This window comes from Solibacillus sp. FSL W8-0474 (assembly GCF_038004065.1).
GTDB lineage: Bacteria > Bacillota > Bacilli > Bacillales_A > Planococcaceae > Solibacillus > Solibacillus faecavium.
Genome location: NZ_JBBOQJ010000001.1, coordinates 1,150,242 through 2,072,987, shown reverse-complemented (window position 1 = coordinate 2,072,987; position 922,746 = coordinate 1,150,242). Strand labels below are relative to the sequence as shown.

The following is a 922,746-nucleotide window of genomic DNA, read 5'->3' as shown; positions in this document are numbered from 1 at the left end:
ATAATGGATTTGTCCAATTGTTTGGAAAAAAACTGGTACGGTTTCTCTCTTTCATCGGATTGTTCTTTATTCTACTTAAACTTTCCGTCATAACCTTAGGATTCAGCGAAATTGTTCAAACATTTATGCTTCCATCAACAGATACAAATTTTCTTGTCTTTTTTATTTTGTTGTTCTGTTTTTATGTCGCAGCTAAGGGCATTGAACATACCATTCGTTTTGTGTTAATTTCTTTTTTTAGTACATTTTGGATGATTACATTTTTCATTTTTTTCTTCTTTCCTCCAATAGCTCAACTCAGTGATTTGTATCCACTTATTCCAATGGAGTGGAAAGTAGAAAATTGGAAGGCTTTTTTTTTAATTTTGTCTTCCTATTCTGGTCCGGAATTTCTGGTATTTTTGGGACCTTGGCTTAAAACAAACAATAAAACCTTTCGCTATTTGTCATACGGCAACGCTCTCACCGTTGTAGAGTATGTATTCCTATTTATGGCATCCCTACTTTATTTCGGTTCCAATTATTTAAGTAAAAGTCAATATCCAATTATTAATATGGCCCGTTATTTTCAAAACCCAGTGTTTGAACGAATTGATATGATCATGCTTTCCTTTGAATTATTTAACTTAGTTTTTGCGGTTTCTCTATTCATACTATTGTTTTATGGAGCATCTAAAATAGCTTTAGGTAAAATGAACAAACCGTCCAGTGGAAAAGGTTTATTATTCAGTGTATTCATTATTTTTATCGGAATGGTTCTTTTGAATGAATTATTTTGGAAACCCTGGGAGAAGCAGAACTTTTTACTTAATCTTCAAATTATAGCTGGAAGCATAAGCTATTTTCTTGTTCCACTTGTTATTGTTTTAGTAATGAAGAAAAAACAGGGGGTTAAATAATATGTGTCTTTATAAAAAGATATTTAAAAGATTGATACTCCTTTGTATGACATTATGGTTAGCTGGCTGTGCCCCTTTTACCGAAAATAACCTTATTGAAGAGATTTCTCCCATTACTTTTTTGGCAATTAGTAAGGGGGATAATGGGAAATTAAAAGTCAGTACAATTTTGCCTTCTCTAAGTAAAAAAAATAAGAATATTATGTCGCAAGAAGTCAGCTTATTAAAGGAGGGAGTGCAGAAGTACAACTTAAACTTCTACCAGGAAGTTAAATCCGGACAAATGCGGATGCTGTTAATTAGTGATGAACTTGCAAAAGAGGGGATTATGTCCATTATAAATGTAATATTGACTGATCCCGATATTCCTTTGAGAATTTATTTAGTTATCGTAAAAGGAAATTTTGAAAAATACTTAGAAAGTCAATTGGACAAAGATGAAAACTTTGATTACTCGTTTTATCGAATGCTGAAGCATTATGAGGAAAAAAGCCAAGGAGAATTAACTGTCATTAATCTTCATCAATTTAAGCATTTGCTCTATTCTCCTTATTCAGATCCTTTCTTGCCTGTATTCAAAATACAAGAGGATGGGGTCAACTATGAAGGTACAGCCTTGTTTCAAGATGACAAGCTAGTTGAAACGATTTCATCTTTTGATGATCGTATCTTCCAGTTGATAAACAACCATCACTACTTAGACATTTTACCGATTTCAGAACTTGAAGTTGTACTGGGTCATGTTAGATCTAAAATAATAGTAGATATCGATAGTAGCTACGCTACAATGACCTATACCTTGAATATAGATACTAGGATTGAGGAATACCGGGGAGAGAAGCAATTATTTGACCCAAAGGAGTTAGAAAATATGAAAGAAGATATCGAAACCCATCTTGAAAAACAAACACATGAACTATTTAAAAACATGCAAGAATTGAGAGTGGATCCATTACAGCTTGGCGTAAAAACAAAAAGACCTTTCTCAAAACCAATGGAAGAAAAAAAATGGATTGAATTGTTTGAGGAGATGGACATTAAAGTAAAATACAATATAAATATTGATCCTTTGACGGATGCAAATTCATAAAGGTAAGACCTTTAATTTTTCCTATTGAATAACTTATAACTTAAACAAAATGCCCTAGAATCTAACGATTTTAGGGCATTTTATTCACAATCTATCACTTTTTGTAATTTGGAAGAAACCCATTAGATATTGAATTGAAAAAGTTATCTAAAGAAAGAGAAGAATTGAAGAAGAAAGTTGAAATGAACGATCCCGAATCATTAGAAAGTGTATTTAATATTATTCAGTAAAACCTTAATCAAACAACGGAATACTATACAATTAATAAGAGTCAAGCTAGAAAGAGTTTTGGTATGAGCCTGACAGCTATAATAGGAGGGTTCATAACAATTCTATTAGGAATCGCTTGTTTATTTTGATGATAATTTATCCATTTCGGTTATCTCTATAGCTTCTGGTATATTGCTTGAATTTATTGGTGCAATGTATTTTGTTGTATATAATAAAAGTTTAAAACAACTTAATTTTTTCTATAGTAAATTAGAAAAAGTACAAGATACGATGATTGCTATTGAATTAACAAACTCTATTAATGACGAACCTAAAAAAGTAGAATTTCAAGAAAAAATCGTTATAAATTTAATAGAAAGAAGTAGTAGAGAGTAAAAAAGTATTGGCAGACTTTTGGCAGTAAGTTGGCACACTTTTTCAAAATGAACATGTTATTAGGGTAATATGCAATATTCATCAAACAACATAACGACAGACGATGTGGCTCAAGCTGCGTCATCTTTTTTGTTGCAATTATTATTCTATAAAAATAAAAGTGGGTCCTTCTGGAGAGATTTGAAAAGCCTGCGGGTCTCGCGATGCCCAGAAACGGTCTAGATATATGCCGGAAAATAACGTTCCTTCCACCGGGCTACCGAAATCAAAGTTATGTGAGAAATGAGGTGTAAGGTGCAGAAGGAGAAATTAAAATTAAAGTTCATCGATATTCCATTTAGGGTGTAATTTTCCTAATATAAAATTTAATACTCCTAAATTTCACTATGAACGAAACGAGGTAAGCATATGATTTAGAACTTTCTCTACTTCATCTGCTTTCTATGTAATGGTACTTCCATTTGCTAAAAATCTTTTAATTTTCTTGTAAACTTTTTAATGGAAAGAGACTCTTTATAAGTGAGGGCTTTAGAAAGGAGTGCCTATGGATTCGCATCTTTTGTTGGAAATATACAAGAAGCAAGCAAAGATGATTTATTTCTTTTTAAAAAAGAACGGGTGTAGTCATGAAGATGCAGAAGATATTGTTCAAGAGAGCTATACGAAATTCATTGCTTATAGCAGTGGTGTTCCTTCCGATAAAGCACTTTCCTATATTTTTACGATTTCCATGAATGAATTTAAAAAACTGTTAAGGAAGCAGGGCAAGGAACAATCCATTTCAATAAACAATGATCATTTCTGGAACAATTTTGCTGATGAGCAAGATACGGAATTGGTTGTATTAACGATAGAAATGAATCATCAAATCAAACTTGTTTTAAAACATATTCAAGAAATCTTTAAGCAGCTTTTACTATTAAAATATGAGCTGGAACTTAGTTATAAAGAGATTGCTTTGCTACTCGGCATGAAGGAAGAAACGGTCAGAACTTATTTATTTCGAGCAAGAAAAGAATTTCAAAAGAAGTGGAGGGAGCTATATGAATGATTTTTCAAATGATCTTTTTGATGAAGAGAAAATCAAGAAAGCAGTAAGAAGAGGGAAATTGAAGACAACCATAACGGTCATTATTATTTCTATCGTGGTATTCGTCGTTTTAAACATAGCCAATTCTATAATTTCGGCAAACTATAGTGAAAAGGCATTTAAGCAGTGGGATGCTTATGTCCGTCTCAGTACGCCAAACGGTTACATAAGTGGAACCGTAGACTCCAAAGGTTTTTTTGGTGGAGTAAGCAACTATGAAATTTCGAAAGACTTTAAAATCAAATCGGTTGTAATCGAACGAAAACAATACTCATTTGGTCTTTTTCCATCTATTTTAACATCAAGATACTCGGGTGGCAAAATAGGGATTACAGGTGAAGATTGGCAATTTGGCTATAAAAAAAATGGTTGGCGAGAAGTGATGTTTTTTCATCCGAATGTATCTTATAAAAAATATAAAGATGATGAAGAACAGATAGAGCTTATGCAAGGCGATATAATTTATGAAGTGGCACTTTCCTTTGAACGGCCATACAAACCAAGAGAAATTTTCGTACAGCTCCCCGAAATGACATGGTTTTGGGTAGATACTTATAGTAGTGAGCAATTAAACGAGTTTCAACAAGAAGCAAAAGAAGACGATTGGTCTTCAACATTTATTAGGGAGTATGAGGCTCTAGGTTTCTCGATAAACAGGCCTTATATTTCAATCCATGATTTAGAAGGTGACTATCAAGAATTTTTAGAATTACTGCAAATGAGTATTTCCTCTGATCATCTAAATGCTTTTAACAAGATGAAAGATGTCAAGTTAGAGGATATAGAAATATTAGGGGTGGTCGTTTATGGGACGAAAGAAGAAATAGTAGAAATTTTAAAAGAGCCGTTTATAAGAGCTTCATCAATAGGTGGAGTCATTGAGAATTATTAGTTGAGTGAATTTCTCAAAATAAGTTTATTCATTATAGGACCAATTAATTTAACAATATTTTTATGAAATAGCGTCAGAAAAGATGCAGATATATAGAAACATGATCTACCATGTTTTTTATGCAAACTTTTGATTCAACTGTTTGTCTTCCTGGATATAAAATTGTATAAATAAAGATACACTAAAAAATCGACAAACGCTGTTACTTCAACGTTTGTCGATTATTCAGACCCTTCGTTTGTTTGGGAACGTTATTTTTAATTAAGATGTTGTAAAAAAAATGTGGATTTGGACGGGAAAGGGAATAAATTCTCATTTATTATTGATTAAGTATTAATGAAATAGAATCCGATTCTTGATTTACAACAATATCCTGTTGTTCAGAAGTGCCGTCTGTATAAGTTACAGTTACGCTAATTAATACGTCCTCTTCTATCGAAATGTTAGGAGGAATTGCGAGTGAGTATTTAGATTGCTGCTGCTCGCTATATTTAACGGTAAAGGTATTACCAATGTCTTTTATAGCTTGGAATATTTCTGAATTAGGTTCATTCGTTATATAATTAATTTTTTCTAGTACTAGCTGATCTTTGTTGGCTACTTCTTCCTTAGACAAGATGACATCCTCTATAAAAGTTCCATTATTAATTTCATATATAATAACATCGATATTATCTCCAGAAACTTGAAGTGAGACATCAGTAAAAATTAAATTATCTCCGTCCCCACTTATACTAGTTATACCATTTAACCGATCTAACACGCCTAAATCGAATGTCGTTTTTTCTTTTAAAAGTTGATGATCTGTGCTGTCCGCCGCATAAGCTGTAATCGTAAAATTGACTAATTGAGAGTTTCCGTAATGATTAGTAAACGGCAAGTTGAACAGAAGTAGTAAAAGAATGCCAAACACACTTGCGACAGAACCCCACTTTTTAAAATTGATGTGACGCGATTTTTCTCGCTTTTGGTCATAGCATTCCTTTTTCAAGCGATTTTCTATTACCTTAGACATTTCAATTGAGTTAACAGCATCTTTTATTTTACGTTCATCCATCATTGTTCCTCCTCACAATAATTTTGGCGAATAAGCTCTCTACCTCGTTGTAATCGCTTTTTAACTGCTGCTACTGTAATGGTAAGTATTTTCGCTATCTCCTCAACCTTATAGCCTTCTACATAGTGGAGTAATAATACGACCTTTTGCTTGTGAGGCAGTTTCATAAGAGCTTCAAGTAAACCGTAATTTTCTTCATTTTTACAATAAAGCTGCAAGTTATTAATATCGAGGTGTCTACGAATAATATTGTATCTTCGCATATTTTTGCAGCGATTCGTTGCTACCGTAATGAACCAAGCTTTTTCGTGTTCGGAATCGTTAAAAGTAGGCGCCTTCGATAAATATTTTATAAATGTATCTTGCACAGCATCTTCCGCATCGGATTCGTTGCATAAAATAACTAGGCATATCCGAAATAACATATTTCCGTATGTATCTACAATTCGGTCTATATCTATCTCTATTTCAGTCGTAGAAATAACCTGTTGCAAAGCGAATCAGCTCCTTTCTTCACTTACTACACACTTGAAAATATCGTTTGGTGACTTTTTTTGTAATTATTTTTACAAATATTACTATGACTTATTCATTTTACTGTATAAGTTAGTTTTATATAAAGCGAAGAGGCACTAAGTGAATAAGATTCGCTCAGTGCCTCGCAAAGTTTCATTTGGAAACGGTATTTAAATTTATATTGCATACAATTAAATTTTTATTAACTATAATTGTAAATGTAAATTAAAGCTATAATAGTAATTATCGGGTAGAAAATAAGGGTGATTAAAGCTTTCGTTTTCATATTCCTAGAATTGCATCTTAGTTTCAAAATTAAATCACTTATTATATTACAGTCTTTTCGTAAAATAATAAAAATGCACTGCACCCAAAGCGTCCTTTTGATATGTTACCTCAATTCAGTTCGACTGAATTGAGCAGTCCTTTTTAAAATGATTTCTCGCAACGTCTCTGAGTATTGATTAACAAAGTTATACACCAAAGTGAATCATCCATTTATCTCCTTTTATTGCCTCGGTTATTTTTTTCATCAATTCTTCTAGTTCTTTTGATTTGTATTCGTCATTTGCTTCACTAACAATATGTAAAAACTGTTTATGAGAACTCGGTGGTATCAATGTTATACCAAAATAGGCAAGGTTTTTATAGGGTCTATTTGTGTTATGTGCGAATGTATTTAACTGATGCATTTTTTCACCAAAATCCTTAGACATTAGTTCATCAAGGAGATCACCATCCACAATTATGCAATCATATTTTTTGGGTTCATAATGACTATATTCTTTATCTTTTTCTATACAAGCAACTATCCCAAACTCGTGAACGTAAGGCATATTACACCCCCCTCGTTTTACCTTAATATATACCTCTACTATCCTATATTTCAATGAATATTTATATAAAATGTCCAAAGAGGTTCCCAAAGTGATGTTTGATATGTGCGTATAAAATCATTTAAATTGGTTGGGAGTATTGAAATCGTAAATTGAATGAATAAAAAATGGAATTATATTGTAAATTAATTCCTTCTATTTCAAACCTTACGCCAACTGTAAGAGTAATTTTGCTGTTTTTTGTAGTAAGGTAATGCTAAGGAAACAAACAGGAGGCTGTAATGATGAATGCGTCGAATAAATTACTTGAAGTGAAAGAAGTACATAAAGTTTTTGGGGAAGGACAAAGTGAAACAAAGGCATTAAATGGTGTCACTTTTGATGTTTTACCAGGGGAGTTTCTTGGCATCATGGGAGCGAGTGGTTCAGGAAAGACAACGCTATTAAATGTAATCGCTACAATGTTGAAGCCAACATCAGGTCAAATATTACTAGAGGGGCAAAATATTTCATCGTTCAAAGGGGGGCAGCTTGCTGCATATCGAGGCAATCACATTGGCTACTTATTCCAGCAATTTGAACTGATTGATAATTTAACAGTGAAAGAAAATATCGTGTTGCCGTTAGCCATTCATGGGATCCCTGTAAGTGCACAGGAGCAACAGTTGTCGGAATTAGCGAACAGATTTGATATTGAAGACCTGTTACATAAATTTCCGTCACAGTTGTCGGGCGGTCAAAAGCAGCGGGTTGCAGCTGCAAGGGCATTAATTTCCAATCCTAGTATTGTCCTAGCAGATGAGCCTACAGGGGCGCTAGATACGAAAAACGCAAAAGTTTTAATGGAGAAGCTATCTGAACACAATCAACTGCAAGGCTCTACGATTTTAATGGTGACGCATGATGCGAATGCAGCTAGCTATTGTTCTAGAATTTTGTTTATCCAAGATGGGGTCATTTTCCATGAACTACGCAGAAATGTACTGGATGAATCGCAAGAGGCATTTTATGAGCGCATCGTGATGGTGATGGCGCAGCTTGCTGGAGGTAGTAGTAATGTTCTTTGATTTTGTGAAACGTAATAGCCGACAAACGCGAAAGGAAAACGGGGTGTATTTTGCATCGTTGATTGTATCGATCGTGGCGTTTTATGTGATTTTGTCACTAGGTGAACAAGATGTGATGCGGTATTTGAAGACAATTGAAAGTAATGCAGTAGATCGCTTACTATTATTAATTCCCGTACTTTATGGGTTTTCACTAGTATTCGTGTTCTTCCTTGTGTATTTTGCCAATCGCTATCAGATGCAGCAGCGTAGTCATGAGTTCGGTATGTATTTAATGATGGGGATGAAGCAAAGTAAGTTATTTCTCATGATGATGGGGGAAGCGATATGGAATAGTATCATGTCGCTTTGTATAGGCTTACCGATTGCTTTGTTTATAACGGAGCTTATTAATTTAACGACGTCTCGTTTAGTTGGCTTGGGCATTGTAGGACATGCATTTCGAATTTCATGGATTGGTATCCTATTAACGATTTGTGGTTTCTTTCTTGTGCAATTATTGGCAATGTTGATTTTGAGCTTTAAGTTGAGCCGAAAAGAGCCGCTTGAATTACTTCATGAGGATAAAGAAAAGTCGCAAAGTACAATGACACCTAAATGGGGTGTAGTCAGTCTACTATCCGGTGCTACTTTACTGCTTGGGACAATCTTTTTATGTATCGCATACGGTATGGCGATTTTATATTTACGAAATTTTGATTACAGTGTATTTGCAATAATTTTACTAATCGGTATAATGGGGACGTTTATAATGTTCCGCGGTTTAGGCAGCTTGATTGGTGTTTATGTGAAGAAAAAAGGTAAATCCACAACAGGTCTATCGATGTTTACAGCGAGACAGCTACAGGAAAACGTACTGCATCAATGGAGCTCACTGGCAATTTCATCATTACTTATTTTAATGGCGATGGTGTGCTTTGCGTTCGGGACGTCTACTGCTTTAACGAATGATGCAGCAGCTACGCGAACAGTGGACTACACGTTTAATGATGAAAAGGCAGAAATTCAAGCGGTTGTGCAATCAGCGGGATTAGCACCATATGTCGAGCAATTTTACGGCATGGCGTTGCACAATTTTTACGCAAGCGAAGATGAGTCAACATTAAACTTTCATTTTGCGTGGACGGGATTAATGGAGGAAATATCGAATGCACCTGATTCAGAGGCTAAAAATATTTTAATCAATAACTTTTCACAGAAAGGTAATCCTTATTTTATTTCATTATCAAGCTATAATGATATGCTACAAGCAGCAGGTAAGGAACAAATTGTACTAGCAGACAATGAAGTGGCGATGTATTCAAGTGATGTTACAGGTTCTTCTTATGATGTATTAAAGGATTTATTACAAAAGGAACCGACAATTGAAATTGCGGAGAAAAAGTATACATTAGCATCAAATCTATACTCAGATAATATTGTAGCGGACCGTGCGATTACGTTAATGTATGCACTTATCGTACCGGATACATTGTTCACTCAATATTTTGATGAAGCTGATACGTGGCTGTGGAATATGACGTTAAAAAGTGATTTCGTAAAAGAAAAAGGGCTTATGCAGGCAATGCTTGAAGTCGATCAAGTACTCAACACAATGGGTGTGCAATTTGAAAGCTACCTTGCAAGTATGGGCAGACAGCTATTTTATACGGTAGCAGCTACCTATACTACGTTTTACTTAGGCGTGATGTTTTTACTAATCGCCAATACGGTGCTAGGCTTGAACTTTTTAATGCAACAAAGAAGCACGCGTAGTCGCTACGAAACACTTGCGATGCTCGGTGCAAATGTACAATCCATCTGTCAGTCTGCACGCAAGCAAATTTGGTTATATTTTATTTTAGCGATTACAGTGGCACTTATTAGTGGTATTTTTGGGATTTGGTCTTTATTAACCGCCATGCCAGCAGCTGAGTATAATGTTCGTAATATCAGTGTGATTGGACTTGTTGTGCTACTATTTATAATAATCGAAGTGTTATATATTCGGATGATACAACGAAAAAGCGACGCAGAAATACAAAAGCTAAACGATATTGACTAGAGGTGTTTGTATGGCGAACATTGTCATAGTAGAAGATGACCATTTTCTACGTGAAGAATTACAACATATTTTACAAAAGGAGGGGTACTCAGTTGTGAGTATCTCTACTTTTGATGCCCCTGTTGAAGCGATTATAAAAGCCAATCCGTCCCTTGTATTATTGGATTTAAATCTGCCGAATATGTCCGGCTTTCAAATTTGTCGTACGTTAAATGCGAAGGGCGTTGGTCCAATATTAGTGTTAACCGCACGTAATCAGTTACGAGATGAACTGCATGCATTAGAGCTCGGGGCGGATGATTTTTTAAATAAACCGTGTCATCCGAAGCGACTCATTGCCCGAATCGAAAAGCTACAACAACTGTACGCTACAATGCCTACACTATTAAAATGGGCTCAATTCACACTAGATGAAAGAGGAAATATTTTATATGCTGCTCAGCAGTCTGTCGCCTTATCAGAAAATGAAGCCATTATGATGAAATTATTTATAAACAATGCACCAGCAATAGTGACAAAGGAGCAACTTTTTACAGAGCTATGGGGAAGTAATGAATTTGTAGACGAGAACATTTTACAAGTTAATATGACGAGACTTCGAAAAACGTTAGATAAAGTGGGAATGTCACAGTCAATTAAAACAGTCAGAGGTGTAGGCTATCAATTAATAGGGGGCGAAACCTCATGAAAAAAGTCAATTGGCTACATCTATTTCAGCACTCGCATCACTGGATTTTACTCCTTTTTGTGAATAGTGCTTTATTTATATTTTTAGCGTGGGTAGCTTATCCAAAAGAATTTAAAATATTAGTACCGACGATGCTCATTATCACATTGGTTACGATGTTGTATGGGGTAATTATTACATTGAAAAAACAGCAAGAAAGACAAACTACTTTTTATCAGTTTTTAAAAGAGCCCTCTCTTGAGAAGGAAGCACAATTATTACAAATTTTAGGGAACTCCTATAAAGAAGTCGTCCACGATTTAGCCAATGAATTACGTCGCCTGCAAGATGAAGCACTAGAGGCAAAGTACCAATCATTAGAATATCAAACGTTTATCGAAAGCTGGGTGCATGAAATTAAAACACCACTTTCATTACTTCATTTTGTGTTACAAAATCGGAAAGAGGAAATGTCTTCTTTAGTTTATCAACGGCTAGATCATGCAAATATAACGATTCATGATTACATAGAACGTATATTATTTTTTGCCAAGGTTCAAGCGGTACATGTGGATTATAGCTTGAAAAAGGTCTCGATTTTGGAATGCTTTGAAGATGTCTTACTAGAGCTACAATCATTATTGGAGGAGCAGAAGGTAAGTGTTCATACGGATATCAAGGACATTCCTGTTGTATCTGATGAAAGAGCACTTCATTTTATCTTAATCCAGTTACTTGTAAATGCAATTAAATATCGAAACGTAAATAGTGAGAGTTTTATTAGGATAGAAACCGGCTTTGAACATGAAAAAGACAGCTATTATGTGAAAGTAGCTGACAATGGACTGGGTGTCTTGCCATCAGACTTACCATTTATATTTGATAAAGGATTTACTGGAGATACTCACAATCAAAAGCAATCTACAGGAATGGGCTTGTTTTTAGTGAAAAAATTATGTGATGATTTGCAAATTGAAATGAAGGCCGAAGCAGAATATAAGCGTGGTTTTACAATGAAGTTATTGTTTCCGAAGGTTTAACCGTATGAAATTGAATAAAAATACTAACGAAGCTACTCGTCCATGAAACGGTTAGACACTATTAACGTTTGAGGCTGAATCTTTGTCGAGCAAACGAAAATATAATAAGCGGAGATTTTCCCTTTATACGCTGTTAACCTTTAGTTTAAGTTGAAAATAAAGGGAATTTTTCCGTCTATTCATAGAAAAACGCACTCACTCACTTGTTTTTTAGGATGATAAGCGGAATTTCTCCGTCTATTTTGACCACTTTTAAAGAAATTAACTAAATAAGCGGAATTCCTCCCTCTATTTAAGCCCATTTTCATTTTCCTGGAAACCTTCATAAAGTTAATTCGTTTTATTGAGAAACATTGGAAAATAAGGAGGATACTATGAAGAAAATCAATTCCGTTCTTTTAAGTTTAGGCATTATCGCTATGGGCATAATCGTATTGTTTTTATGTGTATATCTTTTACCTATCCTTGCCCAGGAAGCAGCTGCTGTTCATCCGGAAGTCGCCTACTTGCAATATCCTATTTTACTTGGATTATACGCAACAGCAATCCCATTTTTTTACGCGCTTTATGAGTCATTGAATATGATATATGTGATTGAACGGAAATCATTATTTTCAAGCAGCATTATAAAAGGGTTAAATTATATTAAATATTGTGCATTCATTATCATCGCTTTATACGTAGCAGGATTTATTATACTTGATACGGCAAATGCTTTTCCGCCGATCATGGCATTAGCAGGGTTAGTAATTATTATCGTTTCCTTAATGGTAGCAACCGGATCAGTATTTATTAAAAATGTATTAATGAAAATTTCATTATCAAACTAACGACAAATTCGTTAGTAGTATAAAGAATAAAAAGAAAGCTGAAATTAGTTGCGGGTACGGTTTTGATAGGGAGAAACATATTAAATAACAAAACAATTGGGGACTAATTCGTAGTATGAATTATGTCCCTATTTGTATTGTTAGATCGGTATTTAAGCTATTTCACAGACCGAAATGGTACCTCAGCAGAATAGTTGAGTAAAGTATTGGGATTTTATAGTATAGTTGGTTTTGTAAAGGGGGAAAGGTCATGTCAAAGTATAATAGTATTTTTTTCTTCACTTTAATGATTAGTGTATTTTTCTTTTTTTTATTTAGTTATTTGTTTGACGGCGGTGATCATATAGAAACAGCGGTCTATACATTCGGTACAATAATTGTTATACTTCTATCATTTTTGGTTTCACTCATGTATTACTTAATAGATTTATTGAAAAAACAAAGATATATAAAGCATACAAAATAAAATTTAATAATGGTCAATTTAAGGAGGTGTCAAATGTTAAGTAAAAGTTCTTTTGAAAAAATTGAAAAAAATAAAAAGCGTTTCTTGCTATTTAATATAATCGTTATTTTATTTAATACAGGTATTTCATTTACGTTTGTAATTCCAAATTTAAAAGGGTTTGACTTAGCCACTTTATTTATAGCACTTGTATTTTATATTTTAGTTGGAAATATTTTTGCAGGAATTTTTATAAATAAGGTTGGACTAGTTTTCATCATTTCCTTAGTTTTATGTTCACTTGGAATGGGCTGGCGATTATGGCTCGAATGGGGTGAATTTAGTTTAGTTGAACATACAAATGTTGTCGTAATTATTGGATACCCTTGTATCATATCGTTTATTATCACTTTGATTTATATTAGTACCCAAAAATTCAAAACTAAAAAAATAATATTTGTAAATAGAGATTAGAATATAGAGTAATAGCTGAATTATATAGTAAACACACCACATCTAAATAACGTTACCAAATAAAAGCTGGAGTACAGTTTAAAAGGACAAAAATTGATTTAACAGGGTTTGTGCTTTTTCTTGACCATTAATTAGAATAATTCACTAATAATTTGCAATTATATGTTAAATTAATTTCACAAGGGGGTGAAAAATGTGGATGGAAAGAAAAGAAATCTTTTGTTCTATTTTGTAATCGGTATTACTGCAACCATTTTAGGAGTGCCATTACTGTATGCGATGGGGGTTCCTACGTTTGATGTCGTATTAACTGCATTGTTCGGAGAAGGAAGTATATGGGCTTTAGTCTTTTCTGTAATGTTAATCATGTTAGTCATTTTAGGTGCTAATAAGGTTATGAAAAGAAGTACTTAATTCTTTTTAAACTAATTGATGTATTAATTTAACAGTAAAAATGCTCAGAGAGTATATCTGAGCTTTTTTACATGGAATTCAATGGGCTGTCTTGAAAGTATGCTATTTAATGAACTCAATTAACTTTTCCGTCATTTCTTTCCCAACTGTATAAGCTGTATGGGTATCTTCGGTGTTCATCAAAGTGCTTGTTTCATCTTTTTCACTTATCCATAAATGAAAGTTTTGTCTATCTCCATTTTTGTAAATAACATCTATATAATATTCTGGATTAGTCATATCCGCTATGCCATTTACTTTCACACCACTCATAATTATAGTTTTTAACGTCTCGATAGAACTACTGTCTTCAAGAACGATTTTGTTACTTCCTTTCGTTTTTGAAATACTAACTTCTTTAATTTTTCCATCGATTTGTAATGTTGGAACCTCTTCTACCTCTGACTGCTGTTTAGGTTTATTTTCACCATTGTTTATTGCATTGCTTTCATTTGTTTGGCAACCTAAAAGAATTGTTGATGTAATAGTCAGTGATAAAACAAGTAACATAACTTTTTTCATATAATAATCCCTCCATAATTATTAGACGGAGTTAACTTCCTGAAAGTTACAAGTGAAAATAGAGTTTACAAATATTTCCGCATACTTTACTATTATGTTATACAATATATCGCGACACATAATAAAAAGGAGTGATGGACATGTCCTATAATGGTGGACCGATGACAGAGGCAATGTATTACGTCTTATTAGCGTTAATACGTCCAAACCACGGGTACCAATTAATGCAATCAATTACAGAGGTATCGCGCGGAAGATTAAAAATGGGTCCAGGCACATTATACGGAGTTCTTTCACGTATGCAAAAGGACGGTTTAATTGTTCTGGCAAAGGATGATGGACGAAGAAAAACGTATGAAATTACGAAAGAGGGCGAGCAGGCATTACGTGTGGAGTACGAGAGACTGAAATCTTTAATTAATGACAGCCGCATTTTAGAGGAGGCAAACGATGAGTAAAATTGTACGTAAAATTCGACCATCTGAATATTGGCGCATCGGTGAGCATGAAAGTTATTTTTCCGATATGTCTTTAAAAGGGCTGCATCTTCATAAAATAGGGACTTATTTTATTCATTTTAAAAAAGGTGAGCCGAAGCGGATTGAATATCGCATGGAAGTAACGAAGAAAAAATCCATAACTTATGAACAAATAGATTTGTATGAAGAGAATGGGTGGGAACATGTAACAAGCTATCAATATTTTCATGTCTTCTCATCCCCGGAAGAGAGCAATGCACCGGAAATTCATACAGACCCGGCTGAACAGGCTTATACGTTACAGCGCCTAAGTAAGATCCTTCTTGTTAATTTAATCGCAATGTCGTTAGCGGTAGCTTTAATGATTGGTTTACTGAGCGCTACATGGTTTTTGGACGGAACACCGGTTTTACGTCTAGTAGAAGGGTATATTATTCAGCAAAGTATCATGAGTATTCTCTTTCTTTATTATGTGTATTACTCAATCCAGGCAACAAAGGCAATCCGGTCATTAAAAAGAGATTTAAATGAAGGAAAAGCAATAAATCATCATGCCCCATGGCAAAGTAGTTTGCATAAAAATGCTATTTTCCCGTTTTTCTATGCTGGAATCGCGCTTGTAAGTGCTATATTGCCAGTGATGCAATTAATAAAAATGGATACTTATACTCTGCCTCAAGAGGATGGAGGCTTACCTATTGTCCGTTTGGCAGATATTGAACAGAATCCTTTACTTCAACGAGATGAATATTATATAGATGAAGTGGATTGGGCAAACCGCTACTCGACAAACTGGAGTATTTTTGCACCTGTGCAGTATGAAACAGATGAAGGTGGTATCGTCGAGGGTAGGATGTGGTTAGACGAAAGCGGCACTTATTCACCTAGTATCTCATCGGAAATTTATGAACTAACTTTTCAAGCTTTCGCGGCGCCATTAGTAAAAGATTTAATTAAATGGAATTCGTATAAAGAGGAAATTGATTCTTACGTAGAAATAGATCATGCCACACTTGATGAATTATTCGTTCATGAAGAGGAAGAAACGAAACAAATAGTTGCTGTTAAAGGTAAAGTAGTCATGTATGTCCGCTATTACGGTTATGCGGAGGTTGATCATCTAATAGAAAATGTCGCACAAAAAATAGAAATGCTTGCTAAAAAAGAGAATACCTAATACAGATTGTCGACAAAAGGTTTCGAGAGACCTTTTGTCTTTTTATTAGGCTATTTTCTAAAAGATTGTTGTTTTAAAAAAAGATTGATTTACTATTAAATGATTGTATAATAATGTAAAACTAATACAGGGGGATTTATCATGTCGTTATTATTTAGAAAATCAAAAATAGAAGATATAGAGATATTACTTCCTATTCAAAAAGCTTCATTTCAAGAAGACTTAGAAAAATACGAGGACTTCGAAACTAATCCAGCTTGCGAAACAAGTGAAAAGTTAGCGGAAAATATAAAAAAATATCAGCATTTTACAATTTTAGACGAAGATACAGTTATCGGCGCAATTGATGTTAGAGGTAGTGATGAACGTATGCATATAGATAAAGTATTCGTTTCTCCAACTAGTCAAGATAAAGGAGTTGGTACTGCCGCTATTCAGTTTCTAGAAGAGCAGTTTCCCAATGTGAAATTATGGACTTTGTATACCCCGCACTTAAGTTTTCGTAATCACTATTTTTATGAAAAATTTGGATACAAAAAGACCAAAGAAGTTCAGTTAACAACCAATTTAATTTTGTTTAAATATGAAAAATTATCAAAAACGTTAAGACCTCTTGATTGAGGTTTTTATTATGCGCTTCTTAGCATTTTTACTGTTATTTTATTGGATTTTTGACACAATATATACGAAAACAGCCTTTTATTATAAATTTCAACAATGCTAAGCAGGAACAGTTGTTCACGTTCATTGATTTTATTACTAGTCATCGTAGATATCGTATCTCACTTTATTTAAAGTGATTAATAAGTTGATTGGAATGGAGGGACCGTGACTCCACCGGGAAAAGCACGCGCGGAAGATCCACTGAATTGTGCCTGCCGTTATAGGCACAATTCAGTTAGCTGGAGCCGTGCCCGGGGAAAGCATCGGTCCTGGAATGGAAATCAACGGTTTAATGTTAATTTAATTTAATAAACACTTTTTATTGATCTAGGGTCTTAATATAATTTTGAAACGAATTTGGGACTTGAGCCGTATAAATAGTAAGAACTTTTAGGAGGGATTTTTATGTCGGTTCAAGATCCACTTTTGTTTGGTACATATTTTATCAATAATGAATTTAAAAAGATCTATAATGCTGCTACTGCAGATTTCCATACTTTAATATCTGTTAAAGATTTTATTGGAGTTGGGAAGGAATATAATAAAGGTGTAAAACATTATGAAATTGTGCATCAATTTCAATACGATGAAATTACTCAATTTGTCTGGTTGGATGATCAGAAGAAAAAAGCAATTGTCGTTGCATTTAATGTGGAAAATGTCATTCAAAGTCTTTATTTAAAGCCATATGTTACTTTTCCAGAATCGGATCAGAAATTTACGAAAAACAAATATCGTATGCCTGTTGAACAGGACTGGTTTGTATTTTGGGGCGGTACGAATGAATTCGTCAATTACCACTATCCATACGAACAGCAGCGCTATGCCTATGATCTAATTATCATGAAAGATGGCAGAAGCTATATGGATTTACCGACATTGAATGCTAATTACTATGCCTTTAATGCAGATGTTGTAGCTCCATATGCGGGGGAAGTCATAACAGTTGTCTCAGACATAAAAGATAATGTCCCTGGGGAAATGGATGAAGAGAATGCTGCAGGCAATTATGTTGTTATTGCCCACCCTAGTAAGGAATACAGTATGATTGCTCATTTTAAGAAAGATTCGATCGTTGTAAAGCCGGGGGATACAGTAAAAGAAGGGCAACTGCTTGGTCAATGCGGGAATTCAGGCAATTCATCGGAAGCGCACATTCATTTTCAAGTAATGGATAAAGCCGATATGAACGAAGCAATATCGATTCGAATTCAGTTTCAGGATGATTTTGAACCAATACAGGGCGATACAGTTAAACCACTGCCTTTTAAAGATCATTCTGAAGAAAAATTTGATAAAGTCGAGAACTCATTTTCAATTGTTGAAGTGATACAGATGATACCTAAAGTAATCGGTCAATTATTTAAGTAGAACACATCCAGAAGAAGGAGGTTGAAAGAATGACGAAAACTGTACGCAAGTTAAGACCTGCTGATTTTTGGAAAGTCGGAGAACATGAGAGCTGGTTTTCGGATATGTCCGAACAAGGCCTCCATATATATGATATAGGTACCCATTTTGCTAAGTTTAAAAAAGGTGAACGAAAGCAGATGGAATACCGTTTGGAACTGGCGAAGGACAAATATATTTCAAATGACAAAATTGATTTATATAAGGAAAATGGCTGGGATTATATAGCAAGTGACCGCTACTTTCATATTTTTGCAGCCCCGACTGAAAGAAAGACGAAAGAGATAGAAGTCAATTCGGTAGAATATATAGCTGTATTAAAATCGCTTCAGAGAAAAATGCTGCTGAATCTACTTGTAACAGTAGGAGGGGTAGCATTAATACTTTTCGTACTATACAGATTTTGGTTCCTTGATAATACTAAAATATTGCTTTTAATTGACGGGGGCTTAGAAGTTACATTATTTTTAGCTGTAATTAATTCCTTATATATAATATCTGCTATTAAAAGCTGGTGGGGAATTACGCGGGTACGTAAAAAGTTTATAGAAGGTGAATTGATCGATCATCATAAACCTTGGGAACTCTCTTTCTTATATAATAAGATTACCTATATATTTAATATAGCGATTACAATATTTGCTCTGATTATCCCGATTTACCAAATAACTAAAATAGATCATTTGACGTTACCGAATGAGGATACTTCATTACCGATAGTCAGACTGGAGTCGATTGAAAATAATCCGCATTTAGTAAGAAAGGAATGGGGTAACTATGTTAGCGTTAATTGGAGTGCTTTTGCCCCAATCATATATGAGACTTTAGAGAATGGTGAAGAAAAAACGGGGGAATGGACTGATCCGAATAACACTTACACACCAATAATATACTCAAATATTTATCAGCTACGTTTTCAATTCCTTGTAGATCCTTTAGTTAAAGATTTAGTAAAAGAAAGTAATAATGAAAGCAATGGTAAAAAAATTTTTACAGATACAACACATGAAAAATTTGACCAACTGCTAATTCATGAAGGCGATAAAGTTAATGAATTTATTTTCGTAAAAGATAAGGCCGTAATGTATGTTTCCTACAATGGAAAGGTAAAAGCAGATGTCATAATAGATCAGGCTGCTGAAAAAATTAGCTTACTAACAAATAAATAAATTGCTTAATGAGAAAAATAGAGGAATGAATTTCCGTTATTTTTAAAATAACATAAAAAATAACGGAAATAAGGGAAAGAAATTCCGTTATTGACCTAAAAAACATGAAATTTCAGGTTTTTATTTAAAATAACGGTAAAACGTTCCCTTTTTTATCCTAAAAATAATCTACATCATTCAAATAACGGTAAAATCTTCCGTTATTTTATACGGAGACTGACTTTCGCCGTTTGCCCATTCGAAGTTGATCGGACACTATAGCGCTGTCTTGCCGTAGCCCACCACAAAATCACATGTTATAGTGAGGAGCCAGCAAAATACAAATCATTTTAAAATGTATGTAGCTTCCTTCGTCTTAATTATGTTAAAATAACTAAAAATTTAGAAAACGAAGGTGAGGAAATGGAGAATATCGTATTCTTTATTATTGCATGTGTGCTGTTGATTATTTTGCCGGGTCCTGATACAGCCATTGTAACGAAAAATACAATTGTTAATGGACAAAAGGGCGGCTTTCAGACGATGCTCGGATCATGTGTAGGCTTAACCGTTCATACGATTGCTGCGGTTGCCGGATTATCAGCCCTTATCGTTAAATCTGCCGTAGCATTTACAGTGTTAAAGTATGTGGGTGCGGCTTATCTATGCTATTTGGGGATAAAAACATTGCTTGCTATGCGTGTGAAAAAAACAGAGGTCGATGAAGTTCCAACCATCGAAGCAAAGGGGAATTCCTATTTTAGGCAGGGGTTGGTAACGAATATTACAAATCCTAAGGTGGCGGTATTTTTCCTAACATTTTTACCGCAATTTTTATCAGCTGGCAGTGAGCCATTTTGGCCTTTCTTAACAATGGGTATTATTTATATTGTACTCACGTTTGTATGGTTTGCTGTTTATGTATTCTTATTAAACAAAATACGTAATTTTATGAAAAAACCAGCTACACAATCAGCTATTGAAGGTTTAACTGGTGCTGTGTTGATCGGATTTGGCATGAAACTTGCATTAGAAAAACAGTAAATCCTAAAAATCGATTAATTGCTACTTAGGCATTTAATCGATTTTTTATATTTTAAATGGGGTTTATTTATAAAGCCTGGCATGGTCGCATATTTTTTTAACAGGTAGGGTATGGATACCTAATCTTATAGAAAAAGGGTGAGACTTTATGGGGTTATATATTGTCATGTGGATTGCCTTGATTGCCGTAATTGTCGTCAATGCATTATCCAATACACTACCATTAAACGGGGTGACAGCAGCTGAAATTTCGAATAGGCTGGATGTACTCTTTACACCAGCAGGCTATGTATTTTCGATTTGGTCGCTTATTTATCTATTATTAGTAATTTGGTTAATTGCCATTTACAAAAAAGTGAAAGAAAACCGTTTCAAATCAAAAGTCGGATTTTTATTTATTTTAAGTTGTGTATTTAATATTACTTGGTTATTTAGCTGGCATTATGAGCAATTTATTTTATCTATTATCATCATGTTTTTATTACTGTTCACGCTCATCACGATATATTTGCAGTACAAAAATACAGAAAAAGGCTTATCAGAACGTTTTCCTTTCTCATTTTATTTAGCGTGGATTTCAGTGGCAACTATTGCCAATATGAGCTACGTATTAAAATATTACAATGTGGACCTTGGTATTTCGGAAGTAGCCGGTTCTCTTGTACTTGTAGCAGTAGCAGTCATCCTCGGCTATTTGGCAGTCGCGCTTTCCCAAGATATTTTCTTCGTATTAGTAATTGTTTGGGCATTAATTGGTATCGCTGTCAAAACAGACGACACTACAATGCAATACGGAACAATCGCGTTAACGACAATATTAATTATCGCATCGCTCATTCGCTATATGCGAAATAAGAAGTTTGCTTAAGAATAGTGAACTAGATAAAATAGGGACATTTCTTTTGTTAGAATTTAGTAGTGAGATACTTAAATTTCTATAAAGAATGTCCTTTTTTCATGCTTGAAATGTGCATAGATTTATTTTTATAGAAGAAATGAAGTTGTTCGTAGTGAAGGCGGCGACTCCCAGGGGACAAGCGCGTGGGAGAGACTACAGGCTCGAGTCGTGCCCCCAGGAAAGCGTCCGCCGTAACGGAGAACAACGGCTACGAAGTCGAAAAAAATAAGCTGTTCAAACTTTAATTATTACAAATTTGAACAGCCACTTTTTTTAATTTTACCTAACTCTTTCAGTTACAAATCATTTAAAAAACACAATCGACATAAAGCCCATATAAAAACATAAAGCAACAGCGAAAGTCATAGCTGCTGAAATAATAATAGGAAGCTGTTTTATGTAGCTTACAATGACCAGCCCAATAAAGAGGACGGTAAGTAAGAAAAAGCCTAAGCCGATTCCAGTCATTTGCAAATATGCCCGCATGCCTGTCTCAATCGAGCTGCTATAAAATAGCTCAAAAAAAGGTGAAATTTCCTGTACAGTAAAGCTTGGTGGCTGTTGTTCACTGAATAGCGCAGTAATAAACAAAATAATGATCAATAAAGTAGTCTCCATTATGACCCACGTACGAGGCTCAAATAACGGCTTTTTTATTTTCAGTTTAATTAATAGCGCATTGGCCAAAATGATTACGGTAAGGGGGACGAGCAATACATGTTTAATAAATAAAAATTGCCCGTAATTGCTTGACCAGCTTGTTACGTAGCCAGGGACAATCGATTCGGTCATCATCACACCGCTTAATGCAATCGTTGTAAGGGAGACAAGTGCAACAGGTGAGAACCACTTTAAATAAGCTTCCCAATTCGCGGCGTCTTTTGAGAAAAAGCTAATCATGATTAATATACCGAGCCAAACACTTACAGCAAGCAAATGAACAAAGTCGAAAATGGAACCGACAATGCCTGACATCGATCCTGCGTGACTAATATAGCCAATTGCAGCCATAATCGCGATAAGGACTAAAATTCCCATTACAGCACTAAGCTTCGACTCTTGTTTTACATACATCCGAACGATTAATAGTAAAATAATCGTGAAACCTAAAATTGCAAGCCATGAATGTCCAACTTTAAATTTTGATAGGAGCATCCATATTGAGTCGAAAAAGCCGAATTGCGGCGTTAATATCGTAAGCAATTGTATATTAGGAACAAACGATACAATAGGTAAAGCAATCGTACTGATCATTAACCATTTTTTTGAAATATAAACTTGCGGACGTAACGAAGTGGGGATACAGTTTAGAATAAATGTCCCCATTAAAATCGATAAACCTATATAGAGCAGAAATTGGCTAAAAATCGTTATAGCTATCATTTAGTCTTTTTCCGTGCGAAAAGTATGATTATACTAATGAAAATAATAGCAAGTAACATTCCGCCAACGACCAGCAACGGCATATTATTTTTATCATCCTCTACACTTACGGGTTCGGATTCAGATACATCAACTTGTGACGAATCTTCTACTTCAGCCTGCTCAACGTTCTCTTCTGTAACAGCTTCCTCTGTTTCAGGTGCATTGACAGTAAAAGAAAACTCTCCTGATAATGGATGTCCGTCTTCACTTATACTGTTCCACTGAACTGTATACTCACCATTCGGTAAAGGGTTATCAAAACTACCAGTTAATACACCATCTACTAAAGTCATATTGCTAGTTTCCATTTGCTCGCCATTAGCTGTAAGGACTTTAAATGTGCTACCTTGTTCAATTTTACCGGCATATGTGAGCGAAATAGATTGCAGCGGTTCTACAACAACTTCGCCATCTTCCGGTTTTGTCGTATCCAAATAAGTATGTGCTGCAGCATTTGGAACGAATAAAACTAGTGCAGCTAGAATCGATAATAATATTGTTTTCATATTATAATGATTCTCCTTTCAAGTTTTTTTCACTCACCCATCATTGTAGCGGAAACATGAAACATTTTCATCATTTCGTTGTTGAAAACCTATTAATCCAAATAAGGTAAGCAATAGAAGGGTGCTATGCTATAATAATTTGGACTATTCATAAAGGAGATTACGATGCAGTTGGTTGAAAATATCTTTTTACGGGGCAACGAAAAAGCGGTTTTACTTTTACATAGTTATACAAGTAATGCGAAGGAAATGCAGTATTTAGCAAAAGAGCTTCATCAGGAAGGTTATACTTGCTATGCACCAAACCTGGTAGGACACGGTGCTACACCTGAGCATCTATTTGCAAGTTCCATTGAAAAAGTAGCAGCCGGCAGTAGAGAGGCAGTTAATTATCTAATTCAGCAAAAATATGAAACGATCTATTTGATTGGTCAGTCTTTAGGTGGTGTGTTAAGTATTCGTTTGGCCAATGAATTTCCGCAAATTAAAGCCGTTTGCATTATTTCATCGCCTATATTGGAACGTCCAGCGGTAGAGCTAGAAAAAAGGGCAGCACATTTTTCAAGGCGGTATTTAAAAAATAATGGGAGATCGGAACAGGAAATTCAGGAGTTTATGAGTGAACACTTTCCAAGACCTATCGAAAAATTTATCGCCTTTCAGCAATTTATTGTCCAGTCTGGAAAGGAAGTTCACGCGATGAAGCAGCCGTTGTTTTTGGCAAAGGGCGGGTTGGATGAAGCGGTATTTCATAAGAGCATTGATTTAATTGAACAGAAGGTTAACGGAAATATTGTCTGCATAAAGCTATATAAAAATAGTGGACATCTTATTTCATTAGGAAAAGAACGTGATTTGTTAGCTGAGGATATTTTAGATTTTTTAAAGAAAATTGAAAAAAGAACTGTTTAAAGTTACCTTTAGACAGTTCTTGATACGATGCTTATTCTTCTTCTTTATTAAACCATAATGGATCATTATCATCGATATCACCATTATAATTAATAAAAATTTCTTCACCGGCTTTAATATCTTTGTAGGCAAAAAAATCGAATGTTTCATTTTCAAAATTTATTTCATACGTAGCATTAGGTTCATAAGAATGATTAAATAACATCCCGTAGCCTAATAATATCGCAGATCGGCCTACACCGAACTCAAATGCATAATCTGCAAGACTTGTTTTTTCAATATGTTTATGTTGCTCATTCGGGTAACTTAGGACAGGAGCCTGGTGGAATAAAGTTCCTGCTGGAATTGCTTCTTGCGCAAAAACACCGCGAGTATATTCGCCCTCACTAATTGGGGAATTTTTTATTTCAATCATTTTTTCGCCTTCTATCTTTTAAGATTCTACTCTACTGTAACACGGATGTTGTAAGAAAGGTTGTTTTCTAGCTTATTTACTGAAAAAACGGGAAGGAGAGGTTATTATCGTACAAAAACTACAATTTGAAGCGGCATGGGACAAAACGATTGCAAAACAAGACCGCCTCATCATCGAACAGCTATTTCATCAAACTAAAGATGAGGACACGGAGGAGATATCGTGCTGCTTCGTACGAAAAGCATTAAATCATCGGCAGCAGCTGCTCCTGACCGTACTTATTCATAATCGAAGTGGAGATGTGCTAAATTTTCAAAATAGAGAAGTAACCTGCACAACTACTAAGGGTGTTTTTGCAAAAACATTCACCATTCCAAATTTAAATATTCCTCCACATACTTCAATGCCATGGACCTTTATTTTTGATGATGAAGAAGAATTTCTATTCACTGAAGTTTTGCATGTGGATATTCAATAATTCATTTGGAAACTAGGGGGACGTCACACTGTTTGACAACCCCCACCGTTATTTTAAACTTTCCACAAAGGCTAATAGGTCACGAGCATCTATAATAGTAAATGGTTCAAGCCTCCCATTATTTTCAATAAGAATGACTTCCTTTATTGAATCAATATATAGAAAAAATGAGCGATCGACCCCTGCGAGATATAGGTTAAAAACAATGTCTTTATTAGTATTCGGCAAGTTAGGAATTAATTTTTTTCGATAATTTTCTTCGTCAAGTAACTCCAGTAGCTGCTTTTTTTGTTCTTGGTTTAAATTAATTGTTTCTCTTTCAAAGAGTGCAGCATCTTCAAATTCTTCACCGGCAATAGCCGCAGGTAGCGATTCGATAATGGAAGTCGGCTGTTTAAAGTAAAATAAAAAAACTGCAAAGCCTATAACGAACACGACCCCTATGCTTAATCCATATTTCTTCAAATAATCCCCCCCATTAATTATCCTTAAATTAACATTTCTTTATATGTATATAATACCGTTAACTCGCCTTAAAATAGATAAAAATTATTCTCGCAAGCCAAAGATAATTTTACTTAAAGGAGAGGTTTTCATGAATTTCATAAATGTAACGATTGCAGGTAGTGGTGTTTTAGGGAGTCAAATTGCATTCCAATCAGCTTTTTTTTGCTTCAATGTAAGTGTTTATGATATTAATACGGACGCTATTGAGGCAGCAAAAGGGCGTATGACCACTTTAAAAAAGACGTATGGCGAGTATTTTAACGATACTGACCGTGCTGAAAAGGCATTTGACAGTCTGAAATTTTTCACGGATTTAGCAGAGGCAACGAAAGACGCAGATATCGTAGTGGAAGCAGTACCGGAGCGCATTGAAATTAAACAGAGCTTCTATGAAAACCTTGGAAAAGTCGCGCCTGAGAAAACAGTATTTGCTTCAAACTCTTCCACGTTGTTGCCAAGCCAATTTGCTGCGTATACAGGTCGTCCTGAAAAATTCCTCGCTTTGCACTTTGCCAACTCAATTTGGCAAAACAATACAGCAGAAATAATGGGACACCCAGGAACAGATGCAAAATACGTGGAGCAGGTGGCAGAATTCGCCCGTGCAATCGGCATGATTCCGTTTGTACTGAAAAAAGAGCAGCCTGGCTACATCCTAAACACATTACTAGTTCCATTTTTATCTGCGGCAATGGAGCTTTGGGTAAAGGATATTGCTGATCCGCAGACTATCGATAAAAACTGGATGATTTCAACGGGCTCCCCTCGTGGGCCATTTGCCATTTATGATATCGTCGGAATGGAAACACCATATAACCTGAATTTAATGCGTGCAGAGCATGACCCGGCTGCAAAATTTGTTGCCGACAAAATTAAACGTGAAATGATTGATCAAGGCAAAATGGGCATTTCAACAGGTGAAGGCTTCTACAAATACCCAAATCCAGCCTATATGGATCCGAATTTTTTGAAATCGAATTAGTATTATTTTGGCGTGCACATTATAAAAGTGTGCGCTTTTTTAATTTGTAAACATATTTAGTACTACTTACAGTATACTGGAAAACGAGGTGATTTTATGGAAATGGTAAATCAATTTAATTCGGCAATCTGGATGTCCTTTGTAACGCCGATTTTCTTAATAAGCTGTCTGTATTTTTCGCTTTCATTTTTGCAGCATATGAAAAGCGGTAACGAGCAGCTTTTAAATTATAATAAGTGGGGCGCTGTATTATCGCTCGCTTTTGCTCTGCTTGTCCCAGCATTTTATAATATTTATTTTTATTATCAAGTAATGCAGTAACAGGGATTACATAAGAGGAACAGGAAAGTCACGAAACGTTGGTGAAACAGCATTTCGTGACTTTTTAAAATGTGCTTAAACTTCGAATCGAAAAGTTTGAGTTAATATCCGAATTAATATTGAGTTTCTAGACGTTTTTTAATTTTTTCTACCATTTCATGTTTTTCATCATGCATAGCTCCATAATCAGGTAGCCTAACGTCTTGAAAATCTCTCGTAATAAATTGAGTTGCCTGTAAAGCCTGTTCTAAATCAGCAACATCCTCCTCCGAAAGGGAAGAGTCCAACATATAACGATTGATATGAGATTGAATATCATACATTCGCTGTTCCCATTCAAAATGTACATCATTGCCATTAAAAATTAAACTTGTTATAGTCATCATCTCAAAATAAAGCCCTTGTATATACTCTCTATCTCCATTAGTTAAAGGTTGACTAAAATTCCATTCGAGGAGTTCTTCAACCGTACTTCTTAGTAATAAGATTGCAGAATCGTATTGATAACTAATATCTTTTTCTAATTCTCTTACTTGTTCTCTTGCAGGGTGGACTATCCAAATAACTGCACATAAAGCAAGAGCAATTAAAAATCTTATAAAGTACTTCAATTAAAACACCCCCCTCATTCCACAAATATTCTTCAAAAGAATACGCCAAAGTAAAAATGGATATTTATGTTAATATATAAAGTATAAAGTAACGGATCTAGTTAGTGCAATAACAAGGAGATAGTATGTAAGAGAAAGGGAGAATGAATGTTAATATTTCACTCTTATGGGCGACAACAGTTTCTAATTTTTTTCAATTTTTAATCACGATTATACCTATTACTTATCCTCGGTGGATGCGAGGATATAGTGGATATCCGTCTGATGGTTTACAGTTGCTGCGACTGTTAATGAATTAGTTAATCTTTTTACTTTAGAAGAACCAGCGACCGAAAATAGAAGGAGAAATTCCGCTTATTAAGTAAAAAAATTAAAAAAACACGAAAATAAACGGAGGAATTCCGTCTATTGATTAAAATAAACATGAAATTTACAGGTTTTAGTGTACATAAGCGGAATTTCTACCCTTATTTTCATTGAAACGAGTACATTTTTTCAAATAAGGGGAAATCGTCCGCTTATTTTCAAATTTAAATAACTGTTGGCTGTTAATGAATTTGGCGGGAAGCGTAAACTTCGTACCAATAGCGAAGAAAAAACAAAACTAACAATTAAGATCGAGAAATACTGACACATTTTATAGCTGTATGGAAGGCGAAGGGAGAGTATATTATAGTGATGAATAACGGGAATATGCCAATTGTTTCTTTGGCACTTGCCTTTCTGTATATTACAATATTTGTTTTAGATAGGCTCGTATTTAAAGGACTTCTTTTTCAACATGGAAGCGGCAAAAGCTTTGATATGATGCAACAAAATGAGTGGTATCGAATTGTAACAGTATCTTTTTTTCATAAAAATATGTTGCATTTATTAGCAAATGTTTTGGGTATTTACTACGTTGGATTAATTTTAGAAGATAAAATTGGCCATTTGAGTTTTTTACTTATTTATGTGATTAGTAATATCGGTACTTACATAATTTATTCGATGCTTATATCTTATACAGACGGTAACGGTGCATCACCAGGAATTTATGCATTGATTATTTGTATTATTATTTTACATTTCAAGGATTCAACTTTCTTAAATCTAAATTTCAAATCCTATCCAGTTCAATTTACGATCGGCTATTTTATTATCGGGAATTTTTATAATTTAGGTGCATTTACGGTTCATTTAATTGGCGCAGTTATCGGGGTAATACTTACTTTCATCTTTTTAGTTGTTGGTATCTTTTAAAATTATCTTCTAAATATGAAAATATAAGGTACGATGTTCACGTTCGTTGATTTAATTAATCGTAGATATCGTATCTCACTTTATTTAAAGAGATGAATAAGTTGATTGGAATGGAGGGACCGTGACTCCACCGGGAACAGCAAAATTTATTTTGCGACGAGTAACCGCAGGAGCACCACGCGGAAGATCCACTAAATTGTGCCTGCCGTTGTAGGCACAATTTAGTTAGCTGAAGCCGTGCCCGGGGAAAGCATCGGTCCCGGAATGGAAATCAACGGTTCAATGTTAAGAATATCTTTTACTTAATTTCAAAGTACCATTAAAATTAAAACACTGTTAAAAATTACATAGTAAAGCGTTTTAATACGCTGATTCGCTAAAAACATATTATTCCTGTATGAATTGTTTAAATTCACTATTGACTTTGGGTAAATGCCTCTGTAAACTTACGAATTAAGATTACTGAATTGCAAGAAAATTCTATTACTTATTTAAAGGAGCAGGTATGATGACAGCAGTTGCACACTTTGAAGAAATAGCCCTTCAACTCGCCGCTCAGTTTGAGAAAACTGCAGTGAAACGGGATAAGGATGGGGGTAATGCAAAGCACGAGCGTGACTTAATACGAGAAAGTGGGCTTTTAAAGCTTATAATTCCGACTGAATACGGTGGTTTAGGTGGTAATTGGCATGACGTATTTAATGTTATAAGAACTTTCGCACGTGTAGATAGCTCGCTTGCCCATGTGTATGGTTACCATTTTATTAATCTAGTTACACCGCATTTATGTGGAACTACGCAGCAGAAGGATCATTTTTACAGAGAGACAGCTAAGCATAATTACTTTTGGGGAAATGCTTTCAATCCAGTAGATATTAAGTTAAAAGCAGATAAAACTCCGACTGGTTATGTATTAAACGGGCTAAAAACATTTTGTTCAGGCAGTGTCGATTCGGACGTTTTATTAGTATCGGCTTTACTGGATGGTCAGGATGAACCTTTGTTGGCTGTTATTCCGAGTAATCGGATAGGTGTAGAAATAAATGGAGACTGGGATAATATGGGGCAACGGCAAACTGATAGTGGGTCCATACAATTTCAGCAGGTGGAAGTGCTTCCTTCAGAAGTATTGCAACGCGGTTTTTATGCAAGCGAGTTTTCGCAGCTCCGCCTAAATATTGCAACATTTGTATTAAACCATGTGTATCTTGGTATTGCAGAAGGTGCATTGAAATCAGCGCTTTCTTATACAAGAGAACAAACAAGACCGCGTACAATGACACAGACTTCTGCAATTGAAGATCCAATCATTCAACATCACTACGGACAGTTTTATGTACAGATTGAAGCAGCGAATTTGGTTGTAAAAAAAGCGGATCAATTACTGCAGCAGCTATGGGATCATCCTGAAACGATAACAGCAAACGACCGAAGTGAGCTGGATAATGCCCTACAGACAGCGAAAATATTTACTACGCAGGTTGGGTTAGATATTACTTCCAAAATATTTGAAGTGATGGGAAGCCGGTCTACAGCGAGTCATTATGGATTTGATCGCTATTGGCGCAACCTTCGAACGATGACATTGCATGTTCCAGTTGATACATCGCTTCAAGCATTAGGTAAAAAATTTTTACTGGGAGAGTGATTTAATGGTTCAACTATTAGAGCGCACAGTTCAAGAACCGGAATTACCAATTTTGGAACAGACTCAGAAGAAAACAAAAATTAAAGTGCATAATATTGATTTTAGCTATGATGATAAGACAAAAATTCTCAATAATATTCAGCTCGAAGTAAAAGAAGGTGAATTCCTTGTATTTATGGGACCTTCCGGATGCGGGAAGAGCACATTACTTCGGATGATTGCTGGCCTGGAGCCGTTTTCCGACGGTGACATTGTAATTGATGAAAAATCAGTGAGGCAAACGCACCCAGATTGTGGTGTAGTATTTCAGGATTACTCGTTATTCCCTTGGTTGACTGCACAATCCAATGTCATGCTTGCCTTAAAACAGCGCAATAAGAAAATGCCGAAAAAAGAGCTCGCGCATATTGCAGAACAATATTTAACACTCGTTAATTTAGGGCATGCCATTAAAAAGTATCCTGGTCAAATGTCAGGCGGCATGAAGCAGCGTGCTGCTATTGCAAGAGCTTTAAGCTTCGGATCGGATTTGCTGTTAATGGATGAACCATTCGGGGCACTGGATCCGGTAACCCGTATAAAGCTTCAAGATTTAATCGTCCAAATTAGCGCCGAGCAAAAGCGCACAGTTGTCTTTGTGACACATGATGTGGATGAAGCAATTTACTTAGCGGACAGAATTATTATTTTTGCTCCTGGAAAAAACGGTGCAGTTACAAAAAGTATCGAAGTACCGGTACAGAAAAAAGGAACAAACCGTCAAAAACTGTTTGAGGATCCGCAATTCCGGACATTCCGGGAATCATTATTAAACGAAATGAATGAGCAAATCGTAAACAGCTTGAAAACGGAAATAACAGATGGAGCAGGAATTTAGGAGGATGGATAATGCAAAAAAGTAAACTGAAATGGCTGGCATCTTTAGCAATAACGGTAGGGATACTTGGTGCCTGCGGGGATGAAAAGCAAATTTCACAAGGCAAGGCTTCGAATGATTACGAAATTACTGTTGGATTAAGCCAATCTGCGGGTGGAGTGTTAGTCGATATTGCCCACCAGGAAGGCTATTTTGAAGAAGAAAACATTGAGGTGAATCGGGTTGGCTTTGCGAATTCAGCAGATGGGCTAAATGCACTGCAGGCTGGAAAAATTGATGTCGGCTTAACATTTGGTACGGCAGGTCCCTTAACATTTATCGCAAATGGTTCTGATTTTTCGATTATCGGAGGACATTTGGAAGGCGGTCATCCGATTTTAACGAAAAAAGAAAATGCCGGACAGTATACATCTCTTGAAAGCTATAAAGGAAAAAAAGTCGGTACAATCCGTATTTTCACTTCGGATATCGTGTTCCGATCAGCGCTTGAAGATGCAGGTATTGACTGGAAAACAGACTTGGAGATTATCGAATTTAAAACAGGTAGTATGTTACTTGAAGCTGTAGCATCCGGGAAAGTGGATGTTGCCGTATCTGCCAACTCATTTTATGCACAGGGTGTTGAGATGGGGCTAGAAGCAGTTGCTTGGAGCAATGACTTACAGGAAGGTCATGTTTGCTGCCGTGTTGTAACTCGTTCAGAATTATTGGCTGAAGACGATGGCGAAGCGTATAAGCGATTTTTAAAAGCAATAATCCGTGCAGAGCGTAAAAAAATCGAAGATCCGGAAGCTGCCATTACCGCTGCTAAAGAATATATGAATGTTGATGAAGAGGTAATTAATAAAATTGTTAACGAATCACATTCCCATTATTCTTCAGATCCAAGTAAAGAAAAGGTCGTTCAAATGTGGGAACAAATGAAGGAAATTGGCTATGTAGAAAATGTTGACGACATTGATGTCAATGACTATGTCAATATCGATCTTTATGAAAAAGCATTAAGCGAATTAATCGAACAGTATCCGGACGATTCGTATTACAAAGAACAATTAGTTCGTTTCAATGAACAGAACATTTAAGTAGGGAGTGAGAATGAATGCTCACATTTTTTAAACGCTATAATCTTACTATTTTGATAGGGATTATATTCATTGCAGTTTGGGCACTCGTAACAAAGTATGCAACGTGGATTAATCCTGTTATATTCCCGCAGCCAATAACGGTTATCCAGTCATTTGGTGTAAAAATCGGCGAGCTTTTAAACGGTGTGGCGAGTTCGATGAAGCTGCTCATTCCAGGCTTTTTCGGAGCATTAATCATAGGAGTTGTAGGGGGGCTGTTCTTCGGATTAAACAGAAGATCGCGTGAAGTGTTAATGCCTTATTTCCATGCATTAAGTCCGATTCCACCGACGTTGTTTATTCCATATGTCATCGCGATTTTACCAACGTTTCAAACAGCATCCATGTCACTTATTTTTATCGGAGCATTTTGGCCCGTTTTCTTAGGAACGATTCATGGAGTTCTTTTAATAGAAAAGCATTATTTGGATAATGCAAAATCACTTGGTTTAAAAGGTTCAACGTTTTTACTGAAAGTCGTTTTACCTGCGAGTGCACCTCATATTTTAAGTGGTGCCAGTACATCACTGGCAATGAGCTTTTTAATTTTAACGATTGCTGAAATGTTCGGTGCTTCATCAGGAATGGGCTTTTTCATTCAATATTACAGCGATTTTTCACAATATCACTATGTGTTAGCCGGCATTATTTTTAACAGTATTATTATCGTCACGGTCATGATTGCCTTTGAAAAGATTAAAAAACGTCTGTTGTTTTGGACGAATTTAAAGGCGGATAGTAAGTGAAAAAATTACTTTATTTACTTGTGTTAGTGCTTGCCGGCTGTAGCGCGCCGTCTGCTGAAACACTTGAAGTGACGATAAAGGCATCAAAACATGAAGTGGAAGCCTTTGAGCCAGTGAAAATCACTTCACATGTAACAGTCAATAACGAACCGATTAGCAGCGGGGCAGAACTTGAGTTTGAATTGATCAATCCGGATGGTACTTCGATTGGAGCTGTAACGCCGACAAATGAAGGCAATGGCGTGTATTCAATTGAAACGAGCTTTGATGGCCAAGGTACTTACAAAATCATTTCGCATGTCAGCTACGGAGAATTACATGAAATGCCGGAAGTGGAGGTCACGCTGAAATGAAAAAAGGTACACAGCTAACCCTTGTCATTGTATTAATCATCGCACTCAGTTACGCCATTATATCAAACGTAACAAGCAGTCATGCTGAAGCAAAAATCGATCATATTGAACTTCTAACGCCTACTGGTCAACAAGTTACCATTCCTTCAGAAGGAAGTTACATTCTCAATTTCTGGGCAACGTATTGTCCTCCGTGTGAACGGGAAATGCCAGCGTTTGAAGCAGCTTACACAACACTGCAAGCTCAAAATATCGAGCTGTATGCGGTGAATGTGGAGGAACCAACGAAACTCGTTAACCGGTATTTAGCACAATTTAATCTGTCGTTTCCTATTTTGTTGGATCGTAACGGTGAGCTAAAACAGGCTTATGACATTTTAACATTACCTACAACGTTATTTGTGAAAGACGGAAAAGTCGTACACACCGTCAAAGGTGAACTGACTGAACAACAATTGCTTACATTTACTAAAAATTTTCTTTACTAAAGGAGAGCACCTATCATGACATTTTTTAATCAAGAAACAATTGCCTTACATACGGGGCAAACAGTTGATCCAATAACACGATCACGTGCCGTTCCACTATATCAGACGACTTCTTATGTATTTGATGATACCGAGCATGCAGCGAGTCTTTTTAAACTTCAAGGCAGCGGCTATTTATATTCCCGTAATGCAAATCCAACAAATGCCGTTTTTGAAGAGCGTTTAGCTGCACTTGAAGGGGGAGTTGGAGGGTTTGCCGTTTCTTCAGGTCAGGCGGCCATTTTAATTGCCGTATTAACTTTGGCGCAGGCGGGTGAGGAAATTGTTGCAACAAATGCGCTGTATGGTGGTACTTATACGTTATTTTCTAAAACATTACCCCGTTTTGGTGTGACAGTACGCTTCGTCGAAGGATCTGATTTACAGCAAGTTGAAGCTGCGATCAATGAAAAGACACGTGCCGTATTTACAGAAACAATCGGTAATCCAAGCTTAGAAATTGCTGACATAGAGGGATTGGCACAAGTTGCACATCGCCATGACGTGCCACTGATTGTTGATAATACGTTTGCTACACCTTATTTATCAAAACCTATCGAATTTGGCGCTGATATCGTTGTTCATTCAACGACAAAATTTATCGGCGGACACGGAACTTCTCTAGGTGGAGCGATTATTGATTCAGGTAAATTTGAATGGAAAGAGACGCGCTTCCCAACGTTTGTACGACCAAATGAATTAATTGATAACCGTTCATTTGTTGAAGCAGCCGGTGAAAAAGCGTTTATCGCGAAAGCCCGTTTTGAATTAGGTCATGATTTAGGGGCAACATTGTCACCGTTTAATGCATGGCTATTTATTCAAGGTCTTGAATCTTTGGCTGTTCGCGTACGCCAGCATGTAGTGAATGCACAGGCAGTAGCCGAGTATTTAGCACAGCATGAATTAGTGGAATGGGTAAATTATCCGACATTACAAGGAAATGACCCGCAAAACTTAGTAGCAAAATATTTACCAAAAGGTGCAGGTTCAATTTTCAGCTTCGGCATTAAAGGCGGGTTAGAGGCGGCGAATACATTTATCAACAATGTACAGCTCCTTTCACATGTGGCAAATGTAGGTGATTCAAAATCACTTGTCATTCATCCGGCAAGTACATCACATTCCCGATTAACGGCTGAGCAGCAGCTTGCAAGTGGTGTAACACCTGGGTTAATCCGTTTATCCATCGGTTTAGAGGACATTGAAGATATTAAAGCAGACTTGGCACAAAGTCTTCAAAAGGCTGCCGAAGTCGCGCAAATTACAAAATAATAGGAGGAATTGAAAATGACAATTGCAGTAGTAGTGAATGATGAAGGTATTGTAACACCAATCGTGGAAGGAACGATTTTACGAATTATTCAAAAAGACCATTCTATAGAAGATTTTCGCAACCCGGCACTCGATTTAACAGAAGGTCGACGCGGTGCCACATTACGTAAAGCCATTGAGCAAGGGGCAACAACATTTATCGCACCGCCTGAAACGTTTTGTGAACTTTCTTATAAAAAAGCGCAGGAAGAACAGATTTCGTTTATTAATATTGCAGCAAACCAATCATTTGCACAGGTTATAGAACAGGTAACTTCAGGTGAAATTCAAATTTCAAAGGAACTGCCGGCTGATGAAGTAGTACCAAGCGCACCGGCTGTACAATAAGGAGGAAAAAACATGACAAAAGTAGAGTTCATTACAATGGCACCAACTTCTGGAGACAGTGAGTATATAGGGAATCAAGTTTCGAATAAAGGCCAGCAAACATGGTCTGGTGTTGGCGTAGATTCTGATCGTGAACCTTCTGTTGAGTATATTACACAGATCGCTCAAGCTGCTGAAAAAGCCGGCTTCTCAACATTACTGTTACCGATTGGCGGAAATTGCGTCGATTCTTTAGTCGCAGCATCTCATTTAACTGCACATACTAATACACTAAATTTCCTGTTTGCTGTACGTCCCGGTTCTACAGCTCCAACACAATTAGCAAAGCAGTTCGCATCAGTTAATTACTGGACGAATAATCGAGTATTCGTAAACGTAGTCACAGGTGGGGCGCCAAAGGAACTGGAAAATGACGGCGACTTTTTATCACATACGGACCGCTACAAGCGTACGCGTGAATATATCGAAATTTTAAAACGTTTATTCAATGGAGAGACATTTGATTATAATGGGGAGTTTTACACATTAAAAGGTGCGAACTTGCCATTACCGGTAAAAGAAGCACCACCAATTTTCTTTGGGGGTTCCTCACCAATTGCAAAAGAAGTCGCTACAGATGTTGCGGATGTCTACATGCTGTGGGGTGAAACATTGGAAACAACAAAAGAAGAGCTAGAATCAGTTGTCAAACTCGCAAAAGAGAAAAAACGCAATTTATCATACAGTGTGTCATTCCAGGTTGTTCTAGGTGAAACGGAAGAAGAAGCATTTAAAAATGCCAATAAAATTATTAGCCAAATTGCACCAGAAGTGTTAGCCGCAAAACATGAAAACACATTAAAAAACGGGGCAGTTGGCGTGAATCGTCTGCATCAGCTAATGCTGGAGGCAAAGGATAATAACTTTGTCATTGCACCAAATATTTGGGCCGGCTTAACACAAGTATTATCAGGCAATTCGATTTCCTTAGTTGGAACGCCAAAGCAAGTTGCAGAACGAATCGTGGAGTTTGTAGATTTAGGGTTTGATAAAGTATTACTTCGTGGATTCCCTCATTTAGAGGTCATTACCGACATTGGTGAAAAAGTCATACCGCTAGTTCACGAAATTTTGGCTGAACGCGAAAAGCAAGTAGTATAGGGGGATCATCATGACGAAAAAGCAAATAAAACTAGGTGTATTTCTAATGGGAACGGGTCATCATATCGCTTCTTGGCGTCATCCGGATGCCCAGGCAGATGCTAGTGAAAATGTAGAGTTTTTTAAAGAAGTAGCCATAAAAGCGGAGCAAGGAAAACTTGATATGCTGTTTTTGAGTGACGGCCTATCCTTTAATGAACTGTCACATCCGGCTGAACAAGTGCGCTTTGAGCCACTGACATTATTAAGTGTTCTATCAACGGTAACAAAAAATATAGGCTTAACAGGTACGGCATCGACTACGTATAATGAGCCTTTCCATATCGCCCGGAAATTTTCTTCACTGGATCATTTAAGTAGAGGGCGAGCGGCATGGAATATTGTCACGAGCTATTATGAAGCAGAGGCAAGCAACTTCAATCAAGATAAGCATTTGGACCATTCATTACGATATGAGCGGGCAGATGAATTTGTTGAAGTGGTAAAAGGCTTATGGGATTCCTATGAGGATGATGCACTAGCACGTAATAAAGAAACAGGTGAATATATTAAAAAAGGGAAGCTGCACACTTTGAATCATAAAGGCGAATACTATTCAGTGCGCGGTCCATTAAATTCATCTCGACCACCGCAGGGAAGACCCGTACTAGTGCAGGCAGGCTCTTCAGAAGCAGGGACAACATTAGCCGCAAAACAGGCCGATGTTATTTTTACAGCCCAGCAAACATTAGCAGATGCACAAAGCTTTTATAAAAAACTAAAAGATAAGGCAGTAGCTGCTGGACGTGACCGTGATGATATAAAAATCATGCCGGGTGTTTCGGTTTATGTAGCTGAAACAGAGGAAAAGGCACGAGCAAAATACGAGGAGCTGCAGCAATTAATTACACCGGAAATTGGCCTGGACTTTTTGGAAGATTATCTAGGTATTGATCTATCAGGCTATGATTTGGATGGTCCACTTCCAAAAGATATTCCGCCAACTAACGGCAACCGCAGTCGTCAGCAACTTATTATCGAGCTTGCTGAGCGTGAGAACCTTTCAATCCGTGAACTGTATTTGAAAATTGCCGGTTCCCGTGGACACCGAATTATTTTCGGTTCGCCTAGTCAAATTGCTGATCAGTTAATAGAATGGGTGGATAACGATGCGGCGGATGGCTTTAATTTAATGCCGCCATACTTCCCAGGAGGATTTACGGATTTTATTGACCTGGTCATTCCGGAACTTCAAAAGCGCGGCGTCTTCCGTACAGAATATGAGGGCAATACATTACGAGAAAATTTAGGCTTACAGCAAGTGCCATCAAGATATGCATTACAACAAGTTTAGGAGGAGTGAAAGATGACAAAAGCAATCTTAATTAATGGCGGTAATAGTATTTCGTCACGATTAACGGGAATACAGCAATATATTGAATCAGTACTAGATAAAGACGGTATCTCATATGAGACGATTCAAGTACACGAACTGCCTGCAAAGGATTTAATAACAGCCAATTTTGCAAGTAAGGAAATCGCAAAGGAAATCGTCAAAGTAGGGGAGGCGGATATCGTATTTTTCTTAACCCCAATTTATAAAGGCTCATTTACAGGGATATTAAAAACTTTCATCGACTTATTACCGCAAAAGGGGCTCGAAAATAAGACGGTGATTCCGGTAGCTATAGGCGGATCAATTGCGCATTTATTGGCATTGGAGTACTCACTGAAACCTGTACTTTCAATACTAGGGGCTACAACGGTTTCAAGTCCGATTTATATTGTTGATTCTCAAGTGACAAAAACAGAAAACGGCTTTACATTGGATCAGGCAGCAGTAGAACGCATAGAAAAGGTGTGGGAAACCGTTGCGCCACAAGTGAAACAAACCGTATAAAAGATCATCCTCGCGAAGAGTAATTTACCTCGCGGGGATTTTTTAATGTAAATTTAAATTATGGTATAATTTTGCAGGTTATGGGGGTTTTAGTACAGGGGCAACCAGGAGAAGTAACCAAAATAGGCGGACCAATTCCGCTTATTAAAAAAAATAAAATAAAAACCACCAAAATAAACGGAGATATTCCGTCTATTGAGTAAAAAAACATAGAATTTAAAGATTTTCACGTATATAAGCGGAAATTCTCCCTTTATTTTCATGGAAACGAGCACAATTCTTCAAATAAGGGTAAATCCTCCGCTTATTTAACTCTCGTGGGGCTCACTTGGATTTATTAATTTAAGTGCTACACAGGTTTTAATTGTTTTAACTTGTATTATGGGTACATCAATCCCATTAACAATGGTTATTTATTCGAAACTAATTTAATAGTTAACTACAAATCAATACAAAATAACGTTCCTAAATGTGTCACTTAAACACCTTATTCATTCAATTGAATAAGGTGTTAAATTTTAGCTGCTTATGTCCCGAAACGACGCTTTGGGAATTTTCCATACATATTAGATTATAATTCATTAAATTAATTTAGCATTAATTGTAACGAATCTTTGTTTCATTCTATATATAAGTGAACTCAATTTAAGGATGTTGGAGGGAGGTATTCAGTGGAGGATTTAAGTGAAATCTATAAATCCTATGCAAATGAAGTAAAACTTTTTCTTCTTTGTTTAACATCAAGTGAGGATTTAGCAGAAGAATTAACACAGGAAACGTTTTATCAAGCGGTTAAATCGATTCATCGTTACAATGGCGAATGCAAAATTTCAGTTTGGTTATGTCAAATTGCTAAGCACAGCTATTTTGATTATTTAAAGAAGGCAAAGCATCGAAATCATACGAGTATTGATTACTTAATTAAAGCAGGTGTAGATATCCGTTCAAAAGAAGATTTGCCTGATATCGCAATGATTAAAGAAAGTACACTACGTGAAATCCATCAAGAAATTCGGCAATTACAACAACCGTATTCTGAAATTTTTTTACTTCGAATAACTATGAATTTAAGTTTTAAAGAAATAGGTGACATCTATGAGAAAAGTGAAAACTGGGCAAGGGTTACATATTATCGTGCAAAATGCAAATTAGCAGAAAGGGTGGATTTGGATGAATTGTAATATTATAAAGGATTTGATGCCGTCCTATATAGATAGAATTTGTAGTAAAGAAACAGGTGCAGCAGTGGAAGAACATATTGAGCATTGCCAAGATTGTAAAAAAACTATGCAACTGATGCAGCAACCCACCATACAAATAGTCGAAACAAATGTAGAGGTTGCGAAAAAACCGTTTAACCTCATTAACAAAAAGCGCCGATTTCAAGTTATTACAGCTATTTTGATGACCTTTATGATTACTACAATAAGTGCTCTAGTAATACAAGATGTAGGGGTTGTTAATCAATTCTTTTTCCCAAAGGTTACAGCAATTGCACATATAACGAATGACAGGGAAGAATGGCAAAGTATTAGATTCTCTGCCGATGGGATTAATACTCAAGATTATGTGATATATGATAGCGTTTTTTGGAAGAAGGAGATTATTAATGATGCTAATAGTGATAGTAATGTGTATCTAAGAGTAAAAGATGAAAAGGGCGATGTAATTATTGATGAATTTCCAATATCCTCTGGAAAAGGGGTTAAATTAGAAGGTTTGAAGAGGAAAGAAAAATACTTTTTTGAAATAAAAGCTTCACCAGGGCGCTTCTTTATTAATGCAGTATAGATGTATCTAGTATCAAGTTGATTTTATAATTCAAAATAACGTTCGTAAATAAAAGTTTGTGGAACATTGTATATACTTGATTTTTTGCAAGGTTCCTCATTTCAAAAGGAAGGATAGAAGAGGTGAGGGAAACCGTTGCACCACACGAGAAAGAAACTGTTTAAATAATTATCCTCGCGAAGAGTTGCTCACTTTGCGGGGATTTTTTATATAAAAAAGCTCACTATATCCAAAATATGGTATAATTTACCGGGGAGGGGTGAAATTATGAGCAAACGCTTTATTTTGATGCTTGCTGTAACGTTCATTATTTTTACAACAAGCAGTGTGATTTTACTTCAAAAGGAAATCGAAGAGCCTATTATTCTTCCAATTGGTACACAGGCACTGCATATGGAGGAAGAGAGCTTTATTAATATGAGCTATGTTACAAATCGTAATGAGGAGATAGAACTCGAATCTATTCAAGTGGGCGAAATGAAGCTAGTACCGTATAAAAAACCGCATCACTTTTCTATAAATCCAGAAACTGACGAAAGAGATTCCATTATACAAAGCTATCCGTATTATGATCTGCATTCGGTCGAATTTAAAGTAAACGAAAATGAATACAGTACATTAACTGCTGCCTCCAACAAAAATGCAATTGCATTTTTTTCTAATGGTGTAAAACAGGAATTCCCTTTAAAAGTGGAAGTGCTTACTAAGAATAAAGAATACTTGTTTGTCGGAGTACAAAGTAGTGATACAGCAGATGGTGAATCAGAAACAATATTTACTATTACAGAGGCTGGAACTATAGAAGAAATAGAAACGGTATTTCCGTTGGCGAATATTAAGTTATATAAAGAAGATAAGCAGCTGACTCTTCCATACAATACAGAAAAAGGCGAAAAGCTATCGATTCACATCTCGCCAAACTACCGTATTTGGGATTCTAGATATAAGAATATTATTGTTCACGGCACATTTGCGACTGGAGAACCATTTACCGAGGGAATTGCACAATACATATATGAACTCCCTCCTAAAAAATGGATAAACGATTTTGTAATGGAAGCGAGGAACAGATAAATGAGTCGATTTTTTTCACTGGTACTTATTGGGTATGCTTTTATCATTATTGACCTTAACTTTGGAATTGATATTATACCGGATATTATCGGTTATATTATCATTGCAAGAGCAATTCAAAAATATGCCGAGTCGAAGTACAATAAAACCGCAGTTCTGCTTTCGTATATTACAGGATTCATTTCACTAATTGAAATGCCTATAGCTTATCGTTTAGTAGAGAGTTCACCAGCCGAAGTGAATCTTCTTTATGGTTTTATATCCAGTATTATTCAACTTCTTTACTTCTACTATCTGTTTGGTGTCTTCAATAGCTTTGCACAGAATACACCCTATATCAAATATACGAAAAGGGTGAAGCATTTAGTTGTAGGGAGCTTATGGATTGTCATTACATCGATGTATCTTATTGAATTTACTCAAAATATTATTGTAGGATTTGCGGTAGTGATAGCAGGAATTGTATTAATTATTGGATTTATTATGTTTATCATATACTGTTATAAGATGATGAGATACGGGAAATTATTAGAATTACGCGAAAAGGAAGAACAGGTGGAAACAGAAACAACGTAGACTATTGAGCAGTGCATTGCTATTTTATTGGGTAGCGTTAAGACTGTTACTAAGTAACCAAAATAGACGGAGCAACTCCGCTTATTAAGCAAAGAAAGAAAAAAACCACTAAAATAAACGGAGAAATTCCGTCTATTTCATAAAAATCCATAAAATATAGAGGTGTTAGTGTACCATAAGCGGAATTTCTACCCTTATTTTCATAGAAATGAGCGCAATTTTTCAAATAAGGGTAAATCCTCCGCTTATTTAACTCTAGGACCTGTGTATATTTTATGGTTAAATTCATTTTATTTAGCTGAGTAGTTTCCATTTTAGTCATATGGTTTATCATAATCCTGAACTTTAAGCTCTTTTAGAAATTCAATAAAATTTATTCTATATCTATATTTTTCTCTATAATATGACTTTTTACCGAGAAAATCTTTATGCACAATCTCAATAATATATTGTTTCATCCGATTTTCCTCCGCATTATCATAACTTTCGATAAGCTCTATTAAAAAGGAAACAAGATAATTAAATACTACAGGGAAATCTTTTTCAATTTCTTCCTGGTATTCAACTAAAGCTTTAATATACTTATATAACTCACTTTGTTTAGTAAAACGGAAACTGCAACCTGAATTCCAATACCCAAGCCAAATAGTAAATATACCAACAGAATACCGTCTCAATTCTTTATCAGAATCCCCGAAATATAAATAATATGGGTAATGTGGAAACGCCATTCCACCATCAAAACCTAATATTCGGAAGCCACTGTTCAATACTTTATTAACTTCTGTAATAATCATATTTTTTTCTTCATTTGTAAGTTTCTTACCTTCTGACTTCATAATACCCCCTCAATTTTTTTACTTTTATTATATCAAAATATGGGTAAGTTATTGAATTCTTGCTTGTAAATAAAGAAAATATATATTGAGGTGATTAAATGAAATGTACTTGTCCTTGTTGTGGTTATAAAACCTTAGATGAAGAACCTCCAGGAACATTTGAAATATGTAGTATCTGTTTTTGGGAAGATGATGGAGTTCAATATGATGATCCAGATTATGAGGGAGGCGCAAATCTACCATCTTTAAGAAAGGCACAGAAAAATTATGTCTTATTTGGGGCTTGTGAAGAAAGTTGTATTGGGGCTGTAAGAAAACCAAACGAAAATGATGTAAGAGATCTTGATTGGAAACCATTATAAGTTAATAGAAGATTAATGCATTATTTTAACTAGAAAGTAGGTAAATCAATGATTCCATTAGTTTATGACCAAGTAAATGGTTGGGGAAAAGACGATGAATTTTTTCTAACATTCGAATGATTTAAGTGAAAAATTGGATAAGCTAATTGAACAAAACGAACAGCTGCTTTTATTACTAAAAGAACAAAAATAGATTTACAAGATACAGAGGAAATTTAAGTACTTAAGCTTTAATATTTTTAATATACAAATACAATAGGGGAGAAAAATAGGCGTGATTTTAGATCAAGAACTACATATTCGACATATGGACAAGGCTGATTTTAATTTAATGGTAAAGTGGCTAAATAATCAGCAGGTACTAGAGTTTTATGAAGAACCACCTTCAAATTTAGAACGAGTGATAAATAAATACGGACCAAGAATAGACGGAAAACACTATGTTACTCCCTGTATTGTAGAATACAATAATGAATCAATTGGTTATATTCAATATTATGAGATTCAAGAAACAGAATTGAAAAAGTACGGCTATCCAGAAAACCAAAATATTTATGGAATAGATCAATTTATTGGTGAACCTAAATTATGGGGGCAAGGAATAGGGACAAAAATGATACAAATGATGTTAAATTTCCTTTGTAATAAAGGTGCCTCCAAAGTTCTATTAGAGGTGAAAAGTAATAACGTTAGAGCAATATCAAGCTATAAAAAATGCGGTTTTAAGAGAATTAAAGATCTTAACAACGATCTGGTTTTAATGGAATGGATAGCTTGAATTAATTAAAAATAAAAGAAGAACCCATTTTAATCAAATGGATTCTCCTTATATTTATAAACTACTTACGTTTTCATCAATTCCACCACGGCTGTCACTACTTTTATTTTGCTGTATATTTTTTTATAGCCGGAATAATTTCATTGCCGATCAGCTCGATGTTTTTCATTACTTTATCAAACGGAACGCCGCCGAAATCAATTTGAGCCATGAAGCGTTGCATTCCAAACAGTTCATATTGGTACAGCATTTTTTCAATAATTTGATTCGGGCTACCGACCATTAAGGCATCCTCTACTCGAGGGGCCTGTTCTACTTGCCAGCGCGGGTAGCCTTGTCCACGAATTGCCTGGAAACCGCCGCTTAGAAATGGATGCATCCCGTCAACTGCCTCTTGCTCTGTTTCTGCGACATAAAATAAACTTGTCGTTGCGATCGGTAATGTACTCGCATCAAAGCCACTGCGATCCGCCGCTTCACGATAAGCATCAACAGAAGCCTTGAAGTTAATCGATGGACCGCCTAATGTTGTTAGCATCATCGGAATACCCATATAACCAGCTTTTATGGCACTTCCCGGAGGTCCACCGACTGCACGCCATATTGGAATGGAGCCGTTTAATGGCTGTGGTAAAATATGGGCATTATTTAAAGCAGGACGAAATTTACCACTGTAATTGACTACCGTATTGTCATTTAACTGTTTTAGTAAAGCTAACTTTTCCTCAAATATTTCTTCGTAATCACGTAAGCTCACACCGAACAATTCATGTGCGCCAACACGTGATCCACGACCCGCAACAATTTCTGCACGGCCGTTTGAAATTAAATCAATTGTTGCAAAGTCTTCATATACACGAACCGGATCAGCTACACTCAATACGGTTGCAGAGCTGGAAAGTTTGATGCTCTTCGTAGCATTAGCTATCGCACCTAACACAACGGAATGTGCCTGTGTTGTAAAATATTGCTGATGACTTTCACCGACAGCAAACACATCAATCCCAGCTTGCTCGGCTAATTGGCTTGCCTCGATAATCTCGTTTAGACGCTGTTGTGCAGAAATACGAGAGCCTGTTAATGGATTTGGCATATGGTCTCCTAATGTATAAAGTCCAAATTCCATCCCTTTTGTTTCATCAATTCGATATTGTTCCATCATTCATTTCTCCTTAAAAAATCGGTTTTAGTTTTGCGGTAATTTCTTCGCGGTTCTCTTCCAAAAAGTCCGGCAAATCCAGCTGTTCCCCGAGTGTTTCGATATCGCCATCACGTAAAAAGCCTGGACCATCAGTTGCTATTTCAAATAAAATTCCGTTCGATTCACGGAAATATAAGCTTTTAAAATAATATCGGTCTACAATGCCTGATGAGATGAATCCACGTTTTTTTACTTGTTCATCCCAATAGGCGAGTTCCTCGTCATTTTTCACACGGATCGCCAAATGGTGAATACTGCCTCGACCTGGTTTTTCGGAAGCACCATCCTGTTCGTTGATGAAAATCTCACCAAATATTTCACCTTTAACGGATTGGAGAAGGGCAGTAGTTTCTGTCTGATCCTTTACTTCATAACCAAATATTTCTGTTAATGTACGAATGAGTTTCCCCATATTTTTTACGGTCATTTCTACAGGACCCATACCTTGTATTTGATGTTCAGATGGTACTACTGACTTTTCATATGTTTCCCAATGAGGAACTTTTGCATTGGGTGCGGCAATCAGTGCCATACGTAAACCTTCCTCATCCTCAAAGAGCACAGCAGGACGGTTCGTAAATGTAGAGAGCCCCTCATGCTTTACACCAAACTCATCAAATCGCTTTACCCAATAGTTCAGGCTTTCTTCAGAAGGGACGATTAAACCGATTTTCGTAATCGCATTCGTACCACGGTAAGTGCGTCCGACTAGTGGAATTTCAAAAAATGATAACTCGGTACCAGGGCTGCCTGTTTTATCTCCGTAGAATAAATGATACATGGAAGTTTCATCTTGATTAACTGTTACTTTTACACGGCGCAACCCTAGAACATCTCGGTAAAATGTATTATTTTGCTGTGCATGTTTTGTGATCATGGAAATGTGATGATGTCCTGGAATTGTATACATATATGTTTCCTCCAATTTTTACTTACTCCGATGTTCACTATTTTTTTGAGCACGGGAAATCAGTTTATATAATATTTTCTGTTCTTCTTTTGTTAATGTTTCGTCAAAAAAAGAAGATTGAAAGGCGAGCTGGGCTTCAAAAGCATTGTTTAACTTTTCGTTGCCTTTTGGTGTTAATGAGATAAATTTCGTTTTCCAGTCCTGATGTCTTGTAATAAGCTGTTCCTGTTCAAGACGTGTAAGCATTCGGGAAATACCACCTTGTGTCACCGTTACTTTCTCTGCAAGCTCGGATTGTGTAATCGGCTCGAATATGGAGATTTGCAAAAGTACATCGAATTGCGCAGTCGTTAAGTCAAACTGTTTTAAATACTCATTTGAAAGATTGTTACTTTCATGAGTAAAACGCATCATACGAAGCCATATAAGAGATCCTAAAGTATTTTTCTTCATCGTACACGTCCTTTCTTAATTATCACTTTACTACTCAAATGATATTAATGCAACGAAAATATCTCGAATTCGAAATAAAATAAATTGTAACTTTTTTACTTTTCCTTCGACCAATATAGAAAGGGGGATGACGAATGCGAAAATGGTTGATTGTATGCATTTTTGTTTTATTAGGTGGCTGTCATTCACCACAGCAATCCGGTTTTATTAAAGCGCTGGAGGAACTGCAAGTGCCTATAAGAGTAATGGAGGAAAAAGAAAAATCGATTTTCACGCAGGATTTAAATGGGGAAAAGCCGAAAACGTATTTACTGAATGATAAATTACTCTCGGTATATACATTTAATCGGAGCAAAGATCGTTCAAAAGCGAGGCAGCAATTTTACGGAAAAACTGCCTCACAAAATGTCGTCTCTTATGAACTGTATGAGCAAAATACAATGCTCATTTTTTATGTCCATGAACAAAATTTAAATGTTACCGCTCCATATGATGAGCAGATCCGTAAAGCTCTAACACAACTAGGGGAGGACGAGGAATGAAAAGAATACTTGTATTTGCGGTGTTGCTGCTGTTAGTAGGATGTACAGTTGAACAGAACGATTCAAGTTTAATTCAGCGCGCGGTAATTGAACGGGTAGTTAGCGATAAAAATATTGGGACAGAAGAGATCATGGTTTTTGATAAAGAGGAGCTTGATGACATCCAGGATTATTTGTCCGAGACAAAATGGGAGCCAAACGTTGAAGCCGAAATGGCAAGGAAGGAAGATATAGTATTAAGATTATTTATTGAATTGGAGAGAAACTTGCCTGAACGTATTTATGAGTACCGAATCTGGTATGAGCAAGATCAGTCCATGACGATTCTAAGTAATGTTGAAACAGAAGGGTATGGACGGCTGAATGCTGAATTTGGCAAACCATTTAAAGAACTGCTTCGAACAAAAACAAGTGATAAAAAGCAGGTCATTGATAGACACGGGCAGATCGAAAATGAAGAACTGTTTGAACAGTTTTTAAAAGATATCGAAGCAAATAACGAAACATTACTTGAATTAATCCGTTACACAATCGAAGGGGACCCGATTTACTGGACAATTGAATATGACGGACAGCATTTTGCGATTGAAATTGATAACCGGGAAGATGCATTTGGAAGTAAAACGGTTGAAAACTATCAATGCACAAAATTGGATGAGGTTGTGACAGGTTCTTTAATCGATTATAACTTTACAGGGTGTGATGGAGATTTTGATATTAATTTGCTGTCAGTTGAAAAAACTACAGAAGCATCTACTAAGCTTGAAATTCCAAATATAAACTTAGTAATTGGTGATCAAACAATTAAAACTTATAAAGGGGCATATTCCTGGAGCTCATTTGATGCATCAACCGGAGAAACGACTACAACTATGACAGACCACGCATCGCCGAATCAAATGATGGAGGCAGTTCAGGGAATAGATGTGAATCTAAATGAAACGGTTGAGATTACTTTTGATAGTGAACCGACAAAGGTGGAATTCAATATTTGGAATGAATCGGGCATCACCTCAACGTATCATTCATTGGAAGAAATAAAGGAAACAGGGCCCATCATTCTGGAAATTGTAGGCTATTGGAATGAGAGTCGCGCTACGTATGTAACGGCGTTAAACATAGAATAACGGCAAAATAAAAGGTCAATAAAATCGGGTACATAGATTTTATTGACCTTTATATTATTTTATTTCTCCAGCAATTTGTAACGCCTGCGTGAAATCTTCAATTAAATCATCTTCATTTTCCAAACCGACTGAAAAACGCAGCAAGCCATCTGTTATACCACGCTTCGCACGCTCTTCCGGCTCCATTGCCGCATGACTCATTTTAGCAGGGTACGATAAAATCGATTCAACACCACCAAGACTGACAGCAAAAACGGGAATCTTCATTGCATCAACAAACGCTTTGGCAATCTCATAGTTCGGTAAACTAAACGATAATACTGCTCCGGCAGAAGTTGCCTGTGCTGTATGAATCTCATAACCAGGGTGAGAGGGAAGACCAGGGTAATACACTTTTTCCACTAACGGATGGTCATGTAAAAACTGTGCAATACGCATCGCAACACGTGATTCTTCATTGAATCGGACAGCCGTTGTTTTCATGTTCTGAATTAACGTGTAGCAATCCTGTACACCTAATACAGACCCAAAAGAATTTTGGACGAAATAAATTTGATTGCCGAGCTCTTCATCCTTTGTTACGACTAAACCGGCCACAATATCCGAATGTCCTGATAAAAACTTCGTCGCAGAATGAATGACTACGTCAACACCCATATCAAGCGGTTTTTGATGCAAAGGTGTCATAAATGTATTGTCCAAAAATGTCATCGCACCATGTTGTTTCGCAATCTCGACAACAGCACGAATATCCGTAATGCCTAATGTTGGATTTGATGGTGTTTCCATATAAATTAATTTCGTGTCAGGACGGACTGCTGCTTTAACAGCCTCAATATCCGTAAAGTCTACAAATGTATGGGTAATTCCATAGCGAGGCAATACTTTTGTGACAAAACGGTACGTCCCTCCGTAGACATCCTCTGTAATAACGATATGATCACCGGCAGATAAAGTCATAAAGCATGCAGATACCGCAGCCATGCCTGTTGCAAAGGCGAAACCTCGATTTCCGCCTTCCAGTTCAGCGATAGCCTTTTCCAATGCGGCACGTGTCGGGTTACCGGAACGGGCATAATCATATTCGCCAAATTCATCGATTGATTCTTGATGGAAAGTGGAAGAAAGGTACATCGGTACATTTACTGCACCTTTTTTATCGGCATAGCCTTCACGAATTGCCCCGTGAATAAGTGCTGTTTCAATGCGACTTGTCATGCAAATTCACCTCGTAACGTATCGAAAACTTGCTGAAGGTCGGCAATTAAATCATCCGCTTCTTCAATCCCTACAGAAAAACGCAGCAATCGGTCACATACTCCACGTGCTACACGCTCCTCATACGGCATATCGGCATGAGTCTGTGTGGCAGGGTATGTAATAAAGCTTTCCACGCCGCCTAAGCTTTCTGCAAATGTAATAAGTTTCATTGCTTTTAAAAACGGATTGACCATCAATGCTTCCTTCACTCGGAATGAAAGCATCCCGCCTTTTCCTGTATACAGCACATCCGTAACAAGTGGTTCAGTCTTTAAATAATCTGCAATTTTTTTCGCATTTGCATCATGCTGCTTCAGACGAAGATGCAAAGTCTTCAATCCGCGAATAAGCAGCCACGAATCCAACGGTGCTAACACCATTCCGATTCCGTTATGATAATAGGCTAGTTTCTCACACAACTCTGTACCTTTTGCAACGACAAGTCCTGCCAATACATCATTGTGTCCGCCAATATATTTCGTCGCACTATGTAAAACAATATCCGCACCTAATTCAATCGGACGTTGGAAATAAGGTGTATAAAATGTGTTATCCACAATTAAAAGTAATTGATGCTTTTTAGCCAATGCTGCATATTGAACTAAATCAATTTCCTGCATTAAAGGATTCGTAGGTGTCTCGATAAACAACGCCTTCGTATTTTCATTGATTGCACTTTCTACATCATTTACATTCGTAAACGCATTATAGACAGGTTTAATGTTGTAATTTTCTGAAAATGTTTTAAACAGTCGGTACGTCCCACCATATAAATCCTCTGGTACGATTAGTTCATCATTCGGTTTAAATAATGACATGACAAGCTGAATGGCTGCCATTCCTGAACTGCAGGCAAACCCAGCATCTCCACCTTCAAGTTCTGCAATTCCTTCTTCCAAAATAGAACGTGTCGGATTTTTTGTACGTGTATAATCATAGCCCGTAGATTCACCGATTCCTGTATGCTGGTAGGCTGTTGACATATAAATCGGAGGATTGATTGCTCCTGTTTTTGCATCACTTAAATTTCCAAGCTGTACTAATTTAGTTTCTATAGAGCGCTGTGACATGAAAACACTTCCTTACACTTAATTTACGAAACATTTCAAATGGATCGATTATTAAATCAATTTAACATGAACAACTGAAAGGGACAATAGCGGAAAGTAGGAATTAACGAAATGGAGAGTAAAACGTGTAAAAAAGAACAATAACGCAAGTCTGCAACTTTTATTCTGTAATAATTTTGCTGCTGTAAGCCAATGGGCATTTATAAATAATTGCTAAAACAGTTGCATATACTTCCAAAAACGTTCGACGCCAATCGACATTTCTGTTTGACAATAAACGATGATCTTTAATATTAGACCGTTTCGCAATTAATCCCCCAAATTTTTCCCCCCTTTTTCTTTACCGTAAAGTAATTCCACATTTTATGATTGATACATAGTGAAAATAACACGTGAAACAAGAAAATCTAGCAATATACTTATAAAGGATAAGGAATTTTGGCAGCATGCCTTCTAAATAAACAGGTGGATTTCGAAATCAACGAAGAGGAGAAGGTAATATAATGATACATGTATTTCTAATAGCAGCATTGGGTTTCATTGGAACAGCCTTTGTTATAATGCCATACCATATAGCTGTTGCGTTATGTTTACTAGTGTATTGGATGATGAGCCACATTACATTTCCACATCTAAAAAAGCACATGATTGAACGGGAACTGCCAAATGGAAGTCCTTAATCAGCTTGTGTCGCAATATGGGTACTTGGCTATTTTTGTAATTCTTTCATTAGGGCTTTTTGGACTCCCAATCCCTGATGAATTACTCGTTTTATGGATAGGGTATTTTACTAAAATCGGCACGCTGAATTACACCTATTCTCTTGTCGTCTGCATTATCGGCACGTTTCTCGGGATGATGTTCAGCTATTATGTTGGGAAAAAAGCGGGTCGTCCTTTAATTGAGCGAATTGGAAGGTGGATTGGATTAACAGATAAAAGAATAGGAAAGACCGAAAAATGGATTCATAAGTACGGCCCGTCTTCTATTGTCATCAGTTTCTTTATACCGGGTATACGGCATGTTACAGGCTATTTTTTTGGTGTTTCTCAGATGAGATTAAAAACCTATGCGATTTATGTAGGCATCAGTGCAATTATTTGGTGTTGTGTACTTTTAACTTTAGGAAGAATGGTAGGTCACTTTGATTAATAACACGGGGGAGAGTTAAAAGAGCAATGGTTAAAATTCATTATGAAAGCCACGAAATGTTGAATCAATAACATTTCATGGCTTTTTTAGTTTTTCTACTTAAGATTTGATTATTTGGCTTGTTCGTTCTTTAATAAATCACGAATTTCTTTTAAAAGTTCTTCCTTCGTATCAAGTTCCGGTTTTGGCTCTTCTACAATTTCCGATTCCTTTTTCCGATTTAATTTTGTTAATAGGCGTAGAGCCATGAAAATGGCAAACGCAATAATAAGAAAATCAATGATCGATTGGACAAATACTCCAAGTGCTATTTGTGCCTCACCTGAACCAAATTTCCACTCATCCTTTAAATCAATTCCACCTGTAAGCATCCCTACAAGGGGCATAATAATATTTTCTACTAAAGATGTTACGATTTTTCCGAATGCAGATCCAATTACAACTGCAACCGCTAAGTCGATGACATTACCTTTCATCGCAAATTCCTTAAAGTCTTTCCACATCTTCAACAACTCCTATAATCAATAATTAATGCAGTTTTCTATTGTAACGATTGTCTATCTGATTATCAACTATGAAATAGAGTTGAAATTTAGTAAAATGAATAGAATAGTAGGGTTTTAATCAGTTAAAGATTGGTGGCGGCTATGGCAAAAAGCAAAAAGAAACAACCTTTATTATCACCTAAAGTAAAAATTTACTTAATCGTACTACTCATTCCGATATCATTAACAATATACATATTTGCTTTTTTTAGTTGGCAGCAAATTCGTGGATTGCCTTTTATCGAACGATTTACCGAAAAGTCGGTCTACCAACAAATTCAGGATCAATTTGATTTAGAAATCCCGATCGAGTACATACCTGTCTACGTAGCGGCGGAACAAAAGTATAATGTACCATGGACACTTCTTGCTGCACATCATCGAGTAGAAACACGTTTTTCTACAATGAGAACGCTTATTTCCCCTGTGGGAGCAGAAGGGCATATGCAATTTATGCCTTGTACATTTGTCGGTTGGAAGCACCCGTCATGTAAAGACTTAGGTTTAGGGGAGATTCCGGAAAAGGATAAAACGAATCCAGCAGTAATTAAAAAATATGGTGGATATGGGGTAGATGCCAATGGAGATGGTATTGCAGATCCGTTTGACATAGAAGACGCGATTTTTAGTGCGGCAAAGTTTTTATCGATTGCCGGAGTAAGAAATGGGGAACTGAAAAAAGCCGTTTTTCAATATAATCACAGCGATGCCTATGTAGAAGATGTTTTATATTACTACAAACAATACCGAGATTATGGTGAGCAATTGAAGCAAATTGCAATGGGTGATACAAAATAAAAAAAGTGTGACGTGAAGTCACACTTTTTAAAAACTTAGATGCACAGATTATTTGAAAATTTGGTGGATATTATGTTGCTTTTCGCATAGAACGTAAAATGAAGCTTACGATGAAAATCAATACAATAGCACCAATTAATGCTGGGAATACATAGAAGTCAGAAACTCTCCATCCCCAATTTCCTAATAACATACTACCGATCCAAGAACCGACAATACCTGCAATGATGTTACCGATAATGCCTCCTGGAACGTCTTTACCTAGAATTACTCCTGCTAACCAACCTAAAATACCTCCGATAATTAAAAACCAAATGAAACTCATCATATAAATGTCCAACTCCTTCTGAGATTAATGAATGATAATTGCATCTAGTTAGTTATTTCCTTTCTTCTGAAGGGTTAAACATTTTTATTGTTATGCTAAGGTTGTTAAAGAATGGTAGCGCCTAAACAACCTTTAAAATGTTGCAGCGCCCAAGCATGTCCTGCTTCATTGAAACTAGCTACTGCCTTTTCTGGAATTGTGATCTTATAGCCAAGGTTGTAGCTGTCAACGGCTGTATGCAACACACATATATCTGTACAAACTCCGACAAGAACTACTTCTTCAACATTTCGCTCACGCAGAAGGATATCCAAGTTTGTGCCGGCAAAAGCACTATAGCGGGTTTTATCGAAAGAAATGACCTGTTCTTTGTATTTCTCATACATGTCCTTTACTGATCCATATAGGTCACGGCCTTCTGTTCCTCTAATATTGTGGGGCGGGAACAATTTCGATTCAGGGTGGTAAGGATCATTTTCTTCATGTAAATCATTTGCAAAAACGACTACTTCATTTTTTTCTACAAATTGTTTAATTAACGAGCTTATATCCTGTTCAATGGCTTGCCCAGCAGCTCCACAAGTTAATTTCCCATCAGATGCGACGAAATCATACGTATAATCGATTACAATCAATGCTCTTTTTACCATAATTAACCTCCTTGAGATGTTATAAAGCTATTATGCCATGATGAAAGAAATAATGATAAAATAAAATGTTGACTAAATATTCAAAATATTTTGATTTATGTTGTTAGGTAATGTATATTAAGAATATCAAAAATTAAACGGGGTGGATAAGATGGATCAGGCATTAATGAGGAAATTAAACCGTCAGGCACTTATTTTTGTAGGAATCCACAGCTTTATAATCATGAACTTTGCAATTGAATTACTACTACTCTAATAAAATGGGATACTCCTAACCTAGCATCAGTTTGCTAGGTTATTGTTTTTTTTGTTAATCATTTCATCCGGTTAACGACAATGCTAACAAGAGATGTAAGCTTTAAGGTCAAGTACTATAATAAGCTTCAATACCATTTTCAAATAAAAATAAATTAAATTTTTTAAAAATTCAAATTTGTAAAAATCGAACTGAAAGAGAATAAAAGGCACAGCAATCACTATGAAAACGGTTCCAAAAAAATCAAACATTTAGAATTGTATAAAAAATTCAAAAAATAGTGTTGACGGTAGCACTCATTCCGTACTATGATAACAACAATTTAGTACACCACATCATTCAAGCACACAAACATGTTAAATGAATGATGTGACAAAATCGGTTCCCTTTACAATAAAAAGTTAGAAAATTCTTACTTTTAATTGTTGGGAAGCGAAATATATAACAACAAGAGTGAAAGCTTTGCGTTGAGGGGCGTTTAATATGAGAAGTGATATGATCAAACTTGGAGTTGACCGAGCTCCACACCGTAGCCTTTTATATGCTACAGGTAAAGTAAAGGCGAAGGATTTAGAGAAGCCGTTTATCGGTGTTTGTAACTCATATATTGATATTATTCCAGGTCATGTGCATTTACGTCAGTTTGCAGACGTTGTAAAGGATGCCATTATAGAAGCTGGCGGTATTCCATTTGAATTCAATACAATCGGTGTTGATGACGGAATAGCAATGGGTCATATCGGCATGCGTTATTCATTGCCATCTCGGGAAATTATTGCAGATTCAGCCGAAACAGTTATTAATGCACACTGGTTCGATGGCGTGTTTTACATTCCGAACTGCGACAAAATTACACCGGGTATGCTAATGGCAGCTGTGCGAACGAACGTACCATCAGTATTTGTTTCTGGCGGTCCGATGGAAGCTGGTACATCTTCAACTGGTAAGCAATTATCATTGACGAGTGTATTTGAAGGAGTCGGCGCACATAAGGCAGGAACGATGTCAGCAGAGGAACTTCTTGATATTGAAAACAATGCATGTCCAACATGCGGATCATGTTCAGGAATGTTCACAGCCAACTCAATGAACTGTCTAATGGAAATGCTAGGTTTAGCTTTACCAGGTAACGGTACAATTGTTGCAACGAGTGATAAGCGAAAAGAGTTAATTTATGAAGCAGCCAAACACTTGGTACGCATGATTAAAGAAGACGTAAAACCACGCGATATCGTAACAAAAGAGGCTATTGATGATGCATTTGCATTGGATATGGCAATGGGCGGTTCAACAAATACAGTACTTCACACATTGGCAATCGCGAATGAAGCAGAAATCGAATATAACATTGAAGATATTAATAAAGTCGCAGAACGCGTGCCTTATATTGCGAAAATTATGCCGGCATCGGATATATCGATGGATGACATTGCAAAAGCAGGTGGCGTACAGGCAATTATAAATGAATTAACGAAAATTCCAGGTGCGATCCATCCAGATCGTCCAACAATCGCAGGCGTAACGATGCGAGAACTTGTAAAAGATTACAAGATTACGAATGATAAGGTTATTCGAACAAAAGATAATCCATATAGTGCTGTAGGTGGGCTTTCCGTTCTATTCGGAAATATCGCACCTGAAGGATCTGTTATTAAGGTAGGTGCTGTTGACCCTTCTATTAAAACATTTACAGGTGAGGCAATCGTATTTGAATCACAGGAAGAAGCACAAAAAGCAATTGATGAAGGCATTGTACGTGAAGGTCACGTAGTAGTCATTCGCTATGAAGGGCCAAAAGGTGGTCCGGGTATGCCGGAAATGCTTGCTCCTACATCAGCGATCCAAGGACGCGGATTGGGAACAAAAGTAGCTTTAATTACAGATGGTCGTTTCTCAGGCGCATCACGCGGAATTTCCATCGGTCATATTTCTCCAGAGGCAGCTGAAGGCGGTCCAATCGCTTTAGTAAACAATGGAGATATTATCGAAATCGATTTACCAGGTCGAACAATTAATTTACAAGTTTCTGATGAAGTTCTTGCAGAGCGTCGTCAAAACTTACAACCATTTGAACCAAAAATTAAGCGCGGTTGGCTTGCACGTTACTCAGCTTTAGTAACGAATGCTTCCCAAGGCGGCGTAATGAAAATATAAAAAGAATAATATAAATCGTTGATGAGGTTAAAGAATATAGAGTCTTGTATTTACCAGAGAGCCGGTGCTGGTGGAAGCCGGTGATACAACTATATTCGACATCCCCTCGGAGTGAGCTATTAAACGCATTCGCCATTAGATAGCTCCGGGCATAATCGAAATGCTCGTTATTAATGAATCGTTCTCTTTATTAGTTGCACAAATTTCTTATGGAATTTGGTAATAGAGAGGTCAAAGCGGTTCACGAGGTAGCAAGGTGGACATCGGTCTTTTAAAGGCCTTTGTTGTATTTGCTATAAATAAGGGTGGTACCATGAAAAGTCTTTTTCATCCCTACGTAAGAGGTTTTCTTTTGCGTGCGGATATAAGAGGCTTTTTCTTTTTATCTAAAAAACGTCCATGAGTTAACATATAAAGTTTTTTAAAAGGAAGGAGTATTAAAAAATGAGTACAAATGTTTCAATCAGTAAAGAAATTGAAATGCCTGAGGAACAGCCACAAGTAATTAAATCTAGAGATGGTGCCGATATTTTAGTGCAGGCATTACATGACCAGGAAGTAGAAATTATTTTTGGTTATCCAGGTGGGGCTGTATTACAGATTTACGATGCACTTTACCGTAACCCGATTCGCCATATTTTAACACGACATGAACAAGGTGCTATCCACGCAGCAGAAGGGTATGCACGTGTCATGAATAAGCCGGGTGTAGTCATTGCAACATCTGGACCAGGGGCAACAAACCTTGTAACAGGGATTGCGGATGCGATGATTGATTCCATTCCACTAGTAATTTTTACAGGTCAGGTAGCCACATCAGTCATCGGTACGGACGCTTTCCAGGAAGCAGATATTATGGGGATTACTACACCAATTACAAAGCACAACTATCAGGTACAGGATGTAGCGGATATTCCACGAATCGTTAAAGAAGCATTCCATATTGCGAATACAGGACGAAAAGGGCCGGTAGTTATTGATTTCCCTAAAAATATTTCACAATCTGTTTTCCTTGAGGATATAAAAACACCGGAAGATATTTATTTACCAGGATATCAACCAACGACAAAACCGAACTATTTACAAATTCAAAAAGCGATCCAGGCCATTACTTTAGCTAAAAAACCTTTAGTACTTGCAGGTGCAGGTGTATTATTCGCAGATGCTTGTGAACAATTGACTGAATTTATTGAAAAATATAATTTACCGGTTGTAAACACATTGCTTGGTTTAGGAAGTATACATGGACAACATAAACAGTTCTTTGGTATGGCGGGAATGCATGGTTATGCAACCGCTAATGATGCCATCACAAAATGCGATTTATTAATCAATATCGGGGCACGATTTGACGATCGCCTGACAGGAAAATTAGCTACTTTTGCGCCGAATGCGACGATTATCCATATTGATATCGACCCAGCAGAAATCGGGAAAAATGTTCCGACAGACATTCCGATTGTAGCGGATGCAAAAGAAGCACTTTATGCATTATTGAAAAAAGATTTCCAAGGACCGGATACGACGGATTGGATGGATTACTTAAATGATAGTCGCGACAGATATCCACTTTGGTATGAAGATGCGGGTGAGGAAATTTTACCGCAGCAAGCAATGGAAATCATCCATAGATTAACGGATGGCGACGCAATTGTCACAACTGACGTTGGTCAACATCAAATGTGGGCAGCCCAATATTATCATTTAAACAATCCACATGGCTGGGTTACATCAGGCGGATTAGGAACAATGGGCTTCGGATTCCCTGCAGCAATCGGAGCACAATTTGCGAAACCTGATAAGAAGGTTATTTCCATCGTAGGTGATGCAGGATTCCAAATGACAAACCAAGAGCTGATTCTATTAAAAGAATTCAATTTACCTGTAAAAGTTGTCATTTTGAATAACAGCTGCTTAGGAATGGTACGTCAATGGCAGGAAACTTTCTATGAAGAGCGCTACTCTCAAAGTCTTATGCCGATTCAGCCGGATTTCGTAAAGCTTGCTGAGGCATATGGAGTAAAGGGCTATCGAATTGATAATTTATCGGAGGCAGAAGCAATTTTTGCCGAAGCAATTAATTCAGATGAACCAGTCGTAATTGACTGTCGAGTGAAACAGCTCGTGAGCGTCTTCCCAATGGTCGCACCAGGAAAAGGATTACATGAAATGATTGGAGTGGAAAAGCCATGAAACGTGTGCTCACAGTAACAGTAATTAATCAAAGCGGAGTATTAAATCGAGTGACAGGTTTGTTAATGAAACGCCAATTCAATATTGAATCAATTACAGTTGGCCACTCAGAACAGCCGAACTTCTCGAAAATGACGTTCATCGTTCATGTGGAAGATGAAAATAAAATCGAACAGTTAATTAAACAGCTATCGAAGCAAATTGACGTATTAAAAGTAAATGATATTACAGAAAAATCAATCGTTCTTCGTGAGCTGGCACTCATTAAAGTAGTATCACCACCGAATATGCGAATGGAAATGAATGCAATTGTTGAGCCGTTCCGACCACAAGTTGTCGATACGTCAAAAAATGTTGTCACATATGAAGTTGTAGGTCATCCGGAAAAAATCGATGCATTTATCGAACTGATTAGACCATATGGCATTAAAGAATTAACACGTACTGGCGCAACAGCGTCGATACGTGAAGCACAAAAAATCGAAGGTCCACAACTTTCAATTTTAAAATAACCGGCATTCCATACGGGGCGGAGGATGTCATCTGAAGCCCGTATATCAAAAAATATATAATTTAACTTAATTGGAGGAAATGAAAATGTCTAAAATGTATTATGAAAATGAAATCAACGAGCAAGTATTACAAGGGAAAAAAATCGCGATTATCGGTTATGGTTCACAAGGCCATGCCCATGCGCTTAACTTAAAAGAATCAGGTTTTGATGTAGTAGTAGGTATCCGTCCAGGTAAATCTTATGATGCAGCAAAAGAAGACGGCGTAGAAGTGAAAACAGTTGCTGAGGCAGCAGCAGAAGCAGATGTAATCCAAATCCTACTTCCAGATGAGCGTCAAAAAGCAGTTTACGAAGCAGAAATCGCACCGTACTTAACACCTGGTAAAGCGTTAATGTTCGCACATGGTTTCAACGTACACTTCGGTCAAATTACACCACCTGCAGATGTTGACGTGTTCCTAGTAGCTCCAAAAGGTCCTGGTCACTTAGTACGTCGCCAATTTGTTGAAGGTGCAGGCGTACCTGGTTTATTTGCAATCTATCAAGATGCAACTGGTCAAGCACGTGATTTAGCCCTTGCATACGGAAAAGGAATCGGTTCAGCACGTGGTGGATTACTTGAAACGACATTCGCTGAAGAAACAGTAACGGATCTATTCGGTGAGCAAGCCGTACTTTGCGGTGGTACAACTGAACTTGTAAAAGCAGGTTTCGAAACATTAGTAGAAGCGGGCTACCAACCAGAATTAGCTTACTTTGAAACTTTACACGAATTAAAGCTAATCGTTGACCTAATGTTCGAAGGCGGTATGGCGACAATGCGCTATTCAATCTCAGATACAGCTGAGTGGGGAGACTATGTATCAGGTCCACGTATTATCGACGCATCTGTAAAAGCACGTATGAAAGAAGTGTTAACAGATATCCAAGATGGTACTTTCGCGAAACGCTGGATCGAAGAAAATGAAACGGGTCGTCCAGAATATACGAAGTTTAAAGAAGCTGGCGCTAACCACCAAATTGAAGAAGTAGGCGAAAAATTACGCGCAATGATGCCATTCATCAACAAAGGAAAACAAAAGGTTACAGTGAAATAATATGAGAAAAATTGACATTTTTGATACAACATTGCGCGATGGTGAACAGTCTGCTGGTATCAATTTAAATACAGCAGAAAAAGTGGAAATCGCAAAACAACTAGAGCGTTTAGGTGTCACAATTATTGAGGCGGGATTTCCTGCCTCATCTCCAGGTGACTTGGAAGCTGTTTCGTTAATTGCAAAAACAGTGAAAAATTCAATTGTAACAGGCTTAGCGCGTGCCGTGAAAAGTGACATCGACGCAGTTTGGGAAGCAATTCGCCATGCAGAACAACCACATGTTCATACATTTATCGCAACAAGCCCGATTCATATGGAATACAAATTAAAGAAAAATCCGGATGAAGTAGTCGAGCAGGCAGTAGCCGCTGTGAAATACGCAAAGGAAAAGTTCTCGCTTGTAGAATTTTCCGCAGAAGATGGCTTCCGTTCCGATAAAGAATTTTTAGTACGCATTTGCCAGGAAGTAATTAAAGCAGGTGCCACAACAATTAATATTCCGGATACAGTTGGTTACGCATCGCCGGAAGAATATGGCGCATTATTCCGCTATTTACGTGAAAACGTAATCGGTGCAGAAAAAATTAAGTTTTCTGCCCATTGCCACGATGATTTAGGAATGGCAGTAGCAAACTCATTGGCAGCCGTTCAAAATGGTGCCGATCAAGTAGAATGTACGATTAACGGTATTGGTGAACGCGCCGGAAATGCAGCATTAGAGGAAATCGGTGTTGCGCTTCACATTCGTAAAGATTTTTACGGTGTTGAAACAGGGCTTAACTTAAAAGAAATTAAACGTACTTCTCAAATGGTAAGCCGCCTGACGAATGTTGTTATTCAGCCTAACAAAGCTGTTGTAGGGAAAAACGCATTTGCTCATGAATCGGGTATTCACCAGGACGGTGTATTGAAAAATCCAGAAACTTACGAAATTATTTCTCCGGCACTTGTAGGAGAAGACGATATTCCATTAGTTTTAGGGAAGCATTCCGGACGCGCAGCATTCCGCGACCGTGCAGAAACAATGGGCTTCGAGCTATCGGATGAAAAACTGAACAAAGCATTTGCTGAGTTCAAAAAATTGGCCGACCGCAAAAAAGAAGTTACGGAAGACGATTTAACAACGATTTTAACAGAGCAACAAGTTTCAATAGAAGATGTTCCGTTATTTGAACTAAAATCAGTTCAAGTTCAGTACGGTACCGAAAATATCCCAACTGCTACTGCATCAGTACTTACTCCTGACGGTGAGTTGAAAACACTCGCTTCAACAGGTTCAGGTTCAGTCGAAGCAATCTTCAATACGTTGGAATTACTTGTTGGAGGAAAGGTAAACATACTAGATTACCGAGTACAATCAGTCGGCAAAGGACGTGATGCCCTTGGAGAAGCGGTCGTTAATTTAAAATACAATGGCTATACCTCCACAGGACGCGATTCAGCACAAGATGTATTAGAAGCAAGTGCAAAAGCATACTTAAATGCAGTCAATCGCCAACTGATTCAACAGCAAGTACGCGCTGAAAATGCAATTACGGTGTAATAGATTATACAAACTAAATTGTTGTTTGGAGTGAAGGTGGCGAGTGCAACTGCATTCAAAGCTTCCTGGGGGATAAGCATGACGCCTGAGAATAGGAACAAAAGCTAAGAACGCCACGTCCTGTGGCAACGCTTTTGTGACCGACATCGTGTCGGCCTTGTGCCCCCGGAAAGCGTCCACCGTAACGGAAAACAACTAGCATTCTCTTTATATTGACAATAGCGTCATCCTTTTTGATGGCGCTTCTACATCAAGTAACTTCACGTAGAAAGAAAGGTGTTTTACAAATGGAAAAGAAAATTACAGTACTACCAGGTGACGGCATTGGTCCAGAAGTTGTTGCAAGTGCAGTAAAAGTATTACAAGTAATCGGGAAACGTTTTAATCATACATTTCATTTAAACTACGCGGCAATCGGCGGAGCAGCAATTGATCAATACAACAATCCATTACCGGATGAAACAATTGCGATGTGTGAAGCAAGTGATGCTATTTTATTAGGCGCTGTCGGTGGACCGAAATGGGATAATAACGCACCAAGCCTACGACCGGAAAAAGGTTTATTAAAAATTCGTAAGCACTTTGATTTATTTGCGAATTTACGTCCTGTGAAAGCATTCCCTAGTTTACTTGCATCTTCTCCATTAAAGCGTGAAGTTGCGGAAAATGTAGACTTAATGATCGTCCGCGAATTAACAGGAGGGCTTTACTTCGGAGAGCCACGTAAAAAAACAAATGCAGGTGCTATTGATACATGTGTGTATTCACGTGAAGAAATTGAGCGTATTGTCGAAAATGCTTTCGAATTAGCTCGTTTACGTCGTGGAAAACTTTGCTCAGTAGATAAAGCAAACGTACTCGATACATCACGTTTATGGCGTGAAATTGTAGAAGAGAAGAAAAAGCAGTACCCAGATGTAGAAACAGAACATAACTTAGTTGACTCAGTGGCGATGAAGCTGATTACAAATCCTGGTCAATATGATGTCATCGTTACTGAAAATTTATTCGGTGATATTTTAAGTGACGAAGCTTCTGTTATTACAGGTTCACTAGGTGTATTGCCTTCAGCATCAATTCGCGGTGATAACTTCGGTCTTTACGAGCCAGTACATGGTTCAGCACCTGAAATTGCAGGGCAAGGTGTTGCCAACCCGGCAGCAACAATTCTTTCAGTAGCAATGATGCTACAATACTCATTCGGTTTAAAAGAAGAAGCAGCCGAAATTGAACGTGCGGTTACAGCAGTGTTTAATGATGGGTATTTCACAGCAGATTTAGCACAGGAACATACACGCTCACTATCTACTGAAGAATGGACTGAACAAGTACTAAACGAAATCGATGCAAGCTTCGTTTCGGACAGCATTATGATTTCATATAATTAATCATTTTTTAAGTAAGCAGATTGATGATTGTAAAAAAGGGGAGCATGGTGCGAATTAAAAATGTCACGCTTGTTATGACGTATTTTTAGCCAACATCATGTCTGCCCCAAGAATGAACATCAACTCTATATATGGGTAAGGAACGGTGAAAACTATGGGGAAAAATATTATTGAAAAAGTGTGGGAACAGCATGTCGTACATCGTGAAGAAGGTAAGCCAGATTTACTATATATCGACTTACATTTAATTCACGAGGTTACTAGTCCACAGGCGTTTGAGGGTTTACGCTTAGCAGGGCGAAAAGTACGTCGAACAGATTTATGTTTTGCTACAATGGATCATAACGTACCGACGAAAAATTTACCGACGATCAACGATCCGATAGCGAAAAAGCAAATTATGACACTAGCTGAAAATGCGAAGGAATTCGGCATTGAATTAGCAGATATCGGACACCCTGATCAAGGGATTGTTCACGTAATCGGGCCAGAACTAGGGTTAACACAGCCTGGTAAGACGATTGTTTGCGGAGACTCACATACAGCTACACACGGTGCTTTCGGTGCCATTGCATTCGGTATCGGAACATCGGAAGTAGAACATGTTCTATCAACTCAAACATTATGGCAATTAAAGCCACCTACAATGGAAATTCGTGTTAACGGTGAACTTGGTCTTGGCGTAACAGCAAAAGACATCATTTTAGCGATTATCGCTAAGTGGGGAATCGGTGTAGGAACTGGCCATATCGTTGAGTATACAGGAGAAGCAATTCGCAAACTTTCTATGGAAGAACGAATGACAATTTGTAATATGTCAATTGAAGCCGGAGCAAAAGCTGGTCTTATTTCTCCAGATGAAATTACAGTCGAATTCCTTCGCGGACGCCGCCATGTACCACAGGGCGAACAGTTTGAAGAAGCGGCAAAGTACTGGTTAAGCTTAGCGTCTGATGCAGATGCTACTTATGATGTAGTACTTGAAATCGATGCAGACGAAATCGAACCAATCGTAACGTGGGGTACGAATCCGGCAATGGGTGTAGGTGTTTCGAAAACTGTACCAACTGCTGCAGACTACAATAACGAGACTGATAGAGCAGCATTAAATAAAGCGTTACAATATATGGATTTACAAGAAGGACAAAATATTACTGATATCGAGATTCAGCACGTATTTATCGGTTCTTGTACGAACTCACGTATTAATGACTTACGTGCAGCAGCAGATATCGTTAAAGGTGAAAAGATAGCTCCAGGTGTTAAAGGTATTGTTGTTCCAGGCTCATGGTCAACAAAACGTCAGGCAGAAGAAGAAGGCCTTCACCAAATTTTTCTTGATGCAGGCTTTGAATGGCGTGAATCGGGATGCTCGGCTTGCCTAGGCATGAACGAAGATGTTATTCCATCCGGTGAACGTTGTGCATCGACGTCAAACCGTAACTTTGAAGGACGTCAAGGCGCGGGTGCACGTACGCATCTTGTGTCACCAGCTATGGCGGCTGCCGCTGCAATTCACGGGCGCTTTGTTGATGTCCGTAAGCTACAAAAGCAGGAAGCATAAGGAGAGATTAGTATGGAACCGATTAATATCGTCAACAGTATATATGCACCACTAGACCGTAAAAATGTCGATACTGACCAAATTATTTCAAAAGAGTTTTTAAAGCGTATTGAGCGTACAGGGTTTGGACAATACGTATTTTATCACTGGCGTTTTGACAAAGACGGCAAGCCAAATGAGGATTTCGTATTAAACAAGCCTGAATATAAAGGTGCTGAAATTTTAGTCGCACAGGATAACTTCGGCTGCGGCTCTTCACGCGAACATGCACCATGGGCCATTCTTGATTATGGATTCCGAGTAGTTATTGCACCAAGCTTTGCAGATATCTTCCATAATAACTGCTTTAAAAACGGTATTTTACCGATTAAATTAACAGAAGCTGAATGTGATGAACTACTGGAAAAAGGCTTAGAAAAAGCACAGGCAATTGAAGTAAACCTGGAGCAACAAACTGTTACTACAGGATATGGCAAAACGTATTCATTTACAATTGACCCATATTATAAGCAAATGCTGCTAAACGGCTGGGATGAAATTTCATTGACATTCCAATACGAAGAACAAATCGCGGCATATGAGAAAAACCGTATAGCGTATTAAAAAACAAGCCTGTTATGAAGGGTCAACACCTTCCGTAACAGGCTTTGTCTTATTTTACCGGTTGTTGCAGAAATTTGCCGATGCTATAATTCCGGTAGAATGTTTAATTATTAGGAGTGTAGTAGCTGGTGAAGAAATTTTGGAGTTGGTTCGGAATAATTTTTGTAATATTACTTTTAATGAGTAATTGGATAGTTTTCGTAGGGGCCGGTGTTCTTTATTTTGGCTTCAAGAAGTTTAAAAAATATAAAAAAGAAAAGCAACTGCAAAATGCATTGGAAGCTCAATTAAAGCTAAAAAAAGAAAGTCAATCCACGATCGAATATAAAATGGAAAGACTGTTAACAATAACGAAAAACCTCGACCCTAATCGTTCTAAGCGTCAGGAATATAAAACTAAGCAACAATTGGATTTGCGAGATTACTGGTATAAATATTTGGATTTACGCGCCAAGTTAATTTTAAATGACACGTCTACATACCGTGAAGAGGAAGTACTACATATCATGTGTGATGAATTGCTTAATCGTATGGACAAACTGGAAATCGAAGTGACTGATGCGGTGAAAAAAGAATTCATTGAGGAAAACTTGATGCCATTATTACGAGATGTAGTTGAAATAATGGAAGGTATTAGTCCTGTAAAATCTATTAATATTAATGCTTACCGTTTACTAAAGCAAATCAATAATGATTAATAGCGTAAAACCATTCTCATCGGTTGAGAATGGTTTTTTTATTGACCTAAATTAACCTTACATGATTAATATTCCTAGAATTGGACATACTGAAATGAAGATATTTAAGAATAGGAGAATTAAGATGTCTTCTGAAGAAAATATTAAGTCAATTGAAGAACAATTCAAGGATACAAACGAACTCACAAAGAAGACGCTAGAAGATGAGGGGAAAAAAGCAGAAATACATTATATTAAGTCCCTTATTGATTTGGAATTACTTCAAAAAATTATTATTAAACCTTTTTTTGAAATGACCTCCGAAACTAAGTTTATTCGGTATATTCAGGCTTTGCCCCAATTTCAAGAAAGTAAATCATTAGATCAGCTTAAACAGGATGTAATGAGCGGTAATGTAATAATCGTAATTCAAAATGAAATTCTATTACTCGATTTAAAGTTTTCTACGAATGATCAAATAAATACAACCTCAGTTGAAATGACTATACATGGATCACAAATAGCGTTAAGTGAAAATCTGACAATGAGTATAAATATGATTCGATCGAATTATCATCAGCCTTCATTATTCGTTGATTATGTTGTAATGGGGGAAGTGAACCAACAAAAATTGGCGATCATTTATGATAAAGAACATGTAAATAAAAGTGCTTTGAAGCTAATTGAAGAAAGGCTTCAAACTGTTGACAACAAGATTATTACTTCGACAACTCAGTTAAATAATTATATAAACAATCGGAAATTTTCCTTATTTCCTCAAATGATTATGACTGAAAGACCAGACCGTATCGCATACAATCTTTCGGGTGGAAAAGTTGTATTACTACTTGACGGAAATCCTCAGGCGCTTATTGCACCCGTTTTCTTTTTTGATTTCATGACAACAATGGAAGATAATTACCACACATTTTTAATATCATTTTTTTTGAAATTCCTCCGCTATACAGGTTTGTTTATAAGTATTCTCCTGCCGAGTTTATATATTGGTATTACCTCATATGCACCGGAAGTATTCCGTACAGAGTTAGCATTAACAATTGCCGGTAGTAGAATTGGTGTCCCTTTTTCATCCTTTATAGAAGTATTATTTATGCTATTTTTTATGGAAATGCTTTTAGAAGCAAGTATACGTCTCCCAAAAGCTGTAAGTGCAACTGCTACTACAGTAGGTGGATTAATATTAGGAACTGCTGTAACAGAGGCTTCCCTAGCATCAAATGTAATGGTTATTATCGTATCTGCTGTTGCCATTTCCACTTTTGTTATTCCGATAAATGAAATGGCCTTTTCTATTCGTGTGGTACGTCTATTTTTCATATTAGTGACAACAATATTTGGCTTAGCTGGTTTAACACTGGGGCTATACGCTTTAGTTATGTACTTAGTAAGCATTAATAGCTTTGGAGAACCTTATTTAAAATTGAGTATGGATAAAAAGAATAAAATGAAATCAGGGGAGGAATCATGAACCGATTTTATTATTATTTAATTTTAATTAATATGGTTGCAAATATTATCGCTTCAGTCCCTGCCATTCTTTTACATTACCATAAAGAAGGAACCGTTTCTGCTATGATAATGGGAGTAATAGCAGGTGTGATTCTTGTTACAATTTATACTCGCTTTTTTAATTCCTATCCGGGTATGACTTTACCTGAGCTTTTACAGAAAACGACACCTAAATGGTTTTATTTCCCGTTTGTATTTTCACTCGCGATTTTATGGTTTGTTGCGGGACTGATCACCTTAATCACCTTTACGTTTTTGTTAATTCGTTACTTAAGTCCAGAAATGCCTATTATGCAAATTGGCTTAACGTTAATCCTTTCCGTTATTTTTGGATGTTTAATGAAAACACAACGTGTATTATTTACAACGGAAATTATATTGTTAATTACAAGCCCATTAATCCTGTTCATTTTTTATAAAGCGTATACTAGTCCTAATTTGGAATGGGATTTTGTAAGAGAAGCTGCTTTATATATTAACAAATTTCCAAACTGGCATTCATTTTCTTCATGTTTTTTTCTATTTTTAGGCGTTGCAAATTTGTTTATTTTTAATCGATACTTTACTGAAAAACAAACATTTGGTTGGAAACAGATTAGTCTCATCACACTAATAGCAGGCGCAACTTTATTTACGACATATTTTATACCAATTGGATTTAATGGCTTTGAAAATATTAATCAGCTTGTTTACCCGTGGATTTCTACTACAGACTCATTAAAAATGGACTTTTTTGTAATAGAGAGAGTATTATTCATTTTCTTGTTATTTTACTTAGGGATTGCATTTATAAGTATTCTCATTCATTGGCATGCTTCGATGGAATTTTTAAGATTTATTTTTAAGTTTGAAAATATAAAATTCAAAGGAAATAGCATCGGAAAATTTATACCAATTCCTTTTTTCATAGCCATTACACTGTATTTAGTAACTGAACTAAATGAGTACCAACTATTTCGTTATACAAGTTTTTTTTATAGCATTTTAGTGTTTATATTTCCTTTAATGGTTCTAGTGTTTGTTTTTATAAAAAGGAGAATGAAATATGCAAAATCTTAATATTAAAATGAAGGCTCTCATTTTGTTATTAATTTGCAGCATTTTCATAGCAGGTTGCGAATTTAAAGATATCGATAAAACAGTTTTTATTGCAATGATAGCGATTGATAAAACAGATGAAGAGGACAAACCTTATAAAATAACGTTAAAGCTATATGAACCAACAAGCTCATTTAAAGAAGCGACTGCTCCGGAGTACTCTTATTTAACACAGACGGGTGAAACATTGTCAGAAGCCATTCGTATATTGGAATCGTATTCCGATAAGGAGCTTGAATTTGGGCATTCCAAACTAATTGTTATTGGTGAAGATTTATTAAAAGAGGATAAAAATGAGGAAATTATTGATTTTTTATTAAGAAGACCGGACATTCAAATGATTTCATGGATCAGTATAGGGCGACCAACTGCTGAAGAAATTATAAAACTGATTCCACAAGGGGAAACCGCTGCCTATCCGGAGCTATTTAACTATTTTGATGAAAATGGAACGACTAGTCCATTTATCGTGACGACATATTTATTTGAATTTAGACGAAATATGAAGGAAACTGGAATAGATACAGTTATACCAATTATCGAGATAGTTAAAGAAGATGAGCATTTTAAAATTAATAAGTCATTCTTATTAGCAAATAACAAAGAGCCATATGAACTTGAGACGCTAAATACCTCCATCTATAATTTACTCACAAAAAAATCAAAAAATGCTGAATTAAAAATAGAAGAAGATGGCGATTCATTTATAGCTAATATTGATACAATCCGATCCAATTACAAAGTCATTATAAAAGATGACTCAACTATAGAGCTTGAAATAAAAGCTAGCTTAAAAGGCTCAATTTCAGAATCAAAGAAGCCATTAAAAAATAAAGATTTGCCAAAGTATAATAAACAGCTTAAACGTGAAACAGAGGAAAAAATCACAGCGTTTATTAAAGAGATGATGGAACTTGGCTATGATCCGCTTGGCTTTGGAATTGACTATAAAGGCAAAGTCCTTCATAACAGACGTATGAGCGAAACGGAATGGATGGAGGCCTATAAAAATGCAAAAGTAAATGTAACTGTAACTCCTGGTCTGAAAAGTACCGGATCCATTCAATAAAAATAAAAAAGATTAATTTTTCATATGAGAAAAATTGGTCTTTTTAGTTTAAAATATCACCTGCATATCACCGCGCATACTTTTTAACTTATTTCTTTTCTTGGCATTTTGACCGCATTTAATAGAAGCTTTGTATTGGTGAAAATGCTTCTGTTATTTGTACACAACTTCGGCTTCCTTCACGTCTGACCAACCTCGAGTAGGCAAAATGTTTTTCAGTGGATTCCTAAAATAAGGGAATATTTTTCTGTTATTTGGCATGATGTAGCTCATTTTAGGCAAAATAAGGGAACGTTTTACCGTTATTTTAAATAAAACCATGAAATTTCATGTTTTTAAGGTCAATAGAGGAAATTCCTTCCCTTATTTTCACCATTTTTTAAGCTATTTTTAAAATAATGGAAGTTCATTCCTCTATTTATCTCACTACACAATTCAAATCCCTCCTCACACTTGCTTCAAAGTATTTCCCCCGTAACACAGTAGAACAGAATGGTGAGCCATTTATTTGGGAAATTTAACAACCGCTTACTAATTCATGCTACAATTTACATGCAAGTTTAACTAAGAAAGGTTGATTTTCATGACTATTAAAAAATCAGCAGCACTATTGGCCATGCTTACCATTCCTGCTGCAATCGTAATTAACGATGCACCTACTTCTGCCAATAGCAGTAACTCCTATGATTGGCAAGTTTATAACGTAGAGAGCTTAATCGATCAAATTAATGCAGCAAGCAGTACATATGATTACTACTTAAGGGAAGCACGAAACGCCTATAATGCATTAACTTATTACCAGCAGACACAAGTTAGGAATGCGGCGACTTTATTTTATTATTTAGATACATATGAAAATCATCAGGAAATTTTGAATACATTTGCTGCAAAGATGTCAGCAATTTCGGCGAGAAATAGCACATTTATTCGAGATATTGAAGAAGCAAATCGTTATTACAATTCATTAACGTACTCACAGAAAAATGCAATACCAAGCCATTCATACATACAGCTTCAAAATTATATGGAAAACGTACGAAAAATGGAAGCTGTCCAACTCAGCTTCGAACAATTAAATACGAAAGATTGGAACTATGTATCCAACTACCAATCCGCGATGCAAGCGTACAATTCATTGCCGTACGATTTCCGAACTTTACTATCGACAATGGCAAATGAAAAAATGCGTGAATATGAGCTACATCAGTCACCTGCCTACAATCGCTCCATCGCACAGCAAGTCATGACTGCCATATCGAAATTGACGACTTCTTCAACGCAGCAGCAAGTAGACGCGGTTCGAAAGGAATATAATGCACTAAACGCATTGCAGCAACGATTAGTGACGAATTTACAAGATTTATTATATATAGAAGAGGCTCAGCGCAATATACCATTTGGTTGGGATCCGTATTATTATGAAGAGGACGAGGAAAAGGAAAGCCCCACGTCGATTGAAGTTTCAAAGAAAGGTGATTCGTATTCTATACTAATCCCAGTATCGGATATGAACCGTCATATACCAACAAAAATCACGGTTTCCGACAGTATTTCACTATCTATCCCACGAGCTGCAATTCCTGCTTCAAATAATAATGCAGTCATTGCTTTGACAATTGATGAAGTAAAAGGGCAGTCTATTTTGTTTTCAGCAAGTATGCATAATGAAAATTTACAGTTCTCATCTTATATTGATATCGAAGTAAAAGGTTTCCCGGCTTCTGCTTCAATACTGCGTCTAGGTAATGATGGTGAATATGAAGCAACGCCATATACAAGAGTGTTGAATAAACATGTATTGAAGACAAAAAACTCCGCAGAATATATTGTTTCCGAGCATAATGCGAAGTTCTTTGATATTCAGGCAGATGGACACCGCTATCAAATTGAGCAGCTCGCGAAACGTAAAATTGTGTCAGGAGTTGAAAATAATTATTTTAAACCGAGTGCACACGTTACGTTAGCACAATATGCAGCAATGATTTCCCGCTCAATGGGCTTAACGGCCAATGAACATTCTACTTATCAGGATATACAGGGGAAATGGTATGAAGCATCTGTTCAAGCGCTACTGGAGGCAGGGATATTGGATGATAAAAAATCAAATTACTTTCATGCCGAACAAGTCGTTACTAGAAAAGAAGCAGCCCTAATATCCATACGTATGCTGCAGCATGCAGGAGTGGCAATGGCTGATCCTAATTTAAGTAAAATGCCATTCACGGATATTAAACAGCTTTCTTCTTCGGAGCGTTACTATATTGCATTGGCGTATGAATATGGCATCTTTGGAGGAAAAGAAAATGGCCGTTTCGATCCAAATGGAAAATTAACACGATCTCAAATGGCGAAAGTACTGCATCGCACACTTCAAATTGCGAAGATGATTTAGAATAATCCATTGAAAAAGAGAGATCGCATGATGCAATCTCTCTTTTAGCATGAACCGGCATTATTATCCGCAAGTTCTTATTGGTTTGTACGACGGTATTCTTTCACTGTACCGTCAGCAAACTTAATTTCAATTTCAACTTCTAAGAAGCTGTCAGGCTGATTGAACTTTTCTAAAACTTCATCAATGACTGCATCAGAATCTGTATTCGCATCAAATGTAAAGCTCTCAAAAATCGGTACTAAAGTATTTGTAGCTTCATTACCTTCGATTTTAGAATTATTTACTTCATCATCGATGGTTGCCTCTGCACGAGATGCTTCATTTTCATAATCCACTTCATAGCTCTTATTATCAGCATACTTAATATCTAAATCAAAGTGTGTAAAGTTATACGGAGCATTCGTCGTATCAGTATTAGTATCTTTACTTGTCTGATCCATTGTATTTTGCTCTGTAGGTGCATTATCCGGTAAATTAGTTGCTTCCTCTTTATCTCCGCAAGCTACTAAAAATGCACTGGTTCCTATTGCTAAAAATAAAGCGAGTTTTTTCATCCTTTTTACCACCTTTCGATTATCTACAGTTAAATTACCCTGAATAAAAAAAAATAATCATGAAAATATTATTTTAAAAAGATGATTATTCCATATAAAATTTTATTGGTATTAAATTAAATTGTATAAATCAACCTAATTTAATATGTCTCAGACAGAAATAAAAAATACTTAGTAGTCAGTAATATGAACGGATTTCATCCATCATCAACCAAATATAGCAATATAAATAATTTGCATAAAAATTACCATTAAATGAAAATATTTATAAAAAATTATGATACAATTATTGGGTGAAATATAATTTTAGAATGTATTCAAGTAGAGTTATAGAGCGACTACAAACTAATAAAGCTATTTCATATATTCTATTTTGAAAAAGCGATTTCATAATCGTTTTTTAGGAGGATGTTAACAATGAAAAAGTTTACGAAAACGGCTATTGCAACAACATTAGGAACGACTTTAATGTTTACGACAATTATGCCAGCCGTTAAAGCAGAACAGGTTACTCCCGATATTAGTAATTGGGCAATCCAAACATTAAATGATGGCGAAAAGTTCGGCATTTTCCCGATTGAATGGTATTATGATGGCTTTCGATCCACTATTTCTACTGAACGTTTAAATTCATTAATGATATTAACAGAAAAGAAAATTGCAGAATTAAATTTACCTAAAAATGAGGCTTTTACACCTTTAAAAGTTACTGGCGATAAAACACGCGGTGATATCATTAACCAACTATATAATATTGTCGCACAATACGATTTGAATGTATCAGAAGATGCGGTTAAATATATGCAGGAGCGCAAAGTATTGCAAGGGTCTGAAAGTGGATTAATGCTGGATGCAAAAGCAACAACACAGCATGCCGTAATTTTTGCAGTCCGTTTAATTCAAGATACTTTCGAACAGGCCAATGCAGGTGCAAAAGGGGTTGCCTGGGTAGTAGAAGACGAAGATACAAAAGTATACTTATTAGGCTCTATTCATGTAGGTACACCGGATTTACATCCAATGCACAAAAAGCTTACCAATGCCTTTAAAGACTCAGATGGTCTATTTGTTGAGGTAAACTCATTGGACCCATCCGGTTTAGATTACTATATGGAAAAAGCGATGTTTACGGATGGTCGCACAATTAAAGATGTCGTAAGTGAAGAAACGTATGCAAAACTGGAAAAAGTTGCAGACCAATTGGGAATGCCTATGGAAGAGTTAGCTTTACAAAAACCATGGTTTATTTCAAGTAATTTTTCATCTATGTCATTGGATGGCGTTTTTGGCTTAACACCAGAGGAAATGGCGATGCATGGGGTAGATATCCAATTTTTACTTAGTGCTTATTTACAGCAAAAACCTATTTATGAGCTGGAAGGTATGAATGCTCAGGTGGATATGTTTGATGGCTTGTCTCAGGAATCACAGGAACAATCGTTAGTGGAGGCACTTGATAGCATTTTAGAACCAGCTGAGCAAACAGATGAAGATGTTAAAATCATGGCCGACTGGTTTACGAACTGGGTCAATGGCGACATTGAAAAATTTGCGGAAAGCTTAAAAGAAATGAATGAAGATACTTCAGAATTTAACGAAATGCTATTCGGCAAACGTGATGAACAAATGGCTGCCAAACTTGTAGAAGTACTGGAAAAACAACAAGGTACTTTCTTTGTCGTAGTTGGGGCAGGTCACTTTTTAGTAGACAAAAATATCCGCTATCATTTAGAGCAAAGCGGATATAAAGTAAAACCGTTTTATCAATAATATGATCAGCACGGAGTTTGTTTACGAAAGTAAATGCTCCGTGTTTTTTTATATTTTCAACCTAGCCATATTTACATTCGTTATTATAGTAGAAAGGAGTGAAATGAGTGGATGAGCAACAACTAAATTTATTGATGCAACAACATACAGCAAAGCTTTTTCGCATTGCCTATTATTATTCTAAAAACTTACATACAGCCGAAGATATTGTTCAAGATGTTTTTATTAAATTTTATGAAAGGAAAATGGACCTCGATCCCACTTCAGTGGAACGCTATTTGATTACGATGACAACAAATAAATCAAAAGATTATTTAAAAAGTTGGCATTACCGAAAAATCATTTTGCAGGAAAAATGGCTTCATACATCTTCTCATAAACATACTGATGAATTAGTTGTACAGGATGAGGAGCAGCTCATAAGTGAGGCTGTACTAAGCTTACCGTTAAAGCAGCGCGAAGTAGTAGCCTATTATTATTTGGAAGGTTATTCAGTGAAAGAGCTGGCAGAAATTTTAAATTTAAATGAAAACACGGCAAAATCGAGACTTGTCAAAGGCAGGGAGTTATTAAAGGATAAGTTACAGTCAATGGAGTGGGAGGTGTTAAAAAATGACACGTTATAAACTGAAAGAGTTGAAAAATACGTCACTACATGAAAAGAATATTCAACAAGCCGTACAAATGAAAATTCAGCAAAGAAAACCGAAACGATTTTTTCATATTACGTTAATTACAGCTCTAATTAGCACAGCCATTATAATTTTTGTGATGAATCAATTGAATCCAGAGCAAAACCGGCTTCAAGCGACTGAAACACCAACTCTTTTAAATATATTCCATGAAATCGAGGGCACAGGTGTTGCTTATAGTCAAAACTTCAAGGAGCAGGATATGCAGCATATCCGGTCATTACGCTATTACAGGGAAATTTCATTAACTGATTTTTTGAAATTGAGTGGCGTCACTTTTCCGAATTTACCGCAGCCATATGATCGGGAAAACGGAACGGTCATTGCAGTGAATGACGGATTCTTTACAGAGCTGCAGTTTCATTTTAAGTCGGATGATCATTTTTTAAATATTTCAATTGCTCCATCGTGGATTAACCCTGTAAATGTTGAAGAGCTTCAACAAAACTTAGTCGATGCAGCTGGCAATCCAATGGAGATAGAACAGATTAACGAGTCTACAGCAATTGTGAAACAGAAAAGAAATAATGGTTCAGGACTCGTCTATAATTACTATTTTTATAATGAAAATGATGATGCTATTTATACGAGTGCTGGTTCAGCAAACGAATACTACAGCTATCACAATGGGTTAATTTATCATATTGGCTACAGTGAAACGGCACCTGTAGATGAACAGCAGATGGATGAATTTGTAAAGGACTTTATCGTCAATAACGAAATTCGTACGTTAAATTTAGAGGAAGCAACGATTGAGGACAATTGGTTGAATCGTGGCGGAAAGACAATGCTCATTTGTCTGCTTATTTCGATTGTGAGCTTTAGTATTTTACATGTTCTGTTGAAAAATGCCTCGAAAAAAATTACGAAAATTATATGGTCCATTGTTTGGGTAGTGCTCCATACACCAATATTAACGTGGCTTGTTTCATTCAGTACAGGGGTTATATCTGGAGACGGCTTTGTGGGGGCAGGCATGCTTGTGATAAGCTTCCCATTACTATTAATTATCGGATTGTGTATTATTTTACCGAATAACAGAACATTTAGAGGACAGTTAATGCTATTGAATATACTCATTTATTTATTCACCTTTAGTTGCTCTCTATATGATGAAGTAAATCGACCATCCTCCACGGAACAAATAGAAAAATCTTTGAAATAAAAAAGACTATAAACAAACACTTATTAAGAGTGTATCTATAGTCGATGCTGCATAGGGAAAACTATGCAGCTTTTTTTATTATGCTTGGATAAATGCTAAAACCGGCTTGCCAATCAACATAAAAATAACATAGATTGAAAGCGCACTAAGAACAGCTTGGCCGGGTTTCCAGTAACTCGAAAAATAAAACACGAGCGCGGTAAACAAAACCATTCCTACAGCTCCAAAAATAGCGTTTTGCTGCACAATGTGAAAGGTTTCATCCGTCATATTTTTCATCTGCAGCCGCATATTCAGTAACGTTAAAATCGGCAAAAGCGTAATGACTCCAGATAAAAAATGCAAGTTTGAACGACTTAGCCATGTAGCTAGCAGCATGACAGTACCGCCAATAATAAACTGGATTAAATAAAACACGATCCCCATACCTCTATTCCATTAAAATATAATAAATATAAATCATTATTTCTAAAGTATCAATATCAATTTTTGAAAATAGAATCAATTAGGAAAAGTGAGATTTAAGATGATAGAAAGGAGCTTTTTACAAACATATTTTTCTGTATCAGTCGATAATTTCACCCTTTTTTCTAAAATAGGTTGTACTGTCACAGCATAGTAGTGTACCCTTGTTGAAAATGATTATCATTTGCATATGCAATTTTAGAAAAAGAAGGATGTGATGACAATTCAGACAAACGACTTAATAAAATACTTTGCTAATACAACAATACAATATGAAGATTTATTCGTTACAAGCTTAGGTGTGAATGCACATGATCACAGTCGAAACACGGCACCACTTTTAAATGGACTCGTGATAACACTATCAGGAAGTGCGAATTTTTCATTGAATGGGCAAGTGTATGCTTTACATAAAGGGGTTATTTTACACGCGGGACCGAATATGGAAATTGATATTTTAGTTACAAGTCAGGAACCGTGGCATTATACGGTTATTCATTACAAATCAATGAACAGCACTCAATCAATTAAAATAGGTCATTTTGAAATCATTACAGGTCAACACCATAAAATGGATTATCTTGTCCAACAACTGATTCACTTTGAAAAAATACCCGGTGATTTGAATAAGTTGAAGTGCAAATCCTTATTTTTGCAGCTTATAGAGTTCATCGTCATATGTGCAAAAATGCAAACATCAAACAATGTCGTTGATCAGGCCATTACATTTATGACTGAACATTATACAGCATCTATTTCCATTGCAGATATTGCAGAAGAGGTAGGGTGTGATCGTCGACGTTTAGCTTACTTATTCGACAAGCAAATCGGGATGTCACCAATTCAGTTTTTAACAGAATTTCGTTTAAAGCAAGCGAAAGAATTATTGCGAACAACATCTATACCGATTAAGGACATTGCTGATTTAGTAGGTTATCAAGATGCATTTTATTTTTGTCGTGTATTTAAAAAACAATATGAGCAAACGCCGACTAATTTCCGAAAACAATTTTATAGCGATTAAGCAAAAGTCCATTTCTATTGTAAAAAACTCCATTTACGTACATACAGCCGTTTGATAACATCAGATTTGTAAATAAAATGATAATGATAATCGTTATCAACAAATCAGGAGGAACTAATTGTGAAAAAATACCGTACGTTAGTAAGTGCCGCGGCATTGGCCTTAATGCTAGCTGCTTGTAATGCAGAAGAAAAGGTGGAATCATCTGAAGCTAATACAGAGCAAGTTTCTAAAGATGATCAATCTGCAGCTGATGAGGCAACAGCACAAAAAGTATCTTATTTAGGAAACGACTACGATGTGCCAGCGAAAGTGGATACGATTATTGCTGCAAGTTTAGAGGCGATGGAAGATGCGGCTGTACTTGGGGTTAAACCTGCAGGCGTTATTTCAAATGATGGTACGACAATTCCTAAATACTTGGAAGCTGATTTAGCCGGAGCAACGGTTGTCGGGTCGAAAAAAGAGCCGAATACAGAGGCGATGCTTTCTTTAAGTCCGGATGTGATTTTAGGGACAAGCAAATGGGATGAAGCGCAAATGACAAACTACAACAAAATCGCAACAACATTCCCGTATTCGCATATTTCTACAAAATGGAAAGAAAATCTTCTGTTATTCGGACAATTGGCAGGTAAGGAAGCAGAAGCGCAAAAAGCACTGGAAGACTATGAAACAACTCTAGCCAAAACGAAAGAAGCTATTGCCAGCAGTGACTTAAAAGATAAAAAAGTCTTGATTATCCGAGTACGTGGCGGCTTGGCGGTATATCCAGCAGGTGTCTATTTAAATCCTTCCATCTATGAAGATTTTGGTTTTAGTGTCCCAGAGGAATTAAATGCAATCGAAGCACAAACGGTTATTACATATGAAACATTAGCTGAGTGGAACCCGGACATGATTTTCCTGCAATATGCAGATGATGAAAATAAAGAAACGCCAGAATTATTAAAAGAGATTTTGGATAACCCGATTTTCAGCAGTACAACTGCCGCAAAAACGAATAATGTGCATGTCAATCTGATTGATGCAATGGCACAAGGTGGAACAGCCTGGTCAAAAATCAATTTCCTAAAAGCGTTTAATGAAAACGTCTTAAAATAAGCTGGATTCACTTAAAGCGTTTAGCTTGGATGGTAGACAGAACAGACGCTTCAAAAGTGAGTGCAGGGAGCTGTCCGAAATAATTTCCGGGCAGCTTCTTTCTTTTATTCGTTCAAAGGAGGCCATTATTTTTGAAAAATTCCTATAGGCATTTCATTTTATTTTCAATAATAATGCCAATTTTAATCGTAATTGTAACGATTCTATCAATATCAATGGGTACGAAATCGATTCCAGTTGAAACGATTATAGAAGCAATTATCCATTATGATGAAGACAATATAGATCACCATATTATTTGGTCAGGACGGGTTCCACGAGCGCTTGCTGTCTTATTTGTCGGTGCATTTTTAGCAGCAGCTGGTGCCCTTATGCAGGGGGTTACTCGAAATTTTCTTGCTTCGCCATCAATAATGGGTGTAACAGATGGTTCTGCCTTTTTCATAACGATGGCCTTTGTATTTTTGCCAGGGCTATCAAGTTTTAATTTAGTATTGCTTTCAATGCTTGGCTCACTATTTGGTGGCGCACTCGTTTTTGGGTTTGCTTCCATTATTAAAAACGGGTTATCACCTGTAAGGTTAGCCATTATCGGTACAGTGATTGGTACCTTTATTAGCAGTATTGGAACGGCAATCGCCATGTACTATCAAATCTCACAAACGGTCACAATGTGGTACAACTCGAAAGTACATATGGTTGAAATGGAGTTAGTGTATTTATGTGTACCTATTGGATTAATTGGGCTTATTTTAACGATAATATTAGCCCGTGCTGTTACAATAACCGCACTTGGTGAAGATGTGGCGGTGGGCTTAGGACAAAATACGCGTACTGTAAAAATACTAAGCATGCTAGCTGTTGCCATTTTAACGGGTACCGCCGTTGCTCTTGTCGGAAAAATTGCATTTGTAGGGTTAGTCGTTCCGCATATTGTACGAATGTTAATGGGGGTAGATTATCGCGTAATCATTCCTTGTTCTGCCGTGATGGGCGCATTCTTTTTAGCCGCATGTGATTTAATTAGTCGATACATAAATTTCCCATACGAAACACCAATTGGCGTCATAACTGCAATCATTGGCGTGCCATTCTTCTTATATTTGATTCGTCGAAAAGGCGGTGAAAAATATGCAGCATAAAAAATGGTTGTTTATGATTGGTACATTAACGATTCTTCTTCTATTAGCTATGTATATTCATTTAACGAGCGGTGTATTTGCAATGACAACTACGGAAGTTTTTAAAACATTGCTGCGTATTGAGTCAACAGATCAATTTGATTTAGTGATATTTGATTTTCGTTTGCCTCGAATTCTAACAGCAGCATTAGTTGGTATGGGTCTTGCTATGGCTGGTGTCGTGCTCCAGGGAATTACTAAAAATGCACTTGCTGATCCCGGCATTATTGGGATCAATGCAGGCGCGGGTTGTGCCATTGTAATCTTTATGTTCTTTTTCCAGGTGGAATTAGTAAATGTCGAAATAAATAGTGTGTTGAAAATATTAATTGTCCCGTTATTTGGTTTCGTAGGAGGCGCCATTGCAGCTGCTATTATCCTAGCCATTTCGTATAAACAAGGACGTATGGATATGCAAAAGCTTATATTAACAGGTATTGCGATTAATACAGGTTTTAATGCAATCACTCTTTTTTGGTCATTAAAAATGGATGAAGGAGATTATCAAGCTGCAGCGATTTGGATGAATGGCTCGATCTATAATTCCAATTGGTATTTTGTAAGTGCGATGCTTCCATGGCTTATCATATTGGGCATCTATATTTACAGAAAAGCCTATTTGCTCGATTATTTTCAATTGGAAGAAGAGACAGTTTTGAGTCTAGGTATTTCTCTTGAAAAAGAAAAAGTGAAGTTATTACTTGCGAGTGTAGGCCTAGTAAGTGCGTGTGTATCGGTTTCAGGTAGTATTGGATTTATTGGATTAATGGCACCGCATATAGCGCGCCAGCTTGTCGGAATTCATCACAAGTATATGATGCCGGTAAGTCTTTTTATAGGGGCTATTTTACTTGTGTTTTCAGATTATATTGCCAAAACGGTATTTTCGCCTGTGGAACTTTCTGTTGGCATTGTCGTGTCCCTCGTTGGCATTCCGTATTTCTTATATTTACTAGTAAAATCGAAAGGGTGAGGCGTTATGTATGCATTTCAAGTCGAAAGATTAACTACAGGGTATGAAAATACGCGAATTATCGAGAATTTAAATGTATCAATCCAAACAGGGAAGATTACGACGATTATCGGACCGAATGGCTGCGGAAAATCTACTTTCCTGAAAACGATTGGGCGCATTTTAAAAAAGGAATGCGGTGATATTTTCCTTCAAGAGGAGAATATGAATACGATGTCGACAAAGGAAATAGCAAAAAAACTGGCCTTATTAGCACAATCACCTGCTGCGCCAGGGCAGTTAAAAGTACATGAACTAATTGCTTACGGTCGCTATCCACATCGAAAAAATGTTGGGCGTCTTACGAAAGAAGACATTAAAAAAATTAATTGGGCGATGGAAGTGACACATACAGAGGAGTTTCGGGACCGAGAACTAGCGGCATTATCCGGAGGGCAACGGCAACGTGTTTGGCTGGCGATGGCATTGGCACAAGAGACGGATATTTTACTGTTGGACGAGCCGACAACGTATTTAGATATGGCGCATCAGCTTGAAGTGTTGGAAATTGTGCAGCAGCTCAATAAAAACTTTGGCTGTACTATCATTATGGTGCTGCATGATTTAAACCATGCGGCACGGTTTTCAGATGAACTTATTGTTATGAGAAAAGGTAAAGTGCTTCATACCGGCACACCAGTGCAAATAATGACTACAGAAGTTTTAAAAGAAGTTTTCCAGATTGAAGCTAAAATTATAGTCGACACGGAGCATCAAGTGCCAGTCTGCTTTTCTTATAATTTAATGAAATAGGTGAATACAATGCAATCAAACTATAATAACTATCCTTATATATTGGATATTTGTGTACCGGACGAGGCACCCCCAGCAGATGGATTTCCTGTGATTATTGTGTTGGATGGAACACGCTATAGTAAGCTATTCCATGAAACAGTAACAAACCAGATCCGTAATCGTGTGAAGACGAACATAGAGCCTGCAGTCATTGTAGGCATTGGGCATCAGGAACAAGATATTCCAAAACAACGCTTTTATGATTTCACCGCACCAGCAGCAGAGTATCATTTTCCTGTGCGCAGAGGTAGAGCAATGAAAGAAGTACCGGCTGGCGGCGCGGAGTATTTCATGAATTATCTTATACATCAAGTCATCCCAATGCTGCTTGAGAAATACACGATAAACAAAAATAAAATCTCCATTTATGGCCATTCATTAGGTGGACTGTTCGTGCTGTGGAGCTATTTAACTTATCCTAATGTATTTTTTAAATATGTTGCAATAAGTCCATCGATTTGGTGGAATAACCATGAGGTAGTAACAAGATTGCAACACGTAGAACATAGTTATACTGCACCTTTATATATATCTGTAGGGGGCAATGAAGGCGATATGGTAGTCGATGCCGAAAGTTTCTATACAAAAGCAATTCAAAAAGGAATTAACAGTGAGTTTTTTATAGCAGAAGATGAAAATCATGCATCGGTCATTCCAACGACATTAAGCCGTGTATTACGCTTTTTAAAATCAACTGATTGAACGAAAGGCCTTTCTTAAGGGTAAGTTAGATTGTCAGAAAAAATGTCTCTAGAGAACAAGTTATTAAATCATACCTATTTAAAGTGATGAAAAGTTGATTGGAGTGGAGGGACCGTGACTCCACCGGGAACCGCACGCGCGGAAGATCCACTAAATTGTGCCTGCCGCCCTTGGCACAATTTAGTTAGCTGGAGCCGTGCCCGGGGAAAGCATCGGTCCCGGAATGGAAATCAATGGTTCAAGGTTAATTTACGTTACAAATAACCCACTTTAAGAGTCTGTCAACAGTCTGCGCCTTTCTTTTAGAAGGCTTTTTTTATTTCTTTTTAATTACATTAACTTTTAATATGAAGAGGTACATCTGTTAAATGTTTTTATGTAGTTTTTTAAGGGAATAGATACGTACCATATTCTTACCATATGTTTAATGAATTTTGAAATCAGTAGGAGGAATGCATGATGGGAAACAAAGAATTTGAAACGAATAAAGAATCATACAACCGATTACCGGATGAACGTGACGATCGAAAAGTGAAAAAGTTTGATGAAACAAAGCATGTAAATGTTCAAAATGAATCAATTAAAGATGACCTATTATTAAAGTCAAATAAAGAGTCCTATAATCGCTTACCAGATGAGCGTGATGATGAAGAAATGGAAAGCTACGATGAACGAAGTCATGTAGATGGGAATGAGGAAAAAAAAAAGTAGAAACCGTTAAGGAGTCGTATAACCGATTACCAGATGAACGGAATGATGAAGAAATGAAAAATTATAACGAACGAAGTCATGTAGAAGCACCAGAGCAAGATAAAAGTATTGTAACCGTTAAGGAATCGTACAATCGATTACCGGATGAACGGAATGATGAAGAAATGAAAAATTATAACGAACGAAGCCATGTAGAAGAAGTTCAGCAGGATATAGAAGTGAAAACAGAAAAAGAATCGTATAACCGCCTGCCGGATGAACCCGTTCAGGAAACTTCCGTTCATGAAAAATATAAAAGCGGTAAAGCATAATTGAAAAATACGAAAGGCATCGGATGAAAAAATTCGATGCCTTTCGTATTATTATTTGTTTTTCCACTGGTACCAACTAAATATCATAGCAAGGAAGCTAACACTAAATAAAATCCCACCAATGACTAGGGAAGCGTTAGCATAACTCGTCTTCATAAATAAATATTCCCCGGTATCCATCATCCCTCCATTTGATTGAAGATAGACAGACCCAAAACCATTTGCGAAGTGACCATTAAATACAATGAATACTAGACCGATAATTGCAAAAATCAAACTTAATTTAAGTAAATCATTGTTTTTATCCATACCTACACCTCACTTCCATTTTTAATCCGTTCTATTTATAATATCAAAAATATGTATAAACTGATCCACTATAAAATGAGCATTTTTCAATTCATCAAGTTGTGCAAAATCAAAGTTTACTGCTATAGATGTTAAATTGTTATCGATTGCTGCATGGATATCGGAAGCACGGTCGCCAACTACATAGCCATTGTTAATATGATGTTCTTTCATAATGTGCTGAACTAAATGAGATTTGTTATTCGTATCAACACAATCTATGCTGTAAACCGCTTTTATCCAGCGGTCTAAACGGTAATGTGCTGCAATGGCCTGTAAATATGCCGTTTGTCCGTTACTTGCGATATACAAAGGATAATGATCACTCAACTTTTGTAAAGTCGGGAGTACATCCGGATATAATGCTCCATTTCCTTGTTGGATTTGATTAATAAGCATTAACTGGAAATGTTCATTACTCTGCTCTCGGATTTCATCGGTAAGATCCGGACATAATATCTCCCATACGACATTTAAAGGTACACCCATTATTTGACGGTACTGTTCGATAGGGGTAGCACCTGACCAATGTCCATTTTGACGTAAAAAATCAAAAGTTTGCTCAAGTGCGGGCTCTAAAATAAGATTCGTTTGAAATAATGTTCCATCCATATCAAAAATAATTGCTGTTTGCATCGTTATTTTCCTCTCTTCGGCACTGTATAACCGAAAGTGTCGCCACTTTTTAAATTTAGTTTATGACCATTAATAATCACAATCTCATCTGTAACCCACTGAACATTGGCTTCTTCTCCATGCCGTTCATAATAAATTTGCTTTTTAAAGCCTAAAGGACCATCAAGTTCAGCACGAATGCCGAATGTTCCCATCGCCCCTGCATCAAATGCGTAAAAATCAAGCGTGTAATGTCTGTTTGGTGAATTGGAAGTGAATAAATGTTCCGCACCACCGACTGAAAAAATGAGGATTTTTAAACTAAAATACACTAGAATGAGTCCTGTAAAAATAAAGGATATTGTATTAATGATGATAGCAAAAAATTTATTTAGTCGTGTGAGCTGTTTGAATTCTTTTATTAGAATGTAAATAACTGATACAAAGAGAGTACTTAGTACAATTAGGGTCATACTGGAAAATGTCCATAATGTATTCATGACCAAATAATAGCAAAAAAACAGAAATGCAATGCTTGAACAAAATAATGCAATCGCCGAATAATAGTTTCGCAAAAAAGCACCTCTCATATGGAAAATAATGTTTTAAATGAGGACGTGGATAGGGAAAGGAAGGTTGCTTAAAAAAGGGTTGGGGTCAGAAGTTAAAGGCAGGTGACTTGTCTTTATCGTTGCATTTATTCTCGTTTACTAGAACCATCAATCCGAAAATTTTGATTTTGAAGCGTCCTACTAAATTCGAGTGGGGAAAATGCCTTAGAAGATAGAAAGTGCCTTATTTTAAATTTTCAGTGGCCGCTTAAAATAAGGGAAGATTTTACCGTTATTTGAAGGATGTAGCTCATTTCGGGTTAAATAAGGGAACGTTTTTCCGTTATTTCAAATAAAATCATGAAATTTCATGTTTTTTAAGTCAATAACGGAATTTTCTTCCCTTATTTTTACTATTTTTTATTTCATTTTCGAAATAACGGAAATTCCTTCCGCTATTTATCTCATAACCAATACAATCTACAAAAGCTTTGTAGCCACGCTGTTCGGAAAGCCTGTCTATGTAGTACAACGGCTGCTTAGGTGGTAATAATAAAGCATTCCAAATTTTACTTATCGTAAATTTGGAATGCTTTTGATTTTGTGGGCCTCACATGTAATTTATTGTGCTGGGTTTAACTCAAGTTCTAATTTAATTTTAATATCTTTACCTACTAATACGCCACCAGTTTCAAGAGCAGCATTCCATGTTAAGCCGAATTCTTCACGATCAATTTTTGCTTTTCCTTCAAAACCGTATACTTCTACGCCCCATGGATTTTTCCCTTTACCGCCATATTCTACATCAAGTACAACCGGTTTTGTTACATCTTTAATTGTCAAATCGCCTGACACTTTATAATCGTCCCCATCTTTTGAAATGCTTGTCGATTTAAATGTAATGTTAGGGAACTGCTCAATGTTAAAGAATTCTGCTGATTTTAAATGATTGTCTCGATCATCACTGTTCGTTGTAATACTTGTTGCATCAATTGAAATATCAATGTTTGCTGATGTTAAGTCAGCTAAATCATCTGCTTCAATATCTGCTGTATAGTTAGTAAACTGTCCTTTAACTTTCGAAACCATCATGTGCTTTACTTCAAAACCTATTGATGAGTGTGCCTGATCGATTTGCCATTTTGCCATGTTAAATTCCTCCCAACTATTATGAAAATTCAAGTCTATTTATATCTTGAATTCGAGATAAGTTTACCATATTAGGATAAAAGTGTAAAATTATTAACCCCGTTGCCTGTAAAATTTTTAAGGATTTAATTTTCCATCATCAATTTAGCTATCTCCGCATCAAATCCATTATTTCTCTTTAATAATTCTTCAATAACAAGTCCTTGTCGCTCCTTTGAATGACCTTGGCTTAATTTTGCGACAGCTTCAATAGAAGTAATGTGAAGTTTAAAAGGCACAATGCCCTTTAATAAGCTGTTCATATATTTCGAATCAACAGCATTGACGTCATATGTACTATTTGGAGTTTCGTACTTATCAATTAAATGATGCAAAGATAAGCGGATTTCTTCTTCATCTTTTAAAAATTCAATCGATCCATTCACATGAACCGCTACATAATTCCAAGTAGGTACCGAATCTTTCGTTTCATACCAGGAAGAGGAGATATAGCTATGCGGACCGTTGAAAATTGCAAGCAACTGTTGACCTTCAATGTCTTTCCATTGCGGGTTTGCACGTGCAAAATGTCCGTATAAGTATTGATGATCTGAACTTAAATAAAGCGGTAAATGCGTTGCAGCAGGCACGCCATCATGCATCGAAACAAACGATGCAAAACTATACTCTTTAATAAACTGACGAATTTTTTGGTCATCTTTTAATAGGTACTGCTTTGGAATATACATTTTTTCGCCTCACAATTGTTTTGTCATAATAAAATCGATTTGCTCTTCTTCACCCATAAAAAATGAATGAGAGCCCGTTTTTTGAAAGCCAACTTTTTCGTAAAACGCAATAGCATTCGAATTTTGTTCCCAGACACCAAGCCAAACTTTAGTTTTCTGCATGTGTCGCGCAATTTTCATTGCCTCTTCCATTAAGACTTTTCCTAAACCTAATTTATGAAAACGGCTTAAAATATAAATCCGTTCAACTTCTAAATAGTCGGACCCCAATTTTTCTGATTGAGCTTCATCGGTATTCACTTTTAAATAGCCTGCAAGTTCCTCATTTACATAAAGCAGCTTAAATAGCGAGTGTGGATTTTGGAGCTCGGCTGTTAGTTTTTCAGTTGAAAAAGCTCCTTCTAAATAAGCAGTCATATTTTCCGTATTATTTTGATCATGAAATGTTTCATAAAACGTATCACGGCCGATCGATTGCAAGTCTGTTAAATTGTTTGTAGTACATTGTACTAGTTGAATGTTCATGTAGAATACCTCGATTTAAATATTTTTTCCTTAAAGAGAAAGCTTTCTAGCAGTCAATACTGTTAAAAAAAGAACGATAAAAATTAATAGAATAGAAAAGAAGAAATTGATTATTGTTGAAGAAAACGAAACCAATGTATTAATGATAGTAAATAACACGATAAAATACACAATAAAAATTATGGTTGAAAAAACCCATTTCCTCATCGATCAAACATTCCTTCCGATTTTGTTCTATTTGAATTGTTTCATAAATATCTAAAACATTCAATTTTTTCAAACCAAATTACCGCTAGTTTTGTTATATATATGAAGGGGGTTGAGAGGCGTGACACACGAGGAAATAGAGCAACTGATGGACGACTACAGCCTATATTTGCTTAAGCTGGCATATGTCTATGTGAAAAATAGACAAAGTGCCGAAGATATTGTTCAGGAAGTATTTGTACAACTGTATGAGCAAAGGAACTACAAAGAGCAAGGGAAAATAAAAAGCTATTTATCCACTTTAGTAGTGAATCGCAGTAAAAATTATTTAAGTTCCTGGTCTTACCGTATGATGCATTTAAAGGAAACTTACATAGAGCGATCTATCAATGAAAAAGATGAACTGATTACAAACGAAGAAAGGAAACTGATTGGGGAAGCAATTTTTAAATTGCCTTTAAAATATCGGGAAGTTCTTTTTTTTCATTATTATGAGGATCTTAAAACAGCACAAATGGCCGAAATAATGAATGTTCCCGAAAGTACGGTCAAAACAAGACTAGTAAAAGCAAGGAAATTATTAAAGGATAAGCTTCCACAAAACGATTGGGAGGTACTATCACATGAGTAAATTGAAGCAAGCATTTGATGAGCAATTTGGAGATTTATCCACATCAAGAAATACCATTAAAAATAATGTACTTTACAAACAATTTAAAAGGAAACGTAAAATACATTGGCAATATTCTATTATTGCAACGATCGTTTTATTCGTCGCTGTAGGGTTTCTGTGGGCACAAATGCCGATGAATAAAGAGCAGCAAAGACTTGGTACGTTGAGCAAACAATATTTTGAAGTTACTTATTTTGATACTTTCTATTTATCACAAATGTTTAACAGAAAAGCTGAAAATTATGAAGAAGTATTTTTTCATGTTGTTCAAGAAGCGGCTATTATTGATTATGCGAAAAGCCAGGGTATTGTCGTAACGGATGCAGAAGTTGAATCCTTGATTAGAAACTTTTTAGTGTCATTTAAAGAAGGAAAACAAAACAGTCAGATGACAGCATTTCGGTATGAAATACTCTTTAAGGAATTTAAATTAACCGATGAAAAGTACGCTCGCTTACTTTCTGAGCAGCAACTTGTATCTGCCTTATATTCTCAGCGCTTATTTGAAAAATTAAAGATAGATCAAAATCCTAATGACCAAGCTTATATGGAAGTAGTGAACGATGCACTTACCGCCTATTATGGAAAATACTCGACTCAAGTTGAAGATATGCTTGCTGATTTTCAGCCGATACCAAGTGGTAGTTTATCCGGACCGGTGGAAACCCTCCGTACTTCATATGGAGAATTTAAAGTTGTTGAATTAGAAGGCAACCTACGATTTGCACAAAAATCGAATGCGGTGGATCAGCTACTTATAAATGGAATGGAAGATATAAATGCTATTATGGAAGAGGAGAACCTTGGTTATCTTTGCTATTACACACTTGATGATTATATAAAGTCATCCAACGAAAGAATGGACTCTTCAGAAAGTGCAGAAGATTTATTCAAATTGTTAACTATTTTAAAAGATACCGTAGAATTATATTGACATAAATTACTATAATTTGTTATAGTTGTATTAATTATTGAAGGAAGATGGTGATGACAATGACAAAATTACATGTGATTGAAACGATGCAATTGAGCTTGTCATATAACATTCGCCACCTTTGTGCCTTCTAATATAGAAGTGTCACGCTTCTTCACTGTGCGTATGAAACCTTATGACGGGCAAAATTGCTGGTCATAAGGTTTTTTGTTTGCCTAAAAACAATACAATACTATACGCCATTAGGAGGCAATTTCATTGAATTTACAACAACTTGGCTTTACACAATATTTTGAAACACAATTACAAACTTTAACATTTTACCGGGCAACAAGATTAGTTGGACGGATTATTTTAGAACATAAGCATTCATACCGGGTTTTAACAGAACAAGGTGAATTTTTGGCATCAGTATCCGGAAACTTTGCATACCATGCCTTTTCAAGGAAGGATTATCCGGCAGTAGGGGATTTCGTTATTATTGAACAAATGCCGGGGGAAGAGCGCGCCATTATTCATCATTTATTTGACCGTAAATCAAAATTCACAAGGAAAATGGCAGGCTTAGAAGTTGATGAACAAATTGTTGCTACAAATGTGGATTATATTTTACTCGTCATGAGTATGAACGCAGATTTTAACGTCCGCCGCTTAGAGCGCTATTTAGTGCCAGCATGGGATTCGGGTGCAACACCGCTCATTGTTTTAACAAAAGCAGACCTTTGTGAAGATAAAAACGCACTTATAGAAGAAGTGCAGTCGGTCGCATTCGGTGTAGACGTCTTAACAGTAAGTGCGGTTACAGGTGAAGGAATTGAAGCATTAAAGGAATTTTTGACAGAAGGTAAAACAGCCGCTTTACTTGGTTCATCCGGAGCAGGAAAATCAACTCTTACAAACGCATTATTGAATACTGACCAAATGAAAGTATCCGATATCCGAGAAGATGATGCGAAGGGGCGTCATACGACAACTCATCGTGAGCTCGTAGTTTTACCGTCCGGGGCATGCCTAATCGACACACCAGGTATGCGTGAGTTGCAACTTTGGGATCAAGGGGACAGTTTATCAGCTAGCTTTTCCGATATTGACCAATTGGCGAACAATTGCCGTTTCCGAGACTGCAAACATAAAAATGAACCGGGTTGTGCGGTTATACAAGCAGTAGATGATGGTGGACTTGATTCATCGAGACTAACAAGCTTTTTTAAACTGCAACGCGAGCTCGCATATATTGAGAAAAAGGCAAATACCGATGCCCAGCTTGCAGAAAAACGCAAATGGAAGCAGGTCTCAAAAAGTATAAAGAAAATGAAATAAGACAACGGGCAGATGTACGTAGAAAGTGTGCATCTGCTTTTTGAACGTGCCCCTAGCAAATCGTCCATTCGTAACGGAGAACAACGGCTAAGAAGTAGACACAATAATAGAGCCGATCAAACTTTACTCATCGTAAAATGTGATCGGCTCTTGATTTAGAGGGGGGGGTTGTCCCAGCCTCGTGTAAACATTTTATTTTTCAACCAATTCCTTTACCGGGTAACCATATATAGAACCATCTTTGATTTTGATTTTATCCTCCCAAGGTAGTTTATAGTTACCTTCTGCTAAATCTTTTACAAATGTATATGGATTTTCTTTCACTCCACCTGGTGTTGAGACGTAACCTCGGGCTCCAAGGTTATAAATGTTATTTTCAAGCCCCCAACTGATTCGAGCTTGATCTGCTAATTCCGGATAGACTTCAGCTGTAACAATTTCATATGGATTTCTATGTCCTTGGACTAAAGTCGTTCCATCAAAGTTACACACTTGACCTTCTCCAAAGTAATAAAATACGCCGTCGTAACCAGCTAAATTAACGGAAAGGGTATACATTAAATTTTGCCATGCATTGGATCTATTCGTTAAAATCCACTGATCATTTACTTGTGTACTATATCCGGAAATTCGAATTAGAACATTAGCACCTTTATAAGCTGCTTCTCGAGCGACTTCAGGGAACATACCATCATGACAGATACAGACAGCTAATTTACTACCACCTGGTCCATCACAAACAGGAAGTCCTAAATCTCCAGCTTTCCATGGTTCTACAGGAACCCAAGGATTTAGTTTTCTATATTTTAAAATGATTTCTCCGTTTGGATCGATAATAATAGCAGTATTATACGGATCTCCACCATCTGGATTTCTTTCCATTAAAGAAAAGACACCATATACTTCAGCTTCTTTACAAGCTGCAGCAAACATTTCTGTTTCAACTCCTGGTACGTCACATAGGAACTCTTCTGTAGTCCATTTTTTAGTATTTAAACCTTGTGTACTGTATTCAGGGAAAACAATTAATTCAACTCCAGGATAACCAGCTTTTGTTGAATGAAGAGTTTTAATGATTTGCTGAATTTGTGCATCGATATCGGCTCTAGAATTTACTACTGGTACCGGATATTGAATTAATGCCGTTAAAAATCCATTCATTGGTTTAACCATGCTTCCTATACTACCCATTGTAATTCCTCCTAAAATATAATATTTTAAATATTGAAAATATTTTCATTAAACTAATTTGATGTTGAAACTTGTTGAGCGCTAAATCTTAATTCAACACTTTCTTTTCTAACATTAAGTACATCTTTTATAACAACATAATAAATGGCTGTTGCAGTTGCAAAGATCCAAGCTATGATAAATGAATACCGAATAAAAAATAGCTATAACTATTAATTAAGGAAACTTCAAAGCAACATTTACTTAAATTGATTAACCTCCTTTCTTCGCTTTATGTTAGATATTATGACATATAAATTATGTTAAAAGTAACATTTTACACATTTAACAATGAAAGCGGTATAAAATATAATGAAAACGGTTTATTTTATAGGGTCTATATATAAAAAAGCGTACTTTTGTTGCAGGTCTTTTCTTGATAACCTAAAATTTAGTTATTTTACGTTACTTTTTCTAACATTAAGTACATAGAAGGTATGCATTTGCTTTTTGATTCATAGATTGAATAACAATATTATTACGCTATAATAAACGGAGTAAATAAAAGAGGTGAAAAAATGATAAATTGGGTTTATGTAGTAATATTAGGCTTAGCAGTAGGTTTTTTAAGTGCCATGTTTGATTGGCCATTTGTAGTATCGATCTCCATCATTCTAGTTTTTGCCCTTTGTTCAATTGGCTATATGTTTTACATTGCATACGCTTCTACAGATTTAGCGAAAATCAGGAAATATATTGTAAAGCATAAAAAAGATCCAGTAATGAATTACATACACACGTTGGAAGTCGGCACAAAAGAACAGGAAATCGAAGCAATGGAAAAAATCATTGCTCACTATAAACAACCGGTTATTAAAAATACATATGAAATGAACCGTGCAATTCGTCTCGACGATTTCGAACGTGCTCAATACTACGCAGATCAATTAATGGATAATCAGAATGGTCCTTATGGTAAAGCATTAATTGCTGCAGTGGCGGGGAATCGGGAAGAAGCTAATAGTTATTCTTTGAAGTCCGATTGGATGAAGTATGGGATTGAAGCACAATTAGCATTAGTAGAACAGAATTTGGGAGCATTTGACCGTTTTGCACAACAGTCAGTTGAAGCGGCAAAAGGACTTCAACGATACTCATTGTACTATAGCTTTAAAAAAGCAAAGTTAGAGTATGACATGGAAAGTAAATAGTATTAAGGGTACCGCTTACTCATACAGTAAGCGGTATTTTAGTGTTAGGACGAATAAAAATATTTTGGCTTATATGTCTTGATTTCGAAATTTGAGGGAATAGTTAATCACTTGAAAAAACTGCAAACATTTTACAAGTAAAAAAAAGAAATGAGGTGATTTTAATGACACTTTTAGGTTTTTTGATGGTTACTGTTTACCTTTTGAATATTTTATTTGCACTCATGCTAATATTTATCAGTCGTAAAAGTGCTTCATCAACATGGGCATGGCTTTTTGTTCTATTTTTCTTACCGGTTATTGGGTTCATTTTCTATTTATTATTGGGACGAAATTTACAAAAGAAGCATTTCGTTCGCTGGCATGCTGTTCAACAGGAAGAATCTATAGAGGCTTTCCAGGATCAGCATTCCGCCCTTGCAGAAGGAACGTATGAATTTCCAAACGAGATTACAAAAAAGCATCAAGGGTTAATAAAAATGAATGTCGATTACAATCACGCTTTATTAAGTTCTAAAAATGATGTTGCGATTTTAGCTGAAGGGAAAGAAAAATTCCGCTCTGTCATTGAAGATATTGAAAATGCGAAGCAAACGATTCATATTCAATATTACATTTATAAAATGGATGAAGTCGGAAAAAGTATTTTTAATGCGCTTGTTAAAAAAGCAAAAGAGGGCATTGAAGTAAAAATGATTTACGACGATTTAGGTTCCCGTACTTTACGAAAAAAAGACTTAAAGAAATTGATGGATGCCGGTGGACAAGTAGAAGCTTTCTTTTCCTCGTATTTGAAATTATTCAATCCTCGAATTAATTTCCGGAATCATCGAAAACTCATTATTATAGACGGTCGAATTGGATATATTGGCGGTTTTAATGTCGGTAAGGAGTATGCCTGTCTTGATGACGAAATTGGTTATTGGCGAGATACGCATTTACGTATAGAAGGCAATTCCGTATACAATATGCAGGCACATTTTTTATTTGATTGGCATCAGGCGAGGAATGAAGAACTTAGAGAAGTCGAGCAACGATACTTCCCCTCATTTACAGTCGATGCGGACACTCCCGTCCAAATTGTATCGAGTGGTCCGGATACAGATTTTGAATCCATTAAAAACAGTTATATTCGCATGATTTTAAGCGCTAAAAAATATGTTTATATTCAAACCCCTTATTATGTACCTGATGAGGCATTTTTGCATGCAATACAAATTGCTGCCTCTTCAGGTGTTGATGTGCGCATTATGACGCCTGAAAAAACAGACCATCCCTTCGTATATGGCGCCAATTCAGCATACGGTGGAGACCTGCTTGAATCTGGTGGTCGAGTATATCGTTATAAAAAAGGATTCCTTCACGCAAAAATGCTCGTAATCGATGATGAATTAGCAACAATCGGTACTGCAAATATTGATGTGCGTAGCTTTAGTCTAAATTTCGAAATCAATGCGATTTTATATGATGAACGGTTGGCAATTAAGTGTAGAGAGCTATTCGAAGCAGATATAAAAGAGAGTTTCGAATTAACAAAAGAGCTTTTTGAAAAACGAAAAACATGGACTAGAGTCCGTGAATCAGTGTCACGTCTGTTATCTCCAATATTATAAATTTAACTAGATGCTTAGCAGAAACAATTTATTTAAAGCTATTAATAAGTTGATTGGAATGGAGGGACCGTGACTCCACCGGGAACAGCAAAATTTATTTTGCGACGAGTAACCGCAGGAGCACCGAGCGGAAGATCCACTAAATTGTGCCTGCCGCCCTTGGCACAATTTAGTTAACTGGAGCCGTGCCCGGGGAAAGCTTCGGTCCCGGAATGGAAATCAACGGTTCAGAGTTAATTAATTTTTAACAAACCCTTTTTAAGCTAGTCTATGAGGCTAGCTTTTTTTATTTCATAAACCGAAATATTTTCGAGCAATTTTATTCATTTTTTAGTAAAATAAGAATTGAACTACAATTCAGAAAGCGGGGCTATACTATGCAAAACGTAAAATATCCTGAAGTTTGGGACTTAGATGTATTTTTCGAAGGTGGGAGTGCATCACCACAACTAAAAGAACATATTGAAAATTTAAACCCTAAAATGGATGTATTAAAAGAAATGGTTGAAAAATTCGATGTTCCTACAAATACAGATTCAGCATTATCAATTCAATCTATTTTAGAAAATATTAAAGAAGTAATGATGCATGTATCACAGGCGGGTGCTATGCTATCTTGTTTAACGGCTCAAGATACGACAGATCGTGAAGCGCTTTTATTACAAGGCCAGCTTTCAGGTATTTCAGCCAACTTCTCTCCAATTATGGAAAGCTTTAATCAAAAGCTCGGTAAAATCGACGAATCGACTTTCGGCGAATTACTACAAACAAATGAATTAGCACAATTTGAATTCATTTTAACGGAATGGCGTGAAAAGTCGAAGGAATCTTTATCTGAGGAAGAAGAAGCGCTAATTTCTGCTTTAGGTGTAGATGGTTATAGCTCATGGGGTCAGCTTTATAACATGCTGATCGGTGATATTAAAGTGGAAGTCGAAGTAGATGGCGAAAAGAAATTATTGTCAGTAGGACAAGCAAATAACTTAAGCTCTCATAAAGACCGTACAGTTCGTAAAGCTGCATTTGATGCATTAGAAGAAGTATTTACAGACCGCGAAGAGTTTTTCGCTAAAACTTTAAACCATTTAGCTGGCTTCCGCTTAGCAGTATACAAAAAGCGCGGTTGGGACTCAGTTACGAAAGAGCCTTTACAAATTAACCGTATGAAGCAGGAAACAATCGATGCGATGTGGGGCGCTATTACGTCACGTAAAGCAAAATTTGCGGATTATTTAACACATAAAGCAACATTATTAGGCAGTGAAAAATTAGATTGGTTTGATTTCGATGCTCCGGTAACGGATTCAACAGCTACAATGTCATACCAAGAGGGCGCGGAATTTATTTTAAAGCATTTCGGTCGTTTCGGTTCAGAAATGGAAAGCTTTGCACGTACTGCTTTTGAAGATGGTTGGATTGAAGCGGAAGACCGTGATAATAAACGTCCAGGTGGCTTCTGTACAGGAATGCCATTATCTGAACAATCACGTATTTTCATGACATATTCAGGTTCAATGTCAAACGTTTCAACATTAGCACATGAGCTTGGTCACGCATTCCATTCATATGCACTTCGCCCGGTTCATCCATTAAACCGTCGTTATGCAATGAATGTTGCCGAAACTGCTTCAACATTTGCAGAAATGATCGTAGCAGATGCAGCGGTAGAAGAAGCTTCAAATGAGCAAGAAAAGATTGCACTATTAGAAGATAAAATCCAACGTTCGGTAGCGTTCTTCATGAACATTCATGCTCGTTATTTATTTGAAACACGCTTCTATGAAGAGCGCAAAAAAGGGATCGTATCTTCTAAGCGTTTAAATGAATTAATGGAAGAAGCACAAATCGAAGCTCATGGCGGTGCATTAGGTGAAGCACATCCACACTTCTGGGCATCAAAAATGCACTTCTATATTACAGGCGTGCCATTCTATAACTTCCCGTACACATTCGGCTATTTATTCTCTTTAAGCATTTACGCAAAAGCAAAAGAAGAGGGCAAAGGGTTCGAGGAAAAATATATGGCATTACTTCGTGATACAGCGATCATGACAGTAGAAGATTTAGCGATGAAGCATTTAGGTGCAGACATCACGACTGAAGATTTCTGGTTAAAAGGAATCGCGCTTTGTGAGAAAGATGTAGAAGAATTTATTGCATTAACATCGAAGTAATAGAAAAAGTCCTTTCTACAATTTTGTAGAAGGGACTTTTTCATGTTATAACGGTTTTTTATGCAAAGTAAAATCAATCTTATCTGCTTCCCGAATTGTTATTGTATAAGTACCATTCACCTGATCATGATGCACTTCAATATTCTCAAGACGCTTATCATAACGGAATAACACTTCACCTTCACCGGATTTATACACGACATGTAAATCATCACGCTTCACTTCAAAAGTAGGGGTGAAGTCAGGATTACGGTCTGTAAACTCATCAATAAATAATTTTGCACCTTGTTCAACAAAATCATTACGATTCTCAGGAGGAGCAATGGCTTCATAAATATTATGTACAGATGCATCTAGCTCAATATATTTACCATTTTCAAATTCCTCATCAATCACTTTTTGAAGGTGGGGCGTTTGTTCTTCATTGATCGATTCCGCAATTTTCTCATATAGCTCTTTCATTAGCATCTTCGTTTTCTTCTTATCTGATGCAATCGGTGTAGCCTGTAAAAATGTCTCCATGAAAAACTTCGCCGGTTCTCCATCTGATTGTCTATCAAGCACATAAACGTTTTCTTCCAGCGGATTATAATTCATGCGAATGAGCGCACATTTTTGCACACGGCTAGAAGCGTCAGGTAAAATATTTTCAATTGTATTTAAATTTAACGTTTCCAAATCAATTTGCACGGCTTCTTTCGGATCGAGCTTTAAAAATAAAATATAGGGCTCATCAATAATTTCAATATGTGCCACAAAAACAGAGCCATTACTGTTTGATACGTTTTGCATAATTTGATACAGCTTATTCGATAAGTCGTTCGCTAAAGATAAAAAATGTGTGTCATCCGGATATTCTACATAGCGATTGATCTTTGTAATTATATCATTATCGCGGTCTAAAAATTTACCTGCAACTGACTTAGGACTGTTCAAAGTCGCATCTATATAAGATTCAAAAAAGTTGCTGTAAACTTCTGATTGTATTGCAGATAAATCCATCGTTTGACTGGCAGAGACGAAACGACTTTGTTCCATATCAAGCAATGTTACAGCGATACGTTTCATTTGAATTGCCAATGTTGTTTCTACTTCATTCATCATTCACTAACTCCTTTTAATTCCGATTTTTCAAGTATAACGGACATTCGTTTGTTTTGCACGAACGAAAGAGATTTTACAAATGAGAACATATGTGTTATTATAGTTAGGTGCTATTGTAGATAGCGCTTATAAATGAATTGGCATTTCTGCTAGTGTTTTTGAAGATACTTATTCACACTGGCGCAAGCTTAAGGGCTGCAAGGACATAGTAGCAGGATGGGACTATGTTGCTTAAGTTAGAGAAGATTAGTAGAATTTTACCGCGGTTAAAACTGGAGCTATGCTACTCCGAATAAAATAAAATTCCCCGGATGATCGGGTTGAGACTTTCATTTATTTATATTGCTATCTATTAAATACTAAAGGGGTTCCCAAGCTTTATTGGGAGCCCCTTGTCCAATTTATCGGGATGTTCATGAAGATGGAGTGCGAAATAAACGGAGAAATTCCGTTTATTTGCCGATAATTTAAAAAAACAGCCAAAATAGACGGAGAAATTCCGCTTATTTACTAAAAAAACTAAAATTTAAGTTCTTTTTTCTTGAATAAGCGGAAATCATACCTTTATTTATCGATATTTCCGAGCGATTTTGTAAATAGCCGGAGATCTTCCGCTTATATTAGAGTGCTTGTTTACAAGTATTAAAAAACCACCCAAGAAATTGGATGGTGCGAAAAAAATAGTATTAGTCCGTGAAGCATAAAGAAGTCATATAACCAAGCATTAATAATAATCCAACACCCATAACAATGTCCATTTTTTAAAAACCTCCCTTAAATAACCTACAATATCTTCCTTTTTATTGTACAATGATTAATAGAAAGATGAAACCTTTTCGTATTTTATTCGTATAGATTTAATAACAGTGTTAAAAATTATACATAATTTAAGAAGGTGATAAACTTGAAGAAATGGATTTACAAATCTCTCGTTGTTTCCGTCGCTTTATTATCGTTTGGTTTAATTACACCCAATCATGAAATCTGGGCAAATTTCGAAGAGTCACGTCATAATCAATCGACATTAGACCGACCTAGTGACAATCATATTGCATCTGCCTATCAGCTTGATGATATTTTAGTTGATGAAAAACCATTACCAACAACCGACTATTTTGTTTCCGCAGCAAAAGAGCAATCTTACATAAAATTCGGCACAAGAGTCGGTCCTGTCATTGAACAGGAGTTTGAAACAAAGATTTTCCCGAAAATTGAAGAAGCAATTGCAACGACTATTGAACGAGTGGGTGAAGAAAAGCTTCGCAACTTAACAATTACTGAAAAGCCAAGTGGCGACTATGCAGAAAAAATCTTCCACTTAGTAGATGCGAATTCTCAAAAAGACATCATCCGTTTCCATGTAAGAACAGAGAACCGTCCTTTTGAAGGCTATTATTATAATTTCCATTACCACACATATGAAGATAATTACTCAAAGCATTATAACCTTGGCGATATTTATTGGTCGAAAAACACACCGCCGAAATGGTTATCCTAACAATATTGCACACCTGTACTTGCTGCAGGTGTTTTTTTTATGTCTAAAATCTATGATCATCAGAGATTTATTTAATAAATTTTTTCAAATTTAATATGTGCTGAAAATGTATTCCCTCATGGAAAATCGTTCTTATTAATACATGTTCAATCGTATTCATTCCCATGTCAGTTGGCGAATGCACAATTTCTAATTTATCGGCAAATTTGTCTTTAATATCTTCAATTTGATTTTCTAATAGTGTTTTTAATTCTTTATAAGAAGGTGTTTCAGAACTGAAATCAGCAGGAGATGTACCATATCCAAACCAACTATTAAATTCCGATGGTGCATTTGTTTTTTCTTTTGTTAGTGTTTCTATCCATAAATATTGATCGAGATAAATATGTCCCATGTTCCAACGAATACTATTGTTAAACCGTTTTGGAATGATTTCAGCTTCTTCTGCACTAACATCTTCCAATAAGCTAAGGGTATCATTACGGTAACTTTTTAACTGGTGGAATAATATTTCATGTCTTTCCTTCATTAATAAAACTCCTCTCTATATAGCTAGTAAAATAATTTCGTCAATAGTTAAGGGATTTCCTTTTCAAATACGCTTTTACTGACTCTATGATAGGAAATTTCATCCGGATGTCGTAGAGCATTTTCCTTCCTTGCTCTTTAAAATGAAAGTAGGGGGGATGATCATGAAGGAATGGACAGAAACATTGCATATTGCACAATTTCGTATCGCACGACCAACGGATAAACTAGCACAGGTAGAACGTTTTTATTGTGAAGGTCTTGGCCTTAAAAAACTTGGTGGATTTAAGGGACATCGAGGTTACACTGGCATTATGATTGGTTTGCCGGATGCATCGTATCATTTGGAATTTACTGAGCATATTGATGGAAGTCCATGTCCTGCACCGACAGAGGATAATTTGCTCGTTTTTTATATGCCAGATCCTATACAAATTCAAGCTGTACAGTCACGACTTGCTAAAATGGGCTATCCTCAAGTTCCACCGGAAAATCCATATTGGAAAGAAAAAGGCGTGACGATTGCAGACCCAGATGGCTGGCGCATTGTACTGATGAATTCAGAGGGGATTTAATAGAATTAAAAACAAAGCTCTGCACAATTATTTTGTGTAGTGCTTTTTCTATTTATCCAACTATTTACTGTAAACTATAAAAATTACCGGTTCTAAAATAAGAACACTTGTTCTATAATATAATAAAAAAGGACGGAGTGTATTTATGAAAGAGCAAATAATGAAAGCAATGCAGTACAATCAAACTCTAGACATTATGTACTTATCCAAAACTCATGCGATATCAAAACGTCGTATCAAATTAATTAAAATTGCAGGGAATACCGTGCAGGCTTACTGTTTTACACGTCATGCAAAGCGTACATTTATTATCGACAACATTTTAGCAGCATCCCCTGCTATTCAAAGGGTGAGTGTCGTTCATGCATAAAGAAATTATGAATTTTAGCGATGATATCCACCGTTTTATTATTTTAGAGATGTTTTTAAAAACGCTTGACCGCGACAAACTGTACGTTTCTCAATTGAAAATGGGCAAAATTTTAGAAGAATGGTATGATCAAAAATCCCATGAGACATTTCAGGATTTGAAAAAGTTGAGGGATTATTTATATAAACAAGGATGTAAGATTGAAAAACAACGCTCAGATGAATTTGTAACGGAGTATTTTGTTTTATTTAGAGGAGTAACAGAAACAAGAACTTACACAAACATCGCCATCCGTAACTGGGTATCCCACGAAATGAGACGAGTCCTAGGAATGGAATACTTAACACCTCAAGATAGAAAGTGAACAAAAGGGCATAGTAGAAAAAAGCCTTCCACCTTATATGAGCGGAAGGCCATACATTATTCGTCTCTATCTACACCTAAAGCCATTTCCAGTGTCGTTAAAGCTAGGATGGCTTTCATCATTTCATTATCTGCATATGAAACATCTGTTTTCACCTTATCGAATTTTGAAGGACTATAATTTCCTTCATCAAACATTTTACGCGCTTTTTCGGCTGCTTCAGCTCGCCACATAGCGGCATTTTTCATGCTTGTTTTAAATTCATTGAATTTCTCTTCATTTTCTTTAGATAAACCACTGCCGTCGATTGATCCAATAGTTTTGTAGAGACTATTATAGCGCTGCTCAAGCTGTTTCATATTCCCATAAGCTGTATACACATCCACAGTTGTTCCTAGACCTTCAAAAGTGGGTTTCCAAAGCTCATTCCATGCTTTATCATACAAGCTCATCATAGTATCCACTTTTGGTTTTACGTCAGTTAAGTAAGATTTTTTTTCAGCTGCTAATTTATCAGCATCTTTTTTGGCATCAGCATCAGCATCAGCTTTCGCTTTTTTATCAGCTTCAACCTTCTCAGCTGATTCAGGTGTTGCTTTCTCTGAATCATCTTTTGTTTTTTCCTTACTTGCAGTAGCTTCCGCTTTTTCAGGTTCATTAGCTACTTCCGTTCCATCGCTTGTCACACCAACACCTATAAATGATATGATTAAGACTAAAAATGCTATTCCACTATACTTAAACATCTTAACCGACTTTGATCGATTTCTTTTCACAATGTTAACAAATGCGCTAAGAATGCACACCAACATTACTAGTAAAGCTATAATTAATATGATTATAAATATTGTATCCAGTTTAAACACTCCTTTTCAATTTATTATATTACTATAAAGTAATTATCGGTGCACTATAAATATGTAAAGTTTAAAAAGTCGAATAATTTCAATAAAAAACCCTTCCGCAAATTAAATGAGCGAAGGGGGGGTAGGAGATGTACCACAGAAAAGTATTTTACATCATTTTCTTTATTTGTCTTAATTCATTTATTAAATAATCGAGCTGTTTCTGCATATCCTTTGACTGAGTCGGTGGGGGGCCAGAATCCCCGTTCTTAGATTTCTCCAAAGCATCCAGTGCAAGACCGGCAGCAAGTGTAGAAATTAAGTCTCCTAATGTAACGACAGAAGCTCCTATAAAAGCAAGTCTCGCTATTTGAATATCCTGAGAATCTGAGGATTGTTCTGAATTTTTCTTATTGTTATTCATTTATTTCCTCCTCACCACTAAATATTGATTGTCATTACATCATATGTAGACGGCAGAGAGGGCACAACCAATAAGCCCATTAAATACAAAAGACCAGGACTCATAAGTGAGCCTGGTCATAATAGTTATGATTTTTTATTCTGATCGCTGTTACTGCTGTAATGCTTGGCTTTTGTATCATCACTTGTTTTCTTATATTCCGAAAAATCTTCTTCTTTACCAGCTTCCATATTATAATTCGGTCTTGTATTCGCACGATTAGATGTATTGTAGGAATTTTCTTCTACATCGTCTAACGGTTTCATAAGAATCGGAATCGATATAAGTCCTGCAATCCCTACAAGAGCATAAACAATTCTTGATAATACAGATGTTTGTCCACCAAATAATGAAGCCACTAAATCAAACTGGAAGAATCCAATAAGTCCCCAGTTGATTGCACCAATAATGACTAGAACTAATGCTGTTCTATATAATATTCCCATTTTGTAACATCTCCTTTATTTTTTTGACTCGAATATCCTGACGTTTAAAAACAAACAGGACTTCGTTTCTTAATCTTCATATATTTTCTCCGGAAACCGCGGATTTATACTATTTATATTCGATTAGGATTGATCATTAAAATTCCAACTAACATAAAATTTTTGACTTATTAAAGGACAATTGCACAAACAAAAACCTTTCATAACGCATATTAAATAATGAGGCGTACTACACTATATAGAGGTTACTGCTGCTTCCTGTTAGTAAAAGACGCGATTTTTAATAATTTTATTAAAAATTTAGTTTTTTAAGGTGAATTTTTATGTAACTCAAGGTATAATATTTGTATACTATAAGAAAAAGGAGGACTGCCGATGATAACCGGTCAGTTAGGGCGAGCATTCCAATTAGCGGAAAAACATAAGCTCGACGTAAGTACAGTTTTAGAATTAACGAAAGTGATTGCAAAAGAAGTAAATGGCTCCCAAAAAGTTGAGGAGAAGATTTTGCAACAGATGATTCAAATTTTAGAGAACAACAAAACGATTCTTAGGGAGGCAACATAAAAATTGATGCAAACTATTGAGCTCTACGATGATTTAGACACATTTGACTAAAGGCGCTACTCAGCAAATGAAATACGAGTAGCGCCTTTTATGTTGTCTTTTTTTATACATTTCAATACATAATTTTTAAAAGCTCCCCAATAGAAATTCTTTTGTTAAACAGCCACTATTTTTTAAATAAAAGTTTTGAAATGGTTTTTGTGAAATCTTCATAAGAAAAAGAATTTTCTCCTCGCTGGTTATACCACTTTTGAATTGTAGCTACTAGCCAAAACGGCACAGAATTTCCTTCGATTAAATGATAATACTGGTCATATCCTCTTTTTAAATGTTCCCAACGAAAATCATTGCCTGATTGTGTATATTCAGACACATCGATTATTTTTGCTTTGCCATGTTGAAGCAAAATGTTTTTCAAATGGATATCACGTGGGTTCAGCCCTTTATTCCGTACGTATTCTCTGGCTTCCTCCACTTCATTCACAACGTGCTGCGGGATAGGGATACCTTGCAGAACGCAGTCGAAAAGCGTTTTTCCTTCTTCGTAACTTAAAACGAGGTATTCGTCAGATGACGCATAACACGTTGGAAAGAAAGGCGAATCTCCTAATTGTTCATAAACTTTAGCTTCCATTTTTACTTTTTCTACTTTATCCTTTGCATATAATTTATACGCATAAGCGGGGGCAGAAAGAGACTGAAAAACGGCTGCATCTGTACCGACACCAATACACTTCAAATTATCCCCATCACCAATTATAGTTACCGGCTGGTTATTTGGATTTGAATAAACTTTAATTTTTGAAAGAGAACTTATATCTTTTTCCCATTCTTTCGTCATATAATCTCTCCGTTCATTTTCTGAATTAACGGGCCCACTTTTGTTTTATTTTTCTTCCGAGTAAGAATAAAGCGATTAAGTATAGGGCAATGATCAATACTACATCCCAGTTGCCAGAAGCAATTTGATGTCCTGCTAGTGAAAAGGCTAAAATAGTGGGTAACTTCCCAAGAATGGTTGCTGCAATAAAGGCAATCACGTGGACATTAGAAATACCTGCAATTAAATTTACACCTGCGGAAGGTAGGATAGGAATAAGGCGCCCGAGGAGTACTGCTAAAAAGCCGTTTGTTTGAATGAGCTCTACATATTTCATCAAGTATTGATGTTTTGTTAAGTATTTTAGTGCAACGGTTCGTAATAAATTCTTACTTAATAAAAATAATATAATGGATCCCGTAGTCGTCCCGAGCAGGTTAATCATTAAACCTGGCATAAAATCATGATGACTGGAAATATACGCAGCCAGCACGGGGATAGGCGCAAATGGGATCATAGAAACCAGCACCATTATTAAAAACTGATAAAGCCATGCATATGGTTTTTCATTCTGTACGAGGTCTAAAATTAGTTGTTCCATATTATATCCTCTTAATAGTTCTGTTAATATATTATCCGTTCTTTAATAAGACGAACGTGTAGAGAAAAAGGTGCGTTTAAAATAAATTAGCCTATATGTTTGTTACATAAATTATTTTTTATAGCTATAATAGATATGAAATGAATTTGGAGGGTGTTTATCTTGTCGAATGAATTAGAAAAAACATATTTAGATTTTATGAAATACATTTTAGATAACGGGGTAAAAAAAGAAGACCGTACTGGGACTGGTACAATTAGCGTTTTTGGTTATCAAATGCGTTTCGACTTATCAAAAGGTTTCCCATTATTCACAACTAAAAGAACATCATTTAAACTAATTGCTAGCGAATTATTATGGTTTATTAAAGGCGATACAAATATTCGTTATCTTTTGCAACATAAAAACAACATCTGGAACGAATGGGCATTTAAGAAATGGGTAGAATCTGATGAATACAATGGTCCAGATATGACAGATTTTGGCCGACGTTGTTTAGAAGACGAGGAATTTAATCTATTGTACAAAAAAGAATTGAAAGTTTTCTGTGATCGAGTATTAACAGATGATGAATTTGCAAAAAAATACGGCGATTTAGGAAATGTCTATGGTAAGCAATGGAGACGTTGGACAGACTCTGAAGGAAATGAAATTGATCAATTAAAGGATGTCATTGACCAAATCAAAACGAATCCTGATTCCCGTCGATTAATTGTAAATGCATGGAACCCAGAAGACGTAATAAATGCCGGAGCAAAAGGAAGTAAAGCTGCATTACCACCGTGTCATGTCATGTTCCAATTTTATGTTGCTAACAACAAATTGAGCTGTCAATTATACCAACGTAGCGGAGACACTTTTTTAGGAATTAATTACAATATTACTTCTTATGCATTGCTTCTTTATTTAATGGCTAAAGAGTGTAATCTGGAAGTTGGAGAATTCGTTCATACAATTGGCGATGCACATATTTATCTAAATCATGTTGAGCAAGTGCAAGAACAATTGTCACGTGAGCTAAGAGACTTACCAACATTAACAATTAATGCAGATAAGCAATCGATTTTTGATATTGAATTGGAGGATTTAATGATTGAAGGGTATAATCCACATCCATCGATTAAAGCACCGATTGCGGTATAAAGGGGAATAGAGATGATTTCACTAATTGTTGCACATGATGAAAATCGGGTTATTGGTTATAAAAATGAACTTCCATGGCACTTGCCTGGTGACTTGAAATATTTTAAAGAAATGACAATGGGCAAGCCAATTGTTATGGGACGAAAAACTTTCGAATCGATTGGACGCCCATTACCAGGTCGCCGTAATATAGTGATCACAAGAAATACAGATTATAAAGCAGAAGGAATAGAAGTTGTAGGAAGCCTTGAGGAAGCCTTGGCACTCGTACAGGACACTGAGGAAATCATGATTATTGGCGGCGCTCAAATTTTTGAACAAGTAATGCCGATAGCCGATAAACTGTATATTACTTTAATCAACCATACATTTAAGGGCGATACTTACTTCCCAACCTATGAAGATTGGAACAAAACTTCCTGTCTTGAGCCAGTAAAGTCGGACGAAGGCTTTACATTCCAATACTGTATTTACGAAAAATAAAAAGGAATGCCATTATTCTCCTTGAGAGCAATGGCATTTTTTTCTGGCATAAAATTGATTTCCATTCCGGTACGCTTTCCACGGGCACGGCCTTACACGAACGTTGAAAGGGAAAACTTTTATGTATATTGTTCATTTTCTGATAGGAAAACGTAATAATAGCTAATTAAAAATAATACTTCCAGTAACAATAAAGTACCCATTATAGTAGTGGCAAACGTATTAAAGTAAGCACTTATACCTGCTAGAATGAATAGCAACATCATGATGTTTATTAGATTGTATAATAGATCTTTATTCTTTTTACTATTTAAATCGTCCAACAGTTCGGAGATAATAGCAAATATTATAAACATACCTGCAACAATAAGCAGAAGCCCACCATAAGCTACAATTACCGCGAGTGAAGTTGACAAAGGCATCGTTAACGGCGAAGTACCTGTTATATTTAAGAAGAAAAAGATAAAACTGTGAACGATCATTATCATTACATAAGGTTTAACCTTTAACAGTTTTTGATGGGTTCTTCCCAATTCGATTATCCCGAAAAGTATCGATATGTAACCAATTAGATTGGTCATATAATAAGTCGCTCCGCTATCCAAAAAACTTAAATTTGTTTTGAAGAAAACAAAAATGAATCCAACGAAAATATTTATCATAAATAACATCCCCCTAGAATCTGCAAATTTTCGTACATAAACCTGCCCCGTTCGTTAAAGAACAGTATCTTATATTCTTCTATATTTTAATATAGATCCCTTATATTCCTTCTAAATTATTCATTCCAATATCTAATTACCAAATGCACATAAATTTATGGGCTCTTATTAATCTTTCTGCTAATTGCGGCCCCCGTTCTTAATATAACAACAAAAAAGGGGACACCAATTCATATGGAATTGTATCCCCAAAAGCTGTGTTATTTATTGTTTTCTCCCCATCAACCGAACCCGTTAAGGTTAAATTAAGTATAAATACACGCAGGCTACCATGCAGCCACAACCTGCAATTACGAATAAATGCCAAATTGCATGGTTATAAGGTAAACGAGTCCAAGCAAAGAAAATGGCACCGAAAGTGAAAAATAATCCGCCAAATAAAAGAAGCATAAATCCGTCAAACGTTAAAAAACTGTAGAGCGGACGAATGGCGATAATAATCAGCCAGCCCATTGATATATATAATACTAAAGATAATTTTTCAAACCGGTGGATAAACAAACATTTAAATAAAACCCCTAATATCGCAATGGACCATATAATACATAGCATGACAATGCCAAATGTTCCTCCGATTGCTATTAGTAAAAATGGGGTATAGGTACCTGCAATTAATATATAGATGGATGAGTGGTCTAAAATCGCAAATGTACGTTTATATTTTTCCGGAACACTATGTAATAGCGTAGACATTAAAAATAGCAATATTAACGAAGCTCCGAAAATGGCGTATGAAGTAATATGTATGGCAGATCCATTTATTGTTGAATAAATAATAAGCAATATACAGACAGGAATACTAATTGCCAGACCGATACCATGTGTAATTGCATTCCACAACTCTTCCTTCCAATTTTTATAATCTAATGTATCTATTTTTTGCATCGTACAACTCACTCCTCTTTATATTAGTATAGTACAAATGGTAAATAATAGTGATAGTTGAATGTCATGATGTTATACTGCTATATGTCATAGTAGAATGATGATAAAGTGGTGCTCTTTACAATGACAAATGTCATATTGGTAAACAAAAATGATTTCTTTATAATAGTAAGGAAGATGGAAAAAGGATGTGTTTTCTTTGAGTCAAATTCATATTGTAACGGACTCTACATGTGATTTAACAGATGCAGAAATTCAACAGCATGGAATCCATGTGGTACCACTAACAGTGCAAATTGATGATAAAACGTATACAGATCGCGTAAACCTGCAACCGGATACATTTATCGAATTATTAAAAACAGCAAAAGAGTTACCTAAAAGCTCTCAGCCTTCTCCGGGCGTATTTAAAGAATTGTATGATGAGTTAGGGAAGGATGGGGCGCAAATTGTCTCCATTCACATGACAGGTGGTATGAGTGGAACATACCAATCTGCTAACCAGGCAGGAGAAATGAGCAGCGCGGATGTTACAGTAATTGATTCACGCTATATCGCATTCGGACTTGCCTTCCAACTTCGTGAAGCAATTCGATTACGTGACGCTGGAGCATCTGTAGAAGAAATTGTGGCAGGAGTTAACAAAGTCCGTGAAAACACACGTCTTTTCGTTGCACTGGATACATTGGAAAACATGGTGAAGGGCGGACGAATCGGAAAAGGTAAAGCGGTTGTCAGCTCATTGCTGAATATTAAACCGATTGGCCACTTGGATATTGGTGAAGTTACCATTTGTGCCAAACCACGAAGCTATAAGCAAATCATAAAATTTTTAATGAGTGAATTTGAAAAAGATACAAAAGGCAAAAAAGTAATGTCTGTAGGAATCTCTCATGCGAATTCAATGGATACATTAGTTAATCCGTTAATAGAGCAAGTGAAAGCAACAGGCTTTACAGGAGAAATAGAAGTAGCATTTACATCGCCGGTAATCACTACACATACTGGTGAAGGTGCAATCGGCTTTATGTATTATACCGAATAAAAATAGGGTAATTCTAAAGGTCAGTACCTCTAGAATTACCCTTTTTATTTATGATTGAGATTCTTTATGCAATTACTTACATAATATAAAATAATGATAATTTCCCATAGATCCAGATGTTTATAGGCAAATCATTCCTCATGGTGCAGAAAATATTTTATAATAAAATAATATAATATAAAGGGGGAAATTGTATGTGGCGGTTCTTACTCGCAACGTTGGCTGTTATTGTTTTGTCCGCATGCTCCATTACAGTTGACCCGAATCTAGTGGAAGAGCAATTAACCGACAATTCGATTACTGAAAATAATGAGCTATCCATTCCGGAAGATGAATCTGAACAAAAAACTACGGGCTTTTTCGATATAATAAATGATGTATTTCAACTAGATTGGTCCAATCGTAAAGAAGATAATGCTCAACCTATACAGTATTTAGCTTTAGGAGATTCATTGACACGTGGTGTTGGCGATGAAACCATGGAATACGGCTATACGATACGATTACAGGAAGAGCTTGAAAAATGGCCGATGATTGAATCGGTAGAACTTGATAACCGTGGGAAAAATGGTCGACGCAGCGATCAGCTTTTAGATTTATTACAGCGTGGCCATTATGATGAGGAGCTGGCAGAAGCAGACCTTATCTCTATATCACTTGGTGGTAACGATGTCATGAAAATAGTGAAAAATAATTTATTTACAATGACTAAAACAATGTTTGACAAAGAATTACCTCGTTTTAATGAACGCTATGAACAGGTAATTACAGAAATACGTGAAATTAATACCGATGCACCAATAATTCTAGTCGGTTTTTATAACCCTTTTTCGATAGTAGTAGATGAAGTAACACCTTTTGATCCGATTATTGCTGAATGGAATTACTCCATTGAACAATTGGCAGTAAAGGACGGAAAAGCATGTTTTGTAACTGTAGAGGATTTATTTGTGTCAAATGAGGATATGGTATATCATGTAGACTTCTTTCATCCGAACAGCACAGGTTACGACCGCATGGCAGAACGCATTATCGAAACAATGCAAGCATGTAATATAGAAGAGATGTCAGACGGTTTAATAGGATTTGGGGAGTGAGTATATGAACAAATGGAAAGTAGCATTTTTATTACTAGCGGGCACAGTGTTATTAACACTAGCTTCGGTTCTGTATCTTTTAACTGCAGATGGAAAACAAGTCACAGAACAACCTCCACTCCCGATAGAGGGCAATATACTAAAAGTTGAAACGACAGCAAAGGAATTTGAAGCGATTGCGAAACAATATTTAACAGCAGCGATGAAACAATCCCCAGTTCCTGTAGAAATCGTTATTGATGAGAAAATTTATTTATACAGTACATTAACCATTTTTAATTTCGATTTGCCGATTCAGATGGATTTTATCCCCGTTGTGAAGGACGGAAATATTGTATTGAATCAAGAAGCAGTCCATGTCGGGAAAGCAAATATACCACCTGAATTTGTATTGAAAATGATTGATGACGCGGTTGATTTCCCAAATTGGATTACGGTGAAGCCAAACGACGAGGAAATTTATGTAGATTTATCTCGTATAAATATTGCAAGCGGTTCAAGAGTCCGAGCTAAGGAAATTGACCTTCCTAATGATAAAATAGAATTAGAAGTAGTTATTCCAAACGAATAGAACTAGGAGGCAGATTTATGGCATATGAAAAAGCGACATTTGCAGGGGGATGCTTCTGGTGTATGGTAAAGCCATTTGATACACAACCCGGTATTATAGAGGTTGTGTCAGGCTATACAGGGGGACATGTTGAAAATCCAACATACGAACAAGTTTGCAGTGAGACAACTGGCCATTTAGAAGCTGTGCAAATTACATTTGATCCAGCTATTTACCCTTATGAAAAATTAGTTGAGCTTTATTGGACATTAATTGATCCTACTGATGCGGGTGGCCAATTTTATGACCGCGGGGAATCCTATTCAACGGCGATTTTTTATCATGACACTGTTCAAAAAGAAATCGCAGAACAATCAAAAGCGAAACTGGATGCAAGCGGAAAATTCAAAGCACCAATTGCAGTAAAAATTTTAGAAGCGAAGCCGTTCTATGTGGCTGAAGAATATCACCAACATTACTATAAAAAGAATCCTGCTCATTACGAGCGCTATTCCATTGGTTCGGGACGGGCTGGATTTATTGAAAAACATTGGGGGTCGAAGTAAATGAATAAAGAAGAACGCTTAAAACAATTAACAGAGATGCAGTATCATGTCACGCAAAATCAAGGAACTGAACCACCATTTAGAAACGAATACAATGATGTTTTTGAAGAGGGAATCTATGTTGATATTGTATCCGGCAAACCATTATTCAGCTCAAAAGATAAATATGATGCAGGCTGTGGTTGGCCATCATTTTCAAAACCAATCGAACAAGTGGAAGTGACGGAGCATTTTGACACTTCACACGGAATGCGTCGTGTAGAAGTTCGAAGCAAAACTGCCGATTCGCATTTAGGACATGTGTTTCCAGATGGACCACAGGAATTAGGTGGATTACGTTACTGCATCAACTCTGCGGCATTACGCTTTATTCCAGTTTCAGATTTGGAAAAGGAAGGCTATCCTCAATATTTATCAATGTTCAAATAAAAACAACTCGCTTGTGGAATCCCATAAGCGAGTTGTTTTTTAGTGTTAAATTTTAAATTCACTCACAACACTTCGTAAATTATCTGCTTGCGCGGCCAATTCGGCAGCCGATGCATTAATTTCCTCCATCGAAGCCGAGCCTTGGGAAGCTGCAGCTGCACTGCGTTCCGTATTAGCAGCTGTATTATCTGCAACGGCAGCAACATGAACGAAGGAAGAATTCACATCGTGACTATTGTGCAATGTTTGCTCAATTTGACCAACCATATGTGTCAAAATATCCGATGTTTTTTCTGTCTGTAACAAAATATTCTGCAAAGAATCCGTTGTTTCATTTGTTACTTCGACACCGCGAATTACTTTTTGTACACCTGTTTGGTTTTGAGCAATAATTGATTTCACTTCAGATTGAATAGATCCAACAATTATAGCTACTTCACTTGCAGCCTGCTGTGACTGCTCTGCAAGCTTTCGTACTTCATCAGCAACAACAGCAAATCCACGTCCATGCTCTCCGGCACGTGCGGCTTCAATAGCAGCGTTTAAAGCTAATAAGTTTGTTTGTTCAGCAATTGCTGTAATAGTACTAATAATGGATGTAATATTTTCAGATTTACGGCCTAAATTTTCAACTGTTGCCGATGTAGTTGCCATCGTTTCTTCAATCTCCAGCATCACGTTTGAAGATTGTGTAACCGAATTACTGCCGATATGTGCAGCATCCTTCATGTTTAGAGCGGCCTGCTGAACTTCCAATGCCTTTTCATTTAACTCATGCATTGATTGCTCAAGCTTTTGCATTTCGTTTGCTGCATTTCCGATACTAGTTAAAATCTCAGTGCTATCATTCGCAATATCCATCGTAGAGTTTGCAATGAAATCAATCGTACGTGCATTCTCATCTGCTAAAGCCATTAATTCCTGAGAACTACCTGACACATTATCTGCGAGGTTAGAAACACGCTTTATTAATACGGATATAGACTCGATTAGGATATTTGTTGAGTTGGCAATTTCAGAGAATTCGTCTTTAGTTTTAACATTTACACGACGTGTTAGATCGCCGCCAGCTTGTGCAATGTCCAAAATGGACTCATTAATTGCTTTTGTATTTCTTCGGATTGATTTAAATAGCATATAGCCTAACGTCATAGTCAATATAATCGCGATAAAAGCTAATACAAAAAAAGAAATTTTAGAGGCTAATGCAAATTGCTCTAAATCCGTTATGGATTCCTCGTTCCGTTGTTCTAAAATTTGAATCAGTTTAGATGTATTCTCATCAATATATGATTTGAAGCTTTGGCTTCCGCTATTTTGGAAGAGTTTTGCCGCATTTTCATAACCGTATTTTTGACGTACATCAATTGTAGATTTAGAATAGGATAAATAATTCGTATAAAATTGCTGAATTTGTCCAACAATCTTCAACTCTTCATCCTGATTTTCAAAGGATTTCTGAACAGATGTCAGATTGTTTTGTATTAGTTCTTTCGTATCCTCATATAATTGCAGATACTTTTCGTCACCTGTAATTAAATATGTCTGTTCATGGCTTGACAGTTTTGCGATATCAGAAGCCAGGTTGTTAATTTGAAATTGCTGTTTTAAATTTTCATCTGCAAAACTACGCAAGCTATTTTGTAAGTTTGTTATATTAATATACGATAAAATTTGCATAGCGAGGATAATTGCCATTAAAATTGTAAACGCAATTAAAATTTTACCTCGAATGAGATGGAAGAAACGTAGTGGTTTTTTTGCAGTTTTCATTTTTTTATTATTTTTTTCTAGTTTCGTACTTGATTTTTTTTTCTTTCGCATAAATTCACCATCTTTTCTGAAAAATCAATATTTTATTATTTTACTACACTAATGGGGATTTTTCACTATAATAATGTAAAAATATATAAGTAGGAGGGAATATATTGAAAAAGTCATTTTATCACTATGTATTAACATATAGAGGGGGAGAATGGTCTGATGAAAAAGTCCGTTTTGCTGAAAGTATGTTCATAGATCATTCATTTCCAAAGCAATCCGATAATTTCGAGGAACTTTCGACCTATATTGAATTACAGTCAGATGAATATTTAACAACTGAGGCATTTGATGCACTTTGGGATTTATATGAGGCTAAATTCAATTGATATTTTGCATACCGAAGCGTTTTTAGGTATAGTTTAACTATAATTCGAAGATGTGAAATTGCTGACATTTGACAAAATATTGTATGTTTAACCAATATTTTTAAAAAGCAAGACGTCTAACAATTGAATATTTATACGAAAACGTTTACAATTTAGAAGAATTATGATGAAAAGAGGTTTTATAAATGAGCGTTCATATTAATGCCAAAAAAGGCGACATTGCAGAAATCGTATTATTACCAGGAGATCCATTGCGTGCAAAATATATTGCTGAAACATTTTTAGAAGATGTAGTTCAGTATAATGAAGTGCGTAATATTTTAGGCTATACAGGTACGTATAAAGGTAAACGTATTTCTGTACAAGGTACAGGCATGGGTGTACCTTCAATATCAATTTATGCGACCGAATTAATGCAAGAGTATGGTGTACAAAAATTAATCCGTGTAGGTACTTGCGGAGCGATCCAAAAAGATGTAAAAGTGCGCGATGTAATCATTGCTCAATCTTCATCTACGGATTCTAGTTTAAACCGTGTTATATTCGGTGGTACAATTGATTTTGCTCCAACTGCTGACTTCGATTTATTATTAAAAGCATACAATGCTGCAAAAGAAGCAGACTTAAACGTGCGTGTAGGGAACATTTTCACTGCTGATATGTTCTATTCAGATGAAGCACAAAACGAAAAATTAGCACAATACGGTGTGTTAGCTGTAGAAATGGAAACATCTGCACTTTACACATTAGCTGCTAAATTCGGTCGTCAAGCTCTTACAGTATTAACTGTATCTGACCACATCTTAACTGGTGAAGTAACAACTTCAGAAGAACGTCAAACAACGTTCAATGATATGATGGTTATTGCGTTAGAAGCTGCGATTCAAGACTAAGCGTACCAAGGTTTGTGATTTAGTATAATTAGCATCCATAACGTAATTTCGAAAGTGCCTAACAGGTGAAAACTTGTTAGGTGCTTTTTTAGTTGAATGAATTAAATAGTGTTGTTGTGTTTTTGTAAAATGAGAATACCTGTTAAGTATTTCGCGTATATTGGTATGTTCTAGTTTGGAACTGTACATTGCGCAAAAGGAAAAGTAACTAAATAAACCATATTTTATTTCTTTTAGGGTGAACGGTATCTAAAAAGCTTTTGCCAGATCGAGAATGTCAAACATTTTAAAAGTAATTATATACACACCTCATATTCTTCAGATTTTTACCTAGTGTTTAATCATCTTCATCTTTCCCAACCTGTCTTTGGTTGGGTGTTAAGTCTTCATTTTCAGATTAAACTGGTTTAAATTCGCGAACATAAATAATCACATTATTAACATTTCATCACAAAGAAGAAAAAAATGGTTAAGCCTCTATACAAAATTGCTGAGTAATCAGTCATAGAAGGGGATATTTTTAGTCATGAACAAGATTTAAATTATATATTTTTTACTTTTATTATCCTTAATATGGTAATATATTACTTAAAATTAACTATAAGGCGGGTAAACCTTGAAAAATAATAAAATATTAAAGATTTTTACAGCTTCAGCAGTCTTAGCTTCGGTAGTTGCACCGGTTACAAGTGCAGCATCATTTACAGATGTTAAAGAAACGAACTCTCATTACGATGCAATCCAATCACTAGTAAAGAGAGATATTATTAACGGTTATGAGGACAAAACATACCGCCCTAACGCCACATTAACACGTGGACAAACGGCAAAAATTTTAGCTAATTTGTTAAATCTTGATACATCATCTAAACTTAGTAAATTTACAGACATACCGACTTCTTCTGAATATATCGGTGCGATCAATGCATTAGCAGAACGAGGCATTATTAATGGGTATGAAGATGGAACTTTTAAACCAAGTGCGCCCATAACTCGCGGCCAAATGGCGAAAATAATAGTGAATACTTTTGAGTTAGATATTGCGACTGATATTAATCTGCCGTTCACAGATGTTACGGAGAAAAACGGTTATCGAAGTTACATCCAAACTTTATTAAACCATAAAATTACACAAGGTTCTTCACTATCTATTTATGCACCGAATCAAGCTGTAAAACGCGGTCAAATGGCATCGTTTGTGGTACGTGCAGAACAAGTATCAACTCAACTTAAAGAAAATAAACCGGTTGAAGGAACAATCTCTAGTATAGGAGATACACAAATTGTAATTGGTGAGCAAGCTTTTACAATTCCTGATGAACTGAAAACGATTTTATCACCTTCTAATGAGTTAGCATTAATGGGAGCAAAAGTAAAGGCCACTGTTTCAGCAGATACGCTCATTTCGGTTCAAGCATTAACAATTACTGCAGAAAGTTCAGCGGATAACCCAATTGTGTTAAACGGTTCGTTAGCAAAACTTCCAACTGCAAATTTAACACCTCCACCGAAATCAAATGTTGCAAAATTTGATGGTGTATTAACAGTTGAATCTGAGTATGTAAGGTTGGAAAATGTTGAATTTACAAATGAAATTGTTATTAAAAAAGGAGTAAAACATATTACGTTAAACAATCAAATTGAGAAGCTAACTATTTTTGAAGATGTAGAAGCAACGATTGCTGGTACTGCTATAATTAATCGTTTGGTTGTTACATCTAATAAAGCTCTTAACTTGGAGTTAACAGGTTCAATTAAGAATTTCGAAGTAAAAACAGCAAAAGCTAACATTCGTTTAAATAAAGGTTTATCTATTATCAAATATATATTGCAAGACGGTGTAAAAGTTGAAGATATAATCTCAAATTATACTTCTAACACTTCACATCTAGATGGATCAATAAGTTTTGATAGTGGGGATGTTTTACTTCCAGATGGCAGTAACGATCATCAATTACCGGGGACTGTTACCGCAGTTAAAGGTTATATATCAGAAGTGACAGGAAATACAGTAAAAATCGATGGTAAAAATTATACTCTAGCTGATTCGGTAAAAGCGTTATTTACTTCAAATAATAAAAGTTCTTTAATTGGTTCACATCTAACAGCTAATATTGAAAATGGTAAAGTAACTTTAATTACACATTTAGCATTAAATAATGCCGGAACATTTGATGGTTCTGGTTTGACAATTAAAGGCGATCTATTAGTGAATGCAGACAATCAATCAGTTAGAAATTTAGTTGTAGCTGGAAATGTAACAATTTCAAGTAGTATAAAGGAAAGTGTAGATTTTAAAGCTGTTGATGTACGAGGAAAAGTTTCTATTGTGGAATCAGCTGAAATAGCCCGATTACAAAGAACGGCTTCCTTAGCAATGCCAGTAGCGGAAACAGTCATTACACGTGTAAAAATTATATTTGCTGATTCTACTGTTGCTTTTATGGAAATTAAAAGAACTGATATTGAGTTAGGTTTATATGGTACTACACATGTAACAACCATTTCTACTGAAGCAAATACGTCAATCATAGCAAACTCACAAGTTATATTACCTAAATTAACAATTTCAAAGGGAGTAACCCATGTTGAATTAAATGCATCTATAGCGTTAATTGAAGTTGATTCAAACAACGATATTTATATTTCTGGTAAAGGTAATTTCAATTTGGTAGTTATAAAAACAGATAAAACAGTTACATTAAACACGACAGGTACAATTCATCAACTGGCAAGTGATCGAACAAATATTACACTTGGTCAAGCAGTAAGGGTAAATAAAACAACATCTACTACAGGTGAAGTAAGAAATGCAAAAGAACTTATTCGAAACTATGTAGAAGTGAAAGATAATATTAATGTAGATATCAAAGATGGAGAGTTAGAGCAACATTTCGCAGCCAAAGTAGTACCTGTTGAAGGGAAATATGGATTTGTTACTTTGTCTGTATTTAACGCAGGAGATGCGAAAATTAAATATCGTCTAGTATCAAGAGTTGAAGGAGAAGATACGCCTTCAAAAGTTGGTCAAATTGCACCATCTAATTTAATTACCTATAAACTGGGTGACGAATTTATCGCATGGTATAATAGTAATATTGAAGTATATAAAGTGAACAATAATATTATTACGGATGTGTACGTAGTTAGCCAAGATAATCAATGGTTTCGACATGACTTTATTAATGCATATATTTTAAATAATAAGGTAACTATAGAAACCCTTATTAATCCTGATTATCTTAAAGGGAATAATAATAAAAATACATTGAATGAATTACTTTTAATAAACGGCAAACAGCAATATTATTTTGATGGATTCATCGCGAAAAACTGGACATTAAATAGTATAGGTATTCCAGCAATAACTGTAAATTTGCCTGATGATTTTACATTTGATTTAGAAGGCTACTCTATTTTGTATTTTGAAACTGAGTATTCAAGTGGAGGAGTTCTTCTTAGTTTGACTCACACGAATGAAAAATATATTGAAGCACATATAGAGGGAATAAGAAGTCTAATACAAATTGTTAACCCAAGCAAAATTCAAAAGTTATTGTTGGATAATTATTTAAGCGAATTCAGTAATGAAAATATTCCCTTGCTGGACGAGAATAATAATATAATTGAGTATAAACATATTTATCATTATAATCATTTATCAAATCTTCATGACGAGTATAAAACAGAGTTAAAGAAGTCTAATTTCACAAAACCAGAGGAAGTTTTAGCTATTATAAAGGCAATCAATGAACAAAATAATGATTTGATTGTATCATCTAATCAGTTAGTTAAGGAAATCAATGCGTTGTTTGTGAATGATTTCCACAAGTATCCATTCATAGAACAGTTAGTTCCAACAGTTAATATAATGGAAATTAATAAGTTAAGGGCAGACTTGTCATTAATTCCTTATACAATTGATTATAAGAAATATTTAGAGGGTTTATTGGATCTTGCTTCACAAATTTACAACTTTAGAAATTTAAATAGAGAAGCGTTAATTTTAGCAATAGAAAATGCGAAGGATAAGGATATATCGAAACTCTCAAGTATGCTTCAGAAAACAGTAAGTAACAGGATTACTATGGCTGAGGGCATTCTAAATTCGAGTAATATAACACAGAGGCAAATAGATGAAACAACAATTGAACTAAATGAGTTTATGGCAAACTTATTAGTAGAAATGTCTTCAGTTACTTTGCAAGATAAAGAATTGAAAATAATAGCAAAGGAATTGAAAAATACTATTCAGTTATCAGGAATTTATTATGATGGGGAAGTACAGGAAGGTTCTGTAATAACAATTAATGGAGTAAATTACTCATACCAAGAACCGTTTAATTTATTAAATCAATTACATCAACTAGGCTATGAGTGTTATCAAGAAAAAGATGAAATGGGTGACTCTTTACGTTCATTTATTGTTTCTAAAAAGAATAGTGATGTTACGACAGAAGATATTGCATCTGTTACGCATGGCCTTATCGATTATACATCGATTAATTCTGAGAGTGGTTATAAACAAGTACGTATTAATTTAAATGCTTTTATTCCATCTTGGGTCCCTACAGAGATTCAGATTGGGAGAGGTGCAGCAAGAACTTTTCACAATTCCAATCATTTACTAGAGGAGTTAAAAAAATCATTTCCAGCTGCAGAAGTTAGTCAACATCTATATGGACGTTTATTTGAAATTAGTGGTTTAGATATTAATGAAGATGACATTACAGTTTTAACTAACTTTTCGAGTAAGAACTTCTTGGTAACACCCCAGCAAATAGAATTAAAGTTAACGTTCTCTGAAGCTGTTCAAGTTACGAACGGGAAAGTCTATATAAATTCACAGAGTCTATCCTATGGATACGACACATCATTTAATCACACTGGAATAAATGAACTTGTTGTCAGCATCCGTATATGGGATGATGCAGCGTTTGATATATCTGAATTTTTGATAACAATAAGTGGTGTTAGTGATATAAATAATAAAGAAGTCGTTGTTGAAAATGTTGAAATAAAAATGTAAGCCATCATATGTACGTTACAGCAAAGAGGATAAAAAGTATGGGGTTTTTATAAGGGTATATTTTTACTAGATCCAAGATGGCTAATTCAAAACCCATAAATTGAAATAGTACAAGAATCGATACCATAATTATAAAAAAGGGTCTCTCAAAAAGGATGAGAGATCAAAATTCGAGTAATTTAGCTAGAAGAATTGCTATCCGAAGTTTATTTTATTTGAAAGTTTAATTCTTAAAGTAACTCACAAACCCAGTCATATCAAGCTCTTACAGTATTAACCGTATCTGACCACATCTTAACTGGCGAAGTAACAACTTCAGAAGAACGTCAAACAACGTTCAATGACATGATGGTTATTGCATTAGAAGCTGCGATTCAAGAGTAAGTTTACCAAGGGATTGTGATTTAGTATAATTTGCATCCATAACGTAATTTTGAAAGTGCCTAACAGATGAAAGTCTGTTGGGTACTTTTTTATTGCAATGAGTCAAATAGGGACGTTACAATTTGTTTCTGTTCCGATGTTACATGTGAATACGTGTTAATTGTCTCACGTATTTTGGCATGTTCGAGATATCCAGAGCAGATGCAAGTGAGTGGTCAAGTAGCGCATCTTAAGCATGAGGTCATGGCTATGATTGATAAGCTTGATACAAGAGGTAAAGCAATTGGAGTGGTCATAGTGGTAACTTTTTTGGAAACAAAACGTTTATTTTTTATGCTAAATGGAATAAAAACGAATAGTGCTAGTGGTGGTAGGAGAGATTGAGAAATTATAACAAAAGGACTTGCATCTATGAAAATCATTCATATACAAAAGTCCTATCTTATTAAACAAAAGCATCTGTTAGTCTTCATAATATATTGGCTTAATTATCTCTCCATTTTGGAGCTTCGCCCATTGTTCAATCTTGTTTTCTTTATTCAAGTAAAGCAAGTATTCTATATTATTTTCCTCATCATCTTCTAATGGTTTTACAAGATAAGTTCTCGTTGCTGGCCACCATTCCCCGTGTGATTGTCTATCTACCACAGTAATATCAAAACCCAATTTTGATTCTATTTGTTGAATTTCCTTGTTTCCGTCAACAAACTCCAATGTGATAAATCCGCCAATCACTAGAAGTGCCATTCCTATGCCAATATACTTAATCCACTTTGAAGTACCTCTCTTCATCTTTGTCACTTCACTCCTCCTATTTTCTAAACTTAATTCAACGGTTAAAAACTGAATAATCAGATGTTTAGTTCAAGTGTAACATATTTACATATTTAGGGGTGGAGTGCCTAACAGATGAAAACTTGTTAGGTGCTTTTTTAGTTAAATGAAACATTGCATGTAAAAAGAGGTATTCAGCATGTTTAAAAAGCAATTACAACTGCCTGCTTTCACTAGTTTACTCGACTTTCATATGGAATGAAATTGTGGGTAATTAGGTAATAAAAACACTATATGGTAAATTAAAAAAATAATAGCAACTTTAGCAAATTCTTAGTCGTCTCACTTGTGAAGGGAAAATGATTCAGGGAGATTAAAAAATGTCGAAAATGAATCCTTTAGTTCTGATTGAAGAAATATACAATGAGCATTATGCGTATTTAAGAAACTTTTTAATAGGTCTAACTAAAAGTGATGTAATCGCTGATGATATTATTCAAGATTTTTTTACAAAAATTTTAGTTTCACCTTCAGTCGTTACAGAAGTTAAGTATATGAGGAGTTGGTTAATAACAGGGGTTAAGAACACTTTACTTGATTACTATAAAAAGAAGAAGCCTGAGTTGCTTCAAGATGAGCATATTATTGAAACGTTGTTGGTTGATAATTATACACCAGAAGTAAGTGCAACTATTAACAACGAATTGGAAATGGTTTTAAGCAAGCTATCGACTTCGGAAAAAGCAATTATTATAGCAAAAGAATATTATGGTTATGACTATAATGAAATTAGTGATCTTTTAAATATACCCGTATCGACAATAAAATCGATCGTGTTCAGAATGAGAAAAAGAATGATTAAAGTGAGGTAATTCTATGGATTCTTTCAAAAAAATACATCTTTTATCTCTGGAATTGATTCCCATAATCAATGACCTGGATAATGAGCCAAGACAGGTTGTTTTAGAACATATCACTTACTGTGAAGAGTGCAAAAAATTATATGATAGTACAGAGGACTTTAATTCAAATATGCCAAAGCAAGAATACTCAGAGGATGTGGAGTTAAAGCCTTTAAAAAAATTAGTGCAGTTTAATAATGGATTAAAGTTATTACTTATTACTGTAAGAGCGTTAATTTTATTCTATATTGTTTACTCAAGCGTTAAATATTATGGTGTGGAGTCTGTTACATCAATGCTAGAGTATTTCAGATCTGGGATATTCCTATTTTACATACCAGCTGCCATATTTCTACTTGTATTTACGTTTACTTTCTTCAATAAAAAATGGGTCTGGATATCCTTGGTGATTGATTTAGTAATTATTTTATTTTTAGAAAAATTGTTGCAGTTATTTTTATAAATGGAGGTGTTAAATTGATGTATTTAGTCATGTTGTTTGGATTGTTTTTAGGTATTATATTTTTTGCATTTGTTTTTATTGCTTCAAAAAAGAGCGGCAAATATTATTTAGCACCGGTCATTACCTTTTTGTTTTCGGGAATGATTGTGGCATACAGCCTATTTCTCGTTGGAGGATTCGAAGGAATGGGGTATTTATTTTTAGCAGTAGGATTTCTTGTAGTTAGTATTGTAGGGACATTGCTGTTACCGTTATTAATCCCGAAGGTTAAATCAAAATCGTTTAATAGAAAAGATAAAATCAGTTTGTTCCTTTTACCTATCTTATTTTTTGCAACAATCGGGATATCCATAATTTCTGAAGATGGCTACTGGATTATTGAACAGGCAAGCGCTACTCCTGTAAAAACAGAAGGTTACCGAATTTCCACTATCTCTGAAGGCAGCAAAGCAGTCACTTTACAACTAGGGGAAAAATACCTAGGAAAAGAGATTGAAGTGAAAAAGGTAAGTAAACGAGGGGCTACAGAAATAATTTTGAAATTTGTAGATGGAGGGGAAGATGATAAAGTTCCTTATATAAAGATAGGTCTATATGAAATAAACGAACCATTGAAAGTACAAACAACGGATGGCGATATTTTTGAATCATTAGGGGGCTCATGGAATTAAAGTTATCTAATATTAAATAGAAATTATAGTAAGTTAAAGGGTAAGCCAGTCCAAATAATGGCGCATAATGTACGCCAGGCTGATAGCTTATGTGATGATAGAGGAAAAGGACGTGTATGTATCTTTACGTATAAGTACTTTTCCTCTTTTTAGTATTCATAATACTAGTGAAAGCTATACTATATGTTTTGCTGAATAGTATCAAATTTTGAAAGGAAGCATTCAGTATATCAAACAACAAAAATCGCTGAATTTTCACACTATCTAGAATAGGGTATTTATGGTAACATGTAACTGAATCTTTCAACGTTAGAAAATAAAAGGAAGTGTAATAATCACATATGAAAAAGATATTGAAACCATTGATCAGTGTTGTTGCCATTGGTGCACTCTCTCTATCTATCAATATAAATCAAAATGTATTTGCGGATACATGTGAGTATGATACATCATCAAAGGTAAACCCAGACTATTCCACAATGAACTGTTTGTTAACCGAAACAGCATTGAGATATAATGTGCCTCCTGAAATAGTGAAGGCGATAGCAGAAGGTGAAAGTGGAAATTGGCGACATTTTGATCAGAATGGCAAAGCGATTGTGACGGCTGATAATGGAATTGGTCTTATGCAAATTACTAATCAAGCACGCTACGATCAAGAGAAGCTAAAAAGTGATCTTGTCTATAATATTCAGGCTGGCGTAGAGACGCTGGATAAAATGTTTAATCGCAAGGATTTACCTGGCATTAACAGCGGGGAAAGAGAAGTATTGGAACATTGGTATTTCGCGATTATGGCTTATAACGGGACTAAACCCGTAAATAGTCCAATTGTCCAAGCAACGGGTGAAAGAAATGTGAATGCCTATCAAGAAAAAATTCTCGAAATTGTTAGAAAATCTGAATTAATAAACTTAAAGGAACTGCCATTTAAAAGTGAACATTTCCTATATGATTCTAACAGCAAGGACAATATTAAATTCTCAGCACTGAATTATAAATTTGATTTACCATTAACAGAATCAAAGTATTTTTTCAAAACGAATCAAAAAGTAAGTGCAACAGCTAATCCTAAATTTAGGTCAACACCTACTACGAATAATGAAAATATTAAAGGTACTTTAAATAAAGGCGAAACGGTTACCATTACTGGTCCATTTGTATACGATGAAGTTTCAACGAAGAAAAACCATTTTGTTTGGTATCCAGTAAAAAGAAGTGATGGGTCAGAGGGGTATGTAGCTTCAAGTTATTTAGAGTACCCGGAAATGACAACGTTACCGATACCGTCTCCAGCAGAGGTAACACCAACGGACTACGCGGCTTATACTAAAAAGTATGCTGATTTCAACCCTACAGCCTGGTGGAAAGATGATATGATTTGGGCAATCGATCGAGGCTTAATTAAAGGGTACAATGACGAATGGAACGCAAAAACAAAGAAATACGAAACCCAGCTACAACCGAACAGACATTTAACGGAAGCTCACTTCTTAACAATCTTCTTCCGTTATGCTCAAAATGATGAATTAGCAAATGTAAAAGGCACGTCGTCTTGGAGCAGAAGTGGTATATACAACATGGCAGAAAAGTATAAAATGCCTGTACTGGCAAATGAAAAATCAAAAGCATCTAGAGCTTTAGCTGAAAGTGGCATTAAACGTGGTAAATTAGCGCAATTGATGGTCTCTTACCACTTAAGAAAACAAGTAAGTGAAAACGAAGCAATTCAATTTTTCATGGATAACGGGATTACTACAGCTAAATCAATCGTTGAATATGAACCTGACCGAATTTTAACTCGTGCTCATATATCTGCGTTTATTCAAAGATATGAATCATTCGAATCAAAGCAAAAATAATTAAACATAGAAAACGGTTGCATTCTTGCAATCGTTTTTCTAATTTTACAGCGGTGGAAATCATTAAAAAGGGAAGGGAAGGTTGCATGGAACCTAAATGGCTTTACAGATTAGAGAGTACCAATCCAAATCAAGGGCTTTGGTATAACGAGAATGGAGAATTCGTTTTAACCCTCGCCGAAATTGAAAACTGTAAAACGAAAGATCTGCCAATGGGGTTTGATGAAAGATATAAACAAGATGGTAAAGACTGGTTTAGTAGTTGTTCCAACATTGAAGATTTAACACATTGGTATTCAATCGAAAATGCGAAAGATTTAATAGAGAAAGGCTTTAGGTTTTCGAAGTATTTTGCAACTGATTACGTTGAATACGACAAAGAAACCGTATTTTTAAAAGAGACTTGTTTGGAGAGAGTTACGCTAAATATTGGAGAGATTTTTAAATAAGAAAATTTGGAATCGGGGTTGTGAAAAAATGGATATGGTTAATACTCAATACATTGAGCAATGTATTATAAAATATGAAAAGATTAAAAATAACACAAACGTAGCAACTGCAGAAAACAACGAAGTATTAGCAAAGCTTATTAAATCAATGTCACATGGATTCATCAAAACCAACTACGACAATTGGCTGGAACAGTGCTTATTACAGGAAGACTGGCAAAAATTGAATAATTTAATTTTTCAGCAAATGCGTTATCGGTTACTTCCGGGATCCAGTGGAGGGTACGACCATTGCCGTAATATTTTACCTGTTTTAGAGGCATTTGCTTGCGGTGATAATAATGTATTGGAGCGCATTCTCCCACATGAACTAGGTCTAACAAAGAATGGATACCCATTCTATATAGTGATAAGCAATCTCTTGATGGCCCTGTGGTATAAAGATGATACCCTATTAAAATTAGCGATTCCTGCTGCCGAAAAATTTATTGGCACAAAAAAACCGCAATGGGAGCGATCAGGAGTTGCCTTTTTACTTTCTTTACATAAGAAAGATGTGGAAGCAGTGGGGGAACATTTACAAGATTTCTGTACAGGATACATGCGTGCAGATTTTACTAAAGCAATGAAACAGCTATGTGTGCCAGCGCATGGTCTTTATAGTTTGGCAGAAAAACTAATACCAACAGAGCTATTTCAACAGATCAAAATGCCAGAACACAAGAACTTCTCTAAAGGATTTGCAAAATGGAGAAATGAGAATCCACACCCAAAATTATATTTATACTTTGAATACCCACCATCTTTGGGAATTCTTAATCAAATTTTCATGGCACCTGTCGCTAAAAGCATAATTTCACAACCTTATCTTCAGAAAGATAATCCGCATCATTCTCCACAATTAAAGAATGTATGGTTTCTTGATGAGGAGGCTATGCTAAAAGGTTTTGTTGAAAATATTTAAACTACTTAGAATAGCAAATTCAAGCATTGCATGTAGCTAAATACGCTATTTAATATTTTCATTCCCCTTACTCTATTAAAATTATATGACTATAAAAATAATTTTGGGGTAGAAGTAAAGAAAATATTTTATTATGAAAGAGGCGTTAACATGCAAGAAATACTTCTAATTTTGGCAATACAACTAGTTTATGTACCTTTAATGACATTGCGAACGATTTTCTTAGTAAAAAATATGAGACTTCTCGCTTCGATTTTTGGCGTTTTAGAAGTACTTATTAATGTATTTGCGTTATCTATCATTTTCAGTGGCGATCAAAACTTCATAGCGATGCTCGTATATGCACTCGGTTTTGGATTAGGAATCCCATTAGGAACAATGATTGAAAGTAAACTAGCTGTTGGTTATGTTTCTGTTACGATCAACACGCAGGAAAAAAATCAGGAATTAATTGATATGTTAAGAGATAATGGATTTGCCATCACGACGTATATTAGCCAAGGACGTGACAGCGACCGATTTAAATACGAAATTTTGGCGAAACGAAATCGTGAAAAGGAATTGTTCAAACTTGTAGAATCAATTGAACCTAAGGCCTTTATCATTTCATATGAGCCTAAATCATTCAAAGGCGGTTTCCTGGTCGATCGAATGCGTAATAAAAAGTTTAAACTTAAAAAGAAGTCATAAAATAGTTAATAATTAAGAATTAAATAATCAGTATTAACATGAATAAATAATTGAAAATGACCCACACTATTATTGATGGTCGGTTAGCCATCGAATGATTTCGGCGCAGAAGGCTTCGTCCTTCGCGCCTTTTTTATGCTTATAGACTGTATATTTTTTTAAAAATGATGTTATGGAAATCCTCTTTTCTTCAAATAATGAATAAAAAGAGGTGAAAAGATGAGTAAAGAAGTTGGGAAGATATTTGTACAAAGGATAATGAATAATAGTGATCCATTATCAAACATCGTAACAGTGCACCTTTTTTGTGAAAATGCGATTAATAGCTTAATTAAAGCTAAGGCTTTTGGCGTTGAGGATTTCTCCAAAAAGAATAAAGGGGAGACATATATCCCTATACTCGATTCCAATTATTCAACAAAATTATATTTTGTATATTCGATGGGTTTAATCGAACAAAAATTGTATGAAAACTTAAGGTTGCTTAACCATTGGAGAAATAAAGCTGCCCACAATATCCATGAAGATATAAAGAAATTGCCTATCGATTTTCATATTTATAATGAAAACCATTCGATTACAGCAGGGGCCGATGAAAATGAAATCGTCTTAGGTGTAGCCTTTGCAACTTATGTGGAATTACATAAGTTCATCGAAGAACAATATCAAATCAATATTTGAAAAGAATCAACATAAGAGGGTTGGGAATGCATCAAAGTTCCTGACTCTTTATTTTTGATAGCTTATTGATATTTGCTGCATTTTGGTTAGTTCGTATATCATAAAACACATTTTAATGATGGGCATATATAACGAATATCTATTATTTCTGCTAAAATTATCTAAATAAGGGTAAAGGATATAAGTAGTTTATTTTTACTAAGGGGATGGACAATTTGAAAAAAAGATATTATTTAGCTATGAGCGCGCTGTCAATTGCAGTTGTAGCAGGTTGCGGAGATACAGCTGAACCAGTAGATGGTACTAAAGATGAAGCAAACTTAACATTGCAGCAAGTTTTTGAAAAAGCAATGGAACGTCAACAAAATTTAAAAAGCGTCCATGCAGAAACAAATATGGATCAAGTGACGAATTTAATGATGGACGGCGAAACAATGCAAATGACGAGTACCTCTAATTTAGCAATGGACATCACACAAAATCCATTGGCAATGTATACAAACGGTAATATTGAAATGGATATGAGTGGCGAGAAATTCGATATGCCAATGGAAATGTATATGACCGAAGAAGATGGGTTTTATATGTTGAACGGCGAAACAAACGAATGGATCAAACTGCCGGACGAGCAATATGAACAAATTATGGCACAAGCTGGCGCACAGGCAAATGCAACAGACCAATTGGAACAATTACAGCAATTCATTGATGAGTTTTCATTTGAACAAGACGATGAAAATTACTTATTAACCTTAAATATTCAAGGTGATGAGTTTAAACAATTTATTCTTTCCCAAATGGGTGCAAGCTTAGGTGAATCCATGGAAATGTCCAACGATATATTAGAGAATATGTCGTTTGAAGATTCCCAGTATAATATAGTAGTTGCAAAAGATACATTTGATACGAAAGAAATCGATTTGGACTTAAAGATAATCACTAACATCGAAGGTCAGGAAACAACGATCGAAAATGATGTTAATGTTGTGTACTCGAAGTTCGATGAGGTAGATACAATTAAAATTCCGGATGAAGTGTTAAAAGAAGCAACAGTAGCTGAATAAATGACAAGCAGTGGATGCGCATTTTTACGTTATCCACTGCTTTTTTTATTGTACATAGGAAACAAAATAAAAAAATTATCGTCTGTCCTTTTCTAGTCGCCACTAAACTGATATTATTGATATAGTGTGACATCAGTCAGTGTAAAAATGAGAGTGGTGAAATTAAAATGGATGAACAAAAAAGAGATGAAGGACAAACAGAACAAAGTGAGCAGCAAGTTAAAATTGAAAAGCCTGCTGGTAAGTATTTACGGATGAAACCATTCGCATTCATTATGCTCATTTTCCTAACAATTATATGTACAGCTGGTTTAACTATCTTTGCATTAACGTTTGGTGAGCAAAAGGTCGTTGAAGTAAAGGTACCTATTGAACGACCAGAATTTAAAAAGCTATATGATGCATATGATACACTTCAGCAAAAATATTTCGAAGATGTAAATGAAGAAGAAGTGGTATATGGTGCAATCAACGGAATGTTTGATGCATTGGGAGACCCTTATTCAGACTATATGAACAAAGAAGAGGCCAGTTCGTTTAACGAAAACCTTTCTTCAAGTTTCCAAGGCATTGGTGCAGAAATTCAAGAGAGAAACGGCTACATTATGATTGTCTCTCCAATTAAAAATACACCTGCTGAAAAAGCTGGTTTACAGCCAAGAGACATGGTGCTGGCAGTTGACGGCAAAAGTGTAAAAGGGATGAGTTCCACTGAAGCTGTACTCCTTATTCGTGGAGAAAAAGGTACAGAGGTGACATTAACAATTCAACGCGGAGATGCGGAAAGCTTTGACTTGACGCTAGTACGTGATGACATCCCTGTGGAAACAGTATATGGTGATTTAGATGAATCAGGTATAGCTCATCTTCAAATTACATCATTTAGTGAAAATACAGCAGTAGAACTTGAAAAAATTCTAATCGAATTTGAAAAAGAAGGATTGAAGGGGATTGTTATAGATGTTCGCCAAAATCCTGGTGGGTATTTAAAAGCGGCCATCGACATTTCAAACCTATTCGTTGAACAAGGTAAAACAATCGTACAAATTCAAGAGCGTAATTTAGATCCTCAAATTGTTGCGGCGGATAATCGTTCAAAATATAAGCTGCCTATAACGGTATTAATCGATGAAGGAAGCGCCTCTGCCTCTGAAATCTTGGCAGGAGCTTTAAAAGAATCGGCAAATGCACAAATTATTGGCTTAAAATCATTCGGTAAAGGCACAATGCAAGAAGTAATTTACATGGAAGATGGCGCTAACTTAAAGTTTACAACGGGTAAATGGCTAACACCTGATGGAAACTGGGTAAATGAAAAAGGAATCACGCCTGACGTGAAAGTGAATTATCCAGATTACGCCTCACTGCCATATATTGACCCAACTCAAACTTATGAATTAGGTACCGAACATGTAGCTATTGAAACAGCAAAACGTATTCTCGAGGTACTGGGCTATGATCCGGGCGAAGTGAATACTAAGTTTGATGAAGCAACTGAATCGGCATTAAAAGCGTATCAAGAAGAAAATGAGCTAGAAATTACGGGGATCTTAACAGGAGATACAACATATGCATTAATGGATGCCATTAGTGAAAAGCTAAAAACTGAAGATCCGCAAATTTTAAAAGCTAAAGAACTATTAGGTGTAACGCCTGAAGAAAAAACAGCAGACTAATACAAAAGATGGGCTAGTATAAAGTGGAAATCACTTTATTGCTAGCCCATTATTATAGGAAGTGAAAATATGAAAGATGTTTATTTATTTAGTGGCTTTTTAGGAAGTGGCAAAACTTCCATGTTAACGGATGTAATTCGTCAATTGAAGGAAGCAGGTTTAAAACCAGCCGTCATTATGAATGAGTTAGGCAAGCTCCCTTTTGACTCACAATCCGTAGAGGCTGATGTACCTTTAAAGGAAATGCTCGAAGGTTGCATTTGCTGCAGTGGTGCAGAAAAGACAGAAGCGCAAATTCAATCGCTTTTGCATGATCAGGAATTTGATGTATTAATTATTGAAACAACAGGTGCAGCCCATCCTGTAGAGGCACTGGATGCCGTGTATTCACCATTATTTGCAGAACAGTTGAATATAAAAGGTATTGTTACGGTAGCAGATAGTCGATTATGGTTAGATCGCACCACTTTAACACCACAAGTTCGTTCGCTGTTTATGGAACAAATTCGTCATGCACATTTAATATTAGCGAATAAAACGGATTTGCTGACAGATTCTGAACAAGCTCAAGTTGTATATGAGCTGCAAGGGTTTAATTCAAAAGCGTTCATCTTACAAACAACGAATGGTCGTGTTCCACTTCACTTATTGCAAAATATGCAATCGACAGCCCGTGTTTCAAAGGATGACATCGTATCGGCGCGCATCGGTGAAAGCTTTAACTTAGGCTCTAGATTAGTACATTTTGATACTAGTTTCACTCAAGAACAGTTTGAGGGGTGGATACGGGAACTTCCGGAAACGGTTTACCGCATGAAGGGATATGTGCCGATTGAAGGGATTAAAAACCCGATGCTGTTTCAATATGCTTACGGTATGGTGCAATGGCTACCGGAATACGTGAAGATGACACCAAGCCTCGTAATAATCGGAGAGAATATAAAAGACGTGGAAATTATTGGACAATAACTCGTCAATACCTTTTCAAATGCAATGTTTGAGGAAATTGGATAAATTTATGGGAAAAATGAAGTGAGATTTAAGATTATAAGGCTTATAAATTGGTAGATGGACAAATTACCAATTTATAGGCCATTTTTTTATGGATTTTTCATTTACGATGTGATTACGAAAGGAGGCGTACAAAATGAAAAAATTAATATTACCATTTTGTGCAGTAATACTTTTTGCAACACAAGCACCCGTTGCGAATGCGAACGCAAACGAAGGGGGCAAAACAACTACAGGAATCAACTACTATCAATCAGCTGCAGAATATAAGATGAAGCTGAATCAAAAATATAACTCTCAAAAAAATACACATCAAAAACAAGAGGTATCATCAAATACAAGTAAAAATACATCTGTTAAAGAAGTTACTAAAAAGCAAACAACAACTAGTCCTTCTACAAATGCAACAACTCCAAAAACTGAAACAGTATCGACAGCAAACAATACGAATGCAGTAACGAATACTGCTACTGATCAAGTAGCGGCATTTGAAGAGAAAGTAGTAGAACTAACAAATGTAGAGCGTACTAAAAACGGTTTAAAGGCATTACAAATAGACCGTCCTTTAATGGCAGCAGCTCGAGAGAAATCACAGGATATGAAAGACAATAACTATTTCTCTCATACTTCACCGACATTTGGTAGCCCATTTGATCGTATGAAAGCATTGAAGATTTCGTATAAAGCTGCAGGTGAAAATATCGCAAAAGGTCAAAAATCACCAGAGCAGGTTGTAGAAGCTTGGATGAACTCAGCAGGACATCGCGCTAATATTCTAGATAAAAATTTCACGCATATTGGTGTAGGTTATGTTAAAAACGGCCATATTTGGACACAGCAATTTATTAAAAAGTAAAGATTATTGAGGCTGGGACATAAGTAGAAATTTCTTTGTAAAAGAGAAATACTCTTATGAAGAAATTGCTATTATTTGAATTGATTGGAGTGAAGGGGCGACTCCTGGGGGAACAGCAAAATTTATTTTGCGACGAGTAACCGCAGGAGCACCGACGCCTGAGACTACAGGCTCAGGCCGTGCCCCCGGAAAGCGTCCCCGTAACGGAAATCAATTCTGGCAGAAACAGAAAATTTTGTCCCAGCCCCAAGATTGACGAAAAAAGGTCTCGAGAGACGAACTCTCGGGACCTTTTTATCTTTTTAATTATTGCTAGTTAACGTACGCGCGCGGAGGATTTACTAAATGTTAAGCCGTGTTATTTATATTTTATTGGAATAATAATTATTTTATAATATCTAAATTGAATTTGGTCGACATCCGTTTATCTTTAACACAAGCATTTTATATTGGCTTCAATTATGCTACAATTAACGGTATACTTAAATTTGCTTTAAAATAAACCGATTTAAAATTGTTATGTGAATTGTGGTGAATTACCCATAAATACTTTTTAAAAATAATAATTACTAAAGGCATACATGAATAAATGTAGAAAATAGGCCTAAAAAAACTATTTCAATAAAAAATTAACTTAAATTAAATGGCAGACTAAATAATATGATATTTATCGAAGCATGTTGAAATGTCTTGATGCATAAAATATAAAAAATGACATTTGCTTTGTTAGGAGAAAATTATGAACGAAAAATCAATTATTTTAACAGGTGGAGGAACAGCCGGTCATGTATCTTTAAATGAGGCAATTATTCCATCCTTATTAGAAGCAGGATATAAAGTACATTATATTGGTTCGCATGATGGCATAGAAAAAGAACTGATAGGGAACGCCTTTCCGACATTACCTTATCACAGTATTTCAAGCGGGAAGCTACGTCGCTACTTTTCAATGCAGAACTTTACGGATCCGTTCAAAGTGTTAGCAGGGGTTACACAAGCTTTTACTATTATTAAGCGAGTGAAACCGACTGTCATCTTCTCAAAAGGTGGTTTTGTGTCGGTACCGGTAGTAATAGCAGCCAAACTGGCAAATATTCCAGTCGTTGTGCATGAATCGGATGTAACACCAGGTTTGGCAAATAAAATTTCATTGCCATTCGCTTCGCATATTTTTACCGTATTTAAAGAGACGATGAAGCATTTGCCGAGCGATAAAGCCACATGTACTGGCTCGATCATCCGGCAGCAACTTTTTGAAGGGAACCGTGAACGTGGTTTAGCACTATGCAATTTTACTTCGGACAAAAAAGTACTACTTGTTATGGGCGGCAGTTTAGGTTCGGTGGTAATTAACGATGCACTTCGCAATAACTTGTCGGCATTGCTCGAAAAATACCAAATCATTCATCTTTGCGGCAAGGGGAATAAAGATGCGTCATTAAATAATCTGGAAGGCTATTGCCAATTTGAATATGTGACGAATGAATTGCCGGACTTGTTATATGCAACAGATTATGTCGTATCAAGAGCGGGTTCAAATTCAATCTTTGAATTTTTGACATTGCATAAGCCAATGCTTTTAATTCCACTATCTGCGTCAAAAAGTCGTGGGGATCAAATATTGAATGCAAATCTATTTAAAAAGCAGGGGTTTGCACAAGTATTGGATGAAGAAAAATTGACAAAAGAATCATTTTTACAAGCCGTCAATCACCTTACTGCAAAAGCAGATGAAATGATTGACCATATGGCTGAAGTTGAACATCCAAAAACACCGAAGGAAATGGTCGGTTTAATTACTCAATACGAAAAATAAAAAGCGAGAGGCGTCCCAACAATGTGGAGAATGCCTTTCGCTTTAATTTATAAGTTATTGATAATGTAAGCCTGATTTATAAAACATTCATTTTACATCGCTTGTTCTTCTGCTTCTTCTTGCGTGTTGGCAGTTGTTAAGTAGAACAGATCTTTTGGTATTTTGAATAAACGAAATTTTGTAGCGCCTTGATTGATTTCTTCAAAAAGCAGTGGATTTGTAAGCTCAGCATCGATTACATACGGCAATTTTAATGCAGCTGCCTGTGATCGACCATTTTCTTCCCGTACGCGTAAAAATACTGTATGGAAATCATAATCAAAAAACAACTCATTTAAAAACGCCAGCTTTGCTTTTTGATTGTAGCCTACTCCTTGAAATGGCTTCCCAATCCAAGTACCTAAAAAACCGGCACCATCCTGAATATCAAAGATACTAATTGTGCCGATTGGAGCGCCCCATTCATCAACGATCGTACGTGAGATTGTTTGGCCAATTTGCTCTTCTTCGATTAATTGTTTTGTCATAAATAAGTACTCTTCAGCAGAAGTTGCTTTTTGACGTACATAAGGAAACACAGACGGATGACGTAATAATTCGTATAATTCTGCAGTTTCATGAAGTTCTCTTTGTTTTAACATGTGAAACGCCTCCTTTTAAGAAGAAAATGGTAGAGCCTGTAGTAAAGAAATAGTGCAAATAATCTTCAAATGCTAAAAGGTTCTTTATCATAAGGCAGTAGTCATTTCGAACTTGATCTTACCTAAAAGAATTTGACGTTAAACTATGGAACATAATTTGCCGGTCTCGCTCTATCCTAGACAAATAAAACAATATCGAAATAAGAATTGTATCTACATTTTATTATAATATATTCTCTTGGCGCAACTTTCAAGCTCGAAAAAAACATTTTTTTCTACTATTAGTCTATATATTCTGAATTGTCTAATTAATAATAATATTGATGACAATTTGATTTTTAACAAAGTATAATATAGTAATTATGAGAAGGTGAGGCGAAAGAATGAAAGTACAATTAGTTAAAGTTCACGGTTCAGGAAATACATTTTATTTATACGAAGCATTATATGACGATAAGCTTGATTATGTGAACATGGCTAAGCAATTATGTAATCCTTCTATAAATGGAGGAGCAGATGGACTGTTGCTCGTTTTGCCCTCCGATATTGCCGATGCCAAAATGCGCGTCATAAACGCGGATGGTTCGGAAGCTTCTATGTGCGGCAATGGCTTACGCTGTGTTGCTCGACATGTATGCGAAAAATTGGAAGTCGATGAAGCGATTATTGAAACGATGCATGCTTGTTTAACAGTTAGAAAAGAAGCGCCTATTTTTGAGCAGCTTCCAACATATTCAGTAGAGATTTCCCCTATTTCATTTGAATTATCATCTTTGCCGATGTTCTTGGAGGAAAAGCAGGAATTGCACCATGAGCGAATTGAGGCATTTTCTGAAGATATTCCCTTTACAGCAGTTTCTGTCCCTAACCCACATTTAATTGGGATAGTGGAGAAAAAATATATAGAAAATACATCTCATCAACAGCAGTTAGCTGCCTTTTTAAATTCAGATAATGAATATTGCCCCAACGGTGTAAATGTCAGCTATGTGCTGCCTATATCAAACGATGAAATTTTCGTTCGCACATATGAGCGTGGTGTAGGTTTTACAAATGCATGTGGTACTGCAATGACCGCTTCAGCATTGATTTCTACAATGGAGAATATTGTTTCGGGTAATTTAATAACGGTATATAATCCTGGTGGCTTCGTACAGTGTTCGGTTGAACAGTATAATGATAAATGGAAACTGTCACTTATTGGAAACGCAACTATTGTAGGGTATTATGAAATAGAATATAGTCATAATAAAATAGAGTTTACTGATTGTGTTATAACTGAAGAGCAAGTACAATATGATAAATGTAATATTTATACAGAAAACAGGTTAAGAAGTTTTACACAGTGAATAGTGCAATAGGGGGAGCAAGTAATGAACACCATTTTTTCCATAAATCAATTGGATTTGTTATTCAAGAATAGTAGTGATGCTGTTTTCTTTATGGAAAGAGTAGATGATCAGTACCGCTATATTTATGTTAATGAAGCGGCTATAGAATTAATAAACGTTAATCCTACCGGTAAGTTATTAGAACAAGTCGTACCTTCCCATTTAGCAAAACCGATTATTCAAAATTATAATTTGACTATACAAAATCAAAAACAAATGGAATACGAAGATTATACGTATGATAAAATGGAAGTTCGAAAACAGCGTACGACATCGATACCAATTATTATAAATGAAAAAACTTATGTTTTGGCAATTACAAAAGAAGTTTCCCTCGGTCGTGACCTGGAAGACAAATATCTTTTCATGCGCTCATTACATTCCAGTTCATTTATATCTACACTTTTAGTATCTAATGATATGCATTTGCTCGAAGCAAATCCTACTTTTATTCATGAATTTAATATTTGTATGGAAGATGCTCTTACTCAAAAGTTGTTTGAAATGCCTTTTATGGACGGTAAGAGTGTAAAGCATCTTAAAAAATATATAAAATGCGTTCAAAATGGGGAAAGTATTCAATCGCAGATGCTATATTTTATTGATAAAAATAATGAGCGACGATGTTTTACTGCTTCCTTCTCCTCACTGACTAGTAACGATGAGACGATTGCTGTATTTATTATGCTGCATGAGATTACAGAGTTTATTAAACAACAGCAAGCTTTGCGTACAGCATCACATGGCTTAGAAATGTTTAAAAATGCAATTAGTTCAGTAGCGGATGTTATTTTTACCGATGTTCATGGAGTTATAACGGATATTAATGACCGTATTATAAAAAATACCGGCTACAGTCGTGAAGAAATCATCGGAAATACACATCATATTTTCAATTCAGGTACCCATAACAAAGAGTTTTTCCAAAATTTGTGGAGCACAGTCAAAGATGGGAATGTTTGGCGGGATGAAGTTTGTAATCGCAAGAAGAATGGGGAAATCTATTGGGTCGACTCCACAATTGTTCCGTTAAAAAATGAATTTGGGGAAATTGAACAATATTTTACTGTACAATATAACATATCCTCGGAAAAGCAACTGCTGTCTGAGTTATATAAAATCGAGCGGATTTTCCGTGCGATTACAGATAATACGAATGACTTTATCGTTGTGACTGATCGTTATGGGAAAATTAAATATGCTTCACCTTCATACATTAGAAAGCTCGGCTATGAAGAGGATGAACTAATTGGTGCTCCTTACGAAGATTTGCTCATGCCTGAAAGTATTAAAGTATGGAAAGAAGCGCTAAAGCCTAAAGAAATCGATTTAGTAGAGGAATTGAAAATCGAACTGCTGCTGCATAAAAAAGATAACAGCCCGATATGGACGGAGGGCAATTATACGATGTCCTTAGATTTATCGCACCATGAAATTTCTGAAATTGTGATGGTATCCAGAGAAATAACCGAACGCAAAGAACTGGAAGATCAATTAACTTATTTGGCTTATCATGATAGTTTAACGCAACTTGGCAACCGCAGAAAACTATACAAAGATTTCCCTCTGATTCAAAGTGAAGCGAAGCATGCTGATACGAGTCTTGCCATCTTCTATTTAGACGGTGACAACTTTAAACAGGTGAATGATTTACATGGGCATGATGTAGGGGATGAGTTTTTAATACAGTTTGGCAATTCACTCGTTAAAAGTGTGCGACAAGAAGATTTAGTCGTAAGATTAGGCGGAGATGAATTTTTAATTGTATTTACTGGGCTATCAAATTCCGAAATAGAGCGTACGGTTCAAATTGAACAAATAATGAATCGCATTCAAGAAAACTTGGAAATTGGATGGAGAATAAGAGGGGTGCATTTCTCTCCTACTGTATCTATAGGGATTTCCATTTACCCGCAGCATAGCGAATCCCTGGATGAGCTCATTGATTTGGCAGACCAGGCATTATATCAAGCAAAACAGTCCCCGCAATATCAATATTGTATTAGTAACGTATAACGGAATAGTTAATGGGAGGTACGGAAAATTTATTCCGTATCTTTTTTTATTTAAAATACAAATGGTAAACTAGATGGTAAGAATACATATTATTTGATTGAGAGAGGGAAAGGCATGAGTCAAAAAATATTAATCATTGAAGACGAAAAGAGTATCGCTCGTTTTTTAGAGTTGGAACTTCAACACGAACACTTTGAAACAATGGTCGCTTATGATGGGAGAACTGGTCTTGAATTAGCGCAAAGTGAAAAGTTTAATTGTATTTTATTAGACGTGATGTTGCCTCAGTTAAATGGGATCGAAGTATGCCGCAGAATCAGAAAGACAAATGATGTACCGATTCTTTTAATTACTGCACGTGATGAAGTGATGGACCGTGTGGCGGGACTGGATGCAGGGGCGGATGATTATATTGTGAAACCATTTGCTATTGAGGAGTTGCTCGCAAGGATTCGTTCTATATTAAGAAGGGTAAAGCATACTCATACTTCCAAACAATTGGTCGTACGTGATTTAGAAATAGATGTCGATGCTTATGAAGTGCTGTTTGAAAATAATAAAATTGAGCTTACCCGGAAGGAATTTGATTTATTAAAGTTGCTTGTGGAAAATAAAAATCATGTATGTACTCGTGAGCTTATTCTAGAAACTGTTTGGGGGTTTGATACTGAAGTAGAAACGAATGTGGTCGATGTATATATACGGCATCTACGAACGAAACTTCAAACAAACAATGACCCGTATATCGAAACAGTTCGTGGGGTAGGATATGTGATGCGCGGATGAAAAAAGGATATATAAAACAAATGCATTTATCCTTAAAATCAAAGTGGATGCTTGCTGTAGGTGTAACAATTTTTATAAGTTATGCTCTCATTTCAATTGTACTGTATGTAGCATTACAAACTTGGCTTATTAATAATGAAGAAAAAAATGCACTACGTACAATAGATGATATGTCCACTTTTTTTGAAGCACAGGAGAACACTGTTACAATACAGAAACTGCAAAATAATTCAGCTTTAATGAAAGCAATTTTGACCCAGGAGCAAACCGTTCGTATTTTTAATTTGGATGGTATTGAAATTATGCGGATAAATGATGTAACATCTGCTGCGGATTTTCCTGCCGGAGAAATGAATTATTTTTCAACTATTATAGAGAAACAATCAATTGATGGTACAGAAGGTTATGTCATCCACAGAGCGGTACGAATTGGACAATTTCAAGGAATTATGCAGCTCATTCATCCGTTGACGACATTCCATTCGATGATGAATTATATACTGACTACCATACTCATTGTCGGATTTGGTGCAATACTCTTCTCTGTTTCAATCAGCTATTATTTAGCAAATGTATTAGTTAGACCAATTGTCCAATTGAGGGATGCAATGCATTTAGTGAGAAATAATGGGTTTAAAGCACAGCCACAATTCGATTACTCAGCACATGATGAATTAGGGGAATTACTTCAGATGTATCGTACGTTAATGAATGAGCTTGAAATTTCGTTTACAAAGCAACAACAATTCGTTGCTGATGCCTCCCATGAACTGCGGACACCGATCCAGGTTATCGAAGGTCATTTATCATTAATTAAACGCTGGGGAAAAAATGACCCGGAGATTTTGATGGAGTCATTAACTACATCCTTATCGGAAATTACGCGGATGAAAAAGATGATTGAGGAATTATTGCAACTGGCTCGCCGGGAGGAAGCTGACGTATCTGCGGCAGCAAATATAGAAGAAGTTTATGAACAGGTGAAAGAAGAATTGCTACAGTTATACCCAGAGACACAATTTAATTTATCTGTTGTAGGACAGAGGGCAGATGCTGCAGTAACCGAACATGCGCTAGCGCAAATCTTTAGAAATATTATGAGTAATAGTATACGATATAATAGCAATGTGCCAAATCTTCAAATAAACATTCTTTATAACGATACGGACACAACAATATTAGTAACAATAGAAGATAATGGGCTCGGCATTTCAAAGGAGCATTTACCGTATATTTTTGATCGTTTTTATCGGGTTGATGAATCACGTACTAATCATGTGGCTGGTACGGGACTCGGCTTAAGTATCACAAAAATGCTTGTCGATAAATACCGAATCTTGATGAAAGTGGATAGTACTTTACAAAAAGGCACTATTTTTTCCCTGAAATTCCACAAAAAATAGAATAATTTTAGTCAATCTATTTATTATTTCAATAGTTCAAGAAAAAATATGCTAATTTTTATAAAAAGAGTTGTATTTTTTGTGAAGAGTAGTAAGATTGAGATGGAAAAAACGTTCTTCCCCCTTTTATAATGTGCTTTTAGTCTATGTGGAAGAGTGGTAAAATATTATTTGATTTATTTTGGTAGATAAAAAAGTAATACTTTATTATCAACAGCAGAAGGATAATAATTTTTATATTGTGGTATATAAAATTATTTCTTTCTAAGTAAATTATTGGAACAGCCATAAGGCAAAATTTGGAGGTTATTTTCATGTCGAACAATGTATTACCTGCAGGTTCTCCATGGTCAGCATTCTCTGGTCCTAACTTAGGTTATGTATTAGAGCAATACGACTTATTCCTGCAATCTCCTGAAGAAGTTGAACCGGAATTAGTACAGTTATTCCAAGCTTACGGTGGTCCTGTATTTGCAGATGGTCAACAACCAGTTGCAACAGCAGCTGTAGCAGGTACTGGAGACTACAAAAAAGTATTAGCAGCAGTTAAATTGGCAGAATCTATTCGTGAATATGGTCATTTAGCAGCAGATTTGTACCCATTAAAAAATCGTCAATTAGACACTTCACGCATTGAAGAAAGCGTATTCAATTTAACGGCAGCAGATCTTCAGGCCATTCCTGCATCAGTATTTTTTGCAAATGTCCCTGCAGGCGTTACTAACGGTAAAGAAGCAATTGATTACTTGAAGTCTGTTTATACAGATAAAGTAGGGGTAGAAGTTGCACATTTACAAAACGCGGAAGAGCGTGCTTGGATCGAAGCACAAATTGAAGGAGGAGCATTTAAAGCCTCTTTAACTCCAGAAGAAAAGAAAGCCGTGTTGGAACGTTTAACACGTATTGAAAACTTTGAAAAATTCATCCATAAAACATTCGTTGGTCAAAAACGCTTCTCTGGAGAAGGTTTAGACACACAAATCATTTTATTAGATGAAATCATTAAGGCTTCTGAATCAAATGGTGTTAAAAATGTACGCATCGGTATGGCTCACCGTGGTCGTTTAAACGTACTGACTCACGTTCTGAAAAAACCATACGATATGATGTTCTCAGATTTCGCACACGTTTCAAATGAACTTTTCTTACCGGAAGATGGCCGCTTACAAATTACTAAAGGCTGGACTGGTGACGTTAAGTATCACATGGGTGCATCTTACACACATGATTCTGGCTTGAATGTGAAATTAGCATACAATCCTTCTCACTTAGAAGTAGGTAACCCGCTTGTAATCGGTTCTGTGCGCGCTGCACAAGATGATACTTCTAAACCGGGCGTTGCTAAGCATGATCCATCTTCTGCAATGGGTATTATTCTTCACGGTGATGCAGCATTTGCAGGTCAAGGGATTGTAACTGAAGGCTTTAACTTCTCTCAAACAGCTGGCTTTAAAACTGGTGGTACTGTACAGATTATCGCGAACAACATGATCGGTTTCACAACTGAATTACATGATTCTCGTTCATCAAACTACTCATCAGATCCAGCAAAAGGCTATGATATTCCTGTAATCCATGTGAATGCAGATAGCCCTGAAACAGTAGCAGCTGTAGGTCGTTTTGTAGCGGCATACCGTGCTAAGTTTAAAAAAGATATCGTAATCGACTTGATTGGTTACCGTCGCTACGGTCATAATGAAACAGATGATCCGACAGTAACAAACCCTGAAACATATAAATTAGTAGCAAAACATGAGCCAATCCGAGCATTATATGGTGCACAGCTAGCTGAAGCAGGTATTTTATCTGCAGATGAAGTTAAGGCATTGGATACAAGCATTTATGCAGAAATGCAAGCTGCCTATGACCATGTTAAGGCAATGGCAGAAAAAGACGAACATACATCTATTGAAATGCCTGAAGAGTTAAAAGTTGAATTCCCTGAAATTGACACGAAAGTCGATGCAGAGCGTTTAGCTAAAGTGAATGAAGACCTACTTGTATTTGGTGACGGTTTCGAACCACAAAACAAATTAGGTAAAATTTTAGCAAAACGTCGTGATGCATTTACTGAAGGTAAAATTGACTGGGGTCATGCTGAGACATTAGCATATGCAACAATTACACAAGACGGCACACCGGTTCGTTTTACTGGTCAAGATGCACAACGTGGTACTTTCTCTCAACGTCACTTAGTATTACATGACAAAAACAATGGTGCTGAATTTACACCATTACACCATGTTGAAGGTGCAAATGCTTCATTCACAGTTTACAACTCACCACTTACAGAAGCGGGTGTTGTAGGGTTTGAATATGGTTATAATTTAGAAAACGAAAACGTACTATCTGTATGGGAAGCACAATTCGGTGACTTTGCAAACATGGCACAAGTAATGTTTGATAACTTCATCTCAAGTGCTCGTTCTAAATGGGGTCAAAAATCTGGTTTCGTACTTTTATTACCACATGGTTATGAAGGTCAAGGTCCAGAGCACTCATCTAGCCGTATGGAACGTTTCCTACAATTATCAGCTGAAAATAACTGGTTCGTAGCAAACTGCTCTAACGCAGGTAACTACTACCACTTATTACGTCGTCAAGCTGCATTATTAGGTACTGAAGGTGTACGTCCATTAGTAGTGGTTTCTCCAAAATCATTATTACGTCACCCATTAGCTGCAGCGACTGCTGAACAACTTGCAACTGGTCGTTTCCAGGAAGTAATTGAACAGCCAGGTTTAGGTAAAAATGCTGAAGCTGTAGAAAAAGTAGTACTTGGTACAGGTAAAGTAATGATTGATTTAGCAGAGCGTGTAAAAGATGGTGAAGGTTTTGACCACTTACACATCGTTCGTGTTGAACAAGTTTACCCATTCCCAGCACAACAAGTGAAAGATATTATCGCTCGTTTCCCAAATGTGAAAGAAATTGTTTGGGTACAGGAAGAACCAAAAAACCAAGGTACATGGACTTATGTTCTTGAAACTTTATATGAAATTGCTGAAGGCAAAAAAGTTCGCTATGTAGGTCGTCCTGCAATGAGCTCAACTTCTGAAGGTGATGGCGATTCACATAAAGCAGCTCAAGCGAAATTAGTTAACGAAGCACTTGAAAAATAATATAATCGATTGATTGATACCGAGCTACTTCTATACAAGGTAGGGGTAGCTTGCTATACAATAACTGTATAGCGTAATAAAAGGAGGATATGAACGTGGCTGAAATTAAAGTCCCTGAATTAGCAGAATCAATTACTGAAGGCACAATTGCCCAGTGGGTTAAAAAAGTTGGAGATCGCGTAGAAAAAGGCGAATTCATCGTAGAATTAGAAACAGATAAAGTAAACGCTGAAATCATCTCTGAAGAAGCAGGCGTATTAACTCAAATTTTAGCTGAAGAAGGCGATACTGTATTAGTAGGACAAGTAATCGCAGTAGTTGAAGCTGGCGAAGGCGCAGCTCCAGCACCTGCAGCAAAAGAGGAAGCACCAGCTCCTGCTGCACCTGCAAAAGAAGAAGCTCCTAAAGCAGCAGCAGCTCCAGCTCCAGTAGCAGTTGAAGAAACTTCAGGTGAGCGAGTAATTGCTTCACCAGCAGCTCGTAAATTAGCTCGTGAAAAAGGCATTGACTTAGCAGCGATCTCTCCAGTAGATCCTCAAGGTCGTGTACGTGTTCAAGATGTAGCAGCTCATGGCACAGCGCCTGCAGCACCTGCACAAGCAACTGCAGCTCCAGTTGGAAATGGTCCAATGATCTTCACTCCAGCAGGTGACACTGATCGTGTAACTGTTGAAAAAATGAGCCGTCGTCGTCAAACAATTGCAAAACGTTTATTAGAAGTTAAACAATCAACTGCAATGTTAACTACGTTCAACGAAATCGACATGACTAACATCATGGCTTTACGTAAACGCAAACAAGAACAATTCGTGAAAGCAAATGACATTAAATTAGGTTTCATGTCATTCTTCACAAAAGCAGTAGTTGCAGCACTTAAAAAATATCCATACGTTAATGCTCAAATTAACGGTGACGAAATTCACTTAAACAACTTCTTCGATATCGGTATCGCTGTATCAACTGAAGAAGGTTTAGTAGTACCAGTAGTTCGTGATGCTAACGCTAAGAACTTTGCTGAAATCGAGAAAAACATCGCTGAATTAGCTGGTAAAGCACGCGACAAAAAATTAGGCTTAAACGACATGGCTGGTGGATCATTCACTATCACTAACGGTGGTGTATTCGGTTCATTAATGTCTACACCAATCATGAATGGTACTCAAGCTGGTATTTTAGGTATGCACTCTATCGTTAACCGTCCAGTAGCTGTTAACGGTGAAGTTCAAATTCGCCCAATGATGTATGTAGCATTATCTTACGACCACCGTATTATCGATGGTAAAGATTCTGTTGGCTTCTTAAAAACAGTTAAAGAAATGATCGAAAACCCAGAAGATTTATTATTAAATTCATAATTAAAACATTGAAAGCTAATTCGTAATGTATATTGCGAATTAGCTTTTTTCCTTTAAATTTCAGAAAAATGAGTGTTGACGGAAAAGTTAGAATAATGTTAAACTTAAACTATTAATTTAATAACAAAACCTCACAGCTTAGTGAGGTAGAGGTGCGGTATTTAATAGTTTTGTATGGAGTCATTGAGCTGACAGTGAAGTATAAAAGAAGGAAATATCGCCGAAGTGTTGTTATAGCTCGATTTAACAGCGCTGGGTCTGTAATAAATAATTGCAGGACTGTCTCAATCTTCTTCCCGGATGATTGAGGTGTGCTATCTCATATTGGGAACTGTAGAGGATTTGGGCTAATCGTGAATGTAAACGACCTAAGGATATCCTTTTTGGTCGTTTTTTTTCATTTCTAAAAGCCTGAAATACATTTATTAAGGGGAGAGTTAACTTGAAAAAGAAATTATTAATGGTCATTACCGCAATGATGACAATATTTGTACTTGCAGCATGTGGTACAGATGATGAAAAATCAACTGGTTCTGACAAGAAAGTATTAAAGGTTGGTATGGAAGCTGGTTATGCACCGTTTAACTGGTCGCAAAAAGGCGATTCAAACGGTGGCGTACCGATTGATGGTTCGAAAGAATATGCAGCAGGCTATGATGTAGAAATCGCAAAAAAGATTGCTGAAGGCTTGGATATGGAATTGAAAATTGTAAAAACGGACTGGGATGGTTTAATTCCTTCTCTACAATCTGGAGCAATTGATTTAGTAATTGCAGGTATGTCGCCAATGCCTGATCGTATGGAAGCAATAGATTTCACAGAAAACTATTATACAAGTGATTATGTAATCGTAGTAAAAGAAGATGGTCCATATGCGAATGCAACAGCATTAGCTGATTTTTCAGGTGCAAAAATTACAGGTCAGCAATCGACGACACACTATGACGTAATCGATCAAATCGAAGGTGTAAATAAGCAGGTTGCAGCAACTGACTTTGGTGCAATGCGTGTCCAATTACAATCAGGTGCAATCGATGGCTACGTTTCTGAACGTCCGGAAGGGATTTCTGCTGAGATGGCATTAAACAACATAAAGTATATCGTTCCAGAACCAAACTTCGAAGCAGATGAAGCGTCAACAGCTGTAGCAGTAGGGTTGAAAAAGGGATCTGATTTACGTGAACAAATTAACAAAGTATTGGCTGAAATTTCGGAAGAAGAGCGTCAACAATTAATGGAAGACGCAATTGCAAATCAACCAGCAGCACAATAATCGTGTTGCAATTATTTTTTATGAAGGTTGTCTTGCCGGCAAACGGGAGACAACCTTTTTCTATTATCATTACCCAATACATATAGAGTATTAATAAGAAAGAATTGGAGGACAAGACTATGGCATTTTTGGAATCATCATGGAACTTGTTTACGAATAACTGGGATTTATTCGTACGTGGAGCTTGGACTGCACTTCTATTAGCGATTATCGGAACAATTTGTGGAACACTTATCGGATTTTTTATCGGTATTATGCATACGATTCCACAACGTAAAAGAAATATAAAAACGATTATTTTGAAAGTATTTAACTTTATTTTAACTTCATATGTTGAGATTTTCAGAGGGACCCCAATGATGGTACAGGCGATGGTTGTGTTTTATGGTCTCGTTTACTTAGGGATTGATATTGACCGTTTTTTAGCAGCTTCTGTTGTTATAACTTTAAACACAGGGGCATATATGGCTGAATATGTACGAGGTGGTATTGTATCAATCGATAAAGGGCAATTTGAGGCAGCTCAGGCGATTGGCATGAATCATCTTCAAACGATGTTACATATTGTCATTCCACAAGTAGCGCGCAATATATTACCTGCTACAGGCAACCAGTTCGTTATGAATATAAAAGATTCTTCCGTATTAAGTGTTATTTCCGTCGTGGAACTATTTTTCACTGCGAACTCAATAGCCGGAAGCAACTATAAATATATCGAAGCATTCTTTATTGCAACGGTATTGTACTTCATTATGACATTTACCGTAACAAGGTTCTTATTACTGTTTGAGAAGAAGATGGATGGACCTGCTTCCTATAAAGTGGAGCTCATTACAGGCAATAAGCTAGAAAAGGATGGTAAATAAAATATGACAGTTGTAATTGACATTAACCATTTAAATAAAAAATTCGGTGACCATGAAGTATTAAAAGATGTTAACTTCCAGGTGAATAAAGGGGAAGTTGTCACATTAATCGGATCTTCTGGTTCTGGGAAATCGACATTGTTACGATGCATTAACTTGCTCGAAACGCCTACAGCCGGAGAAATCATATATAACGGAGAAAATATATTAAATGATGGACACCATATAGAAAAGTACCGTACACATTTAGGAATGGTCTTTCAACAGTTTAATTTATTCAATAACTTAGACGTACTTAATAACTGCGTAGTCGGACAAATAAAAGTGTTGAAGCGTTCAAAAGAAGAGGCACAGCAAAATGCGATGAAGTACCTGGAGCTTGTTGGTATGAGTGCCTATAAAAACGCAAAGCCAAAGCATTTATCTGGTGGCCAAAAACAACGTGTTGCTATAGCACGTGCTTTAGCGATGGATCCGGATGTAATGTTATTTGATGAACCGACTTCTGCACTCGATCCGGAGATGGTAGGGGAAGTATTGAAAGTAATGCGTCATCTCGCTGATCAGGGAAATACAATGCTGATTGTAACGCATGAAATGGAATTTGCAAAAGAAGTATCAGACCGCATCGTCTTTATGGATAAAGGGGTCATTGTAGAAGAAGGGTCACCGGAAGCAATACTTGTAAATCCAAGTCATGAACGGACGAAGGAATTTTTAAAGCGTACGTTGCGTTAAAAATAGTAATTCATCTATAAAAATAGTTTATTAGCAAAAAACAAGGAGGTTTCCGGATAACTTAATCCGGAACACACCCTTGTTTTTCTTTTGCCTAGCTTTACTTTCTTGAATTCCATTCACTAATAAGTATAAAGACAACGGCAAATGCAATTGCTATTGCAAAAAACCACATTGGAACACTACCAAATGCCATAAATTCCACCTCTGAATGTGAGTTTAACATGTACTATTGTTTCTATCAATTATTGGCGCTTACCGTTTTTTATACGATCGAGGCTTTCCTATAGCGGTAAAATCATATAAAATAGAAGAGTATAGATATTTGTTAAAAGTGAGGGAACAGCATGCTACATTTAAAATGGAAAGATGCACCTACGATTCGTACAGTAAAATGTGTACATACGGATGCATCAAAGTATTTAGTATCAAATGTATTAACAGTAGGCAAGGAATATGAAGTGAAGAATGAGACGGAAGAATTCATCTTTGTTATTGATAACACAGGTGAAGTTGGCGGATTCTACAAAGAGTATTTTGCTTAAAAATAATGGGTACGTAAAAGGCTATAATGTCTTTTACGTACCCGTTTTTTATTTTTGCTCTAAAATAATATGTTCGATCTCATGGCGCTTTTCATCTGTTTTCACGTGCATACGCAACGTGTCTTCGATATCATGCAATAGTTGAAGCTGAGTTTGTTTAAAGCGGTCAACATCGTTATGTGATAGTGCAGGACGTTTTGCTGCTTTACTGGAAGCTTCGAGCATCTTACCGTTTTTGCGCATTAATTGCTCTGATGCATTCATCAGACGTTCCTGTGATTGCATAGCGCGACGCTGGTTGTTCATATTCAATAACATGGCTATTTGGGACTGCCATAGAGGAATAGTCGTCATAATAGAGCTTTGAATCTTTTCGATTAACAGTTGATTTGTTTGTTGGATCATACGGATTTGGGGAGCATATTGGATGGAAACTTCCCGCGAAAGCTCTAAATCATACATACGGCGGTCAATCCATTCAATTTGCATTTCCAAATCTTTCAGTTCATGCTGTTTAAAAGGGTTTTGACCTTCTACTACCTCTTGTTGAAGGGCAGGCAATACAACATCCCTCATATGCTGTTTTTTTACTTCAAGAGTCGCAATATAAATATTGATTTCTTGAAAGTATTCCTCATTCATTGCATATAATTTATTTAAAAACTGGTAATCGTTCAGTAGGGCACTTTGATTATATTCTAATTGAATACTTAATCGGTCTATTCTTTTACTTAATTTATTATAATGAGTCATAATTTCCTGAATAGACTGCTTGGAACGGTTAAATAACTTTGCAAAAAAACCTTTTTCCTGCTCGATCAAAGCATCCGGATCTATCATTTCTAAATGCTGCATTAAATCCGATAATACTTCACCCACTTTTCGGACATCTTTTCGCTGGATGTATTGCAACATTTGGGAAGTAAATTTCTTTAATGCTTCCTGTGCGGGCAGACCAAATGCAAGAACATCTTCATATTGTTTTGGTTCCAAATTTTGCGCTAGTTGTAATACCCTTTGCTTCATTTGATTTGATAATGATGCGAAAAGCGGTGAGGCTGCATTGTTCGCAACGTTCACCGCAAATTGTTCTTTACTTACTTGTAAGTCTGTATTCTCACTTGTTGTAAAGGCATCAAATGGATTATTCGTCATATTCATTTGTTACTCACCGCCGATTTTTAATCGATCTTTACGTTTTTCATTCGACATTTTAGCAAAGTCAAGTTCGATTTTTAAGTTTTCGATATCTGAAGATAAAGCACTCTTCAAATCGGATTCCATCGTTATTTGAAGCTCCTTTAATGTTTTTCGCGTATCTTCCAGAGCTAAATGTACATCCGTACCAGGAACCTGCTCCTTTGTTAATAATGTATATTTATCCGACAGCTCAACAGCTGAAGGTAAATGTGCATAAAAGAAATCTTCTACTGCATAAAACTTTTGGGGATTAGTCTGAACAATATTGATTATGCGTTTTGATAATTTAGACATTTCATTTATTTGTTTAAATGAGCGTACAGAACGTACACGGATATACTGCTGATTCAATGCCTGAATATGTGCACGGGCCTGTTTAATTTGTGCTTCAATTAAATTGTATTCGGATTTTGACAGCCCCAGCTTTTTACTTTGAGTAGTTTTCTGAATGCCCAATGTCACCTTATTGCTAATGAGATAGGCACCTACTCCAAGAGGTAGTGCAAGCATCGTCGCTATACCCGATAAATTTACAAAAGTAAGCGTTAGAGCAGTTGAGAAGACTAAAAAGTTTATTAAGTGTCTTGTAAGAAAATTTATAGGACCAAGCATTTTCGTACCTCCTTTACTCGATACTATTGATACGTTTGAAACGATAAAAAGTTTCAGACTTTAATTCTTTCACAAATAAAAAAAAGAAAGTCTTTTTCTAATCGTATCAAGTTTTTGTTCAAATAACAAAGTAAAATGTTTGAAAACGATAAAAGCTGCTAAGGAATATTGTGTGAGGTTCTTTAAAAATTCAATCATCCCATTTTAATAAATTTATACTATTACTTGTCGTATCAATTGCAGTATCATATGAAAATATCGATTATTAGACATATTCATGTTCTCTGTATAGAATGGTCTTATAAAGAAAGGAAAATGTTTATGTATCAAATTATATATATGAAAGCAGATTATGAGCCTTGGTGGCAATTTGACGGGTGGGAAGAACATATTGTATCTGTTGAAAAATTTGAGACAGAACAACAATTCCTAATAGCATTTAATCAGTTACTTGCACAATTCCGCGAAAAATATGAGTTTGAAGCATACAAAAATGACCGCTTTTATGCATTTTGGTCTGAAGAAGAATGTGAGTTCTGTGAAGCATGTGATGAAGATAATCAAATTTATCACGGTATTATAATATTAACTCCTGAGGTAATTTCTACTTAAATCAAAATTTTTATAATTTAAATAATTCTAATTGACAGGAAATAACGCCGAATATATACTGTATTTAACAATTGAAATGTTTGACCGAATACAATGGATTCACATATTACAAACAGTAATCGAGTTAGTTGATCGGTGCTCTTGTAATGTGTGTTTTTTTATTTTTTGGGACATTTAAATTGTTAACTTTTATTTTCGGAGGTATACAATATGAAACAAGGTACAGTAAAATGGTTTAATTCAGAAAAAGGTTTTGGCTTTATTGAAGTAGAAGGGGAAAATGATGTATTCGTACATTTCTCTGCTATTCAAGGTGACGGTTTCAAAACATTAGACGAAGGTCAACAAGTGGAATTCGACGTTGTAGATGGCAACCGCGGACCACAAGCAGAGAACGTTACAAAACTATAATCTTGAAAATCCTAAGCTGCGTATCAATTGATACGCAGCTTTTTTATGTGTTTAGCATATTTTTACATATAATGTTATAATTTGGTTTATCGCTATAATTAGGGGTAACAAAATTGAAAAAATAATATTTTCTAATTTAGCCCGTACTGCTGCGATAAAGGTGTGTTAGGCGGCTTCAAGGATATTGAATTGCATAATGAGGTAAATAGAGGAAGGTATTTCCGTTATTTTGAAAATAATATAAAAATCAGTAAGAATAAGGGAAGAAATTTCCGTTATTGACCTAAAAAACATGAAATTTTGAGCTTTTATTTAAAATAACGGTAAAACGTTCCCTTATTTATTCCAAAATGAACAACATCATTTAAATAACGGTAAAATATTCCGTTATTGAAAACTAATGCTTTGATAGCAAATTAGTTTTTTCAGTAAAAATAAGGTGCTTTCTATCTGATAAAGCGTTGGTCGGACGCTTCAGCACTTTTGTTCTAATATTTTAAACGAGGGCAATGTGCCTCGGAAACTGCGATAAATGCAGTGCTAAAAACACATATTACGTAGTTTTAGCACTGTTTTGCCGTAGTCTATTATCTTCCTCCTGTTATGGTGATGAATTTATAATTTGGAAAAACGAAAATGAAGGGATGAGTTATCAATACGAAATTTTAATGAAGTCAATATAAAAAATACCTCATTAATAAAGTGGATAGCGATTGTTATATTTATCATTGCCGGTGTGTTCGGAATGTCTTATTGGCAAAAACAAACTAAAGAAACAAACGAGCAAAAGAACACCCTTGCGGACAGTGGGGATAATTTTAGACCGATAAGCGAGATCTACTTAAAAATTCACCAGTATGAGCTATTTTACCGAGATCATCGAATGCAATCGAAAGAAGCTGTAACATTTTATGCGTTAAATGATGCAATAAATAAATATGCTCTGATCGATTATTTGCAGCAACAAAATATCACCTTAAGTGATGAAAAGCGTCAATTACAACGAGAACTTTTAGAAGAACAACTTACGAAGGATTTGCAGGACCCTTTATTAAAACCTTATCTCGAAACCATGTTCCAAGTGCTTAATATAAGCAATCAGGACTATATCGAGCAATACTTATTAATTAATACAGAACATGATCTTTTAAAAGAAGACATGTTTTCCAGTAATAAGGGTCTCGTTCAGGATGAAAGTGGCTTGTTTAGCTATCCGAGTAGTGATCAGCAATCGCTCTATCAGAAAAAAATGGGGATTTCCTTTGATTACTTGGAATATTTGGCGGAAAGCAAGCTTATCCATATAGAGCCTGATCATCCGAAATTCGATTTGCCGTTCGCAATCGACAGTAATTTTTTTAATTTCACTAAAAATCTAGCTGGTGAACCAATTTTTGCTTCAAAAGAATTTAGTGAATCTGATCTAACAATGGAACAGCGGGATTTTCTTTACGTTATAAAAAAACAATATAATTTACATGAATTGGGGCGGTATAATTTTAATCTATACAAAGATGCATTACAGCAAGAAGCAGCACCAGATTCTGAAAATAAAGCAATTGCGAACGAGTTGATGGAAATATTTGAAATCGCGGAGCGGACAATTGATTGGGATATTGGTGAAGTGACAAATTATGAGTTTAATGAAATTCCTATGTTTGACGTTAATCAATTACGAAAGCATAAAGATATTACATTACAGCTGTATGAGCATGAATATTATTACCGTGAGGAAGAAATTCCCAAAAAATTCTATGCTTTTCGAATTGCCCATGAAGAAATTGTTGCGATGTACGCTTTATTTAATTATTTGAAACAGGATTTTGGAATTGAATTAGATGAAACAATCCGTTCAAGTACGCGTGCAAAACTTGAAAAATCTTTAAACGAACAATTACAAAATCCTTCTTTTAAAAAGTATATAGATGATTTATTACAGACATTTGAAATTCCTTTGTCTGCCTATATCAATGATTATTTATTAGTGAAAGAAGAATATGAACTGCTTTTACAATTAATGAAAGATCAGAATATTGGTATTGATCCTGATGGTCGTTATAATAAGGGCTGGATTGAAGCGCGCTACAGAACAGCGGCAGATTTATTATGGGAAGACCAATTTCAAAAAATGTGGGATATGCAGCTAACTGAGGTTGTCGAACCACTTGAACCACAGCCTGAATTTTCGTTTTCTTTATCGGAATATGCGCCTCCTATTGGTTTAAACGATGAGGGGCAGTATATTTTCGTAAATATTTACGCACTTCATAGTTGGTTAACAGAAGAACAGCAAACACTTTTTGATTTACTTGTAAAAACGTATGACTTACCGGTACTTTCCCGGTATTCAATGACAGAATACAAAGAAAAACTTGACCAGCTTAAAGCGGATGAAAATAAGAAGAAGCAATTACTTGAAATTCTCGATATTTTTGAACGGTCAATTAGAGAGTAAGTCGATAAAAATACAAAAAAGAAGGGTACAGCTACGCTGCACACCTTCTTTTTTATTTTCTATCTTAAGATAAGCCTTGAGCATCTTTCCACTCTAAGTATTCATCGTATGTTAATGGCTTATCTAAAATTGAACCGTCTTCACGGATTTCAATTACGCGATTAGCAATTGTTTGAATGAACTGGTGGTCATGTGATGTAAAGATCATCGCGCCTTTAAAGCGGATTAAACCTTCATTCAGTGCTTGAATGGATTCTAAGTCTAAGTGGTTCGTTGGTTCATCCAATAATAATACGTTCGAATTTGAAAGCATCATTTTTGAAAGCATACAGCGAACTTTCTCTCCACCTGAAAGTACAGCAGGGGATTTCTTCACTTCTTCACCAGAGAATAGCATACGGCCTAAGAAACCACGTAAGAACGATTCAGTTTCATCTTCCGGAGAATAAGGGCGTAACCATTCAACTAATGACTTTTCATTGCCTCCGAAATATTGGTCATGATCCATTTCGAAGTAGCTTTGAGATGTTGTGACACCCCATTTATACGTACCGGCATCTGCTTGTTTACGATCCATTAAAATATCCATAAATGCAGATTTTGCATTTGGTGAACCTAAAAGGATAATTTTATCTTCTTTGTTCATTGAGAAGCGAATGTCTTTGAATAATATTTCGCCATCTTGTGAAGCAGTTAAGCCATCAACTGTTAATACGTCATTCCCGATTTCACGACCAGCTTGGAAGTTGATGAACGGGTACTTACGGCTTGAAGGACGGATATCATCCAGCTCAATTTTATCAAGCATTTTTTTACGAGACGTTGCTTGAGAAGATTTTGATGCGTTTGCAGAGAAACGTGCAACGAATTCTTTTAATTCTTTAATTTTTTCTTCTTTTTTCTTGTTTTGGTCAGCCATCATTTTTTGCGCTAATTGACTTGACTCATACCAGAAATCGTAGTTCCCAACATAAAGCTGAATTTTACCAAAGTCTAAGTCAGCAATATGTGTACATACTTTATTTAGGAAGTGACGGTCATGGGATACAACGATTACAGTGTTTTCGAAGTTAATTAAAAACTCTTCCAACCATTTAATCGCTTTTAAGTCCAAGTGGTTTGTCGGCTCATCCAGAAGTAAAACATCCGGTTTACCGAATAGAGCCTGTGCAAGTAAAACCTTTACTTTGTCAGAACCTTCTAAGTCAGCCATTAACATATAGTGCAGGTCGTCGCCGATACCTAAACCGTTTAAAAGAGTGGCAGCATCAGATTCTGCTTCCCAACCGTTCATGTCAGCGAATTCGCCTTCAAGTTCAGCTGCACGCATACCGTCTTCGTCTGTCATTTCAGGTTTCATATAGATTGCGTCTTTTTCGGCTTTTACTTCCCAAAGACGTTTATTACCCATAACAACCGTATCTAATACGTTGAATTCATCGTACTCGAAGTGGTTTTGCTTTAATACTGAAAGACGTGCATCTTTAGCCATTGATACGTGGCCTTCTTGTGCCTCAATATCACCAGATAAAATTTTTAAAAAAGTTGATTTACCAGCACCGTTTGCACCGATTAGGCCATAACAGTTACCTGGGTTGAATTTAATATTTACATCGTCAAATAATTTACGGTCACCGTAACGTAGACCTACACCTGATACTTGAATCATGCAGGTACCTCCTTGAATTGTTTCGTTGTATTTTGGATTGCTAAAAAAAGAGAATTCTCTTTTGCACACAATGTTTCTATTATAGCATGACTTAAAGCTAAATTAAATAACGGCGCTTATGAAAATCTACAATTCCATCGATTGAAAAAAAATTTAAGTTGGCAGACTTTTTATTTTATGGTTTACTAGCTACGAATGTATAGAGAAACGGGGAAGTTACATGAAACAAAGATCAAAGTGGAGTACCGGTCTTATGATTTTGGCTATTTTTCTTGTTTCAATAAATTTACGACCTGCTGTCACTTCAGTTGGACCAATTTTATCTACTATTAGGGAATCGTTACAAGTTTCAAGCACACAAATGAGCTTATTAACGTCAATTCCCGTATTTTGTATGGGATTATTTGCACCTTTAGCAGTACCTATACAAAAAAAGTATGGGTACCGGCTGTCGATAACACTATTAACTGCTTTAATAGGACTTGCTACTGTTACACGTATTTTCTTTTCAAGCTATAGTGCGCTTCTTACTACAAGCTTTTTAGCTGGTTTTGCGATTTCTATTATTAGTCCGATTATTAATGCTTATATAAAACAAAAATTCCCGACTAGAATGGAACCGGTCATTGGGGTCTATTCATTTGCAACGGGATTTGGTGCAGCAATTAGCGCGGGATTTACAGGTGTTTTTTACAAAAGCTTTGATGGTAATTGGGCTTTATCACTTGGTATATGGGGATTGTTAGCAATTGTCGCAATGATTTGCTGGTTCGCGTTTGTAAAGGATGCACCAATGCAGAAGTCTGGTACAGAACAGAAGAATCTAGCAAGAAATCCGTGGAGAAATAAATTAGCTTGGACGATTTTGATCTATTTTGGGCTCCAGACTTCTTTGTTTTTTAGTTTAACAACTTGGTTAACTTCTATGGCGTTAGAACAGGGGATGGTTTTATTAACAGCAGGGTCTGTTTTAACACTAATGACAGTAGTCCAATTAGTCGGTAATATTTTAATCCCATCTTTAATCAATCGTTATCCGGATCGTATAATTTGGTTGCACAGTTTAATTGTTATTGGAATTATCGGCTCAGCAATCTTCTTTATCGATTCAACATGGGCAATATGGACAAGCGCGGTTATTTTAGGATTTGTTCTAAGCGGATTGTTCCCGATAGGACTTATGTTACCGCTAGATGAAGCAAAAAATAATCGAGAAGCGAATGAGTGGAGTTCAATGGTATTATCGGGTGGGTTCATGATGAGTGCGTTTGCGCCACTGATTATCGGCTTTGTATACGATTGGACAACTTCGCATTATTTTACAAAATGGATTATCGTTATTTTGTTTATTCTTATGTCAATATCCGTTTTTATAATGCAAAAACAGAAGAAATCAGTATAATGGTAGAAGTGCCTGAATAAATCAGACGCTTCTTTTTTTATAAATGGATATTTAGTTTACATAATATAATTATTTGTTAGGAGAATGTATGCAAAAGCTATTTTTACTAATGGTGTTGTTTTTAGCAGGCTGTGCAGATAAAGCCGAGGAAAGTAAGTGGGTGGGAGAAGCACTGCCCAATGAGCCGATAGAAGAAATAAAGACCCTGGAAAGCCAAGTCCCAATATATACGCCTACTTCTAATACAATAGGGTACGTCATTAAGCAAGAAAAGCGCGATAAATGGCTGTTGGTAAATGCAGAGCAGGTATCCAGTCATCCTTATTCACTTGTACATAATGATCTTTTAAATTTAGGCGAGACGTATGCCATTGATGTAGAACATAATATCGCAATTATCCACATTAGAAATAGCTATGATTATTTAGTAGAACCTATTTCTACTTTTGAAACTCAGCGAAACGAAAAAGAAGTCATTGCAGAAAAACAACATATTGTTACGTTATTAAATGAGGCTGTCAATCAGAAAATACACTGGCAGGAGCGCCTACAAAAAAATAATAAGCTGCTTAAAGATTCACAACAGCAGCCAATCGAAAATTTCACAAGTTACTATAATAAAAATATTTTCACCTATAATGAAGACAATTTGAAAGCAGCAGCCGTCAATTTAATCAAACATCTTAATCAATTTGTGAACGATCGGGATGAAGCTGCATTGACCAAACTCATTCAGTCAGATGATTTGTTACAAGAAGTTCAATATTTAGCGAAATCAATTAATGAATTCGAAATAAAGGAAGCCCGTAAAGATGGCTTTTACTATTTCGTAAATGGAATTGATGATAAGAAAAATGATATTAGACTAACATTTATTAAAGTGGGGCAGCAATTTAAATTAATAGGTGCAAATTTTTTAACAGTCGAATTTTTGGGCGATGAAAAAATTCCACATATGCAAATTGATGAGGAAACAGCTTACTCAACATTACCTGGCCTACAAATGTTTTTAAGCAAAAATCTTGCCGCTATAAGATTATCTGTAAACAAACTTACATGGACTTTAAAACATGAAGATAAAAAAGTAGCTGTATCAAATGGTACTGCAAATTTTAGCTGCGAAACAGTAGTTGTCGTAGATAACAATTTGATTTTAAAAGGCTGTATAAACACAAAAAATGAAAATTATATCATTGCGTCGTTTAAAAAATAGGGATTACTACGGTAGTTCCTATTTTATTTTACTACATATTATCCGACACTAATTAGTTGAAAATTTAATTGATAAAGTTTGTAAGAAATAACAGGTGAAAAAGAAATTTTCAACAAAAAACTCCCTATTTCATATAAAATAGTATTTATTATATAGTAGGGTAGAAGAAAAAAATAAATTTTATAATTTTATTATGTAAACTAGGGGTTCGTATTTTTATGAATCTATATATTATAAATAACTAATTTAAACTAGGAGGCGCTATGTTACAGGAAGCAATTAAACATTTAAATACGTATTTCGGTTATAGTTCTTTTCGAACAGGGCAGTCACAAATTATTGAAAATGTACTACAGAAGCAAGATACATTAGTTATTATGCCTACTGGTGGGGGGAAATCGGTCTGTTATCAAATACCTGCCCTATGTTTAGAAGGTACAACAGTCGTAATCTCACCTTTGATTTCACTAATGAAAGATCAAGTTGATATGCTCGTTTCTAGCGGGATAAAAGCAGCTTATATAAATAGTTCACTTAGCTATGATGAAGTGCAGGATGTGATGTATGCAGTGCGTAACGGGGAGATCAAACTTCTTTACATTGCTCCTGAACGGTTAGAAAATGAGCGTTTCTGTTCAGAGCTTGCACAAATAAAAGTGCCCCTTTTAGCAATCGATGAAGCGCATTGTATTTCCCAATGGGGGCATGATTTCCGTCCAAGTTATCGGTCTATCCAACAGCTGCTGCACTTATGGAATGTCAAACCAACCGTTATTGCTTTGACAGCCACAGCAACGGAGGAAGTAAGTGCTGATATTCAAAAGCTATTATCGATTGAAAAGAGCAATACTTTCGTTACAGGCTTTGCACGGGAAAATTTAGCATTTTCAGTCCTTCTTGGTGAAAATAAAGAAGCTTATATTAAAAAATATGTAAAGGCAAATGAAGCAGAAGCTGGCATCATTTATGCTGCTACCCGTAAAGCTGTTGAATCTGTATATGACATGCTGCATAAAGCTGGGTTTGCAGTAGCAAAATACCATGGGGGAATGTTTGAAGAAGACCGGACTTATGAGCAAAATCGATTTTTAAATGATGAAGTTCAAATAATGGTGGCCACAAACGCATTTGGCATGGGTATTAATAAAACGAACGTTCGCTACGTCCTCCATTACAATATGCCAAGGAATATGGAAAGCTATTATCAGGAGGCGGGTCGTGCAGGTCGTGATGGACTTGATAGTGAATGTATTTTACTTTATAGCTCATCGGATGAACAAACACAACGCTTTTTAATTGATCAGGCTCAAGATCGTTCGCGCATTCCTTTTGAACTTGAAAAGCTCCATGCAATGATTGATTACTGTCATACAGAACGCTGTTTACAAAGTTATATTATAGATTACTTTGGAGACGAGGCAGAACAGGATTGCGGAAGATGTGCTAACTGTACAGATGATCGCCCTCAACAAAATGTGACGACAGATGCTCAAAAAGTTTTATCGTGCATAGTCCGTATGGGGCAAAAATTCGGAAAGCAAATGACTGCATCCGTATTAGCTGGTTCCAGAAGCAAAAAAGTATTGGAATTTAATTTTCATAAATTACCTACTTACGGTATATTACGTGGGATGAATGCAAAGGAAATTTCGAGTTTTATTGAATTTCTTATTTCAGAGAAACTAATAATTGTCCATAATGGTCAGTTTCCGACGATTTCAATATCGGACTTAGGAAAAGAAGTGTTGTTGGGTAAAGAGCAAGTATTTAGAAAAGAAGCGCGTATTGTTCAAACAACGGTAGAAGCGAACGATCCTTTATTTGAAACTTTAAGGAAAGTTCGAAAAGAGATTGCTGATCGTGAAAAGGTACCACCATTTGTTGTGTTTTCGGATAAAACTTTAAAGGAGATGTGTGTTCGACGCCCTAAAAACAGTACTCAGTTTTTAGAGGTAAGTGGAGTAGGGGAAAGTAAACTCGAAAAGTATGGCAAAACTTTCATTGATGCAATTGTTTCACATTCTTAATAATAGTTTATTATGCTTTATTAAACAAAATTATTTAATTTTAAATTATTATTTATTATATTAATTGTAACTAAAATACAATATATCCTTTAAATTGTAATGAAAATGCTATTTTAATTTAAAGAAAAGAATGCTATGATCTCGCTTAGCATTCTTTTTTTGTTATTTTGAAGTTTAAATCATTAAACTTTTAGTTAAGATATTGTAAAAAATCAGTATTCATAGTTTAATTAGAATATTCAGTCGAATATTTAGGTAAGAAGTGTGGGTGAAAAAGTGAATATTTTAGGAGAGCGTATAAAAAAGTTAAGAAAAGAGAAAAAATTAACACAAACAGAAGTCGTGGGAGAGCGTTTAACAAAAGGAATGCTTAGTTTAATTGAAAATGGTAAAGCACAGCCGTCAATGGAGAGTCTTTGCTTTATCGCAAAGCAGCTTAATGTAGACGTAAGCTACTTACTCGATGATGGGACAATGACTACTCTTCGAAATTTATATACGGACATTGAAGAAGATGTAGAGCGAAGAAAGCTAATCCGTGATCCAGATGAACTGCAATCATTAACAATTAAAATGATTGAAAAAATAGAGCCCTTTTTAACGGAAATTCAAGGAACAAACTATGAACAAATTAGATTAAGAGAAGTCTATTTTTTAATGAATCGTACTATCAATAAGGCTAAATCACTGGATGAGTACTGGAAGTTCATTGATCAATACGAGGAGATACATGCTTACAGCCGTATGTTGCGTTGTTATTTCTATCTTTGTTTATCATCAATCGAACAGCGTAATTATAATGAAGCTTTGAGTATTTTAAAACAAGGTGAAGAAAAGATTGCACCATATGAGCTCATGATTGATCCGATGGTAAGAATCGACCTCTACTATAATTTAACTATTTCATATTCGGCGGTCGATAATGTCCGAATGTCCGAACATTATTTACAAAAAGCTTTGGAAATGGCTAAAAAACTTCAAATATTTTATCGTATGGACCGCTTTTATCATTTGTTATTTATTCAATCGATTGCCGGTGAAGATTATGACAGAAGTAGGGAATACATAGAAAAATTGAGACTTTTATCAGAATTTGCAGAAGACCCTACAATATCCATCCTCTATTTATATAGTAAATTACACTACTTAAATAATGTTGAGAAAAATTACAGGCAAATTACCCCTGAAATTCAACATTACAAAGTGAAACTTCATAATTATTTATTCCTATTTAAAAATCCAATATTCATCGGGGAAGAAATGTATGCAGAGTTTAAGTTGAAAAACTATACAAATGTTATTCAAATAGGCGAGTCTTTAAAAATACCGAGCTATCTTCATCATCCAATCGATTTAGCTAAATATTATCGATTCTTTGCGGTACGTGCTTTAGCTTATTATTATGAAAATGACGAAGTGGCTGCCAAACGTGATATTATATTTGCTAAAAATGGGGTAGAGGATTTCCCTTCAACAATCTATAAAAAATTCATTTATGAAGCCTTTAATGAAATCTTCATGTAATAAGTAATCCGAGGTAAAATGCCTAATTAAAAAGCCGTTCAAATTTTACGATGCGTAAGGTTTGAACGGCTGTATATGTCTTTATTTTTATTAAGTAAGGTTAGTTAATTTTTATCCCAATGGTTAGTTAAAAACTCGTCACGCCCTGATTTTGCACGGTCTTCCTTATAATGAGCTTCTTCTTTTTTATAATAATCCTGGTGATGGTCTTCTGCTGGCCAGAATGCAGTAGCTTCTCTGATTTCAGTCACGATAGGCTTTTTAAATCGGCCACTTTCAGCTAATTTTTGCTTTGACAGTAAAGCTGCTTCGTGTTGATTGCTATTATGTGTAAAAATTATAGTTTTGTACGACTCACCGCGATCATGGAACTGGCCTCCCGCATCTGTTGGGTCTATTTGCATCCAGTAAATTTCTAACAGTTTCTCATAGCTGAATATTTCCGGATTAAAAAGGATTTCGACTGCTTCAACATGTCCGGAGTCACCCTTTTTTACATCTTCGTATGTTGGATTTTCTACATGGCCGCCTGTATAGCCACTTGTCACTTTTTCGATGCCATCCCAACTGTCGAATGGTTTAACCATACACCAAAAACATCCACCTGCAAATGTTGCCTTTTCCATTATGTAACACTCCTTTTGCTGACGACTATTTATATATCGTGCAGAATGAATATAGAACTAATATCATAAGTAGTTAATTGTTGTATTCTATCATGTATATGTATGTCATTCAATGATTACAATTGATATTAATAAGTAAGCTTTCGGCTATAAATGGTATAATCATGATAATTTGAAACTAAATATAATTATAAATCGTCTAAACTTCACGTAATTAGAAAGGAAGTTGTATTAATGGAAGATCAGGCGCGTCAAACCCGTTATAAAAAGAAAAAAATCCGAAAAGGCAGGGTCATATTTTTAATTCTCTTTTTAGTCATTATTGGCTCTGTTGGTTATAGTTATGTTCAATTTCAAAGTGGCCGTGATTTAGCATCGGACAACAAAATTCCAGTCGAGGGCTTTGAACCAGATGATAACCACCCGACTATTGAAAATTACCTAGTATTAGGGGTCGATACCCGCGGGGAAGAAAAGTCACGTACCGATACAATGATGTTACTCTCCTGGAACCGTGATACTAATGATATGAAACTCGTTTCCTTCATGCGTGATATTTATGCAGACATTCCAGGCTATCAATCATATAAACTGAATACTGCCTATTACTTAGATGGCGTTTCATTATTGCAAAAAACATTAAACAATATGTTCGATATTCCTATTCATCATTATGCAATGATTGATTTTAGAAGCTTTGAAACATTAATTGATATTTTGGCGCCGAATGGAATCGAAATGGATGTTGAAAAGGACATGGGCGGATTAATCTATGTAGAACTGAAAAAAGGGGTCCACAATCTAAACGGAAAAGAATTACTTGGCTATGCTCGTTTCCGCGCTGATGCAGAAGGTGATTTTGGACGAGTTGCACGACAGCAAAAAGTAATTGAAGCATTAAAAGATGAATTATTATCACCTAAAAATGTAGCAAACATGCCTAAATTCGTCGGTGCGATGCAAGGCTATATAACAACTGATTTAACTAGTAAGGATCAATTAGCTACCGTTTTAAAAGCGGTTGCAGGCGGAAAGGTAAATATTGAAAAATTAACGATTCCTGCTGAAGGAACATACAAATTTGCTAAGTACCGTCACGCGGGTGAAGTAATTGAAATCGATAAGGAAAAAAATAAACAAATACTGCATGATTTTTTAAATTTAAGCGAGTAAGCATTAGATGTAATTTTCTAATTCATGCTAAAATGGACATATAGGAAATTTTGTCGATATATTGGGGTGGTCTTTTGGAGAAAAAAGTAGAAGAAAAAAGTAATAATCAATTACCGCAAGAAAAATCTAATTTTTTCTCATCGATCTTTATTCGTTTTCTAGGCGGAAAAAATTTATTGTTCTTATTAGTGGTCATCTTATTAATCGGTTGTACAGTATTCATCTACGATAAAATTGCGTTTGTTTTTGAACCATTGCATGTACTATTCGAAGTGATCATTTTACCGGGTGTGTTAGGGGTAATTTTATTTTACCTATTACGTCCTCCGTTAAAGCTGTTAGTGAGATGGAAAGTACCACGCGGGTTGGCAATTTTGATTTTGTACATTGTAGCAATTGCATTAATCACTTTGCTTGTTGTTCTTGTATTCCCGTTTTTGCGGGACCAGTTTACAAACTTAGTACAAGAATTCCCTGTCGTGCTTATGTCGCTTGCCAATGATTTATTAGCCTTTTTAAATAACTCCCAGTTCAATGAGTATTTTGAGAAAATCAATTTTGATTACAATCAAATATTAACTGATTTTACCGGCAGTTTTATTGAAACAGTGAAAGATACATTGACAAGTGTTGCGTCAGGCGTAGCGTCGGGAATTACAGGACTTGTATCTACAATAACAGGAATCGTTTTATCACTCGTCATCGTTCCTTTTATTACGTTTTATCTATTATATGAAGGGGAAAAGATGCCTCGTTTTATTTTACGTCTTTTTCCACCTCGTATGCGCCTACGTATGGGAGAAGTCCTACATGATATGGACAAACAAATCAGCTCCTATATTCAAGGGCAAATTTTAGTGTCATTTTGTATTGGCGTCATGATGACAATCGGGTTTTTAATCATTAAGATGCCTTATGCATTACTATTAGGTTTCTTAGCCATGATAACAAGTGTAGTCCCATACTTAGGCCCAGCAATTGCCGCAACACCAGCAGCGATTATTGCCATTGTAAATTCACCATGGTTGTTATTGAAGTTAATTATCGTATGGACAATTGTACAATTAATCGAAGGGAAGTTTATATCTCCTCAAATAATGGGTAAATCATTAAGTATTCATCCGATTACGATTATTTTTGTATTATTAACATCCGGTTCTCTATTTGGTGTAGCTGGTGTCGTGTTAGGTCTTCCTGGCTATGCGCTAATCAAAGTTCTTATTACACATACGTATCGAATATTTAAAGAGCGCTATAATCGCTTTCAAACAGACGAAACGAATTTGTATGAAGATTTAAAATAAAGAACTTGGGAGTGGCCTGAAATATTCAGGGCACTTCCTTTTCAAATCAGTCGGTTGATTTCTTATTTTATGGGGGAATTCACATGTTAAGTAAATGGTTAACAACAGTAGAAGAAAATGGGGTAAGAGTAGAAACAGTTATTGAAAAAACAGATCTTGTAGAAGGTGACATTCTGAATGGTTCTGTTTACATTACTCCTCTTACAGAAGATGAAGAGGATAAAATTGACTACATTTCATTAAAAGTTCTATGTGAGCAGGCAAACGGAGAATTAACCGTTATTGGTAAACATTCCTTTGAAGTGGTCGGCACTATTCGATCAAAAGATGCGGAAATTATGCCTTTTGAAATCATGCCAGATGAGCGATGGGTATGCGGAAAAGATGAACGACTTATTTTCCAAACGATTGTTATATTTTTAGATGGAACAGAAGTCGAAGAAGCTGGTTATATTTCTTATGATACTGAGTAAGTATATAGAGGCCGGTACAAAACCCACCTCAAAATAAAACAGCCGTTCAAATTTTACGATAAGTAAAGTTTGAACGGCTTTATATTTGTGTCTACTTCGTAGCCGTTGTTCTTCGTTACGGCGGACGCTTTCCTGGGCACGAGGCCAACACGATGTTGGTCACAAAAGCGTTGCCACAGGACGTGGCGTTTTTAGCTTTTGTTCCTTTCACTCTCCCACGTGCTCCTGCGATTACTCGTCGCAAAATAAATTTTGCTTGTCCCCTGGGAGTCGCCGCCTTCACTACGAACAACTAAGTTTCCTTCTATATCATTTAAATCTCTACATAATTTTTGTCCCAGCTATACGCGAATCGTTTTTAACTTTTTAACAGCTTTTTCAAGTAATTCAACTGGTTGTACTAATGCTAAACGCATATAACCTTCACCCGCTGAACCGAACACCGTGCCTGGAACCATAACGACACCTGTTTGCTCAATTGCTTTAAAGGCAAAATCTATACACTTGATATCGTAAGGGTATTTTGCCCAAACGAACATCCCACCATTACTAGGTGCTACTTCCCAGCCAATTGATGTTAAACCTTCCATCAATGTTTTATGGCGCTCTGAAAAGGTCTTTCTTAATTTGTCCGTAATTTCCTCAGAGTTGTCTAATGCTAATGCCGCTACTTGTTGAATTGGTTCAAAAATTCCGAAATCTAAATTGGATTTTAATTGCTTCATTATTCCAACTAATTGAGCATTCCCTACAATGTAGGCAACACGTGTACCAGCAAGACTAAAGCTTTTAGATAATGAATTGATTTCCAGCCCAACTTCTTTTGCACCCGGTGTTGCAAGGAAGCTAATCGGTGCATCACCTTTGAAGTAAAACTCTGAATAGGCCGCATCATGTAATACAATGATATTATATTGCTTCGCGAATTCGACCACTTCTTTAAAATATTCCAGAGATGGCATTGCAGGTACTGGATTACCTGGTAAATTCAATATGAGTAATTTTGCTTTTTGCAGTACTTCTTCAGGAACAGCTTTTAAATCGGGTAAGTAATCGTTCTCCTTTGTTAAAGGCATGTAGTAGGGCGTTGCACCCGCTAAATGGATTCCGGCATCGTAGGCAACATATGCTGGATTTGTTGTTAATACGACGTCTCCTGGATCACAAAAAGCAACTGGCAAGTGTACTAAGCCTTCTTGAGAACCGATTGTTTGGACTACTTCAGTTTCTGCATTTAATTCAACACCGTTTACTCGTTTATAGTAGTTACATACTGCTTCATTAAATGTTTGAATACCCGTTAATGTATAACCATATGAAGAAGAAAGTGCCGAAAGTTCAGACATCTTTTGTCGTAGATTTTCAGCTGGAGGAATATCTGGACTGCCTAAGCTCAGATCAATTAATTCCACCCCATTTTGCTGCTGAATTTTTGCATGTTTTTTTAGATCCCCAAAAATTGCCGGTGCAAATAAAGACATTTTTTTTGACGGTTGGATATTCAATATGTAACACTCCTTAAAACTTTCAAATGTAAGCACCATTTTATCATAACCATCACGTATAATGGGAAGGAAATCAGAAAATAGAGTTATCTTCAAACACAAAAGCATTAAATTGAAATAGAGTAGCGATTTTTTACTGTATAGATAGTAGAAAGGAAGAAAATGATGATCACTTATTCTTTAAGCGGGCCTAGTGGTACTGGTAAAAGTACCAGTGCTTTACAGTTTGCTCACGAACAAAATATTCAGGCCATTATTGATGATGGGCTATTTATTGTAAATGGAGAAAAGGTAGCCGGAACGTCAGCAAAGTTTGAGAAAAATACATTAAAGGCTGTACGCCGCGCAATTTTTGATGATGATGTACATAAAGAGGAGATTTTAAAAGCTATTCAAGACTATGAAGTAAAATCTATCTTAATAATTGGCACATCGGATAAAATGACTAAAAAAATAGCTGCACGTTTAGAGCTTGGCGAAATTAATCATTTTTATTATGTACAGGACATTCGAACAGAAAAGGAAATCCGTATCGCTAAATACGTAAGGGAAGTACAAGGAAAGCATGTTATGCCAGTACCTTACAGACAAGTAGAGCAGAATTTCTTTAAACGTCTAGTTCAGCGAGGGAAAGAGATTTTCTCTTCTACTCAAGTGAAGCTAGGGGAAACGACGATTGTTCAGCCTGACTTCCATCAAAATAGCGTATATATAGCACGTTCCGTATATTTAGATGTTTTAGAACATGTTCTCGAGCAACAGAGTCAAATCATAAAATTTGAAGTACTGAGTCTACAAATTGAAGGGATTCCGCAGATGAATATTAATATTTATTTAAAATCACCTGTCCAATATCATGTTCCCACCTATCTATACGAGGTTCAAAAAGATATTGCTGATGTATTCTCCCATCAATTCGGCATAGAACCCGAGAAAATTAATTTACAGTTAAGAGGCATTAAATAACCGTTAAAAAAGGGCTGACATTAATACGTCAGCTCTTTTTTTCAAAATATAAACATATAAATCTCAAAAATTAATTGTATTTTCAGATAAATAAATATATTCTAAATATTAAGAAGTATTGGTTGGACCAAAAGACTGTTGGTATAACCAAAAATTATAAAGGGGATGCACTATGAATTATATTGAACACTTACAAAATTTATTATCACACGAGCAAGTAACGACAAATGATGTTTTACGTGAACAACATGGACGAGATGAATCTTACCATGAACCTCACTTACCGGATGTAGTCGTATTTCCAAAATCAGCAGAAGAGGTGAGTGCAGTTTTAGCCTTTGCAAATGAGCAGCTTATACCAGTTGTACCATTTGGTTTAGGTACGAGTCTGGAAGGACATGTCATTCCAACAAAAGGCGGGATCTCACTTGATTTGTCACTTATGAATGCGGTGTTGGAAGTACGGTCAGAAGATTTTCTCGTAAAGGTCCAACCGGGTGTTACTCGCAGTCAATTAAATAAGGAACTGAAAAAATACGGCATGTTTTTTTCTGTAGATCCAGGGGCAGATGCAACATTAGGTGGTATGGCTGCGACAAATGCGAGCGGAACAACTTCAGTACGCTATGGCATTATGCGTGATCAAGTCCGTGATTTAGAAGTCGTTTTAGCTAACGGCGATATTATCCATACAGGCGGGTTAGCTGCCAAGTCATCATCAGGCTATCATCTAAACGGACTTATGATTGGTTCAGAAGGTACACTTGGTGTCATTACGGAGTTAACATTACGTGTTTACGGTATTCCGGAAAAAATAGTGGCAGGACGTGCGACATTTAATACTGTCCAAGAAGCGGTCAATTCCGTTGTTGCATTAAAGCAGGCAGGTATTCCGATGGCACGCATTGAGCTCGTTGATAAAACGAGTATTGAACAGGTGAATCATGCATCAGGTGCTAGCTTTATAGAAATGCCTACGCTATTTTTAGAATTCCACGGAAATGAATCTGGTTTGCAATCTGACGTTGTCTTTGCAACAGAGCTACTCAATGATAATGGCTGTACAGGTCTGTCTTTTGAACAGGATGAACGGGCACGTAATCAGTTATGGGAGTTGCGTCATAATTTGGCCTATACATACATCCATTCAGCGCCAGGAAAACGCTTAATGTCTACCGATGTAGTAGTTCCGATCAATTCATTGCCGGAAGCAATAGAAAATTCACGTAAAAAGATTGAGAGCATGAATATTAACGCCGGAATTGTCGGACATGTCGGTGACGGAAACTACCATATTTTGCTTATGGTAGATATGAATGACCCTCACGATATTTTAAAGGCAAAAGAGCTTAATGAGCATGTAGTGGAATTTGCCTTATCACTAGGTGGTACTTGTACAGGTGAACATGGTGTAGGTAGCGGCAAAGCAAAATACCAGCGACTTGAACATGGGCTGGCATACGACTGGATGAAACAGATTAAACAAGTGTTTGATCCAAACAACATTATGAATCCAGGGAAAATATTCATTGATTAGGGGAATTGAAAGATGAAAAAATTCGTTTGCATAGTGGGGCTTGTATTGAGTTTTGCACTTTTATCGGCTTGCACAAGTTCAAATGAAAGAGAGCAGTACGTATTATACGCAGGACATTCACTCGCAGCAGATCATCCGTTTGAGTTGGCGATGCAAGAATTGAAGCAGCGGGTTGAAGAGCGTACAGATGGTAGAGTCATTATTGAAACGTTCCCTTTAAGTCAGCTCGGCGCAGAGCGTGAGCTGATTGAAGGAGCTATGCTCGGTTCAGTAGACATGGTTGTCTCCACATCAGGACCGATTATGAATTTCGTTTCAGACTTTGCTGTACTTGACCTGCCGTTTTTATTTAACGACAGGGAATCAGCCGTGAACATTTTGGAAGGTGAAATCGGACAAGAGTTGTTTGATCAATTACGTGACATTGGGATTGTCGGGTTATCTTGGGGAGAAAATGGGTTCAGGCATGTCACTAACAGTATGAAACCAGTTGAAACACCTGATGATTTAAAAGGGTTGTCGATGCGTGTACAGGAAAATAAAGTATTTATCTCTGCATTTAACAAGCTTGGTGTTACGCCTTCCCCAATGGCTTGGACAGAAGCGTTGACCGCGCTGCAGTCGGGAGTAGTGGATGGGCAGGAAAACCCAATTTTAGTTATTGATAGCTACAAATTATACGATGCCAATCAAAAATATATGACACTAACAGGACATGCCTATTCTTCGGCAGTGTTTATGATGAGTGAACATGCCTATAACCGTTTACCGGAAGATCTACGCCAAATTGTAATGGAAGAAGGTCAGAAAATCGGGGCATATGAGCGGCAACTCGTAATTGATATGGAACAAAAGGCACTTGCCAGACTTCAAGAACAAGGAATGGAAGTTGTAGATACAATTGAAGTAGATGCATTCCGCGAGAAAATCATGTCTGTATATGACAGTGCTAAAAACCAGCAGCTTTTACAGCGTATATTAAATGAGCAGTAGGATAGGAGAAAGACAATGGTGAAATTAGTAGAAGGGGTAAATAAAGTAGTACATGGTATTTTAATTGCCTTAATGGTTGTACTTGTTATTTCGGTATTTTGTCAAATTACGTTCCGCTTTTTTGATTATTCCATTGCTTGGACCGAAGAACTATCACGGTATTCCATGATTTGGATGACCTTTTTAGGGGCGGCCTATGCAGTAGCAGCCCGTGCGCATATTGGCATGGAATTATTAGTTGACCGTATGGAAGGCCTTATAAAGAAATTTTTTATCGTACTAAGCGCAGCGGTTTGTCTTGTGTTTTTTATTCTCATGGTCGTTAAAGGCTTTGACTTGTCCATGCGTGTGATGGATCAGCCGTCAGCTGTATTGCAAATACCGATGGGAATTGTCTATTCAGTCATTCCTATTAGCGGGCTCATTCTAGTGATGAATTTGTTCTATATCACGACAAAACAACTGAAAGGAGAGCTATCTTAATGGCAGATATTATTCTTTTCATTGTATTGCTCGTATTAATTTTCATCAATGTTCCAATAGCCATTGCGTTAGCGATGGCAGCAACAACGTTTTTCGTTATTCAAAGTGAAATGCCCATTGTAGCAATTTTCCAACGTATGTTTAACTCGATAGACTCCTTTCCATTACTTGCAGTTCCTTTTTTCCTACTTGCTGGAAAGTTAATGGAGTCTGGCGGGATTTCCCGTAGATTAATTCATTTAGCAGAAGTAATGCTCGGCCGAGTACGCGGTGGATTGGCATTAGTATCAATTATTTCATGTGCCTTTTTCGCAGCATTATCAGGATCAGCTGCTGCGACAACAGCGGCGGTTGGTGCCATTATGATTCCTGCTATGGTCAAAAAAGGCTATGATAAAAACTTCTCGACTGCTATTCAGGCGGCAGGAGGTACAATCGGAGTGATTATCCCTCCAAGTGTACCGCTCGTATTATTCGGGGTCACAGCAAGTGTTTCAATAAGCGATCTATTTTTAGCAGGAATAATACCCGGTATATTTGTAACGTTTTCCTTACTTTTACTTGTTTATATCGTGTCTATACTTCAAGGGTATGGTGGCGGAGAGAAATATGATTTCAAAGAATTTTTCATTGCTTTAAAGGATTCTATTTTAGCTCTAATGATGCCTGTTATTATTTTAGGTGGTATTTATAGCGGATTTTTTACCGCTACAGAAGCGGCTTTAGTTGCCGTAGTATATGGGTTAATCGTTGGCGTATTTATTTACCGCGAAATTACTTTAAAAGATTTGTATCACATATTTTCATCAGCAACTGTCATGAGTGCATCCATTTTATTCATTATTGCCGGCGCATCTGTTTTTGCCTATTACTTAACGCGCGAACGCATTCCGATGCAAATTACAGAAGCTTTATTAAGTGTGACGGACAACTGGATTTTTGCATTGCTTATCATTAATTTCATCTTACTGATAGTCGGAACATTTATGGAAACAGCGGCCGCTATTTTAATTTTAACACCAATATTAGCGCCTGTTGCAACTGCACTTGGGATTGACCTTGTTCATTTTGGAATTATAATGATTGTTAATTTAGCGATTGGATACATAACACCACCAGTTGGGTTAAACTTATTCGTAGCCAATAAAATAGCCGGAACGAAACTTGAAGGTGTAATGCGTGCGATTATACCCTTTATACTAGTCATGATAATTTGTGTATTAATTATCTCATTCGTTCCAGCACTTAGTTTATTTTTAGTGAAATAGTGAAGGTGTGAATCCGGTGACTTCAACAAACAAACAAAAGGTTTATGAAATCATATTCCAAAAAATACAACAAGAAATTGCTGCCGGTCATTTAAAGGTTGGCGATAAATTGCCTCCTGAACGGGAACTTGCCGCGCTCTATAGCGTAAGTCGCACGTCGATACGAGAGGCACTACGATTATTAGAAGTCAGTGATGTAGTGGAAATCCGTCAAGGTGATGGGACATTTATTAAAAATACTTCTCTTCATCAAGTACAGGACCAGTTATCAAATGTATTATTAAAAACAGATAAAGTCGTCTTATATGAGATGCTTGAATTAAGGCTGATTCTAGAATCTCAATGTGCGGCACTTGCGGCATTACGAGCTGATGGTCATGATCTTGAAAAAATTGCACAATCAGTTGAAGCGATGAAGACAGCAGATGATAATGAAGAGACTGGACTGCAGGCAGACTTGAACTTCCATATGGCAATCGCAAAATCGACTCATAATAGCGTACTTGAACAACTAATTGCGTCATTAGAACCGCACATGCAAAATACGATTGAAGCAACGCGCAAACATCGATTATCATCAAAAGCAAATATTACGCGTACATTTGATGAGCATAAAGCAATCTATTTGGCTATTAGCCGAGGTGAAAGTGAAAAAGCGAAATCACTTATGGAAGACCATATTCGGACAATTCGGGAAGAAATTTCGGAATTACCGTTTTAAAAACTCATCACTAAATGAAGAACGCCGCAAATTTTGAAATCTAATTTGCGGCGTTTTGCTATTTTATTTACGTTGTTGTCTAGTAAAAACAGGTTGACGTTTTTCAACAAAGGCGCGTACACCTTCAGGGAAATCGGTTTGAGAAACGAACGGTGAAGATCCTTCCCATAGAGCTGGTGATGAATCGACACACTCTTTCACAGAACGCTTTACAGCAAGTAGTGAATCGGGTGACATTCCAGCCACTAATTTACCCATGCGTATGGCAAAGCGGTTCAAATCCTTTTCGGCCACTAAGTAATTCAGCATGCCTGCTTTATATGCTTCGTCCGCTTTATACATACGACCAGTAAATACAAAATCCTTCGTTGCAGAAGGTCCGACTAAATCAACTAAACGCTTAGCAAATTTATTGTTTAATGTGATACCAAGCTTTCCAACAGGAATCCCCATTTTTGCTTTATCCGAACCAATGCGGATGTCACATGCAAGTGCAAGCTCTAACCCAGCACCCATTGCCGGTCCATTAATGACACCGATAACAGGTAATGGTAAATTTTCAATTGTAGAAATTGTTTTTTCCATATGTACAAAAGCTTCTTCGGCTTTTTCCAAGGAAATTGAATTGAATTCTTTAATATCAGAACCCGCGGTAAAATTCTCTCCAGAACCGCGTAATAGCAACACTTTATTTTTAGGATTTTCCAAAGTCTTTAGTGCAATGTTAGCTAATTGATCCCACATATTAGCCGTTAACGCATTTTTGAGCTGTGGTCGATGAATTGTAATAATGGCCATTCCAGCTGTCTCCTGATAAATAATTTTTGCTTCTTCTGCTTCAAGCCTTGTCGTACGCACTTGCATAAATATCCCCCTTAAATCTTTTATACCAATTATTATAGACGATTATTAAATCATTAACATTTAATTAAGAATTTTCAAGAAAAACAATGATATGTTAAGCAAATCTATACTCTTATCATGTTAAAACTAATTAATAGAATGGTACAATATGGTTGAAGGGAGCGATGTTTATGTATGACACATATGTGAAAGCTTTCGAAACTTATTTAATGTCACTTAACAAGTCGTTTTATACGAAGAAACAATATACGTTAGATGCGAAGCAGTTTGCTGATATGACTCAGCATACCGAGCACATAAATGAAGCATTGAAACTTTATTCAAAGGAAATTCAGGAAACCTATCAAAAGGTGAATACAATAAACCGGAAATTCGCGGCAATTCGTCAATTTTCAACCTTTTTACAATTAAGAGGTGTTATAACCGCGTATAATGAAGAATTGATCCAACCTTTAGCAAAGCTAGATACAGAGCTTGACGTTTTAAAAGAAAAGCAGTTTAAACGGACACTATCCTATTGGCCCTATCAATATGACATCGCACAAAACGCTGAACATGAATGGCTGGCATTAAGAAATGCGGCAATTGTTTTCACGGTAGCGGAGCTTGGCATCAAACCAGCAGAGTTAGTCCGTATGGAATGGAAGCATATTCATAAACAAACGAAAGAGGTCATTGTCCTTGCTTCCAAAAGTTTTAGGTCATTGCCTATTTCTTCAAGAATGCTGGAATTACTGGATGACTATAAACAATTGACCGAACAATTTATGCCCCTCACTGAACATTCGCCATATGTCTGGCTTGGAGTAGGGAACAAGATGGGGGAGCCATTGACAGTAAAAACGATTGAAAGAATTTTTAAATCGATGTCTCAGCAGATGGAATTTAAAGTAACAGCTACAAATTTAAGATATTACGCCATCCAAAAGGAATTAGACCAGCAACACGATACAGAATCGTTATTTGGGCAATTTGGTTATGCGAGAAAAGGGGTTTTAGTCGAACGTGAACAACGTTTCCCCAAAAAGAAATGAAAATTATGCTACAATAGCAAATAGATAAAAAGAGAGTAAATGATATTTATAGGGGGAAAGGCATTGGCTATTTCGATGATGGAAGCTTATACAATTGAACTATTAAAAGCACATCCATACACATATGAACAAGTGAAACAGTATCTTGAAAATAATCAGGCACACATTTTAACAAACGATTACAACATGGACTTTGAACCAATCGTGACGTTGCTAAAAGAAGACTCGAATGTTCTGGAACAGGCATTTGAAGGGAATTATCAAGTGAAGTTTATGACGATTAATGGATTGAAAAATTTGCTGCGTATGCGTTTTGAAGTTACAGAGGATCAGTATGAGCTGTTAGAAGCAGGGAATGGCTTGGCGCAATTAAATGTTTCAGCAGAGACGGAACAGAAAATTCGCGAAATGTTATCATCAAACTGGAAAGTAGAGCGTAACGGTGAAACGATTACGCTGTTCGTATAAATAAATGGATTGGTTTACTATTATTTTATTTATCGGGGCGTTCTTGCTTTTTATCAAACTATTTAAAGGTGTACTGAAACTAGCCTTGTTTTTAATCATAGCTATTTTCTTGTATCGTTTTTTTATGATGTAACAATAAAAAAGATGGGTTAGAGTAAAGTCTTGGTGACTTTTACTTTATCCCATCTTTTAATTTACCGCTGTCGTTTTCTTTGTACTTTTCCGTAGATGCTCGTTGTAAAGTTGAACAGCTGATTGATGATTAAAGCTGCCATTGTGAATAACCCCAGCATAGCTAGTATTAATGCTATCCATTCAAATAAAGTGAAGTCCACTATTTCGGACAGTTCGATAGGCTCTCCTAACATTTCAATGACTAAGTTCATGCCATATATACCGGAAATCATACTGAAGATTGTTAAAATAAAAATTAGCTTGTTTAATCTATCAGCTGATCGATCTTCCTGAACACGATAAAGTTCCTCAAGCGTTTCTTTTGTTTCATGATACAGCCCGTCTATACGAAACACTTTCCGGAAATAATTCGATATTTCCTTTCCTTCCGTACGTACCGAGACTTCGGTAAAATAATACCGGGAAGCAAACTTTGTTATTTGTTCAATTAATTCCTCGACTATATCTTTATCCTTTGAAAATTTCAATTCACTATGTTCAAATATTAACTTCAATAACATCAGCTTATAAAAATAATGAATAAGTAAAGTATAATAGGAAATCGAATGGAAACTACCAAGATATTTCTTCATACTTTCATCATCGACATTTGTTAATTGGATGTGGCCTTGAAGAGTTGTAATGGTATAAAACCGTGGTGCCCATCGCTGATACGTATGTTCATCAATAAAACGTTTTATATATTCCTCATTCGTACTAGATATATAAGGATCTCCATTACTATCACGCCCATTCAGCTGACCGGCGCGATATAGCAGAAATTCATCGATTTTTGTATTTTCTTCAAAATGAAAAAAAGCACTTACGTACATGCGCTCATCTTCAAAGAAAGGTATTTTGCTTATATTTTTATGAATAGCAGAATAATCAACAAAAAACTTTTCTAAAAAAGGCGCAATCTTTTTGAATATTAATTCCTCCGTATTTTCAAACGTAAAATCCTCATATTGAATAGTGGCTCCCAGCTCTTCATCAATTTTCGGCTGCAGCACGCGAAAGTAGTGTCCAAATGATATCGCTGCATTAATATCTATTTCTTCTTCCAATTCTATTCTTAACGCTGCAATCCCAATGCCGAACGGACAGAGGTTAATGTCTGCACTCAACAAAGTAAAAGGAATTTCATCAAATTTTGTGACCATCACGCCTTGCTCCTGGATCTTTTTCGAGTAGCGGTTAAAGTGGAGATGAGAAACGTCATCATTTAATAATTTTTCTTCTACGAACGGGTAATAAAATTGCTTTAATAATTGGTGAGAAATTTCGACATCTGTTCCATAAAGATCATTTTCATAATCCATTTTAAAATGATAAAAATGATGTTGCTTCAATAATTGCTCAAATTTTTCAAAATGATATTGACGATAATTAAATGGATAATAAAAGACGTAATGGGTTTTTTGCGAATTCATCGTTTCACCTCCTAGATTCTATATTCCCGAGAACCTAAATTCCTAACCTTAAAGCCCATTTTCAAAAACGCTCTCAGACGATTTGAGTTGGACAACTATCCGCATCGATATATTTCACTTCGTCTGAGAGAGAAATTACAATTATAGAACATTTGTTCTGATTTTAACGATAAATCATGTCAAATAAGCGGTTTTATCCAATAATGTTCCCAAATACATATTTGGGAACATTTTTATGCTATAATTATAGAGAAGAGAGGATGAAAACGGGAAATGGCACTACCTAAATTTTTGCGAGATTTTTTAATTTACTTAACAACAATTACGGGCAAGTCCCCAAGAACTCGTAAAGAATATGAATATGAACTAGTTTTATTTATGCGCTTTTTAAAAGCGATTGAACACGATATACAATTGGAATTAATACATACGATCGATATTTCAGATGTAACAATAGAAATGATGAAGGAAGTTTCTTTGGAAGATTTATATTTATTTATGGAGTATTGTGAAGTTCAGCGTGGAAATTCTTCTGCAGCCCGCGCTCGTAAAGTTGCGACATTAAAAACCTTTTTCAAATATTTAAAAGGAAAACGGCGACTTATTGATGAAAATCCGGCCGAACAGCTAGAAACACCGAAAATAGGTAAAAGATCACCGGTTTATTTAAATTATAATGAAGCAAAGGATTTTATCGGAGCGGTTCAAGCGCAGTCGTATAGTGCACGCGACGAATGTATGATGGTATTTTTCCTAAATCTGGGGTTACGGGTTTCGGAGTTATGTTCTCTAAATTTAGATTCGATTCATGACCGTAAGCTAACCGTGATCGGAAAAGGGAACAAAGAGCGACATGTATACTTAAATGATGCCTGCATGAAAGCACTCGAAAAATATCTACTAGAACGCAATACATATAAAGGTGATGGGAAAGAGCCGTTATTCGTGTCACAAAAAGGAACTCGGTTTGCCAGACAATCCATTGCCCGGATCGTTAAAGTCATTAATGCAAACAGCGATTCACCAAAAGACCGCTTAACACCGCATAAGCTGCGGCATACTTCTGCCACAATGATGTATAAAGCAGGTGCAGATATACGAAGCCTTCAGCACATATTGGGACACTCCAGTGTTGCAACAACTCAAATTTATACCCATATAGAAGATGAGCAAATACAAGAAGTACTAAAAAACAATCCTTTCAATAATTTATAAATAATTATATTATGTCAACTAAACTACAAAATCATTTTTGTAGTTTTTTATTTGCTTAAATTCAGAAAATTCATTGACATTCACAACATAACTGTTATATAGTTAATTCATATAATAAAAACTGTTATAGTACAAAGGGGGATATTTTATGATTTATTATGAACAAGGTTATTCCGTATATGTAGAAAAGTGTGAACAATTTGGACTAGAACCAGTAAACTTCCGTTATTTTGTGAATCAGCTTTCACCACAGCAATTACTTGCGTATAACAACTACGCAATTCAACAGGAGATGAAATAATATCATACAAGCAGCGTTGAACCAACTTTACCTTCCATTTGTAAATCACTCGCTCATCACCACAGATGACAAAATCAACATACAACAATTTAATAGCTCCCAATAAATCAGTCTATCCTTATATATAGATTGGTTTATTTTTTTATTATTATTTCAATATAAATATATTTATCTATTAAAAGAAATAAATTTTCATTACTATAGTAGCAACAAAAATCTTTTAATGAGATTGTTTTTAGACTATGTAATTATGATAAAATTGTGAATTATGCGTAATTAACTATTTTTAAAATGTCTACGTTTACATAAAAAGTTAGCTAAATAGAGTATTTAGATTTATAATTTTATCAATAGAAAATATAGTTATTCTAACGAACAGAATGGAGAGGTTTCTATGCATGGAGCATCGGACTCTAAAGCACTAACTTCGATTGATTTTACATATGAACAACTTGTTGATTTAAAAGCTGCATTGGATAAGACAGCTATTGTAGCAGTAACGGATCAGCGGGGTATTATACAGAAGGTTAACGATCAGTTTTGCGAGATTTCCAAATATTCTCGAGAGGAATTAATTGGAGAAGACCATCGTATTTTAAATTCGGGTTTCCATGCAAAATCTTTTTTCAAAGAAATGTGGCGAACAATAGGAAATGGCGGTACTTGGCAAGGCGAGGTATGTAATCGTGCAAAAGATGGATCATTATATTGGGTAAAAACTACGATTGTTCCTTTTTTGGGGGAGAACGGGAAACCTGAACGATATATTTCCATTCGTACAGACATTACCGCTCAAAAAAACATTAAAAAGATTGCCCATATTGCCTATCATGATGATTTAACAGGATTACCTAATCGTCGCAGTCTATCGAAACGAATCGAACATGAAATTTCAACTAGTCTGCGTCATAATAAAGAATTTGCCGTATGTTTTTTTGATGTTAATCGTTTTAAAAACATAAATGATAGTTTAGGACACAAAATTGGGGATATGTTTTTAAAAGAATTAGCAAGACGTTTAACGGAAATTGATATTCAGTCCAATTCATTTTATCGAATGAACGGCGATGAGTTTGTCTATATATTAGAAGACGTTACATTAGTGCATGAAATGGCGGCTAAAATATTGGATGTATTTAAAGACAGTTTCGTCTTAGAAGATTACGAATTTTTTGCAAGCGTTAGTTTAGGTATTAGCATTTATCCTGAACATGGAGAAAGTGCTGCAAAATTACTGAAAACTGCAGACATTGCGATGTATGCAGCAAAAGCTAAAAAGGGAAACAGTTATATCGTCTATAAAAAAGAAATGCCTAATACGAATGATCAGTTTTTAGTATTGGAAACAAAATTGCATAAAGCATTGCGTGAAAATAAATTTGCTCTGCAGTATGATCCCATCTACCATTTACATAAAAATAGAATTAGCGGAGCCGAAGTGATTGTTCAATGGATTGATGAAGAAATTGGTGTGATGAATCAGGAAGAAATCTTACCTTTTGCTTCACAATGTGGATTAATCACACAAATCGATCATTGGGTATTACGTAATGCATTAATGCAGCTTGCTGAATTTAAGCCCTTTGTAGATGAAAACTTTAAAATCGCCATCAATCTATCAATCGAGACAATAAAAGAATCGAATTTTATTACTGATTTAACAACGATGCTGGAACAATTAAGTCTTGCACCGCATCATTTAGAAATTGAAATATCAGAGCTCGGAATGCTCGATAAAGATATCCAGCTCATCGATAAAATTAACCAACTGCATGATAGAGGGATTACCATTTCAATAGATGATTTCGGTACAGGGTATTCGTCTTTAAACTATTTAAGAGAAATTCCAATCAGTACATTAAAAATCGATCACTCATTCACTCACGAATTAAATTTAGTACCGGCAAATGCGAAAATGGTAGCTGCCATTATTTCTTTAGCAAATGCCCTGGAATTAGAAGTAGTAGCTAATAATATTGAAAATGGGGAAGATTTGGCGATTTTAAAGGAGCTCAACTGTCAATATGGGCAGGGGCTTTATTTTAATCATCCATTAACCCTTATTGACTTCACGAAACAAATTCAAAATGTATAACATCAAAACGGGGTTGGATAAAGTTATTACACTTTATCCAACCCCTAATTATATGTTTCACACCAAATACGCTAATCTAATAGTCAATTAAATAATTTTCAATCCGCATAAATTCCTCTTCATCGATACAATCCATATATTTGTACAATAAATCAATATCAACTTTAATATCATCTTTATGCGTTAAATAAAACTGCTCGGTTAAATGACAAATAATTAAAGGTACCGCTTTTTGATGGTTAAAACGGTGTAAATACGTAGATAAGAATTCGACATTAACTGCGATATCTGTATTAAGCCCGAGCGCGTCAAAATCAACATATTGTATATGGGCAGTTAAAAACTGCTCATTTAAATGTACATTATATTGGCAAATATACGACCAATCCAGCTCATTTTTGTATTTGTTTAACCAATGGAGTTCGGCAATAGCCATAAATAATTGCTTTTGCTGTGGATTATAGGCCATTAACTTTTTATCCATTTCCGCATTTGTTAAACGTTTATCCCCGTAGGAATTATACTGCTGGCTCACAAGCGAAGGAATACCTTTTACTAAGTGTTCACTGCCAGGCCACTTATTCGGTCCGCGTTCATATTCGAAATACTGTAAATCCATATCCGGAATCTCATCAGCCTCCGGAAGATAAATGACATCATAGGAACTGTAAAAAGCATTGCTTTCAATAAAATCATCTAATTGATCGACAAAATCAGGATGAATGCGCTTTTTATTTTCCATTAAAGTTGTAATTAAATAACGTTTAAATGACATCGTAAGCCTTGCAAGTACTGGCTTATTATATTGAAGTGCTTCCAAATCCACTTCAGGTAAATGATCAATTAAAAATTGCTCGGATAACAACGCATTACTATAGCAAACATAAGAAAACGGTAAGTATTGCAAGTAGGCTGTCAGTTTAGAAGGATGCTTTTGCACCGCTAATCGGCACCATTCTAAATAGGATTCCAGAAACGCCCGGTCATAAGGTAGCTCTTCATAAAGTGTTTCATCATGCGATTCAATTTTTTTAATTACTGCAATATTGTTAAAATCCGCGACCGAAAAATCAGATGGAAAATTAATAGACTCGAAAGCAGCTTTTACATGTAAAAGCTTTTTAGGCTTTGTGGATACAAAGCTGTAGGTTCCGATTGCTCCACGCTCTTCTAATAGTAAATAAGCAAGCTCCTGACGCTCGTCGCGAGTTAAATTACAGTCTTTCGGAAATTTTACTGCTGCAAAATATTGAGCTTTTGCTAAATCATAAAAAAACTTATAGTCGCCTTCTTTTGTATATAGTTCTTCGGATTGATTTTGCTGCCAGTACAGGAGGGCACCATTAATTGGATTTCGGTTTGTAAATGTAATATTAGCAATAGAAAATATATTTTGTGCCAATGCATCATCATAAAGTACTTTCATAAATTCTATTTTCTTAATTTTAATCATTATAAGACACCCCCGTTTCTATATTATATACTTGAAACATAAAAAAATTGAAAGAAAAAGTGTTACAAAGAGGTTTAATTATTTTTGGCGGTGGTATATTACTAGTAAGTAAAGTTGCGATCATTAAGAAGAGTAAATAATTAACCACTAGTTTAGAGTTAGATAATTATGATTTCTATTAACTTCGTTGTATGCGTTTTTTAGTAATATTTAAAGAAGTGTTACAGGCAATTAATGGACCAAATGCTTTAACGAAGATTCTCGAAAGATGCCAACCAAATTTAGGCGAGCGAAATGCATACACGAATTGAGATATACCATTGAAAATTTCAGCTCACACGTAGTATTTAATGTTAAACTATCGTAAGAAACCTTCACAACTTAATATGCATTACCGATCGCAACTTTACGTTTTACACTCCTTATCCCATAAGGAGTGTTTTATTTTGTTGGACATCGGATATAATGATAATATCTATATTTTGATAGGAGAATGACAATGTGGAAGCTACATAACGGTAAGCTCATTCAAACAACAGATGAAACAAGAGTACGCTACAAAACACGTATAAGCGCGGAAATTTTAAATAACTTAAAGCAATTGGCCGAAAAATACGATACCCACATTGGATATTTACTCGAAAATGGCTATAGCAATTTAATAGAAACTGGAACTGTTGTATTCAATAAACAGAACCGCCCGAAAGACCGGACTGAATTTCGAACAACATGTGACAAAGAATTGCTTGAGAGCCTAAAAAACTTTGCCAAAGCTCATGAACTCAACTTAAATGATGTCATTGAGGCAAGCGTTGCTTATATCAACTTCGAGGACGTAAAACATTCACATTGGAGATACCGCGTGGAAATTTAATTCTGTAATCCAAGAACAAAACCAGTGTCAATCTTATTTGGCACTGGTTTTTGGTGTTTCTAAATAGGAAGAGAACAGACATCTATATTTATGATTCATCACCATAAGTTGGGATGACAAAATTAAAAAAACCCTTCGCTCCACGACACTCTGCTTTGGCATAAAGTGAATTTCTGCAAAAATAAAACTTATAAAACATAGCATTTCCGCTCTCTGCCGCCTCGCGATAGCGCAAGCGACTGGATTAGGTGTTATTTACTTCACTTTATAACGAGGGTAAAATTTTGGAGTTGGTGGGCCTCGCAAACGGCAATAAAAGCAGTGATAAAGTCACGTATCACGTGGCTTTAGCGCTGTCTTGCCGCAGCCCACCAATAAAGTGGAATTTTATTAGAAAAGTAACCCCATGTTATGAAAACGAGCCATATTTATTGAAAATATTGAAAAATTTTACAATTTATTTTATAATTATTCCATACCATTGTTATGATTGCGTCACTTCTCGCTTTCATTTTTATAGACTATGGGAAAAGAAGTAAATTTTATAGGGGGAAGACCATGTTAAAAAAATATTCACCTAGATTAATTTTTGCATTGGTGGCGATTACTTGTATAATTATTTCACCGCTTTTTGCTATCTTTGTACCGATGACAGTTCCAGACTTATTTTTAACAGATCGCTCAAACTTTTATATTTATTCATTTAAAACGAATGTAATTGTTATTTTGACTGGTTTTGCGATTTTAGCTGCTGGATTTGCACTACTGAGCTGGAAGCGTCAAACAATCACATACATTGTAAGTTTTGGAGTTTTAATTCTTGGATTTGTTACTTTATATAGTTCAACAGAAACATATACAGCTATTAATGAAAATGTTGTGTATAAAAAACAATTAATCGGTTCGCAGAAAATGGAATGGGATGTAATCGATAAAGTTGCACTAGAATATGTACCAGGAGCAATTGGCAACTATAAGTTTACCGATAAATCGGGGAACGAAATGATCGTTAGAGAAGATAAGGAAATGGCTTCGATTTTCATTTATCAAATGGCCAACAAGAAAAATGTCCCTTATGATGAGTATGAGAAGAAATAGAAGGACATTAGCTTTTGGAGTAGTTCGGAAAGCTAGCATAAAATTACAAATTAAATAAGCACAAAAAGTTTAGCCTTTGTTTGATGCTAAACTTTTTTTACTTTAAATGGTTACCTATAGGCAACAACCAGTTTGGTTATTGAGGAGAATCATTACTTACACTACTAATTATAAGGGAGGATGGCGTATTTGAATAAATTAATATTGCAACTGGAGGGATTAGCTGTTTTTGCTTTAAGCGTTTATTTTTACTTCCATCTGCAATTTAGTTGGGGCATTTTCCTAGTGTTATTGTTAGCTCCAGACATTTCTGCACTTGGTTACATAAAAAACGTTAAGGTTGGTTCCATACTGTATAATTTATTTCATACATACTCGATCCCATTAATATTAATGATCTGCGGATTGTTACTACATAACGATCGTATTATAATGCTTTGCCTAATTTGGATAGCCCATATCGGAATGGATAGAATGTTAGGTCTTGGATTAAAATATCCAACTAAATTTCAAGATACTCATCTTAATCGTATTTGAGGAGGTTTTTAAATGAAGACAGTTTATGTTAATTGGGGTGGAAATAAAGTGAAACTTACATGGATTCCTGGAATGAAAATAAATCAATCTATTAAAGTAACAAGTGTACATTCCATTTGTATAAAGGATGGCAATATCTTATTAGTAGATATTAAACACAGAGGTTTTAATTTTCCAGGGGGACACTTGGAAGCGGGAGAAAAACTAGAAGAAGCTATTTTGCGAGAAACTTATGAAGAAGGGTATGTGAACGGAGAAATTCAATACATAGGATCAATTGAAGTGAGTCATGAAGAAAATCCATCATTTAATCCACATGGGAAATATCCTATGATCGGTTATCAAGCTTTTTATAGAATGGACGTAAATGAATGTTTCCCTTTTCTCCGTGAACACGAATCAAATACGCGTATATGGGTTGAACCAACTGAGGTGCCTTTTGTAATTAATGACCATGAACTTACAAAACTCATTTTAGATGACGCTATAAAATTACTTTGATACATAATTAATGATGGGAAAACAAGTAAAAAGGAGGGATTTCACCTATGCAACATTGTGAAAGTCATAAATTAAAAAAACTAAGAGTGCAGGCAGATATTAGCGCTGATCCATTATGGTGTGACCGATGTCTTACAAATTTAGATATAGAGGATTTTACATTATCAAAAGGATTGAAGCAGGATCTGCAGGAATGGATCTATGACTATGGGAAATGGATTGACTGGAAAAACGACAGCATTGTGCCAAATGGCGTTTTGCTGGAGCAACAGCATAATGATCGTGGTACTGAACTAACGAAAAAAGTGAAGCAGGCGCTAGAAGGACAATATGAAGTAGTGTTTTTTCCATCTACATTTGCGAAAACATTAGTAGGAGAACTTTAAGTGTTAAAAAAGAGTGAATGGCTTTTTGAACATAAAAGGGGGATACATTTGAAAAAATTCAGAGGAAAACGCCGCTACTTTCGTAATATGTGGTCGAAAATAGATAGGTATGATTTAGACCTTGAAGAAGACATGTGGTTCGCCTATACGCATCACCATTTAGATTTTTATGGGTATGGGAAAGATAGTGGGAAACAAAGAAGGGAGCATATTAAAGGGCATTTAGCGCTGTTGGACCGTGTGCTTGAACAGTTGGAATCGTTTCAGAAACCTTATCAAGCATGGATTACGTTAAACGATACATACCCAGAATATGACGCTGTATATATACATTCACCAAATCCCTATGATCCCTTTCCATATCAACCTGAACATCTGCACTTAACAACCGACCTTCCCAATGCTTATCGAGATTTAATTGACCTAACGAAATATAATGTGGCTTTTAGTAAAATGAACGAGCAAGTATGTTATGTACTCCAAGTAAAAGAGAAAGGTCTAGCTGTTATGTTAAACAAGAACGAGCGTACATAGCAGCCATAATTGGGAGGAGGGTATGAAAAAAATAATTTTATTGAATGTCCTATTTTGCATATTAGTTATTTTTATTAGTAACTATTATTTTAATTCAAAATCCAAAGAAGCAGTCGCATACTTCTATGCAGAAAATAATATTGAAACTAATTACGATATAAATAAAGAAAATTTGGAACCAAAAGAAATCAACTATCGCTTTGGAATGGGGCTTTTTGAAATAGAAATTATTGATGTAGCAACCGAAACGCTATATTTCTTTGAAGTAGATATAACGGACGATTTCACTTTATATTATATAAAAGACCTTACTGATCTTTACAATAGAAATTTGAACGATTAGGAGAAATTATAGAATGAATACGGAAATATATCTTGTAAGACACGCCCATTCAGTTTTTGATATAGAAAACGAAGAATTTAGAGGCTTATCTGATAAAGGTAGAAAAGATGCTGAAAAAGTAAAAGAAATATTAAGTTCGGAATCCATTGATCATATCGTATCCAGCTCATATGTAAGAGCAATTCAAACTGTAGAAAGTTTATCGAAATTGATTAATAAAGAAATTGAAAAGGATTACCGTTTTAGAGAAGGTTGTTTAGCTGCTGCCGACTACATATTTGAGGATCCAGTCGAAGCGTTTAAATATTCAATGGAAAATCCAGATTTCTCTTATCCGGGCGGGGAATCATGCAATGAGGTGAAGGAGCGCGGACTTGCAGCTCTAAATGAACTATTACATAAATATAAAGGGAAAAAGATTGTCATAGGAATTCATGGAAATATAATGTCGAATATTATGCATCACTTCGATCGTACTTATGATTTTAATTTTTGGAAGTCTACAACAAAGCCTGACATATATAAACTAACTATTAGTGAAAGCAATCAATTACTAAATAATGTTAGGTTATGGGAAGAAATCTAGATATCATGAATCCTGATAAGCTAATTATTGTATTGAAAAAATTAAACTGCCCTTACACTTGTTTAAATCTAACAAATGTAAGGGCAGTTTTTTTGTGAGCTCTATACTTCTCCATTGCCTATTTTATGAGCATAAATCGTTTATTTTTTGCAATGAGCAGAGTAATAATAAGTACAATAGCAGCTGATATCGCTAATAATTGAATGCCTAAAAGGTAATCTAAGGATTCACTTGCTAAGAAAAAGTTATATTGTTTTGAAACGATCCTTCCAACTTGAATATAAGAGGTTGGAACTTTTTCAATATCCCAAAAATAACCGACATTACGACTTAAATAAAATCTTTCACCAAAAATTAAAAGAGTACCGACAGCTAAATTCACCATTTCATGACGGAATAACACGCTGCACAGTATTACAACCGCAATAACAACGAGGAACCACATCAAAATAAGTGCAAGTGATTGAGCTAAAAATGTACCGAGTGTCATCATGTCAAAACTGCCTACTTGTTGCCATTCCGATATGTTTGTAAAGACGGGAGAAGGTAGCTGAAAATGACCAAAGCCTGATTGCATACCGATTACTACAAAGCCTACAAGTAACGGGACAAACAATGCCAGACTGCCAATATAAGCAACGAACATTTTCGAAAGCAGCTTTTTCCAGTCGGTTAAAGGAAAGCCCTTTAAAACGGAAGGATGAAGGCGGTCTTTCAACACAACATCGATTGCCAATAATAAGGCACAAGTAATTAATATAATTGGCAATGGGCCGTTTAGTAAGCGCTCAACGGTTTGTAATGCTGTGCGTTGTTCAAACTGGTTAATGGATAAATTATAATTTGCTTTGGCATAAGCCCCGTACCGTGCATATTGCTCTAGCGAATTATAAAAGCCTCGATCAAATGCCAATTCTCGTTGTTTCATATAGTAGCGTGAATTGTACGAGAGATGCTCGTTGTAATAAGTCATATAATTTGTCTTAAAATACCATTCGCTTGTTAACTGAGCATATTTTTTCAAATCAACTGTATCAAGTGCGTCTAATCTGGCTTTGTCCAATGGATTGACTTCACTGAACATATGGTAGGCCTGTATTGTCACAGGGTGAATATCTTCATTATCTCGTTTCTCTATGCTTTCAATAAACTCTTGTCGTGTTAAATAACGCGCTTCGATTTCTTCACGATCTACCTTTTCTATCGGATCATAGGCAGGAGCTACTTTATACGCATAAAAAAACGCAGCAAACGTTAAAAGAATGTAGATGAATATGTTTTTCTTATTCATAAAAAAGTGCTTAAATTCTATTTTTAAATATTCCCGCATAATGTTCCCCCTAAGATGCTAAACCAACTAAACGCTATGTAGTAGGTAAGGCATAGTCTCTTCCTGTTGAAATACACACTCATCTCACTTTCTATTTATTTTTTATAATATTGTTATAATTAATAGAATAATCAAAGTTTCAAAATTTTACAAATATATGGTATATAAGTATTGTATTAAAGAAAATAGAACATCATTTTTAAAAGCCTATCTTTATAATGGGGTGTCATCATTCCTTAATAAGGCCACAACCAGCGCGGTATCGGTATTAATTTACTTCTGCTTATATTAATCTTCCAAATTATAACATATAATTACATATTAAAGTTCCGAAATGTCGCCGAAGGATATAAAGCAGTATGCGAAAGGAGCATTATCTGTTTGAAAAAAAGTAAAATATTATGGGGTATGTCAATTGTACAGTTTTTGGCGATGCAAATATGGTTCAATTTCTCAGCCGTTATGCCTGTAATTGAAGAAGAATGGGGGCTAACCTCTTCACAATCGGGGATTATTATTGCCTTTTTTCATATCGGTTATGTCGGGGCTATTATATTTTATAGTTTATTAATAGACAAATATAATCCTAAGTACTTTATTGTAATAGGAGCATTAATAGCTGGCATTTCAGGAATTGCTTTTGCCATTTTGGCAGAGGGGTTTTGGCTGACATTGTTGTTAAGAATGATTTCAGGGATTGGTATAGCAGGGATCTATGTGCCGGGAATGAGAATTTTGACAGATTTATTCCCTGTACATAAAAGAGGCGAGGCAGTAGGAATATATGTAGGCTCATTAGTGGTAGGTTCCGGATTTTCATTGCTCGTTTCGGGATTTTTAATCGAATACATTGGTTGGCAAGGTGTCATATTCATTACATCTTGTTTAAGTATTATCGGTTCAATGATAATGGTTTATATAAAGATTCCTGATCTAAAAAGTGGGGAGAATGCACTTAAATTTCAATGGAATGTAATGAAAAAAGTGTTGAAAAAGAAAAATCTTCTCGTCAACGCAGGCTATGCAGGGCATTCATGGGAATTATATGCAATGTGGGCATGGATCGGTCCATTTCTAGTTTATTATTTTGGCGTTCAAGGATTAGCACAAACGGAAGCGATTCGGTATGGAAATATTACTGGTGCGCTCGTCATAATGGTCGGAGGAATTGCAACATATGTGGGGGGAAAGCTATCTGATCAGTTCGGTCATATTAAAGTGGCAAACTTCTTTTTAATTATTAGTATTTCGTGTTCACTAATGATTGGCTGGTTAGATTTTGTTCCTATGATCCTTATGTTCATATTGCTATTGATTTATGGTTTTTCGATTGTAGCAGATTCACCCATTTATAATGTAGCGATAACAAACGTCTCTGATCCGGAAGTCATTGGATTAGCTTTAGGTGTCCAGTCAGTTATTGGATTTACAGTAACCATTTTTTCTCCCATGATATTTGGCTTCTTATTACAATCATTTAGTTGGGGAATAGCTTTTACGGTCATTGGCCTCGGTACAATTATTTCGCCTATATGTATGCTGGCCTTGAAAAGGCAGTAGTGTTTAAACCCAAATAGTAAGGTGAAAAAATGAATGAGAATTTTATTCGACTTATACTTTAAGTTCTTTTTAATAAATTCAATCATAAAACTATACAAATTATAACGCTAGAAATTTCCTATCATCGTTAACGGGAGTGGCATGGAACACTCTCAAATACAGGTAATATTCCATTCAGTACTGTCTAAACAATAAAAGGACATAACATATTATTCAGATAAAATATGTTATGTCCTTTTATTTTGCCAGATAATATGCAAAGAGCATTTAAAAAATGTATTTTGATATGAATCATTAACAATCGACCAGGAGGTGCTTGTTCAAATTTCTATAAAGACAAGAAAGTTTTGTCCATGTACATTATTTGTCTTTATAACTTTCGTTAAAATGAATAGAATACCAAGGTTTATTTTTTTTGCAAATATATGGTATATTATGTGTAAATTCAGTTAAGTTAAAATAATTCATCTATGATTAAACCAGTTTCCAGAACGGAGTGGGTGGCCAATATACTGAAAAATTAGTAAAGGATAGGGGGAATCAACTTCGTGTGGAACTATTTTAAAATTGAGTTGAAACATTTTTTTTTAAACATAAAAAACTTGGCTGTGTATTTTCTGCTTACTTTCACGACACTATTTTATGTAATTCAAATTGTCCCTAATTACGATCCAATAGAAAGTGTAAACAAGAATGAAATTGAGGCACGTTATTTAACGCGTCAGGAGTTTCTGGATGGAATCGAAGGGCAGGATTTAAAAGGCGCACATCCTTCTTTACTGTATGCGATCGATGTCTTTAAAGCCATTAATCCTATTGATAAAGGAAGACTAGATGCTTTAGAAGAAGGAGATTTAACAAAATATGCTGAATTGACGCGTGATTGGTATTATATTACGAACGCTACTACATATAGAAATGAATTATTTTCATATAACCCTAAGTACTATATTAACAATGACGGATATGCTGATGAAGATGCCTTTTATGCTTATTTAGAACAAGTGGCTCGCTATGATGCTTATTCGAAAGCAGATTATGATTTAACTATTGATGCATTTGAACAAAGGACAGCATTTCAAACATTGGAACGTCTTTTAAAAGATATTCTACCAATCATCCTATTTGTTTGTGTCTTGCTTTTGGCTGTAGATATCGTAACTAAAGATCGACGTCATCCATCCATTATTAAAGGAATTCCTATAACTGACTGGAGAAAGCTGCTTGTCAAAATGATTGTCGTGTTTATAGGTTCCTGTGCTTTACTTGTTCCATTAGGATTAGGTTTCCTTGTTATAGGCTTCCAAAATAGCTTTGGACATTTCCATTTACCATCGCCAGAGTATGCAGCTCATTTAGACTACTTAAAAGATGGCAAATTTGAAATGATGACATTAGCTCAATTTTTATCGAAATCGGCCATTTTACTTTTTGTATGGATTATTGTCATTATAAGTGGCGCGGTTTTATTAAGTCTTATATTTCGTCAAGAAATGGTTAACTTATTTGCTGGCTTACTACTTATTTTTGGAGAAAATATTTATTTCAGTCGTAAGGTGGGGAATTTCTGGGATGTACAAAACTTTCCGACGTCATATATTCAAGTGGGACAAATCGTATCTAAACAGCGAAATTTCTATTACTTGAACAATTATTTAGATTGGGGATTAGCCTTACAATTATTGGCCCCAATAGTAATCATATTAATTATTTCCATGTTCTTTATTACAAAAAATAAACGATACATGCTTATAAAATAATGTAAACAACTCGATGAATCGTCATAAGATGAATATTTAATGATAATGAGGGTTAGATTTAAAAAAGAAATGAAAGCTATATTTAATTACAATATTTGAAAGACAAGACTTGTTGATTATCTAAAAAAAAAGCAACAAGTCTTGTTGTAAATGGATAAGAAGTTGTTTATATCAAGCTCAAAAATCTATATTCGATTTAGATATTAAAATTGAAGAGGAATTCGTAAGGGAATGAGAAGGACATATATAGTACAATACATTTTAGGGACACGGTCATAATATATATTATAGGAAGTTGTATCTCGTTTCAAAAGTATACTTATAACAGTGAGACAAAATGCAAAATTAAGCCTTGAGTTAGTTGAATTTATTTTTGTCTAAATCCAGCTAACTCAAGGCGTTTTTTAATTAAATAAATATTTAATTGTATATGCTTATTAATAATTAAATCTAACTTGCAATTTATACGCAGCAATACTTTAGAATCTAGTTAACTTAATTTAAACTTCGAGCTGCTGGAACAAACTTTCTTGATCATTTTCATCAAGTGGCTTGCTGATCTTTAATAACTAACATATTTGATTCGTCGAATTCCCAATCTTCACCGTAAGCAACTTCCCAATAGTAGCCGTCAAGATCTGTGAAATATCCACCGTAACCGCCCCAATCAGTATTTTTAGGCTCTTTTTGAATGATTGCACCAGCAGATTTGGCTTTATTGATTATTTCATCAACTTCTTCAATTGATTTAGCATTATAAGCGAGTGTAATTCCTGTAAAACCATTTGAAATAGCTGGTGGGTTCTCTTTATTAATATCTTTTGCAAGCTCTTCCAATGGATACAGTGCAATTCTAGTACCTTCATTTTTGAAGAAAATAATTGCAGGGTTTGATTCTGTTCCTCTAATCGATGTATGAAATCCTAGACTTTTAAAAAAATTATGAGACTTTACAATATCTTTTGTTCCGAGTGTTAAAAGATTTAATCTATTCATAGTTATCCCCCGTTTTTGATACATTTAATATTGTATTTCAACATTTTTTCTAAAAATCCTTTCTTCATTCGACAATAGCTATTTATTTTTGATTTGTATCAGCAAGCTACGGGAAACATCAATACTAATACTTTTGTCAAAAACAGTTATTTGCTTATCCCATTGTTTTTCGATAGCTGGGATATATGGCTCTATATAAAATAATGGCAGGACTAATTTTGCAGACTCCTTAAATTGAACCGGTTTGCGATTCGTAGTCATTTGTAGCTGGATACCTTTATTTAACTCCAACGAGACTGTTAGCTGCCTAATTGGCTCGTTGATGTACAATTCGACTCCATCCGCGCTCTTGAATGCAATTAGATCCTCCGTATTACTATTAAACGTTGCAAGATAACTATCACCAAGAGACATCATGGAAATGTTCGTATACCGCGCATCGTCAAATTCAGCTATTTGAAGACTTTCAGTTACATCCACAGCCGTTTCGATTGCAATCATTTCCTGATCGCCATTCGCATACGTCACAACAAGTTCATTGGTTGTTTTATGTATCGCATGTATCGGGTCCGTACTACATTTCGTTAATTCAGCCGTTTTAGCATCATATGTATAAAGTGTAGCCCCGTCAGAATGATTCACCAAATACACAAGCTCGTTCACATATGTACAATATTGAACACGGATATCAGTAAGCTTTCTCGTTTGCAATGTTTGCGGATCCATCGCTGTTAAATTAGCCGTCTTAGGATGCGGATAAATAAGCAGATCATCAGCAATGCACACATCATACAAATGATGCATTGCATTAAACCGTTCACTCGTACACGGTGGATAAAGATCCAGGTCCCATTGATGATTTTTGCCAATTTGTTCATCAGTCAATAGAAAATAACGATAACGAATTTCATGATGTTCTAACACATGACCAATATCATCCCACGTTACATCTATGTGATACCAATGCCCGTCAATCTCCACCATATTCCACGCATGACCGGCATATCCTTCCCCATCAGCCTTCCCTATTACATAATGACAAGGAATATGATGTACTTCCATCATCTTTTCAAATAGCAGCGCATATGCCATACACACTCCGCGCTTTTCTGCCATAAACGTAGCTACCGAAAATGGAGAACCTTTTGTATGAAGTTCATAGCTATACGTTCTAACAATATAATCATGTACAGCAATCACCTTTTGAAGTGTTGACATGTTAGGTGTTGTCATATGCTGAAGCACCGATTCAATTTCTTCAAGCATCTGTTTTTCATCTTTTCGATTCATACGATAACTTAGTGTAAAATCTACTTTTATACGATTTTTAGACAAACTGCGATAACGATAACTACGATTAGCACAATGCTGTGTATAAAATGCCTTATACAAATGACTTTGTTCAAATGCATCATCCAGTATTTCATGCAATGGCTTTGGTAGATGACCATTTATAATAAGTGAAAACTGTTTATCTAACCGTTCCATATGCATCGTTAGCACTGCAAGCAGCTCTTCATACGTAATTGTCGTTGTTTTAATGGATCCTCCTTTTTGTTTAAATGCTTCATAACTTATAAAATAACTTTTCAATTTTGATTCCTCATTCAATTTCATTTTCAATTACATAAATTTCAACAGACTTACCTTCCATCGTAATCACCTTTTCTAGCTTCATTCCATTTTTAAGGGCAATTTGCTTTGAGCCTGTATTCCCTACCTGAATTGCCGATACATACCGTTCCAGATACATTTCTTCATCTGCATACTGCTTTAATGCCCGTGCCGCTTCAAAACCATACCCTTGCTGCCAATAGTCTGGTGCTATCCAGTAACCAAGCTCCATCTCGAAAGCATCATCAATAATCTGTGCAACCATTCCGGCATGCCCTATGAAATCCCCTGTTTCTTTATGGATCAATTTATGTAAACCATAATCACCAAAGTTTCTGTATTGTTCGAGCATACGTTCAATTAAATGCTTGGCATAAGCTTGATCTTTTACGTGACCATCTCCGATAAACTGCATGACCCGCGCATCCGTTACAAGCACTGTTACAATTTCTACATCTTCCAAAGTATATTGTTCAAAACGTAATCGTTCAGTTTGAAGATTTAACATACTTTACCACCCTTATGATATTTATTTGCTCGATGTTTAAAAAAATACGGGATATTATAAAGTTAATATCAAATATTTATCATTTTAACCCTTCTCAATGTTCAATTAGAGCTTTATTTTTTAAAACTACTGCTCTTATCATAACATCACTATGAAAAGAAATTTTTTTATTTTTATCAATATCAAAATTTTATCATTTCGCTGTTGTTATAGTACATAATATACCCTCACGCTTTTATTAAACGTCATCTATTATATTAGAGTAATGAAATGTAATATTATGCTTTATGTATATATTTTTCTTTTTAATATTTGTTTTTTGTTAATTATGAATTTAAAATAATAATTCACCTATATATATTTAAATAAAACGACTTGAATATTCTTCAAATAACGTATTAATTCTACTTCATACACGGTCATAAATTTTTAATTATTCTGAAAAATTGTTATTGCATTATAAAGAATTCCCTCTTACAATGATTACTATTAACGGTTTCAGAAAGTAATATTCCGTTTAAAACAGAATAATAATTCATAAGGGGGAATTCCGTTGGGCGATTCAGGGGAGAAATACTCAGCGAAACACGATGCAATCAACTATGATGCAATCGATCGTATGGAAACATTTAATCAATTTGTAAAGAAGAAAAACACATTTTTATTCGGTATAACTATAACATTTTTGACATTTTATATTCTTTTACCGGTTTTAGCGTTTACACCTGTGTTACAACAGAAAGCGATTGGTAGTATCACATGGGTTTGGGTTTACTCACTTGCCTTATTTATTATGACAATCGTGCTTTGTACACTTTACGTAAAAATGGCAGCAAAGTTTGATAAAACTGCAGCTGCTGTTTTACAGGAATATAAAAAGGCAGGTGCGCAACAATGAATTTAGTGTCAGCAAGTTTCTTTCTAGGGATTGTCGGTTTAACATTAATAGTTACCTATATTGCAGCAAAAAGAACTTCATCTGCAAGTGACTTCTACACAGCCGGTGGTGGGTTAAAAGGTTGGCAAAACGGATTTGCTATTGCTGGGGATTATTTATCGGCAGCTGCGTTTTTAGGGGTATCCGGTGCCATTGCATTAACGGGCTTTGATGGCTTCTTCTTCTCTGTCGGATATGTAGTAGCAAATTTAGTTCTTCTATATATAATTGCAGAACCGATGCGTAATTTAGGTCGCTACACTTTAGCGGATATGCTGACAGCACGTTTCAATGAAAAGCGAATTCGTGGGGTTGCTGCGACAGGAACTATTATTATCGTCATTTTATATATGATTGCACAATTAGTAGGTGCAGGTGCTTTAATTAAACTGTTATTCGGTATTGAGTATTGGTTAGCCGTTCTTATTGTTGGAGTTATGATGACTACATACGTATTATTCGGTGGGATGACAGCGACTAGCTGGGTTCAGATTATTAAAGCAGGTCTATTATTATTCGGTACAACATTGTTAGCATTTTTAGTATTTGCCAAGTTTGATTTTAATTTAGTGAAAATGTTCGATACAGTAAGTACAAATTACGGGGATCAGTATTTAGTGCCAGGCGTTAAATATACTTCGACAATTGATTCAGTATCGATGATGCTTGCATTAGTGTTAGGTACATCCGGTTTACCACATATTTTAATGCGATTTTTCACGGTTAAGGATGCTAAAACGGCACGTCAATCAATCTCTTGGACTACTTGGATAACAGCTATTTTCTTCTCGTTAACGATTTTCCTAGGCTTTGGTGCGATGCATTTCGTAGGATTTGATGCCATTATTGCGGAAAACTCTGCAGGTAATACAGCTGCACCACTATTAGCTGAGTTTTTAGGCGGCAATATTTTATTATCCTTTATTTGTGCCGTTGCCTTTGCAACAATTTTAGCAGTCGTATCTGGACTAGTATTAACAGGTGCTTCTGCCATTTCACATGATATTTATGGTGAAATCTTAAATGATGGTAAATTAACAGAGAAACAGCAAGTACTAGCTGCCCGAATCGGTTCTATTTCAATTGCAGTAATTTCTATTCTATTAGCATTATTTGCACAAAGCTTAAACGTATCGTTCTTAGTGTCATTTGCTTTCTGTATTGGTGCTTCTGCAAACTTACCGGTTATTCTTTACACAATCTACTGGAAAAAGTTCAATGCCAATGGTGCGGTTGCTGCAATGGTGACAGGTCTGGTTTCATGTTTAGTATTAGGTGCACTTGGACCAAACATATGGAGCCCAACAGGTAATGCTATTTTTGTAGGAGAACCACTTGTAAACTTGGCTGTACCAGCAATTATCACTATCCCACTTAGCTTCTTTGCAGGTTATTTAGGCTCTATATTAACGGCAAATAAAGTTGAACAGGCAGAAGCAGAACGAATTTATAAAGAAATTCGCGTAAAAGCACATACAGGCGTTTCTGTGCAGGATGTTTCACATTAACTTTTATTAAGTTACAAATAAATATAAAAAACTGTCCCGAAATTTTTACGTTTCTAGGACAGTTTTTTTACTTTTTATACCATTTAACTTATGAATATAACTTTCTGAATAAACAGAAAATCGTTTTTTGAAAAGTAAATTGTTTTTCGAATATTACTATTTCTTATAAAAACATATAATATTTTCTTATCATAAATTTCAATGAAATAGCAAAACCCCCTTTTCAATATTCTTCGCAAAACGTTGATTTATCTAGCTTTCTATACATTAAACGAATTTCAAATAACAAGAAAATTATTTGTTATGTATCTTTTTTTCTCTATTAAACTTATTTTTTTAAAAAGTTTTTTTACATAATTTCTTTAAAAAGTATTGCAATTTTGTTACAGCTAAAATAGAATGAAAATGTAAATTCCTAATAGAGAATTTTACGTACACGAAGCAGTAATATTAATCACAAACGGGGGTATGTTTATGGGGAATAATCAAAAGCCAATAATTGATTATGAAAGAATCGCATCACAGCAATCATTTAAGCAGCTTGCGAAGAAAAAGAATTTATTTCTATGGACAATGACGGCAATCTTCTTAGCACTTTATATGTTATTACCAATCTTGACGTCATTCACTGAAATTCTACATCAAAAAGCAATCGGCAACATTACATGGGTTTGGATTTATTCAGCTGGTCTATTCATCATGACATGGAGCTTCGCACACTTCTATGTAGCACGTGCAAACAAGTTTGATAAAGAAGCAAAATCAATCATTGCAGAATATGAAGGAGGTCGCTAATTATGAATGGAATGAGTTTTACAGCGGTCTTCTTCTTCGTAGCAATCGTAGGTTTAACTTTAGTTATTACATGGTGGGCATCAAAACGTACTTCAAGTGCATCAGACTTCTATACAGCTGGTGGCGGTTTAACTGGTTGGCAAAATGGACTCGCAATCGCGGGTGACTATTTATCGGCTGCATCATTCCTAGGTATCGCCGGTTCGATCGCTTTATTCGGTTTCGATGGATTCTTCTTCTCTATCGGATACTTAGTAGCTTACTTAGTAGTTTTATATATCGTAGCTGAGCCATTACGTAACTTAGGTCGATTCACTTTAGCAGATATGATTACTGCACGTTTCGACAAAGCAAAAGTTCGTGGAACAGCAGCTTTATCTACTATTACAATCGTATTATTCTACATGATCGCACAGCTTGTTGGTGCTGGTGCCCTTATTCAATTACTATTAGGTATTGAATACTGGATGGCTGTACTTTTAGTTGGTGTCATGATGACGACATACGTATTATTCGGTGGTATGACTGCCACTTCTTGGGTACAAATTATTAAAGCCGTACTATTAATGTTAGGTACTATTATTATCTCATTCCTAGTATTAGCAAAATTCGACTTCTCTATTGCAAAAATGTTCACTGAAATGACAACTGTAACAGAGCATGGTGAAGCATACTTAAATCCAGGTTTACGTTACACAAATGGTATTGATACAATTTCAATGCTAATCGCGTTAGTACTTGGTACAGCGGGTCTTCCACATATCTTAATGCGTTTCTTCACTGTAAAAGATGCGCAAACAGCTCGTTCTTCTGTAATTTGGGCTACTTGGATCGTTGGTTTATTCTATGTATTAACTATTTTCTTAGGTTTCGGTGCTGCTGCATTCGTAGGTAAAGAGACAATTGTAGCTGCCAACCCGGCAGGTAACATGGCTGCCCCACTATTAGCACAAGCTCTTGGTGGCGACATCCTCTTCTCATTCGTATGTGCCGTGGCATTCGCAACAATTTTAGCGGTAGTAGCAGGTCTGGTACTTTCCGGAGCATCTGCCCTATCTCATGACATCTATGGTCAAATCGTTAAAAAGGGTAAAATCTCTGAAAAAGAAGCTGTTAAGGCAGCGCGTATCGGTTCAATCATAATCTCTGTAGTATCAATCCTTTTAGCGCTTGGTGCTCAAACATTAAACGTAGCATTCTTAGTATCGTTAGCATTCTGTATCGCGGCATCGGCAAACTTACCGGTAATCATTTACACAATTTACTGGAAACGCTTTAATACAACAGGTGCTGTTTCAGCGATGCTAACAGGTCTAATTTCAGCATTAGTTTTAGTAGCGGTATCTCCAAACGTTTGGAATCCAGAAGTAGGTAAAGCAATCTTCGTAGGTGATCCGTTAATTATGTTAACGAACCCAGCGATCATTTCCGTACCTCTTGGCTTCTTAGGCGGATTTATTGGTACATTAATGTCGAAAGAAGTAGACGCTGTGAAATACCGTGAAGTTGAAGTTAAAGCACAAACGGGTATTTCTGTACAAGATATTTCTCACTAAAAAGATCCTTCCTACTTTGTTGAGTTGAGGGAAAACGATCAGCCCCTAACTTTGTTAGGGGCTGATTTTTTATATACATTTCTATTGTGAGCTCTCCCCTATTTTATAATGAGGAGTGAAGACGATGACGATTGGACAACATATCCGGGTACTGTTTTGTGTCGTTATTATGGGCTGTATAGTAGGGTTTGTGCTTAATGGCGAAGAAACAGCTACTTCATCCCCTTATATTGATTTTGTAAAAGCACAGCAATGGCCTTTTAACGAAGAATTGTTGATTGCTGATGTATTTGATGGGCATTATGAAATAACGTATTGGGAGTACTTTACTGCACGCACAGGGCAGCACGTTGTACAGTTGACAGGAACGAATGAAGAACAACAAGATATTTATCAGTTTGTTGTGGAAGAAGATTATTCGGACTTTACAATTGGTGCTGTAAAGCAAAATAATATTTTGTTAACACCTGAAAAGAAATGGACTTATATAAAAACATTCGTAACTAAAAAAGCGTCAAATACCGGAGAAATTCTTGCCGGTTTTTGACGCTTTTTCTATTATTTTATCAATTAAATACCAGAAAATTCTTTGGTCCATGTTACAATAGAAAAGCAGCATCCAGCTGACTCCTTTTGTAAAGGAGGTGTACTACTGTGTCTTATCCATCACGCAAAGAAAAGGCTAAGGCTGCTTCGGAAAAGAAGCGTAATGAAAAACTCGCCATTTTTCGTTACGTGACAGACTTATTTCGTCTTGTCGATACTATTTATCGTTTTTTCCGAATGATGCTGTAAAAAGTATTTTCACCACTTAGACTAGCCACCTAAGTGGTGTTTTTTATTTATGGAAATGAAAAAAGCGATTGGGGGCCACCCAATCGCCTTGTACTACTGTAGATCCATCACGCATGAATCTTACTAACTTCATTGTATGAAAGTCTGGCTTACATGTCAATGAATTACTTTTATCATATGTTAAAGATTCCTGAATTATACGCTACTGTTATGCCATTTTATTGACAAAAGCTCGGGAAATAGCCCCGTCTCCATCCGTATCTATACGAAGCGAACCATTTGAATAACGGTCAGCTCTCGTTAAGTTTGTTACTTGGATTGTTTCCACTATACCTTTTTCTGTTTCAATTGTAAAAGTATCTTTAAAGCCTACAACTAAAATAGTATAAATACGGTGTGGGTTTGCTTTTAGCTCTTTAAGAATCACAACTCCGCGCTTTGCACGGTTGCCAAGCTCGAGCTCATTTAAGAGCATTCGTTTCACGGCACCGCGTTGCGTCACGATAATTAACTCCTGGTCTTGCTTCGGATTTAAAACAGCGACAGCAGCTAAATATTCGCCATCTTTTACAACAATCCCTTTTACACCCGCAGTTTTTACACCTGTTACAGGCAAGTCTTCCATTGGGAAACGAATAGTATAGCTAGTATTTGTTGATAATAGAACTTCTTCCTCCTCAGTAACAAGACGCGCAAAGATCATTTCGTCGTCACCTTTAAGGTTCATCGTTTTAATCGGTCTTGAATAACGTGTTACAACATAATCCGTAAGGGCTGAACGTTTAATTTGCCCGTCTTTCGTAGCTGTAAACACATAAACATTCGGCTGTTCGAATGTTTCTATTCCAATTACCTCGATAATTTCCTCATTGGAGTCAATTGGTACAATACTTGAAATATGCTGACCTAAGTCTTTCCAACGAATATCAGGCAACTCATGAACCGGTTGGTATATATAGTGCCCTTTGCTAGTAAACAGCAATAAATGATGCTGTGTATTTAAATTCGCTTCGTATATTAAGTAATCGGAATCCTTCATCGCGAAGTCCTTCCCATTAGAAGCACTATGCGAACGAAGGCTTGTCCGTTTAACATAACCATCTTTAGTAACGGTTACGACAACTTCCTCACTTGGCACCAATACATCGCGAGTCACTTTAATCTCTTCGATTTCTGCTTCGATCGTTGATAGGCGCGGTGATGGGAAGCGCTTTTTAATATCGTTTAACTCCGTCTTAATGACCCGAATTAATTTTTTCTCATCACCCAAAATTGCTGATAATTTGACGATGAGCGCACTTAATTCTTCTTGCTCGCTTTGTAATTGTGTAATATCCGTATTTGTTAAACGGTATAGTTGAAGACTTACAATGGCTTCTGCCTGTTCTTCTGAAAAGCCAAATTTATCGATAATATTATTTTTTGCATCACGCTTATCTTTTGACGCACGGATTGTTTCTATCACTTCGTCTAAAATCGATAATGCTTTCATAAGCCCTTCGACAATATGTAATCGATCTTCTGCACGCGTTAGATCATATTGTGATCGGCGACGTACAATTTCCTTTTGGTGATCGATATAGGCATCCAGCATAAGGGGCAACGTCATCATCATCGGACGGCGATTATGAATAGCAATCATATTAAAATTATAAGACACTTGTAAATCCGTTGATTTTAATAAAAAGTTTAAAATACCTTGTGCCTGTACATCTTTTTTTAATTCCACGACGATGCGCATTCCATCACGGTCAGACTCATCACGAATTTCCGAAATACCATCTAAACGACGGTCATTTACACGCAATTCATCCATTTTACGAATCATGTTTGCTTTATTCACTTCGTATGGGATTTCCGAAATAATAATCTGCTCTTTATTCCCTTTTAACTGCTCGATTTCTGTACGGGAACGAACAATAATTTTCCCTTTCCCTGTTTCATAAGCCTTTTTGATACCATCGACACCTTGTATAATGCCACCTGTCGGGAAATCAGGTCCTTTAATAACTGTCATCAGCTCATCGACTGTACAGTTTTGATTGTCTAAACGCATTAAAACAGCATCAAGGGCTTCTTGTAAGTTATGTGGAGGGATGTCTGTCGCATAACCGGCAGATATCCCGGTAGCACCATTTACTAACAAATTCGGAAAGCGTGATGGTAAAACAGTTGGTTCCATATCCTGATCATCAAAGTTTGGAACGAATTCAACCGTATTCTTATTGATATCACGCAATAGCTCTGCAGCAATAGCCGATAGACGTGCTTCTGTATAACGCATCGCAGCCGGCGGATCTCCGTCGACCGAACCGTTGTTACCATGCATTTCAATTAACATATGACGGCTTTTCCAATCTTGACTCATTCGGACCATTGCATCATACACAGAAGTATCCCCGTGCGGATGGTAGTTACCGATTACATTCCCGACTGTTTTTGCCGATTTACGGAATGGTTTGTCAAAAGTATTACCTTCATGGAACATCGCATATAATATACGGCGTTGTACTGGTTTTAAACCATCGCGTGTGTCCGGCAATGCACGGTCTTGAATAATATATTTTGAATAGCGACCAAAACGGTCACCCATTACTTCTTCTAATGGTAAGTCCTGAAATTTTTCAACAAAACTCATTTGTCTTTTGCCTCCTCATGCTGGATGAATTCATTTTCTAAAATGCTTGCATCCTCTTCCATGCCGAAGTTGACGTTTGATTCAATCCATTTACGACGGGGTTCTACTTTATCACCCATTAATGTTGTAATACGACGTTCCGCACGTGCACCATCTTCAATTTTTACACGAATTAATGTACGCGTTTCCGGATTCATCGTTGTATCCCAAAGCTGGTCAGCATTCATCTCACCTAAACCTTTATAGCGTTGGATGACGTAGCCTTTGCCAATTTTCTTTGTAGCAGCACTAAGCTCCTGCTCTGTCCAGGCATAGACAAGTTCCTGCTTCTTCCCGGAACCTTTCGACACTTTATACAATGGTGGCAATGCTATGTAGACTTTACCAGCTTCGATTAATGGACGCATATAGCGATAGAAAAATGTGAGTAAAAGTACTTGGATATGTGCGCCATCTGTATCGGCATCCGTCATAATGACCACTTTATCGTAGCAGGCATCTTCCACATTGAAATCCGCGCCGACACCCGCACCAATAGTATGAATAATCGTAGCGATTTCTTCGTTTTTCATAATATCCTGCAGCTTAGCCTTTTCGGTATTGATTACTTTACCACGTAAAGGCAAAATCGCTTGGAATGTACGATCACGACCTTGTTTCGCAGAACCGCCGGCAGAATCACCCTCTACTAAATACAGTTCATTTCTCGCTGCATTTTTAGATTGTGCAGGCGTTAACTTACCTGACAGCAATGTACTCGACTTTTTCTTTTTCCCGTTTCTTGCGTCATCACGTGCTTTACGGGCAGCTTCACGAACTTGGTGTGCACGAATCGCCTTTCGAACTAAAGATGCCGAAAGCTCTGCATTTTCCTCCAATACATACAGTAACTTTTCAGAAACGACTGTATCGACGACATAACGCGCCTCGGATGTACCGAGTTTGCCTTTCGTCTGACCTTCAAACTGAAGCAAATTTTCTGGAATACGTACTGAAACAATCGCAGTTAAACCTTCGCGAATGTCAACGCCCTCTAAGTTTTTATCTTTTTCTTTTAATAGACCAATTTTTCTTGCATATTCATTAAACACCCGTGTTAAAGCAGACTTCGCACCTGTTTCATGTGTTCCGCCATCACGTGTACGTACATTGTTTACGAATGAAAGAATCGTTTCGGAATAGCCGTCATTAAATTGCAGGGCAAATTCCACTTCAATTTCCTGAAGTATTCCTTCCACATATTTAACAGGATGCAGGACATCTTTTTCTTCATTTAAGTAAGCAACAAATGCTTCAATCCCATTTTCATAGTAGAAAATTTCATGCTGTCCTTCAACACGCTCATCGATCAATTCTATTTTTAAACCTTTTAATAAAAAAGCTGATTCTCGCAAGCGTTCTGCCAGCGTATCGTAATTATACTTTGTAGCTGAGAAAATCGATGAATCAGGCAGGAAATGCACCAATGTACCTGTTTCCTTTGTATTTCCAATCATATCAAGCGATGTTGCCGGTTTACCGCCCTGTTCAAAACGCTGACGATAGATTTGTCCGTCACGGTAAATTGTTACTTCTAAAAATGTGGACAACGCATTTACAACTGATGAACCTACACCATGTAAACCACCACTCGTTTTATAACCGCCCTGTCCAAATTTACCACCTGCATGGAGTACTGTAAAAATAATTTCCGGAGTTGGTTTACCCATTTTATGCATACCTGTTGGCATACCACGACCATGGTCTCGTACGCTAATACTATTATCTTCATGAATCTTCACGATGATATGATTACCAAATCCAGCAAGCGCTTCATCCACTGCGTTATCTACAATTTCATACACTAAGTGGTGAAGACCTCGACTATCTGTAGAACCAATATACATCCCTGGTCTTTTACGTACGGCTTCTAAACCTTCTAATACTTGAATGGCATCTTCATTATAAGACATGCCTGATTGATTTTTAACCAAATGCAATCCCCTCCAAAAAATACAAACAAACGTTCTATTTACTACCTAATCGTACTTTCAAATATGCATGATGTCAATGTTTGAGCGTACTTTTTTAGGCTTTGCAAAGACTAATTGTATCATCAAAAACCAACGTTTAAAAGCCTATCATTTAATAGTTGATGTACAAATGTAACTATTTTCCTGTTTCCTTCATGATATTACGAAAAAATAATACCTCTTTCCTTCTATTAAAAAACATTGTAGAATATTCATAACATACTATTAGTACCAACTAATAATTCTGACATTTGAAAGGAGCACAACTTCTTGATCAACGCTTTAATAATTATTTGTGCTTATTTAATCGGTTCCATCCCATCTGCATTATGGATAGGGAAAATTTTTTATAAAACAGATATCCGAAAGCAAGGCAGCGGAAATTTAGGCACTACGAATACATTTAGAGTTCTAGGAAAGAAACCTGGAATTGCTGTACTGCTAATTGATATTTTGAAAGGAACAGCAGCCGTTTTATTGCCGCTGTTAGCTATTTTCAGTGATAGTACTGTTCATCCACTTATTCTTGGTATCGTTGCAGCAGCGGGTCATATGTTCCCGGTATTTGCGAGCTTCCGTGGCGGTAAAGCCGTAGCTACTAGTGCAGGTATCATTTTAGGTTATAATTTGCCATTATTCTTTGTTTTACTAACTGTATTTATCATTTCATTAAAAATGACAAAAATGGTGAGCTTAACGTCAATGATTGCATCAACAGTGGCGATCATCTATGTAACGATTAATTGGATTGTTACAGGTGAATATGCGCTCTTTATTTTAGTAGCCATTTTAGCTTCCTTTATCTTTTATCGTCACCGAGAGAATATTATACGCATTAAAAACGGAACTGAACCAAAAATTAAAGGTTTTTAACATCCAGGCTGAAGGGTTATCCTTTCAGCCTTTTTGTTTTATTTAAGCAGGCGCGGGTTTTGTAAGTTCATTTCATTTCCTGCATAATGACAATAGAGGTGAATTGTATGGAAATTAAATTAACAGAAAAAGCAGTCGAATGGTTTAAAGAAGAAATGGAAATAGAACATGGGGACTATATTCGTTTTTATGCACGCTATGGCGGCTCATCTCCCTTCCATGAAGGCTTTTCGTTAGGAATGACACGTGAGGAGCCGCATGAAATAGGGATTGAAACTGTTATAGAGAATGTACACTTCTTTATTGAGAAGTCAGATGAATGGTTTTTTAATCACCACAATCTAATTGTAGACGTCGACGAGTCAATGGACGAGTTACGCTATTCCTATGAAAAATAGCCTTAAAAAGTAATAATATTTTAAATATATTGTAAATCCGTTTTTCATCCTTGTAATCGCTATAATGTGTAAAGATGATATTGACTACAAGAAGAGGGATTACAATTGAACGTGAAACAAGGATTTTATTGGCGCTGCCTATTTTTTATCGCAGGTATTATTGTTTTGTCATTAGGGATTGCCTTAACGATTAAAGGACAAACAATTGGAGTAGGTTCATGGGACGTGCTTCATATAGGACTTTATAAAAATCTCGGTTTAACAATCGGGTCTTGGTCCATCATGATCGGGTTACTTATTTTAGCGATTGACTCGATGTTATCAAAAAGATTACCGAAAATAGGTACCTATTTAGATATGTTTTTAACAGGTTTTTTTATTGATATCTTTTTGTATGTGCTGCCTCATGCACACAATCTTTTGGAACAAACTTTATCGTTTATCCTGGGAATTGTATTACTAGGTATCGGTTGTGGGATGTATATGGTGGCTAACCTCGGTGTCGGACCACGCGATACATTAATGCTATTATTAGTCCGTCGTTTAGGCTGGAGCGTGAACCGTGCACGTACGACAATGGAAGTATCAGTTGCTGTTATTGGCTTCCTATTAGGCGGTCCTGTTGGCGTAGGAACAGTCATTATGGCATTCGGCTTAGGACCAGTTGTTCAGTGGGCTTTAAAATGGAATGAAAAGCTATTTTACCGCGCAGCAGGTGTTGAAAGCGCCGTAATTTAAATTGTAATGAAAGCGAACTTATTAGGTTTGCTTTCTTTTTTTATAAACAATTGTGACAATATTCAAAAAACACTTTCAGAATTTGAATAAATCAAGCATAGTAGTAATTGGAGGTGTTTTTTATGATAAAAATCGAAAATGTCCATCTTTACCGCAATGAAAAAGTAATTTTGAATAATTTAGACTGGCATGTACAAAAAGGACAGCATTGGGCCATTTTAGGCTTGAACGGTTCAGGAAAAACAACCTTGCTAAAAGTAATCAACGGCTATATTTGGCCGAACAATGGTAAAGTGCAAGTACTGGGTGAAACTTTCGGCAATACATATATCCCTACTCTCCGAACACGCATCGGCTGGGTAAGCACCGCAATGATCGACAGCTTCAACTGGCAGGATAATGCAATTGAAATTGTGCTTAGCGGAAAGTTTGGTGCGCTCCGTCTATTTAATGACGTGTCCGATGCGGAAATTGAGCAGGCACTATCCTTTATGAGACAGTTTCATTGCGATCATTTGGCGAATAAATCTTTTGAGCATTTATCGCAAGGTGAACGACAACGTGTACAAATTGCACGTGCTTTAATGGCAGAACCAGAAATATTAATATTGGATGAACCATGTGGCGGACTCGATCTTATAGAGCGGGAAAACTTACTGCAAAAGATTGAGCAAATAGCACAAGGCAATCACTCCCCTACACTTATTTATGTAACGCATCATGTAGAAGAAATTTTACCTTGTTTTAGCCATGTACTGTTAATGAAAGATGGAGAAAGCGTAGCTGCAGATACCCGCGAAGTCATATTGAATGAACAATTGCTAAGTGACTTTTTTGGCCGTGAAGTGAGTTTACAAATACAACAAGAGCGTGCATGGATTGCAGTGAAATAAAAATGAGCCAGCAAGATATTCCTTGCTGGCTTCAGGTTTTCGACAAAAGGTTACTAGAGCTCTTCTAGATGAGTTAACAGGAACAAGTCGTTCAAAACCCTATTTCTTGTTCATTAATTTGATTGCTAGTCATATTAGATCTTACCTTACTTAATTTAAAGGAATTAATAAGTTGATTGGAGTGGAGGGACCGTGACTCCACCGGGAACCGCACGTGCGGAAGATCCACTAACTTGGGCCTGCTGTCGTAGGCCCAAGTTAGTTAGCTGAAGCCGTGCCCGGGGAAAGCATCGGTCCCGGAACGGAAATCAACAATTTCTAGATTCAATTAATTTTAAAATAAAAAACTGTAGACAAACACTATTTAAGAGTTTGTCTCCAGTCTGGAGCCAGCAAGATATTCCTTGTTGGCTTTTCTTAAATATGATATTCGATATTTTCCTCAACAAAGTGCCATTCATAAGGTGTTTCTTGGTATACGTAATAGTTTAACCAGTTGTAGAACAATAGATGTGAATGGGCACGCCATACATTTTTTGGAGCATTTTGTGGGTCATTATTCGGGAAGTAATTAATCGGAAGTTCCGTATTTTCCGGATCCTTTTCAATATCACGGAAATATTCATCCGATAGTGTAGTCGCATCATACTCTAAATGGCCTGTAATCATGATGTGTTTATTGTTTTTTGATTGAACGATAAATACCCCCGCATCGTCCGAATAGCTGAGCAGACGCAAATCTGGGTGCGCACGGACTTCGTCAATCGAGACAGACGTATGACGCGAATGAGGCGCAACATATTCATCACTGAAGCCTCGTACTAAATCGACCGTTAAATCGGTAATCACATGTGAATAGACGCCAGAACATTTTTTAGGCAGTTCAAATTTCCCGATGCCGAAATGATGATACAGCGCAGCTTGTGCTCCCCAACATATATACATAATGGATGTAACATTTTGATCGGCCCAGTCCATTATATCGGTAATTTCTTTCCAGTAACCAACATCTTCAAATTGCATTTTCTCTACCGGTGCACCTGTGATGATTAGACCATCATATCGGCGGTGTTTAATTTCATCGAATGTTTGATAGAACGTATCTAAATGTGATTTGGAAACGTTTTTTGATTCGTATGTAGCAGTATTTAAAAATGTCACATCTACCTGTAGTGGTGTATTCCCGAGTAAACGCAATAATTGAAGCTCGGTTTTTTCCTTTTCCGGCATTAAATTGAACACTAAAATATTCAAAGGTCGAATTTGCTGAGTCTTCGCACGATCTTCCTCCATAACGAAAATTTTCTCTTTTCTCAGCAGCTCACCAGCCGGTAAATGTTTCGGAATATTAATTGGCATTGCACTGTCCCCCTCTAATCTTTCTAAATAATCTTGGTTTCATAATGTAAAGCTATTTCAAGCTTCTTTCGTTTCAAGTAAATCATAATAGCCGTGGGGGTTTGATTGTTGGAGCAAGTATCCTAATACTTGCTGAAAAAACACAAAAAACCCCTCATTCCAGCACAACAGAAATGAGAGGTTAATATACCCGTTCTTATCTGCCAAGGACATTGCCTTGCTGGAAGTAGCACCTTTCTAGTTGTACTAGAGGTTGCTGAAGCATCTACGGGCCAAGTTCCCTCCGCTTCTCTTGATAAGACTATTAAATTGACACTAGTGTAACACGGTAGCATGAGTTTTGCAATAATTCTAAAAATATATGAAGCAAATACTGTCATGACTACACTTATACATCCACAATTCAATTATATTTAATTAGGAGTAATTTTATTTATAATTTATTTAAATTCTTATGAAATCTATGTAATTTCCTTTATAAATCATACTTCTGGAAAAAAGAAGCGTATTGTATTTTGACGATAAAAAAACAACCCTCATTTGAAGGTTCTCAACTTTCAATAATGTAATATGCAGTTGTGTGGGTTCAATTAATAAATATAGTTATAAGCATCTCCACCAACAAAAGTGGGCTTATCTTCAAGGGGATAAGGAACAGCATACAAGCACAACACTTTACTCTTAAGATTTATATTGGGCAGGTCTCCTGACTTTGCTTGATCATACTAGTTCTACAACTTTCTTCAGCATTCTTTCTGTCAGTTTCCCCCATATATAAAATAAGGTGAATCAATCTTTAATTGTTCACTGATAAATCTCTTATAGTTCTCTTCAAGAACTTTTTCAAAACTGTTCACTATGCGACTAATGTCTTCAAGTTTGCCTGTTTCTTCGAATATCTTTTTCACTTTATAATCCAATCTTCTTGAATAGTTGGTTAGATACTCTTTGGCTACAGCCATCAACTGTTCTTCTAAATCCCATCCCTCGTTAAAGTCATTTATAAGTCCTTCATGAAGAACTCTTTCAAGTCCTACTATGAATTCTTTATAACTACCAACCTTGCCTATGCTTTCTAGAATTTCTTTTTCATCGTAGTTTCGTATAGGGTCTCCCCAATGCATAATTTCTAAGTCAAATTCTAAGTTACGTACAATATGCGACAATAACACTCTCATCTTTTCAACTAGTTTTTTATCCCAAGAGTACTTAATACCTATGATTTTAAAAGCCTGGTTATAAGAAACCTCCATCAATTGACATCTTGTAGCGCACCAGTTAGAACTAAAGCCCTCATACAACTCTCTTAATACCTTTTCTCTTAGTTCATAGTTATCCATTGTTATTATCTCCCCCAAAAATCCCTACTAGTATATCAAAAACTCTACTCAACTTTAACCCTCCTTATTATTGAGTCAGAAAAATCTACCAAACGATAATAGCATACCTCAAACATACAAAAAAACAATAAAAAGTGTGCTACTTCATTAAATAAACGTTGCTGTAATAAATTTAGATAATAATTAATGAGTCAATAAATCAATTCTCGATTGCTCTCAAGTGCATACAGATATCACAACTGCGCTATTTCATGAAAAGCTGATGCAAATAAAATTTTTATCCGCTTTAAAAGTTTCAAATGCGAATTTTAACAACAAAAAAACACTTCTCATTATCTAAATTCATAGGTAATAAGAAGTGTATTATTATAAAAAATAAATTGTAAAATACTCCGCATCTTATAAAGTGGCGCAAACCCTTGATATTACTAGGTTTTCAATTTATATATTTACTCAGACTTTAAATGCTCTTTCTCATAATTGAATAAAACCGTTTCAAGCTTTTCATCCCAAGCACCTGTTAATGTATTATATACACGCATAAATTGGCGGTTTTCCTTTTTATCCATTAGTGAGAAACATAGAACCGGAATATCATTAATTTGAATCGATTCGGTCGATATAACTTTTGTAATAAAAGTCGGGGCTTCCTGTTCGGCCAATGGTTGATCGCTTAACTGCTGCTGAATAAATTCAATTAGCATCGATTCTTCAATTGCTTCAATTTCCTCGTTTTCAATCGTCGGAAACGGTTCAGGAAACTCTTCTAAATCAGCGAACTCCTCAAGGTCCCCTTCCAGAAGCTGCTCATGAATCGGACTGTATTGCACAAAATGACTCGTTTGCTCAAGCTCTTCTTCAAAAATACCCGATTCAAGCTGCGCCATTCCTTTTGCCGTAAGTGTGAACACTTCATTTTCTTTTTCAATCATGCCCATTCGTAACATTTTATTCGTTAAATCATGGATAAATAACGGTTCAACTAATAAAATTTCCGCTAAAAGCTCGACATTTTTCAGCTCCGCCTTCTGGAATGAAATGAGCATCATCTTCATTAAAATATCCATCGCATTCCGCATAACAGGATGATAATGCACTTCCAACGTGTGAATTGGAATGGCGTATTGCATCTGCTTTTGAATTTCGATGTTCGGATTTTCGTTAAGTTCTTTTTGTAATTGTCCGGTTATGCTGTTTAAATCCACTGTATACACCTTTCCTTACATTGCAAAATAGCCGCTTTGCTCTTTTACTGTATTTAATACATGGGAATACATATCGCGTGTTTTCGCATGTTTTGGACGTTTTGTAAACATATCGGTGCTGCCGATCATAATAAGCAGTTCACGTGCGCGGGATAATGCAACATTTAGACGGCGATAATCTTTGGCAAACCCAATTTCTCCGCGCTCATGATCATGGTTACGCACCATACTGACGATAATAACGTCCATCTCCATGCCCTGGAACTTATCGACCGAGCCTGTACGGATGTGCAGATGCGGTAAGCTAAGTTCCTGTTCGATAAGACGGTTTATGCGTCTTACTTGCTCCGCGTAAAACGAAATGACTCCAACAGATTTTAGAGCATCTTGCGGGATTAACCCTTCCGCTTTTGCTTTTGCAGTCGCTTCATTCATTTCCATTAATTGTTGTTTAATCTGATCAAGCTCTGCTACATTGAATAAGCTTGAACCTTCTTTTACACGCTGTTCAAAATACGGCTTTTCATTCGGAATATCCAGCCACATTAAATGGTTGTCGCGCGTAATTTTAGAAGTTTGCAGGAAGTGATCGCGTACAGCATCCGAATCTTCCAAACCACATTGCAGACTTTCCTGTTCATTTTCATAAAACGGCGTGATAGTTGACATAATATTTTTATGCATACGATATTGCAGCGCAAGCATCGTTTTATTTTGGTTAGGTAAGTTATTGTAAAGGCGTTCGAATAACGATTCTTCCAGTAGTTTTTCTAGTTCTCGTTTTTCCTCAAACGTCGTACTTTCTTTTACTACTTGCTCCAACGTTTCTTCAAATGTTGCATCTCCTACAAGTGGTGGCAATTGGTGGTGATCTCCTACTAAAATGATTTTTGCACCTTTTAACATCGGTAATAGTAGTTCGGGTGGTGTCGCCTTTGATACTTCGTCAATTATGACAACATCAAATGTTGGATAGTTGTCCATAAACTCTTTATTTGCCGACGCTACACATGTTGTACCAATGACATTTGCATGCTTCACATATAATTTTCTGATTTCATCTAAATCGTGCGCATTCGCATTTTCCAGTAACCCGTACCACTCGTTTTGAAGCTCGGCTGTCACGGGTAGTAAATCGATTTTCACTTGTAATGTTGCAATTTGCGCTGTGAAATGCTCAATTTTTTCGTTTACTGCTACAATAGCTTGTTCTGGATTTAGCTTCGTTAATTGTTCAAGCTCTGTACGGCGTTTTTCGAGTTGCACGCCTTCACTGTTGATTTCTTTAAAGCGTGCCGTCATGTCTTCAACAGTCGTAGTGCCAAGTGCAATCTGTTCATCCAGTACCGCAAGTTCTTCTGCTTTTTTACTGTGCTGAAGCTCTAATCTTTCTCGATTTTGGCGCTGTGTTTCAAACTTCATTTGCTCCAGCTCGTTTGTAGCCAGCAATTCTTCCAGTTCATCCGTTGTATGTCTGACGACGATTGAAGGGTCCACATTTCCTTTTATTGAATCGATTTGAGTTTGGATCGCAGCAGCTTCACCCTGCAATTTTTGAAGAACCTGTGCCTTCTCGTCATTTTGCTCCTTGAACTGAAGTGTGATTTCTTCTTTTAGCTTTTCAAAAATAAGCACAGTTTCACGAATCGAATCCATATACTTATTGTTCATCTGATCAATATATTGCATGCGCAAATGGATGCCCTGAATTGAGCGTGTCCCGTTTTGTGCATTAACTTTTCGGTCACGGAATGCCATGCTTAGTTTCGTTAAAAATTCCTGTACCTCTTCAAGTGAATAATGATGATTCATTTCCAGGGGATCTGGTGTCACATGAATGCCAAGTGCTGTTTCACTGTAAATCAGCGCTTTTTCAAGTCGTTCCTTTACATCCTTTATAGGCTTGTATTGCTCCATTTGGGGCTGGATACGCTCTAGAGCCGTAAGTAATCGATCCATTGCATAGTTGCGGCGAATATTATATTCAGTCATGAATGCTTCAATTTCATACACTTTTTTCAAAGAAGCAATTTTGTCGACGATCTTTCCATATTCCGAAGTTTCATTCGCACGTTGGATTTTTAATTGAATGGCTTCATACTGCTGCTCATAACGATGAAGAACTGACTTGTATTTACTTTGTGCAATTTGCTTTTCATAGTCAATTTTCGCTTCACTCAGCTTTTCCTGCTGTTCTGTAAGCTGTTCAACAGTCATTCCATCTGCTAATTGCTGTTCGAAGTTTGCGACTGTTTCAGCTGTTGTACTTTGCACGGTTTGTAGTTTTTCGAGTTTACGTTCATTTTCTTCAAGTTCTTTCTTGCATAACGTCAACTCTTTTTTTAAAGCACTGATTTTTTCCGCCAATACATGCAGCTCTGCTTTCGCCGCTTCTTTTTGCTCGATTTGCTTTTCAAGTTCTAGCTTTTGTTCATTTAGTGCCTGAATTTCCTTTTGTGCGTGGTCAATTTCCTCGTTTAAAAGCTGTTCTTTTTTTGTATGCAATGAAATTTCATGGCCGATCGCATTAAACGTTTGCTCCTGCCAATACGCCGCTACATTTTCTTCAATAAACTTTTTGCCTTCTTCTTCAATACTTTCTGTACGGCCATAACGCAAAATTCGGATATCCTTATTCGACAATAGCCGACTTAATGCATTGTCCACAGCTAAGTTTGATTGGGATGCAACGAGCGTTTTTAAACCGGCTTTGGCGTTTTGGTAGCAAATTTCTGAAATTACCGTCGTTTTACCGGTACCGGGTGGACCTTGAATAACGTATAAATCTTCTGCACTCATTGCCCCTTCAACTGCTTGCTGCTGGTACGTATTTAACTGATTATGAAAATCGATTGATAACGGCTGTTTCCGCTCTGCAATCGTTGGTTTGTCTTCAAATAAAATTGTTTCCAAATTGGCATTGGCCGCTAATCCTTCTTTTAACCGCTCAAATCCTTTTAATAACCGCTTTAGCTGTGATTTTGTCGCAGCATTGGAAAATTCAACGTCCTCTGATTGAAAATGTAGTTCATTTCTGCGAGCCAAGTTACTGTAATAAGGCTTTAATGCAATTTCAACTGTATTTTCATTTCGACGAATTTTTGCGACGTCTCCAATTTCCTGGACATAACCACGTAGTCGGGCACTTAAGCCTTCCAGCTGTTTCCATTGTTTATTATCCAGATTGGAAATGCGCAATGTCATATGGGTAAAATCCGCATCATATGTAACGGCTGAAAAACGGGCATGTATATCTTCAATATCTGCATTTTTATTTAAAACTTTCAAATAGCCTTCCCAGCTACTAATTCTTTTATTAACGTAGTCAAAGCGTTCTTGTGCTATTGGCAGTTCGGCAATTGCCTGTAAAAATGGCGCTTGGTATGTATGCCCACTAATTCGTGAAGCGACAAAATGAATTTTCATTGTTGCGCGGCGATTTGTTACGACCGGTGTACCTTTACCACGTGAACGGAAGCTTTTTGCAACGAGGCCATTTTTCGGATCGAAAACACAATCCATAATGACAACACGATCATCAAATTTACTTTTCAGCTTTAAATTTTTCTCATTATCGAAATAAATCGTAATATGTGTTTGTTCATCTTCCACAGAAACTTTTTCAATAGCGACGTAAAAATATTGTTGTAAATTAAAAAAGGCGTGTTCATCAGGAACATGCTCCTTCATTGCTTCACGCGCAGTATTTGTAAGTAAAATATGGCAGCGGGTTTGCACATTCGTGATTGTTTTTGATGCCATGAACACACCTCCCTTATCTTTTAATCATAACCTTTATTATATCAATATTTTACGGACACGTGCAAAAATATTATATAGCTGTATTTCGCCTTTAAAGCATTTTTTTAGTAAAAGCTTATTGTATAAAGGATGTCATGTGACCATTTGCTTAACTATTCTCACCAGTTATATTTTTATTTTAAATTTCATATTTATTAAAGGTTTAACCATATACTTAACGAATTTTATGAAGGAAGAAAGTTAACTAAGCCAAGAGGGGGTGAATCACGATGTACGAATACAAATTTATTCAAATTGAGTTAAAGAAAGGTTTATTGAAGGCAACTGCAAAAGAAGATTATCGTGAAATTATAAAAGAAGAGGCAAAAAATGGCTGGAGACTCGTTCAAATTTTTGCACCGAGTGTTGTCGGTTATGGATCTGCAGAGAACTTTGAGTTGATTTTTGAAAAAGAAATTAAATAAAAACTGTTTGTAACGTCAACTAAATCAAAAAATGTATACCCCTGTTCTAAATTTAATGCCTAGCCGGTACTTTATTTCTAGAACAGGGGTTTCTCTATTTTAACTTTTCCTCCACTAAATTTGTCAGTCTTTCTTCCGCATAGTAAAATCCGAATTGTGATTTACCTTGTTCGATTTGTTTGCGGTGTTCTACTAGCTTTTTCGATGCCAAAGTTTCATTTCCGGAAAGTTTCGCAATCATCCACTCACTACGCTTATAGCTAATCGGCTCAATTGGCGCAATCATCTTATGTAACTCACTCATTTCCTCTAATGCTGCTGTATGTCCCAGCATTACTAAATCCAGTTGCTTTATATGTGTTATGAATTGCATTGTCATTTTATTTTTCTTTGTCACTGGGATTGATTTATATTCAGTTATGGCTTTTGAAGCGGTTTCGTAATCATACTTCAATAAATCATAGTAAAACAGCAAATAGCTAGTGCTAATATTTTCTTCACTTGGTTGTACTGTTCTTGCTTGCTCCACTAAATTACTTGACCATGATGTCGGGTGAACCGGTGTCATCATTTCTTTCATCAGTATAAGCGAGCTAACGAACTGATTCTGATCTTTATCCGATAATAGTTCAAGTATTACACGTCCATCTGATTTCATTCCTCCGTTAAACGGAATAGCTGTTACTAGAAAAATAACAACATTCAACACCCCGAAAAATAATATAATTTGCAGATTAAAAATATAACCTAAAATAAGAGAACCGCTACCTACTATTAGCGAAATAATAGGTCCCCCTGCTGCAAACCAAAGATGTTGACGACGTATAATTTGTAAGTCATCTGTTTTTGGCAAACAACTTGCGACGCCACCGAAAAATGCCCAGCTTTTATTAGCGCTAATCTTATTACGTTCAATCGTAATAGGTCCGGCCGTTAAAAAGTTAAACTGATACCCTGCCGCCACCGCAAACAAGGCATGCCCTAGTTCATGGATAAAAAATGTCGCTATAGCGAGCACACTAAATAACCAAATCGTTTGAAATGTATCCGCAAAAGCTGTTAATTGAAAACCGAGCGCCACGAGCGAAAATAAAATGGTCACTCCTAATGGACTTTTAATAAATTGCATATCTACTACCCCCAAAGTCTGTAATTAGCCTGTCGTTTCTTACCCATAATTATATCCAAATATAGTAAAATAGTATATCATCCTTATAAAATGAGGTTGCTTTTCTAATAAAATTTCACTTGATTTTTTATATTTTATTTTTGCATAAAATTCAATTTATGCTAAAGCAGAGTGGCGCGGGGCGAAGAAACGCCAAAAACTTTTTTCAACGAAAAGAGTTGTGCGATGTGTAGGGACGGACTCCTTGGCAAATAGTATAATATATACTTTTATTTCCTGAAATTGAAAATTAAAAGAGCTTAGCTGTTTGTACAGCTAAGCTCCTTTTGATCATATAAAATTAATTATTAGCCCTTAATTCTTGCCACTTCTGCATATTTTGCATCCCAAGCTGGGTCTACTTTTTTTAATGCTACCGGGCGGAAATTTTCCTTTTTCACTAAAATATGCTGAGACTTCGCCGTTACTGCAACAGTCCCGTCTTCATGTAAAATTTCATAGCCATATGTAGTGCGCAGCTTCGTATGCTCCTCAATCCAAGTCCGTACTGTCGCAGTTTGACCATAGCGCATCGCTGCCTTGTACTGAATCGAAAAATCCATCACTGGCGATAAGTAGCCATCTTCTTCAAGCTTTGCATAATTAAAACCTAAATCCTTTAAAATTTGCGTACGCCCTATTTCGCACCATACAAGGTAATTCGCATGATACACGACACCCATCTGATCGGTTTCAGCATAGCGTACTTCTACTGTTGTTTCTGAAATAAACATTCAATTCACCTCTAGAAGGTATTATAGCGTTAATAATGGTGATGTGTAACGAAAAATAATTTAAATTCTAATTCATTTATGTTCGAATGCCCCGAATCAGTTCCCCATCGTTGAATAGGATAACGGAGAAGGAGGTGATTTTTCATGGGATACCAAGGTGGATACCAAGGTAATACTAACAACTACGGAAACTACGGTGGTGGTTACGGTGGTGGCAACGGAGGCGGCTACGGCGGCGGTACTGGTTCAACATTCGCTTTAATCGTTGTTTTATTCATTCTTTTAATTATTGTCGGCGCTACTTTCATCTACTAAAATCTTTGTGCCTAAAATCATCTGTTGCTAACGGTTAAAAGGGTCACCTCCCCCGAGTGACCCTTTTAGTATTTGTTATCCGTACAAAATTACTTCCAACGCTCCAAAATATTTATCCTAAACCATTAATTTGATCAAGCGCTGATTTGAACGCTTGCTTTTCACCGATTTCTCTAAATTCTCTAAATGGATTACCGAGTGTACGCATCCGTTCCATTACATGGATAGTCGTAAACTTTTTTGGCTTTAACTGTTCGTTAACCTCATCCCAATATAAGGGCGCGGCTACCAATCCATTGGCATTACCACGCGTAGAATAGGGCGCTACGATTGTCTTACCTTCCCTGTGCTGGACATAATCCAAATATAATCTATTTCCCCTATTTTTTTTAAGCCGCTCAATTGTAAACCATTCGGGATATTGCTGCTCTAAAAATTTACATATAAATTCGGTAAAAACCCCGGTTTCTTCATATGAAAAAGTATTAAACGGCAAGGGAATATAAACTTGCATGCCCTTTCCACCTGAAGTTTTGATAAATGATTGTAGATTAAAATGATCCAGTATAACTTTAAGCTTTAATGCTGCATTCACTGCCAAATGAAATTCTTCGACGGATGGCGGGTCCAAGTCAAAGACAATCTCGGTCGGTTTATCCGTATGAATTGTCTGAAATGGAATATGGAATTCTATAGCTAACTGGTTTCCTAGCCATAAAAGCGTTTCGATATTATTACAAATCACATAATTTGTCTCATCCGCAATATGCGTTGTTACATAGTCCGGTATATTTTCCAAGTAGTTCTTTTGATAAAAACTTTCCCCCGGTAAGCCATGTGGATAACGAATAACAGTTAACAGACGGTCCTTTAAAAAAGGCATCATAAAAGGTGCTGTCTCTTGAAGGTAGAGTAAAAAATCATCTTTAATAATTGCATTCACAGGGAATACTGGTTTTTCCGGATGTGTTACAGTTACGTTTTCAGGTATTGGATTTAACTGACGTTGCATACTTTTCCAATGGCATTCTTCCGGATTTATATGATGCTGGAACGCATGAAATCTTGGTTCCCTTAATTTAGTGCCATCAAAATCAATACACGCAATCGAAACACATATCGAAGCAGGGATTTCCGATATTTCATTTCCTAGTAATGTGCCATTTGTCTTAAAAAAAGTTGTAAGTGTTTTGTATTCCTCTTCTTTTAAACCGTGTTTAAATGAGACAATTTCCTGTAATGTACCATCTTTAAAAATTGCTCCGGCAAAAAAACCATTAGATTTATCGAACTTCGTTAAAATAACATCTACATATTTCCAGTTTTTTATTTTTATCCAGCTAGCAGTTCTTGTTCCTTCCATCCATTTACTTGTTTTTTTCTTGGCAATAACCCCTTCCCCGTTATGTGTTTTCACATTCTGCCAAACAAAAGTACTATCTTCAAAAGTAACTATAGCCTGCAGTCGCATAGCATTCATGTAATTTATAGTAGTAGGGAGATTGATCGTATTGAAAAACTTATTCAGCATTTGCTTTCTAGTAGTCAACTGGCTATTAATTTTTGACTTTCCCTCATAGATCAGTAAATCAAAAGCAATATAATGACAAGGAAAAGTATCCGCATGGGATTCAATCGTTTCGGCATTATTCATTCTTCCCCGCTTTTGTACTACTGAAAATTCACTATGGAAATTATTTGTTAAATAAACTAATTCCCCGTCGAAAATTACAGGTAAATATGGAGCTATCTCGTCATAAATACGCTCACAGTACTTTATAATTTCCGGGAATTTATCATTAAGTATATTGCCGTTTCTAGATTTTAAAATAGGAAAATGCATTCCTTTATCCCAGGAAAGAATGCAGCGGTATCCATCATACTTTGGTTCATATAACCAATCACCAACTGGTATTTCATTTGAATCAGTTAATAACATTGGTTTCAAATTTCCAACCAACTTTCGTTTTTCTACTATCTTTCGTTTTTTTTACTAAGACAATACATAAAAATTAAACTTTAGTTCCATAGTAAGGAAAAATGAGGTGAAAAATGCATGCATACTGTCTGGAAAGGAAGTATTAGCTTTGGATTAGTCAATATTCCAGTGAAACTTCATGCGGCTACTGAAAATAAGGATATTAAACTAAGGCAACTTCATAAAGAATGCCATACACCGATCAGCTATAAAAAAGTATGTGAAGGCTGTGAGAAAGAAGTAACTGAGGAAGATATCGTAAAGGCTTACGAGTATTCGAAAAATAAATATGTCGTACTGGATGCTGAAGAACTAGAAAATTTACGTAAAGAAAATGAGGATAAATCAGTCGAGATTATTGATTTTGTGAAGTTAGAAGAAATCGATCCCATTTATTTTGAAAAAACGTATTTCCTGTCACCAGATGCAACAGGATCAAAAGCTTACGCATTACTTAGAAGGACTTTAGAAGAATCAGGTAAGATCGGTGTTGCAAAAATTATCATACGCTCCAAAGAACAATTAGCGGTAGTCAGGGTTTACAAGGATGCTTTAGTTATGGAGACAATCCATTTCCCTGATGAGGTAAGAAGTGTCGGTGATGTACCAAATATTCCGGATATGGATACCGTTGTTCAAAAGGAGCTTGATACAGCGCTCATGTTAGTTGAACAATTGACAACCGAGTTTGATCCTTCAAAATATACAGATGAATACCGTACAGCATTAATGCAATTAATTGAAGATAAAAAGGCTGGAAGTACCGTATCAGTAAACGAAAAGCGACCACTTCCTGATAATGTTACGGATTTAATGTCGGCCCTTCAAGCATCACTTGATAAAACGAAGAAACCAGCACCAAGAAAGCGTACAACCCGAACGAAGAAAAATGCCTAAAACTAAAAGAGCAAACACGCATTAATTTCGTGTTTGCTCTTTCTCGTACGATATGAAAAGCTAACCGATTACAATAAATTTTCAATAGCCTTTTCAATATCTAAAAATGAACTATCTGGCTCAAAGCGTTGAATGACACGACCATTTCGGTCTACAAGAAACTTCGTGAAATTCCATCGAATATTGCGGCCGATTAAATAGTCAGGATAATTTGTCTGAATCATATCATACAAGTGTTTTTGCTGCATCGTATCACGGACAAACTTCGGGCAATCGACCTCATGCTTTAAGTAATTAAATAAAGGATGTGTCTCCTTACCATTGACATTTATTTTATCGAATACTTGGTAAGTAACACCGAACTGCGTTTTACATTGCAATGCAGATGTTACACCATCTTCAGGGTTCTGCTCACCGAATTGGTTGCATGGAAATGAAAGAACATTAAAACCTTTATTGCCGAACCGTTCATATAATTTTTGTAAATCTTCATATTGATATGTAAAACCGCAATTACTAGCTGAATTGACAATTAGCATCACTTGATTCCGATATGTTTCCATTGATAAAATTTCACCGTTCGTTTTTCTTACCAAATAATTATAAATACTCATTTAGATCCCCCTAATTTTAAATTTCGGTAAATATTTTATACTACTTTTATATAGTACAAAACATCTATTGAAAAGTAAAAAATTAAGAGAGATTATCAGAAATATATTTTTTTCTAAAGAACTTAAGAAATCAACTCTTAAATTTTGATATTATATTATTATATTTCCAATTAGGAGGATACTATGATTAAATTAGCTACGATTGAACATGCAACTGTGACAGCACAACTTGCGTTACAACTTTGGCCAGATAATGATTTAGAGGAATTCATTCAAAACATGGAAGTAACGATTAAACATCCTCACAGTGCTATCTTTTTGGCATTTAGTGAGGAGGAAGCAATCGGATTTGCTCATTGTCAGCTTCGACATGACTACGTAGAAGGAACAGATTCAAGTCCAGTTGGGTATTTAGAAGGTTATATGTCGTTGAGCATTACCGTGAGCGTGGCTTAGCAAAAGGTCTGGTTCAAGCATGTGAACAATGGGCAAAGGCTAAAGGATGCACGGAATTTGCGAGCGATTGTGAACTATCTAATACAGCCAGCCTACACGTACATCTTAAATTAGGCTTTACTGAAGCAAACCGCATCATATGCTTTACGAAAAGCTTTAAATAAATATGTTTAATTATTTAAGGAGATTTATTATGAAGAAAATTTTATTATGTATAAGCTTCTTATGCATTATGTTTACAGTAGTAGGTTGTAGTGAACAGGAAGAAGCGGTAACAGGTGAATTTCTTTTAGGGAATTTTGGATTCGAGCTTCTATCAAATGAAACTTATCATCTCGTTGTTCCATTTGAATGGACAGGTGACTCACCAGTAACGATAGATTCGATTGAGTTAATAAAAAAGGATAATAATCCTATTACTTACGAGGAAGATGGGATAAAGTATGAATTTTTCGGTGCTGATCCATTAAAAAAATCAGGGATTTATGGAAATAGAGATATTGGAGATAAAAAAAGGATTAATAACTTTGAAATTGATGGTAAAGGAAAAATAATACTAAAAATAATAGCGGACAACGTAAAGGAAGATAGTGACCGTAAAGTAAAAATAAAATTTAAAAGTAATGGAGAAGAAAGTGAGAAAATTGTAGAGTGGAAGACTCTTGAACAATTTTCTACAGACAATAATTAAAGGTACTCCCTTTGTTTACTAACTGGTAGCGTTATAATGTTCCGCTGCAACTACTCCCGTTATTCATACATATCATATTAGCCTTTGAATAAACTCGATTAAAATCGGGTTTATTTTTTCGGCATTACGCATCGGGAAATCATGACCTGCTTTTGAAATAGTCGCTACATTACAATGCTCATTTCCCCCTAGCAATTTAAGTGAATCTCTTATGTCTTTGCTTTCACGATCACCACATATCGCTAGCATTGGTACTAAAACTGTATAAAAGTGAGGTAGATTGATTATATTTAACGTTTCAATGAAAAACGCCTTGTAATTCTCTTCGGTAATTTTTTGGGCATACGCTACCATATCATTCGCCTGCTCCTTCGAATAATTCCAATACTTCCCCTGCATTTTTACAATCCAATTAGAACGCAGCAACCTTACAGTTATAGGGGCAAATTTACAATACATTTGTATCGTCTTTTCATTCGGGCATATATTCGAACTAAAGAATACAGCAAATGAAAATAGCTCCGGATTGTCACTTACTAATTTTACTGCAAGCTGTGCGCCTATAGAATGACCAATAATACCAACTTTCTTCTTATTAAGTGACCGGATCAATTCCAGTATTTCCTGCGATAATTTTTCAGGTTCGTAAAGTATTTCAACTGACTTTCCAGCACCATATAAATGAGGTAAAACGATATGATAGTCTTTCAATAAGCTATATTGCTGCATAAATGTATGTACTGCCATTGCCCCATGTAAAAGTATGATTGTCGGACGATTAGGATCCCCATATTGTTCGTAGTAAATCAAATTTACACCCCCTAGTTTATTTTTATAATACCAAAAATTGGCTTATCAAGTTTAGATAAGCCAATTTTGTAAAGAGCTATTATTTTGATAATGCGATTTTAATATGAGCTAAATGGTGCTCTTCATGCCACGCCAGTTTCGCTACCTTAGTCGCTACAGAAATTTCGCCATTTGTTTCGTGCGTGAATACACGTCCTAATTGCACTTCTGTTAAATGATGCGCTAAAGCAACAATACGCTCATTAATTCCTTCTAACATTTTAATCGAGCTTTCAACAGGAAGCTCCGTATCCGGCTGAATTGCCCACTTTTCTTCATCAAATGCTGGAACTGTAGGATTATCATCTGTTAACGCAAGTTTTAAACGCTGATACATATTTAGCTGTGAATCTGCAATATGATGCACAAGCTGGCGGACTGTCCAGGCGCCTTCACGGTATGTTTTATTTAATTGTTCGGTACTTAATCCATCAACCGTTTCATTTAGACGAGTTGAATACGTTTCGATTTGTTTTGCCCACTCCTGAATATGATCTAATGTCACCTTTTCAGGAACTTCTAATTTCCCAATTGGAAATTGTACATCCATCTTTGAAACACCGCCTTTTTCCCGTACAATTATTACTAGTTATTGATTTTTATATCATCAACTAACATTGTTCCATGCTCTTTTAAATTCGTATGGAAAGAAAATGCCTTTTCTAGAATATGTGGTGTTTGACCGCCGACTTTTTCTTTCGCTTCTTCAAAGTAGGCACGTAATTGCGCGCGATATTTAGGATGCGCAATTTCAATTAATTTTTCGGCTCTCTTTACTGGTGGGAGTCCGCGAAGATCCGCATATCCTTGCTCCGTAACAATAACATCCACATCATGCTCTGTATGGTCAATATGCGATACGAATGGAACGATTGTTGAAATGGCACCATTTTTTGCTAAAGAAGAAGTTACAAAAATTGTAATTCGAGCATTACGTGCAAAGTCACCAGAACCACCAATACCGTTCATAATTTTTGTACCGTTTACGTGTGTTGAATTAACATTTCCATAAATGTCTACCTCAAGGGCAGTATTGAATGATATAACACCTAAACGTCGAATAACTTCAGGATTGTTTGAGATTTCCTGTGGTCTAAACATAATCTTATCTTTATACTTTTCTAAATCCTCTGCAAGTTGATCCACACGTTTTTTCGATAGTGAGAATGCAGTACCCGCTGCGAATTTCACGATTCCCGCATCGATTAGATCGAATACGCCATCTTGCAGAACTTCAGAAAACACTTCAATATCCTTAAATTGTGATTTTTGCATGCCATTTAAAACCGCATTTGCAACTGATCCTACTCCCGATTGTAATGGAGCTAATGACTCTGGTAATTTGCCCGCTTCCACTTCACTTGCAAAGAAATCCAATAAGTGATCTGCAATTTGCTGTGTTTCTTCATTTGGCTCAAATAACGGTGAAGGTACATCAGGCTGTTCAGATAACACGATCCCTTTTACCTTGGCTGGATCAACTTTAATTCCGATCTCACCAATACGGTCTGCCACACCGTATACAGGAATTTCTTTACGTTCACCTTGTGCTTTCTGAACATAAATATCATGAAGGCCTTCATAAGCTTTTGGTGCCGTCGTATTAATTTCGATGATAACGTTTTCAGCTTTTTCAACAAAAATAGGCGAATTCCCTACCGAACCAGTAGGAATAATTAGCCCGTCTTCTGTAATAGCAGCAGCTTCGATAATAGCATAATCGATTTTCCCTAACGACCCTTTTCTCACTTCTTCTGCTGTATGAGATAAATGCTGATCAATATAGAATATTTCTCCTGCATTGATTTTCCCGCGCATAACAGCATTCCCCTGATAAGGAACACGTAAATTAATAATATCCGCCTCAGCCATCGATTGATCTGCAGTTGGACCTAAAGATGCGCCAGTATATAAATTAACTTTGAAATTTTCTTTCTCACCACGTTTAGATAGTGCAAGTGGAAATTCTTTTGGCTCCCCGAAAAGTGTAAAACCACTCATTCCAAGGTTCATACCGTCCTCAATCCAAGAAGCGGCTTCTTCTGCCGAAACAACTTTACTTAAAAACGCTTCATTTCTGATGAATTGACTTAAATCTTTTTCCATTAACAATCACCCCAAAATAGTTTTTTAATTCGTTGTTACGATGAATTTTACGAAATTCATATTGCCAATTAAAAAATCCAAGACACTATATTTTTTAATTGCCTTATCTATATTGTAATGAGAGCATTCCCGTTCGTCTATTACATCATACCTATCATAATGATAGAAATAATCTATTATCTTAGTAAAGGGTTTAATATAAAAAAACGGATTAAGGAATTGTTAAATCCCTTTAATCCGATAGTTTAACACTATAAAAACTCCTTAAATTACTCTTGCACATTATATCAAAATTATAATATATATTTATGAATAATTTATCATGTGCTATTTTTTATATTCAGTGCTTACAAAGGCAAAAATTATGCGATTTCAAGCTACGAAATGAACTCGGACTTTAATGCTTTGCATGATCAATTGCCTGATGAAGTAGATTAATTATATGATCATCGTCGCTTGAATAATACAATGTTGTTCCTTCTCGGCGAAACTTTACTAAGCGCAGATTTTTCAAAAAACGCAATTGATGGGAAACAGCGGATTGATTTAAATCCAACTTTTCCGCGATTTCATTTACCGAATGTTCCTCACAGCATAACATGTTTAAAATACGAATCCGCGTAGGGTCACTTAATGCTTTAAATGTTTGCGATACGACAAATAATGTTTCGTCATCCAGTTCGTGTTGTGTTCTCTTTTCTATCGACATATTATTAACACTCATTTCTTATTAAATTAAAGGTATTAATGATGATGGTGGTGGTGTGCATTCGTATCCTGCTTGACTGTGCAATAAATGGAACTGTCATGTTTATGTGTATTAGTTTCAACTTGTATTGTCACATGGTGAATATTTTGATGAAGTAAGTCGTGTTCTATTTTATCGAGTAGCTGCTCACTTTCTTTTATCGTTAAGTTTTCATTCACTACCACATGGCACGACATCGCATTTAACCCACTAGTAATTGTCCATATATGCAAATCATGAATCGCTTTAATTTCATTATGCTGTTCAATCGTATGAATGATGTCCTCCACATTTATATCTGAAGGTGTTCCTTCCATTAAAATATGCAAAGATGCTTTCGTTAAATGATAACCACTTCGAATAACAAGTGCCGCTACAAATATGCTGGCTAAAGGATCTGCCCAACCCCATCCAAAAAACAAAATAAGTAAAGCTGCCACAATGGCACCAATTGATCCAAACATGTCGCTTATCACATGTAAATAAGCGCCCCGCATATTTAAATTTTCTTTCGTATCCGCACCACGTAGCATAATCCAAGCGACTAAAATATTAACCGCTAACCCGATACTACTAATAATAAGCATACCTATTGATGCGACTTCCGGTGGATTCAAAAATCTTTGGATTGCTTCATAGAAAATAAACAATGCAATAACGATTAAAGTTAATCCATTTAAAGTAGCAGCCAATATTTCAATACGTTTATAGCCGAATGTTTTACTACCATTAGCGACCCTTTCAGCCAAAATGATGGCCAACAATGCGATACCAAGCGATACGGCGTCACTTAACATATGACCTGCATCTGAAAGAAGCGCAAGACTATTTGTCAAGAAACCTCCAATCGCTTCGACAATCATAAAGCTTGTAATGATTAAAAAGGAAATGAACAATACTTTCTTGTTAGTGCTATGAGAATGATGATGATGGTGATCGTGACCCCCCATTTAAAACCCCTCCACAATTAAATTTATATATATGAACATATACTCATATATAACTTATTATTTATTGGCAGAATTGTCAATTACATTTGCCTAAGATTTCATTATCTTTGAAAATAAAGCACTCTAATCGATAATTACATAGTGGAAGGGACAGCCGCCTCCAAAACAGGCGCTGTCCTATAAAAATACCGTGGTAGCGATTACATTCTACCACGGTCCATTGTTATTGCGCTGTATACCCTCCATCGAGCACAACAGCCTGTCCTGTCAATCCTTTTGCAGCATCACCCGCTAAATACATTGCCAGTGACGTAATTTCCTCTATTGCTAATAAACGTTTCTGTGGTACTAAAGGATACAACACTTCCTCTAGTATATGCTCTACAGGAATTTTTCGTGTTAAAGCTAAATCCTCAAATTGCCCACGTACTAACTCCGTGTCAACATAACCCGGACAAATCGCATTGACGGTAATACCCTCACTTGCTGTCTCAAGTGCTGCTACTTTTGTCAAACCAATGACTCCATGCTTGGCTGAATTATATGCGGACTTTCCAGCAAAACCAATAATACCGTTTATCGATGCAATATTTAAAATACGACCAAACTTTTGCTTTTTCATATGAGGTAATGCATATTTCGTTGTAATAAATGGTGCCACTAACATAATATTAATCATTTGTTGAAATTTTTGGGTCGGGAAATCTTCAATCATCGCAACATGTTGAAGCCCCGCATTATTAATTAAAATATCCAGCTGCCCATACGTATCGATCGTATATTGAATGGCCTGCTCAATATGTACTTCATTCGTTACATCACAGACGACATACGATGCTTCTCCTTGAATTTGCGTTTGTGCAACTTCTAATTGTCGTTCATCGATATCTGAAATCACAACCTTAGCACCTACCTCTGCGAATGCTTTAGCGATATCTAATCCAATTCCTCTAGCTGCTCCCGTAATGAATAATACCTTGCCTTCCATCCCTAATACCCCCCGCATCATCTTAGCGTCTTTTCTAAATCTTGTTTTAAATGCTTGATCAACGTTTGTTCGCGCTCTTTATTTACTGTTGTCGACAGTGCATCTGTCCACTCATAGTACCCTTGCCCTGTTTTGTAGCCTAAATGGTTTTGTTCCGTCAATTTTGCAACAGTTGGCCCGACTTGCTTGGTAGCACTTAAATCTTCAAATAAATAGCCTGTAATATCTTGTACGACATCAAGCCCAGTCATATCTGCCGAGAGTAAAGGTCCTGTAACGGACAAGCGGCGACCGATACTATAGACGACTGCTGCATCGATATCTTCTTTCGAAGCGATACCAAGCTCATATAAATGTTGCGCTTCACGAAATAACGCAAATTGTAAGCGGTTACCTACAAAACCTGCAATTTCCTTTTCAATTTTGATGGGTTTTTTATGGAATTGATGCATTAAGGCCATCGTACGATCTACCGTTGTATCATCCGTCTTGTCGCCTTTTACGATTTCAACAAGTGGTACAAGATGCGCAGGATTCCAGAAGTGTGTAATAACTAATCGATTCGGATAAAGCATCTTTTCAGCAAGTAATGAGGGCATTATACCCGACGTGTTGCTGGCAATGACCGTTGTCTCCGAAATAATCTCTTCTAGCTGTGAGAAGGTTTGTTGTTTTAACGCTAAGTTTTCAGGTATTGCCTCAATAATGAATGTTTTATCTTGCACGACTTCCTGTAAACTTGTTGAAAATTTAATATTAGAATGAATAAGCCCAGCTGTTTGTTGTGTAATAGCCTCTTCCTCAAGTAATGTCGCCAATTTAACATGTAAGCCTGTTTTCGCATTTTCTATGTCCTGTTCATTCAGTCCAAACACAATTACCTCATAATTCGCCCATGCAGCACTTAAAGCAATCGAATGCCCCATCGTCCCACAACCTAATATCGCTACCTTCTCCATTTGCTCGCTCCCTCTTTACTGTAAGATAGGTACTATAAGCCAAAACCGTCAACGACTAACGTGAATATCTGCGATTGCTTCTACAACTGAGGTCCATACTTTCCCATTTACTATATCGAAACACCAAATTTTCTCTACTCAAATCAACAAAAATTTCCTTCGGGAGAACATTTCAGTAAAGGTGTAATAAGGAAATCACTTATTCTAAATTCGAATAAGTGATTGTGCGTGTTAATCTTGTACAATTGTATTTTGTAAAAACTTTTTGTCCCTTTTTTGAGCATATGCATCACTTTTACGCCACAGTTAATCTGTTTTTTGCATCAAAGCCGGATAGCTCTTGTGAATTAAAATTTATAATCATAAACAATTTTATACAATACCTTTAAATCATCCAAACTTGGTACTTTCGGATTGTTTGCTGGGCTCCCACTTGCAATAGCATCAGTTGCCATTTTATCGATTGCTTGGAAGAAGGCATCTTCGTCAATCCCGTATTGGCGCAAGTTACCGATATTCATTTGTTTACAAAGATTCTTTACCGAGTCAATAGCTAAATCAGCTAACTGTTCATCTGTATATATTGCATCTGTTTGCCCAACAAAGAAGGCTCCGATTTTTGCAAGACGCGGAATACAAGCATCTTTTGAGTATTCTAAGACAGCTGGTAACAACATGGCATTTGAAATACCATGTGGTACATGGAATAACGCACCAATAGGGCGTGACATGCCGTGCACTAGTGCTACAGAGGCATTAGAGAATGCAGCGCCTGCTTGCATTGAACCTAAAGCCATCGCTTCACGCGCGGTTAAATTTGTGCCATCTTCATATGATGGCAGTAAATTATTGATGATTAGTTCCATTGCGGATAATGCTAGTAAATCAGAATATGGATGTGCTAAACGGGATAAATATCCTTCAATCGCATGGCTTAATGCATCAATGCCTGTTGCTGCTGTAATCGATTTTGGTGAAGTTAAGCATAATAATGGATCTACAATAGCTGCATTGGGCATAAAAGCAGGTTGTTTAATCATCATCTTAATATCATTTTTGATATCAGTAATGACTGTAGCATCCGTTGCTTCAGAGCCAGTTCCTGCAGTTGTTGGAATTGCAATATGTGGTATAGGTCGTATAGCGGCAATTTTTTGCATCTTCATGTAGTCGCCAACATAGCCCCCATTTGTTGCAACAACGGCGATAGCTTTTGCTGTATCAATACAGCTACCTCCGCCAATTGAAACGATGACATCACACTGTGTATCCTGTAGTAGTTTTAAGCCTTCATCAACATACGTATCTACAGGTTCAGATACAACGCCTACATACACATGTGTTTGTAAACCTTGTGCATGTAGATGCTGTAAGCAATTATCTACAACACCTAAACTCTTCATGACAGGATCACTTACGACAAGTACTGTTGATCCAAATCCCTGTGCGAGGTGACCAACTTCTTCAAGTGCACCAACCCCGTATTTCATCGTAGGTAGTGAGTGAAATGTATAAACTGATTTTGTTTGAATCATAATGTTCACGTCCCTTTCTTACATTCCTAGAGAGAATAGTGCAATAGCAAGTACAGTTCCGATTATTGGTATAATGACGGTCAAGGCCCCAAATGGTAAGTAGGCGTCTTTATGTTTTTCTCCACAAACAGAACTGATTGTTGTTACTACGTAGCCGCCATGAGGTAATGAATCAAGTGAACCTGAGGCAATGGCAATTGTACGGTGAAGCGCTTCTGTATCTACACCCATATCAATGTAATGAGGTGCTAATAATGGCATGGCAATGGTTTGCCCACCAGAAGCAGAACCTGTTAAACCAGCGATTACGGCAATCGAAACAGCACCACCGATTAAAGGACTACCTGGAATACTTGTAATAACATCTACAGTAGCAAGGAAGGAAGGTGTTGCTTTTACAACACCACCAAATCCTACTACCGCTGCAGTATTGGCAATGGCAACAACTGCACCCATTGCACCGGCTGCTAACGTCGCGCCTACTGCTTTTGCAAATTTAAAATTCACAGCATAACCGGCAAGACATCCACCCGTTAATGCAACGATTAATGCTGAAGTACCTAATGAATCATGGAAAATAAATGAAATTACTAAAACAACTAATAACGGAATCATACTTAAAAGTGGATTTGGTAAAGCCTTCAATTCATCTATGACAGGGTCCGTAGAACGAGTAATAAATTCTTCACCTTTACCTACTGCACGTTTAACCATCCAGTTTAACCATAGGCAGCCGATTGTTGCCATGATTAGAGCGACGATAGCGCTTACTTCCCAACCTGCATATGGCGTAGTGCCCAAGTAAGGAATTGGAATCCAGTTTTGAATTTCAGGCGAACCTGCTGAAGTCATTGTAAATGTAACAGAACCTAATCCCAGTGCTGCTGGAATAAAGCGGCGCGGGAAGTTTGCTTGCTTGAATAAACTAATAGCCATTGGATAAACTGAGAACGCTACGATAAATACGGACACCCCTCCGTATGTTAAAACAGCGGCAGCCAGAACGACTGCGAATACAGCATATTTCACTCCGATTTTATCTACAATCCATTTTGATACACTGTCCGCAGCGCCCGTATCTTCCATAACTTTACCGAAGATCGCACCTGCCATGAACATTAAATACCAAGATCCAACGAATCCTGTAAAGCCGTTCATATAGCTTGTTAAAAAGTTAGCTTGTTCATCCAAGGCCGTTTGTGGGAAAAAGGCTAATCCGTTTGTTAAACCTGCAAGTAATGCTGTTAATGGCGCTGAAATTAATAAGTTAACACCCTTCATAGTTAAGTAAATTAATAACGCCAAACTGCCAAACAATCCAATATAACCTAGCATAATTCTTCCATCCCCCTTAAAAAGTTACACAGACCATTTTGGGAGCCATACAGCTTAATCAGATAAAAATCAATTATTCATTATTGCTAGGAAAAGCAAATGTAGAAGTAGACACCGTTGTTGCAGTTGGCCAACGTTCTGATACTGTTTTTGTTTTTGTATAGAAACGTGCTTGGTCAGGCCCAAACATATGCCCTTCGCCAAAACGTGAGCCTTTGAAACCGGCAAAATTATGGTAACCAACAGGAATTGGAATTGGTACATTTACCCCAACCATCCCAACATCGATTTCTGTTGTGAATTTACGCGCAGCAGCTCCATCGTTTGTATAAATAGTCACACCATTTGCTAATTCATGTTGATTGATTAAATCAATTGCTTCTTCTAATGACCTAACACGTACCACATTACGCGCTGGACCAAAGACTTCTTGTTCATAAATATCCATCCCCGGTTTTACTTTATCTAAAAGTGTTGGACCAACGAAGAATCCTTTAGATTGTTTCACGATGTCAAATTCACGACCGTCACAAACTACTTCAACGCCTTCATCCAACCCACGTGCAATCGCATTTAATACGGCATCTTTTGATTGTTGAGAAATTACTGGACCGAAATCTGTATCGGTTTCTGTATAAGAACCAACTTTTAGCGCATTAATTTTTTCTTTTAGAATGGCCACTAATTTATCTGCTGTTTCTTCTCCGACAGGTATGATTGTTGAAATAGCCATACAGCGTTGAGAAGCAGCCCCATAAGCAGCTCCAATAAATGCATCCGCCACTTGTGTTAAGTCTGCATCAGGCATAACGACCATGTTATTTTTACCACCACCAAATGCATTAACACGTTTGCCATATTTTGAACCTGTTTCGTAAATGTATTGTGCAACAGGTGTAGAACCAACAAATGAGATTGCTTGAACTTTTGGGTTTTCCAATAGTTCATTTACAGCATCTTTATCACCATTTATAACTGTCCAAATACCATCTGGTAAACCGGCTTTTTTCCATAATTCACTGATGAAAAGAGCAGTCATTGGTACTTTTTCAGATGCTTTTAAAATAACCGCGTTTCCTACAGCAACAGCCATACTTGTTTGTGCTAAAGGGACCATAATTGGGAAGTTGAATGGCGAAATAGCTGCCACAACACCTAATGGATACTTTGCAGAGTAAGAATTAATTTGTCCCCCAACATTGACCGAGTATTCACCTTTTACCAGATGTGGTGCGCCAATTGCTAGATCCACTGATTCTAAAGCACGAGTAATCTCACCCTTTGCATCGTCTATTGTTTTACCGCTTTCCTCACAAATAATTTGCGTAAGTTGTTCTTGGTTCTCAGTGAGTAGATTACGGAATTTCATAACAACATCTGCACGTTTCCCTACAGATAAATCACGCCATTTTGGAAAGGCCATTTGCGCTGTCTCAATTGCTTGGGATGTTTCTTCTGCCGTAGCTAAAGGGACTTTTGCAATTACTTCACCTGTACTTGGGTTATAAACATCACCGAAACGATTACTTTTGCCTTCTACCATTTCGCCACCAATAAAGTGTGTTAATACTTTCACTGCTTGTGTTGTTTCCATTTTTGTTGCCTCCTTATAGTTGCTCTATTTTTGTTTTATTTTTAAGACTTAAATACGAAGCTGCCATATCGTTATCACCGAAACCTTCATCTGAAATTCTGCTATATAAATCTACGAGCTGATCCCCAATAGGTAGTGGCACTCCGACTTGTTGAGCCATTTCTTTTGCTAACTTTAAGTCTTTTAAAAGTAGATTCGTTGTAAATCCTGGATTGTAGTCGTCATTTTTCATGTACTCTAAATAGTTACGTTCGAATATACGGCTCTGTCCGTAACTATTGCTCAAGACTTCATATAAAACATCTGCTTCAATACCCATTTGTTCACCGAGGACAATTGTTTCGGCAACGGCTTCAGTATAGAAACCAATCATCAAATTATTAAGTAATTTAATGCGTGTACCGATACTTGGTGAAGTCCCGAGATGATATATATTTTTACCTAGTGAATTAAAAATGGCAGTCATTTGTTGATGAATTTCCGATTCGCCACCGACCATGATTGTTAAAGTAGCGTTAATCGCTCCGATCACTCCTCCACTTACAGGAGCACCTAAGTAATGCAGTTGAGCTTGTTGTGCTTCCGCAAATAACTCGTCATTAAGTTGGGGATTGACCGTACTGAAATCTACTAAAATTGTTCCCTTATTAGCTGTATGGATAATTCCTTGGGGACCGCGATAAACAGCAGAAACGACTTGTGGTGTTGGTAGACTCGTTAAAACGACCGTACTTTCTGCAACGAGTTGTGCAACGTCGGCAACAGCTGTCCCTCCATTTGCCACAAACTTTTCATTGCTGGCTTCATTTGTGTCAAAGCCGAGTACTGTATAGCCTGCATTGACAAGATTAGTTGCCATAGGTAAACCCATATTACCTAATCCGATAAACCCAATTGTGTGTGCCATGTACATTCCTCCCTTTTATGAGAACCCTTACATTTCTTTATTGAATAAGTTGCAATATTCAATTAGAGTGAATAAAAGATGTGTTAAAAAAATATTGACCGTAGTCAGTGACTGTGGTTAGTTAAATGATATACATTACTTTTTTCTACGTCAATACACTTTTTAATTAGAAAAGTTAACTTTCTTGTTTTTAAAATATTAAAATAATGTTTGGAGGGGTTTGGAATTAATCATCAATTAACAGAACGTCAAAAAAAAGCTCTATTAACAAAAGAAAAACTTTATATAACTGCATTGGATTTATTCACTAAACATGGCTTTGAACATGTTTCTGTAGAGCAGATAACAAAGGCTTGTAATGTATCTAAGGGGACTTTTTATACACACTTCCCATCCAAATATGATGTTATTTTGGAAAAATTTGAGGAAATGGATAACTATTATATAGAAATAGAAAAAAACATTCCCGATCACTTTAATGCAGTCGAAAAAATATTATTTATTTTTAGGGAACAGATGATTTATTTGCAAAATCATGTCGGAAAAGATATGTTGCGGACCGTTTATACGGCAGCTATGACAAAAGAAGTGGAGAAAAATCATTTTTTAATCAACCCACAACGTAAAATTTTTCAAATGCTACGTCAATTCGTAATAGAAGGGATAAATCAGCATGAATTTAAGCCGGATGTGACACTTGAGGTTGCGACAAAATATGTAGAGCGTTGTATGCGTGCGAACGTATATGATTGGTTAATTCACGATGAAAGCTTTGATTTAGTAGAGGAGATGGTAGGCTTTACGGGTTCTATGCTTGACGGGCTCATTGTAAAGTGAGCAGAAATTTAATATCAAAAAGGACTTAGTGTAATGAGAGGTTTTGAAGTAATCTTTATTGTAACAAGAAGACATAAAACACCTCCAAAGTAAGTATGTATAGAAATTAAAACAATCCCCAATAGGTAGACAGATTAAAAAATATAATCTGCTTATTAATTGGGGAGTTTTTGTATGGGAAAGTATAGCTTTTTAAAAGCGCTTCTTTAGTCACAATGTTTATTTTTTATGTTCATTTGCCGAAACATAAAGCTTGCGATAATCAATTCGTCCATGGTTATCAAACACCACATGATCAAAGTTAGAATTTTCCCGAACATAATAGTAATGCTTACGGTGTTTTAGGAATTTCAGATGATAAGACGTTTGCAGAAATTGCTCAAGTTCCTCAAATTCAAGCAATGGATTATGTGACGTTTTCGCTTCTTCAAATAGATTGAATGCCCTTTTACAATCCTGTTCATTCATTGTAGAAATTAAGTCTTTCCCGTATGTAGTGTAATAATTATAAAAGGATAGATTTAAATTCCTTAAAATAGCCATACCTCCAATAAATAGGTCCACCTTTTTAAATCGTTCAGCTGTTGGCTCTTGAAAATTAATACATCGAAGTTCCGCTACAATATTATGCTCTGCTAAAATCTCCTGAAGCTTTTCTGCTTGTGGAAGGTGATTCACTCCTTCACGGATTTGCTGATACCCAATAATAATCGGCTCTTTCAAGTCGGGTTTTATTAGCTGTGGGGCTTCTACTTGTACTTTATGTGATGAAGTCAGCCAGCCGTACGCAGGTTGCTCGTAATACGGATTTAATACAAATTGCTCAGGTAGGATGTTATGCCATATATAGGCTCTTGCCTCTTCACTTGAGAAGGCTTCACGGCTACTGTTAAAAAATAAATATGTTGCCCCTTCCTCCTGCTGTTCAATGACACGATAAGGTTCGTCCTCGATTGGCATATGTGAAATTGGACTGGCGACTTCGCTTTCCGTAATAAACAGCTCCACTCGGTCAATCCAAGGTCGTTCTTTAAAATAAGATTGAAATGCCTCCAGAATGATTTTGTCATTTGAAAGCTGCTTAAGCTGAAAAGGTCCACAGCCGATTTCTGGATTGAGGGATTTAGTTAGCATGACTAATCTCGGACTAGCAAAAAAGGTTGGCAGTAAGGAAAATGGTTTTTTCAGCTGTATAATGAGTTCGTATTTACTAAGGACATTCATTTGTGCAATTTCATAAATTTCTTTGTAACGCTCACTAATATAGGCAATTGAAGCTACGACTTCCTCTGCCGTCAGTATTGTACCATCGTGAAACTTGACGCCTTTCTTTAAGATGAAAGACCACGTACGATAATCCTGTGTATCATAGGCAAATACTAAATTATTAAAAATATTGCCCTTTTCATCAATCCCAAAAAGTGTTTCATGAATTTGCTCCATCATATGGGAATCATGTCTTGAAATTGATTTTAAAGGATCTAGAAAAAGTTCAACTTCATACATTTGCTGAACAAATATATGCTCATCTTCAATAGACTGCAGACCTAATTTTGAATTTAACCACGCTTGAATATTTGAATTTTGGGTCATATCATAGCGTTTTATAATTTCCAATGCGACTTCATAATTCCCGATTTCCCAAAGCTCAGATATCCATTCTAGTAAAATAGTATCAGAATTTCTCAGCATCGTAATAAACGGCTTCTTCCCCCGACCACGCGCAGTCTCCCATCGGATTTTCTGGTTTTCCTCAAGTTGATGTACGATCGTTTTCGCGTAGCGTGTAGAACAATTTAAAAGCTTGGCTATTTCCGCAATAGACGTTTCCGTACGTTGATCTTTCATAAAAAATTTGCTTAACGTAAACTCGTATTCCATAATTCCTCCTTAAAAGGTGAACAAGTCTATTTTTTCAATCACTTTTTGTTCCTGTTATTTTATTCTAAACTTCTTTAAGTGGAGGTGCTATATGAACTTAATTAAAAACTCAAATTTTCAGAAGCTATATGTAATTTCATTATTAGTGAATATTTCAATGACGACGTTTTCCTTTATATTACCGCTTATTTTGTATGAATATACAAAATCAGCCATTGCTATGAGTACAATGCGCTTAATGGATTTCCTACCCAATGTGCTATTAGGAATGTTTATTGGTGTACTCGTAGACCGAATGAATCGTCGCCTAACAATGCTTTGGGGAAATGTCATCCGTACGCTATTTGCATTCACTTTAACTGTAGTGCTAACGACAACCGAGTTTTCACTTTGGTCTGTGTATGTACTCGGTTTCGTTATTTCATCGCTCGGCTATATGATCGGCAGCGCAACAAATGCGATTATGCCGCAGTTGTTTGAGCGTTCGCAAATGACAGAGATTCAAACAAGATTGTCGTTACAAAGTACCTTAATTTCAATTATCGGACCTGGACTATTAGGTATGCTTCTGCTTTGGAATTCGAATGCTGTATTTTTATGGCTATTTGTAGGTTGTAATCTGCTCATTGTTTTCGTAACAGCGCTTTTACAGAAGGTGCCGAATCCAGAGCGGTCTTCTCAATCACTTTGGCAGGATTTAAAAGAGGGTTATGATGAGCTGATCAGAAATAAGTCACTGTTTATACAAACATGGACAATTTTCTTTTCAAATTTCGCCTCAAGCCTCATTATCGGTGTGCTGACGTTTTATGCGCTCGATACACTACAGTTTACTAAAGAGGAACTTGGCTTCATGCTAACATTATCAGCTTTTGGTGGCATATTGGGAGCAAAAATAATTAGACCACTTCGTAATAAATATCGAAGAGGACAAATTTATACATATTCAATGGCAGTGGAAGTTCTTATTTTAATTACTTTTATGTTTGCACAAACTTGGTGGCTATTAGGGATTTTATTAGCCTTGCGTACAGCCATTTCAACGATGACAAATATTGTCTATCTTGCACTACGTCAAGAAACAACGCCCAATCATCTATTAGGTCGTGTTGCTGGTACGACCTCGATGATTATGAAACTCGCTCTACCTTTTGGTTTACTTGTTGGGGGGTATTGGGCAGATCACTTTGCCATTCCACCGATATTTCTTATAAGCGCAATTATTATTTCTATTAATGTTTTTATTCTATTTAAAACGAAATTTACTATGACGGTATAAGCAACTCTTTGGACCTATAAATGAACACAAAAAAGAGGCATCCTAATAAAAGGATACCTCTTTTGTATGGTTACATCATTAAAATTAAAGTTTTACGATGTTTGTAGCTTGTGGGCCACGTTGACCTTCTTCGATACCGAACTCAACTTTTTGACCTTCGTCTAAAGATTTGAATCCGTCGCCTTGGATTGCTGAGAAGTGAGCGAATACGTCGTTTCCGCCTTCAACTTCGATAAATCCAAAACCTTTTTCTGCGTTAAACCATTTTACTGTACCTTGTGTCATTTAAATGACCTCCATTATTCGTATTAATAAGATGACAATTTCCTTAAAAAGAAAAAAATTCACATATTACAAAAAGTACCAAACAAAATCCAAATACTTTTTGTAATAGGTGAATTTATTGTTGTCTTGTATAACTCTTATTAAACATAGTATATACCATAAAAATGAATTTGTCTAGTGCATAGCCTACTTCCCCTCTTTATTGCGCTATTTAATTAAACCTTCCCTATCCGGTCCATTTAGTAAGGAACGTATTACTCTGAATCATGCAGCAGAAAATACATCACCTTTTATTAAATACTAACTAATGATCGAAGGTGACGTATTATTCTACTTCTAATTTAGTACGTCCATGATTTTTCTTCAATATCCCCTGTCTTCATATCCCTCAATTCATACTTCCCTTTAGCTAGTTCATCTTCCCCCAGCACAATAACTTTCGCTACATTTTCACGATTGGCCTTTTCCATTGCCTTACGCACCTTTTTGCCACCAAGTTCCACTTCCACTCGATTACCTTCTTTGCGTAAGCTTGTTGCAAGTTGAAGTGCCTGTTTTTCTGTACCAATCGGAATAATATAAATATCGATCTCTTTAGGATTTTCTTCAATCTTACCAGCTAATTCAAACGTTGTATAAATAACATCAAGGCCGAATGAAATACCAACCGTTGCAAATTCCTCATCTGTGCCTATTAGTCCACCAATGGCATTATCATAGCGTCCACCACTACCAATACTTGATTTAATTACACCGTCTGCTAAGAAAATTTCATAAATAGTTCCTGTATAGATTTCCAGACCTCGTGCTAAAAACGGATTGAAAATACAAGTTTCGGTAATATTAAGCGCGTTTAAATAATCCATCAATTCACGTACTTCAGCTACACCTTGTTTTATGAAGTTATTTTCTTCTTGAAATGTTTCAAAATACGAAAGCGTTGGTGCTGCGTCTAAAAAAGCTTCTATATTTTTTAACGCCTTTTGACTTACTCCCAACTCCGATAATTCCTTCGCTAATGTTAAACGGTCGATTTTTTCCATCTTGTCTAAAACTAAAATAACCCGATTCATTTTTTGTTCTTCCACTTCAAGCACTTGCAGTAAACCGTACAAAAGCTTGCGGTTATTATATTGAATTAAGATGTTTACATCTAACTTTTCAAAAGCATCGACTGCCATCATCATTAGTTCAGCTTCTGCAGCTTGTGATTTTACACCAACGATATCAACATCACATTGCGTAAACTCACGGAATCGTCCAGCTTTAATCGGACCATCACGAAACACCTTCCCGATTTCATAACGTTTAAATGGCATCGCAAGCCCTGGATTCATCGCGACTACTTTTGCGAATGGAATGGTTAAATCATAACGAAGTGCCAAATCACGTTCGCCACGATCAGTTAAGGTGTACATTTCCTGCAAAATTTCTGCCCCACCCGCATATTTGGAAGCCATTAAATCGGTATAATTAATCATCGGTGTTTCTAATGGTTTACAGCCGTATAAAATAAATGTATCCTCCAACGTTCGGCGAATTTTACGTCGTACAACCTCTTGCTCCGGTAAAAAATCCTGTGTACCCCTTACATTTTGATAATCCATTTTCTTCATTGCTGTGTTCCCCCTTTATTTTTGGCAATAAAAAAAATCGTCTATATAAAGCTCCTATAACGGCTTTATGTATACGATTCCACGAAAAATAGTCTTCCTATTCGATATTAATAAATTAATAAAGATAGCAAGACTACTTTGTATGATGATGTGTTGTAGAAAATATGGATGCCTTTAATTTCAGCATAAACATTCCTCCTTAATAAGTTGCTCATTACTATACAGGAACAAATTTCAATTATCAACAACTAATATCTTTTATGGAAATATTACGGTTAATAACTATTAGTGTGGGAGAAGAAATTGAAAATAAGATTTTCTAATGAAGTCCGTTCTGCTGCGCTCCGGGAAAAGACGATGAAGCAAGTGTTATTGAGGTTCCCGTCCGTTGTAATCCGTTCCGAGGCAGGCTTTCCAGGCTTGCCTCCCAAGCTTTTTTAAATTGAATTGCGTAACGAGATAAATAGAGGAATGAATTTCCGTTATTTTTAAAATAACATGAAAAATAGTAAAAATAAGGGAACATATTGCCGTTATTGACCTAAAAAACAAGAAATTTAATGATTTTATTGAAAATAGCGGTAAAACGTTCCCTTATTTATCCTAAAATAACCGACATCATTCAAATAACGGTAAAATCTTCCTTTATTTTAGGAGGGCAATTAATCAGACCAAATAGGTTAAGGGTACGAATTTATGTTTCGTACTCTCTTGTTCACCACATTTCATTTGAAATATTTACACTTGCACTCTTTGATTGCTTCCGCCTATTTGTATAAATCGATTATAAACAACTCTTGCTAACATAGGGTCTGCTACACCATGGATAATGGCGCGACCATCCTCAAAGAAAACGATGCGGTATGTCTCAAACTGACACGATAGTAAATATGGATTTACTATTAGCTTTGTCACTTGCTTACTTATGTTTTCTGCAATTTGTTCTAGCGAATACTTATACGATTGGCCAGGTCTTAGCTGAACCGCATCCCGCCCGCAAAGCACCCCTACCTTCATTTGTTGCTCTAATTGGAGAAAAGGGTAAATTGGTTGTTCACCGCAAGTAAGGCAATGCGGATTTTTAAGCTTTGATACATGAACCTTTGCGTGCTCTTCCTTCCACAGGTCGACTGATTGAACAATTGGTTGCAATGGGATTGCTGAAAGCCATTTCATTACGGATGTCACTTGATACGCAGCCGTAACTTGAACAATTGGGCTAATGACACCCACTGTATCACAGGTCATCGTGTCCATCGGTAAATGCTGTAGTAAACAATGTAAGCACGGGGTTTCTCCTGGGACAATAGGAAATGTAAGACCATAGCTCCCGACACAGGCACCAAATATATACGGAATTCCTTTCTTATTTGCCGCATCATTAATGATTAAGCTTGTTTCAAAATTATCCGTTGCATCGACAACAATCATATGCCCTTGCATTAACGTTTCTATATTTAGTCCGTGCACATCTTCCACAATACCTTCAATAATAATTTCACTGTTTATTTGTTCCAGTCTTTGTTTAGCTGCGATAGCCTTTGGTAATTTGCGATGGACATCTGTCTCGACGTAGAGCTGCTGGCGCTGCAAATTGCTCCATTCAACATAGTCTCTATCAACAATCGTCAAATGCCCAATTCCTGCTCTCGCCAGCATTTCAGAACTCGCTGAGCCAAGTGCACCTGCCCCAATAATTAAGACTTTTGCTTGCTGGATACGTTGTTGCGTATTTTCTCCTAAAAATAAGGATTGTCTTGCATAACGATTGTTCAAAGCGTCACCATTCCTGCTGTCGGGCTGCTTGGAGTTGCATACTCTTTTTCTTCTATTCTGCCTGCCTCAAATCCTAATCTGCCAGCATCTATCGCGAGCTTCATTGCCTCAGCCATTTTTACAGGATCCTTTGCACCAGCTACAGCTGTATTCAGTAATACCGCATCTGCCCCTAACTCCATCGCATAGGCAGCATCTTTAGGCGAGCCAATCCCTGCATCTACAATAACCGGTATAGTTGATTGCTCTATAATAAACTTTAAATTTATTGGATTAATAATCCCTTTGCCTGAGCCGATTGGTGAGGCGCCTGGCATAATCGCATGAACACCCAATCTTTCAAGTCGTTTTGCTAGAACGACGTCATCCGATGTATACGGTAAAACGATAAATCCATCTTCTAAAAGCATTTCTGACGCCTTTAAAGTTTCAAGGGGATCCGGTAGCAATGTATGCCAGTCTCCAATGACCTCGACTTTAATCATGTCACACAATCCGGATGCCCTAGCAAGTTTAGCAATACGTACTGCTTCCTCTGCAGTTTTTGCCCCTGCTGTATTCGGCAATAGCGTATATTTCGTCAAATCGAGCTGCTCCAAAAAGTTAGGCTGCTCTTCTGAAAAAATATTCATTCTTCTTACGGCAAACGTTAAAATTTCTGCCTGGGATATTTCTACTGCTTTTTTCTGCACCTCAAACGACGGATATTTCCCTGTCCCTAACAGCAGTCTGGATTGAAACGTGCGATCTGCGATTTTTAACATATTTCATCCTCCTCCAACAAAATGAACAATCTCTACCACATCACCTTTTGATAAGCGCGTCGTTTCATAGCTTTCTTTCATGACAATTTCCTGATTCACTTCTACGACAACAATTCGATTTTCTAAGCCATAATATTTCAGTAATTGCTGAACATTTTCAAAAAGCTCGAGTTGCTTTCTACCATTCACTGTAATAGACACCGCTTACTCATCTCCTGTTAGGTCGATTGATCTGAAAAGCCTCGACCCATTCTTTTTTCACAGTCCTATTTAATATAAAGCTCGCAATCATCTCACCAGTTGCTGGTGCTAATAAAACCCCGTTTCTATAATGTCCTGTTGCAAATAATATCGATTCATCATGTGGATGAAAGCCTATAAATGGTTTTTGATCGAATGTTTGTGGACGCAATCCCGACCATGCAGCATTCATCTTCATCTGACCAATTCCAGGAAAGAGTTCCTTCGCTTTTTGAATCAATGTTTCCATGCCATCTAGACTTACGTGTTCTGACCAATCATTTTCCTCCATAGTAGCTCCAATAACTAGCTCCCCATTATTTCTAGGAACGATATAGTATTTATCATGAAAAATAGTGTGTTTTAAAAAAGTGCTTCTTCCTTCCACAGCAATACATTCCCCTTTGACCGGTGTTATTTGCTGCTCTACACCTAGCTGCTGAAAAAATGGATTACTCCAAACACCCGCAGCAATAACAACCCGTTTTGCTTTGAACATTCCTAGTGTTGTATCTATTTGAAAAGTATCCAGCTGCTTTTGAACCTTTAACACCTTTGTATGCTCAAAAATGGATGCACCGTAAACTTGTGCCCCTTTAAGAAAAGCCTGGCATACACGATACGGCATTACACTAATATCCTCTTCAATATAGGCAGCCCCTATTATATACGGGGAAACATCGGGTTCTAGATTTCTTACTTCATTTGCCTCAAGCCATTTCACAGTGGGCAGTGTGAGTATTGCCCTTAATGCTTTCTTGTCACGTTCAGAAAAGGCCAGCTTTAAAATCCCTCCCTTTTTGCAGCCAATGTCAATGCCACTTAGACCGTATAGTTCATCCTTTAACTCCGTATAGAGCGCCTGACTGTATCTCGCAAAAGTGAAGAAGTCCTTTCCATCGCCCTCATATTCCGAATGTGCTCCAAGCATACCCGCCGCTGCACTTGTCGCTTTTAGTCCAATTCGACTTTCCTCAAGCACGGCCACCTCAACTTGATTCTTTGCTAAATAATAAGCAATTGCACTTCCAATAATTCCTCCGCCAATTACGACTACGTCATAGCTTGTTTGCATCTTTAATGGCCTCCCTGTATTGGTTCGCTGCTGCAAACGGATGCGTTGCCGAAAAAATCCCGGACATAACCGCAATCCCATCTGCATTTACATCATGGAGTGCCAGGACTCGATCTACATGAATTCCCCCAATCGTGAAGACGGGAATTTTTAAGTTCTTTTTCATTTCATTGATAGGTGAAAGACCGTTTGGAACCTTTCCTTTTTTGCTGTTTGTTTCAAAGCAATGTCCATAAAGAACATAATCAGCCCCTTGCCGCTCTGCCTCCATTGCGCCTGTATAATCATGAACCGATTTCCCTATATTGAGATGCTGAAATTTCTCTTTCACCTGTTGTACAGAAAACCCTATTTCGGGTAAATGTACTGTGGGAATATCGCTATACAAGGCCATATCCACAAGACTATTTATGATTATTTTCTCTTTTGGAACCTCTCCTGCATCCAAATATTCAAGTAGAGTTATCACTTCTTTTATTGTTTTTGTCTTTTCACGTATTTGTATATAATCCACACTTTGCTGTATCTGAATAATTTTTTGCGCTAATGCTAAAATCGGCTGACAATCATCTGTTACTGCCATTAACTTCATACAACTATGCCCTTATAAAATCGTAGCATGCTCATTCATATACACTTCCTGTTGCCAATCCTGACAAGTCCAGGACATTTCCCAAAACTGCCATTCATAATAGCAACTGCGCTTGAAATGGGCTGTCAATTCACGTTCATCATTTCCTGGCATCTGTGCAAAACGATTCATCATCGCCTTTTGCTTTTCAATGGTCTCTTCCATCTCAGCTGAAGCATATAAATCAATCCACTGTTGATACAACTTAACACCCGGTGTTGCTTTTCTTAATGCGGCCCCGATTTCCTGATATAACCACGGACAAGGTAGTATCGCAGCGTATGCGTCGGCAATCGACCCTGTATAAAATGCTTGATACATATGACTAACATAATTGTACGCTGCAGGTGCTGGTTGGAAATTTCTGATTTCTTCAGGTGTAACGTGCAACTCTTTGAAAGTCGAACGGTGTAGTTCTAACTCTGCTTCCCGTATAAAGTTCGCGGTTTCCAGGAAATAAGCTACATCTTCATCTTCATTAACTTTTGCCGCCAGCATTGCAAGTAGTTTCATATAATGCTTTAAATAATAGGCGTCCTGCAGCATATAAAATTTAAACTTTTCCAGCTCCAATGTTCCATCAGCAATACCTTGTACAAATGGATGCTTCAAACTGGCCTCCCAATAATATTCCGTTTGCTTTCTTACTTCTTTACAAAAATCCATCCTATTTCCTCCTTGGAGGCGTAAGCAAAAAAGGCACCTCTACAAAAAGTAGAGATGCCTAAAAAAGTGCATATGTACGCACTTATTGCTCCCTACGCCAGTATTAACTGTCAGGTTCTAAGGGTCAGGTTTTAACCTTCTCAACACAATTGTGTCCCCCCGCAATTAAAAAATTTGCAAAAGAAAAGCTCTCCAAAAAGATGGAGAGCGCCACGTACGATTATTAGCTTGTACATTTTGCTCCCTACGCCCGTGTTAACGGAACAGGTTCTAAGGGTCAGGTTTTACCTTCTCAACACTTACGTGTCCCCCTGCAAATTCATTTAATTACTACTAGTCTACTGATAATTCTGAATAAATGCAACGGTAATTTAAATTTTTTCCTACTGCCTACCATTTTCTCGCTTCATTCGCTACGTAAAGTCCGACAGTTTTATTTTGCTTCCAAACATTGTTCCAGCGTTTTAGTGGCACCGAGGCTTCACCGGCATATGGTGCAATTTCAACCGTCATCGCAGGTCGGTCTTTAACTTTTGTGAAGTAGTCCTCAGAAGCTGCGATTGGTTCGTTTTTTGTTGTTACGGGCATCATTTTATAGCCTGTAATTGAGGAAACTCCCTTTACTAGCTTTTTAGTACGAGCAAATTCGGTCTTCGCTCGACTCCAATATATAATTTGACCGGAAGAATGATAGGATACATAGGCTAAATGATTGCCGCGATCAATCAGTCTTTTCATTGCAAGTGCTTCAGGCTCTGTATTCGGCGCCTTACCTTTATATTCTTTAAACGAAGGCTTTGTCATTTTTATTAATTGCCAGTTCACATTGAATTGACGATTTAAATCGACACCATTTATATTTGCTTTCCAACGATTAAAATTGGAGCTCCCATTCATCGCTCTTAACTTGGCCATAGGTGTTTTCACTTTTCCACCTTGTGAAAGTGTTACACCATCTGGGTTAACCATTGGTACAAACACAATACTTACCTCACTTAATATCGTTTTTACATCATATTTTTCTATCTTCGTACCATTCAAGTAAGCCTTTAAATATGTATCAATCATTTCCATCAGCACATTGGTCGTCATATGTTCCCGACCATGGAAAGCTGCATCGAATAAAACTTCCTTTTTACCAGTTCCGAGCTTTATGGAATAGAGAGAACGCCCTTCAACTGATTGTCCGATTTCCTGTAAATTCGTAATTGAAGGATACATTTGTGATATTAGCTTTAACTTTGAGGCTACCTCATCAAATGTTAAAACTTTCGAACCGTCGACTAATTGGTCATAGTGGACATCGGTTAAAGTAAGAAAAGTGGTTTTAGACGAATTTTTTACGATACCTTGCTTACCATGTATCCCGGTTAATAAAAGCTTCTCACCTTTTGCTACTTTTTTTATAACAGCCCCATTTTTATCTTTCAATTCTATATTCTTTTTTGCAATCACTTGTACCGGATATTTTCCAAGGTCAACCTTTTCTGTAGCAGCATTTGTAGTCATTGGATTAATAATGGCTGCTGCAAAAAATATTAAACTAAAAAGCAATATTTTTCCCATGAAATTCCTCCCACTTAGGTGTATAAAACTTAACTTCTATACCCTTAACTGTACAATAAAAAACGGCCTGTAAGAATATTATTCCTACAGGCCGCCCATATTAATTGTCTTTTACATCTTTACGATTTTTCTTCAGCATTCTTGATAATACTTCATATACAATCGGAACGATGATTAAAGTTAGTACTGTTGATGATAATAAACCACCAATTACTGTTACGGCTAAGTCCTGAGATATTAGTCCGCCACCAGCACCACCGAATGCCATTGGTAACATCGCACCAATTGTTGCAATCGCGGTCATTAAAATTGGTCGTAAACGTGTTGCCCCGGCTTCCAATATTGCTTCACGCATATTCATACCTTCATGTTCCATACGGATAATACGGTCTACAAGTACGATTGCGTTCGTGACAACGATACCGATTAACATCAGTAGTCCCATCATAACTGATACAGAAATCGTTTGACCTGTCGCGAATAATCCAATCCAAGAACCGATTACAGTAAATGGTAATGAGAATAAAATCGCAAATGGTGCCAAACCTTCACCAAATGTAACAACTAAGATGAAGTATACAATTGCAATCGCTGCAATCATCGCTACACCTAACTGAGTGAATGTTTCAGTCATATCAGCTGCAACACCACCTACACCAGTCGTAACACCTTTAGGTAGCTCTAAATCAGCAATTTTTTCATCCGCTGCAGATGTTGCTTTTGAAATATCTTTGTCAGTAATTGTTGCAGATACTGTCGCAAAGTATTCACCTTTTTGACGAGATAAAGAATTTAAAGTCGTACCTTCTTCAAGCTCTACAATGTCTCCGATAGTCATCGATTGACCTGTTGCAGTTTGAATTGGTGTTTCCAATAATTCATCAATGTCAGCAGCTGCAGATCTAGCTTCACGCTGTACAACAACATTAATGTCACTGCCATCACTTTCAACAGTTGTTAACACTTCTTTTGCTGTATTTGTTTGTAAAGCCATTAAAATTTGTCCAGTAGTTAAACCGTATTGTAATACGTTTTGCTGATCTACTTTTATGACATTTTCTACATAAGGCTCAGAAGCATTTGATTCAACTTCATCCAGACCGTCGATATTCACTAATACTTCTTCCACTTGAGCTACAGCTTCGTTTAACTTATCTAAGTCTTCACTGTATAATGTATAGCTCACTTCATTCGATGACATACCCATCGCGAAGTTTTGAGTTTTCCATTCACCTGATTGGCCAACGTTGAAGATATAGTCTTCTACTTCTTTTTTCGCTCCAGGGAAATCATCCATATCCGGATCGAAAATCGCGTAGATTAAACCACCGCCAGCACCGCCGCCAGTCAGCATTGAAGCTGCATCTGTTGAAGGTTCAGTATTCACCGATAATTGTAAAATATCGATATCTTCTCGTTTCATTAATTCCTGTTCAACTTCTTCAATGTTCGCTAATGTATCTTCCATTAACTCACCTGTTTTAGGTGTGTATGTTAAATACATTACCTTCTCTTCTTGAGAACCCATGAAGCTGAATCCGATTAAAGGCGTTAATGCTAATGAACCTACTAACATTACAATCGCAATGATAGAAGTAATCCATTTGTGATTTAAACATTTTTCTAAGAAGCCACGATAAGTTAATGCTAATTTACCAACCTCTTTATGTTGACTTTCAGATTTTTCACCGTAAATTTTCTTACGGAATAATGTGTGAGAAAGTGCCGGTACAATTGTAACCGCAACGATTAATGAAGCGATTAATGCAAATGACATTGTAAGAGCGAATGGTACGAATAATTCTCCAACCATACCACCTACAAATACTAATGGCGCGAATACCGCAATTGTTACTAATGTTGAAGACATAATTGGCTTAAACATTTCAATCGTTGCTTCACGAATTAATGCACGGCCTTGTAATTTTTCTTCTTTTAAGTGCATACGACGGTATATGTTTTCCACTACAACAATCGAGTCATCAATTACACGACCGATTGCAACGGTAATGGCACCTAACGTCATAATATTTAATGTAATATCCATCCAGTGCAATAGCATTAATGCCATAAATACTGAAACTGGAATCGAAATAATCGAAATGATTGTTGATTTAAAGTCACGTAGGAATAATAGGATAATTAAAATCGCAATTAATCCCCCGAATACTGCCTTTTCAACCATTGTGAAAACAGAGTCTTCAATTGGCTTACCTTGGTCTAAAGAAATATCGATTTGAAGACCGGAAATTAACTCCTGCTCTTCTTCAATTAAATCTTTTACTGCATTTACAACTGTTACTGTATTTGCATCCTGACCTTTAATAACTTGAATGGCAATAGCATTTGAACCATTTGTACGAGAAACCGATTGAACTTTACCAACCTTTTCAATCTCAGCAATATCGCCTAGCTTCACAAACGGTACTGGATTTGTTTCAGATGGTGTAACAGGGATTAACATTTCTTTTAAATCTTCCACTGTTTTGAACTTACCATCAACTGCAACAGCCTGCTCGCCTTCTTCAAATTTATATAAACCTAAAGAAACAGCTAAGTCGCTTGCTTGAACCATTTGCTTAACAGAATCTTCTGTTAGGCCTAATTCATTCATTTTTGCTTCATCATATGTGAAGGCTACCTCTTCCAAATGTTGACCAGTAACCGTAGCTGATGCTACACCGTCAATTTTGTTTAACTTTGGAAGGATAATTTGTTCTACCGTAGAAGTTAATTCGACAATATCCTCTTCTGAACTACTTAATGATAACGCAATAACCGGCATCATATTCATACTGATTGCCATAATAGAAGGCTCTTGAGCACCTTCTGGAAGTGCAATATCATCTAAAGCAGCCTCTAATTGACGTTTCTTTTCATCCATATCTACGCCATATTCATATTCCACTTGAACTTGTGAAACATTTGAACTCGATGTAGAGTATACAGCCTTAACATCCTCTAAACTTTCAACTGCCTTTTCATAAGGAATTGAAAGATCATCCATTACTTGCTCTGGTGTTGCACCAGGATAAACACCCATAACGATTAAGAACGGGATCGATATGTCTGGAATCGATTCCATTTTCATACGTGTAGATGAATAAATACCTGAGAACACGATTATGATTGTTAGTAACCATACGGCAAGCTTATTTTTCAATACGAAATTTACTAAGCCTTTCACGGTTCCACCTTACCTTTCTTGACTATATGTAACCACCATTCTATAATAATGACTAGCCGGTCACGTGTCAATTGAAAGGGGCTCAAAATTATTATGACAAGAAAACAATTAATAATGGATTCTGCCCTACAGCTTTTTGCAGAAAAAGGGATAGAAGCTACATCAGTTCAACAAATCACTGATCATTGCGGCATTTCTAAAGGTGCCTTCTATCTTTCATTTAAATCTAAAGATGAACTTATTTATGCAATAATTGAACATTTTATGAACAATATAATAAGAGAAGTTGACCGAGCAGTCAAAGAAGGCTCCACACCATCAGAAAAGCTCCACATTTATTTTGTTCATACATTTAAAGTCATGTCACAATATACTGGCTTTGCGGAAATATTGATGAAGGAAAAGGTTTCTGCGATTAATGAGGCATTGATTGAACGAATTCAATATTATGTTGATTTGGCCAAGAAAAGTTTGGAGAAGTTATTATTCGAAGTATTTGGAGATCAGATTGAAGGAAAACAATACGATTTAGTGCTTGTTGTTAATGGAATGGTACAGGCGTATTTACAAAATTTCTTCGAATCGTGCAAACCGTTCGATGTTATAAAACTTGCTGATTCACTCGTAGAAAAAACAACACTTTTGGCTACGAAAAGTGAAATCGTTTTTTTAAAGGATTCATCTCAGCTGTACAGTCGAATGAAGGTCTATTCAACAGAGCATATTATTGAGGAACTAGATCAATTACAGCAACAAACAAATGATAATCTGGAACAGGAATCCATCCAATTGCTGAAAGAAGAGCTAACTATGGAAAATCCCCGTCCTGCTATCGTCATTGGTCTTGTTTCTAATTTAGAAAAAAATGAGAATTTTAATTGGGTTACATTATATTTAAAAAATCATTTCATTTAGAAGAGGAAACGAAATACCCGCCTCAAAATTAAAAAAGACTGGGACATAACCCAAAAATGCCATTAAATCTCCTTGAGAGAAATGGTATTTTCTTGCTGGCATAAAAAATTGATTTCCATTCCGGGACGCTTTCCGCGGGCACAGCCTGAGCCTGTAGTCTCAGGCGTCGTGCTTTTCCCGCAGGAAGCTTTGCTTGTAGCGAAAGGCGCTAGCCGTCAGCTACACTCGCCCTCCATTCCAATCAATTTTAAAGTCTACGTTTATTATTAAGGGTCTTTTCCTTCTCCAAAGAATATTCTACTTTTTCTCAGCCCCTTTATTTTGTTTCTACCACATAGCCGTTGTTCTCCTTAACGGTAAACGTTTTTGTGGAGGCAAGTTGATTAAATTACTGTACGGACTGCAAATACGCTTCATATTCCTTCGTATCATAACCGTATTGAAGTGCGTAATTCAGCCCCTTATTCATTAACATTTCATTGAATGAAGGGTCCCCTTTAAACATAATTGCCAAATCCGCAAACTCAGCTGGATTATTGATAAACGGCTCGTACATATCAAATGTTATTTTTGCTTTTTCTAACTCTCCTATACCCGCGTATGCTTCAATTAACGCAAGCGACGTAAATGGCGTGTAAACATTTAAGCGACCATGTTCTTCTTTCACTGAGTCTACATAGGCAATCACTTTCAAATGATCCCCTTGCAGGCTCTCCAATTTGCGAATAGAGCCTTGTTGAATCTCAAAGTTATCATGAAACGTTTCATACGGCTCTTCTATTAGTTTTGCCCACGCAACGTGGAAGGACGAATTTACTGTCCCTTCTATTAATTGGCGAATGATTGAATCCCCATACTTCTCCAGCAAAAACATGATGCCATAAAACCCTTGCAAGTAAATCGTATGAGAATTGACATCTCTGATTTCTTCAAGTTGCTTAAAAGGAATTGCGTTAAACATCGGTCCATACTTTACCAAAACATTATTCATCAGTTCATATTCAAACGTTAACGCTAAGCCCTCTTCTAACCATTCCGGAATTTGCTCAGAAGTTACCTTCAGCGTATCTATGTATTCATAAAATAAATGGTGACTATATTCGTGAATAATCGTGGATGACAAATCTCCAGTATATTGACCATCAACGGCCACCGTCTTAATCGGTGGATGATAAATACCTAAGTTCCCCTTACCCAAATACATATCGTAAATTCGGTCCCCTGGTAGTGCTACAAAAATATCTACCTTATCTTCGTTTGCGACATCGAAAAGCTTAGCCGCACGTTCCTTCGTTTGTTCCATTCCCCTGACAACTTTATCTTCTTCAATTACAATGTCTGAATTTATGAGTACATCTACCCCATTTAATTGTGTCTTTTGATAATCCTCGTTAAATGAAAAAATTAATTTCGCTGGTACATGGGGATTATATAGCAAATAAATTCCGACAGCAGAAATCGTACACAGCACTACAAAAACGATTTTCTGCGCTTTTGTTATGCGCAAAGCTACCACCCCTTTTATAAAAAATTAATTATTAACAACTATAACATAATGGTATTTTATGTAAAACAATTCCCGGAAGGTTAATCTAAAATTAAGCGCTAACAAGCTGAATTAGCACTGATTTATAATTATATTGCAAAAGAAAACAGCCATAAGAATCATTTATGGCTGCAAATAAAGTACCTTAAAATAGTAAAGTATAACTTACCAAGAATATAAACTGCTGTTTCAACTGTTTGTACCAAGGAGTGCTATACCGAAGAACAACAACTTTTACTTCTATATAAAATATAAGACTTTGTCTGACTTCAAACATATTAAGGCCATTCTATCTGTATTAATTTTCTTCATTCAAGAAATTTAATATTTCCCGGGCTACAGTTTTGGAATCTTCCAGCATACCGAGATGCCCTGTATTTGTTTTTACTTTTTTAACATGAGGGTTTGATGTCACAATTGGTGTAACAGCTTTGTCCTGTTCACCTTCAATGACTAATATTGGAGTAGAGGTTGTATCCATTAAATCCTTTTGACTTGGACGTGATTTCATTGCGCCAAGTGCAGCAACGAGCCCTTGTGCTTTTGCTTCATGTGCCACTTCCTTTGCAAAAAGCACATCTTCTGCATCTGCATCCGGAGCTAAGAAGTTATGGATAATGCCATCTACAAACGGTCCAACTCCATGTAATAATATTTCTTCCTGTTGTTTCGCTCGTTTTTCAATTGCTTCTGGGGTATCCGGTGCATCAGATGAATACAATAAAACAGCCTTTTCGATATTCGTATATTGCTTTTCAATGGCTGCTAGCGTAATGTATCCGCCCATTGAATGGCCAATCCAATAGGACTTTTCAACTTTTTCTAGTGTTAAGATATCGATAATATCTTCTGCATACTGGTATACGGTGTAATCCCCTTCAGGAGCCTCACTCTTTCCATGTCCGGGTAAATCAATTGCAATGACATCAAAGCACTTTGTTAAAGGTACAATAATTTTATCAAAAATTGCTGTACCACCTAAAAAGCCGTGAACTAGCACGACCACTTCTCCTGATCCTTTTCGAGTATAATTTAACATTAATATCAGTCCTCCCCTTATTTCTTCTCTTATCTTTTTCCGTATTTACGTAAACATAAACAAAGAGCTGTATTAAAGTTTCAATGACTTTAAATACAGCTCTCTACTTATTTATATAAAGGACTTTTTCCGTCTAAATGTAGGTTTTACTTCGGCAAAGAGAATGGCGATAAAAATAAGCACACATCCTACAAGCATACGCCCCGTTAAAATTTCATGTAAAATCAGTACAGAGAACATCGTACCGAACAATGATTCGGTTGATAAAATGATCGCTGATTTTGTAGGATTCGCATATTGCATCCCTATATTTTGGCAGACATACGCAACACCTGTACAAAAAACGGCTAAATAAATAATGATTCCAAGACCTTCAGAACTATAGCTAGTCGGTACTTCACCTAATATTAATACAGCAATTACACTTAACACGGCCGCAGTATAAAACTGAACGATTGTTAAAGCTAATGCATCCTCTGTCTTTACAAAAACATTCGTATAAAAAATATCAAATGCAAACCCTACCGCACAAAGTATCGATAAGAAATCTCCAACATTAATAGTCAATGAATCCTGCAGCGATAAAAATCCAATCCCGACAACTGCAATTCCGGCAGCAATAAATTCAAAACGATCGATGCGTCTTTTGTAGATGACATAGGCGATAATAGGCACGATAATAACATTAATCGCCGTTAAAAAAGCATTTTTGGATGGAGTCGTATATTCCAATCCCATAGTCTGTAACGCAAAAGCAGTAAATAAAATAGCTCCCAACACTGCGCCCTTCCACAAGACGGCTTTCGTTATTAACCGAATTTTTTTATAGAAAATCATACTTAATAAAATAGAAGCTAACAAAAAACGTCCCGCCATTAATTGAAATACGGTCCAATGCTCCAAACCTTTCGCCATTCCAACGAATCCGCTTCCCCACATCACTGCGGTAATCAGCATTAACAGTTCGCCTTTATACTTTTGCATAATTATTCCTTCTCTCTCTTTATACACAATTAGATATACAATAATCAATATTGCATAAAAAAGAAAGTGAAAATTCCAAAATATATAGAAATATTGAATAAATTTCATGTTTATTGCTTGACTAGAGCATTAGTAATTGGTTTTTTATTAACAAAAAAGAGAAAAGATCATGTATTATAAATATTTTGTTCGAAGTGATATTATAATATCGTTACAATTTAGTGTCGGATAATATGTAATGCAATGTTTATATTTATATGATTTATACATTAAAAAATGGGTATTATCTATATAGATAGCTATTTATGTGAATTTCATGTAAAATAAGCCTTTATAATACTTTAGGGACGTGAACAAATTGATTAAAATTGAAATGCCAAAACCTGATTTAGTAATTCGTCAGCGTGAGCAAGTTTTAAAACAAGGAGACGTAGAAATTGCACCTTACTTCGGCTTTATTGATTTCCACAAAATTACGCGTGATAAAGGCGGAATTTTCTTCTTCTATAATGAGAAAAATGAACTTTTATTCGTTGGGAAAGCACGTAAAATTCGTCAACGCATTAAAAAGCACTTTGAAGACAACGTATCACCAATGAAAAACCATCGTGATGAAATTCATAAAATTGAAGTATATGAAATTGAAGATCCAATGGAACGTGAAATTTACGAAACATACGCGATCAACCAATTCCAAGCTAAATACAATATCGATAAAGTATTCTTCGAGCGTCAATAATCTCAAAAAAAACCTTGCCATTTCTATAATGGCAAGGTTTTTTTATCGTGGTATTTTATAATCCAACATTTCATTGATTTTCGATAGATCTTCCATAATGCCTTTTTTCTGATTGGCAATGCCTTCATACCATTTGTTTAAAATGTCCTGCATACCTTGCTCAATCTCTTTTCCATCAGACACTAATTGAACCATCACATCGATAACCTTTGTTCGCTCTTCATAAAATTTAACTCGAGCCGGGAAATCTTTTCCGATATTTTGCTTGAAAATATAGCCTAGTTTAATAATCCCATTATTCATCAATTGTTCCGAATAAAGTGTAGAACCAACAACCGCTAGACGTTCATTAAAATCCGGGTTTTCCTTTATATAATTTTGCATCATTAAGCTCACTTCATCTGCAAAGGACTTCAACTTATTTCGTTGACCATCCAATAAACTTTTCGCTTCTTCAAAGACGTTTAACATAGCCTCTGTATGATCGAGCATATTCTTCACTTTATTTAAAGGCTCTTCACTCGCACCATTTAATCGAACTTGAATGGTACGGTATACATACTGGCGCTGCAAATAGGCCGATAGCAAAATAATCCCATTATAATTTATGCTTGCTTCGTAATGTTGTTCAGTAATCATAGTTTTATTTATCCCCCAACCCTTAACGATATACTCATACAATACCATAGATTTTACGAGTTGAAAGTAAAAAATTCAAACTATTTCACTTTTTCAGTACAAGGATAGCATTATGCTAGACTCTCTTCCATACAGTTACGATGTTGCGTTTTGAATTAATCCGTTAAATTCGCTCCAATTTAATAGACGAGTACATTCCATTTCTTGATTATATGACTGATTTTTAACAATAACTTTCGTATTTGTTCCTGTTAGCGTATTCAGAACAGCCGGCTTATCATCAACATAAACATCAAGCTGTAATTTTTTTATAATATCAATTTTCTCATGATCTTTCATACCACAAAAAAAGCGCTCATCTACAACAGGAAATCCTTGTGCCTTTACCCACTCACGCGTTTGTTCACAATAGCCTTTCGGACGTGATGTAATATAGTAAATTTCATGCCCTTCTTCTGCTAAGGCTTGTAAAACCTCTTTCGCCCCTTCATAGCTTGGACAATCTGTAAAATAAATATCTTCCATCGAATCATTCCACATTTTACTGCCTTCTTCACTCGTCATTCCAAATGCTTCATGAATTTCAACTGTCAAAATCTTATCGAACAGGTCCTCACCAATCGATTTCTTTAACTTCTTATTATATAAATGAAACGCATGTCGACGTAAATCAATTAGTGTATCATCAATATCAAAACCAAATTTCATTTTTCTCACCTAACTTAATATGACAAAAGCATCTTGAAACTTTTGTTCTTTTTCGATTTGTAATGCTTGAATTGCTGCAATTTGCTTCTGACGTTCAGTGGCACAGCTATAATCAAATGGATTCTTTTGAAGAACCCATTGCGCTAATATATGAGCATCCATTAGTGAACTATTTAAACCAAACGCTCCAGTTGGGGTCATTGTATGGACTGCATCCCCGATTAATATCACACCGTTTTTTTCCCATTGTTCTGATGTTGTACTAAACACATCAAGTAGTACAAAGTCACGCCAAGACTGGATATGCTCATTGACCGTATCAGTTAACTGTGGAAATGCTTTTATCAACTTTTCAATAAAAGGGGTAAATGGCTGTTTCCTTAATGATGGATAGCTTCCCTTTTCTATATTCCACCCGATCTGCACAAAGCCGTTTGTTTGGGTAAAAAGCGATATTTGCATGCCATCTACGAGCGCCATCTTAATTGACGGGGTCCAGTCTTCCGGTGCCGGTATTCTTGCCCATAGTAAATCATAGCCATGATTATGAATCGTCGCGTCTAAATTTGCCAATTTGCGAATCGTGGAATGGCGTCCATCTGCCCCAATAATAAGCTGTGCGTCTATTTGAATGATTTGATCGTCCTGAAGCGCCTTAACACCTATATAATGACCATGTTCATCCTGTATAAGCTCTTTAACCGTCGTATTTAATAGATAGTCAAAACTAGTATATTTTTGAGCTTGTTCGACAATCGCCTGTAAAAGGTGTGCTTGCGGTACATGAATGCCTAAATGTCCAATCACTGGATCAGGGTAAACTGTATTGAATTTTTGCCCACCCAACCAATATTCCAATGTTTCCATTCGAAGTAACCCAAGCTCTTCAATCCGTTCGAATAATCCATATTGCTTTAAAACTTGCTCGCCTTCTTCATTTAAGTGCTCTCCTCGAAACGCTTTTGCAAAGCCATTTGTGCGTTCCAGTAAGAGTACTGAAAGATTATGCTTAGCTAAAATGTTTGCAAGTAACGTACCACCTGGACCACCGCCTACAATGCAAACATCCACTTTTCTATTCATTGGACTTCACCCTTTTAGGATAAGCGATAATGCGTAAATCTTCCCCAATTCGGGTCACTTCATCAAACTCAACGAGTGAAGCAAAATCAATTGTCTCAACATCGTCTCCTGTAAATGGTGTTATCGAATGTTTGCCTCCTAACACTTTCGGGGCGATATAGACAATAAACTGATCGATGAAATTATTCCGTAAAAACGAAGCGTTTACCGTGCCCCCACCTTCAACTAATAAGTGGGTAATCCCCTGTTTATATAATGCTTGCAGCGTTTCATCCAGATTAAGACCTGATGCATTTACTGCTACTCGGATTATTTCTACACCTAGCTTTTCATATTCTTTAATGGCATTTTCGTTTGCATCGTGTGACGTCACGATAATCGTACGTGCTTCGGTCGTATTGACTATATGAGCATTCAAAGGTGTTCTCAATGTACGGTCCAACACGACACGTATCGGGTTACGACCTGGGCGATCGGCAAGCCGTGTTGTCAGTTTCGGGTTATCATTGATCACAGTTTGGACGCCTACGAGTATCCCATCCACTTCATGTCTCAGTTCATGAACATCAGCACGTGCCTCTTCATTTGTAATCCACTGGGAATGTCCATTATATGTAGCAATTTTGCCGTCCAACGTCATTGCAAACTTTGCAACAACAAACGGCCGATCTGTCAGCATATTATGGATAAAGCGTTTATTTAGTTTTTGTGCTTCCTCTTGCAAAATACCTACTTCTACTTCAATTCCTGCGTCACGTAAAAGTTGAATTCCGCGCCCTGCTACTTCAGGATTCGGATCTTCTGTAGCAACAACGACACGGGCAACTCCACTTTCTTTTACTAAATTCGCGCAAGGTGGTGTTTTACCATAGTGGGAACAAGGCTCTAACGTCACATATATAGTAGCTCCCTTTGCATGATCACCTGCCATTTTCACTGCATGAACTTCAGCATGTGGCTCTCCTGCTTTCCGATGAAGCCCTGTGCCTACAATGACACCATCTTTCACAATGACAGCTCCGACTAGCGGATTCGGATTCGTATTCCCCTTTGCACTTGCCGCTAATTGGAGTGCCAGTTGCATATAGTCCTGATCTGTTTTCATATCATTCATTCCCCTTAAACTGTTAGCTTTTCAACTAAACCCATGTGTCCAGACTTTTGTACTTTCGTTTGCAAATACTGTTCATTCGTTTCGGTTAGACCGCCCCATAAAGGTATATGACCCGACACTAGAAGCCCGCTTTTTTTCAAGGCTTCCAGCTTTTTCGGGTTATTCGTAATCAGTGTCACTGGTTTTGCACGGAGTACTTGCAATACACGGATGGCATCGTCATATGAACGAGTGTCATCTTCAAAGCCTAGTGCATGGTTTGCTTCTACTGTATCAAAAGCTTCCTCTTGCAATAAATAAGCAAGTGATTTTGAAAATAAACCAATGCCGCGCCCTTCATGATCTGCCAAATATAATATTGCTCCGCAGCCATGATCGACTATCATTTTCATAGATTCATGCAACTGGTAGCCGCAATCACAGCGTTGTGACCCAAAAATATCACCTGTATGACAAATGCTGTGCATGCGAATTAAAGCATTCTCATCATGTGTAAAATCGCCATATACTAATACCGATGATTGCTGCCCGAAAGCTAAATTCATCGATGGTATCGACTGTACTACCTGCTCTTTCATTAAATCCTTTCCGACAGTAGTCCACGAATACCATTGGAAAGTCGCTTCAAAATCACCTTGTTTTATTGGTAGCTTTACCGGTCCAACAAGTGCAATATTTTGCAGATCGTCTCGACGGATAAGCTGAATTTTATCTTTTAAAATTGCCATTATATTTTCCATATATGATCACCTTGTTTTCTTTAAGTTACTTTACGTAACCTAGTTTATAATAATAAGTTAATAACGTCAAATAAACCGAAGCAATCTATCATATGATTGCTTCGGCTTTTTTGAAAGGGCTCTTAAAAATGATAATCCTCTATTTTCTTTACTTTATTTGCAATTAAACTTACAACTACAAATGTAAATAAAGATGCAAAAATAGGAATTGTCACCGAATGCATGCCGTATATATTTTCTGCAAAGCTATAAATAACAATATACAGCACTATACCAACAATCATCGAACTAATTGCTCCATATTTGTTCGCCTTTTTCCAATAGAGTCCAAACACAACGCTCCATAGGAATGCTGATTCCAATCCGCCAAACGCAAATAAGTTCAGCATAATTAATAGTTCAGGCGGTTTTACGGCAAAAATAACGACAGTAATTCCAATAATTGTCGTTACCCAGAAACTGCGGTTTTTAATTTGTGTATCACTAGCTTTTGGGTTGATATAATTTAAATAAATATCTTTTACAACGGTAGAGCTTACTAATATTAACAATGCATTAACCGTCGACATAATCGCCGCCATCGGAGCAGCGAGTACAATACCTGCTAAGACAGGCGGCAGTACTTCAAGCGTTAATAAAGGCATCACCTTATCGCCAACATCAATACCTGGCATTACAGGACGCGCAAATACACCAATTAAATGCATGCCGAACATGATTGTACCAATTCCGATCGTACCGATTAAAATAGCACGGTGTAAGCTTTTTGAATCTTTATAGCTCATTGCACGAACAGCAATTTGAGGTAAACCGATTACACCTAACCCGATTAATATCCAAAACGTTGAAACATATAAAGGTGTTAAATTACCAGTTGCACCAAATGGTGAAACTAAATTCGGATTTTCCGCAACTAGCCCTTGCATAATATTTTCTACTCCGCCACCGGCAATTACCGTAGCAATTAATAAAATAACTGTCCCGATAATCATAATCGACCCCTGCAAAGCATCGGTTAATGCTACGGCACGGAAACCTCCGATAACTACATATGCCAATACAGCCACCGCAAAAATCAGTAGTGCGTTCGTATAGGATAGTCCAGTCAACGATTCAATTAATCGTGCCCCACCGACCCATTGCGCTGTCATTGAAGCAAATAGGAAAATAATAATGCTAACGGCCGATAAAATAACAATCGTATGGCTGTCATAGCGTTTCTTTAAAAAGTCGATTAATGTAATCGCCTCAATACGACGCGATACGATCGCAAATTTCTTACCAAGAACCATCAGTACAAAATAGCCGGCAGGAAGCTGTGCCATTGCAAGTAATACCCAGCCGAGACCCGTATTATAAGCAACACCTGGGCCCCCGATAAAGCTTGATGCACTTCCGTATGTAGCCATCATAGTCATTGCTAGAAGGAATCCACCCATTTCACGACCGCCTAAAAAATATTCCTGCATAAAAGAGGTCGACGTTCGAACTTGTTTATTTGCCCAAATTCCAATTCCGAATATAACGATTAGAAATATGAAAAGTGGTACAATCACTTGCCAATGAATCATTGATGCTTGTCCTCCTCTTCAAGTGAAATATCTTTGAAGAAAAGCTTCATCGCAAGCCAAATACAAATAATCATAAAAACTGTTCCAGCAATACAGCTATAGAAAAACCAGGCCGGGAACCCTAAAATATATTTATATTGAAGCGGATCGCCTGAACCGAGTCCATAAGCAAAACCATACCAAATCGCAAAGTTAATAATGACAAGTATAACTCCGATTAATGCTTCTTTATGTGCGATTTTAAAACGCTTATCCTGCACAGTAAACATCCTTTCTTCAAATATCAATTTACGTTGGCAACTTTTTAAGATGCCTACATCATTCTTTTTGCTAAAAGAAGTTGAATAATCCTCTCTATCATACGTGGCAAAGCGTTAGAAGAAAAGACTTTCTAAATAGAAAAGCCCAAATTCCACGAAATTCGCAAACAATATTATTAATTTAATCAAAAAAACGGCGTCTAACTATAATATAGACGTCGTTTTTTCTTCCAATTAAAGTAATTCTTTTCGTAATTCTGTTGGAGATTTAGGTGATAGTAAGCCAAAAGGAATATCGAATACCGTTTTAGCTCCTTTATCTCCTTTAGCATGAAGTTTGTAGGCTGCACGTGCATATGCAACTAAAACACTCGATGTAAACATAGGATTCGATTCCAAATTTAATGAGAACTCTAAAATTTGTTTATCACCCTCGCCTGATTGACCAGAACGGATTACGAAACCTCCATGTGGCATACCTTGATGATTTTCATCAAATTCAGTTTCCGTAATGAAATTTACAGATGTATCATAATCTGCAAAATAATTCGGCATTTCTTTAATTTCTGTTTCAATGACGTTTGCATCTGCGCCATCTTCCAATACAACATAGCATTCACGAGCATGCTTTTCTCTCGTTGTCAGTTCCGGATTTTCACCATTACGGACACGATTCACCGCGTCTTTAATAGGTAAAGTATATTGGACTGCTTTTTTCACGCCATTAATACGGCGTACAGCATCAGAGTGACCTTGACTTAGCCCATTACCCCAAAATGTATATGTATGACCTGCCGGTAGCACTGCTTCACCTAGCAAACGATTTAATGAAAATAAACCTGGATCCCATCCAACGGAAATAATCGAAACAGTGTTATTCTGTTGTGCGACTGCATCCGCTGCATCAAAAAATGCCGGTATATTGGCATGTGTATCATAGCTGTCAATTGTATTAAACCATTGGGCAAAGTGAGGGACTTGCTCTGGTAAATCTGTCGCAGAACCTCCACATAAAATCATGACATCAATTTGCTCTTTATATTTCGGTGCATCTTCCACTAAATATACTGGTACATTAGCTGATTTTATTGAAACGGTACTAGGGTCTCGGCGCGTGAACACAGCTACCAATTCCATGTCAGCATTCTGACTGATTGCTGCTTCTACCCCACGTCCTAAATTTCCGTAACCTACAATACCAATACGAATGTTACTCATCTTTCTTCCTCCTAAACTATTTGGCGCTTTTTTAACTTACATAGTTATGTAAATTCAGAATATTCTATTCATCATACAATTTCATTTTTACGAATACAATATCTTTCGATTATTTTACAAGCAAATGTTATCTTTCGAGTAAAGCATGCTCTATTTACATAAAAGAGTTTTCATTTTCTATTTCATTCTTTTTTTGATATACTACTAAAGTAAATAAAAAGAAAATATGGGGGAAAGACATGAAAAAATTATCAGCTATACTGTTAGCGTTTGCACTAGTATTCTCAAGTGTAGGTTCTACAATTTTATTCGCTAACGATACACAGACTGTTGAAGCAAAATCCTATAAATCAGGAAAAAAAGGCTTTAGCAATAACAACAATAACAATTCAAATATTCAAAAGAATAATAATGATGCTACAAACCCTGCTGCAAAACAAAACAACGGTACAACAACTAAAAAAGATAATACAAACACAGCTTCAAACAAAGGCGGCCTAATGAAAGGCTTAATGCTTGGTGGTTTAGCTGGTTTATTATTCGGTAGTTTATTTGCCGGTATGGGTATGTTAGGCAACATTTTAGGCTTACTTATAAACGTTGCAGCAATTGCGGCAATCGTATTCTTCCTAGTTAAAATTTATCAAATTATTAAACGTAAAAAAGATAACGAGGTAACAGATACTTGGAAAAGCTAACATTACTTGAACAAGATTTAATTAATGCCGTATGTTTATTCCATGCAAAGTTCAAAAATGTAACACCAGATGAAGTTGAAGTGGAGCTTATGTACGATGATGTAGCAGGCTATTCAGCAGAAGCATTCTATAACGGTCAGTTGGATGTATACAACTCAGTAAATTTCATTATGGCACTTCGTCTCTACATCGACGATCAACTAGGCCGTGACTCAATGTCTGCACGTATTTCACTAGACATTGATGATGAAGAAGGCATGATTGCACATGTTGAATTTTAATTAAGTAAACTTATTGAGGCTGAGACAAAATAAAAATACAATTATTCTCTATAGAGAATAATTGTATTTTTTTGATACACAGAAAATTGGTTTCCGTTACGGGTACGCTTTCCGCGGGCACGGCCTGAGCCTGTAGTCTCAGGCGTCGTGCTGTTCCCGCTGGAGTCGACCCTTCACTCCAACCAATTTTAATAAAGTTTATTTATATATATAAATTCCGTTCATTTAAAAAGTTTTCTACTTATGTCCCCTCTTTTTTATTGGTTTTTTCCAAATAAACAGAAAACCCCGAAACTTGTTCGCGACAAATTTAGGGGCTTTCATATTTACTTGATGGCTGTTTTAAACAGTCGGTTGCACTTCTACTTCTGGTGTATACTTTGTCGTAAGAGTTTTGTAGCTTACGATAAATGCGATGAATGCCAACACCGATGCCCCTACTAAATAGATGGCAAGTATTGCGGCATTAGAAGATAATAATGAAACATCTCCTAATGAAATAACCGATTTAAAGCCTGAAATCGAATACGTAAATGGTAAGAATGAACTTACTGCCTGTAAGTTTTCCGGCAGCATCGGAATTGGTAAATTCGAACCTGTAATCGATAATTGTGCTACGACTAACACAAGTGCGATAAAGCGTCCGATATGACCTGCAACCGATACTAGGAAGAAGATAATTGACATAAATACAATACTTACAAAAATAGCGAATAAAATAAATAGCATGACATTAGCTACTGATAATTGTAATACCACTAGCGTAAATAGTGTTACAAGCACCGCCTGGATTGTAGCGAACATCGCTAATTGCATCCATTTACTAACGTACCAGCTTACCGCTGATTTTGGTAGTACTGCTGGCTTTTTGAAATCAACGAACAGTGATAATACAAGCATACCTACAAATAATGCTAACGATAAAATATACGGTGCTGTTGAATCACGGTAATATTCATATGGATTCACCTTTTCGCCAGCTAGTGCAACTGGTGAAGAGAACATCGCGATATTTTCATCAGTAATTCGTAAAGATGCTACTTGATCACGTCCACCTTCTAAACCAGTAGCTAAATCATTAGATCCTGCTTGAAGGCGGTTAACCCCATCATTTAATGAAGTAACACCTTCAGTCATTGTTTGCCAACCTAATGCTACTGTTTCATTACCAGTACTGATTTGAGTTAAGCCGTTTTTCAGGTTGGATACACCTGCGCCTAACTGATTCCAAGAGCTAGTTAACGTTTGGTTACCATTGGCTACTTGTGAAGCACCACTAGCTAATTGAGTGGCACCTGATACTACTGCCTTTTGTCCATTTACTAACTGGCCTACTCCTGCAACAGTTTGACCTTGACCTGTTACAAGCGCATCAATACCGCCTACAATTGTTTTTTGACCAACAATTGCATTTTCCAATCCTGTTGTTAAACTTGGCATCGATTGTGCAATTTGTTGAGCACCATTATTTAAAGCGCTTGCACTTTGAACAGCAACCGGATAAATTGTTGCTAATTCTGTTAAACCTTCACTTAAAGCTAACAAATTCGCACGATATGTTTCCATGCCAGGTGCTTGTGCCAATCCTTGCAGAAGTTGTGCGCCTTGACCTAATTGCTCAATATCTGCTTGTTTGGACTGTAATACTGTAGCTAATTGAGCTAAGCCATTAGCTAACCCTGGATTAGCTGCAGTTCCATCACCTAATGCAATTCCTGCATATAACTGATTTGCACCCGTTGAAAGCTGTTGTAATCCATTTAATAACTCTTCAGAACCTGGCTGCAATTGTTGCAAGCCATTATATACCTGATTCGTTGCTCCTTGGATTGAATTTAATCCAGCTAAAACTTGTTCGGAACCATTCTTTAATTGGCCAGCCCCGCTTGCTACTTCTTTCGCGCCACTAGCTAAACGGTTAATGTTACTTGTCCCGCCAGTAATCGCTGATAAAAGTTGACCTGCTCCATCGTCCGCTGTTTTTGCACCAGCAGCTAGTTGATTAATATCGGCTGATTTATCAGTTAATGATGATAGCAATGTGTTTGTGCCCTCAGCTAGCTGTTCCGTACCAGTTAAAATTTGCTTCGACCCGTCTGCACCAGTTGCAAACCCTGTCTCAATATCTGTAAATCTAGCAAATACTGTTCTGGCATATGTTGCAGTAATTTTGTCCCCTAATTGTTCGCGAAGCCTTTCCACCGCACTATTCGTTACTTGGGCACCCATGAAGTTTAACCCTTCATTTTGGATGTATCGCAGCTCTGGTACTTGCGGATTTGCATCAAGGACTGTTGTTACCTTTTGTGAAAAGTCCTCAGGCACTTCCACTACTAAATAAAATTCCTGCTTTTTGAGCCCATCCATTGCCTCTTTTTCAGAAACGAAATGCCACCCCAATGACTTACTTTCCTTCAATGTTTCCATTAAGTCATTGCCGACATTGATCGGTTGACCACTTGATACACCGCCAACATCTTTATTGACGAAGGCGACCGGCAAATTTTCCAAATTGTCATACGGTCCCCATGTAGCAGAAAGTAATACAGCTACGTAGACAATTGGAATTAACATAATGCCAATCAATGTAAAAAGTAATCCTTTACGATTTTTGAGCGAACTTAGCTCTTTTCCGAATAACTGAAATGACCCCATAAAATCCCCCCCTTTTTGAACTATTACTTATATACGAATGAATTACTACTCACTCCGTATATACATAAATATATTCTAAGTTTTTACATATTTCTACTATAAAATGTAAATATTTTCTCTGTAGTACGTGAATTTTGTTCATATTAATATTCAAAAAATAGGACAAAGTAATTGCTATATAATAATCTACCATAGTTCATTCGTCTGTTTTTCAGAATTTTCTATTTTATAAATTATTTAACTATAAAATTAATAGCCCATTTTTCATAATAATATTGCTGAAAATAAAATAAAAAAAATCACTAAATTGGTCGCCCAAATTAGTGATTTTTTCAATTTCAATATTATTTTGCTTCTACTGTCGCAACGTCTACAATACGACCTTCTGTTGTATATTTGATTTCTTTCATTGATAAAAGTTGTTCTTTTAAGTTTTCCCAATCCGATAATCCTAAATCAGTTACACGGCCATCTTCATATGCCTTCTTGAACATATCAAATCCGTCGCCGCCTTTAGCAGTAAAGGCATTTGTTGCAACTGTGTAAGTTTCGGTATCCGCTACATCAACATACGTTTTTGTCGCTTCGTCATAATATTTGACTGAAACTACGCGAGAGCCAGCTTCTTTAGAAGAATCGTACTCTAGCTTAGCACCTGAAATGTGTAGGAACCCGCCACTTTCTTTTGGAGCATCTTTAACAGCATGTTCAAATGCAGCTTTTATCTCAGCACCTGTAACATCCATCAATGCTAGCGTATTACCAAATGGTAACACTGTAATAACTTGGCCAGTTGTAATATTACCTGCTGGAATTGCAGCACGAATACCACCACCGTTTTGCATTGCCATTACAACTTTTTTATCCGTATATTGTTTCGCTTTTGTAAGCATACCGTCTGTAATAATGTTTCCTAAAACTGTTTCGCTATTACGTACACCTACTTTAATAGTTTCAGAAGTACGTGGACTTACTAACTCTTCCGTTAATGTAACCCCAATTTCAGCTGAAGAAATAGCATCCACTTTTTCTTTATATGGCGCAAGTAATTTCAAGCCTGCCTCATCATTTGCATAGTCCGCGACTTTAATTAATTGTCCTTCATGCTTTACAACTACACCTTGCTCATCGAATTCAAGATCCAATGTACCTAAGAAGCCAGCATATTCTTTCGCCTGCACAATTAATGTAGTATCCTTCTTCTCGCCAACAGTATTTGTATCAACAATAACTGGCTCTTTTAATTCTGTATGTGTGTGACCACCTACGATAATATCAATTCCAGGTACTGATTTTGCTAGAATTTGATCATTATCATATGCTGCATTGTCATCGAAGCCGATATGTGTAAGCGCGATAATTTTATTTACACCTTTGTCTTCAAATGCTTTTACTGCTTTTGTTGCTTCATCAATGTAATTTTCGAATGCGATACTGCCTGGAGATGAAATATCTTTTGTTTCAGCTGTTGTTAAGCCAAAAATACCGACTTTTTCACCATTCACTTCTTTAATCATACCGCTATAAATTTTACCGTTTTCCGGCTCGCTTGAAATTAAATCTGAGAACATTCCCGTAAATAAGGCTTCCTTTGAAAAATCAACATTTGCTGTTAATACCGGGAACTGTGCAGCTTTAATAAAGTCAACTAGCGCTTTATGTCCTTCAGGTGAAGATCCTAAATCAAACTCATGATTTCCTAATGTAATGGCATCAAATTTCAATGCATTAATAAATGGTAGATCAGCTTGTCCTACAAATTCATTGGAGTATAATGTCCCACTAAGAATATCTCCTGCATGTAAAAGCAATGCATCTGGATTTTTAGCACGTTGCTCATTGACTGCTGTCATTAATTTAGGGAATTCTTCAACACGTCCATGTGTATCGTTAACATGCATAATTGATAATTTATAATTATTTGTTTCTGGTTCTGGAGTTGGCTCTGGTGTAGGTTCTGGCTCTGGAGCTGGTGTTGCACCTGCTAACATCGTAGCTAATACACTAGAAAGTTCTCCACGCGTAAGTTGTTTTGTTGGATTGAACACTACTTTTGCTTCTGTTAATAATGCTGTTGCATCAACCGGATAAACGGCAGAAACATTCCTTAAAATTTTTGCAAATTGATTATGTGTAATTTTATCTGCTGTACGGAATGTACCGTCTTGATAACCATTTACAAAGCCTGTTGCTACTAATGCAGCAATTTGGTTGTAATATTGATTTGAAGTTTCGATATCTTTGAAATTAGGATTCTTTACATTTGTTGTATCAAGTTTTAATGCACCTGCAATCATCTTAGCTGCTTGTCCACGTGTAACAGTTGTATCCGGCTTAAATGTACCATCGCCAAATCCTTTTACAACGCCTGCAGCTGTTAATGCATTAATTCCATCCGCATATGGATGATTCGCACTTACATCTGTAAAAATTGTCTCTTCTGCTAAAACACCTGTTGCGCCAACAGCTACTGCAGTATATGCTGCTAATGCTGTTGCTGAATACATTCTCTTTTTCTTCATAAAAAAACCCCCAATAATATTTTTACCTACCTTTTTGATAGTAGCTGAATATTATAGAAATTTCCACATTTTCTGAAAAATTAATGTAAAATTAACAAAATATTGCGTTCTTTATGTATTTTGAGGTTTGTGTTTATACGAACAATTCTGGATTATTCTTTTCATTTATACGTTTCTACTAATTCCAAAAAATTTTATTTAACGATAGTATTTTGATATTAGACTTTAAATTCTATTTATTAATCGCGAGAGAATTTATTCGACACTATTTTTATTATTCGACACCTCATTTCCAGGCAATTTCAAACATAAAAAAAGTAGCACAAACCAAATACATGGTTTGTGCTACTTATGTTAAACAGTATTATTGTTGTGCAGCTTTAGCACGTAATACCATTTGTAGGATACCACCGTGACGGTAGTAGTCTACTTCTACTTCTGAGTCGAAACGAGCTAATGCTTTGAACTCAGTTACTTTACCTTCTGGAGAAGTTGCAGTAACAGTTAGGATATCACGTGGTTTAACATCATCTGTTAAGTTAACGTCGATGATTTCGTCACCTTTTAATCCTAATGAATCAGCAGAATCGCCATCCATAAATTGTAGTGGTAATACGCCCATCATTACTAGGTTAGAACGGTGAATACGCTCATAAGATTGTGCGATTACAGTTTTAACGCCTAATAAGAATGTACCTTTAGCAGCCCAGTCACGAGATGAACCCATACCGTAGTCGTTACCAGCTAATACTACTAAGCCAGTACCTTGCTCTTGGTACTTCATGCAAGCATCGTAAATGTACTCAACTTCGCCTGTTGGCCAGTAAGTAGTGAAACCGCCTTCTGTACCTGGAGCGATTTGGTTACGGATACGGATGTTCGCGAATGTACCGCGCATCATAACTTCGTGGTTACCACGACGAGATCCGTAAGAGTTGAAGTCACGGATTGCAACACCGTTTTCGATTAAATACTTACCAGCTGGTGTATCTTTACCGATCGCACCTGCAGGAGAGATATGGTCAGTAGTGATAGAGTCACCGAACTTAGCCATTACACGCATTCCAGCTAATGTTTGGATAGCATCTGGCTCTTTAGAAAGACCAGTGAAGAATGGTGGGTTTTGGATGTAAGTTGATTTTTCATCGAAAGTATATAAGTTTTCAGTTGAAGTTTCGATTGCATTCCAAGCTTCGTTAGCAGTGAATACTGTTTCGTATTCTTTTTGGAATAATTCACGAGTAACAACTTTATTTAATACTTCATTAACTTCTTCAGTTGATGGCCAGATGTCAGCGAAGAATACATCTTTACCGTCTGGAGTTTGTGCGATAGCGTCTTTTTGTAAGTCGATATCTACAGTACCAGCTAAAGCGTAAGCAACAACTAATGGTGGTGAAGCTAAGAAGTTAGCTTTTACTAATGGGTGTACACGGCCTTCGAAGTTACGGTTACCTGATAATACAGAAGTTACGAATAAATCGTTTGATTTGATTGCTTCTTCTAATTCTGGTAATAACGGACCTGAGTTACCGATACATGTTGTACAACCGTAACCTACAGTGTTGAAACCGATTTGGTCGAAGTAGTCTTGTAAACCAGACTCTTCTAGGTAACCAGTTACAACTTTAGAACCTGGTGCTAAAGAAGTTTTAACCCACTTAGCAGGTTTGATTCCTAACTCAACCGCTTTTTTAGCAACTAAACCAGCAGCTAATAATACGTATGGGTTAGAAGTGTTTGTACAAGAAGTGATTGCAGCGATTGCTACAGCACCTGCTGGAATTTCTACGTCACCTTCTGCAAATTTAGCAGTAGATGTTTTAGAGAATTCTTCTTCTGTTAAACCGAAACCTTGAGTACCTTGTGGAGCTACTACTGATTCACGGTAAACACGTTTCATTTCAGTTAAAGGAATTAAATCTTGTGGACGTTTAGGACCAGAAAGGTTAGCTTCGATATCCCCAAGGTTAATTTCTAATACGTCTGTGTATACTGGCTCTAAGTCAGCATCAAAGAACATGTCGTTAGCTTTTAAGTAAGCTTCAACAACAGCAATATGCTCTTCGTCACGGCCAGTTAAACGCATGTAGTTTAATGATTCTTCGTCAACTGCGAAGAAACCACAAGTAGCACCATATTCTGGAGCCATGTTAGAGATTGTAGCACGGTCAGCAAGTGGTAAAGCAGGTACGCCAGGTCCGAAGAACTCAACGAATTTGTTTACTACACCACGAGCACGTAATACTTGTGTTACTTTTAATGCTAAGTCAGTTGCAGTTGTACCGTTTGGTAATTCGCCAACTAATTTAACACCGATAACATCAGGAATTGGGAAGTAAGATGGTTGACCTAACATACCAGCTTCAGCTTCGATACCACCAACACCCCAACCTAGAACACCGATACCGTTGATCATAGTTGTGTGAGAGTCAGTACCTACTACTGAGTCAGGGAATGCGATTAAACCGTCTTCTGTTTCGTTAACGTGTACGATTGGAGCTAAATACTCTAAGTTAACTTGGTGTACGATACCTGTTGCAGGTGGTACAGCACGGAAGTTATCATAAGCAGTTTGAGCCCATTTTAAGAAGTTATAACGTTCAGCGTTACGTTCGAACTCTAAATCCATGTTCGCTTGTAAAGCTGCAGCGTTACCGTATTTGTCTACTTGTACTGAGTGGTCAATTACAAGGTCAACTGGGATAGCTGGGTTGATTTTAGCTGGGTCTCCACCCATTTCTTTCATTGCAGAACGTAATGAAGCTAAGTCAACTACTACTGGTACACCAGTGAAATCTTGTAATACAACGCGTGAAGGCTTGAATGGTACTTCAGCTTCTTGGTTGTGAGAACCGAAATTTGCTAAATCGTTTACGTGCTCTTCTTTAATTACATAGTTGTCATATTGACGTAATACTGATTCTAATAATACTTTAATTGAATAAGGTAGGCGTGAAATTTTTGCGATACCAGCTTCTTCAAGAGCAGCTAAACGGTAGTAGTTGTAAGTCTTACCGTTCACTTCAAATGAAGAACGACTGTTGTGTAAGTTTGCCATTTTTGTGTTCCCCCTAGTTTTTTCATAATCGAAAAGGTTATAAAGCTCTTTTCTCCACATTCAATAATAACGCATTATTATACATAAGTAAATTGCATTATTATTATCTTTTACAATAAGTTTTAATTATGACCTATCGGAAATACATATTTATTCTACAATATTATTTAGAATTCCTACGTCGTTAAAAAGTTAGCCTCACACTATACTTACCAACAATTTCCTTATTCAAATTAAATCCTATTTAGATGGAGGGTTTTCATTGCTTCATAACATTTTTCCACAAAATTCATTATAGCAGTAAAATAAAAGTTAACCTAACTTTATCCACCGCTGTATGAATATCGATACGGTACTCCGTAACTTTTCATGTCGATTTGCAAATTTCAAATAGAAGTAAAGTGTTTTGCTTAAATTTAATTGATTAGTTCTTGCTTTATACCAAAGTGCACTATACCCCTGCGCGTAAGCAGATGCTTCTAGCTGGTCAAAAAGCTGTTCAAACCATTCAATGAATAAATCTTCCTCAATACCCTTTACTATCAAGGCGTTAATGACATTGCAAAAACGTTCGTCTTCATCATCAATGAATACATAGTCTTTCCATAAATTTGCACGGATCGCCTGCAATATTTGGAAAGTAAAGCGAATTGAATACTCGGGGTGTTCGATAATTGCACATAAGAGCTCACACGCATTTGCAACACTATGCGCCCAACCGGACTTTATATTAACATAGCTGCGTAAATCCTGTTCCTTTGTTAATAAATCAATCGCATTTTGTGTAATCTGTTCCAATTGTTCCTTATTTAAATAGGAAAGTTGTCGATCAGCATTTACAATTGCCGCCAAATACAGGGCAGAATATGACCGTTGAAAAACCGTGCCTGTCCCACTTTCACCAATATTGGCAAGTAGACCTTTATCCGCAAAAAGATGATCGACAAATTGATTAATCATCTTTTCGCTTAGCGCATTTTCCGTTAAAAGTTGGATAAACAAACGATAATTTAACTGGTCTCGAATGGCAGCATCTTCCTTGCCAACTCCGTCCAGTAAATTTTCCACAATGGTAGGATTCAACTGAATATAATGTTTTCGTTCATCTACCGACATTTCAAATAATTCATCATAATCTTCCATTAACAAAAAAACGCCCCCTAAATCATATACCCATTATTATCTATACCATTGTAAGAGACGGTAAGCTTTTTGACTAGGAGAACGTACGCAAAATTGGAAAGGGATGATTTTCAATACCAATTTGCACCTATAGAACGAACGCATCACCAGCTTCAAATAGTTCATTTACTTCAATGACACGATCTGAAAATTTCTGGACGACATTTAAATCAATTGCATTAAATAAATTTGTTAAAACAACAGCTGTACATTCGAATTGTTTTTTCTTTTTTAAGTGATTAAATTCTTCGACAAATCTTGTTGGCAAAAAACTCGAACCATCCGTAACAAACAATAGATCCGCTTTATTGAACTCACTTTTCAATAAAATATTTAACGATTCACGAAGAGGTAACTCGTAATTCGTACCGCCACCTAAGAAGCTATTGCTGAATTGGATTAAATCGTCGGTAGTCGCTTGACCTTTTCTAAAAAAGACAACTTCTCCTATATTTGTAGCAAATGGAACAATGGCAAAATCTCTCTTTTGCTTTTTAGCGATTGTTAACAGAGCAATACAAAATGCTTTGCTCTGCTCTTTTATCGCTGTCATGGAACTGCTTTCATCAATACAGACAATAATGGGTCCCTTCCCTTTACGTGCTTTCCCTTTCGTACCAAATACGAAGGTCTGCTGTTCACTTAGTCGTTTTAAAAAATCCAGCTTACTTGGCCTCATCATATAATTGGCTAATTCGAGCGGTAGTATTCGCGACACTTCATGCCCGGTTGAAATATTTCGAAATTCCATATTTCGCTGATTTTTCATCTTTTGTTTTTTCATGGCGATTTTTTTAAAACGACCAACTAAGTCTGCAATGCGTTGCAGTTCCTTTCTCTGACCGATGACTGAAGCGAGTTTAAATTGATCTGACAACGGAATATTTTCAATTTTTTTGCCATCCATTGTACCAACTGTTCGAACAGCTTTTTTCGTATTGCGTATTTTCTTTTTATTTTCTTGGAGCATCATACTAATTGACGTTTCTCCAAGCTGTCGAATATGTGCTTTCATTTGTGCTGTACTGGCACCAAGTTCCTGACCGTTCTGTTGAGAATTTACTGCAAACGTATCATTATTTAACAGCTCTAAATTTTGAAGCAGCTGTTCCGCAATACTGATTGATGTTAGGACACTTAATAAATCATCTCCCTGTGTTAAGGAGTGCCATTGAACGTATTCCTCATTTTTCAGTAGATGACGGATAAATTCGAATTGTGTATCATCGACACGATCGATATTTCCTTTTAAGATTGGCTCCTTATGATAAAAGGCATACCAGCAATCCCCAATTAAATTCGTAAAACCGGCAACTTTTCTTTCACCTGCTACACAGCTGTCATTTAACCTTGCCGCCATTTTTAAAAGCTCGTTGAAACGTTCTTTATAAGTCGCGCTGATGTCGAAAACAGATCGACTATAAAATACAAATACGTTACCTCTCAAGCATTGTTCACCACCTTAAAGCATAATTTAAAATCCGATAACATCCGACGTAATTCGTAGCAACTGTTTATGCATTTCAGTTTTTAAACTTTGTAATTCCGGCCGATTAGGTATTTGGCGATTCATGTTTTGCACTTCCATAAACAATGATTTCCCCTGCATTAATAATTGACTAAGTTCTGTTCGTGCTATCGGTGTCCTATGAAGTAATGTAGTTTGTGCAGTCAGCATAATCGTTTCGAATTCAGCTGTCGTACGGTGAATAAACGCATCTACTGTATCAAAGGCAATCTCATGAATAATTTCTTTCGCCGAACTTTTTTGATCGCTTGTTTCCCATAAAACATTCGCCATAATCGCTAAATCTTCTCTGACAACTTCTGTTCTTCCAGCTAAGTAAGCTTTCGCCCTTAAGATGGACAGGGACTGTTTAAACCGGCGATCAGAAGGTCTTATTCCCTCGTCTTTTAGTGCTTGACGAATTTTAGCAATCATTTTAAGAATGCCGTCCGAAACGTCAATATTCGCTACTAGTTCCTGGTGTTCATAAAGCTCTTCCAGCGATATTTTTGAAACATTTTTTTCATTTTGATCTTTCAGCATAGAGATGAAGGAATCCTCATTACGAATATAATCAACTTCATAGCGAAGCAAAAAACGGTCAAATAACGCTTCCAGACCTTCGCCTTCTTCTATATATTCATTGGAAGAACCTACAATTGTTAAAAGCGGAGAAGGTATTGGAACTCCATTGTTATAATAAATTCGCTCATTAATGAGTGTAAGCAACGAATTTAATATAGCTGAATTTGCTTTAAAAATTTCGTCGATAAATGCAAAATGCGCTTCCGGTAGCATATTGGTTACATTCCGTCTATAAATTCCCTGTTCCAAATCCTTCAATGACAGCACGCCAAATAACTCTTCCGGTGTACTGAAAGGTGTCAGCAAATGCTGAAAGTAACGGCTTTCATCGACAATGGAGCCAAGCATTGACGATAGCACACTCTTACCTGTACCCGCTGGACCTATAAATAACACATGTTGTTTAGATAAAAGTGCAATTAATAATGCCTCGACTTCTTCTTCCCTATCATAAAAACATTCATTTAATTGTTGTTGGATAATTTGTAGTTGCTTTTCCATATTACACTCCCTTTTCTTCTACTAAGAAATCTGCAATGTATGGATTTTATGTATGATGTATTTCTCTTCCTATTTAAAGTTTCACTTCCTACGTGATTTTTAAACCTATTTCTTGAATTTGACAGGTCTTTCATTTAATTGGAGGAATAATTCAGGTCGTTTTATACTATTTTAAATAGTAGTAACTAAAACTTTTTTTATGTAATTTTTAAATTAAATGATTATTTTCGTTATTTTACGTGAACATATTACATATAGCATGTTTTGCAGGAGGAATCGTATGGTGATAGTAAAAGTGTCTACTTCATTTTTTTCAATGGTGAAAACAATCAGCCGAGCTGTTCAAAAGGCAACAAATGACGACATAATCGTCGTAAATGCCGGCAAATATAAAGAGACGTTAACTTTTCTGGACAGTAGAACAATTACTGCTAAAAATGCAGGAACCGTTGTCGTAGAAGGAACGATACTCATCGCTAAAGCAGCTGTCGTTACTTTTGAAAACATGACCATTCAACCTACGTCGCAAATTTTTGTAGAAGGTCAGTTAATTTTAAAGAACTGTGTTATTCAAGGTGGTCTAACAAACGTCCTAATCGCAATGAAGGGCGGCACTGCACATTGTGAGAAAACCCATTTCAGAGATGCACCGGATATTGGCGTAACCCTCATTTCCGACAGTAAAGCACATTTCGAATACTGCCATTTTGAACAAAACAAAAAAGTGCATTTACTCTTGGAAAACTCCACTGCCCACTTGGAAAATTGCGAGCTTTCAAAAGGTAATCAGGCGATATGGGCTAAATCGAATTCAAAGGCCTATTTAAATAATGTAAAAGTCCATCACCATTCAGGTACACAAATAGTCATACAGGACCATTCGCTATTGGATATAAAAGAAAGTGAAATCAAGCAAGGCGAAGGTAACGGGATATATGCATCCGAACATTCGATAATTCATCTCGCTCAAACTACAGTTCATCATCATACCCTTCCCCAATTATGGATTCAAAAAAGCTCCTTGAACATTAGCGAGTGTCAAATACAGCATGGAAGTGAATCGGGTATTATGCTGCGGGAATATGCGGAAGCAACGATTTCCGATACTGTGCTTTCATTTCATAAAATAGCCAATGTGCAACTGACATTTGAATCTTTGTTGAATATGACAAATAGTGAAGTACTTAATAGTCAGGGAGTTGGCATTCAATTAAAGGAAAAATCAATTGCCAACTTTACTGATACGGTGTTTGCAAATAATGTCCTACCGCAACTTTTCATCACGGAAAATTCGATCTGTACATTAAAAAGTGTAACGATTGAGGATGGAAAGCAGATTGGAGTCTTTGCGGAGAAAGGGTCTTCTTGTTCCATAGTATCCAGTACGATTACAGGCCATAAAAATGCGGCACTTACGGTAATCGAAGCAGAAATGTTTCTGTTGAATACAACAATTCATCATAATAATGGGAATGGGCTATTTGCCGTTAATAATGCGAAGGCGACGTTGGATAACTGCCAATTTAATCACAACGATCTGGCGCATATTGCCGGGAAAAACGACAGCACGATTCATATTAGTCACAGTGAATTAACGGGTGGAAAAAGTATTTTTGTTATTGACCATTGCCAATTGGACATTATCGATTCTGTCATTAAGGATGGAACCGGAGCCCAAATAGAAATGATTGATCATATCAATGCCACTATCCAAAATTCCAAAATCATTGACGGGCAAACGAACGGAATAATAGCGATGAAAGATACATCGGTGAATATTATTGAGAGTCAAATTTCCTCGCATAAAATGCCACAGGTAATTGTCAATGATAGTTCGATTATTTTCAAAAACAGTGAATTGCTCGAAGGCGAACGGAATGGTTTTATTATTAAAAATCATGCCGAAGCATTGATTCAAGATTCATTCATTTCCAATCATGGCTATCCGCAAATATGGATTGACTCAGAATCTACCGTTGAACTAAAAGCAACACAGCTAACTGAAGGTCGTGAATCGGATATCTATGTGCAAAACAACTCCGTATTGCATGCTTCAAACTGCATCATTCAAAATGCAAAGTTCAACTTTAATATTCAGGCAGTTAATTTTTCTAAAATATATCTCGCTGAAACAATGGTAGACAATTCGTTTGGCTCGAAATTTTACAGTGAGAACAACAGTCAAATTACTTACAACATGGATGAAATAAGCTAAATAGTATGCTACCTGTATGTTAATAAACGTCAGGTAGTTTTTTTGTGGAGACGTATATATGTGCACGATCCTTTAGAATAAATCCAAGTAAAATAAGGTTTTAGGTTGCATCTCTAATAATTTATGAGAAAATAAATTGTTGGAAAGGAAGATCGAAAGAAAATGAAGACATTAGAAAGACAAAACATTACGACAAGCTACGACCCATGGGAAGCTTATATGGATATCGAAAAACATGGTAAGTTGACTTTATCAAATATTGAATTTACTACTACTACATTATGCAACATGCGCTGTGCACACTGCGCAGTTGGCTATACATTGCAGACTAAAGATCCCGATGCTTTACCAATCGATTTAATTTTAAAGCGTTTAGATGAGATTCCTCATCTTCAAACAATCTCGATCACAGGCGGAGAACCCTATATTTTATTTCGAAGCTTTTAAATGAGCTGTTTATTTGTAAAAATATCCCTAATCTTTAACATAAATAATATAATTATTTTTGTTGATTTTCTTTTGGCTAGATTTTTCACTTGTGTTTCACAAGGTTGAGGTAAAAGAAAAATAACAACCCATTCTGAAAAAAAGCTCAGTCAAAATAGATTGTTATCTACACATTTACGATTGCATTCATTAACTGAACAATAAACAAAAATGCGTTTTCACTGTTCTGTATCTTTCAACTTAACCATGACATTGCCCCAAACATCCGCTACTAATTCATCATAAGGCTTAAATCCTAATGGTTTCTGTAATAGTTTATATAGAATATCAGTCATCATTTTGTTTTGCATTACTAATTTTATAAAATCTTCGTATAGATGAACGTGATATTCCTTTGAATGTTCGGCAAACAGATTCTCAAAAATATCCTTTACCTGTATATATATATCTGGTCATAATCTGGAGTTTTATATAATTGTACTAAGTAATCGTAAATTTCAAATAATATAATATGGTTAACACAGTTCCTGTATTTTTTTTTAGTTAAGTCACTTACAAGTTTAATCAATTCATTAATGTCAATAAGCTCCTCTTTGTACAGTAGTGCAATTATATTAATTACAGGCGCGGTATTATCCGTAGCATTACATATCCTTGAAATAAATAAATCATCACATACAAGTACAGCCCTTTCACTTGAAGCAATATTAATAGCTTCAAATTCACTTATGTCAACAGCAGCATATATTTTGTCATAAAAGCTTGTATTAATTACTTCTGGTTTAAATTCATGAAAATTATTGATTGCCATTAATATTTGTGTCCAAAATGTCTTTTTAAATATTTTTGTCTCTTCGGTAGACTCCGCCATCCTAAAATTACTGTTTTCATCTAAGAAAGCCGTTGATACAACTGAATCATATTTAATCGAATCAGATATCCCTTTTCTTACAAACAGCTTAATGCTCGGAGATATATATAATCTATCTGAGATAGTTTGAAGTCTATCTAGATATCCTAATGCATTTATTAATACTAACGAACTTATTGTTAAAGCATATTTAGCACCCTTTTTAACATCAGCGCTATATACTGAATACAGAGCTTGTTCTTCATTATTCAATAAAAAATAGATAGTTTCAAAATATTTATCAATATCCTTTCCCGATAAATACGATATCGGTACTCCAGATTTAATTTCAAAGTTGTACAACCTCAATTTCTTCTCAATTTCTTCCTTTCCTGATTTAATAAAAACTGTTGTCTTTTCTATCATTTGTTCAATTGTTTCACCAGAGATAGGAATAACCGTTTTATTTCCAGGATGATCTTCCTGTATCTTCTTTAAAAAATACCTAAAGAAGAATGTATATATATCAAGTATTTCTAATACCTTGTACTCTACTCCTTTATATAATACATGGCTTCCTTTTTTGCCAGTTGCTTTAAGTATATAACTGTCGTCACTTGTACTTTTTAGGTTGATACACCCAAACTTATATTCACCATCTTCTATTATAATTTCATCATTTGAATGTATCATTACATTCTGTATAAAACCCTCAGCATTCTCAAGAGTAGAAACCGAATCATCGATTATTTTAGAGTATTCCACAACACCTGACTCTTGATGAATATTGTTAAAGTGTACTTTTAAGAAACCCGCAATCTCTTCCTCTTGAATTTGTTCCATATATTTATAGAATCCGTTTTTTAATACTGATTTTGCATCACCCCAACGTCCTCTATAAGCAAAATATTGTGCAACAATCAAATGTTTTTTTAGTTCACTTGTCTTCAATAACATATTGGCTTCATGTGTTGCATCATAATTTATAGAACCTAGCGTAATGCATTGAAGCAGATTTATTTGATAAAAAGAGTCTTCACCATGAACTGTCTTATATTCTAATATAGAATTTAATGCATCAAAATATCTTTCGGTCAATATTTCAATATGGAACTTAACTTGAAGTAAATATTTATGTCGATTACCGTTAGAATAAAATGAAATTACTTGTTGCTGTAAATCAGCAAAGTTTTCATTGTGAGGATCTACTTCGCCATATGAGAACAAAAATAATTCCAATGCCTCATCATTTATTAATAGTGATTTTTCAAGAATATTTCTTGTTAATTGAAACTGTCCATGTTCATATAACACCCTTGCCAGCCTAAGTTTTACGTTAACTTCAACTTGCTCAACTAAATCAGAAACAAGCCCTAAGATTACTTCATATACGTCATTGATCCTATGTTCATACAAAAAAGTAAGGGCTTTTTCAACAAACCAAATACTATTCTTATACTGCTCAATGTTTGCTATTATTAATTGTTTAGCATCCCCTATTTTATCAATTTTCTCAAATAATTGTATCTTGTACAATAAAATAACACCTAGCTCATCGTATAAATTAACTTTATCTTCGTTAAATATTTTCTCAACTAAATCCCATCTATTTAACCTTGTATAACAATAAAGAAGCCTAATTAATAATATAGGGTCTTCTTTCCATATGTGTTCTAAGTACATCATTGCATTTTCGTAATCTTCAGTGAAGAAGTATATTTCCGACAACACAATATAAATCGGCTCTTCATTAATAAGGTCTTCATCAATGTTCTCAATTTTTTTAATAGCCAGTTCTGGATTGTCCACTACAACCAAACTAAGATAATTAGACCAGTGCTGAATTCTTATATCTTTTGATGCCCCTTTAATAAAGTAAAAAGCCCGATTTAAATCATTATATATCTCTCTTGCTCTTTCTTTAATTTCATCATTTATATTAGTTTTATCGTTCAAATTCATTAAATATATATAAGCTTTAGCAATAGTCATATAGTAATCGTAAGAGATGTTATACTTGATACTCATTGCTGCTTTGAAGTATGATTCTGCTCTTTCAAAATCATTTCTAAAAAATGATACAAATCCAAGGTGTGAAAAAGCTTTAGCATCATTTCTTAATATCATTTTGACATTATTCTCTTCATCTAGAAGTAACCCTAAAACAGAATCAAAATTCCCTATCCGTAAATGATAATTCGATTCTTTCAGTATCAAATTTTGTTCATCTGTACCTTTTTCTCTTAAACGTTGAATAGCAACAGACACAAACTCATAGTCGTTTTTATAATTACCAATCAAATAATCGATTTCATAAATATATTTGCTTTCTGGAGAATAATGTTGAATTGTTTTGCGAATAGCACTAATCTTCTGTATCTCTTCGGTATTAATATAAACTTGAGCTTTTTGGAAAAGTAACTTTCCTCTTTGTTCTTTATTAATATGCACCACAGATTCAAAAATTTCAGTTATAGCTTCAAGTGATTCACCATATAGACCTTTGTCAATGAGATTATCTATTTCCTCAATTTTTTGCTCTAATAAATAATCTTCCCCTAATTTTTCCTCAATAGTTTTAATAATATTGCCTTCAGATTTACCAATTGATTCATCAACTATTGATAATACAGCCTTGTCTTTAATTGCCAAAAATGACTCTCGGAAATCAACTAAAATTGAGAAGAGTTCAGAAAAATAATCTTCGAAATCACTTAATCTCTTAATATGGGGATGATTAAATTTGTCTTTCTTTAAATTGACGAACTCAATCGCCTCGTCGGCAAGTTTTTTCGAAAAAGAGTTATAATCTTCCTTTGAAATTTTATAAGAATTAAAAATCCTTTGTATTATTTTATCAATAATTTTATTTTGCTCAATAAAATCACTAAAGTAATTACTGTCGACTTCTGTATCATCAAACTTCCGATTAAACTCAGTTACTTTCTCTTCAATTTTCCTAATAAGCTTCTTTTCTTCTATAGTAGTTAATCCTTTTGACAAAAGATAATCTGCAAAAATTGGAGCTATCACCGATCCAGCAATATAAGCTAAAAAACTCAAATAAATCAACCACCTTTCCCCTATACCCAAATTACATTATATTTTGCATATATTTAACTTTAACACCAGTATAAGTAACTAACAATCGGTAGTATAAAAAAACAATTTTCCCTCTTCCTCTTTGGATTGAGGGGAAATTGTTTTAATATAATTATTTATAACATTTACAATTGTAATTACTTTAATATCAACTTCAAAAATGAACAATTATTTATTTTGCACTTCCACTAACAAACTCAGTTGTAGGATAATACATATTCTTAACAATTACATTTGCCCCTAAACACTTTACCGCAGGACAATGGCAATTGATTGATTTAGAAATATTTGAATCTAACCATCTTTTGTAAATTTGGTTTAATGACTCATTTATTATATTACCAAAAGCTTGACCATCATCCGAGAAGTCTGTAACTGAAATGTCTCCCGAAAAAATATTCAAATTCATTCTGGAGCGTCCATCTACATCATTTCTAATCGTTGTATTTGGTTCGCTATTGATTCGTTTGATAAGTGCTAAATCTCTCTCATCCTGACTACATGGATAGAACGGTAATGTACCGAATAACACCCATATATCTTTGTTTCGATAATCAAGTATTTCATTTGCGACTTTTCTGTATTCATCCAACCCGATAACTTCAAGCTTTTCTGCGAAATCACTTGCGTACATAGGATGAATTTCATGACGTTTACATAGCATTTCATTTGCTACTTCGTTATGAATTTTCTCCATATATGGAACAGTGTTACGATTTAACATTGTCTCGGCAGATACAAAAATACCACCTTTAGATAGCTCTCTCGCATTATCAAAGATATTACGATATAAATTCCCTCTATATTCAATTGATGGAGTTTTATCCATCATCGCGAATCCTGTTTCAACAAATTCTCTTTCATCACACCAGTTGTGCGATATATGCATTACATCTAAATAAGGAGCAACTAATTCGTAGTGTGACATAGGTAAAGTTAGGTTAGAGTTGATCTGTGTCTTAATCCCTCTACTCTTCGCATACTTCAAGAGTGGTAACAAATTATCTTTTATCCCCTTTTTAGTCAATAAAGGTTCTCCACCTGTAAAACTCATTGTACGTAAAGTTTCCACTTCATCTAATTTACGAATAATTTGGTCTGCTGGGATTGCAGGTAATTCTTTCGTTAATAATGTGTAACCAACTGCACAATGCGAACATCTCATATTACATAAATTTGTTGTTGTAAACTCTATATTAGATAAAGTTAATTTGCCATGATTATCTATATCGATGTAACTTTCCCATTCATCATGTGGTTTTTGAACTGTAAACATAAAAAACTTCCTTTCCATGCGTATAATTTTCGCACAGATAAGGAAGTTTTTAAAGTACTATCTATCTATCTATTTATATATTATATCGAAATTAAACTTATCTTTAATAATAATCTTTTTGACAATTTTATTTACCTCACTTTTACTCGTTACAATAATATCTTTATCTTTCTTTATTTTCTCGACAATTAATTTTTCTTGAGTAGCTTTAAATTCACATGGTTTTAAATTATTACGTTTAATTTTTGTCTTACAGTAGTATGTGACGGGAGAGGTTCTATTGATTTTACGTATTGATGATTGTCCACAATAACAATATGCTACATTCTTAAAAAGAATATGTTCATACGGTTCCGCCTCTTTTTTAGGCGAATAATTGAATAATATAATTTTTAAAGTATCAATGTCTTTTATAGTTAATTCAGAGCATAAGACATATAGGTATTCAAGATAATCTATTAAAGTTGTATTTGCTAATTTTAATATTTTTTCTATATCTGTATATTTTATTTGTTTAGAATTATAATATAACCGACATGTATATTCTGACATATTACCTACTTGAGTAAAATACCGTTTAGCAATGTGCATTTGTTTATTATAGGCACTTTTAAAGTGATTCGTATTTATGTTTTTTAAATCTTCTAAATTAATCATGTCGGCATTTTGAGGATTTAATAAATAATTTGTTGTAAAAGTGAAATTTTTTAAATTTTGGTAGAAATGTTCTGCAATAGCATTCGCGAAATCAAAGTAGTTAAATTCAAATTTAAATAAAGAATTTATATCTTTTACAACTAGCGGAGAACCAATGATGTCACGTAAATCTGTGCGTGAGTATGTTTTACCGCTTTTAAAATATGCGCATAGTCGCGATGTCCGTACTCAAATGAACTCAAACTTAACAATTGATGGAGAACGCTACCTGGAAATTGCCCCATATCTGGATGTACTACATATCTCCCATAACTGGGGTACGATTGAGGAATTCGTTGAAACCGGCTTTGCCATGATGGAACGGAAACCGACATTTGATCAACGTGCCGCTTTATTTCAGCGGATGATCGACAATTCAAAAATGCTTGCTGAAAACGGTGTAATGGTATCGGCTGAAACGATGTTGAACAAAAAAACATTGCCTTACTTAGACCATATCCACAAGCAAATTGTAGAAGAAATGAAATGTGCGCGACACGAAATCCATCCAATGTACCCATCAGATTTCGCCAGTGCCTTAACTTCATTATCTCTTGAGGAAACGCGTGAAGCGATTCATCATTTACTGGATATTCGCGATGAAAATACTTGGATGCTGTTTGGAACTCTTCCCTTTTATCCTTGTAGTAAAACCGAGGAAGACCAAAAATTACTGGACCGCTTACGCAACGCTCCAAATGTAACTATGCGTAACGACCCGGACGGACGTTCTCGTTTAAATATTAATATTTTCACAGGTGACGTTATCGTAACAGACTTTGGAGATACACCACCTTTAGGCAATATTACGTCCAATTCGTTACCGGTAATTTTTGATAAATGGCTTGAAACTGATTTGGCGAAAAGCCTAAACTGTCACTGCCCTGCTGTAAAATGCCTAGGTCCTAATGTGCTCGTTAAAAACATGTATTATCAGGACGAACAGTTTATTAGTGGTTCAGTAAAATAAAGTAGAAAATGGGCTAGGACCGAATTTCATTGGATAAGGAAAAGACCCTTATTAAAAAACGATACTTTAAAAATTGATTGGAATGGAGGGCGACTCCAGCGGGAACAGCGCGTCGCCTGAGACGTTCGTGTAAGGCCGTGCCCGCGGAAAGCGTCCCGGAATGGAAATCAATTTTTTATGCCAGCAAAAAATGTCATTTCTCTCAAGGAGAATAATGGCATTTTTTAGGTTGTGTCTCAGTTCCTTTTCGTTGTATCCAAATGCTGATTAACTCAGTTGAACTTTTAAAAGCTATCGCACCATCTTGGTCGCATGATATTATAGTAGAAGATTATTTAAAGGAGCTATACCCTATATGGACAATTTACGTGAGCAATGGTTTGGAAATATTCGTGCAGATGTACTAGCAGGTCTAGTTGTTGCATTGGCACTAATTCCGGAAGCAATTGCTTTTTCTATTTTAGCAGGAGTAGATCCGATGGTCGGACTGTATGCTTCTTTTGTTATCGCTGTCACAATCAGCTTTGTTGGCGGACGCCCAGCAATGATCTCTGCAGCAACGGGTGCGATGGCCCTTGTTATCGTGTCACTTGTAAAGGATCATGGATTACAGTATTTATTAGCTGCAACGATCCTAACTGGAATTATTCAAATGATTTTTGGCGCTTTAAAAATTGCTAGACTTATGAAGTTTATTCCGAATGCCGTCATGATTGGCTTTGTAAACTCACTTGCCATTTTAGTCTTTATCGCTCAAACGCCCCACTTTATTGGCGGGAGCCTCATAACATGGTTATTTTTACTCGGAACAATAGCGCTCATTTACTTAATTCCTCTTTTTATAAAAGGAATTCCTGCACCTTTAATTGCTGTTATCATCTTAACAATAGTAGCCATTTATTCTGGATTTAATTTAAAGACAGTCGGAGATATGGGAACAATTACGCAATCATTGCCTTCTTTTTTCATTCCCGATATTCCGTTTACTTTTGAAACATTAATGATTATTTTACCTTATTCATTAGCTTTAGCTGTTGTCGGCTTGGTGGAATCTTTATTAACGGCTTCTATTCTCGATGATATGACTACTTCTGAAAGTGATAAAAATAAAGAAGCACGCGGACAAGGGATTGCCAATGTCATCAATGGATTTTTCGGTGGTATGGCCGGCTGTGCCATGATCGGGCAGTCTGTTATTAATGTAAAGTCCGGTGCAAGAGGCCGTTTGTCCACATTTGTCGCTGGTGTATTTTTAATGTTTTTAATATTGGTTTTAGGAGATTATGTCGTGCAGATTCCAATGCCTGTACTCGCTGGTGTTATGGTTGTTGTATGTATTACGCAATTCGACTGGCGTTCATTTAAATATGCAGCGACAGCACCAAAGAAAGACGTTTTTGTTATGCTGCTTACAATTGGGGTTGTATTGTATACGCACAATTTAGCACTAGGAGTGGTTGCCGGTATTGTTGTAAGTGCCCTATTCTTTGTCAATGAAATTTCCCGTGTTACGATTTCTCAGCAAGGCACTACTTATTTCGTAAAAGGTCAATTATTCTTTGCGTCAACAGAGAGCTTTATGGACTATTTCAAATCAAATTCAGTTGAGCAACCTTCTATTCAAATTGATTTTGCGCAATGTAAGGTTTGGGATGATTCAGCGATTGGGGCTTTAATGAAGGTAAAAGATCAGCTTAAAGCGAAAAATATAGAGGTAGCCTTCTTAAATATTGATGAATCGAGCAAACAGCTCATGAAAAAATTAACAGGTACTACATTAACCGATTAGGAGTGGATTTATGTATCAACATATTTTACTTGCCGCTGATGGTTCAGAAAACTCAATTCGAGCAGCAAAGGAAGCTGTAAAAATAGCGAAAATAAATCCTAGGACAATGGTAACCATTATTTTTGTCATTGATATGGTAAAAGTGAAAACAGAAGTATTGCATGCAAGTTCCAATGAAGGTCTTTATATGGAGCGTCTTCAAAAGATTGTACCGATTGAACAATTATTTCAAGATGAGCAAATTGAATGCCAAGTTGAAATGGTTCACGGATCACCCGCTCCGGAGATTATTAAATATGCCAATACACAAAATGTAGATTTAGTCGTAATCGGCAGCCGAGGCTTAAACAGTTTGCAGGAAATGGTTTTAGGGAGTGTATCGCACAAGGTAATGAAACGTGTTCAATGTCCGGCTATGATTGTAAAATAAAAAACTGTAGACAAACTCACTTCGGGTTTGCCTACAGTTTTTTTGATTTAGGCACTGTTAAATTTAATTGTTGTTTTTTAATAAATAATTATGCGAACCAGATTTATCGTGGTTTCCTATTATTGTTTTAGTAAGAGAAATAAGGCTTAACAACAATAAAAAAATATACGATTTTATGCAAGATAGAGAAAACGCCCATCAAGTACAAATAATGCATAAAAAATGTTCACAAGAAAAAGCACGAAACGCTGTTTAATCAGCGTTCGCGCCTTTTAAACTATCCACAAAATTTGATTTGTAAACGTTATTTTTTAAATACTAGCCTAATTAAAGGCTTACATTGAACTAATTAGGCTTGTTAATAATACATAAGCCATAATTATATAAACTAAAGTTAATGAGATGCTGATAACAATAAAAGCTTTCTTACGTTTGTACAGACTTATAAATACAAAGATTAAAAGTAAAACCAAAATGCTGAAAAGAATACTAGTCAAAGACATTATCTATATTTCCTCCCTACCAAAAATATACTTCTATATTATGGAAACGGTTTGATTTAGAATTAGTTCTCAAAGTAATAGTATGAAAAAACTCCCCATTTGATAAACAGATTTTATTTTTTAATCTGTCTACCTAATGGGGAGCATATCATTTTACTTATTTCGTGGGTTAGTGTGTCTTCTCAATCATTCATATGGGAACATTATTCAGTTTTATATTACATAATGTAAAATCTTTAATTGACTATTCTCCTTTAAATACAGGCTTCCTCTTCTCTGTAAACGCTCTAACTCCTTCCTGAACATCTTTTGTTTCAAAACATTGTTTTATAAAAGCATATTCTTGTTTTAAAATCGTTGTAAGATCTGTGTCTTGACTAGTAGTAAGTAGCCTTTTAGAAAGCGTCATTGCTATTGGTGGTCCTGCTGCTAGCTCTACAGCAAAATTCATCACCTGTTTTTGAAATTCTTCAGCAGGGAATACCCCATTTATCAATCCAATTTGTTCTGCTTCATCAGCGTATATGTCTCTACCAGTTAAGATTAACTCGTTAGCTCTTGACTGTCCGACCAACCTCGGTAAAAAATAACTCATTCCTGCATCTGGGCTAAGACCACGGCGAATGTATCCTGCAGTTATCTTTGCATTATTTGACATAAAGCGTAAGTCACAAGCCAGTGCTAACGCTAGTCCTGCACCTGCTGCCGTCCCATTTATTGCAGCAATAACTGGTTTATCACAATGAACAATCCCTAATGCTTGATGACCTACCCAACCTAATTCATCTAACTTTTCAGAGCGGGTTTGTGTTTCTGAACCCTCAGCATTTTCAGTCAAATCAAGACCCGAACAGAACCCTCTACCACTACCTGTAATAATAACAACACGTACTTCATCGTCTAAAGAAGCCTCTGAAAACGCCTGGATAAGCTCATTACTAAGTATATCGTTTATTGCATTTAAACGTTCAGGTCTGTTTAATGTCAGAGTACGTACCCCATCATTTGTTTCTACAATAATATGTTTCATTTAAACTTCCCCCTTAGTTTTTCAGAAAATTATTAAACAATCCAGATACCAAAGTCTATTTCTCCATTTGTAATATTATCTATTTGGCTAACTCCTGATATCCCTTATTATCATATTCGATACTAATCTATATATATTCCTTCTTTAATGATATATTTTGCTAGTTTAATCGTATAATCTCTATATATACAATTCAATTTCAACATATCCATTTATTTGAACGGTATCCATTTTCAACATCAACCTTTAACAGAGCCTTGTTTTAAATAGAGTGAACTATTAAAGTTTATTTAATCGAAGAGGTGAAAGTGTAAAACACTTACCTCATGATAAGTTTTTATAACAATGGCAATTAACTGTATGATCATTTACCATTCCGACCGCCTGCATATAAGAATAGCAAATGATACTTCCGACAAATTTAAATCCATCTTTTTTTAACTGTTTACTCATCTGATCACTAATCTCGGTTGTAATGGGAACCTGTTGCGGGCTTTCCCACGCGTTGACAATTGGCTTACCATCCACAAAGGACCATATATAATTTGAAAAGGAGCCATAATTTTTTTGAACGGCAAGGAAGCTTTTTGCGTTTGTAACAACACTATTGATTTTCAACTGATTGCGTATAATGCGCTCATCGTTTTTTAATGCCGTTAATTTAGCTTCGTCGTACTGAACTATCTTTTTGGCATCGAATTGATCAAATGCTTCTATGTATCCTTCTCTGCGCTTTAAAATCGTCAGCCAGCTCAATCCTGCCTGTGCCCCTTCGAGACAGAGCATTTCAAACAATTTCCGGTCATCATAAACCGGTACTCCCCATTCCTCATCATGGTATTTCACATAAACCGGCTCATCCAGCTTCACCCAACTACAACGCTCCATGTCATCACCGCATCCTTGTTTTATTTTCAACTGTAAGGGATTTTCGGAAACTATGTCAAATAAACGGTAAGCTTGAAGTATTATATTAATTTCGTCTATTGCTTTTGCGGTTGTAGGATTAAAAATTACGAAGTAAAATAGATTATACTGAACAAATGTGTATGATTTTTGACAACTTTCATAGAGCGTACACACATATATATTGGAGGAACATCGTGAGAAATTTATTGCAGGTTATCCCTATTCCGATTAGCGGCCTTATGCTCGCTTTCATTTCATTGGGAAATTTATTATTAAGTATGAATCAGTCAGTAACAGGACATTTTTTCTTTTTTATTGGTATACTACTGTTTATTTTAATCGTGGGGAAAATTCTTTTTGCTTTCTCTTCTGTAGTGAAGGAAATGCAAAACCCGATTATTGCATCTGTTTCCCCTACTTTTACAATGGGGACTTTATCAATTAGTAATGGGTTGCACTATTACGGCATACCAGAAGCTGTAATACACCTTTTATGGAGTGCTGCTGCCGTTTTACAAATTGCTATTATTATATATTTCATCAAAACCTTTGTTTGGAGAAATAAAGTCACGATTTCAAATATCTTTCCAAGCTGGCTCATTTTATTTGTAGGGACGGCTGTAATGCCTCTAACAGCAGGAAATTTATCAGGAATGTTCACGAAGAGTATTTTAATTTTTGCTGTATGTGCATTTATTATTTTAGTGCCAATTATTATTTTACGTGGCTTTATTCGCAAAGATCTGCCTGAACCGACTATTCCGATGCTGACGATTTTAACTGCTCCGGTATCGCTTAGTTTGGCAGCCTACTTTAAGCAGTTTGAAGCGCAATTAGTTATTGTCGTCACTTTCTTTATCGTTGCACAGCTATTGTATCTTTTAGTATTAACGAAATTACCGAGTGCTCTTAAGCTCCCATTTTATCCAAGCTATGCAGCATTTACTTTCCCATTGGTTATTTCCGCAACAGCGACCAATGCAGTGATTCATTTCTTTGAACAGAGTGAAACGTTTAGTCATTGGTTAACGATCTATTTTTATTTCCAATTAATATTCTCTTCGGTTATGGTGCTTTATGTTTTCGTACGCTATATCAATTATTTAACAGTACAGCTACGCCAAAAGCGGGCAATTGTTACTGATAAAAAAGAGGCAATTTCTTAATAATATTAAAATATTGAAACATTCCCCCTTTAGACGTCGTATTATACATAAAAGGGGGGATTTTTTTTGAAAAGAGTCATTTTTGCACTTTTAATCATTATTTTAATATTAATACTCATTTATTTCTGGCTTGGCAAGGAAATGGATGCAGTACTAAAAAACGAGGCAGACGGTACCAATGAGTATGTCGTAATATTAGGCGCAAAAGTTAAACCCGGTGGTATCCCTTCCCTCTCTTTAAAAAACCGGTTGGATGTGGCATTGGACTATTTACGAAAACATCCTTCTGTTAAAGCAATTGTTACTGGGGGTCAAGGTGCAGATGAGGATCGAACAGAAGCATCTGTCATGGCCGATTATTTAATAGAACACGGTATTGATCAAAATAGAATTATGCTGGAAGATCAGTCTACCTCCACTTATGAAAACTTATTATATGCTAAAGAACTATTACCCGAAGAAGTAACAAACATTACGATCATCTCCAATGATTTCCACTTAAAACGAGCTGTCATACTTGCAGATAAAGTCGGCCTGCAAGCAGATGTTTTGGCAGCGCCTACGCCTAAATCAGTCAACACTAAATCTCGTATACGGGAGCGTTTAGCATTAATAAAAGCATATGTAAAAGGTCAATAATTTTACATTCCGTCTCTATTTCGTTATCGTAAATAGTAACGAATAGTAGAGGTGAACTAAATGAAACTTAGTATCTTAGATCAAGTACCTATATCAAAAGGGATGTCTTCCACAGAAGCCCTAGCAAATGCCGTAAAACTTGCTCAGCTTGGCGATGAGCTAGGCTATGAGCGAATTTGGTTTGCTGAACATCATAATACAACATCGCTTGCAAGCTCGGCACCTGAAGTAACGGCTGCATATGTGGCTGCGAAAACAGATCGTATTCGAGTTGGAACAGGCGGCATTATGATGATGCATTATTCACCTTTTAAGGTGGCAGAGGTGTTTAAAACATTGGCTGCTTTAGCTCCTGGCCGAATTGATTTTGGTGCAGGACGCGCACCTGGTGGGGATATGCCTGCTATGACTGCTCTTGCTAGCGGACGTAGACCAGATGTGACGGAGCAATATGATAAGCTTGAGATTATTTTACGCTTAATGAATGAACAACGGACTGGTGAAGCCATTTACGATAATGTTGTCGCCGTTCCTTTTAAAGTAGAGCTTCCTCAAGGTTGGCTGCTCGGCTCCAGCGGACAAAGTGCAAGACAGGCCGGTGAAGCAGGAGTTGGCTATTCTTTTGCCCAGTTTTTCAATGGACAAATGTCTAAGTCTATTTTTGATGCCTATCGAAATAGTTTCCAACCTTCATATTTTATGGAGCAGCCGAAAATTATTACGACATATGCGGTAAGTGTTGCCGAAACGACTGAAGAAGCAGAATACTTATCAATGCCAATGCAAATTACGCGATTGAATTTAATTCGTGGTAAGCTGCTGAACGTACTGTCTCCTGAAGAAGCGAATGACTACCCATTAACGGAAATGGACAAAATGATTTTACAGCAAAACCGTCCTCTTATGTTAATCGGGTCAGCGAAGGAAGTTGTCAACCAGATGAAAGAGGAGCAGGAGTACTTCGGCTTTGATGAAGCAATGATTAACTGTAATCTCTATACAATTGACCAACGATTAAACAGCTATCGTCTATTGGCGGAAGAGCTTAATAAATAAAAAAAGTGCTAACAACGTCGTGAATTTTGAACGTTGTTAGCATTTTTTTATACCGTCGCGATTGTCATTACAGGCTGGGGTGCTATTTTTGCTACGATGATACTATTAATCGCATTAATATAGGCTAATGCAGAAGCTTTTAGTATATCGGTATCTGCCGCTTTGGCAATGTATTTTTCATCATTATGTTCGACAATGATTTTTACTTTGCCTAATGCTTCCTGTCCGCGTGATACAGAGCTGATATTGTATTCAATAAGCTTTACTTGAATCCCTGTTACATCAGCAATTGCAGAGTACAGTGCATCAACCGGTCCGGAGCCGACTGCGCTTGATTTAAATACATCTTCGCCACGTCGGATTTTCACGCTGGCAGATGGGAATGTCGAATTTGAAATAATCTGCAGATCTTCAATATCATAAAACTGATCTGAGAATGTTTCTTTACTCGGATTATTCTTTTCCGATTTCTCATAGTAATTTTCAACAATGACATATAAATCATGGTCATACACTTCCTTTTTCGAGTCAGCCAGCTTTAGGAAATCTGAAAATACCCCTTCAAATTCTTCGTCAGTAAAATCATTAAACCCTAATTTGGAAAGTGAATTTTTAACAGCATGACGACCTGATCTAGCCGTTAGTATTAATTCCATATCTTCCAGCCCAACATCTTCCGGATGCACGATTTCATACGCATCACGGGATTTTAACAGCCCATCCTGGTGAATACCTGAAGAATGTGCAAATGCATTGTCTCCCGTAATTGCTTTGTTTACTTGCACATCAAGACCCATAAAGCTTGATACTAGGCGGGAAGTATTCATAATTTCTTTCGTATTAATATCGGTAAATACATCATAAACATCACCGCGTGTTTTAATGGCCATTACGACTTCTTCCAGCGCCGCATTACCTGCGCGTTCTCCAATACCATTCATCGTTACTTCCACTTTATCCGCACCATTTTTAATAGCCGCTAATGTATTGGCAGTAGCCATTCCAAGGTCATTGTGACAGTGAACAGATAACAGTACCGAATCATCTAAATTTTTCATGCGGTAATTTAATTTCGCTATCATTTCACCCCACTGTTCAGGCTCTGCATAACCGACTGTATCAGGAACGTTAATCATTGTCGCCCCAGCTTTCATGACGGCTTCAATCGTCTTCCAAAGATACTCAAAATCCGAACGGGATGCATCTTCTGTGGAATATTGAACTTGTGGTAAAAGTGTTTTTGCATATTTTACTGCATCGATACCAATTTGCAGAATTTGATCTTTTGATTTACTGAATTTCTTTTCTACGTGAATGTCCGATGTGCCAAGCACCATATGAATCATCGGATTGTGTGCATATTTTATCGCATTATATACCGAGTCAATATCATCTTTTACAGCCCGTGCCAATGCAGTAATCATGATGTCTGAACTGTTTCCTACTTTTTTTGCAACTGCCTGTACTGCATCAAAATCGCCTTGTGAAGATGCTGGGAAACCGGCTTCAATAATATCAACACCAAGCTTTTTTAATTGCTGGGCAATCTCAACTTTTTCGTATAAATTCAGTTTCGCCCCAGGCACTTGCTCGCCATCACGTAATGTCGTATCAAAAACCCAAATTTTTCTACTCATTTTCATTTCCCCTTTTCATCTTATATTCATTTCAATGCAACAAACAGGAGCTCAAAATAAAAAACCCCGCCTCTATCCACTACGATAGAGACGAGGTTGAACTCGCGGTACCACTCTAAATTGAACGCTCATTACTGAAACGTTCCACTTAACGACAATTGATGTCTAGTCTTTTAACGGTGACTGCCGACTTCCCTACTTATTTTCAGGTCGTAGCTCATGGACGAGTTCAATAGTTGTATCTGCCAGTTTCCACCACACACTGGCTCTCTAAAAGTATACAGGCTATTTACTATTTCCATTCATTGCTTAATTATTGTCTTGAAATGTAGTTTATCGACAATTTCCAAAGAAGTCAATAGTTATCTGAAAATTTAATTAATATTAAATGCGGTCGCCATTAAAAATAGAGTTTTTAACAACTGCATAATCAACTGTACGAATTGCAGCCAATGTTTTGCCGCCTGAATAAGAGATGGAAGACTGCAGATCTTGCTCCATTTCTATTAATGTATCAAAAATAGACCCTTTAGAATCTACATACATTTTCTTGCCTTCTACATTTTTGCGCTCGCCTTTTTGGAACTCCGATGCCGAACCGAAATATTCTTTCATTTGCTTGCCATCAATTTCAACCGTTTGACCTGGTGATTCCTCGTGACCTGCAAACAGTGAACCAATCATAACCATTGATGCACCGAAACGAATCGATTTTGCAATATCACCATGTGTACGAATTCCGCCGTCAGCAATAATCGGTTTCGTAGCAGCCTTTGAACACCAGCGAAGTGCTGCTAATTGCCAGCCACCTGTACCAAATCCTGTTTTAATTTTTGTAATACAAACTTTACCTGGTCCAATACCTACCTTAGTTGCATCCGCGCCTGCATTTTCAAGCTCACGAACCGCTTCAGGCGTTCCAACATTTCCTGCAATAACAAAGCTATTCGGTAAATGCTTTTTAATATGGCCAATCATTTCGATTACTTGATTTGAATGACCGTGAGCAATATCAATTGTAATGTATTCCGGCACAAGCTGGGCATCTTTCAATTCTTCAATAAATGTATATTCTTCATCTTTTACGCCAACCGAAATCGAAGCAATATAGCCCTGCTTCTGCATGCTGCGAATAAATTCTGCACGCTTTTCCGGCTGGAAGCGATGCATTATGTAAAAATAGCCTTCAGCAGCAAGCTTCTCAGCTAATGATTCATCAATAATCGTCTGCATATTTGCAGGGACAACTGGAATTTTAAATGTATGATTTCCTAATGTAATAGCAGTATCACACTCTGTGCGACTTTTTACTATACACTTTGCTGGTATTAATTGAATATCCTCATAATCGAAAACTGTATCTACCATTTCCAACACTCCTAAACACGAACATTTTTATTTGTTTTTACATAATCATTCGCCATTTGTTACTTTACAAAAGAATGAAAGCGATGTCAACTAAAAACGAATTATTTTTTAATGTTTATCAGAATTGTTCGGTTTTATATCTTTTTCCCTTGATTTTCTTACTTTCTTCAAATAAACATTGCTCCAATAGACCGGAAAATGATTTAATGAACAGAGGAAAAGGAGTCGATGAATTGATGGTAGTCAAGTTTATGAAAGTTAAGGTAGTTCAATATTGAGCTTTCAACTAATAGCTCAATATCATTAAAGATAATTGGAGCTGAAAAAATGGAACATATACTAAACTGCATGAAAATTATTGGAGACGATACCATTCAACGGACGCAATTAACACATCGTCTTGAACTTGTACGAGCTTTTCAATTGGAAAAAGGTATGAGGATATTAGAAATCGGATGTGGTCAAGGGGATACAACCGTTGTTCTAGCTGATGCTGTTGGACCTGCCGGGCAAGTTACAGCCATTGATATTGCAACTAAAGAATACGGTGCCCCTATTACATTAGGAGAAGCATCGGAAACCATTGCAAATTCTCCATTAGGGCAAATGATTGATTTTCATTACGAAACGGATTTTTTACAGTTTTCTATTGAAGAACCATTTGATGTCGTCGTGTTATCCCATTGTTCTTGGTATTTTCAAAATGCTGAACTATTGGAAGCTTACATGCAGAAAATACGGACTGTAGCGAAACGAGTATGTTTTGCAGAGTGGGACATTGATTATACGCGGCCAAGTCAGCGGGCACATTTCTGCGCTGCGAATATTTTGGCATTATATACAGCGTTTATTGAAGATGATGGCAATATCCAGAATCTATTTCATAAATCACATATTAAAAAAATACTGAAAAATACAGGGTTTACGATTACGAATGAACAGTTGATTGATGCTAGCTACTTGCAAGATGGTCATTGGGAAGTGGATTATAGCAATTACCTACTCAATGAATTCCCGCAAGTTCCTGCAAAAATTCAAACATTAGTAGAAAGCTTTGCCTACTTAATGAACGAGCAGCAAGAAGCTATATTATCATTAAATAGCTTTGTATTATGTGCAGATGCTTAATTCAACTTATGTCTAAGAATTATAGACTGGGGCGTAAGTTGAAATCGGAGGGGCGACTCCTGGGGAACAGCAAAATTTATTTTACGATGAGTAACCGCAGGAGCACCGACGCCTGAGACGTTCGTGTAAGTCCGTAAGCGTCCCCGTAACGGAAATCAATTCTGACGGATGCAGCAAAATATCCATTTTCCCTTTAAGAGGAAATGGATATTTTATGTTGTCGACAAAAGGTTACGAGAGTTCTTTTCTCAAGATCTTTTGTCTTTTTTATTATAAAATTTATTTTATATAGATTCGTTAACAGGAATAAGTTGTTCAAACGTTCTTACCATATTCCTTTTTCTTTAATTTGATTGCTAGTCATAATAGATCTTACCTCACTTAATGTGAAGGAATTAATATGTTGATTGGAGTGGAGGGACCGTGACTCCACCGGGAACAGCACGTGCGGAAGATCCACTAACTTGGGACTGCCGTCGTAGGCACAAGTTAGTTAGCTGGAGCCGTGCCCGGGGAAAGCATCGGTCCCGGAACGGAAATCAACGATGTCTAGATTCAATTAACTTTAAAATAAAAAAACTGTAAACAAACACTATTTAAGAGTTTGTCTACAGTCTGAAATATCGATTTTCCCTTTAAGAGGAAATGGATATTTTACGTTTTATCCCACTCTCTATTTTACCCCTTCGAATAACCTTCCAACGCTTGATCCAATTCCGCCAAAATTTCTCCCGCTGTACCTTCAAGTACTAAATCAAACTGTCCACTGTCTGAGGATTGATCCAAGTTAATATACACAAGCCTTCCTTTAGCCATCTGCGGTAACTGATTAACAGGGTATACCTCTAAGCTTGTCCCGATTACAATGACTAGGTCGGCATTTTGAATTTCGTTTAATGAGCGATTCCATGCTTCCATCGGTAATGTTTCCCCAAACAACACGACATTCGGACGCAATTTACCTGAGCAATACGTGCAAATCGCGTTATTTAAAAACTGCTCTTTTACATGCGGCTTGTTGCACTTTTGACAACGTGCCGTCATGATATTTCCGTGCAGTTCCGTTACTTTTTTACTCCCCGCTTGCTGATGGAGATGGTCTACATTTTGTGTAGCGATGAGTGAAATAAGACCGCGCTTTTCAAAATCAGCTAAAATATTGTGTCCTTTATGGGGAGTACATTTTTTCAACGCCTGAATCCTCATTTGATAAAATTCCCGAAACATTGTGTAATTTTTTTGCAGACTGTCTGTAGTAGCTACTGTACGAGGATCGATATTTTGCCACCAGCCCGATTGCGAACGGAAATCCGGAATACCCGACTCCGTAGACATGCCTGCTCCAGTAAGGACAACCGTTGTTTTCGATTGCTTCATCCACTGTGCTAATAATTCAACCGTCATAGCCATTCCTCGGTGTTAAGCGCTCCTAAATAACGGATAGGCAACTCCATACGAGCCGTTTTATTTGGATCAACAATTTGACTAATTTTTAAATTCCCTGCTAATGATAGTAAATGGATCGCTTCATCTTTTCTCAATGAAGTATAGGTTAAAACAGCCTTCACCATATTTTTTGTTGCATCGACTGTTGCTTCATCCAGTGTGGGCTTAGATGCGATTGTCGATAAATGCCCGTCCCGAATTAAAAACGGCGTCGGAACTGGACAGTTTTTTAACACTCGTACACGTACCGTTACTTCTGCCGGTACTTCTCCTCCACAAACTGACACTTCACCATCTCCCATCGCCGCATGGCAATCTCCAAGGGCTAACAATGCCCCCTCTACATTGACAGGTAAATACAGTGTCGTACCTTCCGTAATAGCGGTCGTATCCATATTCCCGCCATGTAAATCAGGAACACCACAACTAATTGCTTCGCCTATAGGTGCAGTACCGATAACCCCAATCATTTTGTTTAAAGGAATCTCGATGTTTTCCGAAAATTGAATTAGATTATTCTGAATTTTCGCCTGTTTAATCGATATTTCCGTTAGCTCATCACCTAGAACACCGAGTTCCGGACCAGTCATTAATGTAACGGTGTCACCAATATCGATTTTTTCGATGAACACCTCCAGCACATCACCAGGCTTTGCGTCTTCTACATAGACAGGGCCTGTTGCGGGATTAATTTGATTCCAATCGAGTTTACTGACCGGCTGTGTTTCACTTTGGATTTGATTTGTAAAGCAGTCATACGTTTCAAACACAATTCGGTCCCCACTGTTAACACTAGCAGCTGGCGTATTGTTTTTATCCATTGCATAAATTGCCTGTTCTTTTTTTATATAATGCATGAATACCCTCCTTTACTCGTATAAAAAAAAAGCAAAAGCTTATCGTTTATAAACTTTTGCATCTATTTATAGCTTATCAAATCCGTTTATTACATACTACAGATTTCCAATTATTCGTTTACTACTTCCAGTAAAGTGTTCGTTAACAATGCAAACCGTTCCACTATCTGATCCTTAATAATATGCTCATGCTCTGCGTGAATGCCGTCGCCAACCAGTCCGAGACCATCCAGCGTTGGGGTATGAATCGACGTAAAATTCCCATCACTGGCACCGCCAACTTCTGCATCCTCCACTTCAAATCCAAGCTCCTCTGCCTCACCTTGCGCTATTTCAAAAAGCTCTTCACTTTCCTCATCCCGTTCCATTGGCGGACGGTTAATTCCCCCGTCGATGTCAATCTTTGTCCGGCTATTAAATGGCTGTAATTTTTCAAAATAATCATCTATTCGCTCTTGTTCGGTTTTCGTACCAGATCGAACGTCCACTCCAAGATGTGCTTCATCCGGAATGACATTTAATTTCCCTCCGCCTTGCACCATGCCGACATTTAAAGTCGTTCCTTTTTCGAAGTCATTTAAAGCCTCAATATTTAAAATTTGCCGTGCTGCTTCCGTTATCGCACTTACCCCATCACGAGGGTTGTTCCCGGCATGTGATGCAACACCTTTAATATTCAGTAAATATCTTGATGTTCCTTTACGTGCAATTTTCAACTCACCCGACACTGTAACAGCAGGCTCCAGAATAAATGCTGCGACCGACTTTTTCGCTTCCTCTTCGATTAAAGCTCTGGAAGTAGGGCTCCCAATTTCTTCATCACTATTCAGGAAAAACACGACACGACGCTTTAACGGGAGATTCATTTCTTGAACATATTTAAAAAACCAAATCGCACTTACTAAGCCTGATTTCATATCCAAAATACCAGGTCCGAAAATTTTATCCTCTTCCTCACGATATGGTAAGGCTCCAGCATCCCATACCGTATCATAATGACCGATCATTAAAATTTGCTCTGTCCCTTCACCGATTTCAAAGCGCAAATGATTGCCATTATGCTCCATCGCAAATTCAGTGGCTTTCTGATGAAAATAATCAAAAAATATCGACTGAATCACTTCCTTGCAAATATCTAAAAGCTCTTTGTTTTGAGAGGGTGAATCAGCCAATACTAAGCGTTTAATATCATCCTTAATATCCTGTTCGTGCAGGCTAAAATAATCCTTCGCTTCCATAAATACACCTCACATTTCCTTCCCTATACCCAAAAATGCCTAAGCGCTATACACTTAGACATTCGTGGAATTTGGTTTTTTTGTCCCTGCAATGGATAAATAGGTAATAAATAGGAGCATTAATAAAATTCCAAAATACTGCCACTTATATAAAATAGAGCCAAGCCAGACAACGGAAATGGCCATCGTTGTTAAAGGTTCGAAACTGGATAAAATACTCGTTTCTACAGGCGTTATGTATTTTAGACTTGTTAAAAATAAAATGTAGGCTAACGATCCAAAAATACTCATGGCAACAATTAGTAAAACGAGATTAGGATCCAATAATAAAACCCATTCATCACTTTTCCAAAGCTTTGCCTTTACAGTAAAAATTAGACCGCTCACAATCATTCCCCATCCAATAATGACAATAACGCCAACTTCAGCCATTAACCTCGCTGGATATAGTGTATAAAATGCATACGTAAAGCCTAAAAACAAGCCCCATATGAGCGCTTCCCCACTAACGAGCAAACTCGACACAGATCCGTTAGTAAGCAGTAAGAATAAGCCAAATAATGTACCCGCTATGCCGATTACCTGGCTACGTGCAGGAAGTGCTTTAAATATAATTGAGGTATACACAATAATGAAAATTGGGGCTAAAAATTGTAGCAACGTAGCAATAATCGCATTGCTCACTTCAATGGATTTGACGAAAGTATATTGTAGCCCCGCCATGCCTACTATACTGAAAATGATTAGCTGTGTTGACCAGTATTTACTTTTCCATATCGAAAAAATTGATTTTTTTTGCAAAGCTATGATACTTAAGATAAAAATGCCGGCTATTATTAACCGAATGGCCAGCATAAAATCAGCACTCATGGCCGTTTCATCCAGCATCCATTCCATCATCGGACCTGTTGCTCCCCAAAACATTGATCCGAAAATAATCATAGCTATGCCTTTCAATCGTTCCAAAATAAAACCTTCTTTCCTTAAACCTTGCATAAGGAAATTTTATCATTATAAAAGTTATATGAATATAAGAATTATTATTTAATTAGCTCAATCCAGCCGCTTTCCTTGATTGTTACTCGGGGTGAATAGTATTTTGGGGGTTCATAGGAAAATACAGTTTTTTCATAATCGTCTTTTACGACAAATACATTTAAAAATTGTATTTCATTTATCAATTTCCGAATATGCATCTTATCCGCTAACTCGGTTTTTTCGTTTAATAAAATCAGCAGTTCATTTTTTATACTTAATACGTCCCTCTCATTCGCTCTACGTATAACACTTTTTGGCATTTTTAGAAACTCGTCAATTTTCATTAAGTTTAATTCCATTTTCGTCTTCCTTTCCGTCAAACCAATACTTACAGTTCTTTAAAATTTAGCATTTCCACTTCTTACAGTATTGAGTATTTTATTATGTTATTTACCCAATTTCACCAAATTAACCCCTTATTAATCAAGTTCAGAAAATTAAAAAAGGGGTATGTCAAAGTTTCATAAACCTTTCACATACCCTACGACAATTGAATAGTTACTTCATATCGTATCTATTAACTTTTAAAAATATATTTATCAAAAATAATATGAATTCCACAAAATAAAGCAGCTCCGATTGCACCGATGATGGAGTAAAGGAACAGATCGGCTCCTTCGAAAAGATAAAGCACGTACGGCATGGAAAAAGCAGCGCCGACAACGATATAACTGAACCATTTTATTTTTAGTGAACGGATAAACTTTTCAAAAACGAATGATGTCATTACACCAACGAGTAAAAACATCGGTGCACTTAAAACAATAAAAGTTAGTAGTAGCGTACTAAATGATAACTTACTTTCAGTAGCTGTCATAAAATTGACAATCGTCAATGCAAAGCTGAATAAAAATGTTGTGATGAGTGCAACGGTAAACTTGCGGCTTAAAGCTTGCACAGTATTCCCCCTATAAATCATTCAAAAAGGCTTCTATATGCTGAATTGTACTCTCAATTTCTTCATGAAAAACATGATTTTGTGTGAAATAGCTATGAACAATTCCTTCCATGACAATGCTTTTCGTAGGTGTTCCCATTTCCGATAACTTTTCACCAAATAGTAGCGCTTCATCACGAAGAACATCATATTCAGCAGCCATAATTAAAGTCGGTGGAAAATTTGAAAACTCCTTTAATCGTAATGGTGCAGCCAGTGGATTTTGGGCATCATGAATAGATGATATGTAATGACGGCTAAACCATTTCATCACATCTTTATCAAGACCAAATCCTTTCTCAAACAGTTTATAGGAGTTCGAATGAAAGCTCAAGTCAGTAACGGGATATAATAAAATTTGTGATTGGATCGGAGGAAGCTCGCCATATTGGACAGCTAATTGACAAACCGCAATCGCTAAATTTCCCCCGGCACTATCCCCTGCCACCGAGATTTTCTGCGGATTGCCATTTAAAGATTCAGCATGCTGCACTGCCCATAAATAACTATCAAATGCATCATTAACGGGTATCGGGAATGGATGCTCAGGTGCTAATCGATATTCGACTGAAACGACAATGTGCCCGGTCGAAAAAGCTAAACGGGAACAACTTTCATGACACGTATCCAAGTCATTTAAAACCCATCCGCCGCCATGATAATACAAGATTATATTAAACGGTCCTTTTCCGTGTGGTGTATAAATACGCATGCCAATTTTTTCACCATCACGCATTGTTATGGAACGATCTTCAATTTTGGCTACATCGGCAAGTTGCACTTCTCTTTTCGGCAAATTCGCACGCATTTCCCTTGCCTCTTTATACGTCATCGATGCTAAAGACGGTAATTCCTTCAGATGATTCAAATATTGTTTCGTATGTTCGTATAAAGCATTCATTTTCCCATCCCCTTAAATACTGTTTATTCCTATAAGTTTACTATGTTATAAGGATAATATAATTTCTAATATTTTGCAAATGGTGGCGATAAAAAAATCGGTTACTCTGCATGAAAGCAAAATAACCGATGTGTAAATGCACTACTAAATATTTTTTAACTTTTCATATTCAAGCTGCAGCTGCTCGATACGTTTGCGGCCTTCTTCACGATTACGAACAGTTTCTGCCTGAATTTGCTTCGTTTCTTCAATTCCTGCAATAATCGTACGCCATGTTGTTTCGATTGTTTCCACTTTAATGCTCGGGCTTCCGGCTTGTCGGGCAATGTTCACTGAATTTTGACGAACATTTTCCGCATTTCGAACAAGCATTTCGTTAGTACGGCGGTCTAATTCAGCCATCGAATCGGATACAAGCTTTTGGCGCTGCATTGTCACAGCATGGATAAGCCCTTGCTTAAAAATTGGAATCGTTGTGACGAACGCCGAGTTGATCTTACCGATAAGGTGATTGTTCCCTTGTTGCATAAGACGAATTTGCGGAGCTGATTGGAAGGATACTTGCTGTGCCATTTCTAAATCATAGCCGCGCTGCTCTAATAGCTCTATACCACGTGTAACTGTTTCTAGCTCCATAATGGCTTCATGATCCCCTGCATCCGCTTTAGCCGATAAAGCGGGCACTTGCTGGCGTAAATCATTGACTTTAATATCAATAGCAGCAATATGCTCACTTAAAGAATGGAAATAATTCAGATTTTCATCATACATTTGCTCAAGCTGAATCGTATTGCGTTTCATTTCAACTTCGTATTTTTGAATTTCGTTGTAGACAACATCCACTTCTTTATTCATCGTATCGTATTTCGATAGAATGCGTTCTAGCTGCTCTTTACTTTTTGAAAACAGTTTTTTCAGGAAACCTTTTTTCTGCTCTTCCTGGAAGTCCTGCGGGTCAAAGCGATCCATAATTTTATTTAAATTATTCAGTAATGTCGTTGATTTTTCTAAATTGCTTTGTTTAATCGTTGCAAGCATACGGTCCGAAAACTTAGAAATGCCCTGTGCTGTTTCTTTCCCAAATTCCAACACCGCAATTTGATTTTTTACATCAATTTTCTGAGCCAGCTGCTGAACTTGCGGCTGTTGTTTTAATTGCTCCTGACGCTGGCGAATCTGTGAAAGCTCCTGTTCGGATACAAGCTGTTTTTGCGGTTGTTCAACTAAATCCGTCGTTTGGGTTGTATCCTGCTCTGTACGCTTATTTAAATCTTCAAATAATGGATTTTCGTTCATCATTAATTCCCCCGTTCTATGTACTATTAGTATTTACGTCAAAACAAGTGAAAAGTTTCATCCTCTTATTGGTAATTATAACTGAAACGAACTTTTATTATCTATAATATAGCAGCGATTTTAGCACCCCTACTTAAAATGACGAAAAAAATGCCCTTTTATACAAAAAGGACATTTTTTCAAGTCTACTATTGGGGGAGAGACTTCACACCCATACAGGCTTTGCATGAGTCTATAATTAAATTACCCCAAAGTCATTAATGTAAACCCATTATTTTAATGTTGTAAAGATTTATTTCGTATTGGCTTTAAAATTAGTCCAGTTACAAAAATACATATTGCAATGACAACGGCCGAATAAAATAGCCCACTATAACCGCTCTGCGCAGCCATTGTAGTCACTTCATTCACCGAGTTTAAAACCGCATTTTTTAATGCAGGATCCTGAATATTTTGAACAATGCCCATCATCTGCTGTTCAGAAAACTCTGCACCACCTGCAAACTGGCTTCCGATTTGCGCAAGCTCGGCTGTCGCTTCCTCGGTTAAATTGGCTTCTTGAACATTATTTTGTAAAATCGACTGAAAATCTGAATTAAATATTGCTGGGATTTCACTAAACCCACGGGCAATGAAGCCTGCATAAATCGTTGGAGCAATCGTCATCCCAATTGTTCGGATTAATGATAACGATGCCAGTGCAGTCCCTTTATTTGTTTGCAATTTCTCAGTCGCCAAAATATTTAATGGTGCCCCTAATAGAACCCCCATACCTACACCACCAATGATCGATGCAATGACAAACTGCCACTTTGCATCCATCCATGCAGGGAACAGGAAAAATCCTATTGCTGCAACAATTCCTGAAAATAATACAGCTAATATCGGACCGCGTTTATCGACTAATATACCACCAACTGCCGCTCCAATACCCGCTGCTATTGCGAGTGGTGTCATCCAATAACCGGCATGCTCGGATTTAATGCCCATAACCTGCTCTGAGAATGCGGGGATGAAGATCATCGCAGCAAGCATTGCTCCAGATAAAAGCCCAAGTAATAATGTTAATAAATACGTTGGCTGACGCATTAACGACACCGGTAATATCGGGTCGCCACCTTTTCGTTCCAAACGGGTTTCATAGAAATAAAGAATAATTAATAAAATAATTCCAGCTAATAAAAATGGATATACGTCTGTCGCCAATAACGATTTAAAGAAATTAAGCCCTGTAATATTTGTTAATCCGTACATAATTCCTAAAATAGCAATCGATAACATTACAGTTCCCGTCATATCGAGCTTCCCGGGAGTAGGATCTTTTATTTCCTCCAACTTGGTCATTCCCATAAATATAAGGAAAACGGCTATTGGAACATTAATTAAAAATAACCAGTGCCAACTACCTGTTAAACCCAAAATAACACTTCCGATATTCGGACCTAAAACGGCAGCAATACCATTCATCCCGCCAAGCATACCGAGTGCCTTCCCCTGTTTTTCTGCAGGCAATGTACTAACAACATAAGAGGTACCGATAATGAAAATACCACCGCCGCCCATAGCCTGAATGAACCGGGCAATTAAATAAAAAGTAAAGTTAGGACTAAGCGCTACAAGTAACGAACCGAGACCAAATAGTGCAATCTCCACGATAAATAACTTCTTCCGACCGTAACGATCTGAAAGCTTACCTACAATTGGTACACTAATTGCCAATCCGAGTGTATATAGCGTTACCCCCCATGCTCCCCAGTTTGCTTCCACATTGAAAGACTGATTAATTGTCGTTAAAGCCGCACTAATTATTCCATTATCCAGTGCGGCCATAAAAACACCTATGGCAAACAGTGTGATTGCCCAGGTTTGAGAAGATTTTGAATTGGTCACTTTCATTCACCTTTCTTGTTAAGATGACTAATATTATAACTCAAAAAAAACCTACTTTCTAAAAAAATTTAATGTAGGCAAAAGATTTAAATTGAGAGTTAAAAAACAGCAAAAAGATGCTCCATAATTTTTATGATTACAGAGCATCTTTTATGCATTATTTTAAGTGTGTTTTCGCAATTTCTATTTGATTTGCAACTTGCTCAAAGCCTGTGCCACCAAGTGAATTACGACGACGTACTGCTGCTTCTGGAGCTAGCACTTCATAAATATCTTCTTCTATTAAAGCGGATTCCTTTTGCATGTCAGTTAAAGGTAAATCTAATAGATAAATACCTTGTTGGATGCATGTAAATACTAGTTTCCCTGTTACTTCATGCGCTTCACGGAATGGCATTCCTTTTGTCGCTAAGTAATCAGCAAGCTCTGTCGCATTGGAGAAGTCTGAATGAACTGCACTATGAAGACGTGGTTTATTCACGACCATTGTGCGTACCATTCCTTCAAAGATTTTAAGAGAACCAAGTACTGTTTCCATCGTATCAAACATGCCTTCTTTATCTTCCTGCATGTCTTTGTTATACGTTAATGGCGTGCCTTTTAAAACCGTTAAAAGACCTACTAAATTACCGAATGCACGGCCCGCTTTACCACGGATTAATTCTGCCATATCGGGGTTTTTCTTTTGAGGCATAATCGATGAACCTGTTGAAAATGCATCATCCAGTTCAATGAATTTAAATTCATCTGTCGACCAAATTATAATTTCCTCAGCAAAACGGGATAAGTGTGTCATTAATAATGCCGAATTCGATAAAAACTCCACGATGAAATCACGGTCACTTACCGCATCCATTGAGTTGGCATAAACTTGAGAAAAGCCTAGTAATTCCGCTGATTTAAGACGATCGATCGGGAAAGTTGTACCTGCCATCGCACCGGCACCTAAAGGTAAAATATCAATGCGCTTCATCGATTCGATAAAGCGTTCTTTATCACGTTCTAATTGCCAGAAGTATACCATTAAATGATGTGCAAAGCTTATTGGCTGTGCACGTTGTAAATGCGTATAACCTGGTGCAATTGTCTCGATATTGTCCTCTGCCTGCGCAATGATTGTTTTTTGGAAATTCTCTATTAACCCAACTACTTCAGGCACACGTTTCTTTAAGAATAAATGCATATCTGTTGCTACTTGGTCATTTCGAGAACGTCCAGTATGTAGTTTTCCTCCTACTGGTCCGATTAAATCGATTAGCATTTTTTCCAAATTCAAATGAATATCTTCATTTGCAACTAAAAATTCCAACTCCCCAGCTTCCGCCTTAACCTTTAATTGCGCTAAGCCGTCTAGAATTTTCGCTACATCTTCAGCTGGTAATATATTTTGTGCACCTAGCATTGTTACGTGTGCAACAGAACCTTCAATATCTTCCAATACTAATTGTTGATCAAAGCCAATTGATGCTCCGAATTCGTCGACCCAGCTTTCCGCTGATTTTTGGAAACGACCGCCCCATAATTTTGCCATAATGATTTCTCTCCTTATCCGTTTTGCCTCGGCAGCTTAGTGCCTGATAAAGGCTTTAACTTCGATTGATGAGCATAACCACTCCTAATATTGAAGTTAAAAGAAGAAGCGACTCGGGAACCGAATCGCTCACTTCACTATATTTTAATTATTTTACTGTTTGTTTCGTATTTTTTGCAATTTCAGAAGCAACAACAGTTGGCATACCCCATAGTTCGATGAAACCAACAGCTGATGCATGGTTGAACTTGTCATGCTTAGAATACGTAGCTAATTCTTCAGAGTATAAAGAATTTGCTGATTTACGGCCTTCTACAATCGCATGGCCTTTGTATAATTTCACACGTACTGTACCGTTTACATACTTTTGCGTTTCTTTTAAGAATGCTTCTAATGCAGTACGGATCGGGTTGAACCAAAGACCGTTATAGATGATCTCAGATAATTTATGCTCAATGATTGGTTTGAAATGTGCAAGCTCTTTCACTAATGTGATATCTTCCAATTCTTTATGCGCAGTAAGTAACACTTTCGCCCCTGGAATTTCGTATACTTCACGAGATTTAATACCAACTAAACGGTTTTCAACGTGGTCGATACGGCCAACACCATGTTTACCTGCTACTTTATTCAATTCTTCAATTAAATCTGCAAGTTTCATTTCATTACCATTAATAGAAACTGGTTTACCTTCAACGAACTCGATTTCCACATATTCAGCAGTATCAGGTGCATTTTCTACTGATACTGTTAAGCCATATGCTTCTTCAGGTGGTGCTACCCAAGGATCTTCCATTACGCCAGCTTCGTTTGCACGGCCCCATAAGTTTTGGTCGATTGAGAATGGTGAATCGATTGTTGCCGGGATTGGCACACCGTGTTTTGCAGCGTATTCGATTTCCTCATCACGGCTCCAGCCCCACTCACGTACAGGTGCTAACACTTCTAAATCAGGATTTAACGCTTTAATTGATACTTCAAAACGAACTTGGTCGTTCCCTTTACCTGTGCAACCGTGTGCAACAGCATCAGCGTTTGTTTCGTTTGCAATTTCAACTAATTTTTTTGAAATTAATGGACGAGATAATGCCGATACTAATGGATACTTTTGCTCGTACCATGTATGCCCTTGTAATGAGATAAGTGCATATTCTTCCGCAAATTCGTCTTTTGCATCGATCATATATGATTCAACGGCACCTACTTGAAGTGCCTTGTTTTTAATAAATTCAAGGTCTTTTCCTTCACCCACATCTAGACATACTGCAATTACGTCCCAACCTTGTTCTTTTAACCATGGAATTGCTACTGATGTATCAAGACCACCTGAATATGCTAATACGACTTTCTTATTTGCCATGTTAATTGCCCCCAAATGATGTATGTTTATACAATGTAATAAAAGTTTATACACGAATAGTACCATGTTATAAAAATAAACGCAACTGCATTTATATAAAATTTTAGAGTTTTTTGTACTATCTAAAAACATTTATTTTGATGGTTTCAGTACTTACTCGTTTTTGCATAAAAATGCTAATATTTGCATGGATTTAAAAAAGTGAATTTCATAAAAATACATTCACAAAATTCACAATAACTACCTTATTTCTTATTAAAGAATCCTTTTCCTAAAAATTCGACCAGTACAGGTGCGACTGCATATAGTTTACTTGTCACACTCATAATACGAGGTAAGTTCACTTCACGTGGCTTCTTTTCGATAGCTCGTATTACTTCGGTTGCAACTTTTTCCGGTTGGATTAAAAACTTTCCGATAGCTTCTCGGTAAACGTTTGATGCATCCGCTTTTTTTAAAAAAGGTGTATCGATGGGACCAGGATAAATACCTGTCACAAAGATATTGTAATCACTGAGTTCCAATCGAAGACCATTCACAAAACCTGTTATGGCATGTTTACTCGCTGCATATACACTCGCTTTTTTTGTTGCGACCTTCCCTGCCTGTGAGCCAACGATAATAAAATGACCACCATTTTTTGCAATCATGGCAGGAGCCAGCCTTTTCGTTAAATAAATCGGCGCACGAACATTTACATCTAGCATTGTATCGATTTCCTGATCAGATAAATTAACCGCGCTCTCAAAATAGCCGAGTCCCGCATTTAATATCGCAACATCAATAGGCGGTAATTGAGATACGACATCCTCTATATCAGAAGTTACTCGTAAATCCGCTTTAATGGCAATAGCACCAATACTTTTTAAATAGTTCAATGCACTTTCATTTCGTCCGGTTGCATAGACTGTATGCCCCGCCTTTACAAGCATTTCCGTTGTAATCCGTCCGATGCCGCTTGTAGCACCCGTTATAAAGATTGTTTTTTTCATAATTTCCCCTTTTTTACCATTGTTTTTTTTATATTAAAAAACTAGTAAACAGTTATTTACTAGTTTCGTTTATACCAAATAATTCACTTAAAATGTCTGTCGATACGAGAACATCTGCCAATGTATAGGAATCAAGTACAGCTAAATAAGCTTTTAATGCTTCAGCCAATGCAAATTTCAGCCTGCACTCGGGTGATATTTTGCAAAGATTGCTTTCAGGATTAAAACATTCAACTATGTGAAAATCCTCTTCCGTTTTACGGACTACCTCACCGATATTAATTTGTGTTGGATCTAGTGCCAGACGAATCCCGCCTCCGCGTCCACGGATTGTTTCAATATATCCATGCTGTCCTAAATCATAAGTAACTTTCATTAAATGATTTTTGGAAATTTGATACGCATTTGCGATTTCCTGGATTGTTACTAAATGTTCTCTACCACGTACACCTAAATACATGAGCGTACGTAAAGAATAATCTGTATATACTGTTAAGCGCACGCTGTTCACCATCTTTCTTCACTTTCAGTATAACATTTTCTAAGGTTTGGTCGACTAGAACGACTTAATTTTAAAAGATGTATTTTAGATATATGTTTGTGACAGATTTGTTAAAGATGTATTTTTTATATTGCTTTAAACTTTACTCAGCAGTATATTGAGTGTGCAAGAAAGAAACTAACCAAATTTTGAGGGGACGTGCGCTATATGTTAGCACAACAAACAATTGATACAATTAAATCTACAGTACCAGTATTGGAGGTACACGGATTAGCTATTACAAAAACTTTCTATTCAAATCTATTTAAAGACAATCCACAATTACTGAACATTTTTAACCATACAAACCAAAAGAAAGACCGTCAGCAAACGGCTTTAGCAAACACAGTGTATGCAGCAGCAGTTCACATCGATAACCTAGAAGCAATCGTTCCAGCTGTTGTTCAAATTGCGCATAAACACGTAAGTTTAGGTATTTTACCAGAGCATTATCCGATTGTAGGACAATATTTATTAGCAGCGATTAAAGAAGTACTTGGAGACGCAGCTACTGATGAAATTATCGATGCTTGGGGTAAAGCTTACGGCGTCATTGCGGATGTATTTATTTCAGTGGAAGAAGATTTATACAAAGCAGCAGAAAATGCTGGAGGCTGGCGCGCATTCAAGGAATTTACGATTGAAGAAGTGGTTGAAGAAAGCGAAGCAGTAAAATCATTCTATTTAAAACCTGCAGATGGAGCGAAATTACCTGCATTTAAAGCTGGTCAATTCATTACATTACGTACACAAGTACCAGGTGAAGAGTTCTTAATGAACCGTCAATACACAATTACAGACGGAACGGAAGACTATTTCCGCATTTCTGTTAAACGTGAAGACGATGTAACACCAAACGGCATTGTTTCAAACTTCCTGCACAACGCAGAAATCGGCACGAAAGTCGATGTTAGTGCTCCAGCAGGTGTGTTCACATTAGTACAAAATGATAGCCCGGTTCTATTTATTAGCGGCGGTGTTGGTGTAACACCATTACAAGGCATGCTTAAAACTATGGAAGGCCGCCAAGCATCATTCATCCAATGTGCCCGAAACGAAAATGTAGCGGCGTTTAAAGAAACAATCGAACAAAATGTAGCAGCTACAGATGGTAAATACAAAGCGGTTTATTCAGATCTAGACGGCTATGTAACAAAAGCTCAAATCGAGGAATTCCTTGTACCAGGGATGGAAGTGTATGTATGTGGCCCAACTGCATTCATGGAAACAGTGATTCAATATTTGGTCGAGCTAGGTGTACCAGCAGAGAAGATTCATTATGAGTTCTTTGGTGCTGCAATGGCGTTGCAGATTAAGAAGACGGCTTAATTATTAGATACACTTAAATAAGAAGAAAAACCAGTTTCCCGTTGTTTGCCGGTGACTGGTTTTTCTGTTTTTCTACTAAAACGACAGCATATTCTTGATCACCGTTTGTTACCACACAAAGAAAACCTCAACATTTAATGTAGAATTCTTTGCAATCTAATCTATATTGAATATTTGTGATAAAATGTAAATTATATACATTTTATTATAGCAATAATCGGAGGTATAAATTACATGGAATTCAAACAGGTTGGCTTTCTTAAAAGAATGGCAAATGCTTTAACGGACAAAGAAAAATTAAAAACACCTATCCTTGTCAAAGAATCGACAGAAAGTGTTCAGCTAATTGAACAATATAAAAAAGAACTAGAACATACACAAGATGTGAGTACACAAAAATCCCTTAATGAAAAAATAAAGCTAATAGAATTAGGGTTAAAAGGTGAAAACAGTGTCCTTTTTGAATTACAAAATTCGTTTTTACCATTACATATACTGCACGATGTTCATGTCTTTCATAATGATTTAAAAGCTCAAATTGACTTTGTAGTGCTTACAAGGAAGTTTCTATTGATAATTGAAGTGAAAAATTACTTTGGCAATATTTTAGTCAATGAGAAAGATGAATTCATTCGACAAGCTTATAAAGGCAACAAATTAGCATTTCAGGAGGGATTCTATAGTCCCGTTCGCCAAGTGGAAAGACAAGTCGAAATATTTGAATCGTATATGAAGGACATGGGGGCTGTTAACCGAACACCTATTAAAAGTGTCGTTGTTTTTACAAATAACAGAACCGTTATTAATACAAAAAAAGCGAGTAAACATGTAAAGGATAAAATACTGCGCGTAGACGGCTTAGTTGAGTTTATAAAAGGAGAACTAAAAAACCCTTCTCCCGTTCACTTTATGGATAACCGTATGGGAGAAATGAGCGAATATATTAAAGCCTCGCATTTTAAATATACGAACACTGATGAAGAAATGGACACAGTGGAAATCAAACTTTTAGAAGAAACAATAAATAATCCAAGTGAAAGTAGCGTAACCATTACACCCATCCAACCAAATTATACTGAATTAGAAGAAGCATTAAAAAAGTTCCGTATGAAATTAGCAACGGAAAAAAACATGAAAGCATTTCACATCTTTACTAATAAAACGTTAGACGATTTATTACTAAAGCAACCAAGAAGCCTAGACGAATTAAAAACAGTTACCGGACTTGGTGAAATGAAAATTAATTCTTTTGGTGCGGAGATAATTGAAGTTATACAGAAGCATCAGTGAGAAATTGACTACTTTGGATATTATTTGAGTGGAATGGGAACCCCTTTAATTCAATAAAGGGGTTCTATTAAATATACTGGAGTACTTCTACTCTTTAGTTCACGCTTTTGCTCATTCTTTTTCATTATTAAATATAGTTCATAATCGTATTTGTGGCACGGCAACACTAAAGTTAAAATTATAGGAAATTAATCTAATTTTATTTCTTTTATTGAATCTAAAATGACTGTATATTCCTCGTTCCAGATAATATCATCTACTTTTACTTTTAACTCCAGTTTTTTATTTTCATCTAAATTATCAAATAACCATTTTAATAATTGTCTTTGTTCTTTAACAGTTTGTATTAAATCACTATTATTTAATTTTTTGTAGGCTGGATTAGTCATTAACCATTCATTTTCATACCCTATAAAAGCTTTCAAAGTAGATTCAAGGTTGTCATTTCTCTTTTTTGTCCAATTCGCTTCTTTTTTACCATGGTTATATCCCCTGTTAAAAGCAGCTTTAATATCTTTATCGTGTTCATATTGTTTTAAAATATCATTGTATTCCATTTGAATAACCTCCTGATTTTTCCTAATTATATCATCGGTTACCCTTAGCTACTCAAAAATGATTCATATACATTTTGTAGCCATTGATAGTTCTCTGTAACCACCAAGGGTTTATTTGCTGAGCTTACTATCCATGAATTGAAAAAGTGAAGAAGTTATTCAAATTGCACAGTTACATTCAAAGATTAAAGGTTCAACCTCCAATATTATCAACGAACTCATTAAATTTTCAAATGATATACAACTTCCACTTGCACTTTATGCTGAAACTAAATGATTAGCGAAATACTATGAACAGTTCCATTTTTAAAAAACTTTGGAAAACATGGCGATGTTAATGAATATTAATTGAAACGAATTTTTGAATCTAAATTGGATTTATAAGGAGGTAAAAAGTACGCCTTCCATCAGAATCATTGCGGAAGGCTTTTTCTTATTTCTTTTCTTTAATTTATCAATTAACGAATTAACAACTTACTGAAATATCCCTTTACAGTTCCATAAAATTCGTGTTGATTAAGTCCTGGCGCAAAGCGTTTGTTCAACATATTTTTGAACTCTCTTTGCTTTAAAAAGGCTCTAAAAGTAGGTTTTATTTATACATAGTTATTAAATCTAATAGCTCAATACTTATTTCGCACTTTTCTAGCCTATTTCTTCTTTCTAAAAATAATTTTTTAAGTATTGGTTTCTTTTCTTCCATTGTTGAGTGATGTACTTTTTTGTGGCATAAAGCACATAGAGAAATAATATTCGCTTCAACATCTAAACTATTTTCGAATTGCTTTTGAAATTCCATTGGAATTAAATGATGTGCTTCTACATAATTTTCACCTGATGTAGATGATTTAAAAAACATATGGGAATTATCATACTCACACTTAAAGCCAGCCAAAACAATAGCCTTTTTAGAGGTAACATGGTTTCTCTTCCATTTGATTGTTAGAGAATGATTGTATTTACCTATTATTGGTTCTCTAGGTATATCTTCAACTAAAATAGAGGAATCAATTTCTGTTCTCTCAATTTCTTCTTGAAAATATTCTTCATCTCGATTTTCTTCAAGAACATATCTAAAATTTTTGTTTAATAAAAGATTACTAAAAGAATTGAACTGATTAATATCCAAATTTTGAGAGGATTGATTAAACCCTTTAAATTTATCCCAAACACTTTTTAGTTCATTAGGTTTAATTGGTGTAAATATAGCTATGGATGAAGGAACAAAATTGTATGCTCCACTATATCCTCTTTCTGTTCTCTCTTTATACAATATTTTTTCTTCAAGAATAGCTGAAGCTATTACACGGCCTTTATACTGAAATAATACTAAAGTCCCTGGAGGAGTACCCATTCCTCTTTTGAAATTATATACTCTATATGGAAGTTCATTAGTAAACCATTCTTGTACGTCCTCTATTGTTTTCTCACCAAACTCTGGATCATCTGCAGACATCGGTAAAAGTCTAATTGCAGGTATTCCTTCACTATTGCTTTTTTTATTTAATGCTAGTTCATATTCAATTTGTTTAATTTCCTCTTTCAAAATATGTATCTCTGAATTTATTTTAACTTTTCCATACCCATTCATTCTCTCTTGCAATTCTTCTAATAGTTCTGGTATATCCTTTTTCTCAAACCAATTTCTCAATACAGCTTCAGTTTTCCTTCCATCTGCACCAGTACCATCCTTATTGTTATACTTTAAAACATTCATATTTTTATACCCAATATATTTACTGGGAGCAAACATGTCTAACTCTTTGATGTAATACCATTGTCTAAAGTGAGAAAGGAATCTTCTTCTCAATTCTTCATTTTCTTTTATATCTTTATTGAATTGAATCATATTTTGCTTTACTTCTATAAGGTCTTCTATAAGTACTAATTCATCCATTCTTACACCCACTCTCGTACTACTTAGTTTCTCTTTTGGTAACTCACTAAGAGGTGAATGGTACGGATTCCGAATGTATTAATTAATAGCAAAGGTTTATAGAAATTAGCTCTCACTAATTTCGTACTTTAAATAAGCAATTTTTTCAAACATACTCATCAACTACTACTTCTTCTTAATCCCTAACCACTTTTCCATCTTTCCTTTTACATTATAAACTTTACTATCTTTTTGAAATACATACTTTTCAGCATTATTAGGTCTAGGATGCTTTGGAAAATTATCTTTTGCTCCAAATCCAAAAGCAAATGTCACATCCATTTTATTCCTAAAAGTCGCTATTAATTCTTCCTCCTCTTTAATTAGATATTTGAAATATTTATGTCCTAAATCTCCCCACCCAAGAATTATTTTATCTGCATTTTCAATTGTTGTTTTAATGTAGTGGATGGATTTTTTCTCCACAACATTCTTTTCAAGTACTTCTTTTTCTATTTTACTAACTTTTGCGCTATATCCATTGATGATTGGAATAATATTTATTACATGTAAAGCTGCAAAATCATTAAAGCTCGCATACTCCATCAAAAACTCAACAGTCTTATCGCTACCAAGGGCATTTGCGTTGCTAGGATTTGTCATTATTATTGCTAATACTTCCCCTTCATTCTTCCATCGCTTCTCTAAAAAATACCTTTTAGTTGGATTAACCTTACTATTAAATACCGCATATCCAGTACCCTTATCGATAAATAAGTCTTCATTTAATATCTCTTTCTCAATCAACCCAGTTGATTCTCCTTTACATCAAGCATAATTCAATTTCTTTTTTTATTTTAAATAAAAAATACAGCTTGGATGACCTTTCGTAAGTTAACTACTTTTGTCCATACTTTAAATACAAACTTAAAAGAATGAGGAACATCTCTCGTGATAGAGGTATTCCCCTAATCCTTTTGTTACTCTTACAACTCACTATAGATTTGCTCAACTACTTTTGTTATCTCGATAATCTCATTAAAAGTTATCTAGAAAGTAAATCCTAATAAATGTGGCTCTACTAATGGATTGGGAGATGTGCGTTCCAGTAGTAAATCCCCGCCGATACATTCTCTTGTCTCGTCTCCAACAAAAATTAAATAGCTTTGTGTATGACAGAGTTTTGAATACTTTCATACCTAGGTAACCTGGCACTTCATGCCGTTTATTCTATCAATTCCACTATCTATCTTTTAGGCTCAATGCTAGGTTTTCCAAATAGGTACCCTTGGAAAAGTTGATAACCACATTGCTTTAACCATTCAAAATCTTCTCTGCTTTCAATTCCCTCTGCTAATGGTGTAGCGCTAACTTCAATTGCTTTTTCTAAAAACATTTGAGCAATTTTTTGTTTTTCGTGATCGGCACTTACACCTTGTACATACTTCATATCCAATTTCATATAATGAGGTTGAATATCTTTTAGCATTTCCAATGTGCTGTAACCTTCACCGACATCATCTAAAGCATATTGGAAACCTTTTTCTTTATAGTAATTTAAAATAGACTTTAAATGTTCTATGTCATCTACTTGCTCCGATTCAACCACTTCAAATACAAGTTGATTTGGATCAATTCCTAATGTATTAGCTAGTTTAACCGTTGACTGTAAGCAAAACTCAGGTGAGTAGATTGAAGTCGGAATAAAATTAATAAAAGTCTTTTTTTTCAAAACCGCTGAGTAGCTAACAGCGGCCATTCGACATAAGCGATCCAAAGCATATAAACGTCCACGACTTTTGGCAGCTGTAAAAACTTCATTTGGATATATAAGGGTTCCATCTTCACGTGTAAATCGAGATAACACCTCATAAGCGTAAATTTCCTCATTTGAATTTACAATAGGTTGCGAATAGCTAACAATGGATTTTCTATGTATAACCTCATCAATCCACTTCATGTCTAAAATGTTTTCTATTTCCTTGATAGGTTTCCAGTCATTCTCCTCAAAACGGAAATAGAGATTCTCTATATCCATAAAGTGTTCACTAAAATCTAAAAGTTCTCTTACACCTGATTCATTAATGAGTACCTGATTATCATCTATGACTTTAATCATTAGATCTCTTCTTTGAAAGTGGTTGACTAATATCGGTATCATCGATAAATTTTTTGATTCCTTTAACAAAATATCAAACTGTAATTCCAAAACTACACAACTTTTACAAGGCATTATCTTTTCCCCTTACTTACTATATTTTTAAGATTCGTTACATTTTCCTTCTCCCACCCATAAAGAATTCATTCTATTTTTTATCATTGATTAAATTAAATTTTTGATAATGCTCCTTCATATAACCCAATTGCATATTATTCAACTTTACTCGCAACCCATTATGAACATTCAAAAACATTCGAGCTGTTTCATCTAATGTTTGTGATATTACAATCTTTCCTTGTAAATCAAACGAAATTAAATATTTATCAAACAATGCATCATGATTTGGACATAGTAATAGCCCATTATTCACATCAAGGCGTTCTTCATTTGTAGAAACACTCCATGGTTTAATATGACTTGCAATCAAAACTCGTGGATTTGTAACACCGCATAATGCACATTTACATTCACGCTCGATAAGAAATTCTTTAAACTTCCCCTGACCTATTCGCCCTTTAATTAAGCGTTCTTTTTCAGTTTGAGGTATTGGTAGGTTATCAACTTCCACAATTTCTTTAAATTCTTCCTGCAACTCCTGTTTATCATTCATAGCTGATGTTAGTTTTGTAAATTTTGCTTTACTATCCTTTAACCGCAGAGGGAAAATCCATACAAGGCGCTCTCTTCCATCTTGATCCTTTTGCTGCCCCTGATAAGGCTCACCTGCAAGCTCTACCTGTCCTCGATATGTATATTCTCTTGGCTTCATTACCTCAAAAAAATGAACCTCGACCCCATTATTGTCGGATTCAGCTAATGTTAAATTTTGACCGCTCATTTTCTGATCCCCACTCTGACCCATACCCGTGTAGTGATAAATATCCCCCACAACCTTATCATCATAAAGCTTTGTCTTATCCGAAATAAGCGTCAACGTATTCGTACGATTTGACTTACGCATACCTCCCTGTGGTGCACATAAAAATACCTCACAAAGTTGCTGGTTATTTATAACTTCATTTATTGCTAACGGACGTGTCATTGTCATAGAATTGCCTCCCTAATAGTATGAATCCATATTATTAATTCAATTATACTATGATGGCATACATTTACCTTTAATTTTAAATTTTAGAACTCACTTTTTTATGCAATTCATACCTCCCAATTTATATACTTAATAGGTCTTTATATTTAAAATACATTTATTTCAAGTATAATTAAATAGGAAATCAAATTAATTTCTATCGTATTATTCTATTAACAGGATGGTGAACACAATGAACTATGGCTGGAAAGGTACAATCAAAGAATTTCTACAACTCTCATTACATGATTTCCTTCAAACATTAACTTCTTCTGTATACGGTTCACTCAATTCACAACAATGGCAAGATGAACAAGAAAAAATACAATCACAGAAAAGAGCCTGGAAAGACTGCTTCGAAAAGCTGCAATTAATTTTAGAAAACTACAACGATCTTGATGGCTGGCTTATTTTCGAGTACACAATTTTGCGCGGAAGCGGGCGTCGTCCAGATGTACTGTTGTTACTTCCTGGCCATGTACTTGTCATTGAGTGCAAAAGCTATAACGCTGTTAGTACTGCAGAATACTTACAAACTTCACTTTATGTACGTGATATCGAGCATTATCATTCGACAGTCCTGCAACATTCTCTGAAGGTAACTGGTGTATTACTACTTACTAACCATACCAGTGATGCATTGGTGCCGAAGAATGAATTCCAAGTGTACTTAGCGTCTCAAAATAGTCTCCATAAATTAATTAATGGACTTATTAAACGAAGTATAAGCAATATAATTACCGCAGATCAATTTTTAGCAGGTACATATCAACCCTCTCCTTCTATGCTGGAGGCTTCCCGGGCTATTTTAAACAATGAAAATTTGCCGCGTATTAAAGCTATTGATAGCAGTAATTTTGAGAATGTCTATAACACCATTCAATCTGTTATTGAAGAAGCGCGCCAAACAAATTCACACCATCTCATTTTAGTTTCAGGTGAGCCTGGTGCTGGAAAAACCTTTTTAGGACTAAAGATCGCACATAACACACCAAATTCAGTTTATCTATCAGGAAATGGCCCGTTAGTAGAAGTATTACAAGATACCCTCAACAATAAAACATTTGTTCAATCGCTATATGGGTATAAGCGTGATTATTTACAGCATGGTAAAACACCTCATGAGCAAATTATCATTTTCGACGAAGCTCAACGTGCCTGGGACTCACAAAAAATGAATGGCCATTTAAGCGAACCCGACGTCATTATTCAAATAGCTAAAGCGAATAAGCCTTGGAGTGTGATCATTGGATTAATTGGTGATGGTCAGGAGATTCATTTAGGTGAGGAAAGTGGATTATGTTTATGGAATACGGCGATTCAAAATCAAGGAATTACTGTTCATGCGAAACATGAAAACCATTTATTCAGTAATGCTGAACATTATGAACAACATGAACACTTACATTTAAATTGTTCCTTGCGTTCACATGCCGCACTCAAATACTATGCGTTTGTGAATGCTTTGCTTGATGGAGATATTGAAAGTGCTCAATTGTTAAAGCAACCCCTTAAAGAGCAACGTTACCCTATTTTCGTAACAAACGACTTGCAGCGTGCAACAGAACAACTACAAAATTTATATACCGATGATTTTAAAACGTATGGCATTTTATGTGCCTCTGGTGCAGACCGTTTAAAAAATGTAGAGGTTGTACCATTTGGTGGACGTAACGTACCACCAAAACCTGCTACTGCTTATTTCAATTACCCAAATAGCGCTTATTACTGTAAAAACCTACAGTACGCTGCTACAGAATTCCAAACACAAGGACTTGAGCTGGATACAGCGATCGTTCATTGGGATGAGGATTTATGCTGGGACGGTTCAAAGTGGCGCGCCTTTTATACGAAAAATGGCGCAAAAGATCCACTACAAATGAAGCTTAATGCATACCGTGTCCTTCTAACACGCGGTCGCGACGCAACGATTATTTACGTACCACAAAAAAATAAACTGCAACAAACATGGCATTTATTTACGCAAGTGATGGACATACCTACTTTATAATTAGGAGGGCTACTTAATGACATACACAATCGATACAATTGAAGAAGCGTACGATGAATTAGAAGTGGATGAAGGTTATACGAGCTTTGGCGCGGCGGTGCATAATTTCTATCAAAACCAATCTCAAGACGTAAATTGCCATTTAAATGAATTGCAGTATAAGCTTCATCCGTAGTTCAAGTAATTCATCTCAAATTATAATAATTTATTTATAAAACAAAGATAACAATTTCTACACCTGAAACGTTATATCACTTTATTAAAAATACCTGTAGATCGTTTAATCGACCTACAGGTATCGTTTTATCTATGCTTCACTTGTTTAATTGATTTCGTTAAAATGATCGAGAAGAATGCTGTAAATAGACCAAAGATTTAAGTGCCAGGTACTCACACTATTTACTACAATTCATAAAAATACACCTTTCTCAGCCATTGAGAAAGGCGTATTTTATGAATTGTTTTTGTACCTGGTACTTTTCCTTATGAAAAAATATCGTCTAAAATGTCATCAGCTGATTGATTTTTTTGAGATGTTTCAATCAGTTGGATGAGCTTTGTTTTTTCATATAGTCCATTAAATAATGGGTCCTTCTCATATATACTTTTTTTCAGACGAACAAGGTTTGATTCAGCAGGCATATGCCGTGGCTCGATTTGTACTGTTCCGTCTGCGGTAAAAGTACAACAAAGCCCATAATCATATGCATTTTGTAAATTCCATTTTGTAGCGATTGAGATAGGTTCATCCTGTTCATACAAGACACCACATAAAACCAATGACTGGCGATTCACATCTGACAAATTGTGTAGTGCAAAAAGCTTGTCACTGATTTGTGCTGCTTTCATCGTACTTGATATATATAAATTTTCGAATTCAATTCGCCCGTTTTCTAAGCGATGGAATGATTGAGTTGCCCCTTTTAATTGCACTCCTAATTGTGCAAATTGTTGAAGCACTTGCTCAATTTTTTCAGCACAATCTACAACAAAGTCAAACTTAATTACCGTCCTATAGTTTTGAGTATGATTATAATTTAATTGGCGATCAACCATAGCTTTGCAGCGTTCAACTGCCTTAGAATCATTGGCCTTCTTATAAGCATCTATTGCTTGTACAAACTTTCCGAGACGCTCTAATTTTTGCCCTTCTTCAAGCCATTGCTCTAAATGTTGCACAGTCTGATCAAGAGATTGCAATGTTTGAGTGGGCATTAATAGTTCAGGCTTAAGTAGCTGCGTATTATATTCCTCTTCAATAAATACGAGCTCGAATACCGCGCGAGAAGCAGCCACGTATAAACTGTGAAAGAAAAGATGATGAAATGGTGTGCTTCGCATTTGAGAATCACTAACGAAACGAAGTAAGTTATAGCAATAAACACGTTTGTATTGTAAGCCTTGTACTTCCTTCACGGTAAATACACGTTGAATGCCTAATGATAAAAATTGCTCCTTGTCCTCGAATGTAGGCACAATGATAATCGCCTCCGGGTCATTCGAAATCGTTTCGAACATAGTCTCATCCAAACTCCCTACAAAAAGCTTAGGCTTATCTGATTGTCGAACCGCAATCTCATGTGCAATACTAGGCTGTGGTATTAGTGTCTTTACATTATTTAAAACATCAATAATTTGATCACCTGAGCGGAAATTTTTATTCATTTGACGTAATACAAAATGCTTATTATTATTCGTAAGTTGTGTTGTTACACTATCCGTTGTAAATAAATGATTGGTTAATGCTTGCTCTGTATCGCCTAAAAATAATGCTTTGCGCTGGGCTAAAAGCTGTAAAAGTGCTGTCAGCTGCTTCAGCGTAAGCTCCTGTATTTCGTCAACAATTAGATAACGCTTAATCGTCACTTTTCTCTCTAATACGAAATAGGCTAAATCATTAAGATCGACATATTTATTTTGCGAAAGCCAGCGCTCGTATTGACATGCGATAAAATAAATTTCACGCTTTAACGCAGTCGTTAAATTACTTTTACGTTGCATATACTGCTGCTCTGATGCTATTTTCTCGACCATCGACCCTTTTATGACACTATAAATTTCCGCGTGCACTTCTTCCGGCAACAAGGAAGTTAGCTGATGAAAGTTGCTTGTCTTATACCAACGATAAAAATCTTCTTCATAAATTACAATGTAAGATTGCTGTAAGGCTTCCGCAAAATAGGCGGCTAGTGAATAAAAGCGCACTTGATGATCAGATGTATTCGCTTTATAATATTGCTTCACATCGTTCATTAAATATTGTGAATGCGTAACGTAATCGGTTGGCTCATAGGGTGCTAGCATGGCAATTTTACGAAGGGCTATATTTGTTTTGCCACTGCCCGCACAGCCTAATATTATTGTGTTGTCTGCGAGAACGTTCAAGCATTCAAACTGTTCGCGTGTAAAAACTGCCTGCTGCTTTCGTAGCTGCTCATCTTCAATTACTAACGAAATATACTCATCTTCTAATACTTCATCTTGCTCAATTTGCATCAACTTACTAGCTAATTCATATTTTACGTAATCATCAATCGCCTCATCGACCATATCATTTTCATACTGTCCTAAATAAATTTGGAAGTCCGTTACTTGCTGAAATGCTGTTACATTTTTAGCTGCTCGAATTTGATTATCATGCGTTTCGAAGCTTAAAAACGTTACAGTTCGATCGTCGTTAAACGTAAATAAAATACGGTCACCAATATTAACGCGAAACTTATAAATATTTGTGCCTGCTACTTTTCGAATCCAAAACCCTTTTGGGATGGAATGAAACACATTTGCTGCAATAATTTGCTCAGAAAAGCTTTGCAGGCGGTCTAAAACAGCCTGCTGCTTTTCGCGTGGAACATGCTTGAAAAAATCTTTTGTTATTTTCATCGATATCACCTACACAAGCGAATTTATATAATGACTTGCCGCTTCTACACATTTTTTATCGTAGTGTTCAATTTCATCCTTAGTAGGTTGTTTAAATTGTCGTTTCATCGCAGGATCTACGCGCTGTAAGTAATGTGTAACGATATGTTTCTCATTTGAGCTAACTTCACGGTCTAATAGTGCGTGTCCTAAATGGTACATTGTTTCTTCAACTTCATGCTCGCGCTCAAGTGCAGTGCGATATGCTTTTACAGCTGCATTATAGTCACCTAAAATATAGAGCACTTTACCTAAATTGTAATACGCTACCGAACGCTCTGGAATTAGGCGAATTGCTTGTATATACGTTTCCTTCGCCTGCTCATAACGACCGTTACGTTTAAAGGCAACCCCTTCATCCATTAGACGCATGTATTGTGCATTAATCGATGGTCCCTTAGGCTCGCGCAATCCTAAAATTATTTCATACATATTTTCAACATCGCGTAATAATTGCGCCTGCTTTTGCTCATATTCCTCGCGGGTTAATTCATTCCAGTTTTTGGATGCGAAGAAATATTGCAATGCTTTTACTTTGAAATCATCTTGCTGTGGCATCAGCAGCACGTTTGCTACAGGAAGAGATTCTTTTGGAGAAAATGTTGAATATATCGCTACGTTCTCACTCACCCCATTAAATGCACTCGGATGAATTTCCTTTAATTTACTTGGTAACATAAGCTGCTTCACCTGATAACAATTCACAAATGCCATAGCCTGAATAGTTGTTACAGTAGTCGGTAGTACAATATGACGTAACGATGTACAGCCAGCAAAGCAATTCATATAAAGTTCTTCAACTCCTTCAGGTATACGAACAAACTCTAATTGTTGACAATCAGAAAAGACCGCATTCGATAGAAACGTTAGCCCTTTAGGTAACACAACATAGCATAATGTTGTTTCAGAAAATGCAAATGTACCAATATGCTCCATCGTTTCAGGGAAATCAACTCGTACAAGGTTTTTACATTCATTGAATGCATAACTATCAATTACTTGAACTGACTGTGGCAAAATAGCCGAGATTAGCTTAATACACCCGTTAAACGCATGCTTGCCGATATGAACAAGCTCTTCATTCCATTCAATAAAATACAAGCTGGTACAATCAACAAATGCTCGATCTGAAATATGCTTCAAGGTCGATGGAAGTTTTAAAGCTTGTATCTCACTTTTATTAACAAATCCTTGTTCTGCAATACCAATTACGGTTTCACCGCGCACTGTTTCTGGAATATTTACAAATACATCATTTCCAACATACGTGACGCAGCCATCTTGTATTGTAAAGTCTTCCTCCGCTGTAACGTGGGCGAAGTCTATACGAATCGCTGGTTGTCCCTTTTCATAACGTTCTCTTTTCGTATCATTTGCTGTATGCAACATTTCGATCAACATATTTGTAATGACTTTAGGAAGTTCATTCATGTATAAATATTGAATTTTTTTACTAGCCATCGCATCTGGCACAGTTTTTAAAATGCGCATCAGTGCTTGCTTCCCATCATTCATCAATACATCTTGAACGAGGCGTTGGACTTCTTCATCAAGATTATCCATAAGCTGTTCAAGCGTATCATCAATTTTAGCTAAACAAAGGTGGAGTACAATTTCATTTATTTGCTTAACTTTTTCCATTATTTGATTATTAGTGAAAGTACGTGTAGCTGGTCGGCCAGTTTTTTTGTCTTTTTTTTCACAGCACTTTCGATATTCAAGACCAGAGCCACAAGGGCAAGGCTGTTTACGAGAATTCATTTCATTCGACACCTTTCAAGTGGGGTATAGTTGGATTCTATTAAAATGTTTTCATTGAAATGGTATTTCTTATAAATCAAGATTCTGCATAAAATAATCGGCTATAAATTGGGGCAAGGCTTGACGGTTGCCTTTGTTGTTGACGCGCTATTAGCAATGAAGATACATCATGCATATGCTAAGCCATGTTGAGATTGCTCGTCTGGAGCTGCACCACTACATTTATGAGATTTAGAACGATGACTTTTCATCTTCATCCTTACTATTCGTTTCAAATTTTTTCAAAAACCAAAGCTTATAAATAGCTTTGCGCTGTTTTGAATCGCCAAATAGGTGCGCTGGTAACGGACGTTTCTTTTTATCTTCATACAAAGTAATAATAGTCTTTTTCTTTGTGTCGATAATGATTTCCCAGTTGAAATAATAGCGAACTTCTGTGTTCGGCGTTTCTCCTGGTCGACCGTAGATTGAAAACAATAACATATAATTGGCTCTATGACCGATTTCTTCATCTGTCGCATTCATAATATGTTTCGCAACTACCTTCGAACTGTTTTCGATCATTCGTTCACGATAACGATCTGCTAAGTGAAGTGTAGGTTTATAATGATTTTTGGGGTTGAAAATTTCATCATCCAGTTTAACATCGTGCATACTAAAACTCCTTTTCCACTGTAGCTTTGGAATTCAAAATTCATCATTTGGCATATTGGTTATATAATAACATTTTTTCCTGCTATAGGTTCAGTGTATGGGTTAATATTACTATTTTTCTATTCTATAAATCATCAAATAAAAAAATTAATTACGGAATTTCTAAAGTGAAAACGAAGCAGCTATGACATTCTTCAGTAAAAAAGCCTACAAATTGAAACGAGCCAACAGTCTGTAAAGCAAACTGTTGGCTATTCTCGATATCCACTATTCAATTATTTGCTTTAAATTAATTTTCTATAGCGATAAATTTCCATTAATGCCCGATGCTGTTTTAACAGCTGTATATAATATGTGTCGGCTTTCCCTCGAACATTTCCTATATGTTCAATTTGTCCACGAAGCACGCGGAAAGCCTGAATGATCTCTTCACGTTTCATCCAGTGCCAATGCTTCTCTGGTCGACCAAGCACCTTACAAATTTCTTGCTTGTATACCTTTTTCGTTTTCAAATTATAGATAGCCGCGCGCACCTGCTTAATATAGCTGCGATTCACATTTAATTTTTCATTAACTACGACTCCCGTAACAACCTTTTTCATATTCGGTTGCTGCATATGAATCTTTTGAGGATGCACTTTTAAGCCGTAAACCTTTAAAAAGTCTACAATGGAAGGATTGACCTCCCAGCGCGAATCACTGATTTGCTTAGCAATCGCCGTTGGAAACTGATCCTCATTCGTTGAGAACGTTAAATCGTCTGCATAGCGGCTATACGTACAATGATATTTTTTAGCAAGATCTTCCATTTTCTGATCAAAATGATACAAAATCAAATTTGTCATAACTGGAGACGTCGGTGCCCCTTGTGGCAGAAAGCCGTCTGGATGACAAATAAGTTCCGTTAAAATTTCAGCTGTATAATTGACTATGCGCAGCTGCGAATGGAAATACGATTTTACTGTTTTTCGCTTAATTGATGGAAAGAAATTTTCAAGATCAAATGTAAAAATATATTTTTTCCCTACATGCAATGCGGCATTTGATACAAAGTCTTTTCCCTTCATAAAGCCAAACGCTTGTCGATGAATCGGATATTGTTCAAGCGCAATTAACAGTTGTTGCTGAACAAACTTTAGTTGTTCGTTTGGCGCATAAATAGTCCGACGACCTGCCTGCTTTTTCCCGATAGAAAATGAATGATAACGATTGGAATCATGTAACAAATCATCTATTTGTTGAAATGAAACTCCTAGTAATTCGGCTATTTGCTTCTGATGCATTATTGGCTTGATCTTTTTCATCTCTCATCATCCATTCTATTTTTTTCCAAAACAAATGCTGCGCAATAAATCACGCAGCACCTTGTGTAAAATAATCCTATTTTGCGTATGCAAATGCCTGGCCTCCTAAAAGGTCCGACTATGTCGGAAACAGGCCCCTCTTTTTCTTCGTGCAACGAAGGCGAAAGCTTAATGTCCACGTTGAGAAATGGTAGCGTAACACTTACCTATTCAGAGAACGATTATTTTACTAAAATATCAATATATACAAAAATGTATCATATTTACATACAAAAATATAGCTTTATTTTATAGGTATGTAGAAATGACATGTCCCATTTAAGGCTGTGAAGGATCGTTTCAACTAAAACAGGCAAACCTTCACGTCCTTTAAAAATTTATACATTACTAAGGTAGACTCTAGTATTGTTCCGTAAATTAACTTCTAAATATAGGAAAACTACTTCGACAACATCTCCAGACGAAATGGTAACTGTCTTTGATTCTAACTAACCCCCTGAGACAGTATGTTGTTCTCCCACTAAATCCTTATACTAGTATCAAATTTCAATATGATACATTTCACTATTTTCAGGTTCAGCAGCTTGTACATTTACTACATCCAATGCATCTGAAAAGTCAATCGTTAATGTAGCTACCGCAACGGTCTTACTAAGTTCTTTTATCTCATTATTAACTGTTCTTTATTGCTATTAACTACATTATTTACGACATTTTTACCATTTACATAGGTATTATTTAAAGAAAACCTCACACCTTTTACTTATGAAGTTCCTTATTTTTTAATTTTTTAGTTCCTTCCTCCTTTTTCGTAACATCTTTTTTAACCTACCATATTTATTTCCACCATATTTCAATGAATTCCAGTATTTTATACTTAATCTAAGTATAGGATAAAAGACACAAAAATCAACAGTATTTAACATTTTTTAAAACTTTCCAACTCAAATGTCTATATACATCTCTTTCTATTTTGAATAAATCAGTTGCAAGTAATAATTATTCGGAGCAATAATATCATTCATCACCTAACTTTTCCAGAAAATATTATTTCCAAGAAAGCATATTCGATGATACAGCTCCGAGTAAAAACAACACCTCTGGACACAATAACGAAAAAAGGCGGGGGGCGATGACGATTGTAAAAAAAGCAAAACAGTCTATGAAAGGTAAAGTTTCCGGCCCAGTACCATTCCTCTTCATTCTTTTCTTTGTTGGGTCAGTAGTGTGGCAATTATTAGTTAACCACCCAGTTCTGACTTTCTTTTCTGGTGTCCTTATTACCATTCTGATTCTCTATATCTGGCAGGAGAGGAGGAAACAAGCTGAGATACGGCGTCAGGAACTTCTTCGCTACAATTTGGCCTTACAGAGAAAGGTCGTCCAGAAGATGCGGGACTGCTTAAACAAGATACTTCGTCTTGAAAAGCATAATCTGTCGAAAGTTGACCTGAACCGGAAGAAGCGGTTGAAAGAGTCGTTCTATAATTTGTATGGCGATATGTATGCAGGGTATGTGTATATCATTGAGGAGGGTAGTAATGGTTACGTGAAGATTGGAAAGGCTAACGATCCGATGAAACGTGTGGTAAACGGCCTCGGAGCGAAATCACCCTATGCCATCGAAGTGCTACACCTCATCCCTACGCATGTACCACTGGACGTCGAAAAGTGGTTCCATAAGACCTATCAAAAGGAACGACTCAACGGCGAATGGTTCCGGCTTTCTGATGCCCAAAAGGCAGAAATCCAGGCGGGAGACTATCCAATCGAGCTACTAGAGCTCATTAACAGCAGACCGGCTACTGCACTACTGCATCATCAATTGGACGATGTTAAACAAAAAAAGCATAACAAAAAAACCTCGTAATAGAGGTTTTTTTGTGAATAAAGCTCATGAGTCAGAGCGTTGAAAGTTAGTACTATTTCTAGATTTAAAATAAAGGTATAATTCTAATGATTTTTCATTATAAATTTCATACTTATTTAATATTTCAAATTCATTAAAAGGAAAACCTGTTATAGTTAGAGCAATCGGACATTTCATATAAACCTCAAACATCTTCTGTGTGACCATACCTGTTCCATCCTATTTAGCAAAATCAAACAATTCAATTCTTCTTATAGTACTGAACCCCGTCCTGCTCCTCAATCTCAACCATTCCTTGATCCACTAAATAATCAAATTGCCCCAACGTCTCAGATAGCGTCAGCCCTAATTGCTGCTGATAAATGCGTTCGAATAATTGTGTTGTCATTTCAAAGTTTGTTTGCGGCTTATCTAGTAGACCGTAGACTTTAAATGCACGTTGTCTTTGTTTTTCCAAACGCTCATCGATAAGGGGCTCAATTTGTGTTAGTTCCCCACCGTGTCCTGAGTACACTTTTGAAATTTCTAAGTTTTTCAGGCGTTTTAGTGATTCATTATACTGCAAGAGTGATTTAGGTCGTTCCATTGATAAATCAATTGGTGGCTCTACTAATGGATTGGAAGATGTGCGTTCCAGTAGTAAATCTCCGCCGATACATTCTCTTGTCTCGTCTTCAACAAAAATTAAATGGCTTTGCGCATGGCCTGGTGTTTCGTATACTTTCATCCCTGGGTGGCCTGGCACTTCATCGCCTTCTTTTAAATAACCTGTCAACGGAATTGTACCGAATAGCTCGATTTCCCCTTTTACATGTAAAATCCGGTTTACATATTTATCAGGTACACCTTGCTCTTTTAGAAGCTTTTTAAAAAACTGCTCGTGATACTGTAAAAATGATGGTTCTTTTTTCATCCAGTAATCTACATATTCATGCCCTAACACTTCCGCGCCTGGAAATGCATCGATCCATCCTGCATGGTCCGGGTGATGATGGGTTAATACGACTTGTTCCACGTCTTTTAAATCATAACCTGCACTGCGCAGACCCCATTTGATCGCTTCATAGGCTTCTTCTGTTTTTGGTCCTGCATCGAATAAAGTAAGTGCATCTCCTTTTACTAGAAAAGCATTTACGTCCCCCACTGCATATGGTGTTGGAATAACTATTTTATGTACTTTCATGTTTTAATCCCCTTTGGCTTGCTCGTTCTGAATGACTATTCATTTATTTTAACTCTTTTTTTCTAATTCGTCACGTTAAAGGTTGACAGTTTTTCAATACACCACTATAATTTTTGATAATTCTAAATTTACAGGCAATGAGAAAGCCAAGTACATTATTTTAAGGTTTTAGAGAGTGCCGTCTTTGCTGAAATCGGCATAACCCGCTGAAATAATCGAACCTCCTTTTGAGCCGTTATGACAACATAACCGTACCCTTTGCGATAAAAAGGCTAAAGCTGCACACATTATGTGTGAATAAAGGTGGTACCGCGGAAATCAATGTATTTTCGTCCTTACTAATTGTAGGGATGAAGATGCTTTTTTTATGTTCTTAAAACAATAATCTTAACGTTTAGGAATCGGATTTAAAAATCGGAGGGAAACAATATGCAAAAGATTATATTTATCGGCGCTGGGTCCATGGCAGAAGCGCTCATTCAGGGATGGATCAAAAAGAGTGTCGTTAACCCAAAGGGTCTGTTTATATCCAATCGGTCCAATAAAGAACGCTTACAGGAGCTTGTTGAAGCCTATGGTGTCAACCTAATGGAGGATACTTCGCAGTTGCACGATGCGGATCTCGTTATATTAGCGATGAAGCCAAAAGATGCCCGCGCTGCTATGGAGGTAATTGCACCTCATTTAGGTACTGATACCGCGATTTTATCGGTACTGGCAGGTGTCAGCATTGATACGATGGAACAGTATCTTGGAAGCCGACCAATTGCCCGTGTCATGCCAAACACTTCCGCTACAATCGGCATGTCTGCTTCAGGTATTGCATTCAATCAACATGTAACAAAAGTCCAGCATGCACTCTATATTCAAATGCTTGAAGCGGTTGGCACTGTTATTGAAGTTGAGGAGGAAAAACTCCATGCGGTAACAGCTCTATCTGGCAGTGGTCCTGCCTACTTATACTATTTAGTTGAAGCGTTTGAAAATGCCGGAGCTGAATTCGGTTTATCAAAGGAAGTCGTACGGGAGCTAATGGTTCAGACGATTGCAGGATCTGCGGAAATGCTGAAATCCGGTAATGTCGAGCCGCAAACATTGCGCAAAAAAGTAACGAGTCCAGGCGGAACGACCGAGGCTGGGATTAAAGCACTTGAATCGATGTCCTTTAACGAGACAATTGCAAACTGTGTCAGAAGCGCAGAAAACCGGTCTAGAGAACTTGCTCGCGGGGAATAAACTTGATTATGAAGAATTTAGTGAAAGAAGCGACAAACGCTCAAAATTTCTGAGCGTTTTTGCTTACACTTAAATTGAATGATAGGTTGTTAAGAAATCCTTAATCACTAGATAATCTGGTGGACTAATACGTAAAGGTAAATCTGTTAAATCAAAAAATCGTATATCAACAGCTTCTGTTTCATCGAATTTAATTGAACCTTTATAGTTGTTACAAATAAACGCTGTAACAACGTTATAAACCTCATCCCCATGTGGGTATTTATAATAAAAATCTTTACCTGAAAATGTTTTTAATAACTCTAACCGTGCTGGGATTAATCCTGTCTCCTCTTCCATTTCCCTAGTTGCAACTTCTTCCAAGCTCTCACCTAATTCCATTGCACCTCCAGGAAGTCCCCAACTTTGATTATCTTTTCTATGCTGTAATAGTAATTGTGTTTTTTCGTTCAATATTAAAACACAAGCTCCCACCATAATTATAGGAGCCGTACCAATCTGCTTTCGTAAATCCATAACATATCCCAGTATGAACACCTACTTATCATTTAATAAATGCTTCATTTTTAACGAATATAATCCTTAATAATAGCGCCATCCATATAATGCATTTATTCTTTACCGTCATAAATGGAATGTAGAAGTACAAGGTCATCGTGGATTTTTGTAAAATCACCTTTTTCCCACCGCTTTAATATCCCTAAATATGATTCGTAATGGAATAAGAAATTTTTATCTTCTTCGATTATCTGCTTTAAATTTTTTATTCGCTTTGAAGTTATTTCTATTGACCCGTCTTCAACATGAACCTCAGCTTGTTGGTGTGCCATTTTCAGCATCACTTCTTCTATTAGACGCTCATCAAACGTTTTATCGCCACTTTTCCATGCATCAAGCATATCGGCTTGTGCATCATCTACCCAAGATAAATCCTTATCCTCTGTTGCAATTGATTCTTCTTTTTCATATTCTTTTAAAGTATTTGAATTAAAGACTTTATCCACACTTTTCCCAAATACCTGAGCTATATAATGTATTTCTTGTTCCTCTGTTGCTATCCCTTCCGCTCTACCATTCAAAGAATTATTATTTTGAACTTGCATCATAACATTATGGTCAACGTCAACCATTGCAAAGTCACCTTGTCTCCATCGTTTTAATATATCTAAATATTTATCACCGTGTTCGTACACATCTTCATTCTCTTCTACCATTCGAAGAAGTGTATCAATTCTTTTTGGTGTTATCATTATTGATGATTCTTTTTCATTGGCGATAATCTTTTGATGTGCCATTAATTGAATAATTTCTTGAATCAAATAGTCGTCAAACAATCCAACATCATTGTGCCATTCATCAATCTTCTTAGAAAGAATAACATTTTCCCAACCGCTATAGATATCTACTGTTGAAACAAATACTTCTTCGCTTTTTGCTATTCCATTTTCAGCGATTTTCAAATCTACTTCTTTTTCATCATTATTCATAATTAAAAACGTAGCACTCACACCCGACGCTGCCCCTACAAGAAGACTAACCAAAATATGTATTTTATTCATTTTTTATCCACCTCAATTAACAGTATCTCAAAACTTTTAAAGTTAAACAATATGAAAAAATCTACTATACATATTTTAACTTTGCCTTGTTTTAAATTTATGACCTGTAAACTGAAGACCTAATTGTTCAATTAAACAAGTTCATTTTCATGAAAAAAGCGCTCTTCATTCAGGAAAAGCGCCAGATTGTTGATGATTGTTATTCAACTAAAGCTCCTGTAATTGAATAATATGAGCTTAATTGTGAGATGTGAATATACCCCGTTTGAAGTCTAAGTATTTTTAGTGATCTCGACGGTCTTCAAATGTAGTCATCACACTTTGAGTTATTACACCATTACTATTATAAAGTTCCACGATTATTGCTTGTTCATTTTCAACAAGATTTTGTACTTCCTCAATGGAGTATGTGCCTTTAATCTCTCGGAAATCTATAAAGAAAACTTCGAATACCCCTCCTGAATTTTCAGATAGCGTTTGCCACGTATCAGCGGATTCCATCGTTTCAGTTTTAATCAAATCACTAATGTTAGAGTCTTGAATTCGAATTCGGATACTAAACTCTTGTTCTGGACCCAACCCATAATCTTTTACAGATACATTAAAATGCATCACTTCTTCATCAGAATTCTGTACATTACTTATTGCGACAATTGATTCTGATATTATTGGATGATTGGGTTTTCTGCTCTGATTTTCACATCCCCATAAAATTATGGATAGCAAACATATGACAATCATGAAATTTTTCAGTTTAGTTTCTCCTCCCTAATTTCCCCACTTGATAATTATCCTGCTGCTTTGTGGAGGGGTTTTCATTTTCTCTCCTGCTGTCATAATGAATTAAAGTCTCTTATCAAAGTAAAGAAAACACTCAGTTAAAAAAATGACCGAGTGTTTTAAAATGTGATTTTCTACCCCTTATGCGGACCTGAATCTTTTACAACGTTCCATTTTTAATCCGCTTCACAATACTAAATGTCGTATACAAAGAAATCGGACCTAATACCGCGGCGATAATTAGCCACGTATTTAAACTATCTGTTGCCTTTAACATATCTAGGTTTGTACGTATGTAGACGACTACTCCAAATAATAAAATATAACTCATGACATTTGGAAAAATAACTAGCAATCGTAATACTTTTGGTGAAATTGTCGGTTGCTGCATCATTCATCCCCCTTTTCTCCATTATAGCTAAAACTTTCTACAAATGACTAGATTTTTCTCAAATAAGTAGAGAGGCGTATAGTAAATATTCTAGCATTTACTATACGCCTCAATTTAAATTCGCTTATTCAATTTCAATCAATTCATTTTTCCGCCACTCATACTGGCTGAAATCATTCGTTAAATAACTGTTTTTGAAGATCGCTTTAACTTCTTCTAAAAACGGGATTAAATCATGCTTCAGGAAACGGGCGCTAATATGATTCAGTAAGAGATTTTTTGCTTGTGCCTGTTTTGCAATTTGAGCTGCTTCAGTATTGGTTGCATGTCCGTATTGTGCCGCAAGTTCGATTGTCGAATGGTCAAATGTTGCTTCATGTACCACAACATCCGCATTCTGTGCTAACCGGATACTGTTTTCGCAATACTTTGTATCCCCTAAAATCGCCACGATAAATCCTGGCTGCGGAGGTGACGTCACATCACTGCTTTCCACAATCGTTCCATCCTCTAATTGTACCGAATGACCTGCTTTTAATCGGCCTAATAACGGACCTTTTGGCACCCCGTACGCTAACGCTTTTTCAATCAGTAGCTCACCTTGCATAGGCTTTTGTTCAATCCGGTAGCCGAAGCATGGAACGACGTGCTGAAGCGGCAATGCCCGAACGGTAAATTTGTCATCTTCAAATACCATTCCTTCTGTTACTTCGACAAATTCAAGGGGATACGTCAAATGAGTTTTCGACAATTGCAGCGTTAGTTCGATCCACTGCTTTAAACCGGCTGGCCCGTAAATAGTTAACACACTCTCCCCACCTAGAAAAGACCGGGAACTCAAAAAGCCGGGCAAGCCGAATATATGGTCACCGTGTAAATGCGTAATAAAGATTTTATCAATTTTCCGCGGTTTTATTGATGTATGCAAAATTTGGTGCTGTGACGCTTCCCCACAATCAAACAACCAAATTGATCCTCGTTCTTCCAAAAGTTTGAATGCAATGGAACTTGTATTGCGCTCTTTTGACGGCATTCCTGCACCAGTACCTAAAAACTGTATTTGCATGTCATTTCCTCCTAACACGAGTATAGTCTGCCTCATGTAGAAGCTTTTACTATCGTTGTATTTATTATAGGTTGCAAATAAATTTATGCAAAGGATAAAGTGAGGTCGCTAATAGATCGATCGAGCGTGCGGCACAATAGAGGTAAAAATTCCGCTTATTTTTAAAAGCTCCTCAACGGAAATTCCAATAATTCTTAGAATAGACGGAAGATTTCCACTTATTTTGAAAATCACTCAAAAATCCGGCTAAATAGACGGAGAATTTCCGCTTATTTCACTAAAAAGCAGCAAAATATCAGGGTTCACAGGCATATAAGCGGAATTTTTACCCTTATTTTCATGAAAATTTAGGGAATTCATAAAATAAACGGAATTTCTCCGCTTATTAATTGGGAACTCCCTCTTTCTCTCTCTCGTCAATCATTTTTAAATTCTATATCTTTAGGTATTTTCAAAAACAAAATTCCTTCCTCCCAACTGTATAATTCTAATTTGAGAGTAGTGCCTAGGTTACCGGCTAATTGATTTTTAGTGAAAATCTCCTCAATACGTATCAGTTTTCCGTTCGGTTTATAATAAGGTATTGACTTTTGATAATGCCAACCTCTATCTGAGAGTGAATTAGATATATTATTGCCAAAATAGAAAGCACCCTTACTAACATACCAATCAAAATCATTTTCAGTAGCGATTTTCATAAACTCGCGCTCAGAACCCTCTTCCTCTACAATACGAATAACCTCTTTTGCAGTGAGTGACTCGATTGGTGGCGATCGATAATGCCAGTAATTACTGAAAAAGATCCAAATAAAAATTAATAAACCAATAGCTAAAATAAATGCTTTTCTATCCTCAATTATTTTTATTTTCTTTTGCAATCGTTCATCCCCCTGTTCCGTAAAACCGTTAGAAAAAACTTCCATCCTATTAATATATATAGCATAAATATCAAATTATGTAATTAAAACACCTTTTATTAATGGAATAAACATCTCCTACACAACAGTAAAAACCCTTCCTGAAAGATCTATCAGAAAGGGTCCATATTTTTATCGAAAATTCGATTCATACCAAGCTTTCGCCTTTTGCACTTCACTCATCGTAAGCTGGTGGCCGTTTGTTTCCCATTCCAATGTCACCTTTGCACCTGCACCCAACAAATAACGTTCTAAATCTGTTGCTTCCTGTTGTGGGCAAATTGGGTCATTAATACCAGCTGCGATAAAGACAGCTGTCCCCCCCTGTTTGGCAACAGTCGTTTCACGGTTAGGCACCATAGGATGATGCAGTATCGCACCTTTTAATGCATTTTCATATTCAAATAATAAGTTTGCTGCGATATTGGCACCGTTTGAATAACCGATTGCAACGATATTGTTGCGATCAAACTCGTATTCTACCGCTTTGTCATCTAAAAATTCATAGAGTTCCTTCGTACGCAGTGCCAAATCTTCCATATCAAAAACACCTTCTGCTAAACGGCGGAAAAATCGTGGCATTCCCTGTTCCAGCACATTTCCTCGTACACTTAATACTGATGCTTCCGGATCAATGATTTCTGCCAGTGCAAGTAGGCTGTTTTCATCTCCTCCTGTACCATGCAGCAATAACAATACAGGCTTATCACTTTTCCCTTTATTAAAAATATAGTTCATAGTCATTCTCCGTTCTTATATAATAGAAACTATTCATACTCTTTTTCAATTGTTTTTGTTGAACGTACTGTATCAATTGGACGAACAACGCTTTCAATATATTCACGTTTGCTTTCTAAAAACGGTGGTAATGATAGCGATTCCCCAACTGTTTCATACGGCTCATCGCCCATAAATCCTGGCCCGTCAGTAGCCCACTCAAATAGTATGCCAGGTGCTACACGCGCATAAAGCGACTCAAAGAAGAAACGATCAACATAACCTGATGTACCGAAACCAAAACCTTCCAAACGTTTTGTCCATTCATGCAGTACTTCCGTATTTTCTAATCGGAAAGCCGCATGATGAACCGTACCAAAGCCTTGACGTCCCGGTGCTAGCTCTGTATTGTGCTCGACGATAACAGATGCCCCATTGCCACCTTCACTAACTTCAAATAAGTGCAATGAACCGTGCTGCTGAACTTCGCGCATCACCATTACTTTTTCAAGTACCTCTTTGAAATAATCAAATTGTGAAACGCGGATATGAATCGGTCCTAAGCCAGTAATTGCAAACTCCAATGGAATCGGCCCTTTTTGCCATGGCGTACCTGATGCAATGCCCTCATTATTTTCATCTGAAATAAGCATGTACTGCTGATCATCGAAATCAACAAATGATAATACTTGTTTGCCAAATAGTGTACTAATCCCTTCATGCTTTACGTTTAAACGGTCAAAGCGTTTCACCCAATAATCCAGTGCTGCATCATTTGGGACGCGGAATGCTGTTTTGTAAATTTCATCTGTCCCATGTGTGCCTTTTGGGATTCCTGGGAAATCAAAAAATGTCATATCTGTTCCGGCAGAGCCTTTATCATCCGCGAAAAACAGGTGGTATGTTTGAATATCATCCTGATTTACCGTTTTCTTCACAAGACGCATACCTAATGTATACGTAAAGAATTCATAATTTTTTTCTGCACTGCTCGTAATGGCTGTTACGTGGTGTATTCCTTTAATGTGGTTCATGTGTAATTCCTCCGTTTTCTTTTTCAATATAAAGTTTACCGTTTATAAAGTATTTGCATGAAGGCCGACCCGTTTTAAATAATCGGTTAAAGCTTGTAGCTCTTCCTCTGACAAAACATCGAATATAGCCGCAATCTTTTTCTCATGTGTTGGAAATATGGATTCGATCATTGCAGATCCTTCGTCCGTCAGCGATACAAATGTCACACGACGGTCAGTTGGACATGCAACGCGTTTGATTAGATTTTTCTTCTCCAGTTTATCGACTACATACGTTATACTGCTGCTTGCAATTAATACCTTTTTTCCGATGACTTGGATAGGTTGATCGCCTTTATGATAAAGCAGTTCCATTACAGCAAACTCCGTTAAATTTAAATCACTTTGCTGAATATCCTTCTTCGTTGCTTCATGTACGGCTGTCGTTGCTCGGTGTAATACAGTAAATGCTTTTAGCTGTTTATCAAATTCACTCATAAAGTTTCACTCCTTCTTTATCACGAATTCATTTATCTTTAATTCGAGATAAATATATCATTGATTCCTTACACTGTCAAACAATTGTATTTATCAATGTCCCCCTATTACTTAATAAAACCGGATAGTATTCTTACCCAGCCAAAAATAGACGTCCATAATATGATGCTTAAAATTAAGCCGTTAAATAGCCCAATGAAAAAACGATTCTCCATCTTTACCACTCCTTAAAATACAGGATTGGCAAATGGCAAATGAATTAAGCGCTGTTTTATTTAATGAAAGTTTTACTTCTAATGGAATTATTTGTTACACAGGGAGTAGCCCACATAGGAACATACTCGCTATAATAGACTTGGGATTTGGGGGTAAAAATACTTTTCAATAATTAATCAGTAAACAAAAACGCACAGAAATAACTCTGAACGTTTTAAGTGCTTCTTTAACAATATTCCCCTCAAATTTTATTGTTAAATTAATATTTAATAGATAGACGGTAATTGATTCTTTCTACCATTTCGTGCTCTTTATCGTGCATTGCATCATATGCGGATTGATTAGCGTACCTAACAATATCTCTAAAATCCTTAGCAATGAAACGACTTGCCTGGAGAATTTGATATAAGTCGGCAGCTTCTTCTTTTGTAAGCGGAACTTCTTTACCATAAAACGGTAAATTCCATTTTGCTTTTGATTATTCATTATGCCATTTTGAATGTATTATTGTACTTTCTTCTGAGTACATAAACGGATGCTCAAAAAAGAGGTTGTCCAATATAGTGTCTAAATCTCGGGAAAGTTCATCAATTATTTTTCCGTTTTCTTCAGTAATAGGTAGACTTAAATCATATTCCAGGAGTTGCTCAGCTGTTCTTTCCAATGAACTGAGGTCGTTTAAGTAATGACGACCAATTTGTTCTTCTAGAGCACTTACTTTTACCTCTAATTGATCATTCGTAGGACGAATAAACCAAATAACAGTACATAAAGCTATTACTATTAATAATCCAATAACATACTTCAACCAATTCACTCTATCACTCTCCAATATTTTTTGTACATCTAAGCTTCCATATTTCTTCTATAAGAGAATGCAGAATACTCCATTGCACATTAGTACATTAACATATAATTTCCATTTTTATTTATTTTATCCAAATTACACATTAAACAATGACTTACAATTAGCGACACTATCGGACTTTCCCTGTATCACAATTCATAGGGAAAATGATTGAAGCGCTGTTTTGTTAAATAAAAGTTTTACAGCTAATGTAATTATTTGCTATATAATGAAGAGCCCGTTTAAGAGTCATAACTATATCTGCACTACAAACTTATTCCTGTACTTTTGCCCTATTTTCTCCCCCTTTTAAGAATAATATAAGACGGAAGGAGGGATTTTAATGGACTATTCAGGATATGGTAATTGCTATGGTGGTTATGGTGGATACAATAGTTATAGCAATAACAATAGTTTAACGTTCGTTTTAATCGTCGTACTTTTCATACTTTTAGTTCTTGTCGGTGCTACTTTCCTACCAAACAAAAAATGCTAACAAAAAGTAGTAAGTGTTAGGGATTATGGTCAATTAAGAATAGCTTGTCATCTTTTTAATGTATTTTGTAACGAGGATCACTTTCCCGCCACCCCAGAGTGATCCTTTTATCGTTCCCCCCTCACATACATATTTAGTTCGAACCTTACTACTGCACACTTTAGTTCTTTTACCTACTAATTCTTTATCAAAAATTCTATATTCTATGTAGTTACGTACCTAACTTTTTTTATTTTCAAATCATAGTCTATTAATGTAATGCTAGCCTTACAAAAACAGACAAGAAAAGTGGTGTTACAAATGGGTTGTAATTGTAGCAAATGTAGAAGTGAATCAAATTCTGGTAATAATAAAGGTCGTTGCAATGGTTGTATCTGTGACCTATTAAGAGAATTAAGAAAAGGTACAGAAGTTGACGTTTTCTTATCCGGAGGTAAAATATTAGAAGATGTCGTTTTTAAAAGATTTGACCATAATAATTGCTGTGCATTCTTTATTGATACAACAATAGAACGGGGTTCAACTCTTATCGTAGACTGTCAAAAAATTGATGCTCTACGAATTGAAGTAGACTAAGTTTCAGTAGACCACTCTCTTAAAAAAGTGGTCTTTCTTCTGTCATTCAACTCCACTATTGTGAGCCAATACTCTCCATCATGGTACCAGCGTATTCCATTCGATTAACTGATTACCTTATAAAAAAACAAGGCAGTGTTATCAGTCTTCTGACTTTTAACACTGCCTTGTTCGTAATAAGTAATCGCAATGGTATTACTCCTGCCTACTTATTCACATATTAAAACTTGACGCTCGAAATTGCCTTTTTTCAATATAGCCCGGTCTTTAATCGTTAAATTGGCGTTTTGGATTTTATCATCCATCGTTTCGATTGTTACGATGACGACCCGTTTTGCGATTCGTCGTGCATTTGTAATTATACTCTGCTGCAATTCACTCGATATATGTGTAAATAAATTGTACGGCATATCAATAATTGCTACATCATATCCTTCTTCCGCTTCTTCAATTGGTCCGATCTCTACATTCGGTTCATATCCGAAGTGGCGTAAATTAATACGTGAACCCCATACGACACGCTTATTCATATCCCGTCCTTCGATATTAATGCCCATACTCATTGCCTCAACTAAGACAGTACCAATTCCGCAGCATGGATCAATAATTTTCAATCCATCCGGATATGGAGCTGCAATATTCACAATAGCCCGCGCATCACGCGTACTAAGCGCAGTGGAGTACATTTCGGGCTTTTGCATATGCTTCAGCCATACAGACTCCCCGGCAACAAGCTCCCCTAAATAAAAGGTACCCTCATGAATAGCTAACCCCAGTACTATATCAGGCTGTTCTAAATCCGGTTCAGCTTCTATCGCATAGCTAAGCTTTAGCATATACTCATTTCGAATCGTACGGTTTAAAGCTGGCTCGATCGCATCTCTACTATTATTTAAACAATGAATTTTAAAAGTCCGTTCTCCTAACTGTAGCTGTTTAGCAGTTTCTACAAGTTGTTCAAACGTATTTCCTTCAAGTAGTATATCAAGTCTTAGTCGCATATAAGGGCTTCGACTTGGTTCTACTTTTTTCTGGCTCATTAAAACATTACCTTCTACATGAAAATTAAAAAATGTGCGCATTTCCAGTCGTGAAAGTTCATATTCATCTTTTCGCCAGGCAAAACTGTATAAATACTTTTCTGTCATTTATTTTTCGACAGTCTTTATTAATTGCGCAACAAATTCATAAAGTAATTCACATACTTGTTCGATTGATAACTGATCATTAAAGCCTTCTATACAATCAACTGCAATATTCAGTTCCCAAAGCCCTTCTTGACCAGAAAAGGCTGCACTGCTACTGCCTAGAGCAGATTTTACATGCCCCTTTAAATAACTGCGGATTGCTTCGCTATGCTTCTTTTGTAATTTTAATCCGAACAAAGCCGTATATAAGTTAAATGCATCATCATATTCAAGGGCAACGGCATCGATACGGATGTCATTAAATTGTGCACATTCGACATATATAAATTCGCCTTGATTTTCCTTCAAATATTGAATAGGCGTCGATGCAAATGCACTACTTTCTGCAGTAATTGTATCTTCTGTTTCTTTACTGCATCGTTCTAATACTTCTAAATTTAATTTCATCATGTTTTAAATCCTTTCAAATATAATTCGCTCGTAAATTTCACCTTGTTTAGTATACATGACAATCGAATAATGCGCATTAGAAAGTATTTAGTCGAAATTTGACGTACTTTGGCGCATCAGCTTTATGATTGATGTAAATTTTCTTTACGGCTCACTTTCAGTAACGAGCTATTTGATTTAATTAATGAAATGATGATAATGAGACAGAACGTAAACAAAATCCCCCCTGTAAACACAAATCCAGGTGTCCCTACTAAATTAAGTGCGCCTAGCACCGATGATCCGGCAACAACGCCAATAGAGAAAAACGCATAAAAATAACCATATGCTTTTCCGCGAATTTCCTGCGTCGTAGCTTCAATTAGGAGCGCATTAATGGATGGGAATAAAAATGCAAACCCGACTCCGTATAGTGCTAGAATGCCATAAAGCATTGTCATTTCAGATGCCAGTCCAATGCCTATTTGGGCAACCCCCATTAATAGAACGCCGATTAACAATGTGTATTGGGCATTAAGATAATCAAATATTTTGTTCGTTGGTAAAATAAAAATCAATACAGCTACGATACCGAATACACTCAGTAATGTCCCGGCTACTCTGGAGCCATACCCTAAATCCTGCACATAAATCGGCAATAAGTACGCCAGCACCCCTTGAGAAAACATGAGGAAAAAGGCTCCACCATATGCTTTTAGCAAATTACTGTTCCAATGCAACGTTTCAGAAGTCTTTTTCTTTTCACGTTTAGGCAACTGTGTTTTACGCAAAAAGAGAAGTAGGCCGATCAATAGTACAAGCCCATATAACGCAACAAGGCTAAATACATTCGCCACAGATATTTTACTTGCTAAAATACCGCTCGAGGCTGGTCCAACAATTGCGGCGATCCCAACAAATGAGCCCGTAAACGCACTCCCACTGCCTTGTTCATTTGCTGCCCGCATATTTGCAAGCAGTGTAAATGCGGCCGGTGTTATAAATCCGCTACTGAAACCGTGAACACAACGGACAATTAGTAGTACCGTCGTATTATCGACAAGCTGGTAGCATAGCAGTGATGCTACAGAAACAAATAGGCCAAAGACCAAAATTCGAAATGCTCCAATTTTGTCCGTATAAATACCTGAAAATATATTCCCGAACGTATTCATAAATGAGTACAGTCCCACAACAATTCCTGCAACAAACGTAGAGGCTCCTACAGAAAGAGCATATGTACTCATAATCGGCAGTTGTACAAATAGGTCAAAGAAAGAAAAGAAAATAATAGCATAAACAAGCCACTGCTTAGGAAATGGCTTTATATGTAATAACGGCTGCATTTTTTTTAATTTAGAATCGAAAACAAAATTACCAAAAGGTATAAATGCGACAAAAATGGCTAAAAAGGACCAGCCGATATTCCATTGAATGCGTAATTGAACAATAGCAATTGCTAGTAAATAAAGTATAAATATGCCACCATGAATACTGCCATTTATCGTCACGAACTGCGGTAAATCAGCAAAGTATTTAAATGGCATGGAAATAAATAATAACGTAATGAGCGATAAACCATCAAGTAAGCCCATTATTCGTAAAAAACGTATCGGATGTATTCCCATTATGTCCTCCTGAAGAATGAAATCCCTCCTATTATAGCATGGGTATTTCGATGTTACCTAACTAAATGAAAATTATTCTCATATAAATGTCAAATTTTAGACTTTTATAGGATATACATATTTACAGTTATTTAAAATATAAATAAAACTTAGTAATCAGAAGTATAGTTTCAATGAATTAGGTGACTATAAAAGATAAGGATTATTATTATCTGTCTACTTTGTAGCCGTTGTTCTCCGTTACGGCGGACGCTTTCCTGGGGGCACGAGGCCAACAGGATGTTGGTCACAAAAGCGTTGCCACAGGACGTGGCGTTTTTAGCTTTTGTTCCTTTCGCTCTCCCGCGTGCTCCTGCGATTACTCGTCGCAAAATAAATTTTGCTTATCCCCTGGGAGTCGCCGCCTTCACTCCGAACAACTAATTTTCTCTCGAAACAGTCAAGCAAAAACTAATGCCCCCCCTATTCAGATCGTTCATACTAATTTTTTCCCTTATGTACATAAATTTCAGTATTTTGAAAAACGAACAATCACAATATTTTAAGCAATTCGTGATTGTTCGTCTCATATATTATTAAATTTTGCTTTCAATTAACTTATTGAATTCATCTAAATATACCTTTTCTGCATCTGAAGCTCTATCTAATGAATTGATTGCACGATGCCATAATGGATAAATCGGTTCAAGTGCTGAGACACTATTAATTTGTGAAATATCCTCGTTAGTTAATTTCAGACTGTAGGATGCAATGTTTTCATGCAACTGTTCTTTCGTTCTTGCCGACAAAACAATTGAATCTACATTTGGTCGATCACGTAACCATGCTAGAACAACTTGCGCTACTGTCGCCTTATGTTTTGAAGCCACATCTTGCAATACATCGATTAAATTATAAAATAAATCCGGGTTTTTAATATATGTTTCCGGCCAACCATTCCCTTGCCTTGTAGCAAGTTCCGCTTTATTATTTCTTGTATATTTACCAGTGAGCAGCCCTTCGCCTAGTGGAGATCTAATACTATTAGCAATCCCTAATTCTTTACCGGCCGGCAAAATTTCGTACTCTGCCTCACGTGATTCTGGTGTGTAATAGATTTGCTGTGCAATTGGCGGGATCATATTATTTTCTACTGCCCACGTATGTGTCTTCGCAAGCGCCCAGCCGCTATAGTTAGATACCCCCCAATGACGAATTTTCCCTTTCTTAATGAGGTCATTCATCATTTCGACAGTTTCGCTTACCGGTACTTGCCCATCCCAGGAATGTACATAATATAAATCCAGATAGTCCGTACCAAGTCTTTTTAAGAGTATATCAATAGATGAATCAACGTTCAGTATAGCGCCTGTATCCGTGGGTTTATCTATCAGTTGAAATCCTGTTTTACTGCTGATAATCATATCTTGGCGCTTATTTCTTATCGCATTGCCAAAAATAACCTCTGCATCACCCTTCGTGTACATATTCGCTGTATCGAAATGGTTGATGCCATGATCTAATGCATAATCCACCATATAGTTTGCCGTTGCCTGATCCATCGCCCCTGCTTCTTCAAGACCATTTGTACTGAACATTACCGTACCTAAAGCATATTTAGAAACATTCAAATCTGATTTGCCAAATAAATTATAATCCATCATCATCCCTCCTATGCATGGGTTTTTCCACGTTCCGCATTAAATAAAACATTCTCTCATCAAGAACTTTGCCTTTTCTTGAAATAAGTCAAAACATTCCTTATAAAAAAGCCTCCTTGTCGTGTCAGGGAGGGAAAAAAAGGTTGAATAGCACAATATTTCGGGTATGAAAATATAGGCGAGTTGCTGCACAATGGCGCAACACCGAATGAACATTAAAATCAATCGATGGAAGGAGTGTTTCAGATGAGTAAAAAGAAAGAAATCAAAAAATTAAAGGACCATGCATTTGCAGATCTTTACTTAGTTGAAAAGGAATTTCAGCAAGTTGTAAAAAATACTTCGAATCAATCAGGTACTTTTAAATGGGTGGAGCTATTAAGTAATTATGAATTGGACGAATTTTATGGAAGGCGCAGAGATCGAAAATATGCAACGCTCACAGTAGAGCTGTATTCATTAACTGAACAACTATTAAAAGACATTTATAAAGTTATTTTTAAGCATAAATATAAAAATACATCCGATAAAAATATCATTCTTGATTTAGAAGAGAAATTGGGAGATCATTTAAATTTTAAAAATAATACAAAATTATTAGCAAATCTTAGAAGCTGTATTGTTCATGAAGAATTCTCTTTAAAATCCGCAAGAAAAAAAATCAATATTAAAAAGAAAAACCGCGTCTTATTCAAACAATTGATGAAAGATGTGGATCTTTATATAGAAAATATAAAGGTAAAATAATATCGTGTCTCAATCTTTGAGAGAAACGCTTTATCGGTGAAGAAGTGAACTGAAGTGACTAATATCGCGAAAGAAGTGGCGATTAAAGTTCCCGTGCTCAAAAGTGGCGAAAAGGTTGTGTCAGTTGACGAATATCGGCGTTGAACTGGCGAATAAGTGTGCTAAAGTGGACAATAAAAATGCAAGTGACGAATATCAGTGGTGAAGTGTCGAATAAGCTGGAGTGAGTGGCGAATATGTGAACTGTAGTGACCAATATCGTGAAAGAAGTGGCGATTAAAGTTCCAGTGCTCAAAAGTGGCGAAAAGGTTGTGTCAGTTTGGCTTTTCTTCACTTCTACTATAAAAAAATAGTAGCACAAACCATGGTCTTGGTTTGTACTACTAATGTTAGTATGTTTCATGTTCCTACCCTAAAAATTCATTTCATATGATCATCCAAAAAGTCCTTGCTAAAGCTTGTTTTAGAGGCATAGCTTTTGGATTTTACCCGGACACCGCGCTTAATTGCCCCTTTTCCGAATTTCGTTTCAATTAAATCGACTAATTGCACAATCGGTTCATCTTTAATATGCTGCTCGAAATTGAACAAATTCAGCTGCTGTGTTAGTTCTGATTGATCCACCACATTCGAAACAGTAACACCCAATAAACGGACAGGTGTTTCATCCCAGTAATCCGTGAACAGCTTCCAGGCGATTTCAAAAATTTCATCTGCCTGATGAACGGCATTACGAACCGTTTTACTACGTGATGAATTTTGCCAATCATAATTCCGAATTTGAATCGTTACGGTTGTTCCTGCTAAATACTTTACCTTTAACCGTTCCGCAACACTCTTACTTAACTTCTCAAACGTTTCCTTTAAAATGTAATACTCACTTTCATCCCTCGGCAGTGTCGTTGAATTGCCGACACTTTTCGTATCGAATATCGAGTTTGGATCGACCGCTCGATTATCAATCCCATTCGCCCGCTTAATCAGGCGGACACCATTTTTGCCAAGCTCACTGTATAAAGTCCGTTCATTGGCATTGGCTAAATCACCGATTGTGAAAATTTGAATGGAATTTAATTTTTTGGCTGTTTTCTCCCCTACTCCGTGCATTGATACGACAGGTAGCGGCCAGAGTAGCTCTTTTAATTCCCTGATTCTTAAAACCGTTATCCCCATCGGCTTTTTCATATTCGAAGCCGTTTTCGCTAAAAACTTATTCGGGGCTATACCGATTGAACACGGTAAATCAAGTTCATGTAATATGCGTTGCTGAATTTCCTCCGCTATTTGTAACGGGTGCCGCGTTTTTGAAAGCTCAGTTACATCCATATACCCTTCATCAATGGATACCGGCTCGACGATTTCTGTATAGCTTCGTAATATAGAAAAAATCGCTGCACTGGCTGCTCGATACTTCGGAAAGTCCGGTGGTAATAATAGCAGCTCAGGACATAACCTTTTTGCTTCTGCTACATTCATCGTCGTATAAATGCCTTTTGCGCGCGCTTCATAAGAGCTTGTCACAATAATGCCGCGACGTTCTTTTACATTACCGGCTACAGCTATTGGTTTTCCTTTTAAACTTGGATCATGCGCCTGTTCGACAGATGCGTAAAAGCTATTCATATCTAAATGAAAAATAATGTTGGCTGCCATTTTCCCACCTCCTATCCATTTTATTTTTCTTCGATTAAAGTTAATAACAGTGTAGACAGTTCATCAGGTGGATATGGCTTTGTAAAGTATTTTTCCACGTTGTATTTTTCCACATCAACCATCGACTTATCTAATGCAGACGAAATAATAATCGGTATGTCTTTTGTCTTTTCATTCGTACGTAAAAACTCGACTAAATCCATTCCGAGTAGATTCTCTCCAAACTTCAAATCCATAACGATTCCTACTAACGGCACTTGCTGAGCATCGTCCATTGCTCGCTCGATATCTTCATGATATAAAATCGAAAATCCTTTGCTTTTTAGCTCCTCCGATAATAACAGTGCCTGGCTAAAATCATCCTCTACAATCATAACCGTTGGATTGGAACTAGACCTATGCCCAGATAAGTCCTCCCTATTTACAATATTGGCTTGTTCAAACAATGGTAATGTAAAGTAAACCGTTGTGCCAACATTCTCCTGAGACTCTATCCAAATTTCCCCATTATGATTTGAAACGATTTCCTTACTTAAAGCGAGACCTAATCCAGTACCCCCTATTTTCCGTCGGGAGCTATTATCGATGCGCTTAAATTTCTGGAACAATGTCGGAATTTCATTTTCTGGTATGCCGATCCCATTATCCTGAATCGATACTTTGAGACAGTTCTCACTTTTCTCCGCCCGAATAATAATATCGCCGCCATTTGGAGAAAACTTAACTGCATTCCCGATTAAATTGATTAATAACTGTACTAGACGCTCTTCATCCGCTTTCACAAATGAACTTTCGGATAAGTCCTCAAATTGAACTTTATATTGCGAATTAAAGTCGAATTTATTCAATACTTCTTGAACTACTTCATTAAACGCTACTTTCTCCATGACATACACTTGTCTTCCTGACTCCATACGCTGAAGATCCAAAAAGTCGTTAATTAAGTTCGTTAAACGTTTTGCTTCTTTATGAATCGTCTCTATATAACGTTTTTGGCGTTCTGGCTGCATTTCTTTCGTCAATAGCAGTTCGGTAAAGCCTAATACACTCGATAGCGGTGTACGTAGTTCATGGCTTACTGTACTCACAAGCTCTGACTTCATCTGATCCACTTCGTATTCACTTGTAATATCACGGTGAACAAACATTGTGCCTACCTTTTCATCACCTTCAAATACGCTTGTCGCATAAACTTCTATAAATGCCGTGATGTCATCGTTTATCGAATAACGCATTGTTCTCGTATTCGTAAATTGTTCAATAATGGCATTCTTTAAGAAAGAAATCAGCTCTTCCGGTTCGCACACCATCCTTTGGAAATGCTTCATCCAAACTTCCTGCGGGACTTTATCCTGAATTCCATAATGCGGATAGCGAATAATTTTAAAGAGCGCTTCGTTTAAAAGCAATACTTCCCCATAAATCGAGACGAATTGAATTCCTTCATTTGTTGTATCGATAATGCTTTGGTTTAGTTTTCTCGCGCGTTCTACTTCCTCATACATAAATATCCGTTCAAAGGCAATCGAGGCTTGATTCATATGACCATTGATATCTGAATAGTCTGTTGCCGTGAACTTTCTTCCCTCGCGTGTTGCCAATAGGATAGCGACAATCTTTTTTTCGGAATTTAGTATACATGAATATAAATCATATGCATAATAGGTTGCGCCCGCTATATGTTGATGAGAGGGATTAACTTCCCGACAAATGACAAATGTTTTTTCTTCTTCCAGCCTGGCAATTTTATCAATATCTAGACTTTTGATTAATCGTTCAGTTGTCTCCTTTGCCAGCCCTTTCGATACATATTCATCGCTCCCTACTAAATACAGGAGGCTCGAATCGAACTCGTAAATACTGCGCAAATAGGCATGCAAATCTTCCAGCAACTTACCTTTGTCCAATGTGAAAGTCAATACGTGATTCAGCTCACTATATTGCTGCAGCTGATTCAATGATTGTTTCAGCTGTTCCTGGTTCCCCTGAAGCTCATCCTGCTGTGCCATTAATTCTTCGTTTTGAGTCGTTAATACTTCTTCCTTATCCTGTATGGATAGCGTCATATTATAAAAGGAAGTAGCTAATAAACCGAGCTCATCCTCTTTCTTCTTAAGTGGGGTTATATCTACATAGACGCCACTAGCAAAGGCATCTGTTGCCGTTGTTAACTTTTCAATCGGCGAGATTAAATTTTGAATAACCTTCCGCAATATAATTCCGATAATGACGACGACAATCATGCCAAATAATATATATAAAACTGTCAAAAGCTGCACTTGCTCTAGTGTTCGATTAAATAAATCCCTTACGATTAAATCCGTTTCAGCAGTGTATGTTTTCGTATATGAAATGAAATCGTTTACCAAATCATTTGTTCCACTACTCGACAATTCACGCAGCGCTTCGTAATTATCTTCCTCGACATAGCCCATTGCTTTTGGCAAAATTTCATTTCGGTAAACAATTATAAAGTCACTTAAATCCTCATATAAAAGTCTTTCTTCATTAGAAAGCGGCAATTTCCCAAACTCCTCTAGATGCAATTCAAACTTATTCATTTCATCGTAAAGAGCATTTAATTCATTGGTCGCTTTAAAAGCATAATATCCTCTTGAGCGAAAGAAAATCCCATTGAAGCTTTCATCCAACTTCCTAACGAGCTGTGCCTTTTCATTGATGTCGTCGCGCTCTTCTATCAATCTTTCATTCGTTAAGCTTGTGTAAACAAAAAATGCCCCCACAAATAATATAAATAAAAATAGCATCGACACAAGCATCCGAACAAACTGATTTCGGACGCTTTTTTTTACTGTGGGAATTAATTTAGGCATTACTTAGCTCCTCTACAAAGGAAATTAATTTTATCGGGCTAAATGGTTTTGATATGAAATATTTAGCGCCCTTTTCCATTGCAATTTGACGGTCCGATTCCTGTGCTTTCGCAGTCAGCATCACAATCGGCGTATTCTCTTTATACTCAGGCGAAAGCTTTTCAATTACTTCTATACCGGTTAAATCCGGCATCATATAATCGAGAAAAACTAAATCATAACTGTTTTGCTGCATCTTATTCAACGCATCCAAACCGTTGTCCGCCTCATCAATGGTAAAATTAAATTCTTCCAGTGTGTCGCAAATAAGCATTCTTAATATTTCTTCATCATCTACTATTAATATTCTATTCACTATTCCGGCCCCCTATTGACGAACTTTTACAAATAACTGATTGGCCAACTGCAAAATCCGGTTCGAAACATCCGCTATATTAAACGGCTTTACTATGAAGTCATCGGCGCCATTAGCGAATGCTTCCAGTACATATTCCTCATCATTACGACCGGTTAACATTGAGACAATCACATCGTTTGAAGAATGATTTTTACGGATTTCCTTTAATACTTCCAAACCATCCATATGCGGCATAATTCCATCTAGCAGAATAATATATTTCGTGTTTTTGTCGTACCAATTGGAGTTTAAAAACTTTACGCCGTCTTCAAATGTTATGATTTCCAGTATATAATCCTCCGGTAACTTAATCTCGGCGAAATGATTTGTAATAAATTTACGAATAATCGAAACATCGTCTATAACGATTAATGTCACCTTTTGGATAATGCTATATGTTTCCTCCTCTGTGAACACAACGGATTGATTACGGCCTGATACTTTTGCTTTATATAGTGCTCGATCTGCCTGTTCTAGCAACATTTTTGGATGTTTATTAGTTTCATCAATTTCTGTTAATCCAAAGGAAGCAGTAATTTCAAATACATTTTCATTGCCTATATAGTGCTGTTCACTGACTAAACTTCTAATCCGCTCTATAACGCCATAAGCAGCTTCTTTTGTAGTATTTGGCATAATGAGGACAAATTCCTCTCCGCCGTAACGACAGAAAATATCTTCATTCCGCTTTGCAGCCATCACGGTCTTAGCAAAACCTCTTAATACTTCATCACCCTTAATATGGCCGTAAGTATCATTCACCTTTTTGAAATAATCAATATCTGCAATTGCGACAGAAAATGTTTTTCGTTCTTTTTCATATTGCTCCGTTAACATACTTAATTGATAGTTCATATATTTGCGGTTAAACACTTGTGTCAACTCATCAGTAACAATGGAAAGTTCAAGTGCTTGTTTAAATGATAAGCGGTTTCTTACATAGGCAGCTAAAATATTTCCATCGAGTGGCTTTTTAATAAAGTCCATTGCACCTAAATCATAAGCCTTTATCCGATTTTCCTTGCTGTCATCCACGCTCATTATCGTAACGAACATATGATTGGAGCTGACTTTATTAATGTTTTCCAAAATAGAAAACCCATTAATATCCGGTAACTTGATATCTAAAAAAATAAGTGCCGGGTTTAGCTCATAGATCAGCTCTAAACCACGCTGACCATTATGTGCAACAATTACTATAAAACCTTTCGTTTCCAAAACGTTCTTAATAAACGAAACAAATACCATATCATCGTCAATCACTAGTATAAAGTTTTTATTAAATTGCTCATTTATATAACTGATTTCATTTACATCTGCATTACTGCGCTGCAGGTTTGTGTCGAAGAAGCTGACAACTTCCTCAATCTGCACGATTAAATCTTTCCACTCTTCTTTAGTCCATGCTTTTTTACTGTTTTCCTCTAGCAAATCGAGCTTCCGGCCGGAAATTTCTGATAAATCCTCCATACCAATTGAGCCCGCAGTACCCTTTAAATTATGTAGGAACGTGTATAAATCATGCTCCTGGATCGCTGGTTGTTGTTCCCATGATTGTATTGTGGCATTAATTCGATCACACATCATGATTTGATATTTGTCTTTAATCATCTACTCATCCCCTAAAATAGATTACCCATTTCTCTAGTATAAAGCGGTATTTTTTAAATACTATATCATTTATCAATATATCTTGTATAATTTGTAAAATTAACGAGACTTTTTTAAAAAATTTGTCGCAAAATGAAATTTTAACCGACTTTTCGAACACTCCCATTTACCATTGTCAACAAATGACGAAATACACGGTCATAAAGACCTACAAATAAAAAAACGGATTCGATAAACTACTCGAAAATCCGTTTTCCCCCTCTATTTACTTTGCGCTTTCATACGACTCTTCATATAATATTCAAATACTTCGATGGAAGATTTTTTAGGGACATATTGAAAACTTTCCTTAAGCTTTTGGTTACTAAGCACTGGTCGATAGCGTAGAAAATCAACTTGTTCCTCACCGTATTGACTCAAATTCAGCCTTTTTAAAATAAACAAACTGCCCTTTATCACATTCGAGGGTATTTTGATTACTTTTTTATTCAATAAAGCCCCAATTTCATCGATTGTGACAGCACCATCGCCAGCTAAATTGAAAATGCCAGTTGTTTCACTATCAATGGCCTGTGCAAAACAAGCTACAACATCCTGATCCCAAATAAAGACAAACGGACTTTTGGATTTCGCCACACCGACCAACATTTTTTGTTCAAATAAATTCGTAATTTGATTGCGTACATTTTCCCCTAATATCGTTCCGATTCTAAAAATCGTCTGTTCAAGCTCAGGGTGCTGTAATCGGTATTGCTCAAGCATTTCTTCTACTAACCGCTTATGGTAGGAGTATGCAAATGCTTCATTACCGCGAATCGGATCGGTTTCCTCAATCCAATCGGCATTATCCGCATAATACCCGTACGATGCACCACTTGATGAAACAATAATACGCTTCACATTTGTCTGCACACATGCCTCTAAAATATTCTTTGTTCCTAAAACATCAACTGAATATTCAAATTCACGATTACTTTTCTTTCCTGGCGTCACAATAGAAGCTAAATGAACGACTACATTGACATCATATTGTTCAAAGTACTTTTGTGCTTCGTTAGATCTTACATCCAAAACGATATAGTGCAAATTGTTGTGTGCTTCAAACGGTGATGTTTCCCTAATATCTGCAGCGATAATCGTATGGCTTGTCGTTTGTAATAAATGGTGGACGAGCTGCTGCCCTAAATAGCCGCCTGCACCTGTTATGAGAACTTTCATGTATGGACCTCCTGATGAACTGTAACGGTATTATCCGGATCACGTCTTGACCAGTAAGTGGCGATGATTAGTCCTGAAATGATGTGCCAAATACCCCAAAATGCTGCGACAAGAGCCATTCCACCAAGTCCTCCAAAAAAGTTGAAAATTAATACTAACCCAAGACCCGAATTTTGAATACCAACTTCAATGGCAATGGCACGCCGATCCCGATCGACTACCTTTAATGCGCGTGATGCAAAGTAACCTATGCATATAGCTAGTGCATTTTGAATAATTACTACCCACACAACTGCTCCTACATTATCAATAAATGCATCGAAATTGTTCGCTACCATAACGATGACAAATAAAACGAAAATAACAATCGATAGCTTCATCATAATTTGATTGAATCGTGCCGCAAATTTTGGCATGACCTTTCGAATATACATCCCAGCAATAAGAGGCAATCCCAGCATAAAGAAAATGGTCGTAAACATATCCACTACATTAATACTGAACGATGTCATAATTTCCTTTGTCGGTCCGTACATCGATGCCCAAAACATTGTATTCAGCGGTGTCATTACGATTGCAATTACCGTCGAAATAGCTGACATGCTTATTGAAAGGGGGGTATTACCCTTTGCGTAATGTGTTAAGAAATTCGATAAATTCCCCCCAGGACAAGATGCGACTAAAAACAGACCTAGCGCAATGCTCGGAATAGGCTGGATGATACTGACGAGCACAAATGTAATCGCCGGTAATAGGAAAAATTGACAAGCAAGGCCGATTAAAGCAGGCTTCGGTGTTTTTAACGATCTCTTAAAATCCGAAACTTGTAAATCAAGCGCTACGCCAAACATAATAAAACCAATCACGATATTCATAATTAATAACGCAGTTTCATTAAAGTTGATTTGAATAGAATCGATTCCCATACATTATTTTCCTTTCGGTTCGGCATGCATATCTTTGAAATAACGAAGTCCCGGTGCCCACATATGCTTAACAGGGTCAACTTCAGTGTGAATAACTGTACATTTCCCTACTGATATCGATGTGCGTAATGCGTTCTCAAGCTGTTCAATACTGTCTACAAATTCACCATGTGCCCCCATCGCTTCTGCTACTTTATCAAAACGAATTTCACCTAAATCCGCATTAATGCTTTCATGTGGATCGAGCGTTTTCTTCCACATCGTTTTTAACGGTCTTAATGCGAAGTGCTGGTTCATCTTTACCATGCCCCATTGTTTATCACATAGTACGATGAAAACGACATGTAGATTATTGCGGATAGCCGTTTCGATTTCCTGTGGATGGAAGCCCATTGCACCGTCACCGATAATACATAGAACCGGCTGATCCGGCTTTGCCACTGCTGCCCCTAACGCCTGACCCAGCCCTGCACCGAGCATACCGAACTTAAATGTGGATAGTAACGGCATTTCATCATTTACTTCATAATAGAAATTCGTCCAAATCGCTGTATTGCCACCATCTATAACGAGTGGTGTATCCTTCGGGAATATTTTATTAGCTAAATGCGGAATTTGTGCTGGATTTAATGGGCTATTTTTATCCGCAATATGTTCATTTAATTTTTTACGATGTTGTTTTTTACTTTCCAAATGCTTTTCAATTAATTGTTGGCGGTTTGTATCGACCGGCTGATCAAAGTCATTAAGATTAAGCGCTACTAAAAGGTCCTGTAAAAACGCTTTAATATCTGCCTGAATTAAAAGTTCTGCAGGCTTATTTGCTCCTAAAATAGACGGCTCTAAATCTACTTGGATAACCGTTTGATTGGCGTTCCAATATGGTGCTTTCCCCCACCAATCCGTTTCGCCTAAGCGGGAACCTAATACGAGAACAACATCCGCATCGTTTCTTACATTATTATTCGCTTCAATATGCACCATTGGCATCATTAGCGGATTTTCCTCACTCATCGCTCCGCGCCCCGCCCAGCTTGTCGTGACCATCGCCTGTAGTTTTTCTGCTACTTCTGTTAGCTCACTTTTTGCTCCTGCATGAATCACCCCACTACCAGCATGAATAATTGGGAATGTAGCAGACTTTAAAAGCTGAGCTGTACGTTCGATTTGATAATTCGAAGCTTTCGGCAGCTCCAGCATACGATACTCGGACGGCTCCCAAAAATGAATGTCACAATTCACTTTTGTGTTCATTATATTTTCAGGAATATCCAGATGGACGACACCTGGGCGCCCTTCATAGCATTTACGCAAAGCCATCCGTAGCATTTCAGGAATACGGTCAAAAGAAGGCACCGCTTCACTCCATTTTGCAAACTGTTTAATCGTAGCCGTTTGGTCGAAGCATTGATATGTTCCGCCACGGTCCGGGTACATGATGCCTGTACGTCTTGCGCTCGTAATACAAAGAACACGATTTCCTTCTGCTTCTTCTACAACGAGACCTGGTAAAATATTCGCTACCCCTGGACCATTACTTGCCATACAAACACCTAGACGATTTGTCACTCGTGCATAGGCACCCGCCATATGAGCAGCACTCGTTTCATGACGCGGGGAAATTAGTTCGATACCGTGCTTCTGTAAATTTGAATAAAACCCAAAATACGTACCATCTATAATTCCGAATACGTTGTCTACCCCTTCTTTTGCCAACATTTTCGCTACAACTTCTCCACCCGTCATCAATACCATCATTCATTTCCCCCTTTATTTTGTAAACGCTTTCTTAATGCTTTAAAAATAGACTCCACGTCCTCTTTTGTTGGAACTTGTCGGTTTGTTACGATTCCGTTTCCAGTAAGAGCTTGGTTCGCTAAATATTCAATGACTTCATCGGTTAGTAATGGTGCTAAAAAGTGTGCACTTTCCCAAACTTGTTGCTCTGTATTCAACTGATCCAAATAACTACTTAACGCCATTTGATCAGAAATGCCGATAATTTTTACAATATCCTTATAGCGTTCAGATGCACTTTCCATTGAAAAATCAACGACAAACGGATGCATCAGTGCGACACATTGACCATGCGGCATATGGAATTTTGCACCTAATGCCCGACCTGTTGCATGTGCTAGATTAGTAGATGCATTGGAAAAGGCAATCCCTGCATAAAAGCTTCCGATGAGCAGCTCCTGCCGAACATCAATATTAGATGGCTCTTTGAATACTTTTTCTATATTTTTCAATCGTCGAATAGCTTCTAATGCATACAAATCGCTCATGTCATTTGCCTTTGTCGAAACATAAGCTTCTATTGCATGTGTCAGTGCATCCAACCCCGTAAAGCTCGTAATGTGCTGCGGCAAATTCACCGTAAACGATGCATCTAAGATGACCACATCTGGTATTAAGCTTGGATGTGCAGGATTTAGCTTTGTTTGAAGTGTCTCATCAGTAATCACCGTTATTTTCGTTGCCTCCGAACCAGTACCTGCTGTTGTGGGAACTGCAATTATCGGGAGTCGGTCTAAAAAAGCTTTATTTGGAATATCAGTTAACGCTAAGGTCGGATTGATCGCACATACAGCTACCGCTTTTGCTAAATCAATGACACTCCCACCACCAATAGCAATGACACAATCACTTTGCCCACTGTTTAATTCTTTAATGGCCCGCTTTAGTTCAGATATGGTAGGTTCACCTTTAGTGATTTCAAAAAAACTCCCTTGACTCCATTGTTGCTTCAACGTATCAAGCTGTTCAGAAAGCGCACTCGCACTATAGATAAAAAAAGGGGCTACCCAATTTTTTTGTTCCGCAATGTGTTGCAGTTGCTTAAATGAGCCAATACCACTTACGACATGCTTAGGTAAAAATAATTCATTATTCATTAGCCAACCCCCTGTACCGCTCGTTTCGTTTTCAGTTTTAACATATATAATTCCGGATGAAATAAGCTGCTGTAGTATTCAATTATTTCACCCTGTGCTCCTAAAAGGATTCTTTCTACACAGAGAACATTAATATTAGGCGGAAGGTTTAATAGTTTCGCATCTTCTAGACTTATAGGGTGGCATCTTACAGTTTGTTCCGCTTCAATAATAGCGATATTAAGATCTTTCTCAAGAACATCATAAATTGTGGCCGTGTTTAAATCGTAATCAGAAATTTGTTGACCTAAATGCGGATTATAATAATGCCGTTCGATCGCAATGGGCTGGTCATCAGCAGTTCGTAATCGCGCAATTGAAAATAATGTAGAATGCTTCAGCAAATCTTTCAGTTCCGGAAAATTGTCGATCATTTTTGCATGAAGTAGCTTAGCACCGGGCTTCATCCCCATATTCCGCACTGTATCTGTAAAGCTGTTCAAAGTATTTAACCAGTCATGCACCGTTTTGTTTTTTGTAATATACGTGCCCTTCCCATGTATTTTTTTCAGGACCCCTTCATTTACAAGATGACTTACTGCTTCTCTTACTGTCGAACGACTTATCGTAAAACGCTCCATTAATTCTCGTTCGCTCGGTATTTTTTCAACATGCTTTCCATCAAAAATTTCAGTTTTCAACAAATCTTTCAGCTGAATATGTAATGGAATATGGCTCTCAAAGTTCATCCATTGTCCACCTCCATTGGTCCGAACATCATAACGTCCGTACCAGTTAACTTTGTTAAAACTGATTATATGGTTGAAACTGGATAATTACAATATATTTTTCTGAATATTCTGAAATGCAATGTTAGAATAATATTGTAAACTATTATTTTGAAATTTTATCCAAATAAAAAACCTCATTCTTATTATCCTGATAGATAATAGATGAGGTTTTTTTGTTTTATTGCTATATATTTTTTTCTTAAATTATTTTACGCAGTTACATCACGTTTCATAAAGTAAATGAATGTAATCGCCAAAAAGACAATGGCATATACGATATTCACGATTAATGAGAATGTAAATGTTAGCCCTTCAATTAGTGGCATGCTACCAGGTGCATAAAATGATAAATCATTTGCAAACCAAACATATTTGGCAAAGTCATATTGTGCAATAAACATCGTAGCTGTTGAGCCCATTAACAGGATGAATAATGATAAACTTACTGCCAGTGTACTTGACCCGAATATTGTCCCAATCATAAATGCAAATAATATTGTCATAAGGATTGAGCCAACTGAGTATAAAATCATTTCCATAAACGGCGTATTAACTGTTTCCTCAATTACTTGACCGTTCATAACCGATAAAGTTACGGTTGGATCCGTATTAAATAATACAATACCTAGTATATAGGAGAAAATTAAGCCACTTGCCAATAATGTTGCTCCGTAAAGAATCGATGTAACCAGTTTAGATAATAAGATTTTCCAGCGTGATACTGGGCGCGTTAATAGCATTTTAATTGTCCCTGTACCAAATTCAGAGGACACAATACCAGCGGCAATTACCACGGTAAAAATACCGATAATCATAATTGTTATGGAAATCGACAATTCCATATGCTCTGAAAAACTCATTGCATCAAACGAAGGTAAATCCTGTGCGATACGATATTCAGTCATCGCGATTTCATCGTTGTAATATTGTACATCTTCTTCTGCTAAACCTTCTTCGTTTAACATGTCATTATAATGGGATATCCATTTCTCATTCGCTTCAATACGGTCTTCTTTCGTAGCCGAATCAACGCTGTAATATTTGTTCATACCTGTAACAAATGCAAGCAATGCGAGTAAAATCCCTAGCATGATCCAAGCATTTTTTTGTGACCACATTTTGATCCATTCATTTTTAACGTATTGCATCGATTGCACCTCCACCTGTCATCTCGATAAATTGATCCTCAAGATTTTTTTGAATTGGTTGAATTGTGTATAGATCAATTCCGGATTCAACTAACTTGCGGACGAATGCAGGGACTTCTTCTTTTGTTAAATTAACAACGTAGCCACCGTTTACTTTATCCACTGGTTCTTCAAATAATCCAAGAAGCTGCTCTGGCTGGCCCACTTCAATGTAATATTGCGCAGCAACCTGTTGCTCAAGCTCTCGAATGTCGATCAGTTCCCCGTTTTGAATGATGGCGATACGGTCTACCATTAGTTCAATCTCCGATAAAAGGTGACTCGATACAACAATTGCGACATTATCTTCTGTAGCTATTTTCCGTAAATACATACGGAACTCTCGAATACCTGCCGGGTCCAAGCCATTTGTAGGCTCATCCAATATTAAAAACTTCGGACGATGCAACATTGCCTGTGCCAACCCTAGTCGCTGACGCATCCCTAATGAATACGTCTTTACTTTCTCATGGATCCGATTTTGCAATCCTACTTGCGCCACCACTTCATCGATACGCTCTTTCGTTACACCTTTATGCATACGCGCAAAGTGCTGCAAGTTTTTGTAGCCGGACATAAATTTATACATTTCCGGATTTTCAACGATTACCCCTATTTTACTAATGGCCTTTTCATAGTCTTTCGATAGTGTATGACCATCAATAATTACCTCACCTTCTGATGGGTACATTAAGCCTGTCATCATTCGAATCGTTGTCGTTTTACCTGCCCCGTTTGGACCTAAAAATCCTGTTATTTGCCCCGGATGAAAATCCAGGTTCAAGTTTTTAATAATATGCTTCCCTTTGATCTTTTTGTTCAAATTCTTAATTTCAACAATGGGTTTCGTCAATTGCCCACACCTGCTTTCCTTAACTATGTAAGTATTTATAAAAAAGATAACAGTTACTATACTTGTTAAATACCAAAAAAGTTTCATTTTTCCATAATAAAAACCTCATCACATAAATGATGAGGTCCATTTTTCTTTATTTATCCTCGCCTACCCAATCTTCTGCCATTAAACCATAAACTGCGTGATCGACATAATGATCGTATAGCCATTCCGCCTGACGAATCGTTCCTTCGTGCATAAAACTTAAACGCTCAGCAATGTGGCGGCTCTTCTTATTATCGACTGCAGCATGAATTTCTACCTTCTGAAGCTTATATTCGTGGAAGGCAATATCTATAATCCCTTTTACAGCGCGTGTCATAATGCCTTCACCTTGAAATTTTTCATCTAGAAAATAGCCAATCTCGCATTTTTTCAGCGACCAGTTAATCGTATTTATTGAAACTTTCCCGACAAATTGTCCTTTATAAAAAATCGCTGTGTCCAGACCTTCACGCTTTGCAAACTTTTCCAAATTCATTGCCGCAAAGGCACGCGTATCTTCCACAGTTTTTGTATTGTCTACCCAACCAAGCCACCCACGCAAATAACTGCGGGAACGGTCAATGAATGCAAAAATTTCCTCTGCATCATTTTGCGTAATTAACTTTAATTGTATTTCATTATCCACTTCATAATAAAACATACGATCTCTCCTATCTAATCTCCCAATAAAAACAAAACTATCTTTTTTATTTCCTTATCATATAAGAGCAGGGTTATATTATGCAATTAAATAACGCAATATTTTATACATTTGTGTAAGTCCGATTATTTAGAGCTGCTCACAATCATTATTAATCCAAAAATTCACAATATTTCATAACTTAATTTTGATAAAATAGAGTAAGAGGTGTTCCATATGGATAAACAACAACAATCATGGGGTAAGCTTTTAAAATACTACAGACAGAAAAAGAAACTAAAACAAGATGAAGTAGCAACAGGGTTATGTACACCTTCCTACTTAAGCCGCATTGAGAATGGCATTGTCATTGCAGAATATGCCTTGTATGAACAGTTATTTGCAAAATTAAACATAGATTTTTCTAGCCTTCAGCACGATATTTCCGAGCATACAGCCTTTATGGAAGCTGTGTACGAAAAGCTTTTATCGAATGGTGCTATTGCAGAAAGTGATAGAGAGCTATTAACGACGCTCATGCAAAATGAATATTCCGTTGAACTTCAATCACCGCCAAGCTTATTTACAGTCGATATTTGTATTCCATAAAAGAAGATATGGATGCAAGAAAGCTTTTGAATGAAATCAAACCTGTTGTCAGTTGGAAAAAAGATCGTATTACTGAGTTATTTGTATCCATTACAGCGTTTGGACATTTATCCTTTATGGAATTTGACCTTTTAGCTAAAAAAGAACAGCAGGAGCAGCATGCGCAATATTTATCCAACGCACATCCTTTTGAGCTTGCCAATTATCATTATCATATCGCCTTTGCGAACCACCGCAGCTACCAATTTCAAAAGGCTCTGCAACATATCGAGCTTGCAGCACACTATTTCACGCATCAGTTTAAACCATTATTTCAATTAAAGCTGTACTCGATGAAGGGCGTTATTTTTAATGATCTCCACCGTTACCGCGAAGCATTACAGGAATATGAGGCGGGTATTGAGCTACTGGAAAATGTCGAATCGATTCAAACACCGATGCAGTGGAGCTCGCTTCATAATAACATTGCCTACTGTTACGAATGCCAACAAGATTACCAAAAAGCCAGTAAGCATTATGAGACCGCTAATCAATATGATGAAGATCTGCATTCAGTTATTAACTGGATGCGCACCTGTTTTCAAAATAAAGATTTCACGCAATTAGAAAAGCTCTTCCACCGTTATGAGGAACAGCGGTTTTCAATCCAGCACCACATTCATCAGCGAAAGCTTTTACAATATGCAGTTCAGCAGGAGCAGACCATTCACGGCCTAAAAGATCTGGAAGAACAGGCTTTTTTGCATTTCAATGAAGAGCAGTACTATGCGTTAATACTTTTTTATGCCCCTTTATGGGGACAGTTTTACGAACAGCTCCATGCCTATAAGCATGCCAGCCAATGCTATAAACAAGCTTTATTTGCAAGTGAAAAAGTACGACAACGAATGAGTCGCTAAGAGGGTGAATATATGGCGTTACGAAAAGAGTATTTTTATTTATGGTTTGGATTTGGTGTATCCAAATTGGGGAGCTGGATTTACTTAATCGCACTTAATCTAACCGTATGGCATTTAACAGAGTCACCTGCAGCAGTTGCAGGTATTTATATCATTGGTCCAATTGCCCGGATTATTTGCAGCTTTTTTGCCGGCTCCATTGTAGACCGTTCCAATAAAAGGACGATTCTCATATTCAGTGATTTATCCCGCGCAGGTATTGTTTGTTTGATGCCACTGCTTACGGATATTTGGCTAATATACTGCTTCATATTCCTCGCCAATATTGCAGTATGTTTCTCCAATCCGAGCACTACCTATATGATTACAAAGCTTGTACAGCCAAATGATCGTTTACGCTTCAACTCTATTAACGCTATGCTTGGCTCCGGAAGCTTTATGGTCGGGCCTGCGTTAAGTGGCGCAATCATCGCCTTTAGCAGTACTTCTACTGCGATGTGGATAAATGCATGCATGCTTCTGTTTAGTGCATGGATGATGTACTTACTGCCAAATGTTCAAGGTGAAATGACGAAACTATCAAAGACGATTACCCCTGCCGTAATTCGGGATGACTTTTATGTCGTCTGGAAATTTATTCGTGAGAAAAAAGCAATTTTATACTTTTTTGTTTTATATTCAACTGCTCTCATGATCTGTTATTCACTTGATTCACAGGAAATGTCATTTTTAAAGGATTTTCATGAGGTGTCTGATACCGCATACGGCATCATAGTCGGACTGACTGGAATTGGTGCCATCGTTGGTGGATTTATGGCTGCTAAATATGTCAAAAAATTATCGCTCATTTCATATATTGGAGCAGGCTTTTCTTTAACATTAGTATGTTATTTTGTGTTTTATTTTTCATCGAATCTGATATTGGCCATTGCTTCGTTCATTTTACTTGGATTATTTATGGCATTTAGTAATGCGGGCTATGCAACATTTTATCAGCAAACGATTCCTACTGAAATTATGGGTCGGTTTGGCAGTACGTTAGGTTTAATCGAAAGTGTGATGCAAATCGTGTTGACACTGGTTATTGGTGTTTTAGCTGAAATCTATTCCATCCAGCTGATAACAAGTTTATTTGCTTTTATTGGTGTCTTAATGGCCTGTCTTGTGTACGTTTATTTACTAAGAAATTCAATGTTATTCTTACAGGAGGAGTTAAAATGATTACTTATGAAGCAGTTTGTTTTTGCTGTAAACAGCCTTTTTTATTGGTGGAAGGCACAACAAAATACCAAAAGTATAAACGGAATATGCGTGGCAAGTTTTCCTGTGATAGTTGCGACGATAAAATCCATATGGAGGCACGGAAAAATTTACTGGGGAAACTGCGGTAGATATTCGCCAGTTTTATCGGGTTATTCGCCACTTTTATGCAGATATTCGTCACTTTTCCTCTCTTAATCGTCACTCTTCATTTGACATTCGCCACTTTGACCCCGTTATTCGTCAATCATCAAAAAAAGGCGCCTCGCACATGCGGAGCGCCTTCCTTATATTTATTTTTTCCGAATTGCATATAAAACAAATAGCAAAATAAACCATAATGGCGTCAGCATAAGAGAAGTTCTTGTAGCCTCTGAAATCGCCATAATAATTAATAGAAAGAAGAAAAAGGCTAAAACCAAATAGTTCACAAACGGCGTTAATGGTGCTTTAAATATCGATTTCGCATGCAAATCCGGGTGGCGCTTTTTGTAAATGATATGCGAGATTAAAATAATGCTCCACACCCAAATAAAGCAAATCGCGCTGATTGTCGTTACAATGCTAAAGGCATCATCCGGCATCAGATAGCTAAGCAGCGCACCGATTGATACGACGATTGCAGAAAATAATAATCCGTTTTGCGGAACGGCATTTTTATTTAATTTACCGAAAGATTTCGGAGCCTGTTCCCCTTTACTTAAACTAAACAGCATACGGCTTGTTGAGAACATCCCACTATTTCCTGCAGAGGCAGCTGATGTTAATACGACAAAATTAATAAGTCCTGCCGCAATCGGAATACCGACTAAAGCAAATACTTGAACGAACGGTGAGCTTGTAGCACTTAACGTATCCCAAGGGTTAATCGTTAAAATAACAAATAGCGCACCTACGTAAAACAGTAATATACGGATCGGTATTTTATTAATGGCCGATGGTATATTTTTTTGCGGATTTTCCGTTTCAGCAGCTGCTACCCCTACTAATTCCACTCCAACAAATGCAAAGACAACCATTTGGAAAGCCATAAGGAAGCCAAATGCTCCGTTCGGGAATAAACCGCCATGCTCCCAAAGATTAGATACGGCAACTTTTCCAGCATCTGTTTCAAATCCAATGATGAGTAATACAATCCCGATTGCAATAAGTGCAATGATCGTAATAATTTTTATAAGAGCAAACCAAAATTCCAGTTCACCGAATAATTTTACAGTCAATAAATTTAAGATTAGTAAGACTACTAAACAGGCAATGGCCGGCACCCATTGAGGGATATCAAACCAGTATTGTGTATACATTCCGACCGCTATAATATCTGCCATAGCCGTCATAATCCAGCAGAACCAATATGTCCAGCCAGTAACGTACCCTGCCCAATCTCCTAAATATTCTGTAGCGAACTCTGTAAATGAAGCATAGCCCCCTTTTGATAATAGGAGCTCTCCAAGTGCCCGCATGACGAAAAATAAAGCTATCCCTACGATTAAATACCCGATGATTATTGATGGTCCTGCAAGTGAGATCGCTTTTCCTGATCCTAAAAATAGACCTGTACCGATTGTTCCGCCAATCGCAATTATTTGTACATGCCGATTTTTAAGATCGCGCTTTAGTTCATGTTGTTCCAAAACGAATTCCTCCAAAGGATAAGTATTTTGTCTGCCACAAGGACAGCGCAAAATAATAGGTAAATGTTCGCGGTTCATCCAATCATGTTTTCTGAAAATTAAAAAAGGAACTGATAATTCACCAGTTCCTGTAGATAAGAATAATAACGTCCCTTATTATTCCTGTCTTCTGTCCTTTTGCCTGAGATAATGAACCCTTCGGCGACGCGGTACACGCGCTCTCTCCAGAAACTGCTCCCGTCAGTAGTGCTATCCACGACGATCTTCGCTTGATATGTATGTAATTAATCCCTATTTGTTGTCAGCAACCCCCAACTCCAAACAGGTCGCTCACGATACTATTATTGTACAATAATTAATACTAACAACTATTTTGTGTTGTTACAATGGTTACAAAATAAAATTAAATCGAAACAAGCAATTTATCAATGTTTCCACTATTTTGTAAACGTGTTACAGAATTTTTATCCTTAAAAAAGTATCACACTGAAAATAATATATCTTATTTTCAGATTATTATTGAAACTAAAAAGACTCTCACCTAAACCGGCTAAGTGAGATAAAAAAACACAGGATTCTTTAAGCGTTTTAGGAGGAAGGAACTTATTCCCATTTTATACGTATTAAAATAAAGGACGAAACGCTTTTTAATGGAGGGACAACATTGAAACATTTAATTTTATTGATCGTATCTTGTTTGATTTTATCCGGATGTGCGGGATTAGCAGATTATACAATTTCATTGGAGAATGGTTATCGAATTGATAGACTTTCAGCTCATCAAATTCAAATATACGGAGAAGAACCGGTTAATGATGGAAAGGAAAATACAATAAACTATTTGTATGTACCAGCTGAAGTGACTGCTGTATGGTGGAATGAACAGTATATTATCGCAAAACAATTGCACTTAAAGTCAAACGGACGAGGTGTAGAAGAACCACCAAAAAAATTTAGTGATGCTGAGTATTCTTATTGGATAATTGAAATGAATAAAAACGAAGTAAAGGGTCCCCTAACGTTAAAAGAGTTAGAAAGTGATTCAGAACAATTAGGTATTAACGTCGTCTTTACACCAGTCGAAAAGCTAAAAAGGGAACCATAATTGATTAATGAACAACCATTAGGAAGACTTTCGTTAGTCTAAAGCTTCTTTATCTGTTATATCACCCTTGTCATTTGACCAAATCTGAAATTTTTGTCCATCAATCTCAACTACCAATACGTATTCTGAAAACCATTCACCCCAAGAACTTATATGATTTATCGTAATAATATTTTCAATTTCAGGATTATGTTCAATTATTTTATCTTTTACACTGTTCATCATAATGCTTGGTACTACAAAATACGTAGCTATCATTATAATTACTATGCTGCTCAAACCGATTATTACCTTTTTCAAAATATCACCTCTAATGAGTGTTGCCAAATTTCGATTTAAAAACGTTTATGGGGTCTATTTTTTATACTTTTTGATCTTGATTTTTTAAGCACGTTTTTTGTAGAAGTACAAATTTTTACAACCTATTTCCAAGTTTCATCTAATTTATCAGAATAGAAATTGATAGCTCTTTTATAACTAAGTATTTCAGAGTCTGTTGTAGTATCTAGCAGGCATTTCAATAAAATTTCCATTGCTTTTCTATAATCGTTTAAATTATACAGGGTCATTGAATAAAATACTTGAATTGCTCTGTTATTTGGAAATAAACCGATTCCTTTAAGAAATGTATTTTTTGATTTTTCGTATTCTCCTAATGTTCTATATGTACTTCCAAGTCCCAATATTGCTCCTTCTAGATCTTTACCAGATAGTCCTAACTTAATAGCCCTTTCATAAAAGGGAACTGCTTTTGATTCTTCTCCTAAAATATCAAAACTCCAAGCGCATTGATAGTTAACCAATGCATTATCAGGGTATTCCTCAACTATTTTCAAAAGTAATTGATTCGATTCTTTCTTTTTATTATCTTTTCGTAATTCAAGTGCTCTTATAAACTTTTCTTCTTTCAATGTAAATAACCCCTTTTCATACTTTTATAAAAATCTTTCTTTCACTAAGCTACACAGTTATTAGAATTATAACCTCCCCATAGCGTCATTGGGTACTTACTGTTCATAAGCGTTCATAAGCAGCCAACACACCCCCTATTCAATTGAACGGGGGGTGTTGGTTTCCTGACTGGCTTTCTCTTATATCGTCACATAAAATTAAAGATAACTTTAAATTAACATATTTTCCCTATAATTATAAGGTTAAATGCATTAAACAAAAGCCCCGTTAAAAATCTCATTAAATTTAAAACTTATTCTTCACTTATTCGACTATATATACAAAGGAGGCAAACAAATGTCTTGGGAGGAATTGTATTTAGAATATAGCGATGCCATACACAACTACATTTTTTTACTTGTGGGTAATCATGAAGTTGCAGAAGATCTTACACACGATACCTTTGTTAAAGTGAAGTATTCATTAGACCAATTTAGAGGCGAATCATCAAATAAAACATGGCTTTTTTCCATTGCCAGGAATACTACGTATGATTTTTTAAGAAGAAAAAAGATTATACAATTTATCCCCTTCTTGTCTTCTGATATCGAGAGTAATCAAATAACACCTGCTGATTATTTAGAGCGACAGGAATCTGCATTCGAATTATATGAGGCAATTAATCAACTTAAAATTTCCTACCAAGAAGTGATTATTCTTAGATATATACATGAGCTTTCCATTGAAGAAACCGCTGCGATATTGAACTGGTCCATAAGTAAAGTAAAATCAAAGGCATTCATAGCAACGAAAAAATTAAAGGATGAATTGTTACGTAAGGGGGTAGAAAAAAATGGATTATTTCAATAAAGAAAAGGATTTTCAACAATTAAGAAATTTACCTCGAACTGATTCAAATAAAATTAAAACGATGAAACGAATTCAAAATAGTAACAAAAACCGACCGTACTCATTTAAATACGTCATTACTTCTATTGCAGTCGTTTTATTGGCAGTAATCGTATTTTTAACTTATTTCTACTCTTCCGAACAGCAAATAAACACTGCACATAAATCATCCGAATTGATTTTAAGTAACTTGAAAGTTGGAATGTCTGAGGATGAAGTAAAAGAGCTATTGGATGAATATTATGTCACTGGTGAATCTATGGTTTCCTTTGATGGAGTACCGATTTGGCGATATGAAATCGAAAAATCTGGGGACTATACGTATGCCGTAGAAGGTCCAACACATTCCGAATTCTTAGCGTTTGAGAAAATGATAAAAGGAAACATCAAAATGATTTTATTTATTCATTGGAATGAGCAACATTTAGTAAAACAATTTTCTGCCAATTATTATGATGAGCATACCGCTAACATTTATGATGTTCGAGTACTAGCAGATGGTACAACAGTAAAACAGGCAATTTTTCCTACTGAGCAAAAAAACACACAAAACATTTTCGTCGATATGTCTCTCGTGAAAGAAAAACTTCAAATTGGTATGGGAATGGATGAAGTAAAGAAAATATTAGGTGACCATTATGTAACCGAAATAGAGGTAAGCATGGGAACTTTAAGATGGAGTTATGACTTTGGAAAAGATGAGGACTTTCAATTTTTTGATGAATTAGGCTTTGGACAACTAGAAGATATGAAACAAGGTAAAATTCAAGCTCATATTAGTATTGAATGGGATGAAAATAATTTAGCGAAGCAATATTATGCCGTTTATTTGAATGAGGAAGATGACAAAGTCTACGAATACGGTCTATATAAAGATGGTTATTCTAAAGATAACCCCATTTATTAGAATCAATCTGTTTAATTATAAAAGATACAATTTAACGTTTCCATTCCCCCTTCGAACTAGTTTGGTAATATTAATCGAAGGGGGATGGGCTATGAAGAAAACAAGTTTAGGCTTTGCACTAATAGTTATATGTATATTCCAAGTAGGGACGTTTCTAATTTTTAATAAACAAAGAGTATTATCTTAATCGTTATAAGTAGTAATCATCAAGACATAGTTACCGTAGAAATCAATTCTTCATTTTTTACTTGTAATATGTATTTCGATAAAACGTAATCTCTCCCACCATTTTCTTCATACCATGTTTTTATTTTATTTACGTGATTGAGATCTGCTTTTATTTTGGTTTCAATTTCAATATAAGCCTCATAGTTATCATATTCCCAAATAGCAAAAATTTCTGTAGTATGATCATCATTCGGTTTCATCCATCTACCAATGAGCCGACTACCATGGCTCAATTGATTAGGTAAATTCGTTTCATTAAAGTGATGATTAAATCGGTCTACAAATTCATTTTTTACAACGTAATATTTTCTACGATAGAACATTTAGAATACCCTCCTGCTTAAAAGTAAGTTAAACCTCATCAATTTTAAATTACTATGCAATGAATTTTGCAAACCAAGCAACATAATGCGCTCCTGGAATAAATAGGAGTTGGGCGAATAATGTTCCTAAAAGTCTTGAACTCATCATCATTACCGAAGCTCTTTTCAATTCAGAATAATTTCCTTTTTTATTAATGACATCATCAGCCAAAATAGATATTTTTGGGTCAATAAATATAATTAATAACATTGTGGCTATACCGTTGATTAATCCCGAAGCCATAATTGCCGTTGTTTGGTATTCAGGAACCAATAAGCTAGCATATAAAGCCGATAACACCCCTATTGTATAAACAGCAGTAATGACAATATTAATCATAAATAGCTTTATTGGAATATCACGTATCCCTATTCCTCGTAAATATGACAGGCTTGGCTTGCGTAAATGTTTGAATCCCCTACTTATATAGTCCAATGTAAAACCTTTTTTCAATAAAGCTGGGATTGAACCCCTTTCATCAGCTAAATGAATAATCGCTCTAGAAAAAATGGCTACAAAGGTCGGTAAACAAATAATACCAAGCAACGTGCCGAGTGAAGCTGAACCGATAAGAAATCGGAATTGATACTCGACAAATTGTAAAGCATGATCAGCAGGAGCATTATCTATCAAGCTCCCTGTAAAGGGTTGCTGCATCATGTTAGATAATCTTGAAACCATCACCATTACATTAAAAAGTGATAATGCCGATGCTAATAAGCGAACACGAGCTCAGAAAGCCGCACTGCGTATGCTAATGTTTCTATTGAGTGAATGATTAATATAAATAAAGCAATCATTATGAGTTTTTCTGTTATAAGTTCTATTGCCCCCACCTGCCATATCCTTATTTTTACATTTCGACGTTTTAATTGTAAACTAGTTGCATCGCTTTCATACATTTGTATTTAGAAAGAGAGAATTAAAATGAAGAAATATATCAATAAAGAAAATGAAGTAGAGTTTTATTATGCATTTATTTATATTGGCTTTTTTCAAGCGCTTCTTACAGGAATTTTAGTCATTCAAGGTATTTCAGAAGGTAGGGGCATTGGCTATATTAGTTTCTTCTCGGCAGGTGTAGTTACATCAATATGGATAGGGATTAACTCATTAATAAAATACAAAAAGAAAAAATTTGATTGATACACCGACACACTAGTAACTTTTCAGATGATTTACACTAGTATTAAAGTTAGAATAATAGATAGTCACCTGAGATGGAGGGGAATTTATGCGTGCTTTCTTTATAATTAGTGTTTTCTTGTCAGGCTTAGTTTCACTTGGCGCAATATGGATTGTGCATCAAATGACAGCAAATTTCAATCCAGACGGTAGTAATCCAATGTGGAGTAATGGCAATCCTGGTTTGTTTTTTATACTGTGGCCAATGCCGTTTATTTTCTACTTTATATTTTCAATGATCTTCGTATTTGAGAAGATTCATAATAAATATAAAGTGAATAGGAGACGTTTTATTACGGGTTATACCTTACTATTTATAGGCCTCGTAAGTTTCACTTTATATCGAATATTAGATTTTAATAGAGTGGCACAACCTTATTTTGAATATGAGATTGGTTATCTTAATCCTTATACAAATGATTTATTTTTCAATGTATGGACGTTATTAGCAGCACTATGTATTCCGGCTATCGTATCTTTTTATTTAGAAGGGCGAAAATAATTTTTCTTTTGGTGGTAGGATTTCAAAACCTAATTACTACTTAAATAGTTCGTATACTGCAGGAACCCCTAAACCAAGGAATAATGTAATCGTAGCAAAAAGTTTTGTTTGTTTTGTTAAACGTTTATCTTCCTCTTTTAAATATTCAAAGTAAGAAAGAATAAAGTAAAGACAGGCAGTTAACATTAAAACCGAAAATACAGCTACACTGTTCCCAAGTACATTTATTAATATCATAAATCATTTCAAACCTTTCAATATTTGATTACTAAATTATAGCATAAAAGTATTAAACCTAATCTTCTCTTAATAACAGACAAGGTTGGTCCTACTGAGGTGATAATAATGAGTACTGTTAATTTGAAACACCTTCCTTTTTTATTAATGATAATTTCAGCAAGCTTTGTACTTTTTGCTTGTAATGCCGATTCCAAAGTGAAAGAAACATTTACCGGAACAATTGAAACAGTAAATGAATACGGCGGTATGCGTGTGAATATTGAGGAAGTAACAGATAAAAATTTAGGTGGGCTTGTTGATGGAGGTATACCAGATGGTACAACCGAAAAATTTAATGTTGGCGATAAGATAACAGTAGGATATAACGGTATGACTTTTGAAAGGGCTCCAGTTATGGTTCAAGCTATAACATTGGAAAAGATAGATTAAATTCATTTTGAACACTGTATTCTGATAGATATTTTAGGGCAATGTATTTTCTGGAATTTTGGGAAGCGAGGGTTAAGTATGAAGTTAGGCTTAAAAAATAACGAGGTTGTCATTGTTCCGTATGCTCCTGAATGGAAAGATGAATTTAACAAAGCAAAAGCGGAAATTATTCAAACTACCCATTTAAAACCGAACCAAATTGAGCACATTGGAAGTACTTCTATTGAGGGGATTCGGGCTAAGCCGATTATTGATATTTTAATAGGTGTCGAAAGTCTGGCAGCACTTGATAAAACATTTTTTAAAAACCTTCAAAATGCAGGATTTTACAGGTTGAAGGTGGAAAGACCAAACGAAATTGTTTGTGCCAAGTTTACGGATGATACATTTGAAACAAAAACACATTTTATTCATATTGTTGAGTTGGAAAAGGAAAAATGGGACCAAATGCTATTCTTCAGAGATTATTTGAATACTTATCAAGATGTTAAAGAACAGTATGAGAACCTAAAAGAATCCTTCTTTAGTACAGAACTAAAAGGCATTCAATCCTATACAGATTATAAAGAGCAATTTGTACAATCTGTCTTTGAGCAAATGAAAAGTAAATAACTCCAATACAAAAGCATTAATCCAGAATCACTTGAATTAATGCTTTTTGTAATTTAAATTCAAATTCTAAAATTGAACACTAAATCCTTTGAATGGATGTATGCCTGTTCCGAATTTTAACAAATCGTTTTCCCTCAAGTAGATGACCGCCTTTTTAACTTCTTCTAAAATATCAGGCTTAATGCCTAATGTATTATGCGAACCATAAATCATATTCACGTTAGGGATTGTTGTAATTTTTTCTAATGAATTCACTAAATCTACTGGGTTGGTTGTTGGATAAAAGGCATAAATTGGCGTCTCATCATATAGTAAATCGCCAGTAAATAAATAGCTTTTTAATTCATCATATATACAAATATGGCCTGGTGAATGACCGGGTGTATGATAAATAATTAATTTCCGATTTCCTAAATCAACAACATCGCCATCCTTTAATAATCCAGTAGGCTTTCCTGTATATGGCTTGTATGTATCTGGGTTAAAGGTTTTGGGGATCGGAATTGTAATATCCCTTACTGTATTTGCTCGAATCTGCTCTAACGACAATCCTACAATTCCATTTACTAACCAAGATTCTTCGTCTTTATGTACAAAAATACGTGTATATTCCCCATGACTTCCAATATGATCTGAATGTACATGTGTCGTAATAACATCAATTGGTAAGGCCGTTAGCTGGTCTGTAATTCTCTTCATACAATCAATACCTAAGCCTGTATCTATAAGAGCAGCTTTTGTTTCTCCTAATAATAAAAAGGAATGTACTTTTTCCCAATGACCTAATTCACTAATTGCATATGTATTTTCATCAATTTGCCGAACCGTAAACCAATCATCTTTTAACATGATAACTCCTCCTATCTATCTATCCATTTCTTATTTTTGAAATTAGTTTAATGATAGCATTCCTAAACGCCTCATTTTATTTTTTTTGAAATTTTACTGTCTATTCCACAAATAGTTGCATTAAATTGTCAAGCACATATTTATCACTTCTTTTCAAGCATGTTTTTCACTTTAATAGCTAAAGTCATATTCCCAACCCCTACTGTTTATGGGTGATCGAAGTAGTCTTGTCAATATTAATGGGAGTTAACTCAGTAATACACTACAAAAAGAGAAAATGATTGGATGATTTTAGTGACTATACGAGAAACCGCACCCAAACACTGCGTTGGGTACGATTTCTCATTCTGGAGGATTTTTATATGTCTTTAAATGCGTGTGATTTATCAATTTCACCTCAGGTCAATCCTTTTCCGGAACGAATCCGTATAATTGGTGTTCTTCGATGTATTTGTACACTTTTTCAGGCATATAGAATTTTGGGTGATGCCCAATTTCAAACTCATCCCGAATGTAAGAAGAACTGATATTGTTGTCTACTTGCCAATAAATGAAGTCAAAGTGTTCTTCGTATTTTCGAAGTAATTTATCTTTTGCAATGATTTCATGCATATCAATGTTTTCTCTTCGAATCACAACGAATTTATTTTCTTTTAAAAGGTCCTCTTTATGTGACCACTTTTCGCCACTCGCAATGTCGCGAAGCAAGTCTGCTCCCATTAAGAAATATAAGTCATGTCCTTTGTATTTTTCCATTTCTCGTAATTTTCGCATTGTATTATATGTTTGTATATCCCACGGAGGTTGGTGCAATTCGATATCTTCGATTTCAAACTTACTATGTCCCTCGATGGCTAATCTAAGCATATTTACACGATGTTCATCGCTGACGTGCATATCTTTATCTTTTCGGTGATTATTCGAAGGCATTAAAAAGATTTTATCAAACCCTTTTCGTTCCAAGATTTCTTGAATAGTATTTAAATGCCCTGTTGTAATAGGGTCAAATGCACTTCCTAAAAATCCATATTTCGCCATGTCTTTTCCTCTTTTCTTTTAAAAAACTTGGAAGGAGGGGTATCCCCCCTTAGTTAATCAATCATTTCTTGCACTTTCGCTTTTACTTCTTCGATTTTTTTCATTTTGTTATCCCAACATTTTTGACTTAAATCAACAGGGTATTCTTCTGGATGTAATGTTCGTGTGTACTCTTCCCAAAGTAATGTAAGGTTTTCCTTTGCATACACTTTGATTTCTTCAATGTTAGGGATTGCGTATACAAGTTCTCCCGCAACGAAGATATCTTCGTGGAGTTTTTTCGCTTTAAAATCCGTTACGAATTTTGAAATATAGGTATGAACGGGATGGAACATTTTTAATCGTTCTTCTTGTTCTGGGTTTTCTGTATCGAGCGCGATATAATCACCTTCGCTTTTCCCACTTGCTACATTAATAATGCGATAAGGTGTTTTTAATCCCGGTGTTGATACTTTTTCAGGGTTTCCTGAAATTTTAATAGTATCTTCAAATTCCCCTTGGTCATTTTCAATCGCGACCATTTTGTACACCGCGCCAAGTGCGGGTTGGTCATAAGCTGTAATTAATTTTGTTCCAATTCCCCATGTATCAATTTTAGCCCCTTGTGCTTTTAAGTTGATGATTGTATATTCATCTAAATCGTTGGAAGCGGTGATTTTTGCCTTTTTGTAACCCGCTTTATCCAACATTTTTCTTGCTTCTTTTGATAAGTAAGCTAGGTCTCCGCTATCTAAGCGAATTCCAACGAAATTGATTTTATCGCCCATTTCTTTAGCTACACGAATAGCATTTGGTACACCTGAACGAAGCGTGTCATACGTATCCACTAAGAACACACAATCTTTATGTGTTTCCGCATACTTTTTGAATGAAGTATAATCATCTTGATAAGTTTGTACCAATGCATGGGCGTGAGTGCCAACAGCAGGGATGCCGAACTTTTTACTTGCACGAACATTACTCGTACCTTCAAACCCGCCTATATAAGCTGCTCTTGTACCCCAAATAGCCGCATCTAATTCTTGCGCTCTACGTGTACCGAATTCGAACGCAACGTCTTCACCAACCACTTGTTTAATACGAGCCGCTTTTGTCGCAATGAGTGTTTGATAATTGACAATGTTCAAAATTGCCGTTTCGATGATTTGAGCCTGAGCAAGTGGTGCTTCTATTCGAATTAGTGGTTCGTTCGCAAAAGCCAATTCCCCTTCTTTCATCGCACGGATATCCCCTGTAAAACGCATATTTGCTAGATAGTCTAAAAATTCTTTATCATAACCACCTTCTTCACGAAGATAGTCGATATCGCTTTCTGAGAATTTAAATCCTTTTAAGTATTGGATTACACGTTCTAAGCCCGCAAAAATTGTATAACCATTTCCGAACGGTAATTTTCTGAAATACACTTCAAAGATTGCCTTTTTTTCTGCAATACCGTCTTTAAAGTATGTTTCCACCATGTTAATTTGGTAAAGGTCTGTGTGAAGCGTTAAGCTATCGTCTTGATATTTTTTCATCATAATTCCCTCCTAAGGTTTGTAATCATTAGGAGCGAGAAAACCCGCCCCCTGTTAAAGTGTCACTTCCGTAGATAACACACGTTGAATGCCATATGTTTTTTCTAATTCTTGAAATGCTTGTTCAGTTGTTTCTTCAAATCCAGCAATAGGACTCGTACAGTCTTCTAATAAATAGATATTTTTCGTAAGTTCTTTCTTATGGTCATAAAATTCAACGATTTGACGAACCGATTCTAATACACAATGTGATTTCGCTTCTCCTGCGATAAAGATTTTATCGTAATTTTTAAGAGATAATAAGAACTCATTATTTTCGCCTTCTGCATAAAGAGAATATTCCGGTTTGATAATACCGTACATTTCGCTTAACGGGTCTTTTCCTTTGGTTATTTTTTGAATCGGTGTTTTTCGTACAATCGAATGGAAATGGATCATATTTGAGAATTGCCCTTCTAAAGCTGCACCGAATGTACCTTCAATACAGTGATATGACCAAATACATAATTGCTTTTTACCGATTTTTTCAAGGTTCTCTACGTAATCAGCACTTGCTTTTTCGTAATTAATAGCTTTCCATTTACCGGTTTTTACATTTTCTGCTGTGATAATCGTAAATGGATTTGGGTGATTCCCCTGTTCATCCACCCACCAGCAAGGATGGAAAATTTGGTGTAATTCATGCGTATCAAGAGATACTGCAATGTCGGTGATTTTTTCTAAATTTCGATAGAGGAAATGTGTTGTATTTTCAATATCCTTATGGGAATTTAGTACACCGAGTTCTCCATTTTCCATGAAATCGTTTTGAAAATCGATACCGATAAATAACACCTTTTCTTTATCTTCAACAGAAGGTTTGAATTTTTCTTGTTTTGCTAATGTCAGCAAATCGTTAAGCTTCGCTGTATTCGCTTTTCCTATTTCCTCAATATGAACAATCTTTTCAAAATTTGTCTTCATTACATCCCACTCCTTTTTTAAAATCATTAATAACAATTTAGTAATTGTTAATTGTTTTTTTATAAAAAATAATCGTTTTTAAATGCTAAAAATTGAAATTTGAAATTTTTGTCATCGAACTTAATTCCAAATGGACGGTACAGGCTCAACTTCTTCGAATTTGTACAATTTTGAAGGTCGTTTATTTTTACCTGTTGGTTCGGTTACTTTCGGATTCCCTTGTGCGTCTTTTGCTTCTTCAATGAAATCAAGGGATGGTGCTTTTCGGAAAAAGGCAGATTTTGTGTTTACCACGTTGTCATCAATCACTGCTAATAATACTTGTCGTAATTCTTCTAACTTGAATTCTTCTGGTAAGAAGTTTTTTGCTACTGTTGTTTGTTGCATATCTTTTTTAACTGATGAAATTGCATCTTCGATAATTTGACGATGGTCGAATGCAATGTCCAATTTAAACACTTCATCAATCGTGAATAATTGCACTTCCGCTGCATCATCTGCTGCTCTTCGGTCTTGGATATGTTGTTCAGGTACAATCGCATAATGAGCGTTTGAAATAATCCAACCTCTCTTATCACGACCAAATGTATCGTATACGCCGAAATGTTTAATATGAACACCTTTAATACTTGTTTCTTCTAATAACTCTCGTTTCGCTGATTCAAAAGCACTTCCCTTATCCCCTTCAATTTGTGTGAAGCCACCGGGTAATGCCCACTTGTTGCCTTCAATATTCGGTTCGCCTTCTGCGTCAAGTCCAGCTCGTTTAATCAACATTAAAGCTAAGCAATATTTCGAGCTTTTTTCATCTTTTGCTTTGTAATGTTCGTTTGGTAAAAGTGTAAAGATGGCGATGTCTGATGTGTAACCATCGGGTGTGCGGTATTTACTTGTGTCATAATTTTTTAATGCCTCTTCTTCTGAATGATACTTTGCCATTTTAATTCCTCCTAAGTGAGAATATTCTTACTTGATATTACAAATCCGTTTTAAAGAATAAGTGTATGTTGCTTTATTAACAATTAACAATTTGTTAATTTAAATATATACGATGATTTAATGAATTGCAAGAAAAAAATAATGTTTTTTCTTATGGTTACATTTAAGGAGTGGAAATATGGAATACAATAATAATAAAAATGTTTCTAACACTTCAACTTTCCAAAGGTCAACAATAGGTGGAAAACCCTTTACAATATTCGGATAATAATAGTAACGTAAATTCTGTTCAATATAAGGAGCCAGCATAATCATAAGCATATCCTGTAATCTTAGCTCTTCAGAATCTTTTGCTGATTTATCTGACGAAACTGTTGTTGATTGAAAAGAAGTAATAAGAGCAAGGAATAGTATAAAAACAATTAAAGTCTTTTCTTTCTTTTAGTGCACCTCTTGTATTATCCCTTTTTTCTAAGTAAGTTTGAAGGACATTTTAGAGAAACATAAAAAAACTGCCCGATCTTGGGCAGTTTGTATTTAAGAGTAATAAGCTTGTTATAACCATTCCTTCACATAAGCTATTAACCCTACAATCGCACCAATCGCGGCACCAAAAAATACAAAATAGCTCGTTTTTACTTCATAGATGTTCCATTTATTATTTGTAGTGTTCATCAAAATTCCCCCTAAATAAAATATCATTGTGTTTATTTATGTATCGATAGTTGAAGAATACTCAATCCTCCACTACTTCAATCAAATCCGAATAGATCTCAACTAAATAAGTTTCCAATAAATCTCTTAACTCATCATCAAGCTTATAATACTCATCTGTCGCTTTTTCGACGATACTATAAAACTCGTCTTCTTCAATTTCATCATTTTCTAAGGCAACGTACAAGCTCCATAACTTTTTACCATACTTTTTCTCATTCATCGCATAATTGTGAGCGCCGATTTCTTCAAGGGTTCCAATTAGTTTATTCAAGTAATTATCTATTCCCATCTCATTAATTTCCTGTCCATACCACCTGAATAAGCTTTCGTGTCCCCCACTTTCAAGTTCTGAGTAGTAATGATAGACAATTAATGCTTTATTTAAAATAGGGTCTTCTGATGACAAACTTGATTCACTTAAAACAGCCATTACAGCATTCGTGATATCTGTCTTACTTATTAAATCTTTTCTTTGTATTTTTGGTTTCATAGCATTCCCTCCAATTAATCTTGTACAAGTTCATTGTTGCCTTAATTGAAGTATACCTTTCCAAACCATAATTTGTTAACTATCCCCCCGTACGATCCCGCTTCCAAATTTTTAGGGGGGCTTCAAGCGAAGAAACCCCTAGACACAAAATTATTCTATTGCAGTTTTTCTTGAACAATCGCATCATCTTCAAAAATTGTCCGGTTAATATCAATTAATTTTCCTTTTGTTGTGTTCGTCTTTTCCATCTTTATGACATAAGCATTTGGTAGTGCAATCTCCGTACATACAACATCTTTTTCTTTACGAATATCTTCAGGGTAATTTAACTTAACAATTAATGTTTCCCCTTCTTTTTTAACACTCTCGAATACTCTACCACAGCCATTTGAATAGGCCGTTACAAATAACACTTCTTCTGTTTCAAAGTCTATTGCATGGACTGGATCAAACTCGAATATTTCAGCCCATTTTAAATATAGTTTTTCATCCTGTACGATTGAAATACTTGAACCTACCTCTGGAGGCATGTAGTTCAACTGATGTAGTAGTTTATAGTCAATATTATCTTCCGCTGCATCTTCCCCACTGTTTTCACCCGAATTACCTGTCTGCTCACTTGTATTACAGGCAGCCAATAACATAATTAGTACAAACATGTATGGTAACCATTTCTTCATTGTATTCCACCTCACTTCTTTCTTAATTAGTCGCATGGAGCAGAAAAAAGTTTCGTAATTAACTAGAATCCGTTTATAATGAAATTCGTAAATAACTTTTTAAAGTTCACATGAACACGTCAAATAATCTAATTATTCAGCAAGTAAGCTTTTAAGTTTTTTTGACGTATAATGTAATTGTTTATCCAACTATTACACCATTCTCTTGGAGGGTTCGTACAAATGAGTACACGTATTGAAAAAGACTTTTTAGGCACATTAGAAATTCCAAAGGACGCATATTACGGCGTTCAGACAACTCGTGCAATAGAAAACTTCCCCATCACAAAAATGACTATGCATCCGGAATTGATCCGCGCATTTGCCATTGTGAAAAAAAGCTCAGCACTTGCGAATGCAGCGATCGGTAAATTAGACGCAACAATTGCTAACGCGATTGCGCAAGCATCTGATGACATTATTAAAGGGCATTTACACGATCAATTCGTTGTAGATCCAATTCAAGGCGGCGCAGGTACTTCAATGAACATGAATGCCAATGAAGTCATTGCTAACCGTGCGTTAGAAATATTAGGGGAAGAAAAAGGTACTTATTCAATCATCAGTCCTAACAGCCATGTTAATATGGCCCAATCAACAAATGATGCATTCCCATCTGCTATTCATATCGCAACAGTCACAACTTTAGATAAGTTAATTATGGCGATGGAAGTAATGCGTGACAGTTTCATTCAAAAATCAGTAGAATTTGATTCTATTGTAAAAATGGGTCGTACTCATTTACAAGATGCAGTACCAATCCGTTTAGGTCAAGAATTTGGTGCATACGCGGCAGTAGTAGCACGTGATATTGCCCGTATTAAAAAAGCTCAGCAAACAATGCTGCAAATCAATATCGGTGCAACTGCTATCGGTACTGGTTTAAATGCAGATACACAATATATGAAATTAGCTGTAGAAAACATTGCTGCTTATAGTGGATTCCCATTCATTAAAGTAGATAATTTAATCGATGGTACACAAAATACAGATACGTACGCAGAAGTTTCATCAATGTTAAAAATTGCGATGATGAATATGTCGAAAATCGCTAATGATTTACGCTTAATGGCATCAGGTCCAAAAGCCGGTTTTGCAGAAATCCGTTTACCGGAACGCCAGCCTGGTTCGTCGATTATGCCTGGTAAAGTAAATCCAGTTATGCCTGAAGTGATTAACCAAATTGCCTTCCAAGTAATTGGGAATGATGTCACAATCTCTCTTGCTTCTGAAGCAGGACAATTCGAATTGAATGTAATGGAACCGGTATTAGTATTCAACCTGTTACAATCAATTGAAATTATGACAAACGGTTTTACAGTATTCACGAAGTACTGCTTAGATCATATCGAAGCAAATGAAGCACGTTTACATGATTTTGTAGAGCAATCAATCGGTGTCGTAACAGCTTTAGCTCCTCATTTAGGTTATGAGCGTTCAAGCCAGATTGCTCGTGAAGCACTTCATAGTGGTAAATCTGTACGTGAACTTTGCCTACAATATAATTATTTCACAATCGAACAACTGGATATTATTTTAAATCCATTTGAATTAACACAACCAGGTATTGCTGGTGAGCGTGCTTTTGAAAAAAAGGTAATGCTATAACATAAAGAAAGCTCCACTGAGAAAATTAATTTCCCGGTGGAGCTTATTTTTTAACTAAATAATGTTTCCTTTGCTAAAGAAATAGCACGTTTACTTACTTCCAAACGATCCCCATCCGCATTTTTCTTAACGACATCATTTATTTCGTCAAAAATGGATTTCAGCTGTGCTTTCGGTTTTACACCAACCATCATTGGTGCTTTTTCGAGCTCTTCAGTAATTAGCTTTTCCTGCTTTGGTGCGAATCCTTGCTCTTCTCCTATTTTCGGGAAGGCTGTTGTTTGTTGTTGAATATTTCGTGGACGAGTCTGGTTCGTTAAACTTGAACTCCCTGCGCCAACAGATCGAATCATGAAAGATCACCTTTCTTTTTCCTACTTTTTTGTACGTCGATATCCGCGTATATTTCGATTTCCTGAAGTGCCTGATTAGCGAGTTGATCCGCTTCCCCATTTAGTTTGCGGTCAATATATTCGTAATGAGGTCGAATGCCAAGCTTTTGGAGCTTCGCATCAATTTTATCCGCCCATGTTGTGAGTACACTATCAGTTACTGCCCATTCGCCGTTCATTTCATTAATGACGACTTGCGAATCACCGTAAATCTTCACTTTTTGATGGTGGACACCCATTTCCTCAAGTTGTTCAACTGCAAGATTCAGAGCCGCATATTCCGCTTCATTGTTTGATGTTAAATACTCCGCCAGTCGGTTCGTTCGCAAACGATAGTTTTTCCCATTCTGTTTATAATAGACGACAATCCCTAAACCAGCCAGCTTTTCTTCCCTATGAAAACCGCCATCGAAATACACCTCTACTTCAGAAGGTTCTGTTTCGAGTGATTTTAAATATTTTTTCAGTTCTTTTAATGTCCATGTACTGTCATGCTCATCTGTCATCACAATGTTTTTTGTCCGACCCGTATTTTCCATATCCAGTACGAGCGTATAGGCATGCGCAGCAGGAATTGCCTCACTTCGCCATATGATTTCCTGCTTAGACTTAGTGATATAGTGCCATTCAATCGTCAATTCCAATCGGCTCTCCCCTTCCATCTGTCAGTTGCTATAATTCTTCTTTATAAAGTGAAACTTCAATCAGTGGGGTTTTTTGATCCCCCACTGATTGTTAGTTGAACCAATCGGGCTTTTACGGGTAGTTGATCTCCCGCATATCCTTTTCGCCCTGCTTAAGTTCCGAGGCTGGAGTCTTGCCTCTGCCGCGACGCTTTCGAGGCAGATAAATTACTACCCGTTAATGCGGGAAAGAACCAGTTAATACACAGTGTACTAACCATTATGCCAACTATAAACGGTGGTGATACAAAAAGTAAAAAATCCGCACTGCCGACCGGTACTTTTAGAACCGTTCCGAAAACGATTGGCTGAAGCACACAAAAAACAAGACTTGTGTATAAAAGAGCACGTTTGCTGTAACGCTTGCGCATGATGTACATCACATAATACCAAGGGATGACGACAAAGAAGTAAATCGGCAAAACATAAACAATTATGGACACGGCCGTACCGAATGTAATTGCTTCATTCGCATAAGGTATTGCAACCGCTATAAAAACAATAACCGCCATTACATAAGGTAAAAAACCTGTCAAAATGATTTGCCAACTTTTCATCCGATTCCCCCTATTTCCCATCATTATACCAAACCCCATTTGCCTATACAAAATTTGTTTTTGAGGGTATAGTACAGGGGGTGATAAAATGAAAGTAAAATTTTATGAAAATAATGAAAAAAGAGTAATGGGTATTACACTCAAAGATTCAGCATTTGCCGAGGATAATAATATGGCCCTACATGTTTGCAAAAACGAAGCCAATATTATCGAAAACCGCCAGCAGCTCGCATCACTGCTGCAAACTGATTTATCAAGGTTTGTGTGCGCTAACCAAACACATAGCGCCAACTTCTTCCGCGTTGAGAAATCAGAAATTGGCAAAGGGACAATAGATAATTCTACAGCCATTTCCGATACCGATGCCCTCTATACGTATGAACCGAATGTCGTGATCTCAAGCTTTACTGCCGATTGTGTACCAGTCTTATTTTATAATGAAAAAACTAAATTAGTCGGTGCCGTTCATTCTGGTTGGCAAGGTACGATTAAAGAGATTACTTTAAAGCTACTCCAGCATTTAAAAACAGAGGAAAATTGTGATTTGCTTGATCTAAAAGTTTTAATCGGACCTGCAATTAGCCAGGAAAAATTTGAAGTGGATGCAGATGTGCAAGAGAAATTCAAAGCGCTCGGCTATGCGGATGAATTTATGTACTGGAATGAAGATACAGGTAAATTCCATATCGATAATCAGTTAACCGTGAAAAAGCAATGTATGCTCGCAGGTGTTCCTGAAGAGAATATTACAATTGACCGCATGTGCACGTTTTTGGATGATGAAGGATTTTCCCATCGCCAAGATCGCAGTATAGGCAGACATTTGAGTTTTGTTATGCGGAGAGAATAGATTTTTGAGTTTGTAAATTACTTCGTGATAGGTGGATTTAATGGTTATTTAATATTCCCTATACTATCTATGAAAAAGCCTAGTTCCTAGCTAAAGGTTGAGGAATTAGGCTTTTCTGATTTTATATTTATATCTGATGATTTTTAAAAGACTTATATGTCAAAGCAGTTAGCAAAATAGATATAATGACAGCAATAAAAATCATCATGATGGGTTGCACTACAGAAAAACCAAAAAGGTTATAAAACACGCCAAGTTCAAAGTGTTCTGCAGCATTCATCATATTTATAGGGAACAAACCAAGTAAAATATGTGCCGTATAAGAAATCTCCGATACATCTATTTTAGGAATGTACAGGACTGCAGCAGATAAAATAACAGTTATAAATGGATTTTTTGCTTTGGAAGATATGAACAAAGTGATTGCTGCCATAAATACCAGCCCTATCAAACTTAAACCCATTGAAAACAGATTTAATTTTATAAAGGTAAAATTATAAGGAGATTGATAATACCAGCTATGAAGCTGTATATTAGCATTCCCCCCATCTAACCCGTAAATTGCTGCATGAAGAATAAAATTTACCGTTGCAAAGAATAAATAAACGGCTAGTGTGAAAATAAATGAACTTATTAACTTTGCTACGATCACTTTATTTTTTCCATACTTTGTCGTTAAAATAATTGCATCTGTTTTTTGACTGTATTCGTCCGAAAAAACAGGAGATAAACTGATAACAATGATCGCACTTACAACTAAAGCTAAGAATATTGAAAAACTTGAACTCATTCTTTCCCAACCATCGTAAAAGTCGAAATAGAAAGGTACTTGAACTTGCTCATACATGTTTAGTAGTTGATCCACTTGACTACTCGTACCAACAGGCCTTGCCTTATCTGTTGCAGGCCCCTTTAGTATATTGTCATAGATACCATCCAAATTACCCGAATTTAAGTCCGATATTATATTAGGCAACCGATCTTCTTGCACACCTATAACTGGTAAAACACCCCAATATTCAGGATTTTTTTGAGCAGCTTCAATGTTTATTTGTTTAATATAATCCTCATTGAGGTAGCCACTTAATTGTCCCTGACGATTTCTTTCATTTTCAATGGCTTGAAAACCCTTTATTTTTTCTGTTTCTGTAATGTAGGAGGTTTCAGTCATTGCGCCAAAGAAAATTGAAGTTAGACTTATTATGAGTGCTGTAATTATTATTAAGATTGTACTACGCTTTCGAATAATTTTTCTGAGCTCAAACGAAATAAGCCCCCTCATTTCATTTCACCTTCCTCAAAATAATGAAGATACAGATCTTCAAGATTAGAGACGCTATTAATTGCATGATTAAAGGGCTTTTTTTCAGAAACAATTCTAATATAGACCATGTCATTTTCATGTTTTAAATTACTGATAGTGAATTTTTGTCCTAATTCATTTGCTTCCTCTTTTGTTACTATACCTTCCCATACATAGCCTTCTATACTACGTGTAATTTCCTTAACGCTCCCCTTGTGTAAAAGCTTACCTGTTTTCATCACAATGATTTCATCTGCAATATACTCAACATCAGAAACGATATGAGTAGATAAAATAATAATTCTATCATTACTTAACGAACTGATAAGATTTCTAAAGCGAACTCTTTCCTTTGGGTCGAGGCCTGCAGTCGGTTCATCCAATATTAATATTTTCGGGTCATTTAGCATTGCTTGAGCAATTCCCAATCGTTGCCGCATTCCACCCGAAAATGTTTTTATTTTTTTATCTTTTTCATCAATTAGACCTACTAAGTCCATCAATTCCAAACTTCTTTGCTTCGCTTTGAAATGAGGAATTCCTTTTAAAGAAGCAATATACATCAGAAAATCAAATGCTTTAAAATCGGGATAGTAACCAAAGTTTTGAGGGAGGTACCCCAATATGTCACGATAATCTTCACCGAGCTTGTTTATTTCAGTTTCATTGTATTTTATTTTGCCAGCTGTCGGTTTTAATATGCCAGTGACTAACTTCAATAATGTTGTTTTTCCCGCCCCATTCGCACCAAGTAATCCATAAACCCCTGCATTAAATTTAGTTGTAAATGCGTCAACAGCAGTCTTATTTTCATATTCTTTACTAATATTTTCTATTGATAGTTCCATAACATTTCCCCTCCACCTTGAGTTGCTTTAATTAACTTAATTATTTCAATGAATAAAGTACCTACTGAAAAAACCAACAAAATAATCCACATAAATGTTGATGTAAGTAAATACCATACATTAAACACAGAAAGGGATCCCAGTACAATTGCAATAATTAAACTAGCAATTAAACAACTGATAACAACTTGTTTCCCATGAAATTTTCTAAGTAAAAACAAATAGATACTATTTGCGAAATTAAACGGAACAAGTAAATACAGCACACCATTTACAAAACTAATTTCATAAAAAATACTAGTCGTAGCTATTAGTATCGTTATAATCAATAAGTCGATTAGTCCTATTATCATTAGGCGTATAGCAATTAACTTTTGGAGATTAAACTTGCTAGTAGATTCGATTTCCCACATATTATAGCTAAAACTTTTTGCGAGTTCGGGTATTGCAACTACTGCAATAATCGGAGCTACGACAGAAAGTACCGTAATAATTGTTTGATGATCATCGATACCATGGGTTGAGAGTGACATGGATAATAAAATGAGTAAAAGGAGTATCGCTTGAACAATCCATATGTAAGAAGAAATATATTTTATCTGCCCTATAAATAATTCTCTAAATGGCATTTTGTAACGAATAGGCGATTTTTCAAATTCCCGTTTGGCAAGCTGTACCGTTTTATCAACCATTAAATTAGGTATTTGAGGAACCTGATAATTTTTTAATGTATCTTCTATCTTTTTATTCTTCAAAATACGTCCTCCCTATATAAGATTTTTTTCAATTTATCCAGCCCTTGTTTTAATCTTGATTTCGTAGTGGCAAGAGAAGCTCCTGTTATTTCGGATATCTCCTTTAGTTTCATATCATGATAAAAGCGTAGAATAATCACATCTTTTTGAATATCTGGCAAACTTCCTAATGCCTTTATGATAATCTCTGATTGTTCTAATCTATTGAAATTACTATCACGATCTGGAACATCCAATAAATCTATGTCTTCAACAACAGCTCCCTTCTTTTTGTAATAATCATGGCATATGTTTCTCGCTATAATAAAAAGGTAATTTCTAAATTTACCTTTATGAACATAGTTATGTATATACTTTGCAAGCCTCAAAAACACTTCTTGCGTTAAATCGGCAGCAACAGAAGTATTTGCTGTTTTTCTAAAACAATAGCTGTATATATCGTTATAGTATTTCCTGATTATTGTATCGAGCGCATCACTATTACCTTGCTGTATTTGCCTTATAAGTCTTTTATCCTCCAACCCGTATCACCACCCAAACATTTACATTTTTCTTGTATATTTAGTTTAACTATTAAATACGTAAAAAGGATTTAAATTTCATCTACTTTTTTATTTAATACTGGTAAAAAGACCGGAAATCCATGCTAAAATTACTTAAATGTTGCGAAATGGTAATTATCAACTAACTGGCAGGTTGGTAGGTTATGAAGACGCTGGAAAGAAGGCGGTTAAATGGAGGTAAATAAAAGAAGGAAGATCATAGGAAAAGGGAAAATAATAATAATCTTGAGCGTGCTATTATTTATTTTTCTTTATTATTACTATGTCTCAATTATATATTTTGGCACAATTGAAATTAGAGAATTAAAACAAGATAATAATGACTTTGTTGTAGTTGTAGAAGGAGACTTTGGTGTTAAAGAAGCTATTCTTAATGAGAAAGATTCATTTAACATAATTGAAAATGAACAGCGCAGAGAAGGGAATATTGCCGAGATATGGAATGACTTATCAGAAGAGGATTATTTCATGAGAATAAAGGTTTATAAAAATCGTAATGGCTTTACGTTAGAAGAAATCTACCTTGATTAAAGAATTTGGGATCCAACTAAGATCAGGGATTTTTTATTAGAACTTTTTGATTAAATATTAGAAAATTTGGGCTGGATATTAGAAGATTTCTAGGAGATATTTGCACATTTCATCAGCTTATTAGCACATCGGACGGATTTATTAGCAAATCGAAATTTTATTAGCACATTATGAAATATATTAGAAAATTTGACCCGATTATTAGAAAATATAAGCGGCTGTCTACACATGAAATGCTCAACTAGAACCTGAGATTATATTAGCACTTTTTTCAATTTATTAGAAAATCCAACCGGGATATTAGAAAATCCCCGGACGATATTTGCACATTTCAACAGCTTATTAGCACGTTAGACGGATATATTAGAAAACTGAAATTTTATTAGCACATTTTCCACGATATTAGAAAATCCGACCCGGTTATTAGAAAATGAAAACCACACTACTAAACTAGATAAAACAAGCGTCTCCATACTAGGAGACGCTTGTTCACATTTATAGACTTTCAATTCTCTCTACATCTGCTGCAGTTAATTCGAAATCGAAAAGATCTAGATTCGCTGCTTGATTTTCACGGTTGTGTGATTTTGGAATAACGATTACACCACGCGCAATTTGATATTTTAGTAATACTTGTGCGCCAGTTTTTCCATACGCTTTACCGATTTCATCCAATACCTCATTTTGATGAGCTTCCGTTTTCATCGGTCCCCATGCAACAGGTGTAATGCCCTCTTCCTCCAATAAAGCAAGAAGTTCATTGTTCTTCTCTTTCAAATTAATTTGTATTTGGTTAACTGCTGGCTTCACTTTCGCGAATTCTTTCAATTCATCTAGCTGGCTTTTTCCAAAGTTCGAAACGCCGATTGCTTTTAGTTTACCAGCCTCGTAATATTCTTCAAAGACTTCCCAAGTATTTTTTAACTGTTCCTTGTCTTCAATAGGGAAATGAATTAGAAGCAAGTCCAGATAATCTGTTTGGAAGTTTTTTAGACTAGAATCGATAGCTGCTCTAGTCGCTTCCTTTGAAGAAATATATTCTTCATTCGCCGGAATTTTTGTCGTAATAAATAACTCTTCTCGAGGCACATTACTTTCTGCTAAAACTCTTCCGACAAGCTCTTCGTTGTTATACATAATCGCACCGTCTATTGATCGATATCCCAACTCAAGTGCTGATACGAGTTCAGGAATTTCATTTTTTAATGCTCCTTTAAATTCGTTATTTTCTTTTCCATACGTATTTGTACCGGTACCAACAATCGGCATTTTTACTCCATTATTAAGTGTGATGTATTCCATAGTTTAGGCACTCCCTTTGAATCTCATTATTTTTCCTGCTACATATATCATAACGAATAATGGAATTTTCAGAAAGTAATAGGTAAAGGTCTCCTTTTTTCCCGCTGAATATGAAAAAAAGAGACACAAATCCATATGCGAATTGTGTCTCCTCTCCCCTATACTATTTTTTGCTAAAAAAGTCGGTGCTGTGCGGTACATGTTTTTTTGCTGTAGGATCAATAAACAATCGTGCCGCATTGATTGCTACCGGCGCTTCACCGAATCCAGTTGCAATCAATTTCACTTTTCCATCGTATGTTGATACGTCACCAACAGCATAGATCCCTTCGATATTGGTTTCCATTTTAGAGTTGACGATAATGGAATTTTTCTCGATTTCCAACCCCCACTGTTTGATTGGACCTAATGAGGATTTAAATCCATAGTTTACGATAATGTCATCAACATCAAGTGTTTCTTTTAGACCTTCTGCATTCCGGATGACAACTTGTTTAATGCCCTTTTCATCACCAAACAACGCATCAGGCATATAAGGCGTTTTTATGTCTACACTTGACTTGAAAAGATTTTCAACACTGTGCTCATGTGCTCTGAATTGATCTCTTCTATGAACAATCGTAACTTTCTTTGCAATGGGCTCAAGCATAAGGGACCAGTCGATAGCTGAGTCCCCTCCGCCGAAAATGACTACATTCTTTCCTTTAAATTCATTTATATTGTTGATGAAATAATGAAGGTTTTTACCCTCGTAATATTCCGCACCTTCAACTTCCAACTGTCTTGGCTGGAATGCACCAAGACCTGCTGTAATAATGATGGTTTTTGAATAATGGATTTCTTCGTTAGTTGTCAGCTTAAATGTGCCATCCTCCAACTTTGTAATTGCTTCAACACTTTGTCCCGTTACGATCGCTTGGTCAAAAGCTGACATTTGCTCTTTTAGATTATTAACAAGTTCCTGCGCTCGCACCTTCGGAAATCCTGCGATATCATAAATATATTTATCTGGATAAAGTGCAGCAAGCTGTCCACCTAATTGCGAGAGACTTTCAATTAACTTAACTTCAAGCTGGCGCATGCCTCCGTAGAATGCTGTAAACATACCTGCAGGGCCTCCACCGATAATCGTGACGTCATATACCTTTAAATCTTCCTTCATATTGATGGCTCCTATCATTATTGGTCTATTTTTTAAAAAGATGGAGTGAGAAATTTGAGTGATAATTTGTTACATCCATTTAACACTTCGATAGTAAGATTCCACTACAATCATTTTCAAAACCTATACTGCTTTTCATAATTGATATATTCTTATTTATGAATCATTAGCCTTCTTTATTCAGGAAGTGGGTATTTTTACAATTTCACACGTTGCAGTCTCAATGCGTTCAACACAACGGATACAGAACTGAATGCCATCGCTGCGCCTGCTACCCATGGAGCGAGGAACCCGAGTGCGGCAATCGGTATTCCGATCACATTATAGGCAAATGCCCAAAATAGATTTTGCTTAATATTTGTCATCGTTTTACGGCTCATTAATATAGCATCCGCAATGCTGTTTAAATCCCCCCGGATCAATGTAATATCTGCCGCTTCCATTGCGACATCTGTTCCTGTGCCAATTGCCATACCAATATGTGCGACCGCAAGAGCCGGGGCATCGTTAATCCCGTCACCAACCATCGCTACTTTACGACCTTGCTGCTTCAAGTTTTCTATTTGCTGTGCCTTTTGTTCTGGAAGTACTTCAGCGATGACTTCATCAATACCCACTTCAGCTGCAATCGCTTGAGCCGTACGTTCATTATCACCCGTAAGCATAATGACTTTCAGACCTAGCGCATGTAAACGGTTTACCGCTTCTGCAGATGTTTCCTTTACGGTATCCGCAACGGCAACGATCGCCGCTAATTGATGATTTATAGCCACTAGCATAGCTGTTTTTCCATGCTGCTCAAACGAAACCATCTGCGTTTCAATTTGATCATTCATATCAATTTGTCGTTGACGTAATAGTTTTCTCGTCCCAACAACTACTTCACGGTCATTCACTTGCGCTTCAATACCGAGCCCCGGAATCGCCTGAAAGCTTGAAACTGTCGGCAACTCAATACCGCGCTGTAATACTCCCTCTACTATTGCTTCTGCTAGAGGATGCTCTGATTGTTTTTCTGCTGCTGCAACAATGCTTAGCACATCATTTTCATTAAAGCCATTGAACATAACCACATCCGTTAAAACAGGCTTACCGTTTGTAACCGTACCTGTTTTATCGACAACAACAGTATCGACAAAGCCGGTTTGTTCCAAATGTTCGCCACCTTTGAACAAGATGCCGAATTGCGCTGCACGCCCTGAGCCGGCCATGATTGAAGTCGGTGTTGCCAATCCTAGTGCACATGGACAAGCGATAACCAGTACGGCAATCGTCGCTTCGAATGCCTGAATAAATTCTCCGCCGATTAACCACCATGCTATAAACGTTAATGCAGCAATCCCAATAACTACCGGCACAAAAATGCTTGATATTTTATCTGCAAGTCGTTGAATGGGTGCTTTGGAGCCTTGTGCCGATTCGACGATTTTAATGATTTGCGCAAGTGCTGTTTCATGACCTACCTTTAACGTTTTCATCTCAAGTGAACCATTTTTATTAAGCGTTGCACCATATACAAGATGCCCCTCACTTTTTTCAACTGGTAAGCTTTCGCCTGTCAGCATTGATTCATCAACAGCGGAGATCCCGGATATTACTTCCCCGTCGACAGGGATTTTCTCACCAGGCTTTACTCTGATGTGATCGCCTAGTCGTACTTCTTCCAGTGGAACTAACTGTTCAACTCCATCGCGAATTACAAGAGCCGATTTTGCCTGCATGCCCATTAATTGTTTAATAGCTTGTGAAGACTTCCCCTTTGCACGAGCTTCGAATAATTTACCTAATAAAATCAACGTAATGAGTACAGCACTCGTTTCAAAATATAAATGCGGCATATGGCCACTTGGGTGTGCCAGCATTTGATAAATACTATAAAAATACGCTGCACTCGTCCCCATGACAACAAGCACATCCATATTGGCTGAACCATTTCGCAGTGATTTATAGGCACCCTCGTAAAATTGCCAGCCGATTATAAATTGAACCGGTGTAGCTAAACTAAGCTGTATCCAAGGATTCATTAAAAGATCCGGAACATATAAAAAGCTTGTAAACGAAAAGTGCGCAACCATCGTCCATAATAGCGGTAATGATAAAATGGCTGCTGCTATAAATTTAACAGTCTGATGCTGGATAGCCTTTTCCCGGCGATCGACCGGATTTCCTTCAACTACCGGCTGTGCACCAAAACCAATTTTTTCAATGCGTGCAATAATATCTGTCACGGAAACTTCGGAAGGGTTAAACTCTACTGTCGCTTTTTCCAATGCCAGATTCACATTTGCATTTGAAATACCGTCAAGCTTTCCAAGAACTTTCTCAATTCTTGCAGAACACGCAGCGCATGTCATCCCCTCGATTGTAAAATCAACTTTTTCCTTTACAACATCATAACCAAGAGCCTGTATTTTTTTCTCGATTTCCAGTGGCTTCAGTACCGTTTCATCGTACTGGACTGCCGCTTTTTCAATAGCTAGATTGACATTGGCAGATTCGACACCATCCATCCGGTTTAAGCCTTTTTCAATACGCGTTGCACATGCTGCACATGTCATGCCCGTCACTTGTACAGTCATTTCCTTTGTCATATTTCCACCTCACTTATACCTATTGGGGGTATAAAACTTTTAAAAAGAGAGGTTCTCTAATAGAAATATAGAGAACCTACCATTTAAACTACATCGTATCCTTGTTCATCAATTGTTTCTTTAATTTGCTCCACAGTAACAGCATCTTCGTTATACGCAACCGCTACCTTTTTTTCAGCCAGGTCAACTTTTACTTCCTGTACACCAGCTAATGCGCCAACACTTGTTTCTACAGCTTTTACACAATGCCCGCATGTCATACCATTTACATTTAAAATTACGTTTTCCATTCTCGAACACTCCTTATTTTTTCATCATTTTTTGAATTGTAACTACTAGCTCGTCTAATACTTCCGTATCGCCTTCATTTAAACGATCGACTACACAGCCTTTTAGATGACCTTCCAGCAAAATTTTCGCGACACTATTTAAAGCAGATTGAGTGGCCGATAATTGCGTAATGACATCATCACAGTAAATATCTTTCTCAATCATACCTTTAATCCCACGAATTTGCCCCTCGATACGATTTAACCTTGTCGTCAAATCTTTTTTGATTGGTTCAGGATGATGACTTTTACGACAGCTCACTTCATGAGTGTCCAATATTTCATTGTTTTCATGAATCATTCAATCAATCCCCCTTACTTATTTTTACATTACCATACCTATAAGGGGTATGTAAAGTTCGAAGACGTCCTTATTTATTTGCAATTTCCACCTACATATACATTTAGCAAAAAAAGCGCTGAAGCTCTTATAAAAGAACTTCAACGCGATTATTTTATATATACACCATAATGAAATTTTGCAGTTAATCGGATATCCCGTTGAAATTGATACCGTTCAAACCAATCCGATTTATAATGTGCTTTTAAAACAACTCGCCTTTTAGCAACCCGCTTTGCTTCTTTCACCCATTCGTCCGTTAACGGTATATGATCACCTGCAAAGCGTAATGCTTCGAAATTTGTCGATTCCTCAATGACTTCCTCGAACATTGGATCCATGTATACAATATCAAAGCTGGCATCTTCCTGCTTCTTTAAAAATTCTAGCGCAGTAGTATGTATGACTTCAATATTTCGCATACAGCTAGTTAACGGAAGTTCGGTCGTATCGTATGTTTGCATTCCTGTTTTCACAATAAACGCTACATTTTTATCTGCTTCCAAACCCGTCACTTTACCTGTTTCACCTACTGCAAATGCTGCTAATAAGCTGTCAGATCCGATCCCGAGCGTACAATCTAAAAACGTATCGCCTTTTTGTAAAGCAGACGCTGTAAGCAATGGCTCTTCTTCACCACGAGCGACACGTTTTAATCGAAAGGCAGCGGAATTCGGATGAAAAAAGAAAGGCGCCTCGGCACCTTTCGCATAGTATTCGAAACGATTTTTACCCGCAACGATTACGTTCGCATCGTAAATTTCAGCAAGTTTACGTACAGAACGTTTTTGTCGTGGAATAATCTCTGCATTTAGTTCCTGACTTGCCAATTCAGCTAATTTTAGCGATTGCTCGTCTGGTCTACCTGCAGTCGTGACGATTGTTAATCGGCACATACTTGCTTTAACACATCTACTAAATGATCACGAATTTGCTCCATTGGGAAGCCTTCGATTTGTTCACGTGGAATGAAATATGCTAATTGACCGCCTTTTAAAATTGCCATAGAAGGCGAACTTGGTGGCACTTCATCAAAATAGCCGCGCATTGCTGCTGTTGCTTCAGGATCTTGACCAGCAAAAACCGTTACTAATTGATCCGGTTTTACCTCCGCCACTGCTTCACGGGCAGCCGGACGTGCTAAGCCTGCCGCACAACCACATACTGAGTTAATGACAACAAGAGCTGTCCCCTTCGTTTCTGCCATGAATTCATGTACACTATCCGCCGTTGTTAATTGTGTGAAGCCCGAATTTTCAAGCTCTGTACGCATTGGCTGTGTTACTTGACGCATGTATTCATCATAAGCATTTGTCATTTTTCATAACCTCTTTCTGTTTCTTATCTATTCACAATGCCCATTATATCAATGATTTTCCGAGATGTACAAAGATTGGATTGTAGGGATATTCGGATTTTTAAATCATTTTCCGTTCTAAAATTAATTTAAATATTTATAATAAATTTTATTACAAGTCAAGTTTGAACAATAGCTTGTTGAATGAATTTCCATAATTGTTACAAATTTATGAATTGTACTTCCTCGAACACAATTCGACACTTGGAAAATTTTGAATAAGATACCATATAAATGTCATAATCTTATTTCAGCCACAAGTCGCAGATTACTAATAATATCGATTGGAGAGTTAATAGTTTATGTTGAAGATCTACTTGTTAAAAAAATTGTTAAAACTAAGAATTGAATTGAAAAGAAAATATATGTATAGAAAAGCAAAAGATTTAGGTTACACCCATCCTCAGGTAGTCAATTGCAGTCAGGAATTAGATGAATTACTTAATATGTATTCTGATGTAGCTGCTTAAGTTTTAATATTTTATAAAGAAATAAGATGAGACCATTACCTTCACCACAACCGTAATTTTACGACCATGTGCGCAAGGATTTCAATTTCACTTACTGATCTCCCCGAACAGAAAATCCTGGGGGGAAAGTAAATTAGCTTTAATCGTAGTGAGCTAATTCATGTGTATAACCTTTAACTTAGGACACTTCTTTCGTATAAGTATAAGCAGTAGGCTGCTTAAATTATATGAGAGGCTGTCCTTCTTTTTGTTACGAAAGCGAATAATTAATATAGAAAAATACATAAACTTTAACCATTCCTTACAACGCCTCATCAATATGTTAAAATAATAAAAATAATAATATATAAGGTAGGAACAGCATGAATATAGTCCCTTACGAAACAAAATATGCAGCACAAATTGCAGCACTATTAAATAATTATTTACCATTTGAAATCGAAACGGCCAACACCATCGAACTGGCTGGTGGCATACGCTTTTTAGCGGTTAATGAATTTGATGAAGTGATTGGTTATATTGCCGGATATGAAATTACTGATTTCGATAAAGACTTTCCTTATTTCCAGGATAAATTGCAGTTTTTAAAAGATCGTGTGGAAGAAGGCATTACCTTTTATACAAGCCACTTTGTCGTCCATCCAAACGAACGGAAAAAGGGCATTGGGAAAGGACTATTGCTTGCTTACCTCAAAGCAGTTGAACCAATAGTACAAACGATTATAACGGTTGGCTGGGTTCAGTCTGATACAAAACGCTGGGCAGCTGAGCGACAATTTGTAGAACAAGGCTTTGAATCGGTCATATATATGCCGCGCTATTTTGAGCCGTACAATGTCGAATGTCCAAGCTGTAAAGGACTTTGCTACTGCGATGCCCATATTTTTATGAAATAATCAATACCTAAAGCGGTATGTTTAAAAAACTGCTTTAGGTTTTTATTTGCTGTAATGAGCGTAATTCCCTCTCGATGTACACCCTACCCATACAATTGCTCCCCTTAAACAGACATCAAAAATTCATATGTCACAATTTAGACACATCTATATATCCCCATAACCATTTAATGTAAACAACAATTTTATTGTCTAATCTACAAATTTCCGGGAATAAAAAAGATTTATAGACATGTAATTTTCTTCTAAGAAAAAAATAACTAAATCTAATAGAATTTTCACTTTCAAGAGATAATTCTGAATTTTTTATAAAAATGGTTTTTAAGTAATTTCTTACTATACTTAAAAAGTTATTTTAATATTGGAGGAGAGACCATGGATAAAAAACAAAAAAAATCCTTGATCGATCGATTTTTGAATGGAATAGAAACAGCAGGTAATAAGTTGCCTGACCCGATTACTATTTTCGCCATTTTAGCAGGTTTAGTATTACTTGCTTCTTGGTTAATGAACAAAATCGGTCTTACAGCGGTGAGTCCAACTTCCGGTGAAACATTGGAAGTTGTAAACTTACTTTCTAAAGAAGGCTTACATCAAATATTAACGAATATGGTGTCGAACTTCACGAGCTTTGCGCCACTTGGTATCGTGATTGTTGCAATGATTGGTATTGGGGTAGCTGAGCATAGTGGTTTAATTACTACTATGATGAAAAAGACAGTACTATCTGCACCAAAAAGCTTGATCGTACCTGTTTTAATCTTCACAGCGATTTTTGGTAGTGTCGCAACAGATGCCGCATACATCATCTTGCCACCTATTGCTGCAATGATCTTCATGAGTATTGGACGCCATCCATTAGTTGGTATGGTTGCGGCTTATGCAGCAATTGCTGGTGGATTTAGTGCGAATATCTTAATTACATCACTGGATGTATTACTTGTAGGAATTACACAAGAAGCTGCACGCCTAGTTGACCCGGACTTTACAGGTCTTGCAACTATGAACTACTACTTCATGGCCGTATCGACTGTATTATTAATAGCAGTGGCGACATGGGTAACAGTAAAAATCGTTGAGCCCCGCTTCGGTAAATACGAAGGTAAAGTGGAAGTATTAGAAAAAGTAACACCAAAGGAAAGCAAAGCTCTTATTTGGGCAACAGTTTCTGCGCTTATTTATATCGCAATTCTGTTAGTTACTGTACTTCCGGAAAACGGTATTTTACGCGGTGAAAATGGTGCATTTTTACAGTCACCATTCATGTCTGGTATCGTACCATTAATGTTATTCCTTTTCTTAATTCCTGGTATCGTATACGGAATGGTAGTCGGTACAATCAAATCAGACCGCGACGTTGCGGGAATGATGTTTAAATCAATGGCAGATCTGAGCTCATTCATCGTGCTAGCATTCGTTGCTGCACAAATGATCGCGTTCTTCAGCTGGAGTAATATTGGCACAATTTTAGCGATTAAAGGTGCTGAAACATTACAGGCTATGAACTTCACAGGTGTACCGATGTTCATCGGATTCATCTTCATCGTAGCGTTAGTTAACTTACTAATGGCTTCAGCTTCTGCGAAATGGGTTCTTCTTGCACCAATTTTCGTACCGATGTTTATGTATTTAGGGTACTCACCTGCTGTCACGCAAATGGCGTACCGCGTTGGTGATTCTATTACAAACCCAATCACACCACTTCTTGCCTACTTTGCAATGCTACTTGCATTTGCACGTAAGTATGATAAAAACATTAAGATGGGTACTTTAATTTCAGCTTTAATTCCGTATTCCATTTTCTTCGCGATTATGTGGATTATTTTATTCAGTGTATGGTTGTTACTAGGCTTACCAATGGGTCCTGGTGAAACGTTACACATCAATAATTAACAACTGGCTCTCGACCTTTGCTTTACTGGTCGGGAGTTTTTTTATCTTGAAAAAAGGTATTTAGCAAATTTACATTGCTAAATACCTTCTGCTTCTTCATTTATTTAATTTACTGAAGCCATATTTTTAAAAATGGAAATCATCTTCACAAATTATTTCTTCCTTTGGATCATAAGGTTCTATATGAACAAGGGTTGTCGTATATTTACTCAATTGTTCCACTGCTGATTCGATTTGTTCGGTGATCGCATGCGAGTCCCTAACATTTAGATTTGGATTCACACGTACCGTAACATCGACCAAAATTAAACTCCCATGTTGTCTGCCACGTACATCGACCACTTCGCGCACACGAGGAATTTGTGCTACACGTTCCTCTATTGATGAGATTAATTCCGTGTCAAATCCATCCGTTAAAGAGAAGACCGCTTCTTTAAAAATTTCTATTGCCGTTTTAATAATAATCAATCCAATTATAAACGCTGTAATCGTATCGACTACCGGAAATCCTAGAATTGCTGCACTAATCCCTATCGCTGTACCTATACTGACTAAAGCATCCGAACGATTATCGTAGGCTGCCGCTTTTACAGCTGAGCTATTAATTTTTGTAGCTAATTTTAAATTATATTTATACACTGCAAACATTACTACCGCGCTAAAAATTGCGACAATAATCGTAATGGCAGATGGTTCTTGATTAATAGGATTTACTATTTTCTCCCCTGCCGATAAAAGAACTTCAATGCCCACGTAAATCATGATAAATGAGGCAACAAGTGAAGCGATTGTTTCTGCACGGAAATGTCCATAGCGATGATCATCATCCGCAGGACGCTGTGAAATTCGCAGTCCGATTAATACTGCGATTGATGCTATAATATCGGTCGTATTATTTAAACCGTCCGCTTTTAATGCTTCTGAACCTCCTATAAAACCTACAGTAAGCTTCAGTACACTTAAAAATATGTAGGCAACAATGGATAAATAGGCACCTTTTTCACCAGCCCGTAAATTTGTATATTGCTCCAAAATGTTTCCTCCTTGAAAAACTTCTTTAAACACGAAAGAGGTTACCCCTTTTCTATAAATCAGAAAAGGAAGTAACCTCCAAAAATGCAGTTTAGAACATTATATCAAAAATATATTGAGCTGACTAATTTATTTTATTTATTAGGTGGATCCATTACAGATTTATAAATATTTAAAACCTCTCCGGCTTCTGATATATGTAATGCATTTAGTTGACCGGTCATATAGCAGCCACCGTCAATACCTATATATTTGGCATCTTCACTTACCCATACATCACTTGAATCATGAATTAAGTGCACAGGTGTATGACCAAACACATTGACATAGGGTGTGCGGTTTTGCGTCAAATAATGCTTACGAATCCAAAGAAAATCTTCGGCACTTGTATTATCAATTGTTTCAAAATTCGAATCAAATCCGGCATGTGTAAACAAAACATTTCCAATAATCACAAAAAGTTTGCTTGTTGTTATCATCGAAATTTCTCTCGCAAATTTTTCCTTAATCATTTCAACTTGCTTTACTGGATTTACTGTCATGAAATCATTCGGAAGTTGAGCTTGAAAATTTCGTATTGTGTCCAGACCCCCGTTTTTAAAAAACCGGTCTTTTTTTAAATCTGGGAAGTTTAAATAATCGATCAACATGTCTTCATGATTGCCTAGACAAACGATTACTTGATCACCGAATTCGTCTTTTAATGCCAGCACTTTTTGTATAACCTGTAAAGACTGTGGTCCACGGTCAATTAGATCCCCTAAAATCACCAGTGTATCTTTTTTGTCCCAAAATGAAAGTACATGAACAAATTGATCGTAATGACCGTGTATATCGCTTACTACAAAGATGTTTTTCATAAGTCACCCACTTTTCAACCTGTTTCATTTTTTAGTTTATGTAGGAATTTCTTACATTTTCCTTATATATATATTTCCACTATATTTTTATTTAAACTATGGTTGCTTAAATAAATCCAATTTCATTTCCCCATATCCGATTTGCCTTAATTTCTTTACTTTTAAAATCAATTTCATATACATCCGGATTGGACAGTTGTTTCCATTCATCAAATCCAAAATCACCATTATAGTGATTGATTAATAATGACATAATATTCCCGTGCGTAACAATTGCGACAGATGCATGAGTCCCTTGTCGCAGTTCATTTACTAATTCAATCATTCGATTAACGGCCTCATTACTCGATTCACCGCCATCAAACTTTAAATCTTGATCGATATAGGTTTGTTGTAATTTTTCAAGCCAATCGACAAAATTTTCACTACTCAATACCCTTTCCTTTAATCGTTCATCCACTTTAAAGGGAATACCGTTGTCTTGGACGAAAGTTTCTATTGTCTGTATAGCTCTTTCATACGGACTGGAAATGACTTGCTCTATTTGATAAGGAATTAAAAAATCTGCAAGACGCTTTCGTGCTTCCATTCCCGCTGCCGTCAGCTTTGCCTCAGGAGCTTGCCCCTTTGCTTCACAATGTCGAATGATATATAATTTCATGAAATGACACCCCTTTTATTATAAAAAAACGCATCAAAAAGTTGACGCGTAAACAGTTAATTATTGATGATTTGGACTAATGTATTGAAAGCTTTCTTCGCTTCGGGAATTGGAAATACTGGAAATACATGATTCATATTCGGGTATTCATAATAATTGATGGCAACATTTTGTTCTTTCGCTTTACTTCGCAGCATTCTTGCATCGACAAGTAAAAGCTCTCCCGTTCCAACAAAAACCGTTATTTGACCAATATCCTTTATCTCTCCATGTAAAGGGCTTACTTTATAATCTGTTAAATCCAGTCCGTTTGCCCACATACGACCGAGTTCCTGTGCCCCTAATACGCCAAGCATCGGATCTAGTTTTTCCAGCGCTTTATACTGAGGATCTTCTCCTCTTACATCCAGCCATGCCGAATGAAGTACAATATGCTGCGGCTGCTTTTTCGAAAGGTGCTTTACATCTTGCGCGAATGCCAACGCTAACCCGCCACCAGCAGAATCCCCCATAAATATAAACGGTACATCATAATCTTTTACTAATTGATCATACAAGCCATGAATTGCATCAAATGCTTCCTTAACCGTATTCCGGGGAAGTTTCGGATAAATCGGTACGACAATTGTAAAATTCGTTGCTTCAGCAATCTTAACTAAATAGCGCCAATGGAAAATGAGCGGGTCATTAATATAAGCTCCCCCGTGGAAATAATAAATTACTTTTTTCGGAGAAGGCTGGTCATTAATCGTGTAATACAGCATCCCGGCTATCTCATTTTTTCTGATCGAGTGCTTTTGCTGAAATTTCTCATCTAATACATAGGGCCGTTCATTGTATTTGCTTGCTATAAAACTTTCCATTAGCCGTGCATCCAAAAATTTCTTTTTCGTTCCCCTAATCAATAAAAACCTTTCAAACAACACACTTTGCCAACTTCGCATCCACAGACCTCCATTTACTCAGTAAATTGTGCCATATAGCGTATGTAAAGAATTTGTAGATTATAATCGCAACTTACCATCAATCAACGCTCCAGCTTACTTTAATAATTCCGCTCCTGTCTTTCGGAACTATGAAATAGCTCGACCAACTTTTCAAATACTTCATCCTCCTGATTGACCACTTTATAAGCGTTTGGCATAAGACCCTCCCCACTTACACTTAATATTTTATGATCCAAACCTACTGCGACTGCAGGACCGTCTAAATAAAAATATTGGGGACGAATAATCCAAAAATCATAATCTTCATCTTTTTGATAAAAATCTTCTTTATAAAGCTTCACTTCAATCGATTTTATATAATTCAACAACTCTTCTTGTTTTTCCTCTGATAATGTATAATCCGTTTGTGGATAAACATCCTCTTCTAAATTCTCATAATATGTAGCAAAAGCGATTTCACGATCATCAAACTGACCTTGGAAAATATTTTCAAGCTTGTTTGTGTTCTTTTTCATTTCCGCCTCCACTCGTTCAACTAGTGGTGCTTCTGTATCGATGACTCCTTGGCCCTCCATTTCATTTTGCTCACTACACCCAGTTAAGACGAACATGGTGAATAGGAATGGTAGTATCTTTTTCATAACAAGCTCCTTTCTATCTATGCTTACTATATTTACTCATTCGTAGATTCTGGTACACCTTTTCTCATGAGTTGCTCATATTTTTTTGTTTTGTACTTTTTTAAAATAAAGGAACCAATTACTCCGATATATAACGAGAATAAAAACACAATTTTATAATCTTGAACTTGCTGGCGATAAATATCAAATGCAGCTAAAATTAATGGGATAATTCCAAATAGTGACATGACAAAGAATATATTATCGAGTGTTTTCAAATGTTTCATCTCATTACCTCCCATGTTGTAATTGACGTACTTTTTTATGAAATTTGTATAAACCATAGCTATACCATATAACTACTGGTATCCCCATAATAATAAGAGCATTTAACCAATCGTAATCAAAATAAAATGTTGCAATATATGCGCCAATTACTGCAGCAGTAAATCCAATTACATAAAAAGACATTATATTACGACGTCTTCGTTCACGGTCAATGAGTGATAATTGATCTGAATAAATATCCTTTCCCTCATTTGAGATGAAAATATGTTTCATATAATAATGATTTTTTGCAATTAGCTCCCAGCCAGCTTCATGGAAAAGCTCCTTATAATCATCAAACTCTTCTTTATCTTTTAAACTTCTGAAATCAATTTTGTATCGCATTTTTACAGCATCTAAATCAACTTGAAATACATAATAGTTTTCACCGATTTCTTTTTTATCGTAATCTACAAGGCGCCAACCGCTTTGGGCGAGCTCGTTTAACCATTGTTCTTCAGCTTCAAATGAATTAAATCTTTTATTCAATGTTCGTGTAATTGCCATCTTATCCCTCACCACTTAATTTGTATGTAAATGATAATAGCTTTTCATAACGTCGTTGTTCATCGCTTAGCGCTTCTTTTCCTGCATCTGTAATGGCATAAATCTTTTTCTTTCGGTTGTCTAAATCCACACCAACGACTTCAATTAACTTTTGTTTTTCAATATTTTTTAACACACCATAAAGCGTTCCAGGTGCAATTTCATACTGCCCTTCGCTTACCTCTGAAATTGTTTTAATAATGCCATAGCCGTGCGTCGGTTCTTTTATTAATGCTAATAAAATTAAATACGTTGGTTCTGATAAAGGAATCATAGGCCCTCCATATATTGACTGTCGATATATCGATACACAAATTTTAAAATGTATATATATCGAGTGTCAAGATACAAAGTAGTATTTACTGGGAATTTTACTAATAATAGGGTTATTGCTATGAGTTAGATGTGGGGAGAGAGATGCGGAATGAGATAAATAGCGGAATGAATTTCCGTTATTTATAAAATTATATAAAAACTAGTCAAAATAAGGGAAGGAAGTTCCGATATTGACCTAAAAAACATAAAATTTCAGGGTTTTATTTGAAATAACGGTAAAACATTCCTTTATTTCAACCTAAAATGAGCTACATCCTTTGAATAACGGTAAAATCTTCCGTTATTTTAGGGTCCAAAAGTGATAAAAAATGTAGTACGTCAATTTAGCGCTGTCTTGCCGTAGCTCACCAATCATTAAAGTGAAATTTCACTAGAAAATCTCCCCCATATTATGATGATTCACTTCACGATCACCTTTTTACTTGGATTAGATGTTATTTGCTATCTTTCTCTCTAAAAAGTGCCATTAGCTGTTAAACGTTTATTTCTTTCCTTTACTTTTACTTTGGAACGGCTTATACTCAATTCACAACCATATATTGTGTTTTTTTATCACGGTACTACTAAATGTAGTTTAAAAGGGAAGTTTGGTGCAAATCCAACGCTGTCCCCGCAACTGTAAATGCTGACTGAAGACTAAAATTGCCACTGTGCCACGTGCATGGGAAGGTACGTCTGATGGATGACGCAAAGCCAGGAGACCTGCCGTGTTAAAACTACGTACATTTCTTCGGGGAATAGAAATGGAGGCGCAATTTTTCCATTTACGTTTCCATTTCAGGCTATCCTTTTTTCCCGGGATAGCCTTTTTTATATTTTCTTTAAAATGTACAGCACAATAAATATCAATATAGCGAGGGATTCTATTAATGAAACTTTATACGAAAACAATCTGTCCAAAATGCCTATGGGTAAAATCCGAACTTGATGCTGCGAACTTACAAGTCGAGGTTATTAATATTGACCAGGACGCAACGGCAAAGCAAAAAGTACTCGATGCAGGCTTTCTATCTGTCCCTTTATTCGAAATCAACGGAGAATTTATTGCAGAGCCAACTTCCATTATTAACCGAATTTCTGAAATAACTGCATGATCATTTATGCTTCACGAACTGGCAATGTACGATACATCGTGAAAAAACTCGACTTACCTGCGAAGGATATAGCCGATGTGGATAAAATCGATGCGCCGTATCTGCTATTTACATATACGGATGGATTAGGCTCTGTCCCCCCTATCGTCGATCAGTTCATGACTGCGAACTACAATCAATGCAAAGGAATTATCGTAAGCGGGAACCGTAATTTCGGTCATGCTTTTTTCGGCCGGGCAGGTGATTCATTAGCTGCAAGGTACGGCATTCCGTTAATCGAAAAACTAGAATTACGTGGGACCACATCCAATTACGAAACCATTAAAAATTACTATTATTCCATTTGGAAAGAGGTTTAATGATGAAACAATATTTAAAATTAAACAATGACATATTAAATCGTTACCGCGCTACCGGTGAACTGGATTTAGCAAAAGATAAAGAAGCAACACGCCGCTATTTCCTTGAAGACGTGAATGTCCGCTTACGCTACTTTATCGATATTGAGGAAAAAGTACGCTACTTAGTTGATGAAGGCTATTATGAAAAGGAATTTCTTGAAATGTACTCAATGGATTTTATTAAACGGATGTACAAAAAAGCATATTCGTACAAATTCCGCTTCCCCTCATTTATGAGTGCTTCGAAGTTTTACGATAGCTATGCGATGAAAAGCCGAGACGGGAAAGAAATTCTTGAAAAATATGAAGACCGAATCGTTATTATTGCGCTTTATTTAGCACAGGGTGATGAAGCATTGGCGGAAAAGGCCATTGAAGCAGTCATGACTGCCTATCAGCCGGCAACACCAACTGCTCTTAACAGCGGGAAAAAGGCGCGTGGTGAGCTTGTCTCATGCTTTAAGCTGACGATGGACGACACGATGAATTCGATTGCGGAGAACATCGGTTATTGCCTGGAGCTTTCCCGCTTGGGTGGTGGTGTCGGGGTAAACTTGACTGATCTGCGTCCGTTAGGTGATCCAATTAAAGGGATATTAAACCGTGCGAGCGGGGTTATGCCTGTTGCGAAATTGCTGGAAAACTCGTTTAGTTATTCAAATCAACTTGGACAACGAAATGGTTCCGGAGTCGTCTACTTAAATGTTTTCCACGGAGATATTGAGGCGTTCATCTCTTCAAAAAAACCAAATGCAGACGACAAAATCCGTCTTGCCACACTTTCAACAGGGATTATTCTCCCGGATATTTTCTTTGAACTGATGCGTCGGGATAAAGATATCGTCTTGTTCAGTTCTTATGACATTTATAAAGAATACGGAAAACGCATGTCGGAAATTTCGATTACGGAAATGTACTACGAGCTATTAGATAATCCGAACATCCGTAAACTGAAACGATTAAATGCACGTAAATTATATACGGAAATCAAAAAAGCGCAATTTGAATCGGGTTATCCGTTCGAGATATTTGATGATAATGTTAATAACGCTCATCCGTTAAAGGAAATCGGGCGGGTGAAGATGTCTAATCTTTGTACCGAAATTCTTCAGTACCAGCAAACAAGTGTCATTACTGACCAAAACCAGGTGAATGAATATGGCCTCGATGTCTCTTGTAACTTAGGCTCGATCGACATTCACGAAGCAACGAAAGTTCAGGACTTCGGACAGCTTGTCGATACAGCAATGCGTCTTTTGACGAATGTTTCAACTATGACGGATATCATCAACGTTCCTTCTGTATCTAAAGCGAACAAAGTAATGCACTCTGTCGGATTAGGTGTTATGAACTTGCATGGACACCTCGTACAAAGCGGAATCCGTTATGGTTCCAAAGAGTCCATCGAATTTATCGATGCGTTTATGGAAGCATTGAACTATTATTCGTTAAAAGCATCGATGGAAATTGCCAAGGAAAAGAACGAAACATTTTACCGATTTGAAGAAAGTGATTATGCGAGCGGTGTTTACTTTGAAAGCTATCTAAACAAAGAAGAAAAAGAACTTACACCTGAAGTGATTAAAGCACTTGGGGCTACACCGATTATTACTCAAAATATGTGGCAGCAGTTAAAGTCTGACGTATTGGAGCATGGTTTATTCCACTCATACAGATTGGCGATCGCTCCGACAGGCAGTATCTCCTACATTCGCAGCTGTACGGCTTCCATCTCCCCTGTTACGGAACGTGTGGAAGTACGTGACTATGCAGACAGCCGTACAATTTATCCGATGCCATTTTTAACAAATGACAATGAGGAACTTTATACCGAAGCCTATGATGTAAATCCGTATGAACTGATCGACCTTTACGCAGCCGCGCAAAAGCATGTTGATCAAGGAATTTCCATGACGCTTTACGTAACGGATCAGTGGAACACAGAACAATTAGCAAAAGCCTACATTTATGCGTGGACGCGTGGCATTAAAACCGTTTATTACGTACGCCAACGTTTACTTACAATTGAGGAGTGTGTCGCATGTCAAATTTAACGTATAAAGCGGTCAACTGGAATACCCCAACGAGTGAACTCGCTCGTATTTTCTGGGATCAGCAATGGAAGCAAATCTGGTTTCCGGAGGAGATCGCGGTCAGTAAAGACGTGAAACAATGGAAGGAATTCGAGCACCAGGATACGTACAAAAAAGTGTTCGGCGGACTGACATTGCTTGATACGGTACAAACGAACATCGGGATGAATGAAATCGCTAAGTATACACCTGATTTTCAGGAAAAAGCGGTATTAACAGTTTTCGGATCGTTTGAAGCGATTCACGCGAAGTCTTATTCGTATATTTTCACAACACTGTGCACAAATACGGAAATTGACGAAGTGTTCGAATGGGTGCAAAAAAATGAGTTTCTTCAATATAAAGCAAATCGCATTGGCGAAGTATACACCGCTATAAAAGAAGATGACCCGGAAAGCTTATGGAAAGCGATGTACGCTTCAGTTATGCTGGAAAGCTTTTTATTCTATTCCGGCTTCTTCTACCCGCTTTATTTAGGAGGACAAGGTGTACTGCGAAATAGTGCGGAAGTGATTAGTTTAATCTTGCGCGACGAATCAATCCACGGAGTAGCACTCGGCTTTTTCGCCCAGAACATTTTCAAAACGTTCACAGCGGAAAAACAGCAGGAACTTACTTTGTGGGGTTATGAGTATTTACTCGATTTATATCAAAATGAAATGAAGTATACCGATGATTTATATGCAGAAACTGGACTTTCTCCGGAAGTGAAAAAATACGTGCGATACAATGCGAATAAAGCACTCATGAACTTGGGGCTAGATACGATGTTCCCTGACGAGGAAGTAAACCCGATTGTCATGAACGGGATTTCCAATACAGGATCAACGTATGATTTCTTCAGTCAAAAAGGATCGACTTATGCGGTTGCTAAAGTGGCCCCTATTACGGATGATACGTTTAAATTCTAGTCTTAAAAGAGATGTCCAATAATTCTCGAATTATTGGACATCCCTTTTAATTTAAGAGTTTAATTTTAAGCCTTGGATAAACATATGGATCCATTAGTTAGAAGCCTTTGCGTATTTTTGAAGAATAGCTTGCTTTAGCTGACCAGAAGTTACTTGACCAGTTTCATATTGGTTCAACAGGTTTTGTGTGAAAGCAGTCGGTTTACCACCATCAAGTGCAGCCATGCCAACAGCGAATTGAATTTGTTTTTGTCGTTCTAGGCGTGAGTTTGTGTTCATGCAATACACCCCTTTTTAAAAGTAACTTTATTATACCATATTGCTGAAAACTGATTCAAAAAAAGCTGCGTTTTGTTTCGGATTAAATAAATTCTTGCTTATTGTAAAAACGGATAATCATCTTTATAGCTACGTTCAAATATCTCTAAAATCTCCAGTACCTCCAACGCTTCATAACGCCATTTCGGTTGTAAGGCCAGCTTTTCAATATTTCGTTTGTAATCCATATAAAACGATGGCTCAAACATAAACGGATATTCTTTGATTGGGGCAGCCTCATAGATTAATGTTCCATATGTTCGGCCAATATAATCTAACATTATAAATGAATTTATAAACTCATATTGCTGTTGGTCATTCAAACCGAGATCCAGTGCCATGTCATTTTTGGCTGCAAAACGAAATGTTTCCGGCGTCTCTACTTCTATTAATGGTGGCTTTTCAGTTACCTTCGAATTTTGTTCTTTCTCAAACTTCTCAATTTCCTCTGCTGCATGCAATCTGTAAAAATCTCGAGCATTCTGGTAGATTTGGCCAGTTGCTTTACCTTTTGAACCTTTTATTTTGCGCTCTTTAATGAAGCTATCAATAACCGAATTAACTGTCGCATACTTTAGAATAATTTCTTTATATTCATCATTCGTTAAACTAAACGCCTCAAGCATTTTTTCTTGTTTGAGTTTCTCGATTACATTATTTTCTATATAGTATAGAGACAGTTCTACATTTTTTGCGATTAAATCTTTATCGACTTCAATCTTTTCATGCTTTGCATATGTTAAGAGTGCACTACGATCTATCGAAGTTTCAATACTATATTTAATAGCCTCTGCTTTTGTCATAAATCGAACTTGCTTATATTGATGGGAATAAACATCTAGCAAAAATAGCTGTTCATCTATCGGTTCAATATAAACGTTACTTGCTGATTCTTCTGATTTTTGCAACGGATATATGAACGCTACCATACAGAGAAATAGTATAACTACAACCGGATAGCCCCATTTGAATTTTTTTCTGCCATTTTTATATTTATAGTACTGTTCGAGTGCTTTTTGCTGTACACGTTTTGTTTCTTCATCCATGGGTCCTGTTAATTTGTCTAAATCATGCTTCACTATTTAACACCTCCCAATCTGATTCGTTTAATTGTTCCTTTAAAAGCTTTCTTGCTTTAATTAACCTTGTTTTCACTGTGCCTTCCGCTAGCTTTAAAGTAAAAGCAACCTCATGGACCGTTTGCGTATCGTAATAATAAAGGATAATAATTTCACGATATTTAATTGGCAGCTGCCAGACAGCCTTTCCTATATCACTTTTTTCTTCTATAACAATCAGTTCATCCTTTTGTGATGCGCTTCTTTCAAAACCAAGCACATCAATTACCCGCACTTTTTTATAACGCCAACTTTTCAAATAATCTTTACACTGATTTACTGTTATTTGGACTAAATAACTTTTCTCACTCGTTATTTCATTCTTTGAAAGCATGACTTTTAGCCAAACATCCTGCACAATATCCTCGGCCGCTTGTCGATCTTTTACATAAAGAAAGCTTAACTTTAATAAATAGTTCGTATATGTATGAACAAGTCGTTCAAAATCCATTTCTTCACCTCGCTTGACTATATAACGATTGAACATGCACTTTGGCTTTAAATTTATCCTTTTATTTAAAATATAAGAACGCTATGGAAAAATCACCATAGCGCTCTAAAGACTTACGTATTTAGCTTCTCTATTTCCATTACAGCACGATCAACCGATGCTACTTCAATAATTTCGATGTTAAGTTGGTGTATGTCCTTTACTTCTCTCGCTTCTTTCGCATTTTCTTCAGGTAAGAGAATATGCGAAAATCCGCTTTTTTCAGCAATGAGAATTTTAGCTTTCATCGAGCCAATCTCCTTCACATTCCCTTCCCCGTCAATCGCACCTGTTACGGCAATCGGTACGTTATTGTTGAAGCTGCCTTTTTCTGCGAGTCCGCTTAATACAGTGGCCAGTCCTGCACTGTCACCTTCAAAATCTTCTCTATTTAAAAAATCTTCAATAGCAGAAGAGGTTCCTGGCAGATAAGCCACTACATTTTCCTTCATCGTTTCAAAATGCTTCTCTTTGGGACGTATATAACTTAATAACTCATCATTTTTCGAAGTATAACGAATTTTATTTGTTACCGTTTCCGCATCCAATACTTCTTTATCATTTGATAATTCTAGCGTCTGTATTAAGTAATCCAAATCATCAATATATGCCGCTTCGAAGATATCCACTGAAAGTATATGTATACCTGAATCTTCAACAATTTCAAAAGGCTCGTTATAGGACGTTACGAAATAAGTATAGATTTCATAATTGATCAAGCGAGATTCATACACACATATTAGACATATTACAAAAAAACTCCCAGCAAAAATCTGCTTATGCCGATTGTTGTGCCGGTAAAGATAAAATCCTATAAGTGACATTCCTAAGCCAGTTATTATCAAAATAAAAAACAGATAAATATTAATCTTGTCGAAATAATAAAGCAGTAAACCCAATATGTATAAAATGAACGGCAGAACTATTAGTGTAGCTCGTTTCAACCTTTCATCTCCCTTCTGCTAAACCTCAATAATCCAGTTGGTTGTTCGTACACATTTATTTGATTTTAATAAATGCCGTAATAACGTGGCCTCAAACTTCTTCACATTCCATTCATACCGGTATTTCGTATGCCAATCTTCTATTTCAATTTCATTTAAATCCTTTACCCACGCTAACAACTGTTCGTCTGTCAATCCTTTGTCCAGTAAAGCATCAATTACCGGTAGCATGCGCGCTTCCTCTTTATCAATAAAAGCATATTCCGTGTGCAAACAGCTTTTTAAACTTTGCAATGCTTTATGACACATATGTAAATCCTTCATAAGCGGATGTGCAATGGCTTCAGCTAATAAGTCACTACCATGTGCAACCGCATGTGCCCAGCCTTTTTCATGAACGAAGCCTCGGTAATCCTTTTCAAGCTTTAAATAGTCAACAATACGTTGAATCGCCTCTAGAATAAGTACTTCAGGCAATATTCTATTTTCACGGTCTTTACCAAAAATAAGCGCAATGACAAGTGCTGAAAAAGATCGCGTAAATACATCATCTGAAGGACCGTTATGCGAAATATTTAAATAAAGATACTCATCATCCATGCATGTATTTAATAGTACAACTAATTGTTCTACCGTTAATTTTTCGTTCAGAATTAATTCGCAAAATCCCCTATAAATTAGGTCATCACGTAAATAAGCATCCGGATTTCCGATATTTTGCAGCATGAATTGGAGCAGTTCGTCTATATTGATTAGGTCTAAATTTATTTCTTCTTTTTTTACGATAGATTCAAGAGTCTCTTTCATACTCTCCCCTTTCAATAAGGCACCTCATCAAGTTGAACCGGTGTTATTTTGCCAGTTTTCCAGTCTTCATAAATAGCAGCATACAGCACGCTATCTACAACCGTGCCGTCTTCATTTTCCCATGCTTTTCGCAAATAGCCCTCTTTTACAAATCCCGACTTTAAAAAGCATTTTCGCATTGGTACATTATCCGCTCTCGTATAGGCTTCGATACGGATTTTCCCTTTTTCTCCGAATAAATAATTTTGCAGCCAGCGTAAAGTTTGTGTCCCTGTTCCCTTTCCTCTTGCTTTTGGAGTTAACCGTAAATCGAATAATGGAATCGAATCATCAATATCATCGATGATTAAAAGTCCAACCTTTTCATGATCAACTAGAATCCAAAATGTTTCGCGACCATTTTCATAATAACCATTCACTACTTTTTCTTTTATTTCTGAAGGGTTCACTACAGGGTTCGCGAAAAACTGCCATTCATTGTTAGTAAGGAATTCCGTTAAATCTTGAACTTCTGAATGAAATCGCTGAATTTTTATTGTCATATATTACACTCTCCTAAATTAACAATCATAAATAACCTTTATTGCCCATTTTCAAAAAGCTTCTTCAATGGTTCCGGAATCTTTGCAACTTTTTTCTTTTCTAAATGATAAAAGCAGCCGGATTGTTTGCCGGTACAATGGATATGTTTTTCTGTAGTAATTTCCAGTTCCATTTCCCAACTGGATTGGCCGATTTTCACCATCCAGCACCGTCCGACCGGTTTATCAAAAATCGTTAAAGGGGCTTTGTATTCTATTTCTGTTTTCATTAAAATTGGTGAAATTTGCACTGCCATCATTTCTGCTAGTGGATAATGCTCATTTAAAAAAGCCATTCGTAAATCCTCAAACCATCGTACGTACACAATATTACTGACAATGCCCATTGCATCGATATCATAGGCATTTATTTGAATTGGCTGTTCTGCTAATAAAGTTCTCACAATTTTTCTCCCCCTTATTTTCCCTCTTCATAACGAATCATTGACCAAAAACCAATATCCTCAAATCCAATTCGCTTATAAATGCGCCCTGCAGCCGGATTATCGTAAAATAAACAAATCGATTTCCCTTCAGCAAGCAAGTCCCGACAAAGCTTTAGCATGCAGTGTGTCGCATACCCTTTTTTCAAATAACCCGGTTTTGTTCCTACTCCAACAATCATCGCAGACTGGGAATTTTCAGCAGTGGTCGATGCAGATGACACCATAACGCCGTGTTCATCGCGAATAATATATGTACGCCCTGTTTTAAATTTTTCCGCGCGTTCTCTTCCTTCAATACTAAATGTACCTGTTGAAAACTCAGGAATGGACTTGAGCATTTCAATATTTTCTTCATAGTCATTCGGCTGTAAATACGTCACATTCAAAAAATCCAAATCTGAAATCGGAACCGTCAATTTTGTACATTTCTCATAATACGTTTCACTGTCTCTGCGGATACCACGATTAATCAATTTGCGTAATGGGGCGATTAAATGCTGTAATCCCGAAATTTCTATCCGACCTTTGTTTTTATTAATAATTTCTGCGAACCCTGTCGTATCATAGTCCCCTTCGCTATAGGGAATATAATTTTGATCGTAGCGCAGTAAAATGGCTATTAGCTGATCGTCTTCAAATTGCCCCCAAAGCTCCTGAATATCTGACTCCATCCCATAAGCCTCTATATCACCAATAATAAATAAGTTTTCTGCCGGCTTTTTTTCTACAAGTGCCATTGTTAGTTCGCGGTCATTATTTGTTAATTTTCTGATCATCCTACTTACCCCCTATTTGATTAACTGCGTTTTCTAGCCTTTACGATAAACGTCGTAGGAAAGTGACTGGCTTTATGCAGTGAATAATATCTCTCGGAATACATTACTTCTTCAGTTTTTGCGTGTTCAGGTATATCACTTTCAACAATCTCCACAAGTTCAAAGTTCGCTCGTAACAGTGCATTAATAAAGGTTGCCATTTTATATTTGGGAATTTGCATTGGCGCATCTTCCCCTTTAAATGTCGTCGTTTCAATATATCCTTCACGCTGGTAAGAATCGGTTAATAAAAACTGATGATCCCGGCACTTGATATGGCTATAGAAAGGGTGCTCCCAACTGAAAACAAACTCGCCCCCATCTTTTAAATAGCTATGTATGAGCTTAAACGTTGCGGATAAATCACTAGACCAGCCGATTGCATAAATGGAATACACTAAGTCAAAATAGTTTTTCGGTAAACCAATTTCCTGTTCCATTGGGGCTGTATGTAATGTTGCTTCAATTCCATTTAACGTATTTTGAGCCAGTTCTTTTTGCGAGCTAGAAAAATCAACACCCCAAAGCTCCTTAGCTCCATTGTGATTCATATATAAAAGAGAGTGGCCACTGCCAAATCCGATTTCCAGCACCTTCTTCCCTGCAACAGATCCGATTAAATGTAGCTCTTCCTCTGTTTGAGCTAAAGGCCCATAGCTCGGTAATGCGTCTCCCCCTGCAAAATGCTTCGCAACGATATCCCAGCTTTTTTTATTGTTTTCAATGATATTATTCAAGCGCTTGTCCCCCTTTATTTTTTCGAGATTTTGAATTATTCTTTATTAACATAATTTTCTAATTTAATAATGATTTTGATTTTATCACTGAATCATTATTTTTTCTATATACATATTTTCCAAATCATGTCACATTTCCAACCGCTAAATTGTCTAATGTTTATGAAAGGAGTGGTTTAATGCAACACAAAATGATGACTATTGCCAATAACCAATTATTTACTAATGAGATAGAAGAACTCATTGAAACGTACTATGACAAAATTTACAAATATTGTTTCAGCCTCTTACGAAATACATATGACGCTGAAGATGCCGTACAGGAAGTTTTTATAAAGGCGATGAAGTACGGCAAATTAGCCACGATTGAAAATCCAAATGCCTGGCTTTATAAAATTTCATATTTTCACTGTCTCAATAAAATAAAGCGAAAAAAATTAAAGTCTTTCATTCCCTTTATTGAGCAGGAAGCAAAGACAGCAGTCTTTGATCACGACAATGATGATCAGCTTGAATCAATACTTGTCCATTTAAAGCCTGAAGAACGATCGCTCCTGCTATTACGTGTTATTGAAAATTATAGTTTTGAGGAAATCGGTCAGATTTTTGAAAAACCACCCGCAACAATCCGAAAACGATATGAACGTTTAAAAGTAAAAGTGAAAAAATTATTATAGAAGGGGTTGAGTATATGAAAGATTTCGATATGTTTGAGAAAAAGTTGAAGGAACAATACGAGCAAATCGAAAGTCCAAACAAACAGCAAGTTATTCATAAAATCTCATCTCATAAAGATAAAAAGATGAGACGGTTTCCAATGTTTGCTATGATTTGTTTCGGGTTATTCCTTTCTGTCGCAACAGTTGGGGCCATGAATTTCAATGGATTGACGTTTTTTAATAAGGATGCATCTTCTGTAATTGAGTTAGAAACAATGACAGATGAAGAAATGATTCCTCACAATCAAGCGAATGACATTAATATGAAAAATAGAGAACTAATGGATCAATTAAGGAAAACAATTGAACCAGGGAAATTTTTATACTTTTTAGATGTAGAAGCATTTGAGCAATATGGTGAGCCAGATATATTCTCTCTGTATAATTTTGATACGTTTCGCTCATTCGATAATCTACCTGTTGACTTAACAACTAGATGGACATTTCCAAAAACTTTATTAGAACAATACGAATTCAAAGAAGGAAGCTTAATTTACAATACCCCTGAAAAATCTTACGAGGAAATGATGGAAATTATAGAGCAGTTAAAACAACAAGCACTGAAACAAAATCAACATTACGCAGTATTAGAAGGAGAGTTATTATCTTCCGTTCACTCGATATCTTTATGGTATGAAACGAATGAATTTCCTTTCAGTAAAGCATTTGATATTACAATTGATAGTATTAACAAGCGATTAAAAACAAGCGAAGACCTGTCTAGTTTTGTCAAACTGGATAATGTTTTGACCACAAATGCTTATTATAGTGAAGAACAACGAAAATTAGTATTTGTTCAGCAAACACCAGAAGAAAATTATTTAATCTCAATTCGAAATCCTGTTATCTCAGAAGAAAATGTGAGTTTACAAACTTTTATTGAAGTTGCGAATATGCTTTTAACAAATTAAATATTAGTTTTGTGTAAAATGACTATACCCCTGTTCCAGTTAAAGGACAGGGGTATATATCTTGATTTAATTTAATTTCACGATCCAAATATCTCATTAGGGATTCAAGTAGCTGTTCTCCAAATAATGTTTCGAAATCAATATTATTTCTTATTAATCGTTATTTCGGTAGTTTCCAGTCCCAATCGTTCTTTTAATTCTTCCGTTATCGTAAATGAAATAGTTGAACCTTTTTCTACATTTTCATATTTATGATGTACAGCAGTCACAACCGTGCCATCAGTGACGTAGGTTTCAGAGGGATTTGAATTCACTTTTATATGATCTATATAATCCCCGCTAATTTGCCCTTGCATAAATATTTCCGATGGCAAAATCGGATATTCTGTTTGTCTTTCTATCAAAGAAATTTCAATCGACTGATCTTGAATATCAACTAAACCATTCACTGGAACCAGTACCCCGTTAATTTGCAATTCGTAATCCCATAAATTTATTGCTAAATCTTTTAATTGGGCGTCACTATAATCTTTAATAAGGTCAGCAATCAATTGTTTATAATACGCCGCTTCCTCTTCTTTATAGCTAAAATCCGTTTGAAGATTATCTAAAGTAGCCTGCAATTCTTCGTTTTGTAGTTCTAATTTGTCGATTTGGGCAGTGTTATCTTCCAGAAGCTGAGTTGAAGCATTTACTTCTTCTACTTTGTCACTATTTGGAGAATTTTCCTCATTCTTATTCGAACAGCCAACGAGCATAAACATAAAACTTAAGCCTATTAAGATTCTTTTCAATTATTTACACCCCCATCTATGATTCAAGATTTTTGCTTAAGAAGACAAGACGTTCAATTTCTTCAAACCCGTTTTTCTTATAAAATGCTTCAGCTGGAATTCCTCTGTCAGTTAGAAGCGTAATGTTGCTTATCTTATTTTCTAGAGAGTTAATTAAATAATCCAGCAATGCTTTACCAATTCCCCTATTTTGATGTTCGGAGTCCACACACATTTCATGGATATAAAATTCATCCCCACTCCACCATTTTCTTTGTACGCCCATTATAAAACCGATTACTTCTTCATTTTCTAGTGCGATAACCCCAAAAAATCCAGGCGTATGATAAAAATCTAATAAGTACTTTTGAGCATTCGGAAATGTCCATTCATCATTCCACGGCTCATCATTAAACACTTTAATAAACGTTTCAGTACATTTAACTAAATCGGTTTCTTGAAAAATTTTATATTCCAAAGTAAGTACCCCTTTTTATGATATTTAGAAGTTGAAACATTATCGCATTTTTATGCTATAGTAGCGCATTGCCTTCGGGACACCTAGCCCCTTTCCTCAAATTTTACCATTATTACAGCACCGTTAGCTGTAAATATTTACATTTTTATCATATGTACAGTATCATTAACTCAATCAACTACTTAACGAGGTGTTCTCTTTTATGGCAACTAAAAAAACGTTACCAAACAAACAACAAATTAAATTAATTGCAACTTTGAAAGCACGCTTTGAACAGCATATGGAGCGTCACCCGAATATGGATTGGGAAAATGTGCAGGTAAAAATTGAAGCAAATCCCGAAAAGCTTTGGTCTCTTCATGAAATGGAACGTACAGAAGGTGAGCCTGATGTCGTTGCCTATCATTATGAAACGGACACGTATACTTTTATGGACTGCTCACCTGAAAGCCCTAAAGGTCGCAGAAGTATTTGTTATGACCAGGAGGCATTGGATGCGAGAAAGAAAAACAAGCCGGAAGACAGTGCAATGAATATGGCGGCAACGATGGGCATCGAAATTTTATCAGAAGTCGAATATCGCTCATTACAGCAGCTTGGAAAATTTGATTTGAAAACTTCTAGCTGGGTTTTGACACCACCGGAAATACGTAAACTTGGAGGAGCGATTTTCTGCGATCGTCGATATGATACGGTCTTCATGTATCATAATGGTGCAGACTCTTACTATAGTGCGCGAGGATTCAGAGGGTCGTTAACAATTTAATCTTTTATTGTTGATAAAAATTTTAAAAAGAGGCTAGGACATAAGTATAACGGGTTCGCTTGATAAGAAGATAAGTATTAAAAACAATGTAAATGACACGCTAATTAGCATTATATTTAGACAGTAAATTCTCTATATAAAAGGCGATTAAGAATGCTCCGATAATTTCTGAGCATTATATTTTACTCTAATTGGGGTTACTTCGAAAATACAAATTTACTCCGATAATGATATGCATGATTTTATACAAGAAAACCAATGACGCAACACATCAAAAAGTACCCTCAAATCATTACTAGCACTGGCTTTTATGAAAAATGCATATAACTATGCATAAGTAATATGCCGATAGAAAAGGGCAGAAATATTGATTTAACAACATTTCTGCCCTTTTCACTTCTTGCCAAACTTGCATTTGGGAACGTTATTTTTATAGAAAATTTATATTTATGTAAAAATAAATTACTATTCAACAATCAGAATTTTATTGTTTTTTACTGTATAATCTCCATATTTTCTAGAGAGGTATATTTTCCCCACTGGTTTTTTTTCATTGGCAAATACTAACAAGAAATCAGTTTCGAGTACATCAATTCCTCCAAATAGAAAATTAAATTGAATATCCATTGAATCTTCTATCATTTCATCTGTTGTATACGGTCCAAACACATCAACTTGGGTCCATTCTAAATCAGTTAGTTTTGTTAAATCGATTTGTGTTTCTCCTTGTTCTATCATTATGTATATTTCATTAGCAGAAATTGAATTTTCGCCTGCTTGACTTCCCCAAAAAAGTAGTAATCAGCCTAGGATAATAACAACAATAACAATAATGTAATGGTTTTTTCTCATAAGTCCCTCCTCTCGTTAATATGTCTTTAAATACATGTTCAGTCTATTAAAAACGCTCAATACCATTATTTAGTTCCCAAAGCATCCTGCAGATAAGATCCCAAATGCTTTAGTGAGCGTTGGATTTAGAAATCGAGGTGTGAAAGAAGCTCAATTTTATGTACTAAAAAATACAAGGGCTCCCGCATCGCTTATGGAAGTTGGTTTTATTGATAATAGTGCTGATAATCAGCTGTTTGACGCTAAATTTGATGTGATTGTTGTTGTAATTGTGAAAGCGATTCTTCCTGCTGTAAATAAAGTTAATACGTTTCCAGCTTGTGTTCAGAAATTAGGAGGGTAAAAAAACATAGGAAGGCAGCTGTCAGTTTTATACTGGGGGTTGCCTTTTATTAAGACAAACGATCTTCCACAATTGTGCGCGATTGTGGTAGATCGTTAATAGACTAAAGCCCTATTAGCTTAACATTGTTTAAATAATATCTCGCACAATATTATTTAAAAGTTTGTAATACAATACCTTGACCATTATATGATTCAACTTCAGCATATGCACCATTTATGAAAGTGATTTGTGGTGGAACATGACCGCAATCAATATCGTATAAAATAGGAATTTGAAGCTCGTTTGAAAGTTCTTTATAGACATCTTCCACTGTATAATTTGTAACAGGTGTATTTGCTGGACTTCTACCAAACATAATACCAGTACAATTCTCAAACCAACCAGCAAATTTCATTTGTACGAGGGATCTACGTAAGTCAGTGGTTGATAACTCACAATTTTCGAAATACCAAATGATAGAATCTCCTTCTATATAATTCTTTTTAAAGTTCTGTACATCGCCATATGGTGTACCAACTAAATGCCTAATTGTGTCAATACATCCTCCAAGTAATCGCCCCTGCACCTTAACTTTTTCGTTTTCAATTGATTTCCAGTAAGTTCGTTCTGTTAGATTGAAAATATAAGGAGTAGGGTTATCATGTTGCCATTCCTTCTGATATTTTTCTGATGATTTTTGGAGAATTGCTTCACCCATTTTGGTGGATAAAACAGATTGCCACATTGCTGTCGTATCATCAGAATACTCTCCTCTTAAATCTATTAAATTTGTTCCGTGGGCCGTAGCAACACCAGTTTTCAATGTGATTGCTAACAGTAGCAGACTAATATCAGAATAACCTAATACCCATTTATTTTGTATATTTTCAAAGTCAATATACTCAAGCGTCTCAATAAGTAGTTGTCCACCCCAAGGAGGAATAATTAGTTGTATTTCCCCATTAAGCATCATTTTATTAAACTCTTCCGCACGCTTTTTAGCAGACGCAGACTTTGCCTTATCCTGAGTCCAAGCAGTTTCATCACTAATTATATTAAAACCTTTCTTTTCCATACTTTTAAATGCAGAAATTAACAATCCATGTAATTCACTTGGTACTCCAGATGATGGTGCAGTTACCCCTATCGTTGTGTCTTTATCTAAGAATGGATACTTTATCATATTTAGCCACTAACCTCCCCGTTAGTTAAGTACATTGCTTCATAAACTTAATCGTCCAAAAGGATTCTTTTCACATCACAAAGATTAATGCATCATCAAATTAAATTGGCTACTCCAACCCATATATACCTCATTAACCACGTTTTAAGGTCCTCACCCAGCAAGCTGGTCTGCGGAACGCCTCCCGCTTTGGGCTTTGTTCTCCTACAAAAACAAAACAAGGACTATAGCTAAAAGCTTTATTTCTAATAATGTCCAAAAAAGAATAGGCTAGGATAGTAGAAATGTATAATTTTTAAGTTCAAACTTACTTCTACCTATTTTTAGGAAAAAATGTATAAGACCATGAATTAATAAAATCAGCAATAAATACAATTCCCCAAATTACACCTATTGCAAACGCAGCATCATTTGGATAAGGTGACCCTTCAGCATTTCCATTTCCTAGCCACGAAAAGTCACTTAAGTACATCTTTATTTCTGCCAAACTTTCTGTACCAAATTCCCACAGAATAGCTTGGACTGTGATGAACAAAACTAAATGAATATAAGATGATACGCGATATTTCTTTGCAATATATTTAGGATTATTATTTTTTTCAATAATTTCATAATCTTTATCAGTTAATAATTCAACGCCACGTAACTTCCCAATTTTTTTACGCATCCAACGATCCAATTTGATAAAATCGAGTATACCAAATGTAAAAGCATAAATGATGAATATGATAATAACGATTTGAAAAGTTGATATTTCTCCTGTTTGACGATAGACATACAGTCCGAGTAATCCCTCAATTATCAACAAAAACAGAAATAACAAAATAAACATTATGCTAAATCGAGGTTTTTTTAAAAAATAGCGAAATATACCGAATAAGATCAGGCACCCCAATGACAATACCTCTAAAAAGATAAACAATTCCCAATTGTAATCGAGTATAACATCCAATCGTTCTCACTCCCCTTCATAAGAATTGAATAGCGGCAAAGGTTTTTAAAGAAAAACCTTTGCCTAGAATTATGGTCTATTTCGATTTTCAACTTGATTAATCCAGTTTAAATCTGCTTCTAAATGTAAGAGGGTACCTGTGATTAATAAATACCTATTCTCGTCACCTTGAAGAAGAAATTCCGTTTTAAACTTAGTCAATTCCATGACATCTTTCACTATCATCGCTTTTTGTTCATCCAGCATTTTCTTTTCTTGTTCGAAATTAATCTTACGCGCACAGCTCCATTTAAAATGAAAGTCTTCTTTAGTAGAATGATAGGGTACAGGTTCCAATAACCAATATTCCAACTCTTTTTTACCTTCCGTAGTGATTTCATAAAGTTTTCTTTCTTGGTCATCCATTCCTCCAGATAAGACAAGTTGATCACGTATTAGACGGTCTAGAGTCGTATAAATTTGACCCGGATTAATTTTTTCTTTAATTCCCAAAAGGGATTCTAGCTCTAGTTTTAATTCATATCCATGATTTTTTTTTAGTAACAGCAGTGTTAATATTCCGTACTTAACCGACATAATTGCTTAACCTTCTTTTAGTGATGATATAATATTTATTTTACTAGCTGTAGTACTGGAAATCCAAGAAGCAAGGAGACTTAGAGAAACACCAGCAATTAGTGCCAGAATAATATTCCCTAAAGGTAATTGAAAAGATATAAACCCTCCCAACAGTTCGGATTGGCTACTTGTATAAAGTAAAACTACTCCTGAAATTATACCACCAATAACCCCCGACAATCCTATAAGTAAGCCTTCGCCAATGATCATCTTTTTAACTTGCTGTTTTGTAAAACCAAGCGCTCGCATTGTCCCTATCTCATTGGTGCGCTCCAACGTATTCATTAATAAAGTGTTGGCTGTACCGATACTAGCTAGTCCAATGATTAAAACTAACATGATTAAAATCAACTCATTCATACCGATTAATGCTGAAGTAGTTGATTTAATTTTATCTTCCACCGTTTCTACTTTTGAGAGATGAGTACTGAAATCCGACCATAACTCATTACGTAATCGTTCACCATTATATCCGTCATTTAAAGTTATTAACATGTCGAAATGATTCGCCCCACCAAATTCATTATCTAAATGATTCTTATCCATAAATGCAACATAGCCTGAGTAATTCGATGTCTTCACTACCTCAAGGACTTCAAGTTGTTGTTTACCTGAAGGTGTATTAATGGAAATATATTCTCCTATACTTCCACCCCATTCATCAAAAGCCCTTTCGCCGAGTACAACAGAAGGTTCCTTTGCCAGTTCATCATATAAATTCTCCTTTTTAGAACTCTCAAACAATGTGGGTCCTTCTTCACCTACAGCAAAGATAGAAAACTGTCTCTTCTCCCCATCAGTAGTTACCCATGTAATTGGCGTAGCTTCCGTTAAAGGATTCACATTTACAACAGCGTCATACGATAATAATTTTTCTCTATCCAGATTAGACCAAGGTGCTTCTGATGAAACTCTGAGGTCTCCTCCATACGTCTTCCTGATTTCATTTTCATAACTTTCAGGTGCGGATTCAATAACAGCACTTAGTAATAATATTACTGCAATCCCCACAGCAAGAATGGCAGCAGTATTAGCATTTCGATTTAATTGTTTTGTAAGGTTTTGCGTTGCCAAACTACCAGAGTAACCGAAAAATAATTTTAAAACAGGTTTAAATACTCTGCTCATACCAAGTAACAAAAATGGAAACAACAAAATGATGCTTGCCAAAATCGCTAAATAAGAAATGGGATTATTGATAAATACAAAAGCAAGCAAGCTAACACCCAGAACTGCCCTAACTTTGTATAGGCTTCTCGATGATTGAGTTTGATTTGCCGTTTTTAATGTCACTAACACAGAGGTTTTCCCCGCATTGTAAATAGGAAATAATGAAGATACAACAGGAAATAAAATTCCGATTATTACCGCTATTAATGCAGGTATTTTCCAATTTAATGTGTAAACCATGTCAAATTCAAATACGCTTAGTAAAGTTTGCATGAACAAATCTCCAAGCCAAATTCCTATAGGCACCCCAACAACTGTACCTATTAGCCCCAACAGTAGTACTTCAATAAGAATAAGTCTGGAAACAGAACTTTGTAGATATCCAAAACTTTTCATGATTGCAAATTCCTTTTTTCTCTCCATAACACTTGTATAAATCATATTAAAAACAATAAATGCACTAATAAACATAGATAACCCAGCAATTAAGTAAAAGAATGTGTATAGTCCTCCTATATCGTTACTTTGCCGATCATCCGCTACAACTGGTTGTACATATGCATTTGTATTACGTAATTCTTCTTGGAGAGATTGAAAAAGCTTCTCTCCATCTTCATTTGTTTGAAATCTAACATAGGAAAGTTTGTCCTCCATAGCAGTCCATTCTTGTAATAATTCTAATGGAGCCATGATTCGGAAGCTGGTTGATTCAGCACGTTCCCAGTTATTCGGACTTGCAAGTAACGGTGTATATTCAACAATGGCGGAAACCTTAGCTTCTCCCAAATCGGTAAACCTAATTGTATCTCCTACATTTTTATTTAACAGATTTGCAACAGCTTTTGGTATTACCAAACCTTCATTATTCAAACTTCCTTCAATTACAGGAAGTTTCAATAAAGAGCTGTTTTGATCATTCACGCCTGTAATTCGGACGGATCTTTGATTTAGAGATTGGTCACCCTCCAGTTCAAAAAAAGCTTGTTTATCAAGTGCAAGCATAGTTTTCGTCGCAATTGGACTAGTTAAAACTGAAGAAACCACATCCTCAGAGTAAGTATGCTCATCACTTAGAATCCAATAGTCCGCATTTGCTACATACATTTCTTCATAATAATTGAAAACATCATTTGTTGTTTTATCTGCAATAAGCATAGATGTTACAAAAGCTATCCCTAAGATTATCCCAAGTAGGGAAATAAAAAATCTTTTTTTATTTTGTGTTATATTACGCCATGAAATTCGCCACATATTTAGCATAATTGTCATCCTTTCTAGAAATCACTTGATCAATAACACCATCCTTAAATAGAATGATTCGATCAGCAAATCCAGCTGCGAAAATATCATGCGTTACCATAATGATTGTTTGATTGTTTTCTCGATTGAATCTAGATAATAAAACGAGTATTTCTTCGGCTTTAACTCTATCTAAATTCCCTGTTAGTTCGTCTGCTAATAGAACGGAAGGGTTATTAACTAATGCCCTGGCTATAGCAACTCGTTGTTGTTGACCGCCACTCAATAAATTAGCACGTTTCCGACCAAGTCCTTTCAATCCGACAGCATCAAGCAGTTCTATAATAATTTGGTTCTTCTTTTTAGTTAAACTGCCATCTGCATGAAGAGGGAAAGCTATATTTTCTTCTACACTTAATGTAGGGAGTAGCTGATAATTTTGGAATATAAAACCCATATACTTTCTACGAAATATCGTTCTTTCTTTTTCCGTCATATTACTTAAATTATTTTGATTTATTACTATCTCTCCTTCAGTAGGGACATCAAGCCCCCCTAAAAGTTGAAGTAATGTGCTCTTTCCAGAACCACTTGGACCCATTATAGCTACAAATTCGCCTTCTTCAACGTTCAAATCAATTCCCTTCAAGACTTCCGTTCTTTCTTGCCCCTGTATAAATTCCTTTTTCAAATTGCTAACCTTAATCATGTTTTAATTCCTCCCATCCTTTCAAAAACATTATATACTAAGTATATAATACATAAAAGTAAATTTCTTTAAATTACATTAATAAATATGATCTATCTATAAAAAACCCCTAAACATAATATATACTTAGTATACATTATGTTTAGGGGTTTTTATTCTATCATTAAATTTGACTGTAATACAATGCTTGAAATATCAATTCTAAGGTATCTGTTTAAATTTAGCATCTATATTGTTAAGGAATTTTTTGTAATTTTTGATAAAGCAGTACTGTAACTATTTAATTTTTCAACAAACTTTAGTTAAAGGTTGAGAATTGCTAAATAACTCAATTGAAAAAATTGTTAACTTTATATACACTTTAACTATCATAAGTAAAGGGAGTTGAACTCATGATGGCATGTATTGCATTAGACGTTTTCACAGTAACAAGAGCAAAAATTCCGCAAGGGTTCAGTAGAATAATCCTTACTGCTGTTCCCTGCTAATTAATTGGAGGGAAAAATGATGAAGCATTATATTGAAAAATTTTTAACAGGTGAGAGAATCACTTTACGTAAAATTTCAAAAGATGATTATGAGAATTTCTATGCAATTGAAGATGTTATGGAAAGTAGATTGTTAATGAATGATGAGATTCCATTTCCACCAACTAAAAGTGACCATGAAAAGTTTCTAAGTGAAGTAAATCCTGAAAAGGATGAATATATATTCGGAATTGAGTTGAAAGATAAAAAAATCTTTATTGGGACAATATCTGTATACTCAGTGAATTGGAAAAACAGTACTTGTCATGTTGGTGTTTCTATTGGCCCCGACTACCAAGGAAAAGGCTTTGGAACAGATTCTATGAAAATATTGATCAACTTTATATTTAATTATATGAATTTAAATAAAATAAAGCTTCAGGTATTTAGTTTCAATAAAAGAGCATTAACCTCTTATGAAAAATGTGGATTTTCTTTAGAAGGGACTTTAAAAGAAGAGCTATTTAGGTTTGGGAAATTCCACGATATTTATTACATGGGGTTACTAAGAAAAGATTGGGTGAATTTACAGGGTTAAATATTGGTATAGCAGCGGTTCAAAGATATGTAAATGGAAAAGAAAGTTCAAGGAAAGTAGCGGCTGATATAGGGGTATCCCATCGTTACCTATTAACTTGGGTGAAACAATATGAACATACCGGTGTAGAGGCCTTTGTAAAAGCGAAATACTCTTATTAAGAAATTGATATTATATATTGATTGGAGTGAAGGGCCAGTGTAGCTGACGGCTACAAGCAAAGCTTCCTGAGGAACAGCGAAATTTATTTTGCGCCGAGTAACCGCAGAAGCACCGACACCTAAGACGTTCGTGTAAGGCGGTGCCCCCGGAAAGCGTCCCCGTAACTGAAATCAATTCTGGCAGAAGCAGAAAAACATCTATTTTTTCTTTGAAAATAGATGTTTTTCGTTTTGTCACAGGCTCATATTGTTTTTGACATCGTTATATATTTCCATTGTTTGTTCATAAATAGCATTATTTGGTTCAATTTGATAATTTCCCGAACTATTTCTTAGATGAAAAACCCCCTTATCATCTAATACTAAAATGCCTGAAATTTGTCCATCATAGATAAATTGTATCGTTATCGCCTTTTCATAATTAATTTGTTGGTTGGTTTGTCCACTAATATTCTATTTGATTGTAAGCCTTCACAAGTGACTGAACAGTTTCTTTATCTACTTTGTTAAATCCCTCATACCAGCTCTGTCCATAGCCAATATTAATGTAATCCGCTTTAATTTGATTTACAGAGTTATTGTTACATCCGCTTACAATTAAAAATGCAAATAGTAAAATAAACGTAAATAATAATTTCTTCACAGTTTCACTTCCTTCAGTTTAGAATCGCAATGCAGACAAGTATAGCAATCTTTTAATATTGAGTGGCTAAATACTGCCCCATAAGCTGCAAATGATAGTAAAGGAGTGACGCAATTATTCCAACAGCTAAAATACCAAGCGTATCCGAATTATAACTGATATCACCAGTTGTAATAATAAACAAAAAAATTAAAGTACTAACTATCCCCGCTAAAATATAACAAATGAATTTACTCAAGTATTTTTTACTTCTTGAGTAATTTTCATGTTTTACGCTTATTTTATCTATTACAAATGACCAAATAACACCTGCAATAATAAAGACAGGACCAGAGTATATAGCGTAGATAATAAAAAGTCCTGTTAGAGAAATATATGCTGTATTCGGTTCTCTGTTAGAAACTGGTGTGTATGCAATTATAGCAAGCGCAACACAAAATATGAATGTTGCAATAACTCCCACTAATATTCGTTTACCTATTTCACTTACCATTTAATACCCCCCCCTTATTAATCATCACCCTACTGCTACAGTTTTCACACTTAACTAACCTGCTGCGTTCGGTTAATTGTAAACCATAGCCAAACATTTTAATTCTATATATCAAACTACTTTTTCAATAATTTCACGAAAAAAACCCTTTATATATTTTAAAATATAATAACCAAAATTATCTTTTTTTGTTTTTTACCGTTGTATGTATAATATGCAAAGTGCAAGTGCAGCTTCAACCTTAAAGCGATGAATAAGCTGATTGGAATGGAGGGACCGTGACTCCACAAGGAACAAGCACGCGTGGAACTAAATTGTGCCTGCCTTCTTGGCACAATTTAGTTCGCTGGAGCCGTGCCTGCGGAAAGCGTCCCGGAATGGAAATCAATTTTTTCACCAGCAAAAAAACGCTATTTCTTTCAAGGAGAGTAATGGCATATTTGGGTTATGTCCCATTGTCCTTGAAACTACACTTCATAAAAATCACGATACAACTCTTCCAAATTACGTTTTAACGGATTTACCGACTGAATTTGTATATTGTGCTTAAGTAACCATTGCAGATAGATTTCAATCGAGTATGCCGCATCTGTAATCAGTCGATTTTCATTTATTTGAAATGGAAGTTCACTACCTTGCATTATATGAGCAAGGTCATGATTAGGATCACATTGAATCTCATAAGGTACATCAACCTTTGATTCGAGTTGATTCGTATGAAGGTTTCCCTCTTTAATAAACCAGATTGTATCAGTCAAATCCTCTAGTATATCGAGGTTATGTGTGGAAATGACAATGCTGATTCCCTGTCCATGCAGTGTGCGGATCAATTGTTTTAATTCAATAGTGCTTGTTGGGTCCAATCCGTTAAACGGTTCGTCCATTAAAATAATGAGCGGCTTTGTCAAAATACTTACCGCAATAAATAAATGTTGGCGCATCCCGTAAGAATAGGATTTCACAGGCTGATTCACATAGGAGCGAATTCCGACTAGATCTATAATATCCTCGATATCATTAGGGGGAATTTTATAGACATTGGCAATAAACGACAGATGATCATAACCTGTTAGTTGCATATACAAGTAATTATCACTCGGTAAAAAAGAGATATATTTAAAAAATTCAGGGCTATTATGAGAAATGTTATTTATTTGAACTGAGCCGCCATTTATTTCTTCCAGCCCTAATACTGAGCGCATTAACGTTGATTTCCCTGCCCCATTTGGTCCTACAAGGCCGATAATTTCCCCGCCTCCAATCGAAAAATTAATATTTTCGAGAACCGATTTATTTTTATACTTTTTTTCGAGCTGATGTACGTGCAATACCATTAAGATGCCACCCTCCTTCTAAATAAAAAACCGATAACGAACAAGAAGCTTCCGCTAATGAATAAAATGACTGTGCCACTTAGAAAATTTACTTTCCCGTTGTTTGCTTCAATAGATTTCCAGCCATCTATCACATTCCAAGTATCAAAATAGACAAACGGATTATAAAAACTGCTCGTTAATTCAATATAATAGTTTCCAGCAGTATAGCCTGCAATGACAATCAAGAACGTCACAATAATAGCTGCGTAATGGTTTTTCATCATTTTTCCTATGAAACTAAACAGGCTATTCAAAAAGTAAATTTGAGCGATAATAAGAATTCCGCTTTTCACAAGAAGTGCAGCCAGGCTATCAAAGTAAAAATACGCATTATCGGCTGTTGAAAGGAAAAAATGTCCCTCTATCCTTTCCCTCGCATAAATCAAAATCGGGTAATTCGCTTCCCCAAAGCCCCCAATAAGTATGGCAACGAGGAAAACGATCGTACTGCTAATAAGGAGTAAACTACAGGCAATCACGAAATTATAGAGCCATTTCGTTATATAAACAGATGTAAGTCGAATCGGCTTCGTTGCTAAAAAGTTAATCGTTGGATTAGGGCTGCGCTCCTCAGCCATCGTTGTCCATAACAGTAATACAAATAGAAGCAATACAAACAGCATCATATTCCAATCCATAAATTTGTAGACAGTGAACAAACTGCTGTTGTCATATTTAGTATTTTGTTCCTGGAAAAGCTTTAACCTTTTAAAATGGTCATTATCAACAGCACGACTCGGATCATGAAAATTAGAAACCCATTTATGTCCAAGTGGCCATGGGGTAATCCCCTTGTCTTCCAGAATCATTTGCTGCTCTTCAGATGCCATATCTGTCAAAGTGCTTGTGCTTTCACTGTCTTTATATGAACCTGGCTCCAGCGACTTCATAACTTTACGAAAAGTTTCGGAAAAGTCAGGGGAATTAATCTCGCCTTTTAAACTTTCCACTGCATCATACCGATTTTCCAATTGTTTTATCATCAATTGGAACGGGTTTTGATCCAGTATTTCCATTTCTTCTCCGGCTTGCTCCGCCATTTGCTGTTGTAATGCCTGTTCGAGTTCAAATTCTTCCGCGACCATTTTCCAATGTGCCTGATCTTGAATAATTTGATTTTGATAACTTTCAATCGCTTTTAATGCTTTGTCAGGGAATGTTTGATACTGCTCATTCACTGCAATAACGACGCCGCCAATCATTCCGAATAATAAAATGATAGTAAAAAGAATATGTCCTTTGCGATTCTTTTTTAAATGCTCGAATTGCAGAAGCTTAAACTTCTGTGTTGATCGATACTGCTTTTTTGTTGTATTAAGTTGAGGTACTGTAAACTTGATATTTTTTGTTCGAATAATAACATACGCAATGATACTACTAATAATGAGCAGCAATAGCATGCCAAGTAAATACAGAACAAAACGATTTGAAGTCAACAAGTGCGGTTCATATGAAGCAATCAAGTGAATCGGGTTGCCTATTTGGAATCCAGTCTTTAATGAAATCATGTAGCTGATGAAAACCAGCATACTAATGACAAAGAACAGGACGCCTAAATTGGCTTGCTGCTTGAACAGGCAAATTGTTATAAGCAATAGAAATGAAATGAAAATCCCCCAGCCAATCGGAATAAAAACTAGCCACTTCCATACAGGTACCAAAATCATTTCTGAACCGACGGCTACTTCCAGCGGGTAAAAGATTGTATTGACATTCCCAGTTAATAAGGGAGGTAAAAATGATAGAATACTTGCTATTAAAATATACATAAATACGATACTTAGTAATGGAACTAAGTATCCGTAATAAATGGATGTATTGGATAATGAGTTTATTTTAAAGAAATCAAATAGCCATTTTTCTTTGTCAGCCATATATTTAAAACAAAATACAAGCAGGAGCATAAATATAGTAATTGGGCTAAAAAAAATCTGGAATAACTGCTTTGTAAAGAGGGCCGTTTTATAGGGAGTGATCTGCTCTGTATATGGGAGATCATATTCAAGTAAATGTTCGGCCATAAGTCGCTCAAACTTTAATGTATCTTGATTTAGGTAAGGTATAAATTTGGTTGTGGCGGTATATGTTTCGTACTCATTTATATAGGCAAGCTGTTGTTGTGCAATCTGGAGATCCCCTTCATTAATCTTTGCCAATATCTCTTTTATATGCTCTTCTTTCACCAAAAGAATGTCCAACGATTCCCGTTCATCAGGTGTTAGACCAATAACGCGGTCTTTCGTTAGCATACTGGAAATTAAAAGACGAACAGTTTCTTCACGATTGTCGAATGTTTCCTGCAACTCGTTCTTCGTTGCACCCGACTGCGTACTATTAATGCCCAGCAGTATACAAACAAGAAGCCCCATTGCAATCGGAAACAGGAAAATATACTTACTTTTTAGCCATCCCTTCATAAGAAAATGGATTATTTCTTTCATATATCCCCCTCCACTCATAATTTTGCAACTACTAAATTTAAATCTTATTAAGCTATTGTTCTTTTTTCATTTTAACATTTAAAATCCAAAATATGTATAAAGTGGTTAAATACCCTTCCGTAAGTTGGGGGTGACAAAATTGAAATAATAAAATTTTCTATTGAAGCCTGTCCTGATTAGACATAAAATGAATTTCTGCAAAAATGAAGAGATATAATAGAGTATTTCCCCGCCGCCTCGCGATAGCGTGGCTTGACTGGGGTTATTTACTCCACTCAATAACAAGGGCAAAATTTTGGATTGGTGGGCGAAAGAGGGGTAAAAACATTTAGTAATGGGTAATAAAAAAGGTAGCCTATTAACCTAGGCTACCTTTTCAAACTATTTCTTATTTGGTAAATTCATTTTACGCTCCAATAACTTGATGCGGTATTTATAAATCGCATAAATTACTGCTAAAATTATAATGAGAATAACAAATGGTTGTAGGTATTGCTTAAACAGCTCTCCTGCCTGTTCCCAATTTTCACCTAGCTTAATACCTAAATACACATAAAGCGCGGTAATTGGAAACATTGCTAAAAACGTGTAAATTGAAAACTTCCATACATTCATTTTTGTCATCCCGCACGGAACGGAAATCGCTGTACGGACGATTGGCATAAAGCGTCCGAAAAAGGCGACACCAGCACCATATTTTGCGAAAAACTTGTCCGCTGCATTTACTTGCTTTTCATTAATCAAGAAGAACTTCCCATACTTCAGTACAATCGGACGACCACCATAGCGACCTACCGCGTATAATGTCAATGGCCCAATTGTTCCACCTACAGTACCTGCAAGCACCATTAGCCAATATTTATATTCTCCCTGAGATATCCAAAACCCGGCCATCGGTAAGATGACTTCTGCCGGAATAAATTCAAAGCAGAGTGCTAATAATACACCCAAATAGCCTAACCCTTTAAAAAACTCAATCATTGGTAAAATGATTGTATCTAACAACAAAAACAACTCCAATCATTTGCAATCTCCAAAGTCAAAATCGACAGAAACCGATTTTACCCCTTTAGTCCACTTCTACATTCATATAGCATACAAAAACTTGGAACGTTTCACAATAGAAATTCCGAAAACCTACCACTTTTATGTATGTTCTCCTTTATAATAGAACGCCGTCCCGCCAATAATGTTGCCTTATTCATGATATTGCCCTATTAGAGTAGTGTATGTATATGCAAAAAGCGATATGTCACAACCACTTTGACATTTTCCTTTTCTTAATAGGCTAGAGTATTAGAGAGAAAACAGTAAAATTCAGGAAACTTTAGTTATCCTTTTAACGTATATATTATTAGTCTTACATATATTGGAGGTTTCAAATGAATAATCAACCTACGTTAAGAAAATTTTTTGTGCCTATTATTTATTTAGCTGAATGGTTTCTTTTCTTATTTGTTGCTCTTTGCATTGCTACTTTAAATATGATTAATTTAGTGAATATTATTACTGTCGACATGCCTTGGGAAGAACCACTTATTTTTACATCATCATTTATTTTTTCTTTGTCATTTGTAATAGGACTAGCAATCATTTGCTTTTTTTACAATAAGTTTTTAATGGGAAGTAAAGCGTATCAAAAATTTAAAAAGACTATATGGGGTATTCTTTTTGGATTGAACACAATTAGTTGTGTACTTTGTGGGATCCTTATTTATGGTTTCAATTTCTTTCATTCTGATGGAATACTACTGCTTATAATTACTTTATTAAGTGCTGTAATAACAAAAATATTTATTTCTAAAAATTAGTATCATAGAAATTATAACTATTCTACATATAAATCCATACAAAATTTACTCTCCTATAAAATTAAAACGGATCTGGAAAACGATTAATTTTCCAAATCCGATTATATATTCGGCTATAAGACAATTAATTATCCTTTAACAGAACCTGCTGTAATCCCTGCAATGAAGTAGCGTTGCAGGAATAAATATGCAAGAATCATTGGAGCTGATGCTATTAAGACTCCAGTAAATAATAGTGGATAGTTCGTCGCATATTCTCCTTGGAATTCCAGCAATGCAAGCGGAAGCGTTTTATAATCATTATTCGTAATAAATAATAATGGATACAATAAATCGTTCCAGTGCATTACGCATAAGAAAATTGCTGTCGCTGCAATTGAAGGCAATGATAAAGGCAAGGCAATCTTATAATACATTTTAAATTCACTGGCTCCGTCAATTGTAGCTGCTTCAAATAATGATTTAGGAATAGATTTCATAAATCCAGTTATTATAAATATAGCAACGGGCATTGTGACAGCAATATTTACTAAAATTAAACCTAGCAAACTATTTGTTAAGCCTAAGTTATATACTAGCTGATAAAGCGGTATCATATTTACTTGAGCAGGCACCATCATTCCCAGCGTAAATAACGAAAAGATAATGACCCCAATCCATCCAAACATTCTCGTTACACTATATGCAATCAAACTTGCAAACAATAGAGTAAGCGTTACAGAGAAAAACGTAACAATTACACTGTTCATGAAATAACGGGACATTGGTTGTTCCGTAAAAATGGATACGTAGTTTTTAAAGCTAAGGCTGCTCGGTAATCCTAATATATTTGAAAATACCTCTGATGTAGATTTAAATGTTGTAAGAACGACAATCAACATAGGTATAATGACGACTAAAGCAAATAATGTTAAAAGTATGAACCTTATAAAACGCATGTCACTTCCCCCCTATTCCTGTACCTTACTAGCTCTCAACATTCTAAATTGCAGTACTGTGATAATAGCAATAATAATCATGAATAAGACCGATTCAGCTGAAGCATATCCGAACTCAAAGCTTCTAAATGCAGTCGTATAAATGAGCGTTGCCAAAATTTCCGTTGAATAATTAGGGCCACCACGCGTCATTGCGAAAATCAAGTCGAATGCTTTAAAGGACTGAATGGTCGTATATGCCATAACAATAGTCGCTGATGGGGCAATCATCGGCCAAGTAACATACCTAAAACGCTGCCAACGACTTGCGCCTTCAATATTAGCCACCTCATATAAATCTTCAGGAATCGCTTGTAATCCTGCTACAAAAATGACTAACATTTGACCTGTATGGAACCAAACTTGTGTTACAGCAACTGAATAAATAGCTATATTTTGATTACCTAACCAACTTTGCTGTAAAAACTCAAGATTTAAATAACCTAGAATCGTGTTTAATATGCCGATATTTGGGTCATAAACAAATGACCAAATAAACGCTACAGAAACTGAACTTAAAATTGTCGGGAAAAAATATAATGCACGTAAAAATACATTTGTTTTTGTATTTTTAATTAAAAACAGTGCAAACAGCAATGAAAAGCCCGTTTGGAAAATCAAGACAAATAGCATAAATTTCAAGTTATTGCCCATAGCCTTCAAGAATATAGAATCATTTGTAAGTATATTTATGTAGTTATCAAATCCAACTATGTTAAAGTCTGGCGAAAGTCCGTCCCAATCTGTAAAAGAGTATATTACAGCATTAATAGTAGGAATGATAAAGAAAGTAGAATATAAAATTAAACCTGGAATTAAAAATAATAGTAAGACCTTATTCCTTTTTAAGTTCATCCAATCATCCCTTTACATTAAATAGAGTGGGGGAAAAAATCCCCCTTCTATCAAATATTTTGATCTACAATTTTTTGAGAGTCTTCAGCTGCTTTTACCGGATCCGTTCCATTTAATACAGCTTGTATTGAAGCAATAACAGCTTTTTCTACATCAGCATTCGGAATTAAATAACGTGGTTGGAAGCGGGTATTTTTTTCAAACCATTCTTCTGCTGATTTTAATTCTTCAGATGTATACTCAACATCGTTAACTGTTACGTGCTGACTTGTTTTGTTTGCATATTCCTCGGCGTTTTCTTTTTCAGATAAGAAAGATACAAACTTTTTAGCTGCTTCTTTTTTACTCGATTTCGCATTTACTGCAAGCATGAATGTAGTTGTATGAATCCCTTCCCACACAGCTTCACTTTCTGAAACTGTAATTGGTGCAAGTAAACCTAATTCAATATCTGGATTAATCTCTTTAATGCCGGCTACTGCAAATGAACCAGTTGCAAGCATAGCTGCATCACCGTTTGCAATCATGGCAATAGCACCTGGATGATTTGTTCCTAGAGCACCATTTCCTAAATAGCCTTTGTCGTTTAACTCTTTAAATTGTGTAAGTGTTTTTACCCACCATTCATCTGTAAGCTTAGCTTCCCCAGCTATTAGCTTGTCAAAAATATCTTCTTCAGGAGCATTGTTCATCATCATAGAATTCATGAACTGTCCCGGACCAATATCTGCACCTGGGAAGGCAATCGGAGTATGTCCTGCATCGGCTATCGCTTGGCAAAGGGCTAAAAATTCTTCCCAGCTTTTAGGGTTTGGATCTAATCCTAATTCTTCAAATAATGTAGCGTTGTATACAGGCTGATTAAATACAAGTTGCAATGGTACTGCATATTGCTTGTCATCTGCCTGACCAGCCAAAATTAATCGTTCATTATAGTTTTCAAGAAAATCTTCATTGGATAAATCCTCAAATAAACCTGCCTGTTTAATGATCTCAAAATGAGAACCCGGGTAGCTTGTAAAGACATCCCCTGTTGAGCCGTCACGTAATAACGTTTGCGCTGTAGATTGATATTGTTCTGATGGATAAATTGTCATGTCGACTTCAATGTCTTGATTTTGTTCTTCGAAATCAGCTATTAAACTATCAAAAGCCGCTTTATCTTCGCCTCGCCAATGAATGAAGCTAATTTTCGTTTTACCATCGCCTGTTCCACTATCAGAATTACTACTTGTACTTCCTACACAACCAGATAAAACAACTGACAATATTAAAATACTAATTAAAAACATCCTTTTCATACTTGAAGTCCCCCTTCTTCTTCCATTATTCAATTAAAATTTACATGACAACAAAATCGGTTAACTATGTAACATGCAGTTATTAGCTATCTTTTTAATGTCCGTTTAAGAACTTATTAAATGACTGCATAATAAAAAGAATATTATTTATTTAGCTCTCACTCCTACTCTTTATTTATTATTTTTTAGCTTACTAATGGTGGTTGTAACAGGATTGCACTTAAAATTGGAGATGTTACACATGGGGAAATTTACTGGTTGAGACAAAACCAATAATTTTATATACCACTATAAAAAGTTAAGTAAACCTATTTTTGTAATATTTTTTGATTAATTAAAAATTACGATATTGATATGTTTTGGAACATGGACTATTAATCATTATTTCCAATATTGATAAACAAAATTTTCTGAATTTTATTGCAATTAAAAATTTAATATATTACAATAACTAGAATTCAATAGAAAGCTGAGGTCACATCATTATGGGAGTTTTACAGAAAATAGGTAAGTTTGCGGGGAATACATTTGCTCTTTGGGTACTGGTTGCAGCTGGTTTAGCCATTTGGATACCAGAATATTTCACTTGGATCGGCAGTTATATCACAATCTTACTTGGAATTGTGATGTTTGGTATGGGGATGACGTTAAAAATAGATGATTTTAAATTGATTCTTCAGCACCCTAAAGGCGTCATTATCGGGATTGTTTCACAATTTGTAATAATGCCGTTGCTAGCATTTGCATTAGCCAAAATTTTCAATTTACCACCGGAAATTGCGGTTGGGGTTATATTAGTAGGCTGTTGTCCTGGAGGTACTTCCTCTAACGTTATGACATTCCTGGCAAAAGGAAATACAGCATTGTCTGTTACGATTACATCATGTACGACATTACTGGCACCATTTGTAACACCGGCTCTTATTTACTTATTAGCAAGTGAATGGTTACCAGTTTCTTTTATGGCGATGTTTATGTCAGTAATCAAAGTAGTATTAATTCCGATTATTTTAGGAATCATTGCTCAGTTTTTATTTAAACCAATCGTTGAGAAAAGTATCGATATCCTTCCTACCGTATCCGTTGTTGCCATTGTTATGATTGTTGCAGCCGTAGTAAGCGGAAGCCGGGATAAAATTTTGGAAACAGGATTAATTATTTTTGCAATCGTAATATTACATAATGGGTTAGGGTACTTATTTGGATTCTTAGTAGCAAAACTATTTAAACTTCAGTACGATGATCAAAAAGCTGTCTCAATTGAAGTCGGTATGCAAAATTCAGGCTTAGGCGCACAATTAGCAATGGCCCACTTCGATCCAGTATCAGCCGTTCCGAGTGCCATCTTCAGTTTCTGGCACAATATTTCCGGACCAATTCTTGCGACGTATTGGGGTTCAAAGGCGGATAAAATAGCTAAAAATAGATAGATACTCGAGCTAAAAAAACTTGAAGAGAGCTTGGGACAAAACGAAAAACATCTATTTTTTCAAAGAAAAAATAGATGTTTTTCTGCTTCTGCCAGAATTGATTTCCGTTACGGGGACGCTTTCCGGGGGCACGGCCTGAGCCTGTAGTCTCAGGCGTCGGTGCTCCTGCGGTTACTCGTCGCAAAATAAATTTTGCTGTCCCCCCAGGAGTCGCCCCTTCACTCCAATCAATTCATATAATATCAATTTCTTAATAAGACTATTTTCCTTTTACAAAGAAATTTCTACTTATGTCCCAGCCTGTTTTTTATTTCGGTAATTTCAAGAGAGTCTCATGAATATTACAAAGCCTTATCCGCATACAATCATACACTGCCACACTCAAATTTATATTGCACTAACTTAACTTCCTTCCCAATATAGATTTCACTTCCATTGCTGCTTTCTTCCGTAAATCCTAACTTCTCCATCATTTTTCTTGAACGATGATTTGTTTCGTGTGTCTCACCATAAAATATAGTAATTCCTAATTGTTCAGTTGCATAATTTATTAATTTTTTTACCGTCTGTGTACCAATTCCAACATTCCATAGGTTACTTTCTCCAATAGCAATGCCTATTTCAGCACTATTATTCGTTATCTCTGCTAAATCTGCATAACCAATCAACTTATTATTATATTCTATTCCAAGACGAATAAACTCCTTTTGTTGATTTATTACACAATGTTCCCACCATCGAAGTAATTCAATAGGATCTCTATTTTTCTGCCAGCCATTTGCTTCACAAAAACGTTCATCCTTACTCCAGATTAATACAGTATGAAAATCCTCTAGTTTTAACTGCCTAAAATAAATTTCATTTGGATTAAAAACCATTATTTCACCTCAAAATTATTCTTTTTGTCGTAACGAATCGTATGCATTCATGGAAAATACTTACAATAGCCCATTCATTTTAGAATAGCATAGGGTATACTGTTTCTGTAATAATTAGATTCATCACCATAAGTTGGGGATGACAAAATTAAAAAATAAGGTTTTCTAATGAATTGCGTTCTGCTGCGCTACGGGGAAAACGCGTTAAGCAAGTTTTTGGACGGCTCACCCTTCGCTCCACGTCACTCTGCTTTGGCATAAAGTGAATATCTGCAAAAATAAAGATTATAAAACATAACATTTCCGCTCTCTGTCGCCTCGCGATAGCGCAAGCGGCATGAATGGGTGTTTTTTAATTCACTTTATAACGAGGGCAAAATTTTTGGATTGGTGGGCCTCTCAAACGGCAATAAAGGCAGTGATAAAGACACGTATCACGTGGTTTGAGCGCTGTCTTGCCGTAACCCACCAATCAAGAGGAATTTTATTAGATTTACTATCTTAAAGGATCTAGTTAGGAGAATTAAATGAAAAAATTATTACTGATACTTGTCATAGTTGGTGTTATACAAATAACGAGTACGCTTTACTATGATGCAAAGATGCTGGATGAGCCGATTCCTGTGGCCGGTACGATTGATTTTGCAAACAAAACGATTAAATTTTCATATATAACGAATTCAATAGATCCGCATGAATTTCAATCGATAGAATTTAACGGGCACCATTATTATCCGGAACAGCCATTTTCGATGTTTAACCCGCAGCCACAGACTACGCTTGAAACATATGTTAAATATACTTATTACAGTATGATTTCACCGGTTATATGGCTAAATGACAATGAAGATTTAACTCCTTTAGATGGTGTTACAAAAGGGACAATTCATTTTAAGGATAGAATGACAACACCGATCTCACTTACAACTTATGAGTATGAGGAGATCCCGCAGCTAGAGTTCTTATCTAGTTCTGTCGGGACAGATGGCACATCCGGTTTTTATAAAGTATTAGAACCTTTTACGTTAAAACAAGTAAATGTCGTAGACAATCGGGTTGACCTGCTAAATTTCAAAATAAATGGTAAGGATGTACAGCTTCCACTAACTGTCCCACTTCAAATAAACAACGAAGATAAACTATATATTGAGACGACAGACGGCGAGGCACAATATGAAATGGAACTGTTTAAACTGGAACTACATATTGTGGATAATGCAGAAAAAGATAAGATTTTGACATTAACCCAATTTTTAAATACGAGACCAAGTGAGGACTGGGTAAACAGTATAGTGAAGGAGCGTGGCGAGCTATGAACTTTCACAAACTTATTATAATCGGGGTTTTGTTTCAGTTTTTTGACATCAATTTTGGCAATTTTGATATTTTTCCGGATTTTATCGGCTTCATTATTATTGTTTATGCGTTTTCAAAAGTGGAGGCCCAGTATGCCAAACTAGGTAATCTCTGTGCTACGGTACTTGCCGTAACGTCATTAATGGGAATATGGCTGCCTGAGATGTTCGTGCCATCTGCAAATTTAGCGCTTCAAATCGTTGCTATATTAAATGGACTTCTTACAATTCTCTATCTTGCCTGTATTTTTTCTGTATCAAATGAAATTTTACGTGGTGAAGAGAGTATGTTCCCGACGCTCTATATTAACTTACAATTAATCTTTCTGCTGTTTAGTTCTGTCGGCATGCACTTTCCAGTGGAAGTTTACGAGATCCTTGGCCTTTCAAGTGCTGCATTGTTATTTGTCTTCTATATTTATTTCATTATATTTTTATGGAAGCGTAAAAATAAGGAATACGCACTTTTGGATGAGGTAATATAGTTTAGAACTATTGAAAACAGGCTTTCCCAGCTGCGTGGTTCTAAAGCTTTGTAGATTGAAATGCGTAGTCAGATAAATAGAGGAATGAATTTCCGTTATTTTTAAAAAAACTTAAAAAACAATAAAAATAAAGGAAGAAATTTCCGTTATTGACCTAAAAAAGATGAAATTACACGGTTTTATTTAAAATAACGGTAAAACGTTCCCTTATTTATCCTAAAATTGAGCTCCATCATTCAAATAACGGTAAAATATACCCTTATTTTGTGTGGGCACTGAAAATAGCGAGCAACTGTATCTAAAAAAGACAAATGCTATTATATACAGCACTTGTCTTTTTTTAATTTATTTTTGATTTGAACAGTCACTCATTAATAGTTTCTAATCTCATATTCGTTCATTTTATGAGCTAAACGAATAGTTGCTTGTGCTAATTGCGCATACGTTACTTCACTATTTGGCTTTAACTGATTATTTTCCGCCTCAAGTAGTCCTAATCCATGAGCTAATGCTACATGGCCACGTAGTTCCTGGCTAACTTGTGCTGCATCACTGTATTTCAGTTCATATATATCGCTAAGCTGCGCTGGTTTATCAAGCTTCAACATACCGATTACCCATTTTGCCAGTTCCTGATTTGAAAGAGTTCCAGTCGGATTAAACGTTTTAGAAGACGTATCAAGCATCCCCATACTTAAGGCATGTGTTACAAATGAATATAATGGATGATCAGACGTTATATCGTTAAACGATTGATTTGACGTTTCATATTCATTATATCTAGAGCTGTAATACATATAGGTTACAGATTTCAGTAATACTTTTAACGCTTCCTCTTTAGTAACGGATGCATCTGGATTAAATGTTCCATCTACCTCTAAAATCCCTGCATGAATTAAATAATTTAATTCCTCTGCAGCTGTTGGATGCTTGATTTTCGGCTTGTTTGAACTAGCCATACCATAAACATCTAACCATTCCCCTGTTTTTGCATCAATGGTAGCAGACGAACCTTCTTTGAAGACCGGTTGATATGCTAAGCTATAATGCTGATCATTTTCCACATTTGAATGATTTACATATTGCAGCTTCAGTTTCAACTCATTTTTCAACAGCTTTGTTGCTTCCTGCTCTGTTAAAACTTCTGTTGCGGCAGGCCACTCTACATCATCAAATCCGTTTACACGCAAGCTTACTAAAGCGCCTGTTTTGGCATCGACATTAACTGAGATATTATCACCTACAACCATTAACCCATTTACAATACGTGGGAACGTAAAATAATAACTATCATTATAACTTTCGTGCTGTCCCTCATCTACTGGTAATGCATACTGGTGAGCATAAGATGGTACCCATTCTTTCACATATGCAATCGCCTTATCTAATGTCTGTTGCTTCGTGAATTTTACTTCCGTATCATTATCTTCATCTTCTAATTCAAGGCTATTTTTGATATCACTATAATTAATTACCTCTCCTGTAGCTTTATCAATTGTAAGTGTAGTGCCTGTCCCACTGTTTCTATAGTGATACATATAATGAATGCTATATACTTCCTTACCAGCCTCTGTTATTTCTTCAACTGACTCAACCGTTAATTTAACACCTTTTTGATCTGTTGCGAGCAACTTTTGCGCCATCGCCTGCGCCTGTTCTGATGTTAAGTTCGGCTGTTTTGCTGCTAATGGTGCCGTCACAATTGGTGTAATCGCTTGAGCTGATAACGTTGAGGATAGCCCATCCGTTGTAAGCCATTCTCCACTTTGAGCATGTACACCTGAAACCACCTGGCTATTCGGTTGATAAACTAGCTTTACTTTGTAATCACCTGTAGAATAATCTGTGACAATTTTATATGACAACTGTGCCTTTAATGCATCCTGTAAACGGTTGGCAATGACCGATTCACTTTGTTTTTTGGAAGGATCATCAAACGTAAAATTATTTTTTTCACTTGTTGTTCTATAAAAAGAGGATACTGTGCCATCTCCTAATACCCTAATATTGATCGATTGGTCTAAAATCGGAATACCTGATTTTTTCTTTGCATACATAAACGAGTATTGAACGGGTTCAGTCAAAATAGAAGATGAATAATAATCATATTCATTTGGTACTAGTTCATACCCTTCACCTTCATTGAACTTTTCAAGAAACGTATTCGCTACTTTTTGCGCTTCCTCTTTAGAATACTTCGCTGGGAATAATACATCCTTAGAGTTTACTGGTTGATAATAAAATTGTTCTAACTCTAATGCTTCTCCTACAAAAGTAAAATATCCACTCACATGTTGATTATCAATTTGCTTCATAAAGCGAAGTTCATAACGCAACGTGGAATCTTTAGGATGTGAGAAACCCGATCCCATACGAAAATCTTTTTCGGTTACATTCGGAAACTCATTTGGAAATAATTCTCGAAAACGCTTCATTAAATCCTCTTTTGTTACCGTTGTATTCATTTGTGCGACTTGAATTGGCAATGTATCCATACGTTCATTTCCTAACGTTGAAGCGCTTGCCATTGGTGCTAATAAACCTACAGATAGCGCTGTTGCAGATAACATTGCTCCTGCCTTTTTAAAAGTTACCATTCTTCATCCCCCTATCTCTTTGCGTAAACATTTGTTTACACTTACATTATACTTTACAAACAACTATAAAGTTTCAGATATTCAATTATTTACCAATAAAAAGTGTAGTTTCTATTTTAGAGATGAAGACAAATAAAAAGACACCGAGTGATATTAAACTCGATGCCTTAAATTATTATTTATACTATTATTCAGCTACTGCTGTCTTTTCTTTATCCTTTTCACTTTCTGTGATATAAAGGGCACATGTTAAATCGCCAAAACAGTTGACCATTGTACGTGTCATATCCAGTAAGCGGTCAATACCAATAATTAATGCAATACCTTCTACCGGTAAACCTACTGATTCCAATACCATCGCAAGCATGATCATACCTGCACCTGGAACTGCTGCTGTACCGATAGATGCTAATACGGCTGTCATAACAACAATTATCATTTGAGAAAACGATAAGTCGATCCCATACACTTGTGCAATGAAAATCGTTGCAACACCTTGCATGATAGCTGTACCGTCCATATTGATTGTGGCACCAAGTGGCTGTACGAAACTACTAATCCCTTTTGGTACATTTAATTTATTTTGTGCAATTTCCATCGAAATAGGTAGTGTAGCACTACTGCTTGATGTACTAAATGCAACAGTCATTGCAGGAAGATAAGCTTTAATAACATCGATTGGATTACGTTTTGCTAATACTTTTAACGCACTTCCATAAATCAGTAAGAAATGTATAAATAAAGCCAATAATACGACCATCATATACCAGAACATCGCCTGTAATGCATCAAACCCTTGCTTACCTACCGCTGATGCAATCAATCCAAACGTTCCGTACGGTGCAAATTTCATAACTAATGTTACAAGGAACATCATAAGGTCATTTCCCTGTTCCATAAAGCGTTTTACTAAATCTACTTTTGAAGCTAAATAACTTATACCTAATCCAATAAAGATCGCAAAGAATATAATTTGCAGCATATCGCCACTTGCCATTGCATCAATCGGGTTCGCCGGAATAATTCCAAGCAACGTTTCAGATACAGGTGGTGCTTCTGCAGCCTCATAGCTTGCTTCCTGTACATCGAATTGACCTTTATTACCTGGTTGGAAAATCACCGCTAAAGCAATACCAATTGTAATAGCAATAGCTGTCGTTGTTAAGAAGAACAGCATCGCTTTACTTCCCATTCGACCTAATGCTTTCGGATCACCTATATTTGCAACCCCTACTACAATGGAGAAAAACACTAACGGTACGATAAGCATTTTAATTAAGTTTAAAAAGATCGTCCCTAATGGTGTGAAGAAAAATCGGTCTGCTTCAGTAAAGAATGAAGGCGCTGCAAGGTTTAATCCTATACCTACAATTGCCCCTAACCCTAACGCCCATAAAATTTTCGTTGCTAGTTTCATAAACTCACTTCCTCTTACTTAGATAATTTTTACGTATTTTAGAATAATAGATACTTATTGTAGAACAGAATTGAAATCCGAACCACAAAACTAGCTTTTTCTGTTTGATTTTTGACATTATTCTAAAAAAAATAAAGCATGACCTACAATTTTTATTAAAAATAAAATTTCACTTGAGTATTAGGAAGCCAACATTTTAGTATAAATCTCTTAAGCTGTTTTTGGTTTGCCGAACTCAACTTTCCTATCTCTTTACCCAAATTATTCATAAAAATAAAACTACTATGAAAAAAACTTTTTATTGGGGTTCATCAACATGAGTTTGGGGATGACAAATTTGAATAAATTTGGGGGCTTGGCACAAGGATTTGGGGTTTTTCCCACTCGAAGTTGGACGGCCCCGAGTGTAATGAGATAAATAGAGGAATGAATTTCCCTTATTTCGAAAATAAAATAAAAAATAGTAAAAATAAGGGAAGAAATTTCCGTTATTAACCTAAAAAACGTGATATTTCAGGTTTTTATTTAAAATAGCGGTAAAACGTTCCCTTATTTATCCTAAAAATGAGCTACATCATTCAATTAACGGTAAAATCTCCCCTTATTTTAGAATGGAATAACCTAAATTCAAAAATAATCAAAAAAGATGTCCCTTACTTCTTTCATTTTTGACATATGTATGATGAAGGGAGATGCAAATAATGGTATTCGAATATTTAAAAACATATCAAACATTTAACTCAATTAAAGAAATGGACGAGGCAGTAGCGGCTCACCTAGCTGAACATGAATTAACCGAAAGTGAGCGCAATGTCATTTTACGTATTGCACAGTCTGCACTTGCCTATCCTGGCGCCGCGCATTTAAAGGCAAAAACAATTGCCGATAGTATCGGGATTAGCACGAAAACAGTGTATCGTGCTGTAAAAAAAGCAGCAGATCTTGGGATTTTATGTGTCGTAGCAAGCACGAAACTAAATGGAATTAAAGGAGCTAACATTTATAAAATTTTACATGTCCCATCGGAAATGTCCGATCGGGTCTCAGCTAAAGAAGTGCATGAAATTGAGGATAGCGAAGATTTTTCGTGTAACGAAACTATTTCTTTTAATCTTTTTAAAACAAGCTCTTTAAAAGAAATATATAATAATACGCTCACACAGATGAATGAATGGCAAAAAACATTGTATGAGTTTTTAATGAGCCTGCCGTTAAATGATGAATTAAAGGACGGGCTACGATCAGCTATTTTAGCAACACCGATTCAAAATATGCGGGAGTTTACGATTGCGAAAGATGCAATGTGGCGAATAATTCAAGACATTCATGATGGGAAATTAACTATTCGAACAACTTTACGTGCAATTTATAAAGGAGCGTATGACAAGGCAGTAGCACGCCCTGTTTTACCGGAGAGCAAAGAGCAGCAACAATATCCAAAAACAAGACCTGTCCCTTTTTATGACTGGCTGACAGAGCGTTGAAAGAAAACCTCTTCAACTATTCATTTTCGAAGTACAATAAGATAAGAGTCCTTCTTCATACGCTTAAAATTACCTGTCAACGCGTTTTTTCTACCTGTTACTGGCAAAATCAAGTATATAAAAATTCCAATGCTACAATGAAATCATGAAAGGAGCAGTGTATGAAAATCCACTTACATATTGAAAATGACCGCACAGAAATCGAAGTTCATATCCATGCACCAAAATTTGATGAAACAGTCGAACAATTAATGAAAAAAATTAATAGCTCAACACCTGAAAGTATTGCCGGCTATTCCAATGGAGACATTCATTTACTAAAATCTCGTGAAATTTATTCGATTTTTACCGAAAATGGAAAAGTATTTTTACAAACAGATGAAGAAGAATTTGAAGCAAAGAATAAACTTTATGAATTAGAAGAACGTTTTCATTCTAGCTTTATCCGAGTCAATAAATCCATGCTCGTAAACATCGATAAAATTGTTTCCATCCAATCAAAAGTGCTTGGCAACCCCCAAGTCATTTTAGCAAATGAAACAGTTGTTCCTGTCAGCCGTAATTATTTCAAACTACTAAAGGAAGCGCTCGGGTTAGGAGGTGCTGGCAAGTGAAAAACTTTTTAATTAGCTGCTTTGTCAGTGTTTTTATGTCTTATTTCATCATCGCACTCATTACGTACAATGACACATCCATAACCTGGTCTGGTGCAGAGTTGTTAAATCAATTTTTATTAGCCCTTTCATTAGGGGTCATCATTGGTTGTGCAAACAGTTTATTTTTAATTAAACATTGGCCTTATATAGCGGTTTTAACACTTCATTATGGGATAGTTCTATGCTCTGTATTTACAGTCGGACTTTTTGGAAATTGGTTTTCTTTTGATGAACCGTCTACATTCATCCTTTTATTTATTCAGTCAACGGTCATTTATATTATCGTTTGGTGCTTTATTTTCTTTTCGATTAAACGCGATATTAAACGAATGAATGATGTTTTAAAACAAAATCGAGGTGAATAACATTGACTTATGCCATTGAAGTCTCGGACTTAAAAAAGCATTTTGGTTCGATCGAAGCGGTTAAAGGGATTGATTTCCAAGTAAAAAAAGGCTCTTTATTCGCATTTTTAGGTAGTAACGGAGCCGGTAAATCGACGACGATTGAAATATTATGTACATTGCTTGAAAAAACTAGCGGGGATGTAACGATTAATGGGCACCGACTTGGAACGATGAAGGATAATGATCGGATCAGGCAATCAATTGGGATTGTTTTTCAGCAAAGCCTGCTTGATAAAGAACTGACTGTGAAGGAAAATATTATCCATCGTGGTCGCTTTTATCAATTAACGAAAGCACAGTTAATAGAGAATTATCGTTTCGTTTGGCAATATTTAAAGCTTGGTGAAATAGAGAATAAAAAATATGGCCAATTGTCTGGTGGCCAGCGTAGACGAGCCGATATTGCCCGCGCAATAATCCATAAGCCTCCGATTTTATTTCTAGACGAACCGACTACTGGACTCGATCCTCACACCCGAAAATTCGTATGGGAAACGGTTGAACGACTAAGGAAAGAGATTGGTATGACGATATTTTTAACAACCCATTACATGGAGGAAGCAACAAATGCGGATCAAATAGTTGTCATTAAAAAAGGGGAAATTGTCGCTCAAGGCACACCAAATGAATTGAAAGAACGCTTTGCATCTGATCAACTGGTGCTTTCCTTTAAAAAAGAGACGGATATTGAACTTATTTCCGAAAAAATTGGCTGTGAAATGGTGCAATTCGGTGATGTTTATAAAGTGAATATCCCCTCTACTTTACATGCGATTCCGATTATCGAACGGATTCAACCTTCCCTTGCATCATTTGAGGTGATTAAAGGCTCGATTGATCAAGTATTTATTCAGATTAATGAGGAAGTAGGTGACATGAATGCTTCTTAGTTTAGTCAGCCGAAATAACAAAGTATTCCTCAGAAATAAATTGCTCGTTTTCTTCTCTTTGCTTTCGGTACTTATTTTAATTGGTCTTTACGCTATTTTTTTGCAGAATCTTCAGGTTAACTCCATCGCGGAATATGTTGCTGTCACACCTGAAATTGAAGTACTAGTCAGTGAATGGATGGTCGCTGGACTTTTATCAATAATCGCCATGTCGGCAACTCTCGGGGTATTTGGGATTTATATAAAAGATTTAGAGTCAAAAACGACAGCAGATTTTTTAGTAACTGCTGCTTCGCGATATAAAATACAGTTAAGCTATGTAATCAGTTCTTTTATTATTGGGTTTTCCATGACTTTTATCGGATTTATTTGCTGTGAAATTTTCATCGTTTCCATTGGCGGTGAATGGCTTTCTCCCATCGCAATGTTAAAAGCAATCGGTATTTTAATTTTAGCGGTGGTCATGAGTAGTATGATCAATTTATTTATCGTGTTATTTATTAATACGGAAACGGCATTTTCTACAGTGAGCACAATTAGTGGAACATTATTAGGGTTTCTATGCGGTATATACGTTCCGATGGCAGTATTACCAAGTGCCGTCCAATCTGTCATCCACCTCTTCCCGGTAAGCCATATAACTGTATTACTACGCGATGTATTTACTGCACAATCCGTTGAAAAAGTATTTGCCGGAAATGACGTTTATGCTAGAACGTACAAAGTTGATTATGGTGTCATGTATGAAATAAACGGCTCCATTCTTTCAAGTATGATGAGTTTACTATTTGTACTTACTACGATTATTGTGCTTGGTACTTTGTCCACCTTATTGTTTAGAAGGAAGTATAAATAGCAAAAAAAGAGTATTGCACCCTTCTCCGCAATACTCTTTTGAATATCCTTTTTAATTTACTTCAACCACTACAACATTAACAACCGGATAACGTTCGTATGCTTCGATGAACTCTTTTTTCTCTTCAACAGATAAATTTAAAGGCTCTGTGTAGGTTGTTGAATCTTCTTCAGACAATGAACCATACATGCCAATTCGGTATTGCCCTTTTTTTGTTATCACATCATTTTCTGCCGCTTTAAAAATTACGCCCCATTCAGACGTTTCCACGAACATTTTTTTAGATACGGCATGATTCTTATCTTGAATTGCTCCTACTAAAAACAACTCCGCTGAATTTTCTGCTCTAAACATAGAAAACTGAACTTTGCCGTTCCCTTCGAAGTTGTTGCCAAAATAAATTTCTCTATCACCCATAAATTGACCGTTTTCATAAACTTCTACAAACATCGTGACACTTTGTTTTTCTTTCAGATCAAATGCTTGTTGAAGATTAAACTCAGCGGCACTCGATAAGATGTCTTCACCTATTTCAGCTTCATCCGAACATCCTACTAGTGGTAGACATAATAATATTACTAGTAATAATCTTTTCATATGTAGCAACACCCCTATAGTAGTTTATAGATTTCTTGAACGCTGTCCTTCTGTAAGTTTTATATGGACATTAGACGAACTTCCACCATCAATATGCTTAGGAATACCTGTCACATCCAATAATTCATTGAATTGAATCGACTCTTTTCTGTTTGCTTCGATTGTCACATGAAATGGTCCGGCAACATTCATCAGAGACTCCATTCTAATTCCGTCCTCGTCATAGAAATGTGAATCTATAAACTCCAGTTGAAAAGATACCGTTTCATTACTCCGATTATGTAGTACAAGACTACATTCCCCATTTAATAAATCCTCACTCATATAATCAAAATTGCAATTGCCGTTACCATCATACTTGATCGCATAAATACCTTCTGCAAATGTTTCTTGGAAAATTGTTATAAGTGCCAATGGTAGTAAGGCAAAAGCCAATATTACCAATACCAATGTTCTAAAATGATACTTTTTCAATCCTACTTGCAATAAAACAAGCGAAATAACGAATAACACTGAAGTGAAAATCCCAAGAAATACATAGCCTTCTTCATTTCGTATAGGAAACGTCATAAATGTTGAACGGGCTTTTATCATTTCGTTATTTGGAAACGGAAAATAAATAGACATACAAATCACTAAAAGAATGAAGGAAATAGCAATTGCTAATTTATTTTTAATCATCCACATTGCCCCCTCGTTATAAAATTAAATACCTATTTTAACACATTAACTACCAGTTATTCCGAATTATTGTTTTAAAATATGTACGGTCAAGAATATCTTTACAAAAATAAGCGGAGTTTTTACCGCTATTTGCAATAGAGCATCAGTTTAGGGCGAAAATAAAAGGAAGTTTTCCCCTTATTGCATGGAAATTCAACCCGATACCCTGTTTTCGGGGGCAATAAAGGGAATTTCTCCCCTTATTTCGGCTGTTTTTTACTCAAAATAAAAAATAAGAGGAAATTCTCCCCTTATTTTCACTTATGCCAGCAGCTGCTTAGCAATTTCTTTAACATCTTTATCCTTGGACTCTTTTGTATAACGCAAAGCAAGCTGTTCAATCTCCGTACCTTGCCAAGAAGATTTATTATATCTACATAATGTTTGCATCGCAATATATTGCAGGTGGTAGTCAGCCGTTTTTAAAGTTTTAATTAAAAATTCTAAACCAGCTCCGTCATACTGATCCAATTCCTCCAACAGGACTAATACGACCATCTTTTGATTCTCTGTTAGGTCATTGAAATCCCCAAATGAATCTGTAAATTTAATAAGCTGTTCGATAATTTGTTCATTTTCAGTAGTGAATAATGCCATGTAATACTTATAGTTTTCCGGGTTATCTTTTATTTTCTCAAACATTATATTAGTAATATCAGCATGATAGTATTGTGCTGTTGCGATTGCATAATCCTCATCTTCTACCCCATTATTTAATGTATCAATTGCCTGTTGCAAATACTCCGGATTTTTTGCTATATCCTCTATATTTTCTTCTACTGCTCGTTTTTCATGGGGCTTCCAGTTTGTTGAGAAACGATCATCCCATGTTTCTTCATCATATTGTAAATATTCATGAATTTGCGTAAGTACATAAAACTCCTTAAGTGTGCGGCAATGTGTTTTTGCATGATATGTGTAGCGCATCAGAACTTGACCTGCATATTCATAATCATCCATTGTTTGATAAGAACCTTCATATAGCAATGCTAAAATAATGGTACCGGCACCTTGAAATACTTTTTCAGAAATGGCGGACTCATGCAATTCGATATCAAGCTTCCCTTTATTGGCACACATTAAAGCAGATGCATTGCCTGGAACTGTATCCTTTAATCCTTCAAGCAGTATCCACTGACGGATGTCCTCATTAGTTGCATCTAAAAAGTTCAACGCCTCTAACTTACCCCATCCTGTTACATTTTTTGCTATATACCAAACCGCTTCATTGCTGCTTGACGTTCCGTTTGTTAAGGCGAAAAGTGCTACCCCTGTAAATTCTTCGTGAAGTGCGATTATTTTAAGACGCTCTTTCAGTTCTTCGCAATTTCCTGTCCCTAAAATAACAAGCGCAAATTTCACCACTTCTCGATGTGCAGCGTGCTCAAGTAACCAAATTGCTTCTTCCTTTACCCGACTTTCTTCTTTTTCGATTTCAGAAAACTGTTCTAAAAACTCATAATAATAACTTATTACTTTTTCATCTTTTATTTTTTCGTAAGTAGCTTTCCGAGTTTCATCAGTTGGATTGTTTATCTGTTCTAAAAACAGTTTGATCAGCTTTTTTGTATAAAAAGGCGTTACTTCTTCCGTATGAAGCTGATCTGCAAATCCAGGTGCATGTTTTGGATGAAATTCATCATATAAAAACGCATCATCCGGTAAATCTTTTGTTATTAACTTTTGATTTGTATGAAATTGCTGTTCAATATATGGCACGATAAATTCCTTATTGGACCAGGGTAAAAATTGTAATTTCATCGCATCATGTAAAAGCTCTTTTCCGTCTACTTTGACCGTTACGTTCAGTTTTACAAATCCGCCTATTTTGACAAATACTTTATGTTTCTTCCCGCTACTAGATTGAAATGTTCCTTTCAATGTTGAAAACGGCACAATATGTGACCAGATGGATTTCCGAACATTTTGGGCAATAATTTCACCATCAACCTTTAATACTTCCTCCATCATCTCATTAATAATCTCTATTTTATGTCCTTCAAAATCGAGGACCCAATATTTTTCTACCTCTTTTGCTACATCATTTTGTACATTGCGCATTTCTCGCTTAAACTCTTCTTTAAATCCCATTGTTACGCTCCCTAATTTCTTATATATTACTCGTATATCATAACAATTTTTTCTATTATTTTAGTAAATAGCACTAAACAGACAAAATAATAGCAAAAGTATTAGAATTTCTTCACTTTAATGTCAATATTCCCAAAATCAAACATAAAAAAAGATTCATCACTATTAGTTGGGGATGACAAAATGCCGCCTCGCGATAGCGCAAGCGGCTTGATTAGGTGTTTTTTACTTCACTTTATAACGAGGGCAAAATTTTGGGATAGGTGGGCCTCGCAAACGGCAATAAAGGCAACCCTATGTTATGGTGATGAGCCACAAAAAAGGACTAGCATATTTACTAGTCCAAAATTTAACTATTGTGTTCGTACAACGACTTTTCCGTTATGCTCACCATTAATAACGGCATCAAATGCAATGCTCGCCTCTTCTAAAGGATAGCTATAACCGACTACTGGTTTAAGTTGCTGTTTTTCAAGCAATTTTGCTACTTCTTGAATAAGCTGCTGATGTTCTTCGGCCGTAACATTAAATAATACCATGCCTCGCACATCACACTCTTTTTGCATCATAAGACGGGGATTAATATTAATTTCCCCACGGTTTCCTACAATAACGATGACACCTTGCTTTGCAATCATTTGCAAATCTGTTTGTAAATTCTCGTTTGCCAAAAATTCAATAATAACATTTGGTCCTTTTCCATTTGTTTGTTCTAATACGGCATCAATCGTTTGCTCTGTAATATGATCAAGAACAATATCTGCTCCTGCCTCTTTTACAAGCTGTTTTCCGGATTCCCGACTTGCTGTTCCAATTACTTTTGCGCCTAATGCTTTTGCAATTTGAACAGCCTGTAAACCAACGGCGCCACTTGCCCCATGAATGAATACAGTTTGCCCTGCCTGAACATTCGCTCTCCCTACTACTGCCCGATAGGCTGTTAAAGCTGGAATACCTAGCGCCGCGCCTTCTTCAAATGAAATATGTTCTGGTATCGGATGAACAAAGCGGCTTTCACAAACAATTTTTTCAGCAATCGTTCCAGTCGCTTGGCCATTTGGTAAACTTGCAATAAATACGCGATCTCCCACTTTTACATTTGTTACTTGCTTCCCAACCTCTTCCACAATACCTGCACCATCTAACCCTGGTGTATATGGTAATTCAGGTTTTATCGCATATGTACCTGTTGATGTATAGACATCACTTGGATTTACTCCAGCTGCATAAAGGTTTATAAGCACTTCATTTTCAGCTGGCCCCTGTATTTCGGTTTGCTCTACCAATAAGTTTTCTGATGTACCAAATTGATTGATTCGTATCGCTTTCAATAACCTCACCTCGAAATATATAGTATTTTAAGAATATTAGAAATTTTACTTTTTGTATAGCGATTGCCACTTAAAAAATTGCTCTGTTGTTTAGTAAGAGAAATATGGATTTATAACAAGAAGGAGTATTCACGATTTTATGCAAGATAGAGAACACGCACATCAAGTACAAATACAGTTGAATCAACAATTTGAGCTATCTGTATAGATTACTACAAAAAAATGTTCACAAGAAAAGGCACAAAACACTGTTAAATGAACTGCACCCCGTCAAGTAGACAGTCGAAATAATAAAAATTCATCAAGCGGCTTGAGACCTGAATTCTTTAGGACTTAAGCCGTTTAATGTTTCTTGATATCGTTCGTTGTTATAGAATTTTATATATGTATCAATCGCATGTTTTAACTCTTCGTACGTCTCAAATTTATGTAAATAATACTTCTCTACTTTTAGAGTCCCCCAAAACGCTTCTATCGGTCCATTATCAATACAGCGGCCGACTCTCGACATACTGTGTGTCAGATTTGCTTTCTCTATGATTCGCTTGAATTCTTTTGATGTATATTGATATCCTCGATCACTATGTAGGATAGGAAATTCCTGTTTATTTAATTGGCGTATAGCTGGTTTAAGCGTCTTGAAAACTAAATCATTGTTATTTAATTGTCCAAATTTGTAACTCACAATAGATTTGTCATAAAGATCAATAATCGCACTTAAATAAGCCTTTTTACCGTTTCCATACTGGAATTCAGTTACGTCTGTACACCATTTTTGATTTGGCTTTTCGGCCGTGAATTCACGTGCTAATACGTTCTCAGCTGTGTAATCTGGTGTTACCTTACGGTACTTTTTTGGACGACGTCGAATAACTGCCTGCAATTCGGAAATCTGCATAAGACGATAAATACGTTTTTATTTACTTTATTTAAGCCATTCTTTTTTCGTTGGCGATTGATTGTCATCGTGATTCTACGATAACCGTAAATACCATTTACTTGTTTATATAAATGTTCAATCGATTCGATTAACTGCTTGTTTTCTAGTTCATGTGATGTCGGTTGGCGGTTTAACCATTTATAATAAGCTGCTCGTGAAACATTCACTAATTTACAAAGTAATAGAATCGGAAATTTTTCTTTTTCTGCCAGTTCTTTAATAGCTAGATAATGACTTTGCGTACGAAGTTTACTTAACGAAGCCTCCTTTCGATTTCCTCTAACTTTTTTAAAAGTAAATTTTCAGCACGTAATCTTTCATTTTCACGTTCTATTTTTTTGATTTTTATACGTAATTTTTCTTCTGGTGTACATTCATCCGCTGATTTCATTCGCCCACGGCGATCTTCAAGAGATGCTTCGCCACCATCTTCAAACTTACGCACCCACTGATATACTTGTTGATACGTCACATCATATTGAACCGCTGTTGTTTTATAATCCTTTTCATTTGTTAAGCAAGCTTTCACGATTTCAATTCGTTCTTCAAAAGTAGTTTTTCTTCCTTTAGTCATAGTTTGGCTCATCCTTTGATTCGAGTCTTTTAATTCACTATGACTATTATATTTTTTTAACCAGCTATTGAATACTTTTCGACCACTGATTCCATATTTAATCATGATCTCATACTTTGAATAATTGCCTGTTAGGTAATCTTCAACGGCGTTTTTTTTCAATTCTTTAGGGTATCTTTTATTTTTAACGGGACGAAGTAATGCATCTGTGCCCCCGAATTGATATTTAGCGCGCCATTCATATAAGCGATTTGGATTCAAATTAAACATCTTGCAAATTTCTCTTGCAGAATAACGACCTTCCTCTAGGTATTTAAGAGCCGAAATCTTCGTCTCTAATGAAAATGTTTTATTAGACAAAAAATGCCCTCCATTCGATAAACAGATTTTATTTTTTAATCTGTCTACCTAATGGGGAGCATATCATAAACCAAAGTTTGCGCCTTTTTAAACTGTCGCTTCAAACTTTTATTTGGAACCTTTTTGGAATCTGTTATACATATAAATTTAAAAGAGGCGTCCCAAAATGACTTTTCGGACGCCTCTTTAAATTTGTATGGATGCCTGGAACTGATAAATCAAAAATTAATTTAAAATCTTTACTTTTCCACTGATTGCATCTTCTTCTGTGGAAGTAGAGAAAACTTGGATGAAAAGCTCACTCTCTAAAAAAGATGCACCTGTATAATTAATTTCTCCCGTACCATCATCATTTCCGTATGCAGAATTCCAGTGATAACGGTTCCCCTCCGCATCAAAAAGATTAATATTCGGTGATCGATCAGATGAAAAACCACTATAATAAATGGTTGTAGAAATCGGCGTTGTTACGATTCGATTAATTACAAATTGCTCGTCATTTTGTAATTGTATTGTTTGGTGTAAATCGTGCACTGCTGTTTCATTTTGTACAGTAAGCTGAGAAGCCTTTATGTCAAATACCCACGGCTGTTCAAGTGTTTCACCTTCTAGCGTTTTTGTCTGTGGGGTATGCATTTCGTCATACATAATTTGTATATCAAAATTGGCAGCCGCTACTGGCTCAGCTAATGTAATCTCATTATAAATTGTATACATTGAACTGTTTTGTGCAATCGATTGTGCTGATATACCTTTCGTTTCAACCTTTTCACCATTAATGATGACAGTAGGGATTAATTGATGTCGATAAGAAAAAACGGTCTCTTCATTTTTATTAAACGTTGCACTAATCATTATTTTATCGTAATTAACAATCACTTCATTTAATGTTAAATCGCCCATTTCTGTCGTACGCGTTTCACCAATCACTGTTTTGTAAGGTGACCAATCCACTTGCTCAGTTACTTGCCAATCTTCTAGCAATGCTGCAATGAACGGCATATTGGCAATCGTTTGATGATTCATAGCTAATAAGCCGATTGTCAGAGTAGCTGCTGCAACACCCATCCCTTTATGGGACTTCACTAATTTTAACTTCTTTTTCACGAGTTTTTGTACACGCTTTTTTTCATAATTGGTAAGCGGTGACACGTCAAATTCACTTAAATCAATAACGACTTCATTTAACTCTTTATAAATGCTCATCTTTACACCCGCCCTTTTAATAATTGATCTTTTAGTTTCTTTCTAGTTCGTGATAATTTATTGTGGACCCAGGATGGTTTCGTTTGAAATTGCTCTGCTATTTCTGTCGTTGATTTCCCTTTAAAATAGTAGCTTTCAAAAATTTGGCGTTCTTCAATAGGTAAACTATTCAGCACTATTTGCCAGTCGATTTGGTTTGACTCTAGCAATGGTAAATTATCTTGTAGCTCTGCTGTAGGAACTTGTCGCTCTAATTTTCGTAAAACATCGATTGCTTTAAATTTCGCAATAGCTGCTACCCAATTTTTGAAGGTGTTTTTCCTCGAATCAAAGTCGTCGATATGATACCAAATAGCAATCGTTATATCTGCCATTGTTTCCTCTAATTCTTGAGGTCTACTAGCCAAATATTTGAGCGCAATAGCTTTCATGAGTCCCCCGTATTGTTCAAGTAACAATGTAATGCCTTTTTCTTGTTTAGATTTAATTAATGAAATTATTTTCTCGTCCATATGACACCTCATTTCAAAACGTTTTTCGCGAAAGATCCGTTCACTCTATCATTCGTTTTGAATTTCAAAACCTATCAAAAACTTTTTAACTATTAGATATATTGCTTATTCCACTTTGAAAAAAGAAATCTGCACTGTAAACGACGCAACTGTTTCTTTGAATAGACAGAACCAGCTTTAAAAATGAAGATACAGTTGCATTGGCAATAAAGTCGATGAATGTAAAACAGATAAAGTAAGAGGCGGAATAAAGACATTTGAAATCAAAGGTCTAGAGGAATCTTCGAACTAAATTATATTTTTAAACACAACCATGTTTTACCATAGCTGTGTTTTAAATGTTACCAAAGCGGTTTTTAGATATGTTTTTCTATTGTCGTTATAAATTATTATAAACTTTATGGAACCCTATTTAGTAAATAAAGGTTGTTCTGGCCTGTTAGGACAATATTTACAATGAGGGTCACTACATTTTGACTCAGTCCAACTATTACAATTAGGGCAAAAATATGTATCAAAATCATCATAATAAACTAAATTAGATTTGCATTGCGAACAAAATTTATTTTGTTCAATCTGACCGTAAAATTCGAAGCCATCTATAATTAACTTTCCATCTATTTCTAATATTTCCATAGTAATCACCTCTTTTCTTCTTACGATGATATCAAATTTACATATTAAGTAACAATACTCCTAAACCCTCCTTTGGCATTGGCGACCATTAACTTTACCTAATCGATTAATGCTTTAACAGAGCAAAAAAATAAAATTAGCACAAACCATTTTGTTGGTCTGTGCTACTTTTTAAGTGTTTATTACTCTTATTTTAGGAAGTTTAAAAAGTTAGAGAATGATGTTACTAAGTTTTGATAGTAGCCAATCACTTTGTCTTTTAATGCGATTTTCTCAGCTTGCTTTTGGTCTGTATCTACACTAATTTCTTCCGTTTCAGTTTCTTCTACTGGTTCAGATACGATATTCTCCACTTCTTCAACTTCTTGCTCAGGAGTTTCTACAGTAGAAGGTTGTTCTTCATCTTCTACAACAGCTGGAGTTTCCAGATTCTCATCAGTCTCAGTTGGTAGTTCTGTATTATCAACAGCCTCATCTTGAGATGCATCTTCCTCTAAAGTTGTATCTGTCGTATCTGTCGTATCTGTTGTATCTGTTGTATCTGTTTCATCAGCATCTGCAGAATCATCAGTTACCTCATCAACTACTGGAACATTTTCAGTTTCTTCGTTTGTTTGATCAGATTCTAAGTCACTTAAATATTGCTCAATATGAATTTGGTAGTAGCTAATTAAGCTTTGATAACTATTATCGATAAATTGATAAGATTCATCTAACCAATTTATAAAGTCATCTTCTGCTGTGCCTTCTTCAGTTGGTTCCTCTTCAGAAACTGGTGTTTCCGGCTCTTCTACTACCTCTTCTTCAGCTGGTTCTTCTTCTGATACCGGTGTTTCCGGTTCAACAACTACCTCTTCTTCAACTGGTTCTTCTTCAGATACCGGTGTTTCCGGTTCAACAACTACCTCTTCTTCAGCTGGTTCTTCTTCTGTTACTGGTGTTTCTGATTCTTCAGTGCCACCTTCTTCAGTTGGTTCCTCTTCAGATACTGGTGCTTCCGGCTCTTCTACTACCTCTTCTTCAGCTGGTTCTTCTTCCAACACTGGTGTTTCTGGTTCTTCAGCTCCATCTTCTTCAACCGGTTCTTCTTCCGATACTGGTGTTTCTGGTTCTACAACTATCTCTTCTTCAGCTGGGTCCTCTTCCGATACCGGTGTTTCCGGTTCTTCTACTACCTCATTTTCAGCTGGTTCTTCTTCAGACACTGGTGTTTCCGGTTCTTCTACTACTTCTTCAGCTGGTTCTTCTTCCGATACCGGTGTTTCCGGTTCTTCTACTACTTCGTCTTCAATTGGTTCTTCTTCAGACACTGGTGTTTCCGGTTCTACAACTACACCTTCATTCTGGTCGTCTTCATTTACCGGTGTTTCCGGCACTTCCGTTGCACCTTCGTCTATACCATCATTATCCGTTTCATCTATATTATCGTTATTATCTAATTCATTATCTGCTTTTTCGGAGTTAGTTTGAGCTACCTGACTAACAAGCTCCCCTTTTCCAGGTGATCCTGGTAGGCTTTTTGCGTATGCAGATACTTTCTGTCCATGATTTTTTGCGTGTTCAATAATTTCCGGATTTACATCTTTTGAATCTAGCTCAGATGCAGAAATAGGTGCTCCAGCCGCTAAAAATGATGCAGCTATAAATGATGTTGACATCACTAGTGGCGCTACCTTCTTAGATATATTTTTATTTGCTGTTTTAGAGTCCATTTGTTTTTTATTCATTACTTGATCGCTCCTAATTCGTATTTTTTCTACTGATAGGATGGATTTTTCATTTGTTCCGGTATTTATCGTTTCACCTCTGATCAAATCGAGTTTCGGCAGCACCATCTACTGCCTGTTTAGAATATACCAAAATTATATTACAATATTGTTTTACTCAGGTTAAAAGAATTGAGGCTACCATTACGAATTCCTCGGTTTTTGCAATATACGAAATAATAAAAACAGCCCAAGTCATTCCATTTTCCAAAGATTGATTGCGCTTTCATATTGTCTCTCTATGATTTTTCAAGTTATTTCCTCTATACTATACTGAGGAAAATTATTTTACATATATAACGTTACAGTAAAAATTGTCTAAACATAAAAAGTCATTTAATCCGCTATTATTACCGAATTAAAGTTAAAAAAATTATATAATCTCCCTAAGTGTTGATTTTATGGTGTTTGACCTTATTTATTATGTATCATGCATTATTACATCGTTGAAATACAAAGGACTTCTTGAATCATAAACATATTAAAAGAGACATTTTAATAATCCAAAGGTGCAACTACTCCTTAGATATCAAAATGCCTCACCGACTATTATATTCATTTAAACAATCCTTTTGGTTGTACAAAAACCGTATTTTTTAAAGTTTTAATAGTAACTTCATAAAGGTGCTGCTTCAGGTCATCCCGATTTTCTATCCTAGTTTGCCGTGATGAATATGAAATAACAGGTTCAATCCTTTTTAATAATTGAACAATTTCATTTGGATCAAGATGCTCGACCATAGTTAACCTCCCCCCTATTTTTTACTCCTTTCATGGTTCACTTTAGTGAGGTCGTTTGATAATACGTCAATAGAACTTCGTAAAGAATCAATTTTGCCCTCGAATCTCATTAATAAATAAATCGCAATGGTTATCGGAAACCCGAAATTTCCCAATATTTGAAACAGCTGCCCCTCAATCATTCTCTTCCCTCCCTTCTCTTAATATATTTATCGATCTATGAATCATCTTAGAAATAGCTTGTTGTGATACGTTGTAAATCATCGCAATTTCCTTCTCAGTTAACTCGTTTACATACCGATAATATAAAACTTGTTTTTGCTTAGTATTTAAACGTCTTAATAAGGTGATTAACAATTCATCACTTAACAAACTTTCTAAGTCATTCTCAAAAATGTTTTCGAATTGGAGAAAAGAATTTTCATCTTGAACAGTATCTACCATTGCGAGGCTTTCATTAATTGGTGCATCCAAATTCAATTCATACTTTCTATTGTGCTCTCTTAACATTGAATCAAATTTTCTGGATTCATATATAACTGCTTTTTTTATATAGGCGATACGTATGATCTGTTTTTCAAAATACTTGAAATGTTCATTTAAGGTATCAGCATTAGTACTATTCGGATCCTCTAAATAGGCAGTGTACAGTTTGTTATACTCTTCTATCTCTAAAAATCTTTTAAATACATTACTATTCACAACATCAGGATTTAAAATCTTCATTCGTCATACCCCTTATCTTTTTAGTCATAAAACATGAACTTCCGTTCGTTTTTAATTAAAAAAGACCGAATAGAATTTTTGCTAACCTTCTTACTATATATAGGGGAATTTCTATCGAAAAATACAACCAAAAACGATTAGTTATAATAATATTTTAATATTTTTATTTGTTTCATCTAAATATTAGTATATTATTACTATTTTTACCTTCTACTATGTAAAACGGTAGCTCTATTTATGCATTTTATACATTGAAGATTACATTAGATATACAAGATAGACACCAGTCGTAGTATTTAAGGACTTTACTACTACTGGCGCCACCTTTTAACTGCATCTAAGGTAACTTTCCGAAAAACTTATTAACCTCCCCCAATTCCTATCAGCCATAAATCTAGAGCGATAATAATCATATCAATCATTTTCTCACCCCCCCTTTTTTCTTATTTTACATAAATTATACAATTTTATCTTATAATATTAGTAAAAGAATAAAATGGAGGATCTTATGAATAATTATGGAGAAACAGTAAAAAAAATAAGAGTCGGCAAAGGATTTTCGCAAAAATATGTATCATCTAACATCTGTACTCAAGGTAATTTCTCCAAATTTGAGCTAGGGGAAAATAAAGATATTAAACATTCTACTCTTAGTGAATTTCTGGTCCGTATAGAAACTTCTTATGACGAATTTAAATATATAAATAATGGATATTCAATGCCTTTAAGAGATGAAATTATTAACAACTTTTATAATCAAACGTATAATAATTCGGATGATTTATTGCAGTTACAGCAAAGTTGTATTTCATATTTAAAAGAATGTCCTGAAGACAAACTGATTAATAAAATAAATATCATTATAAAAAGCCTCTCAATATTAGCCAATACGAACGATATTCATCATGCAAAATTACTTGCTGAGCCCATTTGGACAGAATTATCTCGTAGGGACAACTTGTACTTATCCGATATCTTTTTGTTAAATGCTATCCTTTATATTTTTCCGGTTGAAACGGCTGAAGAAATGAAAAAATTCGCTTTTCGTCATATTGAGAAGTATAAAAATTTCCAAAATATAAATCGGATAAAAATAAACTTTTTAATTAATCTATCCTTGTTATATTTGAAAAATAACGATTACAATATGGCTTTAAAACAATTAGAGAGCTCCATTGAACTATGTAAAATAGAGAAGCAGTTTATTAACTTATCAATATGTTATATACGGAAGGGTGTTTGTTTAAGTAATATGGGCACTTGCGGATTATATTGGATTAATAAAGGAAAGAATATGTTAGAAGTTTTAGATCAGTTCGATTTGTTATCTATATTAGACGCAGAAGTTAAAAAATACTCAATTTAATGTACATTTTAAATGAGCCTGAGACAAAACAAAAAATATGCATTTTTCCAAAGAAAAAATGCATATTTTTCTGCTTCTTCTAGAATTGATTTCCGTTACGGGGACGCTTTCCGGGGGCACGGCCTTACACGAACGTCTCAGGCGTCGCGCTGTTCCCCCAGGAGTCGCCCCTTCACTCCAATCAATTCAAATATCAATTTTTAATAAGAGTATTCCCTTATACAAAAAAATTTCTACTTATGTCCAGCCTCATACTTCAAATTTATATTCTTATTTTAAATACTTTGCTTGTAATTGGAGAAAGAAATTTAACTCCTTTTATCGTCATCATATCTCCTAGAATATGAGAAAGGTAGGCCATAGTTGAGATGATCGCTAAATGTTCAACCCCCGTACTCATTTCCAACAGATAAGACATATAGCCCCAATAAATTACTGCCCAAATTGTATGGGTTTGCCCTCTATGTGGGAACCATCCTGCTGCCCCAATGTATAGAGCGAACATAACGAGCCACCACAGTTCATCCGTAATGGCATAGTACAGTAGGAATAAACCTAAAATGCTCATCAAAATATTTTTCAACGTTTCCTGGCTTCTCATGGACAATGCAATAATGATTGCACCCAACCCTAAAAAGAGGAGTTTATTTTGTTGTGTAAGCCATCCCTCCTCTAAAAAGGGTAGGAAATTAATATTAAATATGTAGGAGAATAACGACAGAACAATCAACGCCCCACCGACAAATTGTCCGCCCTTTTTTATTTGTTTCGCCGTTTTTGTCACATGCTTGTTTAACAAATTATTTCCGTCTAAATCTGGAGCAAGGGAAGCTACAGCGGTTGCAGCTAAAACGATTGGAATCATTTCAGGTGTTTGGCTGACAGACGCCACTGCCCCTATACCCAACCCTATTGTTAAATGTGTTCGACCTTTCATGTTGCCACCTCTTTGTTGTGATGTCTCTTACTTAACGTTAACCGATGAAATTGTAGCTGAGTTTCCATCTTCATTTCTTAAAAAAGCGATTACCTTCTATTAGAATATGGTTTCACGGGTTTCCCTATCACTAGTTATGTATTCAAAGATTTCATTGTACTGAAACTAATTTGATTAATCAAGTTTTACTAATTTTAAAAAGACGTAAGATATTCGAACTGTGAATCTGAAGCGAAGGGAGGAATAGGCAAAGAAATAAGGGAAGATTTTACCGTTATTTAAATGATGTTGCTCATTTTGGGGCTAAATAAGGGAACGTTTTACCGTTATTTTAAATAAAATACCTGAATTTCATGTTTTTTCAGGTCAATAACGGAAATTCCTACCCTTATTTTTACTATTTTTTATTTTATTTTCGAAATAAGGGAAATTCATTCCTCTATTTACTCATTCGCAATTCAAGGTGCCACACCCTATTCGCAGAGAAGGCACCTTCCATTCAATCTCGAATAGAAAGTGCCTTACGTGATAAAAAATATAGGTTTTTCAGTGCCCTTCCTTAAGGCACCGCGTCTTTTTCATTCGTATAAAATGAAATTCACAAAGATAAAAGGTCAATTATAAATGATTCTTCCATAGGACCAGCAAATTCATGGATAATATTGCCTTTCTCGTCGATAAAAATTGTAGTTGGAATCGTAAAGGCACCATACGTCATACTCACGTCCCCCTGCTCATCCAACAAAACCGGAAATGTCAGCCCGTACTCATTAACAAACTTTTGCACATCGTCCTGCCTGTCTTTCGTTGTCATGTTAACTGCCAATATTTCTAGCTGATCATTATATTCCTCATACAAACGTTGCAAATGAGGTGCCTCCATTTTACAAGGTTCACACCACGAAGCCCAAAAATTCACAATCGTCCATTTCCCTTGAGAATCCGACAGTGAATATTGTTGCTGATCCAATGCTTGCAATGTAAAATCAGTTGCTTTTACAACACGTACACCTTCTTCATTAGTAGTAATAGTTGATGGTATCTTTTCATTGCTTGCCCTGCTATTTTCCCATATTAAAATTCCGATTAATATTGTGATCATTACAAGTCCAATATATTTCTTCACTGGACATTCTCCAGAGATGTTAAAGTTAACCACAGTTGTTCTAACGTTTGACAATGGTAAGTAGTTAGAAGCGTGCTTATTTTCCCTTTGGCAATTACTTCACCTTCATGAAGCATAATCACTTGGTCCGCAATTTCTTCAGCAAAGGAAAGTAAATGGGTAGAAAACAATACATGAGTCCCTTTTTCCTTTTCATCTACAAGCATTTTTTTCAATGTCGCAATCCAAAAGGGGTCTAAGCCATTCGTCGGTTCATCTAATATATATAAATCTCCATCGCCTATTAAACTTTGTGCTAAATTTAAACGTTGGCGCATCCCTTTGGAATACTCCGAAACCCGTAAATGACCTTTATCAGCTAGTCCAACTTGTTCAAGAAGTTTCGGGATTTTATCGGAGGGCACCTTTTTCAAATTGGCTAATAAGGCTAATATTTCAGCAGCCGTTAATGTATCCGGAAAGTTTAAATCATCCGGCATATATCGAAGTGCCTCTTTTGAAAAACCAATGATTTCCCCTTCATTTTGCACGAGTTGCCCGGTTAACAATTTTATAATAGTACTTTTCCCTGCGCCATTTGCTCCGACAAGTGCCGTAATCTCACCAGCATCAATTGTTACCTCAATATTGTGCACGCCCCGGTTTTTCTTATATGTTTTCGTAATGTTCAACAATTCCACGGTCATATATTTATCACCTTCTTTTTAATAAATATGTAGCTAATAAAAGGGGGCTAACTCCCCATAGTGCTGTAAATAAGCTGTAATAAAATAGTCCGACTGTTGAATCATAAAATTTCACCAGCTCATAGAAGGCCGGTCCTAAAACAGCTGACTGATCCGTAAATATAAAATAACTAAAGCGCATCCATTCAAGTGGATTAATATGGATGGATAACGAAATGAAAGTTTTCAATAAATTTTCCGAAATAATGGTTCCTACCGCCATTAACACATACGATAAAATCAGTGTAATCATTGACCAAACACCTAAAGCAAGCGCCAGTGCGTGAAGCCTGTTTTTTGCTATCACACCTACGAAAATACTAAGTGATGTGAAAAGTAACAGCAAAATAAGAATAAATAAGATGAACGGACCATTTAGTGAAATGCCGCCAAAAAAGCTCCCCATCATATAGGAAAGTGTAATGGCTAATAGTGTAATGAATAAAAATACATTAAATAAGCCGATCCACTTCGTAAAAATATACTTACCATTAGACATCGGATAGGTTTTCAGTAAATTTAACCAACCTGATTCACGGTCGGCCGCTAGACTCATTGAACCAATTGTCAATATAAATAACGGAAGTAAAAATAATAATACGTTTAACATTGCTGCTGATTGACGCGTAAACCCTTCTGCATCAGGCATTGCAATTTGTTGAATCATTAACACGGATGTAAAGGTAACAACAAATAATACGGTAACGATTTGAAGCCATTTACTACGGATTAATTGCTTCATCTCAAGTTGAATAAACTTTATCATTCGTGCGTATGGATTCCCCATTCAAATGTTAATAAATCATCATATTTAAGCTGTTTACCTTGTCCATTTTCATTCATATAAGCATCCACACTTTCCTGTGATGCAAATGCGAGTACGCCGTAGTTCATAGGTGTCCAATAGTTCGCTTCGTAGATGTACACGGCCTCTTTAACATTAATCCATTTATTTGTTGATTCATCTTTAATATATGCTGCCCCAATCTCGCTCTCGCCATTAGCGATAATGTATTCCATCAAACAGCCTAAATCATCAAAAACGAGATGATCATTATTTTTAAACACTATTTGACCCGCGTAATCTATATGCGAAATTGTCATATTACAAATTTCACAAACATCTGTTTCTGCAGAAATCTCTTTCGGCTTGTATTCTTTATTGCCACAGCCTGCTAATAACATCATTGCAATAATAGTACTTATAACTAATAGCCGTTTCATCTTAATTTCCTCCAAATACTAAATAATACGAATAAACTTGCCGTACTTCCCAATAGATGTAGCCAGTTCAGTTGAATGCTTTGTTCTTTATTCTCCGTCATCATAAGTGGATTTTTATCAACTAAGACCATATTTTGTGTATCGGAGAGTTGCTGATCCAATTTATTAAGTAATGTGACACTCGGGGATTCTACATAATACTGATACACGGGCTTACGCACCATCCATTGTCCAAAACTTGTGAATGAATGGTAGTCTGTATCGCCTAATCCATCAGCATTGAAGTCATAACCGTTATAATCGTCATAATGGTTTCGATTTAACACAAAGCCAATTTCGTCTGACCGAGCCGTTAATATATTACCTTGAAACTCATTTTCAGTAACTGTTACGGTTGGTGACCTTCTACTGTGAATGACCGTTCCATTTGACTGAAACATATTTTGGGTAAATGCTGTATTCTTTACTTGATTCCAAATCGTCGCAGTCGTATTTTCCTTAAATATATTATTCGTGATTTGCGCTTCTTCAATATCATATAAATACATGCCGTTACTATTTAATTGAAGCTGTCTTTCGATTTGGTTGTGGGCAATACGAGCATTTTCAACGACCATTATCGTCATGCCCGATACATTATTCTTAACCGCATTGTGTTGTAGCTGTATATTAGTACCGTACATGAAATGCAATCCATACCGCCCATCTTCAACTACCGTATGTTGGACGTCTACATTTTTTGTTTTCTCAAAGTACATGCCATCCTGAATGTTTTTAGCAAACAGATTTTTGACAATAATTTGATCCCCTTCAAATAGACTCACCGCGTTTGGCTTTTTGGAAAAGTGGCCTTCTTTTTTTCCCTCTATTTTCAAAGAGGAAAGAGTGACATTTTGAACACGGTAAAACTCCACACCTTTTTCATCAATATCAAGGTTCAAATTTTTAAAGACAAGATCTTTACTATCTTCAACACGAATAGGTGTTTGTTTCGTTTCAAATTGGAGTGATACAAGCGTAATATCAGTAGTGTCCTTAATCTTAATTCCTGTAGTTAATGATGTGATTTTTGTTTTTTTATCGCCAATGATTGTAATAGGTTTTGTAATGGTAACTGATCCTTCGTACGTTTGGTTTTTTAAATAAAGCGTACTATGTGGTTCAGTTTCGTCTATTAATTGCTGTAAACTTTCTGCTGCTACGCTATGTGAAACGAGGGGAAAGAAGGTTAATAGCAGCGAAAGAACAGCCCATCTCATCAATTTATTCATAAGCCCTATGCACCTCTATTTATGGTGTATTTACAGAGATAAGTCGCTTTCAGACATATCATCCGCTCATTAATCACCAGCATTGTGCTGTTTTTCTTCCCCTTCATGATGCACATGACCGTCTTCAGGATCATGTTTATCCACATTCTCTCCCGCTTTCATTTTTGCTTTACGGCGCTCCAAAGCTTGTTGACGTACTTTTGTATAGGATGTCAATTCCGATCCTTCATTCTCATCCATATACGTTTTTGCATCATCTTCATATTTAAAGAAAATATAACCCCAGTTCATCGGTGATTTTAACTTTGTTTTCACAATATATGCTTGCTCTACATTAAACCAATTTAATGTTTTGTAATCACGTACAAATTTTTCATTTACTTCTACGTTGGCAAACTCAGCATTCAGTAAACAACCGATATCATCATAAAATGCAATGGAGCCGTCCTCTTTAATCGCCTGAGCTGAGAAGACGCCCATTTCATGATCTTTTGTATAAACTTTCATATTACACATGACGCATACTGTATCTTCTGTAGGCTCTTGCAAACGTGCATCCTGCGTCCAATCCTTCTCGGCGATTTGTTCAACATCCTGCTGCTGTGCGGATTCCTGATTGGAAACTGTTGACTCATTGTTCTCTTCAGTTTGGTTGCAAGCTGTTAGTAACATTGTGATAGTTCCTGCTAATAATATCTTTTTAATCACGTACATCACTCCATTATTTTTATTTCGCTTCCTATGATAACACTTGGTTAGAATATTATATTTGACAAAGTAATCACAATATTTTGTGCTAATTGTGAAATTTTTATAATACCCATACAGGTATAAAAAATCCCATAAATAAAAGCCGCTAAATTTCGCGGCTTTTATTTATGGGATTTTTTGTTTGTTATATTAATATATTTATCTACCTTTATTTCGCGAGATCTTTCATGATAGCCAATTGAAATTTCTTTTCGAATGATAGATTGGTGTGAGCTTATACAATCGACATCAGTTATTCACTCAATAATGGTTGATACTTTCTGATTAATTGGCGTAATCGTTCTTCACTTACTGGTCCCACAATCCGTTCAAGCTCTTCACCCTGTGCATTGAGCACTACCGTTGTAGGAATGGATTTTACTTGGAAAGCTTTTCCTACTGCATCATCTTCATCCCTTAAGATTGGATATGTCACGTTGTAAGTTTCCATAAAATCTGCGAGTTCTTCTTCACCGTTGTCACGTGCTGTTAAATTGATACCGAGTAAAGCAACACCCTTAGGCAAGTTTTCAGCAAAACTTTGCAAATGGGGCATCTCTGCTTTACATGGCGGGCACCACGTTGCAAAGAAATTAACAACCGTTAAAGATTGTTCCTGTTCAGACAGACGATATTGTTCACCCGTCGTAGCTGGTAAATCAATTGCTGCACGGGTCGTTGCCCTTATGTTTTCTTCAACATCCATTAACATGATTGCAACTAAGCTTAAAAGTCCTGCACCTGCTATATATTGAGTATGCTTCGTTCTAAAATAAACTGTTAGTAATACGGCGACATGAAAAAGCGTAAAGCTAGAAATAAAGCCGTCTAACCACATGAGCAGGAAAAATTGAACGAGCAACACATGCTGACTTTTTATTCGTTCAATTAAAATAAGGGTAAAAATCCACATACCTGCAACAAACCACTGTTCCTGAAAACTGTAAAAAATAAGCTGATAAACGGCGACAAGTCTTACCCAATACATCCAGCCAACTTCCCAATCAAACAATTCCCGTTTTCTATACAATAGGAAAGCAACAACTGCCAGTGCTAACAGATGGCCTTTTAAACCACCATCAAAATAAATTAGTGATAATGGTGCCTGAAAGAAATCTGAGCTTGAAAAAAGAATATAACTGAACTTCCAAATGAAAATATAAGTATAAAGCAAATGTTCAATTAGTTTAGTTGTTGCTCCATCCGAATGGCGACTACGAAAATCGCTATAAAGGATGGCAATGATCAATGCGAGCCATGCGATCGGAATATTCACTTGTCCCAATGTTAAATATGTCATTTTTTATGTCCTTTCCAATCGCAGAGCTCCCAAAACGTTACTTAAAATTATAAGCCGTGACAATTGGTTCACGATTGTTCACTTGATCTTGATAGTATTCATATAAGGAAATACCTAAAAATGAACCCGAGATATTCGCTACATTTGTATAGCCACTATTATTGAGTGCCATCACCGCATTATAGCTACGCTGTGATGAACGGCAATGTACATAAACAGGAACATCTGTCGGAATTTCCTCCATACGCCCACGTAATTCGCTCAGTGGAATGTTTACAGCCCCTTTTAACGCCCCTTGCGCAAACTCATTTGCTTCACGCACATCGACAATAAAAGCACCTTCTTCTACTAAACGGCGTACATCGCTCACACGCACTTGCTTGAAACGACCAGCCATTAAATTTGTTGCTACTAATGCAGCTAAATTCACAACGTCTTTTGCTGTACTAAACATAGGCGAATACGAAAGCTCCAATTCTTTTAAGTCTTCAATTGTCCCGTTCATTGTAATCAATGTCGCAATAACATCAATTCGCTTATCTGCATTGCCTTTTCCGATTGCTTGCGCGCCGACAATGCGACCCGTAGGCAACTCATAAACTAACTTGAAATGAAGGGGGTTACTTGAAGGCATTAAACCGACTTTATCCGGTGCAATAATATACACGGCCTCCACTAATAAACCCATTTCCTTTGCAGTACGCTCATTTAATCCCGTAGACGCTGCTGCATAGTCAAAAACTTGAATGCTTGATGATCCGATGACACCTTTATTCAAGACCGGAATTCCGTACATATGATCTGCTACCGCACGAGCCTGACGTTGAGCAGGACCAGCGAGCGCTAAACGCGTTTGTTTGTTCATCAGACGGTGATACACCTCGATGGCATCGCCAACTGCATAAATATCCGGGTCGCTTGTTTGGTAATTTTGATTAACTTTAATTGCACCCGTTTCTCCAATTTCTAAGCCTGCTTCTGTCGCTAAAGTAGTTTCCGGGCGTACACCAATTGCTAAAACGACAATGTCAGCAGCGACTTCTTTACCTGAATTTAACTTAATCAAATTCGGCGTAATTTCTGCTAAGCCATCACCGACGATTAACTCGACACCTTGATCAACCATTTCTTTGTGTAAAATTTGCGCCATGTCGTCATCAAATGGTGTTAAAATTTGTGGTGCAAATTCGACAAGCGATACATTTCTGCCTGCTAAACGTAGATTTTCCGCTACTTCAACTCCGATAAAGCCTCCACCAATTACCGCAATGTTTTGGGCGTCATTTTCTACAATTGCATTATGTAAACGCTCAATATCCACAACATTTCTTACGGTAAATACATGAGGCAAGTCGTTACCCGGCAATTTCGGTACGATTGGACTCGCACCCGGAGATAACACTAATTGATCGTAGCTTTCTGTTGTTCGTTCGCCTGTAACGGTATTTTTTACTGTCACCGTCTTGTCCTCACGATTAATGGCAATAACCTCACTATTAATACGCGCATCAATGTTATGCTTAGCTTCAAATGAATCCGGTGTCATCATTAACAGCTTCTTGCTATCTGCAACAACTCCACTTAAATAAAACGGTAATGAACAATTCGAAAATGATACGTGTGGTCCTTTTTCAAACATCACAATTTCTGCTTGCTCGTCTAAACGACGAATTCTTGCTGCTGCAGAAGCACCGCCTGCAACCCCACCAATAATGACTACTTTTTTCATCTTGAACCCTCCCATAAATTACAAAAAAATATTTTTTTCTTCTTCTTTATATAATATACCCCTATAGGTATAATGTCAATTTTTTTAGTGACTAATATTACCTTACTTGTAGCTTTTTAATAGATGTTCCAATCACACACCTAAATAAAAAGACGACCGACAAGTTGATTGTCGATCGTCCAAATTTTTTTAAATTTAATTAGATGCTTAGCAGGAACATGTAAGTTTTTAATAATGATAGAATAGATAGATTAATCTTTAATTGTTTGTCGACGGAAAAAGAAAATGGCTAATCCGTAAATAATAACCGTATAGACAATGACAATGTAAAGATGAGGTAATGTGGCACTATAATCGTTTGCCAAAAGCGCCCTTACCAAGTCAACGATATGGACAAATGGAAGGATGTAGGCAATTTTTTCAAATGTACCACCAATTAGACTTAAATCAAACCAGGCGCCAGATAACAATGCTGTTAAGTTTGTTAATAGTGCTCCACATAACCCTACTGCTGCCTTTTCACTTAGTAAAATCCCGCATATTAAACCAATTCCTATGAAGATAAAAGATGCGAATAGAAGGCTGATTAATGCGAGCAAGATGTGTAGTGTAATGGTAAAGCCCATAAAATAGGCTGTAATGAAACAAATAATACTTTGTATAAAAGCGATTGCTGCAAGCGGAATGGAATATCCGAGAATAAAATCGGTTGCGGTCATCGGTGTTGTAAGTAACCGTGCTAAATAGGCACTTGTGCGATCCTTTGATAACGTTTGTGCTGCAAATAGTGCAATAAAAGATAAACTAAATACGGCTATACCAGGTGTGAGTACTTCGATGCTAAATAAATTTTCTGGTACATTCCGGTTAATCGTATTCAGAAGTAGTAATAAAATAATGGGAAACACAATACCGAAAAAGAGAGAAATCGGGTCACGTAAAACTTCTTTTGTAACACGACCAGCAAATATATAGGACCGCATTATGATTCACCTCCAGTGACAAAATGGACAAACGCACGTTCAAAGTTAGGTTGCTTCGATTGATCTATGAGTTCATCTACTGTACCAACTGCCTTCATATAACCGTCTTTTAAGATGCATATCCGATCGCAAAGTTCTTCGGCTTCTTCTAAATAGTGTGTGGTTAATATTATCGTTGTAGAGCTTTTTAGTTTCTTTATCATCGTCCAGAGCTCATGTCTACTAATAATATCCAGTCCAAGTGTGGGTTCGTCTAAAAATAATATACGTGGTTCTAAAATTAAGGCCATTGCGATGCTCAGTTTACGTTGCCATCCACCAGATAAGGTCTTTCCTCGTTGTTTTTCGAAAGGTTCGAGTGAAAATTGTGCAATCATCTCATCTACTTTAGCTGTAGCTTGTAATTTTGAAAAACCGTGAATACGCGCCATTAAGAGCAAATTTTCACGTACCGTTAAGTTTGGAGCAATTGCAGTTTCTTGAGGTGAGACAGCGATTATTGAATGGATAGCTGAATCTTCTTTAGAAAGAGAATGGCCTAGTATAAGCGCGTTTCCAGAAGAGGGTTTTAGAAGACCTGTAAGAATTTTGATTAAAGTTGTTTTACCTGCACCATTGACACCAAGTAAACCAAATAACTGTCCTTCTGGTATGGAGAGTGTCAACGGGTGTAAGGCTACTTTCGTTTTATATTGTTTGGATAATTGCTGAATCTCAATTGCATTAGTCAATTTCATTCCTCCTGATCAAATGGATCATTTACCATATTCATAAACTGTTGGAGCATCTCCTTAGGGACAATAGCTAGCCCTCGTTCTTCATCACCTAAAATGACGAGGGAATCACCAGATTTAATCTGAAATATTTCACGTGCCTTTTTAGGAATGACAATTTGTCCACGTTCGCTTACTTTTGTTATACCGAAAAAATGCTTTCCCTTTGGAGGAAGCGCTATTGACGTTGTGTCATCTTTATAATTGACTAAATTATCTAATGTGACATTGTAAAATTTAGCGAGGGCCATACTGAAATTTAAATCAGGTACAGAGTCTCCTTTTTCCCATTTAGCAATGACTTGGCGAGAAACATTTAATTCAAGAGCTACCTGTTCCTGTGTCAATTTATGCTGTAAACGTAACATTTTCAAATTCATATTAATCATATTAACTACACCTCTATGTATTATTATAGGCACATTATATCAATAATCTACCTATGTTACATGACATGGATGTTATAATTCGTGGCAAAATTAAAGAGCTATGCATAAAGGAATGACGCTTTGGCAATTTTCTAAAGGGGTGTTATTCAATACTATGGTGCTATATTACAAAATACTGAAAATAACAAAGTTCTCAGTTACTTTCTCAGTTACTTTGATAATGCCCTCAATTATTAATTTATCTGTAAAATTATTATTATTACTCCAGCTACAATTGAAAAGTAAGCAAACAAAGACTTCTTGTTAGATGTCAATTGACAAAAGCCCATTATCAAAAGATTTACCGCTATTAAGATAAATACTATTTCGAGTAACCAAGAATAACCTTCAAAAACAAATGCTATTATTGCCAATGCGAAAGCAACTAAAGCAAATATAGCTCGTATCTTCTCCGATGCACTAAAGTTTTTTTTCAACTGTCCAACTCCCTTCTAAAATCTCCTGCCCTTCTTTTCTTAATACCCTTTTTAACAATAATATCCAAATACCCTACAACTTTTAGTCAGATAATGGCGCTATAATGGAAAAACGCGATCTTCTTATTGAAGAATCGCGCCTGAGTGTTGAAAAATTTTGTTCTACTAAGAATCCTTACGATTAAAGGACACTCGATCCGCTGAGATAATAAATTCAATTAACTCATTCTCTCTATTTTCAAGTAATGCATGAAATTCGTATCGATTATTAACCTTATAAACTTCCTCATACAACCACCACGTATTTTCTAATAAACCATCTTGTTTTATTAGATCGAAATTTTCAAAGGTTACCTCATCTACATCTGTAAAACCACCTGAATTATTTAAAATTAATGTTAAATTTGTATCATTTTGAATTGATTTTATAACGTTACAATCATGGAATCGAAAATTCTCAACAATTTCTTTATCAAATGAAGCCAATGCTTCTTTATAATAGCTTCTATATCTCTCACCAATTGCTTTTACTGACCTTTCATTTTCCTCACAATATTCCGTTACAGTATTTATGACCATACGAGATGCTTTATATAAAGCAAAAACTCTTAAATCAGCTATTTGTTCTAAAATCGTTGCTGGTAACCGCTTTTTTAAAATCATTTGATTTACGATAAAGGCGTTATGAAATTCTTCGGTTGTCTCTTCTTTATTAAAATCGATTGTATACATTTCTTCTCGTAAAGTAAGCCAATCCATTAATTCATTATGGTAAACCTGTTGAAAGTATTCTTCTGAAAATACTTCAGCCTTCTGATCCTCCACTAAATTAAGGTGGAAACTTATTTTTTGACATAACTCGAACCAATCTTTAGTAAAATATTTCATTATAAACCTCAGCTTTCTTAGAAAACAGCAAAATTTATTTTGCGACGAGTAACCGCTGGAGCACCGACCCGCGGAAGATCCACTAATTTGTCCCTGCCGTTATAGACACAATTTAGTTAGCTGGAGCCTTGCCCGGGGAAAAACATCGGTCCCGGAATGTAAACCAACGTTTTAATATTAATTATTTATTTTAGCAAGTCACAGGTAAAGATACTGTAAATCTTGTCCCCTCACCTTGTTCGCTTTCTACTTCAACCGTTCCTCTATGTGCTTCGAACAAGCTTTTTGTAATCGCCATATTTATAACGAACAGTTAAGTAGTGCCATTTGGGGTGAAGGTCAAACTCCAATTGAATTGTATACGAAAACAGGCGATATTTTAGTTAATATAAGGTAATTTGTTTTTTCTTAATTTTTAAAAATACAAAAGGCTAACATTGCTATTAACAAGCGAAGCTAGCCCTTTTTTGTTCTGTTATAGGATTATACTGGACTGACACCATGCTTGCGTTCTGTGAATGTCAGTTCTTTTGATTTGTATGCATCGAGACGAATTTCTAGTGTGTTGCGCAGTTTGTTCGCTTCAATCACTTCATCAATGATTAGCTCCGATGCCAGACGATACACATCGATTTCCTCCTGATACTCTTCTCGCTTCTGATCGATAAATGCGGCTTGCTCTTCTTTTGGTAAGGCAGCGATTTTATTTGCATAGACTGCATTGATAGCTGCTTCCGGTCCCATTACAGCGATTTGTGCACCTGTTAATGCAATGCATACATCTGGCTCAAATGCTGGGCCTGCCATTGCATAAAGTCCCGCACCATAGGCCTTGCGGACAATAACCGTAATTTTCGGTACTGACGCCTCACTCATCGCATAAATCATTTTCGCGCCATGGCGTATAATCCCCATCTTCTCTACATTTGTTCCTATCATAAATCCAGGAACGTCTGCTAGGAAAATTAACGGAATGTGGAACGCATCACATAGACTGATGAATTTTGCTGCCTTATCTGCTGAATCATGGAATAACACGCCACCTTTAACCCGCGGTTGATTGGCGATAATGCCGACAGATTGGCCATTTATACGCGCAAAACCTGTAATGATTTCAGCAGCAAATAGCTTTTTCACCTCACAGAATGAGCCTTCGTCAATAATACGGTCAATTAAATCGTACATATTGAACGGTGCATTTTGGTTAGCTGGGATAATTTCCTCAATCGACTTTTCAAACGTTTTTGGCAGTTTTGGCTCTTCCACATTCGGCTTGTTTTTAAAGTTATCTGGGAAGTAGCTGATGTATTGTCTTGCGTAGGCAATTGCCTCTTCCTCTGTTTTCGCCAGTACATCACCACAGCCTGAAACTGAACAGTGCATTTTTGCCCCACCCATCGTTTCAAGGTCGACCTTTTCCCCGATTACCATCTCCGCCATACGCGGTGAGCCTAAGTACATGGAAGCATTCCCTTCCACCATAACTACAACATCACAGAAAGCAGGAATATACGCGCCACCTGCTGCTGAAGGTCCGAATAATAGACAAATTTGCGGGATACGGCCAGATAATTTTACCTGATTATAAAAGATGCGACCTGCTCCTCGGCGTCCGGGGAACATCTCCAGTTGATCCGTAATACGGGCACCAGATGAATCAACTAAATAAAGTAGTGGAACGTTAAGCTTTTCAGCCGTCTCCTGGATACGGATAATTTTCTCAACCGTTAGCTTTCCCCAAGAGCCTGCTTTTACTGTTGAGTCATTTGCCATTACACATACAGTTCGTCCATGAATTTTCCCGATACCTGTGACAACGCCGTCTGCAGGGAGGTCACCTGCAAGTACATTAGCAAACGTTCCATCCTCTGCCTGTAACCCTTCATCAAAGAGGAGCTCCAAACGCTCTCGAACGAATAATTTCCCCTGTTCCTGATTTTTTTCATGATACTTTTCATGACCGCCCTTTAACACAGTATTCTTCATTTCTTGGTGTTTGTTTTCAACTGTCAATTTTGTCATTTCTTCCATCCTCCTTTTATTTGCCACTGTAAACTGGTGGCCGTTTTTCTTGGAAAGCCTTCAATCCTTCTAGCCGGTCTTCCGTTTGCAGTAATCGGCTATATGCCAATGATTCGATTTGGAGTCCGGTAGAAATATCTGTCTGCATTCCTTGATTAATCGCCGTTTTTGCCTGTATGAGTGAAAGTGGTGCATTTTTAGCAATTTCGTACGCAAGCTCCTTTGCCTGTTCAAGCAATCTTTCTGGCTGTACAATATGCTCGATCATCCCGTACTGATACGCTTCCTCCGCTGATAGACGGCGGGCAGTGTAAATTAGCTCTTTTGCCTTTCCTATACCAATTAGACGAGGAAGACGCTGTGTCCCACCTGCTCCTGGAATGATGCCAAGTGCTGTTTCAGTTAAGCCCATTTTTGCCGTATTGCTAGCTATACGAATATCACATGCAAGTGCAAGCTCCAGACCTCCTCCAAATGCTACACCATTAATAGCAGCGATAACTGGTTGAGCGAGCGCTTCAAAATGATTCATCGTCTTTCCAATTAGTGCAATGGTTTTTCGAGTTTCTCCCTCATTCATCCCTTTACGTTCCTTTAGGTCAGCTCCAGCACAGAAGGCCTTTTCTCCGTCCCCAGTAACAATAACGACACGGATAGAACGATCATCGTGAATTGCTTCTAGTGCCTCGTTGATTTCATGTAACATTTGAACAGATAGCGCATTAGCTGCCTCTGCCCTCATAAACGTGAGCACTGCTACCCCGTCCTGCACCTCTACTTTTACGAAATTTGGCATGATTTCCCCTCCTCTCGTGCTATAGCAGCTAGCTTTGAAGATAGTTTTTTGCCGATTAATCCTTCGACATAAAGGGCTGTTTGCTGGACTTTTTCCAAGCTGACACCTGTTTTGATGCCCATCTCATGCAAGAAATACAATAAATCCTCGGTCGCTACATTGCCCGATGCACCTTTAGCATACGGACATCCGCCAAGCCCACCAATTGCACTATCAAATTTCGTAATCCCATGTGCCAGACTTGTCATGACATTCGCGATAGCTGTGCCACGCGTGTCATGAAAATGCATCGCCAGATTTTCAGCTTTGAAGTGACGCAGCATTTCATGAAGTAGCGCATCTACCTGTGTCGGTACACCCACACCTGTCGTATCTCCAAGCGATAGTTCTGATATGCCCATATCAAACAATTTTTCTGCCACATATACGACCTGCTCCGGTTTTGTATAGCCGTCATAGGGGCATGCAATGACCGTAGAGATATATCCTCGTACGGTCTTGCCTGCTGCTAGTGCACCATCCACAACTTCCTTTAATATAGGAAATGTGTCATCAATGGATTTGTTTATATTCGATTTGTTATGGCCCTCACTCGCTGACATGAAAATACTCACTTCATCGACATCAACATCGAGTGCTCGTACTAGTCCTTTACTGTTCGGCACAAGTGCAGCATACGTAATAGCGTTATTTCGCTTAATTTCTTTTAGCACCTCTACAGCGTCTGCCAACTGTGGAATCCATTTCGGATGTACGAAACTCGTGACTTCGATATAATTGAGCCCGGACTCGCTTAAACGATTAATGAGCTGGATTTTCTCTTCCGTCGGTATAAAAGTCGTTTCATTTTGTAACCCGTCGCGTGGTCCTACTTCTTTTATTTGCACTTGTTTCGGCAGTTGCATAGAATACACTCCCTTATCCGATTTCAACTAAATCGTTTGCTTCATCGATAAAATCGCCTTCAGCAGCCATAATTCGTTTCACTGTCCCTGCTTCTTCTGCTGCAATGGGAATCTCCATTTTCATAGATTCCAAAATAACAACATCTTGACCAGCTGTTACTTGTTCGCCTTCTTTCACCAAAATCTTCCATACTGTACCTGCCATACTCGCTTTTACTATTGTCATATATTATTCCTCCATTTAAGATAGATTGTAGAGAAGTGGCACGCAGTAGATAAAATCTCGCCAAAGTTCAATCTTTTGCGCCTCTTCTCTTCTTATTTACCGACTGCTGTTGTTTTTGGTAAATAGTATTCCTCTACAAATTTAGTTGTGGTGCTACCTGCTAAGAATTGCTCATGTGTGACGGTTTCAATCAGCATCGGTATGTTTGTTTGAATACCTTCCACTACATAATTGCGCAATGCATCGGCTAACTTTGCACACGCTTCCTCACGTGTTGTACCAAACACAATGAGCTTTCCAATCATCGGATCATAAAAAGGAGTTACATCATTTCCTGTTTCGACAGCTACTTCATGTCGAATTCCTTCTCCTTCTGGTAATACTAGTTTCGTAATTTTTCCTGGTGACGGGAAGAATGTCACAGGATGCTCCGCATAAATACGCACCTCAATCGCATGCCCTTTTTGCTGAATATCCTCTCTTGTAAAGGCAAGCTTTTCACCATTAGCCATCTTCAACTGTTGCTCAACAAGATCCAGTCCTGTTATCTCTTCTGTTACCGGATGTTCCACCTGTAGGCGGGTATTCATCTCAAGGAAGTAGAAGTTTTGGTCACTGTCCACTAAAAACTCAATCGTGCCCGCATTTGTGTAGCCGATATGTTTGGCTGCATCCACTGCGGCATCGAGCATTTTCTTACGTGTTTCTTCTGATATGAACGGAGAAGGAGCTTCCTCTACCACTTTCTGATTGCGACGCTGTATAGAACATTCACGCTCATAGACGGGAATAACGTTGCCAAATGCATCAGCTAGCACCTGCACTTCAATATGATGGGGTTCTGCAATGAATTTTTCGATGAACATAGTCCCGTCACCAAAGAAGCTTTGCGCACGTTTTTGATTTCCTTCGAATGCTTTACGCAGCTCCTGTTCATTGTTGACCAACTGCATACCGATTCCACCGCCACCTGCAGACGCTTTTAACATGACCGGATACCCAATTTCCTCTGCAATTTTTGCAGCTGCCTCTGTATCAGCGATTGGTTCATTAACCCCCTGCACAATTGGCACTCCAGCTTGCTGCATCGTTTTTCGTGCCTCTATTTTGCTGCCCATTGCCTGAATGACCTCAAATTTTGGTCCAATAAACGTTAATCCTGCCTCTTCTACACGTTTGGCAAATGTTGCATTTTCAGATAATAAGCCGTAGCCTGGATGAATGGCATCAGCACCTGTTTGCTTTGCCACATCTAAAATGGAATCTATATTTAAATAGCTTTGTGTTACTGGTGGTTTACCGATGCAGAAGCTTTCTGTTGCCTCTTTAACATGCAGACTGTTCGCATCAGCCTCCGAATAAATTGCCACCGTTTCGATGTCTAATCGTTTACACGTTCTGATAATGCGGCGCGCGATTTCGCCTCGATTGGCAATGAGTACCTTTTTGAACATAATTTCAACCTCCCTATTGAATTGTTTTCACCAAATTTGCAAACTGTTCACGAATTTTGAACTTCTGTATTTTTCCTGACGCGGTCATTGGGTAACTGTCGACAAAAAAGATATAGCGCGGTATTTTATGCCTCGATATTTTCCCTTTGCAGAAATCCCTTATTTCCTCTTCTACCGCTGTCTGTCCTTCTTTCAGGATAATCCATGCTGCTACTTCCTCACCGTACTTCTCATCCGGCACACCTGTCACCTGGACATCGAGCACTTTTGGGTGTTGATAAAGGAATTCTTCTATTTCACGTGGATATACATTCTCTCCACCGCGAATTATCATATCCTTCAATCGTCCTGTAACTCGGACATAGCCATTTTCATCCATCGTCCCCAGGTCACCCGTGTGCAGCCAGTTATCGGTATCGATCGCTTCTTTTGTCGCATCCGGATTATTGTAATAACCTTTCATGACGACATAGCCGCGAGCACAAATTTCTCCTTGCTCCCCTCGAGGAACCTCCTCATTTGTACCAGGCCTCATAATTTTCACTTCCACATTTGGTAAAGCACGGCCAACTGTCTCTACTTTTAGATTCAATGGATCATCTACCCGTGTTTGGGTTAACACTGGTGAAGACTCGGTCTGACCGTAGCAAATCGTCACATCTTCCATACCAAGTGTATTGATCACGTCCCTCATTACTTCGATAGGACAATTGGAACCTGCCATCACGCCCGTTCGCAATGACGATACATCAAAACTCGAAATATTCGGTAAATTTAACTCACTGATAAACATCGTTGGTACGCCATGGAGCGCCGTACATTGCTCCTTTTCAACTGTACGAAGTACTTCCTCAGGATGGAACTCCTGCACCGGTACCATCGTTCCCCCAACTGAAACGATCGCCAATGTACCTATTACACAGCCGAAGCAATGGAAAAATGGGACGGGGATACATAGTCGATCTTCATGTGTCAGCTTCATGCATTCTGCAATATTGATCGCGTTGTTAATTAAATTGGAATGCCGTAGCATCACACCTTTTGGAAAGCCCGTCGTCCCCGATGTATATTGAATATTGATGACATCATCATAAGTTAAGGATTGTTTACGTTGTTCTAGTTGTTCATCTGAAATTCGGCTACCATTCGCCAAAAATTCCTCATAGTTGAACGTCCCAGGATATTTTTTATCACTAATTACAACAACGCTTTTTAAAAGTGGAAGTCGAGTGCTTTGTAATTTACCTGGCTCACATTCTTTCAACTCTGGACATAATTCATATAAAGTATCAATGAATGCATGATCTCGGTAGTTGTCGATTAAAATAATCGCCCTTGAATCAGATTGCTTAAGTAAATATTCCAACTCACTTGCCCGGTAACTCGTATTTACGGTGACTAACGGTGCGCCCATCTTCCCTGATCCAAACTGAAGACCCGGCCACTGCGGAACATTTGTTGTCCAGACCGAGAAATGATGGCCTTTTTCAAGTTCAATTGCCATTAACGCTTTTGCGACTAAATCACTGTGCTTGTTAAACTGTTCATATGTCATTCGGTAATCTCGGTCTGAATAGACTAATGCCTCCCGATGAGGGTATTGTGCAGCTTTTTCTTCTAATAGCTCGCCAATCGTTTGATAAACAAGTTCTGCCATACGCATTCCTCCCTTTTGTCAAAAAATCTAACAACCTAACACTCGTGAAATGACCACACGTTGGATTTCAGATGTACCTTCTCCTATTTCCATTAATTTAATATCACGTAAATGACGTTCTACATCGTACTCAGCCATATAACCGTAACCACCATGTATTTGAATCGCCTGATTACATGTACGGAAGCCCATTTCCGACGCATAAAGTTTTGCGAATGCAGCTTCTTTTTTAAAGGACTTTCCTTGATCTTTCAGCCACGCTGCCTTCATTACCATATTGCGTGCCAATTCAATTTCCATCGCCATATCCGCTAATTTAAACTGAATTGCCTGTAATTTAGAGATAGATTTTCCAAACTGTACACGTTCCTTCGAATATTGGAGCGCTTTCTCAAATGCGGACTGCGCAATTCCGACCGATAGTGCAGCGATGGAAATACGACCGCCATCCAGCGTATTTAAAAATTGACCAAATCCCTTTTTTTCGTCTCCCAACACGTTTTCTTTCGGTACTCGAACGTTTTCCAAAACAATTTCACATGTATTCGATGCACGCACACCCATTTTTTGATATTCAGAACGGATAGTTACGCCTGGTGTGTCAGTTGGAACAATGATTGCCGTTATAATATTCTTCCCACGCTCATCTTTTCCCGTAACGGCCGTCACTACAATTTGACGGGCATAACTGGCATTCGTAATCCAACATTTCTCGCCGTTAATAACCCATTCATCGCCTTCGAGATAAGCATTTGTCCGAGTACCCCCTGCATCAGATCCAGCATTTGGCTCCGTCAGTCCAAACGAACCGAACGTTTTTCCTTGCGCCATTGGAACAAGGTATTCTAGCTTCTGCTCCTCTGTACCAAAGTTATAAAAAGGGGTTGCGCCTAAGCTGACAGCAGCCGCATAACTTAAGCCCGTTCCGCCACATGCACGTCCAATTTCTTCCACGGCTAATGCAAAGGATATAGTGTCTCCACCTGAACCGCCATATTCTTCAGGAAATGGAATTCCGAATAAGCCAAGATCCGCCATTTTATCGAAGCTTTCTTTTCTAAACTGATGCTTCTCATCCAGCTCACGTGCATGTGGAGCAATTTCAGCTTGCGCAAACTCACGTACCATATCACGAATCATTTCTTGTTCTTTAGATAATTCAAAATTCATTTTTAAAGCCCCCTTAGATTTTAGAATTAAAGACCGACTAGTCGGTTTGTATTATTTTAAAAAAAACCAGACTTTTGATTGCCTGACTGTCACTGGATTTACATAATGTACTTTTTCGCTTTCGCTTCCTCAAGACCTTGCTCTGTCAGAACACCTCGGAGAATCAAATCATTGAAATGATGTGTAATCTGCTCCATCGTTAAGCTACCGTTCTGCCGGTACCATTTATATGTCCAATTCACCAATCCTATGATTGCCATTGTCGTAATTGTAGTAGAAATCTCGGGTCGAAAATGCCCACCCTCTTTTCCCTCCTCTATCACCTGCTCAATCAACTTTTGGTATTCCGTCCTCTTTTCTTTGATGATATTTTTATATTCTAGAGGTAAATAAGCGCTTTCATTATAGAACACCGTAATATGCCGCTGATAAACATCAAATACATTTGTAAATGCAAACAACAGAGCAGTCACTTTATCGATTGGCGTATCATTTTCTTCATAGGCTTTCTTTGTTTCTTTTAATACGTGGGAGATGAACAAATCGTGTATCTCATATAACAGGGCATCCTTCGATTTAAATTTATGATAAAACCCGCCCTTGGATGTTCCAGCTGTTTCCACAATTTCATCCACTGACACACCGTGGTAGCCCTTGTGCCTAAAAAGGTCAAGTGCTGTTTCAATAATCCGTTCTTTCAGCGATTTCACAACCAACTTCTCGCCTCCCATCAATCATCCGTTAAAATTAAGATGATTTTCCTGCGAAAATACTAATATTTTCTGTTAATTGTCTTATTTTCGTATGATTATAGCACTCTTTGATTTTAGCGTCTATTATTTATTCGCAAAAATTATCGAAAATTCAATTTTTATCTACTTCAAGCATATTTTATTAGATTTTCAGAAACCAAGAAGTCAGCTTCCGTTTTCGCTCTAATTTCCTCTACAGAAACGCTGGATGCTAATTCTATCAGAACCATTCCTTTTTCGGTAAAATCAAATACAGCCAATTCCGTAATGAGACGATGAACAACTTTTTTCCCAGTCAGTGGCAACGTACATTCCTTCTTAATCTTTGATTCACCGTATTTCGATACATGTTCCATGATAACGATAACTCGCTTCGCTCCTTGCACAAGATCCATAGCGCCACCCATACCCTTGACCATTTTCCCTGGAATCATCCAGTTCGCCAAATCACCTTTCTCAGATACTTCCATGCCTCCAAGGATAGCGATGTCGATATGTCCACCACGAATCATGGCAAAACTTTCAGCGCTATCGAAGAAGGATGCGCCGGGTACCGCTGTTACAGTCTCTTTTCCTGCATTGATTAAATCAGGATCTACTTCGCTTTCATCAGGATATGGCCCAATACCTAACAGTCCGTTTTCTGATTGCAATAGCACCTGATAATCACTCGGAATTTCATTTGCAACTAAAGTTGGCATACCAATACCGAGGTTGACGTTCATGCCGTTTCCGATTTCCTTTACCGCTCGTTTAACAATTCGCTCTTTTACACTCATCCAATAGCCTCCTCCACTTTTAATGTGCGTTTTTCAATTTTCTTTTCGTAGCCTTCACCTAGAATTACATGTTGAACGAACACTGCTGGTGTATGGATTTCATCAGGGTTCAGTTCCCCAACTTCGACGATTTCCTCAACTTCTGCAATTGTAATTTTCCCTGCAGTAGCAATAATTGGATTAAAATTTCGGGCCGTTTTACGATAGACAAGATTCCCTAGTTTATCAGCCTTCCATGCTTTTACAAAGGCATAATCCCCTACTATTGCACGTTCCTCAATATACTCTTTGCCGTCAAATTCCTTCACCGGCTTTCCCTCTGCAATGAGTGTCCCCACGCCAGTAGCCGTGTAAAACGCCGGAATTCCAGCACCACCTGCCCGGATACGCTCTGCCAATGTCCCTTGAGGGGTCAGTTCGACTTCTAGCTCTCCGCTTAAAAATTGTTGCTCAAAAGTCTTATTTTCCCCTACATAAGATGCAATCATTTTTTTGATTTGCTTGTTCGCCAGTAATAATCCTAGCCCCCAATCGTCAACACCGCAATTATTGCTGACAACCGTCAAATCTTTAATGCCTTTTTGACGAATAGCCTCGATTGCTAGTTCAGGAATACCACAAAGTCCGAATCCACCGACTAATATGGTTGCACCATCTTGTACTTCTCCAACAATTTCATGTATATTTTTCTCTACTTTATGCACAATATTCCTCCTTTAAGTAAAATTAACATCATTATAAACAGGTTATTTTAGAATAGCAAATTTAAATTCTGAATTTTCAAATTGAAGAGTGCTAGTTTAAAGGCAGCCATGTTTATTAACAGCAAGCTCTAACATTTCTCTCTTTTTTACTTAAGTCACTAAAAAACCTCGTCAATCAACATTGATTAACGAGGTTGGAGATTGTGGACAAAAGATCCCGAGACTTCTTGTATTTTTAATATAAATTTCAACTTGATGGTTAGCCGGAACAATTTTCATTAGAGAAATCGTATCTCACTTTATGTAAAGCGATGAATAAGTTGATTGGAGTGGAGGGACCGTGACTCCACCGGGATTAGCGCGCGCGGAAGATCCACTAAATTGTGCCTGCCGTTGTAGGCACAATTTAGTTAGCTGGAGCCGTGCCCGGGGAAAGCATCGGTCCTGGAATGAAAATCAACGGTTCAATGTTAATGTATTTCTTAAACAATCATTTTTTAACGAGGTTGGATACTATTAATTACGCAGCATGTTAATTGAACTAAAAATGTTAAATTTAAGTCAGCCTCTGCGCACGGTTATATATAAAAATACTACATAACATGATTAAGGAAATAATTGCAAACATATAATTAATAGAAGCCGTTAATAACCAGCCCCCTAGTATCGGTCCGATAAAGCCGCCAATATTTTTAAACTGGGAAGCCCCAAGATATGTTCCCTTTTGATCTTCCGGTGCAATCTCCTCTATCACTGCATTCATCATCGGAAAACAGAAAATTTCACCGACCGAAAACACAATCATACTCACGATAAACATCCACGCACTATCGGAAACACCAAACAGAAATAACCCAATTGCAAAGATGACTACGCCTATTTTTAGCGAAGAATAGATCGAGATTTTCTCACTTACTACGGTTAAAGGGAGTTGAAATGCTAATACCGTTATGGAGTTTGCAACGATCACATAAGAAAAGAGCTTCACTCCATCTTCCACAGTCATGTTAATAAATTGTGGCAATGTCGAGTTAAACTGGGAATAACCAATTGTAATTAAAATGCCTCCCGCGATAAACAGCAATAGCTTTTGATCATGGAAAACCGCGCTCAAAATCGTTCGTATTTGATGCTTCGAACTAAGTCTTTTTTGCTTCATTTCATAGCGGTTTAATACGACAAGTAAAAAGACGCCATACAGCGCATACATAAATCCTGTAATCATAAACGGTGTCGCCGGACTTGATAAGCTTGCGACCCATACCCCAAGTAATGGACCCATAACAGCCGCAATATTAATTGCCGTATAGCGGACGGAAAAAAGGCGCCTTTTTTTAGCATCCTCCGTAAAATCAATCATTAATGCTTGTGTACCTGGTTCAAAAAATGAGCGGCATAATCCATTTACTGCATTCAACAAAACGAAATAAACAGCAGAAGGAGCCCAAGCAAAACCAACGAATGTGAGGCTCCATATAAAGACAGTAATAATAATGACCGCTTTTCGTCCAAAACGATCGGTTAAATACCCGCCGATTAAGCCACCAAACGTTGAAAATAATGGGGCAATTCCAATTGTCACACCGATTAACAAAGGAGAGGCCTGAAGTTCATTATGTAAGTATAAAGCCAAAAACGGGATAGCCATAAAACTGGCTGTTCGAACAAAAATTGTTCCACTTAGTATGATCCATACGAGTGGATGGAAATATTGAAAAATTCTTTGCATAAAATGTCTCCTCTAGTTTTCAATGTGTTTCCTATTATACATCCTTATGTAAATTATATTTTAGTAATGTGAATTTTCTGTTATTTTTACTTCATATTTCCAGTAAAATGGTATAATTGCAGAAAATAATAGGTTAGGAGGGAAATTCAAGTGAAGCTTACGAAAGAAGAGAAATCGTGGATATTGTACGATTGTGGGAATTCAGCTTATTCAATAGCTATTACTACTGCCCTGTTTCCAATTGTCTTTGGTATGTTTAATGGGGTCAATAATATGGACTTGGGGTACTTTAATTCACTTGCCAGTATATTTGTTGCTGTACTTAGCCCCATTTTAGGAGCATTTGCAGATTACAAAGATAAGAAAAAACGTTTCTTCACATTTTTTGCATTAGTCGGTATTATTTCTACTCTTTCCTTTACATTTATTTCACCTGAAAGTGGACAATGGCAGCTATTAATCGTCATGTACATTTTATCCTGCATTGGTTTTGCCGGAGCAAATATTTTCTATGATTCTTTCTTAGTTGATGTTACGACGGATGAAAAGATGGATAAAGTATCCTCATCCGGTTTTGCATTCGGCTATATTTCAAGTGTAATCCCTTTTGGAATTAGTTTAGCCGTTATTTTCGTAATGGGAATGGATGAAGCGATTGGCTATCAAATTGGGTTTTGTATTACGGCATTATGGTGGGGATTACTGACAATCCCGATGATTCGTGATGTAAGGCAGCGTCATTATATCGAACCAGAACCAAATCCGGTTGGCCAAAGCTTTAAACGATTAGGTCAGACGTTTTTAAACATTAAAGATTATAAAATCGTATTCTTATTTTTAATCGCCTATTTCTGCTATATCGATGGTGTCGATACAATTATTAAAATGGTTGTACCTTATGCAACGAGCGTTTTAGGACCAGATAGTTTAAATACATTTATGCTATTAGGCATTTTACTCGTTATTCAAATTGTTGCTTTTCCGTTTGCCCTGCTTTATGGTTCCCTTGCTAAAAAATATTCGACACGCTCGATGATTATCGCTGGTATTACGACATATATGGTTGTATGTATTGCGGCATTTTTCATATCTGAAATGTGGCATATCTTTGTGCTTGGTATTATGATTGGCTCTGCGCAAGGCGGAATTCAGGCCCTTAGCCGATCGTACTATGGAAAAATTATACCGAAAGAACGATCGAACGAATTTTTCGGCTTTTATAATATTTTCGGCAAGTTCGCTGCGATTATCGGTCCCTTTTTAATGGCATTGACAACTACATTAACAGGTGAAGCAAGATATAGTATTTTATCAATTATTCCATTATTCATTATCGGTCTCATCGTATTCCTCATGCTTCCAAAAGATGTAGGTCAACAAACAAGAACAGTAAGGTGATTATATGACACAAAAAAGTAAATATGTCATCGTCGTTTCGTACGACGCTTTTTCCATCGATAACTGGGAAAGCGCAAAGTCGAAATCGAATTTGGCAAAGTTAATTGAAAATGGTGCTTCCACAAATTTAGTAAAAAGTGTGTATCCAACCCTCACCTATGTTATTCACAGCTCGTATGTGACAGGTATGTATCCAGATAAACACGGTGTATTTCATAATAATCCGTTCCAGCCTTTCGTGCCTGAAAGCGAACAAAACTGGCATTGGTTCCGGAAGGATATTCAAGCGCCAACTGTGTATGAGGCCGCTCATAAAAAGGGCCTTACAACAGCAGGATTATTATGGCCAGTAACAGGAAAAGCACAAATCAATTACAATATTCCTGAAATTAAAGCAGTCAAAAATGAAAACCAGGCATTAAAGATTTTGAAAAGCGGAAGTAAATTATTCACGCTCCAGATGGAATTAAAATACGGCAAAATCAGACAAGGAATTAACCAACCTTATTTGGATGACTTCACAACAGTTTGTGCAGTCGATACAATTAAAAAGAAAAAGCCCAATTTACTGCTTATGCATTTAATCGATTTGGATGATTCAAAGCACTTGCACGGTACACAAGGGGCACATATTGAACAAGTCATCGATCGTATGGATCGGCGTATCGGTGATTTAGTTCAGGCGACAAAAGATGCCGGCATTTATGATGAAACGACTTTTATAATTGTTGGGGATCATAGCCAGCTTGATGTTCAATATAAAGTGTATTTAAATCGGTTATTTTATGAAGAGGGTCTAATTTATGAGCAGCATGGAGCATGGCATTGGCGTGCCTATGTGCAAGGTGCTGGTGGCGCTGCCTATTTGCATGTGCAACCAGGAGATTCCGAGGCGGAAAGAATTGCTCTTTCCATTTTACAAGATGCAAAGCAACATGAATCCTATGGCATAGAAGCCATTTTAAGTACACAAGAGCTGAACGAACTCCATGTAAATAATCAATTCCGTTATATGATTGAAGCAAAGGAAGGCTACTCTTTTGAAGATGACCACTTACAGGAAGCGATCATTGATTTACATGCACAAGGTAAAAAATACGCAACACATGGTTATTTACCATCTAAAACGAATTATACGAGTAATTTAATTATTTCAGGTAATCAGGTCATTGCCGGCACTGATATTGGTGAAGTAAGTGTTGTCGACATAGGCCCTACAATTGCACATATATTAAATCTTGATTTACCTAATACAGATGGCCGGGCGTTAACCGAAATATTTAAGTGATGACTTCTTTAAGCCGTTTGTCATTTCACTGATTGACGGCTTTTCAAACTTAACCAAAATTGCGAGGTAACTAACTATATGTTAATAAATGAATTCAGTGATAATCTCTCTAAATACAAACTACCGGAAGAATATGACGAGACTTATAAAAATTACACAGCAGATTTAGATTTTATCAAGGCTCACTTAGGAGAAAACAAGAGCGCCATTATTGAACTTGCTTGTGGTACAGGACGCTTGGCCATCCCATTAGCCAAAAAAGGTCATACGGTTTATGGTGTTGATATTGATCAAGGTATGCTGGATTTCGCACGGAAAAAGGCCCTTAGCGAAGATGTTGATATTCATTTGAGTGTACAAGACTGCACACAATTGAACTTACCGATTACATCCAATTTTATTTATATGACCGGTAATTCATTTCAACATTTCTTAACGAATGAAAGCCAGGATGCTCTTTTTATATCAGTTAAAAAGCATTTAAACCCAGGTGGCGAATTTCTATTTGATACGCGAAATCCGATTCTCCATGAACTTGCGAAAGACGAAATTTATGAGGAAACTATAGAGAAAAATGGTGAAACATTCCACGTCGTCAACAAGGAAAATTATGATCCATTAACACAAATATTGCATTGTACTTCCACCTATACGTCTACACAAAATGAATATATAGATAGTATTAATTTAAGATATACATATCCATTAGAAATGAAACGGCTTTTAGAACAGCATGGGTTTGAACTCGTTCACATATATGGTTCATGGACAAAAGCAGCTTTTGGTGCAAATAGTATTTCTATGGTGATTCATGCAAAGTTAAAGGAAGTTTAATAGGGGTGCCTTAACCATTCTTCTCCTTGGGGGAAATGGAATTTTTTTGCTGGCATAAAAAATTAATTTCCATTCCGGGACGCTATCCGCGGGCACGGCCTTACACGAATATCTCAGGCGTCGGTGCTCCTGCGGTTACTCGTCGCATAAATAAATTTTGCTGTTCCCGCAGGAAGCTTTGCTTGTAGCGAAAGGCGTTAGCCATCAGCTACACTCGCCCTCCATTCCAATCAATTTTTAAAGTATCCGTTTTTTAATTGGTGCTGTTAAAAAAATTTGAATTATATCTATGTCAATCCAATCTAATTCTCTAACATTAGGGATTTCGCCAATAAAATGATAGTCATTACGCATCACGCGCATAGGTTTCTTCCATTGCATCAAACACCGTTCCGTCTCGAAAATCTGCTCGATCCATCTGGAATCGCTCGCATACGGCATATAAAAACCAAAGCCATTGTTCATCCTGCTCTATCATTGCTTGCTTTCCACCCCCTTCTAAAAATGGTGTGACGATTTGCTTTTCAAGTGTTTGAAAATATTGTACGGCGTCTTCTGCCCCTGGCCAGTTCAAATCTTGAAACAGTTCGACCATGTTTGGAAAAGCCGCGATATTGTAAGGGTAACCGATTTCCATCACGACTTTTACGCTATTTTGCCAGTAGCTTTTTCCGTACGTTGGAAAAACGCTGGCCAGTTGGTTGAGTGGCATATTTGCGACGAGCCAGTTTATTGCGTCCTGCTGTGTCTCTTCTGGTAAATGCCAATGCAATTCATTAACGTAATGCTTTATTTCCTCTCGAATCATGTTGTCATCTCCTCGTATTCTAGATGCCCATGCTGCGGGCATCCAAATAGCTGACATCCACCGTCTGGGTACATATCATATTCAAATGGCGGCACAACACCTTGTTCAAGTCGTAAAAGCAGCATTTCAAGCACTTTGAGCTGCTCATTACACTCAATTAGGCACTCATCACGATCCTGCGCCGACCAGTGCTCATCTAGCTCTCTTTGTCGCTCCTCTACGATTTCTTCTTTTTTCTGCTGAATTGCTTGAAGAATGACTTTTTGGCAAGCGTCGAAATCTTCCAGTTGCCAGAGCGTATATGCATAGCGACTCACAATATAGGGCGTCACATAATATTGATTCCACTCTTTTTCAAATTGCACGCGTGCCTCAGCAAAGCAGCCTAGCTCGATATACACATCAGCCCTTTCAATTGCACCCGTATAATCACTCGATTCCTCATTCCAATTGTCTAAAAGTGCCTTGGCCTTCTCCGTTTGACCTGCATGAATCCAGCATACGACCTCATGTAGTTGGGTTAAACCCGAATCGCCTTCGCAATTTGAAAATATTTTGGCAGCTTGCTCGAATTCACCAAGATGAAAATATGTGATGGCTAAATTGTACGTCGCTTCCTTTGTTTGCTGAAAATGAAGTGCCTGCTGTAAATAGAGCTTCGCTTCCACGTATTGCTTGTTATGCAAAGCGATCTCTCCAAGCATCATGTACGGGAACGAAGACTGCGGTTGTAACGAAAGCACTTGCTCTAACAACTGCCTTGCTGCCTCTCTGTCTTCTTCCTCACGCAGTATAAACCATGCTAAATTGTTTAAGCTCTGAACAGAAGGGCATTCATTCGCTAACTTTTTAATGAGCGCAAATGCCTCGTCAAATTCGTTTTGCTCTAACAGTATGAGCGCACGCGTATTTTCTGTAACAAGTCCTTTTATTATGTCGTCTAGTCGCTCAGCGTATCCGATTCGGTGCAAAGCTATGCTTAACTCGATTAAAAATCCAAGAACCGCTTTTTTAACTGTTCCCTCTGATAATGCACCTAGCTTTTGACGTTCAATCGGTGAATGGACGAGCACACCTTCTTCATGCACAAAAAAACGTAGCAACGCTTCGTCGCAATCAATCGAATCATATGTAAAATCACTTAATTGCCCATTGACTGCCAAACGTAACCATTTCCCAAGCTGAATCGCAAGCTCTACGATGTTGACATTCTTTTCAGAAAAATAGAGCTCACCATTTACGTAAATTTCTACATCACCCTCGATATAGCCGTTATCAAATGCCCATCGATTGTTATTTAGATGCTCGACTTCAAGCTGGAATAGAAACTTCATCGCTTTTCGTCCCTTTCCGTATAGCAAATAATTACTTGCTCATCTTCTTCGATAAACTGCCGCCCGACCCAGTGGCTATAAGAAACTGGAAATGTGGCTTTCTCCTCACGCCAGCTCCCTGTTGCGTTTGCCTTGTGAAAAATTCATCATAGGCCTGCCCATACTCAAACACAATGATTTGTGAATACCACATTTGTTGTGGAAACAGTAGCACTACGATTTTATATGTGTCATGCGGCTTTTGTTGTAATAACGCTGTTGCACTGTTTAATAAAAATCGTGCTATACTTGCGCTTTCTTTCGGACGTAACGCTTCTATGAAAGCCTGACTAGCCGGTAACTTCATTACGTGCAATTCATTGTAATACGTCTGTGGAAATACACGTGTTGCCTCGATTAATCTTTGCTCAATCATGCACAGCTTTCTTTTCTTACCCCTAACTTTTTTCATAAGTAGCTCCTTTATTCAAATAACGTCAATTGCTCCCCAGGTCCTGCTACGATTAACACGATATCATCGTCCACTTGCGCTTGTAATTGCCAGCCCTCAAATTGATCATTGTCTCCAATCACTTCTAGCTGCATTCCTGATACAAATTGAAGGCAAAGATTGTTCGGTAGTAGTAATTGAACTGACGAAACTTTCTGACGAGCGAGTGCAGTCAAATAGGATAATTTATCGTTTGCCTCCCGTTTCACAACGTTTGTCTCACCATTTTGCGTCAACTTAAACGTTCCTTCAATTCGGAGTGTCACTTCATCATAGCAACTATTGCTTGTTGAAAACTGGATGACAGGTCCCCAAAAATGAAGACTATCGATTGTTTCATGTAGAAAGTATTTTTCCATTAAATGCTGTATGTGTATATGTTCCATCATCTTCAGTCTCCTTTTTAACAATCTCGAATTACTTAAAACAAAAATCTTATAAATGGATGCATCCCCATAACATGCAGTGCCCACCTAAAATAAGGGAAGATTTTACCGTTATTTGAAGGAGGTAGCTCATTTTTGGGGTAATAAGGGAACGTTTTACCGTTATTTTAAATAAAATCTTTAAATTTCAAGTTTTTTAGGTCAATAACGGAATTTACTTCCCTTATTTCGGCTATTTTCTATGTCATTTTCGAAATAACGGAAATTCCTTCCGCTATTTATCTCCTTACGCAATTCAATGTACAAAAGTTTAAAATTATTTATAACTATAACATTATAAGCGGGCACATGATCTAAGCGAGCGCTGCTGCCCTAAAATGTGAACGCTTTAATCAAATAAACAAATCAAGATAAATTTAACATGCATGTGCTCAATCCGAAATTGACCGCATGCCTGTCCAGTGACCTAACATTTGTCCACTAAATACTGAAAATCCAAATAGAAGGGCTTTTTAATTAGTGCTGTTATAAATTCGAATTATATTTTTCTCTAATAAAGTTTAATAACGGCAATAATTGCTCACTCTCTCGAACGTGCTTCATATAAATTTCTACAGGAAACAAATGCATATGTGGTTTTAATTCTAAAATTTTCAATCTAGCCTCTGCCAGCTCATCTTCTATGAGAAACTTAGGTAGAAAACCAATTCCTAAACCACCTAATACTAGTTGTTTCACGATATTACTTTCTTTAATTGTATTTTTCCGAGGAATTTTGTGCTCTTGTTCAATTAGTGTTAATAGCGGCTCTATTCCCTCCAAATACCCTACAAACATTGGATATTCCTTTAATAGTTCTGACAAGATAATTGATATTTTTTTATCTTCATCTTTGAATGAAGGCGGGTATGCTAAAACAAGTGGACTTGTTTGTAATTTTTCTGCATGAATATCTATAAACTTACTGTTGCTTGTACCTATCGCAAGGTGGACCGTTTGTAAGCGAATTAAAGCATCTATATCATGTGATTCTTCTATTACGATATCAAGCTCGTAGTTTGTAAAATGGGACATAAATTCATACAAAATTTCTGGAAGTTTTGTTGTTACCAATATTGGAGACAGCGCAATGGATAATTGGATCTTTTCAGAACTTGAATACGTTATCAATAACTGTTTATTTTCATTAACCTTCTCTAAAATCTCTTTTGCTAAAGGATAAAAATATTCCCCTTCTCTTGTAAGCTGAATTTGCGTATGATTTCGCACAAACAAAGGTACCTTTAAATCTTCTTCCAATAGTTTTATATGTACAGAAATGCTAGGTTGCGAAATAAACAGTTTTTCAGCAGCTACCCTAAAATTGCTGCATTCATAAACTGTCACAAAAGTTTTCAGCCATTTTAGCTCCATGATTTCACCTTCTTCTAATTAATAATATTAATCAATTTTATTAATTTTTATTAATTCTGTTAATTTAATATTTATTATACGATAAAGTCACTCAAAAGAAAGAAGGTATGAACATGGGAAAAAATCAAATTATCTCAACTTTTAATCGCTTTGCAGAAATGGAAGCAAAAGATAACAGCCCTCTATATGAATTTTGGTGCCATCGCATCGTTCAGGATGATTTTCTGCTGGATTTAATCGAGCATATTCCCAAGACACAACCGAAACCAAATCTCTTTTTTGCTTCGGTGCAATATTTAGCATTAAGATCAAGACGACCATTAGCTCACTGTTTTCTTCACCTGGAAGAAACCGAATTCGAAACGAACTTTCATTTATTAAAGGATTTCTGTAAGGAAAATAAACACGAGTTAATTCAATTATTCCAAACGAAAAAAGTGCAAACAAATGAGGTTCAACGAGCAGCCTACCTGTACCCCATTTTCCATGAAATTTTTAAACGAAGTAACAAACCATTAACACTTATTGAGATTGGAACAAGTGCAGGATTATTATTAAACCTTGATTATTATCAATATGAAATTCATCAATCTGATCCTATTCATTATGGAGCTAAAGGAAGTTCCCTTCAGATACACGCGAAGAATTTAGGAGATACTTTAATCGGGATAGATACGTTTGAAATTAAAAACCGCTTAGGAATTGACTTAAACATTATCGACTTAAAAGAGGAAGACGACTATTATTGGCTCCAATGCTTAATTTGGCCAGAGCAACAGCAACGAAAAGAAAATTTAAAAAAGGCGCGCGAAATCCATTTAAACTGTGAGAAAACTTTATTAGAAGGTGATTTCAGAAAGTTGATTCCACAGTATATTGGCGAACTAAATGAAGAAACACAAATTGTCATTTTTCATACGCATGTTGCTAATCAGTTCCCTTTAGAATTAAAGGAAGACTTATTATCAATGATCAATAATTTAAGCAGCAAAACACCGATTTACCATGTTTATAATAATATGTACGATCAACATTTACATGTGGATTATATCAATTCGAATGAGACAACTAACTTAAAAGTATTGAAAAATACGGATGGGCATGGGCTTTATTTTTATTGGAATTAAAAAATCGTTCTAATTACTGATGCGATTGACCCTTTTGGCTATTTCGAATGAAAAGGACTCCAAGATCTTCTCACCCCCTTTAGATATTCGATATTAATCGATATAATGAATTTATTAACTATTATTCCTAAAGGAGAAAATATGAAGACAAAAGGTGAACTTACAAAACAAAATATATTAAAAGAGTCCATAAAATTATTTAGTAAGCAATCCTTCAAAAATGTAACAATCCGTCAAATTGCAAAAGCTGCCGGCATTTCACCAGCATCTATTTATAAATATTACGATACCCAGGAAGATTTATATTATGCTGCAATGCAGTCTGCAAGTCAGGAGCTAATAAATGTATTACAAACTGCCGAAACATTGGAAGCATTGGTCAAAACATATTTACATCACATGTTAATTTCTGAAGTATTATTTGAAATTATGACCTATTTTTCATTAGATAAAGAGAACGAAAAAAATATATTGCCGATTTCAAATGAAATTAATTATTTCCTGGATTTACTCGAAAATATGATAGCAGGGGAAAACGCAAAAATCGAAGCACAATTATTATTTTCTACATTAAACGGTTTAATTATTTCATATAAGAAAATACCAGATCGAAATGATGAAACTAATTTTGATGCTATCCAAAGGCTCGCTGACTATTATATTATGCAATTAAAAAAAAGATTATAAAACAAGGTGATAGTGGCTTAATACCCTATCACCCTATAAAAAAAATTAAACTGGATTTGCTACTTTTAAATGGTTTTTAAGAATTTTCCCAACTGCATTCCGAGGTAATTGCTCTATAAAACTTACTTCTTTTACACATTTATAAGAGGCAAGCCTTTCTTTACAGAATTCAATGATTTCATCTTCTGTTACAGAATGATTTTCTTTTAAGACAACGTATGCACGAGGAACTTCACCCCAACGCTCATTAGGAACACCTACTACAGCTACTTCAAGTACTGCCTCATACTGTGCTAATGTCAATTCGAGCTCTGCAGAATAAATGTTTTCACCACCGCTGATAATCATATCTTTTAAGCGATCCACTACATATAAGAAACCGTCCTCATCAAAATAACCTACATCCCCTGTGAACAGTTCGCCATTCCGAACGGTTTGATTGTAACTCTCAATGTTTTTGTAATAACCAACAAACACTTGTGGACCACTCAGAACTATTTCCCCGATTGTTCCAGTAGACACTGGTTCCTTTGTTTCAATATCAACAATGCGAATACCACATTGCATCACTGGTTTTCCCATTGACGTAAATTTCTCTTTATTCTGTGTCTCCTTCCAGAACGACACACCACCTGTAAACTCTGTTACACCGTACACTTGCTGAATCGGTACACCTAGCTGCCTAAAACCTAGAATAAGCGATGTCGGAACAACTGATGCCCCACAAGAAATATTACGTAATGAAGATACATCCGGCTTTACCATCGGATAGGTTTGTAGCATGAATGACAACATCGCGGGAACAGTCATCATTGTTGTAATTCGATGTTTTTGAATTGCATTCCATGCGTCAACTGGATGGAAATCTTCCATTAAAATCATAGTAGCCCCTACATGAATATTAGTTACCAAAGGCGCAAAGCCTCCTATATGGAAGAAAGGCGCTACCATTAAGAAACGGTCTTGCTCCCACCAATCAATTGTATGGCTAAGACCAATTGAAGCAGCCTGTAAATTAATATGAGAAAGTAAAGCACCTTTTGGTTTTCCTGTAGTACCTGACGTATACATTATTAAAATCGGTTCATGATCAGCTGTTACATATAAAGGCTCTTGTGCTGTTATCTTATAAAGCTTCTGAAGCTCATCTGTACCAATTGCCGTCACCTCTAATTGAGAAGTAACTTCTTTAAACACTTCATCATGAATGAGTAATTTTGTATCGCTATGCTCTACAATATACTGAAGTTCTGCTGCTTGTAATCGATAATTTAAAATTACTGTTACAATGCCTAATTTTGCAGCTCCAAAAAATGCTGTAATAACATGCTCATTATTTTTACAAAGTAACGCAATCTTATCCCCTGCTTTAAAACCTTCTTGTTGTAAAAATTGTGAAAAACTATTTGCTCGCATATTCATTTCTGCAAAAGTAATCTGCTTCTCATTATGAATAAATCCTACTTTTTCTCCTAATAATGCTGCACGACTTGCTAAAACTTGTCCAATATTCATAATCCCATCCCCTTAAATTATAAGATTGGTAAATCCTCAAATGGCTTTGTAACATATTCTTGATATGAAACAAATAATTCTTCCCACAATGCTTCCCATCTACGAGCAGCTTTCATATTTTCTGAATTCGGAAAATCCACTAAATTAATCGAAGCTATCTCCTTTATTTCATCTGAACATTCAGTTATTTCACCCTTTGAAAGTTGCGGAAACATCTGCTTTAACACATCTTCTATCGACCACTGCGACTTTAGTAAATCTCGGTACATTTGAGCTAATAACACATTACGAGGTCCTTCCCATAATTCATTTACTAAGCTATCTCGAAATAATCTGGCGATATCATTGAAATCCTCAATAGCCCCATTACCACCAAATATAGAAATTGCCAATCGTAATTTATCAACTGTTTCTTTGGAGGTATAGATTTTTTGTAGTAATATAAGCTCGCGCATTGCGAAAGCTTCTAATTCTGTAGCATTCTGTAATTGTTCAAATCTCTTATAAACCTCGAAAGCTGTTGCAACGGTCCTTTTTGCTGCATATTCTAAATCGGCTAACTGTGCAGCTGCCATTGGAAACTGTTCAATTTTTCTACCAAACACATCTCTAAACGATGCATATAATTTCGCTTCCCGTGCAGCACGCATTAAGAACCCACCGCTTCCAAAGCCAATATCTAATCGCGATCTCGTTAATACTAAACTTACTGCGAGAGCAACACCTTTATTTTCTGGTCCTATTTTGTAAGCAAGTGCTCCGTCGTATTGTATTTCTCCTGATGGTAATTCACTTGTGCCAATTTTCCATTTCAAGCGATTAATTTCATAATGATTACGAGTTTCTTTTTCTTTATTACCTGGTAACCATGAAGGAACGATAAATGTCGCAACATGATCCGTAGATTCAATTCTTGCTGTGACCACCGCGTAATCCGAATGAACAGCAGAACAAAAGAATTTATGCCCGTATAATCTGTACATATCTCCTTCGGGGACCGCTTTTAAAACATTTGCCGGTATGTCAGAGCCCCCTTGCATTTCGGTCATATATTGAGCACCGATGCCAAAATTCCCATCAATACCTTCTTTCACATGTTGATGAATGTATTTCACCTCTTCTGGCACCTCATCATAAAAAGCCTCTATTAAAGCAATCAGTCCATCAGTACATACAAGAGGACATGAAATCGCCGCTTCTCCATTGCTATGCAATAAATAGCGCTTAATAATTCCTGCATATCCTACGTTTTGTTCAGAAAACATAGCCTCACTAAAAATTTCCTTTGTTACTTGCACGGCCTCTTGCGGTCGAATTATTCTATCAATTCGATTATTAAAAGCATCGAAATGGCGGATCTTCGGATGATTTTCAGGACGGGCATATTCAGAAATAGCTTTTCTCCAATCATTCGATACTTTTTCACTAAAAGGGGTTATCGTGTTAATTAGATCTTCAAATCCGGAGCCAGTGAAATTTTGTAACACCTTTTGGAGAAATGGATTGTCTAAATCATTCAATGCTGTTCGCTTATTCAAAAAATCTCCAAATGAATATTTCACGTTATTATCTATTTCAATCATTAAATATCCTCCTTTTAACTAAAATTCTATCTGATAAAAACCGAAAAGTAAACATCGTTTACTTTAATTACAATTAAATATTTTATAATTTTTTTATATGTACCACTACGTTACATACTGAATCCATTTTGAGCGAAAAAACCCGTACCGCAATAATTATCAAAAAAATCAATCATTTCTCCGTTATACTAATTCTAGAGGTGGATAGCAATGTATAGTTTAATCGTGCAGGATATCATTACTACACTAGAGGATCATCTTTTGGAACATTGGCAACTAGAAGATTATGCAAAGAAAATTGGCTATTCTAAGTTTCATTTAACAAGAAGTTTTAAAAAGGAAACGGGTTTAACGATCGGAGAGTATATTCGAAAAAGGCGTCTTGCAATGGCTTCTCTATTCCTGCTGCATTCCGATTTAAGCATTATGGAAATTTCACTTGAATGCCATTTCCAGTCTCAAGAAGCGTTTACTAGAGCATTCAAAGAGCTATACAATATGCCACCTGGAAAATACCGCAATCTAATGAAATCAATTATGCGAACGGAGGAACAGGAAATGACGACATCAAACGAAGTAAAGGGCTGGTTTTTAAGTGGGACAAATCCAGCAGCGTACACGATGAAAGCAGATACTAAAGTATTTCATACCGGAACAAAATCCGGTTATCTAGGTTGCACGGGAGCTATGGATGAGGTGCAATTTGGCACAATGATGCAATCTTTTTCGGCAAAAAATTGGGTCGGCAAACGCTTCAAAATGTCTTGTTTTATCAAAACAAAGGAAGCGATGAAATGTGGTGCGTGGTGCCGTATTGACTCTAAAAACGGAGATTTACTCCAATTTGATAATATGGACAATCGTGCTATCCATGGTACGACAGATTGGAACTACTACTCGATTGTACTGGATGTACCCGAAGATAGTGCTTCTATTCATTTTGGACTTTTACTCTCTGGAGCAGGAGAAGCATGGATTGATGGGATTAAATTTGAAGAAGTGGAGAAATCCGTAGCCACTACAAATATGATTGGTTCTGATGGAGACCTGCCGTTAGAGCCGGTAAATTTAGGATTTGATGATTTCTAAATAAGCCAATTCAATATTATTGCTTGAAACTAAATTCCAGATTAAAGGCCTACTCCTTATGATCTGGAATTTAGTTTATTATTAATAACTCGCCTGCTATCAAATGGAGCCCAGCACCAAATGCTTAGGAATGAATTTACTTAAAACAAACATTACATGCAATTTGTCATAAAGTAGCTACATCACGAGCTATTCCGATAAGATACCATTCTCCATCTCTTTCTTGGTAGATGAACCGCAGTGATTGGAACAAATGCTCCGTTTCTCCAGGCGAATAGTATTCTACGTATTTAGCATCCGGATAATAATCATGGATGGTATTAAAAACACCTGCAAAATTCTCTGCTGGTTCATTGAATGTAATAATACTATAATCTACTTCTCTTCTTCCCCAGCTTCGTAAGAGGAACTGTTGAACATATTCATCTAAGGACATTTCAAATTCTTTATCTGATTCATCTGCTCCCCATAAATACTTTGTATCATTACTTTTACTTATCTCCTGCTTTGTTAAGTTTACATATTCTCCTCCATAGCCTTCGGGATTCCCAAAATCCGCATAGAATGCAAAAGTAACTCCATGTTCTGAATCAACCTTTTCAGCTACTTTTTCGTAGTTAGACTCCTTCAACAGCGAAAATATCTCTTCAGTCAATGCTAATAATTCTTTTTCAGTTTCTTTGTCTAGACTAATTTCTTCAGTGTTGGTAGTAGAAACCGGTTGCTTTTCATCCTCATTACATCCAGAAAGCATAAGCAAACTTATGACTAAAATTAAAAGCCCTCTAATATTTTTCATTTTTCCTCCTGTTACCATTTTCTTGTTATTTGAAATTACCCTAATTAGTATAAATTGATTCCAGTAGATAATTCCCACTCTTCTCTTTCCAAACAAATGTAAACTCGTAAAATCGTATTATGCTCTTTATTAAGTTTTACTGTAGGGGCAAGAATTCCTTCTAAATATTCATAATCCTTGTTTATCATTGCACTTATTGCCCGTAATCATGCTGTGCTTCACTCAAATCACGGTTTTCTCCATATCCTATTCTGGAGTAACCAAATTTCCGCCCTGGCTAGCCAGTTGATTTTCAGGTTTAATGGTAGTAACATATATCAAATCATTGGAGGTATATATGGATCAATTAATCAAGCAGCTTGAAAAAAATAATATCAAATTTAAAGAATATCTCTACTTTGCCCCCTATTTCCGTAAACGCTGGGAAGATGCTTTCGTTCACCATTTAAATGAAAGTGAAAAAGAAAAATTATATCTTTACGGAGATCGTTATTACTGTGGCTATTTATGGCATGTTTTTAGCAATGAACGAAAATCCCATTTTGTAAAAACAGCCGCTAACAAAGCCTTTGATATGAAAACGAAACCAAAGTGCTACGTGTTTCATCAACGATTACCAGAAGTTTTGTTAATTGAACGAGCAAACACACTAAAAGCGACTTATTTTGAACAGGAAGAAGATGTCTATATTGTAGACGAGCATTTTACTTGGACATACGTAGTAACACATGAAAGTGACTTTGGCCCTTACTATAGTGAGGCAGACTACTTGAACTGAGGAGATAAAATTATGCATCATACCATTGCCGTGATGTTAGAAGATTGGGAAGGAGGAAGAATTTCAGATGAGAGGACTATCTTTTGAGATTCCAAACAGATACGGACAATACTTGCTAGACATATTAAATGCTTTCGATTTCAAAAATTATTTTTGGAAGACTGGTGGTGAGGAGGCTTATTATATTGAAAATGATCAATTAGGTAGCCCCCTATTCCCGAAACCACATGTATATACAGGAGACGCTTTTTATAAAAGAATTTCTGAAAGCGATTATTATGTACTATTTGCGGACTTAAAAGCTTTTCCTGATCCTCTTCATGTGAGAGATTTTACTACTTATGAAGATTTTTTGAACAGCCAATGTGAATTTGTACTTTTACTTGTCGATTGTTCCTATGTAACCATTTATGCAAAAGATCCGCAAGTCCTTACACTATTGTACGAACAGGCGATAACTTCGAAATATGAAAATGTAGCCTATATTACAGATGATAATGACAGCCGAACTACTTTTGAAATCTTTTAAATTTGAAATAAAAAAGGAAAATGCTAGAGTTTCGCATTTTCCTTTTATTATTTTGAAAATTGGAGAATCTTACGTTTTCTTTATATTATTCAACGACTTCTTTTGCTAGGTTTTCTTCTCTAGTGTTTTGTAACGTATTAAATACAAAAATGCCCACTACAATTAAACCACCAACTACATCCGTATAGAACTCAGGGACTATGAGTAATAATGCACCTGCTGCTAAAATGATACGGGTGATTACGTTCATATAGGTTTTGAAATACCCCTCGAGTGCCGCACCAATCCCCACTACACCCAAAATTGATGAAACGGTTACTGATAAAATGTCGGGTATCGATGCCCACGGAAATTCAGTTGCGTTCATTGGTAGTCCTGTCGGATCAATTAAGAGCATCGCAGGAGCGTATACGAATAAATACGGGACAATAAATCCTGCGAGTGCTAAGCGAACGGACACGGCGCCAGTTTTCATAGGACTTCCTCCCGAAAGCCCTGCTGCAGCAAATGAAGCAAGTGCGACAGGTGGTGTGATATTGGCAAAAATACCGAAATAGAACACAAACATATGCGCCACTAAAAGCGGAACTCCAAAATCCGCAAGTGCAGGTGCGACCATCGTTGCTGTAATAATATATGCTGGAATACTTGGAAGCCCCATTCCGAGAATAATTGAAGCAATCATCGTAAGGAATAATGTCAAAAATAAGCTACCTGAACCAAGTGTAGTAATGGCAGACGTTAAAGTTGAACCAAAGCTTGTCAAATTCACTACACCGATAATAATACCAACAACACCACAGGCAATAACAGTTGAAAGAGATTGACGTGCTCCGTCTTCTAACGCGAACAAAATATCTTTAAACGACATGCGTGTATGTTTTCGAACAGCTGCCACAACAACGGTTAAAACAATTGTCCAAAAGGCAGCATGTGCAACAGGCATTCCTGAACCGAGTAGTGCAACCAGCGCCACAAGCGGAATGATTAAATGACCTTTGTCTAATAATACTTCCTTTACACGTGGGAGGTCTGGCTTTGGAATCCCTTTTAATCCATCACGACCTGCTCGAAAGTGTACTTGCATAATTACACCTAAAAAGTATAAAAGTGCGGGGATGATGGCAGCAAGTGCAATCGTACCATAACTAATTCCTGTTGTTTCCGCCATAATGAACGCACTCGCTCCCATAACAGGCGGCAAAATTTGTCCACCTATGGAGGCACTTGCCTCTACGGCTCCAGCGAAATCTTTTTTATACCCGATTTTCTTCATTAAAGGAATAGTAAAAGCTCCTGTTCCGACAACATTCGCAACGGCTGAACCATTAATACTCCCCATAAATGCACTAGAGATAACCGATACTTTGGCAGGTCCTCCTTGTTTATGTCCTGCTAAAGCAAGTGCTAAATCGTTAAAGAATTGACCCATTCCAGATTTAGATAAAAAAGCACCAAACAAAATAAATAGGAAGATGAATTGCACGGAAGCTCCAATGGCTGTTGAAAATAATCCTTCCGTTTTTAAGAACAATTGACCGAAAATATCACCTAAATCAAACTCTCGTGTCATCATCATACGTGGTAGCCATCCTTGGTGACTGAAGAACGGATAACTTAAGAATACTAATGCCAAAATCGGTAAAACCCAACCTGTTACACGCCTTGCAGTTTCCAGTACCAATAGTACAGCCATGATGGCAACGATAATATCTACCGTGTTTGGAATACCGCCTCGTGTTGAAACAATATCTTGATATTCTACAAATAAGTAGCCACAAGCTCCAATACTTAAAGCAAATAATATCCAATCATAAAAAGGAATTTTGTCTCTTCGTTGTTTGTTGAAGGTTGGATAGATTAAAAACACAAGACCCATAGCAAAAAGCAAATGAATTGAACGCATTAACAGGGTCGGAATCGGATTAAACGTAATATACAAATGAAATAGTGAATATAGAATGCCTAAGACACTCAGCAGGATGACCATACTTTTGTTACTGTATTTCCGTACTTTGGAATCAGTATCGTATTTTTCGAGTACTTCTTGTACTTTCTCACTCGAAATTTCTTCAGCTAACACCGTTTCTTTTTTTCCTTCTGTCATAACTTTACCCCCTTAAATACCATATCCCATAAAGAGAGTTTCGTTACGGAAATGGTAACGACTTCATAATTTTTTGTCAGCTTATATAATGGAACTTCCTTTTCTTCTAACAGCAGTGTGCTTTGTACGTTCTCAGATACAACTAATTGCAGAGATCGAAACATTCTGTCGATGTCCATCGTCACATAGCCGTTTTCAAGCACAGTATTTTTCCCGTCATTCGGTGTGCTGGGGACCCCCGCCCCGAACGTTTTAAATGATGTGTGGGTTAAAAGAAGTTGATCATTTTTTAATTCATAAAACTCCACCCATTCCTCTTTTTCCACCGAATGGATCCATGCCAGTCCAAAAGTATCTTGCCAAGTCCAGTACATCTGATTATCCGCTTCAACAGTTAGTGATGAAAATTTAAAGAAAAAAGAAGCGAAAAGGAGGGCGATTACTACCGCTCCTCCGATTTTAAAGCTCTTACTTCTTTTGCTCATCATAATAACGTTGTGCACCTGGGTGAATTGGTGCCACAACGCTTTCTTGTGCAGCGTCTAATGTAATATCATTTGCAGCTTGATGTGAATTTTGAAGAGTAGGTAAACTTTCAAAGAATTGCTTCGTTAAATCATATACATCATCTTCACCCATATCTGTACGAACAACCAGTGCGTTTGGCACGGCCGCTGTTGTAATCGCTTCTTCATTTTTATACGTATCTACTGCGATATCATACGAAATAAAGTACGGATGTTCTTTTGCAATTTCTGCTACTTTTTCAGCGTTTACGGATACTAATTGGATACCTGTTGTTTCAGCTAACTCCATGACAGAAGCATTTGGTAAGCCACTCGTTAAAAAGGCTGCATCAATTGTTCCAGCTTTTAAGCCATCCGCTGCTTCCGCATACCCTAAGTAATCGACTTTAACATCCTCATATGTAATCCCGTGCCCATTCAGTAATACGCGGGCATTAATTTCTACACCTGAGTTTTGATCTCCAACAGCTATGCGTTTTCCTTTTAAATCTTCAATTGTATTAATTCCCGATCCTTCTTTTGTAATTATCTGTACAACGTTCGGATACAATGTTGCGATTTGAGAAACATTTTTTATCGGTTCATTAAAACTCACTTCTCCATTGATTGCCTGTGACAAAGCATCACTCATGACAAATGCCATTTCTGCTTTCCCTTGTTCCAATAAATTAATGTTTTCTACAGATGCACCCGTTGTTTGCGTACGAGAGTTCACATCAAACTCTTTCACGTATTGATCCGCAAGCGTTGTACCGATGATATTATAAGGCCCACTCGCACCACCTGTTGCAATTGTTACGATGTTTGTTTCCAAACTTTCAGTTGCGTCAGTTCCCCCATTTTCTTTGTCATCACTCCCATTACAAGCAGCAAGTGCCAATGATAATGATAAAGCAGAAACTAAAAATAATTTTTTCTTCATGAAATTCCTCCTAATTTTTTATACTATACTGCTAGTTTAGCTATTCAGAACAAAAAAGGAAACCCTTACATGACATTTTATTCTAAAAACTATGAATAAATGCTAATTTTTGCGCATATCTCCTATTTATTAAAAATTCTAATTTATTCAACGTGATATCTGGATATTGGGGAGAAAACAGTAATTATAGGATTTAAAAAGTCGAGCACCACAAATGTTATCAAACGTCGGTTTGGTACTTGTTTTACTTGCATTCAATAATAAGGGTATGCAACCTTTTATTGTAAAATAAGTCAGATTACAAAATCAGATATTGTGATAGGGAGTGTTCATCATTGGAATTTCATTAATATTTTTAATGGTTGTTGGCATTATTGCATTTTTAACGTTTTCCATTCCTGTATTTATGGCTGTTAGAACAGTTCAAAAAGGAAACCCACCTCGAAAATTTTCTTATGTAATAGTAGGACTGTTGGTTTTTCATTGGGTATTTTACTTAGTTAGTGGTTACGCTCTTTTACCAACAAATATTGCGGATGCTGTGTTTATACCAGTATGGTTAGTATTATGCGTCGCAGGTGCAATTACAGCAATCTATGAATTTAAAAACAATAAAGTTTTTGCTATTCCAGTTGCTGGCTTAACCATTGTTAGTTTATTACTTTGTATTTTTATCTATGGAATATCACAGATGTAAATTAGCAATCGAGCTCGATTTTTTTAAGCATGGCTTTTCCTATTAAACTACCGATCTTTAGGTGCAATAAGTATTTTAGAATTTGCCTAAAATTCACTTTGGGAATGTTCTAAAGGTATTTTAAATAACAAATCGAATATAGATTAAATAACTATTATTAGGGGTGTCATATGAAGAAATGGATATTTTTAATAGCCTTTTTTGTTTTTGGGGGAGTAATTTTTTCTATTTGGAGTGAGCAAAATAAAGTGAATTACATAGGGGAAATATTAAATAACATATCCTCAGTCGATTTAATCATCGTAAAAGATAGCGATACAAATAAACAAATTTTTGAATATACTCAGAACGATGATTTTTTTAACGATATGGTTAATATATATGAAAAGCCCTTTTTTGAATTAAAAAAATCCGAAAAAAAATTATTAAATAAGGAATCCACATATGTTATCGAGTATTTAAATGATAATACAATTCAATATAAAGTGAATATATACAAAGTAGAAGCTAGTACAGAGGTATTCGTTGATAAGGAATATGCCACGGAAATTAAAGAATTCGACTATATCTTTACATCTGAAAGTACAAATCAGAGTTATGTTTTTGTAACGGAGAAATATCATAATTTATTAGGTTTGAATGATGGGTTGAAACAGATTATAAATGAGATTATAAACTTGTAGTATTCATATCAATTCAAAATAACGTCCCAAAATGCTACTTACAATCTGTCTACCTAATGGGGAGCATATCACAGCATTGTACGAACAGGCGATAGCTTCGAAATATGAAAATGACAGCCGAACTACTTTTGAAATCTTTTAAATTAGAAAAAGGAAAATGCGCTATTTTAGGCATTTTCCTTTATAAATGGTTTGGAAGCTTGATTAACTGTATTAAAAAACCTTTATTTTTTTGAATAATAAACTGACTATGATATTTATAATAACGAGCACTCCTAAAAAGACGGTGATCAGGTTAAAGAACGGCGTATCGTAAAAGTTAAACCAATCTTTAAACAGCAGGGTATCTGTAATGGTACCAAATAAATTCCCGTCTATTTCTCTTAAACGAGGAATCCAGCCTGTAAACTCCATTATTACAAAAACCACTTGTAATAATAAAAAGGCTAAAATAGGAAGTAACGACTGTTTTTTTATTAGTTTCATAAAAACTCCTCCTAAAGGGATTTTTAAAACACTTTCTTTTCATAAATTCGAATTGATAATAACCAGGATAGAATGTACGTAATCACCAAGGTAAGGCCTGCATATAAAATAAGCTGCGATTCACCTAAACTCATTATTTTGGTGAAAGTTTCCCGAATCTGATCATTTAAATTAGGGTTGAAAAACATAATTATTGCCAAATAAAGTCCGAAGCATGTGAAGAATGTGATGTTCACATATTTACTAGTAAATTTATAGGCAACTGGATACATAAAAGAAACGACAAATAACGATCCAATTGCAATCATTAATAAATGAAACCCGTTTGGTAACACTTGTTGAAATAATAAGCTACCACCAGTTATCGCTAATACTATCAATAAAATAAAAAGTATTGCTGAAATGTATTTTGAACTGACAATTTCTTTACGCGTAAAAGGTAATGAGCTTAATAACATTTGCGCATGTCGCTTTTCATCCGTTGAAAATAGGTTTAATGTCAATGTCATGGAAAATAATATTCCTAGAAAAATAATCGGAATATCGATGTACATATAAATAAGCAAAACAAGAAACATACCCATCAGCATTTTTTTATGAATGATTAAATCCTTTTTAACTAATTGATACACCCTTCTCTCCGCCTTTCTTTGTATAGAACATAATATCTTCCAATGATGCTGTTTCGTATAAAGCTAATTCTCCAAATAATTGCATGGTCCGTTCTTTATTAGATGACAAACCTTCAAATCCAAGTTCCGTTTTTCGAATCGCAATAAATTCTTTCTCAGTGTCCGGATCAAGTAAATTCAACCCGCCTTTAACGAGCGCATATTTTTCTGTGATCGTATAAAATTCATGCATAAATATTAGTTCCCCATTGTGCAGGAAAACGATATAATCTGCAATCCGATCTAAATCTGACGTGATATGAGTAGAAAAGAAAATCGTTTTTTCACCATCCTGTACAATCTCATGCAATAGATTTAAAAATTCGCGTCTGAACACCGGATCCAGCCCTGCTGTCGGTTCATCCATAATTATTAGTTCTGCGTGATGGGACAAAGCAATTGCCAGTGAGGCTTTCATCATCCTCCCTTTAGAGAAGGTTTTTAACTTTTTCTTCTTTAAAGGTAATTGGAATTGTTCAACATATTTATAAAAAAGCTCGTCGTCCCATTGTGCATATACTGGCTGAATTAAATTCTTCATTTCCTGCAACGTGAGATGTTCATAAAACACATGATCGTCATATACGAAACCAATTTTCTGTTTGATTTCTTTTTCATGATCTTTATAATTTAATCCGAAAACCTTTACTTCCCCACTGTCAGGCTGTAGTAAATTCATAAGCAGCTTAATCGCCGTAGATTTCCCTGTGCCATTTGCCCCTACAAAACCTGTAACAAATCCTTTTTTAACTTCAAAGGTAAGATTCTTAATAGCAAAATCATTGAATGCTTTATTCACATTTGTAAATTGTATAATTGATTCCATTAATCCATCTCCTCATATAACAATGTCATAATTTCTTTTAGTTCATCTAAACTTAAACCGATTTCCTTGCTGTTTTTTATAGCCTGACTTAACTGTTCTTCAATTACTTTTTGTTTTCTTTCGATAATCATTTCGATATTTTGCTCCGAAACGAAGGAGCCCTTCCCGACAACAGAGTAAATTAATCCGGCCTTTTCCAATTCCTCATATGCGCGCTTTGTCGTAATGACACTGACCTCTAAATCTTTTGCCATATTACGCATAGAAGGTAAAGCATATCCCGAAGGAAGTTCGTTAGCCAAAATACTTTTCTTTATTTGATTAAAGATTTGCTCGTAAATCGGTTCTTTCGAATTGTGAGCGATTAAAATTTGCATGCTTGTATCCTCAATTCATATTGTATATATACTTTATATACAATATACATAATCACTCCATTTATTGTCAATAAAATCATTAATTTATATTTCATAAAAGATAAACATAAAAAAACCCGCTCAATTTTATGAACGGGTCTTGTCGGTTGGAATTATCTTACTGGAAGTTAATATCAGACATTAATTGGTTTCGTTTCAAAATAAGGTCCATTGCTTTCCCCCTATAATTCGGTTATTCAATCGATCCATAGCATATAAAACTTCATATTGTAAAATATCGGTATTCATTCTATTAAAAAATTTTTCTATTATTTCTGTCTAATCAGGATGGTTAAATTAATGTATGATGAATGAAAAGAATACATTTTTTTTTAATAAAGGAGCTGAACATCTTGAAGAAAAAGCCGATTTATGTGGAAACCGTAATAGACAGCTCGATTGAAGAAGTATGGCACTATACACAGCAGCCCGACCTACATGAACAGTGGGATTTGCGATTTACATCGATTACCTATATTGAAAAACAACATGAGGATGCTCCTCAAACATTTACATATACAACCAAAGTGATGCCGGGTCTGTCGGTAGCCGGTTGGGGGGAAAGTAAAGGAACACACGAAAAAGCAAGTGGTGTTAAAACCTCTTCGCTCCATTTCGGGACACCGCAACGGATCTCCCCTATTAAGGAAGGTCGCGGCTATTGGCAATATATACCGAATGGTGACCATGTAACTTTTCTCACCCAGTATGACTACGACGTCCGATTCGGTCAACTCGGTCAATTATTCGATCAGCTGTTTCGCCCTGTAATCGGTTGGGCTACCGCACTTAGTTTTAATGTACTCGCAAGGTGGATTGAATCTGGAGAAAAACCGGCCACACAATACCGACGATTTTTCAGCTATTATTTGCTCTGCTTTCTATTTAGTTTTACGTGGATGTACCAAGGTCTCGTACCGAAAGTGCTGATGAAGCATCCGCTTGAGATTGATATGCTGATGAAACTGTCACCGCTATCATTGGGCCAAGCGTCCACGGCAATTATTTGGATTGGCGTTTTGGAAATGATGATTGGGTTACTTTTTTTGGTACCCAAATTGCAACAACTGCTGCTAAAGGCGCAAATTGTGTTGTTCCCTTTGCTGACATTAAGCGCAATCATTGCGGCACCCACAGTTGCAACGGCTCCATTTAATGTCGTCACACTGAATATTGGATTATGGTTTGCTTCCATCATTGCTTTACTACTGACAAAAGAATTACCGACTGCAAGATTTTGCAAACGAAAAAGAGGTGCTTAATATGATTTACGTAACATTGTTGGCAAATGACTTTAACAGGCTTCATCCAAAACTGCAGGAAAGATACCGCCTTCCATTAGGTCAGCCTTTTCATGCTCAAGGAACAATGCAAGTCATTCATTCCGGACCGCGTTTTTTACGTCCGATGTATCATTTGTTTACGAAAACCGATTTTCTTTTTCCTGAGTATGGCAAGGAAATTCCCTTTACAATAAAGAATACAGCGAAAATGAACAATGAAAAAGAAGCCGAAGTCTATTGGGAACGTACTTTTTTCTTTGATCAGACAACACGCAAGTTCAATGCTACAATGACAGTCGATTTGGAGCGGCAAATCGTAAAAGATTATTTAGGGGATCCGGCACTGTTCTACTCGGATTTAAAAATGAATGTTACGAAGGACGGTTTCTTAATGATCCGTTCCGTAGACCAACGTGCTGTAATTGGCAAGACAGAGGTTGCCTTGCCCAGGAAGCTGACAGGTCGCGTAGTTGTGACAGAAGGATATGATGATGTGCTGGATGTGTATACGATCCATGTCTCCATTTACAATGATTTGTTTGGAAGGATGATGATGTATGCTGGTCAGTTTACGCCGTGTGCTCAGTAGACCTTTAACAAGCATCGGTCTTACTTGTATGGCTGCCCTACTGTTATTTAATGAGCCAACATCAATGTACTACTACTTAACATTGGCACAACTGATCTTTGTACCAGTCATACTGGAACAGTTAGTTTTGCTGAAAAATTGGCAAAAGCTGATTATTGTAATCGGCCAATTTGCTGTAACAATGCTGTATTTCACGCAACAGGATTTTCTCATCCTACTTTGTGTGCTTGCTTATTTGCTAAGTACACTTGTCATTGCTTCCCATGGGGTCAACCGATTTTTGAGACGGGGATTTACGAACACGGCTGAAATAATGATTGATATCGGACTGATTTATATTGTGATGGGTGGACTATGGTTTTTGGCATTCCAGTTACAGTTGAATACAGGATTTAGTCCGATTATTACATGGCTAACTGCTATTCACTTTCATTATTCCGCCTTTTTACTTTGTATTACAGTCGGATTGATTGGTCGTCTTCATATGACTCGATACTATAAATTTTGCTGTGCCGTTATTGCCGCAGGACCAATGCTAGTAGCTGTCGGAATTACCTTTTCAAGAATTGTTGAAATCATTTCGGTCAGCTTATATGTACTTGCTATTTTCAGTATTAGCTTTTATGTCATGAAATGGCGGTTGCCGCGTGTGCAAAGCTTATTTATCCGGCTGGCCTTTATAACATTGTGTTTTACAATCATTTGGTCATTTTTATACGCTTACAGTAATTTAACTGGAATGATTATTGTAGATATTCCGGATATGCTGGACTTTCATGGGCTTTTAAATTGTTTAGGGTTTGGTATTGCCGTTGTAATCGCCTGGAGTCTTTATATTCCGCCGACAAAGCATAACGATTACTCATTTCCGGTAAGTAAAATTCGCGGGCGATTTTCTCCAACAAACAAACCAGCGCGTGGATTGGTCGATGATATGGCATCTTTTCTTAATAAAATGGAAATCCCTGTTTTAATCGTTGAGTTTTACGAACGAACAACGCAGTTTGAATTAAAAGCGTCTGTTCAATGGGAAACATGGTTTAAACCCTTTGCTTTTGTGTATCAGTTTATTAGCCGGAAAATGGGACAGCTGAATTTACCGTTCTCTTCAAAAACGATTGTGATGGACGGTGAAATTTTGGAAGTCGATTCGCAAAATGATGGGCGAGAAAAACCGCGCGTTTGGCAACGGTCGATTAATGGCGAACCCGTATTTAATGCGATTTATTCGCAGCATAATGATGCAACTAATACCTATATGAATATCGCACTGCCCTTGCCATTCTCTTCAATGCACGGAATCTTACAGCTTTCCGCAAAAGACGGCGTACTGTACTTAACGAGTGATGGACAAGGCGATGCCGGTACGTATTTGGCGATTGGTTCCTATGTATTCAAACTACCACTACATGAGTATTTTGTGATAAAGGAACACAAAGGATTGCTTATCGCAACCCATGATATGAAACTGTTTGGAATGAAGTTTCTACATATTGATTATCACATACACAAAAAATAAAAATACCCGGCTTCCCTAAATGCAATAAAGGGGCCGGGTAAAATTTATTCAACTATTTTTGCGTTCACGTACACCAATTCAAGTAAAATTACTTTATTTTAATAAAAAAGACTGTAGGCAATCCCGAATTTCTTCGAGTTTGTCTACAGTCTGATCCGCTCAATTTTATGAGCGGGTCTATAAAATATCTAATATATGTTTTCTTCTAATTTACTGATTTTTTGCACCTTGTCTCTTAATTATAAAAGGAGAAGCTAGTAGAACAATAATTAGGATAATCCCCAAATAACCAATTAGAGGATAAAAATAACTAACTAGCCCAGTAAATCCTACATAGCTTGCTAAATAGCCAACAATCATTGTAATGACGAAGAATATTTTAAATTTCTGTGTTCCTGATTCTGCAAAACGAGCTGAGAAAGAAAAGAACATTCCAACTGCTGTATTATAGATCATACCAAAGATAACTAATGACATTACAATACCTAGTGTTGGCGATAAATTACTAACTATCCCCAGCATTGGCATGTCCAACGTTCCAACTTCTTCGATTTTCGAGAAAATAGCTAAATGAATTAAGAGAATTAGTATTCCTAAAACAAATCCACCAACTAATCCACCAATTGCTGCAGTTTTTGGATTTTTTTCTGCCCCGCCCATTACAATTGACATCGAAGCTCCAACAGCGATATTAAATGAAACGTAATTAATACTGGAAATAAACCAGTTTGGCAGAGTTGTCGGTGTGGCTTGTGCTATGTCGTTTAACGATGTAAAAGTTCCATTCATTGTTAGAAAACTATATATCGCAATAAATATAATAAAAATAATGAGAATCGGCGTAATGCTTCCAATAATAGAAACGACTCGATTTACCTTTAAAAAACCTGTCAATAATACGAGTATCGTCATAAGAGTCGTACCTACAAAGATCGGTAATCCAAACTGTTGGTTTAAGTTTGAACCTGCCCCGGCTAGCATAACGACACCTACACCAAACAACGTAAAGATAAGAATTAAATCGATGACAGTTCCAAGGTAACGCCCGCTAATTCTGTAAATAACATCTTTATGTGAAGTCGTTTTAGTATAACTGCCTAGCCATACTAAAAGCATACCAATGCCTGAAAACAGTACAGTTGATAAAATTGCTCCGAATATCCCGAGTGTTCCGAAGCTCGTAAAGTATTGCAGTATTTCTTGCCCTGAAGCGAACCCTGCACCCACAATCACGCCAATAAATGCGCTTCCAATTTTTAATATATTTTTCAAACGCCTCACTCCCTTTTTTTCTGTATAACTACGGATCAGTATGTATAAGAAAGAAAACTTAGGTTATTCCTCACATAAGATTTTCAGAATCCATATTAACATGGTTTACCCTTTAAAATACTATCCTGTAATAATATATTTCCGCCTTGGTTATAACGGCCTCAATTCTAATACACTTATAGTTTTTATTCTAGTTACTGCATAAATTCCCCCCTTTTTTATTAATAAGAGCTCTCGGTAATGTCCAAATAATCCGATAACTCTCTTTGTCATTGAACTTTCATCTTGGGTCTTATACCCATTCATAATATCATACTCTAGTAAACTAGCAATTTAACAATAAAAAGTAAGATGATGTTTTCTTCATTTAAATTACAAGGACATATACCATGGACTAAAGAAAATAACTTGAGAATAATATTTTATGTGCAACAAAAAGGCATTTTTCTAAAAGAGAAAAATGCCTTTTAAAACCTTTATGCTAGTTGCTTTATTAGATTACCATCATCCCGTTGCATCTGTACGGTCAAAATGGCGGCCCATTTTTAAAGCATTGATAAATTCATCAGGCGCTGTTACAACACCCGGTGCATTTGCATACAATTTATCCATACTTTCAAATGCAATATAACCTAGTGCTTTATAATGATTGAATATTTCATCTGCAAATCTTTGCATTTTACGGTTTTGTACTACATCTGTAAAGCTTGCTGCCACAAATAGCCCATCGTAAAGAACAGGGTCTGCTGTATCTAATGTATGATCAATTTCACGGTTATTGATCATGCCTTGCTTATCACTAATCAACTCAACAATAACCCCTTCATTTTCCAAATTTTGAATTAGATCATCCACATTGCTGTTTGTGTCAATAATAATACCAACCTTTTTAGCCTTTAAAATCGGCACTTGGTTTTTTAATATACTTACAGCATCTGATGGTGGCAAGTCAGTTACCTGCTCGATTGACGCATCCGGTGCGGATACACCAATTCGCTGTGCAATTTGTTCAGCCATCGCACGGTCTACTCGTGCAAACATATCTACTGCAGCTTTACGGATTTCAATTGTTTCGACTTTTCCTAATTCAAAACAGAAGGCATCAATAATATGCTCCTGTTCTACAGGCGTTTGGCTTAACCAGAATTGACGGGCCTGAGAATAATGATCTTCAAATGACAGGCTACGTGCACGTACTTTACGACCTTCAATTTTTTCCTGATAATGAGCATAGCCACCGTCTTTTTGATCCACTACATGTGGTGTATCATTTTGTAATCCATTTCTTCCATAAGCAACACGTCCTTTATTGATTGTCATACGACCGTAACCATCACGCTGATTGTTATGGAATGGGCATACTGGACGGTTTATCGGCAACTCATGGAAGTTTGGTCCACCTAAACGGATAAGCTGTGTATCTGTATAAGAGAATAAACGCCCTTGTAACAATGGGTCATTTGAAAAATCAATTCCCGGAACAACATGACCAACATGGAATGCAATTTGTTCAGTTTCAGCAAAGAAGTTATCAACATTGCGATTTAACGTCATTTTTCCAAGCTTTCGAAGAGGAATAAGCTCTTCTGGCCAAATTTTTGTTGGATCCAAAATGTCAAAATCAAATTTAAACTCGTCTTCCTGTGGAATTAACTGTACTGCTAGCTCATATTCCGGGTAGTTACCTACTTCGATTTGGTCAAACAAGTCACGACGATGGAAATCAGGATCTTTACCTGCAATTTTTTGAGCTTCATCCCATACTAAAGATTCCATACCTTGTACAGGCTTCCAATGGAATTTTACGAAATGAGCTTCTCCATTGGCATTAACAAAACGGAATGTGTTTACACCAAAGCCTTCCATTTGGCGGTAGCTCTTCGGTATTGCACGGTCAGACATATGCCACATTGTCATATGCGCCGTTTCCTCATTATTTACGACAAAATCCCAAAACGTATCATGGGCACTTTGCGCTTGAGGAATTTCATTATGTGGCTCCGGTTTAACAGCATGGACGAAATCAGGGAATTTAATCGCATCCTGAATGAAGAAAACGGGAATATTATTTCCGACTAAATCATAATTTCCTTCTTCAGTATAAAATTTCGTTGCAAAACCTCGTACATCACGAACTGTTTCTGCTGAGCCACGTGATCCTGCCACTGTTGAGAAACGTACAAATACAGGTGTTTGTCGACCTTTCTCTCCTAAGAAATGAGCCATTGTAATATCTGAGGCATCGCCATAGCTTTCAAATACACCATGTGCGCCTGAACCCCTCGCATGTACGACACGCTCTGGAATACGCTCATGGTCAAAATGTGTCATTTTTTCACGGAAATGAAAGTCTTCCATTATTGTTGGACCGCGCTCACCAATTGTTAATGAATGCTCGTCATTTGTTAACTTCAGTCCATGGTTCGTAGTTAGTGGCTTACCTTCATCTTTCGCTGTAAACTGCTGCAATTGTTCGACTTTTTTATTGTTATTGTTTTCCACGTAAAATCCTCCTCATACAAAATAGCAAATTTCATAAGATAGGTAACTCTCAACCTCTCTACTAATTTTGTACCCTGTTTATAAAAATATAATCTTATGAAATATAAACGTAATATTTGAAATATTGAACTCGAGGTTATAAAAAAAAGCGCCTCACTAGGAGGTCGCTGTTTTTTCTTCATTTAATACTTTCACTGTAACTGTCAGTACATCACCACTGATAGTAGCGACTGCACTTCCACCTTAACGTTCACTTAACAGGAGCACGATTGACAAGCCAAGCCCACTGCTTTTACAGCGCGCTTTGTCTTTCGTATAAAAACGCTCAAATAGCTATACGGGTGAAAACGCAGACACATCAATAACACGATTTCCAACGCTCACATAAGAATATATATTGTCCTGCCAACAGTGGACACTTACATCATATCGGTTTGGAGCAAGTTATCCGGCGAAGCATGCCTTCATCACTGCGCAATAAAGGTTCCTCATCATTTCCCACAACTTCAAAGTTTAAAATATTTTTAAGCATAAGAATGTAATCCAGCAATGACTAAATTTACAAACACCTGATTAAAGACGATGATGCCAAATCCAATAATAGCCATCCATGCTGTTTTTTCGCCTTCCCATAATTTTGACAGGCGTAAATGAAGCATCGCTGTATAAAATAAGAATGTAATAAGTGCCCACACTTCTTTCGGATCCCATCCCCAAAATCTGCCCCAGGCAATTTGCGCCCATATCATCGCGAAGAGTAGCCCTCCTAAAGCAAATAGTGGGAAACCAATTATGACTACACGATAGGAGATTTCATCCATTAAATTTGCATTGACACGTTTCGTCAATGGTTTCAATAACTTGCAAATACTTTTTCTCGTGATTAAACGAATGATTATGTAAATGAAGGTTCCTATTAAAAAAGCCCATGCAATTGAATTTAGCTTTAAAGCATCAATTCTATTTGAGATTGTAATAATCCCTTCACCCTGCTTGTTTTCATTTGCAATGATTGGATACATTTCATAAATTGCTTTACTTTCCTGTTCCTGAACGTCGATATAGACTACACTTATTGGCTCCATTAAAAATCCGAATACTGTGGAAGTACTGATAAACCCTACAACCACAACTAAACAATACATAACAAATTCAAGTGCACGAGTACTGACTGTATTTTTTCCTACATCAAGCACCTTTAAAAGATAAATAATCCCGGTAGCAAAAGAGATCGATAAAATGGCACTCGATAAAGCGACGGTCATTACATGAATCGCAAGCCAATTACTTTTTAAAGAAGGAACCAAAGGTGAGACATCACTTGTAAACACACTACCGTATCCAATAATAATTATTGAAATCGGAATAACAAATAACCCAACGACAACTTGTTTATACATATGAAAAGTGAGAATAAATGCTCCGACTAACATAACTCCAAAAAAAGTCATGAATTCAAACATATTACTTACAGGTGCATGACCTACAGCAATCCATCTCGTAATAAAATAGCAAAGCATTAATATAAAGGCTACATACGTTAGGAACAGCCCTATCCGACTAAATATCCTTTTGTTCGACTTTACTGAAAGTCCGAGTGGTATTATTGAAATTAACAACAATATAAATCCAATTAGAAGCATGGTACTACTTACATTTAACAATTGATCTGAACTCAAAAAATCACCTCAAAAATTATTATTCCAACTATTTGTTACCTCCTCGTATTAATAACGTAAACTTTTTCCATTTAGTTCCTTGTAAGGAAATCATTAGTTGTTTATCTTGTAAAATCTCCCCTTATTTTTAGCAGATATTTTATTGCCTCGCTAAAGCAAATAAAGGCAGTTCATAAAAAGCTTGTAAATTTTTCAAATAAAAAATGAACTTTCCCCTTCCCCCATTTGTATAGTTAGTGAAATGAAATATAAAGGGGGCTTCACCTTGTTAATTTTAGATAAAGTTCAAAAATCCTATCAGAACCACTCTGTTTTAAATGGAATATCATCAACATTTCAGTATGGCCATTGCTACCTGTTACTCGGTGATAATGGTGCTGGGAAATCGACATTGTTAAAATGCATTGCTGGGGATGAAAAAGTCGATCATGGGTCTATCCGTGGAAACGAGCATGAAGATATCTCAAATTTAGTCGCACTACAATATCAGTTTTTTGAAAGTTATTCTTTTTTAAAAGTGAAGGAAGTAATTCAGCTTTTCACAAAATTGATTGTAAATCCTTCCAACATTAAAGATCTTTACGAACTATTGGATATTGCCCAATATGAAAAAACATTAATTAAAAATACTTCGGGTGGACAACGAAAAGCCCTATCCCTGTACTTAGCATTTTTAATGAACAAACCAATTGTCCTTTTAGATGAACCATTTGCAGATTTGGATTTAAAAAAGAAAAAGCAACTATTCGGTTTTCTGCAAAATCAAGTACAAAACAAAAATAAATGCCTGCTTATTATTAGCCACGAAATTAAAGGGCTAGAGTCTTTATTTGATTTCGTCTATATAATGCAAGATGGACAATTTATCGAACACGGTACAACAGAGGAGCTTGTGGAAAAATATAAAAATCCCACGTTTTCAGGTTTAGAAGCTGTTTATTTTGAAGTAACAGGACAATTATTAGGAGGTCGGATTAAATGATTATACAAGTAGCTAAAAGCTTTATATTAGAATCGATTCGTAACACTGGGGTACTTCTTGGTAATTTACTTTCTGCCTTTATATTTATCATTTGTTCATGGATATGTACGATCAGTATAAAAAGTAGTCCGGAAACGTTGGACTTTATGATTAAAGGTCAATTTTTCCCAATCTCCATCATGCTTTTAGTGTTTGCCTTTGCATTTTCAAGTGCAACGATTTATTTGGCAGATTTAAAGGCAAATAATACAATTCATCTACTCAAACGAACAAATATTTCACCGGGAAAGTATTTTCTGGGGATTGGTATAGGAGTTTTTCTAATGATGAATTTCGTGTTATTACTTTTATTGGCAGGCTATTCCTTCATTATTTCACTATCCATAACTGCTCTTATTTCCATCATTTTAATTTGTAATTTTGTTTTACTCGCGATTTATCCACTATGCTTTATCGTAGCTGGTATTGTAAAAAATGGGAAAGTTGCACAAAGTTTGCTTGTCCCAATTATGCTTGTATTTATGTTTTCCATTACGATGACATCTCTATTCTTAACGATTAACGAGCAACAACCGCAGGATTATTATATTTACTTAATTTGGAATCCGATGCTATATTTAAGTGATACATTGCAATTCCAGTTAAATTTAAATGACCATACATGGTTACCCCTTTATCAATATAGTATTATACTAACAATTCTTTGTATGGTACTAACTATATTTGCAAAACAAATTTATATAAGGCAGGACTGAGTAAAATGGGTATTGGATTTATTATTTCTCTTATCGTGGCTGCTATTTGGATCGTTATTATTCTTGGTATCATGATTCCTTACCACAAAAAATATGTCATTAAAGAAAACGGCAAAATTAACTATAAAAAAACAAAAATTTATTTACGCTGGAATGTATTTGATACGCTTACCCTTATACTGGCGATATACACTATCTTTTGTGTTCAAGCATTAAATATGCTGCTTACTTTCGGTGGTGAAACTGTTGAAAACCCATACGTTCAATTTTTTACAAATCAGGCGCAAGCGTGGGTCATTGTAACGGTTTCCTATTTAGTAACAAGAATTTCTTCTACTTTAAAAAGTATTAAAGCTCAATTTGGTGAAGTCCATGACATTGACGAATGAAGAATTGATGCAGCAGGTTCAAACGGGTAATATAGAGGCATTAGGTGTGTTATACGAACGACTTCATGAGCCTCTATATTGCTTTTTATTCCGCTATACGAAAGAAGAACAAATTAGTATCGATACGGTTCATGATGCATTTGAAATTTTGCAAAAGAAGCACCAGCAGTATAATTCATCGTTAGGCACTGTGAAATCGTTTTTATTTCAGATCGCCTATCGTCATTTAATTAATAAACTAAATAGAAGAAAACGGTTGCAAAAACTGTTACCCTTTTTAGTTCCTCTTCCTAAAAAAGCACTGCATACGGATGATAAACTTATGATTCAGCAAGCAATTGCAAAACTCCCGGACAAACAACGTGCAGTGATTTTACTTGCCTATTATGAAGATTTGCCATTAGAAGAAATTTCCCTTATTTTAAGTATTCCAACAGGTACAGTTAAATCCCGTTTACACAAAGCTATTCAAGTCTTGAAAATTGAGTTAAAGGAGGCGTTCCAACATGAAAGAGGACTTTAAAAACGAAGAAAAACTCACAAACTTGTTGGACACTTACAAAGTAGATGTACCAACCAAAAAGCTTTCTGTTAAACAATCACCTTTCAATCGTTTTATCCGTTATTTAGGTTCCCCTGCTAAGGATCCTTTAGAAAAGTTGTCGGACAGTAACAATGGGTACCTATTTTTAAAGCTATTTCCCATAGCATGTGGAATATTCCTGGCGATCGTTCAAATATTATTTCTTTACTAAGCAACAATATTTTCAATTTCCCGTTAAATTGAAAATATTGTTTTTTTAATTCTATTATATTTGTCAATGCATGCCTTCTTTTTATTAGACCATACTATCTATGAGCAAAGTCAAAATAATTTATGAATCGAGGGGAATTATGTATTACTACAAAGAAGAGTTAATCAATATTATTAAGCCCGATAAACCAGACCCGGAAGCTGCCCGCGTATTACAAGAGATTTTAGGCGGACATTACGGCGAAATGCGTACGATGATGCAATTTTTCTTCCAAAGCTCCAATTTCAGAGGAAAAGAAACACAGTTCCGGGATTTACTTCGCGGTATTTTTTTAGAAGAAATCGCCCATGTGGAACTTGTTCAAAATACAATTAATCAATTATTGAATGGTTCAGGAGAGTCGAGTGCCCCAGGTAATAGTGGTATGGATCAATCGCCATTAGATGATGCAGTTCGCCACGCAAATCCCCATCACTACATTATCGGTGCACAGGCATCATTACCAGTAGATGCTGCCGGTAATCCATGGAACGGCTCATGGGTATACTCGCACGGTAACCTCGCAGCAGATTTACTGAATAACCTTGTATTGGAATCAACAGGTGTTCTGCAGAAAACACGTATTTACGAAATGAGCTCAAACCAGACGTTCCGTGAGACTCTGGCATTTTTAATCGTGCGTGATAATGCACATCAAAATGCTTTTGCAAAAGCTCTCGAAACTTTAGGCGTGGATTGGGGAAAACTATTCCCGATACCAAATTATGACATCAATAAGTATCCGGAGTGCCGTAAATTTGTTGATATGGGCTATCATAATACCCAATTCAACTTTAGGCTGGACCCGACACGAATCGGCGAAATCCTCCAAGGAACTTCTCCGAGCCGAAATGGTGGAACATATCAAGTAACACCACCACCAGAAGGATTCCCAGTACCGCAAATGCCCGATATGCCAAATGAACATAGCCCTGGTTTATATGATTTGAATAATTAATAATTTGCAATAAACAGCGTGTCCGAAAAATATCGGACACGCCTTTTTCATTCATTTTCTTTATTGACATACTTCCCTTTATTCGGTATTGCCATTTCTTCAAAATTATCTGCAAGCCTTTTTAAGTTTTGCGTTAATTCTTCACCGCTCATCGGTAAGCCGTGACCTGTTATGGCAATGGCAGGTTTTAAAGCTGCTAATTTTTTGACGGAATCAAATGCAAGAGCCCAGTCTGTCGTAAAATACTTTGGCGGACCATTCATTTCCTTTTCCTGTGTAAATACTTTATAGAGCGATTCTTGCTTCACCGTCACAAAGGCATCACCTACGATTAATGCACCATCACGTTCCCTAAATAACGATACATGTCCCGGAGAATGACCCGGTGTATGAATCCATTGAAACTCTTCCATATATGGAACCGTTCCATTAAGTGGCAGCTCCTCGATATAACCTGTTAGATTAACCGCCTCATTTGGAAACATTGGCGACATTTTCGCTACTAGCCCACTATCTGAACTCGGATCTGCTTCAGGGTAATCGATTTCCCCTGTTAAATAAGGTAATTCTAAAGAATGGGCATAAACCGGTACTTTCCAATGTCTAACTAATTCGATGACTGCACCTACATGATCGAAATGGCCGTGTGTCAGAATGATCGCTTTCGGTCTTGCATTTTCCCCAAACTTTTTTTCAGCAGCTATGATGATGGCATCTGCACTGCTCGGCATGCCCGCATCAATTAACACGAAATCATCGCTATTTGGGTAGCTATAAAAGACGATATTTACGATCTGCACTGTGTGTACAAACAAGTCAGGTAATACCTCTATGCTTATACCACTCTGTTTCGAAGTCGCAGGAATGAATTTATAATCATCACCATAGCTCATATCTTTGTCCATCAATATCCCCTCCAAAATTCTTTATTCTAATATACCTGTTTTAACAATTTCTACACTTAATTTGACGGATATATCCATAGTTGAAAAATGTTCATTCCAGTCTTTCTTAAAGTATTTAGGATGAAAAGCACGTACACTACGCCCAAGCCCTAACGCATCACTCTTTGCTTCTTGTAATTTTTTTATCACTTCATTCATATCCTGTTCAATTTTTTCAGTAAGGAATTGTTGGAGGTCCTTCCTTTGAATGTCCTCACTCAAATGATCTTGGGGATATTCCGAGACCATCAATTCCAGTTTTTTTTCTATTACAATTTTATTTTCAGAAATATCGAGATTCCTTTTAGTTTTATTAATTCGCACTGTTACTGGACTATCCTTATATAAATAACTAATACGTGTCGCAAAACCAAGGGAATTATTTAATATATTCAACATAACCCCTTCATTTGTGTTTAAAGTGCTTCCGGTAAATGCACGACCGGAAAACAGGGCTAAACCATCGGAAACTGGGCGACCATCCTCCCCCATTTTTAAATAGGGCAAGGCTAAATCCTGCGCATTTTCAAATAGTATTGCACATGCTGTTTGCAATGTATAAGGTATTACTAACGAATTTTCTTCCAAACTTGTAATAAATCGCTCATAATACTCGCCTGCAGTTGTTTGCTTTTGTTCACTCAGTTCAAAAAATGGTTTTAAATCGCCTTGAATTATAGCTAATTTTGAAGTTATCGGACTATTAGGATCGCGGAAATAACCATCCAAATATTCATATATATCATCTTTTGCAGAGTCTTCCGAAATAAGTACAGTTGATAAAACTGATAAGTCTAATGTTTGTTCTACTTTTAGCTCTGCATCCTGCCGAACATCCCGTGGTGAAATCCCAATACCTGTAATAATAATCGTTTGCATTTCCTCTGTAGTTGCTTCAGGATACGCATATAATGCAGTTAAGTCACCAATAGTGCCTTCAAACCCAGTTAGTGATACAACAGATGAATTTTTATATAGCCTCTCATCCCAACATCCCGTTAGTAATAATAGTGCTATTGGCGAAATTATGAGGATGATTTCTCTAATTCGGATACAGTTCGCCCCCTTATTTTATTAATAAAAATAATAAGTACCGGTAAAATAAATGTAAAAATAATATTCAGATAAACTAAATAATTTTTCAAAAAATCCAATACTGAAAATTTTATAAGAAAGTTAGCTGTTATGCCGATGATTGCAAAAAAGATGAGTTGCTGCAATCTGGGTAAACGGCGCTTTTTTTCAAAATAGACTAATCGCATAACGAGTGCGTAATTGACAATGGCAACTAACGACCAAGAAAGCCATATATATACAAAAAATATATCTAATCTCTTTGCAAATGTTACTTCTACTGAATGCAGAATATATAAAATAGGTTCAGGAATCAGTTTTATCTCTTCTAATGAAAAGTACATCAATGAAAATGAAATAGATAACAGATAAAAGCTAGTTAGCAACGAAAAATAAAGAAAAAGAGATTTTTTTGGTATTTTATCATTACTCACTAAATATTTACGAAGGACTACAAATACTTCTGCACCACCAAATGCATATGTCGCATAAATAAACCCCATCCACCAAGTATCTTGTCGGTCATAAAAAAATGGCAATAAATTCGTAGCATGTAAATTTGGAATAGTCAAAAACATAAATACTAAAAACAAAAAGAGCATTGGTATTAACACGACACCAATATTAACTGCGGTCTCTGGTCTACTAATACTTGCATAAAAACAAACAGATAAAAAAATTGCAATAAGTACTATAGTAGGTGTATTTGGAAATATCCATGAAGTTAGTACATATGTGATATAAATAACGAACACAGTAACATAAAACGACCAGTAAATTAGATAGAGCGTTTTTGTAAAACTATTTAGCACGAAGTATTTATGTGTTCTTTCAAAAAATAATAATTGCAAAAAAAAGATAACCGAAATAATGATAAATTGTATTGTTGCATCACGGTTTCCGTGTTCGATTATTATATTTTGAAAGGAAGTATATACAAACCCCGTTTGCATTACGAACATTAATAAAAATAATTGTATTTTCGTCAATTGGATGCTCATGTATTATCATCCTTTTTAGGAGAAAAGCTTGTTGCCTGTTTTTTTGCTTTATAATTAGGTGCTCTAAGAAAAATCTTTTTTAATTCTTTTGGCTCGAATGGAATAATCGGTGAAAAATAAGGTCGTTTTAATGAACTCAAATTCAATAAATGAATAACCAATAAAAAAGTACCAATTACAATACCGAAAAATCCGAACAGTGAAGCCAAAAACATGAAAGGAAAACGAAGCATTCGAATCGATGTGTTAAGTTCGACAGAAGGTACTACAAAGCTTGAAATTGCTGTAAATGCAACGACAATAACCATCAAATTTGATACAAGTCCCGCACTTACAATCGCGTCGCCAATAACAAGTCCCCCGACAATACCGATTGTCTGACCAATAGATTTCGGGAGTCGAACACTCGCCTCACGTATAAGTTCAATCGTTATTTCCATGATCATTGCCTCGATCAGTGGCCTGTATGGAATTTGGTTGATATCTGACTTTACTTTGTTACCAAGTTCGAGTGGTAGTACCTCAAAGTGAAAGCTTACAATGGCAATATAAAATGCTGGCAAAAATATGGCGGATACAAAGCTGAAAATTCGCATTAACCGATAAAATGTACCGACTAATACGCGTGCGTTAAAATCATCCGGTGTTTGGTAAAAGGAAAAAAATGTTACAGGCCCAATAAGTGCTGTAGGAGACAAATCAGTCATAATCGCAATTTTGCCTTCTAAAATATTCGCTACAACACGGTCTGGTCGTTCTGTATTTAAAAGTTGAGGAAATGGAGACCACACTTGATCGTCTAGTTGGTCACTAAGCTGTCCAATGCTATAAAACATATCCAGTTCAATTTCACTTAATCGTTTTTCAACTGTTTTAAGTGCTTCTGTATCAACTACACCCTCTACATAAAAGTAGTAAGCAGTTGTTTTTGTCTCCTTACCAAGTAAAACCTCTTTTACAACGAGTTTATTATTTTTTATACGTTTTCTTATAAGTGACACATTCGTATCAAAATTCTCTACAAACCCTTCATGAGAGCCACGTATTATTTGTTCTGTTTCAGGCTCTTCAGGTGTTTTATGGGCAAAATCTGCATTGTTTATTCTAATCATCTGGTTGGATTGAATAAGAATGATTATTGTCTCGCCGTTGCATACATAGTCAACTAGTTTTTGCTGATTATACTTTTCTGTAGTAATGGTAATTGAATCATCTTTAACAAGCTGTTTTGGAATTGCGTTATTTCCACTTTTTTCTAATTCATTCGAATTTATTTTGCCATTATTTTGAACACTGTCTAGATTTTCTTGTGCTAGCTGACTCAATTGTCTAAGGTTCATTAAATTTTGTTCGACGTCTGCCTTATTTACAAGGGAGGAATAATAACACAAAATTGCTTCTTCAACTTGACCAATCCTTATTTCTTTAACTACAAAATCTGCTGAATGGAGGAATTCCTTATTTAGTCGTTTTATCTCTTGCTTCATTTCCAATGTTTGTAGCAAAACGACTCCCCCTTTTTTGACAAAGTATGGGACATTTTTAAAAGAGTTATTCATTTTTGTTAAAGTTGGGAAAGATAGATAAACTAGTGATGGTTTATCACTAAATATTTCATAATTGCTGTAGTTAAAGATGTTTATTTTTTAATAACAAGGTTATACATTTATTAGGTCTAGAAAAGGGGGTTCAATAAATGAAAAATAGAGGCATTGTTTTTTGGAGCTCAATAACGCTTACACTAATAGCCGTATTAGTAGGAGTTTTAGCCCCAAATATATTGGAAAAAATAACGAGCAACATTCAAAATTTACTAACGGACACTTTTGGCTGGTACTATTTATTAGTTGTAGCAATTATTATTGCATTTTGTATATTTTTAATATTAAGTCCTGTGGGTGCAATCCGGCTTGGTAAATCAACGGATAGACCCGATTATAGTAATGTCTCCTGGTTTGCCATGCTCTTTAGCGCAGGTATGGGTATTGGTTTAGTATTCTGGGGTGCCGCTGAACCGTTATCGCATTTTGCGATTAATTCACCAATAGCTCCCGAAGGCTCTCAACAAGCATTGAAAGATTCCTTCCGTTTCACTTTTTTCCATTGGGGTATTTCAGCATGGGCAATTTATGGGGTTGTAGCTTTAGCATTGGCCTATTCAAACTTCCGAAAAGGGGCGCCTGGCCTTATAAGCTCTACTTTATTCCCTATATTCGGTGAAAAAACAAAGGGTCCAATAGGTCATATAATTGATATTATTGCTGTATTTGCTACGGTAATTGGTGTTGCGACAACACTCGGTTTAGGTGCCCAGCAAATTAATGGCGGACTTTCTTTTTTATTTGATATTCCAATTAGCTTTACAGTCCAATTAATTATTATTGTTATCGTAACGATTTTATTTATCGTTTCAGCATCTACCGGGCTCGATAAAGGGATTCAACTGTTAAGTAACTGGAACATCTATTTAGCAGCTGCCTTGTTATTATTAACATTATTTATTGGTCCAACAGTAAAAATAATGAATGATTTCACGTCAGGACTAGGCAGCTATTTACAGAATTTTGTGCATATGAGCCTACGTACTGAACCCGGAAATGCAGATAGTCGTGCTTGGATTGATGGATGGACTATTTTCTATTGGGCATGGTGGATGTCCTGGTCACCATTCGTCGGGATATTTATTGCACGTATTTCGAGAGGGCGAACAATTCGGGAGTTTTTAATGGGCGTAATTTTAGCACCAACGCTTGTCAGTCTTTTCTGGTTCGCTACTTTTGGGACAACCGCTATTGAAACATATATTTCTAAAGATCAAAGCATTATCGATTTACCGACAGAGCAGCTATTATTCGGAGTTTTCGACCATATGCCGCTTGGATTTATATTATCGATTATCGCATTAATATTAGTTGCCTTTTTCTTTATTACTTCAGCGGATTCCGCCACATTCGTCCTCGGTATGCAAACAACATTCGGTTCGATGAATCCAACATTCCGAATCAAATTAATCTGGGGTATTTTACAAGCTGCCATCGCTGCTAGTTTACTGTTTTCTGGAGGTTTAGCCGCGCTTCAAAATGCGGCCATTATTGTAGCCTTTCCATTCTCATTTATCATTTTACTTATGATGCTTTCTTTATATAAATCGTTAATGGAAGAACGGCAAAAATTAGGTCTTTACATTCGACCTAAAAAACAACCGCCCTCAAATCAAAAGAAATAAGGTGTGCAAAATAAAAAGCGATGAAAATTTTAACTTTCTAAAATTTTCACCGCTTTATTTTTATATTATTTCTATACCTTAAGCTCAACACCTGAAGTTCTACTAGGTTTTGCTGATTTGTACCATTGCCAGCAGAATATTATAATGAGTACTACTTCAATCCAATCCCCTGCATAATACATAACCATACTTCCCATTTCTGCTTCTTGCTGAGAAACTCCTGCCGGCGGGTTTGCATACATATATTTTGACAAAATATCATGCCCGGCTATTGCAGCAATTAATACGATTGCCCGTAATAGGTAGGAATGCTGATGATAGACGGGATCAAAATAAATAATTGAAATTGTAAATACATAGCCAGCTATAAAGAAATGCAAATGAACAAATAAGGCAAAAAATGCATTTTCATGCATAAGCATATATAAGTCTGTTGTATATAAAAGCCATAGACCACCTACATTTAATATTGCGGCAGTTATAGGATGAGATACAAATTGGATGAACCGGCTTTTTAAAAATGCCGTTATCTTACGCCCTAATGACGTACTCACCGCTCTAAGCAATAAAGTCATCGGTTTGGCAATCGCCATAAAAATCGGTGCCACCATGCCTATTAGTAAATGACTCACCATATGTGCCGTAAAATTAGTATGTGCACTGTTTGCCAACGGACCGACAACTGAAACGAGTGCAATCACCATCGCCAACACCCAAAAAGCGGTACGAGAAATTGGCCATTGTTTATAGCGCTTATTCGTTATGATGGCAGCGATAATATATGCCGCGCCCAATAATACAAAAAATAAGCCCAGCAAATATTGAAGGTTCATTCCCGGTAATGATTGACTATGTGCAGCATGCCCATGACTATGAAGCAAATATAAACTATTCATTTGCAGTCTTCTCTTTTAAAGTACTGTTTTTTGATGAGCGGAATAATAGAAAAAGACCGATTAGTAAAATGATTAGCGCACTGACATTCCACACAATATCGTAGACGATAACATTGTCGACATATCGGATTTGGTGAATTCTCATCCATTTATGCTGAATAATGCCGTCATACAATTGGAATACTCCAATCCCTAAGAATACACCACCTGACCAGCGTTGAAAGATCAAGCCGTTTCTTCGACGTAAATCTGCAAATAGGAATAACCCCGCAATCGTTGCAAACCAACTGAAAGCATGGAAAATGCCATCGGAAATTAAGCCAATATCTGTAGTTGATTTATCATAGAAATGATGCCATCTTAATAACTGGTGAAATACTGTTTCATCAACAAATGCAATGAGACCGACGCCAAATAAAATACCTGACCACATATTCCGGCGAGAAATTCCCTTCCCGTTGTTATTTTTCATATCATTTCAGAGCCCCTTTCCTTGTAATTCGTTACATGTAATCTCTCCAAATTCATAACAACATATTCGATAGTAGAAATTCCCCTCTTGCTCGATGGACTAAACCTCAATAAACTAAATTAAGCAGGTGTATCCTTTAAAAGGGCTACACCTGCTTTCTATTCAATACAAAAAGATTTTATTATTCTGCTTTTAATCCTAATTTCTCAAATTCCTTTATGAGATCATTAACATAAATCGTCATTTCTTCTTCTGAAGGAATTGTCTCTAGCAACTGTTTTGTCGTATAAACAGTCCCACCTTTAACTAGACATTCCATTTTCATTGTATTTTCTATTTGTCGTAAAGGGTCTTCATTCAATACTAAAATATCCGCAATATAATCTTCCTTTATTTCACCTAAATTGTTTATTTTTAAAGCCTTCGCTGCATTCATTGTTGCTTGTTGAAGGGCCTCCAACGGTGTAAATCCTGCGTCAACAAATAGTTGCAGTTCACGGTGCAATGCTAAACCGGGGTATGTAAATATCCCAGCCGGTGTATCTGTTCCAGTCACTACAGTGCCGCCCATTTTATAGTAAATATAGGCAATTTTTTGGATCATTTTTGTTTGAATTCCAAAGCTAAATTGACCCGATTTTGCTTGTGCGCCATGCTCCCAATACTTGAACAAATAGTCGCTTTCTTTAATATGCTGTACTACTTCATGGTTAGTTGTCCAATAGTCTTCTGCCAACCTCATTTGATCATATAAAACGATTGTCGGACAAAGCTTTACATTCTTCTCCAGCAATTGCTTACAGACGCTCACGATTTTTTCTTCATCCGGATTGTCCCAAGGGATTGTATCCCATACTTCTTTAGGAGAATCCAAATACCAGTGAGGGTACATTGCCTGAATAATTCCCGAACTATGCTCTAGCCAGTCAATCCCCATGTTTGCAGCATCTATTGCATTTACCTTTTTGGAATTCAAAATATCACTGCTTACTTCCAGTGCATGTTTCTTCGCCTCTTGAACGACAACCTCCATGAACTCAGGATCAAGCCATCCGTATACTTTAATAAAATGTGCACCAAGCTGAACTTGTCGATCAACCTCTTGTTTAGCAAGTAAAACGTTATCCACATTAATATTGTACGCCGTATCATCTCCCCATAATCCAGGCGGGCCATCAATCATGCGATCAGCTGATATAACACGAGGCTCATAGTCTTTTCCATCCGCATCAATAAACGGCTTTAATTCGATTATGCTCCCTGCTGTATTTCGAACAGTTGTAATTCCTGCCGCCGTAAAATAATTAGCGAAGTGCTTTTTTATATGTACATGCATATCAATTAAACCTGGAATCAACCATTTCCCAGTACAATCAACGATTTCTGCACCTTCTATATGTAGATTTGAACCAATTCTTTTAATGATATTTTGTTCAATGTAAATATCCTGTCTTTCATAATTGCCGATTTCAATATTTAGTAAGTAGCCATTTTTTAATAGTAACACTGTCATCATCCTCCTTGTACTTTCAATCTTAGATTATTTCCAATATTTTGTAAATGATAGAGATTCATATAGAAAGAGTAAAAAACTAATTGCCTTCAAAAAATATATTTTTCAGTGCGCCCTAAAATAAGGGAACATTTTACCGTTATTTAAATGGTGTAGCTCATTTTTATAATAAATAAGGGAACGTTTTACCGTTATTTTAAATAAAATCTTGAAATTTCATGTTTTTTAGGGCAATAACGGAAATTTATTCCCTTATTTTCACGATTTTTTATGATATTTTAAAAATAACGGAAATTAATTCCTCTATTTATCTCAATTCAATCTCCCTCCTCCACTTTTGCGCTAGGTAATTGTTTGGCGGACTTACACCCCCCAAAAAAACTGTTAAACTAATTAAAGGAAAAGAAATAAAAGCAGATACGATTTTTAAAGGAGCGATATGATGCTAATAAGACAGGCAGTTGAAAGTGATGCACCGAAACTTATTCCAGTTATGAAGGATGCTGAAGAATCTGGTTTTATGTTATATGGACCCGGTGAAAGACAAATGAAGGAAGAGCCTTTAATTAAGTTTATAAACACACTGAATAATGCACCAAAATCGGGCTTCTTTGTCGCAGAAGACAACGAAGAGATTTTAGGATATCTTCTTCTCAAAGCAGAAAACTTATCAAGAACTTCCCACCGCGCCATGATTGCGATTGGTGTACATAGTAATAGCCGCGGAAAAGGTGTTGGCTCAAAACTGTTCGAACATATTATAAACTGGGGAAAACAGATGCAGCTCCACCGATTAGAATTAACCGTCATCGAAACAAATGAACACGCAATTAAACTCTATAAAAATATGGGCTTTGAAATAGAAGGTATAAAAAGAGATTCGCTATTAATAGACGAACAATATGTAAACGAATTATATATGGCTAAAATCCTTTAACATCGATTTTTGTTTTATAAAAAAGAGGTCGGGACATAAGTAGAAAACCTTTTAAATGAACGGGATTTATATAATAAAAATAAACTTTATTAAAATTGGTTGGAGTGAAGGGTCGACTCCAGTGGGAACAGCACGACGCCTGAGACTACAGGCTCAGGCCGTGCCCGCGGAAAGCGTACCCGTAACGGAAACCAATTTTCTAAGTATCCAAAAAAATACAATTATTCTCTCTGGAGAATAATTGTATTTTTATTTTGTCTCAGCCTCTTAGTTGCCTCAAAATACTTATTGAAGGTTATTATCGGATTGTTTTAAGCGCTGTAGCCCAAGGAATGACTTGGTCTAACATTTGGTTTACGGAATTTTCTTGAACATCTTTCGGTTTGAAAGTCGTACCATTTTCAAAATCCGTAAATAATGATAGTGCCGGGTGTACGCGTACATCCGCTACTGATAGTTCACCTAAAATACCACGTAAATGTTCGGCAGCACGTGCACCACCAACAGAACCGTAAGACACAATACCCGCTGATTTGTTGTTCCATTCAACACGAACATAGTCTAATGCATTTTTAAGTGCGCCTGTAATCGAGTGGTTATACTCCTGAACGATAAATACAAATCCATCCTGCTTCCCGATGGCTTCAGCCCAGGCACCTGCACCTGATGCATCTTTGCCCGGTTCACCTAATAATGGTAAATTATAGTCCGCAATATCAATAATTGTATAGTTTGCGTCACCACGTTTATCCCCAAGCTCTTTTACCCATGCACCTACTTGAGGGCTGACACGACCTTCACGAGTTGAACCTAAAATAATACCAATATTTAATTTTTCCACTTTACTTCTCCTCCACTCAGTTGTCTAGCTACCAATAAATTTCGTTATTCATTATCCGCAACGGTTATAAATATTCCCTTATCAACTAATAAATATTCTTATATATAACATTTAAGCTGCAGGGTTTAATTCAAGCTCTACTTTAATTTTGATGTCTTTACCTACTAATACGCCACCTGTTTCTAAAGCTGCATTCCACGTTAGACCGAAATCTTCTCGGTTAATTTTTGTTTCCGCTTCAAAGCCATAAACTTCAACACCCCATGGATTTACACCTTTCCCGCCAAATTCAACGTCGAATGTTACTGTTTTTGTAATCCCCTTAATTGTTAAATCCCCTGTTACCTTATAATCATCTCCGGCTTTAGAGATATTTGTAGAATTAAAAAGGATTTTTGGATATTCATCTGTACTAAAGAAATCTGGTGATTTCAAATGATTATCACGGTCTTCGTTATTCGTACTAATACTCGCTACATTAATTCCAAATTGAATCGATGCTGTTGTTAAATCCGTTAAATCCTCTGCCTCTACCTCAGCAGTATAGCTATTGAAGTGCCCCTTCACTTTAGATACCATCATATGTTTTACTTCAAATCCAATTGTTGAATGTGATTGATCCACTGACCATTTTGCCATTTTATATTCTCCTCCAATTTATCTCGATTTCAAGATATATATTCAAAATAAAATTCCGAAATCTAATATCTCGAACTTGAGATAAATATAACAAATGCTTTTTAAATCGTCAAGTACTTATTTTTAAAATAATCAAAAAATGCTCAGACCCTCTTTTACCGAGACCAGCCTGAGCACTTTTTATTTTTTTAACCGTTATTATTGGCGTTCAAAAGAAATATAGCGTGTACCTTGAAATGATAATAAACCAAGATCTTGCTCCACTAGCATTCCATACTCATTACCCTTAACTTTTAATTCCATTCGATCACCGCTTTGTACTTCAAATGTTACATAGTATGTAGTTTGTGAATTGTCACCTTGCACATGAATCCGCTTTGAAACAACTTCGGCTGGCACCGTAAGAAGCGGAGAATTATTATTTTTAATCCCCTCTTTTATATTCGAAATTAGGATGAAAATAATAGCAATAAATATAATGCCAAAAAATATCGGGAAAATCGAAAACATAATATCTCCAAAAAACATATGAACACTTCCTTTCTATTTTTTATACGTTCATAGCCTAAAAGAGTTTCAATAATTTCAGATTTTTCATAAACACCCACGCAAATAGTAACGATTACTATTTATGTTGACAACAGTTAATATTGTGTCTATAATCAATAATCGTAACCATTACTATTTAGAAAAGAGGCAGGAAAATGAAAAGTACAGCATTAAAAGGGTTAAGTGTTTTACTCCTAAGTTCGTTGTTAGCAGGATGTCAGTCTACTGAAACTAAGGAAGTAGAAAATACACCAGAAGCAGAAACGAAGGCAGTCAATAATGAATCATCTAAAAGCGAGCATAATCATTCCCATGTGCATGATGAAGACGCAGAAAAAATTTACGCTGGGTATTTTGAAGATAGTCAAGTACAAGATCGCGCACTTTCCGATTGGGAGGGTGATTGGCAATCTGTGTACCCCTATTTACTAGATGGCACACTAGATGAAGTATTTGAACATAAAGCACAGCAGAATGGTGACAAGACAGCCGAGGAATATAAAGTGTATTATGACATCGGCTACAAAACAAATACAGAACGTATCGTAATCGAAGGAAACAATGTCACATTTTACGAAAATGGAAAAGCTTTCACTGGAGAATATGAAGCAGATGGTTATGAAATTCTAAATTATGAAGCTGGAAATCGTGGCGTACGGTTTATATTTAAACTAACAGAACCGGCAGACAAATTACCACAGTATATTCAATTCAGTGATCATAGTATTTCTCCTACAAAAGCGGATCATTACCATATATATTGGGGAGACGATCGAAACGCATTATTGGAAGAAGTAACAAATTGGCCTACATACTTCCCTACTGATATGGACGGACATACAATTGCACATGATATGATTGCACATTAATTGTATAGAGTAGCAAAAAAATCTGGAAACCTTCGAAAGTTGGTTTCCTTTTTCCAATTATACCCACCTATATTCCGTTTTTTATAGTCAGAAGATTCTATATAGTTTAATATACAGAATAGATGTTCTTATTAAGGGGGAAATTCATTGAATAAAACCAATTATAATCAAGTATGGAACTTAGATAGTATTTTTCCGGATGGAAGCAAATCCATCCAATTACATAACCATTTGCAAGATATTAAAGAAGGATTGCAGTTAATTAATAAAGGCTTAACGATTATAACAAAATTTAATTTAGAGGATGCTAATAATGTTTTAACCTTACTTATTGAGATTGGGAATATGAAGTTAAAATTATCCCAGGCTACCTCTTTCATAACATGCTTGTTGGCTCAAGATCCAATGAATTCAGATGCAAATGTTTTACAAAGTAAGATTTCTAATTTAAATAGTGAATATAATATTATGTTAGCAAAGTTTCAAGCTTTAGTAGCTAACACTCCGTTAAATACCTGGATAGAACTACTTGAATCTGAGCTATTAACGGACTTTAAATTAATATTAACTGAGTGGCGTAAGGAATCAGAATCATCCCTCACATCTAATGAAAAAGCTATTTTATCCAATCTATCTACAGACGGATTTCATGCATGGGGACAGTTGTATCAAACCTTAATGGGCAATCTTACAATAGCTCTCCAAATTGATGGAGGGCATCAAAAATATTCTATTGGTCAAGCTTTGAATTTACGGTCACACCCGGATGAAAAGGTTCGGCAAAGAGCCCATGAAGCATTGGAGCTAAAGTGGAAGGAACAAAAAGAATCATTTGCAAAAATTTTAAATCATCTGGCCGGTTTCCGACTCCAAATGTACAACTTGCAAGGAATCCACGATGTATTGGAAATGCCACTAAGTAAAAATCGCATGCAAAAAGAAACGCTTGAGGCAATATGGTCAGTTGTAAGCAAGCACAAAAATCCCTTTACGAATTATCTGAATCATAAAGGGAAAATAAATAATAAAGGAAAAATGCAATCGTATAACTTTTGGGCACCTTTCACTATTACTCCTAGAAAAATTGATTATGATGATGCGATTGATTTAGTAAAACTACACTTCCGAAAATTTGGGCCTAAGTTGGAACAGTTTGTAATAAAGGCTACTGAAAAAGGATGGATTGAAGCAGAAAATCGGTCCAAAAAATCGGCTGCGGCTTTTTGTGCTGGGTTCCCCTTGACAGAAGAATCAAGAGTTTTTATGACATATAGCGGAACTGTGATGAGTGTTTTGACACTCGTGCATGAATTAGGGCATGCTTTTCATAATTCGGCGATGGATGGACAGCATGGGTTGAATAAACAGTATCCACTAAGTATAGCGGAAACGGCATCTACTTTTTCCGAAATCATTTTATTAGATGCGGCGATCGAAAATGCTATTACTAAAGAAGAAAGAATAATGCTATTAGATGAGAAAATTAAAAGAAGTGTAATGAACTTCATGAACATTCACAGTCGGTTTCTTTTCGAACAAAATTTTTACGAAGAGAGAAAAACAGGCTACGTTTCTGCAGAACGATTAAACGAAATAATGCAAAATGCAATTTCTGTTGGCTATCAAGATTCCCTTAATAATGTATCTGAACATACTTGGCTTTGGACACCTCATTTTTATATGACAAATGCTCCATTTTATAATTTCCCCTATACATTTGGATATTTATTAGCATTAAGTTTATTTGCAAAGGTCAAAGAAATGGGAGCTGATTTTGAAAATGCCTATATACAGTTACTTCGTGATTCTGGAAAAATGACTATGGAAGAACTAGTTCTTAAACATCTAAATGAGGATATTACACAAGAAGCCTTTTGGGAAAAAGGCATTATGCATAGTGTAAGAGATGTCGAATTATTCATTGAATTAACCGCGCTAGAAACTAATTAAGTTTATAATTTTTTGGGGGTTCCTGATGCACAAAGATCCCCCCTCCCCCTTTTTTAACTGTAAATGTAATTAAGCACATCATCTATATATGTATGTAACGGATTATCTGTTTTCACGGTAAGGCATGTTAGATTAGCAGGTTTTTTACTATTTTTTATCGTAGTATAGAAAATATCTTTATTTTCCACCTGCGTAATTTGGCTGATTATTTTCATTCTATTTTTTAAACGATTATTGATTTCATCAAAATCGGCTAAATAGCATTCAATATACTTATATTTCGCATTATTGATCCGAGCTATTGCCATTCCTTTTTCTATCATCTCATCATATAGGCACGGGCTATCAAGAATGACGTTTTTCCCTTGTGACAAATAAAAATCAACTAATGAAAAGTCGATATTATATGAAATTTTCCCTGCCAGCTTCCCATCCAGTTGACTTTCGTTTACCGAATTCAGCAATGCAGATTTAACAATGTCATGATCGACAATGACACAATCTATTCTTTTTGCAATTTCCAGTGCTAATGTAGATTTCCCCGAGCCTGGGAATCCAGACATTTGTATAAAAAACATTAATACCCCTCACCTTTTTGGAATTTTTTATTGTAACTATAACAAGCACATATTTGTTTGTAAATTACTCTTTAAAATTCCATAAGATTAGTCTCTTCAATCAAAAGCCTTATTTCTTTTTGAATATAATAAATGTAATATAATCTTCAAAATAAGGAAGAAGGTGAAATACTTTGAAATTTAAAAAGGTATCGCTTCAAACGAAAGATTTAGATGGAATGAAGGATTTTTATAAAAACATCTTAGGCTGTGAATTGGTAAATGAACTTCCACACAGCTTTGAAGTAAAGTTTGGTTACACAACAATAGAGTTTAACGATCAAAATACTGAAGGAAATCCGTTTTATCATTTTGCATTTGATATTCCTTCCAATCAGTTTTCTGAAGCAAAAGAATGGGTTTTAAAGCGAGTAGCTTTATCCATAGAAGATGGTAAAGATGACGTTTATTTTGAAAATATTAAGGCTCATTCTCTTTATTTTGAAGATCCCGCAGGAAATATTGTAGAATTCATCTCAAGAACCGAAGACAATCCGACAAGTGAAACACCTTTTTCTATCAACAATATTATACAAATGTCGGAAATGAGTTTAGTGGTTGAAGATAAAATAACGGTTGCCGAAGAGTTGAAAAAAGCAGGCATAGTCGACCGTAATGAGGACGAAATTAATCCAGTTGGCTTAAATTTTATGAGCGATAAAAATGGATCAGTCTTTTTACTGCTTGTCGCACCAAATAGACGATGGTATTTCTCCCAAAAGGATGCTGTTATGTTTCCAATGACAATTACTTTGGAAAATAACGTAAAGCTAGGTATAGATAACAATCAATTTTTCTTGATTTGATTGTTTAAACAAAAATTCAACGAACAAAAGTAATGTCCTTCCTCTCGTAACAGGTTCGGTTGATGGGGAGAAAAATATTTAAAACAATGTAAATGACACGCTAATTAGCATATATATAGATAATAAATTCTCTATATAAATAGCGATTAAAAATGCTCAGATTATTTCTGAGCGTTTTTTGATGAAATATTTAACTCTAATTGGCCTCATGACCATAACATGGGGTTGCCTTTCTAATAAAATTCCACTTGTTTGATTGGTGGGCTACGGCAAGACAGCGCTAAAGCCACGTGTTACGCGTCTTTATCACTGTCTTTATTGCCGTTTGCGAGGCCCACCAATCCCAAAATTTTGCCCTCGTTATAAAGTGAAATATAAATACCCAATCAAGCCGCTTGCGCTATCGCGAGGCGGCGGAGAGCGGAAATGCTCTATTTTATATCTTCATTTTTGCAGAAATGAGTTTATGCCAAAGCAGAGTGACGCGGAGCGGAGGGTGAGCCGCTAAAATACTTGCTTCAACGAAAAGAGTTGTACGAAGTGTAGGGGCGGACTCCTTGGCGATTAAGCGTGCGCGGAAAATGGTTGCTCCTGACGCTGACGCTTTCGTCGCAAAGCTTCTAACAAAAGCTTTGGAGCCACGCCGCCTGGAAAGCCTGCCCCGGAATGGAGTACAACGGACGCGAGCTTCAAAAACACTTGCTTCAATGCGTTTTCTCCATAGCGTGGAATTACTTCAAAAATACGGATTTACATCGATAAGGATATGCATGCTTTTATACAAGAAAAACAACGACGCAACATTCCCCAAAATACGCTCAAACCATTGTCAATAATGACTTTTAGTAAAAGTGTATAAAACAATGTATAAACAATGTACCAATAGAAAAGGCAGAAACGTTGATTTAACAACATTCCTGCCTTTTTGCTATGCCCTCAAACTTTCATTTGGGAACGTTATTAAGTATAGAGTTGTATGAAATATTTATTCAAAACGATTAATTAATTACACTTTAGAAGAATTAAGGAATTCATTGTAAACAATAATATAAATTCTATTACGTTCTTCTGCTGTTGATGCGGCTATATAGCTATCTAGAAGTTTAGAAAAATCAAATTTCGTATCTTGATAGGTCATCAAATAGTTTTCGCGTATTTCAGACTCTACTTTTAAAACGTCCCCCGAATAGTAAAAAAAATCAAAAAAAGTGGTTGTTAATTGTTGAAGCTTTTCATTGCGTTCTTTTTCATCATACTTTTCTGATTCCTTATGAAAAACCAAAAAACGCTCAAATTGAGTATTCAACTTTTCCAATTCCACAAAATGTAAACTGCGATAATCGCTAATTACTCGATGTTGTTGATAAACTGTAAACATCATGACAATGAAGATTATAAAAATAGGTACTAGCCATATTTTTTTCATAACGATTCCTCCACCTTTAGAAACAATATCGATTCATATGAATTTAACAGTGATTTTTATTTTATTTTAATTGCTTGGTCAACGCCCCCAAAGTGTCATTTGGGAACGTTATTATTTATGCTTTATCAATCAAATAAAATAATTAAGTTTTGTTTTTTCATCTTTTTTCGATATATATCCAAGCATAATAAATGAACCAAGCAATCAGAGGAATTAACATTAGATAAGTAAGCTCATTTGCCGGAAAATAGTATATTAAAAGCAAGCCTATTATTAACACTGGTACGAAGATAATAAAATACTTCTTTTTTTGCACCATGACACCAACCCCTTCACATTTTATAAAAATAATTTTTACATATATTACCAATATAAATGCACCCAAAGCGGTGTTTGGTCACATGTTGAAAAGTTTGTTGCATTAAAGCAAATGTTAGTTTTAGTGCAAATCACCACATACTTTAATATATTGCTTTATTTTTATAGCATAAAAGTGTATTAAGGGGCAAAAAGGAAAGGCAATAATGTTGCTAATGAAAAAATAAGTATAGCCACATTTCCGATAAATGAAAGAGTTCTAAGCCTGTTTTTAACTTGCAAATAATAAAAGATAAAAAATAAAGTTATTAAAAAATACGGCAATAAATTACTGCCTGTTGCTATGGCGGAACCTAAAATTAGCAAAACAATTAGTCCTGAAATGATATTAAATAAGTGCATTTTGTTCATAACTAATCTCTCCCTGGAAACTTTTTTCTTCAACTAAACTGCCTCGTTACACGCGATTGCTTTTATATCGCAACCGTTACTTCAATAACGTTCGTGAAAAGATACTGCATTATTTGTATTATTCTACCATAAATTCTTCAACTATTCTGCCCGTTAGTTGAAGTAAAACTTTCCCAAACCGACGTTTGGTAACATTAAGTGCTTAACTTGAGATTGTTATATATTCATTTTAATATAAATTACCTGGTGTCCTAAAAAACAATTTCGCTTCTAAAAAAATGAATTACCTAATAAATTATATCTTTTAACCGAAATTATTACCTGCAATCCCCAATCATTATGCAGCTGTTTTCATGGTTCCGTTGAATTTAAAGCCGAAATCAACTAGCACCTGTTTTAGCACTGAAATTAGCAAGACATTTATGCGTTCTTGCTAAAACGGGTATTAAAAGTTATGTTCAATCTAGTTTGATTTAATTATAAAGTTAAGATAACAACAAAAAAGAGACACAAATTCATATGCGAATTGTGTCTCTAATTACAATATCCGAACCCGTTATTCAGCTCGTTGTATTTTTTACTATTAAATTTCGTACTCTATAACTACTTCCTTACTATTACTGATATTTGGTGATGGTTGAGAATTGTAAACTCGTGAATACGGCGGTACGGAATGTGTCATCCAAATATTACTTCCTAAAACGGTATCATGCCCAATAGTTGTTTTTCCACCTAAAATCGTTGCACCGGCATAGATTACGACATTATCTTCAATGTTTGGATGACGCTTGATCCCTTTAATCGGGTTGCCGTTTTCATCCATTGGGAAGCTTAATGCCCCTAACGTTACCCCTTGATAAATCTTCACATTGTTACCAATAGAGCAAGTTTCCCCTATAACTACTCCCGTTCCATGATCTATGAAGAAGGAGTGCCCGATTGTTGCGCCAGGGTGAATATCAATTCCCGTTAACTCATGAGCATACTCAGACATTACTCGCGGAACAATCGTTACATTCATTTTGTAAATTTCATGTGCAATGCGGTGTATAAATACTGCACGAACAGAAGGATAGCTCAACATAATTTCTTCTGTTGACGTAGCAGCCGGATCTCCATTATAGGCAGCCTGAATATCTGTTTGGATTGTCTCACGGATTTGTGGGAAAGAATCGATTAAATTCATGACTACTTTATCTGCTTTTTCGCGGCATTGGCCATCACAGTTATCAAAGTTTTGATAAACTAGCACGGTTTCAATTATGTCACGTAAATCTAAAGCGGATTTCCGCAAATTATTATTAACATTCATTAAAGTGCGTGTCTCATCTACTGTACCTTGGTTATAAATAGCCGGGAAGAAAATCTCATAAAAACTATCCAAAATTTCATGTATTTTATCTCGCCCAGTAAAGCCTATAGATTTTTCTATCTCTATATGTTTTTTATTATATTCGATTAGCTCAGTAGCAATTGACGAAGTTTTATGGTTTAACCAATCTTCAATTTTCATCATTTAAAACTCCTTATCCTTTTAATTCTTTCATCTTATATGCGATTATACTACACACATTTAGAAGGGGCGAACTTTCTTTTCCTTTTCTAGTCAGATATCTTACCAGTAATGCAATACGATACTTTTATGTATATCATCTCGTCAATTATCCATTACGATTATTATTTGATAAAATAAAGGAGAAAATTGTTATTACACTAAAGGAAGTTATAACATGTTAACAAATGAAATTGCAAAAAAAGCGAATGTTCACCCTAATACCGTGCGTCTGTATGAAAAATGGGGCTATATATCTCCTGTTTCCAGAAAACAAAATGGCTATAGAATTTATTCTGAAACACATTTGAAGCAAATGTATATTGCCCGTCTTGCATTCAATCAGGAATTTATTCAAAATAATTTACGCAAAATGGCGACAAACATTGTACGGCTCAGTGGACAGGGGAATTTTAAGGAAAGTCAGAAAGCAGCACTTACCTATCTCAAGTTTTTACAGTCAGAATATGATTACGCTAAAAAGGCTATTCAAATTTCTACTAATATTCTGCAAAGTAATACTAGCTCACCCTTAATTTATACACATAAAATAGTGGCAAATCATCTACAGTTAACGGAAGAGACGATTCGGAATTGGGAGCGCAACGGCTTATTCAAAGTAAAGCGCGATACACAAAGCCGCAGACAATACACGGAAGAAGATGTTCAAAAGCTGCTTATTATTCGAACGCTTCGAAGTGCTCACTTTTCAATAACGAGTATTCTCCACTTATTTCAGGATATTGAAGCACTAGAACACGGGGCTGATATTCATGCACTTTTAAACACACCTAAATTTAAAAATGAGTTTTATCATGTTACCGATGAGTTAGAGCTCAATTTAAAACAGGCGATGAAGGATGTGTACAGTATCATTGACATTCTGGATCAGTTACAAACTTGACGCGCATTTTAAAAATTAAGAACAGCATCTTGAATCCAAACTGATCAAGGTGCTGTTTTAAGATACATATTTATCGTCCTAACTAACATCGAATGATACTGAATTTATTAACCTAGTTTTGAAAGGAATTTAAAAATATGAAAAAAACTTTTTTAATATCAACGGCTCTTTTTACATTACTGACATTTACAACCGGGTGTAACGGTTCGAATGAGGAAGTTGTAGAGGAAAATAATAACGACAATTTACTTAAGACTGAAAAAAAAGAACAGTTGCCGCTAAGAGAAAGAATTGAAATGGAAATGGATAAAGATACAAATAGTATTGAGAATCTTGTTCAAGGACAATTTGATGAACGTGAAATTGGCTTTTTGCAATCTCTTGATAAACATGGAAATGATACGATTAGTTACTCTTTAACAACTGAACAGCAAAATGAACTTTCAGAATATATAAAGTCAATCCCTGTTAAGTTCGAACGAAAAAATGATATATATTATGGGGATGTTTTTGATTTTGTCATTGTACGTCCACAATATCCTACGTATGAAAACGGTGCTCACATTGGGGTATTCTTAGATAAAAAGGAGCTACAAATTACTGGTGGAGAAGCAGTTGCGCCAAGAATTTACAAGGTTTTAGAAAATGAAGAGGATGTTTTTGAAAAGCTTGAAAGTTATTTTAAATTAGGAAATGAACGAATTAACTCATCTAATTAAAATTGTTCAGACACCCCCCTAACATAATGTTCTGTTGAGCGTCAACACTATATAAAGGGGGAATCATTAAATTTTTATCAACCTTTTAAAAAAATTATTTTAAATGTGGGGCTTTATCATATAACTCATCTAAAAACAGTTTGTAGTCTCTAGGACATAAGTAAACTTCATTTGTTGCAGTATCCTCAGTATAAGTAACAAAAATATTCTTATCTTTCAATTGTACTTGCGTAATATTTTTTATTTTAATAGTTTGTCCTGCAACACTTATTTTTATTTTTATTTCATCTTCAGTTAATACAACCCTTCTTGTTAAAGAAAAATAAACGATAAATATTGCAATTACTACAAATAAACCCACGACATAATCGCGTTGCTCAATACCCTGAGAACCTAAATAAAATCTATTTCCCTGAAAGGTACCACTGTTCCTTGAATAATACATGTATGCAAAGAAAATAGCAGAAATAAAAGCCCCTATTGCTTTCATCGTAAAATCCAAGTAGGCCTTACAAAAAATTTCATCCTTTATTACCTCACTAATTTTTATTACTATATTAACATAAAATTACAATTAATATAAAAAGCAGGTATTTGTTAATAGCATAGTAGAAATTTTAATAAGGTATAAAAGTAAGTTTGTTTCTCACTTCACAAAAACCTTGTTGCGACTAAGCATCTAGTTGAATTTTGTATTAAAAAGACACCCGGTCTTTCAATGCTAAATCTCATATTTATTTCTAATATATTTCATATTTTCGTTTTCTCGCTTCACAGTAATTTTGAAGGATTAGAATGATCTATTAGCATCGTTAATTCATGCATTGCTCTTGTAGTCGCAATATATAAAAGTCCTTGGTCAAAGTCCGTTGCATATCGCCCGGTATCGACAAATGGCACAATTACATAATCAAATTCCAGACCTTTCGCATACTGAATCGTCGTTAAAAGGACACCTGTTTCAAACTTCTCTGTATGCCCATCCAAAATATGAAATGGCACGGTCATCCGTTCTTTTATAAGTTGTAAATCCGCCTCTGTTTTGCAAATAATCGCTGTTGTTCTCCAATGATTCGTTAGCTTTTCCTTCAAAACTTCCATCATGTCATCATTTGAATGATAGAGGATTTCCTCTGGCTCTTTTCCATGTCTTGCAATCGGATCAAGTTCCCCGGTACGCATAAATTTTTTCGCATACATACCAATCTCATAGGAAGAACGATACGTTGTTGTCAGTTCCACATACTCTAATTTTGGTAGTATCTCCTGAAATGCTTCTTTTGAAATCGTTTCATATGGGAGTAATGCCTGGCTAAAGTCGCCAATAATTGTTCGCTTACATTCAAAGACCTTAGCCAACACCGCATATTGAATCGGGGTATAATCTTGCATTTCATCCAATACGAAATGCTGTACTAATTCGTATGTTTTGATCCCTTTAAAATAAAGCTGAACATAAAGATAAGGATATACATCATTAAATTCAAAGTTTTTCTTGGCAAACTTAAACGCATTTTCGTCTAATGCTTTAATAAACACTTTATAAATTTCAAATGGATTTTTATACAAAAGTCGTTTTGTTAACCGTTTTTTAATTTCACTTTTACTTGGTAACTTTCCTTCCCCACCTCTTTTCGACTTTAACACTTGAATAATATCATCGACCATTAACTCAATCCTCGTAACGACGGGCTCATTGCGATACTGATTGAAACGCTGCTGTAAATAGTCGGCTTCAAATATGACATCAGCAATGGAAATTGCTTCATTTTTTAAGAGCCTGCTATTTAAATCCGATAAAAAATTCTGAAGTCGCTTAACAAATGCATAATTGGCTTTTTGCTTTGCCCTCTGTGCTAATGGTCCAGTCGGGTTTGATAGTATTTCCTTCATCTCAGTTTCAAAAGGTGTAAAAGTTACTGCTGCAGGTAATAAATTCACCGTTAACTCATCAATCGTAAATGAGCGAATCGGCTGTTCGCCAAGCTCTGGTAAGACAGAAGAAATATAGTCACCAAACACTTTATTCGGTGACAATATAAATATTCGTTCTGCTCGTAATGTATCGCGGTACTTATATAAATAATAGGCGATACGGTGAAGAGCAACAGCCGTTTTTCCCGAACCAGCAACCCCTTGAATAATCATGTTATAGGCCGATTCGTTACGGACAATTTTGTTCTGCTCACGCTGGATCGAAGTAACAATTGTTTTCATCCTGTCGTTTGCCTGCTCATTTAACGTTTGCTGTAATACTTCATCTTGAATTGTTAATGAGCTGTCGATTACATACTGAATTTGTGAGTTTTCAATTTTGATTTGACGTTTATTTATTATATTCCCATCAAAACGTCGCTCCATTGCTTCATAGTATGCTTGTCCTAGTTCAAATTCATAGTACATATTGCAAACTGGTGCGCGCCAATCATAAATTAAATTCGTTCCTTCGTCATCCCTAAAACCATAGCGTCCAATATAAAACGGTTCTGCATCTTCCATGGACTCACCTTCATATACAAAGTCAAAGCGGCCAAAATAAGGTGAATAAATTAGCTTCTTTACTTGCTCGAGCTCCATAACTTGAGCATAACCTTGCTTATCAATCATGCTCAATGTTTGTTGGTAGTCGTACACTTCAAATTTATCAAGTTCACTTTTATAATCAATCATATATTTTTGTAAATCTTTAAAGCTTTTATCCTGTACCTTTACTTCATTATTTAACTTTTGGTAAGCCTTATTTAAGCTAGATAATGTATCATTAAAATACGGCAGTTCTTTTTCTTTCATTAGCAATACCCCCATTTTTCACACAGTGCCATCTAGTATATCAACATACTTCTGGCTGGTGTCTAAGTGGAGGGTTTATTATTATAAAAGATGTCTGCACTTGACTATCAGCTGCTGAATAGTTCTAATATCCAGCCGAATCTTCTAATATATTTTAAAAAGTGCTAATATACTTTCTGTTTTCTAATATACTTGTTCGAAGTGCTAATAAACTGCTGAAATGTTCAAATATCACTCAGAAATGTGCTAATATCCAGACCAAAGTTTCTAATATAAGAGCTAAATATTCTAATAAAATCTCGGATGGTGAGCACCTTTCACTTATAGAGACTTGAAAACGAAAAAAGAAGGCCTGTCCGAAATCGAATTTCCGGTAGCCTCCTTGTTCTATTCCATAATTGTTTTATGCGCATCAAGTATAAATTGAATTTCTTTCGTTATTTTAAAATCCTTTACACCATCCGTTGCGTATAAAATATCACGTTTTGCATTTTCCTTGTCACCAAGCATAAATTGGCACAGCGCACGCACTGCAAAAGCACGGTACATAATAGCCAAATCGATAGGATGCTGATTCCTACCAAGAATTTTGATATCCTTTAAATAAGTTAATGCTTCTTCATATCGACCGAGCATGTAATAAGCATACGCGTATTCCCCATTAAAGAAGAAATCTGCATCATAATAAATGTCTTCTGGTATATCAACTCGTTCGAATCGGGTTGCGATTGTTTTTTCATAATCCTTTTCAATTTGATTTGTATAGGTCAGTGTAAGGATCTGCTCCATCACGGTTTCAGCAGGCTCTTCCATGATCTCGACAAAGGCGCGCATCTTTTTCAAATAATAAAATGCCTTTTCTCCTTCTTCTTTTGAACAGTGAATAAAAAATAAAAATCGGTAAAATTCATTTAACCGGTAAAAGATTTTTTTCTCCTTAGAAAGAATAAAGGCCTTTTCAATATAGTGCTCAACCTGAGCGTCATCATTTATCGCTGCAGACATCACCGTTATATTATAGTATAAATCTAATTTTTCTATGTCATCAATTAAGTCCCCGTATTTCTCAATATACTTCTCCCCTTCAAATAAATAGTGAAGAGCTTCCGTATAATTCCGGTCCAAAAACTTAATACCTGCCATTCGATCAAATATAGTTAAAATTTTTGAATAAGCATGTACTTGTTCATACATTTGAACCAATTTTGCAAAAGGCTTTTCTGATAAATCTATCTTTGCATGGTATCGCATTGATAAATAAGCATCATAAATACGAACTTCTTCAAAGGTCGTCCCCTTTAAACTGCCATTTTCAACAAATGGCAAAATCGTATCATACAATTCAATCACTTTTTCGTTAAATTTCTTTTCATTATATTCTTTAAAAAGAGCTAAGCGCTTTTTTTCAACATCCTGGTAAAGTTCTTTAATTTGGTGATGATTCTCTGTTTGCATAAGCTCTGACACGTCAATATTTAGCTGCTTTGCAATATGTTGCAGACTTTCCATGGATGGTTGGGCTTTCCCATTTTCAATTAAGCTTAGCATCCCTTTTGTAATTCGGTCCCCTGCTACTTGTGCAAGTGTCATTTTCCGCTCTTTTCGAAGTTCTTTTATTTTAGCTCCAATATTTAACACAACCTCACCTCATACAATACATTTTAACAAACCATATAACAAAATGAAAATAATTTAAATAAAATTAAACAAATATAACAGAAATTTTAAAAAATGATTTTATTTTTTTAAATTAAATTAAACTTTTATATTGCAAAAAGAAAATCCATCTCATATAATAAGTTTAATAAAATTAAACAAAGGGGTTTTGAAAATGACGGAGCAATTAAAATTAAAAAAAGCAACCTATAATTTATACACTTTTTTTATTAGTAAAATGATTGGTTCACTTGGAGGAAGTGTTTACAGCTTTGGATTAAGTATGTATATCTTATCGTTAACTGGATCTTCATTAAGCTTTGCGACAGTAATTGTTTTGAGTTTTTTGCCACGCATTATTTTATCACCGGTTGCGGGAGTTCTTGGAGATCGCTTACCACGAAAATGGCTCGTACTTGGGGGGCAAGCTGGTGTTATTTTGTCAATAAGTACTTTATTGCTTTACACACATGAATTCGGTTTATCATTACCGGCCATTTATATTACGACTTTCTTTAACGGTATTTTCCTGACATTTTCAAGTGTTTCGTTTTCCGCATCAATTGCGAATATGGTTGATGAGGCTAGACTTCAAAGGGCAATGAGCTTCAACCAGTTATCCTACTCAATTTCGGGCATTGCTGGTCCAATTTTAGGTGGCGTATTATTCGGGTTTGTTTCAATGGAAATGTTTTTAATAATCTTTATTGGTGCTGCTATTATTACACTAACTTTGGAATCGACAATGAATTTTACTCTTTATAAGAAAGAGCGTACGACGACAGAAGAATCACCAAAAGAATCGATGTTGGAAAGTTTGAAATCAGGCTTCCGTTATGTAAACAAAAAGCCGATTATTAAAGCAATTTTATGGACAGCACTTTGGCTAAATTTATTTTTCACTGCAATTAACGTTGGTGGAGATTTCATTTTATTAACAATCCTTCATTTAGATCCAAAGTTAATCGGTCTGACAGAAGCAGGCGCAGCAGTAGGAGTATTCGTTACATCGATCTATTTTGCTTCTCGCTCAAATGTTAAATTCCCTTTATTAATCGTTAAACGCTCAACTTTTGCAATGTCTGTTGTCGTAATTGCAGCAGCATTACCGCTTATTATTCAGTTTTCAACTATGATGAATTTCATTTATTATTTCATCATTATGCTCTTATTTGGTTCACTTGGGGTAATTACAAACACTCCAATTGGTGTTATTATGCAAACTTCAATTGATGAGGAATACCGAGGACGTGTATTTGGCATTATCGAGATGATGGCTACTGCCGCTATGCCAATCGGTACACTTGGATTTGGAATATTATATGACATCATTCCAGCACAATATATTTTACTATTCAGCGGAACGGTTTTAATTGCAATTGTTTTAATTCTATTACGACGTTCAATTATTGAAATGGCCCACCCTGAGTTAAAAGCAGAAAGAGTAGAAGTGGAAGCAGTACCAGAGTAAGAACTAAATTAATGATAAAATAAGATTATTTTATTATTGCTTACTATAATCAAATAATAATTTTATAAAATTAGAGCTACTTTTTTAAGTAGTTCTTTTTATATTTTTGCTAAAAAATATAAAAATTTGATATTTTTATGTTTAATCTGTATAATATTACCATGAATTGATTCATTTTTTTAAGGAGCTGAGCTTAAACATGAAAATTACTAGTTATTATGTTGCTAACATTACTAAAAAAAATGAATTTCAGGAATTACTGTTAAACAACAAATTTTTAGCTGTGCAATTGGAAGATTATAAACACGGGTATGCTTTTTATTATCAGTTGGTTTTTAATTTATATACTTTTTTAACGACGGATAGTGAAAAGTTATTAATGGATGATACTATTCGTTTAGACTATCCCTTTCAATCTTATATACATGAATTAATGATCAAGCAAACTGAACTTCTTAAGGTCAAACAGATAAAAAGTAATAATCATTTAATCTGTTTATTAATCGCCATTAACATTAAAAATAATTTAAAATCTGATCTACATAAAATTTCAAATGATATGGGTCTACAGTCTGAGTTGCCCCTTGAAATCATTAACTTTTATGTAAACACTCTTAATGACACACCAGAAGAACATACGGTCAATCAGATTCATAGACAATTTTTAAATCGATTAAAGGAACAAGTGTTAGTCAGTACTTATTTCAATAAAATTATTAAAGATTCTATAGATTATTCAAAACGTTATTACAATCTACTGTTAAAGGAGTTTTAACATGTATAACTCTACCAATTCAATATTGGAAAATAACGAATATTTCTCTATCGAGTATTCTTTAAAGACGAGTATAAAACAATTCAAAACGTATTATGCTAAAAAGCAATTTGATGAAGCCTTTGAACAACTTCAGTTTATATTATCCATCATTGAAAGATGCGATAATCAAGTGCTTATTACAGAAGCATTAATTTGCTGCGTTAAATTTGCCTCTATTATATCGACCATTCCGCAAAGCGACATATTTATTCAATCTATTATTGCTTCTATAAACCCTGATAACAGTCCTCAAAATCTATCGATGTGCTACTATTTATTAAGTATCCGGTCTCTTGAAGTCAAAAATGTTACTGAAGCTATTCAATATGCTAAAAGTGCATATTTCCATGCAATGGAAATTCCTGGTGACCGATTATTTTATGAATGTAATGCACAGTTGCAACTTGTTACCTCTTTATTGGAAAATGATGACATTACCCATGCCGAAAAATATATTGAACAATTTAACTGGTATATAGAAAATTGTAAAAATGATGCCGATATTGTCTTTGTCCATACAATACAAGCAAGCAAAAATTTTTTACAACAAAATTTTGAAATGGCTGTTTTCTCGATGATGTCCTTATTAAAAAAATTTAATGAATCCAATGAAGTTATGTACACATCATTTTTAGCACGGCATTTTTACCGTATTATTAGCAAACATCCCGATTCGAAAATACTTTTTAAAGATTTGATAGTTCTTTGTGAGAAAATAATTAATCGCCAAAATCAATTTTTGCCTATGGATTTAAATATCACCCAGCATGTTGTTATATATAATTCCAAGCAGTTTTACGGACGCGCGATTGAAATTGTTGATTTGCATGAGGATCAAACGGCCACTCTTGTCATGTCAAAATATAAACTAAAAAGTGGAATGAATTTTAATAGATTGTTGAATATCATAAATTTTGAAACAAGAGGAAATCAACTGATGATCTATCCATATTGCGATGAAAAATTTTTAGTGATCACAACGGAATCCTTTAAAAAGCATCTTGAAACGAATATGCTTTCCAAAAATAATGTTTCACTTATTGCTTCTGTTACGAATACTCCAAAAAATAATTTTTATGAACTGTATAATGAACTTAACTTAAAAATAATAAGCCAAACCTAATCCCTAAGAAGAGGCTGGTACAAAACGAAAACTATCTATTTTTTCAAAGAAAAAATAGATAGTTTTCTGCTTCTGCCAGAATTGATTTCCGTTACGGGGACGCTTTCCGGGGGCACGGCCTGAGCCTGTAGTCTCAGGCGTCGGTGCTCCTGCGGTTACTCGTCGCAAAATAAATTTTGCTGTTCCCCCAGGAGTCGCCCCTTCACTCCAATCAATTCATCTAATATCAATTTCTTAATAATAGTATTTCCCTTTTACAAAGAAATTTCTACTATGTCCCAGGCTCTTTTTACAGGCAATTTATTCTATTAGCGAGATTCCTTTGGTGGTTGGCATACTTCGCATTTTTGCTGTTTGTTTTCTTTAAACTTTTTCCATGGCTTTTGGAACGTGTTCCCGCAAGCGCACTCGAAATCTAGCTTTTGTGAAAACCCTTGGAATTCTGTTGATAATAATTTTGTATCTGTATTCTTTTCTACGTATTCACGAATTGAATGGATTGTCCATTTCTTTGACATTATTTACACCTCCACAAGCTCTTTATTATAGCATGAAAGTATCAGTTTGCCTTTAATTAAATAGCCAATCGAAGACAAAGCCAATACCTTTAAAGGCAAAATATAAAAAAAGTATGCCCAATACAACAAAGCCTAAGCAGCTAAATATCCCAGAGAATAAAAACAACTTAATATTTGGCCCTTTACGATTTCCCCATTCCTCTTTCTTATCACTCATCACATAATTGATGGTGTCACAGTGAGGACATTTTTTAAAATATGTCCGTTTACGTTGCTTCTTACCATTAAATATTTGAATTTCGGATGAAAATTGATCCGTTGCAAAATCAATAGTAAACGGTTCATGACAATTGCTACAATTAACATTAACCTTTTTAGCCTCCATTTTAACAACTCCTTACGTTACCTTTTCCATTCTACCTTGTCTGCTGAGCTAGAAAAGTTAATCCCGATTAAATAAATACTTTCTGGAATCTGCTTCTATGCGACGTTCGCAATCATCGCAGGAAAACTTCCTTTGGCGATTTTCTTTATATTGTTGGTATTTTTTAGTACCTTCCACTAATTTATATAATTTACTGCAATAACGGCAAGTTGTTTCATAATAAAACATATCGAACTCATTCCTTTCAATAAAATCACACTTTTTATTATAGTTCAAAACAAAAAACCTATTGCGGTATTTTCGCAATAGGTTTCAATTTATGATTTTAAGACTTTTACTGTGACTTTTTTACGGCCCCATTGGTTAGCATTCGATTTCTTATTCATAAAGAGATCGATTTTGTTTCCTTTAATTGCTCCGCCAATGTCACCGGCAACAGCAATTCCGTAACCTTCAACCCATACTTTAGAACCGAGTGGAATGATTTTTGGATCTACGGCAATAACTTTTAAGGCCGGATTTTTACGTAAATTCAACCCTGTTTTAGTTATACCTGAACAGCCTTTACAGTATGCTGTGTAAGCAGTAGCTGTCATTTTAATCGTCTTTTTCACATTCGATGGATCAGTTGCTGATTTTTTAGTGTCCTTTTTTACAGCCTTTTTATTTTGGATATGGCTAGGTAACTTAATGACTTGTTTTATTTGAATTTGAGTTGTCTCTAAATCGTTTAGCTTCATAAGCTCCTTCACCGTTGTATCATATTTCTTAGCAAGTACTGTTAAGTTCTCGCCTTTTTTAATTGTATGTGTAGCAGCCTGTGACGTTCCAACAAAAATAAATGTACTTGCGATCATAACCGCAAATAATGATAATACTTTCTTGATCATACTTGAATATTTCCCTCCAGATAGTTGTCGTGAATAATCTTTTTGAATCAACTTTACTAGCATAACCGCGAAATATTTCAATTAGATGACATCTCGGCACCACAGACATTACAATTTGATTACAGGGAGTCGATTTTTGTCGACTAATTATTACGAATAACTGAAAAAATCGATTTTTTAATACCCAACTGTATTTTTTATTTATCTGTAAAAAAATAGACACAATTTAAACGAGACTATATTTGCTCGATTTAATATTTTCAATCTCGAAACACCATAGTTCTTCTATAATTTGCCTTTATCAATTAAAAAAATAATAAAAAATTACCAATATCACTATATAAACCTAGTTATTCAAACTACCTTACCTAATTCTTTTGTGCTAAGATACTTTTTGTTTTGATAATCTAAATGAAAGAGTGAAGTTTTTGTCACATAATACAAAAGAATTAAGTTTATTTAAGTTAACTTGGCCATTATTTTTAGAGTTATTTCTGTTTATGCTCATGGGTTTGGCTGATACGTTCATGTTAAGTGCTGTATCTGATGATGCAGTTGCCGGGGTAGGAACAGCGAATCAATATATTCAAATTGCCATCCTATTATTAGGTGTGATTGGTACGGGAGCTTCAATAGTTGTTTCTCAATATTTAGGCTCTCGCTTACTGGCTGAAGCATCGAAAATTGCTGCTTTATCTGTATCACTTAATTTAATAGTTGGCCTTATAATAAGTGGATTGTTTATATTATTTTCAGATGCAATTATGAAAATGATGAATTTACAAGGTGCAGTATTGGAATCTGCACAGAACTATTTAGTAATTGTTGGGGGCTTTATATTTGTTCAAGCATTAATTACTTCCATGTCGTCCATCATTCGTGTTCAAGGCTGGACGAAACAAACGATGTATGTATCTCTTGGAATGAATGTAGTGCACGTAATTTTAAACTATATTTTGATTTTCGGTAAATTCGGTATACCAGAGCTTGGTGTAGAAGGTGCCGCTATTTCTTCGGTTATCAGTCGTGTATTAGCAGCAATCGTATTTTTCTGGCTTTTATATCAGGCATTAGAAGTCCGCATTGAACTGGCTGACTACTATCGTCTGTCCAAGAACTATATTTCGAAAATATTAAAAATCGGTATTCCATCTGCCCTTGAGCAGGTTCTTTATCAAACAAACCAAATAGTCCTTCTCTTTTTCGTGACTTTTTTAGGTGCGGAGGCATTGTCGGCGCGTCAATATGCCGTCAATATTTCCATGTTCACTTATCTTTTCGCATTAGCAATTGGTATGGGAACGGCCATTATCGTTGGACGTTCTGTAGGAGCAGGCGAAAAAGATCTTGCCTATAAAAATGTTTGGTTTAGTGTAAAATCTGCGCTAATTTTCACTTTGGCAATGGTAGCGATTATCACAATATTTAGAGAACCCCTCATGCGGATCTTTACAGATAACGAAGAAATTGTCCGTATAGGAGCGAGTGTCTTACTATTAAGTGTCTTATTGGAAACAGGACGCACAATAAATATTACTATTATTAACTCTTTACGTGCTTCAGGTGATGCTTCTTATCCAGTTCGAGTAGGATTTATTTCCATGATCGTGATCGGTTTATCGCTTGGCTATTTCTTTGTATTCGTACTGGATTTAGGACTTGTCGGTGTATGGCTTGCGATTGCCTGTGATGAATGGATTCGTGCCGTCTTAATGATTTTCCGTTGGCGCAGTCGAAAATGGGAACGCTATGCCATAGTGGAACAACAATACGATGTGCCTCAGCCCATTACAAAGCCGGAAGCAGTTCAAACTTCTTAAGAGGATAACACCTCACCACATTTTTAATAAAACAGAAAAAGAGAAATTGCACTGTTGAAGTGCAATTTCTCTTTTTACGTGAACTGGAACTACTCATGCTCCAGCTTTAGTCTATTTTGATGTTTCTTCTGTTGTTTCTTCAGCTGTTTCATTTTCTTGATCTTCTGTCTCTACTTGTCCTTCTTGCTCTTCTAGTAGTTCTGCCGCTTCTTTTTCAGCTGCTTCTTCCGCTGCAAGACGTTTCGCTTCTTCTGCTGCTTTTTTGGCAGCTTCTTCGATCGGTTTATTGACAACTCCTAGGCACCATACAAATTCTTCCCAAGCCATGTTCCAGCCTTTGAATACTTCTTCCGAGTCATCCCATTTTACAGAATAAGCTATACCGTCTTCTGTTTTAATAATGGACAACGTTAAATCCGCTCCAACACGGTCGCTTACTAGTTTGATTTTTCCTTCTTCATCAAATCGTTCGTCGATATTATCCTTCTCTGTAAATGCACGGCTTTGAGCAATTTCAAGTAATGTATTGCTATGAACTCGATATTTGTTTTTTTGCATGTATTTTCCCAACTTCCATCTTTTAATTCTTTACTTTAACTATATTACAACGTTTCTAAAAAATTATCGCGATTTTTTTCAGAATAAGCGCTTTTTATTATATTATCACAAAATCCTATGCTTAAACACTACTGATTGCATAAAACAGAACGTATATTCCTATATTAATCTAAAAACCCCGTGAAGTGTTTAAACTTCACGGGATAAAGGATTATTTAATAATACATGCCGCTATTTCTTTTTTCAGCTATTTCATAGGCTAGCTGGATAATGGATTTCGATAATTCGGCATATGTGACTTCTTTTTTCGGCAAGAACATCGATTGATCTGACTTTTGTAGGCCAAGTGCATTGGAAAGTGCAACATATCCAATTTTATCTGGATCTACATCAGCAGCATCTTTTATCGGTAATTGATAAATATCGCGATGCTTAGCTGCCTGTTCAAGTCCTAGTGTACGGATAAACCATACAGCTAGTTGCTCGTTTGTTACCTTTTGATCAATATTTAGTTCATCTTCATTAGGATTTAAAATACCTATACGAGTCGCATTTTCCACTACTTTATAGTATGGATGTTCTGCATCAATTTGTTCAAATGATACAGGAGGCTGCTCCTGGCGATACATATAATAGTCTTCATAGAAATAAGTTATCGATTTAGTAATCATATTTAATGCTTGTCCTTGTGTAATTGCAACATCAGCATTAAATGTTTTCGCATCCTTCACCTCAATAGCACCTGCTTGAATTAAATAATTTAATTCTCTTTCGGCTGTCGGATGACTAACTTTCTCTTTTTCCAATTGTTCATACTGATTAATAATTTGTCCGCTGTTTGCATCGAGCTGATAGTAATCTTGCCCTTTTACTGTCGGGAAATAGACAAGCTCATATTTCCCATCTTCATTTTGCAGGCGGTTATACACTAACTTAACGTCCAATGCTTCTGTAAATATCTTTTTCGCTTCATCATTCGAAATTTTTGCTTCAGCACTTGGCCATTCTTCAATATTTAATGGGTAACGGTAGAAGGATTTCAATTTTCCTTCGTCATCAATAGCTACTGATACGTTATCTCCATTTACAATCAAGCCATTTTTAATGCGTGGGAAACTCACATGATGCACTTGTGATTCTTTATCATATGAAGGATCGGTATTTGCCTTCGCATACTCATGTACAGTAGTTGGAGCAAGTTCCTTCACATATTTTTCTGCTAATTCCATTACTTTCTCTTTACTCAATTTCGGTGTCGTATTTTTTGGTGCCTCTTCTTCATCAAACGAAATCGGACCAAAGAAATCAGAATATGAAACTAGTTCACCTGTATTTTTATTAAACTCTATCGATGAACCATGTGAACCGTTTCTATATCGATATGAGTATGAAACACTGATAACTGCCTGATCATTTGATTCATATTCATATGCATGATCGATCGTAAATTTAGTAGTGTTTTCCTGTTGATCAACTAATTGTTTTGCAATTGCTTTCGCCTCTTCAATTGTAATCGGTGAAGGAGTCTTTAATTGGTTTGGTGCAAGTGGCTGCAATGTAGCATTACTCTGTAGTGAATCAACCTTACCTGAATACGTTGCCCACTGATTCGAAGTTGCATGTAGCCCAATCACATTCGGTGCCGGTAAATAAACCAATTTCACAGAAGGCTTTGATGAATACGGAAAATAGTCAATTGTATACTGAAGGCTTAAATTTAATTGCTCCTTCATTTTGTTAATAGCCGCTTCTTTAGAAATAATATTTTTTGATTCTTCAAATGACATTCTTTTTGGCATTGAATTTTGGTAGAAAGATTGAATTTTGCCATCACCTAAAACACTTACCATCATAGATTGGTCTGGAATTGGTATATTATTTTCGTTTGGAGTAAAAGAAAATGAGTACGTAATTGGTTCTGTAATTAATCTACTGCCGTAATAATAGCTAGGCACATTATTCGATAAACTGTAATTGCCCGAAGTAGAAACCTTTTTAACGAAATCTTCAGCTATTTTACTTGCCTGATCTTCCGTTATTTTCCCAGGAAATAACGCATCTTTTAAATTTGCAGGATTGAAATAAAACTGTTCTATTTCAAGGTTGTCCCCTTTGAAAGTTACACTTCCACCCTCTGTTTGTTTATTTACTTTTTTATTGAACATTAGCTCATAGCGGATTGTTAAATCGTCTGCATAATGGTGACTCATCGATGACATTTGAAAATCATTGTTAGAGTATGTACTAAACATCTCCGGCAATTTCGTTTTCAAAATTTGAATAAGCTGCTCTTTCGTTACCTGTTCATCAGTCACGGCCACATATATTGGCACACGTTCCTCTTGTATTCCGACAGAAGCTTCTGTAATGCCCGGACTTGCAAGTAATCCTAATGATACAATTGACATACTTAAAGCGGTTGTCCATTTTTTCATTTAAAATTCCTCCTTTGTTTTTCTCTATATTATACGCTTAAAATATGGGAATAGTTTCAATATATTGAATAAATTATAAATTCCATCTTTTATCCTATCGTATAATCTATGCCATTGTATTCCTTAATAAGTCATGTTAGAATTTTTCAGAGGTGAATTACGTGAGTATTGTTACAGCTGGATTGTTAATATCTTTTTCTGGCATTATTGTTGTATGTTTAGGTCTATTTGATGTAATTCCCAATTCTACACAAACTTTGAATTATGTATTTATAGGAATCGGCTGGGTATTTATTTTATTAGGGATTGTAGTGAGGATTGTTGGAATGAAGCTAGAGAAAAAAATAAAGTGAAAAATTCCGAGTACCAATAATTATGTACTCGGGATTTTTTTATTCGTCATTCACCAATTGGTATTCGGCCATACGAGCGGTTGCACGCCAGTAATGATATATCAGACGGTCTATCCATAGTAAAGCATCAACCTTTGACACTGCTAAATCCAATTGAGTTTCATTTGCTACCGAGCGTTCAAAATATAGAATGCGTTTTTCACGACGTTCTTGCGCTACTTTTTGAGATGTCTCCTCTAAAATGATTGAAATATCCATCAACTTTTCGTCTTCGCTTAGCCTCTTGTTGATAATGGACAGCATTTCCTGCCAATCTAGCATCAATTTTTCTTGTAAATAAAATGCTTCTACATTTTGCTTTTCACGCAAAACTTTTATTAAACGGTGTAAATGATCGAGTGTATGTAAAATTGAGATTAGCTTTAGATGTTCACGTTTTGAGGTGACAAGAATGCTGTCAAGAAACTTCCGGGTAATTTCGAGAGCTTCTTCAACTTTTAGTATTTTTTTTTCATATTCCATCGTCACTTTTTTGGAATCCATTAATAATTGCTGTGCAGTTGTAAGTTCTACCATGATATCACGCATCGTTTTAAACGATACTTCTATTGCTACAGATGGCATTTCTTTTAAACTATCATCCAAATCCTGCGTCAATACGTTTTCACGCTCAGGTACCAGCTTTATTAATAAATTGGCAAAGGGCTGAATTAGCGGAATAAAGATTAATGCGCCCAATAAACTGAATAGCGTATGGAAAATTGCAATACCTAATGTTTGGTCAAATTCTCCTGAAATAAGAACAGTCAGCCATTTCGTAAATTGAACAAAATAAGTGAATATAATTGTTACAACGAATGCAGTAATAACGTTAAACAATAAATGTGTAATGGCTGTACGCTTGGCAGAAACAGAAGCTCCTATAGCTGCGAATAAAGCCGTTGCTGTTGTTCCAATGTTTTGCCCAATAACTAAATATGCAGCCTGTTCAAAGTCTATCGCACCTGCAAAAAGGGCTGTCAAGGTAGCCGCCATAGCAGCGCTTGATGCTTGCATAATAACGGTCATAACAATACCAATTATGATGAGCAGAAAAATGGAAATGAATGAATCTGCCGGAATCGAGTCAAAGGCAATTAAATCCTGGGCAGAGCCCATCCCTTGCTGAAGTGTATCAATCCCTAAAAACAGTAAACCAAAACCAGCAACAACATTCCCGAACCGCTTCACATCCTGAGGTGCGATTAATGACATAAATACACCGATACCGATAATTGGTAAGGCCATAGTTTGCAAACTAATTTTAAAACCGATAAGCGAAATTAGCCAACCGGTACTCGTACTTCCTATATTAGCCCCTATTATGACACCAATTGATTGAATGAACGTTAGCAAACCTGCACTTACAAATCCAATCGTCAATAATGTTGTAGCTGTCGAGGATTGAATGAGCATAGTCATGACTGCACCGGACACTACTGCACTAATACGGCCCTTTGTAAATGTATTAAGCCATCTTTTTAAAGCATCCCCAGCAATTTCCTTCAGTCCGTTGGTTAGCATTGTCATTCCGAGTAAAAATAAACCGACACCGCCAAAAATCGTAAGCATTCTATCACCACCAAATTGAAGTCCTCATTAAAAAGTAATCGTAACACTTAATACCCGAAAGATTAAGAATTATTTTGCAATTTGGTTCAAACCGTAAGTTGGGACTGACAAAATTGAAAAAATAAGATTTCCTAAAGAAGTACGTTCTGCTGCGCTACGGGGAAAACGTTGAAGCAAGTATTTTGGCGACTCACCCTTCGCTCCAAATCACTCTGCTTTGGCATAAAGCGAATTTCTGCAAAAATAAAGATAATAAAACATAGCATTTCCGCTCTCTGCCGCCTCGCGATAGCGCAAGCGGCTTGATTGGGTGTTTTACTTCACTTTATAACGTGGGAAAAATTTTGGGATTGGTGGGCCTCGCAAACGGCAATAAAGGCAGTGATAAAAGACACGTATCACGTGGCTATAGCGCTGTCTTGCCGTAGCCCACCAATCAAGTGAAATTTTATTGGAAAACCTTACCTATGTTATCGTAATTATCCCACAATTTAGATGTCTACATTTATATGAAAGTGAAGGTTTCATGAATATTAATATAGTTCCTGCTCAAGTAAATAATATTTTTCCCCGTAAATCGTTACCTCATATGTTATTGCGCCATTTTCGCTAATTTGGATGTTTGTTATTTCGCCAACTTTATTTATTATATGCGGCTCATAGTACTTTCGATAATGGTGTGTTTCACTATCAATGTGTTCTTCTATCAGTTTTACCTTTACATGATCCATTAGTTGAAACTTCAGTTCATACTGTTCCTGCTCAACTTCAAATAAATTTAATTGCACCAAAAAAAATCACCTGCCACAATGTACTAAAAAATACATTCGACAGATGATTTCCATTTCCTTTATTATTTTTAAATGTTTATATCTAGTGGTTTTGGCAGGACCGTTTCATTCTTTTTTTGTTCCGGTTTTAAATAAATTACAAGTTCCTGCTGGTAAGTCCCATCTTCCAACAAATAATGGTCGAGTGTATGGCTGTCATATTGATATGTGCCAAATGGAAATGATACACTGTCTCCTTTTACTGCCGCAAGTAGACCTGCGATATCATTGCTTACCATTTGCAGCACTTCTTCAGCCGTCTCTGTTAATACAAATACTACATTCATCTTTCTACTCTCCTATACACCAATAAACAATGTCGCCTGAGCTATCGCGATATAAAAAGCGACATTTTGGATAGGTGCCTCATCTGAAAGCTCAAACGTCATGTTGAATTGATCTTTTTCTTCATTATAAACCGCGACCCATCTAGCCACGACTGTTTCATTGACGATAAAGTTTGACCAATCTTCCATTTCCTTATCGATTTTCATTTTGAAGTCTTTACTTGAAATGAATAATTCCGGTACACCAATTCGCCAGTTTTCATAATTAATTATATACTTTTCATCTGAAAGTAAGTCTTTTCCTTCAAACCATACTTTCCCGCGACGGAAAATTTTCTTCACTTCAAATATTGTCTGACCGCTATTATTGTGTATAGCATACTTTAAAAAATAACGATGATCAAAATAACCATCCAACAGTTTTTTTAAGCCATTATCATAAATCCGTTGAACAAAGTATATTTGTTCGCCTGACTCATTGTAAATGGGCTTTTGTACAGTAGATTTAATATCGCCATCTACTTCATACGTAATAATTTGCATATCTTTCCCCTTAGTAAATAATCGTAATTTTATTTAGAATACGGCGTATAAAATGCTTTTCTTCGTTAAATTCCTGACGTATTGAGAGTGCTTCATCAGGTTGATCGGTAATGATTCCGTCTACATTTTGCTCATAGAACTGCTGCATATCACTCTTATCATTTATCGTCCAAACAAACAGTTCCTTATCTTGCTCTTGTACTTGTTTCTGAATATTACCTGTTCCAAAGGACTGTTCTACAGAAATAAAATCAGACTCTTTTACAGGTAACTTACCGTATGCAATAGAGTATATATAGCCCGTATGAATACGGGGCTCCATCTCTTCCAAAAGATCCATTACTGGTATATCCGGAGACTGTACATAATGTAAATCGAGCGCATCATACTTATCAAGCAATGCTACAAATCTTTCCAAAAAGTCATCTGTCTCAAATCCATGTGTCTTCATCTCAATAAGTAATTTTATATTTAATGTACGACTTATTTCAAGTACTTCCTCGAAAGAAGCAATTGTATCAGAATAACCATCTGCGAGTATAGTCGTCTCCGTTAATTCATCCAATGTAAGGTCATATGTTTTTGTAACTTCATTTGATAAACGTGAAAGGGTTTTGTCATGAAATACAACAAACTCCCCATCCTTTGTTTGTTGAATATCGATTTCCACCATATCTGCCCCGGCTTTTTTAGCAGCTTCAATTGCAGTAACTGTATTTTCAACACCTTCATCCATAAACCCTCGATGTGCAATTACAGTTGTGTCCGGTGTATAAATCGTTTTTTCCAAATTAACTATATTAATGGCGCTTAATAGGAAAAATGTATAAACCGCGATTATAAAAATCCACTGTTTAATTGTTTGTTTAAACGATTCTTCCTGAATAATCAGTGGCTTTTGATGTGTATGCTGGAAAGCTACCATGACGAGAAGCTGTGAAAATACAATTTGTAAAATAGAAAAGAAAATCAGGATCGCACCCTGTGCAAGTGTCAACGTAAACCCTGCTGCTACTAACCCCCAGCTTGGCTTAACCATTTCAATAATAAACAAAGGAATGAAGATAACGATTAAAGTGAGAATTAAAAGGGTTATATGTATGATTACCATTAGCCCTAACATACCGATCGTTTCAATCAGTTTTCGTTTTGAAAATTGCCAGCTCTTTTTTAATGCTCCATAAATCGAAAGTTCCTGGTGAACCGTAAAGAATGGCCAAGTAAAAATAAACCGCAGTCCGATAAAACCTAAAACTAGCAACAAAACAATATATAATAGCGTTCCTTTTGTAGAATTTAGTAATTCATCTACTATAAAATTTGGAATATGTAAATTTTGTAATAGTGAAATCGGTAAAATCGCCGATATAAGAGGTATTAATAAAGCGGTATAAACAACTATTAATAAAGTTTGTAGGCTAATAAAATATATTACTTTTTTGCTGAGTCTTTTTAAAAGCCCTTTCCACGTATAAGGAATGGATCGTTGCTGATGATAGGCAAGTAGCATTAAAAAACCAATTTCATAATATATGAAAATTATACCGATAAATAAAATAAATGCTATGCCAAATATAGCAAATGGGTGCGTTAATAAATATGGAATACTATCTTCAGTTACCGCCTGCACCCCGGTAATATCCATAATAATAGCGATCATGAGTGAAATGAACGGTAATACGATAAACGCCTGAACTATACGTAAAATCGCAAAGTTCCGTATATAGTCCACCCTATAATAATATAAATTGCGAAATATTAATTGTATAACTCTTTTTACTCTTTCCAAAAGACTTCCCCCGACTGTAAAATTGTTTGTTCTATCGTTATATCAAGATAACAAATTTCCTTCTTAATTTTTTCATTCCCTTTTCTTAATTCTAATTAAACATTATTCTTTCAATGCCTTTGCTTGAAGTAATGTTTTCGTGAACACTTCTAGAGGTTCAACCCCTTGTATCCCGTATCTGTTTTCAAATACGAAAAAGGGTATACTTGTTATTTGAAGTTGCTGTGCTTCATAACGATCCATTGCCAATTGTTCCGAATATTGCTCATACTCCATCACATTATGCGCTTCATTACGATCTAACCCTATTTCTTCACAGATTGCCAAAAGCTCTTCTTCATCATTTAAATTAAGACCTTCTGTAAAATAACGATCCATCACTATTTCAACAAATTCATTATCCTTACTGTACGTTTTCGCTAACTTACTTAAGCGATGAGCATTTTTTGTATTCGCAAGTTTTACTTTTTGGAAGTTAAAAGTAACGCCTACCTCATTTCCATGCATTGTAATCGACTCCATTATTTCATCTACCTTTTGCCGATTATTATTTTTCTTTTCAATTAATGTTTCAACATAAGGGAATGCTGTCGTTTTTAATGCTTGAGGATTTAATTCATAGGCTTTATATTCAATGACCACTTCTTCTGTTAAGTTTAGCTGTTCGATTGCCTGGAACAATTTCTTTTTGGCAATATAACAAAATGGACAGGAAAAATCCGAAAAAACTTCAATTTGCATAAAAATTCCTCCAATCAATTACACTTAATACAACAATACCCCAAAATCAATAAAAAAAGCCGAACCCGTTAAGGATTCGACTATTTAATATACTTTCAAGCTGTTGGAATGGCTGCAAAAAATTCTTCATAAAGTCCTTTTAATATCTGATCTTCAAATTCTGAACGAACGCCAAATACTAAGCTCACTTCCGATGAACCTTGATTAATCATTTCGATATTTGCCCCTGTACCTGAGATGGCTGCTGCTGCACGTGCGGCCAAGCCTGTGTTATGGCGCATACCTTCTCCGACAATGACAATCATCGAAAAGTTATGACTAAAGTGTACATCGTCTGCACACAATTCATTTTTCACACGTTGAATAATGCGTTTTTCAATTTCCGGAGAAAGTTGACTTGATCGCATAATAACAGAAATATCATCTAGCCCTGATGGTGTATGCTCATAGGAGATATTCTCTTCTTCTATTATTTGAAGAAGCTTGCGACCAAATCCGACTTCTCGATTCATTAAATATTTTGATACGTATAATATTGAAAAGCCACTGTCTGCTGAAATACCTGTAACAGGACGATTCGATTGTGTTCTTGTTGGTAAAATGCGTGTTCCTGGTGCAGTTGGATTATTTGTATTTTTAATATTGACTGGGATACCTTGTTTATACACTGGCATTAATGCTTCATCATGAAATACCGAGAAGCCGGCATATGATAGTTCACGCATTTCGCGATATGAAATTTCCTTAATGTCCACTGGATCATTGACAACCTTTGGGTTAGCAGCAAATACACAATCTACATCAGTAAAGTTTTCGTAAAGATCCGCCCCAACAGCTGACGCTAAAATAGAGCCTGTAATATCAGACCCACCACGATCAAAAGTACGTAAAATACCTTCTTTTGTATAGCCAAAGAAACCTGGGAAAACCACAATTTCTTCCGTATCTTTTAAAACACTTAAGTTTTCATATGCTTCCGGCAATGCGTATGTGCGTTCCGGAATATCATTTAAAATTAACTTATCTTTTGGACTAACATATTGAGCAGGCATTCCAATTGCATTAAAATAGCTGGCAATTAGTTTAGCGTTGTTATCTTCGCCACTAGCCTTTATATTATCAAGAAATATATCTTTATTTGTGTATTCTTCCGCGACACGGCCACGTATATCTTGTTCAATAATATCGGAAATTAGATTGTCTAAACCAAGTTCATCTGCAATATCACGATAACGATTAACTACAGCTCTAATTTTCTCTTCCACATTACCTTTCATCATTACGGTGTTGGCTAAGTCTATTAATAAATCTGTCACCTTAATATCATCGCTTGAACGCTTACCAGGCGCAGAAACCGCGACAATCTTTCTTTCAGGATTAGATTTCACAATGTTTGCTACTTTTTTGATTTGTTCTGCACTTGCGACAGATGTGCCGCCAAATTTACATACTATCATCTCATCAGATCCTTACTTTAAAAATTGATGTTTGTACTCACCGAAAAAACATTTGACTTTACACAGTGTACAAATTTATTCCATTCCAGTCAAGACTATTCAGTAAATTCATTAATCTATTTAGTCAAAATACGGATATTTCGAGGTTTTGTCAATATATAATATGAGATTTTTATAAATAATTGATGATATTCGTTTATTTCGTGTCAATTTTACTCCTAAAAACATAAAAATAGCATTATTATTACTACAATTACTTTTGCACTCTAGTATGAAGGTTCAAAGAGTTAAAATGTATGGAAGTAGGTCAGGCATTTCATAGGACTAAAACTAGACAGATTGTGATATTATTACAGGTGATTATTTACATAAGGCAACAGTAACAAAGAGTGCTATTGTCTAAGATTTATCCCATTGTCACTGAGGAGGTTTTAGTATGGGGCAATTTTTAATTATAGCAGAAAAACCGGATCAGGCAGCGAAATTGGCTGCTCCCTTTTCATCTACAAAGAAAGCCGGTTATTTCGAAGTAAAACCCAACACATACTTTCCAGATGGTGCACTCATCACATGGGCGATAGGACATCTATGTGAATTAAAAGCCCCTGAAGAATATAATCCATCATGGAAAAAATGGACGTTGGAAGCATTACCAATCATTCCGGACCGATTTGAATATAAAGTGACAAAATTAAAGTATAAACAATTTAATATAATTAAAGCTTTAGTAAATAGAACGGATATTCAGGAAATTATTATTGGCGGGGATGCTGGACGTGAAGGTGAATTAATTATCCGGACTATATTAAAGTTATGCAGAGCCAATAAACCAATGAAACGATTATGGATATCATCTTTAACTGAAAACGCTGTGAAAAATGGTTTTGCAAACTTATTACCAGAAGAAAAAACGAGAAATATTTATTACGAAGCATTAAGTCGATCATGCGCAGACTGGCTAATAGGCATCAATACATCTCGTTTATATACCGTCCTTCTCAAGCAAAAAGGTGTAAAGGATGTTTTTTCAATTGGCCGAGTCCAGACACCTACACTAGCATTAATCGTTAAACGAGAGCACGAAATCGCCAATTTTAAGCCTGAGCCCTTTTGGGAAATAGAAGCGGAGTTTAATTTTGAAGGGAAAATATTAAAAGCTAAATGGCATAAAGAAAACAACTCGAGAGTGCTGGAGGAACGACAAGCTATTGCCATTGCAAATTTCTGTATGAATAAACAGGTTGAAATTACGAGTATTAAAGAAGAAACAAAGGAATTCGCTCCCCCATTGTTATTTAACCTTTCTACATTGCAGGCAACAGCCAATAAGGCTTTTAAAATTTCACCTCAGCATACACTTGATATTTTGCAAAAGCTTTACTTGAAAGGTTTAGTTTCTTATCCTCGATCTGATTCACAATTTTTGACGAACGAGGAAGCAAAAACATTGCCGAACATTCTGGAGAATTTAAGTAAAATTGATCAATACAAAAATCTCCTTCCACCACCTGTAAAATCTATTTTGACGAATAAAAGGTTTGTGAATCCTCAAAAAGTAACGGATCACCATGCCATCATTATTACAGAACAGTTGCCGAATTTATCGAAGCTCAGCCCGGAGGAATTTAAAATATATGATCTCGTTGTGAGACAAGTTATCGCGGCTCACTACAATAATGCTATTTATTCCTATACTACGATTCATTCCCTTGTAGAAAAGCGGGCTGAATTCATTTCAAAGGGGAAAATGCAAATTGAAGAAGGCTGGCGTAAAGTAATTTTCCACGCGAATGCAGACAAAGATGAATTGCTTCCCCTGCTTCGTGAAAATGAGCAAGGTATTGTAACGAAAGCAAAGGAAAGAAAGAGTGAAACACAGCCTCCAAATCGATATTCTGAAGGTAACTTAATTACATTAATGAAAACAGCGGGAAAACATTTGGAAGATACAGAATTAGAAAAGGTCCTATCCAAAACAGAAGGATTAGGTACTGAGGCAACACGCGCCGGAATTATTGGAACGCTCAAAGACCGGCAATATATCGAAATCAAAAGAAACCAAGTCTTTGCTACAACGAAGGGAATGCTATTAATCGAGGCACTAGGAGAAAGTATTTTAACGTCCCCTTCCATGACAGCCAAATGGGAGCAAAGACTGTCTGAAATCGGTGAAGGTACCGCTTCCCCAAACGTTTTTATGGAACAAGTAAAAAAGCTTTCCTACAAACTGATAACAGATGCGAATGAACGCGAAAAGGAATGGGCTTTTAATCAAAGTGAAGTAGAAAAAATTACAGCCAATAATCCTTACAATAAAAAATATAACCGAGAAAAAACAGTTGTCGGAAAATGCATGCTATGCGATGGATCCATTATTGATCATGGAACTTTTTATGGCTGCTCCAATTATAAAACAGCTAACTGTAAATTTTCCGTTTCAAAGAAAATTTTAAGAAAAACAATAACGCAGCCTAACATAAAAAAACTACTTGCTACTGGCGAAACAGCGTTGATCAAAGGCTTTAAAAAAGGCGCGAAAACTTTTGATGCACATCTTATATGGGACAATAACGCACAAAAGGTCACCTTTAAATTCGATAAATAGCAAAGTAATTAAAAATACAGTGGATTTCATTTTTTGAAATCACACTGTTTTTTAATAACTGCCAATCAAATAACCGAAGTAAGCAAATATTATCCCCAGTCCATATGTCAATACAGTATAAAGCAGCAATATCTTTTTATTTTTATTTACGTACATTTCGGTCATTTCAAATTTTAGAGTAGAGAAAGTTGTAAAGGCTCCCATAAATCCTGTTCCAAATAGAAGAACTAACATAACATCGGCTTTTGCTCCAATCAAAATTCCTAAAAGAAATGAACCAAGCAAATTAACAGTAAGTGTACCCATTGGTATTGGATATTTTGTTTTATTGTTTAAATGTTTACTTATTGAAAATCTGGCTATTGCTCCAAAGAACCCCCCAATTCCAACGAGTAATAAGTTTGTAATTACCATCAATTCAGTTCACTCCCTGCTCCTCTGATATCCTAGCCTACTCATTAAGAGTCCCCCACTAATACTTAGAAATACATAAAAGGCAGCCAACAACACATTACCCGTTTGAAACATGGTGATTGTCTCTACACTAACAGCCGAAAAAGTAGTAAAGGAACCTATAAAACCTGTACTAACAGCAGTCCTAATCATTGGCGAAACTGAAAGTCGTTTAAATAAACTTGTTGGGAACCAAGCTAGCAGAAAACATCCGATTAGATTTACGATTAATGTTGTTATTGGAAAAGAGCTATTCGTAAAAAATAAAATGCCAATTACATATCTTAAAACCGCGCCAATTGCTCCCGCAGTGCCAACTAAAAAGTAAATCATGTGAAGTACCAACCTCCTCCTATATAAAATGTCTTGATTAAACACCATTAGTTGGGCGTGACAAAATTTCTATGAAGTCCGTTCTGGCGGCGTTCTCCAAAGCTTTTGTAATGAAATAAATAGAGGAATGAATTTCCGTTATTTTTAAAATATCATAAAAAATAGTTAAAATAAGGGAAGGAATTTCCGCTATTGTCCTGAATTACATGAAATTTCACGGTTTTATTTAAAATAACGGTAAAACGTTCCCTTATTTAACCTAAAAATGAACTACCTCATTCAAATAACGGAAAAATCTTCCCTTATTTTAGATGGACACTGAAAAACTTCACGTATCACGTGGTTTTAACGCTGTCTTACCGTAATTTTTTTGAAAACCAAATTTTTTTTTCTAAAGTGTATAAAAAATAATAACCGACCTATACTATTAAAGATTTCACTTCCAATCCAACTGACTAGGAGGGTTAACCCGATGAGTGCGAATGATCGTCTCTAAAGGTTCTTCAAAAAAACTGATTATAGCTTAAGCACAAATTTTCTTTTGAAAATTAATGTGAAAGCGAGGCAGCGTGTCATGGAGGATGAAAAGTAGTAATCACAAGACCTGGAATTTATATTCCAGGTCTCTTTTTGCATATAGTGATGGCTGAACGATTATTAGGATAACCAATAAAATATTCGATATGATCCGTAATTAGTTCTAATTGTACAATCCTTACGTAAATATTAAATAAAGATTATTTTTGTTCTATTATTACTTGAAGGAGTGTACTACATGAAAACTGCCATTGTGACAGACAGCACAGTCTATTTACCGACTGAAGAACTTAAACAGCACAATATACATGTTGTTCCTATTAATGTTCATTTTAATCATGCTACTTTTGAAGAGGAACTCACACTCAGCGTAGAACAATTTTACGAAATTGTACATACTACTAAGCAATTTCCTAAAACTTCACAACCCTCTATCGGAAAATTTGTTGAACTTTATGAAAGACTTGGAAAAGAATATGATGAAATCTTGGCAATCCATATATCAAGCGGTGTGAGTGGCACATATGAATGTTCGCTGCAGGCAGCCCAATTGGTCGACAATGTAAAAGTCTATGTATTCGATTCGGAGGTTGCTGCCGGTCCATTAGCGTCATATGTTATTGAAGCCACTAAATTAGTTGAAAATGGTGCATCTGCCCCACAAATTATAGAACGGCTGAAGGATTTACAAAAAACGTTGGAGGCTTATTTTATTGTGGATGATTTAATCCATTTACAAAGGAGCGGACGGTTATCTGTCGCATCATCCGTCATCGGCAGCTTATTGCAAATCAAGCCTATTTTGCACATAAAGGATAAAAAAATAGCTGTTTTTGAAAAAGTTCGGACGAAAAGAAAAGCAGTTTTGCGAGTAAGAGACTTACTACAACAGGCAGTTGAAACCTATGGGGAATTGCAGGCTGTCATTATGCACGCCAATTGTGAGCAGCAAGGCCGCACATGGATGGAAAAGCTGCAAACCACGTTTCCGACTGTCCATTTCAAACTCGCCTACTTCGGCCCATCACTCGTAACACATATGGGCGAAGGAACCCTTGCCATTTCATGGATGAAAAAATAAAAAATAAATAAAGCTGAAACAAAGCTCATCTTTAAAATTAAACGAGCCTGGACAAAACGAAAAACATTCATTTTCCCAAGAAAAAATGGATGTTTTTCTGCTTCTACCAGAATTAATTTCCGTTACGGGGACGCTTTCCGGGGGCACGAGGTCAACAGGATGTTGATCACAAAAGCGTTGCCACAGGACGTGGCGTTGTTAGCTTTTGTTCCTTACTTCTCTCCCACGTGCTTGTCCCCTGGGAGTCGCCGCCTTCACTCCGAACAACTAATTTCCCATCTATATCAAGTAAATCTTTGCATAATTCCAGGTAATAAAAAGAGATACCCTTTTTATAAACTTAAGTATCCATAAGACTAAAGTGAATAAATAAATCAACTTTACGATGAAACGTGAAAATGATGAAAGGATCACACGGTTGCCTTATAGCACCCACCTTTAAAGGAATATCTAATATTAGCGAGTTATATATTATCCCAATGTAGAAAATCATAACTTTCAAATGTTATACTACTAATAGAAAAAGGGGGTTTTGTTATATGGAAAAAAGAAAGCGAACAATTTTTTGGATTATACCAATTGGAGTTATTGGTGTCTTCTTTTACTTTTTTGGTCCGCAAAAAGCAGTTACTGATAATGACTATATTACATACATAAAAGCAACTCCAGTCACAGAGAATAGCACTATTAATACTGGAGATGCCTTTACAAATTATTGTGAAAAAAGCCGCTGGGAATATTTCCAGACGAAAATGATGGAACATGTCGTTGAATTTAAAGGTGAATGTGAATATGAAAATACGGTTCAGCCAATCAATTTACAATACGTTGTTGAAAAAGGACAAACAGATTACCGCTTAGGTGCTATGTTAGTCAATGGAGAGCAGCAAACTGAAGAACAACGAACGACTTTTTTAAATTTATTGCAATAATAGGTCAAGTGGATGCGAAATAGCCTCCACTTTTTATTATGCCTCCTATTTTCTCTGATTCACCATCGTCCTAATTTTTGTAAATAGACGCTGTCGCCTCTTTTTCAGTGCCTCATAAGGAAGATCATATTTTTCCGCAATTTCCTTCAAATTTAAGTTTTCAAGAAACAGGGCTTTTAGTAAAAATTGTTCCTCTTCTTTTAAATTATTGAACCATTCCGGCCATTCAAGACAAGGCTGGACAATTGACTGTTCCTCTATATTGGAAAATACCTCATCCTCCACAGCAATCTCATTTTGACTCACATCATTTGATTTAGATAGTTCACGGGCAATTGCAAACTTGACTGTCATATAGGCAAACATAGCAAAATCCCCTTTCGTTTTATCGAAGTTTTTAACCGCTTTCCATAAAGCGATTCGACCTACCTGCATATACTCATCAAAATCACGATAAATTTTCAGCTTAAATATCGCCTTTTTTATTAATTCTTCATGATCAAGAATAATTTGTTCGATTTCCTGCACAATTTCCAATCCTTTAAGCTGTGCACAACCAATATTCCTAGGTAGTACAAACTTAAAAAATTTCGTGCAAATGGGCAAAATGCAGTTTTTAAAGGAAATCACACAAAATAAATATTAAATTGGCCAAAAATGCAGTTTTCTTCTAATAAAACCTTCTAAAATTACAATTTCGGCACATTTTTAAATTTGATAATCTGCGATGGTATTGACAAAAAACTACCTATCATGCATGATGCTATTAGAAAAAGTAAAAGCATATTGAAGACGAGTAAGTGGCACTTGGCTAAAAAAGAGAGCACATTCCAAAGGCTGAAAGAATGGCATAGCAAAACCTACCGAACCTACTTCAACAAGCTCCTAAAAAATAGGCGCCGACTCAGCGTTATGAGATTAAGTGGGATGTATGACTATACATTCAATTTAGGTGGTACCACGGAAACTGCACTTTTCGTCCTAATTTCTAGGATGAAAAGTGTTTTTTATTTGTATGTTATCGGAGGCGCTTTTATGGAAAGAAAACGTATTGTTGTAAAAATTGGAAGCAGCTCATTAACGAACAATAAAGGTGAGCTCGATTATGAAAAATTTCAGGATCATGTAGCGGCACTCGCAACATTAAAACATGCCGGTCATGAAGTGATATTAGTATCTTCCGGGGCAGTCGCTGCCGGATTCAGAAAGCTTGGCTATTCCTCTAGACCTGTCACATTAAAAGGTAAGCAGGCAGCTGCGGCAGTTGGCCAAAGTGTGTTAATTCAAGCTTACTCAGATGAATTCGACACGTATAAGGTAACACCAGCACAAATATTATTAACGCACTCCGACTTTAGTGATAAACAGCGCTATAAAAATGCGTATGAAACTTTAACAGAGCTATTGGAGCGTTCCATTATTCCGATCATTAATGAAAATGATACCGTTTCTGTTGCTGAGTTGACTTTTGGTGATAATGATATGCTATCTGCTTTAGTAAGTGGGTTAATTCATGCAGATCAATTAGTAATTCTGACGGATGTCAACGGTTTGTATACAGCCAATCCCCTAACAAACCCGAATGCTATACGAATAGATCTGATTGAGGAAATTACGGATGAAATGTTAGGATTTGCATCCGGTTCTGGCTCAAAGGTTGGAACAGGTGGTATGCAATCAAAACTGGCGGCAGCAAAATTTGCGACTAATGCCGGTGTAGATGTGTTTATCGGTACAGGATGCGGATCTGAAAAATTAATTGAAATTTTAGAAAATAAAGGTGATGGCACTTATTTTAAATGTAATGAAAAAGCCATTCCTACGAATAAACAATGGGTAAAGCTGACAAAATCTTCAGGTAAGCTTTTCATCGATGAAGGTGCTGTACAGGCATTACAACATGGAGGAAAAAGTTTATTGCCAGCTGGTGTGTATGCATTTGAAGGCCAGTTTGAAAAAGGTGATGTTGTAGAAGTTTTTGACCGCCATACATGCATTGGACGCGGTGAAGTAATGTATTCATCATCTGAATTGGAGCTCGCGATGGGTAAACGTACCGCTGAACTTATGCATGTACCGATCGAGGTCATTCACCGGAACCAATGGGTAAAAATATAGGGAGGCAGGAATATGACACAAATAATGGAAAATGAAGTAGTAGCAAAAGGAAAGCGCGCTAAAATAGCGAGCTATGAGACAAATGTAAAAAGTACTTCCGAAAAAAACAAAGCGTTGGAAAGTATAGCACATCAGTTATTAACAGATATGGACATAATTCTATCCGAAAATAAAAAAGATATTATTTCCGGGAAAGAAAACGGCTTAGATGATTCCACATTGGATCGTATTCTATTAAACGAAACGCGTATTAAAGCGATGAGCGATGCCATCATCCAGCTCATTCAACTGGAAGATCCAGTCGGTGAAGTACTAGAGGAAATTACGAAAGAAAATGGACTTCGCATTATTAAAAAACGTGTCCCACTCGGTGTTATTGGCATGATTTATGAAGCAAGACCGAATGTTACAGTCGATGCTGCTACCCTTTCACTAAAGACAGGTAATTCGGTTCTTTTACGCGGAAGCTCATCAGCGAAATATTCGAATATTGCACTAGTCGCATCCATTCACCGCGCTTTAGAAGCAGCGAGCTACCCTACAGACGCTGTTTTACTCATTGAAGATACGAGCCGCGAAACTGCAAAAGCACTATTTACATTAAACGATTATTTAGACGTACTCATTCCACGAGGCGGTAAAAAATTAATTGACTTAGTCGTGCGCGAATCAACTGTCCCGGTTTTGGAAACAGGTGCTGGCAACTGCCATATTTATTTGGATGTTGCAGCTAATATTGAGATGGCAAAGTCCATAGTAAAAAATGCAAAAACACAGCGACTTTCTGTATGTAATACCGCGGAAAGCCTGCTTATTCATCAAGATTTTTTCAATATTTACGGGAAAGATTTTTTACATTTCCTGCATCATGAGCTCGGCATTAAAGTCTATGGCGACAAGCATGTATGTGAAATATTGGATAGCGCGATTCCTGCTGAGGATGAGCACTATGCCGAGGAGTTTCTTGACCTGACATTAAGTATAAAAGTCGTGGAAGATGTTTTCGAGGCCATCCATCATATAAATCATTACGGAACAAATCATTCAGAAGCCATCATTACCGATAATATACAAAATGCTAACATATTTTTAAATTCTGTTGATGCTGCAGCCGTTTACCACAATGCTTCTACCCGCTTTACGGACGGTTTTGAATTTGGATATGGGGCGGAAATCGGTATTTCAACCCAGAAATTGCATGCACGGGGACCTATGGGGCTACCTGCATTAACTTCTACTAAATATTTCATTCATGGTAACGGTCAAATTCGACAATAATGGCTGTTTACAGAAAGTAGGTTCCCCACTATGAATGTCGGCTCGATGATTAAGCTCACTATTTCTATGGCTATTTTCGGTTCCATTGGATTTTTCACTACTCAGACAGGCTTACCTGCTGTGGAGCTCGTGTTTGTCCGCTGCATTTGCGCAACAATCTTTTTAGGAGGTCTTTGGCTTCTAACTGGTGGACATAAGACAGAAGTTTGGGAAAGAAAAGAAGTATTAAAGACTGTATTATGTGGTATATTTATCGTTCTGAATTGGGTGTTTTTATTTAAGGCATTTGAAGTCATGTCTATATCGATTGCGATTTCCATCTATAATCTGGCACCTATATTTGTGTTAATGTTAGGTTCCGTCTTTTTGGCGGAAAAGATGGGAATAAGGTCGATTTGTGCAACAGTTATTTGTTTTTTAGGAAGCATTCTTATTGTTGGCATTGATAGCTTTACGAGTATCGCCCAATTTATGAATTCAGGGTTTGTATGGGCGCTGCTATCAGCGATATGCTATGCATTAACGATGTTTACGAGTAAAACGATTCAAGGTATGTCTTCCTATGCATTAACCTTCGTCCAAACAATGGTAGGGATCGTCTTACTGTTTCCATTAAGCGACTTTAATGCATTTACTAATTTAACGAATACGAATTGGCTCTATATACTCGGTACAGGATTTATCCATACTGGCTTTGTCTACTATTTGTTTTTTGACAGTATACGAGATTTACCTACTGTAATAGTATCTGTACTCGTTTTTGTAGATCCTGTTGTAGCTATTTTACTCGATGCCATCTTCCTGTCATTCCGACCAAGCCTTTTGCAAGTAGCTGGTATTATACTGATTTTCGGCAGTATTTTATATACTGTTTTTTATCCACCACAACAAGCTGAAACAGTGAAATCAAATAGTTCCTAAAAATAAAACTCTAATTAGTAAGGTGCACATTCCCCATACTAATTAGAGTTTTATTGTTAACTGAATTGAGCCAATTGTTTTGGGACTAATATTTTATCTGCAAACCAAATATTTTGCAGCTTCGATTTATCCCCAATATAAATAACAACAATTTCAATCATTTTCTGTTGTTTATACTGTGTAACAGCTACCCGCCATTCTTCTTCCTGCGGGAAATTTTCAAATAACAGTTCATTGCATAACAAATAAACTTTTCCGCCACTGCTATGTGTTAGCCCAAGTTTTAGTAACGTAAAGGCATAATTGATTACACTTTTAAAATCAACTGGATTCATTTTACTATCGAAACTATTATTAAATCCAACATAATCATTAAAGTCTATCTTCCCATTTAAGGCTATCATTTCTTTGTCGATATTCTCTGCAAAAGGCACATAAACAAAATTATGTTCATTTTTTTTCGAGAATTCTGCCACGGCAAGTGCCAATGCTGTTTGTAAGTTAAAGCTTCTTTTCATTGAGATATCTTTTTGGACGCAAAACACATATGTACTATTGGGATCCAGACCAATTTTCAAAAATTGTTCCGACTGAAATTTCGATTTCCAAAATAACACTTCTGTAAAATGTTTCGCTTCCAGAAAGTTCATCATATTCTCGAGATTATCATTACTTATTGTATCCCATACTTCTTCGCCAAACAATTGTTCAACCGCTTTCGTTTCTTCTAATATTTCTTCAATAATTCGATCATACACTTTGTTAAATTTGTATAAATTTATGTACCAATTACTTTGGACTTTCAGCAGTACTTCCTGCTGAAATACATGCTCCCCGGTTATAGCAATATCCATGTTCGATGAGTATTCCTTTTTTATCGTTCTCAGCTTCAGTGTTTTACCGAGCACTGTAAAATAATCTTTTGCAATTTTTTTTACTATATAGAGAGAAATAAGAAATTTCTTGACTGAAGAATTGGTTGAATTTTCAAATTGCATTTCCTCCAAGTTTCGTGAAGCAAAATACTCCAGTATAAATATTCTCCAATCCTTTAATCTCACATTTTCTTCAACAATATTTTGCTTATACGTTTGGCCAATTTCGAAAAGCGACCATAAATCATGGAAATATAAATAAAAATCTTTGCTTTTTAAAAAAATACGATCTTCAAAGTTAGTGGAATACAATAATTTTAGTAGTGCTTCCTTTCGCTCATTCTCTAAACCGCTTGGATTTTCCAGTAATAATTCCATATAGCATATATCACCTTCCATTTTTTATAATATTAAATATATAACAAATACGTAAAAATTTCCATTTTATCTATAAAAAAACACCGCTCAATTTAACGAATACCTACAAATATACTAATCGGATTAAGTATGAAAGACACGTCAGCGGGCTAAATTACAGTGTGTTCAAAACAAAAAAGCGCCGCAACAGTGCGACGCTCATTTATTGAACACTATGCTTTTCGACTCTCCGTCATTTGTTTCCAGACGGAACCTTTTGCCTCTTCCCCGCCTTCAATACGGGCTAAAGCCATTTTCGCCTGTAACTTTACTTCGAATTCCTTATCCTCACTCGCTGTTTTTAACGCTGCAATTGCCTGCTCTGTGCCGACTTCATATAAATACATTGCAGCACGCCAGCGTACAAGTTTATTTTTGTCACCAAGCGCTGCGATCATTGCCTGTTCAAATTCAGGCAATCCTAAATCACTCATACAATCACCTGCTGTACGGCGAACCGCTGCACTTTTATCATTCAGTGCTTTCGTTAATGCCGGTACAACCGCTATATCTTCAATCATTCCTAAATAAACAGTAGCAAGACGGCGAACAGACATCTGTTCATCTTCCAATGCTTTTTCCAACAGCGGAATATCCTTCACTTCTGGATCCGGGAGTTGATCAAGCAGCTGGAAGCGTTGTTGCCAATCTTCCACTTGTTCATATTGCGCCAATGTTACTTCTTTACGCTCTTGTGCGGCTGTCACGACCTGTTCATTAGCTGACTGAACGATTGACTCAACACGATCTTGCGGATAAAGTGCATCTACTTCTTTTAGCACTTCTTGTGCCACTTGTTCTTTGTCGCCGTAGCGAACGCCGAAATCAACCCATTTTCGTTCGAAAATATAGTTTTCATCAGTTACGCTAAACTGCAAACGTTTAAATGCCGTTGTAAAACGATCGCCTGCACTTTTTCGGACTTCGCCTTCTCCGTCAAATGCTTTAATTTGTAATGGAATCGCTTTATACATTTGTACATGCACGTTCACTTCTCCATAATGCTCATTTAACTCATACTCAGTGCTTTCCGTAGCCTGTCCACCAATTGCACGTCGAATGTCAGCCAATATATTTTCCCACGCATATTTAGCGTTACGTTCTACCGCCAAAAAGTTTGATACATGGTAAATCCCCTTTACACCTTCTACGGCAAAAATAGCCTGTAGTTCAGATGAAGCGTCCGAAATATTATCTTTCGTATAATTAAAGCTTTTGCCAAATGGTAAATCCTGATCAATTACTACTTTCATTGTATTTGGACTTGGCGTCGGTTCAATTGATAAAATTTTCATAGTTAGGCTCCTATCCATTTACGATTTCGTCTAAATAGCTCCATCGCTCAATTAATTGTTCGTATTCTAAATTATATTTTTCCAAATCTGACGTCAATTGCTGAAGTTTTGTAAAATCAGAGCCAGCAGTCGAAATCTCTTCTTCTACCTGCATTATCTTCTCTTCCATTTGTGCAATGGATTCAGCTATTGTTTCCCACTCTTTTTGTTCTTTAAACGATAACTTTTTCTTATCATTTTTTTGCTTTTCTACTTTCGGTTTTTCCTGCTTCAATTCCTTAGCTTCCTGCTGTAGCTCGGATTCTCTTTTCGCTAGATAATCAGTATACACATCCAGACTTTCCGATACACCGCCCTTGCCATCTAAAATCCAAAGTTTTTTGGCAATCCGGTCTAAGAAAAATCGGTCGTGACTAATTGTAATAACGACTCCCGGGAAGTTTTCAATAAAATCTTCCAGTACGCCTAATGTTTCGATATCCAAATCATTTGTTGGCTCATCTAATAGCAATACGTTCGGCTGCTCCATCAATAGGCGCAATAAATGCAGACGTTTTCGCTCCCCACCTGATAATTTGCTTATCGGTGTCCCGTGAGAATTAAGGGGAAACAAGAACCGCTCCAGCATTTGAGAGGCAGAATAGCGTATACCTTCAGAATCTGTGATGTCATTGGAAGCTTCACGGATATAATCAATCATTCGCGCATTTTCATTCATCGGAGGCAATGCTTGCTTAAAGTGAAGAAGCTTTACTGTAGAGCCTACAATAACTTCACCTGTATCAGGTGTAACTTCGCCTGCAAGCATATTCAATAGTGTAGATTTCCCATAGCCATTTGCTCCAATTATTCCTATTCGATCCCCATGCTGCAATAAAAACTGGAAGTCTTTAATAATGACACGATCTCCGTAAGCTTTGGAAATTCCGTCAGATTCCAATACTTTCTTTCCTAAACGAGTTGTCGCCAGTCCTAACTCTAAATCGGTTTGGTCATTTGAACGGTCAATCGATTCGTCCAACGCTTCAAATCGCTGAATACGGGCTTTCTGTTTTGTCGTACGCGCTTTTGCACCACGTCGAATCCATTTAAGTTCGGCACGATAACGATTTTGCATTTTTGCCTGTGATGCTGCATTCATCTCTTCACGAATTGCTCGTGCTTCGAGGAAATCCCCATATGAACCAGTATGGCGATATAATGTTTTATCTGCTAGTTCGTATATATGAGTAGCCGTTTCATCTAGGAAATAACGATCATGGGTAATAAATATAACCGCCCCTTTTAATCGAGACACCATATCCTGCAACCATTCTGTAGAAGCAACATCTAGATGGTTTGTTGGCTCATCCAATAAATAAAGATCTGCTGGTTCAATTAATACTTTAGCTAGTGCAACACGCTTTTGCTGACCACCGGAGAGTTCCGTTACATTTTTATCAAACATATCGATGCCAAGCTTTGTTAACGCCTGCTTTGCTAATGCGTTCACATCCCATGCATTTTCAGTGTCCATTTGTTGCTGAAGACGAAATAGTTCATTTTGCAATTTTTCGGATTGCGGATTTTGTGATAATGCAGTAACCGCATCTTCATACGCACGGTTTAATTGCAAAATGGGAGAATCTCCATCAAAAACCGCCTGTAATACTGTTATATCATTTGAAAACTGAGGATCTTGCTCCAAATAAGCTATGCGGTATTTATTCGGATGGTCAAAGTCCACTGTATCCGCATCCTGCTTTTTAGCCAAGATGGATAATAATGTAGATTTCCCTGTTCCATTAATACCAATTAAGCCTGCACGTTCCCCTTCATAAATAGTGAATTCAATATTTTGAAATAGCGTTTTATCGCCTACTGTTTTTGTTAAATTTGATACGATTAAATGACTCATAAAATCCCGTCTCTTTCTTTTTTTAACTGATCTAAAAATTGTACCATATAGTTGTGACGCTCTTCAGCCATTTCGCACCCTTTTGCTGTTACCATTAAATCTTTTAATAATAATAGTTTTTCATAAAAATGTGTCACACTAGCCGTTGATTGACTACGATACTGTTCTTCAGTCATTTGAAAGCGCACTTCTTCTGAATCATCATACAACTTGCGCCCTTTTGCACCACCATAAGCAAAAGTACGTGCAATTCCCACGGCACCTATAGCATCCAAGCGATCTGCATCCCGTACAATTTTAGACTCTATCGTTGTCGCTGGTAACTCATTGCCCCCGTTAAAAGATACTTCCGCAATAACTGTTTGAATATGTTTTCTCTCATCTGCAGTTAATTCCAGTTCATTTAATATCCGTTCTTCATTTGATTTGTCTGTCGTATATTTTGAATCACTTACATCATGCAGCAGTACAGATAAGCAAACTATTTTTTCATTTGCTGAAGGTTCGGTTTTTAAAATTGCCAAAGCGTTATTATAGACGCGCTCAATATGCTGGAAATCATGACTTGCATCCATTGATTCATATATCCCTTTAACGAGCTTTTCACAATGCTGTATCTGTTCTCTCATAATATCATTCACCATTTTCAATTAGATTCTTTTACCTTTTCATTTTAACATGTTACACAATCGGTACAGAAGTTATTAGCATGTCATTCTATAGTTCCACGTTAAAACTCTTTTTCGCAAATATAGGACTACATGAAACTTTTTGTCAAAAATGTGAACATTTCTATTGAATTATACAAAAATTAAACATATAATAGCATTACAGAAACACAAAACAGAAGAAAAGGATGTGTTATTTATGGAAAGAATAATGCAAGCGGTTACACCAAATATGAATGATAATCAACGAAAAGGCCTAATCGTCATTTCTCCAATACTAATCGGGTCAGTAGCCTATGGTGCAAGCGCAACTTTTATGATTGTGACTAACCTGTTCCAAATTATGTTTTAAAGGACTAAAGCCATTGAATACTAATAATTTTCAAAACAAAAGAAACGCATTCGCATAATATATACGAATACGTTTCTTTTTTAGGATTTTTAATTAGAAAAGACCTACAGCACTGCCATCTTCCGCAACATCCATCCTTAATGCTGCCGGCTGTTTAGGTAAGCCCGGCATTGTCATAATATCTCCTGTTAGACATACTAAGAAGCCTGCACCAAGCTTTGGTATTATTTCGCGGATTGTCACGATGAAATCCGTTGGGCGCCCTAGTAAGCCTGGCTGATCAGATAATGAATACTGTGTTTTTGCCATACAGATCGGCAAGTTATCCCAACCGTTTTTCTCAATAGTAGCCAATTGTTTTTTCGCCACTTCTGTTAATTGTACTCCTGCTCCACCATATACTTGCTGTACAATTTTCACTAACTTTTGTTCCACTGTTTCCTGTAGCTCATATAAAGGCTTATAAGTGCTTGGCTGATTGATTACTTCCAGCACCTGTTGAGCAAGTTCAATTCCACCTTTTCCGCCTTCTTCCCACACATTCGTACGAGCGATTCGAACTTCATTGGCTTCTGCCCATTGTAAAACAGCTTGCAGTTCTTTTTCGGTATCTGTAATGAAGCGGTTTAATGCAATGACTGGCTCAAGCCCGAAATTACGTATATTCGAAACATGCTGCGCTAAATTGGCAATACCATCCTGTAAAGCCGCTACATTCTCTTCTACTAAATTCGCCTTTGCCACACCACCATGCATTTTTAGGGCACGAATTGTCGCGACAATTACAACAGCACTTGGCTCAAAGCCTGCTTCGCGTGCTTTAATATTTAAAAATTTCTCTGCGCCAAGGTCTGATCCAAACCCAGCTTCCGTTACAACAATGTCCGCAAGTTTACGAGCTGTCTGTGTCGCGATAATCGAGTTACATCCATGGGCGATATTTGCGAAGGGACCTCCGTGTATTAAAGCAGGAGTACCTTCAATTGTTTGAACTAAGTTTGGATTCATTGCTTCCTTTAAAATTAAAGTTAAGGCACCTTCTACTTTTAAATCTCCTACTGTCACAGGCTCACGGTCATATGTATAACCAATGACGATACGTGCCAGGCGCTGTTTTAAATCTTTAATACTTGTCGCTAAACAGAAAATCGCCATAATTTCCGATGCTACCGTAATATCAAAACCATCTTCACGAGGTACCCCTTGTAGTGGTCCGCCTAAACCGACTGTAACATGACGTAATGCGCGATCATTTAAATCAACAACACGTTTCCAAATAATGCGGCGAGGATCAATATGAAGTTCATTCCCTTGGTGGATATGATTATCAATTAATGCCGATAACGCATTGTTCGCAGTAGTTATCGCATGGAAATCACCGTTAAAATGAAGGTTAATTTGTTCCATCGGTAAAACTTGTGCATACCCGCCACCTGTCGCGCCACCTTTGACACCCATTACCGGTCCTAGTGACGGTTCGCGTAAAGCAACCATTACACGCTGATTCAATTGTTGAAGGGCATCTGCTAAGCCTACTGTTACTGTAGACTTTCCTTCGCCGGCTGGTGTAGGACTAATCGCTGTAACAAGCACCACTTTTGCATTGGCCGTTCCACTAATTTTACTCGTATCAATCTTTGCTTTGAAGCGACCATATTGTTCCACTGCATCTAAAGGTATTTTTGCATTTTCAGCTATTTCTACGATTGGTTTCATCGTTGCCTCATTTGCTATTTCGATGTCTGATTTCGGTTTTTTCGTAGTTGTTGACATATCTCGCCCTGCTTTCATTTATATAGTCTTTCTTATTATAGTCTGTTTTATCAGAATCGATAAATAAATTTAAACGCATAAATCGACAAATTATTGACATTCCTTGTTGGTTTAGTATATAGTTTATTCGTAATATTCTGTACTCTTAATGTTTCATCAATTGAATTTGACAGTATCGGAGGAGAAAGCGGATGCACCAAGGCACTGTAAAATGGTTTGATAATGAAAAAGGTTACGGATTTATAGAGAGTAATAATGGTGAAGATGTTTTTGTACACTTTACTGGCATAAGAGAAGAAGGATTTCGTTCACTTGATGAAGGACAAGTCGTTGAATTTGATGTAATTGATGGCATTCGTGGTCTTCAGGCATCGAATGTTATTAAAAAATAGAAAAGGCTGTAAACGAATTGCTAATATATCGTTTACAGCTTCTTTTTATTTTGTAGCTTTCAAAATTTCGTATCGTGCACCGTCAATTGTAATCGTTTTATCCTCCAACGCACCGGAAAATACAGCCTTTTTTATGCCATAGCCATTTTCTATCATATAATTCCAAGCTATACCTTCACCAATCGGCTTTACAAAAATGAGCTTTACGTCTCCTAACACAACAATTCTGTATTCGGCATTTTGTTCTAAATCTTCCTTCTTTACAATTTCCGCATCGCAAAGTTTAGCAATTTGCTCTACATCATCAAAGTTCGGAACGACGAAATGGATGGCATCGAGCTTTAAATTCCCTAACGGATGCTGTGCTAATATACCACGCTCTGTTAGTTCCTTACGGCGAATCGAATCCTCCTCATCCCATTGAATGAAAAATGGCAGCTCAATTTTGGCATTTGGGTGGCCAATATACAACAATTGCCAGCCTACTATCGAACCGTCATCGCGCTTTCTTGTAAAATGTTCAGGACCAGAAACTTCCAAGCCTGCTCGTTTAAACTTTTTCGCATCTTCTTCAATCGTTTGTGTACGAATCGCGAATCGTGTCAAGCCGTCTTTACGTCGATTTTGTTCATAGCTGGCATGTAATGTATATTTCTGTTTTGCCGCTTCTTTGTATTTCTCTTCATTTTCTATACCGATTAATTCAATGTAGGATAAATCAAAATAACTCAACGTATTATATGTACCCCATGCTTCATGGCTTCCACCAGAAACAACATGGAATCCTTCCTGCTGAAGTTTTTGCAACGTTTTTTCTGGTTGTTCCACAAAATGAACTAGGTGATCGAATTGATACATATTTAAACCTCTTTTCAATTTCAAATAGCTAGAATATTCTAATTATAACATTGTCCTTGAAATTGAAATAGATAAAATCATCTATGAGAATAAATCGATTAGAGCTGTAGCGGCTGCTTGTTTACCATCTACCTTTACGACTTTACCTGAACGGTGAATAATATAATGCGGCTCCATCGCACCGTATAGTGATTTCGAGCTATTCGCGACCATATAATCCGCTTTTGCCGTTTCCATTCGTAATGTTGCTCGATCCATTAAAAACTGCTCGTCATCGGTTGCTTCCAGTTTAAACCCTACTAGCGTTGTATCCGGTGACCAATTTTTTATTTGAGCCAGTATTTTTGGCGCCTTTTTGAAATGGATGATTGGCGGTTCATCAGACGGCATCTTCCCTTTTTCCGTTAGCTCGTTTCCACTTTGGTCAAACACTTTATCTATTAGCCAATCAGATCCGGCTACCGCCATAATGACATAATCAATTTTTTCTGATTGCAATAAATGTTTCAGCTTTTCCCCTAAATCTTCAATGCCTTCAAATTTAATAAGCTGCATTTCATCTTTATGCTCTGGCAGCTGTGTAAAGACACCATGCATGTACGTAATGTCCGCACCTTTTTCATATGCGGCTTCTGCTAAATAGCTGCCCATTGTCCCTTTAGATAAGTTCGTATGACCACGCACATTATCCCACTTTTCAAATGTGCCACCACTTGTTATTAAAACCTTTTTTCCTGTTAACATAGTTGTTCCCCTTTTGATTCTACATTTACTAGCCAATTTTTTAGAATTTCCACGAATTTTTTTGAGGCCGGTGAAAGCTTTTGCTTTGTTGATAACCCGATTGTCCGGAAACTTTCCTGAGCGAGCGGCAATGCTTTAACATTATCCGGTAACATGGATATCGCCATTTCCGGTAAAATGCTGATGCCCACATTATGCTCCACCATTGATACAATCGCCTTCTCATCATACAGTTCAAAGCGTATATTCGGTTGCACACCGTATTTCTCAAATGTGGTCATTACATCATTTGTTCCTTTATAATAAGGCATAATTATTGGTGTATCCCCTATCTCCAATAAATCTATCTCTGTTCTATCATATAGTGGACTATGTGACGACACAATACATAATAACGGATCCCGTTTTAAAGGCATAAAGTCAAATTGTTTGGAGCTTGTACGATTCAAAAATCCACAGTCTACTTCTCCTTTTAACAACCATTGTTCAATTTCATAGTAATCCCCTTCACGGAGCTCGATACGAATCCCCGGATACTCGGAATCCATAATATGAATAATATTAGGCATCCAGTGGGTAGAAATTGTAGAAATCAGCCCTATACGCACCGTACCTTTACTTACCCCTAAAATATTGGAGGCTGCTTGCTGTAAATGTTCTTGTGCTGATAGAACTTTCCGCATTTCATACAGCATTTGCATGCCATCCTCCGTTAATGTTACTCCGGTCCGATTCCGATGTATTAAATTAAATCCAAATTCCTTTTCCAGACTGGATATAGCATGGCTTACAGCAGATTGCGTTAACCCTAAACTTGTAGCCGCTTTAGTAAAACTGTGCACTTCTGCTACTTTATTTAAAATTTCATATTTAACTAGACTCATTATATTTCACTCCACAAACACGATTTCATCATGAATTTTTTTCATAATTACCATTATAAACATTCGTTTTACTAATAACAATATCCTGTTTTATACTGTTTTATAACAGTGATATATTTATACTTTGGAAATGTGGTGACATCAGTGAGTTTACAAGGAAAAGCAAATATTTTGATGGTAATAGTTACAATGTTCTGGGGCATCTCCTACACCTTTATGGTAATGGGATTGGAAGTTTTGGAAGCTTATAATGTTGTAGCATTACGTTGTTTAATTGCATTTATAATCGCAGGGTTAATCTTTTTACCGAAAATGTTACGTGTGAATATAAAAACGATTCTGTACGCATCCATCCAAGGATTTTTATTATTTTCAGTTTTCGCTTTATCATTATATGGATTAAAAACAACATCCGCTGGAAATGCGGGCTTTATATTGAGCCTAACTGTCGTATTAGTACCGATTATTACTAGCTTAATGGAAAGACGCCTTCCATCACGTGCAGTTAGTTTTGCTGTTGTAGCAACAATGATCGGAATTACAATACTGACATTTAATCCGTCTCTCACTTTTCAGATTGGGGATATTTTAGTTGCGATTGCGGCCTTATGTTATTCCATTTACATAATCTTGAATAGTAGATTTACAAAAAATGTGGAGTCAATCTCATATGGAGTCTATCAATTAGGTGTTGCAGGTTTGTTTGGAGCATTCTTTACGATGATGTTTGAATCTCCTAAACTCCCTTCTACTTCATCAGGATGGATCGCTATTTTAGGATTAGGTATTATATGTACAGCATTTTGCTTTATTGCACAAGCTGTTGTACAACAATATACTTCTCCGACTCATACTGGACTGATTTTTTCACTGGAGCCGATTTTCGCTGCAATTTTTGCATTGATTTTCCTTGGTGAAGGGTTAACTTCCCAGCTTGTTATAGGCGGTGCCTTTATCTTAATCGGAAATACTGTTGCCCAACTTGAACAATTTATATTTATGAAAAAGTTATCTACAGCACCACACTCTGAAACAATGATATAATATGAGGAGACATAGCAAGAATGCTTGCTTTTGTCTCTTTTTTTTATAATCTATCTATTATTGTTCTATTTTTGCATATAATTTAATATAATCTAAAATGCAACAATCTTTCTGATAGTTCAAAAAAGATAATCAGTTTCAATAATAACAATCTGACGTTATTATTAATAGTAGCAATACTGCGGTATTAGTATTTAAAAGTTGTATTAAAGGAAGTGTTACAATGATTGGACGTAATGACCCATGCCTATGTGGTAGTGGAAAAAAATACAAGAAATGTTGTGAAGGTAAAAATCAAGTAACTTCGCAAAACGTTTTCCAGGAAGAGATCGAAAACGTATTACAAACTTTCTATAGTAATTACCCAGAACGAAAAGATATCCGTGAATTTATGGAGCTAGTTCGAAAATGGGCACCGAAACTTGAAAAAAAATTACACAAAGAGTTAGTAGAAGCTGTTGCACTGGATGAATATTTTTTCCATCAACGACCTGATATTTGGCAAAACTTTTTAACAAAAACAGCGAAAAAGACGCTTCGCCCATCAATGATTGAACTGTTAAAATCATGGGAACAGCCGATTTTCTTCATCGGGACTGTTGAAGAAGTAGAAAATGAGTACTTTACAGCTATTTCTGCATTAGATGGTACGACTTATCAAATTCAACGAGAAAGCCATAAATCGATTCCATTAGGCATGCGGGTATTCGCATTCTTATTACCGGATGGCTCGAACGAAAAGAATCACGTACTAGCTGTATCAACATTGATTTTCTTCCACAAAGAACATGCAATATCATTTGAACAGTTTACAAATGCATTTAAAGCTAGTAAGTTAACTGTCGAACAATTTGCAAAAGAAAACCATCTATTATTATGGGAAGGTTTAGTGGAGAATGGCTATGAAGGCGAAGAGTTTACACCTTTCGAACAGGAAGTAGTGGAACTGCTTAAAGAATTTATGGTGGACAAGGGCATTAACAATGATGACTTTGTAATGGTTGTAGAAGATTATTTAATCGAAAAACAGCCTTCTGCACGTAAAGCCGGTGCGATCGCTGCCGGTGCTGTACGATTCGGTCAGGAACATGACCTATTCGAACAAAAATTCACTGTTAAAGAAATCGGTGAGAGCTTCAGTGTATCACCATCTTCTTTAAATAAATATTATCAAGAATTAACAGTTTTCTATAAAGAAAAAAAATAATGTAAAAAAGCTACTTTCGAGACGTCGGAAGTAGCTTTTATTTTGCTTTGGATTATACCCTGCTTTTCGGGCGGCGTGGCTCAAAAGCATTTGTATATTGAATGAGGTAATGAGAAAAATAGAGGTATGAATTTCCGTTATTTTTAAAATAACATGAGAAATAGTAAAAATAAGGGAAGGAATTTCCGTTATTGACCTAAAAAGCATAAAAATCCACGGTTTTATTTAAAATAACGGTAAAACGTTCCCTTAATTAACCTAATAATGAGCTCCACCCTTCAAATAGCGGTAAAATATTCCCTTATTTTTAGGAAGGCACTAAAGAATGTACTTAATCACGTAGCCTTAGCGCTGTCTTGCCAAAGCCCACAAATCAATTAAGAAAATTTCCATAAAAAATAACCCCACAAAATGGTGATAAGTCCAATGTTTTCATAATAACCTTATTTTTTAAATATAAGGGTAAAATTACTATTTAAATATAATAAAAAACAATTTGCAAATGGGCTGTTATGCGCAGCTCATTGCAAATTGTTCCTTTCCCTTTTTCATAAAAGGGATAAAAATGAAGAGACTTTTCAACGGAAACCACTCCGTTGATTGGCTTTACCTACTTTGCATAAATCTGTACCAGAGATTTATAATAGGTAAATAAGAAATACTTATTCATTATATCAAAAAAACATTATCATTCAATAGTACGATAGCAACAAAATGTTATTTTTCATAAATTTTCATCATTTCTTGTCCTAGAAATTGAAGTTGTTCCCCAACTGTACAAGACTCGATACAAAAACGATGTGCACCGTGTTTTCCACGTTCCTTACGAAGGTCACGAATGACTAGACAGTCTGAACAATAAGTATCCATTAATTCATCAATGTCTTTCATCACATCCACTTTATTCAATTCATGTACCTCCTTTTAAATATGATTTTCTATTGTACGCTATTTTTAATTTTTCTCCAACTTTCAAGTGTTTTGCTATACTAAATATAAGCAAATTAAAAAGGAGCGGTTTTATGCTGGAAGTATACATTGATGGTGCAAGTGCCGGTAATCCTGGACCAAGCGGGATTGGCATTTTTATCAAAGGTGAAGGTCATCATATAAAAATAAGTGAACCAATAGGTATGACGAATAATCACATAGCTGAATTTACTGCGCTAATAAGAGGATTGGAAGAAGCGCTGAAAATTGGTGCCACCTTCGTATCAATGCGCTCGGATTCAAAGATTGTAGTGAGCTCCATTGAAAAAGAATATGTTAAAAATGAAGAATTTAAACCGTTTTTATTGGAAGCACTGGCACTTATTGAACAGTTTGATCTTTATTTTATTAAATGGATTCCTGATAAAGAAAATAAAGCCGCAGACGCCCTTGCACGTGAAGCAATATTAAAAAATACAGACCAATAATAAAACGATTCATTTATCCAGCTAAGGTGTAAATGAATCGTTTTTGTACTATTCCGATTGATTTTGAAGTTTTCTATGCGTCATCATATAAATCACTAACACAAGGAAAACTAAAGCCGCTGAACTCATATAAACGGTCTTATAGCCTGCAGCTACTGCTACAACCCCAAAAACATACGAGCCAACTGCTATCCCTATATCGAATAACGTAAAGTACGTAGCTGTTGCATATCCGCTTCGCATAGGTGAAGTCGACTGGATGCATAAAGATTGAAAACTCGTTGTTAATGTCCCATATCCGATCCCTATAAAGATGGCCGACAATAAAAACGGTATTGCCTGCTGAGCATTGGCAAGTATTACTAAACCAATACTAAAGAGGAAGAACGATGGGATTATAACGTATTTTGCTCCGAATGTATCATAGATTCTCCCTGTAAACGGCCGAACTGCAATCATCGCGACTGCAAACACAGCATAGAAATAACTTGCTACTGTAAGTAAATTTCGTTCTTCTGCATATAACGATAAAAAAGACAAAATGCTGGCATACGAAAATGCGATTAAACACGCTATGGCAGCAGTCGGCAATGCTCTTTTTTCAAATAAATCATTAAATGAAAATTTGAATTTACTCCCCTGTACGGGTGTTACATAATTTTCTTCTACCGGTAATGTTAATGCCAGCAAACCGCCAGCCGCAACAAAAGCAGATAACACAATAAACAGCACATTGAAGCTTGCGTATTGGATAATAAGTAACCCGATAAATGGCCCGAATACTACTGCCAAATTCGTTGACATTGTAAAATAGCCTAAGCCTGTTCCTTTACGTTTAGCAGGAATAATATCTGCTGCCAACGAGCCTGATGCTGTTGTAGCAATACTAAACCATATTCCTTGGAAAAATCTTAGTGCCAGCAATAAAATAAACGGTTTAAAGAAAATATATAATATGGTGCACGCTAAATAAAAGGCAAGACTGACTATAAGCAGCCTCTTCTTCCCAAATACTTCTAGTAATTTTCCGCAAAACGGTCTGACAATTATTGCCGAGATTAAAAATACTGTAACGAGTAATCCTGAATCATCATCCGATTTTCCCAGCACACCGATTGCATATAGCGGCAATGTCGTGATTAGACCGTAAAACACAAAGAAAACGGACATGTTTGTAAAAAATAAGCTAATAAATTGTTTAGTAAAAATTTTGTTCTGTTGATTTTGTTGCTCCATTTCCATTAACCTTCTATCTTTTTAAGTATCCCCTTTAGGAGTTCCTGATCTTCGTATGATAACTTTTTCTCTATTTCCTGTTCAAACGATCGAACAGACGCTTCAATGGGCCGAAACTGCTCCAACCCTTTCTTTGTTAAGAAAATCATTTTTTCGCGCTTATCCATCGCATACAGTCTTTCAACCCAGCCTAGAGATTCCAAACGATTAACCGTTCTTGTCACAGTTGGTGCTTCCACATTTAAATATTTCCAAATTGCAGTCAGTGACATTGGTCCATTTTGGTGCAGTAAATAGAGGATTGACCATTGTGAACTATAAAGACCATGTGGTTTTAATACTTCATTTAATTTATTGACTAAATAACGATTTTGTTGAAAAAACATGTGAAATAACTCATTCAACATATTTACCCCCGATTTATTTACCTAATTAAATAGTTTATTCATATGTTACGCCTATGTAAACATTATGTAAAGTAAGATTAAAAAAAAAGCATTTAAACTATTTTACTAGCTTAAATGCTTCAAATTATATTTTATGGTGCTCACGAATATTTATTAGTGCACCAATAGCACCTGAAAATCCGCAATCTTGTAAAAATATCGGTTTATGCTTTTTTAAAATTGTATAATGCTCTATTACCTTTTTTAGCTGTATGTTGTCTATTAATGTCGAACCAATGTATACAATATAATCCGTATTATGTTGCTCTGCTAGCTGAATGCTTAAAGTTGAGATTACTTCGCCAATCAGTCCTTGAGTTGTTGCCAAAACATCATTTTGGTCAAATTCACGTTGCTCTGTAATACCAACTTTACCGAAGTTGCTAGCTGTTAAATTTCCGTCAATCGGTGTATCCATTCCTTGGTATATATCCTTCACAAGTAAATCGATTCCATCACGGCTACCTTCAAAAGCATTAGATTTAATCTCATCAAAATCAGAAATACCTGTCATAATTGTGGCAAGTCCAATTAACGTACCCCCACCTACACCAGTACCTCCAACACGCTGATGGGAATTCCCATCCATATAATGAATTGATGTCCCCGTACCGATATTGGTAATAATACTTTGAGAGATGGAATGACCTTCTTTTTCCAATAAATAGCGCACACCTTTTAATGTTGCTTCAAACTCTACAATATATTGAATCGATTTCATCGTTTTTAAAACATCTCGTAATTGCTCAGTTCGGCCTCCTGTCAAGCCGATTTCTTCTACTTGAGGATGTTTTTCCAACCATTCTCTAACTAAATGCATTTCATTAGATGGAAAGACTGTCAATGTAAGCTCCTGCTGATCATTCATATAGGCAAGCTTTGTCAACGTACCCCCTGTATCAATTCCAATCCATGTTGACATAAAATAATCTCCTTTATCATTCCAACGAGTAATTCGTACTACCCTATCATAACTTAATGGACTTCTGCAATAAAGAAAAATTCTCCTACTATCGGAGAATTTATTATACTTGAATTATATCCTTTTCGATTAAAGCACGTTTATGAAACTCTTCAACAAATACATGTTCATACTTGCGCAATAAGCGTAAAATTTTTGCCTCGTAGGAATGCGTAGATTCTTCTACTAAATGGAATTTAGCTATAATCTCTTCTTTTTTCAATAGATTTGTTAAGGTCATCACTTCTGTTTTTGGTAATGCCACATTGTGCAGCTTTAAAATTTTGGACATAGACCTAAGTGGTGTACGTGAAATTAATATTTTGCCCATTGCATCTTGTGAAATTTGCTGCAACAGCTGTTTTGCCTGCTCATTTGGCTTAATAATGATTCTTTCTATTGTTGTAACTTCCCCATCTTCATTTTGTTGTTCCACTGTATAAACTGTAAAAGGAAGTTCATCTCGAAATGTTTGCATGGATTGTATATGTACTTGCTCGTCCTCTACTTTGCAATATGTAGTCGAAATCACTAATTCATATGTTGTTTCAAGCATGCGTAAATTCGTTAATACTAATAAAAAATCGTCTGTTTGCTGCTGTTCAATCAATTTTTCCCCGTCTACTTCCATAAAAATTGAAAGAAGACTAGCTGCATCTGCTAAAGCGCGATGCTGTGTTTCATTTTCCAAACCGAGCTCTGCCATTAATCCACCTAATGACGGTTGCTCTTTTATACCTTTAGCAATCATATACTTTTGTTGAAAATCAATCATTGGATATAGACAATCATTTTTTATGTAATTGCGTGAAAGCTCCTCTTCTAGCACTTTCCGATCAAATTCCCCAAATGTCAAAAATATATAATCCTGTTTACACCAGCGTTTAAATTTATAAAACGCTTCTTTAAATGACGGCGCATCCAGTAATTGTTCTGTTGTAATACCCGTTAATTTTTGAATATGTACATTTAGCCTTTTAAACTTGTATGGTTGGATTAACTGTGTAAAAGTTTCGGTCGTACCATCAGGCAACCATTTAACTGCACCTATTTCGATAATATATTGCTTCCCTCGAATCAGGGCGGCTTCTATATCTATACTTATATATGTTTTTGTTCTTCCCAAATTTTTCACCTACTATTTTAATAACCGTTCCTATTCAAAAGAAAATAATGCTCTTTCTATTGTATATGAAAAAACAGCGTCTGACACGGTATGTTCGTATATTCTGCATTAATAATGCTAAAAGATAAAAAACATGTATTTTATGTTGGTAGATTATCTATCTCCCATAATAAAATTTCTTCTATATTAAAAGATTTCGTCTCACGGATTTAATAATTCCTGAGTAAACTTTGCCTTCACCTTTTCCCACTCTTCTGCAACTATGCTATACATGACAGTATGGCGAATTGTCCCTTCTTTTCGAATCATATGATTGCGCAAAATCCCTTCTTTCACTGCGCCAATTCGTTCAATTGCTTGTTGTGAACGGATATTTTCATGCCCTGTTTTAATCTGAATGCGGTTCAAATGGAGTTCCTCAAAGCCGTACTGAAGCAATAAAAACTTACAATTTGTATTAATTGCTGAACGCCACACACTTGGTTGGTACCATGTTGAACCTATTTCAATTCGTTTATGAGGGAGTGATATATCAAGAAAAGACGTACAACCAACGATCCTATTCGTTTTCTTTTCAATTACAACAAAAGTATAGGTAATACCTTTTTCACGATCTGCGATAGCATTTTTTACATAGCTTTCCACCGACGCAAGATCAAGTAAACTAACCGACATATGCTCCCAAATCCGCTCATCGTTAGCGGCTTTCCTTATGCCTTCGATATCCCCGATTTCAATAGGTCTTAATATGACAATGTCATTTTCTAAAAGTATATTTTTCATAGGATCTACCTTCCTTTTCGGGGATCTAGATTTCTGCAATTTTAAACAATTGCTCATCAAAATCGAATATCTCATTTTTCTGTATCGTGTCTTTAAATAACTGTGTAACTAACTTGGCAGCTGCCATAATGTCGGAGCTGTCTGTTGTTGACGGATAGCTCTTCTTTAGTTGTTTTACAAAGTCTTCCTCTAACGTATGATATGCCTTAAATTGATGTAACTTCTTTTGTTCATTTAATATTTGGACAGTTAAAGTAAACTCCCGCAGCATCACCAGCATTTTCATAGCAAAGATGTCATTTCCACGCTGAAGCTCAATGTGCAACTTTCTTAAATGATAGGCAAACTCAAAAACTATATCGAACTTTTTTATGTAAGGCTGTTCTAGCTTCTGAAAATTTTCGTGTTCCTCCAGCATTTTCGGCAGTACTTCCCCGTTACGATCGAATATTAATTTCCATAAAGGCGATTTTACGTTTAAAAATGAAGTTGGTAATACTGAAATATTCATCTCTAAACCGTTTTCGTAAAAAGGAATAAGTAAAAGAATTTGATCACTGAACTTGCCTTCTTTAATGAAAAATGACCCCATATTTTGTAGCTCAGTCTTTATTAAATCTTTCGCTACATCCACTTGTTCTGTAGTTGCTACCATTAAATCAATATCGGAAAATTGATCACTGTAGCCTATCGTTCCTGAACCTAGTTGAATAATTCCTTCTACCACGTTAATCGCCTGTATTTTTATAATAACGTCTTGAAAATACCGCTCTCTATCAGTTTCCATATACATATAGCTGTACTCCTATTTTAATTTTCAATTTCAACTGTTTGGAACGCCCTGAAAAATTTCCTGAACAAATTTGGCAAACTTTTCTTCTTCCTCGATACAAGGATGATGATTACTTTCACTAAACGTCGTCAAAGTCGCATTTGGTAATAATTCCGCAGCTTCCACTGCGTATTCGTATGGACATTGTGCATCATATAAGCCTCCATATATAAAGGCTTTTGTTTTGACATTCGGTAGTTGTGGTCGTAAATCAAACGTAGGCAACTCGTCATACGAAAAATAGTCCAATCTTTTCGATACTGTTTTTCCGCTGTTCGGACGGCTCACCATATTCTCAAAGCTTTGTTCTTTATATAAAGACATTAGTGCCCATTCTTTAGAGCCCGCTTGTCTTCGTTCCACTGTTGAAGCTGGATCTTTCAGCATGGCTAAAATTTCTAGAATTCTTTTATTGTTAGGGTTTTCCTTGCAATAAACGCTTCCAGGATGATGCATATAGTCAGAAGATGCACAAAGACCGCCAGCTACAATAAAATCCACACTTAACGGATGTAAAATGGCATATTTTAATGCAAGCATTCCTCCTGTTGAATGTCCGGCAAAGCCCCATGTCTTATGTCCGAGCGTTTTACGTATTGCCTCTAAATCTTCTACACTATCCTGCATGCTATAGTTAAATGCCGTTAAATCATCTGTTGATTTGCCACAGCCACGTAAATTCACTAAATATACTTTGTAAAATGGTACAAACATTTCAGCAAACCGGTTCCCATTAGCGTTGTACTCACTATATAAATGAGTTACACATAGCGGACTGCCTTCCCCCTTTGTAAAAACTTCGAAAACTCCATTCTCGGTATGTATTAACTGCTGTTCCCACATAATAATCCCCCTTGCGAATTTTAAATATTCAAATAAATTTTCGCATAGTTTTCCACCTTACACAATGCCAATTGGAAATTTTAACTATTTCTCCCTTCGCATTTCATAAGAAGAAGGGGTTGAGGCTTGGGCAAAACAAAAATACAATTTTTCTCCGCGGAGAAAAATTGTATTTTTTGGATATGCGGAAAATTGGTTTCCGTTCCGGGTACGCTTTCCGCGGGCACGGCCTGAGCCTGTAGTCTCAGGCATCGTGCTGTTCCCGCTGGAGTCGACCCTTCACTTCAACCAATTTTGATACAGCTTGTTTTTATTAAACATATTCTGCTCAATAAAAAAAGTTTTCTATTTATGCTCCAGCACCTCTTTACTTACATACTTTCCGGAGATTGCACCCCTAACAGTCTCATACCATCCTTCAAAACTGTCGCCACAGCAAAGCATAATACTAAACGGCTTTCCCTTTGGTCATCTTCAACTAATATTTTTGTATGAGCATAATATTTATTAAATACTCGTGCTAATTGCAGTACATATTTCGCCACTATGGAAGGATCCGCCTGCTCAAGGCTATCTGAAATAACCTGTGGATATTGCTGGAGCAGCAAAACGATTCCCCAAGCTGATTCCTCCAGCTCCTTTACCGTTACTGCTTCATTAAGCGTAAATTGAACTTTCTTTAAAATAGAACAAATACGAGCATGCGTATATTGCACATATGGCCCTGTTTCCCCTTCAAAATTCAACATTTGCTGTAATGAAAACTCAATATCGTTCAAGCGATAATTTTTTAAATCATTAAATATAACTGCACCAATTCCAACCTGCTTGGCAATCTCCTGCTTATTTCGTAAACTCGGATTTTTCTCTTCAATATTTTTAGAGGCCGTTTCTACTGCTTCCTTTAATACATCTTTTAGAAGAATCACTCTTCCTTTCCGTGTAGACATCTTTTTGCCGTCTTTAAGCATCATGCCAAATGGGACGTGCTGTAAATTTTTTGACCATGAATAGCCCATTTTCTCAATAACTTTAAATACTTGTTTAAAATGTAGTGTTTGTTCATTTCCTACTACATAATAGATTTTTGATGGCTTAAAGTTTGCCTGTCTATAAAAGGCAGCTGCTAAATCCCGTGTTGCATATAATGTGGCCCCATCTTGCTTCGTAATTAAGCAAGGAGGCATATCTTTTAGAAGGACGACATTCGCACCATCCGATTGTGTTAGTAACTGTTTATCTTTTAATTCATCGACAATTGCCTGCATTTTGTCATTATAAAAAGCTTCTCCTTCATATGCATCAAATTGAATATTAAGTTGGTCATAAATTTGCATAAACTCCTTTAAAGAAGCGTGTTTAAACCAATTCCATAATTCTAGTGCGCTTTGTTCATTTTCTTCCAGTGCTTTAAAGGCGGCTCTTGCTTGATTATTTAAATCTTCACACTTTTCCGCTTCGTCATGGAACTTTACATATAACTTTAAAAGTTCCTCAATCGGTGCAGCTTCCACTTGTTCTTTTTTGCCCCATAGTCGGTATGCGACAATTAACTTTCCGAATTGTGTACCCCAATCACCTAAATGATTGACACGTATCACTTCATAGCCATTTTTCTCCGCAATGTTTGCAAGTGCATTCCCAATAACGGTAGAACGTAAATGTCCCATTGAAAATGGCTTGGCAATGTTAGGTGATGAAAAATCGATTACAATATTTTCATTGTTACCTTGTTTTTGACCATACGTTTCCTTTACTAATGCAATTTCTCCTAATACCTCTTTTGTTACTTTTAGTTTATTTACAAATAAATTAATATAGCCGCCAACAACTTGAACCTTTTGAATAAATAGATCGTTGATGTTGCTACTTATTTCTTCTGCAATGACATTCGGTGATTTTTTGAATTTCTTTGCCAATGTAAAGCATGGAAACGCGACATCTCCTAGGTGTTCATACTTTGGTTTTTCTAATAACGTTTCGATTTCATTTAATGTGAAATCATGTTCTACTGCCTGCAGTAAAATTTCCGCAATTTTTCTGTTCATCAGCTATTCCCCTCCAATATAAAAAGCCCTCGTCTCCAATATTAGAGACGAGAGCGAGGAATCCCGTGGTACCACTCTAGTTGCCACAATTTGTGACCACTTTCCATTGCTAACGAGGTGACTCCCCGGCTTCCCTACTTCATTTCAGGTTGCTTCTCCAAAGTGCGTTTCATTTACATATTTTGCACCAGGCTTTCACCTTCCCCGGCTCGCTAATCAAAATTTATGTAAATTACTGTCTTTTTCATCGAATTTAATTTATAGAATTATATCCATTAACTTAATGCGGTGTCAATCCAAATTTGTACTATTCAGATTAATAAACACCTCAAGGGAATGGTACAATGATCCATCCAAGTAAAAATATACTAAAGAAGAATATTGTTAAAAACAGAATAATCCCTAATGCCCATACACCTAAAAAACGTGATTTCTTTGAAAAGATGGCCGGCCAAGCAAATATAAAGCCAATTCCTAAAATAAGGCTGAAATACTCAAATAAAATAGAATCATTTGTTAGCATACTTATATTTAGTAATAATAATGTGAAAAGCCCACTAGCAACCGAAATCCATCCTGCAATTACCGGTATTTGCAGCTTCTTTAATTTGTCCAGTTCCATAATTTCACCTCACCTAACTTAATTTTACGGATTAAGTTTATATCCTCTAGTTTTTCAATTTCATTTTTGGGTCCTGTTACAACTACCCCATAGGTTTTAATCCCGTTTTTATTAATGTAGTCAATTCGCTCAGCCAGTTCTAAATTTTTATGGCTCGATATCTTTGTAGCTAAGTCCTCATATTGCACAATATAGTTTAATATATCAATAAACACCTGCTCATTACTGTAAGCATCTCTAAAAGGTGACCAAGTCGTATTATCGACCTGTACGGGATAACCGATTGGTGATACGACATCGCCATCTTTACTCAGATTTTTCTCCTCTACACCCGTATCAACTGCCGCCCAAACAACATCTACATTTGGAAAGCTGCTTCGGATTTCATCGACTGTATGCAAGTCATGGAAGGAAATATACGCTTCCACAACCGTTTCATCCGGCAAACCTCTTAAAACTTCCCACTCCCTCCACGTATCTACCTCAGATTGATTTTTAGGATGTGTGAGCCACGGACTTGTTTCATTTGGGTTTTTCCTTTGGACACGCTCCAATTGGGAACTCACTTCTTTTTTCGTTAAATTTCCTAGTGTATAGCGCATATCGTAATTATTAACTTTATAATCTTCCTTCCCTATACGCTTATACTGGTCAAACTCCAGCTGCATTGAAAATGGGAAAAATTCCATATCAAATTCTATTTCCTCAAGAGATGTATTCGGCTCCGTCACATATAAAGTCTGACTCGTTACATCCATTAAAGTTGTCGATTTTGTACCAAATGCGTAATAAAGAAAAGTAAAAATATAGCTGACAGGAAGAATCATTAAAATAATGGTAATCGTACCTACCATCAAATTCATTTTAGAAAGTGAAACAGAACGTCTCATCTGTTGATTTAGCTTTTGTTGCTGCGAATCGGACAATTGCTGTTTTTTTGAGTTCGCAATTAATTTTTCATACTCATCCATTTTTAATGCCCCCCTTTTCGATAATAGATCTCATTTTTTTTCGCCCTCTTAACAAATGACTTTTTAGCGTATTAAGCTTCAAGTCCAAAATTTCCGCTGCCTGTTCATTCGTACAATCCTGCACATCACACAACAAAATCGCCTGCTTTTCAATTGGTGTCAATTGGTCCAATAAATTTAAAAGAGTTGTAAAACTGTCCTCCTGCATATAAATCGTCTCAGGTGTTGCATGATCGATTCGTACAATCTCCTCATATGGCTCACTACGTTTTTCTTTTCGGCAATAATCGATATACGTGTAATATGCGACTTTAAAGAGCCAAGGTTTGAGTTCTTTAATTGGCTGAGCAAGTAATGTTACATGGGCTTTATAAAATGTATCCTGCAATAAATCCTCAGCCGTCTGCGTATGGCGGCAAAGAGAGAATAAATAATTATATAAATCTTTTACATACAACGAATAGATTTGTTCCAGCTTCATTACTTCCCACCTTTCACCCTATCCTCGATTAAATGCACTATAAAGTTGCAGTTTATTGTAAAAATATTTCTATTAATTTAATTAACCGGTAAATTCACCCATATTATGAGCACTGAAAAATCAAGAAAATTACTCGTACGATATTCTCAGTGAATCTGATGCGAATATTGAAACGACTTAACTAAAAGAGAAAAAATAGGTAAAGAAATAAGGGAAGATTTTACCGTTATTTAAATGATGTTGCTCATTTTTGGATAAATAAGGGAACGTTTTACCGTTATTTTAAATAAAATCACGAAATCTCATGTTTTTTAGTCCAATAAAGGAATTCCCTTCCCTTATTTTCACTATTTTTTACTTTATTTTTTAAATAAGGGAAAATCATTCCTCTATTTACCTCATTAAACAATTCAATCTCCCGAGAAGCGCTCGTCCAACTTAGTTAATTCAAAGTTACACACTACATTAAAATTAATAATCGACTAATACTAGGTAAAAATAAATAAAAATGGGTCATCACCATAACATGGGGTTGCTTTTCTAATAAAATTTCACTTGATTGATTGGTGGGCTACGGCAAGACAGCGCTAAAGCCACGTGAAGTGTCTTTATCACTGCCTTTATTGCCGTTTGCGAGGCCCACCAATCTCAAAATTTTGCCCTCGTTATAAAGTGAAGTAAAAAACACCCAATCAAGCCGCTTGCGCTATCGCGAGGCGGCGGAGAGCGGAAATTCTCTATTTTATATCTTCATTTTTTGCAGAAATCATTTATCCCAAGTAGAGTGACACGGAGCGGAGGGTGAGCCGCCAAAATACTTGCTTCAACGAAAAGAGTTGTGCGAAGTGTAGGGGCAGACTCCTTGGCGATTAAGCGTGCGCGGAAAATAGTTGCTCCTGTCGCTGCCGCTTTTGTCGCAAAGCTTTTGAAAAAAGCTTTGGAGCCACGCCGCCCGGAAAGCCTGCCCCGGAACGTAGTACAACGGACGCGAGCTTCAAAAACACTTGCTTCAACGCGTTTTCCCCGTAGCGTAGCAGAACGGACTTAATTAAAAATATTATTTTTCAATTTTGTCATCCCCAACTTATGGTGATGAACCATAAAAATGGAATCAAAAATCCTCATCTATGATAATAACAAATTTTTTCCCATGCAAAAGGTCTCAAGAGACAAACTCTCGAGACCATTAGCAGGAATAAGTTGGTTTAAGTTCATTGATTCGAATTGATAACTAATCATGGTAGATAGTTTATTTCACTTTATTTAAAGTGACGAATAAGTTGATTGTAATGGAGGGACCGTGACTCCACCGGGAACAGCACGCGCGGAAGATCCACTAAATTGTGCCTGCCGTTGTAGGCACAATTTAGTTAGCTGGAGCCGTGCCCGGGGAAAGCATCGGTCCCGGAATGGAAATCAACAGTTCAAGGTTAATGTAAATTTTAAACAACACTTTTTAAGAATTCATCTAAAATCTCAGGGCACCCTCCAAAAAAGAAGGCACCCTTAAATCAGCTTTATATCATAATAAATCCTCTATCTAATTAAAGGAATCCCCAGTATCTCCTCATTATGTGTCCCTGTCTTCACACCGATTGCTTTATAAGTTGCTTTAAAAATATCGGACTTAATCGGACAGGCCATTTGCTTTTGTGTAGTACCATCCGGCTTTGCCACATCTACAAACATTTCACGTTCTACGAAAAGTGGATGATTTACTGCTTCTTCAAAGCTTAAAATCGGCTCTACACAAGCATCTACTTGCGTGAAAATCGTTTGCCATTCATTAAACGTCTTCTGTAAAAATACTTGTTGCAGCTGCTTTTTTAACTTCACATCATCAGCTGGTTTAAAACTCATCGCCAATGGAAGCAAATCCGGACGGTCAATCGCCTCGCATAACTGCTTTCTGAATTTCGGCTCGAGACTGCCAACAGAAATGTGGCGGCCATCCATCGTTTCATAATAGCCATAAAACGAGCCACCATTTAACAACAGTTCTTCACGCTGAAGTGGTTTTCCTTGTACTAAGTAATCCTGTGCAAATAACGCATTTAACGTTAAAGCACAATCCGTCATGCTAATATCAAGATGTTGCCCGACTCCAGTACAGTTCCGGTAAATGACAGACGATAAAATGCCGATTACAGCATGCAATGACCCACCTGCCAAATCAGCCAACTGAATGCCTAAATTTGCAGGGCCACCTTCTTTTGTCCCAGAATAACCTTGGATACCCGACATCGACACATAGTTAATATCATGTCCAGCCCGATCGCGGTATGGACCTGTCTGGCCGTAACCGGTAATGGAACAATAAATTAACCTTGGATTCACTTCTTTAAGCACTTCGTAACCTAGACCAAGGCGTGTCATAACACCTGGTCGGAATTGTTCAACGACAATATCGTATTCCTTTACAAGTTCTTTTAACGAAGCAATTATTTCCGGCGATTTCAAATCAACAGCAATTGATTTTTTAGAACGCTGTAAATAATCATCTTTGTCCCATTGCTTTCCTTCTAGTGGTTTCGTGACGTGCAAAACTTCTGCTCCGAGATCCGCTAACATCATTGTTGCAAACGGACCAGGCAGCATTGAGGAGAAATCCAATATTTTTAATCCTTGTAAAAGCATAGTACTATCATCCTTTCATTATCCGAGTCATTTTGAGTTCCACTAAAAAGCAGGGCCGTAATGAAAGGTTAACTTTCAAAACGGCCGCACATTTGTTATAGCTATTGATTTGTTACAGGCTTTAAAAAATTGGGAGGGCGTTTTTCAAAGAATGCACGTATGCCTTCTTCTACCTCACCAGTTGTAAATGTTTTTGCAAAAGCTTCTCGTTCAACTAATAACCCTTGTTCTAACGATAATTCCTCGGCAGCTAAAATACTTTCTTTTATTAGCCCAATAGCGCCTACTGCACTTTGAGCTAAAGTTGTCGCTAATGAGATCGCTTTTTCTTCTACCTCTTCCGGTGATACCGCTTCTGTAATTAAGCCAATCGCTGCCGCTTGTTCCGCCTTTAAACGTTTGCTTAAATACATTAACTCCCGCGCTTTCGCTCCACCTACTAATCTCGTCATACGCTGCGTCCCACCAGCACCCGGTAACAGACCTAAAGACGCTTCTGTTAATCCAATTGTGCCCTGACCCATTATACGAAAATCACAAGCTAGCACGAATTCACAGCCACCACCTAAAGCATGACCGTTAATTGCAGCAATAGTCGGGACTTTCAACGCTTCTAAACGATTGAAAATATCCTGTACATGTTTCGAGCTTTCCGCAATATCTACACTTTCTTTTGTGCTTCCCATTGAGCCTAAATCGGCACCTGCAATAAAGATTTTCGGATTCGCTGATTTAAACACCATCGCACGGAATGCCTGATTATTTTCTACTTCTTCTAGCAGTTGCAGTAAATCACGTTGAATTCCTGCACTTAATGTATTGGCTGGCGGATTATTAATCGTTACGACATGTACACCATAGTCCAGCTCTTCTATCGTCATTGTTTCAAGGTTCATCTGTTTTCCTCCTTACCTCGGGGCCATACGAATTGCTCCGTCGAGTCGAATCGTTTCACCGTTTAACATTGGATTTTCAAAAATAGCTTTTACTAAATGAGCAAATTCAGTAGCATCACCTAAACGTTGTGGGAAAGGAACTTGCTTGCCTAAAGCATCTTTTAGTTCCTGTGGTGCTCTCCCCATTAACGGTGTATTGAAAATCCCCGGTGCAATCGTCATGACACGAATGCCATAGCTTGCTAAATCCCTTGCTATCGGTAAAGTCATCCCTACAATCCCGCTTTTCGACGCAGAATAAGCAGCCTGGCCGATTTGCCCATCGAATGCAGCTACAGAAGCAGTGTTAACAATGACACCGCGCTCTCCATCATCATTCGTTTCATTTGTCATCATGGCAGCTGCGGCTAAACGAATCACATTAAATGTTCCAACTAAATTAACTTGTATAATAAAGTTAAATTCATCTAACGGAAACACGCCTTTTCTACCGACAACACGTGTTGATGTACCAAGCCCAGCACAGTTGACAACACCTTGAATAGAGCCGTATTTTTCTACCGCGCCATTAATCGCCCGTTGTACATCTTCTTCGTTCACAACGTTCGTTTTAAAAAATAGGCCATTCAATTCGTCTGCGATTGCTTGACCCTTTTCTTCATTTAAGTCCAATATAACAGGATAACCGCCTGCAGCCGCGACTGTGCGTGCAGTAGCTTCACCTAATCCCGATCCACCACCGGTAATGATAATTGCCTTTTGGTCAAAATTCATTCTTTATCCACTCCTCGTTCCTGTTCAATAATTAACCCATTCGTCATTGCTTGGCCTACGCTAATCGCGATTAGTCCATAACGACATTATCTGCGTTCTAGTTCATGTACTGAAGCTGTAGCTAAACTATATGAACCCCAACCAAGTAGTTTTAATTAGGAAGTACATTTTTATCTAAATCTTTTAAAGCCGTTTTCAGGATTTTACCTGTTCCGGATTTCGGGATTTCTTCGATAAAGCTTACATAATCCGGTACTTTGTATTCGGCTAACTTTTCTTTGCAGTAGTCTCGAACTGCTTCTTCTGTTAGCTCGGCGTCCTTCGATACGACATAGGCAACCGTTTTTTCACCGAATACCGGGTCGGGCCTTCCGATGACAGAGCATTCTACTATAGCCGGGTGCTGATATAAAAGTTCTTCTAATTCTCTAGGGTAAATATTAAATCCGCCTCGAATAATAATGTCTTTTTTACGGTCTACAATGAAGTGATAGCCTTCCTCATCACGGTACGCCAAGTCACCTGTATACAACCAGCCATCTTTAATCGCATTCGCTGTCTCATCCGGTTTTTTGTAGTAGCCCTTCATCATGTTCGGACCTCTAAATAGGATTTCTCCTACTTCATGATTTACAACCTCATTACCTTCAGGATCTACCAATTTCAAATCAATTCCCGGTAACGGCATACCTACAGAATTGACTTTCTTCGGTAAGCTTCGATGCGTTGTCATAAGCATCACCGTACTTTCTGTTAAACCGTATCCTTCAGAAATACTTACACCGAAAGATTCATTCGTTTTATGCAATAGCTTCGCTGGTAAGCTTGCTCCACCAGAACCGGCAGTACGCAGTTTTGAGAAATCCAGTTGCTCGACTAATTGAGGAACTTGGGCAAAAAACGCATACATTGTTGGTACACCTAGGAATATTGTAATTTCATATTCTGCAATCGCTTTTAATGTTTCTACCGGATGGAAGCGTTCCTCTAAATAAATCGTACAGCCATGAGCGATAGGCGCCAGGAAGCCTTGAAGTTTTGCGTAAGCATGGAATAATGGCAATACACAAAGAACCCGATCACTCGGAACAAACTGATTGTAGACAGCGGCAGTAATTGCCATCCAATTTAAGTTTCCATGGGTAATCATGGCACCTTTCGGATTACCGGTTGTACCAGACGTATAAATAATTTGTGCTACATCAGATTCATGAAGTGGGATGATTTCGGAAATGGGGGAAGATGTCTCCAGTTGATGCCATGATAAAAATCGGTCATCTTCTGTATCGCTGTAATTAATAATCTTTCCGACTGTTTTGAATTGGGCCATTGCATTTTCTACTACTGGCTTGGATGCGTCTTCTATAATCAATAGTTCAACATCGGCGTCATTTACTATATAGGTCACTTCTTGTTCCTTGAAGGTGGGATTGATCGGAACAACCGTAGCTCCATTTGCTAAAATAGCAAAATACGTAATGATGTACTCAGGACGGTTCGTCATCATTAGCGCAACATTCGTCCCTTTTTTGACACCTTGATCTTTTAAACCGCCTGCAATATTGTAAACTTTTTCTTGTAATTCTTTATAAGTAAGTCGAGCTCTTTTGAAGTGGATAACAGGTTGATTTGGCAAACGAGAAGTTGTTGAAGTAAGCAATTCAACAATGTTCATAATGTAACCTCCTACTTTCAATTTATAAATCAAAGGAAAGGAGGAATCCCCCTCTCCTCAAGAGCGCTTTCTTTAAATTAAATACTTACCTTAGAACTAATCACTTCTTGAGACACGTTAACAATGACATCTTCAGGAATTCGGAAACTTAGTGAAGACGGGTCATTTTGAACAGCCGGTACGAGTTGAGGAATCTCAGCTGCATCGATATTAAACTCGTCAAAGCTTGCAGGTAAATTGACAGCATTTCGTAATTCAACAATTACATTAATGCACTCATCCAATGTTTCCTGAGGATTTGCCTCATTCGGAACTACACCTAACGCAGGGGCAAATGCATTAATTTTCGGTAAATACACACCAGACAGGTTTTTCATTACACTTGGCATTAACACAGCATTTGCTAAACCGTGTGGAATGCCGTATCTCGCACCATACGTGTGAGCTATATTGTGGATCGGAATATTAGCCATTGCCGATTGGAAACTTGTAATCGCCATTGCACTTGCCTGAAGCATATTCGCACGTGCTGCAACGTTTTTCCCTTCATGCACTGCTGTTGTTAAATTTGCGACAATAATTTTGGCCGCATGCAGGGCAAACGCATCTGAAAAATTCGTCGCTTTTGTTGAGAAAAACCCTTCCACTGCATGTGTTAATGCGTCCATACCTGTAAAAGCGGTTACTCTTGGCGGTAAACCAACCGTTAAATCCGGGTCTAACAACGCAATATCTGAAGTTAAATACGGATTCATTAAATTGCATTTCAGGTTCAGCATTTCATTGAATACTACTGAAATGCTGGAGATTTCAGCACCCGTACCGGCAGTTGTCGGAATCGAAATGTGCGGAATCCCTAACGGCTTGGCATCTGGCCAAACTTCCAACACATTCCCCGTCAGTACATATTCCACCTGATTCACCTTATTATAGAGGGCCCATTTAACTGTTTTAGCTGTATCTAAAACACTTCCCCCGCCAATAGCAATAATGGAGTCACCATTACATTCTTTGAAATATTTCAAGCCTCTATTAATATTGCTCGATTTAGCATCCTGCTGAATATCATCAAATACACCAGCAAGCTTTATGCCCGGAACCATATCAAATAAGCTCTTAATTTTTTGCGTTAAGCCTGCATCTGTTAACCCTTTGTCAGAAAATAATACAGGACGCTTTCCGCCTAACCCTTGAATTAAATCCGGCACTAAAACGTGTGAACCTGCGCCGCTTCGGATTTCAGGGCGATGAGTGAATTCAAAATAAGAAGTTGTTTTCATCATATCTCTCCATTCTTTTTGTTAATCTATTTCGCCTTGGCGTAATCAGATTAGAAAATTAAACCTAAAGCCGGGCGCTGCGAATTTTCTGTCGTTAATGACGTACAAATATTTTTCAGCTCTGTGTAATCGTCAAATACTTGTGCTCCTTGCTCACGACCAACTCCACTTTGCTTATAGCCACCAAATGGAGCATCTGTACGGAAAATATGCCAGTCATTAATCCAAATTGTTCCGGCCTTAATTTTCGTTGCAATTTCATTTGCTTTTGTCACATCACGACCCCAAACGCCGCCTGTTAATCCGTATTCAGTATCATTTGCGATGGCAATTGCCTCTTCTTCTGTTGAATATTTAATGACAGAAAGAACTGGACCGAATATTTCTTCTCGTGCAATTTTCATATCATTTGTAACATCTGCAAAGATAGTCGGCTCGATAAAGAAACCATTCTCCAGTCCCGGCTCTGTTGCACGTTTACCACCACATACAAGTCTTGCTCCCTCATCGATGCCGGATTGAATATAATCAAGAATTTTATTCATTTGTGATTCAGAAATGACTGGTCCCATTCCTGTAGCCATATCAAGCGGTTGACCGAGTTTAATCTTCTTACTCGTTTCAGCTAGCTGATGAACGACGATATCATAAATGGACTCATGGACAATTAAACGTGTACTCGCTTCACATACTTGCCCTGAATGGAAAAATACACCGAGCAGAATTCCTGGAATAGCCACTTCCAGATCAACATCCGGAAGAACAATTGCAGGAGCCTTCCCTCCAAGTTCAAGCGTAACTTTCTTCACTGTACCTGCAGCTTGCGCCATAATTTTCCGACCTACTTCTGTAGATCCTGTAAACGCAACCTTCGATACATCCGGATGTGTTACAAGTGCATCACCTACTTCAGCCCCTGGACCTGTTACGACATTGATAACACCTGGTGGAATACCTGCTTCAACTGCCAATTGGGCAAGCTTTAATGTACCTAATGGTGTATTTGAAGCTGGCTTAATAATAATGGAGTTCCCCATAGCAATAGCTGGTGCAATTTTCCACATTGCCAATACTAATGGGAAGTTAAATGGCGTAATAGCCGCCACTACCCCTAGTGGCTCGCGAACAAGTAAGCTGCGATTCGCCCCTAGTTGTTCATTAACAGGCAGTGCCTTTACCGCTTCATATTTCAGTGATAAATCTGCCGTCTGTGTAAGAGACAGTATTAACTGACGAATATCCGCCCCCCCTAGTTTACGCAGTGTCGCTCCAGTACTAATGCCTTCCAAAAAGATGATTTCCTGTGCATGCTGTTTAATCTTCCCCGCAAACCGCATCATAATTTGGGCACGTTCTGCCTGAGTTTTTCCTGACCAAACACCGGATTCAAATACTTCTTTCGCATTTTGAACTGCCATGTTCACATCGTCGGCATTTCCTTTTGAAACTTTCGCAACTACCTCTGATGTCGCCGGATTGATTACATCAAAGAATTCACCTGAAGCTGATGGTGTCCATTCACCATTAATAAACTGTGGAAAAATCTTCACTTGTACTTCTGTCGTCATCTTCCATCCCCCTTTAAATAAAAAACGATATTCTGTAAAGCATCTTGCCTGAATTTTTTATACTTCTTCAAAAACAACTTCTGTATCGTAGATTTCTTCCAGTGTTTTTCCTTTTGCACGTGAAAGAACCATTAAACGCGCCTGCAATTGTTTCATCGCAAACTCCATTGATTTTCCTGCTTCAATTCCAAGGCTTGTTACTGTTTCGCCTTCTTTTCGTTCTGTTAGCATCATTGCAATCGGTAACAGCTCCTGAAGTCTTTGCTGTACGCGTTCAAACAAATCCAGTTCAGGATTTTCACTAATTAAACGCTGAATAAGGAAAGTACCAAAGCCGATATGGCGTCCTTCGTCACGCTTTACATTTCGAATTCCTGAAATAAATCCTGGGAACAGATTGACCTTTGATAATGCTTCATGGAAGAACCAGTAACCTGTTTCAGCTAATACGCCTTCTGCAAAAATATTGTAAGTAACCGCTGCGTCTATCATCGCTTCAGGTGATTGATCGTCAATTAATTTCCCCATAACCTCCGGCAGCGTTTCATCAAATAACTTCCGATAGCCTGGAGATAGTAAATGCGTCAAATCTTCGGTAACACCGATTTCTTCCAAGAACAGACTGAAAAACTCAGCATGCTTTGCTTCTTCAAAAAGGAATGTCGTTAAATAAGACTCTTCTTCAAACCAGCCCTTTTTGGAAACTGCCATAATCATTGGCAGGATATCTTGTGTTACCGCTTCTTCGCCACCAATGAATTGAGCAAATTGCGTCAAAACCTCTAATTGTTGCTCTTCCGATAGCTTCTTCCAGTCTTCTTTATCTTGGCTAAAATCGATATCTACCGGATTCCAAATACCGAATTTCTTCGCCTTTTGATACAAATTGTACGGAAGTGAATTTTTGTTAATTTGCTGTTTTGTCGTAACATATTCTCTCATTGCTTTGTCCCCCTTAAATTTATGTTTTGATGCATTCTATTAAAAACGCATAAAAAATAGAGATTTTCACTGTAAATTAGTAGTTACCACAACAACTTTTACGAAATGAATCTCTCTTGTCTGTCTAAGAAGCCTAATTAAAGCCTTTATTTCTTAATTTCGAAAAACGCTTTTACTTTTACTTCTGCATCTTCATTTATTGCTTCAGCCTCACAAATCCAGCGATCATCCTTTTCATCGACAACCCGGCCTTGCACCGTTATTTTCTCACCGGGTCTTGTCATCGCTTTAAATCGTGCTGTAAATTTTCTCAGATCCTTCGCCTCAAACCATTGTCCAATTGCCTGACCGACGAAGCCCATAACTAACATGCCATGTGCAATGACTCCACCTAAACCAGCTGCTTCCCCATAAGGTACAACAGTATGAATTTGGTTGAAATCTCCGGATGCGCCTGCATATCGAACAAGCTGTGTATGCGTTATTTCTTCCTTTTGTAAAGGTTCAAGCGTATAGCCGATCTCCATAGAATCCCTCCTAGTGCCTTTCAATAATTGTAGAACGACTAATTAGTATCGTTTCACCCTGTTCGTCCAAATAGTCCTTGCGTAAGACAAAAAAGTTCATGGAGGCTTTCGTATATGCTTTTTCAATAACGCCATGTACAGTAATATTTTCATCAGGTATGATTTCTCTGAAATATTCATACTCCTGCTCACCGTGCAGTACCTTCTTCATATTCAAATTTAAAAGTTCAGATGAGGAGGAATCCCCGCCCCAAAAATCAATGACTGTTGGGAAGGTAGGTGGGACAGCTTCACCATTCAAATACTCTTCCTTCAAATCTCCAATCGCTAATGCTAGTTCTCTGATTTTTCCTTTTTCTACTCTAAAGGTATAGGACTCTATTTTCATACCAACTTTTTCCTCAAGCTCTGTACTCAAGTAAACTCACCTCCTTAAAAGTTATTAATAGGTAAATGGAGTTCCATTATTTGATGTGTGCTGGCGATGCCGTTTTCATATATTCTTTATGAATTTGAGCAGCAATAATATTTTTCTGAATTTCGGATGTGCCTTCATAAATTTTTGTAATACGTGCATCACGATAATATCGTTCAATCGGGAAATCTTTCATATAGCCTATACCACCATGGATTTGAACAGCTTTATCCGCTATACGGTTATAAATTTCTGACCCGAGAAGTTTTGCCATCGCTGCCTCTTTAATGACATTCATATCCTGATCCACCATCCAAGCTACCCGATACGTAAAGGCTCTTAATGTTTCAATATCCATTGCCATTTCTGCCAAGTAGTGTTGAATGATCTGCTGCTCAAAGATCGGTTTACCAAACTGTTCACGCTCATGCGCATATTTGACGGATAACTCAAATAGCTTTTGCGATGAGCCCAAATTCCTTGCAGCTAGTCCTGCACGGCCATTTGCTAAAATTTTCAGGGCATTGACGTAGCCTAAACCTTCTACGCCCAGCACATTTTCGATCGGAACTTCACAATCCTCAAAAAAGATTTCAGAAGAATGTGATCCACGAAGACCCATCTTTTCTTCTGTTTTTCCGATGATAAAACCTGGAGAGTTTCTATCTACAAGGAAGGAAGTAATTCCTTTTGCGCCTTTACTTGGGTCCGTGACAGCCATTACCGTAAAGAGATCGGCAATGGATGCATTCGTAATATAATGCTTCGAGCCATTAAGAATATATTTATCACCTTTGCGAACGGCTGTTGTTTTTAATGCAACCGCATTGGAACCTGCACTTGGTTCCGTTAAAGCAAATGCACCAATAATGTCACCCGACGCCATGCCCGGTAAATATCTTCGCTTCTGCTCTTCCGTTCCCATATCTACAATTCCGACCGTTCCAATACCTGTATGTGCACCGATTACAGTTGTGTATCCGTTGGACGTACGCCCGATTTCTTCATAGATACCGCATTTGCCGACCATATCAATGCCTGTACCACCATATTCTGCTGGGATACTTAGGCCAAATAATCCAATATCCTGCGTCATTTTCATAATATGTTCCGGAATGTGATCATCTCGATCAATTTGTCCAGCAAGTGGATCCACTACATTGTCTATGAAATCTCTAATGGATTTTTTCATTTCCATTAAATCCGGCGATAGCTGAAAGTCCATTTTTCTCCCCCTTTACAATTTTGCTGTTAATCCTTTTACACTAATGGTTCATATGGGAAAACGTCTGCACTGACTTCAAGAGGTGTAAAACTTGATTGAAGTGAACCTTTAATTGCACTTAAACTGTCGACGGACCAACCGTCTGCATTGAATACCGAACGGACGGGACGCGGCTGCGAAAATACCATAATTTCCTTCCCTCGTACACCAAAAATTTGTCCGGAAACATCGGCTGCCTCATCCGAACTTAAAAAACCAACTAATGGGGCAATATGGGCTGGCGAAAGCTGTTTAAGCCTTTCAACTCTTAGTTTTTCATCATCTGTTTCTGCAGGAATTGTCCCAATTAAACGGCTCCATGCAAATGGGGCTATCGCATTAGACGTTACATTATAGCGAGCCATATCCAACGCTGTACTTTTACTCAACCCGACAACTCCTAACTTGGCAGCTGAATAATTCGCCTGGCCAACATTTCCGATTAAACCTGAAGTGGAAGTAAAATGAATAAAGCGCCCACTTTTTTGCTCTTTAAAGTATGGGGCTGCAGCTCGGGTCATATTAAACGATCCTTTTAAATGGACTGCAATGACCGCATCCCATTCTGCCTCACTCATTTTAAATAGCATCCGGTCCCTTAAAATACCTGCATTGTTTACAACGATATCCAATCGTCCAAATCTTGATAAAGCTGTATCTATAATATTTGAAGCAGATTCATAGTCAGCAACAGAATCATAGTTGGCAACAGCTTCTCCGCCCAGCTCCAGTATTTCCTGAACTACTTCATCTGCAATTTTGGAATCATTTCCTTTACCGTCTGATCCCCCACCTAAATCATTGATTACAACTTTTGCTCCTTCTTTTGCTAGAAGCAGAGCAATATCTCGTCCAATCCCTCGGCCAGAACCTGTGACAATCGCCACCTTATCCTTTAAGTTAGCCAAAATAACACCCTTTCTCGTTTAAAAGTTAGTAGGTTAAAGAATCCTATCGCTGCAATTGTTCTAATTCCTCGTATAGAGCAGTTCGGAATTTTGGGTGAGCAATGGCAATTAAGTTTTCTGCTCTCTCTTTTAGGGATTTCCCAAACAATTTTGCAATGCCATACTCTGTGACAACGTAGTCCACTTCAGACTTTAACGAAGTCACATACTGTGTATGCACCTTTATACGCGATACCGTCCCGTTTTGTGCCGTAGAAGGCAGGGCAATAATTGATCTTCCACCTGGGGAAAGCTTTGATCCTCGGATAAAATCCATCTGCCCGCCAACTCCCGCCACTACATGGCTTTCATCAAATTGCTCTGCATTTATTTGACCCGATAAACTGACTTCCAGCGCCGAGTTGATTGAATAGAAATTGCTTATTTTCGATATTATGGCTGCATTGTGTGTGTAATTTATCGGGTAAAGTTCAATACGTTCGTTGCGATGACAAAAATCATACAACTCATTCGTCCCAGTAAGGGTTGTACAGACGGTTCGATTACGGTTGATTTCTTTCCGCTCGTTTGTAACGACACCGACCTTTATCAAATCCATAATATCGTCAGTAAGAGAACCGGAATGCACTCCTAAACCTACTTTCGAATGAAGTGATTGAACAATCCCGGTAGCAATTTTACCAACACCGACTTGGATCGTTGCATAATCAGGTATGAGTGTTGCAACGTACCGGCCAATTTCTAAGTCCTCCTCAGAAGTCCGGCTATTACGAATTGTAAGTAACGGCCGGTCGGAAGGAACAAAATAACTAATGTTTGATACATGAACAAGCGTTTCCCCGGCTGTTTCAGGAAGATTGCTATTTACTTCTGCAATTACAATCTTCGCCTCTTTGATCAATGTCTGAACTACATCTACAGAAAGACCAAGATTACAAAACCCACTTTCATTTGGTGGTGAAACCTGGATGAGCGCAACATCGATATTCTCTTCATTGATCCACCGAGGAATTTCCGAGAAGTTCACTGGAAGATAATCACATATGTTATTTTCATAAGCCTTTTGCAGTAAAGGTGAACTTAAAAATGTCCGAATGCTAAAGTGAGGATGACAGGCTGCATCCGCATATTTACATGGGCTGCCTAAAACGATGGAATATAGTGAAATCCCTTGCAAACGCGCCTTTTGACGTATTAACTCTTCAACAAGTGCTTGAGGTTCATTGCACATTGGCGCCAAAAAAATCGTTTGAAAGGACTCAATTTGATGGATTGCTTTTTCTGTGGTGGTACACTTTTCTATATAAATTTGTTTCCAATCTGATTGGACCATCTCGATCAACTCCGGCTCGTTCTACAACTGCATATTTTCAATAATTGTCGTAATACCTAGACCGCCGCCAATGCAGAATGTTGCTAAACCATACTTTTCTCCGCGTCTTTCCATTTCATGAAGCAGCTTTGTCATTAAAACTCCGCCCGTGCCTCCAATTGGATGACCAAGGGCGATCGCTCCTCCATTTACATTAACGCGGTTTATATCAAGACCAAGTTCTTTAATAACCGCTAAAGATTGTGCAGCAAAGGCTTCATTCAATTCGATCAACCCTATTTGATCCAGTGTTAAGCCCGCTATTTTCAACGCTTTTCTCGTTGCCGGCGCAGGGCCAATTCCCATTATTTCCGGTGAAACCCCTGCCACAGCCTGCGCAATAATTTTTGCTTTAGGCTTTTTATCATAACGAGCAGCCGCTTCTTCAGACATCAGCATGATAACACCCGCGCCATCATTTCGACCGCTTGTATTGCCAGCAGTTACGGTGCCGTTTTCTTTAAAGACAGGCTTTAACTGGGCTAACTTTTGATAAGTTGTTTCTCTAGGATGCTCGTCTACTTTAAATTCGACTATTCCTTTTTTCGTCTTGACTTCAAAAGGTACAATTTGCTGCGTAAACAAACCTGATTCAATGGCTCTTTTCGCATTTTCCTGGCTTCTTAAAGCAAACTCATCCTGTTCACTACGAGAAATGGAGTACTTTTCAGCTAAATTTTCCGCTGTCATCCCCATCGTTAAAGCTCCATACGTTTCAATAGGTTGTGCCCGTGGCTGACTTTCCGTGTTTGAATCCAGAATTTCACCGTTTCCTGCACCATAACCGTAACGGGCATTTCGCAAATAATACGGTGCTGTGCTCATACTTTCAGCTCCACCAGCAATAATGATGTCCGATAAACCACACATAATTTGCTGTGCACCGCTATTCATTGCCTGCAGACCTGAGCCACATTGCCGATGAACTGTGTATCCTGTAATCTCAATCGGAAAGCCGGCACGTAAAAGCGCCAAGCGAGCTAAATTGGGCGAGTCTGTACTTTGCTTCGCCTGCCCAAGAATGACTTCATCGATTTCACTTTTACTGATACCGGTACGGACGACGATTTCATCCAGCACTTTTGCCGCGAGATAATCAACCTCTACATTTTTCAATGTCTCTCCCATCCGGCCAACTGCTGTACGAACAGAATCTATTATTACGGCATTTTTCATTTTCATCTCACCTCGCAAATTCTTACTCTTTGGTACTATTACAGCCCCATATTTTTAGCAATAATAACTTTCATAATCTCATTGGAACCTGCGAAAATCGGTGTGACAGCAATATCTCTAAAACGTCTCGCAATCTTGTATTCTTCCATATAGCCGTAGCCACCATGTAATTGCATACACTCTGCAGAGATTTTCCGGGCCATATCCGTCACCCACCACTTGGCCATTGATACTTCCGTCACAATTTCCTGTCCGTCTAAATGGCGCATAATTAAATCATCCACAAATGTTTGACCGATTTGTACTTGCGTCGCAATTTCAGCTAATACGAATTGTGTATTTTGGAATTTGCCAATTGGTTTACCAAATGCCTCTCGCTCTTTAACATATTGTAAAGTCAGATCTAGCATATCCTTAGCAGCTGTAATAGCGCCCACTGCAGTAAGTAGTCGTTCTTGTTGTAATTTTTGCATTAAATACAAGAAACCTTTTCCTTCTTCTCCAAGCAAGTTTTCTGCAGGAACTCTAACATTCTCGAATATTAATTCTGCTGTATCCTGACTATGCATACCAACCTTGTCTAACTTTCTGCCGCGTGAAAATCCTTCCATCCCTCGTTCAATAATCATTAAGCTTACCCCGTTATGGGCAGGTACCGCTTTTGGATCAGTTTTGCAGGCGATGATGATTACATCTGAAAGAATTCCGTTTGTAATGAAGGTTTTTGTACCATTAACAATATAGTCAGAACCATCTTTAATCGCTGTAGTAGTAATTTTCTGCAAATCAGATCCAGCACCTGGCTCTGTCATTGCAATGGCAGAAATCCATTCACCACTAACAAACTTCGGCAAGTACTTCATCTTCTGCTCTTCTGTACCAAATGACGTGATATAAGGTGTTACGACATTACTATGCAAACCAATGCCACTTAAGCCGCCGCCAACTTTAGACAGTTCTTCTGATAGAACTACATCAAAAATAAAGTCTAGCCCTGTTCCACCATACTTTTCCTCAACGCTTGGACATAAAAATCCTTGGCTGCCTAGCTTTGTCCATAATTCACGGGGAACAATGCGATCTTCTTCCCATTGTGTAAAATAAGGTTCAATTTCTTTTTCTATAAATTTTTTAAGAGATTCCCTAAACATAATATGTTCATCATTTAAGAACGTACGTGATTCTTTTCTTGATTTCGTCATTGTTTTATTCATATTCTTCACACTCTCTTCTTCATGTTATTTTTTATAGTTTTATCTATTTGAAAGCGATTACATAACTTATGGATATTCTATTAACTATGAAATTAATTCTTATATTATTCCTAATTTTATTAATACTTTTGATCTATATTTTTTCTATAATTGTGGCATTCGCCATACCCATTCCTTCGCAAATCGCAAGTAAGCCATAGCGTTGGTTATTGCGCTCCATCCGATAAAGCATCGAAGTTAATAGCTTTGTCCCTGTTGCGCCAAGTGGATGACCAAGTGCAATCGCACCGCCGTCTGGATTTAATTTGTCCAAATCCGCTCCAAGTTCTTTTGCCCAAACAATCGGCACAGGGGCAAATGCTTCATTTACTTCATAAGTATCCATATCTTCAATTGTTAAATTCGCTTTTTCAAGTACACGTTTTGTCGCTTCAATCGGTCCAGTTAGCATAAGTGTAGGATCAGAACCTACGACTGTGCGTGCAATGATTTTCGCCATCGGTTTCACACCAAGCTCCTTCGCTTTTTCACTGGACATAATGAGTACAGCTGATGCACCATCACTCATTTGTGAAGAAGTTCCCGCAGAAATTAATCCGCCTTCCTTAAATACCTTTTTCAAGCCTTGCAGTACCTCAACTGTTGTTCCTGGTCTCGGTCCTTCGTCGGTATCCACGTCTCCAACCGGCACAATTTCGTCTTTGAAGTTACCCGCTTTAATCGCATTGATGGCCCGTTCTTGGCTGAGCACAGAGTATTCGTTAATTTCCTGTTCTGTTAACTCCCATTGTTCTGCAATCCGCTCTGCTGATAACCCTTGATTAATAAGCTCGTATTTTTTTATACGTTCGCTTTTGCCTCTCCCTTGAACATTCGATCCCATCGGTACTCGGCTCATGCTTTCAATCCCACCTGCAATGACAATGTCCATATCACCTGCTAAAATCGCCTGCGCTGCAAAATGAACTGCTTGTAGACTTGATCCACATTGTCGGTCTATCGTAACACCCGGTACCTCGATCGGAAAGCCTGCCATCAGTGCTGCTACACGTGCAATATTTCCACCCTGCTCCAGTGTTTGTGTCACACAGCCAAAAATAACATCCTCCACAAGCGCCTTGTCAATTCCCGCTCGTTTTACTACATCCTCTAGAACATCTGCTGCTAAGTCATCTGCTCTTACCTCTGCTAATACTCCATTTCTTCTACCAACTGGTGTGCGCGTTGCAGCTACAATTACCGCTTCTATCATACACTTATTCCCCCTTTGAAATTAATTGGCTGATACTGGTTTCGTTCTATCTCCTTGTTGAAAAATGGTGGAACCCTTTACTCCAAATTCACTATATGTTGCATAAACAAAAAAATTACAACCTACCAGATGAATATTTAATAGTACTCTTATCTTATATATATAAATTTCGTTTAAATTATTCTAAATATAGTAATATTTTTAAATAATAAAATCCGTAAAACTTCAGCAATTATTATCGGACCAATAACATCGTGAAGAATCCATCAAAATGTCAATATAATATTTACAGCATTTCTTGAAACTGATTTTAATTATTGTGGAAGTTAAAGAATACGTTAGAAACAAGAATAGAATGAACACCAATAGATTTCACTTGAACATATTCCTCATGAATATTTCCCTTTCTAATGCTTTCAATACAATAGGAACTTATAACCACTTCCACAAACATTGAAAAGTTTTTTCTTCGTTTAGATTTTTTGGCATTTTAATTTGAAGTAAACAAAAAGCAAGTACTTCGTATTACACGAAATACTTGCTCCTTATCTACTTTGGATATACTTTTTCAAATCTGTCACATACAGTTAGCATTTCTTCTGTAAACGTCAACTCATATTCAGGCAGTATTCGGCCAAAGAAAGCGATATGCGCTTCTTTCCATTCTTCATACGACCCTTCCCCTTCAGCTAATGCGAAATCAACAGGCACTTCGTTGAATGGATAAACTTCTATTGAATAGGTTTTTATAATGGCAACCGGTTCATCCTGACTATTTAATACAATTTGATAGTCACCTACTTTTGGTAATGCCTCCCCTTCCAATTCGTACAATGGAAAGCTTGAACAAGTTGCCGTTTTAGTGCCTGCAACAACGAGGCTAGCCAACCAATCCGCTTTCTCTCCAAATTGAAATGCTTCCTTGTAACGTATATTTGATAAGCCTTCCATCTCACAATACTGCTGCCAATATGTATCAATCTTGTTCATCATTGTAACTCCTTCTTTCAATCTTATAATTACTAGATATTTACTACAAAAACTTAAAATACCTATTTAAACAAATTTAACATATATCATTACTTTCCAATACTAAATATATGTTAGTATTTAGTTAATTGCGATAAAGGAGTGTGAAACTACTATGGATTACATTGAAACTTTACGACAATACGTTGGAGAAAGACCTATCATTGCACCTGGATCTGCCGTAATTATTTTAAATAATAACAACGAGTTATTGTTACAATTACGGGAAGATACTAATGATTGGGGTCTACCGGGTGGCGGCATGGAGCTTGGTGACAGCTTTGAAGAAACTGCCCAAAAAGAATTACATGAAGAAACTGGTTTAAACGCCGAGGAATTGAAATTAATCGGCATAGCCTCCGGAAAAGAAACCTATTACAAATACCCAAATGGCGATGAAATTTATAATGCTACCGCTATATATGAAGCAGTAAAAATTACAGGGAAACTTAAGGAAAAGGATGAAACGAAGGACCTGCAATATTTCCCTTTAGATAACCTTCCACATTTGAATTACATTTCTAAAATCTTTCTCAAAAAGGTTGGATATATTTCATAAGAGTAAAGTTGACGGAAACGCTGCACTATTTGCGTTTCCGTTTTCTGTTTCAAATCATACTTACACCATGTTCATTTATTTGCAGCACTGTTTTAAGATATAGTTTTAAAGCATCTAGCTGACCTTGTGTATCTGCTTCCTCTTTTCCAGCGAGATGTGTTTCCAGTAACAATCCGTCCACATTAATCATAAAAGTAGCAATCGTACATAGCCACTGTATCGGTTGAAAAGTTAGAGAGATATTCATTTTAACTGGAACTATTTACCAAACAATACGTCAAACTTAAAAATGATAAAGGGGGCGGTATAATGTTCATCTTGTTTCTGATTGTTGCAATTCTTTGTATATTTCCTATAGTAATTCTTTATTACTGGGGAAGTGATTCAGGAAAACCATCAAAGTTAAGTATCATTTTCTTAGGTTTAACTGCTGCTATTTGGACCAGCTTTTTGACAGGAGTTTTCACACTTTTACCTGATAGGCTGGAAAATGTATTATGGGAAGGTAGCTGGATCGGAATACTAATTCTAGGTTTCATAGCGTTTTTATATGAATTTAAAAAGAATAAGGCATACGCATTTTCCGCGTTAATTATTTGCTTGATTAATGGTAGTTTTTATATGCTTGCAAGATTATTTTCGAGTATGTAAGTTTATGTTGAAAATCTCTCTGTTTAAGGAGGGGCGGTTTATATAGGCTGGGAACTTTCTCTTTTTCAGGTGGAGCGTTCTCCTTTTGCCCACAATCATTTTACTTTCCGCCGCTCCCGTTCTACTTTCCACTGCCTCCGTTCTACTTTTAAGCTAAAACTTTCTAATTGCATGCTCATGTTTCATTTTGGGACAGAACTTTTATTTTCCCTTTTTACAAATTTGCGTTACGATAAGAGGTGGATGCAATTTAGATTGGAGGATGTCTTCCTTATGACAACGAAACAATTACAAAAAGATGCGATGCGCGTTCTAAAAGAGACGAGCCGTACATTTTATATCCCCATTACCTTTTTAGAAAAAGAATTAAAACTAACGGTTGCAGCAGCATACTTAGCGATGCGTGCCATTGACGAGATTGAAGATCATGAAGAAGTATCAAATGAAGTAAAACATGCAACACTTTTAAAGGTTGCAGACCTATTAAAGGCCCCTTCTTTCGATAATAATGCTTATTTAGATGCATTGGCTCCTGTAAAGGGAAAAATGCCGGAAGTGACACTTCGTTTAGCAGACTGGCTACAAGTGTGCCCACAAGGCGCATTACCGATTGTAACGTCTGCAACAAGTGAAATGGCTGAAGGTATGGCGAAATGGGCATTGGCAAACTGGCAAGTACATACAAAAGAAGATTTAGATGACTATACGTATTACGTAGCTGGGTTAGTCGGTGTTATGCTTTCAGAGCTTTGGGAATGGAGTGCAGGTACGAAAACAGACCGCGAGCTTGCGATTGGCTATGGTCGGGGATTACAGGCAGTCAATATTTTACGAAACGAGCAAGAGGATTTAGATGAGCGTGGTGTAAGCTTCGTTCCAGACGGCTGGACTCGTACCGAACTATTTGCTTATGCAGAGGAAAACCTGGCAAAAGCCGATCTTTATATGAAAGATTTAGACAAACGTTCGATTAAACTATTCTGTAAGTTACCTTTAGCATTAGCGCATAAAACATTACAAGCAATGCGTGAAGGTCGCGATAAAATGTCACGTGCAGAGGTAGAAGCAACAGTTGAAGAAGTACAGGCAGACTAAAAATATGAGCTGGAACATAATTTTTTTTAGCTCTCGTAAAAAGGAGAGATTGCACATTGCAATTTCTCCTTTTTACATTTCATCATGAAAATATATGGTACAAAGTAATTCCCTCGCACCATATCCCCCTCTATAGCAACCTTCAAGAGAATATCATTTTTATGTAACCTTCTTGCTAAATCTAGGGGGAAAATAAGTTGATTCACTCATAACCTTCAAACAAATTTCACCAGATGCTGCGCTTTGTAAATATTAACCTTATATGGAATGAAAAATAGTTGTTCGGAGTGAAGGAGGCGACTCCCAGGGGACAAGCAAAATTTATTTTGCGACGAGTAATCGCAGGAGCAATTATTTATGCGACGAGTAACCGCAGGAGCAGGTGGGAGAGACGTAAGGAACAAAAGCTAAAAACGCCACGTCCTGTGGCAACGCTTTTGTGACCAACATCCTGTTGGCCTCGTGCCCCCAGGAAAGCGTCCGCCGTAACGGAGAACAACGGCTTAGAAGTAGACACAAAATAAAGCCTTTCAAAATTTACTCATCGTAAAATTTGAAAGACTTTTGATTTTAAGGCGAGTTTTGTCCCAGCCTCTTCATTTTACAAAATCAATGAAATTGCAACACTGATTATTGCACACAGCCCAACATATGTGAACGAAATAATATGTCGGCCCTTTTCTCTTCTAAACCAAAATTCCAAAAGACCACGAACCATAAATAGCAACATAATAAATGCAAATAATAGTGAATATAGTGTAATTTGGTCAAATAAGTTAACTGTAACGAATGATAAAAATAAGAAGCAAAGTACAATTTCTAATAGGAAATGCCAAATACCAACGTACTGATCCATAAATTTTTCATTTTTTTCGATATTAAATTTTTTACGTAAGTTTAAATCCAGCAAACCTGCTACTATAAATGCTGCGATGATTACTACAATTAGCACAAGCGACTTCCCCTCTATATCTCTGTTTGTAAATAATGCTGGCGTGATTCTTCAGGTACTAAATCGCCACCCGTTGACCAAATGATATGTGTTGCATTCTCCATCTTATCTGCAAGCCCATGCTTTTTAATATAAGAAGTACCTTGCATCATCAATTCAATCGGTCCATAAACTCCGGCATGTGCTGATGGTTCCATAAAAATATTTTCCGTTTCAAACATGCCTTTTAAACTTCTAAATAAAAAGCTATCATCCACAGTATAGCATCCACTAATTACGGATTCCATCAATGTCCCGACAAAACGTGAAGGACGACCTACTGCTAACCCGTCCGCTTCTGTCTGATTAGTTAAACCGATATCATTCACACTAATGTTGTCATGCAAGCCTGTCATCATACCTAAGAGCATACTTGGTGAAGCAAAAGGCTCTGCGAAGAAAATATGAACAAAATCTCCGTATATTTGCTTTAGGCAGTATGCAATACCTCCCGGAGCACCTCCAACACCACAAGGTAAATAAACGAATAACGGATGACCTGCATCCACTTTAATTTTTGCCTGCTTAAGTTGTTCTTCCAGGCGCAGACCAGCTACGGCATAGCCTAAAAATAAATCCATTGAATTTTCGTCATCTATAAAGTGGCAAGTTTCATCCTGCTCTGCAGCTTTCCGCCCATTTTCCACTGCTGACGTGTAATCTGATTCATATTCAATTACTTCAACGCCTTTTTCTCTCAGCAAATCTTTTTTCCACTCTTTCGCCTCGCTAGACATATGCACAGTTACTTGAAAACCTAACTCTGCACTGATAATACCTATACTTAACCCTAAATTACCGGTAGATCCAACTGCTACTTTATAACGACTGAAAAATTGGCGGAATTCATCACTATAGAACTTTTCGTAATTGTCATCCTCTGTAATGAGATCGGCTTCTATTGCCAATTTTTCGGCATGACTTAGCACTTCATAAATTCCACCGCGTGCTTTAATCGAACCGGCAATTGGCAAAGCATGATCACATTTCAAGTATAATGTGCCCGGTATGTTAAAACCACGTCGACCTTCAATCAGCTTTTTCATCGCTGCAATTTCTTTTAATTCGGATTCGATAATACCCTTTGAAAACTTTGTTATTGGAAAAGCAGCCTGTATATAAGAAGAAAAGCGCTGTAGTCTTTTTTCCGCATCCCGTATCATATCCATTGTAATGTTTTCGTTCTCTTGTTTTCCACTCGTCAATTTTTCATTTTCCCAGAAAACATATTGTTCTGTCTGTAGTTTTTCAATAAGTGGAAATTGCATTAATAATTCATTTATATTTAACTTTTGTTTGTTCATTTAATTATTCCTCCCTATGAAAAATCGCTCGTTCACAAATTTGTCGAAATTTAAGTTCAAACTCTAAATTATTTTCTTCTGTACGTTTTTTAGGCCCTTTCGTACGACCCCCTGCACGTCTTATTTTCGCACTTTCAAAGCGATATGCCAACAGTTGATCGATATTGTCAGACGTCAGTTCTTTGCCGTTATGATTAACAACTATCCCGCCCTTCGCAATACACATCGCGGCAAGCCCATAATCCCCCGTAATGACAATATCTCCTCGTTTTAATACACTTAAAAGCTTAAAGTCGACTGAATCAGGTCCTTTGTCGACAATAATTGTTTTTATATTTTCACGTTCTATACGATGTGATGTATCGCAGAACAAGATTGGTTCAATCTCATATTGAGATGAAATAAATAGCGCCAAATCAACAACGGGACACGCATCTGCATCAATTAATAGGTGTAAAATAATTTTTCATCCTTTCAGATATTGGTTAAAATAAATTATTCTAATATAATATTTTTTGGTATTTATTGTTTCTAACATCGTTATAACAAGGTCATGTCACTTTAAAATGTAATTGAATTGTCCGATAATTCATACTAATGTATACTTATTAATTCATTTGGAGGTTACACAATGACGACAATTTCAACTAAGACAAATGCACAACAATATGTTGATGGTGTATTTTTAAAATTAAAAGAAAAGAACGCACATCAAATAGAATTCATCCAAGCTGCAGAGGAAATTTTTATATCATTAGTACCTGTATTCGAGCAACATCCTGAATACATTCAACATAACATTTTAGAACGTATTATAGAGCCTGATCGCATTATATCATTCCGTGTAGCATGGCAAGATGATCAAAACCAAGTACAAGTAAACCGTGGCTACCGTGTACAATACAACAACGTAATCGGACCATATAAAGGCGGTTTACGCTTCCATCCGACTGTAAACGAATCTATCATGAAATTTTTAGCGTTCGAACAAATATTCAAAAATGCTTTAACTGGCCAGGCAATCGGTGGTGGTAAAGGTGGTTCAGACTTTAATCCAAAAGGAAAATCCGATGCAGAGATTATGCGTTTCTGCCAAGCATTCATGACAGAATTATACCGCTATGTCGGTCCGGATGTCGATGTTCCGGCTGGAGATATTGGTGTTGGCGCGCGTGAAATCGGCTATTTATGGGGCCAATACAAGCGTATTCGAGGTGCATATGAAGCAGGCGTTTTAACAGGCAAGAAACCTGGCTATGGTGGTTCTTTAGGTCGTAAGGAAGCTACAGGTTATGGGTTAGTCTATTTTGTTGAAGAGATGTTACGTGAGGTAAAACAATCCTTCATAAACCAAAAAGTCGTTGTTTCCGGTTCAGGAAACGTGGCAATTTATGCAATTGAAAAAGCACAGCATTTCGGTGCAAAAGTTGTTGCTTGCTCAGACTCTTCAGGCTACATTTACGATCCAGAAGGGATTGATTTAAAAATTGTAAAAGATTTAAAAGAAGTCCAAGGTAAGCGTATTAAAGAATATGTTACACACCGTCCAAACGCAACTTATACAGAAGGCTGCGATGGAATTTGGACAATTCCATGTGACATTGCCCTACCTTGTGCTACGCAAAATGAAATCAACGGTGAACAGGCACGTACTCTAATTGCGAATGGCGTAAAAGTAGTAGCAGAAGGTGCCAATATGCCGTCTAATTTAGATGCTATTAATGAATTTTTAGCTAGCGATGTATTATTTGGACCTGGTAAAGCTGCAAATGCAGGCGGTGTTGCAGTATCAGCACTAGAAATGGCTCAAAATTCAGGACGTAATTATTGGTCTGAACAAGAAGTAGACAGCAAATTGCATGACATTATGAAGTCAATTTTCAATGAAAGCTCTGAAGCTGCAAAGAAATACGGCTATGCAGGAAATTTAGTTGTAGGATCAAACATTGCCGGCTTTATTAAAGTAGCAAACGGAATGCTTGTAGAAGGCGTATATTAAACAGAAAAAGAACCTTGGACAAAACGAAAAACATCTATTTTTTCAAAGAAAAAATAGATGTTTTTTTGCTTCTGCCAGAATTGATTTCCGTTACGGGGACGCTTTCCGGGGGCACGGCCTGAGCCTGTAGTCTCAGGCGTCGGTGCTCCTGCGGTTACTCGTCGCAAAATAAATTTTGCTGTTCCCCCAGGAGTCGCCCCTTCACTCCAATCAATTCATATAATATCAATTTCTTAATAAGACTATTTTCCTATTACAAAGAAATTTCTACTTATGTCCCAGCCTCTTACTATTTTAATTAACGTACGACCAGTACATCACAATTAGCATTGCGAACAACACTTTCTGAAACGGAACCTAGTAAGAAACGTTCTGCACGGTTAAGTCCCGTTGCCCCAACAATGATTAAATCTGCTGTAGTTAAACTTGTTAACACATTTTTAGGAGAGCCTTCTTCGACTACAATCTGAACGTTTGCCACGCCGGATTGTTCTGCTTGAGTTTTAAATTCATTTAAATGATCAATTGCTTTATCCTTTAGAGCCTTTGCATATTTCAAATCATAGGCCTCTACCGATCCGAAAGAATGTGTATCAATAACACATATTAAATTTAACGTAGCATCTGTCAACTTTGCAATGCGTATTCCGCGCTCAAAGGCGATTTGTGCCTTTTCCGAAAAATCTACAGCAACAACTACATTTTTATACGTTTCAACCATTTTGATCACTCCTTTTTCTTAAAGATAGTATAACAAATGTTTCCATTACTTTGAAACTAAACCCCTATAAACTAACAGATGTTAGACGTCCTTCTTTTAAATACGAACATTATTTTATTTTCACCATTAAATCATTCGTGTTATAATCAAATAGAATACATATTGGAGGTTTTTAGACGTGGAATTAATGTATAAAGGCAAAACAAAAGATGTTTATAAACTTGAAAATGAACTATATTTATTAAAGTTCAAAGATGATGTAACCGGAGAAAACGGCGTATTCGATCCAGGTGCAAACACGGTCGGTTTAACAATCGATGGCGCCGGTTTAGCTGGACTGAAATTAACATCTTTCTTCTATTCAAAACTAAATGAATTGAATGTACCAACTCATTATGTTGAATCGAATTTTGATGAGGCGACAATGACAGTTAAGCCTGCCACTGTTTTCGGTAAAGGTCTAGAAGTAATTTGCCGCTTTAAAGCAGTAGGATCTTTCTTACGACGCTATGGTGCATATGTAAATGAAGGACAAGAATTAAATGCTTTTGTAGAAGTTACAATTAAGGATGATGAGCGTCTGGACCCTCCTATTTCAGAAGATGCTCTAGCAATGCTGAATATTTTAACACATGAAGAATATGCCGTTTTAAAGGAGCGTACAATTGAGATTTCAAAATTCGTCGCTTCAGAATTAGAGAAAAAAGGGTTAACACTTTATGATATTAAGCTAGAATTCGGCCGCGATTCAAAGACTGGCGAAATTTTATTGATTGATGAGATTTCAGGTGGAAATATGCGTGCCTATAAAGGTGATGCATACATCGAGCCTTTAGAGTTAGAGCGTATTATGTTAGCTGAATAATTTCATTCTAGGTACAAATCGTTATTCGATTTGTACCTTTTGTTATGTTCCTCTTCCTTTTTTTTGTTTAAAATGATACACTTACTTTCGTACTTCGACGCGTTGAAGTACGAAACTATGTAGCGAGGTATTTCATCATGAATTCAAAGCAACATGTAAAACCGCATTTACTGGAAGCTCTTATTCTTATCATTTTCATAATTGCACTAATATCTTATTCCATTATGAAGCTTGACAGTGTGCCACATATACCGATTTTAATATCGATTGTTGTACTTTTTGGTTATGGTGCGATAAAAAAGGTACCTTACCGTACGATGGAACATAGTATGATTACATCTGTTTCAACAAGTATCAGCGCGATTTATATCTTTCTATTAATCGGCGTTTTAATTAGTAGCTGGCTAATAAGTGGAACGATTCCTACATTGTTATATTTAGGTATTTCAATAATTTCTGCTAGCTTTTTTTATGCGGTCGTCTTTATTATTACGAGTATTATCGGTACAGCAATTGGCAGTTCCCTTACGACAGTTGCAACGGTAGGAGTAGCGATGCTGGGGGTAGCTAGTTCGATCGATGCTTCAATTGCTCTTACAGCAGGTGCCATTGTTTCAGGAGCCTTTTTTGGAGATAAAATGTCACCCCTGTCCGACACTACCAACTTAGCAGCAACCGTCGCGGGTATTGATTTATTTACACATATTAAAAATATGATGTATACAACAATACCAGCTTTCATCATTTCACTTATTATTTACGCGGTGCTGTCACCAAGTAGTCAGCATATGGATACGACTCTAATTACAAGTTATAAAGAAACCCTAATTGCGACAAATTTAATTCATTGGTACTCCGTGCTGCCGTTAGTTATTTTAATTGTTTGTACATTCTTCAAAATACCGAGCCTTGCAACATTAGCCATTAGTGCCATTTCCGGAATTGTTTTATCTTATTTTCACAGCACGATTCCGCTTAATGAGCTCTTTGCAATTTTATACAACGGCTATTCAATGGAAACAGGTATAGTGGCAATTGATTCCTTATTATCCCGCGGTGGTATGAATAGTATGCTGTTTACAATTATTTTAATCGTGCTTTCACTTTCAATGGGTGGTTTGCTGTTTGCACTCGGTATAATTCAAACATTGCTTGAAGCATTGCAAAATCAGTTGAAATCAATTGGTTCCGTTATTAGCGGAGCAGCTTTCACCGCTATTGGGATTAACTTCACGATTGGCGAACAGTATTTATCTATCCTATTAACTGGAGAGGCTTTCAAAGAGAAATTCAAATCGCTTAACTTACATCCAAAAAACTTGGCCCGCACAATTGAAGATGCAGGTACAGTGATCAATCCGCTCGTTCCATGGAGTGTCTGTGGTCTATTTATTGCAACTACTCTAAATGTATCTGTACTGGACTATGTACCGTTTGCGTTTTTCTGTTTACTCACCCCGGTGTTGACGATTTTGTTTGGGTGGTTGAACATTACGATTACAAAGGCGAGCTAATTTTAAATACTGCTTTTTCGTTTAAATGTTGAATTATATTTCGAAAAATATGTTATTTATTTTAGCCCTTATTCAAAAATCACAAAAATTATCCATTTAAGAAACCTACTACCTAATAAAACTGTAAATTACCTATTTTCTATGTAGTATGAAATTCGCCTCCTAGTACATTCTAATGTCACAAGGAGGTGAGCACTCATGTCAAACAACAATAGTTCTTCAAACAAATTACGTGTACCTGGTGCACAACAAGCGCTTGACCAAATGAAATACGAAATTGCACAAGAGTTTGGTGTACAATTAGGAGCAGAAGCATCATCTCGTGCAAATGGATCTGTAGGCGGAGAGATTACGAAACGCCTAGTTCAGATGGCTGAGCAACAATTAAAATCAAAATAATAAAAAATGGAAACGTTACAGTAACATGTAGCGTTTCTTTTTATTTTGCGCTTCTTTATATCCTTTGATTCGGGGTTAAAATATACGTGCAAACTTTTAAGATCCAGAATTTCAATTATGTTGTACCTATATTATAAAATTTCACCATTTTGAAAATGGCTACCTAATTAAACTGTAAATTACCTTTTTTCATTGTGGTATGAAACTTGCTTCCTTGTACAATCTAATGTCATAAGGAGGCGAGTTACAGATGGCAAACAACAACAGTTCAAACAAATTGCGAGTACCTGGTGCACAACAAGCGGTTGACCAAATGAAATACGAAATTGCACAAGAATTTGGTGTGCAATTAGGATCTGAGGCAGCATCTCGTGCAAACGGATCTGTAGGCGGAGAGATTACGAAACGCCTAGTTCAGATGGCTGAGCAACAATTACGCGGAAAATCAAACCAATAATAAATAAAAAGGAAGCGTTACAGTTAAAAGTAGCGTTTCCTTTTTAATGTGTTATTTTTTTGAACAAAGTTATGTCATTAATATCGTTTGATTCGATGATTTAATGCAATTAAAGTTTATAATAAACCAAAAGTAAAAATCAGGTGACCTATTTAGTATGGACCTTTCATAAAATTAACTCTATGATTCAATTTCATAAATTAATTTGTGAAAACTACCGTTTATAAAATTAGGTAGCTGCTTGTAACTTGCTTAACTGCACGTTGATGCAATTGACTGCTAACATTATAAATAAACGTCACGAGACTGAAATGCCATTTTGCCTTACCTGTACGATGACGGACGTTTTTAACTGGAAGTGAAGTATTTTTTAAAATAGGATGTACAGATTAAACCCTTTTATACTTTCCGTAGAAGCTATTGATTAAATCTTTGTAATAACTGACATATATTTACCTTAAATTATTCTCACTAATTGAATATCCAGCAAGTTTAGATAAACGTTTCGCTAAATCAATAATTTCCTTTTTTGCATCTTCAGATTTATCTTTCCAACTATCGGTAGGCATTGAAAAACTTACACCTGCAATAATTTTATTTTCATGATTATAAATTGGTGCTGCAACACAATGAAACCCAATAGCAGATTCTTCATTTTCAACTACATAGCCCTTTTGTTTAGCAACTTCAATCTTGGAAACTAAATCTTCAACACTAGACGTAGTAAATTTTGTTTTCATTTGCCAATCTGTATCTTTAAAAATCTGGTTTATATAATCTTTTTCCCACTCTAACATTTGTACTTTGCCGATTGCCGTCGCATATGCTGGGAAACGCATACCAGGGTCTGTTACTAAACGAACATTATTTGAAGAATTTACTTTACCTAGATATACAACATCTTTTTCATCTAGTGTGCCTAATTGAATTGTTTCATTAATTTTCGAAACAGATTTTTCTGCTTCTTTATGAAAATTCTGTACTAAATTAAATTGACTTAAATAAGCAAAGCTAAATCTACCTAGTGAAGGACCTAACTTATAGGTGTCACTTTCTGACTTTATAATCCACCCCAAAACTTCAAGTGTATTTAACAATGAAAAAAGTGAGCTTTTGTTTATATAAAGTTTTTTTGAAATGTCAATCAGTTTTAATTTATTTGGATGCTTACTGATTTCCAACAATACATTGTTTGCTCTTTCAACGGCGGGTACCCAATATTTCTTCTCTATAAGACTTCACCTTACTTTAAAATAGATTTAGTTTTATATACAAAATAAATTTTTATATTAAAAACCTCTTTAAAAATCGTATCATCAGAAACGAACAAATACAATATTATCGTATAAAAAGTTTATTTTAATCTCTATATTTCGTCTTTCTTGTAAGGTAAGCGTAAATTCAAAGGGAATATAGAAATAACGTGAAAGGCCCTAATCGAATGGAACATCAACAAAAGCATCGCTAGCCAACATAAAGGAACACTACAACGAATATATCCATACGCTTTATACGGAAATTGTTAAATTACTTAAAGCTAATGGTGAAAATCGTGAAAAGTATTAAGATGAATTGAAGGGTTATAGATGCTTAAGGAGAAATAAAAAATGCGTACCCGATGAATTCTACTGGTGCGCATTAGAAATATAGATTTTTTAACTCAACCATCTTATTTTCTCTATTTTAATTTTTTAAAACTTTTTCTTTAATAGTAATGTCTGCGATTTACAAGTAAATTAGATTTGGGATTGGTTCATTTTTCGCAAATGCAATTAACGAATTAATATTTAGTTGCATCATTGCATTTCGGGTGTCAATTGTTGCGCTTCCTATGTGAGGAATTGCAACGAAATTCTCCATTTCAAGGAGAAAATGGCTATTATCAATCGGCTCCATTTCAAATACATCAGACCCGGCAGCCCAAATAATTTCTTCTTTTAGAGCTATATATAAATCATTTTCATTTACAATTCCACCACGAGCAACATTTATTAATACTGCACTAGGCTTCATTAATTTGAGTTGCTCTAATGTAATAAGATTTCTAGTTTCATCAGTAAGTGGCGTTAATACTATAATAAAGTCAGATTGAATTAGAAGAGTTTTTAAGTTACAGTATGTAGCACCATATTTTCTTTCTGCCTCTTCATTTCTTCTACGATTATGATATAAAATATTCATATCAAAGCCGGTTGAACGTTTTGCCACAGTCTGACCAATTTTCCCCATACCAATAATTCCTAAAGTTTTATTTGAAATGTCTACTCCAACACCTTGATATGGTTCCCAACCAGTCCAATAATTCTCCTTGATGTATTTCACATTTTGAGGTATTTTACGAGCTGTAGATAACATTAAAGTAAATGCTAAATCTGCTGTAGCATCATTTAATACTTCCGGTGTATTGGAACCTAAAATACTGAATTTTTTCATTGAATCAATGTCTAAATTATTGTATCCTACACCAAAATTTGCGATTAGTTTTAAATTATTTGCTTTTGAAAGTGTATCGTTAGTGAAGGGATCGCCGCCAACACACCAAACTGCATCAACATCCTTTATTATCTCTTCAATATATTTAATTGGAGCAGGATTAGATTCTTCTCTCCACTGAATTATGTCATAATATGGAATTAATTGTTGAACCATTTGATTAGGCATTTTTCTCGAAATAAATAATTTTTTCATATTAACCACCCAAAATTACGACTTATTTATTTATTTTTTACATATGTTAATAACAATTCTTATTACTTCTAAATTAGTATTACCGTTAATGATATTGAATGGCATTTTATGATACACTTGTCTATGTCTGTTTGTGATTTATATAAATTCCTATTAAAATTACAACAGTACTATTAATACTTCCATTTGTACCAATCAACATACTAGATGTAAAATACCATCAAAATCCTTTCTAATAATCCTCCATAGCTTCCAGTATCGCTAATGGTTTCTTTAATTCCTTTTAAGTTATCATGTCTCCCAAGTAAAACAGAAATTACTTTAATTAGAACCGCTTGTGATGAAAGCATAGGAACATTATAAAAAATATCACTGAAGTAAGGTGAATGCATGAAGTTTCACAGAGGCAGCTTCATAAATTCTAGCTTCTCTATTTCTCAGCAAGAGTTACACCTGATTTCCATACTTCATCTGTTGCAATAACTATCTCTAAAGCCTCTTCTTTAATTAATAACGGTGTTAAAACGTTCTCTTTAATATAAAGTATTTTGCAGTTTTGGATTTTCTTTAAGGTGATATTTAAAATTTACATAGCTGTATAAAAATTTAAATATTCAAGTACACTTTCTATCTAAACCAGTTTAAAGGCACAATTATAATATCTGGAAATATTACTAGCAAGAATAATATTACAATTTCTACAACTAAGAATGGCCAGATACCCTTTACTATTTGTCCCATGCTAATTTTCGCTATTCCAGCACCCACGAATAAAACTGTTCCAACAGGTGGCGTAATTAAACCAATTGAAAGGTTAATAACCATCATAATTCCAAAGTAAACTGGATCAATTCCCACACTTGTAGCAATTGGTAGTAATACTGGTGTGAATATTAAAACTGCTGGAGTCATATCCATTACAGCTCCTATCAATAATAAAAGTACCATCATAAGGAGCATTAAAATCTTAGGATCTGTAGAAATACTCGTTAAAAGGTTTACTAGCTGATTTGGAATCTGGGCAACTGTTATTGCATAACCAGTTACTGTAGCAGCAGCTGCTAAAAATAATACCACCCCTGTAGTTTTTGCTGTGGATATAAATACTTCAGATAAATCTTTAATCTTAATCTCGCGATAAATGAAACTAATTATCATTGCGTATACTGCAGCAAAAACACCTGCCTCTGTAGGTGTAAATACGCCTCCTCTTAGACCAATAATAAGTAAAACTGGTAATAACAAAGCTAAAAACGCTCGTCTGAACGCAACCCATTTTTCTTGAAGTGTAGTTTTACCAAATTGATTTACTGCTTCTTTATTAATAAACTTCCATAGCACTGCTAAAGAAATAGCAATTATTATTCCTGGTGCTATTCCAGCCATGAATAATTGCGAAATCGAAACCCCACCTGCTACACCAAATAAAATCAATGGAATACTTGGAGGTAAAATTGTCCCTAATATTCCTGTAGCTCCTAATAAACCTGTTCCGCGGTTAATATCATATCCTTTGTTTTTCATCATCGGAATTAAAATCGCACCTAATGCTGCAGTGTCTGCCACAGCAGATCCTGATAAACCTGCGAATATTAAGCCTGCAATAATAGTTACATATCCCAATCCACCTTTTATATGACCTACAAATGCCATAGCAAAATCTACGATTCTCTTTGAAACCCCACCGACATTCATAATTTCACCTGTTAAGATGAAGAAGGGAATAGCCATTAAGGCATAGTTATTTGCACCTTTTATAAAGTATTCCCCTATGATTTGAACATCTAGTATTCCCATAAAGAACATCATTACAATTCCACTTACTAGCATTGCAAATGCTATAGGAACACCAATAAATAACAATAAGAACAGAGCTATTAAAAATGTTAAAGCCATCATTTTAAATTTCATCCTCCTCTAACTCTGTCTCTCGTAACCATTGAGGAGTATAAGTCCCTTTAAAGAATTGAAGAGATTGTACAATTACAAGAATTACAATAGCAAAAGCACAGACTCCCCCCGCAATATAAAGTAAATTAATTGGTAAACCAGTTGCCGGACCTAAAATACCTGAATTTAAGTTTATTAATAGGATTGTTCCATAGAAGAACATAATCATCGATATACATACAATTAAGTTAGAAAAAATATATAAGATTTTTTGTACAGGTCTTGGTACGTTAAGTATTAAAATATCCACTATAATATGTTCTTTATCTCGATATGCTAAAACTGCACCTAGGAATACAAGCCAAACAAATAGATATCTAGCTAATTCTTCAGACCAAACTATCCCAGAATTGAATAAGTACCGAAGTATTGCATTTCCAAATACTAAAAGAATCAGAAAAACTAAAATAGTTCCAATAATTATTTTCAAAGTTAAATTGATATATTTTGAAATACTTTCCACATTTTCACCTCAATTTTAGGACTTCAGCAAAGGTATACTTTGCCGAAGTTTGGAGAATTATTTATATTTATCTACAAGTTCTAAGAATTCTTGACCCCAATCAGTACTATTAATAATTTTATCGTGAATAGTTTGTACAGATTTAAGCAAATCCGCTTTAAATGATTCCGATGGTACTTGTATTTTAATACCATTCTCTATTAAAAACTGTTTAGTTTCATCAACGGAATTAATTAACATTTCCCATTCATAAGCTGCTGCATCTTTAGCAGCATCTCGGATAATTGTTTGTTGGTCTTCTGGTAAATTATCAATGAATTTTTGATTAATTAGGATAACATTCGGACTAAACATATGATTACTCTCTAAAACATGTGATTGAACCTCATAGAATCCAGATTCCTTCAATGTTGCATATGGATTTTCTTGTCCATCAATTACCTTTTGTTCTAAAGCTGTAAATATCTCAGATAATCCCATCGGTTGCACGCTTACACCAATAGCATTTCCAAATTGAAGGTAAGTATCCATGTTAGGCAAACGTAAACGTAAACCCTTCAAATCATTCATTGACGAAATTTCTTTATTCGACGAAATTACCCGGAACCCATTGGCCGTAATAGCTAACGTTTCAACACCGAATTGTGAAAATGCGTCTGCAAGAAAAGTTCCGACATCTCCATCAAATGCAGCCTGGGCATGTTCATAATCTTCAAAAATAAATGGTAATTCCATTGCCCCTATTTTTGGCTCAGCATTTTGAAGCCCCATTCCAGAAATAGACATTTCAATTGTTCCGTTACGAACACCATTTGTATACTGTTCTTCATCTCCTAATTGAGCCGATGGATAAATTTCAACATCAATTGCGCCATTTGTTTTTTCTTCTACCACTTTCTCAAATTTCTCCTTTAAAGCAATATGTTGCGGATGTGTTTCAGAATAATAATGTGCTACTTTTAATTTAATTTTATCAGATCCCGTTGTCCCCTCTTCAGCAGATGTACTACAGCCAACGAGTATAGTAGCTATAAGTGTAAATAATGCAGCAATTTTTAACTTTCTCATTTATTGTATCCCCCTATCTCATTAGCTTTTTAAGTAGGCTAAAATAGTTTCTGGTAATGGAATTCCTGCTTCAATCCGCTCTTCAGATTTATTATTTTCTGGTTCACCAGGTAATAAAACTTTAGAAAATCCTGTAGCTGGCTGTAAATCATGTATTTCTTTATAAAGTTGATCGATGTTATCTAAGAAATAATTCATAGATCCGAAGAATTTAGGGTCTAATACAATGAAAATAATCCCTAACTCTCTATGTTTAGTTAAGTCTCCATACATAGGTTCAATATGTGGTCCAAATTTAGCTCCAACTAAAATCCCAGATAAAATATCTACCATTAGACTTATACCATATCCTTTAGGTCCTCCAAATGGTAAAAGAGCTGCTACTTCATTTGGATTATCTGTCGGATTACCATCAACATCTACTCCCCAATTAAGAGGTATTTTATTACCGCGTTCTTTCTCAACTAGGATTTTCCCCATAGCAACATTACTTGTAGCCATATCTAAGATAATTGGTGGATTGTTGTTAGCTGGAATACCAAATGCAATTGGATTAGTTCCTAAAAATGCATCTTTTGCGCCAAATGGTGCAACAAAACTGTCAGTATGTTGCATAGCAATACCGATTTTCCCGGCATTCGTAGCAAGTTGCATATAGTAGGAAAGTGCACCACAATGGCTGCTATTAAATGCAACTCCAACCCCAACTCCAGTATTTGAAGCGCTTTCAATTGCTTCTTCAATAGTCCTTTTTGCAATAACATGCCCTAATCCATGATCACCATTAACTTTAGAAACAGAAGGTGATACTTTCTCTACAGTAATTTTTGGATTAACATTAAGTCCTCCTTGTTTAATTCTATTAACATAGTGTTCTGTTCTAATAGCACCATGCGAATGAACACCACGTAAATCAGCATGAACTAGCACTTCACTAACAACTTGTGCTTGTTCTTCAGAAACATTTTGTTCAATCAATTTATTAGCGATTAACTTAAGAAGAACTTCCTTTTTTACAATTACGTCTTGGATTGTTGGTTGATTCATTTACTACTTCCTCCTTTTATTTATCTTTAGGCCAGTGACCTAACCTCTGTGATATTTTAAGCTGCTCTTTAATACCTAGAATGTAATTCAGGATTTAAATATAGCCTGATATACTTATTTCAACGACCATATTTTTATCTATTCCAAACACCGGTGACCGGACAAGTAAATTCTTCATCAGCCTCCCCACAATTATTCAAGTTAGATAACTTCACGATGTGTATTAATTCCTCTAAACATTTTTGCTACTAAAAACCTTCTTTACTGTTAGTACATGATAATTTGAACTCATCTACCCAAACTTTTGGTTCTCTATAGGAAACCGATTTTTGTAAGGAGAACTAATATCATCTTAAAAATTTAACAACTAAATGTCAAACGCTTTTTTAAGCTAAAAAACGTATTATATAGCTAAAATATGCATTTTCGATATTATTTGTTAGATTGAAATAATTTTTTTATTGTATGACATTAAGAAAATAGGGCTGAATTGATAAATTCCAGAAGAATATATTATATAAATAAAGCTTTATATTCTGAATATTTTTTATTTTCAATAAATATATTGCTAAAAAAAATAAATTAAGTTAATTTTAAGATTATTCAAATTAAAAATTATAGTGAAGTATAAAATATAGAAATCTCCACTAGAAAGTTTAATTATGAGTTATGCCATTGTTATTTCGTAATAATAATTACAAATTTTAAGTAGGGGGGAAATTAATACCGTAGAGAAGGTATATTTTTTAAGACTTTAAAATTATTACTGAAAGGATGAAATCTTAATGCATAGTTATTATCAATTATTTATGCCAACAAAAGTAATATCTAAAATAGGTGCTTCCGAAGAAGTCGGTGAGATCTTACAAGCTCATGAATATAAAACAATTTTATTAATTACTGATAATGGCATACTTAATTCAGGGATTCTAGAAAAAATATATAAATCATTGGATAACCTTAGTATCGAATATAAGACATATAGTGAAGTGGAACCTAATCCTAAAAGCATAAGTATTACTAAGATTTTAAATCTTTATAAGAATTACAAAGTAGACGCAATTTTGGCTATAGGTGGAGGAAGTAGTATCGATACTGCCAAAGCTGTTTCGATAATGTTGAAGAATGCAGGAAGTATTTTAGATTATGAAGGTGTTGAGAAAATCCCTAATGATGGAGTACCGTTAATTGCAATACCAACTACTGCAGGTACTGGAAGCGAAGTTACAGCATCAACTATTATTACTGATGAGAATACTTTATTTAAAGTAGCTATTTTAAGCTCTAAAATATATCCTAAAATAGCAATTTTAGATGCTAAATTAACATTAAATTGTCCTAGACATATTACAAGTTCTACCGGAATGGATGCACTTACCCATGCTATAGAATCATATTTATCTAAACAAAAAAATCCCGTAAGCAATGCAATAGCGTTACGAGCAATAAATTTAATTGAGGAAAATATTAATAAAGCATATTACTATGGCACCGATATAGATAGTCGAGCAAAAATGTTGGAAGCATCTATGTTATCTGGGTATGCATTTTCTCAAACTAGATTAGGTAATGTCCATGCCATTTCTCAAGCTTTCGGGGGATTGTTCGATATTCCGCATGGGGTAGCTAATGCAACATTATTACCATACGTTATGGAGTATAATTTACCTGCAGCTATAGATGAATATGTTGATATTTCTAAGGCGTTAAATGTTTATAATGAAAATCTTACTGCTAAAGAAAATGCTACAAATGTTGTTAAAAAGATATTTAAAATGAATGAAGAATTAGAAATACCTCTGTATACTAAAGAGCTTGGTGTAAATTTAGAACATATAGACCAAATTATTAGAGATTCAATGAGAAGTGGAAATATATTGGTGAATCCAAGATTGACCACATCTAAAGACATCGAGTATTTAGTACGATCTTCCTATGACGGTGTGAAGAAAAACCTATTATAATTAGCAAGCAAATCTTAATAATAGAAAAATAAAATTAGAAAGTGGTAAAGATATGAAACTAATAAGTTATTCCTTTCAGTGTGAGTTATATGTTGGAATTATAATTAAAGAAAAAATATATAGTATTTCTAGTCTTTTAAAAAAAATTGAAGGCTATAATAACTTTAATATTGATAATTTTTATGATGATGTTTATGGGAATTTAAATAAGTTTAAAAAATACATTGAAAATAAAGAAATTTATAATTACTCAGTTAATAGAGACGAAATTGAGATGATGCCACCCACCGCTTCTAGCGCTAAGATTATTTGTGTAGGTTTAAATTATCGTAAACATGCACTTGAAAGTGGAATGGATCTTCCCACAGAACCTTTGCTATTCTCAAAGTTTAATAATTCTTTAATCGGAAATGCTAGTACTTTAAAAATTCCAATAGAAACTAAGAAATTAGATTATGAAGCAGAATTAGCAATTATTATGGGTAAAAGGGCTAAAAATGTTTCTCCCCATGAAGCTTTAAACTATATAGCTGGTTATTCAAATAGCAATGACTTATCTGCTAGAGACCTTCAATTCAAATCTTCGCAATGGCTAATTGGTAAATCTATGGATGGTTTTTTACCATTAGGTCCATATTTAGTAACAAATGAAGAAATAGTAGACCCCAATAATTTAAATATTACTACTTCTGTAAATAAAGAAATTCGCCAATCATCTAACACTTCTGATATGATTTTTAAATGTGATGAAATTATAAGTTATATTTCAAAATATATTACTCTATTGCCAGGAGATGTTATTATTACCGGTACTCCAGAAGGTGTTGTACATGGTGTAAATCAAGATAAAGGATATTTAAAAAAAGGCGATGTAGTTGAAGTAACTATTGGAAATTTAGGTACATTAACAACATATTTATATTAATTACCAGCATTTTTATCTTAACTCATGAATCCTTAAAACAGTAAACAAGTTGCTTGATAATGGAAACTATAAAGTGTGCCGGAGACAATTTTTCCGGTACATTACTATTACGTCATTACCTAACAATCCATTTCCCCACAAATTTCTTCCTTTTGCTATTGAGATTGGGGCAAGGAAATGGAATTTTAAAGCGGTAAATAATTAAGTTATCACCGTGAATTACCACCCTTGTTAAACACACACCTAACAAGGAGGGCAATTTAAATTTTAATAAAGACCATTCTTCATTCTATAATTTAGTCTTGCATCTCTAACTCGCTACTTTCCTACACTTTAATCCGGCTAATTTATTTCATCATATCGTTTCTTTAACTTAGACATAGATACGTAATAGATGCACACACTTAAAAGAAGCCCACCTATGAACCAAATTATCATATTAAACCATGAGAACGACAATCCTTCTCCCCGGATAAACGGTAATATGTATTCCATCAGAACGATCATCCAAAACCCCCATTGAATCCCCACTATAATAGAAGAACGTCTTAACTTCGCTTTTTTAATATTATATTCTTCAGAAGTCGCGCAATTTGATATATCTAATTGCTTTTTATTTAAACGAAACGCTATGTACGCTGAATAGCCAATATTTAAAAAAACAAGAATTGGCTTAATTAAAGACATTTCTTTTTTGTACGTATCGATAATTAAACTAATAACCATTAAAAGCATCGACATGTAATAAAATAATGCCTGAAAATGCAATCTCTTTATAAATCTCCTGCTTTTGATATTCATCCCGCTCATCATATGCACCAATAAATTTGTTTATTATGTTTTCTTTAAATCTCTTCACTCTCCCAAATCAAATCCTTTTTTAGAAATAAAACAACCATTATAATAAATTATATTTAAGATAATAATGCAAAATACACCAATTAATAATAAAAGTATTTACCATTTCACTTCCGCAAAAAAGCACAAACCAGGACCCCGGTTTGCACTAATAAAGTAAATATATTCTTTATGACTAACTTGAAGAACTACCCTCTGACCTGCTATAAATTTCATAGGCAGAATAGCCAATTAACATCCCCGCGCCACCGCCTATACTAACTGTATTTAACATAGACGCTGGGGAAAATAAACTGATTATCCCCCCGATAAAGATACCTAAAAATGTTCCCCAAGGTATTAAACTATCTAATAAAAATTGAGCACCTTGTGTTTTTTTCTTTCCTAGCTGATTCTTTTTATGTTTATTTTTGAGTCTTAAAATGACAAATATACTTATTGCGCCTACGATAATTAACGGAAATACAATACGCATTATTTCTGCCAAACTTTCCATAGTATTGCCACCCTTCAACTTTTTATATTAGTCTATAGTCAGCACTATCAATTACAACTCGCATTAAGCTATTAAACAGTTTTTGCTGGGCAGGGTTTTGCCAATCCTCTTCATATTCAGCCATTAACCACATGACTTCATCAAGAAAAATATGCTGCTTCGCCTTATCCCAGTATTGATTTTCCTGATCGGTTAAAGCATTGTATTCTTTATATCCCGATAAAAACAGTTTCCATTCATCTACTGTAAAAACCCTGTCCGGAGCATTTTCATGTTCATTATGAAAGAGCAGTAAGACAAGTGCCAGATCAAAGATTCTTGGTATCCACGTCGCATTATCCGGATCTATCAAGTATGGTTCAGGGATGAAAACAAGATTATTTGCTTTAAAATCGTGAGGAGTAGCAACATGTGGTAAACCTGCTCCGTTAAGTTCCTCCTGAGCTGCAACACTTTCCATTAATTTCATTTTTAATGATGGATCAATTTTAATTCCAGCCTTGTGAGCATGCTGAATAATGGCTTCCATACTCTCTTCTACTTCCTGTTTGTTAAAATCGTAAACATCATAGTTAAGAAGATCGTAAGCATTTATATTCGGAGAAAGACTATGTATGTGACCTAACATCTTTCCGGCTTCATAGATTACATTTTCTTGACCAGAGTATTTCGAGCCTTCTATAAATGGATAAACAACAAAATTCGTCCCCTCAAAATTTTGTGGATTATCTACATGAAGCTTAACTGGTGTTACAACATTTACCCCTTTACTCTTCAACATATTCGTATAAGACATCACATTCTCTGCTCTTTTTTGTGTACGTTTTACCACAACATCCTTATCGCCGTATTTCACCCGGTAGACGGGTGAATACGGGTAAATACTTACAGGCTCTTCTTTAGTTTCAAATCCAAATATCGCTAAAATTTCTTTTCCATTTGTCATTTATTTAATCACCTTTCACAGAGGTAGGGGTATACCTATTTCAATTCCTAAAAACTCTTTCAACTCAGGCATTTGTTTTAATGCCTGTTCATAACCGACTTCATAATTGGCTTTCATTTGATCAACTTTACTTTCAAAGCTCTTTATTGCACGGTCAGGCTTGAAAATAAAAGCTTCATTATTTTGCTCTAATTCCCCAATATACTGCATCGTAGCATTGTACATTGAAGCACGCTGATTCATTGCTGCGGCTAGTCTAGGGTAGCGCTTTTGAAAGAGCTTAGTTGCCCATTTGTTTGTTTTTGACGGTTGTTTAATATAGCCCGGTTCTCTTGTCAGGACGAGTAAATGTTTGGAATAGCCTTTTTCAATGGCACGTTTCACTGGAATGGAATCCGATAATCCCCCATCATAATATGGGATATTATCAATTTTAATCTCCGGAAATAACACCGGGATCGCACATGTAGCCTGGAGTATATCACATGTTCTCGTCATCGTATGCGCACTCTTATATTCCACTTTACCTGTATAAGCGTTTGTTAGACCAAATTCTACTTCGCCCGGATAGTTGTAATATGTATCCCAATCAAATATGTCGAGCTGATTTGGTACAATATTGTAGGCAAAGTCTAAACCAAAAAGGCTTTTCTCCTTCAAAAAATTCCGCGCACCCATATAACGAGGATCATTACGATACGTTGTTAATACCCGCATTGTTCGCTCAGGCTGATTTGACATATATGAAACCGCATTTATCGCCCCAGCCGAAATTGCCGCAATATATGGCATCACTATTTGCTGCTCCATTAGGGCATCCAGTACACCAGCTGTAAATACGGTTCTAAATGTGCCCCCTTCTAAAATTAAACTGCAGTCCTTTACTTCATGCATCTACATCACACTCTTTCCGTCATATACACTTCTTCTATTTTATTATACGTTTTAAATCTCAAGCATACTTCCTAAATTTTCAGAAATATGTTATTATTTATTTCGAATATCGTAATATTAGGAGGAAACTAATGTCAATGTTGAAACGTAATGAAGTACCAGTTGAGGAAACGTGGAATTTAAATGATTTATTTTCTTCAGAAGAAGCTTACTTAGAAGCAATTGAAGAAGTGAAACAGCTTGTTGAAATAAGTGCCAAGCAATTGCCAGGTACAATTACAGATGCAAAGGGTGCCATCGCAGCTATAGAAGCGACTGAAAAAATCCAACTTAAATTAGTACCAATCGGAACGTACGCTAGTCTTTCACACAGTGTAGATCAAACAAATACAGAAAATCAAATGCGTTCAGCTCAATTTGGATCATTAGCTGCGAGCATCGCTACAAAACTTTCTTTTGTAAAAAGTGATTTATTGGCATTAGATGAAGCAATTTTAAAAGAAGCTCAACTCTTAAATCCATCATATGAAAACTATATTAATAAACTGCTTATTCAAAAACCGCACCAACTTCATCCTGAAGCGGAAAAAGCATTGGCTGCTTTCGGTGCAACATTTAATGCACCGTATGAACTTTACAATACAACAAAATTAGTAGATATGAATTTCCCTGATTTTGAAGTAGATGGTGAGCAATTCCCTCTTAGCTACAATCTATTTGAAGGTGACTGGGAATTAGAAACAGATACGAAAAAACGCCGAGCAGCATTTGATGCATTCTCTTCAAAACTGCGTGAGTATCAGCATACAACAGCGAAGACGTATAATACACATTTAAAAATCGAAAAAACCGATGCTGATTTGCGTGGTTATGAAACAATTTATGATGCGCTGCTGGAGTCTCAGCAAGTAGACCGTTCTATGTATGACCGTCAAATCGACTTAATTATGAATGAACTAGCACCACATATGCGTCGCTATGCAAAATTACTACAAAAAACGCATGAACTGGATAAAATGACTTTTGCAGATCTTAAAATTTCATTGGATCCTTCATACGAACCTACTATTACTGTAGAAGAATCCCGTCAATATATGAAAGACGGTCTATCCATTATGGGAGAAGACTATATTAAAATGATTGACCGGTCATTCGATGAGCGATGGATTGACTTTGCCCAAAATGCCGGTAAATCAACAGGTGCATTCTGTTCAAGTCCATACGGTGTACACCCATATGTATTAATTTCATGGACTAGCCGTATGAATGAAGTATTTGTCCTTGCTCATGAATTAGGTCATGCTGGTCACTTCTATTTAGCAAATGACGCTCAAAATATTTATAATGCACGCCCATCTTTATACTTTATTGAAGCACCATCTACAATGAATGAAATGCTTATGGCCAACTACCTATTACAAAATTCAACAGATGCCCGCTTTAAACGTTGGGTGATTTCATCCATTATTAGCCGTACGTATTACCATAACTTTGTGACACATTTATTGGAAGCAGCCTACCAACGCAAAGTGTACGATATTATCGATGCTGGCGGAAATGTGAACGCTCCAAAATTAAATGAATTAAAACGCGAAGTACTGGAGCAATTCTGGGGAGATACAGTTGAAATCACAGAAGGTGCTGAGCTTACTTGGATGCGTCAGCCTCACTACTATATGGGCTTATATCCATATACTTATTCAGCTGGTTTAACAATTTCAACACAAGTATCACAACGTATTTTGAATGGTGATGAATCAGCTGTTGGTGAATGGATCGAAGTATTAAAAGCCGGTGGTACGAAAACACCTGTCGAGCTTTCAAAAATGGCTGGTGTCGATATTACGACAGAACAACCATTGCGTGACACAATTGCATTTATCGGAAATTTAGTTACACAACTAGAGCAATTAACAGAAGAACTACAAACAGTTTAAAAAACTTGGATGTGCAGAAATATTTTTGCACATCCTTTTAGTTTTTTAGCTACAGACTTCTTGCAACTTTAAATCGCAATCGATTGCTTGACGACATCTACTTGTTGGAATAAGTCGGAAACTCCAGATTCTATTGCAGCTGACCCAACTGCCTTCGCAACTACCCCTGCAACACGTTCATCCATCGAGCTAGGAATAATAAAGTCTTCATGAAGCTCCTTTTCAGTTACAAGAGAAGCGATTGCCTCAACCGCCGCCAGCTTCATGGCCTCATTAATATCTCTTGCGCGCACATCCAGCGTGCCGCGGAAAATACCCGGAAATGCCAGCATATTATTAATTTGGTTCGCATGGTCGGAGCGCCCTGTCCCAATAATTTTAACACCCCATTTTTTTGCATTCTCTGGGGTAACTTCCGGATCAGGATTCGCCAATGCAAATACGATTGGATCTTTCGCCATTGATTTAATATGAGCTTCATTTAAAATATTTGCTGCTGATACACCAATAAATACATCAGCTCCCACTAAAGCATCATCCAAACTTCCACGCAGTTGATATGGGTTTGTTAAATTAGCAACTTGATCTTTTACCGGATTCATTCCTTCAGGGCGACCTTCGTAAATAATCCCTTTCGTATCACACATAACTACATTCGTGTATCCCATTTGAATTAGTATACGTAAAATGGCAATACCCGCAGCACCTGCTCCATTAATGACAACCTTCATTTGCACAACTTCTTTATTCACAAGCTTTACGGCATTAATCATCCCTGCACCGACAACGATTGCGGTACCATGCTGATCATCATGAAATACTGGAATTGAACATTCTGCACGCAGACGATCTTCAATTTCAAAACAGCGTGGTGCTGAAATATCCTCTAAATTGATCGCCCCATATGTAGGAGAGATTGCTTTCACTACGTTAACAATTTCATCAACATCTTTTGTATTTAAACAAACCGGTACAGCATCAACATTCGCAAATCGCTTTAACAATAAAGCTTTCCCCTCCATTACCGGTAAAGCTGCTTCCGGACCAATATCCCCTAAACCGAGCACAGCAGTACCATCTGTAATGACTGCTACTAAATTTCCTTTCATCGTATAGTCATATACAGTGGAAGGATTTTGTTCAATTGCTAAACAAGGTGCTGCTACCCCAGGTGAATACGCCAAACTTAAATCATATTTATCCTGAACCGGTACTTTTGCACGAATTTCCATCTTCCCCCCATAGTTTTCATGCATCTCTAACGACTTCTTCATTAAATCCATTTTTACCAACCCTTTCTAATTTTAGGAATTTTCTTTATATTTACGTATGTTATTCCTTTTGAATTCTTTTGTCAACGATAATATTTATTTTTGTTTGAAAATTCAAATAATTATTCACAAACGTTGATATATCAACAATTTAAGAGGTATAATCCGAATAATTGATATTGTGAATTCATACACAATCTATTATATAAATAAAATTAATGTAAGGGCTGTCATTTTGAAAACAGTGCTTTATCAGGCTAAAGTATGTGATAGATTGCACGAAGTATTTTCTAATGCTTAATATGAAACTTTTCACAAACTTACATAAAAAAAATGTCACAAAGCTTTTCACCGCAAATTTTTCACATTTTTGTTAAACTTAATTTATCGGAGGGGTGAAAATGACAGATAAAAACACCGAGCAACTGACTGAAGAGGAATTTTTAGAGCTTGTTTTAGAAGAACAGGAAAAGGCACTGGCAAAAGAGCGGGAGGCACGTCTAAATCCACAGCCCAAAAAACCAAAAAGGCAAAAGCCTGTTGTGCGAATTATCGTATGGTTGATGGCATTGACACTTGTTTTTAATACTTTTGCAGTAATTTTCAATATTTATTCCATTCCGGCAATTGAATTTTTAAAAGTATCAACGAAACTTTCAAGTCAGGAAAATATTCAAACATATAAGCAATCGATCGTCACAATAAATACTGACTCCGGAAAAGGAACAGGATTTGCTGTAACGGAAAATGGTTACATATTAACAAATGAACATGTGATTGATGATGCTTTAACGATTACCGTAGTATTTCCGGATGATTCACTTTATAAAGCGGAAGTTGTAGAAGCATATGAGGAATATGATTTGGCACTATTAAAAGTGGATGCGGAGAACTTACCGTATATAACACTCGCAGAAACAAGCGAATTCCGTCAAAATGAGCCTGTTTATTTTATCGGTAATCCCCTTGCATTTAGCGGCATTGCAAATGAAGGAAAAGTAATAGGCTATACGAATGCTGTCGATATTCAAACAGAAATTATTATGATGAACGCACCCGTTTATCGAGGGAATAGCGGTAGCCCGGTGATTAATGAAGAGGGACAAGTAATAGGTGTTGTCTTTGCAACCGGTACACGTGAAGATCATGGAAAAGTCGGTTTATTTATTCCGATAGAAAATGTCCATGAGCAATTTCAAGAATATTTAGCGCAATGATTTTCAAATTTAACTTATTAGAATATTGTCGGAGATATTAGAATAGTTGGCTACTATTTTAGAACATTTACGTAGTAAATTAGCATATTGCACATCTATTTCAGAACAAATGTTCCCTGTATTAGATAACATAAATTTTATTAGAAACTCTTAAACCGTTATTAGAACATTTTATTTTTTATTAGAAAAAGTGACCACCGATAGCGTAAACCAACTCCGAATATACAAAAAAAACGGCTGCCCAAACACAAACATTGAGCGCCGTTTTTTATATTAGAATAGTAGACTAAATAATAAGTAGAATAAACCAGCCATTACTGCTGAAATCGGTAAAGTGATGAACCAAGTAATAACGATTTTACGCGCCATTCCCCATTTAACACCTTTCACACGCTGTGCTGCACCTACACCCATAATGGCAGATGAGATAACGTGCGTAGTCGATACTGGCAATGCGATCACTGTCGCTCCAAAAATAATCGATGCAGAAGTTAAGTCTGCCGCTACACCATTAACTGGACGGATTTTCATAATTTTGCCGCCCACTGTTTTAATAATTTTGTATCCACCAACAGACGTCCCTAGACCCATCGCCAATGCGCAGGCAAAACGTACCCAGTCTTGTACTTCATCTGTCGATTGCCAGTTCGCTGCGATTAAAGCCATTGTAATAATACCCATCGCTTTTTGGGCATCATTTGTACCGTGTGTAAACGATTGTAAAGCTGCTGTACCGATTTGTGTTAATCGGAATGCTCTCGTTGTACCATATAGCGGTGAACGCTGGAATATAAATTTGAATAGCTTCATCACTATAAAACCTACCGTTAAAGCTAAAATTGGTGAAATAATTAATGCCTGTAAAATTTTAAAGAAACCTTCATAATTTAAAATATCCATACCGGCTGAGGCTACTGCTGCCCCTGCAATTGAGCCGATTAATGTATGTGAAGAACTTGACGGTATACCGAAATACCAAGTTAACAAGTTCCAAGTAATCGCCGAGCTTAATGCCGCCAAAATAACAACAGATCCAGTCACATCACCTTCGAATGCATTTAATGAGAAGGGATCCACAATTCCCGATGCAACTGCTTTTGCTACGCCGACAAAAGTCATCGCACCAACGAAGTTCATTACTGCAGCCATTAAAACAGCTACTCGTGGCTTTAACGCACGCGTTGAAACAGATGTTGCAATAGCATTGGCTGTATCATGGAAGCCATTAATAAAATCAAATGCTAACGCAAAAATAACAACGAGTACGGTAATGATTAATAACGTTTCCATATTCTACTCCTTTTTAATTATGCATTACGCATAATAATTGTTTCAATTGTATTCGCTACATTTTGGCAATAGTCGGCAATTTCTTCTAATTGCTCATACAAATCTTTAAAAATAATTAAGCGAATTGGATCTTTTTCAACTTGGAATAGTTCTGTAATAGATTTACGGAAAATCTCATCACATTCGCGCTCATAATCTTTTATTAAAATGGCATGTTGACGCATACCAATTAAATCTTTTTTATTTAATAACTCCATTGCCTTTACTGCTTCATCAGATGATTTAGCGATAAAGTCCACAAAGTCTCTCATATACTGATTCACTTCTGTAAATGAATACATTTCAAAATGGGCAATCGTATTTTCGATACCATCTAGAATATCATCTAATTTAATCGCTAACGCTAAAATATCTTCACGTTCAATTGGTGTCATAAAGGACTCATTTAATTTCACGATCAAATCATGAATTAATTTATCACCAGCTGTTTCATAAGACTTCATTTTAATTTGAATTTGTTTTAAGTCCGATACAGTAGAAATTGTTGATTCTTTTGCATAGTTGGCACCGTTTTGTACATTTTTTGCAATATCTAATAATCCTTCAAAAAATGGATCTGGTTTTTTTGAGCTGAACATGGAATAAAATCCCCCTAAAATGAAGTATGTAAATTAAAACCTAGGTTATCATAACACCTATTTTTCATTTTCTTCAACATTAATTTAAGTTATTTACAAAACCTTTACAATCGAAAAATAAATATACCTTATAATCTTGCATCAAGTTGCCTATTTATATAACGAAATTTTCAGAATCCACTTAAATTCTCTTGTAAATAAGCCTTTTTCGATACGTATGAAAGGAAATCTTATAGTATTCCCTTTTACCATATTTTTAAACCATTTAAATTATTAATCAATTGTAAATTTAATATTACAAACTATTTTTAATATGTGAGACTATTTTCTATTACAAAACAATAAAAAACTGCCTAGCAAGTTCCCCTCGCTAAACAGTTAGTTGTTGTATATTCTATTTTTTAATACGGATGTTACGATATGGGCTGCATCCCATTCCCCTAATGATAACTTTGTAATTGGATATTTCTTATCAAAAAGCTGTTTCGTTATCTCAGAGGGGGGCATTCCTTTTTCAGCCATCAGTTCTATTTTGCCGCTTAATTCTTTTAAGTTATTCAACTTACGGTGTAAAGCTTCCTTTCCATTTTCTATATAGCCTGCATGGTTGCAGTACATTTCCTGAAAATCAAGGGAAAGGGCTAGCTCCAATGAATCGATAATTTGCGGAATACTTTCTTCACGCAGCACAACTTTAGTTTTAGGTGTAACATACAAGTCCCCCGTAAAGAGTTGTCCTGTCTCTTCATTTAGAAAAGATGAATGGTCATTCGTATGTCCGGGAGTCAGAATCACTTTCCAGCGACCGGTCCTCGAAGTAAAATTATTTTCCAAAGGCCGTGCTTCAAAGGGTTTTCTCGCCCCCCAAAATAACTTCCTGTATAAAGGATAGTTTGCTTTGTGTTTACATTCTTCTATTCTTGTTTCATTCATAAATATAGGTAAATTATATGCTGTCTGCAAAAAATGTGCCCCACCAGTATGATCTTCGTGATAGTGGGTTAGCATCACCTGATCGACATCCATCGTATTGAAAAACAGTTTAAATTCCTCAAGGAGTGATGCCGCGCCAGTATCTATTAAAACACCATCAACCTCAAAGCAATGTACATTCAAACGCACCGATTGGAATTTGACAAAACCATTAATCATTTTCACACCGGATTTTTCGCTTATTTCCGATTTCTTCTCAAAGAACACGCCTATTACCTCCTTTACTCTATATTTTTCTACAATATCACTTTAACATAATTTCTGGAAATTAACTCCTAAAAATAATTGAATCGATAAATTAAAAACCGTTATGCAAAAAAATCTCACATAACGGCTTGTTTTATTTTTTAGTTAGACGTTGCGACTGGGTGATGGTTTACCCAATCACTGTACCCTGCCATATAAATTTGGACATTTTCATAACCTGCTTCTTTTAAAACTGTGTAAATAGGCGTTGCTGTGACACCTGAACCACAGTAAACAACAATATCTTCGTCCTTAGATACTTTGTCTAGAAGAGAAGATGTAATGACTAAATTAGAACCTTCACGTAGCTGTTCCCAGTCGTAATTTTGGGCTGTCGGAATATGTCCAGCTAATTTATCAAACGGCTCATATTCGCCATTATAGCGAGCTGCTGAACGGGCATCCAATAAAGTAGCTTTTGTATTTCCTTCCACAATATTTACAATATCCTGGCGCTTCAGCAAAATTTCATCATTCCATTGAAGCTGCAAATCACTTTTTGGAAATGTCGGTACTTCAGTAGTAATCGGCAAACCTACATCTTTTAAAGCATGGAAACCGCCATTAACAACATAGGCATGCTTAAATCCTGCATAGTTTAAAATCCACCATGCACGTGTAGCATATGGTGAAGCACCTTGATCGTACACGTAAATCGCATCATTCAGATGTAACCCATGCTTTTCAAATAATGCTTGAAGCTGCTCTTTATCTGGTAGCGGGTGACGCCCTTCACCTTTTGTTAAATCCGATAAGTCTGTATTTAAATCCCAAAACACAGCCCCTTCAACATGCCCTTCTTCATACAGAGCTTTGCCTAATTCTACATTTGTCATATCAAATCTAGCATCGATAAAGCGTCCTGTCGGCTCAATTTTATCGGCTGTTACAAAAACATTAGTCATAAAAAGATCCTCCTTATGATTGTAGTTGTGCGAAAATATCTTTCCAAACAGCTAGGTGGCTTTCTTCCTGTAACAATAGGCGCTCTGTTTCAACTTGCTCAATTGCCTGTTCAAGCATGTGCTGACGTAATTCTTCCGCCTCAATTGCTATAAAGCCTGCTGCCCATTCAAGAATTTTAGCTTTTTCTATTTCTAAATATTTTTGGGCGTTTGGTTTTGTTAACTGTTCCAATGCATCGCGTAATTGCTCTTTTTCATTTTTTTCAAAGAAGGACTTCACATTTTTAAAGTGTGATTTAACACCTTCATAAGGAGCAGTTTCAGCAAAAGGTCCTGTAAAGTCCAATAGCTGCGGCTCTTTCGATTCATAAGCTAAAAATGCAAAGCTTGGATTTAACTCTTTCAATTCCCGGGCTGCATCTTTAAAATGCGCTTTCATCTTCTTCTCTACAAATTGTGCTAAACGGAAATTCGTTACGCGCATTTCCTGTGCAAAGTCAAAGCTTAGTGCTTGAAGCACTTCTTTCAACGCTGTCTGTAATGCTTGCTGCGGAGGCATTTGAGCAAAAGTAGACGGATTATAACTTTCACGGAAGAAATCAGGATAACGATAGTACACACGTTGTAATACGTAGTACAGTAACTCATCCAGTTCCTGCTTCGCTTCACTTTCAATCATGGCTGTTTGGGTTGTTTGATATTTTGAACGTACAAGCTTTTCTAGATTTGTAAGCTCTTCTAGTCGTTCATCTTTACGCTTTAAGTTTTCTTCCGTTTGCGTAATTAAATCATGTAGTCGTGCCTCGGTTTTTTCCACTTCTTCTTTTAGCGCCTGTACTGCAATACTCATTAACTCATCATTCAGGAAATGATGGAATGCATCTTCAAATGGTGCCATCCCTGACTGAAGATCATTCTGGTTTTCCTTTTCCTTCAGCGCCAGCAAACTTGATACCCCGTAAAGTCTCGGGAAACGAATACCGAAGCGTTGTAGCTCTGAACGAACATAACTCTTCACTTCTTCCTCTTCATCCATTGTAGAGGCTAAATCAATTGCATTCACAATAAAGAACATTTTATCTAATTCAAAAGCATCCTTTACACGGCCTAACTGAATTAAGAATTCGCGGTCCGCTTTGGCAAATGCGTGGTTGTAGTATGTGATGAACAAAATGGCATCTGCATTTCGAATATAATCAAATGCTACTCCAGTATGACGGGCGTTAATCGAATCCGCACCCGGTGTATCTACTAATGTTACGCCCATGCGAGTAAGCGGTGAATCAAAGTAAAAATCGATATTGTCGACAAAGCAAGAACGATTTTCCTGTGCAACATACTTTTCAAAATCATGACGATTAACACGCAATGTCGTACCTAGCTTCGGCACAAACGTTTCATAGCCTTCTGAATAGGCACGAATAAACGATTTATGGACATTTAATCGCTCGTCGGATAATTTAACAGCCAATCCTTCTGCTGCACGGTCATAAGCTTCTTTTAGCGAATTCACTTGTAAGCCGATTGCTTCATAGGAGCCTTTAATATCTTCTAATAGCTGTGCTTCATTTTTCAAATGAACATCTGCTGTTTCATGAGGATGTTCAGGTGATACTGGACGGATTTTATTAATTGCTGCTGTTGTTGGGTTAGGTGAAACCGGCAGAACGCGTTCACCCATTAATGCATTGGAGAAGCTTGATTTCCCGGCACTGAATGCACCGAATAAAGCAATTGTAAAGTCACGCTTTTGCAAACGCTCTACTTTTTTTGTTAAGAAGCTCGAAACTTCCTTAAAGCCTTGAACATCCTTAATAATGTTGGCTGTCTTTAATGCTTTTTCAATAACGGCTTCCGCATTTAAGCCTGACCCTATTGTTTCCTGTACATGATCATCAACTAGTTCCGTATCCTTCGCCGTCAACTGTAACATCGACTCATTAAATGGTCGTACATCTTTCAATGCCTGTTCATGCTCACGTTTCCAGTTTTCCAGATGTATTTTCGATTCCGCACGAATTTCATTGGATACTTGCTTCATTAATGTATTGCTGAATGCTTCGAACTTCTCAATTTGTAATATATGTTGCAGTGCCTTTACTTTTTCTGACATCGCATTGATCTTCAGCTTTACCGGTGCTGCTGCTTCTTGCGCTACTTGCTCTAATGTATCTTTTTGCTCAATCTTCCAAGCATCTGTTGCTTGGATAAAGTAACGTTTTGTCGCCTCGGAAACACGGTTCGCAAAGTTTAATACTGCATCACCTGTAATTACACCGCTTCTTTGCACTTGTTCTTCAATAATTGAAAATGGGAAATTAAATTCCTTTTGATCAATTCCTGCTGCACGCTCATCATTTAATGCACCAACATCTTTCAGCGCCTGCTTCATTAGTGCTTTCATATGACCAGTAATTTGAGATTGTACGACATGATTAAAGCTTGCATATGCCTCTTCTTGACGTCTTGATTTCTCTTCAGCCGTTTTCTTTTTCGCGGTAAATAGACCCCCCACTTTGAAGTCCTCTTGCTGGCTTTCCAAATAGGCGCGTAATTTTTCTCGCACATCCGCCGGCATGATGGCAGCATTTGCAAGTAAATCTTTACGTTTTTCATCAAATTGCTTGTCAAATACATCAAACGAGAATAGCTCTGTTTGACGAGTCAATTTCTCGTATTGTTCTAAAATATCATCACGGTGCTGCCAGTCATCCTCTGACACTATTTCCGCATAGGTTTCAAAGCGATCTTGTTTTTCTTCTTTTAAATATGCTTCATGCTCATGTTGTAGTTTTTTCAATGTATTTTCAGCTGTTAAAATTAATTGCTCCTGCCAATCATTCATTGAATCCATAACGATTTTTTTCACTTGATCAAAATCATTGTTCGGTAACTCTTTTTCACGTAATGATGTGAAGAAAATATTCTTTGGGTATACACCCCATGCCGCAAATGAGTTGTGGACCGATTGTTTGAAATCATCAAATGACAGTTCCGCTTCACGGTGTTTATCAATTTGATTGACGATTAAATAAACATTTGGATTATATTTCATTAACTGCTTAGTAAATTGGAAATTCAGTTCTGATTGTACATGGTTATAGTCCATTGTATAAAACACCATGTCCGCTATATGCAGTGCCGATTCTGTACTCATTGCATGTGCATCATCAGTCGAGTCAACACCTGGAGTATCCATAACAGTAACCCCTTCAGGTAAGCTTGATGTGCTATGCCCAATTTCAATTTGTGAAACTAATTCACCGTTTTTGCTTAGTTCTTTCACTTGTTTAATATCATAGCCTGCTTCAAACTTTACCGGCTTTTCATTATGCAAATAAAGAATAGCAAAATCTTCATCCGATTTATGCACTTTTACAATGTTTGCACTCGTCGGGATTGGACTTGTCGCCAAAATGTTTTCCCCCGAAAGTGCATTGATCATACTTGATTTACCAGCAGAAAAGTGACCGGCAAAACCGATGACAAATTCCTTCTGCAAAAGCTTGCGTGCAAATAAATGAAGCTTTTCAATTCGTTCTGAATCCTCATTTTCCTTGTAGATTATGTATTGTAATGCCGATTGCTGTAACAATCGTTGAACTTTATCGTCAAACAACGTCATATTTCTTACCCCTTATCTTCATTCAGCATTGATCTATTATCTTATTAAAAGCTAATGTATGCTCGTTTTTTGTAATTACCCTGACCTTTATATGCTCTAGATTTTAGAGCCTAATTGTCATTCTTGATTGTCGAAACAGATAGATTTTTGCCTTAAATTCTTCATACTTTCTATAGTACCATGGTTAGTCAAGAAAATCGGCTAGAATTTTTTAAAATTATCGCGAATAATGCATTTTTCTATTAGACGAATTATAGACTTTCCCCCATAATAATAGCTATTTTCAAAATAATTGAACAAAAAATCAAATATAGTCACAAATGTTAACATGAGCACATTGTAAAAACATGTAAAAAAATAAATTGACTTCCAATACTTATAAAAAGTAAAATACTCAACATAGAGTATTTTCAGGAGGGATTACGTTGACTCAGCTCCTTGTATTAGGTGCGCTAAATATGCAACCGATGTCTGGCTATGATATACAAATCATGCTACAAGAAAATGAAGCCGAAAGTTGGTCAGGTGTACTCGTAGGGTCCATCTATCATGCTTTAAAAAAATTGGAACAAAATCATTTTATAGAAATAGATCATATCGAACATAGCGGCAATCGCCAAAAATCTATTTATCGCATTACTGATTTAGGAAGAGCGCATTTAAAAGAGCTTATTTATAACTCTATTGTTTCTTCTAATGTACCCTACCCTCTCTCTTTATACGCTGGTTTATCTATGATTGATCAATTAGAAGAGGAAAGAGCAAAAGAAGCATTAAAACATCATTTAAAAATGCTTGAAAAAGAACTCCTTTTAGTCGAAAATGGTTTATCAATTAAAGAACAACATTTACCAAATGGGTTATCACCAATGATGTCTATTGTAGCTAAAAACATGGTAGATATTTTAGAACAGCAAATTAACTTTGTGAAGGATTTATTAAATAGTTATAAATAGAATTTAATCGTTCCTCTTAATTAAAAGAGGAACAAATAAATATCCATATACTCAACATTGAGTATATTAACATTAAGGAGTGATCCATTATGAAACTTGACCATCTCGTAATAAATGTAGATGCAAATTACCAGCAAGAAAGTGAGGACGTTCAACAAATTAAAAAAGCTGGCCTTCCCTATAATATAAAAAAGGGTAAAGGTACTAAAGGTTTTAAAGCAACTAATATTTGGACTGGAAATGAATACTTTGAATTAATCACCATTAAAAATAACGATGGTGGCGGATGGAAGCCTGAATGGGTTCATGCCTATAATTCGGGACATAGAGGATTAATTTGCTTGATGATTGATGTAGATAACATCAATACAATGGTTCAGCGCTTACAAAAAGAAGGAATTTCTATTTCCAATCCTGAAAGAATTAAGATTGAATTTTTCTTTAAGTTAATTTCAAAAACATTACCCTGGCAAAATAGCTTTTTGAATTTCTTTGAAAAAATCCCTCTTCATATTGGTTTTCAACAAATGGACAGCGAAAAAATCCGTAAAGGGTTTGAAAAGTATATGGTTCCTAATTCTAAAGAGAATAACATATCTGGCATTACACAAATTCATATTGCAGGCGACTTCACTATTTCCGACTTCCAAATGTTAAAAACTGTTTTTGAGAAAACAATAGATAATGAAAACCAACTAATCGTCCAGTTAGAAAATTCCCAAGAAATTATTTTTGAAAAAGCTAAAGACTATTCTGTAAAAGTCACATTAAAAAACGATAATAGTTCCTTTAGTAGGAAGACATGCAAAGTTGAAAACATCCTTATAAATTTAGACTAACTCACAAACAGTGCATTGCAATTGAACAGGATACGCTCTATTCAATTCAGTTAGAAGAAAAGGAAATTGCTATTACACTACAGTTGGAGGGAAATGTGTGAAATTTAACTCTAGAAATTTAGCATACAATGACACAGAAATTTATTGGAAAGAGTATCAACGATTTTTCCCTGAAGAATTGAGAATAAATGAAAATAATCTGCCAACTGAAGAATGGTGGGATTGGAATGATTGTTCAATCCATTTGGACCGAATGTCTGTATCGGGATCAAAAATTAAAGTTATTTTAATTCACGGCGCAGGCGGAAACGGTAGACTATTGGCTCCATATGCACGAATGCTACAATTAAATGGATATGATGTGGTATCCCCAGACCTCCCCCCTTATGGTCTAAGTTACACTGAGTCATTGAGTTCCATGGATTACTGCGATTGGATAAACATAATTAAGGACTTCATGGAACAGGAATATAAGCGAGACGGTAAACAAATTGTACTATTAGGAGCCAGCATTGGAGGCATGCTTGCATATCACGCAGCAAGTATGAGCGAAAACGTTAAAGGTTTGATTGTGACGACCTTTGTAGATACAAGTAATCAGAATGTTCGTGATCAAATTGCCCCAAACAAGCTGATTAGCCGCTTAGGTAAATTTGCGATGGATAGTTTTCCATTTGCATTGGATTCATTTCGGATTCCCGTTTCGAAAGTTTCGAGAATGAAGTTAATTACAAATAACTTTGAACTGACAAGACTAATTATGAATGATCCTCGAGCGGCAGGAACAAAAATTCCATTACGATTTCTAAGAACCTTCTTAAATATGAAAACAATTATTGAACCTGAATCCTTTAATGTCTGTCCTATATTACTTATCCATCCCGAAGTAGATCCAATGACCCCATTTAACTTAAGTGAATCTTTCTATAATCGATTAACATGTAAAAAAAGTTGTGTAATTTTAGAAGGAGCTGGCCATTTTCCGATAGAACAACCAGGTATCGAACAGATGAAAACAGCTGTAGTAGATTTTTTAATTGAGATAGAAAATAATATTGAGTCTAAAATAGACTAGTTTATCCTATCAATTTTGCTTTCAGTTACTAATAAAATACTATTAAAAATGAGGTATAAAAATGTTTTTTAAACCCAAATTACTCAAAAATGACAAGAAATATAGTGCTAAATTGTTATTTGAAGATGTGTCATCTGAGACATGGGATAAGGACAATTTGACGAAAGCTAATTTAGATTTTTCAATAGATAGCGTTCGTCGCGTTAATGAATACGCTGATCGATTAATCCAAACAGAATTCGGCCAGCAGCTATTAAAAGAACATCATGATAATTTGATAACACGCATCGGTGCCTATTTAGGGGAAGTAATTAAAAATCACAAAGACGGCCAATATCGCTGGTTTGATTTTAACTCTATAAGAGAAAATACAGTGCATCTAAATAACTATTCAATAAGTGTACAAGATGAGTCTGTACTTTATTCTAAAAAGATGGATGATGTATTATGCCCAATCTATGAAGTGAAGCAATATTTTGATGGACAATCGAAATATACCAATTTTTTGGAATATGTAGAAGTTACTATTAAAGAATAGGTTTATACTAGAGTTAATTAGATTTGGTAGTTTATCATTTTTTTATTTATTCACCTTTGGGGAGAGGGATTGAATGCAAGAACAATTAATTAACTTTGTGATGTATATAATATATATACCAATAGTAATTATCATTCATGAATTAGGGCATGCATTATTTGTTGTGTTATTTGGAAAGGAAGTTAGAGAAATACAACTTGGATTCGGGAAAGACTTATTTAGAATAAAAAAGTTCGTTGTAAAAAGGAGCTTTGGATGGAACGGTGGTTTTTGCTCTTATGAAAATATTGATTCTTTAGCCTGGTATAAAAAGGTCCTAATATTTTTAGGTGGTATTATTCTAAACCTGCTCACAGCAACTTTAGTCTGGATATTTGGCGACGTCCAGTATGCAGATTGGTATAGGTCATTTATTATTGTATCTTACTTTACAGCAGTAATTAGTCTGTTGCCGTTCAAAAGTAATATTACAAAAATAGAATCAGACGGATTACAATGTATTAAGCTATTAAATTCTATGAAGCAAGGGAAGTAGCATTGTTGTCGATATAAGAATTTCTAATATATTTTAAAATCTTCTAATATAATTTTATTTGTTCTAATACAATATCGATTTGCTAATATACTTTTAAGATGTGCTAATATGGGGGCAATTTGTTCTAATATCACCTTTCAATCTGCTAATATCACTTCAAGTTTTTCTAATAACTCTCTCAATTGTTCTAATAAAATACCAACGCCTTAAACCCCGACAAAAAAACAGCATCTCAAAATTCGAGATGCTGTTAATTCATTATTTTTTCTTAATCGTAATTGTCCAAGATGCTTCGCCTAATTGCTCATAGTTTGTTACTTCATGACCGTCTTCAGCTGCCCAACGTGGAATGGATTCTGTACCTTGTGTACAGTCAAATTGTACTTCCAGCTCATCGCCTGTGTTTAAGTCTTTGATTGCTTCTTTTGCTTCAATTAACGGGAATGGACAAACCATTCCTAATACTTCTAATGTTTTCTTCATATAAAATCTCTCCTTATGCACGCGCTGCTGCACGTTGTTTTGATGGACGCACAAATACGAAATAAGATGCTGTCCATGTTCCCAGAATCATAAATGTTAAAGCCGTCCAGCCTGACCAAGTCATCATAGAAGTCATAACTAAACCATTACCAATCGAACAGCCGCCTGCAAGACTAGCACCGAAACCCATTAAAATACCGCCGCTAGAGCTTCGTACAACTGTTTTTGTATCAGGTGTCCGTAAACGGAATTCACCGCTCATTTTTGCTGCGAAATATGAGCCGAAGAAAATACCTAATACAAGGAACACACCCCAGTTAATAATATCTAAATCTCCTGTTACTAAAAACTGGAGAAGGTTTGCTGAAGGTGTTGTAATACCTAGACCGAAAATACGTCCTGATGCCGCACTTAACGGCCACGCCAATGTCGCAATTAAACCGATTAAAACCGCAGTCACATATGGATTCCAGCGTTTTTCAAATAAAATATGCGCTAAGCCTGTTTTCTTTGGCTTTAAGCTTGGAATCTTCACACGAGGTTTACGTAATTCACGGTAAACAACGAATGCTACCAAGGCTACAAACGGAATGACTAAAAACCAAACATTAATGCCGAATGTTTCTGCAATTGAATCTGTACCGACAACCGGAGTACGTGCATCCACTGTAAATTGTGCCAATGGACCAGACTTCATGATTGCTGCCATTAACATATAAAACGCCAATGCGATCCAGCTCCCGATTAAGCCTTCCCCTGCACGATACCAAGTACCTGTGGCACAACCACCTGCAAAAATAATCCCTATCCCAAAAATAAACGCGCCTCCTATTGTTGCCCACAATGGAAACTGCCCTACTGTATACTCAAACGCACCTGCGCCGATAAGTGCAAACACACCTACTGCCTGTATGGCAATCGCAACAAGTAACGCATAAAACATGCGATTATCTTTTGCGATGTACATATCGCGGAAGCCACCTGTTAAACAAAAGCGTCCACGCTGCATCACAAAACCTAAAAGAGCACCACAAAGGATACCCGTTAATGCCATCTGTAACATAATTATTCCCCCAAATTTTATTACCTAGTTTATCTATAGGAATATAATATAATAGTTTTCTACTATAATTCAAGTACTTTGATTAAATATTTGTTAACTTATTAATTTAGTTGGTTTTAATATTAGCTAAATACCGTTTTCTCCGCATCCCCCTCATAAAAGAACCATCACTTTTTACTGACATATGATACAAAGAAATATTTCGTTCACATCGTGGCTTGTTTTAATAAGTGTAATCCCTTCTGGAAACGGGCGAATTGTGTGAATTATTTCATTATTAAAATTTAAAGTAGGTGAAACATATAAAAAATTCCTATTTAGAGCTTCTCGCAGAACTTGGAATTGGTGGTGCACACCCTGGCGGAATTAATCTAACAGAAGAAATATTAAAAAATGAAAATATTAACAGTAGTTGGCACGTTTTAGATGCTGGTTGTGGTACTGGTCAAACAGCAGCTTACATTTCACAAACATTCCAGGCGAAAGTGACAGCGCTTGATTTTAATCCGACAATGGTTGCAAAGGCCAGACATAGAATGAAGATTAATAATTTGCCAGTAGAAATATTGGAAGGCTCTATTGAAGATATCCCTTTACCAAATGATCATTTTAATTTTATTATTTCTGAATCTGTCCTTTCATTTGTTAATAAACAAAAAGCAGTAAGTGAGATTTACCGCATATTGAAAAGTGGTGGACGGTTCATTGCTGTAGAACCAACGTTGAACGAACGACTTGACGATGCCCAAGAACAAGAAATCATGCAGTTTTATGGTCTTGATTCCCTACTTATGGAAACGGACTGGGCGGATTTATTAAAACAGACTGGCTTTGAAAATATTCAAATAAAGCATCATACTACAATTGAATCCGAACCCGATTTTCATTACTCCAATGAAATTGACCCCGCGCTTTACGACGTCATGAGAAAACATTTGGACATTATCACCAAATATCAGGAAACTTTTAGTTATCGAGTCTATACTTGTTCAAAATAAATATCCTGTTATAATCACGCTAATAAAAAAAAGACCGTACCATTTCATAAGAGGTACGGTCTTACTTATATTTATCTGGAAATTATAAAAGTGTTTCAGAGTGAATAATGTACTAAATGTTTCGAAACTATAGCCTCACGTTTTATTCGATATACTCTAAATAATCGCCTAAGTAAATCTTCTCTTCAACAACATCACCCGCTAAATTTTCATATATAACATATAAATAAGCTTCATCAAGCGCTGCTCTCAAATCGGCTTCACTTATGTTTTTTGCATTAAATATGACTCGGAATTCATCATGGATAAAATCTTCTAAATCATTATTTTGGGTAGAGCCACTTCCCGTTGCATAAACATTTTCCCCAAAATTCACATGGAAAAAATCTGCCCAATGCTGTGATAATTCGAAATGCACTTTTTCACCAGTCAACTTTTTTCCGTAATAAGTATATAACAAAACTTTATAATCCTTTTTAAATTCCTGTTCAGGTGTTATTCTTTCATTGTTCATTAATATATCGTTTTCTAATACTGGACTTACCTGTAGGATTAATTCATCATCTAGCACTGTTGTGGGAACTTTGTATTGAGAGCTTAGCGGTGTGACACTTTGTAAATTCGGTGCTAGTTGAGATAATAAAAATAACAGCATTGCCGAGACAACAATTACGGTAGGAATGAAGACAAATTTACGCATATTCTTTTTCTTTCGGTTTTGAATCTCCTGCGGATTGTGCATTTTTTGTGTAATAATACGCAATCCGTAATAATTTTTCGCTATAGTATTGCATCAAATGTTCCAACTGTAATTTACGCGACATGCTCATTCCTCCCTCAAACTGTTAACGAGGCTCGATTTAGAAAAGTTTTCACATTCCTGTTTATTTGGAAATAATACCATACAAAGCACAAAAAACAGCAGGACGGTTTCATCCTACTGCGATCACTATGGTTTTATACAATAAATGATTTCTTTCTTTAAAAATCCATACTAGCACGTACTTTTTCCGGAATCATCACAACTTTTGTATTTAAATCTACAGAACCAAAACTTTCATCAATGCATTCATCCCAATACTCAAGATGTCTTTTATCTATCCAGTGATCGGAATCATCCACATCCACACCACTTTCTCCACGAACCGAATACCAATATAAATATTCTTCGCCATTCAGTACTTCATGAAAAATAGTTTCCACATACATTTTTTCACCTTCCAGCGTTACAAGTACATCATCCATATGTTCATTCAAAAAGTTTAGCCATTCCTCCACATTAGAGGATTTACCGGGTCTTACCCGATAGCGAGTTAATTCCACATTCATGATTTAAAACCCCCTATTGTTTCAGCCAATATTCCGAACCGTCATTACTCCGTTCCATAAAACCATATTCGATTAAATGGCGACGAAGCGATACAAAATCTGCATTGACTGTTTTTAAGATTTCATTCACTTCCTTTTCATGATAATGCTTCCCCTCTTCAAAACGCTTTAAAATATGCTGTAATATGATAAGCTTTTTCTTTTTCTTACTTGGAATTGTTTCAATGCCACCGTCTAGTCCATTTTTGAAATATGTTGTTAGTACTTTCTCGCGTTCTTGTTCTTCAATACTATAGCGTTCGTCCACTTGTTTTGCCCCCTTATGAATTCATAGTGCTCCGGGTTTTTCATGAGCTGCATTAATGCAATAAAAATTTTCGCCTGCTTTTCCTTTTCACGTAATTTGAAACGATGCTGACGAACTGTTGATACACTTGTTAAACTGCTTTTTTCGACTATTTCCTGATCTGACTTGCCTTCAAAAAAGTACTGTAGCATTTCAATTTGTACATCCGATAAACCTGTTACCTTTTTATCAAGTGACAGCAATGCCTGAAACGACGATTTATGTATTTGTCTGATATGCAGCTTCATCATACCTTCTGCTGTAAAAAACCGTCCCTCATGTGGAAAGACTTCATGAAGCCCAAAGCTTGCCCCGCAAAATAAGCATTCGTAATGGTCTTCTTGAATTTCATAACCATTCACTAATGTATTTACCGAAATATTTTGAATTTCCAAAACAATCACCTCTATAAACATTTATAATATATGTCCGTTATTTTGTAAACAAATTTATTTTTCGTTTATCAGTAAAAATTCCTTCAATCTATATCCTATCCATCCTATATATAACTTTAAAAGTTGTTAAAAAGCTGTCTTACGTCTTTCTTTTTACCTTTTTTACTGAAAATTCTATATTTTTAGCGATCGAGGTATACAATTATGGTTCCTTTTATGCTATAGTTTGTACAATTACATAACGTGTAAGAAAAGGTACGCACATTGTTGTGCGTTTAAAAGGGAAGTTGGTGCAAATCCAACACTGTCCCGCAACTGTATTACGGAGCAACTCTTAAAAAGCCACTGTTATTTAACGGGAAGGTAAGAGGCGCGTTGATGTTAAGTCAGGAGACCTGCCTTTTTCTAGTACACACCCGATACCTACGTGGAAATAGGTGGTGTTCTGTGCGAATAAAGCGTCAATTATAGACGTTTATTTTACTATGCATAGATAAGTCCTAAGCTGTTTCCAAGTCACATTGGAAACAGCTTTTTTATTTGGGTTATGTAAATACATGAGGAGGCTTATCAAATGAATATTGTTAGTAATGTTATCGGTTACCCTTATATTGGAGCTACCCGAGAATGGAAACAAACTTTAGAGAAATTTTGGAAAAAAGAGCTTGATGAGGATGTATTTGAAGAACAGCTAAAAGCCATCCGCCTGAATCGCTTGAAACGCCAACAGGATTTAGGACTACAGTTAATTACTATCGGGGATTTCACAAAATACGATCGGGTACTGGATTTAGCAGTGATGTTTAACATCATTCCTAAACGCTATGATGTGCTACCAAATGCTTCTTCGTTAACTACATACTATGCAATGGCACGTGGTACTGACGAAGTAATAGCAAGTGAAATGACGAAATGGTTTAATACAAACTACCATTACATTGTTCCGGAATATGAAAATCAGGAATTATCCTTAACAAATAACTACATCTTACAACAGTTTGAAGAAGCTAAAAATGAGCTAGGCATTATAGGTAAGCCAACAATTATCGGTCCTTATACTTTCGTTGACTTAGCAAAAGGGTATGACGATAAAACACGTGCCGCCTTCTTTTTAAAGTTAATTCCGCTATATGCACAGGTAATCCAGCAGCTTGTAGATGCAGGTGCTGATTGGATTCAAATTGAAGAACCTTCTTTCACTAAAAACCTCGAGGAAGATGAGATTTTATTAATCGAAGAAGTTTATAAACAATTAACTGAAGACGTACCACACGCAAAAATACTAGTACAAACTTATTTTGAGGCACTAACTTCATTTGAGCGCTTAAGTAATCTACCTGTTGCAGGTATTGGCTTAGATTTCGTACATGGTAAAACAGAAAATATGAAATCGCTTCTGCAACATGGTTTTCCTAAAAATAAAACATTAAGCATCGGCATAATTAATGGTCGGGATATTTGGTCAGCTAATTTAGCTGAAGCTGTTTCTACAATAAGTACCGTCAAGCAATTAAGTGGTGTAGAAGATTTATGGGTTAGCTCTTCCTGCAGTCTACAGCATGTTCCTGTTACAAAAAACTCAGAACAAAATCTTCCGTCTGAATTATATGATGCCCTTGCTTTTGCTGACGAAAAAATCCGCGAAATTGCGCATTTAACAAATTATATTCAGCATGGAACGTGGGTTAAAGAAGGTATCGTCGCAAATAGTATTAAAGCGATTGAATCTTTAGCGACACATCCCATACGAAAAAATGAGCAAGTTAACAATTTAGTTAAAGGAATTAAGGATACAGATTTCACACGTACTGTTCCATTTAAAGAGCGCCAAGTACTGCAAAAGAAATCATTAAACTTACCTGACTACCCTACTACAACAATCGGCAGCTTTCCTCAGTCTCAGCTAGTAAAGAAAACACGGGCGGCATGGCGGAAGAAGGAAATAACTAACGCTCAATACGCAGCCTTTGTAAAGGAAGAAACTGCACGCTGGATTCAAATTCAAGAAGAAATCGGATTGGATGTACTAGTACATGGTGAATTTGAACGGACAGATATGGTGGAATACTTTGGAGAACATTTAACTGGATTTGCCTTCACGAAAAATGCTTGGGTTGTTTCATACGGTTCACGTTGTGTTAAACCACCAATCATATACGGCGATGTTGAATGGACACATCCAATGACTGTTAAAGAGGTCGTTGAGGCACAGAAGCTTACATCAAAATATGTAAAAGGCATGCTCACTGGACCTATAACTATTTTAAACTGGTCATTTGTTCGTGATGATATTCCAAGAAAAGAAGTCGCCTACCAGCTTGGTTTGGCAATTCAGCAGGAAGTTAAGGCACTAGAAGATGCAGGAATTAAAATTATCCAAATTGATGAACCGGCACTTCGGGAAGGACTACCTTTACGCAAGGAAAATTGGGATGAATATTTACAATGGGCGGTAGATTCGTTTAAGCTGGCAACATCAAAAGTGGCGGTAGATACACAGATTCATACCCATATGTGCTATTGCGAATTCAATGATTTTATAGCTCCTATCCGCGCTCTGGATGCAGATGTTATTTCATTGGAAACTTCCAGAAGCCATGGAGAGCTAATTGATTCTTTAAAAGTACATCCATATGAACTTGGCATCGGTTTAGGCGTTTATGATATTCATAGTCCCCGTGTTCCAAGCATCTCAGAGATTAGTTCTATATTAGAAGAAAGTCTCGCTGTTATCCCAAAAGATCAATTTTGGATTAACCCTGACTGTGGCTTAAAAACACGCCATGAGTCCGAGACGATTGCTTCATTAATAAATATGGTAGAAGCCGCTAAGCTACTACGCACTCAAGTATTATCTGTCTGATTTCACAAAAATACAGTAAATCACTAAACGCTTAAGTATTAGTGGTTTACTGTTGTTAAAAGTAGGTCAGACGATAAGCTATGGGATCAATAAACGGAGAAATTCCGCTTATTTGGAAATTAATCTAAAAATCAGCCAAAATAAGAGGCGGAATTCCGCTTATTGCATTTCACAACAGGAAAACAAGTGGCTTTTTTTATATATAACCGGAAAACCTCCCTTTATTTACATCTAAAACTGAGGTCTTTCAAAATATAAGCGGAAAACTTCCTCTTATTTTCACTAACTTAAATTCAGGTAAATGAAAAATTTATATTTAGTCATTGTAGGATAGCTATTTGTATTACTCTCCCCTTATTGTATACAAATAGCTATCTAAGAATAACTAAATTTTACTGGAGAAGGTTTAAATTTAACATTTAATTAAAAGGGAAGAACGGTGAGAATCCGTCGCTGTCCCGCAACTGTGATTCGGAGCAACTCACAATCACCACTATTGCCGAAAATGGGAAGGTGTGAGGAGCGTTGATGATAAGCCAGGAGACCTGCCTTTTCAAGTACAAACCATTAACCTACGCGGATAGGAGGTTTAGAGTATGAAAGTGAATATTCTTCATGCTCATAGTGCGACAATTATACAAAGGTTTTCATTGCGAAAAAGAAAACTTCTCTTGTATTCCTTGTCTCTTTATGAAGCGACCATTTAGCGACAACTTCAAATTACTATGTTGCTATTTTTTGGGACTATAGGAGGAATATAATATGCAATTGAACAAAGTACTTCAATATAAGCAATTGATGAATGAAGTAATGTCAATATATCAAATAGAGGCAGACGCAAATACCATTAAAAACACTACACAACAATTGTTAGCGCAATCACCTAATGATTACAAGGAAATTTCAGCTGCCTGTTTTCAAAAGACAACCGAATTTTATATTAACCAACTAAAAGAATTTATTTTATTCAATAATCTGCATGAAGCTACAGAAAGTATTAAAAAATATACGGAGCAACTAATCAATCAATCTCCACAACAATATAAAGAGATCAATTATGCCTATTTACAAGTAAAGTATGAATTAATTGGTCAGCCTTTGAATACTGTTATCAAATGAAAAACCATTTTAAAAAATAATTGAAGCCTTTGCAAACAATAAGGAACAGTCTCTCATTCATTATGTAAGACTGTTCCTTTTCTTTATAAACAAAACAGGTCGTATTCCTTTGATAACTGTGTTAAAAAGGCAATGCCAGCAACGCTATTGCCAACTTGATCGATTGCAGGACCATATATCCCTATTCCAATTGGACCTTGTAAGTGCTCAATTGCCCCATTTTTCACAACTGCAATTATCGCTCCGGACACACCACTTTTTGCTGGTAACCCAATGAATGCCGCGAACTTCCCAGATGCATTGTACATCCCGCATGTGAACATTAATGCTTTAGCAATATGAATCACTTCTTTACTACAAGTAGCGGCACTATTTTTACCATTGGTCGCAAAATAAAGAGCCATTTTCGCTAAATCTGCTACATTAACTGAGATTGAGCAGAGCTGTAAATATACTTGCAATGCTTCCTCTACGTCTGATTTTAAAAAGCCATTTGCCTGCAAAATATAGGCAATCGCCCGGTTGTAATCAGCTGCATGATATTTTGATAAATATACTTCGTTGTCGATGTGTACTTTCTTCCCGATTATTTTCTCTAAAAATAAAGTTACTGATTTCACTTTTTCATACATCGTTTCCCCGGGTAATAAAGAGGCTACTGTAATTGCCCCTGCATTAATCATCGGGTTAAAAGGCTTCTTATTGTGACTTTCTAAACGGACGATAGAATCAAAGGAATCCCCTGTAGGTTCCACATCAACATAACGCATAATTTCCTTGATCCCGTGGTGGTTCATTGCCACCATAAAACTAAATACCTTTACTACACTTTGAAGTGTAAAAAGTTGAGTACATTCCCAAAAAACGATCTTATCTTCCATTGATACTAAACTAACAGCAAAAGCATTCGGATCGGCCGTAGCTAGAGCCGGGATATATGTCGCAACCTTCCCTTTAGCCGTCATCTGTGCAGCATACTCATAAATACCCTGTAATTTTTTCATTGAAGCTAATCGTGAAAACTAGCTGCTCACCTCTCTATACATAAACTATCCTTTTCAATTAATTATTCTTTCCCAATTTGTCGGTTGTTATATTGTATAATTTCTACAAATGAAGTTGGCCGAAAACAGGCTCTTTAAGAGTTGATCCAAGCAAGGGTTGATTCAATAAATTGGGGAAATATGAGAGGTTATGGAATAAGGTCATTAAGAAAGTTAGAATATAGTTAATATTATCTATCTATTCTCCGGTCATTATATTGATATAATAAAGTGACTTAGTAAAAAACTATATAATATAAATTAACTAGGGGGATTATTTTACTTGAATAATACAAATCCACTTCAAAAAAAATGGCTCGTATTAATCGCTGCATTAATTATGTTGTTTTTTTCTTTAAAGGACTTTGATTTCTCCGAATTAGAAAAGTTCTCATTTAAAGATATGTTGCCAATCATTTTGATAACAGCTTTTATTTTTTTATTAAAAACAAGTATATTTTCTGTTATCTTGTTAAGTATAAAGAAATTATGGAGTAAATTATCTAAAAAAAACGAGTGATAATCTTTCCAAATAAAAGCATAGGAACACATCCAGAAGGCACAAACGTTGATTTATGAACTGCTCCCTGTCAAGTAGACAGTGGAAATAATAAAAATGCTTTAAGCGGCTTGAGACCTGAACTCTTTAGGACTCAAGCCGTTTAATGTTTCTTGATATCGTTCGTTGTTATAGAATTTTATATATGTATCAATCGCATGTTTTAACTCTTCGTACGTCTCAAACTTATGTAAATAATACTTCTCTACTTTTAGAGTCCCCCAAAACGCTTCTATCGGTCCATTATCAATACAGCGGCCGACTCTCGACATACTGTGTGTCAGATTTGCTTTCTCTATGATTCGCTTGAATTCTTTTGATGTATATTGATATCCTCGATCACTATGTAGGATAGGAAATTCCTTTTGATTTAACTGGCGTATAGCTGGTTTAACGGTCTTGAAAACTAAATCATTATTATTTAAATGTCCTAATTTGTAACTGACAATAGACTTGTCATATAGATCAATAATCGCACTTAAATAAGCCTTTTTACCATTTCCATACTGGAATTCATTTACGTCTGTACACCATTTTTGATTTGGCTTTTTGGCCGTAAATTCGCGTGCTAATACGTTCTCAGCTGTGTAATCTGGTGTTACCTTACGGTACTTTTTTGGACGACATCGAATAACTGCCTGTAAATCGGAAATCTGCATCAGTCGATAAATACGTTTTTTATTTACTTTATTTAAGCCTTCTTTTTCGCGCTGACGATTGATTGTCATAGTGATTCTACGATAGCCGTAAATACCATTTACTTGTTTATATAAATGATTAATGGATGCTACTAACTGTCTGTTTTCCAATTCTTGCGATGTTGGCTGGCGGTTTAACCATTTATAATAAGCTGCTCGTGATACGTTAGCTAATTTACAAAGTAATAGAATCGGAAATTTTTCTTTTTCTGCTAATTCTTGAATAGCTAAATAATGACTCTGCGTACGAATTTTACTTAACGAAGCCTCCTTTCGATTTCCTCTAACTTTTTTAAAAGTAAATTTTCAGCACGTAATCTTTCATTTTCACGTTCTATTTGTTGGATTTTTAACCGTAATTTATCTTCTGGTGTACGTTCATCCGCTGATTTCATTCGCCCACGGCGATCTTCAAGAGATTCTTCGCCACCAACTTCAAACTTCCGTACCCACTGGTAAACTTGTTGGTAAGTCACATTATATTGAGTTGCCGTTGTTTTATAATCCTTTTGATTCTTTATACAAGTTTTCGCAATTTCAATTCGTTCTTCTAGAGTAGTGTTTCTTCCCTTAGTCATAGTTTGGCTCACCCTTTTATTCGAGTCTTTTAAATCACTATGACTATTATATTTTTTTAACCACCTGTTGAATACATTTTGACCACTGATTCCATATTTGGTCATAATCTCGTGCTTTGAATACTTACCTGTTAAGTAATCTTCAATGGCGTTTCTTTTCAACTCTTGAGGGTAAATTTTATTTTTCGCAGGACGAAGTAATGCGCTTGTGCCTCCAAATTGATATTTAGCTCGCCATTCATATAAGTTCCTTACATTCACATTGAATATGCGACAAATTTCTCTTACCGAGTAACGACCTTCATCTAAATATTTAAGAGCCAAAATCTTAGTATCTATTGAAAATGTTTTATTAGACAAAAAATGCCCCCCATTCGACAAACAGATTTTATTTTTTAATCTGTCTACCTAATGGGGAGCATATCATTTAGAAGCGATTGTGCCTTTTCGTTGGGGAATTGTTTATACGGTGTTATATGCACTTTTGTTAAATGTCAGTTATAGCAACAGGTTCGGAGAATTTTGAGTAAAGCTGCACAAATGGTGTTAATGAATAAAATCCTGTATATTAATGCTAATTAGAGTGTCATTTACATTATCTTTTTCTCTCTATAAACTGAACCCGTTACCCATAAATCACAGTCTTTATAAATCCTTCCACGTTTCATATTGTATAGTACAATTACGCCCTTTACGCTTGGCTTCATAAAGTGCCTTATCTGCATGTTCAAAGATAGATATTTCGGTATCGTCTTCTTGAAAAGTAGCACACCCTATACTTACCGTCAGCCTTCCTATTGTCGGCCAAATCGTTTGCTCCAGCCTTTTATTTAGATTTTGGGCAAGTTGAAATGCTTCTTCTTCAGCAGTTTCACCTAATAATAATACAAACTCTTCCCCGCCATATCTTGCAGCTGTATCATTTTCTCGTGCCACAGTATTTAAAATCAACCCCAATTGAGCCAATACTAGATCTCCAATTGCATGGCCATGAGTATCATTGACTTGCTTAAAATGGTCAATATCCATTACAAGTAGAGAGAACGGCACACCATTTTGGCGATATTTCTCCACATACCCTGTAAGCTGCTGTTGGAAAAAGCGTCGATTCGCAATCCCCGTTAAATTATCCGTATTGGAAATTTTCGTAAGTTCCTCATTCATACTAAGTAATTGATCTTGTTTATTTTCAATTTCCTTATTAATTCGATGAAGATGCTCATAAGCGATTGTTTTTTCCTTATAAGCCTCTTCCAGCATTAATTTAGCTTGACGAACTTCACGCTCATGGTCAATCCTTTTTTTCATTGGCATAAAAACGATAGATACTAAAGCTGCATCATCCAACTGAATCTCTTTTGCATTAACTAAGCATGGAATAGTATGACCTTCTGAATTATGTACATGAATAAACAGTTCATCTACAAAATGATAAATCGACATATTCGGATAAAGATAGGAATGAAAAATTAATTTACTGCTTGCAGAAAATAATTTTTCTATATGCTTTCCGATTAAGTCCTCACGTTTATAATTCGTCCAGTTTAAAAGTGTTTCATTTATATCCGTAATCACATATTGTAAATCCGTTTCCATATATCCACAAGGTAATTGAAATAATCGACTATCCATTTATCATTTCGCTCCTATCCTCGCTTTAAATACTGTAAAATGATTTCTGCAGTTAAATTTGGATCACTTAAATGCGGATAATGACCTCTCGTATTTAAGATTACTAATTCACTATCCGGTATATGCTCATTTAAATAGTCCCCTACTTCAATCGGGACAATGCTATCATTTGCGCATTGCAATAATAAAGTAGGTATTTGCAGTTCATCTAATTGATGACGATAATCACTAAAGAAAGTTACTTCGGCAAATTGGCGAGCAATACTAGGGTTCGTCGAAACGAAAGTTCTTTCAAGCGTTTTAGTCAAATATGAATCTTTGGACTGGTCTATTGCCATCGGGGCCATATAACTTGCCCAGCCTTCAAAATTCATTTCCATCGTCTCTAGCAGCTCTTCAATTTCACTACGGCTAAAGCCACCTATATAGCTTCCATCATTTAAATAGCATGGGGATGGGCCAATCATAATTAATTTTGAAAAATACTGTGGCTTTTTTATTGCTGCGAGCATACCAATCATAGAACTTATGGAATGCCCAATAAAAATAATATTTTTCAGATCAAAAGCTTCTATAACATCGATTACATCTTGCGCGTACCCATCTAAACTATTGTATTTTATAGAATCGTACGCTAAAATGTCCGATTTACCTGCACCGACATAATCAAATAAAATAATTTTATATGCATCCTTTAAATAAGTCGTTAAAGAATGCCATAACGATTGATCACATCCGAACCCATGACCAAATAATAATACTTGCTCCCCTTCCCCTAATATTGTCACATTATTTCTCTCTGCAATATTGATCATCATAATCTCACCTTTAAATAGTAATGACACTTAATAATATGTAATATTTTCCAACAAATTTCTATAATAACAATGAAAAAAGCGCTTTGTCAAGATGACATTGCGCTGAATAAATTTTATTTTAAGTAAAGATTTTGTGCATTATTTTGCGACATTCTTTAAAACAAAGTTTCCAATCGATAAATAAACAATTACTGTTGCTCCAACTAACGCATACAACATTTTACACACCGCCTTAACAATTGATAATAATTATCAATTTCATTATAAATCGTTTCTATTTTAGCGTCAATGCCTTTTCTTTTGGAATTTCTGTATACATACACTAAAGTAACATGGTAATATGTAGTAAAAGTCATGGTAAGGGGGAATTCATTTGAGTACTTCTAAGCATATTCAAACCATTTTGAATGGTACAATCCATTCATTAAAATCTATTATACCTGTGAATATAGATGTAAAATCTCCTTCGATTGCAACAGAACCTTATGAACAAAAAGAGATGGGTGTACTAATAGGATTAGTCGGTGATTTAAAAGGTCGTGTAATTATAGATGGATCGCCTGAAATTTTTGGTTCAATTGGCTCAGCAATGTTTGGCATGCCTTTAGAAGGCCCAATGCTGGAGTCATTTACTGGTGAGCTTGGAAATATGATTGCTGGTAATTTATGTACATATGCAGGACAATATGAATTGGAACTTGATATCACCCCTCCTACGGTGATGGTAGGACATACGAAATTATATGGGTTCCAGCAAGCATTCCAAATACCTGCATCAATAGAAGGTATTGGAGATATCATTATTCTTTATACAATTGATGATGAAGAAGAGGAAGAATAATAGACCTATCCACTGAAAAGAGTGGATAGGTTTTTTAGATAAACAATACAAACAGAATAACATTTACGATAAATATTCTTTGTATATGATGTTTCCAATTTGGTTGTTGTTTTTTTATTAAAATGTGTAAATATACAGTAGCTGAAATAAAAAAAGTAAATATTAATAACATCATCAGCAAATGATTTACACCAAGCCATTCATTCATTTGATGGATACTAATAAATGTAAGTACTAAGCAAGTTAAATTAATTATCGGTGAGTTTATTTCCTTTATTCCTCTACTTTTTGTTTTAATCGCTACATAAACAAATATTGATAATAAAATTGTCAGTAACCCAATTTTCCAGGGAGGAAAATTATTTTTTTCAATATATATATGTAACCAGTAGGTGTGAAATTGTTCATGGCTTTGTTCAGGTAATTTGAATTGCATCATTGTATTCGGATTAACAAAAAATGAGTTCCCGTTTTCACCAATCTCTTTTAAATATACAGAATCCCCGTTCTCTAATTGAAATAAATAGTTTGTTGAATTTGTATAATTCGTTAAATCCCCAGTAAACGGTGACATTTCACTATTTTTAAATAACAGCTCAATTTCATTTAATATAGCGGGATCCGTGGTAGATAATTTATCCGTATAAAAGGGTGAAGTTAAGTTGTACATACGATCAGCACGTTTACTATAAAGGTAGTAGGCTTTCGTTACTTCCCCAAGCTCGAAATTTGTTGATTGTTGCGACTGTATAGATTTAGGGGACTCTGTAATTATTTGGGAAAAAACAAATAGTAATAATCCGAAGAGCACGAGTGTTACACTATACGTAAACTTTTGCTTTTTCATGTAATCATTATTTCGCTTATTTAATTTTAAAAGTTGGCTATTCTTTGTTTCTTCATCCAGGTTTTTTCTCTGTAATGATCTTAATTTTGAATCAAGCATCTCGCTCCCCTCCTAGCAGCTCAGTAATTTTTTTCATCCCACGCTCTGTAGCATTCTTTACTTTTGCTTCATTCCATCCTAATATTTGAGCACTTTCTTTAATTGAAAATTGTTCGATTTTACGTAATACAATTGCTTCACGGTAATGGTGAGGGAGCTTTCCTAATGCTTCATAAAGCTCATACTGCTCATTTTTTGCTTGAAGCCAATGTTCGGGTGAATATGTATAGTCGATTTGTTCATGCTCATGTAGAAACGGAATAAATTTCAATAATCTTTTACGGCGAAAATGGTCGTAAACAAGATTGCGCGCAATTTTTGAGAGCCAAGTTTTTTCGCTAGATTGACCACGAAATTGGGGGTTGCCATTGATCGCCTTTAGAAAGGTTTCCTGCGTTAAATCTTTTGCCAGCTCATCATCACCAACTAAAAAATAAATAAAATGATAAATGCTATCACTATATGTGACGTACATACGTTCAATCGGCAATTTACTTCCCACCTCCTTATTCATATAGACGGACGGATATTGTTTTTGACTCACTTTATTTTAACAAAATTGAAATTTATTACAGCTCCCGAAAAAGTGGAGTTATTCAATTTAAAAATAAGCGGAAGATTTACCCTTATTTAAAAATTGCCCCTACTTTTAAGGAGAATAAGGGGAGATTTTCCGTTTATGTAATGAAAATTTGATCATTTTACGTACTTTTAAGCTTAATAAGCGGAATTTCTACCTCTATTTGGGCTTTTTTTCAATCTTAAATTAAAATAAGGGGAATTTCTCCGTCTATTTCCTTCCATAATATACACATACAAAAAACCCGTTCGAATGCTCAAACGGGTTAAAAATATTATTGTGGCTCTACTGCCAAAATGTCTACAAAGTCTGATTTTACTTTAACTTCTTCATCGTTTAATAAAATATGAATATCACCATGGTCATTCGAAGTACGAATTAAACGGCCCATTCCTTGTTGAAGACGAAGCTGCATGAATGGCAACTCAACTTCTTCAAATGGATTTTGTGCAAATGAGCGTTTCGCATCAAATAACGGATCATGCGGCGGGAATGGTAAATCGAAAATAATAACGCGTGTCAACGCTTCTTCCGGTAAATCCAAACCTTCCCATAAATGATACGAACATAATGCCTGAATTTCACCGTTCTGGAATTCACGTACAATTGCAGATAGCTCACGGTCGCCTTCGAATGCAATATTCAGTCGCGTCATTAAACCTACATTAGCTTTAAACTGATTCATCGCCTGCTTTGATTTAAACAGGATTAGCGTTTGCTTTTCATCTTTAAGAAGCTGTTCTACTTTTGCAACTTTGTCAGTTTGAGAAAGTTCATGCAAGTAAATTTTCATGACTTCTTCATAATCAAACGGTGAAGGTACACTAAAGCTCTGATATTTTTCGATTCCTAAACTCGCTGCAATATAGCTGAAATCCTTTTTCACTGATAACGTTGCAGACGAGAATACAATCGGCATTTTTTTCGAGAATAATGTTTCAGATAGAACATCTGTAATAAGGCGTGGCATAATTACTAACGTTTCTTCCCCATCAGTATCCTCCAGCCAATCAACCGCATCACCCTGTGCAACAAAAATGCGAATCGCTGCTACATAATGCTCTAAAAATTCTTCAGCCATGTTGAGCTCATATTCTGGAATCATGTAAAGCTCTGATTCAAATACTAACTCTTCAAGCAGTTGGTCAACATCTGCTATAACACGCTCACCAAATTGAATTAGGCGCTCTGATTTAACTATCCGTTTTCTGTCTTCCTCTGACTTAATTACATCCTCACGCAATTGGTCAAAAAACAGCTCGTGATGGTCCTGTAAATGCTCCATCGCATATAATGTACGCTCACGCACACCATCTACCATTAAGCGCTCTAGTAATTCTACAATTGTATAAGCTTGAACTTTATATGTTAATGCTTTTTGAGCAGCATATTCCAGTAAATGTCCTTCATCAAGTACCATCATCGACACTTCCGGTAATAAAGGAAGTTGCCCTTCACGTTCACGGGACTCCTTCGTCGCTAAATGTTCCATTAAAAAATCTTGGGAACAAATAATTAGGTCTGTCGATTTACGGTAATGGGCACGGTGTAATGTTTGACCGCAACGATTGCGTAAATCACAAACAGCACATTGCATAATAGAATTGTAATTCACTTTTTGCCAATCTTCGTCCGTAACTAACGGGTAATCCGAACGCTCTCCATAAGGCTGTACTGCAATCATACTTCCTTGTGCATACACACCATCCGGAATTGAAAAAGCGATATCATCAATCCAGTCTTCTGTTTCATTTTTTTCCGCTTCTTCAAAACGCTTTAAACATAAATACTGATCGCGTGATTTTGCAAGACGGACATCAATTTCAAGCTCCAAAACATCGCGAAGTTTATGAATATCGCCGCCTTCTTTTACTAGCTGATCGATTAATGTTTCATCTGCACAGGCGATTAAAGCCGGTTTCCCTGTATAGCGTGCGTATGAGACAGCAGGTAATAAATAGGCAATTGTCTTCCCTGTCCCTACACCTGCTTCAGCAAATAATACGTTCTTTTCTTTTAATGCTTGTTCTATTTGGTAAGCCATAAATATTTGTTCGTCACGGCATTCAAAGCCTCGTTCTGGTAGCTCATCATATAATACGTCACCGAGCCAATCACCTAACGAATCAAAGAAAGTTTTTTCTCTTGATAGTTCAAAAGGTAAAGATTTTCTCAAATGGATGTTCCCCCTCAATATGAAGCGGAAGGAATGGGTGGCCATTCCTTCCGCAAAAACACTCTTTATAATTATAGTCAACAAAAAAAAACTTTACTCATCATTATACATCTAAATACATAAAAAAAATACTAATATGCAACAAAAAACTACATTAGTTTAGCACCAATGTAGTTTTCATATTAATTTTCACGCTTAGACTTTTGACCCCAATATTGATACAAATCTGTACGAATAAATCCGTTAAATAACTTACGCTTTTTCGTTGCTTTTTTACCGTAATGCACTTCAAATTCTTCCATTGATGACAGCATATAAACTGACCATGTTGGATAATTTTGCATCACTTGACCAAATTGGCGGAGCATTTTCTCAATTTCTTCCACTTCACCAATACGTTCTCCATAAGGTGGATTCGTTACGATAACCCCATCCGTTAGCTTCGTAGTAAAATCTGTTGCCTGCATTTGTTTGAAAGTCAACAAGTCGCCAAAGCCTGCTTCAAGAGCGTTTTCCTGAGCAATTGCTACCATTTTATGATCGATATCCGTACCGATAATATTAAGTTCCTGATCATAATTCGCTAAATTATCCGCCTCATCACGGGCCTTATCCCAAATATCCTGTTTCATCCATGGCCAAGACTCCGAAATAAATTCTCTATTATAGCCTGGTGCAATATTTTGACCAATCATTGCTGCTTCCAGTGCAATTGTTCCTGAACCACAGAATGGGTCTACAAACGGACGACTTGGCGACCATTTCGAAATTTTCACCAATGCAGCTGCAAGCGTCTCTTTTAAAGGCGCTTCACCTTGCGTCGTTCTGTATCCACGTTTATGCAAACCGACACCCGATGTATCTATTGTTAATGTTGCCACATCTTTTAAAATCGATATTTCAATTTTGAATGTTGGTCCCGATTCATCTAAAAATCCTAATCGCTTGTAGGCTAATTTCAGACGTTCAACTATTGCTTTTTTCGTAATGGCCTGACAGTCAGGTACACTAAACAACGTCGACTTAACTGACTTACCGGAAACCGGGAAATTTGCATCCACTGGTAAATATTTTTCCCACTGAACGGATTTTACCCCTTCAAATAATTGGTCGAATGTTCTTGCCGGAAATTGTGCAACGACGATTTTCACACGGTCTGCTACACGTAACCATAAATTCGTGCGGGCAATCGCCATCTCGTCTCCTTCAAAATACACTTTACCGTTTTCTACCTGTGTTTCATATCCTAATTCACGTACTTCTTCTGCTACGATTGCTTCCAAGCCCATCGCTGCTGTTGCTACTAATTTAAATTTTGTCATGCTTTTAAATCCTTCCTTGATGCTCGACTTCCCAAAAATGAATGAAGTCAATTAATTCTTCCATTGGCAATGGTCTACTGTAGTAATACCCTTGAATAAAATCACAGCCCATTGACTTTAATAGCTCAACTTGTTGGCTCGTTTCAACGCCTTCAGCAACGACTTTCATTTGCAGGCGGTGAGCCATTTGAATAATTGCATCGACAATAGCCTGTTTGTCATCCAGTGAGCAAATATGTTGAATGAAGCTGCGGTCGATTTTTAAAACATCTAACGGGAAACGCACTAAATAACTTAATGAAGAATAGCCTGTCCCAAAATCGTCAATTGATAGCTTAAACCCTAATTGTTTCAGCTTAACTAATTTACTAACCGTCTCCTGTGCACTATTCATAACTGTGCGCTCTGTCACTTCGATTTCGAAGCATTGGGCAGATGTATTATTTCTTTCTAAAATTGTTTGGACTGATTCTAAAAAGCTTTGCTGTTGGAAATGAATACTTGATACATTAATTGCAATCGGAATTTTAGGATATCCTGCTGCAACTAATTTTTGGTTCCCTTCACATGCCAAATCAAAAATAATTTCACTTAAAGGAATGATTAAGCCCGATTCTTCGGCATGTTCGATGAATTCTGCAGGTGAAACGAAGCCGAGTTTTTCACTATTCCAACGGACTAGGGCCTCTATGCCGACAATGTCATTTGTAACTGTATTAATTTTCGGCTGGTAGGCGAGTGTAAATTCACGATTTTCAATTGCTTTGCGTAATTCACTATCCAACATTAATACTCGGTTTGAATCAGTTTTTAATTCTTCAAAGTAAAAGGAGAAACAATTTCGCCCATTTTCCTTAGAGTAAGACATCGCACGGTCAGCACGATTTAATAGTTGCTCTGTTGTCATACCGTCCTCAGGATAAATACTGATACCCATACTCGTCGAAACATAGATATCCTGATCGTGGATTTTAATCGGTATCTCGAAAGCCCTGATCACTTCTTCAGCAAATTTCGCCGCTTCTCTCGGATGTTGAATGTTAGCCAAAGTAATGACAAACTCATCCCCGCCAAAACGAGCTAAAACATCCTTGTTTTTAAGCAAGCTATTTACACGTCTTGCTACTTCCACTAATAGTTGATCACCAATAGCATGTCCAAGTGTATCGTTTACTTGCTTAAAGCGATCCAAATCCATGAAAAGAACAGCATGTTGTATCGGCTGTACTTTTTTTGAGGACATTTCCAGCAGAACTTTCATTCGTTCGATAAATGCGAAACGATTACATACATCTGTCAATGAATCATGCAGCGCTCTTTTTTCAAGCTCATCTTCAACAATTTTCCGTTCAGATAAATCCGTAAAAATACCACAATAATTTGTAACTTCACCAAATTCATCTTTAATTTCTATTATTGTCAGCCATTCAGGGTATAATTCACCTGTTTTGCGTCTGTTCCAAATTTCTCCTTGCCAAATTCCGTCTCTCTCGATTTGGTCCCACATATCAATATAAAAAATTCTGTCATGTACGCCGGATTGTAAAATTGAAGGTTTTTCCCCTTGGACTTCCTCTAATTTATAACCCGTTACAAATTCAAAAGCAGCATTAATCGATAAAATCTTTTTAAACTTATCAGTTATCATTATACCTTCAGCAATATTTTCAAAAACCTTTTCAATTAATTCTTTTGAAAAATGAGACAATAATAGCTCTTGTACATTTGGTTTATTTGATTCATTCAATACAACTCACCCTTATTTCCTTATAGAACAATAATTCATTTATCCTGTATAGACTTCAATGTATGTACTAAGTTTGAAGTAATGACTTCTAACTTTTGGTGTTGAATCTTTATTTTGCCAATTTTACTGATTTTATCTACTAAGAAAGGCTCTCCAAAAGAAATGGAGAGCCTTATTACATGTTTAAGAAAAGCATCAATAATCAATAAGCCATGTTTTGTTCCTAAGTACTCAAACAGCTTTCGCCTCGTACGACTAGGTAGTAATCATCTATCTACGGCCAAAATGACCGTCCCTCCATCCGTTCAATTCCTTCTGGAGAGTGCCCCTACCATAATTTGGGTTTCTCACTCATGGGGTTTACCTCGTTCCACCTTACAGCTTTCACTGTAAGCTCCGTCACTGTGGCACTTTCAGGAAGTTTCGTCCATATCTAAAAGACTTAGGAGTTCCTTCCGCCGTCAAGAGAAGCTCTCTTGCCTTACCTTATTTTTTCAGTAAGCACGAACACTACGGGCGTCTCAGCACCGTGTGAGCATGGACTTTCCTCTACGATAATGAAATCGCAGCGATTACTCGAATATTGATGTATACCTAAATTATACTTTATACTTTTAAAAAATACAATATTGCTATAAATAGTTTAACTATTCGTATAGTTTGCTCCCAAAAACATGCTTTTCTAAATTAGAAAGGCGTTTTAAAATATCAAAATTTGTACTATTAGCTGTCGGTGGTGGTGCAACAACAGATGATTTACGTGTAGAGTTAGTCAACTCCTGCTTCAAACGTTCATTTTCCTCTGTTAATGAAGCTATTTTGGCTGTAAATGAATCATAATCTTCACGAATCAAATCTAAAAATTGATCTACCTCGTCCACATTATAGCCTTTCATGCTTTTTTTGAATTCTTTTTCTAATATATAGTCAGCTGTTAATTTAATATCCATTATTCATCGTCCTTCCGTCACGCAACTTCTTTATCTTATTATAGCATAGGTCAGACGTTTCTTACGAATACATGTTTTAAACAAAATGAAAATTTTTTCAGCGTTTGTTCACATTATTTTTGTTCATTTTAATATCTAATCGGCCGAGCCTTTTTTGCCAATTTCTCTGCTTGTTTAGCAGCTGCGTTTCATTTCTAAATGAAATTTGCTGTAACAATTCAAGCCCTTTTTCCGAAAAGGCCATCGCTTGTTCATAATCTTTTAGCTGATGTTCATATAAAATTGCCAACTGCTCATACGCCTGTAACTTTTTTTCACGGGGAATTGTCGGCAATGCCGAGTGGAAAGATTCAATTGCTAAATTAATTTCTCCAACTCGCTTTAATTCATAAGCTAAATAAAAATGAGCATAGCCTGTTTCTTCGGTATTGAAGTGTTTTGTCACTGCCTGCAATATTTCCGCACTTGTTTGTCGTTTTTTTAAGTCGCCAAACCACTTTCCAATGTTCGTATACGTAGTAGCAGATTCGGTCGAAATCGCATCAAACAACAAATTAGTCGAATGAATGTACAAAGTAATAAGAGAAAGTAAATCCCATTCATTATGCAACAGAACTTTCATTAGTGTTTCGGCATTGCCGCTTTTTATCGCATCAAAATAAATGATCGGCGCTAAATGCCCTGGAATATCGCCTTTCCGGAAAAATCCAAGCTTATCCTGCTCTACTTGTGTGAGCTTCATTCGCGCTAAGTCATCTTTCCATAGTCGCTTCGTACTATGCAATAGATCAATTTGACGCTGCGTTTTTAACGGTGGCAAATGCTGTTTGTTTAACGTCCAGCGCACTTGCAGCTGTGGCCAATCGAAACTTTTCCCATTATAGGAAACAACCGTCATATTTTTCTGCCATAATTTCGATTCAAAAAGGAAAGCTACTTCGTTTGATGGGTCTGACAATACGTATTGAGTAAGAGTAAATTGTTCCTCCTCCTCATCAAATTGTAGAAAACCTAATAAAAAGATATGTGTCCCAGCCCCTTTAAGGCCGGTCGTTTCCGTATCGAAAAATACGATCGTCTCCTGCTCATCAATCGCAAAAGGATGGTCATCAGCTTCATATTTCCATCGTTTCAGTGCATTAAAAATTTCGCCAAGTCTATAATCACCGTGCTTATAATCAAGGGGATAGTGTACTTCCCTTTTAAAAAGCATACCAAATTCATTTTCAACCAACTGAAGTCCAGCCTGCTGCCACTGTTCACTATAAAATGGTGGGTCCGGTTTTATGAAGGCAGGCTTTTCTTGTTTTTGCCCTGTATTTTTACTAAGCAGCTTTTTCATTTGTAGGAGCTTATTTTCATACGACATGTCTTCACATCATTTCACTTATTAAAATATCCAAAACTTTTAAAACTTGTTTTTTGCTTTCTCCTAAACTATCTTGTGCCCCGATACACGATGGACAACCTTGCTGACATGGACAGTTCGTCACATGTTGGGCAGTTCGTTCAAGTAAGGAAAGCAATATATCATAAACACGTTCACTTAAACCGATACCACCAGGATAGCTATCATAAATAAACAATGTCGGCTTTTCGTTGTGTACTGCCTTTACTTGAGGGACAACCGACACATCCGATCGGTCACAATGAATGAAGATCGGGATAAAACTCCCCATCGCATAGGCTGCACCGGTTAAAGCATCCGTTAACTGCTCCTCAGTCCAATTATAAGGCAATTCAAAGCTCATCCATGTTGCATTTGTATGCATTTCCATTGGTGGAATCGATATCGGACCTGAGCCGATATTATCATGTGTATTAAATCGAATTTTTTTGAAAATGGTTGGAATCGCTAAAATGCTGACATCCCCAAAACTTACAGTAGCATTTTTAAAAGGTGCAGATTTATCTTCGCTTAATACTTTTAACTCGACAGCTAAATTAGCATCGGTGAAGTAATCGACATCCACTTCACGAACAAATGCTTTTTTCTCTTCCCAATCCAATTTTTCGACTTGGAACTGGATCCCTTGATGTATATAAATCGCTTCCTCGTGCAAAAGTGTCATTGCACTATACGTATCCATTTCCCCGATGACCTTTGTATTTGCCGGTGTTGAAATATCAATGATTACGACATTTTCTTGTGCAGCTGAGCGTAATGATATTTCATGGGCCGGAAATCTGTCACTCATCCAATGCCATTTCGTACTTGTACGTACGAGTACACCTTCGTCTTCTAAATAGGCGAGTAATTCCTGTACTTCAAATTCTCCATAACTATCATTCATTGAAAAAGGAAGTTCAAATGCAGCACATTTCAAATGCTCCATTAATATGAGAATGTTCTCAGGATTAATACGCGCTTCTTCTGGGGAACTCCCTAGTAAATAGCTAGGATTTTGTACGACATATTGATCCAATGCTGTAGATTGGGCAACATAGACAATAAGTGCCTCATCCTGACGTCTCCCTGCCCGGCCTGCTTGCTGCCATGCACTGGCAATGTTGCCCGGGTATCCTGTCATTATGCAAGCTTGCAATTGACCTATATCTACACCAAGTTCAAGTGCATTTGTGCTGACAACCATTTGAATCGAACCGGATCGTAAACCTTTTTCTATTTCACGTCGCTCACTCGGTAAATAGCCTCCCCGGTATCCTTGAATGGACTCATCCATTATTTTTTTCGATGTTAGCGATTTTAAATAGGTTACAAGCATTTCGACACGAACTCTTGATTTGGCGAATATAATCGTTTGAATACCTGCTTCAAACAAACGCTTGGAAATGTCACGTACCTCCAATACCGCGCTACGTCTAACTCCAAATGTCGGATGTACGATTGGTGGATTATAAAAAATAAAAGTTTTCTTTCCTACAGGTGCTCCTGATTTCTCTATAAGTACATGCTCACTATTAGTCAAACTTTCTGCAAGCTCTTTCGGGTTTTTTATTGTCGCACTTGTACAAATAAAAATCGGCTTGCTTCCATAAAATTCGCAAATACGTAGAAGCCTTCTTATAACGTGTGCAACATGTGAACCGAAAACGCCTTTGTACGTATGTAATTCATCAATAACAATGTACTTTAAGTTTTCAAAAAGCGAAACCCATTTCGTATGATGCGGTAAAATACCCGAATGCAGCATATCTGGATTGGTCATCACAATATGCCCGGCTTTTCTTATTTTTTGACGTATACCGGGTGCAGTATCTCCATCGTATGTGTAGCTTAAAATATCTTCTTCCATTAATTCAATCAGTTCATTTAAATCCGATTTTTGATCCTGGGCAAGCGCTTTTGTCGGGAACAAATAAATCGCTCGGCTCGAAGGATCTTCCAAAATTTTCTGGAGAACAGGTAAATGATAACAATAAGACTTCCCTGAAGCGGTCGGTGTAATAGCAGTAAAATTCTTTTGCTGTTCGGCATAATCAAAAGCCTGGCGTTGATGTAAATAAAGCTGATGAATGCCGCGTCCATGCAGAGCCTTTACGATTGACGGATGTAAGTTTGATGGAAATTCCGCATACTGAGCCTGTTTTTCTTCAATTGTATGCATTGCGACAATATTTTGTTTCATTTCCTCATCATATTGCCATTCCTCAACAAGCTGAGTAATCGTTTTTTTCTTACTGAACATCGTCTTCACCTTCCTCAATCTTGGAAACGAGAAGCTTTAATGTATATTGTGCAGATTGAATCGACTGGATAAAGCGTTTTTTACTAGTCCCTTTATAAAAAGACTGTACAACAAATTGCTCCATCGCATCTGCTGCGTGGTCAATTTGCTGTACATATAAATTTTTAGGATACGTGCTTTTAATCCAATGTGCCGCAAGTTGCTGCCATTCCTGAATACGTGTATGGACGATATCAACATGGGGCTTGACGTCATTAAAGAAGTCAGGCTCCATGTCCAAACGCCGCATTTCCTGGAAACGTTGTAAACACGCTTCACATTCATCTATTAATATATAAGTTTCTTCTAATAATCGCATAAAAAGCACCTCAAATAATTTCGTCTGTATTATCGTTTAGTGTATCAAATTCTCATCGATAGTACTACTTATATGCGAACACGTATTCTTTACTTGACTCTTGATTTCTGCTAAGCTAACTTTTTGAGAAACCGAAATTAAATTTGTTAAATGATCGATCTTCATCCTTAATTGTTCACGTTCCATTTGCAATGTTAATAACGTTTCTGCCATTTCAACTTGTTCTATTAAGCGTGATAATTTCGACATATAATGCCCCCTTTTCACAATGATTCTTGCTTTTTTTGTAGAATCCTTGTCATGTGGCAAAAATAGTGTTTATTCGGCAAAAGATGTTATAATTTGCATAGTTTTTTTTAAAATTATTAACGAGTACACTGTTTATGATACACTATTAAAGTATTATTTCTGCTAGGAAAGAAGGTGATTCCATGGTCATTCGTTATCCAAATGGAAAGCTCTATCAAAGTGCGCCTAAGTTGGAAAGTACACAAGACCCTGCTGAACATTCAACGGTTGCCAAAGATGCAAAAAAAAGGGCCATTTCCTACAGTAACCGTGGAAAAAGCTTAGAAGATGACTTAAATGAAACAAATTTGTTTTATTTACAAAGGAAATTGGCAAATATACACAAGAAACCTGTTCCGATTCAAATCGTCAAAGTAGATTATCCGGCAAGAAGTGCTGCGGTTATTAAAGAAGCTTACTTCCGCACCCCTTCCACAACGGATTATAATGGCGTCTGGAATGGTTATTATATCGACTTTGAAGCAAAGGAAACTGATAATAAAACATCCTTCCCATTAAAAAACATCCACCCTCACCAAATGACTCATATGGAATCGGTGACAAATCAACGAGGAATTGCATTTTTCATCATACGGTTTAGTTCATTAAATCGAAATTTTGTCATGCCTTATAATGTTGTAGCCAATGTATTTAAAAAAATGCATGAGGGTGGCAGAAAATCAATACCATTAACCGTTTTCGAGCAACAGGCTATCGAAATTAACGAAGGCTATTTACCAAGGCTCGATTATTTAGATGCGGTTAAAAAGTTAATCGCAAACGGGAATGTTTGTGAAAGTGAGGAGAACTAACGTGACGGAAAAAAGAAAAACGCGCGAGGAAATTAAACGCGAACGTCAAAAAAATAACAGATCGAAAAAATCAAAATCAAAAACATCGGCTGGCAACTGGGTTAAGCGTATTGTAATGGCAATCGTTCTAATCGGTGCTTTAGGCTTTTTAAGCGGTGCCGCACTATTTGGCTATTATGTAAGTAAGGCTCCTGAATTAGATGAAGAATTACTGAAAGATCCTATTTCATCTGAATTTTACGATGTAAATGGTGAATTATTCGCTACAATCGGAGCAGAAAAACGTAATTTTGTAAAATACGAAGATATTCCTCAGCAAATGATTGATGCGATTATCGCAACTGAAGATGCACGATTCTTTGAACACTTCGGAATCGACTTCTGGCGTTTAGGTGGTGCTGTCATTGCCAACGTCCGGGACGGATTCGGGGCTCAGGGTGCCAGTACGATTACACAGCAAGTTGTTAAAAACTCATTCTTTACAAATGAGAAAAAGCTGGAACGTAAAGCACAGGAGGCTTGGCTTGCGATTCAATTAGAGCGTAAATATAGTAAAGAAGAAATTTTTGAAATGTACTTTAATAAAGTACTAATGTCCGGCAGAATTCATGGTTTCGGTACAGCAGCTAAAGAATTTTACGGAAAAGAATTAAGTGAATTGACGTTAGCAGAGTCTGCTCAATTAGCAGGTATGCCGCAAAGCCCGAACAATTTCAATCCATACAAAAAACCGGACCGTGCTAAAAAACGCCGTAATATCGTGCTATCACTTATGGTTCAGCACGGTAAAATTTCCGAAGCAGAGGCTCAAGAAGCAATAGCCGCTCCTGTAACAGGAGGTTTAATTCCTGAGGAAGATCGTGTCGCAAACAGCACTACAAAATATCCTGCCTTTTTGGATGTGGTGATGTCTGAAATAGAAAAAAACGGCGATGGTGAACTGCTTTCAGAAGGAATTAAAGTATATACAACACTTGATCCGAAAGCACAAGCAATTGTAGAAGATCGAATGAACAATGACAGTAACTTCCCTACTGAAAAAATCGAGGCGGGCGTTGCAGTTATTGATACACAAACAGGTGAAGTTCGCGCGATCGGTGGAGGTCGTCATTATACAGGATTTAACTTTAACTACGCAGATGATTTAATAGATCGTCAGCCCGGTTCGACATTAAAGCCTTTAATTGATTATGGTCCAGCTTTTGAATATTTAAAATGGTCAACAGGTCAAACAACGGTCGATGAAAAAATGACTTACAGCGGTTCAGATCAAGTTATCGGAAACTGGGACGGGAAATATTTAGGAACAATGACTGTACGTCAAGCACTTTATACGTCACGTAATATCCCAGCCATTAAAACATTCCGTGAAGTCGGTCCAGAACGTGCACAGCAATTTTTATCAAACTTAGGCATTAAATCAAAAGGACTGACGGAATCAGAAGCAATTGGTGGTGGTAGTACAACTATTTCGCCGATTCAACTGGCCGCTTCCTATGCCGCATTCGGTAATAATGGTATTTACAATGATGCCCATTCTATTAATAAAATTGTATTCCGTGATGGTAAAACGTCAAAATCATATAAGCCTGAATCAAAGCCTGCCATGAGCGATTATACAGCTTATATGGTAACTGATATTTTACGCGACGTAGTAAGTAACAAAAATAATGCATCTGCACCACGCGCTAGCGTTTCAGGCGTTGATATTGCAGGTAAAACAGGTACGACAAATTACGATTCCGATGAATTCAAAAAATATAATCTGAAAAGCAGTTCCGTACCGGATACATGGTTTGCCGGCTATACAACAAACTATTCAATCGCCATTTGGGGCGGTTATTCCAAACGTAAGGATGCTATTACGACATGGGAAGAGCGATGGTTGCCACAAACTTTGTTTAAATCAATCATGACAGATTTAAATCAGCATAATCCATCATCAACGTTTAAACAGCCAAGTTCTGTTGTGTCGGCTTCGATAGTAATTGGGTCCAACCCATTAAAATTGGCCAATGAATATACACCTGCAAATCAGCGTACTACAGAGTTATTTGTCAAAGGGACAGAGCCTACTGAATATACAGAGGAATTTGTCCCTCAAACATTGGAAGCACCAACTGGCTTACAGGCGACATTTAACGAAGTGGCTCAGCTTGCAGATGTAACTTGGTCACACCCATCACAAAATGCTGAAGATGGGGACGCACAAGATCCAGTCACATATGAAGTATCAATGGCAGTAGATGGCGGTTCTGCAACTGTTCTATCAGTTTCAGGCGCAACTTCTATACAAGTACCAAATATAGAACGTGGAAAAGAATATCTATTTACAGTCACAGCCATTTCCGGTGATCTACGGAGTGACCCTGCTGCTGTAACATTATTCGTCCCGGGATCCCCAGAGCCAGAAGAGCCTGAGGAGCCAAATGAAGAAGTGGAAAATCCAGGTAGCCCTGAGAACCCTTCACTGCCAAACAATGGGAATGGAAACAACAACGGCAATCAGAATCCAGGTAATGGTAATGGAAATAACGGGAATGGTAATGGGAACGGAAATGGCAATACTGTAGAGCCAGAGTCCCCAAATCCTGAAACATCACCACCGAATCAGCCTACCCCTCCTCAACCAGGCGGTGGCGAAACGAATCCTGAAGATTCAGATGACGATTAAATAATACAAATTTTAAGAGCTACCCATTATTTCATAATAATAGGTAGCTCTTTTCAGATTGTCGACAAAAGGTCTCGAGAGACCTTTTGTCTTATTATTATAAATTTTTACTAGATGCTTAGCAGGAATAAGTTGTTCATGTTCATTGATTTAAATTGATTACTAGTCATCGTAGATATCGTATCTCACTTTATTTAAAGCGATGAATAAGTTGATTGGAGTGGAGGGACCGTGACTCCACCGGGAAACGCACGCGCGGAAGATCCACTAAATTGTGCCTGCCGTTGTAGGCACAATTTAGTTAGCTGGAGCCGTGCCCGGGGAAAGCATCGGTCCCGGAATGGAAATCAACGGTTTTGATTAGTTAACTTTATTTTAATAAAAAAGACTGTAGGCAAACCCGAATTTCTTCGAGTTTGTCTACAGTCTGTAAAGAGCTACCCATTATTTCATAATAATAGGTAGCTCTTTTTTTCGATATATTATGTTTATTTTTTCAGTCTTAATCGGGCACAGCGCTTTTTCGTTTCTTTAAAAAGCTCATCCAGCTGTCTATAACATGCATATTGACCCGGACGCATTTTAACAAACTGCAGGCGCTCCATGCCATTAATTGGCATAAGCTCGTACACATTTTGCTGAGAGAATACTGTATTTTCCGTTATTGAACTAGTCATAAGAAATCCTTCAAAAAGTTCGATCCCTTTTTGCATAAATTGTATAGCCGAACCGTCACGACGTTCATGGGCATTATGAATATCTTCACGTATCGCTTCCCACTCTTCATACCAGCGATCGACTATTTCTTTTGAAATGGCTTCTGTATTCACTAATATCATACTTTCACCAAGCCTTTTTTCAAGCGCTTTTGTCCTTCACGACAATCATCCAGCAGTGGACATGTCCCACAGCCCGGATTTTGCGCTTTACAATGATAGCGTCCAAAGAATATGATTTGATGATGAGCACGGCTCCATCGGTCCATCGGTGTTTTTTTCATTATCATTTCTTCAACTTCCAGCACGCTGTCTTTCCAACGACAAAGACCTAATCGTTTAGAAACACGCTCTACATGTGTATCAACTGCCAATGCGGGAATATCAAATGCAACGGATAACACAACATTTGCCGTTTTACGTCCGACACCAGGCAATGTAACTAGCTCTTCACGCGTAGCTGGCACTTCACCACCATATTCATTTAAAAGACGTGCACACAACAATTGAATATTCTTTGCTTTATTTCGATATAGTCCGATCGAGCGAATATCACTTTGAAGTTCCTCTAATGGGACATTTAAATAATCTTGAGGTGTTTTGTATTTTTGAAATAATTGTTTCGTCACTTTATTGACGAGCACATCGGTACATTGCGCAGATAATAATGTAGCGATTGTCAGCTCAAATGGATTGTCATGCACTAATTCACAATGCGCATCAGGATACATTCGGTCCATCTCGTCTAAGAAGTGATTCCATTTCACTTTTGTTAACATAGTAAATTAAGCGCCCTCCTATTCTCGCTCCTCTAACCAATTATAAAATGAGACTTTTTTCGTTTGCTGAGTTTCCTGTTGTTTTAACGCTTGGGTAGATGATGGTTGCATCGTATTTTTACGGTATTGCTCACTATGCTTTTCAATCTGTGCTAGCGTCTTTATATTACGCTTTTTCCATTCGATTAAAATACGATCAATATAACGCAAATTAACTTTATCTGCGAGTACCGCTTCCTTTAATGCTGCTTTAATAATTTCCGGACTGTGTTGGTCCAAGTCCATCCACATACCGATCGTTTCAATTTCCATCGGTGAAAGTAAACGCCCCAACTCCTGCTCAAACAACTGGAAAATCTTCGCCTCGTCCAATTTTGTGGCAGACGTATGCTGCTGTTGCTCTTTAGATTGCAACAAATCCAAAAGCCGCTCCCATAATGGATAGATTGAATATTTTTCGGTAATTCGTCCGGATTCATCTGTACTTTGAGAAATTTCGACACAGCCTTTTTGCATTAAGCGCTGCAAAATCTGAGAAATGGCCGTTAACTGAAAATTGGTCCTTTGCATTAAATCATTCGGCGTCGGAAAATCGATTCCCTCTTGTTCAAAGCTTAGTAAATGTAGAACAATCAATGCTTCATCATCTTGGATGTTCAACTCGCTATAATGTTTAAAAAATAATTGTGGAATAGTAACTTGTAATTGCTCCGTCCAAACGCGGATTCGATTAAAATTTGTTGACATTGCTGAATCCCCCTTTGTTCGCTCGTAACGACAAAACGCCCGGTTATATTCCGGACGCTTTCTCATAGATAAGATATAAATTGTTTATGGATATAAACGGTTTAATAAACGTGGGAATGGAATCGCTTCACGGATATGTTCAGTTCCCGAAATCCATGCTACTGTACGCTCTAAACCTAAGCCGAAGCCTGAGTGAGGTACTGCACCTTGTTTACATAAATCTAAATACCATGCATACGCATCCAATGATAAGTTATGTTCTTCCAAACGGGATTTCATTAACTCATAATCGTAAATACGTTCAGAACCACCGATAATTTCACCATAGCCTTCAGGAGCGATTAAGTCTGCACATAATACGACATCATCACGTTCTGGGTGTGGCTGCATGTAGAATGGTTTAATACCGATTGGGTAGCAAGTGATAAATACAGGCTTGTCATAATGGTTGGCAATTGCTGTTTCGTGTGGTGCACCAAAATCGTCACCCCACTGAATATCATCAAAGCCTTGCTCATGTAAAAACTCAATTGCTTCATCATATGAAATACGTGGGAATGGAGCTTTCACATTTTCCAATTTTGATGTGTCGCGGCCAAGACGCTCTAAATCAAGCTTACAGTTTTTCAGAACAGATTGTACGATATGTGACACGTATTGCTCTTGTACTTCTAAACTTTCATCATGCTCGACAAATGCCATTTCAGGCTCAATCATCCAGAACTCGATTAAGTGACGGCGTGTTTTTGACTTTTCTGCACGGAAAGTCGGACCGAACGAGAATACTTTTCCTAATGCCATTGCAGCAGCTTCCATATAAAGCTGACCTGATTGAGATAGGAATGCATCTTCATCGAAATATTTAGTATGGAATAGCTCTGACGTTCCTTCTGGTGAAGAACCAGTTAAGATTGGCGGATCCATTTTTGTAAAGCCATTTTCATTAAAGAATTCATATGTAGCACGAATAATTTCATTACGTACTTTCATAATGGCATGCTGCTTACGAGAACGTAACCATAAGTGACGGTTGTCCATTAAAAATTCTGTTCCGTGCTCTTTTGGTGTAATCGGATAGTCATTTGCTGCGCTAATTACTTCAATACCTGTAACATTCAATTCTGCACCGAAAGATGAACGTTCATCTGCCTTTACTTCCCCAATTACGTACAGTGATGTTTCTTGTGTCATACCCTTTGCTACTGCGAATAGTTCTTCGCCAACTTCCGCTTTCACGACAACCCCTTGTGCAAAACCTGAGCCATCACGTAATTGTAAGAAAGCTAATTTACCGCTTGAACGTTTATTTGCTAACCAAGCTCCGATTTTTACTGTTTCGCCAATATTATTTGGCATATCTTTAATCATAATTTTCTTCATAAAGTCCTCCAAAAGTTAAGCTACAGCTGTTTTTAATCTTGCCACTTTGCTTTTACAAAGGCTTCGATTCGACGAACTGCTTCTTCTAATAATTCTAAAGATGTTGCGTAAGATAGACGTATTGTCGCAGGTGATCCAAAGCCTGAACCTGGAATAACTGCAACATTTGCTTCAGTCAATAGTGCCGATACAAAATCGTCCACAGATGCATAGCCTGTTTTTTCTGCTGTTTCCGAAACATCAGGTAATAAGTAAAATGCCCCTTGTGGCTTTAATACTTTTACTCCAGGAATTGCTGCTAGTTTTGGGAATATCACTTCTAAACGTGATTCAAAAGCTTGCCTCATCTCTTCTACTGGTTCTTGGGATCCGTTGTATGCTTCAATTGTTGCATATTGGGCTGTTGTCGTTGCATTTGAAGTCGAATGGGAAGCTAAGTCGGTCATCGCCTTAATAATAGACGCATCACCTGCTGCATAACCAATTCGCCAGCCTGTCATAGAGTGTGATTTTGCCACACCATTCACAACAATTGTACGTGCCTTAATGGCATCCGAAATTTGCGCAATCGAATAATGCTCTATTCCATTGTAAACAAGCTTTTCATAAATTTCATCTGAAACGATTAAAATATCTTTTTCTTCCGCTACTTTCGCAAGCTCTGCCAACTCTTCCTTCGTATAGATCATGCCAGAAGGATTTGATGGTGAGTTAATTATGACCGCTTTTGTTTTTTCTGTAATAGCATCACGCAATTGCTGTGCTGTAATTTTATAGCTTTGCTCCTGAGTTCCTTCTACATAGACAGGAACACCGCCAGCTAGCTTCACTTGTTCCGGATAGGAAACCCAATAAGGGATTGGTATGATTACTTCATCCCCTTCATTCAATATAACTTGGAACAATGTATACAGAACGTGTTTAGCACCAACACCAACAATAATCTCATTAGCTTTATATGTAAGGCTGTTGTCGCGTGCCAGTTTATCGATGATTGCCTTTTTTAATGCCGGTAAGCCTCCAGCTGGCGTATACTTTGTATAGCCTGCATCCATCGATTCTTTAGCAGCAATTAAAATATTTTCCGGTGTATTAAAGTCAGGTTCCCCCGCTCCTAAACCGATGACATCAATCCCTTGCTCTTTTAGCTCCTTCGCTTTAGCTGTAATGGCCAAAGTTGTTGATGGTGTTAAAGTTTTTACACGATTTGCTAACAATTGTTTCATGTTGCTCTCTCCTCTACAAATTCAATATGCGCTTCCACCATTGTCCGTCTTCAAACAGAAGATAAACATAATTTAAGGTGCCAGATTCACTTTTGTATGTTATTTCCCAAACTGGACCCGGCTCCTCAAATCCTAACTTCATATGAAGAATTTCTTTTGCATCTGTATCATTTTTAAAGACAGACATTGCCTGTTCTTCTGTAAGACCATCCGCTAAAAATACTTCTTGCATTGAATTCTCTTCTAAACTCATCGGGACGAATACTGCTTTTTCTTTCCCATACTCATCCACTCCAAATACAGTGACATAGGGTTTATTCCCATTGTATACATAGGAATTCTCAACAACAGCAAGTGCTTTCGTATCCAGCACAAAACTTTCCGCTTTTTCTTTAATTTCATTGAACGGGGCATTGGCTTTCCAAAATACGAACACTGTAATGACAAGTGACAACGATAAAATAAAGACAACCGAAAATAAAATCCAGTTTTTCATGACTGCACCTTGGAATTCGATTTCTTTGTTCGTACATTATATTTACTTGTACGTCGTTTAAAATTTTGTTTCATGATTGTCGACCTGCTTTCCTTCCTCATCGTTTTTCATTATACCAATTTCCCAGACTTTGTACCATACTGTGAAGTGGCAGTTTTTGTATAGAAACCGGCGGTAATGACTCGATAAATTGCTGTCCGTAAGATTTTGTTTCTATGCGGCGGTCTAAAACAATAAATACCCCTTTGTCATGGCTAGAACGTATTAATCGGCCAAATCCTTGCTTAAATCGAATAATTGCTTCCGGTAATGCCAGTTCAGTAAACGAATTACGTCCTTGCTGTGTAATATAATTTGCGCGCGCCTTAAACGAAGGGTCTTCCGGTGAAGAAAAAGGCAGTCGTACGACAATTACCGCAGCCAGTCCATCACCTGGAACATCTACACCTTCCCAAAAGCTATTTGTTCCAAATAATACGGAATGATTAAATTTTTGGAACGATTTTAATAAGCGCATCCGGCTACCTGATGTGACACCTTGAGCAAAAATCATATAATCATTCAATAATTCACTTTCATGAATAAGATCAACCGTTTTCCGCAACATGTCCTGCGACGTAAATAATACGAAACATCTTCCGTCTGTCATCCGCACAGCATTTGTCACTGCATGCGCTACTTCCTCGATATAGTCGGATTGGGAAACCGCTTGAATATCCGGCATGTCATTTACAATATATACTTCCGCCCCATCGTAGTAGGTCGAATCTGCATGCAATTTTTCTATTGTAATAGAAGGATCGATTCCGAGTTGATTTGTAATGAATCGTTCATTGCTTGGTACAGTCAATGTCCCCGATGTCCAAATAACTGCGCTTTTGCTACGAATTGGATCAAAAAGCTTCCCTATCGTTGCTGTAACGTCGATTGGCTTCTTATAAAGCTGAATGCTCCCTGGGACACTTCGTCTATCCAGCTCAAGCCAGCATGAATAATTTAAATCGTTTTGAAGAAACACTTCATCCCACTCTGACATTTTTATCATAAGTTCCCCAATAATATACTGCCATTGTTCAATTAAATACTCATGCTCAGGTGCCAACTCGTCTACTCCCGAACTAAATTGCTGTATAAGTGCACTTGCATCATCAATCCACCGTTGTACTGTTAAAGATACTTTCAAAAAGACTTCGTGCGGCAATTGCAGATCGCTGATAAATAATTCAATTTTTTGAAGCGGCTTAAACTGTCTGCTGACAACTGCCTTTACTTCACGAATTAATGCAGCCATCGCCGTATCAAATGTCTGAACCATATGGATGTATCGCTTCTCCAGCTGGTCGAGCGTTTGAATATTTAGCAACTGTTTTTTTAATGCGACACGACGAATTTTATAAAAGAGCTGTTCATCTTCATTTATTCCAATTTGTCCAAATAAATATTTCCAATTCATGTACGTAAATATTTTTTCATCTTGATTGATGGCAGCTTGAATAAATTGGTGGGCCTCATCAATAATCCAGCCACCTAAAGAATCGAAAATCTGCTCATTGCGGACTAAATCGCTTAATAGCATGGCATGATTCGTTATTATAATATCGGCTTGGCGACTATTTTGTATTGCACGAGAATAAAAGTCGTAAAGCGGCATCGTCGTTTTTGGTAATGTAGTTTTACGTATTTTATCGAGCAGAAGCTGACCGCCACCTGAAACGTTTAACTCATTTAAATCCCCTGTTACTGTTTTGGCAAGCCAAATAAGTGTTTGTAATAGCGTAAACGTTTGATCGTATGAATCATCAAGTGTTTTCAATTGCTTCTCGAATTTCTCTATATCGATATAATTGCCCATCCCTTTTAAAAGTGCAATTTTAATTGGCTGGCCAAGTGCTTGCTCCAATACGGGAATTTCATTTTGCAGAAGCTGATCTAGCAAATGCGATGTATAGGTGCTGATTCCAATTTTTCGCTTCGTTTTCTTGGCATAATAGATGGCTGGTACTAAGTAACCTAACGTTTTCCCAATACCTGTCGAAGCTTCAATGACATGCTCGGTTTTATCATTAAGCACTTTCCAAATACTATCCATCATCTGAAATTGCTGCGGACGCACTTCGAAATTGGAAATCCCCTTTAATAATAAAGCTAATTTTTCATCGGTTGATTGAGGATATTCCAACTCGTCGTCATATCCTTTTGGGGTCGGTGCCATTTTACGAATCGCAATTTTATTAAAATAAACATGCGCATCATCTGTTAACGTTTTACTACGCTTTATCACAAGCGCATCAAAAAATAGCTGTGCCAAATTTGTTTTTAAACGAAACGAGCGTTTATGCAGCTGTTCCAATGTAACTAATGGCAACGTTAAAAGTTCATGCCAGCAATACTTCAGTAAATAGGCTGTAGCAAGTGCATCATCATCAGCGCGGTGAGCACTTTGTAGAGGAATATTCAAATCACTCGCTAAATCAGCCAATTTATAGCTTAAGGACATTGGAAAAAGAATTTTCGACAGTTCAACCGTATCGATTTTTTTCCCGTACCATTTCGGTAAGCCGGCCCGATTAAATTCTGCCTGCAAAAATGATAAGTCAAAATCCGTATTATGCGCTACAAATACAGCATCCTCCAATAGTTCATAAATATAATCCGCATGTGCTTCAAATGGTAATGCATCCTTGACATGCTCATCCGTAATATTCGTCAAATCTTGTATAAACAACGGTATCGGTTTCCCGGGATGTATAAAAGTTGAATATTTTTTTGTAATGTTCCAGTCTTGCATAATGACGATGGCAATTTGAATCATGCGATCGCCGCTTGCAGGTGAATGACCGGTAGTTTCAATGTCAACGATTGCATATTTTTGACTTTCATTCATTTTCTTCAGCTCACAGTTCAAGTAATATAAGCGCATTTTATCATATTAAAGGTAAGGAGGTCATGTAAATGGATAGAAATGCTGATGAAGCCATTACGAAGTGGAAGGTTGCGCTGCAGCTCAGAGCTTTTATAGTAACGTTTTCAAAATTCTAATATAATCTGAAATTTTCTAATAAAAATCTATTTGTTCAAAAAAAACCGTGATTTTCTAAAATATCTGCTAACTGTTCTAATATGCGTATGTATTTTTCAAATATGTATAACAGGTTTTCAAATATCTGCGTCTCTTATTCTAATATATCCTCAATTGTTCTAATAAATTGAAGCACCTGATGCTAAATTGCATCTTTAACATAAAAAAACCTAGTACCGTCTCGAGGACAATACTAGGTTAATACACTATGTAAGGGTGTGCAGGGGCTCATCTCCCTGCACAATTCAAAAGTCTCCCAGCAAATCCGTGCTGTTGGTGGAGACTTTTGTTGTGAAGACTAAATCTTCACAGAGGTTTTGGCACCTAAATAACAGAATACAATAAAATAGGGACTCATTCAACCTTTTTATTTTATATGATGTGAACGATTGCCGAAAATCCCTTTAAGCATTGGTGGCGTTACTAATGTAGTAATAATAATGACGATTACCATTGGTGTGTAATCCTCAGCCGGTAAAAGGCCGCTTGATAAGCCCATCCCCGCAAGAATTAATGCCACTTCTCCACGTGAAATCATACCTGCTCCGATTCCTATAGAAGACCTCCAATTGAATCCTGCCAACTTCGCACCAATACCTGATCCGATAAGTTTTGATAAAATCGCCACGATTGAGAAGATAACTAAAAACCAAATATTTTCTGTAATGCCAACAAATGTTACAGATAATCCAATACTTACGAAGAAAAATGGGACAAAGATTCCACTCGCTATCGGTTCTACTTTATGTTCTACCGCCTCTTTGAATGGAGTTCGGCCAATAGCAATACCGATAAAGAATGCGCCAATAATCGTCGCTATACCAAAGTAATGCTCACCGACATAAGCTAAAGCAAAACAAGCTATAAGCGCGCCGGATAAGGTTGCTTCTGTAACACGCAATTTACTGAACGCCTTCATGAATGGTGGAATCACCCATTTCATTACTACAAACAATAAAGCGAAGAAGAATACCTTTCCACCGATTAATGCCGGAATAGAAACGTCATCCCCTACAAGGAAGCTCATCGCAATCGCTATTAGGACAACTACAATAATGTCATCTAGAACAGCAGCACCTAATAGTGCCGAACCCTCTTTACTTTTCAACCAACCAATTTCACTTAATGTTTGAACTGAAATACTTACAGATGTCGCTGCTAATGTTAAACCGATGAAAATAGCCTGCCCTTGCGTCAATCCAAAAGAGAGAGCTAAAGGATAACTCATTGCGATTGGTAAAATAACGCCACCGATCGCTACGAAAATAGCACCTTTCATATTAGCATTCAAGTCTTCTAAATCTGTTTCTAGACCAGCCAGGAACATTAATAGAATAACACCGATTTGGCTAAATGTTTGCATAACTTCACTGTCGGTTATCCATCCAAGCATAGCAGGACCAATAATAATACCGATTAAAATTTTCCCTAATACTGAAGGCTGTCCAAGACGTACTGTAAAATGTCCTGCTATTTTTGTTGCCAACAATACAATAACAATTTGAAAAATAAACATCATAATCCCCCTTTTTCAAAAAAAAAGGCATGGGGGTGCCAGATTTGACTGACTCCACCATGCCTACTTTATTTACTAGACACTATTTATTTTATAGAAAAGAAATATAAAATGCAACGGGAAAATTATAATAATCTGAAAATTATTTTAATTCACTAGAAAAAGCCTGGTAATACTTCACGTTGGAAATATTGATTTTTACGTAACCATACATTTAAAATTTGCCGATGAGTAAGAAGCTTTCTGCGTGAAACATGTCTTCTTTGCGCCTCTTGCAAGCTTTCGAGCAATATACGCGTTTCTGTTAGGCATTTACCCGGTTCGATAATAACCTGTAATGTAGGGCTAATCAGCTTATGTTGCTGAAGTAGTGCAAGTACTTTGGCAAAAATTTGCCCCATTGCAATATAGTCTTCTTCTATTTTTAAATCAATACATTGATATAATGTTTCTTCAACTTCTTTTTCTACAAGCTCCATTGGCTGTATTTCCATAGGGTCACCTCTACTAGGTTTGTCTATATCCAGTATATAAAAACTAGTGGAAATAAAAAAGAAATTGGATTTTAAGAGGAATAACAGAGATTATTTGCCCCGTTGAATACCAAAAGTTACTTTGCGTGAATCGCTTTGCCGAAAACAGATCTAGCTGCATCCCCAACATGCTCACTTACTGTCGGATGAGGGAAAATCAGTCGTGCTAAGTCTTTAACAGATCCGCCAAGTACTTTTGCCGCAAGCATAGAATTAATCATTTCAGTCGCACCATCACCTACAACACATGCACCGTAAATATCCCCTTCAGGACTCGCGACAAATTTCATAAAGCCTTGTGTATTCCCTTCCAACAGCGCTTTAGGGTTGGTCGGTAAGTACATTTTTGTCACAATTGAATCTGCTGGCGCTTCATGTTCAAGCATACCGAATGTGGCAATCTCAGGATGTGTATAGACACAACGCGGTATTTCCTGCTGATTAATTACTTTCGGATGTTTTCCTAAAATGAAGTCCACCGCATGCACGCCTTCTGCACTGGCAGAGTGTGCAAGCTGGAAGCCACCTACTAAATCCCCAATGGCAAAAATCCCCGGAATGCTAGTTTCATAATGATTATTCACTTTAATTAAACGACCATCCATTTGCATTTCCAACGCCTCAGCGATTTCAGTATTTGGACGGCGCCCTGTTGCAAATAATAAATTTTCATAAGGGAAATTTCCGATCGATGTTTGCACATAATCTGCATGTATTTCTTCAAATGTAAAATCTGTAATCAGTTCAATGTCCAGATCGCTCATTTTCTGTTTAATAATTGGTCGGGCATCCGGTTCTTCAGTTTGCAGAATATCTTTACTATGATTGAGTACAGTCACTTTAGTACCCATAGGCGCTAAAGCAAACGCCATTTCAATTGCAATAACACCACCACCGATAATCGTCAGCTGCTTTGGAAGCTCCTGAATGGAAAAGAAAGTATCCGTTGTATAGTAATTTGCAGTTTCAATTCCTTTAAACGGAGGAACAAATGGGCGACTACCCGTTGCTAAAATTACATTATTGGCCGTGAATGCATCATCTCCAACTATCACTTTCCGCTCTGCCGTTACGATTGCTTTTCCTCTAAACATCGTAATTTGCGCACTATCAATAAAAGTTTCAATATTTGATAGTAATTCTGCTACAACCTTATCTTTTCGTTGCATTAATTTCGGAAAATCGATATTAATTGTAGGAACAGTAACTCCCCAATCTGTCCCGCGTCGAATTTCCTGCACCAATTTACTATGCTCGAGCATAATTTTCGAAGGAATACAGCCTACGTTATAGCAAGCCCCCCCAACTTTGTCCTTTTCGACAAGCGCTACTTTCAATCCGCTTTTTGCTGCATGAATTGCGGCAACATATCCGCCTGGTCCTGCTCCTATTACAGCTAAATCAAAGTTTTCCATTTAACCACCTCAATTTTCACATTATCATGACAATTTCTGGAATGCAACCTAGCACCTTTACTCTGTATCATTAATAAGTGATTCCAGTTATTGCACACTACGAAATAGCCAATTAACGTATTTAGTCTAAACTATACTTTTACCGTTTTTTTATTCCTAAAAACAAAAAATCAGCAATTATATTTAGTAATTACTGATTGTGGAAGGTTTATTTTAATATTTTAATTTCAACTTTTTTACGACCCCAGTTAAGGGCAGTTTTTTTCGTTTTAACAAACACATCAATTTTGGATCCTTTTATCGAGCCGCCAGTATCTCCAGCAACCGCAATCCCATAGCCTTCCACCCAGACTTTTGTTCCTAGTGGGATTATTTTAGGGTCAACTGCAATTAATTTAACATCGGGATTTTTTTTAAGATTGATGCCGGATGCCGTTTTACCTGAACAGCCTTTGCAGGAAGCTGTGAAGGCACTTGCTTCAACAGTCAACGTTTTAACCACTTCAAAATCATCCAGCTTTTCCTTTTTTTCTTTCTTTTCTTTCTTTTCTTTTACTTTCTTTTGATTATTTTTAATATGATCAGGTAGCTGTAGGACATAGCCTGTCACCGCTTGCTTTTTGTCTTCAAGCTCGTTTATTTCCAATAATGTATGTACAGACGTATTATAACGCTCTGCAATTTTATCTAATTCTTCCCCTTTTTTAATTGTATGTGTAGCTGCACTAATGGCATTGGAAAAGAATAAAGATGTAAAAATAATGAAGGCAAAGCTACATAATAGTCTTTTATGAAACATATTAGTCATTTCCCCCTGTATCATTTGTAATGAAACTAAATTCAGTGTACACATTTAATGTTTCAAAAATATTACAGGGACGTAATATAATAATTACAAAATTATGCCTTCAATAACTTTTTGTTACAAATGAAAAAAACTGTACTAAAAGTCAATTTGACTCTTAACACAGTTTTTTTTACTGCTACATGATCGTTGCTTCAGGTTCATAGTGGATCATTTCTTTAATTCTATTATCTTCTCCCATAATAGCTACTGTTGGATAGTGATCCGCTACTTCTTTATTGTCCACATATACGTACGAAATAATAATGACGATATCACCTTTTTGAACAAGACGTGCAGCTGCTCCATTTACACAAATGACGCCTGAACCGCGCTCACCTGCAATTATATATGTTTCAAAACGTGCACCATTATTGTTGTTTACGATATGCACCTTTTCGTTCGGTAACATCCCTACCGCATCCAAAATATCCTGATCGATTGTTATCGAACCTACATAATTTAAATCCGCCTGTGTTACTTGAGCACGATGGATTTTACTGTTCATCATCATTCTAAGCATGAATACGTTCCCCTTTTAATGAAAGAATTAAATTATCAATTAAACGTGTTTTTCCAATATAGACTGCCGCAGCTAAAAGTATTTGATCTGAGTTCTCATCTACTTCTTTCAAATCTGGATACGTTAATATGCTCAAGTAATCGATTTTACCGGCAGTATTATCTTCAATAATTTTCGTTGCTTGTGCCAATGCCTTATCGACGTCCCCTGAATCCATTAACTCAAATTTCGCTATTTGCAGCGCCTGTTGAATAACAGGTGCCTGCATTCTCTCAATCGAAGACAAATAAACATTCCGGCTTGATTTTGCTAAGCCGTCACCTTCTCGTACAACTGGAACTACACGCAATTCCACAGGGAAATTATAATCCCGGACCATTGTTTGGATAATTGCAACTTGCTGTGCATCCTTTTGCCCGAAGTAGGCACGGTCCGGCTGTACTAAATTAAAGAGCTTTGCAACAACTTGCAATACCCCATCAAAATGACTTGGCCGACTTGCACCACACAAAGTTTGTGCCTGTCGTCCCGCACGGATGTATATACCACCATCATGTGGATACATTTCCTCAACGGATGGTGCAAAAATATAATCCACACCAACTGATGCCGCTAGCTTTGTGTCACGCTCTAAATCACGCGGATATGATTCAAAATCTTCATTCGGCCCAAACTGTGTCGGGTTTACAAAAATACTCATAACAACGACGTCATTTTCTTCCCGGGCATTTTTGGCTAATGTTAGATGACCTTCATGTAAATAGCCCATTGTTGGAACGAGACCGATTGATTGCTTGCTACTTTTGGCGTTAACTACAGCTTTTCGAAGCTCAGCAATTGTCGATAGGATGATCATTATTTTACGCCTCCATAAAGCTCTATTAATTCGTCTTCTTTCATCGTGAAACTTTGCTGTAATGTAGGGAACGTTCCTGCTTTAACCGCTTGTGTGTAACTAATGATTCCACGTTCAACTTCATCGCCTACGTGTGCAAAACTTTCCACAAATTTCGGAATATGGTGATTTCCATATTGCAGTAAATCATGAAATACCAATACTTGACCGTCCGCCTTAGCGCCTGCACCAATTCCAATTGTCGGAATCGTCAACTTTTCTGATACAATCTCAGTTAGCTGGTGTGGAATACATTCAAGCACGACAGCACACGCACCTGCTTGTTCGACAAGTAATGCATCATTAATTAATTTTTCGGCCTGCTCAGAAGTCTTTCCTTGTACTTTATAGCCCCCTAGAACACCTGCAGACTGTGGTAATAAGCCTAAATGTGCAACGACCGGAATCCCTGCATCCGTTAGTTTCTTAATAACAGGAATCACATTATCCGCGCCTTCCACCTTAAGTGCATTTGCATTTGTAAGCTGTATCATTTGGACCGCTGTCTTAAGTGTTTCATTCACATCACCGTGGTACGAGCCAAAAGGCATATCTACGACGATAAACGTATCGGGTGCCCCACGACGAACTGCTTTACTATGATGAATCATATCGTCGACAGTAACCCGCATTGTAGACTCATAGCCTAATACAACCATCCCTAATGAATCCCCAACTAAAATCATGTCAACTCCTGCTGACTCGGAAAATTTAGCACCGGGATAATCGTATGCCGTAATCATGACAATCTTTTCACCCTGCTCCTTCATTTTTAAAAACTGAGTTGTTGTTTTCATGTTTCTCCTCCTCAAATGGAAAGAAAACAAAAATACCCTTCTATCCATAATTAGACAGAAAGGTAGTGTCGTAAGTAAATGAAATGCATTTCATACTTTCTTTTAAATAAAGAGAATGAAATGATTCTAAATACAGCGCGTGTGTTTTCTTCCGTCTCTGTCTTGTGTAGATCAAAGCAGATAATTTTATAATAGACTAGCAAAATAGGTACAGTTCTTAGTTGATACTGTCCTAGAGCTACTATAACAATTTTGGAAGAAAACGTACAGCATATTTAATTACAATATTTCGATATCAGCAGAGTATATACCTTTAACTTCACCGTTTGCCTGACGGATTTCAAGCACACCGTTTTCAGTTATACTGATTGCCTCTCCTTCAACAACTTCCCGTAAAGTAGTTGCTTTTACTCTTTTCCCTATCGTACCGGAAGACTCTTCCCATAGTGTTTTAATGAAACCGAAGCCGTTTTTCACATACATATCACTATAGTGCTCTAAAAAATCAAGGACATTTGCGACTAGATGTACACGCTCAATCGGTTCACCTTCTTCAATTGCAATTGAAGTTGCTATTGACTGCAGCGACTCAGGAAAATCATCCATTTGATGATTTACATTGATCCCGATACCAATTAATAAAGCCTGAATCCGATCTGCTTCTGCAACCATCTCGGTTAAAATCCCCGTCGTTTTTTTACCTTTAATTAAAATATCATTCGGCCATTTAATTTCAGGAGTAAAATTTTTAAACATAGCTTTCATGGCGTTTACAACTGCTACAGCTGTAACAAGTGTAAACTGCGGGGCTTGATGAGGGGCAATTTCAGGTCGAATGATAATCGTCATCCAGATTCCTTTCCCTTCCGATGATTCCCATTCACGCATCATGCGTCCACGTCCTGCTGTTTGATGCTCTGCAATTATAACCGTGCCATCAGGCGCACCTTCTCTTACAAGCTCATGGGCAACTAACTGTGTTGATTCTACACTTTCAAAATAATGCACCTGTCGACCATATCGGTCTGTTTTTAAAAATTGTTGTAATTGACCCATATCGACTTTATCCGGTACTGTCACAAGCTTATAACCTCTTTTTTTTACCGTTTCAAACTCATAGCCTTCTTGCTTCAATGTTTGCAGGTGTTTCCAAATAGCCGTTCTTGATACTTGAAGCTCATCTGCTAACACTTGCCCTGAAATCGGTTCTCCGTTCGCATTTAAAAAACGTTTTAATATTTCATCCTTCATCGTGAAATGCATGAAACCATTCCTTTAATTGTTGTTTATCATTTTCTACTTCTCTGTTTAAGACAGCCAAAATCGCCGCATCCAAAGTCCTTTTAATCCACGCGCCACGCTTTTTTGAAGACCACTCCATTAGATCTCTGCCGGAAAAAGCAAGTTCATTTACATGCTGTATCGGTAATGCGCTTTTTCGATAAACTAAATTATCAAAAGAAAAAGGCAGAACATTATTTTGCCATTTTGCAAATTGGCATGCAGTTTCTAAAACAGATAAATCATAGCGCAATAAATCAATCGGCGACATACCATTTAGTAAGCATCCATACGCACCTAAAACACTTTTTGTAAACAGTTTATCCTTGTTTGAACAGCGATACGCCGTAAGTAAAGAAAGGTCACTTTCATTTACTAGACAAAAGTATGCCCATCCAACTTGCCGATCTTCTGAGTCAAACCCGGTCCAACTATGATGATTGAATTTACCAGGTAAATAGTTGCTTAATGATGTATTTTCAATATACTCAATTCCCATTTGGGTATGTTTGGATGTAAAAATTTTTGAAAGCTCCACTTGAATTCGTTCGATTGAAATATATGAGATGGTAGATGCTTTTTGATGAATGGCCTGCAAAGTTTGATGTTCAATCGAGAATTGGAGCTGTGAAGCAAATCGGACAGCGCGCAGCATTCGAAGCGCGTCCTCTTCAAATCGCTGAAGTGGCTCACCGACAGCACAAATTACTTTATTATCAATATGCTGACGTCCATTATAATAATCAATATAGTCACCTGATTTGCTAAGTGCCATAGCATTCATCGTAAAATCACGACGCTTTAAATCTTCTTTTAAGTTGCGGACAAAATGAACGGCATCCGGACGGCGGTGATCGCTATAACCTGATTCAGTTCGATATGTCGTCACTTCAATCGGTTCCCCAAAATCAAGGACAAGCACAGTACCATGGGCTATCCCTACGTCTATTGTATGGGTAAAAATCGCCTGAACTTCTTCTGGTAATGCGCTTGTCGCAATATCAACATCATTATTCTCTTTTTTTAAATAATAATCGCGGACTGCCCCACCTACTATATACGCTTCAAATCCTGCCTGCTCTATCGTATTGATGACTTTCTTAGCTGCTTGCCAGTGCATTTTTTTCTTGAACCACTCTTTCATAAATTCGCTCGTATTGTTCTACCATTTTCGATTCGTGGAATTGTTCACGTACTGCCTGTAATGCTGCCAGTTTGAATGCTGCATGTTTTACTTCATCCTGCAATAATTCGACCGCATAATCAGCGACCGATTGAGTATCGCCAAGAGGAACTAAATAGCCATTCACTCCATGATTAATCACTTCCGGAATACCACCAATTGCTGTACCGATTCCAGGAACTCCACATGCCATTGCCTCTAATAGTACTAAGCCAAAAGATTCCTTCTCAGAAAGTAGTAACTTCAAATCACTAATCGCAAAAAGTTCAGTAATATTTTCCTGTTTCCCTAAAAATAAAATATCATCTTTATATGGCGATACTTTAACAAGATCGGTTACACGATGCTTTTCAGGTCCATCTCCAACTAACAGCAATTTAGCCGGCATTTTTTCTCGGATTTTCAAAAAAGAATCTACAACATCCGGTAAATTTTTTATTTTGCGGAAATTCGAAATATGAATGATTACTTTTTCATGTGGCAAAATACCAAATTGCTCTTTTAAATTTCCTGGATCTACTGGTTTAAACACATTGTCATCGACAAAATTATATATTGTTTCGATTTTCTGTTTCGTATCTATTAAGGCATATGTCTGCTGTTTTAGTGATTCAGAAACGGCGGTAACAGCATCCGAACAATCAATTCCATATTTAATTGCCTGAGCTAATGTCGAATCTTCACCTAAAACTGAAATATCCGTCCCATGAAGAGTTGTAACGATGCCAAAATTCTCACCACTCATATGTCTTGCCAAAACGGCACAAACAGCATGAGGAATTGCATAATGTACATGTAATATATCTAGTTTTTCTTCCTTAATAACATCGGCCATTTTACTTGCTAATGCAATATCGTATGGTGGGTATTGAAATACTGAGTAATTATTTACTTCAACTTCATGGAAAAAAACATTTGGATAAATTTTATTAAGCCGAAATGGTACGCTCGATGTAATAAAGTGAATTTCATGTCCCCGTTCCGCTAGCATCTTTCCAAGTTCTGTGGCGATAACACCAGAACCTCCAACTGTCGGGTAACATGTAATACCAATTTTAAGTTTTTTCATTAGTCTCCCCATCCTCTCAACAATACGATTAACTTTCGTTAGTAAATATTTTACCGCAATTATGCTTTAGCATGATTACTTTATTCACTATTTTCTGCGTTCCGCTAAAATGCGCCAATCGACAAAGCCTTCCTGCAAACCCTTTAGTAAAATTTCTGCAGTCCCCATATTTGTCGCAAGGGGAATATGATATAAATCACATAATCGCACTAATGCCATTACATCCGGCTCATGTGGCTGTGCAGTCAATGGGTCACGGAAGAAAAAAACCATATCCATATCATTGTTCGCTATCATGGCACCAATTTGTTGGTCCCCTCCTAATGGACCCGAACGGAATTTTGTAATGTTAAGTCCTGTTTCAGCCTCAATCATTGTACCAGTAGTACCTGTCGCATACAGATCATGTTCTTCCAAAATATCCCGATATGCAATGGCAAATTGAATTAAATTGTCTTTTTTTCGATCATGTGCAATTAATGCAATTTTCATAAATTTCATCTCATTTCTAAATGATGTTCTCTAATCCGTATATTAATGTATTACAATTCATAACTTTTTCAATACTAAATGTAACTCCACCCATAAAGCTACCTCGATTTAAAGAATCATGACGGATTGTTAATAATTCACCTGTCCCACCAAACAAAACTTGTTGATGCGCCACTAAACCAGGTAGGCGAACGGAATGAACATGCATGCCTTCAATGTTTGCACCTCTTGCACCAGTATGTGTTTCTTTTTCATCCGGATGCCCTTGTTCTTTAGTGTTTCTTACTTCACTAATCATTTGGGCCGTTTTAATTCCAGTACCAGATGGCGCATCCAGCTTTTGATCGTGATGCATTTCAATGATTTCGACATCCGGGAAATACTTCGCAGCCTCTTTAGCAAATTTCATCATTAATATTGCACCAATAGCAAAATTCGGGGCAATAATACAGCCTAATTGTTTATCTTTTGCTAATTGCTGTAATTCCTCAAGCTGCTCATCTGTAAAACCTGTTGTCCCAACAACTGGTCTTACATTATGTAATAATGCTTGTTTAGTTCTTTCAAAAACGAAATGTGGATTTGTTAAATCGACAAGCACATCCGGCTTTGTATCTCGTACAAGTTCCGGGAAATTCGTATAAATTGGAACTTCATATTGTTTTGGAAACTCATCCAATTCTCCTAACGTTGTGCCGACGTCTTTGTAATCCAGGGCAGCAACCAATTCCATTCCATCATTTTTAATTATCGTATGAACTGCCTCCATACCCATTTTACCTCGTGCACCAGCAATTGCGACTTTAATTGTCATTACATAAAACTCCTTTGAACTTTAGTTAATGCAGTATTTCATTATTTTTTTGACTATAATCCTAATTAGTTTTCAATAATATGTTCACAGGCGCTAATAATGATTCGTTTTAGCCCACTGTTGTCAAATACATCGAAATCCAACATAATAAACGATGTAGCCTTTTTCCTGCTTCGACACATATTTTCTTTCACAATAGATTATAGGAGGATGACAATGCAAGGAATAAAAATAAAAAATATCATCGGGATCCTCATTGGTTCCGCTATCTTTAGTTTTGGCTTTGTACATTTTAATATGCAAAACCAGCTAGGAGAAGGCGGATTTAGTGGTATTACACTTATTTTATATTTTACACTAAATTGGGACCCAGCATTAATGAATTTACTATTAAATATACCAATGTTTATTCTTGGTTGGAAATTGCTCGGGAAAAAGTCGTTTATCTATACATTAATCGGCACGATTGGCGTATCTGTTTTTTTGAAAATCTTTCAAATCTATGAATTTAACATGAACTTGAAGGATGATTTATTTCTCGTGTCCTTATTCGCAGGGGTATTTGTCGGTATCGGTTTAGGTATTGTTTTCCGCTTTGGCGGGACAACGGGTGGAGTAGATATTTTAGCTCGACTTGCCAATAAATATTTCGGCTGGAGCATGGGGAAAACGATGTTCGGCTTTGATTTTTTTGTTATTATCTTTTCATGGATGACGTTTTTAGATGCAAGGTCGATGATGTATACATTAGTAGCTGTCTATGTAGGAGGTCGGGTGATTGACTTCGTTCAGGAAGGTGCTTATTCAGCAAAAGGTGCATTTATTATTTCTTTACACTCTGATGAGATTGCAGATTTAATTACAAAAAATATGGATCGTGGTGTAACGATTTTTGATGGACATGGTCACTTTACGAAAGAACACCGCAATGTTCTCTATTGTGTCGTTTCACGTAGTGAGCTTGTAAGATTAAAATCCATTGTTCATTCTATTGACCCTCATGCGTTTGTTACGATTATGGACGTTCATGATGTGTCCGGTGAAGGCTTTACATTAGACGATAAAAAACAACCACTAGATTAAAATGAATAAATAATGGGATAACCTCCAAATAAATGGAGGAACAAAAAAAGCAATTGCACCGAGCAATTGCTTTTTTTCGTGAACTGGAACTTAATATGTTCCGGCCAGTTTTCTTTATTAATCGTCTGAAGTCATACCAGTGTAAATTAAGATTAAACGTAATAGCTCCATTACTGCTACAGCTGCTGCTGCAACATATGTCATTGCTGCTGCATTTAATACTTTACGTGCAGAACGTTCTTCCGTATTGTTAATAATCCCTAAAGAAACGACTTCGTTCATAGCTCGTTTTGATGCATCAAATTCGACTGGTAATGTAACTAATTGGAATACAACACCTGCTGCTAATAACGCAATACCTAGCAATAGGAAACCTGATAAAGATGAAAAAATACCAATTAACACGAAAATCCATGACATATTTGAAGAGAAACTAGCCAATGGCACTAATTTTGAACGTAATGTTAAAAACGAATATGCATCCGCATGTTGCATCGCATGACCTACTTCGTGCGCTGCTACAGCTGTACCTGCGATCGAAGAGTTGTAATAGTTGTCTTCTGATAACGCAACTGTTTTAGTTGCGGGATTGTAGTGGTCCGCTAAATAACCTTGTGTTGGCACGACACGCACATCTGTTAAGCCGTGCTGATCTAAAATGTAACGTGCTACTTGCGCCCCTGTCATACCCTTTTCAGCAGACACTTTTGCAAATTTCTTATACGTACTTTTTACCTTCATTTGTGCGTACAACGGCAAGAGCATAATGATGATAAAATAAACGATATACATTCCCATTTCCGAACTCCCTTTCTATATCTTCAATTCTCTTTAATTTTAAAGGCTTTTTACTGTTGTTGCAAATATTCGCGCTTGCGACTTTCCAAAAAAGCGAGCATTATACATGCAATAGATAGCCAAAATGTGAAGTAGCCAATTTCACTTGGATATTGGTTGATCACACGGTAAAACGGCATTTGACCAAATAAATAGTCAATCACGTCATTATGCAGCGTCCAAATGGCACCAACCATCACGTGCCACATTTTAAATCGGTATTTCGGTAAATATAAAACTGCCTGAACAGCCATTAAGAAATGCGATGCCACAAGCATCCACCCAGCTGCTCCTAATTCCCCGGTTTCCGCCAATGTAAGAAGATTCATTACAACAGCCCATAAGCCATATTTAATGAGCGTAATAAGTGCTAGCACTTCCATTAGTTTATAGTTTTTCCCTAATAGCCACCCAATAATGGCAAAGCAGAAAAATAAACTCGCAGTTGGAGAATCTGGAACGAAAATGTAATAAATCGGATCTGTAGCTGCAAGCTGCCCTTTATACCAATAATATCCGTAAATTGTACCGAATAAGTTAACAACAAGTAATAAGCTTAAAAAGGCACGATGGTTCATTAAATACCATAATTGCATGATATATGCTTTCATTTTTTCTCCTTCTTTTCCTAATAAATCTTCATTTCATATGTATTTTGTGCAACTTACATAAACAATGTACGTCTTTTATTATAAACATGCTTTAGGCGAGAAGCAAAATTTTCCTTTAATTTTGAATAAAGAATCTTTGCTGCCAAGCAACAGAAATCTTAGACTCTAATTAATATATTTCTAGTAATCTATCAAAAAAAGAGAGTCAGAATTCTGACCCTCTCTAAATTAAATATTATTATTCTGCTTCTTTTAATCCAGCAATAAATTCAGCTAAAACTTGAAGCTCTTCATCAGTACCTGTAAATGTTCCTGCTGGCATACCACCACGACCATTTACAATTACTTCTTGTACTTCTTCTGCTGTTAATTCATTACCTAAAAGCATTGGTCCTGATACACCAGCTAAGTCTCCACCGTGACAGCCAATACATGAAGCTTGTGCTTGGTAAATTTCATAGCCTTCAGAAGTTTCGTCGACTTCAACATCAGGCAATAGCCCTAAATGTTTATCCGTAATTTCACCTTGTGCATCAACCGCATCCCAATCAGTTGCTTCTACAGATTCCCAAGTTGTATAAATAAGTGCTGCTACTGCTAACAACATGAAAGCTGTCGGTAATGGACGTTTTGACGGACGACGTTCAGGTGTTGTATCTAAAAATGGTATTAATGCTAATGCACCGAATGCAATACCTGGGATAACCATAGCTCCAATTACATTATATGGCCCAGATGCATAAGTATATTTTAATAATTGGTACATCGATAAGAAATACCAGTCCGGTAACGGAATATAAGATGCATTAGTTGGATCTGCCGGACCCTCTAGTGGTGAAGGATGTGCGACAGTTAATAGTAAATAACCGATTAAGAAAACTGCACCAACCATCCATTCTTTTAATAAGAAGTCAGGCCAGAAAGCTTCTGTTTTCCCTGGATATTCGGTATAATCTTTCGGCACGTTCGGCATACGGTTATTCGCTTTAACACGTGAATCCCCTACGAACTTCATACCTTTTCCGCGTTGCATAGTGTCCCCTCCTTAAAAAATCATACAATTAGTTTCAGATCATAGAGGTCCTGAAATACCTTGGCGGCGGATCATAATAAAGTGAACTGCCAATAAAGCAAATAGTGCTGCTGGTAAGAAGAATACATGAATTGCAAAGAAACGAGTTAATGTTTGCGCACCAATAATTGTAGAATCCCCAGCTAAAAGTGTTTTTATTATTTCTCCTAAAAACGGAACAGATGCAGCAATTTCGATACCTACTTTAGTTGCAAATAACGCTTTCATATCCCATGGTAATAAATAACCTGTGAAGCCTAAACCTAACATAATTGCAAAAATACCTACACCAACTAACCAGTTTAACTCACGAGGTTTTTTATACGAACCTGTGAAGAATACGCGAAGTGTATGTAAGAACATCATAACGATTACTAGAGATGCCCCCCAATGGTGCATACCACGAACGATTTCACCGAACGCTACTTCGTTTTGTAAATAATAAACTGATTTCCAAGCATTTTCTACGTCTGGTACATAGTACATCGTTAAGAACATACCTGATAGAATTTGAATAACTGTAATGAAGAAAGTCAATCCCCCGAAACAGTAAACGAATGCTGAAAAGTGATGGGCAGGGTTAACGTGCTCTGGCACTTCGTGGTCGGCAATATCACGCCAAATAGGAGTAATATCTAAACGTTCATCGACCCAATCATAAATTTTATTTAGCACTGTGTCGTACCCCCTAACTTATTTAGTTACTGTGTGTGTTTGCGATTTTTTTCCCAAGCATTAAGAAACCATCATTTTCTGACACTTCAAACATATCTAGTGGTCCAAGTGGCGGTGTACCTTTTACGTTTACACCTGATTTCTCATAACGTCCCGCGTGACATGCACAGAAGAACTGATCTGGGTGTGTTGGATCACTTGCCCAGTTTACAGTACAACCTAAATGCTTACATACAGGTGATATTGCGACGATTTGATCGCCTTCTTTGTAAACCCAAGCTGCATCGGCAACCTCTGATTTATACCAACCATCTGTTTGTTCATACGAGAAGTCAACTTTTACTGGAACTTCTGTAATTTCAGCAGCTTTTTTGCTTGTTTGTACAAAATCTCCTTCTTCTTTCGTTTGAAGAATTGGGTCAATTGCAAAACGAACCATTGGCATTAACATACCTGCAGCCATAAATCCACCTACGCCAGTAATCGTATACGTTAAAAATTGACGTCTTGTAACTCGATTCTTACTCATCCTTTTCCCCCCTCTTACTAAAAGGTCAGTCCAACGGACATATACTTTTAAAAATAGTAAATAACTAGGACATATCTATGATATATCAACTGAATAAGTTGGTCAATATAGCATTCATTTCCATATGTGTAGATTGTGAACATTTAATGAAACAAATAGAGTGCAATTATACCCAAATTTTTGTCAAAGTTGGTATAACTTGTTTCAATTGATCTTCCAATATACGTTGTTTTACTGATTTATCCATAGATTCAAGGGGGATTGAAGGAAGCCAAATAATATTTAAAAATTCTTTAAATTCTGTCCAACTATGGTCACAAGTTACAAAAATGATAGATTTAAATCCCGCATTCTTTAATTCTTGTTCGATTGACGTAGGCAAAGCTTCAGATTTTGTGCTAACCGTATAGGAAAACGGGGGGAATAGCATAAGACGTCCTTTGAATTGCTGTTCTATAAAATTCGTTAAAGACATTAAATATTCTGCAGCAGAACTGCTTTGTTTCATTCCTTGTTCTGTAAAATCCAATTGTAAAAGAGGAACAATAGCGGTATCAATAAATTGCTTTTGTGCTTGAAATTGTTCTATATCTGTCACTTTAAAATTCATTTTCATTCCTCCTAGGTCTTTTGAATACTACGAAAATAGGCAATAAGTATTTTTTTAATAGTTATATTCACTTCGTATATTTCAACGCCTGTAGTAAATTTGATAACTCAAAAAAGCGGTCTTTATCTCCTGCATCCAGCGCCTCATCAATCTCTTTTAAAAGCTGTTGCTCCTGAAACTCCAATACGCTATTCTCCAGCAATCGCTGCGCTGCTAAACGATCTTTTTCGCTTATAAACAAGTCTTTAGGTACATATGGATTTTCCTCCAGCACCGCCAAATATAAAGGCTCTGGCGGAATGCTAGGAAAATTCAGTTGAAAATAAATAGATTCATTTGCATTAATACGTAAATCATGAAAGGCTTTTTCAGCATCAGATGTCATAATATTTTCTTTATAAAATCTAAAAGGGATACTCGTCGTCTCAATTGTCGACATAACGATAGACCGTGGACAATAGTGTGCCTCATCAACGAAGTGAACATTTTCCAACAATTCATCATTACTTAATAAGTAATTTAAAATCCATACCCCTTCACGCCTTTTTAATTGGAAATTTTTCAAAAACCATCTGATGAATAGCTTTTTATCATTCAGTGGTACGAAATAGGTCAACATGCAATCCTCCCTTTACTCAAAGCGTTCTAATAAATCAGTCCATTGTTGTTCTGAAGGTTGTAATTGTACAAGTCGCTCCACAACTTTTTTTGCTTCCTCACGCTTACCATCCTCAACTAAAAACAGATAATATTTCTCCAAGAATTCAACATCATCTTTAAATTCAGTATATGCCTCTTTATAAATTTCGTATGCTTTTTCAAACTGTTCTTCTTCATTATAGGCATTGGCAACAAACGGATAGAGCGAAACCCATTCAAATTCATTTTGTTGTAGCTGTTCATATAGTGCAATAATTTCTTCAAAGCGCTGTTCTGTACTATATACAGACATCAATATTAAAATTGCCTCCATATATTCTGGGTCTAGCGCAATCGCTTCGTGTAGATATTCAGTTGCTTCCTGTATCATACTGTTTTTTATCGCCATCTTTCCTGCAAATAAATACAGTGACTTGTCATACTCATCGCGTTTCAAGCCCTCTTTTATGGTCTTCAATGCTCGCTCATTGTCTTCAAGCATTGCATAGCTTTCCGCCAACAATAAGTAGGCTGAGAAATAATCCGGATCTAACTCCTTTAAATCTTCCAGTTGTTTTATAGCGAGTTCATATTTTTCCGTTTGGAATGCCGCATAAGCTGAGCCAAACAGTAAATCTGCAGTTACTTCTTCTTCCAATGCCTCCATATAATAATCCAACGCTCTTTCATACCCTGCTCCGGCACGGTAAACTTCTGCAAGGCGTTGGGCTAATATTATACCAGCAAATTTTTTGTCAACAGTATAGAGTTCTTCATATATACGTACTGCTTCAGAAAATCTCCCAGTTTCGAATAATAATTCTGCTTTTGCAAATTGTAATAAAGGCTCATGAGGCAAAATCTGTAATGCTTCATTAATACGTTGTTCTGCTACTTCAAATAATCCTTGCATTTGATAGTAATCCGCTAAAACTAAAAGTGCCTGTGGATATTCGGGTGCATCATCTGCAATACCCATCAACAAATCAAGCGCATTATCCTCTTCTCCCATTTCAATTAAAACACTTGCGCGATCAATTGAAATCTGAGCTTCCTCGGGAAATAAAAATTGTAAATGCTCGAAAACTTTGTCTGCTTCATTTAAAAATCCATAATGCATAAGTGCCTCGGCAATTTCATATTGTGCTGCTGGTTCAGCCTCCATTAAAAATGATTCAAGAAGAGTATTTACTTGCTCTAAATTACCTTCTTGAATCGCCTGTAGTAATTGTTCCATAAGTCGTTCACCTTTTTCTTTTGTTTTCAATATTTATGCTACATGACTGATTCGCGGTTCTCAAGGAAAAGCTTTAACATATATCATTATTTATTGAAAACAAGCATTTAAACCTTCCTAAAAATCATGTTTGTAAAAAAATTGCCCCTAGCTATACAACTTAAACTAGAGACAACTTAATGGATTATTAATTATTTTCATATAGTATACATGCCACTTCATAATTCTCTGACCGTTTCGTCATTTCAATGCTTTTTATTTTTTGGAATTTTAATACCTCAAAATCTTTATATACTTTATAGTATACATAGCATTTAGTTCAGTTATAGGCACTTGGAAAACCGATATTTCATTCCTTCAAATTTTACGTATATATACAAAGGAGAAATAATAAAAAAAGCGACAATTTTGCCGCTTTCCTTTTATTTAGATAATCTATTCAGGTGTTCAAAAAATGAAGGGTAGGAAACCGCGATACAGTCTGCGTCATCCAGTGTAACTTCCCCGTTTGCAATTAATGCAGCGACAGCACCCATCATACCGATTCGGTGATCACCGTATGTTTTTAAGGAAGCTCCAGTTAATTTCGTTGGACCTTCAATAATCATTCCGTCATCTGTTGCTTCAATATTGGCACCCAGTTTTTTCAGCTCATTCACAACGGCATCAATGCGGTTTGTTTCTTTTACCTTTAGTTCTTCGGCGTCTTTAATAATCGTTTTACCTGCTGCTTGTGTTGCCAACAGAGCGATAATTGGAATTTCATCGATTAGACGAGGGATAATTGCCCCTTCAATCACTGTGCCTTTAAGTTGTGATGATTCAACAGTAATTGTTGCAGTAGGCTCGGCTGCATTGGCATCATCAATCTCGAGTGTCATATTGGCACCCATATTTTGAAGCACTTGTAAGATTCCGTCCCGAGTTTCATTGACACCTACGTTTTCCAGTACAATACGGCTATTACTCGTTACGGCGCCTGCGACTAAGAAAAAGGCTGCTGATGATATATCGCCCGGTACGTTCACATGCGTACCCGTTAGCTGTTGTCCACCTTCAAATGATACAACCCCGTCTTTCACCGTTACGTTTGCACCAAACTGACGTAGCATACGCTCTGTATGGTCACGGGATACTTCGCTTTCACGTACAATCGTCGTCCCTTGTGCCCGAAGCCCTGCTAATAGAATGGCTGACTTTACTTGTGCACTTGCTACAGGCATTGTGTAATCAATCGCTTGTAATGGACCACCTTGAATCGCGAGAGGTGTATATTGCCCGTTTTCACGTCCTGCAATTTGTGCGCCCATTAAACGAAGCGGATCAGCCACACGGCGCATTGGACGTTTTCCAATTGAAGAATCACCTGTCATAACTGTATGTAGCGAGGTACCTGATAAAATGCCGAGCATTAATCGTGTAGTTGTTCCTGAATTCCCTGTGTATAATACTTCTTTCGGTTCTGTCCAATTATCAATACCTGGACTATCGATTGTCACATTTGTTCCGTCTACTTCAATTTCGACTCCCAACTTTTTAAAACAGTCAATCGTGCTCAAGCAATCTTCACCTAATAAAAAGCCGGTTACCGTTGTTCTGCCTTTTGCAATTGAGCCGAACATAACCGCGCGATGTGAAATAGACTTATCCCCCGGTACTGTAATATTCCCTTGTAATGACACCTGTTCATATTGTAACGTTTTTGAACTCATGCTCCGAACCCCTCCTTAGAAAAATACATCCCGCCTTCAAAAAGCGAGATGTGTCCTTTATGAAATATACGTATCGTACTTTGCCTTATGTGCGATACATTGTGCTGCACGCTCACGGTCTTCATTTGTCTGGAAGCTTATTACTAAAATACCGAATACGTCTACCCTTGTTTCGACAATACGTATATTTGTAATACTAATATTATCTTCTGCCAAAAAGCCCGTCACTTCCGAAATAACACCTGGATAATCCGGAATATCTACATATAAATCATAAGGCATATATAATGCACCGTTTGCGATTGGCAGGCTGTCACGAACGTCCCGCGCATCGCTGAAATATGCTTCAATTGCATTTTCATCACCATTATCCAATAATTGACGAACACGATTCATTTCTTCAAGCCATGTATCGAGCTGCCCGACAAGCTCTTTTCGATTTTGTAGTGTAATATCACGCCATAATGCAGGATTAGATGAAGCAATACGCGTAATATCACGGAAACCTCCCGCTGCCAATGAAGATGTCATCGGATAGGCTTTCTTTTCAAAATTCAGTTGATGTACAAGTGAAGCAGCTATGATATGTGGAAAATGGCTAACAACAGCAGTCATATGATCATGGATTTTAGCATCCACAACAACCATTTTCCCTAACGTAAACTTCAGCAAATTATCAAGCATTGCTAGCTTTTCGATTTCTTCGCCTTCATTTGGTGTTAGCATATAATAGGCATTTTCTAATAAATAAGGCCTCGCAGCAGTAATCCCACTTTTATGCGAGCCTGCCATCGGATGACCGCCGATAAACGTAATGCCTAGTTCTTTCAGTTCTTTTGCCTTGTCCATAATTTGTGTCTTCGTACTACCCGTATCAGTAATAATGACACTTTTTTTCAATTCCCATGATTTTAACTGCTCCATAAACTGGAGTGTCACGTTTACTGGTGTACCAAAAATAATAACATCTGCCTCTTTTGCAAATTCAGCTGGATCTTCTACAACTTCGTGTACAACCTTTAATGTGCTAGCTAATTGTCTCGTTTGTTCATGGTAGTCATAGCCATACACTTTCGTACGCGGAGCCTTTTGAAGAGCTAACGCAACTGAACCGCCGATTAGCCCTAGTCCGATTACGAAAACATTACGTGTCATGCAAATACTCCTTGTTCTGTTAATACATCTTCAAGTAACTGTAAAAACTTCGCATTTTGAGCTTCTGTCCCAATCGTAACTCGTATATAACCTTCTAAACCAAGTGCAGCACCACTGCGGATAATAAATCCGCGCTTCATCATTTCTTCAAAGACTACGTTACTATCAGCCTTCACTTCAAACATAATAAAGTTCGTTTGAGACGGGAAATAGTTCAATCCATGACGCTCACAAAATGCCACATACTGTTTTTTGCCGATTTCATTTGCCACACGACAGCTTTCAATAAACTCCTGATCTTGTAAAGCAATTTGCGCAACCTGTTGGCTTAACACTGTATTGTTAAATGGTGCGCGTACTGGATCCAACTTCGCAATAACTTCCGGCTGTGCAATGCCATATCCCACACGGAATGATGCCAAACCGTAAGCTTTTGAAAACGTGCGAAGTAAAATTAAATTCGGATATTCACGGAAATAATGCAGTGTATCCTTATAAGATGGATCATTGACATACTCAATATAAGCCTCATCCAACACTACAAAAACATCTTCAGGCACTTTCGCTAAAAACGCACTTAAGTCTTCATCTGTCACAATTGTTCCTGTAGGATTATTCGGATTGCATACCCAAACGACTGATGTTTTTTCATCAATAGCCGCCAGCATCGCATCCAAGTCATGAACACCTTCTTTTAAAGGTACTTTACGTACTTCTGCTCCTTCAATATCTGCATTATGCCAGTATTGGGAAAACGATAAATCTGCCATCACGGTATTAACGCCTGGATATAATAATGCACGCGTTATAATAGCAATTAAATCATCGGAACCATTCCCTAAAATCAATTCATTTTCCGCAACACTATAAAAATTCGCTAAAGATGTGCGTAAGCTTTGTGCATAGCCATCCGGATATATCGCATGATTTGTTTGTTGCTCCTGTAAAAATTGTTGCACCTTTGGAGAACTGCCAAAGGGATTTTCGTTGGAAGCAAGCTTAAAAACTTCATCCAATCCGAAAAGTTTTTTTACTTCATCAATCGGTTTTCCCGGTTGATAAGCTTTCATGCCAAATAACTGTTGTTTCCACTTCATCGTTAACGTCTCCTCTAACTGGCGATTATTTCACTAAATCTGGTCGTAACTTTACCGCATCCTCTAAATAAACATGACGGACTTCATGTTGCGGTATATCTGTATTAACATGCAATAAAACACGTATACATAATGGCAATGCACCAGGTACATCCATCTCGTGCATACACATGATCGGTACAAACTGCCACCCAGGCATTGTGCGTACTGACTTTGCAGGAAAGGCAGAGTGGATATCGGGTGTTGTTGATATTGTAACGGATGCAATATTTTCCGGTTCAATATTGTTTTGCTTAGCAACTTCTTTTACAAGTCTTGCTGTTTCACCCCATACGTATTCAGCTTTATCTTCAGCAATCGTTATTGCCCCACGTATTCCACGAATCATTGTTGCACCTCCGCCAGTAATGCTCTTAATTGTTGGTCAATCTGTTCACATTTTTCAAGTTCAACTTTCTGAACGAATGGATGACCGATTGTATCAAGCAATACGAACTGTAATTGTCCGTAGTCTGCTTTTTTATCTTTTAATAAATACTCAGTTAACTGTTCGAATGTAAAGTCATGAACCGCTTCAAAAGGATAACCGTTTTCTAGGGCAAACTGTAAAAAGCGCTTCGTAAATTGATGGTTTACCTTACCGTATTGTTCACTTAAAAGTAATGTATACAGAAGACCAATCATGACTGCTTCGCCATGTGCCACTCGACCATAGCCTGCTGCAGCTTCAATTGCATGCCCATAAGTATGACCTAAATTTAAAAATTTACGTACAGATTGTTCTGTCTCATCCTGCTCTACAATCGTTGCTTTTACTTGTATGCCGTGCGCTAAATAGTTAACTAACGTCTCTTCTGGAAGTTTCGTTACAAAATCGCCTTCCAAAAGTTCCTCAACCCATTGCGCATCTGAAATTAAAGCATGCTTAATTACTTCTGCCATCCCTGAGCGTACTTCTTTTTCACTCAAACTATGTAAAAACGTAATGTCATAAATGACAGCTTCCGGCTGATAAAATGCACCAATCATATTTTTCCCGAGAGCATGGTTAATGGCTGTCTTCCCTCCAACCGCTGAATCATGCGCCAAAATCGTAGTCGGCACTTGGACAAACGGAATGCCTCGCATATAAGTCGCGGCAACAAATCCTGCCAAATCACCTACTGCACCGCCACCAAAAGCAATTATAAGAGACTTTCGTGTACATTTTTGTTCCAATAAAAATGTTTGTACGGCATTATAGTTTTCAAAGCTTTTACACGTTTCCCCGGCAGGCATTACATGGAGATGGTACTCATACGGGAAATTAGCTTCAAAATAATGCTGCTGTGAACTCCAAACATTTTCATCTGTCAGCACTACAATTTTATCTGCTTTTGCAAATAAGTAGTTAAGTGCTGTCACTGCTTCTTTCAATATGCCTTTCCCAATCGTTACATCATACGAATGAGATGCAGCCCGAACTGGAATCTTCATATTAAAACCCCTTTGTATACTGACGCATTTCATCTAATTGTGCTTTTAGCTGTGGCAACTGATCACTATGGAACTGTTCTACAATCGCCTTAGCGATTTCCCAGGCAATAACATGTTCAGCTACAATTGAAGCTGCAGGTACTGCACAGCTGTCAGAGCGCTCTACACTTGCTTTGAAAGGCTCTTTCGTTTCAATATCAACACTTTGCAATGGTTTATATAATGTAGGAATTGGCTTCATTACTCCTCTTACAACAATCGGCATTCCAGTAGACATACCACCTTCAAGACCGCCTAGACGATTTGTTGCACGAGTATAGCCTTTTTCTTCATCCCATAAAATTTCATCGTGTACTTCAGATCCCTTTTTACGTGCCATTTCAAATCCGATTCCAAACTCAACACCTTTAAATGCATTGATGCTTAACATAGCTCCTGCAAGCTTTGAATCCAGTTTACGGTCATAATGTACATAGGAACCGATACCGGCTGGCAACCCTTCTACGATAACTTCAACGACACCACCAATGGAATCACCTGCTTGTTTTGCCTCATCAATCGCTTCCACCATTTTTGCCGAAGCTTCCGGATCTACACAATAGCATGGATCTTGCTCAACAATTGTGCGTATTTCGTCTGCTGTTTTGCCTTCCAATAAGCTCTGATCCGCTTTGATACCGACAATTTCAGTTACATGTGCAACAATAGAAATGCCTAGTTCATTTAACAATGCTTTTGCAACAGATCCAACAGCAACGCGAACCGTTGTTTCCCGGGCACTCGAACGTTCTAATACGTTACGTAGATCTCTGTGACCATATTTCATTCCACCTACTAAGTCCGCATGTCCTGGACGTGGACGTGAAATTTGGCGCTTAATTTCAGATGGATCAATATCTTCCGGCAGTTCTTCTGCCCCCATGATTTTCGTCCAATGCTTCCAGTCATCATTCGTTACTACTAATGCAACAGGAGATCCCAATGTTTTTCCGTGACGAACCCCAGATACAATTTCTACAGTGTCTGTTTCAATCTGCATGCGGCGTCCACGACCGTGGCCTCCTTGACGACGCTTTAAATCATAATTGATCTTTTCTGCAGTAATTGGTAATAATGAAGGCAACCCCTCAATAATTGTTGTTAGTTGTGGTCCGTGTGACTCACCTGCTGTTAAATAACGCATTAAACACTTTCTCCCTTCAACTCGCTAAAGTATGTATTTTTCACTATAACATATTTTATACTAAATAACAGTACTGATTCACCTAACTAATATGTCATTTTAGAATATTCTGAACGTTCCAACTAAGAAACGGCACAATTATAAGCAAATAAAACAAAAATACACTTTTCGCTATTTTATACGAAAAGCGCATTAATATGTAGCTTAAAAGTATTTCACAGCAGTCTTCCTATTTTTCAACAAGCTATATTATTTTTTGCGGTAAAAGAATGTATCCTCAACTTCAAAGTCATATCTGGCCGGATTAAAGATTTGCTCGGTTGACCCGACAAATAAAATTCCGCCAGATCGTAATGATTTACTGAAGTTCGAGTAAATTTGATCTTTAGCTTCCTCTGTAAAATAAATCATTACGTTTCTACAAACAATTAAATCAAAATTTGATTCGTAATTATCCTTCAATAAATTATGCTTCTTAAAAGTAACCGTACGTTTAATCTCATCTTTAACTTTATAGAATTGTTCTTCCTGGTTAAAGTACTTAGCTTGTATCGGCTTTGGCACCTCTGCAAGAGAGCGCTCAGGATATAGACCTAATTTTGCTTTTTGGAGTACATTCTCATCCAAGTCCGTTGCCAAAATATTTATTTGGGATAAAGGCAGATGATGGGATAGTACCATTGCTAGGCTATAAGGCTCTTCGCCTGTTGAGCAGGCCGCACTCCATATTTTTAACCGTTTATTCGATTCCAGCAATAACGGGAAAATCTTATTTTGCAATACTTCCCAACGCTTACCATTTCGATAAAACTCTGAAACATTGATTGTCATGCGATCCAGAAATTCATTCATCAAATCTCGATCTTTTTCCAGAGCCGAAAGAAAATCAACGAAGTTACCGAAGCCTTTCTTTTCATATAACGATGTTAACCGGCGTTTCATCTGCGCTTCTTTATATAGAGCTAGATCAATGCCCGTCTTGCGCTTAATGCCATTTATAAATTGAACATAATCTGACATTGTCCATCTTTCCCCTCATCTAACGTATGCCTATTATAGCCGAAAATTTCTGAATCTGAAATAGTTTTTACCTATAAAGGTTATTCAGTGCGTCTGTCCAGCAAAAGCTGTTTTGACTGTTCAAGCTCAAGCTTCATTTTTTCTGTTTCTGAATCATAGCTTTGTAAACGGATTTGTTCAAGCTGTGTCTCTTTTTCCAGCATCTTTATTTGTAATTTTAAACTCGATCGTTTATGGGCAGTTAATATTGCTGTAAGTGCAATAACGGCTCCAGAGCCAAAAATAATAGAGATAATAAGAATATCTTCCATACGGTTTATACGCTCCCTTGATTAATATTTTACTTGCCTGATTGACTTGTTGAATGTGTATCGAGTAATAACTGTTTTGTATGTTCTAATTCAAGCTTCATCTTTTCTGTTTCTTTATCATAATTTTCAAGTCTTAGTTTTTCTAACTCGATTTCCTTATCCAAACGTTTTAAATCAATTTTTTTATTTCTAGTATACGTATCTGTTAAAATTCCTACTACAGCAATTATTGTAATCATTATCCAAAACATGAATGTCACCCCTTCTAAAAAAATCGCTCTAATACATACTACTTTTATTTATGTTCTAATAATAATTGCTTTGAATGTTCTAATTCCAAACGCATCTTTTCTGTTTCTTTATCATAATTTTCAAGACGCAATTTTTCCAGCTCGATTTCTTTCGTTAATTTATTTACATCGATTCGTTTGCTTTCATTGCGCGCATCGGTAATGACTGCAATCGCTCCCACTGCCATTACTGAAATAACGGCTAAAACCCACATAAACATCCCCCTAATTTCAATCAGTATTTTTTATACGTATGTATCCTGAAAATAGTTTCATTATTCCGATTTTATTATACCATTAATAGGTAATATTTTTCGTGCTGAATATAAAAAAAGCTACCACTTTAAAAGTGATAGCTTTTCAAAAATATCAATTATTCAGCTAAGCCTTCTGGGAACCATAAACCGATTTCACGTTCAGCAGAAGCTAAAGAGTCAGAACCGTGGATTACGTTGTGAGATAAAGTTACAGCGTAGTCACCGCGGATTGTACCAGGAGCTGATTCTTCTGGCTTTGTAGCACCCATCATGATACGAGATAATTGGATAACGTTTTCGCCTTCCCAAACCATACCGAATACTGGACCTGAAGTAATGAAGTCTACTAATTCACCGAAGAAAGGACGCTCAGCGTGCTCTGCATAGTGTTTTTCAGCTAATTCACGAGTTGGTGACATTAATTTTGCTCCGCGCATTACGAAACCGCGACGCTCAAAACGATCTACGATATCACCAATCACTTGACGTTCTACGCCATCTGGTTTAACCATTAAAAATGTTTTTTCGATTGCCATTATAAACACTCCCTAAATTTGAGTAAAAGGTTTTACACCTACCGATAAATATTACCAAAATCCTACTCAAACTGCAACAAATATTAGATTTTGCTATATATTGGCTGTTGTAATCAAGATTTTCGCTTACCCATAAAAAGAGCAATATCACGCAATTTTTTCTTCATCGGATGATCGGGTAATGCTTCTACTTCTTTTAAAGCTTTTTTTAAGTATAGATTGCTGATTTTAGTTGCTTCTTTGATGGCATCAGAATTGCGTACGAGTGCCAGCATATTTTGACGTTCCTGCTCCGATAGTCCCGTTGTTGACACTTTTGCTAAGTATGGGGCAAGTAATGGATTGTCCTTCATTAATAAAATCGGCAATGTAACATTTCCTTGCATTAAATCACTTCCAGCCGGTTTTCCAAGCTGTTTGTCTGTTGCTGTGAAATCTAAAATATCATCTACTATTTGAAAGCTCATCCCTACAAAATATCCGTATCGCTTTAAGTGGCGCACTGTTTTTTCATCAGCACCGCTCACGACCGCACCTAATTCACAGCTTGATTCGATTAACAACGCTGTTTTTCGTTTAATACGGCGGAAATAATCTTTCAAATTTTGATCTAAACGAAACTTATCCTCGATTTGAATGACTTCACCATTTACTAGTTCTACCATTGTTTTAGCTAATATTTGATGTGCTCTCGGATTTTCAATGCTTGTTACGTATTCCAGTGCACGTGCAAATATAAAATTCCCTGTATACATCGCTACACGGTTGTTCCACTGGGCTTTTACCGTTTCCCGCCCGCGACGCATATCTGAATCGTCAATCACATCATCATGTACTAATGAACCCATATGAATTAATTCCAGTGGGACGGCGATATTTTTCATTCGCTCAATATTATAGTCACCAAATTTAGCACTTAGTAACGTAAATACTGGTCGAATTCGTTTACCACCAGCTTGCAGTAAATGAATAGAGGCATCATTCAATAAGTGTGAAGATGAATTCAACGCTTGTTCTAATTCGTTTTCGATGATTTCTATATCTGATTTGATATCCGCATATAGCATTTTGATTTTCATCTTTTCCACCCGTCAAAACCTACTCCCACTATTATTTCTTTTTAAAACCCATGTGCATAGCTGCTGCCCCACCGCTATATGGTTTATATGTGACATTTTCATATCCGGCTTCACGGAACATTTGCGCTAGCTTTTTCATGCCCGGAAAGTCTTTCGCCGACTCTTGAAGCCATGAATATTCTTTATAGCTTTTTGCAAATAATTTCCCGAACATCGGCATGATATAGTTAAAGTAAAAACGGAAAAGTTGACGATATACCGGAATTTCAGATTGGGATGTTTCAAGACAAACAACCATGCCACCTGGCTTTACGACACGATTCATTTCACGTAATACTTTCATGTAATCAGGTACGTTTCGCAAACCAAAGCCAATCGTTACATAATCGAATGTATTATCTTCAAATGGAAGCTCCATTGCATTTCCATGAATTAACTCTATGTTTTGAATGTTTTCTGTTTTTTGCTTACCGACTTTCAGCATGTTCTCACTAAAGTCCAGCCCTTTTACAATACCTTCATCACCTACTGCCTTTGATAGGGCAATAGTCCAGTCAGCAGTCCCACAGCAGACATCCAAGCATGCGGAGCCTTTTTTAACGGCCATACGCTTCATCGTATCTTCACGCCATCCTACATGCATTTGAAAGCTGATAACGGAGTTCATTTTATCGTAGTTTTCTGAAATGTTTTCAAACACTTCATGAACATGTTCTTCTTTCGATTTTGCCATTTTTTCAAAACCTTTCTAAATTCACTACAAAGTGATGTATTGCTCAATGGAATGTTTTAAATCTTCGTGGATATGACTTTGCTTCACAACTTCCAACACCTGCTGTTTTCGGGTAATCAGTTGTTCATGCAGCCATTCCATTGTTGAGTCAAGAATAGCTGGATTATCAGCCGAAGCTAACGCTTTATATAAGAAACCTCGTTTTGCATCCTGTATCAATCCATATTCTTTTTTCAAACGAATAAACGTCAATGTGTTTTCCATAAGTTCAGTATAGGCATTGTAACCGTATACATCATAGTATTGAGAAATCAGTGCGCTTTCAATTACCGTTAAACTATGAATCCATTGCTCAACGGAACGGGTTTGTGTCTCGTAAATGCGAATTTGGTGCTCACAGCGATTTACAATTCCTTTAGACAGTTTCTGAATTAATCTAATATTTCCTGACTGTGCAAGAAGTTGATAATAGCGGCCGCTATAATAATCTCCCGACAGGACAATGAGTTGCTGCTCCTTACTTGTAGCATCTACTTCCAATACTCTTTCATGCTCCAGAAGCGATGCATGTACAATTCCAACAGTTATTGCACTTACTTTATGGTCGTCAGTCATTTCAGCCCCATTTAAAAAAGGCAACTGAATAAAAAACAATTGTTCTTCTTGTAACGTAGGTTGTCCAACATTTTGAAGTAATGCTCTATGATGAACATGCTGTAGAATATTTGATTGTAACGTTTGAACCGATTGTATAATAGATGTTGCACTCATAGAAATTACTCCATTTCAATGTTTTAAAGCATTTAATCAAAATTTTTTATGATATATAGGTTGTGCTTTTGTATTCATTATTTTTTACTTTGGATTGTTCCATGGGCAGAATGAATTTTAGCTTTGCCACGAATTTTCATTGCAGACGTATGCTCAGTAAACTGGGCAATCATTACTTCGCCAGCATCCAACTTTTCAGAGTGGTGAAATTTTGTATCAGTACCACGAGTTAGACCAATTACATGTACACCATCTTCTTCTGCTTCAATAATAATATAATCTGGTTGCGCCATTTAATAATCCCCCACCTGTTAATTTCTTTGTTTATAATACCATATTTGTCCGGTTTATTTCATTTGGATGAAAGTAATCACTTCGTTGCGCTTTGTATCATCTTCTTCATAAATGCCGCGCGCGACAGCTGTTACCGTTTTAGAACCAGGTTTCTTCAACCCGCGCATCGTCATACACATATGTTCCGCCTCAACAACAACATAAACTCCTTTAGGGTTTAACATTTCCATAATAGTATCTGCTACTGTAGAAGTAATACGTTCTTGGAGCTGTGGACGTCGTGCAACAGATTCCAGGCAGCGTCCCAGTTTGCTTAAACCGGCTACTCTACCGTCTTTTGGTATGTATGCTATATGTGCTGTGCCATAGAAAGGAACTAAGTGATGCTCGCACATAGAGTAGAACGGGATATCCTTTACTAATACAAATTCTTCGTGGTCTTCATGAAAAACTGTACTAAAATAATCACGTGGATCTTCATTTAAACCACTGAACATTTCTGCATACATTTTTGAAACACGTTTTGGCGTATCAAGTAATCCTTCACGCTCTACATCTTCCCCTACTGCTTCTAAAATCATTTTTACTGCGTCTTCTATCTTTTTCAAATCGACATTTGCCATGGAAATCAGGTCCTCCTACAAACCAAAACGTTTTTATGTATACGTCTATCTATATTTATTTTCATTAAATGCTATTATTTTCGTTATAAAATACACTCTTGAATCGTAGCACATTAAACGCGTAAGTTCAAAAGAGTTCTACTTTTTTTAGCATAGTTATTCAAAAACAAAAAGAAATGAACCGAAGCACTAAATTCCTAGTTCAATTCAGAAACCAATTCGCTAGTCCGAAGCGATATAACAGGGGTCTATGCACTTTAGCCGAGACGAATGCCAAACTTAGTATACGGTTATTGAAAAGCACGCCACCCTATCAGTTTCCAGGCATCAAAAAAGAGTAGCTCTCAGTTAGACTGAGAGCTACTCTATGTACTTCTAGAGGCTGATTTATTTTACAGCGTCTTTAAGTGCTTTACCTGGTTTAAAAGCAGGTACTTTCGAAGCAGCGATTTCGATTTCCTTACCTGTTTGTGGGTTACGACCTTTACGCGCTGCACGCTCACGAACTTCAAAGTTACCAAAACCGATTAATTGTACTTTGTCACCCTTTGCAAGAGCATCTTGAATTGTATCAAATACAGCTTCAACTGCTTTAGAAGCGTCTTTTTTAGAAAGACCTGCAGCTTCAGCAACAGAGTTAACTAATTCTGTTTTATTCACACCATTCACCTCCTCTCAAAGGGTCATGAATCTAAATCCTGTAAAAAGATTAACATACACAAAACCGCTACGCAACTGAATTCATCCATGTTTCGTTGATATTTTAACTTTTTTTGCAAAGAAAACAGAAATTACAGGACAATTCACCTATAAAAGTGAACGGTCCTGTAATTTTTCAATCATAATTTTATATTGAAATTTAAATAATAAATGTAATTAAACCTCTTTCTCCTTCATTTATTAATCTTTCCAACATTAAACGCATTCTGTTTTTCGCATGAGTCGGGACACCACTCATTTTATAGCGGATACTTTCTGTTAATACTTCATGTAAAGGTGTACCGAATAATTGAGTTTGCCATAATGCCTGGCGATCATATTCAAATGCATGCTTCAAATCCTTCAGCAAATGCTGGCTATGAAACTCTGAGCCGATTAATGGCGAAAACTCCGCTTCCATATCAATACGAATAATATGGTAGGATGGGGCAGTTGCTTTCATTCGTACACCATAAAAATTATTTTGTTCAATCAATTCAGGCTCACTTGGAGTAAATTCGTCCATTGCAGGCAATGTCACACCATAACCATCTTCCTTCGCCTGTTCAATGGCTTCACGGAATCTGCTTTGCGCCGCTTTGGCTTCTGCTGCCTCCTTTATAAACAAGAGCCATTCTTTTTTCGATTCAACTGGTTTATCGAGCCATTCTGCACACGCTTCTTTATAATAGTCATTGTGGATATTGACACGCAACGTTGCAATACCTTGCCCGGCATCAATATTTTCCACTGTACAGCTTTCTATAAAATCAATTTCACGGAGCAATTGACTTGCTGCTTCTACATCACGAATTTTCATCGCATCATCTTGTAATTGTGATGTAGCAAATGATAATGTTTCATTTAAATGATGATGCTCATCTAACACATCCAACCAATCCGGCTTCTCTACTTGAATCTCATTTACATTGAATTCAAATAATGCTTCTTGCAAAATCATCATAACATCGTTTAATTGCATCTGCTGAATAGCAGTCGGGATTACAGGTACATCATATTTTTGAACGAGTGCTTGTTGTAGATTCTGTGTTTCAGCCGAATGTGGGGCTGTACTATTAAGCACAATTACGAACGGCTTTCCGATTTCTGTAAGCTGATCAATAATTTGCTGCTCCGCTTTTTCTACAGCAGCCCGTGACATTCCATTTACCGTTCCATCTGTCGTTACGACAATTCCGATATTGGCATGGTCACGAATAACTTTATCTGTCCCAATTTTCGCAGCTTCCTGAAACGCAATTGCTTCATTATGCCATGGTGTTTGCACATATTTTGGTCCTGACTCGTCTTCATAACCCTTTGCTCCCTCAATTACATATCCGACACAATCAACAAATCTTACACGGAAAGGTATTGCACTTTCTCCAAATGCAACAGTTGTACCCTGAGCTGGGACAAACTTCGGCTCTGCCGTCATGATCGTAGGTCCAGGAGAACTTTGGGGAAGCTCATCCATCGCACGCATACGGTCTTCCGCATTTTCAATATTAGGCAATATTACGCCTTCCATGACCTTTTTAACAAACGTCGACTTACCAACACGAACTGGTCCTACTACACCAATATAAAGATCACCATTCGTACGTTCCGCCAGTTGCTGAAAAATATGCTCGCTAATCGTATTGCCTCCTTTATATGCCTTAATCTTCTGTTTCCAGTTAAAGTATTCATTATCAAAACACTATATGTATATTCGTTTTTAAATATGAAAAAAGGTGTACTAAAAGTTTCACCTTTTTGTACACCTTTTCTGTTATTTTTCTTTTTTTGTTGGATCATACCAAATGATTGGTTCATTGTTTTCATCTACCGTGTATGGAAGTGAATATGCTGGTACTACCGGAAAATTATCGACTAAAATTTCCCGAATGTCGTCACCAGGCTGCGCGACAATATCGTTATCTTTCATATACGTATATAAATCAATCGAATAATCGACGTATAAATCTCCTTCAGCCGATACAACAATTGGTAATTGATTATTCGAATAAGGACTCTGAACTGTCACATTTTCTTTATAGCCAATATTTTCAAAGTTAACTGTATAAACATGCTCGGCCACTTTATCTTTAAACTGGGGATATTTCGTCCCTTTAAATCGAATATTGATTTCACGTAAACGTTCAGGCGTACGTAAATCAACAAGCTTCACAGTTGGGTTTTCTTCCGGATTCCAAATAATATACTGAAAAATTCCACCCTTTTCATATGCATTCCCCGGCGGCGAACCAATATATTTTGGAACAAGTTTTTCAAAGTCAATTAAATATTTAATAAAAATGTCTGTGTCCTGGTCACGCGTTTTAATTGGCAATACCCCTGTATCTTCCCGGTACTCATTAACAGCCCGCTGGACACCCGCAAGCATATCGACATCAGGTCTTAGACTAGATTGATCGAAGTTAGTTGAGGAGCCACACCCTGATAAAAGCAACGTGATGATGGATAATAGCACAAACCATTTTGAAAATTTCATAATATGTATTCCCCCTACCTTAGTTCGGCCATGTTAATATGACAAGTACCATCAATAATGTGCCGATAAAAAACATTACATAGGCAACAAGTTTAAATAAAAACGATAAAAACGTATTATGTATCCATTTACGGACTGCTGTGATAATTAATAATGATGCTAATAATAAGCCAATTGAATAAAACGAAACCCACATAACATCCAATGCATGCATAGTAGCTAAAGGACCACGTGCAGAGTTTAATAGTAGATTTGACATCGGATTCATCAATAGTAGAACGTGTTGCAATGCTAAAACCGCCTTCCTATAAATTTTCACGGATATTCCGCTAATAATTATAGCCTTTTCAGGTAAAAAAAAACAGGAGGCATACAAGTATCCCTCCCTATTTGTGACAAATTATTAAATTTTATAGATTTCTCTATGTTTAAATAAGCTGATTAGCTCATTTCATCGATTTCGCTTTTTTTCGTTCGCAGCATTAAAGATTCAACTAATGCTTTTGGTTCCATATCATTAAATAACACATCGTACAGCGCTGATGTAATAGGCATGGAAACTTCGTATTTTTTGGATAACTGATAAGCTGCCTTCGTCGTACGTACGCCTTCTACGACCATCCCCATCTCTTCCAATACCTGATCAAGCTTCATTCCCTTGCCAAGCATATTACCAGCCCGCCAGTTACGTGAATGCACACTCGTACAAGTTACGATTAAGTCGCCCATTCCTGTCAGCCCAGCGAATGTAAAAGGATTCCCACCCATTTTTACACCGAGACGTGTTATTTCCGCTAATCCACGTGTAATAAGAGCCGCTTTTGCATTATCTCCAAAATTAAGACCATCCGTCATACCAGCTGCAAGTGCAATTACATTTTTTAGCGCCCCGCCTATTTCGACACCAATGACATCATCATTTGTATACACCCTCAAATAGTGGTTCATAAACAGATCTTGCACCTTTTCCGCTGCCTTCAGATTTCTGCAAGCCGCAGTTACCGTTGTTGGATGCTGCAGCACAACTTCCTCAGCATGGGAAGGTCCTGATAGAACGACGATGTCACTAACAGCATCAGATGTCAGGCTTTCTTTCATCAACTCAGAAATTCGCATTAAAGTATCCGGTTCTATTCCTTTTGAAACATGGACAAATAAAGCCTTGTCTGTAATATAGCTTGAAATTTCTCCGCAAACTTCGCGGATTCCTTTTGTTGGTACAGCCATGACGATTGTTGAGCCATGCTTTGCTGCTGTTTCCAAATTAGCAGTTGCCTTTAAATTCTGTGGCAGTACTGTATTAGGTAAATATTTTTTATTCGTATGTTGTTCATTTATTTCGTTCGCCTGATCTTCCCGATGTGACCAAATTAACGTATTATGTCCGTTTTCCGCCAAAACGATTGCAAGTGCAGTCCCCCAGGAGCCTGCGCCTAAAACTACTACATTTTCCATTAATAAACCCCCAAATCTACTTAAAGTTTCTTAATATAATTTACTTCAAGCTAAATTCCCTTTATGTACAAAAACGCTAGTTCATTTTCATAAACTAGCGCTCTGTACATTTAATTAGTCACGAGCACGTGTAATAAGACGTATTGGAGTACCTTCGAAATCGAATGTCTCACGAATACGGTTTTCCAAGAAGCGCTCGTATGAGAAGTGCATCATTTCAGGTTCATTTACGAATACAACGAATGTTGGTGGTTTAATCGCCACTTGTGTTGCGTAGTAAATACGTAAACGACGCCCTTTATCTGTTGGTGCTGGATTACGTGCAATGGAATCTTCAATTACTTCATTTAAAATAGATGATTGAATACGCATCGCGTGGTTTTCACTAACACGTTTTATAATAGGTAGAATATTGAGTACGCGTTGTTTCGTTTTTGCCGAAACGAAAACGATTGGTGCATAATCCAAGAACAAGAAATGCTCACGAATTTGTTCTGTGAATAAATTCATCGTTTTCTCGTCTTTTTCAATTGCATCCCATTTGTTTACAACGATAATTACCGCTTTACCAGCTTCATGTGCATAGCCTGCGATTTTTTTATCCTGTTCTTGAATGCCTTCATCTGCATTCAGAACGACTAAAACAACGTCAGAACGTTCAATTGCGCGCAGTGCACGTAGCACAGAATACTTTTCTGTTGTTTCATAGACTTTCCCTTTTTTACGCATACCCGCCGTATCAATAATGACATAATCTTGCCCATCATGTGAGTACGGAGAGTCAATTGCATCACGAGTTGTCCCTTGAATTTCACTTACAATAACACGATCTTGACCTAAAAAGGCATTTACAAGTGAAGATTTCCCAACATTTGGTCGCCCAATTAATGAGAATTTAATCGTATCTTCATCGTATTGTTCTTCATCTGGTTGCGGGAAGTGTTTTGCACATTCGTCTAGTAAATCCCCTAAACCTAAACCGTGTGAACCGGAAATTGGCCAAGGCTCACCGAAACCTAATGAATAGAAGTCATAAATCATATGACGCATATCCGGGTTGTCGATCTTATTAATGGCCAAAACAACCGGTTTTTTTGTTTTATATAAAATTTTTGCTACTTGCTCATCCGCAGCAGTTACACCTTCACGACCATTTGTCATGAAAATAATAACATCCGCCTCATCAATAGCGATTTCTGCTTGCTGGCGGATTTGCTCTAAAAATGGCTCGTCCCCAATTTCAATACCACCAGTGTCGATAATATTAAATTCATGTGCTAACCAATCAGCCGAACTATAAATACGGTCACGTGTTACACCTGGAATATCTTCCACGATCGATACACGTTCTCCGACAATTCGGTTAAAAATTGTCGATTTACCTACGTTCGGACGTCCTACGATGGCGATTACTGGTTTTGTCATCTGTACTTCATCCTTCCAAACTCTTGTCTTTCCGTATTATACACGAATTTGACTATTATATCATTTTTTCACAACATTCTAAATGGAATTATTGTATGTGAGACTTGTTATTTAATCTTTAATTGTAAAGTAATAAAAAGAATTAAAAGCTATTTTAAAAACATGTTGTATTTTCTGAATATCAAGAATATTATAAAACTGAGAGGTGATTCATATGTCAGAAATGTTAAATTTGTCTACCAATTCCCAACCACTTACAAAGAAAGGAGAAAAGACACGGCAGCACTTACTAACGATTGCAGAAGAAGTTTTTGGTGAAAAAGGGTACTTTAATGCGTCCATTGTTGATATTACACAAAAGGCCAATGTAGCGCAGGGGACCTTTTATAATTACTTCCCTTCTAAGCAGTCAATTTTCGAAGAGCTTGTGCGTAACATGAGCCACACATTTAGAAGTGAAATTAGAAATGCAATTAAGACGGCAGGTAGTTTTGAGGAGTCCCAAAGAATTGGCTTCCGTACATTCTTTTCCTGGGTAAAAAATCATCGGAATTTGTACAGTATAATTCAGCAAACAGTTCTTGTGGATGAAAAACTCTATCGCTGGTATTACGAGCGCTTAGCATCCGGATACATTAAAGGATTGGAAGAAGCAATTGGTAAAGAGGAAATAAAGAAATACGATTCCGAAACTATTGCTTATTGTTTAATGGGTATTAGTCAGTTTTTAGGGATGAGATGGATTTACTGGGAGGATAAAGACGTACCAGAGGATTTGTTAGAAGATGCAATAGCCCTTATTTTCCAAGGTTTACGAAAATAACTGCAGGAGTGATTCAATTGAAGGGAATATCACATTGGATTGATCAGCGTTCCATTATTACACCGAGTAGACTAGCTTTAATCGATGCCCAGAGAAAAATTACTTATCTGGAAATGAGCAGCATGGTTAACCGATATGCCGGCGTATTACAATCCACTTACTCTATTAAAAAAGGCGACCGGGTTGGTATTTTATCGATGAATAGCATTGATTTTATCATTTTATTATTTTCATTGGCAAAACTCAATGCTGTCGTTGTTCCACTTAATATCCGTCTAACTGAAGACGAGTTAGAATATCAACTTAAAGATAGCGGACTTCAAACACTCATTGTTGACCATGACAACTATGAAAAAGGTAAAGAGTTGTTAACCCGAACAAACTTTCTTTTATTAACATTTAAAACGATTAACATCGCACATCCAGAGCCGCTCACACCTATAGAAATTGATTCAGCAGCTCCCTACATTATCTGTTATACATCCGGTACAACTGGCAGGCCTAAGGGAGCTGTTTTAACCCAAGAAAATATGTTTTGGAATGCAATCAATAATACGTTAAGTCTCGATATCACTTCAAAAGATAAAGTTATAACGTTGTTACCTCTTTTCCACATTGGTGGAATTGGATTATTCACATTACCCGTTCTGTTAGCTGGAGGAACAGTTATTGTACCGGAGCGATTTAGTCCTGAGCAAGCACTGGAGTATATAGAGAAATATAAAATAACCATTATTATGGGCGTCCCAACTATTCATGATACTTTACGGAAAAGCCCTAACTTTGAAAAAACAAATTTGACCTCTGTACGTTTTTTTTATAACGGAGGTGCTCCCTGTCCTGAAGAGCTAATCCATTGGTATATACAAAAAGGCATTAGCTTCGGGCAAGGTTATGGTCTCACTGAAACCTCCCCTACTGTATTTTTATTATCAGAGGAAGATTTTCATCATAAAGCTGGTTCGATTGGGAAACCAGTTATGTTTACGGAAATCCGAATAGTGGATGAAGATGCAAAAGATGTTTCACCTGGTCATTATGGTGAGTTGCTTGTAAAGGGACCGAATGTCATGAAGGAATACTATAAACTCCCTGATGAAACAGCAAAGGCAATTCAGAATGGTTGGTTTGCAACGGGCGATATTGTAAGACAAGACAAGGACGGCTTTGTTTACATTGTTGGTAGAAAAAAAGAAATGATTATATCAGGTGGTGAAAATATTTATCCATTAGAGATTGAAAAAGTGATTTATGAAATTGGTGATGTTGTGGAGGCAGCAGTTATCGGAGTTCCTCATAATAAATGGGGCGAAACACCAATTGCTTTTATTGTATTAAAAGAAGAGACAACCTTAACTGACAAAAAGTTAAAAGAATTTTGCACTAAAAAGTTAGCAAGATATAAAGTTCCAAGTCTTTTTAAAATTGTAAGCGCTTTACCGAAGAATGCGACAGGGAAAATCGATAAACTAACTTTAAAAAAATATTACGTAGAAGAAGCGGTGAATTAATGGTGAATTTTTTTGTTGGACAGAAAGCGACTTTTAGCAGAACAGTTACCGAGACTGATATTGTCATGTTCGCTGGTTTAAGTGGTGACTATAACCCTGTTCATGTTGATCAGGAATATGCTGGAAATACAAGATTTGGACAGAGAATTGCACATGGTTTATTAACTACTTCATTTTTATCCAGGCTCTTAGGCATGGAACTTCCTGGAAAAGGTTCGGTTTTTTTAGAGCAAACGCTAAAATTTCTAAAGCCGGTTTTCATAGGAGATACGATAACTGCCAGTGCGGAAATTTTAGAAATCGACTCAGACCGGCGAATTCTTCGACTCGAAACAATTTGCCGAAAACAGGATAATACTGTTGTGTTGCAAGGGGAAGCAAAAATGATGATGCCAAAGGAGGGTAAAAAAATATGATACAAATCGTTCATACAAGCACATATTTTCCACCCGATGTTGAAACAGCTCGGATACTAGGTGAGAAAACAGGTATTCCAGAAGAAGTAATAATACAGAAATTCGGTCTCTACGAGAAACATGTGGCTGATTCCTCCATGCATGCTTCCGATATGGCGATTAATGCAGCATTGCCAATACTAGAGAAGGTAAACCCGCTGCTTATAGACGTGGTTATATATTTTGGAAGTCCTTATAAAGACTATGGTGTTTGGTCCAGTGCACCAAAAATCCAACATAAGCTTGGCGCAAAAAATGCGTATGCCTTTGAAATAATGAATGTAAGCTCTTGTTTTCCTATCACACTAAAAGTTGCAAAAGATATGTTAACTTCTGATACTACAATTAACCAAGTTTTACTAGTCGGAGGATGTAAAGAATCACAAATTATAGACTATCAAAATCCTCGGTCAAGATTTATGTTCAATTTTGCTGATGGGGGTGCCTCTACCCTTCTATCAAGAGGTAATGGCAAATTTGAAATTTTAGAATCATCCATATACACAGACGGTTCGTTCCACGACGATATACGTGTACCAGCTGGAGGTTCTGCTCTTCCCGCTTCCCTTGAAACAGTTAATAAGAATCTTCATTTCATCGATGTAAAAGATCCTGCAGATATGAAAGAACGGCTTGATCCTATATCGGTAGCTAATTTTTTAAAGGTAGTAAAAGAATCGGTAGAAAAAAGCGGTTATACGTTGCAGGATATTGATATGCTTCTTCCATTGCATACAAAAAAGTCGATGTTTCATCAAATTTTAGACGGACTAAAGCTTTCCGAAGAAAAAGCAGTATATCTCGACCATTATGGTCATATGTCATCCCTGGATCCGCTTGTGGGTCTCCATTTGGCTGAGACAGAAAATAGACTAAAAAAAGGGAACATCATTGTTGCGGTCAGTGCTGGAACAGGTTACACATGGGCAGCGACAACATTAAAAAAAATCAAAGACTGAGGAGGAAGAAAGTGAAAATTTTTACTAGCAAAAATATATATTTAGGTCTATTTTTATCACTTCTATTGTTTGTCCTTGGATGCAGTGCTGATGAAAGTGAAAATGTAGAGGGGGCTGAAGCGAAAGATGCTATACCTATTAAAATTGGAGTGCTTGCATCTTTAACTGGTGGTTTGGAATCATACGGAAAACAATCTGTTCAAGGCTTTGAGCTTGGTCTTGAGTACGCTACGAATGGAACAATGGAAGTTGAAGGTCGTAAACTTGAGTTTATTGTCGAAGATACAGAAACAAAAGCTGAGGTAGCAGTACAAAAAGCTACCAAACTGTTAGAAGAAGATAAAGTTGATTTTCTTGTAGGTTCTTCTAGCTCCGGTGACACACTAGCTGTTTTACCGCTTGCAGAGGAATATGAAAAAATAATGGTTGTAGAGCCAGCTGCTGCAGATAGTATTACTGGTGCAGAATTCAATAAGTATATTTTCCGTACAGCACGAAATTCATCTCAAGATGCGGTTGCGGGTGCAGCTGCTATCGCTAAAAAAGGAGTCAAAATAGCAACCCTTGCCCCTGATTACTCATTCGGACAAGATGGGGTTGCTGCATTTAAAGAAGCAGCGATCAAGTTAGGAGCAGATATTGTTCATGAAGAATATGTGGATCCTGCCGCTACAGATTTCACTTCTAATATTCAAAAGATTATCGGTATAAAACCTGATTATTTATATGTTATCTGGGCTGGCTCAAATACACCTTGGGGGCAAATCAGTGATATGAAAGTTCAGGAAAAAGGGATTAAAATCTCTACTGGTGTTGCAGATATAGCAACTTTTCCAACGATGATACCTTTAGTCGGAATGGAAGGTTTTACGGTGTATTATCATGAGTTACCGGACAACCAAGTAAACACATGGCTTGTAGAAGAACACAAAAAGAAATTTAATGGAGAGGTACCAGACCTTTTCACACCAGGTGGAATGAGCGCCGCCTTAGCAATAGTTGAAGCATTAAAGAAAACAGAGGGAAATACCGATACAGACCAACTTATTGAGACAATGGAGGGAATGAGCTTTGAATCGCCAAAGGGTACTATGACCTTCCGCCCAGAAGATCATCAAGCGCTCCAATCACTGTATGCTGTAAGACTTGAAAATAAAGAAGGTTTTGACCACCCTGTTCCCGTATTAATTAGAGAGCTAACTCCGCAGGAAACTGCTCCTCCGATTCGAAATAACTAGAAAATATTAATCAAAGCCCTTCGACTGTCGACCTAGTAAAAAGCTGAGTGGTTGACAGTCCTTTATTTTTCCCCACTCAATTTTAACTATCCGTAAACAAGATTAAAAATGCCCACATAAGCATTGCTTACATGGGCAGTCTTTGATTTATTGTTTTTTGAAGCCCTTCAGCTGGTCACCGATAACATCGCTGAAAGAGAATCCTTTATTTTCTTCAGGAAGCTCATAATCGAAATCCTCTTCTGCATCTGAATCTTCCTGTAATGCTTTAATGCTTAATGCAAGACGTTTTTCATCTGCATTCACTTCCAGCACCTTAACTTCCACTTCTTGTCCTTCTTTCAATGCCTCATGTGGTGTATTAATATGCTTATGTGAAATTTGGGAGATGTGAACTAGACCTTCAACTCCCGGGAATACTTCAACAAATGCACCAAATGTAACAAGACGTTTAACGGTACCCGTTAATACAGTGCCCTTTGCAGCCTTTTCCGTAATGTTTGTCCACGGACCAGGTAATGTATCCTTAATTGATAGCGATACACGCTCATTTTCAATATCAACTGACAGGACTTTTACTGTTACGGCTTGTCCTTCTTGTAAAACGGTAGAAATATCTTCTACATGCTCATGAGCAACTTGCGAAATATGAACTAACCCATCAATGCCGCCTAAATCAATAAAAGCACCGAATTTTGCCAAACGTTGAACCGTACCTTCCAATACATCGCCTTGATTGATGTTTTGAATAACCTGTTGCTTTTTCGAAGCTTTTTCTTCATCAAGTACTGCACGATGAGATAAAATAAGTCGACCTTTGTCTTTATCTAATTCTGTAATTTTTAATCGTAAAGTCTTTCCTTTATAGTCTTCAAAATCTTCTACAAAATAATCCTCTACTAGTGATGCGGGAACGAAACCACGAACGCCTAAATCTACGACAAGTCCGCCTTTTACAACATCTTTAATTTCCGTTTCGAAAATTTCACCGGATTCGAATTTTTCTTTTAGCTTATCCCATGCTTGAAGTGCATCGACTTTTCGCTTTGATAAAACAAAATTTTCTTCCTCAACTTTTGTAATGATTAGCTCAAGCTGATCTCCAACTGAAACTATATCGGAAGCTTTTTCAATGTGTAAGCTTGAAAGTTCGCTAATAGGTATAATTCCATCAAAAGGTGCCCCCTCGATAGAAACTGTCACTGACTTCTCTTCAACTTGTACAGCGACACCTTTCACAATATCTCCTTCTTGAAATTTTTGGTTTAACCCTAAATTCATTTCCTCAGACATATGTAGCCCTCCTTCGCATTATCCACCTTTATTTTATTCCAAATGATCGACAAAGACAAAAAATAACCCTTTATTTTCAGAAATTTCATGCGTTACATAGGATAACCATATAAATTAGCTCATTTTTTGTTGTGCTAATTCTATAATTTCCTGTGCAGCTTCTTGAATTGTTAAATGTGTTGTATCCAAAAATAGTGCATCTTCTGCCTGAATAAGCGGTGAAGCCTCACGCTCACTGTCAAGCTTGTCCCGGAGTGCGATTTCCTGTTGCAATGTTGCAATTGTAGAAGGAATTCCTCTTCGTTCGTTATCAAGGAAACGACGGCGTGCCCGTTCTTCTACAGTTGCCGACATGAATATTTTAAGTTCCGCATCTTTTAATACATGTGTTGCGATATCTCGTCCATCCATCACAACTCCACCATCCGCTGCCAGCTTTTGTTGCATTGAAACTAGTATTTCACGAATATTTGCGTGAGCCGCGACTTCCGAAACATTTGCAGTTACCTCATTTGAACGGATTGCTTCAGACACATTTTGTCCATCTACAAAAACAATTTGCCCCTGCTCTGATGGCTTTAATATAATTGTTGTATTTTGCAGCATCGTTTCTATAGACTTTGCGTCATGTAATTGTATGTTTTCATTCAAAGCTTTATACGTAACAGCACGATACATTGCTCCTGTATCTATATACGTAAATTGAAGCGTTTCGGCCACTATTTTTGCAATTGTACTTTTACCTGCCCCGGCTGGACCATCAATTGCAATTTGAATTTTTTTAACCATAATTAAATCCCTACTTTCCGTAGTTATTGTATCATAACCTGAAAAATATTAACTTCATTTCAATCTAAATTTTACTTGGATATTTTTGTAGACACTTTTAATTATCTATCTAAAAAAGATCTAAAAAGTGGGGTACTTTTCAGATCTTCATGTTTTTATATTTCGTTCATTTCTTTTTTTCGAATTAACACTTGACGCTCAAAGCAGAAGCGCACAATTTGCTGTTTATCAAAATCCTCAGTGTCTGCAAATTGTAATGACGCTACTTGAATTCCATCCCGCTCGAAAACTCTGACTACTTCGGAGTTTGTCTCAATGTATCGAATCTCTCCATTTGCAAACGGCAATACAATTAAAGTATTCACCATATCACCTTCAATAAAATTCACCGGGGTTTTCAAGCGTATTAAAATACCGCCAGCACTAATATCTTCAGCCACAAACTGGAATTTCTGTCCTTCATGTTCAACTGCAATATCTACAGGTGTTTCTACACGGACAAACTTTCGACGTTGTATTTTTATGAATTCATCAGCAGCAGGATGGGAGAGGATGATCATCTGAACATCCCCTCCTTTACGCCCTAAAACTTCGGTATTAAAGGAGTAGGTTTCCTTTGCTTCCGTACTGAATGTCACTCGAAATTGTGCACCATCTATTAAAAAAGCTGTTTTCTTCGTTGCTAAATTAATCGGATAATCGATAAAAATCATATTGTTGTGTTTTTCCACTACACGACATTTGAATTTTTCTATTCTTTCCGTATATGTTGGCTCTAATGTTAATTGTGTTCCAATCTTAAGTTCCATTTGCCTCTCTCCGTTACAAATATTATGATAATCCATTATCTCACGGGAAAGGGAATTTAGCTATATTTTTACAATTGGTTCACTAATTTAACTTTTCGTTCTTAATTACTTCATGTGTTTCTGCATCAATTACAATACGGAAAGTATCATTGGATTTATTATTTAATCTTGCAATTACTTCATAACATTTACGTAGCTCTAGACTTTTGTTAGCTGTATAGATTTTTTTCGTTTCTTCTACAGAAACTTGGTCGGAAAAGAATTTTTCCCAATCTATTGGTACTTCACCTTGAGTCGGTATTTTTTCTTCCTGTATATATTCCATAGCATTGATACCTAAAATTTCAGCATTGTCTTTTGCTACTTTTACCTGGATACTATCCGGATATACAAGCGCTTCATCTTCACCGTGTACTCTTGAAAATACAAAATGCCATGCCTCGTGATTTTCTCTTGATTCGGCAATTTTTACGTCAGAATAGCCGACCTTTTTCATAAATTTTTCGGCAGTACTCAAAATTTCTTCATGTGATAATGGATGTTTTTTCACCGGTCTTTCCAATAAAAATGAAAGAAGATGACCGCCATTTTCTGTTATATCAGCATAACCAATTTTCGAACCATGGATAAATTGTATATGATAAAAAGGATATGGGGCATCATCGCTGCTTTTTGTGACAGTAACAAGGGCATCATCAATATTTGGGAAGAAATTTTTGAATTTCTTAATTGCCTCACTTTTTGTGATTTTCTCATCCTTTATATGTTGTAAGTCTCGCTTTTTTTCATAATCAGACTCACTGGCAGTTAAAGGAAAATCAGTTTCATTATATGTTTTTAATTGTTTCGAAACATTCATAAATGGTGATTCACTTAGATCAGTTGTATGGTTATTTGACCATTTTTTCATGTCGCCATCATTTTCATAAAATGCTACCGTTGCAGTGTTCCATTCTTCTGCAAACGCATGTAAATTAGCGGCAACAGTATTCATCTTTTTGCGCCAATTTTCATAATCACCTGTTACTGCCGCTTGCTTTGCATTATCACCAATTTTTCCTAAATAGCGCATCCATTCATTTTGAACTTCCGGCTGTATCGGCAAATTGGCTACAGACTTCCTTAAATCACTGCTCATGCGCCAAATTGAATCTAATTCATTATTTAACGCTTTTTCATCTTGAAATATTAAAGATTGCTCGACTGTTGAATGTAACGTTGACAATTTTTCAGTTGCCGCTGATAAATCTCTTGTTTGGGCGGCAAAAACCGATCGTTCAAGCTGTTTGTTTTGAGTAAATAAGTCAAACGATACAAATCCTAATATGACAACGAATAACCCTAATAAATATGCAAAGTTTCTCATAATTCACACCCTTTTATAAGCAAAATATATGTTCGCCGATTTGTTTGATTTGAGGTCTTGACCATATCCATTTACTTGTCGCTGTTACAGGATTGAAATAGTAAAGAGCGTTTTCTGACGGATCCCAGCCGTTAATTGCATCAAGAACAGCCTGTTTAGCACGCTCGTTCGGAGTAAGCCAAATTTGTCCATCTGCTACTGCTGTAAAAGCTAAAGGCTGGAATATAATTTCCGAAATAGTATCCGGAAATTCAGGAGATTCTAAACGATTTAAAATTACCGCTGCTACAGCAACTTGTCCTTCATAGGGCTCACCACGTGCTTCTCCGTAAACAGCATTTGCTAGTATTTGCAAATCCTGTTCCGAATACCCTGGTGGTAATTGCATAGAGTCCGTCAAATTAGCACCTGTTCCAGATCCTTTGTCCGCTCCCGATCCTGAGCCTGTGCTTGCAGTTGTGTTATTCTTTTTCACTTGGTCTTTCAGAGGCATACCTCCATAGTACGTAAACTGATTACCTGCATTAATTTGCTCATGCACAAAGGCTCTATCAAAATCAGAGTTATTTACAAGCTTTTCTTTCGTTTTTTGACCCGCGATTCCATCTACCGGAAGTCCGTATTGTTCCTGGAAATTACGTAGAGCCCAATACGTTCCATATCCAAATTTCCCGTCAATTTTGCCATGATAAAAGCTTAAATATTGTAATCGTGCCTGTAGTTCTACCACATCATCCCCAAAAGCACCACGCTGCACTTCTTGATCTGAAAATGCAATTGTATGACTTGCAAAGCTACCTGACAAAATGAGTATGAATAATACAATCTTTTTCAATGTCATTTCCACTCCTTTTTTAGTAGGATGGAGTTAATTAAAAAGTTTATACATCCGAAAAATACATTTCGTTCATAAAATAGTGAACAATTTACTTTTAAACAAATTGCATTTTTTTACGCAACAAAAAAAGGCCCGATACAAATAATTTGTATCAAACCTATTATGTATCCCCGCTTTGGGATAAATGATCTATTAAATGCTCGTGCGCCTGTTTAACCTTACGAAGTGCAAACGTCCAAAGGAATAACATAAACGGCAACATTGCATACATGAAATACTCTTCCAACAATAGAATGGAGTTATATATAATGTGAAGTCCAATTGGGGCAAATAAAGCAAGCGCAATATATTTCTTCATAATTGTTTCGCTCGAAAACTTCCCTTTCCCGTAATAATATCCCATAACCACGCCAAACAAAGCATGACTTGAAACTGGTAAAAGTGCCCGCATGAACGCCTGGTCAAGTCCAAACGATAACAGAAAAATCACATTTTCCACAGTAGCAAACCCTAGTGACACAGCTGCACCATATAAAATACCATCGTACGGATCATCAAATTCGACGTGCCGTAAAATAACAGCCAGAATGATGAGCCATTTTACCAATTCTTCAATCGAACTCGTAAAAATGACATTAATAAAAAAAGGGTTCGAAAATGTTTCCTCTTCCTTTAAAACGAATTGCAAAAATAAAACCGGGAACGTAATAATTGCGCCATAAATGAACGCTTGAAATAATGTACGCCTTGGCTCTGTATCCATTTGATTTCTCAGATAAAAATAGCTTAAAAGGGCTAGACCCGGCGCAATTGCTGCAGATAAAACTATAAACATGTGGCCGGCTCCTTTCGATTCTCAAGTTCTAAATAGTATATCACTATTTATTTAATCATAGTTACCAGTATCCAATATTTGTATAAAAACAATTAAAACTCGGTAATTTCTAACCGAGTTTTAGATATCATTGCATAAAAGAAGCATAATTCGTATCGCCATTTGCAAGCATCAACAGAAGTTTTAAACGGGCTTTTTTCGGGTCAAAGTCGCCCCCCATAATAACACCAGTATCTTTTAGATTATTAGCGCTACTATAATAATCATATGTAGGGAATACGCGCCCTTCCTCTGTCGATGTTGTCAAAACGACCTTTGTCCCTTTTTGACAAAGTTTTTCGATTGCACCCATCATTTGAGGTGCCACCTGACCTCGTCCTGCACCGACAAGAATTACTCCTTCAATATCAGCTTCATAAAGAGCATTTAAAATAATTGAGCCAGCTCCTAAATAAGCAAAAACAATTTCTACCGTAGGATAGCTTTCTTTTATTGCATACACTTCTTTATGCGTTGGCTTTTGATAGATTACAACCTCATCATTATCAATAAAACCTAGCATCCCGTAACCAATAGCACCAAACCCGTTAATACTTGATGAGTGTGTTTTCTTTACATACTTTGAATGCAGAATCTTTTCATTAAATACTACGCAAATGCCTATATTTTTTGCCTCATCACTTGATGCCACCAATAAGGAATTACGTAGATTAGAATAGACGTCCGTTCCGATGTCTTCAGGAGATTTTTGTGAACCTGTCACAATAACCGGGCGTTCATCATATAATGTCAACTCTAAAAAATAGGCAGTTTCCTCTAGACTGTCTGTCCCGTGTGTCACCACAATTCCACTTACAGAAGGATCTTGAAAGACTTTTGTGATGGTTTTGTTCAAGTGATTTAAATTTTCAAATGTCATATGCATCGACGGGATTTGATATAAATCAATTAATTCAATATCGATATCATTTTCAAGCTGGCACATCGATAAAATTGCCTGTCCATCAAGCTTACCGGATTCCAGCTTATTTTTATCGTTTCGCGTACTAGCAATTGTACCACCTGTGGTGATTAGCACTACTTTTTTCTTCAAAAAATTCACCCCTTATGTAGTTTTTCATTTGCGATATTTTTTGCGATTAACCCTCCATGGAAGCGACCATTTTCAATAAAAATCTCATTGGCATTATTGCCTGCTGCTATAACTCCGGCAATGAATAAATTTTCGATATTCGTTTCCATCGTTTCGGGATTAAAAGCCGGTCTTCCTGTTTCATCATCAATATGAACACCCATTGCACTTATAAATCGGTGGTCCGGATGATAGCCAGTCATTGCAAAGACAATATCGTTTCCTACAGTTTCGGTAACTCCTTCTATCTCTAAAATTACTTCTGTCTCACGGATTTCCTTTACTTCTGTATTAAAATGCATCGTAATTTCACCTTCGCGGACAAGTCCCAAAAATTCTGGCAGTACCCATGGCTTAATGCTTGGTGAATAATCATTGCCTCTATAAATGACCGTTACATGTGCCCCAGCTTTGTTAAGCTCCAGCGCAGCATCGATCGCCGAATTTTTGCCTCCAATAACGAGAACGTCTAAATCAAAAAAAGGATGACCTTCTTTAAAATAATGATGAACTTTCGGCAAGTCCTCACCCGGAATATTTAAATAGTTTGGATGATCATAATAGCCTGTAGCAATAACTACATAAGGTGTTTCATAAATATCTTTATCAGTTTGTACGGTAAATAAACCGTTTGTTTTTTCTACACTTTTCACCATTTCAAAACGATTGACTTGAATTTTTTTCGCTTTCACCACTTCACGATAATAGACAAGTGCCTGATTACGCTTTGGCTTTCGTTCTTCAATAATAAATGGCACATCACCAATGGCTAACTTCTCACTCGTACTGAAAAATGTTTGATGTGTTGGATAATTGTATATCGCATTGACGATATTCCCCTTTTCAATAACAAGTGGTGACAATCCGATATTTTGTAGTTCAATCGCTGCTGATAATCCACATGGACCTCCACCGACAATGATTGCGTCTACCTTTTGCATAGTAACAGCTCCTTAATCAAATACAATAACCTTATTATACTGCTCTTTTCTATTTTACAAAGACTTCTCTTTGAAATTTATTTCTATTAAATGACACTCGGGCTTTGCGCCGAATCGTAATGGTAAGAGGGTTGTGCCATAGCCGTTGCTTACTAGTTCATAGCGGTTTTGAACTTTTTTAAAATACCCATGCGGTTGGACACCCAATTTCCCCAGCCGAATCTGTCCCCCGTGCAAATGTCCGGCAATGCTAAGTATAGGTTGAAATTTTTGATGAACTTTCTTAAATAACTCAGGGTTGTGGGCAATGAATACTGTTTGAGACTCCAAGCAATTATCGATTGCACGTTGAATATTTCCTTCACCTGGCCGATACGAAACCGCACTGATTGTTAAGCCATTCTCGCTAGCCAGCTTAATCGACTCATTTTCAAGTATTCTAATTTCGTGCTTCTTTAATAGTTGGCGAAGCTTATGTTCTCCAAATTCAACATCATTATTCCCCCATACAAAATAGGTTGGTCCGAGTTGCTTAACAAGCCGTATATTATGAAGGAAAGTCTCTTCTGTTGTACGGCGATCTACGAAGTCTCCGCCAATTATGACCGCACTTACTCTTTTATTTATTGATGTAATCATCGTTTTATCAATTTTACGAGCATGTGTATCGGAAATAAAAAACAAATGCACCTTCTCCTGTTGTTTACCTATTGTATGTACTTCATGCATACGAAGGTTATTTTCATGTGCCTGCATATACATAAAAAGCAGCAGTATGATACAAACACTCCCGATAATCCCAATAAAAACCATGCGCAATCCTCCAATATAAAAGCAAATACTACTTATACAATATCCATTTTTAACGTTTTCTTAACAAACAAAAAGACGAGCACCAAAACGGATCGTCTTTTTTACATATCGATATACGAAATGTTTTACTGCTTTTATGGAACGATTACTAAAACTTGCCCAGCTGTAATACTATCAGATGATAAATTATTGGCAGCTTTTATTTTTTCAATATATGCAGGGCTACCGTTACCGTAGTACTTTAACGCAATTCGATATAAGTTGTCCGATGAAGAAACGGTATGAGTTTTTTGCTCCGCTTTAGCTGCTGCTTTTTTCTTTTCCTCAAGTTCTTTTGCTTTTTTAGCTGCAACCTTTTGTGCTTCTTCGGCTTTTTTTGCCTCTGCAGCATCTTTTTCAGCTCTTGCTTTAGCCAATTTTTCTTCAGCTTTTTTGGCTTCTTCAGCTGCTAAGCGTTCTTTTTCTACCTTTTCGTCATCGACTTTGGCTTTTTCAGTTGCTTGATCTTCGTCTGTGTCTTTTTTGTCCTCATCGCTGTTAATAGATGCCGGAGTTTGTGGATTTTGCTTTTGAATTTCCACTAAATTCTCTTCCCCACCGCTTGCACTTTCTTTTGCGGATGTGCTTGGTTCATATATAAGCCAGACGTACCCTAAAATTGTTAGGGGAATAAATATTAAGACAACCGTTAAGATCGTCATCATTGGGTTTGATTGTTTTTTTGCACTCTTTTTTCGATGTCTGCTAACACGAGACACTTTTGAACCTGACTCGTTATGTAGGTCAATCTCTTGGCGATGCTCTTCTACCTTCTCCCGGTAATCCTCTTTTGCCATGTTCTGCACCCCTCCAACTACTAAAAATATAACTTTATTATGACGAATTTCTCCAAAAAAGTAAACGGTTCGCGAGTAGATTACAAGTTTCGTAGTAGTAATTTGTCCAAGCGTTGTTGCCAATTTGTCATTTTCACAGTTTCTTTCGATAGATCTCTCTTTTGAACAAGGTTAGATAATTCTATTCCGCAGTTTGTACAGCAATTTTCCTGCTGCTCTATTAAGTGCTGTCCAAAGTAACGAACTACTTGTCTTCGCATACATTCTTCATGTGTAATGAGCTTTAGAACAAGCTCCACTTCATCAAACTTTTTCAGCTGTATTTCCTGCATTCTACTATTTACTTTTTCAGGAGACTCCCGCGCCAGCCAATAACTTAAAACACGAAATACGACTTCCGACAATTCCCCATTTGTAAGTAACGATTCTGGCTGTTGGCCTGCAGCGACGGTTTGCATAAATCGCTCAATATGCACTTCTTTCGGCAAATCTTCAGTAGCGATAAATTTAGAAAATTGTTCATCCCCATCACAATATAGCAAAAAAGCGACAGCGGAATTTCCATCTCGCCCTGCCCGACCAATTTCCTGCATATAATTGGACAAAGTAGCCGGCATTGTTTCATGAATTACCTGTCGTACATTTTCTTTATGGATCCCCATCCCAAATGCATTTGTTGCGACAATCCACTCAAGTTTCCCTGCCAAAAACTGCTGTTGGATAAATTGGCGATCCTGTGCTTCCTTTCCGGCATGATAGGCAGCAGCGGCAACATTTTGCTGAATGAGTTGCAAACTAATCGATTCGGCTTTAGCCCTAGATTGTGTATAAATGATTCCAGGTCCCGCTGTACTTTTCACATGTTCAATAATCCATTCAATCTTTTCTTCTCGATGTGTAAACACTTTTTTTACTAAATGAATATTTCCCCTGTTTACCGTGTGCATATATTGAAAAGGTTCATTCATATTTAAATACGATTTTATGTCCCGGAGCACCGTGTCAGTAGCTGTTGCCGACAATGCAAGTATTGGCGGGCGGTTTGATTGTGGGAGCACTTCTCCAATACGTAAATAATCAGGACGGAAATCAAAACCCCATTGTGAAATACAATGAGCTTCATCCGCTACGATCAGTGAGAGCTCTATCTCCTGGATACGCGCCTTTACTTGAGGTTGCAGCAGCATTTCAGGGGAGATAAAAATAAAGCGATACTCCTGCAAAAAATGAAGGGCGTATTTTTTTTGTTCCATTGTTAAGAAAGAATTGAGGGCTACGACCCGTTTTTCACCCATTTGTTTCAACTGATCAACTTGGTCCTGCATAAGCGATAAAAGTGGCGATACAATTAAAACAGGTTTTTGAAATAAATACCCCGGTAGTTGATAACAAAGGGATTTCCCCATACCAGTCGGCAAAATGGCAACAACATCGTTTCCCTTTAAAATATTTCCGATAATTTCTTCTTGCCCTGGTCGAAATGCATCATATCCAAAATATTGTTTTAAAGCGCCTTGTAAATTCATGTTGTAATAGCTCCTTTCGCCAATGTTAGCCTTAATTGAAAATAACTTAGATGCGGTAATATTTCCTTCAATGTTTTTAAACGTTTCGTTCCGTAATCTTCGACTGCCGCTAAAATTTGCTGCTGATCTTCAATCGTTACAAATGGCTCAATTGAAAAATCCATTACGTTCATCGCCATTTCAACAATGTGATCTTCAATCGTATTGATTTTCAAACGACGGATATGGCTAATTTCCTCAATCGTTTTTCCAACTTTGTAAAGCTTTGCAGTTGTATTGGCTGAAGAAGTCAACAGCACTTCGACACGAATATTATGCATGATCTCATGCAATAATGGATAAAGGGTTGTTTTTTGATACAGCTCATTTAGCCATGCATGTAGTCCGCTTATATAAAGAAGTTGGACATCCATTTCCTGCATTTCATAACCAAATGCCAGCTGTTGCCACGTAAAACCAGGTTCGTTGTAGCCTGATAATCGATAGATCATTAAATCTTTAATGTTTTCTTCTATTGCAAGCTGCGAAAGACTTGATGATATTTCAGTATGTAGTGCCTGTTGCAGCAATCGGTTTTGGTAATGATGGCGCACTAAAAACTTGCGCACCCATTGCTGTGTTTGTTCATTCCTTTCGATCGGAATAAACGTATTTTTTTGGTGTAGCTGATGCGACAAACTTTGCACAATAAGTGATATCCGACTAAAAAAAAGATGCTCGTTTCCACGATAATGCCAACTATCAAAAGAGACTGGAAAAGGAAATGCTTGTGCCGCAAGTTGTTTTCCATAATCCGTGATGCTATAATAGCCGCTCTCTTCAATTAAAATAGCATTTTTAGCAAATAATAAATCAATCTGCTCATCAAATTTTTGACGTGTAAGCTTTGGTAGCAGACCAAAAAAAGGATAAAGATTATATAACCCTACATCATGAATGGTCTGCCCTGATCTTTTACCTTTTAAAAGATGGAAAGCAGCCGAAATTGTTCTTTCTTGTTGGAATGTATATAATATTTTCAAAAGAATTTGTTGGATTAGCATATCAAATCCCTCATTTTCGTAGTATTAGGTTGAAAAGTGCTGAAAACACATTTAGAATAAATAAGAGCTTTATGGAAACGAACGGATAAAGGAGAGGTAACAATGCCAAAATATACAATCGTAGATAAAGATACATGTATCGCTTGTGGCGCTTGTGGCGCTGCTGCACCAGATATTTATGACTATGATGATGAAGGTATCGCTTTCGTTATTTTAGATGATAACATGGGTACTGCTGAAGTTCCAGAGGATCTACTAGAAGACATGCAAGATGCATTTGAAGGCTGCCCAACAGATTCTATTAAAGTGGCTGAAGAAACGTTTGATGGCGATTCTTTAAAATTTGAATAATACGTAAGCAAACGAAGTGATTCTTTAATTTTTATTAAAGAATCACTTTTATTTTTCTTTTTTTCATATTGCGCATCATTATTAGAGATGTTATAGTTATTATTAGTAGCAGGTACTAATAATAACTAACTATTTTAGGGGTGTCGTTATGGATTTATTGGAGTTAAAAGGCAAGAATATAGTTGTAATGGGTGTAGCCAATGAAAGAAGTATCGCCTGGGGTATCGCGAAAAAACTTTTTGAAGTAGGCGCAAATGTTATTTTTACATATCGCAAAGAACGTTCTAAAGGAAAAATCGAAAAACTTTTAACAGGTTATGAGGACCACAATACAGCTGTTTTTGAATGTGATGTTAATAGTGATGAGAGCATCGAAACGGCCTTTACTCAAATTGGGGAACAATATAAAGTCATTCATGGAATCGTCCATTCAGTGGCATTCGCACACGCAGAAGATCTGCACAATCGTTTTGTTGAAACTACGCGTGAAGGATATGCTTTTGCACAGGATACGAGTGCATACTCTTTAATCGCTGTAACAAAAGCAGCCAAACCTTACATGACGGATGGCGGATCTGTTGTGACGATGACTTATTTAGGTGCTGAGCGAGTTCTTGACGGCTATAATGTAATGGGCGTTGCTAAAGCAGCACTTGAAGCTTCGATGCGTTACCTAGCAGCAGATGTTGGTGCAGATAATATTCGTGTAAACGCCATTTCAGCTGGTGCCATTCGTACATTAGCAGCAAAAGGTGTACCAAGCTTCAATCAAATTTTACACAAAATCGAAGAAACAGCTCCGTTAAAACGCAACACGAACCAAGAGGAAGTTGCTGATATGACAATCGTTATGTTAAGCAAGTTATCTCGTGGCGTGACAGGCGAAACGATTTATATCGATAGCGGTTATCATATTATGGGTTAGTCATAAGCGAATTCACAGCCTCCCTTGTGAATTCGCTTATTTATTTGGTAAAATGTAGAAAAATGATTTTTCAGGAGGAATTTTCATTGAAAAAATTTATTTCAGTAATTTTACTAAGCGCTTTCGTTATTGGTCCCCTATCATTTTCCACAATTGAAGCCGAAGCAGCTACAAAAAGTAAAGTGAAGTTAGTCGAATACAAAAACTGTTCAGAACTAAATGTTGTTTATAAAGGCGGAGTTGCAAAAGCGGCAAATGTTAAGAATAAAGGCGGTAAAACAAAGCACCAACCGTTCGTCTCTGCTGAATTATATAAATTAAACATCAAAAGCGACCGAGATAAAGATGGCATTGCCTGTGAAAAATAGGAAGGTAGGTAAATAAATGAATATTGTTGCCCATCGCGGATACAGTGCAAATTATCCTGAAAATACGCTCATCGCTTTTCAAGAAGCAGCAAAATTAGACGTGTGGGGCGTGGAGTTTGATGTCCATTTAACGAAAGACGATCAATTAGTTGTGATTCACGATGAAAAAATCAATCGCACGTCCAATGGCAAAGGTTTTGTAAAAGATATGACATTGCAGGAACTTCGTACTTTTGATTTTGGTGCTTCGTTTGCTCCTGAATTTGCAGGCCAAACAATTCCTACCCTTACTGAAGTGTTAGATGTATTCAAGCCTACACATCACATTATTAATATCGAGATAAAATCAGATATTTTTGAATATCCAGGTATTGAGGCACTTATCGCAAACGAGATTCATGCTTTTGATTTAGAAAAACGTATAATCATCTCTTCGTTCAACCATGAAAGCATTGCACGTTTCCAACAAATTATGCCTAACGTCAAAACCGCGCTGCTATTTGCATCGCTCGTAGTAAATCTGGAAGAATATGTGAAGAATTTTAACAGTGAAGCCATTCATATCCCCTACTACTATGGCATGCGGTCAATTATACAGCGAGCTATTAAAAACGGTGTTATTGTAAGAGCCTATACAGTCAATGATGACAAAATAGCCCGTCAGATGCAGGCCTTGGGGGTTAAGGCAGTGTTCTCCGATGTAGTAAAAATATAAAATAATGAAAAGTCTGTTTCAAATGATGTGTTTTGAAGCAGACTTTTCATTTGTAATATTTTGATTATTTTTAGAAAAACGCTTTCAAAGAGCTAATATAGGTTAAGTTCATTTTATCGTCAAATTATTAACAAATCCCCGCATTTTTTAATCATTTCCTTTGAGGTCAGACGTCTATTTGCTGTATATTTAGAGTAACAACTAACACCGATTCGGAGATGAAATATATGAATACAGAAATTTTAACATTTGTTGAAAAGATGGAAGCAGCCGTACTGAACGATTTAGTCACTACAGACACTTCTGATTTATATGAAATTGCAGTCGAAATGATTGCTGAGCACAAAGAGGCTTACTTAAATATTTGCCAGGCATATGAGGTTGTTAAGCACAACTTGCTTGGATAAGTACACACCAACAAAGTCATTCACATAGCGGTTCCCCTCCGCAATATAAAAAACGCCCATTTTTCAATATTGAAATGGGCGTTTCAGATTGTCGACAAAAGGTCTCGAGAAACCTTTTGTCTTTTTATTATAAATTTTAATTAGGTGCTTAGCAGGAACAAGTTGTTCACGCTCATTAATTTGAATTGATTTCTAGTCATCGTAGATATCGTATCTCACTTTATTTAAAGCGATGAATAAGTTGATTGGAATGGAGGGACCGTGACTCCACCGGGAACAGCACGCGCGGAAGATCCACTGAATTGTGCCTGCCGTTGTAGGTACAATTTAGTTAGCTGGAGCCGTGCCCGGGGAAAGCATCGGTCCCGGAATGGAAATCAACGGTTTTAAGAGTTTGTCCACAGTCTCAAACGCCCATTTTTCACATTGAAATGGGCGTTTTTTCTTGATATCTTTTATATGCGGGTAGTTTTCCTTACCGTAAATCATTCATACACTATAAATAAAAAAAAGAGGTGATATTAATTAAATCAATTTTAGTGATTGTTAATATTATTTTAAGCGGTATTGTGGCATTAATTATTGCTTGGTTTTTTGCAGACGGGGCATTGGGTGATGGTAATTCTTTTACACCGGAATTTTTTCTTATCTTACCGATCTGGTTTATTGGGGTACTATTGAGATTAAAAATGACATCCAATGGGAAATCGGAAAATACCTCTTACTTCCATCTACTTTTTAATAATCTTTTACTGTGGGTAACAATACCGATTGGCTATTTCTGCTCACTTCTTTTTGTATAAAATAGGAAGACACCTACATGATGAAAATTTTTTAGAGACGAAAAAAAGAGGTCTCCTACTGAAAGGAAACCTCTTCTATGGTTACATCATTAAAATTAAAGTTTTACGATGTTTGTAGCTTGTGGGCCACGTTGACCGTCTTCAACTGAAAATTCAACTTTTTGACCTTCTTCAAGTGATTTGAAACCTTCACCTTGAATAGCTGAGAAATGTGCGAATACGTCAGAACCGCCTTCAACTTCGATAAAGCCGAAACCTTTTTCTGCGTTAAACCATTTTACTGTACCTTGTGTCATAATAAATGACCTCCATTTAATTAAATTTAATAAGATCGCAATTTTCCCAAAAGAAAAAAATTCACATATTACAAAAAGCACAAAATAAAACACTAATACTCTTTGTAATAGGTGAATTTATTATTGTCTTGTAACCAATCTCATTACACTGAGTATACAATAAAAAAACTCATCTGTCTATTACAAAGTTTAAATTCACTTCCCTTTAATAATTTATTTTAATGCTTTATTACGGCATACCGTAATTCTGGCCAATAAGCTCAAATATAATTAAGTTGAGCTTTCTTTATTAAATAAAATCAAAAAAGTCGCATATCTCACCTTTTCAGGGAGATACACAACTTCTATATTAAACGCCGTAATATATGCTAATTTTTTACGAGTGGCTTTTTAAGCATCTCCAACAGCATTTCATATTCCTTGTCCCCTATTGTTTCCCTTACCATCTTTTCAATTTCTAACTCCATCTTTTTGCTCCTATTAATAATATCTATCCCTTCTACCGTTAAATAAGAGACTTTTTGAACTTTCGATTCTTTTTTTAATTCGGTAGTAATCAATCCCTTATCTTGAAGAGAAATTATGAATTTATGAACCCCCTGTTTAGAAATTTCCAACTGTTTTACTAACTCAGGAACTGTTACATATCCTTCATTTATATTTTTAAGAACAAACCATTCCGAGCTTGTTAAACGAAGTTCATTGTTTTCATTCCACATTATTTCTGCCCGCTGGCGTAACTGTTTATGTTGTCGATATAATAATTCAATAAAATCAATCATTCAAATATCCTTCTTTCTATCTACCTATTTATTAAATACCATGAAGCATCATACTAAAGGAAAAACATTTATTCAAGTTACAACACCGAGCGCTTAAGTCAACTAAGTTGACTTAAATGCTTAATTACTTTAGAATTAAAATTATAACTATCTTTGGAGGCGTATGAATGTATAAAATTGGTGACTTAACTAATTATAAATCGCATGGTATTTGTCGGATCGACGGCATTATGGAACAAAATTTCACAGGAAAACCTATGCTTTACTATGTTATGAAATCAAAAATTAAACCAGGCGTCACTTTATATCATCCTGTCGAAAGCAATAACTCACAACTTGAGAAACTTTTAAGTCATCGAGAAGCAATGGAAATTATGAATTGTTTTTCGAATGAACCTACCGAATGGAATGACCGTAATACGAATCGTCAAAGAAATCACGCAATCATTTTAAATACAAGTAATCATCTTGAAGCTGCCCAACTAATGAACACGCTCCTACGCAAAGATATTGAATTACAAAAAAATGAAAAGAAAATAACTTCCCAAGATTCTCAAATTTTACAGCAAATTTCAATATTTATTTTGGATGTATTAGAACTTGCTTTAAAGCAGCCAAAAGATATGATCGAGAAGGAAATATACAAAAGAGTTCACGGAGTGCCAGCTTAAATAAAGTTGGTTTTTACATATTGTAAAATAAATTAGTTTAAAAATAATTATTTATGTACGCCAGCTCCCGCCTATGTGAGCTGGCTTTTTCTTTCTAATGATTTTTGATATATCTTCTTTGGCACTTCATTTCTTTAATTACATATGAATTGAATTTCTTTTATTGTCTCATACTACCGGTGTTATGAAATTCACCTAATTTTGAAAGGAAGTGTTATTGTGGGTATATTTACCGGCAATCCAAAAGATGAACCTTTACATTATGGAGAGGTTTTCAGCATTTGGACTAGTTTAGCTACAGGTTACGGAATGATTGCGGGATATCAAACTTTCTATAATCACGCAGGTGACCAAGATCTGAAAAAAATTATTGAGGATTTTATTCAATGCGCTAGAGATGAAGTGAAGCAACTGGAAAAAATCCTTAAAACAAATGGTGTTGCCCTTCCACCAGCTCCACCAGAACGTCCTGAAGCAAGAATCGAAAATATTCCACCTGGCGCAAGATTTAATGATCCGGAAATTAGTGCAGCCTTATCAATGGATGCCGCTGCCGGTTTAGTAAGCTGCAGTCAAGTAATGGGTATGGCGATGAGAGAAGATATTGGCTTACTGTTTGCTCAATTCCATACAGCTAAAGCACAACTTGGAGCTAAGCTATTACGCCTAAATAAAGAAAAAGGCTGGCTAGTCCTTCCACCATTACATTTACACCATCCCCTTCATTAATAAAATGACCAATATACTACAGAAGTATGTTCGAATTAAATAGCGGAGTATTGGATTTTCGTTATATACCTATTTTATTTCGAAAAAAAGCCTTCGTCGCATTGTAATGACGAAGGCTTTTCCTTTATACAACTTCGTGATAATAAAGTGCGTATAAATCATTTAATGTCACTTTACCAAATGCAAAGTCCATTACATTATTCTCAACTAAAAAAGCAGTTAAATCACTTAATAGTTGCTGTTCCGAACTTGGAAGATGTAGCAAAGTCATTTCCGTAACCAATGTTTGATGCTTTATCAATGGATACTTTGTTTTCAGCAGTGCTTTAACAGAATCATCCATATTTTTCACACGGATCGTTTTAATTTTTGCCTGACTAAACCCTTCAATAATTTCATTCGTATTGACGAGCTTACCTTCATTAAATAAGAAAATCCGGTCCGCATACTTTTCTAGGTTATCTAATAAATGTGAAGCAATAATAATCATTTTTCCCTCGGCTTTTTTCTTCAATAAAATCTTCGAAATAATTTCCACGTTGTTTGGATCCAGGCCGTTCATTACTTCATCCATCATCATAATGTCTGTATTCGCAACAATTTGCATAGCAAAACATAACCTCTGACGCATTCCGAGTGAGTAAGTCCCTGTTTTTTTATTCACATAATGCCCCATATTCAATGCTTCTATTGTTTGATCAATTAGATTTGGATCCGACTTCCACATCGCAGCGTACATTTTCAAATGTGTTCGTCCGCTTAAATGATTGTACAAGTCGCTTTGATCCGGCATCATGGACACAAACTGATGAATTTTTACTTCGTTTGATTTACTTGAATAAGTTAAATTACCGTTAAAGAGTACTTTTCCTTTTGTTGGCTGCAAATAGTTCATAATGACATTCATTAGCGTCGACTTCCCTGTTCCGTTTGGTGCAACAAGGCCGATCATTTCTCCTTGATTAAACTTTATCTCAATGTCATTTAACACTGTACGTGTTCCAAATTGCACCGTTATGTTTTGAATATCAATCATGTTACCCCTCCTATTTAATCAATCTAAAGCGCTTCGATAGTGAAATAAGTAATGTTAAAACAAGGATAATGGCTGCACTCGCTAACAATAATTTCAAGCCGAGCATGTCGTGTAATCCTTCACTTGTAAAATAGAAATTTTGATATTTCGATACAATATTACCTACCTGGACATACGATAATGGGAAATATTCGACATTCCAGAAATAGCCGACACCACGACTTGCGTAAAAGCGATCACCAAAAATAAGTAAACCTCCCACCAACAAATTAAACATTTCTTGGCGAAATATAATACTGCATAATAGTACTGCTGAAACTATTACTACCATCCAAGTTGCTAATAATAAGAAGCAGCGGAATAAAAATATCCCCATAGACATATGGACAAATTTACCTTGCTCATTTGCAATCAATTCAAAGCCATAAACAGGAACGGGTAAATCAAGGTTCCCAAAGCCAAATTGGAAGCCAACAATCAACAGACCAACAATAATCGGAATCCATAGAAACACACTGCCTATTAACCCAACAGATACCTTTACCAATAGCCGCTTCCAGTCTGCAATTGGAAAACCCCTTAAAATAGATGGATGACGACGATCCTTCGTTACGATATCAATTGTCAGTAATAGCGTGGCAATTAATAGGATGTATGGTAAAGGTCCCTTCAATAAGCGTTCTAATGTTTGAAGTGCAGTTCGTTGTTCAAAAATTTCAATCGTTAAATCGTACCATACACGTTTATATGTATCATAACGCTGAAATTGTTCAAAGTAGGCATAGTAAGCTTCCTCTTCAGCAAATCGTCTGTCTTCCATATAAAAGCGTGGGTTGTATGCAAGTAATTCGTTACGATAAGTATAGACATTGGTGTAATAGTACCAATCACTCGTTTCATCTGCATAATTACGTAAGTCCCCTTCATCAAGAGCTTGTAGACGTCGCTCATCATAAGGATTCAGGAAACCAAACATACTGACAGCGTATCTAACAGATTCATGATAATCATATAAACTTTTACCAAACATCGAGTCTAAAAACTCCGCACGAGTTAAATACCTCGCCTCAATTTCATCATAGTCTACCTTTTCTATCGGGTCATAAGCCGGCGCAAGTTTAAACGCATAAAAGAGAGCTGCAAATGTCAGTAAAGCGAACACCGCAATATTTTTCTTGCTCGTAAAAAATTGCTTCAATTCAAAAACAAAATATCCCCGCATATCTTCCCCCCTACGCTCGATTTATTTTTCCAGTGGAGAAGAAGCGCTGTATAATAAGCAGCATCAACACAATACAAATGACCATAAGGATAAGTCCTTGATTCATCGTAATCGTTGTTGACTTTTCTAAATCAACTGGAACACCAGCTAAAATTTCATTAAAGCTCATAAAATTGAACGGATTATATGGAAACAGACTAATCAGTGATGGGAATAAAATCGGTAAAAAGAACAAAATAAAGTGAACAAATAAAGTTAAATACATGTTTTTAAGGAGTACATTCAAAATAATCGACAGTAGCATGACAAAAATTGATATGACAATCATGTACAATACAGCTCGTCCAATATAGGAAATACTAGATACAAGAGTCGGCTCACCTAAAAACACACGAACAGGTTCCGTAATATCTCCAAAGCCATTTCTCAAACTTACCAACGAACATATAAAGATGAGTGCAATAAACGCGAGCACATACCCAAATGCAATGATACATTTCGAGAGGATGTACTGGTCAAATCGCACCGGATAACCCTTCACTAAACTTGTGTGTTCAAAATCATCCAACAAAATTGAGCTCGTGTAAAAGCTAATAAAAATATACCAACCAAAGCCTGCAATACTAAAGAAATAAAGTAGGAACGGTATGTAATATGATAAATCACTGATTGTTTGTTTCTTGGAATCTACCATCTGTTTAAAATACATATAGTTCAATGTATTCTCTAGCTTAGTAGGCAATAAATCCGCTACTTTATCATAGTCCTCTAGCTCAAATGCCTCTTTTCGAAGCTCTGCTGTAGTCATTGAAGCCTCATAATACAACGGATAATTATCCATTGTTAATGCCGCTATTTGTAAGGCAATCGACCTGTTTTGCTTCGTCAAATTTTTAAAAAGATCACTACCATCCCCATCTTCCGAAGCATCCTTTACCTGAAACTTTGACAGTGCTGCGCGACCATTATAAAAATCACTTTTCTTTTCATCTAGCTGCTGCCCAACCTCTTGTGCCTTAATGAAAAACATCATACCAAACACGACAACTACAACAGCTAATAGCGCCACCAAGTTTTTACGATTCGTACGTTCAATCAACAATCCAACTTTTAACGCTCGTAGCATGAATGCAACACCATCCTTTAACTTTCATTTTCTGGAAAATTAAGTATCTTATATTAGAATAGTCTAATTATTCAGCATTTACAACACCAAAAGTTCTAAAACTGTAGCAAAATGCCCCTTAAATGCTAGACAAAACAAACATGTAAGAGGCATTTTTTTGGCCAAATAAGCATATAAGGTATAAGGTATAAGTTACCAGTAAATCTACATTAACAAGACGGCACAAGGTATACATTTTATTCAATAAATTTGACCATGGTGAAATAGCGCTATTTTTATGTTTTTTTGCCTATTCCCACAATTTGGTCCTTAAAAATTTATAAAAATGCTTTTAAACTTTTATTTTTTTGGGAACAACAATAATAGAAACATTAAAGGAGTTTTTTAAATGAACATTTCAAAAATTTTAGGTACTAAGTACGCTAATTTAGAAACAGCCAAAGTATTTGTTAAGCCTGGGCAAGTAATCGTTACATATGATGAAAAAACATTTTATATTGTAAAAAAAGACGTGTATAATCAAGTTCTCTCTCAGTTAGATTACTCTGCTGCTTAATACTTGAAGAACATTAACCAGCCCCCCTCTGACAAATATTATTGTACAGATTAAAGGGCTGGTCTAAATCCAAGCTACGGGTGCAACCGTAGCTTTTTTCTATTTCGAAATATTTTAGCTTTATCTATAATTTTTTATTAATTAAGCCAAGTGCATCAAATGTTTCTATAATAGAATCAATTAATAAATCTCTTGGAACATCTATTATCCCTTTTATAACCTTCAAGCTAACTATATGAGTTCACTTTCTTTGACTTCGCATTGTTCCCTACTCCATTAAGCGCATTGATTCCTAAACTTATGCTCGAAACTTTCATTATTTAGATTGTAATAGAGGGATGGTTCTTCGCTTTCAAAATTGATTAAACAAAGTACCTCCGACTCAACTTCCACGTTACCTCTTTCTATTCTGCCTAATTTATCAATCTCTTTTTTTGGAATATTTATCTTCTCTGGATAATTTCAGAATGCACAGAAATTTTTGTTCTTCAATAATTCAACATTTTATACATATTTAACGTTTGATATTTAGTCATTGGTTTTTCTCCTTTTAATACATCTTCAACTTAAGTTTATTTAGTCACGCTTCTAATAAAATATGTGCCTAGATTATTTCAAGTAGCTATTTAACTAGCTAATAGGCATATCTCCCTTGAATAATTCATAGTTACCTAAGATATTAGTCCACAGCCTTTTCTAACTAAAGCATAATCTAGGAACGTAAGACAAAATAAATTCGAAAGGAGATGATTATTTATGGCAATTAGTGGAAACTCAAATCAGAACACTGAAGATACTATAGAATTAAACCAATCTCAAAATCAAGGCTTATTAATTCAAAATTCTCATACTGTTGACGTAACTCAAACAGAAGTACAAGGTCTTGTGGTAGTTCAAGCTGCCCTACAAGCTGCTATCGAAGCGGCCATTGTAGTATTAGGCTCGAATGAAAATGCTGATGTAAGCAATCTTCAAAGAATAGCTCAAAATTTAGAAGTTAATCAAACCGAATCACAAAGCGTAACAATTATTGACTCTGATTCAATAACTGTAAGACAAACCGAAGTTCAAATTGACGTAGTCGTTCAGGCAGCCATCCAATTACTAGCTCAGTTAGCTTTAAGAGTCGCTTAAAAAGGAATCTACTCCCTTAATTTTCACAATACCGATTAATTAAAAGAGCTATCCTAGAAATTTTTGGGGATAGCTCTTACATATTTATTGATTGGCAACAATTCCCCTACTGAAAAAGCACAATTCTTTTTCAAGAATCGTGCCCTTTAATGGAATAACTATAACGTCATTTGAAAACCTTTTACTATTTACTTAATAGGAATTTTCACAATCGCTATTGTCTCTTTTTCGCTTATTGTATCAAGTGTAATCGTTCCATTGTATTTATTAATTGTTTCTTTAACAATAAACAAACCTTGTCCTCTAACTCTCCCTTTCTCTACTTTTTTTGTTGAATAGCCTTGTTTAAAAATTTGATTTTTATCCGGTAGCTTTCGCCCAACATTCGTAATCGAGAACGTATAATATAACTCGTCTGCTTTACAGCTAACTGTAATTTTACGTTGTTCCTCTGGCAACTCCATTGTCGCTTCAATCGCATTATCAATTATGTTCGATAATATATTGATTAAATCAATCGTTTTTATGTTATCAAATGGATTATCATCAACGGTTATCTGTATATCAATTTGTTGATTTTGACATGTTAGTTTTTTTGTTTGCAGTAATATCGCTAAACCTGGGTGATCAAGATTCAATTTAATGGATTCAATTGTCTGTATGTCTTTAGACAAAGAATCGACATACTTTGTCGCTTGATCTACCTCACCTATATGCAGAAAGCCATGTAAAACCTGGATATGGTTAATATAATCGTGCCTTAATGATGAGACAGAAGCAATTAACGTTTTAATTTCCTTTTGATACGTATCCTCCGTAGTTCCAACTTCTTTTTGATACCACTTTTGTAAAAGTAAGAAAGAAATAATAACAATAATAACAAAAAGTCCACTGAGTACTAATAGAAAAATATTACTATTAATAACTGTTTCTTTAATCCCGTCAAGTGTCTCCGTACTAATATCAATGCCAAGGTAGCTAATGATTTCCCCATTTTCATTCATAACAGGAGTCCCAACTGTTATATAATGATGATCATATTTCGTATCTTCTAGGATCCCTGTTACAAATTGCCTTCCTTCCTCATACGCTAATTTTACTTGGGCTTCCGGTACTGTACAAGCTTCACCTATTAGAAAATCATTTGGATTATCCTTGTTTTCAGGATAACCTACAATTAATGCTTTCGATGTAGTAGGATTGTCTATTTCCATAGTATAGACGTATAATACACCTAGTTTTTCTCGAGCATCATTCAAATAATGTCGTATTGTCCAGTAATCTTCATCACGATTCCGTTCTTTTAAAAATCGCTCATACGTTTCCAGGTCAATCGCCTTTGCAATGGATTTGGCAGCTTCAAGATTTTGGTTAGCAATCGCCTCTTCCACTGTATCTTCAATCTTTATATAGGAAGTATACATACTTATTCCAATAAAGAATATGACTAATACGATAGATAACACTATTATTAGCTTTAATTTAAAACGTTTCATATTAAAACAATCTTCCTTACTATTAAATACATATTTTGTTGTAAATTAAGGAGCACAAAACAGTATAAATGTTCTAAATCCTTTTGTCCAAAAAAAACTGTATTAGATTATTACATTTACTATGTTAGATGTTAAACAACGCTCTAAAAGTTTAGACATCATATCTATTTTTAGCTAAAATAAAAAAGCCTATAACCCAAAAGTATAATAATTTATAAAATTTTACTTAATATTACTTTTATTATTGTTTTCAAATCTTCTAGGATAGAAAAGTCGTTGTTTTTGTAAAGTATTATTAAATAAAGAGAAAGGAACTTTTGCATGAGGTTTTTATCACTAAGAACAATATTGAAACTAAAAATCGAATTAAAGAGAAAAAATTTGTATAAAAAAGCTAACGATTTAGGATTCACACACCCAGAAGTAGTAAATTGTAGTCGAGAATTAGATAAATTACTTAATAAATACTCTAATATTCCTGCATAAATAAAGGTAACTAGTTGTTAAACCTAAACTATCCCATGTAATGCATTCCTTGACTAAACTATGCAAGGTAAAAAGACCCACACCTTTTTTACAGGTTTTGGGCTTTAATTTATACGTTTAATTTGATTCTATTTTACGTTTCTGAAATATTCAATCCAGGAGCTTATTACGAAAAGGGACGCTTATAATAGTTATTACCATTTGCCTTGTTATATCTATAGTAAACTAAAAATTTTTGAATGCAGAAAATACCCTTCATAATTTTGATGAATACATGGAAAAATTGGGGCAATAAAAAAGTTTGTGGACAGTTAAAATGAAAAAAGCGTTGGAGCCTATAGCCCCAACGCTTTTTTCTTAGTACATCTTCATATATTGGTCGCGTTCCCACTGGTGCACAGATGTGCGGAACATATCGAACTCTACTTCCTTCGCCTCTTTGAAATTAGCGTAAATATGCTCGCCTAAAGCGTTAATAATTACTTCATCTTTAGCTAAAGTTGCTAATGCTGCATCTAAAGAACCTGGTAAGCTATCAATGCCGTTTGCTGCACGCTCCTCTGCATTCATTACATATATGTTGCGGTCTACTGGTGCTGGTGGCTCGATTTCATTTTTCACACCATCTAAACCTGCTGCTAAAATTACTGCCATTGCTAAGTATGGGTTTGCTGATGGATCTACTGAGCGTAGTTCAATACGAGTTGATAGACCACGAGATTCTGGAATACGTACTAATGGTGAACGGTTTTTCGGTGACCATGCCACATAACAAGGTGCTTCATATCCAGGAACTAAACGTTTGTATGAGTTTACTGTTGGATTAGTTACTGCTGTGAAACCTTGAACATGCTTTAATACACCCGCTAAGAAATGTTTAGCCGTTTTTGATAACTGTAGGTCTGCCCCTTCATCCCAGAACGCGTTTTTGTCGCCTTGGAATAACGATAAGTTGAAGTGCATCCCTGAACCGTTCACACCAAATAATGGTTTTGGCATAAATGTTGCATGTAAACCATGTTTACGTGCAATTGTTTTTACGACTAATTTGAACGTTTGGATGTTATCACATGCTTCAATTGCGTTAGCATATTTAAAGTCGATTTCGTGCTGACCAGGAGCTACCTCATGGTGAGATGCTTCTACTTCAAAGCCCATTTCTTCAAGCTCCAGTACAATATCACGGCGGCAGTTTTCACCTAAGTCAGTTGGCGCTAAGTCGAAATAACCCCCGTCATCATTAAGTTCTAATGTTGGATTGCCTTTTTCATCTAATTTAAACAAGAAGAATTCTGGTTCTGGCCCTAAGTTAAAGCCTGTGAAACCAAGCTCTTCCATTTCTTTTAACATACGTTTTAAGTTTGAACGGGGATCTCCCTCAAAAGGTGAGCCATCTGGTCGTGCGATGTCGCAAATCAAACGTGCTACTTTACCTTTTTCAGCCGTCCAAGGGAAAATCATGAATGTATCTAAATCAGGACGTAAATACATGTCAGATTCTTCTATGCGAACGAATCCTTCAATTGAAGATCCATCAAACATCATTTTATTATCTAAAGCTTTATCTAATTGACTTACTGGAATTTCAACATTTTTAATTGTACCTAAAATATCCGTAAATTGTAGACGGATGAATTTCACATTTTTGTCAGCCACAATTTTTTTGATACTCTCTTTAGTTGCTTTGCCCGCTTTATTAATAACTGTATTTGTCATCATTCAACACTCCCCAAATTATGTTTTTATCTTTTTTTAGAATTGAAAGAAACGCGATAAGTCACCTTGTCGTAGCGAAGTTTTTTGCATACGCTGAGCTTGTTGCATTTCTTCACGAAGTATTGCCCTAAGTTCTGTATCGGACATTCGTACAATGTCAGTATTCGTAACATATTCCTTCGTCCGCATGGCAAATACCTTTTTTATACCTGCCATATTAATACCCTGGTCAAGTAACTCTCTTATCTCTAATAGGGCATCAATATCATCTAAAGAAAACATTCTCCTATTTCCTTCTGATCTGGCAGGGACGATTAGTTCATGTTCTTCATAGTAACGGATTTGTCTTGCCGTTAAGTCGGTTAGTTGCATAACCATGCTAATCGGCAATAACGGCATCGCTCTTCGAAATTCTCGACTCATCCTATCGCCTCCCTTTCTTGATTTAACTTTAAATCAATGTAAGGTACTTTGTCAATTCAATGTTATAAAAACTAACATACAAATATTAGAACGTTTTAATCGCATAATTCGAACGATTTTAACGTCTTTATATACATGGCATGTTAGATTTATAAACAAATAAGGAATTCTGGTACAGAAAGTTCGCTACAGGATACTTTTCAAATTAATTACGCCACTATTTACATAATTTACTCTTTTTTTAATTAAACTTATTGTTATTGTTAACTTCAAACGTCATGTTGGTTACATTCATGTATAATACTAAGCATGAGGATCGAGGAGGAAGTTTATGTCAAAGTCTAAACCAAATATTGCAAAGTCCATCGGGCAAAAAATTATAGTTATTTTAGGTGGTTTTATCGCCGCTTACGGATTGGAAGCCGTTTTAATTCCAAATAATGTATCGGATGGCGGGATTACCGGAATTAGTATCGTCATCTCACAAACAACTCCATTAACATTGGGGATGCTAATTGCATTACTCAATATCCCTTTTATTTATCTTGGGTATAAACAAATTGGAAAAAGTTTTGCGATCAATTCAGTTATCGGTATCGCCTCTTTGGCAATCGGGACTTCACTTATGCATCATGTTCCAACAATAATAGAAGGTGATGCACTGTTAATTACCGTTGTCGGTGGTATTATTTTAGGTATTGGTATGGGTCTAGCACTTCGTAATGGTGGTGCATTGGATGGAATTGATATGCTAGCTGTACTGCTATCAAGAAAGCTGCCATTCGGAACAAGCGATTTAATTTTATTTTTGAACTTCTTCGTATTTATCATCGTTTCATTTGTATTCGGTTTTAAAGGAGCATTATTATCTGCAATCGCATACTACATTGCATCAAAAGTAATTATTATCGTTGAAGAAGGATTAAGCGGTTCGAAAACTTATAAAATTATTACAAGCGAGCCAAACGAAATGGTCGAAACAATTCGCGATCGTTTAGGCCGAAGCGCTACTTTCAATACAGTGTATGGCGCATACTCAAACCAGGAGTTTAGAGAAATCACTTGTGTCATTAACCGTATGGAAGAAAGTAAAATAAAGGCCATCATTCGTGAGGTCGATCCTAAAGCTTTCGTTACTGTTTATGAAGTAGTCGAAGTAAGTGGCGGGACATTCCAAAAGCGAAACATCCATTAATATAGATAAGTAAAAGGATGAATTAAAAGCATATGCTTTCAATTCATCCTTTTTTTGATTCATGTTATTGATTACCTACAGCATTACTTTTGTCGGTACCCGGAATGCATAAACCAATCACTACCCCAATAACTGCAGGTACGATCCATCCCAACCCTATCGAATAGAACGGCAAATAATGTGCATAAATTTCAGAAATTGTTGTTAAAGCATTCATTTCAAATGCTGGGACATTATTGATCAATGCATTATAGCCATCGATAACACTAATAAAGAATGTAAATAAAATAGCTGTCGCAAAAACTGATTGTTTATAACCAAACAACGGTCCGAAAAGCGCTAAAATAATTAAGACAATTGCCAAAGGATATAAGAACATTAACACCGGTACTGCATATGTAATTATATTTGTTAATCCGACATTTGCTATCACAAACGATACAATACATAACAATACAACAAATGCTTTATAGCTCACTTTTGGAAATACTTCATGGAAAAATTCGCTACATGACGTAATCAGCCCAATACTTGTTTTGAGGCAGGCAAGTACAATAATAATAGCTAATAAAACCGCTCCGTACGAGCCAAAGTAATAATCTGCTACAGCTGCAAAAATTTGACCGCCATTCTCATAAGTTCCTATCGCCGTTACACTCGATGAACCCATATAAGTAATGAGACCGTAAATTAGCATCATAAGAGCCATTGCAAAGATACCTGATTTCCAAGTCGCTTTTGCAATTTCCTTTTTATCGGTAATACCCGTTCGTTTAATGGCATGTATCACAACAATACCGAATGCTAGTGAAGCAAGTGCATCCATCGTATTGTAACCTTCTTTAAACCCTGTCATAAACGCTTCATTTATATATGCCCCAGCAGGCTCGACAAAATTACCCATCGGCGAAAATAAACTAATTCCGATTAATACAAACAGAAAAACTAAAAATGCCGGCGTTAAATATTTGCCGATAATATCCATAATTTTCGCTGGATTTAATGAAAAGTAAAATACGATAGCAAAAAATACAAAACTAAACACTGCAAGCCATAATGTGATTTGTGATGGATCGATAAAAGGTTCGAAACCAACTACAAAAGGTACCGTAGCAGTACGCGGAATGGCAAAAAACGGTCCAATCGTTAAATACAATGCCAATGCAAATAGCAAACCAAATACCGGGTGTACTTTACTTGCTAAATCACGCAATCCATTGCTTCCAGATAAACCAATTGCAAGAATACCTAAAAACGGCAACCCTATTGCCGTTATTAGAAAACCAATTAATGCAAGCCAATAATTCGTACCTGCTAATTGTCCCATTTGAATCGGGAAGATTAAATTTCCCGCACCAAAAAACATACCGAACAGCATTGTGCCAATAACTGCGTATGTTGAAAATGGTATTTTTTTCTCCATCGTCATCTCTCCTAAAGAAGTCATATCATGTTGGTCTTTTGACGAAATAGCCCGATTTTTCACAACAATGTACATTATGATAACAGTGAATTACTTTGAATTCAATAGCAATAATTATTTCCATATAACTTTAGACACATAGCCTAACAATCTATCAACAAATAGAAAGGAGTTATGTCATAAAATCAACTGTTCATGACATAACTCCTCGCTGTATATTAAGTTAAGCTAAATATTGTCTGCGCTGTTGTTCAATCCATACACGCATTGAACGGTAAATCATCGTCACGACAACTAGCATCATAATTCCTTTAACAATATTAAATGGTAAAATACCCAATACTATTGTTTCATACATATCATATTCAAAGCCTAGTAGATACGTATACATCGGCAGGAACGCTACGTAGTTTAATATAGCCATTCCCAACGACATTACTACTGTTGAAACGACTAAGCCTGAAATCAACCCTTTTGCGGAAGGGAATTTTTTATAAATATAGTAAGCTGGTAAAATGAATAATACGCCTGTTGCAAAGTTTGCCATGTGACCAACCGGAATTCCTTCTGGCGCCCCTGTATAAATCCAATCAAGTACATTCTTTACCAATTCAACAAGAATGCCCGCGACAGGTCCCATTGTAATCGCCGCTATTAATGCAGGTACATCACTAAAATCAATCTGCAAAAATACAGGAAACCAAGGTAATGGGAAGTTCAGTAACATTAAAATGAACGAAATCCCACTTAGCATTGCGATAGTTACAAATGATCGTAACTTCAAAGTTCTCTTTTGCATAGAAATCTCTCCTCTTTGCTGATTCCATCTCGCAAGAAGAAAGGACGTATCAAATCATTCATGAAAAAACCCTTATGCAAAAAAGAGCATAAGGGAGAAATAGGCACACTTAAATAAAGTCTACTCATACATTTGTAGTGACTTCCCTTAAATTTATGTATACGAAAGATATTTCGCTCATAATTAAGGAAATTATTAATGGTACTACAAAGCACGACATTTTCATAAAATGACGACCGTACCTTCACCTTCTCCCATCCAGACTATACTGTCGGCTTTGGAATCACACCAAATCCTGCACACAAAAGTGGCTCGCGGGCTCGAAAAGTTTTCTGTAACGTCCTCCAAGTTAATGGTCAGAGGTTACAACTTTAATTACCGCCGGTCGGGAATTACACCCTGCCCCGAAGATGAATCAATATGAAATTATGCAACAAAATACTTGTTACAATTTCTATTATATATATAAAAACGGAATTGTAAAGACCATTGCTTACAATTCCGAGTAAATTTATTTGAATTGTTTAAAAATTATAGAATAGGATATTTCCCGCAACTGGCTTCTCCAAAGGCTTCGTAAAGTCAAAACCACTCCAATTTTCTTGCACAATTTGTTCAAATTTAATTTGTTTATCGAAACTAGCAGCTGTTAATAATAACCCTTCGATCATACGCATCACTTGAGCGGGATCATATTGTTCTAAATCAAGCGCTTGGTCGAATGTTACTGTTACAATTTCCCCTTCATCTTCTACTGTCAACGAAACTCCAGGTAAAATGACTGTTCGATATATATCATTGGCTTCAGTTGTCATATTATTTATCGCATCCGTTACGTTTGGAAAGGTCATTCGGAAGTTAGGACTTAAATAAACTGCCCCATCCCTCATTTGATACATAAAATAATTATATTGTGTTTGTTCACTTTTCAATGGTATTGACTGCCCCATTTCGCCAACATGATCAAAATAAGCGATTTTTCCATTAGTATCTTCAATTTGTACTTCTTCATACGAATTGCCAAATGTATCTACAAGGGAACCGAAATAATTCGATAATGTAGCCGAACTTGTGTCATATCCGTGGTCCTCGGGTAATGTGTGAATAAGTTTATTTCCTTCTTCACGCAATTCGCCTTTTAACGGATGATACTCATTAAATCCAAGCATTTGCTCATCCAGCAATGGACTAAACGTTTTATAAAGCTCCAATGCTGTCGGTTTATCCGTGCCAAGCTTATCAACAACAACTTCATTAGGAATTAAAATACTCACAGGAACACTTTCTGCATCGTCCCCAGCAAGACCAATTTTGAATAATGTCACTCCTTCAAGCTGGCTTTCATAAATTAAAGTTTGTTGTCCTTGTGTATCCATTGAAAAGTTGGAAATTGTCGCGGATTCACTTTTTGAAGTTGCATCTCCAGCCCTACTCATTTTGGCACTTTCTTCCGATTCTGTAGTCGCCATATCAAATGTATTTTCCATAGAGATAGACTGATCATTTCCTAAAAACTGTGCACCAATCAAAACTATAATAAATAAGGAAGCGATAGATACTAGAAGCGGCGCCCAGCGAATCCCTTTTTGAGTAGGCTGTTGTATTTGAGGCGGCTCTTCACTAAATGCTCCTTCATCCTTTAAACGATTAAATATTTCATCCTTTGTCCGATGATCGGTTACTTTTGGGGCCTGTTTTAGAAGTTGCTCCAGGTTCTCCTCATCCCAACGCTCCTTTTTCATAATGAATTCGCCTCCTTTCCATCTTGAGCTTCCAATAACTGTCTTAAATTTTTTAATGCCCGGTGCTGCGTCGTTTTTACCTTACCTGGGGTCCATCCTAATATATCAGCCGTTTCCTGTATTGAAAGTTCCTGAAGATAGCGCATAATAATCACCATCTTCTGATCTCCCGAGCATCGTTCCAATGCTAGCAGTAATCGGCTTAGTTCATCGTTTAGTTCCATTGACTGTTCTGGTGAAGGGACAGAGCTTACAAGCTGCTCTGTTTCCCAATCAAATGCGGTAAATGCATGCTTATCCCGAACCTGTTTCTTTCTGAAATAGTCAATTGCCACATTTTTTGCAATTGAGAAAAGCCACGTTTTTTCAGAGCTTTTTCCTTCAAAGCGTTCATACGATTTCAGTACACGTACATACACTTCATGGGAAAGATCCTCCGCCGCTGTACGATTTTTTACTAAATAAAACAGAAAATTAAAAACATCCTGATGATACATATCGTATAATCGATGGAATATGGACTGTTGCACCCATCCCACCTCCGTTCTAATAATTTGTCGTTTTCAAACAGTAAAAGTTACAATACCCTGTAATATTATATGAATAGCTTGTTAAAAATAAAAGTTTATCACTTTGAGAACAAAATGATAAACTTTTCCTACTACAATTTCTTAAGTTAGTGGTAAATAAAATGTAAAGATTGTTCCTTGCTGTTCCACACTATCTACAGAAATCGTACCGTTATGTGCTTCTACTATATTTTTTGTTATTGCTAACCCTAAGCCTGTTCCACCTTTTGAACGCGTCCGTGCTTTATCCGCTTTATAAAAACGTTCAAATACGTATGGTAAGTCATCTTGTGGTATACCTTGGCCAGTGTCGCTCACTTGAACCTTAGCAAATTTCTGTTCATTTGTTATCGATACTGTAACTGAGCCTTCAGCCGGTGTATGACGGATTGCATTATCGATTAAATTCGTTAACACTTGCTCAATTCGGTCTTCATCAATCGGGATAAGCGCATCCTCCGAAAAGTCAGTTTCAAAAAGAAGATGTACATGATTTTCTTTAGCTGTCTGATCAAACTTATGCGTCATACGTTCGATTACCGACACTAATGGGACGTCATCTTTATAAAGACTCATATGACCTGACTCCATTCGTGCCAAATCCAATAAATCCGTAACGAGTCGGCTCATCCGTTGGGACTCATCATAAATAATGCGAATCATATCAGTGCGTTCCTCTTCTGTTGTGACAACACCATCTATAATAGCTTCTGAATAGCCTTGCAGCATCGCTATCGGTGTTCGCAACTCATGTGAAACATTGGCAATGAAATCCGATTTCAGCTTTTCTAGCTTTGTTTCCTCTGTTTTATCTCGTATAACAGCGACTGCACCACGAATTGAATCTCCGCTATAGAGCGGGCTGATTGTAATACTATAATAAGATTTCCCCATCTGTAGCTCTTCGTCAAGCTGATCTTCAAAACTCAGGACATGGTCAAGCATTTGATAGAGCTCTTCCGGAATCGGCCTCGAACTGTTTAAACCTTTTTCAACAAACCATTTTTGAAGCAAACGCTCCGCCGGGGGATTACTAACTAAAATTGTCTTATCACGATTAAAAGTAATTACGGAATCTGTCATCGATGTTAAAATACTGGATAATTGCTCTTTTTCCTGATTAATCACTTCCAAATGATGCTTTAATTGACGGCCCATTTGATTAAAGGCTACAGCCAGCTGACCAATTTCGTCATTCTGCTTTATTTCAATTTTAGAATCGAATCGACCCTTTGCCAATTCAAAAGCGTGTTCACGCATGTTACGTAATGGCAACGTTATTTTGGAAGAAAGGAAAAACGCAAAAATTGTCGTCAATATGAATGCAATGGCCGCTGCCAAAAAGACAATTTTCGTTGTTTCATTACTTGTCTGATTTAATGCGTCCGGGTTTTTGTAAATAAATACTGCCCCGTGTAACTCTTCGTCACTTTTTAACGGGAAGCCAAGAACGATATATTTCAAATTTTTATTTTCTTCAATGTTCGAAGGCAGGAGAAGCTCTTTAACAATCGGCTCATTTGATTCATAAACTTCCCCTAAATCCTCGTTCGAAATAATATTTTTCTGTATTTCCTCTTTATTCAATCCCTCTTGCATTGAATACAGTACTTCATTTGGATTTTTTGCAATGAGGACATTTGTCGTTTCCGTTAATAACTCGGAAATAATTGCGAATTGTTTATCATCCAATTCATCCTCATCAACAATACTGGCGATGGCTGCAGCAGTTTGTCTCAAGGAAATTTCAGACTGTTCATTATGATAGCTTTCAAGAAACTCCAGCATAAATACCGTGAAAATAAACAGGACAAATGAAACGAGAAGCAAAATGGTTACCCATAGCTTCCCGACAATACTTGTTGCTATTCTAATCATTTACGACCTCAAATTTATAGCCGACACCCCACACAGTTACAATCATTTTCGCCGCATTTTCAGAGACGCGGTTTAACTTTTCACGTAAACGTTTAACATGGGTATCCACCGTACGAAGGTCGCCAAAGAAATCGTAATGCCATACTTCTTTTAGCAGTTGTTCACGGTCAAATACTTTATCTGGTGCTTTCGCTAAAAAGTATAATAATTCATATTCTTTTGGTGTTAAATTCACTTCTGTACCATCCGCTGTTACACGGTGCGCATCGTGATCAATAGTTAAGTGTGGGAATACAACTAAATCCTTAGATGAAGAAGCATTCGCTACCGGTGAAAATACCGCTGATCGACGTAAAATAGCTTTTACACGCAGCACAACTTCGCGCGGACTGAATGGCTTAACAATATAGTCATCCGCTCCCAGTTCAAAACCTTGAACACGGTTTGCTTCTTCTCCTTTTGCTGTTAACAAAATAATCGGTGTTGTTTTCTTTTCACGCAGCTCAGCGCAAACTTCTAAACCGTCTTTTTCAGGCATCATAATATCCAGTAAAATACAATGATAATCTTTTTCTAGCGCCATTGAAAGTGCTTGTTCTCCGTTTTCTGCTTCTTCTACTGCGTAGCCTTCGCGTTCTAAATACATCTTTAATAAACGTCGAATGCGGTCTTCATCATCTACAATTAATACAGAAATATTTTCAGACACTGATGTTGCCCCTTTCAAAACTCTTCTCTTTCTCTACTCCATTGTACCTTTTATAAGTACAATTGAAAAGAAAAGCTCAATCAAAATGATTGAACTTTTATAACTTTATGATATTTTAATAAACTTATGCGTAAGAGTGTAAACCAGCAATTACTAAGTTCACGACAACTAAATTAAATAGAATGATTAGGAATCCTATTACAGTTAACCAGGCAGTTTTTTTACCTTCCCAACCTTTTGATAGGCGTAAATGTAAAAATGCTGCATAGAACAACCATGTAACAAGTGCCCAAACTTCTTTTGGATCCCAGCCCCAGAAACGTCCCCATGCTTTTTGCGCCCAAATCATTGCAAAAATCAGTGCTCCAAGCGTAAATATTGGGAATGCAATTAAAACTGTACGATATGCGATTTCATCCATCAATGTAGAGTTTACTCGCTTTACCAACGGCTGGAACATAGTTGCTACCTTTCTTCTAAAGATGAGACGGATCAAAATATAAATCACCGTACCAAATAGAATAGACCATACTACTGTTGTTAATTTTCGTGCATCAATTAGTGCAGGCAATTCTACTAATGGTGTCATGCGATCTTCTGTTAACTCTACATACTCATTCATACCAAAAATCGCCGGCATCATATATGTTGAAGTACTTACTTCATCCAAAGTATCGACATATTCATATTTCGCTTCATAATCCATGACATTGAATGTTACCGTTGCTGCCACGAAACCGACAATCAATACACAGCAGAACATAACAGTTTCAAGCCAAAAGCTCTCTTTTGAGCGTTCATTCATATTTACATTTTTCAGTAAATAAATCAAACCCGCTACCGCACTGATACCAAAAATAGACTGACCTATTGCTGCCGTAATTACATGAATTGTTAACCAATGACTTTGTAATGACGGTACTAACGGACTTACCTCAGTCGGGAACATTGAAGCATAGGCAATGATTAGGAGTGCGATTGGTAAAGCTACTACACCTAATGCCGACACTTTATACATAAAGAAAATGACAATGAACGATAAGATGATGAACATACCGAATGCTGTCGTAAATTCAAACATATTACTAACCGGTGCATGTCCTGTATAAATCCAACGTGTTATGAAATAACCTAATTGTGCAACAAAACCGATAATTGTAACGGTGATTGCTAATTTACCGTATTTGTCTGCTCGACTCGCTGCTGTATCATTTTTTTCTTTAATTGCCCCTCCAAATAGGAATGTGCCAAATAAATAACAAAAAAACGCAACATACAGTAAATAACCACTTAAATCTATTAAACTCATAAGGTTTTACCATCCTTTTCTGTTTCAACATGTTCACTATTTTCCGATTCCAGCTGATCTTCGTATTGTGGTAAATGGGCATGTTTCTTTAAGGCATCTAAATCCTTCTTCATACCAAACCAGTTTTTGTTTGTATGGGCTGCTAAACGAACTGTACCGTCTTCCAACTGTTCAATCCAAATACGACGGTGATTCCAATACGATCCGATTACTACACCGATCATAAAGATAATCGCTCCAACTATAAGTAGAGGAATTGTGCGGTCGTATCGGACCATTAAGCCCGACATGTGACGTGTTTCTACATTGGAAAACTTCATTTTATACATGTTGTTACCTTCAGGCTCTAATGTTTGCTGAATAGCTACAAAACTCGTTTCTCCTTCTGGTTTCTCAGGAGTACTCATTTTAAATATAAATGCCGGATTATTCGGTGTTTGTGTTGCAGTTTGCGGCACACCTTCCTTAAATCCAGAAAAATCAGGGTAGAAGCCCATTAATTCTACTTTAGCTCCGTTATCCAATAGGTATTCGTCTTGAGGGTTTGTTAAATCTATACTAACTTTCCCAAGTGATTCTTCAGTTTCTTTAAGTGTTAAATCAAATACCATTGTTTTAATTTCATTCAGCCTGAAGTCCATTTGATAAACTGCATAACCCTCATGCTTTAATGGATGATTCACTCGAATATTATATTGCTTTACTTCTTCTAAATCTTCAGCTTGTCCAGGAACAGCATTTTCCTTTTGTTTATATAATGTAACATCCGTTTGGTAATTTTTCGCGACAACGTTAATCCCTTGTTTAATCTGCTCACCTTGCGGATCATTATCGTATGTTTCTAATATAAATTGGTCATTTTTCAAAAAATAACCATCCATACCCGGAATTGCCCGTGTTTCTCCTTCACGTAACCAGATAGACTCATCTACGTAGAAGCCAGGAACTAAATGAAGCATAACTGCTATTATAAATATGATAAGTCCAACATGATTTATATAAGCGCCGTAGCGAGAAAAACGCCCACGCTCTGCCAATATCGCGTCATCTTCACGGCGGACATTATATTTTAGATTTTTTAAAGTTTGTTCTACAAGCTGTAATGTTTGGCCAGTATCCTCACCTGGTTTGCCTTCACTGTAGATGCGCTGACGCTTCATAAAGCTCGTATGTCTTTTCACTCGTTGATTCTTTAAAGACTTATGTAATGGAATACCACGGTCAATACTCGCTATAATAATGGAGACACCCAGCATTAATACTAGTATTTGGAACCAAAGGGAAGAATAGAGATCCGATAAACCTAACGCATAATATATTTCCCCAAACCAGCCATATACATCTGAATAGTATTTTTCCTTCTCTGCATCAGTCGCTACACTAACGTAAAACTCCTGCGGTAAAATCGTCCCGATAGAAGCTGCCACTAAATTTATTATGATAAGCGAAATACCGACCTTTACACTCGAGAAAAAATTCCAAATTTTATCAATAATCGATTTGTTGTAAGTTTTTGAACGAATGGCTGTCCCTTCGTACCGCATGTCTGCAATTTTTTTGCTTTTTTCCTCTATTGTTAAAGGAGATCCACATTTTTGACAGAGATTAGTACCTTCAGGATTTTCATGCCCGCATTCACAAAGTATTATATTCATTGCGTTAAAACTCCTATTCCGGCTTTATTGACTCCATATACTGCGCGATTTTTTCTTCGCTCATTTCACCAGTTATAATACGGTCAACAGAACCATCTGGTTTAATAAATATTGATGTAGGAAGAGGTCCAATGCTGTAGGCTGTAAATACGCTTTTCGTTTTGTCGATTGCAACCGGGAAGTTCATCCCCATATTGGCAACATACTTCTTAACTTCAAATTCAGATTGGGCGAAATTGACAGCAATAATTTGTACACCTTTATTAGCAAATGCTGTGTATTGACGAGTCATAGCAGGGAATTCTCGTTCGCATGGTTCACACCAAGTTCCCCAAAAATTTAAAACGACACCTTTTCCTTCGTAATCTTTTAATCTATGTTTCTCACCATTCAAATCTACTACTTCAAAATCAGGCGCCTGTGCCCCTGCTTGTACTATTTCTATTTTATCTTTCGTTACAGCACCATAAATGGTATATCCGATTGCTATTGCTAAAATTGCTAGTATAATGCCACGTGTCACAGAACGTTTTCTTTTTTTATCCAAACAAAAAACCTCCTTCCTTTTAGCAACTACTGTTGCCTATTATAGCAAATAATTACAAAATGATAATTCTTTTAATTATGAATGATTTATGAACGTTTCCACTATTTTAATTGTTGTAATCTAATTTTCCTGTTTCAGCCAGTACGCGCAACAGTTTTACTTCATGCTTTGTTAGCTGACGGTATTCCCCAGGCGACAATCCTGTTAGATCCAAAAATGCAAAGCGCTCACGTTTTAACTTCACAACCGGTGTCCCAATCGCTTCGAACATACGGCGCACTTGACGGTTACGCCCTTCATGGATTGTGATTTCACAAATTGCTTTTCCGGCATTTTCATCAAAGCTTGTCATGCTTACTTTTGCTGGAGCCGTTTTCCCGTCTTCCAGCTTAATGCCATTTTGAAGCTTCATTAACCCTTGCTTTGTTGGGATCCCTTTAACACGTGCAATATATGTTTTATCTATTTTAAATTTAGGGTGAGTCATTAAGTTTGAAAAATCCCCGTCATTTGTTAATAGTAGTAAGCCTGTTGTATCATAATCCAAACGACCTACCGGGAAAATCCGTTGGTGAACATGCTTTTGGAAAATATCCGTTACTGTTTTACGACCTTTATCATCTGTTACAGCTGAAATATAGGCACGTGGTTTATATAATAGGAAATATACTTTATCCTCTTTTTCAAGCTTTACGCCTTCTACTTCTATCGTGTCCGAGTTTGAAACCTTTGTTCCTAGCTCTTTTACCACTACTCCATTAACTTTTACTTTACCTTCTACGATTAATTGCTCTGCTTTACGTCGTGATGCAACGCCTGCATATGCAATCACTTTCTGTAATCTTTCCATAAGTTCACCTCATTGATTGATAAACTGCAAAGACGCACGCTTCTACAGCATTCGAATTTGCACTTTTCCTTTATTGCTATAAAAATTTTGAAGAAAATTAAATCTATAACTCGTCATCCACAATACGTACGCCATAAATTTCCTTAACGAATAAAAATTATGGCATACTTTCAATACTTATTAAAGAAATTTCACTTTTCCAACAATACGTCCAATTATCTTACCGTGACTAATTTGGAGCCAACAAATTCATCATCTGCATATAAAAGCCAAACCCCTCTATTTGAATCCTTAAGTCTTGAAATCTTTACGATGTGCTGGAAATTTGGTCGTTCCTTCTTATGAAGAAGCATTTGTAATGGTTCATCCAGTTCTATCGACAATCCATTTGCATTGTATTTCCCTGTTTTCACAATTGTTTGCTGCTCAAAATTCTGGTCGATAAAATCCGCCAAATTACGGTGGACATTCCAGTCATTTCCTTCATTAATCGTGACGACAACAAATGATTTTTGTTCCCGTTCGAAAAATGTTGCAAGTGTGCGCCCCGCTACTTTTGTATAACCAGTTTTCCCGGCAATTGCGCCAACTTTTTCATGCATAAGGCGGTGCTTATTTTTCCACTGTCTGCCATCCGAAAAATGTTGTGTGGAGGCAATTTTCTTAAACTCAGGATTCTTCATCGCAATTTGCAGCATTTTAGCCGTATCATATGCAGAGGAAAGGTGGACTTCATTGTGTAACCCTGTTGGATTTGTAAAGGTCGTTTCATGCAGACGGTAAAGCTGTGCCTTTTCATTCATTAACTTCACAAAGCCTTCAACCGATCCGCCAACATGTTCTGCCAAGGCAGTGGCTGCATCATTTCCTGACTGCATCATTAAACCGTGAAGCAGATAGTCAATTGTATATGTCTCATTTTCAATTAAATAAATGGACGATCCTTCTACCATTGCAGCTTCCTTCGAAATAACCACTTCATCTGAAAGGTCACTATTCTCCAGAACTACTAATGCAGTCCAAATTTTCGTTAAGCTGGCTATCGGCAATCGAGCATGCTCATTGACCCCCATTAATGTACGGCCATTTTCCGCATCAATTACAACATAGCTATTACCCGCAGCCTCAATTTGCGTAGAATTACTAAATAATACAAACAACATCACAATAGATACAAACCACTTTTTCAACAAGTCACTCCCTTAATTTTGATTAAATGTTTCCTGAAACTTCGTTAAAAATAAATCTGTAGGCTGATCATCTTCCTGATCCACTTCTTCAGGTAATGGCGGCAACTCATTAATATTTTTCAAACCAAAATAATTTAGAAATTCTTTTGTCGTTCCATATAAAATTGCACGCCCTGTCCCTTCAGCGCGTCCTACTTCCTGTACAAGTGCACGTGAAACTAACTTGGCTATTGGTCGTTCGCTCTTAACACCCCGAATACTTTCCAGCTCGGCGCGTGTAATTGGCTGCTTATAAGCTATAATTGCCAATACTTCCAATGAGGCTGCAGTTAATACTTGGTTTGTCGGATTTTCAATCAGCTTTTTCAATGTATCATTTACTTCTGGCTTTGTCGTTAATTGATAAGTGCCAGCAAGTTGCTTTAAAGCGATTCCACGCTTTTCATCTTCATTGTACTGAGATTGAAGTTCGCTTAATCCTGCCTCTATATCCATTGGTTCCACTTCTATATATTGTGCCAGTTGTTTTATGGTCATACCTTCATCACCTGCTACGAATAACAGTGCTTCGATTCTACTCAGTAATTTGTTCGAATTCATCGTCTATGTCCTCCTTTTGCAGTAATACCGATAAATCATCGAAGTTGTTTTGTTGTTCAACGATTACGATTTGGCGCTTCATCAATTCTAATAATGTTAAAAAGGTTAAGACAAGCATTGGTTTATCATCTGCTTCAAACAATTGTGTAAACATTACTCTTCCGCCTGAACTTTTTAAAATTTTTACAACAGAGCGCATCTGGTCTTTTACAGAAATCTCCTGCCTTGCTACTCGTGTGGACAATGGCTTTCTTAATTGTTTACGGCGCATTAGTTTCTGAAATGCACTTAGCATGTCATAAACATTCACTTGCTGATCAAAAAGCACCATTTGTTCATCTGGCATAAATTCCGATAAATCGCTTGGCGCTTTAGTAAAGACTTGCCCGCGTTCTGTTTCCAACTCCTGAAGTTGTACAGCTGCTTCCTTATATTTTTTATATTCGATTAAACGGGCGACAAGCTCTTCACGGGGATCGGCTTCATCCACTTCAAGTTCCGCTGTATCGATTTCACCTTCGTTAATAGGAATGAGCATGCGGCTTTTAATTGCTAATAATGTAGCCGCCATTACTAAATATTCACTTGCTTCGTTTAATTCCAAAGTTTGCATCGCATGGATATGATCAATATACTGTTCTGTTAACTCCGACATCGGAATATCATAGATATCAATTTCCAAGCGATGAATTAAATGTAATAATAAATCTAGCGGCCCACTAAAGGCATCCAGTTTCACTTCGTAAGACATAAAAAACCACCTATCCTAATCAATTGCGCCTCGATTGCTTTTCAGGAAATAATATTTTGCTGGAAAAGTTGAATCGAAATTTATCATAAATATGTAAATTAAGCTATAATTGAAATTTGCATTTACTAGTTATTTTTATTCGACACCGTTCTACAATTTAAAGCAGAACCTATTTAATTAGTATAGATGAAAGGAGAACACAATGCATCCTTTGTTTCACCCACTGTTTATCGATTATTGTGCATATTTTAATGGCAATGAGGATTACTTTGAATGTCATGAAGTAATGGAAGAGTATTGGAAAGAGATTGCCCCAAAAGAAAAGCTTCATCCGCTTGTTGGCTATGTACAACTTGCGACAAGTATGTACCATTGGCGAAGGGAAAACTATAATGGTGCAACACGTATGATGAGTAAAGCAGTCTTAAACTTTGAAAAAAATAGAGAGAGCCCGTTTTTCGATTACATTGATTTCAAGCAACTCCTTACAGTTATGAAAAATAGACTGCAAAAAATGCAGACAAATGAACCGTTTCTGAAATTTACACTTCCTCTTGAAAATGAGCAGCTTCAATCATTAGTTCAACAAAAAATAAGTATATGTACGCCTATGGACGCACACTTTATTTTCAATAAACATATGCTTCGAGACCGCACAGAAATACTTGAAGCAAGACAAATTAAAAAAAGAAGTCGACTGAACTAGTCGGCTTCTTTTAAAATAGTTATACACTTTTGGACAAATGCACTTGTATCTTCGTTTGGCTGAATATTTTTGAATCCCATCTCTTGGAGCTGTCGCAGCATTGCCAATGCAACACCTTCTCCACGATAGGATGGAATGACAGTAATATGCTGAATTGTTGTGGAATCATTCTCCTCCGCAATTCCTACTGCCCCCACATATTCTTCACCTTTTTTCCATAAAAAAAGTGTCCAATTTTCATTTTGCTCATAATGATGAATGGTCTCCATTAAACGTTTAATGTCTTTTTCCTGCGGCATTAACGAAATTAATCCCATTGCAATCTTTTCAAGTGCTTTTTTATATCTTACTAACATTTTAACATTCCCTCAATTCTACCATTGCAAATCCTAACAAAAGTCCAGTGGAAATGCAATAACACAATTTTCCAACGTCTAATGTAAAAGGCACTTATACTAGTTTGAGAATTTGTAAATAAATGGACTAATAATATAAATAAAAAGGAGTGACCAAATAATAATTCCCATTAACAGGCCGAAACCCCATTTCGCTTGCTTCGATAATTTCAACGATTATTCACCCTTTACCAATGTTAACGGCAGATCATTTACTACAAGATTCTCGTAGCTTTCTCGCTTAATCGCAAGTTGATGCACACCATTTTCGACGAATACTACTGCTGGTCTAGGAACTCGGTTATAGTTCGAGGCCATTGAATAGCCATATGCACCTGTACAGAACATTGCTAAAATATCGCCCGTTTCTGCATTTTGCAATGCTGCATCAATAATTAACTTATCCCCTGACTCACATAATTTTCCTGCAACAGTATATGTATTTGTTTTAGCTTCATTAGCTCTGTTCGCAATAACCGCTTCATATTTCGCATCATATAGTGCAGGGCGGATATTATCGCTCATACCACCATCGACTGCAATATATTCACGCACACCCGGTACTGTTTTTTGTGATCCTACTGTATATAGAGAAGTACCCGCATCCCCTACTAAAGAACGACCTGGCTCAATCCAAATTTCAGGCATTGCCAAATTGAGTTTTGTACTTTCAGCTTTTACTGTCTGAATCATATCGGCTACATATTCATGGGGCTCTAGTGGCTTATCTTCTTCTGTATATCGGATTCCAAAGCCGCCGCCTAGATTTAATACTTGTGCTTCAAATGCGAATTGTTCTTTCCATGCACCCATTTTTTGCATTACTTTACCCGCTGCTAAACTGAAGCCTTCTGTTTCAAAAATTTGAGAGCCGATGTGGCAATGTAAACCTAATAGTTCGATATTTTCATCATATACTACTTGTTTAAATGCCTCATCAGCTTGTCCGTTATTTAAATCAAAGCCAAATTTAGAATCGGCTTGACCCGTAGTAATAAAGTCATGTGTATGTGCTTCAACACCTGGTGTCACGCGTAATAGAATTTTCATTTTTTGATTTCGCTGTTTTGCCATCTCTTTAAGTAATGAGATTTCATAAAAGTTATCTACAACGATACAACCAATCCCTGTTTCAAATGCCAGCTCAAGTTCAGCAACTGATTTATTGTTCCCATGGAAGTGAATGCGTTCTGCCGGGAAACCTGCTTGTATTGCCGTATAAAGTTCTCCGCCTGATACAACATCCAAAGATAGATTTTCCTGAGCTGCCAACTGATAGGCTGCAACACAGGCAAATGCCTTTGATGCATATGCAACTTGTGCTTTTACGCCGAGATTTTCAAATGTATCGATAAAGCCGCGTGCCCGTTTACGAATAAGCGCTGTATCATAAATGAAAAGCGGTGTACCATATTGTCGGGCCAACTCAATTGTATCTATACCGCCTATTGTTAAATGGCCTTGTTCATTAATTTGTTGTGTACCATATAAGTGCATCGTGTTCTCCCCTAACTATAGCTTGTTCGAGCTAATATTCTCAAAAATCAAATATATCATATGAGAACTTTAACATAGGAGACTTACTGATGCAATGTGTGTTCAAACTCGTTTTCGCTGTTTTGCGCCTACTACAAAAGGTCTAAGCGCATCCTGCGACATTGGTGTTCGAATAATGACACGGGCAAATGCTTTCGGGAAAAACGGAACAAGTGGCCATAAATAAGGCACTTTCATCGGTTTTAATGAACATAAATATGTGAAAATAATAAAGATACCTATAAAGAATCCAGTTACACCAAACAATGCGGTTGCCGCTAAAAGCGCTAACCGGAATACTTTCACGGAAATACTCAACTCGTAGTTTGGAATGGCAAATGTAAAAATAGCCGTAACTGCGGTATATAATACTACTTCACTTGAAAATAGTCCTACATCAATCGCAATTTGTCCGATGATGATACCGGCGATTAAACCCATTGCCGTTGATAACGGTGTAGGCGTATGAATCGCTGCAATTCTCAAATATTCAATACCGATATCCGCAAATAATATTTGCAGGAATATAGGTATTTGACCTTTTTCATTTATCCCGATAAAGGCTAAGCTATCAGGAAGTAAATCCGGATGTGTAACGAGTAAGTACCAAAAAGGAAGTAAAAGAAAGCTTAATATGACCGCTCCAAAACGAAGGAACCGCATCATCGTCCCGACTAACGGTGCCTGCCGATATTCTTCAGCATGCTGCAGCAAATGGAACATAGTTACAGGAATGAGCATTACGGAAGGCGATGTATCTACCATAATTGCAATATGTCCTTCTAATACATGAGCTGCGACAATATCCGGACGCTCGGTATAACGCACGAAAGGCAATGGATGGAACTTTTGCTTAAACAGCCATTCTTCCAATGATTTATCACTCATCGTTAGACCGTCATGCTGAATTTGCTCTAGCCGCTCGATCAACCATTTCAAATGAGATTCATTAACCAAATCACTCATATAGGAAAGAACAACATCTGTTTGCCCGTATGTTGAAACATGATGCATTTCAAATCTTAGCTTCTCGCTTCTTATTCTTCGACGGATTAATGCCGTATTTGTAATAATATTTTCAGAAAAACCATCCCTGGATCCTCGGATTACTTTTTCGTTATCCGGTTCTTCAGGGCTACGACCGGGATAATTACGGAATTCCGCTAAATAGCAATAGCCGCTTTCCGTAACAAACCCTACATTTCCGCTTAAAACACCGAGCATAAAAGCATCAATTGATGTTGCATCTTCTTTACCGTGATAATTGAAATGGTAGTGGAAGTAATCTTGTTCGTCATCAATTTCCTCTTCTTGATCCCACTGAGTGTTGGCAAGCATCTCAGCTAAACTTTCTCCATTTACCAGACCACTTACGTATACGATAAGCGTCGGTAAATTCTTTATCGTAATGTCCTTTACACACAGGTCAAATGTTTTTCCTGTATCGAATTGGGATTCAAAATAACCTTTTGCAATATCTTTAGATGTAAAAAGCTGATTCGTCATTTTTTCACCGGCTTACTCAAAGTTGATAATTCCATCCAGGTTTTCAATTGGGCCAATATTTTCTTTTCCAACCTAGATACTTGTACTTGTGAAATTCCGAGACGATCGGCAATTTCCGTTTGTGTTAAATCTAAATAGTAGCGGAAATAAATAATTGACTGCTCTCGTTTCCCTAAGCGTTTTAGCATGTCTTTCAATGGTACATAGTCAAATGCAAGCTCGGATTTATCATCCCGCATTTGATCCATCAAAGTAATGGAATCGCCATCGTTTTCAAATAGCTGATCATGCAAACTTGCCGGGTCACGCATTGCATCTGTCGCCAATAAAATATCATCTTGTGATACTTGAAGTATTTCCGCTAGCTCTGCGATAGATGGCGGCTTTTCATTTGTCTTTAAATAATCATCCGTTGCATGCCGAATTTTAAAATTCAACTCCCGGATGGATCGGCTCACTTTTACCATACCGTCATCTCTTAAAAAGCGTTGAATCTCTCCAATAATCATTGGTACTGCATACGTAGAAAACTTTACTTCATAGGACAAGTCGAATTTATCAATCGATTTCATTAAGCCAATACAGCCTATTTGAAATAAATCTTCCAGCTCAACCCCTCTTGATGCAAAGCGTTGAACGATAGACCAAACAAGTCTAGTATTTCCTTCAATCATCGTTTTTCTCGCAAGTTGATCTCCCTCTTGTGACTTTGCGATTAACTCGCGCATATACGCTTGTGTTAATAACGTTTCAGATGACTGTTCGATGTTCCCCATCCCCTTATTTCGTTATGTCACGAGTGTCTGTATTGGCAAAATTTGCTTTGTAAATGTCACGATTGTCCCTTGTCCTATCACGGATTCCACTTGTAAAAAATCCGAGAAGCTTTCCATAATCGTAAAGCCCATTCCAGATCTTTCAAGCTCCGGCTTTGTTGTAAATAGTGGTTCGCGTGCTTCTTCGATATTTTCAATACCGCAGCCCTCGTCCTTAATTGTTACGCTAATTTCTGCTCCATACCTTACTGCATAAACAGTAACAATCCCATTTGGATTGTTCGCATATCCATGAATAATGGCATTCGATACGGCTTCAGATACGATGGTTTTACATTCTGATAGTTCTTCAATTGTCGGATCAAGTTGCGCCATAAAGCTTGTAACTGCAATACGCGCTAAAGCTTCATTTTCACTACGCGCTAAAAAAGTTAGCGTCATTTCGTTATCCATTGACAATCCCCCTCGCTGTGTAAAATAACTTGCTGTTCAGATGCAAATTGTATGCAATTTCCTAATCCTGAATATTGAAATATTTTTTGCATCGTTTTTGATGGATTTAAGAGTATCGTTTCCCCATCGACTGCTCGGAGTTCTCGCATTCTGCCAAGCACTAACCCAATACCGGAACTGTCCATAAAATTTAAATGTTCTAAATTCCAAACGAGCAGCTTTACATTTCCTTGTAAAATTGCTTTTGATATATGTGTTCTCACTTTTTCTGTTTCATGATGATCTAATTCACCGAAAAGTTGGACAATCAAAATATCATTTGGATACATTGTTAAATTAAAATTCAACTACATCGCCTCCTTCTAGAATGCAAATTCGGCAAGGTCAGATGATTTCCTTTCCACCTGACAAAACTAGTGTTTATTCGTTATAAGTAGTGCTCATGCGACAACTGATTTTAGTATAGGTATTACATTTCATTTTTAATCATTCATAGTACGAAAAAAGAGACTAAGTAGAAAGAGGGCACTGAAAAAGTCCTTTAGCCACAAGTTAGAGAGTACAGGAACGAAAATTCGTTCCTGTACTCTCTTTTTCTTCGATGCCGTTGATTTCCATTCCGGCGGACGCGTTTCGCGGGCACGGCTCCAGCCTTCTCCCTCGCTTCGCTCAGTCCGGGTGCTTCCGCACGTGCTGTTCCCGCAGAAGTCGCCGCCTCCATTCCAATCAACTGGTACTACTCTCGTCACTAAAAGGGTTTTCCCCTCGTATAATCTCCCAAATTTCCTGTATAATTGAAGGACTAATAAAAGGTGGTGCGACCATGATTTCTAAACAAGAAACATTGAATTTAAGTCCTTATATGGCGTTGTACGATTTAATCATTCCAAAAGACAATATGCTTCGACAAATCAATGAACTCGTGGATTTTTCATTTATCGTAGAAGAACTTCAGTCAAAATACTGTTTAGATAATGGCCGTAACGCAATTCCACCGATTCGCATGTTTAAATATTTACTCTTAAAAGCGATTCACGACCTGTCGGATGCCGACCTTGTCGAGCGTTCGAAATACGACATGTCCTTTAAATATTTTTTAGACATGACCCCAGAAGAAGATGTCATTGATTCAAGTTCGCTGACAAAATTCCGTCGACTTCGTCTTCAAGATATGAATCTATTAGATTTACTGATTCAGAAAACCGTTGAAATTGCCTTAGAAAAAGGACTTCTACTCAGTAAAATGGTTATCGTTGACGCAACTCATACAAAAGCTCGTTATAATCAAAAATCGCCAAAAGAATTTTTACAAGAAAAGTCGAAAAATGTGAGAAAAGCCGTGTATCAACTCGACGAAAACATGGTTGGAAAATTCCCTGAGAAGCCTACGTCAAATGAGGTCACAGAAGAATTAGATTACTGTCGTCAAGTAGTTGAAGTAGTGGAAACGCAGTCAAAGATTGCACAAATCCCGGCGGTGAAAGAAAAATTAAATGTTTTAAAAGAAGTGATTGATGATTATGAAGCCCATCTAAGCTATTCAAATGATCCGGATGCACGCCTTGGTCATAAGTCAGCAGATACGTCTTTCTTTGGTTATAAAACACATATTGCGATGAGCGATGAACGAATTATTACAGCAGCGGTTGTGACGACAGGTGAAAAAAGCGATGGTCATTATCTTCAAGAATTAGTCGAGAAAAGTCGAGAAACAGGTATGGAAATTGAAACGGTTATTGGAGATACAGCTTATTCAGGAAAAGATAATTTAGCGTATATGAAATCAGAAAAACTTCAGTTAGTTTCGAAGCTACATCCCCTTATTACTAATGGTCGTGGACAGCGAAAAGTTGAATTTGATTTCAATAAAGATGCAGGGATGTTTGTTTGTCCAGCAGGGCACATGGCATCGAACAGAAGACGGACAGGTAAGAAAAGCGTGAATCAAAGTTTAACGTTTTATTTCGATATTGAGAAATGTAAAGTTTGTCCGATGCGAGAGGGCTGTTATACTGAAGGTGCAAAAAGTAAAACATATAGCGTCACAATTCAATCGACTACCCATCAAGAACAAGCAGCGTTCCAAGAAACAGAGGAATTTAAAGCACTCGCTAAAAATCGGTATAAAATTGAAGCAAAAAATAATGAATTAAAGAATCCCCACGGCTTTAAAACAGCAAAATCGGCGGGGTTATTTGGCATGGAAGTTCAAGGAGCCACAACCATCTTTGTGGTCAATCTAAAACGAATACTGAAGCTAATGAGCGAAAAGGAATAAATAGAGACGAAGAAAAGAGGCATTTTCCATTCAAAATCGAATGAAAAATGCCTCTTTTATGTTGAAAAACGAAACCGTTCTAAAAAACGAAGGTTTTTCAGTGCCCTCAGTAGAAAGTTAATCTTTCTGCTTAGTCTCTCATTACATATTCATAGTAAAAATATTAGAGCATCTTTATCCCCGTCAGATCCCCCCCTGTCACTTTAAGCGTTCGGGTGGTAAAAGGTTCTCCCCTTCTGCTACAATTTTACATTCCTTAAATGCGAAATGCTTGCAGCCAATACATTTTTTCAAGTTAATATAATCGAATGCTGCCGTGATTGCTTCACCTGTAGTCCGATAAAAATTTTGCTGTCCAATTAAGTCGTATAATCCATTACGTCTCAGCATCTCCTCTAAACTAGGCTGGACTCCCGTAACAATGACTTCACCGCCATTTGACTTGAAATTTTTCACGATACTGCGGAAATATTCTTCCCCTGTTGAATCAATATAAGGAACTTTCCCTAAACGCATAATAAATACTTCTGGTCGGTAATGGATAGTATTTAAAATCGATTGTTCAAAAGTTTGTGCAGCACCGAAAAAGAGAGGTCCTTCTATTGTATATACACTTATTTGCGGACAGTCATGCAAATCCGACACCATCTGCGGTTGCAGTTTTCCTCCATCATCATCTAAATTCGGCAATACTTTTGAGACTACGAGCATTTCACTCATTCTTTTTGCAAAAAGCACCACAGCCAGAACAAGACCGACCTCAACTGCCAAAGTTAAACTTGTAAACACTGTTAATAAAAATGTAATGACAAGTACGAGCGAATCCCCGGATTTTAACTTTAAAATATGCGCAAAATGATGCCGTTCACTCATATTCCAAGCGACAATCATTAGCACCGGCGCTAAGCTTGCGAGCGGTATATGAACAGCGAACGGAGCTAGGATCAGCAAGGTCAAAAGGACAAAAATACCGTGAATGATGCCTGACATTGGGGAAGTTGCACCTGTCTTGATATTTGTAGCCGTTCGTGCAATAGCCCCCGTAGCAGGAATTCCTCCAAAAAATGGCGTGACAATATTAGCTATCCCCTGCCCAATAAGCTCCCGATTACTATGGTGCTTGCTGTTCGTCATACCATCTGCAACAACAGCAGACAATAAGGATTCTATTCCGCCAAGCATCGCTATAACAAAGGCTGGACCTATTAACATGTAAATCCGTTCAAACGTTATTTCAGGAATTTGAAAGTGCGGTAATGTATTCGGAATGGCACCATAGGTCGAACCAATTGTTGTTACATGACCTTGGAAAAAAAGCGTTGCAACAAGAGATGAAATTATAATGCCGACGAGTGCTCCCGGAATTTTAGGTAAAAACTTCGGAGTAATAATAATTAAAAGTAAACTTATGATTGCAATGAGTACACTAGAGAAATTAACTGTTCCAATATTGGAGGCAACCTCCATAATATTCATATGAAATTTCTCATGCTGCTCCATATTGGATAGTCCTAAAAAATTCCCGATTTGTCCGGCAAAGATGATGATGGCAATTCCCGCTGTAAACCCAACAGTAACAGGTCTAGGGATATATTTTATGAGGGTCCCTAGCTTAAAAATCCCCATTAATAACAGCATAACACCTGCCATTAACCCTGCAATGAGCAGGTTTTCATATCCATAGACTAGTACGATTCCAAGCAAAATCGGAACGAATGCTCCCGTTGGACCGCCAATTTGAAATTTCGAGCCACCAAATATCGATATTAAAATCCCTGCAATAATAGCCGTGTAAATTCCATACTCCGGGTTAACACCAGATGCTATTGCAAAAGACATTGCCAAAGGAACCGCAATAATCCCTACGATTATCCCTGACAGTAAATCCTTTTTAAAATGGGCGAATGAATAGCCTTCAAATCGACCTGACCATTTAACTTGCATACAATCCCTTCTTCACTATTTATTCATCGTTATAGCTATTATCGTACATAGTACAGTAATTTAATTCATATTTTACCATATTTATGTTTCTACACTATAAGTTAGGGATGATTAAATTGAAAAATAAGATAACGAAAAAAATTGGAGCAACCTATTTTCCGCACACACTTAATCGCCAAGGAATTTGCCATTATATTTCGCACATCTCTTTTCGCTGAAGCAAGTTTTGGCCGCTCACCGCCGCCTCGCAATAGCGCAAGCGGCTTGATTGGATGTTCTTTACTTCACTATATAACGAGGGCAGAACTTTGAGATTGGTGGGCCTCGCAAACGGCAATAAAGGCAGTGATAAAGACGCGTATCACGTGGCTTTAGCGCTGTCTTGCCGTAGCCCACCAATCAATCAAATTAAACTTTATTAGAAAAACAACACCATATTATAGTGAGGAGCCATATTTATGTATTTTTAAAAACATAAAAAAAAGCCTTTTACCACCCTCTCGGACAATAAAAAGCTTTTCCTATATTATTGAGTTATAATCGCTTCAATTAACTTTGGTGCTTCTACTTTCTCAGCGGAAATGAATACATGCGCATAGATTTTTTCCATTACATGTTCAATATTTTCGCTATTAGCATGAATCGTCATTACTGATTCACCTTGTGCAACTTGATCCCCAACTTTTTTATGCAAGACAAGTCCAACGGCTAAATCGATTTCCGACTCCTTCGTAGCACGTCCCGCACCAAGTAACATCGCTGCAGTACCAATATCATCGGCTTCGATTTTTGAAATATAACCTGATTGTTTCGCAGGAACGTCAAATTGATATTTTGCCTGAGGTAAACGTGATGGATCATCCACTACCGAAGCATCGCCACCTTGAGCAGCGATAAACTTTTTCAGTACTTCTAGTGCCGCACCATTTGCTACAACTTCCTCCAACATTTTTCGAGCTTCCTCGATTGTTTCAGCTTTACCGCCTAAAACAACCATTTGTGAACCTAATGTGTAGCATAGTTCATTTAAATCTGCTGGGCCTTGACCTTTTAATGTATCAATCGCTTCTTGAACTTCCAAAGCATTACCGATTGCATAACCTAAAGGTTGGCTCATATCAGAAATAATCGCCATCGTTTTACGACCGACGTTATTACCGATCTTAACCATAGCTTCTGCCAGTTTGATTGAATCTTCGACTGTTTTCATAAACGCACCGTCACCTGTTTTTACATCAAGAACGATTGCATCGGCACCCGCTGCAATTTTTTTGGACATAATTGATCCAGCAATTAATGGAATGCTCGAAACCGTTCCTGTTACATCACGAAGTGCGTATAGTTTTTTGTCTGCTGGTGTTAAGTTGCCGGATTGACCGATAACTGCCATGCCAATTTCATTTACTTGGTTAGAAAATTCTTCACTTGATAATTCTACATGGAAGCCTTCAATTGCTTCCAATTTATCAATGGTACCACCTGTATGACCTAAACCGCGACCACTCATTTTAGCAACAGGTACACCGACAGCTGCTACCATTGCTGCAAGTGGCAAAGTTGTCGTATCTCCTACACCGCCTGTTGAATGCTTGTCTACTTTAACACCTTCAATAGAAGAAAGGTTAATTTGGTCACCAGATTCCACCATTGCCATCGTAAGATCTGCTCGTTCACGATCCGTCATATCTTTAAAATAAATCGCCATACATAAAGCACTTGCCTGATAATCCGGAATCGTACCATCTGTATAACCTTCAACGAAAAAGCGAATTTCCTCTGTCGTCAATTCTTCGCCATTTCGCTTTTTTTCAATAATATCTACCATTCTCATGATGAATGTCCCCCTTATTTAAGCTCTTTTAAAAAGCTTTTTCCGAACTGTGGTGCTGCAACCTTAAAATTATCAGCAATTGTTGCTGCAATATCTGCAAATGTTTCACGTAATGGCAGCTGTGTTCCACCATTAAAACGAGGAGAATAAACAATTAATGGCACAAATTCACGTGTATGGTCTGTACCTGGGAATGTTGGATCGTTTCCGTGATCAGCCGTAATGATTAATAAATCATCGTCTGATAACGCATCCAAAACTTCCGGTAATCGACGATCGAATTCCTCTAATGCTTCACCATAACCTAATGGATCACGTCGGTGTCCAAAGTTCGCATCAAAATCAACAAGATTTAGGAAACTCATCCCTTGGAAGTCACGACGAACAACTTCAGCCATTTTATCCATGCCATCACTGTTGTCTTTTGTACGAATTGATTCAGTAACCCCATCACCATTAAATATATCCGAAATTTTACCAATTGCAATTACTTCTAGATTCGAGTCTTTCATTTCAGCCATTGTTGTACGCCCAAATGGTGTTAATGCATAGTCATGACGATTGGCCGTGCGCTTAAAGTTACCCGGTACACCGACGAACGGACGTGCAATAACGCGACCAACTAAAAACTCCGGATTTAAAGTTAACTCACGTGCAATTTCACAAATTTTATATAGTTCATCCAAAGGAATAATATCTTCATGTGCTGCAATCTGTAAAACAGGGTCAGCAGATGTGTAAACGATTATTGCTCCTGTTTCCATATGTTCCTTACCGTAATCATCAATGACAGCGGTTCCACTATACGGCATGTTGCATAACACTTTGCGCCCTGTTGCCGCTTCTAATTGAGTAATTAGTTGTTGCGGGAAGCCTTCCGGGTAAACTTTGAATGGTGTATCAATGTTCAGCCCCATTATTTCCCAGTGACCTGTCATCGTATCTTTGCCTACAGACGCTTCTTGCATCATGCCAAAATAAGCTGTAGGTGTTTCAACTTTTTCAATACCTTTAAGTTCACGGATATTGGCCAAGCCCATTTTTTCCATATTCGGCATGTTTAAGCCATTCATTTTTTCTGCTATATGACCTAATGTGTTTGAGCCAGCATCGCCAAAATTATGGGCGTCCGGTGCTTCACCAATACCTACAGAATCCATTACGATTACATGTATTTTTTTAAACGGTTGCATAATGCTTTCACTCCTATTCTTCCTCTTTATTTTACATAAAAGGCCTAAACAAATAAAGGTCAGACATCCGATTTCGGTAGAATTTATTTTTAGGCCCGTGGATGGAATTGTTTATAGACTTCAGACAAACGTGTTTTGCTTACATGTGTATAAATTTGTGTTGTAGAAATGTCTGCATGACCTAACAGCTCTTGTACAGCCCGTAAATCTGCCCCATTTTCAATTAAATGTGTGGCAAATGAATGTCTTAATACATGTGGTGTTATTTCTTTTGAAATATTTGCAGTTTCCGCATGTTCTTTAATAATTTTCCAACAGCCTTGTCGAGTAAATCTTTTCCCTCTTTGGGTGATGAAAAACGCATCATTTTTCGGTGCATTTCCTAATAGCTGTGGTCTTGCTTCTTTTAAATATGTGTTGCATGCTTCCAGTGCTCCGCGACCAAGTGGAATAATACGTTCCTTCCCACCTTTACCAAATACACGGACAAAGCCCATTGTAATGTGAATATCCTCTAAATTTAATTCAATGAGCTCACTTATACGCATTCCTGAGCCGTACATAATCTCTAAGATGGCTATATCCCGTATCCCCTGTGGTTTTTCTATGGAAGGTGCGGCTATGAGCATATCAATCTCTTCTACCGATAACACCTTTGGTAATGATTGTTCTTTTTTTGGCATTTCCAAATGTACAGTAGGGTCTTGATCCGTTACTTTTTCTCTCAATAAAAATTGGTGAAAAGACCGAATTGAGGAAATTTGTCTCGAAATCGTTTTCGTAGACTTTCCTGTCGTCCGTAAACTATCCAAGTAAAGCAATATATGTTCACGTACAACTTCTTGAAATGCATTAATTTGCTGATCATAATGGATATGACGAGCGTATGCGATTAAATCCCGTTTATAAGACTGTAAAGTATTATCAGAAAGTTGCCGTTCCACCTTGATAAAATGAAGATAATCTTCTATAGAATCTTTTAAAGCCTGCATAAAAATCGCCCCTCTTGCTTTATATACATACATTTTACCATTTTACTTCGGCAGTCGATATATATTGCTCACCTATCATTTTAACTAATATTTGTTTTTCTGTAGATAAATGGAATATCTTTACAAAATGTGCTTTCTGCGTTATTCTTGAAAGTAAAACGTTATGAATGAGGTGATAACTTGGGATCGGAAAACTAAAAATTGGTGAGCTTGCCACTGCTACCGGGGTAACAAAACGAACAATTGATTATTATACAAATTTAGGGCTTTTAAAAGTGGAGCGATCGGCATCCAATTATCGCTATTATGATAAAGAAATGATTAATCGTATTCACTGGATTGAGGAACAAAAAAAGCAAGGAAAATGTTTGGATGAAATTCATCGTTTAATTGCCCCTGCAGAAAATGAACCTGAAGAAATTGATGTTCAGGACATTCGTTTGCAAATGCGCAAGCTCGAACATGATGTAAACGTTTTAATGGAACATTTAGATGAGAAGGAGCGACAAAAGCTTCGTAAAAAAGTGTCACCTGAAAGTGTTGCGCTAATGCAGTCACTTTTATTAATTTTAAATAACTAGGAGGTGAACGTTCTACTTCGTGAGTAGAACGCTCGTTTGACCACAATCATTAACTTAATAATTTTCTCGGCTTTAATCGCTTTAACCGCCTTTTTCGTAGCAACGGAATTCGCTATCGTAAAAGTACGTCAATCTCGTATTGATCAGCTAGTCGCTGAAGGGAAATCTGGTTCACTCACTGCTAAAAATGTAACAACACATTTAGATGAATACTTATCTGCCTGCCAACTCGGAATCACTGTAACAGCATTAGGAATCGGTATGGTTGGTGAATCTACCTTTGAGTTTATATTACATCCGCTATTTGAATCTATCGGAATTGGTACAGATTATATTCATTGGTTTACATTGGGCGGAGCTTTCTTTTTGGCAACGTTTTTCCACGTTGTAGTTGGTGAATTGGCGCCTAAAACAATTGCCATCCAAAAAGCGGAGGCTGTCACTTTAGCATTTGCGAGACCTATTCAATTTTTCTATAAACTAATGTTCCCTTTAATTTGGCTATTAAATGGTTCTGCACGTTTATTATTGAAACTATTCGGAATGCAGCCAGCGAGTGAGCATGAATTATCACATACGGAAGAAGAATTACGCTTACTTTTATCGGAAAGTTATAAATCAGGCGAGATTAACATGAACGAATTGAAATATGTAAACAATGTATTTGAATTCGATGATAAAATTGCACGTGAAATTATGGTTCCGCGTACGGATATTATTGGATTTGATATATCCGCTACGTTTGAGGAAGTGTTAACTCAAGTATCTGAAGAACGCTATACGCGCTACCCAGTCTATGAGGGCGACCGTGATAATATATTAGGTTTTTTAAATATTAAAGACTTTTTAACATTAGGTATGAATAACCGAATCAATCCAGCTACATTTAAACTAGAGGACTTCATAAATCCCGTCATTCATATGATTGAGACAACACCTATTCAAAGTTTATTGCAAATTATGCAAAAGAAACGCATCCATATCGCAATATTATTGGATGAATACGGTGGAACAAGTGGGATGATTACTGTAGAAGATATTTTGGAAGAGTTAGTCGGAGAAATTCGCGATGAATTTGATGACGATGAAATTCCGGACATTCGCAAAATTGCCGAAAACCATTATTTAGTCTATTCAAAAGTATTGCTCGATGACATTTCGAAGCTGCTATTTTTGGATATTGAAAGCCCTAACGTCGATACGATCGGTGGTTGGTACTTTACCAATATGCCAGATTTAAATATCGAGGATTCGTTCATTTATGAAAACTATCTCTTTAAAATTCAGGAAATCGATGGTCATCAAATTCAATTTTTAGAAATAAAAAAGGTAGACGATTTAGTAGACCCGGTGATGTAATCTATATTACTGCACTACCCTCCTCTCATAGAATAAGAACTTGGATTTCCCCAAAGTTTCAATTAACTAATCTTAGGGAATCATATAAGTATTCTAAGTTAAGGAGTGTGTATATAAAATGGCAGTTTTAAAATCAGTGGAAAATGGTGTACAGGCTAAATCAGTAATTGAATCATTTATTGCAGAAGGCTATGTGCGTGATCACATTCATATTTTTGCAAATAGCAATAAGCGTGCAGAGGATATTGCAGACTTTTTCAATGTAGATGCTAAAGCAACTGCGGAAACAACTGAAAATGATAAAGGGGTTTTAGCAGCGATTAAAAACTTTTTCCAAATGACGCCTGATGATCTTCATCATCAATTGGCTAACTTAGGAGTAAGCGAACAAGAGCATGCTACAGCAAAAGATGATTTAGAAGCAGGTAAAATCCTTATTATTGCACATCATCCGCGTACTTAATTTAATTAGCTGGAGCCTGAGACAAAACGAAAACTATCTATTTTTTCTTTGGAAAAAATAGATAGTTTTCTGTTTCTGCCAGAATTGATTTCCGTTACGGGGACGCTTTCCGGGGGCACGGCCTGAGCCTGTAGTCTCAGGCGTCGTGCTGTTCCCCCAGGAGTCGCCCCTTCACTCCAATCAATTCATATAATATCAATTTCTTAATAAAAGTATTTCCCTTTTACAAAGAAATTTCTACTTATGTCCCAAGCTCCTTTTAAAACATATATAAGCTATATAAGTACAAAAAAAGAACAGCCAATTGGAGGTCACTGAAAAAGTCCCTTAGCCACAAGTTAGAGAGTACAGGAACGAAAATTCGTTCCAGTACTCTCTTTTTCTTCGATGCCGTTGATTTCCATTCCGGCGGACGCGTTTCGCGGGCACGGCTCCAGCCTTCTCCCTCGCTCCGCTCAGTCCGGGTGCTTCCGCTCGTGCTGTTCCCGCAGAAGTCGCCGCCTCCATTCCAATCAACTGGTACTACTCTCGTCACTAAAAGGGTTTTCCCCTCGTATAATCTCCCAAATTTCCTGTATAATTGAAGGACTAATAAAAGGTGGTGCGACCATGATTTCTAAACAAGAAACATTGAATTTAAGTCCTTATATGGCGTTGTACGATTTAATCATTCCAAAAGACAATATGCTTCGACAAATCAATGAACTCGTGGATTTTTCATTTATCGTAGAAGAACTTCAGTCAAAATACTGTTTAGATAATGGCCGTAACGCAATTCCACCGATTCGCATGTTTAAATATTTACTCTTAAAAGCGATTCACGACCTGTCGGATGCCGACCTTGTCGAGCGTTCGAAATACGACATGTCCTTTAAATATTTTTTAGACATGACCCCAGAAGAAGATGTCATTGATTCAAGTTCGCTGACAAAATTCCGTCGACTTCGTCTTCAAGATATGAATCTATTAGATTTACTGATTCAGAAAACCGTTGAAATTGCCTTAGAAAAAGGACTTCTACTCAGTAAAATGGTTATCGTTGACGCAACTCATACAAAAGCTCGTTATAATCAAAAATCGCCAAAAGAATTTTTACAAGAAAAGTCGAAAAATGTGAGAAAAGCCGTGTATCAACTCGACGAAAACATGGTTGGAAAATTCCCTGAGAAGCCTACGTCAAATGAGGTCACAGAAGAATTAGATTACTGTCGTCAAGTAGTTGAAGTAGTGGAAACGCAGTCAAAGATTGCACAAATCCCGGCGGTGAAAGAAAAATTAAATGTTTTAAAAGAAGTGATTGATGATTATGAAGCCCATCTAAGCTATTCAAATGATCCGGATGCACGCCTTGGTCATAAATCAGCAGATACGTCTTTCTTTGGTTATAAAACACATATTGCGATGAGCGATGAACGAATTATTACAGCAGCGGTTGTGACGACAGGTGAAAAAAGCGATGGTCATTATCTTCAAGAATTAGTCGAGAAAAGTCGAGAAACAGGTATGGAAATTGAAACGGTTATTGGAGATACAGCTTATTCAGGAAAAGATAATTTAGCGTATATGAAATCAGAAAAACTTCAGTTAGTTTCGAAGCTACATCCCCTCATTACTAATGGGCGTGGACAACGAAAATTTGAATTTGATTTCAATAAAGATGCAGGGATGTTTGTTTGTCCAGCAGGGCACATGGCATTGAACAGAAGACGGACAGGTAAGAAAAGCACGAATCAAAGTTTAACGTTTTATTTCGATATTAAGAAATGTAAAGTTTGTCCGATGCGAGAGGGCTGTTATACTGAAGGTGCAAAAAGTAAAACATATAGTGTCACAATTCAATCGACTACCCATCAAGAACAAGCAGCGTTCCAAGAAACAGAGGAATTTAAAGCACTCGCTAAAAATCGGTATAAAATTGAAGCAAAAAATAATGAATTAAAGAATCCCCACGGCTTTAAAACAGCAAAATCGACGGGGTTATTTGGCATGGAAATTCAAGGAGCCACAACCATCTTTGTGGTCAATCTGAAACGAATACTGAAGCTAATGAGCGAAAAGGAATAAAAAGAGACGAAGAAAAGAGGCATTTTTCATTCAAAATCGAATGAAAAATGCCTCTTTTGTGTTGAAAAACGAAACCGTCCTAAAAAAACGAAGGTTTTTCAGTGCCCTGGCCAATTGCGCTGTTCTTTTTTCTTGATTATAGATTATGCATTGCTGTCTCCAGAGTTATCATGATCATGACAACGCCAGCAGATGCCATGGAATGTTAGGCGGTGATCTTTAATTATAAAGTTCCAGCGTTTCTCCACAATTTCTTCTACATCTTCCAATAAATCTTCTTGAATTTCATCTACTGCGCCACACTCGATACAAACTAAATGATGGTGGAAATGCTTTGCGCCCTCTTGACGTAAATCATAGCGAGACACCCCGTCACCAAAATTAATTTTATCGACAATTTTCAGCTCTGTTAGAAGCTCAAGTGTACGATATACGGTAGCCAGTCCAATCTCAGGTGCTTTATCTTTTACTAATAAGTAAACATCCTCGGCACTTAAATGATCTTCCTCATGCTCAAGTAATACCGCTACTGTTGCTTCTCGCTGTGGCGTCAGCTTATAGCTCGCACTATGCAGTTGCTTTTTAATTCTATCAATACGGCTCTCCATATGTGACGCCCTCCTAAACTCTTTTCATTATACCAAATGAGTAAATCTCATTACAAGACAATGATTATTTAAATAAATAAGTAATTGCTATATTTTCAAGTCCGAAAAACACTACCATTACTATTAAAAGGAATATTACTTTTTTCCAAGGCATTACACTTTTCAAAGCTCGTCTACCACTGTTATTATTTGTGATTTGATAGAGAGCGATCAATAGTACACAATAGATCAACTGGAACGGGAACCACCAAAAGGCATACAATTTTATAGATTGATGCTGCACAAGTAAATAAACAGAACTAAACCCTAGGAAAGTAACTTTTATTGAAATAAAAACTAGGGCCATTCGTGGTAAATATTTATGTGTCGAAAAGAATAATACAATAATTAAAGAAACTAGGAAAGGAACAACACTCCAAAGCAGTTCCGGTTTTTCCAGATCAAGTAGTCTTCGATCACTATATTTAATAATTTGCTGTACTTGCTCAATTTGAAATAATTGATAACATACTACACCACAAATAAAACATATGACTATCATAGATGTATATTGAATATATAAATATTTACGCATTTGGACGCCTCCTTGTCCATACAACTTATGCACATAAATTGTCCTTATGCGTAAACATTTTATTGATTTAAAATCATTTTCATCTTCACCCATAAAACGGCAAAAGCAGTTTTCGCATCGTATATTCTTCCATCAGCTACCATTGCTTCTGCTTCTTCCAAAGTTACTTCCATTAACTCTACAAACTCATCTTCATCTAAGTCTACAGGAATGTCCAGTTTCTTTAACTTTTCTGCAACATAGATATGGATAACTTCATCTGCAAATCCAGGTGAAGTTGCAAAAGCCTGAACAAATCGGAAATCATCTGACGTATAACCCGTTTCTTCTTCCAATTCCCTGCGTGCTGTCACAATCGGTTCCTCGCCTTTTTCCATCTTGCCTGCGGGAATCTCTATGATTGAACGCTCTAGGGCTTTGCGGTATTGCTCAACGAAAAGAATTTTATTATCTTCAGTAATAGCAATTACAGCAACAGCACCCGGATGATTAATAATTTCACGCTTACCGGTTTCACCATTCGGTAGCTTAACATCATCAACTTTCAGTGAAATTACTTTACCTTTAAAAATAGATTCAGAATGGATCGTTTTTTCTTCAAATTTTTTCATGTCTACGCCTCCACTTGTTCTCTTACTTCCATTCATTGTACCATTAGTAAGAGCTTTTCTAAAATATCGAATGTTGGAGGGAAAATTTATGAAAAAAAGACAATTAGGTACGAGCGAACTGCATATCTCGGAATTAAGTTTAGGCTGTATGTCATTACCTCTAAATCTATCAGAAGCTAAGCAAATCATACACGCAGCTATCGATGCAGGCATCAATTACTTTGATACAGCAGATTTATATGACCGCGGAGAAAATGAAAAAAATGTCGGCTCAGCATTAAAGGAGCATCGACAACATATTTATTTAGCTTCGAAAGTGGGTAATCGTTGGGAGGAAGGAAAAGACGGCTGGAGCTGGGATGCTTCTTCTGACTATATTAATACGGCTATTCGTAACAGTTTGCGTCGTTTACAGACGGATTATTTAGATTTATATCAGCTGCATGGCGGAACAACTGATGACAATTTGGAAGAAGTAATCGATACTTTTGAAAGCCTGAAAAAAGAAGGATTGATTCGCGAATACGGTATCTCCTCTATTCGACCAAATGTTTTCGTTCCTTTTCTACAAAATAGCAAAGCAGTCAGCAATATGATGCAGTTTAATATTTTTGACGAACGAGCGAGTGAATTTTTTGAAGTGATTGAAAAGACAGGGGCATCTGTCGTAACACGCGGCTCTATTGCAAAAGGGTTACTTACTAATGACTGGCGTAATCGAATGGCTTCTTATATGGGCTATGACAAAGCTAGTGCCGAGGAAATTTTGCTGAAAATTGAACAACAGTACAGCGATGTCCACGCTGCAGCACTTGCATTCAATCTGCAATATGAGACGATTGCCTCTACAGTAATTGGCGCACGTACAACAACACAGTTAAAGCAAAATCTTGATGCTTACGAAAAAGCACAAACTTTGCAAAATATTACCGACATCCATGATTGGACAAAAACTGAACGGTATACAGAGCATCGATGAAAAAAGCAATATCCTTCGTAGTAATTGGTCTTATCATTGTTGCAGTCATGTCCAATATGAGATATGAGCAGCAAACGATAATTCCTGTATTAAAAAATGTACTAGAAGATAAACCATTTGAAGGCTTTTTAAGTCAATTCCAAATTCCTTACTGGGGAAGAATCATATCGGTTGAATCTCAGGGCTACTATAAGTTTTTGGAATTTCTGTTTCGAAAAGGCGTTCATTTTTTTGGCTATGGTTTACTCGCGGTCATCTTCTGTATTTTCTATAGAAAGCTGAAATGGAGATTCCCTACTGTAATTGCTTTTTTTACAGTAACGGTTATTGCAAGCCTGGATGAATATCGCCAAAGTATGATTCCTGGGCGTACCGGGCTGATTGAAGATGTAGTAATCGATGCTTCAGGTGCACTGACATTGCTAATATTAACAAAAATCGGACAGGCTATATTTAAAAAAAGCTAGCGCAATTATTTCATTGCACTAGCTTTTCTATTAAAACTTAGAACCTTGATCACCGTATTGACTTAATAGTTCTTCAAAGCTCATGTTTTTTTCGCGTTGTTTCCGTTCGAACGCGGCTTTCGCTATACGCTCTTCTTCTTTCGCTTTTTCATCGGCTACCATATCCTGCTTTGCTGCCTTTAACTTAGCCAATACGTCTCCACCAAGCTGATCGGCTAAAGTTGCAGCCTTTTCTTTTGGTAAGTTAAATTCATCATTCGTACTTCGTTGTTGTTTCTTTTTTGCCATATTTTTCACCTTCTATATATAATCAATTACGATTTGGTAATTTGCATCCTTTCAGTGTGTGCTTAAACAACACTTTTAGCGCTGTACGATCGTTGCTACCCCTTGCCCGCCACCGATACATAATGTTGCAAGACCGAATTCTGCGTCTTGCTTTTGCATTTCATGAAGCAATGTGACTAAAATACGTGCACCGCTCGCACCAATCGGATGTCCAAGTGCTATTGCCCCACCGTTTACGTTTAGTTTATCATGATTGAACGCCAATTCGCGATCAACTGCAATTGCCTGGGCCGCAAAAGCTTCATTCGCTTCAATCAAGTCCATCTTATCTAATGATACATTTGCCTTTGATAGAACTTTTTTCACGGCTGATACTGGCCCTACCCCCATTATAGCAGGGTCTACCCCTGCACTCGCATTTGCAACAATCGTAGCCATAGGTTTAAGTCCTAATTCGAAGGCGCGCTGTTTCGACATTACAACAACTGCTGCCGCCCCGTCATTAATGCCAGAAGCGTTGCCGGCTGTTACAGAGCCTTCCTTTTTAAAGGCTGGGCGCAATCCATTTAATTTTTCCACTGTCGTACCATGCTTCACATATTCATCCTGGGCAAAAACGATTGGTTCTCCTTTACGTTGTGGAATTTCAATAGGAACAATTTCTTCTGCAAATCTATTTTTTGCTATTGCATCTGATGCACGAGCTTGTGAACGGGCAGAAAATTCATCTTGCTCTTCCCGTGTAATGCCATATTGATCACATAGGTTTTCCGCCGTTACGCCCATATGGTAATCATTAAAAGCACACCATAATCCATCTTTTATGAGTGTATCGACAATTTTTTGATCGCCCATACGGAAACCTTCCCGCGCATTCTGCATAATATAAGGTGCTTGACTCATATTTTCAAAGCCCCCTGCAACAACGACTTCTGCATCTCCAGCAATAATTGCCTGGGCTGCTAAATGGACCGCCTTTAACCCGGAGCCACATACTTTGTTGATTGTCATGGCAGGAACTGTATGAGGAACCCCTGCTGCGATGCTTGCCTGTCTTGCTGGATTTTGACCTAAACCTGCTGCAAGTACATTCCCCATTATTACTTCATCAATCGTCGTTGGATCTAACTGTATACGCTGTAATGCTTCTTTTATAACGATACTACCCAATGCCGGAGCAGAAATATCTTTTAATGTCCCTTGAAAAGCCCCAATTGGTGTACGGACTGCACTTACTATTACTACTTCTGTCATGATAAAAATCCCCCTTTTTGATGTGAATCCCTTTGTAGGCAATATATAAAGTTGCTTAACAAAATTTTATCAAATATTCCCTACTTTTCACACAAAATATTCCACCGCCTGTTTTCCTACATAATATTTGATTTATCCTAAAAATTCATTGAATATTAAATTAAATAAGGAGTGATTTCCATGAAAAAACGCACATTAGTATTATCAGGCAGTATCGTAACAACTTTGTTGGCTGCTGCTACTACAGTTACAGGTGTCTTCATGACGAATCGCATTATGTATATTAAGAAAAAAGATGATGCGTTTATTAGGGAACGTGAAATAACAGCAAAACGTTTTGACGAAGCCTGGTATGATGGCTGTTCAAAAGAAATATTGACGATTAATTCCCCAAATGGTTATACAATCAGCGGAATCTACCTGAAACCGCTGGAAACAAAAAACACAGTGATAATTTGCCATGGGGTGACCGAAAATAAAATCAATTCAATGCGATATGCGCGCATGTTTGAACGTCTTGGCTTTAATGCGGTCGTTTATGATCATCGTCGCCATGGGGAATCACAAGGTAAAACAACGAGTTATGGCCATTATGAAAAATTCGATTTACAAGCTGTAGTGGAAAAAGTACGAGAACTTACAGGAGAAGATGCTTTGTTAGGTATTCATGGCGAATCAATGGGTGCTGCTACAACACTGCTTTATGCCGGCACTTTGGCTGACAATGCAGACTTTTATATTTCCGACTGTGCCTTTTCGAATTTCCCCCAGCTATTAAAACGGATTTTCGAAAGTGTCGTGCCGATTGATGCGAAATATACACTTCCTTTTGCCGACTTTTTCATGCGTATTCGGGATGGCTATTCTGTCAAAGAAATTATGCCTATCGATGCCGTAAAGCAAATTGAACGGCCCGTTCTATTTATTCATAGCGAACCGGATGATTTCATCCCTTCCTCTATGACAGAAGAATTATTTGAACAAAAACCCGAACCAAAAATGCTGAAAATATTCGACAAAGGTGAACATGCAAAATCATTCAATGAAAACCAGGGAGATTATGAACAAACAGTCGCAAAGTTTTTGCATGATTATGTACCCGCTTATCGTAATGAAACGGAAACACTATTGTAAAATGCAGAATCTGCTAAATAGTTTGGAGCATATTCTTTAGAAAACCCACTTTAAAATCAAAAGCAGTTTAAATTTTACTCATCGTAAAAATTTAAACTGCTTTATTTCTATTCAGCATATTATATAGACTTTCGTTTACTGCTCATTAAAAACGATATGCCATTCATCACGTTTATTCAAAAATTGTTTCGCCAGCTCTTGTGCACCTTCCAGGCTATGGCTTGCTGCCCAGCCGCATTGCACTTCGTTGCATGCAGGTACGGATGTAGCTGCCAAAACATCCTGCAATGTTTTTTCCAAAATCGCTAACACACCTTCATAGTCATCATAATTCATAAACGCTACATAAAAACCTGTTTGACAACCCATTGGTGAAATATCGACTACTGCATCACTATGGTTGCGGATCCGGTCTGCCATTAAATGCTCCAATGAATGCAATGCAGGCATTTCCATATGCTCTTTATTCGGTTGTTTAAAGCGAATATCGTATTTTGTTACGACATCTCCTTTAGCCCCCTCTTTTGTTCCTGCTAAACGTACATATGGTGCAACCACTTTCGTATGATCTAAATCAAAGCTCTCTACATTCGTTTTTTCAGTTGTCATCTTTTGTCCCTCCAATACTTACAATCCTTATAAGGATAGACTAGAATCATAACCAAATCAATAGAATATTCAGATTTTTAACTCTAATTTAATAAAGGATTAAATTTTTGCAAAACAAAAACTACCTCCATCACTCTTAAGAATGTAAAAGGTAGCTTAATTTATTATTTATCTTGGAACTTGTTCATTTGAGACATCATTTGACGTACTTGTTTTTCCGACGGTTTACGTCCCATTTGCGCCATCATCACGCGAATCATTTGTTCATTAATTGGCGGGTTCTCTTTCAAATACTTCATCATATATTGACGAGCTGCGTAGAAACCAATTGCCACGCCCCCGATAAGAGCTGCGATTACGATAATAATCCAAATCCATGTTTGCATACTGTCCAACCTCCTCCATTACATATGTACCGAGAAAAACTCTCCAACAAGCATTATACAATAAAAGTTATTACGTTTCTATATATTTAATTTGAGTTATATGTCTGAGTTCCTATCAGCCTCCAGACCTAGATGAAAATACAGTTGCAGGTCGTTATTAAATTTCAGTAATTAACGTAACATGAAGTTATCAAATACAAGGAGGAACACACATGAAAAAGTTTTTCTTATATTCAGCTGGTTTCATCGCAGCAATTATTGCGCTTTGCCTATTGGTACCAGTAGTCGGACTATTATTATCAGGCGCACTTTTAGCAGCCGGTCTACATTATTACACGGGAAGCAAGTCTACATTTGGAAAAGTAATGAGTTTAGTTGTTGCATTTGTAGGATTAATTAGTGCAATTTCAAACATTCCCGGTTTTATTGGTTTAGTGGCAATTGGTATTATTTATTATATTTACAAATCACGTAAAAATGAGAAGGTTGAAATTTTTACAAGCAATAAAGAAGAGGATCCATTTACGAACTTTGAACGCGAATGGGCACATTTAAACAAATAAGGGGCGAAACAAAATGAAAAATTTATTCACAAAATTTAAATACTCGATTCAGGCGGACTTACATGATCTATTTGATAAAAAAGTAGAAAAAAATCCAATTAAAATGTTAAACCATTACATTCGCGAAGCAGAAAAACAAACGGAGCATACAGGCAAACTACTTGCACGTCAGGCACAGTTAAAAAAGGAATTGGAATTACAGCTTTCACAAACAGCCGAGATGCTTGAAAAACGAGAAAAGCAATTACACTTAGCACAGGCTACCGAGGAAGTAGAACTCATTACCTTTGCACAGGAAGAAGTTGCTGCCTATACAACACGTAAGCACACATTGCTGACAAGCATTGATGCAGCAAACGTTGAATACTTTGCATTGGAACGCAAATTTGAAACAATGAAACATAAAATTAAAGATATGAAAGTACGCCAACTTCAGTTGATGGGGAAAGAAAATGTTGTACGTGCCAACCATCAGATGGACAAAGTGTTAACTTCTAATAACAATGAAAACTTCGATGAACTTTCGACATACATCGATGAGCTCTCTCAAAATATCGAACGCAAATATGAAGTGACATCATTTGAATCTCGTTTAGCTCAGTTAGAAAAAGAACAAAAGCTCATTGAACAACCGAAATAATGCTATAATGTTTTAAAGGAGAAGGCACCGTGCTTTCTCCATTTTGCTCGTTTTAGGAGGAGGCAATATGCCGAAAATCACGTCAGATCAGCTTACGATAATCGTTATTAGTATGGCACTTGTCGTTTTGATCGAATTGACACTATTCAATAATATCAGTGTATTTTTACTCATTGTCGGTGCAATTCTATTATTCTACAGCTTTAAAAAGAAAAAACAATACACACTCTGGGCCGGTCTCATTTTAATATTCTTTGCAGTAATTCATCTATGGACATTACGTCTTTTCATCATCGGTACATTAATTTTTTTACTTTACCAATACTTAACGAAAAAAGAACAAATTATAGAAATCAAACAAGTAATTGATACGATCGGAAAAAATAAATTGATTGGTACTACGGGTATCCCGACAGAAAGTTACCAATGGCGTGACATTCACATTCAACGCTTTATTGGAGATATTACAGTTGATACGACAGAAACGATTTTGCCACACGGAAAATCAATTATTGTCATTAATCAATCACTAGGGAAAGTGCGGATTACTGTCCCGTATGAAATATCGCTTCAGCTCCACTATTCTACGATATATGGTGAGGCCAATTGCTTACACTTCTCGCCTAAGCAATGTATAAATGAGCAGCTCTACTTTGAAGATGGCGATCCAGATGCAAAACGTGTACTCGTACTGTACGTTACTACCTGGATAGGCGATGTGGAGGTGCAACGCGGATGATTGCATTTATAGCTCGATTTTTTGTACTCATTTTAATTTTTGCCTCTTTTACAATGAATATATTAATTTTTGTACTTGGACAGCCAGAAGAAGAAACGTGGCGCTTTTTATGGGAAAATGGTGATTATGACATTCCATTGCTTGGGATTATCGCCATTAGCGCTACCGGTATTAGCTTCTTCATTGCATTATGGATGGCTGTCGCCGTGAAAATGAAAGAAAATCAGACAACAAGGATCGTCAAAAAAATTGCAGAACCTGATTTTGCCCAGAAATTAAAGAAAACTAACGGTTCTTTAAATAAAGCATTGCGCGATGCCAACGAATTAATCGATACCCAGCGTGCATCTCTACAACGACTTTCCCATGAGAAGGTCGAAACGAATGATGCAATTGTTCAGGAGCGCCTTCTTGCAGAACGTCAACGTCTAGCCCGTGAACTCCATGATTCTGTATCGCAACAGCTTTTTGCAGCTTCCATGCTATTATCTGCCCTGACAGAACAGCAGCAAGACGAACACGCCCAAAAACAGTTGGCACAAGTTGAAAAAGTCGTCCAGCAAGCCCAGCTTGAAATGCGGGCATTACTCCTGCATCTACGCCCCATTGCTTTACACAATAAGAGCCTGGCAGAAGGATTGGAAGATTTAATTGTTGAATTACAGGAAAAAGTCTACTTTAATATTGATTATCAAATAGAAGAAATCAATTTATCTAAAGCGGAGGAAGACCATTTATTCCGTATTGCACAAGAGGCATTATCCAATACTTTAAGGCATGCTAAAGCGACAGAGGTTGAACTGTTATTAATTGCACGTGACCAGTTAGCCATTTTACGCATTCAGGATAACGGTCTTGGTTTTAGTAATGATGGCGACAAAACATCTTCTTACGGATTAAGAAATATTGCCGAGCGAGCTGTCGAAATTGGGTGTACGTATAAAATCGTCTCCGTTCCAAATGAAGGGACTATTGTAGAAGTAAAAGTTCCGATTAAAAAGGAGGAACAATTAAATGATTAAAGTTGTCATTGTAGATGATCACGAAATGGTACGTATCGGGGTCGCTGCCTATTTGTCGGCTCAGCCTGATATCGAAGTCATCGGAGAAGCAACGAACGGCGAAGAAGCGGTTGAAAAGGTGCTATCACTAAAACCTGATATTGTCTTGATGGATAACGTTATGCCGATAAAAACAGGGGCGGAAGCGACAGCCGAGATTTTAGCGCATTGGCCGCAAGCGAAAGTAATGATTGTCACAAGCTTTATTGATGACGACAAATTATATCCGGCACTTGAAGCAGGTGCGGTCAGCTATATACTGAAAACGAGTAACGCAAAACAAATTGCTGAAGCAATCCGTAAAACGATGGCTGGTGAAACAGTCCTTGAGCCTGAAGCAACGACAAAAGTAATGGCCCGTATGCGCGGTACTGCACCTGCTTTGCACGATCATTTAACAGACCGGGAAATGGAAGTGTTACTGTGTATGACCAGGGGTCTTGCTAATCAGGAAATTGCCGAGGAACTATTTATAGCATTAAAAACGGTAAAAACACATGTAAGCAATATTTTAAGCAAGCTCGAAGTACAGGATCGTACACAAGCAGTCGTTTATGCATTTCAAAACGGCTTAGTTAAGTAAGGAGGTTATACGGTGACATTCACATATGAAAAATTTGCACAGGATGGGACTCTTACATTATTGGATCCCCTCTTCACACTATTACTGATTTTTTCAGCACTGTTCATTATTGTGCTGCTGCGCTTTGCAATAAATCCTAAAGTTATGTTATTTATTGGTGCCTTAATTATTTTACTAAGTGCACAATTGCAGTCGATTGAAGGCATTTTGGCGGATGAACTTAATTTAGCCAGTTCATCGAAGAATTTTTACTTTTTTATTGCCATCGTCGTGATACAAGTTGGGTTAATAGTATTTGCATTTGTGAAGGACAAAAAGAAGAAATAGTTGATAGTGGAAAAGGCTGTCTTGAAGGGATTTTTAAATCCTTTACAGATAGCTTTTTTTGGTTTCACGATATTAGAAGTTTTCACAGTTTATTAGAAAATTCGGCGGGGATTTTAGAACTTCTGGGGAAGATATTTGAACATCTGACACCTTTATTTGAAAATTTTGGAGATATATTAGAAGATCAAAATGATATTAGAACTTTTTTAATTTTATTAGAAAATCACGGACCGATATTAGAACTTTTTCAACAAGAAAAACTCACGAACCTGCTTATTGAAACCGTTCGTGAGTGCGATTTTATTACCTACCTAGTTGAAAAGATATTCTTTTAAGTTTTCCAACGTTGAATCGATACCATTGCGAAGAGATGCTTGATCTTCACGGCAAGTCTCTATCGCCTTTTCAATTGTAACGAGTGCTTGCTCTAAAAATGGCTCGGCATTTAAGTCTCTATAAAGCCTTGTTAATACAAGTGCCTTGTTCCAGTGCCATCGGGCGTTTTCCGGATCCAGGTCAATAGCCTGTTCTATGTAAACCATTACCTCAAAAGGAGACCAATTGAAGCGGTTCATCGTCTGACCTGCTATTCCGTAATAAAGTGCTTTATTCGGATTATGCTTTACGGCCTCGATAAAACAGTGGACACTTTCATCATATTGATGTGCCATTAAAAACAAGTGCCCCTGTACATAAAACGACTGTGCTTTTCGTTTATCATCGGCTGTTCGTGCATCGTGCTCAAGCTGTTTCACTTTAGCTGCAAATTCCTGTTCGTCTTTAATGCTTCGCAATTGTTCTAGTTCATCATTTTCTTCATAGCTTTCATTGGCACGTTCAATACTTTGCGTATGTTGCCCAGTCGGCTTAGGAAAGTTTTCATACTCGTATTTTTTAAATAAATTTAAAAATTGTGTAGCTAATGCGTCATTGCCGTCCTGTAACTGACGTGTAGCCTCTTCATAGCATTTTAAAAATTGCCCGTCATAAAAATATTTTTCCATTAATAACACGAAAAGCACCTTCCTAATCTTGATGAATCATCGTATGAAAAAGAAGCGCCTGGGACAAAATGAAAAATATCCATTTTTTCAAAGAAAAAATGGATATTTTTCTGCTTCTACTTAGATTGATTTCCGTTACGGGGACGCTTTCCGGGGGCACGGCCTTACACGAACGTCTCAGGCGTCGGTGCTCCTGCGGTTACTCGTCGCAAAAAATTTTGCTATTCCCCCAGGAGTCGCCCCTTCACTCCAATCAATTCATAAAGTATCAATTTCTTAATAAGGATATTTCCCTTATACAAACAAATTTCTACTTATGTCCCAGGCTCTTTTTAAAAATTATTTTGAAATAGTACCTGCTACTTCAGCGATAATGATTTCTGAACCTAGCATTGGCGATTCGCCTTGCTCACCATGTCCTTGTCCTTCAGATGGACGTTTATGTGACTCTTTAAATGCATCACTTTCACGCCATACTGCGAAGCTTTCTTTTGAATCCCAGTACATTACGACGCTCATTTCATCATACTCTTCAAATTGAGTCGAAACTAATACTTCAACTTTTTGGAATCCTTCAAACTGTTGTAATGGACCTGGTTGTACAAATTTTGGCGCCATCATTTCGGCAAAGCCTTTTTTTACTTTGATGCGGTTTGTTACTGTAATCATTATTCCAACTCCTAAAATTTAAAAGTAAGTGTATTCACTTTTTATTAAAGCACTTTCATTACTGTTGCGCAATAATTCACACACGCTATAATGAAGGAAAATGAATAGTTGAAGGAAGTTTTTACATATGCAGTTTTCTATTATTGCCACTAGTGACATACATGGCCATACAGAACGTTTTTCGCAGCTTGCTCAAATGATTTCAAAAAAACAGCCTGCATTGTTAATTGATAACGGTGATTTTCTTCAAGGCAGCCATTTAAGCTACTATTACGACCATATTATACATAAACAGCATCCTCAAATAGAGCTGGCTAATGCGCTCGGTTACGATGTTGGCATTTTCGGAAATCATGAATTTAATTATCCGCCTGAAAAAGTACGATCTATTCGGGAAGCCTTTAACTTTCCATGGATAGCTGCCAATATTACGGGCTTTGCAAAACCTTATTTTATAAAGGAAATTCACGGAATACGGATAGCGGTAGTAGGCGTTGTGACGCATTTCACGAAGCTTTGGGATGAAACTAACTCAATACAGCATTTACATTTTGAACAAGCATTTGAAAGTGCGAAAAATACGGTGAAGTACGTACGGGAAATTGAAAAAGCCCATTTCGTAATTTTAAGCTATCATGGCGGCTTTGAACGGGATTTACATAACGGAAATCAAATTGATCTTGAATTTGGGGAAAATGAAGGCTACCGCATGCTTTATGAAATAGAAGGTATTGACGTATTCATTACAGGCCATCAGCATTTGGAAATTGCGACAAAGATTAACGGGATTTCTGTCGTACAGCCTGGAGCCAATGCACATTGCTTTGCTCAAATTGATGTAACTATAGAAAATGACCAAATAATTCATGAACCATCTCTTGTTCACGTGGATTCAAGCCTTCCGATACAGCTCTTTCCCGAATTTAACGACTGGAAAAAGGAAGTACTAGGTAGCACAGAATACGATTTAACATACTCGGGTTTCTTTACTCCGCGCATAGCATCAACATCGTACACGCAATTGATCCATAACATGCAGCTTCATTATTCAGGAGCTCAGATTTCTGTCATTGAACTCCCCTACCATTCATCTGGCGGCTTTGACAAAGTCATTACGCGAGAACAAGTTATACACAATATGCCGCGCACCAATCGTTTGCTCGTCGTCGAACTGACGGGAGCCGACATTCGCGAAGCAATTGAACAAAGCGCAGCCGTCTTCGCACTGAATAACAATGGTGAAGTCGATTTTAGTCTTTCTGTATTTTATCCAGCGCCGCAGCCTTATATTTATGATTTATGGGGGGGCATTGACTATGAAATCAATTTAAGTAAACCAGTTAGGCAGCGTGTAGTTAAGCTGAATTATAACGGTGGTCCTATACAAGATACTTCATTGTTTGAAGTAGCGGTCAACAGCTACCGCGCAACAGGTGCCCATCATTTCCACATGTTTAAAAAGCAGCCTATTCGTGAATCAAAAAAATTCATACCTGACTTAATGATGGAATATATTGAACAGAACAGCCCATTAACAGTAGAGCTAAAAAACTTTTTTACAATGAAATAAATATTCAAAAATAGCGTATGTCGCTTCGAACAAAACGACATACGCTTCTAATTGCTACCTTACTATTTCCCCATTGGCATCATAAAACTTCAATCCTGCCTCTTTTATTGCATTTACAATCGATATACCTTCTACTTTGTTTGAAATACAGGTGACATATTTAATTCAGGACCCTGCTTATTAATCGTCCAAAAATCGAATAAAAAATCGTAAATGTTACTAACGTTGAAACAACAACAGGTAACATCGTTTTACGTTGCTCACGAACTTTTTGCTACGCTTTATTAATTTTGATAAACCCGTATCCTTATTGTTATCTTTATCCCGCGCATTTGACGTGTACGAAGCAAACTTGTCTTAACCTTATTGCCAGAGAGTTTTAAGAAAGAGAATTTATTTTTAACCATCAATTTATTCTTCCTTTAAATTTTTGTTTTTTCTGAAACCTTTTCCAATTTCATCCGTATTTACTAATACAAAGGACTTAAGGAGGTGACAACTTGTTTGGATATTCCATTGAAACCATTTATTTAACCATCTTAATCGTCATTGGATGCTGTACGATTCTATATTTATTTTTCGCAGATTTTGCAGATGTGTCTATCGATGGACTTCCTTTTTTAGATCCGGCTGTTATCCTATCGTTTATTACATTCACTTCTGCTGCCGGGTATCTGTTTGAGCGTTTTTCAAGTTTTACAAGCTTCATCATCTTTATTATCGCATTCATTATAGCGTGTTTACTCACAGCACTTCTTTATTATTTCTTGCTCGTTCCTTTACGCTCAGCTGAAGTATCTCTTGCTTATACAGATGAATCGCTTGAGGGCCAGGCTGGAAAAGTCATTGTACCTGTACCTTTAGATGGCTTCGGGGAAATCGTAATAGAATCAGCAAACGGTATCATTTCCAAACGTGCGGCGAGCTTTCATCATGTAGAAATTCCATATGATACAAAAGTTTTAATTATTGAGATGCGTAATGGTACGGCAATGGTTGCGATTTATGAGAAAGAGGAGTTTCAATTTTAAATTTTAGGAGGAAAAGTACATGTCAAGTATTGTTGAAATGTCAGGAATTTTAATCGCAGTGGGTGTTGTCGTATTTCTGATTGTCGCTCTTGTAGCGGTTTATATAATGAAATACCGTACAGCGGGTCCAGATGAAGCATTAATCGTAACAGGTAGTTATTTGGGAAGTAAAAATGTACATACGGATGAATCAGGTAATCGTATTAAGATTATCCGTGGTGGTGGTACATTTGTGTTCCCTGTATTCCAGCAGGCAAAACCGCTTAGTTTACTTTCTAGTAAATTAGAAGTAACAACACCTGAAGTATATACAGAACAAGGTGTACCGGTTATGGCTGATGGTACAGCTATCATCAAAATTGGTGGTTCAATTTCAGAAATTGCAACTGCTGCCGAGCAATTTTTAGGAAAAGATAAACAGGAACGTGAAAGTGAAGCACGCGAAGTACTGGAAGGTCATCTACGCTCTATTTTAGGATCGATGACTGTAGAGGAAATTTATAAAAACCGTGATAAGTTCTCACAAGAAGTACAGCGTGTCGCTTCCCAGGATTTAGCGAAAATGGGCTTAGTCATTGTATCATTTACGATTAAAGATGTCCGCGATAAAAACGGCTACTTGGATTCTCTAGGTAAACCGCGAATCGCTCAAGTAAAACGTGATGCCGATATCGCTACTGCAGAAGCAGACAAAGAAACACGTATTAAACGTGCACAGGCAGCTCAGGAAGCACAACAGGCAGAATTAGAGCGTGCTACTGAAATTGCGGAAGCAGAGAAGAATAATCAGTTAAAAGTGGCTGAATACCGCCGCGAGCAGGACATCGCAAAAGCCCGTGCCGACCAAGCTTATGAATTGGAATCCGCACGTGCAAAACAGGAAGTAACTGAACAGGAAATGCAAGTTAAGATCATTGAACGTCAAAAGCAAATTGAATTAGAAGAAAAAGAAATCCTTCGTCGAGAAAAGCAATATGATTCGGAAGTTAAGAAAAAGGCAGATGCGGACCGTTATGCTATCGAGCAAAACGCAGAAGCACAAAAACGTAAAGAACTTGCACAGGCAGATGCGGATAAATATCGTATCGAAGCACAGGCACAAGCAGAAGCTGAACGTATTCGTTTAGATGGTCTTGCAAAAGCCGACGCAGAGCGTGCACAAGGTACGGCTGAAGCTGAAATCATTCGTTTACGCGGTCTTGCAGAAGCCGAAGCGAAGGAAAAAATTGCAGAAGCATTTGAACAATACGGTCAGGCAGCTGTCCTTGATATGATTGTGAAAATGTTACCTGAATATGCAAAACAAGTTGCAAGTCCACTTGCTAATATCGATAAGATTACAGTTGTTGATACTGGAGGCGGTGCAAATGGTGGCGCTGGTAAAGTTACAGGCTATGCAACAGATTTAATGGCTGGTCTTCAGGAAACATTAAAAGCATCATCCGGAATTGATGTAAAAACTTTAATCGAATCCTATGTCGGCAAAAATGCGTTTGAAAAACCAGCACCAGTTCCTCACGAAAGATTTAACCATGTAGAGGAATTAGTGGAAAAATAAATCGAGTCGATTATATATGATTCCTTAACTTCCGAAACATGGAACAAAATCCAACTCAAAGGCCTTTCAAATTCTACAATAAGTAAAATTTGAAAGGCTTTTTTTTGTCTATTTCGTAGCCGTTGTTCTCCGTTACGGCGAACGCTTTCCTGGGGGCACGTGGCCAACACGATGTTGGTCACAAAAGCGGTGTCACAGGACGTGGCGTTTTTAGCTTTTGTTCCTTCCAGCGCTTTGGGTACGTTTTTAAGACTACCCTACTGAGCAATCGTTAATTATAGGAAGACTACTAAAAAATTGCTGATAATATGGGGTTTTCTTTTGAAAATGTAGATGACAAAACACTTTTACATAGGAAAAATATATAATTATAAAGAGATTTGATAGTCGATACTCTACTTTTTAACTAATCTTAAATCAGAAGGAGCGATAAAAATGAACCTCATTAACAAATAAAAAAATACAGAACCAGGGAACAATTTTCGCAAGAAGAATTAGCTGAGAAATTATATGTTTCTCGACAAACCATTTCAAATTGGGAAAATGAAAGAAGTTATCCAGACATACACAATTTATTGTTAATGAGTGTTCTTTTTAATGTTTAAGGGAAGATTTTACCGTTATTTGAAGGATGTAGCTTATTTTGGGGAAAATAAGGGAACGTTTTACCGTTATTTTAAATAAAATCATGAAATTTCATGCTTTTTAGGTCAATAACGGAAATTTATTCCCTTATTTTGACTATTTTTTATGTCATTTTCGAAATAACGGAAATTCCTTCCGCTATTTATCATTAACAATTCAATCAAGCTTTGTAGCCTCATCGCCCGAAATGCCTACCCCGGAATGGAGTACAACAGAAAATTTCACTTGATTTGGATAAAATATACAGTAAGTTTGCTATTTTTATATTTTTTTTATTTCTATTAGATGGTCTAACTAATATAGTAAATCACTCACACTACTCTTATCACGTTTTGGGAATATTTAAAACTGTCATCTGTAGTATTTGTATTATGATCCTTTTCTTTAATAGAGATTCTTCGGAAAAATGGTGAATATGATATATATTTTAAATTAAATTTCGTTCCCACATGACGTGAATACATCAAAAAGAGACAAATACAGTTACATCAACGTTTGTCTCTTTCTTTTATAGAACATTATCGAAGTTTGCCGGTTTTTAATACGGCCTCTAATTGGCCCCAGAGACTGATCGAATTTCTTCACTTTTGCATATAAAAAATAGTAGCACAAACTATGACCTAGGTTTGTGCTACTAATGTTAGTAAATTTTTTATCTCGATTAAATCTTAACCGTCCAGCCAAATGGATCTTCCATTTTACCGTACTGAATGCCTGTTAATGTATCATACAGCATTTGTGTCACTTCACCAATTTGGCCGTTGTTGACTGTAATCACATCATCCAGCCACTTTAATTCACCAACCGGAGAAATAACTGCAGCTGTACCTGTACCGAACGCTTCTTCCAGCGTACCATTTTGTGCTGCAGCGACAATTTCAGCAAACTCAATTGCACGTTCTTCAAGCGGAATGTTTTTTGATTTTAATACTTGAATCATCGAGTCACGTGTAATGCCGGGTAAAATACTGCCATTTAGTGCAGGTGTAATGACTGTTCCTGCAATTTTGAAGAAGATGTTCATGCTTCCTACTTCTTCTACATATTTATTTTCCTTACCGTCTAACCATAAAGTTTGAGAGTATCCTTGTTTTGCGGCAAGTTCCGAGCCTTTTAAACTTGATGCGTAGTTACCCGCTGTTTTCGCTTCGCCGGTACCCCCTACTACAGCACGTACATAATGCTGCTCTACTAAAATTTTAACCGGGTTAATGCCTTCTTTATAATAAGAGCCAACTGGTGACATAATAATCATGAATTTATAGCTTTTCGCAGGGTTTACACCTAAATAGCTTTCCGTCGCAATAATGAATGGACGAATATAAAGAGATGTACCTGGTTCTGTCGGTACCCATTCACGATCCACTCGGATTAATTCTTTCAATGCTTCCAGTGCAAAATCCTCATCGATTGGTGGAATGCATAGGCGTGCATTTGAAGTATTCAACCGTTGGAAGTTACGTTCCGGACGGAATAATTGTACTTCACCTTGCTCTGTCAAATATGCTTTTAAACCTTCAAAAACCGCTTGTCCATAATGGAATACCATTGCAGCAGGGCTTAATGTAATCGGTGCATAAGGTTCAATAGATGCATTATGCCACCCTTTACCTTCTTCATAATCCATTACAAACATGTGGTCCGTAAAAATTTGACCAAAACCAAGCTTTTCTGCAGGTGTCTTTTCTTTTTTGTTTGTTGATAACTCAGTTGTAATTTGGTACGTTGTCATAATTCATGCTCCTTAACTTATTGAAATTGATACACTCTATCATACCACTTTATTTTTAGAATATTTAGTATTTTTTAATTTTAAACAAAAAATATTTTTTACTAGCAGTTCTAATAGTTTTCGAGCATATTTCATCTTTTAAAATCACTTCATTTTTACAATTTCAGCTAAAGGTGCTGTCATATTATATTTAAAAGTTTCCTCATTTTCCTTTTTTACTGCAACTAGCACCGCACATGATGGTCCGGCCGATGTTTCTAAATTAATTGCTGCACTGTATTCTTCACCGATAAAGCGCTTAATTTCAGCACTAATTCCTTTTGAACCTGTAGGCCAGATTGCTTCAATGACCCCACTTTGTAACCCTTCAAACAACTCTTTTAAGTTAGCAATTTTGTGAAGGTTTTCCATTACATCATTACCTACTAGCGGTTCACCGACAACATAATAAAGGCAGTTCGTCCGATCACCGCTAAATCGCTTTTCCCCTATTATTGTTAAGGAAACAGCTGACTGCAGAGACGAAAAATTCGTTTCACTGGAGCCGGTCAATGGTGGCATATTTAAATCCATTTCATTAAACGCCTTTTTAAACCCTTCTGCATACTCATTCCATACGTTGTCACCCGAAAAGTTGGCCATTAATAACTGCACAGGAATTGCCCCTGCACATAACTGTTCCAAAATGGCGGTACGTGCTGTAAAATAAGCGGTAATTTCATTTGGCACTTTGACAAGATCATGCTCTTTTGTTCCAATACATCCTGAATTATCGATTGTTACGATTAACCCGTTTACTTCGATCGCGTTTCTCATGCGTTCACCCCAACACGCTGTACCACATTTTTAATGATCGGCATTACGACAATGGCAATGAGACAGTTCACTAATGTTGCAATAGAAAGTGAAGCAATGGAACCGATATAAAATGCCGGTGAAATAAGGAAGTAAAATGGTAAAGGTGCAATAACCCCATTCCCAATCACAACAAATATCCACTTTGAAATATGCAGTCCTTTTCGATGCATAACAGTGAAAATTGCGACAATAATGAACATCTCTACTGCAATAATGATATGAAAAACACCTAATGGAAAGCCGGATGTAAGTCCTGTTGCAATATGACCGAGTGCTCCTGCTGCGCCTGCGAAAATAGGCGGTAAAAAAATCGCACTAATAAATGCAGGAGCCGAATCCAGTGCTGCTGTTGTAACAACGCCTACCGGTATTTTAATAAAACTTCCAATCGCACACATTGCAGCGATTAAAGCGGTTAAAGTGATGAAACGTAATTTAGTTTTGTCCATAATGTGCTCCTTTTAAAATTTGTGGAATACCGTACCATACACGAACAACCGTATGCCCTTCGCTACAAAGCTTTTGGTATAGTCGACCACAAGTATCTCTTAATTGACGCGCTTCCTTTTCAAGCGGTACTACACCCCTGCTCGTATCTGTACAAATACAAAATACTTCAGCGCGTGCAGAAATTTCAGCAATACGCTCAAAAATCTGCTGTGCAACCTGATCTTCCGGTTGATGAAGATGCGGTAAAACAATCTGCTCGAAATTGCTAATAATATATCGTTTATTTCCAGTTACTTCCTCTATCTGAGGTAATGCCCCCTCGTATTTAACAAGCTCTTTTGTAGGTAATTGTGCAATTAAATCCTCTACATATGCTCGTTTACCGTTATGTGCGCCTCCGAGTATAATGAACATCTTGCACCTCCTCTAAAGTCTTCAATCGAACCCCAGCTAAGCGTATAAATTGTTCGATGGTTGGCAATCGTTTGCTGAAATGTCTGCTCGGAAATACCATATTTCGCAAGCAGTATCCGAATGACACCACCATGAACGATCAATGTATATTCTTTTTCTTGTTGAACAATTTCATGAACACCCATTAAAACACGCTGTTGAAACTGTAAAAAGTGCTCCCCGTTAGGAATTGGCGTATTTACCGGATCATCAATCCACGCTCGGTAAGTATCGTTATGCTGGAGTTGTTCATATGTACACATTTCAAAATCCCCGAAATGCAGTTCCCGCAAATTTTTGTTTTGATAATATGAAGCATGTGGAAAATAGCATTGCGCTGTTTCACGGCAACGTAACATATCGCTTCCAAATACTTCATTTGTATGGATTGGCATCTGCGCCTGAAACATCTTTAATATCGGCTCATCTGTCCAGCCAATATATTTTTTCTCTATATTCGCTTTTGTCTTTTCATGACGAATTAAATGCAAAGTAATACCGTCAGCCATAGTATAACCTCCAACCCTTCTCCTAAAGCACCAAGTAAATCACCGCTCATCCCGCCAAAATGTTTTTTCGACCATTTCCGGTAAAAGAAAATAGATAGCAACATAACAATTATTAAAATAAATAAGCTGTACATCGAAAAATAAATCCATGCCCCAAAAAATACTATAGAGAAAACGCTTATGATTAGCATCAATTTCTTTGGAATGATAATGGATTTAAAATAAGCTGCGAGCCCTGTCTGCTTGGCCGTATTCATCGTTAAAAAATAAATGAGCATCCCTAAACGTGCAATAAAGGGAATAAAAATAATAAAGGGAATAATCTTCTCATGACCTTTTAGAAGCATTTCATAAATAACACCGACTTTTAACAGCAATAAGCAAAAAACACTGATGACACCAAAAGCACCTGTACGCGGATCATCCAAAATTTCCAATCGTTTTTCTTTTTCACCATAGGAAAAAAAGGCGTCGCTCATATCAATCCAGCCATCTAAATGCAGACCGCCTGTCAGAATAATGAACATAATTACGATTAAAATCGCCAAAAGCAGACTCGAAATGTCACTATAACTTGAGATGACAAAAATGCCGCCACTAATCATTGAGCCGATAAGTAAACCAACAATCGGTAAAAAAGCGTACATCCATGTAACCGACTTTGCATTCATATCAAGCTGCTTCTTAATTGGGATTGCCGAGAAGAACTGCCATGCTAATAAAAATCCTGTAACGCTGTTTTTCAACTTGCCCACTCCTTATTTCCATTGCTGTACAAGCTGATATTGTACTTCATATGCTTCATCGCTATGTTGGACAATCCACTGATGAAGTTCTCCCAAAAATTTACGATATAAATTTACCTCTTTATAACGAGAAGGCAATTCGTCTAACACTTCATTTGATACAACTATTATTGTAGCACCTTGCTGATGCCAAGCTAGCAATTGCTTTTGCAGCGATTCAATACAATTATTGATATATTCGCTATTTTTGCATTCCGCTTCATAGTTGAAAAGTACATTTGAAAGCCAGGTTGTCACACATTCAAAAAGCACGACTGCATCTTTTGAAAGCTGTTGAATTGTTAAAGGAATCTGTACTTGCATTTCCACCGTGTTCCAATTAGCTTTTTGGTTTTGACGGTCCCGTTGATGGCGGACAATCCGTTTTTTCATTTCATCATCAAATGATACTCCCGTAGCAACATAGTAAAGTAACTTATTTTCGCCTAACTGCCTCGCATATTTCTCTGCAAAAGCACTTTTCCCGCTGCGTACACCACCTGTTATAAAAATCAATCGTATGCCTCCTTTCCAGTTCAAAAAGAGCCTGAGACAAAACGAAAAATATCCATTTTTTTAAAGGAAAAATGGATATTTTTCTGCTTCTGCCAAAATTGATTTCCGTTCCGGGGACGCTTTCCGGGGGCACGGCCTGAGCCTGTAGTCTCAGGCGTCGTGCTGTTCCCCCAGGAGTCGCCCCTTCACTTCAATCAATTCATAAAGTATCAGTTTCTTAATAAGGACATTTCCCTTATACAAACAAATTTCTACTTATGTCCCAGCCCCTTCTATTCTATAACTATTTAAACAGTTCCGGATATACTGATTGTGCCATAATTTCAACGGCTTCACCAATACGCGGTCCAGGACGTGACATGATATCTCCGTCCACTAAGTAAACTGCCTGCTCCTTGACTGCTTGTATTTTATCCCAGCTTGTACGTCCTAAAATTTCTTCGACCGCATTTTCCATATAAGTTGCAGGTGAAATAATAATTTCAGGATTACGAGTAATAATATCCTCTTCTGTCACACTAATCCAGCTTGTCTGATCAGCATAGATATTTTCGATGTTTGCATAATCCATTATTTCTTGCTGAAAAGTACCGTTGCCAGTTGTCCAAAGATCCGGAGCTGGCGACACTTCATAATACACTTTTTTCTTCGTATCGATTGTTGCTGTTTTTTCTTGTACTGTCTTAATTTGCGCTTTAATATCGGCTACAACTTCTTCACCTTTTTCTTCGATACCCATTACTTCTGACAACTGAATAATATCTGAATAAACATCATCGAATGTCGTGGCAGAAGCAATAACAAATACTTTCATACCCGCATCTTCCAGTTGAGCAATTTGTGCTTCCTCCCCAATTGTATATGCAACAACTACATCCGGATCCAATTCCAAAATTCGTTCTGCATTAATGACGGTAGACGTTGAAACGCGTTCAATTTTTTGTGCTGCTTCCGGATATGTATCAAACTCCGTTGCACCGATAATTTGTTCACCTACCCCTAGTTCAAACAAAATTTCTGTATTGCTTGGCTGTAGTGAAATAATCGTTTCTGGGACTTCATCAAATGTTACCTCGACACCACGGTCATCAACAACTGTATAAGGAGCGCTATCATTTTTGGTTGTAGCTTGCTCCTCATTATTAACGTCCTTATCTGTTTTTTCCTCATCTGATCCACATGCTGCTAGTAATAAAGTTGCTGCTAAAGCAAAGACCCATTTGTTATTCAATTTCATTTGTTGTAACTCCTTTTTTCTTTTTTGTTGGATAAGATTTTGAGATAAATGGAATCTCTTCTTGATGATGCTGTTGATTCATATAGACCGCCATGACAAAAAATACATTGGCAAGCAGCCCGAGAAAATCAAACAGAATTTCATCCACTTCTCTTTCTTCGCTTACTTTATGTAATGCTCTGTAAGACTTTTTCGCCTCACTGCGGCAAATATGCAGTCTTGCTGCACTTTCGATTCCTTGTGGCAGGACAAATTGCTGAATTGTTTCTCCGACTTCACTTACATAAAAATCGTATCGATCACTTAACCATTGTAAATCTTCAGTTGTAATGGCTAATTTACCACGGACCGAACCATTGGCATGATAGGCTAGCGGCTGAATCTTTTTTAAATCTTCAAGCACAATCTGACCTAATACATCATCGACTAATGTTGGAAATACTGCGCCAATTCGCGTTGTTAAAGAATCCGTCCGAATCTCATAGTCAACACAGCTTGATTTTTCCCGCATAAACGGATAGCAGGAATAACGAATATCCTTTTTCATAAAATTCTCCTCACTTCAAGTAGTACCTCCTCGCAATTATTGAGTGAACGAAAAAAAGCCACCCATAAGAAAATGGATGGCTTCAAAAATCAATAAAAGGGTGCAAAACGCTCATACGATCAGTGATTGCCGTACATTCTCTTTAATTCCGAAGAGGGATGTTACGATAAGAAAAAGATTGGTCTCCTGGCTCTGCGTTTCACTTTACTCACAAGTACCTTCCCGCTATATTAGCAGTGGTATTACACTTATTTTCATCAACGCTTACAGTTACGGATATAGCTTCGGATTTACACCGAATTCCCATTTATGCATCATGCATCTTTTTCCTGCAAATCTATTCAATTTGTCTTTATCACTTTAGCATATAAAAAATTTTATGCAAACTACATTTTATAAACACTCAGGACATTTGCCGTAAATCTCAAATTTATGCGCTTCTACAGCATACCCTGGCAACTTTTCGCCAAGCATTTCCATTGGACAGACGGATAGCTCTTTTACTTTACCGCAATCACGGCAAATAAAATGATGGTGATGGTGGTCTGACTCACAATGCATGCGGAAATTGCGCTCGCCATTTAATTCTGTTTCTTCCAAAATATCAAGCTCGACAAAAGTCGCTAAGTTGCGATAGATCGTATCGAAGCTCATCCCTGGGAAATCCTTTTTCAATACTGACAGCAAATCACGGGCAGTCAAATATTTATCAGTAGCTGCAAACATATCCAAAATCAATTCTCGTTTATCGGTCTTTTTATAGCCGTTGTCCTTTAATATTTCCCACGCGCGCGTTGCATTCACAGTACTTCTTCCCCTTTCGATTTAATCGATACTTTTAGTACAATTTTTTTGATAAATATAACTAACAATAAAATAATGATCGATGTGACAACAATTGTTCCACCAGGTGCTAAGTTTAAGTAAAATGCAGAAATCAATCCAATAATTACAGCCAGCTCTCCAAATACAATGGCCAAAATAATGGCTTCTTTAAATCCACGGGCCAACCGCATCGCAGCAGCTACCGGTAAAGTCATTAAGCTTGAGACAAGTAGAATCCCTACGATACGCATACTTGCGGCAATGACTAATGCGACGACAACCATAAACAGCAGATGAATCCACTTTGCAGGTAATCCACTCGCTTTAGCATATTCTTCGTCAAACGATAAGACAAAGAGCTCTTTAAAAAACAGAACTAAAAATAATACGACAACGACCGCAATCGCCATCACTACATACAAATCCTGGCGCGAAACAGCGGAAACAGAGCCGAATAAATAGCTCATCAAATCCGTATTAAAGCCGCTTGCCAACGAAATAAATATCGCGCTAATTCCGATACCACCTGACATAATAATCGGAATCGCTAGTTCTTCATAATGTTTATACAGTCGACGTAAACGCTCAATCAATATCGAGCCACTTACAGATGCTACAATTCCTAGATAAATAGGGTTTAGCAATGCCAGTCCTGCAAATGACTGACTTAAGTAAAGACTTCCGGCAATACCGGCAAGTGTTACATGCGATAAAGCATCTGCTATTAACGACAATCGACGAACAACGATGAACACCCCAAGAAGCGGTGCAATCACGCCAATAATCAATCCCGAGAAAAAGGCATTTTGTAAAAATTCATAGTTTAAAATTGCTTCTATCATAACGGCGGTCTACTCCTTAATGAATCTTTCGAACAGAGTGACCGTTCCAGCTAGCGATCTGTTCTTCCGAAATTGTATCAAAATCATTTTTATATCCGTGGAAATGGATCGATTGATTTAGGCATGCTACATGACTGACACGATCCGAAACCGTATCAACATCATGCGTAACTAAAATCATCGTCATATTGTGATGCTTATTCAAGTGTGCAAGCATATCATAGAATGCCTGCACATTTTCGCGATCAATTCCTACTGTAGGTTCATCTAAAATAAGGAGCTTAGGGTCTGACACTAAAGCACGTGCGATAAATACGCGCTGCTGTTGGCCCCCGGAAAGCTGCCCAATATTACGCTTTAGATATTTTTCCATACCGACATCCTTTAAAGCACCCTTTACTAAAATGTCAGCATCTTTTGGATAGCGTTTAAATAAACCAACCTTTTGTACCAAACCGCTTTTTACAACTTCTTCAACGGTTGCAGGGAAGCCGGAATTAAAGGCATTGGACTTTTGCGACACATAACCAATCCACTCACGGTGCTTAAAGTGATTGGCTTGTTCGCCAAATAATTTAATTTCTCCAGACATTGGCTTCAATAAACCTAAAATTAATTTTAAAAGTGTCGATTTTCCAGAGCCATTTTGCCCCATTAGCGCCAAAAAGTCGCCCTCATGAACACGTAAAGAAATATTTTTCAATGCTTGTGTGTATTCATATTGAAATGAAACATCCTTCAATTCAATTAGTATTTTTTTCATATCGTTCGCTTCTTTCTAATTCAAAATCATTACGATTTACATCATGTTAGTATAATAGACTTTTTGGTTCATGTAAAGGAAATAAACTTGAAAGGATGATGACTATTCAAATGTTACAATGGTTTGAAAATCTTAAGGGAATGAATGACAGCCAGCTGCAGGGTTTTGCAAAACAGCAAGGGCTTGATTTGACGATCGAAGAAGTACAGAAGCTGCAGAAAGTCTTGAAGCATGCAAACATTAGCTGGGCAATTACCGGGATTCCAAAAGAAGTTCAAAAGAAAATCCACAAAGTGCTTGGGGATAAACGTTATAAAAAATTAATGAAATTAGTCGGTTTGTAATTTAGAGGAATTTATAATCAATTTTCTATTGCCGCTTTTGCTATTGCAAGGCGGCGTTGATTATTTTATTTTTTAAAGCAAAAATCAGCCGTAATACGACTGATTTCTTTTTATATCTAATTGTTTATTTTTCCATTACTTTCAAAGCCTTATCTAGCATCCCAACAAATTGACCGCGTGTAACAGCGCCGTTCGGATTAAATTGGCCGTTACTTCCCCCCACAATATTAAGATCTGCAAGTGCAGCAATATAGTCATACGCCCAGTAGGTACGTGGAACGTCAGGGAATGTTTTTTGCCCACCTGGCGTAAAGTTTGATGCAAGCACCAAAATTTTTGCCATTTGACCGCGTGTCAGTGTATCATTTGGTCGAAATAAACCATCTGCACCGTGAATAACCCCCGCCTGTTGCAGCTTGGAAATGGCCGCATAGTTTGGATGATTCGCAGTTACATCTTTAAAATCCACTGGTGCTGATTTTGATTTTAATTCATACACCTTCTCTAAAATACTTGCCACATGCTTACGTTGCATCGGGTCATTTGGGCGGAATGTACCGTCGGGATATCCGGAAATAATTCCTTTTGCTACAAAATCGGCAATTGTATCCTTCGCCCAGTAATTTTCTGTATCTGAAAATGAACGACTTGATTGAGCAGGCTGATCCGTTGCTGGTTGTTCGATTTTTGGATCGTCTTTTTCTTTTTCGTCATTAACCGGTGCCTCAGCTTCACCTTCATAAACAACCCGCTCTTGTCCCTTCCAAGTCACATATAACGTCGTAGGTTTAGTAATGACCGTATCCCAATTCGACCAAATTTCTGTAAAATTCTTATCCGTATATAATTGATCTACTTTTTCCATCACTTTATAGTAATCAGTTCGGTAATTTCTACTTGTCGCCGTATACGACAAAATTTTCGTAGCAGATCCTTGTAGTACGATAGCCTGTAGCGGATTATCAATCACTACGTTGAAGGGCAGGTTCTTCACTTCACCCGGTACCTTTAAGACAGTTAGCTTATTGTTCGCAAATGTACCATCACCAATTGTATGGAGAGAAGTTGGCAGTGTTGCTTCTTCTAGCCGATTATACATAAAAGCAAAATCCCCGATTGATTTGACAGTAGAAGGCAAAATTAATTTTCGAAGCTCATTATGAGCAAAAGCCTCAGCTCCAATTGAATTCAACTGTTTCGGTAATTTCAGGTTTGAAATCTGATTGCCTCTGAATACACCTGCCTCAAGATTTTTTACATTGTCGCCAATTGTTACGTTCTTTAGAATATTGTATTCAAACGCATACTTTCCTATTGATGTAACCGTAGATGGTATGGTAACAGCCTCTAATCTATTCTGATGAAAAGCCCCTTTCCCAATACTTTTCAGTTTTGCCGGCAGTTTTAAACTATTTCCCTTATTCGTGATGTAGTTACCCTTAAATGCATAATCTCCAATTACCTCTAAATCACGTGGTAATGTAAAATCACGATTGTTATTGTCATAATATACACCTGATAAGGCATGGTCTCCAATGACACGAACCGTATTCGGAAGTACGACTTCTTTAATAAATGGTCTTGAAAAGTCAAACTCATGACCTAGCAAGCTACTACTATAGGCAAATGCATAGTCGTCAATTTCTGTCACAGGTAGACCATCAATTTGATTTGGAACAATAATCTTTGTTTGCGCTTTTTTAAATGTATGCCCTGTAACACGTATTTCCGGTTTTCCATTATGCGTAAACTTTACATAAAGAAAATTTCCGACTTTTTTACTTTCAGGTTTTTTAAATGACGGCGGCAATGAATAGGTTTTGATCCTATTGCCGCTCACAATATTCCCGCCTATCTTTTTCACCGACTTTGGAATAGCAATACTCGTCAGATTATTATTGGCGAACGCCATATGACCAATCTCTTCCAGTCCTTCCGGCAGGGAAATCTTTTCAATTAAGTGACTGGCAAGTGCCCCATCACCAATTCGCTTAAGTGTTTTAGGTAATTCAATTTCAGTAATGAAGAGATCCTTATAGCCAGGGATATCCCACTCGGAATATGTCCCATCAGAAGCATAATCCGAGCGATCCGTATATAATGCACGATCGATTAGTTCGACAACGGGTAGCCCTTCAATTTTTTCCGGAACTACAATGCGGTTTTTATGATTCGTTAATCCCGTAATATGTACCTCTTGTTTGCCATTTTCAAGTGTAACAATTTTATAGGTTACATCACCAAAAGACTTTTGTTCTGCTGCTTGAACTGGAATTGTCACAACCATCATGATAAGCAAAGTAAATAGCGATGTAAGAAATGTCTTTTTCATCTAATCTCTCCTCTTTTTTATAACTAGCAACGTACAGACGGAAAAAACAAGAAAAAGTTTCAAAATAATTTTTATTGCATGAAAAAAAGCAACAAACATCTGTTGCTTTTCTTGATAGTTGATTTTCGCTTCATTTACAATGCTTTTTCTGCCAAATCTACGTTTTCTGCACATACTTCTAATGCAAGTTCAATGGCAGCTGTCAAATCACGCATCGACCAGCCTGGAATTCGGCCATGCTCGATGGCCAGTTCAAAGGAGGCAGGGATATGAATAAATCCTGTCGCAAGAATCGATTTATTCTTTGCAGCGTGATACAAGCCCTCATACATAATATTATTGCATAGATATGTCCCTGCTGAATTAGAAATCGCTGTTGGGTAACCTGCTTTATTTAAACGATTGACAATTTCGCGAATCGGCAGTGACGAAAAATATGCAACATCCCCTTCTTTCCGAATCGGTGCATCTTCAAATGCATTTCCCGCATTGTCCTTTTCCCCATCTTTTACATTCAGTGCAACACGTTCCGGTGAAATTTTCGTTACTCCTGCCGCTAAACCTAATGAAACAATCATTGTAGGCTTAACTTCTTCTATTAGCGCCAAAAACTGCTCAGGAGCTTTTGCGAAGTCCACAGAAAGTACATGGCCGACAATCTCAAACTGACCGATTGTTTTTCCATTCAGTGCCTGTACAATATCCATTGTAGGGTTGATTGGATTTGATAAAAATGGTTCAAATCCTGTTAATAGTAATTTCTCCATCTCTTCTACCCCTCTACAAGTTTTTAACAAGCGCTGTCATTGTACGATCGATATAGGCATTTCCGTTCGCAGTGTTATGCAATAAAATTGAGAAGATATATTCTTTTCCACTTTGCCCTTTAATATAGCCTGATAATGTGTACACATTTGGGATATATCCAGTCTTCGCATAAATCCGATTTTGTAAATTAGCGCTCGTCAAACGCTTGCGCAATGTCCCTCCGACAAATCGTTCATCGTTACCTGCGATTGGCAATGATCGATAAAACGTATTGAAATAAGGTTCTTTTTGAACTTTAAATAATAATTGGGACAAACTATTTGTCGTCACAAGATTTGAATTGGACAAACCTGAACCATCTACGATACGCCAATTATCTACAGGAATATCCAATGATTCTGCATAGCTCTTTAATAGCGTTACGCCCTTTTTCGTGCTTCCTTCCCCTAGCTGCTCCTTGCCCATCGCTTTTACGAGGATATCTGCAATACTGTTATTGCTCAGCTTCATAAATGCAGGGAAAATCGATGCTAAAGTACGTGATTCATTCGTGTAAAGCAGCTTTGCCTTTTGTGGCACTTTACCTAATTGAACTTTTGAGTCTTTTGAAAACTTAATCCCTGCACTTTGCCATGTCAGTTTAATTGCCTGCATCGTATTTTTTGATGGATCCTGCAGTGTTACCCATTCTTTTTTACTGCTGCCCTGTGGAATGTTTCCGGAAATAATAATGCGATTCGTATTGTAAGACCGTTTAATCGTAAGTGTATTTTTATTGCCTTTTTTAACAGTTCTCGCCTGATTGGAAATCACCATACCACTTAAATTCGGTTCTACTGAATAGCTTGGTTTAGCACCTACTTTTCCAGGTTTTGCTGTAATAATAATTGTACTCGCATCAAAGTCAGCATTTTGAGACATCGTAATAGCTGAAGTTCTGGCACCGAAGTAATACGTCTCATCCGTTTTGTCGACTCCTGGCGGTAATGTACTGCCGGAAAAGGCTGTATCATCACCTATTACATGACCGTTTATAGTCCGTATGCCATTACGCTTCAATATTTTAGCAAACTCCTGAAAACTCTCTTTATTTAATGTCGGATCACCACTGCCTTTTATGTAAACATTGCCGTTCAACGTATTGTTGACAACCTTCCCGTCAATAAATAAATCTGTAGTAAAACGGTAATCTTCCCCTAATATTGATAGTGCTGCACCACCGGAAATCAGTTTCATATTCGATGCTGGGCGCATAAGCTTATCCCCATTTTGAGAATAAACAATTTTCCCACTATCGATATCCCGTATTGTCACCGCTGCATTGCTTTTCCCTAAGTTCGAAGTAACGGCGCTACTGACCGAGGCAAAACTTTGTATAGGTAATGAAAAGAATAATGCAAATAAAATGACGAGTTGTATAACTTTTTTCATAATATACCTCCATTTAATTTTTTGAAATTTACAGTTAATTCATTATAGCAAATAATGTAATAAAAAAATGTAAAAAAACATACTTTGCATCAAATTTATGCAAAGTATGTTCATTAATTCTTATTAATTACGCAATTCATCAATTAATGTTGGGCGGAATTCCCCATCACGCAGCATTGCAATTTCATGTAAATAAGGTGCTTTTTTATTTTTTGCATCAATACCGACAAATGGTGTTTCCAATATTTTAGGTAAATGCATTAGTTGTGGATGATGAACAATATATTTCATTGCATCAAAGCCAATTTCACCAAATCCAATATTTTCATGACGGTCTTTTGCTGCACCGCGCACATTTTTTGAATCATTAATATGGATCACTTTTAAACGATCTAACCCGATTACTTTATCAAATTCATTTAAAACACCGTCAAAATCATTCACTACATCATAACCTGCGTCGTGAATATGACATGTATCCATACAAATTGATAAACGCTCATTATTCGTTACACCGTCTATAATGCGGGCTAATTCTTCAAATGTACGACCGATTTCAGAGCCTTTGCCAGCCATCGTTTCCAATGCGATTTGCACAGGGTAGTCTTGTGTCAGTACTTCGTTCAAGCCTTCTACAATTCGTGCGATACCTTCATCGACACCTGCACCAACATGGGCACCTGGATGTAATACAATTTGTGTCGCTTCTAATGCAGCTGTTCGTTTAATTTCTTCTTGCAGGAAATTTACGCCTAGCTCAAAAGTTTCAGGCTTCGTCGTATTGCCTAAGTTAATAATGTATGGTGCATGCACAACAATATTCGAAATATCATTTTCCTGCATATGAAGTAAGCCCTTCATAATGTTAAGCTCTTCAATTGGCTTGCGGCGCGTATTTTGAGGTGCACCCGTATAAATCATAAATGTATTGGCACCATAGCTTAATGCTTCTTCACTAGCGCCTAATAGCATTTTCTTACCACTCATCGAAACATGTGAACCTAATAACATTACTCTTCCCTCCAAATTTACTGTCCATTAAAAACAAAAGAGACCGCAAAGAAATACATTCTAAGCAGCCCCTTGCGAAAATTATTTATTGTTCTCTATTATTACGACGCGCTTTAATACGGCGTTCGCGCTTCTTCACTTTTTCCATTTCCCACTTCATATTACGTTTATAGCCTGGTTTTACTTTCTTCGGCTTACGTACGAGGGCTTTTGCTTTTACATCGATTTCATCTTGCTTACGCTCAGTCTTACGGTTTGCACGTTGGTGACGGTCTTTTAAGTCAACCCACTCACCATTTTTCACATCTTTTTGCTCAAATGGAATACCCATTTTTTCGATGCGTACTACTGCATCCTCATCTTCAGGCTGGAACAATGTTATGGCTGTCCCTTTTGTACCTGCACGGGCTGTACGGCCCACTCGGTGAATGAAGAATTCTAAATCTTCCGGGATTTCGTAGTTAATAACGTGTGAAATACCTTGAATATCGATACCACGTGCAGCCAAGTCTGTTGCAACGATGTATTGGAATTCTAAATCACGCACTTGTTTCATCATTTTTTTACGATCACGTGGACTTAAATCTCCGTGAATTTGACCGGCACGAATACCTTCTTCAGCTAAGAAGTTTGCTACAGCCTCTGCATTTTTACGTGTGTTACAGAAAATAACAGCTAAAAATGGATTGATTGCTTTCATAACTTCAAGCAGGCGGGTATTACGTGACTTAGAACGCACAGGTACTAATAGGAAGTTAATTCCTTCAGCTACAGGGCGTTTGTCATTCATATGAATATGGATAGGTGCATCCATATATTTTTTTAGGAATGGTTTTAATTTTTCTGGAATGGTTGCGGAGAACACAAACATTTCAAGCTTTTCAGGCATTGCGGAAGCAAATCCGTCAATGTCTTCAATGAATCCCATATCAAATGCTAAATCTGCTTCATCCACTACAAGTATTGGTGCTGTGTGTACAAGCAATGCATTTTCTTTCACTAAATCTTTAATGCGCCCTGGTGTCCCAACAACAATTTGTGGTTGAGTTTTTAGGCGGTCAATAGTACGTTGTTTATCCGTACCTCCGATAAATAACTTCGTTGAAATTTCCGTTCCTTCAACAAGTTGATTTAATGCATCAAAAATTTGTTGGGCTAATTCACGTGTTGGTGAAGTAATTACGGCCTGTACTTCTTGTTTTTCTTCTACAATACGCTCAACAATTGGCAATAAAAAACTATGCGTTTTCCCTGTACCTGTATGAGCTTGTCCAATCGCACTCTTTCCTTTTAGTACGAGTGGAATTATTTCTTTTTGAATTGGTGTCGGTTCTGTAAATCCAAGCTTTGCAATGGCGTCCTGCAAAAATGGCTTGAATTGATAATCAGTATATTTTGACATTTTTCGTACCTCCTTACATCTTTCCTATTGTACCATGTTTCGTACATTTAAGTGACCATCTGCATATCATAACTTATAAATAGTTTCAACGTCAAACAGTTGAGATGAATTTTCTTCATTCAGCAAAAATTACTCACACCTTAAATGGGCTAATGAATGCTTGTTTTTGTTAGGCTCTGAGGTGTCTAGGGCAACCACTGAATGAAGAATGATCCCCGGCGCATGTCACAGATTTTTTTAAGAGGGTTTTTAGTATCTTAAAAAATCTGGCCGCAATAACGCCGAGGCATAATTAATAAACAATTTTATGAGGACTTTAAGAAAGGAGTTCATTATGCGCCCACCCTATTATTTTCCACCTCAAGGTATGATGAATCAAATGCCTGCTGCACCTGTTGCTCCACGTTTCCCAATGTATGCACCGTATATGATGCGGAACCAAATGATGAACCAAATGCCAATGCAAATGCCGCCACAAATACCTATGGATGCTGCCGGTGCTGCTGCCGCGGCTGGTGCTGCTGGTGTTGCTGGTGCTGCAGCAGGTGCACCTAGGCTAGAAGGTTTTTTAGCAGGAGCAAACTCTTTATTTAATAATGCACAAAAGTTCACCCCTTATATTCAGCAAGCTGCTCCAATGTTTAAAAATTTACCGGCTTTATGGCGTATGTACAGAGGTTTCAAAGATTCTCCGGATCCACTTGAATCATCCACTGTTGCGATGCCAACAGAACGTCCTAGAGGAGATACAACACCTGGAGAAAGGTCGCAGAGAGAACGGTCCGGCAGAGGTAAAGGTAGAGGGTCAAGACAAAATCCTGAGCCGGTGCAACCTATAACAACAAAACCTTCCCGACCAATGATATTTCAGCCACCCTTTGACTAACGACAACAAAAAAACTACCCCATATTTGACCAATTAAGGGTGATTCGTCAATTAAGTTAACGAGTCACCTCTAATTCGCATATGGGGTAGTTTGTTATTTCATCATCTATTCTTTTTTAAGAACTCATTATACTTCCACCGTTTACATGAATACACTGCCCTGTAATATATGAGCCATCCTGAGATGCCAATAAAACATACGATCCCGCCAGCTCACTCGGTTGACCAGGTCGTTTCAATGGTGTATCTGTACCAAACTCTTCAACTTGGCTTGCATCAAAAGTTGATGGGATTAATGGCGTCCAAATAGGACCTGGGGCAACCATATTCACTCGAATTCCTTTGTCTGCTACATTTTGTGCCAGACTTCTTACAAAGCCTACGATCGCTCCTTTAGTCGCTGTATAATCGATTAAAATAGAATGTCCTCTATATGCATTGACGGATGTCGTACATATAATGGAATCACCTTGCCCTAAATGTGGGAGGGCTTCCTTACTTAAATAAAACATACTATCAATATTTGTACGGAACGTTTTGTCCCATTGCTCTACTGTAATATCCAAAAATGAATCTACCGGATATTGAACGGCTGCATTATTGACAACAATATTAATTTGACCGAATTCATCAATCGCTGACTGAACAAGCTTTTTACTTGTTTCATAGTCTGCAATGTCCCCTTCTACCAAAATCGCTTTAATACCTTCTTTTTCAACAATGCTTTTTGTTTCTTCTGCATCTGATTGTTCTTTTTCCAAATAGTTTATGACAAGGTTTGCACCTTCTTTTGCATAGGCAACTGCTACAGCTCGTCCAATACCTGAGTCTCCACCTGTAATAATTGCTACTTTCCCTTTCAGCTTATCACTACCTGTATAGTCATAAGGCTGCGTTGGTAAGGGATTCATTTCACTTTCGATACCAGGTTGGGATGGTTGTGTTTGAGCGGGTGTACCGCCAACTTGTTTATTTTCAACATTTGTCATGAAAGAAACACTCCTCTAATGAACATTTTTAAATGAAAAAAATTATTAGTGAATACAACTAAATTTAATATTTCATTTACGTAATATTTCTTCCCTGTTGAAATTTTTTAAAACAAGTTGAACTTAATATAGGACTGAGTTTTCTTCCAATTCTTTTTCAACTAAAGCTAGCAATTGCTCAGCATCTTCCGCTTTAATAATGTCGCCATTAACTATCGCAAATAGATTGGCTTCACAAATTTCACAGTTGGACGTACAACCCGATTCAGTAATTTCAACATCATCTCTTTCGATCAATACATCATATACATCTGCTGCACCGAGCGATAAATTTGTCATGCAAAACTCTACCTGATTTTTTAACTCTTTCGTTTTGCTCCGTTTAAAAAAAGAAAACACCATGTCACTCTGAACTGCACCCCAATTGTTAGACACATCTAACAATTGGAGGTGCAGTTTTTATATGGCGAAATATTCAGCAGAGGACAAACTGAAAGCCGTTTTACGATACCTAGAGGGGAAAGAGAGTTCTATCGAAATCGCCCGATCGATAGGAACAGACCATGCGGCAATTATAAAATGGACGAAACAATATAAATATAACGGAGCAGAAGCCTTTATAAAACGATATACAAATTACTCGGCGCAGTTTAAACTAGACGTACTAAATTACATGATTGAATACGGTACGTCCTTAAATGAAACAGCGGCTATCTTTGGTATAGCAGCACCATCAACCATACTTCAATGGCGAAAACAGTTTGAAACAAAAGGATTCGATGCCCTTCAATCAAAGAAAAAGGGGCGTCCATCCATGAAAAAAGAAACGAACAAACAATCAAAAATAGCACCAGTAGAAGGCTCACCTGAAGCGCTTCAAGCGGAAATCAATCGTCTACGTATGGAAAACGAGTATTTAAAAAAGTTGAACGCCTTAGTTCAAGCCAAGAAAAAATCACCAAAGAAGACAAAGTAAAGGTCATCTATGAATTAAGGCATAAATACTCGGTGAAGGCGCTTGTGGTATTCGCAGGAATCAAACGTAGCACATACTACAATTTAGTGAAGAAGATGAATCGACCAGACCCAGACGCTGATTTAAAGGCTGAAATTCAAGCGATTTATGACGAACATGAGGGTCGTTACGGCTACCGTCGCATTCGGGACGAGCTCGCGAATCGTGGGCAAAAAGTGAATCATAAGAAGGTTCAACGCATCATGAAGGTTCTAGGTTTGAAGTGCATCGTTCGCATGAAAAAATATAAATCGTATAAAGGCACAGTTGGTAAAATTGCGGATAATATTCTGGATCGCAACTTTAAAGCCGACGCCCCTAATGAGAAATGGGTAACGGATATTACAGAGTTTAAATTGTTTGGTGAGAAGCTGTATTTATCGCCTGTTTTAGACTTGTTTAACGGAGAAATTATTACATATACGATTGGCTCAAGACCAACGTATTCATTGGTTTCAGAGATGTTAGAGAAAGCTTTAGAAAGATTACCAAAGGAACACCAGCTATTGATGCATTCCGATCAAGGTTGGCATTATCAAATGAAACAATATCGCCATGCCCTAAAAGCAAAAGGCGTTGTGCAAAGCATGTCACGTAAAGGGAATTGTCATGATAACGCAGTGATGGAGAATTTCTTTGGGATTATGAAATCTGAATTCCTTTACTTAAAGGAATTCAAAAGTGTCGAGCATTTTAAAGTAGAACTAGAAAAATACATGAAATATTACAACACGAAACGAATCAAGGCAAAATTAAAACTGAGTCCGGTGCAATACCGAACTCAGTTCACCCAAGCTGCCTAGATGAAATAACCGTGTCTAACTTTTAGGGGTCACTTCACTCCCCCGCTTTACATACCATTCATTTCTTTCATTATAGCAAATTCATATAATATCTGTATCTCCATCAAGTTCAGGCTTAGCCGCTTTTCTTTACATTTAGACTTCATAATTTGTTGTGAAATAACCGAAATTCAGTAAGCGAACTTTGAATAAAGTATATACGTCCTATATAATGAACTTACAGGGCTTTGAAAGGAGTTACGTTAAATGAAAGTTATTAAAATTAATCCGCGTGGTTACTGCTATGGCGTAGTTGATGCTATGGTAATCGCTCGCAATGCTGCACTTGACACTTCATTACCAAGACCAATCTATATTTTAGGTATGATTGTCCACAATAAACATGTAACAGATGCTTTTGAACAGGATGGTATTATTACGCTTGATGGCGATAACAGAAAAGATATTATAGAGCAAGTGGAAGAAGGAACTGTAATTTTCACGGCACATGGTGTATCACCGGAAATACGTGAAATTGCCAAGCGTAAAGGATTGGTATCGATTGATGCCACATGCCCGGACGTTACGGTTACACATGATTTAATTCGTGAAAAAACAGCAGAAGGTTATGACATTATTTACATCGGCAAAAAAGGACACCCAGAACCAGAAGGCGCTATTGGTGTAGCCCCGGACCGTGTTCACTTAGTCCAATCGATGAAAGATATTGATAGTCTATCATTTGAAAACGAAAAAATTCTCGTTACAAACCAAACGACAATGAGTCAATGGGATGTAGCTTTCCTAATGGATAGTTTAAAAGAAAAATTTCCACATGTAGAAGTACACAAAGAAATTTGTTTAGCGACACAAGTACGTCAAGAAGCAGTAGCTGACCAAGCCGGAGCTTCTGATTTATTAATCGTTGTTGGAGATCCAAAATCAAACAACTCTAACCGTTTAACTCAAGTATCAGTGGAAATAGCAGGTACTCCGTCATACCGTATTTCAGATATTTCAGAGCTTCAAATCGAGTGGTTGGAAAATGTTGAAACAGTTGCGGTTACAGCAGGAGCTTCAACACCGACACCAATCGTAAAAGAAGTCATTGCATTTTTGGAAAAATTCGATAAGAACGACCCAGCGACACACGAAATTGTTCGCTCGGTAACGTTAGATAAAATTTTACCGAAAATCAAAACACCTAAGCCAGTAGAAAAAATTATGCCTCATTAATCAATGAAGAACACAAAAATCGATTAGATTGCTTAACGGCGATGTAATCGATTTTTCTTATATACTATTTCATAAAATCCGTTTTCAAATTTACTTTTCTCGTATGGTAAACTGGAAATAAAACGAGAATGGGGTGACTTCAAATGCCAGATTGGTCCTATCATCCTTTAAAAAAGATCGCTTTATCTAAGATGGAAGCGAACAACAGTAGGCAATTCATCCATCATTCTATGCGGACAATTGCTTCTATTCCCGGCGGAAAGCGCCTCATCGAATTTTTAGGTCACAACCGAACTAGCCCGCTTTTGCAGCAACAGGTAAACGGTACTCATTTTAATTCACCTATTGGTCTTAGCTGTAAATTGGACCCTCAACTTACTGGGGTAACGGCTTTTCAGGAACTCGGTTTAAGTTTTATGGAAATTGGTCCTATTTTAGTTAAAAAGCCTGCACGACAACTACCACCAAAGTGGCAGGAGCAGAAAATTTCATTTTCCCATACAGAGGAAAAAGTATTATTAAAAAATGCATTAAAACTAGTAATTACTAAAAATATTCATATCCCTCTGTTTGCACGCTTAGACGAAAGCTTAAATAGGCAGGATTTGTATACATGTATAACACCGCTTTCTCCGTATGTAGATGGGTTCTTTTTATATGCGAGTCAGATAGAACAGCTCGATTCGGACATAGGGGCAACTCTCTATCAAATAATTTCAGGGGATTCTGCTAAGACAATCGAGCAAGTCCCAAGAGCAGTGAGTGGATTTATTATCGATGCCCCTATTACAGCTACCGAGGACCGTTATAGTGAACATAGTGACGCTTTCTCGTTAATGCACCAGGCTGTAAAGGATGTAAAAAGTTCCTTTCCTGATTCCCCTATCATAACTAGCGGAGCGGTAGAGTCACCTTCACAGGCACTTAGTATAAAGGAGTCTGGAGCAGATTTAATCATGCTTTCAGAAGGTTATATAAAGGCAGGGCCCGGCTTACCAAAACGGATTCATGAACGGCTACTCTATGAAAAAGAGCCCGGTAGCCAAGCACAGAGCTGGTATTGGTCATTTTTATTTGGGCTTGGTATTTTAATTGGTGGCTTAATCGCACAGTATTTTGCGCTTACAACCGTCATTTTAAATTATGATGAATCTTTCATCGGTTTAACACACCAACAATTAAATCTCATTAATCCACAAATATTGGCCTTTATGGCACATGATCGAATGTCACTCGCAGGCACGATGATATCTGCAGGAATTCTATATATGTCGCTTGCCTATTTCGGGATAAGGCGTCAGCTGCACTGGGCTAAAGTAGCTTTTCATAGTGCCGCGATTACTGGATTTTTAGGCATTTTACTATTTATAGGCTATGGGTATTTTGATTGGCTACACGGCCTTTTTTGGCTATTATTGCTGCCGCTCTATATACTGAGCTGGCAGGAAAGCAAAACGGCAAACCGCAGCCCGCGTTCTTGGCATGACACAAATGACCGGATCTGGATGCGCGGTGTTTATGGTCAACTGCTTTTCGTTATGCTCGGCTTTTTATTGTTGACTGGCGGAATCGTTATTTCTTTCATTGGTATTACTAAAGTATTTGTCTCGACTGATATTAGCTTTTTATGTATGCCGGTTGATATGCTGCAATCGATAAGCGACATGTTAATACCAGTGATTGCACATGACCGCGCTGGCTTTGGCAGTGCACTGATCAGTGTGGGCATCCTTGTATTATGTCTATCGCTTTGGGGATTCCGCGCGGGTGAACGCTGGTTATGGTTTACGTATGCTTTCGGTGCCCTTCCCGCCTTTTTAGCAGGTATCGGCACACATTTTGCAATCGGCTATACAACATTCATTCACCTGCTTCCGCTCTATCTATTAGTTGTTATCTATTTAATAGGATTAGTAGTTTCGTATCATTATTTAATGCAGCAGCCGGACAAAAATTAATTCAAAATTAAAAGCAGATCAAATTTTACGGATAAGTAAAGTTTGATCTGCTTTATTGCTATAGCGCGCAAAATAGACGGACAAATTCCGCTTATTTATTAATTTAACGAAAAAATAACCAAAATAAGCGGAGATATTCCGCCTATTGATTAAAAAAGCATGTAATTTACAGAATTTCATGTGAATAACCGGAATTCCTCCGTTTATTTCACTTAATTTGAACGGAATTTTGAAAATAAGGGGAATTCCTCCGCTTATTTTTCTCCCTGATCACATGCTAAATAAATTTAAACGGCTCTGTATGCACCTTGGATTGAAGAAACTCAACAGGTAACTTTTTATCATTACATAAAGACGTCATTTTTTCTGCGACTCCTTTAATCATCACTTTTTCTACATGATGACCAGGATCAATAATGCTTAAGCCATCCAATTCCGCACTTTGAGCCATATGGAAGCCAATGTCTCCTGTTACAAATACATCGGCTCCTGCAAATTTTGCTGTACGAATGTACTTATTGCCGTCACCACCGACGACAGCAACCTTTTGCACAGGCTGATCAAGAGGACCTACTGCACGGAGGCAAGGTACATCTAATTGAACTTTCACAAATTCCGCAAATTCACGTAATGTCATCGGTTCTTTTAATTTTCCGATACGTCCCAAACCTTCTTCGTTTGTCGCAACATCCATCGTAAACAAATCATACGCAGGCTCTTCATATGGATGACTATTTAACATAGCCTTTAATATTTTGTTTTTCATCGACTGCGGGAATACAACTTCAACTTTTTCTTCCTGCTCTATATGCAGTTCCCCTATTTCACCTACAGCAGGATCTGCTCCTTCTACTGCGCGGAAACGTCCTTTACCAGCCAGTGTGTAGCTGCATGCTTCATAATTTCCTAATCGTCCGGCTCCAGCTTTAGCTAAAACTTCGCGCAACTCATCAGCATCGTCAACAGGAACAAAAACAGCAAGCTTCATCATTTTTTCCTCGTAGGAAATATCCAAAATTCGTCGCTCTTCCAATTGCAGAGCATCTGCCAATAAGTCATTTACCCCACCTGGTGCGACATCTAAATTTGTATGGGCTGCATATACGGCAATATCGTTTTTTAGACATTTTTCATATAATGCGCCTTGCGGATTATCTGTTCGTAAATTGGATAATTTCATGAAGATCGGTGGGTGATGGGCAATAATAAGTTCACACCCATTTTCAATCGCTTCGTCGACCACTTCATGTGTCACGTCTAACGTAACAAGCACTTTTGAGACGGGTTTATTTAATGTTCCGATAGCCAATCCAATCGGGTCATTAGGCATACATGCATATTTTTTCGGTGACCATGATTCGAACAGTTGAATAATTTCGTTGCCATTTACTGACTTCACGCAATCGCCTCCTGTACCAGTTTTATTAAGTGTGTTAATTCTTCATGCTTTGCTTGATTTTCAGGCGTGCTTTCCGCTTGTGCAATCGCTTGTTGAACACGTTCCCAATTGGCGATTTCGCGCGACCATTTCTGTACAAAAACGGGTGATTTTGTACTCATTAACTTTGGTCCAAGTAAAATTTCTGCTTCCGTTAACTTCATTTCTCCGCGCTGTAAAACGAGCACTTCATAAACTTTGCCGTCCTCTTCCAAAATCACTTCGTCCTGAATTGCCCAACGATTCGCAAGCGCCCATTCCCGAATCGCTTTAGCATGGATATTTGGCTGTAAAATTAGGCGGGTAACCGTTTTTAATGCCTGTGGATGCTTTTCTAGAATTGAAACGATTAAAGGGCCACCCATTCCTGCAATTGTTACTGCAGTTATCTCATCCCCTTCTTCTACTGCAGCTAAACCATCGGCCATGCGAACTGTAATTTTATCGGTTAAACCTTCTGTCCGTACTTGTTTAACTGCTGATTCATAAGGTCCCTTAACTACTTCACCCGCTACTGCACGAGAAGCAATCCCTTTATGCACTAAATAACATGGTAGGTATGCATGGTCACTGCCAATATCAGCTACAACTGCCCCTGTAGGTACAAATGAAGCAACCTTTTCTAGTCGTTTTGAAAGTTTTTGTGCGTTCATATTAAATATCCTCATTTCTATATCACAAACTAACTATATTATATAGAACTTTTGTAAAAACGTCTCTTTCCAACAAATATTTGCATATCAAAAAAGTGCAGAAAATAGATTTCTCTAATTTCTACACTTTTATGATCTTTACAGACCAGAAATATATTCTGCTACCGCTTCCGCTTCAGCTTCGTTTTTAAGAATTGGTGGCATAGCGCCGCTTTCCGAACCATTTAATGCTACATCTTTAATATGTTCTGCATCTAAGCCAACAATACTAGGACCTCCGCCACCAGTTAAATCTCCACCGTGACAAGAAATACAGTTCTTTTGAGCGATATCTTCACCGCTTAATTCAGCAGTTTCGCCTGCATGATCACCATCCGCACTGTTTTTATCAGCTGCACCCTCAAATGACATGAAGAAAATTAGTGCTATACCGAATGCCATGATAAGTGTGTAAGGAATAAGTGGATTGTTTTTCATTGCGTTCCCCTCCCTCATTAAATATTCTATTTCTTTCTAGGCAAATGCCTAGTAAACAATACTAATTGTACTTGATTCACTAGAAAACTAAAAGACCTATCGGACAACTTTTACTAGCTTTGTAACAATTTATCCAATTTGTCATTTTCATCACAATATATGTCTTGCAATTACCATTTTCTGTACTTCCGAAGTACCTTCTCCGATTTCCAATAACTTTGCATCACGTAAATAGCGCTCTACTTCATATTCTTTCATATAGCCATAGCCGCCATGGATTTGAATTGCCTCATCGCAAACTTCCATCGCCATTTCCGAAGCATAGTATTTTGCAATAGCTGCCTCTTTACCGAATGGACGCCCTTGGTCTTTTAACCAGGCTGCTTTGTAAACAAAAGTCCTTGCTAATTGTACTTTTACCTCCATATCAGCCAATTTAAACTGTGTTGCCTGGAATTGTGATAAAGTCTTACCAAATTGCTTACGTTCTTTTGCATACTGAATTGCTTTATCTAAAGCACCTTGGGCAATCCCAACTGCCATTGCCGCAATACCGATACGTCCTCCATCAAGTGTCGTTAAAAATTGCTTAAAGCCATTCCCTCTTACACCTAATAGATTTTCTTCAGGAACACGCACATTCTCCAAAATAAGTTCTGTCGTATTGGATGCATTTAAGCCCATCTTTTCGTACTCTGATTTAATTGTGAAGCCTTGTGTATCAGTCGGCACAATGATTGCACTAATTTCTTTATGTTCTCCATTACGGCCCGTGATCGCTGTCAACGCCAAATGTTTTGCGAAACTAGCATTTGTTATAAAAACTTTTGACCCGTTAATAACAAATTCACCATTTTCCAATGATGCCGTCGTTTCAGTACCCCCAGCATCCGATCCAGCGTTAGGTTCAGTTAATCCGAACGCGCCAAATGATTCCCCTGTACAAATCGGTGTTAAATATTTTTCCTTCTGCTTCTCTGTACCGAATAAATGTAATGGTGCGCCGCCTAACGAAATATGAGCCGAATATGTAATACCTGTAGATGCACATGTACGGCTTAATTCCTCTGTAACAATAGCAAAACTAATCGTGTCTGCTCCTGCCCCGCCATATTCTTCCGGAAACGGTAACCCCATAATCCCCATATCAGAAAGCTGCTTGAAAACCTCTACTGGAAAGGCTTTATTTTTATCACGTTCGATTGCTCCCGGTGCCACTACTTCATCTGAAAATTCCCGAATCATTTTTTGTAACATGCTTTGCTCTGTTGATAAATCAAAATTCATAACATTCATCCTCTCACCCTCAATGTGCTACATTTCCATTGTAATCTAAAAATATTGTTTTTTACAGAAAATATACGCGTTTTATAGAGAAATTTGTAGAATGATATAATAAAAAAGCTATATAAAAAGTTCATAACTTTCTACATAGCCTCAATTTATAATTATGTATTGTTGCTTAAAGGAAATAAATCCAAGCACTGATTATTACGAGTAAACCAAGAATGCCTGAAATCGTAAAATAAATAATTTTCATCATAATGCCACTTATTAACCAAAATACACAGTTAATAATTAAAAAGATATAAAGCATCTCATTATTGCCGGCAAAATATGTGGTACTTACTTTTAAGGTAACACCTAAAGTCGCTAAAGCTGTGGCCAGTTGTAGCATGACTGCCAATAGATGGTTTCTTTTAGCGAAATAGAGCGCTCCGATCAGGCAGCTAACTGCAAACACAGCCGCTACAGCAATGACTACCCATTCAAATTGAATGGTGAACAGCAATAATAAAATGACAAACGCACTTATAGGAAAAAATACAGCTAAATTAAACTTTTTTCGTTTTTCAACATTATGTATCGCTTTTTTGGCCTGACCTGTGATTTCATCATCGCTATGATTGCCTTCTGAATAAAGTGTCATTAAAAAATCGCAATACTGCCCTGGCAACAATTTATTTTGTTTCCAAAAGCTAATTTCATTCATAATAATCTGCTTTTTCTGATTTGACATGACTTCGCCCCATATATGTAAGTTATATATATAATTGTAATTAATACTTCAAGAATGAACATCAGCATAAAGTAACGGCACCGTTCGCAAAAACCAATACTTATTAACTAAAATACATAAGAAAAAAAGATGAAGAAAAAAATTCTTCATCTTTTCCATATTCCCTATTCTAGGAAGTCTTTCAAGCGTTTTGAACGAGATGGGTGGCGAAGTTTACGTAATGCTTTTGCCTCGATTTGACGAATACGCTCACGTGTAACGCCAAATACTTTCCCTACTTCTTCCAATGTACGAGTACGACCATCATCTAAACCGAAACGTAGACGTAATACATTCTCTTCACGGTCTGTTAATGTATCTAGTACATCTTCCAGCTGTTCTTTTAAAAGCTCATATGCTGCATGATCAGAAGGTGATTGTGCTTCTGAGTCTTCAATGAAGTCTCCTAAGTGCGAATCATCTTCTTCCCCAATTGGCGTTTCCAAAGAAACCGGTTCTTGAGCAATTTTCAAAATTTCACGTACTTTTTCAGGTGTTAAGTCCATTTCTTCTCCAATTTCCTCTGGAGATGGCTCACGACCTAAATCTTGCAGAAGTTGACGTTGAACACGGATTAATTTGTTAATCGTTTCAACCATGTGCACTGGTATACGAATCGTACGTGCTTGGTCAGCAATGGCACGTGTAATGGCCTGACGAATCCACCATGTTGCATATGTTGAGAACTTAAATCCTTTGCGGTGATCAAACTTTTCAACTGCTTTAATAAGTCCCATGTTTCCTTCTTGGATAAGGTCTAAAAACAGCATGCCTCGACCAACGTAGCGCTTTGCAATAGATACTACAAGACGTAGGTTCGCTTCTGCCAAACGTTTACGAGCTTCTTCATCACCTTGCTCAATGCGTTCTGCTAAACGAATTTCTTCCTCAGCAGAAAGTAAATCCACACGTCCAATTTCTTTTAAATACATGCGTACTGGATCGTTAATTTTAACACCCGGAGGAACACTTAAATCATTTAAATCAAAAGCTTCTTCACTAGATTCTTGTTTAGAAAGTGCTTCTTCTTCAAATTCTTCTTTACCTTCAACAGTTACATCATTTTTTTCGATCTCATCGGCAAAGTTGAAAATTTCTTCATTTTCTAATTCAAAAAAGGCTAATGTATCTGAAATTTCCTTCATTGACATTTCGCCAACTTGTTTTGCTTTAGCTAAAAGTTGCTTTTTTACTTGCTCTAATGAAACCCCGTTTACCACCGTATCTTTTGAATGTTTTGACTTGTCCGCCATAAACCTTCCTCCTTCTAAAAACAAATCGAGTTAAACGCCCATTTTTATCCTTCTGCTTAATTCGATAATTTGCTGGGCAATTTCAAGTGCTCGTCTATGCTCGTGCATCTTTTCTGCTTCTTTTTGTTTATGCTTTAGTTCTTCTATTTTTAGTTCTAATCGACGTTTTTCGATTTGTTTTAAACAATCGTTAATTTCCGCTTCTCCATTATCAGGGTCACGTTCAAGTAACGCAGCATCCATCACAATTTTGCGTAAATCATTATCATTTAAAACTTCAACGAACCGATGAAAATCAGCCATTTCATATTCTTCGTAAAATCCGATTAAACGTACAAATACGGATAAATATTCCTCATGAATGAACGGTTCATTATTTCCTTCTCGAAGCACTTTGTTCACAATATTTACATCATGCAACATATAGGCTAAAAGTATACTTTCTGCACGATCTGTTGCATCTTTTTTGCGATCCCGCTGCATTTGGGTACTCGATACATTCACTGTACTTTGTTCGCGTTTTTTTTCTTTCACATTATCCGCAGCGATTTTTCGTAATTGCGTACTAATCGCTTCTTGAGAAATATTAGTCTCATTGGAAAGTTGACGAATGTATAAATCTCTTTCAATAGGAGAAGTATTATTTTTTAACGTCTCAAGTACTTCCTGAATGTACTGAAGTGTGTCATTTTCAAACTGAAAATTTTTGCCACGTTTAGCATGCATCATCATAAATGCAATATACGCGTGTGGCTTTTCGATTATTTGGTTTTTAAATGCTTCTTGACCATGTGTACGAATGTAATCATCCGGGTCAAGTTTATCCGGTATAACAGCAACTTCGACTTTAATTTTTTCTTCATTGAGCATTTGTGCAGCCCGCTTTGCCGCTTCAAAACCAGCATTATCACCATCATAGCAAACTGTAACTTGCTGAACTAAGCGTTTGAGCTTTGTAATATGCTGGGGTGTTAGCGACGTACCCATCGTTGCAACTGCATTGAATATGCCTGCACGATTAGCTGCCAATACATCAATAAAGCCTTCCATTAAAATAACTTGTCTTACTTTTCGAATTGATGCTCGTGCCTTATCTAAATTATAAAGCACTTGACTTTTATGAAAGATAGGCGTTTCAGGACTATTCAGGTACTTAGCATCTTCGCCATCCGTATTTAAAATCCTGCCTGAAAATGCTATTGGCTTTCCATTTTCATCTCGAATAGGAAACATAATCCGTCCACGGAAACGATCAAAATAGCTGCCGTCGCTTTCTTTTTGGATAATAAGACCGCTTTCAGCCATTTCCGATAAGTCATACCCTTTACGCTCCAATAATATTGAAAGCGTATCCCAATTCGGTAAAGCCCATCCTATTTGATGTGTTTCGATTTGTTCCTGTGTAAATCCTCTTTCAAGTAAATAATTTAATGCAGGTTCGCCGTCTTCAGTGTTTATCAAAATATGATGATAAAACTCTACTGCAAAATTATGAGCTTCTCTCATTTGTTGTTCTTTTTTTGAGACGGTCGAATTCGACATTGTCTGTTCAGTCGATAATTCCATTTCTAACGGAATCCCTGCACGCTGACTTAATTTAATGAGTGCATCTGGAAACGACAATTGTTCAATGTCCATTACAAAAGTGATTGCATTTCCTCCAGCGCCACAGCCAAAACAATGAAAAATCTGTTTATCGGTAGAAACGGAAAATGAAGGTGTTTGCTCTCCATGAAACGGACATAAGCCGAAATAGTTGCGCCCTTTTTTCGTCAATTGCATATAATCACTTATAACATCGACTATATCCGACTGCGAGCGAATTTGTTCAATCACATGTTCAGGTATTTTTCCAGCCACATTATCACCATCTACACTATTCGAGATAAATTACAAAAATCCTCTAAAATACGACAAAATTTATAAAACAAATTTGTAATTACTCTATAATTAATATTTTTACCACAATTTTAATATTATAAAACAAAAAGACTACTGTTGCTATAATTTTTCGTAAAAAATATAAGAAAAAAGGCTAAATAGAACGATTTTTATCGATTTCTATAAGTTTTAACTAGATCAAAAGTATAAATCTTAATATATCAAAAGAATAAAATATCCTTCCACTAAAAAAACCTCCCCTTCTAGTTGTCAAGAGGTGGCTTTAGAGTCTATTTACATTCAAGCTCTAGCATATCTAATATTTTATGGGCTGTTTCTTCTACAGCACGATTCGTCACATCAATGGCACGACAGCCAATTTTATCGACAATGCTATAAAAGTAGCGAATTTCTTCTTCAATTCTATTATGTTGTGCATAAAAAGCATCTTCTGTTAAACCTAACGTAATTAAGCGCTCTTTCCGAATGTTATTTAACTTTTCAGGCGTAATGACCAACCCAAAGCACTTTTTCGGATCAATTTGCATTAATTCTATAGGCGGCTTAACTTCAGGGACTAGTGGAACGTTCGCTACTTTATATCTTTTATGCGCTAAATATTGGGATAAAGGTGTTTTTGAAGTTCTTGATACACCAATTAGTACAATATCGGCCAGTAAAATACCGCGCGGATCTTGTCCGTCATCATATTTTACAGCAAATTCAATCGCTTCGATTTTCTTGAAGTAATCATCATCCAATTGATGGACTAAACCAGGCTTTTGCAAAGGCTTCTCATCAAAGGAAGTTTCGATTAAATCGAGCATTGAACCTAATAGGTCAATAACAGGTACATTATATTCCATAGCAATTTTTAGTAGGGCAAGACGCATGTTCTTTTCAACTAGTGTAAATACAATTGTCGCCCCATTTGTTTGAGCAATCTGCACAATTTTTTCAAGCACATCTATATGTGTTATATGTGGAAACTTACGAATTCTTACTTTTTCGAAGTTTGGTCGAAATTGGCTAACTACGGCTTTAACAGCTGCTTCTCCTGTTTCCCCAACAGAATCGGATACGACAAATATTGTCAACTTTTTCATAAAATCACCTATAAATCATGAGTTTCAGCTAATGAGATAAATGCACGGGTAATACTTGTTTTCGTTAATCGTCCCGTGATAATAAGCCCTTGCTCAGTTTCTTCTACAACTGGCACAGAATCAATTTCCCGTTCAATTAATTTTTTTGCTGTATTTACTAATGTATCGGATTTAAGACAATACGCGATATTCGGCATTCTTGTCATAATTATATGCACAGGCATTTTATTTAAATCCTGAGTCCCGATACTGGAACGTAATAAGTCTTTTCGCGATAATACACCTTGCAGCATTTCATTTTTATCAACTACAAACAGAGTCCCTACATCTTCAGAGAACATATGTATTATAGCTTCATATACTGTCATCTCTTCTGAAACAACTACAGGAACAGATTGGAAATCTTTTACTTTTAAATTTAGCATCGATTCTGTAAAGGCAGCCGTTGATTTTTTCCCCGCATAAAAATAGCCGACACGAGGTCGCGCATCCAAAAAACCTGCCATCGTTAATATGGCTAAGTCCGGTCTTAAAGTAGCTCGTGTTAATCCTAGGCGCTCGGCAATATGTTCGCCCGTAATAGGACCATTTTCTTTTACAATTTGCAAGATTGCATCTTGACGTTTATTGAGTTCGATTGGACTCACCCGCTTCAAATAATGTTATACTTTTTCCTCAATTATTATATACTATTTTCTTCTATATTGCGAAGAAAACAATCCCATGCTACAATATGAGCGAACAATTTAATTTCATATGTAAGCGATGAAGGGAATAATAAGTATCAATTCTAACATGAGCGAGTAGGGATAGTGCAAGCCTACAGCGAATTGAGAAACGGCACCCCTGAGCTCATTTTATAAAAGAGGTTTTTATTTATTTAAAAACAAGCGGGGTGGAACCGCGGGTATATCGTCATGATGCACTCGTCCCCGGGCATGAAGTTTGTGCCCGGAGACGGGTGCTTTTTATCTTCTTGCAGCGCGTACCGAAGAAATTCTGATACTGCGCTCAATTATTAATATTTATTAGGAGGGATTTTTCATGGCAGAAAAATCAATGGAAACTATTGTATCATTAGCAAAACATCGCGGATTCGTATTCCCTGGATCTGAAATTTACGGTGGTTTAGCAAACACTTGGGATTACGGTCCACTAGGTGTGGAATTAAAAAACAATGTTAAAAAAGCTTGGTGGCAAAAATTCGTTCAGGAATCTGAACACAACGTAGGATTAGACGCAGCAATTTTAATGAATCCAAAAGCTTGGGTTGCTTCTGGTCACGTTGGTAACTTCAACGACCCAATGATCGACTGTAAATCTTGTAAAGCTCGTCACCGTGCAGACAAATTAATCGAGGATGCAAACTTAGCTAAAACGGGCGAAGAAATCATCGTTGACGGTATGACATTCGACCAAATGAAAGCAAAAATGGAAGAGCTTGAAGTAGCTTGTCCTGATTGTGGCAAAATCGATTTCACAGATATCCGTCAATTCAACTTAATGTTCAAAACGTTCCAAGGTGTAACTGAATCTTCAACAAATGAAATCTTCCTACGTCCTGAAACAGCACAAGGGATCTTCGTGAACTTCAAAAATGTTCAACGTTCTATGCGTAAACGTACACCATTTGGTATCGCACAAGTAGGTAAATCTTTCCGTAACGAAATTACACCAGGTAACTTCACATTCCGTACACGTGAATTTGAACAAATGGAATTAGAATTCTTCTGTAAGCCAGGTGAAGACTTAGAGTGGCACGAATACTGGAAAAACTTCTGTAAAAACTGGTTATTAAACTTAGGCATGAACGAAGAATCTATGCGTATGCGTGACCATGAGGAAGATGAGTTGTCTCACTACTCAAATGCAACTTCTGATATCGAATTCCGCTTCCCATTCGGCTGGGGCGAGCTATGGGGTATCGCTGACCGTACAGACTTCGACTTAAAACAACATATGGAGCATTCAGGTGAAGATTTCACGTACATTGATCCAATTACAAACGAACGCTATGTACCATACTGCATCGAGCCATCTTTAGGTGCTGACCGTGTAACATTAGCATTTTTATGTGACGCTTATGATGAAGAAGCGTTAGAAGGCGATGACAAACGTACCGTATTACGTTTCCACCCTGCACTAGCACCATTCAAAGCAGCAGTGTTACCATTATCGAAAAAATTATCAGACGAAGCAGGCGAAGTATGGGCTGACTTACGTAAATCTTTCCCGGTTGACTTCGACGAGTCTCAATCAATCGGTAAACGTTACCGCCGCCAAGATGAAATCGGTACACCATTCTGTATCACATACGATTTCGATTCAAAAGAAGACGGCCAAGTAACAGTTCGTCACCGTGATTCTATGGAACAAATCCGCATGCCGATTGCTGAGGTTAAGGCTTATATTGAGAAGCATTTAGTATTCTAATTCCCAAATAAATATGGATAATTAAGGCACTTTCCGTTCGTTCTCGTATAGAAAGTGCTTTTTTTCTTACCCTATTATATTTAGTAACTTCAATATGAACTGAGCAATGAAAATAAGCGGAGTTTTTGCTGTTATTTTAAAAATGGCGCTTATCTTTGAATAAATAAGGGGAGATTTTCCTCTTATGGTACGTAAAAAGCCATCCTACCTATGTTATTTGGGTCAATAGACGGAATTTCTCCGCTTATTTTGGCTATTTTTTTACCTTTTTCTAAATAAGCGGAATTTCTCCCTCTATTTCTCCAGTTACAGCTTTCCCCCACCGCCATCATCCCGCAAAAAACAAAACAATCCAACCGATTCATACCCGGTTGGATTGTTTCATTTATTCAGCTGCTTTTCAATATCGAATTTAGCCTGCAGGATCAAGTCGCGCAACGTATTAAATTGCCCCTCATCAAAACGTGCTTCCGGAATAATAATCGCAATGGATGCAATCGGTCTTCCATTTGAAATAATAGCTGTACTGAATGAACAGGCCCCAACAATACGCTCTGCTCTTGTGAAAATGTATTGTTGTTCACGTACTTGCTGTAGCTGTTGCATCAATTGTTCACGATCAACAACCGTATTTTCTGTCACACGCTGTAATTCCACATTATTTAAATACTCATCAATTTCTTTCTGGGGTAAGAACGCCAGCATTGATTTTGCAGAGGCGCCTGCATATAGCGGCGACGTATCTCCTACATGATTACGGGCCGATAATGCATAATTACTTTCAATGTTCATAATACAACGGCGCTCATTGCCATCAATAGTACTCATCGAAATACTTTCATTTGTTATGTGGTTAAGCTGTTGAAGAATAGGCTGCGCAATTGTAATGATGCTGGATTCTTCCTCGACTAACTTCCCTAAGTGAATTAATGATAAGCCTAGTTGATAATGTTTTGTGCGCTCATCTCGAATCAGGAATCCTTCGTATACTAAAGTAGCTACAAATCTTTGCAGACTTGATAAGCCGATTCCAGTTTTTTTATTTAATTCTGTTAAAGACAGCTTTGGTTGTTCTTTTGTGAAGGCACGTAGTATAACTATTGTTTTTTGTACGGTTTGCATTAAATACATTTTTTCAAACTTGTTTTGCTCCATCCAGACGCCCCCTTTTCCTAATAGTATCAAAAATAATTGGAAGAAAAAAGAAGGGCTTATGCTAAAAGTCACAATTACCTTTTCCGCCATTTATTCAATGGCAAAAATCTTTATACTTCAGCTTTTATTCATTTTCAAAATTTCTTCAGTATGCTCACCTAAAAGTGGTGGACCGCTATCGTAGGAAATATTCAATTCGGAATATTGCAAGGGATTTTTCACAAATTTTACAGTACCGTATACTGGATGATCCATCTCCCCTATTAAATTGCGTGCAATAACTTGAGGTTGTTGAAACGCCTCTGCTACAGTATTGACGCGTCCACCCGGAATTTTAAACTGCTGCAATAACTTGATCCATTCATCACGGGTTTTTGTTTTAGTAACCTCAGAAATTAACGCCGTCAATACAGGTTCATTTTGCTTACGTAGCGTATTCGTTTTAAAACGTTCATCCAAAGTCCACTCACGTCGATTAACCATTTCACAAAACTTTCTAAACTGATCTTCGGTCCCTACACAAAACATGAGCGGACCATCTGCACATTCAAATACTTGATAAGGTGCTACGTTATTATGTTTGTTACCGAGCCTCGATGATTCGAAGCCTGTATTTAAATAGGCACTTGAAATATTCGCAAGGGAGCTCATCTGTACGTCAAGCAGTGCTAAGTCGATAAACTGACCTCGCCCCGTTAAATCACGCATGCGCAATGCTGATAAAATACCGATTACTACATAATGGGAGGTTAAAATATCAGCAATTGGCACTCCTACTTTCGTCGCTTCCCCATCCGGATGTCCTGTTACATCCATTAAGCCGCTCATTGCCTGAATGACTGGATCAAATCCGGGTTCGTTGGCAAGAGGTCCCGTTTGACCAAAGCCGGTCACAGAGCATTGAATGATGCGCGGATTAATTTGTTTCAAATTTTCATAATCGAGCCCCATCTTTTTCATATCGCCCGTTTTAAAGTTATCAATAATAACATCCGACTCTTTTATTAAATCCAATAGGACCTCTTTATCCGAAGTATCCTTTAAGTTTAAGATAATCGACTTTTTATTTCGATTGGCACTAATATAATAAGTGCTCTCACCATTTATGAACGGACCCCAATCACGCATACTGTCAGAGCCATTCGGATGCTCGATTCGAATAACCTCTGCCCCTAAATCCGCTAAAATCATCGTTCCTGCTGGTGCCGCATAGACACGGGATAAATCCAATATTTTAATATTTTCCAATGGGCGCATCCCCATCACCTCGCTTCTTCACCTTTTATTAACGATGGTACAACTTTACGTTCAGGCTGCTTCATCATAATTTGTGTTGTAACAGCAATGCCAATCAATGCCAAAGCAATTAAGTTATAGATTATAGTTGTATCCATTAGCGCAATTCCTGCGAAAAAGAAAACAAGACGCTCCATAAAATATGTTCGGCGAAGTAAATACCCTTTAATACCAGCCGCGATCGATACGCCACCGATACATGCTGTAATTGCCGCTATAATGTATTCTTCGATTGTTCCGCCTGTGAGCAGAAGGGCCGGATTGAAAATGAAGAAGAACGGTACAATAAAGCCAATCAACCCTAAGCGAACCGATTCAAACGAGACTTTATTCGGCGATTCACCTGCAATACCGGCAGCTGCATATGGTGCTAATGCTACAGGTGGTGTAATACTGGATAAAGCAGCAAAGTAAAAGGCAAACATATGGGCTGCAATCGCCGGTACACCTAATTGAGTTAAAATCGGTACTGAAATCGTTGCCACAATAATATATGCTGCAGTTGCCGGGATACCCATCCCCAATACGATACTTATAACCGCTGTTAAAATAGCCGCCAGCATGACACTGTCTCCAGCAAAGCTTAATACGTTATTACCGATGATTAAGCCGATACTTGTCAATGTAATTGTTGCAATGACAATGCCGACAATCGCACAGGCAATCCCAACACTTATTGCTCCTTTGACCCCTTCAACGACCGAATCAATCACCGTCTTTAAGCTCATACGTGTATGTTTTCGAATAGCCGCTGTCGGCACTACTGCAAATAACGCAAAGATTGCTGCATATATTGGTGAAAATCCGGCAAACAACATAAATAATAAAATAATTAATGGAATTGATAAGTGGCCGCCATTTTTTAAAACTTGCTTGGCAACGGGAATATTTTCTTTTGAAATACCTGATAACCCCATTTTTTTCGCTTCAAAATGGACGATCATAAACAACGTTAAATAGTAGAGAACTGCCGGTATAATGGCAGCCAACATCACGACTGAATACGAAACACCTATGTATTCTGCCATAATGAAAGCAGCTGCACCCATGACTGGCGGGGCAATTAAACCCCCTGTTGAAGCAACTGCCTCTACCGCTCCTGCAAATTTTTTCGAATAACCGGCCTTTTTCATCATTGGAATAGTAACTGTACCGGTTGTAACAACATTACTTACAGCACTTCCGCTAATCGTTGCCATTAGCGCACTAGCGAATACTGCTACCTTTGCCGGGCCACCTGCTGTACGCCCTGCAATTGTTAGTGCCAGGTCATTAATGAAATCTGAAAAGCCACTATTTTTCAAGAAGGCACCAAACAGTACGAAAATGAAAATGTATGTTGCCGATACACCAAGTGCAGTACCGAAAATGCCTTGTCCACCCCAGAACATAATATTGATGATACGTTCTAAGCTGAATCCGTAATGTCCTAGAATACCTGGAATATATGCACCGAAGAAGTTGTAGGCTAAGAAGAACAGCGCAATTAATGTCAGTGCATTGCCGACAACGCGGCGTGCTGCCTCAAACAGTAACATAATAGCTATTGCGCCGACCCATAGATCAAGAACCGTATTTTCTCCTGCGCGGTCCCGAACTAAAATATCGTATACAATAACAAAATATAGCGTCACGAATATCGATAATGTAATACAAATGCTATCAAACCATGTTGGCAATCTTCTCGTCCCTACACTTTTCTTTGTTGCCGGATAAAATATAAAGCTAAATAAAAGTAGAAATCCTAAATGCCAGGCACGGAACTTTGTTGCTTCCATTACACCGATACTGCTCATATAAATTTGGAAAATAGACCAAACAATTGCAACTCCAATAACAATTTTGCCAAATAAGCCAACATAGGTACGGGAATTTATATTTTTATCTTCGAGATCCATTAGCTGCTGTAGCTCATCTTTTTCAAGCGATTTTCCAGTCATATAGTTTCCTCCTTATCACTTTATTTTTATTCGACAACACCAATTTCACGGTAATAGCGCTCTGCTCCTGGATGAAGTGGAACATCCGCTGTTCCCGCTACCGCATTTTCCGGACTGAACTGCTTTGCAATACTGTAGGATTTTTCCAGTGAGCTTAAGTTTCCCCATAACGCTTTCGTTAACTGATAAACCGTTTCTTCACTTACACTTTCGTCAATGACGATCGTACTGTATTGACCGACAGTTTGAATCGCTTCCGGCTGTTTATCATAAGTGTTTGGCTCGATTGTATAGGCAAAGTTCCAAGGGTATTCTTCTACTAAATAGTCAATTGCACTGTCAGACATGCTTAATACTCTTGAATCTACTGTTGAGATAAGCTCTGTCGCAGCAGCTGCTGGTACCCCTGTGTATATATTGACACCTTCCACTTGACCATTTCGCATTAAATCTGTAGCTTCCGTAAACCCTACATAGTTGGCTTTAATATCATTTTCTCCAATACCATGTGCCTCAAGAACAAGTCGGGATTCCACTTCAGTGGCACTCCCTGCTGCTCCGAACACGAAGCTCGATCCTTTTAAATCTTCAATCGTTTTGTATTTATCGTTTTTTTTCACAATAATATGACTAATATTTGGATATAAGTTTCCTAGTATACGAATGTTCTCATATTGCCTTCCTTCGAAGCTTCCTACACCGTTGTAAGCTTCATATGCAATATTGACTGTAGTAAAGGAAATATTCGCCTCGCCTTTTCGCATTAAATTCAAGTTTTCTATACTTCCATTTGATGCTTGTGAAGCGACACGCTTTTCTAATTCATTTGTCCACATGGTAGAGATTCCTGCACCAAGTGAATAGAAAACACCTGTAGTGGTACCTGTTGTAAAAATTAACGGCTCTCCATATCGCTCAATATTACTTTGACAACCTACTAACAACATAGCAGCAATCGAAATAGCTGCGAGCAATTTTTTCTTCATCCGCATACCCCTTTTGAGATGTATTATTTAAATACGGCTTTTCGTTTTTCTACAATCGCTTTAACCCCTTCTTCGTATGTCGGCAATTCCGTTACTAGGCCCATTTTAGAAGATATATAGTCCAGTGATGAACGTAAGCTCATTGTTTGGCTTTGGTAAACCGCACGCTTAATAATTTTTATTGATTCAATTGGTCCGGCTGCTAATTTTTTCGCATAATTCATCGTATAGTCCTCTAGTTCATCGTCATTGACAACGTAGGTAACTAAACGTGTTTCCTTCGCTTCCTCGGCTGTTAATACGCGTGCTGTCCATAGCATATCAAGGGCCTGATCAATTCCTACAATACGAGGTAAAAAATACGCACCGCCGTCTCCTGGAACAATCCCAACATTAATATAGCTTTCTGAGAACTTAGCAGATTGTGCAGCAATTCGGATATCGCACATTAATGCCATATCAAGCCCCGCACCCATCGCAAATCCATGCATTTGGGCAATGACCGGCTTATCGATTTCTTCAAGGAGAAGCGGGACACGCTGAACTTTTTTCCATAACGAGTTTTTACGAGCCAAAGCTGTTGAAGTAATATCTTCTTCACTATTGAAAAATCCATTTCCAGCAATCATCGCCTTCACATCACCACCGGCGCAAAATGCTTTGCCGTTACCTTTTAAAATGACAACACGTATATCATCATTATCCCGTACTTCTTCCAAAGCCTTAATCCACGATAAAATCATTTCTTCGCTAAATGCATTCATACTATCCGGACGATTCAGTGTAATCGTTGCAATATGATCCTTCACATCAAATAATAAATCCGCCATATTTTCTTCCTCCTTATGCATGAACATGCGATTCATTTTGTTCTGTCATACTTTCCCATAAATCCATTTTTGACTCTAGCATCTGCTTAGCTAACTGCTGCTTCCAATAGCGAGCCGTAAATTCCTCATCTCTCCAAGCCCATAAACGGCGTGTAAATTGATGTAATCGATGCTCGTGCGTAACGCCGATTGCTGCATGAACCTGATGTGCGGCAGTGGCAACTGCACGGCTTGCATCATCCATTCTTAATCGCGTATACGCTACTTCAAGCCCTTCTTGACCATCGACCAATAATGTTTGGACATTGTTCGTTGCTACCGTCATCAATGTTTGTTCGCCGGCCATATTTGCCAAATGTTGCTGCACGAGCTGGAATCGATGAATTGGACGGCCAAATTGCTCGCGCTCCTTGCTGAATTGCACACTTAGTTGGAATGCTGTCGTAAGTGCACCGTTCATTTTACTGACAGATGCTGCTGTAACTAATTTCGATAGAGCCACATACTGTTGTGCGGTAATCGGTACTTTTTGAAGCGCTTTCACTTTTTCGAAAACAGCTTCCGACCTTGGTTCTGCTGCAAGGTTAGTCCCATTTTTCAGTAACACATTTTCCAGATCGGCAACGACGATAAATTGCTGTGAACCTTCCTGTGCCAAGACAACAATTTTCTCTGCATATTTAGCCCATGGAACATGTTTTACTGTCCCAAACAAAGTATCTTCTTTAAGCTGAAGTGGTGTAGTAATACTGTAGGTTGTCAACTGCTCATACCCTTTTATATCAATCTGTTTCAGTAAATAGTTTGCTAACGTATGCTCAATAAACGGAACGGGTGCAGCATACTTTCCAATCAGTCCATACAGTGCAAGCAAATCTTCAATATCTCCGCCTGCGCCCCCATCTTCTTCACTGACTGCTACGTTGTGCAACTCATTTTCAAGTAATAGTTGCCATACATTTTCAGCCCACAAATTTTCCTCCAGTAAATCTACCGTTTCTTTCTCAACTTTATCTTTCAGTACTTTTTCCACTACTTCTACGACCATGTCCTTTATTTCACTCATTGTGCAACAACCCCCTTCGCTAAAATTCCGTATAGAACCTCGGATGTGCCACCACGAATTGTGAACCCCGGGGCATGTAAAATCGATTCTGCCAAATAGCGTTCAATCTCTTTTTCGCTTTGAAGATTTGGATATACATCAAGCAATAAACGTACGATCTCCGGAATTTTCTGTTCAAATTTAGTGCCAATACTTTTTACAAGTGCTGCAGGAATAATTACTTCGCCGCCTTCTTCAAGTACTTTAGCCACACCGATAGATAAATTGCGCAATGACCAAAGCTCTGCAACTAGCTTCATTGCTTCTTCCAACCCGGAAAGCTCTCTCTTTTTCTTTAATTCTTCAATCGCTTCATTTAAAAGCGGGAAAGTACTTAAAATACGCTCTGGCCCACTACGTTCAAATGCCAGCTCTGCCAAACCTTGCTTCCACCCGTTACCGAGCGTTCCGACGACCATTTCGTCCGGAACAAATACATTATCGAAAAATACATCATTGAAATGTGGCTCCCCCGTTAAATAGCGGATTGGTGTAATAGTTACTCCCTCACCTTTCAAATCGATAATAAACTGTGAAAGACCTTCATGCTTTTTTTCACCTAATGGCTCTGTTCGAATAAGCGTTACCATGTAATGCGAATCCTGGGCATTGCTCGACCAAGTTTTTGCCCCATTTACAATCCAGCCACCTTCCACTTTTTCAGCACGTGTTGCAACAGAAGCTAAATCTGATCCACTATTCGGTTCACTTAACCCAATGGCGAAGAAACATTCACCCTTTACAATTTTCGGCAGGAAGAATTCCTTTTGATATTCTGTACCAAAACGCAGTAGAAGCGGTCCTGTTTGACGGTCAGCGAACCAATGGGCAGCTACCGGAGCTCCATATGCCAAAAACTCTTCCGTTAAAATGTAACGGTCTAACGTACTGCGTTCTTTACCTCCATACTGCTTCGGCCATGTCATCCCTATCCAGCCCTGCTCTGCTACAAGTTTAGAGAAATCAGGATTTGAACCGCTTAACCATGAGTCACAACGAGTCTCAAATGTCCCTTTCTCAATATGTTGTTTTAAAAAGCTTCGTACTTCCTGTCTAAATTGTTTTTGTTCTTCTGTAAATTGAACTTTAGGTAGATTCATAAAATAACCTCCATTACGCATATTGTGTAACTACTTTCTCATACCGATATTATACGCAATAAATTTCTGAATTGTCAAAATTATTCTACAATATTTTAGTTTTTTATAGCTTTTTCACTCCTAAACGAGCAGTTTTTTACAATATCAATCTTTGTTATTATTCTGTAAAAATAGAAAGAGATTGCTAACATTTCACCTAAAAATAAGCTATAATTTTCTGAAAAGATAAATAATGGGGTGGAAGTATGTTTTTTCAGTTAAAAGAAAAATCTGTAAAACCATTAGATACGTATGATAAAATCTCTCGACTCGTCAAAGCGATCCTCCATTTCGAATGCCCTGACCATCGTGGGCAGCATCACATTCTCTACACAGCGAATATACAGTTAGAAGCCTATCGGGAAGCAAAGGATTTTTACCGTAGCCATGACGACCCAAGCAGTGCTTTAGGCTGTCTAAGTAGAGAAGCTTATGAGCAGGCCAACAAGAAATACCATCAGCTTTATACAATCATTCGGGGCTATATGCATTTAAGCGAGGACAATAAACGCGACCATTTCAACCACCATTTCCGCTTTTCTAACGAGAAAATTGATAAAATGTATAGTCTTTTCGAACAAAAGCAGCATCATGACCATTTAAAACTCGAAGAATTGTTTTATGAACGGTTAAAAGAAGATGTAGCTCCTCTATTAACACAATTTGAGTAACTCAGATGAAACCTTTTCTGCTCTTATTCGTAAATTGAATAGCAAGTCCATTAGGAGGGCGAACCTTGGAATCTAAACAACAGTTGGAGAATTATTTGCAGGCAATTCAAGAATGGGAAAAGGATCAAAGCGGGTTATGGTTTTGGGAAAAAATCGGTCGTATTCCATTCAAAATACTTGATAAATTAACACCTAAATTCATTCAAGAAAAAATATCCGTATTAGTGGATGAACTTGTTAGCTATGTACAAACGGGTGGGAAGTATTTAGTAAGTGAGAAGTCTATGATGCGTCATATTCAAAAACATACATTGCAGTCGGTTTCATCCATACAAGACATAGGACAAATGCCGATAGATGATATGGTGGCTCTTAGTGAAAAGCTGCAGAAAAACCGTGCAAATATCGCTACGGTACAGGGGGCCTCCACAGGCTTTGGAGGAATATTCACATTAGCAATTGATATCCCGGTTATATTGGGGATTGCCTTAAAAACTTTACAGGAAATTGCGCTTATCCACGGCTATGATCCGAACGTGAAAACAGAGCGTATTTTTATTGTAAAATGTTTGCAGTTCGCTTCATCCGATATTGTTGGGAAAGAAGCGATATTAAATGAACTTGCGCAAAACTATGAACAGCCGCGCTCTGCTGAAAATATGGTATCCCAGCTGCAAGGGTGGCAGGAAGTGTTTTATACGTACAGAGATAATTTTGGCATGAAGAAGCTGTTCCAGATGATTCCGGTGGCAGGTATGATTTTCGGGGCATTTATTAACAAATCGATGATTGAGGATGTCGCCGAAGCAGGCATGATGCTGTACCGAAAAAGACGGGTACTGGAACGTATGAATGAACTAACAACTAGTGAGTTATAAAATGGGGTTTAAATAGATAAAGCCAAGTAATTAAGTTTCCCTTAAATACTTGGCCATTTTTATGTTGAAGCAACCTTTTTATTTAATTCATGCATATCTTTCAATCCGTTGTAAAAAGGATATTGTTTTCTTAATGCGTCCTCTTGATCAATTCCTTCAATCAAATTATTTAAATATAACATCGACTCGTCTACCCGATTTTGCATTTCGATAAAATCAGTAGTCACTTGGCCATGGCCCGGTACAAGAGTTTGAATTTTTTTATCAGATATAATTGCTGCTGCCTTTTGTAATGTATTCTCATAACACTTCAAATCTTCAATAAAGGGAAACTCAACGTCCGATAAATAATCGCCCGCCAATAAAATTCCGTAGGACTCCACTACAGTGAATAAACCGTCCTGAGTATGTCCGGGTGCCAAATAAAATGTGCATGAAGCATCTTCCAAATTAACGGTCTGTCCATCTTCTTTTATCACAATATCAATTGTTGGATAAACAATCGGATAGTCTCTTTGAATATAGTACTGTGCATCAAATTGATGAATTTCCTCTAACACCTTTTCTTTATCCGAACGGTTCACAAATGCCTCACTCGCTATTGTTGTAGCATTCGGAAAAGCCCCGGCTGCAATAATATGGTCAAAATCACTATGAGTATAAATAATAAATAATTTCCGTTCACCAATAATCGTTTGGATATAAGCTTTTATTTCATTAATTTCATTCGGCAGCCAATTAGGATCGGTTAAAATGATTGCCCGTTCTGTTTTAACTACCGCGGACGTTGTTTGATAGAGCACACTTTGAAAAACCGTTATATTTTCATTTTTAAACTGTTCCATCCTTCATCATCCCTTTCAAATAATAAAGCTAGTCAAATGTAGAAACGCTCCATCTGACTAGCTTATTTCCTAGGCAATTAATTTAGTTTTCTTCCTTTTTTTCACGCTGCAATAAAGGTGTACGCTCTAATTGCTCTATAAAACTTCGTGACTTCAGCCGTATTCCTGTTTGCTCTTCATAGATTGTCGTGACGATTTTCTTTATAAACTGCTTCGTCTGTGGCTTCAATTCAAGCTTGCCTACTTGATCAATCGGCACTGTATAAAACATGCGAATCAGTTTTAACTGTGTTGGTGATAGTCGGATAATATACGGATCCAAATGAAAACAACGATGGCATATAAAGCCTCCTTGTGTAAATGAAAAAGCAAATTCCCCGTCTACTGCCCCACAGCCGGCACATGCATGTAAAATTGGCTGCACCCCAGCATACGGAAGCATCTTCCAATCCACAAATAATGTAATCGCTTCAGGGTCATAACCTTCTTCAATCGCATTGAGCGCCTGAATTAAAATTTCAAAGGCATACTGCTCGGGTCTACCTTCTTCAACTAAACGATCGACAATTTCCACAATATAGCTCGCATAGGCTGTTGCCGTAATGTCCGTTTGAATATGGCGCATTGAATTAAAATGTTCCCCTTGCTGCAAAGTTCCCATACCTGACGTACGCTGGACTAAAAATGAGCCGTGCATAAAAGGTTGTGTTACACCTGCAAGGCGGCTTGTAGGTTTCTTGGCTCCACGCGCCATACACGCCACTTTCCCTGCTTCACGAGTCATAATCGTAACAATTTTGTTTGATTCACCGTAAGCACGCGCTTTTAAAACGATGCCTTCCCATTTATGTAGCATCTATTGCACATCCTTCTATTTCTTTCATAGTATTATTATACCGTACTGCTACATCAAATGTTTAATAAACGGTTACCTCATCACCAATTATTTTCTTTACCCAATCCAGATTTTGAACAGATCGTTGTTCCACATCTTTTAAAGGATATACTCGGTAAATACCATCTGTATCTTTCAATACGGATGTCGCATAGAGCTCAGGCTGTCGAATCGTAATAACATCGCCTTCCTTCGTAATTTCCAGGCTAGCGATCCCGCCAATCATAGTGTTCGGAATGGTTAAAATCGTTGAAAAGAAATTGCCTAGGGAATAAAAGACATGCGTTTCATGCCCCTGTTCAGTTACAAGCTTTTTGTATGGTTGCAGCACATGCGGATGTGTCCCGAGAACAATATGTGCCCCAGCCTCATTTAAAACTTTTGCGTAATGCTTCTGATAGTCGCTTTCGCTATAAGCGTATTCTGGTCCCCAGTGCATGGAAACCGCTACAACATCTACTTCTTCTTTTAATAATTCTATATCCGCCTTTATTTTTGTCTCATCAATATAATTGATAATATATGGGGAGCCTTTTGGTAAGTACAGTCCGTTAGTGCCATACGTATAGGCAAGTAATCCGATTTTTATCGACCCAACTTCAATGATACGGTCATTCGCTTTATCTTCAGCATTTTTATACGCCCCTACGTAAGGCATGCCGTACTTATCCAGATTCTCAAAAAATGTACGGACACCACCTTCCCCTTTATCAACGGTATGGTTATTTGCAATAGTAACCATATCTACACCTGCATTTTGGAGATCTCGAACAATATGAGGAGGGCTCGAGAATTGAGGGAAGCCACTTAATGCATAATTGTTCCCTACTGGAGGGGATTCCTGATTTGCAATTAAATAATCATAGCTTTGCATAGTTGGGGCCACCGCTGCAAAAGATGATGTGAAATCTTCGTATTGAGCAAGCCTCAAATGAAGCAGAACATCGCCAACCATCGCCAGACGCATAGTTTCTTTTACAATCTCCGGCTGTGGCTCAATCTCTGGTTCCTTTACCGGTTCAAGCCCAGTAACTGGTTCGACCGTTTCTTTAATATCGCTGCTTTGCGCAAGCTGTTCTTTCCCACCTTCAACGGGTGCAGTCATTTGCCCTTCTGCTATTAGTATCGGAGTGTCTTTATCCATCGTTACCATAACGGCCACTAAAATTCCTAATGACACGACCCAAAATGACAGCAAAAATTTATTTAATGTATTCAATCATTCACCTACTAAGTTTATTGTAAAATAATTCCTATTATATCTTATAATACTAAATTTTATTCAACTATACACTAGCAAAAATGCAGAAATAAATAAAGAACAGATGCAACATAAACGCTGCATCTGTTCATATTATTTTTAATACTCGTCTTCTCTAAAGCCGAAATCACGTAAATGGGTTTGCTTATTACGCCAATCTTTTTGGACTTTTACCCAAAGTTCTAAATATACTTTTGAACCTAGCAACATTTCAATATCCTGGCGGGCACGTACACCAACCTCTTTTAAAAGAGCACCGCGTTTTCCGATGACAATCCCTTTTTGTGAATCACGCTCTACCATGATTGTCGCCTGCACATGAATCATATTTTCCTTTTCTTCATGTGGTTTAATTCGTTCAATAACGACCGCGATTGAATGCGGAATTTCTTCACGAGTTAAATGCAATACTTTTTCACGAATTAATTCAGAGATAATGAAGCGCTCCGGATGATCCGTTACTTGGTCAGCAGGGTAATATTGAGGCCCTTCCGGCAAATACTTTTCAATAGTCGTTAATAAGTTTTCAACATTGTTGCCTTGTAATGCTGAGATTGGAATAATTTCCGCAAAGTCGAACTTATCTTTATACGAATCAATAATTTTCACTAATTCATCAGGATGTACTAAATCGATTTTATTAATGATTAAAAATACCGGTGTTTTATTGCCTTGCAATAACTCGATGATGAACTCGTCACCTTTACCGATTGCCTGCTCTGCATTCACCATGAACATAATAACATCGACTTCTCTTAATGCATTACGTGATGTTTTTAACATAAATTCGCCTAATTTATGTTTAGGCTTATGGATTCCCGGCGTATCGATGAAAATTGTTTGAGAGTTTTCCTGTGTTAATACGCCTTGTACTTTATTTCGTGTTGTTTGTGGTTTGTCCGACATAATCGCGATCTTTTGACCAATCACTCGGTTTAAAAATGTTGATTTGCCGACATTTGGTCGACCTACAATCGAGACAAAGCCCGATTTGTATCCTTTATTTTCCTGCATTTTTCATATCCTCCGTATTAAAAGCACCCGGGATAAGCTCGCCTACTGTCGTTTGCTGAACGTCACCATTCATATTCGTTAAGTAGACAGGCATATCCGGTGCACAAAATTCACTCATTACTTGTCGACAAGCTCCGCATGGAGAACATGGACCCGGTGTATCTGCTACAACCGCTAATGCTTTAAATTTCATATTGCCTTCCGATACCGCTTTAAAAAATGCTGTACGTTCCGCGCAGTTTGTCATACTATACCCTGCATTCTCTATATTGCAGCCATTGTATACAGTACCGTCCTCAGCTAATAATGCCGCACCTACTTTAAATTTTGAGTAAGGCACATAAGCAAATTCACGTGCAATTTTAGACTGTTCCATTAGTTGATCCATGTTCATCGTCAGTTCCCCCAACATATACATATTATTTTCATCACTACCTGTCCTTGCTTCCAAGTTCAGCTGTCGACCAGAGTAATAACTTTCCAGTAAGTATTCTTATGTTTCCAAAAAAGAAGTTATAGCCATTTTGGTAAAAATATGAGTAGTCCGATTATAACACTTGCGAGCGCAAAAACAAGTACAGCACCTGCCGCAATATCCTTTGCCTGCTTTGCAATCGGATGAAATTCCGGTGAAGCAAGGTCCACTACTCGTTCGATGGCTGTATTTATCAGCTCGGCACCTAAAACGAGGAAAATTACCAATACAATAATACTCCATTCGACTATAGTTAAGCCTGTTAATATACCTGCAGTGATGACTATTATTGCGCTCACTAAGTGAAATCTGAAATTTTGTTCGTTGACGGCCGTAAGTATTCCCTCCATTGCATAACGGAAAGATCGGAAAAACTTACGGACGTTCATTTGTATCACGACCTAAGCCGTATGATTGTAAAATAGCATCCTGCTTTCCGAACATGATTTTCTCATCTTCAGGTGTCATATGGTCATACCCAAGCAAATGCAAAAATCCATGCACTGCTAAAAATCCTAATTCACGTTCAAAAGTATGCCCATATTCCGCAGCCTGCTCTTTTGTGCGATCTGTTGAAATAATAATATCTCCCAATATACGTGGTATACCTTCTCCGATAATTTGCATTTCCCCTTCACCCATTTCCTCCAGAGCGAATGAAATAACATCGGTAGGTTGATCTTTATCCCGATATTCACGGTTGATTTCATGAATGGCCTCATTCGTTACAAATGTAATCGATACTTCAGAACCATCTTCAATCCCTTCGTGTTCGGCTGCGTGCTGAAGCAGTTCTTCCACCAATTTTAAATGCGGATCTTTTACTTCATTTGTTTCATCTAAAAAATCAATTAATAACAATTTGTTCCCTCCTAATTTTCCTTTGGATATTCAATACGCGAGTGGAACGTCCCATTTAAAGTTTCACATAAAATATCTTCAATCGTTTTCAGTTCTTTCAAAGAAATATCACATTCATCAAACTGATCATCTTGCACACGGTCCTGAATAATCGACTGTACAAGCTTATGAATTTTTTCTGCACTCGGCTGATGCAATGACCGTACTGCAGCCTCTACACTATCTGCAATGCTAATAATGGCTGCCTCTTTCGATTGTGGCTTTGGACCAGGATAGCGGAATATACTTTCATCCAATTCTTTCCCTTCTTCCTTCGCCTTAAACAAGAAGAATTTCAATGTACTTGTCCCATGATGCTGTAAACAAATATCTATAATCTCCTGCGGCATTTTATGCTTACGTAGAAGCTCTGCCCCATCAGTTGTGTGTGCAATGATAATTTCCGCACTGCTTTCAGGTGACATAGAATCATGTGGGTTTGTACCCATTTGGTTTTCTATAAAGAACATTGGTCTTCGTGTTTTACCTACATCATGATAATAGCAGCTTACCCTTGCCAGCAAGCCATCCGCTCCAATTGCTTCACACGCAGCTTCTGCTAAATTCGCTACCATAATACTATGATGGTACGTACCAGGCGTCTCCGTTAAGATTTTTTTCAAAAGTGGATGATTTGGATTCGACAGTTCAATTAAGCGCATAACGGATAAAATTCCAAACGCCGACTCAAAATATGGAAGTAAGCCCATCATCAACGCACCGGATAGTAATCCTGATATGATTGCAGCAGCTGCATAGAATGAAATTTCCACAAAGCCATAGCCAGATTGTGCCATCAATAAATAAAACGCAATAAATAAAATATTAACAAGCGTTACAATACCAACGGCCTGTAAAATATCTTTCCGCTTTTCCAAACTGCGCATAAAGATAATTGATGCAAAACCACCAAATAAAATATAAAGTGCCATATCCATCTGTAAAATGGCAGAATAGCCTTCATGAAATATAATGCCTGCTGATGCTGCGGTCATTAATGTTACTATGCTCGCTGTACGGTCATTTGCCAATACACGAACAAGCATCGTCACGAGGGCGGAAGGATAAATAAATGCAATCGTTAAATCAAAATTCCCTGAAATCAGACCGATTAACTTCATCATGACCAATGCGATAGAATAGACAATCATCGTAACAAATAATTCATTACGCTTTTTGGAAGGGTCCTTTTTTGAACGATCAAATAATGCAAATAAAAATGCCATTTGCAGAACAATTAAAATAACGAGGCCGGCAATCGGCTTAATCGATTCTTCACTGTCCAGCATCCCCAATAATTCAAGCTGTCGATAAATTTCCCGAGTAACAACTTCCCCTTCCTGAACAATGATCTGTCCTTGAAGAATTCGAGTCGGTTCAACTGCATCTTTAGCTTGCTGCACAGCAATAGCTGTTTTTTCCTCATCCAGTATTTCTGTTTCTACGACAGCTGCACGTCCAACAGCAACAGCTACACTCATTAAGCTTTCGGATATCGAAGGATGCTGACGAATTTTACTTTCAATGTCATTACGATATGTAATCAGATTTTCCTTCCGAAGTGGACGATTTAAATTCGTTTCCACCAATGCGGCCAACGAATCACGTGTTGATTCGATATTTCCTTTTGGAGCATTCAGTAAATTTACTAGCTGTGCATCCGATAAAATCAGGTTTTGCTGATTTTCTATTACATCTTTTAGATTTGAACGCAATAACTCCAGCTGTTCTGGCTGGCCTACTTCGCCATCCTGATTCCCAATATCCCTTTTCACGTCCAATACAATATCAAATATTGTCGTTACAAAGGTGGCACGGTGGCTTGGAACATCTTCTTTAAATATGTAAACAGGTTCTACTGAGCGTTCGGCACTCTCCACTTCCTGTTCTGTTTTGACGGTATCTTCAATTGTTTTTATTGAACGAATTGTTTCTGGCGATAATTCTGTTAATTTAATATCATATGTAACACCACGGACATTATCAATCATTAAAGAAAACTGTAACAATGCCGTAGCAGTAAGAACGATAATTAGCAACGCACGAAAACTAATTAATTGGATGAGCTTTTTTATTTTCTCTATGATCATGCACCTCCACTTTCTTCTACTTTTATTTTAACAAATTTATATCCTCCTTGTTACGAAAAGCTTGAATGTTTTTCTAATAAATGTCTATCCGCCTATAAAATTCTCTATTAAAAGTGAACGATTCGACTCATCTCCATCACATGGGGTTGCTTTTCTAATAAAATTTCACTTGATTGGTGGGCTACGGCAAGACAGCGCTAAAGCCACGTGACGTGTCTTTATCACTGCCTTTATTGCCGTTTGCGAGGCCCACCAATCCAAAAATTTTGCCTTCGTTATAAAGTGAAGTAAAAAACACCCAATCAAGCCGCTTGCGCTATCGCGAGGCGGCGGAGTACGGAAATGCTCTGTATTATATCTTCATTTTTGCAGAAATTCACTTAATGCCAAAGCAGAGTGACATGGAACGAAGGATGAGCCTACAAAATACTTGCTTCAACGTGTTTTCCCCGTAGCGTAGCAGAACGGACTTAATTAGAAAATATTATTTTTCAATTTTGTCATCCCCAACTTATGGTGATGAACCTATTTTTAATTTATTTGCGAAATAACGGATATTCATTCCTCTATTTATCTCAGATGATGAACCAAGTCTCCCTATTTACAAATGATACCATTTATTTTTGCAACTTTTAGCTTTTAGTCTGAAATTATCATAAGACCAAAAAGAGCAATTGCACGGTGCAACTGCTCTTTGCGTAAAATTATAATTCCTGATCGGAGTATGCCTGAATTACCCTTGCTACTAATGGGTGCCTCACTACGTCACCTTGTTCCAATATCTGGAAGTGAATGTCTTTTACGTATTTTAATGTCCGTTCTGCGATTATGAGACCTGATTCGGTGTTTTTCGGTAAATCAATTTGCGTTTTATCTCCGGTAATCACCATTTTAGATCCAAAACCTAAACGTGTTAAAAACATTTTCATTTGCTGGTGAGTTGTATTTTGGGCTTCATCCAAAATTACAAATGCATCATCTAATGTACGCCCGCGCATATAGGCTAATGGCGCGATTTCGATGGTTCCGCGTTCAATTAGGCGCTGAGTCTGTTCCTGCCCGTAAATGTCATGCAGAGCATCATATAGAGGGCGTAGATAAGGATCGACCTTTTCCTTTAAATCACCCGGTAAAAACCCTAATGATTCTCCCGCTTCAACTGCAGGTCGGGTTAAAATAATGCGTTTTACATGTCCATTCTTTAAAGCCTGTGTGGCCATAACGACAGCCAAATAAGTTTTACCTGTACCGGCTGGACCAATACCGAAAATTAAGTCCTTATGACGGATTGCCCGAATGTATTCACGCTGCCCAATTGTTTTGGCACGAATCGGCTTTCCTTTTGTATTGCGCGCTATTTCTTCATCATATAGTTCTGCATAATATTCAATTGTGCCTTTACTTTCCATTTCAATCGCTGTTGTCACATCGCGCTGATCGATATTAATATTTTTCCGTATTACTTTAAGCAATGCTTCTAATACTGAATATGCTTGTTTTTTCTTTGCTGTATCATCTCCAGCAATCTGAATTACCTCGCCACGCGTAATAATTTGGACATTATAAGTTTCTTCAATCAATGTTATATTTGCATCAGACATTCCCAAAAGCATGACTGCTTCATTTGGATTGTCGATTTGGAGCTCAACATATTTTTCTGACATACTCATTCTCCTTGGTGAATTAGATGTGGTTTTGCGATATTTTCATTTACTAAATACAAGACTTTCCCTTTAACTGTATCATCATCAGCGGACACGTGCAAAAGTTTTTCTGCCTTAATTGCCGATTCAAGCGGTAATGAATAAATCATCTTTTCATGCAATAACGGTAAAATTACTGATTCAATATCCTTCTCACTTATCTTCTCCGTTTTTTTATGGAACATTCTATACGATTCATATGTCACAATGGACTTTAAAGGTTTAAATGATTTCTGCTCAATTGAAGCCCCAATTTGGTTCCAATTTATTTGATAGTTCCAACCGTAATCATCCAATACTTCCATTTCAATTGTTTTAGGAATGGTAAAAGAAGTTTCAAGCCAATAGTCGACAAACACTTTACCTTCCGCACCGATTAAAATTGATTTTTCTCCGTATTCCATAATTCCTGACACGAGAACATCCCCACGATAAACCGTCGTATTTGGCTCTACTTTGCGAACCCCTTTTTCGATTTGAAAATGTGTAACCACTCCATTGTTTCCGGCAACTAAATATTGATTCGTACTTGAGTTTTGGGGCGGTTCTATTTTTGGTGCTAACTGTGGGCTAATTGTCACTTTACTGCCGTTTTTCATAATATGTACCCAAGAAAACTCCCTGAACTGCCTCATCATCGTTTGACGAATTTCATTATCGGAAATAAATGCATTTTTTCGTACAGGAAATTCTATTCCAACTTCCTTCTGTAAATAATCCATTACTTCATCCTCAATTTCGACCGTTTGCGCTTCTACATCCACTTGCCAAATAAACCGTGATAATAATAATGGGACAATGAGCAGCAAAATTAAACCTATCCCCGTCTTCAAATCCTTTTGTAAAATAATTTCCGGTTCACTATAGCGAATCTCTATTCTAACTTTTGCCTGTTTTCTCAGCTTTCGAATTAAAGACATATCCTTGTGTGCTAGCTGAAAAGTGATTTCCTTTCCAGGGAAACGCAATTGGGTAATGCGAATATTATTTTTTTTCAGGAGCGTAATAAATGTATTGGCCTCTGTTGATTGCTTCATTTTAATGGTGATAAGCTTTTTATAAGGTTTTTTCATTTTTTTATTCGCTCAATCGTTAATTTTTCAAGCTTGCTGCAATGAATTAAAAAACCCTCCTCAAACAGATGCATAACTTCCAGCTCACCGGCACGAATATGCATAGTAAAATCCTTCGTACGACAGTTATATTCAGTTGGAGATACATCTCCTACTGTATAGTACCCGTCATACCGGATATCCATAAAAGAGGTGATTTGTAATTTATTATTTACAGGAAATAATTTTCTCAATAAAAAGCCTCCTTTTTACGTCACTATATGCTACGGAAAAAGAAGGCATGTGTAGTTATTTAATTGGAATTTCCCAATTTGATGAGTCTCCAAGTGCATCACCGGAGCTTTCACTGTCCGGCTCTTTAAACACTGCCGGAGCTTGTAAATTTAAAGATTCATTTTTATTGTATTGTTCCTCAGGAATTAAATAAACAACGGTAAAATTCGTTTTCATTTGCGGATTCACTAAAATCTGTCCATCGCCAACAGTAGATGAAATCTGCTCAATTTTCACATTTTCCGGAGTTTCTATATCGAAATGAGGTGTATAATAAACCATTTGCTCAAAGTCGTTGTGGATCTCCCCGCTTACTTCAAGAAGATAATCACCAGATTGCAAATTGGTAGATTGTTCTAGCATTTCACTATTAGTTACCTTTTGAATTTGATAGTCTAATGAAACTGTTACCCCTTCCAGATTATGCGAAATTATCTCATCATTTTCGTAAACAACATTTGTTTCGTCTGCATCTGTAAGGCTCTCATCACTAGTATTCCCGCAAGCTGCTAAAAATAACACACTCATTATCATGACGTTAAACCATACACTTTTCATTTATATTCCCCCTCTCATCATCTATATACCCACTTTTTATGACATTCAATAGTAATTATATTCCGCCCGTTACTTGTTTAACTCAAAAAAGACTACCTATTTCTACGTAATTTCCGCAGTAATAGGTAGTCTTATAATTATCTTCTTCTTGACTTCGGTGGACCCAAAACTTCTGTCATAATGACCGCTTGCATTAAGTCACGCTGACTAGTCGGCACTACCTGGAATGCTTCAGCCTCTTTTTTTGCCAATGCAACGATTGGACGTTCCTTTAATGAACGCGCACTATTTGGATTGTCTATACGTGCATCAGTTATAACTCGCTTTGCCTCTATAACAGGCTTTTCTACTTGTTTAGGAAGCTCTTGAGTCACTTTTTGTGCAACTGGCTTTGCCTTTTCATTAAGCTGACCAAATACCTCATTTGCAAAGTCCTCTAAAGATTTCGGACGTCTTTGCTCGGTTCTTTGTTCTACTTCCTGTTTTCGAGGAGCAGGTTGACTGCTAAATGGTGGCATCTGATTTGATTCTTTCTTTTGCTGTTCTTTTCCTTTACCTAACAAGGAACTGACAACAAATATAATAATCATTATGATAAGTCCTTCCATCTAGTGCTCACTCCCTTCCTCGATTATTTATTCTTTGGATCCTGGTTTTCGTTATTTGAAACTTTTGAAATAGAATCACGCATAGATGTGTCTGCCTGAACATTTTTATAGTTCATATAATCCATGATACCAAAGTTACCCGAACGAAGCGCTTCTGCTAGAGCCATAGGAACTTCTGCCTCTGCTTCTACTACTTTCGCTTTCATCTCTTGAACTTTTGCAATCATTTCCTGCTCACTTGCAACGGCCATCGCACGACGTTCTTCCGCTTTTGCCTGTGCAATGTTTTTATCTGCTTGTGCTTGCTCAATTTGAAGCTCGGCACCGATGTTTTTACCGATATCAACGTCTGCAATATCAATCGATAGAATTTCGAAAGCTGTACCAGAGTCTAAACCTTTAGAAAGAACTGTTTGAGAGATTAAATCTGGATTTTCAAGTACTTTTGAATGCGATTCACTAGAACCTAATGTCGATACGATACCTTCACCTACACGGGCAACGATCGTCTCTTCACCAGCACCGCCGACTAAGCGGTCTAAGTTAGCACGCACTGTAATACGCGCTTTTGCTTTTACTTCAATACCGTTCATTGCAACACCTGCGATGAATGGTGTTTCAATAACTTTAGGGTTTACCGACATTTGTACTGCTTCTAAAACGTCACGTCCAGCTAAATCAATCGCTGCTGCACGTTCGAAAGTTAACTCAATATTTGCACGGTGTGCCGCGATTAATGCATTTACTACGCGGTCAACATTACCACCTGCTAAATAGTGGGATTCTAGTTGGTTAATTGTTACGTCCAAACCTGCTTTATGTGCTTTAATTAACGGATTCACGATACGTGAAGGGATTACCCGACGTAAACGCATCCCGATTAATGTGAAAATACTTACTCTTACACCTGCTGCAAGTGCACTAATCCATAGTGCGACTGGAACAAATGTGAAAAATACTGCTAGGATGACAAATGCAATAATTAATCCAATAATTAATGTAATGGTTCCTGCATCTTCAAACATACTCATACTTCTTCTCCACCTTTTCCAATAAATTCTCTCACGACAATACGCGAGCCTTCTACTTTCACTATTTCCACTGTTTTACCAGCATCAATATAGCCACCTTGTGTCACGACATCAAGACGATCTTGACCAACCAAAACTGTACCTGATGGACGCAACGGTGTAATAGATTGACCTACCTTGCCTATCAATTCAATTCGGTTCGTATTTGAAACATAGCCTTCTTCCGTCAACGTAGCATCTCTCAGTACGAGACGATTAAACATATGCAACTTTTTCCCGAAGAATTTCATAAGTATCACCATTCCTATACCTGCAATTATCATTGCAATTAAAATCGAATATGCCATATGGGCGAAGCTTTCCCCTGCAAAAAGTAAACTTCCAATAATTAGTGCGCCCCCGATGATACCTAAAATGCCACCTGGTACAAACAGCTCGGCAATGACTAAAATTAGTCCGATGACGAAAATGATTAGTGTTTCATATCCTGCAAATCCTGCAATGAGATGACCAAAGAAAAACATACCTAATGAAGCAAGCCCCATTGACCCGGCAAGACCAAAGCCAGGCGAGTACAACTCTACTACTAATCCAATACTGGCAATCGACAACAGTATAGGAACAATTATCGGATTGGTAATAAAGCGTGCAAGTTTTTCTGCAAATGTTTGCTCTACCTTTACAACTTCACTATCCTGAAGCTGCAGTGTTTTAAGCAGTGCATCAATGGAAGCAACTGTTCCTTCAGAGTAATTCACCTTTTCGGCATCTTCAGCAGTCAATGTAAGAAGCTTTCCTTTCGGGGCTCTCAACTCTGGTAAATCAAAGTCATTTCTGACCATTGCCTGGGCAAATTTCGGATCCCGTCCGGAGTTTTCAGCAGCTGACGTCATTTTTGCAAGCCAATCGCTTTCTGCTTTTTCACCAGCTGTATTTCCAGCAGAATCAATAACCGCCGCTGCTCCCATTGTCGCATTAGGCGTCATATAAATTTTATCCGCATGTAATGCGATGAACGCACCTGCAGACAGCGCATCAGAATTGATGAAAGCGATAATCGGTATATCCGTATTATCCATTAGCCTGCCAATTTCAGAAGCCGCAGCGACAAATCCACCCGGTGTGTGCATATTGAGGATAATTGCCTCCGCATTATTGCTTTTCGCCTCATCAAATCCGCGCTTTAAATGCTCGACTAACCCTTTTTCAATTTCATTGTTAACCGATATTTCATATACTTTACCATTCGCAAATGCTGTTAAAGAAGGAAATACTAATACGAATGACATGACCATTAGAAAAATCCAACTAAAGATCTTTGTTCGTTTCATTATTCTCACCTCTCTTTGCTAAATTGTATGTATAGTAGGTATACGGATGAAAAGATAAAAGGTTTCAAAAAAGTTAACTTTTATCTGCGCCTTTTTCAAAATGGCTCCTCACCGTTTTATTATACGCTAAATCAAACACAAAATTAATAATTTTCTATAAATTGCAATAAAAACCCTCATTTACGGTTAAAATATTCTCATTCGTAAATAAAAAAGAACCCGTTTAATTAGATTCTACTAAACAGGCTCATCTTATTCATGCATATACTCTTTTTGTTGAAATCGGGATTGTTAGGCTTTCTCTATATTTTGTAATAGTTCTACGCGATATTGGGCGCATCACCATAACATGGGGAAGATTTTCTAATAAGATTTCACTTGATTGATTGGTGGGCTAAGGCAAGACAGCGCTAAAGCCACGTGATACGCGTCTTTATCACTGTCTTTATTGCCGTTTGCGAGGCATTTTACCCTCCAACCAAGCCGCTTGCGCTATCGCGAGGCGGCGGAGAGCGGAAATGCTATGTTTTATATCTTCATTTTTGCGGAAATGTGTTTATGCCAAAGCAGAACGGACTTTATTAAAAAATCTTTTTTGTAATAAAATAAATAACCCCCAAGCCACATAAGTAGCTTGGGGGTTATATCATTTGTCTGCTCAGTTAAATCTGAAAATTGCGTGTTATGAACGTAGGGTTTTTACAGGGAAAATTACCACTTACGTTTACGTGCAGCTTCTGATTTCTTTTTACGCTTAACGCTAGGTTTTTCGTAGAACTCGCGCTTTCTAACTTCCTGAATTGTACCTGATTTTGATACAGTACGTTTGAAGCGACGAAGAGCATCTTCAAGCGATTCGTTTTTGCGAACGACAGTTTTTGACATCTCTCTTTCCCTCCCTCCGAACACACGTCAATACAATCATCAACATTTAGATAATGTGTACTAAAGTAGTATAGCTTATCATTGAAAAAGAGTCAACAAAAACTATCTATTTAGTAATTTGAATCTGATTTTAAACCATTCATGATAGCAACACCAGATGACGCGCCGATTCGAGTAGCTCCATTATCAATCATATTTTGCATATCTTCAAGGCTGCGAACTCCGCCTGATGCTTTTACACCAAGGTCCGGACCAACTGTTTTACGCATTAAAGCGATATCTTCCGCCGTAGCTCCACCTGTTGAAAAACCAGTAGAAGTTTTCACGAAATCAGCACCTGCTTCAACTGCCAATTCACATGCTTTTACTTTTTCCTCATCTGTTAAAAGACAAGTTTCAATGATAACTTTTACTAACGTACCATTTGCAGCGTCTACTACTGCTTTAATATCGTTACGAACTAAATCGAAGTCTCCATCTTTTAATGCACCGATGTTGATGACCATGTCGATTTCACCGGCACCATTAGCAATCGCGTCTTTTGTTTCAAAAGCTTTTACTGCTGAAGTTGTAGCACCTAATGGGAAACCAATTACTGTACATACTTTAACTTCTGTACCAGCTAATTGATCTGCACTGAACTTCACCCATGTAGGGTTTACACATACTGAAGCAAAACCGTATTCCTTCGCTTCTGCACAGATTTGTTGTACCTGTTTTTTTGTAGATTCAGCTTTTAATAAAGTATGATCGATCATTACCGCATAATTTTGAGTCATTGTATCATTACTCCTTTTAATGTTTCTTTAGTTGTCCGTACATCTTCTAGTTTAGCATTTTTTTTATCCGAGTTAAATTGTCAGACAACTAAAATTATTCATCGGAATATGCAAATTCTGTACGTATGATTTTCTCTTCCAGTTGTTCACCTGAGTTCAGCAAATACCGGATTCTCAATTCAGGCTGATGGCGATTTGCCAATTGATAAGTTAATATATTTTTTATTAAATGTTCCTGCGCTAGTTCAAATGATTCCTGCTTCAATAGGGTATTATCCGATAAGGTAATTTCCCACTCCGAATACAGGTCATTTGACGTTATACTAGTGACCGCCTCTTCTGAACTTTTACCGCTTACCTCTTTATATTCTTCAAGAAATTGCTCCGTCTGCTCGGCAATTTCACTAAGCTGTTGTTCGTTCATCTGTAACGAGACAACCCCATCCGGCTGTATCGTCTTTTGAACTTCCGAAGCCTTATATTCAATATTCAGCGATCCATAATCCCGCGCCACTTCTGGAGGTATATTTACTTCTACAGTTGGCAGTGCTATTTCGGTTTGAACTTCATTTTGCTCTGTGCAACCATATAAAACAAATAACATAGCAAGCATCCATATCCATTTCATATAAATTGCTCCACCTTCTTTATCTAGATTCCGGATAAAACCGTTGCTCAAATACTAGTTTTGTCATGTCATCAAGATAATATACTTGTACACCGATAGATTTACGACTATAAATCTGAAATTTTATGGCATCCTCCACTATGCTTATTTCCAGCATTTCAGCCAAAATGTCGTGATCAAATAATTCCCGCTTCACTGTAAATCTAAGTTCAGATAAATCTTCATTGTACTCAAATGCTCCAAAAGCCTCTACTTCCGGTCTTACTCCCCGCTCCACCTCAATGCGGAAATCTTCAATTGTCCTGGAAAATTCATCGATTGCTCCCAACCTTACTGACTCTTCCATATAAATTAGTAAACGGTCCTCTTTTAACTCATAGTGTAGAATTCTTGATGGATCGAAATTTTTGAATTGATGTATATTCCCAATAACCCCATCCGGTATTTCCACGATAGATAATTTCGCCAGCTGCTCTTGTCCCATTTCCCATCCTCCGTCCATCATAAATGACCAATACCCTCTTTTATTTAGAATATGCGAATAGTAATAAAACTAAGAAGTCTTTTGGACAGGTATTTTATAAAATAATAAAAAAAGGGCTGCATAAAAGTTTTAAAACTTCTATACAACCCTTTATATTTAATTTAATAATTCTTCTAAAACACGAACGAATTGCCCTTCGTTATATGGATAGCCTGCTTTTGTAACTTTCACTTTTACAAGCTGACCAATCATATCCTCAGTGCCCTCAAAAATAACTTTTAAATAGTTTGTTGTGTAGCCAACATATAGATTTTCATTATCTCCATCTTTGAAGCGCTCTTCAGGAATCACTTCTAGCACTTCGCCTTCAAAACGAGACGCATATTCTTTTGCCAATTGATCGTTTAATGCAATTAGGCGGTGAACGCGTTCGTTTTTAATTTCCTCATCCACTTGGTCGTCCATTCTCGCAGCAGGTGTGCCTGTACGCTGTGAGTAAGGGAATACGTGAAGTTCAGAAAATTTATGGTCGCGAATGAAATTAAATGTTTCCATAAACTCTTCTTCCGTTTCGCCTGGGAATCCTACGATTACGTCAGAAGTAACAGCTAAATCAGGTAACGCAACTTTCAGCTTCTCAAGACGCTCTGCGAAAAATTCCATCGTGTATTTACGACGCATACGTTTTAATACTGTATCAGAACCTGATTGAATCGGAATGTGTAAATGGTTTACTACAATCTCAGAGTTTTGCAGTACTTCAATTACTTCATCCGTTAATTGCGATGCTTCAATAGAAGAAATACGTAAACGTTTCAAGCCTTTAACTTGAGCTTCCAAGTCACGTAACAGCTGTGCTAAGTTATAGTCTTTGAAGTCTTGTCCGTATCCGCCAGTGTGAATACCTGTTAGGACGATTTCTAAATAACCTGCATCTACAAGCTGCTGTGCTTGGCGAATAACTTCTTCCGGATCACGTGAACGCATTAAGCCGCGCGCCCAAGGAATAATACAGAACGTACAGAAGTTGTTACAGCCTTCCTGAATTTTCAGCGATGCACGTGTACGGTCCGTAAATGCCGGTACATCCAATTCTTCATACACACGATTTTTCATAATATTACGTACAGCATTAATTGGCTGACGTTCATTACGGTATTGCTCGATATAGCCAAGCATTTTATCGCGGTCCTGTGTACCTACGACAATATCAACACCTGGAATGGCCATAATCTCAGCCGGTGATGTTTGTGCATAACAGCCTGTAACACAAATTACCGCATCCGGATTTTGGCGTATTGCACGGCGGATAACTTGGCGGGACTTTTTATCCCCAGTATTCGTTACTGTACATGTATTAATAACATAAACGTCCGCCTGATGATCAAACTCCGTACGCTCATATCCCTGATCTTTAAATAATTGCCAAATGGCTTCTGTTTCATAGTGGTTTACTTTACACCCTAATGTATGTAGAGATACGGTTTTCGTACGTTCGTAACTCATAATTTATATCATCCTTTCAAGGTTACACTTATCAATTTGCCAGTGGCATAGTTTTTAATTAGCTAAATGCAGATAAAATATCAACGTGTTTTATAATAGCACAAAACGCTATGTAAAGCCTATCTTTTTAACCTTCATGTTTTATAATTTGCCCATAGAAAAAGACTTTTAAAACGCGTATTTCATCTTAAAAGTCCTTTTCCATAATAACTACTCTTAAATTACAAGATTGACTACTTTTGTAACCCGGAGCGCTTTAAGCTTCCCCAGTCATTTTTGCCTCTTAAAAAGTACCAGAATCCTTGTAGGCGGAAAATAACCATTAGCGGACGGAACCAGAAAACTTCCGATAAAGAATACAATAATAGTTTCACGGAATCACGGATACGTGGATAAGTGCCCATACTCCATGCTTCCAGTAAAATAGAAAACATTGAAATAACTGTACTGTAAATTAAAAACAGCACAAACAAAGTAAGAGCTGATTCCAAATATATATTCCCTATGACTAATGATAAAATGACATACATATATCCGAGTAGCTCAACAATCGGACCGATTAATTCTATAAATACAAAATAGGGAACAGATATGAGACCGATTTGTTTATATTTTGGATTGAGTAACATCCCGCGGTTCAGCATGAGGCTACTTAACAGTCCCTGATGCCACCGTCTACGCTGTGTTTTTAAATCCTTTAAATTATCGGGTGCTTCTGTCCAGCATACCGGGTCGGGAATAAATTCAATGGATTTTTTTATTTTATTCTTTAATAAATAGTTGTGCAGCCGGACGACCAGTTCCATATCCTCGCCAATCGTATTCTTATTGTAACCGCCGACTTTTATTGTATATTCTTTCGAAAAGACACTAAACGCACCTGAAATAATTAATAATAAATTAAAGCGGCTCAGCGCAATTCTCCCCATATAAAATGCACGTAAATATTCGATAATCTGCATGACGACAATTGGATTATTCGGTACAACCGATTTCAATACACTGCCGTACTCAATTTCTGAACCGTTTGCTATACGCACACTTCCCCCTGCAGCAATGACCTTCCCGTTAGACGAGACAATTGGCTTCATCACTTGCAGCAATGATTTAGACGATAAAATCGAATCTCCATCAATTGAGCAAAAATAAGGAAACCTTGATACATTAATGCCTGCGTTTAAAGCATCTGCCTTTCCGCCATTTTCCTTGTCTACTAAAACAATATTATAATGGAGCTTTGACTGGTAGATGCCCCTGATTTCCGCTGTCGGTAGCTGAGTTTGTACGGTCCGGAAAACAGGCTCCATCTGAAAGGCGTCAATTACTATCTGCAATGTCGAATCTTTCGAACCATCATTTACAATGACAATTTCATATTGCGGGTATTCAAGCGTCAATAATGATTGAACCGTACTGATAATGCCGATTTCTTCATTATAAGCAGGAACAATAATTGATACAGGCTTCGAGTAAACGGCATTCAAATTTACCTTACTTTCCAAATGTTTATCCAAGTTCCTGTCTTTTCTCAACTGAAAAAAAGCAAAGATCAACATTAATATATAGACCATAATTACTAATAACATATATATAAAGATTAATGAACTGAACACTTCGTTAAACCAATAAAGTATTGTTTCTGAATTCATTCTCATCACCCTAACTTCATGACTTCCCTTGCTATATCCGCCGCATACGAATCTTCTTTACTGTCGATTATTTGCTGCAATATTACTTTTCCCTTTGGCATATTCAATAAAGATAAGGCCGCCTGTTTACGTACTTTCCAGTTTGAATCAGCTATTAATCGCTGGAGATTTTGATAAGATTGCTCTTCTTTTGCAAACCGCAAAATTCTCGCCATCATCAGCCGCTCTTCCCAGCTAGTAGAAGCGACAAAGTGCTCATACCGTTGCAGATCCGAAATCATTCCAAACGAGGCAATTGCTTTTAGAACTCGAATTCTTAACTCCTGATTATCCGATGTTAACAAACGCTCATAAAAAGAGAGCGAATCATTACTTACATTTGTGCTTAAACTCAGATAATCAAGAAGAGCAAGTTTCAGCACCATTGGCAAGGTATCAAAATGGTTTGTGAAATAGTCGATATAGCTATCATCAATCGTCGACAACAACAATTTATATTCATAGTCATCAAACGGTAATCTCGGTTGATAAACATGGGCAAAAAACATATTACGATTATATTTTGCGACTACCCGCAACATTAGTAAATATTCTTCCATGTCATAATCGCGTTTATTTCTTAAATGTTGCTCAATGATCGGTACTAAAAAATCCAGTTCCATCAATAATGTACGTTGTAATACATTCAAACGGACCGATCGATCACGGCTTTTTATTTGCTCTATATAATAGTCCTGCATATTCAAGGAAGCGTATTCGGAAACTTTCGTATGAATCGCCTCGTTGTTGACCGTTGTCAAATATGAAATAAATAAATGATCAATGGCCTTCATTGAAATTTTATTTTCCGGTCGGTGATCAAATGGCTCATTATAAACAAGATATTTATACCATCCAGTTTTATATCGTTCGAAATATGCATTCATCTTTTCATTGATCCGATCTCTTTCCATCCCTTTATAGACTAAATACAAAAATATACAGAAAATAACGATCAGCATCATAATGCCGATAATAACTGTCCCAATTAGAAATTGACGATCAATCATATTAATGCAACCTTCTCAGATGATTTTTGATCCAAATCTCAAGTATTTTCAAGTTAAAGGGACGGACAAAGTAAGCATCAGCACCATTTTCAAGGCAGTAAAGCTGGGCTTCTTCAGAATTACGAGTTGATATAAATAAAATCAAATATTTTTGCTCATTAGGTAAACCGCGCAAATAATGCAATACTTCAAAGCCATTTTTCCTCGGTAAAATATCATTTAGTACAACGATATGAGGATGCTCACTTCGATACCAGTTTGATTCGGTAAATTCAAGTCCGTCATTAAACACTCGGACCTCCAAATTCTGTTCATCGGTTTCTAAATTATGAAACAGATTCGAAAAAATAGATTGGGTAATATGGTCATTTTCTACGATGCTTACTTTCATCTTGATTTGCTCTTTTTCAAGAAAATAAGGAATGGCTACCATTTGTGTATGCGAAAAATCCAGGTCCATTACCTTTGATTCTCCAGCTTCCAGTATTTCTTCAAGTGAATGCGTAGAATTGGCAATTTCCGCAATTACTGCTACTAGCGGCATGTTTAATGGGTTCATCGAGGTTTGAAGCCGGCTTAGAAATGACTTGGATTCCATTTCTTTGCTGATCGACAGTACTAAAATGACATATTGTTTTGACTCATGGGTAAACACAAAATCTGATTTCCGTAAATTCCCTTCTACTAACCGGTAAAACTCTTCGTAACTCACAGCAGATTCCTCTGAATATTTCACGAAAACAAACGTAAAATGAATGCCCTTTTTTCTTATATAAGCTAGCTGCAAATTATAGAGATTCTTTAAATCCTGGTAATTTTCAATCCCCTCACTAAATTGATTCTTCGTTACCTTCACCTGTGTTCCCCCCTATTCTTCATGATTTATTGAATATTTGAGAATTTTTCCTGCAAAATATAATACGATTCTTTCAAACGTTCTTTGTATTCCGGAAGAGCCCATTCTTCCCATTTATAGCTTTTTAGGTCTGACTTATTATCCGGAACACTCAGCTTCACTTCTTCATTTTCGATAAGTAATAGTCCCACTTCAATCCCATCTGTAATTTCCGTTGTCATCTCCTCATTCGCATACAAATCAGCCCATACTTCCCGACGGCTAGGATCAGTAAAATTCAGCAATAGCCAAGGAATACGGATTTCCACTATTCCTTCCTCTTCATTGATTTCATAATCGGCAAGTGAATCGTAATCACGGCTCTCTGGGTTACCGTTTCCTTTCCTCAGCTTTCCAGTCTCGTATTTTTCGAATGGATATGTCTCGTTGAGTATTGGAATCGTCAGCTGTTTATTCAGTGCATACTCAATCGGATTAAATTGCCCACTGTTTTTTTGCGTTACACCTTCAAAAGGAACTTGCTCTAAACGTTCACCATATAGCTTCTGAAACAGATCATAGTAGGCATCCACTTCGATTCTGCTATTTTCCTCATCTTTAATCGTGAGGACAAAATCCGCTTCATTTAACAGCGGGTAACCTTTATATAAAGAATTCCCTTGATTTTTTACTGTACTGAAGTAAATCAATGGATAATAATCATTTGAAAATTCCACATCTTTTGCATCTAGCCGTAAATATAAATAACGTTCATCGGAATCCATATACATGTTCAGCTGTTCGGTTTCATACATCGGTTTTTTACCTGACCAGTCCGATATGTCCCCATCCACTTTTATTTTCAATGTATCAAAACTGAGCAGTCCGAATTGCTGTTCATTCGTTTGCGCATTTGACCAAAACGGCCGTTGATCCGGATTATCGAGATCCATCGTATTCCATGTCCGTTTGAACCATTCATCCTGCCAGGAGAATACTAAACCACCAAGCATGCCTTCGTGCAGAATATCTTCATAGAGACTGACTAAATATTCCCCTTGCTGTTGTTCGTTAACAAAGCCCTGATTCCAGCCAAACGGATTTTTATGGGTCAATCCGCGCGAAGCCGGTATCCCAAATTCCGATATTAAAATCGGCAATCTATGAGCTTTCTTCAGATCATTTAAATAAGCGGCATAGTTATTTGGATTACCGCGATGGTCAATATACTGCGAATATTCAGGGGTAAAGTTCATGAAATCAGGGTAATACGGATACACATGATAATTTGCAAATTGTCCAACATGCTGAAGTTCGTTTTTTTCATAAATAACATTTGGGTTTACCGACGCTATATCTTCCTCGTCACTCGGTTCATACGGATGGTCCAGTAAATCAGTCGTGACCCAATTCGTAAAACTGAAAGGACGCATCCAACTGTATTCCTCTATTTCGTACTTGGCGGCATACTCCATTTGTTCAGCAAGCCATATTTCAAATGGTGATGCGCCCTTTGTCTCAAAATACTGGCCGTCAAACTGAGGCTTACCTTCATATTTTTCATTTACTGAAAGAACTGCATGTGGATACCATTCGATACCGATCATCCATCCTATTACATATGGAGCAACATTGGCAGTATAGTTCCCCGATGCATGACCAGGCTGATGTTCGATTTCTGCATTGCCGTGAAGAATATCGATAATATCTTTTATTTCCTTTTGGAACTTTTCCGTCGGTTCACCATATACATCCAAATGCTCAACTACCGGTTCTTCTTCCAGCCATACGCCATGGAACAAGTAAATCGGTTGTTCATGCGACAAATTGTATTCAAGCAATGCTTCATAAAATGCAGGTGGATGAATTGTGTAAATTCGAATCGCGTTGGCATGCATTTCACCGATGGACTTAAACCAACCCGAATAATCTTCCTTTGAAATGCCAGCTTCACCCGGGAAAAGGCCGGGTTTAGCCATACCGATATTCACCCCTTTAATCGTGACTTTCTGCCATTTACCGTTTTGCAACACTTCATATGTATCATTCAATACCCGAGCATTATAGGCCACCCCCTGCTCGTAAACCGGTTCAACCGATGTTCCTGCTATTTGTTTTGAGTTCGTGGAATCCATAGTTACATCATCACTTTCTGAAACGGATTTATTATTCATGAAATAGATCACTACCGGAACCGAAATAAAAAGCAGCACTCCGAAGAAAAGCGACCTTTTTTTCATCAACATCACCTGCCATTATTCAAAATATATAAAAAGGGAAAGAATTCCTTTACTGTTTCTCTTCCCCTAAAGTTCGGACAGAAAACAGAAAAGGTGATAGAAAAGAAAACACTCATTTCTATGAAAGAAAAAATTCATATTGTCGACAAAAGGTCTCGAGAGACGAACTCTCGAGACCTTTTATCTTTTTATTATAAATTTTAATTAGATGCTTAGCTGAAAGAAGTTGTTCAATCGTCCCTATTTAAAGTGATAAATAAGTTGATTGGAGTGTAGGGACCGTGACTCCACCGGGAATGGCACGCGCGGAAGATCCACTAAATTGTGCCTGCCGTTGTAGGCACAATTTAGTTAGCTGGAGCCGTGCCCGGGGAAAGCATCGGTCCCGGAACGGAAATCAACGGTTCAGTGTTAAGATAATTTTTAAACAAACACTTTTTAAGAGGTTAATTATTAATATATTTTTCGAAAACATCTCCAAAATCTTTCTTCACAAATGCTTTCTTTTGATCAATGAGCCAGCTGTGTGAAAATGACGTAATTTCTTTAAATGCCTCTGCCGGAGAAACTCCATCAGCACCGGTACGTCCAAGTGAAGAAGCTGCCAAATTCAGGCTCTGTTTTGCTGCATCCATATTGAAGGAATTCGCTTTTTGTTCCATTGATATAGCATGGAGTGCTTTATATAAATCCTTTATTTCAGTTAAATACTTTTTATGAATATCGATGCTCAAAGGATTATTACCGATGACAAATTTAATTTCTACGTCTAAATCAATTGTACCCGCCGTTTCCAGCAATACTTCATCAATAGCGAAATACTCATAGTCATAGCGACGAAGCATACGCTTTTTACTAATTGCATTAGCACCGTCTACGTGGATTAATGCATAGTTTGTAAAGCAATATTCGTCAGCTTTCGTTTTAATTAGAAAATAGATCTTTTCATCCATTTCATTAAAAATAAAATCATCTGCATCTGTCTTGTCAAAATCTTCTCTTGAAATAACTACACCAATATCAGATAAGCCTAAAGCATCTGAAGCAAATTTTTTAAACATTTTAGCGCCTCCTTTAATTGCATACATTGTTATACGTATTACACAATTAAAAGTTCCAAAAATACGATTATTAGTTCATATGGATTGCTGCAGGCTGATGCGCTAAATCCTTATCCTTACGTACCGGTTTATAATGTTCAACTTTCGGTAATGGTTTAACTGGATGAAGCGGCTGCTTATGTTCCTTCAATATTCCATTGGCTGTAATACGCGCAGATTCCAAAATAATCGGCAAGCCGCTTCCCGGATGCGTGCCCCCACCTACTAGCCAACAATGGTCAAGCTCTTCAAATTTATTACGCGGACGGAATACAAGCATTTGCGATAATTGGTGCCCCAAGTTGAACGTTGCCCCTTTATACACATGAATGTCTCGTTCCCAGTCAGCCGGTGAAATGATACGCTCTTCTTCGATATATTCTCTAATATCTGTAATCCCCAATTTATCCGATACCATATTCAAAATTAAATCTTTGAATGGAGCAGTTATTTTTGACCAGTCAATTCCACTTGTATTGTTCGGTACCGGTACTAAAATATAAAGAGTCGACTTTCCATCCGGCGCTACTGTATCGTCTGTAACAACTGCATTTTGAATATAAATGGAAGGATCTTCAGATAATAGCTTTGTTTTCGTAATTTCCTCAACATTTTTACGATAGTCTTTTGCAAACCAAATTGTATGATGCGGAAGATCAAAGCGTTTATTTACACCTAAATACAGCATAAACGTCGAACATGAGTATTGCTTTTTCTCCAATTTTTCAGGCGTATATTTTTTTAATACACCAGGCTCTACTAATTTAGTCATGGCATTGGCAAAATCCCCATTAATAATCACTTCATCCGCTACAATCTCCTGACCATCCTCGAGCAGTAAGCCTGTCACCTTTTTCCCACTTACTTTTAATTTTTTCACACCGCTATTCAGGTGGATTTTCCCACCTAATTCAGTCACGACTTTAGCCATCGCATCCGTTAATTTATTGATACCACCTTTAATATGGTAAACACCGAATGCATGCTCTATATACGATAGGATCGAAAAGGCACCCGGGCTTTCCCACGGAGACATCCCCAAATATTTCGCCTGGAATGTAAAGGCTAGCTGTAAATCTTCATCTTTATAGAACTTCGACAATGTATCTACAAGCGAGTTGCCGATTTCTAATTCCCCAGCAGCTTTTAGCACTTTCGGATTCAATAAATCTGTCATTCGATTCATAGGAGCTTGTAAAACAGGTGCGAGAACTTCCAATTTCTTTTGAGTACGCTCCATATAACGTTCATAGCTGCCTTCATTTCCTGGGAAAAGTTCATCGATTTGACGAATCATTTCGTTTGCATCACGTGTCATATTGATCTTTTTATCATGAAAAATCAATTGATACATTGGATTTAAATCAATTAAATCTACATAATCGTTTATATTCCGTCCCGTTAACTCGAAAATTTCCTCCGCAATATAAAGCATGTTTAAAAATGTAGGTCCCATATCGAACTTATATTCACCAATTTTAATTTCACTTGTACGCCCACCTACATAGGCCTGTTTCTCATAAATTGTTACGTCATAGCCTTTATGTGCCATTAACATCGCTACCGCTAATCCACCAGGTCCAGCACCTACTACCGCAATTTTTTTCATCTCTACTGCCTCCTTTTACCCCAAGCATTGGACAATGATTAAAATAAATAATTAAATGTTGTACAACGTTAGCAACTTTCTTCATTGCCCTATTACTTTATTTGAATATTAATCGCTAAAGTAGCGACTTATAGCATGATATTTCACGTTAGACTGTTATTAATATATCCATCACCTTTAAAAAGGCTACAAATGTTATACAAACATTGTACAATTAATACGTGTGATTATACAAGTAAAAATTTCGAATTTGAGATAAAATTAATCAAATAGGACTAATCCATTCATACAAAAAAGGATTGATTCGAAAGTTACCTTTCAAATCAATCCCTTTTTTTATTCAAATTCGTAAGAAATGGCTGCTAAAGCATAAAATGGCGCTGTTTCTGTTCGCAATATACGAGGACCGAGTGACATTGTTTGGGCACCCGCTTCAATCAGTACCTTTGATTCATTGCGGGAAATTCCACCTTCCGGACCAAAAATACATAGAATGCGCAATTCCTTATTTGTATTAAGTGATTGAAGCTTTTGTTTAAAGCTCGTCCGGTTTTCCAATTTAGCATCTTCTTCATCTGCAATAAAAATCACATCATAGTTAACGAACTTTTGTATAAGCTGTTTAAAACTTATCGGCTCTTCCACTTGCGGTATATGTGTACGGTGTGATTGCTCCGCAGCCTCCTGCGCAATTTTCTGCAGGCGTTCTTGGTTTTTTTTCGCTTTTTTCGCATCCCATTTTACAATAGAGCGCTCTGCCGCAAACGGAATCATTCCATACATCCCTAATTCCGTCGCTTTTTGTGCGATAAGCTCCAGTTTATCCCCTTTTGGCAACCCACATGCGATATCCACCTTTATAGGCATTTCCGGTGATGGAATCGTTTGTCCGGTCTTTTTGACACGTACATCCTGGTCAATCTCCACAATTTCACAGATATTCGCTACATTTTCATGGACAATGATGATTTCTTCCCCGACTGCCATCCTCATGACTTTACTAATGTGACGTGCATTTTCACCTGTTACGACAAATTCATTTTCATTATTTCCGGCTGATTCAATAAAATACCGTTGCATCGTGTTCACTCCTTGTTATACAAAAACAACAGCTGCACAAAACAGCTGTTGTTCTCTGAAATTCAATTAAGGACGGCGCGAAATAATCGCTACCCAGTCTTCCATCATTAGAACTTCTTCAATTTCGAAGCCGGATTTTTCCAACGCTTCTTTTACTTCATCTTTTTTTGCACCAATGATTCCTGAAGTAACATAAAGTCCACCAGGTTTCACAATTGAAAATGCGTCATCAGTAAATGACATAATGATTTCCGCTAAAATATTCGCCACTACAATATCGGCAGGCTCCTTAACGGTATCCAATAAGTTGCCGTGGAATACTTCAACAATAGCATCCATTTTATTTAATTCCACATTTTCACGTGCTGCTCTAACAGCTACTTCATCCAAATCCAGTGCATGCACTTTTTCCGCTCCAAGCATCGCAGCACCGATCGATAGGACACCTGATCCTGTACCAACATCGATAACTGTATGGCCTTGCTGTACAACTTTTTCAAGCGCTTGCAGACACATAACAGTAGTTGGGTGCGTCCCTGTACCAAACGCCATGCCAGGATCTAGTTCAATGATTAATTCGTCCGTTGATACTGGTTTGTAGTCTTCCCAAGTCGGTACGATTGTAAAGCGCTCAGAAATTTTTACGGGATGGTAATATTGTTTCCATGCCGTTGACCAATCTTCCTCATCTACTTCACAAAGCGTTAAAATATTTTCACCAATATTTATATCAAAGTTTACAAGGTTTGCAATTGCAAGCTTAATTTCTTCGATTGTCTCCGCCAAGAAGCTTGAAGCTGATAAATAGGCTTTTACAATGACACCTGTTTTTGGGAAGTCTTCTGGATTCAGCGCATAAATCTCACCAAATTTATCGATTCTTTCCTTATCTAGTTCTTTTGAATCTTCAATTACTACACCACTTGCACCAGCTTCATGCAAAATGTTCGTCACTGCATCAACGGCCTCATGCGTCGTTAAAATCGAAAGTTCTGTCCATTTCACTTGCAATACACTCCTTAGTCGCCTTTAATTTTTTTCTTAATCTTATCGAATAGTGAACTACCTTGTTCTTCCGGAATGTCACCACTGATTTCAGCAAATTCTCGTAATAACTGCTTTTGTTTTTCTGTTAATTTAGTAGGTGTGACAACTTTAACGATTACGTATTGGTTACCCATGCCATAGCCGTGTACATTTTTTACACCTTTGTCTTTTAGACGGAATTGCGCTCCTGATTGAGTACCAGCCGGAATTTTCAGCTTCACTTTACCATGGATTGTCGGTACTTCTATTTCATCCCCTAATGATGCTTGAGGGAATGTTAAGTTTAGTTCATATAAAATATCGTCGCCATCACGTTCAAAATGTTCGTGCTTACGTACAGCAAAGATAATGTATAAATCTCCCGCCGGACCGTTGTTGTAGCCTTCTTCACCTTGACCTGCCACTCGTAGTTGTTGACCATCATCAACACCTGCAGGGATTGTAATTTTGATTTTTTTCTTTTTCGTGATGCTACCTGTACCTCGACATGGTGTACATTTATCCACGATAATTTTCCCTTGACCACGGCAACTTGGACATGAGCGTTTATTTACCATACGGCCAAATGGTGTATCAACCGCTTGATTAATTTGACCTGCACCATTACATTGTGAACATGTTTGAGGCTGTGTACCTGGTTTTGCACCTGAACCGTGACATGTATCGCACGTTTCCTCTTTCGGAATTTCGATTTCTGTTTCTTTTCCGAATACTGCCTCTTCAAATGTAATATTCATGCGGAATTGCAGATCGTCACCTTTACGTGGTGCATTCGGGTCTTGACGTCGACCGCCACCAAAGAATGAACTGAAAATATCCTCGAAGCCGCCAAATCCGCCGCCTCCACTGAAGCCACCGCCTCCAAAGCCAGCATTCGGATCTTCATGACCAAACTGATCGTAGCGGGCACGCTTTTGATCATCAGATAGCACTTCATATGCTTCAGCTACTTCTTTGAACTTTACGTCTGCCCCCTCTTCTTTGTTTAAATCAGGGTGATACTGTTTTGATAATTTTCGGTACGCTTTTTTTATTTCATCTTTACTTGCACCTTTACTTAGGCCAAGCACTTCATAGTAATCACGCTTACTCATTGTTCACTCTCCGCTCTTTTTACATAACGTCTATTTTAGCATGTTGAAAAAATGATGTATACCTTTTGCTATCTTACTTTTTATATATAGTGGGTGTTATTTAATATGGTCCAATACTTTCACGGGGCACGGCTTGAGGGTATCGAGTATTCTCAAGCGTACTTTCCTACTTCAAATGAGATTGGCGAAATAAGGGAAGGGTTTTCCGTTATTTGTTGAAGGCCTTTATTTTAAGAGAAAATAGCGGTAATTTTTTCCTTTATTCATAAAAAAGTCGTTATTATCTTACTTTTTAGCTTAATAACGGTAATTCGTTCCGTTATTTATGGCTTTTTTTATGATTTTTCTAAAATAACGGAAATTAATTCCTCTATTTTCCGTCGTGCCATGGGATTGGCGAAATGATTCAAAATAAGGGGAGGTTTTTCCGTTATTTCTTAAAAACCTTCGTTTCCAGAGAAAATAGCGGTAATTTTTTCCGTTATTCATGAAAAAAGCCGTTATTTACTTACTTTTTAGCTTAATAACGGTAATTCGTTCCGTTATTTATGGCTTTTTTTATGATTTTTCTAAAATAACGGAAATTACTTCCTCTATTTCCCCTCACTCCACCACAGCTCATCAACAAGCTTAAAAGCCAAAGCCGCGAGCGGTCTTTGGCTTTTAAGTTTAATCAATCTCGCTTACCGAAATTGCATCCATGTTAACGATTATTTATTGTCTTTATCGTCTTTTACTTCTTCAAAGTCAGCGTCTACTACACCGTCATCTTTTTTGCCTGCATCTGCAGCGCCGTCAAAGTCTTCAGCTCCGCCTTGTGCTTGTGCAGCTGCTGCCGCTTGCTCGTATACTTTCATTACTAACGGCTGTAATACGCCTTCTAATTTTTCTTTAGAAGCTTTAATTTCATCGATTTCGCCTTTTTCTAAAGAAGCTTTTAACTCATCGCGTGCATCTTCAACAGATTTCTTTTCGTCTTCTGTGATTTGCTCGCCTAAGTCTGTGATTGTTTTATCCACTTGGAACACTAATTGGTCTGCTTCGTTGCGAAGATCTGCTTCTTCTTTACGTTTTGCATCTGCTTCAGCGTTTGCTTCTGCATCTTTCACCATACGCTCGATTTCTTCTTCTGATAAACCTGAATCAGATTGGATCACGATTGTTTGCTCTTTTTGTGTACCTAAGTCTTTCGCTTTAACTGATACGATACCGTTTGCATCAATATCGAATGTTACTTCGATTTGTGGAATACCACGTGGTGCTGGTGGAATATCAGATAATTGGAAGCGACCTAATGTTTTGTTGTCTGCAGCCATTGAACGCTCACCTTGTAATACGTGAATGTCTACTGCTGGTTGGTTGTCTGCAGCTGTTGAGAATACTTGAGATTTAGATGTTGGGATTGTTGTGTTACGATCGATTAATTTCGTCATAACGCCGCCCATTGTTTCGATACCTAATGATAATGGTGTTACGTCTAATAATAATACGCCTTGTACGTCACCAGCTAATACGCCACCTTGTACAGCAGCACCCATTGCTACTACTTCGTCAGGGTTTACGCCTTTGTGTGGCTCATGACCTGTTGCTTTTTTAATTGCTTCTACTACTGCAGGAATACGAGTAGAACCACCAACTAAAATTACTTTATCTAATTCTGAAGCAGAAAGACCTGCATCTGATAATGCTTGACGAGTAGGAACGATTGTACGCTCAACTAAGTCTTTTGTTAAATCATCGAATTTCGCACGTGATAATGAAACTTCTAAGTGAAGTGGGCCATCAGCACCAGCAGTAATGAATGGTAATGAAATTTGAGTAGAAGTTACACCTGATAAGTCTTTTTTCGCTTTTTCAGCTGCATCTTTTAAACGTTGCATTGCCATTTTGTCTTTTGATAAGTCTACTGCATTCTCTTTTTTGAATTCTTCTACTAAGTAAGCAATGATTTTGTCGTCGAAGTCGTCACCACCAAGTTTGTTGTCACCTGCTGTTGCTAATACTTCGAATACGCCGTCAGCTAATTCAAGGATTGAAACGTCAAATGTACCGCCACCTAAGTCGAATACAAGGATTTTTTGGTCAACGTCTTGTTGATCTAAACCGTAAGCTAATGCTGCAGCTGTTGGTTCGTTAATAATACGTTCCACTTCTAAACCAGCGATTTTACCAGCGTCTTTAGTTGCTTGACGTTGCGCGTCGTTGAAGTAAGCTGGAACTGTAATAACCGCTTTCGTTACTTTTTCACCTAAGTAGTCTTCAGCATAGCCTTTTAAGTATTGTAAAATCATTGCTGATACTTCTTGAGGAGTATACTCTGTATCATCAACTTTAACTTTCTCGTTTGTACCCATTTTAGATTTAATAGAAATAATTGTATTCGGATTTGTTACCGCTTGACGCTTAGCAACTTCACCCACTTGTTTTTCACCGTTTTTAAATGCTACTACAGATGGAGATGTACGGTTACCTTCTGGATTTGGAATTACTTTTGGCTCGCCGCCTTCTAATACAGATACACAAGAGTTTGTTGTTCCTAAGTCAATACCGATAATTTTGCTCATAATTTAATTTTCCTCCTAATATTAAAAAACAGAATGTATGTGTTTATTTAACAATTACTGTCCAACCAAGCTTGACAGCTATTTTATATAACTAGCACTAAAAAGTACTGAATTACTCGTTTACAGATACCATTGAAGGTCTTAGAACGCGGTCTTTAAGTTTATAACCTTTTTGTAATTCGCGTAAAACGATACCCGATTCCTTCTCACTATCCTGTTCCTGCATTACTGCCTGATGGAAGTTCGGATCAAAAGTTTCGCCTTCTGCTGGAATAATTGCTAAACCTTCTTTTTCCATTGCGGCTAACAATTGACCATATACCATTTCTACACCTTTATATAAAGAAGTCGCTTCTTCAGATGTAACTTCTACTTGAAGTGCGCGATCTAAATTATCCAATGCCGGCAATAATTCAGTTAATAATCCTTGCGCACGGTATTTTTCAGCAGATTCACGATCTAGACGACTACGGCGAGATAAGTTATCATAATCCGCGCGTAAACGTAAGTAACGTGCATCTTCCTCTGCTAATTTCGCTTCTAATTCAGCAATCTTCTGGTCTTTTTCATCTACTACTGTTTCTTCAGTTTCAGCTGTTTCCACTACTTCTTCTTGCTCAGCAGTTTCTTCCTGCTTCAACTCTTCATTTGTGTTTGTTGTTTCAGACAATTCTTTTCCTCCTCGTATATCAACCATTTATTAAGTTACGCCAATGCGTTACTGTTTCTTATCGAAAAACGCTTGGGAAAGACTGTTCGTCATAACATCCAATAATGTCACAACGCGTCTATAATCCATTCGCGTTGGCCCGATAATTGCGATAGCGCCTTGCTGTTCTTCACCGACTAAAAAGGAAGCGGTAATGACACTGCAGTTTTCCATCGCTAAATGATTGTTTTCTGAACCTATTCGAATCTGAATTCCATGATTGCCCTGATTAAACAGCGTTTGAACTTGATTTTCTTTATCAAATAAATCCATCAGCATTCTCATTTTGGCTATGTCATGGAATTCAGGCTGGTTTAACATATTCGATTTCCCGCCATAATAAAGTTTACTTTCATTAGGGTGGGTAGTTATGGACAATAAAGACCGAATGATTGATTCCGATGCGTTAATATGAGATTTCAATACCGACACTGCCTCCGTTTGAAGCTTTGTTGGAAGATCATATAATGGTACACCTACTAATCGGTCATTCAGAATATTTACCATTTTTTCAATATCATGCGGGCTAAAACCCGTTGGTAACGTTAAAGTACGATTTTCTACATGACCGTTATCCGTTACAATAATAGCCACTGCCGTTTCCTCTGTTAAAGGAACGATCTGGAATTTCTTTACACGGTGCTTTTGCACATCCGGACCGAGCAATATCGTCGTATACGTCGTTAACTCCGACAAAATATTTGCCGATTCTTTAATAATTTGCTCCGCCTCAACAATTTGTTTTTCAAAGAGCGAGTGAATTTGTGCTACTTCGCCAGTCGAAATGACTTGAGGCTTAAGTAAATGGTCAACATAAAAGCGATAACCTTTTTCGGATGGCACTCTCCCAGAAGAAGTATGCGTTTTTTCTAAATAGCCTAATTCCTCTAAATCAGCCATCTCATTACGTATCGTAGCTGCACTGTACGTAATACCTTCTTTTTTCGATAGTTGACGCGAACCAACAGGCTGAGCAGACATCACAAAGTCATCTACGATTGCTTGCAATATTTGTAACTGCCGATTTGTTAACATCTCTTCACCTCTGTTAGCACTCGATTAAGAGGAGTGCTAATATATTATATAAATTAGCAAATCTCTAAAATGATGTCAATGAATTCGTCCGAAATTTTTAATATTCTTTTTGTGTCGATTTTACGCGCAGTAGGATTTACATCACTTAATTTTATTCCCCTACTAAAAAGCGCTGAAAAACTTCATTGCCAATAAATCGACCTTTTCTAGTTAAGCGAATTCCTTTTGTATCAAATTCAATCAACTGTTCCTCCAGTAAACGTGAAATCGTTTCCTTATAAAGGTCTTCCATTGATTGATTAAATTTCATTTCAAATTCTGCATGTGTGACACCGGCCGTTTTTCTTAGCCCTAAAAACATTTGCTCTTCTAGCTTTTCCTCAACTGTCACTTCATGTTGTTGTAATAATGGAAGATTTCCTTCCATAACGATTTCGATATATTTTTTTATCGGTGCGACATTTGAGTAACGAATACCATTTAAATATCCGTGAGCGCCTGCACCAAAACCTGCATACTCATCGTTATCCCAATAAATTTTATTATGTGTAGATATATAGCCTTCATGCGCAAAATTACTAATCTCATACTGGTGCAGTCCGTGCGCTTCCATCGTATCCATTAAAACACCGTACATACTAGCTTCAAGATCTTCAGTCGGCAAAACCAATTTCCCTTTTGCATATTGAATATAGAAAATCGTTTTCGGCTCGACGATTAACGAATAGGCTGAATAATGGGGAAGCTTTAATGCCAATGCTTTCTCCAGTGTATCTTGCCACTGCTCCATCGTTTGCCCGGGCAGTCCATACATGAGATCAATACTAATATTTTCAAAGCCGACATTTTTTGCATTTTGAATCGTTTCGTATACATGTTCATTGGAATGCGTGCGACCAATCTTCGTTAGAAGGGATTGATCAAATGACTGTACGCCCATACTTAAGCGATTTACTCCGCCATTGTAAAGCGCCTGTAACTTCTCGATCGTGAGTTCATCCGGATTCGCTTCACTACTAAATTCTTTTACGGATGACATCGGAATATGTTTCGTTATTAGCTGCAATAATTTTTCAATTTGCTGTGCGGATAATGCAGTAGGTGTGCCCCCACCGAGAAAAATTGTTTCTATATTAGTAAAAGCTTCAGGCGTTTTGGCTACCGTCATTGCCATTTCACGCCCTAGTGCTTCAATATACTCATCCACTGGCTGATTTTTAAAAAATACTTTATTAAAATCACAGTAGTTACAAATCTGATGACAGAAAGGAATGTGAATATATACACCTCTAGCCATTTAAATCACTTCCTTAATATTGTTATTCTCCTTTCATTGTAGCCTTTCTACATTAAAATACAAATAGAGGCACTCAGAAAGGAACGACAAAAAAAGCTTTGTTAAATGAGATCTCATCCAACAAAGCTTTATAATCTATTACATGGAAAGCACAGGCTCTTCTTTATTCATAAGCATGATCAAATCAATGGCATTTAATTCAGGCAGCTTTGAACAAAATAATTCTGCCTCTTCTACTGTTTTAAATTGGAATGATTCAAGTTCCTTAGCTAATTCATATTGATCTTCAACTAAACGAATTGTGTAAAGACGTACAATTGGATTACACTGCTTGGAAGCATCGAAGTTTTCTCCCGCAATCACAATACCCGATGTACCGGAAGCTTTACTAATGATTGTTTCCACAATATGCAGCTCATCTTGGACAAACCACTCCGGTACCATAAGTTGAATTTGACTGTTCATAAAAACCATCCCCCTAAAATGTATTATTCTTGCTGTGTTTTATCTATTTTTTACAGCAGTTTACCCAGTTATTAAAATAGCGTTATTTTTACTGAAGTTGATTGTTTTCTACTACAGTAATGCAAGCATAAAAACCCAATATTTTTACATCTTTTATAAAATAATTATTGCTATTGTACTATAATAGGCGACTTAACAAAAGAAGTTATCCCAAAAATTTTTAATATAAATTACCAAATATTAGGTAATTTAACATATGGGATAATTTAACATATCACTCAGTAATATACCTTATTAATTAAATATAACAGGTATTTTATTGAATATCACTACTTTTCTGAAAATAATTAATAAAAATCATAATTTTATGTTTTTTTGCTGAATATCAAAAAAGTAGCATGTGGTAAATAAAAAAGCATGCTATTAAAAATTATAAATCACTTTACAGGGGTGGTTAGAAAAATATTCGTATATAAATAATTAGAAATTCCCACTAAAAAATATTGTGGAGAAGTTTATTGGATAATTGATATGTACTGTTCGAAACTACGGGTCACTTATTCGTCACCTTCAACCGGATAATCATCAATTCGCTCAACTTAATCGCCACTCAACCACAATTAATCGTCACCCTCTCACCACTCCAAAATAAAAAGAGCTATACAAGCTGAAATAACAGCCTGTATAGCTCTAAATTTTTATTTACATGAATTCTTTAATTAGTTGATCGAATTGATCTTCCGATAAGCTAATATCGATATCAGTTAACGGCAGCTCTGAATAGCCTTTAATTTTATCTTGATAAGAAGTTGTTTCTGTATCTTGATAAATAACGCCTGTTACAAGACCTTCATGGCGCATTACTGTTTGCATGGCCATTTCACGGTTAGAAGAATCATAGCCTTCAATGTCCGCTAGCTTTGTTAAATTCTCTTTGAACCAGTCGTATGTGTTCACTTTGTTGTATGTTACACATGGCGAGAACACGTTAATGAATGAGAAGCCTTTATGATTCAGGCCTGCTTCAATCATTGCTGTTAGTTCTTTAATATCCGTTGAGAAGCCTTGTGCTACAAATGTCGCACCTGCTGTTAATGCTACTTCCAATGGTTTTAATGAAGGCTCGATTGCCCCACCTGGTGTTGATTTCGTAATGAAACCTGCAGCAGAACGTGGAGATGTTTGCCCTTTTGTTAAACCGTAAATTTGGTTATCCATTACTACGTACGTAATGTCGATGTTACGGCGGATTGCATGGATTGTGTGCCCCATACCGATTGCGAAGCCGTCACCGTCACCGCCTGAAGCGATAACTTTTAAGTCTTTGTTCGCCATTTTAAGACCTTGTGCAATTGGTAATGCACGGCCATGAATACCGTGGAAGCCGTATGAGTTAATATAGCCTGAAATACGGCCTGAACAGCCGATTCCTGAGATGATAGCCAATTCACTTGGTTCATAGCCTACGTTTGCTGCTGCGCGTTGAATCGCCGCTTGTACGGAGAAGTCACCACAGCCTGGGCACCAGTTAGGTTTTACGGAATTCCGGAAATCTTTAAATGTTGCCATGATTAAATTTCCTCCTTCACTAAGTTTGTTAATTCACGTGGTAAGAAAGGAGTACCATCGTATTTTAAAATCGATTTCGTCTTCGCGTGACCACCGATATTCATTTTCATCACATTTGCAAGCTGACCTGTCGCATTGTTTTCTACAACAATTACTTTTTTCGCCTGATCCATTAATGCACTCATTTCTTCTACAGGGAATGGGTGGATTAGCTTAATATGTGCGTGGTTCACTTTCACACCTTCAGAGTTCAGCTTTTCCTGTACTTCTTCCAATGCACCGCGCGTTGAGTTGAAGCCAACTAATAAAACATCTGCCTCTTCATGTGGAGCATTCACATATACAGGATTTTCAAAACGGACTTGCTGTAATTTACGCATACGTTTGTCCATTTGATTACGACGATTGCCCGGCGCTTCAGATGGTTTTCCTGTTTCATCGTGCTCGACACCTGTTACGTGGTGAATACCGCCTTTTAAACCTGGGAATACACGTGGTGAAACACCATCTTCTGTAACTTCATAACGTTTAAAGTATTCTTTTGTTTCTTCATCTTCTACTGAATCAACAATTTTACCACGACGGATTTCAATTTTGCTGTAATCAAAAGGCTCAACAGATTGTTTACCTAATGCTAATTGTAAGTCTGTCATTACGATAACCGGTAATTGTAATTCTTCCGCAATATTAAATGCCTGAATCGTATCGTAAAACGCTTCTTCCATTGTAGAAGGCGCAATCACGACTTTAGGGATTTCACCATGCGTACCGTAAAGCATCGCCATTAAATCTGATTGCTCTTGCTTTGTCGGTAAACCTGTAGATGGACCACCGCGCTGCGTATCGAAAATAACAAGCGGCTGTTCTGTCATACCTGAAAGACCGATCGCTTCCATCATTAATGAAAGACCAGGACCTGCTGATGCTGTAAATGCACGCACACCACCGTAGTTCGCACCGATTGCCATTGTCGCTGCAGCAATCTCATCTTCTGTTTGAATAACCGCTCCACCTACTAATGGAAGCTTTTTAATCATGTATTCCATAATTTCAGATGCCGGTGTAATTGGATATGCCGCCATGAAACGAGAGCCGGCTGCTAATGCGCCTAATGCTGCTGCATCATTTCCGATCATGAACATACGACGTTTTCCGTCAGCAGGTGCAATTTCCCATGCGCCTACACGGTCACCAATTTGCTCTGAAATCGCCTGACGTCCGCGTTCAATCGCTTCGATATTCTTCGCAACGACTTCTTCACCTTTACGCCCGAAAATTTCATTTACAACACTTTGGAAAACGGATTCATCCAAGTTTAAAAGTGCTGCAGTTGCTCCAATTGCCACCATGTTTTTCATTAAAGACGTACCAAGCTCAGCCGCAATTTCCGTAAATGGTACAGCATATAATGGTGCGACACAATCTTCCGGATTTGTTGGATTGAATTTCGCATCGGCTAATATGATACTACTTGGTGTTAATTCTTTATAGTTCACGTCGATTGTTTCTTGGTCAAACGCCACTAGTATATCTAAATCGTCCGCAATTGCGCGTACTTCTGTCGGACGAACTGTAATTTTATTATTCGTATGGCCACCTTTAATTCGAGAAGAGAAATGACGGTAACCGTATAGGAAATAACCTAGACGATTCATTGCCATTGAGAAAATTTCACCTGTACTCTCAATCCCTTCACCTTGCTGCCCACCGACTTTCCATGAAAGCTGATGTAACATTTCAACATCTCCTTAAAATTGCTGTATTATATAATGGTTAGAGCGAATGTAGCTGATATCAAGTATAGCTACTTATAGTTATTTTTCCTACATTAGTTTAACATGAAGTGTTAGTCTCTTCTATTGCAAATGTCATATAGTATTAAAAATCAGACCTTTGACGGAAAGTTTTTGTACACAATTAGTTTTGAATAAAAATCAAGATTTCTATTCCCTTATATTTATATGGGATTTCTTTAATTGCAGGACGATTAATTATGTAAAAGGGTTGCGTTCTAAAGTAAATGAGGAACGCTTACAGAGTTAGGCGTGAGAATTTCAATTTTTTGAAAAAGTGGCGAATAACATAACTAAATTGACGATTAAATTAAAAATTCTTTTTTTGAAAGCTCATGCCCGTTGCAGCAAGTATTTTGGCTCCCCCCATAGTTCCAAGTCATTCTACTTTGGAATAAAATGGATTTTAACGCAAAAATGAAGAGATAGAACATAGTATTTTTGCTCTCCGCCGCCTCGCGATAGCGCAAGCGGCTTGATTGGATGTTTTTACTTCACTTTATAACGAGGGCAAAATTTTAGGATTGGTGGGCCTCGCAAACGGCAATAAAGGCAGTGATATAGACACGTATCACGTGGCTATAGCGCTGTCTTGCCGTAAGCCCACCAATCAAGTAAAATTTTATTAGAAAAGCAACCACAAGTTTTAGTGCTGAACCGATAAAGTTCCACCAATTTATCCTCCATGCAAACCAAAAAACACCCGCTTAGCACAAATTGGCTACTAAGCGGGTGTCTGACTATTGATGATTTCGAGTTCTTTTTTCAACGAGCAGTTTTAACGCCGTCCGATCTTCTCCCGCAATTGTAATGTCTGCGAAAGCCGGGGCACAAATTAAATCTGTACCACTTGGAGCCACAAACCCTCTTGCGATTGCTACTGCTTTAATTGCTTGGTTTAACGCACCTGCACCTACAGCCTGCATTTCTGCAAAACCTTGCTCTCGTATTACCGCAACGAGTGCTCCTGCAACAGAATTAGGATTAGAACGAGATGATACTTTCAATGAATCCACAGCTATTTCCCCCTCATCTAGTACTGCAATATCTTTTTAGACAATTTTTATTGCCTGTACGTCATTGTATGCGCGTTATTTCTAAAATAGACTTTGAAAATCATATATACTTAAAGAAAATTAATCAGAGAAACTATATTCTTCGTAGTAATTATGGTGACTAGGTGTTTTATAATTGTTCAATACAACACCTAAAATTTTTGTGTGGGAAGCAGCCAATAACGCTTTCGCTTTTTTAACCGCCCGCTTATCAACAACCCCTGTATTTAAAATCAGAATGGTCCCGTCGCATTTGCTGGCCATAATTTGCGCATCTGCTACAGACAGAAGCGGCGGCGAATCGATTAAGATGATGTCGTAGTCTTTTTTCACTTCAAGCAACAAAATGTCCATCAAACGGGAAGCTAACAACTCAGAAGATTTTTTTTGAGTCGGACCGCTTGTAATTACATTAAGCCCCACTACAAAAGTATCCTGCACCGCCTCATACACAGCCGCTTTTTTCAGGAGCAAATTGGAAAGACCCACTTTATTGAATTTTTTAAATGTTTGGTGCAGTGTAGGCTTGCGCATATCCCCATCGATGATCAGCACCCTTTTTCCTTCCTGGGCAAATACAATGCCTAGATTCGCTGCATTCGTAGATTTTCCTTCCCCTGGTGTCGATGAAGTAATCAAAATTGTTTTCAAAGGCTGTTCAGGCATGGAATATGAAATATTTGTTCGGAGTGTTCGAAATTGTTCAATTATATATGAATTAGTTTCGGAAATTGTTACTAGCTTACGTGCGATTTGTGCACTGGATTTCTTTCTTTTGCGTCTTAATTTAAACATATTTAAGTCCTCCTAACCTTTCGAGATGTGAAAGAAAACTTCTTTTTCTTTTCGTCAGCAATGACATCTATAATACCTATTACTGGCAAATTTAAGAAAGTTTCGGCATCACTTTCACTTTTTATGGTGTTATCCAATAGCTCAAGTAAGAAGACTAAACAAGTCCCAAGCATGAGACCGATTAAACCGCCGAACATAATATTCAGTATTTTGTTAGGCTTTACAGGAATTGGTTTATCACTTAATGTTGCTGCAGATAAAATAGAAACATTATCAACGCTCATCAGCTGTGGAATTTGTTCTTTAAATATTTCTGCTAATGTATTTGAAATTTCGACTGCTTTTGTTTGATTAGTATCTTCAACGCGGATATTAACAACTTTAGATTCGCTTTCATTTGAAAGCGATATTTGTTTTGTTAATTGTGCTGGGGTAACATCTAGATTAAGTTTTTCGATTACAGAAGAAAGAATAGCCGGGCTTGTAATGATGACATTATATGTGTTAATTAAGCGTAAATCTGTATCCATAGATTGCCAAGAATAACCTTCCTCGGAAGTAATCTTTTGATTTACTAAAATTTGTGTCTGAGCTTGATAGATTGGGGTTAATGCATAAAAACTAATCCCTGCACTTATTACACAGCTAATAACAATTAAAGTAATAATAAGCCATATACGCTTTTTTATTATTTTTGCAATTTCTAGTAGCCAGATTGATTCTTCCACTTATGTTTCCCCCTCGAAACCTTTTTACTACATCTTCGCTAAATCTAGAAAAGGTTCTATTCTGCTTCTATTCCATAATATCTATAACTCGTTATTTTATTAGATTTTGCAGGATTCCCCGAATAAATTAATCCTTCTCTAGTATCTTTATTAACAACTGCTCCCGAGGAAATGAAACAATCCTTTCCTATTTTAATATTTCCATTAAACGTACTATTTACACCCAAAAAACAACTCTCCCCTATTTCGCTGCGACCAGCTATAACAACATGAGATGAAATAAAAGTATTGTCTTTGATAACTGAACGATGCCCGATATGATTCCCACTCCAAATAATCACATTATTTCCTACAACTACATAATGTTGCAAAACATTATTTTCAAAAATAAAGGTATTTTCACCAATTGAAACATTTCTCCAAACAAATGCCTTTGAACTAATGTATGAGACTACCTTATATCCTTTATTTTTTACTAAGTTGAATAATCTAGTTCTAGGTCTATTTAATTGAGTACTATTAATCGCTACAAAAACTTTATACTGATCAGGAGGATACCTTTGTTCAATTTCTTCAAATGGTATAATCGGTAAATCAAACAGCGTTTCTTTTTTTATATACTCCTTCTCAACCGCAAAAGCTACTACCTTAAAAGGAGAATCAAAAGTAAAATACTCATATGCAATTTCAGCAAATTCACCGTCGCCAACTAATACAAGTAGCTCTTCATTTTTCATATAATTTCTACCTGCAAATATCTCTCCAATTTAGCTACTACATCTTGAAATGTTTCACTATCCTGAAATATTTCTATAGGTAGAGTTGTGTCAAATTTTTCGTCACAATAAGAAATTAAGTCCATTCTAGTTAAGGAGTCCCATTCTTCTATACTTTCTAAACGGGTCTCCATTTTTAATGCACCTTCTTCTAACTCTAAAATCTCTTCACATAATGCAGTAAATTGTTTTAAATTCATATTATGAATCTCCTTATTACTAGTAGTATTTTAGATACATAACTTAATTGAACAAACACTCCAAGATAGCCCCACACCGAACCCAACCAACATAACTTTATCTCCTTTTTTTACATTACCAAGTTCAATTTCTCTTTTTAAAGCAATAGGAATCGTAGATGATACCGTATTACCCGAATCATTCAACTGAATAGAAAACTTCTCTTGATCAATGCCAATTCTCCTTCTTAAAGCATCAAGCATATATTTATTTGCTTGATGAAAAACAAAAAAATCATAATTACCCAGCGTTGTATTTTCCTTATTCAACAATTCATTAATAGCTTTTGGTACCTCTCTCATAGCAAAATTAAATACTTCCGGTCCATTCATATACAAATTGTTTCGGGCTCTTCTATTACCTTTCTCATCTTCCACTTCTAATAAAGTTTCAAAATTAAGAGGTTCTTTAGATCCACCTGAAAAAATAATCAAATCTTCTGCACCACTACCATCCGTTCCAAATACAAAGTGACCAATATCATTATTATCTGAAGATTCCGAAATTATAGTTGCCGCTGCTGCATCACCAAACAATACGGCTGTACTTAAATCATTTTCATTTATAAATTTGCTGTAAGTATCCGCTGTTAATAACAATATATTTTTCGCTTGTCCACTATCAATTAATCCTTTTGCAAGCGAAAGACCATATACAAAGCCAGAACATCCTAAATTAAAATCTAAAGCACCGCAACTAGTAGGTAATTTTAATTTCTCCTGAATGATACAAGCGGTTGTTGGTAAAATATAATCTGGAGCTTGGGTGCAGAACAATAAAAAGTCTATCTCACTCTTTATACATACATCTTTTTCAAACAATTTTTCAGCAGCCTTTATAGCTAAATCTGAAGCTGTTTCATATTCCTCTGCAATATATCTAGTTAAAATTCCAATTTTCTTTGTTAATTTATTCTGTGGGTCATTAGAAACTTTTCTTGCTGGAAAATGATATTCTATCGCCTTTATTCTCGCCATTTACGTCCCCCCATTTGGCTAAAGCCGGTACAATTAAGGATTTTTTTAAATACCTATTTGGAGTATTTGAGTCATGGTAATTAGCCTCATATCATATGTTTAATAACTTCATCATTTCTACTATTATTTTATTTTCTAGTTTCTAAAATATTTCTAAGATATACTATTATATGAATATAAATTGTTATTAATTACTGATTTATAAACAAAAGGCTGAATTCTATTGTCAGAATTCAGCCTTTTCAAGTCTTTGAAGTTAATTCCCAAACTAAACAAGTTAAATCTAATTTAAAGATGTTAATAATAGAATCATTACTTATTAATGACTGGTAGACTGATATGTGATGGCTGGTCAGCACCTATATAAACTGTATTTTCAGCAATCACAAAATCTTCAACTGAATCCACGCCAAGCGGATTTCCAGTATTTGAGTTTCGGTCAAATCGCGGGAAATTACTGCTTGATACCGCTACTCGTATTCTATGTCCCTCTTTAAATACATGACTAATTTCTTGTAAATTGATATTGATTTTATACACCTTCCCATCTTCCATAAGTACTTCTTTATCAAGACCTTCACGGAATCGCATCCGCATAGCACCTTCACTTAATAAATAAGAAGTACCATCGGGAGAAACATCAGTCAACTTCACAGTGAAATCCGTATCAATTGCATCAGAAGAAACATATAAGGTTGTTGAAACATTGCCCCTTACTTCTAATTGTTCAGTTAACTGTTCCGATGTATATGTTAAAGAAAGTTTTTCGGCAGGTCGTTGATCTAATGGTCCAAGCCCCATATCCCCAAAGAGATTTCTCCCTCCAATTGTAATAATTGGATTTTTAGGGTCATAACTAAACTGATCTTTACCTTCTAGTAGTGACTGTTCTTTCGACAATAGCGAATCATTAATCGAATTTGAACTGTTACTTTTTTCAGTATGAAAATACCATTTCTGTTCTTCCCCAGCTGCATCTAACCAATCTTTTGTAGTTTTCCATTCATTTGATCCTAATGTATAATACTTTACCGGATCCTCTTTCATAACGCCCGTATCGATATCTTTTAACCAATAATCAAACCATCGTTCCATCTCGTCAATTAAATAGATTTCATCTCCTTCAAAGAAAGCACTATCACCTTCTATACCATTTGGTCCGAAATCTTGATGTGTCCAAGGTCCCATGAGAAGCTTTTGGTTTCCTTTTGCCCCCTTGCCCCCATTTTGCTGCAGCCCTAGGTAGTTTTTCATTGTTCCTTCTAAAAACGTATCGTACCAACCTCCGAGATGATAAATAGGGATAGTTATATTTGAGAAGTTAGCTGGAATATCATAATAATCAAAGTAATCATCCTGAATATAATGTTCAAAGAACGAAGTAAATAATGGATTTTCACTTACATAAGGAAAACGATTAATCGGTGTATGCATAAATAATTTTGGAAATTCTTCATTGATTTCCAATATTTTCTTATATGTTTCTTCATTGATATTTCCTTGCTCCAACATTTTTACTGAATACGCTGAGTTGATAAAATACATCCACCTAGTAGCAAGTTCATGTCTATAAATTCCACCGTCTGCTATTACTTCTTCATAAAATTGGGAGGGTGCCATTTGAACGAATGCAGCCTTTAGTCCTGGTGGATTAGTTGTAGCCAATAAATTGGCTGTCATGCCAAGAGCAGATGTCCCAAAAACGCCAACCTTTCCATTACTCCATGTTTGGTCATTTAGCCAAACTACAGTTTGATAGCCATCAATAGCATCATCCTTGAACAATAGCCATTCACCTTCAGAACCGTATAGGCCTCTTACATCTTGAATTACAACTACATAGCCCTTTTTAGCCATTCGGATTCCAAGTTCCCGGTAATCGCCTTCTTCTGTATTGCTAAATGCACCACTGTTGTATGTAGTTCTAGCTAATAATACAGGATAACGATTATTGTCATTTGGGCGGTAGATACGATTAGCCAGTTTTATACCGTCATTCATTTCAACATGTATGTCTTCAATGATAATATCTATTACTCCTGATTCAGCTTTTTCTGAACATGCAGTTAGAATCATTGATAAAAAGATAATGATTAATAGAATTTCTTTTGATCTAAATTTCATAACGGCCTCCCCCATAAACCTTTCAGATAAATAACGGCTCAGTATTGATTACGTTTTATTTATATTTCGTCCCTAAATAAAATAGACATCTCCTAGAGTGTATATATACTCATCGAACTGGAGATGCCTGTTTTTTATGGTTATTTACACAGTCAATCCAAATATTTCTTAAGGCAAATGCAATGCTTTATTCTTAATTTCCTCTAGCCATAGTTTATTTTCAATATACCATTTGATTGTTTGGTCTATACCTATTTCAAATGTATATTGTGGCTTCCATCCTAATTGCTTTAATTTAGAGGAATTAATTGCATAACGCTTATCATGACCTAAACGATCCTCAACAAATCGAATTAGGTCTTCTGATTTCCCTAATGCCTGGATAATTGTTTTTACCACTTCAAGATTTGTACGTTCATTATGCCCACCAATATTGTATACCTCACCATTGATGCCTTCATGCAAGACTAAATCAATAGCCGAGCAATGGTCAAATACATGTAACCAATCCCGGATATTTTGTCCATCTCCATATACAGGTATTTTTTCATTTTTCAAAATCCGACTGATTGCTAAAGGAATTAACTTTTCCGGAAAATGGTATGGACCGTAATTATTGGAACAACGTGTAATATTCATGGGTAACTGGTAAGTATGGTGATATGCTTGGACCAGCAAATCCGAGGATGCCTTACTTGCACTATAGGGACTATTCGGTTTTATCGGTGTTTCTTCTGTAAAAAAACTTGTTGGATCAAAATCCAATTCCCCATACACTTCATCTGTTGAGACGTGAATAAATTTTGTAATACCTACACGCCTCGCTGATTCCAATAGCACTTGTGTACCTAAAACATTAGTTTGTACAAAAATGTCAGGTTCTAAAATTGAACGATCTACATGACTTTCAGCAGCAAAATGAACGACAAAATCAAACTTCAATTCCTCGAATAGTGATATCATTCGATCATGCTCTACAATATCCGCTTCAATAAAATGATAATGATCGTTTTTTTCCAAATCCTTATGCTTTATTAAATCACTAGCATACGTCAGTTTATCTACATTATAAATCTCATACATTGGATACTTTTTAATCATATAATGTATAAAATTCCCGCCGATGAAGCCTGCACCACCAGTGACTAAAATTTTTCTATTATTCACCAATATCCCCTCATTTCATTTCGCAGATACATACAAATATTCATGCGCGCGCGAAAGTTCCAACAAGTATTTTCCATATTCCGATTTCATTAGAGGTAGAGCGAGCTCTATTAATTGTTCTTTTGTAATATAACCCTTTCGATAGGCAATTTCTTCTATACATGCAATATACAAACCTTGCCGCTTTTGCATTACCTCCACAAAATTCGAGGCTTCCAGTAAAGACTCATGTGTACCTGTATCTAGCCATGCTAATCCACGCCCTGTTAATTCGACTTTCAACTGACCTATTTGTAGATAAGCTTCTAAAATAGAAGTAATCTCCATCTCTCCACGAGCGGATGGTTTAACATTTTTTGCAAACTCCACAACCTGATAATCAAAGAAATACAGGCCAGGAATTGCATATGATGATTTTGGATTTTCAGGCTTTTCTTCAATTGAAATAGCATTACCATTTCCATCGATTTCAACCACTCCATATGCTCTTGGATCTTTGACATTACACCCTAAAAGTATACTGCCTTCTTTTAGTTTTGTTGCTTCGTGTAAACGGTCTATCCAATTCGAACCGTAAAAAATATTATCCCCCAAAACAAGGGCAACGGATGAATTCCCTATAAACTGTTCACCAATAATAAAGGCTTCTGCTAACCCATTCGGTTGTTCCTGAATGGCATATTCAAATGTCATGCCGAGCTTACTTCCATCTCCTAACAGCTCTTTAAAACCGCCTATATCACGAGGTGTAGAAATGATTAATACTTCGCGAATACCCGCCAACATTAAAACGGACAGTGGATAATAAATCATTGGCTTATCGTAAATAGGCAGCATTTGCTTGGATACGGATTTTGTAATCGGATATAGTCTCGTTCCTGTCCCGCCTGCTAGTAGAATTCCTTTCATTAAATACTCACCTCAGCTCTAGGATATAGTTTCCTGAAAAATTTCTTCATAATTAACCAACATTTCATGTATTTTATTAATACTGTTAAACATTATTACATCTATAATTGACAAACCAGGTACAAAGTCTAAATGAAATTGTTTGTATGGATTTAATTTATTTTTTATAAACTTCAATTTAATATTATTATTTTCGTATTTTTCCCGATCAAAAAAACATACGCCTCCTGGTGCGTTAATATATTCAGTTGCGTTTAATTTTTTCGAGATATTTAATGCCCATTCATCAGCTGTGTACACTTCTTCAATATCTAGTTCCATTTCAGAAAATACACTTATTTTGCACTTTAAATTTAGATAATTGCTTATTTCCACTAGCAAATTCTTATTGATATCAGTTAATGTTTTATAATTACTATTTAAAGCTTTTTCCAGTACTTTGATTGTTTCTGTAAAATAAGGAGCTTTTTTGTAGATTTGGAGTTGGTTAAATAATTTTTCCTTCCAGTCTATTTCATCATCGACATAGATGTCCTTAATACAGGAACTCAATGGTGCTTTTTTTACTGGCAAATGAATGTACGAACTGCCACCATTTAGATTCAAAATGCAATTTCTCACCATCCAGCTTTTTCTTTGAAATTGCACAGTATCAAATATGATAAATTGATCTGCTTCCTGCATTAATGAAAAATATCCTATATAGGGGAAAAAGTACGGTTGCATAATTGCAAGCTTCATGGTTTAATACCACCTTTAACTACCTTTTACTTTGATTCCTTCAATAACATTGCAAATACGATCAACCTGTTCAAAACTTAAATCTGCATAAAGTGGGAGTGTTAAAATTTGTTGTGAAACTTGTAGTGCAACTGGGGTATGATTTGGGGTGAATTGTGATTGGTAACACTCTAATTGACTTGTTAAAGGATAGAAATATTTTCTTGTGTTTATGCCCTGCTCCAAAAATTCCTGATACATTTCTTCTCTAATTTTAAAGCTGTTAAATAATATTGGAAAATAAGCATAATTACTAACTACACCTTTAGAAATATAAGGTAATCTAATTCCGGCAATTCCGCTAAGTTTCTCAATATATCTAGCATAAACTAATTTTCTCTTCTCAATTTCTCGATCTACGTTTCTAATATTACATAAACCCATAGCTGCCTGAAACTCATTCATCTTTGCATTTCCACCAATGAATTCAACTGATTCAGGTCCAGTAATACCAAAGTTTTTATAAGAATCAATTCTATTTTTCAGATTAGAATCTTTGAATGTTAATGCCCCACCTTCGATTGTATGAAATACTTTTGTAGCATGGAAACTGAACATAGATGCATCTCCAAAGTTGGCTACGCTTTCTCCATTTAACGTGATTCCAAATGCGTGTGCAGCATCATAAATTACTTTCAAATTATATTTTTTTGCTAACTGCTCAATTTTTTTAACATTACATATATTACCATATACATGAACAGGAATAATAGCCGATGTTTTTTCTGTTATTAGACTCTCTAAATTATCCGTTTGCATTGTATAATCATCCGGATTAATATCCGTAAAAATAGGAGTTAACCCTTTTCTTACAATGGCATGAGTAGTTGAGGCAAATGTAAATGGTGTTGTAATAACCTCGCCACTAAGTTGAAATGTTTCTATAATATACTCTAAGGCTAAATGGCCGTTTGAAAATAGTGCAATATTTTTAGTGTCTAAATAATCAGTTAACCTTTTTTCTAATTGATTATGCTTCTCCCCTTGATTAGTAAGCCATTTACTTTCCCATAAATCTTTTATTTCTTTTATATATTCATTAAAATCCGGCATTGAAGAGCTTGTAATTTGAATAGGTTTGGTCATATGATCACCTTTACTGTTATAATTTTCTATTTAATAAAATCAAGACTCCGCTCTTCTCTATTCAAATGTAAATTTTCATACTCTGAACGCACTATAGTGAATATGAAGGCATTATGGAAACTGTTTTGTTTAAATACAAAATCTCTAATTAAACCATCTTTTTTAAAACCATACTTTTCAGATAGTCTATAGGATGCTTTATTATCTTCTTTTACATATGCATAAACCATATTCATTCCAAGCTCTCCAAACAAATGGTCTAGCAATAGATAGCCAGCATTTGTCCCAAATCCTTTACTTACAAATTCTTTTGATATTATTAAACCACCCCATTCAGCCTTTCTATTTATATAATCAATATTAGTTGCACAGACATATCCGATTGGTTCATCAATCCCTCTACAACAAACAACGAGATAAAGCTGCTTATTATTATTAAATATTTTATCTTCTATCCATTTTTTATCATATTCAGAAGAGATATAGTATTTATTCCCTACAGTAGTTTGAAAAAGAATATCATCATTTCTTATTTTATTTAATAAGCTCAAATCACTATACTCAAAAGCTCTCAAATATAAATTCTCCATTAAATTGTTCTCCTTTTTTATTAAATTAATAGTAAATTTTTTCTTCAATATTTATAGACTCAACTATATATTTCATATCTTCTTGCTCGTAACGTTGGTCACATGGTATCGGTAATAAATTTGCACTATACTGATACTCAATACTTTCTTCTAGTGATATGTTTAATACATTGCTCCAAAGTATAGGAATATATATATTTTTTTTTGCTAAATTTTTTCTAAGTTGCAACCCATTTTTAGTGAAAAATAAATAACAAAAAGGGCCCTTAGGAGAAATAAATTTTTTCTGATTAAGTTTATTTAGCTCTTTTTCTAAATATCTATAATTACTATTTCTTTTCCTTAAAACATTCTGGTAGTCAATTGCTCCCATTAAATTACGAGTAAGTTTAGACATTTGCTTTATAGAATCTCCATAAAATCGTTCATCCACTTCTAAAAAATTTTTATAATAATCTGAGGCTTTTCCTTCAAAGCGTCCTAAAAGATGCTCTACCCTATCTTTAGAAATATCAATTTCTAATTCTACATCTAATTTTTTATCTGTTGATAAATAAGCCCCATCCGGTACACCGAAAAATTTCCTACATGAGTAGATGGTATCTATTGAATTTAACGGTCTTTGAAAAAAAGCCTGGGAATTATCAATAATTATTTGTTTATGTTGATTTTTCAGACTTAGTATTTTTTCTTCTGATAATTGTCCAAAATAGTTAACAATATAAAGATATTCTTGCTTTTGAAGATTCCCATTAAAAATAGGGCTAAAATCAGTATCGATTCTATAGTATTCGTATTTATATCCATATCTCTGTAACATATCCCTTACTGAATTACCTAGATAATATGGAATATAAACTTTTTCAATTTCCTTTAACTTAATTAGATATAGTAAAGCATTCCTTGCAGTGTTTAAATGTATTAAGTCTTTGTAATATTCATCGCTAATTAAATGCTCCAATTCAAAATAGCCGCCAATTTCTTTCATCCTTTTTAATCACCTCATTTTATAAATTAAATTAGTACTGCCCTATAGTTATGCCTTTTCATAACCCTTTAGTTGTATATTTTTTCTACTTTCTAACAGTTGTTTTATTGTTACAAGTAAATAAGAATAACATTCAAGTCTAAAAATGGCAGCTAATCCTATATATAAAACTATGCCAACAAAGACTTGAGCTATTATTGTTATAGAAGAAGATACTGGAAGCCAATGAATTGTATATATAACGGACCCCATAACAATAGCTATGAGAAGGGAAGGCATCACATCATTCATTTGCTCCCGAATACTATAGTTGAGTAATTTTGCATTGGGATATGCATTAATGAACGAGGCTAATACTCCACCAATAACTAAACTAATCGCTACTGCATAAACACCTAAAGGGATACTCGCTATTAATAATATAATGCTCATTAGTTTTTTAATTATTTCCAATTTAAGGAATATATCACTTCTCCCTAATGCATTAATAGCCTGTAAATTGGCTGTATGAATGGGCCATAATGCATAGCAGATACAAAATATTTGTATGAACGGTACAGCAGGTAACCACTTTTCTGTCAGTAAAATCTTAACTAAAGGTTCTGCTGTAACAGCTAGTCCGACCATCATAGGGAAAATGATAAAAGAACTCGTTACAATAGCTCTCCTAACCATCTGTTTCACCCTATGTTGATCATCTTGATGAGAAGATAGTGCAGGAAACATAACAGCTTGTATCGCTCCATTTATATTATTCACAAGTAAGTTAGGGAATTGCTCACCCCGATTATAAAAACCTAATAGAGCTGGACTAAACAACTTACCAATTAATAAATTTCTAATATTAAGATCTATCGCATCAACTAAAGATGATACAAGTAACTTCCATCCAAATGAAAATAGAATCTTAATTCTTTTAAAAGAAAATAGAAATTTCGGTCTCCATTTTATGTTAAACCACAATATTATCGTAACTAGTAGTTGATTTGTTAATTGAAAACCTACCAAAGCCCATACGCCATAATTAGCAGATGCCATCGTTATACCAACAATTCCAGCTAAAATTGAAGCAATCAATGTACTAATAAATAGTTTTTTAAATTGAAATTCTCTAGATATGATAGAATTTTGAATTGCACTAAAAGAAGAAATAAATAAGGTTAAAGCAAGTATTCTTAAAATTAATTTTAATTGAGGTTGTTCAAAAAATGAGGCTATATATGGTGCTGTGAAAAAGAGTAACATGTATAGAGTAAATGCAATAAACAAGTTTAAATAAAAGACCGATGAAAAATCAACTTCATCAACTTTTTTCTTTTGAATTAAAGCTAGATTAAAACCTCCTTGCGTGATGATGCCAGCCATAGAAATAAACACTGTAACTAAAACGATTAATCCAAAATCATTCGGTAATAGCATTCGTGCTAGAACAATCATTACTATAAACTGGATCCCCTGTACCCCACCTCTTTCCATTAGTTTCCACAAAAGAGATGATAGAACTTTAAACTTTGTTATATGGAGTTCCATACAATTATCCTCCTTTTAATTTCTCTGAAAACTTTAGAAATAAAAGGACTATATTGATCCATTAAAATAATAAATTTTCTCTTAAGACTTAATGTTAAATAATATTCTTTATAATTTCCGTTTTTTGCTTCATGGTATTTTTTTTGTTCTAATAAAAAGTAAAATTTATTTTTAATTTTTGTTTTAGTAATAACATTCTCATATCTAAAATCCGTATAAACATTTATATTATCGAGCATTTTTTCAATTTCTGCATAATGCCGCTTTTTATTTTCGATACTATTAAACTCTCTTGCCGTCCAAGAGGCACTATCACCTACTCGGTAAGCTGACATAAATTCATCTATATAATAAACTTTGCCTAACAACGATAAGTTAATAGCATATGGATAATCACCTACTGGCGCATTATCTAAAAATTCATTTCTTTCTAACGCGAATTTTTTTGGGAATAGCATTGAATTTGTTAAAAATAATCCACCACCACCTTCAATGACTTCTTCGACTGTAAAAATTTTATTACCTTTATTGGGCCGATTTGATGATTGTATTGTTTTATCAGCTGCTGCCACTACATGTCCACTATGAACACATAAACTACAATCAATATTTTTTTCCATATAATCAACTTGCTTCTGTAATTTATAAGGATCCGTCCAGTAGTCATCACCTTCACACACGGCAATATATTTTCCTTTTGCACGATTTAAATTAATAAAATTTATAGTATTTACTGAACCCCCTCTAGAATACTGGTTCTCTAATTGAAGAATTGGCTTTATTAAATCAGGATATTTCAGCTCATACTCCTTAATAATTTCAGGTGTTCTATCAGTAGAAGCATCATCATGAATTAATATTTCAAACATGAAATTAGTCTTTTGCATTAAAAAACTTTCGATCGCCTCTGCTATAAAATTCTCATGATTATACGTTAAACAATGAATGCTAACTAGTATGTTTTTCATTATTTACTCTCCCTAAAAGCCAATTTTTAGGACTCATTAGATAACTATAATTCTTAAATAAAAAAGTTAATATAATAATGCATATTGAAATCCAAACAAAATCTCTAACCATATCAACAAAATAGGCTCTTGTCCACCATAATATATTTGGAAATAATATTAACAAAATGGACAATTTAATATACTTTTGCTTTATAAAAAATTCATTTAATTTTAAAGATATATAACTTATTGCCATCCCTATAAATCCAGTAAAAATCATACCAAAATACCCAAAACTATAAAATATCTCCCCTAAATAAGATCCTCCTAAAAATGTCCTTAAATGTATAGGGAAATTATATATATATATTGATTTGGATACAGTAAAATCCAATATACCTCCTAGATTAGGAAATATATTTAATAATGCATATAAATAATTTAATCCATATTGAAAGTCATTAATATTTGAAAAATAATCCATTGCAATACCTAAAGTAATGATGGTACTTCCAAACTCTGCTATGATTGAGAATGGAGAGAAGTCTATAAATGATGATTTAAAGAGTTCCATATAGGTGTCTATACTGTTGATGGACATCATTCGTATTTGACTGATAAAAGTAATAAAAAAACCCATGGTATAAATTAAAATCAAATTCGAGAAAATTTGAAGGGGTTTCAGTTTTACTGTTTTAATAAAATTAAAATAAATGAAATATAATGTTAATAAATATAGAATAGGTTCTCCTCTACCACCTGTAAACATTAATATACCTTTATAAATTGTTGTAAGAAATAAAATTAATAAGACCTTTTTTTCATCCCTTTTATTGCCTATTATTACCATTATTATTCCAATATCAAAAAAACTAGACATAATATATAAAAAGCCTGGCAACCCTAGTTGAAAAGTGTCTAAATAATTTCCATTCAAATACACAATTATTTTACTAAAATCGATATAAAGCATTGGTAATAACCCAAATAGAACAAAAATCGCACCAATATTTTTAGTCAAAAACAATTGATAAATTCCACTTTCGTTATCTATAGGTTTAGAAAAAGATATCTTTGGTTTATTCCTCAAAATAAGTGACATTCCTAGAGTTAAAAATAAATGGCTACATAAGGAAAATAAAGATGCATCTTTGAACATAGTCATTGAAATTGTTAATAGCGGATTCCAGGGTAAATCTATATCAATGTCAAACCCGAAAATAATTACTATACCGAGATGAGTTATAAAAGAAAATATAAAAAATAATATTGTTAATGAAAATAATTTCCCCTCTAGTTTCCTTAATGTAAAAATATTTATGATGAATTGAATGATTGATATTGCGGCAAAAAGAAATACCCATTTTTGAAATGAGTAATCTTTTATATAAACTGCTACAGTGATAAGAAGAATATTAATTGATATCATAATTCCAATAGTAAATAAATTTTCATAATATTGTTTTTTTTTAAGCGGCGTAGTTTCATTTATCAAAATTTCTCTCATCTAATTTTCACCTACGATTTTCTTTAAAATTCAGTATAATGATTGATTTGAATATATTAATTCATATTTGCTAGCTATATTTTCTTTATTGTAACCAATACTCTCTAACGCGTTCATAATTTCTAACTTACTAGCTTTATTTTTCTTTTTAACACCTTTTATTATTCTGTACCAACTCTCAAGATCAGAGGAGGGACTTTGATGAAATAAACCAGCTTTAATGTCATTAGTTTTTGGTACACTAGATGATACGATACAATTTACACCTGAAATTTGGGCTTCTAATAATGCCATAGACATCCCTTCAGAAAATGAGGGCATTAATAAAATATCAGATGTTTGTAGTATTTCTCTTACTTTGTCTGTATTTCCAAGCATTCTCACTCTATTTTCCATCTGATTTGCCTTGATATATTCTTCTAATCGTTTTGAATCCGGTCCATCTCCAGCTATAAGTAAAAATGAATTTGCATTTTCCATTAAAATCTTTTTAAATAGCTGTAAAGCAAACATCGGATTTTTTTCTCCTCCTAAATAACCAACAAAACAATAAATCTCGGCATCTTTAGCAATATTATGTTTAAACATAAATTCATTTATATCTTCTTTTTTTACTTCTAAGAATTTTTCGTGATCAATAAAATTGGGGATAAAATCAAATTCATTTCCAAAAATATAATTCCCTGATTTATCAGCGCATGCTATTTTTTTCGTACAATATATACTATTTAGATATTTTAAAATTGAATATAACCATTCACTAAAAAAAAATTGCTTAGAATTCTTACTTCCATGTGCATGTCCTACTCTAATAGGGATATTTTCTTTTTTTGCAGCTAAACAAGATAGCCAAATAAAGCTTGAGGTATGTGAATGTAGGACATCATAAGGACCATTATTTCTAATAATTTCTCTAATATTATTTACATAACTAAATGGAGTTGTCTCACTTAATCTTTTAACAACAAAATAGTTTCCTTTTATTTTTTTTATTCTTTGTATTACCTCTTTATTAGGTTGTTTGTAAACAATATAATCAAAAATATAATTGTTGGGATCAACTGCCTCCGAAATATTTAGTACCACGGATGCAATACCACCACTATTTAGATTATCTACTACTACTAAGATTCTTTTCATGAAATTAACTCCCTAAATTAGAAGGTAATACTAAACTCTCTGATTCTATACCTTCCTTTAAATATAATTCCAAATATCTATTATACTGATTTTGCCTATTATACTGTTTTGCTCTATTTATACAATCTGAAGAGTTAATTAGATTATTAGTTCTATATGTTTTTAAACAGTCTATTATTCCTATAGTATTTTTAGGATTTATTATTCTCCCACATGTTTCATCGATACTTTCTGTACTTCCTCCTGAATTAAACGTAAAGACAGGTGTTCCACATGCTAATGCTTCAATATTTGTTGTTGGAAAATTATCTTCTAATGTTGGATTTACAAATACATCTGCTGCTGAATAAATTTCTGCTAAATCATTAATGCTATTTGTTAAAGGAATACCAATAATTTGTTTAGGCAATTCTTTCATCTGCTTTTCTGTTAATCCTACTAGTACTATCACTTCATCTTTTTCAAGATTATTTACAAGTTCGATAAAGTGATTTAGACCTTTCTTCCGATTCCATACATTTGCAACTCCAAGTATTATAAATTTATTTTTTAATTTATATTTTTCTCGAAAATCACTAATTGTTGGTTTGAAAATATCCAAATTTATACCATTATGAATTACTTTTGTAGGATAATTGTTTAAAAAGGACTGTTTTACTAAATTCCCCAGCCACTTGGATGGAGTAATTATTGTAAGATCCTTAACCCCTATAAATAATTCTTTTTTCTTTAGAAAGTTTA

Annotated in this window: 906 protein-coding genes, 1 other RNA gene, 8 pseudogenes, 10 riboswitches and 3 other annotated features (2 of these 928 running past the window's edge); of the genes and pseudogenes, 336 read left to right on the top strand and 579 right to left on the bottom strand. The window is 36.5% G+C overall.

The window, feature by feature from the left end:
- From NYE67_RS10155 to NYE67_RS10135, 6 genes and pseudogenes are all read left to right on the top strand, one after another.
- Nucleotides 1-899, top strand: the 3' portion of a protein-coding gene (locus NYE67_RS10155) for a GerAB/ArcD/ProY family transporter (RefSeq protein ID WP_340729949.1). The gene continues 220 nt to the left of window position 1, outside the view; 899 of the gene's 1,119 nt are visible here — the last part of the coding sequence; the start codon falls outside the window, past its left edge; the stop codon is at nucleotides 897-899.
- Between the two features lie 46 nt (nucleotides 900-945).
- A complete protein-coding gene (locus tag NYE67_RS10150; protein ID WP_340729948.1) occupies nucleotides 946-1,989 on the top strand; it encodes a Ger(x)C family spore germination protein in 1,044 nt (347 codons plus the stop codon).
- 293 nt (nucleotides 1,990-2,282) lie between these two features.
- Nucleotides 2,283-2,391 (top strand): annotated as a pseudogene (locus NYE67_RS20785) (hypothetical protein); the annotation flags it as partial.
- Nucleotides 2,392-2,595, top strand: a complete 204-nt coding sequence (locus NYE67_RS10145; protein ID WP_445683389.1) for a hypothetical protein — start codon at nucleotides 2,392-2,394, stop codon at nucleotides 2,593-2,595.
- 544 nt (nucleotides 2,596-3,139) lie between these two features.
- Entirely contained in the window at nucleotides 3,140-3,646 is a 507-nt protein-coding gene (locus tag NYE67_RS10140) for an RNA polymerase sigma factor (protein WP_340729947.1), read from the top strand.
- Entirely contained in the window at nucleotides 3,639-4,577 is a 939-nt protein-coding gene (locus tag NYE67_RS10135; RefSeq protein WP_340729946.1) for an anti sigma factor C-terminal domain-containing protein, read from the top strand. Before NYE67_RS10140 ends, NYE67_RS10135 begins: the two co-directional genes overlap by 8 nt.
- 319 nt (nucleotides 4,578-4,896) lie before the next feature.
- Here NYE67_RS10135 and NYE67_RS10130 read toward each other — a convergent pair whose 3' ends face one another.
- The 3 genes from NYE67_RS10130 to NYE67_RS10120 form a co-directional block, all read right to left on the bottom strand.
- Nucleotides 4,897-5,634 carry a hypothetical protein gene (locus NYE67_RS10130; protein ID WP_340729945.1) on the bottom strand — a complete coding sequence of 246 codons (738 nt, stop codon included), beginning with the start codon at nucleotides 5,632-5,634 and terminating at the stop codon, nucleotides 4,897-4,899.
- Nucleotides 5,634-6,128, bottom strand: a complete 495-nt coding sequence (locus tag NYE67_RS10125; protein ID WP_340729944.1) for an RNA polymerase sigma factor — start codon at nucleotides 6,126-6,128, stop codon at nucleotides 5,634-5,636. Before NYE67_RS10125 ends, NYE67_RS10130 begins: the two co-directional genes overlap by 1 nt.
- A gap of 495 nt (nucleotides 6,129-6,623) precedes the next feature.
- Nucleotides 6,624-6,986: a hypothetical protein gene (locus NYE67_RS10120; RefSeq protein WP_340729943.1), complete on the bottom strand. Its 363-nt coding sequence runs from the start codon at nucleotides 6,984-6,986 to the stop codon at nucleotides 6,624-6,626.
- A gap of 284 nt (nucleotides 6,987-7,270) precedes the next feature.
- Here NYE67_RS10120 and NYE67_RS10115 point away from each other — a divergent pair, with 284 nt between their 5' ends.
- The 8 genes from NYE67_RS10115 to NYE67_RS10080 all read left to right on the top strand — a co-directional run bounded on the left by NYE67_RS10115 (nucleotide 7,271) and on the right by NYE67_RS10080 (nucleotide 13,967).
- Complete coding sequence (locus NYE67_RS10115) at nucleotides 7,271-8,053, top strand: ABC transporter ATP-binding protein (RefSeq protein ID WP_340730904.1); 783 nt, start codon at nucleotides 7,271-7,273, stop codon at nucleotides 8,051-8,053.
- On the top strand, nucleotides 8,043-10,097 hold the full coding sequence (locus NYE67_RS10110) for an ABC transporter permease (protein WP_340729942.1): 2,055 nt from the start codon (nucleotides 8,043-8,045) through the stop codon (nucleotides 10,095-10,097). Before NYE67_RS10115 ends, NYE67_RS10110 begins: the two co-directional genes overlap by 11 nt.
- A 10-nt stretch (nucleotides 10,098-10,107) precedes the next feature.
- Nucleotides 10,108-10,785, top strand: a complete 678-nt coding sequence (locus NYE67_RS10105; RefSeq protein ID WP_340729941.1) for a response regulator transcription factor — start codon at nucleotides 10,108-10,110, stop codon at nucleotides 10,783-10,785.
- Nucleotides 10,782-11,804, top strand: coding sequence for a sensor histidine kinase (locus NYE67_RS10100; RefSeq protein WP_340729940.1), 1,023 nt, complete (start codon nucleotides 10,782-10,784; stop codon nucleotides 11,802-11,804). Before NYE67_RS10105 ends, NYE67_RS10100 begins: the two co-directional genes overlap by 4 nt.
- Before the next feature lie 374 nt (nucleotides 11,805-12,178).
- On the top strand, nucleotides 12,179-12,634 hold the full coding sequence (locus tag NYE67_RS10095; protein WP_340729939.1) for a DUF2975 domain-containing protein: 456 nt from the start codon (nucleotides 12,179-12,181) through the stop codon (nucleotides 12,632-12,634).
- Between the two features lie 250 nt (nucleotides 12,635-12,884).
- On the top strand, nucleotides 12,885-13,100 hold the full coding sequence (locus NYE67_RS10090; protein ID WP_340729938.1) for a hypothetical protein: 216 nt from the start codon (nucleotides 12,885-12,887) through the stop codon (nucleotides 13,098-13,100).
- Between the two features lie 33 nt (nucleotides 13,101-13,133).
- Nucleotides 13,134-13,553: an ABC transporter permease gene (locus tag NYE67_RS10085; protein WP_340729937.1), complete on the top strand. Its 420-nt coding sequence runs from the start codon at nucleotides 13,134-13,136 to the stop codon at nucleotides 13,551-13,553.
- A gap of 195 nt (nucleotides 13,554-13,748) precedes the next feature.
- The gene (locus tag NYE67_RS10080; protein ID WP_340729936.1) at nucleotides 13,749-13,967 is read left to right on the top strand and encodes a hypothetical protein; all 219 of its coding nucleotides are present in this window, start codon (nucleotides 13,749-13,751) and stop codon (nucleotides 13,965-13,967) included.
- 102 nt (nucleotides 13,968-14,069) lie between these two features.
- Here NYE67_RS10080 and NYE67_RS10075 read toward each other — a convergent pair whose 3' ends face one another.
- Nucleotides 14,070-14,528, bottom strand: a complete 459-nt coding sequence (locus NYE67_RS10075) for a hypothetical protein (protein WP_340729935.1) — start codon at nucleotides 14,526-14,528, stop codon at nucleotides 14,070-14,072.
- A gap of 140 nt (nucleotides 14,529-14,668) precedes the next feature.
- On the opposite strand from NYE67_RS10075, the gene NYE67_RS10070 reads away from it, so the two are divergent.
- The 7 genes from NYE67_RS10070 to NYE67_RS10040 all read left to right on the top strand — a co-directional run bounded on the left by NYE67_RS10070 (nucleotide 14,669) and on the right by NYE67_RS10040 (nucleotide 21,317).
- Nucleotides 14,669-14,986, top strand: coding sequence for a PadR family transcriptional regulator (locus NYE67_RS10070; RefSeq protein WP_191704474.1), 318 nt, complete (start codon nucleotides 14,669-14,671; stop codon nucleotides 14,984-14,986).
- Nucleotides 14,979-16,184 (top strand): DUF2812 domain-containing protein, encoded by a 1,206-nt coding sequence (locus NYE67_RS10065; protein WP_340729934.1) that lies wholly within the window; start codon nucleotides 14,979-14,981, stop codon nucleotides 16,182-16,184. Before NYE67_RS10070 ends, NYE67_RS10065 begins: the two co-directional genes overlap by 8 nt.
- Nucleotides 16,185-16,325: 141 nt before the next feature.
- Entirely contained in the window at nucleotides 16,326-16,805 is a 480-nt protein-coding gene (locus NYE67_RS10060) for a GNAT family N-acetyltransferase (protein ID WP_191704476.1), read from the top strand.
- A gap of 447 nt (nucleotides 16,806-17,252) precedes the next feature.
- Complete coding sequence (locus NYE67_RS10055; RefSeq protein ID WP_340729933.1) at nucleotides 17,253-18,218, top strand: M23 family metallopeptidase; 966 nt, start codon at nucleotides 17,253-17,255, stop codon at nucleotides 18,216-18,218.
- 29 nt (nucleotides 18,219-18,247) lie between these two features.
- Nucleotides 18,248-19,426 (top strand): DUF2812 domain-containing protein, encoded by a 1,179-nt coding sequence (locus tag NYE67_RS10050; RefSeq protein WP_340729932.1) that lies wholly within the window; start codon nucleotides 18,248-18,250, stop codon nucleotides 19,424-19,426.
- A gap of 402 nt (nucleotides 19,427-19,828) precedes the next feature.
- Nucleotides 19,829-20,449, top strand: coding sequence for a LysE family translocator (locus NYE67_RS10045; protein WP_340729931.1), 621 nt, complete (start codon nucleotides 19,829-19,831; stop codon nucleotides 20,447-20,449).
- 148 nt (nucleotides 20,450-20,597) lie between these two features.
- Complete coding sequence (locus NYE67_RS10040) at nucleotides 20,598-21,317, top strand: TspO/MBR family protein (RefSeq protein WP_340729930.1); 720 nt, start codon at nucleotides 20,598-20,600, stop codon at nucleotides 21,315-21,317.
- A 333-nt stretch (nucleotides 21,318-21,650) separates the two neighbouring features.
- Here the strand turns inward: NYE67_RS10040 and NYE67_RS10035 are convergent, their stop codons facing one another.
- Together NYE67_RS10035 and NYE67_RS10030 are read right to left on the bottom strand one after the other, a co-directional pair.
- Nucleotides 21,651-22,730: a copper resistance D family protein gene (locus tag NYE67_RS10035; protein WP_340729929.1), complete on the bottom strand. Its 1,080-nt coding sequence runs from the start codon at nucleotides 22,728-22,730 to the stop codon at nucleotides 21,651-21,653.
- Entirely contained in the window at nucleotides 22,727-23,278 is a 552-nt protein-coding gene (locus NYE67_RS10030) for a copper resistance CopC family protein (RefSeq protein ID WP_191704482.1), read from the bottom strand. The genes NYE67_RS10035 and NYE67_RS10030 overlap by 4 nt, the downstream gene beginning before the upstream one ends.
- Nucleotides 23,279-23,443: 165 nt before the next feature.
- On the opposite strand from NYE67_RS10030, the gene NYE67_RS10025 reads away from it, so the two are divergent.
- Nucleotides 23,444-24,190, top strand: coding sequence for an alpha/beta hydrolase (locus NYE67_RS10025; protein WP_191704483.1), 747 nt, complete (start codon nucleotides 23,444-23,446; stop codon nucleotides 24,188-24,190).
- 31 nt (nucleotides 24,191-24,221) lie between these two features.
- On the opposite strand, the gene NYE67_RS10020 is transcribed toward NYE67_RS10025, so the two are convergent.
- On the bottom strand, nucleotides 24,222-24,605 hold the full coding sequence (locus NYE67_RS10020; RefSeq protein WP_191704484.1) for an SET domain-containing protein: 384 nt from the start codon (nucleotides 24,603-24,605) through the stop codon (nucleotides 24,222-24,224).
- 79 nt (nucleotides 24,606-24,684) lie between these two features.
- On the opposite strand from NYE67_RS10020, the gene NYE67_RS10015 reads away from it, so the two are divergent.
- A complete protein-coding gene (locus NYE67_RS10015; protein ID WP_340730903.1) occupies nucleotides 24,685-25,083 on the top strand; it encodes an SLAP domain-containing protein in 399 nt (132 codons plus the stop codon).
- A gap of 48 nt (nucleotides 25,084-25,131) precedes the next feature.
- Here the strand turns inward: NYE67_RS10015 and NYE67_RS10010 are convergent, their stop codons facing one another.
- Nucleotides 25,132-25,548 (bottom strand): hypothetical protein, encoded by a 417-nt coding sequence (locus tag NYE67_RS10010; RefSeq protein WP_340729928.1) that lies wholly within the window; start codon nucleotides 25,546-25,548, stop codon nucleotides 25,132-25,134.
- A gap of 130 nt (nucleotides 25,549-25,678) precedes the next feature.
- On the opposite strand from NYE67_RS10010, the gene NYE67_RS10005 reads away from it, so the two are divergent.
- Nucleotides 25,679-26,572 carry a 3-hydroxyacyl-CoA dehydrogenase gene (locus tag NYE67_RS10005; RefSeq protein ID WP_340729927.1) on the top strand — a complete coding sequence of 298 codons (894 nt, stop codon included), beginning with the start codon at nucleotides 25,679-25,681 and terminating at the stop codon, nucleotides 26,570-26,572.
- A 96-nt stretch (nucleotides 26,573-26,668) separates the two neighbouring features.
- Nucleotides 26,669-26,893, top strand: coding sequence for a hypothetical protein (locus tag NYE67_RS10000; protein WP_225223838.1), 225 nt, complete (start codon nucleotides 26,669-26,671; stop codon nucleotides 26,891-26,893).
- Nucleotides 26,894-27,006: 113 nt separating this feature from the next.
- Here NYE67_RS10000 and NYE67_RS09995 read toward each other — a convergent pair whose 3' ends face one another.
- Complete coding sequence (locus tag NYE67_RS09995) at nucleotides 27,007-27,504, bottom strand: hypothetical protein (protein WP_340729926.1); 498 nt, start codon at nucleotides 27,502-27,504, stop codon at nucleotides 27,007-27,009.
- Nucleotides 27,505-28,182: 678 nt separating this feature from the next.
- On the opposite strand from NYE67_RS09995, the gene NYE67_RS09990 reads away from it, so the two are divergent.
- The 16 genes from NYE67_RS09990 (at nucleotide 28,183) to NYE67_RS09915 (ending at nucleotide 42,143) form a co-directional block, all read left to right on the top strand.
- Nucleotides 28,183-28,746, top strand: a complete 564-nt coding sequence (locus NYE67_RS09990; protein ID WP_340730902.1) for a rhomboid family intramembrane serine protease — start codon at nucleotides 28,183-28,185, stop codon at nucleotides 28,744-28,746.
- Between the two features lie 508 nt (nucleotides 28,747-29,254).
- Nucleotides 29,255-30,394 (top strand): acyl-CoA dehydrogenase family protein, encoded by a 1,140-nt coding sequence (locus NYE67_RS09985; protein ID WP_340729925.1) that lies wholly within the window; start codon nucleotides 29,255-29,257, stop codon nucleotides 30,392-30,394.
- Between the two features lie 4 nt (nucleotides 30,395-30,398).
- Entirely contained in the window at nucleotides 30,399-31,271 is an 873-nt protein-coding gene (locus NYE67_RS09980; RefSeq protein WP_340729924.1) for an ABC transporter ATP-binding protein, read from the top strand.
- An 11-nt stretch (nucleotides 31,272-31,282) separates the two neighbouring features.
- A complete protein-coding gene (locus tag NYE67_RS09975; RefSeq protein ID WP_340729923.1) occupies nucleotides 31,283-32,353 on the top strand; it encodes an ABC transporter substrate-binding protein in 1,071 nt (356 codons plus the stop codon).
- A 17-nt stretch (nucleotides 32,354-32,370) separates the two neighbouring features.
- Nucleotides 32,371-33,141: an ABC transporter permease gene (locus NYE67_RS09970; RefSeq protein WP_340729922.1), complete on the top strand. Its 771-nt coding sequence runs from the start codon at nucleotides 32,371-32,373 to the stop codon at nucleotides 33,139-33,141.
- Entirely contained in the window at nucleotides 33,138-33,494 is a 357-nt protein-coding gene (locus NYE67_RS09965) for a FixH family protein (protein WP_340729921.1), read from the top strand. The genes NYE67_RS09970 and NYE67_RS09965 overlap by 4 nt, the downstream gene beginning before the upstream one ends.
- Nucleotides 33,491-33,982 (top strand): redoxin domain-containing protein, encoded by a 492-nt coding sequence (locus tag NYE67_RS09960; RefSeq protein WP_340729920.1) that lies wholly within the window; start codon nucleotides 33,491-33,493, stop codon nucleotides 33,980-33,982. The genes NYE67_RS09965 and NYE67_RS09960 overlap by 4 nt, the downstream gene beginning before the upstream one ends.
- A 15-nt stretch (nucleotides 33,983-33,997) precedes the next feature.
- Nucleotides 33,998-35,296 (top strand): O-acetylhomoserine aminocarboxypropyltransferase/cysteine synthase family protein, encoded by a 1,299-nt coding sequence (locus NYE67_RS09955; protein WP_340729919.1) that lies wholly within the window; start codon nucleotides 33,998-34,000, stop codon nucleotides 35,294-35,296.
- 15 nt (nucleotides 35,297-35,311) lie between these two features.
- Nucleotides 35,312-35,683 (top strand): chemotaxis protein CheY, encoded by a 372-nt coding sequence (locus tag NYE67_RS09950; protein WP_336046289.1) that lies wholly within the window; start codon nucleotides 35,312-35,314, stop codon nucleotides 35,681-35,683.
- A 12-nt stretch (nucleotides 35,684-35,695) separates the two neighbouring features.
- Entirely contained in the window at nucleotides 35,696-36,823 is a 1,128-nt protein-coding gene (locus tag NYE67_RS09945) for an LLM class flavin-dependent oxidoreductase (RefSeq protein WP_340729918.1), read from the top strand.
- A gap of 4 nt (nucleotides 36,824-36,827) precedes the next feature.
- Nucleotides 36,828-38,156, top strand: coding sequence for an LLM class flavin-dependent oxidoreductase (locus NYE67_RS09940; RefSeq protein WP_340728768.1), 1,329 nt, complete (start codon nucleotides 36,828-36,830; stop codon nucleotides 38,154-38,156).
- A gap of 12 nt (nucleotides 38,157-38,168) precedes the next feature.
- Entirely contained in the window at nucleotides 38,169-38,702 is a 534-nt protein-coding gene (ssuE, locus tag NYE67_RS09935) for an NADPH-dependent FMN reductase (protein WP_339216786.1), read from the top strand.
- A 671-nt stretch (nucleotides 38,703-39,373) separates the two neighbouring features.
- Nucleotides 39,374-39,883, top strand: coding sequence for an RNA polymerase sigma factor (locus tag NYE67_RS09930; RefSeq protein ID WP_340728023.1), 510 nt, complete (start codon nucleotides 39,374-39,376; stop codon nucleotides 39,881-39,883).
- Nucleotides 39,873-40,493: a zf-HC2 domain-containing protein gene (locus NYE67_RS09925; protein ID WP_336046293.1), complete on the top strand. Its 621-nt coding sequence runs from the start codon at nucleotides 39,873-39,875 to the stop codon at nucleotides 40,491-40,493. The genes NYE67_RS09930 and NYE67_RS09925 overlap by 11 nt, the downstream gene beginning before the upstream one ends.
- Nucleotides 40,494-40,760: 267 nt before the next feature.
- Nucleotides 40,761-41,567, top strand: a complete 807-nt coding sequence (locus NYE67_RS09920; protein ID WP_340728022.1) for a hypothetical protein — start codon at nucleotides 40,761-40,763, stop codon at nucleotides 41,565-41,567.
- On the top strand, nucleotides 41,568-42,143 hold the full coding sequence (locus NYE67_RS09915) for a hypothetical protein (RefSeq protein WP_340729917.1): 576 nt from the start codon (nucleotides 41,568-41,570) through the stop codon (nucleotides 42,141-42,143). It abuts the gene before it with no gap.
- 314 nt (nucleotides 42,144-42,457) lie between these two features.
- Here NYE67_RS09915 and NYE67_RS09910 read toward each other — a convergent pair whose 3' ends face one another.
- Nucleotides 42,458-42,982 carry a carbamoyl-phosphate synthase small subunit gene (locus NYE67_RS09910; RefSeq protein ID WP_340729916.1) on the bottom strand — a complete coding sequence of 175 codons (525 nt, stop codon included), beginning with the start codon at nucleotides 42,980-42,982 and terminating at the stop codon, nucleotides 42,458-42,460.
- 98 nt (nucleotides 42,983-43,080) lie between these two features.
- Here NYE67_RS09910 and NYE67_RS09905 point away from each other — a divergent pair, with 98 nt between their 5' ends.
- Nucleotides 43,081-43,344 carry a CPCC family cysteine-rich protein gene (locus NYE67_RS09905; RefSeq protein ID WP_340729915.1) on the top strand — a complete coding sequence of 88 codons (264 nt, stop codon included), beginning with the start codon at nucleotides 43,081-43,083 and terminating at the stop codon, nucleotides 43,342-43,344.
- A gap of 274 nt (nucleotides 43,345-43,618) precedes the next feature.
- Nucleotides 43,619-44,122: a GNAT family N-acetyltransferase gene (locus NYE67_RS09900; RefSeq protein WP_340729914.1), complete on the top strand. Its 504-nt coding sequence runs from the start codon at nucleotides 43,619-43,621 to the stop codon at nucleotides 44,120-44,122.
- A gap of 103 nt (nucleotides 44,123-44,225) precedes the next feature.
- Here the strand turns inward: NYE67_RS09900 and NYE67_RS09895 are convergent, their stop codons facing one another.
- Genes NYE67_RS09895 through NYE67_RS09885 form a run of 3 tightly spaced genes read right to left on the bottom strand, consistent with a single transcriptional unit; the run spans nucleotide 44,226 to nucleotide 46,686 of the window.
- Nucleotides 44,226-45,281 carry an LLM class flavin-dependent oxidoreductase gene (locus tag NYE67_RS09895; RefSeq protein WP_340729913.1) on the bottom strand — a complete coding sequence of 352 codons (1,056 nt, stop codon included), beginning with the start codon at nucleotides 45,279-45,281 and terminating at the stop codon, nucleotides 44,226-44,228.
- A 13-nt stretch (nucleotides 45,282-45,294) separates the two neighbouring features.
- The gene (locus NYE67_RS09890; RefSeq protein ID WP_340729912.1) at nucleotides 45,295-46,233 is read right to left on the bottom strand and encodes a ring-cleaving dioxygenase; all 939 of its coding nucleotides are present in this window, start codon (nucleotides 46,231-46,233) and stop codon (nucleotides 45,295-45,297) included.
- 18 nt (nucleotides 46,234-46,251) lie between these two features.
- On the bottom strand, nucleotides 46,252-46,686 hold the full coding sequence (locus NYE67_RS09885) for a MarR family winged helix-turn-helix transcriptional regulator (RefSeq protein WP_340729911.1): 435 nt from the start codon (nucleotides 46,684-46,686) through the stop codon (nucleotides 46,252-46,254).
- 134 nt (nucleotides 46,687-46,820) lie between these two features.
- Between NYE67_RS09885 and NYE67_RS09880 the strand changes: the two genes are divergently transcribed.
- The gene (locus NYE67_RS09880; RefSeq protein WP_340729910.1) at nucleotides 46,821-47,228 is read left to right on the top strand and encodes a hypothetical protein; all 408 of its coding nucleotides are present in this window, start codon (nucleotides 46,821-46,823) and stop codon (nucleotides 47,226-47,228) included.
- Complete coding sequence (locus NYE67_RS09875) at nucleotides 47,225-48,355, top strand: DUF4362 domain-containing protein (protein ID WP_340729909.1); 1,131 nt, start codon at nucleotides 47,225-47,227, stop codon at nucleotides 48,353-48,355. Before NYE67_RS09880 ends, NYE67_RS09875 begins: the two co-directional genes overlap by 4 nt.
- Before the next feature lie 54 nt (nucleotides 48,356-48,409).
- Here NYE67_RS09875 and metC read toward each other — a convergent pair whose 3' ends face one another.
- Both metC and NYE67_RS09865 read right to left on the bottom strand, forming a co-directional pair.
- A complete protein-coding gene (gene metC, locus NYE67_RS09870) occupies nucleotides 48,410-49,573 on the bottom strand; it encodes a cystathionine beta-lyase (protein ID WP_340729908.1) in 1,164 nt (387 codons plus the stop codon).
- Nucleotides 49,570-50,685: a methionine biosynthesis PLP-dependent protein gene (locus NYE67_RS09865; protein WP_340729907.1), complete on the bottom strand. Its 1,116-nt coding sequence runs from the start codon at nucleotides 50,683-50,685 to the stop codon at nucleotides 49,570-49,572. Before NYE67_RS09865 ends, metC begins: the two co-directional genes overlap by 4 nt.
- A 503-nt stretch (nucleotides 50,686-51,188) precedes the next feature.
- On the opposite strand from NYE67_RS09865, the gene NYE67_RS09860 reads away from it, so the two are divergent.
- Nucleotides 51,189-51,365, top strand: a complete 177-nt coding sequence (locus NYE67_RS09860) for a hypothetical protein (RefSeq protein ID WP_340729906.1) — start codon at nucleotides 51,189-51,191, stop codon at nucleotides 51,363-51,365.
- Nucleotides 51,352-51,837, top strand: a complete 486-nt coding sequence (locus NYE67_RS09855; protein WP_340728008.1) for a DedA family protein — start codon at nucleotides 51,352-51,354, stop codon at nucleotides 51,835-51,837. The genes NYE67_RS09860 and NYE67_RS09855 overlap by 14 nt, the downstream gene beginning before the upstream one ends.
- A gap of 110 nt (nucleotides 51,838-51,947) precedes the next feature.
- Here the strand turns inward: NYE67_RS09855 and mscL are convergent, their stop codons facing one another.
- Complete coding sequence (gene mscL, locus NYE67_RS09850) at nucleotides 51,948-52,340, bottom strand: large conductance mechanosensitive channel protein MscL (RefSeq protein ID WP_191698888.1); 393 nt, start codon at nucleotides 52,338-52,340, stop codon at nucleotides 51,948-51,950.
- Nucleotides 52,341-52,484: 144 nt separating this feature from the next.
- Here mscL and NYE67_RS09845 point away from each other — a divergent pair, with 144 nt between their 5' ends.
- Nucleotides 52,485-53,180, top strand: a complete 696-nt coding sequence (locus NYE67_RS09845; protein ID WP_340729905.1) for a lytic transglycosylase domain-containing protein — start codon at nucleotides 52,485-52,487, stop codon at nucleotides 53,178-53,180.
- A gap of 70 nt (nucleotides 53,181-53,250) precedes the next feature.
- On the opposite strand, the gene NYE67_RS09840 is transcribed toward NYE67_RS09845, so the two are convergent.
- Complete coding sequence (locus NYE67_RS09840) at nucleotides 53,251-53,508, bottom strand: GlsB/YeaQ/YmgE family stress response membrane protein (RefSeq protein ID WP_340729904.1); 258 nt, start codon at nucleotides 53,506-53,508, stop codon at nucleotides 53,251-53,253.
- Nucleotides 53,509-53,612: 104 nt separating this feature from the next.
- Nucleotides 53,613-54,158 carry a cysteine hydrolase family protein gene (locus tag NYE67_RS09835; protein ID WP_340729903.1) on the bottom strand — a complete coding sequence of 182 codons (546 nt, stop codon included), beginning with the start codon at nucleotides 54,156-54,158 and terminating at the stop codon, nucleotides 53,613-53,615.
- Nucleotides 54,159-54,897: 739 nt separating this feature from the next.
- Between NYE67_RS09835 and ilvD the strand changes: the two genes are divergently transcribed.
- From ilvD to NYE67_RS09770, 13 genes are all read left to right on the top strand, one after another.
- Nucleotides 54,898-56,568, top strand: a complete 1,671-nt coding sequence (gene ilvD / locus NYE67_RS09830; RefSeq protein WP_191698892.1) for a dihydroxy-acid dehydratase — start codon at nucleotides 54,898-54,900, stop codon at nucleotides 56,566-56,568.
- A gap of 444 nt (nucleotides 56,569-57,012) precedes the next feature.
- The gene (gene ilvB, locus NYE67_RS09825; RefSeq protein WP_340729902.1) at nucleotides 57,013-58,761 is read left to right on the top strand and encodes a biosynthetic-type acetolactate synthase large subunit; all 1,749 of its coding nucleotides are present in this window, start codon (nucleotides 57,013-57,015) and stop codon (nucleotides 58,759-58,761) included.
- Complete coding sequence (ilvN, locus tag NYE67_RS09820) at nucleotides 58,758-59,273, top strand: acetolactate synthase small subunit (RefSeq protein ID WP_191698894.1); 516 nt, start codon at nucleotides 58,758-58,760, stop codon at nucleotides 59,271-59,273. Before ilvB ends, ilvN begins: the two co-directional genes overlap by 4 nt.
- An 85-nt stretch (nucleotides 59,274-59,358) precedes the next feature.
- The gene (ilvC, locus tag NYE67_RS09815) at nucleotides 59,359-60,372 is read left to right on the top strand and encodes a ketol-acid reductoisomerase (protein ID WP_340729901.1); all 1,014 of its coding nucleotides are present in this window, start codon (nucleotides 59,359-59,361) and stop codon (nucleotides 60,370-60,372) included.
- Between the two features lies 1 nt (nucleotide 60,373).
- A complete protein-coding gene (locus tag NYE67_RS09810; protein ID WP_340728004.1) occupies nucleotides 60,374-61,918 on the top strand; it encodes a 2-isopropylmalate synthase in 1,545 nt (514 codons plus the stop codon).
- A gap of 287 nt (nucleotides 61,919-62,205) precedes the next feature.
- Nucleotides 62,206-63,306 (top strand): 3-isopropylmalate dehydrogenase, encoded by a 1,101-nt coding sequence (gene leuB, locus NYE67_RS09805; RefSeq protein ID WP_340729900.1) that lies wholly within the window; start codon nucleotides 62,206-62,208, stop codon nucleotides 63,304-63,306.
- Between the two features lie 154 nt (nucleotides 63,307-63,460).
- Nucleotides 63,461-64,870 (top strand): 3-isopropylmalate dehydratase large subunit, encoded by a 1,410-nt coding sequence (gene leuC, locus NYE67_RS09800; protein ID WP_339216748.1) that lies wholly within the window; start codon nucleotides 63,461-63,463, stop codon nucleotides 64,868-64,870.
- A 12-nt stretch (nucleotides 64,871-64,882) separates the two neighbouring features.
- Nucleotides 64,883-65,473, top strand: a complete 591-nt coding sequence (gene leuD, locus NYE67_RS09795) for a 3-isopropylmalate dehydratase small subunit (protein WP_340729899.1) — start codon at nucleotides 64,883-64,885, stop codon at nucleotides 65,471-65,473.
- Nucleotides 65,474-65,652: 179 nt separating this feature from the next.
- Nucleotides 65,653-66,171 carry an ABC transporter substrate-binding protein gene (locus NYE67_RS09790; protein WP_340729898.1) on the top strand — a complete coding sequence of 173 codons (519 nt, stop codon included), beginning with the start codon at nucleotides 65,653-65,655 and terminating at the stop codon, nucleotides 66,169-66,171.
- Between the two features lie 124 nt (nucleotides 66,172-66,295).
- A complete protein-coding gene (locus NYE67_RS09785) occupies nucleotides 66,296-67,639 on the top strand; it encodes a spore germination protein (RefSeq protein WP_340729897.1) in 1,344 nt (447 codons plus the stop codon).
- Between the two features lie 32 nt (nucleotides 67,640-67,671).
- On the top strand, nucleotides 67,672-68,739 hold the full coding sequence (locus tag NYE67_RS09780) for a GerAB/ArcD/ProY family transporter (protein WP_340729896.1): 1,068 nt from the start codon (nucleotides 67,672-67,674) through the stop codon (nucleotides 68,737-68,739).
- A complete protein-coding gene (locus NYE67_RS09775; protein ID WP_340729895.1) occupies nucleotides 68,726-69,847 on the top strand; it encodes a Ger(x)C family spore germination protein in 1,122 nt (373 codons plus the stop codon). The genes NYE67_RS09780 and NYE67_RS09775 overlap by 14 nt, the downstream gene beginning before the upstream one ends.
- A 583-nt stretch (nucleotides 69,848-70,430) precedes the next feature.
- Complete coding sequence (locus tag NYE67_RS09770; RefSeq protein ID WP_340729894.1) at nucleotides 70,431-72,239, top strand: S-layer homology domain-containing protein; 1,809 nt, start codon at nucleotides 70,431-70,433, stop codon at nucleotides 72,237-72,239.
- Between the two features lie 77 nt (nucleotides 72,240-72,316).
- On the opposite strand, the gene NYE67_RS09765 is transcribed toward NYE67_RS09770, so the two are convergent.
- Nucleotides 72,317-72,796, bottom strand: a complete 480-nt coding sequence (locus tag NYE67_RS09765) for a YusW family protein (protein WP_191698909.1) — start codon at nucleotides 72,794-72,796, stop codon at nucleotides 72,317-72,319.
- A 417-nt stretch (nucleotides 72,797-73,213) separates the two neighbouring features.
- Between NYE67_RS09765 and NYE67_RS09760 the strand changes: the two genes are divergently transcribed.
- The 3 genes from NYE67_RS09760 to NYE67_RS09750 all read left to right on the top strand — a co-directional run bounded on the left by NYE67_RS09760 (nucleotide 73,214) and on the right by NYE67_RS09750 (nucleotide 76,423).
- On the top strand, nucleotides 73,214-74,566 hold the full coding sequence (locus NYE67_RS09760; RefSeq protein ID WP_340729893.1) for a TraB/GumN family protein: 1,353 nt from the start codon (nucleotides 73,214-73,216) through the stop codon (nucleotides 74,564-74,566).
- Nucleotides 74,567-74,673: 107 nt separating this feature from the next.
- Complete coding sequence (locus tag NYE67_RS09755; protein ID WP_340729892.1) at nucleotides 74,674-75,192, top strand: RNA polymerase sigma factor; 519 nt, start codon at nucleotides 74,674-74,676, stop codon at nucleotides 75,190-75,192.
- Entirely contained in the window at nucleotides 75,179-76,423 is a 1,245-nt protein-coding gene (locus tag NYE67_RS09750; protein ID WP_340729891.1) for a hypothetical protein, read from the top strand. Before NYE67_RS09755 ends, NYE67_RS09750 begins: the two co-directional genes overlap by 14 nt.
- A 78-nt stretch (nucleotides 76,424-76,501) precedes the next feature.
- On the opposite strand, the gene NYE67_RS09745 is transcribed toward NYE67_RS09750, so the two are convergent.
- On the bottom strand, nucleotides 76,502-76,840 hold the full coding sequence (locus tag NYE67_RS09745; RefSeq protein WP_191699416.1) for a GlpM family protein: 339 nt from the start codon (nucleotides 76,838-76,840) through the stop codon (nucleotides 76,502-76,504).
- 265 nt (nucleotides 76,841-77,105) lie between these two features.
- Between NYE67_RS09745 and NYE67_RS09740 the strand changes: the two genes are divergently transcribed.
- The 8 genes from NYE67_RS09740 (at nucleotide 77,106) to NYE67_RS09705 (ending at nucleotide 83,728) form a co-directional block, all read left to right on the top strand.
- Nucleotides 77,106-77,912: an AraC family transcriptional regulator gene (locus tag NYE67_RS09740; RefSeq protein WP_340729890.1), complete on the top strand. Its 807-nt coding sequence runs from the start codon at nucleotides 77,106-77,108 to the stop codon at nucleotides 77,910-77,912.
- 117 nt (nucleotides 77,913-78,029) lie between these two features.
- A complete protein-coding gene (locus NYE67_RS09735) occupies nucleotides 78,030-79,016 on the top strand; it encodes an ABC transporter substrate-binding protein (RefSeq protein ID WP_445683384.1) in 987 nt (328 codons plus the stop codon).
- A gap of 131 nt (nucleotides 79,017-79,147) precedes the next feature.
- Nucleotides 79,148-80,158 carry a FecCD family ABC transporter permease gene (locus tag NYE67_RS09730; protein ID WP_340729889.1) on the top strand — a complete coding sequence of 337 codons (1,011 nt, stop codon included), beginning with the start codon at nucleotides 79,148-79,150 and terminating at the stop codon, nucleotides 80,156-80,158.
- Nucleotides 80,148-81,170 (top strand): FecCD family ABC transporter permease, encoded by a 1,023-nt coding sequence (locus tag NYE67_RS09725; RefSeq protein WP_340729888.1) that lies wholly within the window; start codon nucleotides 80,148-80,150, stop codon nucleotides 81,168-81,170. Before NYE67_RS09730 ends, NYE67_RS09725 begins: the two co-directional genes overlap by 11 nt.
- 6 nt (nucleotides 81,171-81,176) lie before the next feature.
- Nucleotides 81,177-81,962 (top strand): ABC transporter ATP-binding protein, encoded by a 786-nt coding sequence (locus NYE67_RS09720; RefSeq protein ID WP_340729887.1) that lies wholly within the window; start codon nucleotides 81,177-81,179, stop codon nucleotides 81,960-81,962.
- Between the two features lie 9 nt (nucleotides 81,963-81,971).
- Entirely contained in the window at nucleotides 81,972-82,706 is a 735-nt protein-coding gene (locus NYE67_RS09715; protein ID WP_340729886.1) for an alpha/beta hydrolase, read from the top strand.
- A 459-nt stretch (nucleotides 82,707-83,165) separates the two neighbouring features.
- Entirely contained in the window at nucleotides 83,166-83,417 is a 252-nt protein-coding gene (locus tag NYE67_RS09710) for a hypothetical protein (RefSeq protein WP_340729885.1), read from the top strand.
- Between the two features lie 53 nt (nucleotides 83,418-83,470).
- Nucleotides 83,471-83,728, top strand: a complete 258-nt coding sequence (locus NYE67_RS09705; protein ID WP_340729884.1) for a hypothetical protein — start codon at nucleotides 83,471-83,473, stop codon at nucleotides 83,726-83,728.
- A gap of 51 nt (nucleotides 83,729-83,779) precedes the next feature.
- Here NYE67_RS09705 and NYE67_RS09700 read toward each other — a convergent pair whose 3' ends face one another.
- From NYE67_RS09700 to NYE67_RS09675, 6 genes are all read right to left on the bottom strand, one after another.
- Nucleotides 83,780-84,037: a translation initiation factor 2 gene (locus NYE67_RS09700; RefSeq protein ID WP_340729883.1), complete on the bottom strand. Its 258-nt coding sequence runs from the start codon at nucleotides 84,035-84,037 to the stop codon at nucleotides 83,780-83,782.
- Between the two features lie 21 nt (nucleotides 84,038-84,058).
- Entirely contained in the window at nucleotides 84,059-84,712 is a 654-nt protein-coding gene (locus NYE67_RS09695) for an HAD hydrolase-like protein (protein WP_340729882.1), read from the bottom strand.
- A 2-nt stretch (nucleotides 84,713-84,714) separates the two neighbouring features.
- Nucleotides 84,715-85,164, bottom strand: coding sequence for a DUF5412 family protein (locus NYE67_RS09690; RefSeq protein WP_340730900.1), 450 nt, complete (start codon nucleotides 85,162-85,164; stop codon nucleotides 84,715-84,717).
- A 699-nt stretch (nucleotides 85,165-85,863) separates the two neighbouring features.
- Nucleotides 85,864-86,391: a YceI family protein gene (locus NYE67_RS09685; protein WP_340729881.1), complete on the bottom strand. Its 528-nt coding sequence runs from the start codon at nucleotides 86,389-86,391 to the stop codon at nucleotides 85,864-85,866.
- A gap of 125 nt (nucleotides 86,392-86,516) precedes the next feature.
- Entirely contained in the window at nucleotides 86,517-87,119 is a 603-nt protein-coding gene (locus tag NYE67_RS09680) for an FMN-binding negative transcriptional regulator (RefSeq protein ID WP_340729880.1), read from the bottom strand.
- A 9-nt stretch (nucleotides 87,120-87,128) separates the two neighbouring features.
- Nucleotides 87,129-87,644: a GNAT family N-acetyltransferase gene (locus NYE67_RS09675; RefSeq protein ID WP_340729879.1), complete on the bottom strand. Its 516-nt coding sequence runs from the start codon at nucleotides 87,642-87,644 to the stop codon at nucleotides 87,129-87,131.
- Between the two features lie 328 nt (nucleotides 87,645-87,972).
- Here NYE67_RS09675 and NYE67_RS09670 point away from each other — a divergent pair, with 328 nt between their 5' ends.
- From NYE67_RS09670 to rsgA, 3 genes are all read left to right on the top strand, one after another.
- Nucleotides 87,973-88,482, top strand: coding sequence for a sigma-70 family RNA polymerase sigma factor (locus NYE67_RS09670; protein WP_340729878.1), 510 nt, complete (start codon nucleotides 87,973-87,975; stop codon nucleotides 88,480-88,482).
- On the top strand, nucleotides 88,475-89,458 hold the full coding sequence (locus tag NYE67_RS09665) for a hypothetical protein (protein ID WP_340729877.1): 984 nt from the start codon (nucleotides 88,475-88,477) through the stop codon (nucleotides 89,456-89,458). Before NYE67_RS09670 ends, NYE67_RS09665 begins: the two co-directional genes overlap by 8 nt.
- A gap of 258 nt (nucleotides 89,459-89,716) precedes the next feature.
- Nucleotides 89,717-90,778: a ribosome small subunit-dependent GTPase A gene (gene rsgA, locus NYE67_RS09660; protein ID WP_340729876.1), complete on the top strand. Its 1,062-nt coding sequence runs from the start codon at nucleotides 89,717-89,719 to the stop codon at nucleotides 90,776-90,778.
- A 192-nt stretch (nucleotides 90,779-90,970) separates the two neighbouring features.
- Here rsgA and NYE67_RS09655 read toward each other — a convergent pair whose 3' ends face one another.
- A complete protein-coding gene (locus NYE67_RS09655; RefSeq protein ID WP_340729875.1) occupies nucleotides 90,971-91,969 on the bottom strand; it encodes a formamidase in 999 nt (332 codons plus the stop codon).
- Between the two features lie 557 nt (nucleotides 91,970-92,526).
- Between NYE67_RS09655 and NYE67_RS09650 the strand changes: the two genes are divergently transcribed.
- The 3 genes from NYE67_RS09650 to NYE67_RS09640 all read left to right on the top strand — a co-directional run bounded on the left by NYE67_RS09650 (nucleotide 92,527) and on the right by NYE67_RS09640 (nucleotide 96,946).
- Nucleotides 92,527-93,159: a hypothetical protein gene (locus NYE67_RS09650; protein WP_340729874.1), complete on the top strand. Its 633-nt coding sequence runs from the start codon at nucleotides 92,527-92,529 to the stop codon at nucleotides 93,157-93,159.
- A gap of 164 nt (nucleotides 93,160-93,323) precedes the next feature.
- The gene (gene cls, locus NYE67_RS09645; RefSeq protein ID WP_340729873.1) at nucleotides 93,324-94,772 is read left to right on the top strand and encodes a cardiolipin synthase; all 1,449 of its coding nucleotides are present in this window, start codon (nucleotides 93,324-93,326) and stop codon (nucleotides 94,770-94,772) included.
- Nucleotides 94,773-95,149: 377 nt separating this feature from the next.
- The gene (locus NYE67_RS09640) at nucleotides 95,150-96,946 is read left to right on the top strand and encodes a M3 family oligoendopeptidase (RefSeq protein WP_340729872.1); all 1,797 of its coding nucleotides are present in this window, start codon (nucleotides 95,150-95,152) and stop codon (nucleotides 96,944-96,946) included.
- Between the two features lie 45 nt (nucleotides 96,947-96,991).
- Here NYE67_RS09640 and NYE67_RS09635 read toward each other — a convergent pair whose 3' ends face one another.
- A complete protein-coding gene (locus NYE67_RS09635; protein WP_340729871.1) occupies nucleotides 96,992-98,047 on the bottom strand; it encodes a nucleoid-associated protein in 1,056 nt (351 codons plus the stop codon).
- Between the two features lie 907 nt (nucleotides 98,048-98,954).
- Between NYE67_RS09635 and NYE67_RS09630 the strand changes: the two genes are divergently transcribed.
- The gene (locus NYE67_RS09630; protein WP_340729870.1) at nucleotides 98,955-99,548 is read left to right on the top strand and encodes a YpjP family protein; all 594 of its coding nucleotides are present in this window, start codon (nucleotides 98,955-98,957) and stop codon (nucleotides 99,546-99,548) included.
- Between the two features lie 67 nt (nucleotides 99,549-99,615).
- Here the strand turns inward: NYE67_RS09630 and NYE67_RS09625 are convergent, their stop codons facing one another.
- Nucleotides 99,616-100,077, bottom strand: a complete 462-nt coding sequence (locus tag NYE67_RS09625; protein ID WP_340729869.1) for a DinB family protein — start codon at nucleotides 100,075-100,077, stop codon at nucleotides 99,616-99,618.
- 163 nt (nucleotides 100,078-100,240) lie between these two features.
- Between NYE67_RS09625 and NYE67_RS09620 the strand changes: the two genes are divergently transcribed.
- The 3 genes from NYE67_RS09620 (at nucleotide 100,241) to NYE67_RS09610 (ending at nucleotide 101,385) form a co-directional block, all read left to right on the top strand.
- The gene (locus NYE67_RS09620; protein ID WP_340729868.1) at nucleotides 100,241-100,651 is read left to right on the top strand and encodes a VOC family protein; all 411 of its coding nucleotides are present in this window, start codon (nucleotides 100,241-100,243) and stop codon (nucleotides 100,649-100,651) included.
- 145 nt (nucleotides 100,652-100,796) lie between these two features.
- Complete coding sequence (locus tag NYE67_RS09615) at nucleotides 100,797-101,021, top strand: transcriptional regulator (protein WP_340729867.1); 225 nt, start codon at nucleotides 100,797-100,799, stop codon at nucleotides 101,019-101,021.
- A complete protein-coding gene (locus NYE67_RS09610; protein WP_191698933.1) occupies nucleotides 101,014-101,385 on the top strand; it encodes a hypothetical protein in 372 nt (123 codons plus the stop codon). The genes NYE67_RS09615 and NYE67_RS09610 overlap by 8 nt, the downstream gene beginning before the upstream one ends.
- A 56-nt stretch (nucleotides 101,386-101,441) precedes the next feature.
- Here the strand turns inward: NYE67_RS09610 and NYE67_RS09605 are convergent, their stop codons facing one another.
- From NYE67_RS09605 to NYE67_RS09595, 3 genes are all read right to left on the bottom strand, one after another.
- Entirely contained in the window at nucleotides 101,442-102,161 is a 720-nt protein-coding gene (locus tag NYE67_RS09605; protein ID WP_340729866.1) for a hypothetical protein, read from the bottom strand.
- A 238-nt stretch (nucleotides 102,162-102,399) separates the two neighbouring features.
- Nucleotides 102,400-102,654, bottom strand: a complete 255-nt coding sequence (locus NYE67_RS09600) for a translation initiation factor 2 (RefSeq protein WP_340729865.1) — start codon at nucleotides 102,652-102,654, stop codon at nucleotides 102,400-102,402.
- A gap of 125 nt (nucleotides 102,655-102,779) precedes the next feature.
- Nucleotides 102,780-103,139, bottom strand: coding sequence for a DUF378 domain-containing protein (locus NYE67_RS09595; RefSeq protein ID WP_340729864.1), 360 nt, complete (start codon nucleotides 103,137-103,139; stop codon nucleotides 102,780-102,782).
- A gap of 375 nt (nucleotides 103,140-103,514) precedes the next feature.
- Here NYE67_RS09595 and NYE67_RS09590 point away from each other — a divergent pair, with 375 nt between their 5' ends.
- Nucleotides 103,515-103,706, top strand: coding sequence for an ABC transporter permease (locus tag NYE67_RS09590; RefSeq protein ID WP_191698937.1), 192 nt, complete (start codon nucleotides 103,515-103,517; stop codon nucleotides 103,704-103,706).
- Nucleotides 103,707-103,872: 166 nt separating this feature from the next.
- On the opposite strand, the gene NYE67_RS09585 is transcribed toward NYE67_RS09590, so the two are convergent.
- Together NYE67_RS09585 and NYE67_RS09580 are read right to left on the bottom strand one after the other, a co-directional pair.
- Nucleotides 103,873-104,547 carry a serine/threonine protein kinase gene (locus tag NYE67_RS09585; protein ID WP_340729863.1) on the bottom strand — a complete coding sequence of 225 codons (675 nt, stop codon included), beginning with the start codon at nucleotides 104,545-104,547 and terminating at the stop codon, nucleotides 103,873-103,875.
- 25 nt (nucleotides 104,548-104,572) lie between these two features.
- Nucleotides 104,573-105,127: a TVP38/TMEM64 family protein gene (locus NYE67_RS09580; RefSeq protein WP_340729862.1), complete on the bottom strand. Its 555-nt coding sequence runs from the start codon at nucleotides 105,125-105,127 to the stop codon at nucleotides 104,573-104,575.
- 162 nt (nucleotides 105,128-105,289) lie between these two features.
- Between NYE67_RS09580 and NYE67_RS09575 the strand changes: the two genes are divergently transcribed.
- A complete protein-coding gene (locus NYE67_RS09575) occupies nucleotides 105,290-106,270 on the top strand; it encodes a thymidylate synthase (RefSeq protein WP_340729861.1) in 981 nt (326 codons plus the stop codon).
- A gap of 12 nt (nucleotides 106,271-106,282) precedes the next feature.
- Complete coding sequence (locus NYE67_RS09570; RefSeq protein WP_340729860.1) at nucleotides 106,283-106,753, top strand: dihydrofolate reductase; 471 nt, start codon at nucleotides 106,283-106,285, stop codon at nucleotides 106,751-106,753.
- Nucleotides 106,754-106,872: 119 nt separating this feature from the next.
- Here NYE67_RS09570 and NYE67_RS09565 read toward each other — a convergent pair whose 3' ends face one another.
- Nucleotides 106,873-107,415, bottom strand: a complete 543-nt coding sequence (locus tag NYE67_RS09565; RefSeq protein WP_340729859.1) for a hypothetical protein — start codon at nucleotides 107,413-107,415, stop codon at nucleotides 106,873-106,875.
- Between the two features lie 300 nt (nucleotides 107,416-107,715).
- Entirely contained in the window at nucleotides 107,716-108,360 is a 645-nt protein-coding gene (gene trhA, locus NYE67_RS09560) for a PAQR family membrane homeostasis protein TrhA (RefSeq protein WP_340729858.1), read from the bottom strand.
- A gap of 199 nt (nucleotides 108,361-108,559) precedes the next feature.
- On the opposite strand from trhA, the gene NYE67_RS09555 reads away from it, so the two are divergent.
- The 5 genes from NYE67_RS09555 (at nucleotide 108,560) to msrB (ending at nucleotide 112,047) form a co-directional block, all read left to right on the top strand.
- Nucleotides 108,560-109,405, top strand: coding sequence for a DegV family protein (locus NYE67_RS09555; RefSeq protein WP_340729857.1), 846 nt, complete (start codon nucleotides 108,560-108,562; stop codon nucleotides 109,403-109,405).
- Between the two features lie 194 nt (nucleotides 109,406-109,599).
- Nucleotides 109,600-110,502, top strand: coding sequence for a GDSL-type esterase/lipase family protein (locus NYE67_RS09550; RefSeq protein WP_340729856.1), 903 nt, complete (start codon nucleotides 109,600-109,602; stop codon nucleotides 110,500-110,502).
- Between the two features lie 4 nt (nucleotides 110,503-110,506).
- Complete coding sequence (locus tag NYE67_RS09545; protein WP_340727964.1) at nucleotides 110,507-111,073, top strand: YpmS family protein; 567 nt, start codon at nucleotides 110,507-110,509, stop codon at nucleotides 111,071-111,073.
- Between the two features lie 17 nt (nucleotides 111,074-111,090).
- Nucleotides 111,091-111,618, top strand: a complete 528-nt coding sequence (gene msrA, locus NYE67_RS09540; protein WP_340729855.1) for a peptide-methionine (S)-S-oxide reductase MsrA — start codon at nucleotides 111,091-111,093, stop codon at nucleotides 111,616-111,618.
- A complete protein-coding gene (gene msrB / locus NYE67_RS09535) occupies nucleotides 111,619-112,047 on the top strand; it encodes a peptide-methionine (R)-S-oxide reductase MsrB (RefSeq protein WP_340727962.1) in 429 nt (142 codons plus the stop codon). It begins immediately after the preceding gene.
- A gap of 45 nt (nucleotides 112,048-112,092) precedes the next feature.
- Here msrB and NYE67_RS09530 read toward each other — a convergent pair whose 3' ends face one another.
- On the bottom strand, nucleotides 112,093-113,871 hold the full coding sequence (locus tag NYE67_RS09530) for a methyl-accepting chemotaxis protein (RefSeq protein WP_340729854.1): 1,779 nt from the start codon (nucleotides 113,869-113,871) through the stop codon (nucleotides 112,093-112,095).
- Nucleotides 113,872-113,975: 104 nt separating this feature from the next.
- On the opposite strand from NYE67_RS09530, the gene NYE67_RS09525 reads away from it, so the two are divergent.
- The 5 genes and pseudogenes from NYE67_RS09525 (at nucleotide 113,976) to NYE67_RS09505 (ending at nucleotide 120,887) form a co-directional block, all read left to right on the top strand.
- Nucleotides 113,976-114,197: a YozE family protein gene (locus NYE67_RS09525; protein ID WP_340729853.1), complete on the top strand. Its 222-nt coding sequence runs from the start codon at nucleotides 113,976-113,978 to the stop codon at nucleotides 114,195-114,197.
- Between the two features lie 185 nt (nucleotides 114,198-114,382).
- Nucleotides 114,383-115,090: a purine-nucleoside phosphorylase gene (deoD, locus tag NYE67_RS09520; protein WP_340729852.1), complete on the top strand. Its 708-nt coding sequence runs from the start codon at nucleotides 114,383-114,385 to the stop codon at nucleotides 115,088-115,090.
- Between the two features lie 616 nt (nucleotides 115,091-115,706).
- Nucleotides 115,707-120,119 carry an S-layer homology domain-containing protein gene (locus tag NYE67_RS09515; protein ID WP_340729851.1) on the top strand — a complete coding sequence of 1,471 codons (4,413 nt, stop codon included), beginning with the start codon at nucleotides 115,707-115,709 and terminating at the stop codon, nucleotides 120,117-120,119.
- Between the two features lie 258 nt (nucleotides 120,120-120,377).
- Nucleotides 120,378-120,503 (top strand): annotated as a pseudogene (locus NYE67_RS09510) (purine-nucleoside phosphorylase); the annotation flags it as partial.
- A gap of 174 nt (nucleotides 120,504-120,677) precedes the next feature.
- Nucleotides 120,678-120,887 (top strand): hypothetical protein, encoded by a 210-nt coding sequence (locus NYE67_RS09505; RefSeq protein WP_340729850.1) that lies wholly within the window; start codon nucleotides 120,678-120,680, stop codon nucleotides 120,885-120,887.
- A gap of 78 nt (nucleotides 120,888-120,965) precedes the next feature.
- Here NYE67_RS09505 and NYE67_RS09500 read toward each other — a convergent pair whose 3' ends face one another.
- The gene (locus NYE67_RS09500; protein ID WP_340729849.1) at nucleotides 120,966-121,304 is read right to left on the bottom strand and encodes a hypothetical protein; all 339 of its coding nucleotides are present in this window, start codon (nucleotides 121,302-121,304) and stop codon (nucleotides 120,966-120,968) included.
- A gap of 353 nt (nucleotides 121,305-121,657) precedes the next feature.
- On the opposite strand from NYE67_RS09500, the gene NYE67_RS09495 reads away from it, so the two are divergent.
- From NYE67_RS09495 to NYE67_RS09435, 13 genes are all read left to right on the top strand, one after another.
- Nucleotides 121,658-122,149, top strand: a complete 492-nt coding sequence (locus NYE67_RS09495; RefSeq protein WP_340729848.1) for an RNA polymerase sigma factor — start codon at nucleotides 121,658-121,660, stop codon at nucleotides 122,147-122,149.
- A gap of 4 nt (nucleotides 122,150-122,153) precedes the next feature.
- Complete coding sequence (locus tag NYE67_RS09490; protein ID WP_340729847.1) at nucleotides 122,154-122,642, top strand: hypothetical protein; 489 nt, start codon at nucleotides 122,154-122,156, stop codon at nucleotides 122,640-122,642.
- Nucleotides 122,643-122,659: 17 nt separating this feature from the next.
- Nucleotides 122,660-123,313 carry a YesK family protein gene (locus NYE67_RS09485; RefSeq protein WP_340730899.1) on the top strand — a complete coding sequence of 218 codons (654 nt, stop codon included), beginning with the start codon at nucleotides 122,660-122,662 and terminating at the stop codon, nucleotides 123,311-123,313.
- A 341-nt stretch (nucleotides 123,314-123,654) separates the two neighbouring features.
- A complete protein-coding gene (locus NYE67_RS09480; RefSeq protein ID WP_340729846.1) occupies nucleotides 123,655-125,175 on the top strand; it encodes an SH3 domain-containing protein in 1,521 nt (506 codons plus the stop codon).
- Between the two features lie 86 nt (nucleotides 125,176-125,261).
- A complete protein-coding gene (locus NYE67_RS09475; protein ID WP_340727954.1) occupies nucleotides 125,262-125,624 on the top strand; it encodes a hypothetical protein in 363 nt (120 codons plus the stop codon).
- On the top strand, nucleotides 125,605-126,588 hold the full coding sequence (locus tag NYE67_RS09470; RefSeq protein ID WP_340729845.1) for a hypothetical protein: 984 nt from the start codon (nucleotides 125,605-125,607) through the stop codon (nucleotides 126,586-126,588). The genes NYE67_RS09475 and NYE67_RS09470 overlap by 20 nt, the downstream gene beginning before the upstream one ends.
- A 150-nt stretch (nucleotides 126,589-126,738) precedes the next feature.
- Nucleotides 126,739-127,278, top strand: coding sequence for a DUF2179 domain-containing protein (locus NYE67_RS09465; RefSeq protein ID WP_340727952.1), 540 nt, complete (start codon nucleotides 126,739-126,741; stop codon nucleotides 127,276-127,278).
- 219 nt (nucleotides 127,279-127,497) lie between these two features.
- The gene (locus NYE67_RS09460) at nucleotides 127,498-127,959 is read left to right on the top strand and encodes an RND transporter (protein ID WP_191698958.1); all 462 of its coding nucleotides are present in this window, start codon (nucleotides 127,498-127,500) and stop codon (nucleotides 127,957-127,959) included.
- 215 nt (nucleotides 127,960-128,174) lie between these two features.
- Nucleotides 128,175-129,023 (top strand): DUF6612 family protein, encoded by an 849-nt coding sequence (locus NYE67_RS09455; RefSeq protein ID WP_340729844.1) that lies wholly within the window; start codon nucleotides 128,175-128,177, stop codon nucleotides 129,021-129,023.
- A gap of 167 nt (nucleotides 129,024-129,190) precedes the next feature.
- Nucleotides 129,191-130,699: a lmo1851 family serine protease gene (locus NYE67_RS09450; RefSeq protein ID WP_340729843.1), complete on the top strand. Its 1,509-nt coding sequence runs from the start codon at nucleotides 129,191-129,193 to the stop codon at nucleotides 130,697-130,699.
- 69 nt (nucleotides 130,700-130,768) lie between these two features.
- The gene (locus tag NYE67_RS09445) at nucleotides 130,769-131,668 is read left to right on the top strand and encodes a CobW family GTP-binding protein (RefSeq protein WP_340727949.1); all 900 of its coding nucleotides are present in this window, start codon (nucleotides 130,769-130,771) and stop codon (nucleotides 131,666-131,668) included.
- 178 nt (nucleotides 131,669-131,846) lie between these two features.
- Nucleotides 131,847-132,566, top strand: a complete 720-nt coding sequence (locus NYE67_RS09440; protein ID WP_340729842.1) for a CAP domain-containing protein — start codon at nucleotides 131,847-131,849, stop codon at nucleotides 132,564-132,566.
- Nucleotides 132,567-133,305: 739 nt separating this feature from the next.
- The gene (locus NYE67_RS09435) at nucleotides 133,306-134,382 is read left to right on the top strand and encodes an undecaprenyldiphospho-muramoylpentapeptide beta-N-acetylglucosaminyltransferase (protein ID WP_340727947.1); all 1,077 of its coding nucleotides are present in this window, start codon (nucleotides 133,306-133,308) and stop codon (nucleotides 134,380-134,382) included.
- Nucleotides 134,383-134,474: 92 nt separating this feature from the next.
- On the opposite strand, the gene NYE67_RS09430 is transcribed toward NYE67_RS09435, so the two are convergent.
- On the bottom strand, nucleotides 134,475-135,023 hold the full coding sequence (locus tag NYE67_RS09430) for a GNAT family N-acetyltransferase (protein WP_340729841.1): 549 nt from the start codon (nucleotides 135,021-135,023) through the stop codon (nucleotides 134,475-134,477).
- Between the two features lie 383 nt (nucleotides 135,024-135,406).
- On the opposite strand from NYE67_RS09430, the gene dapF reads away from it, so the two are divergent.
- The 10 genes from dapF (at nucleotide 135,407) to NYE67_RS09380 (ending at nucleotide 148,518) form a co-directional block, all read left to right on the top strand.
- Nucleotides 135,407-136,372, top strand: a complete 966-nt coding sequence (dapF, locus tag NYE67_RS09425) for a diaminopimelate epimerase (RefSeq protein ID WP_340727945.1) — start codon at nucleotides 135,407-135,409, stop codon at nucleotides 136,370-136,372.
- 24 nt (nucleotides 136,373-136,396) lie between these two features.
- Nucleotides 136,397-138,430, top strand: a complete 2,034-nt coding sequence (locus tag NYE67_RS09420) for a diguanylate cyclase domain-containing protein (RefSeq protein WP_340727944.1) — start codon at nucleotides 136,397-136,399, stop codon at nucleotides 138,428-138,430.
- A gap of 114 nt (nucleotides 138,431-138,544) precedes the next feature.
- Nucleotides 138,545-139,216 carry a response regulator transcription factor gene (locus tag NYE67_RS09415; RefSeq protein ID WP_340727943.1) on the top strand — a complete coding sequence of 224 codons (672 nt, stop codon included), beginning with the start codon at nucleotides 138,545-138,547 and terminating at the stop codon, nucleotides 139,214-139,216.
- Between the two features lie 20 nt (nucleotides 139,217-139,236).
- A complete protein-coding gene (locus NYE67_RS09410; protein ID WP_340729840.1) occupies nucleotides 139,237-140,619 on the top strand; it encodes a HAMP domain-containing sensor histidine kinase in 1,383 nt (460 codons plus the stop codon).
- Nucleotides 140,620-140,933: 314 nt separating this feature from the next.
- Nucleotides 140,934-143,741: a 2-oxoglutarate dehydrogenase E1 component gene (locus NYE67_RS09405; RefSeq protein WP_340727941.1), complete on the top strand. Its 2,808-nt coding sequence runs from the start codon at nucleotides 140,934-140,936 to the stop codon at nucleotides 143,739-143,741.
- Between the two features lie 95 nt (nucleotides 143,742-143,836).
- Nucleotides 143,837-145,096: a 2-oxoglutarate dehydrogenase complex dihydrolipoyllysine-residue succinyltransferase gene (odhB, locus tag NYE67_RS09400; RefSeq protein ID WP_340729839.1), complete on the top strand. Its 1,260-nt coding sequence runs from the start codon at nucleotides 143,837-143,839 to the stop codon at nucleotides 145,094-145,096.
- A gap of 139 nt (nucleotides 145,097-145,235) precedes the next feature.
- A riboswitch (Lysine riboswitch) is annotated at nucleotides 145,236-145,421 on the top strand.
- Nucleotides 145,422-145,538: 117 nt separating this feature from the next.
- Nucleotides 145,539-146,369, top strand: coding sequence for a transporter substrate-binding domain-containing protein (locus NYE67_RS09395; RefSeq protein WP_340727939.1), 831 nt, complete (start codon nucleotides 145,539-145,541; stop codon nucleotides 146,367-146,369).
- Nucleotides 146,370-146,488: 119 nt separating this feature from the next.
- Nucleotides 146,489-147,235 (top strand): amino acid ABC transporter permease, encoded by a 747-nt coding sequence (locus NYE67_RS09390; RefSeq protein ID WP_340727938.1) that lies wholly within the window; start codon nucleotides 146,489-146,491, stop codon nucleotides 147,233-147,235.
- 3 nt (nucleotides 147,236-147,238) lie between these two features.
- Nucleotides 147,239-147,973 carry an amino acid ABC transporter ATP-binding protein gene (locus NYE67_RS09385; protein ID WP_340727937.1) on the top strand — a complete coding sequence of 245 codons (735 nt, stop codon included), beginning with the start codon at nucleotides 147,239-147,241 and terminating at the stop codon, nucleotides 147,971-147,973.
- 347 nt (nucleotides 147,974-148,320) lie between these two features.
- A complete protein-coding gene (locus NYE67_RS09380) occupies nucleotides 148,321-148,518 on the top strand; it encodes a DUF6501 family protein (protein WP_191698974.1) in 198 nt (65 codons plus the stop codon).
- 48 nt (nucleotides 148,519-148,566) lie between these two features.
- Here the strand turns inward: NYE67_RS09380 and NYE67_RS09375 are convergent, their stop codons facing one another.
- Complete coding sequence (locus NYE67_RS09375) at nucleotides 148,567-149,673, bottom strand: toxic anion resistance protein (RefSeq protein ID WP_340729838.1); 1,107 nt, start codon at nucleotides 149,671-149,673, stop codon at nucleotides 148,567-148,569.
- 9 nt (nucleotides 149,674-149,682) lie between these two features.
- Nucleotides 149,683-150,330 carry a 5-bromo-4-chloroindolyl phosphate hydrolysis family protein gene (locus NYE67_RS09370; protein WP_340727935.1) on the bottom strand — a complete coding sequence of 216 codons (648 nt, stop codon included), beginning with the start codon at nucleotides 150,328-150,330 and terminating at the stop codon, nucleotides 149,683-149,685.
- Nucleotides 150,331-150,651: 321 nt separating this feature from the next.
- Here NYE67_RS09370 and NYE67_RS09365 point away from each other — a divergent pair, with 321 nt between their 5' ends.
- From NYE67_RS09365 to NYE67_RS09355, 3 genes are all read left to right on the top strand, one after another.
- The gene (locus NYE67_RS09365) at nucleotides 150,652-150,942 is read left to right on the top strand and encodes a DUF1033 family protein (protein ID WP_340727934.1); all 291 of its coding nucleotides are present in this window, start codon (nucleotides 150,652-150,654) and stop codon (nucleotides 150,940-150,942) included.
- Between the two features lie 210 nt (nucleotides 150,943-151,152).
- Entirely contained in the window at nucleotides 151,153-151,353 is a 201-nt protein-coding gene (locus NYE67_RS09360; protein ID WP_191703368.1) for a cold-shock protein, read from the top strand.
- Nucleotides 151,354-152,098: 745 nt separating this feature from the next.
- Nucleotides 152,099-153,808: a hypothetical protein gene (locus NYE67_RS09355; RefSeq protein WP_340729837.1), complete on the top strand. Its 1,710-nt coding sequence runs from the start codon at nucleotides 152,099-152,101 to the stop codon at nucleotides 153,806-153,808.
- 64 nt (nucleotides 153,809-153,872) lie between these two features.
- Here the strand turns inward: NYE67_RS09355 and NYE67_RS09350 are convergent, their stop codons facing one another.
- Nucleotides 153,873-155,477: an ABC-F family ATP-binding cassette domain-containing protein gene (locus NYE67_RS09350; RefSeq protein ID WP_340727932.1), complete on the bottom strand. Its 1,605-nt coding sequence runs from the start codon at nucleotides 155,475-155,477 to the stop codon at nucleotides 153,873-153,875.
- 220 nt (nucleotides 155,478-155,697) lie between these two features.
- Here NYE67_RS09350 and NYE67_RS09345 point away from each other — a divergent pair, with 220 nt between their 5' ends.
- The 4 genes from NYE67_RS09345 to NYE67_RS09330 all read left to right on the top strand — a co-directional run bounded on the left by NYE67_RS09345 (nucleotide 155,698) and on the right by NYE67_RS09330 (nucleotide 161,643).
- Nucleotides 155,698-156,879: an MFS transporter gene (locus tag NYE67_RS09345; RefSeq protein WP_340727931.1), complete on the top strand. Its 1,182-nt coding sequence runs from the start codon at nucleotides 155,698-155,700 to the stop codon at nucleotides 156,877-156,879.
- Between the two features lie 88 nt (nucleotides 156,880-156,967).
- Nucleotides 156,968-158,092, top strand: a complete 1,125-nt coding sequence (locus NYE67_RS09340) for a hypothetical protein (protein WP_340727930.1) — start codon at nucleotides 156,968-156,970, stop codon at nucleotides 158,090-158,092.
- Between the two features lie 263 nt (nucleotides 158,093-158,355).
- Nucleotides 158,356-160,119, top strand: a complete 1,764-nt coding sequence (recQ, locus tag NYE67_RS09335; RefSeq protein ID WP_340727929.1) for a DNA helicase RecQ — start codon at nucleotides 158,356-158,358, stop codon at nucleotides 160,117-160,119.
- Nucleotides 160,120-160,395: 276 nt separating this feature from the next.
- Nucleotides 160,396-161,643: a helix-turn-helix domain-containing protein gene (locus tag NYE67_RS09330; protein ID WP_340727928.1), complete on the top strand. Its 1,248-nt coding sequence runs from the start codon at nucleotides 160,396-160,398 to the stop codon at nucleotides 161,641-161,643.
- Between the two features lie 104 nt (nucleotides 161,644-161,747).
- On the opposite strand, the gene msrA (NYE67_RS09325) is transcribed toward NYE67_RS09330, so the two are convergent.
- A complete protein-coding gene (gene msrA, locus NYE67_RS09325; protein WP_340727927.1) occupies nucleotides 161,748-162,269 on the bottom strand; it encodes a peptide-methionine (S)-S-oxide reductase MsrA in 522 nt (173 codons plus the stop codon).
- A gap of 234 nt (nucleotides 162,270-162,503) precedes the next feature.
- Here msrA (NYE67_RS09325) and NYE67_RS09320 point away from each other — a divergent pair, with 234 nt between their 5' ends.
- From NYE67_RS09320 to NYE67_RS09310, 3 genes are all read left to right on the top strand, one after another.
- A complete protein-coding gene (locus NYE67_RS09320; protein WP_191698986.1) occupies nucleotides 162,504-163,442 on the top strand; it encodes an LCP family protein in 939 nt (312 codons plus the stop codon).
- Nucleotides 163,443-163,516: 74 nt separating this feature from the next.
- Entirely contained in the window at nucleotides 163,517-164,746 is a 1,230-nt protein-coding gene (locus NYE67_RS09315; RefSeq protein ID WP_340727926.1) for an AI-2E family transporter, read from the top strand.
- An 83-nt stretch (nucleotides 164,747-164,829) separates the two neighbouring features.
- Nucleotides 164,830-165,219 carry a cysteine synthase gene (locus tag NYE67_RS09310; RefSeq protein ID WP_340729836.1) on the top strand — a complete coding sequence of 130 codons (390 nt, stop codon included), beginning with the start codon at nucleotides 164,830-164,832 and terminating at the stop codon, nucleotides 165,217-165,219.
- A gap of 341 nt (nucleotides 165,220-165,560) precedes the next feature.
- Here the strand turns inward: NYE67_RS09310 and NYE67_RS09305 are convergent, their stop codons facing one another.
- Nucleotides 165,561-166,724: an aminotransferase class I/II-fold pyridoxal phosphate-dependent enzyme gene (locus NYE67_RS09305; RefSeq protein WP_340729835.1), complete on the bottom strand. Its 1,164-nt coding sequence runs from the start codon at nucleotides 166,722-166,724 to the stop codon at nucleotides 165,561-165,563.
- 165 nt (nucleotides 166,725-166,889) lie between these two features.
- Here NYE67_RS09305 and NYE67_RS09300 point away from each other — a divergent pair, with 165 nt between their 5' ends.
- From NYE67_RS09300 to NYE67_RS09275, 6 genes are all read left to right on the top strand, one after another.
- Entirely contained in the window at nucleotides 166,890-167,690 is an 801-nt protein-coding gene (locus tag NYE67_RS09300; RefSeq protein ID WP_340729834.1) for an ATP-binding protein, read from the top strand.
- A gap of 172 nt (nucleotides 167,691-167,862) precedes the next feature.
- On the top strand, nucleotides 167,863-169,227 hold the full coding sequence (locus NYE67_RS09295; protein ID WP_340729833.1) for an FAD-binding oxidoreductase: 1,365 nt from the start codon (nucleotides 167,863-167,865) through the stop codon (nucleotides 169,225-169,227).
- Nucleotides 169,228-169,239: 12 nt separating this feature from the next.
- Entirely contained in the window at nucleotides 169,240-170,220 is a 981-nt protein-coding gene (locus NYE67_RS09290; protein ID WP_340727922.1) for a TRAP transporter substrate-binding protein, read from the top strand.
- 15 nt (nucleotides 170,221-170,235) lie between these two features.
- Nucleotides 170,236-170,703, top strand: coding sequence for a TRAP transporter small permease (locus NYE67_RS09285; RefSeq protein ID WP_340729832.1), 468 nt, complete (start codon nucleotides 170,236-170,238; stop codon nucleotides 170,701-170,703).
- Nucleotides 170,703-171,971, top strand: a complete 1,269-nt coding sequence (locus NYE67_RS09280) for a TRAP transporter large permease (protein ID WP_340727920.1) — start codon at nucleotides 170,703-170,705, stop codon at nucleotides 171,969-171,971. The genes NYE67_RS09285 and NYE67_RS09280 overlap by 1 nt, the downstream gene beginning before the upstream one ends.
- A gap of 16 nt (nucleotides 171,972-171,987) precedes the next feature.
- Entirely contained in the window at nucleotides 171,988-172,692 is a 705-nt protein-coding gene (locus tag NYE67_RS09275; RefSeq protein WP_340727919.1) for a FadR/GntR family transcriptional regulator, read from the top strand.
- 63 nt (nucleotides 172,693-172,755) lie between these two features.
- Here the strand turns inward: NYE67_RS09275 and NYE67_RS09270 are convergent, their stop codons facing one another.
- Complete coding sequence (locus NYE67_RS09270; RefSeq protein WP_340727918.1) at nucleotides 172,756-173,556, bottom strand: enoyl-CoA hydratase/isomerase family protein; 801 nt, start codon at nucleotides 173,554-173,556, stop codon at nucleotides 172,756-172,758.
- A 170-nt stretch (nucleotides 173,557-173,726) separates the two neighbouring features.
- Between NYE67_RS09270 and NYE67_RS09265 the strand changes: the two genes are divergently transcribed.
- Both NYE67_RS09265 and NYE67_RS09260 read left to right on the top strand, forming a co-directional pair.
- Entirely contained in the window at nucleotides 173,727-174,590 is an 864-nt protein-coding gene (locus tag NYE67_RS09265) for a tyrosine-type recombinase/integrase (protein WP_340729831.1), read from the top strand.
- A gap of 63 nt (nucleotides 174,591-174,653) precedes the next feature.
- The gene (locus tag NYE67_RS09260; protein ID WP_340729830.1) at nucleotides 174,654-175,058 is read left to right on the top strand and encodes a hypothetical protein; all 405 of its coding nucleotides are present in this window, start codon (nucleotides 174,654-174,656) and stop codon (nucleotides 175,056-175,058) included.
- A 194-nt stretch (nucleotides 175,059-175,252) separates the two neighbouring features.
- Here the strand turns inward: NYE67_RS09260 and NYE67_RS09255 are convergent, their stop codons facing one another.
- On the bottom strand, nucleotides 175,253-176,665 hold the full coding sequence (locus NYE67_RS09255; protein ID WP_340727915.1) for a sugar phosphate isomerase: 1,413 nt from the start codon (nucleotides 176,663-176,665) through the stop codon (nucleotides 175,253-175,255).
- A 273-nt stretch (nucleotides 176,666-176,938) separates the two neighbouring features.
- Between NYE67_RS09255 and NYE67_RS09250 the strand changes: the two genes are divergently transcribed.
- From NYE67_RS09250 to NYE67_RS09240, 3 genes are all read left to right on the top strand, one after another.
- Nucleotides 176,939-177,880 (top strand): tyrosine recombinase XerC, encoded by a 942-nt coding sequence (locus NYE67_RS09250; protein ID WP_340729829.1) that lies wholly within the window; start codon nucleotides 176,939-176,941, stop codon nucleotides 177,878-177,880.
- Between the two features lie 148 nt (nucleotides 177,881-178,028).
- Nucleotides 178,029-178,181, top strand: a complete 153-nt coding sequence (locus NYE67_RS09245; RefSeq protein ID WP_191699001.1) for a transcriptional regulator — start codon at nucleotides 178,029-178,031, stop codon at nucleotides 178,179-178,181.
- A 394-nt stretch (nucleotides 178,182-178,575) separates the two neighbouring features.
- Nucleotides 178,576-180,276, top strand: coding sequence for a putative bifunctional diguanylate cyclase/phosphodiesterase (locus NYE67_RS09240; protein ID WP_340729828.1), 1,701 nt, complete (start codon nucleotides 178,576-178,578; stop codon nucleotides 180,274-180,276).
- A gap of 76 nt (nucleotides 180,277-180,352) precedes the next feature.
- Here NYE67_RS09240 and NYE67_RS09235 read toward each other — a convergent pair whose 3' ends face one another.
- Nucleotides 180,353-181,729 (bottom strand): nucleoside-diphosphate sugar epimerase, encoded by a 1,377-nt coding sequence (locus NYE67_RS09235; protein ID WP_340729827.1) that lies wholly within the window; start codon nucleotides 181,727-181,729, stop codon nucleotides 180,353-180,355.
- Between the two features lie 499 nt (nucleotides 181,730-182,228).
- Here NYE67_RS09235 and NYE67_RS09230 point away from each other — a divergent pair, with 499 nt between their 5' ends.
- The 8 genes from NYE67_RS09230 (at nucleotide 182,229) to NYE67_RS09195 (ending at nucleotide 186,588) form a co-directional block, all read left to right on the top strand.
- Entirely contained in the window at nucleotides 182,229-182,603 is a 375-nt protein-coding gene (locus tag NYE67_RS09230) for an rRNA methyltransferase (RefSeq protein WP_340729826.1), read from the top strand.
- Nucleotides 182,604-183,161: 558 nt separating this feature from the next.
- Nucleotides 183,162-183,701, top strand: coding sequence for an ATP-dependent exonuclease (locus NYE67_RS09225; protein WP_340729825.1), 540 nt, complete (start codon nucleotides 183,162-183,164; stop codon nucleotides 183,699-183,701).
- 180 nt (nucleotides 183,702-183,881) lie between these two features.
- The gene (locus tag NYE67_RS09220; RefSeq protein WP_445683012.1) at nucleotides 183,882-184,238 is read left to right on the top strand and encodes a DUF4260 domain-containing protein; all 357 of its coding nucleotides are present in this window, start codon (nucleotides 183,882-183,884) and stop codon (nucleotides 184,236-184,238) included.
- A 12-nt stretch (nucleotides 184,239-184,250) separates the two neighbouring features.
- The gene (locus tag NYE67_RS09215) at nucleotides 184,251-184,739 is read left to right on the top strand and encodes an NUDIX domain-containing protein (RefSeq protein WP_340727908.1); all 489 of its coding nucleotides are present in this window, start codon (nucleotides 184,251-184,253) and stop codon (nucleotides 184,737-184,739) included.
- Between the two features lie 47 nt (nucleotides 184,740-184,786).
- The gene (locus tag NYE67_RS09210) at nucleotides 184,787-185,125 is read left to right on the top strand and encodes a hypothetical protein (RefSeq protein ID WP_340729824.1); all 339 of its coding nucleotides are present in this window, start codon (nucleotides 184,787-184,789) and stop codon (nucleotides 185,123-185,125) included.
- A gap of 48 nt (nucleotides 185,126-185,173) precedes the next feature.
- Nucleotides 185,174-185,659: a hypothetical protein gene (locus NYE67_RS09205; protein ID WP_339216585.1), complete on the top strand. Its 486-nt coding sequence runs from the start codon at nucleotides 185,174-185,176 to the stop codon at nucleotides 185,657-185,659.
- 22 nt (nucleotides 185,660-185,681) lie between these two features.
- On the top strand, nucleotides 185,682-186,002 hold the full coding sequence (locus tag NYE67_RS09200; protein WP_339216584.1) for a histidine kinase: 321 nt from the start codon (nucleotides 185,682-185,684) through the stop codon (nucleotides 186,000-186,002).
- 13 nt (nucleotides 186,003-186,015) lie between these two features.
- The gene (locus NYE67_RS09195; protein ID WP_340729823.1) at nucleotides 186,016-186,588 is read left to right on the top strand and encodes a histidine phosphatase family protein; all 573 of its coding nucleotides are present in this window, start codon (nucleotides 186,016-186,018) and stop codon (nucleotides 186,586-186,588) included.
- 118 nt (nucleotides 186,589-186,706) lie between these two features.
- Here the strand turns inward: NYE67_RS09195 and NYE67_RS09190 are convergent, their stop codons facing one another.
- Nucleotides 186,707-187,918 carry an ABC transporter permease gene (locus tag NYE67_RS09190; RefSeq protein WP_340729822.1) on the bottom strand — a complete coding sequence of 404 codons (1,212 nt, stop codon included), beginning with the start codon at nucleotides 187,916-187,918 and terminating at the stop codon, nucleotides 186,707-186,709.
- A 381-nt stretch (nucleotides 187,919-188,299) separates the two neighbouring features.
- On the opposite strand from NYE67_RS09190, the gene NYE67_RS09185 reads away from it, so the two are divergent.
- Nucleotides 188,300-189,478, top strand: coding sequence for an MFS transporter (locus NYE67_RS09185; protein ID WP_340729821.1), 1,179 nt, complete (start codon nucleotides 188,300-188,302; stop codon nucleotides 189,476-189,478).
- Nucleotides 189,479-190,026: 548 nt separating this feature from the next.
- Nucleotides 190,027-191,238, top strand: a complete 1,212-nt coding sequence (locus NYE67_RS09180; protein WP_340729820.1) for an ABC transporter permease — start codon at nucleotides 190,027-190,029, stop codon at nucleotides 191,236-191,238.
- Nucleotides 191,239-191,781: 543 nt separating this feature from the next.
- Here the strand turns inward: NYE67_RS09180 and NYE67_RS09175 are convergent.
- From NYE67_RS09175 to NYE67_RS09165, 3 genes are all read right to left on the bottom strand, one after another.
- Nucleotides 191,782-192,234 carry a VOC family protein gene (locus NYE67_RS09175; protein ID WP_340727902.1) on the bottom strand — a complete coding sequence of 151 codons (453 nt, stop codon included), beginning with the start codon at nucleotides 192,232-192,234 and terminating at the stop codon, nucleotides 191,782-191,784.
- Between the two features lie 78 nt (nucleotides 192,235-192,312).
- On the bottom strand, nucleotides 192,313-193,827 hold the full coding sequence (locus NYE67_RS09170) for a transglutaminase domain-containing protein (protein WP_340729819.1): 1,515 nt from the start codon (nucleotides 193,825-193,827) through the stop codon (nucleotides 192,313-192,315).
- 10 nt (nucleotides 193,828-193,837) lie between these two features.
- Entirely contained in the window at nucleotides 193,838-194,356 is a 519-nt protein-coding gene (locus NYE67_RS09165; RefSeq protein ID WP_340729818.1) for a GNAT family N-acetyltransferase, read from the bottom strand.
- 553 nt (nucleotides 194,357-194,909) lie between these two features.
- On the opposite strand from NYE67_RS09165, the gene NYE67_RS09160 reads away from it, so the two are divergent.
- From NYE67_RS09160 to NYE67_RS09135, 6 genes are all read left to right on the top strand, one after another.
- Nucleotides 194,910-195,254 (top strand): DUF485 domain-containing protein, encoded by a 345-nt coding sequence (locus tag NYE67_RS09160; RefSeq protein WP_445683368.1) that lies wholly within the window; start codon nucleotides 194,910-194,912, stop codon nucleotides 195,252-195,254.
- On the top strand, nucleotides 195,251-196,801 hold the full coding sequence (locus NYE67_RS09155; protein ID WP_191699017.1) for a solute symporter family protein: 1,551 nt from the start codon (nucleotides 195,251-195,253) through the stop codon (nucleotides 196,799-196,801). The genes NYE67_RS09160 and NYE67_RS09155 overlap by 4 nt, the downstream gene beginning before the upstream one ends.
- A gap of 474 nt (nucleotides 196,802-197,275) precedes the next feature.
- On the top strand, nucleotides 197,276-197,596 hold the full coding sequence (locus NYE67_RS09150) for a DUF485 domain-containing protein (RefSeq protein ID WP_191699018.1): 321 nt from the start codon (nucleotides 197,276-197,278) through the stop codon (nucleotides 197,594-197,596).
- Between the two features lie 11 nt (nucleotides 197,597-197,607).
- Entirely contained in the window at nucleotides 197,608-199,152 is a 1,545-nt protein-coding gene (locus tag NYE67_RS09145; RefSeq protein ID WP_191699421.1) for a solute symporter family protein, read from the top strand.
- Nucleotides 199,153-199,276: 124 nt separating this feature from the next.
- The gene (locus tag NYE67_RS09140; RefSeq protein WP_340729817.1) at nucleotides 199,277-199,699 is read left to right on the top strand and encodes a hypothetical protein; all 423 of its coding nucleotides are present in this window, start codon (nucleotides 199,277-199,279) and stop codon (nucleotides 199,697-199,699) included.
- A gap of 107 nt (nucleotides 199,700-199,806) precedes the next feature.
- Nucleotides 199,807-199,947, top strand: coding sequence for a hypothetical protein (locus NYE67_RS09135; RefSeq protein ID WP_191699020.1), 141 nt, complete (start codon nucleotides 199,807-199,809; stop codon nucleotides 199,945-199,947).
- Nucleotides 199,948-200,155: 208 nt separating this feature from the next.
- Here NYE67_RS09135 and parC read toward each other — a convergent pair whose 3' ends face one another.
- The gene (gene parC / locus NYE67_RS09130) at nucleotides 200,156-202,585 is read right to left on the bottom strand and encodes a DNA topoisomerase IV subunit A (RefSeq protein ID WP_340729816.1); all 2,430 of its coding nucleotides are present in this window, start codon (nucleotides 202,583-202,585) and stop codon (nucleotides 200,156-200,158) included.
- On the bottom strand, nucleotides 202,582-204,558 hold the full coding sequence (gene parE / locus NYE67_RS09125) for a DNA topoisomerase IV subunit B (protein WP_340729815.1): 1,977 nt from the start codon (nucleotides 204,556-204,558) through the stop codon (nucleotides 202,582-202,584). The genes parC and parE overlap by 4 nt, the downstream gene beginning before the upstream one ends.
- Nucleotides 204,559-204,867: 309 nt before the next feature.
- Here parE and plsY point away from each other — a divergent pair, with 309 nt between their 5' ends.
- The 4 genes from plsY to NYE67_RS09105 all read left to right on the top strand — a co-directional run bounded on the left by plsY (nucleotide 204,868) and on the right by NYE67_RS09105 (nucleotide 207,499).
- Nucleotides 204,868-205,470, top strand: a complete 603-nt coding sequence (gene plsY / locus NYE67_RS09120) for a glycerol-3-phosphate 1-O-acyltransferase PlsY (RefSeq protein ID WP_340729814.1) — start codon at nucleotides 204,868-204,870, stop codon at nucleotides 205,468-205,470.
- 107 nt (nucleotides 205,471-205,577) lie between these two features.
- Nucleotides 205,578-205,868 carry a HesB/YadR/YfhF family protein gene (locus NYE67_RS09115; RefSeq protein WP_191699024.1) on the top strand — a complete coding sequence of 97 codons (291 nt, stop codon included), beginning with the start codon at nucleotides 205,578-205,580 and terminating at the stop codon, nucleotides 205,866-205,868.
- Nucleotides 205,869-205,979: 111 nt separating this feature from the next.
- Nucleotides 205,980-206,606 (top strand): YczE/YyaS/YitT family protein, encoded by a 627-nt coding sequence (locus tag NYE67_RS09110; RefSeq protein ID WP_340730898.1) that lies wholly within the window; start codon nucleotides 205,980-205,982, stop codon nucleotides 206,604-206,606.
- 122 nt (nucleotides 206,607-206,728) lie between these two features.
- Nucleotides 206,729-207,499, top strand: a complete 771-nt coding sequence (locus NYE67_RS09105) for an ABC transporter ATP-binding protein (RefSeq protein WP_340729813.1) — start codon at nucleotides 206,729-206,731, stop codon at nucleotides 207,497-207,499.
- A 417-nt stretch (nucleotides 207,500-207,916) separates the two neighbouring features.
- Here NYE67_RS09105 and metA read toward each other — a convergent pair whose 3' ends face one another.
- The 4 genes from metA to NYE67_RS09085 form a co-directional block, all read right to left on the bottom strand.
- Nucleotides 207,917-208,858: a homoserine O-acetyltransferase MetA gene (metA, locus tag NYE67_RS09100; RefSeq protein ID WP_340729812.1), complete on the bottom strand. Its 942-nt coding sequence runs from the start codon at nucleotides 208,856-208,858 to the stop codon at nucleotides 207,917-207,919.
- 193 nt (nucleotides 208,859-209,051) lie between these two features.
- Nucleotides 209,052-209,160: riboswitch (SAM riboswitch) on the bottom strand.
- Between the two features lie 456 nt (nucleotides 209,161-209,616).
- Nucleotides 209,617-210,198, bottom strand: a complete 582-nt coding sequence (locus NYE67_RS09095; protein WP_340729811.1) for a hypothetical protein — start codon at nucleotides 210,196-210,198, stop codon at nucleotides 209,617-209,619.
- Between the two features lie 449 nt (nucleotides 210,199-210,647).
- Complete coding sequence (locus tag NYE67_RS09090) at nucleotides 210,648-211,403, bottom strand: nucleoside-diphosphate sugar epimerase (protein ID WP_340729810.1); 756 nt, start codon at nucleotides 211,401-211,403, stop codon at nucleotides 210,648-210,650.
- A 15-nt stretch (nucleotides 211,404-211,418) separates the two neighbouring features.
- Entirely contained in the window at nucleotides 211,419-215,165 is a 3,747-nt protein-coding gene (locus tag NYE67_RS09085) for an AAA domain-containing protein (RefSeq protein WP_340729809.1), read from the bottom strand.
- A 269-nt stretch (nucleotides 215,166-215,434) separates the two neighbouring features.
- Between NYE67_RS09085 and NYE67_RS09080 the strand changes: the two genes are divergently transcribed.
- On the top strand, nucleotides 215,435-215,629 hold the full coding sequence (locus NYE67_RS09080) for a DUF4177 domain-containing protein (RefSeq protein WP_340727890.1): 195 nt from the start codon (nucleotides 215,435-215,437) through the stop codon (nucleotides 215,627-215,629).
- Nucleotides 215,630-215,723: 94 nt separating this feature from the next.
- On the opposite strand, the gene NYE67_RS09075 is transcribed toward NYE67_RS09080, so the two are convergent.
- Both NYE67_RS09075 and NYE67_RS09070 read right to left on the bottom strand, forming a co-directional pair.
- Complete coding sequence (locus tag NYE67_RS09075; RefSeq protein WP_340727889.1) at nucleotides 215,724-216,758, bottom strand: site-2 protease family protein; 1,035 nt, start codon at nucleotides 216,756-216,758, stop codon at nucleotides 215,724-215,726.
- Nucleotides 216,759-217,105: 347 nt separating this feature from the next.
- Nucleotides 217,106-217,531, bottom strand: a complete 426-nt coding sequence (locus NYE67_RS09070) for an acyl-CoA thioesterase (protein WP_191699030.1) — start codon at nucleotides 217,529-217,531, stop codon at nucleotides 217,106-217,108.
- A gap of 144 nt (nucleotides 217,532-217,675) precedes the next feature.
- Between NYE67_RS09070 and NYE67_RS09065 the strand changes: the two genes are divergently transcribed.
- Nucleotides 217,676-217,846 (top strand): YjcZ family sporulation protein, encoded by a 171-nt coding sequence (locus NYE67_RS09065; RefSeq protein ID WP_339216529.1) that lies wholly within the window; start codon nucleotides 217,676-217,678, stop codon nucleotides 217,844-217,846.
- A gap of 112 nt (nucleotides 217,847-217,958) precedes the next feature.
- On the opposite strand, the gene NYE67_RS09060 is transcribed toward NYE67_RS09065, so the two are convergent.
- Nucleotides 217,959-219,794 carry a DNA ligase D gene (locus NYE67_RS09060; RefSeq protein ID WP_340727888.1) on the bottom strand — a complete coding sequence of 612 codons (1,836 nt, stop codon included), beginning with the start codon at nucleotides 219,792-219,794 and terminating at the stop codon, nucleotides 217,959-217,961.
- Nucleotides 219,795-219,902: 108 nt separating this feature from the next.
- On the opposite strand from NYE67_RS09060, the gene ku reads away from it, so the two are divergent.
- Entirely contained in the window at nucleotides 219,903-220,721 is an 819-nt protein-coding gene (gene ku, locus NYE67_RS09055) for a non-homologous end joining protein Ku (RefSeq protein WP_340729808.1), read from the top strand.
- 68 nt (nucleotides 220,722-220,789) lie between these two features.
- Here ku and NYE67_RS09050 read toward each other — a convergent pair whose 3' ends face one another.
- A complete protein-coding gene (locus tag NYE67_RS09050; protein ID WP_340729807.1) occupies nucleotides 220,790-221,335 on the bottom strand; it encodes a glutathione peroxidase in 546 nt (181 codons plus the stop codon).
- A 183-nt stretch (nucleotides 221,336-221,518) separates the two neighbouring features.
- On the opposite strand from NYE67_RS09050, the pseudogene aac(6') reads away from it, so the two are divergent.
- Both aac(6') and NYE67_RS09040 read left to right on the top strand, forming a co-directional pair.
- Nucleotides 221,519-221,955, top strand: a pseudogene (aac(6'), locus tag NYE67_RS09045) (aminoglycoside 6'-N-acetyltransferase).
- A 29-nt stretch (nucleotides 221,956-221,984) separates the two neighbouring features.
- The gene (locus NYE67_RS09040) at nucleotides 221,985-222,482 is read left to right on the top strand and encodes a hypothetical protein (protein WP_340727885.1); all 498 of its coding nucleotides are present in this window, start codon (nucleotides 221,985-221,987) and stop codon (nucleotides 222,480-222,482) included.
- A 72-nt stretch (nucleotides 222,483-222,554) separates the two neighbouring features.
- Here NYE67_RS09040 and NYE67_RS09035 read toward each other — a convergent pair whose 3' ends face one another.
- The 11 genes from NYE67_RS09035 to NYE67_RS08985 all read right to left on the bottom strand — a co-directional run bounded on the left by NYE67_RS09035 (nucleotide 222,555) and on the right by NYE67_RS08985 (nucleotide 234,453).
- Nucleotides 222,555-223,292 (bottom strand): alpha/beta fold hydrolase, encoded by a 738-nt coding sequence (locus tag NYE67_RS09035; protein ID WP_340729806.1) that lies wholly within the window; start codon nucleotides 223,290-223,292, stop codon nucleotides 222,555-222,557.
- 79 nt (nucleotides 223,293-223,371) lie between these two features.
- The gene (locus NYE67_RS09030) at nucleotides 223,372-223,881 is read right to left on the bottom strand and encodes a YfiT family bacillithiol transferase (RefSeq protein WP_340727883.1); all 510 of its coding nucleotides are present in this window, start codon (nucleotides 223,879-223,881) and stop codon (nucleotides 223,372-223,374) included.
- Nucleotides 223,882-223,916: 35 nt separating this feature from the next.
- Complete coding sequence (locus NYE67_RS09025; RefSeq protein ID WP_340727882.1) at nucleotides 223,917-225,437, bottom strand: succinate CoA transferase; 1,521 nt, start codon at nucleotides 225,435-225,437, stop codon at nucleotides 223,917-223,919.
- Nucleotides 225,438-225,834: 397 nt separating this feature from the next.
- Entirely contained in the window at nucleotides 225,835-226,146 is a 312-nt protein-coding gene (locus NYE67_RS09020; protein WP_340727881.1) for an ArsR/SmtB family transcription factor, read from the bottom strand.
- A gap of 35 nt (nucleotides 226,147-226,181) precedes the next feature.
- Complete coding sequence (locus tag NYE67_RS09015; RefSeq protein WP_340727880.1) at nucleotides 226,182-227,135, bottom strand: cation diffusion facilitator family transporter; 954 nt, start codon at nucleotides 227,133-227,135, stop codon at nucleotides 226,182-226,184.
- 223 nt (nucleotides 227,136-227,358) lie between these two features.
- Nucleotides 227,359-228,123 (bottom strand): 3-hydroxybutyrate dehydrogenase, encoded by a 765-nt coding sequence (locus NYE67_RS09010; RefSeq protein WP_340729805.1) that lies wholly within the window; start codon nucleotides 228,121-228,123, stop codon nucleotides 227,359-227,361.
- Nucleotides 228,124-228,140: 17 nt separating this feature from the next.
- Nucleotides 228,141-229,082 (bottom strand): 3-hydroxyacyl-CoA dehydrogenase family protein, encoded by a 942-nt coding sequence (locus NYE67_RS09005; protein ID WP_340729804.1) that lies wholly within the window; start codon nucleotides 229,080-229,082, stop codon nucleotides 228,141-228,143.
- 347 nt (nucleotides 229,083-229,429) lie between these two features.
- Complete coding sequence (locus tag NYE67_RS09000) at nucleotides 229,430-230,617, bottom strand: iron-containing alcohol dehydrogenase (protein ID WP_340729803.1); 1,188 nt, start codon at nucleotides 230,615-230,617, stop codon at nucleotides 229,430-229,432.
- Nucleotides 230,618-230,635: 18 nt separating this feature from the next.
- Nucleotides 230,636-231,952, bottom strand: a complete 1,317-nt coding sequence (locus tag NYE67_RS08995; RefSeq protein WP_340729802.1) for a GntP family permease — start codon at nucleotides 231,950-231,952, stop codon at nucleotides 230,636-230,638.
- A gap of 73 nt (nucleotides 231,953-232,025) precedes the next feature.
- Nucleotides 232,026-233,546, bottom strand: a complete 1,521-nt coding sequence (locus NYE67_RS08990) for a CoA-acylating methylmalonate-semialdehyde dehydrogenase (protein ID WP_340729801.1) — start codon at nucleotides 233,544-233,546, stop codon at nucleotides 232,026-232,028.
- 13 nt (nucleotides 233,547-233,559) lie between these two features.
- Complete coding sequence (locus NYE67_RS08985; RefSeq protein ID WP_340727874.1) at nucleotides 233,560-234,453, bottom strand: NAD(P)-dependent oxidoreductase; 894 nt, start codon at nucleotides 234,451-234,453, stop codon at nucleotides 233,560-233,562.
- A 210-nt stretch (nucleotides 234,454-234,663) separates the two neighbouring features.
- Between NYE67_RS08985 and NYE67_RS08980 the strand changes: the two genes are divergently transcribed.
- A complete protein-coding gene (locus tag NYE67_RS08980) occupies nucleotides 234,664-235,290 on the top strand; it encodes a TetR/AcrR family transcriptional regulator (protein ID WP_340729800.1) in 627 nt (208 codons plus the stop codon).
- 219 nt (nucleotides 235,291-235,509) lie between these two features.
- On the opposite strand, the gene NYE67_RS08975 is transcribed toward NYE67_RS08980, so the two are convergent.
- A complete protein-coding gene (locus NYE67_RS08975; protein WP_340729799.1) occupies nucleotides 235,510-237,138 on the bottom strand; it encodes an ABC transporter substrate-binding protein in 1,629 nt (542 codons plus the stop codon).
- A 124-nt stretch (nucleotides 237,139-237,262) separates the two neighbouring features.
- Here NYE67_RS08975 and NYE67_RS08970 point away from each other — a divergent pair, with 124 nt between their 5' ends.
- The gene (locus NYE67_RS08970) at nucleotides 237,263-238,450 is read left to right on the top strand and encodes an MFS transporter (protein ID WP_340729798.1); all 1,188 of its coding nucleotides are present in this window, start codon (nucleotides 237,263-237,265) and stop codon (nucleotides 238,448-238,450) included.
- A gap of 84 nt (nucleotides 238,451-238,534) precedes the next feature.
- On the opposite strand, the gene NYE67_RS08965 is transcribed toward NYE67_RS08970, so the two are convergent.
- The 10 genes from NYE67_RS08965 to NYE67_RS08920 form a co-directional block, all read right to left on the bottom strand.
- Nucleotides 238,535-238,735, bottom strand: a complete 201-nt coding sequence (locus tag NYE67_RS08965; protein ID WP_191699045.1) for a cold-shock protein — start codon at nucleotides 238,733-238,735, stop codon at nucleotides 238,535-238,537.
- A 341-nt stretch (nucleotides 238,736-239,076) separates the two neighbouring features.
- Nucleotides 239,077-240,351 carry a histidine--tRNA ligase gene (locus tag NYE67_RS08960; protein ID WP_340727869.1) on the bottom strand — a complete coding sequence of 425 codons (1,275 nt, stop codon included), beginning with the start codon at nucleotides 240,349-240,351 and terminating at the stop codon, nucleotides 239,077-239,079.
- 738 nt (nucleotides 240,352-241,089) lie between these two features.
- Entirely contained in the window at nucleotides 241,090-242,127 is a 1,038-nt protein-coding gene (locus NYE67_RS08955; protein WP_340729797.1) for a ThiF family adenylyltransferase, read from the bottom strand.
- Nucleotides 242,124-242,891: a thiazole synthase gene (locus tag NYE67_RS08950; RefSeq protein ID WP_340729796.1), complete on the bottom strand. Its 768-nt coding sequence runs from the start codon at nucleotides 242,889-242,891 to the stop codon at nucleotides 242,124-242,126. The genes NYE67_RS08955 and NYE67_RS08950 overlap by 4 nt, the downstream gene beginning before the upstream one ends.
- A gap of 3 nt (nucleotides 242,892-242,894) precedes the next feature.
- A complete protein-coding gene (gene thiS, locus NYE67_RS08945; RefSeq protein ID WP_340729795.1) occupies nucleotides 242,895-243,092 on the bottom strand; it encodes a sulfur carrier protein ThiS in 198 nt (65 codons plus the stop codon).
- Between the two features lie 7 nt (nucleotides 243,093-243,099).
- Nucleotides 243,100-244,206 carry a glycine oxidase ThiO gene (gene thiO / locus NYE67_RS08940; protein WP_340729794.1) on the bottom strand — a complete coding sequence of 369 codons (1,107 nt, stop codon included), beginning with the start codon at nucleotides 244,204-244,206 and terminating at the stop codon, nucleotides 243,100-243,102.
- A complete protein-coding gene (locus NYE67_RS08935; protein ID WP_340729793.1) occupies nucleotides 244,190-244,798 on the bottom strand; it encodes a thiamine phosphate synthase in 609 nt (202 codons plus the stop codon). Before NYE67_RS08935 ends, thiO begins: the two co-directional genes overlap by 17 nt.
- 12 nt (nucleotides 244,799-244,810) lie before the next feature.
- Nucleotides 244,811-245,503 (bottom strand): thiaminase II, encoded by a 693-nt coding sequence (gene tenA / locus NYE67_RS08930; RefSeq protein WP_340729792.1) that lies wholly within the window; start codon nucleotides 245,501-245,503, stop codon nucleotides 244,811-244,813.
- A 72-nt stretch (nucleotides 245,504-245,575) separates the two neighbouring features.
- Nucleotides 245,576-245,674, bottom strand: a riboswitch (TPP riboswitch).
- 53 nt (nucleotides 245,675-245,727) lie between these two features.
- Nucleotides 245,728-245,826, bottom strand: a riboswitch (TPP riboswitch).
- Nucleotides 245,827-245,893: 67 nt separating this feature from the next.
- On the bottom strand, nucleotides 245,894-247,069 hold the full coding sequence (locus NYE67_RS08925) for a M14 family zinc carboxypeptidase (protein WP_340727861.1): 1,176 nt from the start codon (nucleotides 247,067-247,069) through the stop codon (nucleotides 245,894-245,896).
- A 100-nt stretch (nucleotides 247,070-247,169) separates the two neighbouring features.
- Nucleotides 247,170-250,256 carry an efflux RND transporter permease subunit gene (locus NYE67_RS08920; RefSeq protein ID WP_340729791.1) on the bottom strand — a complete coding sequence of 1,029 codons (3,087 nt, stop codon included), beginning with the start codon at nucleotides 250,254-250,256 and terminating at the stop codon, nucleotides 247,170-247,172.
- A 93-nt stretch (nucleotides 250,257-250,349) separates the two neighbouring features.
- Here NYE67_RS08920 and NYE67_RS08915 point away from each other — a divergent pair, with 93 nt between their 5' ends.
- A complete protein-coding gene (locus tag NYE67_RS08915; protein ID WP_340729790.1) occupies nucleotides 250,350-251,171 on the top strand; it encodes a TetR/AcrR family transcriptional regulator in 822 nt (273 codons plus the stop codon).
- A 388-nt stretch (nucleotides 251,172-251,559) separates the two neighbouring features.
- On the opposite strand, the gene NYE67_RS08910 is transcribed toward NYE67_RS08915, so the two are convergent.
- The 3 genes from NYE67_RS08910 to NYE67_RS08900 all read right to left on the bottom strand — a co-directional run bounded on the left by NYE67_RS08910 (nucleotide 251,560) and on the right by NYE67_RS08900 (nucleotide 254,740).
- Nucleotides 251,560-252,678 (bottom strand): hypothetical protein, encoded by a 1,119-nt coding sequence (locus NYE67_RS08910; protein WP_340729789.1) that lies wholly within the window; start codon nucleotides 252,676-252,678, stop codon nucleotides 251,560-251,562.
- Nucleotides 252,679-253,015: 337 nt separating this feature from the next.
- Nucleotides 253,016-253,756 carry an alpha/beta fold hydrolase gene (locus NYE67_RS08905; RefSeq protein ID WP_340729788.1) on the bottom strand — a complete coding sequence of 247 codons (741 nt, stop codon included), beginning with the start codon at nucleotides 253,754-253,756 and terminating at the stop codon, nucleotides 253,016-253,018.
- A 111-nt stretch (nucleotides 253,757-253,867) separates the two neighbouring features.
- Entirely contained in the window at nucleotides 253,868-254,740 is an 873-nt protein-coding gene (locus tag NYE67_RS08900; RefSeq protein ID WP_340729787.1) for a DMT family transporter, read from the bottom strand.
- 358 nt (nucleotides 254,741-255,098) lie between these two features.
- Here NYE67_RS08900 and NYE67_RS08895 point away from each other — a divergent pair, with 358 nt between their 5' ends.
- Complete coding sequence (locus NYE67_RS08895) at nucleotides 255,099-255,479, top strand: nucleotide excision repair endonuclease (protein WP_340729786.1); 381 nt, start codon at nucleotides 255,099-255,101, stop codon at nucleotides 255,477-255,479.
- Between the two features lie 42 nt (nucleotides 255,480-255,521).
- On the opposite strand, the gene NYE67_RS08890 is transcribed toward NYE67_RS08895, so the two are convergent.
- The 8 genes from NYE67_RS08890 to NYE67_RS08855 all read right to left on the bottom strand — a co-directional run bounded on the left by NYE67_RS08890 (nucleotide 255,522) and on the right by NYE67_RS08855 (nucleotide 262,812).
- Complete coding sequence (locus NYE67_RS08890; RefSeq protein ID WP_191699062.1) at nucleotides 255,522-256,118, bottom strand: transcriptional regulator; 597 nt, start codon at nucleotides 256,116-256,118, stop codon at nucleotides 255,522-255,524.
- A 135-nt stretch (nucleotides 256,119-256,253) separates the two neighbouring features.
- Nucleotides 256,254-256,826 carry a 5' nucleotidase, NT5C type gene (locus tag NYE67_RS08885; RefSeq protein ID WP_340729785.1) on the bottom strand — a complete coding sequence of 191 codons (573 nt, stop codon included), beginning with the start codon at nucleotides 256,824-256,826 and terminating at the stop codon, nucleotides 256,254-256,256.
- A gap of 9 nt (nucleotides 256,827-256,835) precedes the next feature.
- Nucleotides 256,836-257,909, bottom strand: coding sequence for an FAD-dependent monooxygenase (locus NYE67_RS08880; RefSeq protein ID WP_340729784.1), 1,074 nt, complete (start codon nucleotides 257,907-257,909; stop codon nucleotides 256,836-256,838).
- Nucleotides 257,902-259,014 (bottom strand): bifunctional diaminohydroxyphosphoribosylaminopyrimidine deaminase/5-amino-6-(5-phosphoribosylamino)uracil reductase RibD, encoded by a 1,113-nt coding sequence (ribD, locus tag NYE67_RS08875; protein WP_340729783.1) that lies wholly within the window; start codon nucleotides 259,012-259,014, stop codon nucleotides 257,902-257,904. The genes NYE67_RS08880 and ribD overlap by 8 nt, the downstream gene beginning before the upstream one ends.
- A gap of 14 nt (nucleotides 259,015-259,028) precedes the next feature.
- Nucleotides 259,029-259,763 (bottom strand): GTP cyclohydrolase II, encoded by a 735-nt coding sequence (locus tag NYE67_RS08870; protein WP_340729782.1) that lies wholly within the window; start codon nucleotides 259,761-259,763, stop codon nucleotides 259,029-259,031.
- 122 nt (nucleotides 259,764-259,885) lie between these two features.
- Complete coding sequence (gene panF, locus NYE67_RS08865) at nucleotides 259,886-261,331, bottom strand: sodium/pantothenate symporter (RefSeq protein ID WP_340728761.1); 1,446 nt, start codon at nucleotides 261,329-261,331, stop codon at nucleotides 259,886-259,888.
- A complete protein-coding gene (locus NYE67_RS08860) occupies nucleotides 261,331-261,603 on the bottom strand; it encodes a YhdT family protein (RefSeq protein WP_340728760.1) in 273 nt (90 codons plus the stop codon). Before NYE67_RS08860 ends, panF begins: the two co-directional genes overlap by 1 nt.
- Nucleotides 261,604-261,828: 225 nt before the next feature.
- Nucleotides 261,829-262,812, bottom strand: a complete 984-nt coding sequence (locus NYE67_RS08855; protein WP_340729781.1) for a diaminopimelate dehydrogenase — start codon at nucleotides 262,810-262,812, stop codon at nucleotides 261,829-261,831.
- 239 nt (nucleotides 262,813-263,051) lie between these two features.
- Here NYE67_RS08855 and NYE67_RS08850 point away from each other — a divergent pair, with 239 nt between their 5' ends.
- Together NYE67_RS08850 and NYE67_RS08845 are read left to right on the top strand one after the other, a co-directional pair.
- On the top strand, nucleotides 263,052-263,510 hold the full coding sequence (locus NYE67_RS08850) for a hypothetical protein (RefSeq protein ID WP_340729780.1): 459 nt from the start codon (nucleotides 263,052-263,054) through the stop codon (nucleotides 263,508-263,510).
- Complete coding sequence (locus NYE67_RS08845) at nucleotides 263,498-263,791, top strand: YxcD family protein (RefSeq protein WP_340729779.1); 294 nt, start codon at nucleotides 263,498-263,500, stop codon at nucleotides 263,789-263,791. Before NYE67_RS08850 ends, NYE67_RS08845 begins: the two co-directional genes overlap by 13 nt.
- 342 nt (nucleotides 263,792-264,133) lie before the next feature.
- Here NYE67_RS08845 and NYE67_RS08840 read toward each other — a convergent pair whose 3' ends face one another.
- The 6 genes from NYE67_RS08840 to NYE67_RS08815 form a co-directional block, all read right to left on the bottom strand.
- Nucleotides 264,134-266,446 carry a YhgE/Pip domain-containing protein gene (locus NYE67_RS08840; RefSeq protein WP_340729778.1) on the bottom strand — a complete coding sequence of 771 codons (2,313 nt, stop codon included), beginning with the start codon at nucleotides 266,444-266,446 and terminating at the stop codon, nucleotides 264,134-264,136.
- A 344-nt stretch (nucleotides 266,447-266,790) separates the two neighbouring features.
- Nucleotides 266,791-268,968 carry a 5'-nucleotidase C-terminal domain-containing protein gene (locus tag NYE67_RS08835; protein WP_340729777.1) on the bottom strand — a complete coding sequence of 726 codons (2,178 nt, stop codon included), beginning with the start codon at nucleotides 268,966-268,968 and terminating at the stop codon, nucleotides 266,791-266,793.
- A gap of 364 nt (nucleotides 268,969-269,332) precedes the next feature.
- On the bottom strand, nucleotides 269,333-272,029 hold the full coding sequence (gene acnA / locus NYE67_RS08830; RefSeq protein ID WP_340727840.1) for an aconitate hydratase AcnA: 2,697 nt from the start codon (nucleotides 272,027-272,029) through the stop codon (nucleotides 269,333-269,335).
- Between the two features lie 312 nt (nucleotides 272,030-272,341).
- The gene (locus tag NYE67_RS08825) at nucleotides 272,342-273,172 is read right to left on the bottom strand and encodes a DUF2785 domain-containing protein (RefSeq protein ID WP_340730897.1); all 831 of its coding nucleotides are present in this window, start codon (nucleotides 273,170-273,172) and stop codon (nucleotides 272,342-272,344) included.
- A 127-nt stretch (nucleotides 273,173-273,299) separates the two neighbouring features.
- Nucleotides 273,300-274,658, bottom strand: a complete 1,359-nt coding sequence (locus NYE67_RS08820; RefSeq protein ID WP_340729776.1) for a vWA domain-containing protein — start codon at nucleotides 274,656-274,658, stop codon at nucleotides 273,300-273,302.
- 27 nt (nucleotides 274,659-274,685) lie between these two features.
- A complete protein-coding gene (locus NYE67_RS08815) occupies nucleotides 274,686-275,804 on the bottom strand; it encodes an AAA family ATPase (protein ID WP_340727838.1) in 1,119 nt (372 codons plus the stop codon).
- Between the two features lie 280 nt (nucleotides 275,805-276,084).
- On the opposite strand from NYE67_RS08815, the gene NYE67_RS08810 reads away from it, so the two are divergent.
- Nucleotides 276,085-278,019 (top strand): right-handed parallel beta-helix repeat-containing protein, encoded by a 1,935-nt coding sequence (locus NYE67_RS08810; RefSeq protein ID WP_340729775.1) that lies wholly within the window; start codon nucleotides 276,085-276,087, stop codon nucleotides 278,017-278,019.
- Nucleotides 278,020-278,181: 162 nt separating this feature from the next.
- A pseudogene (locus tag NYE67_RS08805) lies at nucleotides 278,182-278,460 on the top strand (radical SAM protein); the annotation flags it as partial.
- A gap of 224 nt (nucleotides 278,461-278,684) precedes the next feature.
- On the opposite strand, the gene NYE67_RS08800 reads toward NYE67_RS08805, so the two are convergent.
- The 4 genes from NYE67_RS08800 to NYE67_RS08785 form a co-directional block, all read right to left on the bottom strand.
- A complete protein-coding gene (locus tag NYE67_RS08800; RefSeq protein WP_340729774.1) occupies nucleotides 278,685-278,816 on the bottom strand; it encodes a hypothetical protein in 132 nt (43 codons plus the stop codon).
- A gap of 80 nt (nucleotides 278,817-278,896) precedes the next feature.
- Entirely contained in the window at nucleotides 278,897-282,379 is a 3,483-nt protein-coding gene (locus NYE67_RS08795) for a tetratricopeptide repeat protein (RefSeq protein WP_340729773.1), read from the bottom strand.
- Nucleotides 282,380-282,590: 211 nt separating this feature from the next.
- Entirely contained in the window at nucleotides 282,591-283,694 is a 1,104-nt protein-coding gene (yfkAB, locus tag NYE67_RS08790) for a radical SAM/CxCxxxxC motif protein YfkAB (RefSeq protein WP_340730896.1), read from the bottom strand.
- A 69-nt stretch (nucleotides 283,695-283,763) separates the two neighbouring features.
- The gene (locus NYE67_RS08785) at nucleotides 283,764-284,351 is read right to left on the bottom strand and encodes a hypothetical protein (protein WP_340729772.1); all 588 of its coding nucleotides are present in this window, start codon (nucleotides 284,349-284,351) and stop codon (nucleotides 283,764-283,766) included.
- A 139-nt stretch (nucleotides 284,352-284,490) separates the two neighbouring features.
- On the opposite strand from NYE67_RS08785, the pseudogene yfkAB (NYE67_RS08780) reads away from it, so the two are divergent.
- The 3 genes and pseudogenes from yfkAB (NYE67_RS08780) to NYE67_RS08770 form a co-directional block, all read left to right on the top strand.
- Nucleotides 284,491-285,360: pseudogene (gene yfkAB / locus NYE67_RS08780) on the top strand (radical SAM/CxCxxxxC motif protein YfkAB); the annotation flags it as partial.
- Between the two features lie 355 nt (nucleotides 285,361-285,715).
- Nucleotides 285,716-287,149, top strand: coding sequence for a SulP family inorganic anion transporter (locus tag NYE67_RS08775; protein ID WP_340729771.1), 1,434 nt, complete (start codon nucleotides 285,716-285,718; stop codon nucleotides 287,147-287,149).
- A gap of 10 nt (nucleotides 287,150-287,159) precedes the next feature.
- Nucleotides 287,160-287,579, top strand: a complete 420-nt coding sequence (locus NYE67_RS08770) for a universal stress protein (protein WP_340729770.1) — start codon at nucleotides 287,160-287,162, stop codon at nucleotides 287,577-287,579.
- 747 nt (nucleotides 287,580-288,326) lie between these two features.
- Here the strand turns inward: NYE67_RS08770 and NYE67_RS08765 are convergent.
- Together NYE67_RS08765 and NYE67_RS08760 are read right to left on the bottom strand one after the other, a co-directional pair.
- Nucleotides 288,327-289,112 carry an enoyl-CoA hydratase/isomerase family protein gene (locus NYE67_RS08765; protein WP_340729769.1) on the bottom strand — a complete coding sequence of 262 codons (786 nt, stop codon included), beginning with the start codon at nucleotides 289,110-289,112 and terminating at the stop codon, nucleotides 288,327-288,329.
- A 324-nt stretch (nucleotides 289,113-289,436) separates the two neighbouring features.
- Nucleotides 289,437-290,000 carry a DNA-3-methyladenine glycosylase I gene (locus NYE67_RS08760; protein ID WP_340729768.1) on the bottom strand — a complete coding sequence of 188 codons (564 nt, stop codon included), beginning with the start codon at nucleotides 289,998-290,000 and terminating at the stop codon, nucleotides 289,437-289,439.
- Between the two features lie 215 nt (nucleotides 290,001-290,215).
- Between NYE67_RS08760 and NYE67_RS08755 the strand changes: the two genes are divergently transcribed.
- From NYE67_RS08755 to NYE67_RS08745, 3 genes are all read left to right on the top strand, one after another.
- The gene (locus NYE67_RS08755; protein ID WP_340729767.1) at nucleotides 290,216-291,187 is read left to right on the top strand and encodes a TDT family transporter; all 972 of its coding nucleotides are present in this window, start codon (nucleotides 290,216-290,218) and stop codon (nucleotides 291,185-291,187) included.
- A 66-nt stretch (nucleotides 291,188-291,253) separates the two neighbouring features.
- Entirely contained in the window at nucleotides 291,254-291,826 is a 573-nt protein-coding gene (locus NYE67_RS08750; RefSeq protein ID WP_340727830.1) for a YdcF family protein, read from the top strand.
- A gap of 60 nt (nucleotides 291,827-291,886) precedes the next feature.
- A complete protein-coding gene (locus NYE67_RS08745; RefSeq protein ID WP_340729766.1) occupies nucleotides 291,887-292,882 on the top strand; it encodes an LLM class flavin-dependent oxidoreductase in 996 nt (331 codons plus the stop codon).
- A gap of 47 nt (nucleotides 292,883-292,929) precedes the next feature.
- Here NYE67_RS08745 and NYE67_RS08740 read toward each other — a convergent pair whose 3' ends face one another.
- Nucleotides 292,930-294,519 (bottom strand): 2-isopropylmalate synthase, encoded by a 1,590-nt coding sequence (locus tag NYE67_RS08740; RefSeq protein WP_340729765.1) that lies wholly within the window; start codon nucleotides 294,517-294,519, stop codon nucleotides 292,930-292,932.
- 83 nt (nucleotides 294,520-294,602) lie between these two features.
- Nucleotides 294,603-294,834: a binding site (T-box leader), on the bottom strand.
- A gap of 69 nt (nucleotides 294,835-294,903) precedes the next feature.
- On the bottom strand, nucleotides 294,904-295,887 hold the full coding sequence (gene guaC, locus NYE67_RS08735) for a GMP reductase (RefSeq protein WP_340729764.1): 984 nt from the start codon (nucleotides 295,885-295,887) through the stop codon (nucleotides 294,904-294,906).
- Nucleotides 295,888-296,214: 327 nt separating this feature from the next.
- Here guaC and NYE67_RS08730 point away from each other — a divergent pair, with 327 nt between their 5' ends.
- Nucleotides 296,215-297,015 carry an SAM-dependent methyltransferase gene (locus tag NYE67_RS08730; protein ID WP_340729763.1) on the top strand — a complete coding sequence of 267 codons (801 nt, stop codon included), beginning with the start codon at nucleotides 296,215-296,217 and terminating at the stop codon, nucleotides 297,013-297,015.
- A 678-nt stretch (nucleotides 297,016-297,693) separates the two neighbouring features.
- On the opposite strand, the gene NYE67_RS08725 is transcribed toward NYE67_RS08730, so the two are convergent.
- From NYE67_RS08725 to NYE67_RS08665, 13 genes are all read right to left on the bottom strand, one after another.
- Nucleotides 297,694-298,419, bottom strand: coding sequence for an SIR2 family NAD-dependent protein deacylase (locus NYE67_RS08725; RefSeq protein WP_340729762.1), 726 nt, complete (start codon nucleotides 298,417-298,419; stop codon nucleotides 297,694-297,696).
- The gene (locus tag NYE67_RS08720) at nucleotides 298,416-299,318 is read right to left on the bottom strand and encodes an acetamidase/formamidase family protein (RefSeq protein WP_340729761.1); all 903 of its coding nucleotides are present in this window, start codon (nucleotides 299,316-299,318) and stop codon (nucleotides 298,416-298,418) included. The genes NYE67_RS08725 and NYE67_RS08720 overlap by 4 nt, the downstream gene beginning before the upstream one ends.
- Nucleotides 299,319-299,428: 110 nt before the next feature.
- Nucleotides 299,429-300,556 (bottom strand): M20 family metallopeptidase, encoded by a 1,128-nt coding sequence (locus tag NYE67_RS08715; RefSeq protein WP_340729760.1) that lies wholly within the window; start codon nucleotides 300,554-300,556, stop codon nucleotides 299,429-299,431.
- Between the two features lie 54 nt (nucleotides 300,557-300,610).
- Nucleotides 300,611-301,522, bottom strand: coding sequence for a DMT family transporter (locus tag NYE67_RS08710; RefSeq protein WP_340729759.1), 912 nt, complete (start codon nucleotides 301,520-301,522; stop codon nucleotides 300,611-300,613).
- A gap of 74 nt (nucleotides 301,523-301,596) precedes the next feature.
- A complete protein-coding gene (locus NYE67_RS08705) occupies nucleotides 301,597-301,893 on the bottom strand; it encodes a cytosine deaminase (RefSeq protein ID WP_191699091.1) in 297 nt (98 codons plus the stop codon).
- 218 nt (nucleotides 301,894-302,111) lie between these two features.
- A complete protein-coding gene (locus NYE67_RS08700; RefSeq protein WP_340729758.1) occupies nucleotides 302,112-302,492 on the bottom strand; it encodes a hypothetical protein in 381 nt (126 codons plus the stop codon).
- Nucleotides 302,493-302,502: 10 nt separating this feature from the next.
- On the bottom strand, nucleotides 302,503-303,432 hold the full coding sequence (locus tag NYE67_RS08695; RefSeq protein ID WP_340729757.1) for an alpha/beta hydrolase: 930 nt from the start codon (nucleotides 303,430-303,432) through the stop codon (nucleotides 302,503-302,505).
- Between the two features lie 144 nt (nucleotides 303,433-303,576).
- Nucleotides 303,577-304,728, bottom strand: a complete 1,152-nt coding sequence (locus tag NYE67_RS08690) for a toxic anion resistance protein (protein WP_340729756.1) — start codon at nucleotides 304,726-304,728, stop codon at nucleotides 303,577-303,579.
- Between the two features lie 276 nt (nucleotides 304,729-305,004).
- Nucleotides 305,005-306,624: an MFS transporter gene (locus tag NYE67_RS08685; RefSeq protein WP_340727819.1), complete on the bottom strand. Its 1,620-nt coding sequence runs from the start codon at nucleotides 306,622-306,624 to the stop codon at nucleotides 305,005-305,007.
- A 151-nt stretch (nucleotides 306,625-306,775) separates the two neighbouring features.
- Nucleotides 306,776-308,149: an argininosuccinate lyase gene (gene argH, locus NYE67_RS08680; protein WP_340729755.1), complete on the bottom strand. Its 1,374-nt coding sequence runs from the start codon at nucleotides 308,147-308,149 to the stop codon at nucleotides 306,776-306,778.
- 148 nt (nucleotides 308,150-308,297) lie between these two features.
- Nucleotides 308,298-309,509, bottom strand: coding sequence for an argininosuccinate synthase (locus NYE67_RS08675; protein WP_340729754.1), 1,212 nt, complete (start codon nucleotides 309,507-309,509; stop codon nucleotides 308,298-308,300).
- Nucleotides 309,510-309,754: 245 nt separating this feature from the next.
- Nucleotides 309,755-310,501, bottom strand: a complete 747-nt coding sequence (locus NYE67_RS08670; RefSeq protein WP_340729753.1) for an SDR family NAD(P)-dependent oxidoreductase — start codon at nucleotides 310,499-310,501, stop codon at nucleotides 309,755-309,757.
- 52 nt (nucleotides 310,502-310,553) lie between these two features.
- A complete protein-coding gene (locus tag NYE67_RS08665) occupies nucleotides 310,554-311,003 on the bottom strand; it encodes an RrF2 family transcriptional regulator (RefSeq protein WP_340727816.1) in 450 nt (149 codons plus the stop codon).
- 207 nt (nucleotides 311,004-311,210) lie between these two features.
- Here NYE67_RS08665 and hmpA point away from each other — a divergent pair, with 207 nt between their 5' ends.
- Nucleotides 311,211-312,371: an NO-inducible flavohemoprotein gene (hmpA, locus tag NYE67_RS08660; protein WP_340729752.1), complete on the top strand. Its 1,161-nt coding sequence runs from the start codon at nucleotides 311,211-311,213 to the stop codon at nucleotides 312,369-312,371.
- 234 nt (nucleotides 312,372-312,605) lie between these two features.
- Entirely contained in the window at nucleotides 312,606-313,661 is a 1,056-nt protein-coding gene (locus NYE67_RS08655) for an NERD domain-containing protein (RefSeq protein ID WP_340729751.1), read from the top strand.
- A gap of 188 nt (nucleotides 313,662-313,849) precedes the next feature.
- Here the strand turns inward: NYE67_RS08655 and NYE67_RS08650 are convergent, their stop codons facing one another.
- From NYE67_RS08650 to NYE67_RS08630, 5 genes are all read right to left on the bottom strand, one after another.
- Nucleotides 313,850-314,218 carry a hypothetical protein gene (locus NYE67_RS08650; protein ID WP_340727813.1) on the bottom strand — a complete coding sequence of 123 codons (369 nt, stop codon included), beginning with the start codon at nucleotides 314,216-314,218 and terminating at the stop codon, nucleotides 313,850-313,852.
- A 592-nt stretch (nucleotides 314,219-314,810) separates the two neighbouring features.
- The gene (locus NYE67_RS08645) at nucleotides 314,811-316,115 is read right to left on the bottom strand and encodes an HNH endonuclease (protein WP_340729750.1); all 1,305 of its coding nucleotides are present in this window, start codon (nucleotides 316,113-316,115) and stop codon (nucleotides 314,811-314,813) included.
- Nucleotides 316,116-316,280: 165 nt separating this feature from the next.
- Complete coding sequence (locus NYE67_RS08640; protein ID WP_340727811.1) at nucleotides 316,281-316,901, bottom strand: DUF1643 domain-containing protein; 621 nt, start codon at nucleotides 316,899-316,901, stop codon at nucleotides 316,281-316,283.
- A gap of 439 nt (nucleotides 316,902-317,340) precedes the next feature.
- On the bottom strand, nucleotides 317,341-318,327 hold the full coding sequence (locus NYE67_RS08635; protein ID WP_340729749.1) for an EAL domain-containing protein: 987 nt from the start codon (nucleotides 318,325-318,327) through the stop codon (nucleotides 317,341-317,343).
- A 73-nt stretch (nucleotides 318,328-318,400) separates the two neighbouring features.
- On the bottom strand, nucleotides 318,401-319,303 hold the full coding sequence (locus NYE67_RS08630; protein ID WP_340729748.1) for an HNH endonuclease: 903 nt from the start codon (nucleotides 319,301-319,303) through the stop codon (nucleotides 318,401-318,403).
- A 232-nt stretch (nucleotides 319,304-319,535) separates the two neighbouring features.
- Between NYE67_RS08630 and NYE67_RS08625 the strand changes: the two genes are divergently transcribed.
- Both NYE67_RS08625 and NYE67_RS08620 read left to right on the top strand, forming a co-directional pair.
- Complete coding sequence (locus NYE67_RS08625) at nucleotides 319,536-321,353, top strand: DNA/RNA helicase domain-containing protein (RefSeq protein ID WP_340729747.1); 1,818 nt, start codon at nucleotides 319,536-319,538, stop codon at nucleotides 321,351-321,353.
- A gap of 16 nt (nucleotides 321,354-321,369) precedes the next feature.
- Nucleotides 321,370-321,528, top strand: coding sequence for a hypothetical protein (locus NYE67_RS08620; protein WP_340729746.1), 159 nt, complete (start codon nucleotides 321,370-321,372; stop codon nucleotides 321,526-321,528).
- 308 nt (nucleotides 321,529-321,836) lie between these two features.
- Here the strand turns inward: NYE67_RS08620 and NYE67_RS08615 are convergent, their stop codons facing one another.
- From NYE67_RS08615 to NYE67_RS08600, 4 genes are all read right to left on the bottom strand, one after another.
- Complete coding sequence (locus tag NYE67_RS08615) at nucleotides 321,837-324,236, bottom strand: AAA family ATPase (RefSeq protein ID WP_340729745.1); 2,400 nt, start codon at nucleotides 324,234-324,236, stop codon at nucleotides 321,837-321,839.
- Between the two features lie 9 nt (nucleotides 324,237-324,245).
- Nucleotides 324,246-326,036, bottom strand: coding sequence for a leucine-rich repeat protein (locus NYE67_RS08610; protein ID WP_340729744.1), 1,791 nt, complete (start codon nucleotides 326,034-326,036; stop codon nucleotides 324,246-324,248).
- A 231-nt stretch (nucleotides 326,037-326,267) separates the two neighbouring features.
- Nucleotides 326,268-326,690, bottom strand: coding sequence for a hypothetical protein (locus NYE67_RS08605; protein ID WP_340727803.1), 423 nt, complete (start codon nucleotides 326,688-326,690; stop codon nucleotides 326,268-326,270).
- A gap of 284 nt (nucleotides 326,691-326,974) precedes the next feature.
- A complete protein-coding gene (locus tag NYE67_RS08600) occupies nucleotides 326,975-327,994 on the bottom strand; it encodes a reverse transcriptase domain-containing protein (RefSeq protein ID WP_340729743.1) in 1,020 nt (339 codons plus the stop codon).
- Between the two features lie 1,132 nt (nucleotides 327,995-329,126).
- Here NYE67_RS08600 and NYE67_RS08595 point away from each other — a divergent pair.
- The gene (locus NYE67_RS08595) at nucleotides 329,127-329,864 is read left to right on the top strand and encodes a GIY-YIG nuclease family protein (RefSeq protein WP_340729742.1); all 738 of its coding nucleotides are present in this window, start codon (nucleotides 329,127-329,129) and stop codon (nucleotides 329,862-329,864) included.
- 241 nt (nucleotides 329,865-330,105) lie between these two features.
- Here the strand turns inward: NYE67_RS08595 and NYE67_RS08590 are convergent, their stop codons facing one another.
- Nucleotides 330,106-331,047 (bottom strand): MBL fold metallo-hydrolase, encoded by a 942-nt coding sequence (locus NYE67_RS08590; RefSeq protein WP_340727800.1) that lies wholly within the window; start codon nucleotides 331,045-331,047, stop codon nucleotides 330,106-330,108.
- 128 nt (nucleotides 331,048-331,175) lie between these two features.
- Nucleotides 331,176-331,387, top strand: a binding site (T-box leader).
- 89 nt (nucleotides 331,388-331,476) lie between these two features.
- Between NYE67_RS08590 and proC the strand changes: the two genes are divergently transcribed.
- On the top strand, nucleotides 331,477-332,283 hold the full coding sequence (gene proC, locus NYE67_RS08585) for a pyrroline-5-carboxylate reductase (RefSeq protein ID WP_340729741.1): 807 nt from the start codon (nucleotides 331,477-331,479) through the stop codon (nucleotides 332,281-332,283).
- A gap of 69 nt (nucleotides 332,284-332,352) precedes the next feature.
- On the opposite strand, the gene NYE67_RS08580 is transcribed toward proC, so the two are convergent.
- The 10 genes from NYE67_RS08580 to NYE67_RS08535 form a co-directional block, all read right to left on the bottom strand.
- Nucleotides 332,353-332,811, bottom strand: coding sequence for an NUDIX hydrolase (locus tag NYE67_RS08580; RefSeq protein ID WP_340730895.1), 459 nt, complete (start codon nucleotides 332,809-332,811; stop codon nucleotides 332,353-332,355).
- 83 nt (nucleotides 332,812-332,894) lie between these two features.
- The gene (locus tag NYE67_RS08575) at nucleotides 332,895-333,842 is read right to left on the bottom strand and encodes a DUF6241 domain-containing protein (RefSeq protein ID WP_340729740.1); all 948 of its coding nucleotides are present in this window, start codon (nucleotides 333,840-333,842) and stop codon (nucleotides 332,895-332,897) included.
- Between the two features lie 282 nt (nucleotides 333,843-334,124).
- Nucleotides 334,125-334,454, bottom strand: a complete 330-nt coding sequence (locus NYE67_RS08570; protein ID WP_340727797.1) for a hypothetical protein — start codon at nucleotides 334,452-334,454, stop codon at nucleotides 334,125-334,127.
- Between the two features lie 328 nt (nucleotides 334,455-334,782).
- Nucleotides 334,783-335,013, bottom strand: coding sequence for an acyl-phosphate glycerol 3-phosphate acyltransferase (locus NYE67_RS08565; protein WP_340727796.1), 231 nt, complete (start codon nucleotides 335,011-335,013; stop codon nucleotides 334,783-334,785).
- A gap of 124 nt (nucleotides 335,014-335,137) precedes the next feature.
- On the bottom strand, nucleotides 335,138-336,079 hold the full coding sequence (gene rnz / locus NYE67_RS08560) for a ribonuclease Z (protein ID WP_340729739.1): 942 nt from the start codon (nucleotides 336,077-336,079) through the stop codon (nucleotides 335,138-335,140).
- Nucleotides 336,080-336,495: 416 nt separating this feature from the next.
- A complete protein-coding gene (locus NYE67_RS08555) occupies nucleotides 336,496-336,957 on the bottom strand; it encodes a hypothetical protein (protein ID WP_340729738.1) in 462 nt (153 codons plus the stop codon).
- 171 nt (nucleotides 336,958-337,128) lie between these two features.
- Nucleotides 337,129-337,734: an alpha/beta hydrolase gene (locus NYE67_RS08550; RefSeq protein ID WP_340729737.1), complete on the bottom strand. Its 606-nt coding sequence runs from the start codon at nucleotides 337,732-337,734 to the stop codon at nucleotides 337,129-337,131.
- A gap of 29 nt (nucleotides 337,735-337,763) precedes the next feature.
- Nucleotides 337,764-338,747 carry a ring-cleaving dioxygenase gene (locus tag NYE67_RS08545; protein WP_340729736.1) on the bottom strand — a complete coding sequence of 328 codons (984 nt, stop codon included), beginning with the start codon at nucleotides 338,745-338,747 and terminating at the stop codon, nucleotides 337,764-337,766.
- A 42-nt stretch (nucleotides 338,748-338,789) separates the two neighbouring features.
- Nucleotides 338,790-339,224, bottom strand: coding sequence for a MarR family winged helix-turn-helix transcriptional regulator (locus tag NYE67_RS08540; protein ID WP_340729735.1), 435 nt, complete (start codon nucleotides 339,222-339,224; stop codon nucleotides 338,790-338,792).
- Between the two features lie 694 nt (nucleotides 339,225-339,918).
- Complete coding sequence (locus NYE67_RS08535; RefSeq protein WP_340727790.1) at nucleotides 339,919-340,257, bottom strand: hypothetical protein; 339 nt, start codon at nucleotides 340,255-340,257, stop codon at nucleotides 339,919-339,921.
- A gap of 373 nt (nucleotides 340,258-340,630) precedes the next feature.
- Here NYE67_RS08535 and NYE67_RS08530 point away from each other — a divergent pair, with 373 nt between their 5' ends.
- Nucleotides 340,631-340,783, top strand: coding sequence for a YjcZ family sporulation protein (locus NYE67_RS08530; RefSeq protein WP_339216413.1), 153 nt, complete (start codon nucleotides 340,631-340,633; stop codon nucleotides 340,781-340,783).
- Nucleotides 340,784-341,041: 258 nt separating this feature from the next.
- Complete coding sequence (locus tag NYE67_RS08525; RefSeq protein ID WP_445683011.1) at nucleotides 341,042-341,359, top strand: hydrolase; 318 nt, start codon at nucleotides 341,042-341,044, stop codon at nucleotides 341,357-341,359.
- Between the two features lie 209 nt (nucleotides 341,360-341,568).
- Here the strand turns inward: NYE67_RS08525 and NYE67_RS08520 are convergent, their stop codons facing one another.
- The 4 genes from NYE67_RS08520 to NYE67_RS08505 form a co-directional block, all read right to left on the bottom strand.
- Entirely contained in the window at nucleotides 341,569-342,507 is a 939-nt protein-coding gene (locus NYE67_RS08520) for a TRM11 family SAM-dependent methyltransferase (protein ID WP_340729734.1), read from the bottom strand.
- Entirely contained in the window at nucleotides 342,508-342,957 is a 450-nt protein-coding gene (locus NYE67_RS08515; protein WP_340729733.1) for a protoporphyrinogen oxidase, read from the bottom strand. It lies immediately after the preceding gene.
- Nucleotides 342,958-343,079: 122 nt separating this feature from the next.
- On the bottom strand, nucleotides 343,080-344,564 hold the full coding sequence (locus tag NYE67_RS08510) for an MFS transporter (RefSeq protein ID WP_340729732.1): 1,485 nt from the start codon (nucleotides 344,562-344,564) through the stop codon (nucleotides 343,080-343,082).
- A 575-nt stretch (nucleotides 344,565-345,139) separates the two neighbouring features.
- Nucleotides 345,140-346,204 carry an aldo/keto reductase gene (locus NYE67_RS08505; protein ID WP_340727785.1) on the bottom strand — a complete coding sequence of 355 codons (1,065 nt, stop codon included), beginning with the start codon at nucleotides 346,202-346,204 and terminating at the stop codon, nucleotides 345,140-345,142.
- 246 nt (nucleotides 346,205-346,450) lie between these two features.
- On the opposite strand from NYE67_RS08505, the gene NYE67_RS08500 reads away from it, so the two are divergent.
- Nucleotides 346,451-346,951, top strand: a complete 501-nt coding sequence (locus NYE67_RS08500) for a nucleoside-diphosphate sugar epimerase (protein WP_340727784.1) — start codon at nucleotides 346,451-346,453, stop codon at nucleotides 346,949-346,951.
- Between the two features lie 420 nt (nucleotides 346,952-347,371).
- On the opposite strand, the gene NYE67_RS08495 is transcribed toward NYE67_RS08500, so the two are convergent.
- The 12 genes from NYE67_RS08495 to NYE67_RS08440 form a co-directional block, all read right to left on the bottom strand.
- Entirely contained in the window at nucleotides 347,372-348,604 is a 1,233-nt protein-coding gene (locus tag NYE67_RS08495; protein ID WP_340729731.1) for a DNA polymerase IV, read from the bottom strand.
- A gap of 20 nt (nucleotides 348,605-348,624) precedes the next feature.
- Nucleotides 348,625-351,438, bottom strand: coding sequence for an ATP-binding protein (locus NYE67_RS08490; protein WP_340729730.1), 2,814 nt, complete (start codon nucleotides 351,436-351,438; stop codon nucleotides 348,625-348,627).
- On the bottom strand, nucleotides 351,431-351,793 hold the full coding sequence (locus tag NYE67_RS08485) for a response regulator transcription factor (protein ID WP_340729729.1): 363 nt from the start codon (nucleotides 351,791-351,793) through the stop codon (nucleotides 351,431-351,433). The genes NYE67_RS08490 and NYE67_RS08485 overlap by 8 nt, the downstream gene beginning before the upstream one ends.
- Nucleotides 351,794-351,805: 12 nt before the next feature.
- Complete coding sequence (locus NYE67_RS08480; protein WP_340727780.1) at nucleotides 351,806-353,446, bottom strand: diguanylate cyclase; 1,641 nt, start codon at nucleotides 353,444-353,446, stop codon at nucleotides 351,806-351,808.
- 261 nt (nucleotides 353,447-353,707) lie between these two features.
- Nucleotides 353,708-354,664 (bottom strand): NAD-dependent epimerase/dehydratase family protein, encoded by a 957-nt coding sequence (locus NYE67_RS08475; RefSeq protein WP_340727779.1) that lies wholly within the window; start codon nucleotides 354,662-354,664, stop codon nucleotides 353,708-353,710.
- Nucleotides 354,661-355,590: a bile acid:sodium symporter family protein gene (locus NYE67_RS08470; RefSeq protein ID WP_340729728.1), complete on the bottom strand. Its 930-nt coding sequence runs from the start codon at nucleotides 355,588-355,590 to the stop codon at nucleotides 354,661-354,663. The genes NYE67_RS08475 and NYE67_RS08470 overlap by 4 nt, the downstream gene beginning before the upstream one ends.
- Nucleotides 355,591-355,593: 3 nt before the next feature.
- The gene (locus NYE67_RS08465; protein ID WP_340729727.1) at nucleotides 355,594-357,348 is read right to left on the bottom strand and encodes a thiamine pyrophosphate-binding protein; all 1,755 of its coding nucleotides are present in this window, start codon (nucleotides 357,346-357,348) and stop codon (nucleotides 355,594-355,596) included.
- Entirely contained in the window at nucleotides 357,345-358,484 is a 1,140-nt protein-coding gene (locus NYE67_RS08460) for an iron-containing alcohol dehydrogenase family protein (protein ID WP_340729726.1), read from the bottom strand. Before NYE67_RS08460 ends, NYE67_RS08465 begins: the two co-directional genes overlap by 4 nt.
- Entirely contained in the window at nucleotides 358,484-359,212 is a 729-nt protein-coding gene (locus NYE67_RS08455; protein ID WP_191699142.1) for a GntR family transcriptional regulator, read from the bottom strand. The genes NYE67_RS08460 and NYE67_RS08455 overlap by 1 nt, the downstream gene beginning before the upstream one ends.
- Nucleotides 359,213-359,463: 251 nt before the next feature.
- Nucleotides 359,464-360,402: an ABC transporter permease gene (locus NYE67_RS08450; protein ID WP_340727775.1), complete on the bottom strand. Its 939-nt coding sequence runs from the start codon at nucleotides 360,400-360,402 to the stop codon at nucleotides 359,464-359,466.
- Nucleotides 360,389-361,294, bottom strand: coding sequence for an ABC transporter ATP-binding protein (locus NYE67_RS08445; protein WP_191699144.1), 906 nt, complete (start codon nucleotides 361,292-361,294; stop codon nucleotides 360,389-360,391). The genes NYE67_RS08450 and NYE67_RS08445 overlap by 14 nt, the downstream gene beginning before the upstream one ends.
- A 136-nt stretch (nucleotides 361,295-361,430) precedes the next feature.
- Nucleotides 361,431-361,982 carry a GNAT family N-acetyltransferase gene (locus NYE67_RS08440; RefSeq protein WP_340727773.1) on the bottom strand — a complete coding sequence of 184 codons (552 nt, stop codon included), beginning with the start codon at nucleotides 361,980-361,982 and terminating at the stop codon, nucleotides 361,431-361,433.
- 216 nt (nucleotides 361,983-362,198) lie between these two features.
- On the opposite strand from NYE67_RS08440, the gene NYE67_RS08435 reads away from it, so the two are divergent.
- Genes NYE67_RS08435 through NYE67_RS08420 form a run of 4 tightly spaced genes read left to right on the top strand, consistent with a single transcriptional unit; the run spans nucleotide 362,199 to nucleotide 364,860 of the window.
- Nucleotides 362,199-362,570, top strand: a complete 372-nt coding sequence (locus tag NYE67_RS08435; protein WP_340729725.1) for a helix-turn-helix domain-containing protein — start codon at nucleotides 362,199-362,201, stop codon at nucleotides 362,568-362,570.
- Between the two features lie 26 nt (nucleotides 362,571-362,596).
- Complete coding sequence (locus NYE67_RS08430; RefSeq protein WP_340729724.1) at nucleotides 362,597-363,469, top strand: hypothetical protein; 873 nt, start codon at nucleotides 362,597-362,599, stop codon at nucleotides 363,467-363,469.
- A 12-nt stretch (nucleotides 363,470-363,481) separates the two neighbouring features.
- The gene (locus NYE67_RS08425) at nucleotides 363,482-364,690 is read left to right on the top strand and encodes an MFS transporter (protein WP_191699147.1); all 1,209 of its coding nucleotides are present in this window, start codon (nucleotides 363,482-363,484) and stop codon (nucleotides 364,688-364,690) included.
- Nucleotides 364,687-364,860, top strand: coding sequence for a hypothetical protein (locus tag NYE67_RS08420; protein WP_191699148.1), 174 nt, complete (start codon nucleotides 364,687-364,689; stop codon nucleotides 364,858-364,860). The genes NYE67_RS08425 and NYE67_RS08420 overlap by 4 nt, the downstream gene beginning before the upstream one ends.
- 162 nt (nucleotides 364,861-365,022) lie before the next feature.
- Here the strand turns inward: NYE67_RS08420 and NYE67_RS08415 are convergent, their stop codons facing one another.
- Nucleotides 365,023-366,360, bottom strand: coding sequence for an amino acid permease (locus NYE67_RS08415; protein WP_340729723.1), 1,338 nt, complete (start codon nucleotides 366,358-366,360; stop codon nucleotides 365,023-365,025).
- Nucleotides 366,361-366,519: 159 nt separating this feature from the next.
- A riboswitch (glycine riboswitch) is annotated at nucleotides 366,520-366,598 on the bottom strand.
- 426 nt (nucleotides 366,599-367,024) lie between these two features.
- Between NYE67_RS08415 and NYE67_RS08410 the strand changes: the two genes are divergently transcribed.
- On the top strand, nucleotides 367,025-367,465 hold the full coding sequence (locus NYE67_RS08410; RefSeq protein ID WP_340729722.1) for a DUF3997 domain-containing protein: 441 nt from the start codon (nucleotides 367,025-367,027) through the stop codon (nucleotides 367,463-367,465).
- 33 nt (nucleotides 367,466-367,498) lie between these two features.
- Here the strand turns inward: NYE67_RS08410 and NYE67_RS08405 are convergent, their stop codons facing one another.
- Nucleotides 367,499-367,765, bottom strand: a complete 267-nt coding sequence (locus tag NYE67_RS08405; RefSeq protein WP_340729721.1) for a hypothetical protein — start codon at nucleotides 367,763-367,765, stop codon at nucleotides 367,499-367,501.
- Nucleotides 367,766-367,887: 122 nt separating this feature from the next.
- Complete coding sequence (locus NYE67_RS08400) at nucleotides 367,888-368,376, bottom strand: tetratricopeptide repeat protein (RefSeq protein ID WP_340729720.1); 489 nt, start codon at nucleotides 368,374-368,376, stop codon at nucleotides 367,888-367,890.
- Nucleotides 368,377-368,713: 337 nt separating this feature from the next.
- On the opposite strand from NYE67_RS08400, the gene NYE67_RS08395 reads away from it, so the two are divergent.
- Both NYE67_RS08395 and NYE67_RS08390 read left to right on the top strand, forming a co-directional pair.
- Complete coding sequence (locus NYE67_RS08395; RefSeq protein ID WP_340729719.1) at nucleotides 368,714-369,226, top strand: RNA polymerase sigma factor; 513 nt, start codon at nucleotides 368,714-368,716, stop codon at nucleotides 369,224-369,226.
- Nucleotides 369,210-370,172, top strand: a complete 963-nt coding sequence (locus NYE67_RS08390; protein ID WP_340729718.1) for a hypothetical protein — start codon at nucleotides 369,210-369,212, stop codon at nucleotides 370,170-370,172. Before NYE67_RS08395 ends, NYE67_RS08390 begins: the two co-directional genes overlap by 17 nt.
- Nucleotides 370,173-370,378: 206 nt before the next feature.
- On the opposite strand, the gene NYE67_RS08385 is transcribed toward NYE67_RS08390, so the two are convergent.
- Nucleotides 370,379-370,723 (bottom strand): NIPSNAP family protein, encoded by a 345-nt coding sequence (locus tag NYE67_RS08385; RefSeq protein ID WP_340729717.1) that lies wholly within the window; start codon nucleotides 370,721-370,723, stop codon nucleotides 370,379-370,381.
- A 52-nt stretch (nucleotides 370,724-370,775) separates the two neighbouring features.
- Nucleotides 370,776-371,563 (bottom strand): annotated as a pseudogene (locus NYE67_RS08380) (lipid II flippase Amj family protein).
- A gap of 127 nt (nucleotides 371,564-371,690) precedes the next feature.
- On the opposite strand from NYE67_RS08380, the gene NYE67_RS08375 reads away from it, so the two are divergent.
- Nucleotides 371,691-371,909 carry a hypothetical protein gene (locus NYE67_RS08375; protein WP_340729716.1) on the top strand — a complete coding sequence of 73 codons (219 nt, stop codon included), beginning with the start codon at nucleotides 371,691-371,693 and terminating at the stop codon, nucleotides 371,907-371,909.
- 88 nt (nucleotides 371,910-371,997) lie between these two features.
- Nucleotides 371,998-372,450: a hypothetical protein gene (locus NYE67_RS08370; protein WP_340729715.1), complete on the top strand. Its 453-nt coding sequence runs from the start codon at nucleotides 371,998-372,000 to the stop codon at nucleotides 372,448-372,450.
- Nucleotides 372,451-372,486: 36 nt separating this feature from the next.
- Here NYE67_RS08370 and NYE67_RS08365 read toward each other — a convergent pair whose 3' ends face one another.
- Nucleotides 372,487-372,687 (bottom strand): hypothetical protein, encoded by a 201-nt coding sequence (locus NYE67_RS08365; protein ID WP_340729714.1) that lies wholly within the window; start codon nucleotides 372,685-372,687, stop codon nucleotides 372,487-372,489.
- Nucleotides 372,688-372,795: 108 nt separating this feature from the next.
- On the opposite strand from NYE67_RS08365, the gene NYE67_RS08360 reads away from it, so the two are divergent.
- Together NYE67_RS08360 and NYE67_RS08355 are read left to right on the top strand one after the other, a co-directional pair.
- Nucleotides 372,796-373,119 carry a hypothetical protein gene (locus NYE67_RS08360; RefSeq protein ID WP_340729713.1) on the top strand — a complete coding sequence of 108 codons (324 nt, stop codon included), beginning with the start codon at nucleotides 372,796-372,798 and terminating at the stop codon, nucleotides 373,117-373,119.
- 78 nt (nucleotides 373,120-373,197) lie between these two features.
- Nucleotides 373,198-373,731 carry a GrpB family protein gene (locus tag NYE67_RS08355; protein ID WP_340729712.1) on the top strand — a complete coding sequence of 178 codons (534 nt, stop codon included), beginning with the start codon at nucleotides 373,198-373,200 and terminating at the stop codon, nucleotides 373,729-373,731.
- 66 nt (nucleotides 373,732-373,797) lie between these two features.
- Here NYE67_RS08355 and NYE67_RS08350 read toward each other — a convergent pair whose 3' ends face one another.
- From NYE67_RS08350 to NYE67_RS08320, 7 genes are all read right to left on the bottom strand, one after another.
- Entirely contained in the window at nucleotides 373,798-374,580 is a 783-nt protein-coding gene (locus tag NYE67_RS08350; protein WP_340729711.1) for an MBL fold metallo-hydrolase, read from the bottom strand.
- Between the two features lie 402 nt (nucleotides 374,581-374,982).
- Nucleotides 374,983-375,618 (bottom strand): nicotinate (nicotinamide) nucleotide adenylyltransferase, encoded by a 636-nt coding sequence (gene nadD / locus NYE67_RS08345; RefSeq protein ID WP_340729710.1) that lies wholly within the window; start codon nucleotides 375,616-375,618, stop codon nucleotides 374,983-374,985.
- A 53-nt stretch (nucleotides 375,619-375,671) separates the two neighbouring features.
- Nucleotides 375,672-377,135, bottom strand: coding sequence for a nicotinate phosphoribosyltransferase (locus tag NYE67_RS08340; RefSeq protein WP_340729709.1), 1,464 nt, complete (start codon nucleotides 377,133-377,135; stop codon nucleotides 375,672-375,674).
- Between the two features lie 54 nt (nucleotides 377,136-377,189).
- Nucleotides 377,190-378,098 carry a hypothetical protein gene (locus NYE67_RS08335; protein WP_340729708.1) on the bottom strand — a complete coding sequence of 303 codons (909 nt, stop codon included), beginning with the start codon at nucleotides 378,096-378,098 and terminating at the stop codon, nucleotides 377,190-377,192.
- Nucleotides 378,099-378,218: 120 nt separating this feature from the next.
- Nucleotides 378,219-379,037 (bottom strand): NUDIX hydrolase, encoded by an 819-nt coding sequence (locus NYE67_RS08330; protein ID WP_340729707.1) that lies wholly within the window; start codon nucleotides 379,035-379,037, stop codon nucleotides 378,219-378,221.
- A 736-nt stretch (nucleotides 379,038-379,773) separates the two neighbouring features.
- Nucleotides 379,774-380,244, bottom strand: coding sequence for a DMP19 family protein (locus tag NYE67_RS08325; RefSeq protein WP_340729706.1), 471 nt, complete (start codon nucleotides 380,242-380,244; stop codon nucleotides 379,774-379,776).
- 155 nt (nucleotides 380,245-380,399) lie between these two features.
- Nucleotides 380,400-380,924, bottom strand: a complete 525-nt coding sequence (locus NYE67_RS08320) for a dehydrogenase (protein WP_340729705.1) — start codon at nucleotides 380,922-380,924, stop codon at nucleotides 380,400-380,402.
- Between the two features lie 222 nt (nucleotides 380,925-381,146).
- Between NYE67_RS08320 and aspA the strand changes: the two genes are divergently transcribed.
- Nucleotides 381,147-382,571, top strand: a complete 1,425-nt coding sequence (gene aspA / locus NYE67_RS08315; RefSeq protein WP_340729704.1) for an aspartate ammonia-lyase — start codon at nucleotides 381,147-381,149, stop codon at nucleotides 382,569-382,571.
- 50 nt (nucleotides 382,572-382,621) lie between these two features.
- On the opposite strand, the gene NYE67_RS08310 is transcribed toward aspA, so the two are convergent.
- The 3 genes from NYE67_RS08310 to NYE67_RS08300 form a co-directional block, all read right to left on the bottom strand.
- On the bottom strand, nucleotides 382,622-382,924 hold the full coding sequence (locus NYE67_RS08310; RefSeq protein ID WP_340729703.1) for a DNA primase: 303 nt from the start codon (nucleotides 382,922-382,924) through the stop codon (nucleotides 382,622-382,624).
- Nucleotides 382,921-383,607 (bottom strand): DUF771 domain-containing protein, encoded by a 687-nt coding sequence (locus NYE67_RS08305; RefSeq protein ID WP_340729702.1) that lies wholly within the window; start codon nucleotides 383,605-383,607, stop codon nucleotides 382,921-382,923. The genes NYE67_RS08310 and NYE67_RS08305 overlap by 4 nt, the downstream gene beginning before the upstream one ends.
- A 152-nt stretch (nucleotides 383,608-383,759) precedes the next feature.
- Nucleotides 383,760-384,203: an ATPase gene (locus tag NYE67_RS08300; protein ID WP_340729701.1), complete on the bottom strand. Its 444-nt coding sequence runs from the start codon at nucleotides 384,201-384,203 to the stop codon at nucleotides 383,760-383,762.
- A gap of 88 nt (nucleotides 384,204-384,291) precedes the next feature.
- Here NYE67_RS08300 and pgeF point away from each other — a divergent pair, with 88 nt between their 5' ends.
- Nucleotides 384,292-385,053: a peptidoglycan editing factor PgeF gene (gene pgeF / locus NYE67_RS08295; protein ID WP_340727748.1), complete on the top strand. Its 762-nt coding sequence runs from the start codon at nucleotides 384,292-384,294 to the stop codon at nucleotides 385,051-385,053.
- Nucleotides 385,054-385,180: 127 nt separating this feature from the next.
- On the opposite strand, the gene NYE67_RS08290 is transcribed toward pgeF, so the two are convergent.
- Genes NYE67_RS08290 through NYE67_RS08275 form a run of 4 tightly spaced genes read right to left on the bottom strand, consistent with a single transcriptional unit; the run spans nucleotide 385,181 to nucleotide 388,480 of the window.
- Complete coding sequence (locus NYE67_RS08290; protein ID WP_340729700.1) at nucleotides 385,181-386,335, bottom strand: ABC transporter permease; 1,155 nt, start codon at nucleotides 386,333-386,335, stop codon at nucleotides 385,181-385,183.
- Nucleotides 386,332-387,204 (bottom strand): ABC transporter ATP-binding protein, encoded by an 873-nt coding sequence (locus NYE67_RS08285; protein WP_340729699.1) that lies wholly within the window; start codon nucleotides 387,202-387,204, stop codon nucleotides 386,332-386,334. The genes NYE67_RS08290 and NYE67_RS08285 overlap by 4 nt, the downstream gene beginning before the upstream one ends.
- Complete coding sequence (locus NYE67_RS08280; protein WP_340729698.1) at nucleotides 387,189-387,959, bottom strand: hypothetical protein; 771 nt, start codon at nucleotides 387,957-387,959, stop codon at nucleotides 387,189-387,191. The genes NYE67_RS08285 and NYE67_RS08280 overlap by 16 nt, the downstream gene beginning before the upstream one ends.
- Nucleotides 387,956-388,480 carry an RNA polymerase sigma factor gene (locus NYE67_RS08275; protein ID WP_340729697.1) on the bottom strand — a complete coding sequence of 175 codons (525 nt, stop codon included), beginning with the start codon at nucleotides 388,478-388,480 and terminating at the stop codon, nucleotides 387,956-387,958. Before NYE67_RS08275 ends, NYE67_RS08280 begins: the two co-directional genes overlap by 4 nt.
- 213 nt (nucleotides 388,481-388,693) lie before the next feature.
- Here NYE67_RS08275 and NYE67_RS08270 point away from each other — a divergent pair, with 213 nt between their 5' ends.
- Nucleotides 388,694-389,053 carry a hypothetical protein gene (locus NYE67_RS08270; RefSeq protein WP_340729696.1) on the top strand — a complete coding sequence of 120 codons (360 nt, stop codon included), beginning with the start codon at nucleotides 388,694-388,696 and terminating at the stop codon, nucleotides 389,051-389,053.
- Nucleotides 389,054-389,548: 495 nt separating this feature from the next.
- On the opposite strand, the gene NYE67_RS08265 is transcribed toward NYE67_RS08270, so the two are convergent.
- The 7 genes from NYE67_RS08265 to NYE67_RS08235 all read right to left on the bottom strand — a co-directional run bounded on the left by NYE67_RS08265 (nucleotide 389,549) and on the right by NYE67_RS08235 (nucleotide 396,095).
- Nucleotides 389,549-390,355 carry an aldo/keto reductase gene (locus NYE67_RS08265; RefSeq protein ID WP_340727747.1) on the bottom strand — a complete coding sequence of 269 codons (807 nt, stop codon included), beginning with the start codon at nucleotides 390,353-390,355 and terminating at the stop codon, nucleotides 389,549-389,551.
- 163 nt (nucleotides 390,356-390,518) lie between these two features.
- Nucleotides 390,519-391,517, bottom strand: coding sequence for an NAD(P)/FAD-dependent oxidoreductase (locus tag NYE67_RS08260; protein WP_340727746.1), 999 nt, complete (start codon nucleotides 391,515-391,517; stop codon nucleotides 390,519-390,521).
- 197 nt (nucleotides 391,518-391,714) lie between these two features.
- On the bottom strand, nucleotides 391,715-394,108 hold the full coding sequence (locus NYE67_RS08255) for a heavy metal translocating P-type ATPase (protein ID WP_340729695.1): 2,394 nt from the start codon (nucleotides 394,106-394,108) through the stop codon (nucleotides 391,715-391,717).
- 83 nt (nucleotides 394,109-394,191) lie between these two features.
- On the bottom strand, nucleotides 394,192-394,398 hold the full coding sequence (gene copZ / locus NYE67_RS08250) for a copper chaperone CopZ (RefSeq protein WP_340729694.1): 207 nt from the start codon (nucleotides 394,396-394,398) through the stop codon (nucleotides 394,192-394,194).
- Nucleotides 394,399-394,411: 13 nt separating this feature from the next.
- Nucleotides 394,412-394,738 (bottom strand): metal-sensitive transcriptional regulator, encoded by a 327-nt coding sequence (locus NYE67_RS08245; RefSeq protein WP_191699179.1) that lies wholly within the window; start codon nucleotides 394,736-394,738, stop codon nucleotides 394,412-394,414.
- A 149-nt stretch (nucleotides 394,739-394,887) separates the two neighbouring features.
- The gene (locus tag NYE67_RS08240) at nucleotides 394,888-395,673 is read right to left on the bottom strand and encodes a class I SAM-dependent methyltransferase (protein ID WP_340729693.1); all 786 of its coding nucleotides are present in this window, start codon (nucleotides 395,671-395,673) and stop codon (nucleotides 394,888-394,890) included.
- Entirely contained in the window at nucleotides 395,661-396,095 is a 435-nt protein-coding gene (locus NYE67_RS08235; RefSeq protein WP_191699181.1) for a BrxA/BrxB family bacilliredoxin, read from the bottom strand. The genes NYE67_RS08240 and NYE67_RS08235 overlap by 13 nt, the downstream gene beginning before the upstream one ends.
- Before the next feature lie 341 nt (nucleotides 396,096-396,436).
- Here NYE67_RS08235 and NYE67_RS08230 point away from each other — a divergent pair, with 341 nt between their 5' ends.
- From NYE67_RS08230 to NYE67_RS08220, 3 genes are all read left to right on the top strand, one after another.
- A complete protein-coding gene (locus NYE67_RS08230) occupies nucleotides 396,437-396,604 on the top strand; it encodes an aspartyl-phosphate phosphatase Spo0E family protein (protein WP_340729692.1) in 168 nt (55 codons plus the stop codon).
- Between the two features lie 362 nt (nucleotides 396,605-396,966).
- Nucleotides 396,967-397,500, top strand: coding sequence for a GNAT family N-acetyltransferase (locus NYE67_RS08225; RefSeq protein ID WP_340729691.1), 534 nt, complete (start codon nucleotides 396,967-396,969; stop codon nucleotides 397,498-397,500).
- 375 nt (nucleotides 397,501-397,875) lie between these two features.
- On the top strand, nucleotides 397,876-399,393 hold the full coding sequence (locus NYE67_RS08220; RefSeq protein WP_340729690.1) for an AbgT family transporter: 1,518 nt from the start codon (nucleotides 397,876-397,878) through the stop codon (nucleotides 399,391-399,393).
- A gap of 126 nt (nucleotides 399,394-399,519) precedes the next feature.
- Here NYE67_RS08220 and NYE67_RS08215 read toward each other — a convergent pair whose 3' ends face one another.
- From NYE67_RS08215 to NYE67_RS08180, 8 genes are all read right to left on the bottom strand, one after another.
- Entirely contained in the window at nucleotides 399,520-400,425 is a 906-nt protein-coding gene (locus NYE67_RS08215) for a cation diffusion facilitator family transporter (protein ID WP_340727738.1), read from the bottom strand.
- Nucleotides 400,426-400,559: 134 nt separating this feature from the next.
- Nucleotides 400,560-401,285: a metallophosphoesterase family protein gene (locus tag NYE67_RS08210; protein WP_340729689.1), complete on the bottom strand. Its 726-nt coding sequence runs from the start codon at nucleotides 401,283-401,285 to the stop codon at nucleotides 400,560-400,562.
- A 106-nt stretch (nucleotides 401,286-401,391) separates the two neighbouring features.
- On the bottom strand, nucleotides 401,392-401,946 hold the full coding sequence (locus NYE67_RS08205) for a histidine phosphatase family protein (RefSeq protein ID WP_340729688.1): 555 nt from the start codon (nucleotides 401,944-401,946) through the stop codon (nucleotides 401,392-401,394).
- Between the two features lie 56 nt (nucleotides 401,947-402,002).
- Entirely contained in the window at nucleotides 402,003-402,890 is an 888-nt protein-coding gene (locus tag NYE67_RS08200) for an alpha/beta hydrolase (RefSeq protein ID WP_340729687.1), read from the bottom strand.
- A gap of 101 nt (nucleotides 402,891-402,991) precedes the next feature.
- A complete protein-coding gene (locus NYE67_RS08195; protein ID WP_340729686.1) occupies nucleotides 402,992-403,534 on the bottom strand; it encodes a membrane lipoprotein lipid attachment site-containing protein in 543 nt (180 codons plus the stop codon).
- A 32-nt stretch (nucleotides 403,535-403,566) separates the two neighbouring features.
- Nucleotides 403,567-403,800, bottom strand: coding sequence for a hypothetical protein (locus NYE67_RS08190; protein WP_339216181.1), 234 nt, complete (start codon nucleotides 403,798-403,800; stop codon nucleotides 403,567-403,569).
- A gap of 4 nt (nucleotides 403,801-403,804) precedes the next feature.
- A complete protein-coding gene (locus NYE67_RS08185; protein ID WP_340729685.1) occupies nucleotides 403,805-404,347 on the bottom strand; it encodes a DUF2812 domain-containing protein in 543 nt (180 codons plus the stop codon).
- Between the two features lies 1 nt (nucleotide 404,348).
- Nucleotides 404,349-404,660 carry a PadR family transcriptional regulator gene (locus tag NYE67_RS08180; RefSeq protein ID WP_340729684.1) on the bottom strand — a complete coding sequence of 104 codons (312 nt, stop codon included), beginning with the start codon at nucleotides 404,658-404,660 and terminating at the stop codon, nucleotides 404,349-404,351.
- A gap of 600 nt (nucleotides 404,661-405,260) precedes the next feature.
- Nucleotides 405,261-405,446: riboswitch (cobalamin riboswitch) on the top strand.
- Between the two features lie 145 nt (nucleotides 405,447-405,591).
- Between NYE67_RS08180 and NYE67_RS08175 the strand changes: the two genes are divergently transcribed.
- Genes NYE67_RS08175 through nrdF form a run of 4 tightly spaced genes read left to right on the top strand, consistent with a single transcriptional unit; the run spans nucleotide 405,592 to nucleotide 409,221 of the window.
- On the top strand, nucleotides 405,592-405,816 hold the full coding sequence (locus NYE67_RS08175) for a glutaredoxin family protein (RefSeq protein WP_340729683.1): 225 nt from the start codon (nucleotides 405,592-405,594) through the stop codon (nucleotides 405,814-405,816).
- Nucleotides 405,813-406,175: a class Ib ribonucleoside-diphosphate reductase assembly flavoprotein NrdI gene (gene nrdI / locus NYE67_RS08170; RefSeq protein ID WP_340729682.1), complete on the top strand. Its 363-nt coding sequence runs from the start codon at nucleotides 405,813-405,815 to the stop codon at nucleotides 406,173-406,175. Before NYE67_RS08175 ends, nrdI begins: the two co-directional genes overlap by 4 nt.
- Nucleotides 406,176-406,177: 2 nt before the next feature.
- Nucleotides 406,178-408,271: a class 1b ribonucleoside-diphosphate reductase subunit alpha gene (nrdE, locus tag NYE67_RS08165; RefSeq protein ID WP_340729681.1), complete on the top strand. Its 2,094-nt coding sequence runs from the start codon at nucleotides 406,178-406,180 to the stop codon at nucleotides 408,269-408,271.
- The gene (gene nrdF / locus NYE67_RS08160; RefSeq protein WP_340729680.1) at nucleotides 408,259-409,221 is read left to right on the top strand and encodes a class 1b ribonucleoside-diphosphate reductase subunit beta; all 963 of its coding nucleotides are present in this window, start codon (nucleotides 408,259-408,261) and stop codon (nucleotides 409,219-409,221) included. The genes nrdE and nrdF overlap by 13 nt, the downstream gene beginning before the upstream one ends.
- Before the next feature lie 93 nt (nucleotides 409,222-409,314).
- Here nrdF and NYE67_RS08155 read toward each other — a convergent pair whose 3' ends face one another.
- From NYE67_RS08155 to NYE67_RS08115, 9 genes are all read right to left on the bottom strand, one after another.
- The gene (locus NYE67_RS08155; RefSeq protein ID WP_340729679.1) at nucleotides 409,315-409,500 is read right to left on the bottom strand and encodes an antitoxin VbhA family protein; all 186 of its coding nucleotides are present in this window, start codon (nucleotides 409,498-409,500) and stop codon (nucleotides 409,315-409,317) included.
- A gap of 98 nt (nucleotides 409,501-409,598) precedes the next feature.
- Nucleotides 409,599-410,618 (bottom strand): hypothetical protein, encoded by a 1,020-nt coding sequence (locus NYE67_RS08150; protein ID WP_340729678.1) that lies wholly within the window; start codon nucleotides 410,616-410,618, stop codon nucleotides 409,599-409,601.
- Nucleotides 410,608-411,108 carry a sigma-70 family RNA polymerase sigma factor gene (locus NYE67_RS08145; RefSeq protein ID WP_340729677.1) on the bottom strand — a complete coding sequence of 167 codons (501 nt, stop codon included), beginning with the start codon at nucleotides 411,106-411,108 and terminating at the stop codon, nucleotides 410,608-410,610. Before NYE67_RS08145 ends, NYE67_RS08150 begins: the two co-directional genes overlap by 11 nt.
- Nucleotides 411,109-411,221: 113 nt before the next feature.
- On the bottom strand, nucleotides 411,222-411,866 hold the full coding sequence (locus NYE67_RS08140) for a S16 family serine protease (protein ID WP_340729676.1): 645 nt from the start codon (nucleotides 411,864-411,866) through the stop codon (nucleotides 411,222-411,224).
- A gap of 243 nt (nucleotides 411,867-412,109) precedes the next feature.
- Complete coding sequence (locus tag NYE67_RS08135) at nucleotides 412,110-412,898, bottom strand: DUF2785 domain-containing protein (RefSeq protein ID WP_340729675.1); 789 nt, start codon at nucleotides 412,896-412,898, stop codon at nucleotides 412,110-412,112.
- Between the two features lie 11 nt (nucleotides 412,899-412,909).
- Nucleotides 412,910-413,440 carry a GNAT family N-acetyltransferase gene (locus NYE67_RS08130; RefSeq protein WP_340729674.1) on the bottom strand — a complete coding sequence of 177 codons (531 nt, stop codon included), beginning with the start codon at nucleotides 413,438-413,440 and terminating at the stop codon, nucleotides 412,910-412,912.
- Between the two features lie 38 nt (nucleotides 413,441-413,478).
- Nucleotides 413,479-413,883, bottom strand: a complete 405-nt coding sequence (locus NYE67_RS08125; RefSeq protein WP_340729673.1) for an acyl-CoA thioesterase — start codon at nucleotides 413,881-413,883, stop codon at nucleotides 413,479-413,481.
- A 14-nt stretch (nucleotides 413,884-413,897) separates the two neighbouring features.
- A complete protein-coding gene (locus NYE67_RS08120; RefSeq protein WP_340729672.1) occupies nucleotides 413,898-414,701 on the bottom strand; it encodes a GNAT family N-acetyltransferase in 804 nt (267 codons plus the stop codon).
- Nucleotides 414,702-414,721: 20 nt separating this feature from the next.
- Complete coding sequence (locus NYE67_RS08115; RefSeq protein WP_340729671.1) at nucleotides 414,722-415,477, bottom strand: class I SAM-dependent methyltransferase; 756 nt, start codon at nucleotides 415,475-415,477, stop codon at nucleotides 414,722-414,724.
- 179 nt (nucleotides 415,478-415,656) lie between these two features.
- Between NYE67_RS08115 and NYE67_RS08110 the strand changes: the two genes are divergently transcribed.
- Nucleotides 415,657-416,154 carry an RNA polymerase sigma factor gene (locus NYE67_RS08110; protein WP_340729670.1) on the top strand — a complete coding sequence of 166 codons (498 nt, stop codon included), beginning with the start codon at nucleotides 415,657-415,659 and terminating at the stop codon, nucleotides 416,152-416,154.
- Nucleotides 416,155-416,168: 14 nt separating this feature from the next.
- On the top strand, nucleotides 416,169-417,107 hold the full coding sequence (locus NYE67_RS08105) for a hypothetical protein (protein WP_340729669.1): 939 nt from the start codon (nucleotides 416,169-416,171) through the stop codon (nucleotides 417,105-417,107).
- Between the two features lie 143 nt (nucleotides 417,108-417,250).
- On the opposite strand, the gene NYE67_RS08100 is transcribed toward NYE67_RS08105, so the two are convergent.
- Nucleotides 417,251-417,901 carry a hypothetical protein gene (locus tag NYE67_RS08100; RefSeq protein WP_340727712.1) on the bottom strand — a complete coding sequence of 217 codons (651 nt, stop codon included), beginning with the start codon at nucleotides 417,899-417,901 and terminating at the stop codon, nucleotides 417,251-417,253.
- A 16-nt stretch (nucleotides 417,902-417,917) separates the two neighbouring features.
- A complete protein-coding gene (locus tag NYE67_RS08095; RefSeq protein ID WP_340727711.1) occupies nucleotides 417,918-418,358 on the bottom strand; it encodes a GNAT family N-acetyltransferase in 441 nt (146 codons plus the stop codon).
- Nucleotides 418,359-418,560: 202 nt separating this feature from the next.
- On the opposite strand from NYE67_RS08095, the gene NYE67_RS08090 reads away from it, so the two are divergent.
- Entirely contained in the window at nucleotides 418,561-419,124 is a 564-nt protein-coding gene (locus tag NYE67_RS08090) for a DUF4256 domain-containing protein (protein ID WP_340727710.1), read from the top strand.
- Between the two features lie 465 nt (nucleotides 419,125-419,589).
- On the opposite strand, the gene NYE67_RS08085 is transcribed toward NYE67_RS08090, so the two are convergent.
- Nucleotides 419,590-419,862, bottom strand: a complete 273-nt coding sequence (locus tag NYE67_RS08085; RefSeq protein ID WP_340727709.1) for a hypothetical protein — start codon at nucleotides 419,860-419,862, stop codon at nucleotides 419,590-419,592.
- 211 nt (nucleotides 419,863-420,073) lie between these two features.
- Between NYE67_RS08085 and NYE67_RS08080 the strand changes: the two genes are divergently transcribed.
- Nucleotides 420,074-420,319 (top strand): N-acetylmuramoyl-L-alanine amidase, encoded by a 246-nt coding sequence (locus tag NYE67_RS08080; protein WP_340728753.1) that lies wholly within the window; start codon nucleotides 420,074-420,076, stop codon nucleotides 420,317-420,319.
- A 151-nt stretch (nucleotides 420,320-420,470) separates the two neighbouring features.
- On the opposite strand, the gene NYE67_RS08075 is transcribed toward NYE67_RS08080, so the two are convergent.
- From NYE67_RS08075 to NYE67_RS08055, 5 genes are all read right to left on the bottom strand, one after another.
- A complete protein-coding gene (locus NYE67_RS08075) occupies nucleotides 420,471-421,484 on the bottom strand; it encodes a S66 family peptidase (protein WP_340727708.1) in 1,014 nt (337 codons plus the stop codon).
- Nucleotides 421,485-421,797: 313 nt separating this feature from the next.
- Complete coding sequence (locus NYE67_RS08070) at nucleotides 421,798-422,436, bottom strand: hypothetical protein (RefSeq protein WP_340727707.1); 639 nt, start codon at nucleotides 422,434-422,436, stop codon at nucleotides 421,798-421,800.
- A gap of 69 nt (nucleotides 422,437-422,505) precedes the next feature.
- Nucleotides 422,506-423,012: a PadR family transcriptional regulator gene (locus NYE67_RS08065; protein WP_340727706.1), complete on the bottom strand. Its 507-nt coding sequence runs from the start codon at nucleotides 423,010-423,012 to the stop codon at nucleotides 422,506-422,508.
- A 6-nt stretch (nucleotides 423,013-423,018) separates the two neighbouring features.
- Complete coding sequence (locus NYE67_RS08060; RefSeq protein ID WP_340730894.1) at nucleotides 423,019-425,484, bottom strand: FtsX-like permease family protein; 2,466 nt, start codon at nucleotides 425,482-425,484, stop codon at nucleotides 423,019-423,021.
- Complete coding sequence (locus tag NYE67_RS08055) at nucleotides 425,453-426,172, bottom strand: ABC transporter ATP-binding protein (RefSeq protein ID WP_340727705.1); 720 nt, start codon at nucleotides 426,170-426,172, stop codon at nucleotides 425,453-425,455. Before NYE67_RS08055 ends, NYE67_RS08060 begins: the two co-directional genes overlap by 32 nt.
- A 507-nt stretch (nucleotides 426,173-426,679) precedes the next feature.
- Here NYE67_RS08055 and NYE67_RS08050 point away from each other — a divergent pair.
- Nucleotides 426,680-427,237, top strand: coding sequence for a GNAT family N-acetyltransferase (locus NYE67_RS08050; protein WP_445683009.1), 558 nt, complete (start codon nucleotides 426,680-426,682; stop codon nucleotides 427,235-427,237).
- A complete protein-coding gene (locus NYE67_RS08045) occupies nucleotides 427,216-427,398 on the top strand; it encodes a transposase (protein ID WP_340727703.1) in 183 nt (60 codons plus the stop codon). Before NYE67_RS08050 ends, NYE67_RS08045 begins: the two co-directional genes overlap by 22 nt.
- 445 nt (nucleotides 427,399-427,843) lie before the next feature.
- Here NYE67_RS08045 and NYE67_RS08040 read toward each other — a convergent pair whose 3' ends face one another.
- The 5 genes from NYE67_RS08040 to NYE67_RS08020 form a co-directional block, all read right to left on the bottom strand.
- On the bottom strand, nucleotides 427,844-428,041 hold the full coding sequence (locus tag NYE67_RS08040) for a hypothetical protein (protein WP_340727702.1): 198 nt from the start codon (nucleotides 428,039-428,041) through the stop codon (nucleotides 427,844-427,846).
- 52 nt (nucleotides 428,042-428,093) lie between these two features.
- Nucleotides 428,094-428,534 carry a hypothetical protein gene (locus tag NYE67_RS08035; protein WP_340727701.1) on the bottom strand — a complete coding sequence of 147 codons (441 nt, stop codon included), beginning with the start codon at nucleotides 428,532-428,534 and terminating at the stop codon, nucleotides 428,094-428,096.
- 467 nt (nucleotides 428,535-429,001) lie between these two features.
- On the bottom strand, nucleotides 429,002-429,868 hold the full coding sequence (locus tag NYE67_RS08030) for an ABC transporter ATP-binding protein (protein WP_340727700.1): 867 nt from the start codon (nucleotides 429,866-429,868) through the stop codon (nucleotides 429,002-429,004).
- Entirely contained in the window at nucleotides 429,868-432,351 is a 2,484-nt protein-coding gene (locus NYE67_RS08025) for a hypothetical protein (RefSeq protein WP_340727699.1), read from the bottom strand. The genes NYE67_RS08030 and NYE67_RS08025 overlap by 1 nt, the downstream gene beginning before the upstream one ends.
- A gap of 381 nt (nucleotides 432,352-432,732) precedes the next feature.
- Nucleotides 432,733-433,332 carry a DedA family protein gene (locus NYE67_RS08020; protein WP_191699434.1) on the bottom strand — a complete coding sequence of 200 codons (600 nt, stop codon included), beginning with the start codon at nucleotides 433,330-433,332 and terminating at the stop codon, nucleotides 432,733-432,735.
- A 401-nt stretch (nucleotides 433,333-433,733) separates the two neighbouring features.
- Here NYE67_RS08020 and NYE67_RS08015 point away from each other — a divergent pair, with 401 nt between their 5' ends.
- On the top strand, nucleotides 433,734-434,162 hold the full coding sequence (locus NYE67_RS08015; RefSeq protein WP_340727698.1) for a hypothetical protein: 429 nt from the start codon (nucleotides 433,734-433,736) through the stop codon (nucleotides 434,160-434,162).
- A gap of 128 nt (nucleotides 434,163-434,290) precedes the next feature.
- Here the strand turns inward: NYE67_RS08015 and NYE67_RS08010 are convergent, their stop codons facing one another.
- Genes NYE67_RS08010 through NYE67_RS08000 form a run of 3 tightly spaced genes read right to left on the bottom strand, consistent with a single transcriptional unit; the run spans nucleotide 434,291 to nucleotide 437,295 of the window.
- Nucleotides 434,291-435,100 (bottom strand): carbohydrate ABC transporter permease, encoded by an 810-nt coding sequence (locus tag NYE67_RS08010; RefSeq protein WP_340727697.1) that lies wholly within the window; start codon nucleotides 435,098-435,100, stop codon nucleotides 434,291-434,293.
- A 12-nt stretch (nucleotides 435,101-435,112) separates the two neighbouring features.
- The gene (locus NYE67_RS08005) at nucleotides 435,113-435,994 is read right to left on the bottom strand and encodes a carbohydrate ABC transporter permease (protein ID WP_339216095.1); all 882 of its coding nucleotides are present in this window, start codon (nucleotides 435,992-435,994) and stop codon (nucleotides 435,113-435,115) included.
- Between the two features lie 50 nt (nucleotides 435,995-436,044).
- Nucleotides 436,045-437,295 (bottom strand): ABC transporter substrate-binding protein, encoded by a 1,251-nt coding sequence (locus tag NYE67_RS08000; protein WP_191699222.1) that lies wholly within the window; start codon nucleotides 437,293-437,295, stop codon nucleotides 436,045-436,047.
- A 485-nt stretch (nucleotides 437,296-437,780) separates the two neighbouring features.
- Between NYE67_RS08000 and NYE67_RS07995 the strand changes: the two genes are divergently transcribed.
- Nucleotides 437,781-438,725 carry a bile acid:sodium symporter family protein gene (locus NYE67_RS07995; protein WP_340727696.1) on the top strand — a complete coding sequence of 315 codons (945 nt, stop codon included), beginning with the start codon at nucleotides 437,781-437,783 and terminating at the stop codon, nucleotides 438,723-438,725.
- A gap of 365 nt (nucleotides 438,726-439,090) precedes the next feature.
- Here NYE67_RS07995 and NYE67_RS07990 read toward each other — a convergent pair whose 3' ends face one another.
- Nucleotides 439,091-439,603: a GNAT family N-acetyltransferase gene (locus tag NYE67_RS07990; RefSeq protein ID WP_340727695.1), complete on the bottom strand. Its 513-nt coding sequence runs from the start codon at nucleotides 439,601-439,603 to the stop codon at nucleotides 439,091-439,093.
- A gap of 527 nt (nucleotides 439,604-440,130) precedes the next feature.
- Between NYE67_RS07990 and NYE67_RS07985 the strand changes: the two genes are divergently transcribed.
- A complete protein-coding gene (locus NYE67_RS07985; protein ID WP_340727694.1) occupies nucleotides 440,131-440,919 on the top strand; it encodes a hypothetical protein in 789 nt (262 codons plus the stop codon).
- Nucleotides 440,916-441,443, top strand: a complete 528-nt coding sequence (locus NYE67_RS07980; protein WP_339216087.1) for a hypothetical protein — start codon at nucleotides 440,916-440,918, stop codon at nucleotides 441,441-441,443. The genes NYE67_RS07985 and NYE67_RS07980 overlap by 4 nt, the downstream gene beginning before the upstream one ends.
- A 371-nt stretch (nucleotides 441,444-441,814) precedes the next feature.
- Here NYE67_RS07980 and NYE67_RS07975 read toward each other — a convergent pair whose 3' ends face one another.
- Nucleotides 441,815-444,040 carry an S-layer homology domain-containing protein gene (locus tag NYE67_RS07975; protein WP_339216085.1) on the bottom strand — a complete coding sequence of 742 codons (2,226 nt, stop codon included), beginning with the start codon at nucleotides 444,038-444,040 and terminating at the stop codon, nucleotides 441,815-441,817.
- A gap of 187 nt (nucleotides 444,041-444,227) precedes the next feature.
- The gene (locus NYE67_RS07970) at nucleotides 444,228-445,457 is read right to left on the bottom strand and encodes a dicarboxylate/amino acid:cation symporter (protein ID WP_339216083.1); all 1,230 of its coding nucleotides are present in this window, start codon (nucleotides 445,455-445,457) and stop codon (nucleotides 444,228-444,230) included.
- A 701-nt stretch (nucleotides 445,458-446,158) separates the two neighbouring features.
- Here NYE67_RS07970 and NYE67_RS07965 point away from each other — a divergent pair.
- The 5 genes from NYE67_RS07965 to NYE67_RS07945 all read left to right on the top strand — a co-directional run bounded on the left by NYE67_RS07965 (nucleotide 446,159) and on the right by NYE67_RS07945 (nucleotide 449,750).
- Entirely contained in the window at nucleotides 446,159-446,941 is a 783-nt protein-coding gene (locus tag NYE67_RS07965; protein ID WP_339216080.1) for a helix-turn-helix domain-containing protein, read from the top strand.
- 161 nt (nucleotides 446,942-447,102) lie between these two features.
- Nucleotides 447,103-447,555: a LytTR family DNA-binding domain-containing protein gene (locus NYE67_RS07960; RefSeq protein ID WP_340727692.1), complete on the top strand. Its 453-nt coding sequence runs from the start codon at nucleotides 447,103-447,105 to the stop codon at nucleotides 447,553-447,555.
- Nucleotides 447,552-447,962, top strand: a complete 411-nt coding sequence (locus tag NYE67_RS07955) for a DUF3021 domain-containing protein (protein WP_340727691.1) — start codon at nucleotides 447,552-447,554, stop codon at nucleotides 447,960-447,962. The genes NYE67_RS07960 and NYE67_RS07955 overlap by 4 nt, the downstream gene beginning before the upstream one ends.
- Nucleotides 447,963-447,964: 2 nt before the next feature.
- Complete coding sequence (locus tag NYE67_RS07950; protein ID WP_340727690.1) at nucleotides 447,965-448,894, top strand: ABC transporter ATP-binding protein; 930 nt, start codon at nucleotides 447,965-447,967, stop codon at nucleotides 448,892-448,894.
- On the top strand, nucleotides 448,884-449,750 hold the full coding sequence (locus NYE67_RS07945) for an ABC transporter permease (protein ID WP_340727689.1): 867 nt from the start codon (nucleotides 448,884-448,886) through the stop codon (nucleotides 449,748-449,750). Before NYE67_RS07950 ends, NYE67_RS07945 begins: the two co-directional genes overlap by 11 nt.
- Nucleotides 449,751-449,801: 51 nt before the next feature.
- On the opposite strand, the gene NYE67_RS07940 is transcribed toward NYE67_RS07945, so the two are convergent.
- From NYE67_RS07940 to NYE67_RS07885, 12 genes and pseudogenes are all read right to left on the bottom strand, one after another.
- The gene (locus NYE67_RS07940) at nucleotides 449,802-450,347 is read right to left on the bottom strand and encodes a hypothetical protein (protein ID WP_340727688.1); all 546 of its coding nucleotides are present in this window, start codon (nucleotides 450,345-450,347) and stop codon (nucleotides 449,802-449,804) included.
- A gap of 24 nt (nucleotides 450,348-450,371) precedes the next feature.
- On the bottom strand, nucleotides 450,372-451,028 hold the full coding sequence (locus NYE67_RS07935; protein ID WP_340729668.1) for a hypothetical protein: 657 nt from the start codon (nucleotides 451,026-451,028) through the stop codon (nucleotides 450,372-450,374).
- A gap of 303 nt (nucleotides 451,029-451,331) precedes the next feature.
- Nucleotides 451,332-453,161 carry a hypothetical protein gene (locus tag NYE67_RS07930; protein ID WP_340727686.1) on the bottom strand — a complete coding sequence of 610 codons (1,830 nt, stop codon included), beginning with the start codon at nucleotides 453,159-453,161 and terminating at the stop codon, nucleotides 451,332-451,334.
- 353 nt (nucleotides 453,162-453,514) lie between these two features.
- Nucleotides 453,515-454,501, bottom strand: a complete 987-nt coding sequence (locus tag NYE67_RS07925) for an NADPH:quinone reductase (RefSeq protein WP_340729667.1) — start codon at nucleotides 454,499-454,501, stop codon at nucleotides 453,515-453,517.
- A 292-nt stretch (nucleotides 454,502-454,793) separates the two neighbouring features.
- A pseudogene (locus tag NYE67_RS07920) lies at nucleotides 454,794-456,366 on the bottom strand (IS3 family transposase).
- Nucleotides 456,367-456,591: 225 nt separating this feature from the next.
- Nucleotides 456,592-457,572, bottom strand: a complete 981-nt coding sequence (locus NYE67_RS07915; protein ID WP_340729666.1) for a hypothetical protein — start codon at nucleotides 457,570-457,572, stop codon at nucleotides 456,592-456,594.
- Nucleotides 457,573-457,574: 2 nt separating this feature from the next.
- Entirely contained in the window at nucleotides 457,575-458,084 is a 510-nt protein-coding gene (locus NYE67_RS07910; protein WP_340729665.1) for a sigma-70 family RNA polymerase sigma factor, read from the bottom strand.
- 408 nt (nucleotides 458,085-458,492) lie between these two features.
- Complete coding sequence (locus NYE67_RS07905; protein ID WP_340729664.1) at nucleotides 458,493-458,720, bottom strand: hypothetical protein; 228 nt, start codon at nucleotides 458,718-458,720, stop codon at nucleotides 458,493-458,495.
- Between the two features lie 188 nt (nucleotides 458,721-458,908).
- Entirely contained in the window at nucleotides 458,909-460,447 is a 1,539-nt protein-coding gene (locus tag NYE67_RS07900) for a hypothetical protein (protein WP_340729663.1), read from the bottom strand.
- 594 nt (nucleotides 460,448-461,041) lie between these two features.
- A complete protein-coding gene (locus NYE67_RS07895; RefSeq protein WP_191699239.1) occupies nucleotides 461,042-461,227 on the bottom strand; it encodes a hypothetical protein in 186 nt (61 codons plus the stop codon).
- A 14-nt stretch (nucleotides 461,228-461,241) separates the two neighbouring features.
- Complete coding sequence (locus NYE67_RS07890) at nucleotides 461,242-461,409, bottom strand: YvrJ family protein (RefSeq protein ID WP_191699240.1); 168 nt, start codon at nucleotides 461,407-461,409, stop codon at nucleotides 461,242-461,244.
- Nucleotides 461,402-461,953 (bottom strand): sigma factor-like helix-turn-helix DNA-binding protein, encoded by a 552-nt coding sequence (locus tag NYE67_RS07885; protein WP_340729662.1) that lies wholly within the window; start codon nucleotides 461,951-461,953, stop codon nucleotides 461,402-461,404. Before NYE67_RS07885 ends, NYE67_RS07890 begins: the two co-directional genes overlap by 8 nt.
- Nucleotides 461,954-462,461: 508 nt before the next feature.
- Here NYE67_RS07885 and NYE67_RS07880 point away from each other — a divergent pair.
- Nucleotides 462,462-463,319, top strand: coding sequence for an XRE family transcriptional regulator (locus NYE67_RS07880; RefSeq protein ID WP_340727681.1), 858 nt, complete (start codon nucleotides 462,462-462,464; stop codon nucleotides 463,317-463,319).
- 262 nt (nucleotides 463,320-463,581) lie between these two features.
- On the opposite strand, the gene NYE67_RS07875 is transcribed toward NYE67_RS07880, so the two are convergent.
- The 26 genes from NYE67_RS07875 to NYE67_RS07750 form a co-directional block, all read right to left on the bottom strand.
- Complete coding sequence (locus NYE67_RS07875; protein ID WP_340727680.1) at nucleotides 463,582-464,256, bottom strand: metal-dependent hydrolase; 675 nt, start codon at nucleotides 464,254-464,256, stop codon at nucleotides 463,582-463,584.
- Between the two features lie 598 nt (nucleotides 464,257-464,854).
- Nucleotides 464,855-465,382, bottom strand: coding sequence for a peroxiredoxin family protein (locus NYE67_RS07870; RefSeq protein ID WP_340729661.1), 528 nt, complete (start codon nucleotides 465,380-465,382; stop codon nucleotides 464,855-464,857).
- On the bottom strand, nucleotides 465,379-466,068 hold the full coding sequence (locus NYE67_RS07865) for an ABC transporter ATP-binding protein (RefSeq protein ID WP_340729660.1): 690 nt from the start codon (nucleotides 466,066-466,068) through the stop codon (nucleotides 465,379-465,381). Before NYE67_RS07865 ends, NYE67_RS07870 begins: the two co-directional genes overlap by 4 nt.
- 7 nt (nucleotides 466,069-466,075) lie before the next feature.
- Nucleotides 466,076-466,873 carry an ABC transporter permease gene (locus tag NYE67_RS07860; protein WP_340729659.1) on the bottom strand — a complete coding sequence of 266 codons (798 nt, stop codon included), beginning with the start codon at nucleotides 466,871-466,873 and terminating at the stop codon, nucleotides 466,076-466,078.
- The gene (locus NYE67_RS07855) at nucleotides 466,870-467,331 is read right to left on the bottom strand and encodes a nitrous oxide reductase accessory protein NosL (protein WP_340727676.1); all 462 of its coding nucleotides are present in this window, start codon (nucleotides 467,329-467,331) and stop codon (nucleotides 466,870-466,872) included. The genes NYE67_RS07860 and NYE67_RS07855 overlap by 4 nt, the downstream gene beginning before the upstream one ends.
- Nucleotides 467,328-468,602 (bottom strand): right-handed parallel beta-helix repeat-containing protein, encoded by a 1,275-nt coding sequence (locus tag NYE67_RS07850; RefSeq protein WP_340727675.1) that lies wholly within the window; start codon nucleotides 468,600-468,602, stop codon nucleotides 467,328-467,330. Before NYE67_RS07850 ends, NYE67_RS07855 begins: the two co-directional genes overlap by 4 nt.
- Nucleotides 468,603-468,671: 69 nt before the next feature.
- Complete coding sequence (locus tag NYE67_RS07845) at nucleotides 468,672-469,310, bottom strand: nitrous oxide reductase accessory protein NosL (protein ID WP_340727674.1); 639 nt, start codon at nucleotides 469,308-469,310, stop codon at nucleotides 468,672-468,674.
- Between the two features lie 295 nt (nucleotides 469,311-469,605).
- Nucleotides 469,606-470,652 carry a TlpA family protein disulfide reductase gene (locus NYE67_RS07840; RefSeq protein ID WP_340727673.1) on the bottom strand — a complete coding sequence of 349 codons (1,047 nt, stop codon included), beginning with the start codon at nucleotides 470,650-470,652 and terminating at the stop codon, nucleotides 469,606-469,608.
- Between the two features lie 37 nt (nucleotides 470,653-470,689).
- The gene (locus tag NYE67_RS07835; RefSeq protein ID WP_340727672.1) at nucleotides 470,690-472,381 is read right to left on the bottom strand and encodes an FAD-dependent oxidoreductase; all 1,692 of its coding nucleotides are present in this window, start codon (nucleotides 472,379-472,381) and stop codon (nucleotides 470,690-470,692) included.
- A gap of 251 nt (nucleotides 472,382-472,632) precedes the next feature.
- Complete coding sequence (locus NYE67_RS07830; protein WP_340727671.1) at nucleotides 472,633-473,364, bottom strand: ABC transporter permease; 732 nt, start codon at nucleotides 473,362-473,364, stop codon at nucleotides 472,633-472,635.
- A complete protein-coding gene (locus NYE67_RS07825; RefSeq protein ID WP_445683008.1) occupies nucleotides 473,364-474,095 on the bottom strand; it encodes an ABC transporter ATP-binding protein in 732 nt (243 codons plus the stop codon). The genes NYE67_RS07830 and NYE67_RS07825 overlap by 1 nt, the downstream gene beginning before the upstream one ends.
- Nucleotides 474,096-474,097: 2 nt before the next feature.
- On the bottom strand, nucleotides 474,098-474,526 hold the full coding sequence (locus tag NYE67_RS07820; RefSeq protein WP_340727669.1) for a helix-turn-helix transcriptional regulator: 429 nt from the start codon (nucleotides 474,524-474,526) through the stop codon (nucleotides 474,098-474,100).
- A 233-nt stretch (nucleotides 474,527-474,759) separates the two neighbouring features.
- The gene (locus NYE67_RS07815; protein ID WP_340729658.1) at nucleotides 474,760-475,002 is read right to left on the bottom strand and encodes a hypothetical protein; all 243 of its coding nucleotides are present in this window, start codon (nucleotides 475,000-475,002) and stop codon (nucleotides 474,760-474,762) included.
- Between the two features lie 165 nt (nucleotides 475,003-475,167).
- Nucleotides 475,168-475,890, bottom strand: coding sequence for a DUF4085 family protein (locus tag NYE67_RS07810; RefSeq protein ID WP_340729657.1), 723 nt, complete (start codon nucleotides 475,888-475,890; stop codon nucleotides 475,168-475,170).
- A 190-nt stretch (nucleotides 475,891-476,080) separates the two neighbouring features.
- A complete protein-coding gene (locus NYE67_RS07805; RefSeq protein WP_340729656.1) occupies nucleotides 476,081-476,188 on the bottom strand; it encodes an ATP-binding protein in 108 nt (35 codons plus the stop codon).
- A 185-nt stretch (nucleotides 476,189-476,373) separates the two neighbouring features.
- A complete protein-coding gene (locus tag NYE67_RS07800) occupies nucleotides 476,374-477,912 on the bottom strand; it encodes an acyl-CoA carboxylase subunit beta (protein WP_340729655.1) in 1,539 nt (512 codons plus the stop codon).
- A 16-nt stretch (nucleotides 477,913-477,928) separates the two neighbouring features.
- On the bottom strand, nucleotides 477,929-478,708 hold the full coding sequence (locus tag NYE67_RS07795) for an enoyl-CoA hydratase (protein ID WP_340729654.1): 780 nt from the start codon (nucleotides 478,706-478,708) through the stop codon (nucleotides 477,929-477,931).
- Complete coding sequence (locus tag NYE67_RS07790; RefSeq protein WP_340729653.1) at nucleotides 478,693-479,613, bottom strand: hydroxymethylglutaryl-CoA lyase; 921 nt, start codon at nucleotides 479,611-479,613, stop codon at nucleotides 478,693-478,695. Before NYE67_RS07790 ends, NYE67_RS07795 begins: the two co-directional genes overlap by 16 nt.
- A gap of 13 nt (nucleotides 479,614-479,626) precedes the next feature.
- Nucleotides 479,627-479,839, bottom strand: coding sequence for an acetyl-CoA carboxylase biotin carboxyl carrier protein subunit (locus tag NYE67_RS07785; protein ID WP_340729652.1), 213 nt, complete (start codon nucleotides 479,837-479,839; stop codon nucleotides 479,627-479,629).
- Between the two features lie 92 nt (nucleotides 479,840-479,931).
- Nucleotides 479,932-481,293, bottom strand: a complete 1,362-nt coding sequence (locus NYE67_RS07780; RefSeq protein ID WP_340729651.1) for an acetyl-CoA carboxylase biotin carboxylase subunit — start codon at nucleotides 481,291-481,293, stop codon at nucleotides 479,932-479,934.
- 13 nt (nucleotides 481,294-481,306) lie between these two features.
- Nucleotides 481,307-482,950, bottom strand: a complete 1,644-nt coding sequence (locus NYE67_RS07775) for an AMP-binding protein (RefSeq protein ID WP_340729650.1) — start codon at nucleotides 482,948-482,950, stop codon at nucleotides 481,307-481,309.
- A gap of 27 nt (nucleotides 482,951-482,977) precedes the next feature.
- Nucleotides 482,978-484,120 (bottom strand): acyl-CoA dehydrogenase family protein, encoded by a 1,143-nt coding sequence (locus NYE67_RS07770; protein ID WP_340729649.1) that lies wholly within the window; start codon nucleotides 484,118-484,120, stop codon nucleotides 482,978-482,980.
- A 98-nt stretch (nucleotides 484,121-484,218) separates the two neighbouring features.
- Nucleotides 484,219-484,836, bottom strand: coding sequence for a TetR/AcrR family transcriptional regulator (locus tag NYE67_RS07765; RefSeq protein WP_445683367.1), 618 nt, complete (start codon nucleotides 484,834-484,836; stop codon nucleotides 484,219-484,221).
- Between the two features lie 164 nt (nucleotides 484,837-485,000).
- Nucleotides 485,001-485,651: a CoA transferase subunit B gene (locus NYE67_RS07760; RefSeq protein ID WP_340729648.1), complete on the bottom strand. Its 651-nt coding sequence runs from the start codon at nucleotides 485,649-485,651 to the stop codon at nucleotides 485,001-485,003.
- On the bottom strand, nucleotides 485,648-486,355 hold the full coding sequence (locus NYE67_RS07755) for a CoA transferase subunit A (RefSeq protein ID WP_191703064.1): 708 nt from the start codon (nucleotides 486,353-486,355) through the stop codon (nucleotides 485,648-485,650). Before NYE67_RS07755 ends, NYE67_RS07760 begins: the two co-directional genes overlap by 4 nt.
- Nucleotides 486,356-486,911: 556 nt before the next feature.
- Nucleotides 486,912-488,084: an MDR family MFS transporter gene (locus NYE67_RS07750; protein WP_191703063.1), complete on the bottom strand. Its 1,173-nt coding sequence runs from the start codon at nucleotides 488,082-488,084 to the stop codon at nucleotides 486,912-486,914.
- A 150-nt stretch (nucleotides 488,085-488,234) separates the two neighbouring features.
- Here NYE67_RS07750 and NYE67_RS07745 point away from each other — a divergent pair, with 150 nt between their 5' ends.
- The 3 genes from NYE67_RS07745 (at nucleotide 488,235) to NYE67_RS07735 (ending at nucleotide 491,604) form a co-directional block, all read left to right on the top strand.
- Nucleotides 488,235-489,482 carry an MFS transporter gene (locus NYE67_RS07745; RefSeq protein WP_191703062.1) on the top strand — a complete coding sequence of 416 codons (1,248 nt, stop codon included), beginning with the start codon at nucleotides 488,235-488,237 and terminating at the stop codon, nucleotides 489,480-489,482.
- A 4-nt stretch (nucleotides 489,483-489,486) separates the two neighbouring features.
- The gene (locus tag NYE67_RS07740) at nucleotides 489,487-490,770 is read left to right on the top strand and encodes an alkaline phosphatase family protein (RefSeq protein ID WP_340729647.1); all 1,284 of its coding nucleotides are present in this window, start codon (nucleotides 489,487-489,489) and stop codon (nucleotides 490,768-490,770) included.
- Between the two features lie 78 nt (nucleotides 490,771-490,848).
- Nucleotides 490,849-491,604 carry a class I SAM-dependent methyltransferase gene (locus tag NYE67_RS07735; RefSeq protein WP_340729646.1) on the top strand — a complete coding sequence of 252 codons (756 nt, stop codon included), beginning with the start codon at nucleotides 490,849-490,851 and terminating at the stop codon, nucleotides 491,602-491,604.
- Between the two features lie 346 nt (nucleotides 491,605-491,950).
- Here the strand turns inward: NYE67_RS07735 and NYE67_RS07730 are convergent, their stop codons facing one another.
- The 5 genes from NYE67_RS07730 to NYE67_RS07710 form a co-directional block, all read right to left on the bottom strand.
- The gene (locus NYE67_RS07730; RefSeq protein WP_340729645.1) at nucleotides 491,951-492,469 is read right to left on the bottom strand and encodes a hypothetical protein; all 519 of its coding nucleotides are present in this window, start codon (nucleotides 492,467-492,469) and stop codon (nucleotides 491,951-491,953) included.
- Entirely contained in the window at nucleotides 492,409-493,746 is a 1,338-nt protein-coding gene (locus NYE67_RS07725; RefSeq protein ID WP_340729644.1) for a tetratricopeptide repeat protein, read from the bottom strand. The genes NYE67_RS07730 and NYE67_RS07725 overlap by 61 nt, the downstream gene beginning before the upstream one ends.
- Nucleotides 493,747-493,777: 31 nt before the next feature.
- Nucleotides 493,778-494,197: a DUF3916 domain-containing protein gene (locus NYE67_RS07720; protein ID WP_340729643.1), complete on the bottom strand. Its 420-nt coding sequence runs from the start codon at nucleotides 494,195-494,197 to the stop codon at nucleotides 493,778-493,780.
- An 11-nt stretch (nucleotides 494,198-494,208) separates the two neighbouring features.
- Complete coding sequence (locus tag NYE67_RS07715; RefSeq protein ID WP_340729642.1) at nucleotides 494,209-494,625, bottom strand: DUF6188 family protein; 417 nt, start codon at nucleotides 494,623-494,625, stop codon at nucleotides 494,209-494,211.
- Nucleotides 494,626-495,147: 522 nt separating this feature from the next.
- The gene (locus tag NYE67_RS07710; protein ID WP_340729641.1) at nucleotides 495,148-496,035 is read right to left on the bottom strand and encodes a LysR family transcriptional regulator; all 888 of its coding nucleotides are present in this window, start codon (nucleotides 496,033-496,035) and stop codon (nucleotides 495,148-495,150) included.
- A gap of 113 nt (nucleotides 496,036-496,148) precedes the next feature.
- Between NYE67_RS07710 and NYE67_RS07705 the strand changes: the two genes are divergently transcribed.
- Both NYE67_RS07705 and NYE67_RS07700 read left to right on the top strand, forming a co-directional pair.
- Nucleotides 496,149-497,162: a DUF2332 domain-containing protein gene (locus tag NYE67_RS07705; protein ID WP_340729640.1), complete on the top strand. Its 1,014-nt coding sequence runs from the start codon at nucleotides 496,149-496,151 to the stop codon at nucleotides 497,160-497,162.
- A 105-nt stretch (nucleotides 497,163-497,267) separates the two neighbouring features.
- Nucleotides 497,268-497,849 (top strand): TetR/AcrR family transcriptional regulator, encoded by a 582-nt coding sequence (locus tag NYE67_RS07700; protein WP_340729639.1) that lies wholly within the window; start codon nucleotides 497,268-497,270, stop codon nucleotides 497,847-497,849.
- A gap of 45 nt (nucleotides 497,850-497,894) precedes the next feature.
- On the opposite strand, the gene NYE67_RS07695 is transcribed toward NYE67_RS07700, so the two are convergent.
- On the bottom strand, nucleotides 497,895-499,364 hold the full coding sequence (locus tag NYE67_RS07695; protein ID WP_340729638.1) for a class I adenylate-forming enzyme family protein: 1,470 nt from the start codon (nucleotides 499,362-499,364) through the stop codon (nucleotides 497,895-497,897).
- A 17-nt stretch (nucleotides 499,365-499,381) separates the two neighbouring features.
- Nucleotides 499,382-500,947 carry an acyl-CoA dehydrogenase family protein gene (locus tag NYE67_RS07690; RefSeq protein WP_340729637.1) on the bottom strand — a complete coding sequence of 522 codons (1,566 nt, stop codon included), beginning with the start codon at nucleotides 500,945-500,947 and terminating at the stop codon, nucleotides 499,382-499,384.
- A 210-nt stretch (nucleotides 500,948-501,157) separates the two neighbouring features.
- Here NYE67_RS07690 and NYE67_RS07685 point away from each other — a divergent pair, with 210 nt between their 5' ends.
- Nucleotides 501,158-502,036, top strand: coding sequence for a helix-turn-helix transcriptional regulator (locus tag NYE67_RS07685; RefSeq protein ID WP_191703050.1), 879 nt, complete (start codon nucleotides 501,158-501,160; stop codon nucleotides 502,034-502,036).
- A 166-nt stretch (nucleotides 502,037-502,202) separates the two neighbouring features.
- On the opposite strand, the gene NYE67_RS07680 is transcribed toward NYE67_RS07685, so the two are convergent.
- Nucleotides 502,203-502,835 carry a hypothetical protein gene (locus NYE67_RS07680; protein WP_191703049.1) on the bottom strand — a complete coding sequence of 211 codons (633 nt, stop codon included), beginning with the start codon at nucleotides 502,833-502,835 and terminating at the stop codon, nucleotides 502,203-502,205.
- Nucleotides 502,836-503,172: 337 nt separating this feature from the next.
- Between NYE67_RS07680 and NYE67_RS07675 the strand changes: the two genes are divergently transcribed.
- Both NYE67_RS07675 and NYE67_RS07670 read left to right on the top strand, forming a co-directional pair.
- Nucleotides 503,173-503,613 (top strand): DUF4275 family protein, encoded by a 441-nt coding sequence (locus NYE67_RS07675; protein WP_191703048.1) that lies wholly within the window; start codon nucleotides 503,173-503,175, stop codon nucleotides 503,611-503,613.
- A gap of 67 nt (nucleotides 503,614-503,680) precedes the next feature.
- On the top strand, nucleotides 503,681-504,142 hold the full coding sequence (locus tag NYE67_RS07670; RefSeq protein ID WP_340729636.1) for a DUF2691 family protein: 462 nt from the start codon (nucleotides 503,681-503,683) through the stop codon (nucleotides 504,140-504,142).
- An 85-nt stretch (nucleotides 504,143-504,227) separates the two neighbouring features.
- On the opposite strand, the gene NYE67_RS07665 is transcribed toward NYE67_RS07670, so the two are convergent.
- The 3 genes from NYE67_RS07665 to NYE67_RS07655 are packed head-to-tail and all read right to left on the bottom strand — an operon-like array spanning nucleotide 504,228 to nucleotide 507,698.
- On the bottom strand, nucleotides 504,228-506,249 hold the full coding sequence (locus NYE67_RS07665) for a TRAP transporter permease (protein WP_340729635.1): 2,022 nt from the start codon (nucleotides 506,247-506,249) through the stop codon (nucleotides 504,228-504,230).
- Nucleotides 506,246-506,734 (bottom strand): DUF1850 domain-containing protein, encoded by a 489-nt coding sequence (locus NYE67_RS07660; RefSeq protein WP_340729634.1) that lies wholly within the window; start codon nucleotides 506,732-506,734, stop codon nucleotides 506,246-506,248. The genes NYE67_RS07665 and NYE67_RS07660 overlap by 4 nt, the downstream gene beginning before the upstream one ends.
- On the bottom strand, nucleotides 506,718-507,698 hold the full coding sequence (locus NYE67_RS07655) for a TAXI family TRAP transporter solute-binding subunit (protein ID WP_340729633.1): 981 nt from the start codon (nucleotides 507,696-507,698) through the stop codon (nucleotides 506,718-506,720). The genes NYE67_RS07660 and NYE67_RS07655 overlap by 17 nt, the downstream gene beginning before the upstream one ends.
- A 358-nt stretch (nucleotides 507,699-508,056) precedes the next feature.
- Here NYE67_RS07655 and NYE67_RS07650 point away from each other — a divergent pair, with 358 nt between their 5' ends.
- Nucleotides 508,057-508,395 (top strand): hypothetical protein, encoded by a 339-nt coding sequence (locus tag NYE67_RS07650; RefSeq protein WP_340729632.1) that lies wholly within the window; start codon nucleotides 508,057-508,059, stop codon nucleotides 508,393-508,395.
- A 170-nt stretch (nucleotides 508,396-508,565) separates the two neighbouring features.
- Nucleotides 508,566-509,078, top strand: a complete 513-nt coding sequence (locus tag NYE67_RS07645; protein ID WP_340729631.1) for a hypothetical protein — start codon at nucleotides 508,566-508,568, stop codon at nucleotides 509,076-509,078.
- 213 nt (nucleotides 509,079-509,291) lie between these two features.
- Here the strand turns inward: NYE67_RS07645 and NYE67_RS07640 are convergent, their stop codons facing one another.
- From NYE67_RS07640 to NYE67_RS07625, 4 genes are read right to left on the bottom strand one after another with little or no spacing between them, the layout of a single operon-like run.
- Nucleotides 509,292-509,564: a YfzA family protein gene (locus tag NYE67_RS07640; RefSeq protein ID WP_340729630.1), complete on the bottom strand. Its 273-nt coding sequence runs from the start codon at nucleotides 509,562-509,564 to the stop codon at nucleotides 509,292-509,294.
- Between the two features lie 23 nt (nucleotides 509,565-509,587).
- Nucleotides 509,588-510,196: an ABC-2 transporter permease gene (locus tag NYE67_RS07635; protein ID WP_340729629.1), complete on the bottom strand. Its 609-nt coding sequence runs from the start codon at nucleotides 510,194-510,196 to the stop codon at nucleotides 509,588-509,590.
- Complete coding sequence (locus NYE67_RS07630) at nucleotides 510,180-511,061, bottom strand: ABC transporter ATP-binding protein (RefSeq protein ID WP_340729628.1); 882 nt, start codon at nucleotides 511,059-511,061, stop codon at nucleotides 510,180-510,182. The genes NYE67_RS07635 and NYE67_RS07630 overlap by 17 nt, the downstream gene beginning before the upstream one ends.
- Nucleotides 511,061-511,438, bottom strand: coding sequence for a GntR family transcriptional regulator (locus tag NYE67_RS07625; protein ID WP_340727641.1), 378 nt, complete (start codon nucleotides 511,436-511,438; stop codon nucleotides 511,061-511,063). Before NYE67_RS07625 ends, NYE67_RS07630 begins: the two co-directional genes overlap by 1 nt.
- A gap of 392 nt (nucleotides 511,439-511,830) precedes the next feature.
- Between NYE67_RS07625 and NYE67_RS07620 the strand changes: the two genes are divergently transcribed.
- From NYE67_RS07620 to NYE67_RS07610, 3 genes are read left to right on the top strand one after another with little or no spacing between them, the layout of a single operon-like run.
- On the top strand, nucleotides 511,831-512,739 hold the full coding sequence (locus NYE67_RS07620; protein ID WP_340727640.1) for a DoxX-like family protein: 909 nt from the start codon (nucleotides 511,831-511,833) through the stop codon (nucleotides 512,737-512,739).
- Nucleotide 512,740: 1 nt separating this feature from the next.
- Nucleotides 512,741-513,349 (top strand): DUF4166 domain-containing protein, encoded by a 609-nt coding sequence (locus NYE67_RS07615; protein WP_340729627.1) that lies wholly within the window; start codon nucleotides 512,741-512,743, stop codon nucleotides 513,347-513,349.
- On the top strand, nucleotides 513,318-514,868 hold the full coding sequence (locus NYE67_RS07610; protein WP_340729626.1) for a YndJ family protein: 1,551 nt from the start codon (nucleotides 513,318-513,320) through the stop codon (nucleotides 514,866-514,868). Before NYE67_RS07615 ends, NYE67_RS07610 begins: the two co-directional genes overlap by 32 nt.
- A 210-nt stretch (nucleotides 514,869-515,078) precedes the next feature.
- Here NYE67_RS07610 and NYE67_RS07605 read toward each other — a convergent pair whose 3' ends face one another.
- The 3 genes from NYE67_RS07605 to ccsB (NYE67_RS07595) all read right to left on the bottom strand — a co-directional run bounded on the left by NYE67_RS07605 (nucleotide 515,079) and on the right by ccsB (NYE67_RS07595) (nucleotide 520,306).
- Nucleotides 515,079-516,140: a YkvI family membrane protein gene (locus tag NYE67_RS07605; RefSeq protein ID WP_340729625.1), complete on the bottom strand. Its 1,062-nt coding sequence runs from the start codon at nucleotides 516,138-516,140 to the stop codon at nucleotides 515,079-515,081.
- 504 nt (nucleotides 516,141-516,644) lie between these two features.
- Entirely contained in the window at nucleotides 516,645-518,642 is a 1,998-nt protein-coding gene (locus NYE67_RS07600) for a catalase (protein WP_340729624.1), read from the bottom strand.
- A 524-nt stretch (nucleotides 518,643-519,166) separates the two neighbouring features.
- Nucleotides 519,167-520,306 (bottom strand): c-type cytochrome biogenesis protein CcsB, encoded by a 1,140-nt coding sequence (gene ccsB, locus NYE67_RS07595; RefSeq protein WP_340730892.1) that lies wholly within the window; start codon nucleotides 520,304-520,306, stop codon nucleotides 519,167-519,169.
- Between the two features lie 280 nt (nucleotides 520,307-520,586).
- Between ccsB (NYE67_RS07595) and NYE67_RS07590 the strand changes: the two genes are divergently transcribed.
- From NYE67_RS07590 to NYE67_RS07565, 6 genes are all read left to right on the top strand, one after another.
- Nucleotides 520,587-521,303, top strand: a complete 717-nt coding sequence (locus NYE67_RS07590; RefSeq protein WP_340729623.1) for an ABC transporter ATP-binding protein — start codon at nucleotides 520,587-520,589, stop codon at nucleotides 521,301-521,303.
- Nucleotides 521,300-522,058 (top strand): ABC transporter permease, encoded by a 759-nt coding sequence (locus NYE67_RS07585; protein ID WP_340729622.1) that lies wholly within the window; start codon nucleotides 521,300-521,302, stop codon nucleotides 522,056-522,058. The genes NYE67_RS07590 and NYE67_RS07585 overlap by 4 nt, the downstream gene beginning before the upstream one ends.
- 5 nt (nucleotides 522,059-522,063) lie before the next feature.
- Nucleotides 522,064-522,447: a group-specific protein gene (locus NYE67_RS07580; protein ID WP_340729621.1), complete on the top strand. Its 384-nt coding sequence runs from the start codon at nucleotides 522,064-522,066 to the stop codon at nucleotides 522,445-522,447.
- Nucleotides 522,431-522,970 carry an RNA polymerase sigma factor gene (locus tag NYE67_RS07575; protein WP_340729620.1) on the top strand — a complete coding sequence of 180 codons (540 nt, stop codon included), beginning with the start codon at nucleotides 522,431-522,433 and terminating at the stop codon, nucleotides 522,968-522,970. Before NYE67_RS07580 ends, NYE67_RS07575 begins: the two co-directional genes overlap by 17 nt.
- Nucleotides 522,954-523,202, top strand: a complete 249-nt coding sequence (locus NYE67_RS07570) for a hypothetical protein (protein ID WP_339215967.1) — start codon at nucleotides 522,954-522,956, stop codon at nucleotides 523,200-523,202. Before NYE67_RS07575 ends, NYE67_RS07570 begins: the two co-directional genes overlap by 17 nt.
- A gap of 139 nt (nucleotides 523,203-523,341) precedes the next feature.
- Entirely contained in the window at nucleotides 523,342-524,199 is an 858-nt protein-coding gene (locus NYE67_RS07565; RefSeq protein WP_340730891.1) for a manganese catalase family protein, read from the top strand.
- A 47-nt stretch (nucleotides 524,200-524,246) separates the two neighbouring features.
- Here NYE67_RS07565 and NYE67_RS07560 read toward each other — a convergent pair whose 3' ends face one another.
- The 4 genes from NYE67_RS07560 to NYE67_RS07545 are packed head-to-tail and all read right to left on the bottom strand — an operon-like array spanning nucleotide 524,247 to nucleotide 528,723.
- Complete coding sequence (locus tag NYE67_RS07560; RefSeq protein WP_340729619.1) at nucleotides 524,247-525,104, bottom strand: MBL fold metallo-hydrolase; 858 nt, start codon at nucleotides 525,102-525,104, stop codon at nucleotides 524,247-524,249.
- A gap of 21 nt (nucleotides 525,105-525,125) precedes the next feature.
- Nucleotides 525,126-526,160, bottom strand: a complete 1,035-nt coding sequence (locus NYE67_RS07555) for a Ger(x)C family spore germination protein (RefSeq protein ID WP_340730890.1) — start codon at nucleotides 526,158-526,160, stop codon at nucleotides 525,126-525,128.
- A gap of 8 nt (nucleotides 526,161-526,168) precedes the next feature.
- Nucleotides 526,169-527,218: a GerAB/ArcD/ProY family transporter gene (locus NYE67_RS07550; protein ID WP_340729618.1), complete on the bottom strand. Its 1,050-nt coding sequence runs from the start codon at nucleotides 527,216-527,218 to the stop codon at nucleotides 526,169-526,171.
- Complete coding sequence (locus NYE67_RS07545; protein ID WP_340729617.1) at nucleotides 527,215-528,723, bottom strand: spore germination protein; 1,509 nt, start codon at nucleotides 528,721-528,723, stop codon at nucleotides 527,215-527,217. Before NYE67_RS07545 ends, NYE67_RS07550 begins: the two co-directional genes overlap by 4 nt.
- A gap of 191 nt (nucleotides 528,724-528,914) precedes the next feature.
- Between NYE67_RS07545 and NYE67_RS07540 the strand changes: the two genes are divergently transcribed.
- Nucleotides 528,915-530,444: a glycine betaine uptake BCCT transporter gene (locus NYE67_RS07540; protein ID WP_340729616.1), complete on the top strand. Its 1,530-nt coding sequence runs from the start codon at nucleotides 528,915-528,917 to the stop codon at nucleotides 530,442-530,444.
- A gap of 71 nt (nucleotides 530,445-530,515) precedes the next feature.
- Here the strand turns inward: NYE67_RS07540 and NYE67_RS07535 are convergent, their stop codons facing one another.
- From NYE67_RS07535 to NYE67_RS07525, 3 genes are all read right to left on the bottom strand, one after another.
- On the bottom strand, nucleotides 530,516-531,340 hold the full coding sequence (locus NYE67_RS07535; RefSeq protein WP_340729615.1) for a cytochrome c oxidase assembly protein: 825 nt from the start codon (nucleotides 531,338-531,340) through the stop codon (nucleotides 530,516-530,518).
- A complete protein-coding gene (locus tag NYE67_RS07530) occupies nucleotides 531,333-531,812 on the bottom strand; it encodes a DUF2243 domain-containing protein (protein WP_340729614.1) in 480 nt (159 codons plus the stop codon). The genes NYE67_RS07535 and NYE67_RS07530 overlap by 8 nt, the downstream gene beginning before the upstream one ends.
- A gap of 181 nt (nucleotides 531,813-531,993) precedes the next feature.
- Nucleotides 531,994-533,319 carry an amidohydrolase family protein gene (locus NYE67_RS07525; RefSeq protein ID WP_340729613.1) on the bottom strand — a complete coding sequence of 442 codons (1,326 nt, stop codon included), beginning with the start codon at nucleotides 533,317-533,319 and terminating at the stop codon, nucleotides 531,994-531,996.
- A gap of 448 nt (nucleotides 533,320-533,767) precedes the next feature.
- Between NYE67_RS07525 and NYE67_RS07520 the strand changes: the two genes are divergently transcribed.
- Nucleotides 533,768-534,262: a GNAT family N-acetyltransferase gene (locus tag NYE67_RS07520; protein WP_340729612.1), complete on the top strand. Its 495-nt coding sequence runs from the start codon at nucleotides 533,768-533,770 to the stop codon at nucleotides 534,260-534,262.
- A 298-nt stretch (nucleotides 534,263-534,560) separates the two neighbouring features.
- Here NYE67_RS07520 and NYE67_RS07515 read toward each other — a convergent pair whose 3' ends face one another.
- The 3 genes from NYE67_RS07515 to NYE67_RS07505 form a co-directional block, all read right to left on the bottom strand.
- On the bottom strand, nucleotides 534,561-535,103 hold the full coding sequence (locus tag NYE67_RS07515; RefSeq protein ID WP_340729611.1) for an NADPH-dependent FMN reductase: 543 nt from the start codon (nucleotides 535,101-535,103) through the stop codon (nucleotides 534,561-534,563).
- A 111-nt stretch (nucleotides 535,104-535,214) separates the two neighbouring features.
- On the bottom strand, nucleotides 535,215-535,742 hold the full coding sequence (locus NYE67_RS07510) for a YceI family protein (protein ID WP_340729610.1): 528 nt from the start codon (nucleotides 535,740-535,742) through the stop codon (nucleotides 535,215-535,217).
- Nucleotides 535,743-535,940: 198 nt separating this feature from the next.
- Nucleotides 535,941-536,270, bottom strand: a complete 330-nt coding sequence (locus tag NYE67_RS07505) for a DUF2500 domain-containing protein (RefSeq protein ID WP_340729609.1) — start codon at nucleotides 536,268-536,270, stop codon at nucleotides 535,941-535,943.
- A 176-nt stretch (nucleotides 536,271-536,446) separates the two neighbouring features.
- Between NYE67_RS07505 and NYE67_RS07500 the strand changes: the two genes are divergently transcribed.
- Complete coding sequence (locus NYE67_RS07500; protein ID WP_340729608.1) at nucleotides 536,447-537,160, top strand: ZinT family metal-binding protein; 714 nt, start codon at nucleotides 536,447-536,449, stop codon at nucleotides 537,158-537,160.
- 147 nt (nucleotides 537,161-537,307) lie between these two features.
- Nucleotides 537,308-539,110 carry a M3 family oligoendopeptidase gene (locus NYE67_RS07495; RefSeq protein WP_340729607.1) on the top strand — a complete coding sequence of 601 codons (1,803 nt, stop codon included), beginning with the start codon at nucleotides 537,308-537,310 and terminating at the stop codon, nucleotides 539,108-539,110.
- 53 nt (nucleotides 539,111-539,163) lie between these two features.
- On the opposite strand, the gene NYE67_RS07490 is transcribed toward NYE67_RS07495, so the two are convergent.
- Nucleotides 539,164-539,688 carry an AAA family ATPase gene (locus NYE67_RS07490; RefSeq protein ID WP_340729606.1) on the bottom strand — a complete coding sequence of 175 codons (525 nt, stop codon included), beginning with the start codon at nucleotides 539,686-539,688 and terminating at the stop codon, nucleotides 539,164-539,166.
- Nucleotides 539,689-539,861: 173 nt separating this feature from the next.
- Between NYE67_RS07490 and NYE67_RS07485 the strand changes: the two genes are divergently transcribed.
- The gene (locus NYE67_RS07485) at nucleotides 539,862-540,533 is read left to right on the top strand and encodes a VOC family protein (RefSeq protein WP_340729605.1); all 672 of its coding nucleotides are present in this window, start codon (nucleotides 539,862-539,864) and stop codon (nucleotides 540,531-540,533) included.
- A gap of 1,006 nt (nucleotides 540,534-541,539) precedes the next feature.
- On the opposite strand, the gene NYE67_RS07480 is transcribed toward NYE67_RS07485, so the two are convergent.
- The 3 genes from NYE67_RS07480 to epsC all read right to left on the bottom strand — a co-directional run bounded on the left by NYE67_RS07480 (nucleotide 541,540) and on the right by epsC (nucleotide 544,201).
- Nucleotides 541,540-541,959: a hypothetical protein gene (locus NYE67_RS07480; RefSeq protein ID WP_340729604.1), complete on the bottom strand. Its 420-nt coding sequence runs from the start codon at nucleotides 541,957-541,959 to the stop codon at nucleotides 541,540-541,542.
- Between the two features lie 498 nt (nucleotides 541,960-542,457).
- On the bottom strand, nucleotides 542,458-542,721 hold the full coding sequence (locus tag NYE67_RS07475) for a hypothetical protein (RefSeq protein ID WP_340729603.1): 264 nt from the start codon (nucleotides 542,719-542,721) through the stop codon (nucleotides 542,458-542,460).
- A 550-nt stretch (nucleotides 542,722-543,271) separates the two neighbouring features.
- Nucleotides 543,272-544,201 (bottom strand): serine O-acetyltransferase EpsC, encoded by a 930-nt coding sequence (epsC, locus tag NYE67_RS07470; RefSeq protein ID WP_340730889.1) that lies wholly within the window; start codon nucleotides 544,199-544,201, stop codon nucleotides 543,272-543,274.
- A 217-nt stretch (nucleotides 544,202-544,418) separates the two neighbouring features.
- Between epsC and NYE67_RS07465 the strand changes: the two genes are divergently transcribed.
- Nucleotides 544,419-545,144, top strand: coding sequence for a MerR family transcriptional regulator (locus tag NYE67_RS07465; RefSeq protein ID WP_340729602.1), 726 nt, complete (start codon nucleotides 544,419-544,421; stop codon nucleotides 545,142-545,144).
- A gap of 137 nt (nucleotides 545,145-545,281) precedes the next feature.
- Nucleotides 545,282-545,863, top strand: coding sequence for a hypothetical protein (locus NYE67_RS07460; protein ID WP_340729601.1), 582 nt, complete (start codon nucleotides 545,282-545,284; stop codon nucleotides 545,861-545,863).
- Nucleotides 545,864-545,957: 94 nt separating this feature from the next.
- Here NYE67_RS07460 and NYE67_RS07455 read toward each other — a convergent pair whose 3' ends face one another.
- The 3 genes from NYE67_RS07455 to NYE67_RS07445 form a co-directional block, all read right to left on the bottom strand.
- On the bottom strand, nucleotides 545,958-546,353 hold the full coding sequence (locus tag NYE67_RS07455; protein WP_340729600.1) for an EbsA family protein: 396 nt from the start codon (nucleotides 546,351-546,353) through the stop codon (nucleotides 545,958-545,960).
- Between the two features lie 281 nt (nucleotides 546,354-546,634).
- Nucleotides 546,635-548,653 (bottom strand): HelD family protein, encoded by a 2,019-nt coding sequence (locus tag NYE67_RS07450; protein WP_340729599.1) that lies wholly within the window; start codon nucleotides 548,651-548,653, stop codon nucleotides 546,635-546,637.
- A gap of 387 nt (nucleotides 548,654-549,040) precedes the next feature.
- Nucleotides 549,041-550,291, bottom strand: coding sequence for a helix-turn-helix domain-containing protein (locus tag NYE67_RS07445; RefSeq protein WP_340727592.1), 1,251 nt, complete (start codon nucleotides 550,289-550,291; stop codon nucleotides 549,041-549,043).
- A 193-nt stretch (nucleotides 550,292-550,484) separates the two neighbouring features.
- On the opposite strand from NYE67_RS07445, the gene NYE67_RS07440 reads away from it, so the two are divergent.
- The 3 genes from NYE67_RS07440 to NYE67_RS07430 all read left to right on the top strand — a co-directional run bounded on the left by NYE67_RS07440 (nucleotide 550,485) and on the right by NYE67_RS07430 (nucleotide 553,720).
- Nucleotides 550,485-551,780 carry an MFS transporter gene (locus tag NYE67_RS07440; RefSeq protein WP_340729598.1) on the top strand — a complete coding sequence of 432 codons (1,296 nt, stop codon included), beginning with the start codon at nucleotides 550,485-550,487 and terminating at the stop codon, nucleotides 551,778-551,780.
- Between the two features lie 199 nt (nucleotides 551,781-551,979).
- Complete coding sequence (locus tag NYE67_RS07435) at nucleotides 551,980-552,555, top strand: hypothetical protein (protein WP_340727590.1); 576 nt, start codon at nucleotides 551,980-551,982, stop codon at nucleotides 552,553-552,555.
- A 25-nt stretch (nucleotides 552,556-552,580) separates the two neighbouring features.
- A complete protein-coding gene (locus NYE67_RS07430; protein WP_340727589.1) occupies nucleotides 552,581-553,720 on the top strand; it encodes a hypothetical protein in 1,140 nt (379 codons plus the stop codon).
- 308 nt (nucleotides 553,721-554,028) lie between these two features.
- Here the strand turns inward: NYE67_RS07430 and NYE67_RS07425 are convergent, their stop codons facing one another.
- The 3 genes from NYE67_RS07425 to NYE67_RS07415 form a co-directional block, all read right to left on the bottom strand.
- A complete protein-coding gene (locus tag NYE67_RS07425) occupies nucleotides 554,029-554,238 on the bottom strand; it encodes a hypothetical protein (RefSeq protein ID WP_191699325.1) in 210 nt (69 codons plus the stop codon).
- 52 nt (nucleotides 554,239-554,290) lie between these two features.
- Entirely contained in the window at nucleotides 554,291-554,623 is a 333-nt protein-coding gene (locus NYE67_RS07420; protein WP_340727588.1) for a redox protein, read from the bottom strand.
- Nucleotides 554,624-554,940: 317 nt separating this feature from the next.
- Nucleotides 554,941-555,513, bottom strand: coding sequence for a 3D domain-containing protein (locus NYE67_RS07415; protein WP_340728751.1), 573 nt, complete (start codon nucleotides 555,511-555,513; stop codon nucleotides 554,941-554,943).
- Nucleotides 555,514-555,941: 428 nt separating this feature from the next.
- Here NYE67_RS07415 and NYE67_RS07410 point away from each other — a divergent pair, with 428 nt between their 5' ends.
- Nucleotides 555,942-557,333, top strand: a complete 1,392-nt coding sequence (locus NYE67_RS07410; RefSeq protein ID WP_340727587.1) for an MATE family efflux transporter — start codon at nucleotides 555,942-555,944, stop codon at nucleotides 557,331-557,333.
- 111 nt (nucleotides 557,334-557,444) lie between these two features.
- Here the strand turns inward: NYE67_RS07410 and NYE67_RS07405 are convergent, their stop codons facing one another.
- Both NYE67_RS07405 and NYE67_RS07400 read right to left on the bottom strand, forming a co-directional pair.
- A complete protein-coding gene (locus NYE67_RS07405; RefSeq protein WP_340727586.1) occupies nucleotides 557,445-557,891 on the bottom strand; it encodes a homoserine dehydrogenase in 447 nt (148 codons plus the stop codon).
- A 215-nt stretch (nucleotides 557,892-558,106) separates the two neighbouring features.
- Complete coding sequence (locus tag NYE67_RS07400) at nucleotides 558,107-560,326, bottom strand: YcdB/YcdC domain-containing protein (protein WP_340727585.1); 2,220 nt, start codon at nucleotides 560,324-560,326, stop codon at nucleotides 558,107-558,109.
- A 161-nt stretch (nucleotides 560,327-560,487) separates the two neighbouring features.
- Between NYE67_RS07400 and NYE67_RS07395 the strand changes: the two genes are divergently transcribed.
- Nucleotides 560,488-560,679: a hypothetical protein gene (locus NYE67_RS07395; protein WP_191699330.1), complete on the top strand. Its 192-nt coding sequence runs from the start codon at nucleotides 560,488-560,490 to the stop codon at nucleotides 560,677-560,679.
- A 39-nt stretch (nucleotides 560,680-560,718) separates the two neighbouring features.
- Here NYE67_RS07395 and NYE67_RS07390 read toward each other — a convergent pair whose 3' ends face one another.
- From NYE67_RS07390 to NYE67_RS07360, 7 genes are all read right to left on the bottom strand, one after another.
- Nucleotides 560,719-562,290, bottom strand: a complete 1,572-nt coding sequence (locus NYE67_RS07390; protein ID WP_340727584.1) for a Na/Pi cotransporter family protein — start codon at nucleotides 562,288-562,290, stop codon at nucleotides 560,719-560,721.
- 533 nt (nucleotides 562,291-562,823) lie between these two features.
- Nucleotides 562,824-563,078 (bottom strand): hypothetical protein, encoded by a 255-nt coding sequence (locus tag NYE67_RS07385; protein WP_340727583.1) that lies wholly within the window; start codon nucleotides 563,076-563,078, stop codon nucleotides 562,824-562,826.
- A 71-nt stretch (nucleotides 563,079-563,149) separates the two neighbouring features.
- Nucleotides 563,150-563,407 carry a thymidylate synthase gene (locus NYE67_RS07380; RefSeq protein WP_340727582.1) on the bottom strand — a complete coding sequence of 86 codons (258 nt, stop codon included), beginning with the start codon at nucleotides 563,405-563,407 and terminating at the stop codon, nucleotides 563,150-563,152.
- A 12-nt stretch (nucleotides 563,408-563,419) separates the two neighbouring features.
- Entirely contained in the window at nucleotides 563,420-563,950 is a 531-nt protein-coding gene (locus tag NYE67_RS07375; protein ID WP_340727581.1) for a tubby C-terminal domain-like protein, read from the bottom strand.
- Nucleotides 563,951-563,960: 10 nt separating this feature from the next.
- Nucleotides 563,961-565,739 (bottom strand): glycerophosphodiester phosphodiesterase, encoded by a 1,779-nt coding sequence (locus tag NYE67_RS07370; RefSeq protein WP_340727580.1) that lies wholly within the window; start codon nucleotides 565,737-565,739, stop codon nucleotides 563,961-563,963.
- A 102-nt stretch (nucleotides 565,740-565,841) separates the two neighbouring features.
- A complete protein-coding gene (locus NYE67_RS07365) occupies nucleotides 565,842-566,480 on the bottom strand; it encodes a DsbA family oxidoreductase (protein WP_340727579.1) in 639 nt (212 codons plus the stop codon).
- Nucleotides 566,481-566,575: 95 nt separating this feature from the next.
- Nucleotides 566,576-567,937: an aspartate kinase gene (locus NYE67_RS07360; RefSeq protein ID WP_191699337.1), complete on the bottom strand. Its 1,362-nt coding sequence runs from the start codon at nucleotides 567,935-567,937 to the stop codon at nucleotides 566,576-566,578.
- Between the two features lie 436 nt (nucleotides 567,938-568,373).
- Here NYE67_RS07360 and NYE67_RS07355 point away from each other — a divergent pair, with 436 nt between their 5' ends.
- Entirely contained in the window at nucleotides 568,374-570,542 is a 2,169-nt protein-coding gene (locus tag NYE67_RS07355; protein ID WP_340729597.1) for a DNA topoisomerase III, read from the top strand.
- 51 nt (nucleotides 570,543-570,593) lie between these two features.
- On the opposite strand, the gene crcB is transcribed toward NYE67_RS07355, so the two are convergent.
- Nucleotides 570,594-570,956, bottom strand: coding sequence for a fluoride efflux transporter CrcB (gene crcB / locus NYE67_RS07350; RefSeq protein ID WP_340730888.1), 363 nt, complete (start codon nucleotides 570,954-570,956; stop codon nucleotides 570,594-570,596).
- Nucleotides 570,957-570,965: 9 nt separating this feature from the next.
- Nucleotides 570,966-571,328: a fluoride efflux transporter FluC gene (locus NYE67_RS07345; RefSeq protein ID WP_340729596.1), complete on the bottom strand. Its 363-nt coding sequence runs from the start codon at nucleotides 571,326-571,328 to the stop codon at nucleotides 570,966-570,968.
- Nucleotides 571,329-572,103: 775 nt separating this feature from the next.
- Between NYE67_RS07345 and NYE67_RS07340 the strand changes: the two genes are divergently transcribed.
- Both NYE67_RS07340 and NYE67_RS07335 read left to right on the top strand, forming a co-directional pair.
- On the top strand, nucleotides 572,104-572,946 hold the full coding sequence (locus NYE67_RS07340; protein ID WP_340729595.1) for a DegV family protein: 843 nt from the start codon (nucleotides 572,104-572,106) through the stop codon (nucleotides 572,944-572,946).
- A gap of 539 nt (nucleotides 572,947-573,485) precedes the next feature.
- Nucleotides 573,486-573,878 (top strand): glucosamine 6-phosphate synthetase, encoded by a 393-nt coding sequence (locus tag NYE67_RS07335; RefSeq protein ID WP_191699341.1) that lies wholly within the window; start codon nucleotides 573,486-573,488, stop codon nucleotides 573,876-573,878.
- Nucleotides 573,879-573,923: 45 nt separating this feature from the next.
- Here NYE67_RS07335 and NYE67_RS07330 read toward each other — a convergent pair whose 3' ends face one another.
- Entirely contained in the window at nucleotides 573,924-574,406 is a 483-nt protein-coding gene (locus tag NYE67_RS07330) for a sigma-70 family RNA polymerase sigma factor (RefSeq protein WP_191699342.1), read from the bottom strand.
- A 507-nt stretch (nucleotides 574,407-574,913) separates the two neighbouring features.
- Here NYE67_RS07330 and proB point away from each other — a divergent pair.
- From proB to NYE67_RS07315, 3 genes are read left to right on the top strand one after another with little or no spacing between them, the layout of a single operon-like run.
- Nucleotides 574,914-575,996: a glutamate 5-kinase gene (gene proB, locus NYE67_RS07325; RefSeq protein WP_340727574.1), complete on the top strand. Its 1,083-nt coding sequence runs from the start codon at nucleotides 574,914-574,916 to the stop codon at nucleotides 575,994-575,996.
- Between the two features lie 24 nt (nucleotides 575,997-576,020).
- Nucleotides 576,021-577,274 (top strand): glutamate-5-semialdehyde dehydrogenase, encoded by a 1,254-nt coding sequence (locus NYE67_RS07320; protein WP_445683024.1) that lies wholly within the window; start codon nucleotides 576,021-576,023, stop codon nucleotides 577,272-577,274.
- A gap of 30 nt (nucleotides 577,275-577,304) precedes the next feature.
- Nucleotides 577,305-578,195 (top strand): DMT family transporter, encoded by an 891-nt coding sequence (locus NYE67_RS07315; protein WP_340727572.1) that lies wholly within the window; start codon nucleotides 577,305-577,307, stop codon nucleotides 578,193-578,195.
- A 56-nt stretch (nucleotides 578,196-578,251) separates the two neighbouring features.
- Here NYE67_RS07315 and NYE67_RS07310 read toward each other — a convergent pair whose 3' ends face one another.
- From NYE67_RS07310 to NYE67_RS07295, 4 genes are all read right to left on the bottom strand, one after another.
- The gene (locus NYE67_RS07310) at nucleotides 578,252-579,448 is read right to left on the bottom strand and encodes an aldehyde dehydrogenase (RefSeq protein ID WP_340727571.1); all 1,197 of its coding nucleotides are present in this window, start codon (nucleotides 579,446-579,448) and stop codon (nucleotides 578,252-578,254) included.
- A gap of 212 nt (nucleotides 579,449-579,660) precedes the next feature.
- The gene (locus NYE67_RS07305) at nucleotides 579,661-580,782 is read right to left on the bottom strand and encodes a conserved virulence factor C family protein (protein ID WP_340729594.1); all 1,122 of its coding nucleotides are present in this window, start codon (nucleotides 580,780-580,782) and stop codon (nucleotides 579,661-579,663) included.
- Nucleotides 580,783-580,792: 10 nt separating this feature from the next.
- On the bottom strand, nucleotides 580,793-582,679 hold the full coding sequence (locus tag NYE67_RS07300; protein ID WP_340729593.1) for an ABC-F family ATP-binding cassette domain-containing protein: 1,887 nt from the start codon (nucleotides 582,677-582,679) through the stop codon (nucleotides 580,793-580,795).
- Entirely contained in the window at nucleotides 582,676-583,308 is a 633-nt protein-coding gene (locus NYE67_RS07295; RefSeq protein WP_340727568.1) for an HD domain-containing protein, read from the bottom strand. Before NYE67_RS07295 ends, NYE67_RS07300 begins: the two co-directional genes overlap by 4 nt.
- Nucleotides 583,309-583,546: 238 nt before the next feature.
- On the opposite strand from NYE67_RS07295, the gene NYE67_RS07290 reads away from it, so the two are divergent.
- Complete coding sequence (locus NYE67_RS07290; RefSeq protein WP_191699349.1) at nucleotides 583,547-583,699, top strand: hypothetical protein; 153 nt, start codon at nucleotides 583,547-583,549, stop codon at nucleotides 583,697-583,699.
- 93 nt (nucleotides 583,700-583,792) lie between these two features.
- Here the strand turns inward: NYE67_RS07290 and NYE67_RS07285 are convergent, their stop codons facing one another.
- Nucleotides 583,793-585,472 (bottom strand): formate--tetrahydrofolate ligase, encoded by a 1,680-nt coding sequence (locus NYE67_RS07285; protein ID WP_340729592.1) that lies wholly within the window; start codon nucleotides 585,470-585,472, stop codon nucleotides 583,793-583,795.
- Between the two features lie 191 nt (nucleotides 585,473-585,663).
- Here NYE67_RS07285 and NYE67_RS07280 point away from each other — a divergent pair, with 191 nt between their 5' ends.
- Nucleotides 585,664-585,864 carry a cold-shock protein gene (locus NYE67_RS07280; RefSeq protein ID WP_191699351.1) on the top strand — a complete coding sequence of 67 codons (201 nt, stop codon included), beginning with the start codon at nucleotides 585,664-585,666 and terminating at the stop codon, nucleotides 585,862-585,864.
- A gap of 45 nt (nucleotides 585,865-585,909) precedes the next feature.
- Here NYE67_RS07280 and NYE67_RS07275 read toward each other — a convergent pair whose 3' ends face one another.
- From NYE67_RS07275 to NYE67_RS07265, 3 genes are all read right to left on the bottom strand, one after another.
- Complete coding sequence (locus NYE67_RS07275; protein ID WP_340729591.1) at nucleotides 585,910-586,722, bottom strand: VOC family protein; 813 nt, start codon at nucleotides 586,720-586,722, stop codon at nucleotides 585,910-585,912.
- An 81-nt stretch (nucleotides 586,723-586,803) separates the two neighbouring features.
- Nucleotides 586,804-587,466: a phosphopantothenoylcysteine decarboxylase domain-containing protein gene (locus tag NYE67_RS07270; protein ID WP_340729590.1), complete on the bottom strand. Its 663-nt coding sequence runs from the start codon at nucleotides 587,464-587,466 to the stop codon at nucleotides 586,804-586,806.
- Nucleotides 587,460-588,350, bottom strand: a complete 891-nt coding sequence (locus tag NYE67_RS07265) for a LysR family transcriptional regulator (RefSeq protein WP_191699354.1) — start codon at nucleotides 588,348-588,350, stop codon at nucleotides 587,460-587,462. The genes NYE67_RS07270 and NYE67_RS07265 overlap by 7 nt, the downstream gene beginning before the upstream one ends.
- 144 nt (nucleotides 588,351-588,494) lie before the next feature.
- Between NYE67_RS07265 and NYE67_RS07260 the strand changes: the two genes are divergently transcribed.
- Together NYE67_RS07260 and NYE67_RS07255 are read left to right on the top strand one after the other, a co-directional pair.
- On the top strand, nucleotides 588,495-589,394 hold the full coding sequence (locus NYE67_RS07260; protein WP_340729589.1) for a DMT family transporter: 900 nt from the start codon (nucleotides 588,495-588,497) through the stop codon (nucleotides 589,392-589,394).
- Between the two features lie 223 nt (nucleotides 589,395-589,617).
- Entirely contained in the window at nucleotides 589,618-590,601 is a 984-nt protein-coding gene (locus tag NYE67_RS07255; RefSeq protein WP_340727564.1) for an SEC-C metal-binding domain-containing protein, read from the top strand.
- Between the two features lie 717 nt (nucleotides 590,602-591,318).
- Here NYE67_RS07255 and NYE67_RS07250 read toward each other — a convergent pair.
- Nucleotides 591,319-591,510 carry a zinc-finger domain-containing protein gene (locus NYE67_RS07250; RefSeq protein WP_191699357.1) on the bottom strand — a complete coding sequence of 64 codons (192 nt, stop codon included), beginning with the start codon at nucleotides 591,508-591,510 and terminating at the stop codon, nucleotides 591,319-591,321.
- Nucleotides 591,511-591,623: 113 nt separating this feature from the next.
- Here NYE67_RS07250 and NYE67_RS07245 point away from each other — a divergent pair, with 113 nt between their 5' ends.
- Nucleotides 591,624-592,019: a ribonuclease HI family protein gene (locus tag NYE67_RS07245; protein WP_340727563.1), complete on the top strand. Its 396-nt coding sequence runs from the start codon at nucleotides 591,624-591,626 to the stop codon at nucleotides 592,017-592,019.
- A gap of 48 nt (nucleotides 592,020-592,067) precedes the next feature.
- Here the strand turns inward: NYE67_RS07245 and NYE67_RS07240 are convergent, their stop codons facing one another.
- From NYE67_RS07240 to NYE67_RS07110, 27 genes are all read right to left on the bottom strand, one after another.
- On the bottom strand, nucleotides 592,068-593,255 hold the full coding sequence (locus tag NYE67_RS07240) for an MFS transporter (protein ID WP_340729588.1): 1,188 nt from the start codon (nucleotides 593,253-593,255) through the stop codon (nucleotides 592,068-592,070).
- A 5-nt stretch (nucleotides 593,256-593,260) separates the two neighbouring features.
- Nucleotides 593,261-593,659, bottom strand: a complete 399-nt coding sequence (locus tag NYE67_RS07235; RefSeq protein ID WP_445683366.1) for a MarR family winged helix-turn-helix transcriptional regulator — start codon at nucleotides 593,657-593,659, stop codon at nucleotides 593,261-593,263.
- A 127-nt stretch (nucleotides 593,660-593,786) separates the two neighbouring features.
- Nucleotides 593,787-594,623 (bottom strand): type II pantothenate kinase, encoded by an 837-nt coding sequence (coaW, locus tag NYE67_RS07230; protein WP_340727560.1) that lies wholly within the window; start codon nucleotides 594,621-594,623, stop codon nucleotides 593,787-593,789.
- A 103-nt stretch (nucleotides 594,624-594,726) separates the two neighbouring features.
- Complete coding sequence (locus NYE67_RS07225) at nucleotides 594,727-595,797, bottom strand: 3'-5' exonuclease (RefSeq protein ID WP_340729586.1); 1,071 nt, start codon at nucleotides 595,795-595,797, stop codon at nucleotides 594,727-594,729.
- 192 nt (nucleotides 595,798-595,989) lie between these two features.
- Complete coding sequence (locus tag NYE67_RS07220) at nucleotides 595,990-596,571, bottom strand: GNAT family N-acetyltransferase (RefSeq protein ID WP_340729585.1); 582 nt, start codon at nucleotides 596,569-596,571, stop codon at nucleotides 595,990-595,992.
- Between the two features lie 25 nt (nucleotides 596,572-596,596).
- Entirely contained in the window at nucleotides 596,597-597,364 is a 768-nt protein-coding gene (locus NYE67_RS07215) for a hypothetical protein (protein WP_340729584.1), read from the bottom strand.
- A gap of 30 nt (nucleotides 597,365-597,394) precedes the next feature.
- Nucleotides 597,395-598,246, bottom strand: coding sequence for an alpha/beta fold hydrolase (locus NYE67_RS07210; protein ID WP_340729583.1), 852 nt, complete (start codon nucleotides 598,244-598,246; stop codon nucleotides 597,395-597,397).
- A gap of 371 nt (nucleotides 598,247-598,617) precedes the next feature.
- On the bottom strand, nucleotides 598,618-600,294 hold the full coding sequence (gene argS / locus NYE67_RS07205; protein WP_340729582.1) for an arginine--tRNA ligase: 1,677 nt from the start codon (nucleotides 600,292-600,294) through the stop codon (nucleotides 598,618-598,620).
- Between the two features lie 40 nt (nucleotides 600,295-600,334).
- Nucleotides 600,335-600,551, bottom strand: a binding site (T-box leader).
- Between the two features lie 71 nt (nucleotides 600,552-600,622).
- Complete coding sequence (locus tag NYE67_RS07200; protein ID WP_191699366.1) at nucleotides 600,623-600,916, bottom strand: hypothetical protein; 294 nt, start codon at nucleotides 600,914-600,916, stop codon at nucleotides 600,623-600,625.
- Nucleotides 600,898-601,887 carry an anti-sigma factor gene (locus NYE67_RS07195; protein ID WP_340729581.1) on the bottom strand — a complete coding sequence of 330 codons (990 nt, stop codon included), beginning with the start codon at nucleotides 601,885-601,887 and terminating at the stop codon, nucleotides 600,898-600,900. The genes NYE67_RS07200 and NYE67_RS07195 overlap by 19 nt, the downstream gene beginning before the upstream one ends.
- The gene (locus NYE67_RS07190; RefSeq protein WP_191699368.1) at nucleotides 601,880-602,368 is read right to left on the bottom strand and encodes a sigma-70 family RNA polymerase sigma factor; all 489 of its coding nucleotides are present in this window, start codon (nucleotides 602,366-602,368) and stop codon (nucleotides 601,880-601,882) included. The genes NYE67_RS07195 and NYE67_RS07190 overlap by 8 nt, the downstream gene beginning before the upstream one ends.
- A gap of 1,536 nt (nucleotides 602,369-603,904) precedes the next feature.
- A complete protein-coding gene (locus NYE67_RS07185) occupies nucleotides 603,905-605,005 on the bottom strand; it encodes a CaiB/BaiF CoA transferase family protein (protein ID WP_340729580.1) in 1,101 nt (366 codons plus the stop codon).
- Between the two features lie 101 nt (nucleotides 605,006-605,106).
- A complete protein-coding gene (locus NYE67_RS07180; protein ID WP_340729579.1) occupies nucleotides 605,107-605,901 on the bottom strand; it encodes an enoyl-CoA hydratase/isomerase family protein in 795 nt (264 codons plus the stop codon).
- Between the two features lie 12 nt (nucleotides 605,902-605,913).
- On the bottom strand, nucleotides 605,914-606,675 hold the full coding sequence (locus NYE67_RS07175) for a 3-hydroxyacyl-CoA dehydrogenase (protein ID WP_340727544.1): 762 nt from the start codon (nucleotides 606,673-606,675) through the stop codon (nucleotides 605,914-605,916).
- Between the two features lie 151 nt (nucleotides 606,676-606,826).
- Nucleotides 606,827-608,350, bottom strand: a complete 1,524-nt coding sequence (locus tag NYE67_RS07170; protein WP_340729578.1) for a class I adenylate-forming enzyme family protein — start codon at nucleotides 608,348-608,350, stop codon at nucleotides 606,827-606,829.
- A gap of 77 nt (nucleotides 608,351-608,427) precedes the next feature.
- Complete coding sequence (locus tag NYE67_RS07165) at nucleotides 608,428-609,630, bottom strand: iron-containing alcohol dehydrogenase (protein ID WP_340727542.1); 1,203 nt, start codon at nucleotides 609,628-609,630, stop codon at nucleotides 608,428-608,430.
- Between the two features lie 50 nt (nucleotides 609,631-609,680).
- Nucleotides 609,681-611,198: an aldehyde dehydrogenase family protein gene (locus NYE67_RS07160; RefSeq protein ID WP_340727541.1), complete on the bottom strand. Its 1,518-nt coding sequence runs from the start codon at nucleotides 611,196-611,198 to the stop codon at nucleotides 609,681-609,683.
- Between the two features lie 57 nt (nucleotides 611,199-611,255).
- A complete protein-coding gene (locus tag NYE67_RS07155) occupies nucleotides 611,256-612,140 on the bottom strand; it encodes a R2-like ligand-binding oxidase (protein WP_340727540.1) in 885 nt (294 codons plus the stop codon).
- Nucleotides 612,141-612,286: 146 nt separating this feature from the next.
- Entirely contained in the window at nucleotides 612,287-612,667 is a 381-nt protein-coding gene (locus NYE67_RS07150; protein WP_191699376.1) for a MaoC/PaaZ C-terminal domain-containing protein, read from the bottom strand.
- 10 nt (nucleotides 612,668-612,677) lie between these two features.
- Nucleotides 612,678-613,085: an FAS1-like dehydratase domain-containing protein gene (locus NYE67_RS07145; protein WP_191699377.1), complete on the bottom strand. Its 408-nt coding sequence runs from the start codon at nucleotides 613,083-613,085 to the stop codon at nucleotides 612,678-612,680.
- 46 nt (nucleotides 613,086-613,131) lie between these two features.
- Nucleotides 613,132-614,307 (bottom strand): acyl-CoA dehydrogenase family protein, encoded by a 1,176-nt coding sequence (locus NYE67_RS07140; RefSeq protein WP_340727539.1) that lies wholly within the window; start codon nucleotides 614,305-614,307, stop codon nucleotides 613,132-613,134.
- A 35-nt stretch (nucleotides 614,308-614,342) separates the two neighbouring features.
- A complete protein-coding gene (locus tag NYE67_RS07135) occupies nucleotides 614,343-615,254 on the bottom strand; it encodes an SDR family NAD(P)-dependent oxidoreductase (RefSeq protein WP_340727538.1) in 912 nt (303 codons plus the stop codon).
- Nucleotides 615,255-615,297: 43 nt separating this feature from the next.
- The gene (locus tag NYE67_RS07130) at nucleotides 615,298-616,587 is read right to left on the bottom strand and encodes an acetyl-CoA hydrolase/transferase family protein (protein ID WP_340727537.1); all 1,290 of its coding nucleotides are present in this window, start codon (nucleotides 616,585-616,587) and stop codon (nucleotides 615,298-615,300) included.
- 21 nt (nucleotides 616,588-616,608) lie between these two features.
- The gene (locus tag NYE67_RS07125) at nucleotides 616,609-617,802 is read right to left on the bottom strand and encodes a thiolase family protein (protein WP_340727536.1); all 1,194 of its coding nucleotides are present in this window, start codon (nucleotides 617,800-617,802) and stop codon (nucleotides 616,609-616,611) included.
- A 38-nt stretch (nucleotides 617,803-617,840) separates the two neighbouring features.
- On the bottom strand, nucleotides 617,841-619,016 hold the full coding sequence (locus NYE67_RS07120) for an acyl-CoA dehydrogenase family protein (protein WP_340727535.1): 1,176 nt from the start codon (nucleotides 619,014-619,016) through the stop codon (nucleotides 617,841-617,843).
- Between the two features lie 133 nt (nucleotides 619,017-619,149).
- Nucleotides 619,150-620,268 carry a thiolase family protein gene (locus NYE67_RS07115; protein ID WP_340727534.1) on the bottom strand — a complete coding sequence of 373 codons (1,119 nt, stop codon included), beginning with the start codon at nucleotides 620,266-620,268 and terminating at the stop codon, nucleotides 619,150-619,152.
- A 549-nt stretch (nucleotides 620,269-620,817) separates the two neighbouring features.
- On the bottom strand, nucleotides 620,818-621,258 hold the full coding sequence (locus NYE67_RS07110) for an ASCH domain-containing protein (RefSeq protein ID WP_340727533.1): 441 nt from the start codon (nucleotides 621,256-621,258) through the stop codon (nucleotides 620,818-620,820).
- A gap of 154 nt (nucleotides 621,259-621,412) precedes the next feature.
- Here NYE67_RS07110 and NYE67_RS07105 point away from each other — a divergent pair, with 154 nt between their 5' ends.
- The gene (locus NYE67_RS07105) at nucleotides 621,413-621,856 is read left to right on the top strand and encodes an NUDIX hydrolase (RefSeq protein WP_340727532.1); all 444 of its coding nucleotides are present in this window, start codon (nucleotides 621,413-621,415) and stop codon (nucleotides 621,854-621,856) included.
- Between the two features lie 49 nt (nucleotides 621,857-621,905).
- Here NYE67_RS07105 and NYE67_RS07100 read toward each other — a convergent pair whose 3' ends face one another.
- Nucleotides 621,906-622,046, bottom strand: a complete 141-nt coding sequence (locus NYE67_RS07100; RefSeq protein WP_340727531.1) for a hypothetical protein — start codon at nucleotides 622,044-622,046, stop codon at nucleotides 621,906-621,908.
- Nucleotides 622,047-622,165: 119 nt separating this feature from the next.
- On the opposite strand from NYE67_RS07100, the gene NYE67_RS07095 reads away from it, so the two are divergent.
- The gene (locus NYE67_RS07095) at nucleotides 622,166-622,507 is read left to right on the top strand and encodes a hypothetical protein (protein WP_340727530.1); all 342 of its coding nucleotides are present in this window, start codon (nucleotides 622,166-622,168) and stop codon (nucleotides 622,505-622,507) included.
- Between the two features lie 273 nt (nucleotides 622,508-622,780).
- Complete coding sequence (locus NYE67_RS07090) at nucleotides 622,781-623,602, top strand: squalene/phytoene synthase family protein (protein ID WP_340727529.1); 822 nt, start codon at nucleotides 622,781-622,783, stop codon at nucleotides 623,600-623,602.
- A gap of 601 nt (nucleotides 623,603-624,203) precedes the next feature.
- Here NYE67_RS07090 and NYE67_RS07085 read toward each other — a convergent pair.
- From NYE67_RS07085 to NYE67_RS07075, 3 genes are read right to left on the bottom strand one after another with little or no spacing between them, the layout of a single operon-like run.
- Nucleotides 624,204-624,554, bottom strand: coding sequence for a DUF4181 domain-containing protein (locus NYE67_RS07085; protein WP_340729577.1), 351 nt, complete (start codon nucleotides 624,552-624,554; stop codon nucleotides 624,204-624,206).
- A gap of 14 nt (nucleotides 624,555-624,568) precedes the next feature.
- The gene (locus NYE67_RS07080) at nucleotides 624,569-625,897 is read right to left on the bottom strand and encodes a D-serine ammonia-lyase (RefSeq protein ID WP_340729576.1); all 1,329 of its coding nucleotides are present in this window, start codon (nucleotides 625,895-625,897) and stop codon (nucleotides 624,569-624,571) included.
- Nucleotides 625,898-625,901: 4 nt separating this feature from the next.
- Entirely contained in the window at nucleotides 625,902-626,312 is a 411-nt protein-coding gene (locus NYE67_RS07075) for a YaiI/YqxD family protein (RefSeq protein WP_340727526.1), read from the bottom strand.
- 216 nt (nucleotides 626,313-626,528) lie between these two features.
- On the opposite strand from NYE67_RS07075, the gene gdhA reads away from it, so the two are divergent.
- Nucleotides 626,529-627,896, top strand: a complete 1,368-nt coding sequence (gene gdhA / locus NYE67_RS07070) for an NADP-specific glutamate dehydrogenase (RefSeq protein WP_340727525.1) — start codon at nucleotides 626,529-626,531, stop codon at nucleotides 627,894-627,896.
- 298 nt (nucleotides 627,897-628,194) lie between these two features.
- Here gdhA and NYE67_RS07065 read toward each other — a convergent pair whose 3' ends face one another.
- A complete protein-coding gene (locus NYE67_RS07065; protein ID WP_340727524.1) occupies nucleotides 628,195-628,617 on the bottom strand; it encodes a universal stress protein in 423 nt (140 codons plus the stop codon).
- A gap of 178 nt (nucleotides 628,618-628,795) precedes the next feature.
- Between NYE67_RS07065 and NYE67_RS07060 the strand changes: the two genes are divergently transcribed.
- The 4 genes from NYE67_RS07060 to NYE67_RS07045 all read left to right on the top strand — a co-directional run bounded on the left by NYE67_RS07060 (nucleotide 628,796) and on the right by NYE67_RS07045 (nucleotide 631,852).
- Nucleotides 628,796-629,482 (top strand): phosphoribosylaminoimidazolesuccinocarboxamide synthase, encoded by a 687-nt coding sequence (locus NYE67_RS07060; RefSeq protein WP_340727523.1) that lies wholly within the window; start codon nucleotides 628,796-628,798, stop codon nucleotides 629,480-629,482.
- Between the two features lie 137 nt (nucleotides 629,483-629,619).
- A complete protein-coding gene (gene nhaC, locus NYE67_RS07055; RefSeq protein ID WP_340727522.1) occupies nucleotides 629,620-630,996 on the top strand; it encodes a Na+/H+ antiporter NhaC in 1,377 nt (458 codons plus the stop codon).
- Nucleotides 630,997-631,194: 198 nt separating this feature from the next.
- Nucleotides 631,195-631,395 (top strand): alpha/beta-type small acid-soluble spore protein, encoded by a 201-nt coding sequence (locus NYE67_RS07050; protein ID WP_191702937.1) that lies wholly within the window; start codon nucleotides 631,195-631,197, stop codon nucleotides 631,393-631,395.
- Nucleotides 631,396-631,645: 250 nt separating this feature from the next.
- Nucleotides 631,646-631,852 carry an alpha/beta-type small acid-soluble spore protein gene (locus NYE67_RS07045; protein WP_340727521.1) on the top strand — a complete coding sequence of 69 codons (207 nt, stop codon included), beginning with the start codon at nucleotides 631,646-631,648 and terminating at the stop codon, nucleotides 631,850-631,852.
- A gap of 452 nt (nucleotides 631,853-632,304) precedes the next feature.
- Here NYE67_RS07045 and NYE67_RS07040 read toward each other — a convergent pair whose 3' ends face one another.
- From NYE67_RS07040 to allD, 6 genes are all read right to left on the bottom strand, one after another.
- Complete coding sequence (locus tag NYE67_RS07040) at nucleotides 632,305-633,084, bottom strand: IclR family transcriptional regulator (RefSeq protein ID WP_340730887.1); 780 nt, start codon at nucleotides 633,082-633,084, stop codon at nucleotides 632,305-632,307.
- A gap of 493 nt (nucleotides 633,085-633,577) precedes the next feature.
- Entirely contained in the window at nucleotides 633,578-634,540 is a 963-nt protein-coding gene (locus NYE67_RS07035; RefSeq protein ID WP_340729575.1) for a 2-hydroxyacid dehydrogenase, read from the bottom strand.
- A gap of 627 nt (nucleotides 634,541-635,167) precedes the next feature.
- The gene (locus NYE67_RS07030; RefSeq protein ID WP_340730886.1) at nucleotides 635,168-636,439 is read right to left on the bottom strand and encodes a TRAP transporter large permease; all 1,272 of its coding nucleotides are present in this window, start codon (nucleotides 636,437-636,439) and stop codon (nucleotides 635,168-635,170) included.
- A 1-nt stretch (nucleotide 636,440) separates the two neighbouring features.
- A complete protein-coding gene (locus NYE67_RS07025) occupies nucleotides 636,441-636,953 on the bottom strand; it encodes a TRAP transporter small permease (RefSeq protein WP_340729574.1) in 513 nt (170 codons plus the stop codon).
- A 57-nt stretch (nucleotides 636,954-637,010) separates the two neighbouring features.
- The gene (locus NYE67_RS07020) at nucleotides 637,011-638,021 is read right to left on the bottom strand and encodes a TRAP transporter substrate-binding protein (RefSeq protein ID WP_340729573.1); all 1,011 of its coding nucleotides are present in this window, start codon (nucleotides 638,019-638,021) and stop codon (nucleotides 637,011-637,013) included.
- Nucleotides 638,022-638,042: 21 nt separating this feature from the next.
- A complete protein-coding gene (gene allD, locus NYE67_RS07015; RefSeq protein ID WP_340729572.1) occupies nucleotides 638,043-639,068 on the bottom strand; it encodes an ureidoglycolate dehydrogenase in 1,026 nt (341 codons plus the stop codon).
- 785 nt (nucleotides 639,069-639,853) lie between these two features.
- Between allD and NYE67_RS07010 the strand changes: the two genes are divergently transcribed.
- Complete coding sequence (locus NYE67_RS07010; protein WP_340729571.1) at nucleotides 639,854-641,032, top strand: iron-containing alcohol dehydrogenase; 1,179 nt, start codon at nucleotides 639,854-639,856, stop codon at nucleotides 641,030-641,032.
- A gap of 52 nt (nucleotides 641,033-641,084) precedes the next feature.
- Entirely contained in the window at nucleotides 641,085-641,957 is an 873-nt protein-coding gene (locus NYE67_RS07005) for a fumarylacetoacetate hydrolase family protein (RefSeq protein ID WP_340729570.1), read from the top strand.
- A gap of 342 nt (nucleotides 641,958-642,299) precedes the next feature.
- On the opposite strand, the gene NYE67_RS07000 is transcribed toward NYE67_RS07005, so the two are convergent.
- The 5 genes from NYE67_RS07000 to NYE67_RS06980 form a co-directional block, all read right to left on the bottom strand.
- The gene (locus tag NYE67_RS07000) at nucleotides 642,300-642,698 is read right to left on the bottom strand and encodes a hypothetical protein (RefSeq protein WP_340729569.1); all 399 of its coding nucleotides are present in this window, start codon (nucleotides 642,696-642,698) and stop codon (nucleotides 642,300-642,302) included.
- On the bottom strand, nucleotides 642,673-642,816 hold the full coding sequence (locus NYE67_RS06995) for a hypothetical protein (protein WP_340729568.1): 144 nt from the start codon (nucleotides 642,814-642,816) through the stop codon (nucleotides 642,673-642,675). The genes NYE67_RS07000 and NYE67_RS06995 overlap by 26 nt, the downstream gene beginning before the upstream one ends.
- Before the next feature lie 174 nt (nucleotides 642,817-642,990).
- Complete coding sequence (locus NYE67_RS06990; RefSeq protein WP_340729567.1) at nucleotides 642,991-643,311, bottom strand: hypothetical protein; 321 nt, start codon at nucleotides 643,309-643,311, stop codon at nucleotides 642,991-642,993.
- Between the two features lie 22 nt (nucleotides 643,312-643,333).
- The gene (locus tag NYE67_RS06985) at nucleotides 643,334-644,257 is read right to left on the bottom strand and encodes a phosphotransferase (RefSeq protein ID WP_340727509.1); all 924 of its coding nucleotides are present in this window, start codon (nucleotides 644,255-644,257) and stop codon (nucleotides 643,334-643,336) included.
- A 15-nt stretch (nucleotides 644,258-644,272) separates the two neighbouring features.
- On the bottom strand, nucleotides 644,273-645,151 hold the full coding sequence (locus tag NYE67_RS06980) for a patatin-like phospholipase family protein (RefSeq protein WP_340727508.1): 879 nt from the start codon (nucleotides 645,149-645,151) through the stop codon (nucleotides 644,273-644,275).
- A gap of 131 nt (nucleotides 645,152-645,282) precedes the next feature.
- On the opposite strand from NYE67_RS06980, the gene pepF reads away from it, so the two are divergent.
- The gene (pepF, locus tag NYE67_RS06975) at nucleotides 645,283-647,088 is read left to right on the top strand and encodes an oligoendopeptidase F (RefSeq protein ID WP_340729566.1); all 1,806 of its coding nucleotides are present in this window, start codon (nucleotides 645,283-645,285) and stop codon (nucleotides 647,086-647,088) included.
- A gap of 68 nt (nucleotides 647,089-647,156) precedes the next feature.
- On the opposite strand, the gene NYE67_RS06970 is transcribed toward pepF, so the two are convergent.
- On the bottom strand, nucleotides 647,157-648,371 hold the full coding sequence (locus NYE67_RS06970; protein ID WP_340729565.1) for an NAD(P)-dependent malic enzyme: 1,215 nt from the start codon (nucleotides 648,369-648,371) through the stop codon (nucleotides 647,157-647,159).
- Between the two features lie 389 nt (nucleotides 648,372-648,760).
- Between NYE67_RS06970 and NYE67_RS06965 the strand changes: the two genes are divergently transcribed.
- Nucleotides 648,761-649,576 carry a S1C family serine protease gene (locus tag NYE67_RS06965; RefSeq protein WP_340729564.1) on the top strand — a complete coding sequence of 272 codons (816 nt, stop codon included), beginning with the start codon at nucleotides 648,761-648,763 and terminating at the stop codon, nucleotides 649,574-649,576.
- Between the two features lie 273 nt (nucleotides 649,577-649,849).
- On the opposite strand, the gene NYE67_RS06960 is transcribed toward NYE67_RS06965, so the two are convergent.
- The 5 genes from NYE67_RS06960 to NYE67_RS06940 all read right to left on the bottom strand — a co-directional run bounded on the left by NYE67_RS06960 (nucleotide 649,850) and on the right by NYE67_RS06940 (nucleotide 657,273).
- Complete coding sequence (locus NYE67_RS06960) at nucleotides 649,850-650,866, bottom strand: inorganic phosphate transporter (protein ID WP_340727504.1); 1,017 nt, start codon at nucleotides 650,864-650,866, stop codon at nucleotides 649,850-649,852.
- 17 nt (nucleotides 650,867-650,883) lie between these two features.
- The gene (locus NYE67_RS06955; protein ID WP_340727503.1) at nucleotides 650,884-651,504 is read right to left on the bottom strand and encodes a DUF47 domain-containing protein; all 621 of its coding nucleotides are present in this window, start codon (nucleotides 651,502-651,504) and stop codon (nucleotides 650,884-650,886) included.
- 378 nt (nucleotides 651,505-651,882) lie between these two features.
- Nucleotides 651,883-652,704 carry an MBL fold metallo-hydrolase gene (locus NYE67_RS06950; protein WP_340727502.1) on the bottom strand — a complete coding sequence of 274 codons (822 nt, stop codon included), beginning with the start codon at nucleotides 652,702-652,704 and terminating at the stop codon, nucleotides 651,883-651,885.
- A gap of 140 nt (nucleotides 652,705-652,844) precedes the next feature.
- Nucleotides 652,845-653,648: a sulfurtransferase gene (locus NYE67_RS06945; RefSeq protein ID WP_340729563.1), complete on the bottom strand. Its 804-nt coding sequence runs from the start codon at nucleotides 653,646-653,648 to the stop codon at nucleotides 652,845-652,847.
- Nucleotides 653,649-653,661: 13 nt separating this feature from the next.
- The gene (locus tag NYE67_RS06940) at nucleotides 653,662-657,273 is read right to left on the bottom strand and encodes a dynamin family protein (protein WP_340729562.1); all 3,612 of its coding nucleotides are present in this window, start codon (nucleotides 657,271-657,273) and stop codon (nucleotides 653,662-653,664) included.
- A gap of 425 nt (nucleotides 657,274-657,698) precedes the next feature.
- Here NYE67_RS06940 and NYE67_RS06935 point away from each other — a divergent pair, with 425 nt between their 5' ends.
- The 5 genes from NYE67_RS06935 to NYE67_RS06915 all read left to right on the top strand — a co-directional run bounded on the left by NYE67_RS06935 (nucleotide 657,699) and on the right by NYE67_RS06915 (nucleotide 661,216).
- Entirely contained in the window at nucleotides 657,699-658,229 is a 531-nt protein-coding gene (locus NYE67_RS06935) for a PadR family transcriptional regulator (RefSeq protein WP_340729561.1), read from the top strand.
- Nucleotides 658,230-658,318: 89 nt separating this feature from the next.
- Nucleotides 658,319-659,068 carry a VOC family protein gene (locus NYE67_RS06930; RefSeq protein WP_340729560.1) on the top strand — a complete coding sequence of 250 codons (750 nt, stop codon included), beginning with the start codon at nucleotides 658,319-658,321 and terminating at the stop codon, nucleotides 659,066-659,068.
- A 97-nt stretch (nucleotides 659,069-659,165) separates the two neighbouring features.
- Nucleotides 659,166-660,143: an alpha/beta hydrolase gene (locus NYE67_RS06925; RefSeq protein ID WP_340729559.1), complete on the top strand. Its 978-nt coding sequence runs from the start codon at nucleotides 659,166-659,168 to the stop codon at nucleotides 660,141-660,143.
- 61 nt (nucleotides 660,144-660,204) lie between these two features.
- On the top strand, nucleotides 660,205-660,681 hold the full coding sequence (locus tag NYE67_RS06920; RefSeq protein WP_340729558.1) for a hypothetical protein: 477 nt from the start codon (nucleotides 660,205-660,207) through the stop codon (nucleotides 660,679-660,681).
- Between the two features lie 73 nt (nucleotides 660,682-660,754).
- Nucleotides 660,755-661,216: a M50 family metallopeptidase gene (locus tag NYE67_RS06915; protein ID WP_340729557.1), complete on the top strand. Its 462-nt coding sequence runs from the start codon at nucleotides 660,755-660,757 to the stop codon at nucleotides 661,214-661,216.
- 258 nt (nucleotides 661,217-661,474) lie between these two features.
- Here NYE67_RS06915 and NYE67_RS06910 read toward each other — a convergent pair whose 3' ends face one another.
- Entirely contained in the window at nucleotides 661,475-661,699 is a 225-nt protein-coding gene (locus tag NYE67_RS06910; RefSeq protein ID WP_191698098.1) for a sulfurtransferase TusA family protein, read from the bottom strand.
- A 13-nt stretch (nucleotides 661,700-661,712) separates the two neighbouring features.
- Nucleotides 661,713-662,762, bottom strand: coding sequence for a YeeE/YedE family protein (locus NYE67_RS06905; protein WP_191698099.1), 1,050 nt, complete (start codon nucleotides 662,760-662,762; stop codon nucleotides 661,713-661,715).
- A 293-nt stretch (nucleotides 662,763-663,055) separates the two neighbouring features.
- On the opposite strand from NYE67_RS06905, the gene NYE67_RS06900 reads away from it, so the two are divergent.
- On the top strand, nucleotides 663,056-663,760 hold the full coding sequence (locus NYE67_RS06900; RefSeq protein ID WP_340727494.1) for a class I SAM-dependent methyltransferase: 705 nt from the start codon (nucleotides 663,056-663,058) through the stop codon (nucleotides 663,758-663,760).
- 142 nt (nucleotides 663,761-663,902) lie between these two features.
- On the opposite strand, the gene NYE67_RS06895 is transcribed toward NYE67_RS06900, so the two are convergent.
- From NYE67_RS06895 to NYE67_RS06875, 5 genes are all read right to left on the bottom strand, one after another.
- Complete coding sequence (locus NYE67_RS06895) at nucleotides 663,903-664,460, bottom strand: hypothetical protein (RefSeq protein ID WP_340729556.1); 558 nt, start codon at nucleotides 664,458-664,460, stop codon at nucleotides 663,903-663,905.
- Nucleotides 664,453-664,584, bottom strand: a complete 132-nt coding sequence (locus NYE67_RS06890) for a hypothetical protein (RefSeq protein WP_340729555.1) — start codon at nucleotides 664,582-664,584, stop codon at nucleotides 664,453-664,455. Before NYE67_RS06890 ends, NYE67_RS06895 begins: the two co-directional genes overlap by 8 nt.
- A gap of 157 nt (nucleotides 664,585-664,741) precedes the next feature.
- Complete coding sequence (locus NYE67_RS06885; RefSeq protein WP_340729554.1) at nucleotides 664,742-665,089, bottom strand: DUF6176 family protein; 348 nt, start codon at nucleotides 665,087-665,089, stop codon at nucleotides 664,742-664,744.
- A gap of 13 nt (nucleotides 665,090-665,102) precedes the next feature.
- Nucleotides 665,103-665,396 (bottom strand): DUF2087 domain-containing protein, encoded by a 294-nt coding sequence (locus NYE67_RS06880; protein WP_340729553.1) that lies wholly within the window; start codon nucleotides 665,394-665,396, stop codon nucleotides 665,103-665,105.
- The gene (locus NYE67_RS06875) at nucleotides 665,348-665,830 is read right to left on the bottom strand and encodes a helix-turn-helix transcriptional regulator (protein WP_340729552.1); all 483 of its coding nucleotides are present in this window, start codon (nucleotides 665,828-665,830) and stop codon (nucleotides 665,348-665,350) included. Before NYE67_RS06875 ends, NYE67_RS06880 begins: the two co-directional genes overlap by 49 nt.
- Before the next feature lie 236 nt (nucleotides 665,831-666,066).
- Nucleotides 666,067-666,247, top strand: a riboswitch (cobalamin riboswitch).
- A gap of 157 nt (nucleotides 666,248-666,404) precedes the next feature.
- Between NYE67_RS06875 and metE the strand changes: the two genes are divergently transcribed.
- Nucleotides 666,405-668,693 (top strand): 5-methyltetrahydropteroyltriglutamate--homocysteine S-methyltransferase, encoded by a 2,289-nt coding sequence (gene metE / locus NYE67_RS06870; protein WP_340727489.1) that lies wholly within the window; start codon nucleotides 666,405-666,407, stop codon nucleotides 668,691-668,693.
- 385 nt (nucleotides 668,694-669,078) lie between these two features.
- Nucleotides 669,079-669,260: riboswitch (cobalamin riboswitch) on the top strand.
- Nucleotides 669,261-669,455: 195 nt separating this feature from the next.
- Nucleotides 669,456-669,812 carry a hypothetical protein gene (locus NYE67_RS06865; RefSeq protein WP_340729551.1) on the top strand — a complete coding sequence of 119 codons (357 nt, stop codon included), beginning with the start codon at nucleotides 669,456-669,458 and terminating at the stop codon, nucleotides 669,810-669,812.
- Nucleotides 669,813-669,895: 83 nt separating this feature from the next.
- Here NYE67_RS06865 and glsA read toward each other — a convergent pair whose 3' ends face one another.
- Nucleotides 669,896-670,816 (bottom strand): glutaminase A, encoded by a 921-nt coding sequence (gene glsA, locus NYE67_RS06860; protein WP_340729550.1) that lies wholly within the window; start codon nucleotides 670,814-670,816, stop codon nucleotides 669,896-669,898.
- A 322-nt stretch (nucleotides 670,817-671,138) separates the two neighbouring features.
- On the opposite strand from glsA, the gene NYE67_RS06855 reads away from it, so the two are divergent.
- Nucleotides 671,139-671,375 (top strand): hypothetical protein, encoded by a 237-nt coding sequence (locus tag NYE67_RS06855; protein ID WP_340727486.1) that lies wholly within the window; start codon nucleotides 671,139-671,141, stop codon nucleotides 671,373-671,375.
- A 101-nt stretch (nucleotides 671,376-671,476) separates the two neighbouring features.
- On the opposite strand, the gene NYE67_RS06850 is transcribed toward NYE67_RS06855, so the two are convergent.
- From NYE67_RS06850 to NYE67_RS06840, 3 genes are all read right to left on the bottom strand, one after another.
- Nucleotides 671,477-673,050 (bottom strand): IS3 family transposase gene (locus NYE67_RS06850; RefSeq protein ID WP_340727485.1). Its coding sequence is split into 2 segments (ribosomal slippage): nucleotides 671,477-672,411 and nucleotides 672,411-673,050, totalling 1,575 coding nucleotides; the frame shifts between segments, so codons are not numbered across the junction.
- 285 nt (nucleotides 673,051-673,335) lie between these two features.
- Nucleotides 673,336-674,322, bottom strand: coding sequence for a sensor domain-containing diguanylate cyclase (locus tag NYE67_RS06845; protein WP_340729549.1), 987 nt, complete (start codon nucleotides 674,320-674,322; stop codon nucleotides 673,336-673,338).
- Between the two features lie 14 nt (nucleotides 674,323-674,336).
- The gene (locus tag NYE67_RS06840) at nucleotides 674,337-675,140 is read right to left on the bottom strand and encodes an alpha/beta fold hydrolase (RefSeq protein ID WP_340728746.1); all 804 of its coding nucleotides are present in this window, start codon (nucleotides 675,138-675,140) and stop codon (nucleotides 674,337-674,339) included.
- A gap of 373 nt (nucleotides 675,141-675,513) precedes the next feature.
- Here NYE67_RS06840 and NYE67_RS06835 point away from each other — a divergent pair, with 373 nt between their 5' ends.
- On the top strand, nucleotides 675,514-675,981 hold the full coding sequence (locus NYE67_RS06835; protein WP_340727483.1) for a chemotaxis protein CheX: 468 nt from the start codon (nucleotides 675,514-675,516) through the stop codon (nucleotides 675,979-675,981).
- 34 nt (nucleotides 675,982-676,015) lie between these two features.
- On the opposite strand, the gene NYE67_RS06830 is transcribed toward NYE67_RS06835, so the two are convergent.
- The 11 genes from NYE67_RS06830 to NYE67_RS06780 all read right to left on the bottom strand — a co-directional run bounded on the left by NYE67_RS06830 (nucleotide 676,016) and on the right by NYE67_RS06780 (nucleotide 687,959).
- Entirely contained in the window at nucleotides 676,016-676,927 is a 912-nt protein-coding gene (locus tag NYE67_RS06830) for a hypothetical protein (protein WP_340729548.1), read from the bottom strand.
- Nucleotides 676,920-677,417 (bottom strand): RNA polymerase sigma factor, encoded by a 498-nt coding sequence (locus NYE67_RS06825; protein WP_340727481.1) that lies wholly within the window; start codon nucleotides 677,415-677,417, stop codon nucleotides 676,920-676,922. The genes NYE67_RS06830 and NYE67_RS06825 overlap by 8 nt, the downstream gene beginning before the upstream one ends.
- Nucleotides 677,418-677,781: 364 nt before the next feature.
- On the bottom strand, nucleotides 677,782-679,683 hold the full coding sequence (locus tag NYE67_RS06820) for an ATP-dependent DNA helicase (RefSeq protein ID WP_340729547.1): 1,902 nt from the start codon (nucleotides 679,681-679,683) through the stop codon (nucleotides 677,782-677,784).
- A 182-nt stretch (nucleotides 679,684-679,865) separates the two neighbouring features.
- On the bottom strand, nucleotides 679,866-681,005 hold the full coding sequence (locus tag NYE67_RS06815; RefSeq protein WP_340727479.1) for a THUMP domain-containing class I SAM-dependent RNA methyltransferase: 1,140 nt from the start codon (nucleotides 681,003-681,005) through the stop codon (nucleotides 679,866-679,868).
- A 4-nt stretch (nucleotides 681,006-681,009) separates the two neighbouring features.
- Nucleotides 681,010-682,752, bottom strand: a complete 1,743-nt coding sequence (locus NYE67_RS06810; RefSeq protein WP_340727478.1) for a putative bifunctional diguanylate cyclase/phosphodiesterase — start codon at nucleotides 682,750-682,752, stop codon at nucleotides 681,010-681,012.
- A 201-nt stretch (nucleotides 682,753-682,953) separates the two neighbouring features.
- Nucleotides 682,954-683,336, bottom strand: an RNA gene (rnpB, locus tag NYE67_RS06805) — RNase P RNA component class B.
- A 63-nt stretch (nucleotides 683,337-683,399) separates the two neighbouring features.
- Nucleotides 683,400-683,702, bottom strand: coding sequence for a cell division regulator GpsB (gpsB, locus tag NYE67_RS06800; RefSeq protein WP_191698114.1), 303 nt, complete (start codon nucleotides 683,700-683,702; stop codon nucleotides 683,400-683,402).
- Between the two features lie 97 nt (nucleotides 683,703-683,799).
- Complete coding sequence (locus tag NYE67_RS06795; protein WP_340729546.1) at nucleotides 683,800-685,044, bottom strand: ribonuclease H-like domain-containing protein; 1,245 nt, start codon at nucleotides 685,042-685,044, stop codon at nucleotides 683,800-683,802.
- 31 nt (nucleotides 685,045-685,075) lie between these two features.
- Nucleotides 685,076-687,352, bottom strand: a complete 2,277-nt coding sequence (locus tag NYE67_RS06790; protein WP_340729545.1) for a DEAD/DEAH box helicase — start codon at nucleotides 687,350-687,352, stop codon at nucleotides 685,076-685,078.
- Nucleotides 687,342-687,710, bottom strand: coding sequence for a YppE family protein (locus NYE67_RS06785; protein ID WP_340727475.1), 369 nt, complete (start codon nucleotides 687,708-687,710; stop codon nucleotides 687,342-687,344). The genes NYE67_RS06790 and NYE67_RS06785 overlap by 11 nt, the downstream gene beginning before the upstream one ends.
- Nucleotides 687,711-687,746: 36 nt before the next feature.
- Entirely contained in the window at nucleotides 687,747-687,959 is a 213-nt protein-coding gene (locus NYE67_RS06780) for a molecular chaperone (protein ID WP_339215792.1), read from the bottom strand.
- Between the two features lie 182 nt (nucleotides 687,960-688,141).
- Here NYE67_RS06780 and recU point away from each other — a divergent pair, with 182 nt between their 5' ends.
- On the top strand, nucleotides 688,142-688,810 hold the full coding sequence (recU, locus tag NYE67_RS06775; RefSeq protein ID WP_340727474.1) for a Holliday junction resolvase RecU: 669 nt from the start codon (nucleotides 688,142-688,144) through the stop codon (nucleotides 688,808-688,810).
- Nucleotide 688,811: 1 nt separating this feature from the next.
- Nucleotides 688,812-691,484 carry a PBP1A family penicillin-binding protein gene (locus NYE67_RS06770; RefSeq protein WP_340727473.1) on the top strand — a complete coding sequence of 891 codons (2,673 nt, stop codon included), beginning with the start codon at nucleotides 688,812-688,814 and terminating at the stop codon, nucleotides 691,482-691,484.
- Between the two features lie 488 nt (nucleotides 691,485-691,972).
- Here NYE67_RS06770 and NYE67_RS06765 read toward each other — a convergent pair whose 3' ends face one another.
- From NYE67_RS06765 to dapB, 19 genes are all read right to left on the bottom strand, one after another.
- Nucleotides 691,973-692,323 carry a YpoC family protein gene (locus tag NYE67_RS06765; protein ID WP_340727472.1) on the bottom strand — a complete coding sequence of 117 codons (351 nt, stop codon included), beginning with the start codon at nucleotides 692,321-692,323 and terminating at the stop codon, nucleotides 691,973-691,975.
- Complete coding sequence (gene nth, locus NYE67_RS06760) at nucleotides 692,320-692,979, bottom strand: endonuclease III (RefSeq protein WP_340729544.1); 660 nt, start codon at nucleotides 692,977-692,979, stop codon at nucleotides 692,320-692,322. Before nth ends, NYE67_RS06765 begins: the two co-directional genes overlap by 4 nt.
- 18 nt (nucleotides 692,980-692,997) lie before the next feature.
- Nucleotides 692,998-693,726 carry a DnaD domain-containing protein gene (locus tag NYE67_RS06755; protein WP_340727471.1) on the bottom strand — a complete coding sequence of 243 codons (729 nt, stop codon included), beginning with the start codon at nucleotides 693,724-693,726 and terminating at the stop codon, nucleotides 692,998-693,000.
- Nucleotides 693,727-693,810: 84 nt separating this feature from the next.
- Nucleotides 693,811-695,106: an asparagine--tRNA ligase gene (gene asnS, locus NYE67_RS06750; RefSeq protein WP_340727470.1), complete on the bottom strand. Its 1,296-nt coding sequence runs from the start codon at nucleotides 695,104-695,106 to the stop codon at nucleotides 693,811-693,813.
- A gap of 32 nt (nucleotides 695,107-695,138) precedes the next feature.
- Entirely contained in the window at nucleotides 695,139-696,332 is a 1,194-nt protein-coding gene (locus NYE67_RS06745; RefSeq protein ID WP_340727469.1) for a pyridoxal phosphate-dependent aminotransferase, read from the bottom strand.
- A gap of 13 nt (nucleotides 696,333-696,345) precedes the next feature.
- Nucleotides 696,346-696,828, bottom strand: a complete 483-nt coding sequence (locus tag NYE67_RS06740; RefSeq protein WP_340727468.1) for a cell wall elongation regulator TseB-like domain-containing protein — start codon at nucleotides 696,826-696,828, stop codon at nucleotides 696,346-696,348.
- Nucleotides 696,829-696,925: 97 nt separating this feature from the next.
- On the bottom strand, nucleotides 696,926-699,712 hold the full coding sequence (gene dinG, locus NYE67_RS06735; RefSeq protein WP_340729543.1) for an ATP-dependent DNA helicase DinG: 2,787 nt from the start codon (nucleotides 699,710-699,712) through the stop codon (nucleotides 696,926-696,928).
- 562 nt (nucleotides 699,713-700,274) lie between these two features.
- Nucleotides 700,275-701,423, bottom strand: coding sequence for a cation:proton antiporter (locus NYE67_RS06730; protein WP_340729542.1), 1,149 nt, complete (start codon nucleotides 701,421-701,423; stop codon nucleotides 700,275-700,277).
- Nucleotides 701,424-701,578: 155 nt separating this feature from the next.
- On the bottom strand, nucleotides 701,579-701,917 hold the full coding sequence (locus NYE67_RS06725; RefSeq protein ID WP_340727464.1) for a transketolase: 339 nt from the start codon (nucleotides 701,915-701,917) through the stop codon (nucleotides 701,579-701,581).
- Between the two features lie 116 nt (nucleotides 701,918-702,033).
- On the bottom strand, nucleotides 702,034-703,371 hold the full coding sequence (gene lpdA, locus NYE67_RS06720) for a dihydrolipoyl dehydrogenase (RefSeq protein WP_340727463.1): 1,338 nt from the start codon (nucleotides 703,369-703,371) through the stop codon (nucleotides 702,034-702,036).
- 208 nt (nucleotides 703,372-703,579) lie between these two features.
- Complete coding sequence (locus NYE67_RS06715) at nucleotides 703,580-704,170, bottom strand: 3D domain-containing protein (protein ID WP_340729541.1); 591 nt, start codon at nucleotides 704,168-704,170, stop codon at nucleotides 703,580-703,582.
- 184 nt (nucleotides 704,171-704,354) lie between these two features.
- A complete protein-coding gene (panD, locus tag NYE67_RS06710) occupies nucleotides 704,355-704,738 on the bottom strand; it encodes an aspartate 1-decarboxylase (RefSeq protein ID WP_340727461.1) in 384 nt (127 codons plus the stop codon).
- Nucleotides 704,731-705,594 carry a pantoate--beta-alanine ligase gene (gene panC, locus NYE67_RS06705; RefSeq protein ID WP_340729540.1) on the bottom strand — a complete coding sequence of 288 codons (864 nt, stop codon included), beginning with the start codon at nucleotides 705,592-705,594 and terminating at the stop codon, nucleotides 704,731-704,733. The genes panD and panC overlap by 8 nt, the downstream gene beginning before the upstream one ends.
- On the bottom strand, nucleotides 705,594-706,430 hold the full coding sequence (gene panB, locus NYE67_RS06700) for a 3-methyl-2-oxobutanoate hydroxymethyltransferase (RefSeq protein WP_340729539.1): 837 nt from the start codon (nucleotides 706,428-706,430) through the stop codon (nucleotides 705,594-705,596). Before panB ends, panC begins: the two co-directional genes overlap by 1 nt.
- Nucleotides 706,431-706,709: 279 nt before the next feature.
- Complete coding sequence (locus NYE67_RS06695) at nucleotides 706,710-707,693, bottom strand: biotin--[acetyl-CoA-carboxylase] ligase (RefSeq protein ID WP_340729538.1); 984 nt, start codon at nucleotides 707,691-707,693, stop codon at nucleotides 706,710-706,712.
- Entirely contained in the window at nucleotides 707,671-708,855 is a 1,185-nt protein-coding gene (locus tag NYE67_RS06690; RefSeq protein ID WP_340729537.1) for a CCA tRNA nucleotidyltransferase, read from the bottom strand. The genes NYE67_RS06695 and NYE67_RS06690 overlap by 23 nt, the downstream gene beginning before the upstream one ends.
- Entirely contained in the window at nucleotides 708,812-709,963 is a 1,152-nt protein-coding gene (gene bshA / locus NYE67_RS06685; RefSeq protein ID WP_340727456.1) for an N-acetyl-alpha-D-glucosaminyl L-malate synthase BshA, read from the bottom strand. Before bshA ends, NYE67_RS06690 begins: the two co-directional genes overlap by 44 nt.
- Nucleotides 709,964-710,050: 87 nt before the next feature.
- Complete coding sequence (gene mgsA, locus NYE67_RS06680) at nucleotides 710,051-710,455, bottom strand: methylglyoxal synthase (protein WP_340727455.1); 405 nt, start codon at nucleotides 710,453-710,455, stop codon at nucleotides 710,051-710,053.
- A 16-nt stretch (nucleotides 710,456-710,471) separates the two neighbouring features.
- Nucleotides 710,472-711,269 (bottom strand): 4-hydroxy-tetrahydrodipicolinate reductase, encoded by a 798-nt coding sequence (dapB, locus tag NYE67_RS06675; RefSeq protein WP_340727454.1) that lies wholly within the window; start codon nucleotides 711,267-711,269, stop codon nucleotides 710,472-710,474.
- Between the two features lie 216 nt (nucleotides 711,270-711,485).
- On the opposite strand from dapB, the gene NYE67_RS06670 reads away from it, so the two are divergent.
- A complete protein-coding gene (locus NYE67_RS06670; protein ID WP_340727453.1) occupies nucleotides 711,486-712,352 on the top strand; it encodes a YitT family protein in 867 nt (288 codons plus the stop codon).
- Between the two features lie 117 nt (nucleotides 712,353-712,469).
- Here the strand turns inward: NYE67_RS06670 and NYE67_RS06665 are convergent, their stop codons facing one another.
- The 30 genes from NYE67_RS06665 to der all read right to left on the bottom strand — a co-directional run bounded on the left by NYE67_RS06665 (nucleotide 712,470) and on the right by der (nucleotide 737,175).
- Nucleotides 712,470-713,150: a zinc metallopeptidase gene (locus NYE67_RS06665; RefSeq protein ID WP_191698141.1), complete on the bottom strand. Its 681-nt coding sequence runs from the start codon at nucleotides 713,148-713,150 to the stop codon at nucleotides 712,470-712,472.
- A gap of 50 nt (nucleotides 713,151-713,200) precedes the next feature.
- Nucleotides 713,201-713,800: a DUF1405 domain-containing protein gene (locus NYE67_RS06660; protein WP_339215761.1), complete on the bottom strand. Its 600-nt coding sequence runs from the start codon at nucleotides 713,798-713,800 to the stop codon at nucleotides 713,201-713,203.
- Nucleotides 713,801-714,038: 238 nt separating this feature from the next.
- The gene (locus tag NYE67_RS06655; protein WP_340729536.1) at nucleotides 714,039-714,833 is read right to left on the bottom strand and encodes a menaquinol-cytochrome c reductase cytochrome b/c subunit; all 795 of its coding nucleotides are present in this window, start codon (nucleotides 714,831-714,833) and stop codon (nucleotides 714,039-714,041) included.
- A gap of 39 nt (nucleotides 714,834-714,872) precedes the next feature.
- Nucleotides 714,873-715,547: a menaquinol-cytochrome c reductase cytochrome b subunit gene (gene qcrB / locus NYE67_RS06650; protein ID WP_191698144.1), complete on the bottom strand. Its 675-nt coding sequence runs from the start codon at nucleotides 715,545-715,547 to the stop codon at nucleotides 714,873-714,875.
- Nucleotides 715,548-715,569: 22 nt separating this feature from the next.
- A complete protein-coding gene (locus tag NYE67_RS06645; protein WP_340727451.1) occupies nucleotides 715,570-716,076 on the bottom strand; it encodes a QcrA and Rieske domain-containing protein in 507 nt (168 codons plus the stop codon).
- Nucleotides 716,077-716,242: 166 nt separating this feature from the next.
- Entirely contained in the window at nucleotides 716,243-716,686 is a 444-nt protein-coding gene (locus NYE67_RS06640) for a YpiF family protein (protein WP_340727450.1), read from the bottom strand.
- Between the two features lie 67 nt (nucleotides 716,687-716,753).
- Nucleotides 716,754-717,305 (bottom strand): ReoY family proteolytic degradation factor, encoded by a 552-nt coding sequence (locus NYE67_RS06635; protein WP_445683006.1) that lies wholly within the window; start codon nucleotides 717,303-717,305, stop codon nucleotides 716,754-716,756.
- A 12-nt stretch (nucleotides 717,306-717,317) separates the two neighbouring features.
- The gene (locus NYE67_RS06630) at nucleotides 717,318-718,562 is read right to left on the bottom strand and encodes a tetratricopeptide repeat protein (RefSeq protein WP_340727448.1); all 1,245 of its coding nucleotides are present in this window, start codon (nucleotides 718,560-718,562) and stop codon (nucleotides 717,318-717,320) included.
- 422 nt (nucleotides 718,563-718,984) lie between these two features.
- Nucleotides 718,985-720,274: a 3-phosphoshikimate 1-carboxyvinyltransferase gene (gene aroA / locus NYE67_RS06625; RefSeq protein WP_340729535.1), complete on the bottom strand. Its 1,290-nt coding sequence runs from the start codon at nucleotides 720,272-720,274 to the stop codon at nucleotides 718,985-718,987.
- A 57-nt stretch (nucleotides 720,275-720,331) separates the two neighbouring features.
- Entirely contained in the window at nucleotides 720,332-721,429 is a 1,098-nt protein-coding gene (locus NYE67_RS06620) for a prephenate dehydrogenase (protein WP_340729534.1), read from the bottom strand.
- The gene (hisC, locus tag NYE67_RS06615; protein ID WP_340729533.1) at nucleotides 721,426-722,526 is read right to left on the bottom strand and encodes a histidinol-phosphate transaminase; all 1,101 of its coding nucleotides are present in this window, start codon (nucleotides 722,524-722,526) and stop codon (nucleotides 721,426-721,428) included. The genes NYE67_RS06620 and hisC overlap by 4 nt, the downstream gene beginning before the upstream one ends.
- A 25-nt stretch (nucleotides 722,527-722,551) precedes the next feature.
- Nucleotides 722,552-722,914 carry a chorismate mutase gene (gene aroH, locus NYE67_RS06610; RefSeq protein WP_340727444.1) on the bottom strand — a complete coding sequence of 121 codons (363 nt, stop codon included), beginning with the start codon at nucleotides 722,912-722,914 and terminating at the stop codon, nucleotides 722,552-722,554.
- Nucleotides 722,911-724,002, bottom strand: coding sequence for a 3-dehydroquinate synthase (gene aroB / locus NYE67_RS06605; protein WP_340729532.1), 1,092 nt, complete (start codon nucleotides 724,000-724,002; stop codon nucleotides 722,911-722,913). Before aroB ends, aroH begins: the two co-directional genes overlap by 4 nt.
- 1 nt (nucleotide 724,003) lies before the next feature.
- A complete protein-coding gene (aroC, locus tag NYE67_RS06600; RefSeq protein ID WP_340729531.1) occupies nucleotides 724,004-725,185 on the bottom strand; it encodes a chorismate synthase in 1,182 nt (393 codons plus the stop codon).
- 249 nt (nucleotides 725,186-725,434) lie between these two features.
- Nucleotides 725,435-726,205, bottom strand: coding sequence for a CheR family methyltransferase (locus NYE67_RS06595; RefSeq protein WP_340727440.1), 771 nt, complete (start codon nucleotides 726,203-726,205; stop codon nucleotides 725,435-725,437).
- Nucleotides 726,206-726,285: 80 nt separating this feature from the next.
- Entirely contained in the window at nucleotides 726,286-726,516 is a 231-nt protein-coding gene (locus tag NYE67_RS06590) for a hypothetical protein (RefSeq protein WP_191698165.1), read from the bottom strand.
- A 29-nt stretch (nucleotides 726,517-726,545) separates the two neighbouring features.
- Nucleotides 726,546-726,767 carry a hypothetical protein gene (locus tag NYE67_RS06585; protein ID WP_340729530.1) on the bottom strand — a complete coding sequence of 74 codons (222 nt, stop codon included), beginning with the start codon at nucleotides 726,765-726,767 and terminating at the stop codon, nucleotides 726,546-726,548.
- Nucleotides 726,768-726,811: 44 nt separating this feature from the next.
- Nucleotides 726,812-727,021 carry a hypothetical protein gene (locus tag NYE67_RS06580; RefSeq protein ID WP_340729529.1) on the bottom strand — a complete coding sequence of 70 codons (210 nt, stop codon included), beginning with the start codon at nucleotides 727,019-727,021 and terminating at the stop codon, nucleotides 726,812-726,814.
- Nucleotides 727,022-727,179: 158 nt separating this feature from the next.
- Nucleotides 727,180-727,599, bottom strand: coding sequence for a nucleoside-diphosphate kinase (ndk, locus tag NYE67_RS06575; protein ID WP_191698168.1), 420 nt, complete (start codon nucleotides 727,597-727,599; stop codon nucleotides 727,180-727,182).
- Between the two features lie 113 nt (nucleotides 727,600-727,712).
- A complete protein-coding gene (gene hepT, locus NYE67_RS06570; RefSeq protein ID WP_191698169.1) occupies nucleotides 727,713-728,687 on the bottom strand; it encodes a heptaprenyl diphosphate synthase component II in 975 nt (324 codons plus the stop codon).
- 22 nt (nucleotides 728,688-728,709) lie between these two features.
- Entirely contained in the window at nucleotides 728,710-729,411 is a 702-nt protein-coding gene (locus NYE67_RS06565) for a demethylmenaquinone methyltransferase (protein ID WP_340727437.1), read from the bottom strand.
- A 24-nt stretch (nucleotides 729,412-729,435) separates the two neighbouring features.
- On the bottom strand, nucleotides 729,436-730,182 hold the full coding sequence (locus NYE67_RS06560) for a heptaprenyl diphosphate synthase component 1 (RefSeq protein ID WP_340729528.1): 747 nt from the start codon (nucleotides 730,180-730,182) through the stop codon (nucleotides 729,436-729,438).
- A 77-nt stretch (nucleotides 730,183-730,259) separates the two neighbouring features.
- A complete protein-coding gene (gene mtrB, locus NYE67_RS06555; RefSeq protein ID WP_191698172.1) occupies nucleotides 730,260-730,475 on the bottom strand; it encodes a trp RNA-binding attenuation protein MtrB in 216 nt (71 codons plus the stop codon).
- A 54-nt stretch (nucleotides 730,476-730,529) separates the two neighbouring features.
- Nucleotides 730,530-731,099 (bottom strand): GTP cyclohydrolase I FolE, encoded by a 570-nt coding sequence (gene folE, locus NYE67_RS06550; protein WP_191698173.1) that lies wholly within the window; start codon nucleotides 731,097-731,099, stop codon nucleotides 730,530-730,532.
- A gap of 387 nt (nucleotides 731,100-731,486) precedes the next feature.
- Nucleotides 731,487-731,759: an HU family DNA-binding protein gene (locus NYE67_RS06545; protein WP_004232618.1), complete on the bottom strand. Its 273-nt coding sequence runs from the start codon at nucleotides 731,757-731,759 to the stop codon at nucleotides 731,487-731,489.
- Nucleotides 731,760-731,958: 199 nt separating this feature from the next.
- On the bottom strand, nucleotides 731,959-733,437 hold the full coding sequence (spoIVA, locus tag NYE67_RS06540) for a stage IV sporulation protein A (RefSeq protein ID WP_445683383.1): 1,479 nt from the start codon (nucleotides 733,435-733,437) through the stop codon (nucleotides 731,959-731,961).
- A 135-nt stretch (nucleotides 733,438-733,572) separates the two neighbouring features.
- A complete protein-coding gene (locus NYE67_RS06535; protein ID WP_340727435.1) occupies nucleotides 733,573-734,295 on the bottom strand; it encodes a hypothetical protein in 723 nt (240 codons plus the stop codon).
- 19 nt (nucleotides 734,296-734,314) lie between these two features.
- Nucleotides 734,315-734,563 (bottom strand): DUF2768 domain-containing protein, encoded by a 249-nt coding sequence (locus tag NYE67_RS06530; protein ID WP_340727434.1) that lies wholly within the window; start codon nucleotides 734,561-734,563, stop codon nucleotides 734,315-734,317.
- Between the two features lie 173 nt (nucleotides 734,564-734,736).
- Nucleotides 734,737-735,750 (bottom strand): NAD(P)H-dependent glycerol-3-phosphate dehydrogenase, encoded by a 1,014-nt coding sequence (locus NYE67_RS06525; protein WP_340729527.1) that lies wholly within the window; start codon nucleotides 735,748-735,750, stop codon nucleotides 734,737-734,739.
- A 114-nt stretch (nucleotides 735,751-735,864) separates the two neighbouring features.
- The gene (gene der / locus NYE67_RS06520) at nucleotides 735,865-737,175 is read right to left on the bottom strand and encodes a ribosome biogenesis GTPase Der (protein ID WP_340727432.1); all 1,311 of its coding nucleotides are present in this window, start codon (nucleotides 737,173-737,175) and stop codon (nucleotides 735,865-735,867) included.
- Nucleotides 737,176-737,389: 214 nt separating this feature from the next.
- Between der and NYE67_RS06515 the strand changes: the two genes are divergently transcribed.
- The 5 genes from NYE67_RS06515 to NYE67_RS06495 are packed head-to-tail and all read left to right on the top strand — an operon-like array spanning nucleotide 737,390 to nucleotide 742,161.
- Nucleotides 737,390-737,998, top strand: coding sequence for a TetR/AcrR family transcriptional regulator (locus tag NYE67_RS06515; protein ID WP_340729526.1), 609 nt, complete (start codon nucleotides 737,390-737,392; stop codon nucleotides 737,996-737,998).
- 17 nt (nucleotides 737,999-738,015) lie between these two features.
- Nucleotides 738,016-739,509, top strand: a complete 1,494-nt coding sequence (menE, locus tag NYE67_RS06510; protein ID WP_340729525.1) for an o-succinylbenzoate--CoA ligase — start codon at nucleotides 738,016-738,018, stop codon at nucleotides 739,507-739,509.
- Nucleotides 739,509-739,925 (top strand): MaoC family dehydratase, encoded by a 417-nt coding sequence (locus NYE67_RS06505; protein WP_340729524.1) that lies wholly within the window; start codon nucleotides 739,509-739,511, stop codon nucleotides 739,923-739,925. The genes menE and NYE67_RS06505 overlap by 1 nt, the downstream gene beginning before the upstream one ends.
- Nucleotides 739,922-740,923 (top strand): 3-oxoacyl-ACP synthase, encoded by a 1,002-nt coding sequence (locus tag NYE67_RS06500; RefSeq protein WP_340729523.1) that lies wholly within the window; start codon nucleotides 739,922-739,924, stop codon nucleotides 740,921-740,923. Before NYE67_RS06505 ends, NYE67_RS06500 begins: the two co-directional genes overlap by 4 nt.
- Nucleotides 740,924-740,934: 11 nt before the next feature.
- A complete protein-coding gene (locus tag NYE67_RS06495; protein WP_340729522.1) occupies nucleotides 740,935-742,161 on the top strand; it encodes a substrate-binding domain-containing protein in 1,227 nt (408 codons plus the stop codon).
- Between the two features lie 147 nt (nucleotides 742,162-742,308).
- Here the strand turns inward: NYE67_RS06495 and rpsA are convergent, their stop codons facing one another.
- The 12 genes from rpsA to NYE67_RS06435 form a co-directional block, all read right to left on the bottom strand.
- Nucleotides 742,309-743,454, bottom strand: coding sequence for a 30S ribosomal protein S1 (gene rpsA / locus NYE67_RS06490; protein ID WP_340729520.1), 1,146 nt, complete (start codon nucleotides 743,452-743,454; stop codon nucleotides 742,309-742,311).
- 114 nt (nucleotides 743,455-743,568) lie between these two features.
- Nucleotides 743,569-744,243 carry a (d)CMP kinase gene (gene cmk, locus NYE67_RS06485; RefSeq protein ID WP_340729519.1) on the bottom strand — a complete coding sequence of 225 codons (675 nt, stop codon included), beginning with the start codon at nucleotides 744,241-744,243 and terminating at the stop codon, nucleotides 743,569-743,571.
- A gap of 155 nt (nucleotides 744,244-744,398) precedes the next feature.
- Nucleotides 744,399-745,052: a flagellar brake protein gene (locus tag NYE67_RS06480; RefSeq protein WP_340727429.1), complete on the bottom strand. Its 654-nt coding sequence runs from the start codon at nucleotides 745,050-745,052 to the stop codon at nucleotides 744,399-744,401.
- Between the two features lie 82 nt (nucleotides 745,053-745,134).
- Nucleotides 745,135-746,418 (bottom strand): PepSY1/2 domain-containing protein, encoded by a 1,284-nt coding sequence (locus NYE67_RS06475; RefSeq protein ID WP_340729518.1) that lies wholly within the window; start codon nucleotides 746,416-746,418, stop codon nucleotides 745,135-745,137.
- Between the two features lie 13 nt (nucleotides 746,419-746,431).
- On the bottom strand, nucleotides 746,432-747,259 hold the full coding sequence (sleB, locus tag NYE67_RS06470; RefSeq protein ID WP_340729517.1) for a spore cortex-lytic enzyme: 828 nt from the start codon (nucleotides 747,257-747,259) through the stop codon (nucleotides 746,432-746,434).
- Nucleotides 747,260-747,416: 157 nt separating this feature from the next.
- Nucleotides 747,417-748,091: a glutamic-type intramembrane protease PrsW gene (gene prsW / locus NYE67_RS06465; RefSeq protein WP_340729516.1), complete on the bottom strand. Its 675-nt coding sequence runs from the start codon at nucleotides 748,089-748,091 to the stop codon at nucleotides 747,417-747,419.
- A 127-nt stretch (nucleotides 748,092-748,218) separates the two neighbouring features.
- Nucleotides 748,219-749,184: an asparaginase gene (locus NYE67_RS06460; protein WP_340729515.1), complete on the bottom strand. Its 966-nt coding sequence runs from the start codon at nucleotides 749,182-749,184 to the stop codon at nucleotides 748,219-748,221.
- 5 nt (nucleotides 749,185-749,189) lie between these two features.
- Nucleotides 749,190-750,164, bottom strand: a complete 975-nt coding sequence (locus NYE67_RS06455; protein WP_340729514.1) for a YpdA family putative bacillithiol disulfide reductase — start codon at nucleotides 750,162-750,164, stop codon at nucleotides 749,190-749,192.
- 54 nt (nucleotides 750,165-750,218) lie between these two features.
- Nucleotides 750,219-750,977 carry a metallophosphoesterase gene (locus NYE67_RS06450; protein WP_340729513.1) on the bottom strand — a complete coding sequence of 253 codons (759 nt, stop codon included), beginning with the start codon at nucleotides 750,975-750,977 and terminating at the stop codon, nucleotides 750,219-750,221.
- A 134-nt stretch (nucleotides 750,978-751,111) separates the two neighbouring features.
- Entirely contained in the window at nucleotides 751,112-751,813 is a 702-nt protein-coding gene (locus NYE67_RS06445) for a LysM peptidoglycan-binding domain-containing protein (RefSeq protein WP_340729512.1), read from the bottom strand.
- Nucleotides 751,814-751,893: 80 nt separating this feature from the next.
- Nucleotides 751,894-753,339: a RecQ family ATP-dependent DNA helicase gene (locus tag NYE67_RS06440; protein ID WP_340729511.1), complete on the bottom strand. Its 1,446-nt coding sequence runs from the start codon at nucleotides 753,337-753,339 to the stop codon at nucleotides 751,894-751,896.
- Nucleotides 753,336-754,382 (bottom strand): helix-turn-helix domain-containing protein, encoded by a 1,047-nt coding sequence (locus tag NYE67_RS06435; RefSeq protein ID WP_340729510.1) that lies wholly within the window; start codon nucleotides 754,380-754,382, stop codon nucleotides 753,336-753,338. The genes NYE67_RS06440 and NYE67_RS06435 overlap by 4 nt, the downstream gene beginning before the upstream one ends.
- Before the next feature lie 102 nt (nucleotides 754,383-754,484).
- Here NYE67_RS06435 and NYE67_RS06430 point away from each other — a divergent pair, with 102 nt between their 5' ends.
- The 6 genes from NYE67_RS06430 to NYE67_RS06405 all read left to right on the top strand — a co-directional run bounded on the left by NYE67_RS06430 (nucleotide 754,485) and on the right by NYE67_RS06405 (nucleotide 757,951).
- Nucleotides 754,485-754,733, top strand: coding sequence for a ferredoxin (locus NYE67_RS06430; protein ID WP_191698195.1), 249 nt, complete (start codon nucleotides 754,485-754,487; stop codon nucleotides 754,731-754,733).
- Nucleotides 754,734-754,881: 148 nt separating this feature from the next.
- The gene (locus NYE67_RS06425; RefSeq protein WP_340727419.1) at nucleotides 754,882-755,658 is read left to right on the top strand and encodes an enoyl-ACP reductase FabI; all 777 of its coding nucleotides are present in this window, start codon (nucleotides 754,882-754,884) and stop codon (nucleotides 755,656-755,658) included.
- Nucleotides 755,659-755,744: 86 nt separating this feature from the next.
- Complete coding sequence (locus NYE67_RS06420) at nucleotides 755,745-756,026, top strand: excalibur calcium-binding domain-containing protein (protein ID WP_340727418.1); 282 nt, start codon at nucleotides 755,745-755,747, stop codon at nucleotides 756,024-756,026.
- A 16-nt stretch (nucleotides 756,027-756,042) separates the two neighbouring features.
- Complete coding sequence (locus NYE67_RS06415) at nucleotides 756,043-756,741, top strand: glycerophosphodiester phosphodiesterase (protein ID WP_340729509.1); 699 nt, start codon at nucleotides 756,043-756,045, stop codon at nucleotides 756,739-756,741.
- 227 nt (nucleotides 756,742-756,968) lie between these two features.
- Nucleotides 756,969-757,148 carry a hypothetical protein gene (locus tag NYE67_RS06410; RefSeq protein ID WP_191698198.1) on the top strand — a complete coding sequence of 60 codons (180 nt, stop codon included), beginning with the start codon at nucleotides 756,969-756,971 and terminating at the stop codon, nucleotides 757,146-757,148.
- Nucleotides 757,149-757,687: 539 nt separating this feature from the next.
- Complete coding sequence (locus tag NYE67_RS06405; RefSeq protein ID WP_340727416.1) at nucleotides 757,688-757,951, top strand: hypothetical protein; 264 nt, start codon at nucleotides 757,688-757,690, stop codon at nucleotides 757,949-757,951.
- 95 nt (nucleotides 757,952-758,046) lie between these two features.
- Here the strand turns inward: NYE67_RS06405 and NYE67_RS06400 are convergent, their stop codons facing one another.
- Together NYE67_RS06400 and NYE67_RS06395 are read right to left on the bottom strand one after the other, a co-directional pair.
- Nucleotides 758,047-758,247, bottom strand: coding sequence for a cold-shock protein (locus NYE67_RS06400; protein ID WP_191698200.1), 201 nt, complete (start codon nucleotides 758,245-758,247; stop codon nucleotides 758,047-758,049).
- 368 nt (nucleotides 758,248-758,615) lie between these two features.
- Nucleotides 758,616-759,029, bottom strand: a complete 414-nt coding sequence (locus tag NYE67_RS06395) for a MarR family winged helix-turn-helix transcriptional regulator (RefSeq protein WP_340727415.1) — start codon at nucleotides 759,027-759,029, stop codon at nucleotides 758,616-758,618.
- Nucleotides 759,030-759,196: 167 nt separating this feature from the next.
- Here NYE67_RS06395 and NYE67_RS06390 point away from each other — a divergent pair, with 167 nt between their 5' ends.
- Both NYE67_RS06390 and NYE67_RS06385 read left to right on the top strand, forming a co-directional pair.
- On the top strand, nucleotides 759,197-759,700 hold the full coding sequence (locus NYE67_RS06390; protein WP_340727414.1) for a CarD family transcriptional regulator: 504 nt from the start codon (nucleotides 759,197-759,199) through the stop codon (nucleotides 759,698-759,700).
- A 219-nt stretch (nucleotides 759,701-759,919) separates the two neighbouring features.
- Nucleotides 759,920-760,429 (top strand): DUF3231 family protein, encoded by a 510-nt coding sequence (locus NYE67_RS06385; RefSeq protein WP_340727413.1) that lies wholly within the window; start codon nucleotides 759,920-759,922, stop codon nucleotides 760,427-760,429.
- A gap of 124 nt (nucleotides 760,430-760,553) precedes the next feature.
- Here the strand turns inward: NYE67_RS06385 and NYE67_RS06380 are convergent, their stop codons facing one another.
- Genes NYE67_RS06380 through NYE67_RS06370 form a run of 3 tightly spaced genes read right to left on the bottom strand, consistent with a single transcriptional unit; the run spans nucleotide 760,554 to nucleotide 763,813 of the window.
- Nucleotides 760,554-761,465 carry an ABC transporter ATP-binding protein gene (locus tag NYE67_RS06380; RefSeq protein WP_340727412.1) on the bottom strand — a complete coding sequence of 304 codons (912 nt, stop codon included), beginning with the start codon at nucleotides 761,463-761,465 and terminating at the stop codon, nucleotides 760,554-760,556.
- A gap of 10 nt (nucleotides 761,466-761,475) precedes the next feature.
- Nucleotides 761,476-762,687, bottom strand: a complete 1,212-nt coding sequence (locus NYE67_RS06375; RefSeq protein WP_340727411.1) for an ABC transporter permease — start codon at nucleotides 762,685-762,687, stop codon at nucleotides 761,476-761,478.
- Between the two features lie 10 nt (nucleotides 762,688-762,697).
- Nucleotides 762,698-763,813, bottom strand: coding sequence for an ABC transporter (locus NYE67_RS06370; RefSeq protein WP_340727410.1), 1,116 nt, complete (start codon nucleotides 763,811-763,813; stop codon nucleotides 762,698-762,700).
- 388 nt (nucleotides 763,814-764,201) lie between these two features.
- On the opposite strand from NYE67_RS06370, the gene NYE67_RS06365 reads away from it, so the two are divergent.
- Both NYE67_RS06365 and NYE67_RS06360 read left to right on the top strand, forming a co-directional pair.
- Complete coding sequence (locus NYE67_RS06365) at nucleotides 764,202-764,369, top strand: hypothetical protein (RefSeq protein WP_339215701.1); 168 nt, start codon at nucleotides 764,202-764,204, stop codon at nucleotides 764,367-764,369.
- Between the two features lie 756 nt (nucleotides 764,370-765,125).
- A complete protein-coding gene (locus NYE67_RS06360; protein WP_339215699.1) occupies nucleotides 765,126-765,503 on the top strand; it encodes a hypothetical protein in 378 nt (125 codons plus the stop codon).
- 188 nt (nucleotides 765,504-765,691) lie between these two features.
- Here NYE67_RS06360 and NYE67_RS06355 read toward each other — a convergent pair whose 3' ends face one another.
- Nucleotides 765,692-766,999, bottom strand: coding sequence for a sensor histidine kinase (locus NYE67_RS06355; RefSeq protein WP_340727408.1), 1,308 nt, complete (start codon nucleotides 766,997-766,999; stop codon nucleotides 765,692-765,694).
- 321 nt (nucleotides 767,000-767,320) lie between these two features.
- Here NYE67_RS06355 and NYE67_RS06350 point away from each other — a divergent pair, with 321 nt between their 5' ends.
- Nucleotides 767,321-767,485 (top strand): aspartyl-phosphate phosphatase Spo0E family protein, encoded by a 165-nt coding sequence (locus tag NYE67_RS06350; RefSeq protein WP_340727407.1) that lies wholly within the window; start codon nucleotides 767,321-767,323, stop codon nucleotides 767,483-767,485.
- A 357-nt stretch (nucleotides 767,486-767,842) separates the two neighbouring features.
- Here the strand turns inward: NYE67_RS06350 and glnA are convergent, their stop codons facing one another.
- Together glnA and NYE67_RS06340 are read right to left on the bottom strand one after the other, a co-directional pair.
- On the bottom strand, nucleotides 767,843-769,201 hold the full coding sequence (gene glnA, locus NYE67_RS06345) for a type I glutamate--ammonia ligase (protein ID WP_339216859.1): 1,359 nt from the start codon (nucleotides 769,199-769,201) through the stop codon (nucleotides 767,843-767,845).
- A 36-nt stretch (nucleotides 769,202-769,237) separates the two neighbouring features.
- The gene (locus NYE67_RS06340; RefSeq protein WP_340729508.1) at nucleotides 769,238-769,624 is read right to left on the bottom strand and encodes a MerR family transcriptional regulator; all 387 of its coding nucleotides are present in this window, start codon (nucleotides 769,622-769,624) and stop codon (nucleotides 769,238-769,240) included.
- A gap of 331 nt (nucleotides 769,625-769,955) precedes the next feature.
- Here NYE67_RS06340 and NYE67_RS06335 point away from each other — a divergent pair, with 331 nt between their 5' ends.
- Nucleotides 769,956-770,819 carry a YitT family protein gene (locus NYE67_RS06335; RefSeq protein ID WP_191698210.1) on the top strand — a complete coding sequence of 288 codons (864 nt, stop codon included), beginning with the start codon at nucleotides 769,956-769,958 and terminating at the stop codon, nucleotides 770,817-770,819.
- A 64-nt stretch (nucleotides 770,820-770,883) separates the two neighbouring features.
- Here NYE67_RS06335 and brnQ read toward each other — a convergent pair whose 3' ends face one another.
- From brnQ to NYE67_RS06270, 13 genes are all read right to left on the bottom strand, one after another.
- Nucleotides 770,884-772,242 (bottom strand): branched-chain amino acid transport system II carrier protein, encoded by a 1,359-nt coding sequence (gene brnQ / locus NYE67_RS06330; protein ID WP_340729507.1) that lies wholly within the window; start codon nucleotides 772,240-772,242, stop codon nucleotides 770,884-770,886.
- Nucleotides 772,243-772,465: 223 nt separating this feature from the next.
- Nucleotides 772,466-773,041, bottom strand: coding sequence for an ECF transporter S component (locus NYE67_RS06325; protein ID WP_225231051.1), 576 nt, complete (start codon nucleotides 773,039-773,041; stop codon nucleotides 772,466-772,468).
- A 242-nt stretch (nucleotides 773,042-773,283) separates the two neighbouring features.
- A riboswitch (FMN riboswitch) is annotated at nucleotides 773,284-773,457 on the bottom strand.
- 108 nt (nucleotides 773,458-773,565) lie between these two features.
- A complete protein-coding gene (locus NYE67_RS06320; protein WP_340727400.1) occupies nucleotides 773,566-774,783 on the bottom strand; it encodes a hypothetical protein in 1,218 nt (405 codons plus the stop codon).
- Nucleotides 774,780-775,313, bottom strand: coding sequence for an RNA polymerase sigma factor SigX (gene sigX, locus NYE67_RS06315; RefSeq protein WP_340727399.1), 534 nt, complete (start codon nucleotides 775,311-775,313; stop codon nucleotides 774,780-774,782). Before sigX ends, NYE67_RS06320 begins: the two co-directional genes overlap by 4 nt.
- A gap of 141 nt (nucleotides 775,314-775,454) precedes the next feature.
- Nucleotides 775,455-777,230 (bottom strand): ATP-binding protein, encoded by a 1,776-nt coding sequence (locus NYE67_RS06310; RefSeq protein ID WP_340729506.1) that lies wholly within the window; start codon nucleotides 777,228-777,230, stop codon nucleotides 775,455-775,457.
- Nucleotides 777,223-777,939, bottom strand: coding sequence for a response regulator transcription factor (locus NYE67_RS06305; RefSeq protein ID WP_191698215.1), 717 nt, complete (start codon nucleotides 777,937-777,939; stop codon nucleotides 777,223-777,225). The genes NYE67_RS06310 and NYE67_RS06305 overlap by 8 nt, the downstream gene beginning before the upstream one ends.
- 124 nt (nucleotides 777,940-778,063) lie before the next feature.
- Complete coding sequence (gene ccsB / locus NYE67_RS06300; protein WP_340727397.1) at nucleotides 778,064-779,248, bottom strand: c-type cytochrome biogenesis protein CcsB; 1,185 nt, start codon at nucleotides 779,246-779,248, stop codon at nucleotides 778,064-778,066.
- Complete coding sequence (locus NYE67_RS06295; protein WP_340727396.1) at nucleotides 779,245-780,903, bottom strand: cytochrome c biogenesis protein ResB; 1,659 nt, start codon at nucleotides 780,901-780,903, stop codon at nucleotides 779,245-779,247. Before NYE67_RS06295 ends, ccsB (NYE67_RS06300) begins: the two co-directional genes overlap by 4 nt.
- Before the next feature lie 13 nt (nucleotides 780,904-780,916).
- Nucleotides 780,917-781,450 carry a thiol-disulfide oxidoreductase ResA gene (gene resA, locus NYE67_RS06290; RefSeq protein ID WP_340727395.1) on the bottom strand — a complete coding sequence of 178 codons (534 nt, stop codon included), beginning with the start codon at nucleotides 781,448-781,450 and terminating at the stop codon, nucleotides 780,917-780,919.
- Nucleotides 781,451-781,556: 106 nt separating this feature from the next.
- The gene (locus NYE67_RS06285; protein WP_340727394.1) at nucleotides 781,557-782,300 is read right to left on the bottom strand and encodes a pseudouridine synthase; all 744 of its coding nucleotides are present in this window, start codon (nucleotides 782,298-782,300) and stop codon (nucleotides 781,557-781,559) included.
- A gap of 215 nt (nucleotides 782,301-782,515) precedes the next feature.
- Nucleotides 782,516-783,490 carry a D-alanyl-D-alanine carboxypeptidase family protein gene (locus NYE67_RS06280; RefSeq protein WP_340727393.1) on the bottom strand — a complete coding sequence of 325 codons (975 nt, stop codon included), beginning with the start codon at nucleotides 783,488-783,490 and terminating at the stop codon, nucleotides 782,516-782,518.
- 12 nt (nucleotides 783,491-783,502) lie between these two features.
- Nucleotides 783,503-784,090: an SMC-Scp complex subunit ScpB gene (gene scpB / locus NYE67_RS06275; protein ID WP_340727392.1), complete on the bottom strand. Its 588-nt coding sequence runs from the start codon at nucleotides 784,088-784,090 to the stop codon at nucleotides 783,503-783,505.
- Nucleotides 784,065-784,841, bottom strand: coding sequence for a segregation/condensation protein A (locus tag NYE67_RS06270; protein WP_340727391.1), 777 nt, complete (start codon nucleotides 784,839-784,841; stop codon nucleotides 784,065-784,067). The genes scpB and NYE67_RS06270 overlap by 26 nt, the downstream gene beginning before the upstream one ends.
- 202 nt (nucleotides 784,842-785,043) lie before the next feature.
- Here NYE67_RS06270 and NYE67_RS06265 point away from each other — a divergent pair, with 202 nt between their 5' ends.
- Nucleotides 785,044-785,547, top strand: a complete 504-nt coding sequence (locus tag NYE67_RS06265) for a DUF309 domain-containing protein (RefSeq protein WP_340727390.1) — start codon at nucleotides 785,044-785,046, stop codon at nucleotides 785,545-785,547.
- Here NYE67_RS06265 and NYE67_RS06260 read toward each other — a convergent pair.
- The 6 genes from NYE67_RS06260 to NYE67_RS06235 all read right to left on the bottom strand — a co-directional run bounded on the left by NYE67_RS06260 (nucleotide 785,544) and on the right by NYE67_RS06235 (nucleotide 790,560).
- Entirely contained in the window at nucleotides 785,544-785,903 is a 360-nt protein-coding gene (locus tag NYE67_RS06260; protein ID WP_340727389.1) for a GNAT family N-acetyltransferase, read from the bottom strand. The two genes, NYE67_RS06265 and NYE67_RS06260, sit on opposite strands and share 4 nt — an antisense overlap.
- 216 nt (nucleotides 785,904-786,119) lie before the next feature.
- Nucleotides 786,120-787,439, bottom strand: coding sequence for a diaminopimelate decarboxylase (lysA, locus tag NYE67_RS06255; RefSeq protein WP_340727388.1), 1,320 nt, complete (start codon nucleotides 787,437-787,439; stop codon nucleotides 786,120-786,122).
- 102 nt (nucleotides 787,440-787,541) lie between these two features.
- Nucleotides 787,542-788,984 carry a spore germination protein gene (locus tag NYE67_RS06250; RefSeq protein WP_340727387.1) on the bottom strand — a complete coding sequence of 481 codons (1,443 nt, stop codon included), beginning with the start codon at nucleotides 788,982-788,984 and terminating at the stop codon, nucleotides 787,542-787,544.
- The gene (locus NYE67_RS06245) at nucleotides 788,981-789,760 is read right to left on the bottom strand and encodes a SigF/SigG family RNA polymerase sporulation sigma factor (protein WP_340727386.1); all 780 of its coding nucleotides are present in this window, start codon (nucleotides 789,758-789,760) and stop codon (nucleotides 788,981-788,983) included. The genes NYE67_RS06250 and NYE67_RS06245 overlap by 4 nt, the downstream gene beginning before the upstream one ends.
- A 12-nt stretch (nucleotides 789,761-789,772) precedes the next feature.
- Nucleotides 789,773-790,213, bottom strand: coding sequence for an anti-sigma F factor (spoIIAB, locus tag NYE67_RS06240; RefSeq protein WP_191698228.1), 441 nt, complete (start codon nucleotides 790,211-790,213; stop codon nucleotides 789,773-789,775).
- Nucleotides 790,198-790,560 (bottom strand): STAS domain-containing protein, encoded by a 363-nt coding sequence (locus tag NYE67_RS06235; protein ID WP_340727385.1) that lies wholly within the window; start codon nucleotides 790,558-790,560, stop codon nucleotides 790,198-790,200. Before NYE67_RS06235 ends, spoIIAB begins: the two co-directional genes overlap by 16 nt.
- Nucleotides 790,561-791,036: 476 nt before the next feature.
- Between NYE67_RS06235 and NYE67_RS06230 the strand changes: the two genes are divergently transcribed.
- Nucleotides 791,037-792,491: an IS1182 family transposase gene (locus tag NYE67_RS06230; RefSeq protein WP_340728917.1), complete on the top strand. Its 1,455-nt coding sequence runs from the start codon at nucleotides 791,037-791,039 to the stop codon at nucleotides 792,489-792,491.
- A 198-nt stretch (nucleotides 792,492-792,689) separates the two neighbouring features.
- On the opposite strand, the gene NYE67_RS06225 is transcribed toward NYE67_RS06230, so the two are convergent.
- The 4 genes from NYE67_RS06225 to xerD form a co-directional block, all read right to left on the bottom strand.
- A complete protein-coding gene (locus NYE67_RS06225) occupies nucleotides 792,690-794,435 on the bottom strand; it encodes a SulP family inorganic anion transporter (RefSeq protein WP_340729505.1) in 1,746 nt (581 codons plus the stop codon).
- A 526-nt stretch (nucleotides 794,436-794,961) separates the two neighbouring features.
- Nucleotides 794,962-796,266: a pyrimidine-nucleoside phosphorylase gene (locus NYE67_RS06220; RefSeq protein ID WP_340729504.1), complete on the bottom strand. Its 1,305-nt coding sequence runs from the start codon at nucleotides 796,264-796,266 to the stop codon at nucleotides 794,962-794,964.
- Between the two features lie 14 nt (nucleotides 796,267-796,280).
- Nucleotides 796,281-797,459 (bottom strand): phosphopentomutase, encoded by a 1,179-nt coding sequence (gene deoB / locus NYE67_RS06215; protein ID WP_340729503.1) that lies wholly within the window; start codon nucleotides 797,457-797,459, stop codon nucleotides 796,281-796,283.
- Nucleotides 797,460-797,548: 89 nt separating this feature from the next.
- Nucleotides 797,549-798,451 (bottom strand): site-specific tyrosine recombinase XerD, encoded by a 903-nt coding sequence (gene xerD, locus NYE67_RS06210; RefSeq protein ID WP_340727381.1) that lies wholly within the window; start codon nucleotides 798,449-798,451, stop codon nucleotides 797,549-797,551.
- A 185-nt stretch (nucleotides 798,452-798,636) separates the two neighbouring features.
- On the opposite strand from xerD, the gene NYE67_RS06205 reads away from it, so the two are divergent.
- The 4 genes from NYE67_RS06205 (at nucleotide 798,637) to NYE67_RS06190 (ending at nucleotide 802,918) form a co-directional block, all read left to right on the top strand.
- Nucleotides 798,637-799,032 carry a MerR family transcriptional regulator gene (locus NYE67_RS06205; RefSeq protein ID WP_340728744.1) on the top strand — a complete coding sequence of 132 codons (396 nt, stop codon included), beginning with the start codon at nucleotides 798,637-798,639 and terminating at the stop codon, nucleotides 799,030-799,032.
- 36 nt (nucleotides 799,033-799,068) lie between these two features.
- On the top strand, nucleotides 799,069-800,391 hold the full coding sequence (locus NYE67_RS06200) for a hemolysin family protein (RefSeq protein WP_340727380.1): 1,323 nt from the start codon (nucleotides 799,069-799,071) through the stop codon (nucleotides 800,389-800,391).
- Between the two features lie 118 nt (nucleotides 800,392-800,509).
- Nucleotides 800,510-800,854: a general stress protein gene (locus NYE67_RS06195; RefSeq protein ID WP_340729502.1), complete on the top strand. Its 345-nt coding sequence runs from the start codon at nucleotides 800,510-800,512 to the stop codon at nucleotides 800,852-800,854.
- A gap of 609 nt (nucleotides 800,855-801,463) precedes the next feature.
- Nucleotides 801,464-802,918, top strand: a complete 1,455-nt coding sequence (locus NYE67_RS06190) for an IS1182 family transposase (protein WP_340729205.1) — start codon at nucleotides 801,464-801,466, stop codon at nucleotides 802,916-802,918.
- A gap of 143 nt (nucleotides 802,919-803,061) precedes the next feature.
- On the opposite strand, the gene fur is transcribed toward NYE67_RS06190, so the two are convergent.
- From fur to NYE67_RS06175, 3 genes are all read right to left on the bottom strand, one after another.
- A complete protein-coding gene (gene fur / locus NYE67_RS06185; protein WP_191698236.1) occupies nucleotides 803,062-803,526 on the bottom strand; it encodes a ferric iron uptake transcriptional regulator in 465 nt (154 codons plus the stop codon).
- 64 nt (nucleotides 803,527-803,590) lie between these two features.
- A complete protein-coding gene (locus tag NYE67_RS06180; protein WP_340727378.1) occupies nucleotides 803,591-804,100 on the bottom strand; it encodes a hypothetical protein in 510 nt (169 codons plus the stop codon).
- Nucleotides 804,101-804,159: 59 nt separating this feature from the next.
- Nucleotides 804,160-804,711, bottom strand: coding sequence for an NUDIX domain-containing protein (locus NYE67_RS06175; protein ID WP_191698238.1), 552 nt, complete (start codon nucleotides 804,709-804,711; stop codon nucleotides 804,160-804,162).
- Nucleotides 804,712-804,799: 88 nt separating this feature from the next.
- Between NYE67_RS06175 and NYE67_RS06170 the strand changes: the two genes are divergently transcribed.
- Both NYE67_RS06170 and NYE67_RS06165 read left to right on the top strand, forming a co-directional pair.
- On the top strand, nucleotides 804,800-805,690 hold the full coding sequence (locus NYE67_RS06170) for an aldo/keto reductase (protein WP_340727377.1): 891 nt from the start codon (nucleotides 804,800-804,802) through the stop codon (nucleotides 805,688-805,690).
- A complete protein-coding gene (locus NYE67_RS06165; protein ID WP_340727376.1) occupies nucleotides 805,687-806,157 on the top strand; it encodes a VanZ family protein in 471 nt (156 codons plus the stop codon). The genes NYE67_RS06170 and NYE67_RS06165 overlap by 4 nt, the downstream gene beginning before the upstream one ends.
- A 30-nt stretch (nucleotides 806,158-806,187) precedes the next feature.
- Here the strand turns inward: NYE67_RS06165 and NYE67_RS06160 are convergent, their stop codons facing one another.
- Both NYE67_RS06160 and NYE67_RS06155 read right to left on the bottom strand, forming a co-directional pair.
- Nucleotides 806,188-806,445, bottom strand: a complete 258-nt coding sequence (locus NYE67_RS06160; RefSeq protein ID WP_340727375.1) for a YqkE family protein — start codon at nucleotides 806,443-806,445, stop codon at nucleotides 806,188-806,190.
- Nucleotides 806,446-806,520: 75 nt separating this feature from the next.
- On the bottom strand, nucleotides 806,521-807,699 hold the full coding sequence (locus NYE67_RS06155) for an acetyl-CoA C-acetyltransferase (RefSeq protein WP_340727374.1): 1,179 nt from the start codon (nucleotides 807,697-807,699) through the stop codon (nucleotides 806,521-806,523).
- 180 nt (nucleotides 807,700-807,879) lie between these two features.
- Here NYE67_RS06155 and NYE67_RS06150 point away from each other — a divergent pair, with 180 nt between their 5' ends.
- Nucleotides 807,880-808,833, top strand: coding sequence for an alpha/beta hydrolase (locus tag NYE67_RS06150; protein ID WP_191698243.1), 954 nt, complete (start codon nucleotides 807,880-807,882; stop codon nucleotides 808,831-808,833).
- A 135-nt stretch (nucleotides 808,834-808,968) separates the two neighbouring features.
- On the opposite strand, the gene NYE67_RS06145 is transcribed toward NYE67_RS06150, so the two are convergent.
- Together NYE67_RS06145 and NYE67_RS06140 are read right to left on the bottom strand one after the other, a co-directional pair.
- Nucleotides 808,969-809,442 (bottom strand): S-ribosylhomocysteine lyase, encoded by a 474-nt coding sequence (locus NYE67_RS06145; protein WP_340727373.1) that lies wholly within the window; start codon nucleotides 809,440-809,442, stop codon nucleotides 808,969-808,971.
- A 164-nt stretch (nucleotides 809,443-809,606) separates the two neighbouring features.
- Nucleotides 809,607-809,828: a YneF family protein gene (locus NYE67_RS06140; RefSeq protein WP_191698245.1), complete on the bottom strand. Its 222-nt coding sequence runs from the start codon at nucleotides 809,826-809,828 to the stop codon at nucleotides 809,607-809,609.
- A gap of 212 nt (nucleotides 809,829-810,040) precedes the next feature.
- Between NYE67_RS06140 and NYE67_RS06135 the strand changes: the two genes are divergently transcribed.
- The 6 genes from NYE67_RS06135 (at nucleotide 810,041) to NYE67_RS06110 (ending at nucleotide 813,741) form a co-directional block, all read left to right on the top strand.
- Entirely contained in the window at nucleotides 810,041-810,391 is a 351-nt protein-coding gene (locus NYE67_RS06135; protein WP_191698246.1) for a lmo0954 family membrane protein, read from the top strand.
- A 13-nt stretch (nucleotides 810,392-810,404) separates the two neighbouring features.
- Nucleotides 810,405-811,031 carry a PspA/IM30 family protein gene (locus NYE67_RS06130; RefSeq protein WP_191698247.1) on the top strand — a complete coding sequence of 209 codons (627 nt, stop codon included), beginning with the start codon at nucleotides 810,405-810,407 and terminating at the stop codon, nucleotides 811,029-811,031.
- 67 nt (nucleotides 811,032-811,098) lie between these two features.
- Nucleotides 811,099-811,770, top strand: a complete 672-nt coding sequence (gene liaF, locus NYE67_RS06125; RefSeq protein ID WP_340727372.1) for a cell wall-active antibiotics response protein LiaF — start codon at nucleotides 811,099-811,101, stop codon at nucleotides 811,768-811,770.
- On the top strand, nucleotides 811,767-812,792 hold the full coding sequence (locus tag NYE67_RS06120) for a sensor histidine kinase (protein ID WP_340727371.1): 1,026 nt from the start codon (nucleotides 811,767-811,769) through the stop codon (nucleotides 812,790-812,792). The genes liaF and NYE67_RS06120 overlap by 4 nt, the downstream gene beginning before the upstream one ends.
- Complete coding sequence (locus tag NYE67_RS06115) at nucleotides 812,785-813,414, top strand: response regulator transcription factor (RefSeq protein ID WP_340729501.1); 630 nt, start codon at nucleotides 812,785-812,787, stop codon at nucleotides 813,412-813,414. The genes NYE67_RS06120 and NYE67_RS06115 overlap by 8 nt, the downstream gene beginning before the upstream one ends.
- Before the next feature lie 12 nt (nucleotides 813,415-813,426).
- Nucleotides 813,427-813,741 (top strand): acyl-CoA dehydrogenase, encoded by a 315-nt coding sequence (locus NYE67_RS06110; protein ID WP_340729500.1) that lies wholly within the window; start codon nucleotides 813,427-813,429, stop codon nucleotides 813,739-813,741.
- 311 nt (nucleotides 813,742-814,052) lie between these two features.
- Here the strand turns inward: NYE67_RS06110 and NYE67_RS06105 are convergent, their stop codons facing one another.
- Nucleotides 814,053-814,745, bottom strand: coding sequence for an O-linked GlcNAc transferase (locus NYE67_RS06105; protein ID WP_340729499.1), 693 nt, complete (start codon nucleotides 814,743-814,745; stop codon nucleotides 814,053-814,055).
- A 339-nt stretch (nucleotides 814,746-815,084) separates the two neighbouring features.
- Complete coding sequence (locus NYE67_RS06100) at nucleotides 815,085-815,414, bottom strand: heme oxygenase (protein ID WP_340729498.1); 330 nt, start codon at nucleotides 815,412-815,414, stop codon at nucleotides 815,085-815,087.
- A 127-nt stretch (nucleotides 815,415-815,541) separates the two neighbouring features.
- Between NYE67_RS06100 and NYE67_RS06095 the strand changes: the two genes are divergently transcribed.
- The 4 genes and pseudogenes from NYE67_RS06095 to NYE67_RS06080 all read left to right on the top strand — a co-directional run.
- A complete protein-coding gene (locus tag NYE67_RS06095; RefSeq protein ID WP_340729497.1) occupies nucleotides 815,542-816,984 on the top strand; it encodes a bifunctional metallophosphatase/5'-nucleotidase in 1,443 nt (480 codons plus the stop codon).
- Nucleotides 816,985-817,484: 500 nt separating this feature from the next.
- Nucleotides 817,485-818,015, top strand: coding sequence for a hypothetical protein (locus NYE67_RS06090; RefSeq protein WP_340727365.1), 531 nt, complete (start codon nucleotides 817,485-817,487; stop codon nucleotides 818,013-818,015).
- A gap of 19 nt (nucleotides 818,016-818,034) precedes the next feature.
- Nucleotides 818,035-819,573, top strand: coding sequence for a flotillin family protein (locus tag NYE67_RS06085; RefSeq protein WP_340729496.1), 1,539 nt, complete (start codon nucleotides 818,035-818,037; stop codon nucleotides 819,571-819,573).
- Nucleotides 819,574-820,025: 452 nt separating this feature from the next.
- Nucleotides 820,026-820,175: pseudogene (locus tag NYE67_RS06080) on the top strand (helix-turn-helix transcriptional regulator); the annotation flags it as partial.
- 704 nt (nucleotides 820,176-820,879) lie between these two features.
- On the opposite strand, the gene NYE67_RS06075 reads toward NYE67_RS06080, so the two are convergent.
- The 12 genes from NYE67_RS06075 to NYE67_RS06020 all read right to left on the bottom strand — a co-directional run bounded on the left by NYE67_RS06075 (nucleotide 820,880) and on the right by NYE67_RS06020 (nucleotide 829,735).
- Nucleotides 820,880-821,950 carry a branched-chain amino acid aminotransferase gene (locus NYE67_RS06075; protein WP_340729495.1) on the bottom strand — a complete coding sequence of 357 codons (1,071 nt, stop codon included), beginning with the start codon at nucleotides 821,948-821,950 and terminating at the stop codon, nucleotides 820,880-820,882.
- Between the two features lie 144 nt (nucleotides 821,951-822,094).
- A complete protein-coding gene (locus NYE67_RS06070) occupies nucleotides 822,095-822,766 on the bottom strand; it encodes a hypothetical protein (RefSeq protein ID WP_340729494.1) in 672 nt (223 codons plus the stop codon).
- Nucleotides 822,763-823,257: an ECF transporter S component gene (locus NYE67_RS06065; protein ID WP_340729493.1), complete on the bottom strand. Its 495-nt coding sequence runs from the start codon at nucleotides 823,255-823,257 to the stop codon at nucleotides 822,763-822,765. The genes NYE67_RS06070 and NYE67_RS06065 overlap by 4 nt, the downstream gene beginning before the upstream one ends.
- Nucleotides 823,244-823,672, bottom strand: coding sequence for a bifunctional adenosylcobinamide kinase/adenosylcobinamide-phosphate guanylyltransferase (locus tag NYE67_RS06060; protein ID WP_340729492.1), 429 nt, complete (start codon nucleotides 823,670-823,672; stop codon nucleotides 823,244-823,246). The genes NYE67_RS06065 and NYE67_RS06060 overlap by 14 nt, the downstream gene beginning before the upstream one ends.
- Nucleotides 823,624-824,220 carry a histidine phosphatase family protein gene (locus NYE67_RS06055; RefSeq protein ID WP_340729491.1) on the bottom strand — a complete coding sequence of 199 codons (597 nt, stop codon included), beginning with the start codon at nucleotides 824,218-824,220 and terminating at the stop codon, nucleotides 823,624-823,626. The genes NYE67_RS06060 and NYE67_RS06055 overlap by 49 nt, the downstream gene beginning before the upstream one ends.
- Entirely contained in the window at nucleotides 824,193-824,975 is a 783-nt protein-coding gene (gene cobS, locus NYE67_RS06050) for an adenosylcobinamide-GDP ribazoletransferase (RefSeq protein ID WP_340729490.1), read from the bottom strand. The genes NYE67_RS06055 and cobS overlap by 28 nt, the downstream gene beginning before the upstream one ends.
- Before the next feature lie 3 nt (nucleotides 824,976-824,978).
- Nucleotides 824,979-825,521 (bottom strand): bifunctional adenosylcobinamide kinase/adenosylcobinamide-phosphate guanylyltransferase, encoded by a 543-nt coding sequence (locus NYE67_RS06045; protein ID WP_340729489.1) that lies wholly within the window; start codon nucleotides 825,519-825,521, stop codon nucleotides 824,979-824,981.
- A gap of 283 nt (nucleotides 825,522-825,804) precedes the next feature.
- Nucleotides 825,805-826,758 carry an ABC transporter substrate-binding protein gene (locus tag NYE67_RS06040; protein ID WP_340729488.1) on the bottom strand — a complete coding sequence of 318 codons (954 nt, stop codon included), beginning with the start codon at nucleotides 826,756-826,758 and terminating at the stop codon, nucleotides 825,805-825,807.
- Nucleotides 826,745-827,305, bottom strand: coding sequence for a hypothetical protein (locus NYE67_RS06035; protein WP_340729487.1), 561 nt, complete (start codon nucleotides 827,303-827,305; stop codon nucleotides 826,745-826,747). Before NYE67_RS06035 ends, NYE67_RS06040 begins: the two co-directional genes overlap by 14 nt.
- A gap of 159 nt (nucleotides 827,306-827,464) precedes the next feature.
- A riboswitch (cobalamin riboswitch) is annotated at nucleotides 827,465-827,646 on the bottom strand.
- A 52-nt stretch (nucleotides 827,647-827,698) separates the two neighbouring features.
- Nucleotides 827,699-828,109, bottom strand: coding sequence for a Fur family transcriptional regulator (locus NYE67_RS06030; RefSeq protein WP_340729486.1), 411 nt, complete (start codon nucleotides 828,107-828,109; stop codon nucleotides 827,699-827,701).
- Nucleotides 828,106-828,972: a metal ABC transporter permease gene (locus tag NYE67_RS06025; protein ID WP_191702512.1), complete on the bottom strand. Its 867-nt coding sequence runs from the start codon at nucleotides 828,970-828,972 to the stop codon at nucleotides 828,106-828,108. Before NYE67_RS06025 ends, NYE67_RS06030 begins: the two co-directional genes overlap by 4 nt.
- 16 nt (nucleotides 828,973-828,988) lie before the next feature.
- Complete coding sequence (locus tag NYE67_RS06020; protein WP_191702511.1) at nucleotides 828,989-829,735, bottom strand: metal ABC transporter ATP-binding protein; 747 nt, start codon at nucleotides 829,733-829,735, stop codon at nucleotides 828,989-828,991.
- A gap of 110 nt (nucleotides 829,736-829,845) precedes the next feature.
- Here NYE67_RS06020 and NYE67_RS06015 point away from each other — a divergent pair, with 110 nt between their 5' ends.
- Nucleotides 829,846-830,079 (top strand): isopropylmalate synthase, encoded by a 234-nt coding sequence (locus NYE67_RS06015; RefSeq protein ID WP_340729485.1) that lies wholly within the window; start codon nucleotides 829,846-829,848, stop codon nucleotides 830,077-830,079.
- A gap of 124 nt (nucleotides 830,080-830,203) precedes the next feature.
- On the opposite strand, the gene NYE67_RS06010 is transcribed toward NYE67_RS06015, so the two are convergent.
- From NYE67_RS06010 to NYE67_RS05990, 5 genes are all read right to left on the bottom strand, one after another.
- The gene (locus tag NYE67_RS06010) at nucleotides 830,204-832,411 is read right to left on the bottom strand and encodes a leucine-rich repeat protein (RefSeq protein WP_340729484.1); all 2,208 of its coding nucleotides are present in this window, start codon (nucleotides 832,409-832,411) and stop codon (nucleotides 830,204-830,206) included.
- 134 nt (nucleotides 832,412-832,545) lie between these two features.
- Complete coding sequence (locus tag NYE67_RS06005) at nucleotides 832,546-833,178, bottom strand: pyroglutamyl-peptidase I (RefSeq protein WP_340727352.1); 633 nt, start codon at nucleotides 833,176-833,178, stop codon at nucleotides 832,546-832,548.
- A 13-nt stretch (nucleotides 833,179-833,191) separates the two neighbouring features.
- A complete protein-coding gene (gene dacB, locus NYE67_RS06000) occupies nucleotides 833,192-834,610 on the bottom strand; it encodes a D-alanyl-D-alanine carboxypeptidase/D-alanyl-D-alanine endopeptidase (RefSeq protein WP_191698270.1) in 1,419 nt (472 codons plus the stop codon).
- 123 nt (nucleotides 834,611-834,733) lie between these two features.
- Nucleotides 834,734-835,621, bottom strand: coding sequence for a deoxyribonuclease IV (locus tag NYE67_RS05995; RefSeq protein WP_340727351.1), 888 nt, complete (start codon nucleotides 835,619-835,621; stop codon nucleotides 834,734-834,736).
- An 85-nt stretch (nucleotides 835,622-835,706) separates the two neighbouring features.
- On the bottom strand, nucleotides 835,707-837,023 hold the full coding sequence (locus tag NYE67_RS05990) for a DEAD/DEAH box helicase (RefSeq protein WP_191698272.1): 1,317 nt from the start codon (nucleotides 837,021-837,023) through the stop codon (nucleotides 835,707-835,709).
- 367 nt (nucleotides 837,024-837,390) lie between these two features.
- On the opposite strand from NYE67_RS05990, the gene vrrA reads away from it, so the two are divergent.
- Nucleotides 837,391-837,909, top strand: coding sequence for a VrrA/YqfQ family protein (vrrA, locus tag NYE67_RS05985; RefSeq protein ID WP_340729483.1), 519 nt, complete (start codon nucleotides 837,391-837,393; stop codon nucleotides 837,907-837,909).
- A 116-nt stretch (nucleotides 837,910-838,025) separates the two neighbouring features.
- On the opposite strand, the gene NYE67_RS05980 is transcribed toward vrrA, so the two are convergent.
- Both NYE67_RS05980 and NYE67_RS05975 read right to left on the bottom strand, forming a co-directional pair.
- Nucleotides 838,026-838,898 carry an SDR family oxidoreductase gene (locus NYE67_RS05980; protein WP_340727349.1) on the bottom strand — a complete coding sequence of 291 codons (873 nt, stop codon included), beginning with the start codon at nucleotides 838,896-838,898 and terminating at the stop codon, nucleotides 838,026-838,028.
- Nucleotides 838,899-839,021: 123 nt separating this feature from the next.
- A complete protein-coding gene (locus tag NYE67_RS05975) occupies nucleotides 839,022-839,300 on the bottom strand; it encodes a DUF1450 domain-containing protein (RefSeq protein WP_191698275.1) in 279 nt (92 codons plus the stop codon).
- Between the two features lie 61 nt (nucleotides 839,301-839,361).
- On the opposite strand from NYE67_RS05975, the gene NYE67_RS05970 reads away from it, so the two are divergent.
- From NYE67_RS05970 to NYE67_RS05960, 3 genes are all read left to right on the top strand, one after another.
- Nucleotides 839,362-840,716, top strand: a protein-coding gene (locus NYE67_RS05970) for an IS3 family transposase (RefSeq protein WP_340729482.1) whose coding sequence is annotated in 2 segments (ribosomal slippage) — nucleotides 839,362-839,815 and nucleotides 839,815-840,716 — 1,356 coding nt in all. Because the reading frame shifts where the segments join, the coding sequence is not laid out codon by codon here.
- Nucleotides 840,717-840,962: 246 nt separating this feature from the next.
- On the top strand, nucleotides 840,963-841,931 hold the full coding sequence (locus tag NYE67_RS05965) for a 4-hydroxy-3-methylbut-2-enyl diphosphate reductase (RefSeq protein ID WP_340729481.1): 969 nt from the start codon (nucleotides 840,963-840,965) through the stop codon (nucleotides 841,929-841,931).
- Nucleotides 841,932-842,074: 143 nt separating this feature from the next.
- Entirely contained in the window at nucleotides 842,075-843,889 is a 1,815-nt protein-coding gene (locus NYE67_RS05960) for a dihydroorotate dehydrogenase (protein ID WP_340729480.1), read from the top strand.
- A 277-nt stretch (nucleotides 843,890-844,166) separates the two neighbouring features.
- On the opposite strand, the gene NYE67_RS05955 is transcribed toward NYE67_RS05960, so the two are convergent.
- From NYE67_RS05955 to NYE67_RS05915, 9 genes are all read right to left on the bottom strand, one after another.
- Nucleotides 844,167-845,288 (bottom strand): Nif3-like dinuclear metal center hexameric protein, encoded by a 1,122-nt coding sequence (locus NYE67_RS05955; protein WP_340729479.1) that lies wholly within the window; start codon nucleotides 845,286-845,288, stop codon nucleotides 844,167-844,169.
- The gene (locus tag NYE67_RS05950; protein ID WP_191698279.1) at nucleotides 845,285-845,980 is read right to left on the bottom strand and encodes a tRNA (adenine(22)-N(1))-methyltransferase; all 696 of its coding nucleotides are present in this window, start codon (nucleotides 845,978-845,980) and stop codon (nucleotides 845,285-845,287) included. The genes NYE67_RS05955 and NYE67_RS05950 overlap by 4 nt, the downstream gene beginning before the upstream one ends.
- 138 nt (nucleotides 845,981-846,118) lie before the next feature.
- Entirely contained in the window at nucleotides 846,119-846,457 is a 339-nt protein-coding gene (locus tag NYE67_RS05945; protein WP_340727345.1) for a c-type cytochrome, read from the bottom strand.
- Between the two features lie 150 nt (nucleotides 846,458-846,607).
- Nucleotides 846,608-847,744 (bottom strand): acyl-CoA dehydrogenase family protein, encoded by a 1,137-nt coding sequence (locus NYE67_RS05940; RefSeq protein WP_340729478.1) that lies wholly within the window; start codon nucleotides 847,742-847,744, stop codon nucleotides 846,608-846,610.
- Nucleotides 847,745-847,919: 175 nt separating this feature from the next.
- Entirely contained in the window at nucleotides 847,920-848,477 is a 558-nt protein-coding gene (locus tag NYE67_RS05935) for a hypothetical protein (protein ID WP_340729477.1), read from the bottom strand.
- Nucleotides 848,478-848,641: 164 nt separating this feature from the next.
- Nucleotides 848,642-849,769 (bottom strand): RNA polymerase sigma factor RpoD, encoded by a 1,128-nt coding sequence (rpoD, locus tag NYE67_RS05930; RefSeq protein ID WP_191698283.1) that lies wholly within the window; start codon nucleotides 849,767-849,769, stop codon nucleotides 848,642-848,644.
- A 30-nt stretch (nucleotides 849,770-849,799) separates the two neighbouring features.
- Complete coding sequence (gene dnaG, locus NYE67_RS05925; protein ID WP_340729476.1) at nucleotides 849,800-851,629, bottom strand: DNA primase; 1,830 nt, start codon at nucleotides 851,627-851,629, stop codon at nucleotides 849,800-849,802.
- A gap of 311 nt (nucleotides 851,630-851,940) precedes the next feature.
- Nucleotides 851,941-852,756 carry a pyruvate, water dikinase regulatory protein gene (locus NYE67_RS05920; RefSeq protein ID WP_191698285.1) on the bottom strand — a complete coding sequence of 272 codons (816 nt, stop codon included), beginning with the start codon at nucleotides 852,754-852,756 and terminating at the stop codon, nucleotides 851,941-851,943.
- An 8-nt stretch (nucleotides 852,757-852,764) separates the two neighbouring features.
- Nucleotides 852,765-853,403, bottom strand: a complete 639-nt coding sequence (locus tag NYE67_RS05915) for a helix-turn-helix transcriptional regulator (protein WP_340727340.1) — start codon at nucleotides 853,401-853,403, stop codon at nucleotides 852,765-852,767.
- A gap of 397 nt (nucleotides 853,404-853,800) precedes the next feature.
- Between NYE67_RS05915 and NYE67_RS05910 the strand changes: the two genes are divergently transcribed.
- Entirely contained in the window at nucleotides 853,801-855,189 is a 1,389-nt protein-coding gene (locus tag NYE67_RS05910) for a glycine--tRNA ligase (protein WP_340727339.1), read from the top strand.
- 381 nt (nucleotides 855,190-855,570) lie between these two features.
- Here the strand turns inward: NYE67_RS05910 and NYE67_RS05905 are convergent, their stop codons facing one another.
- The 7 genes from NYE67_RS05905 to NYE67_RS05875 all read right to left on the bottom strand — a co-directional run bounded on the left by NYE67_RS05905 (nucleotide 855,571) and on the right by NYE67_RS05875 (nucleotide 863,601).
- Nucleotides 855,571-856,344: an IclR family transcriptional regulator gene (locus tag NYE67_RS05905; protein WP_340729475.1), complete on the bottom strand. Its 774-nt coding sequence runs from the start codon at nucleotides 856,342-856,344 to the stop codon at nucleotides 855,571-855,573.
- A 117-nt stretch (nucleotides 856,345-856,461) separates the two neighbouring features.
- Nucleotides 856,462-857,601: a CaiB/BaiF CoA transferase family protein gene (locus tag NYE67_RS05900; RefSeq protein ID WP_340729474.1), complete on the bottom strand. Its 1,140-nt coding sequence runs from the start codon at nucleotides 857,599-857,601 to the stop codon at nucleotides 856,462-856,464.
- A 5-nt stretch (nucleotides 857,602-857,606) separates the two neighbouring features.
- The gene (locus tag NYE67_RS05895; protein ID WP_340729473.1) at nucleotides 857,607-859,580 is read right to left on the bottom strand and encodes a TRAP transporter permease; all 1,974 of its coding nucleotides are present in this window, start codon (nucleotides 859,578-859,580) and stop codon (nucleotides 857,607-857,609) included.
- Nucleotides 859,581-859,606: 26 nt separating this feature from the next.
- On the bottom strand, nucleotides 859,607-860,566 hold the full coding sequence (locus NYE67_RS05890) for a TAXI family TRAP transporter solute-binding subunit (protein WP_340729472.1): 960 nt from the start codon (nucleotides 860,564-860,566) through the stop codon (nucleotides 859,607-859,609).
- 23 nt (nucleotides 860,567-860,589) lie between these two features.
- A complete protein-coding gene (locus tag NYE67_RS05885; protein WP_340727335.1) occupies nucleotides 860,590-861,396 on the bottom strand; it encodes an enoyl-CoA hydratase/isomerase family protein in 807 nt (268 codons plus the stop codon).
- Nucleotides 861,397-861,409: 13 nt separating this feature from the next.
- A complete protein-coding gene (locus tag NYE67_RS05880; RefSeq protein ID WP_340729471.1) occupies nucleotides 861,410-862,462 on the bottom strand; it encodes an acyl-CoA dehydrogenase family protein in 1,053 nt (350 codons plus the stop codon).
- Nucleotides 862,459-863,601, bottom strand: coding sequence for an acyl-CoA dehydrogenase family protein (locus tag NYE67_RS05875; RefSeq protein WP_340729470.1), 1,143 nt, complete (start codon nucleotides 863,599-863,601; stop codon nucleotides 862,459-862,461). The genes NYE67_RS05880 and NYE67_RS05875 overlap by 4 nt, the downstream gene beginning before the upstream one ends.
- Before the next feature lie 245 nt (nucleotides 863,602-863,846).
- On the opposite strand from NYE67_RS05875, the gene NYE67_RS05870 reads away from it, so the two are divergent.
- The gene (locus NYE67_RS05870; RefSeq protein ID WP_340729469.1) at nucleotides 863,847-864,311 is read left to right on the top strand and encodes a hypothetical protein; all 465 of its coding nucleotides are present in this window, start codon (nucleotides 863,847-863,849) and stop codon (nucleotides 864,309-864,311) included.
- 65 nt (nucleotides 864,312-864,376) lie between these two features.
- On the top strand, nucleotides 864,377-865,189 hold the full coding sequence (locus NYE67_RS05865) for an EcsC family protein (RefSeq protein ID WP_340729468.1): 813 nt from the start codon (nucleotides 864,377-864,379) through the stop codon (nucleotides 865,187-865,189).
- A 59-nt stretch (nucleotides 865,190-865,248) separates the two neighbouring features.
- Here NYE67_RS05865 and NYE67_RS05860 read toward each other — a convergent pair whose 3' ends face one another.
- The 55 genes from NYE67_RS05860 to NYE67_RS05595 all read right to left on the bottom strand — a co-directional run.
- Nucleotides 865,249-866,034 carry an MBL fold metallo-hydrolase gene (locus tag NYE67_RS05860; RefSeq protein WP_340729467.1) on the bottom strand — a complete coding sequence of 262 codons (786 nt, stop codon included), beginning with the start codon at nucleotides 866,032-866,034 and terminating at the stop codon, nucleotides 865,249-865,251.
- A gap of 82 nt (nucleotides 866,035-866,116) precedes the next feature.
- Nucleotides 866,117-866,890 carry a DNA repair protein RecO gene (gene recO / locus NYE67_RS05855; protein ID WP_340727328.1) on the bottom strand — a complete coding sequence of 258 codons (774 nt, stop codon included), beginning with the start codon at nucleotides 866,888-866,890 and terminating at the stop codon, nucleotides 866,117-866,119.
- A 61-nt stretch (nucleotides 866,891-866,951) separates the two neighbouring features.
- Nucleotides 866,952-868,148: a CapA family protein gene (locus tag NYE67_RS05850; protein WP_340729466.1), complete on the bottom strand. Its 1,197-nt coding sequence runs from the start codon at nucleotides 868,146-868,148 to the stop codon at nucleotides 866,952-866,954.
- 141 nt (nucleotides 868,149-868,289) lie between these two features.
- Nucleotides 868,290-869,204, bottom strand: coding sequence for a GTPase Era (gene era / locus NYE67_RS05845; protein WP_191698300.1), 915 nt, complete (start codon nucleotides 869,202-869,204; stop codon nucleotides 868,290-868,292).
- A complete protein-coding gene (locus tag NYE67_RS05840; RefSeq protein ID WP_191698301.1) occupies nucleotides 869,191-869,598 on the bottom strand; it encodes a cytidine deaminase in 408 nt (135 codons plus the stop codon). The genes era and NYE67_RS05840 overlap by 14 nt, the downstream gene beginning before the upstream one ends.
- A 119-nt stretch (nucleotides 869,599-869,717) precedes the next feature.
- Nucleotides 869,718-870,068 (bottom strand): diacylglycerol kinase family protein, encoded by a 351-nt coding sequence (locus tag NYE67_RS05835; RefSeq protein ID WP_340729464.1) that lies wholly within the window; start codon nucleotides 870,066-870,068, stop codon nucleotides 869,718-869,720.
- Nucleotides 870,055-870,540: an rRNA maturation RNase YbeY gene (gene ybeY, locus NYE67_RS05830; protein ID WP_340727325.1), complete on the bottom strand. Its 486-nt coding sequence runs from the start codon at nucleotides 870,538-870,540 to the stop codon at nucleotides 870,055-870,057. Before ybeY ends, NYE67_RS05835 begins: the two co-directional genes overlap by 14 nt.
- A gap of 11 nt (nucleotides 870,541-870,551) precedes the next feature.
- Complete coding sequence (locus tag NYE67_RS05825; protein ID WP_340729463.1) at nucleotides 870,552-872,669, bottom strand: HD family phosphohydrolase; 2,118 nt, start codon at nucleotides 872,667-872,669, stop codon at nucleotides 870,552-870,554.
- Between the two features lie 704 nt (nucleotides 872,670-873,373).
- Nucleotides 873,374-874,333, bottom strand: coding sequence for a PhoH family protein (locus NYE67_RS05820; RefSeq protein WP_340728794.1), 960 nt, complete (start codon nucleotides 874,331-874,333; stop codon nucleotides 873,374-873,376).
- Between the two features lie 2 nt (nucleotides 874,334-874,335).
- Nucleotides 874,336-875,409: a sporulation protein YqfD gene (locus tag NYE67_RS05815; protein ID WP_340729462.1), complete on the bottom strand. Its 1,074-nt coding sequence runs from the start codon at nucleotides 875,407-875,409 to the stop codon at nucleotides 874,336-874,338.
- Between the two features lie 32 nt (nucleotides 875,410-875,441).
- Nucleotides 875,442-875,678 (bottom strand): RNA methyltransferase, encoded by a 237-nt coding sequence (locus NYE67_RS05810; RefSeq protein WP_191698307.1) that lies wholly within the window; start codon nucleotides 875,676-875,678, stop codon nucleotides 875,442-875,444.
- Between the two features lie 55 nt (nucleotides 875,679-875,733).
- Complete coding sequence (locus tag NYE67_RS05805; RefSeq protein WP_340728796.1) at nucleotides 875,734-876,276, bottom strand: hypothetical protein; 543 nt, start codon at nucleotides 876,274-876,276, stop codon at nucleotides 875,734-875,736.
- Between the two features lie 137 nt (nucleotides 876,277-876,413).
- The gene (locus tag NYE67_RS05800; RefSeq protein WP_340729461.1) at nucleotides 876,414-876,884 is read right to left on the bottom strand and encodes a hypothetical protein; all 471 of its coding nucleotides are present in this window, start codon (nucleotides 876,882-876,884) and stop codon (nucleotides 876,414-876,416) included.
- Between the two features lie 23 nt (nucleotides 876,885-876,907).
- The gene (floA, locus tag NYE67_RS05795; protein WP_191698309.1) at nucleotides 876,908-877,915 is read right to left on the bottom strand and encodes a flotillin-like protein FloA; all 1,008 of its coding nucleotides are present in this window, start codon (nucleotides 877,913-877,915) and stop codon (nucleotides 876,908-876,910) included.
- The gene (locus NYE67_RS05790) at nucleotides 877,912-879,246 is read right to left on the bottom strand and encodes an NfeD family protein (RefSeq protein ID WP_340729460.1); all 1,335 of its coding nucleotides are present in this window, start codon (nucleotides 879,244-879,246) and stop codon (nucleotides 877,912-877,914) included. The genes floA and NYE67_RS05790 overlap by 4 nt, the downstream gene beginning before the upstream one ends.
- Nucleotides 879,247-879,502: 256 nt before the next feature.
- Complete coding sequence (locus NYE67_RS20780) at nucleotides 879,503-879,586, bottom strand: RNA polymerase factor sigma-54 (protein ID WP_445683382.1); 84 nt, start codon at nucleotides 879,584-879,586, stop codon at nucleotides 879,503-879,505.
- Nucleotides 879,587-879,957: 371 nt separating this feature from the next.
- Nucleotides 879,958-880,131: a 30S ribosomal protein S21 gene (gene rpsU, locus NYE67_RS05785; protein ID WP_004227078.1), complete on the bottom strand. Its 174-nt coding sequence runs from the start codon at nucleotides 880,129-880,131 to the stop codon at nucleotides 879,958-879,960.
- Between the two features lie 110 nt (nucleotides 880,132-880,241).
- Nucleotides 880,242-880,910 carry a deoxyribose-phosphate aldolase gene (deoC, locus tag NYE67_RS05780; RefSeq protein ID WP_340728799.1) on the bottom strand — a complete coding sequence of 223 codons (669 nt, stop codon included), beginning with the start codon at nucleotides 880,908-880,910 and terminating at the stop codon, nucleotides 880,242-880,244.
- A gap of 94 nt (nucleotides 880,911-881,004) precedes the next feature.
- Nucleotides 881,005-881,538 carry an adenylate cyclase gene (locus tag NYE67_RS05775; protein ID WP_340729459.1) on the bottom strand — a complete coding sequence of 178 codons (534 nt, stop codon included), beginning with the start codon at nucleotides 881,536-881,538 and terminating at the stop codon, nucleotides 881,005-881,007.
- Nucleotides 881,539-881,557: 19 nt separating this feature from the next.
- Entirely contained in the window at nucleotides 881,558-882,022 is a 465-nt protein-coding gene (locus tag NYE67_RS05770) for a hypothetical protein (protein WP_340729458.1), read from the bottom strand.
- Between the two features lie 156 nt (nucleotides 882,023-882,178).
- Nucleotides 882,179-883,528, bottom strand: coding sequence for a tRNA (N(6)-L-threonylcarbamoyladenosine(37)-C(2))-methylthiotransferase MtaB (gene mtaB, locus NYE67_RS05765; RefSeq protein ID WP_191698314.1), 1,350 nt, complete (start codon nucleotides 883,526-883,528; stop codon nucleotides 882,179-882,181).
- A 233-nt stretch (nucleotides 883,529-883,761) separates the two neighbouring features.
- Nucleotides 883,762-885,177, bottom strand: coding sequence for a glycosyltransferase family 2 protein (locus NYE67_RS05760; protein ID WP_340729457.1), 1,416 nt, complete (start codon nucleotides 885,175-885,177; stop codon nucleotides 883,762-883,764).
- A 5-nt stretch (nucleotides 885,178-885,182) separates the two neighbouring features.
- Nucleotides 885,183-886,226 (bottom strand): HEAT repeat domain-containing protein, encoded by a 1,044-nt coding sequence (locus NYE67_RS05755; protein WP_340729456.1) that lies wholly within the window; start codon nucleotides 886,224-886,226, stop codon nucleotides 885,183-885,185.
- Between the two features lies 1 nt (nucleotide 886,227).
- A complete protein-coding gene (locus NYE67_RS05750; RefSeq protein WP_340729455.1) occupies nucleotides 886,228-887,082 on the bottom strand; it encodes a response regulator transcription factor in 855 nt (284 codons plus the stop codon).
- 26 nt (nucleotides 887,083-887,108) lie between these two features.
- Complete coding sequence (locus NYE67_RS05745; protein WP_340729454.1) at nucleotides 887,109-889,301, bottom strand: hypothetical protein; 2,193 nt, start codon at nucleotides 889,299-889,301, stop codon at nucleotides 887,109-887,111.
- Nucleotides 889,302-889,747: 446 nt separating this feature from the next.
- Nucleotides 889,748-890,362 (bottom strand): PH domain-containing protein, encoded by a 615-nt coding sequence (locus NYE67_RS05740; RefSeq protein ID WP_340728808.1) that lies wholly within the window; start codon nucleotides 890,360-890,362, stop codon nucleotides 889,748-889,750.
- Between the two features lie 70 nt (nucleotides 890,363-890,432).
- Nucleotides 890,433-892,010: a phytoene desaturase family protein gene (locus NYE67_RS05735; RefSeq protein WP_340729453.1), complete on the bottom strand. Its 1,578-nt coding sequence runs from the start codon at nucleotides 892,008-892,010 to the stop codon at nucleotides 890,433-890,435.
- 336 nt (nucleotides 892,011-892,346) lie between these two features.
- Nucleotides 892,347-893,090, bottom strand: a complete 744-nt coding sequence (locus tag NYE67_RS05730) for a 16S rRNA (uracil(1498)-N(3))-methyltransferase (protein WP_340728810.1) — start codon at nucleotides 893,088-893,090, stop codon at nucleotides 892,347-892,349.
- 66 nt (nucleotides 893,091-893,156) lie between these two features.
- A complete protein-coding gene (gene prmA / locus NYE67_RS05725) occupies nucleotides 893,157-894,095 on the bottom strand; it encodes a 50S ribosomal protein L11 methyltransferase (RefSeq protein ID WP_191702461.1) in 939 nt (312 codons plus the stop codon).
- A gap of 14 nt (nucleotides 894,096-894,109) precedes the next feature.
- A complete protein-coding gene (dnaJ, locus tag NYE67_RS05720; protein WP_340728811.1) occupies nucleotides 894,110-895,231 on the bottom strand; it encodes a molecular chaperone DnaJ in 1,122 nt (373 codons plus the stop codon).
- A 710-nt stretch (nucleotides 895,232-895,941) separates the two neighbouring features.
- Entirely contained in the window at nucleotides 895,942-897,795 is a 1,854-nt protein-coding gene (dnaK, locus tag NYE67_RS05715) for a molecular chaperone DnaK (protein ID WP_340729452.1), read from the bottom strand.
- 112 nt (nucleotides 897,796-897,907) lie between these two features.
- Nucleotides 897,908-898,465, bottom strand: coding sequence for a nucleotide exchange factor GrpE (gene grpE, locus NYE67_RS05710; RefSeq protein ID WP_340729451.1), 558 nt, complete (start codon nucleotides 898,463-898,465; stop codon nucleotides 897,908-897,910).
- A gap of 48 nt (nucleotides 898,466-898,513) precedes the next feature.
- Entirely contained in the window at nucleotides 898,514-899,539 is a 1,026-nt protein-coding gene (hrcA, locus tag NYE67_RS05705; RefSeq protein WP_191698324.1) for a heat-inducible transcriptional repressor HrcA, read from the bottom strand.
- A gap of 151 nt (nucleotides 899,540-899,690) precedes the next feature.
- Nucleotides 899,691-900,836: a radical SAM family heme chaperone HemW gene (gene hemW / locus NYE67_RS05700; protein WP_340729450.1), complete on the bottom strand. Its 1,146-nt coding sequence runs from the start codon at nucleotides 900,834-900,836 to the stop codon at nucleotides 899,691-899,693.
- A gap of 138 nt (nucleotides 900,837-900,974) precedes the next feature.
- Nucleotides 900,975-901,301, bottom strand: a complete 327-nt coding sequence (locus NYE67_RS05695; RefSeq protein WP_340729449.1) for a geranylgeranyl pyrophosphate synthase — start codon at nucleotides 901,299-901,301, stop codon at nucleotides 900,975-900,977.
- 702 nt (nucleotides 901,302-902,003) lie between these two features.
- Complete coding sequence (locus NYE67_RS05690) at nucleotides 902,004-902,870, bottom strand: 2-oxoacid:ferredoxin oxidoreductase subunit beta (RefSeq protein ID WP_191702454.1); 867 nt, start codon at nucleotides 902,868-902,870, stop codon at nucleotides 902,004-902,006.
- A 2-nt stretch (nucleotides 902,871-902,872) separates the two neighbouring features.
- Nucleotides 902,873-904,606 (bottom strand): 2-oxoacid:acceptor oxidoreductase subunit alpha, encoded by a 1,734-nt coding sequence (locus NYE67_RS05685; RefSeq protein ID WP_340729448.1) that lies wholly within the window; start codon nucleotides 904,604-904,606, stop codon nucleotides 902,873-902,875.
- Between the two features lie 797 nt (nucleotides 904,607-905,403).
- On the bottom strand, nucleotides 905,404-905,679 hold the full coding sequence (locus tag NYE67_RS05680; protein ID WP_340729447.1) for a stage V sporulation protein S: 276 nt from the start codon (nucleotides 905,677-905,679) through the stop codon (nucleotides 905,404-905,406).
- 120 nt (nucleotides 905,680-905,799) lie between these two features.
- The gene (locus NYE67_RS05675) at nucleotides 905,800-906,513 is read right to left on the bottom strand and encodes a CpsD/CapB family tyrosine-protein kinase (protein WP_340729446.1); all 714 of its coding nucleotides are present in this window, start codon (nucleotides 906,511-906,513) and stop codon (nucleotides 905,800-905,802) included.
- 2 nt (nucleotides 906,514-906,515) lie between these two features.
- Entirely contained in the window at nucleotides 906,516-907,241 is a 726-nt protein-coding gene (locus tag NYE67_RS05670) for a YveK family protein (protein WP_340729445.1), read from the bottom strand.
- Nucleotides 907,242-907,297: 56 nt separating this feature from the next.
- A complete protein-coding gene (locus NYE67_RS05665; RefSeq protein ID WP_340729444.1) occupies nucleotides 907,298-907,978 on the bottom strand; it encodes an acetyltransferase in 681 nt (226 codons plus the stop codon).
- Nucleotides 907,975-908,217: an acyl carrier protein gene (locus tag NYE67_RS05660; protein ID WP_340729443.1), complete on the bottom strand. Its 243-nt coding sequence runs from the start codon at nucleotides 908,215-908,217 to the stop codon at nucleotides 907,975-907,977. The genes NYE67_RS05665 and NYE67_RS05660 overlap by 4 nt, the downstream gene beginning before the upstream one ends.
- Nucleotides 908,218-908,247: 30 nt before the next feature.
- Complete coding sequence (locus NYE67_RS05655; protein WP_340729442.1) at nucleotides 908,248-909,234, bottom strand: ketoacyl-ACP synthase III; 987 nt, start codon at nucleotides 909,232-909,234, stop codon at nucleotides 908,248-908,250.
- A 312-nt stretch (nucleotides 909,235-909,546) separates the two neighbouring features.
- Nucleotides 909,547-911,358, bottom strand: a complete 1,812-nt coding sequence (locus tag NYE67_RS05650) for a CocE/NonD family hydrolase (RefSeq protein ID WP_340729441.1) — start codon at nucleotides 911,356-911,358, stop codon at nucleotides 909,547-909,549.
- 168 nt (nucleotides 911,359-911,526) lie between these two features.
- Nucleotides 911,527-912,525: a dTDP-glucose 4,6-dehydratase gene (gene rfbB / locus NYE67_RS05645; protein ID WP_340729440.1), complete on the bottom strand. Its 999-nt coding sequence runs from the start codon at nucleotides 912,523-912,525 to the stop codon at nucleotides 911,527-911,529.
- 15 nt (nucleotides 912,526-912,540) lie between these two features.
- Nucleotides 912,541-913,434, bottom strand: a complete 894-nt coding sequence (gene rfbA / locus NYE67_RS05640; RefSeq protein WP_340729439.1) for a glucose-1-phosphate thymidylyltransferase RfbA — start codon at nucleotides 913,432-913,434, stop codon at nucleotides 912,541-912,543.
- An 18-nt stretch (nucleotides 913,435-913,452) separates the two neighbouring features.
- Complete coding sequence (locus tag NYE67_RS05635) at nucleotides 913,453-914,175, bottom strand: WbqC family protein (RefSeq protein WP_340729438.1); 723 nt, start codon at nucleotides 914,173-914,175, stop codon at nucleotides 913,453-913,455.
- A 15-nt stretch (nucleotides 914,176-914,190) separates the two neighbouring features.
- Complete coding sequence (locus tag NYE67_RS05630; protein WP_340729437.1) at nucleotides 914,191-915,300, bottom strand: DegT/DnrJ/EryC1/StrS family aminotransferase; 1,110 nt, start codon at nucleotides 915,298-915,300, stop codon at nucleotides 914,191-914,193.
- A gap of 26 nt (nucleotides 915,301-915,326) precedes the next feature.
- Nucleotides 915,327-915,890, bottom strand: a complete 564-nt coding sequence (locus tag NYE67_RS05625) for a GNAT family N-acetyltransferase (RefSeq protein WP_340729436.1) — start codon at nucleotides 915,888-915,890, stop codon at nucleotides 915,327-915,329.
- 25 nt (nucleotides 915,891-915,915) lie between these two features.
- Nucleotides 915,916-916,878 (bottom strand): hypothetical protein, encoded by a 963-nt coding sequence (locus tag NYE67_RS05620; protein ID WP_340729435.1) that lies wholly within the window; start codon nucleotides 916,876-916,878, stop codon nucleotides 915,916-915,918.
- A 48-nt stretch (nucleotides 916,879-916,926) separates the two neighbouring features.
- Nucleotides 916,927-918,408, bottom strand: coding sequence for a lipopolysaccharide biosynthesis protein (locus NYE67_RS05615; protein ID WP_340729434.1), 1,482 nt, complete (start codon nucleotides 918,406-918,408; stop codon nucleotides 916,927-916,929).
- Nucleotides 918,393-919,376 (bottom strand): glycosyltransferase, encoded by a 984-nt coding sequence (locus tag NYE67_RS05610; RefSeq protein ID WP_340729433.1) that lies wholly within the window; start codon nucleotides 919,374-919,376, stop codon nucleotides 918,393-918,395. The genes NYE67_RS05615 and NYE67_RS05610 overlap by 16 nt, the downstream gene beginning before the upstream one ends.
- Entirely contained in the window at nucleotides 919,357-920,865 is a 1,509-nt protein-coding gene (locus NYE67_RS05605) for an O-antigen polymerase (RefSeq protein ID WP_340729432.1), read from the bottom strand. The genes NYE67_RS05610 and NYE67_RS05605 overlap by 20 nt, the downstream gene beginning before the upstream one ends.
- 30 nt (nucleotides 920,866-920,895) lie before the next feature.
- The gene (locus NYE67_RS05600) at nucleotides 920,896-922,005 is read right to left on the bottom strand and encodes a glycosyltransferase (RefSeq protein ID WP_340729431.1); all 1,110 of its coding nucleotides are present in this window, start codon (nucleotides 922,003-922,005) and stop codon (nucleotides 920,896-920,898) included.
- A gap of 4 nt (nucleotides 922,006-922,009) precedes the next feature.
- Nucleotides 922,010-922,746, bottom strand: partial view of a glycosyltransferase gene (locus NYE67_RS05595; RefSeq protein WP_340729430.1) — the 3' portion only. The gene runs 505 nt beyond the window's last position; the window shows 737 of its 1,242 coding nt (coding positions 506-1,242); the start codon falls outside the window, past its right edge — the gene reads right to left on this strand; the stop codon is at nucleotides 922,010-922,012.

Excerpts from the sequence above, each read along its gene's own strand:
- NYE67_RS10150 (WP_340729948.1), top strand. The coding sequence starts at position 946 with ATGACATTATGGTTAGCTGGCTGTGCCCCTTTTACCGAAAATAACCTT.
- NYE67_RS10140 (WP_340729947.1), top strand. The coding sequence starts at position 3,140 with ATGGATTCGCATCTTTTGTTGGAAATATACAAGAAGCAAGCAAAGATG.
- NYE67_RS10135 (WP_340729946.1), top strand. The coding sequence starts at position 3,639 with ATGAATGATTTTTCAAATGATCTTTTTGATGAAGAGAAAATCAAGAAA.
- NYE67_RS10130 (WP_340729945.1), bottom strand. The coding sequence starts at position 5,634 with ATGGATGAACGTAAAATAAAAGATGCTGTTAACTCAATTGAAATGTCT.
- NYE67_RS10120 (WP_340729943.1), bottom strand. The coding sequence starts at position 6,986 with ATGCCTTACGTTCACGAGTTTGGGATAGTTGCTTGTATAGAAAAAGAT.
- NYE67_RS10115 (WP_340730904.1), top strand. The coding sequence starts at position 7,271 with ATGAATGCGTCGAATAAATTACTTGAAGTGAAAGAAGTACATAAAGTT.
- NYE67_RS10110 (WP_340729942.1), top strand. The coding sequence starts at position 8,043 with ATGTTCTTTGATTTTGTGAAACGTAATAGCCGACAAACGCGAAAGGAA.
- NYE67_RS10105 (WP_340729941.1), top strand. The coding sequence starts at position 10,108 with ATGGCGAACATTGTCATAGTAGAAGATGACCATTTTCTACGTGAAGAA.
- NYE67_RS10100 (WP_340729940.1), top strand. The coding sequence starts at position 10,782 with ATGAAAAAAGTCAATTGGCTACATCTATTTCAGCACTCGCATCACTGG.
- NYE67_RS10095 (WP_340729939.1), top strand. The coding sequence starts at position 12,179 with ATGAAGAAAATCAATTCCGTTCTTTTAAGTTTAGGCATTATCGCTATG.
- NYE67_RS10090 (WP_340729938.1), top strand. The coding sequence starts at position 12,885 with ATGTCAAAGTATAATAGTATTTTTTTCTTCACTTTAATGATTAGTGTA.
- NYE67_RS10085 (WP_340729937.1), top strand. The coding sequence starts at position 13,134 with ATGTTAAGTAAAAGTTCTTTTGAAAAAATTGAAAAAAATAAAAAGCGT.
- NYE67_RS10075 (WP_340729935.1), bottom strand. The coding sequence starts at position 14,528 with ATGAAAAAAGTTATGTTACTTGTTTTATCACTGACTATTACATCAACA.
- NYE67_RS10070 (WP_191704474.1), top strand. The coding sequence starts at position 14,669 with ATGTCCTATAATGGTGGACCGATGACAGAGGCAATGTATTACGTCTTA.
- NYE67_RS10065 (WP_340729934.1), top strand. The coding sequence starts at position 14,979 with ATGAGTAAAATTGTACGTAAAATTCGACCATCTGAATATTGGCGCATC.
- NYE67_RS10060 (WP_191704476.1), top strand. The coding sequence starts at position 16,326 with ATGTCGTTATTATTTAGAAAATCAAAAATAGAAGATATAGAGATATTA.
- NYE67_RS10055 (WP_340729933.1), top strand. The coding sequence starts at position 17,253 with ATGTCGGTTCAAGATCCACTTTTGTTTGGTACATATTTTATCAATAAT.
- NYE67_RS10050 (WP_340729932.1), top strand. The coding sequence starts at position 18,248 with ATGACGAAAACTGTACGCAAGTTAAGACCTGCTGATTTTTGGAAAGTC.
- NYE67_RS10045 (WP_340729931.1), top strand. The coding sequence starts at position 19,829 with ATGGAGAATATCGTATTCTTTATTATTGCATGTGTGCTGTTGATTATT.
- NYE67_RS10040 (WP_340729930.1), top strand. The coding sequence starts at position 20,598 with ATGGGGTTATATATTGTCATGTGGATTGCCTTGATTGCCGTAATTGTC.
- NYE67_RS10035 (WP_340729929.1), bottom strand. The coding sequence starts at position 22,730 with ATGATAGCTATAACGATTTTTAGCCAATTTCTGCTCTATATAGGTTTA.
- NYE67_RS10030 (WP_191704482.1), bottom strand. The coding sequence starts at position 23,278 with ATGAAAACAATATTATTATCGATTCTAGCTGCACTAGTTTTATTCGTT.
- NYE67_RS10025 (WP_191704483.1), top strand. The coding sequence starts at position 23,444 with ATGCAGTTGGTTGAAAATATCTTTTTACGGGGCAACGAAAAAGCGGTT.
- NYE67_RS10020 (WP_191704484.1), bottom strand. The coding sequence starts at position 24,605 with ATGATTGAAATAAAAAATTCCCCAATTAGTGAGGGCGAATATACTCGC.
- NYE67_RS10005 (WP_340729927.1), top strand. The coding sequence starts at position 25,679 with ATGAATTTCATAAATGTAACGATTGCAGGTAGTGGTGTTTTAGGGAGT.
- NYE67_RS10000 (WP_225223838.1), top strand. The coding sequence starts at position 26,669 with ATGGAAATGGTAAATCAATTTAATTCGGCAATCTGGATGTCCTTTGTA.
- NYE67_RS09990 (WP_340730902.1), top strand. The coding sequence starts at position 28,183 with ATGAATAACGGGAATATGCCAATTGTTTCTTTGGCACTTGCCTTTCTG.
- NYE67_RS09985 (WP_340729925.1), top strand. The coding sequence starts at position 29,255 with ATGACAGCAGTTGCACACTTTGAAGAAATAGCCCTTCAACTCGCCGCT.
- NYE67_RS09980 (WP_340729924.1), top strand. The coding sequence starts at position 30,399 with ATGGTTCAACTATTAGAGCGCACAGTTCAAGAACCGGAATTACCAATT.
- NYE67_RS09975 (WP_340729923.1), top strand. The coding sequence starts at position 31,283 with ATGCAAAAAAGTAAACTGAAATGGCTGGCATCTTTAGCAATAACGGTA.
- NYE67_RS09970 (WP_340729922.1), top strand. The coding sequence starts at position 32,371 with ATGCTCACATTTTTTAAACGCTATAATCTTACTATTTTGATAGGGATT.
- NYE67_RS09960 (WP_340729920.1), top strand. The coding sequence starts at position 33,491 with ATGAAAAAAGGTACACAGCTAACCCTTGTCATTGTATTAATCATCGCA.
- NYE67_RS09955 (WP_340729919.1), top strand. The coding sequence starts at position 33,998 with ATGACATTTTTTAATCAAGAAACAATTGCCTTACATACGGGGCAAACA.
- NYE67_RS09950 (WP_336046289.1), top strand. The coding sequence starts at position 35,312 with ATGACAATTGCAGTAGTAGTGAATGATGAAGGTATTGTAACACCAATC.
- NYE67_RS09945 (WP_340729918.1), top strand. The coding sequence starts at position 35,696 with ATGACAAAAGTAGAGTTCATTACAATGGCACCAACTTCTGGAGACAGT.
- ssuE (WP_339216786.1), top strand. The coding sequence starts at position 38,169 with ATGACAAAAGCAATCTTAATTAATGGCGGTAATAGTATTTCGTCACGA.
- NYE67_RS09925 (WP_336046293.1), top strand. The coding sequence starts at position 39,873 with ATGAATTGTAATATTATAAAGGATTTGATGCCGTCCTATATAGATAGA.
- NYE67_RS09920 (WP_340728022.1), top strand. The coding sequence starts at position 40,761 with ATGAGCAAACGCTTTATTTTGATGCTTGCTGTAACGTTCATTATTTTT.
- NYE67_RS09915 (WP_340729917.1), top strand. The coding sequence starts at position 41,568 with ATGAGTCGATTTTTTTCACTGGTACTTATTGGGTATGCTTTTATCATT.
- NYE67_RS09910 (WP_340729916.1), bottom strand. The coding sequence starts at position 42,982 with ATGAAGTCAGAAGGTAAGAAACTTACAAATGAAGAAAAAAATATGATT.
- NYE67_RS09905 (WP_340729915.1), top strand. The coding sequence starts at position 43,081 with ATGAAATGTACTTGTCCTTGTTGTGGTTATAAAACCTTAGATGAAGAA.
- NYE67_RS09895 (WP_340729913.1), bottom strand. The coding sequence starts at position 45,281 with ATGGAACAATATCGAATTGATGAAACAAAAGGGATGGAATTTGGACTT.
- NYE67_RS09890 (WP_340729912.1), bottom strand. The coding sequence starts at position 46,233 with ATGTATACAATTCCAGGACATCATCACATTTCCATGATCACAAAACAT.
- NYE67_RS09885 (WP_340729911.1), bottom strand. The coding sequence starts at position 46,686 with ATGAAGAAAAATACTTTAGGATCTCTTATATGGCTTCGTATGATGCGT.
- NYE67_RS09880 (WP_340729910.1), top strand. The coding sequence starts at position 46,821 with ATGCGAAAATGGTTGATTGTATGCATTTTTGTTTTATTAGGTGGCTGT.
- NYE67_RS09875 (WP_340729909.1), top strand. The coding sequence starts at position 47,225 with ATGAAAAGAATACTTGTATTTGCGGTGTTGCTGCTGTTAGTAGGATGT.
- metC (WP_340729908.1), bottom strand. The coding sequence starts at position 49,573 with ATGACAAGTCGCATTGAAACAGCACTTATTCACGGGGCAATTCGTGAA.
- NYE67_RS09865 (WP_340729907.1), bottom strand. The coding sequence starts at position 50,685 with ATGTCACAGCGCTCTATAGAAACTAAATTAGTACAGCTTGGAAATTTA.
- NYE67_RS09860 (WP_340729906.1), top strand. The coding sequence starts at position 51,189 with ATGATACATGTATTTCTAATAGCAGCATTGGGTTTCATTGGAACAGCC.
- NYE67_RS09855 (WP_340728008.1), top strand. The coding sequence starts at position 51,352 with ATGGAAGTCCTTAATCAGCTTGTGTCGCAATATGGGTACTTGGCTATT.
- mscL (WP_191698888.1), bottom strand. The coding sequence starts at position 52,340 with ATGTGGAAAGACTTTAAGGAATTTGCGATGAAAGGTAATGTCATCGAC.
- NYE67_RS09845 (WP_340729905.1), top strand. The coding sequence starts at position 52,485 with ATGGCAAAAAGCAAAAAGAAACAACCTTTATTATCACCTAAAGTAAAA.
- NYE67_RS09840 (WP_340729904.1), bottom strand. The coding sequence starts at position 53,508 with ATGATGAGTTTCATTTGGTTTTTAATTATCGGAGGTATTTTAGGTTGG.
- NYE67_RS09835 (WP_340729903.1), bottom strand. The coding sequence starts at position 54,158 with ATGGTAAAAAGAGCATTGATTGTAATCGATTATACGTATGATTTCGTC.
- ilvD (WP_191698892.1), top strand. The coding sequence starts at position 54,898 with ATGAGAAGTGATATGATCAAACTTGGAGTTGACCGAGCTCCACACCGT.
- ilvB (WP_340729902.1), top strand. The coding sequence starts at position 57,013 with ATGAGTACAAATGTTTCAATCAGTAAAGAAATTGAAATGCCTGAGGAA.
- ilvN (WP_191698894.1), top strand. The coding sequence starts at position 58,758 with ATGAAACGTGTGCTCACAGTAACAGTAATTAATCAAAGCGGAGTATTA.
- ilvC (WP_340729901.1), top strand. The coding sequence starts at position 59,359 with ATGTCTAAAATGTATTATGAAAATGAAATCAACGAGCAAGTATTACAA.
- NYE67_RS09810 (WP_340728004.1), top strand. The coding sequence starts at position 60,374 with ATGAGAAAAATTGACATTTTTGATACAACATTGCGCGATGGTGAACAG.
- leuB (WP_340729900.1), top strand. The coding sequence starts at position 62,206 with ATGGAAAAGAAAATTACAGTACTACCAGGTGACGGCATTGGTCCAGAA.
- leuC (WP_339216748.1), top strand. The coding sequence starts at position 63,461 with ATGGGGAAAAATATTATTGAAAAAGTGTGGGAACAGCATGTCGTACAT.
- leuD (WP_340729899.1), top strand. The coding sequence starts at position 64,883 with ATGGAACCGATTAATATCGTCAACAGTATATATGCACCACTAGACCGT.
- NYE67_RS09790 (WP_340729898.1), top strand. The coding sequence starts at position 65,653 with ATGAGTAATTGGATAGTTTTCGTAGGGGCCGGTGTTCTTTATTTTGGC.
- NYE67_RS09785 (WP_340729897.1), top strand. The coding sequence starts at position 66,296 with ATGTCTTCTGAAGAAAATATTAAGTCAATTGAAGAACAATTCAAGGAT.
- NYE67_RS09780 (WP_340729896.1), top strand. The coding sequence starts at position 67,672 with ATGGTTGCAAATATTATCGCTTCAGTCCCTGCCATTCTTTTACATTAC.
- NYE67_RS09775 (WP_340729895.1), top strand. The coding sequence starts at position 68,726 with ATGCAAAATCTTAATATTAAAATGAAGGCTCTCATTTTGTTATTAATT.
- NYE67_RS09770 (WP_340729894.1), top strand. The coding sequence starts at position 70,431 with ATGACTATTAAAAAATCAGCAGCACTATTGGCCATGCTTACCATTCCT.
- NYE67_RS09765 (WP_191698909.1), bottom strand. The coding sequence starts at position 72,796 with ATGAAAAAACTCGCTTTATTTTTAGCAATAGGAACCAGTGCATTTTTA.
- NYE67_RS09760 (WP_340729893.1), top strand. The coding sequence starts at position 73,214 with ATGAAAAAGTTTACGAAAACGGCTATTGCAACAACATTAGGAACGACT.
- NYE67_RS09750 (WP_340729891.1), top strand. The coding sequence starts at position 75,179 with ATGACACGTTATAAACTGAAAGAGTTGAAAAATACGTCACTACATGAA.
- NYE67_RS09740 (WP_340729890.1), top strand. The coding sequence starts at position 77,106 with ATGACAATTCAGACAAACGACTTAATAAAATACTTTGCTAATACAACA.
- NYE67_RS09725 (WP_340729888.1), top strand. The coding sequence starts at position 80,148 with ATGCAGCATAAAAAATGGTTGTTTATGATTGGTACATTAACGATTCTT.
- NYE67_RS09720 (WP_340729887.1), top strand. The coding sequence starts at position 81,177 with ATGTATGCATTTCAAGTCGAAAGATTAACTACAGGGTATGAAAATACG.
- NYE67_RS09715 (WP_340729886.1), top strand. The coding sequence starts at position 81,972 with ATGCAATCAAACTATAATAACTATCCTTATATATTGGATATTTGTGTA.
- NYE67_RS09710 (WP_340729885.1), top strand. The coding sequence starts at position 83,166 with ATGGGAAACAAAGAATTTGAAACGAATAAAGAATCATACAACCGATTA.
- NYE67_RS09705 (WP_340729884.1), top strand. The coding sequence starts at position 83,471 with ATGAAAAATTATAACGAACGAAGTCATGTAGAAGCACCAGAGCAAGAT.
- NYE67_RS09700 (WP_340729883.1), bottom strand. The coding sequence starts at position 84,037 with ATGGATAAAAACAATGATTTACTTAAATTAAGTTTGATTTTTGCAATT.
- NYE67_RS09695 (WP_340729882.1), bottom strand. The coding sequence starts at position 84,712 with ATGCAAACAGCAATTATTTTTGATATGGATGGAACATTATTTCAAACG.
- NYE67_RS09690 (WP_340730900.1), bottom strand. The coding sequence starts at position 85,164 with ATGACCCTAATTGTACTAAGTACTCTCTTTGTATCAGTTATTTACATT.
- NYE67_RS09685 (WP_340729881.1), bottom strand. The coding sequence starts at position 86,391 with ATGGCAAAATGGCAAATCGATCAGGCACACTCATCAATAGGTTTTGAA.
- NYE67_RS09680 (WP_340729880.1), bottom strand. The coding sequence starts at position 87,119 with ATGTATATTCCAAAGCAGTACCTATTAAAAGATGACCAAAAAATTCGT.
- NYE67_RS09675 (WP_340729879.1), bottom strand. The coding sequence starts at position 87,644 with ATGAACATTCAACTAGTACAATGTACTACAAACAATTTAACAGACTTG.
- NYE67_RS09665 (WP_340729877.1), top strand. The coding sequence starts at position 88,475 with ATGAGTAAATTGAAGCAAGCATTTGATGAGCAATTTGGAGATTTATCC.
- NYE67_RS09655 (WP_340729875.1), bottom strand. The coding sequence starts at position 91,969 with ATGGGTAGTATAGGAAGCATGGTTAAACCAATGAATGGATTTTTAACG.
- NYE67_RS09650 (WP_340729874.1), top strand. The coding sequence starts at position 92,527 with ATGATAAATTGGGTTTATGTAGTAATATTAGGCTTAGCAGTAGGTTTT.
- cls (WP_340729873.1), top strand. The coding sequence starts at position 93,324 with ATGACACTTTTAGGTTTTTTGATGGTTACTGTTTACCTTTTGAATATT.
- NYE67_RS09640 (WP_340729872.1), top strand. The coding sequence starts at position 95,150 with ATGCAAAACGTAAAATATCCTGAAGTTTGGGACTTAGATGTATTTTTC.
- NYE67_RS09635 (WP_340729871.1), bottom strand. The coding sequence starts at position 98,047 with ATGAATGAAGTAGAAACAACATTGGCAATTCAAATGAAACGTATCGCT.
- NYE67_RS09625 (WP_340729869.1), bottom strand. The coding sequence starts at position 100,077 with ATGAAGGAAAGACATGAAATATTATTCCACCAGTTAAAAAGTTACCGT.
- NYE67_RS09620 (WP_340729868.1), top strand. The coding sequence starts at position 100,241 with ATGAAGGAATGGACAGAAACATTGCATATTGCACAATTTCGTATCGCA.
- NYE67_RS09615 (WP_340729867.1), top strand. The coding sequence starts at position 100,797 with ATGAAAGAGCAAATAATGAAAGCAATGCAGTACAATCAAACTCTAGAC.
- NYE67_RS09610 (WP_191698933.1), top strand. The coding sequence starts at position 101,014 with ATGCATAAAGAAATTATGAATTTTAGCGATGATATCCACCGTTTTATT.
- NYE67_RS09600 (WP_340729865.1), bottom strand. The coding sequence starts at position 102,654 with ATGAATAACAATAAGAAAAATTCAGAACAATCCTCAGATTCTCAGGAT.
- NYE67_RS09595 (WP_340729864.1), bottom strand. The coding sequence starts at position 103,139 with ATGGGAATATTATATAGAACAGCATTAGTTCTAGTCATTATTGGTGCA.
- NYE67_RS09590 (WP_191698937.1), top strand. The coding sequence starts at position 103,515 with ATGATAACCGGTCAGTTAGGGCGAGCATTCCAATTAGCGGAAAAACAT.
- NYE67_RS09585 (WP_340729863.1), bottom strand. The coding sequence starts at position 104,547 with ATGACGAAAGAATGGGAAAAAGATATAAGTTCTCTTTCAAAAATTAAA.
- NYE67_RS09580 (WP_340729862.1), bottom strand. The coding sequence starts at position 105,127 with ATGGAACAACTAATTTTAGACCTCGTACAGAATGAAAAACCATATGCA.
- NYE67_RS09570 (WP_340729860.1), top strand. The coding sequence starts at position 106,283 with ATGATTTCACTAATTGTTGCACATGATGAAAATCGGGTTATTGGTTAT.
- NYE67_RS09565 (WP_340729859.1), bottom strand. The coding sequence starts at position 107,415 with ATGATAAATATTTTCGTTGGATTCATTTTTGTTTTCTTCAAAACAAAT.
- trhA (WP_340729858.1), bottom strand. The coding sequence starts at position 108,360 with ATGCAAAAAATAGATACATTAGATTATAAAAATTGGAAGGAAGAGTTG.
- NYE67_RS09550 (WP_340729856.1), top strand. The coding sequence starts at position 109,600 with ATGTGGCGGTTCTTACTCGCAACGTTGGCTGTTATTGTTTTGTCCGCA.
- NYE67_RS09545 (WP_340727964.1), top strand. The coding sequence starts at position 110,507 with ATGAACAAATGGAAAGTAGCATTTTTATTACTAGCGGGCACAGTGTTA.
- msrA (WP_340729855.1), top strand. The coding sequence starts at position 111,091 with ATGGCATATGAAAAAGCGACATTTGCAGGGGGATGCTTCTGGTGTATG.
- msrB (WP_340727962.1), top strand. The coding sequence starts at position 111,619 with ATGAATAAAGAAGAACGCTTAAAACAATTAACAGAGATGCAGTATCAT.
- NYE67_RS09530 (WP_340729854.1), bottom strand. The coding sequence starts at position 113,871 with ATGCGAAAGAAAAAAAAATCAAGTACGAAACTAGAAAAAAATAATAAA.
- deoD (WP_340729852.1), top strand. The coding sequence starts at position 114,383 with ATGAGCGTTCATATTAATGCCAAAAAAGGCGACATTGCAGAAATCGTA.
- NYE67_RS09495 (WP_340729848.1), top strand. The coding sequence starts at position 121,658 with ATGTCGAAAATGAATCCTTTAGTTCTGATTGAAGAAATATACAATGAG.
- NYE67_RS09490 (WP_340729847.1), top strand. The coding sequence starts at position 122,154 with ATGGATTCTTTCAAAAAAATACATCTTTTATCTCTGGAATTGATTCCC.
- NYE67_RS09485 (WP_340730899.1), top strand. The coding sequence starts at position 122,660 with ATGTATTTAGTCATGTTGTTTGGATTGTTTTTAGGTATTATATTTTTT.
- NYE67_RS09480 (WP_340729846.1), top strand. The coding sequence starts at position 123,655 with ATGAAAAAGATATTGAAACCATTGATCAGTGTTGTTGCCATTGGTGCA.
- NYE67_RS09475 (WP_340727954.1), top strand. The coding sequence starts at position 125,262 with ATGGAACCTAAATGGCTTTACAGATTAGAGAGTACCAATCCAAATCAA.
- NYE67_RS09465 (WP_340727952.1), top strand. The coding sequence starts at position 126,739 with ATGCAAGAAATACTTCTAATTTTGGCAATACAACTAGTTTATGTACCT.
- NYE67_RS09460 (WP_191698958.1), top strand. The coding sequence starts at position 127,498 with ATGAGTAAAGAAGTTGGGAAGATATTTGTACAAAGGATAATGAATAAT.
- NYE67_RS09450 (WP_340729843.1), top strand. The coding sequence starts at position 129,191 with ATGGATGAACAAAAAAGAGATGAAGGACAAACAGAACAAAGTGAGCAG.
- NYE67_RS09445 (WP_340727949.1), top strand. The coding sequence starts at position 130,769 with ATGAAAGATGTTTATTTATTTAGTGGCTTTTTAGGAAGTGGCAAAACT.
- NYE67_RS09440 (WP_340729842.1), top strand. The coding sequence starts at position 131,847 with ATGAAAAAATTAATATTACCATTTTGTGCAGTAATACTTTTTGCAACA.
- NYE67_RS09435 (WP_340727947.1), top strand. The coding sequence starts at position 133,306 with ATGAACGAAAAATCAATTATTTTAACAGGTGGAGGAACAGCCGGTCAT.
- NYE67_RS09430 (WP_340729841.1), bottom strand. The coding sequence starts at position 135,023 with ATGTTAAAACAAAGAGAACTTCATGAAACTGCAGAATTATACGAATTA.
- dapF (WP_340727945.1), top strand. The coding sequence starts at position 135,407 with ATGAAAGTACAATTAGTTAAAGTTCACGGTTCAGGAAATACATTTTAT.
- NYE67_RS09420 (WP_340727944.1), top strand. The coding sequence starts at position 136,397 with ATGAACACCATTTTTTCCATAAATCAATTGGATTTGTTATTCAAGAAT.
- NYE67_RS09415 (WP_340727943.1), top strand. The coding sequence starts at position 138,545 with ATGAGTCAAAAAATATTAATCATTGAAGACGAAAAGAGTATCGCTCGT.
- NYE67_RS09410 (WP_340729840.1), top strand. The coding sequence starts at position 139,237 with ATGCATTTATCCTTAAAATCAAAGTGGATGCTTGCTGTAGGTGTAACA.
- NYE67_RS09405 (WP_340727941.1), top strand. The coding sequence starts at position 140,934 with ATGTCGAACAATGTATTACCTGCAGGTTCTCCATGGTCAGCATTCTCT.
- NYE67_RS09390 (WP_340727938.1), top strand. The coding sequence starts at position 146,489 with ATGGCATTTTTGGAATCATCATGGAACTTGTTTACGAATAACTGGGAT.
- NYE67_RS09385 (WP_340727937.1), top strand. The coding sequence starts at position 147,239 with ATGACAGTTGTAATTGACATTAACCATTTAAATAAAAAATTCGGTGAC.
- NYE67_RS09380 (WP_191698974.1), top strand. The coding sequence starts at position 148,321 with ATGCTACATTTAAAATGGAAAGATGCACCTACGATTCGTACAGTAAAA.
- NYE67_RS09375 (WP_340729838.1), bottom strand. The coding sequence starts at position 149,673 with ATGACGAATAATCCATTTGATGCCTTTACAACAAGTGAGAATACAGAC.
- NYE67_RS09370 (WP_340727935.1), bottom strand. The coding sequence starts at position 150,330 with ATGCTTGGTCCTATAAATTTTCTTACAAGACACTTAATAAACTTTTTA.
- NYE67_RS09365 (WP_340727934.1), top strand. The coding sequence starts at position 150,652 with ATGTATCAAATTATATATATGAAAGCAGATTATGAGCCTTGGTGGCAA.
- NYE67_RS09360 (WP_191703368.1), top strand. The coding sequence starts at position 151,153 with ATGAAACAAGGTACAGTAAAATGGTTTAATTCAGAAAAAGGTTTTGGC.
- NYE67_RS09355 (WP_340729837.1), top strand. The coding sequence starts at position 152,099 with ATGTCTTATTGGCAAAAACAAACTAAAGAAACAAACGAGCAAAAGAAC.
- NYE67_RS09350 (WP_340727932.1), bottom strand. The coding sequence starts at position 155,477 with ATGATTCAAGTATCAGGTGTAGGTCTACGTTACGGTGACCGTAAATTA.
- NYE67_RS09345 (WP_340727931.1), top strand. The coding sequence starts at position 155,698 with ATGAAACAAAGATCAAAGTGGAGTACCGGTCTTATGATTTTGGCTATT.
- NYE67_RS09340 (WP_340727930.1), top strand. The coding sequence starts at position 156,968 with ATGCAAAAGCTATTTTTACTAATGGTGTTGTTTTTAGCAGGCTGTGCA.
- recQ (WP_340727929.1), top strand. The coding sequence starts at position 158,356 with ATGTTACAGGAAGCAATTAAACATTTAAATACGTATTTCGGTTATAGT.
- msrA (WP_340727927.1), bottom strand. The coding sequence starts at position 162,269 with ATGGAAAAGGCAACATTTGCAGGTGGATGTTTTTGGTGTATGGTTAAA.
- NYE67_RS09320 (WP_191698986.1), top strand. The coding sequence starts at position 162,504 with ATGGAAGATCAGGCGCGTCAAACCCGTTATAAAAAGAAAAAAATCCGA.
- NYE67_RS09310 (WP_340729836.1), top strand. The coding sequence starts at position 164,830 with ATGTTAAGTAAATGGTTAACAACAGTAGAAGAAAATGGGGTAAGAGTA.
- NYE67_RS09300 (WP_340729834.1), top strand. The coding sequence starts at position 166,890 with ATGATCACTTATTCTTTAAGCGGGCCTAGTGGTACTGGTAAAAGTACC.
- NYE67_RS09295 (WP_340729833.1), top strand. The coding sequence starts at position 167,863 with ATGAATTATATTGAACACTTACAAAATTTATTATCACACGAGCAAGTA.
- NYE67_RS09290 (WP_340727922.1), top strand. The coding sequence starts at position 169,240 with ATGAAAAAATTCGTTTGCATAGTGGGGCTTGTATTGAGTTTTGCACTT.
- NYE67_RS09285 (WP_340729832.1), top strand. The coding sequence starts at position 170,236 with ATGGTGAAATTAGTAGAAGGGGTAAATAAAGTAGTACATGGTATTTTA.
- NYE67_RS09280 (WP_340727920.1), top strand. The coding sequence starts at position 170,703 with ATGGCAGATATTATTCTTTTCATTGTATTGCTCGTATTAATTTTCATC.
- NYE67_RS09270 (WP_340727918.1), bottom strand. The coding sequence starts at position 173,556 with ATGCAAGTGCGTACGACAAGGCTTGAAGCAGAAGAAGCAAAAATTATT.
- NYE67_RS09265 (WP_340729831.1), top strand. The coding sequence starts at position 173,727 with ATGTATGACACATATGTGAAAGCTTTCGAAACTTATTTAATGTCACTT.
- NYE67_RS09255 (WP_340727915.1), bottom strand. The coding sequence starts at position 176,665 with ATGAATTCGCAAAAAACCCATTACGTCTTTTATTATCCATTTAATTAT.
- NYE67_RS09250 (WP_340729829.1), top strand. The coding sequence starts at position 176,939 with ATGGCACTACCTAAATTTTTGCGAGATTTTTTAATTTACTTAACAACA.
- NYE67_RS09245 (WP_191699001.1), top strand. The coding sequence starts at position 178,029 with ATGATTTATTATGAACAAGGTTATTCCGTATATGTAGAAAAGTGTGAA.
- NYE67_RS09240 (WP_340729828.1), top strand. The coding sequence starts at position 178,576 with ATGCATGGAGCATCGGACTCTAAAGCACTAACTTCGATTGATTTTACA.
- NYE67_RS09235 (WP_340729827.1), bottom strand. The coding sequence starts at position 181,729 with ATGATTAAAATTAAGAAAATAGAATTTATGAAAGTACTTTATGATGAT.
- NYE67_RS09230 (WP_340729826.1), top strand. The coding sequence starts at position 182,229 with ATGTGGAAGCTACATAACGGTAAGCTCATTCAAACAACAGATGAAACA.
- NYE67_RS09225 (WP_340729825.1), top strand. The coding sequence starts at position 183,162 with ATGTTAAAAAAATATTCACCTAGATTAATTTTTGCATTGGTGGCGATT.
- NYE67_RS09220 (WP_445683012.1), top strand. The coding sequence starts at position 183,882 with ATGGCGTATTTGAATAAATTAATATTGCAACTGGAGGGATTAGCTGTT.
- NYE67_RS09215 (WP_340727908.1), top strand. The coding sequence starts at position 184,251 with ATGAAGACAGTTTATGTTAATTGGGGTGGAAATAAAGTGAAACTTACA.
- NYE67_RS09210 (WP_340729824.1), top strand. The coding sequence starts at position 184,787 with ATGCAACATTGTGAAAGTCATAAATTAAAAAAACTAAGAGTGCAGGCA.
- NYE67_RS09200 (WP_339216584.1), top strand. The coding sequence starts at position 185,682 with ATGAAAAAAATAATTTTATTGAATGTCCTATTTTGCATATTAGTTATT.
- NYE67_RS09195 (WP_340729823.1), top strand. The coding sequence starts at position 186,016 with ATGAATACGGAAATATATCTTGTAAGACACGCCCATTCAGTTTTTGAT.
- NYE67_RS09190 (WP_340729822.1), bottom strand. The coding sequence starts at position 187,918 with ATGCGGGAATATTTAAAAATAGAATTTAAGCACTTTTTTATGAATAAG.
- NYE67_RS09175 (WP_340727902.1), bottom strand. The coding sequence starts at position 192,234 with ATGAATAGATTAAATCTTTTAACACTCGGAACAAAAGATATTGTAAAG.
- NYE67_RS09165 (WP_340729818.1), bottom strand. The coding sequence starts at position 194,356 with ATGTTAAATCTTCAAACTGAACGATTACGTTTTGAACAATATACTTTG.
- NYE67_RS09155 (WP_191699017.1), top strand. The coding sequence starts at position 195,251 with ATGAATTTAGTGTCAGCAAGTTTCTTTCTAGGGATTGTCGGTTTAACA.
- NYE67_RS09150 (WP_191699018.1), top strand. The coding sequence starts at position 197,276 with ATGGGGAATAATCAAAAGCCAATAATTGATTATGAAAGAATCGCATCA.
- NYE67_RS09145 (WP_191699421.1), top strand. The coding sequence starts at position 197,608 with ATGAGTTTTACAGCGGTCTTCTTCTTCGTAGCAATCGTAGGTTTAACT.
- NYE67_RS09140 (WP_340729817.1), top strand. The coding sequence starts at position 199,277 with ATGACGATTGGACAACATATCCGGGTACTGTTTTGTGTCGTTATTATG.
- parC (WP_340729816.1), bottom strand. The coding sequence starts at position 202,585 with ATGAGTTTTGTTGAAAAATTTCAGGACTTACCATTAGAAGAAGTAATG.
- NYE67_RS09115 (WP_191699024.1), top strand. The coding sequence starts at position 205,578 with ATGGAAATTAAATTAACAGAAAAAGCAGTCGAATGGTTTAAAGAAGAA.
- NYE67_RS09105 (WP_340729813.1), top strand. The coding sequence starts at position 206,729 with ATGATAAAAATCGAAAATGTCCATCTTTACCGCAATGAAAAAGTAATT.
- metA (WP_340729812.1), bottom strand. The coding sequence starts at position 208,858 with ATGCCAATTAATATTCCGAAACATTTACCGGCTGGTGAGCTGCTGAGA.
- NYE67_RS09095 (WP_340729811.1), bottom strand. The coding sequence starts at position 210,198 with ATGGATAACTATGAACTAAGAGAAAAGGTATTAAGAGAGTTGTATGAG.
- NYE67_RS09085 (WP_340729809.1), bottom strand. The coding sequence starts at position 215,165 with ATGGCATCAAAAACAATCACGAATGTGCAAACCCGCTGCCATATTTTA.
- NYE67_RS09080 (WP_340727890.1), top strand. The coding sequence starts at position 215,435 with ATGTACGAATACAAATTTATTCAAATTGAGTTAAAGAAAGGTTTATTG.
- NYE67_RS09075 (WP_340727889.1), bottom strand. The coding sequence starts at position 216,758 with ATGCAATTTATTAAAAGTCCATTAGGAGTGACCATTTTATTTTCGCTC.
- NYE67_RS09070 (WP_191699030.1), bottom strand. The coding sequence starts at position 217,531 with ATGTTTATTTCAGAAACAACAGTAGAAGTACGCTATGCTGAAACCGAT.
- NYE67_RS09065 (WP_339216529.1), top strand. The coding sequence starts at position 217,676 with ATGGGATACCAAGGTGGATACCAAGGTAATACTAACAACTACGGAAAC.
- ku (WP_340729808.1), top strand. The coding sequence starts at position 219,903 with ATGCATACTGTCTGGAAAGGAAGTATTAGCTTTGGATTAGTCAATATT.
- NYE67_RS09050 (WP_340729807.1), bottom strand. The coding sequence starts at position 221,335 with ATGAGTATTTATAATTATTTGGTAAGAAAAACGAACGGTGAAATTTTA.
- NYE67_RS09040 (WP_340727885.1), top strand. The coding sequence starts at position 221,985 with ATGAAGAAAATTTTATTATGTATAAGCTTCTTATGCATTATGTTTACA.
- NYE67_RS09030 (WP_340727883.1), bottom strand. The coding sequence starts at position 223,881 with ATGGATGTACAATTTCCAATTGGGAAATTAGAAGTTCCTGAAAAGGTG.
- NYE67_RS09025 (WP_340727882.1), bottom strand. The coding sequence starts at position 225,437 with ATGGAAAAAGATTTAAGTCAATTCATCAGAAATGAAGCGTTTTTAAGT.
- NYE67_RS09020 (WP_340727881.1), bottom strand. The coding sequence starts at position 226,146 with ATGTCGATAGAAAAGAGAACACAACACGAACTGGATGACGAAACATTA.
- NYE67_RS09015 (WP_340727880.1), bottom strand. The coding sequence starts at position 227,135 with ATGGGGGGTCACGATCACCATCATCATCATTCTCATAGCACTAACAAG.
- NYE67_RS09010 (WP_340729805.1), bottom strand. The coding sequence starts at position 228,123 with ATGGAAGGCAAGGTATTATTCATTACGGGAGCAGCTAGAGGAATTGGA.
- NYE67_RS09005 (WP_340729804.1), bottom strand. The coding sequence starts at position 229,082 with ATGGAGAAGGTAGCGATATTAGGTTGTGGGACGATGGGGCATTCGATT.
- NYE67_RS09000 (WP_340729803.1), bottom strand. The coding sequence starts at position 230,617 with ATGATTCAAACAAAATCAGTTTATACATTTCACTCACTACCTACGATG.
- NYE67_RS08995 (WP_340729802.1), bottom strand. The coding sequence starts at position 231,952 with ATGCTAGGTTATATTGGATTGTTTGGCAGTTTGGCGTTATTAATTTAC.
- NYE67_RS08990 (WP_340729801.1), bottom strand. The coding sequence starts at position 233,546 with ATGGAAACAACACAAGCAGTGAAAGTATTAACACACTTTATTGGTGGC.
- NYE67_RS08985 (WP_340727874.1), bottom strand. The coding sequence starts at position 234,453 with ATGGCACACACAATTGGGTTTATCGGATTAGGTAATATGGGTTTACCT.
- NYE67_RS08975 (WP_340729799.1), bottom strand. The coding sequence starts at position 237,138 with ATGAAAGATCAACGTACGGAAACGTCTATTGCGGAAATAGCCAAGCTT.
- NYE67_RS08970 (WP_340729798.1), top strand. The coding sequence starts at position 237,263 with ATGAACTTAATTAAAAACTCAAATTTTCAGAAGCTATATGTAATTTCA.
- NYE67_RS08965 (WP_191699045.1), bottom strand. The coding sequence starts at position 238,735 with ATGACACAAGGTACAGTAAAATGGTTTAACGCAGAAAAAGGTTTTGGA.
- NYE67_RS08960 (WP_340727869.1), bottom strand. The coding sequence starts at position 240,351 with ATGAAGAAAATGGATTATCAAAATGTAAGGGGTACACAGGATTTTTTA.
- NYE67_RS08950 (WP_340729796.1), bottom strand. The coding sequence starts at position 242,891 with ATGTTAAAAATCGCAGATCGCACGTTTCAATCCAGACTGCTGTTAGGG.
- thiO (WP_340729794.1), bottom strand. The coding sequence starts at position 244,206 with ATGCAAACAAGCTATGACGTAGTCGTAATTGGCGGAGGAATTATTGGA.
- NYE67_RS08935 (WP_340729793.1), bottom strand. The coding sequence starts at position 244,798 with ATGAAGTTAATGGCAGTAACAGATGATTGTCAGCCGATTTTAGCATTA.
- tenA (WP_340729792.1), bottom strand. The coding sequence starts at position 245,503 with ATGGATTTTTGTAAAGAAGTAAGAAAGCAAACGGAATATTATTGGGAG.
- NYE67_RS08925 (WP_340727861.1), bottom strand. The coding sequence starts at position 247,069 with ATGGGAAAAATATTGCTTTTTAGTTTAATATTTTTTGCAGCAGCCATT.
- NYE67_RS08915 (WP_340729790.1), top strand. The coding sequence starts at position 250,350 with ATGACAAGAAAACAATTAATAATGGATTCTGCCCTACAGCTTTTTGCA.
- NYE67_RS08905 (WP_340729788.1), bottom strand. The coding sequence starts at position 253,756 with ATGTTAAATTATACTCGAAAAGGATCAGGAGAAGTGGTCGTGCTAGTT.
- NYE67_RS08900 (WP_340729787.1), bottom strand. The coding sequence starts at position 254,740 with ATGCAAAAGTATAAAGGCGAACTGTTAATGCTGATTACCGCAGTGATG.
- NYE67_RS08890 (WP_191699062.1), bottom strand. The coding sequence starts at position 256,118 with ATGATTACTGAACAACATTACGAAGCAAGCATAAATTATAATGGGATT.
- NYE67_RS08885 (WP_340729785.1), bottom strand. The coding sequence starts at position 256,826 with ATGAAATTTGGTTTTGATATTGATGATACACTAATTGATTTACGTCGA.
- NYE67_RS08880 (WP_340729784.1), bottom strand. The coding sequence starts at position 257,909 with ATGAATAGAAAAGTGGATGTTTGCATTGTAGGCGGTGGTCCAGGTGGT.
- ribD (WP_340729783.1), bottom strand. The coding sequence starts at position 259,014 with ATGAAAACAGATCAGGACTATATGCAACTGGCACTCCAATTAGCGGCA.
- NYE67_RS08870 (WP_340729782.1), bottom strand. The coding sequence starts at position 259,763 with ATGGAAAATATAATGGCAATTTTAAAAGATAAAATTCAGCTTATCCGT.
- NYE67_RS08860 (WP_340728760.1), bottom strand. The coding sequence starts at position 261,603 with ATGTTTACTGTGCAGGATAAGCGTTTTAAAATCGCACATAAAGAAGCA.
- NYE67_RS08855 (WP_340729781.1), bottom strand. The coding sequence starts at position 262,812 with ATGAGTAACATTCGTATTGGTATTGTAGGTTACGGAAATTTAGGACGT.
- NYE67_RS08850 (WP_340729780.1), top strand. The coding sequence starts at position 263,052 with ATGAAAAAATTATCAGCTATACTGTTAGCGTTTGCACTAGTATTCTCA.
- NYE67_RS08840 (WP_340729778.1), bottom strand. The coding sequence starts at position 266,446 with ATGGGGTCATTTCAGTTATTCGGAAAAGAGCTAAGTTCGCTCAAAAAT.
- NYE67_RS08835 (WP_340729777.1), bottom strand. The coding sequence starts at position 268,968 with ATGAAGAAAAAGAGAATGTATTCAGCAACAGCATTAGCAGCATATACT.
- acnA (WP_340727840.1), bottom strand. The coding sequence starts at position 272,029 with ATGGCAAACTTACACAACAGTCGTTCTTCATTTGAAGTGAACGGTAAG.
- NYE67_RS08825 (WP_340730897.1), bottom strand. The coding sequence starts at position 273,172 with ATGGAAGATTATGATGAATTATTTGAAATGTCGGTAGATGAACGAAAA.
- NYE67_RS08815 (WP_340727838.1), bottom strand. The coding sequence starts at position 275,804 with ATGGAAAAGCAACTACAAATTATCCAACAACAATTAAATGAATGTTTT.
- NYE67_RS08810 (WP_340729775.1), top strand. The coding sequence starts at position 276,085 with ATGGTGATAGTAAAAGTGTCTACTTCATTTTTTTCAATGGTGAAAACA.
- NYE67_RS08800 (WP_340729774.1), bottom strand. The coding sequence starts at position 278,816 with ATGCAAAACAAAATGATGACTGATATTCTATATAAACTATTACAGAAA.
- yfkAB (WP_340730896.1), bottom strand. The coding sequence starts at position 283,694 with ATGTTTACAGTTCAAAAACCACATGATGAATGGGAAAGTTACATCGAT.
- NYE67_RS08785 (WP_340729772.1), bottom strand. The coding sequence starts at position 284,351 with ATGATTAATTTAGAAGATTTAAAAAACATAAATACGAATCACTTTAAA.
- NYE67_RS08775 (WP_340729771.1), top strand. The coding sequence starts at position 285,716 with ATGGACAATTTACGTGAGCAATGGTTTGGAAATATTCGTGCAGATGTA.
- NYE67_RS08770 (WP_340729770.1), top strand. The coding sequence starts at position 287,160 with ATGTATCAACATATTTTACTTGCCGCTGATGGTTCAGAAAACTCAATT.
- NYE67_RS08765 (WP_340729769.1), bottom strand. The coding sequence starts at position 289,112 with ATGAAACATATTATTGTAGAAACAAATGATGGGGTACGTACTCTGACA.
- NYE67_RS08760 (WP_340729768.1), bottom strand. The coding sequence starts at position 290,000 with ATGGAGCGTTGTAGTTGGGTGAAGCTGGATGAGCCGGTTTATGTGAAA.
- NYE67_RS08745 (WP_340729766.1), top strand. The coding sequence starts at position 291,887 with ATGAAACTTAGTATCTTAGATCAAGTACCTATATCAAAAGGGATGTCT.
- NYE67_RS08740 (WP_340729765.1), bottom strand. The coding sequence starts at position 294,519 with ATGAGTAGAAAAATTTGGGTTTTTGATACGACATTACGTGATGGCGAG.
- guaC (WP_340729764.1), bottom strand. The coding sequence starts at position 295,887 with ATGGTAGATACAGTTTTCGATTATGAGGATATTCAATTAATACCAGCA.
- NYE67_RS08730 (WP_340729763.1), top strand. The coding sequence starts at position 296,215 with ATGGAACATATACTAAACTGCATGAAAATTATTGGAGACGATACCATT.
- NYE67_RS08725 (WP_340729762.1), bottom strand. The coding sequence starts at position 298,419 with ATGACGGTTGAATTATTAGCACAGTGGATGAAGCAATCGAAAACAACG.
- NYE67_RS08720 (WP_340729761.1), bottom strand. The coding sequence starts at position 299,318 with ATGCATTATATAAAAAAAGAACAGGCAATTTATGCAATGGATAAAAAC.
- NYE67_RS08715 (WP_340729760.1), bottom strand. The coding sequence starts at position 300,556 with ATGGAAGCGAAGGATTATTTTAGCCTGCACGAACAGGATATTAAGGAT.
- NYE67_RS08705 (WP_191699091.1), bottom strand. The coding sequence starts at position 301,893 with ATGGAATTAAACTTAATGAAAATTGACGAGTTTCTAAAAATGCCAAAA.
- NYE67_RS08695 (WP_340729757.1), bottom strand. The coding sequence starts at position 303,432 with ATGAATGCTTTATACGAACATACGAAACAATATTTGAATCATCTGAAG.
- NYE67_RS08690 (WP_340729756.1), bottom strand. The coding sequence starts at position 304,728 with ATGAACGAAAATCCATTATTTGAAGATTTAAATAAGCGTACAGAGCAG.
- NYE67_RS08685 (WP_340727819.1), bottom strand. The coding sequence starts at position 306,624 with ATGAAAGTGACCAATTCAAAATCTTCTCAAACCTGGGCAATCACACTG.
- argH (WP_340729755.1), bottom strand. The coding sequence starts at position 308,149 with ATGGCAAAATTATGGGGCGGTCGTTTCCAAAAATCAGCGGAAAGCTGG.
- NYE67_RS08675 (WP_340729754.1), bottom strand. The coding sequence starts at position 309,509 with ATGGCAAATAAGAAAGTCGTATTAGCATATTCAGGTGGTCTTGATACA.
- NYE67_RS08670 (WP_340729753.1), bottom strand. The coding sequence starts at position 310,501 with ATGAAAAAAACAATCTTTATAACGGGTGCTACAAGCGGCATCGGACGG.
- hmpA (WP_340729752.1), top strand. The coding sequence starts at position 311,211 with ATGTTAGCACAACAAACAATTGATACAATTAAATCTACAGTACCAGTA.
- NYE67_RS08655 (WP_340729751.1), top strand. The coding sequence starts at position 312,606 with ATGGAATTCAAACAGGTTGGCTTTCTTAAAAGAATGGCAAATGCTTTA.
- NYE67_RS08650 (WP_340727813.1), bottom strand. The coding sequence starts at position 314,218 with ATGGAATACAATGATATTTTAAAACAATATGAACACGATAAAGATATT.
- NYE67_RS08645 (WP_340729750.1), bottom strand. The coding sequence starts at position 316,115 with ATGGATGAATTAGTACTTATAGAAGACCTTATAGAAGTAAAGCAAAAT.
- NYE67_RS08635 (WP_340729749.1), bottom strand. The coding sequence starts at position 318,327 with ATGCCTTGTAAAAGTTGTGTAGTTTTGGAATTACAGTTTGATATTTTG.
- NYE67_RS08630 (WP_340729748.1), bottom strand. The coding sequence starts at position 319,303 with ATGACAATGACACGTCCGTTAGCAATAAATGAAGTTATAAATAACCAG.
- NYE67_RS08625 (WP_340729747.1), top strand. The coding sequence starts at position 319,536 with ATGAACTATGGCTGGAAAGGTACAATCAAAGAATTTCTACAACTCTCA.
- NYE67_RS08620 (WP_340729746.1), top strand. The coding sequence starts at position 321,370 with ATGACATACACAATCGATACAATTGAAGAAGCGTACGATGAATTAGAA.
- NYE67_RS08615 (WP_340729745.1), bottom strand. The coding sequence starts at position 324,236 with ATGAAAATAACAAAAGATTTTTTCAAGCATGTTCCACGCGAAAAGCAG.
- NYE67_RS08610 (WP_340729744.1), bottom strand. The coding sequence starts at position 326,036 with ATGAATTCTCGTAAACAGCCTTGCCCTTGTGGCTCTGGTCTTGAATAT.
- NYE67_RS08605 (WP_340727803.1), bottom strand. The coding sequence starts at position 326,690 with ATGCACGATGTTAAACTGGATGATGAAATTTTCAACCCCAAAAATCAT.
- NYE67_RS08600 (WP_340729743.1), bottom strand. The coding sequence starts at position 327,994 with ATGAAAAAGATCAAGCCAATAATGCATCAGAAGCAAATAGCCGAATTA.
- NYE67_RS08595 (WP_340729742.1), top strand. The coding sequence starts at position 329,127 with ATGACGATTGTAAAAAAAGCAAAACAGTCTATGAAAGGTAAAGTTTCC.
- NYE67_RS08590 (WP_340727800.1), bottom strand. The coding sequence starts at position 331,047 with ATGAAAGTACATAAAATAGTTATTCCAACACCATATGCAGTGGGGGAC.
- proC (WP_340729741.1), top strand. The coding sequence starts at position 331,477 with ATGCAAAAGATTATATTTATCGGCGCTGGGTCCATGGCAGAAGCGCTC.
- NYE67_RS08575 (WP_340729740.1), bottom strand. The coding sequence starts at position 333,842 with ATGAATAAAATACATATTTTGGTTAGTCTTCTTGTAGGGGCAGCGTCG.
- NYE67_RS08570 (WP_340727797.1), bottom strand. The coding sequence starts at position 334,454 with ATGCATTTTAATGTATCTGTAAAAGATTATGGGTTGGGTCCAGAACAA.
- NYE67_RS08565 (WP_340727796.1), bottom strand. The coding sequence starts at position 335,013 with ATGCAGCAACCGACAATTTCACCAAAAGTATTACGATTGCTAGTTATT.
- rnz (WP_340729739.1), bottom strand. The coding sequence starts at position 336,079 with ATGCAAATACAGTTTTTAGGTACTGGTGCAGGAATGCCGTCAAAAGAG.
- NYE67_RS08550 (WP_340729737.1), bottom strand. The coding sequence starts at position 337,734 with ATGAACTATATTTTTAATAAAGGGAAAAGTGATAAGCCTGTATTGTTA.
- NYE67_RS08545 (WP_340729736.1), bottom strand. The coding sequence starts at position 338,747 with ATGAACCACATTAAAGGAATACACCACGTAACAGCCATTACGAGCAGT.
- NYE67_RS08540 (WP_340729735.1), bottom strand. The coding sequence starts at position 339,224 with ATGAGTGAATTTGATAAACAGCTAAAAGCATTTACTGTATTACACCGA.
- NYE67_RS08530 (WP_339216413.1), top strand. The coding sequence starts at position 340,631 with ATGGACTATTCAGGATATGGTAATTGCTATGGTGGTTATGGTGGATAC.
- NYE67_RS08525 (WP_445683011.1), top strand. The coding sequence starts at position 341,042 with ATGCTAGCCTTACAAAAACAGACAAGAAAAGTGGTGTTACAAATGGGT.
- NYE67_RS08520 (WP_340729734.1), bottom strand. The coding sequence starts at position 342,507 with ATGACAGAAAAGTATTTATACAGTTTTGCCTGGCGAAAAGATGAATAT.
- NYE67_RS08515 (WP_340729733.1), bottom strand. The coding sequence starts at position 342,957 with ATGATGAAATTAAATTTAGAAGTATTAGAACGATGCAGTAAAGAAACA.
- NYE67_RS08510 (WP_340729732.1), bottom strand. The coding sequence starts at position 344,564 with ATGGGAATACATCCGATACGTTTTTTACGAATAATGGGCTTACTTGAT.
- NYE67_RS08505 (WP_340727785.1), bottom strand. The coding sequence starts at position 346,204 with ATGGATTATAATTTATTTGGCAAATCAGATTTGAATGTTTCTAAATAT.
- NYE67_RS08500 (WP_340727784.1), top strand. The coding sequence starts at position 346,451 with ATGAGTAAAAAGAAAGAAATCAAAAAATTAAAGGACCATGCATTTGCA.
- NYE67_RS08495 (WP_340729731.1), bottom strand. The coding sequence starts at position 348,604 with ATGGCAGCCAACATTATTTTTCATTTAGATATGAATAGCTTTTACGCA.
- NYE67_RS08490 (WP_340729730.1), bottom strand. The coding sequence starts at position 351,438 with ATGCCTAAATTAATTCCCACAGTAAAAAAAAGCGTCCGAAATCAGTTT.
- NYE67_RS08480 (WP_340727780.1), bottom strand. The coding sequence starts at position 353,446 with ATGATTAAAGACAAATATCAAATCATGATGTGTGATCGAATTAATGCC.
- NYE67_RS08475 (WP_340727779.1), bottom strand. The coding sequence starts at position 354,664 with ATGAAAGTTCTCATAACAGGTGCAGGCGGCTATTTAGGGCAGCAGCTC.
- NYE67_RS08470 (WP_340729728.1), bottom strand. The coding sequence starts at position 355,590 with ATGGGAATCGATTCTATTCAAATCAACTTTAATGAAACTGCGTTATTA.
- NYE67_RS08465 (WP_340729727.1), bottom strand. The coding sequence starts at position 357,348 with ATGATGGTATTGATGACGGGTGGAGAAGTTGTAGCGAAAATGTTGGCA.
- NYE67_RS08460 (WP_340729726.1), bottom strand. The coding sequence starts at position 358,484 with ATGAATAATGAATTATTTTTACCTAAGCATGTCGTAAGTGGTATTGGC.
- NYE67_RS08455 (WP_191699142.1), bottom strand. The coding sequence starts at position 359,212 with ATGAACTTTGAGAGCCATATTCCATTACATATTCAGCTGAAAGATTTG.
- NYE67_RS08450 (WP_340727775.1), bottom strand. The coding sequence starts at position 360,402 with ATGCAATACGTTAAAAATGAATGGATCAAAATGTGGTCACAAAAAAAT.
- NYE67_RS08440 (WP_340727773.1), bottom strand. The coding sequence starts at position 361,982 with ATGTTTTATTATGAAGTGGATAATGAAATACAATTAAAGTTAATTACG.
- NYE67_RS08435 (WP_340729725.1), top strand. The coding sequence starts at position 362,199 with ATGGATAAACAACAACAATCATGGGGTAAGCTTTTAAAATACTACAGA.
- NYE67_RS08425 (WP_191699147.1), top strand. The coding sequence starts at position 363,482 with ATGGCGTTACGAAAAGAGTATTTTTATTTATGGTTTGGATTTGGTGTA.
- NYE67_RS08420 (WP_191699148.1), top strand. The coding sequence starts at position 364,687 with ATGATTACTTATGAAGCAGTTTGTTTTTGCTGTAAACAGCCTTTTTTA.
- NYE67_RS08395 (WP_340729719.1), top strand. The coding sequence starts at position 368,714 with ATGTCTTGGGAGGAATTGTATTTAGAATATAGCGATGCCATACACAAC.
- NYE67_RS08390 (WP_340729718.1), top strand. The coding sequence starts at position 369,210 with ATGGATTATTTCAATAAAGAAAAGGATTTTCAACAATTAAGAAATTTA.
- NYE67_RS08385 (WP_340729717.1), bottom strand. The coding sequence starts at position 370,723 with ATGTTCTATCGTAGAAAATATTACGTTGTAAAAAATGAATTTGTAGAC.
- NYE67_RS08375 (WP_340729716.1), top strand. The coding sequence starts at position 371,691 with ATGAAGAAATATATCAATAAAGAAAATGAAGTAGAGTTTTATTATGCA.
- NYE67_RS08370 (WP_340729715.1), top strand. The coding sequence starts at position 371,998 with ATGCGTGCTTTCTTTATAATTAGTGTTTTCTTGTCAGGCTTAGTTTCA.
- NYE67_RS08365 (WP_340729714.1), bottom strand. The coding sequence starts at position 372,687 with ATGATATTAATAAATGTACTTGGGAACAGTGTAGCTGTATTTTCGGTT.
- NYE67_RS08360 (WP_340729713.1), top strand. The coding sequence starts at position 372,796 with ATGAGTACTGTTAATTTGAAACACCTTCCTTTTTTATTAATGATAATT.
- NYE67_RS08355 (WP_340729712.1), top strand. The coding sequence starts at position 373,198 with ATGAAGTTAGGCTTAAAAAATAACGAGGTTGTCATTGTTCCGTATGCT.
- NYE67_RS08350 (WP_340729711.1), bottom strand. The coding sequence starts at position 374,580 with ATGTTAAAAGATGATTGGTTTACGGTTCGGCAAATTGATGAAAATACA.
- nadD (WP_340729710.1), bottom strand. The coding sequence starts at position 375,618 with ATGGCGAAATATGGATTTTTAGGAAGTGCATTTGACCCTATTACAACA.
- NYE67_RS08340 (WP_340729709.1), bottom strand. The coding sequence starts at position 377,135 with ATGAAAAAATATCAAGACGATAGCTTAACGCTTCACACAGACCTTTAC.
- NYE67_RS08335 (WP_340729708.1), bottom strand. The coding sequence starts at position 378,098 with ATGAAGACAAATTTTGAAAAGATTGTTCATATTGAGGAAATAGGAAAA.
- NYE67_RS08330 (WP_340729707.1), bottom strand. The coding sequence starts at position 379,037 with ATGGCAAAGTATCATTCAGAAGAAGAGGCATTAAAAAATTATGACACA.
- NYE67_RS08325 (WP_340729706.1), bottom strand. The coding sequence starts at position 380,244 with ATGAAACCAAAAATACAAAGAAAAGATTTAATAAGTAAGACAGATATC.
- NYE67_RS08320 (WP_340729705.1), bottom strand. The coding sequence starts at position 380,924 with ATGAAGAAATGGTTACCATACATGTTTGTACTAATTATGTTATTGGCT.
- aspA (WP_340729704.1), top strand. The coding sequence starts at position 381,147 with ATGAGTACACGTATTGAAAAAGACTTTTTAGGCACATTAGAAATTCCA.
- NYE67_RS08310 (WP_340729703.1), bottom strand. The coding sequence starts at position 382,924 with ATGATTCGATCTGTTGGCGCAGGGAGTTCAAGTTTAACGAACCAGACT.
- NYE67_RS08300 (WP_340729701.1), bottom strand. The coding sequence starts at position 384,203 with ATGAAAAGTTGGCAAATCATTTTGACAGGTTTTTTACCTTATGTAATG.
- pgeF (WP_340727748.1), top strand. The coding sequence starts at position 384,292 with ATGAAAGTAAAATTTTATGAAAATAATGAAAAAAGAGTAATGGGTATT.
- NYE67_RS08290 (WP_340729700.1), bottom strand. The coding sequence starts at position 386,335 with ATGAGGGGGCTTATTTCGTTTGAGCTCAGAAAAATTATTCGAAAGCGT.
- NYE67_RS08285 (WP_340729699.1), bottom strand. The coding sequence starts at position 387,204 with ATGGAACTATCAATAGAAAATATTAGTAAAGAATATGAAAATAAGACT.
- NYE67_RS08270 (WP_340729696.1), top strand. The coding sequence starts at position 388,694 with ATGGAGGTAAATAAAAGAAGGAAGATCATAGGAAAAGGGAAAATAATA.
- NYE67_RS08265 (WP_340727747.1), bottom strand. The coding sequence starts at position 390,355 with ATGGAATACATCACACTTAATAATGGAGTAAAAATGCCGATTGTTGGT.
- NYE67_RS08260 (WP_340727746.1), bottom strand. The coding sequence starts at position 391,517 with ATGAAGGAAGATTTAAAGGTATATGACGTCACGATTATCGGTGGAGGC.
- NYE67_RS08255 (WP_340729695.1), bottom strand. The coding sequence starts at position 394,108 with ATGACAAAGGAAATGACTGTACAAGTGACGGGCATGACATGTGCAGCA.
- copZ (WP_340729694.1), bottom strand. The coding sequence starts at position 394,398 with ATGGAAAACGTAATTTTAAATGTAAATGGTATGACATGCGGGCATTGT.
- NYE67_RS08245 (WP_191699179.1), bottom strand. The coding sequence starts at position 394,738 with ATGATTCATGAAAACAATGAAATATTGGACACTCATGAAGTGAGCTGT.
- NYE67_RS08240 (WP_340729693.1), bottom strand. The coding sequence starts at position 395,673 with ATGTGCCGATTAACAATCGTCACGACTGCAGGTAGACCAGACGAGCAA.
- NYE67_RS08235 (WP_191699181.1), bottom strand. The coding sequence starts at position 396,095 with ATGACAAATGCTTATGATGAATACATGCGTCAAGTAACACAGCCAATG.
- NYE67_RS08230 (WP_340729692.1), top strand. The coding sequence starts at position 396,437 with ATGTTGAAGATCTACTTGTTAAAAAAATTGTTAAAACTAAGAATTGAA.
- NYE67_RS08225 (WP_340729691.1), top strand. The coding sequence starts at position 396,967 with ATGAATATAGTCCCTTACGAAACAAAATATGCAGCACAAATTGCAGCA.
- NYE67_RS08220 (WP_340729690.1), top strand. The coding sequence starts at position 397,876 with ATGGATAAAAAACAAAAAAAATCCTTGATCGATCGATTTTTGAATGGA.
- NYE67_RS08210 (WP_340729689.1), bottom strand. The coding sequence starts at position 401,285 with ATGAAAAACATCTTTGTAGTAAGCGATATACACGGTCATTACGATCAA.
- NYE67_RS08205 (WP_340729688.1), bottom strand. The coding sequence starts at position 401,946 with ATGAAATTATATATCATTCGACATTGTGAAGCAAAGGGGCAAGCTCCT.
- NYE67_RS08200 (WP_340729687.1), bottom strand. The coding sequence starts at position 402,890 with ATGCGAAGTTGGCAAAGTGTGTTGTTTGAAAGGTTTTTATTGATTAGG.
- NYE67_RS08195 (WP_340729686.1), bottom strand. The coding sequence starts at position 403,534 with ATGAAAAAGATACTACCATTCCTATTCACCATGTTCGTCTTAACTGGG.
- NYE67_RS08190 (WP_339216181.1), bottom strand. The coding sequence starts at position 403,800 with ATGAAACATTTGAAAACACTCGATAATATATTCTTTGTCATGTCACTA.
- NYE67_RS08185 (WP_340729685.1), bottom strand. The coding sequence starts at position 404,347 with ATGGCAATTACACGAACATTGAATAAAAGATTTAATTCATTTGAAGCT.
- NYE67_RS08180 (WP_340729684.1), bottom strand. The coding sequence starts at position 404,660 with ATGATTCCTTTATCAGAACCAACGTATTTAATTTTATTAGCATTAATA.
- NYE67_RS08175 (WP_340729683.1), top strand. The coding sequence starts at position 405,592 with ATGAAACTTTATACGAAAACAATCTGTCCAAAATGCCTATGGGTAAAA.
- nrdI (WP_340729682.1), top strand. The coding sequence starts at position 405,813 with ATGATCATTTATGCTTCACGAACTGGCAATGTACGATACATCGTGAAA.
- nrdE (WP_340729681.1), top strand. The coding sequence starts at position 406,178 with ATGAAACAATATTTAAAATTAAACAATGACATATTAAATCGTTACCGC.
- nrdF (WP_340729680.1), top strand. The coding sequence starts at position 408,259 with ATGTCAAATTTAACGTATAAAGCGGTCAACTGGAATACCCCAACGAGT.
- NYE67_RS08155 (WP_340729679.1), bottom strand. The coding sequence starts at position 409,500 with ATGAACACAAACTCACGCCTAGAACGACAAAAACAAATTCAATTCGCT.
- NYE67_RS08145 (WP_340729677.1), bottom strand. The coding sequence starts at position 411,108 with ATGGATTTTGAACGACTTGTTCATACATATACGAACTATTTATTAAAG.
- NYE67_RS08135 (WP_340729675.1), bottom strand. The coding sequence starts at position 412,898 with ATGAAAGAGACTCTTGAATCTATCGTAAAAAAAGAAGAAATAAATTTA.
- NYE67_RS08130 (WP_340729674.1), bottom strand. The coding sequence starts at position 413,440 with ATGACAATAAAAATTCAGCGATTTCATTCAGAAGTTCAAGATTTAACG.
- NYE67_RS08120 (WP_340729672.1), bottom strand. The coding sequence starts at position 414,701 with ATGATCAGAAAATTAACAAATAATGACCGCGAACTAACAATGGCACTT.
- NYE67_RS08110 (WP_340729670.1), top strand. The coding sequence starts at position 415,657 with ATGCAACACAAAATGATGACTATTGCCAATAACCAATTATTTACTAAT.
- NYE67_RS08105 (WP_340729669.1), top strand. The coding sequence starts at position 416,169 with ATGAAAGATTTCGATATGTTTGAGAAAAAGTTGAAGGAACAATACGAG.
- NYE67_RS08090 (WP_340727710.1), top strand. The coding sequence starts at position 418,561 with ATGGCAACTAAAAAAACGTTACCAAACAAACAACAAATTAAATTAATT.
- NYE67_RS08085 (WP_340727709.1), bottom strand. The coding sequence starts at position 419,862 with ATGATAGAACAAGGAGAAACACAAATCGATTTAACAAAACTAACTGAT.
- NYE67_RS08075 (WP_340727708.1), bottom strand. The coding sequence starts at position 421,484 with ATGATAAAGTATCCATTCTTAGATAAAGACACAACGATAGGGGTAACT.
- NYE67_RS08065 (WP_340727706.1), bottom strand. The coding sequence starts at position 423,012 with ATGTCGGTTAAGTACGGAATATTAACACTGCTGTTACTAAAAAAAAAT.
- NYE67_RS08060 (WP_340730894.1), bottom strand. The coding sequence starts at position 425,484 with ATGCTAAATATGTGGCGAATTTCATGGCGTAATATAACACAAAATAAA.
- NYE67_RS08055 (WP_340727705.1), bottom strand. The coding sequence starts at position 426,172 with ATGATTAAGGTTAGCAATTTGAAAAAGGAATTTATACAGGGGCAAGAA.
- NYE67_RS08050 (WP_445683009.1), top strand. The coding sequence starts at position 426,680 with ATGAAGCATTATATTGAAAAATTTTTAACAGGTGAGAGAATCACTTTA.
- NYE67_RS08035 (WP_340727701.1), bottom strand. The coding sequence starts at position 428,534 with ATGGTAAGTGAAATAGGTAAACGAATATTAGTGGGAGTTATTGCAACA.
- NYE67_RS08030 (WP_340727700.1), bottom strand. The coding sequence starts at position 429,868 with ATGGTATTGCACGTACATCAGCTCGAAAAAAAGTATAAAAATAAATCG.
- NYE67_RS08025 (WP_340727699.1), bottom strand. The coding sequence starts at position 432,351 with ATGAAAGAAATAATCCATTTTCTTATGAAGGGATGGCTAAAAAGTAAG.
- NYE67_RS08020 (WP_191699434.1), bottom strand. The coding sequence starts at position 433,332 with ATGATTGAGTTTTTTAAAGGGTTAGGCTATTTGGGTGTATTATTAGCA.
- NYE67_RS08015 (WP_340727698.1), top strand. The coding sequence starts at position 433,734 with ATGAATAATCAACCTACGTTAAGAAAATTTTTTGTGCCTATTATTTAT.
- NYE67_RS08010 (WP_340727697.1), bottom strand. The coding sequence starts at position 435,100 with ATGCGTTTTATAAGGTTCATACTTTTAACATTATTTGCTTTAGTCGTC.
- NYE67_RS08005 (WP_339216095.1), bottom strand. The coding sequence starts at position 435,994 with ATGAACTTAAAAAGGAATAAGGTCTTACTATTATTTTTAATTCCAGGT.
- NYE67_RS08000 (WP_191699222.1), bottom strand. The coding sequence starts at position 437,295 with ATGAAAAGGATGTTTTTAATTAGTATTTTAATATTGTCAGTTGTTTTA.
- NYE67_RS07995 (WP_340727696.1), top strand. The coding sequence starts at position 437,781 with ATGGGAGTTTTACAGAAAATAGGTAAGTTTGCGGGGAATACATTTGCT.
- NYE67_RS07990 (WP_340727695.1), bottom strand. The coding sequence starts at position 439,603 with ATGGTTTTTAATCCAAATGAAATTTATTTTAGGCAGTTAAAACTAGAG.
- NYE67_RS07985 (WP_340727694.1), top strand. The coding sequence starts at position 440,131 with ATGAAAAAATTATTACTGATACTTGTCATAGTTGGTGTTATACAAATA.
- NYE67_RS07980 (WP_339216087.1), top strand. The coding sequence starts at position 440,916 with ATGAACTTTCACAAACTTATTATAATCGGGGTTTTGTTTCAGTTTTTT.
- NYE67_RS07975 (WP_339216085.1), bottom strand. The coding sequence starts at position 444,040 with ATGGTAACTTTTAAAAAGGCAGGAGCAATGTTATCTGCAACAGCGCTA.
- NYE67_RS07970 (WP_339216083.1), bottom strand. The coding sequence starts at position 445,457 with ATGAAACTAGCAACGAAAATTTTATGGGCGTTAGGGTTAGGGGCAATT.
- NYE67_RS07965 (WP_339216080.1), top strand. The coding sequence starts at position 446,159 with ATGGTATTCGAATATTTAAAAACATATCAAACATTTAACTCAATTAAA.
- NYE67_RS07960 (WP_340727692.1), top strand. The coding sequence starts at position 447,103 with ATGAAAATCCACTTACATATTGAAAATGACCGCACAGAAATCGAAGTT.
- NYE67_RS07945 (WP_340727689.1), top strand. The coding sequence starts at position 448,884 with ATGCTTCTTAGTTTAGTCAGCCGAAATAACAAAGTATTCCTCAGAAAT.
- NYE67_RS07940 (WP_340727688.1), bottom strand. The coding sequence starts at position 450,347 with ATGAAAAGATTATTACTAGTAATATTATTATGTCTACCACTAGTAGGA.
- NYE67_RS07935 (WP_340729668.1), bottom strand. The coding sequence starts at position 451,028 with ATGATTAAAAATAAATTAGCAATTGCTATTTCCTTCATTCTTTTAGTG.
- NYE67_RS07930 (WP_340727686.1), bottom strand. The coding sequence starts at position 453,161 with ATGGGATTTAAAGAAGAGTTTAAGCGAGAAATGCGCAATGTACAAAAT.
- NYE67_RS07915 (WP_340729666.1), bottom strand. The coding sequence starts at position 457,572 with ATGAGCATTTATAAAGAGTTAAATGAAGTCGTTATTGATTTAAGTGAA.
- NYE67_RS07910 (WP_340729665.1), bottom strand. The coding sequence starts at position 458,084 with ATGGACGAGAAAATAATTTCATTAATTAAATCTAAACAAGAAAAAGGC.
- NYE67_RS07905 (WP_340729664.1), bottom strand. The coding sequence starts at position 458,720 with ATGGAAATATTAGAAATAGATGGAAAGTTAATTATAGATGGCTTCGAA.
- NYE67_RS07900 (WP_340729663.1), bottom strand. The coding sequence starts at position 460,447 with ATGAATAAAAAACAAATGGACTCTAAAACAGCAAATAAAAATATATCT.
- NYE67_RS07895 (WP_191699239.1), bottom strand. The coding sequence starts at position 461,227 with ATGGTCGAGCATCTTGATCCAAATGAAATTGTTCAATTATTAAAAAGG.
- NYE67_RS07890 (WP_191699240.1), bottom strand. The coding sequence starts at position 461,409 with ATGATTGAGGGGCAGCTGTTTCAAATATTGGGAAATTTCGGGTTTCCG.
- NYE67_RS07885 (WP_340729662.1), bottom strand. The coding sequence starts at position 461,953 with ATGAAGATTTTAAATCCTGATGTTGTGAATAGTAATGTATTTAAAAGA.
- NYE67_RS07880 (WP_340727681.1), top strand. The coding sequence starts at position 462,462 with ATGAATAATTATGGAGAAACAGTAAAAAAAATAAGAGTCGGCAAAGGA.
- NYE67_RS07875 (WP_340727680.1), bottom strand. The coding sequence starts at position 464,256 with ATGAAAGGTCGAACACATTTAACAATAGGGTTGGGTATAGGGGCAGTG.
- NYE67_RS07865 (WP_340729660.1), bottom strand. The coding sequence starts at position 466,068 with ATGACCGTGGAATTGTTGAACATTACGAAAACATATAAGAAAAACCGG.
- NYE67_RS07860 (WP_340729659.1), bottom strand. The coding sequence starts at position 466,873 with ATGATAAAGTTTATTCAACTTGAGATGAAGCAATTAATCCGTAGTAAA.
- NYE67_RS07855 (WP_340727676.1), bottom strand. The coding sequence starts at position 467,331 with ATGAAACGGCTATTAGTTATAAGTACTATTATTGCAATGATGTTATTA.
- NYE67_RS07850 (WP_340727675.1), bottom strand. The coding sequence starts at position 468,602 with ATGAATAAATTGATGAGATGGGCTGTTCTTTCGCTGCTATTAACCTTC.
- NYE67_RS07840 (WP_340727673.1), bottom strand. The coding sequence starts at position 470,652 with ATGACATATTTAACATTGGGACAAGTGAATATTCCGATCGCATGGCTC.
- NYE67_RS07835 (WP_340727672.1), bottom strand. The coding sequence starts at position 472,381 with ATGAAAAAAGTAGTCATTATTGGTGGGGTTGCAGGCGGTGCTTCTGCA.
- NYE67_RS07830 (WP_340727671.1), bottom strand. The coding sequence starts at position 473,364 with ATGCGGTCCTATATATTTGCTGGTCGTGTTACAAAAGAAGTTTTACGT.
- NYE67_RS07820 (WP_340727669.1), bottom strand. The coding sequence starts at position 474,526 with ATGATTAATATGAATTTGAAAATGTTACGTTTACAGCATAAATTGACA.
- NYE67_RS07810 (WP_340729657.1), bottom strand. The coding sequence starts at position 475,890 with ATGAAATATTTTACTAAAGATTGGTTCGAGTTATGTCAAAAAATAAGT.
- NYE67_RS07805 (WP_340729656.1), bottom strand. The coding sequence starts at position 476,188 with ATGGCGATTACAAAAAGCTTGTTCGAAGCACATAGAGGAACGGTTGAA.
- NYE67_RS07800 (WP_340729655.1), bottom strand. The coding sequence starts at position 477,912 with ATGACAAAATTGACAGTTGAAAACAAACACCAAGAAATGAAGAATACT.
- NYE67_RS07795 (WP_340729654.1), bottom strand. The coding sequence starts at position 478,708 with ATGCCAAATTTCGTAAAAGTAGAGGTGCAGGACGGGGTAGCAGTGCTC.
- NYE67_RS07790 (WP_340729653.1), bottom strand. The coding sequence starts at position 479,613 with ATGCAACTGCCGAAACAAGTGCAAATAAAAGAAGTAGGACCACGCGAC.
- NYE67_RS07785 (WP_340729652.1), bottom strand. The coding sequence starts at position 479,839 with ATGACAATAGTAAAAGCGAGTATGGCAGGTACAGTATGGAAGATTTTG.
- NYE67_RS07780 (WP_340729651.1), bottom strand. The coding sequence starts at position 481,293 with ATGTTCAAAAAGGTACTCATTGCCAATCGAGGCGAAATCGCGCGCCGC.
- NYE67_RS07775 (WP_340729650.1), bottom strand. The coding sequence starts at position 482,950 with ATGGCAGAACTTGTTTATCAAACGATTGGCGAGCTATTAGAAGAAAAA.
- NYE67_RS07770 (WP_340729649.1), bottom strand. The coding sequence starts at position 484,120 with ATGAATTTTGAATTATCTAAAGAACAAGAAATGATTCGTGATATGGTA.
- NYE67_RS07760 (WP_340729648.1), bottom strand. The coding sequence starts at position 485,651 with ATGAGTGTAAAAGAGCGAATTGTTAAACGAGCGGTAAAGGAAATCGGA.
- NYE67_RS07750 (WP_191703063.1), bottom strand. The coding sequence starts at position 488,084 with ATGCAAAGAATTTTTCAATATTTCCATCCACTCGTATGGATCATACTA.
- NYE67_RS07740 (WP_340729647.1), top strand. The coding sequence starts at position 489,487 with ATGACACAAAAAAGTAAATATGTCATCGTCGTTTCGTACGACGCTTTT.
- NYE67_RS07735 (WP_340729646.1), top strand. The coding sequence starts at position 490,849 with ATGTTAATAAATGAATTCAGTGATAATCTCTCTAAATACAAACTACCG.
- NYE67_RS07730 (WP_340729645.1), bottom strand. The coding sequence starts at position 492,469 with ATGTCAGCTATTTGGATGCCCGCAGCATGGGCATCTAGAATACGAGGA.
- NYE67_RS07725 (WP_340729644.1), bottom strand. The coding sequence starts at position 493,746 with ATGAAGTTTCTATTCCAGCTTGAAGTCGAGCATCTAAATAACAATCGA.
- NYE67_RS07720 (WP_340729643.1), bottom strand. The coding sequence starts at position 494,197 with ATGAAAAAAGTTAGGGGTAAGAAAAGAAAGCTGTGCATGATTGAGCAA.
- NYE67_RS07715 (WP_340729642.1), bottom strand. The coding sequence starts at position 494,625 with ATGATGGAACATATACACATACAGCATTTAATGGAAAAATACTTTCTA.
- NYE67_RS07710 (WP_340729641.1), bottom strand. The coding sequence starts at position 496,035 with ATGGAGCTAAAATGGCTGAAAACTTTTGTGACAGTTTATGAATGCAGC.
- NYE67_RS07705 (WP_340729640.1), top strand. The coding sequence starts at position 496,149 with ATGGGAAAAAATCAAATTATCTCAACTTTTAATCGCTTTGCAGAAATG.
- NYE67_RS07700 (WP_340729639.1), top strand. The coding sequence starts at position 497,268 with ATGAATTTATTAACTATTATTCCTAAAGGAGAAAATATGAAGACAAAA.
- NYE67_RS07695 (WP_340729638.1), bottom strand. The coding sequence starts at position 499,364 with ATGAATATTGGACAAGTTTTAGCAAGTCGTGCAGCATTATTAGGAGAA.
- NYE67_RS07690 (WP_340729637.1), bottom strand. The coding sequence starts at position 500,947 with ATGATTGAAATAGATAATAACGTGAAATATTCATTTGGAGATTTTTTG.
- NYE67_RS07685 (WP_191703050.1), top strand. The coding sequence starts at position 501,158 with ATGTATAGTTTAATCGTGCAGGATATCATTACTACACTAGAGGATCAT.
- NYE67_RS07680 (WP_191703049.1), bottom strand. The coding sequence starts at position 502,835 with ATGAAAAATATTAGAGGGCTTTTAATTTTAGTCATAAGTTTGCTTATG.
- NYE67_RS07675 (WP_191703048.1), top strand. The coding sequence starts at position 503,173 with ATGGATCAATTAATCAAGCAGCTTGAAAAAAATAATATCAAATTTAAA.
- NYE67_RS07670 (WP_340729636.1), top strand. The coding sequence starts at position 503,681 with ATGAGAGGACTATCTTTTGAGATTCCAAACAGATACGGACAATACTTG.
- NYE67_RS07665 (WP_340729635.1), bottom strand. The coding sequence starts at position 506,249 with ATGACAGAAGGAAAAAAAGAAACGGTGTTAGCTGAAGAAATTTCGAGT.
- NYE67_RS07660 (WP_340729634.1), bottom strand. The coding sequence starts at position 506,734 with ATGAGCAAAAGAAGTAAGAGCTTTAAAATCGGAGGAGCGGTAGTAATC.
- NYE67_RS07655 (WP_340729633.1), bottom strand. The coding sequence starts at position 507,698 with ATGAAGAAAAAATTATTTTTAGTTTCTGCTTTATCATTATCATTGGCA.
- NYE67_RS07650 (WP_340729632.1), top strand. The coding sequence starts at position 508,057 with ATGGTTGTTGGCATTATTGCATTTTTAACGTTTTCCATTCCTGTATTT.
- NYE67_RS07645 (WP_340729631.1), top strand. The coding sequence starts at position 508,566 with ATGAAGAAATGGATATTTTTAATAGCCTTTTTTGTTTTTGGGGGAGTA.
- NYE67_RS07640 (WP_340729630.1), bottom strand. The coding sequence starts at position 509,564 with ATGAAACTAATAAAAAAACAGTCGTTACTTCCTATTTTAGCCTTTTTA.
- NYE67_RS07630 (WP_340729628.1), bottom strand. The coding sequence starts at position 511,061 with ATGGAATCAATTATACAATTTACAAATGTGAATAAAGCATTCAATGAT.
- NYE67_RS07625 (WP_340727641.1), bottom strand. The coding sequence starts at position 511,438 with ATGCAAATTTTAATCGCTCACAATTCGAAAGAACCGATTTACGAGCAA.
- NYE67_RS07615 (WP_340729627.1), top strand. The coding sequence starts at position 512,741 with ATGATTTACGTAACATTGTTGGCAAATGACTTTAACAGGCTTCATCCA.
- NYE67_RS07610 (WP_340729626.1), top strand. The coding sequence starts at position 513,318 with ATGCTGGTCAGTTTACGCCGTGTGCTCAGTAGACCTTTAACAAGCATC.
- NYE67_RS07585 (WP_340729622.1), top strand. The coding sequence starts at position 521,300 with ATGATTATACAAGTAGCTAAAAGCTTTATATTAGAATCGATTCGTAAC.
- NYE67_RS07580 (WP_340729621.1), top strand. The coding sequence starts at position 522,064 with ATGGGTATTGGATTTATTATTTCTCTTATCGTGGCTGCTATTTGGATC.
- NYE67_RS07575 (WP_340729620.1), top strand. The coding sequence starts at position 522,431 with ATGACATTGACGAATGAAGAATTGATGCAGCAGGTTCAAACGGGTAAT.
- NYE67_RS07570 (WP_339215967.1), top strand. The coding sequence starts at position 522,954 with ATGAAAGAGGACTTTAAAAACGAAGAAAAACTCACAAACTTGTTGGAC.
- NYE67_RS07565 (WP_340730891.1), top strand. The coding sequence starts at position 523,342 with ATGTATTACTACAAAGAAGAGTTAATCAATATTATTAAGCCCGATAAA.
- NYE67_RS07560 (WP_340729619.1), bottom strand. The coding sequence starts at position 525,104 with ATGGACAAAGATATGAGCTATGGTGATGATTATAAATTCATTCCTGCG.
- NYE67_RS07550 (WP_340729618.1), bottom strand. The coding sequence starts at position 527,218 with ATGAGCATCCAATTGACGAAAATACAATTATTTTTATTAATGTTCGTA.
- NYE67_RS07540 (WP_340729616.1), top strand. The coding sequence starts at position 528,915 with ATGAAAAATAGAGGCATTGTTTTTTGGAGCTCAATAACGCTTACACTA.
- NYE67_RS07535 (WP_340729615.1), bottom strand. The coding sequence starts at position 531,340 with ATGAATAGTTTATATTTGCTTCATAGTCATGGGCATGCTGCACATAGT.
- NYE67_RS07530 (WP_340729614.1), bottom strand. The coding sequence starts at position 531,812 with ATGAAAAATAACAACGGGAAGGGAATTTCTCGCCGGAATATGTGGTCA.
- NYE67_RS07520 (WP_340729612.1), top strand. The coding sequence starts at position 533,768 with ATGCTAATAAGACAGGCAGTTGAAAGTGATGCACCGAAACTTATTCCA.
- NYE67_RS07510 (WP_340729610.1), bottom strand. The coding sequence starts at position 535,742 with ATGGCAAAATGGTCAGTGGATCAATCACATTCAACAATTGGATTTGAA.
- NYE67_RS07505 (WP_340729609.1), bottom strand. The coding sequence starts at position 536,270 with ATGTTTTTTGGAGATATTATGTTTTCGATTTTCCCGATATTTTTTGGC.
- NYE67_RS07500 (WP_340729608.1), top strand. The coding sequence starts at position 536,447 with ATGAAAAGTACAGCATTAAAAGGGTTAAGTGTTTTACTCCTAAGTTCG.
- NYE67_RS07490 (WP_340729606.1), bottom strand. The coding sequence starts at position 539,688 with ATGTTTTTTATACAAATGTCTGGATTCCCAGGCTCGGGGAAATCTACA.
- NYE67_RS07480 (WP_340729604.1), bottom strand. The coding sequence starts at position 541,959 with ATGAAAAAAATATGGCTAGTACCTATTTTTATAATCTTCATTGTCATG.
- epsC (WP_340730889.1), bottom strand. The coding sequence starts at position 544,201 with ATGAAAATTGAAGATTGGTTAAACCATAAAACTTCGTCAATTGCTACT.
- NYE67_RS07465 (WP_340729602.1), top strand. The coding sequence starts at position 544,419 with ATGTTAACAAATGAAATTGCAAAAAAAGCGAATGTTCACCCTAATACC.
- NYE67_RS07460 (WP_340729601.1), top strand. The coding sequence starts at position 545,282 with ATGAAAAAAACTTTTTTAATATCAACGGCTCTTTTTACATTACTGACA.
- NYE67_RS07455 (WP_340729600.1), bottom strand. The coding sequence starts at position 546,353 with ATGAAAGCAATAGGGGCTTTTATTTCTGCTATTTTCTTTGCATACATG.
- NYE67_RS07450 (WP_340729599.1), bottom strand. The coding sequence starts at position 548,653 with ATGAAAGAAAAAGAACTGCCGTATTTTAATGATACATTATCTAGCTTA.
- NYE67_RS07440 (WP_340729598.1), top strand. The coding sequence starts at position 550,485 with ATGACGGAGCAATTAAAATTAAAAAAAGCAACCTATAATTTATACACT.
- NYE67_RS07435 (WP_340727590.1), top strand. The coding sequence starts at position 551,980 with ATGAAAATTACTAGTTATTATGTTGCTAACATTACTAAAAAAAATGAA.
- NYE67_RS07425 (WP_191699325.1), bottom strand. The coding sequence starts at position 554,238 with ATGTCAAAGAAATGGACAATCCATTCAATTCGTGAATACGTAGAAAAG.
- NYE67_RS07420 (WP_340727588.1), bottom strand. The coding sequence starts at position 554,623 with ATGGAGGCTAAAAAGGTTAATGTTAATTGTAGCAATTGTCATGAACCG.
- NYE67_RS07415 (WP_340728751.1), bottom strand. The coding sequence starts at position 555,513 with ATGATCAAGAAAGTATTATCATTATTTGCGGTTATGATCGCAAGTACA.
- NYE67_RS07405 (WP_340727586.1), bottom strand. The coding sequence starts at position 557,891 with ATGCAAAAAAACAAATATCGAGTTCATAGCAATACATTACTTGAAATT.
- NYE67_RS07400 (WP_340727585.1), bottom strand. The coding sequence starts at position 560,326 with ATGAAAAAATGGACAACCGCTTTAAGTATGTCAATTGTATCATTAGGA.
- NYE67_RS07390 (WP_340727584.1), bottom strand. The coding sequence starts at position 562,290 with ATGCTTACGATTTTTGGCGGTGTCGGTTTATTTTTACTCGGAATGACA.
- NYE67_RS07380 (WP_340727582.1), bottom strand. The coding sequence starts at position 563,407 with ATGAATGTAGTATTTGTATTAACAGAGACGGCTGAAGAAGTGCTGCAA.
- NYE67_RS07375 (WP_340727581.1), bottom strand. The coding sequence starts at position 563,950 with ATGCAAATTATTACGTATGAAGTAGATGGCGATATTAAATCTACTGTA.
- NYE67_RS07365 (WP_340727579.1), bottom strand. The coding sequence starts at position 566,480 with ATGCAAATTGAAGTTTTTTCGGATTTTTCCTGTCCATTTTGTTATATT.
- NYE67_RS07360 (WP_191699337.1), bottom strand. The coding sequence starts at position 567,937 with ATGATAGTATGTAAATTTGGCGGCACATCTGTCGCAAGTGCAGAACAA.
- NYE67_RS07355 (WP_340729597.1), top strand. The coding sequence starts at position 568,374 with ATGGGGCAATTTTTAATTATAGCAGAAAAACCGGATCAGGCAGCGAAA.
- crcB (WP_340730888.1), bottom strand. The coding sequence starts at position 570,956 with ATGGTAATTACAAACTTATTACTCGTTGGAATTGGGGGGTTCTTTGGA.
- NYE67_RS07345 (WP_340729596.1), bottom strand. The coding sequence starts at position 571,328 with ATGATTTACTTTTTAGTTGGCACTGCGGGAGCAATTGGCGCGGTTTTA.
- NYE67_RS07340 (WP_340729595.1), top strand. The coding sequence starts at position 572,104 with ATGAAAACTGCCATTGTGACAGACAGCACAGTCTATTTACCGACTGAA.
- NYE67_RS07335 (WP_191699341.1), top strand. The coding sequence starts at position 573,486 with ATGGAAAAAAGAAAGCGAACAATTTTTTGGATTATACCAATTGGAGTT.
- proB (WP_340727574.1), top strand. The coding sequence starts at position 574,914 with ATGGAAAGAAAACGTATTGTTGTAAAAATTGGAAGCAGCTCATTAACG.
- NYE67_RS07320 (WP_445683024.1), top strand. The coding sequence starts at position 576,021 with ATGGAAAATGAAGTAGTAGCAAAAGGAAAGCGCGCTAAAATAGCGAGC.
- NYE67_RS07315 (WP_340727572.1), top strand. The coding sequence starts at position 577,305 with ATGAATGTCGGCTCGATGATTAAGCTCACTATTTCTATGGCTATTTTC.
- NYE67_RS07310 (WP_340727571.1), bottom strand. The coding sequence starts at position 579,448 with ATGGAATTATTACTGGAAAATCCAAGCGGTTTAGAGAATGAGCGAAAG.
- NYE67_RS07305 (WP_340729594.1), bottom strand. The coding sequence starts at position 580,782 with ATGAAAATTTTATCAATTGAACCGACGCCAAGTCCAAATACAATGAAA.
- NYE67_RS07300 (WP_340729593.1), bottom strand. The coding sequence starts at position 582,679 with ATGAGTCATTTAATCGTATCAAATTTAACAAAAACAGTAGGCGATAAA.
- NYE67_RS07295 (WP_340727568.1), bottom strand. The coding sequence starts at position 583,308 with ATGAGAGAACAGATACAGCATTGTGAAAAGCTCGTTAAAGGGATATAT.
- NYE67_RS07290 (WP_191699349.1), top strand. The coding sequence starts at position 583,547 with ATGGAAAGAATAATGCAAGCGGTTACACCAAATATGAATGATAATCAA.
- NYE67_RS07285 (WP_340729592.1), bottom strand. The coding sequence starts at position 585,472 with ATGTCAACAACTACGAAAAAACCGAAATCAGACATCGAAATAGCAAAT.
- NYE67_RS07280 (WP_191699351.1), top strand. The coding sequence starts at position 585,664 with ATGCACCAAGGCACTGTAAAATGGTTTGATAATGAAAAAGGTTACGGA.
- NYE67_RS07275 (WP_340729591.1), bottom strand. The coding sequence starts at position 586,722 with ATGTATCAATTCGATCACCTAGTTCATTTTGTGGAACAACCAGAAAAA.
- NYE67_RS07270 (WP_340729590.1), bottom strand. The coding sequence starts at position 587,466 with ATGTTAACAGGAAAAAAGGTTTTAATAACAAGTGGTGGCACATTTGAA.
- NYE67_RS07265 (WP_191699354.1), bottom strand. The coding sequence starts at position 588,350 with ATGAGTCTAGTTAAATATGAAATTTTAAATAAAGTAGCAGAAGTGCAC.
- NYE67_RS07255 (WP_340727564.1), top strand. The coding sequence starts at position 589,618 with ATGATTGGACGTAATGACCCATGCCTATGTGGTAGTGGAAAAAAATAC.
- NYE67_RS07245 (WP_340727563.1), top strand. The coding sequence starts at position 591,624 with ATGCTGGAAGTATACATTGATGGTGCAAGTGCCGGTAATCCTGGACCA.
- NYE67_RS07240 (WP_340729588.1), bottom strand. The coding sequence starts at position 593,255 with ATGGAGCAACAAAATCAACAGAACAAAATTTTTACTAAACAATTTATT.
- coaW (WP_340727560.1), bottom strand. The coding sequence starts at position 594,623 with ATGTCAACATGGATTGGAATTGATACAGGGGGTACGTTGACAAAGCTT.
- NYE67_RS07220 (WP_340729585.1), bottom strand. The coding sequence starts at position 596,571 with ATGAAAAATATACTTTTAGAAAATGACATTGTCATATTAAGACCTATT.
- NYE67_RS07215 (WP_340729584.1), bottom strand. The coding sequence starts at position 597,364 with ATGTATATGGAAACTGATAGAGAGCGGTATTTTCAAGACGTTATTATA.
- NYE67_RS07210 (WP_340729583.1), bottom strand. The coding sequence starts at position 598,246 with ATGTGGGAACAGCAGTTAATACATACCGAGAATGGAGTTTTCGAAGTT.
- argS (WP_340729582.1), bottom strand. The coding sequence starts at position 600,294 with ATGAACAGAAAAATTGCGGAAATTTTACTGCAGGCAGTAGAACATGAT.
- NYE67_RS07200 (WP_191699366.1), bottom strand. The coding sequence starts at position 600,916 with ATGGAACTGGACAAATTAAAGAAGCTGCAAATACCGGTAATTGCAGGA.
- NYE67_RS07195 (WP_340729581.1), bottom strand. The coding sequence starts at position 601,887 with ATGGATGAGTATGAAAAATTAATTGCGAACTCAAAAAAACAGCAATTG.
- NYE67_RS07190 (WP_191699368.1), bottom strand. The coding sequence starts at position 602,368 with ATGAAGCTGGAACAAATCTATTCGTTGTATGTAAAAGATTTATATAAT.
- NYE67_RS07185 (WP_340729580.1), bottom strand. The coding sequence starts at position 605,005 with ATGCTTTTACAAGGATTAAAAATATTGGATTTCTCCTCAATGCTGCCT.
- NYE67_RS07180 (WP_340729579.1), bottom strand. The coding sequence starts at position 605,901 with ATGAACCTTGAAACAATGACGATAGAAGAGCTGGACTATGGTGTACAT.
- NYE67_RS07175 (WP_340727544.1), bottom strand. The coding sequence starts at position 606,675 with ATGAATTTTGACCAAAAGGCAATTATCATTACCGGTGGTGGATCGGGA.
- NYE67_RS07170 (WP_340729578.1), bottom strand. The coding sequence starts at position 608,350 with ATGAACATTGTTGAATTGCTTACTTCAACAACTTCTCGTTTGCCAAAT.
- NYE67_RS07165 (WP_340727542.1), bottom strand. The coding sequence starts at position 609,630 with ATGAAAACAACTTCTTATTTTGAATTCACTCATCGCCCTGAAATCCGA.
- NYE67_RS07160 (WP_340727541.1), bottom strand. The coding sequence starts at position 611,198 with ATGACGACAGAAGTACAAGTGAAGATTTTTCCACAGTTTATTAATGGT.
- NYE67_RS07155 (WP_340727540.1), bottom strand. The coding sequence starts at position 612,140 with ATGAGAGAATATGTTACGACAAAACAGCAAATTAACAAAAATTCACTT.
- NYE67_RS07150 (WP_191699376.1), bottom strand. The coding sequence starts at position 612,667 with ATGGAGATCGGCTATACGCTTGAACCTTTACAAAAGGAAGAAATAACG.
- NYE67_RS07140 (WP_340727539.1), bottom strand. The coding sequence starts at position 614,307 with ATGGACTTTCAGCTATCGCCGGATTTAATGGAAATGAAAAAATCCATT.
- NYE67_RS07130 (WP_340727537.1), bottom strand. The coding sequence starts at position 616,587 with ATGGTCCAATCAGATTGGAAACAAATTTATATAGAAAAGTGTACCACC.
- NYE67_RS07125 (WP_340727536.1), bottom strand. The coding sequence starts at position 617,802 with ATGAAAAATGCCGTAATAATAGATTCTGTTCGTACAGCAGTTGGCCGG.
- NYE67_RS07120 (WP_340727535.1), bottom strand. The coding sequence starts at position 619,016 with ATGAATAAAACAATGACGAAATCAAGAAAAGAATCACGTACGTTCTTA.
- NYE67_RS07115 (WP_340727534.1), bottom strand. The coding sequence starts at position 620,268 with ATGATAGAAGCGGTAATTGTAGCTGCAACGCGCACACCAGTTGGTAGA.
- NYE67_RS07110 (WP_340727533.1), bottom strand. The coding sequence starts at position 621,258 with ATGAACAAGATTGATACATATTGGCAGCAGTATTGTGAGATGGAAGGC.
- NYE67_RS07105 (WP_340727532.1), top strand. The coding sequence starts at position 621,413 with ATGGATTACATTGAAACTTTACGACAATACGTTGGAGAAAGACCTATC.
- NYE67_RS07100 (WP_340727531.1), bottom strand. The coding sequence starts at position 622,046 with ATGATTAATGTGGACGGATTGTTACTGGAAACACATCTCGCTGGAAAA.
- NYE67_RS07095 (WP_340727530.1), top strand. The coding sequence starts at position 622,166 with ATGTTCATCTTGTTTCTGATTGTTGCAATTCTTTGTATATTTCCTATA.
- NYE67_RS07090 (WP_340727529.1), top strand. The coding sequence starts at position 622,781 with ATGACAACGAAACAATTACAAAAAGATGCGATGCGCGTTCTAAAAGAG.
- NYE67_RS07080 (WP_340729576.1), bottom strand. The coding sequence starts at position 625,897 with ATGAACAAACAAAAGTTAAATATAAATGAATTATTAATGCAATTTCCA.
- gdhA (WP_340727525.1), top strand. The coding sequence starts at position 626,529 with ATGACGACAATTTCAACTAAGACAAATGCACAACAATATGTTGATGGT.
- NYE67_RS07065 (WP_340727524.1), bottom strand. The coding sequence starts at position 628,617 with ATGGTTGAAACGTATAAAAATGTAGTTGTTGCTGTAGATTTTTCGGAA.
- nhaC (WP_340727522.1), top strand. The coding sequence starts at position 629,620 with ATGAATTCAAAGCAACATGTAAAACCGCATTTACTGGAAGCTCTTATT.
- NYE67_RS07050 (WP_191702937.1), top strand. The coding sequence starts at position 631,195 with ATGTCAAACAACAATAGTTCTTCAAACAAATTACGTGTACCTGGTGCA.
- NYE67_RS07045 (WP_340727521.1), top strand. The coding sequence starts at position 631,646 with ATGGCAAACAACAACAGTTCAAACAAATTGCGAGTACCTGGTGCACAA.
- NYE67_RS07035 (WP_340729575.1), bottom strand. The coding sequence starts at position 634,540 with ATGAAAAAATTATTTATTTCGAGAAAAATGCCTAATCAAATGGTTCAA.
- NYE67_RS07030 (WP_340730886.1), bottom strand. The coding sequence starts at position 636,439 with ATGATGGCTTTAACATTTTTAATAGCTCTGTTCTTATTGTTATTTATT.
- NYE67_RS07020 (WP_340729573.1), bottom strand. The coding sequence starts at position 638,021 with ATGAGAAAGTTAAAAATTGCTGCATTATTTACACTTATAGCTACTATA.
- allD (WP_340729572.1), bottom strand. The coding sequence starts at position 639,068 with ATGAATCAACCAACAATCCAAGACGTAATTGTAAAAAAGGAAGTTCTT.
- NYE67_RS07010 (WP_340729571.1), top strand. The coding sequence starts at position 639,854 with ATGCATAGTTATTATCAATTATTTATGCCAACAAAAGTAATATCTAAA.
- NYE67_RS07005 (WP_340729570.1), top strand. The coding sequence starts at position 641,085 with ATGAAACTAATAAGTTATTCCTTTCAGTGTGAGTTATATGTTGGAATT.
- NYE67_RS07000 (WP_340729569.1), bottom strand. The coding sequence starts at position 642,698 with ATGTCGATGCTTTTAATGGTTATTAGTTTAATTATCGATACGTACAAA.
- NYE67_RS06990 (WP_340729567.1), bottom strand. The coding sequence starts at position 643,311 with ATGGAAAGTTTGGCAGAAATAATGCGTATTGTATTTCCGTTAATTATC.
- NYE67_RS06985 (WP_340727509.1), bottom strand. The coding sequence starts at position 644,257 with ATGACAAATGGAAAAGAAATTTTAGCGATATTTGGATTTGAAACTAAA.
- NYE67_RS06980 (WP_340727508.1), bottom strand. The coding sequence starts at position 645,151 with ATGCATGAAGTAAAGGACTGCAGTTTAATTTTAGAAGGGGGCACATTT.
- pepF (WP_340729566.1), top strand. The coding sequence starts at position 645,283 with ATGTCAATGTTGAAACGTAATGAAGTACCAGTTGAGGAAACGTGGAAT.
- NYE67_RS06970 (WP_340729565.1), bottom strand. The coding sequence starts at position 648,371 with ATGGATTTAATGAAGAAGTCGTTAGAGATGCATGAAAACTATGGGGGG.
- NYE67_RS06965 (WP_340729564.1), top strand. The coding sequence starts at position 648,761 with ATGACAGATAAAAACACCGAGCAACTGACTGAAGAGGAATTTTTAGAG.
- NYE67_RS06960 (WP_340727504.1), bottom strand. The coding sequence starts at position 650,866 with ATGGAAACGTTATTAATCATTACCGTACTCGTTGTTATTTTTGCGTTA.
- NYE67_RS06955 (WP_340727503.1), bottom strand. The coding sequence starts at position 651,504 with ATGTTCAGCTCAAAAAAACCAGATCCATTTTTTGAAGGATTATTAGAT.
- NYE67_RS06945 (WP_340729563.1), bottom strand. The coding sequence starts at position 653,648 with ATGACTAATGTTTTTGTAACAGCCGATAAAATTGAGCCGACAGGACGC.
- NYE67_RS06940 (WP_340729562.1), bottom strand. The coding sequence starts at position 657,273 with ATGACGTTGTTTGACGATAAAGTTCAACGATTGTTACAGCAATCGGCA.
- NYE67_RS06930 (WP_340729560.1), top strand. The coding sequence starts at position 658,319 with ATGAAACTTGACCATCTCGTAATAAATGTAGATGCAAATTACCAGCAA.
- NYE67_RS06920 (WP_340729558.1), top strand. The coding sequence starts at position 660,205 with ATGTTTTTTAAACCCAAATTACTCAAAAATGACAAGAAATATAGTGCT.
- NYE67_RS06915 (WP_340729557.1), top strand. The coding sequence starts at position 660,755 with ATGCAAGAACAATTAATTAACTTTGTGATGTATATAATATATATACCA.
- NYE67_RS06910 (WP_191698098.1), bottom strand. The coding sequence starts at position 661,699 with ATGAAGAAAACATTAGAAGTATTAGGAATGGTTTGTCCATTCCCGTTA.
- NYE67_RS06905 (WP_191698099.1), bottom strand. The coding sequence starts at position 662,762 with ATGTTACAGATGGCATTAACGGGTATCCTTTGTGGTGCTCTTTTAGGT.
- NYE67_RS06895 (WP_340729556.1), bottom strand. The coding sequence starts at position 664,460 with ATGCGTAAATTTGTCTTCATTCCTACCGTAATTGTTGTCTCGGCAATG.
- NYE67_RS06890 (WP_340729555.1), bottom strand. The coding sequence starts at position 664,584 with ATGTCGCGTAAATTACAGTTGGAACATTTGATGCAATACTATAGCGAA.
- NYE67_RS06885 (WP_340729554.1), bottom strand. The coding sequence starts at position 665,089 with ATGAATGTGGAATTAACTCGCTATCGGGTAAGACCCGGTAAATCCTCT.
- metE (WP_340727489.1), top strand. The coding sequence starts at position 666,405 with ATGAATATTGTTAGTAATGTTATCGGTTACCCTTATATTGGAGCTACC.
- NYE67_RS06865 (WP_340729551.1), top strand. The coding sequence starts at position 669,456 with ATGCAATTGAACAAAGTACTTCAATATAAGCAATTGATGAATGAAGTA.
- glsA (WP_340729550.1), bottom strand. The coding sequence starts at position 670,816 with ATGAAAAAATTACAGGGTATTTATGAGTATGCTGCACAGATGACGGCT.
- NYE67_RS06845 (WP_340729549.1), bottom strand. The coding sequence starts at position 674,322 with ATGGATAGTCGATTATTTCAATTACCTTGTGGATATATGGAAACGGAT.
- NYE67_RS06840 (WP_340728746.1), bottom strand. The coding sequence starts at position 675,140 with ATGATGATCAATATTGCAGAGAGAAATAATGTGACAATATTAGGGGAA.
- NYE67_RS06830 (WP_340729548.1), bottom strand. The coding sequence starts at position 676,927 with ATGCTTGATTCAAAATTAAGATCATTACAGAGAAAAAACCTGGATGAA.
- NYE67_RS06815 (WP_340727479.1), bottom strand. The coding sequence starts at position 681,005 with ATGACAAAATTTAAATTAGTAGCAACAGCAGCGATGGGCTTGGAAGCA.
- gpsB (WP_191698114.1), bottom strand. The coding sequence starts at position 683,702 with ATGGATATTAAATTAACAGCTGACTATATATTAGAAAAAGAATTCAAA.
- NYE67_RS06795 (WP_340729546.1), bottom strand. The coding sequence starts at position 685,044 with ATGAAAAAGCTGCTTAGTAAAAATACAGGGCAAAAACAAGAAAAGCCT.
- NYE67_RS06790 (WP_340729545.1), bottom strand. The coding sequence starts at position 687,352 with ATGTTCAGTAAGAAAAAAACGATTACTCAGCTTGTTGAGGAATGGCAA.
- NYE67_RS06785 (WP_340727475.1), bottom strand. The coding sequence starts at position 687,710 with ATGCGATTATTAGAAGAAACTTATATATTAATAGATGAATGTGAAGCG.
- NYE67_RS06780 (WP_339215792.1), bottom strand. The coding sequence starts at position 687,959 with ATGTCGAAATTATCACGCTTAATAGAACAAGTTGAAATGGCAGAAACG.
- recU (WP_340727474.1), top strand. The coding sequence starts at position 688,142 with ATGGTCATTCGTTATCCAAATGGAAAGCTCTATCAAAGTGCGCCTAAG.
- NYE67_RS06765 (WP_340727472.1), bottom strand. The coding sequence starts at position 692,323 with ATGATATTAGTGAATACAGAAGCCATTTCAAAAGAAATAGTCGATCGC.
- nth (WP_340729544.1), bottom strand. The coding sequence starts at position 692,979 with ATGTTAACAAAAGTGAAATGGAATCACTTCTTAGACGAGATGGACCGA.
- NYE67_RS06755 (WP_340727471.1), bottom strand. The coding sequence starts at position 693,726 with ATGTCAACAAATTTTAATCGAATCCGCGTTTGGACGGAGCAATTACAA.
- asnS (WP_340727470.1), bottom strand. The coding sequence starts at position 695,106 with ATGAAGAAAATTATGATTAAAGATATGCCAAATAATATTGGCGAAACA.
- NYE67_RS06745 (WP_340727469.1), bottom strand. The coding sequence starts at position 696,332 with ATGAAACAATTGTTAGCAAATCGTGTAAAAACTTTAACACCATCAACA.
- NYE67_RS06740 (WP_340727468.1), bottom strand. The coding sequence starts at position 696,828 with ATGAAAAACTGGATTTTATTTTCGGTTGTCTTTATTTTATCGTTGTCA.
- dinG (WP_340729543.1), bottom strand. The coding sequence starts at position 699,712 with ATGAATGAAAGTCAAAAATATGCAATCGTTGACATTGAAACTACCGGT.
- NYE67_RS06730 (WP_340729542.1), bottom strand. The coding sequence starts at position 701,423 with ATGTTTATTTTTCAAATTGTTATTGTATTGTTGGCAACAAAAATAGCA.
- NYE67_RS06725 (WP_340727464.1), bottom strand. The coding sequence starts at position 701,917 with ATGGAAATACAGCCAATGGAGCTTGTAGAAAAAGAAGTTGAAGAAACA.
- lpdA (WP_340727463.1), bottom strand. The coding sequence starts at position 703,371 with ATGGAAAACTTTGATTTAGCTGTAATAGGAGCAGGACCAGGCGGATAT.
- NYE67_RS06715 (WP_340729541.1), bottom strand. The coding sequence starts at position 704,170 with ATGTTTCATAAAAGACTATTATGTAGCTTTGCCTTCATTATTTTTACA.
- panD (WP_340727461.1), bottom strand. The coding sequence starts at position 704,738 with ATGCTTAGAATGATGATGAACAGTAAAATCCATCGTGCTCAAGTAACA.
- panC (WP_340729540.1), bottom strand. The coding sequence starts at position 705,594 with ATGATCATCCTATCGACAATTGCTGAGCTTCGAAAAGCTGTAGTTAAC.
- panB (WP_340729539.1), bottom strand. The coding sequence starts at position 706,430 with ATGAAAACAACAACTCAGTTTTTAAAAATGAAGGAGCAGGGTGAAAAG.
- NYE67_RS06695 (WP_340729538.1), bottom strand. The coding sequence starts at position 707,693 with ATGCATTTCACGATGAAGGATGAAATATTAAAACGTTTTTTAAATGCG.
- NYE67_RS06690 (WP_340729537.1), bottom strand. The coding sequence starts at position 708,855 with ATGAAAGAGTGGTTCAAGAAAAAAATGCACTGGCAAGCAGCTAAGAAA.
- bshA (WP_340727456.1), bottom strand. The coding sequence starts at position 709,963 with ATGAAAAAACTTAAAATTGGTATTACATGTTACCCGACAGTTGGAGGT.
- mgsA (WP_340727455.1), bottom strand. The coding sequence starts at position 710,455 with ATGAAAATTGCATTAATTGCACATGATCGAAAAAAAGACAATTTAATT.
- dapB (WP_340727454.1), bottom strand. The coding sequence starts at position 711,269 with ATGACAATTAAAGTCGCAATTGCTGGTGCACGAGGTAAAATGGGTATG.
- NYE67_RS06670 (WP_340727453.1), top strand. The coding sequence starts at position 711,486 with ATGCAAGGAATAAAAATAAAAAATATCATCGGGATCCTCATTGGTTCC.
- NYE67_RS06665 (WP_191698141.1), bottom strand. The coding sequence starts at position 713,150 with ATGGGAATGTATATCGTTTATTTTATCATCATTATGCTCTTGCCGTTG.
- NYE67_RS06660 (WP_339215761.1), bottom strand. The coding sequence starts at position 713,800 with ATGAAAGCATATATCATGCAATTATGGTATTTAATGAACCATCGTGCC.
- NYE67_RS06655 (WP_340729536.1), bottom strand. The coding sequence starts at position 714,833 with ATGCAACGCGGAAAAGGTATGAAGTTCGTAGGGGATTCACGTGTTAAA.
- NYE67_RS06645 (WP_340727451.1), bottom strand. The coding sequence starts at position 716,076 with ATGAGTAAGAATCGAGTTACAAGACGTCAATTTTTAACGTATACGATT.
- NYE67_RS06640 (WP_340727450.1), bottom strand. The coding sequence starts at position 716,686 with ATGAATTTTAAAGTGACAGATATAGAACAATTTCAAGCACAAAAGCAA.
- NYE67_RS06635 (WP_445683006.1), bottom strand. The coding sequence starts at position 717,305 with ATGTTGACCTATTTCGTACCACTGAATGATAAAAAGCTATTCATCAGA.
- NYE67_RS06630 (WP_340727448.1), bottom strand. The coding sequence starts at position 718,562 with ATGGAACAATTACTACAGGCGATTCAAGAAGGTAATTTAGAGCAAGTA.
- aroA (WP_340729535.1), bottom strand. The coding sequence starts at position 720,274 with ATGAGTTCAAAAACGTTACAATATGAACAGGTGTCATTACAAGGGAAT.
- NYE67_RS06620 (WP_340729534.1), bottom strand. The coding sequence starts at position 721,429 with ATGACACGTAATGTTTTCGTAATCGGACTAGGGCTAATCGGCGGTTCA.
- hisC (WP_340729533.1), bottom strand. The coding sequence starts at position 722,526 with ATGAAGTGGAAACAACAGTTATTTGGCATGAAAGCTTATCAACCGGGA.
- aroH (WP_340727444.1), bottom strand. The coding sequence starts at position 722,914 with ATGATTCGTGGAATACGTGGGGCAATAACGATTGCTGAAGATAAAGCT.
- aroB (WP_340729532.1), bottom strand. The coding sequence starts at position 724,002 with ATGAAGATTCCAGTTCGGGCTGCATCTCATTCGTATGATGTAACGATT.
- aroC (WP_340729531.1), bottom strand. The coding sequence starts at position 725,185 with ATGCGTTATTTAACAGCAGGTGAGTCACACGGACCACAACTAACAACA.
- NYE67_RS06595 (WP_340727440.1), bottom strand. The coding sequence starts at position 726,205 with ATGTCAGATTATGTTCAATTTATAAATGGCATTAAGCGCAAGACGGGC.
- NYE67_RS06590 (WP_191698165.1), bottom strand. The coding sequence starts at position 726,516 with ATGGAAGATATTCTTATTATCTCTATTATTTTTGGCTCTGGAGCCGTT.
- NYE67_RS06585 (WP_340729530.1), bottom strand. The coding sequence starts at position 726,767 with ATGTTTTGGATAATGATTACAATAATTGCTGTAGTAGGAATTTTAACA.
- NYE67_RS06580 (WP_340729529.1), bottom strand. The coding sequence starts at position 727,021 with ATGTGGGTTTTAGCCGTTATTTCAGTAATGGCAGTGGGAGCGATTGCA.
- ndk (WP_191698168.1), bottom strand. The coding sequence starts at position 727,599 with ATGGCAATCGAAAAAACATTTTTAATGGTTAAACCAGATGGCGTAGAA.
- NYE67_RS06565 (WP_340727437.1), bottom strand. The coding sequence starts at position 729,411 with ATGGCAAAATCGAAAGAAGAACATGTTCATGAAGTGTTTGAAAACATT.
- NYE67_RS06560 (WP_340729528.1), bottom strand. The coding sequence starts at position 730,182 with ATGAGTGCAACATCTATTATACAATCGGTTCAAACGTTACAATCAAAT.
- mtrB (WP_191698172.1), bottom strand. The coding sequence starts at position 730,475 with ATGGCGCAACCAGATTATATTATTATTGAAGCAGAAGAAGATGGTGTA.
- folE (WP_191698173.1), bottom strand. The coding sequence starts at position 731,099 with ATGGCAAATGTCGATTTGAAAAAGATAGAAGACGCAGTAAAAATGATT.
- NYE67_RS06535 (WP_340727435.1), bottom strand. The coding sequence starts at position 734,295 with ATGAAATTTTCAAAATGGTTTGTGCTATTATCCATCATCACGTTGCTT.
- NYE67_RS06530 (WP_340727434.1), bottom strand. The coding sequence starts at position 734,563 with ATGAATCCGATGTCAAATCTACTATTAAACTCTGCACGTGGTCCTTTA.
- NYE67_RS06525 (WP_340729527.1), bottom strand. The coding sequence starts at position 735,750 with ATGGAAAATGTAGTAGTTTTAGGCGCAGGCTCCTGGGGGACTGCACTT.
- der (WP_340727432.1), bottom strand. The coding sequence starts at position 737,175 with ATGACAAAACCAGTAATCGCCATCGTAGGACGTCCGAACGTAGGTAAA.
- NYE67_RS06515 (WP_340729526.1), top strand. The coding sequence starts at position 737,390 with ATGTCAGAAATGTTAAATTTGTCTACCAATTCCCAACCACTTACAAAG.
- NYE67_RS06505 (WP_340729524.1), top strand. The coding sequence starts at position 739,509 with ATGGTGAATTTTTTTGTTGGACAGAAAGCGACTTTTAGCAGAACAGTT.
- NYE67_RS06500 (WP_340729523.1), top strand. The coding sequence starts at position 739,922 with ATGATACAAATCGTTCATACAAGCACATATTTTCCACCCGATGTTGAA.
- rpsA (WP_340729520.1), bottom strand. The coding sequence starts at position 743,454 with ATGTCTGAGGAAATGAATTTAGGGTTAAACCAAAAATTTCAAGAAGGA.
- cmk (WP_340729519.1), bottom strand. The coding sequence starts at position 744,243 with ATGGTTAAAAAAATTCAAATTGCAATTGATGGTCCAGCCGGGGCAGGT.
- NYE67_RS06480 (WP_340727429.1), bottom strand. The coding sequence starts at position 745,052 with ATGGAACTTAAGATTGGAACACAATTAACATTAGAGCCAACATATACG.
- NYE67_RS06475 (WP_340729518.1), bottom strand. The coding sequence starts at position 746,418 with ATGAGAAACTTTGCATATTTATTAGGGTTATTCGTTGTCATATTAGGA.
- sleB (WP_340729517.1), bottom strand. The coding sequence starts at position 747,259 with ATGACATTGAAAAAGATTGTATTATTCATACTCATTTTGTCAGGTAGC.
- prsW (WP_340729516.1), bottom strand. The coding sequence starts at position 748,091 with ATGTTTATAGTTTTATCTGCAGCAATTGCGCCGGGTCTAGCCCTTTTA.
- NYE67_RS06455 (WP_340729514.1), bottom strand. The coding sequence starts at position 750,164 with ATGCAAAAGGTAGACGCAATCATTGTCGGTGGAGGTCCATGTGGATTA.
- NYE67_RS06450 (WP_340729513.1), bottom strand. The coding sequence starts at position 750,977 with ATGGTTTTTATTGGGATTATCGGGAGTGTTTGTATCATACTGCTGCTT.
- NYE67_RS06445 (WP_340729512.1), bottom strand. The coding sequence starts at position 751,813 with ATGGCAAAAGAGGATTACCGGGAGAAGGTAGAAGAGCATCGCCAAGAG.
- NYE67_RS06440 (WP_340729511.1), bottom strand. The coding sequence starts at position 753,339 with ATGAATTTACAAGGCGCTTTAAAACAATATTTTGGATATGATGCATTT.
- NYE67_RS06435 (WP_340729510.1), bottom strand. The coding sequence starts at position 754,382 with ATGCTAATCCAACAAATTCTTTTGAAAATATTATATACATTCCAACAA.
- NYE67_RS06430 (WP_191698195.1), top strand. The coding sequence starts at position 754,485 with ATGCCAAAATATACAATCGTAGATAAAGATACATGTATCGCTTGTGGC.
- NYE67_RS06425 (WP_340727419.1), top strand. The coding sequence starts at position 754,882 with ATGGATTTATTGGAGTTAAAAGGCAAGAATATAGTTGTAATGGGTGTA.
- NYE67_RS06415 (WP_340729509.1), top strand. The coding sequence starts at position 756,043 with ATGAATATTGTTGCCCATCGCGGATACAGTGCAAATTATCCTGAAAAT.
- NYE67_RS06410 (WP_191698198.1), top strand. The coding sequence starts at position 756,969 with ATGAATACAGAAATTTTAACATTTGTTGAAAAGATGGAAGCAGCCGTA.
- NYE67_RS06400 (WP_191698200.1), bottom strand. The coding sequence starts at position 758,247 with ATGACACAAGGTACAGTAAAATGGTTTAACGCAGAAAAAGGTTTCGGC.
- NYE67_RS06395 (WP_340727415.1), bottom strand. The coding sequence starts at position 759,029 with ATGATTGATTTTATTGAATTATTATATCGACAACATAAACAGTTACGC.
- NYE67_RS06390 (WP_340727414.1), top strand. The coding sequence starts at position 759,197 with ATGTATAAAATTGGTGACTTAACTAATTATAAATCGCATGGTATTTGT.
- NYE67_RS06380 (WP_340727412.1), bottom strand. The coding sequence starts at position 761,465 with ATGATTGATATTCAAAACATAACGGTGCAATTTGGAACACGTACAGTG.
- NYE67_RS06375 (WP_340727411.1), bottom strand. The coding sequence starts at position 762,687 with ATGCGGGGATATTTTGTTTTTGAATTGAAGCAATTTTTTACGAGCAAG.
- NYE67_RS06370 (WP_340727410.1), bottom strand. The coding sequence starts at position 763,813 with ATGCTACGAGCGTTAAAAGTTGGATTGTTGATTGAACGTACGAATCGT.
- NYE67_RS06365 (WP_339215701.1), top strand. The coding sequence starts at position 764,202 with ATGAACATTTCAAAAATTTTAGGTACTAAGTACGCTAATTTAGAAACA.
- NYE67_RS06360 (WP_339215699.1), top strand. The coding sequence starts at position 765,126 with ATGGCAATTAGTGGAAACTCAAATCAGAACACTGAAGATACTATAGAA.
- NYE67_RS06355 (WP_340727408.1), bottom strand. The coding sequence starts at position 766,999 with ATGAAACGTTTTAAATTAAAGCTAATAATAGTGTTATCTATCGTATTA.
- NYE67_RS06350 (WP_340727407.1), top strand. The coding sequence starts at position 767,321 with ATGAGGTTTTTATCACTAAGAACAATATTGAAACTAAAAATCGAATTA.
- glnA (WP_339216859.1), bottom strand. The coding sequence starts at position 769,201 with ATGACAAATACAGTTATTAATAAAGCGGGCAAAGCAACTAAAGAGAGT.
- NYE67_RS06340 (WP_340729508.1), bottom strand. The coding sequence starts at position 769,624 with ATGAGTCGAGAATTTCGAAGAGCGATGCCGTTATTGCCGATTAGCATG.
- NYE67_RS06335 (WP_191698210.1), top strand. The coding sequence starts at position 769,956 with ATGTCAAAGTCTAAACCAAATATTGCAAAGTCCATCGGGCAAAAAATT.
- brnQ (WP_340729507.1), bottom strand. The coding sequence starts at position 772,242 with ATGGAGAAAAAAATACCATTTTCAACATACGCAGTTATTGGCACAATG.
- NYE67_RS06325 (WP_225231051.1), bottom strand. The coding sequence starts at position 773,041 with ATGCAAAAGAGAACTTTGAAGTTACGATCATTTGTAACTATCGCAATG.
- NYE67_RS06320 (WP_340727400.1), bottom strand. The coding sequence starts at position 774,783 with ATGAAAAAGGAGCGTTGGGATGAGGAGAACCTGGAGCAACTTCTAAAA.
- NYE67_RS06310 (WP_340729506.1), bottom strand. The coding sequence starts at position 777,230 with ATGATTAGAATAGCAACAAGTATTGTCGGGAAGCTATGGGTAACCATT.
- ccsB (WP_340727397.1), bottom strand. The coding sequence starts at position 779,248 with ATGAGTTTAATAGATTTAAGTGGTTATTTACTGTATGTTGCGTTTTTT.
- NYE67_RS06295 (WP_340727396.1), bottom strand. The coding sequence starts at position 780,903 with ATGAATATAATACTTTGTGAATGCGGGCATGAAAATCCTGAAGGTACT.
- NYE67_RS06285 (WP_340727394.1), bottom strand. The coding sequence starts at position 782,300 with ATGGAAAGATTACAGAAAGTGATTGCATATGCAGGCGTTGCATCACGA.
- scpB (WP_340727392.1), bottom strand. The coding sequence starts at position 784,090 with ATGAATTCGAACAAATTACTGAGTAGAATCGAAGCACTGTTATTCGTA.
- NYE67_RS06270 (WP_340727391.1), bottom strand. The coding sequence starts at position 784,841 with ATGTCTTACGAAGTGAAACTGGATGCCTTTAGTGGGCCGCTAGATTTA.
- NYE67_RS06265 (WP_340727390.1), top strand. The coding sequence starts at position 785,044 with ATGCATCCTTTGTTTCACCCACTGTTTATCGATTATTGTGCATATTTT.
- NYE67_RS06260 (WP_340727389.1), bottom strand. The coding sequence starts at position 785,903 with ATGTTAGTAAGATATAAAAAAGCACTTGAAAAGATTGCAATGGGATTA.
- lysA (WP_340727388.1), bottom strand. The coding sequence starts at position 787,439 with ATGCACTTATATGGTACACAACAAATTAATGAACAAGGCCATTTAACA.
- NYE67_RS06250 (WP_340727387.1), bottom strand. The coding sequence starts at position 788,984 with ATGACGAATCAGCTTTTTACATCTAAAGATATTGCAAAAGGTTATTTT.
- NYE67_RS06245 (WP_340727386.1), bottom strand. The coding sequence starts at position 789,760 with ATGGGGAACATCGAACAGTCATCTGAAACGTTATTAACACAAGCGTAT.
- spoIIAB (WP_191698228.1), bottom strand. The coding sequence starts at position 790,213 with ATGGATAACGAAATGACGCTAACTTTTTTAGCGCGTAGTGAAAATGAA.
- NYE67_RS06230 (WP_340728917.1), top strand. The coding sequence starts at position 791,037 with ATGATTTCTAAACAAGAAACATTGAATTTAAGTCCTTATATGGCGTTG.
- NYE67_RS06225 (WP_340729505.1), bottom strand. The coding sequence starts at position 794,435 with ATGCAAGTTAAATGGTCAGGTCGATTTGAAGGCTATTCATTCGCCCAT.
- NYE67_RS06220 (WP_340729504.1), bottom strand. The coding sequence starts at position 796,266 with ATGAGAATGGTAGATATTATTGAAAAAAAGCGAAATGGCGAAGAATTG.
- deoB (WP_340729503.1), bottom strand. The coding sequence starts at position 797,459 with ATGCAACCGTTTAAAAAAATACATGTAATCGTAATGGATTCTGTAGGT.
- xerD (WP_340727381.1), bottom strand. The coding sequence starts at position 798,451 with ATGCAGGCTTTAAAAGATTCTATAGAAGATTATCTTCATTTTATCAAG.
- NYE67_RS06195 (WP_340729502.1), top strand. The coding sequence starts at position 800,510 with ATGGCAGTTTTAAAATCAGTGGAAAATGGTGTACAGGCTAAATCAGTA.
- NYE67_RS06190 (WP_340729205.1), top strand. The coding sequence starts at position 801,464 with ATGATTTCTAAACAAGAAACATTGAATTTAAGTCCTTATATGGCGTTG.
- fur (WP_191698236.1), bottom strand. The coding sequence starts at position 803,526 with ATGGAGAGCCGTATTGATAGAATTAAAAAGCAACTGCATAGTGCGAGC.
- NYE67_RS06180 (WP_340727378.1), bottom strand. The coding sequence starts at position 804,100 with ATGCGTAAATATTTATATATTCAATATACATCTATGATAGTCATATGT.
- NYE67_RS06175 (WP_191698238.1), bottom strand. The coding sequence starts at position 804,711 with ATGAAAAAATTTGAAGAAAAAACGATCCATTCTGAATCTATTTTTAAA.
- NYE67_RS06170 (WP_340727377.1), top strand. The coding sequence starts at position 804,800 with ATGAAAAAAAGACAATTAGGTACGAGCGAACTGCATATCTCGGAATTA.
- NYE67_RS06165 (WP_340727376.1), top strand. The coding sequence starts at position 805,687 with ATGAAAAAAGCAATATCCTTCGTAGTAATTGGTCTTATCATTGTTGCA.
- NYE67_RS06160 (WP_340727375.1), bottom strand. The coding sequence starts at position 806,445 with ATGGCAAAAAAGAAACAACAACGAAGTACGAATGATGAATTTAACTTA.
- NYE67_RS06155 (WP_340727374.1), bottom strand. The coding sequence starts at position 807,699 with ATGACAGAAGTAGTAATAGTAAGTGCAGTCCGTACACCAATTGGGGCT.
- NYE67_RS06150 (WP_191698243.1), top strand. The coding sequence starts at position 807,880 with ATGAAAAAACGCACATTAGTATTATCAGGCAGTATCGTAACAACTTTG.
- NYE67_RS06145 (WP_340727373.1), bottom strand. The coding sequence starts at position 809,442 with ATGACAACTGAAAAAACGAATGTAGAGAGCTTTGATTTAGATCATACG.
- NYE67_RS06140 (WP_191698245.1), bottom strand. The coding sequence starts at position 809,828 with ATGCAAACATGGATTTGGATTATTATCGTAATCGCAGCTCTTATCGGG.
- NYE67_RS06135 (WP_191698246.1), top strand. The coding sequence starts at position 810,041 with ATGAAAAAGTTTTTCTTATATTCAGCTGGTTTCATCGCAGCAATTATT.
- NYE67_RS06130 (WP_191698247.1), top strand. The coding sequence starts at position 810,405 with ATGAAAAATTTATTCACAAAATTTAAATACTCGATTCAGGCGGACTTA.
- liaF (WP_340727372.1), top strand. The coding sequence starts at position 811,099 with ATGCCGAAAATCACGTCAGATCAGCTTACGATAATCGTTATTAGTATG.
- NYE67_RS06120 (WP_340727371.1), top strand. The coding sequence starts at position 811,767 with ATGATTGCATTTATAGCTCGATTTTTTGTACTCATTTTAATTTTTGCC.
- NYE67_RS06115 (WP_340729501.1), top strand. The coding sequence starts at position 812,785 with ATGATTAAAGTTGTCATTGTAGATGATCACGAAATGGTACGTATCGGG.
- NYE67_RS06105 (WP_340729499.1), bottom strand. The coding sequence starts at position 814,745 with ATGGAAAAATATTTTTATGACGGGCAATTTTTAAAATGCTATGAAGAG.
- NYE67_RS06100 (WP_340729498.1), bottom strand. The coding sequence starts at position 815,414 with ATGATTACAGTAACAAACCGCATCAAAGTAAAAAAAGGCTTTGCCGAA.
- NYE67_RS06095 (WP_340729497.1), top strand. The coding sequence starts at position 815,542 with ATGCAGTTTTCTATTATTGCCACTAGTGACATACATGGCCATACAGAA.
- NYE67_RS06085 (WP_340729496.1), top strand. The coding sequence starts at position 818,035 with ATGTCAAGTATTGTTGAAATGTCAGGAATTTTAATCGCAGTGGGTGTT.
- NYE67_RS06075 (WP_340729495.1), bottom strand. The coding sequence starts at position 821,950 with ATGACAACGTACCAAATTACAACTGAGTTATCAACAAACAAAAAAGAA.
- NYE67_RS06070 (WP_340729494.1), bottom strand. The coding sequence starts at position 822,766 with ATGAGAAACGCGATCGAAGTAAACGGGTTAATCGTAACAATCGATAAT.
- NYE67_RS06065 (WP_340729493.1), bottom strand. The coding sequence starts at position 823,257 with ATGGACAAAACTAAATTACGTTTCATCACTTTAACCGCTTTAATCGCT.
- NYE67_RS06060 (WP_340729492.1), bottom strand. The coding sequence starts at position 823,672 with ATGTTCATTATACTCGGAGGCGCACATAACGGTAAACGAGCATATGTA.
- NYE67_RS06055 (WP_340729491.1), bottom strand. The coding sequence starts at position 824,220 with ATGGCTGACGGTATTACTTTGCATTTAATTCGTCATGAAAAGACAAAA.
- NYE67_RS06040 (WP_340729488.1), bottom strand. The coding sequence starts at position 826,758 with ATGAAATTGAATAACAAATGGGTCTTTGCTTTAGCAGCAACTTTATTA.
- NYE67_RS06035 (WP_340729487.1), bottom strand. The coding sequence starts at position 827,305 with ATGAAAAAGGATATTCGTTATTCCTGCTATCCGTTTATGCGGGAAAAA.
- NYE67_RS06025 (WP_191702512.1), bottom strand. The coding sequence starts at position 828,972 with ATGATAGAAGCAATTTTAAACTATGAATTTTTACAAAATGCCTTTTTC.
- NYE67_RS06020 (WP_191702511.1), bottom strand. The coding sequence starts at position 829,735 with ATGAAAAAAATACTAATTGAATTGAAGGATGTTTCATTTCAATATGAA.
- NYE67_RS06015 (WP_340729485.1), top strand. The coding sequence starts at position 829,846 with ATGTTACAATGGTTTGAAAATCTTAAGGGAATGAATGACAGCCAGCTG.
- NYE67_RS06010 (WP_340729484.1), bottom strand. The coding sequence starts at position 832,411 with ATGAAAAAGACATTTCTTACATCGCTATTTACTTTGCTTATCATGATG.
- NYE67_RS06005 (WP_340727352.1), bottom strand. The coding sequence starts at position 833,178 with ATGGAGAAATTACTATTAACAGGATTTGAACCATTTTTATCAAATCCA.
- dacB (WP_191698270.1), bottom strand. The coding sequence starts at position 834,610 with ATGAAAAAAGTTATACAACTCGTCATTTTATTTGCATTATTCTTTTCA.
- NYE67_RS05995 (WP_340727351.1), bottom strand. The coding sequence starts at position 835,621 with ATGTTATTAGGTTCACATGTTTCGATGAGTGGTAAGAAAATGCTATTA.
- NYE67_RS05990 (WP_191698272.1), bottom strand. The coding sequence starts at position 837,023 with ATGTCAAAATATACTGATTATCAATTCAAGCCATTTTTGCAGGACGCC.
- vrrA (WP_340729483.1), top strand. The coding sequence starts at position 837,391 with ATGATGAATCAAATGCCTGCTGCACCTGTTGCTCCACGTTTCCCAATG.
- NYE67_RS05980 (WP_340727349.1), bottom strand. The coding sequence starts at position 838,898 with ATGACAAATGTTGAAAATAAACAAGTTGGCGGTACACCCGCTCAAACA.
- NYE67_RS05975 (WP_191698275.1), bottom strand. The coding sequence starts at position 839,300 with ATGGTGTTTTCTTTTTTTAAACGGAGCAAAACGAAAGAGTTAAAAAAT.
- NYE67_RS05965 (WP_340729481.1), top strand. The coding sequence starts at position 840,963 with ATGAAAGTTATTAAAATTAATCCGCGTGGTTACTGCTATGGCGTAGTT.
- NYE67_RS05960 (WP_340729480.1), top strand. The coding sequence starts at position 842,075 with ATGCCAGATTGGTCCTATCATCCTTTAAAAAAGATCGCTTTATCTAAG.
- NYE67_RS05950 (WP_191698279.1), bottom strand. The coding sequence starts at position 845,980 with ATGAACGCACAAAAACTTTCAAAACGACTAGAAAAGGTTGCTTCATTT.
- NYE67_RS05945 (WP_340727345.1), bottom strand. The coding sequence starts at position 846,457 with ATGAAAAACAATCCACTTATTCCTTACACACTTATCATGGCATTCGGT.
- NYE67_RS05940 (WP_340729478.1), bottom strand. The coding sequence starts at position 847,744 with ATGAATTTTGATTTATCAACAGAGCAAAGCATGTTACAAAAAATGATT.
- NYE67_RS05935 (WP_340729477.1), bottom strand. The coding sequence starts at position 848,477 with ATGTCAAATCAGAAAAAGCAGATTATTATGAATGAAATTAGCTTTTGG.
- rpoD (WP_191698283.1), bottom strand. The coding sequence starts at position 849,769 with ATGGCGGACAAGTCAAAACATTCAAAAGATACGGTGGTAAACGGGGTT.
- NYE67_RS05920 (WP_191698285.1), bottom strand. The coding sequence starts at position 852,756 with ATGAAAAAGTTGACAATATTTGTCGTATCCGATTCTGTTGGGGAAACA.
- NYE67_RS05910 (WP_340727339.1), top strand. The coding sequence starts at position 853,801 with ATGGCAGAAAAATCAATGGAAACTATTGTATCATTAGCAAAACATCGC.
- NYE67_RS05905 (WP_340729475.1), bottom strand. The coding sequence starts at position 856,344 with ATGGAGCAAAACAAGTTTGAAAAAATGTATTTAATGCAAACCGTACAA.
- NYE67_RS05900 (WP_340729474.1), bottom strand. The coding sequence starts at position 857,601 with ATGCGCCCATTGGAAAATATTAAAATATTGGATTTATCCCGTGTCTAT.
- NYE67_RS05895 (WP_340729473.1), bottom strand. The coding sequence starts at position 859,580 with ATGACTGGAAAATCGCTTGAAAAAGATGAGCTACAGCAGCTAATGGAT.
- NYE67_RS05890 (WP_340729472.1), bottom strand. The coding sequence starts at position 860,566 with ATGAAGAAAAAATTGCTCGCAGCTATTTCGATTGCTGCTATGTTGTTA.
- NYE67_RS05885 (WP_340727335.1), bottom strand. The coding sequence starts at position 861,396 with ATGGCGGATTTATTATTTGATGTGAAGGATCATATTGCAACGATTACA.
- NYE67_RS05880 (WP_340729471.1), bottom strand. The coding sequence starts at position 862,462 with ATGAGTGAAATAAAGGACATGGTCGTAGAAGTAGTGGAAAAAGTACTG.
- NYE67_RS05875 (WP_340729470.1), bottom strand. The coding sequence starts at position 863,601 with ATGAATCTACCTAAAGTTCAATTTACAGAAGAACAAAAACAATTTAGA.
- NYE67_RS05870 (WP_340729469.1), top strand. The coding sequence starts at position 863,847 with ATGTTTTTTCAGTTAAAAGAAAAATCTGTAAAACCATTAGATACGTAT.
- NYE67_RS05860 (WP_340729467.1), bottom strand. The coding sequence starts at position 866,034 with ATGGAACAGTTTAAAAATGAAAATATAACGGTTTTTCAAAGTGTGCTC.
- recO (WP_340727328.1), bottom strand. The coding sequence starts at position 866,890 with ATGCTACATAAATGGGAAGGCATCGTTTTAAAAGCGCGTGCTTACGGT.
- era (WP_191698300.1), bottom strand. The coding sequence starts at position 869,204 with ATGCAGGAAAATAAAGGATACAAATCGGGCTTTGTCTCGATTGTAGGT.
- NYE67_RS05840 (WP_191698301.1), bottom strand. The coding sequence starts at position 869,598 with ATGAACATGGATCAACTAATGGAACAGTCTAAAATTGCACGTGAATTT.
- NYE67_RS05835 (WP_340729464.1), bottom strand. The coding sequence starts at position 870,068 with ATGAACGTCCGTAAGTTTTTCCGATCTTTCCGTTATGCAATGGAGGGA.
- NYE67_RS05825 (WP_340729463.1), bottom strand. The coding sequence starts at position 872,669 with ATGATCATAGAGAAAATAAAAAAGCTCATCCAATTAATTAGTTTTCGT.
- NYE67_RS05820 (WP_340728794.1), bottom strand. The coding sequence starts at position 874,333 with ATGTCAGAAAAATATGTTGAGCTCCAAATCGACAATCCAAATGAAGCA.
- NYE67_RS05815 (WP_340729462.1), bottom strand. The coding sequence starts at position 875,409 with ATGAAGCAATCAACAGAGGCCAATACATTTATTACGCTCCTGAAAAAA.
- NYE67_RS05805 (WP_340728796.1), bottom strand. The coding sequence starts at position 876,276 with ATGAAAAGTGTATGGTTTAACGTCATGATAATGAGTGTGTTATTTTTA.
- NYE67_RS05800 (WP_340729461.1), bottom strand. The coding sequence starts at position 876,884 with ATGGAAGGACTTATCATAATGATTATTATATTTGTTGTCAGTTCCTTG.
- floA (WP_191698309.1), bottom strand. The coding sequence starts at position 877,915 with ATGAGTATGTTTGAAGATGCAGGAACCATTACATTAATTATTGGATTA.
- NYE67_RS05790 (WP_340729460.1), bottom strand. The coding sequence starts at position 879,246 with ATGAAACGAACAAAGATCTTTAGTTGGATTTTTCTAATGGTCATGTCA.
- NYE67_RS20780 (WP_445683382.1), bottom strand. The coding sequence starts at position 879,586 with ATGCGCCCAATATCGCGTAGAACTATTACAAAATATAGAGAAAGCCTA.
- rpsU (WP_004227078.1), bottom strand. The coding sequence starts at position 880,131 with ATGTCAAAAACTGTCGTTCGCAAAAACGAATCGCTTGAAGATGCTCTT.
- deoC (WP_340728799.1), bottom strand. The coding sequence starts at position 880,910 with ATGACTCAAAATTATGCGGTAATGATCGATCATACTTTATTAAAAGCT.
- NYE67_RS05775 (WP_340729459.1), bottom strand. The coding sequence starts at position 881,538 with ATGAAATGGATATGGATGCTTGCTATGTTATTTGTTTTATATGGTTGC.
- NYE67_RS05770 (WP_340729458.1), bottom strand. The coding sequence starts at position 882,022 with ATGGGACAAGAGCAGCTGGCGAAATTATCTATCGTGGAAATACCGGAT.
- mtaB (WP_191698314.1), bottom strand. The coding sequence starts at position 883,528 with ATGAGTTACGAACGTACGAAAACCGTATCTCTACATACATTAGGGTGT.
- NYE67_RS05760 (WP_340729457.1), bottom strand. The coding sequence starts at position 885,177 with ATGAATTCAGAAACAATACTTTATTGGTTTAACGAAGTGTTCAGTTCA.
- NYE67_RS05755 (WP_340729456.1), bottom strand. The coding sequence starts at position 886,226 with ATGATTGATCGTCAATTTCTAATTGGGACAGTTATTATCGGCATTATG.
- NYE67_RS05745 (WP_340729454.1), bottom strand. The coding sequence starts at position 889,301 with ATGAAAAAAAGGTCGCTTTTCTTCGGAGTGCTGCTTTTTATTTCGGTT.
- NYE67_RS05740 (WP_340728808.1), bottom strand. The coding sequence starts at position 890,362 with ATGTTTAAAAAATTTGCTTCAGATGCTTTAGGCTTATCTGATATTGGT.
- NYE67_RS05735 (WP_340729453.1), bottom strand. The coding sequence starts at position 892,010 with ATGAAAAAAATTGCGGTAGTAGGTGCTGGACCTGGTGGATTAGCGGTA.
- NYE67_RS05730 (WP_340728810.1), bottom strand. The coding sequence starts at position 893,090 with ATGCAACGGTATTTTATTGAATCAGCCGGAAATAATGAAAATGAATTT.
- dnaJ (WP_340728811.1), bottom strand. The coding sequence starts at position 895,231 with ATGAGTAAGCGTGATTACTATGAAGTGCTTGGCCTAAGTAAAGGTGCA.
- dnaK (WP_340729452.1), bottom strand. The coding sequence starts at position 897,795 with ATGAGCAAAATTATCGGTATTGACTTAGGAACAACAAACTCTTGTGTA.
- hrcA (WP_191698324.1), bottom strand. The coding sequence starts at position 899,539 with ATGTTAACAAATCGGCAGTTACAAATATTGCAAGCAATCGTAGATGAC.
- hemW (WP_340729450.1), bottom strand. The coding sequence starts at position 900,836 with ATGGCTAGAGGTGTATATATTCACATTCCTTTCTGTCATCAGATTTGT.
- NYE67_RS05695 (WP_340729449.1), bottom strand. The coding sequence starts at position 901,301 with ATGAACAGTCAAATTCAACTTATGGTACCGGAGTGGTTTGTCCAAGAT.
- NYE67_RS05690 (WP_191702454.1), bottom strand. The coding sequence starts at position 902,870 with ATGGCAACATTTAAAGATTTCCGGAATTCCGTAAAACCTAACTGGTGC.
- NYE67_RS05685 (WP_340729448.1), bottom strand. The coding sequence starts at position 904,606 with ATGTTACATCAGCTTTCATGGAAAGTCGGTGGGCAGCAAGGTGAAGGG.
- NYE67_RS05675 (WP_340729446.1), bottom strand. The coding sequence starts at position 906,513 with ATGTTTAAATTAAGACGCAAAAGAAAGAAATCCAGTGCACAAATCGCA.
- NYE67_RS05665 (WP_340729444.1), bottom strand. The coding sequence starts at position 907,978 with ATGAAAAATGAAGAGCTACTTGTATTAGTTGGCGACGGTGAATTTGCT.
- NYE67_RS05660 (WP_340729443.1), bottom strand. The coding sequence starts at position 908,217 with ATGAATTTAAAACAATTTACTGCATTATGTGAAGAGATTTTAGAGTTA.
- NYE67_RS05655 (WP_340729442.1), bottom strand. The coding sequence starts at position 909,234 with ATGGCGAGAATAAAGGCGATAGAATATCATTTTCCAGCAAGAAAAGTT.
- NYE67_RS05650 (WP_340729441.1), bottom strand. The coding sequence starts at position 911,358 with ATGAAATTTAGATCAAAAGAAATTCTATTAATCATTATCTTTTTATCA.
- rfbA (WP_340729439.1), bottom strand. The coding sequence starts at position 913,434 with ATGAAAGGAATTCTACTAGCAGGCGGGACAGGAACGAGACTATATCCG.
- NYE67_RS05635 (WP_340729438.1), bottom strand. The coding sequence starts at position 914,175 with ATGAAGCTTGCAATTATGCAACCGTACTTTTTCCCCTATATAGGATAT.
- NYE67_RS05630 (WP_340729437.1), bottom strand. The coding sequence starts at position 915,300 with ATGACCAAACCTATTCAAATTACAAGCTCTTCAATGCCGGATTTTAAT.
- NYE67_RS05625 (WP_340729436.1), bottom strand. The coding sequence starts at position 915,890 with ATGGAGAATTTATATTTGAGAGCTTTTGAGTATAGTGATTTGAGCTTA.
- NYE67_RS05620 (WP_340729435.1), bottom strand. The coding sequence starts at position 916,878 with ATGAAAGAAATTGGCGGCTATTTTGAATTGGAGCATTTAATTAGCGAT.
- NYE67_RS05615 (WP_340729434.1), bottom strand. The coding sequence starts at position 918,408 with ATGGAACTCCATATAACAAAGTTTAAAGTTCTATCATCTCTTTTGTGG.
- NYE67_RS05610 (WP_340729433.1), bottom strand. The coding sequence starts at position 919,376 with ATGAAAAACATACTAGTTAGCATTCATTGTTTAACGTATAATCATGAG.
- NYE67_RS05605 (WP_340729432.1), bottom strand. The coding sequence starts at position 920,865 with ATGAGAGAAATTTTGATAAATGAAACTACGCCGCTTAAAAAAAAACAA.
- NYE67_RS05600 (WP_340729431.1), bottom strand. The coding sequence starts at position 922,005 with ATGAAAAGAATCTTAGTAGTAGTAGATAATCTAAATAGTGGTGGTATT.